This is a genomic window from Paenibacillus sp. FSL R5-0475, from assembly GCF_038004585.1.
In the GTDB taxonomy this organism is placed as follows: Bacteria; Bacillota; Bacilli; order Paenibacillales; family Paenibacillaceae; genus Paenibacillus_AQ.
This window is the reverse complement of the sequence record NZ_JBBORK010000001.1, coordinates 173,014-1,095,759: the sequence shown is the minus strand read 5'-3', so window position 1 is coordinate 1,095,759 and position 922,746 is coordinate 173,014. Positions and strand designations below refer to the sequence as shown.

777 protein-coding genes, 6 tRNA genes, 1 other RNA gene, 3 pseudogenes, 2 riboswitches and 1 other annotated feature (2 of these 790 cut by a window edge) are annotated in these 922,746 nt (G+C 44.1%); of the genes and pseudogenes, 194 read left to right on the top strand and 593 right to left on the bottom strand.

Going from position 1 to position 922,746, the window contains the following annotated elements; translation table 11 throughout:
* From MKX41_RS04600 to MKX41_RS04580, 5 genes are all read right to left on the bottom strand, one after another.
* On the bottom strand, nt 1-2,221 hold the 5' portion of the coding sequence (locus MKX41_RS04600; RefSeq protein WP_340968889.1) for a discoidin domain-containing protein. It extends 1,640 nt beyond the left edge of the window; the window shows 2,221 of its 3,861 coding nt (coding positions 1-2,221); its start codon is at nt 2,219-2,221; its stop codon lies beyond the left edge, outside the window.
* 361 nt (nt 2,222-2,582) lie between these two features.
* Nucleotides 2,583-4,277, bottom strand: coding sequence for a methyl-accepting chemotaxis protein (locus MKX41_RS04595; protein WP_340968887.1), 1,695 nt, complete (start codon nt 4,275-4,277; stop codon nt 2,583-2,585).
* A gap of 164 nt (nt 4,278-4,441) precedes the next feature.
* Nucleotides 4,442-5,140, bottom strand: coding sequence for a Crp/Fnr family transcriptional regulator (locus MKX41_RS04590; protein WP_076283011.1), 699 nt, complete (start codon nt 5,138-5,140; stop codon nt 4,442-4,444).
* 198 nt (nt 5,141-5,338) lie between these two features.
* Nucleotides 5,339-5,863, bottom strand: coding sequence for a hypothetical protein (locus MKX41_RS04585; RefSeq protein WP_339247242.1), 525 nt, complete (start codon nt 5,861-5,863; stop codon nt 5,339-5,341).
* A gap of 24 nt (nt 5,864-5,887) precedes the next feature.
* On the bottom strand, nt 5,888-7,387 hold the full coding sequence (locus MKX41_RS04580; RefSeq protein ID WP_340968886.1) for a DUF4153 domain-containing protein: 1,500 nt from the start codon (nt 7,385-7,387) through the stop codon (nt 5,888-5,890).
* Between the two features lie 112 nt (nt 7,388-7,499).
* Between MKX41_RS04580 and MKX41_RS04575 the strand changes: the two genes are divergently transcribed.
* Complete coding sequence (locus MKX41_RS04575) at nt 7,500-9,194, top strand: ABC transporter substrate-binding protein (RefSeq protein ID WP_340968885.1); 1,695 nt, start codon at nt 7,500-7,502, stop codon at nt 9,192-9,194.
* A gap of 28 nt (nt 9,195-9,222) precedes the next feature.
* On the opposite strand, the gene MKX41_RS04570 is transcribed toward MKX41_RS04575, so the two are convergent.
* From MKX41_RS04570 to MKX41_RS04545, 6 genes are all read right to left on the bottom strand, one after another.
* Complete coding sequence (locus MKX41_RS04570) at nt 9,223-9,693, bottom strand: DinB family protein (protein ID WP_340974815.1); 471 nt, start codon at nt 9,691-9,693, stop codon at nt 9,223-9,225.
* A gap of 14 nt (nt 9,694-9,707) precedes the next feature.
* Nucleotides 9,708-10,151: a GNAT family N-acetyltransferase gene (locus MKX41_RS04565; RefSeq protein WP_340968883.1), complete on the bottom strand. Its 444-nt coding sequence runs from the start codon at nt 10,149-10,151 to the stop codon at nt 9,708-9,710.
* Between the two features lie 51 nt (nt 10,152-10,202).
* Nucleotides 10,203-10,625 carry a hypothetical protein gene (locus tag MKX41_RS04560; RefSeq protein WP_052404247.1) on the bottom strand — a complete coding sequence of 141 codons (423 nt, stop codon included), beginning with the start codon at nt 10,623-10,625 and terminating at the stop codon, nt 10,203-10,205.
* Between the two features lie 16 nt (nt 10,626-10,641).
* On the bottom strand, nt 10,642-11,871 hold the full coding sequence (locus MKX41_RS04555) for a HAMP domain-containing sensor histidine kinase (RefSeq protein WP_340968880.1): 1,230 nt from the start codon (nt 11,869-11,871) through the stop codon (nt 10,642-10,644).
* Between the two features lie 248 nt (nt 11,872-12,119).
* On the bottom strand, nt 12,120-13,538 hold the full coding sequence (locus MKX41_RS04550) for an NAD-dependent malic enzyme (RefSeq protein WP_042187166.1): 1,419 nt from the start codon (nt 13,536-13,538) through the stop codon (nt 12,120-12,122).
* 84 nt (nt 13,539-13,622) lie between these two features.
* Nucleotides 13,623-14,123: a GNAT family N-acetyltransferase gene (locus MKX41_RS04545; protein WP_340968878.1), complete on the bottom strand. Its 501-nt coding sequence runs from the start codon at nt 14,121-14,123 to the stop codon at nt 13,623-13,625.
* Between the two features lie 225 nt (nt 14,124-14,348).
* Here MKX41_RS04545 and MKX41_RS04540 point away from each other — a divergent pair, with 225 nt between their 5' ends.
* On the top strand, nt 14,349-15,344 hold the full coding sequence (locus tag MKX41_RS04540) for an acrylyl-CoA reductase family protein (RefSeq protein ID WP_340968877.1): 996 nt from the start codon (nt 14,349-14,351) through the stop codon (nt 15,342-15,344).
* Between the two features lie 295 nt (nt 15,345-15,639).
* Here the strand turns inward: MKX41_RS04540 and MKX41_RS04535 are convergent.
* Nucleotides 15,640-16,227, bottom strand: a pseudogene (locus MKX41_RS04535) (cupin domain-containing protein); the annotation flags it as partial.
* 172 nt (nt 16,228-16,399) lie between these two features.
* Here MKX41_RS04535 and MKX41_RS04530 point away from each other — a divergent pair.
* On the top strand, nt 16,400-17,257 hold the full coding sequence (locus MKX41_RS04530; RefSeq protein WP_052404246.1) for an alpha/beta hydrolase: 858 nt from the start codon (nt 16,400-16,402) through the stop codon (nt 17,255-17,257).
* A gap of 101 nt (nt 17,258-17,358) precedes the next feature.
* Here MKX41_RS04530 and MKX41_RS04525 read toward each other — a convergent pair whose 3' ends face one another.
* Nucleotides 17,359-17,853 (bottom strand): hypothetical protein, encoded by a 495-nt coding sequence (locus tag MKX41_RS04525; protein WP_076283023.1) that lies wholly within the window; start codon nt 17,851-17,853, stop codon nt 17,359-17,361.
* Nucleotides 17,854-17,935: 82 nt separating this feature from the next.
* On the opposite strand from MKX41_RS04525, the pseudogene MKX41_RS32280 reads away from it, so the two are divergent.
* A pseudogene (locus MKX41_RS32280) lies at nt 17,936-17,983 on the top strand (excalibur calcium-binding domain-containing protein); the annotation flags it as partial.
* Between the two features lie 7 nt (nt 17,984-17,990).
* Here MKX41_RS32280 and MKX41_RS04520 read toward each other — a convergent pair.
* From MKX41_RS04520 to MKX41_RS04495, 6 genes are all read right to left on the bottom strand, one after another.
* Nucleotides 17,991-18,749, bottom strand: a complete 759-nt coding sequence (locus MKX41_RS04520; protein WP_042187159.1) for an ABC transporter permease — start codon at nt 18,747-18,749, stop codon at nt 17,991-17,993.
* The gene (locus MKX41_RS04515; protein ID WP_340968876.1) at nt 18,746-19,495 is read right to left on the bottom strand and encodes an ABC transporter ATP-binding protein; all 750 of its coding nucleotides are present in this window, start codon (nt 19,493-19,495) and stop codon (nt 18,746-18,748) included. The genes MKX41_RS04520 and MKX41_RS04515 overlap by 4 nt, the downstream gene beginning before the upstream one ends.
* Nucleotides 19,496-19,619: 124 nt before the next feature.
* On the bottom strand, nt 19,620-21,245 hold the full coding sequence (locus MKX41_RS04510; RefSeq protein WP_339270471.1) for a glycoside hydrolase family 9 protein: 1,626 nt from the start codon (nt 21,243-21,245) through the stop codon (nt 19,620-19,622).
* 155 nt (nt 21,246-21,400) lie between these two features.
* Nucleotides 21,401-22,150 (bottom strand): GTP pyrophosphokinase, encoded by a 750-nt coding sequence (locus tag MKX41_RS04505; protein ID WP_042187155.1) that lies wholly within the window; start codon nt 22,148-22,150, stop codon nt 21,401-21,403.
* Between the two features lie 86 nt (nt 22,151-22,236).
* Nucleotides 22,237-22,620, bottom strand: a complete 384-nt coding sequence (locus tag MKX41_RS04500) for a hypothetical protein (RefSeq protein ID WP_339802728.1) — start codon at nt 22,618-22,620, stop codon at nt 22,237-22,239.
* Nucleotides 22,621-22,723: 103 nt separating this feature from the next.
* Nucleotides 22,724-23,302 (bottom strand): LOG family protein, encoded by a 579-nt coding sequence (locus MKX41_RS04495; RefSeq protein ID WP_340968875.1) that lies wholly within the window; start codon nt 23,300-23,302, stop codon nt 22,724-22,726.
* Between the two features lie 97 nt (nt 23,303-23,399).
* Between MKX41_RS04495 and MKX41_RS04490 the strand changes: the two genes are divergently transcribed.
* Nucleotides 23,400-23,717: a MazG nucleotide pyrophosphohydrolase domain-containing protein gene (locus MKX41_RS04490; protein ID WP_042187151.1), complete on the top strand. Its 318-nt coding sequence runs from the start codon at nt 23,400-23,402 to the stop codon at nt 23,715-23,717.
* 73 nt (nt 23,718-23,790) lie between these two features.
* Here the strand turns inward: MKX41_RS04490 and MKX41_RS04485 are convergent, their stop codons facing one another.
* From MKX41_RS04485 to lepB, 3 genes are all read right to left on the bottom strand, one after another.
* On the bottom strand, nt 23,791-24,651 hold the full coding sequence (locus MKX41_RS04485; RefSeq protein ID WP_340968873.1) for an alpha/beta fold hydrolase: 861 nt from the start codon (nt 24,649-24,651) through the stop codon (nt 23,791-23,793).
* A 264-nt stretch (nt 24,652-24,915) separates the two neighbouring features.
* Nucleotides 24,916-25,953, bottom strand: coding sequence for an HD-GYP domain-containing protein (locus tag MKX41_RS04480; RefSeq protein WP_042187147.1), 1,038 nt, complete (start codon nt 25,951-25,953; stop codon nt 24,916-24,918).
* A 126-nt stretch (nt 25,954-26,079) separates the two neighbouring features.
* Complete coding sequence (gene lepB, locus MKX41_RS04475) at nt 26,080-26,577, bottom strand: signal peptidase I (RefSeq protein WP_042187138.1); 498 nt, start codon at nt 26,575-26,577, stop codon at nt 26,080-26,082.
* 207 nt (nt 26,578-26,784) lie between these two features.
* On the opposite strand from lepB, the gene MKX41_RS04470 reads away from it, so the two are divergent.
* Nucleotides 26,785-27,723, top strand: a complete 939-nt coding sequence (locus MKX41_RS04470) for an alpha/beta hydrolase (protein WP_340974814.1) — start codon at nt 26,785-26,787, stop codon at nt 27,721-27,723.
* A gap of 140 nt (nt 27,724-27,863) precedes the next feature.
* Here MKX41_RS04470 and MKX41_RS04465 read toward each other — a convergent pair whose 3' ends face one another.
* Together MKX41_RS04465 and MKX41_RS04460 are read right to left on the bottom strand one after the other, a co-directional pair.
* Nucleotides 27,864-28,259, bottom strand: coding sequence for a DUF4265 domain-containing protein (locus MKX41_RS04465; RefSeq protein ID WP_042187136.1), 396 nt, complete (start codon nt 28,257-28,259; stop codon nt 27,864-27,866).
* A 368-nt stretch (nt 28,260-28,627) separates the two neighbouring features.
* Entirely contained in the window at nt 28,628-29,485 is an 858-nt protein-coding gene (locus MKX41_RS04460; RefSeq protein ID WP_340968872.1) for an SDR family oxidoreductase, read from the bottom strand.
* A gap of 197 nt (nt 29,486-29,682) precedes the next feature.
* Between MKX41_RS04460 and MKX41_RS04455 the strand changes: the two genes are divergently transcribed.
* Entirely contained in the window at nt 29,683-30,459 is a 777-nt protein-coding gene (locus MKX41_RS04455; RefSeq protein WP_339270462.1) for a hypothetical protein, read from the top strand.
* Nucleotides 30,460-30,477: 18 nt separating this feature from the next.
* Here MKX41_RS04455 and MKX41_RS04450 read toward each other — a convergent pair whose 3' ends face one another.
* From MKX41_RS04450 to MKX41_RS04395, 12 genes are all read right to left on the bottom strand, one after another.
* Nucleotides 30,478-31,269: a lipid II flippase Amj family protein gene (locus tag MKX41_RS04450; protein ID WP_042187128.1), complete on the bottom strand. Its 792-nt coding sequence runs from the start codon at nt 31,267-31,269 to the stop codon at nt 30,478-30,480.
* 24 nt (nt 31,270-31,293) lie between these two features.
* Entirely contained in the window at nt 31,294-31,704 is a 411-nt protein-coding gene (locus tag MKX41_RS04445) for a ribosomal maturation YjgA family protein (RefSeq protein ID WP_081382731.1), read from the bottom strand.
* Between the two features lie 220 nt (nt 31,705-31,924).
* A complete protein-coding gene (locus MKX41_RS04440; protein WP_340968870.1) occupies nt 31,925-32,542 on the bottom strand; it encodes a histidine phosphatase family protein in 618 nt (205 codons plus the stop codon).
* Nucleotides 32,543-32,560: 18 nt separating this feature from the next.
* Nucleotides 32,561-33,034, bottom strand: coding sequence for an NUDIX domain-containing protein (locus MKX41_RS04435; RefSeq protein WP_042193681.1), 474 nt, complete (start codon nt 33,032-33,034; stop codon nt 32,561-32,563).
* A 210-nt stretch (nt 33,035-33,244) separates the two neighbouring features.
* Nucleotides 33,245-33,391: a hypothetical protein gene (locus MKX41_RS04430; protein WP_156113097.1), complete on the bottom strand. Its 147-nt coding sequence runs from the start codon at nt 33,389-33,391 to the stop codon at nt 33,245-33,247.
* A 61-nt stretch (nt 33,392-33,452) separates the two neighbouring features.
* Complete coding sequence (locus tag MKX41_RS04425; protein ID WP_042187118.1) at nt 33,453-33,917, bottom strand: DUF523 domain-containing protein; 465 nt, start codon at nt 33,915-33,917, stop codon at nt 33,453-33,455.
* A 145-nt stretch (nt 33,918-34,062) separates the two neighbouring features.
* Nucleotides 34,063-34,629, bottom strand: a complete 567-nt coding sequence (locus tag MKX41_RS04420; RefSeq protein WP_340968869.1) for a putative ABC transporter permease — start codon at nt 34,627-34,629, stop codon at nt 34,063-34,065.
* A gap of 163 nt (nt 34,630-34,792) precedes the next feature.
* Nucleotides 34,793-34,981 (bottom strand): hypothetical protein, encoded by a 189-nt coding sequence (locus tag MKX41_RS04415; RefSeq protein WP_340968868.1) that lies wholly within the window; start codon nt 34,979-34,981, stop codon nt 34,793-34,795.
* A gap of 177 nt (nt 34,982-35,158) precedes the next feature.
* Nucleotides 35,159-35,338 carry a hypothetical protein gene (locus MKX41_RS04410; RefSeq protein WP_042126589.1) on the bottom strand — a complete coding sequence of 60 codons (180 nt, stop codon included), beginning with the start codon at nt 35,336-35,338 and terminating at the stop codon, nt 35,159-35,161.
* A gap of 91 nt (nt 35,339-35,429) precedes the next feature.
* A complete protein-coding gene (locus MKX41_RS04405) occupies nt 35,430-36,116 on the bottom strand; it encodes an LrgB family protein (RefSeq protein ID WP_076283038.1) in 687 nt (228 codons plus the stop codon).
* On the bottom strand, nt 36,116-36,526 hold the full coding sequence (locus MKX41_RS04400; RefSeq protein WP_076283039.1) for a CidA/LrgA family holin-like protein: 411 nt from the start codon (nt 36,524-36,526) through the stop codon (nt 36,116-36,118). The genes MKX41_RS04405 and MKX41_RS04400 overlap by 1 nt, the downstream gene beginning before the upstream one ends.
* Nucleotides 36,527-36,736: 210 nt before the next feature.
* Nucleotides 36,737-37,411 (bottom strand): NAD(P)H-dependent oxidoreductase, encoded by a 675-nt coding sequence (locus MKX41_RS04395; RefSeq protein ID WP_149644076.1) that lies wholly within the window; start codon nt 37,409-37,411, stop codon nt 36,737-36,739.
* Between the two features lie 151 nt (nt 37,412-37,562).
* Between MKX41_RS04395 and MKX41_RS04390 the strand changes: the two genes are divergently transcribed.
* A complete protein-coding gene (locus MKX41_RS04390; protein ID WP_340968867.1) occupies nt 37,563-37,955 on the top strand; it encodes a winged helix-turn-helix transcriptional regulator in 393 nt (130 codons plus the stop codon).
* A gap of 16 nt (nt 37,956-37,971) precedes the next feature.
* On the opposite strand, the gene MKX41_RS04385 is transcribed toward MKX41_RS04390, so the two are convergent.
* The 10 genes from MKX41_RS04385 to MKX41_RS04340 form a co-directional block, all read right to left on the bottom strand.
* Nucleotides 37,972-38,349, bottom strand: coding sequence for a YkvA family protein (locus MKX41_RS04385; protein ID WP_076298449.1), 378 nt, complete (start codon nt 38,347-38,349; stop codon nt 37,972-37,974).
* A 111-nt stretch (nt 38,350-38,460) separates the two neighbouring features.
* Nucleotides 38,461-39,099 (bottom strand): Vat family streptogramin A O-acetyltransferase, encoded by a 639-nt coding sequence (locus MKX41_RS04380; protein ID WP_076283041.1) that lies wholly within the window; start codon nt 39,097-39,099, stop codon nt 38,461-38,463.
* A 117-nt stretch (nt 39,100-39,216) separates the two neighbouring features.
* Entirely contained in the window at nt 39,217-40,491 is a 1,275-nt protein-coding gene (rhaA, locus tag MKX41_RS04375; protein WP_339802697.1) for an L-rhamnose isomerase, read from the bottom strand.
* 680 nt (nt 40,492-41,171) lie between these two features.
* On the bottom strand, nt 41,172-42,659 hold the full coding sequence (rhaB, locus tag MKX41_RS04370) for a rhamnulokinase (RefSeq protein ID WP_340968866.1): 1,488 nt from the start codon (nt 42,657-42,659) through the stop codon (nt 41,172-41,174).
* A gap of 27 nt (nt 42,660-42,686) precedes the next feature.
* The gene (locus MKX41_RS04365) at nt 42,687-43,415 is read right to left on the bottom strand and encodes a LutC/YkgG family protein (protein WP_340968865.1); all 729 of its coding nucleotides are present in this window, start codon (nt 43,413-43,415) and stop codon (nt 42,687-42,689) included.
* On the bottom strand, nt 43,408-44,961 hold the full coding sequence (locus tag MKX41_RS04360; protein ID WP_340968864.1) for a LutB/LldF family L-lactate oxidation iron-sulfur protein: 1,554 nt from the start codon (nt 44,959-44,961) through the stop codon (nt 43,408-43,410). Before MKX41_RS04360 ends, MKX41_RS04365 begins: the two co-directional genes overlap by 8 nt.
* Nucleotides 44,958-45,686 (bottom strand): (Fe-S)-binding protein, encoded by a 729-nt coding sequence (locus tag MKX41_RS04355; protein ID WP_042187093.1) that lies wholly within the window; start codon nt 45,684-45,686, stop codon nt 44,958-44,960. The genes MKX41_RS04360 and MKX41_RS04355 overlap by 4 nt, the downstream gene beginning before the upstream one ends.
* A gap of 26 nt (nt 45,687-45,712) precedes the next feature.
* Nucleotides 45,713-46,471, bottom strand: a complete 759-nt coding sequence (locus MKX41_RS04350; RefSeq protein WP_042187090.1) for a DeoR/GlpR family DNA-binding transcription regulator — start codon at nt 46,469-46,471, stop codon at nt 45,713-45,715.
* A 40-nt stretch (nt 46,472-46,511) separates the two neighbouring features.
* Nucleotides 46,512-48,581, bottom strand: coding sequence for a bifunctional aldolase/short-chain dehydrogenase (locus tag MKX41_RS04345; RefSeq protein WP_340968863.1), 2,070 nt, complete (start codon nt 48,579-48,581; stop codon nt 46,512-46,514).
* 227 nt (nt 48,582-48,808) lie between these two features.
* Nucleotides 48,809-49,312: a GNAT family N-acetyltransferase gene (locus tag MKX41_RS04340; RefSeq protein ID WP_339247171.1), complete on the bottom strand. Its 504-nt coding sequence runs from the start codon at nt 49,310-49,312 to the stop codon at nt 48,809-48,811.
* 375 nt (nt 49,313-49,687) lie between these two features.
* Here MKX41_RS04340 and MKX41_RS04335 point away from each other — a divergent pair, with 375 nt between their 5' ends.
* The 3 genes from MKX41_RS04335 (at nt 49,688) to MKX41_RS04325 (ending at nt 52,658) form a co-directional block, all read left to right on the top strand.
* Nucleotides 49,688-50,596, top strand: coding sequence for an alpha/beta fold hydrolase (locus MKX41_RS04335; RefSeq protein ID WP_340968862.1), 909 nt, complete (start codon nt 49,688-49,690; stop codon nt 50,594-50,596).
* Nucleotides 50,597-50,646: 50 nt separating this feature from the next.
* Entirely contained in the window at nt 50,647-51,492 is an 846-nt protein-coding gene (locus MKX41_RS04330; protein WP_340968861.1) for a sugar phosphate isomerase/epimerase family protein, read from the top strand.
* Between the two features lie 119 nt (nt 51,493-51,611).
* The gene (locus tag MKX41_RS04325) at nt 51,612-52,658 is read left to right on the top strand and encodes a glycosyltransferase family 4 protein (RefSeq protein ID WP_340968860.1); all 1,047 of its coding nucleotides are present in this window, start codon (nt 51,612-51,614) and stop codon (nt 52,656-52,658) included.
* 12 nt (nt 52,659-52,670) lie between these two features.
* Here the strand turns inward: MKX41_RS04325 and MKX41_RS04320 are convergent, their stop codons facing one another.
* Entirely contained in the window at nt 52,671-53,474 is an 804-nt protein-coding gene (locus tag MKX41_RS04320) for an AraC family transcriptional regulator (RefSeq protein WP_340968858.1), read from the bottom strand.
* A gap of 126 nt (nt 53,475-53,600) precedes the next feature.
* Here MKX41_RS04320 and MKX41_RS04315 point away from each other — a divergent pair, with 126 nt between their 5' ends.
* On the top strand, nt 53,601-54,944 hold the full coding sequence (locus tag MKX41_RS04315) for a glycoside hydrolase family 30 protein (protein WP_340968857.1): 1,344 nt from the start codon (nt 53,601-53,603) through the stop codon (nt 54,942-54,944).
* A gap of 108 nt (nt 54,945-55,052) precedes the next feature.
* On the opposite strand, the gene MKX41_RS04310 is transcribed toward MKX41_RS04315, so the two are convergent.
* The 4 genes from MKX41_RS04310 to MKX41_RS04295 form a co-directional block, all read right to left on the bottom strand.
* Nucleotides 55,053-56,657 carry an extracellular solute-binding protein gene (locus tag MKX41_RS04310; protein WP_340968856.1) on the bottom strand — a complete coding sequence of 535 codons (1,605 nt, stop codon included), beginning with the start codon at nt 56,655-56,657 and terminating at the stop codon, nt 55,053-55,055.
* 45 nt (nt 56,658-56,702) lie between these two features.
* A complete protein-coding gene (locus MKX41_RS04305) occupies nt 56,703-57,626 on the bottom strand; it encodes a carbohydrate ABC transporter permease (RefSeq protein ID WP_042187073.1) in 924 nt (307 codons plus the stop codon).
* 17 nt (nt 57,627-57,643) lie between these two features.
* Entirely contained in the window at nt 57,644-58,567 is a 924-nt protein-coding gene (locus MKX41_RS04300) for an ABC transporter permease (protein ID WP_042187071.1), read from the bottom strand.
* Nucleotides 58,568-58,648: 81 nt separating this feature from the next.
* On the bottom strand, nt 58,649-60,253 hold the full coding sequence (locus MKX41_RS04295; RefSeq protein WP_042187069.1) for an extracellular solute-binding protein: 1,605 nt from the start codon (nt 60,251-60,253) through the stop codon (nt 58,649-58,651).
* A gap of 257 nt (nt 60,254-60,510) precedes the next feature.
* Between MKX41_RS04295 and MKX41_RS04290 the strand changes: the two genes are divergently transcribed.
* Both MKX41_RS04290 and MKX41_RS04285 read left to right on the top strand, forming a co-directional pair.
* Complete coding sequence (locus MKX41_RS04290) at nt 60,511-62,223, top strand: sensor histidine kinase (RefSeq protein WP_340968854.1); 1,713 nt, start codon at nt 60,511-60,513, stop codon at nt 62,221-62,223.
* Between the two features lie 24 nt (nt 62,224-62,247).
* Entirely contained in the window at nt 62,248-63,858 is a 1,611-nt protein-coding gene (locus MKX41_RS04285; RefSeq protein ID WP_042187065.1) for a response regulator transcription factor, read from the top strand.
* A gap of 64 nt (nt 63,859-63,922) precedes the next feature.
* Here the strand turns inward: MKX41_RS04285 and MKX41_RS04280 are convergent, their stop codons facing one another.
* Nucleotides 63,923-65,017, bottom strand: coding sequence for a glycosyltransferase family 2 protein (locus MKX41_RS04280; protein WP_340968853.1), 1,095 nt, complete (start codon nt 65,015-65,017; stop codon nt 63,923-63,925).
* Between the two features lie 168 nt (nt 65,018-65,185).
* Between MKX41_RS04280 and thiD the strand changes: the two genes are divergently transcribed.
* Nucleotides 65,186-65,998 carry a bifunctional hydroxymethylpyrimidine kinase/phosphomethylpyrimidine kinase gene (thiD, locus tag MKX41_RS04275; protein WP_042187061.1) on the top strand — a complete coding sequence of 271 codons (813 nt, stop codon included), beginning with the start codon at nt 65,186-65,188 and terminating at the stop codon, nt 65,996-65,998.
* Nucleotides 65,999-66,088: 90 nt separating this feature from the next.
* On the opposite strand, the gene MKX41_RS04270 is transcribed toward thiD, so the two are convergent.
* The 12 genes from MKX41_RS04270 to MKX41_RS04215 all read right to left on the bottom strand — a co-directional run bounded on the left by MKX41_RS04270 (nt 66,089) and on the right by MKX41_RS04215 (nt 79,462).
* Entirely contained in the window at nt 66,089-66,463 is a 375-nt protein-coding gene (locus tag MKX41_RS04270; RefSeq protein ID WP_042187059.1) for a DoxX family protein, read from the bottom strand.
* 241 nt (nt 66,464-66,704) lie between these two features.
* Nucleotides 66,705-67,136 (bottom strand): RrF2 family transcriptional regulator, encoded by a 432-nt coding sequence (locus tag MKX41_RS04265; RefSeq protein ID WP_340968852.1) that lies wholly within the window; start codon nt 67,134-67,136, stop codon nt 66,705-66,707.
* Nucleotides 67,137-67,263: 127 nt separating this feature from the next.
* Nucleotides 67,264-67,692 carry a hypothetical protein gene (locus tag MKX41_RS04260; RefSeq protein WP_076283059.1) on the bottom strand — a complete coding sequence of 143 codons (429 nt, stop codon included), beginning with the start codon at nt 67,690-67,692 and terminating at the stop codon, nt 67,264-67,266.
* 114 nt (nt 67,693-67,806) lie between these two features.
* Nucleotides 67,807-69,150, bottom strand: coding sequence for a glycoside hydrolase family 30 protein (locus MKX41_RS04255; RefSeq protein ID WP_340968850.1), 1,344 nt, complete (start codon nt 69,148-69,150; stop codon nt 67,807-67,809).
* 84 nt (nt 69,151-69,234) lie between these two features.
* Nucleotides 69,235-70,872: a sugar ABC transporter substrate-binding protein gene (locus tag MKX41_RS04250; protein WP_340968848.1), complete on the bottom strand. Its 1,638-nt coding sequence runs from the start codon at nt 70,870-70,872 to the stop codon at nt 69,235-69,237.
* Nucleotides 70,873-70,992: 120 nt separating this feature from the next.
* The gene (locus MKX41_RS04245; RefSeq protein WP_042187049.1) at nt 70,993-71,880 is read right to left on the bottom strand and encodes a carbohydrate ABC transporter permease; all 888 of its coding nucleotides are present in this window, start codon (nt 71,878-71,880) and stop codon (nt 70,993-70,995) included.
* Nucleotides 71,881-71,894: 14 nt separating this feature from the next.
* The gene (locus MKX41_RS04240; protein ID WP_042193674.1) at nt 71,895-72,836 is read right to left on the bottom strand and encodes an ABC transporter permease; all 942 of its coding nucleotides are present in this window, start codon (nt 72,834-72,836) and stop codon (nt 71,895-71,897) included.
* Nucleotides 72,837-73,112: 276 nt separating this feature from the next.
* The gene (locus MKX41_RS04235) at nt 73,113-74,123 is read right to left on the bottom strand and encodes a LacI family DNA-binding transcriptional regulator (protein WP_042187045.1); all 1,011 of its coding nucleotides are present in this window, start codon (nt 74,121-74,123) and stop codon (nt 73,113-73,115) included.
* A 127-nt stretch (nt 74,124-74,250) separates the two neighbouring features.
* Nucleotides 74,251-74,538 (bottom strand): ArsR/SmtB family transcription factor, encoded by a 288-nt coding sequence (locus MKX41_RS04230; protein WP_081382732.1) that lies wholly within the window; start codon nt 74,536-74,538, stop codon nt 74,251-74,253.
* A 412-nt stretch (nt 74,539-74,950) separates the two neighbouring features.
* Complete coding sequence (locus MKX41_RS04225; RefSeq protein ID WP_340968847.1) at nt 74,951-77,332, bottom strand: alpha-L-arabinofuranosidase C-terminal domain-containing protein; 2,382 nt, start codon at nt 77,330-77,332, stop codon at nt 74,951-74,953.
* Between the two features lie 197 nt (nt 77,333-77,529).
* The gene (locus MKX41_RS04220; RefSeq protein WP_340968846.1) at nt 77,530-78,435 is read right to left on the bottom strand and encodes a hypothetical protein; all 906 of its coding nucleotides are present in this window, start codon (nt 78,433-78,435) and stop codon (nt 77,530-77,532) included.
* Between the two features lie 205 nt (nt 78,436-78,640).
* Nucleotides 78,641-79,462: an AraC family transcriptional regulator gene (locus MKX41_RS04215; RefSeq protein WP_042193672.1), complete on the bottom strand. Its 822-nt coding sequence runs from the start codon at nt 79,460-79,462 to the stop codon at nt 78,641-78,643.
* A 116-nt stretch (nt 79,463-79,578) separates the two neighbouring features.
* Between MKX41_RS04215 and MKX41_RS04210 the strand changes: the two genes are divergently transcribed.
* Nucleotides 79,579-82,692, top strand: a complete 3,114-nt coding sequence (locus tag MKX41_RS04210) for a glycoside hydrolase family 2 TIM barrel-domain containing protein (protein WP_340968844.1) — start codon at nt 79,579-79,581, stop codon at nt 82,690-82,692.
* A 62-nt stretch (nt 82,693-82,754) separates the two neighbouring features.
* Here the strand turns inward: MKX41_RS04210 and MKX41_RS04205 are convergent, their stop codons facing one another.
* Nucleotides 82,755-83,585 (bottom strand): AraC family transcriptional regulator, encoded by an 831-nt coding sequence (locus MKX41_RS04205; protein ID WP_340968843.1) that lies wholly within the window; start codon nt 83,583-83,585, stop codon nt 82,755-82,757.
* 122 nt (nt 83,586-83,707) lie between these two features.
* Here MKX41_RS04205 and MKX41_RS04200 point away from each other — a divergent pair, with 122 nt between their 5' ends.
* The 3 genes from MKX41_RS04200 to MKX41_RS04190 all read left to right on the top strand — a co-directional run bounded on the left by MKX41_RS04200 (nt 83,708) and on the right by MKX41_RS04190 (nt 88,198).
* Entirely contained in the window at nt 83,708-85,168 is a 1,461-nt protein-coding gene (locus MKX41_RS04200; protein ID WP_340968841.1) for an alpha-L-fucosidase, read from the top strand.
* Between the two features lie 208 nt (nt 85,169-85,376).
* Nucleotides 85,377-86,402, top strand: a complete 1,026-nt coding sequence (locus MKX41_RS04195; RefSeq protein ID WP_081382733.1) for an ABC transporter substrate-binding protein — start codon at nt 85,377-85,379, stop codon at nt 86,400-86,402.
* 140 nt (nt 86,403-86,542) lie between these two features.
* Nucleotides 86,543-88,198: an AraC family transcriptional regulator gene (locus MKX41_RS04190; RefSeq protein WP_340968840.1), complete on the top strand. Its 1,656-nt coding sequence runs from the start codon at nt 86,543-86,545 to the stop codon at nt 88,196-88,198.
* Here MKX41_RS04190 and MKX41_RS04185 read toward each other — a convergent pair whose 3' ends face one another.
* Genes MKX41_RS04185 through MKX41_RS04170 form a run of 4 tightly spaced genes read right to left on the bottom strand, consistent with a single transcriptional unit; the run spans nt 88,199 to nt 91,113 of the window.
* Nucleotides 88,199-88,924 (bottom strand): hypothetical protein, encoded by a 726-nt coding sequence (locus tag MKX41_RS04185; RefSeq protein WP_339802625.1) that lies wholly within the window; start codon nt 88,922-88,924, stop codon nt 88,199-88,201.
* Entirely contained in the window at nt 88,921-89,634 is a 714-nt protein-coding gene (locus MKX41_RS04180; protein WP_340968838.1) for a fluoroquinolone export ABC transporter permease subunit, read from the bottom strand. The genes MKX41_RS04185 and MKX41_RS04180 overlap by 4 nt, the downstream gene beginning before the upstream one ends.
* Complete coding sequence (locus MKX41_RS04175; RefSeq protein ID WP_340968836.1) at nt 89,631-90,485, bottom strand: ABC transporter ATP-binding protein; 855 nt, start codon at nt 90,483-90,485, stop codon at nt 89,631-89,633. Before MKX41_RS04175 ends, MKX41_RS04180 begins: the two co-directional genes overlap by 4 nt.
* 1 nt (nt 90,486) lies before the next feature.
* A complete protein-coding gene (locus MKX41_RS04170) occupies nt 90,487-91,113 on the bottom strand; it encodes a TetR/AcrR family transcriptional regulator (protein ID WP_340968835.1) in 627 nt (208 codons plus the stop codon).
* A gap of 171 nt (nt 91,114-91,284) precedes the next feature.
* On the opposite strand from MKX41_RS04170, the gene MKX41_RS04165 reads away from it, so the two are divergent.
* The 3 genes from MKX41_RS04165 (at nt 91,285) to MKX41_RS04155 (ending at nt 93,364) form a co-directional block, all read left to right on the top strand.
* On the top strand, nt 91,285-92,196 hold the full coding sequence (locus tag MKX41_RS04165) for a helix-turn-helix transcriptional regulator (RefSeq protein ID WP_339270400.1): 912 nt from the start codon (nt 91,285-91,287) through the stop codon (nt 92,194-92,196).
* A gap of 79 nt (nt 92,197-92,275) precedes the next feature.
* A complete protein-coding gene (locus tag MKX41_RS04160) occupies nt 92,276-92,791 on the top strand; it encodes a DinB family protein (RefSeq protein WP_340968833.1) in 516 nt (171 codons plus the stop codon).
* Between the two features lie 3 nt (nt 92,792-92,794).
* Nucleotides 92,795-93,364, top strand: a complete 570-nt coding sequence (locus MKX41_RS04155) for a YdeI/OmpD-associated family protein (protein WP_340968832.1) — start codon at nt 92,795-92,797, stop codon at nt 93,362-93,364.
* A 135-nt stretch (nt 93,365-93,499) separates the two neighbouring features.
* Here the strand turns inward: MKX41_RS04155 and MKX41_RS04150 are convergent, their stop codons facing one another.
* Both MKX41_RS04150 and MKX41_RS04145 read right to left on the bottom strand, forming a co-directional pair.
* On the bottom strand, nt 93,500-94,030 hold the full coding sequence (locus tag MKX41_RS04150; protein WP_076283074.1) for an HAD family hydrolase: 531 nt from the start codon (nt 94,028-94,030) through the stop codon (nt 93,500-93,502).
* Nucleotides 94,031-94,050: 20 nt separating this feature from the next.
* Entirely contained in the window at nt 94,051-95,064 is a 1,014-nt protein-coding gene (locus MKX41_RS04145; protein WP_339802607.1) for a LacI family DNA-binding transcriptional regulator, read from the bottom strand.
* A gap of 130 nt (nt 95,065-95,194) precedes the next feature.
* Between MKX41_RS04145 and MKX41_RS04140 the strand changes: the two genes are divergently transcribed.
* Nucleotides 95,195-95,317, top strand: coding sequence for a hypothetical protein (locus MKX41_RS04140; RefSeq protein WP_340968831.1), 123 nt, complete (start codon nt 95,195-95,197; stop codon nt 95,315-95,317).
* A gap of 11 nt (nt 95,318-95,328) precedes the next feature.
* Here the strand turns inward: MKX41_RS04140 and uvrA are convergent, their stop codons facing one another.
* Nucleotides 95,329-97,833, bottom strand: coding sequence for an excinuclease ABC subunit UvrA (gene uvrA / locus MKX41_RS04135; RefSeq protein WP_340974812.1), 2,505 nt, complete (start codon nt 97,831-97,833; stop codon nt 95,329-95,331).
* A 261-nt stretch (nt 97,834-98,094) separates the two neighbouring features.
* Here uvrA and MKX41_RS04130 point away from each other — a divergent pair, with 261 nt between their 5' ends.
* The gene (locus MKX41_RS04130) at nt 98,095-98,532 is read left to right on the top strand and encodes a MarR family transcriptional regulator (protein WP_340974810.1); all 438 of its coding nucleotides are present in this window, start codon (nt 98,095-98,097) and stop codon (nt 98,530-98,532) included.
* A gap of 251 nt (nt 98,533-98,783) precedes the next feature.
* On the opposite strand, the gene MKX41_RS04125 is transcribed toward MKX41_RS04130, so the two are convergent.
* The 15 genes from MKX41_RS04125 to MKX41_RS04055 all read right to left on the bottom strand — a co-directional run bounded on the left by MKX41_RS04125 (nt 98,784) and on the right by MKX41_RS04055 (nt 119,091).
* Nucleotides 98,784-99,881, bottom strand: a complete 1,098-nt coding sequence (locus MKX41_RS04125; RefSeq protein ID WP_340968830.1) for a mandelate racemase/muconate lactonizing enzyme family protein — start codon at nt 99,879-99,881, stop codon at nt 98,784-98,786.
* A gap of 36 nt (nt 99,882-99,917) precedes the next feature.
* Complete coding sequence (locus MKX41_RS04120) at nt 99,918-100,241, bottom strand: L-rhamnose mutarotase (RefSeq protein WP_340968829.1); 324 nt, start codon at nt 100,239-100,241, stop codon at nt 99,918-99,920.
* A gap of 26 nt (nt 100,242-100,267) precedes the next feature.
* Nucleotides 100,268-101,038: an SDR family NAD(P)-dependent oxidoreductase gene (locus MKX41_RS04115; RefSeq protein WP_076283078.1), complete on the bottom strand. Its 771-nt coding sequence runs from the start codon at nt 101,036-101,038 to the stop codon at nt 100,268-100,270.
* A 3-nt stretch (nt 101,039-101,041) separates the two neighbouring features.
* Nucleotides 101,042-101,902, bottom strand: a complete 861-nt coding sequence (locus tag MKX41_RS04110; protein ID WP_340968828.1) for an amidohydrolase family protein — start codon at nt 101,900-101,902, stop codon at nt 101,042-101,044.
* Between the two features lie 28 nt (nt 101,903-101,930).
* On the bottom strand, nt 101,931-102,842 hold the full coding sequence (locus tag MKX41_RS04105) for a fumarylacetoacetate hydrolase family protein (protein WP_340968827.1): 912 nt from the start codon (nt 102,840-102,842) through the stop codon (nt 101,931-101,933).
* A 36-nt stretch (nt 102,843-102,878) separates the two neighbouring features.
* A complete protein-coding gene (locus MKX41_RS04100) occupies nt 102,879-103,652 on the bottom strand; it encodes an SDR family NAD(P)-dependent oxidoreductase (protein WP_340968825.1) in 774 nt (257 codons plus the stop codon).
* A complete protein-coding gene (locus tag MKX41_RS04095; protein ID WP_149644031.1) occupies nt 103,652-104,413 on the bottom strand; it encodes an IclR family transcriptional regulator in 762 nt (253 codons plus the stop codon). Before MKX41_RS04095 ends, MKX41_RS04100 begins: the two co-directional genes overlap by 1 nt.
* Nucleotides 104,414-104,564: 151 nt before the next feature.
* Nucleotides 104,565-107,318 carry an alpha-mannosidase gene (locus MKX41_RS04090; protein ID WP_340968824.1) on the bottom strand — a complete coding sequence of 918 codons (2,754 nt, stop codon included), beginning with the start codon at nt 107,316-107,318 and terminating at the stop codon, nt 104,565-104,567.
* Nucleotides 107,319-107,363: 45 nt separating this feature from the next.
* Nucleotides 107,364-110,513 carry a beta-galactosidase gene (locus tag MKX41_RS04085; RefSeq protein WP_340968823.1) on the bottom strand — a complete coding sequence of 1,050 codons (3,150 nt, stop codon included), beginning with the start codon at nt 110,511-110,513 and terminating at the stop codon, nt 107,364-107,366.
* The gene (locus MKX41_RS04080; protein ID WP_076298481.1) at nt 110,510-111,829 is read right to left on the bottom strand and encodes a glycoside hydrolase family 125 protein; all 1,320 of its coding nucleotides are present in this window, start codon (nt 111,827-111,829) and stop codon (nt 110,510-110,512) included. The genes MKX41_RS04085 and MKX41_RS04080 overlap by 4 nt, the downstream gene beginning before the upstream one ends.
* Before the next feature lie 123 nt (nt 111,830-111,952).
* Nucleotides 111,953-113,470 (bottom strand): ABC transporter substrate-binding protein, encoded by a 1,518-nt coding sequence (locus MKX41_RS04075; RefSeq protein ID WP_340968822.1) that lies wholly within the window; start codon nt 113,468-113,470, stop codon nt 111,953-111,955.
* Nucleotides 113,471-113,555: 85 nt separating this feature from the next.
* Nucleotides 113,556-114,479 carry a carbohydrate ABC transporter permease gene (locus tag MKX41_RS04070; RefSeq protein WP_076283087.1) on the bottom strand — a complete coding sequence of 308 codons (924 nt, stop codon included), beginning with the start codon at nt 114,477-114,479 and terminating at the stop codon, nt 113,556-113,558.
* Between the two features lie 19 nt (nt 114,480-114,498).
* Nucleotides 114,499-115,380, bottom strand: a complete 882-nt coding sequence (locus tag MKX41_RS04065; RefSeq protein ID WP_042193664.1) for an ABC transporter permease — start codon at nt 115,378-115,380, stop codon at nt 114,499-114,501.
* 328 nt (nt 115,381-115,708) lie between these two features.
* Nucleotides 115,709-117,277: a response regulator transcription factor gene (locus MKX41_RS04060; RefSeq protein WP_149644027.1), complete on the bottom strand. Its 1,569-nt coding sequence runs from the start codon at nt 117,275-117,277 to the stop codon at nt 115,709-115,711.
* A complete protein-coding gene (locus tag MKX41_RS04055; RefSeq protein WP_340968820.1) occupies nt 117,277-119,091 on the bottom strand; it encodes a sensor histidine kinase in 1,815 nt (604 codons plus the stop codon). The genes MKX41_RS04060 and MKX41_RS04055 overlap by 1 nt, the downstream gene beginning before the upstream one ends.
* A 248-nt stretch (nt 119,092-119,339) precedes the next feature.
* On the opposite strand from MKX41_RS04055, the gene MKX41_RS04050 reads away from it, so the two are divergent.
* The 4 genes from MKX41_RS04050 to MKX41_RS04035 all read left to right on the top strand — a co-directional run bounded on the left by MKX41_RS04050 (nt 119,340) and on the right by MKX41_RS04035 (nt 125,369).
* On the top strand, nt 119,340-122,471 hold the full coding sequence (locus MKX41_RS04050) for an alpha-mannosidase (RefSeq protein ID WP_340968818.1): 3,132 nt from the start codon (nt 119,340-119,342) through the stop codon (nt 122,469-122,471).
* 168 nt (nt 122,472-122,639) lie between these two features.
* Nucleotides 122,640-123,830, top strand: coding sequence for a pectin acetylesterase-family hydrolase (locus tag MKX41_RS04045; protein ID WP_340968816.1), 1,191 nt, complete (start codon nt 122,640-122,642; stop codon nt 123,828-123,830).
* Between the two features lie 44 nt (nt 123,831-123,874).
* Entirely contained in the window at nt 123,875-124,495 is a 621-nt protein-coding gene (locus tag MKX41_RS04040; protein ID WP_076298488.1) for a TetR/AcrR family transcriptional regulator, read from the top strand.
* A gap of 94 nt (nt 124,496-124,589) precedes the next feature.
* Nucleotides 124,590-125,369 (top strand): helix-turn-helix domain-containing protein, encoded by a 780-nt coding sequence (locus MKX41_RS04035; RefSeq protein WP_340968815.1) that lies wholly within the window; start codon nt 124,590-124,592, stop codon nt 125,367-125,369.
* A gap of 55 nt (nt 125,370-125,424) precedes the next feature.
* Here MKX41_RS04035 and MKX41_RS04030 read toward each other — a convergent pair whose 3' ends face one another.
* Nucleotides 125,425-128,280, bottom strand: a complete 2,856-nt coding sequence (locus MKX41_RS04030; RefSeq protein ID WP_340968813.1) for a glycosyl hydrolase 115 family protein — start codon at nt 128,278-128,280, stop codon at nt 125,425-125,427.
* Between the two features lie 238 nt (nt 128,281-128,518).
* On the opposite strand from MKX41_RS04030, the gene MKX41_RS04025 reads away from it, so the two are divergent.
* Nucleotides 128,519-130,261, top strand: coding sequence for an SGNH/GDSL hydrolase family protein (locus MKX41_RS04025; protein ID WP_340968811.1), 1,743 nt, complete (start codon nt 128,519-128,521; stop codon nt 130,259-130,261).
* A gap of 265 nt (nt 130,262-130,526) precedes the next feature.
* Here the strand turns inward: MKX41_RS04025 and MKX41_RS04020 are convergent, their stop codons facing one another.
* Both MKX41_RS04020 and sbnA read right to left on the bottom strand, forming a co-directional pair.
* Nucleotides 130,527-131,492 carry a 2,3-diaminopropionate biosynthesis protein SbnB gene (locus MKX41_RS04020; protein ID WP_340968809.1) on the bottom strand — a complete coding sequence of 322 codons (966 nt, stop codon included), beginning with the start codon at nt 131,490-131,492 and terminating at the stop codon, nt 130,527-130,529.
* Between the two features lie 31 nt (nt 131,493-131,523).
* On the bottom strand, nt 131,524-133,797 hold the full coding sequence (sbnA, locus tag MKX41_RS04015; protein WP_340968806.1) for a 2,3-diaminopropionate biosynthesis protein SbnA: 2,274 nt from the start codon (nt 133,795-133,797) through the stop codon (nt 131,524-131,526).
* A 104-nt stretch (nt 133,798-133,901) separates the two neighbouring features.
* Here sbnA and MKX41_RS04010 point away from each other — a divergent pair, with 104 nt between their 5' ends.
* The gene (locus MKX41_RS04010) at nt 133,902-134,690 is read left to right on the top strand and encodes a YheC/YheD family protein (RefSeq protein WP_340968804.1); all 789 of its coding nucleotides are present in this window, start codon (nt 133,902-133,904) and stop codon (nt 134,688-134,690) included.
* Nucleotides 134,691-134,776: 86 nt separating this feature from the next.
* Here the strand turns inward: MKX41_RS04010 and cls are convergent, their stop codons facing one another.
* The 5 genes from cls to MKX41_RS03985 all read right to left on the bottom strand — a co-directional run bounded on the left by cls (nt 134,777) and on the right by MKX41_RS03985 (nt 142,584).
* Entirely contained in the window at nt 134,777-136,231 is a 1,455-nt protein-coding gene (gene cls / locus MKX41_RS04005; protein WP_340968801.1) for a cardiolipin synthase, read from the bottom strand.
* A gap of 277 nt (nt 136,232-136,508) precedes the next feature.
* Nucleotides 136,509-138,392, bottom strand: coding sequence for a DUF2264 domain-containing protein (locus tag MKX41_RS04000; protein WP_340968799.1), 1,884 nt, complete (start codon nt 138,390-138,392; stop codon nt 136,509-136,511).
* A gap of 8 nt (nt 138,393-138,400) precedes the next feature.
* Nucleotides 138,401-139,537 (bottom strand): glycoside hydrolase family 88 protein, encoded by a 1,137-nt coding sequence (locus tag MKX41_RS03995; protein WP_340968797.1) that lies wholly within the window; start codon nt 139,535-139,537, stop codon nt 138,401-138,403.
* A 45-nt stretch (nt 139,538-139,582) separates the two neighbouring features.
* Nucleotides 139,583-141,400: a heparinase II/III family protein gene (locus MKX41_RS03990; RefSeq protein WP_340968794.1), complete on the bottom strand. Its 1,818-nt coding sequence runs from the start codon at nt 141,398-141,400 to the stop codon at nt 139,583-139,585.
* Nucleotides 141,401-141,438: 38 nt separating this feature from the next.
* Nucleotides 141,439-142,584 (bottom strand): DUF2264 domain-containing protein, encoded by a 1,146-nt coding sequence (locus tag MKX41_RS03985; protein WP_340968792.1) that lies wholly within the window; start codon nt 142,582-142,584, stop codon nt 141,439-141,441.
* Between the two features lie 189 nt (nt 142,585-142,773).
* On the opposite strand from MKX41_RS03985, the gene MKX41_RS03980 reads away from it, so the two are divergent.
* Nucleotides 142,774-143,610 (top strand): helix-turn-helix domain-containing protein, encoded by an 837-nt coding sequence (locus MKX41_RS03980; RefSeq protein WP_052404241.1) that lies wholly within the window; start codon nt 142,774-142,776, stop codon nt 143,608-143,610.
* A gap of 104 nt (nt 143,611-143,714) precedes the next feature.
* On the opposite strand, the gene MKX41_RS03975 is transcribed toward MKX41_RS03980, so the two are convergent.
* The 4 genes from MKX41_RS03975 to MKX41_RS03960 form a co-directional block, all read right to left on the bottom strand.
* Complete coding sequence (locus tag MKX41_RS03975; RefSeq protein ID WP_340968791.1) at nt 143,715-150,377, bottom strand: S-layer homology domain-containing protein; 6,663 nt, start codon at nt 150,375-150,377, stop codon at nt 143,715-143,717.
* A 156-nt stretch (nt 150,378-150,533) separates the two neighbouring features.
* Nucleotides 150,534-151,373, bottom strand: a complete 840-nt coding sequence (locus MKX41_RS03970) for a carbohydrate ABC transporter permease (RefSeq protein WP_081392974.1) — start codon at nt 151,371-151,373, stop codon at nt 150,534-150,536.
* A 15-nt stretch (nt 151,374-151,388) separates the two neighbouring features.
* Nucleotides 151,389-152,327, bottom strand: a complete 939-nt coding sequence (locus MKX41_RS03965; RefSeq protein WP_340968790.1) for a carbohydrate ABC transporter permease — start codon at nt 152,325-152,327, stop codon at nt 151,389-151,391.
* Nucleotides 152,328-152,399: 72 nt separating this feature from the next.
* Complete coding sequence (locus tag MKX41_RS03960) at nt 152,400-153,743, bottom strand: ABC transporter substrate-binding protein (RefSeq protein ID WP_340968788.1); 1,344 nt, start codon at nt 153,741-153,743, stop codon at nt 152,400-152,402.
* Between the two features lie 351 nt (nt 153,744-154,094).
* On the opposite strand from MKX41_RS03960, the gene MKX41_RS03955 reads away from it, so the two are divergent.
* Both MKX41_RS03955 and MKX41_RS03950 read left to right on the top strand, forming a co-directional pair.
* A complete protein-coding gene (locus MKX41_RS03955; RefSeq protein WP_340968786.1) occupies nt 154,095-155,873 on the top strand; it encodes a sensor histidine kinase in 1,779 nt (592 codons plus the stop codon).
* Between the two features lie 30 nt (nt 155,874-155,903).
* Nucleotides 155,904-157,514: a response regulator gene (locus MKX41_RS03950; RefSeq protein WP_340968785.1), complete on the top strand. Its 1,611-nt coding sequence runs from the start codon at nt 155,904-155,906 to the stop codon at nt 157,512-157,514.
* A 132-nt stretch (nt 157,515-157,646) separates the two neighbouring features.
* On the opposite strand, the gene MKX41_RS03945 is transcribed toward MKX41_RS03950, so the two are convergent.
* From MKX41_RS03945 to MKX41_RS03925, 5 genes are all read right to left on the bottom strand, one after another.
* Nucleotides 157,647-158,129 (bottom strand): DinB family protein, encoded by a 483-nt coding sequence (locus MKX41_RS03945; protein WP_042186968.1) that lies wholly within the window; start codon nt 158,127-158,129, stop codon nt 157,647-157,649.
* A 227-nt stretch (nt 158,130-158,356) separates the two neighbouring features.
* Nucleotides 158,357-159,004 carry a sugar O-acetyltransferase gene (locus MKX41_RS03940; RefSeq protein WP_340968782.1) on the bottom strand — a complete coding sequence of 216 codons (648 nt, stop codon included), beginning with the start codon at nt 159,002-159,004 and terminating at the stop codon, nt 158,357-158,359.
* Nucleotides 159,005-159,016: 12 nt separating this feature from the next.
* A complete protein-coding gene (locus MKX41_RS03935) occupies nt 159,017-159,400 on the bottom strand; it encodes a VOC family protein (RefSeq protein WP_042186963.1) in 384 nt (127 codons plus the stop codon).
* Nucleotides 159,401-159,428: 28 nt separating this feature from the next.
* On the bottom strand, nt 159,429-160,781 hold the full coding sequence (locus MKX41_RS03930) for an MATE family efflux transporter (protein WP_340968778.1): 1,353 nt from the start codon (nt 160,779-160,781) through the stop codon (nt 159,429-159,431).
* Nucleotides 160,778-161,398 carry a DapH/DapD/GlmU-related protein gene (locus tag MKX41_RS03925; protein WP_340968776.1) on the bottom strand — a complete coding sequence of 207 codons (621 nt, stop codon included), beginning with the start codon at nt 161,396-161,398 and terminating at the stop codon, nt 160,778-160,780. The genes MKX41_RS03930 and MKX41_RS03925 overlap by 4 nt, the downstream gene beginning before the upstream one ends.
* 141 nt (nt 161,399-161,539) lie before the next feature.
* Between MKX41_RS03925 and MKX41_RS03920 the strand changes: the two genes are divergently transcribed.
* Complete coding sequence (locus MKX41_RS03920; protein ID WP_340968774.1) at nt 161,540-162,436, top strand: AraC family transcriptional regulator; 897 nt, start codon at nt 161,540-161,542, stop codon at nt 162,434-162,436.
* Between the two features lie 132 nt (nt 162,437-162,568).
* Here the strand turns inward: MKX41_RS03920 and MKX41_RS03915 are convergent, their stop codons facing one another.
* On the bottom strand, nt 162,569-163,480 hold the full coding sequence (locus MKX41_RS03915) for a DsbA family oxidoreductase (RefSeq protein ID WP_340968773.1): 912 nt from the start codon (nt 163,478-163,480) through the stop codon (nt 162,569-162,571).
* Between the two features lie 152 nt (nt 163,481-163,632).
* On the opposite strand from MKX41_RS03915, the gene MKX41_RS03910 reads away from it, so the two are divergent.
* A complete protein-coding gene (locus MKX41_RS03910; protein ID WP_042126439.1) occupies nt 163,633-163,971 on the top strand; it encodes a winged helix-turn-helix transcriptional regulator in 339 nt (112 codons plus the stop codon).
* 15 nt (nt 163,972-163,986) lie between these two features.
* On the opposite strand, the gene MKX41_RS03905 is transcribed toward MKX41_RS03910, so the two are convergent.
* Nucleotides 163,987-165,975: a translation factor GTPase family protein gene (locus tag MKX41_RS03905; protein WP_340968769.1), complete on the bottom strand. Its 1,989-nt coding sequence runs from the start codon at nt 165,973-165,975 to the stop codon at nt 163,987-163,989.
* 361 nt (nt 165,976-166,336) lie between these two features.
* Nucleotides 166,337-167,296, bottom strand: a complete 960-nt coding sequence (locus MKX41_RS03900) for a methylenetetrahydrofolate reductase (protein ID WP_340968767.1) — start codon at nt 167,294-167,296, stop codon at nt 166,337-166,339.
* Nucleotides 167,297-167,563: 267 nt separating this feature from the next.
* On the opposite strand from MKX41_RS03900, the gene MKX41_RS03895 reads away from it, so the two are divergent.
* Nucleotides 167,564-167,962: a cytidine deaminase gene (locus MKX41_RS03895; RefSeq protein WP_036689594.1), complete on the top strand. Its 399-nt coding sequence runs from the start codon at nt 167,564-167,566 to the stop codon at nt 167,960-167,962.
* A 134-nt stretch (nt 167,963-168,096) separates the two neighbouring features.
* On the opposite strand, the gene MKX41_RS03890 is transcribed toward MKX41_RS03895, so the two are convergent.
* Both MKX41_RS03890 and MKX41_RS03885 read right to left on the bottom strand, forming a co-directional pair.
* On the bottom strand, nt 168,097-168,471 hold the full coding sequence (locus tag MKX41_RS03890; RefSeq protein ID WP_339802522.1) for a hypothetical protein: 375 nt from the start codon (nt 168,469-168,471) through the stop codon (nt 168,097-168,099).
* Between the two features lie 199 nt (nt 168,472-168,670).
* Complete coding sequence (locus MKX41_RS03885; protein ID WP_340968764.1) at nt 168,671-171,316, bottom strand: adenosylcobalamin-dependent ribonucleoside-diphosphate reductase; 2,646 nt, start codon at nt 171,314-171,316, stop codon at nt 168,671-168,673.
* A 415-nt stretch (nt 171,317-171,731) separates the two neighbouring features.
* Here MKX41_RS03885 and MKX41_RS03880 point away from each other — a divergent pair, with 415 nt between their 5' ends.
* The 3 genes from MKX41_RS03880 to MKX41_RS03870 all read left to right on the top strand — a co-directional run bounded on the left by MKX41_RS03880 (nt 171,732) and on the right by MKX41_RS03870 (nt 175,725).
* Complete coding sequence (locus MKX41_RS03880) at nt 171,732-173,477, top strand: DEAD/DEAH box helicase (protein ID WP_076298508.1); 1,746 nt, start codon at nt 171,732-171,734, stop codon at nt 173,475-173,477.
* Nucleotides 173,474-174,538 carry a YqhG family protein gene (locus tag MKX41_RS03875; RefSeq protein WP_340968762.1) on the top strand — a complete coding sequence of 355 codons (1,065 nt, stop codon included), beginning with the start codon at nt 173,474-173,476 and terminating at the stop codon, nt 174,536-174,538. The genes MKX41_RS03880 and MKX41_RS03875 overlap by 4 nt, the downstream gene beginning before the upstream one ends.
* Nucleotides 174,539-174,693: 155 nt before the next feature.
* Complete coding sequence (locus MKX41_RS03870; protein ID WP_340968761.1) at nt 174,694-175,725, top strand: hypothetical protein; 1,032 nt, start codon at nt 174,694-174,696, stop codon at nt 175,723-175,725.
* Nucleotides 175,726-175,895: 170 nt separating this feature from the next.
* Here MKX41_RS03870 and MKX41_RS03865 read toward each other — a convergent pair whose 3' ends face one another.
* Nucleotides 175,896-176,084, bottom strand: coding sequence for a YqzE family protein (locus MKX41_RS03865; RefSeq protein ID WP_340968760.1), 189 nt, complete (start codon nt 176,082-176,084; stop codon nt 175,896-175,898).
* Nucleotides 176,085-176,266: 182 nt separating this feature from the next.
* Here MKX41_RS03865 and MKX41_RS03860 point away from each other — a divergent pair, with 182 nt between their 5' ends.
* Nucleotides 176,267-177,019 (top strand): N-acetylmuramoyl-L-alanine amidase, encoded by a 753-nt coding sequence (locus MKX41_RS03860; protein ID WP_231573420.1) that lies wholly within the window; start codon nt 176,267-176,269, stop codon nt 177,017-177,019.
* Here the strand turns inward: MKX41_RS03860 and MKX41_RS03855 are convergent.
* From MKX41_RS03855 to MKX41_RS03790, 14 genes are all read right to left on the bottom strand, one after another.
* Nucleotides 177,006-177,866 (bottom strand): divergent polysaccharide deacetylase family protein, encoded by an 861-nt coding sequence (locus tag MKX41_RS03855; RefSeq protein WP_081382741.1) that lies wholly within the window; start codon nt 177,864-177,866, stop codon nt 177,006-177,008. The two genes, MKX41_RS03860 and MKX41_RS03855, sit on opposite strands and share 14 nt — an antisense overlap.
* Nucleotides 177,867-177,971: 105 nt before the next feature.
* Nucleotides 177,972-179,057: a glycerol dehydrogenase gene (locus MKX41_RS03850; protein WP_340968757.1), complete on the bottom strand. Its 1,086-nt coding sequence runs from the start codon at nt 179,055-179,057 to the stop codon at nt 177,972-177,974.
* Nucleotides 179,058-179,144: 87 nt separating this feature from the next.
* Nucleotides 179,145-179,888 (bottom strand): SDR family oxidoreductase, encoded by a 744-nt coding sequence (locus MKX41_RS03845; RefSeq protein WP_339271589.1) that lies wholly within the window; start codon nt 179,886-179,888, stop codon nt 179,145-179,147.
* A gap of 188 nt (nt 179,889-180,076) precedes the next feature.
* On the bottom strand, nt 180,077-180,667 hold the full coding sequence (locus tag MKX41_RS03840) for a TetR family transcriptional regulator (RefSeq protein ID WP_340968756.1): 591 nt from the start codon (nt 180,665-180,667) through the stop codon (nt 180,077-180,079).
* 244 nt (nt 180,668-180,911) lie between these two features.
* Complete coding sequence (locus MKX41_RS03835) at nt 180,912-181,823, bottom strand: alpha/beta hydrolase (protein WP_339802504.1); 912 nt, start codon at nt 181,821-181,823, stop codon at nt 180,912-180,914.
* A 68-nt stretch (nt 181,824-181,891) separates the two neighbouring features.
* Nucleotides 181,892-182,299, bottom strand: coding sequence for a MerR family transcriptional regulator (locus MKX41_RS03830; RefSeq protein WP_339802501.1), 408 nt, complete (start codon nt 182,297-182,299; stop codon nt 181,892-181,894).
* 158 nt (nt 182,300-182,457) lie between these two features.
* Complete coding sequence (locus tag MKX41_RS03825; protein ID WP_076283122.1) at nt 182,458-182,886, bottom strand: DinB family protein; 429 nt, start codon at nt 182,884-182,886, stop codon at nt 182,458-182,460.
* A 3-nt stretch (nt 182,887-182,889) separates the two neighbouring features.
* Nucleotides 182,890-183,417, bottom strand: coding sequence for a HugZ family pyridoxamine 5'-phosphate oxidase (locus MKX41_RS03820; RefSeq protein ID WP_042186927.1), 528 nt, complete (start codon nt 183,415-183,417; stop codon nt 182,890-182,892).
* A gap of 40 nt (nt 183,418-183,457) precedes the next feature.
* The gene (locus MKX41_RS03815) at nt 183,458-184,237 is read right to left on the bottom strand and encodes an ABC transporter ATP-binding protein (protein WP_076298518.1); all 780 of its coding nucleotides are present in this window, start codon (nt 184,235-184,237) and stop codon (nt 183,458-183,460) included.
* Between the two features lies 1 nt (nt 184,238).
* Complete coding sequence (locus tag MKX41_RS03810) at nt 184,239-185,228, bottom strand: FecCD family ABC transporter permease (RefSeq protein ID WP_052404239.1); 990 nt, start codon at nt 185,226-185,228, stop codon at nt 184,239-184,241.
* Nucleotides 185,229-185,244: 16 nt separating this feature from the next.
* Complete coding sequence (locus MKX41_RS03805) at nt 185,245-186,282, bottom strand: ABC transporter substrate-binding protein (RefSeq protein ID WP_340968753.1); 1,038 nt, start codon at nt 186,280-186,282, stop codon at nt 185,245-185,247.
* Nucleotides 186,283-186,593: 311 nt separating this feature from the next.
* Nucleotides 186,594-187,268 (bottom strand): DUF6320 domain-containing protein, encoded by a 675-nt coding sequence (locus MKX41_RS03800; RefSeq protein ID WP_340968751.1) that lies wholly within the window; start codon nt 187,266-187,268, stop codon nt 186,594-186,596.
* Nucleotides 187,265-188,536: an alcohol acetyltransferase gene (locus tag MKX41_RS03795; RefSeq protein WP_076283126.1), complete on the bottom strand. Its 1,272-nt coding sequence runs from the start codon at nt 188,534-188,536 to the stop codon at nt 187,265-187,267. The genes MKX41_RS03800 and MKX41_RS03795 overlap by 4 nt, the downstream gene beginning before the upstream one ends.
* A gap of 130 nt (nt 188,537-188,666) precedes the next feature.
* Nucleotides 188,667-188,951, bottom strand: a complete 285-nt coding sequence (locus tag MKX41_RS03790; RefSeq protein ID WP_340968750.1) for a polysaccharide biosynthesis C-terminal domain-containing protein — start codon at nt 188,949-188,951, stop codon at nt 188,667-188,669.
* A gap of 142 nt (nt 188,952-189,093) precedes the next feature.
* Here MKX41_RS03790 and MKX41_RS03785 point away from each other — a divergent pair, with 142 nt between their 5' ends.
* A complete protein-coding gene (locus tag MKX41_RS03785; protein ID WP_340968749.1) occupies nt 189,094-189,231 on the top strand; it encodes a hypothetical protein in 138 nt (45 codons plus the stop codon).
* 86 nt (nt 189,232-189,317) lie between these two features.
* Here MKX41_RS03785 and MKX41_RS03780 read toward each other — a convergent pair whose 3' ends face one another.
* Nucleotides 189,318-189,689 (bottom strand): hypothetical protein, encoded by a 372-nt coding sequence (locus MKX41_RS03780; protein ID WP_076283128.1) that lies wholly within the window; start codon nt 189,687-189,689, stop codon nt 189,318-189,320.
* Nucleotides 189,690-190,095: 406 nt separating this feature from the next.
* On the opposite strand from MKX41_RS03780, the gene MKX41_RS03775 reads away from it, so the two are divergent.
* The gene (locus MKX41_RS03775) at nt 190,096-191,106 is read left to right on the top strand and encodes a S8 family peptidase (RefSeq protein ID WP_340968747.1); all 1,011 of its coding nucleotides are present in this window, start codon (nt 190,096-190,098) and stop codon (nt 191,104-191,106) included.
* Here the strand turns inward: MKX41_RS03775 and MKX41_RS03770 are convergent.
* Nucleotides 191,098-191,907: a class I SAM-dependent methyltransferase gene (locus MKX41_RS03770; RefSeq protein ID WP_340968746.1), complete on the bottom strand. Its 810-nt coding sequence runs from the start codon at nt 191,905-191,907 to the stop codon at nt 191,098-191,100. The two genes, MKX41_RS03775 and MKX41_RS03770, sit on opposite strands and share 9 nt — an antisense overlap.
* 233 nt (nt 191,908-192,140) lie before the next feature.
* Here MKX41_RS03770 and MKX41_RS03765 point away from each other — a divergent pair, with 233 nt between their 5' ends.
* Genes MKX41_RS03765 through MKX41_RS03750 form a run of 4 tightly spaced genes read left to right on the top strand, consistent with a single transcriptional unit; the run spans nt 192,141 to nt 194,656 of the window.
* Nucleotides 192,141-192,512 carry a GntR family transcriptional regulator gene (locus MKX41_RS03765; RefSeq protein WP_042186911.1) on the top strand — a complete coding sequence of 124 codons (372 nt, stop codon included), beginning with the start codon at nt 192,141-192,143 and terminating at the stop codon, nt 192,510-192,512.
* Nucleotides 192,509-193,402 (top strand): ABC transporter ATP-binding protein, encoded by an 894-nt coding sequence (locus MKX41_RS03760; protein ID WP_340968744.1) that lies wholly within the window; start codon nt 192,509-192,511, stop codon nt 193,400-193,402. Before MKX41_RS03765 ends, MKX41_RS03760 begins: the two co-directional genes overlap by 4 nt.
* Nucleotides 193,399-194,082, top strand: a complete 684-nt coding sequence (locus tag MKX41_RS03755; RefSeq protein ID WP_340968742.1) for a hypothetical protein — start codon at nt 193,399-193,401, stop codon at nt 194,080-194,082. The genes MKX41_RS03760 and MKX41_RS03755 overlap by 4 nt, the downstream gene beginning before the upstream one ends.
* A 43-nt stretch (nt 194,083-194,125) precedes the next feature.
* Entirely contained in the window at nt 194,126-194,656 is a 531-nt protein-coding gene (locus tag MKX41_RS03750) for a hypothetical protein (protein ID WP_340968741.1), read from the top strand.
* A gap of 80 nt (nt 194,657-194,736) precedes the next feature.
* Here the strand turns inward: MKX41_RS03750 and MKX41_RS03745 are convergent.
* A tRNA-Leu gene (locus MKX41_RS03745) sits at nt 194,737-194,820 on the bottom strand.
* 187 nt (nt 194,821-195,007) lie between these two features.
* On the opposite strand from MKX41_RS03745, the gene MKX41_RS03740 reads away from it, so the two are divergent.
* On the top strand, nt 195,008-195,454 hold the full coding sequence (locus tag MKX41_RS03740) for a hypothetical protein (RefSeq protein WP_042186902.1): 447 nt from the start codon (nt 195,008-195,010) through the stop codon (nt 195,452-195,454).
* A gap of 74 nt (nt 195,455-195,528) precedes the next feature.
* On the opposite strand, the gene MKX41_RS03735 is transcribed toward MKX41_RS03740, so the two are convergent.
* The 3 genes from MKX41_RS03735 to MKX41_RS03725 all read right to left on the bottom strand — a co-directional run bounded on the left by MKX41_RS03735 (nt 195,529) and on the right by MKX41_RS03725 (nt 196,856).
* Nucleotides 195,529-195,747 (bottom strand): hypothetical protein, encoded by a 219-nt coding sequence (locus MKX41_RS03735; RefSeq protein WP_042186900.1) that lies wholly within the window; start codon nt 195,745-195,747, stop codon nt 195,529-195,531.
* A gap of 117 nt (nt 195,748-195,864) precedes the next feature.
* Nucleotides 195,865-196,182, bottom strand: a complete 318-nt coding sequence (locus MKX41_RS03730; RefSeq protein WP_036689410.1) for a hypothetical protein — start codon at nt 196,180-196,182, stop codon at nt 195,865-195,867.
* A 101-nt stretch (nt 196,183-196,283) separates the two neighbouring features.
* Nucleotides 196,284-196,856 (bottom strand): xanthine phosphoribosyltransferase, encoded by a 573-nt coding sequence (locus MKX41_RS03725; RefSeq protein WP_076283133.1) that lies wholly within the window; start codon nt 196,854-196,856, stop codon nt 196,284-196,286.
* A gap of 174 nt (nt 196,857-197,030) precedes the next feature.
* Between MKX41_RS03725 and MKX41_RS03720 the strand changes: the two genes are divergently transcribed.
* A complete protein-coding gene (locus MKX41_RS03720) occupies nt 197,031-198,143 on the top strand; it encodes a YkvI family membrane protein (RefSeq protein ID WP_042186895.1) in 1,113 nt (370 codons plus the stop codon).
* Here MKX41_RS03720 and MKX41_RS03715 read toward each other — a convergent pair.
* Genes MKX41_RS03715 through MKX41_RS03705 form a run of 3 tightly spaced genes read right to left on the bottom strand, consistent with a single transcriptional unit; the run spans nt 198,130 to nt 203,818 of the window.
* On the bottom strand, nt 198,130-201,375 hold the full coding sequence (locus tag MKX41_RS03715; protein WP_340968740.1) for an ATP-binding protein: 3,246 nt from the start codon (nt 201,373-201,375) through the stop codon (nt 198,130-198,132). The genes MKX41_RS03720 and MKX41_RS03715 overlap by 14 nt on opposite strands.
* Nucleotides 201,365-202,675, bottom strand: coding sequence for a metallophosphoesterase family protein (locus tag MKX41_RS03710; protein ID WP_340968739.1), 1,311 nt, complete (start codon nt 202,673-202,675; stop codon nt 201,365-201,367). The genes MKX41_RS03715 and MKX41_RS03710 overlap by 11 nt, the downstream gene beginning before the upstream one ends.
* A 6-nt stretch (nt 202,676-202,681) precedes the next feature.
* Nucleotides 202,682-203,818, bottom strand: coding sequence for a glycosyltransferase family 4 protein (locus MKX41_RS03705; RefSeq protein WP_042186889.1), 1,137 nt, complete (start codon nt 203,816-203,818; stop codon nt 202,682-202,684).
* A gap of 157 nt (nt 203,819-203,975) precedes the next feature.
* On the opposite strand from MKX41_RS03705, the gene MKX41_RS03700 reads away from it, so the two are divergent.
* Together MKX41_RS03700 and MKX41_RS03695 are read left to right on the top strand one after the other, a co-directional pair.
* Nucleotides 203,976-205,379, top strand: coding sequence for an RsmB/NOP family class I SAM-dependent RNA methyltransferase (locus tag MKX41_RS03700; RefSeq protein WP_340968738.1), 1,404 nt, complete (start codon nt 203,976-203,978; stop codon nt 205,377-205,379).
* Between the two features lie 112 nt (nt 205,380-205,491).
* Nucleotides 205,492-205,587 (top strand): sporulation protein YjcZ, encoded by a 96-nt coding sequence (locus tag MKX41_RS03695; protein ID WP_197069771.1) that lies wholly within the window; start codon nt 205,492-205,494, stop codon nt 205,585-205,587.
* A 70-nt stretch (nt 205,588-205,657) separates the two neighbouring features.
* Here the strand turns inward: MKX41_RS03695 and MKX41_RS03690 are convergent, their stop codons facing one another.
* From MKX41_RS03690 to MKX41_RS03680, 3 genes are read right to left on the bottom strand one after another with little or no spacing between them, the layout of a single operon-like run.
* Nucleotides 205,658-206,248, bottom strand: a complete 591-nt coding sequence (locus MKX41_RS03690) for a class I SAM-dependent methyltransferase (protein ID WP_340968737.1) — start codon at nt 206,246-206,248, stop codon at nt 205,658-205,660.
* 15 nt (nt 206,249-206,263) lie between these two features.
* Nucleotides 206,264-206,905 (bottom strand): histidine phosphatase family protein, encoded by a 642-nt coding sequence (locus MKX41_RS03685; protein ID WP_340968735.1) that lies wholly within the window; start codon nt 206,903-206,905, stop codon nt 206,264-206,266.
* A 26-nt stretch (nt 206,906-206,931) separates the two neighbouring features.
* Nucleotides 206,932-207,870: a ketopantoate reductase family protein gene (locus tag MKX41_RS03680; protein ID WP_340968733.1), complete on the bottom strand. Its 939-nt coding sequence runs from the start codon at nt 207,868-207,870 to the stop codon at nt 206,932-206,934.
* A 163-nt stretch (nt 207,871-208,033) separates the two neighbouring features.
* Between MKX41_RS03680 and MKX41_RS03675 the strand changes: the two genes are divergently transcribed.
* Nucleotides 208,034-208,603: a TetR/AcrR family transcriptional regulator gene (locus MKX41_RS03675; RefSeq protein WP_340968732.1), complete on the top strand. Its 570-nt coding sequence runs from the start codon at nt 208,034-208,036 to the stop codon at nt 208,601-208,603.
* Nucleotides 208,604-208,608: 5 nt separating this feature from the next.
* On the opposite strand, the gene MKX41_RS03670 is transcribed toward MKX41_RS03675, so the two are convergent.
* The 17 genes from MKX41_RS03670 to MKX41_RS03590 form a co-directional block, all read right to left on the bottom strand.
* Entirely contained in the window at nt 208,609-209,592 is a 984-nt protein-coding gene (locus MKX41_RS03670) for an ABC transporter ATP-binding protein (protein WP_231573419.1), read from the bottom strand.
* A 22-nt stretch (nt 209,593-209,614) separates the two neighbouring features.
* Entirely contained in the window at nt 209,615-210,397 is a 783-nt protein-coding gene (locus MKX41_RS03665) for an ABC transporter permease (RefSeq protein WP_340968727.1), read from the bottom strand.
* On the bottom strand, nt 210,394-211,215 hold the full coding sequence (locus tag MKX41_RS03660; protein ID WP_076283144.1) for an ABC transporter permease: 822 nt from the start codon (nt 211,213-211,215) through the stop codon (nt 210,394-210,396). Before MKX41_RS03660 ends, MKX41_RS03665 begins: the two co-directional genes overlap by 4 nt.
* Before the next feature lie 49 nt (nt 211,216-211,264).
* Complete coding sequence (locus MKX41_RS03655) at nt 211,265-212,440, bottom strand: serine hydrolase domain-containing protein (protein WP_340968726.1); 1,176 nt, start codon at nt 212,438-212,440, stop codon at nt 211,265-211,267.
* A gap of 230 nt (nt 212,441-212,670) precedes the next feature.
* Nucleotides 212,671-214,227 carry an extracellular solute-binding protein gene (locus MKX41_RS03650; RefSeq protein WP_340968724.1) on the bottom strand — a complete coding sequence of 519 codons (1,557 nt, stop codon included), beginning with the start codon at nt 214,225-214,227 and terminating at the stop codon, nt 212,671-212,673.
* 57 nt (nt 214,228-214,284) lie between these two features.
* Nucleotides 214,285-216,579 carry a DUF4962 domain-containing protein gene (locus MKX41_RS03645; protein WP_340968723.1) on the bottom strand — a complete coding sequence of 765 codons (2,295 nt, stop codon included), beginning with the start codon at nt 216,577-216,579 and terminating at the stop codon, nt 214,285-214,287.
* A gap of 2 nt (nt 216,580-216,581) precedes the next feature.
* Nucleotides 216,582-218,660: a heparinase II/III domain-containing protein gene (locus MKX41_RS03640; RefSeq protein ID WP_340968722.1), complete on the bottom strand. Its 2,079-nt coding sequence runs from the start codon at nt 218,658-218,660 to the stop codon at nt 216,582-216,584.
* Nucleotides 218,657-219,418, bottom strand: a complete 762-nt coding sequence (locus MKX41_RS03635; protein ID WP_340968720.1) for an SDR family NAD(P)-dependent oxidoreductase — start codon at nt 219,416-219,418, stop codon at nt 218,657-218,659. Before MKX41_RS03635 ends, MKX41_RS03640 begins: the two co-directional genes overlap by 4 nt.
* Before the next feature lie 47 nt (nt 219,419-219,465).
* Nucleotides 219,466-221,262, bottom strand: a complete 1,797-nt coding sequence (locus MKX41_RS03630; protein ID WP_340968718.1) for a sensor histidine kinase — start codon at nt 221,260-221,262, stop codon at nt 219,466-219,468.
* A complete protein-coding gene (locus MKX41_RS03625; RefSeq protein ID WP_076283151.1) occupies nt 221,262-222,293 on the bottom strand; it encodes a response regulator transcription factor in 1,032 nt (343 codons plus the stop codon). The genes MKX41_RS03630 and MKX41_RS03625 overlap by 1 nt, the downstream gene beginning before the upstream one ends.
* A 64-nt stretch (nt 222,294-222,357) precedes the next feature.
* Complete coding sequence (locus tag MKX41_RS03620) at nt 222,358-223,242, bottom strand: carbohydrate ABC transporter permease (RefSeq protein WP_143759319.1); 885 nt, start codon at nt 223,240-223,242, stop codon at nt 222,358-222,360.
* Nucleotides 223,243-223,263: 21 nt separating this feature from the next.
* Nucleotides 223,264-224,220, bottom strand: coding sequence for an ABC transporter permease (locus tag MKX41_RS03615; RefSeq protein WP_076298530.1), 957 nt, complete (start codon nt 224,218-224,220; stop codon nt 223,264-223,266).
* The gene (locus MKX41_RS03610; protein WP_060624355.1) at nt 224,210-224,416 is read right to left on the bottom strand and encodes a tautomerase family protein; all 207 of its coding nucleotides are present in this window, start codon (nt 224,414-224,416) and stop codon (nt 224,210-224,212) included. Before MKX41_RS03610 ends, MKX41_RS03615 begins: the two co-directional genes overlap by 11 nt.
* 223 nt (nt 224,417-224,639) lie before the next feature.
* Complete coding sequence (locus MKX41_RS03605) at nt 224,640-225,350, bottom strand: Crp/Fnr family transcriptional regulator (protein WP_076298531.1); 711 nt, start codon at nt 225,348-225,350, stop codon at nt 224,640-224,642.
* A 46-nt stretch (nt 225,351-225,396) separates the two neighbouring features.
* Nucleotides 225,397-225,579, bottom strand: a complete 183-nt coding sequence (gene rd, locus MKX41_RS03600) for a rubredoxin (protein WP_076283155.1) — start codon at nt 225,577-225,579, stop codon at nt 225,397-225,399.
* Nucleotides 225,580-225,607: 28 nt separating this feature from the next.
* Nucleotides 225,608-226,822, bottom strand: a complete 1,215-nt coding sequence (locus MKX41_RS03595; RefSeq protein WP_340968714.1) for an NAD(P)/FAD-dependent oxidoreductase — start codon at nt 226,820-226,822, stop codon at nt 225,608-225,610.
* Between the two features lie 16 nt (nt 226,823-226,838).
* Nucleotides 226,839-228,077 (bottom strand): FprA family A-type flavoprotein, encoded by a 1,239-nt coding sequence (locus tag MKX41_RS03590; RefSeq protein WP_076298532.1) that lies wholly within the window; start codon nt 228,075-228,077, stop codon nt 226,839-226,841.
* Between the two features lie 269 nt (nt 228,078-228,346).
* Here MKX41_RS03590 and MKX41_RS03585 point away from each other — a divergent pair, with 269 nt between their 5' ends.
* Nucleotides 228,347-229,363 carry a CapA family protein gene (locus MKX41_RS03585; RefSeq protein WP_340968712.1) on the top strand — a complete coding sequence of 339 codons (1,017 nt, stop codon included), beginning with the start codon at nt 228,347-228,349 and terminating at the stop codon, nt 229,361-229,363.
* Nucleotides 229,364-229,444: 81 nt separating this feature from the next.
* Here MKX41_RS03585 and MKX41_RS03580 read toward each other — a convergent pair whose 3' ends face one another.
* Nucleotides 229,445-230,293 (bottom strand): DUF6612 family protein, encoded by an 849-nt coding sequence (locus MKX41_RS03580; protein ID WP_340968711.1) that lies wholly within the window; start codon nt 230,291-230,293, stop codon nt 229,445-229,447.
* A gap of 117 nt (nt 230,294-230,410) precedes the next feature.
* A riboswitch (cyclic di-GMP riboswitch) is annotated at nt 230,411-230,502 on the bottom strand.
* A gap of 204 nt (nt 230,503-230,706) precedes the next feature.
* Between MKX41_RS03580 and MKX41_RS03575 the strand changes: the two genes are divergently transcribed.
* Both MKX41_RS03575 and MKX41_RS03570 read left to right on the top strand, forming a co-directional pair.
* A complete protein-coding gene (locus MKX41_RS03575; RefSeq protein ID WP_340968710.1) occupies nt 230,707-231,225 on the top strand; it encodes an RNA polymerase sigma factor in 519 nt (172 codons plus the stop codon).
* A complete protein-coding gene (locus MKX41_RS03570; RefSeq protein ID WP_340968709.1) occupies nt 231,209-232,822 on the top strand; it encodes a DUF4179 domain-containing protein in 1,614 nt (537 codons plus the stop codon). Before MKX41_RS03575 ends, MKX41_RS03570 begins: the two co-directional genes overlap by 17 nt.
* A gap of 153 nt (nt 232,823-232,975) precedes the next feature.
* On the opposite strand, the gene MKX41_RS03565 is transcribed toward MKX41_RS03570, so the two are convergent.
* The 6 genes from MKX41_RS03565 to MKX41_RS03540 all read right to left on the bottom strand — a co-directional run bounded on the left by MKX41_RS03565 (nt 232,976) and on the right by MKX41_RS03540 (nt 238,583).
* Entirely contained in the window at nt 232,976-233,776 is an 801-nt protein-coding gene (locus MKX41_RS03565) for a Cof-type HAD-IIB family hydrolase (RefSeq protein ID WP_042186870.1), read from the bottom strand.
* A gap of 31 nt (nt 233,777-233,807) precedes the next feature.
* Nucleotides 233,808-234,572 (bottom strand): pseudouridine synthase, encoded by a 765-nt coding sequence (locus tag MKX41_RS03560; RefSeq protein ID WP_340968708.1) that lies wholly within the window; start codon nt 234,570-234,572, stop codon nt 233,808-233,810.
* Between the two features lie 2 nt (nt 234,573-234,574).
* Complete coding sequence (locus MKX41_RS03555) at nt 234,575-236,101, bottom strand: RsmB/NOP family class I SAM-dependent RNA methyltransferase (protein ID WP_340968707.1); 1,527 nt, start codon at nt 236,099-236,101, stop codon at nt 234,575-234,577.
* A 102-nt stretch (nt 236,102-236,203) separates the two neighbouring features.
* On the bottom strand, nt 236,204-236,656 hold the full coding sequence (locus MKX41_RS03550; protein ID WP_094872292.1) for a DUF309 domain-containing protein: 453 nt from the start codon (nt 236,654-236,656) through the stop codon (nt 236,204-236,206).
* Nucleotides 236,646-237,458: a GTP pyrophosphokinase gene (locus MKX41_RS03545; protein WP_042126350.1), complete on the bottom strand. Its 813-nt coding sequence runs from the start codon at nt 237,456-237,458 to the stop codon at nt 236,646-236,648. Before MKX41_RS03545 ends, MKX41_RS03550 begins: the two co-directional genes overlap by 11 nt.
* 30 nt (nt 237,459-237,488) lie before the next feature.
* Nucleotides 237,489-238,583 (bottom strand): quinone-dependent dihydroorotate dehydrogenase, encoded by a 1,095-nt coding sequence (locus MKX41_RS03540; RefSeq protein ID WP_340968704.1) that lies wholly within the window; start codon nt 238,581-238,583, stop codon nt 237,489-237,491.
* Nucleotides 238,584-238,794: 211 nt separating this feature from the next.
* On the opposite strand from MKX41_RS03540, the gene MKX41_RS03535 reads away from it, so the two are divergent.
* Nucleotides 238,795-238,932 carry a hypothetical protein gene (locus tag MKX41_RS03535; protein ID WP_167348489.1) on the top strand — a complete coding sequence of 46 codons (138 nt, stop codon included), beginning with the start codon at nt 238,795-238,797 and terminating at the stop codon, nt 238,930-238,932.
* Here MKX41_RS03535 and MKX41_RS03530 read toward each other — a convergent pair.
* The 3 genes from MKX41_RS03530 to MKX41_RS03520 form a co-directional block, all read right to left on the bottom strand.
* Nucleotides 238,929-240,362 (bottom strand): L,D-transpeptidase family protein, encoded by a 1,434-nt coding sequence (locus MKX41_RS03530; RefSeq protein ID WP_340968702.1) that lies wholly within the window; start codon nt 240,360-240,362, stop codon nt 238,929-238,931. The genes MKX41_RS03535 and MKX41_RS03530 overlap by 4 nt on opposite strands.
* A 134-nt stretch (nt 240,363-240,496) precedes the next feature.
* Complete coding sequence (locus tag MKX41_RS03525; protein WP_042186857.1) at nt 240,497-240,739, bottom strand: ferredoxin; 243 nt, start codon at nt 240,737-240,739, stop codon at nt 240,497-240,499.
* 150 nt (nt 240,740-240,889) lie between these two features.
* Nucleotides 240,890-242,221 carry a DNA polymerase IV gene (locus MKX41_RS03520; RefSeq protein ID WP_371915713.1) on the bottom strand — a complete coding sequence of 444 codons (1,332 nt, stop codon included), beginning with the start codon at nt 242,219-242,221 and terminating at the stop codon, nt 240,890-240,892.
* 179 nt (nt 242,222-242,400) lie between these two features.
* Between MKX41_RS03520 and cimA the strand changes: the two genes are divergently transcribed.
* Entirely contained in the window at nt 242,401-244,020 is a 1,620-nt protein-coding gene (gene cimA, locus MKX41_RS03515; protein WP_149643956.1) for a citramalate synthase, read from the top strand.
* A 95-nt stretch (nt 244,021-244,115) separates the two neighbouring features.
* On the opposite strand, the gene MKX41_RS03510 is transcribed toward cimA, so the two are convergent.
* Nucleotides 244,116-244,679, bottom strand: a complete 564-nt coding sequence (locus MKX41_RS03510; protein ID WP_340968699.1) for a TlpA family protein disulfide reductase — start codon at nt 244,677-244,679, stop codon at nt 244,116-244,118.
* A gap of 150 nt (nt 244,680-244,829) precedes the next feature.
* Between MKX41_RS03510 and MKX41_RS03505 the strand changes: the two genes are divergently transcribed.
* Complete coding sequence (locus MKX41_RS03505; protein ID WP_340968697.1) at nt 244,830-245,312, top strand: M67 family metallopeptidase; 483 nt, start codon at nt 244,830-244,832, stop codon at nt 245,310-245,312.
* Here the strand turns inward: MKX41_RS03505 and MKX41_RS03500 are convergent.
* The 3 genes from MKX41_RS03500 to MKX41_RS03490 are packed head-to-tail and all read right to left on the bottom strand — an operon-like array spanning nt 245,294 to nt 248,547.
* Nucleotides 245,294-246,043 (bottom strand): exonuclease domain-containing protein, encoded by a 750-nt coding sequence (locus MKX41_RS03500; RefSeq protein ID WP_340968695.1) that lies wholly within the window; start codon nt 246,041-246,043, stop codon nt 245,294-245,296. The two genes, MKX41_RS03505 and MKX41_RS03500, sit on opposite strands and share 19 nt — an antisense overlap.
* Entirely contained in the window at nt 246,040-247,113 is a 1,074-nt protein-coding gene (locus tag MKX41_RS03495; protein WP_340974808.1) for a DUF294 nucleotidyltransferase-like domain-containing protein, read from the bottom strand. The genes MKX41_RS03500 and MKX41_RS03495 overlap by 4 nt, the downstream gene beginning before the upstream one ends.
* A gap of 39 nt (nt 247,114-247,152) precedes the next feature.
* A complete protein-coding gene (locus MKX41_RS03490) occupies nt 247,153-248,547 on the bottom strand; it encodes an ammonium transporter (RefSeq protein ID WP_042186849.1) in 1,395 nt (464 codons plus the stop codon).
* 546 nt (nt 248,548-249,093) lie between these two features.
* Here MKX41_RS03490 and MKX41_RS03485 point away from each other — a divergent pair.
* Both MKX41_RS03485 and MKX41_RS03480 read left to right on the top strand, forming a co-directional pair.
* Nucleotides 249,094-249,528: a MerR family transcriptional regulator gene (locus tag MKX41_RS03485; protein ID WP_042186848.1), complete on the top strand. Its 435-nt coding sequence runs from the start codon at nt 249,094-249,096 to the stop codon at nt 249,526-249,528.
* Between the two features lie 35 nt (nt 249,529-249,563).
* A complete protein-coding gene (locus MKX41_RS03480; RefSeq protein WP_042186846.1) occupies nt 249,564-250,235 on the top strand; it encodes a zinc metallopeptidase in 672 nt (223 codons plus the stop codon).
* A gap of 34 nt (nt 250,236-250,269) precedes the next feature.
* On the opposite strand, the gene MKX41_RS03475 is transcribed toward MKX41_RS03480, so the two are convergent.
* Nucleotides 250,270-251,184 (bottom strand): LysR family transcriptional regulator, encoded by a 915-nt coding sequence (locus MKX41_RS03475; RefSeq protein ID WP_042186843.1) that lies wholly within the window; start codon nt 251,182-251,184, stop codon nt 250,270-250,272.
* A gap of 4 nt (nt 251,185-251,188) precedes the next feature.
* Nucleotides 251,189-251,824: a rhomboid family intramembrane serine protease gene (locus MKX41_RS03470; protein WP_076283402.1), complete on the bottom strand. Its 636-nt coding sequence runs from the start codon at nt 251,822-251,824 to the stop codon at nt 251,189-251,191.
* A 116-nt stretch (nt 251,825-251,940) separates the two neighbouring features.
* On the opposite strand from MKX41_RS03470, the gene tpx reads away from it, so the two are divergent.
* Nucleotides 251,941-252,459: a thiol peroxidase gene (gene tpx, locus MKX41_RS03465; protein WP_340968692.1), complete on the top strand. Its 519-nt coding sequence runs from the start codon at nt 251,941-251,943 to the stop codon at nt 252,457-252,459.
* Nucleotides 252,460-252,758: 299 nt separating this feature from the next.
* Here tpx and MKX41_RS03460 read toward each other — a convergent pair whose 3' ends face one another.
* From MKX41_RS03460 to MKX41_RS03450, 3 genes are all read right to left on the bottom strand, one after another.
* Nucleotides 252,759-253,148 carry a DUF1499 domain-containing protein gene (locus MKX41_RS03460; RefSeq protein ID WP_042186839.1) on the bottom strand — a complete coding sequence of 130 codons (390 nt, stop codon included), beginning with the start codon at nt 253,146-253,148 and terminating at the stop codon, nt 252,759-252,761.
* A 159-nt stretch (nt 253,149-253,307) separates the two neighbouring features.
* Nucleotides 253,308-253,499, bottom strand: a non-coding RNA gene (ssrS, locus tag MKX41_RS03455) — 6S RNA.
* 104 nt (nt 253,500-253,603) lie between these two features.
* Nucleotides 253,604-254,428 (bottom strand): YesL family protein, encoded by an 825-nt coding sequence (locus MKX41_RS03450; RefSeq protein WP_042186837.1) that lies wholly within the window; start codon nt 254,426-254,428, stop codon nt 253,604-253,606.
* A 186-nt stretch (nt 254,429-254,614) separates the two neighbouring features.
* Here MKX41_RS03450 and MKX41_RS03445 point away from each other — a divergent pair, with 186 nt between their 5' ends.
* Nucleotides 254,615-254,710 (top strand): hypothetical protein, encoded by a 96-nt coding sequence (locus tag MKX41_RS03445; protein ID WP_042186834.1) that lies wholly within the window; start codon nt 254,615-254,617, stop codon nt 254,708-254,710.
* 120 nt (nt 254,711-254,830) lie between these two features.
* Here the strand turns inward: MKX41_RS03445 and MKX41_RS03440 are convergent, their stop codons facing one another.
* Nucleotides 254,831-256,477, bottom strand: a complete 1,647-nt coding sequence (locus MKX41_RS03440; protein ID WP_076283171.1) for a DEAD/DEAH box helicase — start codon at nt 256,475-256,477, stop codon at nt 254,831-254,833.
* 332 nt (nt 256,478-256,809) lie between these two features.
* On the opposite strand from MKX41_RS03440, the gene MKX41_RS03435 reads away from it, so the two are divergent.
* From MKX41_RS03435 to MKX41_RS03420, 4 genes are all read left to right on the top strand, one after another.
* Complete coding sequence (locus MKX41_RS03435) at nt 256,810-257,631, top strand: YitT family protein (protein ID WP_283911229.1); 822 nt, start codon at nt 256,810-256,812, stop codon at nt 257,629-257,631.
* A 192-nt stretch (nt 257,632-257,823) separates the two neighbouring features.
* Nucleotides 257,824-258,012: a hypothetical protein gene (locus tag MKX41_RS03430; protein ID WP_036689649.1), complete on the top strand. Its 189-nt coding sequence runs from the start codon at nt 257,824-257,826 to the stop codon at nt 258,010-258,012.
* Between the two features lie 229 nt (nt 258,013-258,241).
* Entirely contained in the window at nt 258,242-259,450 is a 1,209-nt protein-coding gene (locus MKX41_RS03425) for a putative glycoside hydrolase (protein ID WP_076283173.1), read from the top strand.
* Between the two features lie 143 nt (nt 259,451-259,593).
* The gene (locus tag MKX41_RS03420; RefSeq protein WP_340968690.1) at nt 259,594-260,967 is read left to right on the top strand and encodes an MATE family efflux transporter; all 1,374 of its coding nucleotides are present in this window, start codon (nt 259,594-259,596) and stop codon (nt 260,965-260,967) included.
* Between the two features lie 65 nt (nt 260,968-261,032).
* Here MKX41_RS03420 and pfkA read toward each other — a convergent pair whose 3' ends face one another.
* Together pfkA and MKX41_RS03410 are read right to left on the bottom strand one after the other, a co-directional pair.
* Entirely contained in the window at nt 261,033-262,004 is a 972-nt protein-coding gene (gene pfkA / locus MKX41_RS03415; RefSeq protein WP_042126307.1) for a 6-phosphofructokinase, read from the bottom strand.
* 66 nt (nt 262,005-262,070) lie between these two features.
* Nucleotides 262,071-263,153, bottom strand: a complete 1,083-nt coding sequence (locus tag MKX41_RS03410) for a tetraprenyl-beta-curcumene synthase family protein (protein WP_042193615.1) — start codon at nt 263,151-263,153, stop codon at nt 262,071-262,073.
* A gap of 201 nt (nt 263,154-263,354) precedes the next feature.
* On the opposite strand from MKX41_RS03410, the gene MKX41_RS03405 reads away from it, so the two are divergent.
* Nucleotides 263,355-264,602 carry an MFS transporter gene (locus tag MKX41_RS03405; protein ID WP_340968688.1) on the top strand — a complete coding sequence of 416 codons (1,248 nt, stop codon included), beginning with the start codon at nt 263,355-263,357 and terminating at the stop codon, nt 264,600-264,602.
* Between the two features lie 212 nt (nt 264,603-264,814).
* Here the strand turns inward: MKX41_RS03405 and MKX41_RS03400 are convergent, their stop codons facing one another.
* Nucleotides 264,815-265,012, bottom strand: coding sequence for a cold shock domain-containing protein (locus MKX41_RS03400; protein WP_042126303.1), 198 nt, complete (start codon nt 265,010-265,012; stop codon nt 264,815-264,817).
* Nucleotides 265,013-265,186: 174 nt separating this feature from the next.
* Between MKX41_RS03400 and MKX41_RS03395 the strand changes: the two genes are divergently transcribed.
* The 6 genes from MKX41_RS03395 (at nt 265,187) to MKX41_RS03370 (ending at nt 269,864) form a co-directional block, all read left to right on the top strand.
* Nucleotides 265,187-265,420 (top strand): hypothetical protein, encoded by a 234-nt coding sequence (locus tag MKX41_RS03395; protein WP_036689271.1) that lies wholly within the window; start codon nt 265,187-265,189, stop codon nt 265,418-265,420.
* Nucleotides 265,421-265,426: 6 nt separating this feature from the next.
* Nucleotides 265,427-265,597, top strand: a complete 171-nt coding sequence (locus MKX41_RS03390; RefSeq protein ID WP_167348490.1) for a hypothetical protein — start codon at nt 265,427-265,429, stop codon at nt 265,595-265,597.
* Nucleotides 265,598-265,817: 220 nt separating this feature from the next.
* Nucleotides 265,818-267,608: an oligoendopeptidase F gene (pepF, locus tag MKX41_RS03385; protein WP_340968686.1), complete on the top strand. Its 1,791-nt coding sequence runs from the start codon at nt 265,818-265,820 to the stop codon at nt 267,606-267,608.
* A gap of 87 nt (nt 267,609-267,695) precedes the next feature.
* Nucleotides 267,696-268,007 carry a LapA family protein gene (locus MKX41_RS03380; protein WP_042186819.1) on the top strand — a complete coding sequence of 104 codons (312 nt, stop codon included), beginning with the start codon at nt 267,696-267,698 and terminating at the stop codon, nt 268,005-268,007.
* Between the two features lie 2 nt (nt 268,008-268,009).
* A complete protein-coding gene (locus MKX41_RS03375; protein WP_042193612.1) occupies nt 268,010-269,050 on the top strand; it encodes a M42 family metallopeptidase in 1,041 nt (346 codons plus the stop codon).
* Entirely contained in the window at nt 269,034-269,864 is an 831-nt protein-coding gene (locus tag MKX41_RS03370) for a hypothetical protein (protein WP_340968685.1), read from the top strand. Before MKX41_RS03375 ends, MKX41_RS03370 begins: the two co-directional genes overlap by 17 nt.
* Nucleotides 269,865-269,918: 54 nt before the next feature.
* On the opposite strand, the gene MKX41_RS03365 is transcribed toward MKX41_RS03370, so the two are convergent.
* The 10 genes from MKX41_RS03365 to hemE all read right to left on the bottom strand — a co-directional run bounded on the left by MKX41_RS03365 (nt 269,919) and on the right by hemE (nt 280,327).
* Nucleotides 269,919-270,266 carry a tetratricopeptide repeat protein gene (locus tag MKX41_RS03365; RefSeq protein ID WP_340968684.1) on the bottom strand — a complete coding sequence of 116 codons (348 nt, stop codon included), beginning with the start codon at nt 270,264-270,266 and terminating at the stop codon, nt 269,919-269,921.
* Between the two features lie 176 nt (nt 270,267-270,442).
* Complete coding sequence (locus tag MKX41_RS03360) at nt 270,443-272,380, bottom strand: ABC-F family ATP-binding cassette domain-containing protein (RefSeq protein ID WP_339270247.1); 1,938 nt, start codon at nt 272,378-272,380, stop codon at nt 270,443-270,445.
* Nucleotides 272,381-272,434: 54 nt separating this feature from the next.
* The gene (locus MKX41_RS03355; protein ID WP_149643945.1) at nt 272,435-273,037 is read right to left on the bottom strand and encodes a TetR/AcrR family transcriptional regulator; all 603 of its coding nucleotides are present in this window, start codon (nt 273,035-273,037) and stop codon (nt 272,435-272,437) included.
* Nucleotides 273,038-273,048: 11 nt separating this feature from the next.
* Nucleotides 273,049-273,852 carry a DUF92 domain-containing protein gene (locus tag MKX41_RS03350; protein WP_340968682.1) on the bottom strand — a complete coding sequence of 268 codons (804 nt, stop codon included), beginning with the start codon at nt 273,850-273,852 and terminating at the stop codon, nt 273,049-273,051.
* Between the two features lie 23 nt (nt 273,853-273,875).
* On the bottom strand, nt 273,876-274,499 hold the full coding sequence (locus MKX41_RS03345) for a fumarylacetoacetate hydrolase family protein (protein ID WP_340974806.1): 624 nt from the start codon (nt 274,497-274,499) through the stop codon (nt 273,876-273,878).
* A gap of 36 nt (nt 274,500-274,535) precedes the next feature.
* Entirely contained in the window at nt 274,536-275,267 is a 732-nt protein-coding gene (locus MKX41_RS03340) for a glycerophosphodiester phosphodiesterase (RefSeq protein WP_445253225.1), read from the bottom strand.
* Between the two features lie 21 nt (nt 275,268-275,288).
* Nucleotides 275,289-276,677 carry a CapA family protein gene (locus MKX41_RS03335; RefSeq protein WP_340968681.1) on the bottom strand — a complete coding sequence of 463 codons (1,389 nt, stop codon included), beginning with the start codon at nt 276,675-276,677 and terminating at the stop codon, nt 275,289-275,291.
* 178 nt (nt 276,678-276,855) lie between these two features.
* Nucleotides 276,856-278,277: a protoporphyrinogen oxidase gene (gene hemG / locus MKX41_RS03330; protein WP_339290262.1), complete on the bottom strand. Its 1,422-nt coding sequence runs from the start codon at nt 278,275-278,277 to the stop codon at nt 276,856-276,858.
* Complete coding sequence (gene hemH, locus MKX41_RS03325; protein ID WP_339802388.1) at nt 278,274-279,230, bottom strand: ferrochelatase; 957 nt, start codon at nt 279,228-279,230, stop codon at nt 278,274-278,276. Before hemH ends, hemG begins: the two co-directional genes overlap by 4 nt.
* Before the next feature lie 35 nt (nt 279,231-279,265).
* Nucleotides 279,266-280,327: a uroporphyrinogen decarboxylase gene (gene hemE, locus MKX41_RS03320; RefSeq protein ID WP_042186799.1), complete on the bottom strand. Its 1,062-nt coding sequence runs from the start codon at nt 280,325-280,327 to the stop codon at nt 279,266-279,268.
* Between the two features lie 279 nt (nt 280,328-280,606).
* Between hemE and MKX41_RS03315 the strand changes: the two genes are divergently transcribed.
* Nucleotides 280,607-281,827, top strand: coding sequence for an MFS transporter (locus tag MKX41_RS03315; RefSeq protein WP_339802385.1), 1,221 nt, complete (start codon nt 280,607-280,609; stop codon nt 281,825-281,827).
* Between the two features lie 7 nt (nt 281,828-281,834).
* On the opposite strand, the gene MKX41_RS03310 is transcribed toward MKX41_RS03315, so the two are convergent.
* Complete coding sequence (locus MKX41_RS03310) at nt 281,835-282,464, bottom strand: O-methyltransferase (protein WP_076283186.1); 630 nt, start codon at nt 282,462-282,464, stop codon at nt 281,835-281,837.
* Nucleotides 282,465-282,662: 198 nt separating this feature from the next.
* Here MKX41_RS03310 and MKX41_RS03305 point away from each other — a divergent pair, with 198 nt between their 5' ends.
* Together MKX41_RS03305 and MKX41_RS03300 are read left to right on the top strand one after the other, a co-directional pair.
* A complete protein-coding gene (locus MKX41_RS03305) occupies nt 282,663-283,802 on the top strand; it encodes a THUMP domain-containing class I SAM-dependent RNA methyltransferase (protein ID WP_076283187.1) in 1,140 nt (379 codons plus the stop codon).
* A gap of 203 nt (nt 283,803-284,005) precedes the next feature.
* Nucleotides 284,006-285,976 (top strand): LTA synthase family protein, encoded by a 1,971-nt coding sequence (locus MKX41_RS03300; protein ID WP_340974805.1) that lies wholly within the window; start codon nt 284,006-284,008, stop codon nt 285,974-285,976.
* A gap of 86 nt (nt 285,977-286,062) precedes the next feature.
* Here the strand turns inward: MKX41_RS03300 and MKX41_RS03295 are convergent, their stop codons facing one another.
* The 9 genes from MKX41_RS03295 to MKX41_RS03255 all read right to left on the bottom strand — a co-directional run bounded on the left by MKX41_RS03295 (nt 286,063) and on the right by MKX41_RS03255 (nt 291,828).
* On the bottom strand, nt 286,063-286,302 hold the full coding sequence (locus MKX41_RS03295) for a DUF1450 domain-containing protein (protein ID WP_042126265.1): 240 nt from the start codon (nt 286,300-286,302) through the stop codon (nt 286,063-286,065).
* 41 nt (nt 286,303-286,343) lie between these two features.
* Nucleotides 286,344-286,646, bottom strand: coding sequence for a HesB/IscA family protein (locus MKX41_RS03290; RefSeq protein WP_042126263.1), 303 nt, complete (start codon nt 286,644-286,646; stop codon nt 286,344-286,346).
* A 126-nt stretch (nt 286,647-286,772) separates the two neighbouring features.
* A complete protein-coding gene (locus MKX41_RS03285) occupies nt 286,773-287,024 on the bottom strand; it encodes a hypothetical protein (protein WP_076283188.1) in 252 nt (83 codons plus the stop codon).
* Nucleotides 287,025-287,134: 110 nt separating this feature from the next.
* A complete protein-coding gene (locus tag MKX41_RS03280; RefSeq protein ID WP_076283189.1) occupies nt 287,135-288,343 on the bottom strand; it encodes a M14 family metallopeptidase in 1,209 nt (402 codons plus the stop codon).
* 207 nt (nt 288,344-288,550) lie between these two features.
* Complete coding sequence (gene racE, locus MKX41_RS03275; RefSeq protein WP_076283405.1) at nt 288,551-289,357, bottom strand: glutamate racemase; 807 nt, start codon at nt 289,355-289,357, stop codon at nt 288,551-288,553.
* A gap of 254 nt (nt 289,358-289,611) precedes the next feature.
* A complete protein-coding gene (locus MKX41_RS03270) occupies nt 289,612-290,064 on the bottom strand; it encodes a YtxH domain-containing protein (RefSeq protein ID WP_052404235.1) in 453 nt (150 codons plus the stop codon).
* A gap of 100 nt (nt 290,065-290,164) precedes the next feature.
* Nucleotides 290,165-290,830, bottom strand: coding sequence for a helix-turn-helix transcriptional regulator (locus tag MKX41_RS03265; protein ID WP_042186789.1), 666 nt, complete (start codon nt 290,828-290,830; stop codon nt 290,165-290,167).
* Between the two features lie 59 nt (nt 290,831-290,889).
* Nucleotides 290,890-291,330, bottom strand: a complete 441-nt coding sequence (locus tag MKX41_RS03260) for a DUF86 domain-containing protein (RefSeq protein ID WP_042186787.1) — start codon at nt 291,328-291,330, stop codon at nt 290,890-290,892.
* Nucleotides 291,331-291,540: 210 nt separating this feature from the next.
* The gene (locus tag MKX41_RS03255; RefSeq protein WP_042126253.1) at nt 291,541-291,828 is read right to left on the bottom strand and encodes a Dabb family protein; all 288 of its coding nucleotides are present in this window, start codon (nt 291,826-291,828) and stop codon (nt 291,541-291,543) included.
* A 164-nt stretch (nt 291,829-291,992) separates the two neighbouring features.
* On the opposite strand from MKX41_RS03255, the gene MKX41_RS03250 reads away from it, so the two are divergent.
* Complete coding sequence (locus MKX41_RS03250) at nt 291,993-292,577, top strand: helix-turn-helix domain-containing protein (RefSeq protein ID WP_076283191.1); 585 nt, start codon at nt 291,993-291,995, stop codon at nt 292,575-292,577.
* A 146-nt stretch (nt 292,578-292,723) separates the two neighbouring features.
* Nucleotides 292,724-293,527, top strand: a complete 804-nt coding sequence (locus tag MKX41_RS03245; protein WP_340968675.1) for an MBL fold metallo-hydrolase — start codon at nt 292,724-292,726, stop codon at nt 293,525-293,527.
* Here the strand turns inward: MKX41_RS03245 and MKX41_RS03240 are convergent.
* The 5 genes from MKX41_RS03240 to rpmG all read right to left on the bottom strand — a co-directional run bounded on the left by MKX41_RS03240 (nt 293,509) and on the right by rpmG (nt 296,909).
* Nucleotides 293,509-294,153 carry a class I SAM-dependent methyltransferase gene (locus MKX41_RS03240; RefSeq protein ID WP_340968674.1) on the bottom strand — a complete coding sequence of 215 codons (645 nt, stop codon included), beginning with the start codon at nt 294,151-294,153 and terminating at the stop codon, nt 293,509-293,511. The genes MKX41_RS03245 and MKX41_RS03240 overlap by 19 nt on opposite strands.
* A gap of 21 nt (nt 294,154-294,174) precedes the next feature.
* Complete coding sequence (locus tag MKX41_RS03235; RefSeq protein ID WP_339270222.1) at nt 294,175-294,924, bottom strand: GNAT family N-acetyltransferase; 750 nt, start codon at nt 294,922-294,924, stop codon at nt 294,175-294,177.
* Nucleotides 294,925-294,939: 15 nt separating this feature from the next.
* Complete coding sequence (locus MKX41_RS03230; RefSeq protein WP_340968673.1) at nt 294,940-295,365, bottom strand: DUF6157 family protein; 426 nt, start codon at nt 295,363-295,365, stop codon at nt 294,940-294,942.
* 132 nt (nt 295,366-295,497) lie between these two features.
* A complete protein-coding gene (locus MKX41_RS03225) occupies nt 295,498-296,709 on the bottom strand; it encodes a GTP-binding protein (protein WP_340968672.1) in 1,212 nt (403 codons plus the stop codon).
* Between the two features lie 50 nt (nt 296,710-296,759).
* Complete coding sequence (gene rpmG / locus MKX41_RS03220) at nt 296,760-296,909, bottom strand: 50S ribosomal protein L33 (protein WP_060624410.1); 150 nt, start codon at nt 296,907-296,909, stop codon at nt 296,760-296,762.
* Nucleotides 296,910-297,108: 199 nt separating this feature from the next.
* Here rpmG and MKX41_RS03215 point away from each other — a divergent pair, with 199 nt between their 5' ends.
* The 3 genes from MKX41_RS03215 to MKX41_RS03205 are packed head-to-tail and all read left to right on the top strand — an operon-like array spanning nt 297,109 to nt 300,047.
* A complete protein-coding gene (locus MKX41_RS03215) occupies nt 297,109-298,137 on the top strand; it encodes a CobW family GTP-binding protein (RefSeq protein ID WP_340968669.1) in 1,029 nt (342 codons plus the stop codon).
* Entirely contained in the window at nt 298,113-299,123 is a 1,011-nt protein-coding gene (locus MKX41_RS03210; protein WP_340968667.1) for a permease, read from the top strand. The genes MKX41_RS03215 and MKX41_RS03210 overlap by 25 nt, the downstream gene beginning before the upstream one ends.
* Nucleotides 299,124-299,171: 48 nt before the next feature.
* Nucleotides 299,172-300,047, top strand: coding sequence for a TIGR03943 family putative permease subunit (locus MKX41_RS03205; RefSeq protein WP_340968665.1), 876 nt, complete (start codon nt 299,172-299,174; stop codon nt 300,045-300,047).
* On the opposite strand, the gene MKX41_RS03200 is transcribed toward MKX41_RS03205, so the two are convergent.
* The 5 genes from MKX41_RS03200 to MKX41_RS03180 all read right to left on the bottom strand — a co-directional run bounded on the left by MKX41_RS03200 (nt 300,040) and on the right by MKX41_RS03180 (nt 305,189).
* On the bottom strand, nt 300,040-300,435 hold the full coding sequence (locus MKX41_RS03200; RefSeq protein ID WP_076283407.1) for a NusG domain II-containing protein: 396 nt from the start codon (nt 300,433-300,435) through the stop codon (nt 300,040-300,042). The genes MKX41_RS03205 and MKX41_RS03200 overlap by 8 nt on opposite strands.
* Nucleotides 300,436-300,536: 101 nt before the next feature.
* Nucleotides 300,537-303,626 carry a PAS domain S-box protein gene (locus tag MKX41_RS03195; RefSeq protein WP_340968663.1) on the bottom strand — a complete coding sequence of 1,030 codons (3,090 nt, stop codon included), beginning with the start codon at nt 303,624-303,626 and terminating at the stop codon, nt 300,537-300,539.
* A 221-nt stretch (nt 303,627-303,847) separates the two neighbouring features.
* Nucleotides 303,848-304,405, bottom strand: a complete 558-nt coding sequence (locus MKX41_RS03190; RefSeq protein WP_339802355.1) for a DUF2812 domain-containing protein — start codon at nt 304,403-304,405, stop codon at nt 303,848-303,850.
* Nucleotides 304,402-304,731, bottom strand: a complete 330-nt coding sequence (locus MKX41_RS03185) for a PadR family transcriptional regulator (RefSeq protein WP_339270205.1) — start codon at nt 304,729-304,731, stop codon at nt 304,402-304,404. Before MKX41_RS03185 ends, MKX41_RS03190 begins: the two co-directional genes overlap by 4 nt.
* Before the next feature lie 374 nt (nt 304,732-305,105).
* Nucleotides 305,106-305,189: transfer RNA gene (locus MKX41_RS03180), tRNA-Leu, on the bottom strand.
* A 289-nt stretch (nt 305,190-305,478) separates the two neighbouring features.
* On the opposite strand from MKX41_RS03180, the gene MKX41_RS03175 reads away from it, so the two are divergent.
* Nucleotides 305,479-306,240 carry a class I SAM-dependent methyltransferase gene (locus tag MKX41_RS03175; protein WP_340968659.1) on the top strand — a complete coding sequence of 254 codons (762 nt, stop codon included), beginning with the start codon at nt 305,479-305,481 and terminating at the stop codon, nt 306,238-306,240.
* An 87-nt stretch (nt 306,241-306,327) separates the two neighbouring features.
* Here MKX41_RS03175 and MKX41_RS03170 read toward each other — a convergent pair whose 3' ends face one another.
* Nucleotides 306,328-307,551 carry a CynX/NimT family MFS transporter gene (locus tag MKX41_RS03170; protein ID WP_340974802.1) on the bottom strand — a complete coding sequence of 408 codons (1,224 nt, stop codon included), beginning with the start codon at nt 307,549-307,551 and terminating at the stop codon, nt 306,328-306,330.
* Nucleotides 307,552-307,819: 268 nt separating this feature from the next.
* Here MKX41_RS03170 and MKX41_RS03165 point away from each other — a divergent pair, with 268 nt between their 5' ends.
* Nucleotides 307,820-309,535 (top strand): ABC transporter ATP-binding protein, encoded by a 1,716-nt coding sequence (locus tag MKX41_RS03165; RefSeq protein ID WP_340968657.1) that lies wholly within the window; start codon nt 307,820-307,822, stop codon nt 309,533-309,535.
* A 698-nt stretch (nt 309,536-310,233) separates the two neighbouring features.
* Here MKX41_RS03165 and MKX41_RS03160 read toward each other — a convergent pair.
* The 5 genes from MKX41_RS03160 to MKX41_RS03140 all read right to left on the bottom strand — a co-directional run bounded on the left by MKX41_RS03160 (nt 310,234) and on the right by MKX41_RS03140 (nt 313,014).
* Nucleotides 310,234-310,668, bottom strand: a complete 435-nt coding sequence (locus MKX41_RS03160; RefSeq protein WP_340968655.1) for a MarR family winged helix-turn-helix transcriptional regulator — start codon at nt 310,666-310,668, stop codon at nt 310,234-310,236.
* Between the two features lie 6 nt (nt 310,669-310,674).
* Entirely contained in the window at nt 310,675-311,631 is a 957-nt protein-coding gene (locus MKX41_RS03155) for a quinone oxidoreductase family protein (protein WP_339802343.1), read from the bottom strand.
* A 292-nt stretch (nt 311,632-311,923) separates the two neighbouring features.
* A complete protein-coding gene (locus tag MKX41_RS03150) occupies nt 311,924-312,046 on the bottom strand; it encodes a hypothetical protein (RefSeq protein ID WP_340968652.1) in 123 nt (40 codons plus the stop codon).
* 250 nt (nt 312,047-312,296) lie between these two features.
* Entirely contained in the window at nt 312,297-312,701 is a 405-nt protein-coding gene (locus tag MKX41_RS03145) for a VOC family protein (protein ID WP_076283207.1), read from the bottom strand.
* A 73-nt stretch (nt 312,702-312,774) separates the two neighbouring features.
* Nucleotides 312,775-313,014 carry a WYL domain-containing protein gene (locus tag MKX41_RS03140; protein WP_445164914.1) on the bottom strand — a complete coding sequence of 80 codons (240 nt, stop codon included), beginning with the start codon at nt 313,012-313,014 and terminating at the stop codon, nt 312,775-312,777.
* A 253-nt stretch (nt 313,015-313,267) separates the two neighbouring features.
* Here MKX41_RS03140 and MKX41_RS03135 point away from each other — a divergent pair, with 253 nt between their 5' ends.
* A complete protein-coding gene (locus MKX41_RS03135; RefSeq protein ID WP_340968650.1) occupies nt 313,268-313,684 on the top strand; it encodes a hypothetical protein in 417 nt (138 codons plus the stop codon).
* Nucleotides 313,685-313,835: 151 nt separating this feature from the next.
* On the opposite strand, the gene MKX41_RS03130 is transcribed toward MKX41_RS03135, so the two are convergent.
* The 4 genes from MKX41_RS03130 to MKX41_RS03115 all read right to left on the bottom strand — a co-directional run bounded on the left by MKX41_RS03130 (nt 313,836) and on the right by MKX41_RS03115 (nt 316,334).
* The gene (locus MKX41_RS03130) at nt 313,836-315,254 is read right to left on the bottom strand and encodes a stalk domain-containing protein (protein WP_340968647.1); all 1,419 of its coding nucleotides are present in this window, start codon (nt 315,252-315,254) and stop codon (nt 313,836-313,838) included.
* A 1-nt stretch (nt 315,255) separates the two neighbouring features.
* Entirely contained in the window at nt 315,256-315,423 is a 168-nt protein-coding gene (locus tag MKX41_RS03125; RefSeq protein ID WP_179086649.1) for a hypothetical protein, read from the bottom strand.
* A 272-nt stretch (nt 315,424-315,695) separates the two neighbouring features.
* Nucleotides 315,696-315,956, bottom strand: a complete 261-nt coding sequence (locus tag MKX41_RS03120) for a hypothetical protein (protein ID WP_076283210.1) — start codon at nt 315,954-315,956, stop codon at nt 315,696-315,698.
* A gap of 114 nt (nt 315,957-316,070) precedes the next feature.
* On the bottom strand, nt 316,071-316,334 hold the full coding sequence (locus MKX41_RS03115; RefSeq protein WP_339804252.1) for a DUF2834 domain-containing protein: 264 nt from the start codon (nt 316,332-316,334) through the stop codon (nt 316,071-316,073).
* Nucleotides 316,335-316,854: 520 nt separating this feature from the next.
* On the opposite strand from MKX41_RS03115, the gene MKX41_RS03110 reads away from it, so the two are divergent.
* Nucleotides 316,855-316,941: transfer RNA gene (locus MKX41_RS03110), tRNA-OTHER, on the top strand.
* 387 nt (nt 316,942-317,328) lie between these two features.
* Complete coding sequence (locus MKX41_RS03105) at nt 317,329-323,274, top strand: endo-beta-N-acetylglucosaminidase (protein WP_340968644.1); 5,946 nt, start codon at nt 317,329-317,331, stop codon at nt 323,272-323,274.
* A gap of 262 nt (nt 323,275-323,536) precedes the next feature.
* Here MKX41_RS03105 and MKX41_RS03100 read toward each other — a convergent pair whose 3' ends face one another.
* From MKX41_RS03100 to MKX41_RS03070, 7 genes are all read right to left on the bottom strand, one after another.
* A complete protein-coding gene (locus tag MKX41_RS03100) occupies nt 323,537-323,977 on the bottom strand; it encodes a GNAT family N-acetyltransferase (protein WP_076298564.1) in 441 nt (146 codons plus the stop codon).
* Between the two features lie 545 nt (nt 323,978-324,522).
* On the bottom strand, nt 324,523-325,200 hold the full coding sequence (locus tag MKX41_RS03095) for a hypothetical protein (RefSeq protein WP_339270184.1): 678 nt from the start codon (nt 325,198-325,200) through the stop codon (nt 324,523-324,525).
* Nucleotides 325,201-325,487: 287 nt separating this feature from the next.
* Nucleotides 325,488-325,928: a hypothetical protein gene (locus MKX41_RS03090; RefSeq protein ID WP_076283214.1), complete on the bottom strand. Its 441-nt coding sequence runs from the start codon at nt 325,926-325,928 to the stop codon at nt 325,488-325,490.
* Nucleotides 325,928-326,215, bottom strand: coding sequence for a hypothetical protein (locus tag MKX41_RS03085; RefSeq protein WP_076283215.1), 288 nt, complete (start codon nt 326,213-326,215; stop codon nt 325,928-325,930). Before MKX41_RS03085 ends, MKX41_RS03090 begins: the two co-directional genes overlap by 1 nt.
* Nucleotides 326,216-326,220: 5 nt before the next feature.
* Nucleotides 326,221-326,646 carry a glycoside hydrolase family 73 protein gene (locus MKX41_RS03080; protein WP_256721575.1) on the bottom strand — a complete coding sequence of 142 codons (426 nt, stop codon included), beginning with the start codon at nt 326,644-326,646 and terminating at the stop codon, nt 326,221-326,223.
* An 884-nt stretch (nt 326,647-327,530) separates the two neighbouring features.
* Entirely contained in the window at nt 327,531-328,976 is a 1,446-nt protein-coding gene (locus tag MKX41_RS03075) for a DEAD/DEAH box helicase (protein ID WP_340968641.1), read from the bottom strand.
* Between the two features lie 85 nt (nt 328,977-329,061).
* A complete protein-coding gene (locus MKX41_RS03070; RefSeq protein ID WP_076283219.1) occupies nt 329,062-329,715 on the bottom strand; it encodes an HD domain-containing protein in 654 nt (217 codons plus the stop codon).
* A gap of 353 nt (nt 329,716-330,068) precedes the next feature.
* Here MKX41_RS03070 and MKX41_RS03065 point away from each other — a divergent pair, with 353 nt between their 5' ends.
* A complete protein-coding gene (locus MKX41_RS03065) occupies nt 330,069-331,349 on the top strand; it encodes a histidine--tRNA ligase (protein WP_340968639.1) in 1,281 nt (426 codons plus the stop codon).
* Between the two features lie 150 nt (nt 331,350-331,499).
* Here the strand turns inward: MKX41_RS03065 and MKX41_RS03060 are convergent, their stop codons facing one another.
* From MKX41_RS03060 to MKX41_RS03050, 3 genes are all read right to left on the bottom strand, one after another.
* Nucleotides 331,500-333,533 carry a methyl-accepting chemotaxis protein gene (locus tag MKX41_RS03060; RefSeq protein ID WP_076283221.1) on the bottom strand — a complete coding sequence of 678 codons (2,034 nt, stop codon included), beginning with the start codon at nt 333,531-333,533 and terminating at the stop codon, nt 331,500-331,502.
* A 215-nt stretch (nt 333,534-333,748) separates the two neighbouring features.
* The gene (locus MKX41_RS03055) at nt 333,749-334,774 is read right to left on the bottom strand and encodes a bile acid:sodium symporter family protein (protein WP_076298572.1); all 1,026 of its coding nucleotides are present in this window, start codon (nt 334,772-334,774) and stop codon (nt 333,749-333,751) included.
* 175 nt (nt 334,775-334,949) lie between these two features.
* On the bottom strand, nt 334,950-335,897 hold the full coding sequence (locus MKX41_RS03050; protein ID WP_340968637.1) for a radical SAM protein: 948 nt from the start codon (nt 335,895-335,897) through the stop codon (nt 334,950-334,952).
* A 757-nt stretch (nt 335,898-336,654) separates the two neighbouring features.
* Here MKX41_RS03050 and MKX41_RS03045 point away from each other — a divergent pair.
* Nucleotides 336,655-337,203: a hypothetical protein gene (locus MKX41_RS03045; protein WP_076283225.1), complete on the top strand. Its 549-nt coding sequence runs from the start codon at nt 336,655-336,657 to the stop codon at nt 337,201-337,203.
* A gap of 54 nt (nt 337,204-337,257) precedes the next feature.
* Here MKX41_RS03045 and MKX41_RS03040 read toward each other — a convergent pair whose 3' ends face one another.
* From MKX41_RS03040 to MKX41_RS02915, 26 genes are all read right to left on the bottom strand, one after another.
* Nucleotides 337,258-338,511 (bottom strand): stalk domain-containing protein, encoded by a 1,254-nt coding sequence (locus MKX41_RS03040; RefSeq protein ID WP_340968633.1) that lies wholly within the window; start codon nt 338,509-338,511, stop codon nt 337,258-337,260.
* A gap of 158 nt (nt 338,512-338,669) precedes the next feature.
* Nucleotides 338,670-339,620: a nucleoside hydrolase gene (locus tag MKX41_RS03035; RefSeq protein WP_339270167.1), complete on the bottom strand. Its 951-nt coding sequence runs from the start codon at nt 339,618-339,620 to the stop codon at nt 338,670-338,672.
* A gap of 42 nt (nt 339,621-339,662) precedes the next feature.
* Nucleotides 339,663-339,971: a hypothetical protein gene (locus MKX41_RS03030; RefSeq protein WP_076283228.1), complete on the bottom strand. Its 309-nt coding sequence runs from the start codon at nt 339,969-339,971 to the stop codon at nt 339,663-339,665.
* Between the two features lie 118 nt (nt 339,972-340,089).
* Entirely contained in the window at nt 340,090-341,271 is a 1,182-nt protein-coding gene (locus tag MKX41_RS03025; RefSeq protein WP_076298577.1) for a MalY/PatB family protein, read from the bottom strand.
* A gap of 126 nt (nt 341,272-341,397) precedes the next feature.
* A complete protein-coding gene (locus MKX41_RS03020) occupies nt 341,398-342,468 on the bottom strand; it encodes a dihydrodipicolinate synthase family protein (protein ID WP_340968630.1) in 1,071 nt (356 codons plus the stop codon).
* Nucleotides 342,468-343,484 (bottom strand): NAD-dependent epimerase/dehydratase family protein, encoded by a 1,017-nt coding sequence (locus tag MKX41_RS03015; protein WP_340974801.1) that lies wholly within the window; start codon nt 343,482-343,484, stop codon nt 342,468-342,470. Before MKX41_RS03015 ends, MKX41_RS03020 begins: the two co-directional genes overlap by 1 nt.
* A gap of 1,004 nt (nt 343,485-344,488) precedes the next feature.
* The gene (locus tag MKX41_RS03010; protein ID WP_340968628.1) at nt 344,489-346,258 is read right to left on the bottom strand and encodes an IlvD/Edd family dehydratase; all 1,770 of its coding nucleotides are present in this window, start codon (nt 346,256-346,258) and stop codon (nt 344,489-344,491) included.
* A gap of 50 nt (nt 346,259-346,308) precedes the next feature.
* Complete coding sequence (locus MKX41_RS03005; RefSeq protein ID WP_340968625.1) at nt 346,309-347,148, bottom strand: amidohydrolase family protein; 840 nt, start codon at nt 347,146-347,148, stop codon at nt 346,309-346,311.
* Nucleotides 347,149-347,160: 12 nt separating this feature from the next.
* A complete protein-coding gene (locus MKX41_RS03000; RefSeq protein ID WP_340968622.1) occupies nt 347,161-348,060 on the bottom strand; it encodes a fumarylacetoacetate hydrolase family protein in 900 nt (299 codons plus the stop codon).
* A gap of 20 nt (nt 348,061-348,080) precedes the next feature.
* Nucleotides 348,081-348,851, bottom strand: coding sequence for an SDR family NAD(P)-dependent oxidoreductase (locus tag MKX41_RS02995; protein WP_076283235.1), 771 nt, complete (start codon nt 348,849-348,851; stop codon nt 348,081-348,083).
* A gap of 17 nt (nt 348,852-348,868) precedes the next feature.
* Entirely contained in the window at nt 348,869-349,762 is an 894-nt protein-coding gene (locus MKX41_RS02990; RefSeq protein WP_081392981.1) for an SMP-30/gluconolactonase/LRE family protein, read from the bottom strand.
* Nucleotides 349,763-349,783: 21 nt separating this feature from the next.
* On the bottom strand, nt 349,784-350,545 hold the full coding sequence (locus MKX41_RS02985; protein WP_076283236.1) for an SDR family NAD(P)-dependent oxidoreductase: 762 nt from the start codon (nt 350,543-350,545) through the stop codon (nt 349,784-349,786).
* A gap of 24 nt (nt 350,546-350,569) precedes the next feature.
* Nucleotides 350,570-351,226 carry an RraA family protein gene (locus tag MKX41_RS02980; RefSeq protein WP_052404229.1) on the bottom strand — a complete coding sequence of 219 codons (657 nt, stop codon included), beginning with the start codon at nt 351,224-351,226 and terminating at the stop codon, nt 350,570-350,572.
* A 42-nt stretch (nt 351,227-351,268) separates the two neighbouring features.
* A complete protein-coding gene (locus MKX41_RS02975) occupies nt 351,269-352,273 on the bottom strand; it encodes a Gfo/Idh/MocA family protein (protein WP_340968617.1) in 1,005 nt (334 codons plus the stop codon).
* Entirely contained in the window at nt 352,273-353,271 is a 999-nt protein-coding gene (locus MKX41_RS02970; protein WP_340968615.1) for a Gfo/Idh/MocA family protein, read from the bottom strand. Before MKX41_RS02970 ends, MKX41_RS02975 begins: the two co-directional genes overlap by 1 nt.
* A 32-nt stretch (nt 353,272-353,303) precedes the next feature.
* Complete coding sequence (locus tag MKX41_RS02965) at nt 353,304-354,209, bottom strand: Gfo/Idh/MocA family protein (protein WP_340968613.1); 906 nt, start codon at nt 354,207-354,209, stop codon at nt 353,304-353,306.
* A 47-nt stretch (nt 354,210-354,256) separates the two neighbouring features.
* Nucleotides 354,257-355,324 carry a glycosyltransferase family 4 protein gene (locus MKX41_RS02960; protein WP_340968611.1) on the bottom strand — a complete coding sequence of 356 codons (1,068 nt, stop codon included), beginning with the start codon at nt 355,322-355,324 and terminating at the stop codon, nt 354,257-354,259.
* Nucleotides 355,325-355,355: 31 nt separating this feature from the next.
* Nucleotides 355,356-357,224 (bottom strand): WD40 repeat domain-containing protein, encoded by a 1,869-nt coding sequence (locus MKX41_RS02955; RefSeq protein WP_340968608.1) that lies wholly within the window; start codon nt 357,222-357,224, stop codon nt 355,356-355,358.
* A complete protein-coding gene (locus MKX41_RS02950; RefSeq protein ID WP_340968606.1) occupies nt 357,221-358,285 on the bottom strand; it encodes a zinc-dependent alcohol dehydrogenase in 1,065 nt (354 codons plus the stop codon). Before MKX41_RS02950 ends, MKX41_RS02955 begins: the two co-directional genes overlap by 4 nt.
* Nucleotides 358,286-358,349: 64 nt before the next feature.
* Nucleotides 358,350-359,228 carry a carbohydrate ABC transporter permease gene (locus MKX41_RS02945; protein WP_339270138.1) on the bottom strand — a complete coding sequence of 293 codons (879 nt, stop codon included), beginning with the start codon at nt 359,226-359,228 and terminating at the stop codon, nt 358,350-358,352.
* Nucleotides 359,229-359,276: 48 nt separating this feature from the next.
* The gene (locus MKX41_RS02940; protein WP_081951079.1) at nt 359,277-360,242 is read right to left on the bottom strand and encodes an ABC transporter permease; all 966 of its coding nucleotides are present in this window, start codon (nt 360,240-360,242) and stop codon (nt 359,277-359,279) included.
* 109 nt (nt 360,243-360,351) lie between these two features.
* Entirely contained in the window at nt 360,352-362,010 is a 1,659-nt protein-coding gene (locus MKX41_RS02935; protein ID WP_042186709.1) for an extracellular solute-binding protein, read from the bottom strand.
* Between the two features lie 565 nt (nt 362,011-362,575).
* A complete protein-coding gene (locus MKX41_RS02930) occupies nt 362,576-363,988 on the bottom strand; it encodes an extracellular solute-binding protein (protein ID WP_340968604.1) in 1,413 nt (470 codons plus the stop codon).
* 158 nt (nt 363,989-364,146) lie between these two features.
* On the bottom strand, nt 364,147-365,367 hold the full coding sequence (locus tag MKX41_RS02925) for a collagen-like protein (RefSeq protein ID WP_076298588.1): 1,221 nt from the start codon (nt 365,365-365,367) through the stop codon (nt 364,147-364,149).
* Nucleotides 365,368-365,708: 341 nt separating this feature from the next.
* Nucleotides 365,709-366,362 (bottom strand): deoxynucleoside kinase, encoded by a 654-nt coding sequence (locus tag MKX41_RS02920; RefSeq protein ID WP_042186705.1) that lies wholly within the window; start codon nt 366,360-366,362, stop codon nt 365,709-365,711.
* The gene (locus MKX41_RS02915; protein ID WP_042186703.1) at nt 366,359-366,982 is read right to left on the bottom strand and encodes a deoxynucleoside kinase; all 624 of its coding nucleotides are present in this window, start codon (nt 366,980-366,982) and stop codon (nt 366,359-366,361) included. The genes MKX41_RS02920 and MKX41_RS02915 overlap by 4 nt, the downstream gene beginning before the upstream one ends.
* A 296-nt stretch (nt 366,983-367,278) precedes the next feature.
* Here MKX41_RS02915 and MKX41_RS02910 point away from each other — a divergent pair, with 296 nt between their 5' ends.
* Nucleotides 367,279-368,802 (top strand): stalk domain-containing protein, encoded by a 1,524-nt coding sequence (locus tag MKX41_RS02910; protein ID WP_340968601.1) that lies wholly within the window; start codon nt 367,279-367,281, stop codon nt 368,800-368,802.
* 49 nt (nt 368,803-368,851) lie between these two features.
* Here MKX41_RS02910 and nspC read toward each other — a convergent pair whose 3' ends face one another.
* From nspC to MKX41_RS02880, 7 genes are all read right to left on the bottom strand, one after another.
* Nucleotides 368,852-369,988, bottom strand: a complete 1,137-nt coding sequence (gene nspC / locus MKX41_RS02905) for a carboxynorspermidine decarboxylase (protein ID WP_340968599.1) — start codon at nt 369,986-369,988, stop codon at nt 368,852-368,854.
* Nucleotides 369,989-369,997: 9 nt separating this feature from the next.
* Nucleotides 369,998-371,197, bottom strand: a complete 1,200-nt coding sequence (locus MKX41_RS02900) for a saccharopine dehydrogenase family protein (RefSeq protein WP_340968597.1) — start codon at nt 371,195-371,197, stop codon at nt 369,998-370,000.
* Nucleotides 371,198-371,480: 283 nt separating this feature from the next.
* Nucleotides 371,481-371,822 carry a PH domain-containing protein gene (locus tag MKX41_RS32275; RefSeq protein ID WP_445671303.1) on the bottom strand — a complete coding sequence of 114 codons (342 nt, stop codon included), beginning with the start codon at nt 371,820-371,822 and terminating at the stop codon, nt 371,481-371,483.
* A complete protein-coding gene (locus MKX41_RS32270) occupies nt 371,806-371,937 on the bottom strand; it encodes a DUF5808 domain-containing protein (protein WP_445671339.1) in 132 nt (43 codons plus the stop codon). Before MKX41_RS32270 ends, MKX41_RS32275 begins: the two co-directional genes overlap by 17 nt.
* Before the next feature lie 264 nt (nt 371,938-372,201).
* Complete coding sequence (locus MKX41_RS02890; protein ID WP_340968593.1) at nt 372,202-372,855, bottom strand: hypothetical protein; 654 nt, start codon at nt 372,853-372,855, stop codon at nt 372,202-372,204.
* A gap of 12 nt (nt 372,856-372,867) precedes the next feature.
* Entirely contained in the window at nt 372,868-373,263 is a 396-nt protein-coding gene (locus tag MKX41_RS02885) for a GntR family transcriptional regulator (RefSeq protein WP_340968592.1), read from the bottom strand.
* Nucleotides 373,264-373,343: 80 nt separating this feature from the next.
* Complete coding sequence (locus MKX41_RS02880; RefSeq protein WP_340968590.1) at nt 373,344-374,831, bottom strand: stalk domain-containing protein; 1,488 nt, start codon at nt 374,829-374,831, stop codon at nt 373,344-373,346.
* 353 nt (nt 374,832-375,184) lie between these two features.
* On the opposite strand from MKX41_RS02880, the gene MKX41_RS02875 reads away from it, so the two are divergent.
* Nucleotides 375,185-377,071, top strand: coding sequence for an LTA synthase family protein (locus tag MKX41_RS02875; RefSeq protein ID WP_340968588.1), 1,887 nt, complete (start codon nt 375,185-375,187; stop codon nt 377,069-377,071).
* Between the two features lie 68 nt (nt 377,072-377,139).
* Here MKX41_RS02875 and MKX41_RS02870 read toward each other — a convergent pair whose 3' ends face one another.
* Nucleotides 377,140-378,861 (bottom strand): glycoside hydrolase family 13 protein, encoded by a 1,722-nt coding sequence (locus MKX41_RS02870; protein WP_340968587.1) that lies wholly within the window; start codon nt 378,859-378,861, stop codon nt 377,140-377,142.
* Between the two features lie 272 nt (nt 378,862-379,133).
* Here MKX41_RS02870 and MKX41_RS02865 point away from each other — a divergent pair, with 272 nt between their 5' ends.
* Nucleotides 379,134-380,129 (top strand): LacI family DNA-binding transcriptional regulator, encoded by a 996-nt coding sequence (locus tag MKX41_RS02865; protein ID WP_340968586.1) that lies wholly within the window; start codon nt 379,134-379,136, stop codon nt 380,127-380,129.
* Nucleotides 380,130-380,168: 39 nt separating this feature from the next.
* On the opposite strand, the gene MKX41_RS02860 is transcribed toward MKX41_RS02865, so the two are convergent.
* Together MKX41_RS02860 and clpP are read right to left on the bottom strand one after the other, a co-directional pair.
* A complete protein-coding gene (locus tag MKX41_RS02860; protein WP_231573413.1) occupies nt 380,169-380,378 on the bottom strand; it encodes a hypothetical protein in 210 nt (69 codons plus the stop codon).
* Between the two features lie 18 nt (nt 380,379-380,396).
* On the bottom strand, nt 380,397-380,978 hold the full coding sequence (gene clpP, locus MKX41_RS02855) for an ATP-dependent Clp endopeptidase proteolytic subunit ClpP (protein ID WP_042186692.1): 582 nt from the start codon (nt 380,976-380,978) through the stop codon (nt 380,397-380,399).
* A 182-nt stretch (nt 380,979-381,160) separates the two neighbouring features.
* On the opposite strand from clpP, the gene MKX41_RS02850 reads away from it, so the two are divergent.
* Together MKX41_RS02850 and MKX41_RS02845 are read left to right on the top strand one after the other, a co-directional pair.
* Nucleotides 381,161-382,009: an RNA polymerase sigma factor gene (locus MKX41_RS02850; protein WP_340968584.1), complete on the top strand. Its 849-nt coding sequence runs from the start codon at nt 381,161-381,163 to the stop codon at nt 382,007-382,009.
* A 509-nt stretch (nt 382,010-382,518) separates the two neighbouring features.
* On the top strand, nt 382,519-383,409 hold the full coding sequence (locus MKX41_RS02845; protein ID WP_340968581.1) for an NAD-dependent epimerase/dehydratase family protein: 891 nt from the start codon (nt 382,519-382,521) through the stop codon (nt 383,407-383,409).
* Nucleotides 383,410-383,825: 416 nt separating this feature from the next.
* Here MKX41_RS02845 and MKX41_RS02840 read toward each other — a convergent pair whose 3' ends face one another.
* Nucleotides 383,826-385,589: a methyl-accepting chemotaxis protein gene (locus MKX41_RS02840; protein ID WP_340968579.1), complete on the bottom strand. Its 1,764-nt coding sequence runs from the start codon at nt 385,587-385,589 to the stop codon at nt 383,826-383,828.
* Between the two features lie 265 nt (nt 385,590-385,854).
* Here MKX41_RS02840 and MKX41_RS02835 point away from each other — a divergent pair, with 265 nt between their 5' ends.
* Nucleotides 385,855-386,784 carry a MerR family transcriptional regulator gene (locus MKX41_RS02835; protein WP_340968578.1) on the top strand — a complete coding sequence of 310 codons (930 nt, stop codon included), beginning with the start codon at nt 385,855-385,857 and terminating at the stop codon, nt 386,782-386,784.
* Nucleotides 386,785-386,857: 73 nt separating this feature from the next.
* Here the strand turns inward: MKX41_RS02835 and MKX41_RS02830 are convergent, their stop codons facing one another.
* Nucleotides 386,858-390,949 (bottom strand): choice-of-anchor I family protein, encoded by a 4,092-nt coding sequence (locus tag MKX41_RS02830; protein ID WP_340968576.1) that lies wholly within the window; start codon nt 390,947-390,949, stop codon nt 386,858-386,860.
* Nucleotides 390,950-391,041: 92 nt separating this feature from the next.
* On the bottom strand, nt 391,042-391,500 hold the full coding sequence (locus tag MKX41_RS02825) for a DUF2798 domain-containing protein (RefSeq protein ID WP_042186683.1): 459 nt from the start codon (nt 391,498-391,500) through the stop codon (nt 391,042-391,044).
* Between the two features lie 137 nt (nt 391,501-391,637).
* Between MKX41_RS02825 and MKX41_RS02820 the strand changes: the two genes are divergently transcribed.
* Nucleotides 391,638-392,054, top strand: coding sequence for a MarR family winged helix-turn-helix transcriptional regulator (locus tag MKX41_RS02820; protein ID WP_340968574.1), 417 nt, complete (start codon nt 391,638-391,640; stop codon nt 392,052-392,054).
* Nucleotides 392,055-392,127: 73 nt separating this feature from the next.
* Here MKX41_RS02820 and MKX41_RS02815 read toward each other — a convergent pair whose 3' ends face one another.
* The 5 genes from MKX41_RS02815 to MKX41_RS02795 all read right to left on the bottom strand — a co-directional run bounded on the left by MKX41_RS02815 (nt 392,128) and on the right by MKX41_RS02795 (nt 399,742).
* On the bottom strand, nt 392,128-394,065 hold the full coding sequence (locus tag MKX41_RS02815; RefSeq protein WP_340968573.1) for an FAD-binding protein: 1,938 nt from the start codon (nt 394,063-394,065) through the stop codon (nt 392,128-392,130).
* Nucleotides 394,066-394,268: 203 nt separating this feature from the next.
* On the bottom strand, nt 394,269-395,081 hold the full coding sequence (locus tag MKX41_RS02810; RefSeq protein ID WP_339270106.1) for a MerR family transcriptional regulator: 813 nt from the start codon (nt 395,079-395,081) through the stop codon (nt 394,269-394,271).
* A 113-nt stretch (nt 395,082-395,194) separates the two neighbouring features.
* The gene (locus MKX41_RS02805; protein ID WP_042186676.1) at nt 395,195-396,238 is read right to left on the bottom strand and encodes a YeiH family protein; all 1,044 of its coding nucleotides are present in this window, start codon (nt 396,236-396,238) and stop codon (nt 395,195-395,197) included.
* Nucleotides 396,239-396,818: 580 nt separating this feature from the next.
* Nucleotides 396,819-398,798, bottom strand: a complete 1,980-nt coding sequence (locus MKX41_RS02800) for an ATP-dependent DNA helicase (RefSeq protein WP_076283257.1) — start codon at nt 398,796-398,798, stop codon at nt 396,819-396,821.
* A gap of 92 nt (nt 398,799-398,890) precedes the next feature.
* Entirely contained in the window at nt 398,891-399,742 is an 852-nt protein-coding gene (locus MKX41_RS02795) for an aldo/keto reductase (protein WP_076283258.1), read from the bottom strand.
* A gap of 197 nt (nt 399,743-399,939) precedes the next feature.
* On the opposite strand from MKX41_RS02795, the gene MKX41_RS02790 reads away from it, so the two are divergent.
* Entirely contained in the window at nt 399,940-400,833 is an 894-nt protein-coding gene (locus MKX41_RS02790) for an AraC family transcriptional regulator (protein ID WP_340968571.1), read from the top strand.
* 431 nt (nt 400,834-401,264) lie between these two features.
* On the opposite strand, the gene MKX41_RS02785 is transcribed toward MKX41_RS02790, so the two are convergent.
* Both MKX41_RS02785 and MKX41_RS02780 read right to left on the bottom strand, forming a co-directional pair.
* Nucleotides 401,265-402,770, bottom strand: coding sequence for an alpha/beta hydrolase family protein (locus MKX41_RS02785; RefSeq protein WP_340968568.1), 1,506 nt, complete (start codon nt 402,768-402,770; stop codon nt 401,265-401,267).
* Nucleotides 402,771-402,990: 220 nt separating this feature from the next.
* Complete coding sequence (locus MKX41_RS02780) at nt 402,991-403,914, bottom strand: ketopantoate reductase family protein (RefSeq protein WP_340968566.1); 924 nt, start codon at nt 403,912-403,914, stop codon at nt 402,991-402,993.
* A gap of 148 nt (nt 403,915-404,062) precedes the next feature.
* On the opposite strand from MKX41_RS02780, the gene MKX41_RS02775 reads away from it, so the two are divergent.
* A complete protein-coding gene (locus MKX41_RS02775) occupies nt 404,063-404,614 on the top strand; it encodes a TetR/AcrR family transcriptional regulator (protein ID WP_340968564.1) in 552 nt (183 codons plus the stop codon).
* Nucleotides 404,615-405,036: 422 nt separating this feature from the next.
* Here the strand turns inward: MKX41_RS02775 and MKX41_RS02770 are convergent, their stop codons facing one another.
* Nucleotides 405,037-407,547: a DUF4855 domain-containing protein gene (locus MKX41_RS02770; RefSeq protein WP_340968562.1), complete on the bottom strand. Its 2,511-nt coding sequence runs from the start codon at nt 407,545-407,547 to the stop codon at nt 405,037-405,039.
* Between the two features lie 387 nt (nt 407,548-407,934).
* On the opposite strand from MKX41_RS02770, the gene MKX41_RS02765 reads away from it, so the two are divergent.
* The gene (locus tag MKX41_RS02765; protein WP_179086745.1) at nt 407,935-408,192 is read left to right on the top strand and encodes a hypothetical protein; all 258 of its coding nucleotides are present in this window, start codon (nt 407,935-407,937) and stop codon (nt 408,190-408,192) included.
* A 315-nt stretch (nt 408,193-408,507) separates the two neighbouring features.
* Here the strand turns inward: MKX41_RS02765 and MKX41_RS02760 are convergent, their stop codons facing one another.
* The 9 genes from MKX41_RS02760 to MKX41_RS02720 form a co-directional block, all read right to left on the bottom strand.
* Nucleotides 408,508-409,464, bottom strand: coding sequence for a pectinesterase family protein (locus tag MKX41_RS02760; protein WP_340968560.1), 957 nt, complete (start codon nt 409,462-409,464; stop codon nt 408,508-408,510).
* 27 nt (nt 409,465-409,491) lie between these two features.
* Nucleotides 409,492-410,382, bottom strand: coding sequence for a dienelactone hydrolase family protein (locus tag MKX41_RS02755; RefSeq protein WP_340968558.1), 891 nt, complete (start codon nt 410,380-410,382; stop codon nt 409,492-409,494).
* An 11-nt stretch (nt 410,383-410,393) separates the two neighbouring features.
* The gene (locus MKX41_RS02750; protein WP_340968556.1) at nt 410,394-411,755 is read right to left on the bottom strand and encodes a glycoside hydrolase family 28 protein; all 1,362 of its coding nucleotides are present in this window, start codon (nt 411,753-411,755) and stop codon (nt 410,394-410,396) included.
* Nucleotides 411,756-411,777: 22 nt separating this feature from the next.
* A complete protein-coding gene (locus tag MKX41_RS02745) occupies nt 411,778-412,899 on the bottom strand; it encodes a glycoside hydrolase family 88/105 protein (protein ID WP_340968554.1) in 1,122 nt (373 codons plus the stop codon).
* Nucleotides 412,900-413,009: 110 nt separating this feature from the next.
* Nucleotides 413,010-414,113 carry a glycoside hydrolase family 88/105 protein gene (locus MKX41_RS02740; RefSeq protein ID WP_340968552.1) on the bottom strand — a complete coding sequence of 368 codons (1,104 nt, stop codon included), beginning with the start codon at nt 414,111-414,113 and terminating at the stop codon, nt 413,010-413,012.
* A 41-nt stretch (nt 414,114-414,154) separates the two neighbouring features.
* Nucleotides 414,155-415,030: a carbohydrate ABC transporter permease gene (locus MKX41_RS02735; protein WP_042186649.1), complete on the bottom strand. Its 876-nt coding sequence runs from the start codon at nt 415,028-415,030 to the stop codon at nt 414,155-414,157.
* Nucleotides 415,031-415,051: 21 nt separating this feature from the next.
* Nucleotides 415,052-416,020 carry an ABC transporter permease gene (locus MKX41_RS02730; protein ID WP_042186647.1) on the bottom strand — a complete coding sequence of 323 codons (969 nt, stop codon included), beginning with the start codon at nt 416,018-416,020 and terminating at the stop codon, nt 415,052-415,054.
* A 104-nt stretch (nt 416,021-416,124) separates the two neighbouring features.
* Nucleotides 416,125-417,687: an extracellular solute-binding protein gene (locus tag MKX41_RS02725; RefSeq protein WP_042186645.1), complete on the bottom strand. Its 1,563-nt coding sequence runs from the start codon at nt 417,685-417,687 to the stop codon at nt 416,125-416,127.
* A 183-nt stretch (nt 417,688-417,870) separates the two neighbouring features.
* Complete coding sequence (locus MKX41_RS02720) at nt 417,871-419,388, bottom strand: extracellular solute-binding protein (RefSeq protein WP_340968549.1); 1,518 nt, start codon at nt 419,386-419,388, stop codon at nt 417,871-417,873.
* Between the two features lie 179 nt (nt 419,389-419,567).
* On the opposite strand from MKX41_RS02720, the gene MKX41_RS02715 reads away from it, so the two are divergent.
* The 5 genes from MKX41_RS02715 to MKX41_RS02695 all read left to right on the top strand — a co-directional run bounded on the left by MKX41_RS02715 (nt 419,568) and on the right by MKX41_RS02695 (nt 426,311).
* Complete coding sequence (locus MKX41_RS02715; protein WP_042186641.1) at nt 419,568-421,913, top strand: helix-turn-helix domain-containing protein; 2,346 nt, start codon at nt 419,568-419,570, stop codon at nt 421,911-421,913.
* A 429-nt stretch (nt 421,914-422,342) separates the two neighbouring features.
* Complete coding sequence (locus MKX41_RS02710; protein WP_076300820.1) at nt 422,343-423,059, top strand: rhamnogalacturonan acetylesterase; 717 nt, start codon at nt 422,343-422,345, stop codon at nt 423,057-423,059.
* Complete coding sequence (locus MKX41_RS02705) at nt 423,046-424,146, top strand: mandelate racemase/muconate lactonizing enzyme family protein (protein WP_339246680.1); 1,101 nt, start codon at nt 423,046-423,048, stop codon at nt 424,144-424,146. Before MKX41_RS02710 ends, MKX41_RS02705 begins: the two co-directional genes overlap by 14 nt.
* Before the next feature lie 17 nt (nt 424,147-424,163).
* The gene (locus MKX41_RS02700) at nt 424,164-425,006 is read left to right on the top strand and encodes a sugar phosphate isomerase/epimerase family protein (protein WP_340968548.1); all 843 of its coding nucleotides are present in this window, start codon (nt 424,164-424,166) and stop codon (nt 425,004-425,006) included.
* A gap of 144 nt (nt 425,007-425,150) precedes the next feature.
* On the top strand, nt 425,151-426,311 hold the full coding sequence (locus MKX41_RS02695; RefSeq protein WP_340968547.1) for a glycosyltransferase family 4 protein: 1,161 nt from the start codon (nt 425,151-425,153) through the stop codon (nt 426,309-426,311).
* On the opposite strand, the gene MKX41_RS02690 is transcribed toward MKX41_RS02695, so the two are convergent.
* The 5 genes from MKX41_RS02690 to MKX41_RS02670 all read right to left on the bottom strand — a co-directional run bounded on the left by MKX41_RS02690 (nt 426,283) and on the right by MKX41_RS02670 (nt 440,084).
* Nucleotides 426,283-426,747, bottom strand: coding sequence for a DUF2269 family protein (locus MKX41_RS02690; RefSeq protein WP_042186633.1), 465 nt, complete (start codon nt 426,745-426,747; stop codon nt 426,283-426,285). The genes MKX41_RS02695 and MKX41_RS02690 overlap by 29 nt on opposite strands.
* A gap of 148 nt (nt 426,748-426,895) precedes the next feature.
* Nucleotides 426,896-433,267 carry a rhamnogalacturonan lyase family protein gene (locus MKX41_RS02685; RefSeq protein WP_340974799.1) on the bottom strand — a complete coding sequence of 2,124 codons (6,372 nt, stop codon included), beginning with the start codon at nt 433,265-433,267 and terminating at the stop codon, nt 426,896-426,898.
* Nucleotides 433,268-433,501: 234 nt separating this feature from the next.
* Entirely contained in the window at nt 433,502-435,334 is a 1,833-nt protein-coding gene (locus MKX41_RS02680) for a UbiD family decarboxylase (RefSeq protein ID WP_340968545.1), read from the bottom strand.
* 110 nt (nt 435,335-435,444) lie between these two features.
* Nucleotides 435,445-435,966: a serine O-acetyltransferase gene (locus tag MKX41_RS02675; RefSeq protein WP_149644713.1), complete on the bottom strand. Its 522-nt coding sequence runs from the start codon at nt 435,964-435,966 to the stop codon at nt 435,445-435,447.
* Between the two features lie 359 nt (nt 435,967-436,325).
* Complete coding sequence (locus MKX41_RS02670) at nt 436,326-440,084, bottom strand: alpha-L-arabinofuranosidase C-terminal domain-containing protein (protein WP_340968544.1); 3,759 nt, start codon at nt 440,082-440,084, stop codon at nt 436,326-436,328.
* Nucleotides 440,085-440,342: 258 nt separating this feature from the next.
* Between MKX41_RS02670 and MKX41_RS02665 the strand changes: the two genes are divergently transcribed.
* Nucleotides 440,343-440,927, top strand: a complete 585-nt coding sequence (locus MKX41_RS02665) for a GNAT family N-acetyltransferase (protein WP_340968542.1) — start codon at nt 440,343-440,345, stop codon at nt 440,925-440,927.
* 122 nt (nt 440,928-441,049) lie between these two features.
* Here MKX41_RS02665 and MKX41_RS02660 read toward each other — a convergent pair whose 3' ends face one another.
* Nucleotides 441,050-441,487: a MarR family winged helix-turn-helix transcriptional regulator gene (locus tag MKX41_RS02660; RefSeq protein WP_081383065.1), complete on the bottom strand. Its 438-nt coding sequence runs from the start codon at nt 441,485-441,487 to the stop codon at nt 441,050-441,052.
* Nucleotides 441,488-441,651: 164 nt separating this feature from the next.
* Complete coding sequence (locus tag MKX41_RS02655; protein ID WP_340968539.1) at nt 441,652-442,689, bottom strand: NADH:flavin oxidoreductase/NADH oxidase; 1,038 nt, start codon at nt 442,687-442,689, stop codon at nt 441,652-441,654.
* Between the two features lie 221 nt (nt 442,690-442,910).
* On the opposite strand from MKX41_RS02655, the gene MKX41_RS02650 reads away from it, so the two are divergent.
* The gene (locus MKX41_RS02650) at nt 442,911-443,291 is read left to right on the top strand and encodes a VOC family protein (protein ID WP_042186616.1); all 381 of its coding nucleotides are present in this window, start codon (nt 442,911-442,913) and stop codon (nt 443,289-443,291) included.
* A 32-nt stretch (nt 443,292-443,323) separates the two neighbouring features.
* On the opposite strand, the gene MKX41_RS02645 is transcribed toward MKX41_RS02650, so the two are convergent.
* Nucleotides 443,324-443,950, bottom strand: coding sequence for a suppressor of fused domain protein (locus tag MKX41_RS02645; RefSeq protein WP_340968537.1), 627 nt, complete (start codon nt 443,948-443,950; stop codon nt 443,324-443,326).
* Nucleotides 443,951-444,000: 50 nt separating this feature from the next.
* Complete coding sequence (locus MKX41_RS02640) at nt 444,001-445,080, bottom strand: alpha/beta hydrolase family protein (protein ID WP_340968536.1); 1,080 nt, start codon at nt 445,078-445,080, stop codon at nt 444,001-444,003.
* Nucleotides 445,081-445,259: 179 nt separating this feature from the next.
* On the opposite strand from MKX41_RS02640, the gene coaA reads away from it, so the two are divergent.
* On the top strand, nt 445,260-446,195 hold the full coding sequence (gene coaA, locus MKX41_RS02635; protein ID WP_339802178.1) for a type I pantothenate kinase: 936 nt from the start codon (nt 445,260-445,262) through the stop codon (nt 446,193-446,195).
* Nucleotides 446,196-446,357: 162 nt separating this feature from the next.
* Nucleotides 446,358-447,383 (top strand): glycosyltransferase family 8 protein, encoded by a 1,026-nt coding sequence (locus MKX41_RS02630; protein ID WP_339246655.1) that lies wholly within the window; start codon nt 446,358-446,360, stop codon nt 447,381-447,383.
* Nucleotides 447,384-447,495: 112 nt separating this feature from the next.
* Here the strand turns inward: MKX41_RS02630 and MKX41_RS02625 are convergent, their stop codons facing one another.
* The 7 genes from MKX41_RS02625 to MKX41_RS02595 form a co-directional block, all read right to left on the bottom strand.
* The gene (locus MKX41_RS02625; RefSeq protein ID WP_427468942.1) at nt 447,496-448,737 is read right to left on the bottom strand and encodes an RICIN domain-containing protein; all 1,242 of its coding nucleotides are present in this window, start codon (nt 448,735-448,737) and stop codon (nt 447,496-447,498) included.
* Between the two features lie 261 nt (nt 448,738-448,998).
* Complete coding sequence (locus tag MKX41_RS02620) at nt 448,999-449,808, bottom strand: acyltransferase domain-containing protein (RefSeq protein ID WP_339246654.1); 810 nt, start codon at nt 449,806-449,808, stop codon at nt 448,999-449,001.
* 395 nt (nt 449,809-450,203) lie between these two features.
* On the bottom strand, nt 450,204-450,851 hold the full coding sequence (locus MKX41_RS02615) for a hypothetical protein (RefSeq protein WP_042186601.1): 648 nt from the start codon (nt 450,849-450,851) through the stop codon (nt 450,204-450,206).
* Between the two features lie 134 nt (nt 450,852-450,985).
* A complete protein-coding gene (locus MKX41_RS02610; RefSeq protein WP_340968533.1) occupies nt 450,986-451,507 on the bottom strand; it encodes a flavodoxin family protein in 522 nt (173 codons plus the stop codon).
* A gap of 20 nt (nt 451,508-451,527) precedes the next feature.
* Nucleotides 451,528-451,986: an FMN-binding protein gene (locus MKX41_RS02605; protein ID WP_340968531.1), complete on the bottom strand. Its 459-nt coding sequence runs from the start codon at nt 451,984-451,986 to the stop codon at nt 451,528-451,530.
* Nucleotides 451,987-452,068: 82 nt separating this feature from the next.
* Complete coding sequence (locus MKX41_RS02600; RefSeq protein WP_340968529.1) at nt 452,069-452,650, bottom strand: TetR/AcrR family transcriptional regulator; 582 nt, start codon at nt 452,648-452,650, stop codon at nt 452,069-452,071.
* Nucleotides 452,651-452,831: 181 nt separating this feature from the next.
* Nucleotides 452,832-454,922, bottom strand: coding sequence for an alpha/beta hydrolase fold domain-containing protein (locus MKX41_RS02595; RefSeq protein WP_340968526.1), 2,091 nt, complete (start codon nt 454,920-454,922; stop codon nt 452,832-452,834).
* Nucleotides 454,923-455,126: 204 nt separating this feature from the next.
* On the opposite strand from MKX41_RS02595, the gene MKX41_RS02590 reads away from it, so the two are divergent.
* Nucleotides 455,127-455,492, top strand: a complete 366-nt coding sequence (locus tag MKX41_RS02590; RefSeq protein ID WP_052404224.1) for a VOC family protein — start codon at nt 455,127-455,129, stop codon at nt 455,490-455,492.
* A gap of 115 nt (nt 455,493-455,607) precedes the next feature.
* On the opposite strand, the gene MKX41_RS02585 is transcribed toward MKX41_RS02590, so the two are convergent.
* From MKX41_RS02585 to MKX41_RS02525, 13 genes are all read right to left on the bottom strand, one after another.
* A complete protein-coding gene (locus MKX41_RS02585; protein WP_340968523.1) occupies nt 455,608-459,729 on the bottom strand; it encodes a beta-N-acetylglucosaminidase domain-containing protein in 4,122 nt (1,373 codons plus the stop codon).
* Between the two features lie 19 nt (nt 459,730-459,748).
* Nucleotides 459,749-460,615: a carbohydrate ABC transporter permease gene (locus MKX41_RS02580; protein WP_339246646.1), complete on the bottom strand. Its 867-nt coding sequence runs from the start codon at nt 460,613-460,615 to the stop codon at nt 459,749-459,751.
* 13 nt (nt 460,616-460,628) lie between these two features.
* Nucleotides 460,629-461,525 carry a carbohydrate ABC transporter permease gene (locus tag MKX41_RS02575; RefSeq protein WP_340968521.1) on the bottom strand — a complete coding sequence of 299 codons (897 nt, stop codon included), beginning with the start codon at nt 461,523-461,525 and terminating at the stop codon, nt 460,629-460,631.
* 86 nt (nt 461,526-461,611) lie between these two features.
* Nucleotides 461,612-462,985 (bottom strand): extracellular solute-binding protein, encoded by a 1,374-nt coding sequence (locus MKX41_RS02570; protein ID WP_340968519.1) that lies wholly within the window; start codon nt 462,983-462,985, stop codon nt 461,612-461,614.
* A 211-nt stretch (nt 462,986-463,196) separates the two neighbouring features.
* Nucleotides 463,197-467,108 (bottom strand): glycosyl hydrolase family 95 catalytic domain-containing protein, encoded by a 3,912-nt coding sequence (locus MKX41_RS02565; RefSeq protein ID WP_340968517.1) that lies wholly within the window; start codon nt 467,106-467,108, stop codon nt 463,197-463,199.
* A 54-nt stretch (nt 467,109-467,162) separates the two neighbouring features.
* Nucleotides 467,163-467,882 carry a cohesin domain-containing protein gene (locus MKX41_RS02560; protein WP_340968515.1) on the bottom strand — a complete coding sequence of 240 codons (720 nt, stop codon included), beginning with the start codon at nt 467,880-467,882 and terminating at the stop codon, nt 467,163-467,165.
* 49 nt (nt 467,883-467,931) lie between these two features.
* The gene (locus tag MKX41_RS02555) at nt 467,932-472,812 is read right to left on the bottom strand and encodes a discoidin domain-containing protein (RefSeq protein WP_340968513.1); all 4,881 of its coding nucleotides are present in this window, start codon (nt 472,810-472,812) and stop codon (nt 467,932-467,934) included.
* A gap of 96 nt (nt 472,813-472,908) precedes the next feature.
* Nucleotides 472,909-476,871 (bottom strand): family 20 glycosylhydrolase, encoded by a 3,963-nt coding sequence (locus tag MKX41_RS02550; protein ID WP_340968510.1) that lies wholly within the window; start codon nt 476,869-476,871, stop codon nt 472,909-472,911.
* A gap of 94 nt (nt 476,872-476,965) precedes the next feature.
* Nucleotides 476,966-482,122, bottom strand: a complete 5,157-nt coding sequence (locus MKX41_RS02545) for an endo-alpha-N-acetylgalactosaminidase family protein (RefSeq protein ID WP_340968508.1) — start codon at nt 482,120-482,122, stop codon at nt 476,966-476,968.
* Nucleotides 482,123-482,265: 143 nt separating this feature from the next.
* Nucleotides 482,266-483,279, bottom strand: coding sequence for an S-layer homology domain-containing protein (locus MKX41_RS02540; RefSeq protein ID WP_340968507.1), 1,014 nt, complete (start codon nt 483,277-483,279; stop codon nt 482,266-482,268).
* Between the two features lie 99 nt (nt 483,280-483,378).
* Nucleotides 483,379-485,010: a response regulator transcription factor gene (locus MKX41_RS02535; protein WP_340968506.1), complete on the bottom strand. Its 1,632-nt coding sequence runs from the start codon at nt 485,008-485,010 to the stop codon at nt 483,379-483,381.
* Nucleotides 485,011-485,037: 27 nt separating this feature from the next.
* Nucleotides 485,038-486,333, bottom strand: coding sequence for an ABC transporter substrate-binding protein (locus tag MKX41_RS02530; protein WP_340968505.1), 1,296 nt, complete (start codon nt 486,331-486,333; stop codon nt 485,038-485,040).
* Nucleotides 486,334-486,451: 118 nt separating this feature from the next.
* A complete protein-coding gene (locus MKX41_RS02525) occupies nt 486,452-488,251 on the bottom strand; it encodes a cache domain-containing sensor histidine kinase (RefSeq protein WP_340968503.1) in 1,800 nt (599 codons plus the stop codon).
* 399 nt (nt 488,252-488,650) lie between these two features.
* Between MKX41_RS02525 and MKX41_RS02520 the strand changes: the two genes are divergently transcribed.
* Nucleotides 488,651-489,232, top strand: coding sequence for a TetR/AcrR family transcriptional regulator (locus MKX41_RS02520; RefSeq protein WP_042186580.1), 582 nt, complete (start codon nt 488,651-488,653; stop codon nt 489,230-489,232).
* A 24-nt stretch (nt 489,233-489,256) separates the two neighbouring features.
* Nucleotides 489,257-490,459 carry an MFS transporter gene (locus MKX41_RS02515; RefSeq protein WP_042186578.1) on the top strand — a complete coding sequence of 401 codons (1,203 nt, stop codon included), beginning with the start codon at nt 489,257-489,259 and terminating at the stop codon, nt 490,457-490,459.
* A 249-nt stretch (nt 490,460-490,708) separates the two neighbouring features.
* Here the strand turns inward: MKX41_RS02515 and MKX41_RS02510 are convergent, their stop codons facing one another.
* The 9 genes from MKX41_RS02510 to MKX41_RS02470 form a co-directional block, all read right to left on the bottom strand.
* Nucleotides 490,709-492,619, bottom strand: coding sequence for a beta-N-acetylhexosaminidase (locus MKX41_RS02510; protein ID WP_340968500.1), 1,911 nt, complete (start codon nt 492,617-492,619; stop codon nt 490,709-490,711).
* Nucleotides 492,620-492,681: 62 nt separating this feature from the next.
* On the bottom strand, nt 492,682-493,542 hold the full coding sequence (locus MKX41_RS02505; RefSeq protein ID WP_042193549.1) for a carbohydrate ABC transporter permease: 861 nt from the start codon (nt 493,540-493,542) through the stop codon (nt 492,682-492,684).
* 56 nt (nt 493,543-493,598) lie between these two features.
* Nucleotides 493,599-494,471, bottom strand: a complete 873-nt coding sequence (locus MKX41_RS02500) for a carbohydrate ABC transporter permease (protein ID WP_042186574.1) — start codon at nt 494,469-494,471, stop codon at nt 493,599-493,601.
* Nucleotides 494,472-494,503: 32 nt separating this feature from the next.
* Entirely contained in the window at nt 494,504-495,835 is a 1,332-nt protein-coding gene (locus tag MKX41_RS02495; RefSeq protein ID WP_076283303.1) for an extracellular solute-binding protein, read from the bottom strand.
* 105 nt (nt 495,836-495,940) lie between these two features.
* Nucleotides 495,941-497,485 (bottom strand): response regulator transcription factor, encoded by a 1,545-nt coding sequence (locus MKX41_RS02490; protein WP_340968498.1) that lies wholly within the window; start codon nt 497,483-497,485, stop codon nt 495,941-495,943.
* A 36-nt stretch (nt 497,486-497,521) separates the two neighbouring features.
* Complete coding sequence (locus MKX41_RS02485; RefSeq protein ID WP_340968497.1) at nt 497,522-499,303, bottom strand: sensor histidine kinase; 1,782 nt, start codon at nt 499,301-499,303, stop codon at nt 497,522-497,524.
* A gap of 408 nt (nt 499,304-499,711) precedes the next feature.
* Nucleotides 499,712-499,784 (bottom strand) — tRNA-Lys (locus tag MKX41_RS02480).
* 493 nt (nt 499,785-500,277) lie between these two features.
* On the bottom strand, nt 500,278-504,411 hold the full coding sequence (locus tag MKX41_RS02475) for a DUF4855 domain-containing protein (protein ID WP_340968495.1): 4,134 nt from the start codon (nt 504,409-504,411) through the stop codon (nt 500,278-500,280).
* Nucleotides 504,412-504,440: 29 nt separating this feature from the next.
* Complete coding sequence (locus MKX41_RS02470) at nt 504,441-508,751, bottom strand: S-layer homology domain-containing protein (protein WP_340968493.1); 4,311 nt, start codon at nt 508,749-508,751, stop codon at nt 504,441-504,443.
* Between the two features lie 535 nt (nt 508,752-509,286).
* On the opposite strand from MKX41_RS02470, the gene MKX41_RS02465 reads away from it, so the two are divergent.
* Both MKX41_RS02465 and MKX41_RS02460 read left to right on the top strand, forming a co-directional pair.
* The gene (locus tag MKX41_RS02465; protein ID WP_340968492.1) at nt 509,287-510,117 is read left to right on the top strand and encodes a hypothetical protein; all 831 of its coding nucleotides are present in this window, start codon (nt 509,287-509,289) and stop codon (nt 510,115-510,117) included.
* A gap of 243 nt (nt 510,118-510,360) precedes the next feature.
* Entirely contained in the window at nt 510,361-510,522 is a 162-nt protein-coding gene (locus MKX41_RS02460; RefSeq protein ID WP_340968490.1) for a hypothetical protein, read from the top strand.
* Nucleotides 510,523-511,039: 517 nt separating this feature from the next.
* Here MKX41_RS02460 and MKX41_RS02455 read toward each other — a convergent pair.
* From MKX41_RS02455 to MKX41_RS02430, 6 genes are all read right to left on the bottom strand, one after another.
* Nucleotides 511,040-511,112 (bottom strand) — tRNA-Lys (locus MKX41_RS02455).
* A gap of 10 nt (nt 511,113-511,122) precedes the next feature.
* Nucleotides 511,123-511,198: transfer RNA gene (locus tag MKX41_RS02450), tRNA-Ala, on the bottom strand.
* A 310-nt stretch (nt 511,199-511,508) separates the two neighbouring features.
* A complete protein-coding gene (locus MKX41_RS02445; protein WP_340968489.1) occupies nt 511,509-511,763 on the bottom strand; it encodes a hypothetical protein in 255 nt (84 codons plus the stop codon).
* Nucleotides 511,764-511,767: 4 nt separating this feature from the next.
* Nucleotides 511,768-512,463, bottom strand: a complete 696-nt coding sequence (locus MKX41_RS02440) for an N-acetylmuramoyl-L-alanine amidase (protein ID WP_340968487.1) — start codon at nt 512,461-512,463, stop codon at nt 511,768-511,770.
* A gap of 2 nt (nt 512,464-512,465) precedes the next feature.
* On the bottom strand, nt 512,466-512,783 hold the full coding sequence (locus MKX41_RS02435) for a hypothetical protein (protein WP_340968486.1): 318 nt from the start codon (nt 512,781-512,783) through the stop codon (nt 512,466-512,468).
* Nucleotides 512,780-512,974: a hypothetical protein gene (locus MKX41_RS02430; protein ID WP_036679177.1), complete on the bottom strand. Its 195-nt coding sequence runs from the start codon at nt 512,972-512,974 to the stop codon at nt 512,780-512,782. Before MKX41_RS02430 ends, MKX41_RS02435 begins: the two co-directional genes overlap by 4 nt.
* A gap of 97 nt (nt 512,975-513,071) precedes the next feature.
* Between MKX41_RS02430 and MKX41_RS02425 the strand changes: the two genes are divergently transcribed.
* Nucleotides 513,072-513,281 carry a hypothetical protein gene (locus tag MKX41_RS02425; protein ID WP_340968483.1) on the top strand — a complete coding sequence of 70 codons (210 nt, stop codon included), beginning with the start codon at nt 513,072-513,074 and terminating at the stop codon, nt 513,279-513,281.
* On the opposite strand, the gene MKX41_RS02420 is transcribed toward MKX41_RS02425, so the two are convergent.
* From MKX41_RS02420 to MKX41_RS02300, 25 genes are all read right to left on the bottom strand, one after another.
* Complete coding sequence (locus MKX41_RS02420) at nt 513,282-513,452, bottom strand: hypothetical protein (protein WP_340968482.1); 171 nt, start codon at nt 513,450-513,452, stop codon at nt 513,282-513,284.
* Between the two features lie 86 nt (nt 513,453-513,538).
* Nucleotides 513,539-514,003, bottom strand: coding sequence for a hypothetical protein (locus MKX41_RS02415; RefSeq protein ID WP_340968481.1), 465 nt, complete (start codon nt 514,001-514,003; stop codon nt 513,539-513,541).
* Nucleotides 514,004-514,120: 117 nt separating this feature from the next.
* Nucleotides 514,121-516,277, bottom strand: coding sequence for a phage tail protein (locus MKX41_RS02410; protein ID WP_340968480.1), 2,157 nt, complete (start codon nt 516,275-516,277; stop codon nt 514,121-514,123).
* A gap of 13 nt (nt 516,278-516,290) precedes the next feature.
* Complete coding sequence (locus MKX41_RS02405) at nt 516,291-516,812, bottom strand: phage distal tail protein (protein ID WP_340968478.1); 522 nt, start codon at nt 516,810-516,812, stop codon at nt 516,291-516,293.
* 114 nt (nt 516,813-516,926) lie between these two features.
* On the bottom strand, nt 516,927-517,727 hold the full coding sequence (locus MKX41_RS02400; protein WP_340968475.1) for a hypothetical protein: 801 nt from the start codon (nt 517,725-517,727) through the stop codon (nt 516,927-516,929).
* Nucleotides 517,728-517,782: 55 nt separating this feature from the next.
* Complete coding sequence (locus tag MKX41_RS02395) at nt 517,783-517,935, bottom strand: hypothetical protein (RefSeq protein ID WP_340968473.1); 153 nt, start codon at nt 517,933-517,935, stop codon at nt 517,783-517,785.
* Between the two features lie 103 nt (nt 517,936-518,038).
* The gene (locus MKX41_RS02390) at nt 518,039-518,329 is read right to left on the bottom strand and encodes a hypothetical protein (protein WP_340968471.1); all 291 of its coding nucleotides are present in this window, start codon (nt 518,327-518,329) and stop codon (nt 518,039-518,041) included.
* A 49-nt stretch (nt 518,330-518,378) separates the two neighbouring features.
* Nucleotides 518,379-520,529 carry a right-handed parallel beta-helix repeat-containing protein gene (locus MKX41_RS02385; protein WP_340968469.1) on the bottom strand — a complete coding sequence of 717 codons (2,151 nt, stop codon included), beginning with the start codon at nt 520,527-520,529 and terminating at the stop codon, nt 518,379-518,381.
* A gap of 22 nt (nt 520,530-520,551) precedes the next feature.
* Complete coding sequence (locus tag MKX41_RS02380; protein ID WP_076297448.1) at nt 520,552-520,956, bottom strand: phage tail fiber protein; 405 nt, start codon at nt 520,954-520,956, stop codon at nt 520,552-520,554.
* Between the two features lie 75 nt (nt 520,957-521,031).
* The gene (locus MKX41_RS02375; protein ID WP_340968468.1) at nt 521,032-521,592 is read right to left on the bottom strand and encodes a phage tail domain-containing protein; all 561 of its coding nucleotides are present in this window, start codon (nt 521,590-521,592) and stop codon (nt 521,032-521,034) included.
* A complete protein-coding gene (locus tag MKX41_RS02370; protein WP_340968467.1) occupies nt 521,592-525,383 on the bottom strand; it encodes a hypothetical protein in 3,792 nt (1,263 codons plus the stop codon). The genes MKX41_RS02375 and MKX41_RS02370 overlap by 1 nt, the downstream gene beginning before the upstream one ends.
* Nucleotides 525,380-525,781 carry a hypothetical protein gene (locus MKX41_RS02365; RefSeq protein WP_076315832.1) on the bottom strand — a complete coding sequence of 134 codons (402 nt, stop codon included), beginning with the start codon at nt 525,779-525,781 and terminating at the stop codon, nt 525,380-525,382. The genes MKX41_RS02370 and MKX41_RS02365 overlap by 4 nt, the downstream gene beginning before the upstream one ends.
* 7 nt (nt 525,782-525,788) lie before the next feature.
* A complete protein-coding gene (locus tag MKX41_RS02360; RefSeq protein WP_340968465.1) occupies nt 525,789-526,013 on the bottom strand; it encodes a hypothetical protein in 225 nt (74 codons plus the stop codon).
* Between the two features lie 77 nt (nt 526,014-526,090).
* On the bottom strand, nt 526,091-526,528 hold the full coding sequence (locus tag MKX41_RS02355; RefSeq protein WP_340968464.1) for a hypothetical protein: 438 nt from the start codon (nt 526,526-526,528) through the stop codon (nt 526,091-526,093).
* Nucleotides 526,529-526,592: 64 nt separating this feature from the next.
* Nucleotides 526,593-527,120, bottom strand: a complete 528-nt coding sequence (locus tag MKX41_RS02350; RefSeq protein ID WP_076105275.1) for a hypothetical protein — start codon at nt 527,118-527,120, stop codon at nt 526,593-526,595.
* Between the two features lie 64 nt (nt 527,121-527,184).
* Nucleotides 527,185-527,562 carry a minor capsid protein gene (locus MKX41_RS02345; RefSeq protein WP_340968463.1) on the bottom strand — a complete coding sequence of 126 codons (378 nt, stop codon included), beginning with the start codon at nt 527,560-527,562 and terminating at the stop codon, nt 527,185-527,187.
* Nucleotides 527,562-527,882, bottom strand: a complete 321-nt coding sequence (locus MKX41_RS02340; RefSeq protein ID WP_340968460.1) for a hypothetical protein — start codon at nt 527,880-527,882, stop codon at nt 527,562-527,564. The genes MKX41_RS02345 and MKX41_RS02340 overlap by 1 nt, the downstream gene beginning before the upstream one ends.
* The gene (locus MKX41_RS02335; protein ID WP_340974798.1) at nt 527,882-528,268 is read right to left on the bottom strand and encodes a hypothetical protein; all 387 of its coding nucleotides are present in this window, start codon (nt 528,266-528,268) and stop codon (nt 527,882-527,884) included. The genes MKX41_RS02340 and MKX41_RS02335 overlap by 1 nt, the downstream gene beginning before the upstream one ends.
* The gene (locus tag MKX41_RS02330; protein WP_340968458.1) at nt 528,268-529,080 is read right to left on the bottom strand and encodes a hypothetical protein; all 813 of its coding nucleotides are present in this window, start codon (nt 529,078-529,080) and stop codon (nt 528,268-528,270) included. The genes MKX41_RS02335 and MKX41_RS02330 overlap by 1 nt, the downstream gene beginning before the upstream one ends.
* 16 nt (nt 529,081-529,096) lie before the next feature.
* Nucleotides 529,097-529,327 (bottom strand): hypothetical protein, encoded by a 231-nt coding sequence (locus MKX41_RS02325; RefSeq protein ID WP_340968456.1) that lies wholly within the window; start codon nt 529,325-529,327, stop codon nt 529,097-529,099.
* A 63-nt stretch (nt 529,328-529,390) separates the two neighbouring features.
* Complete coding sequence (locus tag MKX41_RS02320) at nt 529,391-530,479, bottom strand: SU10 major capsid protein (RefSeq protein WP_340968454.1); 1,089 nt, start codon at nt 530,477-530,479, stop codon at nt 529,391-529,393.
* Between the two features lie 79 nt (nt 530,480-530,558).
* A complete protein-coding gene (locus MKX41_RS02315) occupies nt 530,559-531,164 on the bottom strand; it encodes a phage scaffolding protein (RefSeq protein ID WP_340968452.1) in 606 nt (201 codons plus the stop codon).
* A 119-nt stretch (nt 531,165-531,283) separates the two neighbouring features.
* A complete protein-coding gene (locus MKX41_RS02310) occupies nt 531,284-532,066 on the bottom strand; it encodes a hypothetical protein (protein WP_340968449.1) in 783 nt (260 codons plus the stop codon).
* 103 nt (nt 532,067-532,169) lie between these two features.
* Nucleotides 532,170-532,895, bottom strand: coding sequence for a phage minor capsid protein (locus MKX41_RS02305; RefSeq protein ID WP_340968447.1), 726 nt, complete (start codon nt 532,893-532,895; stop codon nt 532,170-532,172).
* Between the two features lie 113 nt (nt 532,896-533,008).
* Nucleotides 533,009-534,007, bottom strand: coding sequence for a portal protein (locus MKX41_RS02300; protein ID WP_340968444.1), 999 nt, complete (start codon nt 534,005-534,007; stop codon nt 533,009-533,011).
* Between the two features lie 659 nt (nt 534,008-534,666).
* Between MKX41_RS02300 and MKX41_RS02295 the strand changes: the two genes are divergently transcribed.
* On the top strand, nt 534,667-535,002 hold the full coding sequence (locus MKX41_RS02295) for a hypothetical protein (RefSeq protein ID WP_340968443.1): 336 nt from the start codon (nt 534,667-534,669) through the stop codon (nt 535,000-535,002).
* Here the strand turns inward: MKX41_RS02295 and terL are convergent.
* The gene (gene terL / locus MKX41_RS02290; protein ID WP_340968442.1) at nt 534,999-536,636 is read right to left on the bottom strand and encodes a phage terminase large subunit; all 1,638 of its coding nucleotides are present in this window, start codon (nt 536,634-536,636) and stop codon (nt 534,999-535,001) included. The genes MKX41_RS02295 and terL overlap by 4 nt on opposite strands.
* Before the next feature lie 521 nt (nt 536,637-537,157).
* On the opposite strand from terL, the gene MKX41_RS02285 reads away from it, so the two are divergent.
* A complete protein-coding gene (locus tag MKX41_RS02285) occupies nt 537,158-537,718 on the top strand; it encodes a tyrosine-type recombinase/integrase (RefSeq protein ID WP_340968440.1) in 561 nt (186 codons plus the stop codon).
* Nucleotides 537,719-537,869: 151 nt separating this feature from the next.
* Here the strand turns inward: MKX41_RS02285 and MKX41_RS02280 are convergent, their stop codons facing one another.
* The 11 genes from MKX41_RS02280 to MKX41_RS02230 form a co-directional block, all read right to left on the bottom strand.
* Nucleotides 537,870-538,262, bottom strand: a complete 393-nt coding sequence (locus MKX41_RS02280; RefSeq protein WP_340968439.1) for a helix-turn-helix domain-containing protein — start codon at nt 538,260-538,262, stop codon at nt 537,870-537,872.
* Nucleotides 538,263-538,832: 570 nt separating this feature from the next.
* Nucleotides 538,833-539,258, bottom strand: coding sequence for a helix-turn-helix domain-containing protein (locus tag MKX41_RS02275; RefSeq protein ID WP_340974797.1), 426 nt, complete (start codon nt 539,256-539,258; stop codon nt 538,833-538,835).
* A gap of 19 nt (nt 539,259-539,277) precedes the next feature.
* Nucleotides 539,278-539,499: a DUF5659 domain-containing protein gene (locus MKX41_RS02270; RefSeq protein WP_340968437.1), complete on the bottom strand. Its 222-nt coding sequence runs from the start codon at nt 539,497-539,499 to the stop codon at nt 539,278-539,280.
* On the bottom strand, nt 539,492-539,998 hold the full coding sequence (locus MKX41_RS02265) for a hypothetical protein (RefSeq protein WP_340968436.1): 507 nt from the start codon (nt 539,996-539,998) through the stop codon (nt 539,492-539,494). The genes MKX41_RS02270 and MKX41_RS02265 overlap by 8 nt, the downstream gene beginning before the upstream one ends.
* Before the next feature lie 309 nt (nt 539,999-540,307).
* On the bottom strand, nt 540,308-541,072 hold the full coding sequence (locus MKX41_RS02260; protein WP_340968434.1) for a hypothetical protein: 765 nt from the start codon (nt 541,070-541,072) through the stop codon (nt 540,308-540,310).
* A 283-nt stretch (nt 541,073-541,355) separates the two neighbouring features.
* Nucleotides 541,356-542,135, bottom strand: a complete 780-nt coding sequence (locus tag MKX41_RS02255) for a BRO family protein (protein ID WP_340968433.1) — start codon at nt 542,133-542,135, stop codon at nt 541,356-541,358.
* A gap of 36 nt (nt 542,136-542,171) precedes the next feature.
* Nucleotides 542,172-542,441 (bottom strand): hypothetical protein, encoded by a 270-nt coding sequence (locus tag MKX41_RS02250; RefSeq protein ID WP_340968432.1) that lies wholly within the window; start codon nt 542,439-542,441, stop codon nt 542,172-542,174.
* Nucleotides 542,442-543,565: 1,124 nt separating this feature from the next.
* Nucleotides 543,566-544,132 carry a hypothetical protein gene (locus MKX41_RS02245; protein ID WP_340968431.1) on the bottom strand — a complete coding sequence of 189 codons (567 nt, stop codon included), beginning with the start codon at nt 544,130-544,132 and terminating at the stop codon, nt 543,566-543,568.
* Nucleotides 544,119-544,544 (bottom strand): hypothetical protein, encoded by a 426-nt coding sequence (locus tag MKX41_RS02240; RefSeq protein ID WP_340968430.1) that lies wholly within the window; start codon nt 544,542-544,544, stop codon nt 544,119-544,121. The genes MKX41_RS02245 and MKX41_RS02240 overlap by 14 nt, the downstream gene beginning before the upstream one ends.
* Nucleotides 544,545-544,665: 121 nt before the next feature.
* Nucleotides 544,666-544,974: a hypothetical protein gene (locus MKX41_RS02235; protein WP_340968429.1), complete on the bottom strand. Its 309-nt coding sequence runs from the start codon at nt 544,972-544,974 to the stop codon at nt 544,666-544,668.
* A gap of 29 nt (nt 544,975-545,003) precedes the next feature.
* Nucleotides 545,004-545,300 carry a hypothetical protein gene (locus MKX41_RS02230; protein ID WP_340968428.1) on the bottom strand — a complete coding sequence of 99 codons (297 nt, stop codon included), beginning with the start codon at nt 545,298-545,300 and terminating at the stop codon, nt 545,004-545,006.
* Nucleotides 545,301-545,662: 362 nt separating this feature from the next.
* Between MKX41_RS02230 and MKX41_RS02225 the strand changes: the two genes are divergently transcribed.
* Nucleotides 545,663-545,896: a helix-turn-helix domain-containing protein gene (locus MKX41_RS02225; RefSeq protein WP_340968425.1), complete on the top strand. Its 234-nt coding sequence runs from the start codon at nt 545,663-545,665 to the stop codon at nt 545,894-545,896.
* A 225-nt stretch (nt 545,897-546,121) separates the two neighbouring features.
* On the opposite strand, the gene MKX41_RS02220 is transcribed toward MKX41_RS02225, so the two are convergent.
* Nucleotides 546,122-546,994, bottom strand: a complete 873-nt coding sequence (locus tag MKX41_RS02220; RefSeq protein WP_340968424.1) for a hypothetical protein — start codon at nt 546,992-546,994, stop codon at nt 546,122-546,124.
* 212 nt (nt 546,995-547,206) lie between these two features.
* On the opposite strand from MKX41_RS02220, the gene MKX41_RS02215 reads away from it, so the two are divergent.
* Together MKX41_RS02215 and MKX41_RS02210 are read left to right on the top strand one after the other, a co-directional pair.
* Entirely contained in the window at nt 547,207-547,398 is a 192-nt protein-coding gene (locus MKX41_RS02215) for a hypothetical protein (RefSeq protein WP_340968422.1), read from the top strand.
* Nucleotides 547,399-547,410: 12 nt separating this feature from the next.
* Complete coding sequence (locus tag MKX41_RS02210; protein ID WP_340974795.1) at nt 547,411-547,614, top strand: helix-turn-helix domain-containing protein; 204 nt, start codon at nt 547,411-547,413, stop codon at nt 547,612-547,614.
* Between the two features lie 229 nt (nt 547,615-547,843).
* On the opposite strand, the gene MKX41_RS32265 is transcribed toward MKX41_RS02210, so the two are convergent.
* The 3 genes from MKX41_RS32265 to MKX41_RS02200 form a co-directional block, all read right to left on the bottom strand.
* Nucleotides 547,844-547,927 carry a putative holin-like toxin gene (locus MKX41_RS32265; protein WP_405132629.1) on the bottom strand — a complete coding sequence of 28 codons (84 nt, stop codon included), beginning with the start codon at nt 547,925-547,927 and terminating at the stop codon, nt 547,844-547,846.
* 242 nt (nt 547,928-548,169) lie between these two features.
* Nucleotides 548,170-548,736, bottom strand: a complete 567-nt coding sequence (locus tag MKX41_RS02205; protein WP_340968420.1) for a hypothetical protein — start codon at nt 548,734-548,736, stop codon at nt 548,170-548,172.
* Between the two features lie 236 nt (nt 548,737-548,972).
* On the bottom strand, nt 548,973-549,317 hold the full coding sequence (locus MKX41_RS02200) for a plasmid mobilization protein (protein WP_340968419.1): 345 nt from the start codon (nt 549,315-549,317) through the stop codon (nt 548,973-548,975).
* A gap of 1,992 nt (nt 549,318-551,309) precedes the next feature.
* Here MKX41_RS02200 and MKX41_RS02195 point away from each other — a divergent pair.
* The gene (locus MKX41_RS02195) at nt 551,310-552,023 is read left to right on the top strand and encodes a hypothetical protein (protein WP_340968418.1); all 714 of its coding nucleotides are present in this window, start codon (nt 551,310-551,312) and stop codon (nt 552,021-552,023) included.
* A 78-nt stretch (nt 552,024-552,101) separates the two neighbouring features.
* On the opposite strand, the gene MKX41_RS02190 is transcribed toward MKX41_RS02195, so the two are convergent.
* Together MKX41_RS02190 and nrdR are read right to left on the bottom strand one after the other, a co-directional pair.
* Nucleotides 552,102-553,145, bottom strand: a complete 1,044-nt coding sequence (locus MKX41_RS02190; protein ID WP_340968417.1) for a tyrosine-type recombinase/integrase — start codon at nt 553,143-553,145, stop codon at nt 552,102-552,104.
* Between the two features lie 353 nt (nt 553,146-553,498).
* Complete coding sequence (gene nrdR / locus MKX41_RS02185; protein WP_042126015.1) at nt 553,499-553,975, bottom strand: transcriptional regulator NrdR; 477 nt, start codon at nt 553,973-553,975, stop codon at nt 553,499-553,501.
* Between the two features lie 164 nt (nt 553,976-554,139).
* Between nrdR and MKX41_RS02180 the strand changes: the two genes are divergently transcribed.
* Nucleotides 554,140-554,358: an alpha/beta-type small acid-soluble spore protein gene (locus MKX41_RS02180; RefSeq protein ID WP_042126012.1), complete on the top strand. Its 219-nt coding sequence runs from the start codon at nt 554,140-554,142 to the stop codon at nt 554,356-554,358.
* A 79-nt stretch (nt 554,359-554,437) separates the two neighbouring features.
* Here the strand turns inward: MKX41_RS02180 and MKX41_RS02175 are convergent, their stop codons facing one another.
* From MKX41_RS02175 to MKX41_RS02125, 11 genes are all read right to left on the bottom strand, one after another.
* Nucleotides 554,438-555,001: a lytic transglycosylase domain-containing protein gene (locus tag MKX41_RS02175; protein WP_076283312.1), complete on the bottom strand. Its 564-nt coding sequence runs from the start codon at nt 554,999-555,001 to the stop codon at nt 554,438-554,440.
* Nucleotides 554,998-555,594: a dephospho-CoA kinase gene (coaE, locus tag MKX41_RS02170; protein ID WP_340968415.1), complete on the bottom strand. Its 597-nt coding sequence runs from the start codon at nt 555,592-555,594 to the stop codon at nt 554,998-555,000. Before coaE ends, MKX41_RS02175 begins: the two co-directional genes overlap by 4 nt.
* A gap of 9 nt (nt 555,595-555,603) precedes the next feature.
* The gene (locus MKX41_RS02165; RefSeq protein ID WP_340968413.1) at nt 555,604-556,350 is read right to left on the bottom strand and encodes an MntP/YtaF family protein; all 747 of its coding nucleotides are present in this window, start codon (nt 556,348-556,350) and stop codon (nt 555,604-555,606) included.
* Between the two features lie 127 nt (nt 556,351-556,477).
* The gene (gene mutM / locus MKX41_RS02160) at nt 556,478-557,314 is read right to left on the bottom strand and encodes a DNA-formamidopyrimidine glycosylase (protein WP_340968411.1); all 837 of its coding nucleotides are present in this window, start codon (nt 557,312-557,314) and stop codon (nt 556,478-556,480) included.
* A 52-nt stretch (nt 557,315-557,366) separates the two neighbouring features.
* Nucleotides 557,367-560,036 (bottom strand): DNA polymerase I, encoded by a 2,670-nt coding sequence (gene polA / locus MKX41_RS02155; protein ID WP_339269981.1) that lies wholly within the window; start codon nt 560,034-560,036, stop codon nt 557,367-557,369.
* Between the two features lie 309 nt (nt 560,037-560,345).
* Nucleotides 560,346-561,005 (bottom strand): phosphate signaling complex protein PhoU, encoded by a 660-nt coding sequence (gene phoU, locus MKX41_RS02150; protein ID WP_042186547.1) that lies wholly within the window; start codon nt 561,003-561,005, stop codon nt 560,346-560,348.
* A gap of 73 nt (nt 561,006-561,078) precedes the next feature.
* Complete coding sequence (gene pstB, locus MKX41_RS02145) at nt 561,079-561,834, bottom strand: phosphate ABC transporter ATP-binding protein PstB (protein WP_042186541.1); 756 nt, start codon at nt 561,832-561,834, stop codon at nt 561,079-561,081.
* A gap of 199 nt (nt 561,835-562,033) precedes the next feature.
* The gene (locus MKX41_RS02140) at nt 562,034-562,762 is read right to left on the bottom strand and encodes a response regulator transcription factor (protein ID WP_042125998.1); all 729 of its coding nucleotides are present in this window, start codon (nt 562,760-562,762) and stop codon (nt 562,034-562,036) included.
* A 109-nt stretch (nt 562,763-562,871) separates the two neighbouring features.
* Nucleotides 562,872-564,668, bottom strand: coding sequence for a two-component system histidine kinase PnpS (gene pnpS, locus MKX41_RS02135; protein WP_076300910.1), 1,797 nt, complete (start codon nt 564,666-564,668; stop codon nt 562,872-562,874).
* A gap of 180 nt (nt 564,669-564,848) precedes the next feature.
* Nucleotides 564,849-565,235 (bottom strand): VOC family protein, encoded by a 387-nt coding sequence (locus MKX41_RS02130; protein WP_339269977.1) that lies wholly within the window; start codon nt 565,233-565,235, stop codon nt 564,849-564,851.
* A gap of 195 nt (nt 565,236-565,430) precedes the next feature.
* Nucleotides 565,431-566,993 carry a fumarate hydratase gene (locus MKX41_RS02125; RefSeq protein ID WP_042193545.1) on the bottom strand — a complete coding sequence of 521 codons (1,563 nt, stop codon included), beginning with the start codon at nt 566,991-566,993 and terminating at the stop codon, nt 565,431-565,433.
* A 102-nt stretch (nt 566,994-567,095) separates the two neighbouring features.
* On the opposite strand from MKX41_RS02125, the gene yfbR reads away from it, so the two are divergent.
* Nucleotides 567,096-567,701, top strand: a complete 606-nt coding sequence (gene yfbR / locus MKX41_RS02120; protein ID WP_143764010.1) for a 5'-deoxynucleotidase — start codon at nt 567,096-567,098, stop codon at nt 567,699-567,701.
* An 87-nt stretch (nt 567,702-567,788) separates the two neighbouring features.
* On the opposite strand, the gene MKX41_RS02115 is transcribed toward yfbR, so the two are convergent.
* The 5 genes from MKX41_RS02115 to MKX41_RS02095 form a co-directional block, all read right to left on the bottom strand.
* Nucleotides 567,789-568,658, bottom strand: a complete 870-nt coding sequence (locus MKX41_RS02115) for an SDR family oxidoreductase (protein WP_042186532.1) — start codon at nt 568,656-568,658, stop codon at nt 567,789-567,791.
* A gap of 211 nt (nt 568,659-568,869) precedes the next feature.
* Nucleotides 568,870-569,298 carry a hypothetical protein gene (locus tag MKX41_RS02110; RefSeq protein ID WP_042125989.1) on the bottom strand — a complete coding sequence of 143 codons (429 nt, stop codon included), beginning with the start codon at nt 569,296-569,298 and terminating at the stop codon, nt 568,870-568,872.
* 173 nt (nt 569,299-569,471) lie between these two features.
* The gene (mdh, locus tag MKX41_RS02105) at nt 569,472-570,413 is read right to left on the bottom strand and encodes a malate dehydrogenase (protein ID WP_340968406.1); all 942 of its coding nucleotides are present in this window, start codon (nt 570,411-570,413) and stop codon (nt 569,472-569,474) included.
* Nucleotides 570,414-570,475: 62 nt separating this feature from the next.
* A complete protein-coding gene (gene icd / locus MKX41_RS02100; RefSeq protein ID WP_340968405.1) occupies nt 570,476-571,771 on the bottom strand; it encodes an NADP-dependent isocitrate dehydrogenase in 1,296 nt (431 codons plus the stop codon).
* Between the two features lie 251 nt (nt 571,772-572,022).
* Nucleotides 572,023-573,135, bottom strand: coding sequence for a citrate/2-methylcitrate synthase (locus MKX41_RS02095; RefSeq protein WP_042186527.1), 1,113 nt, complete (start codon nt 573,133-573,135; stop codon nt 572,023-572,025).
* A gap of 395 nt (nt 573,136-573,530) precedes the next feature.
* Here MKX41_RS02095 and ytvI point away from each other — a divergent pair, with 395 nt between their 5' ends.
* On the top strand, nt 573,531-574,646 hold the full coding sequence (gene ytvI, locus MKX41_RS02090) for a sporulation integral membrane protein YtvI (protein WP_340968404.1): 1,116 nt from the start codon (nt 573,531-573,533) through the stop codon (nt 574,644-574,646).
* A gap of 90 nt (nt 574,647-574,736) precedes the next feature.
* Here the strand turns inward: ytvI and MKX41_RS02085 are convergent, their stop codons facing one another.
* The 3 genes from MKX41_RS02085 to MKX41_RS02075 are packed head-to-tail and all read right to left on the bottom strand — an operon-like array spanning nt 574,737 to nt 576,878.
* On the bottom strand, nt 574,737-575,135 hold the full coding sequence (locus MKX41_RS02085) for an FxsA family protein (RefSeq protein ID WP_042186523.1): 399 nt from the start codon (nt 575,133-575,135) through the stop codon (nt 574,737-574,739).
* Nucleotides 575,132-575,659 (bottom strand): acyl-CoA thioesterase, encoded by a 528-nt coding sequence (locus MKX41_RS02080; protein WP_042186522.1) that lies wholly within the window; start codon nt 575,657-575,659, stop codon nt 575,132-575,134. Before MKX41_RS02080 ends, MKX41_RS02085 begins: the two co-directional genes overlap by 4 nt.
* Before the next feature lie 37 nt (nt 575,660-575,696).
* Nucleotides 575,697-576,878 (bottom strand): MFS transporter, encoded by a 1,182-nt coding sequence (locus MKX41_RS02075; RefSeq protein ID WP_042186520.1) that lies wholly within the window; start codon nt 576,876-576,878, stop codon nt 575,697-575,699.
* 109 nt (nt 576,879-576,987) lie between these two features.
* Between MKX41_RS02075 and MKX41_RS02070 the strand changes: the two genes are divergently transcribed.
* Nucleotides 576,988-577,683, top strand: coding sequence for a G1 family glutamic endopeptidase (locus MKX41_RS02070; protein ID WP_340968403.1), 696 nt, complete (start codon nt 576,988-576,990; stop codon nt 577,681-577,683).
* A gap of 119 nt (nt 577,684-577,802) precedes the next feature.
* Here the strand turns inward: MKX41_RS02070 and pyk are convergent, their stop codons facing one another.
* From pyk to MKX41_RS02040, 6 genes are all read right to left on the bottom strand, one after another.
* Nucleotides 577,803-579,221, bottom strand: coding sequence for a pyruvate kinase (pyk, locus tag MKX41_RS02065; protein ID WP_042186514.1), 1,419 nt, complete (start codon nt 579,219-579,221; stop codon nt 577,803-577,805).
* 332 nt (nt 579,222-579,553) lie between these two features.
* The gene (locus MKX41_RS02060; RefSeq protein ID WP_340968402.1) at nt 579,554-580,555 is read right to left on the bottom strand and encodes an acetyl-CoA carboxylase carboxyltransferase subunit alpha; all 1,002 of its coding nucleotides are present in this window, start codon (nt 580,553-580,555) and stop codon (nt 579,554-579,556) included.
* 1 nt (nt 580,556) lies between these two features.
* Entirely contained in the window at nt 580,557-581,450 is an 894-nt protein-coding gene (gene accD / locus MKX41_RS02055; RefSeq protein ID WP_042186509.1) for an acetyl-CoA carboxylase, carboxyltransferase subunit beta, read from the bottom strand.
* A 72-nt stretch (nt 581,451-581,522) separates the two neighbouring features.
* A complete protein-coding gene (locus MKX41_RS02050) occupies nt 581,523-581,711 on the bottom strand; it encodes a hypothetical protein (protein ID WP_042125966.1) in 189 nt (62 codons plus the stop codon).
* A gap of 146 nt (nt 581,712-581,857) precedes the next feature.
* Complete coding sequence (locus tag MKX41_RS02045) at nt 581,858-582,358, bottom strand: phosphatidylglycerophosphatase A family protein (protein ID WP_340968400.1); 501 nt, start codon at nt 582,356-582,358, stop codon at nt 581,858-581,860.
* 74 nt (nt 582,359-582,432) lie between these two features.
* Entirely contained in the window at nt 582,433-586,071 is a 3,639-nt protein-coding gene (locus tag MKX41_RS02040; RefSeq protein ID WP_340968398.1) for a DNA polymerase III subunit alpha, read from the bottom strand.
* A 324-nt stretch (nt 586,072-586,395) separates the two neighbouring features.
* On the opposite strand from MKX41_RS02040, the gene MKX41_RS02035 reads away from it, so the two are divergent.
* The 3 genes from MKX41_RS02035 (at nt 586,396) to MKX41_RS02025 (ending at nt 587,633) form a co-directional block, all read left to right on the top strand.
* Nucleotides 586,396-586,719, top strand: a complete 324-nt coding sequence (locus MKX41_RS02035; protein WP_042186502.1) for a YtrH family sporulation protein — start codon at nt 586,396-586,398, stop codon at nt 586,717-586,719.
* Nucleotides 586,720-586,724: 5 nt separating this feature from the next.
* Complete coding sequence (locus MKX41_RS02030) at nt 586,725-587,225, top strand: DUF4044 domain-containing protein (RefSeq protein ID WP_076300904.1); 501 nt, start codon at nt 586,725-586,727, stop codon at nt 587,223-587,225.
* 87 nt (nt 587,226-587,312) lie between these two features.
* Complete coding sequence (locus MKX41_RS02025) at nt 587,313-587,633, top strand: YtpI family protein (protein WP_042186497.1); 321 nt, start codon at nt 587,313-587,315, stop codon at nt 587,631-587,633.
* Between the two features lie 96 nt (nt 587,634-587,729).
* Here MKX41_RS02025 and MKX41_RS02020 read toward each other — a convergent pair whose 3' ends face one another.
* The gene (locus tag MKX41_RS02020; RefSeq protein ID WP_340968395.1) at nt 587,730-589,064 is read right to left on the bottom strand and encodes a DRTGG domain-containing protein; all 1,335 of its coding nucleotides are present in this window, start codon (nt 589,062-589,064) and stop codon (nt 587,730-587,732) included.
* Nucleotides 589,065-589,241: 177 nt separating this feature from the next.
* On the opposite strand from MKX41_RS02020, the gene MKX41_RS02015 reads away from it, so the two are divergent.
* Both MKX41_RS02015 and MKX41_RS02010 read left to right on the top strand, forming a co-directional pair.
* Nucleotides 589,242-590,075 (top strand): hypothetical protein, encoded by an 834-nt coding sequence (locus MKX41_RS02015; protein WP_340968394.1) that lies wholly within the window; start codon nt 589,242-589,244, stop codon nt 590,073-590,075.
* A gap of 105 nt (nt 590,076-590,180) precedes the next feature.
* Entirely contained in the window at nt 590,181-590,321 is a 141-nt protein-coding gene (locus MKX41_RS02010) for a hypothetical protein (protein ID WP_179085720.1), read from the top strand.
* 259 nt (nt 590,322-590,580) lie between these two features.
* Here MKX41_RS02010 and MKX41_RS02005 read toward each other — a convergent pair whose 3' ends face one another.
* Nucleotides 590,581-590,865, bottom strand: coding sequence for a hypothetical protein (locus tag MKX41_RS02005; RefSeq protein ID WP_042186490.1), 285 nt, complete (start codon nt 590,863-590,865; stop codon nt 590,581-590,583).
* Nucleotides 590,866-591,057: 192 nt separating this feature from the next.
* On the opposite strand from MKX41_RS02005, the gene MKX41_RS02000 reads away from it, so the two are divergent.
* The gene (locus MKX41_RS02000; RefSeq protein WP_042186488.1) at nt 591,058-591,633 is read left to right on the top strand and encodes a hypothetical protein; all 576 of its coding nucleotides are present in this window, start codon (nt 591,058-591,060) and stop codon (nt 591,631-591,633) included.
* 126 nt (nt 591,634-591,759) lie between these two features.
* Here the strand turns inward: MKX41_RS02000 and MKX41_RS01995 are convergent, their stop codons facing one another.
* Nucleotides 591,760-592,098: a YlbF family regulator gene (locus MKX41_RS01995; protein ID WP_042186485.1), complete on the bottom strand. Its 339-nt coding sequence runs from the start codon at nt 592,096-592,098 to the stop codon at nt 591,760-591,762.
* A 330-nt stretch (nt 592,099-592,428) separates the two neighbouring features.
* Here MKX41_RS01995 and MKX41_RS01990 point away from each other — a divergent pair, with 330 nt between their 5' ends.
* From MKX41_RS01990 to MKX41_RS01965, 6 genes are read left to right on the top strand one after another with little or no spacing between them, the layout of a single operon-like run.
* Entirely contained in the window at nt 592,429-593,796 is a 1,368-nt protein-coding gene (locus MKX41_RS01990) for a YheC/YheD family endospore coat-associated protein (RefSeq protein WP_076283327.1), read from the top strand.
* Between the two features lie 10 nt (nt 593,797-593,806).
* Complete coding sequence (locus MKX41_RS01985) at nt 593,807-594,985, top strand: YheC/YheD family endospore coat-associated protein (RefSeq protein WP_052404216.1); 1,179 nt, start codon at nt 593,807-593,809, stop codon at nt 594,983-594,985.
* Complete coding sequence (locus MKX41_RS01980; protein WP_042186478.1) at nt 594,986-596,359, top strand: YheC/YheD family endospore coat-associated protein; 1,374 nt, start codon at nt 594,986-594,988, stop codon at nt 596,357-596,359. It abuts the gene before it with no gap.
* Entirely contained in the window at nt 596,356-597,468 is a 1,113-nt protein-coding gene (locus MKX41_RS01975) for a YheC/YheD family endospore coat-associated protein (RefSeq protein ID WP_340968390.1), read from the top strand. The genes MKX41_RS01980 and MKX41_RS01975 overlap by 4 nt, the downstream gene beginning before the upstream one ends.
* 25 nt (nt 597,469-597,493) lie before the next feature.
* Nucleotides 597,494-598,012 (top strand): GNAT family N-acetyltransferase, encoded by a 519-nt coding sequence (locus MKX41_RS01970; RefSeq protein ID WP_076283330.1) that lies wholly within the window; start codon nt 597,494-597,496, stop codon nt 598,010-598,012.
* Nucleotides 597,994-599,124, top strand: coding sequence for a YheC/YheD family endospore coat-associated protein (locus tag MKX41_RS01965; RefSeq protein ID WP_340968389.1), 1,131 nt, complete (start codon nt 597,994-597,996; stop codon nt 599,122-599,124). Before MKX41_RS01970 ends, MKX41_RS01965 begins: the two co-directional genes overlap by 19 nt.
* 90 nt (nt 599,125-599,214) lie before the next feature.
* Here MKX41_RS01965 and MKX41_RS01960 read toward each other — a convergent pair whose 3' ends face one another.
* The 4 genes from MKX41_RS01960 to MKX41_RS01945 form a co-directional block, all read right to left on the bottom strand.
* Nucleotides 599,215-605,160: an S-layer homology domain-containing protein gene (locus MKX41_RS01960; protein WP_340968388.1), complete on the bottom strand. Its 5,946-nt coding sequence runs from the start codon at nt 605,158-605,160 to the stop codon at nt 599,215-599,217.
* A 3-nt stretch (nt 605,161-605,163) separates the two neighbouring features.
* Nucleotides 605,164-605,322: a hypothetical protein gene (locus MKX41_RS01955; RefSeq protein ID WP_340968386.1), complete on the bottom strand. Its 159-nt coding sequence runs from the start codon at nt 605,320-605,322 to the stop codon at nt 605,164-605,166.
* 259 nt (nt 605,323-605,581) lie between these two features.
* Complete coding sequence (locus MKX41_RS01950) at nt 605,582-605,857, bottom strand: hypothetical protein (protein ID WP_076283332.1); 276 nt, start codon at nt 605,855-605,857, stop codon at nt 605,582-605,584.
* Nucleotides 605,858-606,074: 217 nt separating this feature from the next.
* Complete coding sequence (locus MKX41_RS01945; RefSeq protein ID WP_076283333.1) at nt 606,075-606,800, bottom strand: HAD family hydrolase; 726 nt, start codon at nt 606,798-606,800, stop codon at nt 606,075-606,077.
* 194 nt (nt 606,801-606,994) lie between these two features.
* Between MKX41_RS01945 and MKX41_RS01940 the strand changes: the two genes are divergently transcribed.
* On the top strand, nt 606,995-608,158 hold the full coding sequence (locus MKX41_RS01940) for a YhgE/Pip domain-containing protein (RefSeq protein ID WP_076283334.1): 1,164 nt from the start codon (nt 606,995-606,997) through the stop codon (nt 608,156-608,158).
* Nucleotides 608,159-608,254: 96 nt separating this feature from the next.
* Nucleotides 608,255-608,764 carry a PadR family transcriptional regulator gene (locus tag MKX41_RS01935; protein WP_042186461.1) on the top strand — a complete coding sequence of 170 codons (510 nt, stop codon included), beginning with the start codon at nt 608,255-608,257 and terminating at the stop codon, nt 608,762-608,764.
* 148 nt (nt 608,765-608,912) lie between these two features.
* On the opposite strand, the gene MKX41_RS01930 is transcribed toward MKX41_RS01935, so the two are convergent.
* The 6 genes from MKX41_RS01930 to MKX41_RS01905 all read right to left on the bottom strand — a co-directional run bounded on the left by MKX41_RS01930 (nt 608,913) and on the right by MKX41_RS01905 (nt 614,587).
* On the bottom strand, nt 608,913-609,170 hold the full coding sequence (locus tag MKX41_RS01930; RefSeq protein ID WP_042125931.1) for an AbrB/MazE/SpoVT family DNA-binding domain-containing protein: 258 nt from the start codon (nt 609,168-609,170) through the stop codon (nt 608,913-608,915).
* 540 nt (nt 609,171-609,710) lie between these two features.
* Entirely contained in the window at nt 609,711-610,733 is a 1,023-nt protein-coding gene (locus MKX41_RS01925; protein WP_445671338.1) for a CapA family protein, read from the bottom strand.
* Between the two features lie 124 nt (nt 610,734-610,857).
* Entirely contained in the window at nt 610,858-611,517 is a 660-nt protein-coding gene (locus MKX41_RS01920; protein ID WP_076283335.1) for a class I SAM-dependent methyltransferase, read from the bottom strand.
* A gap of 153 nt (nt 611,518-611,670) precedes the next feature.
* Entirely contained in the window at nt 611,671-612,693 is a 1,023-nt protein-coding gene (locus MKX41_RS01915) for an SDR family oxidoreductase (protein ID WP_340968379.1), read from the bottom strand.
* A gap of 82 nt (nt 612,694-612,775) precedes the next feature.
* Nucleotides 612,776-613,624 (bottom strand): NAD-dependent epimerase/dehydratase family protein, encoded by an 849-nt coding sequence (locus MKX41_RS01910; RefSeq protein WP_076283337.1) that lies wholly within the window; start codon nt 613,622-613,624, stop codon nt 612,776-612,778.
* A 30-nt stretch (nt 613,625-613,654) separates the two neighbouring features.
* On the bottom strand, nt 613,655-614,587 hold the full coding sequence (locus MKX41_RS01905) for an aldo/keto reductase family protein (protein ID WP_340968377.1): 933 nt from the start codon (nt 614,585-614,587) through the stop codon (nt 613,655-613,657).
* Nucleotides 614,588-614,761: 174 nt separating this feature from the next.
* Between MKX41_RS01905 and MKX41_RS01900 the strand changes: the two genes are divergently transcribed.
* A complete protein-coding gene (locus tag MKX41_RS01900; RefSeq protein ID WP_042186450.1) occupies nt 614,762-615,106 on the top strand; it encodes a winged helix-turn-helix transcriptional regulator in 345 nt (114 codons plus the stop codon).
* Nucleotides 615,107-615,182: 76 nt separating this feature from the next.
* On the opposite strand, the gene MKX41_RS01895 is transcribed toward MKX41_RS01900, so the two are convergent.
* The 9 genes from MKX41_RS01895 to MKX41_RS01855 form a co-directional block, all read right to left on the bottom strand.
* Nucleotides 615,183-616,184 (bottom strand): anti-sigma factor, encoded by a 1,002-nt coding sequence (locus tag MKX41_RS01895; RefSeq protein WP_340968376.1) that lies wholly within the window; start codon nt 616,182-616,184, stop codon nt 615,183-615,185.
* Entirely contained in the window at nt 616,181-616,672 is a 492-nt protein-coding gene (locus MKX41_RS01890) for an RNA polymerase sigma factor (protein WP_042186445.1), read from the bottom strand. The genes MKX41_RS01895 and MKX41_RS01890 overlap by 4 nt, the downstream gene beginning before the upstream one ends.
* 230 nt (nt 616,673-616,902) lie before the next feature.
* Nucleotides 616,903-618,015: a response regulator gene (locus MKX41_RS01885; RefSeq protein ID WP_340968372.1), complete on the bottom strand. Its 1,113-nt coding sequence runs from the start codon at nt 618,013-618,015 to the stop codon at nt 616,903-616,905.
* The gene (locus MKX41_RS01880; RefSeq protein WP_340974793.1) at nt 618,012-621,098 is read right to left on the bottom strand and encodes a sensor histidine kinase; all 3,087 of its coding nucleotides are present in this window, start codon (nt 621,096-621,098) and stop codon (nt 618,012-618,014) included. Before MKX41_RS01880 ends, MKX41_RS01885 begins: the two co-directional genes overlap by 4 nt.
* A 150-nt stretch (nt 621,099-621,248) precedes the next feature.
* Entirely contained in the window at nt 621,249-622,376 is a 1,128-nt protein-coding gene (locus MKX41_RS01875; RefSeq protein ID WP_076283344.1) for a hypothetical protein, read from the bottom strand.
* Between the two features lie 5 nt (nt 622,377-622,381).
* Nucleotides 622,382-623,245, bottom strand: coding sequence for an ABC transporter ATP-binding protein (locus MKX41_RS01870; RefSeq protein ID WP_076283345.1), 864 nt, complete (start codon nt 623,243-623,245; stop codon nt 622,382-622,384).
* A complete protein-coding gene (locus MKX41_RS01865) occupies nt 623,235-624,059 on the bottom strand; it encodes a hypothetical protein (protein ID WP_340968369.1) in 825 nt (274 codons plus the stop codon). Before MKX41_RS01865 ends, MKX41_RS01870 begins: the two co-directional genes overlap by 11 nt.
* A complete protein-coding gene (locus MKX41_RS01860) occupies nt 624,056-624,739 on the bottom strand; it encodes an RNA polymerase sigma factor (protein ID WP_081392992.1) in 684 nt (227 codons plus the stop codon). Before MKX41_RS01860 ends, MKX41_RS01865 begins: the two co-directional genes overlap by 4 nt.
* A gap of 63 nt (nt 624,740-624,802) precedes the next feature.
* Entirely contained in the window at nt 624,803-625,660 is an 858-nt protein-coding gene (locus MKX41_RS01855) for a LysR family transcriptional regulator (protein WP_076301126.1), read from the bottom strand.
* Nucleotides 625,661-625,784: 124 nt separating this feature from the next.
* Here MKX41_RS01855 and MKX41_RS01850 point away from each other — a divergent pair, with 124 nt between their 5' ends.
* The 4 genes from MKX41_RS01850 to MKX41_RS01835 all read left to right on the top strand — a co-directional run bounded on the left by MKX41_RS01850 (nt 625,785) and on the right by MKX41_RS01835 (nt 629,571).
* A complete protein-coding gene (locus tag MKX41_RS01850; RefSeq protein WP_076301127.1) occupies nt 625,785-626,294 on the top strand; it encodes a GNAT family N-acetyltransferase in 510 nt (169 codons plus the stop codon).
* A 362-nt stretch (nt 626,295-626,656) separates the two neighbouring features.
* Nucleotides 626,657-627,613, top strand: coding sequence for an ROK family protein (locus MKX41_RS01845; RefSeq protein ID WP_340974790.1), 957 nt, complete (start codon nt 626,657-626,659; stop codon nt 627,611-627,613).
* Between the two features lie 74 nt (nt 627,614-627,687).
* The gene (locus tag MKX41_RS01840) at nt 627,688-628,305 is read left to right on the top strand and encodes a sugar O-acetyltransferase (RefSeq protein ID WP_340968365.1); all 618 of its coding nucleotides are present in this window, start codon (nt 627,688-627,690) and stop codon (nt 628,303-628,305) included.
* 66 nt (nt 628,306-628,371) lie between these two features.
* Complete coding sequence (locus tag MKX41_RS01835; RefSeq protein WP_042193534.1) at nt 628,372-629,571, top strand: MFS transporter; 1,200 nt, start codon at nt 628,372-628,374, stop codon at nt 629,569-629,571.
* A 117-nt stretch (nt 629,572-629,688) separates the two neighbouring features.
* On the opposite strand, the gene MKX41_RS01830 is transcribed toward MKX41_RS01835, so the two are convergent.
* A complete protein-coding gene (locus MKX41_RS01830; protein WP_076283421.1) occupies nt 629,689-630,447 on the bottom strand; it encodes an HAD-IIB family hydrolase in 759 nt (252 codons plus the stop codon).
* A gap of 80 nt (nt 630,448-630,527) precedes the next feature.
* Between MKX41_RS01830 and MKX41_RS01825 the strand changes: the two genes are divergently transcribed.
* Nucleotides 630,528-631,217 carry a Crp/Fnr family transcriptional regulator gene (locus tag MKX41_RS01825; protein WP_340968364.1) on the top strand — a complete coding sequence of 230 codons (690 nt, stop codon included), beginning with the start codon at nt 630,528-630,530 and terminating at the stop codon, nt 631,215-631,217.
* A gap of 16 nt (nt 631,218-631,233) precedes the next feature.
* Here MKX41_RS01825 and MKX41_RS01820 read toward each other — a convergent pair whose 3' ends face one another.
* The 3 genes from MKX41_RS01820 to MKX41_RS01810 all read right to left on the bottom strand — a co-directional run bounded on the left by MKX41_RS01820 (nt 631,234) and on the right by MKX41_RS01810 (nt 632,832).
* Nucleotides 631,234-631,572 (bottom strand): hypothetical protein, encoded by a 339-nt coding sequence (locus MKX41_RS01820; RefSeq protein WP_340968363.1) that lies wholly within the window; start codon nt 631,570-631,572, stop codon nt 631,234-631,236.
* Nucleotides 631,573-631,663: 91 nt separating this feature from the next.
* On the bottom strand, nt 631,664-631,885 hold the full coding sequence (locus tag MKX41_RS01815) for a cupin domain-containing protein (RefSeq protein WP_340974789.1): 222 nt from the start codon (nt 631,883-631,885) through the stop codon (nt 631,664-631,666).
* Nucleotides 631,886-632,082: 197 nt separating this feature from the next.
* Nucleotides 632,083-632,832 carry an AraC family transcriptional regulator gene (locus tag MKX41_RS01810; RefSeq protein WP_340968362.1) on the bottom strand — a complete coding sequence of 250 codons (750 nt, stop codon included), beginning with the start codon at nt 632,830-632,832 and terminating at the stop codon, nt 632,083-632,085.
* A gap of 110 nt (nt 632,833-632,942) precedes the next feature.
* Between MKX41_RS01810 and MKX41_RS01805 the strand changes: the two genes are divergently transcribed.
* Nucleotides 632,943-635,231 carry a glycoside hydrolase family 65 protein gene (locus MKX41_RS01805; RefSeq protein WP_340968361.1) on the top strand — a complete coding sequence of 763 codons (2,289 nt, stop codon included), beginning with the start codon at nt 632,943-632,945 and terminating at the stop codon, nt 635,229-635,231.
* 20 nt (nt 635,232-635,251) lie between these two features.
* The gene (gene pgmB, locus MKX41_RS01800) at nt 635,252-635,944 is read left to right on the top strand and encodes a beta-phosphoglucomutase (protein WP_340968360.1); all 693 of its coding nucleotides are present in this window, start codon (nt 635,252-635,254) and stop codon (nt 635,942-635,944) included.
* Between the two features lie 127 nt (nt 635,945-636,071).
* Here pgmB (MKX41_RS01800) and MKX41_RS01795 read toward each other — a convergent pair whose 3' ends face one another.
* The 17 genes from MKX41_RS01795 to MKX41_RS01715 form a co-directional block, all read right to left on the bottom strand.
* On the bottom strand, nt 636,072-637,856 hold the full coding sequence (locus tag MKX41_RS01795; RefSeq protein ID WP_340968359.1) for an ABC transporter ATP-binding protein: 1,785 nt from the start codon (nt 637,854-637,856) through the stop codon (nt 636,072-636,074).
* Nucleotides 637,857-637,859: 3 nt separating this feature from the next.
* The gene (locus MKX41_RS01790) at nt 637,860-639,662 is read right to left on the bottom strand and encodes an ABC transporter ATP-binding protein (protein WP_339801999.1); all 1,803 of its coding nucleotides are present in this window, start codon (nt 639,660-639,662) and stop codon (nt 637,860-637,862) included.
* A 229-nt stretch (nt 639,663-639,891) separates the two neighbouring features.
* Nucleotides 639,892-641,271 (bottom strand): MATE family efflux transporter, encoded by a 1,380-nt coding sequence (locus MKX41_RS01785; RefSeq protein ID WP_340968358.1) that lies wholly within the window; start codon nt 641,269-641,271, stop codon nt 639,892-639,894.
* The gene (locus MKX41_RS01780) at nt 641,268-641,630 is read right to left on the bottom strand and encodes an MmcQ/YjbR family DNA-binding protein (protein ID WP_340968357.1); all 363 of its coding nucleotides are present in this window, start codon (nt 641,628-641,630) and stop codon (nt 641,268-641,270) included. The genes MKX41_RS01785 and MKX41_RS01780 overlap by 4 nt, the downstream gene beginning before the upstream one ends.
* Nucleotides 641,631-641,813: 183 nt before the next feature.
* A complete protein-coding gene (locus MKX41_RS01775) occupies nt 641,814-642,383 on the bottom strand; it encodes a manganese catalase family protein (protein ID WP_149645896.1) in 570 nt (189 codons plus the stop codon).
* Between the two features lie 50 nt (nt 642,384-642,433).
* Nucleotides 642,434-642,700, bottom strand: a complete 267-nt coding sequence (locus MKX41_RS01770; protein WP_042186389.1) for a spore coat protein CotJB — start codon at nt 642,698-642,700, stop codon at nt 642,434-642,436.
* 3 nt (nt 642,701-642,703) lie between these two features.
* On the bottom strand, nt 642,704-642,922 hold the full coding sequence (locus MKX41_RS01765) for a spore coat associated protein CotJA (RefSeq protein ID WP_042186387.1): 219 nt from the start codon (nt 642,920-642,922) through the stop codon (nt 642,704-642,706).
* A gap of 202 nt (nt 642,923-643,124) precedes the next feature.
* Nucleotides 643,125-644,141 carry an AI-2E family transporter gene (locus MKX41_RS01760; RefSeq protein WP_042186385.1) on the bottom strand — a complete coding sequence of 339 codons (1,017 nt, stop codon included), beginning with the start codon at nt 644,139-644,141 and terminating at the stop codon, nt 643,125-643,127.
* A 48-nt stretch (nt 644,142-644,189) separates the two neighbouring features.
* Complete coding sequence (locus MKX41_RS01755) at nt 644,190-644,684, bottom strand: DedA family protein (protein ID WP_149645894.1); 495 nt, start codon at nt 644,682-644,684, stop codon at nt 644,190-644,192.
* Nucleotides 644,685-644,691: 7 nt separating this feature from the next.
* Nucleotides 644,692-645,216 (bottom strand): CDP-diacylglycerol--serine O-phosphatidyltransferase, encoded by a 525-nt coding sequence (gene pssA, locus MKX41_RS01750; RefSeq protein ID WP_149645893.1) that lies wholly within the window; start codon nt 645,214-645,216, stop codon nt 644,692-644,694.
* A 41-nt stretch (nt 645,217-645,257) separates the two neighbouring features.
* Nucleotides 645,258-647,012, bottom strand: coding sequence for a sensor histidine kinase (locus tag MKX41_RS01745; protein WP_340968355.1), 1,755 nt, complete (start codon nt 647,010-647,012; stop codon nt 645,258-645,260).
* The gene (locus MKX41_RS01740) at nt 647,009-647,689 is read right to left on the bottom strand and encodes a response regulator transcription factor (protein WP_042186377.1); all 681 of its coding nucleotides are present in this window, start codon (nt 647,687-647,689) and stop codon (nt 647,009-647,011) included. Before MKX41_RS01740 ends, MKX41_RS01745 begins: the two co-directional genes overlap by 4 nt.
* 164 nt (nt 647,690-647,853) lie before the next feature.
* Nucleotides 647,854-649,182, bottom strand: a complete 1,329-nt coding sequence (locus MKX41_RS01735; RefSeq protein WP_042193528.1) for a hemolysin family protein — start codon at nt 649,180-649,182, stop codon at nt 647,854-647,856.
* Between the two features lie 51 nt (nt 649,183-649,233).
* Nucleotides 649,234-650,370, bottom strand: coding sequence for a radical SAM/CxCxxxxC motif protein YfkAB (yfkAB, locus tag MKX41_RS01730; protein ID WP_149645890.1), 1,137 nt, complete (start codon nt 650,368-650,370; stop codon nt 649,234-649,236).
* 231 nt (nt 650,371-650,601) lie between these two features.
* Nucleotides 650,602-651,705, bottom strand: coding sequence for an HD-GYP domain-containing protein (locus tag MKX41_RS01725; RefSeq protein WP_042186374.1), 1,104 nt, complete (start codon nt 651,703-651,705; stop codon nt 650,602-650,604).
* 145 nt (nt 651,706-651,850) lie between these two features.
* Entirely contained in the window at nt 651,851-652,678 is an 828-nt protein-coding gene (locus MKX41_RS01720; RefSeq protein ID WP_042186371.1) for an undecaprenyl-diphosphate phosphatase, read from the bottom strand.
* Nucleotides 652,679-652,750: 72 nt separating this feature from the next.
* The gene (locus MKX41_RS01715; RefSeq protein WP_340968351.1) at nt 652,751-654,190 is read right to left on the bottom strand and encodes a bifunctional metallophosphatase/5'-nucleotidase; all 1,440 of its coding nucleotides are present in this window, start codon (nt 654,188-654,190) and stop codon (nt 652,751-652,753) included.
* A 136-nt stretch (nt 654,191-654,326) separates the two neighbouring features.
* Here MKX41_RS01715 and MKX41_RS01710 point away from each other — a divergent pair, with 136 nt between their 5' ends.
* The 3 genes from MKX41_RS01710 to MKX41_RS01700 all read left to right on the top strand — a co-directional run bounded on the left by MKX41_RS01710 (nt 654,327) and on the right by MKX41_RS01700 (nt 657,022).
* Nucleotides 654,327-655,040 carry a molybdenum cofactor biosynthesis protein gene (locus MKX41_RS01710; RefSeq protein ID WP_340968350.1) on the top strand — a complete coding sequence of 238 codons (714 nt, stop codon included), beginning with the start codon at nt 654,327-654,329 and terminating at the stop codon, nt 655,038-655,040.
* 77 nt (nt 655,041-655,117) lie between these two features.
* Entirely contained in the window at nt 655,118-656,158 is a 1,041-nt protein-coding gene (locus MKX41_RS01705; protein ID WP_076284183.1) for an HD-GYP domain-containing protein, read from the top strand.
* A 615-nt stretch (nt 656,159-656,773) separates the two neighbouring features.
* Nucleotides 656,774-657,022: a DUF7667 family protein gene (locus MKX41_RS01700; protein WP_340968349.1), complete on the top strand. Its 249-nt coding sequence runs from the start codon at nt 656,774-656,776 to the stop codon at nt 657,020-657,022.
* A 69-nt stretch (nt 657,023-657,091) separates the two neighbouring features.
* Here the strand turns inward: MKX41_RS01700 and MKX41_RS01695 are convergent, their stop codons facing one another.
* The 9 genes from MKX41_RS01695 to MKX41_RS01655 all read right to left on the bottom strand — a co-directional run bounded on the left by MKX41_RS01695 (nt 657,092) and on the right by MKX41_RS01655 (nt 667,661).
* Nucleotides 657,092-658,951 carry an ABC transporter ATP-binding protein gene (locus MKX41_RS01695; RefSeq protein WP_042186361.1) on the bottom strand — a complete coding sequence of 620 codons (1,860 nt, stop codon included), beginning with the start codon at nt 658,949-658,951 and terminating at the stop codon, nt 657,092-657,094.
* Between the two features lie 5 nt (nt 658,952-658,956).
* Complete coding sequence (locus MKX41_RS01690) at nt 658,957-660,717, bottom strand: ABC transporter ATP-binding protein (protein WP_042186359.1); 1,761 nt, start codon at nt 660,715-660,717, stop codon at nt 658,957-658,959.
* Nucleotides 660,718-661,193: 476 nt separating this feature from the next.
* Complete coding sequence (gene sufB, locus MKX41_RS01685; protein WP_042186357.1) at nt 661,194-662,591, bottom strand: Fe-S cluster assembly protein SufB; 1,398 nt, start codon at nt 662,589-662,591, stop codon at nt 661,194-661,196.
* Between the two features lie 24 nt (nt 662,592-662,615).
* Nucleotides 662,616-663,047, bottom strand: coding sequence for a Fe-S cluster assembly sulfur transfer protein SufU (gene sufU, locus MKX41_RS01680; protein WP_036684339.1), 432 nt, complete (start codon nt 663,045-663,047; stop codon nt 662,616-662,618).
* A complete protein-coding gene (locus MKX41_RS01675) occupies nt 663,034-664,260 on the bottom strand; it encodes a cysteine desulfurase (RefSeq protein WP_340968346.1) in 1,227 nt (408 codons plus the stop codon). Before MKX41_RS01675 ends, sufU begins: the two co-directional genes overlap by 14 nt.
* The gene (sufD, locus tag MKX41_RS01670; protein ID WP_042186353.1) at nt 664,257-665,558 is read right to left on the bottom strand and encodes a Fe-S cluster assembly protein SufD; all 1,302 of its coding nucleotides are present in this window, start codon (nt 665,556-665,558) and stop codon (nt 664,257-664,259) included. The genes MKX41_RS01675 and sufD overlap by 4 nt, the downstream gene beginning before the upstream one ends.
* A 27-nt stretch (nt 665,559-665,585) precedes the next feature.
* The gene (gene sufC, locus MKX41_RS01665; RefSeq protein WP_042186351.1) at nt 665,586-666,368 is read right to left on the bottom strand and encodes a Fe-S cluster assembly ATPase SufC; all 783 of its coding nucleotides are present in this window, start codon (nt 666,366-666,368) and stop codon (nt 665,586-665,588) included.
* A gap of 285 nt (nt 666,369-666,653) precedes the next feature.
* The gene (locus MKX41_RS01660) at nt 666,654-667,115 is read right to left on the bottom strand and encodes a Dps family protein (protein WP_042125852.1); all 462 of its coding nucleotides are present in this window, start codon (nt 667,113-667,115) and stop codon (nt 666,654-666,656) included.
* Between the two features lie 243 nt (nt 667,116-667,358).
* Nucleotides 667,359-667,661, bottom strand: a complete 303-nt coding sequence (locus MKX41_RS01655; protein ID WP_042186349.1) for a YunC family protein — start codon at nt 667,659-667,661, stop codon at nt 667,359-667,361.
* A gap of 215 nt (nt 667,662-667,876) precedes the next feature.
* On the opposite strand from MKX41_RS01655, the gene MKX41_RS01650 reads away from it, so the two are divergent.
* On the top strand, nt 667,877-668,404 hold the full coding sequence (locus tag MKX41_RS01650) for a hypothetical protein (protein ID WP_042186347.1): 528 nt from the start codon (nt 667,877-667,879) through the stop codon (nt 668,402-668,404).
* Between the two features lie 79 nt (nt 668,405-668,483).
* On the opposite strand, the gene MKX41_RS01645 is transcribed toward MKX41_RS01650, so the two are convergent.
* Nucleotides 668,484-668,870 (bottom strand): DUF423 domain-containing protein, encoded by a 387-nt coding sequence (locus MKX41_RS01645; protein ID WP_076284185.1) that lies wholly within the window; start codon nt 668,868-668,870, stop codon nt 668,484-668,486.
* A gap of 169 nt (nt 668,871-669,039) precedes the next feature.
* Here MKX41_RS01645 and MKX41_RS01640 point away from each other — a divergent pair, with 169 nt between their 5' ends.
* Nucleotides 669,040-669,501 (top strand): hypothetical protein, encoded by a 462-nt coding sequence (locus tag MKX41_RS01640; protein WP_052404212.1) that lies wholly within the window; start codon nt 669,040-669,042, stop codon nt 669,499-669,501.
* A gap of 87 nt (nt 669,502-669,588) precedes the next feature.
* On the opposite strand, the gene MKX41_RS01635 is transcribed toward MKX41_RS01640, so the two are convergent.
* Nucleotides 669,589-670,056 carry a hypothetical protein gene (locus MKX41_RS01635; protein ID WP_076284187.1) on the bottom strand — a complete coding sequence of 156 codons (468 nt, stop codon included), beginning with the start codon at nt 670,054-670,056 and terminating at the stop codon, nt 669,589-669,591.
* A 204-nt stretch (nt 670,057-670,260) separates the two neighbouring features.
* On the opposite strand from MKX41_RS01635, the gene MKX41_RS01630 reads away from it, so the two are divergent.
* The 4 genes from MKX41_RS01630 (at nt 670,261) to yhbH (ending at nt 680,696) form a co-directional block, all read left to right on the top strand.
* Entirely contained in the window at nt 670,261-670,905 is a 645-nt protein-coding gene (locus tag MKX41_RS01630; protein ID WP_340968342.1) for a methyltransferase domain-containing protein, read from the top strand.
* Nucleotides 670,906-671,026: 121 nt separating this feature from the next.
* Nucleotides 671,027-677,764, top strand: coding sequence for a DUF7507 domain-containing protein (locus MKX41_RS01625; RefSeq protein WP_340968341.1), 6,738 nt, complete (start codon nt 671,027-671,029; stop codon nt 677,762-677,764).
* Nucleotides 677,761-679,446: a hypothetical protein gene (locus MKX41_RS01620; RefSeq protein ID WP_340968339.1), complete on the top strand. Its 1,686-nt coding sequence runs from the start codon at nt 677,761-677,763 to the stop codon at nt 679,444-679,446. Before MKX41_RS01625 ends, MKX41_RS01620 begins: the two co-directional genes overlap by 4 nt.
* Nucleotides 679,447-679,532: 86 nt before the next feature.
* Entirely contained in the window at nt 679,533-680,696 is a 1,164-nt protein-coding gene (yhbH, locus tag MKX41_RS01615; protein ID WP_042193520.1) for a sporulation protein YhbH, read from the top strand.
* Nucleotides 680,697-680,909: 213 nt separating this feature from the next.
* Here yhbH and MKX41_RS01610 read toward each other — a convergent pair whose 3' ends face one another.
* The 6 genes from MKX41_RS01610 to MKX41_RS01585 all read right to left on the bottom strand — a co-directional run bounded on the left by MKX41_RS01610 (nt 680,910) and on the right by MKX41_RS01585 (nt 689,374).
* A complete protein-coding gene (locus MKX41_RS01610) occupies nt 680,910-682,415 on the bottom strand; it encodes an alpha-glucosidase/alpha-galactosidase (RefSeq protein WP_340968338.1) in 1,506 nt (501 codons plus the stop codon).
* A gap of 118 nt (nt 682,416-682,533) precedes the next feature.
* Nucleotides 682,534-683,466, bottom strand: a complete 933-nt coding sequence (locus MKX41_RS01605) for an AraC family transcriptional regulator (protein WP_340968337.1) — start codon at nt 683,464-683,466, stop codon at nt 682,534-682,536.
* Between the two features lie 166 nt (nt 683,467-683,632).
* Entirely contained in the window at nt 683,633-685,687 is a 2,055-nt protein-coding gene (locus MKX41_RS01600) for a methyl-accepting chemotaxis protein (protein WP_339801965.1), read from the bottom strand.
* A gap of 92 nt (nt 685,688-685,779) precedes the next feature.
* Nucleotides 685,780-686,622 carry a sugar ABC transporter permease gene (locus MKX41_RS01595; protein WP_339269869.1) on the bottom strand — a complete coding sequence of 281 codons (843 nt, stop codon included), beginning with the start codon at nt 686,620-686,622 and terminating at the stop codon, nt 685,780-685,782.
* Entirely contained in the window at nt 686,619-687,932 is a 1,314-nt protein-coding gene (locus MKX41_RS01590; protein ID WP_042125830.1) for a sugar ABC transporter permease, read from the bottom strand. Before MKX41_RS01590 ends, MKX41_RS01595 begins: the two co-directional genes overlap by 4 nt.
* 107 nt (nt 687,933-688,039) lie before the next feature.
* Nucleotides 688,040-689,374: a sugar ABC transporter substrate-binding protein gene (locus tag MKX41_RS01585; RefSeq protein WP_340968336.1), complete on the bottom strand. Its 1,335-nt coding sequence runs from the start codon at nt 689,372-689,374 to the stop codon at nt 688,040-688,042.
* 805 nt (nt 689,375-690,179) lie between these two features.
* Here MKX41_RS01585 and MKX41_RS01580 point away from each other — a divergent pair.
* The gene (locus MKX41_RS01580) at nt 690,180-691,925 is read left to right on the top strand and encodes an alpha-glycosidase (RefSeq protein WP_340968334.1); all 1,746 of its coding nucleotides are present in this window, start codon (nt 690,180-690,182) and stop codon (nt 691,923-691,925) included.
* 168 nt (nt 691,926-692,093) lie between these two features.
* On the opposite strand, the gene MKX41_RS01575 is transcribed toward MKX41_RS01580, so the two are convergent.
* Complete coding sequence (locus MKX41_RS01575) at nt 692,094-699,863, bottom strand: pullulanase (protein WP_340968332.1); 7,770 nt, start codon at nt 699,861-699,863, stop codon at nt 692,094-692,096.
* Nucleotides 699,864-700,607: 744 nt separating this feature from the next.
* Between MKX41_RS01575 and MKX41_RS01570 the strand changes: the two genes are divergently transcribed.
* From MKX41_RS01570 to MKX41_RS01545, 6 genes are all read left to right on the top strand, one after another.
* A complete protein-coding gene (locus MKX41_RS01570) occupies nt 700,608-701,654 on the top strand; it encodes a LacI family DNA-binding transcriptional regulator (RefSeq protein WP_042186323.1) in 1,047 nt (348 codons plus the stop codon).
* A gap of 223 nt (nt 701,655-701,877) precedes the next feature.
* Entirely contained in the window at nt 701,878-702,534 is a 657-nt protein-coding gene (pgmB, locus tag MKX41_RS01565; protein WP_042186321.1) for a beta-phosphoglucomutase, read from the top strand.
* Nucleotides 702,535-702,831: 297 nt separating this feature from the next.
* Nucleotides 702,832-705,150: a glycoside hydrolase family 65 protein gene (locus MKX41_RS01560; RefSeq protein WP_340968331.1), complete on the top strand. Its 2,319-nt coding sequence runs from the start codon at nt 702,832-702,834 to the stop codon at nt 705,148-705,150.
* A gap of 94 nt (nt 705,151-705,244) precedes the next feature.
* Entirely contained in the window at nt 705,245-706,927 is a 1,683-nt protein-coding gene (locus tag MKX41_RS01555) for a glycoside hydrolase family 13 protein (protein WP_340968330.1), read from the top strand.
* A gap of 144 nt (nt 706,928-707,071) precedes the next feature.
* Nucleotides 707,072-707,935: an AraC family transcriptional regulator gene (locus MKX41_RS01550; RefSeq protein WP_188114583.1), complete on the top strand. Its 864-nt coding sequence runs from the start codon at nt 707,072-707,074 to the stop codon at nt 707,933-707,935.
* Nucleotides 707,936-708,090: 155 nt separating this feature from the next.
* Nucleotides 708,091-708,942 (top strand): DegV family protein, encoded by an 852-nt coding sequence (locus MKX41_RS01545; protein WP_340968327.1) that lies wholly within the window; start codon nt 708,091-708,093, stop codon nt 708,940-708,942.
* Nucleotides 708,943-709,002: 60 nt separating this feature from the next.
* On the opposite strand, the gene MKX41_RS01540 is transcribed toward MKX41_RS01545, so the two are convergent.
* The 8 genes from MKX41_RS01540 to MKX41_RS01505 all read right to left on the bottom strand — a co-directional run bounded on the left by MKX41_RS01540 (nt 709,003) and on the right by MKX41_RS01505 (nt 717,465).
* A complete protein-coding gene (locus MKX41_RS01540; protein ID WP_340968326.1) occupies nt 709,003-710,643 on the bottom strand; it encodes a PAS domain-containing sensor histidine kinase in 1,641 nt (546 codons plus the stop codon).
* A 206-nt stretch (nt 710,644-710,849) separates the two neighbouring features.
* A complete protein-coding gene (locus tag MKX41_RS01535; protein ID WP_339246370.1) occupies nt 710,850-711,551 on the bottom strand; it encodes an ABC transporter permease in 702 nt (233 codons plus the stop codon).
* Nucleotides 711,535-712,455 carry an ABC transporter ATP-binding protein gene (locus MKX41_RS01530; RefSeq protein ID WP_339269859.1) on the bottom strand — a complete coding sequence of 307 codons (921 nt, stop codon included), beginning with the start codon at nt 712,453-712,455 and terminating at the stop codon, nt 711,535-711,537. Before MKX41_RS01530 ends, MKX41_RS01535 begins: the two co-directional genes overlap by 17 nt.
* 117 nt (nt 712,456-712,572) lie before the next feature.
* Entirely contained in the window at nt 712,573-713,508 is a 936-nt protein-coding gene (locus tag MKX41_RS01525; RefSeq protein ID WP_339269857.1) for a sensor histidine kinase, read from the bottom strand.
* Nucleotides 713,508-714,221: a response regulator transcription factor gene (locus tag MKX41_RS01520; protein ID WP_076284202.1), complete on the bottom strand. Its 714-nt coding sequence runs from the start codon at nt 714,219-714,221 to the stop codon at nt 713,508-713,510. Before MKX41_RS01520 ends, MKX41_RS01525 begins: the two co-directional genes overlap by 1 nt.
* 280 nt (nt 714,222-714,501) lie before the next feature.
* Nucleotides 714,502-715,335, bottom strand: coding sequence for a DUF4362 domain-containing protein (locus MKX41_RS01515; protein ID WP_340968324.1), 834 nt, complete (start codon nt 715,333-715,335; stop codon nt 714,502-714,504).
* 247 nt (nt 715,336-715,582) lie between these two features.
* A complete protein-coding gene (locus tag MKX41_RS01510) occupies nt 715,583-716,344 on the bottom strand; it encodes a CPBP family intramembrane glutamic endopeptidase (protein WP_042186303.1) in 762 nt (253 codons plus the stop codon).
* Between the two features lie 179 nt (nt 716,345-716,523).
* Nucleotides 716,524-717,465 (bottom strand): ROK family protein, encoded by a 942-nt coding sequence (locus MKX41_RS01505; RefSeq protein WP_340968323.1) that lies wholly within the window; start codon nt 717,463-717,465, stop codon nt 716,524-716,526.
* Nucleotides 717,466-717,783: 318 nt separating this feature from the next.
* Here MKX41_RS01505 and MKX41_RS01500 point away from each other — a divergent pair, with 318 nt between their 5' ends.
* Nucleotides 717,784-719,175, top strand: a complete 1,392-nt coding sequence (locus MKX41_RS01500) for a SpoVR family protein (protein ID WP_340968322.1) — start codon at nt 717,784-717,786, stop codon at nt 719,173-719,175.
* Nucleotides 719,176-719,266: 91 nt separating this feature from the next.
* Here the strand turns inward: MKX41_RS01500 and MKX41_RS01495 are convergent, their stop codons facing one another.
* The 3 genes from MKX41_RS01495 to MKX41_RS01485 form a co-directional block, all read right to left on the bottom strand.
* Nucleotides 719,267-719,698, bottom strand: coding sequence for a GNAT family N-acetyltransferase (locus tag MKX41_RS01495; protein WP_340968321.1), 432 nt, complete (start codon nt 719,696-719,698; stop codon nt 719,267-719,269).
* A 387-nt stretch (nt 719,699-720,085) separates the two neighbouring features.
* Nucleotides 720,086-721,012 carry an AraC family transcriptional regulator gene (locus tag MKX41_RS01490; RefSeq protein WP_231573406.1) on the bottom strand — a complete coding sequence of 309 codons (927 nt, stop codon included), beginning with the start codon at nt 721,010-721,012 and terminating at the stop codon, nt 720,086-720,088.
* Between the two features lie 444 nt (nt 721,013-721,456).
* Nucleotides 721,457-723,352, bottom strand: a complete 1,896-nt coding sequence (locus MKX41_RS01485) for a PrkA family serine protein kinase (protein ID WP_042186251.1) — start codon at nt 723,350-723,352, stop codon at nt 721,457-721,459.
* Between the two features lie 180 nt (nt 723,353-723,532).
* On the opposite strand from MKX41_RS01485, the gene MKX41_RS01480 reads away from it, so the two are divergent.
* Nucleotides 723,533-724,471, top strand: coding sequence for a DUF2161 family putative PD-(D/E)XK-type phosphodiesterase (locus MKX41_RS01480; RefSeq protein WP_340968318.1), 939 nt, complete (start codon nt 723,533-723,535; stop codon nt 724,469-724,471).
* Between the two features lie 608 nt (nt 724,472-725,079).
* Here MKX41_RS01480 and MKX41_RS01475 read toward each other — a convergent pair.
* Nucleotides 725,080-726,297, bottom strand: coding sequence for an aminotransferase-like domain-containing protein (locus MKX41_RS01475; protein WP_042186247.1), 1,218 nt, complete (start codon nt 726,295-726,297; stop codon nt 725,080-725,082).
* A gap of 139 nt (nt 726,298-726,436) precedes the next feature.
* Nucleotides 726,437-727,093 carry a DNA-binding response regulator gene (locus MKX41_RS01470; RefSeq protein ID WP_042186245.1) on the bottom strand — a complete coding sequence of 219 codons (657 nt, stop codon included), beginning with the start codon at nt 727,091-727,093 and terminating at the stop codon, nt 726,437-726,439.
* Between the two features lie 283 nt (nt 727,094-727,376).
* Here MKX41_RS01470 and MKX41_RS01465 point away from each other — a divergent pair, with 283 nt between their 5' ends.
* Together MKX41_RS01465 and MKX41_RS01460 are read left to right on the top strand one after the other, a co-directional pair.
* Nucleotides 727,377-727,784, top strand: coding sequence for a hypothetical protein (locus tag MKX41_RS01465; RefSeq protein ID WP_042186244.1), 408 nt, complete (start codon nt 727,377-727,379; stop codon nt 727,782-727,784).
* Entirely contained in the window at nt 727,781-728,848 is a 1,068-nt protein-coding gene (locus MKX41_RS01460) for a phosphodiester glycosidase family protein (protein ID WP_143759516.1), read from the top strand. The genes MKX41_RS01465 and MKX41_RS01460 overlap by 4 nt, the downstream gene beginning before the upstream one ends.
* A 365-nt stretch (nt 728,849-729,213) precedes the next feature.
* On the opposite strand, the gene MKX41_RS01455 is transcribed toward MKX41_RS01460, so the two are convergent.
* The 8 genes from MKX41_RS01455 to MKX41_RS01420 all read right to left on the bottom strand — a co-directional run bounded on the left by MKX41_RS01455 (nt 729,214) and on the right by MKX41_RS01420 (nt 738,407).
* Nucleotides 729,214-729,468: an AbrB/MazE/SpoVT family DNA-binding domain-containing protein gene (locus MKX41_RS01455; RefSeq protein ID WP_039871533.1), complete on the bottom strand. Its 255-nt coding sequence runs from the start codon at nt 729,466-729,468 to the stop codon at nt 729,214-729,216.
* A gap of 125 nt (nt 729,469-729,593) precedes the next feature.
* Nucleotides 729,594-730,058: a tRNA (uridine(34)/cytosine(34)/5-carboxymethylaminomethyluridine(34)-2'-O)-methyltransferase TrmL gene (gene trmL / locus MKX41_RS01450; RefSeq protein ID WP_042125678.1), complete on the bottom strand. Its 465-nt coding sequence runs from the start codon at nt 730,056-730,058 to the stop codon at nt 729,594-729,596.
* A gap of 123 nt (nt 730,059-730,181) precedes the next feature.
* Entirely contained in the window at nt 730,182-731,270 is a 1,089-nt protein-coding gene (serC, locus tag MKX41_RS01445; protein ID WP_042186243.1) for a 3-phosphoserine/phosphohydroxythreonine transaminase, read from the bottom strand.
* A 110-nt stretch (nt 731,271-731,380) separates the two neighbouring features.
* Nucleotides 731,381-732,268 (bottom strand): hypothetical protein, encoded by an 888-nt coding sequence (locus MKX41_RS01440; RefSeq protein WP_340968311.1) that lies wholly within the window; start codon nt 732,266-732,268, stop codon nt 731,381-731,383.
* 152 nt (nt 732,269-732,420) lie between these two features.
* Nucleotides 732,421-735,159, bottom strand: coding sequence for a GH36-type glycosyl hydrolase domain-containing protein (locus MKX41_RS01435; RefSeq protein ID WP_340968309.1), 2,739 nt, complete (start codon nt 735,157-735,159; stop codon nt 732,421-732,423).
* Nucleotides 735,160-735,188: 29 nt separating this feature from the next.
* On the bottom strand, nt 735,189-736,025 hold the full coding sequence (locus MKX41_RS01430; protein ID WP_042186238.1) for a carbohydrate ABC transporter permease: 837 nt from the start codon (nt 736,023-736,025) through the stop codon (nt 735,189-735,191).
* Complete coding sequence (locus MKX41_RS01425; RefSeq protein WP_042186236.1) at nt 736,025-736,918, bottom strand: carbohydrate ABC transporter permease; 894 nt, start codon at nt 736,916-736,918, stop codon at nt 736,025-736,027. Before MKX41_RS01425 ends, MKX41_RS01430 begins: the two co-directional genes overlap by 1 nt.
* Before the next feature lie 121 nt (nt 736,919-737,039).
* Nucleotides 737,040-738,407, bottom strand: a complete 1,368-nt coding sequence (locus MKX41_RS01420; RefSeq protein ID WP_339269829.1) for an ABC transporter substrate-binding protein — start codon at nt 738,405-738,407, stop codon at nt 737,040-737,042.
* Between the two features lie 375 nt (nt 738,408-738,782).
* On the opposite strand from MKX41_RS01420, the gene MKX41_RS01415 reads away from it, so the two are divergent.
* Nucleotides 738,783-739,817, top strand: a complete 1,035-nt coding sequence (locus MKX41_RS01415) for a LacI family DNA-binding transcriptional regulator (protein ID WP_042186234.1) — start codon at nt 738,783-738,785, stop codon at nt 739,815-739,817.
* Between the two features lie 206 nt (nt 739,818-740,023).
* Here the strand turns inward: MKX41_RS01415 and glnA are convergent, their stop codons facing one another.
* From glnA to metA, 17 genes are all read right to left on the bottom strand, one after another.
* A complete protein-coding gene (gene glnA / locus MKX41_RS01410) occupies nt 740,024-741,448 on the bottom strand; it encodes a type I glutamate--ammonia ligase (RefSeq protein ID WP_042186233.1) in 1,425 nt (474 codons plus the stop codon).
* Between the two features lie 283 nt (nt 741,449-741,731).
* The gene (gene aroF, locus MKX41_RS01405; RefSeq protein ID WP_042186231.1) at nt 741,732-742,778 is read right to left on the bottom strand and encodes a 3-deoxy-7-phosphoheptulonate synthase; all 1,047 of its coding nucleotides are present in this window, start codon (nt 742,776-742,778) and stop codon (nt 741,732-741,734) included.
* Nucleotides 742,779-743,042: 264 nt separating this feature from the next.
* Nucleotides 743,043-743,999 (bottom strand): 4-hydroxy-3-methylbut-2-enyl diphosphate reductase, encoded by a 957-nt coding sequence (locus MKX41_RS01400; protein ID WP_340968304.1) that lies wholly within the window; start codon nt 743,997-743,999, stop codon nt 743,043-743,045.
* 60 nt (nt 744,000-744,059) lie between these two features.
* Nucleotides 744,060-745,505 carry a sensor histidine kinase gene (locus tag MKX41_RS01395; protein WP_340968301.1) on the bottom strand — a complete coding sequence of 482 codons (1,446 nt, stop codon included), beginning with the start codon at nt 745,503-745,505 and terminating at the stop codon, nt 744,060-744,062.
* Between the two features lies 1 nt (nt 745,506).
* Nucleotides 745,507-746,196: a response regulator transcription factor gene (locus tag MKX41_RS01390; RefSeq protein ID WP_042125657.1), complete on the bottom strand. Its 690-nt coding sequence runs from the start codon at nt 746,194-746,196 to the stop codon at nt 745,507-745,509.
* Nucleotides 746,197-746,303: 107 nt separating this feature from the next.
* A complete protein-coding gene (locus MKX41_RS01385) occupies nt 746,304-747,968 on the bottom strand; it encodes a S1C family serine protease (protein ID WP_340968300.1) in 1,665 nt (554 codons plus the stop codon).
* Nucleotides 747,969-748,619: 651 nt separating this feature from the next.
* Nucleotides 748,620-749,273, bottom strand: a complete 654-nt coding sequence (locus MKX41_RS01380) for a response regulator (protein ID WP_042186223.1) — start codon at nt 749,271-749,273, stop codon at nt 748,620-748,622.
* A 3-nt stretch (nt 749,274-749,276) separates the two neighbouring features.
* A complete protein-coding gene (locus MKX41_RS01375) occupies nt 749,277-750,353 on the bottom strand; it encodes a HAMP domain-containing sensor histidine kinase (protein WP_042186220.1) in 1,077 nt (358 codons plus the stop codon).
* Nucleotides 750,354-751,433 (bottom strand): cell wall-active antibiotics response protein LiaF, encoded by a 1,080-nt coding sequence (gene liaF, locus MKX41_RS01370; protein ID WP_340968298.1) that lies wholly within the window; start codon nt 751,431-751,433, stop codon nt 750,354-750,356.
* Nucleotides 751,434-751,680: 247 nt separating this feature from the next.
* Nucleotides 751,681-751,824 carry a hypothetical protein gene (locus MKX41_RS01365; protein ID WP_156114753.1) on the bottom strand — a complete coding sequence of 48 codons (144 nt, stop codon included), beginning with the start codon at nt 751,822-751,824 and terminating at the stop codon, nt 751,681-751,683.
* 176 nt (nt 751,825-752,000) lie between these two features.
* Nucleotides 752,001-752,567, bottom strand: coding sequence for a 3D domain-containing protein (locus MKX41_RS01360; protein ID WP_371915726.1), 567 nt, complete (start codon nt 752,565-752,567; stop codon nt 752,001-752,003).
* Between the two features lie 415 nt (nt 752,568-752,982).
* On the bottom strand, nt 752,983-754,920 hold the full coding sequence (thrS, locus tag MKX41_RS01355; RefSeq protein ID WP_076300071.1) for a threonine--tRNA ligase: 1,938 nt from the start codon (nt 754,918-754,920) through the stop codon (nt 752,983-752,985).
* A 498-nt stretch (nt 754,921-755,418) separates the two neighbouring features.
* A complete protein-coding gene (locus MKX41_RS01350) occupies nt 755,419-755,586 on the bottom strand; it encodes a toxin-antitoxin system HicB family antitoxin (protein WP_042186214.1) in 168 nt (55 codons plus the stop codon).
* Between the two features lie 11 nt (nt 755,587-755,597).
* The gene (locus tag MKX41_RS01345; protein WP_042186213.1) at nt 755,598-756,440 is read right to left on the bottom strand and encodes an SPFH domain-containing protein; all 843 of its coding nucleotides are present in this window, start codon (nt 756,438-756,440) and stop codon (nt 755,598-755,600) included.
* Between the two features lie 206 nt (nt 756,441-756,646).
* The gene (mqnC, locus tag MKX41_RS01340) at nt 756,647-757,783 is read right to left on the bottom strand and encodes a cyclic dehypoxanthinyl futalosine synthase (RefSeq protein ID WP_340968292.1); all 1,137 of its coding nucleotides are present in this window, start codon (nt 757,781-757,783) and stop codon (nt 756,647-756,649) included.
* Between the two features lie 267 nt (nt 757,784-758,050).
* Nucleotides 758,051-759,223, bottom strand: coding sequence for a PLP-dependent transferase (locus MKX41_RS01335; RefSeq protein WP_340968291.1), 1,173 nt, complete (start codon nt 759,221-759,223; stop codon nt 758,051-758,053).
* Nucleotides 759,224-759,259: 36 nt separating this feature from the next.
* Nucleotides 759,260-760,180 carry a homoserine O-acetyltransferase MetA gene (gene metA / locus MKX41_RS01330; protein WP_042186211.1) on the bottom strand — a complete coding sequence of 307 codons (921 nt, stop codon included), beginning with the start codon at nt 760,178-760,180 and terminating at the stop codon, nt 759,260-759,262.
* Between the two features lie 113 nt (nt 760,181-760,293).
* Nucleotides 760,294-760,424: riboswitch (SAM riboswitch) on the bottom strand.
* Nucleotides 760,425-760,822: 398 nt separating this feature from the next.
* On the opposite strand from metA, the gene corA reads away from it, so the two are divergent.
* Entirely contained in the window at nt 760,823-761,758 is a 936-nt protein-coding gene (gene corA / locus MKX41_RS01325) for a magnesium/cobalt transporter CorA (RefSeq protein WP_042125638.1), read from the top strand.
* 82 nt (nt 761,759-761,840) lie between these two features.
* Here corA and MKX41_RS01320 read toward each other — a convergent pair whose 3' ends face one another.
* The 8 genes and pseudogenes from MKX41_RS01320 to MKX41_RS01285 all read right to left on the bottom strand — a co-directional run bounded on the left by MKX41_RS01320 (nt 761,841) and on the right by MKX41_RS01285 (nt 772,786).
* Entirely contained in the window at nt 761,841-762,857 is a 1,017-nt protein-coding gene (locus tag MKX41_RS01320) for an HRDC domain-containing protein (protein WP_340974788.1), read from the bottom strand.
* A gap of 211 nt (nt 762,858-763,068) precedes the next feature.
* Nucleotides 763,069-763,950, bottom strand: coding sequence for an ROK family protein (locus MKX41_RS01315; protein WP_340968289.1), 882 nt, complete (start codon nt 763,948-763,950; stop codon nt 763,069-763,071).
* A 264-nt stretch (nt 763,951-764,214) separates the two neighbouring features.
* Nucleotides 764,215-765,141 carry a 5'-3' exonuclease gene (locus MKX41_RS01310; RefSeq protein WP_042186207.1) on the bottom strand — a complete coding sequence of 309 codons (927 nt, stop codon included), beginning with the start codon at nt 765,139-765,141 and terminating at the stop codon, nt 764,215-764,217.
* 117 nt (nt 765,142-765,258) lie between these two features.
* On the bottom strand, nt 765,259-766,392 hold the full coding sequence (locus tag MKX41_RS01305; protein ID WP_340968287.1) for a putative bifunctional diguanylate cyclase/phosphodiesterase: 1,134 nt from the start codon (nt 766,390-766,392) through the stop codon (nt 765,259-765,261).
* A gap of 10 nt (nt 766,393-766,402) precedes the next feature.
* Nucleotides 766,403-768,115: a methyl-accepting chemotaxis protein gene (locus MKX41_RS01300; protein WP_340968286.1), complete on the bottom strand. Its 1,713-nt coding sequence runs from the start codon at nt 768,113-768,115 to the stop codon at nt 766,403-766,405.
* A 117-nt stretch (nt 768,116-768,232) separates the two neighbouring features.
* A complete protein-coding gene (locus tag MKX41_RS01295) occupies nt 768,233-768,931 on the bottom strand; it encodes a response regulator transcription factor (protein ID WP_340968284.1) in 699 nt (232 codons plus the stop codon).
* Entirely contained in the window at nt 768,928-772,191 is a 3,264-nt protein-coding gene (locus MKX41_RS01290) for a response regulator (protein WP_340968283.1), read from the bottom strand. The genes MKX41_RS01295 and MKX41_RS01290 overlap by 4 nt, the downstream gene beginning before the upstream one ends.
* Nucleotides 772,192-772,319: 128 nt before the next feature.
* Nucleotides 772,320-772,786 (bottom strand): annotated as a pseudogene (locus tag MKX41_RS01285) (chemotaxis protein CheW).
* 229 nt (nt 772,787-773,015) lie between these two features.
* On the opposite strand from MKX41_RS01285, the gene MKX41_RS01280 reads away from it, so the two are divergent.
* A complete protein-coding gene (locus MKX41_RS01280) occupies nt 773,016-773,327 on the top strand; it encodes a hypothetical protein (protein WP_340968280.1) in 312 nt (103 codons plus the stop codon).
* A 215-nt stretch (nt 773,328-773,542) separates the two neighbouring features.
* On the opposite strand, the gene MKX41_RS01275 is transcribed toward MKX41_RS01280, so the two are convergent.
* From MKX41_RS01275 to MKX41_RS01240, 8 genes are all read right to left on the bottom strand, one after another.
* A complete protein-coding gene (locus tag MKX41_RS01275) occupies nt 773,543-773,908 on the bottom strand; it encodes an arsenate reductase family protein (protein WP_340968278.1) in 366 nt (121 codons plus the stop codon).
* Nucleotides 773,909-774,089: 181 nt separating this feature from the next.
* Nucleotides 774,090-775,079, bottom strand: a complete 990-nt coding sequence (locus MKX41_RS01270) for an RluA family pseudouridine synthase (RefSeq protein WP_340968276.1) — start codon at nt 775,077-775,079, stop codon at nt 774,090-774,092.
* A 1-nt stretch (nt 775,080) separates the two neighbouring features.
* Nucleotides 775,081-775,647, bottom strand: coding sequence for a cob(I)yrinic acid a,c-diamide adenosyltransferase (locus MKX41_RS01265; protein ID WP_042186191.1), 567 nt, complete (start codon nt 775,645-775,647; stop codon nt 775,081-775,083).
* Between the two features lie 183 nt (nt 775,648-775,830).
* Nucleotides 775,831-776,019, bottom strand: coding sequence for an aspartyl-phosphate phosphatase Spo0E family protein (locus tag MKX41_RS01260; RefSeq protein WP_052404481.1), 189 nt, complete (start codon nt 776,017-776,019; stop codon nt 775,831-775,833).
* Nucleotides 776,020-776,269: 250 nt separating this feature from the next.
* The gene (locus MKX41_RS01255) at nt 776,270-777,490 is read right to left on the bottom strand and encodes an aminotransferase class I/II-fold pyridoxal phosphate-dependent enzyme (RefSeq protein ID WP_042186187.1); all 1,221 of its coding nucleotides are present in this window, start codon (nt 777,488-777,490) and stop codon (nt 776,270-776,272) included.
* A gap of 13 nt (nt 777,491-777,503) precedes the next feature.
* Nucleotides 777,504-778,004, bottom strand: a complete 501-nt coding sequence (locus MKX41_RS01250) for an Lrp/AsnC family transcriptional regulator (RefSeq protein ID WP_042125589.1) — start codon at nt 778,002-778,004, stop codon at nt 777,504-777,506.
* Nucleotides 778,005-778,263: 259 nt separating this feature from the next.
* A complete protein-coding gene (locus MKX41_RS01245; protein ID WP_042186183.1) occupies nt 778,264-778,653 on the bottom strand; it encodes a spore coat protein in 390 nt (129 codons plus the stop codon).
* Between the two features lie 30 nt (nt 778,654-778,683).
* The gene (locus MKX41_RS01240; RefSeq protein ID WP_042186181.1) at nt 778,684-778,917 is read right to left on the bottom strand and encodes a spore coat protein; all 234 of its coding nucleotides are present in this window, start codon (nt 778,915-778,917) and stop codon (nt 778,684-778,686) included.
* Nucleotides 778,918-779,094: 177 nt separating this feature from the next.
* Between MKX41_RS01240 and MKX41_RS01235 the strand changes: the two genes are divergently transcribed.
* A complete protein-coding gene (locus tag MKX41_RS01235) occupies nt 779,095-780,318 on the top strand; it encodes an NAD(P)/FAD-dependent oxidoreductase (RefSeq protein ID WP_339269794.1) in 1,224 nt (407 codons plus the stop codon).
* A gap of 93 nt (nt 780,319-780,411) precedes the next feature.
* Here MKX41_RS01235 and MKX41_RS01230 read toward each other — a convergent pair whose 3' ends face one another.
* From MKX41_RS01230 to MKX41_RS01220, 3 genes are all read right to left on the bottom strand, one after another.
* On the bottom strand, nt 780,412-780,954 hold the full coding sequence (locus MKX41_RS01230; RefSeq protein ID WP_340968273.1) for a hypothetical protein: 543 nt from the start codon (nt 780,952-780,954) through the stop codon (nt 780,412-780,414).
* A 214-nt stretch (nt 780,955-781,168) separates the two neighbouring features.
* Nucleotides 781,169-781,588, bottom strand: coding sequence for a DUF350 domain-containing protein (locus tag MKX41_RS01225; protein ID WP_042125581.1), 420 nt, complete (start codon nt 781,586-781,588; stop codon nt 781,169-781,171).
* Nucleotides 781,589-781,619: 31 nt separating this feature from the next.
* Nucleotides 781,620-783,986, bottom strand: a complete 2,367-nt coding sequence (locus tag MKX41_RS01220) for an endonuclease MutS2 (protein WP_339246238.1) — start codon at nt 783,984-783,986, stop codon at nt 781,620-781,622.
* Nucleotides 783,987-784,136: 150 nt separating this feature from the next.
* Between MKX41_RS01220 and MKX41_RS01215 the strand changes: the two genes are divergently transcribed.
* Nucleotides 784,137-784,484 carry a phage holin family protein gene (locus tag MKX41_RS01215; protein ID WP_042186173.1) on the top strand — a complete coding sequence of 116 codons (348 nt, stop codon included), beginning with the start codon at nt 784,137-784,139 and terminating at the stop codon, nt 784,482-784,484.
* A gap of 75 nt (nt 784,485-784,559) precedes the next feature.
* Here the strand turns inward: MKX41_RS01215 and MKX41_RS01210 are convergent, their stop codons facing one another.
* Nucleotides 784,560-785,621: a GGDEF domain-containing protein gene (locus MKX41_RS01210; protein WP_340968268.1), complete on the bottom strand. Its 1,062-nt coding sequence runs from the start codon at nt 785,619-785,621 to the stop codon at nt 784,560-784,562.
* 241 nt (nt 785,622-785,862) lie between these two features.
* Between MKX41_RS01210 and MKX41_RS01205 the strand changes: the two genes are divergently transcribed.
* Nucleotides 785,863-786,291 (top strand): cupredoxin domain-containing protein, encoded by a 429-nt coding sequence (locus MKX41_RS01205; protein ID WP_256716343.1) that lies wholly within the window; start codon nt 785,863-785,865, stop codon nt 786,289-786,291.
* A 177-nt stretch (nt 786,292-786,468) separates the two neighbouring features.
* On the opposite strand, the gene MKX41_RS01200 is transcribed toward MKX41_RS01205, so the two are convergent.
* The 3 genes from MKX41_RS01200 to pheS all read right to left on the bottom strand — a co-directional run bounded on the left by MKX41_RS01200 (nt 786,469) and on the right by pheS (nt 792,548).
* Complete coding sequence (locus MKX41_RS01200; protein ID WP_445671302.1) at nt 786,469-788,526, bottom strand: hypothetical protein; 2,058 nt, start codon at nt 788,524-788,526, stop codon at nt 786,469-786,471.
* Nucleotides 788,527-788,725: 199 nt separating this feature from the next.
* Entirely contained in the window at nt 788,726-791,170 is a 2,445-nt protein-coding gene (gene pheT / locus MKX41_RS01195) for a phenylalanine--tRNA ligase subunit beta (protein WP_340968266.1), read from the bottom strand.
* A gap of 343 nt (nt 791,171-791,513) precedes the next feature.
* Nucleotides 791,514-792,548, bottom strand: coding sequence for a phenylalanine--tRNA ligase subunit alpha (pheS, locus tag MKX41_RS01190; protein ID WP_042186167.1), 1,035 nt, complete (start codon nt 792,546-792,548; stop codon nt 791,514-791,516).
* Between the two features lie 60 nt (nt 792,549-792,608).
* Nucleotides 792,609-792,895 (bottom strand) — a binding site (T-box leader).
* A 269-nt stretch (nt 792,896-793,164) separates the two neighbouring features.
* Here pheS and MKX41_RS01185 point away from each other — a divergent pair.
* From MKX41_RS01185 to MKX41_RS01165, 5 genes are all read left to right on the top strand, one after another.
* Nucleotides 793,165-795,726 carry a hypothetical protein gene (locus MKX41_RS01185; RefSeq protein WP_340968263.1) on the top strand — a complete coding sequence of 854 codons (2,562 nt, stop codon included), beginning with the start codon at nt 793,165-793,167 and terminating at the stop codon, nt 795,724-795,726.
* 58 nt (nt 795,727-795,784) lie between these two features.
* The gene (locus tag MKX41_RS01180) at nt 795,785-797,161 is read left to right on the top strand and encodes an efflux RND transporter periplasmic adaptor subunit (RefSeq protein WP_340968261.1); all 1,377 of its coding nucleotides are present in this window, start codon (nt 795,785-795,787) and stop codon (nt 797,159-797,161) included.
* Nucleotides 797,158-797,856 (top strand): ABC transporter ATP-binding protein, encoded by a 699-nt coding sequence (locus MKX41_RS01175; protein ID WP_042186162.1) that lies wholly within the window; start codon nt 797,158-797,160, stop codon nt 797,854-797,856. The genes MKX41_RS01180 and MKX41_RS01175 overlap by 4 nt, the downstream gene beginning before the upstream one ends.
* Nucleotides 797,853-799,025 (top strand): ABC transporter permease, encoded by a 1,173-nt coding sequence (locus MKX41_RS01170; RefSeq protein WP_156113076.1) that lies wholly within the window; start codon nt 797,853-797,855, stop codon nt 799,023-799,025. The genes MKX41_RS01175 and MKX41_RS01170 overlap by 4 nt, the downstream gene beginning before the upstream one ends.
* A 438-nt stretch (nt 799,026-799,463) precedes the next feature.
* Complete coding sequence (locus tag MKX41_RS01165) at nt 799,464-801,074, top strand: diguanylate cyclase domain-containing protein (RefSeq protein WP_340968257.1); 1,611 nt, start codon at nt 799,464-799,466, stop codon at nt 801,072-801,074.
* A gap of 60 nt (nt 801,075-801,134) precedes the next feature.
* Here the strand turns inward: MKX41_RS01165 and pulA are convergent, their stop codons facing one another.
* The 13 genes from pulA to MKX41_RS01100 all read right to left on the bottom strand — a co-directional run bounded on the left by pulA (nt 801,135) and on the right by MKX41_RS01100 (nt 819,334).
* Nucleotides 801,135-803,474, bottom strand: a complete 2,340-nt coding sequence (gene pulA / locus MKX41_RS01160) for a type I pullulanase (RefSeq protein WP_340968254.1) — start codon at nt 803,472-803,474, stop codon at nt 801,135-801,137.
* A gap of 414 nt (nt 803,475-803,888) precedes the next feature.
* On the bottom strand, nt 803,889-805,601 hold the full coding sequence (ptsP, locus tag MKX41_RS01155) for a phosphoenolpyruvate--protein phosphotransferase (protein ID WP_149645821.1): 1,713 nt from the start codon (nt 805,599-805,601) through the stop codon (nt 803,889-803,891).
* A complete protein-coding gene (locus tag MKX41_RS01150; RefSeq protein ID WP_042131974.1) occupies nt 805,594-805,869 on the bottom strand; it encodes an HPr family phosphocarrier protein in 276 nt (91 codons plus the stop codon). The genes ptsP and MKX41_RS01150 overlap by 8 nt, the downstream gene beginning before the upstream one ends.
* Nucleotides 805,870-805,969: 100 nt before the next feature.
* Nucleotides 805,970-808,033: a glucose-specific PTS transporter subunit IIBC gene (gene ptsG, locus MKX41_RS01145; protein WP_340974785.1), complete on the bottom strand. Its 2,064-nt coding sequence runs from the start codon at nt 808,031-808,033 to the stop codon at nt 805,970-805,972.
* A gap of 279 nt (nt 808,034-808,312) precedes the next feature.
* Entirely contained in the window at nt 808,313-809,188 is an 876-nt protein-coding gene (gene glcT / locus MKX41_RS01140) for a glucose PTS transporter transcription antiterminator GlcT (protein ID WP_076284237.1), read from the bottom strand.
* Nucleotides 809,189-809,317: 129 nt separating this feature from the next.
* Entirely contained in the window at nt 809,318-810,931 is a 1,614-nt protein-coding gene (locus MKX41_RS01135) for a hypothetical protein (RefSeq protein ID WP_340968250.1), read from the bottom strand.
* Nucleotides 810,924-811,631 (bottom strand): ABC transporter ATP-binding protein, encoded by a 708-nt coding sequence (locus tag MKX41_RS01130; protein WP_340968248.1) that lies wholly within the window; start codon nt 811,629-811,631, stop codon nt 810,924-810,926. The genes MKX41_RS01135 and MKX41_RS01130 overlap by 8 nt, the downstream gene beginning before the upstream one ends.
* A gap of 111 nt (nt 811,632-811,742) precedes the next feature.
* Nucleotides 811,743-813,317: a flotillin family protein gene (locus MKX41_RS01125; RefSeq protein WP_052404202.1), complete on the bottom strand. Its 1,575-nt coding sequence runs from the start codon at nt 813,315-813,317 to the stop codon at nt 811,743-811,745.
* The gene (locus MKX41_RS01120) at nt 813,317-813,853 is read right to left on the bottom strand and encodes a protease (protein WP_283910889.1); all 537 of its coding nucleotides are present in this window, start codon (nt 813,851-813,853) and stop codon (nt 813,317-813,319) included. The genes MKX41_RS01125 and MKX41_RS01120 overlap by 1 nt, the downstream gene beginning before the upstream one ends.
* A 290-nt stretch (nt 813,854-814,143) precedes the next feature.
* The gene (locus tag MKX41_RS01115) at nt 814,144-815,307 is read right to left on the bottom strand and encodes an iron-containing alcohol dehydrogenase (protein WP_340968246.1); all 1,164 of its coding nucleotides are present in this window, start codon (nt 815,305-815,307) and stop codon (nt 814,144-814,146) included.
* Nucleotides 815,308-815,531: 224 nt separating this feature from the next.
* Complete coding sequence (locus MKX41_RS01110; RefSeq protein ID WP_340968245.1) at nt 815,532-817,112, bottom strand: UDP-glucose--hexose-1-phosphate uridylyltransferase; 1,581 nt, start codon at nt 817,110-817,112, stop codon at nt 815,532-815,534.
* Nucleotides 817,113-817,167: 55 nt separating this feature from the next.
* On the bottom strand, nt 817,168-818,154 hold the full coding sequence (gene galE, locus MKX41_RS01105; RefSeq protein WP_340968242.1) for a UDP-glucose 4-epimerase GalE: 987 nt from the start codon (nt 818,152-818,154) through the stop codon (nt 817,168-817,170).
* A 4-nt stretch (nt 818,155-818,158) separates the two neighbouring features.
* Nucleotides 818,159-819,334, bottom strand: coding sequence for a galactokinase (locus tag MKX41_RS01100; RefSeq protein ID WP_340968239.1), 1,176 nt, complete (start codon nt 819,332-819,334; stop codon nt 818,159-818,161).
* Nucleotides 819,335-819,552: 218 nt separating this feature from the next.
* Here MKX41_RS01100 and MKX41_RS01095 point away from each other — a divergent pair, with 218 nt between their 5' ends.
* A complete protein-coding gene (locus tag MKX41_RS01095) occupies nt 819,553-820,419 on the top strand; it encodes an AraC family transcriptional regulator (protein WP_340968236.1) in 867 nt (288 codons plus the stop codon).
* A gap of 86 nt (nt 820,420-820,505) precedes the next feature.
* Here the strand turns inward: MKX41_RS01095 and MKX41_RS01090 are convergent, their stop codons facing one another.
* The 5 genes from MKX41_RS01090 to MKX41_RS01070 all read right to left on the bottom strand — a co-directional run bounded on the left by MKX41_RS01090 (nt 820,506) and on the right by MKX41_RS01070 (nt 824,962).
* On the bottom strand, nt 820,506-821,504 hold the full coding sequence (locus tag MKX41_RS01090; protein ID WP_340968233.1) for an aminoglycoside phosphotransferase family protein: 999 nt from the start codon (nt 821,502-821,504) through the stop codon (nt 820,506-820,508).
* A gap of 29 nt (nt 821,505-821,533) precedes the next feature.
* Nucleotides 821,534-822,541, bottom strand: a complete 1,008-nt coding sequence (gene mgrA / locus MKX41_RS01085; protein WP_340968232.1) for an L-glyceraldehyde 3-phosphate reductase — start codon at nt 822,539-822,541, stop codon at nt 821,534-821,536.
* A 105-nt stretch (nt 822,542-822,646) separates the two neighbouring features.
* A complete protein-coding gene (locus MKX41_RS01080; protein WP_076284245.1) occupies nt 822,647-823,387 on the bottom strand; it encodes an NAD-dependent protein deacylase in 741 nt (246 codons plus the stop codon).
* Between the two features lie 34 nt (nt 823,388-823,421).
* The gene (locus MKX41_RS01075; RefSeq protein WP_340968231.1) at nt 823,422-824,186 is read right to left on the bottom strand and encodes an HAD family hydrolase; all 765 of its coding nucleotides are present in this window, start codon (nt 824,184-824,186) and stop codon (nt 823,422-823,424) included.
* A gap of 32 nt (nt 824,187-824,218) precedes the next feature.
* Nucleotides 824,219-824,962 (bottom strand): alpha/beta hydrolase, encoded by a 744-nt coding sequence (locus tag MKX41_RS01070; protein WP_076284247.1) that lies wholly within the window; start codon nt 824,960-824,962, stop codon nt 824,219-824,221.
* A gap of 186 nt (nt 824,963-825,148) precedes the next feature.
* Between MKX41_RS01070 and MKX41_RS01065 the strand changes: the two genes are divergently transcribed.
* Nucleotides 825,149-826,189, top strand: coding sequence for an acyltransferase family protein (locus tag MKX41_RS01065; protein ID WP_340968230.1), 1,041 nt, complete (start codon nt 825,149-825,151; stop codon nt 826,187-826,189).
* 316 nt (nt 826,190-826,505) lie between these two features.
* Nucleotides 826,506-828,191: a dihydroxy-acid dehydratase gene (gene ilvD / locus MKX41_RS01060; protein ID WP_042125516.1), complete on the top strand. Its 1,686-nt coding sequence runs from the start codon at nt 826,506-826,508 to the stop codon at nt 828,189-828,191.
* Between the two features lie 174 nt (nt 828,192-828,365).
* Here ilvD and MKX41_RS01055 read toward each other — a convergent pair whose 3' ends face one another.
* Nucleotides 828,366-829,766 (bottom strand): polysaccharide deacetylase family protein, encoded by a 1,401-nt coding sequence (locus tag MKX41_RS01055; RefSeq protein ID WP_076284250.1) that lies wholly within the window; start codon nt 829,764-829,766, stop codon nt 828,366-828,368.
* A gap of 209 nt (nt 829,767-829,975) precedes the next feature.
* On the opposite strand from MKX41_RS01055, the gene MKX41_RS01050 reads away from it, so the two are divergent.
* Nucleotides 829,976-831,166 (top strand): AI-2E family transporter, encoded by a 1,191-nt coding sequence (locus MKX41_RS01050; RefSeq protein WP_149645806.1) that lies wholly within the window; start codon nt 829,976-829,978, stop codon nt 831,164-831,166.
* Here MKX41_RS01050 and MKX41_RS01045 read toward each other — a convergent pair.
* From MKX41_RS01045 to MKX41_RS01010, 8 genes are all read right to left on the bottom strand, one after another.
* Nucleotides 831,127-832,935 carry a peptidoglycan D,D-transpeptidase FtsI family protein gene (locus MKX41_RS01045; RefSeq protein WP_340968226.1) on the bottom strand — a complete coding sequence of 603 codons (1,809 nt, stop codon included), beginning with the start codon at nt 832,933-832,935 and terminating at the stop codon, nt 831,127-831,129. The two genes, MKX41_RS01050 and MKX41_RS01045, sit on opposite strands and share 40 nt — an antisense overlap.
* Before the next feature lie 186 nt (nt 832,936-833,121).
* Nucleotides 833,122-835,194, bottom strand: coding sequence for a methyl-accepting chemotaxis protein (locus MKX41_RS01040; protein ID WP_340968223.1), 2,073 nt, complete (start codon nt 835,192-835,194; stop codon nt 833,122-833,124).
* 48 nt (nt 835,195-835,242) lie between these two features.
* Nucleotides 835,243-836,205, bottom strand: coding sequence for an acetylxylan esterase (locus MKX41_RS01035; RefSeq protein ID WP_340968221.1), 963 nt, complete (start codon nt 836,203-836,205; stop codon nt 835,243-835,245).
* 698 nt (nt 836,206-836,903) lie between these two features.
* Nucleotides 836,904-837,935, bottom strand: a complete 1,032-nt coding sequence (locus MKX41_RS01030; RefSeq protein WP_340968218.1) for a glycoside hydrolase family 130 protein — start codon at nt 837,933-837,935, stop codon at nt 836,904-836,906.
* 76 nt (nt 837,936-838,011) lie between these two features.
* On the bottom strand, nt 838,012-838,845 hold the full coding sequence (locus tag MKX41_RS01025) for a carbohydrate ABC transporter permease (protein ID WP_042186110.1): 834 nt from the start codon (nt 838,843-838,845) through the stop codon (nt 838,012-838,014).
* 3 nt (nt 838,846-838,848) lie between these two features.
* Complete coding sequence (locus tag MKX41_RS01020; RefSeq protein WP_042186108.1) at nt 838,849-839,730, bottom strand: carbohydrate ABC transporter permease; 882 nt, start codon at nt 839,728-839,730, stop codon at nt 838,849-838,851.
* 128 nt (nt 839,731-839,858) lie between these two features.
* On the bottom strand, nt 839,859-841,229 hold the full coding sequence (locus MKX41_RS01015; RefSeq protein ID WP_340968216.1) for an ABC transporter substrate-binding protein: 1,371 nt from the start codon (nt 841,227-841,229) through the stop codon (nt 839,859-839,861).
* A 319-nt stretch (nt 841,230-841,548) separates the two neighbouring features.
* Nucleotides 841,549-842,328 (bottom strand): response regulator transcription factor, encoded by a 780-nt coding sequence (locus tag MKX41_RS01010; protein WP_042186104.1) that lies wholly within the window; start codon nt 842,326-842,328, stop codon nt 841,549-841,551.
* A gap of 302 nt (nt 842,329-842,630) precedes the next feature.
* On the opposite strand from MKX41_RS01010, the gene MKX41_RS01005 reads away from it, so the two are divergent.
* The 4 genes from MKX41_RS01005 (at nt 842,631) to MKX41_RS00990 (ending at nt 847,168) form a co-directional block, all read left to right on the top strand.
* Nucleotides 842,631-843,581, top strand: coding sequence for a glycoside hydrolase family 113 (locus MKX41_RS01005; RefSeq protein WP_340968215.1), 951 nt, complete (start codon nt 842,631-842,633; stop codon nt 843,579-843,581).
* A 22-nt stretch (nt 843,582-843,603) separates the two neighbouring features.
* A complete protein-coding gene (locus MKX41_RS01000) occupies nt 843,604-844,818 on the top strand; it encodes an AGE family epimerase/isomerase (RefSeq protein WP_340968213.1) in 1,215 nt (404 codons plus the stop codon).
* Complete coding sequence (locus tag MKX41_RS00995) at nt 844,818-845,990, top strand: glycoside hydrolase family 130 protein (protein ID WP_076284262.1); 1,173 nt, start codon at nt 844,818-844,820, stop codon at nt 845,988-845,990. The genes MKX41_RS01000 and MKX41_RS00995 overlap by 1 nt, the downstream gene beginning before the upstream one ends.
* Before the next feature lie 275 nt (nt 845,991-846,265).
* Complete coding sequence (locus tag MKX41_RS00990) at nt 846,266-847,168, top strand: manganese catalase family protein (RefSeq protein ID WP_340968210.1); 903 nt, start codon at nt 846,266-846,268, stop codon at nt 847,166-847,168.
* Between the two features lie 62 nt (nt 847,169-847,230).
* Here MKX41_RS00990 and MKX41_RS00985 read toward each other — a convergent pair whose 3' ends face one another.
* From MKX41_RS00985 to alaS, 13 genes are all read right to left on the bottom strand, one after another.
* Nucleotides 847,231-847,791 carry a GNAT family N-acetyltransferase gene (locus tag MKX41_RS00985; RefSeq protein ID WP_340968208.1) on the bottom strand — a complete coding sequence of 187 codons (561 nt, stop codon included), beginning with the start codon at nt 847,789-847,791 and terminating at the stop codon, nt 847,231-847,233.
* A gap of 58 nt (nt 847,792-847,849) precedes the next feature.
* Nucleotides 847,850-848,914 carry a LacI family DNA-binding transcriptional regulator gene (locus MKX41_RS00980; RefSeq protein WP_340968207.1) on the bottom strand — a complete coding sequence of 355 codons (1,065 nt, stop codon included), beginning with the start codon at nt 848,912-848,914 and terminating at the stop codon, nt 847,850-847,852.
* Nucleotides 848,915-848,959: 45 nt separating this feature from the next.
* Nucleotides 848,960-850,267 carry an ABC transporter substrate-binding protein gene (locus MKX41_RS00975; protein WP_081382962.1) on the bottom strand — a complete coding sequence of 436 codons (1,308 nt, stop codon included), beginning with the start codon at nt 850,265-850,267 and terminating at the stop codon, nt 848,960-848,962.
* Nucleotides 850,268-850,289: 22 nt separating this feature from the next.
* Complete coding sequence (locus MKX41_RS00970) at nt 850,290-852,170, bottom strand: cache domain-containing sensor histidine kinase (protein WP_340968204.1); 1,881 nt, start codon at nt 852,168-852,170, stop codon at nt 850,290-850,292.
* Between the two features lie 164 nt (nt 852,171-852,334).
* Nucleotides 852,335-854,512 carry a methyl-accepting chemotaxis protein gene (locus MKX41_RS00965; RefSeq protein ID WP_340968202.1) on the bottom strand — a complete coding sequence of 726 codons (2,178 nt, stop codon included), beginning with the start codon at nt 854,510-854,512 and terminating at the stop codon, nt 852,335-852,337.
* 316 nt (nt 854,513-854,828) lie between these two features.
* Complete coding sequence (locus tag MKX41_RS00960) at nt 854,829-856,160, bottom strand: peptidase U32 family protein (protein ID WP_339801835.1); 1,332 nt, start codon at nt 856,158-856,160, stop codon at nt 854,829-854,831.
* A 97-nt stretch (nt 856,161-856,257) separates the two neighbouring features.
* The gene (locus tag MKX41_RS00955; protein WP_340968199.1) at nt 856,258-857,190 is read right to left on the bottom strand and encodes a peptidase U32 family protein; all 933 of its coding nucleotides are present in this window, start codon (nt 857,188-857,190) and stop codon (nt 856,258-856,260) included.
* A 56-nt stretch (nt 857,191-857,246) separates the two neighbouring features.
* The gene (gene mltG, locus MKX41_RS00950) at nt 857,247-858,296 is read right to left on the bottom strand and encodes an endolytic transglycosylase MltG (protein WP_339801832.1); all 1,050 of its coding nucleotides are present in this window, start codon (nt 858,294-858,296) and stop codon (nt 857,247-857,249) included.
* Nucleotides 858,297-858,472: 176 nt separating this feature from the next.
* Nucleotides 858,473-858,781, bottom strand: coding sequence for a DUF1292 domain-containing protein (locus MKX41_RS00945; RefSeq protein WP_076284270.1), 309 nt, complete (start codon nt 858,779-858,781; stop codon nt 858,473-858,475).
* Nucleotides 858,774-859,082 (bottom strand): DUF1292 domain-containing protein, encoded by a 309-nt coding sequence (locus MKX41_RS00940; RefSeq protein WP_038569507.1) that lies wholly within the window; start codon nt 859,080-859,082, stop codon nt 858,774-858,776. Before MKX41_RS00940 ends, MKX41_RS00945 begins: the two co-directional genes overlap by 8 nt.
* Before the next feature lie 13 nt (nt 859,083-859,095).
* Nucleotides 859,096-859,512 (bottom strand): Holliday junction resolvase RuvX, encoded by a 417-nt coding sequence (ruvX, locus tag MKX41_RS00935; RefSeq protein WP_042193474.1) that lies wholly within the window; start codon nt 859,510-859,512, stop codon nt 859,096-859,098.
* Nucleotides 859,512-859,787: an IreB family regulatory phosphoprotein gene (locus MKX41_RS00930; RefSeq protein ID WP_042125473.1), complete on the bottom strand. Its 276-nt coding sequence runs from the start codon at nt 859,785-859,787 to the stop codon at nt 859,512-859,514. Before MKX41_RS00930 ends, ruvX begins: the two co-directional genes overlap by 1 nt.
* Before the next feature lie 316 nt (nt 859,788-860,103).
* Nucleotides 860,104-862,737, bottom strand: a complete 2,634-nt coding sequence (alaS, locus tag MKX41_RS00925) for an alanine--tRNA ligase (protein WP_076300047.1) — start codon at nt 862,735-862,737, stop codon at nt 860,104-860,106.
* A gap of 567 nt (nt 862,738-863,304) precedes the next feature.
* Here alaS and MKX41_RS00920 point away from each other — a divergent pair.
* Nucleotides 863,305-864,168, top strand: a complete 864-nt coding sequence (locus MKX41_RS00920; RefSeq protein ID WP_340968193.1) for a CPBP family intramembrane glutamic endopeptidase — start codon at nt 863,305-863,307, stop codon at nt 864,166-864,168.
* 210 nt (nt 864,169-864,378) lie between these two features.
* Here MKX41_RS00920 and MKX41_RS00915 read toward each other — a convergent pair whose 3' ends face one another.
* The 6 genes from MKX41_RS00915 to MKX41_RS00890 all read right to left on the bottom strand — a co-directional run bounded on the left by MKX41_RS00915 (nt 864,379) and on the right by MKX41_RS00890 (nt 872,695).
* Complete coding sequence (locus MKX41_RS00915; RefSeq protein ID WP_340968191.1) at nt 864,379-865,764, bottom strand: MATE family efflux transporter; 1,386 nt, start codon at nt 865,762-865,764, stop codon at nt 864,379-864,381.
* A 1,763-nt stretch (nt 865,765-867,527) separates the two neighbouring features.
* Nucleotides 867,528-868,445, bottom strand: coding sequence for a DUF5692 family protein (locus MKX41_RS00910; RefSeq protein WP_042186069.1), 918 nt, complete (start codon nt 868,443-868,445; stop codon nt 867,528-867,530).
* A gap of 377 nt (nt 868,446-868,822) precedes the next feature.
* Nucleotides 868,823-870,085 carry an FAD-dependent oxidoreductase gene (locus MKX41_RS00905; RefSeq protein WP_340968189.1) on the bottom strand — a complete coding sequence of 421 codons (1,263 nt, stop codon included), beginning with the start codon at nt 870,083-870,085 and terminating at the stop codon, nt 868,823-868,825.
* Nucleotides 870,086-870,088: 3 nt separating this feature from the next.
* Entirely contained in the window at nt 870,089-871,126 is a 1,038-nt protein-coding gene (locus MKX41_RS00900; RefSeq protein ID WP_042186066.1) for a helix-turn-helix domain-containing protein, read from the bottom strand.
* Nucleotides 871,127-871,255: 129 nt separating this feature from the next.
* Nucleotides 871,256-872,023 carry a metallophosphoesterase family protein gene (locus MKX41_RS00895; protein ID WP_340968186.1) on the bottom strand — a complete coding sequence of 256 codons (768 nt, stop codon included), beginning with the start codon at nt 872,021-872,023 and terminating at the stop codon, nt 871,256-871,258.
* A 150-nt stretch (nt 872,024-872,173) separates the two neighbouring features.
* Nucleotides 872,174-872,695 carry a MarR family winged helix-turn-helix transcriptional regulator gene (locus tag MKX41_RS00890; protein WP_340968183.1) on the bottom strand — a complete coding sequence of 174 codons (522 nt, stop codon included), beginning with the start codon at nt 872,693-872,695 and terminating at the stop codon, nt 872,174-872,176.
* A 217-nt stretch (nt 872,696-872,912) separates the two neighbouring features.
* Between MKX41_RS00890 and MKX41_RS00885 the strand changes: the two genes are divergently transcribed.
* On the top strand, nt 872,913-874,544 hold the full coding sequence (locus MKX41_RS00885; RefSeq protein ID WP_445671337.1) for an MDR family MFS transporter: 1,632 nt from the start codon (nt 872,913-872,915) through the stop codon (nt 874,542-874,544).
* A 74-nt stretch (nt 874,545-874,618) separates the two neighbouring features.
* Here MKX41_RS00885 and MKX41_RS00880 read toward each other — a convergent pair whose 3' ends face one another.
* Nucleotides 874,619-875,086 (bottom strand): MarR family winged helix-turn-helix transcriptional regulator, encoded by a 468-nt coding sequence (locus MKX41_RS00880; RefSeq protein ID WP_042186061.1) that lies wholly within the window; start codon nt 875,084-875,086, stop codon nt 874,619-874,621.
* Nucleotides 875,087-875,302: 216 nt separating this feature from the next.
* Between MKX41_RS00880 and MKX41_RS00875 the strand changes: the two genes are divergently transcribed.
* Complete coding sequence (locus MKX41_RS00875) at nt 875,303-876,799, top strand: amidase (protein ID WP_340968176.1); 1,497 nt, start codon at nt 875,303-875,305, stop codon at nt 876,797-876,799.
* Between the two features lie 1,378 nt (nt 876,800-878,177).
* Here MKX41_RS00875 and MKX41_RS00870 read toward each other — a convergent pair.
* Entirely contained in the window at nt 878,178-878,390 is a 213-nt protein-coding gene (locus MKX41_RS00870; protein ID WP_339801811.1) for a hypothetical protein, read from the bottom strand.
* Nucleotides 878,391-878,478: 88 nt separating this feature from the next.
* A complete protein-coding gene (locus MKX41_RS00865) occupies nt 878,479-878,631 on the bottom strand; it encodes a hypothetical protein (RefSeq protein ID WP_339801808.1) in 153 nt (50 codons plus the stop codon).
* A gap of 111 nt (nt 878,632-878,742) precedes the next feature.
* Here MKX41_RS00865 and MKX41_RS00860 point away from each other — a divergent pair, with 111 nt between their 5' ends.
* Entirely contained in the window at nt 878,743-878,940 is a 198-nt protein-coding gene (locus tag MKX41_RS00860; RefSeq protein WP_339801805.1) for a hypothetical protein, read from the top strand.
* A 124-nt stretch (nt 878,941-879,064) separates the two neighbouring features.
* Here the strand turns inward: MKX41_RS00860 and MKX41_RS00855 are convergent, their stop codons facing one another.
* The 5 genes from MKX41_RS00855 to MKX41_RS00835 all read right to left on the bottom strand — a co-directional run bounded on the left by MKX41_RS00855 (nt 879,065) and on the right by MKX41_RS00835 (nt 883,466).
* Nucleotides 879,065-879,949 carry a DUF5643 domain-containing protein gene (locus MKX41_RS00855; protein WP_231573476.1) on the bottom strand — a complete coding sequence of 295 codons (885 nt, stop codon included), beginning with the start codon at nt 879,947-879,949 and terminating at the stop codon, nt 879,065-879,067.
* 105 nt (nt 879,950-880,054) lie between these two features.
* Nucleotides 880,055-881,194, bottom strand: a complete 1,140-nt coding sequence (locus MKX41_RS00850; protein ID WP_076284283.1) for a DUF4179 domain-containing protein — start codon at nt 881,192-881,194, stop codon at nt 880,055-880,057.
* Nucleotides 881,160-881,753 carry an RNA polymerase sigma factor gene (locus tag MKX41_RS00845; RefSeq protein ID WP_042186048.1) on the bottom strand — a complete coding sequence of 198 codons (594 nt, stop codon included), beginning with the start codon at nt 881,751-881,753 and terminating at the stop codon, nt 881,160-881,162. The genes MKX41_RS00850 and MKX41_RS00845 overlap by 35 nt, the downstream gene beginning before the upstream one ends.
* A gap of 296 nt (nt 881,754-882,049) precedes the next feature.
* Nucleotides 882,050-882,550 carry a transposase gene (locus tag MKX41_RS00840; protein WP_340968172.1) on the bottom strand — a complete coding sequence of 167 codons (501 nt, stop codon included), beginning with the start codon at nt 882,548-882,550 and terminating at the stop codon, nt 882,050-882,052.
* A gap of 316 nt (nt 882,551-882,866) precedes the next feature.
* Complete coding sequence (locus tag MKX41_RS00835; RefSeq protein WP_339801795.1) at nt 882,867-883,466, bottom strand: TetR/AcrR family transcriptional regulator; 600 nt, start codon at nt 883,464-883,466, stop codon at nt 882,867-882,869.
* 166 nt (nt 883,467-883,632) lie between these two features.
* Here MKX41_RS00835 and MKX41_RS00830 point away from each other — a divergent pair, with 166 nt between their 5' ends.
* Nucleotides 883,633-884,520 (top strand): ABC transporter ATP-binding protein, encoded by an 888-nt coding sequence (locus tag MKX41_RS00830; protein WP_340974782.1) that lies wholly within the window; start codon nt 883,633-883,635, stop codon nt 884,518-884,520.
* Nucleotides 884,517-885,329: an ABC transporter permease subunit gene (locus MKX41_RS00825; RefSeq protein WP_340968168.1), complete on the top strand. Its 813-nt coding sequence runs from the start codon at nt 884,517-884,519 to the stop codon at nt 885,327-885,329. The genes MKX41_RS00830 and MKX41_RS00825 overlap by 4 nt, the downstream gene beginning before the upstream one ends.
* Before the next feature lie 95 nt (nt 885,330-885,424).
* Here the strand turns inward: MKX41_RS00825 and MKX41_RS00820 are convergent, their stop codons facing one another.
* The 4 genes from MKX41_RS00820 to MKX41_RS00805 form a co-directional block, all read right to left on the bottom strand.
* Nucleotides 885,425-886,387, bottom strand: coding sequence for a glycoside hydrolase family 43 protein (locus MKX41_RS00820; RefSeq protein ID WP_339801789.1), 963 nt, complete (start codon nt 886,385-886,387; stop codon nt 885,425-885,427).
* Nucleotides 886,388-886,490: 103 nt separating this feature from the next.
* The gene (locus MKX41_RS00815; protein WP_042186041.1) at nt 886,491-887,402 is read right to left on the bottom strand and encodes a carbohydrate ABC transporter permease; all 912 of its coding nucleotides are present in this window, start codon (nt 887,400-887,402) and stop codon (nt 886,491-886,493) included.
* Nucleotides 887,403-887,456: 54 nt separating this feature from the next.
* Nucleotides 887,457-888,335, bottom strand: coding sequence for a carbohydrate ABC transporter permease (locus tag MKX41_RS00810; protein ID WP_042186039.1), 879 nt, complete (start codon nt 888,333-888,335; stop codon nt 887,457-887,459).
* A 79-nt stretch (nt 888,336-888,414) separates the two neighbouring features.
* Nucleotides 888,415-889,659, bottom strand: coding sequence for an extracellular solute-binding protein (locus MKX41_RS00805; protein WP_042186037.1), 1,245 nt, complete (start codon nt 889,657-889,659; stop codon nt 888,415-888,417).
* Nucleotides 889,660-889,934: 275 nt separating this feature from the next.
* On the opposite strand from MKX41_RS00805, the gene MKX41_RS00800 reads away from it, so the two are divergent.
* From MKX41_RS00800 to MKX41_RS00790, 3 genes are all read left to right on the top strand, one after another.
* The gene (locus tag MKX41_RS00800; RefSeq protein ID WP_042186035.1) at nt 889,935-890,840 is read left to right on the top strand and encodes an ArsR/SmtB family transcription factor; all 906 of its coding nucleotides are present in this window, start codon (nt 889,935-889,937) and stop codon (nt 890,838-890,840) included.
* Between the two features lie 460 nt (nt 890,841-891,300).
* Nucleotides 891,301-896,049: a LamG-like jellyroll fold domain-containing protein gene (locus tag MKX41_RS00795; RefSeq protein ID WP_340968164.1), complete on the top strand. Its 4,749-nt coding sequence runs from the start codon at nt 891,301-891,303 to the stop codon at nt 896,047-896,049.
* A 172-nt stretch (nt 896,050-896,221) separates the two neighbouring features.
* Entirely contained in the window at nt 896,222-897,136 is a 915-nt protein-coding gene (locus MKX41_RS00790) for an ArsR/SmtB family transcription factor (RefSeq protein ID WP_042186033.1), read from the top strand.
* 44 nt (nt 897,137-897,180) lie between these two features.
* Here the strand turns inward: MKX41_RS00790 and MKX41_RS00785 are convergent, their stop codons facing one another.
* The 16 genes from MKX41_RS00785 to MKX41_RS00710 all read right to left on the bottom strand — a co-directional run bounded on the left by MKX41_RS00785 (nt 897,181) and on the right by MKX41_RS00710 (nt 918,140).
* A complete protein-coding gene (locus tag MKX41_RS00785) occupies nt 897,181-897,468 on the bottom strand; it encodes a hypothetical protein (RefSeq protein ID WP_042186032.1) in 288 nt (95 codons plus the stop codon).
* Nucleotides 897,469-897,480: 12 nt separating this feature from the next.
* A complete protein-coding gene (locus MKX41_RS00780; protein ID WP_340968159.1) occupies nt 897,481-898,977 on the bottom strand; it encodes an alpha-N-arabinofuranosidase in 1,497 nt (498 codons plus the stop codon).
* A gap of 107 nt (nt 898,978-899,084) precedes the next feature.
* Nucleotides 899,085-899,792 carry a DUF421 domain-containing protein gene (locus MKX41_RS00775; protein WP_042186028.1) on the bottom strand — a complete coding sequence of 236 codons (708 nt, stop codon included), beginning with the start codon at nt 899,790-899,792 and terminating at the stop codon, nt 899,085-899,087.
* A gap of 525 nt (nt 899,793-900,317) precedes the next feature.
* Nucleotides 900,318-901,835, bottom strand: a complete 1,518-nt coding sequence (locus tag MKX41_RS00770) for a sensor histidine kinase (RefSeq protein ID WP_340968157.1) — start codon at nt 901,833-901,835, stop codon at nt 900,318-900,320.
* Entirely contained in the window at nt 901,766-902,452 is a 687-nt protein-coding gene (locus MKX41_RS00765) for a response regulator transcription factor (protein WP_076284294.1), read from the bottom strand. The genes MKX41_RS00770 and MKX41_RS00765 overlap by 70 nt, the downstream gene beginning before the upstream one ends.
* 138 nt (nt 902,453-902,590) lie before the next feature.
* Nucleotides 902,591-903,946 (bottom strand): erythromycin esterase family protein, encoded by a 1,356-nt coding sequence (locus MKX41_RS00760; RefSeq protein WP_076284295.1) that lies wholly within the window; start codon nt 903,944-903,946, stop codon nt 902,591-902,593.
* A gap of 108 nt (nt 903,947-904,054) precedes the next feature.
* Entirely contained in the window at nt 904,055-904,498 is a 444-nt protein-coding gene (gene lspA / locus MKX41_RS00755; RefSeq protein ID WP_340968154.1) for a signal peptidase II, read from the bottom strand.
* Between the two features lie 253 nt (nt 904,499-904,751).
* A complete protein-coding gene (locus MKX41_RS00750) occupies nt 904,752-906,584 on the bottom strand; it encodes a glycoside hydrolase family 35 protein (protein ID WP_340968151.1) in 1,833 nt (610 codons plus the stop codon).
* 25 nt (nt 906,585-906,609) lie between these two features.
* On the bottom strand, nt 906,610-907,884 hold the full coding sequence (locus MKX41_RS00745; protein ID WP_340968149.1) for an alpha-L-fucosidase: 1,275 nt from the start codon (nt 907,882-907,884) through the stop codon (nt 906,610-906,612).
* A gap of 117 nt (nt 907,885-908,001) precedes the next feature.
* Entirely contained in the window at nt 908,002-909,399 is a 1,398-nt protein-coding gene (locus tag MKX41_RS00740) for an ABC transporter substrate-binding protein (protein WP_340968147.1), read from the bottom strand.
* A gap of 141 nt (nt 909,400-909,540) precedes the next feature.
* On the bottom strand, nt 909,541-910,377 hold the full coding sequence (locus tag MKX41_RS00735; protein ID WP_042186014.1) for a carbohydrate ABC transporter permease: 837 nt from the start codon (nt 910,375-910,377) through the stop codon (nt 909,541-909,543).
* A 15-nt stretch (nt 910,378-910,392) separates the two neighbouring features.
* Nucleotides 910,393-911,322, bottom strand: a complete 930-nt coding sequence (locus tag MKX41_RS00730; RefSeq protein ID WP_042125419.1) for a carbohydrate ABC transporter permease — start codon at nt 911,320-911,322, stop codon at nt 910,393-910,395.
* A gap of 170 nt (nt 911,323-911,492) precedes the next feature.
* A complete protein-coding gene (locus tag MKX41_RS00725) occupies nt 911,493-913,076 on the bottom strand; it encodes a response regulator transcription factor (protein ID WP_340968143.1) in 1,584 nt (527 codons plus the stop codon).
* Nucleotides 913,069-914,799 (bottom strand): sensor histidine kinase, encoded by a 1,731-nt coding sequence (locus MKX41_RS00720; protein WP_340968141.1) that lies wholly within the window; start codon nt 914,797-914,799, stop codon nt 913,069-913,071. The genes MKX41_RS00725 and MKX41_RS00720 overlap by 8 nt, the downstream gene beginning before the upstream one ends.
* 67 nt (nt 914,800-914,866) lie before the next feature.
* Nucleotides 914,867-917,029, bottom strand: a complete 2,163-nt coding sequence (locus MKX41_RS00715) for an alginate lyase family protein (RefSeq protein ID WP_340968139.1) — start codon at nt 917,027-917,029, stop codon at nt 914,867-914,869.
* Nucleotides 917,019-918,140: a glycoside hydrolase family 88 protein gene (locus MKX41_RS00710; protein ID WP_340968138.1), complete on the bottom strand. Its 1,122-nt coding sequence runs from the start codon at nt 918,138-918,140 to the stop codon at nt 917,019-917,021. Before MKX41_RS00710 ends, MKX41_RS00715 begins: the two co-directional genes overlap by 11 nt.
* Nucleotides 918,141-918,349: 209 nt before the next feature.
* Here MKX41_RS00710 and MKX41_RS00705 point away from each other — a divergent pair, with 209 nt between their 5' ends.
* Nucleotides 918,350-919,612: a TraB/GumN family protein gene (locus MKX41_RS00705; protein ID WP_340968136.1), complete on the top strand. Its 1,263-nt coding sequence runs from the start codon at nt 918,350-918,352 to the stop codon at nt 919,610-919,612.
* A gap of 318 nt (nt 919,613-919,930) precedes the next feature.
* Here MKX41_RS00705 and MKX41_RS00700 read toward each other — a convergent pair whose 3' ends face one another.
* Entirely contained in the window at nt 919,931-921,217 is a 1,287-nt protein-coding gene (locus tag MKX41_RS00700) for a Gfo/Idh/MocA family protein (RefSeq protein ID WP_042186001.1), read from the bottom strand.
* Nucleotides 921,218-921,363: 146 nt separating this feature from the next.
* Between MKX41_RS00700 and MKX41_RS00695 the strand changes: the two genes are divergently transcribed.
* A complete protein-coding gene (locus tag MKX41_RS00695; protein ID WP_042186000.1) occupies nt 921,364-922,191 on the top strand; it encodes a helix-turn-helix transcriptional regulator in 828 nt (275 codons plus the stop codon).
* Nucleotides 922,192-922,194: 3 nt separating this feature from the next.
* Here MKX41_RS00695 and MKX41_RS00690 read toward each other — a convergent pair whose 3' ends face one another.
* Together MKX41_RS00690 and MKX41_RS00685 are read right to left on the bottom strand one after the other, a co-directional pair.
* Nucleotides 922,195-922,623 carry an RbsD/FucU family protein gene (locus MKX41_RS00690; RefSeq protein ID WP_340968132.1) on the bottom strand — a complete coding sequence of 143 codons (429 nt, stop codon included), beginning with the start codon at nt 922,621-922,623 and terminating at the stop codon, nt 922,195-922,197.
* Between the two features lie 12 nt (nt 922,624-922,635).
* Nucleotides 922,636-922,746: the final stretch of a class II aldolase/adducin family protein gene (locus MKX41_RS00685; RefSeq protein WP_340968131.1), read on the bottom strand. The gene runs 540 nt beyond the window's last position; the window shows 111 of its 651 coding nt (coding positions 541-651); the start codon falls outside the window, past its right edge; its stop codon occupies nt 922,636-922,638.

The following is a 922,746-nucleotide window of genomic DNA, read 5'->3' as shown; positions in this document are numbered from 1 at the left end:
CATCCTCAGCCTCATACATGTCGTAAGGCATGTTCGCACCTCGACCGATGAACAGTGACTGCGTCTGAATATTATTAGCCCGTTTTACAGGCAGCTCATTAGCATCTACTGCAATTTCACTCTTCACAGTATATTTGCCATTTCCTGCAGTCCAATTACCAAGAGCTACAGGCGCTGTGGTCACCCCACTTGCGATCACGCCGTTATAGGAGCCTGTTAGAGTCTTAACCACCGCATTCGTAGTAGCATCTAAAACCGTCAGAGTTATGTTATGCGCACCACTCGCGGAAGCTGCTGTACCTTGATTCTTAATGGCAACTGAGAAGCTTACAGTGTTGCCGCCTGCTGGATTGCCAGGTGTCCAACTGACGGAGGAAGCAACCAGATCAGAACTGGACACTGGAGCAATAATAAGGGAAGCCGGACTAGTAAAACTATTATTCCCCTCATTTGATTCAATCACTGTATTATTCTCATCGACCTTTGCACTTAATGAATAGGTTGCTGCATCTTTTGCGCCCAGGTTAAGAGATACGCTCGTTGATGCGCCAGCAGCTAGAGCACCTACTGGACTAGTACCTACAAGGGTAGTGCCCAAATAAAAATTCACATTAGTTGCAGCAGATGCTAGAGATCCGATATTCTTAACTGTTGCATTAAGTGTAATGGCATCCGTCTCAATTGGAGAGGTTGGAGTCCATGTAAGAGCAGTCACCGTCAAATCTGGATTCGCAGATGGTGTACCAATTACCTGAAATTCAGCAATTTGTCCAGCACTTGAACCAGAGTTGGTAGTGATCTTTAGCTGCAATTCACTAGCCGTAGCCGTGACCGGAATCGTCACTGTATTGCCGGTTGCCGGATTAAAGGTATACACGGTCGCAGGTACAAGACTCGTAAAAGCCGTTGTATTCTGATTATGCCCAAGCACTTGAATGGTCTGAGTACGTGTCGACCACGCCGATGCAGGATTCAGCTTGAGAACAACCGATGTAACATCAGCATTGCTGCCCAAATTAACAGTTAATGTGTTCGGATAACTTCCCCCTGCCCCCTCCCAATAAGTAGTTACATCACCGTCATTCGCATTCGTCTGCACAAAGGTAAAGACCGAGGACGACGCAGTTATACTTTTGTTCAAAGCCAAATTTGAACCCGTCCCAGGTGTTGGGGTTACCGTTGGTGTCGGTGTTACTGTCGGTGTTGGTGTTGGTGTTGGTGTTGGTGTTGCCGTTGGTGTGGCCGTTGGCATTGGGGTTGGCGTTGCCGTTGGTGATGGTGTTGCTGTCGGTGCTGAAGATGGAGTAAGGATCAGGTTGTCCAGATTCACGTTTCCAGTATCACCAGCGTCATATTTATAAGTAATCGTATTAGCACCAGCATTCAAGGCTAGCGTTTCAACCTTTGTGGACCATGTATTCCAGTTGGCCAGATTTAAAAGAGAAGATTGCTTTAATTTCGTCCCATTTACATAAATACTTACCGTTTTTGTGCTGCCTGAAGCATTTGCATATTTTAATGCGGCATCATAGTTTCCAGCAGAGGCAACATTAACACTAAAGGCAGTCGTTGCTCCTTGTGTCAAATAGCCATCTACAAATCCGGTTCCGGTATAACCGGTATGATCTGTATTGACTTTTGCTCCACCGGATAAAGCAGCATTCTCCGCTTCATATCCTGTTGTTGGAAGTGTCGTTGTGCTGCCATAAATCTCAAATTCCGATAACTGTGCTGCTGGCCATCCTGTATTTGCCGTGAAGTTCAATTTAACATATCTAGCACTCGCAGCTGTAAAATTAATGGTCACAGTATTAGATCCGCTTGCTGGATTAAAGGTGTAATTGGCAGAGGCTGCTAAATTAGTGTAAGTAGAATCATCAGAGCTTCCCTCCACCGACAACGTTTGGGTTCTTGTTTCCCAGTTCGTCGGCAGTTTTAGAACAACCTGATTGACACTGCTTACGTCGCCTAAGTCCACTTTAATCCATTGCGGGAATGCGTTACTTACACTCTCCCAATACGTTCCTTGATTGCTGTCATTGGCATTAGTTGCTACATAAACATCGCCAAATGAGCTTGAAGTAATGCTTTTACCTTGGGCTAAATTCCCCGCAGCTAAACTCACCGAGGGGTACAACGCTAATTGACCTACAAACAATATTACAATCAAAAAATACATTACTGCCGACTTACCCGTAATTTTTTTAGAAGCTGCTATCATTAGAGAACCACCTCCCAAAGTTTTGTGAAGCTATGCAGCCAATAAGAATACGCTTTCAAAATAGTATTGTTATAGACATTCGCCTCCTAAAATGGACCTGATAGTTTTCAACGAGACTTAACAATCGTTTTATTATTAGCTGCCTGTCCTCCCGTATCCTTGACTCTGACTTCAATAAGTCACTGATCTATACCCAGAGGTTGACCACAAACTAACTAATAATGGTAATAATATAAGTTATAGGAAGGTGGACGTCGATGGCAATTTCTATGCTTAGTATGTGGGATATTACGTTCAACCAAATAAAAAAAGAAAGCTCCAGAGAGCACTGGGATTCCCCCTCAACTCTCCGAAGCTCGCCTTATACATTAAATCTAGCTACCAGCCCCTGTAGTCCATGAGCCATTAAGTTTAATTCACTTGCAGAGGAAGCAATTTGTTCCACCGAAGCCCTTTGCTCTTGTGAGGCTGCCGACACATGTTGTGTACTCGCTGCAGTCGTTTCTGCAATTGTCGTAACACTTCGAAGCGATTCCACAATCTCTTCCGTAGCCGCTGTTATCTCTTCCACAGCTCCGGATACTTCCTGAACCTGCTCGGCTAGTGAATCTATAGATAACCGAATCTCACCAAAGGAACGTCCAGCCTGCTGAATAATCTCCGTGCCTCCCCTTACTTCACTCATACTACTCATCATAACCTTCATCGCATTATCTGCTTCACTTTGAATCCCGCTCGCCATTTCCGCAATTTGATTAGCGGATTCTGCGGATTGCTCTGCCAGCTTACGAACCTGGTCGGCAACTACAGCGAAGCCTCTCCCTTGCTCACCCGCGCGGGCTGCCTCAATAGTCGCATTTAACGCCAGCATATTCGTTTGCGAAGCGATCCCTTTTATAACTCCTACAGCACCGCCAATTTCCTGTGATCGATTTACAAAGCCTTGGACTTGCTGTGACAAAGAATGTATAGATCGATTAATGGATTCCATCTGCTGACCTGCCGCCAGAAGTGATTCATCTCCGGCAATAGCAAACGACGCAGAACGATGCGAGGCTTCAGAAATATCCTGAACACTGGAGGCAATTTGACCGATTCCAATCGATATTTCTGAAATTGTTATTGTATTGGTCTGTAGATCATTCATCTGTTTAGCAGTTCCCGAAGCTACTTCACCCATAATATCCGATATTCGTTCTGTCGCTCCTGCTGTCACTCCACTATCCGAGGTAAGATTTGTAGAGGAATTCGCGAGACTATTCGCCGATAGCTTCACTTGTTCAATCATCGAGCCCAAATTTTCTGTCATTTTATTAAAATTAAACGCCAGTTCACCTATCTCATCTTTTGACCGGACGTTTAGCTTGCGAGTAAGATCGGCATCTCCATCTGCAATCTCCTTCAGCTGTGTGTTCACATCCCGAAGTGGTTTAATAATTCGTCCAGATATTAATAGTGCAAGAATTAGGGCAAGAACAACCGATAATCCGGTCACACCAAAGCTAGTAATCATAGCGTTATTACGATGGGCTTCTGCTTGACTCTGCCCGTTCTGTATTTCCTCCATGAGCATGCTCTGGAATACAATCTGAGATTCAATCATTGCATCTAAAGATAAATTGGTAAACTTCTTCTGCGCTTCCGGGAAGTTTCCGTCCTTGGCTAAGGCGAAGGCTTCCTTCAAAACGATCAAATAATCATTCCATTTCCCCTTCAGCTCCGTTACACCCTTTAGTTCTTCTTCACTTAATCTAACACTCTCCAGCTCCTTGATGGCATTCTCAATCAATGGGAGCGTCTCTTCGTACTTAGACAGATATGATTTCCGCTCAGCCTCTGTGTTGCTCATCACATAACGAGCCCCTAGCTCATCTGCCGTACGAATTTTATCCGTTAATCCCTGTACAAGCGACAGCTTGTTCCAGTTGCGATTGACCTGATCCGTCAGCATCGTAGCCTTTCCTTGAAACCATGTATTTCCTGCTATTGCCACTAGAAAGACCACAATCACAGCAGTAAATCCCAATATCATTTTTCCGCGGACATTTCTGAACATCGTTGTTCCTCATCTCTATATGTATAGTAGGTTTCTAATTGGTACTTTTATCCTACTATCGTTCCCTTAAGCAACTCTGAATTTGAACTGAATGTTCGCTTAAAAAAACAAAAAGACCTCTACGTCCGGCCCAAGGCTGGAACTAATGGTCTTTAGAGATCTTTTTATTCGTATAAATTTCCGTTCGCCAGCTCCGCGAGCTTCCCTTCGTCCAGTACGCTTAGGCGTCCACGATTTCGTGTAATAATTCCTTCATCAATGAACCGACGCACGATCCGGTTAAGATGCCGATAACTTGTACCTAGCAACTCTGCTGTCTCTATAAGGCTTGAGGTCCGAATCTCCTCCACACGTCGGTCACCGTTTTTATCGGCGAATAAAGACATCAAATAGCTGGCAAATCGATTCTCGACCGGATACAACAGGTTAAGTGCGGAGGCTTGACCGAGCGTATGCAATTTGTGACTAAGTTCCCCTACGAGAAAACGTAACAAAGCTGTATTTTCCTCAAGCTCTCTCAGCAGTAATCTTCTCCCGGCAAAAAGAATCAAGCTCTCACCCACAGACTCCACTTGATTCTTGACAGGAAAGCGATGAAGCAGCTCCACATCCCCAATCACTGATATCGGATTTGTAAACCGCACCAGCATAGATTTGCCGTTCGGCAGCAGTGTCTGAATTTTGAGCTTGCCCTCAACCAATATGAACATCCCATCCAACTGATCGCCTACCAAACACAGCTTCTCTTCATCCGTATAACGTCTCAATTCCATTTTATACGTGACTAGCGGGCTAAAAATTCCGTCCAGACCGTTCTTCACTGCCAAGGCACGGACAGCTTCACGGTCATTTATCGTTTGCATGTGGTGCCCCCTCTATTGTTTGCTCAAATAAGTGTAATTTAGAATACCCCACAAAAAAAGGACATATGTCCTTTTTAATAATATAAGAAAGTATAAGTTTCACACAATACAATATTTCTTATATTTCTCGCTTAACCACTTACCGACCTTATAAGGAAGCCGAAGGCGTTTATGCTTGTAAGGATATCCCAAAACATCTTACATCACAACAGAGTCCACACTATATCGGATCATATTCACTTTCTGATCTTGTAACCAAAATTCTAAATTCCGATGATTGATTTTATCCACATACCCGATAATATCAGCCCCTTGTTCCCCTCTTTTATAATAAGAAGAGCCATAAGCTTCAATCACATCATCTGTAGAAGACCCCACGTGAATACCTCTGGCAGTACTCATCTTCAGATCTGAATAGACGCTAATTAGAATGATTTTATCGTCACCACGCGCTGTGGCTACTGTTGTTTCGTTGTCCAAATGATAATATTGATACCGTTCAATATCGTCACGTGGTTTAGGTGCCTGGGTGAGCGATTCGAGACTCTGAAGCAGCTGGATGCCTCCCAGACGTTCCTGCTCTAGTTTGCTGCTGGATACGCGAGAGTAATGACTTTGTCTTGGGGCATTGTATAAATAAATATGATAGATCCCATAACTTAAACCTACCGTAATAAAAATGATGATAAATAACCAGCCGTTACTAAATGGCTTTTTTCTCACTTTCCTCACACCTTCTTCTAACCTTTACTGTGCAAAATACTTCTCCAGCTCACGCTGCGCCTGATATTCCGGGAAATTAAAGGACTGCCACTTCCGCTCTCGCTGAGCACCATCCCACCATTTGTTTTTCAAAAATTGATCTAGCATCCCGTCTTCCTTACGACTGAACTTAATCAGAGAAGGGATGACTTCCGGTGACAGACCAACCAAATAATCTGCATCCAGCTTACCACTCACCTCATAACGCTCCATATTCTTATTAGCTATAATGACATCCATACCTATATAGTTCATAACAACATAAGAGGTCAGACCTAGCACAATATAACATTTAGCCAACGGCAAACGGGGCACTACAATCCGTAAAGCTGCAAGAATCAACAGCAAACCCATAAATATCATAAATGCATGAACTAGGAAACGAATCGTAGTATATCCATACGCCTCTTCATATAGGGTTAGTCTAGTATAGGCAGAATACAACATGACAGTTGAACAGCCAACTAAGATATACAGCATAATATTAATGACTTTTTGGAGCAGTCCTCCCCTCTTTCCTTCTGATCCCAATGCCAGCATTAGAATCAGGAAATTAATCGCGGTCACCATAATTAACTCGAAGAATCCACTACGAGCGTAATCAGCATAGGAACTACCCTCTGGTAACATCCCTTCCCAAGCTCCAAACAAGTAAGAAAATTGGACGAATACGAACAGAACATATACCGTGTTAATGGCTATAAGAATTGTCGTCATAATTATTGGATCAACCTTAAAGGTCACAGGCGCCTGCACAGGTCCGTACTCCCTTGGTTGCACATTCCAGTCATAGACCTTCGAATCTACAAAGCCCCATACTAAGCCGAACAATCCCATGCCTATCAGGAGTACCCATAACGTCCGTACAATAATTTCACCAAATGAAATTCGATCCAGCATATTTGGCAGCCATATTAGCACATGATGAAACACACCATCGGCCGAGGCCAGCAGGGTAATCACAACAAGCAGTATCGGTAAAGAGATCGCAAGTCCTGTAAACACTTTCCCCAGCACTTGCTTGCGTTCATCCTTCACCTTACTATCACTGCTACTTTTGACGTCCTTGAACACAGTACCCCAGTGGCGAAAGTTCTGGGGAAGCAAATGCTCTAGTGTATCCCAAAGTATTCTGAATTGACTCCAAGAGGGGCGTTTATCACTTAGCAAATAAGTCATATGTAATAAAATCAGCATAGGGATTACTAATAGGTTCAACCCAAAGTAGAAAAGATTATGAAACAACACATAGGTCATCGAGAGTAGAAAAATCGCTCCAAACCAGAAATAACTGAGTTTGGTCAGTTTGCGCATTTTAGCCTTAGCGTAATAAAGCATATAAACATAAAACAGACAAACGAAGATAGGATAAGAAACACCTGGCAACTTTCCGTAGAACAACAACTGATGAACAATCGCCAGTAAGAAGGCAACAATTAAAGCGGCAAGTGATCGATTAAGCTTAAGCTCCGTTTCATCGGTCATGGTAAACACCCCCATATTCTTACTTTCTTATCCTTATTCTAAGTGATAAAATAAGAAAAAAAAGAGAAAGAATTTTTTAATAATTTCCTATTTTCTGAAAGGGACTTAAACCATGAAGCTGCATAGCCAATATTTAAAGCTGCACTCGCAGTTTGGGGGAGTCACAGAAATCTCAGTTACGATGGATGAGCTAGCCTTGACCTTCGGATGTACACACCGCAATGCCATGCATATTGTGAATAAAATGATGCAGCTGGAATGGGTCCAATGGACGCCGAAGCGCGGACGTGGAAGTCGTTCCTTATTACAGTTCCTTGTCCCTTCCGAAGAAATTGCGCTTCAATCTATGATGCAGGCTATCAGCCGTAAAGATGTTCACAAAGCTATTGATGGCATCAAGACCCATGCCAGCTCTTCCTCGCTGCAGGATACTTTACAAGGCTGGCTGCTGACCTATTTTGGTCATCATTCCGAAATCCGAAGTGACAAACAGATTGATACCCTGCGGCTTCCCATCACCCAGCAGCTACATACCTTCGACCCGCTTCATATGAATCTATTGGCAGAGTCTTTTGTTTCCAGTCATGTCTTCGACGGATTAGTGAGACGCAGCGGGGAACGGGATAAGATTGTGCCTAGTCTTGCTCATGCCTGGGAAGTGGATGAGAGCCGTACGATTTGGACTTTTTTTCTTCGCAAAGAAGTGCTGTTCCATCATGGAAAAGTACTGACGGCAAAAGATGTAGTCTATTCCTTGGGACGGCTGATGCAAACCTCAAAGCGGACACTCTATAGCTATATTTTCAAAGAAATCCAGCAAGTTACCGCACTAAACCCATCCACCGTTCAAATTACACTTAAACAGCCCAATGAGCTATTCCTCCCTTTCTTGTGTACGAGTAGAGCGGCAATTGTTCCGCGTGATTTAGAAGGAATGGACGAACCTAGCTTTGGCCGCAGACCTGTGGGGACAGGACCATTTAAGGTTGTGGACATGAATGAGGACACTTGTGTGCTGGAGGTTTTTCCTTATTATTTTCTAGGAAGAGCTCATTTAGATCGAGTCGAAATAATGTATGTTCCGTGGGATACTACGTCCGATTCTTCAGATACTGGCTCGGCTTTTCATGTGATTCAGAATCCTTCATCCAACAATTCTTCTTCTTGGAGTCGGATTCATTCAGAGTCCTACATCCGTAAATTTGTTACCTGCAACACACAAAAAAAAGGACCGCTTAGCGACCCCCTTCTTCGGGCAAAGATCGTATCCTGTTTAAAAGATGATTCAGCGTCTGTAACGCTTAAGTCGATGGAAGACCTTGAGGTCACCTTGCAAATAACCACCATTCCGCAATATGCTAACGATGCTGAATGTATTGCTGCTAAACTAGAGCGTCAAGGTTATCCGTGTACGGTTGTTTCCGTGTCTCCAGAGGAGTTCAAGGGCCCGATCCGACTGGAGTCCGACCTGATTGTTTTTTCATTATTTCGTGACGAGGATGAACAGCTTCGTTTATTTGATCTATATCTCACGCTTTCCCAGCATATAGAACCGCATACTCGTGCGGATATTGAAGGCTGGCTCTATACCATTGCACGAGAACCTAACCCTGAGGCTAGATCCGAGAGCTTTAGTATGATCGAGAAACGTCTTCTTGAGGAACATCATCTGCACATCTTGTATGAAAAACCCACCCAAACTGCTTATCTCCCCTCGGTCCGAGGCGTAAGCTTCAATAGTCAGGGCTGGGTTGATCTTCGTCATTTGTGGTTCCCGCCGCTGCTCTCCAGCGACAGTACTTCATGATATACGCAATGCCCAGTCGATTGCAGAATCATCGGAGCCCTTTTCCAATCAAATTGGCAGAAACTGGATCCTTCCCGATTTCCCTTGCCCAAACGGACAACTGTCCGACATGATGAATTTCATGAGCGATCACATGGCGCATCACTTCACCCCAAGTATCCGTCACGATCCGGCCATCCGCTAGGTGATCCTCAAAAATATTCCGCTCCAAACCCGCATGCCAAGAAAGTACAAAGGGCTCTACATCGGGCCGGAATTTCGCATCTAGTTCTCTTACCTGCTGCAAAGACTTGTAATGTTCGAAATCCTCCTGAAAATCCGGTCTACCTTGCAACACTTGAATCCAGCTCCACTCCACATCAACAATATGAAACAGAGTCTTCAATATGCTGCCTACCCCACCAGTACGTGCCCCAAGTAGCTCTTCTTCAGAAATACTCTCACACCACTCGTACCATTGTTCACGAACTATCCAGTTATATTGAAAGAATGTTTGCAGATCAAGGCCTCCTTTTAATGGGAACTTAGATGTTTCCGGTACCCTTCCACCTTCTCATCTCTATACCCTAACGATTCATAAAAAATATGCGCTTCCTTACGCTTCTCTCCAGAGACTAAAATGATATAAAAGCAGTCTCTCTTGTGAGCCATTTCTTCAATGGCAAGCATTAGTTTTTTACCCACACCTTGACGACGGGCCCGCGATGAAACTACTACATTCTCAATTACCATAAACGGTTTGCAATCTCCTACCAGGTCATGACAGACAATCCCCATCAAAGACCCCATCAACTCCCCGTCCACAAAAGCGCCCAACAATATGTACCGACGATCTGCCTTAATTACTTTAAATACTTCTTCTAGTTTATTAAGATCCGATGGTTGATCCATCAGCTCCTGATATAAATCACCAAGTTCATGGAGAGACTCCAATTCTATTTCTTTAATAACGACCATAAATGTTCAACCTGCTTTCTTTAATTTAAGAATCTTTCTCCACATGCTCCACTATTTACGAACCTTCAGTTCAAATTCATCCTTCTGCCCATCCCACTCTACAACAACCTTAATAATCGAGTCCTCGTGTTCAAACGCCCCGCTTCCACCTCTTTCGGACTTCAGCTCACTTTTTCTTACTCCCTCGACATCTTCTAAGGTTTTACTTCCTCCACCTGATGTTCCCTTGAAGCTATATTTAAATGAATTAATCTTATCAAGATCCGTTTGCTCACCTTTATATTTAAGCTCAAATGTAGATTGCTGCGAGGTTTCATAATCTGGTCTCTCACCCTTTTTATCGATGAACTTCTCTGTTGCCTTTTGAACATATTCAGCCGACCATACTTTTCCTTCTCCTGTAAATGTGTAATTGTGTTTATAGGTAGTTGTATTGCAGGCAGCAAGAAGAACTATGATTATTCCAGACAGCATCAGTGCGGATAGCCTCTTAATGATTATAGATCCCTCCCGATTCTGATAAAAAGCGAATAGTAACTGTTGTCCCCTTACCTTTAGAGCTATTATAATAAATTTCCCCACCATATTTTTCTACAATATTAAAGCAAATCATTAACCCTAAACCGGTTCCATTACTTTTTAATGAATAAAAAGGCGTGCCCAGCGACTTAACCTCAGTCTCGGACATCCCACTTCCTTCATCGGTGATCATGATCTCGATAAAATTATTATTTCTATTTGCTATGACTGAGACGGATTTCCCTACATCCGAGGCTTCTAGCGCATTTTTTATAATATTAATGAGTAACTGCTTAAACTCAATTTTATTAATGGAAATAAAACAATCTTCCTCTACCTTTATATCGATTTGGTTATCAGATAGCATGGCATAGGAATGAAGCAGACCCGTAACACTTTGAAGAACATCCTTCACATCTACTTTCTCTAGTCTTTGATCTCCATTCGGTTTGGATAGGGTAAGAAATTGAGAGATAATCTGTTCTACTGTGTTTAATTCATCAATCATTAAGTTGAACTTAATTTTTTTAGAATCATCAAATGAATCGTCCTCTTTGAACAATTGCAAAAAACCTCTAACCACGGTTATAGGATTTCGTATTTCATGTGCAACAGCAGCTGTTAATTGTCCTACCATCTTTAACCGCTCGGATTGCTGTAATTGTTCATAATACAGTTGCTGCTTTTTCATCCGTTTAAATGATAGATGGAAAATGAAAAATAATAATGCTTGAACAGCTATTATATTTATAATGTTGCCTATAATGTCATGATGTAAGTAACTATATAATGCACCTTTATCAATGAAGATGACATAACTAAAAGTAATTACCATCAATATTCCATTTATAATAAAGGAAAAGTAGAACAATTTTAAATCGAAAAATAGTATAGAAAGTGCAGGAATTAGGCAAATCAAAATATAGGTGGTCCAAGTTTGAGGATATAAAAAGAAAAGCGTATAGAAGTAAGCAAATCCAAAAAGAATGATGATCTTTCTAAAGGTATATGTCTCATACTTAGGATAGATCCATAAACTAATGGATAGAATTATCACGCACAAAAAATGTACCATATATCCAAAATTAATCCCATTCAACTCTGTTGTAGACAGTATTAATCCAGATATCATAAGGGTAATGTTTAATATCATTACAATGTAATAGATTTTTCGATTCACCTGACTGTAAAACTCTTTCATGAATTCACCACTTCTATATTAATTTAACCCTTTTTTGGATACTACCCTCTCTAGAGGCAAAATTTAAGGGCACCCACTTGGATGCCCTTTCTACATCTCATACATTATTGTAATTATATCAGCCACTTTACTAAAATGGGAATAAATACTTTTAGCCCTAATTATGATAAGCCTCTCAGTTATGTGTCAATCTATAAAAAATAGACTGCTCTCTCACTAAGCAAAGCAGTCCATTTATAGTATCGCTTTTATTCCATATCCTTATCAATATCCTTAGGGATCCGGCGGGCTACATCCGTTGCAATAGCTGCATGGATCACTGCCAGACGCACTAACTCTACCACTTTTTCGTTAAAAATACTTGGGATTACGTATTGCTCATTAACCTCATCCGGATGAACGACTGAAGCAATCGCTTTTGCCGCGGCTAGCTTCATTTCAAGGTTCACTGTTTTTGCTCTGCAATCCAGTGCGCCACGGAAGATACCCGGAAAACACAGCACATTGTTGATCTGATTCGGATAGTCACTTCTACCTGTCGCTAACACGCGAACAAAAGGCTCGGCCAATTCTGGTTCAATCTCCGGTGTCGGATTAGCCATTGCAAACACAATGTTATCGCTGGCCATACTCTTGAGATGATCGACGGATAGAATCCCACCACGTGACACCCCAATAAAGACATCTGCTCCCTGAATAACCTCCGTCAGTCCACCTTCAATACCTTCCGGGTTAGTTGCATCAGCAAGCTTCCGCCATTCCTGATTATCATACTGAAGATCTTTTCTAAGAACACCTTCACGATCTACCGCGTAGATTTTGCGAGCTCCTGCCGCCAGAAGCATATTACAGATGGACACACCAGCCGCACCTATACCCACAACGACAATTCGAACATCTTCGATAGATTTGTTTACTACTTTAAGCGCATTCAAAAGACCTGCCAAAACTACAACAGATGTACCGTGCTGATCATCATGAAATACCGGAATATCCAGCTCTTCGGCAAGCCGACGTTCAATCTCGAAACAGCGCGGAGAACTGATATCTTCTAAGTTGATTCCCCCAAATCCAGGAGATACTGCTTTAACGATATTAATGATTTCATCTGAATCTTTAGTATTTAAGCATAGTGGAAAAGCATCGATGTTCGCTAATTGCTTAAACAGCATAGCCTTACCTTCCATGACAGGCATAGCCGCTTCCGGTCCAATATCCCCTAGTCCAAGCACAGCCGTTCCGTCTGTAACGACGGCTACTGTATTCCGCTTCATCGTCAAAGAATAGGCTTTGTTCGGATCTTCGGCAATCGCCGTACACACTCGGGCAACTCCCGGGGTATATACCAGCGATAAATCCTCCCGATTTTTGATTGGCATTTTAGGTGTGATTTCAATCTTCCCGCCTAGATGAGCTAGAAATGTTCGATCTGACACATTAATTACTTTGACCCCTGGCATCTTCGATAGTATAGACATCATTTCTCCATTCGAGGCATCTTGCACGTTTATTGTTATATCTCGAGTTGTTACATCCTTACCTGCACGAATCACGTCAATAGCAACGATATCTCCACCTGCAGTGGCAATTCCTGAAGCAACATCACCAAAAGAAGCAACCGATTTCCGAATTTCGAGCCTGACAATCATCGTTGTTGCAATAGCCATGAATTAGCCTCTCTTTCTTCAACCCTAAGATTTCAAATACACTATACTATACCATTTAAACAAACTTTCTTCCTATTGAATAGATCACCTTAGTATTTTTCTTAAGATAGTATTCCCTTCGGCACCCGGACCAAATACATCAGGGATTGTAGCGACGGTCACAAAGCCGTTTTTACCGTAAAAAGCAATCACATCATAATCTTCTGCATAGGTCAGCATAAGTAAACAGTAAGCTCCCTTGCTCTTAACAACTTCTTCTACATGCTGTAGTAAAATACCTCCTATTCCTTTTCTGCGATGATCTTTACACACTCCAATATCTAGGACTTCGGCTCTTGCTCCAAGCGCGGGAATGCCGATCGGTGCCTCCTCATGCAGAACGGCAACAATACCAAAAGCATCGTCTTGTTCATTCTCATGATAAGCATAAAACAACGCCCCCCGCTGAAAATGTGATTGTATGCGGCGTCTCAGCCACTGCTCATGGTTAGGGTTGTTTCTATCCAGATGGATATGTTCAACCTCAGCTAAGAGGTCCAAATACGGTTCGATCTCATGTTCACGAATTAACTTTATAATAGACATTTCAACAATTCTCCCTTAAAAACAAGTTATATACCAGCAGTCTGAACTTAACACGTCCACTGTACAAATAACATGTAGAGTTCGATTATAATGTTACAATACACAATGAAAGAGTCCTACACTACGTCTAACTTGCGTTATATCATAGACAATGACAAGTTGACTGATCAGAATAAATAATATATACATGTCTTACCTATAACGTAGTTGAAGGAGCTTACACTTATGACAGAATCATTTCAAGCATTAGTTGTCGACAAAACAGAATCATCATTCTCCGTCGCTGTTAAGCCGGTTACCTTAGAAGAACTACCCGCAGGAGAAGTTGTAATTAAGGTTGCATACTCCAGTGTGAATTATAAAGACGGATTAGCCAGTATCCCTAACGGAAAAATTGTAAGATCATACCCTTTTATTCCAGGCATCGACTTATCCGGTACTGTGGTGTCTTCTACAGACGAGCGGTTTCATGAAGGACAGCAAGTTATCGCTACAGGGTATGGTATGGGTGTATCTCACTTTGGAGGATATAGCGAATATACACGAATTCCTGCCGCTTGGATCACCCCACTGCCGGAAGGACTTACACTAAGAGAAGCTATGATTTATGGTACAGCTGGACTAACTGCAGCCTTGTCCATTCAAGCTCTGGAAGACAATGACTTAGCACCAGACAAAGGCAAAATACTCGTAACGGGAGCGACCGGTGGTGTGGGTGGATCGGCTATCGCTATGCTAAGCACAAAAGGCTATAGCGTAGTGGCCAGCACTGGTAATACAGAAGCTAACGAATATTTGAAAACTCTTGGCGCGGAGGAAGTCATTTCACGCGAGGAGGTTACGGGCGGATCTAGCAAACCATTAGAAAAGCAACTATGGCAAGGTGCTGTTGATTCCGTTGGTGGAAACTCACTTGCTTCGATTTTGAGTAAAATCTCCTACAGAGGTTCTGTTGCTGCAAGCGGCCTGACCGGTGGCACTTCTGTTCCAACAACCGTCCTTCCCTTTATTCTTCGGGGGGTTAACCTGCTCGGTATTGATTCCGTAGAGTGTCCTGCTGAGCTACGCGAAAAGGTGTGGACACGGATGGCGACTGATTTGAAGCCTGCACAGCTTGAGAACCTTGTAGATCGTGAAGTAACCTTGAATGAACTGCCACAAGCATTGGAAGATATTCTGCAAGGAAACACACGAGGCAGAGTGCTTGTCCGTTTATCTTAAGCCCTAACAAGAAAACCTCCCGGGAGATTTAATCTCAGGAGGTTTTTTGTAGTTACTCTTGATTATTTGAATATTGATAATTCGGCTGTTGTTGTACATAAGGCTGTTGGCGATAGTGCTGTTCATAGCCTTGAGTGTAGTATCCTTGCATTGGGTAAGGCTGATAATTAAATGCTTGCGTCGCTGGAGGCATTTGTGAAGATATAGGAATGGGCTGAGCTTGCATATGAGCATATGGCTGCATGTTTGGATGCATGTTAGGTTGCATATTTGGTTTCATATTTGCATGCATATTCATATTAGGAGCCATATTCGGGGCCATATTATTGACTCCCTTTACTTTATCTTCTTCACAGCAGTCGGCAGGTGGGCCGATAAAGGTGCCAGGTTTAATAGGAGCTAACGCTTCCTTTACCAATGCTTCATTCAAACAGTAAGTATGGGCCAATACATTTGCCGGAGTTTTGCTCAAAATATCCGAACCTAAGATAACCTCAGGAATAGGTGCGTCAAAAATGGCAAGCAGATGTGTATTATCGACAGTAGCTACTTCATAATGCCACCAGCCTTGCGGCACATTCGCCACTTGACCTGGACATATTGGAAAATGAAGAAGTTCATTTGTAAACGGATTGAGTATAGACACTACTGCTGAACCGCAGATACAATAGACAAGCTCTGCCGCATTTTGATGATAATGAGGCTCCACCACATTCGATTTGCTAAGAAAAATATCAAGGAGTGAGGTATTCTCCAGTGTGTTCAGCTGCTTAACCGACAGCAAATTAATGTAGTTGTTGGCATCCTTTTTAAAGAGAGTATTAGTGTTCACATCGAAAGTAAATTGTGTATCAGGGGACGTATAATCCATGTATGAAGTCACTGTTTATTCCTACCCTTCTGTTCCCGTAAATTTTTGATTTCCTAGAACAACATATGCGTTTGCCTATGCCTAGGTGCCGGAGATTCACTGACTCCAATAAAAATTCATCTTTCTCTGTCAATCGGGGCATCCTCTATAATGTTAAATTCTCACACTATACAGGAGGCAAAGTATGAAATCGATTCACATTAAAATAGTATTTGCGTTATGCATCTCTATCTTCACCATTATGGGGTTGCAGCCTTTGAATCAACACCCCGCGGTTGCAGCCGCTAACCACAAATCCTCTACCAAACAGACTCCATTAACCTTTGTTCTGATCCATGGGTCTTGGGCTACAGCAGGTTTTTGGGATGAAACAGCCGCAGAGCTTCGTAAGTTAGGGCACACCGTCTACACACCGGAATATGCAGGACATGGCGCGGATAAGAATAATAATGTAACACATGAGCAAATCACAAAGTCCGTTGTCGACTATATCAAACAAAAAGACTTGAAGGATTTTATTCTGCTCGGACATAGCTTTGGCGGATCAGTCATTCAAACAGTTTCCCAGCAAGTACCTGATCGGATCAAACGGATCGTGTTCTTTGATGCCTTCGCTCCGCTTGACGGGCAAAGTGTGGCAGATCAATTTCCTGCTGAGTCACTTAAATCCTTTGAACAGCTAAGAGACGCTTCCGGTAATAACACCATCACGCTCCCTTTCCCGCTCTTCCGGGATACCTTCGTCAACACTGCCAGTCTTGCGCAAGCACAAGCCTTTTATAAACAAGCTCCGCCTGAACCAGCTACCCCACTGTTTGAAAAGCTGGATCTCAAGAAATTCTACAGTCTCCAAATCCCTAAAAGTTATCTTTATCTGACGGAAGACACGGCTATCCCACAAGGTCCATATGGGTTTCACCCGACTCAATCCAGTCATTTGGGCGTTTTCCGCTTCATCGAGGGCAAAGGTGATCATATGACCACTGTCCGAACCGAGCCAAAAATGATGGCGGAATTGATGGTCAAGGCGGGTAGAGACTAGTCGCGGAATAGCGGAATAATGCATTCAGTCAGTAAAAAAGAGCAAGCGTACGGGAATGTTCCCTACTACACTTGCTCTTTTTACAATTCTCCGCATGTCATTTAAGGATTCGGCTTCACTCCGGTAATCACCCAGCTATTATGATCTTTAACAAGTGAGATCGTCAGTAGCATGGATGGTTCCGGACCATTTGAGGTCGCAGAATCTATGCGCATTTCTATGACCTCTGAATTTTGGTTAATTACTGTTTCTTTAGTAACCTCGTACTTTGTGATCCATGGGCTGGATACACCAGTTACCCAGTTCAGTTCAACAAACTGCGGATACATAACCTTTTTGAGTTCTTTGGAAAAGATCGAATATTGAATCGACGCATTCCGGTGCTGCAAACCGAACCCGTATAGCTCAGCCGCTTGAAACGCAGAAGGCAATATGATTCGTTTAGACTCGGGAGCCGGCAAAGGCATGGCTGAGAGCAGCTTTCCATTGGACTGAATCACCGTTTCGTTATCAGGTGCACCTATTGCGATTCCTGGCAGAAGCAATACGCCTGCGATCAGGGTAGCCGCCAATTTCTTTTTACTAATCAGAATCACCTCATAGAAAGCTTTTTCACCTCATGTGAATTGAATTCTAATTATTCCCCGTTATCGCTAACTTTTATGTAACCAAAATGCCAACAAAAAAAGCGACCGTGACAATAACGGAATCGCTTGTGAGAAATAGAAATCTATTATCGTTCTACCGATTGTTTAAGCCGTTGATCAGGCGTGAAAAAGAGTCGGTAGCTCAGTACACTTAGCAGTATACTTGTTATGGCCGCAGAAGCGGTGAATGAGAACACAATCAGAATCTGGTAGCGAACAGCGATTACCGGATCAGCGCCTGCTATAATCATACCCGTCATCATACCTGGAAGCTGGACAAGTCCTACTGTCTTCATTCCGTCGATGGTAGGGATCATGCTGAATTTCACAGATCTTTTTCTAACTTCATGGATCGCTTGTGGAACCGTTGCACCGAGTGACAGCAGGGTCTCGATTTCCCCTTTGCTCTGCTGTATTTCATGCTTGATATGATTAATGAATAAACCCGAGACAACCATAGCGCTACCAATGGTCATGCCACTAATGGGAATGATATATTGTGGAGTCGCCTCAATAATATGTAAGCCGAGCAGAATCCCCATCATAAGGAGCTCCATAGTAGCGATCGCAAGTCCAATTCTCCAGACTAATCCACGTAGACCTTTTCCTCTTTTCGCTGCATTCCATGCGGCTACACTTATCATGAAGATTATTATCAAAATAACATAGATCATCTGATCGGTTTTAAAAATAAATTGCAATACATATCCGACCGCAAGCAATTGAATTGCCGACCTTATCGTGCCTACAATAATATCTTTTTCTAGTCCGAGCTTTTGCCATACCGAGACCAACATCGTCCCTAGCACAAACAGAAGCGTGAAACTCAGTGCAGTATAACTCATAAGAATGACGCTCCTTCTAACGGTCGAATAAATCTTTTTGCCAAGTCTTCCGCAGATTCAGCAAAAAAAGATTCACTCAAGTGTTGTTCCAGCTTACCATTCCCCATAAACCATGTAGTAGTGCTTATTCGGCTAGCCTGCTTAAGGTCATGGGTCACCCAAATCATTGAAGTCCCTTCTTCTTTATGCCACTGTTCTAGTAGACCCTCTACCCTTTGAGTGCTGTCAATGTCTAGTGATGCAGTGATTTCATCGAGCAGTAGAACATTAGGTCGCAGAAGTAATGACCGAATCAGGGATATCCGCTGCTTTTCACCGCCAGAGCAATCTGCTGCTTTTTTACTCAAATCCAATTGTTCCAGCCCTAATTGTTCCAATAGCCGCTGTACTAATTTATGGTCATATGGTCTGTCATGCAGCTTGCTGACGGTTCTTAGGTTATCCTCCACACTGCCAGGCAACATAACCGCTTGTTGAGCCACAAACCCGATTTTCATTCTCCACAGCCTTGAATCCATATTTTTGAATGAAGTGCCCTTGACAAGCATATCCCCTTCATCTGGGGCATCCAGCAGAGCCATTATTCTAAGTAGTGTGCTTTTACCTTGACCCGAGGCACCGATCAGAGCGATTCGGTCCGATTCAGATATTTCAGCGGAGATGTCCGAGAATAGATATTTCGAAGCTTGTTCGCTACTTTTCCAGTTCAATTTTGCAAGTCTTTGAATTTCAAAAATACTGCTCAATGCCTTACCTCCTATTGCCAATCGAGAAAATATCATACCATTTCGTATTATAGCATTTTAGCTACATAAAAAAAGAGAAAGGCATCTCCCCCATGAGACATGCCTTTCCCATATATTAATTAATTTATTGATTAAACCGAGCTGTAACGAACACCGCAGGTGAATTCCAGTAGATCGTTACCTCATTCGTAGAATAACTAAGTTCATGATCGGCAAAGCACTGAGCGGCTGGTTTTCCTTGTAAATGTTCTACTACATATTCATCATGAAGCCCACGATCTGGCCCCCCAGATACAAGACCCGGCACAGGATCAACCACATGGTCACCAACAGATGGACGATGATGCGGATGCATCACTGGATGATCGCCAAATCCGGTAACATAACTGATATCCAGTACGTTACGACCCATCAGATAGTGCAAATGATCTAGCGCACAGTCCGCAAAGCTCGAATCTCCACTAAAATATTCAGCCACTAGCAGCAGCATAGCATTGTTCATTACTAGCATATTGCTACCCCAAATATAGTCTTCCTCTTTCAAAGAGATCCTATAGCCATCCTCGCGACTCTGTTCAGATAAACATCCAGCTTCAGCTAGAAGTCCTTCTCTTAAGGAAGCATACAAAGCACGGTCTGCTAGATCTTCACCATTTAATAGATACGCAAGTGTGCCGTAGCCCCCCATATCTGCCCAGCCTAGACTGTATTTTGAAAAAGACAACTGCACCAGTTGCAGAACAGCTTGATGGTATTCTTCTTTCCCCGTCGTACGATAGAGCTCCGCAGCTGCCCAATACCGCTCATCCTTGTCGTTCCCATCTCCATATTCACCGGTGCTAATTTCTGGCGGATTTATAAACCCTGGCGCATCTGGATGTTGAATAAGCCATTCCCAAGCTAGTGTTGCGGCATCCAGACATTTCTTCGCATAGGCTGAGTCAAAGGGCTCATATATCCGCGCTGCCATGGCCATGACTCCAGCAAAATCTCCAGTGGCGGTTGCTGACACCGGTGAGAAATATAGATCTGCTGTATCAGCCTCTGGCATCACATCCAAATCTGGAAAGCTCAGCGTAGTCAGTTTATGATACACTCCACCTGTTCTATAGTCTTGCATTTTGAATAACCAATCCAGCTCCACTTTGCATTCCAGCAATATATCTGGAGTTATCCCCCCACTTTCAGGAATCGGGATAGCGCTTACAAAAGCAGATGGATATAACTCATAGGCTAGTAACAGATCGGCGATGGCCTTGGCTCCGGGTCCACTATATTTACCATAATCACCTGCATCATGCCAGCCTCCAGAACAATCTAGCCGACGCTCCGTTTCACCATATACAATTCCCTCTGCTGTATGACATGCCTTATGCTTCCAATCTCCAGCATACTCTTCAGTCAACTCAACCCCGCAACGATAATAATAAAAGGCCTTCAGCAAGCCCTGTTGAAGCTCCTGATAAGGTTTATCTGAGATTATAAATGATGCCGAAGCTATCCCCTCACCTTGCTCAATCCGGTATCTGCCCACTGCATGAACCTCAGAAAAGTCACCTGTATGTACAGTTACTCCGCTTGCCTCATCAAATCTGGGAGCACCTGTCTGCCCTTCGAATACAACATTTCCATGATCAACATCAACAACCTGAAAGTCATGTCCAGCACCAGTAAACACTGCAATCTTTTCTCCACCCACCGGATATCCGATTTGATTTACAGTAATGGTTCGGAGTCTACGCTCACTCATCTTCATTCTCCTTCATATCAATTTGATGAAGCCAATGATTACAAGTCTCTCTTTCAAGTTGAGAATACTCTATTCTAGTTGTACGTGGCAATGATAACTACAATAAAAAAACCTAGAGTTAACCAGAAACGGTAACTCTAGGTGATATGATCAGCTTATTTGTCTCCAAGCAGCTTAATAAAGTTAGCTGGAAGTGTGAATTGCTGATTGTGAATCACTATACGGCGAAGCTCCTCAAAGGAACTAAGATCGTCATCTTCATCGTCATCTTTGATTTCCTTAATGTCCCGATGCAGTCGCTCCATTTGCAGATCAAGTGCATGAGCGGCATCCGCTGCATTTTTCAATTCACGCGTCATACTCTCTGGTACTGACTTATTATATTTATAGAAAATTTTATGTTCGAGACTTGCCCAGAAATCCATAGCAATGGTACGAATTTGTACCTCAACGCACACTAACTCCTGACGATCTGACATAAATACAGGTACCTGAATCAGCAAATGCAAACTTTGATAACCGTTAGGCTTGGGATTCTTAATATAATCCTTCACTTCAAGAACCGTTAAGTCGTCCTGCTTCTGAAGCATTTCACTTACATGATAAATATCTGAGATAAAAGAACAGGTAATTCGTAGACCTGCAATGTCTTTAATACAATTTCTCACAGAATCTAGAGATAATTCTCCATTTTTGCGGAGCATTTTGTTCATAATACTCTCGGGAGACTTGATTCTCGATTTGGTATGTTCAATAGGACTGTAATCGTGAAGAGACTGAAACTCCTGTTTGAGGATCTCAATCTTCGTCTCCATCTCATCTAGTGCAAATTTATAAATCAACATAAACCGGGTGATCTCGTGCTTAAGCTTCTTAAATTGTTCGATTTGATTCTCGGGGGTCATTATCCATTTCTCCTCTTGTAGCTTTTCTCTATATTTATCATAGCCAATCCACTAGTGAAATTCAAATTCAGCGAGCGAATGTGAGGTTATTCAAAGTTAATTTGATTCAAATCCCATATTTCAAATGGGGTATTAGACAAGGGTTTAGTATAACAAGCCATTCGTACTTTAAAAGGCTTATCATTAATTTCAACCATTACATCGCGAAAATAATCAGGTCTTGGTGCTACTTCAGGAGTTGTAGAAAGGACCTTTATGTTCAAAGGATGCTTCATTAGGCTTATTTCTTTCACTGCATCAGCATCGGAATTATAATTTACTTGATTTATGGTTTGGAGTCCCTGTAGTTCCGCATTTAACTGACGTTCAAAATTCCATTTGGAATGCCCAACTTCTATAGTGATCCATCCAATAATAGCTACAATTACAACTAAACATAAAATGAATAGTACATTCTTTTTTACGTTCATTCGCACACCTCCTTGAAGCATACCCATATTCTACCACAACCAATGATTAGCAGAAAAAGAGCTCCCTCTCGGCAGCCCTTTCATCTGTTACAGTAACTGTTCTTTAGTTAAGCTGTTTCCACTTTTGCTCCAACGTTTGAGGGACATAGCTTTCTAATTTTTTTAATAGTTCCAAGGGTTCTTGATCTATATTTAACAAGCTAAGATGCGAAGCGTTAGAAAATCCCTCGTTAATGCTATGTTGAATTAGATTCATCAGAGGATCAAAATAATTCCTGATATTTAAAACCCCTACCGGTTTCTTATGTATACCGATTTGTGACCAGCACAAAACCTCAAACAGCTCTTCATACGTTCCAAAACCGCCGGGTAAAGCAATAAACCCATCCGCCAATTCCCCCATTTTTGCTTTTCGTCCATGCATATCGTCCACTTCTATCAGCTGCGTTAATTCTCTATGTACCATCTCTCCATTAAACAATCCCCTAGGCATAACTCCGATCACCTCACCTCCACCGTTCAAAACAGCATTGGCGACTTCACCCATTAATCCAATTTTTGACCCCCCGTAAATTAAGCGATAATCGTTCATAGCCATGTAGTTTCCAAGTTCAACAGCTTTGACTTTATATTCCTCATACACCCCTAAATTCGATCCTGCAAAAACACAAATTGATTTCAAATCCTCATCTCCAAACTATATATTGATAATATCCGACATCTAATATACTATATGTTGGAGAATAAATCATATAAAAGATTAAGGAGTGCTACATAATATGGAGATCAATGAAGTGCAGAAATGGATTAAAAGTTATTATGGACAAAGAGGCTGGACCGATTATGGTCCTTTTATACGGGTTGGATTTCTTATGGAAGAGACAGGTGAGGTTGCACGGGCAGTACGATCCTATGAAATCGGAAGAGATCGCCCAGATGAATCTACCCCTCCACCAGAGCAACTGAAACAAGACTTGATTGAGGAAATTGGTGATGTGCTAGGCAATATAGCCTTGTTAGCCGATTTGTATGGTATCACTTTAGAAGAGGCATTTACTGCACATAAGGAAAAATTAGTTAAACGCTTTAATTCCTAAGGAGAAGTAGAAAAAGGGCTACAATCGGCATCACCGTATTGTAACCCTTCTTTATCTAACTATTTAAGCCTCGTTAACTATTACTGTCAAATGTATGATTCGAAATAGCATTAATTATTGTTTCCCAATCATCAGGGTGAACTTCGTGACCCGTTCCTTCTAGGGTTAGTAGCGACGCATTAGGAATTTCATCGGCAAGCGCCAGACCATGCTCCAAGGGAAGTACGCTATCTTCTGTACCGTGGATAACTAAGGTAGAAACTATGATATTTTTCGCCTTCCCCTCGTAGTCATCCACTCCTGTAAGAAGCGAATGATTAAACATGCTGAGCAAGTTGTTTGCACGTTTTATTTCCATCCTAACTTGTTTATATGCTCTTTTCTCATCGAATTTATGTTTTGATCCACAGAGTATGCTGGAACCGGAAACCAAGTAATCTGCGACCGCTTCTTCATCTGACCAATCCAGACTAGCTCCATTTGCATGAAAAGCGAGGATCCTCTCATCCATTGGAGGTAAGTTCCGGTCATTATCATCAGATTCAAAAATGCTAGATGCGACCAATGTTAAGGTTAGAACCTTTTGGGGATGACGTATAGCAAGGACTTGTGCAATCATTCCACCTAAGGACATCCCAACGATATTTGCCTGTTCTATATTATAAGCGTCAAGTAACCCAGCAGCATCATCGGCCATATCAATTACCGTATAATTAGAACTCCCAGGCTCATATACAACAGAACGTCCCACATCCCGGTTATCATACCTTATAACATATCGTCCTGTATCTGCTAATCGTTGACAAAACTCCTCATCCCAATAAACCATTGAACAAGTGGCACCCATAATTAGTAATATTGCAGGATTGCTAGGGTCTCCAAAACTATCCGAACATATATCAATTCCGTTTACTTTAAATATCTTTTCGCTCATTGTTTATTCCTCATTTCATTCGAATTTGGTAATCAAAGAATGCACACTTAAATAAGACCCGTCACATTTTGAAATAAATGGATGTTGGTGTCATTGAATTGCACCTCGAATTAACGCAAACGAATGAACTTGATAATCACGATAAGCACTCTCCTACTTCATATTAAAGGGTTGTTAACCCAATTTCTATTATAACATAAAAAGACTATCCTCTGATTTTGAATCAGGAGATAGCCTTTCCATTTATCCAGACAAAACTATTCGTTAAATAAATACTTCCTCAACGGTCAAATTTCGCTCCTTGGATAAATCCCTAAACGTAGTTTCATCTACTTTCACTAACGGTTTAAAAATATCCAAAGGGTTGTTCATAATAATCGTACCTTGCTCTCCGTTGCTAAGCTGAACACTTTTACCTACGAAGTTCGGCAGTAAATGTCCAATCAAAGCTTGTACCGCATTTCCATTCAGCTTGCCAAAGCCCAGCTCATGCACCTTGCGGAGAACGGTAATCAGCCCTTGTTTGGGTTGATTCACTCTTGCAGAGGTCATCCCAACATAGGCATTAGCAACAGCCACAATCAGTGTATACGGGTGCAGGTCCGCCTTACGAAGCATATTAGGATAACCAGTCCCATCCTCGAATTCATGATGCTGAAGCGCCACCAGAGCGGTCTTCTCGTCATTCATAGATTTAAGAATAATATCGTATCCATACGAAGTGTGACGCTTTAGTTCTTCAGTTTCCTCAGGGGTTAAGATCCCCGTCTTATTTAAGATAGATGGGTCGATCTGACTTTTTCCTATGTCGTGTAAATACCCTGCCCGGCTAATCTCGTAGCGTTCTTCTTTGGTATAACCTAACCAAGTCGCTATGTAAAATGATAGCAGTCCCACCTGTAATGAATGATTGTATGTACCAACGTCTTCTCGTTCAAGCAACAGCAATAAGGAAACTACATCCTTATGTTCATCCATTTTTTCCAGCAAGGGCTGCAACGTAAGATCAACATCTGACTGCGTGAAACTGCCCTTGCTGAGTGCTTCTAGAAAAATAGATTCATAGTTTTGGATTGCTAGATCAAAGTTTCCATTTAAGCTTTGCTCCAGATTCGTTCCCTCATTATCCATCGCAATGCTGCGAGGTTCAATATCGACATAATCGATACGATGTCTCATCAGGAGGGTGATTTCTTCTTGGTAAACAATTGTCCCTTTTGGGAGCACGTGTAAACCAACACTATTAAAAGTGTCCAACATAAGACAATCGCCATGTTTGAGATCCGTGACATGAGCTTTCAAAATTCTGCACCCTTCCTATCAATAGGTATATTTTACCTTAAGGATAGCTAAATTATTCCAAAGTCACAATATGGTTAAAGTCTCATTAACACTCTCAATTAGTTCAAAAGACCCCCGCAACATCACCTAAAAAGGAATACTAAAGTCCGCTATCACTTTTCCAATCAACTGATCCTTCGCTACAAAAGGAGTAGCCCAGAGATGAGCATCGTAGCTTATATTCCGGTTATCTCCGAGAAAAAAGTAATGGTCCGACGGAACCGTAACGGGTCCAAAAGTATAATTCATCCGCTCATTAAGATAGGGTTCATTGATCTCCGTTCCATTTCTGTAAAGGGCTCCATCTTTAATTTCAATGGTATCACCTGGCAACCCTATCAACCGCTTTACATATCTTTTATTCTCATCACCTGCTACCGGAGGCGTAAACACGACGATATCTCCATGATCGAGTGTCGTCATCCATAACATTTTTTCAACGATTAGACGGTCATTAATTTCAATTGTAGGAATCATAGAGCCAGTAGGAACCCTCATGGCTTCAGCAACATAAGTTCTTACAAACAAAGATAGGACCACTGCGATAGCAACACTAGGCAAATATTGTTTGATAAATTTCAACATAATTGCTCACCTCATATTCATTTTATAAACTCTTTGATCGGTGCAGAAGCTTTTTTCGCTCGTTCATATTCAGTTCATATTGTCGTCATGTATAGTTCATCTTCATCGGGTAAGCTTCCTTTAGCAATTCGTTAAGGTACTAAAATAAAGCGATTAGAACAGGAGAAGATACGAGTGAAACCAGAAGAAGAGGTTATAAAAAAAAGGATGAATAAACCGCTTAAAATTATACTTATTTCCATAGGGGCTTTAGCTACTGCAATAGTACTTTTTCTAGTGACTGTTTTTGTCGCTAATATTTTCCTCAATAAATCGGACCAAGCTAAAATAAAACCCTATGGTCAGTCTGTAAGCGTCGATGGTAAAAATATGAACGTTTTGATTCAAGGAAAGGGTGAAGAGACAGTCGTGCTCTTACCTGGTTATGGAACGGTGGCACCGGGACTTGATTTTAAGCTGTTAATAGATGAACTATCTCCATTTTACAAAGTTGTCGTGATTGAGCCTTTCGGTTATGGATTAAGTGATAGAACTGAAAAAGAGCGAACCACAGAAAACATTGTGAGTGAAATTCATGAAGCTGTAAAGCAGCTTAATATTGACCGTTATATTCTAATGGCACACTCTATTTCCGGTATGTACAGTTTGAATTATGTGAACAAATATCCAAACGAAGTGAGTGCATTTGTCGGGATTGATAATAGTATTGCAACGGAAGACAGGATAGGTGTTAAAATACCAACAGGAAAATTAAAACTACTTAGAGAATCAGGCTTGGGCAGATTGTTATTTAAATCAAGTGGAAATCCCTATGCTGAATTGCCGTTTGATGATGAAACAAAAGAACAATTGAGATTGCTTACGCTTAGAAACACTTATAATTTCACTAACTTAAATGAAGTGGAACATATGTCTTCTAATTATAAAGGGGCTCTAAATTCAACTTTTCCAAAGGATCTCCCCCTTTTGCTCTTTGTTCAAGGGGATGATACTCTCTTAAAAGATTGGATATCATTGCATGAAGAGCAAGTCAAAAATTCCGTACAAGGAAAATTGGTAAAACTTGATGCAGGACATTATCTGCACCATACCAAATCAAAAGAAATCGCCGAAAATTTTAAGACATTTATGAAAGAAATAAAATAAGTATAGATTGTATCGCTCAGATTGTCTAAAGCGTTTCACCTATTCTCCATGCTGCTGCATCATGTGCAAGCTTCCTTGCATTTCATGCCGCAGCATTTTTTTTCTTATTCATAATCGTTAATATTTACGTACCCACACTTCTAAAACCGCTCAATAATGCGATTCATTTCCCCATCTACGTCCATCAAAGTATTCTTAGGTATATGAATGACCAACAAACCGCCAAAGATCTGTTCACATTTCCCATCATTCTCTGTAATCCGTTGTTTAAAAGCAGAAATGGCTGCTGAATCAACAGCCTCTTTACTGAGGAGCCAAGCGTACCTTTTGAAATGAGATTTCTGTACAGTTTCCTGATAGTAATAGATCCCTAGCTCTTCTTTCACCCGTATAATATCACCCATTGTAACACTTGGATTAAAGATCGGCGTCTCTTCGATGCGGTATTTATCTTTACCGACTGGAGTAACATCAAGGATTTCTATTTCACGGCCTGCTGGATCGAAGCAAATATGTAGTCCTGACGAATCTAGCATCAGCACACCTCAATTCTATTCAAAATCTGATCTTGATGATTCTAAATAACACAAAACACAATAAATACATTAAGCTTGTAATCCCGAACAACCTGAAGATTCCCGGCGTTAAAAACATATATAAACTGTATGGAAAACTCCAAATAAAGGCGAGAAGCATGAGAAGGCTTCTGTTTAAAGAGACACCTATCGCAAGTAATCCGGCAGGCAACACCAACATTACCATACTTATTATAATACTGGATTGATTCGTAACCTCAGCATACGGATTAATGAATATAAATATAAACCATAAAAAAACGGTCATCAAACTGGATACATATCCAATGAGTTTAATGATTGTTAAGTTTATGGATTGCTCCATTCCATCACCTCAATTCTTTCGCAATAATTCTCTCCAGCCATTTCCACGGGAGCAGCGTTTTGCCTAAGATCAAGATCCGGGTGCCTTTGCCGATAGGATACCGAAGCCTCGGTGACTTCATTTCAGTAATACGACCGATGAGATCTGCCACTTGCTTTGGATCAGTTGCAGTTTCAGCGGTATGCTTGGAATATCGTAGCACAGCGTCCAGACGGTCTCTATAAGGAGAATCCTCGACTTGACGAATTTGTGCCATTCCTTTTCCCCAAATCGGAGTACGGAAGGAGCCAGGTTCAATTAATACTACACGTATTCCATAAGGAGACATTTCATGACGCAGACTTTCACTGAATCCTTCTACTGCAAATTTGGAAGCTGCATATGGAGCATACCCCGGAAACCCGGACAACCCGCTTATACTCCCCACATTAATAATCGTACCACGTTTCTGTTCTCGCATAACTGGCAGCACAGCTTTTGTGACCGCGACTAATCCGAAAAAATTCGTCTCCATTTGCTGACGCCATTCTTCCATGGATATCTCTTCTATGAAGCCGCCTATAGCAAAGCCTGCATTATTTACCAAAACATCAATTCTTCCGAATGTTTCATGTACTGAGGTTATAGTCGCCTGTATAGAATCACTATCGGTAACATCCATGGTCATAAAATGAAGCTGCTTCAAGAGTCCTGCTTGCTCTGCCTGCTGTTCAAGCTCGCCTTTACGACTCAAATCGCGCATGGTTGCTACAACTTTGAATCCCTGTCCTGCTAGTTTAAGGGCTGTGAGCAGTCCAAATCCACTAGAGGTTCCGGTTATTAAGGCCACTCGATCATGCATTCGATCTAGATGTGAATTCATCTTTGACTCTCCTTATGTTTCATTATTTCAAAAAAGCAAACAAACGTTCTTTTTCGGATTGACTATCCATTAATTTCAAGTTATAGTAAGTGTATCATTTATATTTCTGCGGGAGAAGCACCTCGCAAGATAGGCATTCATGCCTATCTTGGAGGTGCTTTTTTTACGCACATAGACTAATTAGGGAGCTGAAATGAATGTTTATTCACAATTTTAGTTATTTAAAGAGGTTTGTCCAATTAATCCTAGTAGTAGCTCTCCTCAACATCAACCTTACATTAGCTTCTGCAGGTACAGACTGGGATTCAGCCTTAGATGACATTAACGGTCTCCATGGTAATTATACCTCGCTTCAAGTAGCCCTCAAGTCCGATAGCTCAAAAATTCAAATGCTACGTAAGCAGAACAATGAAGCTCTGAAATCTATTCACTCTGTCATAGAGTCAACAGATAAGGTTCTGCTGAGTCGTTTATCATCTGAAGCAACGTCGGCTCAGAAGAAACATGCTCCTCTACTGGACCAATACAGCACACTCAGTAAGCAGTCTACCGCAGCCAAGAAAGCTAAGGACTTTAAGACAGCCACTCTCCTGGATCTAAGACGCAATAAGCTCAAAGCTGCGGTAACACTCGCTAGAACTGAAATTAAGGCCAAGACAGACGCTTTGGCAACTGCCCGCAAGCAAACAGCTGCCAAGATCAAGCCTATCAAAGATGCTCTGGCACCAATCACAGCTCTGAAGAAGCAAATCACCGCCGAGAACAAGAATATCGCTGTAGCGCAGAAAGTTCGTTCAGAAGCAGATAAACAATATAAATCGGCTGTAAAACAAGGGGATGCAATTAAGGCAGTATCAGAAATGAAAATATCCTATGAGCAAATGAAACGAATTCATGACATGCATCAGAATATTTACAGCTGGGAGCAGAAGATCTCCTTAGCTCTACGATCTGCAGAGTCTAAGCTTCCATAAGGATTCGTTCCCACCGGCTCATATCAGCTTCACTAACATACTAATTAGTTGGGCTGCAGGCACAATTAGGAGCTGAGCAAATATAGTACCTATAAATCGCGAACCCATCAATACCACATATATTTTTCCTAGCTGATCACGGTATTCTACATTTTCAGTGGCTTTATGGGTAATAAGACCAAGCTGTGGGTCGATAAATATGGTCAGCAGTATAGTCGCCATTCCGTTAATCAATCCTGAGGCTTGAGAAGCAGTCGTGCTATATTGAGGCATTAGATGAGCAGCATACAAAGATGATATGACCCCTACGGTGTAAAAGGCTGTAACAAAAACATTCATAACAATAAAACGTTTAGGAATCCCCAGGTATCTGAAGTTATATAGATTCACTTTTGGTTTTCTTATGTATTTTCTAGTATTTTTTAACTGCCCGATCGTTACGCTCGTAAGCAGCTTGGGAATAGAACCTTCGATTTCAAGCTTTGAGATGATTCTCCCAAACAAGCCTACAAAAGTAGGGAAAATAGCAATGGCAATTAATGTCCCTAATGAAGAAGCTAACAATATAATTCTCAAGTAATTAAGAAGTGGGAAATCAGAATGTATTTTGGCATAATCTACGAATTTAGCCGTCAGCGGAGCTTGAATCATGTTTGCAGTTCTTGACACGAGAACAATAATGCCTGTCAGAGACAAAGCAATAGCTATCTTGTTCAGCTTCACCCCGGCGTATCTTACCGAATAAGATAAGGTTTCTGCTGTATGAATAATCATTGTAAGCAAGCATACTACAATCAAGCTATTTACCATTTTTAGGTTCATCTCCATTAAAAGCTATTTATCTATTCGGTGCAGTTTTGGGCGAAAGTATTGATCCAGTCCGTAAGAAAGCGTAATTCCAACGGTATATCGAACAAGGTCAATCCATAGGAATCCCTTTCCGAGAATCAACCCACCGAGTATGGTAGCACGGATGCTGTTGATCCACTCTGCTTGATACAGTTGGCTAAATTCTATGCCGAAACTAAACATCAGGCTCCACATAAAAGCGATCCACAGCTTCCGGTTCACTAGCAGTACACGAAACATAAAGTAAACCATGCTGCCCCAAAGCGCATCTCCAAAATGTCTCGTTACAAACAAAGGTAGCTGTTCCGAGAATGCTCTAGAGCATAACCCCAGTACAATAACAATTAAGCAGATGCATCCATAAATAACTCTTTCTTTTAAAGCATTGACTCTCATTTCCATCCTCTATCCTGCGTCTGACTTGAAATTTATGCTTGATATAATATTAATCATCACGATATAAAACGGATAAATAATCATGGCCCCTATTATGATTAACCCCGTTACCGGAACTGGTTTATCCGCAGCTTCTGTAATCGGGAACCATGCTGCGAATAAATTAATAAACAGAACCAAATAGGGAAACCACAGGATCGTAGTGAAATATATGGATTTTTTACCGCTCAAATATTTTCTTGTCATCCAAACAAACCCTAAGTACTTCGGGGTTCCACATTCGTTCCACACTAGTAAGCTCTAATTCATCAAATTCCAGCCTATAAATATCTGGTTTCGAAGTCTGTTCAAAGAACTCATAACCATACTCTTTATTGAAGTAATTCAGGATAATGGTCATGATATTCCCGTGGGTACCTAGTGCTATTTTGCCGCCTTTATTTTGCTGGATCAATTGCTTCATGATGGGGATCGCACGCTCTTGCGCTTCCTGAGTACTCTCACCATTTGGCATTTTATATTGTAAGTCTGTGAATGATGTCTGGATACCCTGAAGAAATTCTTGTTCACTGATCTCGATTTCAACGCTTGCGATGGCTCTTTCTCTAAGTTCCTCATACAGCTCAATTTCTTGATCCGATGCCTCAGCCAAATACTTAATCGTATCTATGGCTCGTCTATAAGGACTAGAAACAAAATGTGTGATCTCTTCCTCCGCCAACAGTTCTTTAATTCTATATGCGTCCTCATGCCCTTTATCAGATAATCCTCGTTCTCTCTCATCCCCAAGCACAAAAGGTGATACTGCGTGCCTAATCATATAAATAAAAGTCTTCATAAGTTACTCCTCTCCAGCTCATTCAAATATCGTTTTTGCCACTTCGCGGTCTTTCTTGAAAATCTCCACTGGATAGGGAATGGCCATCTCGGGCAGCTCACTCTCTTTAAAGAACTTAAATTCTTCGACTTCTCCATCCATTGCTCTCAGCGTTCCACGGATGATAGAACACTCAAATACGATGACTGTATATTCCACCTGGTCTCCATTGTTATATTCGTATCTATATTTCCCTCCACCAAAAACCCCAAGAATGGAAGTAGGATGCACCATTAATCCAGTCTCTTCATATACTTCTCTGCGCAAAGTTCTTCCCGGCCGTTCCCCTGGCTCGATGGCGCCTGCTGGCAATCCCCACAAGGACTCTTCAGGTTTTCGAATAAATAGAATTTCATCTTCTTTATTTCTTATTACTGCAGCTACGGAAGGCATCATTAATAACTCTGAACCCACTTTTCCTCGGATCTCCTGATAATACTCAGACATCGGCACGCTATTCATCCATCCTCTCACACCGTTTTGTAGAACATCATCCTATTTTCCTCCGGCTTCCCAAAAACCCACATTATGTATATATTAGACATCACTGTGATGGAATCCTTTAGAATCGGTAATATGCTTAGCGTGGAACAAAAAAAGCTTCCGAACGGCTCAATACTTTCTGAGGTCCGGAAGCAGTTACAATGAGGTGAGACTTTGAGCTTAATGTTTCCCTTTGTAGCCGGCAAGCTGTACGATCATGATGACAAGAACAAGCAATGAAATGAGCTGATCAATACTCATCTGCGTCCGCCTCCAATCCCAAATGAAGGATGGCTCTTCGGACGGCATTTCCTCTCCCAAGGACACTGCTTCGTTCCCCTTATACACACTATGTAACATGAGTTCCAATTATTACTTTAAGAATGACTTACCCCTCCATACGAGCAAGTTCTTTTTCCACTTCATCTAGTTGATCTTCGCCGAACACTTTAAAGCCATTTTGCCGTAATAACTCCGTAGTTGTACCTTCTCCTGACATCTTCGTATCCCTAAAAGTACCATCATAAATATAAAGACTACCACAAGAAGGACTATCCTGTTTTAATATTGCTAATGTAACTTGATGTTCTGTAGCCAGCTTCAGCGTTGCTTGAGCACCCTTCATAAAAGGTTCCGTAACATCCACACCTGCACCTGTTACTACCCGCTCACCTTGCCGCTGGGCATCTGGACGAGGCGTTGATAACCCTCCGACTACCTCAGGACAAATGTGGACAAAACGCCCTTCCTCATACCACTTCAAGAAACGAGCATCGAGACACGGTACATCACCATTATCATAACGCACTTTATGTCCTAACAGACATGCGCTTACTAGAATCTTCCCTGTCATCGTAATCTCCACCAGTCCGTCTAGTATTTAATATATGGCTATATTATTTACGACACAAAACTGATATGCAAGATCGAAATGCTTGTCACTGAAATGTTTGTGCTTCATATACAAAAGAATGCTTATTATGTCCATATAGGCATCATTAATCTTGATATTGGGGGGTCTTCTCACTTCTATACCGACTCCAGCAAGTCCACAATAAATCAGCCATAAGATAGAGTCCCACGAAAGGAAATATAATTCCCCAAACATTATGGACTAGTGAATACAAACGCTCCATAAACGGCTGAATCCCATATACACAAGCTACCGATAGCACCCACCAATATAGGGAGAATCGAAGGCAAATATGCCCTTGCAGTTGATAAGACATCCCTGAGTAATCCCACCATTGCTTTTGAAACACAGTTTTTAGCAGCCAACCACTTACGTATTCAACAGCTGAAGGAACGACTAACGCAAGCAGGAGGAAAATTGGGAAAGGCAGGGTTAAGTCTCTGGCAATCAATAGAAGCAGTGGTGCAAATCCATACATTGGTTTAAAAGGGCCTTTTAGAAAGCCTTCTTTGCGAAAGCTTCCATTACTATATAAGTTATATGTACCTTCCAATACCCAGCCTAAAAAAGAGTAGATCATAAAATAAAAGAAATATTGGCCCGCCACTGCCATCGCAGAATCTCCGCTTGAAGAAAATATAGAAGTCATCATGTTTATACACCGCTCCTAGTTGTCATTATTTTCTTAAATATCCATCCGGCCCTATTATGCCTTAATCCTTCAGGAGATATGCGCAACAAAAAAGACATAACCCAAAGGTTATGTCTTCATTACAAATTATAAAAAGTGAAGCGGATTCTCTATCCATCCACGCTTATGGTTTTAGCCGTTCTTCGTGATTCTGAGCCGATATTAGCGACTGGTCGTCGTCTTGCTTCTTTAACGTATCCGTTGTAAGTTCACTACGTACGCCAAAGTTTGAACCATACTTTTTCTCAAAGTTGCCTGCAAGGGCCTCACCACGTTTTTGCCGATATCGGCTGTTCTCATTCCGACTACGCATTTCATTTCCTCCCTGCTACATGAATGGCTGAGATCTGTGAAATTTGCGAAAAACTACTAGGAACTTGGAGAAAACTCTCTGATGAGGTTGTACCTGAATTCATTATACAATAATTGTTAAAATCATCTCAAGCAAAAACAGACTGCCCAATGAAGGACAGCCTGTCTTCCGAATCATTTAGTCCAAATCGTTAGGAAGCGGATCAGGATGCGAGGACTCTGCAGGCTTGGCTACCCAATCGTCTGCTTCTGGCTCGATGTCCACACCATTCTCCATCTTCTTAATTTCAGCTAATGAATCGCCGTCTTTATTTTCCTTGTTGCGGATTTCCGCTTCATCTTGAGAATAATCTGACATGTGAAATCCTCCTCAGGTGCTTTGCTTTATTTGTTCCTTAGTTATAGTTACCCGATGGAGTGTTTTGCAAACATAGTTACGATGAATGAATTTAAGGGTACATGATCCAAGCTACCACCGGACCGATACATGAACCGACAATAGCACAAACGGTCATCGCTACGGAGCTCATTGAAACTGACTGTTCACCGTATTCCAGTGCCTTTGCAGTCCCAAGTGCATGAGAACCCGTTCCTAACCCGATCCCAATCCCAACTTCGCTTCGAATCTTAAACAGTTTAATAATGAGAGGACCGCCAATCGCACCTGTAAATCCGGCAATCATTACAAATACGGAGGTTAGCGAGGAGTCCCCACCTAAACCATTTGAGATTTGTATCGCCACAGGTGTTGTGATCGATTTTGGCAAAATGGACAGAACATACAATTTAGAGAATCCTAGACCAGCCGCCAAAAGCAGACCACTAAACATCCCTAATAACAGTCCTGCAATCGCTCCCCCCAGGATGGCTGGAAGATTCTCGACTAACACATTACGTTGTTTATACAATGGGTAGGCTAGCGCCACTACAGCAGGACCGAGTAACTGATTGATCCACTGACCGCCTATCATATATGTATCATACGGAATATGAAAAAATAGTAGTATTGCTACAACAAGGACTGTTGCTGTTAACGCGGGAATCAGTACAGGAAACCGAAAACGTCTATAAATTACGGACATCATCAAATAAATAGCAACATTAAGCAGGACAATTCCTGTCGCGATAAAAAACATTATAATTCCTTCCCCTTTTCGCTTAAGCTCTTGCTGCTCCAGCCCGCCTTGCTCTTTCCTTTCAAGGTTGAAAGCCATTGACTCGTATGTGCTGCTGCTGCAATTGTGAGGACGCTGCTAACGATAAGAATCAAGATTAAGAGCAAACCTCTTCCACTAAAAATATCCATATGCTTCACGATCCCAGCCGTCGCTGGAATAAAAAATAACGGAAGATAAGCTAATATTGTTGTTGCACCATCTTCAATCCACTTCACTGGTACAACCTTGAATAGCAATAAAACAAAGAGCAAAAGTAATCCGACGATACTCCCAGAAACGGGAAGATGCAGCTGCTTTTGCAGGAAGTCTCCAGCCAAGTAGAACAAATAAAGCAGGAACACTTGGATAATTATGCGAATGATTTTCATGATGCAGGATCCCTTCATTATTAAATTAACTCGATAAAGCTTAAAATGGGTCACCTCAATAAGAGTATCAGAGTTTTCATGAAAATTTCAATTACTTTTCGAATCTTATAAGAATTAAACAAAAATAACCTGCATGATCTCCAAGACACTGGAGACTTTGCAGGTTTCATTATTTTCGTTATGCAGCTCAAAAATGAAATTCCAGCTTAGTTAAACCCACTGAACGACTTGCTCTGCACTTTGTCTTGTTTTTCCACGTGGTTCATTCAATCGATACCCAAAGGCTACCATGCAGGAGATTCCAAAATGTTCGGCATCCATAATCCCCTCTTCGGTAAGAACTTGCTCTATCTTCGCCTTATCGAAACCTTCCATTGGGCAAGAATCGATTCCGATTAAAGCGGCTGATGTCATCATATTACCAAGGGCTATATAAGTCTGACGGCAGCTCCATTCGAACATTGCACGCTCATTCTCCATCAATCCGAAATCAACCTTCAAGAACTTATCGAACATATTACCTTTCCCTTCCATCACTTCTGGAGGTAGCTCCTGCACATGCTCCATGATCCCTTTAATATAATCTGAATCAGCAGCCATATCTTTAGGAAGACGTGAGAGAATCAATACAAAATGACTTGCGGTTGGCAATTGCTTTTGTGCTCCCCAGGCATGAGCACGTAATTTCTCACGTATTTCCGGACTTTGTACTACGACAAAACGCCAAGGCTCGAATCCGAATGAACTTGGTGACAGACGTCCTGTTTCCAGAATAAACTGAAAGTCTGACTCACTAATTTTTTTATGACTATCAAATTCTTTAGTTGCATGTCTGAACTGGTAAGCAGACAGGATTTCATTCTTGTTTAATGATAAAGTATCCATATTTAACACTCCTTTTATTTGCTTAGAATCAACGACCCATTTGACTGTTTGCCGTTCTCATGCTTAATATTAGAATATATATCACTTCTTTAAAAGTACGCACATTAATGTTATGTAGTATACAAAATGATACTATGGGAGTTGAACGGCTATGCGTGATCGAAAAGGTGGATTCGGAGATTTCCCAGGAGGCAATAAGGAAGCTTGCCCTGTGGAATTTACGCTCGATGTTATAGGAGGAAAATGGAAGGGAATTCTCATCTATCACTTGATGGATGGAACGAAACGCTTTAACGAATTTCGCCGGATATGCCCAGGAATCACTCAACGCATGTTAACCTTGCAGCTTAGAGAGCTGGAAGAAGATGGAGTTGTTCACCGCGAGGTCTACCATCAGGTTCCCCCGAAAGTCGAATACTCGTTAACTAAATTTGGCAAGACACTGACCCCTATTATTAAACTCATGAAAGACTGGGGCGAGGTTTACAAAACAAAACAGCTTTCCGCAGAAAGCTGTCCAGAAGGTACAAATATTACGGTGTAGCTCAAAGCTGCACCTTTTATTTTTCCCCATTAAAAAATGCTTCGGCCTTTTCCTTATGTTCGTTGGTTACCTGACCAGATATCGCTTTAATGCCTGCTGCAATGATCGCTGCATCATCTGTAAATCCAAGGCCGAGAATCGCATCGGGTATCGCATCAATCGGGGAGATGAAATAAGCCAACGCTCCGAAGGCAATTCCTTTTGCCCATAAAGGGGTCTTTGCATCGACTGCGCAATAATACATCGCAATAGCATCTTTAGTAAATGGGATCTTGCCTGCGAACTTTTTAGTTTTAGTCCAAAAATTCCGCGTCACCATCTCCTCGTTCTCTTTACTGTATGGAAACTTCTCTGCTGTGAGTTCCGCAGTGATCTTATCATCATCTTTCTTCATTAGATTTTCCCTCCGCAAGGTTCATATGAAGTACATACAGTCAGTATACCCTCAGCTATTATTTATATCTTTAAGATAAACTATAGCTCGTTCTATGAAACTTACACAATATCATTTAATTTCTTTGATTTTATTCAAATCACTGCTGCATAACGCTTCAAGATTCTTAAAGATTCGCTCAGCATCCCAATCCCACCACTTAAGCGCTTCTAGATGTTCGATCAATTCATCATCAAAACGTTGTCTGATTACTTTACATGGATTTCCTCCAGCGACACTATAAGCCGGGATATCTTTGACAACTGTTGAATTGGCCGCGATGACGGCTCCATTACCAATATGTACACCCGGCATAACCGTAACATTCTGCCCAATCCACACATCGTTGCCAATCACCGTATCTCCTTTTAAGGGTAAATCTGATAGTTCTGGAACCGCATGCTCCCAGCCATTAGACATGATATTAAAAGGGTAGGTCGTAACAGAATTCATTCGATGGTTCGCACCATTCATGACAAATTCAATACCTTTGGCAATCGCGCAGAATTTCCCAATAATAAGCTTGTCACCAATAAAATCATAATGATGAGTCACATGCTCCTCAAACTTTTCGGCACCGTCTATATCATCATAATACGTATAATCGCCAATCGTAATATTTTTTCTTGTAATCACATTTTTGATATAACAGATGCTTTTGATCTGTTCATTCGGATAGAGCACATTCGGATTCGGTCCATATTTCTCCATAATAACGCCTCTCTCTCTTTTTGATAAAACATAGCAGAGATCACATATCTTTTCAAATAAGTACTAATCATGAACATAAAAAGCGGCTACCGTGTGGTAACCGCCATAACAAGTAATTTATCGCTTTGATAAAACATCTACTTCGTATTGCTTCACATCGCTCAGCCAACTTTCTCGGACAGGCACACCATTCGTCGCACAATAATAATCCCAAATAGCTCCGAACGGATAAGATTTCAATTCCTCTACCAGTGCAAGTCTAGTAGTATAATCCCCATCCAGTTCAATTTGCTTCAATAGCTCTATCGGTTCCAGCATCGCACGTAGCAGAGCTTTGATTGTGTTACGTGTTCCGATCACCCAAGCGGCAATGTGATTAATACTTCCGTCAAAGAAATCGAGTCCAATATGAGTTCTTTCTAGGAATTGACCTCTAACTAGTTCACGAGCAATCTCCAGCAGTTCATCATCCATAGTCACCACATGATCACTATCCCAGCGTACTGGACGGCTAACATGCAGCAACAATTGATCACCAAACAGCAGCCAAGAGGATAGTTTATTCGAGATGGTCTCGGTCGGATGGAAATGCCCAGCATCGAAGCAAACCGCTTTGCCCCGACTTAGTGCATAACCCATATAAAATTCATGCGAACCTACCACATAACTTTCTGAACCAATTCCGAACAACTTGCTTTCTACAGCATCAATGTTATATCGCTCATCGATCTCCTCGCTGAAGATCTCGTCCAGTGATTGCTGAAGTCGCACTCTCGGTGACAGACGGTCGATCGGTGTATCTTTATATCCATCTGGAACCCAGAAGTTGGTTACACAAGGCTGACCTAGTGCCTGACCGAAAGATTCGGAGATTCGGCGTGAAGCCTTGCAATGAGCAATCCAGAAGTTGCGGATTTCAGGATCCGAGTGGCTTAGTGTGAAGCCATCATTAGCTTTTTCATGAGAGAAGCAAGTGGGATTGAAATCCAATCCAAGCCCCTGCTCCTTAGCCCAGTGCACCCATCTTTCAAAATGCTTAGGCTCTAGCGCATCAAGATCTACAGTTTCTTCCGTATCGGCATAAATAGCATGTAAATTAACTTTATGACGTCCGGGGATAAGTGCTAGTGCTTGCTCCAAATCACGGCGCAGCTCCTCCGGATTTCTAGCTCGCCCCGGGTAACTGCCCGTGACCGCGATTCCGCCACTTAGTTCCTTTTCCTTATTCAGGAAGCCCTTTACATCGTCTCCTTGCCAGCAGTGCAATGAAATTTTGATTGCTGCAAGCTGCTCTAATACTTTATCTACGTCAATGCCATGCTGTGCGTAGAGCTTTTTTGCCTCATTATAGCTCGTCTGAATGTTCTTTAAGCTTTCTGTATTCTGCACCATGCTTGAGCCTCCTGATATTTTCTTAGTGATTTCATTTAGGGGTATTTATACCCTTCTTTTGCTCGTTTTCCGCTATTTGCGCTCAATGAGGGGGATTTATACCCTTCTTTTGCTCGTTTTCCGCTTTTTACGCTCAATGAGAGGGATTTATACCCTTCTTTTGCTCGTTTTCCGCTTTTTATGCTCAATGTAGGGGATTTATACCCTTCTTTAGCTCGTTTTCCGCTTTTTGCGCTCTATGAGGGGGATTTATACCCTTCTTTTGCTCGTTTTCCGCTATTTACGCTCAATGAGGGGATTTATACCCCTCTTTTGCTCGTTTTCCGTTATTTACGCTCAATGAGGGGGATTTATATCCTTCTTTTGCTCGTTTTCCGCTTTTTACACTCAATGTAGGGGATTTATACCCCTCTTTTGCTCGTTTTCCGCTTTTTACACTCAATGTAGGGGATTTATACCCCTCTTTTGCTCGTTTTCCGCTATTTGCACCCAATGAGGGGGATTTTCACCCCTCTTTTGCTAGTTTTCCGCTTTTTGCGCTCAATGAGGGGGATTTATACCCTTCTTTTACTCGTTTTCCGCTATTTACGCTCAATGTGGGGTATTTATACTTTTCTTTTGCTCATCCATAGCTATTTAATAGTCATCCCATATATTCTCGGTTACTTTATTAGTTACTCTTAAACGATCTGCAGTCGAGCAAACTCAGCTAATGCCGCGGTTTTTAGGGAAGAGTCCATCTCTTGTGGAATATAGATTGTTACATCAAATGAACGATATATAATTTCTCTTGCTTCTTTAATATCTGTGACTGTACCCACGCTGATCATTTGCATAACTACGTTACCTAATGCGGTTGATTCCGTTGGTCCAGCATAAATTTCCATCTCTAGCAAATCGGCCGCAATCTGGCATTGCAATCCGTTGTTCGCCCCACCACCTACGATATGCAGCCGCTCCCATTTTTCACCGGTCAATAGCTGAAGATCCTGAACGTAGAAATAATAAGAAAGAGCAAGACTGTCAAACACACATCTGGCAATCTCCCCTGGTGTCTTTGGAACCAACTGTCCGACTTCCGCACAATAGCTCTGTATCGCGCTAACCATGTTGGATGGATTCATGAATCGTTCATCATTGCAGTAGATGATGGATCTAAAAGGAATTTCTTGCGCTGCCAATTCTACCAGTTCGCCGAAGCTGTATTGACCACCATATTCCTCACGAACCTTTTGGATCAGCCACATCCCCATAATGTTCTTAAGAAAACGGAATGAGCCGAAGGCTCCCCATTCGTTTGTATAATTGCGCTCCATCGCTTCTGGACTTGTAATGGCTGAAGCTCGTTCCACCCCGATGAGTGACCAAGTACCACTACTGAGAAATCCCCATTTGTCGCTACTTGCAGGAACGCCTAGTACAGCTGATGCTGTATCATGTGTGGCAACTGCTATGAACTCACAATCTGGAAGATCGCCCCGTGCCACCAAGTCATCAGTCAATCCGCCAATTCGTTCCCCAGGTTCCGTTAAGGGAGGAAACTGCTCTTTTGAAAGACCAAGCAGTGCCAGTAAATCAGTATCATAATCCCGAGTTTGCAGATTAAGCAGACCCGTGGTTGAAGCATTCGTGACTTCACTAATTCTTCGTCCCGTAAGCCGATAGTAGAGATAATCAGGGACCAACAGGATTGAATGTGCTGCTTCAAGATCTGCCTGATCATGCACAAACAGCTGGTACAACGTATTAATCGGGAGAACTTGTATCCCCGTCTTTTGGTAAACGCTTTCAGTTGATATATTGCGGTGTACGCTTTGTACCGCTCCATCTGTTCGGGAATCACGATAAGAAAAAACTTCATGAATTCGTGTACCCTTCTGATCTAGAAGTACGTAATCCACGGCCCAAGTATCAATTCCGACGGTACAATGCTCAATTCCTTTTGACTTCGCCTTCTGCAAACCTTTTACAATTTCAGCAAATAAATAATCGACGTCCCAATAAAGATTACCATTCTTCTCAGAGAACCCATTACTAAAACGGTGAATTTCTGTTAATGATAAGGTTCCTTCCGGTTCTTGCAAGGTTCCGCAAACGACTCTCCCACTAGAGGCTCCAATATCAATAGCAATATGATTCTGACCCTGTTTGTGTGCCCCAGCATTCATTCTTAAACAACACTCCTTATCTCCTCATCAGCCTACCAGCAAGGCGAATACGATTCCAGGGCCATGCACACCTATCGTCAGATCATTCTCAATATCCGCTGAACGGCTAGGTCCAGAGATAAAGTGAATACCTGCGGGGAGACCCGATTGTCCCGCTTCATCAAAATCAATAAGCACCTCACCCAGACGAGTCTTCAGCCGCTCCAGCGGAACGATGGCAATTAATGCGGTTGGCAACAGGCTGACAGAGCGCCCTTTATCCGCAGAAGATAACACTGTAATAGAGCCTGTATAAGCAACTGCATAATCCGCGATTACAATCCCAATATCGGCTTCCGCCGCCCTAGCTTTCCATGCTTCTTGCATATCCGTATTCCAGACAGATACCCGCGTATCTACAAGTTCTTCTTCTAGCCGAAGTGCCGCAAGCTCAGCTACATTTTGCCGAAGAATATAACGGGCGAGCATATCACTCGCTTTATTGACGATAAAAGCTTTAGCTTCATCCATCGTTGCCATGCGAAATACATGTCCACCTGCACTTTGAAAATTCGCAGTAAATTGATCGATGCGTTCTTCTGGACTCCACTGGAATTCTTGCCAATAATCTGGAGCACCGCGAAAAGGATGTACCGGAGCCGCAGTCGTTCTTGGCCGCTTCAGACGACGAGCGATATCATTCATGAATGCCTGCTGTTTCTCACGAGAATCATGGTCCATACGCTCCAGCCATTCTCTGTGCGTTTCCTCAGTCATATCCGGGCTCTCCTTTCAGTTCTTCCGCCTTCCGCTTCGCTAATAAATCTTCCATCCGTTTCTGTATCGACGGGTCCATCTCGCGACTATTTTTGTCTAACTCCTCCTGCAGCTCTTTCCAGCTCTCGCGGAAGGATTCATCCGCCAGCTTCGGAGCGATCCGGTAGTTATTCCAGCCTTTCAGCGGCCCAAGCTTTGACGGAATTCCGCCGTCTCTCACAAGTAGCTTTTGTCCGATTCTGCCTACTTTCATCACACTACTGAATCGCTGGGACTTCGCCATAATCGCACCAAAACCTTTCATGCCAAGACCTTCCGCTTTGTCTCCATAACCTCTCTCTACCTTACGTCGCCGTAAATAGATAAGCATATCATGCAGAGGGATTTTGACTGGACAAGCTTCATAACACGCACCGCATAGACTCGATGCACCTGCGATATCATCCCATTGATCTACATTTTTGTTCAGTGCTGGGGTCAACACTGCTCCGATCGGTCCGCTATAAGTTCCACCATAGGCATGACCGCCAATATGACGATAGACAGGGCAGGCATTCAGACAAGCTCCACAGCGGATGCAGTTCAGTAGCTCCTGAAACTCTGGATCGCCGAGCTGCTCAGATCGACCATTATCAAGGATAATAATATGCTGCTCTTCCGGTCCGTCCCCATCATCCTTTCTACGGGGTCCTGAAATACCGGACATATACACTGTTAGCTTCTGGCCAGTTGCTGAACGAGGTAATAACGTAGCCATCACCTCAAGGTCGCTCCAAGAAGGAATAATCCGCTCCATCCCCATCAAAGTGATTTGCGTCTTTGGCAAGGTGGTGACCATGCGAGCATTGCCCTCATTCTCGAATAACACCATGGAACCTGTCTCTGCAATTGCAAAATTGCATCCCGTCATCCCAATATCCGCTTCTAGGAATTTCTCCCGTAGCTTGCGCCGTACAAATCCTGCAAGGATTGTAGTCTCAGGCAAAAGCTCCTCCCCTGCCTCCTTGGATAACAGCTCAGCAATCTGATAGCGGTTCTTATGGATGGCTGGGATAATGATATGAGACGGAGTTTCTCCGGCAAGCTGGATAATATATTCACCAAGATCTGTCTCAATCGTCTCCACGTCAATGGATTCAAGAGCCGTATTCAAATGCAGCTCCTCAGTCACCATCGATTTTGATTTGACCACGGAAGCCGCTTGTTTTCGCTGTGCAATCTCTAAAGCAATCTTCACTGCCTCTTCACCCGTTGCCGCAAAATGAATATGCGTGCCGTTCGCTCTTGCATTGTCCGCAAATAGATTTAAGTAATAATCCAGATGAGCGATCGTATGCAGGCGAATTTGCCGCCCACGTTCGCGCCATTTTTCCCATTGTCCATGATCGTTCGCCGCTTTTTGTTTCCCGTCACGCAGCCTTTCCGTAGTAAAGCGAACCGCCTTGCGCAAAAAGTCATTATTCAGCGCCAAGTCGGCACGCTCTTTTACCGTTGCTGGCTTCACATTAATCGATTCCGATTTAGTCTGAGCGGCATTCTGACTCATTGTCCACTCACCCCCTCATACAGTAGCTCTGCTAAATGCATGACTCGGACCGGTTTGTGGCGATAACGCAAATTCCCAGCAATATTCATAAGACAGCCCATATCCAGACCCGTTAAGACTTCTGCTTCCGACTCCAGCACATGATCTGACTTCTCGGTGACCATCGCCCCGGAGATATCAGACATCTTCACGGCAAAGGTTCCACCAAACCCACAACAGTCCTCAGCAAAAGGTAATGGCACTAGCTCCATCGCCTTCACATTCTGCATAAGTAACATAGGCTCATCACGAATCCCCAGAATCCGAGTGCCATGACAGGAAGGATGATAGGTAACTTTATGCGGAAATACTGCCCCTAGATCCGTTACGCCAAGCACCTGTACCATGAACTGGCTGAACTCATAGGATTTACGCTGCAAATTCTGCGCCTTGACCAAATTAATCGGATCATCCTGAAACAGTTTCGGGTAATGATGAAGCATCCCGGTGCAAGACCCGGAAGGAGCAATGACAAAGTCACTGTCTTCGAAAGCCTGCAAAATCGTAAGTGCAGCTTGACGTGCCTCATTCCAATAGCCACTATTGTACGCAGGCTGTCCGCAGCAGGTCTGCACTTCGGGAAAATCCAGCTGTACGCCATATCTGGCAAGCAGACGTGCCATCGCTTCTCCGACCTTCGGGTACACAGCATCACTGATGCAAGTAATAAACATCGATACCTTCATGTCTTCACCTCCTGCAACACTATTTTCTACACGGTTGTTATTGCGATGTTCAGCTCCTGTAGCTGCTTTAGCTGTTCTGTGGCAGGGCTGTAATCCGTTATCACAACATCCAATTCACTAGTCGTGGCAACATGTGTGAACGCTTGAATTCCGAATTTGCTGGAGTCACAAAGTAGGATCACCTGCTCCGCGATAGAAATCATCTTTCGCTTCACCATCGCTTGCAGCTCATTCGATTCACTGGCGCCGCGTTCGAGATGAAATCCTTTGCAGGAAAAAAACATCTTATCCACGTGATACAACTCAAGCGAACGCTCGGCTAAATGACCAACAAAGGACATCGATCTGCGGCTCAGTTGACCGCCAGTTGAGATCACATCTATTCGTTCCTTCCCACTTAACTCCGCAGCTACCCTAATAGAATTAGTCAGTACAGTTAGTGGCATATCCGGCAAATGTGAGGCCATATACCATGCAGTTGTGCTAGCATCCAGCAAAATCCGATCTCCCGGCTTTATCATCATCACTGCTTCACGAGCAATCTGCTGCTTCTCCGCTGCGTTCATAATTTCACGTTCAGCATATGGCGTCTCTGGCTGACGATCACGTAGACTGACTGCACCGCCGTGCGAGCGTAGCAGCCTCCCCGCCTTTTCCAAGCGATCAAGATCCCGGCGGATGGTCTCCTCCGTCACTTGGCATAATGTACTCAGTTCCGAGACACGAATGCTGCCACGTTCATTCACTAGTTCTACGATTCTTTCATATCTGTCTGCAATCAGCATGGCTTCCCTCCGTTATATCTATCTATATTCCATCTTCCACTTATCTAGTAAAAGCTGCCGGCACTCCACCGTCAATCGTCAGCATGCAGCCCGTAGTCTTCTCTGACTTGGATGAAGCGAAAAAGGCCACCCCTTCAGCAATATCACGTGGATAAATATTTACAAGCAGTGTTGTGCGTTTACGATAATGTTCCTCTAGTTGATCTGGCTCAATCCCGTAAGCAGCAGCCCGTTCATTCCGCCAGTTCGAATTCCAAATCGCTGAGCCTTGTAGAATGGCATCCGGCAAAATGGTATTGGCGCGAATACCGAACTCTCCACCTTCAGCTGCAATACAGCGAGCTAAATGTGCTTCGAGTGCTTTGGCAGAACTGTAAGCCGATACGCTTTTTCCAGCAAATATAGAGTTCTTAGAGCCAATAAATACCATGCTACCACCGATCTTTTGCTCCTTCATCACCTTGAAGGCTTCACGTGCAACGAGGAAATATCCAGTTCCTAGCACGGAAATGTTCAAGTTCCACTCTTTTAATGAAGTCTCATCAAAAGGACTGGAAGTCGCAAGCCCAGCATTGTTCACAATAATATCTACTCCGCCATAAAAAAGTGCTGTATCTGCATAAGCTGCGGTAACTTGCTCCTCCTGCGTTACATCCATTTTAACAGCGAACGCATGATTCTCACCGTATTTATCGTTAATCTCCTCGGCAATTTTCTGTGCGCCCTCCAGATTGAGATCTGCTAGCACAACATGCGCCCCTTCGGACACTAGACGACGAGCAGTTTCGCTCCCGATTCCTCCTGCGCCACCAGTAATGAACGCAACCTTACGCGAGAATTCTGCTTCTGCTGGTGCCAGCGATAATTTATATAATTCCAAAGGCCAATATTCCACATTGTACGATTCGTTCTCACTTAGAGAGACGAAATCTCCCAATGCGGTAGCTCCGCGCATAACAGCAATCGCCCGGTGATACAAGGCGCCGCTAATTTTAGAGTTGCTCCAGCTTTTGCCTGTGTTGATCATTCCCACTCCGGGAATTAGAATCACACGCGGTGCGGCTTCGAACATTACATCTCCCTCATGCTTATTGCGATCGAAGTAAGCTTTATACTGCTCTTTGTATGCGGTAATCGCTTCGTTCAGCTTCGTCTTTAAACCATCAATATCACTGGCATTTGGTTCCCAATTCACAAATAGTGGCAGCATTTTGGTATGTACCAAATGATCCGGACAAGCTGCACCTACACTGGATAATTTCTCCGAGTTAACTCCACCTACAAAACGCAGCACATCCTCTGCGTCATCAAAGGTCAGTATCATTTTGCGCTCATCACTGACTGCGCCTCTAATCAATGGCATTACTGCAGCTGCTACAGCCCGCCGCTCTTCTTCAGGAAGCGCTTCCGATTTGCGACCTCCGAACAGATTCTCATCTTCAATTCTATCTTGGATGTAACGCTCTGCTTCATTAATGATAGAAATCGTCTTCGCGTAACAAGCTTCCGGCGTATCCCCCCAAGTCACGAGGCCATGCTTCTCCATCAACACCAATTCTGCTTGAGGATTAGCAAGTACGCCTTCAGCGATCATTTTGGATAAAGTGAACCCAGGACGAATGTAAGGCACCCATACGAAACGATCCCCATAGATTTCCCGCGCAATATCTTTACCGTTATGAGCACAGCATAAGCTGATAATCGCATCTGGATGCGTATGATCTACATGTTTGAATGGTAAAAAAGCATGCAGCAGCGTCTCAATTGAAGCACGCGGATGCTTAGGATCAATCATACAATTCGCGAGGTAAGCCACCATTTCCTCATCAGGCATTTCCTCCCGATCAAACAAAGGTGCAATATCCTCAAGCCGCAATCCGGTAAAATTGCCTGCTTTCATCGTAGCTAGGTCAGAGCCGCTACCCTTCACCCACATGACTTCAACCTCACGACCACGGAAATCTAATTCTATAGTTTTACTAGAGGTATTCCCTCCTCCAAAATTACAGACTCTACGATCTTCACCCAACAGATTGGAGCGATAGACCAGTGCATCCAGACCTCCGTTGATGACTTTTTCCCGTGCAGAATCCCATAAACTTTGTACCATTTGTGAATACCTCCGTTTTTGAATGTTTATTTTTTTGTTTATTTTTGTTTGTTTTGATTTTAATCTATTTGTTTGTGTTTGAATAGAGCGTTTTCAACAAAATTTAAAATTTATTTCACAAGTTAGACAATTCCTCCTTGGATGAACTGAAATTCCATTGCGAAAAAACAAAAAAAGAGTTGCCAATTAGCAACTCCTTCACCCCTACTATTCAGCAACGACTCGACTCATAAACTAATCCAGTAATTACATTTCCCATCCTCGATACCGCTAAGTATTCCTCTGTTTTCTTCAATAACCTTTCTCGAAGATACATTGTTCGGCTCACAAGTCAGCATGACCTTATCAATCCCCAGATCCGCAGCTTTTTTTAACAACTCTGCTAAAAAAATCTTGCCAAAGCCCTTTCCTCGTTCACTAGGCCTGATGCTATATCCGATGTGCCCACCTGATTTTCTTAATTGATCATTTAAGGAATGTCTTAGCTTTCCAACACCAACAGGATAAGAGTCAATCAGTAACCAATAGTTGGTTTGCGGGACATAGTTTGGTAGGAGATTATCGCCTCTTGAGAGTGCTATCCGATCTCTGATGAAATCAGGAAACTCACTGTAAGCCAAATCAAACCCATTGTTAACGAATCCATTCTCCCCAGGGCCGATCTCCATAATCATTTCAAAAATATCGCGTCCATCTGACAAACTAGCTTCCTTTAGCTCAATCAACATCATAATCCCCCCTAGAACACAAAGTTGCTTACCATATCAAAAAATTTTACTGCAAAAAAGAGCCCTCTGCATTATTTAATTGCACTTTCTACAACTAAAATTAACTTCAGCACGCCTGTCTATCGTTAAGTGTACTTTGTGCAACTAAATTCCCCCAATTAAGCTGTATCCGCTGATTTCCAGAGATATAGTTGTACAAAGTACATCTATATCACAATAACCGGAGTAAAGTAGCTGTTTAGTTGTATAAAATACACTTATCTGCTCCGCCCTCTTTTTCACAGTAATATTTCTATTTCTATCTCCTCCTTGCGAACTCTCGTAGTATACTAATTGGAATAAGATACAAATGTTTTATTTTGGATAAGGAGGTTTGATATGGTAAATAGCTTTAAGAATGCCAAGGCGCTAGAACGAGTGTGGCACTCCTATGAGCAGATGATTGAGCAGTGGCCCATTCCGCTTGAGGAGCTCGATGTTCCAACCACATATGGACTGACGCATTGTATCCTTGCTGGTCAAAAGAATAATCCACCTTTACTACTGTTTCATGGTGTTGGTGATAACTCGGCGGTCATGTGGATCTTAAATATCGAGGAGTTATCGAAGCATTTTTATTGCATCGCGATTGATACTTTGGGTGGACCCGGAAAAAGCATACCTACCGAGCAGTTTAACAAACAGAAGTTTGAGCAAGTAAAATGGATTAATGAAATAGCGATGTATCTGAATATAGACGTCTTTAATATTGCGGGTGTGTCCAATGGCGCTTATATTGCTTTTAATTATGCGACCAAGCAACCGGACAAAGTGAACCGTGTCGTTTGTTTGGAGGGCGGGATGGTCACTGCACCGTTTAAAGCCATGATCCAAACTTTAATGATGATGTTCCCGGAGATTCTGATTCCAACGGATCGCAATTTACTGAAAGTTCTGAAGAAGTTAAGTGCACCTCACTCCCCTTTATTTGACAACCATCCAGCATTAGCTGCTCATCTGATCCTTTTAATGCGCACTCATAATCAGCAAGCTATGTTTGTGCATAAGCTTCATCCATACGATAATAACGCTGCAGTCGCAGTTAGAGACAAGCTCTATTTTCTAGTTGGAGAACACGCGCTAAAACAATCGAAGGATTTCATAAATATTTTAGAAGATGGAAAGTTCTATTACCAAGTCATCCCCCATGCGGGACACGGGATTAATCATGAGCAACCGGATAGAGTAAACAATGAGATCATCAATTTCCTGATAGACGATAAGGATAAATCACTTGCATCCAGATGAAAGCGCTACTATTATGTTTGTAATTACACATACCAATCCTAGATAAGGAGATGATTTCCATCAGATACGGAACATTAGCGCATACATTTGGTTGTTTACCCCTCAAATCGTTGACAGCAACGCTTCAGATTTATGATATCGATTTTGTTCAACTTGCTTTATCCAAAGCTATTCAGGACATCGATACCTCCACAGGTAAATTAAGTCCAGGCCTCGCAAACTATATTGGCGAACAATTTGACAGAGCAGGTATACGTATCGGGGTGTTAGGCTGTTATATCAATCCCATTCACCCGGATCCTGTTATTCGGAGATTAGAAATAGATCGCTTTAAAGAACATCTTCGGTATGCCCGCCAATTCGGCGCCCCTATGGTGGCTACGGAGACGGGCGCACTGACTACTTTCCAAGCACAAGATCCGCTCCATTACGAAGAGATCGGCTGGGATATATTAAGGGCAACTGTACAAGAGCTTGCGGAGGAAGCTGAAAAATGGGGTGTTTTTCTCGGATTGGAGGGGGTCTGCACACATACTCTTTCTACACCAGACAAGATGCACCGCATCTTAGATGAAATCCCCTCTGGCAATATTGGGGTTGTCCTGGATCCATGCAATTTTATTGGTGACGCTGTAGATATGCAGGATCAAATTGTTGATGACGCCTTCAGGTTGTTCGGGGATCGGATCATTTTGGCGCATTTAAAAGACATCTATCAAGATGGAGAGAGAATTTACCACGGTAAAGCTGGTGGAGGGCATTTCCATACCGAAGCTTTCCTGAGCAAACTCCAAAAAGTCAAGCCCATGATCGACGTATCTTTAGAAGATATAACGAACCTCGAGATTAATGAGACCGTTGCTTTACTGAAGAATATTGCTCATATGGAAAAATAACGCTTTTCAAAATTAGCTAAATGGTACCTTTCTATGCGAGTTGAATAAAATAAGAAACAGAACGATTGAGTAACATCATTTGACGATTAAGCCCTAACTTGGAAGGGACGGGATTACCGATGAGATTCACATTCCCTATTCTGACCTTATCTCATGGTGGAGCTCAACGCATGCTGGTAGAACTCGCCAATGGGCTAACAGCTATGGGGCATCAGGTTACTATCCTCATGCCTGTGGATGGGGTTGTTTCCTATGATGTCCGCTCCACCTTAATCCGTTCCACACATATGGAGCTTCAAGAACAGGACTATCCCATAGGCGATGTTATTGTTTCTAATTTCCATACGACAGTCCCTACCTCTCAAGCAGCTAGCAATCAAGGAAAAGGAATTCATGTAAGATTGTCATTATGTTATGAACCCCCCTTTTTACCAGATAGTTCGCTGTCGTTCCCTTCTTATCATGTCACAGAGCATCTAATTGTTTTATCGCACTGGCAGCAGGAGCTGATTCGTTTAAATCATGGGATCACAGGAAAAATCGTGCCCATTGGCATTAGCTCCTCCTTCAAGAATATGAATATCCGTTACAGTCTTCAGGAGCCTTTAAACATAACAGCTATATTAAGAAAAGCAGAACGTGGTTTCTCATGGCACCGTGAGCAAGACTATCTTATAGAGCAGCTGGATCACGTAAAAAATCAATGTCCCAATGTAAATATTAACTTTGTCAGTCCGCCCGACGAGTTCAATACTTCAGAAGTTCTCCAAAGAATGAAAGCTACTGGCAAATATCGATTCTTCACACCTGCTAATGATGAGGAGCTCTGTTACCATTACAACGGTGCAGATATCTTTGTTAGTTCTAGTATTTTTGATACGGGTTCTTTGCCGGGGCTTGAAGCCATGCGGTGTGGCGCAGCACTCGTCTGTGTTTATTCAGGCGGAAATATGGAATACGCAAATCACGAGAAGAACTGCCTGCTCTCCTATCGGTACGAGAATCGGCTTGGTGAAGATGTCATCCGCCTAATTCGAGACCCAAACTTAAGAACTAAATTAGCCGTACAAGGTGAAAGATCTTCCCTCAAATGGACATGGGCAAATAGTGTCAGGTTATTTGAGCAAGCGGTTAGGGACTTCTTGTTAAAAACTAGACGATCTTAAAAATAGTGAAGGCTACTCTCTCTTACGATAGTTGCCTGGCGAGACGCCATAACGTTCCCGAAATACCCTATGGAAATAAGTGTAGCTTCCAAACCCCGTCTCCTCTGCTATTCGCTCTAAGGTATAATTGGTGTTGTCCATTAATCGAAGTGCCATTGCAAGCCGAATTTGCCCAGCATATTGCATAATAGAGTAGCCGAATTGAATTTTGAATACATGTACGGCCCTCGTTACACTAATTCCGGCATGGGCAGCTACATCCTTTAGCCTGATTTCTGATGTAGCATGCTCCTCTACATAACTCTTCATCTTAAGCCCGTGTAACAGTGAGGCTGATGATGATGCAGGTGCTTCTTCCATTGCCCGATCTAACAGCAGACATAGCGCTTTAAACAGCGCCTCAAGTATTTCAGCGCTACCCCCATCTAGTCTTCTATTCTCCAGATCAAGCTGTTGCCATATACTTTGCAGCTTGCCATCATCCGCAATTCTAACCTTCTTCGGTCTTTCGCGCAGGTTCCACCACTGATCCACCCATTCCCCTGTACACATTACAAAATAGTCCACACTATGTCCCAGCGGACTCTTCTTTTCCCCGATTCTCAGATCATATATATCTTGAGGCTTAAATAATAACAGATCACCAGGCACCACGGATACCATGTCCCCATCGATCAGTACTTCACACTCCCCTTCTGCTTGCAGCCTGATGATATAGGTATCCAGCCCACTGCGATATAATTGCCGAAAAGGCTGAGTATGGCGAATAAAGCCGCATAGGCTTATTTGGACACTATTAGTTTTTATAGCATTCACTCCTCTTCTCTAAGTAGTCGATGACCAGATCGTTGAGGTTCTTAGCCATATTGTTTCTTCAAAGAGCAGTGAATCTCCTTCTATAATAAAGACAGAATTTATATGTACAGGAGGTTACCAACCACTATGAGTAAAATTGTCCGCGTCATTCAAACAGCAAAAGAAACTACCGACCGTCTGACAGAAAAAGACCCTCTGATCTTCCTCCCCGATACATCAGGCGTCGAATCAGAGCTCATCAATATTTATGATGATCTGGAGTATCAGGAAATGGAAGGTTTCGGTGGTGCACTTACCGAGGCTTCTGCTGTTACCATCGCTAAACTAAGTGAAGCTAAACAAAAAGAAATCATCGACGCTTATTTTGATCCTGAGCACGGAATTGGGTATACCCTTTGCCGCTCGCATATCCAGAGCTGTGACTTCTCACTCGGCAACTATGCTTATGTAGAAGAAGGCGATGCAGAGCTCCGTTCGTTCGATATTTCCAGAGATCAAGAGTCAATTATCCCCCTAATCAAAAATGCTGCAGCAGCTGTTGGTGAAGATTTCCGTTTGTTCTCCTCTCCTTGGAGTCCGCCAGCTTTTATGAAAACGAACGGTCAAATGAACGGTGGTGGAGCTCTTAAGCCTGAATACCGTGAGGCTTGGGCCAACATGTTCGTAAAATATATTCAGGCTTACGCAGCTGAAGGCATCGATATTTGGGCTGTTAGTGTTCAGAATGAAGCGAAGGCTGTTCAAATCTGGGATTCTTGCCTTTATACTGCCGAAGAAGAAAAAGATTTTGTTCGTGATTACTTGGGACCTGCCTTGGAACAAGCCGGTTTGGCTCATGTAAAGGTTATGATCTGGGATCATAACAAGGAGCGCGTGTATGATCGTGCCAAGGTTGCTTTTGAAGATCAAGAAGCTTCCAAATACATTTGGGGAATTTGCTTCCACTGGTACTCCGGAGATCACTTCGAAGCCCTATCGGCCGTTCATGATCGCTTCCCAGACAAGAAGCTGTTCTTCAGTGAAGGCTGCCAAGAAGGTGGCGTTCATCTCGGCTCATGGAACACAGGCGAACGTTACGGCCATGATATCATTGGTAACCTGAACAACTGGATGTCAAGCTGGACGGACTGGAATATTGTCTTGGACGAGCAAGGGGGCCCTAACCATGTAGGTAACTACTGCGATGCTCCAATTATTGGAGATACGAAAAACGATGAAATTATATTTGAGAGCTCCTTCTATTACATCGGGCATTTCAGTAAATACATTCGCCCAGGTGCTAGACGAATTGGGCACTCTAAATATACTGATAAGCTTGAAACAACGGCTTTCCGTAACCCAGATGGCACCATTGCTGTTATCGTTATGAACCGCACGGAACAAGAGCTTCCTTTCACCCTGCGCTTCCATAACAACTTGGCTGAGAACATGATTCCGGCTCATGCCATTCAAACCCTGCTAATAAAGTAAAAAGAATAAGGAGGTTCTCTTTATGCCACTCGCAAAGAGAGAACCTCCTTTGTTTAAATAAGTGAAATAGGATGTTACAGCCTAGCCGTCAGTATTTCACATAATACTCTATTCTACATTCACATAACGACTGTAAGCATCGGTACGAATTTTAACCAGCTTCTCCAGTCCCATTCCCCGCAGCTGTTTCACATAATCAGCCCAGCCCTCGTCAATTTTACCTGTAATTATAAACTGAGCACGCATTGTATTGACATAACTATCGATGTCCGTAGTCAAAGTCGGCAGCAGCTGAAACTCTTCAGCGGTGTACATTACATCAGGGAAAGGTGGCGTTGTATAATCGCTTCCCAGCTTATCGAGCTGCAGCTTCAGTCCATCTCCGGTTTTTGGGTTTAGAAAGATGGATTTTTCAAACACTGGACTGACATATTTCGGCCCGAAATCCCGGAGTGATTGATCCCAATACCAGGCATCAGCACTGGTACCCATCGGTGGGTCCATCAATGTATAAGAACCGTTAATATTTTTCTTAATAACGGTGTCTATCGCTCCCCAGAAATTTTGAATGCTTGCTTCATTGGTGTAGAACTGATCAGCCCAGCGGGCAGCAATCTCTGGGTATTTGCAAGAAGTGGAAATTAGCAGCTCGTTGCGCTCCAGATTCATTCCATACGGATTTCCTATGGTGTAGCGCTTACCATCCGGTCCTGCAATCGGAGGAATCGTGATATATTGATCACTCCATTTGCCAAATACGGCATCCGGCGTCCACTGATACGAGAATCCTACGATAGGAGCATCCGGATTAAGAAACTTGGCTGATCTCATCGTTTCATCTTGCGTGAATAATTCTTTATCAAGCAAACCTTCGACAAACAATTTATGCTCCCATTTGAGCCCTTCTTTGTACGCCTCTGAAACAGGGTAATATACCGCATTTCCGTCCTGGACGACCATAAAGTTATTGTTCAGATCCGTGATTCCGAAAGGACTGATAAGATCATTACTTACTTCGATAACAGGTATCTCATCCAGCCTTCCATTCCCATTAGGGTCACGTTCTTTAAATGCTTTTAGCACGTTGTATAAATCATCAATCGTATCGGGAATCTTCAATCCCAATTTATCCAGCCAGGTTTTGTTAATCACGGGTTGGCGTGAGCTTTTAGGACGTAAAGGTAATCTTGCAGGCAAAGAGTAGATTTTCCCATCAGGAAAAGCACTGATTTTTTTCAATTCAGGCTCTTCCTGCATGGCTGCTTTGAGGTTAGGCATATAGCTTTCGATATAGTCATCAAGCGGCCTGAATAAGCTTAAATTATTGACGATATCCGAATCTCCGAAGGTCTCACTCCCTAAAATGATATCTGGAAGTGTACCGCTTGCCAGCATAATGGACTTCCGCTCACTCCAATCATTAGCAGACATCACCTGCCATTCGATTTTGACATTCGTATTTTTTTCCAAATCCTTCAGCCATTGATTCTGGATAAAGTTATCTCCCATGCTTCCCCACCGAACCGTTAGAACCTTCAGCGTCATGGGCTTATCCACGATTGGCAAACCTTCTTTATGAAATTGACCCGGATCAGATTCAACAGAGTTTACCCCTTTATCCCCTTTACAGGCTGTAAGGCTAGCAAGCAACGTTGTAACTAGAAGAATGACGGTGATTGTTCTATTGATACTGTTTTTGGGTTGCTTTTTCATTACGGTCTTGCTCCCTCACAAATGTTAGTTGAAAAGTAGAAGAGCTTATTCCTTCACTGCGCCGATCATTACCCCTTGGTTAAAGTATTTTTGCACAAATGGGTATACACACATAATTGGAACAGTTGCTACGATAATAACCGAATACCGCATCATATTTGCGAGCCGTAACGCGATTTGTGCGGCTTCTCCGGTCCCCATACCAGACTGCATCTGATTGGTAATCAGAATATTTCGCAGGATCAGCTGCAAAGGATACATATTAGGATTTTTCAAATAAATCAAGGCATTAAAATATGAATTCCAATAACCTACAGCGATCCATAAACCTAACACTGCAATAATAGCCTTCGACAACGGTAGAACTATCTGTGCAAAATAACGGAGATTGCCACATCCATCAATTTGCGCTGCTTCCCATAAATCGCCCGGAATACTAGTCTGGAAAAAAGTTCGTGCCACTATGATATTAAAAACTCCAACTGCGAAAGGAAGTACCATTACCAAGAAAGTATCATAGAGATGGAAATCACGAACCGTTAAAAAAGTAGGAATCAACCCCCCGTTAAAGAACATTGTAAATATGAAAAACAGCGAAATGTATTTCCGCCCCACAAGGTCCTTTCTTGACAACGCATAGGCAGCTGAAATATTAACTACTAAACCGATTGCAGTCCCAACCACCGTGTACAGGATGGTATTCCAATACCCGATCCAAATATTCTCATGACGAAGTAGCTCTTTATAACCATCAAAAGTAAACCCTTTAGGAAATAACCAAACTTGACCTCCAGCAACCGCAGAAGGATCACTAAACGAAGCAATGACGATAAAATACAGCGGATAGATCAGGATGATTAGAAAAATTGCTGATATAACGTACATCACAATTTCCATTATAGTATCTGAGGAGCGATTCTTCTTTATTTTTCCTACATTTCCTTTAGTCGCTGTCTCTAAACCTCCCATTTCAATGCTCCTCCCTTCTACCACAAGCTATTTTCGCTTAATTTTTTAGAAATCTGATTGACCATGATCAATAAAATAAAATTAATGACCGTGTTGAACAGGTTGATCGCCGACGAAAAGCTATACTGACTGCTGAGCAGACCAATTTTGTAGACATAAGTAGACAGAATTTCACTTGAAGTGATGTTCAAGTCATTTTGCATTAAGTACACCTTTTCAAATCCAACCCCAAGCAGTCCCCCGACCCGCAGGATAAGCAATGTTATCGCTGTTGGCATCAGCATCGGAATATCGATGTAACGAATTTTATGCATCCGACTTGCGCCGTCTACGGTTGCAGCCTCATACAAACTAGGATCAACAGCAGAGAGAGCAGCGATAAAGATAATGCTGTCCCAGCCGACATGCTGCCACACATCCGACCAGACGTACACACTGCTGAATAATCCGGCAGAGCCCATTAGATCAGGAGCTTCTTTTCCAAAAAGACTATATACATTGCCCAGTAGTCCGGTGCTAGGTGAGAACAGAATCATCATTAAGCCCACCATAACTACGGTTGAGATAAAATGTGGCATATAGGATACCGTCTGAAAGAACCGTCTAAAACGGTTTGGTCTCATCTGGTTAACCATCAGCGCAAGTATAATCGGAATCGGAAACGTAATCAGACTGTACACACTGATAATTAGCGTATTTTTGATCGTTGCAGAAAATTGATAGGAATTAAAAAACTTCTCGAAGTATTTGAATCCGGCCCATGGACTTCCGCCTATTCCCAACGCCGGGCTATAATCCTTAAAGGCAATGAGCACCCCATACATGGGTTTATATGCGAATAATAACGTAAGGACTACTGCAGGAAAAAGCAACGTATATAAACCCCAGTTTTGTTTGATTTGTCCGAGTTTCCGACTCAAATGAATTGGATCAGATTTCATAACATCCCCTCCTTATTAAAAATAGAGAATGCTACCCCACAAATTTATGTAGGGCAGCACCTTTTTCGAAAGACGAATAGGTTATTTCACACTCATATAACGACTGTAAGCATCTGTGCGAATCTTAACTAACTTTTCAAGCCCCATTTTATTAAGCTGTTTGACATAATCATCCCAGCCTTCGTCAATTCCGCCTTTGCTAATAAATTGAGCGCGCATTGTATTCACATAACCGTCGATATCCGTGGTCAAGGTTGGCAGCTCCTCGAACTCATCGGAGGTGTACATAACGTTAGGGAAAGGCTCTGTTACAAATTCACTACCCAGCTTATCCAGCTGCAGCTTCAGTCCATCTCCACTTTCAGGATTAAGAACGATTTTCTGTTCAAAGGACGGGCTCACATATTTCGGTCCGAAATCTCGAAGAGACTGATCCCAATACCAGGCATCTGCGCTGGTTCCAGCTGGTGGATCCATCAATGTATAGGTGCTGTCATCATTCTTCTTAATTACAGTTCCAATCGCACCCCAAAAATTCTGAATGCTCGCTTCGTTCGTGTAGAACTGATCTGCCCAACGCGCAGCAACCTCTGGATACTTACTCGAAGTAGTAATCAGCAGTTCATTACGGTTAAGACTCATCCCAATTGGATTACCGATTGTATAACGCTTACCATCCGGTCCGGCAATCGGTGGAATCGTCACATATTGATCGCTCCATTTACCAAACACAGCGTCCGGGGTCCACTGATACGTAAAGCCTACGATTGGAGCATCCGGATTTTGGAACTTCGCCGATCTCATCGTATCATCCTGAGTGAATACCTCTTTATCTAATAAACCTTCCGCATACAATTTATTTTCCCATTTAAGGCCTTCTTTGAACTCCTCCGAAACAGGGAAATAGATCGCTTTTCCGTCCTTGATGATCATATTGTTGTTATTCAAGTCGGCAATTCCGAAAGGACTGATCAAGTCATTCCCAATTTCAATAAAAGGAATCTCATCTTGTTTGCCATTTCCGTTTGGATCTTGTTCTTTGAAAGCTTTAAGTACGTTGTATAACTCATCAATAGTTTCAGGAGCCTTCAGGCCCAATTTATCGAGCCAAGTTTTGTTAATCACAGGCTGACGAGAGCTTTTTGGACGCGATGGAAGTCTTGTTGGCAGTGAATAGATTTTCCCGTCAGGAAAAGTGCTGATTTTTTTCAACTCAGGCGTTTCTTCCATGGCCGCTTTAAGATTTGGCATATTTTTTTCAATATAATCATCTAACGGCCGGAAAAAGCTTAGATTATTAACGATATCAGAATCTCCGAAGGTTTGATTTCCGAGGATAATGTCTGGAAGCGTACCGCTAGCCAGCAGAATGGACTTCTGTTCGGCCCAGTCATTGGAGGACATCACTTGCCATTCGATTTTGACATTTGTATTTTTCTCCAGATCCTTCAGCCATTGGTTCTGCGTAAACGTGTCTCCCATGCTTCCCCAACGTACGGTCAGCACCTTGAGTGTTACAGGCTCATTAACAATTGGCAGACCTTCTTTGTTGTAACTGCTCGTCTCACTAGTCGCAGCATTATTCCCGTCTTTTCCGCCGCAGCCAGCAATACCAAATACCATAGCCGCCGCCAGCAGACCCACAGTCCATTTCTTTGCCGTCTTTTTCTTACTGTGTTGACTCATCCTCTTAATCCCCCATTTCAATTAATCAAAGATTATCTGAATAGCTTAATCATAACGTCTTATTTTTTTGTATTCCGGACCCTTTAAGACGGTTATCCAGACCTTTGAATCCGCTTACAAAAAATACAAAATCAAAAGCCTTCGCTTGAAGGGACTTAATAACAGTATCCCGACTTCTGTATGTGCTTTCCGGACTTTGCGGTAAATCGCTAGCGAGTTCTCCTGTATTTTTCCTGCAGAGGTCTTATAATGATTTTATGAACAAAAAAACAGCGAAGCACAAAACCTACCCCATTCGTCATTATATAAAAGTCATGATGGCAGTCTCGTTCACAGTCCTCATTCTGGATTTAGCGATCAGCATTACTTCCATTTCTATCGTTAAGCAGCAGTCCACTCGAAATTTACAGGATACTGCGGCACTCTACATTAATCGTATCAATCATGATTTTGCTTACATTAATCACTATATGGGCTGGACGCTTGGGAACGATGAGAGCTTGCTTGCGATGAATACTTACGGGGTCAACAGTATCGAGTTCTTGAAGGCAAATGATAATCTGCATAAACGCTTTACCGAGCTGCAAAAAAACTACGGACATGAGTACAACTTTTTCTACTATTTGAAAAATGAGAACTACTTTTTAAATTGTGCACCGATCAGTGTGACCTATACGGATTACAGGCAGCTCAAAACGAAGATTATTTCTTATATTGATGATAAGGAGATGTATGAGAAGTTTTATTCCAAATGGACGCCTATCCTTGTTAACAACCACTACTACGTGATTAATATCGTTCCCTATTACAATCGTTATTTAATTGGACTGATCTCCGCCGATAATCTGATCCGTCCTCTACGCCAAATTAATCTGGGTGCCAATGGTTATGTTTCTCTCGTAGATGAGAATGAACAGCCTTTATCGAGTCCCATATCGAACAGCGGAAAGCTGATAACGGAAGAGAGAGGCTTCTCTAATCTTTTGCAATCGCGTACAACAATCAACAGCGCCTTCTCGGACACCACCTTCAGCACTAAAATGGTCATTAAATATGGCATATTCGAAAAAATAATCATTGCTCAGCTGCTTATAATGTTACTCTTCTTCATTGTAACTTCCACTTTATGCATCGTTCTGCTGTTTTTCAAGAAAAGAGTACTAGGCCCGATTCAAAGCTTCTCTGAGAACCTTGCTTTCATTAATGAGGCTGGGCAACCCGCAGATTTCAAAAGCAGTGAGATTATAGAGCTGGAACAAGCAAACACACAGTTTAAATATTTAGTTGATCAAATCAAAACCTTCAAAATTGCTATGTACGAGCAGGAACTGGAGAAGCAGCGGATACAACTGGATTATATGAAGCTACAGATCAAGCCCCACTTTTTCTTAAATTGCCTGACTAGCATCTATAGCATGGCCCAAATTGAAATGTATAAAGAAATTGAGAATATGACGTTGTCTACGTCGAAATATTTCCGTTATATTTTTCAAAATGGAGAGAATTTTGTCCGGCTGGAGGATGAAATTGAGCATGTCCGAACCTATCTAGAGATTCAAAAGCAACGATATCAGGATGCATTTATTTACAATATTGAGCAAGAGGATCAGGCAAGCTGTGTGGAAATCCCGCCATTAGTGCTGCAAACCTTCATTGAAAATTCTATTAAATATGCGATTTCACGAGAACATGAAGTAGAGATCAGGCTTACAGTCCAGCGATTACGGATTGAAGAGGAAGACATGCTCGTTATCCAGCTCACCGACACCGGTCCCGGTTTTCCACCGCAAGTGTTAGAGAAGCTTAATCTTGGTGAGCCCTTGGATCAAAGCAACGGTATGCAGATCGGTATTATGAATACGCTTAAACGGCTGGAATATCTCTATTTAAAAAGAGCAACTATCACCTTTTCCAATTTGGAGAGCGGCGGCGCTAGTGTAATCTTATCTCTCCCGGAGCTTCCTAAATAAATCTAAATGAATGGAGAGCTAACTATGAATGTACTGCTTGTTGATGATGACTTTTATGTTATTGCTGCATTGCAAAAGAGAATAGATTGGGAATCGTTACACATTGATACTGTCTATACAGCAAATAATGTCGCTCAGGCACGTGAAATAATAGAAAAGCATTCTATTCAAATTCTAATTTCGGATATTGAAATGCCTCAGGGCAGCGGATTGGAATTACTGGCTTGGATTCGCGAAGGGAATTATAGTATTCAGACTATACTTCTTACTAATTATGCGGATTTCAACTATGCCCAGAAAGCGATTGAATTGCAAAGCTTTGAATATTTTCTGAAGCCCATCGAATTTGATAAGCTGATGCTGATTATCCATAAGGCTGTCACACAGGCTAAAGAGCAGCAAAGAAATGAAAAAGCCATTCAAGGCGGTTACTTTTGGCAAAAAAACCAGGCGAAGATTCTCGAACATTTTTGGCGTAAGTTGGTTAGTGGAAGCACATCATTTCCGATTAAATTAGCGGACATCACCCTTGCCATTGAGGAACAGAACCTCTCCTATCAAATGAGTGACACTCTGCAGCCTTTAATCTTCAACCTATTTCCTTACAACGGCAGTATGGGAAAAGAAGAGAAGGATCTTTTTGATTTTGCTCTGCTGAACGTATTATATGAATTATTACAGAGTCCTTGCTTTACCATCGAGAGCATTCTGGAATATAAAGATTATAATTGGATCGCCATATTAAAATGGAATCAGACACCAGACACGTCCTTGCTTGAAGAATTATGCTCTTCCTTTATTCAAAAGGCGATTCCTTATTTAAAATGCGACGTCTGCTGCAATATTGGTTTATACGATAAACTGAATCATGTGGGGAATGTTCTGAAACAATCGCTTCGCATGGATGAGGAAATTACGAGATGCAGAAATCAGACTTTTTTAGTGGAAGCCTATCTCTATCAAAATAAAACTGGCTATACGCCACCGGATCTTGTCTATTTGGAAGAGCTGCTGAACCAGAATCAATTCACTACTTTTCTTGAGGAAGTTACGAAATCTCTAAGGGTTATGCTTAACAATAGAACTCTGGAGACCTCTGTCCTTAGCTTGTTCCGCTTAGATATTGTTCAGCTAGTCTATTCATTTCTCAACCTCAAAGGGATACGGTCACACAAACTATACTCCGGCAAAACTAACGATAAATTATCCTTGCACTCTCTGAACTCGATCGAGGATATGGAAGAATATCTTAAATATCTAGTGACTACAGCGATGAAATACCGTGAGTTTGCCGCACAGACCAAATCCGTCGCGGAGGAAATCAAACAATACATTCATTCGCATTACGGTGATGATCTGACACGAAATGATTTGGCCGAAATTGTCTACCTCAATCCTGATTATCTGGCAAGAATATTCAAACGAGAAACTGGTGTTTCATTAGGCAGCTACGTCATCCAAGTTAGAATCGCGGCTGCAAAGCATCTATTGGAAACCACAAATATGTCTGTTTATACTGTCGCAAACAAGGTTGGCTATAACAACTACTCCTATTTCTCTAAGCTGTTCAAACAAGAGGTTGGACTCCCTCCCAACGATTACAAAAAAGAACAACAATACAATCCAGCATATTAAAAAGAGGGTGTCTTAACGACGAAAACCCCCAGAGTCAAAATCATGACTACTGGGGGCATTTTTGTTAAGCTTGAATCGCTACATATTTGTCGCCAAGCAGATTTTTAAAATAAGTGCGGTTATATAACATGCTAGGATGGGACGGATAAAAGTTCAACGCCGTTTCATTATGATGATTCGCTAACTCGTGTTGGCCAAGGCGATCATAACAGAGTGCCAATTGGAGATGCGGCAGCCAGGTATAAAAAACCCCATTTTTCATCCCCATCGAATCGTTATCCCGTGGCAGCTGTATCGCAAGCTCATACCAGTATGTTGCTGGGTGCAATTGACCCTTTTCCAATAGAAGGGCCCCAAGTCGGCAGCAGAACTCTGAACGTGGTTTATCGTACTGTAACGTTCTGCATAATGCTTCATATGCACCGTCTTTATCCCCCAGCCGTTCCCGGCATTCGGCAAGCCTTAAGCAAGCTTGAAAATTATCTTCTATCCAGCCCTGTCCACCCGCCAAAAACAGCTCGTAGTATTTGCAAGCCTCTTCATTTATAGCATGATCCCTTAATTCATTCGCATAATAATACTGATCCCTTGGAGAGAATGCTTCACCCTCGGCCACTCTTTTTTGGTAAATCCGCAAATTACGGTCTGTATATTCCTTATCCTTCTCATGGGTAATACAGACATCACTACTAAAGGAAGGGCCACTTACCTCTAGATACTCATGTACTGGGCCAATCCATTGAAAATTGCAGCTCCGGCGAACTAGCCGATTCCGACGCAAGCTAGCTGTGACATTACCCGCCTCGTCAAAAGCCAAATTATACTGCATGTTCACGCTGTGAAAATGCCCTGGCAGAATCTCCTTTAGCTTTTTAAACAGAATCTGATCCGCTTCCTTTATATAGTCATCCGCATCCAGCCACAAAATATACTCCTGAGTAGCTTTACTGAAGGCAAAATTACGTGCGGCACTAAAGTTATCGATCCATTCAAAATCGTAAATCACAGCTCCGTAGGACATTGCGATCTCTTTAGTCTTATCCGTCGAGCCTGTATCCACGATAACCACTTCATCTACAAGATTTGCAACGCTAGACAAACATTTATGCAGGCTTTTTTCTTCATTTCGTACAATCATACATAAACTAATCGTGACCATACTCGCCCTCCTAAGCGTTTTGTTTAAAATTTCTTTCTATATTGATATGCAGGGTTAGTGAAATGGAATCCTACACTTGCTTTTTAGAAAGACTTAGGTGCTATTTTTTGTTATAATCAATGCAATGCGTTGTTTATAAATTCAGACATATATAAAGGGGACGTTACCATGACTCAAATTATTAAAACTCTAACTATTGCAGGCAGCGACTCCAGTGGTGGCGCAGGCATCCAAGCGGATCTAAAAACATTTGAAGAGTATGGTACCTACGGCTTTAGTGCCTTGACAACTATCGTTACAATGGACCCGGACAACGGCTGGCACCATAATGTTTATCCAATTGACGCCTCCATTGTTGCTGAGCAGCTAAAAACTATTTTCGCAGGTGGTCCAGTAAATGCCATGAAGACAGGTATGCTGGGAAGTGTTGAAATTGTGCGTGTTGCTGAGCAAGCGATCAAAGAAAATCTACAGACCAATGTAGTGATTGATCCGGTCATGGTCTGCAAGGGTGAAGATGAAGTCTTGAACCCAGACAGCGCGGAGGCTATTCGTGATTTACTTCTGCCACTTGCCACTGTGGTTACACCAAATCTGTTTGAAGCTGGCGTTCTTTCAGGTCTTGGCAAACTTTCTACCCTAGAGGATATGAAAGAAGCTGCTCGTCTGATTCATAAGCTCGGAGCAAGTAATGTCGTGGTTAAAGGCGGCAAAGCACTCGGGGGCGATCAAGCGATTGATGTCTTCTTCGACGGCGCTGAGTACACCGTATTTCAAACAGCCAAAATCGAGCCTGCTCACAATCATGGTGCTGGATGTACCTTTGCCGCTGCCATTACAGGCGGTTTAGCTAACGGTCTGTCCGTTCATGAAGCTGTAGCAAAAGCTAAAGATTTTGTCTCCGCTGCCATTCGCAATGGCTTTGCGTTCAATGAATATGTGGGTCCTGTATTTCATGGTGGTTATCGTTTAGAACGTTAGAACCTCTAAGCTACAGATCCTGAAACAAAAATGGCAGTCCAGATGCTGTATTTCAGCACTGAACTGCCATTTTTTATTGGGTGAGTATAATTACTTAAACCCTGGAAAATCAGCCAGATCGGAAAGACGGATGAAAAATACAATAATTGCTAACACGCCAAGCAGGATAATCGGAAACGTCTCTTTGAACGAATCTTTTTCGCGTATATGAACCAGAATTCCGCCGATAGCTGTAACGCCAAGTATAAGTGCGCCTGCTGCTGCCCAGCTAGGCTCCCAGTAGCCAACAACCAATACTGCCGCTGCCACAATCTCAACTAGACCCGTTACTACTCGAAACCATTGTGGTAAACGCCATTTTTTAAAGTTATCCACGTGCATTTTTGAACCCGCTACTTTTCCCGACCCTGCCATAACGAAAGCAAGTATCAACAAGCTTTGTAATACGATGGATACAATATTCATGATCATCACTCCCTAAAATAATTTGCAACTATAATAAGCACATATTAAAGTACATGAACCCACTGCTAAACAATAGATGTTACTTACGCTACTCCGCTTTGTTTATTCCCCCTTGCTATTATATGTGCTCACCTCAAGCACAATACCTACAAAATAAAATTGCAGTGCCAACTGCAACTCACTTTATTATAGTAGCTTAATAAATATTTTGCCAGTACCTTTTTTATTGAAAATTAAAATATTAAGAAAAAAACTCTACCCGCTCCATCACATTAGTAATCGTATATTGGCGTAAATATTGAATGGTCCGTTGTTCTGTCTCCTGGAGAATTTTTTCAAGCTCTACATCGAGCAAAGCACTTGCTCCACAGGCCATATCCACTTCTAACTCCTCCGTCGTTGTACTAACTGCTTCATAAATCTCTCCCAGTGTAATCTCATCGGCAGATTTCAGAAGAACGTACCCGCCTTCTCTTCCACCTTTGGACTCCACGATTCCCACAGTTGCCAAAGACTGCATCACTCTACGCATAAAGGTTGCGTGTGAATTGACTTGGCTTGCAATCATTGCACTAGATAGGATGCTCCCGCTTTTAGCCAGCCAAACGATCGAATGTACCGCTATTTTAAAACGGGGAGGTCCGATGTTCACTCCACGATTAGCTGTACTCATGCCCCATCTCCCCTTTCAACTGCAATTATATAAAGCACATTATAGAGTAAAACAAGGGATGGAGCAAACCAACAAGGGCATATTCCATAGGAATATACCCTGTAATATTTAGCGTTCCAATGATTGATTATTCAAAATTCGCAAACTTAATACTTTGCTTATGCTTACGTCTATTCTGATCATTCCACGAGAGAACGACTTCCAGTTCTTTTGCCCCACTCTTTATAAAAAATTGACTAAAGCTAACCGTCTCATTCGGTCTCATATCATAGCTAAATGGATCAGCTAAGATGATTTGTTCCTGATTAGCGTCTTGTACTGGTCGATACAACTCAAAGGTTACATCTATCGTATCTTCACTCAAATTTGTGACTAATAGCTCGTAGCTCTTATATTTTTCCGGCTGTGGCGAAGGCAGTTTACTTTTATGGAGCTCCACTGCCCATTTGGTTGTTTCACTCTTTACAGGTAGCATACTTTTAACCGCATAAATACTAGAGCCACCAGTAATCATCAAACACAGAACTAGCAGCGTCAGCACAAACCTTCTATTCAATGCTCATATCTCCTCGCTATAGGTATGCGTTTAAGATTCACGAACACTGATTTTTTATGCATTTTTCGGCAAAAAAAAGTACTCGAATCTAAATTCGAGCACTTCATACACATATTATTTAATTAAAATAGATAAAGCACTTTTAGAGCCTAAACGGAACGATAAATCATCCTTACCCTGCAATTTCACAGCTACATTCTCAGCCTTTTCACTATCGTTGAACAGAACAACCGCAATAGAGTGATCTGTATTCTTAAAAGCTACGGAACGAATCACTTCTTGATTAGTGGAAGCGTCAATACGTACAGCCATAGGGCGAATGAATTTGCTGAAGTGTGCCAGTGCATAGTAGTCCAGTGTATACGTAAGTTCCTTAGTCTCTTGGTTGACCGTCACAATACCGCGACAAGTACTTTTACCAAAGCCCGGTACAGTTGGACCGTTCTTCTCATCTAAGGCCATATTCCACAAGACAAAGGATTTACTATGGTTTCTAAGAATATCAATCCCTGTTCTCATTACATTCGAGAAGGCTTGTTCAAACGGAGGAATCCATTCGCCACCAGAACCTTCTGTGAAATGCACTTCTTTATCCGCGAAAGCTTTCAGCACCTCTGATTGTGCTGACGCATTCCCGCCATACCAGTGCCAGGCAACACCGTCCACTTCATCTTTCGCATAATCGAGCACCGTGAGTGGATAATCCGGACGATCCCAGTTGTGATCATAGCAGAGAATTTTTGTATGGATGTTGTTTTTCACGAAGCTAGGCTTCAAATAATTTTTAATGAAATCTCTTTGCGCCTCTGGCAACATTAACATACTAGGATAGTGCTTTGGTTCAAAAAGAGGCTCGTTCTGCGGGGTTACCGCATAAGTTGGCAGACCATGCTTTTCAAATGCTTGAATGTATCGTACAAAATAATCGGCATAAGCCTGGTAATATTCTTGTTTAAGTTCACCGGCGATCATCGATCCGCTAGTCTTCATCCAGCCTGGTGCACTCCAAGGTGAAGCCATCAGCTTGATCTCAGGGTTAAGTTCCAGTGCTTGTTGTAACAAAGGGATAATATCAGCTTCATCATGTGCGATGGAGAAATGAGTTAATTCTGTATCGGTTTCCTGAGCAGGCATATCGTCATAGCTATAAATATCTCTAGCATAATCCGATGCTCCCATTGGATTTCTTAATACGGACAAGCCAATTCCATCTTGGGAATCAAAAAGCTTGCTCATGACTTCTTTTTTCTGTTCATTATTCAGGACTTGGTTAATCAAGTAGGCGGATGAATCCGTAAAGGATGCCCCAAAGCCATCCATTTCCTGAAAGGTTTGATTCTCATCGAGGTTTACAGTAGTGACCGGCTCATCTGAAGCCATTGGAGTCAATTGTTCTAGCGTTTGCTCTACGAACAATTCATTTTCCCCTGTAGATTGATAAATTTTAAGTTTTGTCATGTTGTTTCCCTCCACTTTTCTATATATTTTGCTATGTTTCTGTATGATAAGGCCCCGGTAAAGGGGCCCCATCCAGCCTTTTACTTATTTAAGACCTAATTTTTCTTTGTTGCTCTTCATTTTTTCAGTGCGAATTTCTGCGATCTTATCCCAGTTGTTATCCTTCAAGAATGATTTGTAAGCAGCCAAGGTGCTATCAAATGTTGCTTCATCCTTAGCACGAATCATACTCACAAGCGTAGTGTTCCAATTTGTATCGATTGCAGATAGGCTACGAGCTTCAGGCGTTCCTTGAGCCGGGTTGATATTTTCAAGAATAAAGTGTGGTTTCAGCTTTCCTTTACCCCACTCTTGCATTTGTTTAATAGAATCTGCGAATGCGTCATTACTTAGAGCTTTATCGCGGTCATGTCCAAAGAACATAAATTCGCCCATCCGGTAATCCTTTTTAAATTTATCGGCATTATTCAATTGAAGATCTTTGATTTCAGGTAAAAATTCAATTTTACCCGCTTCGTTAACCTTATAGGTTTCCCCTTCAATACCATAGTTCATAAGCTTTTGTCCTTCTTCACTCAATAGATAAGTGTAGATCTGAATCGCTTTGGCAGGGTCCTTAGCCTTTTTAGTGACATAGGTGATCATCCAGCCTGTAATTCCTGACTGATTCAACGTTGGCTCATGTCCAACTGTGCTTTGCGGTCCATCAATAGCGATATATTCTTTGTCTGGATTTTCAGTCATGAAGATTTGCAGGTTACCACTTTGTTGAGGTGTTCCATCGAGCATCAGCGTTGCATATTTACCGGACTTCAATTTTTCTTCAAAAGCCGTCCCGTCATCTGCAAAGCTGTCATCGCTGATGTCACCATTTCTGTAGACTTCATTTAATGTTTTCAACCAAGTCAGATAATCCTCATCTAGGTTACGGTTGTAGAATTCACCATTTTCGGTTTCCATCGGTACGCCGATGAAATCCTGAAGAACATCTCCCAAAGAACCAGTGCCTGTGCCAATAGAGTTAAAACCAAAAGGAATCATTGCCGGGAATTGCTTTTTGATTTGCTGCATAACACTCTTAAATTCTTCAGGAGTTCCAATGCTTGGTTTTCCTATCGCTTCGTAAACATCCTTGCGGATTACAAATGCCGTTTTAGCAGGAATGTTACCGCTGTCAAAATCGTTTTGCGTATTAGAATAGTTAGGATAGCCATAAGTCTTACCGTCTGTTAATTGGAACCAGTTCATCGTATCTTTTGCTGCTACTTTATTGAAATAAGGATCATATTTATCCGCCAGATCATTCAAAGGCAATGCCCAAGTTGCGGCTTTTTGTACCACTGGTGAGTTCGAATCAAAGATAGTCAGCATATCCGGCATTTCGCCACCGGCAAAAATAGTATTTAACTTCGTGTCGTCCCCAGTAATGAATTTAATATTGATGTTCAGGTCCTCTTTAATCTTTTTAGTAACGAGGTCCTTACCAAAGTCTGTGTTCCACCAATCCGCATTTACATACCAAGTGAGATCCGTAGTTTCTTCTTTTTTATCAAGCTTCCAAGCTGGTGTTTCCGGGTCAATTGTATATCGCCCTTCAATGGAGCTTAATTCTTTGCTGGAGTTATCAGAACTACCCTTCGATCCACAACCCGTAAATACCAATACAACAGCCATAAGCGCAGTACAAAGTTTGAGTCCTTTTTTCCCAAATGCTTTGTTCATCCCTTGTTTCCCCCTAAAAAAGTTTTGGTAGTAACGGAAGTGTAGATTTGATAGTACAAGCTACACTTCCGATGGATCATTTCGTACATAAGTGTTTGTTATAAAATCCCTCCAATCTTTCTATTCTTTCACCGCCCCCATCATCATTCCTGAAATAAAGTACCTCTGTAATATTGGATACATCACAACAATCGGCAAAGTTGTAATGACAATTGTTGCTAGTTGAACCCCTTTAGTAGTAGTTTCGATAATCGCAGATCCGCCGACATTTTGCATGGATTGCGTTTGCGACTGAACGATAATTTCATAGAGCTTCATCTGCAGCGGATACAGTGCTTGATCGGTAATGTATAATTTGGTAGTCATAAAGTCATTCCACTGCCCAACCCCGTTAAATAACGCGATCGTAGCCATAGCCGGCATGGAAAGAGGGATAAAAATCTTCAGGAATATACGCCAGTCACCTGCACCATCGATTTTGGCCGACTCTTCAAGTGAATCCGGTACGTTTCTAAAGAAGTTCATTAGAATAACTACGTCATAATAACTGAACAAGGCTGGGATAATATAAACCCAAAAGCTGTTCAATAGACCGAGTGATTTAATCAGTAAATAGGTTGGAATCATACCACCTGAGAAGAACATGGTGATTACACCCATGGCAACGTATAGCTTGCGGCCACGTATGTATTTTTTACTCAAGCCATAACCGATCATCGCGCAAAAGAATACGTGGGTAATGACACCGATGAACGTTTTGGCAATGGAGACTAGAAAGGCTAATCCTATCGTCTCGTCATTAAATACTGCGCGGTAATTCTCTAAGGAGAAATCAGTAGACCAGAATATAAATCCACCTTCCGCGAGCGCTTTACCTGAGCTTAAGGAGGATATGACCACATTCCATAAAGGAACAACGATAATTACAGTACAGATACAGAGTAAAATAATATTTATAGTGTTAAAGATTCGACTGTCGAGATCTTCTTTAGCTACCGTACGATTCACAAAAATGCCTCCTTCTACAGAACTGATTGATTATCATTTAATTTGCTGGACACTTTGTTGGCACTAATCAGTAGGATCACAGAAACAATGGAGACACCTAAACCAACAGCAGTAGCATAAGAGAAGTCACCTTGCGTCATACCCATACGATACACATAAGAATTGATTACCTCTGCTTTGGCACGGTTCTGAGAATTCATCAAGACCAAGGTTTGATCCAGATTCGATCCTAATAAACCGCTTACAGTTAGAATCAAATTTAAGCTGATAATCGGCTTCATGTTAGGTAGGGTAATATTCCAAATTTGCCTCATACGACTTGCCCCATCTATTTTGGCAGCTTCATAATACGTAGGATCAATTTTGGACATGATGGCTAAGTATAAAATCGTTCCCCAACCTGCCTCTTTCCAAATATCAGATAACGTTGCAATCCACCAATACTTGTTCGCATCAAGCAAGATATTTACCGGTTTCGAAATGATCCCCAAATTGAGCAGGATTTCATTAAACATACCGGAGGAAGAGAACCAAGCAATCAACATCCCGCCCAGAACGATCCAGGACAAAAAGTGTGGTAAATAAGAGATTGTTTGTACTATTTTCTTAAAGCGTCCACCGCTTAATTCATAAATCATGACGGATAGAATAATTGGAATAACAAAACCTATAGCTAATTTCAGAAAGCTGATCCCCAAGGTATTGACTACAGCATCCCAAAAATATTTGTCTGATAAAATAATTCTGAAATTATCAAGCCCCACCCAAGGTGCAGAATCGAGCGTGTCTATTACGGTGTAGCTCTTAAAAGCAATCGTTAATCCGTAAATAGGAATGAAACAAAAGATAATCATAAAAATGATTCCCGGGATGACCATGGACTGAATCTCCCATTGCCTCTTATAATCAATCACAAATTCTTTGACCCTCTGTCCCATAGGTTTCTTACTGTTCATTGGATTCTTCCCGTTCACTGGCACTACGGCTAATTTATCCACGTTTTTCTTCTCCCCTCCAAATCATGATCCCCATAACAATAAAAACGTTTTTATTTCTTTTTAAAAAAAACCTCCTAAAAGCAATAAAATTATCAAGCATAAACGCCTTCAGTGTCCTTATCAGGACGATATGCGTTTAAGCGAGAAATATAAGTTATAAAGTATAGGTGCAAACTTATACTTTCTTATATTTAAAAATGATCGGATACTATCTTGTTGCCCTTCTTGAAAGCGTTAGTACCGATCAATCTTCACTTGAGTAGAACCACGTACAATTAGTTCACCTGGCAATTTCATCATTTCGCCCTGTTCCTTCTTCTGAATCATGCGAACCAGGTGATTTATGGATAGAATACCTTGTCTGGCAATTTGATTTCTAACCGTCGTTAATGGCGGTGAGAAATACTGCGCGATATCAATATCGTCAAACCCCATAACGCTTATATCTAACGGGACTTCATATCCATTCGATTTCAAAGCTTGAATACATCCAATGGCGCTCAAATCATTCCCCGCTAAAAAAGCATCAGGCATTTTTTCAGGACTTAAATGAACTAGAGACTTTATAGCGTTATAGGTGCTCTCTTCCTCAAAATATCCTTGTATAATATACTCTTCGTTCGTCGGAAGCTGATATTGACGCAAGGCGGCCAAGTATCCTTCTTTCCGCTGAACACTGTCATACATCTCATCTACACCAGATATGTAAGCAATTTTCTTGTGTCCCAGACTGATTAAATATTTAGTTGCTTCGTAAGCAGATTCAAACGAATTAAAGATTACGCTTCCCATCGTTTCATTCTTAAGTGGTCGATCCAGAAACACAGCCTTGATCTTGTCTTTCACCATTGCGGCAATTTCTTCTTCATCTATTCTCAGCTCTTCGTAGATAATGACACCATCCACACGTCGGCCTAGAATATTGCTCATAATTACTTGTTTATCTTTTGTAACAAATACATTTAAACCATAACCTAACCGATCACATTCACGAGACATGGACTCCACCAGCTTATAGAAGTACGGGCCCGCTACACTTGTCGTGAAAAAACCTAGCATTTTAGTTTTTCCGTTTCTTAAGAGCTTGCCATTTAGGTTTGGAACATAATTTAATTGCTTCGCGACCTTAAGCACATGTGATTTGGTCTCCGGATTTAATACATCAACGTCATTTAGTGCGTTGGAAACTGTAGAAATGGACACTCCAGCCTCTCTAGCAACGTCTTTGATAGTTACCTTTTCCATAACGATTCAATCTTCCTTTACAAATAAAAACGTTTTTATAAATTTAAAATATCATAAAAACGTTTTCATTACAATATTTTTTTTTATTTTTATTAATTCTCTATTTCGTATCATTTACAATATCTGATTAGCAGATTCCCCGAGATCCTGATAATTTAATCTGCAGGCAGTTCGTAGACAGTGAGCAGTACTTATATGTCCCTCCATCCACACGTCTCATTTTAGAGTTAATCAGGCCTGCTTTTTGCAGCTTGGCAACATGGGTGCTAACCATCGCACTACTTATATAGAGCTCGGCAGCCAGTTCTTTAATATGCATCTCTTTTCGGTCTAGTAGTTCGATAATCCTTAACCTGACTTCACTTGCAAGTGCTTCATAGACTCGAAGCGATTCTGTATCTGTAGTTAAGTGCATTTTATTGTCTCCTATGCCTTTGAATTAGTATTTTTATGTATTCACAAATCACATTTCTTAGTTAACAATAATATTAATCATTAATTTAACATAAGCGAGATAAGTATGGATGCAGTGTAGCTACTACCTGTGATTATATTCAAGCTAAGAAAAAGAGCAAGAAGAAAATTAGATTTCGAAGATGTATACACACTAGAAGAACACTGGTCGTGGCTGCTGTCTCATTACATTACTAAAACCTGTGAACCGTGTAAAGATGGTCTGCGTCGGCCAGCTATTAATGATATTGCACCTATCATGACTTAGAATATCCTAGAATGTGATCGTCTGTGGGTGAACAGCTATACAACCGGACATAAACGCCCCTTTGAACCTTTTTAACACTAAGGATTCAGAGGGGCGTTTTTAGTTTTTATTTTATTCTAAAAATCGTTACAGATTGTTTAGGGAACTCATAAGAAAAACTGCTGACCATCGTCGTAAAATTGGTTTGCTTAGGAGAGACAAACTCTTTATTCTCGAAGTTATTTTCATCCTCAAGCTGGTAATCTGACAGTTCATATACTTCGATGGACAAGTCCTTTTTTGCCATCTCTTCTAATATAATCTCTGCAGAAACGCTGTTCTCTTGTACATTCACTGTCTTAAGAATGATATCCCCTGTGGAATCCTCCACACTTGCTGTGTAATACAGCGGTTCGATGATCGGAAGTTTGTCCTCCGTCTCATTGATCAGCTCTCCGTTAATATAAGTACGAATATGTCTGCCTGATACTTCTAGCTTCAGATCGTATTCTACGTCTGTTTCAACTGTAAACATAGAATGTGTAAGCACAGAGTTTCTCCCGTTAATAATTGATGCCACAATGGAATCCTGATTCTGCCAGCCACCTAGTTCCCAATACAAATGATTCTGATCATCTGCTTTACCAAAATAGAACACAAACCCTTTATTCCCTGCGGTTCTAGTAGCCTTAAAATTCAAGGTATAGCTCTCCCACTCCGTCTCTCCAAGCTCTAGTGTTCGTTTGGCCGTTCCGTTCTGAGCAGGATCAAGCAGGTTTGATACTTCTTCTGACAACTCAGAATACGTCTTCACTTCTCCCGTAACATTGTTGACCAGTGTGATTTCTGAATATCGAGCAGCGGATGCATCCACACCCAAGCTAATCGCTCCTGTGATCGCTTCAACTTTGCGTTCCTCAGGTACTGTGAAGCCGTTCGCTTTTATCTCCAGTAGCTGATCTCCCTGATGGTTCATGAATAGCTTTTGAACATAGTAGTTCGCAGTTCCGTACACTTCATGATTATTAAACCAGATAAGATCCGGCTTCCAGTTGATATAATCCACATTGCAGAGCATAGGAGCATAACATGCCAAACCAACCGCATGAGCGTTGTTCTGAAGTCCCGTCATAAAAGCCGCTTCCACTAATGCGTTATAATAGGTATTGCCCCATGAAGCATATTCACCTAAGAATACTTTCGGTTCATCCGCCTTAAAGTCATCATAACGATGATGATTCGCCAGGAACCATTCAGGTGTACAGTAATAATGCTCGTCTACAAGATCAGACCTATTCTCTTTTGCAGATGTCCAGCCCCGATCATATTCCTTACCAGCAGAGAATGGACCGCTCGAATTAATGACCTTAATATCCGGATATTTCTCTTTAATGGCTTGATGAAAGTATGGATATCGCTCGAAAAAGGGTGCACCTACCTCTTCATTGCCGATGCCGATATACTCTAGCCCAAAAGGTTCCGGGTGACCAAGGTTCGCACGTATCCTTCCCCACTTCGATGAAATGTCCCCATTGGCAAAGTCGATCAAATCCAGTGCATCCTCAACCCAGGGCATTAATTCACCCAGCGGCACCATACGTTTATGATGCGGATCGTAGCCGCCCGGAAGAACGGGAATCGGCTTAGCTCCAATATCCTCACAGAACTGAAAATATTCAAAGTATCCTAACCCAAGCGTCTGATTGTAGGACCAGTTATTCCGCCTTGCCGGCCTTTGTGCCACATCCCCTAATGTATTCTTCCATCTGTACATAGAATCTCTGTCATCTGGATTTAAGGAACCGTCATGTACCAGACAACCTCCCGGAAACCGCATGAATTTAGGCTTTAAGTCGGCGAGTAACAGTGAAATATCTTCACGCATGCCCCCAGGTCTGTTCATAAAGGTCTTCTCCGGAAACAGAGAAACCATGTCCAGATATACCCTCCCGCTGCCTTTGGTAACGATTACAAGACGTGAACTAGTATCTGTAGCCTTAGACTTAATAACTGCTTCGTATCGAGTCCATTCGGAGTGATTCACAGCGATTTCCGCTCCACCATGAATGATACCATTTGTACTTTCAATGGATATGATAAGGGGTACGTCAAAGCTTGTCTCCCGACGAGCATATACCGAGAACTTATAATTCTCGCCCTCTTTTACCGGAATACCACTATTGAATCCCAGATTCATTAACCCAACGCCGTCACCTTCAGCCACAACATCAATGGCTACATAATGTGGATTACGATCATTCAAGGGCTCGCTATCTTCCACGGTGATTACAGTTTTCCCATCTCCACGTTCTACAGGCTCCCAAGCCATTAACGCATGATAATCGGCCCGATCTATCGGATCAAATTCAAAGGATCGATTCTGAACTAGCTCAGCATAAAGTCCACCATCTGCCGCATGATTTAAATCCTCAAAGAAGATTCCAAATAAATCACCTAATGCTGCACCACGCTTCTGTGTATGTATTGTCAGAGTTCCTTCTTTCTTCATTCTTTCATCACTCCCTTGTAAAATTCAGTTTAGTTTATATTTATATTACTTAGTTCATATCTATATAAATAATTATAGTGAGTTCACTTCACATTCGTCAATTCAGATGCTTTGAATGTACAACAAAAAAGCCGATATCGTATGAGAATCCATACAACATCGGCCTTTATAACACAGGTCCATTTATACCTACTCATTTATTTAGCAGTCATTTGCCCTACTAAGAACTCAACAAAATCAGTTGATTTGTTCTTATCTTCATCTTCTCCAAACACCCCAATGATCATCTTCCGTGAATGAATTGGAAGGTCTGTAGCAAATTTCGTATCTGTGATATCTACGCCTGTGATCCATTCTTTACCGTTCTCCGTATTTTTTATACGTTTCAAACGAATATCATCTAGAGGAAGTCCCGCTGATTTAACAAACGGCTCTAGATTCTTAAGTCCCTGCTGTTGTCCGATCCAATCAAAAGTAGCATCATCCAAAATAAGAATATTCGGACGATCCGCCGCCAGCATCGCCATCGCGCGCTGGATATAAGTCATGTCTAACGCGCCTCCACCTTCTCCACCTGTTGAGGGAAGGTATACGACTTCCGTCTTTACCCGCTTCCAAGCTGGATAACGATTGACGATCTCTTGTTTAAGCTCTTCATCCTTACCTGATGGATCTTGAGATTCATAGTTTCCTAGGAACATGATAGTTACATCCACTGGCGGGAGTGAAGCTTCATATTTTTTGGCTTGATATTGATTATAAAGAGCGTTACCTCCAAAGATTAGCACTAACAGCACAACGATAGATACAAATGTATGGACTTTGTATAGCCTAAAAAAATTCTCCGATTTACGCGCTATGCCGGAAAATGCTCCCCATTTCTCTAGCCGCTTGTCCTCTGCCTCCTGAATTTCCTGCTGATCTAAGCCGTCTAAGATCGTTTTGTAAGCCAGAAATTCTTCTTCATAGGCTGCAGCCTCAGTTTCTGAGGAATTTGATTTACGGCGTTTCAAGTGCAAATCAAACTTTTTATTCAATTCCTCCCGGGTAATGTCTACAGGCAAGTCCAAACGTTCGTATGCCTCTTTTAACTTCTCATTCAAATTGATGACTCCTTCCTGATGCTTTGCTAGATATCTGATCGTAAATTTGGTTCTATGTATTGAATTAGATTGGACATACACATATTGCAAAAAAATGAGCGAATTCGTGAAAAATACAATATATGAACTCAATTAAACTATATCATGGAGTGCTAGACGCTAACAAGTAAGCGTTTATCATAGGGCTTAGAGGCATTCTATTACTCTAGTCCAAACCATGCAGCTGTTTAAATTGCTCTGGACTCATTCCAGTCAACCGCTTAAATACTAGACAAAAGTAGCTGGCATTTTCGAAGCCCACTAACTGAGCAATTTCATACATTTTTTTATCTCGTTCATTGAACATTAGCTGTTTACTCAAGTTAATACGTTGCTTGTTGATATAGGTTACAGGTCGATCATGAATTGTTTTTTGAAAAAGCCTGCATAAATACTGTGGCGACACTGCAATAACCTCCGCAAGTTCCTTTAATGGGAGGGTCCTATGAAGATTCCTTTCTATATGTCGCAACACCGGTTTAATTCGCTCCAATTCAAGAGCCTCGTTTAGAGGAGAAACTAGATTGCTTTTTAAATCCAGTAGCAGCGCGTATAGTTGTTTGGATCGTTCCAGATTCGTTTCCAGTTCATTACTATCTGACAAGTTGAGCATTTCTTTTAAAGGATTTAGCCACTTATCCTCCTTCAACCTTGCAGGGCCTGATTCGCGGATTCCTGCGTACAGCAGCATTTGACCGGCCTCTCTACCATTAAATGAAATCCATGACAGCTTCCACTTACTGCTGATTGGCGCATACGAATGCGTAATATTCGGGAATAAAAAGAATACATCCCCTGAACCCACAATATATCGTTTCTCCTGAATGACAAGTTCGCCTTTGCCTTCGTGAATCTGATGTATTTGGTAATCCGGAAATCCGGTAGGACGTAAGGTTTCTGCCTGATGCTCCCAAAATCCAATGGTTGTAGCATACAGCGGCAGCATATTCGTATCTTCCGTTTGGCAAAAGATTATTTTACTCTCCATCTGATCACTCGTTTCATATTTTGTTACATTGGATGAAAAATATTTTATATCTCTTACCATTACTCCAATTTATAATATGAATATAATAACATCACTATTATAAAGGAGATTTACTCATGCGAGCAAAATTTGTTTACCAGCCTCCTGCAAACGGTTATCCAGAATGGAATAATAATCCGGAAATCTTCGAACTAAATCGCTTGGATGCACATGCTTCCATGATCCCTTATAGCAATCTAACGCAAGCCCTGGTGGGAGATAAAGAAACCTCGCCATACTACAAAACGCTTAATGGTATTTGGAAGTTCTCTTTTTCCGAAACACCTGATCTACGGGTCGTGGATTTTTATAAAGCTGATTTCGATTGCAGCAATTGGGCTACGATTCCTGTACCTTCTCATTGGCAATTCCATGGGTATGATTACCCGCAATATACGAATGTCCGATATCCTTGGGCGGAATCTGAACCTGATCTCAAGCCCCCCTTTGCTCCGACAAAATATAATCCCGTAGGCTCGTACATCCGAACCTTTACTGTACCTGAATCTTGGAACGGTCAGCCTGTATACCTTAGCTTTCAGGGGGTTGAATCCGCTTTCTATGTATGGGTAAACGGAGAACGGGTCGGTTACTGTGAAGACACCTTTACACCTTCCGAGTTCGATATTACCCCTTATTTAATTGCTGGTGATAATAAACTAGCTGTCGAGGTCTATCGTTGGTGTGATGCCAGTTGGCTGGAGGATCAAGATTTTTGGCGGCTTAGCGGTATTTTTCGGGAGGTCTATCTGTACACGGCCCCTTCTGTTCATGTTGCTGATTTTTTCGTTAAAACCGAGCTAGATGAAGCTTTCGTACATGCGGATTTAAACGTAGACATCAAAGTAGAGAATTATTTTAACGAGAAACTAAACCCTTATACACTCCAAATGCAGCTATACAATAAAGAGGATCAGCCTGTATGGGAGGCTCCAGTATCTACGTTTACTTCCTTTGATCAAGAGGGTGTTCAGCATTTCAAGCTTTCTGAACATGTAGAAGACCCTTATAAGTGGAGTGCTGAGACACCGTATCTGTATACATTGGTTCTCTCCATGATTGACGATAAAGGAAACACTACTGAAACGGTCAGCTGTAAGGTCGGATTCCGTACCTTTGAGATCAAAGACGGACTTATGAAGATCAACGGCAAAAGAATTGTACTTAAAGGCGTTAACCGGCACGAGTTCTCTTGTGACACAGGACGTGCGCTATCCAAAGACGACATGATCCGAGATATCAAACTGATGAAAACACATAATATTAATGCGGTTCGGACCTCTCACTACCCGAATCAATCTGTTTGGTATGAGCTTTGTGATGAATACGGACTTTACGTAATCGATGAAACCAATCTGGAAACGCACGGTACTTGGCAGTATGGGCAACAAGGTGTACATGAGGGAAATGTACCTGCTAGCAAACCGGAATGGCGGGCCAATGTGATTGACCGTTGCAACTCCATGATGCAAAGAGACAAAAACCATCCTTCGGTTATCATCTGGTCACTGGGGAATGAGTCCTACGGTGGTGATAATTTTATCGCCATGCATGACTATCTCAGAGAAGCTGACCCGACACGACCTGTTCATTATGAAGGAATCTTCCATTGCAGAGAGTCAGAAGCAGCTAGTGATATAGAGTCGACTATGTATGCTAAACCGCACGATGTTGAAAAATATGCGCTAAGTCATCCTCAGAAGCCTTACATCATCTGCGAATACAGCCATGCTATGGGGAATTCTTGCGGTGGATTACACCTATACACCGATATGTTTGACAAGTACGATGTATTTCAAGGTGCATTTATTTGGGATTGGGTGGATCAGGCTATCCGAACCAAAACATCCGAAGGTGTCCCATATTTAGCATATGGTGGTGATTTTGGTGAGTCGCCACATGATGGGAATTTTAGCGGAAACGGATTACTTTTTGCCGATCGCTCGGTTACTCCAAAGCTATTTGAGGTCAAAAAATGCTATCAAAATATTAAAGTAACTGCTTTAAATATCCGTGAAGGTCTCTTTCAGATTCGTAATAATTTTTTATTTACCGATATTGAACAATACGAACTTAAATGGGAAGTTTCTTTAGACGGAGTAACTGCGCAAGAAGGTTTGCTGCAAATCTCTGCTGCACCAGGAGAAATCGTTGAATGCACTATCCCTTATGAACTGATTTCACATAGAGGTGATCATGAAGCTATTCTGAATCTCTCCTTTATTCAGCGTTCAGAAACTTCTTGGGCTGATGCTGACCACGAAATCGCTTGGGAACAGTTTATTTTATCCCCGCGTATCGTGACAAAGGCTCCAAAGACAACGGATGGAACGTTACATGTGCAGGAACATGAAGGTGCATTGACCGTACAGGGTGGGAATTTCACTCTAAACTTTAATACAACAACTGGTGAGCTAAACTCATACTATGCTGCCGGTAAAGAACATCTGCTTGAACCCGTAAGACCTAACTTCTGGAGAGCGGTCACGGATAATGATCTTGGCAATGGATTGCCAAAGCGCTGTGCAGTGTGGAAGCAGGCTTCTAATGAGCGGAATCTGTTGAGCATGAAATATAGAACTGAAGGAAATCTCTGTTTCGTTTCCACCACTTACCTTCTGCCAACGAATCCGTACTCCACCCTTCTGATTCAGTATGAGATTCGCCCTGACGGATCTTTAGAGATCCTGCAAGAACTGAATCCGGGTAGTAGCGCTCTGCCAGAAATTCCTGAGTTCGGAATGATGTTCGTGCTTGCTGGAAGACTCGATACCCTTTCATGGTACGGCCGTGGACCCCATGAGAATTATTGGGACAGACAGACTGGAGCACCTCTTGGCCGCTATACGGGCAAAGTCAGTGACCAGTTCATCCCTTATCTTAGACCGCAGGAGTGCGGCAATAAGACGGATGTCAGATTTGCTTCGATTACAGATGGCAACGACGGATCAGGACTTTATTTTGATAGTGCAATCCCTATGGAAATTAATGCTCTGCCTTGGAAACCCGAGGAATTGGAAGCACATGATCACGTATATAAATTACCAGTCTCGAACAAAAGCGTACTGAGAGTCAACTACAAGCAAATGGGAGTTGGGGGTGACGATAGCTGGGGTGCACCAACCCACGAAGAGTTCACTCTGCCGGCTAATCGCCCATATACATTCCGCTTCACCCTTTCTCTTCTCTAATTTCTTCTATTAAAAAGGCCGTCTCTGGTTGGTTTCTACCAAACAAGACGGCCTTGTTCTATTTATTTCAGCACTACTGTTCCTTGTCTGAATTCCGAAGGACTCAGTCCAACATTTTTTTTGAACTGTTTGGAGAAATAATAAAGATCACTAAAACCGAGATCATGGGCAATCTCACCGACAGAACGTTGCGTGCTCCTCAATAGCTCCTTGGCCTTAGTTATCTTTTTTCTGGTTATATACTGAATGGGTGGAACTCCGATTTGCTGTTTAAATAGCCGGATAAAATAGTTGGGATGCATGTACGCAATCTCTGCAAGCTCATGTATGGTGATATTACGCTCGATATGAGCGTCTATGTAAGTTAATACTTTCGTTAATTTTTCGATCGAGCTTGGATTCTTAAAGATGATTTCGTCTACATCTATGTTCATAATATAATATGAAAATAACTCCATTAACTTACTTTTCGCTAACAAATGAGCATACACCGCATCAGATTTCATATGACTCGTTAGACTACTGAATATCTCTTGGATTACATGAGGATCTACTTCTCTGCATACATGACTTAACTCTATCATATTGAATAGATTTATATCTCCGACTTTTGCGCTGAAATGGCACCAATACTTCTCAAAGGGTTGATCACTTATGCAAGAATAAGATTGATTAGCTCCCTCAGGCATTAAAAAAAGCTGACCAGGCTTCGGATAATATTCCCGATCTCCAATCTTTAACCACCCCTCCCCATCGCAAATAAAATAAAATTTACTATAGTCTGGTGTATAGTCGAGATCTCTCCAGTCACGGCCACAAAGATTGTAATCAGCCATAAATAAATCAACCTTTAAATTGGATAAATAATTTGTAAGCAAAACATGGTTATCCATCCCTTACTCCGCCTTATCAGGTTAGTTTTGTACATCTAAAAGTTAATGTCCTACATTTTGTTTCCTACATCTAATCACTACAATGAAGGTAAGAAATAAGCGTTTGAAAGGATGAGCACAACATGATGGATAAAAGCAAGTATTTAAAAGTGATCGACGATACCATTTCAAATGGAAGATTCAAAGACGATTGGGATTCACTAAGTCAATTTCAAGTACCGACGTGGTATGAAAAAGCCAAGTTTGGCATTTTCATTCATTGGGGTCTTTATTCGATTCCGGCCTTCGCTAGTGAATGGTATTCCCGAAACATGTATATACAGGGATCAAGCGAATATGAGCATCACATTGCTACTTATGGTGAACATAAAGATTTTGGCTATAAAGATTTCATCCCCTTGTTCAAGACTGAGCAGTTCAACGCTGAGGAATGGGCTAATCTCTTCAAATTATCTGGTGCCAAATACGTGATGCCTGTAGCAGAGCACCATGACGGCTTTCAAATGTATAAGAGCGCTTACTCCCACTATAACACATATGAGATGGGTCCCCAGCGGGATTTAGTTGGGGAAATGAAAGACGCTTTTGAGCTTCAGGGATTAGAGTTTTGTGTATCTTCCCATAGAGCTGAACACTGGTTCTTCCTGTCTCATGGCAAGGAATTTGATTCCGATATTCAAGAACCGCTTGTATGCGGAGATTTCTATTGGCCATCTATGACGGAACCCGATCATCAGGATTTATTCGGCTCTCCGCCGAATAAAGAATTTCTGGAGGATTGGTTAATTCGCTGCTGTGAGCTGGTGGACAATTATAAGCCGAAGGTCTTTTACTTTGATTGGTGGATTCATACAGCTGCCTTCAAATCCTATCTTAAAAAGTTCGCCGCTTATTATTACAATAAGGGAGATGAATGGGGGACTCCGGTTGCAATTAATTATAAGCATGATGCATTTATGTTCGGCTCAGCGGTACCAGATATTGAAAGAGGACTTTTCTCCGAGCTTAAGCCTTATTTCTGGCAGACGGATACAGCTGTAGCCAAAAATTCATGGTGTTATACAGCGGATAATGATTATAAGTCTGCCATGGAGATCATCAGAGATTTAGTAGATATCGTAAGTAAAAACGGCAATCTCCTACTCAATATAGGACCTAAAGCAGACGGAAGCATCCCCGCTCAGGATCGGGAGATTCTTCTTGCCATTGGAGATTGGCTAAAAATAAATGGTGAAGCGATCTATGATACAACCTACTGGCGCACCTTCGGTGAAGGTCCTACTAAGATCGTCGAAGGGCAGTTTACGGATGGAACCACAAAGACTTTCACTAGTGAAGATATCCGTTTTACAGTTAAAGGAAGTTGTCTTTATGCAACCGTTCTTGTATATCCAGAGAATGGGATCGTTCATATCCAATCTCTTAAAGAAAAGTCCACCCACTTCCATGGGATAATAAAAGATATCCATATCTTAGGATTTGATGAACGGCCTACTTGGGAAAGAACAGATGAGGCATTAACCATTTATACGTCCACTGTCCACAGTGAGGCTCCGGTTGTTTTACGGATTGAGTTAGATTAAGATAAAAATAGTTTTCTCAGCAGTCCTAATGTAGTTACCCTACATTAGGACTTTTTTGAACCACGTCAGAACAATAGGCTTGTACAAATCAAATAGCCTTAATGTGTTTTGTCCATTGAGTAAAAGGAAACTTTAATTTATGATAGTTTTCGTCGAGAATGATTATCATTATTGGTGATCGCTACATATTTTAGGGAGGCAATATTATATGAATAAGGTAAGACAACCGTTCGCCGTATTATGTGTACTCTTTCTGATGACCACATTACTACTCGCCTGCGGAAACTCAGGAGAACAACCAGCCAAGAACAATGCGTCGAACGCAGCCGGAAATAATACTTCAGCTACCACTGTACCTTCTCCAGAAACATCCGACAAGGGCACTAATGAAACTGCGGCAACTACTCGCTCCTACACGGATTACATAGGCCATACCGTAGAAATACCTGTTAACCCGAAGCGCGTGATTTATTCAGGAGAAACCTATGGTGATCTACTCGCACTTGGTGTGCAAGCGGTAGGATATCCACTTTCCATGGGTGAGGGTCAGGTTTTTGAAGATCAGCTACAAGGTGTCGAAGATGTAGGGTTCCCTATCAATCTGGAAAAGACGCTGGAACTTCAGCCTGATTTGATTATCTATGCAGGAACTGATGAAGCTGATTTCGAGCAGCTGTCCAAAATCGCACCCACGATAATATTTGATACCTTTGCCCCGCTAAATGAACGGATGCTTGATATTGGTGGAATTCTTGGGAAAACGACCGAAGCAGAGGCATGGCTGGCTAAGTATAAAACGAGTGAAGATGCCATGTGGGAACAATTAAAGGCAGCGGGCATAAAAGAAGGAGAAACAGCTTCGGTCTTTACTTATTATCCTGGTGACAGACTATTTGTTATGGCGACGACCGGACTTTCGCAAGTCCTTTATGGAGAGAATGGCTTCAAGCCAACCCCAGCAATTCAGAAGGTCCTTGATGAAGGTATGGGATTCCAGGAAGTATCCATGGAAGTGCTTAAAGAATATGCCGGAGATCGGATTTTCATTCTAACTCCTGTGGCCGATGAAGCCAAGCAATCCACAGCTACTCTATTAAAGAGTCCGATCTGGAAAGGTCTCCCTGCCGTCAAGAACGGATATGTCTATACTCAAGATATTATGAAGACTTCAAGTGATGCAACAACAAGAGAATGGCTGCTCGGTGAACTCCCACAGCTTTTGAATATGAAATAATTTTCACCTTCATGAAGCCTTTGGCACTTAGCTGATAGAAAACTGCAAGAAGCATGTCAACAGCTGTTGATATGCTTCTTTATTTTATATACAATGAATTAATTGATAATGATTCTCACCAAATGAACGGAGGCTTCCTCTTGCTGCAAACATTACCCGTCGCTGCACCGCTCCGCTCGTTGCTGTTTCAGCTGACTGATGCGGAACTACATATTCAACCGGCAGGCTCTTGCTCTAAGGCTCTTTCAGCTCACTTTTATAGACTTCTAATATTCACTGGCGGTAGTGGACAGCTGATCCTTAGCGATCAAACCATAACACTGACTACAGATACATGTTATCTCCTATCTCCTGGAACTTCCTATAGCACGGACAATCAAGAGACGACTCTTTATTATTATCTCATCACTTTTACAGCAATTAATAACGCCGAGTTTCCCGAATATTATTCAGAGGAACTCCTTCCAGGTAGGCAGGAGCTGATTGTCCACCCGTTCACTAGGGTAATCCGCCTTGCTGAAGATCTGCTTATGAGCAAAAAAAATGCCGATGATGTGCATTTTTTTAAGCGGCAATTAAAATTCCAAGAATTGCTGCTCTTACTCTTTGAGCATAATTATCCTTCCGAGCAGGTGCCAAGTCCCGCGGATTCCGTGGAAAAGACCATCCAATATATGCAAGATCACTATACGGAGAGTATCACCGTGAAGCAACTGGCTGAGCTCGCAGGGATAACATTGTGGCAATATACTCCGATCTTTCAAAAGCTTACCGGAAAAAGACCGCTCGATTACCTGACCGAACTGCGCATTAACCATTCGAAGCGTTTCCTTCTAGAATCCGCTGAACCGCTGCGTGAGATTGCTCGTCTGGTTGGCTTCTCCGATGAATATTATTTTAGTCGCCGGTTTCGTCAAAAGACTGGAATTACACCCGGACAATATGCGCATCAGCAAGGTCGGAAGCTTACTGTGAAAGACTGGACTGGCCATGAGGTGGATATTCCGGAGCGTCCAAAGCGCATTGTCTACCATGGTGAGACGCTTGGCGATCTGCTCGCATTAGGTATAAAGCCTATCGGAGGAGATGAAGTCTTTGCATGGAACAGAGTCTATAAACATCGACTTAAAAAGCTCTCTAACGTTGGCTTTCCTCTGGATCCGAAGCTTACCGCTTCATTAAATCCTGACCTAATTATTATAGCTAATTCAGATGATAAGGCCTATCGAGCAGTCGTCGACATCGCCCCGACACTTACCTTTGATTCATTTGCTCCACTTGAACACCGTATGCGGACACTTGGAAGCTGGTTGGGTAAGCAGCACGAAGCAGAAGCATGGCTGGATTCATTCGCAGCAAAAAATGCTGCCATGTGGCAGCAGCTTTATATGAATACTCTTCGACCTGGAGAAACAGCTTCTGCATTGATTTATGACCATGGAAATCATCTATATGCTATGGGAATGTCCGGTTTGTCTACTGCTCTCTATGCCCCTAACGGTTTACAGCCCACAGATGAGATCAAAGCGATTCTCGATGGAGAGTTAGGATTTGCAGAAGTCGATCCAGCAAGGCTGCCTTTCTACGCCGGAGATCATATCTTTATGCTTATTCCGGAACGTCAAGACTCGCGAGTTGCTATGGAGAAACTACTAGACAGCTCACTATGGAAGAATATACCCGCTGTACGTAAGGGGCGAGCTTATCTGCTTGACGGAAGCAAATGGAACTATGGAGATGCTTTAACACGTGAAAAGCTTCTAACGCTGTTGCCTAAGCTGCTTGGAGGAGGCTAATCAATCAGCTCTTTTAATAAAAATCCTGACCATGATGCTCAGAAGACTCAAATGAAATAGAAGTCCCACCATAAAGTATGCAAACACAATAAAACCACTAGAAGCTTCTATAACAAAAAATAACTTAGCAGGCCAATAGGTAGGAATCCACGCCCCGATAAATTGCCATGGTGATGGAACAAAATAAGCTACGATTGGTCCTGCTATAAACAGACCACCGATCTTTGATAAAGCTAATCCTTCTACCTTATTTGCAGCGAAAGAAGCTAGGAATAATGCAAAACAAGGGGCTTCAAATGCTAGTAGTATAAGGATGTATATATGCTCTAATTGGAAGCTAGATAAGCCGGAGACTATAAAAAATAGCGATGAAAGAAATGTACAGAGTAGAGATGGAAGAACTAGACGATACACCATGTATCCTCTGCGCATTAATGGTGTAACCGCGTAATAAGAGATGACATTCTCATCTCTTTCATCAAGCATTAAAAGACCTGTCATCATACCGGTTAGCATTGGAAAGGTCATGACTAAGAAAATCGCAGCAAAGCTACTATATTTATATAAATCGAAAGCATAACCGTTCGTAAGCCAATCGGCTATCATTGGAAATCCAAATCTTGAGACGACTAGAAGTGCTAAAGGAGCAAAGATGCCGACCATGAGCACTGGGTCCAAACCAGTATGCCGGATATCGCTTATAAAAAGCATACGATACTTCTTCATTTTCTTGCTCCTCCCTTACCTATGCGCATCATTACATGATTTTCGAAGGACATTTTTGCCCATACGTATATCACAACATTCCATAGCAGTAATATCGATATGGAGTAGATGTAATTGCCAAATGGCATAGCCGAGGTTCCCGAACTCAACAAGCGAAGTGTTCCTTCCGTAGGAAGCCATAAAAAAAGTTTGGAGTTCCACACCTTAAAATAACCAAGCAAAGGAAGTATAAAAGGCAATGCGAATACTTGTGATAGTAGAATGAAACCATTAATTGTCTGGCAACGAGCCACAACTCCAATCGACAATAGCGTCATAAAGCTTGACGTTAGAATGATTCCAGTAGAAAAGCCAAACGGGGATTGCGGAATCCCGCTTGCTATTACATGAATAACCCAAGCGGCTAACAGGGAGAGTACAGATAATGAGCCTGCTTTTGAAAGCAAATATTCCCTAACACGAATCGGAGTAACAAATAAAGGATCATGGATGCCCTGGTCTCTTTCCAGCAGCACAATCCCCCCTGCGAGAATAAGCCCCAAGGCACTCGGATCGCTAAAGGTCAATAACAACATCGTTTGTTCCCGATAATGATCAGGAATAAGATGCAGCAATACCAAATAAAACGCACAGATAATGACGTAGATCCAATAAAACCCATGCCGCCATTGAAACCGGATGTCAAAGGCAAACGCAGATCTGAATCTCATGTTAACTGCCTCCCAGTTACGTCAATAAAGATTTGTTCCAAAGACGCCTCCAGCGAATGAATGGTTTCTATTGGATGCTCACGAACAAGCTTTAAGAAATATTCGTTCTCCCCAATATCATCAAGTGAGAATTCTTCATTTCTAACTTCATTTTGATAGCGGTATTCTAGCCGCACTCGTTTTTTTCCATTTAGAAGCTTAAGCTCCCGAGGAGAATCAATCAACTTAATCTGACCGTCTACAATAAAAGCGACCCTGTCGCAAAGTTCCTCCGCGGCTTGCATATTATGTGTTGTAATAATTACAGTTGTCCCATTTGCCTTTTTTTCCAGGATTAAATCCTTCATTCGTTTCGCATTGACAGGGTCGAGCCCGGAAGAGGGTTCATCCAGAAATAGAATTTTTGGGTTATTTAAGAGTGCTCTGCAGAAATTCAGCCGCATCTTCATCCCCTTCGATAACTGGGAGACCTTCAAATTTGCAGCTTCAGTGAGATTTACTTGCTCCAGGAGAAACCTCGGTTCCGCTGTTCTCCCTGAATACAGAGAGCGAAATAGCTGCAAATTTTCCAGCGCAGTAAACTTCGAATAGAAATTTGGAAACTCAAAAGCTACCCCTATTCGCTCAAAATACTCCGGTCCGGTATTTCTTATTTCCTTGCCCATTACGTTAACGCTGCCGAGATAATTTTTTAAGACTCCAATTAGTATTTTTTGTGTTGTGCTTTTACCCGCTCCCGAAGGACCGAGAAAACCAAACACTTCTCCTTGAGGTATGGAAAAGTTAAGTCCACTAAGGGTTGGCTCTTTTATTTTTGGGTAGGTAAAATGAAGCTCCTTCACTTCGATCATTTCATACTCCCCCAGTCATATTATCTTTCAAAGAAGTCATCCCCTCAGCCAGAACCCCTATCAAAAGCTCTATAGTTGCCTGATAGCGTTCATCACCGATCTCTTCCTTATGCAAAGACAGGAGGACTACAGAGCGAATCATGCTTACGATTAATCCCGGGTCAATCCCAACCATGATACCTTCGGCTTGCCATAATTGAATGAAAGGAATAAAAAAGTCTTTATCCTCTATAAAATTTTGTTCCAACAACTCATTAGGTAACTTTCTTAATAGCTGCTCCATTTCGCTTCTTACGAACATCTGGCGGACGATCGGACTCTCTTCCATCATGCGGAAAGATTTCAGTAAAAATAATCTGATTTCTTCCTTGTTTACAGGCACGCCTACGCTAAATGAATCGAACATTGTACTACGAATTCGTTGTTCCTCTTCAAGCAATATGTGATAGAACAATTCCTCTTTCGATCCAAAGAACATGTAAAACGAGCCTTGCGCAATCCCGGCAGCTTTTGTTAATTCTTCAACACTAGTTTTTTTAATGCCATGTACTTCAAAACAGCGGCGACCTTCTGTCAACAATTTATGTTTAATCCATTCTCTTTCTTGTTCTGTGAATTTCTTAGGCATACATCTCAACTCGCTTTTATGGTTTTGTGAATAATTTTATTTTATATTCACAAGTTAACCCACCAACCATATTTTGTCAATCTTTTTCTCTGTAAGCGCCAAATCAGCATGAAAAATCTATGCTATAATCATGCAGTAACACGAAATGGACTAATGGGTGGGAATACATAAATGAAGTTGGAACGTTTGATTTCCATGATCTACAAGCTGTTGAACCACGAAGTTTTATCTGCCTCCAAGCTGGCTGAAGAGTTTCAGGTTTCCCAGAGAACTATCTATAGGGATATCGATGTCATTTGTGCCGCAGGCATCCCGGTCGTATCGTATCAGGGAACTAAAGGCGGATATGGCATCATGGACGGATATAAAATGGATAAAAGCCTGCTCCGTTCTTATGATGTCACTTCTTTGATTACCGTGCTGAACAGTCTCTCTTCCGTGTTTGAAGACGAACAAGCGCAAGGAACCATTGAACGGCTGCAAACGATTGGAACAGAACAACAGACTTCTAGTCTAGCGGTGGATTTTGAAACTCGTCGTATGGATCCCGATGCACTTTCTCTTTTACGTACGGCTATTACGGAACGAAATATTGTCCGTTTTGATTACATCAATGTAAAAAACGAACGCACAACCCGTAATATGGAACCAGTAAAGCTTCATTTTAAATATAGCAACTGGTATATCTATGGTTATTGCCAGGAACGACAGGATTATCGAGAGTTCCGGCTATCCCGGATGATGAATTTGCTTCTGACACAGAATACCTTTCATTCCCAACATGAGGTACCCATAGAGGCCGGTTGTTCAAACAGGGCCGATCAGGTTGAGGAAGTCGTTATCCGGGTGGGACCTGAGGCTTTGGCAGAAGCGCTGGACCAATTTCACCAGGTGGATAAGGAATTTCATACCGATGAGAGCATGACGATGCGAATTCCTGTGTATAAACCATTGGAAGCCCGCTGGCTATGGTCAATTCTGCTAAGTTTCGGCAGCGGCGCTGAAGTCCTCGAGCCTCTTGCACTGCGAGGTATCTTAAAAAAGCAGCTGCAAAATACCCTAAATCTTTATGAAGAAGTATGACAGTCTGCTGTCATACTTCTTCTTTTATATTAACAACAGCTACAAAATAATCTATCACAACTCAAAAGGAGATCATACAATGACCAATCATCCAGTAGAAATGTTTAATTACCACATTTGGGCGAACCAAACGATCTTGGGAAGAATCAAGGAACTCTCTCCCTCTGTGCTAAATCAAGAAGTGAATAGCTCTTTTCCCACCATCGCTCATGCCCTTAGCCATATCTATGCGGTTGATACGATGTGGTATCTAGTTTTAACAGGCACTGGTATGCCTGAGGCTTTTCAAAAAAGTATCCCGCTAAATATGAGCATTCTAAATTCGGTTGATGAATACGCTAATCTTTTTGCCCAGCTATCTGAACAATACAAAGAATGGTTACAAAACCAAACCGATTTGGAGCAGACTATTCTACTTGATAACCCATTCGCTGGAATCCGGCAAACACGCCTATCAGAAATTGTGCTGCATGCCGCCAATCACGGGACTTATCATAGAGGTAATATATCTACTATGTTACGTCAGTTAGGACACGCTTCCACCATGAATGACTATTCCCTTTTTTGGTATCAGATGTCTGCGGAAGCTATTTAATTTATGCAGATTGAAAATCTAATAACAGTGAAATCGAGAGAACATTTAAGAGCTTGGCTTCAGGAAAATTGTAAGACTGAAAAATCTTGCTGGGTACTCGTAAGTATGACGCCAAACCCAGAAACATTGCTATATTTGGATGTGGTTGAGGAATGTTTGTGCTTTGGATGGATCGATGGAGTGAAAAAGAAAGTTTCTGAAACGGAGCTGGCGCAGCGACTGTCTCCCAGAAGCAAACGAAGCTCTTGGACAGAATTAAATAAAGAACGTGTCCGCCGCCTCGATAAACTGGGGTTAATGAGTGACGAAGGAAGAAAGGTACTTCCGGATATGAATCTCGCTTCTTTTAAAGTCGATAGGGTTATAGAACAAAGGTTAAAAGAGGAGCAGCAGGTATATGAGAACTTCTTAACCTTTCCCGCTCTTTATAAAAGAGTCAGGATCGACACGATACAAAGCAATACAAATCAACCAGAATTATTTAAGCGTAAATTAGATAAATTTATAACAAACACTAAAGAAAATAAAATGTACGGTCAATGGCATGATCATGGACGGCTTCTAGATTATTAAGCTGCTAGATCATAAGATTGCTTTGTAACTCTTGCAGATTGATTAAAAAGATGAGAAACCCAGTCATTCTCATGACCTTGGGTTTCTCTTTTTGTATTTAAATATGGAAAAATAGCATAATGAACGACTTCCAGCTTACTTGAGCTCAGCGTTCAGCCTCTCAATCAACTCTAGCAATTGCAGTGGCTCACTAACTGTATACGTCGGACGCTCAGACTCATCTGCCGGCTCATGGGAATAACGGGGCGTCCAGCTCTGAAAAATGCTGGTGATGCCTAGCGCATTGGCCCCTTTCATGTCACGGCTAAGATTGTTGCCAATCATAACGGTACGGGAGAAATCCGCTTCAGACAAATCAAGCGCACCAATAGCTGCCTTGAACATGCGCGGGCTTGGCTTGACTGCTTTGATATTCTCGGAAATGATCATGGCGCTGAAATAATCGTTTAGTCCATGCTGCTTAAATACATTTTTGAAGGATTGCGCATCACCGTCTGCAACCAGAGCAAGCGTGTATCCTCTCTCATGCAGGGTTTGAATCGTGATATCTGCTCCCGGAATCAGATCCGCACTCCGTACGATTCCTTCTTCATCCCTAATTTCAGTCGATTCATCAACAATGGTATCTCCGCTGTCAAAAAAGATAATTAACCTTTTCTCGTCCATGTTCTCAATAACCGTCCTCTTTATTTAATGGGTGAGTTGCCTGTGGATTCTCGGATCACCAGTTCAGGCTGCAATACAATTCTTTGCTTGATATCATCTGTATGATCCAGACTGCCGATCAGCAAATCAAATGCCATCTTCACCATCTGATTCATCGGTTGAGCAATAGTTGTTAACGTTGGATTCGTCACGGTTGACAGAATGGTATCGTCAAAACCAATGATAGAGAGCTGTTCCGGTACAGATATTCCCTCTTCCTTCGCAGCCTGGAGTGCGCCGATGGCAAGCAAGTCGTTGCAACAGAATAATGCTGTCGGACGCTCCGCGCCGCGGAGAATCTCGGATGCTACCCGTTTCCCGTCTTTGATATTCGACTCACACGCGAAGATATTCTTCGGGTCCAGTGAAATGCCAGCCTCAAATAATCCAAAGCGGAAACCCCTGACCCGCTCAAAGCTGCTGCTTACATTGAAATCCTCGGACAAAACTGCCATCTTGCGATGACCTTTTTCAAGCAAATGTTCTGCGGCAATAGTGCCTCCTTTGAAGTCATCGTTCAATACACGGTGAACAGCTATGCCTACGGTCTCCCGAGCGATCATAACTATGGGGAAGGATTTCTCTACATGAAGCGCCAAGATATCCGCATTTCCCACACCTGTTCCGATCAGAATACCGTCAACATTTTTTTGCTCCAACAGCCGAATGTATTTCTCTACGCGTTCATCTTTGTTATCTGTGCTGCACACAATAACACTATACCCCTCGGAGTGAGCCAGATCCTCTACGGTTCTAGCTATCTCGGAAAAAAAGGGATTCGAGACATCTGGAATAAGAAGACCAATGGTATAGGTCTTCTTCCCCATTAGTGCCGAAGCAATGACACTGGGCTGATATTGCAGCCGCTTCATCACCTCAAGGATTTCATCTCGCTTCTTGTTGCTTACTTTTCCTTTACCGTTAATCGCATTAGAGACGGTAGCAATTGATACGCCCGCTTCCCTGGCAACATCATATATCGTGGTCGTTTTCATGGCATTAACCTCATTATAAATATTAAGTGGATTGGAGTCTTTGCATCCTCCCTTCACATAAGTTAAGCGCTTAACCTAATGTTACTATGACGACAGCAATAAATTCAATTCATTTTTCTTGGAGGTTTAGATGCTTCGTCTTCTGCCGCTCAATGCTAGGGTTGGTGAATACGCCGGAACACACAAAGAAGTGCCCCGAATCCATGGATTGTATGGCTTCGGGGCACTCTCTTTTTTCCAAATGGATATCTGATTTAAAATGGATTAAAGCCCCTCAGCCAGAATCCGTTTCAAGAACATCCCTGTATAAGATTCCTGTACTTCAGCGACCTGCTCCGGTGTGCCTTCAGCTACAAGCCTACCTCCAACTGTCCCCCCTTCAGGGCCAATGTCCATCACCCAGTCAGACTCCCGAATCAGTTCTAAGCTGTGCTCCACAACAACAACCGTATTTCCCGTATCTACCAATTTGCTCAATAAGGTATGAAGTTGCTTGATGTCTGACGGATGTAGACCTGTCGTTGGTTCATCGAGCAAATAGAGCGTATGATTTTTAGATGGCTTGCTCAGCTCTTTGGCCAGCCTGATCCTTTGTCCTTCGCCGCCTGATAAGGTTTTGACAGATTGTCCCCATTTAAGGTATCCAAGACCCACCTCACATAACGTCTCAATAATACCGGCCATTTTGGCCTCCGACTTAAGAATCGGCAAGCTTTCCTGTATAGACATATCCAACAGATCTGAGATAGAGAAGCCATCATACTTCACCTGTAAGACCTCATCCGTAAACCGTCTTCCTTTGCAGGCGTGACACTTTACTTCTAGATCAGGCAGAAATTTCATGTCTACGGACAATACACCAAGTCCCTGACAGGTTTCGCACCGTCCCCCCGGTGTGTTAAAGGAGAAATGCTTGGAGGTCAGTTTTCTTTTCTTCGCCTCTGGCAAAGCCGCAAATAACTGACGCAGATGTGTAAATACATCGGTATAGGTCGCTACATTAGAACGCTGCATCCTACCCATGGGTGATTGGTCAAAGATCACAATACTCCCGACTTCACCTAGACCCGTAATCTCCTTACAGCCTGTTTGTTCATGACCATTAGAGCTTCCTTGCGCAAGGATATCAAATATAAGCGTGGACTTACCCGAACCCGAAACCCCTGTTACAGATACAAGACAACCAAGTGGAATGGAGACTTCTTGAATATCAATATTCCGGTACTGTGCCTGCCGGATAGTGATCTGCTTTCCGTTCCCTTTTCGGCGAATACGTGTGGGAACTTCGAGACGCTCTTCTCTGAGATAAGCTCCTGTAACCGAAAGCCCGCTTGCCATCAAATCTTCTAAACTACCTTCACCCACAACGATTCCACCATGCAATCCAGCACCTGGACCCATATCAATAATATGATCCGCAGCACGCATCATCTCAATATCATGTTCAATAACGAGCACAGTATTCCCAAGATCACGCAGCTCCTGAAGCACACGAATAAGGCCAACTGTATCCCGAGGATGTAGTCCCGTCGTCGGTTCATCCAGAATGTATAACACACCGGTCAACCCTGAACCCAGCAGTGATGCTAGACGCAGGCGCTGTGCTTCCCCGCCAGATAAAGAGACTGTCTGCCGGTTCATGGAAAGATAACCTAGGCCAACATCGATAATCCGCTTTAGTCTAGTAGGCATATCATGAAGGATCGGTTCAAGTAGATGTAGACCTTCGGCAGGCAGTTCCGCCTCCAGTCCTTTCGTCCACTCATATACCTCACTAAGCGACCAGTCGGATACATCTATGATCGATGCGTCAGCTACTCGAACTAGACGAACTTCTTTTTTCAGGCGAGCTCCTAGGCATTCCAGGCATTGCTGCTCATGAAAAAATCCGCCATCTTTCTCCTGCGCACCAGCCTCCCCTTCCTTCTCCTTATACCGCCGCCACAAACCGGGTATAACACCTTCAAACTTCGTCCCTTGGATTGGCTTAATATTAGGGAAATGGCGTTTAAAAGCTTCACTCTCCACACCGTAGTAGAGCAAATCACGCTGAATCTCACCGTAATCCTTCAACGGTTGATCCGGGTCAAACACAAATCCAAAATGTTTTCCCGCCGCTACTAATATCCGCATCTGTATATCCCGATGAACGCCATTCAGAGAAGCTACTCCCCCCTCTTTCATGCTAAGCTCTGGATTAAATACCGCTGCTTCATTTATAGTCGCCACAGACCCAAGTCCACCACAAGCTTCACAAGCCCCTTCCGGCTTATTGAAGGAAAAATGTGACATGCCAAGTTTCTCAAGCTCAGCTCCGCAATGCGGACAGCCCATCGACTGACCTTCCATTTCCTCGTCTTCTTCTATTAGTAGCCCCCTCGCTTCAAAAGAAGGTGGTATGCTACCCTTGCAAGAAGGGCAAATCCGCTCCCCTAATCTAGAAAAAATAAACCTGACAAAGGTATAAATGTCAGTTACAGTCCCTACTGTCGAGCGTGGATTACGATTCGTAACATGCTGTCCAACGCTAATGGATGGGGACAGTCCAACAATGGACTCGACCTTTGGTTTACTGATCGTATCTGAAGTCATGCCCATGGAATCTAAATACTGTCTTTGGCATTCCCGCTGAAGTGTATCCATAGCTAACGTCGATTTTCCTGATCCCGAAGGTCCCGTCAGAACAACAAGCTTATACTTAGGAATCGTGAGCGAGACATTCTTCAGATTGTTCTCTCGTGCACTTTTAATAACAATAGCTTCTTTCACCATGATTCCCCTCTCAATTAAAGCAATCACACCTAGATACATCTCTTATCCATAACCATTTACGAATGCTGTCATACTACTTTTTTTTGCAAAAGTATGCTTAATTCGATAGAATGTATTTGTAAAATAACACATTTTAAAATAACTTCATAATCAAATATCTTGATTGACGAGATATAAAGATTTTAAAAGGGGCGTTATCCTTTGTCAAGCCATGAACAAGCACAACCTACACCAGAGCAAGAACAATTCACCTTACTCATGCGTGGTCTGGGAACCCGAACGGTGGTATACCAGCAAAACGTAGCCGCCTCTCTTGGGTTATACAATAATGATTTTTTGTCTGTGGATATCCTGCGTGAAAAAGGCCCCATTACCGCTGGAGAGCTGTCCAAACTAACTGGACTTGCCACAGGTAGCGTTACTGCATTAATAGATCGTCTCGAGAAAAACGGATACGTTCGCAGACAAAATGACCCTAAAGATCGCCGTAAAGTAATTATTGTCCCGTTGTATGAAAATAAAGAAGATGTCATTGACACGTACATGCCACTTCATACCGCTATGGTTAAATTGGCTGCTTCCTATACGGATGAAGAACTTTCCCTCATTTCACAATTTTTAGGCAAAGCCAGCACCGTTCTAGACGAGCAGATTGATCATCTCAGTTCCCCAACACGTAGTAAGTCTTCTTCTTGACTCAAATGCTAAAAACAACAAATCCCGCTTATTGCATATAACATGCATAAAGCGGGGTTTGTTGTTCATGTTCCGAATTTACGGACTGGAAGGACTGTATAGCGATCAAGCACTTATGAGCGTAGGCTTAAAGCATCATTTAAAAGACGATAATCAAAGCAAGATTGTTCGGATACAGAAGATTCACTAAAAAGAAAGAGGTCGATGCGATTGCTCGCATAGGCCTCTTCTTTTTGTGAAGCATCACTTCATTATCTCACGCGATACTGCTCAAACAGCGTTGGTATAATCTCCGTTGATGCACCCGGCATTTGAGGTAGTATGTAGTGCCCATTAACAACCGTAGCCGGCTCCACAAAAATATGGCGGATCCAAGGAATGTATTCCAGCATGATCGCACCTGGTGTTGCTGCAACCAAATGCTGATGAATTTGCCCCATATCACCAACATGCGGACAAATCGGAATATCGTATGAAGCGGCTAAACCTGCAACCTGTTGCCATTCCGTAATCCCACCAACACGTGTTACATCTACTTGGCAATATTCGAGTGCCCCTTGATGGATATAATCCCGGAATGCATATTTCGTATAGACATGTTCACCTAACGCAATAGGTACATTTAATGCATCGGCCAGCTTCTTATGTCCCATGATGTCATCTGGATTTAAGGGTTCTTCTAACCAGAACAAATCAAACTCCTCTAACTTCTTCCCCCATGTCATCGCTGTATTGATATTCCACTGTTGGTTCACATCGATCATGAAGATGGTTTGATCTCCTATCGCCTTACGAACAGCTTTGCAACGATCATAGTCCTCATGTGAATCTGCTTTACCTACTTTAATTTTGACTCCAGTGAAGCCCTGCTCTACAATTTCAGTAACGTCCTTAATCAAACGTTCTTTGGACCAGTTCAACCAGCCGCCGTTTGTATTATAAGCTTTTATTTGCTTGGATTTATGTCCTCCAAGATACTGCCACAAAGGTTTATTGGAAGCCTTCGCCATAATATCCCAAAGTGCAATATCTACTGCTGCCAACGCCATATGAGTAACTCCCGCTCTCCCAATCCAATGCATTTTTCCAAAACGCAGCTCATCCCAAATCTCTTTCACCATAAACGGATCTTTGCCAATTAATAAAGGAGCGTAATAACGATCAATCGTATCAACGATCATATCATCACCATGTGCACAAGTTCCTGTATACCCATACCCCACAAAATCCTCATCTGTAAAAATCCGAACGCCTGCAAGTCCCCAATGCGTAGCAACATTAATTGCATCCGTTATTGGTGGTGTAATCGGTACGTGTAAGACGAAGCTTTCTACGTTAGTAATTTTCATATTTTTCATCTCCCTAGCTTTAAATGAAATGAATACTCAATCCAAATGGAAAATCTCATCCATACTCGCCCACCATTCACCCTCTAATGCAGACTTCACAGGATACTGACAAGGATCTGTTAAGCTCCACCATTCTTGTGTACGAGGATCTTCAGCCATGATGGCCATATCAGCCGTATAGTCATCCCCTGTATATTCAAAATAACTGAACAAGTAGCCGTCTCTATAAAAAATGGAATAGTTCTTAATGTTGCATTTCCTTAATCTATCCAACACTTCTGGCCATACAGATGCATGTAACGCTTTGTATTCTTCTAGCTTCTCATCCTTGACATGAATAACACTCCCATATCGAGTCATTCCGCCCCTCCCTTTCCAATAAATCATTAATAACCTAAGGCTGCTCCACCATCAACAGGGAGCGCTACACCCGTAACAAATCCGGATAAATCACTCGCTAAATACAACACGGCTCTAGCTATCTCTTCCGTTGAAGCACATCTTCCCAATGGATGCATATCGATCAAATCTTGTACTGTAGTTGCCGGATTGGGCTGTTGACCGATCCACTCTTCTAATAAAGGCGTCATTACACCTGCTGGACATATGCAATTGACGCGAACTCCATCGTTCGCATAATCCAACGCTAATGCTTTAGTCATTGCAATAATTGCGCCTTTTGAAGCCGAGTATACCGGATTTTGCTTTTGGCCTACCATTCCGCTTAATGAAGCCATATTCACGATGCAGCCACGGTTTTCTCTAATCGAAGGAATGCAGAATTTAATCATCAAATAGACACTCTTCAAATTGATATCCAAGGTACGAGTCCATTCTGTTTCAGAAATATCCTCCAAGCACTTCGGCAATACAACAGCTGCGTTATTGAATAGAATGTCAATCTTGCCAAACTTATTTAGGACCCATTCTACCAATTGTTTAACCTCTAGCTCCGATGAAACATCTGTTTTCACAGCATAAGCAACAGAATCCCCACAATGAACTGAATGAATTTCCTCGACTACTCTTTTAGCTTCAGCTTCATTCCAGTCCGCAATGATCACCTTAGCACCCTCACTGGCAAATAATTTGGCAGTCGCTTCGCCAATCCCGGAGCCACCGCCTGTAACAATAACGACTTTCCCTTGTAATTGCATAGGCTACACTCCAGTTTCAATAAAATGTGATGTCTCCAATTGATAAAAGCGGATCGCATTATTGCCAAAAACATCGTCTAATTCTCGCTCTGTAAGCGCTTCAGATAAATTGTTTAACAAAATGCTTACTGTTTGATCATAGCTTGCTGCAAGCAGGCACACTGGCCAGTCACTACCGAATATGACTCGGTTTAGTCCAAATGCATGTATGACGTGTTTTATATAAAAGTTAAAGTCAGATTCTACCCAGGTCGCCATATTTGCTTCGGTAACCATACCTGAAAGCTTGCAATACATCTGCGAATATTGCGCGACCTCCGTAACCCACTCTTGCCAAGGTGAGGATTCTTGCTGGGAAATTTGTGGCTTACCTATATGGTCAATGACCGCATGTAAATTTGGCACAAGCTTGAGCAATTTCAATACGGCTGGGAATTGTGCAGCATGAATCAATAAATCAACAGGGAATCCCATCGTCTCTAACCATTTTAAATGATGAATAACATGAGGACGTTGCAAATATTCATCAGCATCAATACTTTGAAGCATCAATCGGAGGCCAATAAAATGAGGATATTTACGCAAAAGTTCAAAGGTTTCCGCAAAATTGTCCTGCTCTAAATCCAACCAGCCCACAACACCAGCTATTGAATCATGGGTCTCGCATAAACTTAGTAGAAATTCAGTTTCTTCAACAGTAGCCGCTGCTTGAACAACAATGGTTTTCGTGATTCCGTGTCGTAGTAATGATTCTGTCAGGTCATCAGGCATAAAATCTCGATATAGTAATGGAACTTCTGGTGTAGGCCATCCGTAATCGCCTCGACTTAATTGCCAATAATGCTGATGCGCATCAATTCTCATGCTTTCACCTCACAAAATGAGTACTTTGTCAGTCTTCCTTAACGAGCCGGTTCGTCAGCTTGCCGAGCTTCTCAATCTCAATCGTGACGATATCACCATCCTTCAGGTAAATCTGCTGATCTACCGGATAACCGAGGACGACGCCTTCTGGTGTTCCAGTCAGAATGATGTCTCCAGGAACAAGCGTCATATGTTGCGAAATATAACTTACGATCTCATCGCATTGGAAAATCATATCTGACGTATTGGAGTGCTGGCGGATTTCTCCGTTGACTGTACATTTAATCTCTAAATCATTCGGGTTTTCGATTTCATCCGCTGTAACTAGATAAGGTCCAAGAGGAGAGAATTTATCACATGACTTGCCTAACAGCCATTGCTGAGTCCTTAGCTGCAAGTCCCGTGCGGATAAATCATTTACGTTGCAATAACCAAATACGTGGTTAAGCGCGTCCTCTTTCGTAACGTACTTAGCTGATTTACCGATAACGATAACAAGCTCTGCTTCGTAATCAACTTTTTTCGTCACTCTTGGAAGGGGAATATCGTCGCCATGTCCCGTCAACGTGTTATTGAATTTATTGAACAATATCGGGAACTCAGGAATTGCTGCGTTCGTTTCCACCGCATGCTTGCGATAGTTAAGACCGACGCAGATGATTTTATTTGGATGAGTCACGCATGGACCGAGCGTCAACTTTGCTTCATCTAATAGGTATGAACAGTCTTCTCCAGCCATATCCAGTGCTTGAGTTGTGAATTGATCCAACCTCGAAGCCGCTGCCTCACCACCGTCAATGACTTCGTGAACGGTCATAGGTACGGAATACCCATGCTGTGTAGGCAAAGCTATTAAAGCGCTTGCAACATCCAGTATCCCTTTTTCTGTTACGACCCCCAATTGGTAATCACCATTGTTAACGAATGTTAATAACTTCATTATTAATTCCCCTTCCTTTTATCGTTTTAATGCTGTTCAGGCATTTTTCCCAAAAGTTGCGCCTCCATCAATATAGAGAGGAGAACCCATCATAAATTTTGATTCATCCGAAGCGAGAAATAAGGCGGCTTGGGCAACATCCTCAGGTAAGCCGAGCTCTTCACTAAGCTGACGCTTCTTAATTGACGCAATCGCAGTTTCCGGATTATCGTAAGAGGTTTTTAAGTAATTCTCAACGAACGGTGTTAGGATTGTACCTGGTAAAAGGGCATTTACACGAATATTGTATGCTGCGTAATCTACTTGCATGGATTTCGTCAGGGCCAATACCGCTCCTTTGGTAGCTGAATAAGAAGCTCTTCTGGCGAGCCCGATTTCTGCGACGCAAGAGGACATATTAATGATGTTGCCAGATTTTCGTTTCATCATATGAGGAAGCACATATTTGGAGGGCAAATATACCCCCCGAATATTAACCTGAATTACCCGTTCCCATGCATCCGGTTCAACTTCATGCAAAGCGCCTACTCCGCTAATCCCTGCATTGTTAAAAAGCACATCTATATGACCATATTGTTCAATGATTTGATCTACCATCTGCTCTACAGATTCAGCATGGGTCACATCCGCATGGATGAAATGACCTTTTCCTCCATCTGCATGAATATCCTTCAAAGTCTCTATACCTCTAGCTTCATCTAAATCGTTCACAATTACTGTTGCACCTTCACGAGCAAACAGCAATGCCGTGCTTCTCCCGATCCCTGAACCTGATCCCGTAATTAAGATGACTTTATTGGCTAATCTCATTAATGATTGCCTCCTTGGTATAGCGATAACCGATTCGCCAAATGACGAATTTCAGCCTCCGCAACATCCTTCTTTTTCTCCCAGATATGCTGCTGCATGGTACAGCTCACTGCTGCGATAGCCTCACCTGATTTAGATAGGATCGGGGCTGAAACACAGCTGAACCCAACGATAACTTCCTGCTCATCGAAAGCAATCCCCTCATCACGGATGATTCGCAGTTGCTTAACCAGATCCGCCTTCGTTTTCAATGAATACTCTGTAGCGCTCGTTAATTCTTGAATCGGGTACAATGAATCCAGATCTTTATCATCAATGAACGACAGGAGCAATTTTCCAAGTGCAGTCACATGTGCAGGGAACTTCATACCGGGGCCGGATGCTAGCCTGACCATAGTCGGCGCTTCCTCCTTAGCTAGATACAACACTTCATTACCTTCAAGTCTGGCCAACTGAACCGTCTCTTGCAGACGATCTCTTGTGGCGGTAGCTTCTCGGTGAAATGATGAGATTAAGTCCTGACCTTGCAAGTAGGAATCTCCCCACCTTCCCGCAGCGGAGCCAACGGCATAAGTATCGTTAGTATCTCTATTCACCCAATCAAGTACTTCCATAGTCTGCAAAATAGAATACATAGAACTCTTATGGATACCAAGCTGATTGGATAAATCAATTAATCGATGCTTATAGGGTTCCTCTGATACAAGGCGTAGAATCCCGTCTGCTTTCTCCAAAGCAGGCACCCAATATTTTTTGTCCATGTGAGCACCTCTTTCAAACATTATACAAAACCAAGTTTTCTATACAAACTAATTTTAATTTTATTAGTTATATTTGGCAATCTTTTTTTTCAAAAAAAAGACGATAGCTCCTAAGCTGATACCTAGGTTAACTATCGTCTTTATATTCATATTATCTCCGAATACCAATCGTTACAATTTCGCATGGACCGATCTGTAAGGCCGATCTACCTTTCTCTTCGCTAGAGAGTGGATGGCTCTCCTCTTCCAGGATCGACGTCTTATAGAAATACTGCTGCGGTATCGTTGAACGGATGGTCAGGTCGGTACTCTGCTGACTCATGTTGTACCAGCGAAGCAGTAGGTCTCCAGTCTGCTCGTTCATTTTTAGAGAGGAAAATGCGAGCTCCTGACTCTCCCATTCGAATGGAGTATACACCGGAGCAATCGCTCCTTCATGTACATCAGTCTGACATACGACCCAAGGAATCTGGAATTGATAAGCTTCAGCAAAAGCACCTGAGGTTATACCATCTCCTGTGTGTGGGATAAGCTCCATACGTACAACGTGCTCTCCGAGACATTGCGCTTCTGGAGTTGGAAACAAACCCCAGTCTCCCAATTCACCCACGCTACGGAGTAGTGTAATCGCAATGGTGTTACGACCATCTCTTAACACTTCATATTCATTTAATCCAAAGTTAGCGACGGTTAGACCGGCTGTTTCATTACTGATATCAACAAAGGCCTGCTGATGCTGCGTGTTACTCGGATTCATCCATTCTGTAGCTGGCTCAATATTCCGCTCCGCAACCTCAAACATCGAATCCACATGATGTGTGGCGGTGTTCAACTCTGTCGGAAATAGCGCACGAATCCGGTGATCTTTGGCTTTATTGTCTATCGTAGTTTCGATATGCAGCCCCTTCCCGCCCCGCTCCAAGCTAATTACGGTACGAAGTTTAAGAATGACTGTGTCACTACTGCGCTGCGCTTTCCGCTCCGGGTAGTACACAAGAGCACGCTGTTCCTCGTCCAGCTTATTATCTGCTGAGGCTGGAATCTCCCAGTCATGCTTAATTTCCACAGATGCTCGATAAGGTGTATTTTCCAGAACGCAAATATTCGCCTGTAGTCCCTTGGTCGTTAAAGCTTGTTCACCCTCTGGCTGTTTATACATGTATTCATTCCCGATATCACCTGTGTTCTCATACACACCAAGATCCCGGTAGGTCATGCCACTGGCTTTGTCACTTAGCGTAAATGAACCATTATCATGGATCACTACTTTGATGGCCTCATTCTCCAACACCCGATCCCCTTGAAGCAAAGATTCAGGAGCTATAGGCAACCCTGCGTTAGCACGACGAACCCACGCATATGCACGAAGACCCAGCGCCGGAACTTGCACAGCTTCAAAGGTAAGTCTTACTCGGCGGCACATATAGGGCTGGCGGAATTTATCGTCAGGCAAATCATAACCAAACTGAAGACCCAAATCCTCCATCTGGCATGTAATGGCATTCCCTTGATCGTCTACTAATTCACGACCGTTTAAGTCAATATCTTTCATACGGCTGGCCGTTTCTTCTAGAGAGAAACCCTCTCTCAAATATAGACGTGCCGCATCAATTTCTATGCTCACTGTACCCGTGCGTCTCCACCCTGTCATATTCATGACTACTAACGGAAGCACTTCTTCACCAAATGCTGCAAAACCGGACGTATCCACAGCTTCAGCGATCATGCGCTTACTATCATCAACAATGGTCTCTGCTACATGACGGCTTTTATCAAACCGGGTTACCATTTCGCGATGTACCTCATCCACGCTGCAGCCACAAATGCTGTCGTGAGGGTGATTCTGCATTAGCGTCTTCCAGGCATAGGTGAACAGATGATGAGGGTAATCTTTGCCCAATACATGTGCGAATGAAGCGAGTGGCTCAGCTACCTTTTCAAGCAAGACTTGCCCTTCCTGATTCATCTGTTTCAAATAGACACGAGCAGATGCGGTATTCACTAACGTCCCCCATCCGTCAGTGTGCTGGCTCCGCAGTTCGCCCTTTACGGTCGACAAATTGTTGTGATCCATTACATCCTCTACAGCCTTAAGGTAATCAGGGAAGTTGGAATGGATAAACTCCATATCTGGATATAACCGCTTCGCAGTCTCAATAGCCTCCGGCAAATCCAGTTGAGCCGGTTGATGATCGCAGCCGTTCATGAATAGTAGCTCGCCTGTAGAGGCAAATTTCCGAGCATCTGCTAACTTCTTCTCCCAGAACTCTTTTGCCTCCGCTTCATTCACTGGCACTTCGTTTCCGTTCGAATACCAATTTGCAAATAGAATTCCAAGCACTTTCGATCCATCCGGACCTTCCCATATCAGCTCGGAGAACGAAGATTCATATCCACCGTCCGATACTGTATTGTTGAATCCAGTCGGCTTTACACCTCTTCCAAAAAAGGCATTATTGATGCCTGATTGCTTCATTAATTGTGGAGTCTGACCCACTAGACCAAAGGTGTCCGGAAAATAACCGATCTTAGAAGGTTCACCGTAACGCTTCGAATCCTGATGACCAATCTGCATATTACGTACATTCGCCTCTCCGCTGGTAAGGAAAGCATCTTGCAGAATATACCAAGGTCCAATCAGAAGACGACCTTCCGTAATATGTTTTTGTAGACGATCTTGATTCTCGGGGCGAACTTGAAGATAATCTTCCAGAATGATTGTCTGTCCGTCAAGATAAAAACTCTTAAATTCACCATCCTCATCCAATCGATCCAGCAATTCATCGACCAGTTTAATAAGGCGTACATGATGCTTTTCATATGGAAGATACCATTCCCGGTCCCAGTGAGTATGAGAAATAATATGGGCAGTCTGAGGTTTAATAGATTTATCTGAACGTTCCAATGTAAAGACCTCCTTATATGCAATACGTACTCTCTACTAAGATGCTTAATGTAGTAGATGTGGATAAGTTATATGGATTTCGACTTCCTGCTGGCGATACACGCCAAGAAGATCACCTTTATAGTCCGTAGCAAACAGGACTGAACGTTCCTGTTCCAACAAGAACGCGTAGGTTCGGCCAGTGGCTGAATCCTTCACCTCGATTTTCGCATCCTGAGCATATTCCGATACGAAGGTGAAGAGAGCCCCCGTAGCAAAGCTCAATTTCCGTCCGTAGATACCTACTAAGTCCCCTCCGCTAATCCACTCCAAGTCACACTCCACATGAGCAGCATGGAGCGCGTAGCGATACAGTGCAGAAGTAGTATCACTTCGGTCGCTCAATTCAACAGGCAGTGGACTCCATAGGAGTCGACCCTTGCCAAGCGGGATGTTTATGACTGAGTCTATAGTAGAGCTTCCGCTTCCGCCGGATTCGTGAATCATCGTTTCCTTCGATACCTCAGCAATCCTTCGGTGACCGAAGGAGACGGGGAGTTGTTGGCCTTGAAGGCTAAGCACTTCTTCACGGCGTACATTACGCAATTCACGCTTGCCAAGAATATCACTTAAGCGCTCTGAAGAACGCCAGTAAGCATCAATGTCGAGCGGGCCTGTAGCAAGCAATACCGCACCTGTCTCTTCAACGATGTGTAACAACCTTTCCATCGCTGCATCATCGAAGTTATGCGCGCTTGGCAGTATAATAAGCTTCACAGGATGGTTTTCCAAATCATCTAGGTGGTATTCAGAAGCCCCTCTAAAAGGCATCTTTAGATCATATGAAAGAATACGGGTAAGCTCTGTTGTAGCAGCGAAAGCCAGCTTCCGGTTAGAGAAATCATTCGAATACGGAAACACCACAGCAATCTCTTCCAGTTTCCGATCTCCAAATACGTCACGAATGCCTTCTATAAACTTCCCGAAGTCATAAGAGATATCCGCCTCTGGCTTTTCGGTTCCATCTGCTCTCAATGCTCCGATATGGGACTCATTCGCATTATCCATATAGAAGTTCGTATTCCAAATCCAGTGTATGGCCCCCGCACCAGCAGTTCCAAACGCATAGGCATATTTGCGCTCGAGTAGATTTCGCAGCTCCAGCTCCGAACGTTTGGCTCGTCCATCAGGAGTTTCTACATACATGACGCCAGTCTCTTGAATTAGGTTTGGCTTATTAGGTGTCTTGGCAAAGATGCCGTCCCACACCAGATAATCATTAAACCACCAGGAATGTACAGTGGTGTAATCCACCGTCTCCTCGTAGAAGAACGGTGAAGGTCGCTGCGCCCCTAGCCCTTCATCCTGCCCAACCGTAACCATCTGATCTGGACATTGCTCCTTAATGGTGTCATATAACTGCCTCACCCACCGGTTATGCATATCCATGGAGAACAAGCAATAATCAAGCCAACGCGTCCCTCTTTTAGCACTGTGCATATCCTGAACATCGAAGTTCATCTCTTTCGCTTCTGGCAACCCTGCCGATGCAAAGTCCGGAAGCTGTGCGGGTGTCATATTCCAACGTTCCTGTAGTACTTCGATTTCCCCATGTCTATGTCGAAGCCATTCTATGAAAGCTTGTTGCTCGAAGCGATCATGACATGAACTCGGACCATCCGAGAAAATACGTGCCGGATCAAACATCGACGGTTCATTAATAAGATCCCAATCTACATTCGAAGACGCTTTATGACGAGATACAATAGAACGAATGAAACGCTTCTGAGCCTCAACACTTTGTGGGTCCAAATAAGGATTTACCCCACCCCACGTTTCCGGTGTGAAGGAGAAGAACGTGAAAGTCACCTGAAGATCATGCTTCTTCGCCGTCATGATAAAGGCATCAATCGCTCGCAGTACCTCTTCTGAAACATGACCATCGTCTTGCATCACATTACGATAAGCAGTCCAGATTCCTGTTCGGATCCAGTTAATCCCTGCCTTCCGCATTTGACCCATATCGCGATCCCATACCCCAACGTTCGGCAGAAATAGAAATTTCCGTGCCACATCACTCGTCATATAAGTCATCCCCACAACAGGTAGCGGACGCCCATCTTTTATGAAATAATCTCTTCCACTCGTTACCGGTTCACCTGCTGCCAGAAGTTCAGGGGCATGCCCCCAGAACCCTTGACGTAGAATGCGGACCTCACCATCACTGGCTTCCGCTTCGCAGACCACTTGGAACAGACCACTCCTAATTTCCAGAGGAATAGGCACCCGAACGATGTTAAGCTCAGCATTAGCCTTCATCTCCAAACAATGGGACCAACGCAAGGAGGGATCGGATTCATGTTCAACATGCATTGTTAACTTCCAATTGTCTTCATTTCGCAAAGAAGGTTTTACCCGCTCAAGCTGCTGAATCTGAAGTGTCAGAGATGCCCGTTCTCCTGACTCATATGACGCGTAATTTGGCTTAACCCACATTTCCGTTACACCCTTACTACAGAAACGAACCCACTCAGACATCGCGGACAGCCCTTTTTCCTTCCATAAAGAAGCCGTTGCAGCCGTATTTACGAACAGCCAGCGTGAGCCTGCAAATAAACCAATCGTATTCTCCCAAAGAACTACTGGAGCAGCAGTTTCCCGCCCCTCATGCGTAATTCCCTTCAAAAGCGGGTAAATCCGTGTGCTCATCGGACCTGCTGACCCCATTTGATGGGGTAAATCACTCGTCTTCGTCGTATGTGGCACAAGGTTCCATGTCTCTTCACTCGCTATAAAAAGAGCTTCTTGCTCCTTAAGCAGAGGAATGACATCTGATGCAAGCAAGGACTGGTTGCGAGAACAATCAACACGCAGTACCTCATGAATAGACAGCTCTTGATGATAAGAGGTCTGTTCCACTTCCACATGCCATTGTTCATTTTTCCAGCGAACGGGTTGTTTGAAGGGGGCACCTCCAATGCTGATCAGTCCACCACCTCTTTGCAAATATCCAAGAATGTCTATCCATGCCGCTTTTGGGAAATAGGGTGCATGCAGATTAATGAAACATCCACCTTCGATTTCCTTAAGCGTTGCTGAAAGCTGATTAGCATTCACGATCGTACCGAACTCACGCATGGATTTAATCGCGTCACTAGGAATCGAATTGGAAATTGGGAAATCAGAATCATAGAATATGATTACAGGTCTGCTCATAGTAGTCCTTCCTTCATCGATTTATAGACTAGTTGGGAGAACAGACTATTGGACCAGGCAAACCATTTTCTAGTGAACATATTCGGGTCATCGACATGAAATCCTTCATGCATAAAACCAGTCCCCGCATCCGTTGACTCTAGCATCGCAAGCATGTCCAGCTTCTCTTCCTTCGTGGAAGCCGTCAAACCTTGCATAGACAATGCCATATGCCAGATATAATCTTTCGGAGTATGTGGACTGCCAATCCCTTTCGCTGCTGTTCCTTCGAAGTAAAAAGGATTCTCCTTGCTCAGCGCAAATCGGCGTGTATTCTGATAAATCTCATCATCTGCTGTAACATAGCCTAGATAAGGAATCGACATGAGTCCCGGTGTTCCCGCATCATCCATCAAGCAGTAGTTGCCGTAGCCGTCGGTCTCATAGGCGTATATTGGGCCAAATTTCGGATGACGATAAATACCATACAGCTTGATTCCATGATCAATGTCCGCTTCTAATGCTTTAAGCTCTTTTAGAAATTCAAGATCACGGAATACCCATTCTGCGAATTCCTGCATATGACGTAATGCAACAACGGCGAACATATTCCCCGGGATATTGTAATGGAAGTCGCAAGCATCATCGCTTGATCGGAACCCGGACCAGACCATCCCCGTGTAATTTACAGGCATACCAAGACCGTTGTTGCGTAACGTATCTTCAGGTATTCCATTATTACGCATAAAGCGGTAAGGAGATAATTCAGCATGGCGTTGCTCTGTTCTAAATAAATTGTATATTTTGACCATTGCTGCCTTAAATCCGGCGTCGAATATATCAGTTTTCCCCGTTTCTTTCCAATAGGCATAAGCCAGACGCATAGAAAAACAGAGAGAATCGATCTCGAATTTACGTTCCCACACCCAAGGGGACATTTCCGTGATATCGCTAGTGCTCCAATGCCAGTCATTCGCTGTTTCGTTAAACGCATTGGCATACGGATCAATATGTATATACTGAATATGTCGTTTAATTAAACCGCTAATGATACGTTGAAGATCCGGATCATTCTTCGCAAATGGCACATAGTGCATAACCTGCTCCACAGAATCTCGCAACCAGGAAGCTGGGATATCACCAGTAATGATGAATGTTGTTCCATCATCCATGAGCTTAGTAGTAGTCTCAAGTGTATTCGGAAAGCAGTTCTTGAAAAGCTGCAATAGTTTAGGCCGATGAGCTAACTTCTCCTCTGCTTCGTTCAATACTTCTTGAATCGCTTGTGGAAGCGGAAGCTTCGGCATTGAGATGGTTGGCAGTCTGAATTGTTCCATATTTCCACTCCTCTTGATAAAAATGAGTATAGATAGAGAGACGGGCAGCATAGCTGCCCGTCTCCACTAATCCTATTTGCGTTACCTTTAGATTAATCGTAGGCGTTTTGTTACGTTCAAAGCTTATTTCTTTGTCTGGTTCCACTCATCAAGCTGCTTTTGAACTTCAGCAATGACTTTATCCAGTCCAGCTTCTTTAAATTTCTTGGTTGCTTTTGGCAGATATGTTTTAGGATCAACAGAACCTGTGTATAGCGCTGGCATAAATTCTTTAGTTACGTTGTTGATGGCCGCTACTTCTGTTTTTACAGGTGTAGGATCAAATGCAAAACCGAAGGTAGGGGCTTCTTTTGACGAATCATTAAACTTCTTGAAAGCATCCCATTTATCAGCAGGGTCATCAGCATGCAGATAAGTCAGTAACATATTTCCAAGCGTGAAGCCTGGCATTGCATAGCTATCTTGCATAGCTGGCAGATCTTCAATGACATTCTCGGAAATTTTCTTATAATGAGTGCCTTCGATACCATAGTTGAGCAAATTGCGTAAGTACTTATCTGTATTCAAAAGATTCAAGAACATCATAGCCCGTTCAGGATCACCTGAGGTTACGGAAATAGCGTGCATCGAACCTGCAGCGGACTGTGTATACACATAAGGCTCATGCATAGGCGAAGTTACAATTTCATAACCTGCTGAACGAGACCAACCTTTTTCTGCATAAGGCTGTGTGATTTCGCGATCGGCAAACCATTTACCTGTCTTAATGTTATCAATACCTTCAAGTGTTGCAACGTCTGGGCGTAAGTAACCTGCTGTGTAAAGTCTGCGCATCGTATCTAACGATGTTGCAAGTTCAGGTGTCTCCAGAATATTAACAACCTTGCCATCTGTGGAATCCATATAGACCCCGATAGGTAACTCATCACCTAGTACATAGTCAAATGGCATGAATGGTTTAAAGCCTTTAGGAACAGCTAGCGGTGTAATATCCGCAGGCTCATTCTCTTTAATCGTTTTAAGTAGTGGCTCTAGATCATCCAATGTACGAATGTTGGAAATGTCCATGTTGTATTTATCAACATATTTCTTATTGAAGCGCCATACCCATTGCTGTCCAAGCTCCTTATTTACAGGAACACCATAGATCTCACCTTTAATCTTAGTTCCTTCTAAGAAACGTGGGTCCAAAACTTCTTTCGTTTCCTTTCCATACTTATCTAGCAGATCGTTCAGACCCAAGAAGGTACCGTTAGCTGCATTACGGCGGAAATCATTTGTCCAAGAAGAGGTAAAGGCAATGTCATAAGGCTCACCAGAAGCGGTAATGACTTGCATCTTCTTATCGTAATCACCCCAATCGAACATCGTAATGTTCAACGTCGCATTAATTTTTTCTTGGGTATATTTATTAACTTCTTTTAATACAAGATCCAAATCCTTTTGAGGTCCACCAATTAAATACATCTTCAGCTCATATGGCTTTAATTCCGATGTACTCCCTGCTGAATTCCCTGCTGCCGCTGAATTGTTTGTTTCTTTAGCAGCATTTGTATTATTATTCGAACCACATCCAGCAAGAAGGCCAGAGAAAAGCATTGTTCCAGCAAGAGCGAGCGTTAAACTTTTTTTCACTTTCATTTCTATTTTCCCCCTTTAGTTTAATTAACTCTTTATTTATATCGACTCCTGTTCTAGCGATTCGAATAAATACATCTTAGTAGTGTTACTCTTTTAAAGAGCCCACAGTTAAGCCTTTTACAAAATACTTTTGGAAGAAGGGATACGCTAGTGCTATAGGCAAGGTCGCCAGTACAACCATCGCCATACGAACGGTTTCTGTCGGCAATGTCGCAGCAATCTCAAAGCTTGATCCCATCTGCATGCTGTTCTGGATAACAAACTCCATATTATTCTGAATTCGCATCAGCATCGCTTGGAGCGGTACAAGACTCGCATCATCTATATACAGCAGCGCATTAAACCAATCATTCCAATAGCCCAGCGTACAGAACAATCCAATGGTTGCAATCCCCGGTAATGAGATCGGAAGTACAATTTGCAGGAATGTCCGAAACTCCCCTGAACCGTCGATTTTGGCTGCCTCAATGAGTGCATCAGGCACTGAAGTCTGGAAGAAGGTCCGCATCACTAGGATGAAAAAGGCATTCATCGCTATTGGCAATATTAAAGCCCATATCGTGTTGTACAAATGTAAAAACTGTGTGGCCACAATATAGTTTGGAACCATTCCGCCTGAGAATAACATCGTGAAGAAGGCGAAGAAGCTGAAAAAATTACGATAGCGAAATGATCTTCGAGAAAGAACATAGGCGTAAGTTGTAATTAGAAATAAGCTAATGAGCGTACCTAGTACAGTAACAAGTAAGGTAACTCCAAAGGAACGAAATAACTGATCACCTGTGTTAAAAATAAACTGATACGCCGCCATACTAAATTTTTCTGGAATTAAGCTAAATCCATTTAAAGCGAGTACTTTCTCATCTGTAAAAGAAATGGCTATGACAAACAAGAACGGAAACACACAGGTAAAGGCGAAAACTCCAATCACAATATTGAGTACCACATTCCAAAAAGGAGTAATGGCGTTGTTGTCGACTTCTTTCGGCTTACGTTTGAATACTTCCATAACGTCAATTGACTCCTTCCTAGAATATCGCGTTTTCTTTGCTGATCTTTTTCACAATAGAATTCGTTACAATTACCATGATAAATCCAACGATCGATTGATATAGACCCGCTGCTGTACTCATCCCTAGGTTTCCTGTCGTACTCATGCTTCGATAGATATAAGTATCGATAACATTCGTTACGGAGTATAGAACACCGGAATCCCGAGGTATTTGATAGAATAGACCGAAGTCAGATCTAAAAATACCACCAATCGCTAGAATAGTTAGCGTTACCATTAAAGGCTTAAGCAAAGGAAGTGTAATAAACTTAATTTGCTGCCATTTGCTGGCCCCATCAATCATTGCCGCTTCATAGTAGGACTTGTCGATACCCGCTATAGCCGCTAAGTAAACAACACTTGAATAACCAATTGATTTCCAAATTCCCATGAAAATTAGGATATATGGCCAAAAGCGAGTATCACCATACCAGGAAACAGGATCGCCTCCGAAGTAAACAATCACTTGATTCAAGATCCCTTTATCTACACTTAGGAAGCTGAATGTAAAGAAGCTAATAATAACCCAAGAAAGAAAATAAGGCATAAACATCGCCGTTTGATAAACTTTGGCCATCCGTTTGTTCACAAGTTCGTTCAAGGTGATTGCAATGCCCACCGCAAGAACTAAACCGAGAGAGATCAACGCCACGTTATACAGTATCGTATTTCTTGTAATAATATAGGCGTCCTCTGTCGAGAACAAAAAGTTGAAATTTTCAAGGCCAACCCACTTACTATTTAAAACGCTTGCAAAGAATCCGTCCCGATGAATCTTGAAATCCTTAAATGCAATAATGGTTCCGAACATCGGTAAGTAACAAAAGATTAGGAACCATATTGTCCCTGGTAATACCATAAACCACAGTACTTTATCCTTATTTAAGCTTTTGAAAAATGCAGACACTATTCCACATCCCCCTTCTCTATCCCCAAACAATCCCCGTAATACCCTTTCGATCTTATTTCCTTGCCCCTTTAACTATCTTTAATTCTGCGCTATAAAAGCGGTTTCATAAAGTTGAAAAACTCCAGAATGATATGTAAAAATTAAAGATCGCAAGAAAAAACGACCTCCGTGAGGCTTGAAAATCCTTAAGATTTGAACAAAAAAAAGGAAACATTCCCGTGACCAACGTTCGTGAACCCTCCACTTGAACGTGATACCCGGGAACATTTCCTAAATCCTACGCCTTTTCTTTTTTATACATATTTCGAAGTTCTGTTGGAGATATGCCTGCTGATTTTTTGAACTGGCGATAAAAATACGCTGGATCTAGATACCCTACTTCAGCTGCTATTTCATTGGTTAATAACGTAGTTTGAAGCAGCAGTTGTCTTGCTTTTTCAATTCGGAATTGATTCACATAATCAGAGAAGCTTCGCCCCATCTCCTTCTGAAATAGCTGTCCCAAGTAAGTAGGATGCATATTCATTCGCTGACTGAGCGTCTTCAGAGATAGTTCTTCTCTATAATGTTTGCTCACTTGATCCACCATATATCTCATATTCGGACTGAGTTCATCACTCACTAGCGATAATTGGTCCAGCGTTTCATTCACACTTTCCTGCACATGATGAAGCAACTGCTCAATGGTATGGATGCGTAGCAAAGGATTAAACACAGCACTGAAGTTACAGTTCTTCTCCATATTCTTAGCGATCAACATTAATTCAATCGCCACGTTGTAATTATCAATGCGTGTAATCACGCCACATCCGAACAGCTTTTGGAATGTTTCTGCGATAAATTGATTTGCCGCCTCACGCTCTCCAGATAATAATAGTTTAGTAAATGCTTCATAATCAATTTCGAGCTTTTCCTCATGTAACACCATCTTCGACAATTGGTCCACATCTATAATCGGGTAGCCCGGCAGCATCAGATGATCCACATATAAACTTTTCGCTTTTTTATAACTTTGTGGTACTTCTTGAAAAGTATATTCCTTACTTCCTATCGTAATCCAGACAGACTTTCCTAATTCATGCATAATCTCACATTGCACTTGTTGCAGCATGCAATACATTTCTTCTTTGTTCTCATCTTCAGCCGACTCCGCAACAATAAGAACAAGATCACCTTCCATATCTATAAATACAATAACTGTTCCGCGCTCTGCTACGGACTGCACAGCGATACGATAACATTCTTCCATAAGTTGATTAGGGTGCAGTTGACCCTCATCCTCCTCATGTTCCGTAATAAGCCGAATCGCAGCCACCGTAAAACATGAACAGTCCAGAGAAATATTTAAGACTTTAGAACGATGCAATAGCTCCTGTCGATCTATATTTCCAGTGACCCAACGATTTAGTATATTGTTACGTAAAACTTGCTGATCCTCCTTCGCATGAAATTGTTCAACATCCTCTTGATTGAGGACCTCAACAATTTGCTCAATGGTCGATTCCAATTCTTTTATGTTAATGGGTTTAAGAATATAATTCTCAATGCCTAGACTCATTCCAGCTTTTAAATACTCAAATTGTTCATAGCCGCTTAAGATAATAAATCTCATTTTTGAATCAAAAGACTTAATTTGTTGAATGAGTTCAAGTCCCGTCAGCTTTGGCATCGTAATATCTGTAATTAATATGTCAATGGCTTCGTTATGGCTATGCAAAAATTCTAAAGCTTCTTCCCCATTACTCGCTTGCCCTGCGATTCTTAGTCCATAATCTTCCCATTCGATCACTGAACGTAATCCTTCAAGAATAAGAGGTTCATCATCCACAATAAGTATGTTGTGCATTATTTAATACTCTCCCTTACCACTGGTATATTCATGATGACTGTTGTTCCTACACCGATCTCACTAGCAATCGATAATCCATATTCAATCCCATAATAAAGCTTAATTCGCTCATTCACATTACATAGTCCAAGCGAGGAAGGTGGTGCATCCATTCGCATACTGACTTGAAGTGTTTTTTGAAGTTCCGTTAGCTTGCTGGGAATAATCCCATTTCCGTTATCTCTAATAGCAATTTGAATGCTACCGTCTGATTCAGTTACTTCAATGCGGATTAGGTTATCAGAGCGTTCGGGCCTGAATCCGTGAACAATATAATTTTCAATGACCGGCTGAATCAGCAGTTTAACGATAGAACAATTCATAGCCACTGGACTTATTCGCGACTCGATTTGAAGCTTATCTTTATGCCTAATCTGAAACAGCTCAAGATATAGATTGCAATATTCAATCTCATCAGCGATGGTAACAACCATACTTTTCTTAATCATCGTTCGGAATAACGTAGATAAAATGTAAATCATCTGACCTACATCCTTCGCACCTTGCGAAATAGCCCGCATCCTTATAGCTTCAAGCGTATTATATAAAAAATGCGGATTAATCTGCGATTGAAGAGCAACGAGTTCTGCATTTTTTTGCGTAATTTCTGAAATGTAAACTTTATTAATATACAGCTCTAGTCTTTCACACATATAGTTAAAATTGTTGGCAATAAGCTGCAATTCATCCTCCCGGTTAAGATGAATGCGCGTGCTTAAGTCGCCTTCCTGTAAGCGCTTCATAGATTTGACAATGATCTTCACTTTTTTAGAGAAACGTAAAATTATTCCGTATGTAATGGACATTGCCGCAACAATTAGTGCTGCCGTAATCCCGATAATCCAATTTCGTACTACCATCATTTCTTTATTGACCTGCGACTTCTGAATGATCCCTGCCACAATAAGACCTGAGCTATTCGTTGTATTTAAGTTAACTTTGGATAATCCATCCAGTGCAGTCCAGTTGTCTGAATAAAGACCAGCGATATGCGGATACTGCTGTCCCATATACCTTCCTAAGGAATCATATATGACGTCACCGCTTGGTGTTAGAACCAACACTTGACCATTATTCTCTGTACCTTTCGTACCAAGCCATTTTGAAATAAGTTCAGCATCAAAATCTATAATGAGCATACCGATCGTTTTCAATGAAATCGGATCTTTAAGCTCCCTAGTCATCGTATACAAATTGTTATTGTCTTCCCTTATTTCCTTAAGTAATAATTTTTTTTCATGCGAAACCCAACCATTCTTGGGTATGGGTGATTTTTGCTCCGAAATATCTATATCTCTTTTGTAGAGCTGTCGTGTATTATTTTTATATAAATAATAAAATTCTTTCTCAGTGCTGTATAAGATAACGTCAGAGATACCACTTTTCTGATTCAAATACGTTTTGAAGTAAGTATCGAATGTATGGGGTACGAAGCTCCCAATTTCAGCAAACTGATCTAAACGATATTTAAGATAATCTCCATAATCATGTTGCAAAAAGTAGGACAAATCCTCACTTACAGAAGCATCACTATAAATTTGCTGGATGGCCAATTGAATCCCTTCGTACTGCTGATTCATATATAAACTCACGTAATCCAGTACCTCTCGATTAGCATCAACATGTTGACGCGTGATCGTCTGTTCATAGTATTTATAAACGGTAATGGAAGAGGCAATAAGCGTAATAATGATGATGGATGAATATATAGCTAAAATTTTATTAAACAGTTTTTTTCGTAAATGATTTTGATAAAATTTCTTTATATTCAACAAATTCACCTTCCTTCAAAATCTAGCCTTTAGGATTAGAAGCTTAACACCACCTTTCTTTTTGTGCAATGGGAGCGCATTCATTTTTAGATGTAAATCTTTCCTTCTTGCAACCTTTTTCTTTATCATGAGTTTACATCTCGCTAAAAATCGTCTATAGTTGGTTTCTACCCCCCAAACAAACCTGTAATCACCCTATAAGTCTTATAATCCTCGTCCCCCATCAAGATAATGGAGGGCTATTACTCATGTTTCTAACCAAACGTAAACTCAACTCCCAACTAAACGAGATTTCCGAATATCGTTACCGGGATCGAATACACATTCCTTTTTTCAATTCTATGATTGACGAACAAGGTGAAATTGCAGCGGAACCACCCGTGGATGGAGAATGGTCTAAGCTACAGGTTGGCGATACCTGGAAAGGCCGCGATTTGTATTTATGGCTAACGACACAGATTGACGTACCCGCCTCTTGGGCAGGACGCAGGGTACTGGGTCGATTTGATTTTGGTGAGACGGGTGCCGGAAACAATTCCGGCTTTGAATCTTTATTCTTTTACAATGGTAAACCCTATCAAGGTGTAGATTCCAATCATACAGAAGTGTTCTTGCCGGATGAAACGGTAGGTACGCAGCTTCCACTTACTTTCCGTTTATGGTCGGGACTAGAAGGTGGCGGTCCTAAAAAAGATCAAACACATGGCATTCGTATGGCAGAAATTTGTTGGCTTGACGATGCAACGGATGATTTCTACTTTACTGCACTTGCTGTAGTTGAGACGCTGAACGTACTCGATTCAAAAACACCAGAATATACACAGCTGCTAAGTACAGTAGACCGCTCGTTTCTTCTGATTGACTGGTCTCGTCCAGGTTCAGAGGTCTTCTACGATTCGATCGAGGAAGCTCGTAATTATTTGCGTGATGAAATTAATAAAATGGAAAAGTCTTCGCCAGTTACTGTTACCTGTATTGGTCATACCCATATTGATGTAGCTTGGTTATGGCAATTGAAGCATACCCGTGAGAAATGTGCGCGCTCCTTCTCGACCGTACTCCGTCTGATGGAAATGTTCCCTGACTATACTTTTTTACAGACTCAACCTCAGCTCTATGAATATATCAAAAACGATTATCCAGAAATCTACGAGAAGATTCGTGAACGTGTTGCTGAAGGACGCTGGGAAGCTGGCGGTGGCATGTGGCTCGAGGCAGATTGTAACTTGACCTCAGGTGAGTCTCTTGTCCGTCAATTGCTATATGGTACTCGCTTCTTGCGTAATGAATTTGGTGTTGAATGTGATTATTTATGGCTGCCGGACGTATTTGGCTACAGCTGGTCCTTGCCACAAATTCTAAAAAAATCAGGAATTAATACGTTTATGACCACGAAAATTAGCTGGAATCAATACAACCGCATGCCACATGATACCTTCCAATGGCGTGGTATTGATGGCACTGAAGTATTAACACACTTCATTACAACACCAGAGCCTTGGTCTGAAGAAGATTCTTGGTTCTACACCTATAATGGTCGCATCATTCCTAAGACTGTAAAAGGAATTTGGGATACGTACCGGGATAAAGAAGTGAATCGCAATTTATTACTTTCATACGGATATGGTGATGGCGGCGGCGGGGTTAACCGCGAAATGCTAGAGATGCGCCGCAGACTCAACGATCTCCCAGGACTACCGAAGATTGAAACAGGAACAGCAGGAGATTACTTCCGTAATCTGCAAGAAACCGTTGCTAATACAGATCGTTATGTCCATGTATGGGATGGTGAGCTTTACTTAGAATATCACCGTGGCACGTACACTAGCCAAGCCTACAATAAGCGGATGAACCGCAAGCTTGAACTGCTATACCGCGAGGCGGAATGGCTAAACGCACTGCAAAGTGTGGTGTCTGAAGATTGGTCGAACTATCGTCAGACCGATTTAGACGAGGGTTGGAGAATTATTTTGCGTAACCAATTCCATGATATTATTCCTGGTTCTTCAATTCGTGAAGTGTACGAAGACAGTACGATTGAATATGCTCAAGCCGAAGCCATTGGTCAATCTGTATGGGAACAATCTACGAACCTACTAGTGAACGGAAGTGAAGCCGGTAAATATACCATCTGGAACAATGCTTCTTGGGAATTAACTGAGCTCGTAGAAATTACTATAGAGCCCGGCATGGAAACAGGACATTGGATAAACACAGAAGGTAAACCATTACAAGCTCAACGTGAAGGTGACCGTTGGATCATTGAAGTGTCCGACATTCCTTCTCTCGGATACACCACCATCTCCTTCGTGGCAGATGTGAATTCTGAGCCACTAAGTACTCCATTCAAGCTGAATGAATCAGGAATTTCAACGCCTCACCTTGAAATAGCGTGGAACGAGCAAGGTCAATTGTCATCCATCTATGATAAACGCGAACAGCGTCAAGTATTAGCTAATGGAAGTCACGGTAATGTGTTCCAAGTGTTTGAGGATAAACCATTAGCACATGAAGCCTGGGACATTGACATCTACTATCAGCAAAAAATGCGCGAAGTAATCGACTGCACTAGCATTGAAGTCATAGAAAATGGTTCATTGCGTTGTATTGTGCAATTCACATGGAGCTATATGGATTCCACGATTAAACAGCAAATGATCTTACACGCTGGGCATCGTCGTATCGACTTCGTGACGAACGTAGACTGGCATGAGAAAAAACAGCTAATGAAAGTAGCCTTCCCTGTTGCGATACGAGCTACCGAAGCCACTTATGATATCCAGTTCGGTAATGTTAAGCGTCCAACACACTGGAACACTAGCTGGGATTACGCTAGATTTGAGACTGTGGGTCATCAGTGGGCAGATTTATCAGATCGTGGTTATGGCGTTAGCTTGCTGAACGACTGCAAATATGGCTACGACATCAAGGATAATGTGATGCGTCTATCCCTAATCAAATCGGCAACACACCCTGACCCTGATGCGGATCAAGGCGAACATTCATTCACCTACTCTATCCTGCCTCATACTGGGGATTGGCTACAAGGTGATACCGTCCGTCAAGCCTGGTCCATCAACAATCCACTGCGGAGCACCATGGGGCAAGCTGAAGTAGAAACAAAGTCCATGATTCGTCTTTCTACGAATACGGTTATGGTATCTGCCCTTAAGAAATCTGAAGATGGTCAAAAATTAGTTGTACGTGTTCACGACTATTCCGGAAGCCGCCAGCAGATTGATATGACGAGCGACTTGAACATTATTTCGTGGCAAGAATGTAATCTAATGGAACGTCCTGAAGGTGAGGTTCACACTGAACCTGTCATTACCTTTGTACTTGAACCTTACGAAATTAGAACATTTGAAATCGAAGTGTAGAATCTAATTAAATGAAGTAACATACAAAATCGGGGTGTCCCTGTAGCCATGTATAAAAGGCTGCGAGGACACCCCGTTTTTCGATTATGATTGTTTATTTTGGATTTAAGTATACACATTGCGCAATGAGTTAACGTAGCGTATACTCCAATTAAGGGAGAGATGTATATGAGAAGAATGGGGAAAATTACGATATTCACATGCATTGGATTATTGAGCCTTGCTTTGATTGCTATTCTTGCGATTAGCGCTTTTGTGATCAAGAGACCGGCCACCGCCACCCCCGTAATCACGGAAGTGAAGCCTTATGAGTGGAATAAAGTCAAGCTGGACGGAAATGTCATTTCAAGTGATGGATCAGAGTATTTTATCTGGAATAAAAAGGGAGAGACTAATAACTGGATTATCTTTTTTTCCGGGGGAGGGGCCAGTTGGGATGCCCAAAGCGCCGCGCACCCAATCAAGCTAATGAACTTCATTAAAGGTGGAGATACGGGCAACTATTTCCAGAACATCCCCTTCTATATGCTGACATTGCTGAGAGGCATGATGGATACGGATAACCCTGCCAATCCTTTTCATGGATGGAATGTGGTCTACCTTCCCTATTCGACGGGTGATTTCCATATCGGTAACCGTACGGCTGAATATAAAAAAGAGGACGGCACTACCTTTACAATGCGTTATAACGGCAGCAATAATGTGCGAAACAGCCTTGATTGGATATATGCCAACGTGGAAAAGCCCGGCAAACTGCTAATTGCAGGTGAAAGTGCTGGTGGATTCGGGTCCGCCTTCTGGGCTCCGGAGATCGCCTCTCATTACAAAGACTCCGAGATCTTCCAATATTCAGACAGTTCCTTCCTGAAATCAGACAAGTGGCCAAATGTTGTGAATAAGGAATGGCAGGCAGACTTCGTTAAGAATTTTGGGTATACCCCTGAAGCGGATATCATCGGGGCAGCATTTAAAGCGAACGGTCATCTACTGCCTGCGAATACGGTAATATTGCAATCCTACTCGGTATTTGACGAGATTCTGATCCACTTTCAGAACAACATCAACGATTACAAGGGGCCCAGAGATCAACGCATTATTAATGAATGGTCACAGGAAATGCGGCAATCTGTATCTTCTTTAGCTGCCACTTTACCTAATTATTATTACTATCTGACCGACTATGGGCTAAATGCTAAGACGGGTACAACCCCGCACACTTTTGCAACCCGAGAGACCTTCTTTCAGGCTGAACAAGATGGTGTGAAGCTTCTGAAATGGCTAGGTGATGCAGTCAACCATCAGAAACCCTATTCAGTTGGGAGCAAGTTCCTCATGACGTCGAAGCCAGCTCAGAAATAGCACAGAATTAGCGAAATACTCGCACAAGGCAGGAGAGAAAATTAATGAATTTGCGTGAAAAGCAGATGCAAATGACGAGGGAGATCATTAAGGATACAGCACTCAGCTTGTTCTGTGCTCAAGGTATTGAGCGCACGGATATGGCTCAAATTGCAGAACAAGCCGGGGTCTCCCGGCGCACTTTGTATCATCATTATAAGGACAAAGAAGAATTAGCCGCTCAAATCTATGTCCTTAACCTAGAGCGGATGTTTGGACAGCTGCTGTTTGATTTTGATTTTGAACAGCCGGTACAATCACTGGAGAACATTCTGGATAAATATTTGGCTTTAAGAGATCATCAGGAATCACTGATCTACTATGATGCCATTTTTGGAGTTTACTACAGCACGCTTTCTAAGAATCCTGCAGAACTGCCTGACTTTAAGAAGGCTATGGAAGGCTGGTATTCGCGACTTATACTGCTTGACACAATAGCAGTGGATCCGGAGGAAAAAAATAAGTGGTTGAACATTCTGCAGAAGTCCACCCACCTGTATTTCATGTATTTACAAAAAGCCGTTATTATTACGCATCAGCGGAGCGGTGTGGTTACGGAGGAAGACCGGGCAACAGACCGACAATTCAAGGATTTCATTATGCATGGCGTACGGCATTCCCGATGATTAAAAGAGTCTTTTCGTAATAGGTTTCATTTCGGTATAATATACCAATCGGTATTCGTACGGCTCTAGTTATATGGAAGGAGCAATGGCTGAAATGGACATTGGCAAATATGAGAATCTAGTTCCGAACGTTTTTTTGTTTGTCGACCGCAGATCCTTCCCGGATTGGGAGATAACGAGGAGCAAAATTGATTTCCATGACCTTACCTTCATTGTGGAAGGGAAATCGAACTATTTTATTAATGGGGAGAAATTTACGGTTGAAGCTGGTGATATGCTCTATGCACCTTCCGGAAGTATTCGGGAAGCGCAGACCTTTAAGGAGGCACCCATGCGTTCTTTTGCGTTTAATTTCTTCTGGGAGGGGGAGGACAATCATGTGCAGCTCCCTTTTGAGACCGTAACCAAAAACTGGAGAACTAAAGAGATCCTAGCGGACATCAAAGATTTCTCGCATGTATGGATGGGCAAACAGCCTTTTTATAAAATGAAGGCCAGAGCCATTTTTCAACTGATCGTGTATCGCCTGTTAAGCATAACCCACCATCAAGAGACACCTCTGATCGATCTGAGAATCCAAAAAGTAATGACCTATATTATGGATCATTATTCGGAGGAAGTTACGATCAAGGAACTAGCTGATTTTGTTGCCTTAAATCCTGTATATCTTGGCAAGCTGTTCAAGCAAAACACTGGTTCCACCTATAAAGAATTTATAAACAAAGTACGGGTGAGCAATGCCGAGATGATTCTGTCCGCAGGTGGCTTCAATGTGTCCGAAGTAGCAGCGCACTGTGGTTATCAAGATGTCGCCTACTTCAGTAATGTTTTCAAAAATATCAAGGGTTATCCTCCGTCATTTGCCTTGAAATAACGGAGGACCCTGAACCATTCGGAGATTCAACCCTCAAATTAGATCTAACTATGAATTAGTACGTCCCCCTAGTATAGAAGCTCTCCTCTGGGCCCAAATAGGAATAAGGCAGCTCCGCAGCGGACAACACAAGCTTTTGCAGGACCAGGCCTGCATCCAATCCGTAAAAGCGGAGGGTATGAATCCCCTTTGTTAACGCATGACTTGTGGTCACGGTATGAATATTATCCATAACCGCGCGGCACCACGGTTCATTATCATGATTGCCGCCCGCAAAATCCGTAGGTAAAGCATCAGTAATCACTGGCGTCTGTGCATCGAAGCCTACCGCATATTTTAATCCACTGAACTGTGACAGGTTGTTTGTCGGAGCAATATACGCGGTTAAGCTGTAATCTGCATTCTGCTGTACTAAAACCTGATATTCCAGATAAGGCGCATTCTCTGGCTGTTCAAAAGATACCGTATCCGGAAACATTTTAACCGAGGATAAAGAACGCCCATAGTTAGCAATGGTCTTCCATTCCACCCCTGATTGTGCAACACGACTTGAGGTATGCTCCGCTTCAATGGACACTCTATTATGCGTCTCGATAAAGGTCATCGCTGGCACATCCTGAATGTCAGTCCAGTCCACAGCTACATTCACCTTAACGATGCCCCCGGCACCAGAGAGTGTAATTTCACCCGTCGATATCTCGTGAACCTTTTCCCAATCTACAGAAACCTGTAAGGTCTCCCCAGCCTTGATCCACCCCGATGTTTTCTCAAGCTTGATCCAAGCTGCACTGCTACTTGCCTGATATTCAAAGCCCGCTTCTCCACCGTTGCTGATAGTAATGCAATAGTTTTCTTTTTGCAGATTTGTAAATACAGGAAGCTTTGCCGTACCCGAAATATACGCTTGCTCCGTACCTTCCACATCAATAATCATTATAGAACCTTTGTCAGGAATCAAAGTGCTCACCTCTGGATATTTCCACCCCTCTGCATTCCAGTGAACATACCCGACATGAGGGGAACTCATCATTCCTTGCCATTTTCCTTCTGTAATTTCGTTATTATAAACCTGCTCCAGGTGTTTATCCCTATCGATGGCTTCATGAGTCAGGGTAGCGTAGGTATTGGCCAATACACTGCCTCGTCCAGCATATAGCTCGTTAAGTCCAGCATATATTTGCATTTTGAGCACATTGGCTGATGCAGCAGCAGGGAAATATACAAGCTGGTAGTACGCATCTTTTAATGATTCAGGAATAAGAGCATAGTATTGGTCAGCGGCATTCTCCATCTTAATCGCCTGCTTCAGCACTCTCTGTGCCTCATTGTAATGGATTGGACTGAAGGTTGACGGATAAATAATCTCCGGCTTGCGGCGGCCGTTCATTCGGGTATACTCACTCAGCAATTGCGCGATGCCCAGGCATGTCTCATGTTCCAGTGCATATCCGAACTGCTGCTCTACCCAACGATTGGTATATTCCTCAGTCCGGTTAATCGCTCCAGTACCCCAAGCTTCAAAGTCATAGGCCAATCCCATAAAGTAGGAAATAGGCAATTCCATAGGCTTCAAATCCCCGACGTTCACAATCCATACATCACGGATGCCATAGTCGAATGCCATACACATTTGCTCCCAAACCTTCTCCAGCGGAATCGTGTTTAACCATTCATAGGAATGTGGACCCCCATGATAGTCAAAATGATAATACATCCCCCAACCTGCACTTCGATCGCGTTCGTGTTCCGTTGGGATTTTGCGGAGATTGCCAAAGTTATCATCTGCCAGCAGGATCGTAACCTCATTCAGGACTTCCCAGTCCTTCAAGCCTTCAACCTCAGCAGTTCCATACCAATACTTCTCCACTTCCTTGTATACGGCTAGAATTTGGGGCGAGTGCTCAAGATTATATTTCTTTAATAATTCTTTTTGCGTAAGGATGATGTCCTTCAGCAGGTCAATATTCTCCTGGTCGGAGCCCTCCAGCGCAGAATCACTTTCTCCCCGCATCCCTAATGTAATTAAATTGTCAAAATCCTGATTCCGTTTGATTCCATCTTCCCAGAAATCCGTAATAGCCTGTTTGTTTCGGGCAAAATCCCATAAGTTGCTTGTTCCATATTGGTTGTATACCTTCTGCCATTCACTGCCTGCCCGAAATAAAGGTTCATGATGGGAGGTTCCCATTATAATGCCGTATTCCTGTGCGTGCTGGGCGTTGGCGATTGGATTGCTTTTACCGTTAAGGCTGAATTCGGCACTCCACATCGCTGGCCATAAATAATTCCCCTTTAATCGAAGAATTAGTTCAAACACCTTGTCATAGAAATCTTCATTAAAATCACCAAATCTTTGAGTTACCCAAGAGCCCAAGGACGGCCAGTCGTCATTCAAAAAAATCCCTCTGTATTTAACGGAAGGTTCTTTGGAAATCATATGTAGCTGGCTATCAGGTAAGATCAAATCTGCTTTTTTCTCTGGTATAACATCTGCCCAATATTTCCACGGACTAACACCAATTTTTTCAGAGATAGAATAAATCCCGTACATCGTCCCGCGTTTATCGCTTCCCACAATGACGAGCGCCTTGTCCACTCCTGCTGTCGGTTCTTCTACTACCTGAATCCTATAACATTCCCTTTTCCCTTGGATGGCAGACACATCCACTGTCCCCTCTGCAATTAAACGATCAATAAGCTCATTACTGCCGATCGATCCAGCGATTACAACGGTTCCATCCAATGTCTTCAATTGTGTATGTATTTCAGGTTCAACCTCTGTTACCTGTTTAACATCTGCTGCAAAAGACTGAGCCACGCGGCGCAAACCGGCATAATCCTTCCCTTTGGGATCCACGTAAATCTTAGCAGCTTTGCCCTGCTTCACAAGGTTTAATTCCTGCGTAGGCATGATTATTCTCCCCTTAAGCATCCTATTTTCGTATGGCTAGGCACATTATATAAGTAAGCGATTTCAACTTCCATGTGTAAACTAGCAAGTTTTTGTAATTATTAAATGAAACTTTGTTTATCGGTTGAACAATCTAGATATTTGGTGTTACTGTTAACAGGTATTCCCTTGTAGCAGAATCATTTCTTTTGCAAGCGCATCCATAACAAGAGAACCTTATAAAGCGAGGATGATCCATATGGAAAAGAATAACGAACTCATTGCAGGCGAACAGATTGAAGGTCCGAAGGCTCCAAAGGACCCGGCTGATCGTAGAAACGGCTTTTTTGTGCTGTATGAAACAGCAATTGAAGCAACAGCGAGAGCCGAAGGCAAACCGTCACAGGAAGTTTATCTGGAAGGTAACTATCTGATCGATAAGGCCAAATTTATAGGCGGTGTTACAGACGAGGCAATTCTGGAGCTTCTGGGGAGCAGCACTGGATTTCGCAAATTGGTCCATAGTATCGGAGTATCCGTCAGAAGGGCTAATGCGCAGGAAGATCCAGTCACTTTTTTATTGCAGCACTGGGGCAAAACTAGTAAATATGAAACCGGCAGTTATTTACGTGTACCCTGCCCCGCCGATGGTTCAGAGGTTATTTTGAGGTTAGCAGATTGTCCGGGTTCTGAAGAAGATGATGTGCTCGGAAAATTTGCTTTTGAATTTAATCACGCAGGCGAAATGGCGATTGCGAGTGTTATTTTTTATTTGCATGACGGTTATTCTGTTCCAGAGCTAATCCTTGAACCACCAGTTGCTTTTGAATCGAATGAGTACCAAAAGATCATTACACAATCCTTGCTGCACGCTGGCAATAATAAAAGATTAAAAGCTGCCATGAATAAGGCTATAAAGGGTGAGGAAGTCACGATCGCTTATATTGGAGGTTCCATTACTCAAGGAGCCGGTGCTAAGCCGATACACACGGAATGTTATGCCTATCAGTCGTACTTAAGATTTAAAGACTTATTCGGCACAAAGGGTGGCGAGAACATCCGCTTTGTGAAGGCTGGGGTCGGCGGAACACCCTCCGAGCTTGGCGTCATCCGCTATGAAAGAGATATTCTTAGAGACGGTTCCGTAACACCAGATATCGTGGTAGTGGAATTTGCGGTAAACGACGAAGGGGATGAAACGAAAGGCAATTGTTTTGAAAGCTTATGCTTAAAAATACTTTCCGCCGATCATCAGCCAGCCGTAATCCTTCTGTTCAGTGTGTTTATGAATGACTGGAACCTGCAGGATCGGCTCTCCCCCATTGGCCGCCATTATAATCTTCCTATGGTTAGTGTAAAGGATGCCGTATCCGAGCAGTTCCGCCTGAGTAAAGCTGAAGGCAACATCATCTCTAAACGGCAATTTTTCTATGATATCTATCATCCGACAAATGAGGGGCACCGGGTAATGGCTGATTGTCTCACTTATTTATTCACCGAAACCCATAAATCACTAATGAATGAAGATGAGATCTTATTGGATCAACGACCAGTTATCGGGAATGATTTTGCAGGAACCCTCCTGCTGGATCGAAAAAACTATATTGACGCAGGTAAGATCGAAGTAGGCGGATTTTCGGGGATCGATACCGATTTGCAGCGGGTAGAAATGGATGCTGACTCTCACGGTACTCCGGAATTCCCTCATAATTGGATGCATTCAAGAGCGTCTGGAGAAGAAAGCTTCAAGCTGACAATAACGAGTAAAAATCTCATCCTCGTATACAAGGATTCCGGCAGCAGCGAATTCGGCAAGGCGGATATCTTCGTAGACGGCAGCCTTGCAGTTACTGCTGATCCTCACGTGAACAACTGGACACATTGCAATCCGGTAATTCTATATCAAAACGAAGCTAGCAGTGAGCATCAGATAGAAATCAAAATGGTACCCGAAGATCAGGATAAGTGTTTTACTATACTAGGCTTCGGTTATACCCTTTAATCAGTTGCACCAGTTGCAAGACAGCCCCGATGTATTCTTCATCAGGGCTGTCTTTATTGTATCGCTTGGAATTTTGTCCATTTCCCACTAATATACCGCCAAATAAACAATGCCGACTTAATCAACCAATCACAATAGACAGCAATCCACGTTGCAAACATATCCATATGAAACCAATATACTAGTGCATAACATAATGAAAAACCCGCTCAATAAGCGGGTTATCGCTGTTATATGGACAGAATTGCTCTCATTCTTGCTCTCCTTACTCCAGCTCGGTCCCTATCCCCTTTTCTCTCGCCTTGTTCACGTAATACACCGCTGTAGCGATATCAAAGACGGCCATCCCCATCGGGCAAAAGAAGATCGGTTCATCTTCGCCGAATTCATCTAGGCTGTGGCGCAAGACAACATCGGTAATCATCTGGGTGTCAGCACGAGTGAGCCCTTGCTCCAAATGAAGCTGCTCAATATCCGTATTCTCACGGCACACTTCATCCCAATCGTCGACGATAATGGCTTTTAACGAAGCTAACGCCTCCGGCTTATAATCACGCAGTGAAACATTCAACAGAAGACTACCTTTTTCAGGATACAGATCGATATACCGATGTTCGGATACAGTACAAGTAATAAAGATATTCGAATGCTGATAAACGTCCGCCCACGTCTTAGCCACTTCCATCCTATCTCTAAAGAGAGATGAGATTCCTAATAAGTCTACTCCCTTGATATCGAAAATCCGGATACGTTCGACTCGATCCCCGTACAAAGCCGTAACCATTTGACAATGAACCTGCCCAATTGGTCCCCAGCCGATAATGCCTAGTTGAATCCGCTCCACTGAACGCGCCAGCAAAAAGTAACGAATCATCAGTCCGCTGATGGAAGCCGTCCTAATAATACTGGGAAGCGGAGAGTTCAAGACGGCTGAAGGCCGGCCTGTACTTGGTTCATTCAATACAATGATGCTATGCGCGCGAGGAAGATCAGCCTCAGTATTATCTGGGAAGCTAGAAATCCACTTTATCCCTGCCGCGTTCACCTCTCCCCCTACGTAAGCGGGCATTGCAATAATTCGGTTTTGTGGACTCTTATACCTTAGGTAAGGCTTTATCGGCTGGACATAATCACCTGAATCGATGATACCCACAGCGGTTTCTACCGACTCCACAAGAATAGGCCAATCAACACCTACTGCCCGTATATCTCGATCATTTAAGTACAGCATACTGTCACCTCCTTATGAAACATATCGTTTCTTACATCTCAGGGAGATCGTCACATTCAGCCAACAGCTCCTGACCGAATTGGTTCTGAATCCATGAGTCAGAATATACGGTATCGAGGTAACGCTCTCCCTTATCATGCAGAATGACTGCGCAGACAGCTCCCGGAGTCAATTCTGGCTCCATCTGCTTAACGGCGGCAATGACTCCCCCGGAGGATGCGCCAGCCAGGATGGATTCGTTCTGCGCCAACATCCGGCAACCTTTTACTATATCTGAATCCGAGACATGCACGATATGGTCGATTATATCTGTTCTGCAGAAAGGTGGCACGATGCCGGCACCCAGTCCCGGGAAGCGCCGCGTACTCGTATTTCCGCCAAAAATCGCGCTTCCCTCTGCATCGACAGCCACGATCTTGGTCCGAAGTCCGTGATTTCTTGCGTATTCCGCAAGCCCCCGTATGGTTCCGCATGTACTAACGCTGCAAAATAAATAATCCACTCGTTCAAGATCAGTCACGATTTCTTTCATTGTCGTATGGTAGTGGGCTAAATAATTATTTGCGTTCGCATACTGATTCGGCCAGTAGCTGCCCGGTATCTCCGCCAACAACTGCTGCACACGTTTCAGTCTAGCAGGAAGAAACTCCCCTGTTACGGGATCGGGATTGGCGACATAGTCGATTTTGGCATCCAACGCCTTCAGAATTTGCAGATTCGTTTCCGTGGTTCTAGGATCAATAACGCTGATAAAACGCATCCCCAAATACTTACAAATCATGGCCAAGCTGATCGCCATATTACCAGAGCTTGATTCAATGATGGTGGTTCCCGGGCCTATTGTTTCTTCCTTCCATGCCTCTTGAATCATCCGCAGGGCAGGACGATCTTTGGCGCTTCCCCCCGGGTTCATCAGCTCCATTTTTGCATAGACGTCAAACTCACTTTTATAGAACAAGCTCTTCAGCTTGATTAAGGGTGTATTTCCGATAGTCGACAAAATACCGTCAGTGAAGTCCATCTCTGCGCGATCTTTATCTTTCTGGTAATATAGCTTTTTGTTCTTAACCTTTCCGCTATCCATTGACTCGTCTTTACCTACTGTAATGACCTCAATATCATCCAGCAGATGGTTTCGAATCATCATGCCGATTTCCGGAATGCATTCCCTAATTTCCTCTTTGATCTTCTGGACAATGGTGTTATCCGCAGATTTACTTTTGATATAAACGGTCAGCGCGTTCTTCCTCACTTTGACCCGAATGATCGCATCTTCAAGATGTCGGTATACGACCTGTTCGATATCGTACAGGCTTATTTTCTCCCCGTGCTTCAGCTCCCGACCCACCCGTTTGACGATGGAACTAAAGCTCTGCTTCTCCACACCATCTATCATCACAGACCTAAAGTCCCTTACAACGTCATAGGTAACGAAACGAATAGCTGGCAGCATTTTACGAACCATGGAGGTAAGAACAAGAACACTTTCATCATTACTAAGCGGACTTAGTTCTTCGCCAATCTCCTGCGCCCCGACCCCTTCCGCAAAAATCCCATCAGCAAAAATATACCTGCCAAGATCATGTGAATAATAAGCAATCGTGCCTATTTCAATAGAGCCATACGTATCAATGATGTCGCGCGGTTCAAGACCGAACAGACGGGCCATATTCCGCTGCCACCCTAATGAGGCGATTTCCCCTACCAAAATAATCTTTCGGATTCCAAAAACACGCAGATCACTAGTAGCATTTACGATATGATCAAGGATGGAAGGCATTGTGTAGAGTAAGTCAGGCTTGAAGGTTTGAAGCTGTTCAATATGCTGCTCAATCGGCAATTCGAAGGGAATTGAATGATGTTCCAATCCTAACCGTTCAAAAATGGACAGCGCAGTGTTCGCCGCATGCCCAGTACCCATATCCGCCAAAGCGCTAACACATCCGCTTCCCGCAATAAGATCACCGTACAGCTTCGTTTTAATATCTATATAGTGCTTATCGTCTTCCTTAGAGTAAAGTATGGCTTTTCGACGGCCAGTGCTTGTACCCGACGTCCTATATACGGTCAAAGAAGGATCAAAAGGTTGATTATAATAATAGGTATCTAGCGTTGTCGACGTCATAAGCGGAAGCGTCTCTAAGCTAGAATTCGCTCTTTCGTCGCCGATCAGCCCCTTATACCAGGGAAATGCCTCAATTACTTCAAATAACTTATCCTGCAATTTGTCTTTGTCGAGCAGCATGATGGCCGCCTCCTGTTGACCGCTAGCTGCAGCCCATAGATAAATACCTACCATAATCATATGTAGAGTTCTTTCAGTGTGTTCTACGATTCGGTGGTTGCCCAATCAAAAGCTGAGGTATTTCCGTAATATAGCCTATGGATCTTTTGAGACGGAGGGACAAAATGATGAAGCAGATAAGTCGTATATCCAATAAGCTGACGAAGACAAGGGTGCTGGTTAGAAATCAAGAGTTAAATAAGCATGTCCCGCTTACAAAAAAAATGGATAAGAACACTCTCTATGAAATGCTACAAAAATATAAGATGGTGTACATTAAGCCTTGCTGCGGATCTTTAGGACAGGGCGTGATACGGGTTGAACTTGCTCGTGCACAATACAGCTATCAGTCCGGTACCCACGTACACAAATTCTCTAATTACGACTCGGCATATCGGGCCCTCTTACGAGAAGCCCAAGGGAAGTCCTATTTAGTTCAAAAGGGGATCAGGCTGTTGGTGTACGACGGCCGCCCATTCGATATCCGGGTGATGGTGCAGCGAAATTCTAAAGGTGGGTGGGAAGCAACAGGGGTTGCAGGACGCGTGGCGCATCCTCGCAAAGTAGTTACAAACGGGAGTCAAGGAGGAACGATTTATCCGGTTGAGGAATTATTGAAAGCCTACACAAGCGCAGAGAATTGTACAATATTGATCCGATCCCTGAAGCAAATTGGAGTGAAATCCGCCAGACAGCTTAGCACTGTCTATCCCGGCCTTCAGGAAATCGGTGTAGATATTGCCTTAGATCAACGTCTCAAGCCATGGATCTTGGAAGTGAATACCGCTCCTGATCCGTGCCCGTTTACTAAGCTGAAAGACACCCGTATGATTGACCGAATTGTCAGATATGCAAAAGTATACGGTCGCACATACAATCTTAAGTGCATGAAATCAAAACAGGGTGTCGTGTGAAGCATAGTAGAATCCATGTGCCGCGGCGAACTGTGAATTTACAAGTCCACAGCTCGCCTTTTGTACGGAGTATAGGGTCTGTGTATTCAGAGGATGGACGAAAAAAGACGAGAAATCCCCTCTTTAAATTTGATTATAAGGGACCTTTCTTTATAACGCTCAGGGGTAAGCTCTGTACTTAACTGGCTATCTTCATGAAACAATTCTTGAAGCTGTTTAGCAACTTGCTCATCATAAACAATTGCATTAACTTCGAAATTGAGTCTAAAGCTCCGGGAATCAATATTCATTGTCCCTACGGACGCTACTTCTTCATCTACCACAATCGTCTTAGCATGCAAGAAACCATTTTCATATAACAGAATTTTCGCTCCATAATTCAATAATTCACCTGCATACGCCCAAGTTGCCCAGTAAACAAAAGGGTGGTCAGGCTTATTTGGAATCATAATCCGTACATCCACACCGGATAGGAGTGCAATTTTACATGCATCCATAAAACTACTATCTGGAATGAAGTATGGCGTCTGAATATATACACTCCGTTTGGCGTTCAAGATCAGCTTAATATACATGTTTTTCAGATGCTCAACTAGCGAGTTAGGACCACTAGACACAATTTGAGCGGGACTTGATCCGTCATGACTTCCAGTAGTAAAGGAAAATTGATCGAAGCTTACCTGCTCGTGTTTCCGGGCATGTTTCCAATCCAGAAGAAACCTGCCTTGAATTTGATTAACGGAACCACCCTTCATTCTAAAATGTGTATCCCGCCAATATCCAAACTTTTTATCTATCCCTAAGTATTCATTTCCCACATTAAATCCACCAATATAAGCAATTTCCCCATCGATGATACATAGTTTTCTATGATTTCGATTATTCATTCGAAAATTTATCGGTCTAAGAAGTGATGGAAAGAATACCTCTACTTCTCCACCAGCAGAAAGTAGTTCTTTAAAGAACTTAAGAGAAAGTCTCTTGGAGCCGATTTCGTCATAGAGAACCCTCACTTTTACGCCTTCTTTGGCTTTTTTAGTTAATTCATCTCTTAATTTTGTCCCTAAATCATCAGGCTGGATGATATAATATTGAATGTTGACCTCTTTTTTGGCATTTCTAATATCATTAAATAAAGAGTCAAACTTTTGTTTACCATCGTTAAAAATAGCTATCTCGTTATCTGTTGTCATTAGCGCATTCGATGAAACAAGGTTCATATGAATTAAATCAGCATATTTCGTTAACAAAGCGTTCTGATTCTCGCGTTGATCCTTTAATGTAGCCAATTGATGATCTACAGTTGATTGTAGATATTTACTTTCTTCAGCTGAAAGGCCGAAGAAATTCTTTTTTGCTAAATTACGACCAAGAAAGAGATAAATAATAAAGCCCAAAATGGGAATGAAATAAAAAACCATAAGCCACGCCCAAGTATAACCAATATCTCTCCTCTCAAAAAATAAAAAACCAGCAGAGAGCAATATGTTTATAATCATAACAAATGAAAGTATCCACGTGACCAGACTGCCGTTGTCCATAAGGAGTTCCTGCCTTTCTTATCTTTCTATAGATGTCGGTATTTCTAGTTTTGCCAAAAGTCAGTTTATTCATCGTCTGATAAATCAATACTTCTGTAAATGACTAGATAGAGTACTATAGCATAATTGTCCATCTAAGAAAACATTTGATAAAAAACTCAATAATTAAAAGATAAAATCATAAAAATCCACATAAAAACAATAGCCCTAATGCAGTAGTTCTGTATCAGGGCTGTTGTTGTGACTTTTCAATTAGTGTGAGAAATATTCAAACAACTCATTGTATATTAAGAACGATTTCTCTCCCAAAATGAGTGACAATGGTTAACGTTCCCTCACTGAACTTAACTTTCAAATCTTGCTCAGGTGAATGCTTGAGGACCTCATCAGCTTGATCAGCCTGAATATCCAAAGCCCCCTCTGAAGGAGAACCATAGACGGCCGAAGCGAGCCAATGAATTCCCGGCTCAAGGGTGCTCGTAAGCATCGGCAGCACCGTTCGAGGGTAAAGCAGGTTCGTATTGGCGTTCGGCCAGACCAGCTCACCCTTCCGACAACCTAGCAAATCCTTGATTGCGCTGGTTCCCCAAGCAGTGGAGGCCAACGCACCAGCCACATCGATCTTCGATAGCATTTCATTCTCTTGGCCAAGTGCGAATCCACCCTCTGCGGTATCCAGCGACTGTCCAGTTTCGACTCGATGAATCCGAATATGCCAAGGAAGTCCGGCGACAACCCAAGTCTGAACCTCGACATTGGCCCACGGTTTCCAGACGGAACGAAGGACGTTGTCTATCATCTCAGACTCTATATTCTGGCGTCGTACCCGGTATAAGTTGTCTCCGCGCTCGCTCAGCGCAAGCATAGCGTCGAACGCTCCTTGGGAGAGCCCCCATTCGGAGCGGGGCACGCTGAAGCCGAAGCTTGTTGAATACACGAATTTTTCGTATTTGGCCGAGGTATGGGTATGTTCATTCGTGTATAAATGTCCGCTGTTGAAGGCTGCCACATGACCGGAAACGGAATCGCGGACGATGACAAGATGGGCAGGCTTCTGAACCATGACAGCCGGAATGGCCGGTAGCGGCAGTTCCTCTTCCTTCCAGAACGGATGATCCACCCCTAGAGCCAGCGGCAAGAAAGTCTTTAACGCCCAATACGGAGATCCGGGAGCATTGTAATTCTCCGCCATGACCAGATTCGGGTAAGTATATCCGATGGTCAGTACGCCATCGGCGTCAACAATCGGCTGGCTGAACCACCAACGCAGATTTCGCAGCACTAGACCTTTCACCACGCCTGCGGGAAATCCTTCAACATCTGCATAGGCAACGGCGCTCCAAAATGCCGACTGGGCAAAGCGGTAAGTCAAGCTACGTCCATAAGGAAGTGCGGAACCGTCGGGTGCGAACCAGCCGATGAAATCGACAGCAAACAATCGAGCCCGTTCTTTGAACACACGGGAACGTTCGGGGTCTTCCTGTTCCATCAGCTTTGCGTACAGCAGTGCGTAGTAATGAATAGCAAAAGGTACGTAATAATCGCTGTGACCATTAATCCCGTCACTGTACCAGCCCTCTCCCAAATAGAAATCATCCATGCGCTTTAAATTGCTCTCTAGTTGTCCTGCCTCGTAGGGACGACCGATTTTGCGGAATCCGATATTGACTAGAACGTTAAAGAACAGCCAATTGCAATCATAGCAAGGATGGGCGTTTATTTGATTCAGCCAACAGTATAATTGATCCTGCTCATTCGGAGCAAGCGGCAACCAAATCTGTTCCGGAATGGCTGCCAATGCGAAGCCGAAGACCGCCATTTCGACCAAACGCTGATCGTAGTCCTTCACCTCTCCCCAATATTCTTCATGAGAAGGATCGGTGCCATGCCGAATGCCATCCAGCACGATGTCCCAGAGTTCGCTGTCTCCACCACCAATGAGCAGGGGTACCAAACCCCACAACACCCGCGAGAAACCTTCCATTTCAGCAGTTGCTGCCGAATAGCTCGCCCCTGTTTTGCCAATTTCAAGTCGTGAGCCACCTTTGCTGTAGAACGGCCGAAGTGGATCCGTAAGCTGCTCAAGTGCGATCACCAGATCCTCACGGGTCTTTAGCGGATTATCGCCAATACGAGAAAAAGATTTCTCATTGTTCATCATAATCCCCCCTATTCCCAATAGAAGGGTCCTGCTGCTTTAAGCCGAGCCAGTGCTTCGACATAGAAAAAATCACCGTAGATAAGCGGAACATCTATATTCCGGTTCTCAGGGTAGTTACTTGTACCATGAAGCAGCAACCCTTCCTCGTCCGCATTGTCCCAACTGCCATAATTCCTGTAGAGAGATTCCACTATTCTTATAGCCCCGTTCCGGTACACATGGGACTCCGCATCATCCACCTGGTCGGCTAGCAGCAGCAATCCACTCGCTGCGCAGGAACCAGCGGAGCTATCACGTATCTCGCCGACTTCACCGGGAGCGCGAAAATCCCAATGTGGAACGTGATCATCCGGCAGTCGGGTCAAGAAGAAATGCGCTACCTGCTTGGCTGCATCCAAGTAGCTTCGCTTTCCCATATGATGATAGGCAAGCGCTAGGCCGTAAATAGCCCAAGCCGTGCCGCGTGACCAAGCCGATTCGGGCGCAAAGCCTTGCCCACCAAGCTTCTCCACCACTTCACCCGTATCCGGGTTGAATTTGACGATGTGGTACACGGAGCCGTCCGGTCGGATAAAATGCTCCAGCACAGTATCCATATGCGCCTCTGCGATATGACGATAGCGGGGATCACCCGTTGTCTCGGAAGCCCAGAACAACAGGCTGGTGTTCATGCAGCAGTCGATAATAGCAACTCCGCTGTTGTCCTCCCCTTCACTCCATGGATTCCAAGCCCGAATATAATGCCCTTTCAGATTGAAGCGGGCTGCCAGATAGTTGGCCGCCTTTAATGCCCGAATTTGCGACGCTTCGCTACCTGTCAACTTATAATTTGCCACACTGGTAAGAATCCACATGAAGCCTAAATCGTGATCCAGCTTAACGTAGCCGTCCAGTACCTCGTCGAGTCTCTCTTCGCAGCACTCTGCGATCATTTTAAGATTTTCGTCCCCACTTTCAGAATAAAACTGCCAGAGCATTCCCGGCCAGAACCCTGCTGTCCACCAGTTCGGTGCTTCAAGCAAGTATTTACCACCTTGACTCGCGTGTGGAAATTCTGCACCGATCTTTCCACTGTTACATCTTGTCTTTTCAAGTGCCTTGTTCCAAGCATCATCCAGCCAAGTTGGGTTTTCCGTTATATTCATTTCAAACACCGCCTTCTTAGAATGGTTCACTATTTCTTTCATGATTTATATAAATTGAAAGGTGAATACTAATTTCCCTTCAGAACCGGGCTGAAGAGCATGAAAGTCTAGCGTATGCCAGACCGTATCCCTGCCAAAATGATCCCGGTACTCACGTGCAGTAATCTCTGGCTCAACGATCTGAACATCATAAGTCAGTTCCACTCCGCCTACTCCAGTTCCGGGCAGCAGCACAACACCAGAACGCAGCATTTTCGGACGACGCCAGGTAACGAACCGCTCTGTCCAGCTCACTGACTTACCGTTATACTGGTACTCGTCCATTAACTCCAAGCGAGGATGCTGCCCCTTATACCAAACCATAGAGCGGATCAGGGATTGAAGCTCTTCCACTTCGTATGCCTGAGACAGCTCCAGCTTCAGTTCATCTTTTTCAACCGCAGCCGACGCGTACAGAACTGTAGCACTATGCTTCCTGCCAGCCAGTTGATACTGGCCGCCGATGATCGGAACCGAATGTCCCTGCGAGCCGTTACAATCATATTGATAACGGCCAGCCCCAAAATATTCAGCCGTATACTCTCCACAGCCGAGATCAGCTGCATAGATTTCGCCTCCACCTGACAGAATGAACTGTCCCAGATCATTATGATTATGAGGTTCAGCGTTATCCCCTCCCTTAGCCGCAAAGCCGAACGAACTTCCTCCGGACTGATAACGCGAGACAAGCCATCCCGCATCAGGAAGATAATAACTGGTGGCTCCCCAATCCTGATCCTGTTTCTCATCGCCGGTCCTTCTCCAGATGAGATTTCGAAAAGCCGGAGCCCAGCGGCTGCAGTGATCCTTAGCGTAAGGAGTGCGAAGCACAGGCGGAGGACATTCTACTTCTGGATAGGTATCAGCTAAATAATGGGACAAGCCCATATGTATGTGAATTCGAGGCTCTGAGTCAGAGAAATTGGCGACAAAATTGCCACCGATGAAAATTTTCTGTTGGAACTGAGCGATACTTCGCACTTTGTCCGTTGCAAACCAGTCTACTCTTCCTTCACTTCTAACCCGGAGAAGATCGCTGTAATACGTGAAATAGCCAAATCCGTAGTTCCAGTAACTCAGACCTTCCAGACAGGCCCCATCATCCCCGAAGCTTTCCAGATAGTAGCTCATGCTGCGCTCTGTCTTCAGCAGGATATTCGTCAGCGCAGCAGGATCATCCAACATCAATAAGGCGGCTGCCCCGATCGACCCTGCGCACACTGCTGCCCAGTTATGACGTGCAGTCTCCCATTCATAAGGACCACATTCAATAAAAGGTCGAAATATTCTCTTTTCTACTTCATGTCTGATTCGGGATCGAAGAAGCAGCGGAAGTCGTTCTCCCAGTAATAGAGAAATTTCGGCAAGGGTAAAAGCGGTCTCCGAGGAGAACAGATCAATAAACTGATCAATATTCTCTGTATTATGATCTGCAGGAAGATGGGCTGGCAGGCACCATGTGTACTCTTCGCATATAGACCATAGGATATTTTCCAGGTTCTCCAGAAGTCTGACATTATCCGGCTCAAGCAAGGTCATAAATACATATGTATTCAGCCTTCTTCTCCGTTCGAAATAGACCCGTTCATATTCTAACCTCGAACCCGTGCGCGCAAAAATTGAAAATAGCGTATCCGTCAGCTCTGATATAGGCTGGCTGTCTAATCTTTGAGCCTCCTCGCGGATTTCGCTGATATCTTCCTTTAATGTCTCGGATAATAAGGCTTGTTTCCAAAAAGCATCCGACTCTCCATCAGGATAATACAAGCTCAGATTTGCTGGCTTCATTTCTTGGACAATTCCGAAAAGCTCCTGTCTGTTCATGCTTTTCCCCTCCCTTTGACCGATTAGATCAGATCCCCCTATCTACTCAAGGCATGATCTCTCATAACATCCTCTCCGGCTGCGATTCTTTGTGCTGTCCATTTCAGTTCTGTCCCTGCCCAGAAAGGATCTGAAGGAAGTAACCCCAGAGGAAGAAATACTGAAGCGCATAAATAGAGACTTCCCGTATTGATATAGCTCTCCGCAAGCTCGGGCTGGTAACCATACACCCCCGTACGTAGCCACCCGTCCTCATCCAGCGTCCCTGGAAATCCCATAGTCCGTGTGATTACAGCGGTCAAGGCGCAGCGTACCTGTGCGGGTGATAGCGCATCCTCCAGAAAATGCTGTAGCACCGCTTGTGATAGCAGCTGAAACGCACCAAAACGGTAAACGATAGAGCGCCCGATAAACGGATACGTTCCGTCCGGCGCAATCATCCGTTCCAGAACAGTTGCGTATCTTTGTGCCCGCTCCAGAATCAATGGCCTCAATGCGGAGTATTGCTCCGAGTCCCGTTCAAAGAGTGTAATCACATCCACAAGCATCGGCTGAATGACAAAGCTATTGTAATGATCCCAGTGAAAGTCCTTGCCATCCCCGTAGATACCATCGCCTTTATACCAATCCATGAACATGTGGATCGCATAACCAACACGCATCCGGTCATATTCTGAATCGCCGAGTATATACAAAGCTGCTTCAACCATTGCGCTAAACAGCAGCCAATTGCTCCCGCTGGGTGCAGTCCGGCGCGTACGCTTCAAGGCTGTTATTAAATTACCTTTGACCCGCTCATTCAGCCGCCCGGCAAGCTGCTTCGGTGCACGCACCAACGCATGAGCGAGAAATGCCGCATCGACCAACGGTTGGCCTTCGGACTTAAAATCCATATAGTCAGGTGATGATGGATCAACAGCAGCATCGATGCATTCCAGCATCAATATGACATAACGAGCCCTGAGCTCATCTTCTTCACCCTCCAGCCCTTCAAGCTCTAGCCATGGGGCCATTCCACAGGCCAGCCTGGCGAATGCCTCCAAATGCGCAAACTTGCTCCTGTCACTATGAAACTCGGTGGGCAGCCGTTCCTTTAATTTTCTTTGCGACAAAGCGTCAAGTACTGGGTTCCCGATCTGTAGCATCGTATCCAGCCAATATTTGCGGTGTTTCGTACTATTCATACACCATCCACCCTTTCAATTGCGTCTATTCAGCAGATGCAGATCCCTACTACTCATGTTCAGACCAGCTATATACTTGGCTTATTGCGTAATCTTCTTCTATAGTTTAGTGTTGTATTATTGCAATGTCTTTGCGATTAATGATTATTTATTGCGTTTGTTGCTATTAATCTGAAAGGGGTTATCCGGATGAAACATGCCCAGTATTATCAGCCGTTCGAAGGCGACATACTGGCGGGCATCGGCAATTCACCGATCTCACCCACCAAAGATTTTCATATTCATGATCACTTTGAAATCTTCCTATTTTTAGGGGGCACGGTGAACGGATTTGTGGATCAGTACAGCTACCCGCTTCAACGTGGCAATGTGCTCTTATTCAACAATCACGAGATTCATAAAATCATTAATCTATCTCCGGAGCCTTACGAACGATTAACAATTCATTTCAAAGCTCCACTTGTATATCCCTTCTGCACCGCAACCACAAATCTGCTCGCCTGTTTCCAGAACCGTCAGCCCGGAGAGCAGAATCTCGCTCAAATGGATGAAACACTGCTTGCAGAGTACATGACCCTTGCCTATCGCCTGATTGCAATTTTGGAGAATCCTCAATACGGCAGTGAGGTTCTGGCTTTAACTTATCTGATCCAGATTCTGGTCCTCATTAATGAGCTATATAGCCGTACTAGTTCCACCATACCCAGTATTATTTCATCGCATATTCAATCGGCCATGCGCTATATCGATAACCATCTGCATCTGAATCTGTCGCTAGAGCAGATCGCTGGTGAATTAAACATCGATAAATATTATCTTAGTCACCTGTTCAAGCAGCAGACAGGAGGAACGATCTACCGGTACGTCCTGCTTAAAAAAATCGCTTTATCCAAACAGCTCCTATCCTCCGGAAACTCCGTATCCGAAACCTGTTATCTATCCGGCTTCAATGACTATGCCAATTTCATACGTACTTTCAAGAACATCACGGGCATTCCACCTGGAAAATACGGCAAAAAAAGCTGACATTGCCACTTATCGACGACTCGCAATTGTATAAACCCTTCTTTGAACTTATAAAAAAACCTGGCACCCGCTAAATGCAGCTGCCAGGTTCATGGAAGTGCGGCTTACAAATATCCCAGCAGATTGGCGATGACTTGCGCACTATCGGCACGGGTCATCATCTCTTGCGGTGCGAATTGCATATTGCCGCGTCCTTTTATCAGCCCTGCCTGCTCAGCGAAACTTGCTGATTTCTGTGCCCAGTCATGAATCAGGGAATAATCACTGAACGAGCCTGCTGAAACTTCATTTACCTTGCTGCCTTGTAAATATTCATAAGCCCTAACGATCATTACGGCCATTTCCTCGCGGGTAATGCTGCGGTCCGGTGCGAATGAATCCGAACTACGTCCGAGCACTATGCCCGCTTCGCTTACGGCTGCAACGTACTCTGCATACCAAGCTTTGGAGTCCACATCAATAAACGTTGAATGACTTCCTGCCTCTAAGCCTAGCGCTCTTGCAATCATGGTCGCGAATTGTGCTCTTGTCACTTTCCCTTGCGGATTAAACTCAGTATCGGAAATACCTTGGATAATATGTTTAGCCGCCATTATCTTAATAACATCCCTCGCCCAGCTATCCGTACTGACATCCAAGAATGTCTTGTCATATTCTAGGACTGCAAACTGGCTGAAATGCTGTATTTCCGTACTCCATTTTCCATCAGCTAGCGTTCCGCCCATAAATTCAAGAGCTCCGTTCCCGGCTATATTGTAGATGCCCAGCAAATTAGGATTGGAATCTGAATCTACTATGAAGGTAAGCGTCAGTGGCTTATCAAAACGGGTTACCGGTACGGCAGTGCCATTCGTACTAATAACTTCCAAACTGAAGTTAATTACATCACTTGCAGCAGATAACTGAACCGAGCCGTTGACAGCTGGGTTATTCATAAGCTGTTCCACGGCAACTCTGGATGCCTTCACGGCCGAGAGTTTGATTCGTGCTCCATCCACTTGACCTCCTGCAGCTTTCTCCTGGATACTCTTTAGCGCTTCTGGGGTCAGTTGGATAGCAAATGTATTCCATACGAGACGCAGCGTGTTCACTCCGATAATATTTGACACTCCCACAGGAAGCAGTACGGAATCAGTAGCATCTGTGAGCTGAACTGTTATTCCCCCTCCAACCGGAGCCGTGAAATCGTCACTGTTAAGAATCCGCGTGGTCTGCGGCAGCGGTGTTGGTGTTGGCGATACCGTCGGTGCTGTGGTCGACACCGGCCCTGAGGTTACTTCAGGTACAGGTGTTGGTGTAGGATTTGCTGTGGGTTCAACTGTCGGTGTTGGTTCTACCGTTGGTGTTGAAGTCGGCGGTTGCTGTGCTTCTCCCACTGTAACTATTCTTATAACTTCAACAGCCGTATTGCCCACGGAATCGCTCACATTATAATGATAAATATAAGTGCCTGCTGATGAGGTATCTAACGTCTCCGTATGATTCCCATCCTTCGTAATCGTCGCCACAATACGTTCTGTAATATCGCCATCGCGGTTATCCATTGCGGTGGCTCCGGCATCTGTATAGCTTGCGCCATTGTCCAGTTGAACAGATGGTTCACCAAGCAGTGTAATGACCGGCTTCAGTACATCTGGATCTTCCGATACGATTACTTTTCGGGTGACTTCCGCAGCCGTATTGCCTGCGGCATCGCTGACATTGTAATGGAAGGTGTAGATATCCGCTTGCGCTGTATCTAACTCCGTCAGACCATACACTTCACTGCTGACCGTTGTATTGATGCGGTCTGTGATATCACCGTCTTGGTCGTCATACGCAGTGGCTCCGGTATCCGTATATTCAGAACCGATCTGCAGATTGACTATGGCTTCACCTATCAAGGTAATCTCCGGCTGCTTCATATCTGGCTCCGGTAGCTTAATTGTTCCGCTAGCCGCAGCTTCTGCCTTCGCCTCGCCCTTGTTCAGTAATACTGTGAAGCTGAAGCTGCCGGCTGTGTCATCAGTAGCTTCCTGGAATGAAGATAGGGTGATATCACCCAGCGTAACCCCCGTATCACTGAACCCGATTAAACCGTTCATCGTTTGGAGCAGCCAGGTCCGGACTCCGTCTTCGCTGTTAGCTGTTTCCTTCTGCACGCTATATGCAGCACCTTCTATAATACTTTTAGCCTCGTTTACAGCCTGCTCATTGACAATGCTGACCCTGTCCTTCGCCACTGCTAAGTAACTGATCACAGATGCCTGACTATTCGTATTGTTTATCGAATATTTCACGATGCCGCTCACCGGCAGCGTAAAGTCATGAGTGATCGTGATGCCATTAGGACCTGCGAGTACACCGGTCTTGACCGTTTCGTTCACTGTCTTCCCTTCAGCATCAGTGTAGCTAAGCGTGATATCCATCGTGCGGTTGCTCATATTCCACCAGTCCCGATGGAACGATGTAATCGTGTACTTTCCTGCGCTCAGAGGGAGGGTGTAGATCAGAGGTGTATTCTTTGTATTCGAGCTGTAGACACCTGTCTGAGTTTTATCCGTGATAACCACGACACCGCCAAGCCCTTTGAGATTATAATTTGCCCCTGTATTGATATGACCCCACACAGCGCCTGTTGATAGTTGATCCGCGGTGCTATTCAGAAGGCTGTCGCCCACGAAATTCTTGATCACCGTATAGGGTGGTGTGACGACATCCGCCGAAACACCGACATCCAAAAAGTACACGAGACCTTCTGGCACTACTTCCACATTAGCTGTGGTTTTTAGATTGCCATAAGTGCCGATTACAGCTACTCTTTCATAGGGTGTGTTGAAGCTGACCGCGTCTAAATTCCACTTCACAGACACCTGCAATTTAGATCCATCTTCTCGGGTAGCCTCCAACTTATCTGGAAGATTCGGCAGTTTCCCGACATAAGTGGCAATATCCTGAGGAGCAGCAAGCTCCCGTATATCCCCTGTTGTCAATTGGTTCTGGGCAGAAATCAGACGTCCCGCGAGTTGCACAGCTCCTTCCTGATCCAGTCTGAAATCAGCAGCATTGTCTAGTGCTTCTTGGGCGGTGTTCTGTGCGGCTGCAAAAAGCTGCCAGTCTCTATCCGAATATTCATCCAGTTTGATAACTTCTTTCGCCGCTATTACCGCTGATTGAAGAGCAGCTGTGTCCGCTGTACCTTTTACTTCACCGGAAACAACGGCCACCGCGTCCACAACCAAAGTACCGCTTAATACCTTTATCTGAACGTTATGCTGTCCATATTTAAGTCCGCGAAGCGTGTACGTTTGGTAGAGTTCTTTAGAGGCCATCGTATCGGCTGACAGTGTGACAATTTCATCATCAACAGTCACTTCTAACTTAGCCGATCCATTATTCGGTCCCAGAATATCTAACCCGGTGCCTTCAAAAGAATATTCCATCGTAGCAGCTGCACCTTGACTGGTAGATAGGGAACGTTGATAAATATACATACCAGCCCCGTTTTGATGACTCCACAAACCGCCGTATTTTAATTTAGGGTTTGGTGTAGCAGCCAAATCATACATTTCAAGATTATCCAGTAATTCGGAATAGTATGGCGTATAGCCGTCAATCGTCTCGACCTTCAGATTATCGAAACGAACATGATAATATCCACTGGCTAAATCTACCCGACCAGACAATTCAGGGTTCGGATCAGTATAAGAAGCCAGTTTCACATCGTCCAAATAGGCAGTCACTTTATCGCCTGCAACCTGAATGGCAATGTTATGCCAGGCATCATGTGCGGTGTTAAATCCATCCAGCTTTACTCCACCGGAACCGCTCACTACATTGCCACTCGCTACTGCGCTATTATTGACCAGCAGCTGCCAACCTCCGTCAAACCAGAACTTCAGTACATAAGGTGTGCCGTTTATAGTGTGAGAGCTGCCGCCTCCTTGATACCGTGCGCCAATCGCAGCATAATTAGCTCCGCCCTGCGTACTGTTCGTCTCGAACGAAACATCTACACTGGCCTTGTAATTCGTCCACCGGTTATCACCGATAGCCGTTACGGGATCTCCACCGTTCCAAGTACCACCCAGCCCCATAATTTCCGTATCCAGCTGTTGGCGCAGAACATAGTTGTCAGACCCGTCCGGAAGATACGCCTCAAATGCACCGTTGCGGTCGTGCGTATACCGTGGTATCACACTTTTGGAACCGCCGCGGGATTCAATATAGCTTTGGGTGCCAGCATTCTGCCCACCTGCCCCGATCTTCACAACGGATTGATTGGAGTAGTCAAAATCATCGGCGTACAGGATATTGTCCGCTGTATTTTGAATCCTCCCTGTGGCGTCGGTATCAAGCACGATGCGGTCGCCTTCTACAGGTAACGGTGTTTGATACGCCTCATTGTCCTTGTTCTTCAGAGTGGTCACAGTCAATGTCGAATATGGTTTGACATGAATGGTATAAACCCCACTGCCATCAACAGCGACATCCCCGAGATATTTCATATAATTGCTGTTGAAAGCTTCGCCCGCGTCTGCCGCACGAGTCTCCCATACTTCCAATGAGGGATTACCCACAAAGTTCATATTTACCGTCTGAAGCTTATAGGTTTTGGCATATTCACTATCGTTCACAATAACGGTTGAAAAATCGCTTCTGTCAGGTGAAGCAAGCGTCATATAGCTAGGAGAACCGTTGCGACCGCTAACAGGGTTAGTGCCTGTCGCACCCGTGGAGCTAGCCTTAGGAACTGCTCTCCAAATCCCTGCCGTATTATCCTCGTTCTCCCAGCCCACATTGGCGAACCAGCTGTAATGCTGCAGAGCAACAAGACCTGCATCATAATGAATCCATCCCGACCACGGATCACGTGCGCTAAGTAGTTCCTTAAACGAATATTGTCCACCTTCGTAGAAGGAGCCGATGGCCGGCTGATAAATAAAGTGCGTCCGGCGGGAATTGACGAATCCTTTAATAATCGTATTGCTCATCTCCAGTGGACTGCCAACACCGCCGATGCCGGTTCCTTCCACTGTAGGGTCCTTCACATTATTGTTGGGACGGAAGGCAGAGTTACTGAAGGTGGACTGCGCCTCACTGTTCCATACTTCAATATCATATTGTTCTGCGAGCTTTTTGAAATTGCCTGCGCTGTCGTCGTCAGTGTTATAGTGATATCCGGCGATCGGAGCCGCATCCCTTAGAGAAGCGTCGCTTACCATACTGCCGCCAAATGAACCAATCCCTACTTCATCAGAGATCACAACTTTGATCTGGTTATAGAGCGCTTGCTCTACTGGGCTTGCAAAACCTTCGTTATCTGTTTTAACACGCTCAGCGTACTGTTTGGTCCAGGTCAAATCCGGCGTATGCTCGTTGATATGGGGATTGACGTAGTCGACCATATAGCCATACTCACGGTAAGCAGCAAGAATTGTATCTTTATACCAGGTATAGATTTTATCGTTGTTGCTTGCCCAGGCCGGAGCACTCCATCGCAGGATGCTGACCTTGAGATCCGGATTCGTAGCCTTGGCGTCAGCCGCAAGCTGGAATCCGGGATGCCTAGTGACATTGGCTTGTTCATCGGCCGTACGCATAGTAGCCGGGTCCGGGCCGGTAGAGTTGTTACGGTCATTGCCCATCTCTATTTTTACATGCGTCATGATGGGATGCTCTCCACCGAACAGAATCCGCAACATTTCTGCGTAAGCTTCCGGATGCTCAGCCTTATAATCCATCAACAGGGCACTGGTGCTGTTGGCACTTAGTACGCCAAATCCCTTGAATGTTAGGCCGTTGACATTGTCCGCTTTAATATCGTTGCCGTCGAGTAGAACCTTGACCATGGAAGCTGCGTTCTGCCGAGCATCTTCGATCTCTTTTTGAATCCCGCCCTTGGCAACGGCGAACCAGCTTAAGATTGGTTTCTCACCGGAAACATAGGCATAGGTCAATGTCATAGAGCTACTAGCGTCGATATCACCGGGAATAGTGAATTCGCCGGAAATAAGCGGAGTCACATTAGTATTGAATTGTGCAAACGAGATCGTCTTTGTTGCACCATTTGTATCCTTATATTCGATCTGAGGCTGTATTACTCGAGTGCGGCTGCCATACCAATCATGGAAACCACTACTGAGTGTATAGGTTCCAGCTTCTGGAGCCATTAATTTATATACAATATGATTGCTAGTAGGGTCGGCACGAAGTCCTACTGTCCATATGGATGGATCAGTTGCAGGATCGGTAAGTCCTCCGTCTTTGGAGTTCTTCACCTTGTTGATGGAATCATCAAATCCCCAGGCAGTCGTTCCGCTGACATATTTCTGATCTGGTGACGGGTTGAGCAATGTGCTACCGGACAGCGTTTTTACTGCTTCGTACAGTGGCGAAGAAGTAGGACCATTACCTACGGAATCGCCCCCTCTGCCGCTATCCACAAAGTAAACCAATGGATTCCTTGAAGGTGGAATAACTTCTACATTGGCAACAACCGGCCCATCATTCGCTGTACCCGTGACTGTCACTGTGTCATAAGGAACGGCAAAGGTATCTTCACCTATATTCCATTTCACAGTCGCAGACTGGCCTCCAATGTCAATGCTAGCAGGCAAAGTAGTGTCAGCAGATGTCTTCGCCCCCATAAAGGCGGCTGCGAAAATAGTATCCACCGTAGCCGCAGATACAGATGGCATATGGAGTGCCGGAAACATTCCAACTACAAGCGCAGTGGTCATCATCATTGAGAATAGCTTTTTTCTAACGGAGTGTTTTCTGCTCATTCTTTAATCCTCCTTTTGCTATAAATGGTCTCTCGGCATGTTTCATGCTTGATTTGACTTTATCGCCCAGCAAACAAAGAAAGCGCATTCATTTCATTGATAAGCTAAAAAAAACTGGCAGCATGCGAAAACTGCAACTGCCAGGTTCAAACCTGTCTAGCCTTTAATACCAGATGCTGCGACGCCTTGAACGAAGTACTTCTGAAGTGCCAAGAAAACAATCACAACCGGAATAATGGAAACCACACTTGCAGCCATTATCAGACCGTACTCGGCGGAATATTGCGAAATGAACATTCGTAGTCCAATCTGTATAGTCTTGAGTTTCGTATCCGTCAAATAAATCATCGGCCCCAAGAAGTCATTCCAAGTAGCAACAAAGGTAAAAATCGTCAAGGTGGACAAAGCCGGCTTGGATAGTGGCAGCATAATTCTCGCCCAAATCCCATATTCGCTCAAGCCATCGATTCGGGCCGCCTCGCATAATTCATCTGGGACACCCTGATAGAACTGGCGCATCAGAAATACTCCGAAAGCCGAGAATGCCTGCAATAGAATGATTGCCAGATGGGTATTGTTAAGTCCCATGTAACGCATCAAGATAAATTGCGGCACCATATATGCCTGCCAAGGTATCGCAATCGTAGCGATATATCCAAGGAATAAAACATTTTTCCCTCTGAATTGCAGTTTGGAGAATGCATACGCAGCAAAACTTGAAGTCAATAGCTGCAAAATCGTTACGATAATTGATAATTTCGCCGTGTTATAAATGAAGCGGTCCAGTGGAATACGGGTCCAGATATCCACGAAATTTCCCCAGCGCGGATTCGCCGGAATCCATTGCATCGGGAATGAGAACACATCCTTGTTCAGCTTGAGCGAAGAAGACAACATCCATATATATGGAACAAGCATACAGAGCACCGTAGCAAACAACAAAATATACACTAGCACCATCGTGCCGATTCTAATTCCTTTATTTGTACCCACCATATCTTTTGAATCCTCCTATTGTCCGTATTTCTTCTCGCCGCGGAACTGGACGATGGTGATGCCAAGTACCAGCAGAAACAATACAATGGCCATGGCGCTGGCATATCCGTAATCAAGCGAACGGAACGCCGTATTGTAGATTTGATAAACCATAACCCTTGTAGAATCGTTCAACTGGTTATCAGCGCCGGCAAATAGGTTGATAAAAATATCGTAGACTTTGAACGAATTGATGACTAGAATCATCAGCACAAAGAAGGATGTAGGCGCCAGTTGAGGGACCGTCACATTGCGGAATCTTCTCCAGGCGTTAGCACCATCAAGTTCAGCAGCCTCATACAACTCAGGGTTGATCCCCTGTAGACCTGCCAAGTAAATGACCATGTAATAACCCATGTTTTTCCACACAGTGAACAGTATTACTGTGAACATCGCCCAGTGTTTATCCGCCGCCCAGCGGGGAAGATCCTCCAGTGGGATACCGGTAAGGGTATGCAAAATATTGTTGATCGGCCCCATCGTAGGGCTGAAGATAAAGTTCCATACGGCAGCAACGGCTACCAAGGATGCCACATATGGGAAAAAGAATACGGTTCTCATGAAATTGCGGGCCATGATCTTCTGATTAAGCAAAATCGCCAGCGCCAGCGCAACAATCATGGTGAACGGTACTACCCCAATAGTGTAAACAATGGTATTCCATAATGCTTTATGAAATGTTGTATCGTTAATAAGCCGGGTGAAATTGTCCAATCCGATATATTTCATTGGATTGGCCCCATCCCATTTCACAAAAGCTAGGATAAAGGCGAAAAACATGGGTACTAGTGTAAACACGGCAAATCCGATAAAGTTCGGCGCAATGAAGCTGTACGCTACCAGGTTTTCCCGGACACCTTTTGACAAATGACGTTTAGGAATTTTTTTTGTATCCAATATGGTTTCGTTCTGCATTCTTTCTCCTCCAAACCTTTCTATAAAAGGCGGGCTTTCACCCGCCCTTAGAATTCACCAACTCTCTTCAGGTTAATTGTTCAAGAGCTGCTGTACGCGCGTATTCATATCCTTCAAGCCTTCGTCGATCGAAGCGTTTTTGGTCATAATGTTATCGTGGGCTTCGTTTAGAATTACTTCAATGTCCGCACTCTTTTCATGCATTGGCATTTCCAAATAAGTCTGAACCGTAGTCAGTGCCGCTTTGCTGTTATCATCCGTAGGGAAACCGTCAATCGAAGTAATGGAACTGATAACTTCATCGTTCTTAATCGCTGGAATGGTTCCGGTGGAAGCAATGACTTTTGCACCTTCTTCACCAGTCACAAAGTTCATGAAATCAAGTGCCGCTTCTTTATTTTTGGATTTCTGATTTACAGCCAGGGAAGTAATTGTACCCAGTGTTGTACCGGCTTCCACGCCATCCGGGTGAGGATATTTCACAATTCCCCAGTTGGTCGATTGAGACTCGCCGCTCTTCACCTTTTCAATTTGAGTTGCTATAAACCAGCTGCCCATGTTCATCATCGCAACGGAATTGTTGTAGAATACACCGGAATAATGCGTGCTTGAAGTCTTTAGTGTGGCGTAATCCATAACGATACCATCTTCCTGTTCTTTCAAGATCCGTTCATAGGTTGGCTTCAGGAAATCGTAGTTTCCACCGACAACGTTGTTCTTACCGTCAAGAATACCGAACAATTGAACCGCGCTCCGCCAAGTATGATAATGGGCTCCGTATACTTTTTCAGAACCGCTGCCGGAGGTCATTTTTCTAGCAAGTTCATCATATTGGTCGAATGTCATATCATTACTTGGATACTCCACTCCCGCTTTATCAAACAAGTCCTTATTATAGTAGACAACCCAGAAATCACTCCGGAAAGGAAGCGCATACACTTCATCGTTCACTTCAATCTGTTCTACAGTACCGCCATAGACGGATGGATCAATGTTTTTGTCTCCCATGAATCCCTTGAGCGGCTCCAAGTGATTTTGTTTCACGAGGTTTGAGTATCCAGGAATATCCTTAATCGTAAGTACATCCAGATCTGCACCACCGGACAACTGTGTACTCAGCATTGTCATATAGTCAGTGGAACCAAGATCGACATATTCGATCGTTACATTCGGATGCTCAGCTTTATAGGCATCAATCAACGGCTGATAGTATGCTGTGGCTTCCCAATCCCACAATGCCCATTTCAAGGTCACAGGATCCTGTTTCGGTTCAGCGGAAGCGTTTGCAGTATTTCCCGTTTCTGGAGCAGCTGTTGCAGCACTGCCTTCGTTGTTGTTATTACCGGAACATCCGGCTAGCGCACTTAGGGAGAGTATTGTGGCAAAAGTCATGCCATAGAATCTTTTCAATTTCATATAAAAATCCCCTTTTCCTTCTGATTGTTTACACTGATCGGCTCATCCGATCTATTTCAAAGTTTAAGACTTTCCCATCTAGAATGGCATGTATTTTCAAACTCAGTTCATTCACTTTTCTTTGTTCTTCTCTTCCTCCTTGCTTCAAACCTGTAAAATCCTATTTAAAACATGTAAATTTCTCAGCTCCTCTGCCTTCCACTGTATGGAATCACAGGAATATGCTATGGTGTTAATATGGATATCGGTAAACTAGTTAAGCATATTATAAATAGAAGATTAACTTTGAACATGCATTAATTGAAAGATATTTTTGAAACCGCTTTATATTTTTCTGCATTTTGTAGAGGAGTGTTCAATACGGTAAGAAAATCAACCATTAAGAGCCGCATTATTCTGATCATGACCATCTTTGCGCTACTAATCGCCGCTCTGCTATCCTTTTTCAGCTATGAATTGATTACCTATTATCAGCGTAAAACAACCATCCAGGCGACTGAGTTCAACCTGCAGCTAGTTTCCCATATTATTGAACAAGATTTGATTAATCTCTCCTCATTAGCGATGACGAATAGCACCAACTCGTCCACCAATACATTACTCACTGATTATTTTGTATCTCCAAAGGCAAGCGCCAAGGATGCTGTTAATGTATTTAACTCCATGCAGGAGGACTTTCGGATCAATCGCTCCAATAGCTATGTCCGCCGCTTGATTGTTACGGGTAACAACGGAAAGTTCCTGCAGGTGGATAATTCCGTCAGCACTTCAATTCCACTTACTGTGCACAATATCGGTCTAATTCCCGGACTAAATAAAGATGCTGCGGAGCAGTGGGAACAAGTAATTAAGGACCCGCTCTCCACCACAAACGGAATTCCTTTTGTTCTACCTATTTACGGAGATGGGGCTGCCCGGATTGGAACGGTCTACTTGCTCGCCAATACTTCCTTAATTACCGACAAGTTGAAGGGGTATTCCCTGCCTAAGAATTCCCGAATGCTGTTGACGCTCGGCAATCATCATTATCAGCTCATTGGCGATAAAGTGACTGCAATGACTACGCCGTATGAACCTGTGGCCTATACCGATGATAAGCCTGTCGGTCCACAAACCGAGCTGTCCATGATCAAGCTGGAGGATGAAGAAAGCCAAATTGTGGTCTCTTATCCCGTGCGGAGTGGAGTGATTCTGTCGCAGACCTTATCCAATGATCAATTCGCTCCCAAAGCAAATATATGGATTCTGGTAATGCTTGGCGTTTGTTTACTTGTCATCGTCTTAAGCGGCATTATTACTTTGTACTTAACCCGTAACATCAGTCTCCCGGTAGAGAAATTAAAGAAGCGAATTGATAAGATTGCCCAGGGCAACTTCTTGCTGGACCGCAATATCGAATGGAACAGTGAACTAGGTGATGTTGGTCGAGGTATCAACCGCCTATCACAGGACATTGTTGCGCTCATGGATAGCCAGCTCGCTGACGAGAAGCAGAAACAGGAGCTAGAGTACAGGATGCTGCAAAGTCAGATCAATCCCCACTTCTTGTACAACACACTGAATTCGATCAAATGGATGGCTACGATTCAGAATGCTACCGGCATTGCAGAAATGACTACTTCACTCTCCAGACTGCTGCGGAGCATCGCCAAAGACAACCGGAGACTAATGCCACTGAAAGATGAGTTAAGCCTGCTCGATGACTATTTTCTGATTCAGAAATACCGGTATGGCAGTACAGTCTCGATGGTGAAGGAAATTGAAGATGAGGAACTGCTCTCCGGCCTGATTCCCCGTTTCACGTTACAACCTCTGGTTGAGAATGCTATCTTCCATGGCATCGAGCCCAAAGGTAGAGGAGATATTCTCATCACGGTGAAAAAAAGCGGCTTTGCCGATATCCTGGTCACGATTGAAGACAACGGTGTAGGCATGAAGGAAGAACAAATCTCCACCATTCTGTGTGAATCGGAGGATGGAACTAGGGGAGTTTTCGAGAACGTTGGACTCCATAGTGTAAATGAGCGTTTACGGCTAGCCTTTGGGGAGAATTACGGTCTTTCAATTGAGAGTGAAATGGGCCAGTATACTCTAATGAAAATCCTTCTACCATTTATACAAAAAGAGTAGAATGGCAAATCTAGCAAGGATGTGGTCAAATTGATTAAATTATTAATTGCCGACGACGAAGCACTTGTCTGTATCGGCTTGCAGTCTATGCTGAAATGGGAGCAATATAATATAGAGATTGTCGGTATCGCGCACAACGGTGCTCAAGAAGAAGAGATGATTGACACTCTCCGCCCGGACATCGTAATCAGCGATATCAAAATGCCAATTAAGAGCGGTTTAGAGGTTGCCGCTTCGATACGCCAAAAATATGGTCGACTTCCGCTATTCATTATGTTGACTAGTTATGAAGAATTTCAATATGCACGCGCAGCTTTAGAGGTGCAGGCCACGGATTATCTAGTAAAGCTGGAACTTACTCCGGAAGCACTGGCCGAATCCATCCGAAAGGCCATTTCCTTTCTAGAGAGTTACCAGACGATGGAAAGCTACCCAAAGCTTGTTCACCGCGGCAACCTTCAGGCGCAGCGTGATAAATTCTTCATCCGTCTGTTTAATAACCTGTTCGAGAATAAGAACCAGTATCTCCTGCAGAAAGAGGATTTGGCGTTAGAGTTTTCCGAGCCCGCCTACCTGGTCTGTACTTGCCGCATTCTAGGCCCAGACACTGTCCCTCCCCGTGGAGATAAGCTGGTTGCCTTATGCTCAAGCACTGTACAAATGGCAAAGGACACGCTTACTTCTATACAACCCTGCTATGTCACCAGTCTTGACTTACGTAATTTCGCCGTTGCTCTACCTGTCCCCGAAGTCAATCCCCGTCACTGGATGTCTGACATTGAGAAGCAACTTACCGACATGGCATCCGTATTACATAACTATTTCAATGTAACGATTATTGGTGCCATAGGGTTTGCCGTCGAGGACCCTTATTTAATGCGGGAGAGCTACCTAGCAGCTCGAAAGGCATTGCCAGTTGCCGTGCAAGAACGGTCTTTTGTTTTCTTCGATGAGAATGAACCTCTAGAGCAGGAACATCCGTTGTTTGATTTCTCTGAATCTCGTTCGGAAATCCGCCGTGCTTTTGAAGAACTAGATACCCTTGCTTTATACACCATCATCTCCAAGATGATTGAAATCTTCGAAGACCGATCTGACTTACTGGTGCCCGCCACTGATGCTGCCTGCAATATTCTGTATATGGCCACTTCGCTTCTTGCGGATGGAGAAAACATTGTAGAGCATATCTTTGAAAATGAACCGGAAGGCTACCGGGCCATCTATCAGATGCATACAATTGAAGAGATCGCCGGCTGGTTGATTCAGTTCCGTGATGGCTGCTCGGAAATTCTCTCTACTCGAAGACAAAGCTATAAAGAACAAATCGTCAAAAATGTCCAGGAATACATCAAAAGAAATCTCGGCACTAAGCTTTCACTGAATCAAGTAGCAGATGTCTTCAATTTCAGTCCAAACTATTTAAGCCATCTGTTCTCCAAAGTCGCTAAGGTCAATTATGTAGAATATATCACGGAGACTAAAATCACTGTGGCCAAGGAAATGATGATGCGCGGTGAAGGTCGTATTTACGAAATTTCCCAAAAACTCGGTTATGAAAGTGCCTTCTATTTCAGTAAGGTCTTCAAGAAAGTGACAGGGATTTCACCCAGAGAATATATGCAACAAATTGAAGCAGGCTGATAGTGATCGCCGGCCCCTCCAAAAAGCAACAGCATTCTTTAGCAATAAAAGTGACACTCCGTCCGACAACAAAAAATCTCGTTTCCAAGACAAATGTCTAGGAAACGAGATTTTTATCGTAAACACCAGTAACTATTTCATTTGAGCTTGTTCTTCTCTAGTAGGACCAATTACGCCAGGTACACGAAGACCTGCTTGACGTAAGAGAACAGTCATTTGACCACGATGATGTGTCTGGTGATCTATAAGCGATCTAAGCATTGCACCACGAGGCATTAAACCAGCAAAGGTCTGTACACTCTCAACCATTTGCTCGTCCGTTAATTTCTCAACCTCAGAAGCAATATTAGCCGCGATATTCTTATAAGCTTCAACAATCACAGCCGCATGAGCCGGAACTTCCTTCGGATTGCCTACTGGAGTAAGTGTTAACCCTACCTGACCACCAAAAAACATCGGACAGGTTGCCAAGTGCCAACCTAACCATCCCAATGAGTTGTGACCTTCAACAATTACCTGATCTAATTTATCATCGGTAAGTGATTCAAGAACGCGAATTGTCCCTGCAGAAGCGCTTGCCCATTCTCCTAGAAAATCTTGAACTGTTCTGTACATTTGAAATCCCCTTTATTGGTCGTTAAATAACGATTACTTAGTCATACCAATTAAATTATAACCTGTCACAGGGTCTGTTACAAATAATCTAAAGGACCAACATATTTTTCACTTAACTTGAGAAAAAGGGGACTTTCGGAGTATTACTGATTTTGGCATAATATAACGCCCTCTTAATGGTCTCTATTTCATCTAAAATCTGGTCTATGGTTTGGGAGGTTACATTTCTACTCGATTAAATCGCAATCTGAAAGTATTTCCGGTTTATGGCGCATGCTATCCTGATTGGTTATTTTACGGATCACCTTACACGGTACACCTGCAGCAAAAGAATTTTCTGGGATGTCCTGAGTCACGACACTACCTGCACCTATTACGCATCGATCACCAATCGTAACACCTCCACATACAGTTACATTTGCTGAGAGCCAAACATCGTTACCAATGCTAACAGGCTTTGCATAGCATAAAGACGCAGCATCACCATTTTGATCAAGCATTTGCCTACGCTCGGAGGCAACGAATGGGTGAATAGGCGTAACGATGGTTACATTAGGTCCAAAACTCACATGATCACCTATCGTAACCTGTGCATCATCCTGGACTGTAAGGTTATAGTTTCCAAAAAAATGATCACCAATTTTTGTATGAACACCATAATGAAAAAAAATGGGACCCTGGATAAAAGAATGCTCCCCTATGCTATCAAGTAACTGTGACAATATCGCTTCCCGCTCCTCTGTCTGATCCTCAAATGTTCGGCTATATTGACTACTCAAATTGTGGGCGAGAAGCTTTTTACGCTTTAGTTCTATGTTACCTGGATTGTATAATATCCCTTTGAATATTCGTTCTTCTTCTGTCAAATTGTTCACCTCTTTTAGTTTTTAGACAGTAAGTTCAATTTGAATATTTTCTGGCCCTAAAATACTGCTTTCATAATATCCGTCACCTGTGGTCCGTGGTCCACTTAACGTTCTAAATCCCGCTTCTGCCAATTGCTTGGTTAGCAGATCGACTTGTTCCTTACTGCCTAAGCTGAAAGCTAAATGAGTTAAGCCCGTCCGCAAGAGATCATGAACTCCTTCTACCATATCCGGTCTGCTCATAATCTCCAATCTCGCGCCGCCCTCAAACGTGAGAAAATAGGTTCTTAATCCCGTTTTGGGATTATGGTATTGTCGATTTGACTTCGCATTAAAGAATTGACTATAAAATTGTCTGCAGCTTTCTAAATCTTGTACATACATAGCAATATGTTCAATTTTCATAAAAATCTCCTTTCCGTCCCTACATGTATTAGTTTTGAACATAATTCCTCGTAATATCGTTAAGCCATTTAAATTTAAAATAACGTATTAAGGCAATCGGGGCTTTAATAACCTCGTCTAAATTGATGATAATAAATATCGTTAGAGGGGAGAGATGCCACACAAACGCACTCATGTATCCTAATGGTAATATGATGCCCCACATTACAATCGTGTCACACCAAAAGCCAAATCTAGAATCTCCTCCAGCAACAAATATTCCTCCAATCGTCGTGGAGTTTATCGATTTCGGAATACAACAATAAGCACAGACAAGAAGCATTCCACTCAAATATATTTGTGCTTGATCATCCAAATTAACAAGTAGAAACACTATAGGCTTCAGTAATAGCAAAGTAATACCTGCAACAATGCCAAACAAAATAGCATATACATTTAATATTTTCCCAGCTCTTTTAGCCATTTCAATTTCGCCATTGCCTAGATATTTACCAACAAGTACGGAGCCACCACTTGCAATACCTCCACATAATACAATGACCAGATTCTTAACGACCGAGGCAACTGAATTTGCAGCGACCATATCTGCATTGACATGTCCAATAATTGCAGATGTCACAGTTAATGCGCATCCCCAAACAATATAATTTCCTTGGACGGGTAGTGTATACCTCAAAAAATCCTTAATCAAATTACGCTGAACCATGTCACGTAAAGGTAACCTAAACTTTATATTTGATTTGATCGAGTGGATGATACAGCAACCAAATTCAACGATACGTGCCAAAACTGTAGAGAAAGCAACTGCCACTACAGCCTTTTCTGAATTACCCGGATAAAGTATGAAAATACTTAATACATTCAAGAGAATGTTCAATATAAGACACATAGAACTGATCCAGGCACTCACACGGGCATTTTCCATGCTTCTAATTACACTAAAGTACATTTGAGATATTCCGCTTATCAGATAGGAGAACGAGATCACTCGCAAGAAACTCGATCCATATTGAATTAACTCGACGTCATTTGTGAAAAATCGCATTAATTGATCCGGCATCAACAGCGATATCCCAAAAAAGATAGCGGATATAATAATAGACATCGTACATCCAATACTAAAGACTCGTTCAATTGTCATTAAATCTTTCTTTCCCCAATACTGTGCAGTCAAAATCCCTACACCTGCTGCCAATCCCATGTAAAACAGTGTTAAAACAAATGTAATTTGCCCAGCCAACGATACAGCAGACATTGTAGACTGGTTTATAAAACCTAACATGAATATATCTATTGTCACGGCTAACGATGAAATGAGGTTTTGTAAAGCAATCGGAATGACCAAATTAAGCAATTGACGATTGAAATGCTTATCTCTCATCTCAAACGTGCTTCTTCATCCAGATCTTCCTTAGTGATCTCTTTGTCTTTGTAATAGTATTTTTGGTCGTGTTCATTAATGGTGCGCATCACCCTGCATGGATTACCAACAGCAATAGAGTTAGCCGGAATATCTTTTGTTACAACACTGCCGGCACCAATAACGGTATTTTCTCCAATAATGACCCCTGGACAAATTGTAACATTCGCCCCGATCCAACAATTGTTCTCAATTTTCACCGGATCAGCATACATATATCCTCTGTAATCTGGATGGATTGGATGTCCCACTGTAGCAATCGTTACAGATGGACCGAACATAACATTTTTTCCGATAATAATTTTAGTGTCGTCAACAAAATTACAATTAAAATTAATGTACGTTCCATCTCCAATCTCAATGTTCGTACCATAGCAAAAGTAAAAGGGCGGCTCGATCCACACCTTTGTTTCTTTACCAAATATCTCTTGCATGAGTTGTGTACGTTTTTCTAGATTATCTGGCGCTGTTATATTAAAGGCATGCATTCTTCTTTTTGCCTGTAGTCTGTCTTCAGGCAGTCCTTCACAGTAATCAGTAAATAGTTTACCGGAGGCAATACGTTCTCTCATCGTCATATTTCTGGCTCCTTATAATATCTTTTGGATTTTGTATTATTGTCGAGCAATATCAAAATTGTATAATTTCTTAGTAGTCCTATCCACCGAAATCAAATATAATTCTATTAAAATCGTATTTTGTTTGAGGGAGCTGTGATTGTGAGTGCAGAGCTGGAAGTATTCTCTGATTTATCGGAAGAACTAAATTATAATCTTCCTGATTTTCCGCTATACGTACGAAAAGGAGCACTTAATCATTTCGATAAATATGCAGCAGCATGCCATTGGCATCCGGACTTGGAATTTATTTTAGTACTAGATGGGGAGATGGAGTATTTTGTAAACGGAGAAATTGTACTGATTGAACGAGGTAACGGAATATTCGTTAATAGCAAGCGTATGCATTATGGTTTCTCCACCAATAAATTGGATTGTACATTCATTGTCGTTGCTGTCCATCCTTCACTACTCGGAATAAACACACATGTAGGCAAAGTATATTGGGATGAGAAATTCGGTTCTAATACTGAAGACTATATTATGATTACTTCACAAAGCACGTGGGGAAAGGACATCCTGTATTCCTTACATCGGATTTATGAAGAAATGAACAGCACTCCTTGCAACCCACTACGCCTTCTTTCACTGGCTACATCACTATGTGCAGACGTCGGAGATCATATACAGAGGGTTCCTGGGCAGATAAATGATGACCAGTCATGGATTGCCGTTTGGAAAATGACAGGATTTATTCATCATCATTTTGACCTTAGAGTAACCCTGAATGACATCGCTACCGCTGGGTCTGTTTGCAGGAGCAGATGCTGCGAGTTGTTTGGCACATACATTGGCCAAACGCCTAATACTTACCTAGTGCGATATCGTATTCAAAAGAGCTCCGAGATGCTGGTAGGAACTAATCGATCGATTAGTGAAATTGCGATGAACTGCGGATTTCAAAGTGCGAGCTATTTTTCATCAGTTTTCCGTAATGAGACTGGATTGACGCCTCAGAATTACCGAAAGAAATCTCGAACACCTTCCCATTCAAATTAGCTTATTGACGGGTGCTTCCCAAGAATAGCTTATTTTTCGGTTTGGCACTCGCGATCTCAAATCCACCCTCGCGAATGCCAAAGAAGCCAGTAAATCCAAAGTTCTTTGGGTTACTGGCTTCTTTCATTATAATTAAGATACAACGTATGATTCACCTAAAACACGCTTAATACTGTATGACCCCTCTATCATTTCCGTGGCTATAAATGACTCCATATCACTAGATTCAATATCATACAACACTTCAATTTCCTTGGAGAACAAAATGTTTCCTTCCTTGATAAGTTCAGAGAGAGGTGGAACATTTTCAGCTTTTACATCTCCATTGTAAACTTGTTGAAGTCCGTCGACATAGGCTTCTAATGATCGTGCCCCCACAATTTTAACACCTTTATTTTCTTCATTCACCATGATAATGGTTGGAAATCCACGTACACCAAGTCTGCCTGCTAACTCAAAATCCTGCTCTAACAAATCTTGTGCCGATCCAAGAGCAGCATCCGCCACTATTTCTTCGCCATTTAGCCCAATGTTGTTGACTATATCAACTAATGTTTTCTCCTCTCCAATATTCTGATTGAAGGCAAATACAGCTTCTCTTGCCTGACGCAAAAACTCATTTTCTTTACCCGGATATATATTTTGTATAACCTTGTATACTCTAGATGGCGGGTACGAAGAAAGAATCGGATTATTTTTCCACAAAGAACCATCGATAGGCATACGTGAATGTAAACCGACTTCTCTCCAATGCTCCGCAACATCCGAAGGCTGTTGAATGCCATTGGAGACATCTGCAAAACCATGCCAGCTAGAAAGCAAACCACCCATAATCGTCTTCACATTAAAATATTGACCATACTGCAGAATAAAACGATTGAGTACCGGCTCAAGCGCCCAACAGTGGGAACAGATCGGATCTGTTGCATAGTAAAGTGTGATTTTGGGGGACTGTAGATTAAAGTCGATCATTTCCATTTGCTCTTCATCCCCTGGCCCACAGACACCGGTTTTAAGGTCACACATCATATTTGAATTATTCATATATAAATCACCTTTCGCTGGAGAATCAAAGAAAGTGCCCTCTTGTAGAAGTTCTTTGTATGGGAGTATTATAATACCAATACAAAATCAAACAAGTACGTTTATTTTTAATACTAAGTATCTTTAATAATACTATTAGATTGGAGTTATGTATGAAATACGAATTTAGACTTGATCAATTATGTCCTGCAACCTTCGCATTCCATGTAATCAGCGGAAAATGGAACCTCCCGATCCTAGCCATTCTTAGTGAGAACGACAACATACGCTATAACGAGTTAAAAAGAAGACTGCATGGAATAACAGGGACTACCTTAACCAACTCACTGAGGGATCTTATAGAATATGGAATCATTCATCGGGAGCAGTATAACGAAGTACCACCAAGAGTTGAGTATTCTCTGACTTCATCTGGAAAAGAATTAGTGCCTTTAATTGAATCCGTTGTTGAATGGGGACAAAGAAATATTGGGGTGAAGGATAATTCCTAGAATGCTTTCTCACTCCTATTCCTGAATCTCCAAATGCATATACGAAGGCGCTTCATCCCAAGGAACGCTATATCCCGCTCCCTTTGCACAGAACATAGAGCTGGAGGTGTACTCAGGATCAGCGCTGCGGTCGTATCCAATCCTTGCGATGACCTGTTCCGGGTTATGACATGGCTGATAACCGCCTAACTTCATCGAGATTGCTCCCTTGCCCTTCGTGAATGAAGCAAGCTCTACTGCATAATGCATGAACGTCGCGACAGGCGCACGTCCCTGAATAAACATCGATTCACCTAGCATTTCTGGCGGGTCAAATTCACCATGGGCCAGCTGTATATCAGACATTACGCGTCCGATCAGCTCTGCATCGACTTTGATTTTGAATTGATAATAGGGTTCCAGTAGAATTTTGTTCGCTTGCTCCAATCCCTGCCGCAGTGCCCGCAGTGTCGCCTCCCGAAAGTCACCGCCATGAGTGTGCTTCTGATGCGCTGCCCCGGTTAAAAGCGTTATATACAGATCGGTGACGGGAGAGCCGGTAAGAACTCCACGATGGTCCTTTTCTAGTAAATGCTGACCGACGAGATGCTGATACCCTGTGCTGAGCTGCTCAACATGGCATGTACTCCGATATGTAATTCCCTCACCACGTTTCGCAGGCGCAAGCCGGAGATGCACCTCTGCATAATGCTTAAGAGGTTCGAAATGCCCACAACCAATCACAATGTCTGCGATCGTCTCTTTGTATAATATCTCTGGCTTGGAGAACGATACCTTGAGCTGGAAACGGTCTAACACCACCTGCTGAAGTACCTCTAGCTGGATCATTCCCATCACATGAACATGAATCTCCTCCAGCTTGCCCTCCCATGTCACTTGCAGCGTAGGGTCTTCGGCTTGCAGGATCATGAAATAGCGTAGCACTTCTCTGGATGATATCCCCAAATTGAATACAACTTTGGATTTCAACGCTGACACAAGACGGGATTCTACTTGATCTGAATGATTACCTATACCCAGTCCAATGGCTGCATCAGTTAGGCCCGTAACGGCAACAAGCTGTCCCGCGGAAGCCTCATCGCATGAAGTATATTTCCCCCCATGATAGATACGAATAGAAGTGATTTTCTGGCTTAACTCCTCATGTTCTGAAGTGCTATAGCAGAGATCCTCCCGTACCCGTAACTTTCCAGCTAATATCTTCATAAAAGTCAGTCGCGTGCCTTGCAGCTCATGACGCACCTTATATACTCGTGCCCCGAACACTGCATTTACTTCATAAGTAGATTCCATTAGTAGTTGCATCGTCTGCATCCATTCCGCAATCCCCTGATCCAATAGAGCTGCTCCACTCATAACGGGAAAAACCACCCGTTCTTTAACCATTTGTTTCAGCGTAGCCAATACCTGCCCAGGATAAATGTTGTCTTCGAGATATGCCTCCATCAAGGTTTCATCTCGCTCAGCAACGGCGGTAATGACCTCTTCAGGCAGCACGCTCTGATCTAGACCTTTTGCCAAATACAACATATCCGGCGAAAATTGCTGCCTTAACGCTTTTAGCACACGCTGGACGTCAGCACCGGTACGATCTATTTTGTTAATAAATATAAAAGTGGGTATGCCATATTCCTGTAGCAATTGCCAGACCGTCTCGGTATGCCCTTCAATGCCCTCCACAGCACTTAAGATGACTACCGCATAATCCATGACCTGTAAAGCGCGCTCCATCTCAGCTGAAAAATCGACATGCCCCGGTGTGTCAATGAGCTGATACGATTGTTCGTTATATTTCATCACCGCCTGGTCAGCAAAAATCGTTATCCCCCGTGCCCGCTCCATCTCATGACTATCCAAAAAGGCATCCTGATGATCGACTCTCCCCCGAGTCTTAATTCCGGAAGCATGGTATAGGAGCTGCTCTGCGAAGGTGGTTTTGCCGGCATCAACATGTGCTAGCAGTCCGATGGTGATTGGTGATGCTTCTGACAGTTTACAATACATATTTCTACCATCCATTCAGTCAATCTGTTATATAAGAATCGTAGCCGAAATCTAGTAGCTTGTACAGAATCTCTCACCACCTACAGCATGCGGTAACGCCCGAAGATCCATATTATCCAATGACATAACCATCCTCGATGAAGGATTTAGCTAGAATAATATGCAAGAAAGACACTAGAAAAGCTATTGAGATGATGATTATGTCCCTATTAACTTATAAAAAAACCGGTAACCCTTAACAGAAAGGATTACCGGCTCAATGAATAGTTAGTTTTTGTGGTTTTTCATTTTAAACGAGAATTCACTGTTAGAAAATTCAATGCGATAACGTTAATATTTCTAATCTCCTTAAAACAATAAATCATCTACTCTCTAGACTCAACAGCTTTTTATCTAGAAATGCCTTTACATCTTTAGCAAGCTGTATGGATGCTTCAATTTCCAACTTAGTTGTTGAAACACTTTCAATGCTGCATCCAATTGGAATTCCCTTCTCCAGCCCGAACTCAAATAGTTCTTCAAATATTTTTTGAGATAGCTGAATGGATTTATCCAAAATGTCGTTCGAGTATTTCAACTCGTTTTCTAACCATCCCGGGATACTGATCCCCAACCATTTCATAAATTGTAATGTTTTCGCTGTGCCACATGGTGCAAGATTAAATAAAATAGGAACCATTTCAAAACCCTTATTTGTATAGTAATAATATAAATCAGACAATAAATTCTTTGACGCCTCTACATTATAAGTTGCCTGAGTGATAAAAAAGCTGCATCCATTGTTAATCTTTTCGACAATCCGTGTATGCTCATCATTCTTTTTTATATGTCTTTCAGGAATGACAACTCCTCCAAAATTTAAATTACTATTTAACTGTTTGCTTAGCTTATAAGCATCTGGTAAATTCAATTTCACCTCTTGCTTACTTGATGAAGCGCCCACATACACGGAAAATCTGTCTTCACTTTCGTCAGTCTTAATCCAATCCGCGAACGAAGCTCTTGTATCATTACCGACGCACCGATAAATTATTTTCGGGACCTCCACTTGTCTTAGATATTTATCACCATAGACAGCCGGATCAATCGTTGGTAAATATGGGTAAGGTCTTTCATGATCAACTCTTTCTGCTTCCTCCTGGACGTCGTAAAGAATTAAAGCATCTAAATCAACGTTTTTAAGTCTTTCAACCTGTTTCTGTGCAATTTCTGATATCTTTTCTGGTGAATGGCTTGCCTTCGGTGGTGTCATCCCATATGTTAAAATACCAGGTTTCTTGCTCAATATTTTTTGTTTAAATGTACTCTCTGCCGCTCCCAAAATAAAAAACTCCTCTACACGTCTCTTTTAAGTTAAGGCTACCATGGCAGGCTTAATATGTATAACTTATATTTACTATATCTAGTTATATTTTAAAGCTATGATTCCCTATTGGTACTTATCGAGTAGTACATCATGGAAGCGGAACTTCTAGATTTTAATGTTGACAACCATTTGGTCTGACTATAATATTAGAAGTCCTGCCAACCTTAAAGTTGGCGATAAGGGGACCGAAAGGTTCATTCTTATTTAAAAAGGGTGAGTATTATGAATAAAGAAGAATTAATGGAAAGCGCACGTAACACAAAGAAAGCTGCTTATGCCCCTTATTCTAAATTTCCAGTTGGAGCAGCCTTATTACTTAAAGATGGAAATGTTATTAATGGAGTAAATGTAGAAAATGTATCTTTTGGTGCTACTAACTGTGCAGAGAGAACAGCAATCTTCACAGCTATTACAAAGGGCTATACTAAAGGTGATTTTCAGGCTATAGCTGTAGCAGGTGACACAATGGATTTTCTGCCGCCATGCAGTATCTGCAGACAAGTATTATCGGAATTCTGTTTGCCCGACATGCCTGTCTATTTAACCAATGAGAAAAAAGAAATCTTAGAGCTGAGTTTAAGGGATTTATTGCCTTACGCATTCAAAAATTTAGATATGTAAAAATAATACCTACCATAGTGGAATATCAAAAACACGTGTACCTGTGTTAGACAAGTACGCGTGTTTTTGTGTTTAAAAGCTTAGTCAGAACACAGAGTTCACAGACCAGACACACTGCGTAAATACGTTGTGACTTACCAAATCGCAATTCCAACCTTATCTTTTTCTTTAAGTACTACCTTTATCATTTCCAAAGCATTTCTGACACTAAATTCAATAAATTCTTTATCATAGTCTGTATGTAGTTCTATAGTATCTAAATTATCAAGCAAAATAAGGAATTCACTTTCCAGTTTTTCTATTCCTTCATCAAATGCAAAAATATTCGTATTCTTTAAAGAATATATTAACTCACATCCGAGTTCACTAATTAAATCATTTCCCCAGAGAGTTTTTCTGCATGATTCGAAACCAAACAAATTATTATGTGGTGCGGGTACCTGCTCCTCCAAAAAATTAGTATCTACAATTATACTTCCCTTTTGAATTACACTAATTATCAAACTCATATAGTTAAAACCTCTCAATGATTATCTATAATTTTTGATTCTTTTTTCTTTTGTTTCTTATAACATCATCAATAAATAAAAAAACAAGCGATCCATTGAGATAAAAGATTAACACTTCCTCTCGATGATCGCTTGCTTTTAGTAGCTATGCATAGTCACATTTCTAGTTTTCCCATAAAACATTTATTGGCTCTACCGTTTACCCGCAGCGACTATACCCACAGTTCCCGCAAGTCTTACAACCCTCAATATTAATCAGCGAAGCGCCACCGCAAGATGGGCAAAGATCACGTGAAGCGCTCGTGTGGTTATGCGCACCATGTCCACCATGTCCACCATGACCATCATCGGTAGACGTTGCCGCAGGAACACTCGCTTTCAACTCCGCATTTAAAGCTTCATTGAAATCTTCTAGCTCCAAAGTTGCTGCAATTGGTGCAGGCAAATGATCATCTTGAGCGTTATTCAGTACATGAGTCTCCAATGCCTTAGCTACAGCATCTGCAATGGATTCTACTCGATTCGCACCGAAGCCGATTGCACCTGATCCGCCGATACCTTTCAGATGTTTGATCAATAATTCTACCTTCTCACCATGATCTCCATAACGGAGGAACAAGGAGCAGACACGACCGAGTGCTTCTGCCATCGCAAAGACATCAGAACCTGCTTTACCTACATTCAGGAAGATTTCTGCCGGTGTGCCATCTAGATCATTGATCGTAATATACGCCATACCAAAAGGTGTGTTGATTTTATAGGTTGCGCCGCGCAGAACCTGCGGACGTTTCTTGTATTGTTTATCCAGCTCTTTAGTAGGAGCTTGAGGTGCTGGGCTTGCCGCTACAACATTTGCTTCAGGAGTCGTTGCAACTTCAACTGCTGGAGCTACCTCTTCTGCTGCATCTTCCTTCTTCGAGGTTTGCAGAACTTGCACATCACGGCTACCATCACGGTAGATCGTAACCCCTTTACAGCCCAGATCGAAGGCCATTTCATATAGCTCAGCCGTCTCTTCTACTGTGAAGTCAGACGGGCAGTTGGCTGTCTTGGAAATCGAGCTATCTACCCAGCGTTGAATCGCTGCTTGCGCACGAATATGATCCTTAGCTGACAAATCCATCGAAGTCACGAAATAATCTGGCAGCTCTTCACCTGGATGAGCTTCAAGCCATTCTTGGGCGATTGGAACGAACTGCTCATCGTAGCCAAGGCGACTTTGACGGAAATATTTAAAAGCAAAATAAGGCTCAATACCTGTCGAGGTGCCAACCATTGTACCTGTGCTACCTGTAGGTGCTTGCGTTATCACTGTAACGTTACGCATGCCATGTTTACGGATCGCTTCACCAACCTCTGGATACGTTTCGAGCATATTTTTCATAAAGCCGCTCATTAAATATTTCTCTGTGTCAAAAGCTAGGAAGGATCCCTTCTCACCAGCAATCTCTGCAGAAGCAAGGTATGCTTCACGAGCCATAAAGCCGTAAAGCTTGTCCAGAAACGCCAAAGATTCCGGGCTACCGTAACGGATGTTCAATTTGATCATCAGCTCAGCAAGACCCATCGTTCCGAGACCCACACGGCGTTCGTTTTTCTGATTCGCTTCATTTTCCGGGAAATGATAAGGCGTCTTATCAATGACATTGTCCAAGAAACGTACGGAATAACGCGTCGTAGTCGCGAGATCTTCCCAGTCTACATCATGATTCTTCTCATCGTAGAATTTGGACAGGTTCACAGCAGACAAATTGCAGACTCCCCAGCCTGGCAGTCCTTGCTCCCCACATGGGTTCGTACAAATGATCGGATTAAAATACCAGCTGTTGGACATCTGATTGTAGTATTCCATGAACACAACGCCTGGCTCAGCGGATTTCCAAGCGGATTCAATAATGGTGCGCCACACATCACGCGCTTTAACGGTGCGATAATGAATAACGTTTTTGCCCGCAGCCTTCCACTTGTCTAGATCTCCATCCCACAAATCGTTGTACTCTGGATCTGTAGTATCCGGAAATACGAGATCCCAATCCAGATTTTCTTTTACAGCCTTCATAAAGCTATTGCTCACACATACCGAAAGGTTCGCATTCGTAACTTGACCCATCGTTTGCTTTACGGTAATGAAGTCCTCCACATCTGGATGCCAGTCATTAATCATGAGCATAAGTGCACCACGGCGGCTACCGCCTTGTTCAATTAATCCAGTGGTATAGCTAAACAGACCGCCCCAAGATACAGAACCACTGGAAGAACCATTAACACCTCTCACAATTGCCCGGCGTGGACGTAGAGAGGATAGGTTAATCCCTACACCGCCACCACGAGCCATAATTTCTGTCATTTCAGCCAACGTCTGCATAATGCCGCCACGGCTATCTTTTGGAGAAGGAATTACATAACAGTTGAACAGGGTTAGTTCTTCACTAGCGCCAGCACCAGCAGCAATTCGTCCACCCGGGACGAGCTTCCAATCATCCAGAATCGAACGGAATTTACCCGCCCATTCTACTTGAAGCTCAGGCGTCTTCTCCACAGAAGCCATAGCTGTAGACAGACGATCCCACATTTCCTCTGGTGTTTTTTCTATATTAAGCGTCAGCTTTTCAACATCTGATTTCACAAGTTCGCCGCTGCGCGTCTTCACGGTTACGACTCTGCCGTTACGTTCTACGATCTCTCCGACTTCCTTCGTGGGAAACTTCGGATCATCTTTTGTTAGAACGAGTACAACATCGCCCACTTTAGCATTATTGCTGTCGGCATCCTTCCAAGCATAACGATCCAAAAATATTTTTTCACTTAGCCCTTCAAGGCGTTGCTTACGTTCCACTTTACCCAATAGAAAAACCTCCCGCAATGTAGTAAATATTAGTTCCAGTTCAGGTGTGGGCGTACATTTTGTGACCCACAACAAAAACTTCCTTACACTTATCTTCCGTCTTACGGGTGTATGTAGGAAGTTCATCTTGTCAATAACAAATAGCAGCTACGCACTTTAAAAAAATCACATTTTCATGCTTTTGTCACAATATATTGTGTGCGTCAGCTTTTAAACTATACCACATATTGTATCGAAGGTCTTTTTCGAAAATAGAGTTAAGCAGCCGAAATATCGCAAACCTTGCCGCGTTTTCTCGCTTTTACTCTCTTTTTTAAAGGCTATCAAGAAAAATAGAAGGTTATGAATTCTCTTGTTTAAGAGCATACTACTCCTACGAATGATGATATAAATTAGCACCTGAGGAGGCTGTACCATGACGCAATTATTCCGTAATTCTCTACCTCACAAAGGTGGAAAGTCAGCGCCTATACTGCCTGTTCCTCTTTCTTTTGACCGGAATTGGCTACAGGATCTAGAACTCAAACTAGATAAAGGTGGTCCGTGGGGAGACTACCGTCTGTCCAAACTTGCTGTGCAAGGTGAACAAACGGGTCTAGTAACCAGCTTCGATGAGCTGCAATGCATGAAACATTTATCCGGATTATCCCCGCTTCCTCATCAGCTCGATACCGCGCATAAGGTTTTGTTTGAGATGTCGGGCCGCGCGATTCTTGCAGATGAGGTTGGACTAGGAAAGACGATTGAAGCAGGACTTGTACTCAAGGAATATCTTGTCCGCGGTTTAGTCTCTAAAGTGCTTATTCTGGTACCCGCTTCCCTCGTATTGCAGTGGGTCCGCGAGCTGAATGCCAAGTTTGGCATCTCTGCTGTTGCACAGAAAAAAGCATATTCCTGGGGGAATGCGATTGTCGTCGCATCTATGGATACCGCGAAGCGCGATCCTCATAAAGAGATGCTGCTGGAAAATGAATATGACATGTTGATTATTGATGAAGCGCATAAGCTGAAGAACAAGAAATCGACCAATTATCTATTTGTACAGCAATTACGCAAAAAATATTGCCTGCTCCTAACCGCTACTCCCGTTCAGAATGATCTGGGCGAGCTATTTAATTTGATCACTTTACTGAAACCGGGACAACTAGGAAATCAGGGTGATTTTGCTTCGAATTTCGTCGTTGATAAACGCCAACCTAAGAATGAAGGTCAGCTAAGGGACGAGCTATCGAAGGTGATGATCCGCAATCGGCGTGGCGAAGGTCCAGTTAATTTTACGAAACGAAAAGTCCGTAATATTCCGCTAGTTCTTTCACAGGAAGAGAGAGTATTATATGACGCTGTCACTTCTTTTGTTAAAGATCAGTATCAGGAATCAGGCGGCAATCTTAGCAGCATGCTTTCCTTGGTAACGCTTCAGCGTGAGGTGTGCAGCAGTAGGGATGCCGTCTTCATCACTTTAGTTAATCTGATCAAGAAGCTGCCTGCTGATTCGCCGAAACGCGATCGGATGATGGAGCTATTGCAGACACTTCGTACGGTTAAGACCAATACCAAAGCCGAAACAACACTATCTCTCATTCAAGAAATGAATGAAAAGGTCATCGTTTTTACGGAGTATCGCGCGACTCAAGAATATTTGCTTCAGTATTTCCGTGAACATGGGCTAATGTGTGTTTCTTATTCCGGCGGGATGAATCGTGGTAAAAAGGACTGGATGATGGACCTCTTCCGCGGTCGTGCTCAAGTCATGATCGCTACTGAAGCGGGTGGTGAGGGCATAAACCTGCAGTTCTGTCACCATATGATCAACTTCGATCTGCCGTGGAATCCCATGAGAGTAGAACAACGGATTGGGCGGGTGCACCGGTTAGGTCAGGAAAATGATGTGGTTATCTATAATTTGTCCACACAGGGCACGATTGAAGAACATATTCTGCATCTGCTACACGAGAAGATCAATATGTTCGAAATGGTCATTGGCGGGCTGGATGTGATTCTGGAGCGCTTTGAGAAGAAAGAATCACTGGAGAAAAGTTTATACAAAATCATGCTCGAATCCCGCTCCGATGAAGAGCTGCGAAATGAACTTGATCATATCGGTGAATCCCTAAGTGAGTTGACTCAGGGTATTAAAAAGGAAAGTGAGACTGCGACATGACCCTCAACTCACAGGAAGTACGTAAACATGTAATGGATTATCTGGAGGCTACAGAATGCTCCATTATTGAAGTATCGCCCATTCACGTAACTGTAAAGCTATCGCCAAGAGCTGACAGAATGCTTACAGATCGACCTTATTATTGGGGATTCGTGGAGCGTACTGGTGTTGATCCGGAGACACTCTCTTTCACCTTTGTATTTGATCCTGAAAAATACGATAGCCAGGCAGCTATAGAAGTTCCTCCAACGGTAAATCGCAGCATCGGAGCATTGAATCCGCCAATTATCGGAAACCCAGCGATGGGCGCCACAACAGATGCTGAGGCTAGCGCAGATCTATTGAATCCAACATCACCTGAATCTAATGTGGTTCATGTCCCCTCCTCAAATCCAGAAGATAGCATCCTAGCCCGCTACTTCGGTATTGTACCTGCACTGCCCCGAATTGGGCCCGGTATGATAAGACGTGAAGATATCATCTATGGTAGCAAGCGCCTGCAGCAAATTTGGAGTGCGGCCCAAGATGAAGGGAAATGCCTTTACTTATTTGAAGATCCCGGTAGCAGGCAGCGGAATACACTCTTCTCTGCTGCCTATGAACCGTGGCTCGGCGTCTGCTATAAAGTGGAGATGAGCTGCGATTTGAAAAGGGAAGAACTGCATTATCTTGGAATATCGCTGACAAAAGGGACCATCATTGATGACTTTAACGCTAAGATAGCCTCGCGGGAGATGATCCCCCGTTTACCAGAAAACGTCCATATTCAGCCTTATGAATTAACAGTGACAGCCGCTACAGATTTATTAGAGGCTCATCTTACCTCTCATCTAGCCGAACTCGATTACACTTGGGCAGAACAGGCACGTGAGCGTCTTAGAATCGAGCTGGCTATCATTGATATTTATTACGGAGAGCTGCTGAAAGAGCCTGATGAAGAAAAACGTTTAGGCACTCAAGAGCAGTATAACCGTCGTCGACAGGAGACCATTTGGCAATATGAGCCGCAAATTGCAGTTTCTGCGATAACCTACGGACTGTTTCATCTGCGAAGCCTATAGAATGCGACCCTACTCGCTAAAAGCAGGCAAAAAAACAAGAGAACTTCCGCCTTCAAGCGCGACAGCAAGCAACAGCCTTTTTATAGCCTGTCCACTACAATAGAGTAAAGCTTAACTTTCCTGACATTTCTTAACAAAGAAAGGTGATCGACGCCATGAAAATAAGTTTGCGGCGGAGGCTGAAACTTGCGGGTCAAGGATGCCTCCTCCTGCTTCTAAGCTTTGGACTGTTTGTATCCAGTTCTGTTTCCCCTTCAGCGCTGGCGCTGGCTAGAGTAAGTGTGATCCAGTCAGTCACGCAGGATGCAATTCCTGTATTGAAGATGAGTACCTTACCTTCTCCGAGTACGGTCCAAGAATTCGCTAAGGCTACACTGAACAAGCTCGCTGCAGAAGCTCCATTTACAGCCTGGAAGGATGCAAGGATAGAATATTATCCTCTTGGTCCAGGTACACATGGCTGGCTTGTAAATGTAATGAAGGGTGAAGAGCGGATCGGATACATGATCATTTCCGCCACCGATACAGGCGGATATATGTTAAGTGAATATGGAGCCGGCACTTACGGACTCCCATACAGTTTAAATGATCTGCGCCAGTTTTTGGTGCAGAAAGGTCTCATTACATCATCTTTTTCAGGAACAATAAACCTTACTGCTTTATATGCACCACTTCTACCGGTCTGGAAAATAACCATTGACGAAAAGACGGTTTACATCAATGCTTCCGTACCGCAAATTTTACCTTGGACACTGAGCAAGGCGGAAGAAGTCCTTAAAGAGCAGCCTCCAGCAACAGATGTAATTACTAATCTTAATCCTGACGTATCACCGTTATCGGCCTACAATAGTGGAGGGTCAGATGATCCTTACGAAGATATCCTATGGCTGACTGCTCCTAAACTAACTACAGTGAGCGGCGACAATATCGCACTTCTGATCAGACCTAAGGAAAGCATCGCTTATCAAGCTGCTGGGCGAAACGACCTTGTCGGGGCACCATTTATGATTACAGGCTATCAGAGCTGGCAGTCTTCTCAAGGTCAAGCTGAGAACAATAAAACTACCGTATACGCGGCCTCAGGCCCTGAAGGAAAACGATACTTACCACTCACTGCACTACAAAATAATGGAACACTGCATAAGCTGCCAGACAAAACGACCAAAGCACTCGGATATAATCGTTAACACAAGCATAAACGCCTTCGGCGTCCTTATGAGGACGGTAAGTGTTTATGCTAGAAATAGAAGGATAATTTATAACGTAAGCATATAAATTCTATATTTAAACAAATGCAAATAACCTTCCACTGCCACCCATGAATAATGGCACTGGAAGGTTATTTGCTATTTAACCTTTAGTCTTTTTTATCATGACTCCACTTACTTCGCCAGATAGACCACCCAAGCGGGAGCATGCCAAACCATTTCTGTGACCACGGCTGCTTCCTAGCCGCTCTACGAGCATGAATGGCACGCGGATCCTCGATATATACGACTACCTTCTCCGTTATATACTTTACAAGCTCATCGCCACCGGAAGCCATTTTAACACCTCCTAAAATGTAAGTGAATTCAGATTATCAGTATCCGTTCCATGGTCTTAGTGTGCACCACTCCACTTGGATCTAAACTACAGACTTCTGATTTGTCGAATAGGTTTACCTATTAAAGCACAATCTAACAAAGAATCCATAAGACGTTATTCACTTGCAAGGAGGCGTTTCACTTGAACAACTGGAGAAAACAATCCTTTTCCAGAACAGCAGCTGCTCTATGTGGCTTTCGAATCACTCTAACTACCCTAGGACTACTAATGTTGTTTATGGGCAGCTCCTTAGCCTCTGCGACACCAGAGAAACCCGTGATGAAGGATGACCGTCAGCATTTATTAGGTCACGGACACCGTATGATCCTAATTGATGCGGGACACGGAGGCATCGACGGTGGAACTTCCTACGGTAATATTCTTGAAAAAGATATCACCTTAGATATCTCACGTCGATTATTTCTACTTCTGGGTAGCGATGGCTTTGACGTTGCTTTAAATCGCAATGGAGATTATGCCCCAAGTGATGAGAACCGCTGGCTGCGTAGTAAATCTCGACATCTGCGGGATCTTGCACAGCGTAAAGAGCTCGCTGAGACATTACCTGCTACTGTAGTGGTAAGCATCCATATTAACTGGGCGCCTTCCCCTTCCAAACATGGTCCACTTGTATTGTACCGTCAAGAGGGCCGTAGCTTCATGCTTGCTAAGTCCATTCAGCATCAGCTAAACAATCTTTACGATGTCGAGGCTCATCCAAGACCAGGCAAGCCATTTTATTTACTCAACAAAATAACCGCCACAACTGTTATCGTTGAGGCGGGTTTTGTAAGCAGTCCGACTGACCGCGCAAAGTTATGCACCCCTAAAGGGCAGCAACAAATCGCTGAAGCCATCGCTGATGGTATTGTAGCTTATCTTATGGAAGTTTAAGTTGGGAGCTCCATTTCATCTCGTTTTTAACCAGATCAGAAATCCCTATAAACTCAACATTGTCTTTCATCTGTTCAATACCGCTGCGGATTCCTGCGGCGGTCTCTTTCCCAAATACACCAACATGACCAATCGTTACACAAAATCGTTGATCCTTCGCCATGTCTTTGACGAGACCCATTTGTTTCAGAACATGACTTGCTGTATGTGTGTCATCTAAAAAGATATGGTTCTCTACGCGTGGCAACCCCATACGATAAGCCATATTGCCAGCAACGGAACGGTAGTTGGTCTTGCTGTCTACAAAAAACAATCCTCGTTCTTTGCATACAGATAAGATTACTGCCATAATCCGCTCATCTCCGGTAATTTTCGAACCCATATGGTTATTTATCCCGATCGCATAAGGAACATTATCGAGTGCTGCCTCAACCTTTTGTCGCACTTCCTCATCGGACATTTTGGCCAATATGGCTCCTGGTCCAAGCCATTTAGGATTACCTTGGCGCGGCTCCATCGGCAAATGAACCAGAACATCATCTCCGCGTTCATGGGCGCGGGTGGCATCCTTTACGGATGTAGGTAAAAAAGGCATGACGGCTACAGTAAGCTTTATCGGTAACGAGAACATTTCATCTGTCCCCTTCATGCCATTGCCGAAATCGTCAATAATGATAGCGACCTTATCACGTTTGGGTGCACTCTCTTCAAGCTGCGTATTTGTAGCGTTGTCTTTAGACGTGGCAGCAGAGACAGCCGGCGTAGCCGGAACAATTGTGGTAATCAATACTGCAGCAACAGCAAGCCAATTCAGTAAGTAACGTTTAACCTTTCGACTGTCCTTCATCAAGAGGAACGCCTCCTTCGTCTTAAACAATTGTTCTCATTGTTTGGTTCAAGAAGGTTAAATATGTACGGGGAGGGTTCGCAATAATTTACAATCGAGCTGTTGCTAATGCCCGCGCTTGTCTGTGGCAAGGATTGCTTCCAGCACATCCACAGATTGAACTTCAAATGGCATATTCTTCATTGGGCTCTCTTGGGAGCAGCTAGCTTCTACCACCACCATTAATTTATCCATATCGCTACTGGTAATCCCAAGCTCCTTAAGTGTGACGGGAAGGCCGACTTTTTTGCAGAAAGCAATGACCTGAGCGATCTCATCTTCTGAAGCCTTCTCCAAGACCAACTGCACGATCGTAGCAAAGGCAACCTTCTCACCATGTAGGACATTCCTGCATTCCTCATGCAGGGTCAGTCCGTTATGAATAGCATGGGCTGCAGCAAGCCCACCGCTCTCAAACCCAACGCCGCTCAAGTAAATATTAGCTTCAACAATATGTTCCACTGCAGAAGAGGTGATCCCCTGTTTAACATCCAGGAGTGCGGATTCACCTTCAGCAAGAAGTGTGTCCAGACAAGCACGTGCTAAAGAGAACGCTGCGATTGTGCTAGTCCCGCCTGCATGAGTAACCGCTCCTGATTGACGGCAAGCTCTTGCTTCGTAGTAGGTGGACAAAGCATCACCCATTCCAGCCGCCAGCAATCTTGCAGGGGCTTTAGCGATGATATCTATATCTGCGATCACCATATCAGGATTTCTTTTTAATGGAAGGTAATAGTCGAAGTCACCTTCGTCCGTATACAACACTGATAAAGCGCTGCAAGGTGCATCCGTCGAGGCCACTGTGGGTACAATAACTACCGGGAGACCCGCCATGTGGCTTACTGCTTTTGCCGTATCTAAGGTCTTGCCGCCACCGATTCCTATGATAACTTCAGCGTCCTTCAGACCAAGTTCTAGCACTATCTTATCCACCTGATTACGGCTGCACTCACCCTTGAATTCGCGCATCATAAGGGGAATATCGTTCACTTCAAAGCTGTGTAAGATATCCTCCTTGTACATGGAAAAAATATAAGGATCTACAATCGCAAAAGCTCTGTTCGATCCTAGCTGCAAACAATAATCTCCCAGCTTACGAATCTCGCCATACCCCTGAATATATTTAGTCGGTGAACATATGATCTGCGTCATGGTTTCACTCCTCTTTTTGTATATTCTTTTATTCTAAGGAGTGTTGCTTCAGACTGGCTATAAAAAAAGATGCTATAGACTTTTGTCTTAAATAAATCCGCCATTCACACGAATCGTCTGGCCCGTAACCCACTGTGATTCCTTACTAGCTAGAAACAAAACTACACTCGAGATGTCCTCAGGCTCACCCAAGCGTCCAAAAGAATTCATACTCCCAACATTCGCAATCTCTTCAGCTGACTTCCCAACTGTGAAAAGTTCCGTATTAACAGGACCTGGCGAAACCGCATTAATCGTGATTCCTTTTCGTCCAAATTCTTTAGCTAGCTGACGAGTGAATTGTTCCACTGCTCCCTTTGTTCCCGCATAAACGCTGTAGGTTGGGAACATCTGGCCTGTAACCGATGTCGAGAAATTAATGATCCGTCCGTTCTCACTCATATGTTTAGCCGCTTGCTGGCAAGCAAAAAAGGTACCCTTCACATTGATAGCGAACTGTTTGTCGAAGTCTTCTTCCGTCATACTCGCAATCGGCTTTGTGATCATAATGCCTGCGTTGTTAACGAGAATATCGATTTGTCCATAAGCTTCCAATGTGGCTTGGAATAATTGTTCTAGCTCTGCCACTTGGCTGATATCCGCTCGGATAGCGATAGCTTCTCCACCCTTTTGCTTAATTTCGTTCACAACTTCCTCTGCCTTGCTTGAACTGCTTGCATAATTAACAACAACCTTCGCACCATGTAACGCCAAGTTCTCCGCAATTTCCCGTCCCATACCTCTTGAAGCTCCAGTCACTAATGCAACTTTTCCAACCAAATTCTGATCCATCATTTATTCCTCCTATTCGTTTGCCTTTCTTGTTGGTCTGATTATAAATCGAACACTCGCAAATAACAAGTGACAATTATTGTTTTTTGTCATTCGATATAATTGTTCTCCAGACGCAAAAAAACCTTCCGATCTTCATCAAAAGGTTTAGTCCATCATTTTTTTATTTTGAAATATGCTATAACAATTTATGACGAAATTCCGGAAAGCATCAAATCCCAAACAGAGGCAAACTCCTGATCAATCGAACCCGACTGCCACTCTTTCGCATGAGCAGGATGATGAAATCGTGATGTTGCATTAAAAATAGCTCTTGCCGTAACCTCTGATTCCAATGCTTTAAACTCCCCGGTTTGTATACCTTTTTCAAGAATGCGTGCGAGTTGCCCAATTAATTGATCTACGTGTTGGGTAATCATATCTACGGCTTCTAAAGTTACGGAGGCGTACATAGCAAACATTTCGGAATCTTCTACAGCATAGCTCCGTTTACTGTGAATTAGAGTATCTAACCACAGACGTAGCTGCTCTTTGGCATTCCCATCAAATTGCTCAGTAACGTCCTTCAATGGGGCTAAAATATTTTGATGCAACCATCTTTCGGTTACCGATTCGCGCAAAGCTGCTTTACTGGAAAAATGTCTATATAGCGTACCATGACTAACCTTCAGTACCCTCGCTACATCAACAACTGAGGTCTTATCCGGGCCAAAACGCCGGAGTACTTGTTCAGCCGCATCCAAAATGTTTTCTTTAGATAATGGAAGATCATTCGACATTGGTATTTCCCCTCACTCTATTTCTGATGGTACTTATCATAGCATATAATATTCAAAAACGAACTGACAATAATCTTACTTTGTCATTTGTAAAATCATTATCAGTATATACGTGCACAAACTTATCATACTAAGATCCACATTTTGGTATCCAATTCTCATCAGCCGCTGAGTACCTACCATACCCCAACAACAGAAAACCTCCTTGATTTCTCAAGAAGGTTCCTTACTTTCATCTACTTACTCACTCGTCCAGCTTCGCCCTAGCAAACTTACCAATCTTCGAAATCGCCTGCTCTGCTTCTGGGAGCATATACGCTAAGAAATGAAAAACACTCCACATATTATCCCATATTTCCAGTTCCACATGAACACCCGATCCACTCGCCCGTTCAGCCAACCTCGTTGAATCGCTTAATAGCACCTCATGGTTGCCTACTTGAACAAGTAAATCAGGCAATCCCTGCAAATTCATTCTTAACGGCGATAATATTGAAGCCCACTCGGTTCGAGTACCTACATATGCTTCAAGTATCCGTTTATTCCCTTCCAAGCTACCTGTCGGATCAAGCTCCGCACGACTCTGATACGATTCACCATCCAAATGAACAAGATCTGTATGCGGCGAGATAAAAAAAGCACCTGCTGGTAACTCGCTCCCCTCATCCCTCAAAGTAATCAGTGTCATCAGCGCAAGGCTGGCTCCAACAGAGTCTCCTCCAAACACGATATCACTGGCAGAATATCCATTTGCAAGCAACCACCGGTAAGCCCCTATACAATCTTCATTAGCGGCGGGATAGATATACTCGGGTGCAAGGCGATATTCAATGATTAGCACTTTCATGCCACTCGCCTTTGCAATTCGTGCTGCTAGATCCCGATAAAACTCACAGGTTCCTGAAACAAAACCACCACCATGAAAATAAAGAATCACTTTATCATCAGGTGGAGCTGCTTCCACAGGAATGATCCACTCTCCGCTTAATGGCCCAACCCTGACCCGCTCGACTGTAACATCCGTATGACTGGACATATTCGCAGCCGCCTCAACCATTTCTTGCCGGATATGCTCTACAGACTTACTTTCAAACCGATTGTTTTGTTTCAGGTAATCTTTGATCGCTGCAAGCTGTTCTATACTCGTCTTTTCCATATCGATAATCCCTCCTACAGGTCTTTTCAACTCAAAGTGTAAAGCCTGTAGGTGACTACAAGGTCAAGTTAAGATTCCATTTTCAGGATTTCTAGCGTTGACTGTACTCCAGGATGTTTATCCTTGGCTAATAAATTTTTTCTCAAGTCTGCGAGAGAAGCAAGCTTTATCTCCTGCTTTGCAATTTCATTGCGGACTCGATCCATTTTTTTATCTACAACTTTCACAAAATCATCTATGCTAATGCCACTGCTTTCCGATTTTAACAATGCCTTTTTAATTTCCTTTAGGGTGAATCCACATTGCTTAGCATTATGTATAAACGTAAGTCGACTTAGCGCTTCTTCAGAATAAAGACGGTAGCCGGCTTCCGATCGTATAGGTGTACTAATTAGACCCAGTTCCTCATAATACCTCAGTGTTTCCATATTCACATTTGCCATCTTGGCCATTTGGCCTCGCAAGTATTCCGTCATGATATACGCCCCCTTGGAATTCCCTATATTATACCAAAATCCAGATAATACAGAGGGTATCAAAATAGAGCCAATAATTAATCGGGATCAATATAAAACTCCTTATCTACACACAAAAAAACGGCATTTCTGCCGTTTCCCCATGTCTACTCTTCTACCTACAACACTTCACTTCGAACTGCATTTTTCTGTATTAGAGAAATCTGTCCGGCATGAATACCTGTGTGATACATAAGTCTTCCTACCGCTTCAAGCGGAGTAGATGTGCCAAAAGACGACTCTACGCTTACATGCCAAGCATCTTCCGGAAGCTCCCGCATCGCTGCAATCAGATTCTCGTTGGAAGCAGACAGCAGATCCACCAGTTCACTTAATGTAGTATACGCTGCGTCATCGGCTTGAGGTTTAGGTCTACCAAAGAACCACTCTGCAAACATAAATTCTACCTCGGCATTATGAGAAATCAAACCTCCGATGGATGAATTCCCTAATTTAAGATTTAAATCTTCTTCCGGCAATGCCTTCACCATTTTATGAAATCGCTCTTGAACCGCTTGCCAGATGGGCAGTACTGAAGTAATAGTCATCGGCTATTTGCTCCCTTGTACAGCTGCTTCTTCGTCTTTCTTCTTATCAATAACAACGTGATTAAATACATTCGCATCTACATCAATATCGAACGCTAACCCAAAACCTACAACATAACGCCCCTTCAACGGAGTTAGTTCGAACAGTGAAAAATCCAGTCCGCGCAGCAATTTCAGCATGGCCTCACCATGGTCAGCATTGAACAATTCAAAGATATCCTCATATCCATCATTTCCGATATTGCTTGAAGTACAACTCCAGCGCACACGCTCAGTTGCAAATTTATTGTTTGTTTCAGACTCATCCGCAATTAGAAAGGCGTCCACATAATCATTATTTTCCATATAGCCATAGTGCTCTGCGATTTTACTAATATAGATATACAGCTTGCCGTCTTTCTTTACGAAAGGCGCATAACTAATAAAGGGCTTACCTTCATCATCGATCAAACTCAAAATCAGGTTCTTACGTTTATTAATAAATTGCAAGTAGTTTTCTTTATTTTTCTCCACATCTACAGGCTTCTTCATTTAAAATCCCTCCATGAATAGGTTGTGTCACACTATGAATCTATCGAACAGTACTCAACAAATGAATACGAGGTTTCTTCTCTGTGGGCACATACTGGACTTCCGAGTCCATCCGGTATATATCCCTTATCATATCGGTTGTCATGACTTCATTCGGTGTGCCATACATCGCCTTCTCACCCGCCTGCACTACAACGATACTATCGCTATAAGTAGAAGCTTGATTGAGATCATGCAGCACCATCACTACGGTCATGCCCATGTCTTGATTTAACTCACGAACAAGCTCAAGCACTTCATGCTGATGCGAAATATCCAAGTACGTGGTTGGTTCGTCAAGCAACATGATGAGTGGACGCTGCGCTAATGCCATTGCAATCCAGGCACGCTGTGATTCACCACCTGACAATGAAGCTACGGCTCGGTCCTTATACTCCATCAAATGTGTCTTTTCAAGGGCCCAATGAACAATGTCCATATCCTCTTGATTCAATCTTTCAAACCACTTTTTGTGTGGATATCTGCCATACGAGACCAGATCGATCACAGTCATATCACTCGGTGCTTGATTCTTCTGGCTCAGCATGCACATTTTTCGTGCGACTTGTTTGGCGCTCATGGTCTTCAGATCCGTACCATCGAGTATGACCGTACCCGTGTGATAAGGAATTAGCCGTGATACTGCTTTGAGCAAAGTGGATTTACCGGAGCCGTTCGGTCCTATGATGGAGACGATCTCACCCTTTTTTACGGAAAAAGAGAAGTTGTTAATCACGCTTTTCTGCTCATACCGAATCGAAATGGAATCGACAGTAAACATGTTAGAACGCCTTCTTTCTCATCAGGTATAGAAAATATGGTCCGCCAATCACAGCCATAAGGATACCTGCAGGGATATCTAGGGGTGCAAACAGGGTACGTCCACCTGTATCCGCAATTAACAGAACCAATGCACCTAGAGCCATACTCATCGGTAAAAGATATTTGTAATCTGAACCCACGAGCAATCTCGCCATATGAGGTACAACTAGACCGACAAATCCGATCATTCCAATGGCTGCTACAGAAATAGCCGCTAGAAATACTGCCAGCAAGGAGAGCAGGATACGAATTCGGTTCACATTTTCACCCAGATTCGAAGCCACCTGATCACCCAGACGAATGATATTTGCCTTACGAATAGCAAAGAACGATAAGATCCAACCTGCAATCGCATATGGGAAGACCATCATTAACGCATTATTCCCTTTTGCCGCAAGACTGCCGTTAAGCCATTGAACCGCTGCAGGGAGTCTATCGCTGTACATGATTGTTAATAGTCCAATGAGTCCTCCGCAAAGCGCATTCACAGCAACACCAGATAAAATAATAGTAATCGGTGAAATACCGGTTCGTCTCCACGCTAATGCATATACAATCCCGGCAGCAATTAGCCCTCCAACAAAAGCGGCAATCGGAATGAACTCAGTATACTGTGGTGCAGCAAGCATTATGACAAGAACACATGCAGCCGCGCCACTAGTTACACCCGTCAATCCAGGATCAGCAAGTGGGTTACCCATCACAGCTTGCAGCAGTGCGCCCGAGATCGCTATATTCGCTCCGATGATCATCGCCAGTAACACACGTGGCAATCGAATATCCCATATGATGGTGGCATTCACCGCCTTAGACGATGAACCAAAGATTGTGCTTAGTATGTCTGATACCGGAATGAAAACAGAGCCTAATCCGATGGCAATAATCGCTGCAACGAGCGCTAATAGAACCGTTACAATAACAACTATTCTGCTACGAGATGTATTTATCACTTGCTGTCTCCTTTAATTATTCATAGAAGTATTTTGCGATTTCAGTTAGGGCTGTTTCTGCGTTAATGATCGAGGTTACGCCGAACACACTGTAATCTAAAATCTGGATTTTGTCGTTTTTATAAGCAGAGAGCTTCGTCCAAGTTTCATTTTTCTCTATTTCTTTTTTAAATTTGTCCTTTGTCGCTCCGTGGTCACCTGAAGCCAATACGAGAATGACGTCAGGATCAGCGGCTACGACGTTCTCCATATTAATAGGAGAGTAAGTATCGGTAACTTTAAGTACAGAAGTAGCAATGTTATCAGCGCCAAGCTTTTTCACCAAACTACCTAGATAAGATTTCTCACTCATAACCATGAAGGAATCAGAGGTTCCAATAACGAGCATCACGCTCGGCAGTTCTTTTCCTTCGACTAATTTACTTAGCTCATTTTCTTTATCCAATATCTTACTCAAAGCCGCATTCATCTCATCTTTTTTATTAAAATAAGTACCTAATACTTTAAGGCTAAGCTTTAAATCCTCGAAGGATTCTGTGCGTAGATATGCTTTTTGCAAATCCATGCCTTCCAGTGTCTTATCCAGTGTGCTTCGAAGTGATTCTGCTCCCAGCAGCAAGTCTGGCTCAAGCTTTGTTACTACTTCAAGATCCGGTGCCATTGGCGAACCAATTTTATCTATCGATTCAAAATCAGCAGGGATTGGATTGGTGGAGGTTGGCACCCCAACTGGTGTGATTCCAAGCAAGTAGAGCATTTCTGTTAATGGTACAGATGTAGTTACAATTCGCTGTGGAACTGTGGCTGGAAACTGGCTTAATGCTTCATTGAACAATGCTTCATCTACACCATCATTCTCCAGACTGTATTCCTTTCCAGCATCCGCTGTTTTCGCTGCTTCTGTTGTATTCGCTGCATTTGCTTCTTTCGTTTCATTAGCAGCTGTATTCGTTACGGCTTCATTCTTGGTTTGATTGTCCGCTGTATTGGTGGACGAACATGCAGTCATTGCAGTAAGCGCTGCAACAACCAGAAGTACTAATAATTTCTTCAAAATCTATCCCTCCGAGTATGTATAATTATACGCTCCAAGTAGTGATAATGATTTTCATTTTCATCTACCACTCCTATGATAATGGTTATCATTAGGAAGTGTCAAGAATTTTATTTTAATTTTAAACTAGCAAAATACCTTAAACATCCCATTAAAAAGGACAACCTTTCTTGTAGAAAAATAGGAATTCGGTGTCGTATGAACCCTTCACTTTCTTAAATCCACAAAAAAACCACATCCAAAGGACGTGGTTAATATGCATAATAAACCTAAATATTTAATTATAGACTGGAATAAATCTATCTCGATTATTAATAATGGAATCTTCTTCTGATTTCGCTTATAAATTTCCGGTCAGAAAAAATTATCATCCCAATAATGGTTAGGAGTGAGTATACGATAGAGAAAACACTGGTCCAAATGACATGAGACAAATTAAATACAAACAGAAGCATAGGACATAAATTAATAAAGAACATCGCTAAAATATAGCCTATATCATGACGCCATAATGATTTTTGAACAATTGCGAGCATAGTCATAATAAACGTAGCTGCCACTCCAAACAGTGGGATTGCATAGTTGGTAGACCATCCCCTAAAACCAACGAATATATCGATCACCAAAAGGAAAATGGACAACATGACATAGTGATATAAAATTTTCCTGCCAATATGTTTATTAGATAAAATGGTGTCTTTAACAACGATCCACGCATAGATAAGACCTGTACTTACGATAATTGACCATATTCTCGGATTGATATGATAGGTCAACGCATTAATTGTAATCGAAAGCACGATCGCAGATATAGTCAAAAAGAGGAACAATTTAGCTACCGTAAATGGTTTGGTTTCCTGATAGATCTCTTTATAGGACGGGTATTCTGTCGTGCTCTCTCCCCTGATCTTAATTGGCTTGGAGCATAGTGGACAACGATAATGTTGATTATCAACCGTCACGTTGCAACGAATACATTTGGTCATTCGCTAATCCCCCAATCGTTTGAGTAGATTTTAACTTCAAGTCCAGCCTCACCCGCTAAGGTCGAAAAGAAATATTGCAATATATCGGATTCCACTATATTTCTGGTAAACGTGATCACCAGCTTATCATTGACTGAGCTGATCCCACAGTTCATAGGGCTTTTATTGGATGGATAGACTAATGCCTCGATTAGCTCTACGTGCTTGTACATTTGCTGTGGCAACATAATATTGCCGATATTGGACAAGGTCAGTGTTCTTTTACTTTCCCCAAGCATATGAAACCCTAAATTCACGAACCAGTTCTTCAAAAATAACGGGACAAACAACGTAGCTTTGTTCCGTTCAAGCGCCACATTATTGTAAATGATATTTTGCAAATTTTCTTTCCCCGTTTTATACTTCAGCATCTCATTCATTCTAAAAATTAATTCATCCAGTGTGGTATCTTCCGTAATCCGCGCACCAAGATTAACTACGCCAAAGAAGTTACGAAGAGTACGTGAAGGGAATGCTTTGCGCAAATTGACAGGCACTGCGATAACCACGGGAGCGTTACTTTTGCTATATTTGATTCTTGTTTGATAAATAGAATAACTCAGTAATGCGGATAAATAAGCAGTGATCGTACTTCCTTTTTGCTTAGCGAGGGCATTTAATTGGGAGGCACTTATGACCCCGTGTACCACGTTATTTCCGAACTGTTCGAAAGCGGTACCTTTAATGTGGTACGCTCGGCTGTTTCTAACCGATTCAACATAACAATCCTTGTAGTATCTGCGAAAAGCATCCTCCATATCATGGATATCCACTCCTGAATCAGCGAGTAAAATCCGGTCCTCAGTGTCAATTTCATGTCCCATATACATTAGATAATAGTACAGCAGTGATTTTAAAAACTCGACAGCCCCATTACCATCCGTAAGCGCATGGAACACTTCAACAGAGACTCTATTTTTGTAGTATAAAACCTTAAATAAATATCCATTGTTTGTAGTTGGATCAATGTTGCGACAAGGATACTGCTGATCCTCAGCGATCACAATTTTATCCGTGCTAGACTCTAAATAATTCCAAAACACACCCCTGCGAAGCTTCACAGTGAACATCGGAAATCTGTCGAATACCGTATCGGCGGCTTGCTGTAACGCATCCACATCTACAGGATTTGTCAGAACAGCTGAGATCCGATAAACGGAAGTGTTTTTTGTGTTTGTAACGGATGGAAATAGTTTTGCTGCGTTATCAAGTTTGTACCACTTTTTCACTTCAAAACTCCTCTATTATTCTGCTGTTGACTAGTTGATACTCCACTTTTGCATTGTCTTCCTCAAACAAACATAGCTTACCACGACACAGATTATCTCTGCCACTACAAAGGAAAGCCAAAGGCCGATGTTACCTAACATTAAAGGAAGGATAAAAAAATTCCCCATCAACAAGACATACCGTAAAATCGCCAAAATCGAATGCCAAAGCAGCACCGGTAATCCCCATATCGAAAACGCAGATAAAAATCAAATCCAAGATGATATTCAAGACTACACTCAGTAAATTACCAACCATATAAAGCTGAGGTTTCCCCATAGACTGCAATGAAATACCAAGTAAAATATTAAAAATTTCAGGCACGACAAATACACCAAAAGTCTGTATGTAATCAACAACCATAGGAAAAAGCACTGAAATTGCTCCAACTTTGGAGCCTAGTGAGAATCCATCTGTCTTTTTTGTAGTTTGTGAGAAGTACCCTGAACAGGCCGGCTGTATTTCAATATTACCTAAAGGAATTTATCTCTATGGTTATTGCTCGGAGGAGTAGAGAATGGAAACGATGCAGAATATCGCTGCATATGCTAAAGCCGAATATAATAAGGAGACTCCATTTGTCATCCAGACAGTCATTTTCACCGGAACGTTTCAGTGGGTTTATGAGATTCAAGTATGGTTAAAATCTGCATGATCTAAAATAAGACAAATAAAACAGCACGCGGCGAAATAGGATCGACACGTGCTGTTTACTACTGAATTAAAGCTGACTTGTCCAAACTAAAATCTAGCGACAAAAAATTCACGGTCTGCTGGGACGTTAAAACTCTTCAAAACTACTCCATTCTCGTCTCTTATTGTCAGCAGGTAAGGTACTGAAGTTAATGTGCTAATCGTAGGGAATCTGGCCACACCAAAATCATCGAAATCAGCGTTCACAGTTGTGGTACCATTTTTTAATGTAGCGGTCCAGCCCGAAGAATCTTTAGGTGTGCTATTCGTACCTAAACTTGTAGCGAGAACCACAAATCTGTCCAATGTCTGTCTGATTCTCCGTTTCTTCCGGGTTGCAGCTGCTTTCACTCTTTTTGCCGCGAGGGCTTTGGCCGCCATAACGGCTTGCTTATTGACTGGCTTCTTAATCATTGCCATTTTCCTTCACCACTTTCTTTTTAGGATACGATAGTAAATGCAAGATTTGGAATGCTTGACCTCACTTTTACCTACTATTCTAGAAATGTACTTTATTCCTAGATTCATAGATTCGTACCCACTGGATCAGTGGTGCATATAATGCACTTGTGAGGTGATCCATTAATAAATGAGCCGACAATTGTGGCTAGAGCAATATAGTTCAAGAATCCATAGGGCGCTAAGAAAAAGAATTCAACACTCCCAAGTCCGTCGCGGTACATCCGCTAAAATTCCTATCATTATCAAATTCAAACAAAAAATGACCCCAGCACAGCTGAAGTCATTACAAAAACATCTAGAATCACACGACTTTCCTATCAAACATCATCTCCCCATACTAAATTCTGTATCATCACGAGTTTCAATGAACTGTCTGAAACAGATGTGCAGTTGGCATGGAATCGATAAAATCTATGTAGACGGAATTAAAAAAACATCACTTTATATAGCGACACCATCCATCGGTTCTTCATCCGTCCAAAAGAAACAGGGACTTACGGGAAAAGGAATCAACATTGCCATTCTTGACACAGGAGTGTATAGGCACCCTGATCTGATTCAGCCCTGTAACCGTATCGTAGCTTTTAAAGATTTTATCAATCACAGAAAACTTCCCTACGACGATAACGGCCATGGGACTCATATTGCAGGGGACGCGGCAGGCAACGGATGGATGAGTAAAGGAAAATACAAAAGCCCTGCTCCAAAGGCAGGGATCGTTGGTGTTAAAGTACTTGATAAAAATGGTGACGGATATGACTCCACGATCATTAAAGGAATTGAGTGGTGTATTGCGAATCGAAAGCGACTAAAACTACGTATCCTTTCGATGTCATTAGGGGGTACGGTAAATTCACCTTGTTCTGACGACCCGTTGTGCCAAGCCGTAGAAAAAGCAATAAAGGCTGGACTCACTGTTGTGATAGCAGCTGGAAATAGCGGCCCTGGACGCAGGACGATAGAATCTCCTGGTATTAGTCCTTCTGCAATTACCGTAGGTGCAGTGGATGACCGTCGCACGCTCACACAAAAGGACGACCGGATTACCTCGTATTCAAGCCGCGGACCTGCACCGGGAGGGCGAAAGAAACCAGACCTCGTAGCTCCTGGCGAAACCATTATCTCTCTTCGTGCGCCTCATTCCAAGCTAGATCGCGAGCTTCCTTACTTGCGGATCGCTAAAAATTACTTTGTGCTGTCCGGTACCAGTGTCTCAACACCTATAGTCTCTGGTGTTATTGCTCAATTGCTACAGAGAAATCCCTCACTAACTCCTAAGCAAGTGAAATCCATACTAAAAAAGAACACATTCTCTCTGAAACTCCCCCCTAACACAGCGGGCTCTGGTGAGATCAATGCAAGATTCTTATTGTGATTTTGCTTCCTTCTTTAAAGCTGTGATAACAGAAACTGATAACACTTCAGTAAATTTACCCGTAGGCTCAATTTCTAATAAAGAAGATTTCAAATCCGCTTCAAATCGTTCCAAGTGATCTCCAAATAAGCGCTTTGAAGCATAGGAAGTGGAATACAAATTGCCAAGAATCGAATCCACCGTCCATGTCACTGAATAACTCGGTAAAATCAATCTTTCCACATCCTTAAAGCTAGATCGCGCAACAATATCCTCATGTCTTTCTTTAGGATGAGTATAGATGCTGTCTCCTGCGATTCTTTCGTTACCTAACCAGCGTTTCACTACTTCATTTACCTTAAGCTGCCAAGATAATGGCTCTTGCCCTACATTAAAAGTATCAATAATTGCTAGACCGCCATTATTGTCCGAACTGTGGTATAGGATTTCAAGAATAGACGATCTATCCATCCAGTGAAACGCTTTGGCTAAGATGGTAAGACGGAAGGAACCCCAGACGTTCTGCAACTCTTCTGCTCTACCAAGCATCCAACTAACGTTATCAATCCTATGGATTTTTGATAGACGATTAGCCTCTTCCAACATTCCACTTTCCGTATCTACACCTATCATTTCTTCAAACCAATCACTAAATCTTAGTCCCAGCTGACCCGTACCACACCCTAAATCAAGCAGACGGCCTTCTCCGTTAAGCGAAAACTTCTGAATTAAGAACCGAATAAGGGATGAAGGATACTGCGGTCGATATTTTGAATAGTACACTGCCGTACCTTTAAATAAATCCGGACCATATTCATTCATAGTTTCACCCTTCTCTTGTTTTCTGATAGGACAAAATCATAGCAGACATCCAACTAAAATAAAAGGCAGTTCGGTGTGAATCCGAACTGTCTTTTTATTTATGCTGATACGCCAATTCACTGGATTTGGGCTCAAAGGATCAAAAAATCCACATAGTAATGATTGACAAATAGGTCTGTTGCATGTATGGTTAATTACACAACTAACTAACCAATGAACATGGCGGTGAATACATGGGAAGCTTAATGGATGATACTCGACCGATATTTATGCAGATCGCCGAACGCATAGAAAATGACATCATCGAAGAAACACTCTTGGAGGAATCACAGGTTCCTTCAACAAATCAATTTGCTGTTTTTTACCAGATCAATCCGGCGACGGCTGCGAAAGGTGTAAATTTGCTTGTCGACCAAGGAATTTTATACAAAAAGCGAGGTATCGGCATGTTTGTAGCTTCTGGAGCGCGCACAGTATTGATGGAAAAGAGAAAAGAGCAATTTTATGAGCAATATGTTGTAACTATGATCCGTGAAGCAGAGAAATTAGGAATTACGTTGGATCAATTAACGAAGATGATTCAGAGGGGAGATAATCGGTCATGAATGAAGTCGTTGAGATCAAGGGACTGACCAAGTCGTATGGAAAGGTAACCGTCATCCAAGACATTAGTTTTTCTTTAGAAAAGAACAAAATCTATGGTCTGCTTGGCAGAAATGGTGCGGGCAAAACAACGATCATGCACATGATTACAGCACAGTTATTTGCTACAAGCGGTGATTTAAAGGTGTTCGGGGAACATCCCTATGAGAATAACCGCGTACTCAATCAGATTTGCTTTATTAAGGAAAGCCAAAAGTATCCGGATACGTACCGTATTATCGATGTTCTAGAGGTATCCGAGTTATTCTTCCCTAACTTTGATCGGGACTACGCCCACTCCTTAATCAAGGACTTTAATCTTCCCTTAAAAAGAAGAATAAAGAAGCTGTCCAGAGGAATGCTCTCGGCGGTGGGCATTGTAGTAGGCCTGGCTAGCCGCGCTCCGCTGACTATTTTTGACGAACCCTATTTAGGTCTCGATGCTGTAGCAAGAAGCCTGTTTTACGATCGATTAATTGAGGATTATTCAGAATATCCGCGAACAGTTGTCTTGTCTACACATTTAATTGACGAGGTAAGCCAGCTATTAGAGCATGTCATTGTTATCGACAACGGTAAGCTGATTATCAATGAGGATGCTGAAGCTCTTCGCGGGCGAGCTGCTAAAGTTATCGGTGCGGCTGCGAAGGTCGAAGATTTAATCACCGGTAAAGAGATCATCTCTCGTGAATCTTTTGGCGGATTACTTTCTGCCACTGTTATTGGCTTAAACTCAACAGATCTATCACGTGCTGAGATGCTTGGTCTGGAGATCTCCCCGATATCTTTACAACAGTTAGTTGTTCATCTTACAAACAGAAAATCCCAAGGGAAGGGAGTTGCAGTGCAATGAACCAAATGACAGGGATATTAAAAATGCACTACAAGGATAAATGGTTTTGGTTGTTTATGCCTTGGATTATATTATTGTCCAGCTTTTTGGTTAATCTTGTCATAGCTTTTTTCCTGCAAGAACCAATGTATACCGGCGGCCTAGTCTCAATCTTTATTTATATGTTTGTCATAGGTATCATCATTTTAGTACAGACTTTCCCCTTTGCCTTGGGCTTAAGCCTACGGAGGACAGATTATTTCTTCGGCACATCCTTGATGGCCGTTATAACAAGTACCGGCTTCTCATTACTTCTGTTCCTGCTATCTATTGTAGAAACCAAATTAACATCTGGATGGGGTGTGCAGCTACATTATTTTCACCTACCATACTTGAATGATGGTACCGTCCTAGAGCAGCTGTGGATCTATTTCATGATCTTGTTGCATATGTTTTATTGGGGATTTGTTATATCCAGCATCTTCCGTAGATTTGGTAGAAGCGGCCTATTCATTTTCGCGGCAGTCATGTTTATTCTGTACAGTGTCGCTGGATTGTTAATGACATATTATCAGTGGTGGGTAGATGTATTTAATTGGTTGGCTAGCCATACCGCATTTGAACTTGTCTTGTGGAGTATGCCCTTGACGGTCTTGTATGCACTCTTATCGTTCTGGATGCTTCGGAAGTCTACAGTATAAGACTCTGCCTGGAATATTGTTAATATTTATAGGGGGGTACTGTATGGATTATGTGAGGGATTACGCCATGTATGCTTCTATATTCGGTATGTTTAGTTTTAGTTGGTTTGGTTGGGCACAAGAAAACCCCAGATCCAGCTGGCGAAAATATATTGGCATAGCTTCTGGTGTATCCCTTCTCGTCTGCTTGATTGGTGTCTATTTAAGTGTGACGAACTGGGATGCTCCCTCCGTATTAAATGACAAGACCTCCTTTAATAATTATCTAATTTCTGTCTATATTGAATTATTGTTGGCTGGTGCTGGAGCTTCTATATTGATGAAATGTAAGTATAATGATTATGTTGCTCCTTGGATTGCCTTTATAGTAGGGATTCATTTTATTGGCTTAAAAAGTGTGTTTAACGATTTCAGTTTATACCTTTTAGCAGCACTTCTGGTTGCAATCTCTATCGTATCACTGTTCATATCTAAAAAACTTAAGGTCGCAAACAGTGCAATTACAGGCATTGGTGCTGGAACAGTTTTGCTCGCCTTCGCTCTATTAGGGTTAATTCGATATTTATCGATCTAGATACGAGTATGCTAAAGTTACCTTCGATTAATTATATTCACAAAAAAACTCCCTTGATTTCTCAAGGGAGTTTCTTGTGATGCGGTCGAGAGGACTCGAACCTCCACGATATTGCTACCACACGGACCTGAACCGTGCGCGTCTGCCAATTCCGCCACGACCGCACATCATAATGACTACATATCAAACTTGCGGTCACAAGATAGATCATACCATGCTGAGATTAAAGCGTCAATATATTTTCCAGCTTTTCTTATCGATCATTATTTTATGGATAATTATTGCTTTTAATTCCGAATATAAGGTATAATGAGAACAAAAGTTCGCATAATATAAATGAGGTGATTTATAATGGCGACTACGAAGTTGAAGACATCCATTGTTGATGAAGATGTTACTAAAGAAGAACTGTCCCTTGTCAGAAGCTATTTGCTGCTAACGTTTATTCATAAAGTTTTCGAGCGTGACTGCCGTGTAATTAGCAAAAGTGGTCTATTTAAGACCCCTCAGCTTTATATGGAGCTCTTGTCTGGTGCCACTAAGAAAACCTCACTAATGCTTCAAGAGGTTACGCGTGAATTGAGCTCACATGATCTGAAGATCACAACCGTTCGCCAAGATCAACGAGGAGTCGAGGCCTTGTACTCCTGTAGAGGATATCAAGGTGAGATGAATATATTATGGCCAGGATTCCGTAGAGAGATGATGCTGCGAATGCGTGCGTATCTCGGACTGTCCACAGAGCTCTCCATACTCTCCAGAGAAGAAAGTGACTCCCAGCTAGCTTTAAGTATTTAATCCGTCAGAGGCTTATATGTAAGCAGAACAGCTCCCCACCCAATTTGGGTAAGGAGCTGTTTTTGCTGCGGAAACTATATATTATCAGGTTCTTTCCTTGGTTCGCTGAAGGGTTGGAATAAATAATTCCGATCCAGCTTTACTACTCGTCTATTCTGACGACGTATCATCACCTGCGAATCATCCCAAGCCAGAACAATCCCTTTTACATCATTACTTTCTATGCCGTCCCGCACCACACGAATTTTCTCGCCGGAAATTCGGTATGCATCCAATTGTTCATCGCTAATCATCATGAATCCCTCCCTCTGTATAGCTTATCCTATTTTCATCCAGAAAAAAGACCCAAATGAAAAATCATGTGGGTCTCGTATAAGTAATTGACCAATTGCATGTCTACTAAAGCATTCTTATATCAGCGCTTCATTCTTTTCGAACCAGAAATCAAGAACTTTAGCGGACATCACACGTTGCTCCAGATACTCCACTTGGTTTGTTGTGAATTTCTCCCTCCAAGGGAAGGAAAGTTCCTCACATAAACCTTTGATTGTCAGAAGTTCTGACCAAGCTACATAGCGTTTGTACCAAAAAAACTGAGGATGTTCAATCATATAGGGATACAGATCGTCGAATTCCGTGTGTTTGCAATCCAGCGCACGCTCGAAGTGATCCTTGGCCTCGGTTAATTTATCAATAAAAAATTGCTCAGTCACCGGTTCTTTCCCCATTGTGACGCCTCCTCCCTATGTCTGATTTTATTATAAAGGAAAATCTATAGGGTGAAAAGCAGTTGTTTGAAAAATAGGCCTGTTCTTATCTCAAAAACGGGTTATTCCCCAAATTCAATGGTGCCTCCACTAAGAGAAGTAATTCTTACGAGTGACTCCAGTCGGATGCCTTGTTCTTTGATCGTCCGGGCTCCTGCCTGAAAGCTTTTTTCCACTACAACGCCAAGACCTACCAGCTCAGCGCCAGAGCGCTCGATGATCTTAATCAATCCACGTGCTGCATCACCATTAGCAATAATATCATCGATAAAGAGGATTTTATCTTCTGGAGAGATGAATTGGCGAGACAACATAATGTCGGTAACAATACCTTTCGTAAAAGAAGGAACTCTTTCACAAAGTGCGTCCGGATCTGCTAACAGTGTTTTTTTGCGACGTGCAAAAACTAACGGCACCTTTAACTCATATGCGGTGGCAAATGCCACGGCAATGCCCGAGGATTCCACGGTCACAATACGTGTAATTCCGCAGTCCGCAAACCTCCCGGCAAACTCCCGTCCCATTTCCATCGTAAGCTGCGGATCTACCTGATGATTCAACAGTGCATCAAGCTTCAGCACTTCATCCGAAACGACGACACCTTCCTCCAAAATCCGCTGTTTCAACACTTCCATGACTTTGAACCTCCAATACCCTTTATAATCGCAGACGTTCCGTACAAATGAATCACGGAAGTCATGTCCTACTGATCCTCATCATAACCTGTACTATACAGAGTGCACAAGGCAATCCTGCATAGCACGCATTATGATTTTTCTTTTGTTCTTAAAACTATTAGGAGGGGAGCCATGAAATCACATGTCCGAACATTACAGATCGCATTCACTTACATTGGCACCATTGTAGGAGCCGGATTCGCCACCGGACAAGAAATATTAAAATTCTTCACTCGTTACGGACACTGGGCAGTCCTGACCATCCTGCTCTCTACTATACTGTTTATATGGCTGGGTACGAAAATGATGGTCATCGCTCGGCGCATAGAAGCAGAGTCTTATGAAGACTTTAACCGACACCTCTTCGGCGACCAAGTCGGAAGCACCATCAGTTTGTTCACGATGGTCATCTTAATCGGTGTCAATAGTATTATGCTTGCAGGCGCGGGCGCTATTTTTCAAGAGCATCTTGGATTTCATTATCAAACAGGGCTAATACTCACGCTGGTTGGTTCTTATTTTCTGCTTAAACGGGGAATTTCCGGTATTCTGCAAATGAACAGTCTGATCGTCCCATTAATGCTTACGCTGTCACTCATCATTATTTTTAATACCTTTCAAATTCCAGGAGCTCAGCGGTTCTTATTCCTAGAAACGGATCGGACAATCTTTGGCGCTTGGATGTCGCCGCTGCTCTACACCGCCTTTAATCTAGGTATGGCTCAAGCCGTATTAGTTCCCATGGCTCGACATACGGATGAAGAAAAATCTCTTGTCTGGGGCGGTATTATTGGTGGTGCCGGAATTGGCTTTATGTTGATCGCCGCACATTTCGCGATGAGCTCCCAGATGCCTGATATTCTCCAATTTGAAATCCCTATGGGCAACATCGCCATCCGGTTGGGTACTGTAGTACAAACTATATATTTGTTGCTGATCTTCTTGGAGATCTTTAGCACTTTTGTCGCTGACATTTATGGTGTCACCATGCAGCTTAAACAACGAATTCCAGTTAAACCCGCATTGATTACACCGATTCTGATGTTGGTCTGTTATTTACTGAGCCAATTTGGCTTTAGCTCTCTACTCTCCGTGTTCTACCCGATCTTCGGAGCTTTGTCGATGGTCTGGGCTGTCATGCTACTACGTACGCCATGGTCTACTCCACCACGTAGCGATTCCTCATCGGGTTCGAGTGGAAAAGGGAACAGCCTTGTATCCATAAAACCAGTTACACGGAAATAACTGCTGCTGTTGGAATGATTCGTGCTGCCGCTTCCGCCACATGCTTGTGACAGGTCATCATCACAATCTGGCGGGAGACCGACAGTTCACCAAGCAGTGAAAGCGCAGCATGAAGACGAGCCTCGTCAAAATTGACGAATAGATCATCGAATAGTAGTGGTAACGATACTTGCCGAGACATCGTCTCTGCAAGTGCCAAGCGGATGGAAAGGTACAACTGTTCTGCCGTCCCACGGCTGAGCAGACCGCTGTCCAGCAGTCCAGCATCTTTGTGTTCCGCTTTTAGTTCTTTATGACCTAGAGTCATAACTACTCTTTTGTATTCCCCTTCGGTCAGCTTGGAGAAATAGTCAGATGCAAGCAAAAGTACCTGCGGTTGCTTCTCCTGTTCATAAATACGGCGGGTTCTTCCGATTAATTCAGCAGTTAATGCTGCTACCGCATACTTATCAGCCACGATTCGCAGAGCAGCTCTCTGCTCTTCCAATTGCTGAATAACAGAGTCCTCCATACAACGCTCTTTCAAATACTCCCTTTCCTGAAGCAGCTTTCCTCGTTGCTCCAGCAGGGTGTTCCACAGTTCTTCTTCCCGTTCAGCTAGCTCTTCAGCTGCCGTACGTTCCTTCTGGAGTGCTGAAGCATCATGATGATCTAATAATAATTGCAAGGCGTTAACTCGCTCATCCTCCCAGCCTCCAAACATGGCTAGCTCCCACTGGCGAATGGATTTATTCAGCTCACTACGCCGCTGTACAGCAGCCGATCTCCTTAAGAAATCCTCCCCGCCTGTTGCTCCGCCTTCGTCCAACAGGTGGTCACGCTGTTCTCTTAACTCACCTAATACCCTATGGCTCTCCTTAAGCTCTTCCAGAAGCTCTTGTAACCGTGACTGAATGCCTTCCCGGCGAACCAGGTCCTTTTTCAGTTCATCCCAAGCTCTTTTTCGAAGTTCCAGCCAGCTTAGTAAAGTTAGTGCAGATCGTCGCTGTCCATCGTGCGGATCCATATCAAAGCTAGTTGCCGCTACACCAGACTCGTCTAAAGGATCAGTACCTGATTCATGAATGAGAGCAAGCAGCTCCTCCTCGAACACGTTACACTCATCTTCCAGCTCTTTCAGACGTAAAGAGAGCTTATTCTCTTGGCGCAGCAGTTCGTTCCCCTGCTCCACCATAGCGAAGATATCCGGCAACCCTTCCGGAGACAACCCTTCGGGCAATCTGCGCTCACGCAGCCATTCTTCATAGTGCTCAGCAGTTTGCGTAAAAGCCGTCTCTGCCAGGCTCATTTCTTCCGCGAGCAGCTTCTCTTGGCCTGCCAGCGTCTCCAGCTCCGTGCGGCAGGCATCCCGCTCGGCGGCATAGCGTTCAATGCGCTGCCGCCAAGCGGACCAAGCCTCCATGAGCCTGCGAAGCTCCCTCATGGAGGCTTCCAGCCCGCCTGCGTCAGGGCTGGACCCCGGGGCGGCCGATCGCCGCCCCGGCATGGCGCTCTCCGGCTCCGCCCCGGAGAGCAGCTGCCCCCGCAGCCGCAGCATCTCGGCTGCGGCTGTGCCCACGTCCCCGCCATGCACTGGCGGGGCCGCTTCCGGCCGGCGCGCTCCGCTGAGGCCGGCCCAAAGGGCCAGATCGGCCGCGCCAAGCAGGCCGATCGCGAGCACTGCACTGACCGGCGGAGCACCGGTCAGCCACAGCGCTGTGGGCAGCAGCACGGTTAGTGCTGCCCCTGCCCACAGCAGGCGCCGGTAGAGCGCGGCCATCCGCTGCGCGCTAGGGCCGTCACTTCCGGCGCCAGGGCCGCGCTGCGGCCCTTCGCTGAGCTGCGCTTCGCGCCAGCGCTCGGCCGCCTGCTGCAGCTCGTCCCACAGCTGCAGCACTTCTCGGGCGCTGCGCGAAGCCAGCTGCGCAAAAGATTCGGCGCCGGTTGCGTGTTCACGCGCCAGCGCCCGTTCTGCTGCCTGCAGCGAAGCTGAGGCAGCGGCCAAGCGGGAACGCAGCGTCTGCCGCGCTGCGCCCTCCGCTTCCATGCGGCGATCATAACTTGCGAACGCCGCCGCAAACCTCCGTGCAGCTTCACGATCCGCCGCTGCACCCGAAAATGCAGTCAGCTCTGCCGCGCTCCAGCTGACATCAATGCCTCGCAGAATTCGCTGCAAATGCTCATTCAGCGCGGTCAATTCACCTTCTAGCCGCTGTCTTTCCGCTCGCAGGTTTTCATAGCTGCTCCGATGGCGATCCAGCCGCTCCAGGGCAGGCCCTTGCGCTGTTAACAATGCATCCGGCGGATTCTGCTCCAGCTCAGCCGTAAGCTCACTTTGCAGACGTTCATAACGAGTCACTGCTCCCTGAGCATTCCGAATTTCACCTTCAAGTGCCTGATAGCGAATCGCTCCATCTTCAGGAAAGGTTGTAATCGCTGGCAGGTCCTGCAGCTCGAGCTGCGCATCGCTCCATTTTAACCACAATTCACGAACATCCTGAGCTTTGCGAAGCATCACGAGCTTGTCTCCAGTAAGCTTACGTTGTTGTTCCAGTTGATCTAGCTCAGATTCCGTAACCTTTAATGCTGCTATATTACCGTTATAACGTGGAAGATAAGAGCGGCTCTCCGCCATCTGACGCTCTAGTTTCTCAATAGCCTGAACGATTTTAGCAGCTTCCTGTAGCTTGCCCCGAGGTTTATACAGCTTCTCAGCTTCCTGTACCAATCGGCGTTCCGCACGCATGATCGTTCCACCACCGCCCATACCCGCGTGAAAGAGAAAGCTGCCCATCTCTTCTGATTGAAGCGCAGCAAGCTCCTGCAGTTCATCGAGAGAGACCGCGAACAATTGATGGAACATGCTCCGAGAGATACCACCAAGCAAAAGACGCTCCATTTCAGCTTGTCCTAGCTCTTGCGTTGTTCCATTCGGATGGTTAACCGTGATGTTCAGTTTCTCATTTCTTCCTGAGCCTTCACCACCAGTTGTATGGCGACGAATGGTCCACAGGGCACCATTACTATCACGTGCTTTCAGTATTCCCCCATGTAATCCGCCTTGCATAGGTTCATACCTCTCCGTAGGGTTACCACGACTTGGAATTCCAAACAGCATGGAGCGAATAAACTGTAACGTCGTGCTTTTTCCTGCTTCATTACGTCCATAGAGTATAGTAACTCCTTCCGATAGTTCAATCTCTCGGTTATGCAAACGTCCGAAGCCATGGATCTGCAAATGTTCAATTCTCATCTTCTGGAGCACCCTCCATTCCACCGAGCATGGTGATTCCCTGTTCTGCTGCACTACGAAGCCAACTTAGCTTCTCCTCTTGACTTGTAACCGAGAGCAGCTGTCGCAGCTCCTGATTCTCCATGAGCGGCTTAAGCGCACTGTTTATTAATTCTTCAAGCGCTTCTGCTGAATGTTCCGTACGCTCTGTAATTCGCAGCATTTCTCCAAGAAAGCTATCCTCCTCTAATAACCGTTCACGGTCAATAGCTAACCCGGATTCTACAGCGAATCCTTCCACCCAGACAAGTCCCTTATAATCTTTACGCTCAGCACGTACCGCCTCACGGCGCTGGAGTTCAGACAGCAGATCCTCTACCGCTCCTTTTTCAGCTAATACTTTATGTACGTCCCCGCGTCCGATCAGACGAAATCTGACCACTGACATCAGCTCCGGGAGTTCCTCCCTGATATCGTCAATCACCTGCTCTACCCTTTGTATCCATTCTGCTTCATTACTCAATCCCTCAATGGACAGATCCCGTACCTGCCAGCGAACATAATCAAGCTCATGAAAATGGGGCGTAGCACTTCCAGCCTCATCAACATCCACAACATAACAACCTTTTGGTCCGGTTTCCTTAATGCTACGTCCTTGTATATTGCCCGGGTATATAATTGCCGGTTTTTCATGCAATACACTACGTTTATGGATATGTCCAAGTGCCCAATAATCAAAACCCCGTTCGATAAGGTCCCTACGACTGCAAGAAGAATACGTCTCGTGCAGTAAATCACCGTCTACATTCCCATGCAGCATAGCAATATGAAACAGACGGCTGCCAGCCTTTCGAGAAAAGGTTACTGCAGTGTTGTCCGTAACTTTCGCAGTCGGATAGGAGATTCCACTAACAATAGCCACTTCTTGACCATCTTTGCGACGGTAAGCCGAAGCGAGATCTGGCTTCTCTCCTCCAAACACGGTTACATGGCTGGGCATTTCTGTAGTCAGACGCAATCCGTCAAGTGGATCATGGTTGCCATGGATCAGAAACACGTGTATTCCTTGCTGACCCAGTTCCTTGAGTGCTTCCTGAAATCGCAGTTGACCCTGTAAGGAAGCGTCAGAAACATCGTATACATCTCCACTGATGACGATAAAATCAACATTCTCTTGGATGGCAACGCGGACAAGCCGCCCAAGGGCGGCGAAGGTTGACTCACGTAAATAAGAACGAATGGCTGGCGAAATATGCGCCAGCCCAGCAAAACGGCTATCCAGATGTAAGTCAGCAGCATGTAGAAATCGAAATGGAATCATAGCTGCTCACCCCTTCGTTCCTGAGGGATACTGTAAGTATGTCTTTTTAAGTTCATTAGCGACACGAGTCAGCGAGTACAAGCTTTTCGCTTTATCCCAAGCTGAACGAGAAAGCTCATAACGATAAGCCGGATCAGATATCACCTTCTCTAAAGCGTCAGCAAGAGCAATCTCATCATCAGGACTGACGAGCAGGCCATTCACACCATCTTCAATCTGCTCCGGTATCCCGCCTACATTCGTCCCAACTAAAGCCAAGCAGCTAAGCGCTGCTTCTGCAAACACCGATCCGAAGGCCTCCGCTCGAGAAGGCAGCACGAAAATATCAAAGAAAGGCATGAATTCTTCCGGATGGAGCGTATATCCATAAAAAATCGTTTCATTATAAATCCCTAATTGCTTAGCCATGTTTTCCAAATCCGCACGGGAAGGTCCATCTCCAATAATATGCAGTACATATTCATGGCCGCGATTTTTAAGCTCAGCACAGGCCTTGAGTAAAGTATCAATTCCTTTGGCTGGAACTAGACGTGTCACAGTCACTAGCTGTGGTACAGCGTTGTCATGCGGGACTGGCTTAAACCTTTTCTCATCAAAACCATTCGGTATTACTCCTATATTAGAAGGATCTAGAATATAAGGCGCCACATACTCTGCAAAAGCTTGCGACACAGTCATTAACCGATCACTAACATGCTCAAGTTCGCGGTATAGCGAAACTAGAAACTGATGTTCCAGTCCACCTTCAGAAATAGCTCCATTCAGAATCAGCTCTCGCTCATAACTGGAATGTAAGGTTTGAATTAACGGAGTATTTGGAAATACTTTTTTCATTGCTAAACCAGCAATTGGATGATGGGAATGGATAAGATCATATGTCTTGCTCATTCGTAGTTTAGTCCACCATAGATAATCACGGTAGGTCTGAATATATTTCTGAACGATCTGACTTTCCCCAAACTGGGTCCAATCAAAGGTCTCGAATATGACTTCTTCATGTCCCTTGTTGCGAATCCGCTTAGGTAACCAAAACAAATCCATCTCCCAGCGGCTTGAACGGAACCTTTCCTGAAGATAAGGGATCATGGACGATACACCACCGGGTTGCTCCGGTGGGAAGAAGAGCGCTTGCAGCAAATTCATATGGTACATCCCCTTTACAATTGCCTTACGTACAGTAAGACTTGGCAATTATGATATAGTTGTGTATATGTAGAATTTCAGGTACGATTACGTTCCCCATACCTTGATTTTATCGGTATAAACATGAAACAGCAACTAAGAAAAAGGAGAATGATCTATGAAGGAAGAACAGCTGCCTGCCTCTTACACCGCATATATACAAGAAATGCTGGGGCAAGAGGCAAATGCTTTTCTAGAAAGTTATTCAGCTCCACGAACGCAGGGACTTCGCTTTAATCCATTGAAAAGTATCTCAGATTCAGGTCAAGTCGCAGTAGAACGCACAGTCTCACAGTTTGATCTGAAACCTATCCCATGGTGCCCTGATGGTTATTATTATGAAGAGCCCGCTCGACCAGGCAGGCACCCTTACCATTCTGCTGGACTATATTATATTCAGGAGCCTTCCGCAATGTCCGCAGCTGAACTGCTGGCACCTAAACCCGGTGAAACCGTCCTCGACCTTGCAGCAGCTCCAGGGGGTAAAACTACGCATATCGCTGGTTTAATGCAAGGACAAGGCCTCTTAATTTCTAATGAAATCCATCCAGAGCGCGCAAAAATCCTTGCAGAGAACGTAGAGCGTTTAGGTATAAAGAATACCCTCGTAACCTGTGCAACGCCAGAGCAGCTGTCTTCGCGCTTTTCACTTGCTTTTGACCGAATTATGCTGGATGCTCCTTGCTCAGGAGAAGGCATGTTTCGAAAAGATCCAAATGCCGTTCAAGAGTGGTCTCCTGACCATGTGGTTATGTGTGCGGCGAGACAATGGGACATCCTGCAAGACGCCTACCTTATGCTTAAGCCTGGGGGGACTCTAGCCTACTCTACTTGCACCTTTAACCGTCAAGAGAATGAGGAGATCATTACCCGATTGACGGATCGTTACCCCGATATGGAATTAATCACCCACAAGCGCCTTTGGCCACATTTAGAAAAAGGCGAAGGCCACTTTGTTGCACTCCTACGTAAGCAAAGTGTCACCGAAAACGACGTTAACGATGACGCCAAACGCAGCACCAAAAAGCGTCGAAGCAAAAGCAACCCAAAAATTAATTCTTCCGTTCGCGATGCATACCAGTTATTCCAAGACTGGGCTTCGTTAGAGCTTCCTGGTTTCTCATATCAAGGCGTCCCTCTGCTGTTCGGAGAATCCCTTTATTTACTGCCTGAATCCTTTAATGGCAACTTCCATACTGGGCTGCTGGATGGTTTGCGTATTCCTCGTGCCGGGCTACATATTGCCCATTTGAAGAAAAATCGGATTGAACCCGCTCACGCCCTAGCGATGGCTATTCAGCACACACAAGTAACACGTAGTTTTGATCTCAGTAGTGGGGGGCTGGAAATACATGCTTGGCTCCGGGGAGAAAGCTTACCAGTACCGGTGGAATTACATGGATGGACACTAGTAACTTTAGATGGATTGCCGATAAGTTGGGGCAAAGCAAGTGCAGGCCAACTTAAGAATCATCTTCCTAAAGGACTTCGCATCTTAAAAGCCCATATTGACGAGCAATAGGCCATAGACCAGTACATCCAGTCCACTTTGGCATATGATGTCATTATCTCAGAAAGCTGCGACACCCGCCGCAGCACTTGAGAACAAAGACATATGGTAAGGAGGAATTAACATGGGAGAATTTCATGGAGGAGCCTTCACTTCGACTGGAGCGATCTTGGTACTTTTTATCTTGCTCGTAATCATTTCCCGTTCGTTGTTCGTTTAATACCAATCCGGCTAATTAGACGGTGAAATTAAAGCGGCTGTGTCGTCCTTTGTAGGGCGGTGCGGCCGCTTTATTTCTTTCCAGCATAACATCTCCATTTGTTGTTCTCGTGAATATTTACCGTTTGAAAGCCAACTTTCCGAAATAACTGATCTATCCCTTCGTTTTTTGTGTATTGTTTCATGTGATAATTGATTTTATAGACCTCAGAAATAATAACAAACGTTCCGCCTGTCTTCAGCACCCTAAACACTTCACTTATATTTTGTTCAAGATCTGGCCAGAAATAATGCGTCTGAATAGCCGTGATCGTCCCGAAAAATCCATCATTGAACGGTAAAGCCGATACGTCTCCCTGACTAATCTTCACCTTACCTGCGGCAACAGCCTTATTGTTTTTTTGATTGGATGTCTCCACAGCTTGCTGAGAATAATCTATGCCGTAGATTTCCTGATATTTATTATGTTTTGCAAGCATATGTATAGTTTGACCGCCACCACAGCCTATGTCCAAAATAGGTGCGTTGTTCATCATTTCTATTTTTTTAAGCCCCCACGTTGTTATGCTGGAATGTGCCTGGTTCATGATCTTGATCATGATATTCCCCACGAATCCTCTCGGGTTCTTGGCTTGATCGATCAGTGCATTCAATAATCCCATATTTGTACCTCCCAATCAATTGGACAAACCAGCAGCCTGATCACTTGATATATGCTCCGTAAGATTTTCAGCTGTAACTACCCACTTATCTACTTGATACTCTATTTTATGAATACTTGTATATGAAGTCGGGAAATGGGCATTCTTATTGGTCCACGTTAGCCCTTTTAAAATATGATAAATAATATTAATTACGCCACCATGCGTAACCACAATTACATTTTCTTTTGGATCAGTACTCTCCAGTTCATTACATAGTTTTGAGAAACTTGTATTAATTCGCGTAAAAAAATCCTGTGGGCTCTCTCCTCCTGGAAATCTCTCATCCATTCTTAATTCTGAGAAATAGAGACCCGGGTATCGTTCATTTGCAATTTCATGGGGCATTCCAGCGATTACACCATTATTCGTTTCTCTCCAAGACTGACTGCTTTCAACAGGCAAGCTTAGCGCTCTGGCGATCTCATTTGCTGTATCTAACGCACGCTGCAAATCACTACTAAGGATACGAGTGATGTTAAAGCTAGACTGATTTTCCTTAAGATAACAACCAAGTCGTTCGGCTTGTCTATAGCCCTCTACTACAAGCCCACGTTGACTCCAACCCCCACGATAGCCTTCATCATCTATTCCATGCCGTATAAAATATATAGCCATCGATTGTACACCTCCAAAAAAGATTGTTATACATTTGCATTAAACTTCGAGATCGCTTGTTTTTGAAGTTGATCCCAATGGGGCGTCGCAATGTTTGCTTGTTGTTTCAACTTATCAAACGAATTAAACAAAGCTGCAATTTCGCTGAAAGAACCATCTACATATTTCATAAAGGGTAATTTATGAATTATTTTCAGACCATAGTATACACCCTGTTTATGTTTTCGAATAAAGTCAACTTGACCTGCTGGAGTGATCGTATAGTCTAGCTTCTCCATCATTTGAAACCCTTCGTCCATTACCGAAATGGCTTGTTTTAATAGCTTCTTATCTTTAGATACCTTTTTCAAATCCCCGTCATGAAGATAATTAAGGGAGTTCAAAGCCACTATAGGCACGATATGACTTTTGAGCCAAGCATCCATATCCTCATGATAAGTTAGCTTATACTTAGCGTTCTCAAACGCTTTTTCCAGTAAGTGTTTTATTGGGATCTCACCGTCAAGACTGCCAAGTACCATTTGCCCACCTGCGTGTATTTTGATAACTCGACCGCTCGCTTCACGAATTCCTGCGCTAAGCTGAAATCCAAAGAGTATATTTTTTCTTACATCGCTCATTTCCTGAAGATCCTTTTGCATTTCGTGAGCATCGCCATTATTACCCACAAGAATTATATTCTGACTCTGATTTTTAGCTAAAATAGGTAATACGGCCGGAAAATCATTGTATTTCATAACAACAAAAATAAGATCATAGTGATCATCCGGTTGAAGCTCTGAGATGACTTTTACAGAATCCATAGTGTTTTTACATTGAAAATAATGGCGAAGTACAAGACCGTCTTTCTTCAATTGCTCTGCACGCTTCCCTCTGGCAAGCACTGTGACATCGTTTCCCCCACGCACCAGGACATGTGCAAGATAGCTGCCTAAAACTCCCGCTCCGAAAACTAATATTCTCATATTTAACTCCTCTATCCCTTTTTAGACATTTGTTGAATTTCGATCATCTGTTCGATAAAATCAGATTATCACATCTCCGGTAGGGTTCAATCGTTAGTTTGATCGGTTTTGTTGATTTTTCAACAAAATACAATACATTGTTTAATAAAAAGGGAGTATTACCATGGATAGAAGAATTAAAAAAAACCAAACAGCCATCATGAATGCATTAATTCAACTAATGGCTGAAAAAGATTTTGAAAAAATAACGATTAACGAAATCGCAGAGCGCGCTGATGTAAACCGCGGAACGATTTATACCCATTATGCGGATAAATATGATCTGATGGATAAATGCCTGGCGGCTCAGCTCCAGCAACTAATCGAAAGCTGCTCCGCAGTGGAGGATGAAACCGACCCCAATCCCTCTAAGACATCATTACTCCGCACACTGGAACAATTGGAGGAGAATGCTCTCTTTTATAAGACTTTATTAAGAAACAAAGCTTTGCTCTCCTTTAGAAACCAATTACAAGATATGATAAATAATCAAATCAAAACACAATTCTTAGAAAACAATTTAAACCTAGATAAGTTAAGTAAGGATATATCCGTACAATTTTTGAGTTCGGCGACTGTCGGAGTGATTGAATGGTGGTTTACCCATAGTAATCCTTGTTCTGCAAAAGAAATTACTGAAAAGTTATGGTCAATGCTAGATCTGAATCTGCAAATGATCCATTCTCAAGCTTGAAAATATTATCCCATATCCATCTCATAAATGGAGCTGATGATCTTTTCAATTTGAATCTCCTTAATGGATATATCAAGAATCTCTACCTTTTCACTAAGAATATGAAGAAACTCACCCATTTTACACTGCTCGGTATCGATCTCTAATTCCACTTCGTAATCCGATATTCTTTCCGATATCAGAGTCCCAGGCAGGTCAATATCTCCAATCGTTGTAGCTGCAGAAAGCCTGACCACTTTTTTAGCGCCTAAATGAAGTCGAAGTTCGGAGAACTTATCGTCATATACTTTTTTACCTTGATGAATAATTAGTACTCTTTGTACCAAACGCTCCACATCTTCCAAGTCATGTGTCGTTAGAATAAATGTGGTGCCTTCCTGATTCATTTGCTTAATGAATTCTCTGATTCTTTGTTTAGCTATAACATCCAGCCCGATCGTCGGCTCATCCAAAAAAACCACTGGCGGAGAATGAAGCATTGCCATAATAAACTCGCATTTCATTCGTTCTCCCAGTGAAAGGGTGCGCGTAGGCTTAGTGATAATATCACCAATCTCAAACATGCTAACAAATCGGTCTAGTCTTGTACGAAAGTCATTCGTAGGAATATCATAAATTTCCTTATTCATATAAAAGCTATCCAAAGGAGGAATGTCCCATATTAACTGAGATTTCTGTCCGAACAAAACTCCGATTTGCTTTACATATTGATTTTTCTGCTTATGAGGGTTGTATCCTAGAACATTTATTTCTCCTGATGTAGGATAGAGAACGCCTGTCAGCATTTTAATAGTCGTAGATTTACCTGCACCGTTTGGCCCCAGAATGCCAATGATCTCTCCTTTTCCAACACTGAACGAAAGATCTTCTACAGAGGTGATAATCGATTTTTCACGGTGAAACAGACTTTTAAATACGCTTTTTGCATCTTGTCCACGGTGATACGTTTCATATTGCTTAGTTAAATTCTTGACGGTAATAATGTCCAATGTAATTCTCCTTCATACAAATTCATCCTCCGGCACTTTTGTAACTACGAAGCATGTACGTATAGAGCCAAATTCCGAAGGCCGCAAATAACACACAAGGGATAATCGCTATAAAAAAATAAGCTTCCCATCGTCCAAGCAGTGTAGATGCAGGAAAGTAAGCAATCATGGAAACCGGAAAAAGAAAAGAACTCACGGCTACGACTGCTTTAGGGAAAATCGTCCCTGGATAGCGTCCAAAAGACTTAATGCTCTCAAACATCTCCGGCAAGCGGGAATTCGCCACCCATTTGAAGGAAATCGCTGCAACAATGAGCGCCACGCCAAACATGACAAGCATCCCTGCTCCAAACAATAACAGGAACAATAACCAAGAGCTGAAGGTCATCCCATCGATTCCGCTAAGTGCGTAAACGAACATGACTACTCCTCCACCTAAAAGCCCGATACTTTCGAACTCAAAAGATCTGGCCAACAGCAGAAAAAGGCTCGAGGTTGGTTTAATTAATACCACTTCCAGCGTTCCTTCCACTACATGGGACATCGTATTCCACATGATTCCGTTGAAAAAAATCCCGGCACAAGCCGTAGACAGAATGAAGACAGATTGAATTAATAGTGCCTCTTTAAAGGTCCATCCTTCAAATGAAGCATTCGAATTATAAATGAATACCGTTACTAGAGGAAACAACACATTCCCTATAAGCATGATAAGACTATTAAGAATAAAATTAACACGATAAGTGATAGCAGAAGCTATATTCGCCTTCATACAAGTTTTGTATATTAAAAACATACGTTTCATGCGCCCACCCCCGTAAAATGCTTAAGCGACACCGCATACAACACCCGGCAGACTATTCCGGCAATAATAACGGCTATAAGCTGCAGCAACAAAACTTGAGGAATAGGTAAGGTTATATCAGCTAAAGTATAGCTACCTGTATAGACCATTGCAGGCAGAAAGGTCGTATATTGAAACGGTAAGAAAAAGGAAGCCATCTGTAAGGATTTTGGAAAAAAGACTAATGGAATCAGTGATCCTGAGAATATCCCCTCACAAAGACTGAAAAAGTTACGAATACTGGAGGATTGCACCATCCAAAAGGCCACCATTCCAATACTATAGTGGATGAAAAAATTCATCATGAACGCCATAGCTATCGATAGCATTGCGTATAGTAAATTTGCGGGTAAAACATCAATATGAAAAATAAAGAAGAAGATCATAAAACAGGGTATAAATTCAAATAGAAGCCCAAGTACCCTATGCCCTGCCTTCTGTGACAATGCATAGAACATATGATTCATTGGTCTTAAAGAGAACGTAATGAATTTCCCGGTGCGAATGAGCATTTGTAAATTCCAATCGGCAAAATCCATGGTCAAGTAGTTGATCAACATCGTGGCGCAAAAATAAGAGAGCATCTGAGAGAGCGACATCCCGTTAATAGAGGATTCCCCGCTATAAACAGCGCTCCATATATAATACTGCACTAAAAAATATACCGGGCCTACAAAAATAGAAACCATCGAATGCGTTCTGTACGCACTCCATTCCTTATAAGTAACAAAAGCAACCGCTCTCATAACGCGAAAGCGGTGCTTTATCTTCTCAAACATAAGTCACATCCTGCCCATCTTTGATATCTCACAACATATAATCTTATTCTTATTCGAGTCCGGACCAGATCACATTGTTTGTACCGAAAATCCCTCTACCGTCCCATATATTTTTATGAAAAGGGATATACCAAACGGCAATCAGCTTTTCTACCGGATCAACGACCAAAGAACAAGACCCCCATCCTTCGTGAAAAAAAGTGCCTTCAGAATAAGATGTACTTTCATTATATCGAAGGTCTGGCCCAAGACCGTATGGTCTATCCGCTCCTCCATCTCCCCATGCGTAGTTTGGAAGTTTTTCAGAATTGAACCGCTTGGTCATTCTCTGAACAGCCATCCGACTTAAGATATGACCACCTTCGTATTCCCCATGGTTAAGCAGCATGATTCCGAACTTTTGTAGATCATTAACGGTTGAATACAGTCCCCCACCAGTTCCGGGAGTCTTGATTTCTTCCTCAGACCTTTGTTCTTCATCCGTAATTTCCCCGTTTTGCAGCTTCAGAAGATATTCCTTGGCTTCTTCCGAACGAATAGCGATCCTACCAGCTTTCTCAGGCGGTATATCAAAGAAAGTATCTGTCATGCCTAACGGTTTTACAATGTTGTCCATTATGTAATCTTCTGCAAAAACACCTGTTATTTTCTCGATAATTGCACCAAGAACCACGTATCCGAACGAGGAATACATCCATTGAGTCCCTACCGGAAAACGAATGCCATAGGAAAGTCCAGCTTTAATCCAGTTTTCTTTTCCAAGCTCTGATTCATAAATATACCACCATGCACTTTTATAGTAGGTATCACTTATAGTGCCATGATCAGGTGCGATGCCGGAGGTATGAGTCAGTAAATGAGCAATTGTAATCGGCTTAAAAGGATCGGCATCAAACTCCGGAAGAATAGAACTAACTGGTTGTCCCATGAAAATTTTTCCATCATCTGCCAGCTGCCAGATCGCTGTTGCCGTAAACAGCTTAGTAATAGAAGCGATTCGAAAAATTGTATCCGTTTTTAATTCTTGGTCGCTATCTTCTTCGTAACTGAAGCGTCCCCCCGCTCCATTAGCAAATATTTTTCCATAACGACTAAGAGAATAAATATAGCCATCGGCTACTTTCTTATTACAGAGATCCTCATAAAAATTATTAAGTGCCTCTAAACGGTCCTCCCTATAATTCGCTTCGTGCAGCTTGCTAAGCTCTGTAGTTGATAACATCATTCACACTCCTCTAGTATTCTATGAAAAGCCATGTCAATTCTCAAAAATGTAATATATTGCTTATTAATAATACCTTTTCAGTACTATTGTTACAACAAAATCTAACGAACTGGAAGGTCAACTTTATATTTAACTATTCTATACTGATCTCACTTCAATATGTATGGTTTGCGTCTTCTATAACCTTAAGAGGAGCCCGGTTTAACCGTCAGCTCCTCAGGAAGGTAAATTTATCTGCGTGGCATGGTAACGCCTACTTTGTTATTATACTTTTCTGTAGCTTCTTTGATGACATCGTTGCCGCCTTTGGAAAGCCACTCTTCTACAACCTTCGGCCAGTCGCTGATAGGCTCCTTCCCATATACCATCTTTACCATATGCGTCAGCAGCACCGGAGGAGCAGTGTCCGAGTTAGGTGCAATGTCTGGATTCTTCACCAAGGCATCAAGCCGCGGGTCGAATTGAATTCCATCACGGCCTTCATTAGCCAGAATAGTATCATATACATTGATCAAGCTTCTGCCTTCTTCTGTCGTATTAAGGGCACCCTTGTTATACGTAGTATCCTGCACCAACCAGAGGAAAGACTGACGGTAACGCTCCTCATCTACAGCAACGGAATCCGTAGGAGAAGTGTATACGATTTTGCCGTTCTCTTCCTTATAGGATTCATCCTTGATCCCAAAGGTAAAGAAGGTTTCTGCCTCTTCACTCAGCATCCAGTCAAAAAATTTCACAATATCCGCAGCATTCTTCGTCCCCTCTTTGATAAAGTAGGTGCGCGTAGCGGAGCCGTATAAATAGGAACCCCCTTTTCCGTCAGGTCCAACTGGCGAAGCAATAATCTCCAGCTTGGCGGATGGCGTTGAAGCCTTCAATTGCTGCTCCCATTGTAGAAGTTCGTTTGCATTCATCGTCCACATAGCGGCTTTGCCTGAGAGGATCGCATTCTTGTAGTTGGTCGGGTTGATAGTAGCGAATTCTTTGTTGATCAAACCCTCTGTATACATGGTGTTGTAGGTTTGTAACGCCTTCATCATATTTTCGCTATCCATAAACTTCGGCTGAATCTGGCCATTTACTTCCTCGAACATAGTCAGGTACGGAAAAACATCATAAGCGCCAAAGAACGCATCAGCATATTTGAAATCTTGACGGCCCATATAAGGGTTCTCTATCCCCAGCTTTTTGAAGGCACGTAACACATTCAAGTACTCATCAACCGTTTTTGGAATCTGCAAGCCGGTTTGATCCAGCAGATCCTTACGAATCCAAGTCGCACGGCGGGATGGATTGGACAGAAACTCCGGTATTGCGTAAATTTTTCCTTGATAGGTGACGTTCTCCCAAGCTTCCTTCGGGATTACTTTCAAAAGGTTCTGGCCGTTTTGCTGCAGCAGATCATCCAAGGGCATGAACACACCAGCTTCAACGGAACCAGCCATTTCCTTGCCATTTACGCCGCCCGAGCCTTGAACGACATCCGGAATATCATTAGTGGCGAACATCTGCACCATTTTCTGCTCGAACTCTTTATGAGGAACCAACACTATATCCAAGTCTGTGTTTGTCATCTCCTCCAGCTTTTTCACCCATTTGTCCTTATTCAAGTCGGGGGATTTCTCAACATAGTTAAAAGCCAGCGTCCGCATCGAGATCGAGAATTCAGTTTTCTGCGGCGTATTTGACGAACCTCCGGCAGTCTCTTCTTTGTCCTTGTTCGAGCAACCTGCAATAACGGTAGCACCCATTACGGTAGCCAGACAGATGCCAATCCATTTTTTCATAATATAACCCTCTCCTTGTACAATGGGGTGTATACGTAAAATGAAGATATTTTAAGGCTAATAAGCTTTTGGGATCTCAACCCGGTGGGTAATTCCCTGATTCGTAAAGTAGACATGAACCCCATGGTCCTGATCGTCCATAAAGTACGATACGTAATCCCGGCTTCCTGCTTTTTGGGGAATCAGAAGAGTGACGATCCGATGGCTTACAGCCTCTTGGGTAGAGGCAGTCAAATGCCAATGCTCGGGCAGCCCTTCCCATTCTTTCGGATCTACATCTGTAAATTGATTGCTTTGACTGAGTGCCATTTCTCCCGAGGAACTATAGACAAATCTGCCCTCCATCTGAGCTTTTTTACCATGTACTTTAAAAGATTGATCCTTCAGCTTCATTGGATACAGCGAATGAAACAGCCAATCTAATTTTCCCGGACGTTCCAGCTCGACACTGTCAGTGATAACAAAGTAAGCGCTATCAAAGAAAAATATTTCCCGCACATACCGCTTGATATAGGGTACATTCTCGCGGTAGGCTTCGGTGGCATCCATTTGCGTGTAGTTGATTCCGGGCGTACTATACGCCTTCAACACCTTGCCGTAGGCTGCCATGTTCTTCGACTTGTCCGTGCCAGCATATTGGCCTTTGCCGTCAATAAGAATTGCGTTCTTGGAGCGAGTCTGCCTGCGCCACTGCATATGCATCGTACTGTTGAATGCAACGTAATAGCCGCTTTCAATAGCCAAGGGCTCGCCGAAGGCATGCAGCAGGAAGGCGTTTTGATCCCCATGGCTATGGCTCACAGAGCCGTAACGGCTGCTCTTGGCCAACAGCATGATATGTTCCTGCGGATCTTCCATCCGATGATGCATGGCGACCCATCCCACATCCTGAAACCACTTCAGAGGTTCTGCAGCCACCGGTGGCTCTGAAGAAATTTGCGGATAATCCGTGCGATAAACTATCTCATCGAACCGGAAATCCCACCAGCCGTAGTTATAGAAGATCATCTGGGTGTCGGGGTTCAGTTCCTTAGTTTGCTCAAAATACCACTGGTACTGCCCATTTCCGGTTAAACCGGCAAATTGGCGGATATTGAAGCCCGTCTTGAGATTGACCGGATCTCCCAGCGACGCTTGATCGCCGAAGCTGGCTCTCACGGTATCAGGACTGAAGCAATAGAGCGGAAAATCACCGGTTTTGCGAAAGAAAGGACGGTCATAGAAATTGATTGCCATGTATTTGCAAATTAAATTGAGTGCCTCCGTAACGAACGCCATCTGAGTGGTCCAATACATCGGACCTTCCGCCCACCCGCCATCTTTGCCACCCCATGGGGTATACATGGCGGAGAAATACTCCAGCGTATAATCAAGCCATTCCTGAGCTTTCTCCTCCTCGCCCAACATGGAAATACAACAGGGAACGAGCACAGAGGATAAAGAGCGGATCGCATGGCTGTCATAAGGAACTTGATGGATTCGGGAACGTTCGATGACATGGAAAGCGATCTGCCCGGTTCTTCGCAGTAGCGCTTGCCTTACCTTAAGGCGTTCTTCTTCCGTCAGAGAGCTGTGAAGCCAATCATAGCCCCATGCCAACGCTCCGGCTATGCGAAAGGAGCATTCATCATTGTAATCCCGGCTGGTGGTACCATCCGTGTTCCAGCTAGCAGCATGAAGCAGCCACTCTTTAGCTTTGGCGATAAGCACCTCGTCTTCCAACATAACTCCAGCTATAGCAAGATGCCGGACAGCATAGAAAACTTCCTGGCAGTCCATATACATCTGCCGCCATAGTTTGGCGACACGCTTATTATCTGGATACGGTGCAGGTTCTGGAATAAGATCGCGCTCTGTCCAGGGTAGAACGGAATGCTTCAGGAAGTCATCCCAGCCAGTTGAAATGGGGTCTTGGCGGACAACTTCCCGGTAAGACGGAAGTTGCTCCGCTTGAAGCCAAAGCCGCGGATGGTTGGCGGAAGCAGTTGAATATCGTTCTGTTCGGGAAGGCAGTGGCGTTAGCGGCAATTCATCCTCCACCACAAAAGCTCTTACTTTACTCCACTCGGATCTGATATCATTCTCCCCGATAAGACTGTATCGCCAATAATACGAGCCGGGCGCCAACGGCTTATCCGGGGTAAACAAATTATAGGGAATTCTACTGTAGGTCAACGTACCTTCAGACTCAAATCCAGTGTTTGAGGAGATCTGCAGCTCATACATACTCTCTTCCAGACATGCAGGCATCCAAGTAAACCGTGGAGGATTCTCTCCAACATCTGTATTTTCATCTGGCCCATATGACAGGTCGAGTACGCCGCTGGTAGGTTGAAATAAAGGTTCTAACATCTCTACTCCTCCGTATTCCGGGACTCTTCCTGAATCAGTCCCTCTTTAGGGTCAAGGCAATAGACCACTACTTGCCCAGTTGTTGCTATCTGTATTCGGGGCGGTTCGCCCACCTGACTCACTAGCTTCAGTACAGCAGGTTCGTGACCGTCCCGATAAACCGTAATAAATTCAACCGACGGACCTTTGTGCCGAAGCATAATGCCTCTTAGCAATCTACTCGGATCTTCGGCATTACCCGGTGTGCGGATTTCATACATAGTGGAGCTGGGCGCCAGTAGAGTACTCGTGGATAGTTCATACTCCCGGCCGGTGCTCACTCCATCATAACGGATATTCCACTCCGTATTTAACGTACATTCCGTCTCATTTTTCATTGCGGACAGTACTTCTACTGAGCCATAACCCGCTTCCAGTCCAAGGACTGTCGGAGAATCCTTCTGGACACGGTGAGGGTCGAACGGTAACAGCAAATGTCCCGTCGGATGAAACCATAAGTCTACTTCCTGACTCCGCACCGTCACCTGCTCAACATGAAACCAATCCAGCAGCCAACCGTCGGCCAAAACAAGATGCCGGTCTAGAACAGCTCCTTCATAGGCGCCGTCTGAGCGAATCCATAAGTACGTAGCGTTGCCTTCCTGGCGGAATTGACAGCAGCTTCCGGTATGTGGAGCTTGGGAGCAGCCTCCGATGGTGACCGTGTTATGGCTCGCGGTTTCGGAATACCATTCCTTGCGCAAAACAGATCCATAAGGAACCATACCCAGCTCGGGAGCAACCTCCCCCCATCGGTGCATAATCGTAATATGAAGCTTGTCGAAATGCCCATGTGATCCGCCATGCTCTCCGAAATCCGCCAGAACGGACAACGGATTGCCCGGGTGGCGGAGCACGGCGAATCCGGAATCCGGCAGTAGGACAGAGTCTCTCACTCTGTAACTGGTCTGAAGTTCCTTACTCTCACCTGCTCCATACAACACTGCCTCCAGACCAGTCCTTAATTCCTGTCCATATAGATACCTATAAGCATTCGCCAGTATTGGCTGGAGACTCGGGTCTTTGTAAACCGCAATACCTATTTCAAATACTTCAGCAATTTCTCGGGCGAAAGGAACGCGCGCATAAGGACCATCATGCACGGCTGGAAGCTCCCCGTTATCGCCGCTAAGCTCTATCAGCAACTGAAACATGCCACGGATGGATTGTCCCTGATCTCCTTTGGCAGCATAGAGGTCAACCCCGAAGCGCCCGTACATCTCGGCTGCTATGAGATAAGCCCGCAATACAAAAATATGGTAGTACGTGCTGCCTTCAAATTCAAAACCATCTGGCTTCACGCCAATGGACAGATGATGATAAAATCCGCCTTCTCCCTCCAGCAAAGAAGCAAGCTTTTCTCTGGTACCTTTGGCGGCATATACACAAGCCAGGCTAGCGTTCAGCCATGCGGTATAATTGTTCTCTGCATTCTTCTTCTCGTAAATGAGGATGTGGCGGTATTGCTCCATACTCTCCTCCAGCATCGAGAAGAACACTTGCAGCTTTACCTCTTCCTCCCCAGTGAACGTTACTCCATGATCCACAAGCAGCAGATAGGCCCGAATAAGCGTGGTGGACCAGATAGCCTCTGTCAGCGCCTGATGAAAGGCACGGCCACTGAGCATCCAGGGTTGAGCATCGGGATGTACCGGATACAAGGGGAACTGCTCTGCATATCCGACAAGAATCTTCTGGGCTAAGCCGCTATAGAAGTCTTCCCCGTCTGCGGCGAATACCGCGGCAGCATGCAGTGCATATCGCGCCATCGCCTGATGCCGGTATACCAACCATGCTCCCCGGTAGGGTTCACCTTCCAGCTTGCAGCCCTTCGGACAAGCAAAGACAACCGCATTGCGCTCCATAGCATCGAAGATTAGCTCAGTATGATGCTGGGGACACACATATTGGTGCCACCAACCACCGGGTTCTGTCGGGAGCAGAATCTCTTCTTTCCAGAAGGGTTCCAGCTCCATTTTCAATTTATCCACCTCGAGACCAACCCAGGAAAAAGTATCTGCTTTCTCCTTAAGGTTCATCATCGCATGAACAAGCCTCCATTAATTTCAATAATTTCGCCTGTCAGATAATCCGACAGCTCTGAAGCGAGGAAGAGTGCCACATTGCCCACATCCTGTGGGACACCTTCCCGGCCCAGCGGAATCTTCGCAATCGTCGCCTGTCTTGCCGCATCCGCGGTAAAGGTGGCATGGAAAGCGGTCTGACCGATAAATCCGGGCGAGATAGCGTTTACATTAATTCCGTGAGGACTCAGCTCTTTGGCAAGTCCCTTGGTATAAGACCATACTGCAGCTTTACCTGCTGCATAAACGGAAGCCCCCGGTCCGCCGCCGTCATGAGCCGCGAGGGAAGATACATTGATGATTTTTCCGCTTTTCTTGGCAATCATTCCCGCTGCTACAGCTTTGCAGGCAAACACGCATGATTTAAAATTGACGTCCATTACCTTATTGTAATGTTCTTCGTTCATTTCAGTATTGGGGACCCGATTGATCATACCGCCCGCATTGTTGACGAGGATATCGATGGTTCCGCCAAAATGCTCCTCTATTTCCTTCACCATATTGTCCAGTTGGGCTGGACTTGTTGCGTCTGCCTGAAAAGCATAAGCTTCTCCTCCGGCCTGACGGATTGCGTCGACCGTCTCCTCCGCAGAACCAAGCAAATAGTTTACAGCCACTTTGGCGCCGGAAGCAGCCAAGGTCTGCAAGATTTGCCGGCCTATCCCTGCATTGGATCCTGTAACAAGCGCAATTTTACCCGTTAAGTCAATTTTCATTGCTAATTTCCTCCTAGTAATAGTCTTGTCTGAACACATCTATTTTCTCACTCCGCAGGCATGGATAAGATCAACCGAGTACCTTCATTCTCCACGCTTTCGACGCTTAATCCGTATTGTTCACCGAACACCATTTGAATTCTCCGGTGCACATTCATGAGCCCGATCCCACCGGTATGATAGAGGGAGTCTCCTTCCGTATCCGCCAGCTGATTCAGATTCAGCTTCTCACGAAGTTTAACAAGCCGCTCATGGGACATCCCTGCTCCGTTATCCTCTATGAAAACTAGAAACCGATCTCCCTCAATTCTGGCGTCAATTCGAATATAATGCCTGTCTTCAATTCCCTCAGGAAACGCATGCTGAAAAATATTTTCGATCAAGGGCTGAAGTGTCAGCCTGACCATCTTAGCCAGTAGCAGCGTCGGTGGAATCACAACGTCGATTTCGAACTCCCTGCCGATCCGGTGTTTGAGAATCGTCATGTAGCTCAGAACATGATTAAGCTCATTGGCAATCCTGATCTCCTCAAGGTTGGTTTGGATAGAGTAGCGCAGCATAAATGCCATAGCTTCCACTATTTCTGTAATTTCATCCGAATCCTGAACGACCGCGTAGCATTTAATATTCTCTAAAGTGTTATATAGATAGTGTGGATTAATCTGCAGCTGGAGTGCTTGGAATTCAGCCTGATGACGCTCCAGAGCCTCCTTCTGGGTGGTAAGCTCCGCTTCGTATACCCGCTCAATCATTTCAGACAACCGGGTCACCATGAGATTGTAGCTGCGCATCAATCCCCCCAACTCATCCTGACGGCCGTTCATCTCAAGCCTGCGCCACCTGCCTTTTTCCGTCTCCCTCATCCCTTCCTTAAGAATCAGGATCGGCTTCGTGATGGATCGTCCGAACCAGATGGCAAGCAATAGTGTGCCAACAAGCGTAAGAGCTCCTACCACCAGTGTGGTCGTTCGAATGGTAGAAATAGGCTTGCGCAGCTCGCCAACCGGTATGGATACTACAAGCTGCCAATTGGAATAATCGGATTTTCTCGACACGAACAAATACTCTTTCCCGTCTACCTTTTCCACGACAGAATCATTTGGGTGTTGAAATACGTTCTGAATGTGCTCAGCAGATAACTCAGAATAGTTTTTGTTTCCTTCTGCCCGATATAGGAGCTTGCCGAATTCGTCCATGATAAAATAGGACCCGCCCTGTCCCAGATCAAGAGGCTCCCATATGCGGGCCAGATCCTCTGCCTTAAATTCAATGGCTACTATACCTTTCGGGCGATAGGAAGCGAGTCCTCTGATCCGGCGGACCATCGTAATAATGTTCTTATCCCCTTCATTCATCACATTCGTGTTAAGAATGGTGATGCGGCCGCTCTCCGGCGTATGCTCGCTTAAGAAGCGGTAACGTTCCTGCGGATGAAACTTCAGGCTATGCGCTTGATTTGAGTTATCATCGCTAATGGCCTTGCCATGTTCACCGATAACGTATATCAGATTAATCTGGGGATACAGAATAAACAAAGACCGAAACAAATACTTCTGAATATCATTCGTATATTGATAGTAGGAGTAGCTATTCTCCGGGTCCATATCCAGGAACTCTTTGACTTGATTGTAAGACAGGATGGAGTCGCTAGCCTTTTCATAATTTTGCAAATACAAATCCGTTTGATAGGACGCGCTTCGGATGACTTGGGCAATGGACTTCTCTGAAGATTTATCCAGCTCAGCCGAAGCCTGAAAATAGGAGATAAATCCAACCATGGACAAGGAAAGAAGAATAACGGTCAAAAAGGAGGCAAACAACTTGTTCGACAGACTTTTTCTCATCAATCTATCCCCAGCTGGTTGCGATACTCAGAAGGAGCCAGCCCGGTAAACTTCTTAAATGTCTTCGTAAAATGGGGATGGTCTGCATACCCGACCTCATAGGAAATATCGGTTATCCGAAAGCTTGCATCGGCAAGCAACCTTTTGGCCTTCTCCATCCTACGTTTGATGCGGTAATGTACAAAGGTCTCTCCCGTCGAGTGTTTAAACATCTGGCTGAAGTAAGAGGCATTTAGACCAAGTACTTCCGCCACCTCCTCGAGCGATACTTCCTGAGCGAGATGCTTTTCGATGAATGCTTTAGCTTCCTCTATCGGATCCTTCGCTTTGCCCTTGCGCTTTCTACGGAGTTCTTCCAATATAGTTGCTGACGCTTCTGCGAAGCAGTGGAATAACTGTTCAGGTCCAGCTGCTGCGGACAAGTCTAACACGCTTTTACCGGGTATGACCGAATTGACAAGGAGCTTCTTCACGAGCAAGGCGTAGCCCTCTTCCAAAAGCTCTTTTTGCTGACTTCGGCTCATCTTGCGCTGGAGGAAGTCAGTTTCCCATTCCTGAAGTACAAGGTACAACCTCTCTTTATCCAAGGTCCAGATGGCATCATCCATACGCATGACCCATTCATCAATCTTAGCGACAGAAACAAAACTCTCCAGCTTCTTTCTATACGCTTCCAGTTTGGCGATCACATTTTGAAGGTTCACTTTGCTCACGGGCTTCAGGAGATATTCTTTCACTCCATAAGACACACATTGGCGGGCGTATTCAAAATCACCGTAACCTGAGATAACAACGGTTTGAATATCCGTTTCCATCTCCGACAACCGCCGGCATAACTCCAGTCCGTCGACTTTGGGCATGCGGATATCTGTAAAAAGAAAATCCGGCTGTTCCTCCATAATGAGCTGAATTGCCTCTTCGCCATTCTGAGCAAGTTTGATATTATACGGATGCTCGCTGCATTGCTGGATCATGATAGACAGTCCCTTTCGAATCATGGGCTCGTCGTCTACGATTAATACACATCTCATCCATGGATACCACCTTCCGATTCGTCTCGCTTAACGCGTTCCTATTCTACCACACTATATTAGATCAGGATTTGACGGATCCGACCATCATTCCTTTAACAAAATGGCGTTGAAGAAACGGATAAATCATGATAATCGGAATAGTAGCGACAATGATAACAGCCATTTTAATGCCCTCAGGTGAGGTGTGGGCCAAAGAACTATAAACTGAGGAAGCCGGATCAATGCTGATATCGTCCGTCTCGAAGAGCTTCTTCAACATCACCTGCAGAGGCCATAAAGAAGGCTTGTTGATATAATACAGAGCGCTCATGTACGTATTCCAGTGCCCTACGGCGTAGAAAATCCCCAATGAGGCCATTACCGGTTTGGATAATGGCAGTACCATATTGACAATGATCCGCAGCTCACCACACCCATCGATTCTGGAGGAATCTATCAGCTCCTGAGGTAGCTGCATGAAGAAACTTCTCATCACGAAAAAGTTAAAAGCGCTGATGGCGCCCGGAATCATAAGTGCCCAAAGGGAGTTCATAAGACCCAAATTTTTGATCAGGATAAAGTTTGGAATAAGAGGGGCACTGAATACCATAGTGAACAATACCATCATGACAATATATTTGCGTCCTACGAATTCCGGCCGTGACACCGGATAAGCGAGAGACGCTGTCGCAATCAGATTGATAGCGGTGCCCAGCACCGTAATATAGACGGAGACACCGAACGCCCGCCAAATGGAATGATCGCTGAAAACGTACTGATAATTGATCGCCGTAAAGTCCTTTGGCAGCAAGCCTACCCTGCCATTAATAATTGCTTCAGAGCTGCTAAAGGACTGGGCAATCACATTCAGAAACGGCAGAAACATAGCCAAAGCGAGAGCGGTTAGAAACAATAGATTGAACACATTAAATAGATTCTGGCCGCGAGTATAGCGTACTCTCATCATCCCTACCTCCATAAAGAGCGATTAATACAGCGATTCACCGGTTGTTTTTTTGCTCAAAATGTTGCCGATGAGCACCAGAATGAGTCCAACTACCGACTTGAATAGCCCCACTGCTGTTGTATAACTGTATTGCTGAGACAGCAGCCCCGCCTTATAGATATAAGTGTCCAGAATCTCCCCGTTCCCAGTATTAAGCGCGTTCAGGAATACCCATACCCGCTCGAAGCCAAGATCAAGAAATCTCCCGATATGGAGAAGGAACAAAATCATAATCGTCGGTATCAGTGATGGAAGTGTAATGGCTAAGGTTTGTTTCCAGCGCCCGGCTCCGTCCACTTCAGCAGCCTCATACAGATCTGGATTTATTCCTGCCAGCGCGGCCAGATAAATGATCGTACCGTACCCGGAATCCCTCCAAATGCCGGAACTGATCAAAATCGTGCGAATATATGAATTTTCACCAAGAAAATAAATCGGTTCGAAGCCGAAGGCTTGTAAAACCTGATTCACAATCCCTGTTCCTGGGGAGAGGATACCCAAGGCGATACCGCTCACAATTACCCAGGACAGGAAATGGGGCATATAAACCACCGTTTGCAAAAACCGTTTGTAAAACACAAGACGGATTTCATTCAGCAGAAGCGCAAGCAATATTGGAGCCGGGAAGGCAAATATGAGATCATACAAGCCTAGCAGAATCGTATTGCTTAAGATTCTTCCGAAATCCTGGTATTGAAACATCGTCCTAAAGTGCTCAAGCCCTACCCATTCACTACCTGTAAAGCCTTTAAAAATGTTGTAGTTCTGAAACGCAATCACTGAACCGGCCAACGGCAAGTACTTGAAAATGATAAAATACAAGATCCCGGGAATCGCGATCACATAGAGTGCTCTGAATTTCCACATGTTTGAGAGCAGTGACCTTCTCGTGTCGGCTTTGTAGTTAATAAGGTCAATCCCGGTTAACTTAGCCTTCATAACCGTTTCCTATAGGTCCTTTTTTCAGCAGGTTCGCTGGAGCATTCTCATCTAAGGGAATTTCTTGAAATTCGACGGTAATAAACCGTTCCTCCCGTTCAATAATTCGGGATAACTCCCGTGTGAATACAGTAACGATCTCCTCCTTCTGCTCACTCGTTCGGCCTTCGTACATCCTAATCTCAATATGTGGCATCAGCTTTCCTCCATTTCCTCGAATAGTGATTGAATCTAACCTCATTCTACCTGCAATAAAGCGCTTGCAATATGGATTTTCTATGAGTAAGCTTGTGTTTTCTTTAGGGTATATCCAGTAATAATCGAGCTGGAATTCAAGCGAGCCCCTAAAAAAAGCAGCATCTCTACCGTAATCTATGGTAGAAATGCCGCTTTATCATTTTAGATTTTTAATTACTATTTTAATACCCCATATAACTTTCCAAACCCGCTGGATCTATAATGAGCATTTGCTTGTTTCCAATTAGTTCAATAAGGCCTGAATCTTCAAACCTTGAGAATTTTCTGCTGATGGTTTCGCGGGTGACCCCAACATAACTGGCCAGTTCTTCACGAGACAACGGAAGGTCAATATGAATATGAGCACCACGTTGTTTGCCATATTTGTCACCGAGTTCCATGATCATATAAGCAATTCGTATTTCTGGATCTTTGGTCGCCAAGCTCTGCGCCAGATTTTCTGTATGGGCTAATCTTTTGGTCACACTCTTCAGCAGCCGGAGTGAAATATCCGGATTTTCCGTCATCAGCTGCTCCATATCTGTTCGAGTCAGCATGCAAATGTTAGTATCTTTTAGAGCATAAGCACTGAAGTTGCTCAGCTCATCGCTGTTAAAAATGCTCAGTTCCCCGAAAAAATCCCCGTTCGTCAAGATGTGCAAAATTTGTTCCTTGCCCTCGGGAGTAATTTTGGATAATTTAACATGGCCTCGCTGAATAATGTACAGCGTATCCGACGGTGCTCCTTCCAGAATTAACGGTTGACCTTTGGTGAACTTTCGATGTTTGATCATGGCACTGATCCGGGAGAGATCGTCATCGCTTAACGCAGCAAAAATCGGCACCTTGCGGGTACAAGGTTCAGCAGCGTATTGGCAAGAATACTCCTTCATAACTGTCCCCCCTGTTGTTCATTTTTTTTATAAACCTTACTTCCCTTTAAGATGCAGAAGTTTTTTTCTCTTCAACCGGCGCAAAATGGCTTGTATCTTCACCACATACAGGACAAACCCAATCTTCAGACAAGTCTTCAAATGCAGTGCCTGCAACAACATCCTCATCAGGATCGCCTACTGCCGGATCATAGATATAGCCACATGGTAGACAGATATATTTTTTCATCATTGTCATCTCCTATAAAGTTAGTAGTTTAGTTCAATCTGGATTGTACTTCAGCCATAATTTCCACGATGCTACTCCCGTTAACATCAATCCCCGTAAGGGGGATGCCTTGCTCCACAGCGGTTTTATACGCCAGAGAAGCAGCTGCACCTTGCCAGGATATCGCACCGATTATTGTGTTATCTTTCACAAAGATACGCGTATACGCCCCATTTTCTTCTCCGTTCACCACCGTATAGCAATACCGCTCATCAACGTTGCCTATCGAAAATAAAGAGACTCCAAAAGCATTAAACAATGTAACCGGAACAGCTCTACGATACGCAGTCAGATTGGCGACCATATTACTGCCAGCAATCCGACCCTGCTCCATCGCTCCGCCCCACAGTCCTTCCACATGCCCGTTAATTTCAGCAACATCTCCGGCAGCGTACACATGCGGATCATTTGTTTGCATTTGTTCATTTACGATAATGCCCTGCCGGACTTGAATACTCGAGCCATTTAGCAGTTCCGTATTTGGTACAATACCAATGGAGTAGACTACATGGTCACAGGAAAAATGAGATTGGTCATCCAGCGTAATTCCGGTAACAAACTCTGATCCTGTAATAGACGCCACATCTGCTTGAAGAATAACCTTTACACCTGCTTGTTCAAGGTTCTCTTTAAGGAGCTGTGAGGATTTCTCATCAAGCTGTCTGCCCATCAACCGGTGAAAAGCTTCGATCACCGTTACCTGATATCCAGCTTCATGCAGCGCCCAAGCGGTTTCGATTCCCTGCACTCCACCACCAATTACGGCTACATGGCTGCCATCCTGCAGGTTTTCTTTCAATCTGTCCGCGTCGTTCATATCCCGGAGGGTATGAACATTGTTCAGGCCGAAGCCCTCAAGGGAGAGTGTACGATTCTTCGCTCCCATACACAATAAAAGCTTATGATAAGAAACACTTTGCCCATCTTCTGTCACAACAATTTGCCGGTCCGGGTGGACAGAACTGATTCGGGTCGAGGTTTTTACGGATATACGATTATCGCGGTACCATTTTTCCTTTTTAATCAGCACCTTCTCACTGTGCAGGTCGGTAAACAGCCCTTTGGTCAGCTTAATCCGGTTATAGGGCAGTTGACTTTCCTCCCCGAGGATCGAAATTTCCGATTCTGCGTCTTGATCACGGATGGCTTTGGCGGCATGGACGGCGGCTACTCCGCCGCCAACTATAACGTAATGTTTTGTCATCCTATGTTCCTCCTCCCTAAAATGAACTCAGCAGCAAATCCGAAACAAATTCAGCCGCGTTTTTAATTTTTTGAACTTTCTCAGGCTCTTTCGGGGAAAATCTGATTCGTACAGGGAACTCTACATGTGTCATCCCCGTGGATTTAATAACCTCAGATGTGCTTTGCACCGTCATATTTGTTCCATTCAGATAATCCTGAATGACTTCAATGGCTTCACCACTCCAGCCGTAGGAGCCAAAGGCTGCAGCAAGTTTACCTTCCAGATTCATATTGTGCAATTCTTTCAGAATGTTCTCCAGGTTCCCAATCATGTCCGCGTATTTAGTGGAGCTGCCAATAAAGACCGCGTCAGCTGACGTTATACTGTTCAGAATATCGGTGGCACTACTTTTATCTGCATCCCAGACCTCTGTCTCTATATTATTTTCCTGCAAGCAATCCTGTAAGATTTTGGCCATCTTCTTGGTACTGTTTTTGATGGTGGTATATACGATGGTTGCCTTTTTTCCTTGCGTCGTTTCACGGCTCAACGTGGCGTACATCCCGATATATTTACGTATGTCCTTCCGAATCACAAACCCATGGGAAGGAGCGATCATCCGGATCTCAAGATCCTTAACAGCCTCTAACAGTGTTCTTACATATCTTCTGTGAGGATGAATAATTGCTGCGTAATAGCCCTGGAAATCTTCCGTAATATCAAACCCGGCTTCATCGCTGAATAGATTCTCCACCGCAACATGCGTGCTAAAAATATCACAAGGAAATAAGATTTGATCTTCGATACAATAGGTGATCATCGTTTCTGCGGTATGGAGATACGGTGTTTCTTTAAACAGCAGCGTTTTCCCACCAATATCCAGCTTGTCTCCATCTTTCACCACCAGGAAGTTCCGGCTATGAAGCTTGTACATTTCCTGCAATTCTGGAACAGCAATCTCGGTGCATACGATCGTGGCGTTTGCAGCCTTGGCAGCGAGAGCTGCCAGTCCACCAGAGTGATCAGGCTCTGTATGGTTAATGACAATGTAATGAATATCTAGAAGATCAATCATTTCACCCAGGCACTCGGCATATTCACGTCCGAATTCCATATCTACGGTATCAATGACAGTCGGCTTACCTGTTTTTAATAAGTAGGAATTATAGGTAGTTCCTTTTTCTAGAATCAGGCGATGAAAAGGAACATGACGGTTATCAATTTTGCCTATCCAGTAAATATCCTCGGCGATTTTCTTGAATTGTGTACTCATTTCTATAACCTCCAATGTTTGATTGATAATGTTTATCAACAACCATATTTTATTATGGCTGCCAAACAAAAAAGAGGATTTGAATCAAATTATGAAAGTTTGAAAAAAATGAATACCTTTAATTTAGACGATCTAAATAAAGTGATTATGCGTTGGGTCACATTTTAAATAAAAAGCCACACAAATGTTTGCACTTCGCCTTAAAGAAAGAATAACCCATAACAACTTTATACCATATCCTAATGAAAATAATAAAAAGGTGGATATCCATGACTGAAATACAAATAGCTGCTGTGGGAGATCTAATGGTCAAACGTTATATTATTTCGGATGCTAAACAGCCTGATGGAGCCTATTCGTTCAGCCCCCTGTTTGCAAAAGTAGCTCCTTATCTGAAACAGGCTGATTTGACGATTGGCAATCTCGAAACCACCTTTGCTGGAAGTGGCCCCGAATGCCGGAAAAGCCCACGATCAGGCGGTCCGATATTCAAATGTCCAGACGAACTGGCCCCTGCACTTAAGGAAGCCGGATTCGACGTATTAGTAACGGCCAACAATCATTGCATGGATTATGGTGCCCCGGGTCTGGTTCGGACGTTACGAGTTCTGGACCGTAATGGAATCGACCACACGGGAACAGCTAAATCATTAGAAGAATCCAAGAGAACGCTTATTAAAAACGTCAAAGGAATTACGATTGGCATCCTCTCCTACACAGCAGGAACTAACCGAATTCCTGTACCAGTGAGTAAGCCATGGCTGGTTAATCGGATATCTACGCCCAAGATCATTCGGGAGATTCGAGATTTAAAAAAGAAAGTCGATCTAGTCTTGCTTTATCTGCATTTCGGAAGCGAATATCGTTACACTCCAAACAAGAGGCAAAAAGAGCTGGTCAATCTCTTCTTTAAAAATGGCGCCGACATCATACTGGGGTCTCACCCACATGTTCTTCAACCGTTAGCGCTTCGTGGAAAAAAACAATTCGTTATTTACTCATTGGGGAATTTTGTTTCTACTAAATTAATGAATATTCCTTATACACAAAGCGGTATCATACTTACGCTTAAAATAAAGAAGGATGAAAAAGGAAACACGAGTATAACTAACGTAGGTTACATCCCGACTTGTGTAGATCGAAGAATAAAAAGCGGCAGGAAAATTACAGAGATCATCCCCATCCGCGACGCATTAAAGAGAAGCGCCACCGACATAAAAACAGAGCGGCGAAATCTCATGAATCGAATGTTGAAACATACGACAACAATCTTAAAGAAGGAATAGAAACGTTATTAAAATAGAGAATACAGCAAAAAGCGCTGTTCTACAGAACAGCGCTTTTTGCTCAATATGAAATCGACCTTATTATTCTAGTTCGGCCGGTTTTACAATGGTTGTACCTTTGTTATTCTTGGAATATTTAGCTTCGATTTTCGTGTTGTATGTATCTTTTTCTCCGTCACTTGTCAGTACATAACTCAGATCGACTGTCAGCTTTTCCGTTTGCCAGGTCTTAGTATTGACGAATAATTTCCAAGTTACGCTTTTAGGTTGAACTGTCTCACCATCCCAGAGGTTCTCCTGGTCATAGAGTTTGATTATTCCCTTAGCTGCTGTCGGATCGGTTACCGTGAACTGCAGGACGGTCTGAGCACCGGCAGTGCTGACTTTCATAGATTTTTTATAATTTTTTACCGAATCAAGCATGGAAACAGGATCGTATTGACCTTTAGAATAAAAAGAATCCCACTCCATCTTCTCCAGTCCAATCCAATACTGCGCATCAGGATCGATTGGCTCACCGTCATCGTCGTAACCTTCATCTTCAGATTCATCGATCAGTTCACTTCCGTCTACAAGATAGTAAAACTCCTTGTCATTGGCATATAGACTGTACGATGTTTCTAAAAGACTACTATCAACGGTGCCAGCTGCAGCAAAATTCGGCAGTCGATTAATATCCAGCTTCAGTGTGTTAGTGTTGCTGATACGTACCCCACCGCTCTGAATATCCTGTTTTTTGATCACATCTAAGTGAAAATTCTTTATTGCTTTAGAGGCTGCCGTTACTTTGCTAATCATTTGATCCGCGGTTACTACTGTTGAGGTAGCTGCTGACACTACTCCTGGATTAGACATCCATCCGATCGTTCCGGACAGCAATATAGCACCTACTGCCAAACTAGTGCCTATTGTTTTGAAAAAACTGTTCATGTACTTCCCCTTTCGGCCCCTTGCGATAATGTAACGCCGTATAGATCGAAATAATAAAAGAGCTCAAAATAGACTACATATTCTTAGAGCTATCCTTTATGCTTCATAAGATATCCCTATGGCGGCCTGGCGATCATTTCCTTCTGTAGAAAGGCTTTAGACCCATGGCTTTGTGTCATCATCTTTCGATGATTTTACCTTTAACGCGGACATTCAATTAGTTTTAATTAGCTTACGGACGCATGTCCCACCGCTAATTTTATCATGGTTATAATTACCTGTAAACGACTTATCTTCCATTCAAATTCGCTATGATGCTCAGAAGAAATACTTCACTCAAAATGAAAAATGAACGATTACATACGCTTATAAGTCTTATTAATGAGAACAGCAAAGACAGGGGGTGCAGCAAAATGTGTGACCGAGAAATTTTCGAGCTCTATAAAGAACAAGTATATTATTTTTGTTACTACTTAATGAAAAATCAGGCAGATGCAGAGGATATTTGCCAAGAGGTATTTGTAAAGGTTATCTTAGCGGATAAGTCTAAGGTAAGAAACTTGAAATCTTGGATTTTACGAATTGCTTCGAATGAGTGCAACAGTGTGATTAAAAGGCGTAAGACGGGGTGGATGAAAGAAGTACGTAATTATTTACTATCCAGGTCTGAGGAATCAAACCCTGTAGAAAAACGGTTGGATCGACAGGAAACTAAAAAAGAATTACAAGGGTTATACAGTCAGCTTCCCGACAAAATCAGAATGGTAGTAGTCCTTCGTTTTATAAACGAATTGACTGTACCCGAGATCTCTAAAGTTATGAGCATACCCGAAGGAACTGTAAAATCCAGACTGAACAAGGGACTTAAAATACTAAATAGAATGGGTGGAACTCAACTAAAGGAGCTGAGTAGTAATGAATCTGTATATTGAAAAAGATAGACATATTCCCCGACCGGATTATGATTTGATGTGGACTACCATAGAACAAGAAGCATATAAACGTCAAAGAAATCTGAATGCCTCCCAGAATACTCCTAGGCCTAATAAAAAGGTTGTTCCTATCAGCATCGTCTTCTCTTGCCTCTTACTTGTCGCCATTCCTGTATTCGCTAGTATGACGATTAATTGGGATAAAATTGGTGGGCGAAGTGTGAGCAATGCAATAAATAACGGCATCGGTCAACAGTATAATCTTCAAGCTTCCAGTTCAGGAGTAACAATGAATTTGAACGGTGTTGTAACTGACGGAGAAAAAATGAAAATGCTGTTATCACTTGATACTAAATCTGATCTATCCCAATATACTGGATTTGCTACAGAGGAAAACACCATGACTAGTGAATCCGGTGCCAAGGCAAAGGTATACGGTTATTTAGAATACGATCCTGAAAGCCAGAAACTCATTGGAGTATATGAGACACCTGATACATTAAAGGATGATAAAAAGGACTACAAGTTTGAAGCACGGAATCTCATTTTTTACCGTAATCAGAATATTCCCTTACAATCTAATCATCAAGCAGGGGATACAATCGATACTGGAGTTAAGCAATATCCAAGCATTCAAATCGAATCCGTTCGACATGTTTCCAATCAAACCATTATCCGTTACAAAGTCGCTGCATCACCATCTGACTTAGGACGGGGTAACCCACATTTGGTAGTTAGTACTGCAGGTCAAGAGAATGAGGCAATTCCAACCATCATGCCTAACGAAGGATCGGATTTATTTATTGAACAGGTTTTCAATATAACTGAATCAGATTGGAAGGAAGCTAGTCTTCATTTTAGTTACATTGAAGAAGCGAAACGTATTTCAGGTACATGGAAGTTCGATTTTAAAGCAGATGGACAAAAAGCAAGTGAGGCGATTTACACTAAGAAACTGTATAACAGTCCTGAATTTCAAGAAAAGACCGGTATAACCTTAGATCAGCTAGTGGTTACCCCTTTGGATATCCAAATTCTAATAGATGAAAATGATTCGCTTAAAAAAGGAATTGTCCACTATAATACCGCTCAGTTGGTTATAGGTGATAAAACAATCACTGGGGGTTGGAATTTGAAAGGAGATCATTCCGAAAGCTACCAGCATTTATTTCAATTTGAATCTCCGGAATGGTATAACAACTGGTCCGATGTTCCAATGAAACTTATATTAAAGGATGCTGTCATTGAGAAACGTGATACCAGTAAGAATTGGATCACAATAAACAAACCTAAAGAAGAAAAACAGTTCACTTCACTTGATGTCGATGGATTAGACATTGAATTCACGTACTATACTGAAGGCGAAAATTTGATTGTTGAATCATCATCCAAATCTCCTCACTTCAAAAGCGTTAACCAAACTACGTTACGGATTAATGGCAAAGAAGTGGTGCCTGAAATTACACCTAAGGGCATGATATCTACAGGAACTAATATTGATAGCTACAAAGATATTCCTTTCGACGAAAAAATCGAACTGAACCCTGGTATCTATAAATATAGCGCTCCTAGCCGGAACGAGGAAATTAAACTTTAATACAGGAAGTTAATCTATTGTCCCGCCCTTTTTAGTTAATCCTAAGGGCGGGTTATTTTTTGGATAGAATCAATTCTGTTATGTATCTCTTTTATTTCCTTCATAACAAAAAAAGCATAGAACGGACTCAAGTCCGCCTTATGCTTTCCATTATTAGGATAAACAATATTTAACCAGCGCATCACGCACACCATGCTCATTGTTCGAACCCGTAACAGCATTCGCTGCCGCTTTTACCTCTACAGGAGAATTATCCATCGCCACGCCCATCCCCGCATAGGTAAGCATAGAAATATCATTAAAATAATTACCGATTGAGAGGACTTCTTCTTGCGGAATTCCCAACTTCACAGCGAGATTTCTTAATGCGTTTCCCTTAGAAGATTCGGGATGCATCAAATCAACGAAAAATTCACCACTCCGCAAAATATTGTACTCAGGAGCCCAAGTACGCCATTCACGTTCAGCTTCGTCAAGGATTTCTGGCTGTGTAAATACAGTAAACTTAACAACCGGTTCACGGAAATCTTCCCAGGCTGGTAGCGTCGCTGGCACAATACGGAAGTGCTCATACATATAATTAGCTTCTTTAGTCAGATTCTCTACATTATCAACATACATATCAAAAGCAGTATTCACATCATAATGAATATTGTGCTTACGGCAATAGTCAATATAGGGGTCAAGACCACGTGCATCCATACCATATTGATGCAGCACTTCTCGATCTTCCACTCGTACCGTCGCTGCTCCATTGTGACCAAGCACGTAACCAGTCAGCCCCATTTCCTCCATGAAAGGAATCGAGTTCTGTGGACTGCGTCCCGTACACAATACGATTTGACCGCCAAGACGTGTAACCTCAGCAATAGCTTCCTTATTCTCAGAGCTTAAGTGGTGATCATCATTTAATAGCGTACCGTCCACATCTAGTGCAATCAGTTTGTATCTCATACTCCACCATCCTTGTCTTTCTTTTTCTATATTATCCTTGAGATGATTCTGTGCCTAAGAGTGCCAGTTCCTCTAACGTTAGTTCCCGACAAGCTCCCAGCGGCAGACTTTCATCCAGCTTCAATTCTCCCATAGATACGCGTTTCAGAAAAGTGACTTTTTTGCCTACCGCCTGAAACATACGCTTCACCTGATGAAATTTCCCCTCAGTGATGATAAGTGAAATATGGGAAATCACTTTGCTGCCGCGCTCTCTTCCAAGAATGGTTAAGTGTGCAGGTAAAGTAACGTAGCCATCTTCCAGCTCCACCCCTGCTGCAAAAGCCGCGACATCATCCGCGCCTACATCGCCCTCGATGGTTGCCTCGTACGTTTTCGGGACATGCTTACGTGGCGACAGCAATTCATGGGCAAGCTTCCCATCATTAGTGATCAGCAGCAGTCCCACAGTATCCTTATCTAGCCTTCCTACAGGAAACGGTTCAAACTGTGCATATTCGTGCTTTAAAAGATCCAAAACCGTCCGATCCCGCTTGTCCTCCGTAGCTGACAGGACACCCGGGGGTTTGTTCATCATAAGATATATGAATTCACGGTAGGTAACAACCTCTCCCCCTACCTCTATTTTATCGGCATAAGGATCCACATGGAACCCACTATCTTTTACCACTGTCCCGTTCACCAATATTAAGCCTTGTTTAGCTTGTTTACGGATATCACTGCGCGACCCCACTCCAATATGGGACAACACTTTATCTAATCGTTGTTTTTTGGCGGGCTTACCTGATTGGCTCATTGTTACATCCACCTCCAGCCTGCAGGATATTCGTTCTTGAGTATGCCATCCTGCCACTTACCCCAGCCTGCGCTGTAGCCATCAATGCAGACCAGAACGTATCCCTTTTGGGCACTTCCTATTCTAATAGAGAGACGTTCTTGAGAAATCGACAACGTCTCTCCTTTAAGATAGGAAATAGCTTCATGATTCGTACTGGAGAGTGAGACACTTCGGCAGCTTTCTTCCGGATGCAAAGCTGTAGCCATTGGATGCCCTGGAATAAATCTTCCGTTACGGATTTGTCCTACATACCATCCCGGGCGGATCGTCTTTAATCCATTTAGTCTTTCCTTAGGAAGTGGAGAAATGTACAGATGATCACCGAACAGAACCGGATATCCTTGAGGTTCCCAACCAAGCTGATCTCGCACAAAATTTCCATACGCAGTCAAAGCTTGCTCGTCACCTGAAACTTGCCGACCACGGTCAGCGCCACCAGTAGATTTGTGAGAGGGTTTCCCTTCTTTCCCCCGTCTTCCTTCTGATTTATTGGATGATTTAACGTGTGCTGCACTTTTTGGAGTAGTAGTTCTTGCTCTTGCAGATTCGTTTAACTTGACCTCTAAGTGATCACGTTCCTCCATTGAGCGCTTAGTTCCCCCATGTTGCAATACAGCCATGAAATGTCCTTCGCCTTTCACCTTATGCGGCCACAGTCTTGCTGTACCTGAGAGTTCTCCGAAGCCAGGAGCGAATGAGCCTGTACCTCCTACCGCTACCACTGAGAACTGTGGATGTTCAGAAATAAACTCCGCTATAATTTCCTCATTTTCTTCTGTAGCAAAGGTACAGGTGGAATAGACAAGTGTACCTCCCGGTGCCAATGCTGTTGCAGCAGAACGTAAAATATCCCGCTGCATGGAAGCATATTTGGCAGGTGTACCTGAATCCCACTGCTTCACCATGTCTTCATCTTTACGGAACATCCCTTCACCAGAGCAGGGAGCATCAATCAAGATCTTGTCAAAAAAAAGCGGGAATGCAGCCGCGATATGATCTGGACTTTCGTTCAGTACAATACCATTACGAACCCCATACAGCTCCAGATTTTTAGCTAGAGCTTTAGTCCGTTCTGGATGAAGATCATTACTAACCAGCAATCCTTCACCTAACAGCTTGGCTGAAATCTGTGTAGATTTCCCCCCAGGGGCGGCACATAAATCAAGTACACGATCACCTGGTTCAATATTAAGCAATTCCACAGGTGCCATCGCACTCGGCTCTTGAATGTAATATAAACCTGCGTGGTAGTGAGGATGTTTACCAGGTCTAGCCCCATTCTCTGTATAAAATCCTGTCGGACACCAAGGAATGGGTTCCAGTCCTAAAGTAGAAAGAGCCTTTAAGCTCTCCACGGAAATCTTCAAGGTGTTAACACGGACGCCTCCGTATGGGGTTTCCTTATAAGAATCCGCAAATTGATTATAATCTGTTCCCAGCATGTCCATCATACGCTCGCTGAAAGAACTGGGCAATTGTGCCGCCATGATGCCGTCCTCCTGATAGTATTGCAAAAATTTAGGTGTTTAAATATTCAAGGAACACCCCTACGGGTGTCCCTTATACAATACTCATATATAGAGGATCTTTTACTTACGATGAAAGGATGTCGGTCTCTGAGGACCACGTCGTTGAGGGTTATTCGGTGTGATAGCTACAGCTGCATTCTCCACTTGGTCCGCTAGACTCGGATCAATAATCTCTATGGTTAGATCGTAATAAGAAAATGGCCGCTCATCATATGATGCTAAGCGCCGAACATAATCTTTCACTTCCTCCACGAGTTTCGCCAGATTAATACCGAGTGTCGCTGCTGGATATTCTTCCAGTTTGGCAGAAGCACCACTCAGCATAATAGCTGCACCGCGCACATTCTGATTGCGAAAATGGTATAACCCTACCGCTACTTGGAGAAGTGCTTTGTACAAAGGATCTCGTTCCTGGGCAAGCCACAGTTCTTCGAGTACCTCGTGACATTCGAAATAATCCCTGTCACGATTAAAGTACACTAGGTATTCCAAGTACAATGGTTCATAAGCCATCCGGCAAACTATCCTTTTTAGCTGCGGAAAGAAGTCCCCGCACATGATCTAGAAGTTCCTTCATCGCTTCCATATCCTGAACCTGCCATATTTCGTTAAAGCGAGCCTGCGTATCTATAGCCTCATTCACCAAGTGATAGAAATACAATTGATGAATGGCCTTGAGAATCTGAGTGGTCATATTCGAGTTTTCCTCGAATGTCTTCTGTGCTTCCAGAATCTCTTCCCGAATACTGGACATTTCACTGTCGAGGATCGATGCTGCTTCAGCTGCCGTCTTTAGTCGAACACGCATTTCATCGGGTAGACTCTCCCGATATTTATAGTTCAGGGAATGCTCTATGGTAGCCCAGAAATTCATAGCTAGCGTACGAATTTGGATCTCCGCGAGCACAATTTTCTGGCCAAGTGCTGTTTGCACAGGATATTTAATAATCATATGGAAGCTGCGGTAGCCGCTCTCTTTATAATTAGTGATGTAATCCTTCTCATAGAGTACTTCAAGATCCTTACGGGCCCGGATATATTCGGCCACTCTGCGGATATCCTCCACGAATTGGCACATGATCCGAATTCCTGCAATGTCTTCAATCCCCGTCTCCAGATCTTCCATCTTCACATTCAGCCGTTTAGCCTTTTCCAGAATGCTTGACAGCCGCTTTACACGCCCCGTTACGAATTCTATCGGCGTGTATTCCTCTCTTTTCTTCAACTCCGAACGCATTGTTTTGAATTTAACTTTCAATTCTTCCACAGTCTGTTCATACGGAAGCAAAAAAGTTCCCCAGTCCCTGCCGTCCATCGCCTTCGTCCTCCTGTCCTTTCGTCTCCTTCAGTGATGATCAGCGCCCACTGCTTCAGAGATATGACTGAATCCATCCCGCCGTAATAGCTGCCGTAATCCGGCATGCAATTTGCGGTTAACCTCCGGTCCTTCGTAGATGAGAGCTGTATAAATTTCGACCAGACTCGCACCTGCTCTTATCTTGTCATACGCATCCTGACTGGTGAAAATGCCGCCTGATCCTATGATCGGCATCTTTCCTTCCGTCTGGCGATAAATACTGCGAATGATCTCCGTTGAGCGGTCCCGCAGCGGTTTGCCGCTTAAGCCCCCCGTCTCATTAGCCTTTTCATGACTAAGTCCATCACGGTTCAATGTAGTATTCGTAGCAATAATACCATCCATACCAGCTTCTGTCAGTGTCTGAACCATAAACTCCAGCTCTTCATCACTTACGTCTGGTGCTATCTTAACCAACAAGCTTTTGGTAATCCCGGTCGCTTTACGCTGAATCTCCATTTCTTCCTTCACTTGAGCCAGCAGGAACGATAATTCACTGCCATGCTGGAGATTGCGAAGACCAGGTGTATTCGGCGAGCTAATATTGACCACAAAAAAATCACCGTACGGATAAAGCGTACGGATGCACTGACGATAGTCTTCATGAGCCGCTTCATTACTAGTTATCTTATTCCGGCCAATATTAACTGCTATAGGAATTCTCCGATTCTTTAATTTCTTCAGACGCTGTGCCATAGCATCAGCCCCTTCATTATTGAAGCCCATTCGATTAATCAGCGCTTCATCCGAAGGAAGACGGAACAAACGAGGGCTATCATTACCTGGTTGACCCTTAGGGGTAACCGTGCCCACTTCCATAAATCCAAACCCGATCGAAGAGAATCCGACTACCGCATCGGCATTTTTATCTAAACCTGCAGCAAGTCCAACTGGCGTCGGGAAATGCGTGCCAAACAGATCAACCGCTAAATCCGCCGTTTCAGGAACTCCGTACATTAAACGTAGCGCCGCGCTTCCACCTGGCACTGATGACGATTTATCCAATCCACCTATGACGAGATGGTGAGCCTTCTCGGGATCAATCTTGAAAAAAATTGGTTTACCAAAATTACGATACAACACCGTTCTCGCTCCTTAAGGGGTACTTCACTAATCCACGTGTCTACCCGTTTCTGTAGGTTTCTTCTTAATTTTAGCCTTTTCTTGAACAAAAGAAAAGTATTTTACAGTGCGAGTATGTTGAGTACATAACGCAGAGTATAGTAATTTTGTTGTAAACGCATTACAATATAGGTGTAATCAGCGATTAAGAGAGAAAGAAGGTATGCCCAATATGTCTACTAAACGTAAACCACCAACTTTGCAGCAAAAGAAAGAAGAAGTTAACCGTAAAGCGCTAATGTGGATTGGCGTCAGTTTAACTTTACTAATTCTTCTAATCATCGTTCTGTTTATCGTTGCAGGAAACTAATTCAGCCAGTGGTATACTTTGTGGGGGTTGGTCTGATCATGCTTAGCAGTAGAGCTGAAGCGTTTAGCCGGCACAAGCTGCTTTTCAGGCAGAACCCCTTTACTAATCACTACTGTTGTACCTTTAGGAATCAGCGCGAAGAGCTCCTCCACATCTTCTCGGCCCATTCGAATACATCCAAGGGATTCATCCTTACCAACACTGTCAGGCTCATTCGTGCCATGAATAGCATAATTACTGTCCGAAAGCTGAAGCCCTCTGCTACCGAAATCCCCATCATCTCGACCATTTGGATTGACGACTTTATCTGTAATCACGAAATTCCCCTCTGGTGTCTTATCTCCGCCAAGTCCTACCGCATAATTTCGTAGAATAATAGAACCGCTGACTACCGCCAACCGGTGATTTTGTTTATCCACAACCACCTTCAGCGGCTGATCAAAAAAAGGAACGTCTCTCGCAACACTTCCACTCACACTTAATGCTGTCGGTATAGTCCTCACACCATCGTTAGATGAGTTTGAAGGCTCCGCTATGTCTTCTGTTCCCGGTGCCATCTTGTTCTTAGCCACCGCTTTAAGAGGGCTGAATTCCCGCTTCATGACGGTTGTCGTCCCACCTATCCAGTTCTCAGGAAAAGATCCCGTCAAATCCGCTAATGTATCTGGAAGCTTCCCTTTAGCATCTTGATAAGCCCGGATTGCACTCCATAGTGTGGCAAGCTCCTCTTGGTCACCCTGCCATTCTGCTCCATCCTTGGCGAGTTGCCCTTGCTCTGGCGGCTCACATGCACATGCCTTAGGATCGTAAGACTGATATACCATCCGGCCCTTTCCATTCTTTTGCAGTGTGAAATTTAGCGGAAGCTTTTCTTTCCAGAGCAGCCATTTCCCCTCTCGCTCCATCCCTAACGCAGCAGCTTCAAAAGGTTCTTTACGCATTAGCATTTTCGCCATTAACTTTCCTTGCGAAGCCTCAGTTGCATTTTCTTGCGCTGTATACATCACTTTTTTCGCGTCAATAACTGACTCTTGGACGGAGTCTTTGGGATCTGGCAGATCTTTGACTTCTGGAGCTGCCGTGTCTTGAAGGACTTCTTGTTCTTCAGTAACACCAATACCCGGAGCCACTGCTGAAGGTACCATTAACAGTATAAGAAGCATTAGCGCCAGTGATATGTATCTCAATCTTTGTTGGCCGCGCTCACGCTGGCGACTCGCTTGCAGCAATCCATCTTCGTATTCGCGCAGCATTTCAGCAGGTACCTTACTATGCTCGAAAGCCTCATACACTTCACCAGCCTGATTGAAGCAATAATTAGCTTTTCCATGTTGACCGTTCTTATAGTATTCCTTCCCCAGCAAGTACCATGCCATTTTGTTATCTGGGTGCATCTGTACATATGCTTTGAGGTGCTGTGAGTTCTTCATCGGAACCTCCGAGAGTTTATAATTCCTACTTTATTAATATCGGTCAGACACAGCAAAAAAGACATCCCTAGCCGAACAAAATGTTCGCAGAAGATGTCTTTATCTGGTGTCGCACGTTACTCTTTATCGAGTAATTAACCTTCTTTGTTAAAAGGTTCGTCCGCAATTTTAATGGAGTCGGTTGGGCAACCATCACAGGAATCTTGGAGATCATCAAACAAATCGTCCGGAATCGCTGTCACACCGCAGTTTCTGTCATTTTCGTAAATAACTTCTGCCAAACCTTCGTCATCGTAATCAAAAATATCAGGAGCCGTTGCGCCACATGCACCACAAGCGATACAAGTGTCTTTTTCGACCCAAGTGTACTTAGCCATTTTTTTCTCTGCCTCCCGTTAAGCAATGCTGCGCTGTTGAACCAGCGTCTTATTTTTCTCATATTAATATAAAAAGAATACAATTTCAATTGATTTTCAATACGTTTGCATTTCTGACGCATTCTATAGTATCAATTTCGACACGTTTTATCAATCTTTATCTGACTCAACAGACAACAGATTATCCTTTTGCAGTGAGGTGCCTCGTTCCTTATGATTACGTAGCCTTGCAGAATGGGTGTCACTTAACATCCCAGCGGTCAAAACTGCATTTTCACCAAACTTATTGCGAAGCATATCCATGGCCTTGGTCAGTGACTCTTTCTTAGGCTGCTGTTCGTAATCGAACAAATCCAACTGTATTGCAGAATCCTCTTTAGCGATCAATCCTTGCAAGGTCACACCAAGCAGTCGAACAGGCTTCTCACCATTCCAATGTCGAACATAAAGATCACAGACAGACTTGTAGATATCTTCTCCACTCTCTGAAGGCGCCTCAAGCTGCCGCGAACGAGTAATGGTCTTCATATCCGGTGTCCGAATGGTAAGCTGCACACCTGAAGCCACAAGCCCTTGCTTTCGCAAGCGCCGCGCTACCTGATCACTTAGATTCAGCAAAATGGGGCGTACCTCAGCAAGGCCAATAACATCCCGCGGCAGTGTAGTGGTGTGTCCGATCGACTTACTTTGCTCTCGCTCAGGATTTACTATCCCATGATCGATGCCGTTCCCTGCACGCTTTAGCCATGAGCCCATAACTCCAAAATTCTCAACCAGCATTTTCTCATCAGACGCCGCTAATTGACCAATGCTGTAAATTCCCAGCTTACGGAGCTTCTCTGCCGTTTTTCCACCGATACCGAACATTTCATTACATGGCTTATCCCATAAAATCTTAGGTACATCCCGCAGCCGCAGCACCGAAATACCATTTGGCTTTTTTAAATCCGAAGCCATCTTCGCCAGGAGCTTATTTGGAGCAATACCAATGGAGCATGGCAAGCCCAATTCTTCCATTATACGGCGCTGAATAGTTTCCGCAATTTCCATAGGCGTACCGAATTGCCTGGAGCCAGTTATATCTAAGTAACATTCATCTATCGACACTGCTTCCAGTAATGGTGTATAGCTATAAGCAATCTGCATAAACGCATTAGAATATTTGCGGTATAAATGGAAGTCCGGCTTAATAACGATAAGCGATGGACAAATACGAAGCGCCTTCTGAACCTGCATACCCGTCGAGATCCCCAATCTGCGGGCGACATACGAACAAGTAACAATAATCCCTTTCCGTAATTCAACGCTACCCGCAACCGCAGTAGCCTTACCTCTGAATTGGTCAGGATCCTCTGCCTCATGTACCGAGCAATAAAAAGCATTCATATCCACATGCAGGATAACCCTGCCACTCGTTGGATAATACTGATCAACATTCTGCACAATATCTACCTTCTTATCCTCAGGGTCTCTATTGTCCAATTTAGAATACCTCTCCGCTGCGGTTAGGTCAACTTAAGAAGCTGTAAAGTTCTTTGTTACATTCCCGCGTAAAAATGCTATAATATATAAATTCATTTCCCTTGCCAATGCTTCCGATGTGAGTTTTGCACGAAGTGAATCCGGAAGACGAAGCTTACAAAACTTTTAGGAGGACACTCATGTCTAAGTCCATCTCCATCTTCGATACTACATTACGCGACGGCACCCAAGGTGAAGGCATCAGTCTGTCGGCTGACGACAAGCTGAAGATTGCCAAGAAGCTCGATGATCTGGGTGTGCACTATATTGAAGGTGGCATCCCGGGAAGCAACAATAAAGACATTGAATTTTTTAAAAGAGTCAAGGAGCTTCATCTGAACGCCAAAATCACAGCGTTCGGCAGCACACGGCGGAAGAATTCCTTGGCCGAAAACGATGACAATTTAAAACGTATGATTGATGCAGGAGTTCCTGCTGCTACACTCGTCGGAAAGTCTTGGGATTTTCATGTACACACTGCATTACAGACTACGCTTGAGGAGAATCTCGCCATGATTGGCGACTCCATATCCTACTTGAAACGCAAAGGCCTTGAAGTAATTTTTGACGCCGAGCATTTCTTTGATGGATACAAGAACAATCCTGAATATGCAGCAGCCGTTCTGTCCAAAGCCCGGGAAGCCGGAGCAGATTGGCTTGTAATGTGTGATACCAACGGTGGAACATTGCCTTTTGAAATTCATGAGATTGTTACCGCTCTGGCTGGGCAGCTACCTGGAGCAAATCTCGGAATTCACACTCACAATGACTGTGAGCTAGCGGTAGCTAATACACTTAGCGCCATCGGTGCTGGAGCACGGCAAGTTCAAGGTACCATTAATGGTTACGGCGAACGATGCGGCAATGCCAACTTATGTTCCATCATCCCTACCCTTCAGCTCAAAATGGGATACCACTGTATTCCTGGTGATTCTTTACCGCAGCTTACGAACACAGCACGCTATATTAGTGAAGTTGCCAATGTTAATCTGCCGGTAAATCAACCTTATGTCGGAAATGCAGCTTTCGCACACAAAGGTGGAATCCATGTCTCCGCCATCATGCGTGATTCACGGACCTATGAGCACATCGCTCCTGAGCTTGTCGGGAATAAACAACGTGTACTGGTCTCTGAACTGGCTGGACAGAGCAATGTGCTCTCCAAGGCGCAAGATATGGGTTTGAATTTGGATCCAAGCAGCGAGCAAGCTCGCCGGGTGATCGAGAAGATCAAAACGATGGAGCATCAGGGGTATCAATTCGAAGGTGCCGATGCCTCGCTGGAGCTATTACTTCGGGAAGCTACTGGCGAGATGAACGAAACCTTTACCTTTGAATCCTTCAAGATGTTAGTCGAAAAAACCGCAGAGCATCCAGTTGTATCTGAAGCCTTCGTTAAACTGAAGGTTGGCAATGAGAACCTTTATACCGCTGCTGAAGGTAACGGTCCGGTCAATGCACTCGACAACGCTCTTCGTAAAGCGCTGCAGACCTACTTCCCGCAATTGAAGGAAATGCATCTATCCGACTATAAGGTCCGTGTTATAGATGAGCAGGATCAGACTGCTGCGAAAGTACGAGTATTGATTGAATCCAAGAACTTCACAGACACTTGGAGTACGGTAGGCGTCTCCAGTAACGTTATTGAAGCCAGCTGGGAAGCGCTTGTTGACAGTATGCGCTACGCACTTCTGAATCAACTCTCGCTGGAAAATAAACAGTCTGGAAGTACTGAACCTAGAGGCCTAGTAAATCATTAATTCATACCTTTCATAAGCATTCATATGACGAAGAACCCCCTTCAACAGTTTAACTGTAATGAAGGGGGCCTTTTATAATTCTTTGGTGAGATCCTTTATGATTCGGTAAGCTTGATAATTTTTTTCTCCAGCTCTTCCGGACTAAGAATGCCCAGAATAATCTCTGAGATCACTCCATTCTTGTCAATAAGCACGTTGGTAGGAAATACTGCCCCGTTATATTTGCTGTACACCTCATCTTTCACATCAAACATAACCGGGAACACAAGACCGTATTTCTTAATAAAACGTTCTGCATTGGGTTTATAATCCTGACTACTCACATTAATACCATAAATATCTAGAACATCCTTATACTTAGTGGCCATGGTGTTAAGCTCCGGAGCTTCCTCCTTGCAGGGATCACACCATGAAGCCCAGAAATTAACGAGGACTGCCTTCTCTCGCGGCCCGTCAACTACATATGTAGTCCCATCCGTTCCTTGGAGTGAAAATGAGGGAGCGAGCAGTCCAGCCTTAGGTCCTATTTTCATTGGCGGCTCATCTTGTTGTCCAAAAACAGCCGTAGCCTTCGGCTCACGATTATGCCACACCGCAAACACAGCTACACTTACAATAAGAATCACTATCGTGATATTCAATTTATTTACTGCTTTCATAGGGATCTGTTCCTTTTCGAATGGAATAGTTTTCTACTATTGTACCCTCATTAACTTCAATTTCAAACCATCCATTTTTTAGACAAAAAGAAAAATAAAAAGAGGGTATCGTCAGCGACGAAACCCTAATGAAGAGAGAGGGGTGAACAAATGGCAGCATTACAGGGAAATGTCCAGCCTATAAGACTGAAATATTCCGTACAGCAAGCGCTGGGGAAGCACTTGCTGTCCAGTTACCCGCATGAAGCATGCGGAGTCCTGCTGGGTGCTGCCGCAGCGGGTGGCATGCTCATCGATACTTACGTACCTATGCGCAACGTAGCGCCAGACCCGCTGCACACATTCACTCCCCATCCTGAAGAGTGGATTCATGTTCTTTACAATGAGCCGACACTCATCGGTTTATTTCATTCCCACCCAAATTCAGAACCTGTACCTTCGGTTGCCGATTATAAAGGATTAGCAGCACTTGGATCTGAATTTAAGGTCTACCTTATTGGTTCTCCCAGAACTGAAGATGGCTGCTCTCCATTTCTGAATGGATTTTATATTGAGCGGTATTCAAATGAACAAGGAACAGCTTTCCCTTTCCCTGAACTATCTCACGCCCCGCTTCACGTTCTACTTAAATAAGCATATAAATCGCCTAAGGTATCTACTTGGCCCCGCTCCGAAATTTCGCGAAGATAAGCCACCCACAGCCGGGCTGTCATTTTGGCATCCTCTAATGCATTGTGACGTCCATGAATCGGAATTTCATGGACAAATAACAGTTCATCGAGTGTATAGTTATTTCGCTGCGGCTCGAGCCAACGTGCAAGCATCATCGTGTCCAGCACCCGGTGTGTAAGCTGAACTTTAGAAGTTCTCCATAGCGCGGCATTGAGAAAAGCTTTATCATGCGAACTTGCATGTGCCACTAGCACATTTTGCCCCACAAAGGACATGAAATTATGAAGGCCATCAATTAAGGATGGGGCGGATTGTGTCATTTCTTCCGTTATCCCTGTTAACCTCGTAATATCTTCTGGAATTGCCGTCTGACAATTCACCAAGGTGTAAAAGCATTCATCTTCCTTAATTTCCTCTCCAACAACCTTAATTGCACCAAACGACATAATTTCATCTCCATGCTGATGAGAAAATCCCGTCGTCTCTAAATCAAATATAACCGTCTCCAGTTCAGACAGCGGAGTACGCAGCACCTCAGGACGACGCTTCTCACGCATGAGAGATCGGATGTAGGCCATTTGCTGCGCAGTCTGATGAGCAGTTTCTCCCCCTCTCATCGAAGCGATTGCCGACGGCATTCCACCTTGTCTCAGGTTGTTCCAGAATCCTCCATTCTTGCTTGGCTCCCTCATGTTCGCCACCTTTCCGCTGAGCGGAGCTGACGCTGCAACGCCCGATGAAGGCGTCTAACAAGCAGCAGACTTTCACGCAGCTCAGACAACAGCTGCTTATTCTTCAGTTCACTCTCAGCAATATAATCACTGCTGATTAACAAGCCATTCTGGACACTAAATGGCGTGTTCACTCGCATCCGCATCGCCAATAAGAAAGCTCGCCGAATATCATCCAGATGTTGATATTTGTGAAGTCTTTCAAGCTCTTCAATTCGCTCTAAGGTCGAGCTAGCTCTAATATGATGCAATAACGATAAGCGTCTAACAATGTTCACTACCGGGATATAGACTCCATACTTAATGTCAAATCCACCTGCATAATCCCCAAAGCGCTCTGTTAACACCTGTCCCAGCAGATTTAAAGTCGCTTTATGGCGGACTGTATTGCGAAGAACAGCCACAGACAACTCCTCATTGTCAATAAAACCCTCATAGAAAGCCTCTTGCCACAATGCTGATAACTCCGTACTTCCCGCAACATGACGCATATCTGAAGAAATGATAAGATACCGAATTGGCTCCCATTCCAACTGGGTTCTCCATTCCTTCAGCTGCTCCTTCCATTCCGATAACGTCTTCCTCCACATCCCTTGGGAGCACATTACCTTGCCTGCACATTTCTCATATCCCACTTCTTCAAGCAGATCGGATAACATCATTCCAAAAAAATCAAAGTATCTATTCTTCTCCCCATCCGGTTCACCCTCAACGATCAAACCATTATCCTGATCGCTCCACAGTGTAGCTTCTTGCCTTCCACTACTGCCAAACACAATAAATGAATAAGCACAGGGAGGCGGGCCATAGCCCGCCTCTTTCATCTGCGCCTCACATATTAGTACTGCAGTCTCTGCAATAAGATCATGCATTGTATTCACACGAAACATCCATTCCTCAATCGGAATTACATTCAACTGTTCCAGTAGAATACTTTGGCAGGCAATTCGCCTCTCCCTAAGTTCCTGTGGCGAACCGGCTAAAACGATGGTACTAAAGCTTTCTTCATCATACCCGTCTGTTAACTCCATCGAAGCCACACGGTCCGCCTCCCTATCTGAGGATTCATATTATTGTTTAAGGGTTTTGGATTCCGATTCTGCAATTAATTTCATTTGTTCAGGGTATCCGTAAGTACCATGCTCACTGATATCTAGGCCCATCAATTCTTCTTCTTCCGTAACACGAAGTCCTGTTGTTACCTTCATTACATATAAGATAATGAATGAAAGCACGGCTACGAAAGCAAATGTTCCTACTACCCCAAGCACTTGAACACCCAGTTGGTGGAAACCTCCACCGTAGAACAATCCGGCTTCCCCTACCAAAGCACCTTTAGTAATAAGATCCGGTGCAGCGAATAGACCCGTGGAAACTGCGCCCCACATTCCCGCAATACCGTGTACCGAGAAAGCATAGATTGGATCATCAAGTCCTGCACGTTCCAGCCATTGGGAAGTCATGAATGTGAACGCACCCGCTACTAAACCAATAATGATTGCTGCCCATGGTTCAACGTAAGCACATGCACCAGTGATCGCAACCAATGCAGCTAGAACACCATTCAGCATTGCTGGAATATCAGATTTACCAAAATACAACCAAGAAGCAATTAATGCCGCCAAACCGCCTGCTGCTGCTGCGATATTAGTGGTTAATGCTACGTGACCGAAGAAACCTCCCATTGGGGACAAAGCACTACCTGGATTGAATCCGAACCAACCAAACCAGAGGATAATTACACCGAGTACAGTAAATACTTGGTTATGACCTGGAATAATAACAGGTTTACCTTCTTTATTAAACTTACCAAGTCGTGGCTTAAGCAATATGGTTGCTACTACCGCTGCAGTGGCACCAGTAAGATGGACAACCGTAGAACCTGCATAATCTTGCATTCCCAGCTCAGCCAACCAGCCGCCGCCCCATACCCAGTGTGCTACGACAGGATAAATTACAATTGAGAATAAAATTCCGAATATAATGTACACACTGATCTTTGCACGTTCTGCCATGCCTCCAGATACGATAGCTAAGGAAACTGCTGCAAACGCCATTTGGAACAAGAATTTAACATTTAAAGTAACATCAGAAAATGCAAGTGATTCAAATGAAGATGCTGTTGAATCTCCGCCATACAAGAAACCTGTAGTACCGAAGAAGCCGTTACCGTTACCGAAGCCAAGTCCAAAGCCAACGGCCCAGAAACATACACTCGCAATGGCTAGTGTCAGCACCGTCTTACCGGCTACGTGACCTGCATTCTTCATTCGAACTGATCCTGCTTCAAGCATCGCGAACCCTGCTTGCATAAAGAAAACTAAGATGAATGCCAGGAAGGTAAACGCGGTATCCAATCCGACCTGCAAATCTGCATTTGTTGGACCGTCCGCCGCAAAAGCACTTACCGGATAAACCATCAGCGTAATCATGGCCAGTAACATCATCAACCATTTCTTTTTCATTTTTACCCCACTCCCCAATGTTATATTTTCTAACAAAGCGTGAAACTCTTAATGTCATTATAATCAGAAGTCAGGTAAATTGACAAGACTATTTTTGGGAATGTTTTTATTTTATTTTCACTAAACTCACAAATTCTCCATAGTACACTTGGACTATCTCAGTATTCTAGGCCCATACAGCTATGAATTCATTGAAATAACTACGTGAAGATCCGCTCTAATATTACTTTTTTATCGAATTATCCTTATTGATTCTCCAATAAACATAACATTAAATGTCATGTTTATAGTTAGGATTTATTAATGAGCATAATCGGTTCAAATTTGATATCACATGGAGTTTGAGTGTATTGTATATAAACAACGCATTTCATTTCATGAATTAACCTCTCTTTAATGCATATACTTTATGAAAGTATGACGTTTGACTGTATGGTTTCCAGTTTGTTATCATTACAGATAGCATAATAGAAACCACCAATATAGGAGACGACTATCCTTTATGGACAGTCGAATTCGATTAGTGAGGCGAGGTAGCATGGGGATATGATTCTATATCGAATTGGAGAATTAGCTAAGGCTGCTCACATCAGTGAGCGCACCATTGATTATTACACGAAATTGGGGTTAATCTCCCCAGAGTCAAGAAGCACCAAAAATTACCGACTTTACAGTCATGAAACCTTGGTCGACTTAGAACGTATTAATCAATTAAAGCATGACAAGTATTCATTGGAAGAAATCAAATCCATGATGAGCAAATGGAGCGAGGCTACTCCTGAAACTGACGTATCCGATAAATTAGTCGAGCTTGAGCAGCATATGCAACGACTAGAACGTGAAGTAAAGGCACTTGAACCCATTATAAGCGGTCTGAAGCCGGGACAGGCCAGACGCGCGCTCTCTAACTTACTCCCACAAGGAGTGGCCTGCATGGAGGCGATTCGGCTTCTATTGCTTACGCAAGGACCGCCAATGTAAATACCATATTTACAATACAGTGGAGGAATGCAGCTATGGGAATGTATCTATTAGTAATTATCGCTTTTATTTTTTCGTTATGGGCCCAGTTCAGAGTTAAAGGGACATTCAGCAAATGGTCCAAGGTGGCCAACTTAAACGGTCTGACAGGATATGAAGCAGCTAGACGCATGCTCGACGCAAATGGACTTCACGATGTTCCGATTGAGCCTGTAAGAGGTACGCTTTCTGACCACTATGATCCGATTCACAGAGTTGTACGCTTATCAGAGCCTGTTTATTATGAGAGTTCTATCGCAGCAGTCTCAGTCGCTTGTCACGAAGTGGGTCACGCCATTCAGCATAAAGTAAGTTATCCTATGTTAACACTACGTCACCGGATGTTCCCAGTAGTTAATTTTGCATCAGGTATAGCACCATTCATGCTTATGGCAGGATTTATATTCGGTTACTTTAATCTTGTAGGCCTTGGTATCATTTTCTTCTCGGCCGCTGTTGCCTTCCAGCTTGTGACACTCCCAGTTGAGTTCAATGCCAGCAATCGGGCACGTCAAGTCATGGTAGAGCAAGGCTACATTCGTAACGAAGAGGAACGCGGAGTAGCCAAAGTCCTAAACGCAGCTGCATTAACGTACGTTGCCGCCGCGCTAGTCTCCTTACTCGAACTGCTTCGTTTGATTACCGTCTTTTTAGGTAACCGCGACTAATACAAAATACAGCACAAAAAGAAACCCCGGAAGGCTAAGAGCCAACCGGGGTATTATTTTGCCTCGCTTTAAAATAGGATATCAAAAAAGTCCGAAACGAACGTGCAACAAGCGGCAACTTACTATCTGTTCGGTAGATCAAACCAACCGTCCTCGTCACAGCAGGCTCCACAACCCTTACCTGAGCTGGCTGGAGAGGATTCGTCTGATAGAACGCCATCTCCGGCAGAAGGCTTACACCCATCCCTGCCGCCACTAAACCACGTATGGTATCAGTCTCCCCACCTTCGAATGCAATCTGTGGTTGAAATCCCGCCTGCAAGCACGCTTGCCAAACGATCGGTCTCAAAGAATAACCTTGACTGAATAGAACAAACTTTTCATTCTGAAGCTGTTCCAGTCGGATCTCAGATTCTCCTGCCAGCTGATGATTCTGAGGAAGTATTGCAAATAACTCTTCAGTCATAACAATATCTCCAGAAACATGCTCATCATTTTCCGGAAAAGGCGAAATAAATGTTAAATCCACCTCTCCAGATAATACGTCCTTTATCAGCGAAGGGTAAGAGCCCTGCTTAAAGCGAAACTTAACATGGGGATAGTGCTGGCGGAATTCTGCAACGATAGTCGGGATAAGATGCGTTCCAAGACTGTGAGGAAACCCTATACGAATCTCTCCACGTTCCGGATCTAGAAATTCATGCACTTCATTTACCGAATGTTCCAATTCCTTAAGAATACTATCCACCCGCTTGCAAAAGAGCTGTCCAACTGGCGTAAGCTGCAAATTACGCCCTTTTTGCATGAACAAGTCAACCCCAAGCTCTTGCTCCAATTGATGAATCTGACGGCTTACCGCAGACTGCGCTACATGAAGTTCCTCCGCCGCTCTTGTTACATGTTCTTTTTGGGCTACCTTTAGAAAATATTGCAGCTGTCTTAGCTCCACTCCATCATCGCCCCTGTCTTAGGCTTTTTTTAAATATACGAATAATAAGTCCATATAGGAAAAAGCCAGAAACCAAGCCTCCGATATGAGCAACCCAATTCACATTTGGTGTTGCAAACGACATAATGATCCCGATTACGAGCAAACCGTATAACGTCTTTCGCGAGCCTTCGTCCATCATCGCCCGTTGAATAACAGCAATGTATAAAAATGCGCCATAGACGGCGTAGATTGCTCCAGAAGCACCTACCGAGACCGTACCTACCTCTAATACTGAGCGACTGCTGATTGCAATCGTTAGAAAATTCGCAAGAACTCCACCTACCACATAAAGAAGTGCATATCGCCACCAACCAAGCAGGCGCTCCAGAGGCGGTGCAAATACCAGTAGAGCGAAGCTATTAAAGAATAGATGGGAAAACCCATTATGTAAAAAAATAGCCGCCACATAACGCCACAGTTCCTCTTTATACGGGCTAACATCAACTATAGCACCAAAATCAACAAGTGTTTGTATATTGGTGGATCCACCATTGAACGCCATGAGCATAAACATAATCACATTAGCTACAATGAGAAGACATGTTACCGGGTAATACCGGAGATAACTTTTCCAATTTTCATACCGAATAAATATCATTACACCCATCCCTTTACATTTATATCTTGCTCTGTTGGACATCTCCCTGTAAATAAGATTATAATTTATTGTGGCAGTAAGAGCCAATATTACAATTCGAGGAGGAAAACAAGGATATGACGCAAGAAAGAACAGGCGTAGCTACTTTCAAAAGCAGCCCCATCACTCTCGTAGGACCCAAGCTTACAGTTGGTGATCCCGCTCCTGATTTTGTTCTAAGTAAGAATCTACTGGAAGAAGTGTCTCTTAGTGATTATGCCGGTAAAATCAAGCTGATCAGTGTTGTACCTTCTCTAGATACTGGTGTATGTGATGCACAGACCCGCCGGTTCAATAGCGAAGCTGCAGAGCTAGGTGACGATGTAGTTATCCTCACGGTAAGTATGGACCTACCATTTGCTCAAGCCCGCTGGTGTGGCGCTGCAGGGATCGATCGCGTAATCACTCTATCCGATCACAAAGTAGCCTCATTCGGACAAGCTTATGGCGTACTAATCAAAGAATTCCGGTTAGATATGCGTTCTATTTTTGTACTAGACAAGAACAACACACTCACCTATGTTGAATATTTGAGTGAAATGACCGAGCACCCTAATTACGAAGATGCTATAGCTGCTGTGAAGAGTTTGCTCTAATTCTCTAGAACAGTAAGTTAGCGGCCATTTTCGACAATACTTACTTATCACTGCAAGCATAAATGCCTTTGTCGTCCTTACAAGGGCGACAAAGTGTTTATGCGAGAAATATAAGACATAAAGTATAGGTGTAGAACTTATACTTTCTTATATTTTGAAAAAAGCGGAAGAAGGTCCATCCTTCTCCCGCTTTTTTTTGTAATAGAAAGATTTATCGATAATATCCAGAGCAGTCAACATTTGCGTAAACGCATTCATACAATCCCTAAGTAAGAAGGTTTAGTAAGAATCTCTGAAAATTAGTCTGCTTTGTATTTTCCTAATTTTTTGTCCAAGGACGCATATAACCGCTGAATGACACGGTAATTAGCACCCAAATCACCTAGCGAACCTCTTGATGCAGAGTACATATCTACGCCACAACGTACAGGTGTGGTATTGAGCACAGAGACAGTAATGTCCAGTGTACGGCCGAATGCCGTTCTCTTCTCCAGAGTGATCTCACCTACTGACTCCACTTCATGAAGCACCTTGAATCCAGGAATCTTCTTAAGCGTTGATGAAACTTCCTCCCAAGCTTTGTCTTTCGTTAGATTGTAATAACGCGTTTTTAATGTCGGATCTTTTGCGCGGTCGCTTGTTCCATCATGACTACGGAATAAACCGACCAAGGTTCTTTTTAACGACAAAATTCTTCCCCCTCTACAAATCCCAAGTTCATTATTCTAAGTGTAACACTCTTGTCTCAGGAACAAAAGGGTATTACTCACTTTCTCCTTGTTCCAGACACACAAAAAAGCGCCCGTTCCCAACTTTCACGGGATACAGGGCGCTTTGGCCTAAACAATAGAAAACCCGCTTATGCCGTCCGGCTACAGTGTCTTCTGAACCTGCTAGAGCAGGTGGGTGATCGCAGAAAACGTTTTTGAATTCCCCAAGTCATATAGACAGGGCTGTTCAGCTGCGCTTCGTGTAGATCTCCCAAGACATTATCATTGGTTCAAAACAACGAGCAACCGTAACGAACATCGCAGGATTTGTTATTATTATATTGCGTTTTAACGAAAAAGTAAACCTGTATGCGCTTTATTTTACACTGGAATTAAATTACTGACGATTTCCGAGTGCTTAATACTCGTCTTTGTTAAATACGTTTTACATCTTTATCCTCAACATCGTCTTCATAATCATCATCGTCATCGTCGTCATCCTCTTGATTGTTCAAAGCAGCTTCTCGCTCTTCTTCCTCTTTCAGTTTCTTCTGCTCCACCTGCAATTGCAGTTTATTATAGGTAGCATAGAAGTTAAAGAAAGCAGCCATCGCAATCAACGTTGGAATACAGATGAAATACAGTGCTGGATATCTAAGACCAATATAAGCTAGCACTGCAGCTGCAATCAAAGTTGAGAACACGCGAATTGGACGTGCTATAGTCAACAATATTGAGTTAGTCATCACTTGTTTAAAGCTCATTTGATAATGAACGACAATAGAAAAGAAGTTAAACATGGACACCGATAAAATAATCATGAGCACTAACATCAAAATACCAACAATTCTGAAGTTAGGCATTTGTGTCATGTAAACCGTTACATCGACGTACATAATAACGAACATCAATGTGTAGATAATTCCACCGAGCATACTTTTTAAATAATTCTCTTTATACCCCTGAAAAAACGTACGAAAAGTTCCTACATCCGTGTTCCCCATAACCCATTTGCGCACAACGGTAAATAAAGCCGCCGAAGCAGGAAATACTGTAAATGGCGCCAGAATCCCCATAGCCCAGTTCAATGTGAGCTGCTCATTTACTCCACCTGAGCTTGTCCCAAGCATCATCAATTTCATCAATCCAAAAAATAAAAACGGGGCGGAACATAGTGCCCATAAGATATTACTAGCTGCGATACGTGTAATCCATTCTGTGATGCGGTATAAACCACCCATTGCTCCTTTAAACTCCAATTCCCTTCCTCCTCTGTCTCTTGCATACTGCTTATCTTAACTATACCTCATTTGACCTACTCTTTTCCATAGCCCAACTTTCTGAATTCTAGGTCATCGTCTATACATTAAGTCTATAAAGTCCATATATTGGGATTGTGACCATAAGAATTTCCAAAATCACCACATTCTAAAGGAGGTTATTATATGTCCTCACCTGTTGGCTACGGCGGCTGGACTTCCACTGGTACGATCCTCGTATTGTTTATCCTGCTAGTTATCATCACTCGTACTTTCATTTAAATAAGCTGCTAATTCAATAAACACCCTTATATTTCAGCAAAAAGAAGACGAGAACCGCTATTCGGCATCTCGTCTTCTTTGTATTTTGATAAATCATCACCCGCGGGTTCTGATCAAGTATTAATTATCGAAATCTTCGCGTTTTGCTGGACGCGTGCTTGTGCTGCTTGGGCGAGTAGATGGTTTGCGGTCCGCACTGCGGTTCGCTCCACCATCACGGCTAGCTGCGCCATCACGGTTGCCTTTATAGCCACCGCCATAACCGCCACTGCCACTACCATAGTTACTGCCACCGCTGCTGTAGCCACCACGACTTCCGCCACCGTTGTTGTCACGGTTTCCACGGTATCCACCAGTGCTGCCACCGGAAGTACCACGGTTACCACCATAACCACCATTAGGTTTGCGGCCACTGCGAATGTCGTTCTTACCGCCACGACGTTTAGCACGGATTGGATCTTCAGGAGTCAATTCAATTGCAGAATCCTTCTTATCACCAGTCAGAAGCTTCATTGCAGCTGACAGCAATTGAACGGAATCATATTGCTCAAGCAATTGAATAGAAATACCTTTGTACTCATTCAATTCACCGTTCTCAACCATTTCAAGCAAACGTTCTGCTGTTACGCGTTGTTTACCTTCAATAGCCTCAGCCATAGTTGGCAATGGTTTACGAGTAATACGGTGACGAGTAACGCGTTCGATCAAATGCAGGTGATCCATTTCGCGTGGAGTAACGAAAGACCAAGCTGTACCTTCTTTACCAGCGCGACCAGTACGACCGATACGGTGTACATAGCTTTCTGGATCTTGCGGCAAGTCAAAGTTAATTACATGAGTAACGCCGGATACGTCCAAACCACGAGCCGCTACGTCAGTAGCTACCAGCACATCAATGCTGCCATCACGGAATTTACGCATTACAGCATCACGTTGGTTCTGAGACAGGTCACCATGCAATCCATCAGCAGAGTATCCACGTTTTTGCAAAGCTTCTGCAAGCTCATCAACCCGGCGCTTCGTGCGCCCGAACACGATTGCAAGCTCAGGTGATTCCATATCAATCAAACGACTAAGCGCTTCGAACTTTTGACGTTCAGGTACTTCAACATATGCTTGATCAATCAGCGGAGCACTGATTTGTTTCGGAATAACGGAGACGTGTTGCGGGTTGTTCAGGAATTGCTGTGCAAGACGTTGAATGTTTGGAGGCATTGTAGCCGAGAACAACATAGTTTGACGTTCTTCAGGAACGAGCTTGAGGATTGTCTGAATATCTTCCATAAAGCCCATATCCAGCATTTCATCTGCTTCATCCAATACAACAGTTTGAACATCATCCAAACGAATGGTTTTACGGTTGATATGGTCAAGCAAACGTCCAGGTGTACCAATAATAATTTGTGGTTTCTTCTTAAGACCACGGATTTGGCGACCAATATCTTGTCCGCCATAAATTGCCAACGAACGAAGACCTTTAAAACGGCTTAGCTTACCGATTTCTTCTGATACTTGAATGGCCAACTCACGTGTTGGTGCCATGATAAGTGCCAGAATTTTTTCGTCTTCGCGATTAATCTTCGAAATGAGGGGGATACCAAAAGCAGCAGTCTTACCTGTACCAGTCTGTGCTTGACCGATCAGATCCGACCCAGTCAATGCCAATGGAATTGACTGCTCCTGTATCGGTGTTGCCTCCTCAAATCCTAACTCTGTGATTGCTTGTAGCACTTTTGGCTCCAAGCCAAATTCTGCGAATGTTTTCAAATTATTCATGCTCCTTCTATACAGTGGACATTCCACATGCTTGTCTGTATTCTTAAGTAGCGGTAAACACATTTATATGCTGTCCAATCATGCTCTTTTTTCTGCATGATATAGCGCTTTTGGGACGAAAAGCCTCCCTTTCATCAGGTACTTCATTGTACCTGAGCAACTGTAGCTTTACATCCGATGCAATGCAAAAATACCATTGTAACGTCCTACTCAAGAATATCCTGTACATTATATCACAACTCTAAGTAGGAATACCAGTGGGTTCCTTTCTTTTCATTGCATACATGGTTTATTTTTAAATTTATTTATAGAGGTGGATTTGCTTGTTAAGACAGATTTGGAATTGTATTGCAGTTATTTTCGGGGCAGCGTTGATCGCCAGTGGATTTAATCTTTTTCTAATCCCTCATCGCTTACTCAGCGGAGGAGTATCCGGACTTTCGATGTTAGTGGGTTACTTTACACCACTAAACATAAGCCTCTTGTACTTACTCTTTAATATTCCATTGCTTGTAGCTGGTTGGTTCCAGCTAGGCCGGAGATTTATTATGCTAAGCATGTTATCCGTTGTGGCAACAACCTGGTTCTTGACGATCATTCCCGAATATTTGGTAGCTACTGATATGCTGCTTTCTTCTGTATTTGGTGGCGTGCTGGTTGGTATTGGCTGTGGCTTCAGCTTCCGTGCAGGTGGTTCATCCGGAGGTTTTGATATCCTGGGATCCATCATCACTAAATTCCGCGATTTCCCAGTTGGAAACGTGGTGGTTAGCTTAAACGGACTCGTTATTCTTGCCGCGGCATATTTTGATAACAACTGGAACTTGGCTCTTGCATCGATGGTATCTATATATGTAACTGGTAAGGTACTGGACATGATTCACATCAGCCATTTAAAGGTAACCGTATATATAGTAACAAATCGTACAGATGAGCTCCTTCAGCATTTAATGGGGCTTCAACGCGGTGTCACAAAGATTAAAACAGAAGGCGCTTATTCTCATGTTGAAAAGGACATGCTAATGACAGTAACAACCCGCTACGAACTTGCTGAACTGCAACGTATTATCCGCACGACAGATCCTCAAGCATTTGTAAATATTGTCGAGACAGTTGGTGTTATGGGCTCCTTCCGAAAAAGATAAAAACTGGCAATGAAAAGTATTAATTTGGAAAATGCACCAATCACAGAATTGTGATATATTATAATCACGCAGAACCCTAACAATTTCATAAAGATTGAGATTTACCCCTCTTTTTTCCAAGCACTTCGTTTTCCGATGATTACTGAATTCCATTCAGACCTATCGAAAAAGGAAAGGGTGATTTTTGTGGAAATGGAAACGGTAAAGCTGTCAGCAATCGTCATGAGGTGGTATCCTGATATGATGCCGTTTCTCAAACAGGACGAATTAAATTCCGTAATCGTTCTGCGTGACGGGCTTAGTATTCTGGAACCTGCAGATGCCATGGATATCATCCATTACAGTATCTGTGAACATCAGAATTCTGCGTATCTTCAATGAGTAAGCCGCAAGAGAAGTCTTGATAGTTGCCGCCTTAAGTTCGGCCATGTTGCCGTGTTGAGGCGGCATTTACTTTTTACAATACGTTTAGAATCTGTGCGTCCCGGTTATATACATCAAGGATGGATTTTCAGACCCGATCTGAGCCAACATTATTACAACACTGTTCTTTTTAGAAGCAACCGTTCCTATATAATTTAGGAAATGTACATAAAGGGAGAGAATACGAATGAACATCACCTGGGCTCTACTGATGATGGCCTTGGGAAGTGTAGGCGTGCAACAGAATCAACATGACGCTGAAGTGGCAATTGCATTGAAGTCCGCCATGAATCCCCCCATCATCGCTACGCAAAATAATAATTCAAATGGTTCAACTCCAGCTCCAAATGCTACAGCAGAAGCAAATGACTCACAAAGCATGCTACACGCAGATCCTCAGCCGGATGCGCCAAAAGTAAAAGGCATCTATGTTACCGCATACAGTGCCGGTGGAGAACGAATGGAAAAGCTTCTTTCTTTACTTGATCAGACGGAACTAAATTCTATGGTCATCGACATTAAGGATGATGCAGGTTACATCACGTATAAAACCGATAATCCTGAACTTCAGAAACTCGGTAATCCGCAGCCATTTATTGGCGACATCAACAAACTGATGGAAAGATTGAATAAACATGATGTATATCCTATCGCTCGAATTGTTGTCTTTAAGGACTCTATACTTGCCAAAAAGAATCCGCAATTATCCTTTGTTAATGCAGACGGCACAGTATGGAAGAATAAAGGCGGCGATAGCTTTGTTAATCCTTATAATGAAGATGTCTGGAAGTACAATGTCGATATCGCCAAAGAAGCTGTCAAACTCGGCTTTAAAGAAATTCAATTCGACTATGTGCGCTTTCCTGAAGGTTTCGAAAAACGTGCAGACACACTTAAATACACCAAAACTAGCGATTCTCGCGTAGATATCATTTCTAATTTTGTAAAATACGCAAAAGCAGAGCTTGCTCCACTTGGTGTTCGTGTATCCGTAGATATTTTTGGATATGCCGCATCTGCTCCTGCTGAGGGCATAGGACAAGACTTCGTTAAAATATCCAAGAATGTGGATGTCATCAGCCCGATGATTTATCCGAGTCATTATTCAACGGGATGGTTTGGAGTGAAAGAGCCTGACTTAGATCCGTATGCTACCATTAAAGGCTCCATGGTTGATACCCATAAGAAGCTTGATCCTCTAGGCAGCTACAAACCTGTTATTCGTCCTTGGATTCAAGATTTTACAGCAAGCTGGCTCGGAAAAGGTCATTATATTAAATACGGTAAAAAACAGGTGGAGGATCAAATCCGCGCTTTAAAAGATGAAAATGTAGAGGAGTTTCTGCTCTGGAACGCCAATAACCGATATACCTCCGATGTCGATTATGAGAAATGATGTATATAGCCCTTATTATGTATAATTGAAATCAGGTATGATATATAAAGATAAAGACCCGGCATTTGCCGGGTCTTTTAATGGAGAAAAAGGGAACTTTTACTGTAATCAATAAAAACCAACAAAGAATGAGGCAAAGAACGATGATACAAACCACCTCTTTAAAACAAAAAGCAATACAATTCTTTCATATTTTATTTCCAATTCTGGTTACACAGATTGCTTTGTCAGCGATAACCTTCTTTGATACAAACATGTCAGGTAAGTTTAGTACAGCCGATCTGGCAGGTGTGGCGATAGGAACCAGTCTCTGGATCCCAATTCAAACGGGCTTAAGTGGAATCCTTATGGGGATTACCCCCATCGTCTCTCAGCTCATCGGAAGCAAAAAAGAAAAGGATGTAGCCTATCAAGTCACACAGGGAATCTGGTTATCACTGATCGTCTCTGTAATTGTCTTACTAATCGGGAGCTTCGCCTTGTCACCTATCCTTAATTTTATGAATCTGGAGCCGACTGTAAGAGATGTTGCATTTCGTTTCCTAAGTGCGATCTCCTTCGGAATTATCCCGCTGTTTGGATATACAGTTCTCCGTAGTTGTATAGACGCTCTGGGACAAACACGAGTGTCCATGTTGATCACACTCATAGCCCTACCCGTGAATGTTGGTTTGAACTACTTACTAATCTTCGGAAAATTCGGGTTTCCTCGACTTGGTGGTGTTGGAGCTGGAGTGGCATCAGCTATCACCTACTGGGTAATTTTTTCGGTTGCCCTGCTGTTCATTTATCGGGTAGAACCCTTTGCAAGCCTTAGAATCTTCCGAAAGTTCTTCTTTATATCGCTAAAAAGCTTCAAAGATCTACTGAAGATCGGTGTACCTATTGGCTTCTCGATTTTTTTTGAAACTGCAGTGTTCTCCGCTGTAACCTTGTTGATGAGTCGGTTCGATACTGTAACGATTGCAGCTCATCAAGCAGCCATTAATTTTGCAACTACGTTATATATGATTCCGCTCAGTATCTGTATGAGCCTTACCATTCTCGTCGGCTTCGAGACTGGATCCGGCAGGCAAAAGGATGCTCGTCAATATGCCATTATGGGAATTGGACTTGCGGCTATCCTCTCCCTGGCAACTGCACTCCTGCTCTTATTTGCTGGCCATCATGTAGCTGGTTTATACACTGATGAACCTGATGTCATATCATTAATTCAGCATTTCTTAATCTATGCGATCTTTTTCCAGATTTCCGATGCGATTGCAACACCTACACAAGGAGCACTTCGTGGCTATAAGGATGTTAATCCAGCCTTCATTATTTGCTTTATAGCTTATTGGGTTATAGGGCTTCCTACAGGCTATGTACTTGCTACTTATACGGATCTAGGAGCTTATGGTTATTGGATCGGCTTGATCACCGGTCTTGCGATTGGGGCTACATTGCTCTTGACTCGGCTTGTTAAAGTTCAACGCCGTTATGCCACACAATATGCAGACGCTCAAGCACATCACTAATAATCAAAAGAATACAAAAAAAGGAACAGTGCGAAATTCGCAGCTGTTCCTTTTTTGTATGTTAATTATTGAGAAAGACGGGATGCAAGCTCGTACAACTCCACGTCAAAGTCTTTCTTCGTATTCACTACAAGATCGATATCTGTAAGGGTTAGTTCTCCCTTGATGATACCGCAACCTTTATCAGACTCACCTTCAATTAGTTTACGAACGGCAAAGTCACCAAGACGGCTAGCAAGGTTCCGGTCTCCAGGTGTTGGTGTTCCTCCCCGCTGAATATGTCCAAGTACAGTAACCCGTGCATCCAGAGAAGCATGACGATCTTTCAACGCTTGGGCCACATCTTCGCCTTTACCCACACCTTCTGCAACGATGACGATACTGTGACGTTTACCTCTGACAAAGTTGTCGCGCATACGATCCGCAACTTCATTCAAGTCATATGGCATTTCTGGCACGAGAATTGTTTCTGCTCCAGAAGCCAGACCTGCATGTAGTGCGATATCTCCACAATGACGTCCCATAACTTCTACAATGGAAGAACGCTCATGGGAGGACATCGTGTCACGCAGCTTGTTAATAGCATCTACAACGACACCAACTGCTGTATCAAACCCGATGGTGTAATCCGTGTAGGAAATATCATTATCAATAGTTCCCGGTAATGCCATCGTCTTGATACCGAGTTTACTTAGTTTATTAGCACCTTTATAAGAACCATCTCCACCTATAACTACTAGGCCATCGATGCCCATTTCATTAAGAATATCTGCACCCTTTTGCTGACCTTCTGGTTTTGTGAACTCCAGACATCTTGCAGATTGCAGAATGGTTCCCCCACGTTGAATAATGTCACCAACACTGCGAAGATCCATAGGGAAGATATCGCGATTCAGAAGACCTTGATATCCACGTTGAACTCCAAAAACTTCAATGCCATAATAAAGTGCGCTTCTTACAACCGCACGAACAGCGGCGTTCATACCTTGTGAATCTCCACCACTAGTCAGTACTGCAATTTTTTTGATTTTTGACATTCTGTTGTTCCTCCTTAAAGTTGTGCAATGCCCCATCCGTTGTATAGATGAAGCTTCGCAGCCTTGTTACAAAAAACGATTGCGTATCCAGCGGCTATTAGCGAAGAAGAACAGCCTTGTAAGCGGACTTCCTCTCATCAGGCTTTTAGACACAGTGCGAACTTCCCGCTGTTCGCTAACTTTCGGATCAGATAAATAAAGTGCCAGCAATCCCTCAATCACCATACGATGCATAGATGATTCCGGAAGTTCACGTACATCCTTACGGGCCCACTCAACCATGGAAGCGATCCGACTTAACATGGTATCCGTGTCGTCATAATAATTGCAGAAATTAAGATCGCCGCCTGCTCGGTCCTCTTCCTGATCAATCAAATAATCCAGCATAATGTGCAATCCACAAACATGTGGAAAATATGCAGCTCGAATCGATTCCGAAGAAGACTTACTTAGCTTCGGATCACACGCAGATAGAAAAAGCATGAATACGCCTAAAGTAGAGCCCGTTGCAGCTGCAAACTCGTTCCAATGCAGATGCGGAGCACGGCTACCCTGCTGCTCCCACCATTCCTTCAGGGCTGTTTCCCTGAGTTCCGGGCGGATATGCTTATATACCTGCAAATCTGTATACAGCACAGCCAAATCACGAATCTCCGCTGCAGCAGCGGAATAACCTGGCAGCAAAGAGATCATCTCCTGGCATTTTCGAACTAGCCTATACAAGTACCCGCCGTCATTCTGTTCATCGCGAAGCGCATAATAATTGACAGGTTCAGCGTTTGGATCAATGGCATCCAGCATAGATTGATGCAGCAGCCTGAAATCTGCAGGATCAAGCGAAGTACTGCGATCACATAAGTTATCTAGATAATCACTGATAGTTTGATAAGCAACAATAAGCGGAATAAGTATATGTCTCATCGATAAATTGCCGGCGGCATAAATACCTCCACCTATGCAGTGAAACTCCTTTGTTTCAATGCTGGCAAGTGCTTGCTTCCGGAGCTCGGGATCGGGAATCCCATTCGCATCTTGGCGCCAGAAGTCCAGACTTTCTCTCACTTCTGGCAGCACGTACTTATAGACCCTGTTCATAAGCCCAATAGGGCCACGCGGGCTAAGGTAACGGCCTTGCTCTAATTCACTCAATGATAGTGCCTCCACATTGTTGTCTCCTTATCCAAATCACCACTTATTATAATATGATCAGACGTATTTGTACAAACAACAAAATCACTTTCGTAAAATTATGAAAGATTCAGAAATAACGCAATTCAAGAATAAAACACATAACCCTCCATTGCTTTATGCTATACTAGCCATATTTCAATCTCAGAGGAGTGCACTTTCATGTTTTCAAAACGGACCGGAAGCCCTTACAGCGATCAGAATTGGCTTCGTTCCTTTCTTTTTACGATTTATGGCACTAGCGTTCTTGTAGTATCCTACTTTCCTTTATTCTACACACATTTAGGGTTTAGCAGTTCTCAGGTGGGCTACTTGTATTCTCTCGGTCCCCTCATCTCCATCCTATCCAATCTCTTCTGGAGTATGATGAGCGATAAGCTAGGTACCATTCGAAAAATCATGTTTATTTTACTCGCGGGGCAATTAGTTACCGGACTTCTATTAGCCAGAGCGACCGACTTTTCTTCCGTTATGCTTATTTTGTCCTTTTTCTACTTCTTCTATTACCCAGTTTTTCCGCTTGCTGATACAATGGCCATCAAAATTGCGGAGCGACACGGACGAAACTTCATTACAATTCGTGTATTTGGCTCATTAGGCTATTCTTTCTTTGCTTTAACCGTCGGGTATGCGCTTAGAGCTTTAGGTGCTACTTGGAGTCTTACCTTATGTATTATTATCATTATAATCGCACTTCTAATTACAATTGGCCTAAAGGATGTCAAAAAAACTGTTCCAGAGCTCCCCAATCAGAAAGCTGTTACTACCAAACCAGGCAAGAAAGAGCATGGGCTTAAAGATATTCTTTTGCGAAAAGAAGTGCTGTGGTTCTTCGGATGTGTCTTTGTACTCGCACTGGGCCATAGAATGAACGAAGCTTTTCTCACCATCAGTTTAAAGAACCTGGGCGCTGGTGAGGAAGTGATCGGCTGGGCATTACTTGCCTCGGCACTAAGTGAAATCCCTGTATTATTTATACTCGGAAAATACGGCGACAAATTTAAAGAACTGCCCTTATTAATTTTAGCCAGTCTCATGTATGCCCTTCGCTTTCTACTAATGGCGCTCGCCGATCACCCAGGCTCTATAATCGCGATTCAAGCCTTGCATAGCCTGACATTTGGCGTCTTTTTTGTAACATGTGTCCGTTATATCACTCGGATTATTCCTGATCGTCTCCGAGCAACCGGTCTTGCAATCTACACAGTTGTTTGGTCAAGTGCAGCTGGACTTCTAAGTGGTACATTTGGTGGAATGATCTATCAGGAAGCTGGACGCTTCACCTTCTATATGGTAGCGGTTGCCTTCAGCCTTCTTGCTTTTGTAGGCTTTTTAGGACAGCATTTATTGGATACCCATCGAGATTCAATGCGCTATTTCAAGAATAAGAACAAAAAAGCTTCCCTATAATAGAACACTTCTGATACTCAAAAATATTAAAAGGTCTTTGCTATCCCTTCACTTGGGAATGCAAAGACCTTTCATCTAAATTGATGTCTATTAGACGTAAAAAAACACAGTTCCCGAAAGAACTGTGTTCTATAGTTGGTAACCACTCTTGCAAGGGCTTGCCAAGTAAATTATATATTTATAGCAGACAGCTTAACTGTCTTTGCCGTTTCTTATAATTTTACTACGTTTTCAGCTTGCGGTCCACGATTACCATCAGTGATATCGAATTCTACTTCTTGACCTTCGTCCAAAGTTTTGAATCCTTCACCTTGAATTGCTGAGAAGTGTACGAATACATCTTCGCCGCCTTCTACTTGAAGAAAACCATAACCTTTTTCTGCGTTAAACCATTTTACTGTACCTTTCAATTGAACAACCTCCTAAAAATAACCGCCATATATGGCGTATAACTATATTATACTGCAATCTTCTACTCAAATCAATCTATCTGGATCTTTAAATATGTGATTTAATTTGCTTTTCCCTTGACCAGTGCGTTATCATTGAGCCAAAAGCCAAAAATCGCCAGGGTGGTAATGATAATGATCAAAAAACATGAAATATACAAAACAGACAAATGGAATATGATGACGGTAGAAGTTCAAGGACGTTATATCGTACTTCGCGAAATCTCCGATCAATGGGGAGAAGAAACACATACTTTCCTTAGTCGTCCAGCTATGATGCAGTGGGTGAACAACCGATTCAACAAAGAATCTTATAAAGATAATGAAGAAGAGTATAAAAATATCATCGCAGCCTTCAAACAGGTATAACAGAACATGAACACAGAAAATATCGCGATTTATGTTGTCCTAGTCTTATGTCTAGGCGCAGTTCTAATTATGACCAAGGATCGTGTCCCGCCGCAGTTTAAGCGGGGCATGGCCTTAACTGCAGTCATTATGATTCTGTTCGCCTTCATCTTTGTTATTTATAGCTTATTGGCATAACTTATACTTTCATATATTTAAAGAAGACTAAATATTAATAATCAGGACTTAATAGGGCATAATAAGCCGACTCTACTTTCAAGAGGAGGATGTTATGCCTATTTCACCCAAGTCCATCCCTCTTCTACTTGTGCTCAGCTTGCTACCGGGTGATTTATCATCTACAGTATTGCCGAGGGAGATTATGCCTACTACATCTCATCATTCTAGGAGGGTTTCTATGGAAAAATTATTGAAAAGAAGCGAAGTACCTGCTGAGAATCGTTGGAAGCTTGAAGATGTGTTTGCTTCTCAGAAGGATTGGGATGCAGAATTTGCTGAAGCTAAATCCTTAATCAAAAAAGCTGCGGATTTTCAGGGTACACTAGATTCCGCGGATGCTCTAAAAAAATGTTTTGAAATGGATGACAAGCTGTCCATCCTAACTGAACGACTCTTCGTGTATGCACATATGCGTCAAGATGAAGACACAGCTAAACCTGACTCTCAAGCTTTGTCCTCCAAAGCGAAAAAGCTTGGTATTGAAGCAGGTGAAGCTTTATCTTTTGTAACCCCAGAAATTCTGGCGTTACCAGTTGAGAAGTTGGACCAGTTCATCGCTGATCCGAACCTATCCGCTTATAAATTCACCTTAACTGAAATGAAACGTGAAAAAGCCCATGTGCTTTCTAAAGCTGAAGAAGCACTGCTAGCTCAGGTCGGAAATTTAGCTCAAGCACCTCAGAATATTTTCAGTATGCTGAACAATGCGGATCTGAAATTCCCTAAGATCAAAGATGAGGATGGCAAAGAAGTTGAGCTGACTCATGGCAACTATATCAAGTTTCTCGAAAGTAACGACCGTGAGGTTCGCCGAAATGCTTTTAAGGCAGTCTACGATACCTACCGGAAGCAGAAGAACACTATCGCAGCAACGCTTAGCGCGAATGTGAATAAAAATGTGTTCTACTCACGAATTCGCAAATATCCTTCTGTAATGGAAATGTCACTCTATGGTGATAACATTCCTAAAGAGGTTTACACCAACTTGATTGATACGATTCACGAAAGCCTTCCATTGATGCACCGTTATATGAATCTGCGTCAGAAGCTGCTGGGTGTCGATGAGTTACATATGTATGATCTGTTTGCACCGCTTGTTGATGAATATAAATTAGATATCACCTATGAAGAAGCCAAGAAAATCACTAAAGAGGGTCTCAAACCGCTCGGTGAAGATTATCTGAATGTGCTGCAAAAAGGCTACGACAACGGATGGATCGATGTGTATGAGAACGAGAATAAACGGTCCGGGGCTTACAGCTGGGGGCCATACGGTACGCATCCTTTCGTACTGCTGAACCATAATGATAATTTAAACAGTATGTTTACACTGGCACATGAGATGGGCCATGCATTACACTCGTATTTTTCGGATAACGCTCTAAATTATCGGGATGCGCAATATACGATTTTCCTAGCAGAGGTTGCTTCTACTACTAACGAGGCGCTGCTAATGGATTATTTACTCAAAAAGTCTACAGATCCTAAAGAAAAAATGTATTTACTCACCTACTATGCTGATCAGTTCCGGACAACGATTTTCCGGCAGACGATGTTCGCTGAGTTCGAGAAAATCATTCATCAGCGTGTTGAAGAAGGTGAATCGCTTACTCCACAAGATCTTTCGAGCATCTACTATGACCTGAATGTTAAGTACTATGGTAAAGAAATGGTTGTAGATCAGGATATCGAGATGGAATGGGCGCGGATTCCGCATTTCTATAACAGCTTCTATGTTTATAAATACGCAACCGGCTTCTCAGCAGCGACTAGCTTTGCCAAACAAATTCTTGAAGAAGGCAAACCTGCGGTGGATCGTTACCTCGGCTTCCTGAAGAGTGGCGGCAGTGACTACTCCATTAATATTCTGTCTAAAGCTGGTGTTGATATGTCTTCTCCTGAGCCGATTCGCGAAGCGATGAGTGTCTTCGAAGATGTTATCGCTCAAATGGAACAGTTGACCAAATAAGGCAGAGAGCTTAGTATTGCATTAATCCCTTGCCCTATTTGGGCAAGGGATTTTATTCTGTTATATCCCCTGAGGAGGAAGAATTCAATGAGAATTCAATGGTCTTTAATTGCAGGTCTAATCTTTGCGCTGCTAACAGCCATATTTGCAGTCATCAACGTGGATCCCGTTCAAGTCAATTTCGGTTTTGATGTAGTTAATATACCGCTGATCCTAGTTATTCTGGGCTGCGCGTTAATTGGTGGAATCATCGTGGGTTCTTACGGTATTTTTCGCCAGTACAAACTACAAAAACAAATTAAAAGCTTAAATGCTGAGCTAACCAAACTTCGTGATGCCGACACTTCTTTAGATTCTTTTAACACAGATAATGATGGCCTAACAGGAGGACTTAACTAATGATTACTATTCAACCAAACGAAGATTACATACTCTCAATCCTAAAAAAATTGCTTGATACACCGAGCCCCAGCGGCTTCACAGCACAAGTAATGAACCTTGTTGCCGAAGAAGCGGCAGCATTAAATGTGCCGCTAAGCTGGAATGAAAAAGGCGGCGTAATTCTAACCGTCCCAGGCCTAGATCCTTCCCGTACTATCGGCATCAGCGCTCACGTGGATACACTTGGAGGCATGGTTCGCTCTATTAAATCTGATGGTACACTGCGACTGACCTCTGTTGGTGGCTTCACTATGCACAGCATCGAGAATGAATACTGTGTGATCCATACCCGCAGCGGCAGAACCTATACTGGAACCATCTTAACCAGCCATCCATCTGTTCACGTATATCCAGATGCTCGTGATTTCAAACGTTCAGAGGAGAACATGGAAGTACGGATTGATGAGCTTGTATCTAACAAAGAAGATGTACTTAAGCTAGGCATCTCCGTTGGTGATTTCATTTCCTTCGATGCACGTGCGGTGATTACACCTAGCGGGTATATTAAATCCCGACATCTGGATGACAAAGCGAGCGTTGCTGCCCTTCTTGGCCTGCTGGAAAGCATGAAGCGCGAAGGCTGGAAACCGCTCCACAACCTTTCTTTCCTCATCTCCAACTATGAGGAAGTGGGACATGGCACAGCTTGGATTCCTGGCGAGATTAATGAAATGATCGCAGTCGATATGGGCGCCATGGGCGACGATCTTAGCTGTAAAGAAACCGATGTGTCCATCTGTGCAAAAGATTCTTCCGGCCCTTATGATTATGTTATGACTGGCCGTTTGATTGAGCTGGCAGAAGCACTTGCTATTCCTTATGCCGTTGATATCTATCCAATGTACGGCTCCGATGCTTCCGCTGCCCTTCGAGGCGGCAATAATATTCGTGCCGCACTGATCGGCCCAGGCGTACACGCCTCCCACTCTATGGAACGTACACATAAGCAAGCTGTAGTAAACACTGCTAAGCTTCTCGCTGCTTATGTGGGCACTAACTGAGGCAAGTACTGGCAAGTTAAAGCAGCTCTGGAGACGTAGACAATGGCTGATAGTCTCACTTCTACTGCTCATGATAGCAGTATCAGCAATCTCGATGTTCCTGTTTTCCAGAAGCCACAAGGAAAATCCCTTTGATGGTCTTCCACACGCTTACACTTATTTAGAGACCGTGAGTCCAGAAAATGTTCAACTCTATATGATGTCACTTTCACCCGAAGATATTAAACTCAGAGCCGCTGGTGCACCCCTTCAGCAGGTGATTGCTTATGGGATTAATGGAGGCTTCTTCTATGGAGATGCACTTCTATCCATTGCTATCATGAATGATATCCCCACTAACGGTGTTAAAAAGGCGTACGGCTCCGGCTGGTTTAACGCTAAATATGCGCGCGGAACCCTGGTCTGGGATGGTGCCAGTCGTAGCTTTTCCGTACAGGTCGTCTCATCGGGAGAAGAATTGAACGTTACGGATCGCCAGCATTATTTTGCGCAAGGCGGCATTAGTATGAATCTGCAGGATGAGGATCTCTGGGAAGTTGTGATAGCGAAAGAACATCTTCCTTATTCGGATGAGAAACGAATGCGCTCAGGCATGCTGTATGACGATAATGGCAAGCTGTGGCTGATTGTTACGCCAACACTCTCGACGGCGGCAGAGTTCCGTTCAGCCATCCTACAGAGCGTGCCTGCTGAAGGTCTCGAAGGTATCTTTCTAGATGGTGATGGCTCCTCACAGATGAATGCTGATGAAATCATCTTACCTGGCGACTCTCGTGCCGTGGTGCAAATGATCGCGGTGGACGGAACGAAATAAAGCAAAAAGAAGCGATACTCTACTATTAGAGATCGCTTCTTTTTGTGATTTTATTCAATCCCAGACTTGCCCCAGCTTATCTGAGTAATATGAAATAGCCTTACTATAACTTCTTATTCCTTCATCCGCTGAGGTTTCAGCCAGCAATTTAAGTAACATCCCCATAGCCAGACTATGATCTCCGAGATTGTGCAAGGTCATTGCAAGGAACACCGGAAATTCCTTATTCTCTGGGTACTCTTGAATGGCCTGCTCCAATATTGCTTTGGAATTCTCATATTCTCCGAGTGTTCGGTAGGTGCTGCCCAGTCCCAATAGAGCGCCGACTCTCTGCTCCGTAGATAAGCCTAGTGTTAAGCTTTTCTCATAATAGGGTACTGCCTCGCGTTCCAGACCGAGCACATCATGCGTCCACGCTAATTGATACAGAAGTTCTGCATCATTACTATTCTGCTCATATAGCTCTAACAGATCACTCTGGCTTCTTCAGCTTTACCTTCGTTTCGCAGGGCTACAGCTTCCACAAGTTGATTCTCCAAACTGAGCCCTCCCTTATTGTCACACATGGACAATCCGTTTTATGCTTTACCAGCGATTTTCTCTGCAAGCTCATTCAGATAGGTCCAGCGCTCCATTAGACGCTCCAGCTCGGCTTCGGCAAGCCGCTGCTCTTCCACTAGCTCCTGCAGTCTCCCAGAGTCAGCAAACGCTGCTTCCATCTCCGCACTAATATCAGTCAAGCGCTGTTCTGCAAGCTCGATCTGCTCGTCAATTCCTTCATATTCACGCTGTTCCTTAAAACTGAATTTGAGTTTGGTCTTGGAAGCTGATGATGCCGCTGTGTTACTGACTGTTTCTGTAGTCTCTTTACCCTTTGCATTACCGTCATCTTTGTTCGATTCTGCATTGCGTGAAGGAACATTTTTGGCCAGCCATTCTTCATATTCCGTATAATCGCCAACATGAAGCCGAATTTCTCCATTTTCAAAGGCAATTAGCTTGTCAATAGTCCGATCCAGGAAATAACGGTCATGGGATACGGTAAAGACGACGCCCGGGAATTCATCCAGATAGTCTTCTAAAACAGCCAACGTGCCAATATCCAAGTCGTTCGTAGGCTCATCCAACAGCAATACGTTTGGTGCTCCCATCAATACACGAAGCAGATACAGGCGTCGTTTTTCGCCACCAGACAGTTTGGAAATCGGCGTCCATTGCATCGCAGGAGGGAACAAGAAGCGTTCGAGCATTTGGCCTGCGGTAATGACGCTACCATCAGCTGTACGTATGACTTCCGCTTCTTCCTTCACATATTCAATAGCTCGCATGCTGTCATCCATATCCTGATGTTCTTGCGTAAAGTAACCCAACTTAACCGTCGCACCAAGCTGAACCTCTCCCTTATCCGGCTGCAGCTTACCTGCAATCAGATTCAGAAGTGTTGATTTACCGCTACCATTTGGACCTACAATACCTACGCGATCTTGTGGTACAGCAATATAGGTCAGATCTTTAATCAACTGACGACCATCCAGCGATTTCGACAGTTCATTGATTTCAATGATTTTGCGACCCAAACGTGTGGATGCCACCGAAATATCCAGCGAACCGTTCGAACTGCTTCCTGTACTTTCTTTCAGCTTCTCAAAACGGTCGATTCTTGCCTTTTGTTTCGTTGATCGAGCTTTAGCTCCACGACGAATCCAAGCAAGCTCCGTACGAAGCAGGTTCTTACGCTTTTGCTCCGCAGAGGCTTCACGCTCTTCACGGTCGGCTTTTAGCTCTAGAAAACGGGAATAGTTGGCCTCATAACGGTATAACTGTCCTCCGTCCAGCTCTAGCATGACACTTGCGACACGCTCCAGGAAGTAACGATCATGCGTTACCATTAAGAGAGCGCCGCGCCGTTTCTGTAAATATTGCTCTAGCCAAGCCACGGAGTCCGTATCAATATGGTTCGTAGGCTCATCCAGAATAAGAAGCTCAGATGGCGTAATCAGGGCAGCCGCAAGTGCTACACGTTTCCGTTGACCACCAGACAGCGTATCCATCAGCGCATCGAATTTCACTATACCCAGCTTAGTAAGTACGCTCTTAGCTTCACTCTCCAAATGCCAAGTACCTGCTGCATCGATAGCCTGCCCAATCCGCACCAGTTTGCCTTCCAGTTCTGCATTACCTGGCTCTTTTTCAAGGCGAGACATGATCTCCATATACTCACGCATGGTGGCAAGATCTGGATCATCTCCGGCGAAGACCTGTTGCAGTACTGTATTTGTCGGCTCATAAGGAGGGTTCTGTGCCAAGTACTGCACTCGAACATTATTTCCGATCGCAATTTGCCCACCATCCGGGGTATCCAGACCGGCAATAATACGTAAAAACGTTGATTTACCCGTTCCATTCACACCGATCAAACCAATTTTATCCCGATCGTCCATACCAAATGAAGCATCACTAAAAAGTACTTTCTCTCCATAACTTTTGGAAAGATGTTCCACGGTCATAATATTCATGCTATTTCCTCGCTTGCCTTATATTTTCATAAAACCGGTCGCAGCATGAAGCTGCTATTCCACCGGTCTATCATCCTGACCTAAATTCAAGTAATCCATAGCCCCTTTAATAAAAAGACCCGCAGCGAAACCAGCGCGTTTATACGCATCTTCTTCCTTAAAAGATGGATCGAACAAAATATCCATCTTCAGTCGATCCAACATCCCTATGTAGGACTGCGCCATAAGCTCAGGCTCAGACACTCCGCCCTCCAGTAATACCTTCACCACTGCCTGCATATATTCTTCCATAAAAAGCGTCATATACGCCACAAGCTCTGGGTTATTGTTCGGTGCGCGGAAAAAGAGCTTCGTGTGTCGCTTACGCTCATAATAATAGTAAAGATGATGTTTGGCGATAATTGACAGTTTACCTGCCAAAGTATCACTAGCCTTCAGCTTTTCCTGTAATTGCTGAAGGAATCCCTCACAATCCCGGCGCGTTACCGCCATGAACAATTCTTCTTTACTCTTGAAGTATAAATAAACGGTGCCCTTAGCAATTCCGGCCTGAACCGCAATGTCCGACATCTTCGTTTCGTAAAATCCACCTGAACCGAAGAGCTCGTATGCGGCATCCAGAATGGCAGTATGTTTATGATTGGACGTGCTGCTCATCGGTTCCTCCTTTAAAACATCATCCCACACAATAAGGCAATAGCCCCTCCGACGATAGAGCTAATAGCATTGACTGCATCATTAGTCATCCACTTCCAGCCACGTGCGTATTCAACCTTTTTACCGCAGTGATGTGTACTTTCCACTTCGCGTCCGCAAACGGTGCAACGATTCATCAGCTGAACGGTTGCCCCTAGTATAGAATCCGTGAACGCACCCGCAAGTCCTCCTGTGAGTCCTGCCAATGTAAGCAACAAGAAGGATTGATCTGGCATGCCAGATATCATCCGTAGCAGCCATGAAGATGCACCGATAAGTGCACCTCCTGCGGCGGCGGCCAGCGTACCCAGGCTTGATACGCCACCTGAGGCACCGGCAGGAAGTATTTTACCTGTCAGGACAGACCGAGGCAGCTTCTTGCTGAGTGTACCAATCTCCGTAGCCCATGTATCAGAGGTTACCGTTGCCATAACGCCGATAAATAAAAATTCCCAATGTTCCATCGGAACAATCGCATTCAATAGAACGAAAACCATCCCAAGCCCACCATTAGCAAAGACCTGCCCAGCATCTCGGCGACCTGTCTTGGCATAAGTCAGCTCAAGCTCTGCCTTATTATCATGATGAAGCTTAGACAACAGGCTTGAAGAGATGAAAAAAACCAACAATATTCCAAACCAAAAGGCATTTCCAGCACCAAAATAAATGGTCCCCATGGCTACCGCGGCAAGCATGCCGGAAAGGCTTAAGGATTGTTTCCTATAAGCCGCCCCCGCAACTAACAAAGCGCCAAAGGCGCCGATAATCCATAACATAGATTCATCTCCAACAGATGTTTTTAGCCGATCAGGCAAGTCCCCATCAGCTTGTCACCCCAGTACAATTCAAACGAATCTCCTGATACGGTAGAGCCTACACCTTCTGGTGTTCCTGTGAATATCACATCATCTTTACCCAGCCCGTAACGCGCAGCGATAAAATCGACAATTTTTTGGAGCGAAAAAATCATATTTTTAACATTACCTCGCTGAACTTCAACACCATTTTTTAAAACCGTGAAATCCGTTCCTTCCAGCTCTTCCTTGTCAGGAAACGCAATGTAAGGTGTGAGTGGAGCAGCGTTCTTAAAGCCTTTAGCCGGAGTCCAAGGCAGACCTTTCTTCTGCAGATCATTATGCACATCACGCAGTGTGAAATCCAGTCCCAGAGCCATAACATCCACCAGATCCTCCACGCTCATACCCGGTACATAATCACGCGCGATCCGTAGCACAAGTTCTCCTTCATAATGAACCTGACCTGAATCCTTTGGAAGCTGAATGACTGCTTTATCGAGGGAAACCGCCGCATGTGAGGGCTTCAAAAAAATGAGTGGCTCTACGGGGGCATTATTTCCTAATTCCTCCGCATGTAGCTTGTAGTTCCGTCCAACACAATACAAATTATTAACAGCAGCGCACACAGACAATCAGCTCTCTTTCCCATCGAATTGGATTATTTATACTTTTAGAAATGTATCGCCCCAGATATCCGGACGGTTTGTACAAATCATTATATCAGAATGCATATCTGCTAAGCGACGCATCTCTTTTCCTTTGTTCACTGTCCAAGCCATAATCTTCACACCTTGCTCCGTCAAAACCTTAGCCAATCTAGGATTTAAACGCGAGAAGCTAATCGACAAAAGAGAACACTCCAGTTCATGCAGCCTTCGAGCAGGATTACCAAACCTTGAATCAAAAATTAAGCCTGTACGAAAGCGGGGGTCTATTTCCTTGATTTTTTTCAACACATCTGTGTCAAAAGAGGTCAAAATCACGTCGTCCCGCATGCCTTTAGAGGAAATAAGATCCGTCACCTTCTGTTCGATGCCAGGATACATATTGCCCACTGTTTTCAGTTCAATATTGAGACGAAGTCTACCGGAGGCTAATGAGAGCACCTCTTCCAAGGAAGGCACCCGCTCTCCCCGAAAAGAACGCCCTTTCCAGCTACCCGCATCGAGACGCCGGATATGTTCCCAATCCATATTCTTCACCTTACCATGACCATTGGTTGTACGGTCCAGTGTAAAGTCATGAATGACAACAGGAACACCGTCCTTCGAGAGCTGGACATCCAATTCCATCCAGTGTACAAAAGGCATGGCAATGGCCATCCGGATCGCTGCTAATGTATTCTCCGGAGCTTTACCGGAAAATCCCCGATGGGCAACACATAAATTGTTCATCATAAGGACCTCCCAGGAACCCTATTTTGTAACTTGAGTCACTTTGCCGTCACTGTTGATCTTAACTCGACCAGCAGATAAAGACTCTATTTTTTTCAGCAAAAGCTGTCCGTTCACCTGATTCATGGGCACGGGCTGAGCTAGCTCAGCAGTCATAGGCTTCAGCTGTAATGAACATTGACCTTTTTTACTACATTCCGCCTGAAATACAGCAGTTTCCCAAGTGGCAGGTACCGTTGATCTCGTAAAAATAAAATTACCAGTGCTGTAGGCGATCCACTTGCCTTTGTACGGCTCCACACCTTGCAATACATGTGGGTGACCACCAATGACAAGATCAGCTCCCGCATCGACAAAGCTACGTCCAAGGGTCTGCTGAGTATTATCGAACTGCTCTACCCGTTCTTTACCCCAATGGACAACTACGACAACCAAATCAGCTTTTTGTTTAGCTGCAGCAATCGCTTTAAGTCCTTCTCTACTATCATATACTGAAGCAAGCCCGGGTTTATTTTTTCCCGCCATCCAATCAGATGCAGGAATCACCCGTGTGAACCCCAGCAAGGCGATCTTAATCCCTTTACGCTCAAAATATTGCGCTGAGAATGCTTCTTTACTGTTGAGTCCAGCACCAACATAAGGAATGCCTCTTTCCGAGAGATGACTCAGCGTGTCTCGCAGGCCTTCCTCCCCTTGATCAAGCGTGTGATTGTTCGCCATATTTACTGCATCCACTCCGGCTGCTTTAAGAGCATCTAGTGCTTTGGGCGAGCCTTTGAATACGTATTGCTTATTAGCGGCGCCAACCCCACCCGTGGTCACAGGAGTCTCCAGATTCACAATCGTAAGATCATCCTTCTTGAACATTCCATCGAGCGCGGCATACGAATAGTCGTAACCTTTCTTTTCGAGCAATTCCCCGGCTTTCCCCGAAAAAATAACATCTCCACCAAAATTCAAGGTCACTGTATTGCCAGAAGCCTGGTCATCTGATGGAAGTCCAGACACAGAACCACCATCTGCGACTTGGGAGCTACCTTCATCTGGCGAAGGGGTCTCAGTTGGTACAGGCGCCTGTGTTTCAACATTTTCTTCTCTCTTTGGCTCTGGTGTAGGTGTAGCTTCCGGGGTTACCGTTGGAGAAGGGATGGGAGACTCCGTGGCTTCAGGCGTTGCAGTCACTATAGGTGCTGTCTCCTGAGCAGTACTTTCCGGAGTAGGCGAAGCCGTCATTTGCGCCACTGGAGGTGGCTCAGAACTTCCCTTGAATCTGTCATCCATAAAACTATAGCTGAGCGCCACAATAATCAACAGAAGTAGACCTGCATTGACCCACATCCAGGCCGTTCTGCGCTTACGTTTGCTCTTATGTTTGTTCTTCTGTCTAGAACGCGATCGCGGCGGATACATTGTTTCTATGATCTCCTCTACTCTCAAATTGGTTCTATTATAGCATACCTAGCACCTGTCCCTCCAAATACGAGAGTCCATTAAAATAGTATAATCTAATTTTCAAACAAAAACGGTGAAGCAAAAATCTTCGCTTCACCGTTCATTATATAATTCTAACTCTCCCGTAAATGAACAATTAATTCGATATACGCTTTGCAGCGCTTTGTGCTGTAAGCTTAGCCTGCTTAACACAATCGGGCATTGCCACTCCATCATATCCAGCTCCAAAGACATATATCCCAGGAAGTGTGGTCTCAAGCTCCCTATGGAATTTAGAAAGATTGTCAAGATGTCCAACAGGATACTGTGGCATCGAATGTTCCGAACGAGTAATTTCCGTGAATATAGGTTTCGCTGTAATGCCCATGATCTCTCGTAAATCCTTACTCACTAGCTCCGTAAGAGCCTCATCTGGAAGTTGAACATTCTGCTCATCTCCGGAACGGCCTACATGACAGCGCATAAGTACTTTATCATCTGGACTCGTATGCGGCCACTTCGTTGACGTCCATGTACAGGCAGTAATATTGCGCCCTTCCTTACGTGGCACAAGAAAACCTGCTCCAGCATCATCAATTTCGATATCCTTCTTGTCGAAGGCCATGACTAAGTTCGCAACCGATACATAATTTACCGCATCGAGTGCTGAAACATCCACATGTGGACGCAAAAGTTCGGCAGCAAAAGAATTTGGTGTGGTGATATATATTTCATCCGCAAGCAGCCGTTCGCCACTTTCCAGTTCTAGCTCATAACGAGAAGCATTAGTTCCTGTAGCATGTATAGAGACCACCGCAGCTTCAGTTCGCTGTTCTACATCATGCAGTTCATGAATCAAGCCATGCACGAGACTTTGTAGTCCTTTTCGAAAGGTCAGAAAAGTGCTGTTCTTTGTGCTCGTATTTGTCTTAGAGGAATTCTGTTCTTTAATGATTCCACGAATAAGACCACCATACTGCCGCTCTACTTCTCCAAATTGCGGAAAGGTAGCCTGTAGGCTGACTTTGCGTAAATCCCCAGCATACATACCGGCTAATAGCGGTTCGGTCAAATTCTCCATCACTTCAGTACCTAAACGTCGCTCAATCAGCTGTCCGAGGGATTCATCGTCATTACTCCGCTTAGGAGGAAGGATCAAGTCCATCAGCGCGCGTATTTTGCCACCGAATGAAACCAGAGCACTTGATAGAAATGGCTTTAGTTCAGTAGGAATTCCAAGCACAAGACCGGAAGGCATAGGATGAAGCTTGTCACGCTGTAGTATATAGGTCTTCTCTGCCTTTGGATTTGTGTTCACAAGCTCGTGATCTAGCTCTAATTCCTTAGCCAATTCAATCATCTCTGTTTTGCTAGCTAAAAAAGAATCCGGACCCTTCTCAATCACAAATCCATCCCGGTGCAATGTTTCGATCTTCCCACCAAGAGTCTTGTCTTTCTCTAGCAGTACAATATCAGGTTTCATGCCAGCTTCTTTGTAAAACTTACGAATGTAAAAGGCGGCGCTGAGTCCACTCAGCCCACCGCCTATGATAACAATTCGCCTAGAGGGACCAGTCATGACTGACCGGCCGACATTTGATTCAGTCTTGTACGAACAACATCGCTCAATACGGACATGTACGCAGGATCGCTGTTTAATGATTCAATCCGCATAAGACGCATATCCAGCTCTGAAGCTACGGCTGTTGCCTCGATATCAAGGTCATACAGCACTTCTAAATGATCGGATACGAACCCGATCGGTGCCACTAGAACATACTCTACCTGTTCCTTGCTAAGCTGCTGAAGTGTATCCAGAATATCTGGTCCAAGCCATGGTTCAGCTGTCCGTCCTGCGCTTTGCCACGTAAACTGCCAATTGGTTATCCCCGCTTGATCTGCAATAGCCTTTGAGGTCTCCAATAGTTGATCTTTATAAGGATCCCCTATAGCTAGAATACGCTCTGGAAGACTATGCGCGCTAAATAATACCCTTATCTCATCGCGAGTAGCGCCTGCTTCGATATATTGATCTATTTTCGCAGTTACTCTCCGGCTTAGAACATCGATCAATACTGGGTGCATATGGTAACTCTCCACAAAACCCATGTTGATTTTACATGCATCAGCCTTTTCCTGAGCACGTTTGATGTAGCCACCCACGCTCATGCTTGAATAGTGAGGGGCAAGCACAACACCAACCGCTTGGGTAATGCCGTCCTTCGCCATAGCCTCGACGCCGTCCTCAATAAACGGATAGGCATGCTTCAAACCCTGATAGCAGACAAATTCAACATCCGCCCCAGCTTTATCCGCGTTTAATGCTGCCTGTAATGCAGCTACTTGACGGTCTGTGTTCTCCCGCAGCGGGAATACACCCCCGACGATCGCTTCATAGCGATCTGTTAATTCTTTAAGCTGCTCCGCTGTCGGCGGATTACCTCGCCGAATATGAGTGTAATATGCTTCAACGTCTTCTAAGCTTTTAGGAGTGCCATACGACATGACGAGAACACCTATTTTTGCTGTCACGGATTCCATCCCCTTATAGATTTAATAGGCTATTTTTAAGAACGCAGTTTGGCTGATTCTTTCAATACTTCCTGTGAATATTCGTGAATATATTCCGTTAATTCTCTAAGCTTCTCTAAAGAAGCCTCCGGGAATAAGCCATGACCCAGATTGAAGATATATCCCGGCTCTTGTACCCCTTCATCAATTAACGCTTTCGCGTGCTCCTTCAAGACGTCCATCGGCGCTGTAAGTAAATACGGATCCAGGTTGCCTTGAATCGCAAATTTCCCACCGGTTCTGCGACGACCTTCGGACAAGCTCACACGCCAGTCCACCCCGATTACATCCGCTTGAAGCTTCGTAAGACTCGGTAGCAATTCGCCAGAGCTTACGCCAGGAAAGTATATTTTCGGTACATCAAGATCGGATAATTCGGAAAAAATACGAGAAACCGTCGGTAACACATACTTTTCAAAATCGCGAGGCGCAAGGGCACCGACCCAGCTGTCGAACAATTGAAACGCTTTTCCACCACTACGCACGTGACTGCGGAGGTAAGCGATAATCATATCGCCGAGCTTGTCCATTAGCATTTCCCAGACACGGGGTTCACTGTACATTAGCTCTTTAGTCCGAATATATCCTTTGGAAGGTCTGCCTTCGATCAGATAGCTGGCAATTGTAAACGGTGCGCCTGCGAAAGTAATCAAGGGCACGTCCAGCTCCTTATCCAGAATTGCAATCGTCTCCAAAATATGTCCGAGATCGCCTTCAACATCAATGGGCTTCAGTCTCTCGACATCTGCTGCAGAGCGAATCGGATTCTCGATCACAGGGCCAATATCTTTGACGATATCAAATTTCACACCGATAGAAGCGACCGGATTCATAATGTCTGAATACAAAATGGCCGCGTCCACACCTAGCTTGCGCACAGGCATCAAGGTTACTTCAGCCGCTAACTCAGGCTGTTTGCAGATTTCAAGCAATGAGTACTTTTCCTTGATTTTACGGTACTCGGGATCATAACGGCCGGCCTGCCGCATGTACCATACGGGAACGTGCTCCGTATCCTGCTTTCTGCAGGCGCGGATAAAAGTGTCGTTGTAGGTCATGATAAGATCTCCATTTATATTTTATAAGATTTTTTAAAATAAACGCTTACCGTCCTAATAAGGACGCCGATGGCGTTTATGCTTGATCGGCATACTTACTATTATGCCCTTTTTAAAAGGTTGTAACAAGCAAAACGAAGATCGCGGAATGACAATCCTATGACATTACTATGACATGTATTGCACTTTTGAAGCTAAAAAAATGATATACTGATAAAATGTCTATTTTTCTGTGAATCATGTATTTTCTGAAATTCTTTGAAAGGAAGTGAAAGCACTTTGAAGAAATGGGAGACATGGAAGGTCAACCTCTTAGTGCTTTGGTTCGGACAATTCTTGGTAAATGCCGGAATGACGATGATCACACCGTTCCTGACCTTGTATCTTGCTAAGGATCTTGGAGTTCAGGGTGAGCATGAAATTGGAATTTGGGCGGGCCTTATTTTTGCCGCAAACTTTTTAACTTCTTTCATTTTCCAGCCACTATGGGGAAAACTTGCTGACAAATATGGACGTAAAATCATGCTCCTGCGCTCCAGCTTTGGCATGGCTATCGTTATGGTGTTGATGGGCTTCGCACAATCCCCAATGCAGCTGCTCTTACTGCGACTGCTAAACGGTACAATCTCCGGCTTCAATCCCGCTTCCATCGCACTCGTTTCGGGTACTACTCCGAAAGCACGTATGGGATTTTCGATGGGGCTAATGCAGTCGGGTTCTGTTGCAGGTACCATCCTTGGACCACTTATTGGTGGTTTTCTTGCTGATTTAATCGGATTTCGTCCGATCTTTTATGTCGTTGGCGCCTTGCTCTTCATTGCCTCTCTGCTGGCATTATTTCTCGTTAAAGAGAAATTCGATCGTGCAGAAGCGGCACAAGAGCCACAGGTGTCAGTAATGGAGGGCTTGAAGGAATTGATCAAAATCCCTCAGCTCCCAGCGCTGTTTGGTGTAACCTTTTTGCTGCAATTTGCAATGATCAGCCCCATGGCCTTGCTGCCACTTTATGTTGAAAAGTTAAATGGGCCTGCTGAGAATATAGCCTTTTTAGCCGGAATGGTCAGCGCAGTTACAGGGATCTCCAACATGCTGGCTTCCCCCTTGCTCGGCAAGCTGAGTGATAAAGTCGGCGCACACCGCATTCTGACCTACGCGTTAATCGGGGCTTCGCTATTCCTGATTCCGCAAGCATTCGTTACTAGCGTGTGGCAGCTAATCGTTGTCCGTTTTCTCATGGGGATTTTTATGGGCGGCCTTTTGCCCAGCGTTAATGCGCTTATCCGGTCTTATACCCCTGACGGGAAAGAAAGCCGCGCATTCGGCTTCAACGGCAGCACATTGTCACTGGGCAATATGCTGGGAGCTATCATAGGCGGCTTTCTATCTGGTTATATTGGTATAGAGGGACTGTTTATCATCTCCGGAAGCTTGTTGCTGTTGAACACCGTATGGGTCCGGGTTAAGCTATACAAAGCTACTCCGCCACGGCTATTTCGCTAATCTTCTGCTATTTCACCATTGCCAACGCCAGTCCATCATAGGCTGGCAGACAAGTGCTGATCAGACGGTCATCGGTGGCGATCATTTCATTGAAATGCCGTACAGCCAGAATGGCAGGTCCATTTCGATCTGTATTTAGCGTCCGTCCGCGGAGAAAGATATTATCACCAGCAATAATCGCGCCTGGATTAGCCATCTTGATGGCATATTCCAAGTAATTGGTATAGTTAATCTTGTCTGCGTCGATAAAGAAGAAATCGAACTTAGCACCCTCTGCTTCAAGTGCCTTCAGGCTGTCCATTGCAGGACCGATTCTATATTCCGTAGAATCACCGAATCCGGCCAGTTCTAAATTACGGCGAGCAAGCTCGGCATAATCGGCCCTCAGCTCTAGCGAAGTCAGCGTGCCACCTTCAGTGAAGCCGCGAGATAAGCAAATTCCGCTGTAGCCGCCAAGTGCGCCAATCTCCAAAATACGCGTGGAGCGGGACAGTCTAACAAGCATAGTGAGCAGTCTTCCGTACCCCGGCTCGACAGACACCTCCGGCATACCCGCTTGGACGATAGCTTCTTTTACCTGAAGCAGGATTTCGTCCTCGGTATAAAGTTGTTCACTGTATTCTTCTTGGGTAAGCATAAAGATTCTCCTTTGATGATCCCCCGTTTTCTCGAATGAAGGGATGACGGGGAAGATTTTATGGTTTATGGAATGCCGGGCATTGTGAAGTGTCCCGCATTCCCCTATACTTGTATGGATGCTTTTCTTATGGTATTGGCTTTTCTTATTGTACTGGCTTTTTGTATTTATCTACAAGTTAAACGGAGTTGAGAGTATTTGAGCAAATTACAATTAATCGCTACTGCCCCTATGGGATTAGAAGCTGTAGTAGCGCGCGAATTAAACGAACTGGGTTATGAGACCACGGTCGAGAACGGTCGTGTATTGTTTAGTGGTGATTATATCGACATCTGTCGCTGTAATTTATGGCTGCGTACATCCGACCGCGTATTAGTAAAAATGGGTCAATTCCCCGCCAAAACCTTCGATGAGTTATTTGAGGGTGTTAAAGCGCTGCCTTGGGAAGACTGGATTCCTGAGAATGGAGAATTTCCGGTTGAAGGACGATCCCATAAATCACAACTAACGAGTGTACCCGCTTCCCAAGGGATTGTCAAAAAAGCTATCGTCGAGAAGCTGAAGCTCTCCTATCATACGGACTGGTTCCCAGAGAACGGACCTCGATATGTGATCGAAGTGATTCTGTTAAACGATATCGCGCTTATTACGCTAGACACCACCGGACCTGCTCTTCACAAACGCGGATACCGCAGACAGGCTACAGAAGCGCCACTGAAGGAAACGATGGCAGCCGCTTTAATCCAGCTTAGCCGCTGGAATGGCCACCGTCCGCTATATGATCCATGTTGTGGTTCGGGAACATTGTTGATCGAAGCCGCGATGATCGCTTGGAATATCGCACCCGGACTACGGCGTTCCTTCCCTTCAGAACATTGGCCAGTCATCCCTAAGTATCTGTGGGAGGAAGCTCGCGAAGAAGCTTTCGATGCCGTACGAGATGATTATCCGTTGCAGCTAACCGGCACGGATATCGATCCTGCTGCTATAGAAATTGCTGAAGCCGCTGCTAAAAGCGCCGGCCTGTCCGGAGAAATAACCTTCACCGTGATGGCTGCCGCCAAAGCAAGACCCCAAGGCGAATACGGCTGTATCATTACCAACCCGCCATATGGTGAACGGATCAGTAATGATAAAGAGGTGGAGAAGCTGACTCGCCAGTTTGGTGAAATGATGCTGTACCTACCGACTTGGTCATTCTTCGCGATTAGTCCTTATAAGGAATTCGAACAATATTACGGCCGTAAAGCGGACAAGCGTCGCAAGTTGTATAACGGACGTATTGAGTGTCAATATTATCAATACTTGGGTCCACTTCCACCTAGAAATCCGAAATAATTCGGAAGACAATTACGCCAAGCATGAACGGCTTCGGCGTCCTTAAAAGGACGGTAAGCGTTTATGCGAGAAATATAAGAACGGACATCTACCTCGATTGAGGACGGTGTCCGTTTCTTCTTACATACTCAACTTCTGTGCTAGGAGGCTTTGACGTGTCACGAGATCCATTTAGTAGGATCGGCTCATCCATAACGGATAGAATGATCACTATTGTCCGCTCCCGTTATATTGGTTACATCCTTTTTCTTGTCCTTATGCTCGCTAAGCTAATGTTTCTTCACAGCGGCCTGCATGCCCCTAATATTGATATGAACCGTCTCGACAAGCTCATTGCTCTCGGTTCAGTTATGCTGTTATCATTTTGGGTGTTATGGCTCCCCCGACGTGGACAAACCATAGCCCTGATAATCATAAATGTGCTCCTGACATTACTTATTTATTCTGATATTGTCTACTATCGCTACTTTCAGGATTTCATCACCGTCCCCGTTCTTTTTCAAGCCGGACAGATGGATGCACTTGGCGGAAGTATCTTTGCACTACTCCGTCCCTCTGATCTCTACTTGTTCGCGGATTGGCTGATATTTCTGGTTTACTCCATTTGCGTAGTGTTATTCCGTCGGAACACGCCTACCTATAATAATGGACAGCCTTCCTATTATGCTCACACAAGTCATTTCCGTCCCTCTTCACGCTTAATGAGAGGACTAAGACGGAGCGTTAACGGAGTCGTTGCATTGGTATTAGGCTGCATTCTGACCTTTGGCCCTATCCACTCTTACGCCACTACGTGGGCCAAGGGTTTATTCACTGGTAACTGGTGGAGCTTGGCAATGTATAACGTTACTGGACTCATTGGATTTCACGGTTATGATATTTACTTGTATGCCAAAGATCATTTAGGCCCGCAGCCTGAGCTTTCACAAAAGGAAGCCAACTCCATGAAGCTCTGGTTCAATGAACACAATGCTGAGCAAAGTGCTCTTAACGACAGCTTCGGAAAATACAGCGGAAGCAACATCGTTGTTATTCAGGCCGAAGCTTTTATGAATTTTGTAGTGGGACGTTCGATCAATGGACAAGAGGTCACACCTAATTTGAACGCTCTAATCAAAGAGAATACCTACTTCAGTAATTACTATCATCAGACCTCACAAGGGCGAACCTCCGATGCGGATTTCGCCTCGAATGGTTCACTGTATCCGCTGGTCTCCGGCTCAGTATTTGTCCGTTACCCGGATCATCAATTTGACACGTTACCTGCCATTTTGAAGTCCAAGGGCTATAGCACCAATGCCTTCCATGCGTATGAAGGAAGCTTCTGGAATCGGCAGATTATGTATAAGGCGATGGGGTACGACCATTTTTATAGCAAAAAAGATTTTAAGATCGACGAGCCCCTAGGCTGGTCATTGGGAGATAAATCATTCCTGCGGCAGTCCCTAAATATTATGGATTCTGCAGAATCGATCCAGAAGCCCTTTTACTCTTTTTTGACTACACTATCTAGTCATCACCCATATTCTCTCCCTGCGGCTAAGCAAGGGCTTGATACCGGGGAGTTTAAAGGTACCATCTTCGGAGATTATTTACAGGCTGTTCATTATACAGATGAAGCTCTAGGTGAATTGGTGAGTGATATGAAGCAGCGTGGGTTGTGGGATAACACGATCCTTGCCTTTTATGGTGATCATGATAACTCGATCCAAGAAACCTCTTATTACGAACAATTTCTTGGTAAAAGCTTAAGTAAGCTCGACATGCATCAAATCATGCATCAAGTTCCATTACTCATTCATTTGCCGGGTAATAACACCTCGGTGATTGATTCTAATCCGGCTGGTCAATTGGATCTCACACCTTCCTTACTCCATCTGCTTGGGATCTCACAAGATCCTTATTATCTCATGGGTAATAATCTGTTCAGTGGCAAAGAGCGACTTGTGACACTGCGAACCGGTGCCTTTGCTGATGCGAAGCGCTCCTATCTTCCAAGTGAAAATGGACAATTCAACAGCGGCACCTGTTATAGCCTCGACAGCCGCGAAGCCATTGACGTTGCGGGGTGCAGTACCGGATTCGAGACAAGTAAGCAACGACTGCAAATCTCAGACGATATCATGAAATACGATGGCATCAAGATGCTTCGAAAGGAAGAATCTGCACCATAAAAATTTCATTTATAAAACAAAAAGCCCTAAACTCCGTCATCAACACGGGTTTAGGGCTTTTTAAGTTGATGGATAAGACCTCTGCATTATTTCTGAACGGCCGGTTGCTTGATAAAAGCTTCTACCTTCTTCAACACTTCTTCCTCTGTTGGAGCACTCACATAACGACCATTAACATATACAAAGGCCCGTTTGCCACATGGACCACAGTACGACTTACAGCCGACCTTGATCTCTGCATCAGGCGCCATCTTTTGCAGTTTGGGTATGATACTCTTCAATTTCATAAAATTACATTCATCGCACACTTGTATATCGTTAGCCATGGAGCAACCCTTCTTTATGTCCCAAATTTAAGGCGAAACGTTTAGTGATCGCCGTGATTACCTTTAGACGGATTAGTAATAACAAAACCTTCTTCAGGAAGATATAAATAATCAACGACCACACCATCAAGGAGCGGTTGATTCGGATCAAGAATAACATCGATTTCTTTATCTGTCGAGACTACAACATCATTCTCATTAGGCGTGTCCAAATCCAGTCCGTAGTGAGCATGATCACCGTGAGCATGCGTAATCGCTACGCGAAGCTTCAACTCGCTGTTTCCTTCAAGTTCCATTTGTTTCTTTATCACTTTAGCCGCATTGCGGGTAATTTTGACCTTCATCTATCATCCATCTCCTAGTACTTAAATTAAATACTCAATTACCTATTTTAAAGGTAAATGATATCTAAAAGCAACTATAATAACAAATTAGATACACAATCCGAGGTAGATCCTCACTTCACTGCCTCATTTTCCGGCCTGAAGTGCCGGGTATTTCCGTCCCATCCGTGACACGAACCAGCCCATAAGAAGCATCGTCACACCAATATCATCGATCGGTAAAAAAGGCATAAAATCCGGCAACACCCAATAGAGCAGTACTGGGATTGTGAATAAAAGCTTGTCCCCTATTGCGACTTTAGGGGAGATCACATATCGCCAGGAACTACTGAAGATAGTAGACCATTGTTTCAGTGACAGCAGTTTTTTCAGTTTCATAGTGACCCTCCTCCCAAGTAAAAAGGATACAGCCGCGGATAACGTGTAGTGACGACAGCGGCCATACCCTATGGTTTATGTTACGCAAGTTTACTGTAATTGTTTCATAATTATTTCACATTGGATAGTATCGTTCCCAAAATTAGACCCGTTTCTAGCGCCATATCCTCAAAATCTGCCAATGGCAACGGATTTTTACCAATCCCCAGCTCTACTGTAAATCCTGGTTTACGAAAGGTCTGGATGAACCAATCCTTATACCCGGCATCGCTGCCAGTTAATTCGACTGCACGATAGCTGCTCGCAGCGGCCAACCGTGTTGCTAATTCGCGGCTTTCGGGAGGTTCATATCCCCGGTAATTCCAGTAGATCTCTCCCCCTTGGCTATGCAAAGACACTGCAGCTTCTCCGGGCGCGTTCTCAGCAAGTACCGCTAGAGCGGCTGCCTCAGGTTCACTTAGCGCCTCAGGACCACTGTAATCACGCGGAGAGGGCAGGATTACACCACGGCGTTCCCGTTCCTCTTCCCAATGAGCAGGGAACTGATCCCCGAGATCCACACCTCGTATATTGGCCTTCCAATGGCGAAAACTCCGCCGTCCCCCGTTCCATTTCATAAGGTCCTCATAATAAGGGTGGCCTGGTAAAACGCCCTCCTGCACTAACTCCACGCCGTCAGGGTTAGCCATGGGTACAGCCCATAGGGTCCAATTATTGTACCATTCCTCTGGACGATGACCATTCCATGCCAAACCTTTAGCATAAGCTGCTGCATACTCTTCTATGAACGACATCAGGCAAGGCGAGGTCAGCCATTCATTAGCATGTAGAGCCGCATTAACATGCAAATGGCGGGTTCCATTGCCTATTTTAAGCACAGGAATTGGCTTGCCGAGCACACTGTTGCCAATTGGATGTGCTTGTATAAAAGGATATTGTGCAATCAGGCTGCTGATGTCGTTCTCAACATCAACCGGACCGTACTCTCCACGTAAGAATACCACTCGCTCTGGAATCGGAGGCGGAATGACGAGGACTTTTCCCGGTGTACAGAAGCGCCCTGAGGACACACCTGGATTAAGCTTCTCCAAATCATCTAAACTCACATTGAATAATGAGGTTATGCGTTCAAGATCGTCCCCTTCCTGCACCGCATACCTTTTACGCGGCGAAGACGGCAGGAATAAAACCTGACCCGGATATAAATAAGACTGTCTCCCAACCCATGGATTGCCTTGAATGACATGCTCAGGGGTTAATCCATGCAGGGCGGCAATTCGGCTTACGGTATCTCCCCTGCTTGCAATATATTGTCGCATTAGGTCTCATCCTCTCGGCCTTAAATTGCTGATACGGTGGATACAAAAATAGCAGCAAATAGCACTTAATTCTATTGTATGCAAGAGCCACTACCCTGCATGAAGGAGAAATGAATCACAAGAAAATAGGCTGGGAATTATGCTTCCCAGCCTATTTTATCTTACACTCCGTAGAGTTTGTCCCTATTCAATTCAACATTGCTCTGCTTATAACGTGGATACTTGCCATACTACTGGGGTACGCTTAATTTGTTCTCCAAGCCAGTCTCGGGCAATTCGCTGAAACATTTCAGCATCACCACTGCAGAAGAACTGATGAATTGGACTTTCATCCCCGATGGACAGCTTGCCTTTATCATATAGAATCGTGCTGATCTCACGAGCTGTCTCATCTGCGGAACTGATCAGTTTGACTCCCGGTCCCATGGTCTCTCCAATAGGCTCAACAAGAAATGGATAATGAGTGCATCCTAAAATTAAAGTATCGATGTTATTATCTTTAATGCCTTCCAATGCCTGCTCTACAATTTCATAACTTATCTCAGAGCGGAACATGCCTTGCTCAACGAGTGGGACAAGTGCTGGGCAGGCTTGACTTACAACCTCAACAAAAGGAGACAGCTGCTTTAGTGCGTTAGTATAAGCCCCGCTGCCGATGGTTCCTATTGTACCGATCACGCCGACATGTCCGCTTTTGGTCGCGCTAATTGCAGCACGGGCTCCGGGATGAATCACCCCAATGACAGGGATAGAGACCTTGGCTGAGATATAATCGAGTGCCGCTGCTGTTGCGGTATTACAAGCGATAACAATCATTTTAGGATTAAACTGGATCAAATAATCTACAATTTGTTCTGTAAACAGTGTTACTTCCTCGGTCGAACGGGGTCCGTACGGAGCTCGGGCCGTATCTCCGAAATAAATGATTTTCTCCCGCGGGAGCTGCCTCATCACTTCTTTGACAACTGTTAGCCCTCCCACACCTGAGTCTAATATTGCAATAGCTTGCTGCACGAACACACCGCTTCCTTCTACTTGTTTTGTGTAGCTTATGTAAGCCGAAAACAAAATGTACCTGACTTTCAGCCCCAATTGCAGATATTACTCCTTTTGGACTCTTAGTTCAAGCCAAGACTTTTGCCATCATTTAACAGGTCTATAAGAATGAAATAAAAAAGCCACCTTCCGCCCAATGCGAAAAAGCGGCTCTATTAAAAGAGAATAAGTACTTTTTGACCGTAAAACCAAACACTCCATCCACTGTTTCATTATGCGATTTCGTTATTGTCCTTGTCATCTAGCTGTGCTTCTTCAAGACTAGCTTCTTCACTGCTTACTTCTTCATTTACAGGCGATACCTCTAACTCCGTTACCTCTTCCAAAGTTGCCGCTGCCTCTTGAATCGTTTCTTCCGTAGCAATTCCACTTACTGCTACAGTAGCAGTATCTTCTTCTACAGCATTCGAACATGACTTGCTCCATTCGCGAACCTCATGGACTACATGACCTATAGAATCCTTTGCTTTGTCATACAGCTCAACGCTCTTGTCTCCAGCCTGAACGGCAATTCCCTGTACCTTTTCAATGCCAGCAGCTGTTCCTTCCGCAATATCCTTGCGCAGCTCTTTACCTGGCTTAGGCGCGAACAGAAGTGCTGTCACTGATCCAACCACACTTCCGACTAAAGCTCCCCATAACAAACCTTTTGTGTCCTTTTTCATCGTTTCATCTCTCCTTTAAATTCATTGCTCCCCGCTCTACCGGGCTAATGCCTATATCTGCTATATCATAAGCAGCAGGAGTTTGTCTTGTGACTAATTATTACGACTTTTCAGAAGTTTTGTCTGTTACATTTTTGGGTGCAATTGCGTATCGGCAGCATTGTCCGCCTTCTGCCATACATTCACTTCGTGTAACCTTAGCATCCAGCAATTCCTCAAATAGGCTATGCTCGCATTGACAAGCTTTACGATACTGAGTAGCCACCTGGCGAATCGGGCAGTTGTATTCTTTTATGACATACGAACCATCCTCTTCTCGGTTCCACTCCGCCATATATCCACCAGCGTTTTGGATCGACGATAACTCAGCTACTCGCTCTTCCAAATTCCGGCGTTCCATCATCGGTGCATACTGGGTGAGCATCCGGCGACGGCGTCCCTCAAACAATGTATTAACAGCTTCCAATCCACTGCCATAATCCAATTCACGCAAAAGCTCCAAAGCCAGATTGTGATAGCTTTTTGGAAAATACTCTTCGGACTTCTCTGTTAAAGAATACATATGTAAAGGCCGCCCCATCGCTTGCCGAACCACTTTTGTCTTAGCAAGTCCCTCCTGCTCCAGCTGAAGCACATGACGACGGACACCCATCTCTGTAATTCCCAATTCTTCTGCCAGCGCGCCGATGGTCAGTGGTCCTTTCGTCTTCAGGAGCGTCATAATCAAGTGTCTTGTCGATCCATTTTCCTGCCCCATCTTCATCATAAAGGAACCCCCTCTCTTTCACGGCTACCGCCTATTTTATATGATTCTATCTTATGCTATTATAGCGTTACACCGGACCCAAGTTCCTGATCCAAATAATTCCCTACTTCAACAGCAAACTTCTCTAGCACCTCTGAAAGGATTGGTGTGAGCGGGTGTAGTGCTTCTCTTTCCCAGGCAAAATAATCCTGCACGAGCGGCTTACGAAGTGCGACAAGCTCTATCAATCGCTCGTAGATCTCACTTTTACCTAGCACTTTTTCTTCATGTATGATTGAAATGATATCCTCATAACTTCCGGCATCACGCATAATAAAACCGTCAATCAGACAACTACCAACGTCCGTAACCACCTCTATCGCCAGATGAAGGCAGCGTTCTTGTATTAGTCCGGTTAAAGTATTGCCATCCCATGAAGCTGTTACAGTCCGAAGACCTGTAGTTATATCTGGGATTTGAGCAAGAATGGTTTCGATTTGTTTGCGGTTGACATAATACACAGCAATACCCCCATGTCAAAAATAGTTAGAGAAATCTGCATTATCCCTACTTACCGCGTTTGCCGCGGCGTTTCAGCCAAAAGAACATAATGAAACATGCCGCAAGAAAAACGACCAAATAAGTTAACGCTTCCATCGGATACTCGAGCTCACGCATTCCTGTCACCGCTTCCGGTATAAAATGATGATGCTTGTTAATCAGTAGATCGCTTAAATTACGTAATCCACAGCAATTGAAAGTTCTTTAACTTCATTAATATGAGCTATAACTTCCTTATGCGCCGGATGAACCTGATAAGCCTGTAAATCATCCAGTGAAGCTACCACTGTAACTAGAGCAATATCAAAGGATCGATCAGAATGAATGATATCAGCACCCACTTCAATCGAAAGGAGCTGCGGGATTTTACCTTCCATATTTCGCAGTACGGCTACCGTTGCCGCAACGCTTTCTTCGGACCGGTCCTTCAATTTAAAAAACACAATATGCTTGATCATTCTATCTCGCTCCCTGTTGTAATATTGTAATTAGATATTAAAAATATATCATAAGCGTACGCGTTCTGGAAGAAACTTAAAAAGTGATGTCAGAAATAGCAGCATTAACCATTGCCGATGTATATGAAAGTGTTGTAGTATATTTTTAAAAAATCGGAGGAATTATGCCTAGTAACCAACAAGAAACTCATAATATCCAGGCGTGGTCTCTGATCAACCGCAAATATCTTGGACAAGGCGTTCGTGTAAAAAGATTCCGCCGTCCAAAGCGCAGCCAGATTAGAAACCGTGTGTTACTTGCTGTATTGATGGCTAAGGATATCAAACTTTCACGACTCGCAGAAGATCTTGGTATATCCTCTCGCAGCGTAAGCGCCTGGGTATACGAAGGTCGTATCCCTTCCAACAATAACATTGACAAGACCTGCCGCCTACTCGGGTACCCGCCCCACATTTTGTTCAATGAAGCACTGATTCGTCAGAGTCCAATTGTATGTCAACCAACTCCTTCACGATTTATGAAAAGAAGTATTACCAGTTCCCCTCGCAGCAATGTGATTCTAACCGGCCTCTGTATGGTTTACGATTTTTCCGTAACCGATGTAAGTATTTGGATAGGTGTTCATCCCGGGACGTTTCGAAAATGGTTGCACAGCAGCCATCTGCCTACCCCTGCTCTGCAGGAAAAAGCCGAAACCTTCTTCCGAATTCCACGACATATTCTATTTGCAGACTGCGGAACGCTCTAATGTGATCCTATCGCTTAATAAGTTCAAGGCCAGCCCTTCTTCCTTAATTAGGAGAAGGGTTTTTGCCATATTTTTTTCTTAAAAAAGGGTCATACTACTGTTTAGGTACATTGTTCAGTACTAAAGAACGGAACAGGAGGCGTAAGATGAGACTTGACGGAATACTATCTGAAGGCTACACCGATACTTGGGACGTGGCCCCCGGTGTCATCGGACTACGAACCATGTTCGTAAATTGCGCATTCATCGGCCAGCCCAATTCGGACTGGATCATTGTAGATACGGGACTTAGCTCTTACACAAACAGAATTATAGATTATGCTAAGGAGAAGTATGAGAAGCCTCCGGTGGCAATTATCCTGACTCATGGGCATTTCGACCATATCGGGGGTGTGAAAAAGCTTATTGAGGAATGGAATGTACCCGTGTATGCTCATCCACTAGAGCTTCCTTATCTAACAGGTAAAGCGAATTATCCTCCAGCCGATCCGGCCGTAGGCGGCGGGCTGATGAGTATGGTGTCCTCATTATTTTCACATCATGGCATCGACCTTGGATCAGCCATACATCCATTACCCGAAGACAGAACCGTCCCCGGAGCAAAGGGCTGGAAATGGATCCATACACCTGGACATAGTCCTGGACATATTTCACTATTCAGACCAGAAGATAAGGTACTGATTGCTGGTGACACCTTTCTTACAGTCAAACAAGAGTCCGTATTCGCAGTAGCTACCCAGCATCAGGTGGTGCACGGCCCACCCTCTTATTTCACGACGGACTGGGAAGACGCGGAAAAGTCGGTCCGCACACTTGCGTTGCTAGATCCTCATATCGTTCTCTCTGGACATGGGGTGCCTATGGAGGGTGAAAAATTATCTACTCAGCTTGCTCATTTATGCAAGAATTTCAAAGAAATGGCGTTACCGGGTCAAGGGAAGTTCGTGTGATCGTTTGATTTCCTTGCTAATATAGACCTTAGGACGTATTGATGGGCAGATCCCTGAGGATCTCTAAGTATCTCCATATGGGTACCAGTCTTTATAATTTCCGTGTGCTCAAAATGCTGTTTTAAATCAGCTTCACTAAAAAAATGAGCATACTTTCCTGCTTTATATTCATAGGTCGCAGGTTCCAAACATGCTCCACAGCCGTAATTCGGATCCTCATCTGAAAAAGAAGTAAAATAAAGCAGACCTCCGGGATGGAGCTGTTCCAGACAATTTGTTAGCAACCTACGACGATCCTCAATAAGAAATAGATGTAACAAGTCATAGCAGTAGATAGCATCAACCTTTGTCTCGAGACTGCAGTCTAACACGGAACCGGAAATAAAAAAGCATGCGGAGTCCCACTCGGCCGCAATCGTAAGTGCGGCTCCGCTTAATTCAATACCAGTAGTCTCAAATTCACTGGAGAATACCTTCGTATTCCGTCCATAACCTGCTCCTGGCACCAGTACAGACTTCACATTATGCTTACGAAAGAGCTCCTTTGCCTCCAAAGCCGTAAGGCTTGGATCAGTTCCCCAGACCATTCCTTCCTGAGCGAACCGCCGGTTCCAGTAATCGGACATTCATCATCGCCTCACTTCGCTTTAATTGCCCACCACTCTATACCAATATTGATATATCTCCTTAAATCCGAGCTTGTCATACAAAGCCGAAGCACCAGCATTCGCTTGTACAACCTGCAAAAAAGCGGTTGTTGCTCCCTGCGTCTTTCCCCAGTGTAGCAATGCAAGGAGCAATTGTTCCGCCATACCTTGTCTACGCTGATCGGTAGCAGTGATAATATCAAAGAGACCTATGTATCCGTTCTGAATAATGCCCAGACCACAAGCGGTAGGAACACCGTCATTAAACAAAAGAATATAACCCTGCTGAAAAAGAGAAGCGGATAACATTCTAGTTAAGGTGCTCTGATTCACAACAGACAGCTCAGCAAGCTCAGTGAAGGCATTAAGCCACTCTTCCGTCAAGTTCTCCTGAATCTGTACGTGAAATCGAAGTTCAGGAGCAGCTAATCCCTCCAGGTCTAGTATCCTTACAGATGATGGCTCGACAACTGTGTAACCACGCTCTGCTAGCGCCTCATCCAGGTTCGCAGGCTGGATATACGGCGTTATTTTAAATACTGGCTTTAGTCCAGCATCCTTATAGTACTGCTCAGCAAGCTTAATTTGGTTTGTAAGATCCGCAAGAGAGCTTCCTTCTCCGTATAACGGATTGACCGAATTGGCTCTTTTCGTATATCCAGCTGCTGTGCGCAGAACCCAGCCATTCAGGAGAACACTCTGCTCCGCTGGCCAAGTATTAAGTGTGATTTCTTCAATTGCTTTATACAAGTTATCTCCTCCTTATTAGCCATGTTCCCGCTTATTACGCATCGCTGGTAGCAGCTTCACTGCTTCATCAGCATACGAAATATAATAGTCATATTCGGGAGACTCCTTACCATAAATGGCTATTTTCCCCTCATGGTTGTAATGTACACCACAGCCGAATCGCTTCGGAAGCAGAGAGGCTCGCAGGCATGGATGGTTTCTAGAGAATAGCTCCTTCCATATTTCTTCCCTACGGGTCACACGATCTTCTAGCGGAATTTGTTTATGGCGTACATAAACCTCAAACAGAAGCTCTTCATGATTGTATTTGTAAGGCTCATTAATAAGCAGCTCATATTGAATCACATGCGCAGGCGGGAGTGTACGGCAAGACATCGGCGGGATTCCCGTTTCCTCAGGACAATCCTCTGCTACACGTATGAAAGTGTTTGTATAACTCATGGGCATCACCTCTATTTTTAATTGAAATATATTCCTTCTATGATAATTCATAGTCACTATAATTGCACAGCAAAAATCCGGAACCTCTACCTCCTGGATTCCGGATTTTCATCTGCTATTTCATCTGAATTTCTATTCCTCAGCCGCTGCCGCAAGGAGTTCTTCAACAGGCCACGGAAGCGGATTATTAAACGTTGTCCAATCCTGCTTCAACTCATCTTTCGTCAACAAACATCGATCCAATCTCGCTTCGATTTGTGCTGAGTCCATACTAACACCGATAAACACGATTTCATTCATTCGATCGCCCCACCGCTCGTCCCACTTGGCTTTCATTTCAGGTTCGCTTTCCAATACCTCCTGCTGCTGATCCTCAGGCATTGTAGCTAGCCAGTAGCCGGCAGGTCCGAACTGAATCGAGGGTCCAGCCTGGCTGATACTCGCTGCAAGATCACCCTCTGCGGCAACCCATACAATCCCTTTCGCTCTGACAACTTCCTCCGGCCAATGACTAAAGAAAAAGCTTAACCTTTGCGGATGAAAGGGGGTTCTCCGGCGATAGACAAAAGAAGATATTCCGTATTCCTCCGTCTCAGGCGTATGTGTCTCCTTGTTAAGCTCCGTAATCCAACCGGAGGACAAGCTTGTTTTTTCAAAATCAAATAATCCAGTATTAAGAATCTCCTTCGGATCTACCACTCCGTTAACCGTACGGATCAGCTTGGCTGTCGGCTGAAGTTTGCGAAGCACAGCTTCAAGCTTGTTAAGCTCTTTTTCTTCTAGCAGATCACACTTATTAAGCAATAACACATCACAAGTTTCGATCTGATCAATGAGCAAATCCACAATGTCGCGATAATCGTCTTCGCCAGCCGTTTGATTACGATCGATCAGACTATCACCAGAAGAGAAGTCATGCCAGAATCGGCCAGCATCCACAACGGTCACCATCGTGTCCAATTGAGCGAGTGAAGTCAAATCAATATCCAGTTCTGGGTTCGCATAAGTAAAAGTCTGTGCCACCGGAACAGGCTCACTAATGCCAGATGATTCAATGAGGATATAATCAAAACGGCCTTCAGCTGCCAGCTTTTGTACTTCGACAATCAAATCGTCGCGGAGTGTACAGCAGATACAACCGTTAGACATTTCCACTAATTTCTCTTCCGTTCTAGAAAGCACATTACCTGACTTCACCAGGTTGGCGTCCACATTCACTTCACTCATGTCATTTACAATAACGGCTACTTTGAGCCCGTCACGATTGTGCAAAACATGATTCAACAGCGTTGTTTTTCCGGATCCTAAGTATCCACTTAGTACGGTAACGGGAATCTTTTTCATAAACCACACTCCTAAATTTGTTAAAGCTCAAAATTTTAATACTACGGTTCTTACCGGGTTTCGCGATGTAATGTAACTTTTTTAAGACGTGGACAATATTTCTTCATTTCCATACGACCCGGATGATTTCGTTTATTCTTGGTAGTGGTATAGTTGCGATCTCCAGTCTCCGTACATGCCAAAGTAATGATCACTCTCATCGTTTCATCTCCTTTTTTAAATCGTAATAATTACGATTAACATATCGTACACGTTTTATTCACAATCTGTCAACTATGATCTTGTAAAAATTCCAACTCTCTTAATTTTGTGGTCTTTCTTGCGGACAAATCACGTATAGATGGAAATATAAAAATATGATTCTTGTAATTCCAAGAGAATCAGGCAGGAGTGGAGATCATGAAGATACCAGTAATTATTTTGAGCGGGTTTCTGGGGAGCGGGAAGACAACTCTGCTGTTGTCCCTGCTGAAGGAGAGCAAGGTAAGAGGTCTGAATCCTGGCGTAGTCATGAATGAGTTGGGTAAGAGAGATGTAGACGGGTATATTCTGCAAGAGCATACGGGTACAACCGTTACTAAGCTGCTGGATGGATGCGTATGCTGTAGCCGTAAAGAGGATCTGGCAGATAGCCTGCTTGTACTGCTGAGAGCGCGCCCCGATGCTATTTATATCGAGCTTACTGGCGTCGCGAACCCAGAAGAAATCGCCAAAACACTTCAAGAAACCGCTCTACAGGAAAAGGTCGAATTGCATTTTACGATTACCTTATTGGATGCAGAAAACGCCTTGGAATATAACAGCAGACTCTCCTCTGACAAACAACTGGTTCGAACACTTCGCAAGCAGTTGTCCACCGCCGATCTCATTGTCGTTAATAAGAGCGATCTTGTGGAACCCGAAACCTTATGGCGAATTGAAAAGGGAGTCCGAAAGCAAAATTCAGAGGCTGAAATCGTATATACCCATTACAGCGAGATCAACCTTTCTCCGATATTATCAGGAATCATCCCACGTAAAATCATCGCTTCTGCGCCACAACGAGCACCTCAAACCTTTAAAGGCGCAACACTTAAGCAAATGAATTCAGAACAGGGAGCTACAGCTGTAAAAGAACGGCAAGAGGAGCCTCATGCTTCTTTTTCCCAAGTGACCGCCATCACGTTAACCATCCCGCAAGCAGGGACTGTAATGCCTTCCAAAGAGCGGATAGAGGCTTTCTTTCAAGAATGGGGTGACAACCTGCTCCGTGCCAAAGGGCATATCCTTTTGTCCGAACAGGAACCGGTTCAACTCGTCCAATATGCGGGAATGCGTACGAGCTGGGAGGCGTCACGTTACCCCGGAATGCCTTATGTAGTATTCATAGGGATGAATTTAGATGAGGAACTGCTGGCAGATCGGTGGAACGCCTTATTCGCACCTTGACTACCCTATCTCCATTAAAAATACTGCCGCTGCTTCTACCGGTCTCATTCCTGATTATCGTTGGTTTTATATGGGTGCCAAATCAACTAGAGCTACTAGACAACGCGTACATTGACACGTTCAAAACCGGCTTTATCGGGATTTTGCTGGAAGCCTTGCCGTTTGTGTTAGCAGGAGCTTTATTATCATCGCTGCTTCGCGTCTTTATCCCAGATGAAATGATCTCCCGCTGGATTCCACGGCAGGCGCTTCCGGCCATTTTATTTGCTTGCCTGCTCGGAATTATTTTTCCGGTATGCGAATGTGGAATGATCCCTCTCGTCCGCCGACTAATCCATAAGGGGATGCCTGTCTACGTGGCGATCGTGTTTATTTTATCCGGACCCATCCTAAATCCAGTCGTCTATGGAGCAACACTGACTGCATTTCGCAACCACTCGGAACTGGCCTATGCCCGGATGGGTCTAGCCTTTGCTGTCGCCTGTTTTATAGGTTTGATTATCTATGCAACAGTGAAAAAGTCCCCGATACGCCTAAGCGTTCAGCGTGAAACCGATAACACTCATCATAATAATTCTCGCGGAGGAAAGTTAGCCGCCATCTTCGTGCATACCTCGGATGAGTTTTTTGAGATGGGAAAATATTTAATCATCGGCTGCCTATTGACCGCTGGCATTCAGACGTTTATGGTACAGGACAGTCTGGCTGCGATCGGAGATAAGCCGCTCGGGTCTTATTTTTTCATGATGGGACTGGCATTTGTGCTTTCGCTCTGTTCCACCTCAGATGCCTTTGTAGCTTCCACCTTTGTACATTCTTTTCCGGCAGGAGCACTGCTCGCTTTTATGGTATTTGGGCCGATGCTGGATTTCAAAAATTCATTGATGTTACTCTCGTTGTTTAAGACCAAATTTGCGCTATATTTGTTCTTTCTTATCTTTTCGAGCGTGTTTATTGGAGCCGTACTCCTGTCGTTATGGCTGTAATCATAGAGATGGCAAGCAGATGCTTACCACATAGTTAGGAGGAAGCGCATGAATGACTCTCGAAGCATCCGATTTCACTATTTGTTAAGGGCGGTCATTCTGCTCGCCTTCGCTCTCTATATCGGGCATTTAGTACAGCAGGACGCTTTGCATTATTATGTAGCGCCCAAGCTAGCACGCTGGGTTCAGTTATGTCCGATTCCTCTGACACTTATGGCGCTCAGCTTGGCCGTCCAAGCCTTATTTGGTAAGGGAAGCGTACTATGTGACTGCGAGCATCGTCTTCCACATTCCATATTTAAAAGCACAGCGCTCTATGGATTATTCCTGTTTCCACTGCTGCTTGGATTTGCACTTCCTGATCGTGCCTTGGGAAGTATGGCCGCTAGTAAAAAGGGGATTTCGTTCTCCTCTTTACCATCAGAGACTACCAACGCTGTTAGATTCGAATCGATTGATCCTTATCATGAGGAGCTCACCGAGCTAGCTAAGATCTTATATGCTCAGCCTACTATCCCTGTGTATTCTGATATTTTTTCAGAAACACTAGGCGCTATTGACATGTATAAACAACAATTTGAAGGTAAAGAAATTTCCGTTTCCGGTTTTCTATATCGCGATGACAGTGAAACGCCAGAGAATGCTTTTGCCATTGGCAGATTTCTGGTTCAATGCTGTACCGCCGATGCTACTCCGTTTGGGATGTTGGTTGATTCCGGCAAATTAAAAAGCTTGCCCACCGATACCTGGATAGAGGTTCGGGGCAAGCTTCAAATTGTGCAATACAAAGGCCAAGAAATGATGCAAATACGCGCAGAAGCAATTACACCTATCGCGCAACCAACAACACCCTACATTTACACGAGTGCTGACTCCATAACCGCATGGAAAGCTTTGACGAATACGGCCAAATCTACTAAATAATTGCGTCCAGCTCATCCTCATCATTCACAGATCGGTTAGGGTTAAATACTTCAACCATAATACGGGCGGGTATACAGATGATTTGCTGCTTTGGCCTAGAGATAAACCCCATTTCCAAAGCGATTCGCAAAGGAGCGTCAGAATATGTCATTTGGATCCCGTAATCAAATACCTTTAAGGTATTGTGACCAAACTTCGATTGAATATCTATAATTTGCTCTTCTTTGGTCAAAGAAACGGTCTTGTATTCCTTACCATCAACCGTAATTATAGCTTTCAAATCGCCTTGTTGATACTGTTCATTATGGGTGTCCCACCACTTGATTCCGTAAATCAAACCCGCTGCGAATAGAGCTAAAAAAATGATTACAAAATCGCCACGCTTCATCTTTAACAAGGTAGGGATCCTTTCATTGACAATATATTCGTAATAATTACGATTACAAATATATTAATCTTACGCTCTTTTGTCAATGACACTCCTCATCCTTAACGAATCCGAGTAGACCAATCTTTTAATACCCTGTCAAGCTCCTTTATGGAGATAGGCTTGGAAATGAAATCCTGCATTCCTGCACTCAGACACATGTCTTTATCTTCATTTCTGGCAAAAGCTGTGGCCGCAATAATAATGGGAGACAGCCCAAGCTTCTCACGTATGATTCCTGTTGCTTCTATCCCATCCATAATAGGCATCTGGATATCCATAAAGACGAGATCATAATCCTTGGACAGCACAGCTCGAACTGCTTCCTCGCCATTTGATGCAATGTCAGGGAAGTATCCCCTCTTCTTCATATAAGCCAGCATCAGTTGCTGATTCACAGGATGATCTTCAGCGATGAGAATAGACATCGGTCCATATTCTCCCGTATCAGATGCTCTGGCGTTAGGTTTATTGCTTTTGTCTGTATCCACTGAAGGGTGGAGCGTAACCTTCTGATTCCATTCCTCTTTTGGCAAAGAGACCTCCACGGTGAAAAAGAACTCTGAGCCATGTTCCTCACAGCTCCTCACACCAATCGCTCCTCCGAGCAGCTCCACCAGCTTTTTGCTAATCGCCAGTCCAAGTCCTGTTCCGCCATATTTTCGATTAATGGAAGGATGCAATTGCGAGAACGATTGAAACAATAACCCTTGACTGGCAACCGGGATCCCCAAGCCCGTATCTTTAACCATGAATTTAACGATAATATTTCCTGACTTTTGAGAAGCTACCAGGCTGGCAGAAATACTAATTTCACCTGTCTCCGTAAATTTCACCGCATTTCCCACTAAGTTCACGAGAATTTGGCGCAATCTTGCCTCATCCGTCACAATGACAAATGGAAGATCAGGTGCAATATTGATAGTTAATAACAACCCTTTTTCTTTGACCTTCGGATAGAATAGCTCACTAACGTTCTGTATCACTTCACGCAAGTCCACCATTTGCAGTTCAAGTGTCATCATGCCTGCTTCAATTTTGCTGAAATCCAGCACTTCATTCAAAATATGAAGCAATGCTTCTCCGCTACTTGTAATGATTTGTGTGTAGTAGCTCTGCTCTTCATTTAACTCTGTCCCTGAGAGCAAGTCTGCCATTCCTATAATACCGTTCATAGGCGTACGCAGCTCATGGCTCATGATCGCTAGAAACTCCGATTTCGCCCGATCCGCTTCCTCTGCAGACTCCTTCGCTCGCACAATCTCCTTCTCTTCTGTGATATCTCGGAAAACCACTACAGCCCCGATCCGCTCTTCTCCATCAAAAAGAGGAGTCATGTGATATCTGACCAAAAAGCTGGAACCATCTTGCCTCCAAAACACCCCCTCTTTCTCATCAAAAGAGCGATTATTGAAGTGCGAGGGAATCAGCGTCTTCTGAATGCCCAAGAATGGCTCATTATCCAGCCAAGTCTGATGAATCGTATGGAATTTGCTGTTCAACCATTCCGTTGGATCGTATCCTAGCATAGTAATCGCCGCTGGATTGATGAACATCGTATCCCCTTCAAGATTCATACCAAATATGCCTTCAGATACCGAATTCAATATTAGAGCATGCTCGTTACTTAACTTCTCTATTTCTTCAAAATGCCGCGCCCGTTCCGCAATGTCCCGGGTTACACACACAAGCTCCCGTCCTCCAAAGGTCTCCGAGTAAATATAGCGAAGTGTTGTTTCCGTCCAAATGTACGTTCCATCTTTGCATAGAAACCGAAAGGTCACAGGGTCGAGCTTCTTCCCTTCCATACAGTTGCTAAGATAGGACACCACTTTCTCCTTGTCTTCAGGATGTATGTAATCAATACCTCTCGTTTCGTACATTTCTTCCGGTGTATAGCCGAACATCGTCTGGCAAATGGGTGATGCATATAGATAGATGAGGTCTCCGTCCGCTGTATTACGTGAAATGAAATCCATTGAATTTTCCGACAGGAGTCGGTAATTCTGCTCACTATCACGCATCTGTTCCTCCATTTGATGACGTTCAGTCACATCCTGGGCAATCCCGCTGATCTGTAGCACTCTTCCTTCCTCATCTTTAGTCACTTCCCAGTGTGCATCCAGAAACTTCAATTTTCCATCCGCACTTTTAATTCTAACCATAACTTCGCCATTCGTCCCATTCGCTAAAGACTGGTGAACCAGCTTTTGAAGTCTAGTAAAATCATCTGGATCAATACAGGAAAGCACTCGTTTGTAATCAAAATAGGAATGATTGCTGTCGTCCAACGAAAAGCCAAAAATGTTACGCATCTCTCTAGAAACCGTCAACCGCGTTTTCGTCGCATCCCATTCCCACGATCCCATTTTCGCAAGATATTGAGCTTGCGCCAGCATATCCTCATATTTCTTACGCTGCGTAATATCACGGCCGATCGTTAATATCTGCTTGATTTCCCCCTGCTCATCACGTACCACCTGTGAGCTGCTCTCAATCCACAAATAATGTCCGTCTTTATGCCGGGCCCTGCGTGTATACACATCCGTATCAGAATAGAGCTTTCCGTGTTTTGTCATTTCAAGGGCATCTTCTGCGTGATAATACTCAGGTCTTTTCGTACCGATCATTTCATCTGGAGGATATCCTAGCAACAACTCCACTGAAGGAGAAACGTAGTGCAGTGTACCGTCTGGTCCGCCAAAAGAAATCATATCTGGCGTATTTTGTGTGATCAAATTATATAAATGCTGATCTTCCTGAATCTTATCTTCCGCAAGCTTTCGGTCTGTGATATCCGTAAGTTCTGAGATCAAGACAAGGGGTTCACTAGAGTTCTCCTGAAGAATCAGAAATATATGTTGAGCTACCCAGATTATCTCGCCACCCTTACATAAGAACCGTCTTTCTAACTCTATTGCGGTCCCAGGATCTGCCAAGAGATTGTTCAGGATAACGTAATGATCATCATCAGCTACATCGTCTGGATAAATAAGATCTAGATAGTCCATATTTAAAAGCTCTTCTTCAGAGTAACCAAGCATATGGCAAAGTGCTGGATTGGATTGAATCAAGGTCCCTTCCTTGGGAGAGACTACAGCAACCCCTATAGAAGACCGTAAGTATAGTTGTTTAAAAAGAAATTCAGACACCTGTGCAGCCTCCTCTTTTGGTATGGGGACAAACTTTATTACAATTTCGTAATCTATTCCAGTATACCTTTTTTTCGGTAATTAAGCTTGATAGTTGAGTCCTAAATGATAGGCCGGTGAAAAGCAATGAGATTGCGCGTTATCGTCATAGACAAAAAAATAAACAACAAGTCCCGAGTAATCAGGAAAACTGCTGTTTATACATATCACAAGAATAAGGACTATTCTCTTATTAAATTCTCTTGCTGAAGCTTTTTAATTTTCTTACGGATAGGTGCGCCAGCTCTAAAAAAAACAAGTCCTAAAAGAATTAAAAGCCCGCCTAGAATAACATTTACCAAACTAATGCTGTTGGATGAAGTGAAATAATTCGTTAGCCCAATGAGAATGTTGGCTAAACCAACAATGAACTCTAACCACATGACAGAATTCCATAGTGTGTTGATTCGCTTAAAGTGTTTTATTTTGGATTCCAGATCTGTGTAAATATCAAACGCACCTTCGGATGACTTCTTTCTAAGATAAATCCAGCGAACATAGCTGCTAACACACTCTACTCCATTTTCTTCTAAAAACTTGAGGTATGCCATGCTTTCCGGATGAGTAGGCACATTATCTAAAAGCTCAATTCTATACGTATACTCATTCTTAGGCGAGTCAGTAAACACATATTTACACCAGGAGTAGCTTGAAAGGGCTAACCCTTTGGCAGACATTTCATTAAGCCACTGTTCTTCCTTCTCAAAATCCCAAAACAGCTTACGAACCACATGTTTCATTTGGACTCACCTCCAGCTATTCTCTTCCCATTGGCAATCAGTTCTTCCAACCGGATAAGCTCCCCCTGAATCACTGTCTTCCCTAATTCAGTAATTTCGTATTCCTTTCTTCGGGAGCCTTCTTCCCCTTCTATAGCTCTTATCCATTTTTTCTCAAGCAAGGTGTTGATAGCTCCATATAAAGTGCCCGCTCCAAGATCAACTCGACCATGACTTAAATCCTTCACATTCTGCATAATCGCGTAACCGTGCATTGCGGTGTATAAAGACAATAAAATGTAAAACACAGCTTCCGTTAAGGCTCCTCTTTCTGAGCTTTCAGGCATGATTCCATCTCCATTCTATTACTGTTAGCGATATATCGGTTACCGTAATAATATTATTACGGAAGCCGATATAATTGTCAATACAAAAATACCCATTTTTAGTAAACGCAACCGATCATAACCACGAAAAAAAGCCTATAACACATGGATATAGACGGTTCATGATCGTTCCATTTATTTGTTTAGTTAGGGAGACTAGGAATGTAATTCTCTCAACTTGGATCTACCCCATCTAATTAAATCTATTCCTTCCACTACGCATGGGGTGCATCGGACTTAGAAGCCACTAGAATTGGACCACCATCACTTTCTCCAGAAATAAAAAATAGGCTTATACAACTGCCCAAGAGCAATTGTATAAGCCTATTTGATGATGCGGTCGAGAGGACTCGAACCTCCACGATATTGCTACCACACGGACCTGAACCGTGCGCGTCTGCCAATTCCGCCACGACCGCACATTATGTACACCAATGAAATAATCACTGTACATAAGAATATACTCTTTTTTCGGATAAATAGCAACATATTTTTAAATCGATGTACAGATAAATCTAACAACAGCGATATAAGCGATATAAGCGATATAAGCGATATAACATATTCAAATACCCATAGGCATAACCAATCACAGTTATTCAGTTTATATATTTCACTTATAAGAGACTGTTATGATACAACATAATTAAAAGAATGTGCTGCATCAGAAATATCACTGTAATTCCAAACCAGAAAGGACGAATACGTATGAACCAGCAGTGGAATACCGGAACCTATGATACTGATATGGCCTTTGTGTCTCAGTTTGGAGAGTCTTTGATTGAGCTTCTTCGCCCCCAGCCTGGCGAACAAATTGTTGATTGGGGCTGCGGAACTGGTGATTTGGCAGCAGCCATCGCTGCTAGTGGTGCCACTGTAACAGGTATTGATGCTTCAGCCGAAATGATTCAGACTGCCCGTGACAAGCATCCCCAGCTAAACTTCATCTTAGCAGATGGGCAAAACTATGTCGCGGAACAGCCAGTCGATGCCGTGTTCAGCAACGCTGCTCTACACTGGTTGACCGATGCGAACGGAGCAGCTGCTTCTATCACAGATAGCCTACGAACAGGCGGGCGTTTTGTTGCCGAGTTCGGTGGGCTGGGCAATATCGCTTCTATCATTACTGAGCTTCCAAATGCTTTTACCGCTATAGGGTGTAGTGATAAGCTTCAATTACCTTGGTACTTCCCAAGCATCGGACAATATACAACACTACTAGAACAACATGGACTGACTGTTGACCTCGCCCTTTGTTTCGACCGTCCAACCCCACTAGAGGCTGGAGAGCAAGGGTTCCAGTCCTGGCTGAACACTTTTGCTAATGGAATCTTAAGTGTCCTAACACCATCTGAACGAGAAGAAGTCCTCTCTTATATGGAACAAAAACTTAGACCGACATTATTTCAGGATGGCCGCTGGGTGATGGATTATCGAAGAATCCGGGTCGTCGCTTACAAACGCGTCTAACAATGAAGGGCGTGGCTTCTTCCTATGCAACAAAAAAAAAGAGTGTACTGGCGCGTGTCCGCACCAATACACTCTTTTTATGACCATCTATCTTCTATCTCCCACATATCGATCGCTACCAGCACCAAGTCCGACAACCAGCAGCAATACGCTTGCACCCAGCAATAAAACAAGCGGCATCGTCCAGCTATTCGTTACATCATGAAGCCATCCGAATAATGCCGGGCCCATTGCTGCAAGCACGTAACCTACGGATTGGGCCATTCCCGACAGTTCCGCTGCTTCTTGAGTGCTTCTGGTCCGTAGACTGAAGAACATCATCACAAGTCCGAAGGCAAATCCTCCGGCAATCCCAAAACAGATCGCCCAGACAGCCATTAAAGCACTGCTTCCCAACCAAATGCCACCGATTCCGATGAAATACAAAATAGCCGTGATGATTACTAGAATACGTTGGTTCTTCATCCGACCTGCCCACAACGGCACGAAGAAAGTAAACGGCAGCTGGGCCATTTGCATTAGTGATAGTAACCAACCTGCATGGCTTGATGACATCCCTCGCTCACCAAGGAGAACAGAGAACCAAGCTATGAAGACATAATAGAGCAACGACTGTAAGCCCATAAAAATCGTTACCTTCCAAGCAAGCGAAGAACGCCACATATTTCCACTAGAGATCGACCCCTTGGCCCCAGTCCCTTGATCGAGCTTGCGCATTTGCGGAATCCAGAACAGGGTTGCTAGCGCAGCGATCATAAACCAAATCGCCAAAGTCCCTCTCCAGCCAAATCCAGCTTGACTAGCTAGCGGTACACTAATACCTGAAGCGACGGCAGCGCATAAATTCATTGAGACAGTATAAACACCTGTCATTAATCCAATTTTGTGGGGAAACTTCCCTTTAATCAGACCCGGAAGCAGTACATTACATACCGCAATAGAAAGCCCGAGTATCGCCGTACCTGTGAACAACAGTCCCGTTCCAGAACCCGACCGGATTAGAATCCCCATAGCAAGCATAACCATAGCAATTAATAACACATTAGCCAAGCCGAAACGGCGAGCTAGCTTTGGAGCAAACGGGGACAAAATGGCAAAAGCCAACAATGGTAGAGTAGTAATAGCTCCTGCTAAAGTGTTCGATAAGCCTAGATCATCCTGAATCATTTGTACCAGTGGACCGACGGATGTGAAAGGCGCTCTAAGTGCCGATGCGATAAACACAATCCCCAACACTAGCAGCCAGCGATCATATTTGGTATCCGTTAAACCTCTATTCTGAATGTTTCCTTCTCGTTGCGATGCTTTCATCATGTATCCTCCTAAATTGCAACAAGCATAAATGCCTTTGACATCCCTGTAAGGACGGTGAGCGATTACGCCAGAAATATAAAAATGTTTATTACATGGCATTAAGACCTATCATCCACTATTATTATAAAAGTTACAAGCCTTAAGTAATTTTATAACCCTATTATTGACAAAATCGAATGACATCTTTAGTATCCATATAATCAAGACAATTGAGAATCAATTTCATTCGATCTCCTACATATTCTTATAGAAAAGAGTGAACAGAATGCTTCGAAGGTTTTTTTCCTACTATCGTCCGTATAAAAAACTATTTATATTGGACTTCTCCTGCGCTGTTTTTGCAGGTCTTCTAGAACTAGCTTTTCCGGTAGCTGTCAATAAATTTATTGATGATTTGCTCCCGGGTCAAGATTGGCCGCTAATTCTTATTGCGTGTGTCGCGCTCCTAGCTATTTACGCCTTGAATACAGTTATGCAGTATATCGTTACATACTGGGGGCATATGCTTGGCATTAATATCGAGACCGATATGCGTAAAAAAATGTTCGATCATATCCAGAAACTGTCCTTCCGCTTTTTTGATAATAATAAAACAGGTCACCTCATCGGGCGAATCACCAACGATTTAAATGATATCGGCGAGGTGGCGCATCACGGTCCTGAGGATATATTTATCGCCATCATGACACTTGTCGGTGCTTTCCTACTTATGGCTGATATTAATCTGAAGCTGGCCATTATTACTTTTATTATCGTTCCAATTATGGCTTGGGTGATCATTTACTTCGGACGCAACATGACTTCCACCTACCGCCAGCTTTTTGGAAATGTAGGTAGTTTCAATGCCCGTATCGAAGATAATGTCGGTGGTATCCGGGTTGTTCAATCTTTTGCCAATGAGCAGCATGAACAAGAGCTATTCGCAGTAGATAACCAAATGTTCCGTAAAACTAAGCTTCTCGCTTATAAAATCATGGCCAAAAGCTTATCCGTCAGCTATATGATGACACGCCTCATTACGATCCTTGTGATGATCAGCGGCGCTTGGTTCTTCATCAATGGCGAGTTGCAAATCGGTGAGTTTGTGGCATTTATTCTGTTGTCCAATATCTTTTTCCGTCCGATCGAGAAGATCAATGCCGTTATCGAGAGTTATCCAAAAGGAATTGCCGGCTTTAAACGTTATCTAGAAATTATTGATACGGAGCCAGATATCAGCGATAAGCCGGATGCCGTAGAGGTAAGTACTTTACACGGTGATATTACCTTCCAGAATGTCTTTTTCGGATACGACGAAGACCGTCCGGTTCTACAAAATATCAGCCTAAAAGTTAAGGCTGGCGAAACGATTGCCTTTGTTGGACCTTCTGGCGCAGGCAAAACAACTATTTGCAGCCTGCTCCCTCGTTTCTATGATGTCACAGGCGGGGCTATCACCATAGATGGCATCGATATCCGTGACATGAAGCTGGAGTCGTTACGTAAGCAGATCGGGATCGTACAGCAGGATGTGTTCCTATTCTCCGGTACGATTCGTGAGAATATTGCCTACGGAAAGCTCGATGCGAAGCTGCCTGAAATCTGGGAAGCTGCTCGGCGTGCCCATCTGGAAGATCTCATTCAGAATCTTCCAGATGGCATGGATACGGTGATCGGAGAGCGCGGTGTGAAGCTGTCCGGTGGACAGAAGCAGCGCCTAGCGATCGCCCGCATGTTCCTGAAGAATCCACCGATCCTGATTCTGGATGAAGCTACTTCAGCACTGGATACAGAAACGGAAGCAGCGATTCAGCAATCGCTGGCGGATTTGTCCGTGGGTAGAACCACACTCGTCATCGCCCACCGATTGACGACGATAAAGAATGCCGACCGGATCATGGTCGTGAACGAAGAAGGCATCGCCGAGCAAGGCCGCCATGAAGAGTTAGTCCATGCCGGTGGCATATACAGCCGGCTGCATCAGGCACAATATAACGCTTAGGGACGTTATCTGGAGCTTCTGTAGAATAATTGATTCAGCTACTGAGATTTTCAAGAATAACAAGCCTAGTCTCCACGTTATTGGCGACTAGGCTTGTTTTTTCGTGCTTCTCATCTATTTCCAGCATGAGAGGCTGCACACGACATGAGTCGGGTCCTGTGACCTAGGTACCTACTACCATTTTTAACATCGCTGCTTCTACATTGACGTTCTTTCATGACCACGACCAAAATGTACATGCTCTAATGAGTGAAGTATCTGTGTCCCAATAATTATTATACACTCTATAAAAAAGTTCACCCGGATGTAGAATGAGCTTTTTTTAGTTTCAGGAGAGCTGAATATACGAATCTTCAAAACCCAACAAGACTTCATTACGCTGCCCCCAGCTAGCCTCTTCCCTTCCCAACTCCGAGACGTAACCGTACAGGCAATCGTCTCTTTGTACTAGACAGATACGGCCACTAGGCTTGCTGTAAACACAGGCTCCTGTGAGTTTTTCTTCAAAAAACTTGCCTCTACTTGTGATACGGTTCACCGTAACAGGGCTAACGGCGAAAAATGCGAAAGGAGCTGCCGTGGCAGCTCCTTTCTTGGTCGTAGAGAAACGTCTATTGAACTTATGAGTTTGGATGATTAAACAACACAACACAAGAGTCGCATTCGAACATGGAGAGAAAAAGTTGCAACAACAGTACTCAGTCGAACTTTTGCAACGATTCGAATAAACGCTTTAAATTATTTAATAATGCGTTTTTTTCATCCCAAGTCCAATCAGCTAAAGCTTCATGCATATTGCGCTCACGGGCGAGGTTAATCATTGTATTGATTTCCTCCCCGTATTTTGTCAATTCAGACACACGAATTCGAGAGTCTGAACTTGATGGATAAGTATAAACCAACCCGGCGGTCTCTACCTTATCGATTTGCCGACTAACACTCGAATAGTTTTTCCCCATCATAGCAGCCAAATCACCAACACTAGTCGGTTGGAGATGCTCGATACCAACAAAGACGCGAAAGGCTGCTGCCTCCAAATTTACACCAGCATCAGCAATCATTTTCTTATCACGGTCTGGCCGATTGATAATGGAAACTAAATCAATTAGCGCTTTAAAAATTTCATTCTCCATTTCTTTTTATCGCACCTTTACTACTGGACGTGGTGTAAGCGGAGCATTCCAAGCCTCTTCGATATTTTCTAGAGCAAACTCTGTTGTGTCAATCTTTATCTTCCCCTCGGCGGCCATCTCAAAAACACCTTGAACAGCGGATAACATATCAGCTTTAGAAACACTCTTATCTCCACTACCTACCAGTTCAATTGTTGATGAGCGTAAAATAGATGAAGGTAAATTTATGTTTTCTTGTCCAGATGAAGTTCCAATGCTTACAAAGCGGGTTACACGATCCGTATTATTCTTAGAAAGAGCTGCCATGATGGCAAATGCGCTATCACCCCAAAGGTAATCCAATATAACATCAACACCTTCAGCAATAACTGGCATTAGGCCGTTTTCAAACATTTTTTGTCCGTAGTCAGCTGTCATATTAAATGCAATGGCCTCATCGGCTCCAAGTGAATGTAGCTTCGATTCATTGCGTCCCGTTACAATGATTTTCTTGGCCCCAAGGCCCTTAGCAATCTGAACTGCTAAGCTACCGGATGCCCCAGTGGCGCCGTTAATCAAAACCGTTTGGCCGGATTTGAAGCCAGCCCGAAATACCAATGCAGCCCATGACGACATAGCTGGGTTGGCAATAGCGGCAGCAGTGAGATCATCAATACCATCTGGTAAACGGACAACTAGCTTCTCGTTGACAACGGTTTGCTCAGCCAAACTACCATACGGTGCCGTTGGCAGTGCAAAGTAAACTCGAGACCCATCTTCCAAAGTTCCAACACCGTCAATACCAGCTACAATTGGAAAATTAACTTCTGATGAGTAGTGCTTACCCATTGAACGGAACTTGCTAACTCGACTCAAGGCTGTTGCCGAAACGTTAATTATAACTTGCCCACCTGTCGCAACAGGGGAATCAAAATGACCCATTACGGGAATGGTCCCCTTCTTCTTCACTATTGCTGCCTTCATAGTTATTACACCCAGCTCTCATTCGAAATTATGTGCATCGCACAAATTATGTGCACAATGCACATTTTATTTCGAACCATTCCTTGATGAATATACTGAGGTCAAAGGGTTAGCTAAATTCGTGCTTCACCGTCGCCAATTGGACACGGTCTTTCAGCTGGACTATCCATATGCAAGGCAGGTCGGTCTTTCTGCATCCAGACTAATTAAGCAATAACTTGCCGTTACTTATGATACTGTTCACCGCGCTGTCTGTAACGGCAAATTTTAAGGCCATTCTTATGGTATGACCTTAAAAGGCGTTTACGATAAGCTCAACCATTAGCTCATCGCCGTAACGCTGCTGGCCTTCTTCGCATCTCTTTCCTCGTGTCCAAGACCGCGCTTGAAAATCGGCAAAGATCTGAAGCTGCACACCGCGGCCGTCCAGTCGTTCCCTGTTGAACTGATTATGGAGGCAAAATCATGGAAGACAATCTCGTACACAACAGGTTGACCGTCAATGGCTGGAGCAGGTGCTGCGGCAGCAGAGCAAGTCTGTCTCCGATGTGTTCTATGCCGTGAGAGGTACGCAAAATTAGTTATATTTTGACTACTATCAGGACCACATGACAAACCTATTAATTAGCTACGACCTCGACATGACCCTCATGAAGATCAGTTAATCAATGCCTGCCACTAAACCGTTTAATCGCTTCCTCGGTCACCGGCTCGAAGAGGTTTACAAGGTTGCCGTCGGGATCACGGAACAGCATAGAACGGTTTCCCCACGGCATCGTGGTCGGTTCTTTTACCCAATCATAGACAATTGGCTTCAAGCGTGCATATTCGGCTTCGACATCGTCGACGCGGAACTCGATGATGACAGTGTGATTGCTCGCTGCCACTACGGAACCAGCGCCGAATAGCTGCGCCGTTTGGGAGTGGCCGATTGCCAGGGTACATGCTGGCATAACGAGTTCGGCAAAAACAGGCGCGGGGTGCACCGCCGAAACACCCAGAACTTTTTCATAGAACTCGACGAGACGATTCACATCGTCGGTAATGATGCGTACAGAAGCAAAATTCACAAAATACCATCCTTTCTATACTCCTTTATGTTTACATACCCGATAATAAAACAACGCTACTGACAGCGTTATGTCAGTAGCGTTCTGAAATTTTTCGGGCTTCCTCACGAATCTTATTCCGGAATGATTCAGGCTCCAATACGATTACACCCGCTCCCCAGCCGAGCACCCATTGCAGTAATTCATCCAGTTGGCGTACGCGTAAAACCACATCTAATCCAGCTTGATGCTCTTTCATTTCTTCAATGTAATGATAGTTGGATTCCTTCACCTTATCTGCGAGATCATGATTACATCGAAGATGAACTCGCAAGTGGCGATCATCCGGAGGGGTATACTCTCTTAAGTCAAAATGCACAGGAAGCTCGAATCGCGATTACGCCTGTTTCTTCATTTGAAACAAACGAGGGATAACGAAGCTGATTGACAAGCGGAAGGGGCTTTTCCTTTGTCAGAGAAAGCCCCGAAATTGAATCACAGGCTTACCTTCGTCATTTGATGTAATAAGCTACCCATATATTTCCGATACAATTTATATCTGAATATGAAAGGTTGGGTTGTTTTATATGACGAACGGATCAAATGAAATAAAAACACTTGATATTACACAAGTTCTTGACCTAGCTAGTAATAAACATATTATCGACGCATTTGTAACTGATGAGAACAATGAGCAAGAAGTGGTTGTAGCAATAGTTGCTAGGATACGGATTGCTGATATTAAAAACAAGCAAGGTTGGAATGCAACTGTTGTAGATGCAAAAAGAAGTCGCTTTTATGACAGTGTAGAAATTAATACAGAACCTACAAACCGCGTGGCATCAAACGCTGTAAATCTACACACATCTTCAGGAATTTTCTATGGTTCCTATAAAGGATATAATGTTAGAAAGCAACGAGACTATGTCAAGAAGAATGGTAAGAAATTGTTGGAACGATATCAACAGTTCTACTCTGAACCAGTCACCCCTAAAGATCAATAATTTGTTGTAGACAGTTGCTTAACTATCCTCGTTAAAGAGTCCTATTCAAAAATAGAGCCAGACATTCTCCCAAAGAGAATGGCCCGACTCTATATCTGTTAAGATGTGTTTCTATTACCAAAGGTTCAACTTCACCTCATGCAACCTTGTATTAGGATAGCCGATGAATCGACCATACTATATCCGTACTGAAACCAAGGGTTAGACCGTCAGCTTCGTAATATAATCCAACTTCCTCACCTGCTTGCAGCTCTACATCACCGGATAGCGTCACCGTCGCACTACTTAGTACGGTCCTTATAGTTAAAATTAACGCTATATTGACGTCCAAGATAGGCATATAACCTTTTATTAAATCAGTGCTGCCATTCTTCTTTACGGTAAAAAATGGATCAATGCCACTTCCTAAGCTTATACTAACTGGAACGTTAGTCTTATAGTTAACAGTTGCATGTATAGCATACTTGCCAGTGGCCGGTGCCGTAAATATCCCTGTAGCAGGATTAAATGCAGGGCTTGCGTAATAAGGGGACGCCTCACTCCAATTCGTAAATAGCGTGCTACTAGCAATTGAGTATGTCGTACCCGTAACAGAAAATCCTTCCGAGGTAAAAGAAGTCCCCGCTGGCCCTGGATCTCCTTGTGGTCCCGCCGGTCCTGCTGGGCCTTGTGCTCCCGCTGGCCCTGGATCTCCTTGTGGTCCCGCCGGTCCTGCTGGGCCTTGTGCTCCCGCTGGCCCTGGATCTCCTTGTGGTCCCGCCGGTCCTGCTGGGCCTTGCGCTCCCGCTGGCCCTGGATCTCCTTGTGGTCCCGCCGGTCCTGCTGGGCCTTGTGCTCCCGCTGGCCCCGGATCTCCTTGTGATCCCGCCGGTCCTGCTGGGCCTTGTGCTCCCGCTGGCCCCGGATCTCCTTGTGATCCCGCCGGTCCTGCTGGGCCTTGTGCTCCCGCTGACCCTGGACCTCCTTGTGATCCCGCTGACCCTGGATCTCCTTGTGATCCCGCCGGTCCTGCTGGGCCTTGTGCTCCCGCTGGCCCAGTCGCTCCGGTATCGCCTTTATCACCCTTGACTCCATTGCCTTTAGAATTCTGCGATTCTTGGTCAACCGATGGCTGAGTACTGATGGTGATGGTTTTCATGGTGGAATTCCATACTACTTTTGCACCGAATAATTCGGCAATAAAACGTACCGGTACCATAACCCGGTTCTGAATGATCTTAGCAGGTTGATCGAGCGTGACCTTCTCCTCTACATCACCGACTTTAATGCTGGCGGTCGGGTCGCCTATAATCAGCGTACCCGATGCATCTCCTTTAAAAACCGCTATTGTTTGTGTAGAACTGTTCCAGTTAAGAGACACGCCGAGCGAGTCTTCAAGGACCCTCAAAGGCATAAGCGCGGTTCCTTTATGGACAACGGGTTCGACGTCACTCGGGATTACGCTATCATTAACGATAATAGAAATCTCGGCCACTTGGCCGACCGGAGCCGCCTGAGCAACAGGGACCACAAACAACGTCATTACAAGCACAAGTACAATAGATAATTGCAGTCTTTTTATTTTTATCACTTTACTTTCCCCCATATTTAGTCAATTCGAAGTAGATACCAGCACCTAAATAATTACGAACAGCATTCAATTGTTCGGCGGTTGCAATCTGATAGGGATCACCTTCAAGTCCCGTTCCTCCAGCAAAGCTCACTGCCGCATATGCCTTACCTTCATCTGTCGCGAACAATCCGGGTATACCACTTAGCACCACTAGCTAGATCTATTATAATGGAACTAATTGTATTTAATAGTGACCGCTGTCATCAGTATTGTCACATGACAAATTAATTTAGTAGTCATTTACCGAAGCCGACAACGGAGATTGTGCGAAGATTCATACTCAAAAGCATAATAATTCGCCCTACTTATGATAAGGTTCTCCACTCAGTCTGTACCGGCAAGCTTTCATACTAAAACAGATTATAGTAGACAACCCTTCAATTCATTTGCAGGAAGCCTTTAGCCTGGTACCGCTGGTACGTCAACTTCAACATCAGGCCCATCGTTTACGATGTACACTACTAAAGAACCATTAAGTTCTATTGTCGGACGTTTCGTTTCCCAATCTTCTAAACGCAGCTTTAATTCTGTTGATGACTCTGAAAAAAGAGTAAGGGGAGATGCCTCAATCTGAGCAAGCAAACGCCCCACGCTATCTGTTTCAATAATGAATTGAAAGGTGATCATGTGTTGGAGAACGTTTTGAAGTCTACGATCCATGCCTCTGCATCCGAGATTACATTCTTCGCTGCGTCGATGGAAGTATGACGTTCAAGAAATGCCGAACATTTTAAACTGATTCGTTTAACCATGTTTCCGTTCCCATCTTTGATGCTATTTTAGAATGTTTTTCTCCAAGTGTAATTGTCGAAGAAACAAAAACAAGGGAAGACCCAGTGAAGGACCTACCAGTAGCGTACCTGCAATCGGCAGCCATAAATATTTCATTTTCTTTCTGGTGCCTTCTAATAGAATAAATCCCATAAGCACGATCGCGGTAACTAAAACATCCATCCATGCAAAAGCTCCGATACGCGTACTGGTTATGGCTTCAAATAGGAGAGACAAATCGAGGCCGTTGCGCACGACCCAAGGGATGAATTGCGATTAGGGCAAGACGAGTCCCAAAAAAGATAATACTCCGTAAAAGCACTTCATTTATAACCCTCCATTATTTTGTAATTTGCAACTCCAAAAAGCTCGCAAAAGTCCGTTTGCTCCATCTTCGCTGCTACGCGTGACCGCTCTTCAACCCATATCCTTCAAGGCTCCGTTCCAAGCCCTCAGCGCGATTTTCCAAAAAAACTTGCCCCTACTTATGGTACGGTTCACCGTGCTGTCTGTAACGGCAAGTTTTAGGGCCATTACTCTGGCAACCAGCGCAACTGACTTAGAGACGTATAAGCGAAAGAACTATTGAAAACTTTGGTCAACCCTATAGTTTTTTGACTACTTTCTATTGTTTGTACAGTAGTCTTAAAATCCACGTATTTGCTAGAATGTAACTAATGAATTTTTGAAACCGCTTTCATTTGGCGTGATGGGCAAGATGTATGTGCAATGGTTTAGTGCCTTCAGTTGCTCTCGCGAGTTCAAATCTTGTTTTGTCCTCCATTATGGGTGAAGTGGCAGAGTGGTTGATTGCAGAGGGGAATCCCTTGTGGTACGGCAGTATCACCGAGAGTTCGAATCTCTCCTTTACCCAACTTAATAAGGTAAGGTGACAGAGTGGTCTAGAGTACTTGCTTGGAACGCATCTGTGGCTGTGAAGAGCCGCTTGAGGATTCGAACCTCTCGCCCTTCACCATAGCTTACTAGTTTGGTTCAGAGACCGAATGATTTGCTTATGTACAGATATTCTAAGGTTTATTGCACTCGAAGCCCACTAGATAATATCTCATAAAGGGGTTGATACAAACACTCAGAAGGCGGTACTAGGTAAGATGTTGGGATATGAATACGTCCCACGAAGTCTAGTCATTTGCTTTGATTAGCGTATAGGATGAAGAATTAAATAGTGTCTCTCAACTCCTAATAGGAGTAAATAGCAGCACGAAATCTTCAAAAAATACACAAAGTAGGAGATAATCAGATGAAAAAACCTCTTATTAAGAAAGCGTTGAGCTGTGTTCTTGTTGGCTCCACTCTTTCTACTGTTTTGATTACAGGGCAACCAGTACAAGCTGCCTTGGGGTATTGGCCTGAACCATTGCCGATATCAAATGAGTACTATTTGCATAATGAAACATTGCAGCCTTATGGGGCAGCATTCCAAATCGACGAATTGAAAAATTGGACTCCTGATAATGACCCCGATGCCCGATATAATCGGAGTGCTGTTCCTCTGGCAAAAAGGTGGATGGGACCATCCGTCAATCCTAATGCATCACGCGATGCAAGAATAATCCCTCTTAGTGGTACAAGTGCACGTGCAAGCCAATCACCGTCACAGGGTGGCGATGGCGCTTACACATATGCAATGACAAATTTCCAATACGTTGATATCAACAATTATTGGGGAGGCTCGTCAGCTGAGGGGCCAATTGCTATACCGACACCAGAGCATATAGACTCTGCACATAGAAACGGTGTAAAGGCAACTGGAACTATTTTCATCCCTTGGGGTGACAGTGCATATGGTGGTAAGTTTATTGATCAGTTGGTGGAACAGGACGCTAAAGGTAATTTTGTTGCTGCCGATAAATTAGTTGAAATTGCTCAGTATTATGGATTTGATGGTTTTACCATTAATCAAGAATCAAGTTCAAGTCCAGAGAGCATGGCAAAACTTAAAGAGATGCTCGCATATATTCAGGAGAAGAAGCCAGATAACTTTACTATGGCTTGGTATAACGGGAAAGGTCAATTAGGTGAATCTGACGTTAAAAATTGGATGCAAGATGGGGATACACGCTTAAATAACGACTGGTGGCTTGACATGAGCTGGAGAAATATTAATGCTTCAATTAAGTCAGTCGTAGACGCTGGTAGAAGCCCTTTTGATATCCATGCGACATGGGAGAACTTCCCTTATACCGACAAAGGTGCTGATGTTACTAATCTAATTGGTCCCGATGGGAAATTAAAAACATCTCTCGGTATTCTAGGGCCTAACGCAACACTCATTAGCTCTAAGAGTATCGATGATTTTATGAACCATGAAGACCTACGTTTGTGGACAGGTCCAGCATTCGATCCTAGAGATAAAACACGTACTCTCGGTGTTTTTCCTGGATTTTCAAATCTTGTTGCAGACCAAACACCAATTATAGGAAATGAATTTGCAACAAATTTCACAGTTGGTAACGGTAAGAAATTCTATGAAGACGGTATTGTTACTGGTAAGGAAAAGGGTTGGTATAACCGTTCACTAACGGATATAACACCAACTTGGCGTTGGATTGTTGATAGTAAAGGTTCTAAGCTAGCTCCTAATTTTGATTATGAAGATGCTTGGTGGGGAGGATCATCGTTAAAGTTATCAGGTAATCTAGACGCAAATCAAGCAAATCACATAAAGCTATACAGCTCACAGTTAGAGATCACTGATAATAGTAAGATAAGCATCACATATAAAACACCTGCTTCAGATGTCGATGTGTATGTTGGTTTATGCTTTGGCGATACTTATGACGATAGTAATTTCGAATTCTACCCTGTTCCAGCTGGTACAGAGAAGAATGGTTGGACAACCTCTACTATCGACCTATCAAAACACGATAAAAAAGCAATTGCGATATCATTGAAAATAAATGCAAATGAGGATGTTAAGGACTATTCTATAAATATCGGAAGACTTGCATTTACAACAAATGAAGCTGCTCCTGCAGCAACATCTGCAATTACACTTGATGATTCAATATATGTAAATGATACAACAGCAGAAGCAAGAATATATTGGGATAAATCTGCCAATGCGTCACTATACACCATCCATCGCGTATACGCTGATGGGACAAAAGAATTCATTGGCGCAACACCAAGTGATGCTTTTTATTTAGGTAGATTTGTAAGAGACAATGAAGAAGCACAGACTACTTTCGAAATTACATCATACAGCGCTAATGGAACAGTTGGCGGGGTAAAAACATTCAATTTCAACTGGCCAGCTGTTACGGGTGGTTTCGAAGTAGCGCAAGTAGAAGGTACTAATATTGCGTTGAACGTCCCGGTCGTTGATGATGGCTCTTTTGACCCTGGGGGCAAGGTTGACAAAATTAACGATGGTGTTATTCCAAACAGTAAATGGGCTTCAGGTAAAACAATTGCATCTGCTTACTTCGACTTGGGCAAAGATATGGATATTAGCCGTTGGGTTGTTAAGCATGCTAACGTTGCCGGTGCAGGTGAGGGCGTAGATTTTAATACCGACACGTTTGATTTACAGTATGCGAAAGATGATAGACAACCTATTTTAGATCCTAATGACCCTACTAGTAAGCAGAGAGTTATAAAATTAAATTACACAAAAGTCGATGAGGTAATCGGAAACCGTCAAGACGTTACCGACCGTGTACTTGATACTCCTATTACAGCACGTTATATTAGGCTTCACGTTACAAAAAGTGATAACTGTCCTTGGCATGCAATTCGTATCTATGAATTTGAATTGTATGAGAATCCTTATGTCCCTCATTCCACAGCCTTGCTAGACCGCAATGTAACAGTGAAAAATAATGTTGGAGCAACTGATTCTGTAGTTTTAGACAATGTTGCAATGCCTATCGGATCAGGGGGAACGGTTGCAGATGATACAGGTATCGTGAAAATCTATGACAGCCTGAAGTCTGACCAACCAATTGCAGAGGTAAAAGCTACACAACCAAACAATAAATACAAGCAGCTTAATCGTGGAGTGGCTTCTTTTGAGAATTTAACATTAATTCCTGAAGGCGGCAGATTGTATTACACAACTAATGTAAATGGAGTGGTGAGCTTACGTTCTAGTATTGAATATGCGCCTGAAGTTGGAACGGAAATTAAGCTACCAACATCAATTAAGCTGGAGCATTCTTTAATGGGTAACCAAACACGTAGTAAGTACGGTGTGTTTACCTTAGAAGGATTAGATGTTGGGACTTCTATGAAGATTTATGAAACTGCTGATTCACAATCACCTATTTTACATTCACAGCAAGTAGAAGAAGGCCAAGATTTCATTAGGCAGGCAAGAGTTCCGTTGTCCAAAGATGGTGGCACGCTGTATTATGAACTGAAACAATATGGGAAACCTAACTCAGGACGACTAGAATATACTTATGATCCTACTAATGAGCTTTATGTTGACCAAGCTTCTTTGAAGGATTTAGTCAATCGTTATAGTAATTTGCATGAAGCCAATTATGTTCCCGCTACATGGGGGCCATTCTCAATAGCTTTAAACGCTATTAAAGCAGCACTATCAACAGCAGTTACAGCGAGTGACGCAGAAGGATATAGAGCTGCATTAGAAGAATCGGCCTTAGCACTTCGTAGTATTGGAAATATTCAAAGACTTAAAGAAGTCTGTAACGAATATGAAAAAACATACACTGAAGATCAATATACAGCTGATAGCTTTAAACTCTTTAGTGATGTTTTAGAAAAAACTAAAGGTATTATCAGTGGAGTAGAATCTTCTACAATAGCTGTAACAAAGACTGAACTTGAAAAGTTAAGGTTTGATCTTGATAATGTGGTAAGTCGTTTGGTAGAGGGTGGAGACCACGTAGTTGATTCTGTAACCATAACCCCTAACGATGTGGATGGAAAGATCGGAACTACACTAACATTTAAAGCTAAAGTCGCAGGTAATGCTGGTGATACCGTTATTTGGGATGTGTACGGTAACTCAAGTCAATATACTACCATCAGTGACGGGGTACTCCGTGTTGCTGCTGACGAAGAAATTGGTGGTGTACTGACAGTTAAAGCAACTTCAACGTTTGATACAACAAAATCAGGAATAGCACAAGTGTTAGTAGTAAATGAACTACTTCCAAAAGTAATCAGTGTTACAATCCCTGACCAAGTTGACTTCGTTGAGGCTGGTAAGATTCAGCAATTCACTGCTAATGTGGCAGTAAAAAATGACGCATCAACATCCGTTACATGGGCTGTTTATGGTGCTGAAAATGTCGATACTAAAATTTTCAACGGATTGCTGATGGTTAACGAAAATGAAACAGCAGATCAGCTTACAATTAGAGCAACATCTGAAGTTGATTCGACGAAGTTTGCTGATAAAACGATTAGAGTAGTAAAAGATACAGATGAACCTTACACGATTACAGTTGGTGTTATGACTAATGGTTCAGTAACATCAGATCTATCGACAGCAAAACCAAGTCAAACTGTAAAATTGACAGTAACACCTGATGCTGGATATCAACTAAAAACAGGTTCTCTGAAAGTAAATGGCAATGTGATACTCGAAGATACATTTACAATGCCAGCTCAAGATGTAATAATTACTGCTGAATTTGAGAAGATTCCTGGAATAGAGCTTGTAAGCATTCAAGCACCGACAGCGATAACCGGATTGCCTAACGGAACTCTAAAGACAATCGTTGATCTTAAGCTACCTGCTACCGTTGTATTAGTAACTAATAACGGAAAAATGAATGCAGTTGTAGCTTGGGATGTGAATTCTGCTGATTACGATCCTTCAGTCAAGACAGAACAAACGTTTACAGTAAATGGCGAAGTAATATTGCCTTCTGACTTGGTAAATACCAATAGTATTTCATTGAAAGTAAGTATCGGAGTTACCGTATTAAAGAAACAAGTGGTTTCACCTCCAGTTGTCCAACCTCCATCAGGTGGTGGTGAAGTTACAACAAAGCCCGTTCCCGTTTATGAGACAACTGTTTCTCAAGGCAAGGTAACAACTGTAACTTCTGTGAAAACTACAGATGAAAATGGAATAGCAGTTACTACAGTACCTGGCAAACTGATTGATGATGCTATCACAACAGCTGTATCAAAAGCTGCTGATCAAGGTGTAAATACTGAAGTAGCAATTAAACTGGATGTGGACGCTCCATCAAATGCTAAAGCAGTCAAAGTTACATTATCAAATGAATCCTTGATGAAATTCACATCTAATACGGCGGTTACCTTAACAATATCTACGCCAATCGGAACAATGACATTTGGTCGAAATGCGATATCAAGCATCTCCGATCAAGCAACAGGAACTGTTACCATTACTGCTACGAAGATGGAACCATCAACATTAGATGCTGATTATCAGCACAAAGTTGGAGATAGACCCGTTGTGAATTTCGATATTACTAGCGGTGACAAGACGATATCGGAGTTTAGTGGAAACATAACAGTAACAATACCTTATGCACTTAAGTCCGATGAGAAGCCAATTGCAGTTGTAGCTTACCATATCAATACTGCTGGCCAACTTAATGTGGTGAAAAATGGTGTGTATGATGTGACAACCCAAACACTAACATTCAGTGTACCTCATTTCTCGCAATATGCTGTAGGGTACAACAATATTGAATTTACCGATGTTGCAGCCAACGCTTGGTACAATGATGCCGTAAGCTATTTAGCAGCAAGAGACATAACCAATGGATTAGGTAATGGGAACTTTGGTCCTGAAACAAAAGTTTCCCGCGCACAATCTCTGGTAATGATAATGAAAGCTTTTGGTATCAATCCAGATCAAAACTCTGAAAACAACTTCGGTGACGCTGGAAACACGTACTATACTGGGTATCTAGCAGCGGCAAAGCGGTTGGGTATAACAGATGGTGCGGGCAATAACATGTTTGCACCTGAAAAAGAAGTTACACGACAGGAAATGTTTGTATTGACATATAATACGCTTAAGAGCATTAATGCATTGCCGACCGGAACTACTCCAAATGAACTGAAAGACTTTAAAGATAGTGATACAGTATCTGCTTATGCAACTGCTGCCATGACATACTTTGTGAATAATGGAGTTATATCTGGATTAAACGGTAACCTCTTACCAGTAGATAAAGCAACCAGAGCGGAATTTGCTCAGACACTCTACAATATTATGACAAAGTAAATTGCAATGACTAACAGAATAGACTAATACAAGCTATGACAAGCACACCTAATCTTAATTGTGAAGGTGTGCTTGTTTTCGTTTGCTAGTACTTGACGCTAACGTATATACGGGGTCTCTCTCTAAAACCTTATGTAATCTCTTAATTACTAGCTTTTTCATAAATTTCGACATTACTTGTGATAGGGTTCTCCGCGCTAGCTGAAACTGCAAGTTTTAGGGCCATCCCTTGCGGAATGGCCCTTTGCTAGATAGCAGCACGTTACGCCAAGTGCATAAAAATAGTCTCCATTGCCCCCCAAGGTGCCTCTTTCTCATCTACCTTCTTGAAACCATATTTTTCGTACAAATTAACATGATCACTGACAAGGTATACTTTATCGAATTCAAGTTCCTTAGCGTATGCCAAGGCAGATAAAATCAACTTTTCACTTAATCGATCGCCTCTGTACTGCTCTCCCACAAACACAAACCCGATATAAGGTGTATAGGAAACATCAGGTATGCAGTCTGTTTTTGCTAAAGTGCAATAGCCAGCAATACGATCACCATCTAATGCTGCAAAAACTCTTTCCCAGTCTGAAAAATGGAATTCTTTCATTTGTTTAGCTAAAGTAGTTCCTGCTTTCCATGAACAATTCAGCGCATACTCAGCAACGACTTGCCATAACTTATCGCTAGAATTAAGCGATTCTATTTGCATAAATACTCCCTTTCTTATAGGCAACTAGTCGCTAAATTACCTTTTTTCTTTTATTTTACTAGTCGCTCTCCGTTATCCAAACAAGCGTTCCGTTCTTATTCATAACTGTACAGTATAACACTTGATATGAACTAACATGGTAAAATATGATTATATTTAAACACAACTTCCTGTAAGCCTAAAACTGATTCAAGCAAACTTTAATACATATAGGGAGCCAGATGACTCATCCTTCTGTGAACCAAAAAAGCTCTCAACAGCCTGTTGTTTCCGACTTGCCTAATACGTAGCCAATCCCAAACCCATACCCTGCAAAGCGCCCTACCAAGCCTACTTCCAGATTTCCCGATAAAACTTGCAGTCACTTATGGTACGGTTCACCCTGATTTATCTTCACCGCGGTACATCTGTTCCAAGCTCTAAGTGAATGAACCATAACATAATTCACATCAGTTGTATGGTTGTTATTAAGCAGATTGCGGGGACCATTTATACAGCACGTTCTCTCATACACTTTCGTCCTGCATAATAACCATAAATAAATATCATACAAAGACGAGGATGCCTCTGAACCATGCGTCAGTAAAAACCATCAATGATGGCATCCCAAGTGCAAATATTAACAATAAAATCCAGTTTATATAGGAGCGTTGGAATCGTCTTTTAAGAAAACCTTCAGAAATAATATTATATAGAACCATAAGGTAGGACAATGAAGCGAAAATCAAGGAAATCAAGAAAATTTGTTCCGTTACTGTCGCGGCGCTATCAATTAAAGCGATGAGCAGTATAAGTAATAACAAAAATACAAAATTAAAGTAGGTATAAATAAAAGGAATTCCAAAAGGTGCAATCTTCGTTTTTATGTAGTATTCAACACTTGCGGCTATATTTTTATCACTCTTGAATGTTACTGGATCAACTTGTTTAAATTTCAAACTATAGATTTCCTTTTCTATATCTTTATGTAATTCAAGCAACATCTCCCTTTTTAAAGACTCATTAGTTGTCTCTTTAAACTTAATGAATAATTTTAGTAAATCATAAGGAAGGAGCGAAGAGGCTTTAGATATCTTTTCAGCTACTGTAAAAAGGTCACTTTTTTCATTGAGGTATTTATATATTCCAAATTCAATGTCAGAGTAGATATCAAGAGCCTTATCTACCCGTTGTTGATTAGATTTACTGTTTTCAAGAAAGTTGCTTCTTAGCTCCTTATACATCCAAAAAAACTAATACTGTAACTATAATTGATATTGCAGCGGGTGTTGAATCAGGAAATAAGGTTCTTAAAAACTCGATAAAATAACTCATTAAATCACTCCTTTTATTTACAATTACGCTTGATATATCATTTAGTTCCGTTGATACCATACCGACTAAAAGAGCGTATTTTAATATTCCACTATTTTATTGAAAGGTATCGACTAACAAAAAAAGCCTTCTTTCGAAGGCGGTGTAATTAAATTCTTTCTGCTATTAGGATTAAACGCTATTTCAAATTGCTACACTACGCGGAAGCGGAACTGCCCCACTTCACATCAAACAGATGATGTAGCGTAGGATATAACGGTGTATCAGCTTGACGGTCTTCCTGCAAGAGTAAGTAAAGGTCCAGCTTCGTATTATCTTCACCATTAAGTGTGCGACTGTTCATCATGCGAAGCAATAACTGATGCACGCAGTTCATTGTTGCTGGATGTTCCGGATCCGTCCAGTTGCGATTGGTTTGAAAGAAAACATCCTCGTATCTGTGTAGGATAATCCAGCACAACTCGGTCTGTTGGTCCGAATCTAATGATTCTGGGAATAACAAAGCTCGAAAAAGGGATGCATCATCCATGTTGTGGCCGGCCATAGACAACCAGGATTGAATTTCTTGGAAAGTAATCTCGAAATTGACCATGAGGTAAGTATCACTGAACTGCAGATTAACCAATTGTGTATTCATTAATAGGTCCCCTTTATATAGTCTACGTTCATCACATAAAATTCTCGTTCATTGGATGCATAAATGGTTACTCTAATTGCTTCTGGGATGTCTTTTATCTCAATGATTGGAGCTTGCGCTTCAGATGAGAGTACCACACGATCGTAATTTTCAAAATTAATTATTGGGTTTCCGGTTGTGGGATCGTTTATGGTTTCATAAACGGTATAATACTTACCGTCCATACGTTTTTCTTGATGGGTTTTAACTGCCGGCCCACCATAATATTGACTAATCCCAAAGGTCACAGTAATTAAACTACCAGCCCCACCGTCCCCACTGCCTCCTCCAACAAACCCGATATCAGTAAAGGGTTGGCCGTTGCGGGGTCAATCCCTTGATTCATATCTAGCGAAGCTAAGTTTTGTTTTCGGATAATCGATTTCAGTTTGTTGGCATACTGACTATCCGTCGCATAACCAGCTCTTTGGAGTTCGTTAGCAAACTCATAAGGATTTTCTTTGGATAATGCGAAACGATAACGGCTGTTTTTAAGTAGGAAATCCGAATGGTCAGCAAAAGATCCTGCTACGCTAGAGTAGCTCCGGAATTTTGAAGTCGTGGGCACACGTACGCCATCCACTTCTTCATGTGTTCTTGCCAAGCAATAATCACCTTTATATGATTTATTCGCTTTAATACCAAACAAATTATAATTGCATACTGCGTTTTTTCCTATGGATTCGTGGGAATGAAATTTAGGGAAATCCTCCCCAATTTCATCGATATTACGGTCCTGATTTCAACAATTAGGGAATTTCTCCCTTTAAATTCACCTAATTAGCTCATAACAGCGGATTTCAGGCGATTTATAGGGAGGTTTTCCCTATAAATCAAACAAAAACACAATCTAAACACTCGCCCAAGCACAAACTATTTTCATCTACACCCAATTCGATAATTACTCCTCCCAAAACTAAGTTTCTTTACGATAGAGCCTCACCGTTTCCTTCAGGGTATCAAACGACCAACCTCATCCATCCCTTAGCATAATTAGAAACTTTTCCATGGTTGGATACCCAAGTAACTAACAGGAAATAGATAAATAAGCTCTATCTGAGGAATATCAAATTCAACGAAACCAGGATTTGCAGATTTTTTCCCTTGATATTCTTTTAAGTAAAATAGAATTCTCATGATAGGTAAAGTACTGATAACTAACCATGCAATATTGTACCTTAGCTTCCTCGTCTTTAAAGCCCTCATGCAAGAAATATATGTAAGAAATATTGGTGCTGAATACATTAAGAACATCTGGTTTACTATTTCTTCATCCCAATCTTCAGTTTTCAGCTTCAAAAATTAGATAGTTATAAAATGCAAAAATACAACAATTAGAACTTGCAGAATCGCTTTAATCCTAATGTTCTTAAATTCACTTTTCACTATACCACCTCTTTATTTAGTAACAGTTCTGAATACCGATAGATTAATCCTCTATTTTCAATCTGTAAAAAACAAATAAAAAAGGAGCCGCGTAAAGAACACGACTCCCTCTTAATTAAACCGCATCAATGGCGGCACTTATGAATGGTGATTAGCGATAAACTGCTGTTCACGTACTTATTTCTTCGCAATATGCACTTTAAGCTGCTTGCCCTTCACCGTCGTCTCTCTCATCGCTTGCAGTACCATTGCACCTTTACCGTTCAAAATATCCACGTAGGTCACATTGTCCTGAATCGAGATAATACCGATATCTTCTGCAGATATACCCTCAAGCTTTGCGATTCTGCCGACAAAGTCCACGGCTCTTAGCTTCTTTTTCTTGCCGCCGTTGAAGTACAGCTTCATGATCTCTTTGTTCAAGCTTTCGCTTTTGTCCTTCTTGCGGACAGGCTGCTTGTTAATCTTCTGCTCGAAAGCTTCCTTCGCGTAAGCAACGGCATCATCCGAAGGAGCTTTCATGTTCGGGATGCTAAAGCCAATATAGCCTTCAATGTCCTTCACCCACTTTTGCTCATTTGGAGTGACAAAAGTGATCGCTTTGCCTGTCTTACCTGCACGAGCAGTTCTGCCTGTACGGTGCACGTAGCTTTCTTTTTCCAGTGGAATATCGTAATTAATCACGTGAGTGATGTTCTCGATATCAATGCCTCTTGCCGCTACATCGGTAGCGATTAGATAACGGAACTGCCCTCTTTTAAAAGCATTCATGACCTCAAAACGCTCGTCCTGCTCCATTCCCCCGTGGATCTTATCACAGGGATATTCCAAATCAGCCAGCCCTCTAAATACCACATTCACCTGTTCTTGTGTACGGCAAAAGATAATGCAGCTATCCGGATTCTCCACCGTAATAATATCGCTCAGTAGCGAGAACTTAGCAGCTTGTCTCACTTCGATCAACGCATGTTCAATTGTAGCGGTTGTAATTCCACTTGCTTGAATCTCAATTTCCGTTGGATCGCTCATATATTTCCGGCACAAATTCTTAATCACTTCCGGTAATGTAGCGGAGAAAACACAAGTCACCCGTTCTTTTGGCAGCTGCTTAATGATCTTTTCGATCTGCTCAATGAACCCCATGCTCAGCATTTCGTCTGCTTCATCGATGATCAAATACTTGATCCGATTTAGCGGAAGCGTGCCTCTTTCAATATGGTCGAACACACGTCCAGGCGTACCTACGACAACATGTGTTTTTTGAGTAAGTTCAATTTTTTGTGGAGCAAAAGGCTGCTTACCGAAAAGAGCCACGGCCTTAACCCGTTTAAATCGTCCAATGTTGGTGATATCCTCTTTCACTTGCATGGCAAGCTCCCGAGTAGGCGTTAGAATCAAAGCCTGCGGCTTATTCTCCACCCAATCCACCAAATCACAGACGGGGATTCCGTAAGCTGCCGTCTTTCCGCTACCCGTTTGCGATTTAACGATCAGATCCTTTTGCTGAAGAGCTACAGGGATCACTTTGCTTTGAACTTCTGTTGGCGTCTCATATTTCAGGACATCCAGCGCTTTAATAATGTCTTCGTTTAACTCATAATCTCTAAATTGCAATTCACTCATCGTTCAACCTCTTCTATGCCGATTGTTCTGGTTAAAGCGGAAACTCCGCGATCCTTCATCTTGTGCATACTTATCATTATAACAGCTATTGGCTCCCTTGATTCCATTCCTTATAGAACTGGTCCAGATAATTAAGCATAAAATCATGCCGTTCTTCTGCTAACTTGCGTCCATAGGTTGTATTCATCAGGAATTTTAATTTTAATAACTTCTCATAAAAATGATTGATAGCCGTTCCTTTGCTGTAATCCCTGTACTCCTTTTGAAGCGATTCATCTCTTGGAGACACTTCTGGATCATAAGCTGGACGACCTTTCGCCCCTGAGAAAATAAAGGTTCTGGCAATGCCAATCGCACCAAGCGCATCAAGTCGATCGGCATCTTGAACCACTTGGCCTTCAAGCGTATGCATCGGTTCTCCCCCGCCACCACTAAAGGACATCGTCTCAATAATCATCATAATATGATTAATTTGTTGCTCATCTGTAAGGTTTGAAGAAAGCCAAGTACGTACTTTAAGCAAACCTTCTTCTTTAGACGGATTAAGCTTCTCGTCAGCAACATCATGCAGCAAGGCGGCCATCGTGCAAACAAATACATCTGCGCTCTCGATCTGGGCAATTTCAGCGGCGGTGTTGCGCACTCTATCGCAATGCCACCAGTCATGACCCGTAGTATCTTGTCCAAGTTGTTCTTTAACAAAATCTTCGGTTCGAGCTATAATTAAAGATTCATTCATCGTAGAAAAACTCCCTTTCCTTAAGGAATATCGAAGCCCTATTATAGCTGATAACTTGTCCATTCGCCCACAAGAAATCGAACAAATTATAAATTCTTGCTTGCACGACTCCAAATGATCGGCTATAATCGGCAGTAATCAAAATTTCGAAGGGAATTGGTTCTGATGAATACAAATACAATCATGCTGAATCAACTTCATTATTATCACAAACAGCGTTAGCACTCCTGAATTTTTTCAGGGAGGCTAACGCTACTCGCGTTGGCCTCCCTGCGGCATAGATCACGCGCAGGACCAAGAGGTCCTGCGCGTTTTTTTATTTTCTAAACTATGCCAATTCAAAGGAGCTACTAATGATGCAAAACATTAAAGGAACTTATGATTACTTCGGTCAAGAGCAAGCGCTCAGAAAGAACATTCAAAATACGCTACAGGACTTGTTCGAGCTCTATGATTTTGAATCGATGGATTCGACGTTATTAAATGAATTGGAGTTATTAACTTCAAAATATGCAGGCGGGGACGAAATTCTTAAGGAAATGTACCAACTTACAGATCAAGGCAACCGCAAGGTAGGGTTACGCTATGATCTGACCATCCCTTTTGCCAAAGTGATCGCTTTAAATCCAGGGATAGAGTTTCCCTTTAAGCGGTATGAGATCGGAAAAGTGTTCCGAGATGGACCCGTAAAACGTGGGCGTCTGCGTGAATTCCTGCAATGTGATGTCGATGTGGTCGGCATTTCCGGCCCTGAGGCTGAAGCTGAGCTAATGCAACTGGCTACCGAAGCGTTCCGCAAGCTAGACATTCCTATCATCCTAAAATGGAACAATCGACGTTTTCTCGGTGAGATTCTAGAGTCCATCGGCGTACCTGCGGAAGAGCAACTATCCGTTATGCTTACCCTTGATAAACTTGAGAAAATCAACATTAGTGGAGTGGAGAACGAGTTGATTGGCAAGGGGCTAGAACCTGCAACCATCGCGGCGATTCTAGCGCTTATCGAAATGGATAATCCAGGCTTTGAGCAGTTATGCGACAAATACAATCTCACAACACAACCGGGTGCGTCAGAGGTTCTCGTCCTACAAAATCTAATCCAAGACATTGGACTACAGGAGATTTGCCGCTTCGATCCTTTCTTATCCCGAGGTCTTTCATTCTACACAGGAACAGTTTACGAGATCTTTGATGCATCTGGTTCCTTTGCCTCAAGCTTGGGTGGCGGAGGCAGATATGACGCGATTATCGGACAGCTAGTGGGCAGAGAGGATATTCAATATCCTACGGTGGGGTTGTCTTTTGGTATGGAGTCAATCATGGCGCTCCTAGCAGAACGACCTATCCAAGAAAATAGAGCAGCAAATGTTATGGTCATTCCCATTGGTGAGACACTACCACAAGCTTTAATTGCAGCAGCCGAGCTGCGTGCCTGTTCTATAAGAACCACTCTCGTATCCGGTAAAAGAAAATTAAAAAAGCAGCTCGCCACAGCTTCATCCAAAAACATCCGTTACGTTATACTGATCGGCGAAAGCGAATCAAGTGTTGATAAGGTACGTTTGAAAGATATGGTAGAACAAACAGAGGTTATCGTTCCGCTGGATGAAGCTATTTACCTCATCACTGGCTAAGCTGGTATTCGCTTAAAAAGATTCACATAAAAAAAGACCCCGCCGACGGCCGGCGGGGCAAAGTTTATATTTAAGGGAGGTTATATATGTACTATAACCTTACAAGCTTAATATTTTATGAATGACGGATAAAGATTCCCTTAATCCTACTTAGATCTTAAACCGATCTACCAGCCCCTGTAGCTCCTTGGCACTTTGGGTATTCTCGTCAGCCACCGTAACTTCATGGAATGTCTTCTCAACGATATCAGCCGTCTTCACCGCAATATCCTGAATCCCAATAGCCCCCTCATTTACTGTAGCAGCCACTTCATTGACCGCTATAGAAATACTAGAAACGGCCATACTTAGATGATCAGCCGCGGTCTCAAATTGATTCATCAGCAAATTCACTGTTGTAGCATCTCTGTTATATTGCTGACTTACCTCCGTTAACCGCTCATAGTCTCCAAGAACATTCTGGTCAATAAAAGCTAGTAACGCCTCTGAATTTTCCTTCATTAGTTCAACAGAAGCATAAACTCCTGAAACGACCCCTTGAATCCCAGCCGCAGTCTCTGACGATTTCTCAGCCAACTTGCGGATTTCACCAGCTACAACAGCAAATCCTCTACCTGCCTCACCTGCTCTAGCCGCTTCGATCGCTGCATTCAAAGCAAGCAGATTGGTCTGACTAGTAATCGATAGAATCGTATCCGCCAGTACATTAATCTCTGAGATCGCATTCGACTGTTCAATTGCTTTTTCCATATCGATACGAACAGATTCATACACTCGCTTCGCATTATCCGTAGACTCTATCGCCTCATCTTGTAACACCATCGCCCGCTCACTGATCTGCTTGGAAACTTCAGCGCCTTCCTTCACATTACTGGAGATCTCGGACACATTAATATCAATTTCAGTTATCGCTGCCGTCATCTCTTGTGTTGAAGCTGCTGTCTCCTCCATCCCTGCCGAAAGCTGCTGTGTAGTTGCCGAATTATCATGAGCATTCTCCCGTACATCTATAGACAGCTTTTCAAGAGTCTCCGCATTATCAAGCACCTTGGTCGAGATCATGATTAGACTACCCGCCATATCACGAAGAATAACCCGTGTTCGGAGCATCGCTATGGCTATCGTACCTGTTTCATCTTTGTTTTTCGTCAGATACTCGTACTGGGAGTCATACGTCAGATTCAACTCTGCCGTTCTATTTATCAACTCTGTCAGTTTAGCAATCGGTGAAGAGATTTTTTGAGCAAAATATAAAGCAATCAACAATGCAATAATCAAACTTCCTGCACCCAGAAACAGATTAAAGCTTCTCATCTCATTCACAGGTTTTACAATTTCATCTAAATTTGCGGTTATCCCAAGCAACCAGTGGGTCTCAGGCATAACGGTATAGGCTGATTTTTTATCCACATCATTATATGTATAGCTAAGCAGGCTATCTTCTACTTTTTCACCAGATTTCACACGCTTCACCACAGCCATGATCTGATCATTGGCAACAGGTTGTCCTACTTGCTTCTTATCCGGATGATACAGTGTATTCCCATTCTCATCGAGAAGATAAGCATACGAAGTCGTTGTATTTACTACTTTTGCATCTGCTAAATACTTAATCATACTATCTGCGGAAACCGCTGAAGCTACATATCCAATCATCTTCCCGTTACTCTTAACCGGATGTACAAATCCTACCACATAAGCCCCAGTAGATTTCGATTTCAGTGTTTCGCTAATTACCGGCGCCGCAGTCTCCATTACTTTCTTCGTATAATTTCTATCACTGAAATCCGTACCTATAAGCTTAATATCACTGTCAGCCACAGCGATGCCATTCATATCACTGACAAAAGCATGTTCGAGGTTCCCAGCATCCTTCACAATTCCCTGAAGGCTGATATTCACCTCATTCTGTAGCTTACTCCCCTTGGCGACGCCACCATTCCCTGCTTGGAGTAATAATTCGACAATTTCCGACCTTCCCGCAATAAGTTCAATACTTCTCTGCTCCTTCGAAATCATAGCCGATATGGTCTGAGCTTTATTCGTATTGACCTGCTTCATAGAATTCTCAGTAAGGCTCACAATGGCCTGAGTTGACCTTAAATATGTAAAAACCCCCATTACTGCAATACATAATAGGGTCACACCTATCATCATAAGTGATAGTTTAAGACGAATCTTCATTTTCCCTCATCCTTCCGACTACTGTTCATTAGAGAACAATGCAATTGTAAATAATACAACTACTATCGGATATGATGATAAATTAGTGAATATTGACGAAGCGAAAATACGGAAAATATCAAAAAATGTCGAATTTTTGCATATAAATGCAGAAAAAACTAGTTCTACTAGTTCGGTCATCTTCTTTTTACTAGTTATTAAGACCTGTTTTATTTCTAAGATGAAATAGGCGGTTCTGACTGGGACGCTGAGGAAACTTGCGTAATTGCACCATCTGTTAAAGGGTGTTTAGTTCTGCTACGTAAAAACAGACCAGACATTGCAGCGAGAATTTGCTGGAATAACATTCCTGAAATCACAGGGAGTGCAACAGCCGGAGGAAAATATTTTACTGCGAGCACAGCTCCCGCGCTTAAATTACGCATGCCGGAATTAAATTGTACGGCCACAGAATCTTCGTAGCTAAAGCGGAAACGGCGCGATACCAATGCTCCGATTACATATCCGAGAACTACGGTTACGAAGGTTACGCCAATAATAATCGCTAATTTACTATCCGGGTGTTTCAGATAACGGGCAATGCTAGCACCATTAATAGAAACAACCATGAACAACCCAACCTTTACAAATGGGGAAAGCGGAGGTCCACATACCGTATTCACCTTGCCTTTTGTCCATTGATTCAGAAGCATCCCGACTACCGAAGGAATGACAACCATCCATAGGAGTCCTTTCATCATTTCCCCAAGCTGAATCTCCACACTCGCTCCCATGAGCAAATACAAGGTACCCGGAACGACAATCGGTGACAAGAGCGTATCGATCAGAATAAGTGCCAAAGTTAGTGCAATGTTCCCGCCGTATATAGATACCCACACCACGCTAACGACACCCGTTGGGATCGCAAACAACAGTACAAATCCTGTCACTGTGTAAGGATCTCCCGGAAAAACAGCACTTGCAACGAGCCAGCCAATGAGCGGCATCACGATATGAAGAATAATCATCAACACGATCAACTTCTGTGGTTTCAGCAGTACGCCCAGCAGATCTTTGAGATTGGATTTCAAGCTCCCGATCAATGTCATAAAGGCGAATATCCATGGGACGAGACCTGTGAATGGTAGCAGTCTGCTTTCATTAAGCACACCAACCACGATGGCAGTAGGTGTTAATAGTGGCATGATTTTTTCGAGAACAACATTGGATTTGATGAGTCCATTTCTTATATTCGTAAGCATGTGTCGCACACCTTATGTATGGATGTCATACATTCCTTATCCGCAAATTTAAGTTGTAGCAGTCTCTATAAGCTTACAGAAATCATACAGGACTTTCCATTAATCTACTACACAAAAAAGGAACCAATTCAATAAATTGGCTCCAAGTAGTAATTTTATAGCAATGCTTAACGATTTAAACCCCTTGCGGAAACAATGCGTCCAGTGCTGGGCATGGCAGTTTATCCAGGAACTGAGCCAAAGGCGCTGGCATGTTACTATATAAGTCCTTCAGTGAGGTTCCCTGATAAATGTTTCCAATAATAACGGGATGACATAATTCAGAGATCAGGATGTCTCCATTGCCATGTAGATGAAGCTGTTTCTTGCCCTCAATGCAGTGTGGAAAATAAACGCCCGGTTGCTCCTCGAACCCAAGCGCATCCATAAACCGGTCCATGCAAGTGAAATACAGGGTCGTATCCTCTTTCTTCATAGCGATCAGTTCACTCACAGCATTCTTTAATTGTTCACGGGCAGCTATAGACTTCCAACCCGTATGATCCATGATAATACTGTTCTGAATCTCATGTGTTCTAACACCCATCGCATATACGTGACCACTAATTTCCTTCATATTATCCTGAGTTTCGCTGAACAACAGCGTTTCCAGCACCGTATCTACACTAGTTGCCGCGAACATAGTAATGTTCTCTCTAATTTTCTCGTAAATGCTTGGATGAATATTATAATAACGAGAGAAGGCGTCCGCTGTAGTAAAATTGAAGGAAATATGTATCGTCGTTAATCCTGCCGCGACTAATTGATCAATCCGTTCAGCATTTAAAAGACTGCCGTTCGAATTGAGCTGTGTCTGAATCCTTCTGGATGAGCAGTAGGTTACAATCTCCACACAGTCATCGAACTTTAATGTAACCTCGCCACCTGACAAGCGTACTCTTTTCAGACCAGGAAGCTCTTCAAGAATTCGGATAACCTCTTTAGCCTTGATGCTTTGTCCATCATTTCTATTATACGCACAACAATAATCGCAGCGAAAATTACAGTTCGAGGTAACTCCTATTTCTAAGCCTTCCAGCTCATAAGTAAGCGGTTTGTCTAGTTCCAATGCTTTATATCTCATTCTCTAAAGTCCTCCTGAAAAATAATGATTTGATTCAAGGGTTCAATCTTAGAGATTATAAAGGTATATGGCTTAGGTTAATGTGAGGTATATAACAGTCGAAGTGTGTTTGAGAAATCCAGGTCAGCAGCTTCAGTCGTAACTACGGGAATGTTTGGACTTCCGGAGACAGCCTATGCTTACGAAGTGAGCTTTCCTACGGAAAGCTTTCAGGCGGTCGCTATCGCTCCTACAGCTCCAAACTTCCCTTCGTCACTACTCAGCTGATCTCATTTTTCGTAATGCTTTCCTTCTTCGAAAGAGTTGCCACCTAATGGTATCCACACGCTCTGGTGAATTTTCTTCTCATTTACTACTGAATAAATATAAATCCAACCTTCTTCGTTTTTAAATCTAACTTGTAAATGATAAGGATTTAGTGATTGAGTTGTTCTGTTTTTCGGGATACTTGATAATCAATCCAGTAGGGGCGAATAGCGAAGGATAAAAGCAAAAGTACAGTTATTGAAGATACTATAATTAAACCAGACCTCCTAATCTTACGGGGTAAAAACAAGGCTACTCCAAATATAATGAGGACAAAAACAACCAAAAATATGATTTCTATTGCTGTAATTGGATGCAACATAACCCTCCTCTGAATCAGGCTTCTTTCGAATTCCATGACCCATTTACTGGTCTGAACCATTAATTTCCAGTATAATGCTTTATTGTAAGCAAACACAACTCATGTAGGACTCTTGAAAGGAGCCAAAAGATGAGGAAAATCATCCTAAACTCACTCATAATACTAATATTCATATTTGTTACAGGCTGTACATCTAATGCCGATACGGTTGATACACCGCTGTACTCAGGGAAAAGCTTATTTATAGGTGTTGTTGGCGCGGTCCCTAAAATAAGAGAAGAACATGTGCACTTCACAAGTATTTCTTTTGAGGAGTTAGAAGAATATTCAAAGCTCTCCTCCCAATATGATGCTGTAGTTATTACGAAAGAGCATCTGAAAGAAGCGGACGACAACAAGTATGTTAAAGTATACACAAATGCAGGTGTTCCTTTCTTCTTTATTGGAGCTACGAAATCATTTATGCCGTTTGTTCTTGAAGACGTATCGTATGAGCACTATTCTTTAATAAATTTTAATAATGATATGTATGTCACAGGCTATTTCCATAATGGTGAAAAATTTAGATCTTGGGAATACGGGCTTTACAACGGCAAAGTAAACGAACCCAACATTAAAAATGTATACTCAGGGATGTTCACTACTATCGAGTCCATCAAGAATGGTACGTATGAATAAAAAAAGGCTGCCAAATGGCAGCCCTTTTCTTTTGATAACGTATCATAATCCCGCCTACAACTCCACCGACTTGCCCATCTCATTCCAGACAGGCTGTCCAATCAAGCCCACACGCCAAATTGCAATCCCTTTAAGACCATAACGTTTAGCAAGTCCAACCTTGGAATTTACTGATGTTTCATTCTCACTGTATACGGAAATACCGAGAATCAGCTTATCCTTACTCACTTGCTGAAGTGCAAGCCGGATGCCTTCATCAACTAAACTCATCGGCTCTGGAATTTTTTTCTCTTGCAAATAATCATAAGCCATAATGACCAAATCGTCTGCGAGGCTTCCCAGCGTCTTGTAATCATAACCTTTATAAGAGCTGTTTAATGGATGAAGAATAACCGTGAGCTTAAGACCTGCTGCATGTGCTTTTTGAGACAAATTCTTCACAAAAGCATTGTAATCGGCTTGCACCTTTGCTTTATCTCCCGTTAGACCCAGTCCTTCGAGATCCAGCGTGATGCCTTGGAATCCCTTTTGTGTAGCCAGATCAATGATTCCTGTAATCGTCTGCTCTTGAAGCACTTTATCTTCCAGATTCTTCGTGAGCTCCGCTGCAGTGTCACCAGAAAAGACCATCAGATAAGGCGCTGTGCCACCTGCTGCTGCATTCGAGATAATAGACTCTGGGGTTACATCCCCAGCTGCTTGAGGCCATCTAAAGTCAGTGCCTGTCGTGGTGAATTGTCCACTTTTATCAATCCCGCTCCACCCAAAAGCTACAGCATCAAAGCTAGGAAGTAACGAAATTTCACTGTATGAGCTAAGCGCATAAAAGCCCAGCTTATACATATCCGTCTTTGGTGAAGTGATCGATACCGTTTTGGTTGCTTGATCCCAAGCTACGCCCGCACCAAACTGCTGGCCGAAAAAGCTGAGTGGAATCATCGTGTTATTACGGATCGTTTGCGGGGCAACCCCTAGCTTCACAACTTCGCCGTTTACGCCTGCATTTTTACTACCAAGGGTCAACGTTACCACTTTAGTACCCGCTGTATCCGTCTTGGTCGCGGTAATTTTCTTAAGCGCTTGATTCCACTCTACGTTGATCCCCAGCGCTTCTGATATCGCCCGGAATGGAACCATCGTTGTTCCGTTCATCACAACAGGCTCTACTGGAAACGGCAGTGCATAACCATCCAGCACAATACTAACTCCACCTGCGGGGGCTGCTTGTGTAGTGTTTTGGAATAATGCCGTGGTGCCGCCTAGCGAAATCGCCAGACATAAAACCAATTTGCCAATCCGTTTGTTCATGACTGTTAAGTCTCCCATCTTCCATAATATGAAGTGTAATCTCTTAAACTCTTTATATGTCTTCTACCATTTTACCAAAGATTATCCAATTGTAAAATTAATAGATTGTCATCTATGAGCTTCGAAATTATTTTTCATATTAGTAGAGGTCGACAAAATTACATAAACACGCTCAAAAAGGTTCCCACTGCTCGTTCAACATCAACATCCACAGCAACTTGTATGGGTTTACCCACTTTTGGCAGAGCCCGCAAATCCGCTACGACCATTCCCGATGTAAACTCACCTTTGTGCTCCACACGAACATTCATCTCTTTATAGGTTACTAGATCCGGTTGCAGCGCAACCATAAGTGCTAGTGGATCATGCAGCGGTGCGCTGTTAATCAAAAAGTTCGCTTCGCGGTAGAAATTAAAATAATGAGTGAGCGATTGCTCCATAAACGAAATGATCGCTTTATTTTCTTCACGTCCAAAACGGTTCAATAAATCGATATGCTCTTGGGTAATCCGCGTCTTAAGCGTAACGTCTAAGCCCACCATCATAACGGGAAGTCCAGATGTAAATACATGATCTGCAGCTTCAGGGTCTCCAGCAATATTCGCTTCTGCAACCGGTGTTCTATTGCCGGGATTGAAGATCGTACCGCCCATCACCACTACTTTTTTCAAAGTATTCTTAATACCAGGGTCCATATCAAGCGCCATCGAAAGGTTGGTTAGATGTGCCAGTGTAACTAATACAATTTCTCCGGGATTCTCATTAGCCATCCGAACAATAAACTCAGATGCAGTTTCGCTAATGGGACGCTGGCTGGATGGAGCAATTTCCACATTACCAATACCGTTCTCACCATGCACATGAGTGGCGTAGCCTGAGTGCTCACGAACAAGTGCCTTGGATGCTCCAATAGCTACAGGAATCTCATAACCAGGCTTAGCAAGCTCAATCAGTCGCAGTGAATTGTCCGCCGCCTTGTCGACATCAATATTCCCAAAAACGGTTGTAATTCCTTCTACAATTACATTTGGAGCGCGTAAGGCATACAAAATCGCCAGTGCGTCATCAATACCTGTGTCTGCATCAATAATAATTCGTGTTTTGCTCATTTATGTTCTCTCCCACCCTGCAATGTCGTATGGATTATCATATCACGGCCTACCCGTACGCTCAATTTTATTCATTTGCTGTTCTTTAAAAGTATGAATAAAGCTTTCAGGATCACACTCTACCAAATAAGTATATACACCCTTACTCGTATACAGATAGAACATCCCCTCTGAACCTCCCATTGAGCGATAGGACATATCTAAAATATCTTTTATTGGAAATTCACGATGACGAGTCACGACTCTATCTTTGTACAAATACATTAAGCGATTGCATGTAATACTTCGTTGTTCTCCATCCTTAATTTCTCGCTGTATCTTATAATACGGAAGCTGAGCTACCCATTTCATTTGAAGTCCTCCTGCTTGACGTAATGGACTCCATTTTATTATTCTTTTTACCTTTTTGCAAAATAAAGAAGCTCGACGATCCCCTTAGAAGGAATCATCAAGCTTCAGTAATTACCTTTTATTTCGCAGTATAAGCTACAGCTGCTCGGCAAAAGCGTTCCAGCGCTTCAACTAGAATAGATCTAGGACAAGCTAGATTGATCCGCAGATGACCTTGTCCCTCAGTTCCAAAGACAGAGCCTTCATTAAAAGCAACTTTAGCCTCTTTGTACATCAGCTGTTTAAGTCCATCTATATCCAGATTTAGACCACGGCAATCAACCCATAGCAGGTATGTGCCTTGCGGATGCATCACTTGGACCTGCGGCAAATGCTCCGACAGATAGCTAATCGCATAGTCCACATTGCCTGACACGTACTCTAAAAGCTCATCCAACCATTCTTCACCATCATTATAGGCAGCTTCTACTGCACCTTGGGCGAAGTAGCTAGCCATATGTAAACTCAAGGCTTTCATTTTTCGATCAAATTTAAGCTTCAATTCCGGATTGGAAGACACGATAAAAGAAGATTGTAACCCCGGTAGATTGAAGGTTTTGGTCGCGGCAAGTGTGGTTAGTGTAATATTCGCAATTTCCTCAGATAAGGATGCAAAAGGGATATGCTCATAACCTGGAAGCGCCAAGTCACAATGAATCTCATCAGAGATTACGGTCACTCCATAACGCAGACAGAGCTCACCAAGCTTCAGCAGCTCTTCTCTTTCCCATACTCTACCACCCGGATTATGCGGACTGCATAAAAGCAGCAGCTTGGCTCCACCTTGCATCAGCCCTTCCAATTGCTCATAATCCATCTCGAAGCGTCCATTACGAATAACAAGCGGATTCTTGGCGACCTTGCGATCATTCATTTGGATGACGTCATAGAAGGGATAATAGACTGGCGACTGTAAAATAACCTCGTCCCCTGGCTCGGTAAACAGCTCTACAGCAAAACTTAAGGAGGTTACGATTCCGGGAGAATCCGAAATCCATTCCGGTTTAATTTCCCAATCATGCCGTCTTCTGAACCACGACGTGATAGCTTCTTTATAAGAGTCACTAGGTACACTGTATCCGTAAACCCCTTGTTCTGCGCGGCGCAGAATCGCTTCCTTCACTGCAGGAGGACTTTCAAAATCCATGTCTGCCACCCAAAGTGGCATAATATCCTTCTCACCAAACAACTTCTCGGACTGGTCCCACTTGTAAGAACGTGTATTACGGCGGTCAATTACGCGATCGAAATCATACTTCAATTAAAGTCACCTCATCCTTATAAACTTGTCCCTTATTGTATCATGAGGCGGAGGATATCGCACTCTGGATAAGAAAGAACGCACTTGTCGAAAGTGCGCCCTCCTTAACTCTTATATAACTACGTGTTATTGCAGCCAATCTTCCAAATGCGATGCCACAAATCCATCATCCACTAGATGGGGATAGTCTCTGCGCACTCTGTTGATTTCCTCCACTTGCCCCGGGGATAATTGTTCCTCCGGATTTAGACACCATAAGCCTTCAAGCAATCCTTGATGGCGAAGCACTTCATGAATACCCGGGATACAGCCATGAAAATGATGCGCGGGATCAAATATCGCCGCATTGCTATCCGTCACTTCAGCCCCAAGCGTCAACCAATTGGATGCCAACGAGGGTTCATTTCTGACCTTTTTAATCTCATTAAGCAGCTGTACTGCTTTGCTCGTCCAGACCGCCCAGTGGCCAAGAAGGCCACCGACTATTTTTTTCTCAACGGGTTTGCCGTTCACCATAAATCGGAAGGTCGTGAGCAGATCGCTGACAATATTATCATCATTTCCGGTGTACAGAGCAATTTCTTCGCAACGGCTGGATTCAAGCACAGCTCTGACTACATCCAGCGTCTGATAACGATTGAACGGCGCCATTTTGATGGCGATTACGCCTTCTATTTCAGCGAATGCCTTCCAAAAATCAAAGCTTAAAATCCGTCCTCCCACCGACGGCTGAAGGTAGAAACCAAACACCGGAATCACATCTGCCACTCTGCGTGTTCGTTCTAGCAGTTCTTCCTCACTCAAGGTTTGCAGGCCTCCCATGCTAAGCAGTCCCGCTTCATACCCAAAGCTTGCGGCAAGGCGCGCTTCAAGAACAGCCTGCTCCGTCCCACCGCAAATACCCGCTACTTTCATGAATGGCCGATTTAGCTGGGCAAGCTCCACCTCTTCCGCAGCTAGACGTAACACAGGTTCCAGCAGCCCTACTTCTGGATCCCTGATCTCGAATTGAGTGGAATGCACGGCAACCGCGACTCCACCCGCCCCAGAAGCAACATAATATCGGGTAAGTGCCCGTTGACGCCGCTCATCCAGCTTGCGCTCTTTAGTTAAGGCGAGAGGATGTGCGGGAATAGCCAACCCATCATGAAGCGCGGCATGTAATTCCGAAGTCAAAGGTACTCTTGTCAGTGTCATTAATATTTGCCCTCCCGCTCCTGAAAATGCGTGGGTTTATTCCAGGTTTCTCCGCCTTGCCCTACCCAATCGCCAATCCAGTCGATCATTTCGGCCAGCGATACCCGCGGATAGCCAAAGGTGGCAGCGGCTTTCGCTGCATTACTTAGCAGTGCAGTAGGTGCTTCTGCACCTGTAAAAATCGGCTCAATGCCTAACTTTCGGCCGAATTCATTCGCAGCCCAGCGCAGGGACAATGTCTCAGGCCCAGTAATGTTCATGACATTAGGCGGCGAACTGCAACGCAGCAGTGCTCGCAATGCGATTTCATTCGCATCCCCTTGCCAGATCACATTGGCATGACCCATTGTGATATCAATGGGAAGTCCCTCCCTAACCGATCGAGCAAGCTCCAGTAACACACCATACCGCAGATCAATGGCGTAATTCAGCCGATAAATGAACATCGGCGTTCCATTTTTATGAGAGAAATGTTCAAATATACGCTCCCGGCCCAGACAGGATTGCCCATACTCCCCGTTCGCGTTCGGAGAAGTTCTTTCCGTTGCGCCTCCTTGGCTGACCGGAGTAAAAGGGTAAACGTTGCCTGTCGAGAATACAACCATTCGTGAATTACGGAAACGTTCCGCAACGCGGCCCGGCAGATAGGCATTCATCATCCAAGTGAAATGCTCATTCCCGGTCGTGCCGAATTTATTCCCGGCCATATAGAGAATATTTTGGGTTTCAGGGAGTGCCTGCAGCGCCTTATCGTCAGACAAATCGGCGGAGATAATCTCGACCCCGGCCTCTTCAAGCTCTCGTCTCAGCTCCTTATTCGAGAAGCGGGAAACGCCGATAACTTTCTTGTCTAGCCCCGCTTGGCGAATTGCATTCACCGCTAGCCTTGCGAGACTGGGTCCCATCTTGCCCCCCACGCCTAGTAGCATAATATCTCCATCGAGCTGGCTAAGTTCCTCAATCAGTGCTGCCGATGGACTTGCCAAGCGCTCCTCCAACTCTTGAACGGTTCGCATCATTGAACTCTCCTCTCCATTGACTCAAGTTTGTTGCTTTTACCACAAATGACCTCAAAGCTTGGTGTAATCGGACACGATGCTAATTGTAATTGGGAACTAGGCTAGCTGAGATTAGAAACTAGCTTGTTGTGATCGGAAACCAAGCTAACTACAATCGAAAGCTAACTAGCTACATTCACAAACCAGCTTGCTACAATCGAAAACTAACTCCCTGATTGCAGAATGTGCAATAGAATTTCCAAATTCATCGCTAAAAAATGAATCTATTGCACTTCATACATCAGATTCCCGCTATAAGCTCGTTTAGTGGTGATTATCTGAAATTTCATTGCACAAAGTGCAATAGAATCAAAATCCAGCCACTCTAGAGCGGAATCTATTGCATAAAATGCAATCACTCAAAGCAAAGCAATCATCACATTCAAATCATTCAAAGCAATAAACCAAATTCAGTCCAGCCTATCCAGTTCAGTCAGACAATCTAGTAAACTCATACTAACTTTTGTCTTAGTGTAGCTTAGGCGCTTACCTTGTAATCCGACGCTTGGTCTCATTCTCTTCCAACACCTACAGCCTTAAGCGCCTCGCGGAAATATCCAACTCAATTTCGTCGCCATCCTGCACAAGGGTCGCAATTCCTCCGATAGCCACTTCCGGAGCCGCAAATACGTACGATTCGTGCGATATTTGCGACATGCGCGACACTTGCGATTCGTGCAATGCGTGCGATACGTGCGATTCGTACAATTCGTACAATTCGTACAATTCGTGCGATATAAGTGTATTTCGTACACTTATATCAACTCCTGTTCCCGTAGATGACAATTTAGTTGTACTATCTGCAATTAAAAATCCAAAATGAGCCTACAAACATCGATTTGATAAGATTTAACTGTATGAAGTGCAGTTAAAGTCCACATGAGACGATTACGATATACTGTAGTTGTATAAAGTGCAGCTATTTTATCTTCACAAGCATTTGATTATTTCAGTCTCGGCTATTATTTGATGTGCACCGATTCCCTCTCGCTCAGCAACTCTTCTCTAAGCTCAACAGGGAGAAGAAAGTCAAAGTCACAACCGAGGTTCGCTTGAAGCACACACTCATGAAACAGTAAGCCATACCCCCTGTCGTAGTGCGGCTTGGGCGCTTGCCATGAGACCCTACGTCGTGCCAATTCTTCATCCGACACCTTCAGCTCTAAGCGCCTCGCGGAAATATCCAGCTCAATTTCGTCGCCATCCTGCACAAGCGCCAGCGTACCACCGACAGCAGCTTCCGGCGCCGCATGTACAATTAATGCGCCATAGGAAGTACCGCTAATCCGCGCGTCAGAGATGCGGACCATGTCGCGTATGCCCTGCTTCAGCAGCTTTTGCGGAATCGGGATTTGCCCGATCTCCGGCATCGCTGGAGCACCCTTCGGGCCTGCGTTTTTAAGCACTAGCACACTGTTCTCATCCACGACCAGATCAGGATCATCGATCCGCTTATTTAGATCGGCCGGGCTCTCGAACACTACTGCGCGTCCGATATGCTTTTTGAGATGAACGGATACAGCGGTCTGCTTGATCAGCGCCCCATCCGGCGCCAGATTCCCACGCAATACGGCAATCCCACCTTGGCTGTCCAGCGGCTCCTCCAAGGTACGAATCACATCTCTGTCCAGCGTTACTGCCTGAACCAGATTTTCTGCAACCGTTCTGCCCGTTACAGTCAAGCAATCCCCATGCAGCAGCGGCTCCAGCTCCTTCATCAGTGCGGGTACACCACCTGCCTCGAAATACTCCTCCATTTGATATTTGCCCGAAGGACGCAGGTTCAAAATAAACGGGGTCTGACTACTGATCCGGTCAAATGTCTCTAAAGGCAGCTTCATCCCCAGCCGCTGGGAGATCGCTATAAGATGGATGATAGCGTTCGTCGATCCGCCGCTCGCCATCGTAACTGTGATCGCATTCTCTATCGCCGCCGCAGTCATGATGTCGCGGGGACGAATGCCCTGGCGAACCAGCTCTACGATCTGCTTGCCCGTTCGCTCAGACATATGCCTGCGTCTGCTGTCCGGCGCGGGAATAGCCGCACAGCCCGGTAACGCCATGCCGATTGCTTCGGCGATCGAGGCCATCGTGCTTGCTGTGCCCATCACCATGCAGTGACCATCACTACGGCAAATTGCATTCTCTGCAACAGCCAGCTCTTCGTCACTTATATTTCCGGCTTTATGCTCCAGCGTAAAGCCATAACAATCCGTGCACGCTCCAAGGCTACGCCCGCCCAATCGGCCATTTAGCATAGGGCCACCTGTCAATACAATGGCTGGAATATTGGCGCTAGCGGCTGCCATCAGCTGAGCGGGTACCGTTTTATCGCAACCCCCAAGCAGCACTACCCCGTCAATGGGATGCCCCTTCATCATTTCTTCCGTATCCATCGCCATCAAATTACGCAGCAGCATCGTTGTAGGCTTCACATAAGGCTCACCAATCGAAATCGTCGGGAATTCCATCGGCACTCCCCCTGCCTGCCAAACACCACGCTTCACATAATCCACCAATTCATTAAAATGGGAATGGCATTTATTCAGCTCACTAAACGTGTTGCAAATGCCGATCACTGGCTTGCGGAGATCTTCTTCGGTGTACCCCATAGACTTCGTGAAGGAACGATGGATAAATCCCCATAGATCTTTTTCATGAAAATAAGCCTCGCTCTTCAACTGACCGCCTGATTCAGCCATACGCTCCTCGCTGTCCCTGCACTCCGCCATGACCCCATCTCCTTTTAACAACCTCGCTTATAGACCAAGCACTTAATCCCTCAGATAAAACCAATAATCTCCGGTGTTAGACGATGTATTATGTCCTCGATAAATTTTCGCGGTATTTGTGGCAGCTTCGTTCCCTCCGCTAGATCATTGATATGGTACAGAGCATCTAGCATCTTCTGTGTCCCAAAGAACGGATAATCCGACCCAAACAATATTTTATCTTGAACCCCATATTCCATCGCAGACACCAGTGCATTGTAAAATTGCCAAGGTCTACTTCCTAACGCTGAAATGTCCATATACAGATTAGGATGCTTGCGCACCAATGAAATACATTCATCAATCCAGGGATGACCCATATGCGCTACAATCATCTTTAGCTTCGGAAAAGCACGGGCAATCGGGTCCAGCATCGCCGGCCTTGATGCATCCAGATAACCCTCCGGTACAAAAGAGGTTCCTTGATGCCAAAGAATAGGTACATCTAGCTGTTCTGCTTTGGCATAGAGGGCATAATGCCTGGGATCATCAGGATAAAAATTCTGATAGATAGGCGCAAGCTTCAGCCCTTTTAATCCCATCTCACGGATCGCAGTCTCAAATTCAGCAACACAATCCAGATGATTGGGATCTACACTTGCAAAACCGAATAATCGATCCGGATCCGTGCGACAGTAATCTGCGACATAAGCATTCGGCACAACCAGTCCCGTTGCATGCGCTGCCATGGCCAATACGATAGCACCAGAGAATCCTTCCAAATTACTACGATGTTGCTCGGGGGTTGCTTCGATATTCATATCCGGTCCCCAAGCCCGTTTGATCGCCTCATCCGTAGGTCCCGAAACCATTCCCGGTCCAAACAAATGGGTATGACAATCGAAGATCATCCCTACTCCCTCCTATTCAATAACCATCGTATTTGTAATGGCACCAAGCTTCTCAATCTGCACCGTGACCACATCACCAGCTTGCAAATAGACCTGATCCTCTGGAGGGTAACCCATCACTACGCCTTCTGGTGTTCCAGTCAGGATAATATCCCCCGGCGAAAGCGTCATACACTGGGATACATAGCTGACAATCTGCTTGCAATTAAAAATCATGTCCGAAGTGTTGGAGTTCTGACGCAGTTCACCATTCACCGTGCACTGAATATCGAGCTGATTGGGATCGCCTACTTCATCCGCAGTGACTAAGTAAGGCCCAATGGGTGAAAATTTATCGCAAGACTTTCCCGCTAGCCATTGACTCGTCCGCATCTGTAAATCTCGCGCCGACAAATCATTAGCCGTACAATACCCGAAGACATAATCCAGTGCATCTTCCTCCGTCACATATTTCGCGGTTCGTCCGATGACGATGCCAAGCTCTGCCTCATAGTCCACCTTCTGGCTGTTCCTCGGAAGCGGAACTTCTGAGCCATGTCCAGTTAGTGTATTGTTAAATTTATTGAACAAGATGGGATATTCCGGAATGGCCATCCCAGTCTCTTCCGCATGCCGGCGATAATTAAGGCCAATACAGATGATTTTTCCAGGATCAGTAACACAGGGACCGAATGCTAATTCATCTTCCTGCTTCAGCCAGGATGGATTCACTTCTCCTTCAGGCAGCTCATTCACAAAAATCCTCAGTTGGTTAAGTGCATCCTCCCCACCATCAAGCAATTGCTTAACCGTTACTGGAACCTCCGTCCGAGTGGATAATGCAGTCTGTGCCGCCTCAATATCCACCACACCATGGTCGGTTAGAACGCCCATATGATCATCTTCTTTTTGCAAAAAGGTAACTAGCCTCATCTATAAAACTCTCCTTCACTTTATGCATTTTTTCCGAAGACAAGGCCACCATCCACATATAGCGGCGAACCCATTACAAACCCGGACTCATCGGAAGCTAGAAATAGTGCAGCTCGTGCCACATCCTCAGGTTTGCCAAGCTCACCGCTAAGCTGTCTACGCTTAATGGCCGCAACCGAAGCCTCTGGATCCAGAGAAGTCTTCAAATAACCTTCTACAAACGGAGTCATAATCGTACCTGGTAGCAGCGCATTTACACGAATGCCGTAAGGTGCATAATCAACCTGCATTGCTTTAGTTAAAGATAGAACAGCTCCCTTAGAAGCACTGTAGGAAGCTCGCTCTGCGACTCCGATTTCGGCGATGCCAGAGGACATATTAATGATAGAACCCTTCTTGGTCTTCATCATATAAGGGAGGACAGCCTTGCAGGTTAAGAACACACCCGTCACATTAACCCGCATGACCCTCTCCCATACTTCCTCGGAAACCTCATGTACCGCACCCACGCCACTGATTCCTGCATTATTAAAGAGCACATCGATACGTCCAAAAGTATTAAAGACTTGATCAGCCATCACGGTAGTACTGCTAGCATCGGTTACATCACAGGGTATGAACATCGCATTTCCACCCGTCGCCTCTATTTCAGTGACAGCGGCTTTTCCTGAATCCTCTTGGACATCGGCAATGATTACTGTCGCTCCTTCTGAAGCGAATAAAGCAGCCGTGCTTTTTCCAATTCCCGAGCCAGCTCCGGTTATTATGATGATCTTATCTTTGAGTCGCATCGCTTTGCCTCCTCTTCCTACTCCTTAGCCTGAAAGTTTCCCGGCAACAAGCCAGTCATCCCGGGCTTAGCCATAAACAAACCGCCTGCAAACGGATAATCACGTAACTCTTTCTCGTGCATCCCTATCCTTGCAGTTGTAATGTAGAGTTCCGTTAGATCACTGCCTCCAAAAGTACACGAGGTCACCAGTGGTGCTGGAACTCGAATGAGTCCAAGCTGCTCACCCGTCTCCGGGTTCCATCGTGATACACAGCCGCCGCCCCAGTGGGCGACCCAAAGCATGCCTTCACTATCTATTGTCATTCCGTCCGGATAGCCAGTTGTTGTAGGAATTCGGAACGCTACTCTTCGGTTACTTATCCTTCCAGACTTTTCCTCGTAATCAAATACATCCACCTGCCTAGTCGGCGTATCAATGTAATACATCTTGCTCCGGGAATAGTCCCAAGCCATTCCGTTCGAGCAGCCGATGCCGGATAACAATTGGTGTGTGAAACCATCAGGCTCCACGACGTAGAAACCTCCGGAATCCGGCGCATCATTGTTCAAGCTTATCGTTCCCACCCACAGTCGGCCTTGTCGATCGCATTTGGCATCATTTAATCGGTTGAGTGGTAGCTCTGCTTCTATCGAAGTCAATAAGACAGGAGAATTCTCAGCTTGAGAGAGATAGACCCCATCCTCCATGGCCAATGCAAGTCCTCCCACAGTGGTTGGAATCACTGCGCTGATCATCCGATCGAAGGAGCGGACTACTTCATTACCCGTGATCCGGTTGTATATTCTAAGCTTCCTTCTCGTAACATCCACCCAGTACAACTGTTTGGATTCGGCATCCCAATGCGGCCCTTCACCAAGCTCAGCCTGAGCATCAATCATCAACTCTGCCTGAATTTCTGTAATTTCCAAAACGTTCACTCCTTCTTCTATTTACAGCTCACTACCATTAGCCAAATGTCCACCATCCACACGAATGGTTTCTCCCGTTACATAGGAGGCTTCATCAGAAGCCAGAAAAAGAAATACATTGGCAGCTTCCCTTATCGTTGCCGCCCGCTTCATCGGTGTATGCTCCGAATAAGCCGGAAGCTTCGAAGCTTCGCGCAGCTTGCGGTCGAGGGGTGTATCCACAAATCCCGGTGCTACTGCGTTTACCCGGATCCCATAAGCCGCCAGCTCCACTGCCATCGATTCGGTTAGCAGTATAACAGCAGCCTTAGAAGCATTGTAATGCGCGAGCTCCGAGCTTGCTGATAGACCATTTTTGGAACTCATATTTATAATGGCGCCTCCGCCACCCTGAGAAATCATTTGTCTCGCTGCAAGCTGACCTATTAAATAAACCGCCCTTACGTTGATATCAAATACTGCATCCCAATGCTCAACCGAGATGTCAAGAAAGTGTTCACGAAAGGCGATTCCGGCATTGTTCACTACAATATCTATCCCACCGAACCTTTCAAAGGCTTGGGCAACAGATTGTTCTAACTGTGAGACATCGCGAAGATCACATATCTCTACTGCAGCTTTTTCACCATAATCCTTCAAGGTTTCAAGTGCAATAAGAAGCTCACCCTCACTTCGGTCCAGCAACACCACCTGAGCGCCTTCTTCCAGAAATCGATGGGCGATCCCCAGTCCAATTCCTCTTGCTGCACCTGTGATTAGCGCTCTTTTGCCAGCCAGCCTCATGTATATCACTCCCTCGAATCTTGTTCAGAGCACCCCGTATTTATCGTAGACCTGCCGCAAGGTATATCCTTCGAGCAGTTCATCCCGTGTATGATTCTCGCGAGTCACCTTATCCATAGCTAATTGGAACACTTCATCGATGATGGCGCCCGGAATCACAACGATACCATCACGATCACCAAAGATTACATCTCCGGGATGGACCATTACGCCACCGCATAACACCGGAATGTCATAGTCGATAACAATTCCACGACCTTGAGAATCAACAGGTTTGGTCCCGGTAGCAAAGACAGGAAAACCAAGCTCCAGAATTTTAGCAGTATCACGGATTAGTCCATCTACAATGGCTCCGCGGCCACCTCTCATTTTGGAAGCCGTAGACAATAGCTCTCCCCACAGTCCGTTCTGCCGCGATTCATTCGTACAGCCGATGACAATCTCACCGGGCTTAACGCTGTCCACCGCCTCAATCTCCTTCGTGTAAGGATCTTCCGGCAAATGATGAATATCCACAGACAGAATGGTCTTAGCTCTTCCGGCAACGATCCAGGTAGGATCTATCGGGTTGATATTTTCCCGCATCACCTGATTACGATAGCCCAATTGATCCAACGTGTCAGAGATTACCGCAGAGTAGAGCTTTTCACACATGCTATCGAACAATTCCTGATCCTTCATAGGCGGTTCCATCCTCCTCAAAGTTTTGTGCTTACAGCATCCTCATTTTTTTAAACGCACCGGTTGGCCTGCATGAGCAGATTGATAAGCGGTAAGTGCAACCTCTGTGGATCGGAGCCCATCTATTCCCGAAATCGGTACCTCCACCCCTTCTAGAAGCGCCTGTACAAAAGCCTTTAGCATCAGTTCATTCATGTCATCTCCCCAGAAGGACCAGTTCCCTTTGCCAGATGCTCTTCCGTATACATTGTTTTTTTGGTTAAAAGCATCTATGGAGATGACACCTTTAGTTCCAATGATTTCTAGGGTCACATCCCCCCATGTGGGGAAGCCGGGATTGCGTGACCAGCTAGGATCCAGCACTCCGAACACACCATTCTCAAAAGTTACATGCACCATTCCAGCATCATCGATCATCCGCTTGCGCTCTGAATCAAATAAGGTATCCGCATAGGCATACACCTGTTCTACAGAAGAACCAGAGAACCAGTTCATCAGATCCATCACATGCACAGTGTGATCTAGAACAGCACCGCCTCCCGATAGGGCTTCATCAGAGAACCATCTAGGTCCCGGAAAAGAACCTCTGTTAGTTCCTTTAAAAGCGATAATTTCACCAATATCGCCGCGATCTAGTGATTCCTTAGCCCGAACAACCGGAGTGAGGAAGCGGCAAGGAAAGGCTGTCATAAGCTGTACTCCCACTTCAGAGCAGACCGAAATCATGCGTTCCATTTCTTCCACTGACAGACCTAGCGGCTTCTCGCACAGTACATGCTTGCCCGCTCGGGCTGAAGCGATGGTTAGCTCAGCATGATAGACATTTTCCGAGCAAATAATTACGGCATCTATATTCGCATCTTCCAGAAGTTCCTTGTAGTTAGCATAATAGGGAATCGAATGACGTTCTGCGAGCGCCTGTGTGCGCTCCGGCACCTCATCAGCAATTCCACTGACCGTCACTTCAGACATGTGCAGTAAACTTGCCAAATAGTCAAAAGCATGCGCATGCTCGAAACTGATCATGCCAATATTCAAACGGCTCATTAAATATCCCCCTTCACTTCAAGCTTCACCGGTTGATGGGTCATTGCCGATTGCTGAGCGGCTTCAGCCCAGCGTACAGCTTCCAGCGCATCCTGCGCAGTGACTATCGGCTCTTCCTCACTTGTTAGACAGCTTAGAAAATGCTCCAGTTCCAAATAATACGGATCCTTCAGCAGCACACTCGAAGGCGTCTCCACAAATCCCGATGTAGAGCCCGTCGTTATCGACTTGCGAATATGCAGACTTTCGCCATCCCCGGTCCCGCCTGAGATGATTCCTTCCGCATCCGCATATTCAAAAGAGGAGTGAAACGGCCCTGGATACCCCCAAAATGCTTCAAGCTGTGCAATGGTTCCATTCTTGAACCGGAAAGTGGCTGAAGCATAATTTATGTCTTCCGACTGGTGCTGGAACGCATATACTTCACGGGCTTCACCAAAAGCCCCACGAATGTAGTCAATGTCGTGAATCATTAAATCTATAATGACGCCACCGCTAAGAAATGGATCCCGAAACCATGCTTGCACGTTTCCGGGATGTGAACCCGCCCGTTTAGCATGGTATATTCCGCCTTGAACACTGCTAAGCTGCGTTATTCCCTCCGCAAGCTGTCTGTAAGAAGGAAAGAAACGAACGACATGGCCCACAAACAAACGTACACCGCGCTCGTTGCAGTAACGAATTGCTTCTTCCGCTTCCTGCGAAGTGAGTGCGAGCGGCTTCTCACAGATCACATGCGCACCATGGTCAGCCGCAATCCGTACCAGTTCTACATGCAAATAGGTCGGCACAGCAATACTGACCACCTCTGGCTTTACCTGCTCGAGCATTTCTTGTACAGATGTAAAATAGCTAACGCCCACTAAATTTCCTAGCACCTCAGCGGCTTTTTCAACGATGTCACATACGGCTACAAGCTCAGCTTCGGGCATGGACTTGTAGCGATCCGCATGAACAGTCCCCATGCCACCGCATCCAATCACTGCTGTCCTAATCAATACACTACACTCCTTTCAGATTGTGCTTTCCTTTACAGACGAACATCAGCACCGCTTACCCGGCTTTCGTTGGCCGCTTCGATGAAGCGAATCAACTCTAGAGTTAGGGAAGTTCGTACCGGTGGAGAGTCCCCTCGCGCCATAGCTATAAATTTCTTCAGTAATTGCTGATGTCCTGCGTTGTAATTTGCTCCGAGCGCGTTAATTCCGTTACTCCCCCGTTCACGGTGCAATACGATATAGAAATCTGAGCCGCCTGTACGGTTTCCGCGGATCGTCCCGATTCGCCCGTCCTTCCACTGGCCGACTACCCATTCTTGCGCATCGTTACTGACGGCACGTACCGAATGGCAACCTTCTCCAAGAGCGGCATATAACATCTCAGCAGCGTGTATACCATACCAGAATAACCCCGGTTGTGTCGGCTGAAGATCGAGTGGTCCAGTGCAATCCGCACCTAGAATAGCACCTGCACTTTCATCCTCTAAGAGGGCTGCCAGCGGTCCACCGAAACGTAGCATAGAGCTGGAGAAAAATGGCGTTCCATACCTCTCCGCCAATTCCACAATCACCTTCGCATCTTCAGAAGAAACCGCTAACGGCTTGTCAATGAATACCGGCTTTCCGTAAGGAGCCAGCACCGCAAATTGTTCCTTGTGCACTCTCCCATCTACAGAAGTCAATAGAATCGCATGGGATCTCTCCGCAACTTCTTCTATAGAATCGAGCAATTCAACCCCATAGCGCTCCTGCAATTCCCTGCTAATCGGTCTCACACGTGAATAGCTTAGCTCGAAATCAAGAGAACCCCCCGGATAACCGCAGTGTAACCTGCCACCCGGAATATATAGCGGATGAGATTCATCATTTAGCAGCGCCGCGAAAATCCTGCTATGTGAAGTGTCCATTCCTACCATACCGATCTGCAGCTCTTCCATTTCAACAACACCTCTTATTCGGTTGACAGCCCCATGGAGTGATCCACTTATTTAAGAATTAAACGTTCTTCCCTGAAACGTTCAAGTAGTTCCATGTATTCTTTTCCCACTTGTTCGATGCTGTAAGCAGTTCTAGCTTTCTGTTCTCCCAATGACTTCAAACCTTCCCTCAGACTATTCTGCTCCAGCAGTGCGCTCAATCTGTCCACACACTCCTCTTCATTGCCTGATTCGTATAGGGAAACACTTAACGGACCATCCAATAATTCCGGCAACGCCCCTACACGCGGAACCACTACCGGACACCTGCAGGCCATCGCCTCCAGTACGGTCATCCCAAAAGATTCATTGGTCGTGGTACTAATATATAACCCACCATTCTGCGCAACCGATGAATAATAGCGATGCATCTCATCGTAATCCACTTTGGGAACCCACTTAAAATGCTTAATCCCCTGCTGTTCTACCTTTACCATCAGCTGTTTCTTGATCTCGTCGGGAGCAGTATATCCCCCAACAAGCATAAATTGCAGCTCTGGCATCTTGGCATTCAGCTTTCCAGCAATGTTCAAATAGGACGACCAGTTCTTGTGATCATCCAGTTTACCCACCCACAAAATAGTGGCAGGCTCCTGCTCAATACCCGCTTCATATCGGAACAAATCGGTATCCAGGCAATTATTAATATGATATGCACCCGCTATGCCGATACCGTCCAAATAATCCTTCATGTAAGCGGAGGGAGTGATCACATAGTGAAAAGGCAAACTATCTTTCGTTGCGGCCAACTTCTGTAAGGGTTCGGAATAGGTGGTATGTACCTCATGAATAATAACCTTTCCCTCTTGTACAGGCCCAAGTGCTTCATACAGCTCGTAAGTATCAATAGTAATAATGACATCGAAATCATAGACTTCCATGTAGCTCTTAATCTCTTCAACCGTCCCCAGAATTCGGACATGCTCGTATCCATCAAAAGCGCTTGCCCCGCCGTAATCTTCCAAAAAAGCAAAATGCACTTCCGAGTGGTGCCGCAAAAATTTAAGTCTATTTGCAAGTTGAGTGGTTACCCCACCTAGAATACAGAATTTATAAAAATATAAGATTCTCATCATCCCTCACCCTTCGCCAAGGATAGTGCAGACCTTACTTGTGCATCCGATACAATGCTGTAGTTCTTGCAAAAAATAGATCACCCTCACGGTCCATTGCCAGCAGCCGCGCATCGTCATCCAACACCTCAAGCTCCTCATTCCGCATATTAAACTTGAACAAGCGATTCATCGACACGCCGTACAACATGCCTTCCTTATAAAGCAGTTCATTACCACTGCGCCAAAAATGAGTCACTACATTCCAGTCCATGGGGAACAATGAGTAAGTCTTTATAGTTTGCTTCAGCTGTGGATCGAACCGAAATAACTTACCTGCCGTCAAACCCCAAAGATACCCTGCATCATCTAGAACCAAAGCAGAAATAGCCCTTTCCCCTTGCACAGGTACGCCTTCCCATACTTTGCAGCGCTTCTGCATATCCCAAATCATTAGAGACGCATCTGCACGCTGAGGAGCAATTCCAAGTCCACCCCAAACGGACCCTCCAGCGAACAACAGCTGATCACTAATCGCCAAGGAAACAACACTCTGCTGCGACAAAAGATTTCTAAACACCTCACGCGCACCACTCGCAGGATTGTACAGCGTCAATGCTCCTCCATGTCGACCATAAGAAGGAACCGTTCCAATTGCCAGCTCTTCTCCTGTCCAAGCCCAAGCAAAAGGGCGGTCCTGCTCCTCTTCCTGCAAGGAAAATAGCAGCTCTGGATTCTCTCCCGGCTTCCAGTCTTCGTCTGGATCATACTTAAAAATATTCGCCCGCGGGTAAACGCCTAGATATAAACAACCACTTCCAGCTATCATACCTTCCGTCTGACCAATCCCACGATAAGAAATGATCTCGTCGGTTACCTTATCGAATCTGGCCAGCCCACCTGCGAAATACCCTCCGATGTAGAGAGTATCATCAGGTCCGTAGGTCATGGACTGCAAATGGACCGATTGACCTTGCAGACCGAAGTCCATCACCATATGTCGATCCGTCGTTGGATCGTAAATCCAGCAACTCCCGTCCCTGTATACACCGGTTAAACAGCGCTTTTTCCTATTTAGAGCATGGTTATTCAGCCAGCCATAATCACCTGCCGGCTCCGGCATTGCTAGCGAAGTAACGAACAGACTTCCAGTTCGGATATCATAACGCTGCAAATAGTCATCTTTAATGAAGTACACATTTCCCAGCTCATCCGGCGGCGAAACACTAAGGCCACTCACATAATCCAAAGTGTCGCCCCATTCCTGCAGTTCCAGATCATAAATATACAACCGTGCAGAAGGTGTGATTCGAGCAAAAAGCTTGCCCTGAACGATGTTCAAGTCATAAACCAGTTGCTCGCCTTTACATTCATCTGGTAGCCTGATTTCCGAGCGTTCTCCCGTCTCCGTATCTAGTACAACAATATGCGGGGTTTGTGTACCAACTCCCACATAGAGCTTACCGTTCCACGCTTCCATAGAACGCGCATACTGTTCTCCAGCTACCATAGCACCGTAATCCCTAAACACTCCTGTCACTGGGTCATACTGGAACACTTTCCCCCCAGGATAACATCCCCCATAGATCCTGCCTTGCGTATCTGCTGCCAACCGCCACGTATAGAATTCACCGGGAATCATCTCACCCAGGTTCTCCACACCATTCTCATGAGTGTACCTGTACAAAATGCCACTTCCCCCGATATACACTCCGCTGGTTGTTAAGACTACACCCCAGCAATGATCCGAGCCTTCCAGCGCATAACGTTCCACTGCTTGTTCACCGCTCGGGTCTAGAACAAATAAGATACAAGGACTTCCGGAAGAAACAGCGTAGATCCGGTCTGCCCCTTGCCATGTTCCATAAGCTGAGGCCCAAACCGCCAGACCGTTCAGTGGTTCACCGATCCGCAGCGCCTTCATCTGCTCCCGCCTTCTTTCGTCAGCTGTTCCTTCACCTTCGTTTCACATCCAGAGACTGCTGCAGGATAAGCTAAGACCGCTCCCAACAGATCCACGGGGTCCTCTGCATAACGCCGAAAGGCTTCTTCACAGCGTTCGACCGGGAATATCGCGCTAATCAACGGCTTCACCTGAATGTCCCCTTCAGAGATTAACCGAATATATTCAGCCATATTACGACCTTCCGTCCATCGCACGTAGCCGTAAGGATAGTCGATCCCCTTCCGCTCATAGATAGGATCATATCGTCCGGGACCTCCGGCTCTAGAAATCAGCACTTGGGCTTCCTTACCGAACATCAGATCACGAGAGAAATCAGGCTTAACATCTCCAACCAACAGTACCTTGCCGCGATCCCGTACCCACTCTAGCGCTTGATCAATAAGGTCTCCGGTTTTACCGCCGGCGCATACAATGACTGCATCTGCTCCCATGCCCTCCGTCAGGTTAGCAAGATGTTCCTTAACCTTCTCCGGGCAAGTAGCAATATGTCTAATTCCAAGGCGCTCAGCCATCTCACAGCGCTCTGTAAGCAAATCATAGACGATCACTCGGCATCCTGCCGCCTTAGCAATCTGAGCAATCAACTGCCCAAGAATTCCGGCACCGATCAGAACAAGAGTCTCCCCAAACTGCGGTGCAACCTGCCTTACTGCATGTACTGCAATGGCTCCAAGTCCTACTGTTGATGCTTCCTCCGAACTAACATGGTCAGGAATGGGCACCATCAGATGCTGAGGCATTAGCAGCCATTCTGCATGCTTTGCATAAGGTCCGCCGTAACAAGCTACACGAAGACCCTCTGGCCAGTGTTCCATTCCTTTCCCACGTGTTCGGATTACACCCGCTGCACTGTATCCAAGTACAATTTGTTGCGTACGGTGCAGGCCATTCATCATTATTTCCGTTCCGGGGCTAATCGCCGAATATTCAGTCTGGACTAGTACAAATCCATCTTCAATGACTGGTGTCAGAACATCCGACATGCGAATCTGTCCTTCCTGAGATATTACCGCCTTCATATGTCTTCTCCTCCCGACTGCTTCAGAAACGATTCCGTCACATGCAGCATCTTTTCTATCGCTGTTACTCCTTCAACGCACCGATCATTACGCCTTTTACAAAATATTTCTGCAAAAATGGATAGATCATTAGAATGGGAACGGTAGCAATGATAATCGTAGCGAATTTAATAGATTCACTAATACGAAACACCTCATCTTGGGTAACGCCGGCCAGCATATTTTGCGCAGAGGATTGAATCAGGATTTCCCTCAATATCAATTGAAGCGGGAACAAATTCCGATCCTGTAAATAAATCATGGCCGAGAACCAACTGTTCCAGTGGCCTACCGCATAGAAGAGGGTCATCACCGCTAGAACCGGCATGGAGAGCGGAAGTACGATCCGCAGTAAAATTCTGAAATCGTGGGCGCCGTCTATCTTGGCAGACTCTATCAAACTATCAGGGATAGACTGAAAAAAGGTCCGCATCACTATCAAATTGAAGGCACTAACCGCTCCAGGCAACAGCAGCGCCCACCGCGTATCATACAAGCCAAGCTCACGGACATTCAGATACGCAGGAATTAGACCACCACTGAAAAACATCGTGAACACTATGAAAGCCATAATGACATTTCTCCCCTCCAGATTCTTTCTGGACAGAGGATAAGCACCAAGTGTAGTTAGTACCAGATTAATTAACGTACCGACAATTACATATAAGAAAGTATTTCCGTAAGCCGTCCATACTCGCGTATCCTCAAATACCAGCTTGTAAGCATCCAGATTAAAGCCGATCGGAAAGAAGCTTACCTTCCCCGCAGCAATAGCATGAGCATCGCTGAATGAGGAGACCAGCACGTACCACATCGGGTACAGGAACAGGAAAGAACACAAGATTAGAAACAGCACATTGCAGCTGTCGAAAATGATTTCACCCATACTGCGTTTCACAACCATTGTCTACCCTCCTAAAAATCGTACAAAACTCGTATCGGAAGCTTATGCTCACCATAGGCTGCTTTCAGTTGTTTTCCGGCTGATACGGTTGGCTAGAACGAGTAATGTGAAGTTAATTATGGAATTGAATAATCCTACCGCGGCAGAAAAACTGTAATTCGCTTCCATCACACCTCGTCTATAAACAAATGTTGAAATAACATCCGCAGTGACGTACGTTCCAGGATTGTAAAGCAATATAATTTTGTCCCAGCCCACATTCAGCAGGGTACCCACATTCAGAATCAAGAGGATTAACACCGTAGGCAAAATCCCAGGCAGCGTTATATTCGTTAGCTGCTTCCATCGTCCTGCACCATCTACAACTGCAGCCTCGTACAGGCTCGGATTGATGCCAGATAACGCTGCTAAGTAGATAATTGAGTTCCAGCCCAGGCTCTGCCACATACCAGAACCCACATAGATCGTTCGAAACCATTCCGGCAGAATCAGGAACTGAATAGGCTCCGAGATCAGACCGATGCCAAGCAACAGGCTATTAATAATGCCTCCGGGCTTGGTGAAATCAATAATCATCCCGCAGATAACGATCAGCGAAATAAAATGCGGCAAATAAGACACGGTCTGCAGAAAGGACTTCAGCTTCTTGAGCCGCAGCTCATTGAGCAGCAAAGCAAAAGCAAGTGAAGCAGGAAAAATGAAGATGAGTGAGTAGAAACTCATTAAGAAGGTATTTTTAAGCAGTCTGAGAAAATAATAGCTTTCGAAAAACTTTTCGAAATTCTTGAAGCCCACCCAAGGACTATCCGTGATCCCCAAGTAGGGGTTGAAATTCTTAAAGGCAATGATCGCCCCATACATCGGCTTGTATTCAAAAATCAGAAAATACAAAACCGTAGGAAGGAGCATGAGATAAAGATAGCGATTGGAGGCTATCCGCTTCCAGGGAATCGGACTCCTCTTGACCGGAAGCTTCCTGCTTTCAACTTTAGCGACTTTTACAGGTACAGCCATATAGTTCTCCTCTCCCGGACACTGGCGTTAGTCATAGCTGTCATGTGGCGAGCGGTCACAAAGCACTCTCTGAACCGCTCGGCCCACGACAACCTCCTCACAAGCTGAATCATTTCCCTTTAAATCGCTCGTATGCAACCTGATACTCTTTTAACACATCGTTAATTCCCATCTTCTCAAGTTGCTTCATTACTTTGTCATAGTCCTCAATCTTTTGGCGCCCCATGATCATGGCATTGATTGTTTCGGCTACATAGGTCTGAATATCGGCCATCAAAGGAACAACTACATCGTTTTCCTCTGTTGTGAATTGGACTGGAGGCAACTTGCTATCAAAATCGATATAGTCACTATATAACTCGAGCGGATTCTCCGTTTGCCCATTAGCTTCTCGGATTTGTTCAGCATATCTGGTATCCGCTACTGTAGCCCAGCTTCCGCCCCCGATCGTATGGTTCAGCAGCTCTTGCGTATTCGTGAGGCCATTGGTCGGATGAGTTACTTCTTTCTTATAAATCGGTTCTCCGTTTACCAGATCATATGACTTGCCTTCAACCCCAAAGTTGTTCAGCAGAATGCCTTCTTCTGAGTATTGATAATCCAGCCATTTCATCACTTCCTCAGGATGTTCCGTCCGCGAGGAAACCGCTAATCCGTGTGCTGCTGCCTGCCAGCGGAAGGAGACATGACGTTGATCACCGTTCGGTCCTTTAGGTGGAATGGCTGGTGCAATTTTGAAGGTTGGATGTTTGCCCTCCATTAGTGTAGTAAAGTTCCCCATGTAGGAGCCAGACCAACCAAACCATGCCCCTGCTACATCGGTAGTCACCTTCTCAGTCAGCGTCTGGAATGTGGTATCTACCAGATAGTTCGGGTCAAGCAATTGTTCATCGTAAAGACGGTGCAGATAGGTTACGACATCCTTGAATTTAGGATCATTCGGGCCATATTTTACTTGGCCATTATCCACGAAGAATCCGTAATCGACGCCAAAGGCAGGCGCGAATAACATCATGATATTTTCCAAGTTGACTGTGACTAGTGGAATTTCATCCTTCTTGCCGTTTCCGTTGGCATCCTGCTCCCTAAAAGCCTTGAGCATGTTATACCAATCTTCGGTAGTTTCCGGCATAGACAGACCAAGCTTATCGATCCAGTCTTTCCGTACTTGCGGGAACATTTGAGTGAGATCCTGTGAATCAAGAACGAGATTAGGCAGGTAAAAAATGTGGCCTTCAGGCGAAGTAATTTGTCCCCGGATATCCGGGTTGTCGTCGAGGATTTTCTTGAAGTTTGGCGCGTTTTTCTCAATTAAATCTTCCAGAGGAAGCAGCGCGCCTTGTGTACCATATTTTCCGGAATCCGTGCCCCATAGATCATTGTAGATAATGTCCGGCAGCTTACCAGATGACATCAATAGGCTAAAGGCTTCCGCACTGGCTTCCGTACTATGCTGAAAGTCAATATGAATGTTAGTGTTCTCTTCCATTTGCTGAAAGGATAATTTCTCATTAAAATTAGTTCCTCTGAAATTGCCGCCGCTGGGTGACCAAAGTGACAGTTCAAGCTTATCTGAAACAATCGGGAGCTGCAGACCACCTACTGTTTTACCTTCCTTAGCGGGAGCTTGCGTAGCCTTCTGAACTTCCGCAGTAGGATCTGCGGTATTGCCCGTCTTAGTATTCGAACCGCCGCAAGCAGATACGAGTGTAACTAATGACAACAGGACAGGCAGCAGCAGAACTAACTTCCTTTTAGCAACATTCATAATTCAACCCCCTATTAATAACTAAAAAATAAGATAATCATTATGATATATTCACTAACATCAATCAGAAGGAATCAACGATACATGAATAAATTTTTAAATGAGTCATCACTCTGAAAATTACCTTTTATAGGGGATATCCTCCTTTCAACTGCCTCTTTTCTACTTTAATTAGACGAAAACATCTGTTTTGACTTCTTTTTGATTTACATTTCAGAGTATCAGATCTATTATTTCACTAATCTGATATATATCTGATGTATTTCATTATATTTTCCAGCCTACATGATGTCAATATAATAATAAGAAATACTCTAATAAGTGTGATCTTATATAACATGTACCTGTCGCAAAATGTTGAAATCCCTCAAATTTAATAGAAAACGCTTACAAAATTATTCGCATTTAACTACTTTAAATAAACCATCTCTGATCTCATACAGATTAGGCACAATATACAACTTCTGCTTGCTTTATTTAAAAAAATGCGTAATAATGGCCCACCAGCACCATTATCACGCTTTACTGATATTCTAAAGAGACAGGCTTCGCAGAAAAACACCTTTTAGACCTTCTGATCGGCAGCAGCATCCTGTTCCGAGATTAAGAGACTCAATTCCTCATGAAGCGTTTCCTCATCAATCATCTTAGACCAATAAGCGTTCAACAATTTACGAAAGCTTTTTAGAACGGCTATGGGAAGTCCTAAATCTTTAAGGTAGGAGAAGGTCGGAAATAATTCTCTGTACATCAGATATCTCGAAGGACGATTCAAATGATCCGCCGTACTCATCTCAGCGATCCGCTTTCGAGCTGGAATACTTACTGTGCGTTCCCGAATAATTTTCTGCGCTTCTACGGAAGCAAGGAAGTTAACGAATTGACGAGCCGCTTCCTTTTGTCTCGAATTTCCGACCACAGCTGCTCCGATCGTGACCAGTAATGTCTTCTGCGGATCTTTTGTTTTCAGCCTAGGTAACGGTGCAAGATCATAATCCAGCGTTAACGCCTTGAATTCATTTAAATTAAAAAAGGTCGTCAGAATCATAGAAACTTGTTCTTGGACAAACAAAGAAATCGTCTCATCTTCATGATTGCCAGCAAGATATTTAGGGAAAATCTGATGGTTGTTCACGAGCCTACTATATACACTGAGACTATTTGCCGTCTCCGGACTAAGTGTGCGGTGCTCGGTCCCGTCTGCCACGGTTTGAATCCCGCTCTGCAGCAGGAATACAGAATAACGGTTCTCGGAAGCAGGCACAAAATAAATAGCATGGCGTCCACGTTTCTCTGCCAACTGACGAGCCGCCTCAATCAAGTCATCCCAGGTCCAATAGCTATCCGGCTCAGGAAGATCCGCTTCCCGAAAATGAGCCTTGTTGTAGCACAGCACCACGGGGGAGAAGGAAATCGGATAAGCATACAACTGTTCTTCATGATAGAAAGCTTCAGTCGCGATTGGATATAATTCAGGATCAGGATCAAGCGATTCCAGCAGCTCAGCCGAGCCATTTTCAGCCATTTCCTGAAATTGCGTGCTATTCAGCGATACGGCATCAAGCATCCCATTATTGATCATCTCTACGGCAGAATTCACATGGTCAAAATCATTTAGCGCCAGCGGAAGAATATGAATACCGGGATGCAGTCGATGAAATTCACCAATTAGATCATCCAGCAGAAAGTCCTTGGACAGCGAGGCACTGCAGCCAAAATGAATACGGATTCTCTCCTGCACGGACTCCATAACCTTGCTTCCGACACGGTCGATTTTGACGATAAGGCCTTCTTGGACTAATACATCCAGCCCTCTTCTGACAGATTTATTGCTTAACTCAAACTGCTTGGCTAGCATACTCTCTGCTGGCAGATACGCACCTGGTTGTAGCACTCCACTTAGGATATCCGTACGAATCTTACCCACCATATGATCCAGTCGCTCTCGGAAGGAATGACGACCTGATTTATTATTCATGTACAATTCTCCCCGAAAAATTCAAATTTACATCATCTCCCTCTTATTTTGCGTCAACTCTGAATTGAAGTCAAATGGAAATTCCAGCAAATGCCATAAGAAAAGCCACCTGATTAGAGGTGGCAAACTTCCAAATTATCTATACGTAGGAGATTTCGCTATGCTAATTGTGTAATAACGAGATGAGCTGAAACAGATCTTGTTCCTCCAGCAAGAGGAGTAATAGTAAGTGCGGTGGAATTGCCAGCAGGATTCCGAACTGTCAGTATGGTGTTAATGACCGTTGTTTGCACTATAGCCATTTCTACGATTTCTGATGTACCTGTCGCACGTCCAACTACCGTATAGGCCAGATCTGCGCCATTAAGAGTCAAGATGAGTTGGCCTGCTTCGGTTACACTAACCTGAAACAACACCTGATAAGTCCCTATTGCCGCTAAATTAAAAGAACTAGGGCCCGTTCGTGCAATCGTCGTCCCGCTGGTAGGGCCATTTTGAGGAAAACTCACGTCTGTACCCGGTGCTACAGTTGCTGCATTATCAGGGGGCATCAGGGCAAAAAAATCAGCAAAACCCAATACTCCTCCTGCTGCTCCGGTCGCTCCGGTTGCTCCTGCGACTCCTGTCGCACCGGTTGCTCCGGCCGCTCCTGGTGCCCCGGTTGCTCCTGCTGCTCCGGCTGCTCCGGCTGCTCCTGGTGCTCCTGGTGCTCCGGTTGCTCCTGCTGCTCCGGCTGCTCCTGGCGCTCCTGGTGCTCCTGCCGCTCCAGTTGCTCCGGTTGCTCCCGCTACCCCTGGCGCTCCGGCTGCTCCTGGTGCTCCGGTTGCTCCTGCCGCTCCGGGTGCTCCTGGCGCTCCGGTTGCTCCCACTGCCCCCGGTACCCCAGGTGCTCCAGTCGATCCGGTTGCTCCTACAAAACCTTGTGGTCCTATTGCTCCTGCAGGACCAGGTAAACCTTGCGATCCCTGAGGACCTACGACTCCTTGTGCACCCGGCACTCCTTGCGCACCCTGAGGACCAACGGGTCCCGCTACACCCTGTGGACCCATTGCTCCCGCTGGCCCAGGTTGACCTTGCGGTCCTTGGGGTCCTGGGGGCCCACCGGCGGGACCTTGCGGTCCTTCTGCTCCTTGAATTCCTCGTGCTCCTTGGGGTCCTGGTACTCCTTGGGCCCCTTGTACTCCTTGGATTCCTTGAGCTCCTTGAGGTCCCGTAGCACCAACGACTGTTGGAGTGGTAACATTCACTTCGGGCGGAGGACATGTGACTTGTACAATCTTCTTAATAACTTTTCGACGATGTTCTTTTCTTTTTCTTTTCGAAGGATATACAGTGGCGATTTTTTTCTTATGACATTTTTTATCGTCTGGACAACTCAATACGTACACCTCCCTATAAAGATAGTTCAGTGTACGCATCTTATTAATTTTAGTCATGGACCAATAACTAGTTTTCGCTAGACTGGAATCTATATCCAGAAAAAAGGGCTATAATTATAGGGTGCCGCCCTTGAGCATACTACAATGTCCACACCAACTTGGATTGCTTTTCGTATTTTATTACTAGGACAACTGACACTTCCCTATTAGACCCATATCTATGATTTGGGTCTTTTTTTATTTTTACAAATCATCCCTCAAACTCAGTTTATATCGCTTAATTCGCTTTCTGATTTCATAAAAACAGCCCCCAAATCCTGGGGGCTTCTAACTATTAATTATTATATTTTATCAGCAGGCTTACGAATCGCATTGCCCACCTTCACAAGAATATCAGACATCGAAGTCTCATCATTTACATCATAATCATCAATGTTCAAACGAAGCACTGGGCAAGCTGTAAACTCATTGATCCATTTCGAATATCTGCCATGCATATGCTCCCAGTAGGAAACATCCGTTTGAATTTCCATCTCGCGGCCACGTTCATTAATTCGGGTCAGGATGGAAGGCAGGCTGCCTTCAATATAAATCAGCACATCAGGGTGCGGGAAGTACGGCGTCATAACCATAGCTTCATACAAGCTGGTGTAGGTTTCATAGTCTGTTTTGGACATCGTACCTTGATCCGCATGCATTTTCGCAAAAATACCGGTATCTTCATAGATGGAACGGTCCTGAACAAAACCACCGCCGAGTTCGAACATCTTCTTCTGCTCTTTGAAACGTTCAGCAAGAAAATAGATTTGCAAGTGAAAGCTCCATCTCTCAAAATCATGATAGAACTTTTCGAGATAAGGATTGTGATCGACCTGCTCTAGCGAGGTTTGAAAATTAAGTCTTTTGGCCAAGGCGCCTGTTAAAGTGGATTTCCCCACCCCGACAGTTCCAGCCACGGTAATTATGGCATTTTCCGGGATATGATATGAATTCATTTCATTAGCTCCTTTATATAAGAGACAATTTCAGTGAAGTGTTCTGGATTCTCCACGAAATCGACTGCATTTCCATCAATGGTAATAATAACGGTCGAAGGCTCCTGAATCGCAAGAGCGGCCATCGCGTCATCATAATCTTTAATTAATTGCTCCAAATACGCAGTATCCATCCCCTCTTCAAAGGGCCGCCCACGTTTTTCAATTCTGGTTAATAACGTATCTAAATTGGCCTTAATATAGAGGATAATATTTGGCTTTGGCAGGTCATCCGTAAGCACATGATAAATTTGCCGATACTTTTCACGTTTCGTTCCATTCAGCGTTCGTTCTCCAAAGATCAGGTTCTTATAAATATGGTAATCCGAAATGACCGGGATCCCTTTATCTATGTATTGTGTAACGGTATCTTCAAGCTGTTTATACCGATTACAGAGAAAAAACATCTCCAGTTGAAAGCTCCAATCGTCCATGTTCTCATAAAATTTAGCTAGAAACGGATTCTCATCGACAATCTCTTTAATGATCGGTAAATTTAACTCCTCTGCTAGCATAGACGCTAATGTTGTTTTTCCAGCCCCGATTGGGCCTTCCACTGCAATAAACGGTGCATGTCTCATTGACGCTGACTTCCTCCTCAGATACGAACCTTTCAATAGCTAATCAAGCATAAACGCCTTCGGCGTCTTTATAAGGACGGTAAGTGTGTATGCGAGAAATATAAGGATAAAGTATAGTGTGAAACTTATACTTTCTTTATTTAAAACAGACTAAATTATTGTATCACATGAGACCTTTCTTGTGAGCGGGTAAATATGAAGAAACTTTTCCAGTAGTTCTAGCGTCTAAATGTAAGATAATGGATTATATCGTGAACATATCAAATTTATCTAATAAGAAAAAGAGAGGTATTCCTATGAAAAAAAAATGGATCAGCATGGTTAGTGCTCTTCTAGTATTAAGCCTCGCCTGTAACGTAAGCGCAGCTGCAGCTGCAGAGAACACAACCACGACATCCAACCTCACTTCGTATGGCGCGGATTATCTGACCAAAACAGATGGTTCCTTCTGGGTATGGGGAGGTAATCGCTCCGTCCCTACGCAACTCCATGACCTGAATGAGGTACAAGCATACTTTGGTTCCCAATATGTAATGAAGAAAGACCTTTCGGTCTGGCAATGGAGAACATCGGCATACTCTGAAGCTGTTAAAGTGACCCCCGTTCAAGAGCTAGACAATCTGGTCGATATGTTCATGACCGGAAATAGAACGATAGCCCTTAAAGGAGACGGGACGATTCTAAGCGCCCCCCTTTCATCCGATGGACTTACTACCTCCGCGTTCACACCGGTTTCCGGCGTCGATAACGTGGCTGCTGTGGGCGGTTACTATGAGTCTGATCTTCATAAGAGCTGGACACGTTACGTGTTCTTAAAGAAAGACGGAACTGTTTCTACTACACGCGATGACTTCGAAAGCTTCGAAACCATCCAGAATTTAACGGATATTATTCAAATCAAAAACAATCTTGCACTTAAGAAGGACGGCTCCATATGGAGTTGGCCAGTCCAAGATTATTACAAGAACCAGGGAGCTCCAATAGATCTATCTGCGACTCCTCTCAAGGGAATCAGTAATATTAAAAGTTTAAAAGGAAATCAGAACAGCCTATTAGCCATTGATGGGTCCTCTCAATTATGGTTCTGGGGCGCTACCATTACAGGTTCCTCAGACGGAACAACCTATCATGAACAACCACCGATTCTTCTAAAAGGGATCATGAATGTAGTTGATGCTTACATCGTAGAACGCTCTATTGTTGCGTTAACCGGGGAAGGAAACGTCTATCAAACTTCTATTGAAAACGAAATGATGCCCGCAGATTCAAAATTCACACTTCTCGAAAAAGAAGTAAGCAGCCTAAAGAAAGGCGGACGACATCTCATCATGCAAAAGAAAGACGGCTCACTCTGGGGCTGGGGCGTCAATAAGGACGCACAGCTAGGCTATGGCGACTATGAATTCAGCCATAACGGGCCCATTCCAGTGCAAAAGCCTATTTCGATCTCCTTAAACGGAGAATCTATCCCACTCTCAAATGGAGTTATTACTCGAAACGGGCAAAATTTCGTCCCGCTTCGATCGCTGTTCGAAAAATTAGGTGCCACAATTACCTATAAAGAGAACATTACAGCTGCGAAAACAATAGATAAACAAATTATGATCACACGAACCGCTACAGATAAACCGGCTCTCGCCATCAGTATTAACGGTGTAACTGGAGCGACAATGGTGAACAATAAAACCGTAAATCTTCCTACACTACCTTTCATCGTAAACGGTTCGATGTATCTGCCACTTCGCTTTATAAGTGAACAACTCGGAGCAAAGGTTGAATGGCTCCCACAGGAAGAGCGCATCGCCATCACGATGCAATAAGGAATAATCAAAAAAAGGTGTCCCATCACGGGACACCTTTTTATTAATCTTAAGATAAACGTTCGCTGAAATCTTCGAAAGCGAACTGTTTGATTACTTTGATTCCCTCTTCTTCATTGTAACTAACAATAGAAGGCAGATTCACACCGTTAAACATATGATTCTTCACCATGGAATAATGGGCCATATCAAGGAATACGAGTCTGTCGCCGTATTTCAAAGGCTCCTTGAAGGAATAATCTCCGATAACGTCTCCCGCTAGGCAAGTCATTCCACCTAATCTGTACGTATAAGGATATTCACCAGGTTGTCCAGCATCGATAATGTTCGGACGGTACGGCATAGCCAGTACGTCCGGCATGTGGCACTCTGCTGAGGTATCGAGAATCGCAATGTCCATTCCGTTATGCATCACATCGAGAACGGTAGCTACCAGATATCCGGTATTGAGAGCTACTGCCTCTCCCGGCTCCAGATAGATTTCCACACCGTAAGTCTCTTTCATGTGTAGAATACACTTGACCAGGGTCTCCAGATCATAATCAGGGCGTGTAATATGATGACCACCACCGAAATTAAGCCATTTCATTCCTTTGAGATAAGGTCCGAACTTCTCTTCGACTACCTTGAGCGTACGCTCAAGTGTATCCGAATTCTGTTCGCACATGGTATGGAAGTGTAATCCATCAATGCCCTCAAGCTCTTCCGGTCTGAAGTTAGGGAGTGTTACTCCCATTCTGGAATAATTGTAGCACGGATCATACAGCGGAACTTCGATCTCGGAATATTCCGGATTCACTCGAATGCCGCAGCTGATGTGCTTCGGTGCATTCTTAACGCGATCCTTGAATCGATTCCACTGGTCAAAAGAATTGAACACAATGTGATCGGAGTATCCAAGGAGCTCATCAAACTCACTATCTATATAAGCTGGTGCGTACACATGAACCTCTTTACCCATCTTTTCATAGCCAAGTCTGGCTTCGAACAAGGAGCTTGAGGTTACACCATGCAAGTACTTCCCAACTAACGGATACAAGGAATGCATGGAGAAGCCTTTTTGCGCGAGCAAAATCTTCGCTCCAGTGCGTTCCTGTACAGAATTCATAATCTCAAGATTACGTGTAAGCAATCTTTCATCTACAAGGTAACATGGTGACGGGACCGCGCTGATATCTATATCCATTATCGCGCCTTAGTCTAACAGCGTTGGCGAGAAATCTTCTTGCCAAGGCAGACCATGTTTATTTAAAGCTTCCATGAATGGATCTGGATCGAACTCTTCAACGTTGAATACGCCCGGCTTCTTCCAGATACCTTTTAAAATTAACATCGCTCCGATCATTGCAGGAACGCCTGTAGTGTAGGAAATGGCTTGGGAGCCAACCTCTGCATAGCACTCTTCATGATCGCAAACATTGTATACATAATAAGTTTTTGGCTTTCCGTCTTTAGTTCCTTGGATGATACATCCAATGTTCGTTTTGCCTTTTGTTCTTGGTCCCAAGGAAGCTGGGTCCGGTAAAATAGCCTTCAAGAATTGCAGAGGAACGATCTCTTTTCCTTCATACATGATAGGCTCGATAGAAGTCATGCCCACATTCTCAAGCACTTTCAAGTGAGTCAGGTAATTCTGCGAGAAGGTCATCCAGAAACGGATCTTCTTTACACCCTTGATGTTAACGGCCAAAGACTCTAATTCTTCATGATACAAAAGATAAATATCTTTTGGTCCAATTTCCGGAAGATCGTATACTTTTTTCTCCGAAAGCGGTGCAGTTTCAATCCACTCGCCATTCTCGAAATAGCGGCCATTGGCTGTAATTTCACGAATATTGATTTCAGGATTAAAGTTTGTTGCAAATGGATATCCGTGATCACCAGCATTGGCGTCTACAATATCAATGGTATGAATCTCATCAAAATAGTGCTTTTGAGCGTAAGCTGTGAACACGCCCGTTACACCTGGATCAAATCCACTACCAAGCAACGCGGTAAGGCCTGCTTTTTCGAATCTTTCTTTGTAAGCCCACTGCCAGGAGTATTCAAATTTCGCTGTATCTTGTGGTTCATAGTTGGCAGTATCCACATAGTGCACTCCTGTTGCCAGGCATGCATCCATGATTGTCAGGTCCTGATATGGGAGAGCGACATTAATAACGACATCCGGCTCAAAGCTCTTGATCAGTTCAATGACTTCGTCCGTATTATCTGCATCGAGCTGAGCAGTAGAAATCTTCGTGCGGCCTCCGGCTAATTTATCTTTCAGAGCGTCACATTTCGCGACAGTTCTGCTAGCTATGCAGATCTCTTCAAATACATCCGGGTTCTGGCAGCATTTGTGAACAACAACACTGGAAACACCGCCAGCGCCAATAATTAACGCTTTTCCCAAAATAAAAACCTCCTAAAATTCCATTTGCAAAATCAACAAGGCTGATTATACATAATATTTTTGAATAAATCAATAAAAACCGACAAAAAATGATGTTTATTGTGTAAAATCTTCAAGGATTCTTGTTAATACTCTTAAATGCTCATATTTCCTCGATTATCCACCTATATATCTAATGAAAATCGCTGGAATGGAGTAATTTTCCGGAAACTAGGACAACTAGATTATTCTATCACAATAGGGGGCTACTTCATACGATTTATTTTAGGTTCAATGAGAAACCTCACCATCCTTTCAATTCCGCGTAAAGACGTTCAGTTTCAGTGGCATCCTTATTGTTGTAGAGCACATATACATCTGGCAATTTAATCACAATATACGGCGGAGAATTTTTCACAAGATAGACCTTACTTTTTCCAAATCCGTCAAACTTAAAGTTTCCAATGGCTACTGTATCCGTCGCAACGCCATTTGTTCTTCGGCCTCTTGGTAAGCTGTCCACAAGCGTCAGTTCTTGCACATCCTTCATGGCAAAGCTGTAATTGTACATCGGATATTCAATCGAGACCCTTCCATTTGTATCTGTAGTTAAGGTAGGTGTTGAGAAATCAGTCTGAACGCCCATCCAACCCGTCCCGATCAACAGCAATGCAACGAATACAAAGGCCGTAATATATACTCTTACCCGTTTTTGTCCCAATATTAATCGTAGTACCAATCCCAAGACGCTTCGGAACCATAACAGAGCGATCATTGGGGTTATTATACGTTGTCCCATTAATCCAATATTCATCATCATCCGTGTAAAGTATCTCATGACCACCTTTTAGCAGCGCAGCTTCAAGTTGTTTCAATTTATTATGTACATAAAAAATACCTGTCACCGGAATAACGGAGAAAAAGAGGATCCCCAAACTCCATACTATAGATGAAGCCGCTCCATTTAAGGATAAGGAATACACTGAAATTACGGCGATACAGCTATTGATGATCGCCATGCCAAACTATAGTAAGGACCAGTATCTGCGATTAGCCTGGTTAAGCAGGATATTAGTCTCGCTGTTATGCGTGTAAACTTTAGGCTTCATTCGATTAAAGGAGATAGCAATAATACAGAAAAATACGGTCAACCCTAACGCTATGCCACCAGCCATTCGAAGAATTTCAATACTATCCTCCGGAACTGGAATCATAAAAGATAACGCAGCAATCAGTGCAGGGATTATGTACCAGTATAAAGAAAGACTCATTTTCTTTTTTAGCAGAGATAGCTTGGTATCCATTCGAACCATTCGCTTCTCTCCCACGAACCACTCATTTTCCCGTTTCAGTTCTACCGCTGCACGATGTGCCTTAAGGAATGGAATTCGAAGCAGAAGCATCATTCCACACGTCCAAACATAAAAAAAGATCAGTGTGAAAGAGAGATAGGAGCTTAAGAACAAGATAGGAATCAAAGCCAGAACTGATAGGAGTCCATATTTTTTATACCTCTTCTCAGTTGAAATTTGCAGTTCGCGCAGACGTTCATCCTCAAGAGCAAACACCGGCAGACTAACCCCAAACCACAGATTATCCTTCAGCTTCAAAGTACTCATATACGTAAAAAACAAAATAACTAAAATAAATATAGCTATACAAAAGAAGACGATAGCCATCTGAGTGTCCCCCTAGTCCGTGATAGATGTAGACTTAAACGATACGGATGAAAAGATTCCGGCACACATTTGCATAAACTCCTCCCGCCCAATCCCTTTTACACTTGCCTCCGAGATGACTAACCGTAGTTCATTTTCCAGCTTCTCCTTAAACTCTGGCTGTCCATTCCCTATCGGAGCAACTGTAGCACCATGCCTGCGATCTATCGATATGAAGCCTTCATTCTTCAAAATCGCGTACGCTTTGTTCACGGTCATTGCATTTATCCCTAAATCTTCAGCCATTTGGCGCACCGTCGGTAATTTCTCCCCATCCGCCAGTTCACCTGAGCCTATTCCAATCACGATCTCATTACGAAGCTGTACATAGATTGGCGTATCACTGTTAAAATCAAGCGTAATAATCATATTATCCATCCATTCAAAAAAAGTATTATTTGTATCAGTTATACTAATACAAATAATACTTAATGTCAAAATACTCCTATTTAATTGGAATGGATTTGAACAGCATAAGCTTCGGCATCCCATTCTACCTTAGCGCCTAACATTTCACTCACCAGTCTTAAAGGTACATATACACTATCATTAATAAAGACTGGCTTTTGATCTGTGGCTATTACTTTTCCATTCACTGTCGTTTGTCCATTAACCGAATTTAAGATCAGCGCAGTAGATTTAGATTCCTTCACGGCAATAACTGATCTCGATGGAACGTCCCAACGTACATCCACTCCCATATGCTGAAATATTCCTCTTAAAGGAACGTAAGTAGAATTGTTGAGCAGTAAAGGAGGCATGGTCAGATCCATTTTACTATTGTTCAACAGGACCTCTATCGATTTCTTCACTGGCTGAGGCGTGTCAATCATAAAATCTCTAACCCCCAACCCAGTCTGTCCAAATTCATTCGTCCCCCATGCAAGAACATGACCGTCTTTTAAGAGCACATAATGATTTCTGTTCCCGCTGGTAATCGAAACTGCATTTTGAATACCACTAATCTGTTTAACATTCATCTTATTCTTATCGCCAACTGTCCACTGCCATACGGTTCCATCGGATTTTACTGCAGAGTCCGTTGTCATCGATACGACATCAGTGAGTCCTGGAATCTGAATCGGCTGTAAAGTTCCACCCGGATTCATATCTGTGTAATTATTCCATAACCAAACGGTACCATCCCATCTCAAAGCTACTCCATTCCACCCATCAGTATCAACAGCTCTATACTCCCCGCCGCCTATAAGTAGGGTAGGCTTTAGAACCGCATCCTTTTTAATGCCTCTAGTTTTAGATGAGCCCCATACCCACACCTCTCCGCCGTTTCCAAGTGCCACTGAATTATTCGATCCTGCAGCTATAGCTAAAATGGAGGGTAGTCCTTTCACCTGCACCGGTGTTAGCCCGTTTTTCCCCGAATTATCACCGAGTTCTCCTTGCTCATTGCCTCCCCACGCCCATACCGTTCCGTCTTTTCGAAGCGCTAAGCTATGTGTGTCTCCTGCTGAAACAGAAATCACATCCGTTAGCCCCTTCACTTGAACCGGCTCTACAAGGACTGTCGAGGACTGCGCTCCAGTGCCAAGTTGTCCATGTTCGTTCCCCCCTACTGCCCACACTGTTCCATCGTCTTTCAACATCAAATTATGACGGTAGCCACCTGAAACTTGCTTAACATGATCCATGCGCATTTTGACTGGAGTATACGCTGGCGTGGTTGCCCCATTACCAATAGAACCGTATCCACCACCCCAAGCCCAGGCTGTTCCATCCGCAGTGATGGCATAAGCGCTCCTATCCCCCGCATCCAGCCCTGTGATGCCAGACAATAACTTCTTTTCATCCGGGAAATTCACAACACTGTCCGCTTTTACTATTAATGGTGAGGCTGTAGCTAGGATAATAGCTGCCCCAACAACTACAATACCTATTCGTCTTATCTGAATTTTAATGCTTGGAATTTGTCTCGCCACTTAAGATCACTCCTTTTAGAATCGGTAGGGTCAAACTGTTGATCTGCAACAATAGAGACCCCCACTGTATTCAATCTTCTTATATAGACTGTGGAATATTATGTAAAGTTGCGAGAAGCTGTAATTTTTTAAATCAATTTATACTCATTTAACCTGTAGTTTAGGATTGAAGCTGATTTTAACTGTTTATATGGCATAAATCGCTTGTTGCTGCGCTCTAGGTCTCTCGTCCGTCTTTTGACACACTAAAACTTCAAGAGCATAATAAGCATCGGCATATTGCAACGGATTCCCACAACATACAGAGTTATGCAGGATTTTAGTTTGTTTTGCACCAGAGAGGATGATTACGAGTGAAAAAAGATTTTCAAATAAAAAACAAGCCCTTTCTAATTTTTAGCTTTATCCTGCTCTTAAAATGCGCAGTGGCCTGGTTCGTAGTATTTAGTGACGGCCCTAATTGGAGCATGCTGCTCACAGAGATCCCGTTCTTCTTTATCGTCTTTGGACTCATTGAATGGATGGCTTCCAAACGGAAGTTTCTGTATTACATGATTGCGAACTTATTAATTTCAGTGATTTATTTTGCCGTCCTGATGTATTACAAATATTACGGCGTAATTGCTACTTACCATGCTTTGGAACAGGCAGATAAGGTAACCAAGGTCGGAGAAAGCACATACTCCTTGCTGGATCCATACTACTTGTTCATTTTTGTGGATATTGTAGTCTTCATGTTCTTCATGTTCCGTCCCAAATATATTGCGATCTGGAAAGAAAGAGGCATGAACCGGCGTATGAACCGAACTGCCTTGCTTGGGATCATCAGTGTTTCACTTGCGATCTGTGTCTTTAATATTTGGCCGAATCATGCCAGTATGAACGAGAACAAAAAGGCAGAGCGTATGGGGATTCTCAATTACGAGGTATATACCATTTTTGCCGACACCACAGAAAAGAAAGAAATGATCGACAGCAAAGAAATTACGCAGCAGTCTGTGGACGCTACAAAGGGGATTACGGAGCCCGTCTCTCCGAAGTATTGGGCAGCCGCCCAAGGTAAGAATCTAATTGTAGTACAAATGGAATCTTTTCAGAATTTCCTGCTTGGCTTAAGCATTGATGGACAGGAAGTAACTCCCAATCTAAATAAACTTATTTCAAGCGAACATTATTTCAATAACTTCTATACAAATGCGGGGCAAGGAACAACATCGGATGCTGAGTTTGTAGTGAACACCTCTCTCTATGTTCCTCATCACGAAGTAGCCACTTCATCCAACTATATGACTAAGGAACTTCCAAGTCTGCCCAAGCTGATGAAAGCTAATGGATATAACACGGCCACCTTTCACACCAATAGCGTAGAATTCTGGAACCGCAAAACCTTATACAAGGTGCTAGGCTTTGATAAATACTACGATCAGTCCTTCTATGGAGATGATGATCATATTGCATTCGGATCTTCCGATGAGGTGCTGTATGCCAAGACTGTTCCTGAATTAGTCAAAATGGATGCGAAAGACGATCCTTTTTACGCGATGGTCATCTCTATGAGTGCTCATCACCCTTATAAAATGCCAGAATCTAAATTTAAAATGACGTTGCCTAAACGGTACGAAGGGACCTTAGTCGGCGACTATATTTTAGCCCAAAATTATGCGGATTACGCCATGGGACAATTTCTAGACGAACTGAAGTCCAGCGGGTTATGGGACGATAGCGTGATTGTCTTCTACGGAGATCATCAAGGTGTATCCCTGTATTCCCTTGACGGCAATGAGAAATCATTAATGGAGGAAATGGTCGGACACGAGTATGGATATACCGATATGTTCAACGTTCCTTTCATCGTTCATGCCCCGGGCATAGACCAACCTACTGTGTATACCCAAACTGGCGGTCAGATTGACATCTTACCAACCGTAGCTAATCTGTTAGGGATTTCTATGAAGGACCAGCTCCACTTCGGAGAAGATCTGATGAATCAACAGACCAATCTGCTACCTGTTAGACATTTTCTTCCTACTGGTTCTTTTATTAATGACACAAGCTTGTACTTGACTGGTGTTGATTACGATGATGGAAATAACTATAACCTAATCGACGGATCTGAAACTGAGGGTGGTTCAACTAAAGCGCAATTTGATGCCGTTCAGCGGCTCCTGAATATGTCTAATAGTTATATTCTGCAACGGCCGGATTTATCTTCTACGGATGATGGAGAACAGAGAAAATAATTGATAATTAATAAAAAGAATGCCCCTTAGCCATTGGCCGAGGGGCATTCTTGCGTTTATTAAAATAATTAAACCGTTGTTGCAGGCACACTCTCAAGAATTGCCTCTTGCTCTACAGGTGCGTTAACCAGCATATACACACGAGATTCGTAAGGGCGTAATGCCACTGTCTCGATCTTCTCGGCAGGGTCAACTTCATAGTTATTCAACAGCAACTCACTGGAGTCAAATTCCAAATCAAACGGAAGGTCGAACAGCGCTTCCTCTGAAGTCAGGTTTGACATGACCAGCAATTTCTCATTGCCAAGTGTACGAGTATAAGCGTAGATTCGTTCATCTTCAGGCAGGATCAAATCATAGGTTCCATAAACGGTAATAGGATTAGCGGCCCGAAGTGCGATTAGCTTTTTATAATGATGATAGATGGAATCAGGATCCTGCTTCGCACGCTCCACATTGATCTCCGTGAAATTAGGATTGACCTTCATCCAAGGCTTGCCACTACTGAAACCAGCGTTCTCAGAGTCATCCCATTGCATTGGCGTTCTAGAATTGTCGCGGCCATTCTTCCAGATAACCTCCATGACTTCTTCATGTGATTTTCCGGCTTCTGTCTCTAAACGATACAGGTTCTTCATCGCCACATCATCATAATCATCCATGGAATCAAATCGTACATTAGTCATCCCAATTTCTTGACCTTGATAAATAAACGGTGTTCCTTGCATTAGGAAATACATCGTAGCCAGCGATTTGGCCGATGCCTTCCAATACTCACCATCATTTCCCCAAGTGGAAACTGAACGCGGTTGGTCGTGATTCTCGATAAATAATGCATTCCAGCCTCTACCCTCAAGACCTTTTTGCCAACGGGAAAGTGCTGATTTCAGCTGCAGAACATCCAAGCCACCCGTAACACTCTTATTCCAAAGGGCTAAATGCTCGAATTGAAAAATCATATTGAATTTGCCCTGCTCCTCGCCTACCCACATTTCCGCTTGATCGACACTAACACCACTCGCTTCACCAACGGTCATAATGTCATAACGATCAAATGTTTCCTGTTTCAGCTCCTGAAGAAAATCGTGAATTCCTTCCCGATTCATATGACCTGCACCGGACGAAACGAACGGAAGATTATCTGGATTTGGCAGATCAGGAAGACCTGGGATTTTCTTAATATGTGAGATAGCATCCACTCGGAAGCCGTCGATCCCTTTATCTAGCCACCAATTGACCATACCGTATAATTCCTGACGTACTTCAGGATTCTCCCAGTTGAGATCAGGCTGTCTTTTGGAGAATACATGCATGAAATATTGCTCGGTAGCAGGGTCAAACTCCCAGATCGAACCGCTAAAAATACTCTCCCAGTTATTCGGTTCCTTTCCGTCCTTAGGATCTCTCCAAATATAATAATCGCGTTTCGCATTGTCCTTGCTGGAACGTGCTTCTACAAACCAAGGATGTTCGTCAGAAGTATGGTTAATGACAAGATCCAGAATCAGCTTCATGCCCCGTGCATGAACCTCGCTTAATAGCTGATCGAAATCAGCCATACTGCCGAACTCCGCCATAATATCCTGGTAATCTGAAATATCATATCCATTATCATCGTTCGGGGATTTATAAATAGGACAGATCCAAATGACATTGATGCCAAGGTCCTGTAAGTAATCAAGTTTTGAGATGACTCCCTGCAGATCTCCAACACCATCGCCATTGCTGTCCATAAAGCTCCGTGGGTAAATTTGATACGCTGTGGCTTCTTTCCACCATGTTCTGTTCAATGTATGCAGCTCCTTCGTATTCATATACCCTCTCAGGAAAATATTTTCCTATTTAATTCACGAATTAGTGATTTTCATAATAAAACTTAAGATTATCGACTAAAAAACTATCTATTTAGGGTTTATTCAAGGAAAATATTTTCCTATGCGATCATTATAGGATCTTTTATTTTCCTGGTCAATAACAATCTTTTGGATTCTTGAAGCTATCCGTGATATGCTTGCGATATATTCTAGAACGAATACAAGATTGGAAAGTTATGGTGATATTCTTGAAGGTAAAAATTAAAGATATAGCCAAAATGGCTGACGTTTCAATAGCTACCGTATCAAGGGTTGTCAATAACAGCAAACCGGTAAACGAGGAAGTTCGTAAGCGTGTATTGGAAGCCATGAAACAAATGAATTACCGCCCTAATATCATCGGTTCAGATGCAGGTAGACCGGATACACCTCTGATTGGTGTCATTATTCCGCAGAACAGTAATACCGTGCTTGATGATTTCAATATTGGCATACGTGATCTCGCCGAGCTATATGGTTATGATGTTTTGGTCGGGTTAACAGACGGAAGTGTTAATAGTGAACTTCATTATTTGAACTTATTCCACCATATGGGGACTGAGGGTTATATATATGTAGGCTCGGTTCCGAGTAAGGAGCATTTGGAGATTATCCAGAAATCCGGGTCACCTTGCGTGTTAGTTGGAGAACAATCTCAGATTGATTCGATCCCTTCTGTCCATCTGGATAATGTTACCGCCTCCTATGAAGCCGTTACTTATCTGATTCAAAAAGGACATAGAAGTATCGGCATGATCCGGGTATCTGGAGATAATGCAGTGGGTGGCGATCGATATCGCGGCTATCAACAAGCGCTTATGGATGCAGGCATTACCTTAAGAGAAGAATGGGTAGTAGAAAGTGGAATGGCCGTAGAAGATGGAAGTGACGCTATGCGCCGGATTAAGGATAGCGGGGAACTACCTACTGCGGTTTTTTGCTCCACAGATTGGATAGCTGTAGGGGCTATGAATTTTCTGATCGATAACGGTATTCAGGTGCCAGAGGATGTTGCGGTGTTCGGATTCGATAATAGCTTTATCGCTTCTGTCGTTCGTCCCAAGCTGTCCTCGGTGGAATACTCCGGAACGGAGATTGGAATGACTGCTACCCGAACTTTAATCAAGCTGATTAAAGGGGAGACTGGTATTCAGCATCATGCAAATGTAGCTCATTATTTGGCAATTCGTGAAAGTACGGGTTAGGGAAAGCTTCCCTAACCCTATTTTAAAATCTGATAATGGTTATTGTGTAAATCCTACACGGGCGCGTTCCCGTCCTTTAGTATCTAGTGTAATGGAACAGACGGAAGTCATGGGAATATAAAGCTCCTCAAATTCTGTCCGATATTTAATAAACTTCTCAGTTACCGTTTCCAAAATGCCTTTTCTAGCGTTAGAGCCATCTACAAAATAAATGGTTACCTCTTTGCCCTGCAAAGCTTCCAGCATCATTCACTTCACTCCTTCGACTTACAGATTTGTGATAACTTTGTCGATAATCCCGTACTCCACTGCTTCCTCGGCTGACATGAAATAATCCCGATCCATGTCTTGTTGTACCTTCTCCACCGTCTGTCCGGTTCGGTCCGCTGTAATCTGGACAAGCACTTCCCGTAGCTTCAAAATACGTTTGGCTCTAATCGCAATATCACTGGCCTGCCCCTGCGCACCACCATGTGGCTGGTGAATCATAATCTCACTATTAGGCAGCGCATAACGTTTACCTTTAGCCCCAGCTAACAATAGAAGTGAACCAAAGGAAGCCGCCATACCTGTGCAGATCGTATTTACTTGCGGTTTAATGAGCTGCATTGTGTCATAAATACTTAATCCCGCTGTTACGGAGCCCCCTGGACTATTGATATACATGTGTATATCTTTATCTGGATCCTCAGCTGATAAGAACAGCAACTGGGCAACAACACTATTCGCTAATTGATCCTCAATCTCTGCCCCTACAAACACAATTCGGTCCTTTAAGAGCCGCGAATAAATATCGTAGGATCTTTCCCCTTGATTCGTTTGTTCAATGACATAAGGAATGTACGCCATGCGTATGCGACCTCCATCCGTTTATTTTATTTGAAATCTACCCTGTAAACGGATTAGTCTATGGATAGGATACGTTAAGCGGGCAAAATATTATTTTTATTATTGCGTATCTTAATTTGGAGCTCATTCGTTTATTATTAGAAGTAACCGAAAGCACTTTACCGGAAAAGGGGTTATGCAGAGTGATCAGCCTTGAGAAGCTTAGCGCCGGCCATGAACCGGATGAGAATCATACCACGTCTTTGCAAATGGCCCTGAAGCGGTATTGCCTTGCACTGACACAATCCCCGTGGGAAGCCGAAGATTTGGCTCAGGATACGTGGGTCAAAGCACTGGGCTATATGAGGACTTCCAAACATTCGAAGCTGAAGAGCGATATGAACGATACAAGTCAAATGAACAATAATTCAGAACATACAAGTCGTACGAATTTCAGCTCGCTAACGAATCATCCGAATCCTGAGGCGCTACTCCTGCGGATTGCCAGAAATACCTGGACAGATATTATGCGAAGAAAAGCCACGTTGTCACGAGTGCTGGAAATGGATCAACCACGGACAGAGGAAGCAGCAGAGTATGGTTTATTTGAGATTGAGGCTGCTTTTCAAGCCTTACAGAAGCATCTGTCTCCACTGCAGCAAGCAGTGTTCCTGCTCCGCGATGTATTCGAGCACTCCGGAAGCGAAGCTGCCGAAATCCTCGACACCACAGAAGGAGCCATCAAAGCTACTCTGCATCGAGCCCGCCAAGCCCTCCCTGCAGTCAGACAAGAACTTCTTCAATCTAACGGCCCCTCCATACTGCAGGAGACGGAACTACAGATTGCCTTGAATCGTCTTGCATCCGCCTATGAACAAGGACAAATCGCCGAGTTGATTGAGCTTGTCCTTGCAGATGAAAGTCAAGAAACTGTAATGGCCGTGTCCAGCCAAAACTTCCAGAGCTTCCAGAGCGTTCAGTCTTTCCAATCTGGCGGATTCAGCTCTATGGGCTGGAACTATTCCGATCCAGGAATGCGGATGGTGGCTTAGTTTTTCGTGACGCTATTTCGTAATACTGGAGTAAGCTTAGCTAAATGAAGCACATTACGTTACTTTATAACCGAACAAATATTAGTTTTGAAAAGTGTGAGTTTGATGAGATAGGTATGTTTTGTGAGTTAGGTCAGTTTGATGAGTTGTATAGTTGGGTGATGTTTTAGCTTTGAGCTAGTGACGTTGCAAAATGTGCAACAGAATCCATGAAATCAACGCTAAAAAACGAATCTACTGCACTATCTGCAATAGATTCTTAATAAAAGTGACTTTTAAGTCGATTTCTCATCTTTTGATTGTATAAAGTGCAATAGAATCAAATTATGTCCTATATAGTTTAAATTCTATTGCACAAAGTACAATCACACTAATGAAATCTCCTCACATATCTTTATGCTTCATTCATCACCACTCATCACTCTTTAAGGTACAATTCCCCTGCTTTCTACGGAAACCTTTAATTAGACTTATAAATAAACTTTAATGTTAGTTAGGAGTGATATTTTATGAGGAAAATTCTTATGTTAGGTGGCACGCGCTTTTTTGGAAAAAGGTTAGTTGAACGATTGCTACAGGATTCCATAAACGACGTAACAATACTTACACGCGGGGAAACTAGCGATTCCTTTGGAGATCACGTTCACCGTATCCATGCGGACCGTTTCCAAGCAAACGAGCTCGCTCAGGCGGTAGGAGATACACTATGGGATGTCGTGTTCGATAATATTTGTTATTCACCGGACGAAGCGGATCAGGCACGCCGGATTTTTGATGGTAAAACGAAACGGTATATCCTCACCTCAAGTTTATCCGTCTATGATTTCAGCGAAGAAGCGCTGATCGAGGACATTTTCGATCCTGAAACTTACCCTATCCGCCACGGAGGGCGAAATGATTTCACCTATCAAGAGGGAAAACGACTGGCGGAAGCCGTCTTCATGCAGCAGGCTACCTTTCCAGTCGCTGCGGTTCGCTTTCCAATTGTGCTGGGCATAGATGATTATACGCGAAGACTTCATTTTCATATTGAGCATGTCCGTAATGAGTTGCCTATGGGTATACCGAATCCCGAAGCACATATCTCCTTTATCCGTTCGGATGAAGCTGCTGATTTCCTATATAGGCTAGGCTGTAGCTCTACTATGACAGGACCGTTCAACGCTTGCTCAGACGGTACGGTTAGAATTAAGGATATTCTCACAATGATTGAAGAAGAAACAGAGAAACACGCCATCATCCAGAAGCAAACCGCAGACGAGCATATGTCACCCTTCGGAATTGAACAATCCTGGTTTATGGATACGACAAAAGCCCAGTCGGCGGGGTACAAGTTTCTCAATCTAAAGAACTGGCTCCCAGAGCTAGTTAGCTCTCTGAACAAAACCTACGAGGAATAACTTCTCCCACACACAAGCCCTCTTCACTCATTCATCTATGTGACAAAAGCTACCCCTAAGTAGATATCTTCTACGAAGGTGGTGGCTTTTTCATTTTACAAAACCTCTGCGAACATTTCAGATAACTGCACTCTATACAACTAAATCGGATCGGCCAAGCTTATGTTCGACTTTAGTTGTAATCAGTGCAATTAAAAACTAGCTAAACACCACTGACAGTCATTTCTCGGAGAAATAACTGCACTAAGTACATCTAAACTCTCATAGAGGAAATCACATCCTTAAATAGCTGTATTAAATACACTTAACGCGCAAAAAAGGTAGTTAGAAAGGCTCCCCCTCTACGCTAACTTTTACGTTACTGAATTAGTGAATCAAGTCGCTCCCTATGTACGACCTGTCAATCAAACCTTCCCCTATGCGGAGATTGTCAAATAAGAGCGCTCCTCAGGCGTTTCAGCGCCAGGTGAGTCACTGTCATCCCCAGCGATAATCTCGTCTTCTATGTCTGAATTAATCTTGAAGACGTTGATTTCCTTGAATAATTTTTGCGAAATCTCATTAATCTCAACGGCTTGGCGGGCAATGTCGTGGATCGCGTTGTCCTGTTGTACGCTAGAGGCATTCACCTCCTGAACCCCTGCCGCAGTTTCCTCAGCAATGGCAGCCACGTTGTGAACAGACTCTGCGAGTCTACGATTCATGGTCTGTGTCATATCTACCTTGTCATGGATTTGCCCAATCTGCTTACTAATCTCAACGATCGACTGATCTATCGCTTCAAAAGACGACAACGTTTCTGCCACTTTTTGATCCTGCTCTTCAAGATTTCCTTTGGTCTCCAGCATATATTGCTGAAATTCATCCATCCCTGCTTGCAGCTCGTTAATAATCTGACTGATATGTACGGAGGACTCTTTGGTCTGATCAGATAATTGTCTCACTTCATCTGCTATGACAGCAAAGCCCTTCCCATAAACTCCCGCCCGCGCTGCTTCTATCGCTGCATTTAGTGAGAGAATATTGGTCTGGTTTGAAATGTTTGTGATCGATTTAGTAATTCTGGAGATATCCTTCGATTGGTCGCTCAATTTAGTTAAAGCAAGATATACTTTATTCACAGACTCACGTGAGTGCTCTGATACCTCGCGCAAAGCGATGACGGACTCGGAACCTTTTCGAGTATTGTGATTAGCCGTTTGACTTGTCGAGAGCATAACCTCGGTATATTCCGTAATTTCATGAACTTCCCGTTCCAATTCCTGAATCAAGCTTGCGCTCTGTTCCGATTGTCCGGCTTGCTGCTCAGCGCCTACAGAGATTTCCTGTATTGTGCTTACGATTTCTTGGTTCGTATGAGCGGTTATCGATGAAGATTGTTGAAAAGAGTGCGAATAAGTCGCTAGCGAAGAAGCTACCGATTGGGTCTGCTGAAGCATCTCTCGAACCCGCAACACCATATGGTCGAAATGATGACTCAGACTTCCTAGCTCATCGTTATATGGCGAATTAATCTGCTGACGCAAATCTCCCTCAGCAATTTTACGTAGAGCAACTTGCAGCTTATTTATAGGGTTCAGGAAGGAACGAATAAGCATAACAGCAATAATAAGTGTGAAAATGAATACTAGTATTGCTGCATAAGCCCCCATAGAACTAGTCAGATTTAACAAATCAAAAGAATAGTCTTGAGCCTTCTCTGCATTCTCTGCTGCTGCTGTATATAGTTTCTCATTGGTCTCCAGCATAGCTTTATTCATAGCCAATGCCTTCGTATGTAATTCATCAATTCGTTCCAGAACGGCCATGGGATCAAGCTGCTCATCCTTTAGGGTATTCACTAATCCGTCAAAATAGCCTGTATATCCTCCAACTTGATTATGTAACTGTTCTAACTCCTTAGACGCTGGCGAATCTGCTTCAAACTTCACTTTGCCCAATTCTTCCATTAACTTTGTCTGTTTGTCTTTAAAAGGCTGAGTAAACTCTAAATCGCTAGAACCCGCTAGAGAGGTCTCCACACTGTTCATTTCTTGAAGCAGTTGAGTAATGGTGGATACTGTAATTCTTTTTTCCATCTCCATCTTTTGTGTTTCCATAGAGATTTCTACTTGATTGATTTTATAGTTTTGGTATAGCGCTACCCCTAGAAAGAATAGTACCACGGCAGAAAAACTCAAGATCAACTTCCACTTCATTGATAGATGCATAGACCTAGCCTTCAACAATATCATCCTCCGTATAAAGCCTCATATGGCAATAGGTACTTTTTACTAATATCTAAATTGTAGAAGCTGTACATTAAATACCGGACACAGTTTTGTATGAGAAATGTAAATTTTGTCGAGTACACATTCACAACTATCCTATTGCAATTGACGTAACGTTAAGTGCTAAAATACTTCTCATAGGGCGCCTTATCAATCTATAGAACGGGAGTTGTCTATGAGTGGATTTGTGACCATTGATAAGCTTTCTACGCAAATCGGACTGACGAGTCGGACGTTGCGTCACTGGGAGGCACAAGGATTATTTGAAAGTCACCGTGAGGCTAGCTCGGGTTGGCGAATTTATGATGAGCACGCAATCCTTGCCATTCAAATCACTGCATTATTAAGAAAGCTTGATATTAGTATTAAAGATATCGGAATCGTTCTAAAGAACATGTCCGTACAGTCCTTGTATGAAACACTTCTTCAGCAATCCGCTTCAATTCATAATGAGAAATCCAAGCTAACACAAAAAGATCGCGAAATCCGCTTCTTATTACAATTAATATCCACACGTACGGAGGAGTCCATAACTAACCATTTGTTATTAGAGCTAAATGAAGAATCATGCAATACATTGGATGATTTGAATGAGAATGAGGAGGTTTTATCTATGACAACAATTAAACACTCTCCACCTATCCATGTAAGATTCATTACACTTCCAACTATGAGATTCGCTTATAACATTGCAGTCAGTACATCCCCAGAGGATGAAGCTATGCTACCTGTCTTGGAATGGTTGGAAGCTAGCCACCTCTTGGGGACGGCACGTTTATTTGGCGGGAATACAAATCCGCATCCTAGTGGTGAGAATAACCCTTATGGCTATGGATTCTGTGCCTCCATTCCTGAAAATGTAGAAATACCAAGCCACCTTAAAGAGATGCGGTTCGACGGCGGTCTCTATGCGATGACGGAAAGCAGTGATGATATCTACGGCTCATGGCAAGCACTGATGAGTTTTTTGGATAATAACCTTGATTATCAAGCTGACCACGATTCAAGATTATGTCTTGAAGAGCATATCCGTAACGATAGTCCCAAAGGCAGCGGAAATGAGTATGTATTAAATCTGCTCGAACCTGTAAAAAAGAGAGCTTAAAACAAAACGCTCTCCTTTGCCCATCAAGGCATTGGAGAGCGTTTCTATTGTCATCAAAAAATGTGATGATCGCTTAAGATTGACTCAGCTTTAACAGCTTCGCTAACATTTGAGCTATTTCTTCACGAGTCGCTGTATCTTTTGGAGCAAAGTTAAGCCCCGTACTTTCTGCAACAGGCTTGCCTGAAATAATCCCTGCCTGCTGAGCAGCTGCGGCTGCTTCAAGAGCATAAGAGCTTATCGACTTCTGATCCGCAAAAGCTGAACTGTCGCCACTTACAGGCAATGTCCAGTTCATAGCTTTCGCTAATCGCACGATCATGACAGATAGCTGCTCACGAGTTACATTAACCCGAGGATTGAACTGTCCATCACTCACGCCGGTAACAATTCCCTTGCGATTAGCCCACGCTACCGCTGCCGCATAATAATCGTCAGCCTTAACATCTGTGAAGTTTCCTGCTCCTTCTGCGCCCAGATTAACACCAGCCAATCGAGCTAGGAGCAAGGTAACATCTGCTCTGGTTAGTTGACTCTTAGCTCCGAACTTACCTTCACCAATGCCGGTAATTACATCACGAGCTGCCAAATACGTAATAGAATCTTTAGCAAAGCTGCTGCCAATATCAGAGAAGCTCACTTTGTTGTACCCTACTGCATACGTGGAGAATTGTGAAGTTTGGAAATTCAGTTGTCCCTTTGCTGCGTTATAGCTACTGCCTGCTAGTACAACCGCTTGCCCCGCATTCGTCAAATCATAAGCTACGACTGCATTAGCATCTTCATTTGCTCCTAGTGTATACGGCACTGTTATTGTCGCAAAACCAGCACCTAGATTAGATAGACGCTGACTGCCAGCGGAAATCGCCAGGTTTATTACTGGACGACTGCCAACCACAGCCTGAGCTTTGCCTTTCCCATCCGTGTCCACACTGCCGATGGACAGCTTAATGTCCTCACCCTTTGCTGCTGTGTGCACAGCCGAGAGTGCATTACGATCCAATGTTATCGTACTAGCTCCTGCTTCAACTACAACTGACTTTGCAATACTACCTGTAAGTGCCGCAAAAGCACTCGATGGGAAGTTAAGTAGAACTTCACCTGAAGCTGCATCAACCTTAGAGCGGAATATCAACTGACCATTAGCATTATTCGCCAGAGACCTAAGTCCCTCTGTAACCATATCCAAAGTAACGGAGGCAACTAACTTACCTTCTGCATCCGCTGAAGCCTTAACCTCTACGATAATCTTATTACCTTCTGTGGTTACAGCTGGTGTTGTCGCCTGTTTAACTGGATCTTTAGTCGTTACCGTTGTACCAGGTCCCGGATTTGAAATCACCGGATCTACTGCGGATACGGTCACAGTAGATTCAGCTACGCCATAACCATCTGCGCTATAGGCGGAGATAACCGCTGTTCCCTTTGCCAAGGGAGTGACCTTTCCGTTGTTATCAACGGAAGCAACACTTGGATTCGAAGAACTCCAAGTTACCACATTCGATCCACCCTCAGCAGGAACTACGCTAGCCTCAAGCGTTGCTGAAGCTTCGCCAACCTTCAATGACAAAGAAGTCCGATTCAGTGTTACCTTCGATACATTCAATTGATAAATGGCCACCGTACCACCAACTTCATTCGCTACGAGTACTAATGGCAATCCAGTCGGGCTTGATGTTGCCGAAATAAATTCGATACCTTCTGGACCAGTGTCCGTTTCAATGGTGTTCGCAGGTGTGAATTGACGTGTATTAATATAGTTCACAAAATTCGGTTCCTCTGGATTCGTCACATCATAAGTCATCAGACCACCGATTCGCTCAAGACCAATAAAGGCCAGCGCTTTTTGTCCAACCTTGCCTACCTTGACATACTCAGGCTCAGGTCCTTTTTTGGTACTACGGTTATCCATGGTCGTGTTACTGTTGCTTGCATTGAAATATTCTGGCAGGCGTTCTCCGGTAATCTTTTCAAAGTCGCTGCCACTATCGTAGACCTGTTCCATAGAATCTGCTTCCCAAATGGAAAATGAACGGCCACCGTACAAGTAAATCCCATCATTGCCCATGTCAGACATAACTTCTACACTATCATATTTATCTTTATTTTTATTCAGAAACTTAGCCGCATCTGATTCCGGATCTAATGAGCCCTTCATTTTTTTGACTGAGCTCACGTTCACTTTACTATCCCATTCCGTTGCGTCACCTTCGTTGGCCGTGAACAGATAAGTTTTACCTCCGACCGTGTACTGATCTATACCATCAGGCATATACGTACCGAAGAATGGAACATTTTCTAAATTCACTTTATTATCTTTTACCAGGTCCAGAGCATTGTTAGGAAGGCTTAAATCCTTGAAACCTAATCCTTTAACCCATAGAACCTGCTTGGAGGCAATATCGATGGCAGCAATAGCATTATTCTCTTGAAGCGCTACATAAGCAATGGTCTGGTCATCTGAAAGCACCACAAACTCCGGCTCCAGATCACGTATCGCATCCTTTTTTTCACCTTTGCCCGTAATCTGTTTAGTTACCGGATCAGCTACTCCACGAATATGGACAAGATCGTCAATTACATCAGGGTTATCGAACTTCACCTGAATCGAAGTGTCCTTGAGCGTATCAATGATCGTTACACTACCTTCAGGATCACCGACAGTCGTGCGTGGTTCAGCTTCGTCCGCTGTCAAAATGTAACGGCCATCATCGGTATACTTCACCATGTCCGGTTGTACTCCAGCTTCATAAGAAGCCAACATTTTACCATCATAATCGAGTACAAGAACCTTACCGTTCTTCATAGCATCTTCTTCTTGAATGGCTACAGCGATCCGTTTAGTAGCGGTGTTGATATCTACACTCGTCAGGTCTCCGTATGTAAATCCATCCACTTCGGATAGCTGTTCTACATTAATACTATATTCTTTTTGCGGATTAGAAGGGTCCTTGAGATTCACAATATCGACTGTTGCAGGGTGAGATGAACCATTAACGAGGTAGAACTTGCCGTTATCACGGTTAAACTTCACGATCTCCGCCACGCCGCCATCTTTATTGGTCACGCCTACAGCGTATCCGCCGATCTTAGTTACACTAAGTAGATTTGGAGTCAAAGGCGCTGCGGCTTCCGCCACATTCAATGGTACTATAGCTTCTGTCTTCTTCCGGGGTGTCGAACTGTCATACACTGCGATACTTACGGTGGCCGCCCCTACTTTCGTAGGAGTTCCACTAATATTCCCAGATGCTGCATCCAGTGATAGTCCGTCCGGTAAACCCGTAGCTTCAAAAGAATAAGGCTGTACTCCCCCATAAACGGACAATGTTACCGAATAAGGCGATCCGAGTTTTGCTTCTGAAAGATTCTGAGTTGCGATGCCAAGATCGCCTACATTTATTCCCCATTGTCCATCTGCGCTGTTATGCGGCTTTGCCAAGGCCAAAGCTGAAGCATCTAAGGCATCAAAGCTGATCTGTTTGAAATCTGCTTTATTGTTGTCTGAATCTACGAAAGCAACGCGTCGAACGGACTTTTGTTTAGAAGTACCTTCCGCTTTCCCCGTAGGATAGTCCGTCTCGTATCCATCTATCTTAGCATTATCATCATTTGCTGCTACACCAATCATGTCCACGTAACTACTTGCCATTGTTTGAAATGGATTCACAACCTGCAGCAAGTCTGTACTGCTTAGCAGAACAACCTTCATGCCTTTGTTATTAAAATACATCCCCGGCCAGGACTGATCGCCTTTGGCACTGATATCGTTTTTGTGATCCTTGTTGTTGGCATCATCGGTGATGAGATAAGAAGAATGAGCTTTAATGGTTCCGTTCAAATCCAACTTGCTCCATTGTCCAGCGAGCTTAGGATCCGAATATTGTACAGACCAACCTGCTAAACTCACATCGGAATCGGTTGGGTTATATAATTCAATGTAACCTTTCGAGAAAAATCCACCTGATGCATCGGCAGTGTTACCCCCACCATAAACTTGATTAACAATAATATGAGGAATCTTCACATTGTATTGACCGTCTGCCGTATAAGGCGTACCTGATTGAACGGATGCAGCCACTGCTGGACCTGCCATCCAAGCGGAACCTAACAACATCTCAGCTGTTAGCATAAGAGAAACAATAGCTTTACCTGTGGGTTTCAAGTAGATTTTCACTCCTATTGATAGTTTCTATCAATATAGAGTAATAGTATTACCTAACCTGCAGATTTGCGTAATGGTGATGTAAACATTCTCTATGCAGTAGCAGGAGTAATTTTCACAAATATAAATCGTGTAAGAGGCCCGACTAATAGAATTTGCAGTGGAAGTGCAACAATGAAATTCTTACCTATCGCAGACAGATAAGCCATCGGTAGTGCTGAGGTGAACCCTACATGAAGAACTGCGCCATAGAAGGACATAAACAGCACCATTCCGGTCACCATAAAAAAAGAGATGAACATGATTTTTTTGATCATCGGATCATTCTCTTTTACCAGCTTATGTGCGATCCCTTTCGCAACTTTCCCTACAACAAAGACATCCAGAATAAATGCAACTACAAACGCAGGTACGTAGCCGATGATCACATCTTTAACTAACGTACCTGACCAGCCCTCCATCAGCGCTACATTGTAAATGCTCATACCCAGCACCATCAAAGCACACATGATGAATGTAAATAATAATGCTTCTTTTTTGTTTCTTCCCATCTTCAAGCTCCTTTTATCTTTCAGCATTGTCAACCTGGATTACAATATCACAGCCATTCGAACTAAGTCAACCAAGTTGACAATGAATACAAATGACTTATACTTGGATTAATGAGCGATGATTTAGGAGTGTTCACATGGATAACCATCTGCAAGAAATGAATCTTATTGATTTACTTAGTGAGAAACATCTAGCCCTACGTAAAATAGTGACTGACCAAGACCCGGACCAAATTAATAAGACTGAATCCCATATCCTAGCAGTTCTTGAAACACATGAAATACTCACGATCTCAGAAATCAGTAGAATTATTCATATTTCAAGACAGGGTACGCATAAAAGTATTCAAGGACTGTTATCCCGCAACTATGTAGAAGCCGTGGAGGTCAAAGGAAATCAACGTGACAAAAACATCATCCTTACCCAGAAGGGTATCGAATGCAATCAAAGAATGATGATCACCAAAATCGAATTAGAGCAAAGAATCGCTAACAAGCTTGGGGCAGCTAACGTAGAGCATCTCAAATCTTTGTTAAAAGAGGAATGGCTCTAAGCTCAAGCAAAAAAGACGCAGGGCTCCACCCTGCGTCTTTAAAAATCTTCAATTATTTTCCGGGAAATTGTCGTTAATTAGCTTTCAAAGCACTGTTTGCCGCGCTCTCCCCGCCAAGACGACCTGAGGTAAAGGAGTACCCAATACCAACGCCGTTTCCAACATAAGTATCGTTAAACAACACGCCTTCAGATTCAAGACCTACAGCAAACAATCCTTTCACTGGCGTCCGTTTATCATTCAGAACTTGGAACTTTGTATTTACTAGCAAGCCCCCAACAGAACCCAAGTTATTGATTTCAGCAATGATTGCATAATATGGACCTTCTTCACCCATTGGTTCTAAATACTCAGCAGCTTTACCAAATTCAGAGTCAAAACCAGTTTTTGTCGCTTCTTTATAACTATTGTAATTTTCTACAAACACGTCAACATCCATTCCTGCATTCGTAGCTAATTCTTCAATCGTATTTCCTTTGAAGCCATCTCCGTTCTCCACCATCGAATCAAATACTTTCCCGACATTTGCCCAAGGGTTCTCAAGTGTAAATTGATCCGCAAATTCAGCATAGAATTCCGGTGGCATTCCTGGAAGACTTGGTGCATGAACACCGTTCATTCCTTTGGTCTGAAGTGCATCCAATTGGGATTTCGAGACAATAACCATATGATAGGGTCCATTAAATGCACTTGTATTCGCTGCTGCAACCGAAGTTAGAGTCGCTGCTTCATCTCTGAATCTTGCGCCAGAAGTACCTACATTCATGAAATTCGGAAGATAAGTCAACATTAGTGGATAACTTGCTTCAAAAGGCTCATATTGTGCTTTTAGACCTTGGGTTGCTCTAGCTAATGTTTGGTGAAGCATTTGTCCACCGAAGTTGTCCGGTACCTTGGCTCCAGCTTCCCATGCCATTTCGAGACCTTCCCCTACGTTTTGTCCTAATCCACCGTTAACCCCTTCGAAACCAAAAGCCTCTTTAACCATCTCTTTATTTGCAGCATAACCACCCGTTGCCATTATGACACTCTTCGCTGAGATTTCTAGCGTTGTACCATCTGCTTTCTCAGCGACTACTCCCGTAACTTCTCCAGCTTCATTCGTAATCAGCTTCTTGGCAGTCGTTTCTGTGATCACTTGTCCGCCATGTTGTTCAACCGATTCGGACAACATTTTCCGAAGGGTTTCTTCACGGGTTTCATAAGCCGGCAGCACATGTAATTGTTCACCGAAGAAGTTCAGGAAGCTAGTTTTATATCCTTTTTCGGCTAACCAATCGTAAGTTTCACCGGATTTAGTAACATATTGTCTAATCGCTGCTGCATCCACTCTCCAGTGATTGTTGACAATCCAATCCGCAATTTCTTTTTCCACATTTACTTTTAGATTATTACTAGTAGCAGCAGAGGAGTTGTAGAACTTACCTGCCCAAGACAGATTACTCGCTCCCCCGATGACACCAGTTTTTTCTATAATAATAACCTTCGCACCTTTATCAGCTGCTGTAACCGCCGCAGATACACCGGATGCTCCAGCGCCCACTACAACAACGTCGGTTTCCAGTTTTTCTGTTTTCCCTTCACCGGCTTTTTTGACACCTCCAGCTTTGAGGACTTCTAGATTACCTCCACCTTTGGTTACGGCATCCTCTACAGCGGCAAGCATGGCTTCACTGGAAAGACTGGCACCACTAACAGCATCAATCGCCAAGGTTTGTCCTTCTAGAATTTGTTCTTTCATTTTTTCAAGTGCGCTATCGCCTAGGCCCCCTGTTTCCGATTGGCTTACAATCTTAATATCTTTAATTTTATCGGGCTCATCCATAGTTACTTCTACCTTAATAATTCCCTCTTTACCTTCCGCTTCCCCAGTGAACGTACCCGCTTTAAAGGACGATGACGACGAATTAGCCGACTCCCCATTTCCCGTACATCCGCTCAGCATGGAAACGATCAGCACCATACAAAAAGATAACATGAGCATTTTCTTAACGAAATTTCTGTTCCGCATTCTGTTCTCCCCCAGTGTCTAATATCTTATAACCTGATGCAGATAACGTGATAATTTTCACAAACTTAATGATTAATCAACAACGCAATCTGACAGGCTATATACCGAAGTCTAAACCTTGGTGCTGCACCAAGGTCAATGTATACTTTTTGTCCAACTAGAAAAAAACATCTGCTCAAAGAGCAGATGTTTAATAAGAGAAGCTATTGGATTGGGATATTCACTTCCAAATAAGATCTATTCTGGCCTTCGATTTTCTCAGTAAGCAATAATTTCCCGACCACATCTCCCGCTATGGCATAATGATTAGCCTCGATATAGTCGATCATGAACTCCAAAGAGTTCTTCGTGATATATTTTTCATCCGGACATAATATGGTAGCTGAGATACAATGACTTGGGCTAATATACTCTGCATATTCTTCGCTATCCATTTCGAATTTTTGCGCTTCTTCCTCTAGTAAGGTAAGGCCCCAGCTGTAATCAAAATTATTGTTTTCGCTGACAAAGTTATCTGTATCTTCAATTCTAAAAGAATAAAATGCATAAGGAAGTAAATCCATCCAAGTGTTGACCAAACTTTTAACCATATCATTTTTTATTAATGCATTCTTATCCGTTTGCTTTAGTCTGTACATACCTGGCAGTTGTTTAAGTTTACACGTATATAAAGAGGACTCTAATCCCCTGAGTTCTTTATGAATTTCATTCATCTTATTAAGCAGCATCGTCTTCTGCTTGATCTCTTCTTCTAAATTCAATGCTGTTTCTTGCATCCTACCCATAACTTGCTCTGAAGAAGACTCCTTCATGAGGTTTGCCACTTCCGGTAATGGAATTCCCATACTTCTGTACCATCTACTCATAAGTAAATCTCTTGCATCTAAATCATTAAAATATCTGTAATTATTGCTGTTATCTTTAGTGGGCCTAACAATATCATGTTTCTCGTATAACCTCAGCGTATCCGCAGTCACACCGAGAATGGAAGCAAATTCCCCTATGCAATATTTCAACTGATGTCCCTCCATCCATATCATGCATACCCAGCCACATGAAATGATACACAGAAGGACCATTTTTAGATATGAAGTAGTTCATTTCTTACGATTCTAATGTATGCAAAAGATCATGCCAGACCAAACCAGTGAACTAATGTAAATCCAACTAAGGACAACAAGACCGAACCTATAAGCCCTGCTGCAAAAGATTTCATCCCCAGTCGTCTAAATGCGGCCAAATCAACGTTTAAACCAAGTCCAGCCATCGCCATAGCGATTAGCATATAAGCTATCGTTACAATTCCATTTGCCACTGATGCTGATACGATCCCTAATGAATTCACACCACTGACAAGTAAGAAGCCTAGAATAAACCAAGGAATAGGAATGCTTTTCCATGAGGCTTTAGACTGTCCACCTTGCACTTTTCTTTCTGCACGATTGGTCCAAACCCCAATTAAGATAGCGACAGGAACGAGTAAGGCCACCCGAGTCAATTTGACGATAACCGCCATATCTACTGCTGCGCTCCCACCTGCATCTGCTGCTGCGATGACGTGAGCAATTTCATGTAAGGTAGCTCCAGAGAAAACCCCATAGCCTAGATTCGATAAGCCTAGTAAAGGATACAAAAATGTATATAGCAACGTGAATATTGTACCTAAAATTGCAACTATCGCTGCGCCAATCGCAGTTTCGTCGTCTTTGGCTTTGATTTGTGGGGCTATCGCCACCACCGCTGCCGCACCGCAGATCGCTGTTCCGCAGGCGGTTAAGATACTGAGTCGCTTATCAACTTTGAATAGTCGGGCAAGTCCGTATACAACAGAGATCGTAAATACGATCACAATCACAGCCAGTAGAAATACCCGTGGACCTGCAGCAACAATATCCATTAAATTCAACCGCATACCGAGCAGGATAATCCCTAGACGTAGCAGCTTTTTGCTGGAAAAATCAGTGCCATGGGTGATCGTACCCGGCACTCCAACTGTTGCCCGCCAAATAATTCCGATTAAGATAGCAATGACCAATTGGCCCATAATAGAGAGAAAAGGAAAGCCTGCTAAATATTTTGCGACTAATGCAATGATTAAGGTTAACCCAATGCCAAGTGCAAAACCAACTTGTTTCTTATTGTTCGATTGGTATAATCCCTGTGAATCCCCCATGTCGTGTACACCCCTTGTATGAATCTCTAGATGACGGAGGTATGTATTTCCCTTCCCCCATGAATCAACAATAATACGCCATGGCTCGAAAGTTAAATACCAATATACTATCCGTAAGATTAGTATTCCTTATGCTTGAATCCATGCAAAAACTCATTTATGTACATGAGCGCCATTTCATTATTAAATGTTATTCGCTCTCCCCATCTGCGACTGACAATGATCCGGCATACACTTATCCAATCCATGACCGAATTAGTGAATTCCTGCTAAAGTACATCAAATCTTCTGATATCCTCTTTCACATCGGTAAATACTGCAAAAATACAGCAATCCCCCCGCTTATCACTTGAAAATGAATTCTGACGCAAGTATTACTGCAGATCCGCATGAATAAGTCGGTTAGCGATTGCTTATATCAATAAAAGATGTATTTTTGCAGGTTTATCCTCTACCCGTCATCTCAATTAGCTACTTTATTTCCTCACATTCACACAAAAAAACTCCTTCGAGAAGGAGAATACCGAAGCATCCACCTCTCCAAAAGAGCAATTGTGTTCCTATATTAATTTTTTTAAATTTACACTTCAAGCTTCTGGAGCTTAGTTCCCTTCGGGAGTACAGAAGTTATATACTCGTGAACGGGATGTTGTCCTTCAGCTTCCGCAAGTACCGTCACAATTCCTTGGTCCGTACCCGTTCTGATCAGACGTCCCATTCCTTGTTTAAGTCTTAGCAGCATGTAAGGTAAATCCACATCTTCAAAAGGATTGGAAGTCTCCGCACGTTTTGCCATAAATACAGGGTCAAGCGGAGGATAAGGTAGCGACCAAATGATCACATTAGATAGTGAAGGTCCTGGTATATCTAATCCTTCCCACAGTGTCACCGCACAAAGCACACTATGCTCATCCCGCTGAAAAGCTGAGATCAGATAGCTGATCTCTTGATCCCCCTCATAGAGGAAAGAATACTTGCTGGATTCTGCTCTCTGCGAGCTGAGCTGCTTGAACTGCAGAAGTTCTTCTCGAGTACGGAATAACAACAGGGCTCTTCCTTCTGTCTGCTGGATAAGCTTCAGGGAGATCTTCATTTTCTCAGCAAAATCACCGCTCTGAAGCTCAGGTACATAGATATTCATCTGGTGCTCATAATCATAAGGTGAGTCTACAGAGAAAGACAGGAAGTCGTGTATCCCAAGACTATCCTTCAAGTATTGGAATGATTTATCCACGGATAATGTAGCCGAAGAGAATACGATTGGCATTTTTTGCGTGAATAAGCTGTCTTGAAGTACTTCTTTAACATTACGCGGCATGACCGACAGCGTTAAGCCATCGCTATCTTCTGTCGCCCAGCAGATTAATGCACCTGAATCCTCAAACAACCTCAATGCGATCTCTATGGTCTCCAAACGTTCTTCCACAATCCGCAATTGATATTCATCAATCGTGTACAGTCCACTTTCGAATACTAATTCTTCTTCAATAGCGGCAATTACACTACGCATGCGATGCACCTCACGGATTAGCGATGCATTTAGCTCAATGCTTTTTCGATCCGATCCAGGAATGGTGCGGCATTGACGACGAATGTGTTTAAACATTTGCTCACTTTGCATAATCGCTTCATCGATAAGAACAGCAAGCGTTTCACGAATCTCATTCTGTAACAGACGAGAGATTAGTTCTTCAAAGACAACATGCTTCATTTTATAGCCTAACGCCTTCATGGCGGCAGATTCTAACAAATGCCCTTCGTCAAACACAACTGCACAATGCTCTGGAAGCAGAGGAATTTGACCCTCTCGTTTACGCGCTTCATAAGTCCAGACATGCTCCATGTAATAATCGTGGGAACAAATGATCAGGTCGCTTGATTTCCGGTAATGATCACGGGACAACGTTTGTCCACAGCGATGACGCATATCACAAGTAAAACAATCCTGAAACGTATCCCAGTTGATCTTATTCCATTGTTCATCATTCAGATCTGGATAATCCCTACGGTCGCCATAGGCATGGAACTGCTGCATCGGTGCATGAGAATGTACAAAATCAGGTAAAGTACCATATAAACTCTCCAGCGGCAAGCTCCCATCATCATTGTTGCGAGCATGATCCAGCTTTTTCAGACACATATATTTATCTGGAGATTTCGCTAGTCTGGCATCAATATTCATATTCAGATGCTTCGCAAGCTTGGCAATATCACCCTCTGGCTTCACCAACTGCTCAATCAAGGACTCGTCCGCACAAGCGATAATCGCAGGTTTACCCATATACCGCGCATAACAAATGCTATATAACAAATACACTAAAGTCTTACCCGTACCGACCCCTGCCTCAGCAAAAATCGTCTTCTTCTCAGCAAAAGCTCGCTCCACCTGAAACGCCATGTAAATCTGTTCATCACGAACTTCAAATCCTGCCTCAGGAAGAATTTCATAGAATACATCGCCGACCCATTCCCCTACTTGCTCCATAAAAGGTCTGGTCCGATCATATTCAAAAGGATACTGTGTCGCCAACAAGCCTACCTCCAATATTTGATCAGGCATATCACGTTATGCCATGAAAAATAGAATCAACGGAAAAACTCTATTATCTCATAAGATTGGAGTAATTACAAAGTAGTTCATTCGAAAATATGTTAGATATCGAGTTTACGAGTACCAATCCATTTCACCATTTCAGGATCCCGATGTGAAAAGAACAAACTCTGATTCGTATCTAACGTAGCAATGGATGCCATATCCTCTTGGCTTAATTCAAAATCAAAGATATTGAAGTTTTCGATAATTCTTTCTTTACGAACTGACTTCGGAATCACAACGATTTCTCTTTGTGTGAGCCACCGTAAAATCACCTGAGCCACGGATTTATTATACTTTTCAGCTATGGATACCAGTAACTCATTCTGGAACAAATTATTTTTCCCTTCAGCAAAAGGTGCCCATGACTCGATTTGAACATTATTTTCAGTCATAAATTCCGCATTTTCGATTTGCTGGTTGAAAGGATGCGTTTCAACCTGATTTACAGCTGGGACTACTTCATTATGAAGAATTAAATCAATCAAACGATCCTCATGAAAATTACTAACGCCGATAGCACGGATCTTGCCCTCACGATATAATTCCTCCATAGCTCGCCATGAGCCAAACACATCGCCAAATGGCTGATGAATTAAATACAAGTCCAAATGATCAAGCTGTAATCGGTTCAGTGATTGTTGAAATGCTTTCTTTGTGCGCTCATAACCCGTATCTTGAACCCAAAGCTTTGTAGTGATAAATAATTCCTCTCTTGCCACGCCACTCCGTTTAATCGCCCTGCCAACTGCTTCTTCATTTAGATAAGAGGCGGCAGTATCAATCAGGCGATAACCTGCCATAATAGCGTCATAAACGCTTTGCTCACATTCATTTGCATCTTGAATCTGATAAACACCAAAACCGAGTATAGGCATTTCAACATTATTGTTCAAAACTACTTTTTGCATAATATTACCCTCCAAGTTTTCAATGATTAAGTGTAAATCCTCTTTCTGTTTGCATATCCTTATTATGTACCTGATGACAAAGCGACCGTTATCCCATTCTTGCCAAATGTTTGCCTAATCCTCTCACTAACACTTATGTAAGGGATGAATATAGACTATAATCAGACTATAAAGAGATAACGAAATGAGAGGATCAAATGCCTGAAATAATCACTAAACAGCAGAATGAACTCGTAAAAATCATTGACCATTACACAGAAAAAGATGGTGTTCACCAAACGGCTATTCCCTCTTTATTTTTCATGCGTGACTCGAATGCGTCCATACCAAAGCATGGAGTTTACAAACCTTCCTTATGTTTGGTGGTACAAGGGGCTAAGGAGGTATGGCTGGCACAGGAGCGTTTTAGATACACCCCCTCCGATTACCTCATTGCATCCGTTCACCTGCCAGTTACCGCCCAAGTCACTGAAGCCACTTCCGATGTTCCATACTTAGGGTTCAAGCTTGAATTTACACCAAGTCAAATTTTAGAGGTTTTACAGGAATCTGAAGTTCGAGTTTACGCTAAAGAAAATCCTAAGCGAGCTATGTTTGTTAGCCAGATGGAGTCTTCCTTAATGGATGCGGTCCTACGGTTAGCTCGTTTGTTAGATCAGCCTAAAGACATTCCAGTGTTAGCTCCATTATTTACAAAAGAGATTCTTTATCGGGTGCTACAAGGGCAAAATGGGATTGCATTGGAGCATATTGTAATGGAAGGAAGCTCAACTCATCTAATCAAAGATGTTATTGAACATATCATGAATAACTATGCTAGTTCTTTTAAGATTGAGGAGCTTGCCGAAATAGCGAATATGAGTGTTTCTTCGTTTCATCGGTACTTTAAAGAAGTAACTGCAATGAGCCCTATTCAGTTCCAAAAACATCTGAGACTTCAGGAAGCCCGCCGGTTATTACTAACCGAGTCAGCAGATGCCACCGATGTGGCATTTCGAATAGGCTATGAAAGTCCTTCGCAATTTAGCCGTGAGTATTCCCGCATGTTTGGTTTTCCTCCTAAACAGGATGTAAAGCGTCTGAAGGCATAACACGTTTAGATAAAACCTAATCTTAAATAGTAACTGACCCAAATAAGGGCGAGCATAGCTAACTGTAAGAAACGATAACTTAGTAAGACTAGTAGGCAGCCGGTCATCACGACAGCCAGATGCCGCAAGCTTGCAGGTCGATCAATACCTCGTAGGGTGCCAATAACGGAACTTCCGTCGTTGCGACTCTGAAATTCTGCGGTCCAAAGACTCTAATTTGTTTCATATACCCTCCGTTCAATAGCAACAAGCTTGACGAGTCTGTGGGTCGGATCTTCAAGCAAATTAGGATTAACAGAACACTGCTTAAAGCGAATGGGAACATCATTCTTCTTAGACAAAATAAAAACTCCCCTTCAAGTAACGGTTATTAATTAAACCTTTGTCTACTTGAAGAGGAGCTTATCAAAATCGGTAGCCTGTTACGTAATTTATAATAGTGAGGTTACGAACTTCACCTCCGGAAAGCCGCTATTCGGTCCTTTCATTAAGATTCCGCCTTTATTTTTCAGATACATATCGAAGAAATCAAGCATATAGGCATTAATAACGGAGTTTGCTCTTTCGGGAGCAATCTTTCCGGTAACGCCCAGTATTTTGAATATCGGAGTAATGAACTGTACGTCGGTGAAATTCAAATGCTCCGTATTTTCGATATAGAGAACCTGTCCCCCTTCGTCGACTGTCTGGCGCATCCGTTCAAGTTCTAACTTTTTATCTTCCGTTACTTTATCCTCCCACTCTCTTGTTGAGCCCATACGGTTAAGCTCTGAATCCGTGTAGACCCGGTTATCCATCACCATTTTTAATTTTTCAAATTCGCTTTCCGAGTGGATGAACAAAAACGGCTTACGCAGACCCTCTCTTTCACGCAAACGATAAAGCCCTCCATCAAAGTCTATTCCAACCGCGATTCGCGGATCGTAAGAGGCGTCATAGGCCGTCGCTCCGCCGATGGAATGACCGAATACACCGACATTACCGAGATTAATTCTCCCTTTTAGATGACTTGGAATCTTCCCCGATTGGATGAGCTCGAATTGGTCCAGCGCAAACGCCACATCGTCGGTTAAAACTTTACCCAACTTGTCGCGATTACCTCTTTCCGTCTGGTAATCATGGTCAGGCGAGAATAAATCGTTGGTTGTGCTGGTCGTGATTCGACCGTCCGGAAACTCGGTTGCAAATGTATTGTAGGTGTGGTCAATCACTGCCACGATATATCCGTGACTCGCGAGATATTCAGCTTGCGCCGTGTGGAGGAACCTGGAAGAGCCGAAGCCGGGATTCGCAAGGATCAGTGGGTATGAAGTCTGTGCAGAAGAGATTTCAGCCTCCGAATAAGCATGACTGGATACGTACTTTAGGTGTTGTAAAGTAAACCCGGGAAGGCCATAGTTCATAGCCATATAACGTAAAATCTGGGTATCTGGAATAAAGGGAGCGTACTTGCCGGTGCCATCTTGAGCCGGATACCATACCTGAACCATCAACTCTCTCTTGCCTGTCGCGGTTTTGCTAAATGTTTCCTCCCGGTTTTGGTCTATGAAATGAAAGATTTTCGTGCCTACCTGCAACTCGCCGGTTGGCGCCGGAAAGTCGAATACAGGAAACACATATAGGAAGCACCCCGTTACGATTAGCCCAATCACGATAAAAAGGCGGCCCAGCACCCTACGAATTCGCGAGGCAGTCCGAGCGACTTTCCGCTTTATGAAAACGTCTATAAGCGAAAGCATAAGCATCAGGATCGTAAATCCGTATAAAAATACAAGCTGAACCCTGTATCCTTCGACAAGCAAATGTATCACTAAAAAAATGGAGCCTGCTCCGCTTGTCAGGAGCAAAGCAGATCTTCGAATACGTTGATTTAAAATGAACAGGAGTGCCAAAAAACTAACATTTGAAAAGAATAACAGCATTTCAAAAAACCTCACGACCAACTCCCCCTTAAAAATAATCCTATCAATGGGTTAGTATAGAGGAGCTGCTAGGTTGATGCCATTGATCTAGATGACAATTCATTGATCTAGATGACATTTACCTAACACTTTTGTAAGGTTTCGTGACGATGGCGCAGTGCAATATGCTGTTATGTAGGGGAAAGAAAAGCCCCCTCCGCCGCATGTCATGCCCAAGGGATATTGACAAATTTAATTACTGAACATGTATTTCTGATTTGATATCATGTTGACTTAAAAATTTCATTAAATCATTACTAAGCTGCACAATCTCATTGTTAGCATTATTCGCATAATCCGGCAACATCATATCCCTAACCATTTTAGTTCGTAGCCATGTCATAAAGAAAAGGTCCAAAAATAAGTTTGGAAATTTAAGCACCATTTTAAGCATTGGTGGATCAATTGAAACGCCAGCTTTTTGTATTGCCCTTAGATACGCTTTTAAAGTGAATGTTATTTTACGTGCCGTCTTTCTAGTTCTGCCTGTTTTTTTGTCAATGATCTTATTCTCAGAATGCAAAAAGCTCAACATGGCAATGTCTGATACGGAATGTGTGATTAGATACGCTTGCATATCTTTTTTAATAACGTAGGGAAGCTTTGCATTTTTAAATAATATTGCAAGGTTTTCTATGCGTTCTGTCACTACACCATTAATTTCTCCAAATGCAGTTGCCGCTATAAACTTTGGTAGAAATCGAGCATGCAATACTCCATCTTTAATCTGTCCGCCGAAGCCGGTAAAAGCTGGTAAAAGTCTATCCCCTACGATATCCAGCCACGAAGAAAATCCAATTGAATTACTAGTCATCGTAACTATATTTTTGCTTTGATTATCTTTTAGCGCTAACAACGCTGCTTCGGACCGATCATAACGAACGGTAACGAAAATAAAATCGTATACATCGTCATTTTCGAGCGTATCAATGACATTCACTTGTATCGATCTAACTGTACCTTTTTCTATATACTGCAGGCCATTTTCTCTTAATGATTTATATCTATTCGAATGTGCAAACAGGCTAACGTCAAACCCTGCTTCAATAAGCTTAATTGCGTACATGCTCCCGATGACACCTGCACCAAAAATTAAAATTCTATCTTGTTTTGCTGACATATAAACCACCCCTACTTATTAATATTCCCTTTTGATTATCCGACAACATGTTGTATGATGTGATTATAAATCTTCATTATTCCTTGATCAACCATCAGTTTTTTATGATTTGTCGGATGATATTCTTATTCACTAATAGGAGGGAAACATGAAAAAGCAACCCCAAATAACGGAGAAAACAAAACAAAAGTTTGTAGAAGTTTTTTGTGAGTTATATAGCCAAAAGCCGATTGAGAAAATTTCGATTCAGGAAATTTCGAATAAGTCAGGATATAACCGCAGCACCTTTTATCAATACTTTACTGATATTTACGAATTGTTAGACTCTGTTGAAAATGACCTATTGAATGAAATGAAAAAAGAATTGGCAAATAAAGAGCTATCGATGGATACGGTTCAAGATACGCTCTATTGTCTGGATAAAAAAGAACATCTCCTGGTTCTCAATGCCCTTTTGGGTGATTATGGAAGTGCCCGTTTTTTAAAACGCTTAAAAAAAGAAATCACTTTGGATCAATTAGAATTAAACGTTCCGCAAAACCAATCCTTAACGCCATACTTCATTGAGTTTTACCTGACAACTGCCCTTTCTTTATTTCGTCTTTGGCTCCAGCGTCAAAAGGATTTATCGTCAGAAGAATTTTTCAAGTTAGTAGAGAACCTATATTCAAAAGGGATTACACCCTATTTCAAAGAATGAGTCTGTCATTCAAACCAAATCCATATGTTGTATAACAATAAAAAAGCGCGCATAGGCTTGTTTACACAATATACTCCATAAAGACTGACCTACTCTTAATGGTCCGCATTCTGTAAATACAGACTTCTGCAAGTTTTTCTTCAGAGAAATTGCCTCTATTTGTGATACGGTTCACCGCGCTGTCTGTAACGGCAAGTTTTTGAGCCATCCTTTGTGGGAGTGTCATATTTTTCCAAATATGCAGTCCCGCCGACACGTGCCCACCAGCAAATCCGGTCAACTAATAGCCGAGATATTGGATATATTCCGCCTGACATGTGATGGGGTCCAAGCTAAACAAGCCCGGCACAGTGTTTCGTGCATGGGCTTGTTTTGTTATTTGGGATGAGAACCCCATATTAGGCTTTACGTATGCTAATGGATCAGCTGCCATAAACTTCGAACTCATAAAGAGAATACCAGTCGCCTGTGCCTCGATCTGTCGCATGCATCCTTATATACCTTGCATTTACCGGTTCAAAGTAGATATCGTCTATACCACCGTCTCCATTCGTTATCATGTATATATCCGTCCAGTTGGTTGCATCGTTCGACACCTGAATCTTATAGCCCTTAGCATGAGCATACTCCCAGTTGAGTTTGACATTGTTGACGCGGGTTTCCTGTCCGAGGTCTACATAGATCCATTGCGGATTTGAATACAGGCTGGCCCATCTTGTCGTTACATTACCATCCACCGCTTTATCGGCCGTTAATGTGGATGTCTCGTTGGAAGAGGATGTTGCCGATTTGTTTAACGCTAGATTCGGTTTGCCATAAACCTGGAATTCATATAAGGAATAGCCATAGAAGGAGTAAGCTCTTTGGGTTCCGTACATTCTTACATACCTTGCATTTACGGCAGTAAAGAATATATCGTCAATCCCCCCGTCTCCATTCGTTGTCGTATACACATCCATCCAGTTGACAGTGTCATTCGATACTTGAATCTTGAAGCCTTTGCCATAGGCAAGCTCCCAATTCAATATAACTCGATTTATGTTATAAGCTTGCCCAAGGTCGATCGTAATCCATTGCGGGTCTGCAAACTGACTGGCCCATCTTGTCGTCACGTTACCGTCAACCGCATTATTCGGAGAAAGAGCTGCCTCTTGATTGGAAGATGACGTAGCTGTATTATTTAACGCCAAATTTGTTGTAGTAGCGGATCCGACGCTGTCTCCATATACTTGAAACTCATAAATAGAGTAACCATAGCTCGTGCCCCTCTCTGTTGCGTGCATTCTCACGTATCTTGCCGTTGTAGGCACAAAGCCTATATCGTCTACACCTCCGTTGCCTGTCGTTGTCGAATACACATCGGTCCAATTGACCGCATCATTCGATACTTGAATTTTGTAGCTCTTGCCGTAAGCATACTCCCAGTTAAGTTTAACGCGTTTGATGTTATTAGCTTGCCCGAGATCGACGTAAATCCACTCTGTACTTGAATACTGTTGGCTTGACCACCGTGTACCCGGCAAATTGTCAACAGCTTTAGCAGCGGATAGAGAAGAACTTTGGTTGGATGAGGCTACTGCCGATTTACCGCTTGCAAGATTAACTGGAATGGTATACGTTCCTTTAACAAATTTGTAGATATCTTCATACATCTGTCTCCCATCATAAACTCCGTTTACACCGTTGTTATTCTTGTTTTTATACAAGTTGTATATCCCAAAAATATCTTGATACCAACCCTTGACCGCTCCCGTCATGTATCCGTATTCTACGCCGGCCTTTAAGTAATTATCGAATCTGTTTCTAAAATCGGGGTCGAACATCGCTCTTTCGTCAAACTCCATTTCGATGCCCTTATTATATGTTTGAGCTTGGGTCGATACATTCGTCATTCTCGAATAATCAGTCTCCGGAACGAAATAGTGATTGGGCTGCTGGATGCTAAAATCGATTGCATAATTATTCCGGTTGTTGCTTTGTCCGGCACCAAAGTATGGAATCCAGGCAAGTTTCAGACCAAGCGTATGAAGATAGTTACCAGAGTTATTAATTGCATTTACTTCACCCGGATTGCCGGGATCAATATCTTCATGGAACCAGTAGAAGCCTTTTAATTCAAGGTTGCTGTATTGGGCTTGATTCCATCTGCTTAATACGGTGTCGATATACCATTTGGTTACCTTCGTCATATTGCTAGGCATCGAATTAAGATTTTCGCTGATTCCGTCGTTATCGACATCTCCGAAATTGGTGATTTCGCTATTAGGATAAGGCAGCATAATATATACTTTGGATTTGTAATTTGTTAGGTTTAGTGTGGTTGCAACTTGCTGGGTTGCTTGGTTGAGGGCATCGAGCTGTTGATCAGAGGTGAAAATGCGGTTTATATACCATTCCCAATCCGCCTTATAGGTCCACTTGGCAGGGTCTGCTGTATCACCAAAATCTCTATAGTCAGATGTGTTGATTCCTAGAAATAGAAATGAATCGAAAAAGGTGTCATCCATCACATTATTACTGTTGTAGTGCGCAACATAGGGCAAAAGCGTATTCTTGTCATACGTGCCGATTTCTCTTCCCTCGTATGTCGTTCGTCCACCGTAATATCCAGTATAAAGCAAGGCCATGTTCTTCACATTCCCAGATGCCGCGGTATTTGGTGGGAAATATCCTGTTGCAGCAGCAGCGGCAAGCGGCTGTTCTAAGTTAGACTGGGGTTGTTGCTCGAGATCAGGATCGGACTTTTCTTGTTGTCCCTGCTGATTAGGAACTTCAAGTAAAGGCTGTTGATCCTCCTGCCCCTGCGAAATCTTCGGCGACCTATCCCCTTCTCCCTTCACTACTGATGGTTGAACAGAAAAAACAATCGATAAGATTAACACAAATGATAACAGCAAGGAACTTCGTCTTGGATACCTCTGACTTCGCTTCATCTTTCATCCCCATTTCTTAGGTTTAAATGATTTTAACAAGTCTGGTACATGGTCTTGATCCGAGTGTCCATTTTATCCAAGCTCCAAACGGCCCCTTTACGACTAATTCTATGAGGCAATTTTATGCTTGAAAATAGATATCTGTTTACTTTCATATACACCTTTTTACAAATCAAAAAATGAACCGATGCACCTTTCTCTTGTTTCTTCGAAATGTGACCTACGCACATATATTCAAACCCATACGCCGCAAGGAATTCCAAAAAAAAACTTGCCCTTATTTGTGGTACGGTTCTCCGAGATTGATCTTAAACCTCCTACCCATTAGCTTAATGAACCACTCCATTTATTAACAATTATATTGCATATTCCACAAAGAAAAATCTAATGCCATTTTTTTGCGCTATTTTAATCAAATCGGAGCTAACTTTAGAAGAATTAAATAATTTTTATTCAAAGTATCGCGAGAATGAGTGGAGCTACGTAGTTGAAAAGCAAGTGAGTAATAACATTACCTTTATTGAACATCGTGATTTGAAATTCAAAGCATTGAAAGCAGAGGAACAACTAATCAGCTATTATATTGTTTATACTTGGGGCAGTAGTGACTATCCATTAAGTGATCTTGATATACGAGGGCATTAACACTTAAAGCAACAAGATATTTTTTTAGTATTAAGTAAAAGGGCGGAGAAGAAATGCATTGGAAAAAGTATTTTATTCTATTGCTACCAACGATAATAATTGGGCTATTTTTATTTTACATTCTTCCAGCAATCCAAAGGCCTTATGTTTTAATAGTTCCTATGGTATTTTGGTTGATCTATTACTTTTGGAGATATATTGAAAGAAAACAAAAGAATAAATGATAAAGCGCTCATTCATTAAAAAACGGCAGCCTAGGACTTTGTTTCACTCGTCCAGGGCTGCCTCTTTTTTTAGACAAGTCAATTACAGTACCTACTTCCAAAAATCCGACCCAGCAAAAACAAACTTTTTATCCAGCGCTTCTCCCCCATCCTCAAAGCAATCTGCCCAAGGAACACGTTGCTTTCGTACATTAGCAGCATCCTTCACGCCATATTCCTGATAACCTACGGTTAGCTCATTGGCGGCATTATTCCAGTTATCCCAGCCCAAAGGATGAATATGCGAACCCATCTTGCAACCCACAAATACAGTCTTAGCGTACTCACGCCAAGGACGTCCTAGAAACACTGAAGTAATATCAGGGTCGGCTGTTAAGAAGCAATTCTTGAAAATAAAACCATGTGACTGTCGCTCGGGTGTCGAAGCTGCTGTTATATACCCTGCTTGATTCTCGCTATGACGCAAGCTTCGGATCTCACATTGATCGAAATAAGCCGTTGCACCGCCAAAAATAAAATCAACCGTTCCTTCTATATAACAATGCTGATACAACTGGCGATAATGGATATGATGATCTCTCAGTGGAATGCCTCCGAATGCCCCTCGCTCTCGTGGAGCAGGCGGCAAAGGTCCTGTAAATAACGTGTCTTGATACCCTTTGAAGGTACAATGTCTGAACACGGTTTGGTCGCAATGTGCATAAACGGCTACCGCCTGACCAATATGTTCTCCCTGCCCAGCACTGTTGGTAATCACCAGGTTCTCTAAGACCAGGTCGGTACCTCCCAGAAATAACGTTGGTGTAGCAAACGTATTGATTTCTTCACCCGCTTCATCACGCTCTTTGGCATAACGATTCATGGTTATTTCCACGGTTCCAAGTCCAATGATCGTAAGATTAGAACGGTAAATTCTAACTGTCTCATGGTAGACACCTGACAAAATATAGAGCGTATCCGCTTGGCTAATTGGCTCACGCTCTAGCGAATTTATCGCTTCTTGAATCGTGTGATAATCGCAACAGGATTCTTTGCCTACTACTAGCATCGGTGGCTAAGTTCCTTTCTATGGATTTTAGAGATGCTTCGCCAAAAATTGCTGCCATAAAGTCCGCATTTCCAAGGTCTCCATATGCCCACCACTAGAAATGACAGGTTGCCAATGTTCTGATTTCCCTGCCGTTTGATAAGCTTCGGACAGCCCTCTATCCAAGAGTGCTACTCCTTCAGTGGGACATAGCCGATCATTTCTGCCTACTAGGCTCATTCGCGGGCGGGGAACGATCCGCTTTTGAATATCGAGCGTTGTGAAATACTTCAATAACCCGGGCACATAAGAATAGTAACCATGGTGATCTAGTCCTCTTACCGCAATTAGGGTATGTGCATCTACTTGACCACAAATATCGACAATCACCCCGACTCGTTCGTCTAATGCAGCCAGCCACCATGCCAACAAACCACCCATGGACATACCGATTGTTGCGATTCGTGACGTATCAATATCCTCACGTTGGCACATGTAATCTAGCATACGAATATTGTCATATAGCATCATGCCCCACATGACCTGCCCCTGCCACAGCATTTCCTTCACTAACTCACTCTCAGTTCTGCCACCACGCTCATTAAATCCCCACATGTCGATACAGCAAGCAGCGTAACCCATCTCTGTTAAGACTTTAGCAAAAGAGGGCTGTTGCAAATAGGAACTACTCTGAACAAACTCGTTACGTCCATTCGCGTAATTCCCTCCATGAGAATGATTAAAGATAACTAGTGGAAACGGCCCTTCCTTATCCAAAGGGATTGCCACATAAGCCGGCACCTGTTCAATTCCATTAAGATCCAGTAAAAGAGATACCAGACTATATCCGTCCCGCTCCTCTTGGTTCATCACAGTTACGGCAATCGGCTTATCCGACGGAAGATCGCCCAACAGTTCCTTCAGTTTATCACGCTCCATGGTTCCCTCCCTTACGGACACACATTCTGTTCTGTGGGCGAAACTGTAACTTGTTCTACTAGTTTTTCAGGCTTGCTCGTGTTCTTCGAATGACAATTCATGATCTCAATCGCTTCGCCATTTTCAATATAAAAAGCAGGCCCTTCATGATTCTCGATGGTCACCTGATGAAATTGCACATCCCTTGCATTGCCCAGAAAAAATCCGCGATTGTTCATGTTCTCGATCCCTGTCATCATATCCGGATGCCCGGGAACTGCATTGCGTGCCATGGAGATATCAATATTTGTAAAAGTAATCTCCGAAACATACTGCTCCGCAAGTCCATATAAGAATCCCGCAGATGCATGAACATTACGTGCGGTAATATTGGCGAAATGAATTCGTCTAAAGCATGGCGTTTCATCTGTAATCGGATAAGGATTTTTGTCCCACACATACTTCTCTTTCCCGCGTGGTCCACAGAAATAGTATAGATTTAGTGTGAACGGACAAATGACTTCTTCCATTACAATATTACTGATCCGAATATCTTCAATCGTCCCTCCGCGTCCACGTCTTGATTTCATGCGTATGCCACGATCGGTTTGTTTAAAGACACAGTTACTAATGGTTACATTACGAATATCTCCGCTCATTTCACTTCCGAGTACAACACCCCCATGCCCATGAACCATGGTACAATTGGTGATCGTGATATTCTCGCATGGAATGCGCTCTTTCGTATCTTCAGTTCCCGCTTTGATAGCAATACAGTCATCACCTACATCAATATTACAGTTACTAATCCGAACATTCGTACAAGATTCTGGATTAATACCATCTGTGTTCGGAGAATCAGCCGGGTTCAAAATAGACAGATTATCGATCGTCACATTGTAGCAGCCCACAGGATTAACGGTCCAGCTTGGAGAATTCACTAGCGAGACATCCTTAATCGTTACCCGCTGACAGCTATCAAATCCAATCAAAGTTGGACGGGGATATTCGAGCTCTTCCCGACGGTTCCGAAATATATCCCACCATGCTTTGCCATTACCATTAATAGTTCCGCTTCCGGTAATCGATACATTGACTAAACCTTTGCCATGAATACAAGGCGTATGAACCTGCTGCTTCACCCCTTCCCATCTGCATTCCACCGCAGGATAATTCACCGGATTCGTACTGAATGAAAGAATCGCTCCTGGATTTAAATTTAATTCAATATTGCTTTTCATAACAATCGCACCCGTATAGAAAGTACCTGCTGGCACATAAACGGTTCCTCCACCAGCCTCATTTGCCGCTTCAATCGCATGCGCAATCGCCCCTGTCGCTAACATCCCGCTATTCTTAAGCGCGCCAAAATCCTCAATATTATATACGGACATTTTATAGCACTCCTATTCTATATCAGATCCAGCCTCTTAATTGTTCGTACTCCACACAGGCTTGCAAGAAAGCACCGACACCCTTTTGGTCGTTAGTGACAATAGGCTCACTAATGTAATAAGCGAACGTGCCGTCTCGTTGATCTGCTCCACCTAACCCTGCTACTTGGCAATTCTTATTTAGATTGACCCATCCTTCTTTGGTCTCCAGAACAAACTCTGAGATAAGTCCTTGGAAGGCGAGATCTAACGGTTCGTACCAACTAGCCTCTAATACGCCTAATCGAATACCTTTTGCCATAGCATACACAATCATGCTAGAAGCAGAAGCCTCTAAGTAATTCCCTTTGCGTTGCCCCAGATTCACTACTTGATACCAGACGCCAGATTCAGGATCCTGATATTTCTTCACAGCTGATAAAGTATCGTTTAGAATACGCACCAGCTCTGGATAATCGGAATGCTCACTCGGCAATAACTCTAGAACATCTACTAAAGCCATAAGATACCAGCCAAGTGAACGCGCCCAAAAGTTTGGAGAGCATCCTGTTTCGCGGTCACACCAAGGTTGAAGACGCTGTTCATCCCATGCATGATATAACAGACCTGTTTCCGAATCCTTCGTATGCTTCTCACACAAGATAAATTGTTTCGTAACATCTTCAAGCCCCTGCCCTTCTTCAAAAGCTAGCAAGTAGGCTAAATAGAAAGGCGCGCCCATATAAAGACCATCTAACCAGATTTGATAGGGATAAATATTTTTATGCCAAAAAGCACCTTCCGAGGTTCGCGGATGTGTCTCTAGCTGCTTTCTAAATAAGGTAGCCGCTTGTTTATATTTTTCCTGCTTGGTTTCTTTATATAGCGTAAATAATAATTTCCCGTTGTTAATGTGATCAATATTGTATTCATCTAGGCGATAACCCTTAACGCTGCCATCCTCCTGAATAAAGTTATCCATCTGATCTTGAATGAATTGCAGATACTTCGCATCACCGGTTTGCTTCCAAAGCCATTCAATTCCATTCAATACGACACCATAGTCATACGTCCAGCTTCCGTTGTAGCCTTTATCTTCATAAAGCTTTGGTGTCCTCGCCATGATTGAGTCTGCTGTGCGGATTGCCCAATGTGATCTCTTCATCCCAACCCCCTGATTATCATTAAATTTAAGAATATCTTTCCCACAAAATAATAGGACTTGATTCTCAGTCCCAGAGAATCAAGTCATTGTCTAGTAAGATTTCAATCGAATCACCCTTGGATTAAGCTCTCCATCTCAACACAAGCCATCACCAACGCGCCTACGCCATGTAAATCATTTTTAACTTTAGGTCTAGTGACGTAACTCTCGTAATCTCCAGCCGAAGTACCGATACAGATGTCCGGCAAAATCAACCTATCCTGCTCATCCCACTGAATGATTTGGATTAACCCTTCATACCCTTTTCTAGCCGCGGCTGTAGCGACTTCCACATCGCTTACAATGCCATGCTTCACTGCTTTGGCAATCGTGTAGACGAATAAACATGAACCTGAGGTCTCCAGCCAATTATCCGGCTCATGCCCCTTATCTACGACCTGATACCAAAGTCCACTTACCGGATCTTGATAACGAATAAGGGCATCAACAAAATCACATAAAGTAGAAGATAATTCAGCTCTGGCTGGGTCTTGGACGGCCAACAGATCAAGAAATTGCGACAATGCGAGACCATACCAGCCCAGCGATCTGCTCCAAAATTCCGGTGAGCACCCTGTCTCCGGGTTTGACCATGGCATCCGGCGGCTCTCGTCCCAAGCATGATACAATAACCCGGTTGTCTCATCTTTCATATACTTACGCATTAACATCTCTTGATGGAGAACTGTATCACGTAAGCTAGGATCGCCATAGACATTAGCATATTTTAACGAGAATACGCCTGCCATATAAAGCCCATCTAACCACATTTGGTTAGCATATTTATCCTTATGCCAATACCCACCTTCAGAGGTTTTGTTTAACGTAAGCAATAAATTCCTCAGCTTCTCCGCAGCAATGCGATACTTGAGTTTACCTGTCCGTTTATGAAGATTAAACAGCAGTTGTCCAGCTTGAACAGCATCCAGCTCATCGCGGGCGAAATAAAAGTTACCATATTCATCTACCAAATCATCCACGTATTCCTGAATATAGTTAATATAGCGGTCTTCTTGATATGCATTCCACAAAAGCTCCATACCACACAGAAATACACCTTGATGGTAATGCCAACGATGTGCTGGAGGAAGCTCTCCCGCTCTGTAAGTATCCATTAAAGAATCGCATGCCTTTTTTGCCCAATCCATTGGTGTTGTTGGTATCCTGCCAGTCATCTCCAAGCTCCTTCCAAAGAATAATCTCTCTCTTCCTCTTATTAGCCCTTCATAGAACCTAACATGGCACCTTTGGCAAAATGCTTCTGTATGAATGGATATACACAAACTATTGGTAAAGTAGCAACAACGATAACAGCCATTTTAATTGTTTGGTCTGGCGGTGGAACAGTTGTATCCAGTGTAGAGCTGTGATCCATACCGCTGGCAAGGACAACAATTTGTCTGAGCAGAACCTGTATTGGCCACTTCGAACTATCATCCAAATACAGAATCGCATTCATGTAAGTATTCCAATACGTAACCGCATAGAACAATCCGATAGTCGCTAACGCAGGTAAGGATAATGGCAATACAATTCGAAATAATATTCCGAAGTCGTTGCAACCATCAATTTTGGCCGACTCCTCCAGACCTTCAGGTATATTTTGGAAAAAATTTCTCAAAATGATCATGTTAAACGCACTAATTGCTGAAGGAAGAATAAGCGCTGCATAACTGTCTATTAGTCCCAATTCCTTTACCACGAGGAAGGTTGGGATCATTCCACCATGAAAGAGCATCGTGAACACAACCATAAAGTTAACCACTTTACGTCCGTCCAGATCTCTTCTGGTAAGAGCGTAGGCCATCAAAGAAGTTATAAACAAGCTGAGGAAAGTACCGACTGCCGTAACACCAATGGAAACACCCATGGCTTTAAATATTGTATTCGTTGAAAAGATGAACTTGTATGCTTCCAGACTCCATACCTTTGGGATCAGTACAAACTTACTAGAAGCTAGTTCTGCACTCGTTGTGAAAGAGCCTGCTACAACGTGAACAAGGGGGAGCACAGTTATTAAAGCAATGATCGCAAGCAGCGTGAAGTTTATAGCAGAAAAAATTCTGCCACTGATTGTTTTATCTTCTACCATTTCTATTCCTCCCACAACATATCAATAAACGCCTTCTTCTCCCATTTTCTTAGATGCTTTATTCACCAACATAACCATGATCAAGCCGACAATTGATTTGAAGAATCCAATGGCTGTACTGTAACTAAACTGCCCCTGTCTCAGACCAGCAGTATATACATACGTATCGATAATTTCCGCAACTTCTCGATTCATGGAGTTAAGCAGCAGAAACACATGTTCAAATCCAAGATCCAGAACGGAACCAATTTTCAAAATAAATAATGTGATAATTACGCCTCTAATCGCTGGAAGTGTAATATGCCAGACTTGTCTGAGTCGTCCAGCTCCATCCATACGTGATGCTTCGTAAAGTCCTGGATCAATGGCAGCTATGGAAGCTAAATAAATAATCGTTCCCCAGCCTGCTTCTCTCCAAATCACCTGAATAATATACATGGGCCTGAACCATCCAGGATTCAGCAGGAAATTAATTTTTTCAAATCCGAAATAGGAAAGTAGCTCGTTGATAATTCCTCCATCCATCGTAACCATTACAAAAGAAATGGAGACGATGATAACCAACGACAGAAAATGGGGCAAATAGAAGATCGTCTGAAAGGTTCTTTTGAAAAAGCTGCCTTGAAGTTCATTCAACATCAGGGCAAGAATAATCGGCATTGGGAAATAGATAAGAATGTTTAATCCGAAAAGCACAAGTGTGTTCACTAAAATATTTAAGAAATCCGGCTCTGTGAACAACCTGCTGAAATGCTTCATTCCTACCCAGTTACTGCCTGTTATTCCTTGATAAGGTTTGTAATCTTGAAAGGCGATAATTAGTCCGTACATAGGAAAATATTTAAAAATAATAAAATATAGCACTCCCGGTGTTAGCATGACGTAGAGCCATTTATTTCTCCACAGACGCTTTTTAAGTTCACTGCTGCTTTTGTAAGTCTCACGCTTTATTTGTGGAGCTGGACTGGGCTGTGCGGTGAGTTCCTGCATGATTCTCTTCCTTTCTCCTTCTTTATTCAAACTCTTTATTTCTCCATGTGACTATGAAGAGAAAAGGTTGTTGAAACAAAATCAACAACCTTTTCAGCTAGGTTTTATTTCTTATACAATGCGTTGTACTCATCAATAATCTTAGCTCCGCCACGGTTCTTCCAGTTCTCAACTTCTTTTTCGAACCCTGCTTTGTCGATCTGTCCATAGATATATTTATAAGTTGCATCGGTAATAATCTGTTGAAGCTCAACACCTTTTTCTGTGTACGTAGCCGAATCCATCGCAGCTGTTGGATCTGGTACCCCCACCTTGACATTCTCAAGAACCAATTGATCCGCATGAATTCTTCCTGGCAGCGTGTTATAGTTCTCGTACATTCCATTGGTTTCAGCTTCGCCGATAACGCTGTCCTTATATCCTTTTACTTCACGTTCAATCAATTCTTTGTCATCTGTAGCTTTTGCTTTACCGTCTTCAACGGTATAGTGAGTACCCTCGATTCCCCAATACATCAAATTAGCTACTTCTGGGGTCATCATTTGATCAAAGAAAGCAAGAATCTTCTTGAGTTCTGCCTCATCCTTTACAGCAGATTTTGGGAACAAGACAACATTGTTATAGCCTGGAATCATCCATTGAGCATACTTTCCATCTGGACTTGCAACCATACTATGCGCATCCAAAACAGCATCAGGGTTATTCTTAATAGTATCTTTATTGAGGGAATCAATATCTTGCATGGAGCCCCCAATATAGAGTCCACCCTTTCCAGCCTTAAACATATTTACAGCATCTGTTTTACTGGTAGCAGCGAAATCTTGATTAATGTATCCGCCATCACGAGCTTTTTTGAAGAAGTCCATCGTGTCGAAATATTCATCGAATGTAAATTCAGGCGCTAATTTTCCATCCTTCTCTCCCCAGGTGTTCGGTGTTCCGAACCAAGAAGAGACAGTTTTGAAAGCTCCATAGGTCAACTCATTACGGTCAATAATACCTGTAGTATCTTTCTGTCCATTACCGTCTGGATCTTGTTCCGTGAAGGCCTTAGCCATTTCGAATAATTCATCTACATTTGCTGGTGCAGCAAGTCCTAATTTATCAGCCCAGTCTTTTCTGTAAATGATACCTTGACGTGCTAGAGGGCGGCCGATATATAAGGTGTACAGCTTGCCGTCCACTTTCGTGTTATTCAGAATTTCTGGTTTCAATTTACTCAAATTAGGAAACTCGCTTAATAGCGGACCTATTTCCCAGAATTGTCCGTCTTTTATCGCTTCTTTCATCTGAATGAAGGTTGTCTGATTCTTCAAGTACGTCACTTGCGGCAGTGAGCCGGTTGCAAAAGATGAATTAAGTTTTTCTTCATAAGTATCAGCCGGGAAAAATTGATAGGTCAGCTTCGTGTTGGTCAATTTTTCAAGTTCAAGCTTAATCGTATCAGGCGGGGTCTCTGGAATATTTAACGGAAGCATAATCTTAATTTCTGTTGGTCCTGCTTTCACTTCTTCTTTAGGTGCTTCTGTCTCAACCGGCTTAGCAGTGCTCTCACCACTTGCAGTTTCAGAACTTGCTTGATTGTTGTTGTTACCACCACATCCAGCTAACAATGTGCTGAACGCTAACAGTGCCGTCAACAACATGGTGAAGGATTTCTTCTTCATACCATTTTGACCTCCATAATTTGTATTGGTTACGAGTTCCACGTTACATCGTCGGCAAGGTTACGAAAACAATCATTTCCCCATAAAGGCCCGTTCTTAAAGGGATCTGAGCAAATGATTATGGTGATAACACAAAAAAATCCACCGCGTCATCCGCAGTGGATCAAAGATTATCTAACCTATTTACTTTTCTATCCCAAGCTCAGCCTCACCATATTCCTTAATAATCTGATCTCCTCCGCTAGCTCTCCATTTCTCAACTTCCTTCTGGAATCCCTCAGCGGTTATATTGCCTAGTATGTAATTGTACGTAGCATCCACAATGATTGTAGACAATTCCACATTTTTCTCATCATAGGTGGATGAGCTTAAAGACACGGTCGGATCGTCGACCAGAAAAGATTCATTATCTTTACTTAGCTGATCCGCAAGTGAGGTCAATTGCTCCTTCTGAGCCACCTCCATAATGTTCTTATTACTAATATCTGCAATCATCAAAGAATATAACGGATTTACTTCTTGCACCCGCAGTTCTGAGGTTTCCTCGGGAAGAATGATTTTTCCTCCCTCAAGCTTATAATGGCGCCCTTCAAACCCATACATCATTATATTCGCTACATCTTTATCCATGGTTCGATCAAAGAATTCGAGTACCTCGAGGAGTTCATCCTCCGTAGCAATGGCTTTTTTGGAGAAGAGATAGAGTCCATTATAATTGGGTATCGACCACACCTTATATCCTTCAGGCCCTTCGATCCGATTGATTAACGTAAGTTCTGCCTTTGGATTCAAATTCTGAGCTTCAATAGACAGCCGCTTTACATCTGTCATACTGCCAATAAATACACCAGCAATACCATTAATGAACTTATCACGTTGTACTTCTTTGCTCGTTAAGGCGAAATCCTGATTAATAATTTTCTCATCATATAATTTCTTCATGAAATTCATGGTGTTCATATACTCAGCGGTCACAAATTCAGGAACGAATTGATGATTCTCTAGTTTCCAATTATTCGGGGTGCCAAAATACGAACTTAATGTCTTGAATACCCCATACACAAGATCATTTCGATCAACTAATCCGAAGGTATCCTGTTTGCCATTCTGATCTGGATCGTTGTATGTAAATTGCCTCATAACTTCATACAGTTCATCCAGTGTTTGTGGATTACTTAAATGGAGATTGTCGAGCCAATCCTTACGAATAATCACCCCCTGTCTGGAAGAGGGGCGTTCCGTATATAGGCCATAGATCTTACTATCTACAGAAGTCTGCTTAAGAATAGCGGGGTTCAGTTGTTTTAGATTGGAGAACTCCTGAAGATAGGGGCCGATCTCCCAAAAGGCATCCGAACGAATAGCATTTTTCACCAGATTGTAGTCTGAGAATTTTACAAATGTGACCTTTCCCAGGGAATTGGTCGTAAGCGCCGTGTTCATCTTATCCGTGTAGACCCCCTCTGGAACCCACCTTATATCGAGCTTCACACCTGTCAGTCTTTCGATCTCTGCCATAATTTCTTTCGAAGGCTGTTGTGGAAAATGAAGGGGTGCCAAAATTGAGATGCTCGTGGGAGATACTACTGGGCCGGCTTCGGCAGATTCCTTATCGTTGCAAGCGCTTAAAAAAGAGAAGACGAGCATGGTAAATAAGCAGAAATACAGCGTTGCCCTTTTACCCATAGATACTTTAGACATTTCTGTGGCCTCCTAGGTATTGTAAGGATTATCACTCTATATCTTGAAAATTTTACAATTTATAAGCATAATTAGAGCTAATGATTATCACAGAACGAGATGATTATTGTTATTTCATACCAAGTTACATACACTTAGATCAAGTGTCTACTTCTACATAAGTAAAGGTGCTGAGTCCCGTGAGACCATTAAGCTTTCTAAGTAAGCTAACGATGTTTGCCTTTGTAATTAGCACGCTGCCTGTATTGTTCATCGGTTCTTTTTCATATTTCACATCTTCAAAAGAAATTCAAAAGAACGTTAACAACAGCAAAATGGAATTAATCTTACAAATCACCTCAAATGTAGAACATAAGTTAACAACTGTCAATCAAACATTAAACCAAGTGATCAATTCTAGTGTATTAAAAAAAGCACTAAACAACCCTTTAAATGAAACCGATTTCATTTTATACAATGATTTAAGAAACGAAATTCGCAATATGCAGTCCTTCGATACGAAGCTGGAAGATGTCATCTTATTAAATCAGCAGCAAAATTGGATGATCAAAAATTCTGGTGTTTATCGCTTAAATGAGTACAAGGACCATGCGCAGCTCACCAACCTGATGAATATTGCCGAAGATACCTCGTGGATCCTGAACCCGTCCTCCATATTTTACAGTGAGGAAAGCATTAACGTCACAGGCTGTAACTACAGCATTAGTCTTATCAAGAAACTCCCAACCAATAAGCTGCAAAAATATGGGCTTGCCTTAGCTAATATTCCTGTCTGCAGTCTTCAGGATTTCATTAACTCGGATGTACAGCCACTCGATGATATTATCGTTCTGGATAAGACAGGTCGATTCCTGCTCCATCCGGACCGCAACTTGATCGGGAAACCAATGAAAGAAGGCGGATTTACAGAAGATTCTTTCATTACTAATCCATCTAAACTTTCAGGTCAGTTTAAGACCAGGATCCACAAGAAGGATTACTCCGTCACTTACATGCGCTCTCAGATGAATGGCTGGGTCTATCTTTCGGTTACATCCATGGAAAGTTTAACGAAAGAATCCAAAAAAATTAGCCTGTTTACGATATTCGTGTGTAGCTTTATGCTTCTATTGTCTATTCTCTTGGCCTGGATCGGTTCAAGACGGATGTACACTCCCATTGAAAGACTACTCAATCAAATGGGCCAACGCAAACCGGACATTAAATCCAGACACACGAATGAATTTCAGATTATTGGAGAACAAGTTCATTCTTTATTCCAATCCAAATCACAGCTTGAAAAAGAAGTCCGTCAGCATATCCAACAGGTGCGTACCTTCTTCCTAATCAATGCTTTCCATGGCAACGTTAAGAAGCGCGATCTGCATGAAGAGCTGGAACAATTCGGCTACCATAAGCAGCTCGAAGAATGGAAGACGATGGCTGTGATTACGTTGTCGATTGATTTTGCCGATGATTCCAGCTATGAGAAAAAAGATCTTAATCTCTTATTATTCGCTGCCCACAATATAATCGAAGAGTTAGTCTGCCCTGAACAACGACTGGCACCTGTAATTATGGATCATGCAGTAGTCGTCTTATTGGGGAGTCCAGACAGTGATACCGAGTCTTTTCACAAGACATTATATTCATTAACGGAGAAGCTGCAGCAGGAAATAAACAACTACCTAAAGCTTCAGGTGAGCATTGGTCTGAGCCTTCCCTTCAACACCTTCGATAAATTATCCACGGCTTACAGAGAGGGACTCGAAGCACTGAAGCATCGGATCAAACTTGGTAAAGGTGTCATTATCCAGTATGAAAATATTAACTCTGGCAAGCACTATCTGAATTTGAACTACCCTACTCATAAAGAAAATGACTTACTGGACGCTATCAAATTAGCTGAAACAGATAAAGCAAAGGAACTCATTCATTTGCTCTTCAAATCTATCTTTGCTCATGAGCTTTCACCACAGGAATACCAGATCCCGTTGACGCGCTTACTCAATAATTTACTCATTATGATGCAGGAATCCGGTATTAGCTTAAATCAAATTTATCATGCTAATGGTTCCATATTTGAGGAGCTGCATGACCTCCATACTGTAACGGAGATTGAAGATTGGTTCTGGAGCATGGTCATTTATCCGATGATCAAGATTTTTAACAGCAGACAAAATGCTCAATACCACAACATCTCAGAGAAGATCATCGATTTAATACAACATGATTACGATACAGATCTGACTTTAGAAGAATGTGCTTCACGTCTGCATTATAATGCCAACTATATCAGCAGCGTCTTCCGTAAGGAGACCCAGTACTATTTCAGCGAATATTTAACGATGTACCGATTTAAAATGGCGAAAAAATGGCTGAAGGAAACTGATATGCCCATTAAAGATATTGCAGCCAAATTAAGATATAACAACTCTCAGAACTTCATTCGCTCTTTCCGTAAGCAGGAGGGCATGACACCCGGACAATACCGGGATCACAACGCTGGCACAAAACTTAAATCCACCTTTGACGAATCAATGTAAAAAGAGAGAACTATTGTTCAGGTGGAATCAAAAAAAAGAGTCTCTCTTTTTTTCTGAAATATGTTAACGTGTGCATATCGCCTTTTAAGGAGGAATTGGAACATAATGTTGAGCTTTCGTGTACATTCCAACCATGCAGAACAAACCGAGCTCTCTCTGGAAATCTCACTACTCACCCTTTATCCTCTTGCAACGCCTGGGAGACCGCCCAACACAAGCTGAGCTTCACGCCTACTCCTCAGAATCACAGATGACTTCTCTAACACCTCCAACTTTTATATGGACTACAGTAAATGATGCCAGCGTTCTTGTGGAGAAGAAGGACGGCATGGTTTAGGGCTTGCTAAAGAACATCCTCATTGCCAGCAATGGCTTTCCCTTTCTGAGAAATGGCTAAGTAAACACCACTACATTCAAGGAGAAGATCCTATGACACCCACATTATTTATCGCGGGAGATTCCACTGCGGCTATCAAAGGCGCTGGAGAAAAACCTATGACAGGCTGGGGAGAATACCTGCAAGGTTATTTTGGGATTTCTGTTCGAATCGAGAATCGCGCCATTAATGGTCGCAGTACCAAATCCTTTATAACTGACGGCCGTTTGGAGGACATCCTTAAAGACTTCAAGGCCGGTGACTACCTCTTCATTCAATTTGGACATAACGATGAGAAAAAAGAAGATCCTTTGCGTTACACTGATCCCGACACTGAATATCGCCGCAACCTAATTCAATATATTGAAGCTGCTCGGCAGTTAGGCGGGACTCCGGTTCTATTAACCTCTGTAAGTCGCCGCCGCTTCAACTCCGATGGAGAGCTTGACCCGCTTGCTGTAGGCGCTTATCCCGAGGCTATGAAGCAGGTAGCTGAAGAAACGCAAACACCACTGCTTGATATTTTCGCAGCTTCGCAAGTGCTCTATCGTTCGTTAGGTGTTGAAGAATCCAAAAATTTATTCATGCATTTGCCTGAAAAAGCACATCCGAATTACCCAAATGGAGTTATGGATGATACTCATTTCTCTGATCAAGGTGCTCAGCACATCGCCAGACTTGTGGTTCAGGCTATTGAACAATCTACTGCCTTACCATTAACAGACTTACAACAACTACTACAAGGAGTGATCACAGATGTCTCTAATTAAAGAAGTTATTACAGAGTACTATCGTATCCCTTTGCCGGAAATCATGGAGGACGCTAAACACGGACTGCACACTCACTTTGAAGTTCCCATTGTCAAAATTAGAACCGATGACGGTCGTGAAGGGGTAGGTTATACCTATACTGGCGGATTTGGCGGCAAAGCGATCTGCTCACTAATTGCGAATGAATTAACTCAGATCTTAATCGGTAAGGATGCTAGCTGTGTGGAAAGTATCTGGGAGCAGATGAACTGGGGAATACATTATGTTGCTCGCGGGGGTCTGGCTAGCTTCGCCATTGCAGCATGTGACATCGCTTTATGGGATTTACGTGCGAAGAAAGCAGATGAACCGCTTTACAAACTTCTGGGTGGCGCAAGCAATGAGGTCAAATGTTATGGCGGAGCGATTGATTTGAATTTCCCATTAGAAAAGCTCCTCCTCAACAATCAAAAATACTTAGATATGGGCCTGCAGGCTGTCAAAATTAAACTAGGCCAAAAAACATTAGCTGAAGATGTGGAACGAGTGGCTGCGGTGCGCCAATTAATCGGTCCAGATGTGGCCTTTATGGTCGATGCGAATATGAGCTGGAGTGTAGAAAAAGCGATTAAAGCCGCTCGTGAATTTTTGAAATACGATATCCTCTTCTTAGAAGAACCAACGATTCCGGAAGATTATGCCGGCTATGCGCGTATTGCAGAAGAATCAGGCATTGCTGTTGCAGGCGGAGAAAACCTTCGGACCTTAACCGAATTCCATCACATGCTGCAATATGGCCATGTAGATTTCCCTCAACCGGATGCTTCCAATATAGGCGGAATTACGGGCTGGTTAAAGGTAGCTCACTTAACACAAGCCTATAACCTTTCCGTTTCCACACATGGGATGCAAGAATTACACGTTAGTTTATTAGCAGCTATGCCAAATGCAGGTTATCTCGAAATGCATAGCTTCCCTATCGATCAATACACTACACGTCCGCTAGTGATTAACAAAGACAATGGGATGGCAGTTGCGCCTGAAGTAACAGGCACTGGGGTTACCTTTGACTGGGATAAATTAGCGCCACACAAACAACAATACTAATGGGAGCGATCGATCATATGAGTATTCCCCTGCACCTAGGTGTTCGAGCACATGATTTCACACAAGTTCCATTGAAGGATTTAATTGAAAAGATTCAGTTTTATAATTTCGCTCATATTCAGTTTGCACTTAAGAAATCTTTTCCTGACAGCACTCCGAGTCTGACTGCTATAAGCCCTGGAACAGCTAGTTATTACAGAAATGCCTTTAGACAGGCTGGTATTCAGATTGCGGTGCTTGGCTGTTACGTTAATATTGTAGACACCGATCCATACAAACGGGCACAAGCGTTAGCCGAGTTCAATACCCATCTTCGCTTGGCCAGAGATTTCGGCGCCAGTCTAGTAGGTACGGAAACCGGAAGTATGGGACTTGGGTATACCACAGATAATTTTACAGAAGAAGCTTTTCAACAGGTCGTTACTTCGGTAAAGCTAATGGTCGCAGAGGCCGAACGTTTTGGTGTGACGGTAGGTATTGAAGCAGGACTTCATCATCCGCTGTATTCCGCTTCCTTAACTCGCCGACTGCTGGATGAGATTCCTTCTAATAATCTTCAGATCATATTGGATTGCGCAAATCTAATGTCACCTACAAATTACTTGCATCAGGAAGCAATTATTATGGAAGCTTTGAAGCTCTTAGGAAATCGAATTGCCATCATTCATTTAAAAGATTTTATCGTGCAAGATGGAGCGATCAAAATTGTTCCTGTAGGTCAGGGCTGGCTTGAGTTTGAGCCGATTCTCCGTTATATGAAATACGAGCGTCCGCATATTCAGGGCATTTTAGAGAGTACTCCTGAATCGCATCTAAGAGAAAGCATCGCTTTTTTACAGCAGATATATGAAGAAGCGTAAATATAAGATCACATACAAAAAAATCCACTGTACACCTCATTACCGTGTGCAGTGGATTTTTATATTCTGTTTAACATCCGTTTGACCTCCATGAAATAATGGGCTGTTATGATCAAGACATCAAGAGTACCTGGGAGGGGTTCTATGCGTCTTGCTTTATTTACAGACACATTTCTTCCGCAAACGAATGGTGTCTCACTTACGCTTCAGCGCCTAACCACTCATTTGAACTGGCGAGGTATCGAGCATCTGCTATTTTCGCCGAAATCTGCTCCTGAAGACAGTTATGCCGATCCCATACGTCCCATTACCAGTATCCCCTTTTTCTTATACCCGGAATGTAGACTCGCGCTGCCGAATATGTCCTCCATCCAGTCAGAGCTAAAAGCGTTTCGACCCGATCTGCTTCATTTGGCTACTCCGTTCAATATCGGTCTATGCGGCCTTCGCTATGCGCGAAAGCTTGGCCTGCCTCATGTCGCCTCCTACCATACCCATTTTGATCGCTATCTTGAATATTATCGAATGAAAAAAATTGTTCCTCTTTATTGGAAGTACATGAAGTGGTTTCATCGGTCCTGCGATGCTACCTTCGCGCCCTCCAATGAAACACTCGATTCCCTACAAGCTCAAGGTTTTCAACGTTTGAAGCTTTGGTCTAGAGGCATCGACTGCAATCTCTACACTCCGAAAAAACGCAGCCATCAGGTCCGTGATCGTTACGGAATTACCGCACCGATATTACTTCTGTACGTGGGAAGGATTGCTCCTGAAAAAGATATCAACACCCTTGCTCTCGCCATGCAGCAATTGCCCGAGTCTATGCAAGCTCAGGTACATTGGTTAGTTGTTGGAGACGGTCCCTTATTATCAGAGATGCGGGCGCAGGCGCCGCAAAATGTCACGTTTACGGGCTACAAACACGGTGAAGAGCTTGCCCAATTGTATGCCTCAGCTGATCTATTCGTCTTCCCTTCCAGTACGGAAACCTTCGGTAATGTTGTCCTTGAAGCCATGGCCTCTGGACTGCCTGTCCTCGCCGTAAATGAAGGCGGGGTGAAGGATCTGGTTACACCCGGTCGCACCGGAATAATCGCCCCACCTCGTTCCCCGGATGCTTTTATTCGTGAAATTTGTGCATGTATAGAGCAACCCCAAAAGCTGGCTGCTATGGGTTATGAGGGGCGACAGCTGGCGCTCGGCCGCTCGTGGGAGAGCATTTTTGATGGACTCATTCGCGAATATGAAGAGATCATTGAGAATAGACGCTTCGATCTTATACCGGCTTTACTACCATTAATATAATAATGACGATAGTGAGCACATGTACAGCTGCTTCTAACGGAGCGATCTTGTTCATAGCGGCGTTGTAGCCTACAGGGATTTCGTCGCCTTCACTCGCCATCACGAGCTGGGTCAGCTTTTTCAATCGAGGCTCAACAAATCCAATAATAATGACTTCTATCACGATAAAAAATAATAACGAAAGATTGATCCACAACACCGACAAGCCCATTTTATCAATGATCATTAACAAAATGCCTGTAACGATCAGGGTAATTCCACCCGTTTTAGGGAATCTGTTGATTGTCTTCATCATGCCAAATACAAAACGAAGCTGGCTGCCTGTCTTGGCAGAGCTTGTCAGTATTGGCAGCACAAAAGCTGGTCCAATTCCCACTATGGCCGCTATAACATGTATGACTACCACAATCTTAGAGATAATATCCGTCAATTCCATGATTACAATCCTCCCTATCATTCGTTGTTTAGATTCATATGACGATGATAGTGGAAATAGTCTTGCAGAATCCTTTAAATCTTAGATAATCTCAAAAAGCGCCTAGCCGGATATTACCGACGTAGGCGCTTTTTTAACTATTGCTTAATTATTTTACCGAGACTTTCATAACTGTACTTTCACTAACGCCTTGATCATTCATCAGTTCTACACGGTATTCATAAACACCCGGAGATCGATTCGTGATCGAAGTAGAAGCCGTTTGGGCATTCGGAGTATTTGCTGTTAAAGTCTGTGTATCGATCAGCACTCCATTCTCATACAAGCGATACACTTTGCCGTTCATCCCCCACCATAGATTCATGGTCACTTTATACTCGCCATCACCATCCCAGTTGTCATTAGATAACACTGGCTTACCTGGCGCAGCATCCTTCACTTTAACCACATGAGAAGTAGATACCGTTGTTCCAAAAGAATTGGTTAGCTCAGCCGTGTAGGTGTAGGTACCGTTTTCTTTTCCAGTAATACTAGTCACTGCGGTCTGTGTGGTTGGGGAGTCGTCACGTAAGGTTTGAGTGTCTATTAAGGTACCGTTCTCATATAGCTTGTAGATCGTACCATTGTTGCCCCACCACAAGTTCATTGTGATTTGGTAATCACCATCCAAGAGTCCTGTATCCTGCCCATTGTTATTGGATAGAACCGGTTGCCCCGGAATTCCTGTAGCCTTCTGAGGTCCGTTTACGACTATAATTACTTGTTCTGTAGTCGAGAGTCCAGCGTTATTCACAGCTGTTGCGATGAACGTATGTGATCCCGTAAGTCCTTTGAGTGGAATCTCATCTCCATAGACAACTTCTTTTCCATCAAAGGTGATATCCAGACTACGAATACCAGACTCAGGATCTTCTGCTACGACCTGTACCTTCAAGATATCCGATTCACTCATTTGAGTAGAAGGTAAACCCGTTATTGCAGGTGGTGTAGTGTCCTCTGTTTCCACAGGCGAGCCTACATATTGAATTTTTGGCGCCGCTGGTTGTTCCATGCCTTCGCCAAGAAAAAATCCAGGATGCGGAGGTTGATTATAACCCGCGTTCTGCCAAGATACTCCCAGTCGGTAGATCGGATCATGCATCAATGTGCGGATACGATAATCTGTCATATCCGTTGTTGTATAGATTCGTAATTCAGAACTGTCCGTTGCTCGCCAGATCACTTCTTCACGCCAATCCCCGAACAGATCCGCCTGCAAGCTTGGATTCGCCTTGGTGCCATTATTAGAAGAGGCCCCAGTTGCCGTCAACAAATTAGCTGTTGTCTGGTTGGTGTAATCCCACTTATCCACTCGATTAGAATCCAGCAATTCCCGCAAAAGATCGCCATCCCACCAAATGCCGAAATTCGTTGAGGAAGGCAGCTTATTCGTGATTAGCTCTCCCTGTGCACTGTATACGCCTGTAACAGGGATCTGCACTTCATTGGTAATCGTTGCAGCCCATACCTCTTCCCCAGCATAACGCGGGTCAATATCTGCTGACATTCCACGTCCAGTATCAATTCCTGTGAACACACCCCATATGGTTTCCCCTGTAGCTGCATCACGCATTTCAATACCATACTTGGAATCGGTATGCTCATGTACATCAAAGACCTCCAACCCCGGTCTGGTAGGATCAAGATCTCCGAAATGGATCGCATCCCCATGACCAAGCTTTGTATTATACAGTGGCAATCCATCATCATCGATCGCCATCGCGCCGAAGGTTATTTCGTCCTTGCCATCACCGTCTACATCTCCAACAGAAAGGTTATGGTTGCCTTGACCGGCATACTCTCCATATCCTTCATCGTTGGAATCGAAACGCCATACTTTTTCGAGCTTGCCACCACGATAATTGTAAGCTGCAAGCACGGTTCTAGTGTAATAACCACGGCTAAAAATCACGCTTGGCTGTTCACCATCTAAGTAAGCTACGGCGGCTAAAAAGCGGTCCACCCGATTACCATAGGCATCGCCCCAAGCGCCCACATCACCACGCGGCGGATCATAACTAACCGTATCCACTACCCGGCCTGTTGCCCCTTCGAACACTGTTAAATACTCATTGCCGAGGGGCACATAACCCGAGCTATTGCGATAGTCTGCACTTGCATCACCGATCACGGTACCTTGACCATCAACCGTACCATCTGCTGTCTTCAGCATAATCTCAGCACGCCCGTCACTGTCCAAATCGTAAACCATGAATGGTGAATAATGCGCGCCCGCACGAATATTAGGCCCTAAATTAATCCGCCATAAACGCGTGCCATCTAGCTTATAAGCATCCATATAGACTAGTCCTGTATAACCTGCTTGAGAGTTATCTTTACTGTTCGAAGGCGACCATAACATAATGATTTCGTAGACCCCATCACCATCCACATCCCCTACACTTGCATCCCCTGCACTATACGTATAAGGCTGACCGTCTTTGGTGTAATCATCTGCTGGTTTTTGCAAGGGGATAGATAGGTATTGCTTCTGCCATACGCTGAATTCTTCCGAAGCCGCTTTTTCGACTCCATTGATTACTGATGTAATTCTATACTTGGCGTCAGCTGTACCGGAACTGTCAAGATAGTTCGTGCTTTGAGTAATTAACGAATCATTTAGCTTCTCTTCCCCACGATACAGATTGAATCCAATCGATTCTGGATCCAGACCTAACATCCGCCAGCTGATATAAACACCCGCATCTGTCTTAACCGCTACAGGCGCACGATCCAGCGCCTCCATCTTCCGGTATAGCGTTGTCACCGCTGAGGTTTCCAGCGAAGCGGAAAGATCAGAGATACCGCCTGCATTTACCGAGGCAACTTTGTAATAGTAAGGAATTGTACTTAAAATGGTCGTGTCTGTGTATGAAGCTTCGAATGATTTGCCGATTAGAATGAACTCACCATCCGCGGATTTCGCACGATAAATGTTGAACATCCTTGCATCCGATACCTCATTCCACGTAAAGGTCACATCATTTTTGTTCGTAGATTGTACTGCTAGACCACTAGGTACGGCTGCTTTTGCTACAGATGGATCAATCATAGATACCTTTAAGGCATTGGAGCCTACGGATTCCAGTCCTGTGCTATCGACCGAAGTTACCGTATAGATGTATTCCATACCGATATCCGCAGTAGTATCTGTGTAAACTGGCCCTGTTGTTTCACCTAGCAGCTCCGCGCTGCTAGCAACAGTTGCCTGCCGATAGACTCGGTATTTCAGTGCACCATCCATTTCATCCCAAGAAAGATTGGCTGTAATAGGCTCGCTGTTTAAATCCAGACCACCCAGCTTCAGATTCGTTGGAGCTAATAATAGAGGTGTGATTTCCAGTCCATTGAGATGGGCCGTTGTGCCACTAAAAACAAGATTCATCTGACCGTCTTTGACAGCGATCTGGTTATACAGCTTCTCAGCAATATTTTCCTTACCTGAAGAGACTGTTCCATAATCTTTGCCTTCAATTACTACGTTCGTCTTGGTAGAACCAATCCAATCTCCGGTATAGGTCTTAACGGAATAATAACCATTCGGTAAATCAACTTTAAATTCATACGAGCCTCCAAAATAGATCACGAAATCTCTACGAAGGGCATCAGTCGCACTACCGCGATCTCGATCACTCATACCTTCACTTGAGGACAAGCCATAACCACGTTCTGTTGTATAAAGTACATTACGATTCACTTCCGTATAACCGGCGGCAACGGGTGAGCCAACAGGTCCAAAATCATAACGATATTGAGCGGACTTCGTAGTCAGCTTAACTTCATCTGAAGGCTCAGACTCTCCTAACCCATTTACTGCAGTCACTCGAACGGAGTAGCTGTTACCTTCCGCCATTCCGCTTAATGTTAAAGTTGGAACAGTGGCAGTTCCCGCCAATGCGTAAGCAGTTTCAGCTTCGGACGCTAGCTTACGATAGATTTTATAAATATCAGCACCCTCTACTTTATCCCATTTCAGTACTGCACCTGCATTACTGATACTTCCCGCTACAAGACCTTGTGGCTTGGCAGGCACTGTTTCTGGCTGCTTAATGTCCTGTACAAAGCTGGAGAGCGGAATGTTTAATTGCTCTATTCCTTTGGCCAACAGACGAGCCATTTGAATCGCTCCGTACTCTTGAAAGTGAGTATCGTCTGCTGACCCATTCGGGAAAGCACCATATATCCCTGCATCGAGGTGAAGGAATACAGAGCGTGTAGCTGCAAAACCAATCGAATTGTAATAAGCGACACTTAGCGCGCTAAGATCAACCATTTCCACATGCAGCTCATTGGCTACCTCTTTCATCGCCTGCACATATTCAGGGAAACTCACATTAAATTTTTCCGTGGCAGCATTATAATCTCTGCGGCCCATCGGGGTCACCAGAATCGGAGTCGCTCCTCTTTGTCTGGCACCCTCGACATACGTTTTTAAATAATTTTTGTAATCTGCTGGAGAGGCATACCGATCAGGAACACTGATCGTTGCGTCATTGTGGCCAAATTGGATAAGGAAATAATCACCTGGCTGTATCTTTCGCAGTACTTCATCCAGCCGCCCCTCTACAATAAATGACTTAGAGCTGCGGCCTCCGATAGCGTGATTCTTAAACGTTACTTCCTCACTAAAGAAATCAGGAATCATTTGTCCCCAGCCAGCCTGTGGTATCCAGTAAGGATCGTAAGTCTGCACAGTTGAATCACCCGCAATATAAACTGCAGGCAATTCATTAGCAGGACGATTTGGCTGCTTAGTAATCACCAGTGCATTGATATTAGGCTTCGTGCCAGAGAATACCAAGTTCATTTGTCCATCCACCAAAGCGATGTCAAAGCTCATTTCCAAATACTGACCAGCTGTTTTACTTGTCTGCTGAACTTTTTGGATCGATTCTACTTTGATGCCAATGTCTGTGTCTCCGGCGCTATCTCCAGCGATAAGTGACACAGTATAGTCACCATTCGGTAAATCTACATTAAAGGTAGTATCCTTAGGGACCACCAAATCCGATCGCAAAGGATCAGTGGTTCCCCGGTCTACACCAGTTACCTTTGATATATCCATAAATCCATATTTAACCGCAGAGGAATAAGATACCCCTGCATCGACCTTAAGATAACCTTCCGCCGCAGCACCTGGGCCAAAATCAAAGGAATATACATTTCCTTCTGGCAATGTTACAGGTGGCGTGTATACCATACTTTCAACTTTGTTAGATAACTGGGATTCTCCTTGGGCATTAGCAGCTTTTACCCCATAATATTGCCGTTTAGAGGTATCCACTGCTACATCCGTAAATGTCGCTGTCTCCGACTGGCCAATCTCTTGGAAGGATCCATCTGCTGAATCAGACCTTAAGATTGTATAACGGGTAGCTCCCGCCACGTTGTTCCAACTTAGCTGAACAGAACTCGCACCCACGCTGACAATCGAAAGGCCCGTTGGTGCTGCCGGAACCTCTGCCCCCGGAATTTCATCTACCGTCACAGGTGCACTCAAAGCAGACTCCTCACCGCTGCCTTTAACAGAAGACACATTATAAATGTAGCCACTGCCTTCATTTACGTCTGAATCCACGTAGCTGTTAGCAGTAACTTGAGCTACCGATTCAATAGTCCCGCTAGGAAGCTCTGTCCGATATATATTGTAATAGACTGCTTCTGTCACGCTGCTCCACCCGAGAGAGACCGCAGTGGGTGAGAGATTCGTAACCGCTAAGCCCTCAGGAGCCTGCAGTGGACCCGGCACGATTTGCTGAATCATAAGACCATTTAAATATCCGCCAACCCCTGTACCCGTGATGCCAACGGTTAGTTGACCGTCTTGGACAGTCGTGCGGTAGGTGGCTTGATTTACAGCCTGCTTGCTGCTTATTGAACCAGCCGTTATTCCTTCTAAGGTAATCGTAGTTTTAGTTGTACTTGTACCTGCCAATAAATCTCCTGAGAATACAGTCACATCGTAATCCCCATTAGGAAGATCCACTAGAAAGGCGTAGGACAATCCCAGTACAAAATCATTTGTCAGTTCATCTCCGCCCGAGCGATTTCTTGAGGCAACCGCCTGATCTAAACCATATCCTAGCTCCTTCGTATACAACTTAGATTCATGCACCCCTGTATAACCACTCATTACAGGACTTGTCGCCGTTCCAAAATCATATCGCAAAGTTATTGGACCTGAATCCGCACTGGCTGGTTGCACCCCAAATGTTGTAGAGGGAAATAGAGATGAACAAATGAAGACCCACGACAATAACACAATAAGTATTTTATTCCCCATTTTATTTCTCTTCATCTTCCGTGCTTCACCCGCTTTCTTATGATTGAAAGAACTTAGTACGCATCTGGCCCCGTTGTAGTAAACGCTTACAATAAGCTTCATTGTCATTCGTTCTTCAAATATAAGTTCACTTCGTGCGCGTATCCCCTCCTCCTTGCTCAGACACTTTTCTGGATAATTATTTCCAGATGCACTCATATCCAACACGATACTACCACCTAAGTTTCACTATGAACATTTAAAAAACAGAGTTTATCATACACTAAACCGTTCAAATCACTCGCCTATAGTTATAAAATCCTACGATTTTGTGACAAGCTGGGACATAAAACCCAGAATACACCTATACATTTTTAATTTCATATGAGTAAATCATTTCAAAAAACAGCAAAAAGACCTCCTTGGTTTCCCAAGAAGGTCTTTGAGTTATGGTTAGATCTTACCGTTTAAGCTCCCACCTGGAGCAAACAATCGTTCGATATGCTTTTGAACCGCTGGATCCGGAATTAATGGTGGCGCTTGATGAGGTTTAACACGCGCATCAATAATCACGTTATCACATGACCAATGCTTATACTCCGTTGAACTGTTCACGCCATATATATCATGTGAAGGATTGCTGCGTGTGAACGTCGCCCATAGGAAATTCTCAATTCTATCACTTAAGAACTCGCTGTCATCACACACAATAATCATCGGACAAGATGGGAGTGCTCCCTGTTCTTGAATCGCTTCGCTAAGCTTGTTCATTTCCTGCGCTGCTTCAGCGTAAGTAGTGAATTTAGAGCCTTGAAGCGCCACGAGACCCGGCATCACCATCTTTGCATGTCCAAATCCCTGTAGTTCTTCAAGCATGTCAGGAACCTCTGTACATAGCTCTCTTTTCTTCTCCCCAACCGCAGCGAAAATCACCTTACTTCCGCTGTTTAGTCCTGTACCAGAATAATCAAGGGTATCAATCGTTGTATTCGTATAGAAATGAATATCTCTGCGAAGATTAATTCGCTCTAAAATATACGTCAAGAAATCCTCAACATCATGTGTGCTGATAGGTTGTTTCTCTTCGGCTGTAATAAACAAGAATTTAGCTAAACTAAGCTGACCTGTGCCTAATATCCGATTCGCGATCGTAAGAATCTCCGCTGGCTGCTTCACTTGTTGATAAGGTGTATAACGTTCACTGCCAATCGCAAACAAAAGGGGATGAACACCTGCAGCATCTACTGCATGAACTTCTTTGACACCCGGGATTTCTTGTCGGATAGCTCCGCCCGTCAACTCATGAATTAACTCACCAAAAGCGGTATCCTCTTGTGGGGGTCTGCCGACAACCGTAAATGGAAAGATTGCATTCTTTTTAGCGTACACTTTATGTACTTTCATAACTGGAAAAGGATGCACCAAGCTGTAATAGCCTAAATGATCGCCAAAAGGTCCTTCCGGCTTCGTCTCACCAGGATGAATCTCCCCTGTGATCACAAAATCCGCATCATTACTAATGCAATATCCATCTACATAGCTATAGCTGAAATGACGTCCCGAAAGTAAACCGGCAACGATCATCTCACTCATACCCTCAGGCAAAGGCATTACAGCCGATAACGTATGCGCTGGAGGTCCGCCGATAAAACAGCTCACTTTAAGCGGTTCTCCTTTTCGATTGGCTCTTTCTTGATGCACGCCGATACCGCGGTGAATTTGATAGTGAATACCAACCTCTTTATTGAGTTCATAATCATTACCATTCAATTGAACACGGTACATCCCCAGATTGGAGTTCATAATGCCAGGCTTGTCTGGATCTTCGGAATACACTTGCGGCAATGTGACAAAAGCGCCACCATCCTCTGGCCAATGTGTGATCAGCGGAAGATCAGAAATACTGATTTCCTGAAAACCACTTGGTAGACCACCCGGCTTTTTAATAGGCAATGCTTTTCTTGCGGATAGTCCTGTCCCTACATATTTAAAAGGATTCTTAAGTGCCTTCATAGGATCGTTACGAAGTGCAATTACGTTATGTGTGGAGTTCCAAGTACGCCGAAAAATAAACTTACTGCGCTCTAGCGTTCCAAAAAGATTAGATACGGCACGAAATTTCGAGCCTTTTACATTTTCAAATAATAATGCAGGGCCACCAGCTTCATAAACCTTCAAGTGAATCGCGGCCATCTCCAGATAAGGGTCCACTTCTTCACGAATACGAACCAAATGTCCATGTTTCTCTAAATCATTAACACACTCTTCTAAATTGCTATATTTCATTTCATTACTCCGATCTCTAGAAGGTTATTACAAGATTTCTTGGATGCTTTAATTATACCCTGTAACTTTTTAAAATAAAGCGATACCCTATGTAATAGAACATCCCGCCGTTATCTTGTATTCTCAGGTTTGGGTTCATCTCGCAAAATATTTCTGGCAGGAATCCCTACAGCTGAAGCATTATCCGGCACATCCTTAACCACAACAGACATAGCTCCGATATTAACATCGTTCCCCAACGTAATCGGGCCTAGTATCTTAGAACCTACTCCGATAAATGCTCTATCACCAATCACGGGTTCCCCTAAGTTATTTCTCCCCCCAATGGTCACTTGGTGAAAAATAGTAGCGTTGTTACCAATCACCGCTTTAGGACTAATGATAATGCCATTTAACCCATGAGGTAAATGAAGTGCATCACCAATTTGAGCCTCTGCATGAAGCTCTCCACTTGCAACAATTCGAACAAATAGCACATCCATTATTCGATATAGGAGCCACAAAGGTTTGCGGATCAGGCCACTTTTCACCCGATAATACACCCAATTTCCAAAACGATAAGTAAACAAAGCCATAATCGTTTGTGGATTTTTTAGATTCGCCTTCCAGTCCGTTTTGAATGATTTCATCATTGTATCATCCTCCTATAGGGGCAAGATATGAACTATATTCTCGTGAAATGAAAGCATTAGTGTGGCAAGCATAAACGCCTTCGGCGTCCTTACAAGGACGGTAAGCGTTTAAGCGAGAAATAGAAGGATGATGTATAGCGTGAAACTTATACTTTCTTATATTTTGAAAAAATATTCTGGGAGGATCGCAGGATGGAGAGTCATTCGGGTGATTGTGCTTTCACCAGTGTATGTTAGATTCAGAGATTCATCAAGAAGTGGACAGTTCTCCCTATATAAACATCAACCGATTACAAGCCTTCCTAAACAACAACACGCGCCGAAGTATTATCGGCGCGCGCTGAATGCTATCTTTTCTATTAAATAAGATCCAGAACAATCACGTTCACAGAATGGGCAGCTAGATTTACAATTGCAGTGTCTTTATCAAACCTGATTTCCGTTTCAACTGGAGTAACCTTCTCATCATTTTTTCTGTTCACATTAGGTGTGTGAACTAGCGAAGCATCGCCCGTTAAAGTAATCCATTTACCGGTAGTAGCTACGTTTAAGCCTTTTAGATCAAGCTTCGTTGCTTTCTCTACACGATCCGCGTTCACAAGCTTCACATAGAGATGCTTATCATCTTTAGTAACGGAATTGTATACTTCTCTGTTATACGCTTCGAGCTTATAATCAAGCACTTTGCTTGTTGTCTTGCCATCTGTGTAAGAGCAAATCAAATGCTTGCCATCTGCTCCACCATAATTAACAGTGATGGTATATTCCGTATGATCCGCTAGTTCTTCATAGCAACTAGCTCTTAGGTTACCCGCTGCTGTACTAGAAGAATAATCGCCGAGTGTATAAGCTTCAATCCCTTGCTTGTACACCTTGACTCCTGTGGCATCGCCATTATAGCCAATCGCATATTCGATAGCATCTTTATTTTCCGGTGAAATGTCTGTCAGACCTGCACCTACATAGAAGCCATCTTCGCCGGAAGCTTTTTCAAGAACGACCTCTACTTTATAATTAGTCCACGCGTCATTGAGAATATACAATCCATTCAGCCCGCTGTTCTGTGCCTTCAAGACTAGACCTTTGGAAGGATCAATCGTATATCCGGCAGAACCAGGAATGACTTTCCAAGCTTCATGCAGCGGCTGTGTAAAATCTTGCTCTAGCATAACGCTGCCATCCGTATTCGAAGTAACCTTCACCCGCTTCACAACTACAGATGATTTCCCGGCAGCCACTTCAATTCCTCCGTGAGGAATGAGGTCTACCTTTTCCCCGTTGCGATATGTCGAGAACGATGTGCCAACCACTTTGGTGCCGAGATATTTAGCATACAACTGTTGAACATAGTAGTTCGGCGTGTACCATACAGTTTCATCATCGAACCAAATGCAATCTGGTGTCCATCTGTAGGTGCCATCTGTTAATACCTTATTGAACAAAGGTGCCGTTGCAGCTAGTCTAATCACATCAGAGTTATTCTCAAAGCTGGACATAATCGCCGCTTCAGCAATCGCTCCTGCCAATGTATTTTTATCTGTCGAAGCATATTCACCCACAAAAACCTTCGAAGTTTCAGCCTCGTCTAAGCTGCCGTCTTCTTTATAAGCTCTGTAATAGTAATTGTAGCGATCCGCATTCTCTAACAAATACTCGTTGGAACGGTAGTAATGCTCGTCCGCAATCGTATCCATGTAGTTTTTTTGTTTCTCATACCAGGTAACCGTCTCTTCAATACTCGATGTCCCATCCGTGAAGCTGATCTGTTCCGAGCCCTGTAGATTTCCGCTTAGGAATTTCCAGCCTTGTTGATAGGCATCATCATCTGCTTGTGCTCCAACCGTAGAAAGAATGGTCAGTTCATGATCAGGGTAGTTTTTCACCATATATTCATCAATCGTTGTTTTAAAATACTCGAAGTTGGCAAAAAACTCTGTGCCCCAGTTTTCATTCCCCACACCCAAGTAACGCAGGTCAAACGCTGCTTCATGGCCCATCTTTTTACGCAAAGCGGCCCACTCGTTATTGTCAAAATCCATGCTAATCGCGAAATCAATCAGATCCGTAAAGTTCTTCACATAATAATCTCTTAACGCACCGCCAGCTGGATTCGCATAATCCGAACGAGCTTGACAGAGTACGCCGCAGGCCATAACCGGAAGTGGTGTTGCATTCAAATCTTCGGCTAATTGAAAATACTCCATATATCCAAGACCCATGGTCATCATGTAGCCCCATACATTATAGTTCTCTTTGCGAAGTTCGATATCGTTGACGGACTCTTTCCAATCGTACACATTCTCCCAAATGTGAGAGCCTTCAGAAATACAGCCCCCCGGGAAACGCAAGAATGTAGGATGAAGATCGACGAGTGCATTCACTAAGTCTTTTCGCAATCTATAGTTGGAATTTCCTTTATAGTTAGCATGAGCTGTAGCAGAGCGTTCTTCTTCCCCAGCGCCCCAAACATCTTCTGGCATTAAGGAGACCATATCAATGGAAATCTCACCGTTAAAGGTTAAAGCTAGCTGACCGAGTACAGTTTCAGATCCTGTTAATACTAGCTTAGACTCTACACCATACTTCTTCCAGTTACCGTCACCGTACAACTCAACTACCGTTGTATCGCTAATGGCTTTACCATCTTTGTCGAGCAATTGCAGGGTGATTGTTCCCGCTGCCTCAGCCTTCGCCCAAATCGTGAAGTTATACTTAGCATCCTTCTTAATAAACATTGAGCAGTGCTGATTGGAATCCGCAAAGCCTCTGTTATTGATCGTCGCGCCATCTGCCACTGTCACATAATGCGCATTCATATCTTTATCTTCGATTCCAAAGAATTCGTTCAAGCCGCCTGTATGATGAACCGTCATTTTGTCCGTGTCACCGGACCATGCATGAAGAGGTGTATAATTTCTTCCTGTTGAAGTCCCGTGCACACCACATACATGCGAATAGCTGTCAAAAGCAAACGACTCAAAGGAACGATTCTGCACTAGCTCTGCATAAATTCCACCATCTGCCGCATTATTAATATCTTCATAGAATAGGCCATATAGAACTTCGCTAACATCCAAAATCTCATGGTTTCCATCGATCGTTAAGGTGTAGGGTGGCAAACCTTCTGGGAGCACAGACACGGTGAAGCTCTTCTCTACTGTACTGTCACCTTTTTTCAAAACTGCTGTAAGCGTTACACCTTTAGCAGAATGGACGGTTTTATTTACAACTCCCGCATTAGAAATAATTGCTGAGTCACTGGATACCCAGGACACGTCAACTTTTCCACCCATGAGCGAAGCTGGTAATTCGATATCTTTGGTGATGATTGAACTAGTGAAGGTTAAATATTTATCTTTTGCGAGCTTAACGATCTCTTCATCTGTCAAAGACTCACACATAATCTCAATCACTTCGTCCTGCGTTAATCCCGCTTTATATACACGGAAGTCCGAAAGAGAGCCGCCAAAATCTACATCTGCAGCGTACTGGGACTTGCCGATCGTATTGTTACTATAATTCACTTGATCCTCAAATGTAGCAAACCACGTGCGTAGTTTAGCATATGTACCGCTAGAAGTCTGACTTATCATTCCATCCGCAACGATCTCACCATTGACATACATCACAGGTCCTGCACTGCTTAGTGTTCCACCTTTTGTTCCTGTGACCGCAAAGGCAACGTGCACCCATTCACCAGCAGCAAAGGATTTACCAGGATCTGCGACTAAATCTTCCCCCGCAAAACAAGTCCCCCGGAAATTACGCGTTAAAAAAATATAGGGTCCTGTCTCGCCTTTGCCGAAATCGAACAGTCTTTCCCATAAGCTCCCGCCAGCACTTACATGCATCCATGTCGAGACAGTAAGGCCAGTTTGGTCGCTGACCTCTTTAAGAAGATCATCTGGCAAAGAAATATAGGATGTGCCATGTTCTCCACCCGCTAGTGAAACAGCACTTCTACCCGCTACAGTCTGTATGGATGGCAGCTTAGTCCCTGAAGCGGTTCCATCGTTCCCATTCCCCGAGTAATCTTGACCCACATGATCGGGGTTATCAAACTTATAATGCGCTATCAAATTACCATTAATAGATTTATTACTGTTGTCATTGTTCATAGAAGATCACCTGTCATCTTTTGTATTAGAAATCATAAAAGCCTAACCAATCTACTGATTACTACGACAAAACCGCCCCATCCGTGAATCATTTAACCTTTATACGAAACATAATAACACACTTTATAATCAATTAATATATTAACTAATTAATATTTGTGTGAAATAAAAGAAAACTTTTATTATAATCAAAGATTACCAAATCGTACTTTTTATTCATGATAAAATGAATTTGAATGCACGAAGGAGAGATGAAATATGAATAACCATGTAGGTTATGAAACAACAAAACGCGATTTATTTACAATTGAATGTAAAGATATCCTGTTACGAGAGTTTAGAGTGGAGGATTTAGACGAGTTTCACGCACTTACCACGCAGCCTGAAATCATAGAATTTCTGCCCGACTGGAATGTCCCTAAAGAACAACGGCTAGATTGGTTAATAAACTATGAAATGAAAGAAAACCAACAGTTTCTACAAGCGGTCTCAGCGGATGGAAATATCGGGGAGCTTCGTCTTCGTTTAGGCATTATTTTAAAAGAGACGAATGAGTTTATCGGTTGGTGCTGTACAGGAATGAAGGATGAATTACCCGCTCCGAACAGAGAAATCATGTATGCCATATCCAAGGATCATCGCGGCAAAGGGTATACCACACAAGCTGCCAAGGGGTTAATTAAGTATTTGTTTGAGCACACTTCTACTGATGTATTAAACGCTATTGCTCTGGTACACAATACACCCTCAAATAAAGTTATACAGAAATGTGACTTCGAGTTAATTAATGAAATTACGATTGAAAATGAAAGTTATAATTATTACCAGCTTTCTAAGCGGTAATGGCAATAGAAGGCTTAATGAATGCTGGCACACTTTTGATAGATTACAGCACAAGCAAAAACCTCTGCATGGGAAATGGAGATACGATCCATTTACCTAAACAGAGGTTTTTTTGAGCTGATTCATGATTGCTGCTTCATACGAAGCATTTGCGCTAGAAGCTGTTCCACATCTTTTTCCGGGAATGCCGTCATTAGCGTGTCTTTAAAGGTTTCTTGAGCACGGATGAGCTTGGCCTCACCAATGGAGGTTAGGGAGGTATAAATACTTCTGCGATCACTGTCGCATGCTTTTCTCTCTAAAGCTCCGCAGCCCTTGGCTTCAAACCGGCTAACTAGACGTGAAACGGCACTTTGGCTTAAACCAACCATCGATTCAAGTTTCTGCAGTTTCAGTTTTTTCTCTGGGGCTTCCGACAAGAATAATAACAAGTAGAACTCTTTTAAAGATAATCCATGATTCGCTTGCAAATTAACTTCTAATTCATTCGTCACATTCATTTGTATATGCGTTAACGTCAACCAATTCGCGATAAGGTCATTGTTTAGAATTTTGTCCATCTATCTCTTCATCTCCTGAGCGTATGACTATTCATGAATTTTTTCTTCTATATAATAGTACTACACTCCACATCCATTGTGCCAAGCTTAATCCAAAAAAGAGAAAAGACCGTTTCTCCAAGAAGTCGGTCTTTCCAAATGATACAATTTAATTTCGTTAGTCCTTAGCCTTTAATTCTAGGAAATCCAAAGGCATACTGCCGAGGAATACTAGGGTCTTGCTGAAGCTCAACCCCAGCCTCCAGCGTCCAGTATGGATTTCTCAGCATCCCCCGACCAACTGCAACAAGATCTGCTTCCTCATTCCCAATGACTGCATTAGCAAGAGCAGGTTCATCCAATCTGCCTACAGCAATCACCGGTACATTCAAACCATATTTGATCTCTCTTGCCATAGGAACTTGATACGCCGCATGTGTTCCTGGCTTGCCAGCAGCTGCGATAGGACCTTCACCACCTGCACTGATATGGAAAATATCTGCGCCAGCTTCTTTATAAGCTTTACTAAATGCCAAGCTTTCTTTAATGCCGTATCCGCCCTCTACATATTCTTGAGCTGAGATACGCATGATCAATGGCATTCCTTCAGGCATTTCACTTTTCGCTGCACGAATGATTTCAGTACCAAACAAGGTCAAATCTTGGCCATATTCATCTGTTCTTTGATTCGTTAGTGGTGAATGGAACTGATGAATAAGGTAACCATGCGCACCATGAAGCTCGATAACATCAAACCCCGCTTGAATCGCACGCTTCACGCCTAACCGGAATTTTTCAACCATACCCTTCACTTCTTCAGTCGTTAGGGCACGTGGTGTTTTGGAGTCAGCATCAAATGGAACGGCAGAAGAGGATACAGGAACTGCTGCATCTTCAGCCTTACGACCAGCATGAGCAATTTGAATACCTACTTTTGCCCCATAAGCATGACAAGCATCAACAATTCTAGCCAATGCAGGTATTTGCTCATCGGACCAAATGCCAAGGTCAAAATCAGTAATTCGGCCATCAGGCTCTACATCGGTCATTTCAATAATAATTAATCCTGTTCCTCCAATGGCGCGGCTTACGTAATGATTATAATGCCAATCGGTAGCAATTCCGTCCTTGTTAGTCACTGAATACTGACACATTGGAGGCATAACCACGCGGTTCTTCAATTTCAAATCCTTCATTTCATAAGGGGTAAACAAGTTCTTCATGATATCTCTCCTCTTTATAAAAAACTAAATTTATTATGAACATTAAAAACATGTTTTAGCAGAATTTAATTAATGTATGCTCATGCATGTATATTATTATAGAATATCTATGATGTCAACCATGAATGTCTCCTGCGGTTTAATAACTCCACGTATTGTTGAAATCTTTGTCGCAAGGTAATATATGGGTATCTATTTTCTTAGAAAGGATGATCTCACAAGTGGACAAAAAGCTTTTACAATCACATAGTATCTTTCCTACCCTGAATATTGAGCGCACCGCTGCTTATTACAATCAGTACTTAGGCTTTCAAGTTGTGCCCTATTTAGATACGGAAGAACCGCATGTTTGCCTCTATCGTGATGATACAGAAATTATCCTTACTCAATCCCAAGGACAAAGGGTTATTCCTAATCGAGAATTGTATGGCTATGGTTACGATGCCTATTTTATTACGAAACAGCAAGAGCAGCTGGAGAAAGAATTTGAAGCGGCTGGTGTTAACATTGTCCGAGCATTAGCAAACACCGACTATAATAACAAGGAATTTGTTATTGAAGATGTTGATGGGCGCTGGATTGCTTTTGGGATTAAAGGATAAAAAAAACGGCCCTCGGCCGTTTTTCTTATCCTTTAAAAGAGTCCAAATATCTTCTTACAGCTATTTTTACGGGAAGGATTCAGAACATCGGTAACCCCAATCTTATTTAACTTATTAAGAAGTTCTTCCTCGCCATGCTTAACTTTATAATCTAACTCTTCTCCATAAAGCGGAATTAAAGTATAGAAGTGCACCACTTTCTCACTGTTCATTTCCAAATTAAAAAATCCAGCTTTATCTTCAACATCTGGCACCCACACAAACATCCCTTGAAATCCTGTATCCTCACTATAAGGCTTTACTGGATTACCGTTGACTAGCGTATGCCCCATATAGAGCCATGTATTATATTCATGTGGAAACCTAGCCGTTGTTTTTAGCGCACGAACTGGCCAATAATTTCTTTCGTCCTTAAAAGCCTCATCAGACAGCTTCCATGTAGGAGGAAGGCAAATCATTAATTCAGTAAATTGATATTCTTCTGCACCATCTGGTACCTGCATCGCAAATTCACTCATTCCTGATGTAATTAAAGTATAGTAATTCCGCTCAGGCGTCGGGTTAACAATTAGAATATCAATGGACAGAACATCTGAAATAACCTCTTTAAAAATATTATCAATAACCCCTATGTATTGTTCAATATGATTACATATCATCTGATGAGATTGAGCTGAATGCGTTTATAATCCCCTCCCTTATTACTAGATTACAGAATTTCATCTCCACTGCCATTGATCACACAGAAATCACTATGATTATAACTAATGAATGTAGAATAAGCATTACCCTGATTCAATAGATGCTCCTGAAAAAAATTAGCAACAAGCTCATTTATCTGATTATGAATCCCACAAGTTCTATGATATAAAGTCTCGTCCTCCTCAAAAAGAGGCATATCACTAAAGGACATATGCGTTGCCTTTCGTATTTTCAAAAAAGACTTATATCCATTCCAATTCCGGAAAAGCTTCTCTTGTCCTTTGATGAAATCATTTGCTATTTTTTCCTGTAAAATAATGCTTAAGGATTCTAAAGCAGAAGCATTTTGCCTTAATACAAGTAGGGGTACCGAGTTGTTGTTCACTTCATTCTCAATATATAAATGAATACTTGCATCTAATAAAACTGCGGCTTTAATTCTATCATCTTCCATAGTTAAATCTAATGCAGTAGCACCTCCGATTGAATGTCCAATAATGCCGACCTTGTCCATATCAAAACTTTCCATTCTTGAATTCAAATTAGCTAGGTAATCCAAGACATACTGTATATCCTTTTTTCGAATAGAAATTAAGTGATGTAATTCGCTATAATCTGTAGCCTGTATTGTCCTCATGACCTCTGATTGATTCATAAATTCTCCACTTGGACTAACTGTAAACATGGCTTCATAAGCAGCACTGACGGTTACCACTATAAATTCTCGCTTTACCAGCGCTTGTATATTGTAAATATACATATCTCTATCTAAGCCTAGTGCAGGAGAGTAGATAATGACAGGATAGGATCGTTTAGATTTTTGTTGCAATGCTCCCTCGCTGATTGAGGTAGATAATCCATCTATGATATCCATATTCATTCCAATATTTTCTAGAATTTCTCTTGCATGTTGTTCACAGGGCCGGAAAAGATCCATATATTTCATTTCAGATTCGTTGTTATCGAGCAAACCATCCTTATCCGGATAATAAATACTTATCACGATTTTTCTGGGCTCTGACTCTTCTTGGAACGTACCCTTGCGCGTGTAATCCGTTAATACTTCAACTTTTCGAAAAACTCCCATGGTTCCACTCCATTCTTCCTCGTTCACTATATTTTAATTTATTTTCCTATTTATTGAAATGAATTCTCCATAATGTCCATACTAATGTCGATTGCTATGAATGGAATCAAGTTGAATGAACGGTTATAATACCTAAGTGCAGGTGAATCTTTAAAAAACTCAGGGATGTGGAAACTTTAATGGTGAATAATTCAGCATATACACTTTATTTACGTGAGGATTGGAAGAAGCTAAGCGATTTCACCGCTATCCAATTATCAGAAGAAGAGCTTAGTGATATCCAAAGTATTAACGATAAAATTTCGATTGAGGATGTAAATGAGGTCTATCTTCCTCTATCCCAATTGATACATTTGCAGCTTCAAGCCTCTCATACATTTAAAGATTCTATAAATCACTTTCTTAATAACGATCTTAAAAAAGGTCCATTTATCATAGGCATCGCCGGAAGTGTCGCTGTTGGCAAGAGTACAACCGCTAGACTTCTTCAGAAGCTCCTCTCTCAATTACCTTCTCATCCAAAAGTAGATTTAGTTACAACTGACGGGTTTCTACTTCCCAATGCTGAGCTGGAAAAGCGTGGAATCATGAAGAAAAAGGGATTTCCTGAAAGCTACGACACACGTAGTTTAATTTCATTTTTAACTAAAGTGAAGTCTGGTGTTTCGGGTGTTCAAAGTCCTGTATACTCGCATCTAACTTATGATATCGTGCCAAATGAATGTATTACGATCGAGAACCCGGACATCCTAATTGTTGAAGGATTAAATGTTCTTCAGACTAGTTTGACAATTAATCAAAGTATGCCAAACTATTTTGTATCTGATTTCTTTGATTTTTCAATTTATGTGGATGCTGATGTGAATAATATTGAGAAATGGTATATTGACCGGTTTATTAAGCTTAGAGATACCGCCTTCCAAGATGAGCAATCTTATTTTAAAAAATATGCACAGTTATCACTAGAAGAATCTATCGAGATCTCGAAAAGAATATGGAAAGAAATCAATTTTGAAAATTTGATACACAATATTTTGCCTACCAGAAATCGTGCAGATCTTATACTATTTAAAAATAACAATCATCACATAGATCGTATTAAGCTGCGAAAATAAGAAATTGTTCTCACAAACCAAGTCTCTGATTTGCAGAGCTTGGTTTTTTTATGTGCAAAAAAAATTGGGTGAATATCGTAGGTGTAATGCCTTTATCCTCTTGCCAGGGCAAACGTATACTGTGGTACATTCGTACACTAATGTAGAGAGAGGATAAATCAAATGATCGAAATTGCCTTGGCCTTTCAAGATAAGGATGGAAAGTATGTAGAGCATGCCGGTGTCGTTTTAGCGTCAGTTTTTCATCATACAAGTTCCCCAATCCATGTTCATATTTTACATGATGCCTCTTTAACCGAAGTTAACAAGCGAAAGCTCACCAGATTAACCACTAAACATCAGCATACGATTAGCTTTTATTCGATTACTTTACCCGAAGATATGCTCCAGGTTCTTGCCAATATTAATTCTATCGATATGTGGACACATGCAAGTATGTACCGATTGCTGCTTCCCGCGTTAATTCCTTCTGACAAAATTATTTATCTGGATTGTGATGTATTGGTAAACATAGACATCGCGGAGCTGTGGCAAGTCGAGCTGAATGAAAAATATTTAGGGGCGATTTGGGATCAGGGCATTATGGATGTTGCATCTATTGTGAGCGCCAAAGGGCTGAATCCCGAGATTTATTTTAATTCTGGAGTGATCGTATTTGCTTTGAATAATATCCGCCAGAATACGAACTGGTACCAAGAGATGCTGAACTTCTTGCGCACTTTCCCTGATGTCACCATGCCTGACCAGGATGTTCTAAATGCAGTTTTTGGAGCGAATTACCTCCCTCTCGATATCCGTTTTAATTCATTTAACATGGCCATCCCAGATCATGACTACAATAATAAAATTGTCCATTTTGCCGGGGATGAGAAATGCTGGAATAAAGATTCCTCAGGATTTGCGCTATATCGTAAGTTCCTAAATCTAACCCCTTGGAGAGCTTTTAAAGCCAAATTAAAACGAAGAAGACGGAAGGTCAGCTATGTAAAGCGGCGGTTCATACGAAAAAGTAATAGACGAATCATTTATAAACGTAGAATTAAAATTATTCGCACAAGAATCTCGCCCCTTTCGCTGTTTCAATTGAAATTAATTAGAACGATTAGGAGAAGAAAAGGGACAGTAATCAATACAAGAATTCAATATCAACGACGTATTAAACGTAAAAAAACAGCCCCTATTAGATAGAGGCTGCAGGATCTCGAGAAACCCAAGGCCATCCAGTGAATTGGGTTTCTCGTCATTCTGAAAAACGGTATCTCTGCCGTTTTTCTTAAACATGATCGTATAATAGATCCTTTTAGTTCACTTTAGTAAAAAACCATTTCTGAGCATCGCTTCCGTTATCCGTCCACTGCTGAACCGCTGCGCCATCTGCGGTTGAGGCTCCGTTTACATCCATAGCTAATCCACTCACTTTAGAAATTAGTTTGTAGTAGCCACCCCCTACATCTACAATGCTCCACCGCTGAGCGTTGGTACCATTGTCATCCCATTGCTGCAACTGTACGCCGCTGACGGTTGATGAGTTCGGCACATCCAACACTTTTCCACTATGCACTGCTGTCAGCTTATAGTAGCCGTCTCCTGTACTTTCCACCTTAAATTTCTGATTATTGGCTGTGTAATTGGTCCATTGCTGCATCTTTGCCCCACTTGCTGTGGATACATCCACTACGTCCAGAACCTTGCCACTAGCCTTGTCGGCTAAAGTATAAATCCCACCACTAACGATGTTTGAGGTAGGCGCGGATTGATACACACGTACATAATCAACCAGCATTTGCGCCGGGAAAGCAGTTGAAGCGTTTGGACTTCCAGGCCAATTCCCACCAACAGCAAGGTTTAGCAGGATAAAGAAGGGTTTTTGGAACTCCTCCGTATTTCCCGTTCCATTCTCGATATAAAAAGCATTAAATTGGTTGCCATCTACAAACCACTTGATATAATTCGCATCCCATTCAACGCTGTACACATGGTATTGAGAGAAATCCAGATTTCCGGATACCTGCCCATACTCGGCATGCCCATTGGCATCCCAGTGTACCGTCCCATTAACAAAAGCATTATTGTTCACACGTTCCATAATGTCTGTTTCACCGGATTTAGGCCAACCTACTGTATCAATATTTGATCCAAGCATCCAAAATGCCGGCCAGAGTCCTTGACCTGAAGGCACCTTGATTCTAGCTTCAATTTTCCCATAGGTAAAACTTTTGAGTCCTTGTGTTTTGATCCGTGCAGAGGTGTAATTCATTCCACCGTAGGATTCTTTTTGCGCTGTAATAACCAGATTTCCACCCGTAACTTGCAGGTTCTGCGGACGACTAGTATAGTACTGAAGTTCATTGTTACCCCAGCCACCGCTCCCTGTGCCGATTTCGGCGGACCAATTACCAGTATTCAGAGAATTCCCGTCAAATTCATCACTCCATACCAGATTCCAGTTCGAGGCTGCACTTGAATTACCTGTAGGCACTAGAGCAATCATGAGTGTAAACAGCAGAAATAGACTTAGCATTTTTCCTTTTCTCAACATCATCGTCTCCTCCTAATAAATAAAAAAATTATAGGACATAGGAATGCTTAAGACGATATCTGCCCAGGGTCAGCCCAATGGAATCACCTCTTTGATCTTATTGATTTCATTGCACGGCGCGCTCGTACATTTGAAACCGGTTTCGTTTTTGGATAAAACAAAGCACTATCCCCAAAACCAGCTATTACAGCCAGAGTCAGGTTAACGCATCACTTCATTTGCAGTGTACGTCTTCTCTATCCGTAATATGCCAAGATTTCAACCTTACTTATGTACTTTAATCCCATAGCCACTTCCTAGTTTGCCTCCTGCAATTAAAAAGGCTTTTGCACGCCGTTGCAGTTGGGTGTTCTCTTCGTACGCTTGTGGGGTCATACTTAATTTACTAAATATTCTTTCTTCTGCTTCCTTGGAACTTTTATCCACTTCATAAATGTAGAACCGACTTTGAAACTGAATAATGTTCGATTCTGGGTTCAAAATCTCACTTAATTCCGGATCAAGCAGCCATGAATGACAAATAAACACTGGAGTTATACCTCTGAAAAAAACTCTGGCTAACTGAAAGGACTCCTCGACACTTTGAACGGATAAAGGCTCTCCCGCTGGAATGTGCACATTAAGCACGATTTGATTGGTATAGATTTTACAACCATCAACATCTAAATCGCGGTCCATCGCAAAAGGTTGAAATTGCATTCTTCCCAAACGAAATAAACGAAGCTGAACATGCTCTTGCAGCCAGTTATATTCTTCAATACCATATTCACCGTAATCACGTAGACATTGCATGCACCAGATCTGAATATCTGAGAATGTATCATAATAGATCTCATCCTCAATGTTACGAATACGATACTCTTCATAAGCTTCTACTGCGAATCTCACAAATAAATATAATAGTAGCTTTCGATAGCCCTCCGATGCTTTCACAGATTCAAAAAAAGAAAATCTGTCAAAATAAAAATGTTGTTTATAAACTAGATATTCATCCTCTTTTATCTGAAACTCATAAACCTGCTGTCTAGCCGCTGGATCAAGCTTTATCCCTTCACACAATGCTCTGATATTCACTAGAAAACCTCCTAAAAGACTACGTTAAATCATAGCCTTAAATATACATTCTCACGCGCTGGAATGCTAAATTCATAACTATAGAATCCATATCGTGTTGTGCATAATATAGAATCAAGTGCTTCTGTTGTCAACGGAATCGTTGACCGCACTCCTCATGGCTTTGCAGGAAAGCTCTCCGATGGCGGCTGTGGTACCAAAAGCCCATCGATTTGGAAGATTGCGTTTATTTCAGTAAAGTATTTAAACACATTACAGGCCTAACAACTAGTGAATTCAAAAGCGCTTCTAAAGTGAATTGACTCTACGGATTGTAAGAACTCATAAAATAAAACAAAGAAACGGCATTTCTGCCGTTTCTTTGTTTTATGGATGGCCAGGGCTCGGAGCCTGTTTTACTCCAACCCATGTTCCTTACGGATGTTATACATGCCTTGAACAAGCAGCTCGGAAGGATCCCGATTCAATTGCAAGTGCGTTAACAATAAATGCAGTGGGAACGCACAAACGTTATTCCCATCGCTTATCGCTGGAAATCCAGCCTCGAAAACCGGACCTAGTTTTTCATTCCAAGCTAGTCCAACATGTACATCTTCTGGCGCAAATTCTTCAGTTATTTCTTTAATACATTGCGGAACTAATACATTGTCTATGATCGCTTTAGCTTCTTCTTCACTTGAAGGCGGTTTTGGAAGCGTTTTGCCGCCCTCAATCTTCATCAGATCAACAAAGAATGAAGCCATCCATGCTGCAGGATCCTTACCCGATTGGAATCTTGCAATCAATTCACGCAGAAAAAAGCCACAAGAATAGACATGGTCTAACTCAGACTTTACGTGAAAAACAAAAACCGGGCCGTAGGCCTCCATATTCAACACTTGTCCTTCAACGTCTTGAAAGTGCACTCTCAAAGCTACGAGACCGTTATGATGAACAGCCATCACTAGCTTATTCATATCCTCCTCAGACATTTCTGGATCATTGGTTATTTCCTCGTTCTCGTTTAATGTTTCTTCGTTCTCATTTGTTATCTCATTGGTCATTTTAAATTCCCTCCCGCTCCTATCATACCATCTAGTGAATTGAACTGACACTTTAATAATAGACAAATTCCTACCAGTTGAGGAGAAAATAAATAAACGGCATCTCTGCAGTTTATTTATGGGTCAACTCTTACTTAAGTCACATCCATTATTTTCTTCACTACTATACTGGTTAATTGTTTGATATCCCCAGGATCTAACTTGTAAGCAGAAGTAGCTTTTCGTGTCGGTTTAGGATTTGTCGATATTAAGTCGGCGATATACAGATCTATAAATACAACGGGATCAGCCCCAGTTCTTTTCCTGAGTTCGCCTGGTACCTTCGAGTTGGGTCCGTCCGCTCCGCCACTGATTGAAATAAAACCATACTTGTTCGGGTTTGTTTTCAAATGCTTTAAATAGGGTCGGAGTGGTGTGGCCACTTGCCCCATCCAGATCGGCCCGAAAAAGAGGATCAAATCATACTTTACTAATACATTAGGTGATGGCTGTACCAACGGTATCCTGCTGAAAATCATATCCATTGTAATGGAACTCAATGTCCGCTGCTTGGATTCAGAAATCTGAAAATATTCAGATGACAGTTCTTTAGCCACACTGCCAGCTAATGCATCATTGTTGCCTGTGAATGAATACGATATGACTGCAATGTTCATCTTAGCCCTCCTGAAACGAATTATTTCGTCTTTGCTTGCTCCAGTGCATTTTCTAGTGCCTTAAGATGTGCTTTAGAGGTAAGCGTTGCCCCACTAATAACGTCTACCTGAAGGGATTGTGATTCAATCACATGTCTAAACAAATCACCAATGCTTATCCCCCCCTTCATTTTAAGCAGATTTCCATTTTTATCTATAGCGCCTTTGAGTATTTTAATATCTAAAATTTGACCCTCAGATATTGATGCCTGAACCTTAGTATCTCTGGAATGATCCTTTGTGCCGATATATTCTCCCACATAGGTTCCATCACGCAGCTTTTGGAAATCAATGACGTCGATAGTAAGCTTCTGAACTTCACGCCTCCCTGGAGCACTTAAGAGAATCCCTCCCCATACGATGACTACAATCACGACGAAGATGATCAGTATAACCATCCACATTGAGATCTTCCTTTTACTACTTACAACAATGTTCATTCGCATGCCCCTCTTCTCAGTTTTTGAATGAATATTATAATATTCATTCATTTTAAGGGATAAAAAAACTGCCTCATTCGTTCTATTTGGGGCAGTCTGTAAGACCCTTCATGATTAGTTCCATCATATGGTCCAGTAATTGTGGAAAGAACTCCAGTCCTATTTCTTCCTTGTGGGTCTCCACATTGATCATGGCGGCGAAGACCATCATAATCATTTTGCTGTCCATATCGCTTCGCATCTTGCCTTCGGTTTGCCATTGCTGCACAATTTCATGGAAGCTATCATATAAGAAATCGTTCACCTGAATGCCGGTTTCTTCTCGATAAAGCTGTTCGATTTTCCCAAAAACACTTTTGTTATACCATTCCTTTAAAATGGGGTTGGATAATATGCCTTCCATATTGAGTGCCATCATCTGCCGAATTACAATCACCGGGCTTTGGGTCATGTCAAGGGATTCCATACAGTTTTTTTTGAGTTTCGCATTTTCTTCAAGAAAGATATCCATAAAAAGCTTTTCCTTAGAAGGATAATAATTGTAAAAGGTTCCTATAGCTATTCCAGCTTTTTTTGTAATGTCCGAGACATTCGTATCCTTAAAACCTTTATTGCTAAATATCTCTTTCCCACAATCATAAATCTTTGTTTTTTTATCTTCCACTTTCCGCATCTCCATGAATGAATAATTATTTTTTCATTCATATTATAATGTCAAAATCTGGATGTGTCAATGCAAAACTTATTTGTTATCTTTTCGTTCATTGAGCGATAATAAAATAAAAAAACGGCATCTCTGCCGTTTTCCCGATAGTTACAGAAACTTATAGTTTCATGAGATCTTCTTAATCCATCAGGTACAGATCCCCGAAGGCATTAACATCCTTCGAAGAACCTATGCCACTATTGTATTCCAGCCAGCCTCTACGCCCCTCGCCGTCATTATCATTGACCAACAGCGAAAACTTAAGCTTCATTCCTTGCTTCACCTGCGTAATGTCATGGCTCAGTTCACGCCAGGGTATGGCTAATTCATAGCTGGTTGTTGAATCTGAACGACTCACCGCATACTTTAGCTCTAGGGCATCATTTATATTGAATCCCCTTGGGGTTAGCCAGCGCCACTTGAGTAAATTCCCTGCATTTCCCCGAGCCACACCTAGTTCATGATACTCCGAGGGTACCGTTCCGTCTGAGTTTGCAATACCAATCCCAATCTGAATGCTGTCCCCACTCCAAATAGCATCACCTGATGCCGACTGTTCATGCTTGTCATCTATAACTTCTACCCCTAGATAAAGGTTATCCGCGTCCCAAGCTAAGGAACCGGTCGCACTGATATCCTGCTCACCTCGCCAACCATTGATTTTGATATCCTTCACATCAAAGCGAGCCAGATCACTCCAATCTGATAGGTTACCATTGATTTCAACGGGCTTACTGAGTTTTGGCAACAACAGTGCGTTAAAGGAATCTAACGTCGTCTGCAATAGATTACCTATGTCATTATAAGATTTAAGCGTCCGTTGTCCTCTAGCAAGCTCAGGAATCTCTAACCGCACACTCTTTCCTGATTCCAGATTCTCCACAGTGGCGTTGTAGGTCCCCTGAGTAGAACGTCCTGTTTCATAATCGGCTTCCACTGAACCATTGAAATTGTTCGTAGACTGATTAGTAACATCCATATGAGTTTTTAATTCCTTGGCAGCTTCATCATAATATGTCTCATATTTCACCGTCAGCGGGTCGATTACGTTAACATTGACAGCGAAGCTCATTGCCGTTTTAGGATCTTCGCCTCGTGAGACAAACAGTGTATCATTTCCTCGCACCAAGCCTTCCGGAACCTGTATCCGAAGTCTGTCTTCTTTCTCCTCCTGCTCACGAAGTATCCAGCCCTCAGGCAAATCGATGTTCATCGACTCCTTCGCAGGAATGCGATAGGCCTCAGGCAGCTTAATATCAAAGGCATCGCCGGAAGCAATCGAAATTCCGGAATTCTCTGGCAGCTTTGCAAGATCAGAACTATTCATGACATTCCATAGAAAATGTGTTGTCGTCTCCATAATTTCATCGATGTATTTATCATTCTTGTAGTCATGTCCGACACCTTCCATGGTGAGTAGATTATGATACACCCCCTTCTCTTTCAGCTGTTCGGCCAAGTCAACACTTTGCTGGTGCGGCACCAGTTTGTCTATCGTTCCATGAATGATGAGGACCGGCGGCAGCTTGCTGTCCGCACTTTTCGTCAGATCACCACCATAAATATCAACAATAGAAAATACAGATTTAATGATGGAAGGATCCTGTGATACATATTGATTGACAAAGTTTATGGCTAGATGTCCCCCCGCCGAATCACCACCGATAACAATACGGCTTGCATCCATCCCGTAAATCTCTGCGTTATCGTTGATCCATTTAATCACATCGGTTATATCTTCATAAGCGTCATTAAGTGTGCGGCTGAAATTAGTAAATGGATCTTTTTTCAGCCTATAATCAACGGACAATACAGCATATCCTCGCTTCGCCAATCCCGTAGAAAAATCTGCTGCATCGTTCTTATTCCCTTCTGTATAACCACCACCGTGAATGAAAATAAATACAGGCCTCTTCTCGTTATTATCGCCAGACGGCTCGTACAGATCGAGTTTCAGCGGTTCTAGAGCATCTGTCTCATTCTTCTTGCTCGCATACAAAATATCTCCTTTCACTGTAACCTTATAAGCGGGAGTCAAGTACTGAACCGAAATTTGTCCGTTATTGACAGTAACTTTAGCCGCTGATGTACTACTGTCAGTAATAATCACGTTAGGCACTTCTTTTCCTTCCTTTTCTAAAGCGCTCTTATTCTCTTGGTTATGCAGTAACAACCAGGAACCTAGAACGATTACTAGGATCGTAAGAACGTAAATAAGCCTACGCTTCATTATGACAACCTCCCAGAATGATTTTGGATTTGAAAAAGTAATATAATTCCAATATCATCATTCTAGAATTCAAGGCATCGTTTAACAATTATGTATTCCTTCGTGAATTAGGTTTAATATTACGAACTTTTAGTGAACAAGAAAGCGTATAATTAAGTAGAATCGGCTTAGTCATAGAAATAGATAGAGGAGGACATTACAATCATGAAGTTGAGCATGAATTGGGTAACGCTTAGGGTGCGCGATCTGGAGGCTTCCCTTGATTTTTATAACCGGATTCTGGGGCTTCCCATTGACCGCAGATTTGAGAGTAGAGGAAAACAAATTGTTATGTTAGGCACGGTGGATCAGCCCAAAATCGAGCTTATTCAGGGTAGTGATCCGGCACTGAAGCCGGAATGCGGCGTTTCTGTTGGTTTCGAAGTGGAATCGCTCGACGATGCCATAGCGTATTTGAAAAGCCAAGGTATCCCCGTCGCACGCGGACCGATCACACCAAATCCCCATCTGCGATTCTTATATATACTGGACCCGGACGGCTTCGAGGTACAGTTAGCGGAGCATAGCTAGGCTAGCACTCTTCAAGCAAAAAAAGGAAGTGTCCCAAAAGCCATGAAATGGCTGCGGTGACACTTCCTTTTTTTTGATTATATCTGCTAATTTGTTATGGGTTGAAGGCTACTACTCATTCTGTTATCTTACGAGCTACCAGCGCTAAGTCTTTCAAATCAATCACACCATCTTTATTGATATCGGCACGTTTAGCCTCAGCCCAATCCGGACTGCTGGTATCCTTGCCATAATTAGCAGCGACAATCGCTAAGTCACCGATGGACACTTTGCCATCTTTATTGATGTCACCAGTCATACCAGGCTCCGGCTCTTCTGCTGTTATCTTGAGCTTATGGCTCGACGTGACAGTTTCGCTCTCCTTGCCTTCCGCATCGGCTACGATCACTTTTTCAATCTGAATAGTACTCTCTGTAGCTTCCGCTACTGTCTTAGTACCAAAATCCAAGGATAACAGCTGCAGATTGCCAGTCACAGCATTTCCCGCACCTTCACTCACCACCAGCAGTCGTAGTTTTCCAGGCGTGTGATTAGCAGTTTCAAGCACCTGGATTCCACTACGCAAGGAAGTAGCAGCCTTGAATTCCAACAGCTTAGGATCATAGTTCATGGTTATATCCATCGCATATACAGCATCTGTTACACTTTTTACCCCAAACGCCAGTTGAAAGTCATTACCTCCAGCTACAGTGTCTACCCCAGACAGAACAGAAGTCATCTTACCCGATGGATCAACTTCACCATTCCCGTCTTTTTTAACGGTAATGATCTCGTGGATTTTGGGTTTAATCGAACCCTCCCACTGAATCTTCACTTCAAACACATAACTATACTTGGAGGTATCAAATGTATTATAAGATGAGGACAGGTTACCAACCTTATGCCATCCAATCGCATCTCGAACGGACACCACAGCGTTTGAATTATCCGATGGATTTTGCAAAACTATCACTTCTTTTACCTTCGTATCCTTCGACAACTTATAATTTAAGGAACCCGTATTCCCAGCACCCGGCATATAGAAGGTGGAGAGCTTTTTGTCAACGGACAGCAATGCTTCATTTCCTATGTTTCCAGCAGGTTCAGCCTGGATAGCCGGATTGGAAGTTCCCGGTCTTTCAATCCCTTCATTAACCAAAATTTCATTAAGCGCGAGCCATGCATCATAGGTTTCAGTTGAAATCAATCTTACATAGCGGGCTTGCTTGCCACCGTCAACTTGAACTCGCTTATAACGGTAAGGCACCTCGTGCTCTGGGAAATTCAAACTCCGATCGCTCGGATTAGTAAACGTATGGATCGTATCCCATGTCTCTCCGTCTAGCGACAGCTGTAAATCTCCTTTACGGAAGAAATCTCCTTCACCGTCTCCAATCACGACAGCTACATTCTGGACATTCACCACACCGCCCATGTCGATCTGAATATACTTCCCTTTCGATTGAATCGAACCGAACCAAACCTTGTTCTCTAAAGAAGCATTGTACACGTTGTTGATAGAACCTTCATAAATGCTTCCGTAATTATGAGTAATCATTGGTGGAGAGAATTTGTTCAGCTTGATCATGAGCCTTGTCAAATCTACAGTGATATTCTCAGTTCCCTTGTTTATGATCCGGAAATAGGCAGCACTAGCAAACGCCCCATTCCCCTCATTAATCTGTTCCCATTCCACACCGTTCTTTGAGGATTCTAACCGAACTTCTCCGTTAGAAGCTTCAAGCGCAACTTGCGTGATCTCTTCAATGGATTTCAAATTAATCCCAACATATTGGGATGGCTTTAATGTGATTCCATTCATATTCGATAATTGCACAGAATTATCTGCTACCATAACAGGAGTATCCTTCAACTCTGTCACATCGGTGTAAATGGCTACCTTATCTTTACCTGCATTTACGGAAAACTCGCGAACTGCCGTCCATAAATCAGGCTTACCTCCAGGTATTCCAGCATGCGTCAATCGATATCGAACCATCCTTGCCTCCACATTGAGCCCGGAAGCAGAAATTTTATACCCAGAACGCTCTTCTCCGATTGCAGTCCATTCTTGACCGTTCACGGAATACTCAAGAATCCCCCTTTGGAATATATCGTGATCCGCATCATTTCTACCTTGTGTGATCGCAATTTCTTCCACTTTAATGGTTTTTCCAAAATCAACACCATACCAGTCTCCATTCTGTTGAAGCGTCTGAATATAGACGTTCGTTGCTAAATCTCCGTCTACCATCAGGTTTAATCCTGAAGGAGAACCATAAGAGCTTACAGCTAGAGGTTTAACATATTCCGGGTCCACCAAAGTATAAATCTGAGCATCCAGTTTATTGATGAGCTGCTCAGCAAAAGGAACCAGCCGCTTTGCTCCTGCCTCGACCGTCACATCTGGAGAATTAAGCTTCTCAATTTTGAATGTTTTGGATAAGCTTAATGCGCTTGTGGCCTTAGCCAGTGCTTCCCATGCCTGATCAACCTTCTCTTTCTGGATTGCTATCGCAGAGAGAACTGCCGATTTATCGGCAAGAACGACATTTTGCAAGCTATTTAGCCATGGATCAATTTCTTCTTCCATATTTTCATTCGTGTTATTTACTCTAAACGACGCGATGGCATCCAATACTAGATCAAATTCTTGAATCAATGTATTCCCCGTCGTTTCTATCGGCTGACCACTTGAGTATTCACTTAAGAATTGCGCTAGCTCAGCTTTGATATTTTCCGATTCACCTACTACAAGTCCATGACCGCTAGGCGATGGGTCACTCATATGATAGGCGATCGTATTAAGCTCAGAAGCAACTTCAGGGGCAATATGCTGAAATGAATCGAGCCAGCTCTCCTCTTGATCAAAATCATCTACATTCCAAGTGTAATCCGCAACCGCGAATATACCGATCTTAGATAATTCCGCATGCTTCATAGGATTAGACACTACACCTGAAATATTATGTGTACCTGGAATGAGCACTTCTGCTTTACCGAGCAGCAGTCTTGCATCCTTATAGTCATTCACTGGCCAGTTTAACCACATATAAGGGTCTCTTCCATGTGCATCTTTGGGCCACTGCATATCTGCCGCGTTAACAGAGGCAACAACGCCGTTCCCGGTCCACATTATATCTACATTCTCTGGCACATTTCTCAAGGCTTCAAGATAGGGTCTGCCAGTCGTTCCTGTCCAGCTTTTATTATAATATGGAGGACAATAAATTAATGATTTGACGTCTTTCTTGGACGTTACCCAATTCGCAACATCCGTAATAAGCCTAACATGTTTGTCCTTATCCACTAACGATTGTGATGTGCTGATATCATCCATAAATAGTCCAAATTGACGTACGCCTACACTGTACAATTGTTCAAGCTTCGCAAGTAAGGTTTGGAGTTCAGCATCATAATTGTTCCAATTGATCATATTGAACCCTGGATGAATCGCCCATACAAACTGCGTCTTGGATTCATGACCGACATCAACCAGTTCTTTGATCTTGGCAAGCTCAGCTGCAGGATAAGGTGTTCTCCATTGCGCGTTATGGTACTTATCATCTTTAGGTGCAAAAATATAAGTGTTCATCTTTAGTTCTCCACCAAAACGCATCAAGCTCATTCGATCTTCATGTGACCAAGGTGTGCCGTAAAAGCCTTCGATAAATCCCCGCGAGCGAGTATCAGAGAAATCTTCGATGGTGAGATTACGAACCTGCAGATCAGGAATTTGATCAAAAATCATCTTCAGCGATGCCAGGCCATAATAAGCCGCATCCGTATTTTTACCTAATATCGCAATAACACCTTTATTCTGTTGCTTGGTGCTAACGTTAAGAACATAAGCGTCCAGCTCATTGAAGTGATCCGCCTCATAGGGAATATTCTGAGTGAAGTAGTTGTCTACATAGCCTGATGAATTTCTAGTTCCCAAAAAGATATTTGTTTTCCCTGCTACTACAGCTCCTGACTCAGTGACCTGAAGTGATTTGGAATCCAGTATCCTTTGAAGCAGCTTTCTTGTCGGCTGGTCAATCGAATCTTCAATAACAACGTTTACATTTTGTGTAATGGTTAAGGTTGTCTCTTCTTCGGTTTGTTGCTGCGGTAATGGATAGATTTCATAGGATTCCGTTAATTTTGCATCTTTTTGCGGAAGATCAGAAGCTACATCCGCTGCAGCTGCAAAACTGGAGAACAAGCCGGCCACCATCATAAGTGTAATGAAGATACTGAGAATCTTCTTCGGCATTTCCTTAACCCTCCTATAATTAACCTTTCAACGCACCTGCTGTTAACCCACCCGTAATTTGACGTTGATACAACACATACATCACAATGACGGGAATCATAGAAATGGAAAGACCCGCAAACAATGGCCCCCATTCCGTTCTGTACTGCATTTCCCCTTGCATAATGGCTATTCCGACAGGAATGGTGTATTTCGCTGGATCGTTGATCAATACCGTGGCCATGATGTACTCATTCCACACGGTTAAAGCATTCATAATTCCTACTGTGATTAATCCTGGCTTCGATAATGGCAACATGATCTTGAAGAAAACGCCGTATAGTGAAGATCCATCAATTGTTGCGGCTTCTTCAAGCTCACGGGGAAGTGCCTTGAAAAATCCAACCAGAAAGAAGATACCGAATGGAAGGATGCCAATCGTTCCGACAGAATAAACAAGCGTGAGCCCTACTAAGGAGTTGGACAAATTCATATCTCCGAGAAGAAAGAACAACGGTATCAATCCGAGTGTGGTTGGAATCATCATTGAAGCAACGTATACAAAATAAAACAGGCCTCTAGATTTAAAGGTAAACCGAGCTAATATATATGCTGTTGTAGCAGCCATAATAAGCGATAACAGTGTACTAGCCACGGTTACTATAATGGAGTTCAGGAAGTAATCGCCAAAGTTTGCTCTGCTCCACACATTTGAATAGTTTTCAAAACGAAAAATAGATGGGAAATCCCACGGTTTCCCGAGCATAACCTGCTGATTATCCTTTAAGGATGTCAGGAATGTCCAAAGAACAGGATATAAGACTACCAAGCTCCACAAGATGAGGAAAAATCGAACTGCAATTTTTGATATCAGCAGAAGTGGTTTTTTGGCGGGATTATCGTTCAAAGTATTTTCCTCCTTACATTTCAATGGACTCTCGGTGAAGAATGCGCTGCAAAATTAGAGTAGTGATTAAAGATAACAGTAAGATCAGCACCCCGATGGTTGCCCCGTAGCTTAAATGGAACTGTTTGAAGCCCATCTGATACAAATAATAACCGAGAACTTGTGTCTGATTATCCGGGCCACCATCCGTCATCAGCTTAACGATAATAAAGGAGCCGTTCAGTGTTGTGATTACGATGTGAATGATAGAAGTTTTGAATTGCTCCCAGATCAGAGGTAATGTAATTCGAGTAAACTGTTGCCATTGCCCCGCACCGTCAATACTGGCTGCTTCATATAGCGAGGAAGGAATACCTAGAATAGAAGCAATGATAAGCAGCATATAGAATCCGATACCAGCCCATACACTAGGAGGAAGAAGTGACCACATTGCGAGGTTTGAATCACCTAACCAGTTCGTTTCCACAGGTTTTCCTCTAAATAACGAGATGAATGCATTCAGGAATCCAAGACGGGGATTGTATATAAAACTCCACAATACACCGATAACGGCTACGGAAATGATATTCGGAAAGAAAAACACCACTCGGTAAAAACCGTATTCTTTCAATTTCAAACGGGTCAATGATACTGCGAAAAACGTTGCAAATAACATGATTAAGATGACCTTCCAAAAAATCAAGAAATAATCATTCGAAATGGCTTTTGGTATGATCTCATCCGAGAATAATTGTCTATAATTATCAATACCGATAAAATTCATCGATTCGGAACCGCCTGACCAATCGAAGAAGCTTAAGTACAAGCCTCGAAACAGCGGATAAATAGTAAATAGACAAAAGATAGCAAACGTAGGCAGCAAGAAACTCGCAATAAACAAATTACGTTTCCACAATTTATTTTTCTTCATGAGCGTAAGCCATCCTCCCCTTAAATTTGAAAGAACAATCAGAGGCACCTATGTCCTCTGATTGTTTAGAAAGAAGAGTCATGAACTTACTTCCGGATTTTGGCTGCCGCCTTCTCCATACGGTCCATCCATTCTTCTGGTGTAATAGAACCTTGCAGCAATGCAATGGTTGCATCATTCTCAGCCTGCTCAATGTCCGCGGCCAATTTAAATACAGGAGCAACGATCGTATCACTACCGTTGAAATATTTCATTGCCGTTTTAACAACATCACTTGCGCCTGAAGATTCCAGATCTGCCTTGACGTTCATCAAAGCGCCAGTCAGCTCAGCCCAACGAACTGCGGCTTGTTTAGTAAAGATAAATTCAATAAATGCTTTTGCTGCATCTGGATTTTTAGCCTTCTTTGCAATTGCAATGTTACTAGTGTAAGGAATAGCCACAAATTTACCGCCTGGCTTCTGCATAACGGAAGGAATGAATCCAAATTTGAAGCCCTCTGGAACATCTTTTTTCATTTCATTTTCGAGCCACAAGCCATTAGGAATCATTGCATCTTTATGTTGCAAGAAGAGCATTTGGGAGTCTGTATGACTCATACCGAACGATGCGTTATCGAAATACCCTTTGTCCCTCATATCAACGATCTTTTTCAAGGTATTCGCTACAGCATCATTTTTGAAAGAACCTTCTTTAGCAGCTTCTTGATCCTTTAAGATCTGCGGATTGTCCCCATTCTCAGATACAAAACCTGTATTTAAGAGACCTCCCACGATGTAGTATGGGTATTTACCGGTATGAATGTAAGGATATACGCCATCCGCTTTGATTTTTTCACTTGTGGCGAGGAAGCTATCCCAATCTTTCGGAACATCCCATCCCTTTTCAGTAAACAGGGTTTCATCATAGAAGGTTCCCCATGATCCGAATACGAGTGGAATCGTATAGTTTTTGCCACTGTAGTCTTGTGGAGGTGCGATCAAGTTGCTCGTAAGCTGCTCGCCGTCCACATTTTTCGCATCTTTAACCCAATCTGTAATATCCATCAATTGGTCGTCGAGCACCATTTGCGTTTCGTTCGAGCCTGCTCCATCGATGTATACAACATCTGGTGGATTACCTTGGATCCAGCGGGGCTTCATTTGCTCGTTGATTTGTGAACCTGCGGATTCCTTAATGTTGACATCTGGGTACTTCTTCTTGAATTCACCAATGACTTCTTTCCACCAACCGTCTCCATAACCACCGACAAAGTATTGGATTTCGAGGTCTCCCGTTACTTTCGGCTCTTCAGGCTTGGGCTCGTCTGTCTTCGCTGGCTCAGTCTGCGTCGCAGCTGTTGTTTTCTCGGGAGCTGGAGCTTCAGCCCCATTTGTCCCCCCGCCACATCCTGCCAGAGACAATACAATGGACATCATAACTAGACTTAATGCCGCTTTCTTTTTACCCTTGCTTTTCATTGGCTATCCCCCTCGAATAAACTTGCTCGACTTCTCTAAGCACTTGATTTTACAATTCTGACTGTAATTCCATTAACACTTTTCCATTATATAGGCTATAAAAACGTAACCACATGATCTCTTTTGATGTGGAGTTGATACTTTTTGTCCTATAGAACCTTTTTTGTTTACAAAAGAAGGACACCTGAGTAAAAACTCAGGTGTCCTTCTCTCAATTCAATATTTTTTGAGCAATTGCTGCTAAATCCATAATGTCGATCTTTCCGTCATTATTAAGATCTGCACGCTTAGCCGTCTGCCAATCTACACTGTTCTGATCTTTACCATAGTGCGAAGCTGCAATCGCCAAGTCACCGATGCTCACTTTACCATCCTCATTTAAGTCTCCGGATTTTATCGGCGGCTGCTCATCTGCCTTAATCTCGACTTCGATATTTGAAAGATCGGCTTCTGTCTCCAGTCCATTCGCGTCACCAAATACAGCACTGCTTACCTTTATGCTCGCTAACTCAGACTTCGTCACTGGCTTTGCTTTGAAGTTTAGTTCAAGCACCTTGGCATCACCGGTTAGACCAGTTCCCGTACTAGCCGTGATTAGGCGAATGGTTCCGATTGGATCATTCTTTGATTCTAACACCTGTATCCCATCGTTCATCGATTCGCCCGAGATGTACTCTAGAAGATTCTCGTCGTACTTCAATCGAATGTCTTGCGCATAGGTCGCATCCGTGACATTGCTAACGCCCATGTCAACTGTAAAGGTCAGACCTTGATTTATCGACTTAGGTCCACTTAAAGTTATCGCAGTAGGTTCATTCCGTTCAACAGGAACATATTCGAAAGCATCAATCATCGCAATGGTATTCGAAGAGGCGTTGTTCTTCGCCCCTTTCACGACAATCTTAATTGTATGTTCCCCTTTGGAGAGATCGGATTGTTGGAATAATACCTGCTGCTTCATCGTCGATGGACCATATCCATCAACACCCTCAGCGACTAGCCCTCCATCGAGATACACATCGAAATGTCCGTGGTTTGCCTGCAAAGCGCTGATAAATTTAATCGATGTTCCTGTAAACGTGAACGACGCTGAAGCCCCTTGCTGATTACTATAGCTTTCTGTGCCCTTGTAATCGCCTGCGTCACTGTAAGGACTCCACGTTCCGGTATATACAATCGACGGATCTTTATCATCTACTTTTATTGGAAGCACTGGTGGCTTTACACTGGATACAATCTTATATTGCTGTCCTTTCACTGTTGGGAATTCAATCAAGTTCCCATTCACCGTGAAGTTGATGGATTCCCCGCTTCCTGCGCGAACGACCTTGAATTTATTGGATTGGACAAATCCATGGTATTTAACAGAAGCCTTATTACCCTGCTTAGAAGTAAGCAAGGCTTCTTTCAAGATCGTACCTTCCCAGCGCATATCCACTTCAAATCCGCCTCTTGCCACAAGTCCTTTAACGTTTCCGGTAGCCCATGCATCTGGTAAAGCAGCTAATAAATCGATACTTCCAGTTTGGCTTTGTAGAAGCATTTCTGCGATTCCTGAAGTTGCTCCGAAGTTACCGTCAATTTGGAACGGTGGATGTGTATCGAACAAATTGTCGAGCGTGCTGCCTCTAAGCTGCTCACCTAACAGTTTATGTGCACGGTTACCATCAAGCAGACGTGCCCATAAATTGATCTTATTCGCTTTACTCCACCCCGTTCCACCATCGCCACGAGAATTCAAGGTGACTCTTGCTGCTGCAAATAACTCCGGATTATTCACTTCATTAATAAGCGTACCTGGATACAAGCCGATCAGATGCGAGATATGGCGGTGCTGATCTGTTGGACTATCGATATCATTCTTCCACTCCTGCACCTGCCCCCAGCTTCCGACCTGCGGCATCCATAGCTTGCTTCGTTTCTCCATGACCTCGTTACGCAGCTGTTCATCGACACCCAAGATTTCACTAGCCTTGATGAACTGTGTGAACAACTCCCAGACTAATTCCTGATCATAAGACACACCGATGGATATATCCCCTTGCTCTGGAGAGTAGGAAGGAGATGATACTAGACTTCCGTCTGAATCTTCGACCAGGTATTTAACCCAGAATTGTGTTGTTTCCTTGATAATGTCATACACTTGGCCTCTTAAAAGATCTTTATCTCCACTAAAAGCATAGCGATCCCACACCTGCTGCACCATGAAGGCGTTGGCAGCCGGTGACCAGCCCCAATAAAAATCAGAGCCTGGCGCAGTATAACCAAATGGGTTGTTGACGGTATGAATCGCCCAGCCTTCCCCTTCAATTCCATGATGTCTTTGGGCTGTTTCCCTACCCGGCTCGCGCAGGGAATCAATATAATCAATGTACGGAATATCGGTTTCCGCTAAGTTAACAACCTCGGAAGGCCAATAATTCATCTGTACATTGATATTCGTATGATAGTCACTGTTCCATGGTGGATTATTTACTTGATTCCATACCCCTTGTAGGTTAGCAGGCAGTGAGCCTTCCCTGGAGGATGCGATAAGCAAATAACGGCCATATTGAAAAAATAATGCCTCCAAGCTTCTTTTCTCTCCGTCACTAGCATTCGTTTTATAACCATTCAAAAGCTCATTCGTAGGAAGATTTGTAGCAACCCCACCAAGATCAAGTGAGACTCTATCGAACAGTTCCTTATAATCTGTCAAATGGGATGCACGCAACTGATTGAATGATTTAGCGGATGCTGCGTTTAGGTTCGCTTCTACAATTTTTTTTGGCGTCTTGTCACTCTTATACGTAGGATAATTATTGGCATAATCTGTTGCAGCGGTCATCAGGATCGTGACAACACTCGCACCGTTTACGGTAAGTTTCCCATCCTTCGCTGTTACAGTTCCTCCTTCATGCTGTACTTGAAGCTGCGCTTCGTATGCCATCTTATTACTGGGTACCTTTCCACTTAGCGTTAGTTTATTTCCTTCACCCTTCACCGTATTGGACGGCTGAGCACCAGTAAGGCGAACATCGAAGGTCATCGGCTGATGCTCATCCGTTGTCAGTCTCATCACCATGACCTTATCCGGATAACTGATGAAATACTCACGCTTGTATTTTACATTGCCCGAAGTATAGGACACTCTTGCCATGGCATCATTAAGATTCAATTCACGCCGATAATCAGAGTACGTCTGAGCACCGCTGTTCCCCGATGCGCTTGTCATCTCCATCTCGGACAATTGAATTTTCGTTCCGCCCTTGCTTACAAGATCGAATTTATAGAATTTATAAGCTGTAGCATTGGAAAAAGTATATGCTTTCTTCTGTTTGCGGCTTGCAAACTCTTCATTGGATCTGTTATCTAGCGGGGTCCACTGCTGCCCGTCATTCGAGCCTTTCAGCGTCCAGCTCTTCGGATCCCGATCAGGCACATCATTCCCTGAAGTGAACGAATAGCCGGTAATTACCTTAGCCTCTTCATATGCCCACTGCACCCAAAAAGGTGGTGCTCCATCACCTGAATACCATTTCGTATTTACCGAACCATCGGTTAAATTGGAAATAGGCTCGCCGTATTGTGGATTATCCGAGCTCGCTGTTACCGTATACGCTGACTGACGGTTAAAATCTAAGAACACGTCACCAAATACTTGATACGCTCCGAAAGAACTATCACCAGCACCCATAACACCAGTAATCTTCCCTACAAGAGCCTTAGCTTCATTAATTTTCCCTTCTTTTAGAAGCTGTCTTATGGTCTCAACATGTTGCTGAGCACCGTCTTTAATACCATATTGATAATTTGAATCTGCTCCAGGCCCACCGCTCCACAGTGTCTTTTCATTAAATTGAATTCGCTCCTGCTCAACACCACCAAATACCATGCCACCCATATAACCATTTCCGATAGGGAGCGCCTGCGTCTCCCAGTTCGTGGCCGGTGCTTGATACCATAATGACAAATCCTGATCTGTCGCAGGCGCAGTTTCAGCTGCCGACTGAACATCTGCATACACTTTTGGACCTAAAACACCATTAGACGGAAGTATGCTGATAAGTAGCTGCGAGCAAGCGATCCATACAGATAGTAGAATTGCAGTCTTTCTGACTAATCTACTTTTACCGATTGGCATGCGTTGATCCCCTCTCATAATAACAACCACTGATTGTAAAAATGAGGCAACCTACTACTCCACAATCTTTTTCGCAAGTGCAGCAAGATCAGTAATATCTATTTTGCCGTCCTTGTTCAGATCTGCGTGCTTAATCTTACTCCAATCTGGACTGGAGGAATCCTTACCGTAATGGGCAGCCATGATTCCTAAATCGCCGATACTCACTTTGCCATCGCCGTTTAAATCTCCAGGTAATCCTGTATTTACTGTGATCTGAATGGTTAAGGATGCTGGTTGGAGCACGGATTCTTCCCCTTGACTGTCACTTATTATCGCTTGAGTAAGCCGGATAACTCCCTCTGTGTCTTGTATTACATCTGCTGCTTTGAAACCAAGTTCAACAATTTCAGCATCGCTAGTAATCGGATACTGACTACCCAAACTTGCCAAGAGAACCCGTAGCTTACCGGGAGTACTTGTAGATGGTTCATTGATAATAATTACGCCTTCCTGCAGTGAGCGGATTGAATCTGGAAGGTATTCCATGACAGCCGGATCAAATTCAAAGGTAATGTCCTGTGCATACACATCACTGGAGACACTGGTGATCCCATACTTCACGGTAAAAGACTCCCCCGGCATAACAACCTTCTTACTCCCTACTAAAGTAGCTGAAGGCATAGGATCAGATGCATCTGCGTTCACTACAGGATTCGTAAAAGATACACAGCTTAAAACCACGGCGATAATGGTCATCATTACCGCCTTTTTGTACCATCGACTACTGTTCAAATTCTTCTCACCTTCATCTTTTAAATTTTGTTCAGGATGTTAGCGTGTGTTATTGAGTTACGATTTGTTTCGCTAATTGAGCAAGATCTGTAATATCGATCTTACCGTCACCATTCATATCCGCACGCTTCGCTTGCTGCCAATCAGGACTTGATGAGTCTTTGCCGTAGTGTGCAGCAACGATACCCAGGTCACCAATGCTGACTTTTCCGTCGCCGTTAAGATCGCCTGATATTCCTGTTTGTTCTGGTTTCACTTTTAAAGAGATTGTAGCTGGTGCAGTTGCGGTCTCTGCTCCGTCTTCATCACCTAGCAGTACCTCTGACACGCTGATATTAACGGTAACCGCCTCAGATACTTCTTTTGCCTGGAATGTCAGTTCGGCAATTTGTTGATTTCCGCTTAATCCGTATTCCGCACCTTCACTCGCCATAATCAAACGAAGCTTTCCAGGTGTTTTAATTGTCTCTTCAACAATCGCAACACCTTGGATCAGTGATTTAGCGGACACATAATCCATGCGGTCAGCATCGTACTGAATGGTGATGTCCTGTGCAAATACCTTCCCGGAGATATTGTTCACATCATACCGGACAACAAAAGGCTTGCCGGAAGTAACGGATGCATCAGCACTCAATACGGCTTGCACTTGAGCCGTTTCCTGCTGCACTTGATACACTGTAATCTCGGCTGCGGATGCGAATTCACCCACGCCTTTTACAGCTTCCAGCTTAATGTGAGTCGCTTCCACCGGAGCGAAATTCACTTCCTTGAGCTGTTTGCTTCGCAGCCAGTTCCCGCTTGTCATGAGCGTGTAATTCACACCATCGGTGCTTGTGTACACGTTGTAAGCAGTAATTGTGCCATTGCCTTCATCCGGCCGAGGTAAGTATCCTAGCTTGCTGATGGTATACTTTCCACCCAGATTCACCATAATTGATTGCGGAAGTGGATCAACGTTAAACCACTTCGTATGCCAATGTGTATCCGGATCGCCGTCCAATGCCAAATTCGGATCGTTTTCGCCTGCTTCATAGCTCGTAGCTTCTGCACTCATTTGACTTTGCGGAATTTCGGTTAGGTTGCTCTGTCCAGTAACCGTCACCACACTTGTTGCTGTAAATCCGCCTTCTTCCGTCGTCGCGGTAATCGATGTCGTGCCCTGCCCTTTTGGTGTGACCATTCCTTTACTGTCCACACTGGCAATACCAGGATCACCGCTTACCCACTTCACAGTCTTATTACCGGCATTCTCAGGCTCAATGCTCGCTTTCAATTGAACCGGTGCGTCCAACGCCTTAAGTGAGAGTGTCTCACGGTCAAGCTTTATGCCAGTAACCTTCTGTCCGTCTTCCAGCGGGATGCCGAACAGCTTGAATTCACGAATAGCAGCCTTTGATTGAGCATCAGGCAGTCCGGTGATCGTAATTCTAGCGAATCTACCCTGGCTTCCAAATGTATCCTGAATGGTGCCAGTTTCCTGATTATTCGTTCGATTCGTTACTGTAATCCAATTGGAGTTCGCGGTTTCCCGAACTTCAATTTTGTACTGATAAGCCTTGTTACTGTGTTCAAAAGAAACTTCGGAGGATTTAATGGAATGCATCATACCAAGATCAACCGTCCAGCTATGGCTATTGTTCTTATCCGCTGCTGACCAGAATGTGTCCACATTCCCATCATTAGCGAGGCCAGCCGGATGCGCTTGATCCTCACTGTCCGCTATAGCAGGTTTACCTTCTGAAATCAATCGAACTTCAGGAGCTGCCTTCGGCGCCTCATAGACATCGACCTCCGAAGCCGAAGCGAACCCTCCAAGTGCAACAGCTGCTTCAAGCTTCACATAGCGGGCGGAAACACTATCGAAAAGGATGTATTTTTTCAAGTTGTTTCTGAGCCAGGTACCACTGGATACCTTCGTATATGCTTCTCCATCTGTGCTGACGTAAAGGTTGTATGAGGTAATGGTTCCGTTCCCAGCATCCAGACGTGGTGCATACCGGAATTGGCTAACATTGCGAACCTTACCTAAATCGAGAATGATGGATTGCGGGAGCTTATCGGATCCATCCCATTTCGTATGCCATGCGGAATTCCGGTCCCCATCAATCGCTTTAGCTGCTTCCGCACCAGGCTGAAAGCTTTTCGCTGAGGCTGTCATCTCATTTTTAGGTATCACTGTCGGTGAAGGCTGTGATAGATCACGATACAGATTGATCTCTGCAGCAGATACGACACCCCCAACAGCTTCTGTCGCTTCAAGTTTCACAAAAACAGCTTCAACTGTATCAAAATTCACCGTCTTCTCTAGTTTGTCATCATTCCATTGTCCACTGCTTACGAGCGTATAGTTGGTTCCATCCATACTCGTATACAGCTTGTAACCTGTAATTGTGCCGTCTTTGCCACCGTACTGTCTTGGCAAGTATTTCATTTTATTCATATACTGTTTAATCCCCAGGTCTAAAGTGATGCTCTGCTTACTTCCAGCATTTGCTGAAGAAAGCCATATCGATTCATAGCTGCCATCCAGCACATTAGCTGCCGGCGTATCCGAAGCCGCATTCGTTGCAGTTGCAATCATATCTTCCTGCGGAATACGACTTGGGTCTGTGTCCACCTGAGGCAGCTCAATTTTGACAGCATCTACAAGTGGAGTCGTATCTGCTGTAAAGCCTGCGACTTTCACAATAAATTCCTTATCAGTGGATATGGATGGTGTTTTAATGTACAGGATGCCGCCTTTATCTTGCTTAGCATAGTACCAGCCACTTGTTGCGCCATCCCATGCTACTTTGGACTGCAATTCAGGATAGGATGTTCCATCTACAGAAACAGCCTCCGGGTGATCTGGCATGTGGATTGTAAACTGATTCTTACGTGACTCCAATTTGCCTTTATAGTCACCTACGCTTGCTCCAACCTTTATAATCAAGTCTCCACTCCCTTGCTCAGGAGCGGTGGAGGTTATTAATGTTTTGGCAAATTTGCCTGTACGATGCTCCTTCGATATACCATCATCTTCATACATCGTAAAGCTTGACGATTTATAAGGATAAATATCATAAGTAATTGGATCAGGAGGAACCTGACCGTCGTATAACGATTCAGGATACATCGGGATGATAGCCCCGCCCTTTACTAGAAGCGGCAAGCGATCCAGTGGAGCATTGTATTCGTCTAACATTTTTGAACCGTAATGTTCTTCTCCTGTCCAGTAATCGATCCATTTTCCTTTCGGAAGATATATTCCGTTTCGCATAGTCGTGTCGGTATATACTGGCGCAACCAGGAACGATTCCCCAGACATGAATTGATACTGTGTTAAAGTTCCTTTGGAGTTCGGATCATTCGGATAAGAATAGATCATTCCCCGCATGATCGGAGCCCCGGACTCGTAAGACTCATTGAGATAGGTATACAAGTATGGTGTCAATTGCTGTCTTAGCTTCAATGCATCCCTGTTATAGCTCGTATAAGGTTCTCCCCATACCCAAGGCTGCTTATCTTTGGCTGCCCAACCAGACATGTTCATCAGGATTGGAGTGAAGATCTTCCACTGTAAGTCTCGAACGTAGGTTTTAGCGCTTCCTCCGAAAATCCCATCAATATCTCCGGTTGAGTACGGCATCCCAGATAGCCCTGCTCCGATCATCGACGGGATATGGAATCGAATGTATTCCCAGTTGCCCGACTGATCTCCGGACCAGACGGTAGAATATCGCTGGGTACCTGCCCAGCCACCAACGGACCAGACATAACCTCTGTCGTCAGAGTTATCTTCAATTCCTGTAAACGCCTGTTTGCTGGCACCCAGGGCGAAATCGTATCCAGGTCCCACCCAGGCAACGTCGAGTTTAGCGAGCCTTGTACCCTCTACGCCAACTTCTTGCGCGATTTCATCAACACCATTTTGAGTCCATAGTCCGGTATAGAAACCTTCCTTATGTAGTTCGTCAACGGTGTTGCCTAGATCCGTATAACCGCAACCATATCCGTCATTCGGCAAAATCCAGGCTCCAGGCATATCATTTTCCCGATATTTTTTAGCAATAAGGTTAACGACATCGGAGGTCTTTTCTGGATCTCTGTTGTAACAATCCGCATCACCAAGTCCCATACCCCAACGAGGAATCAAGGATGGTTTACCTGTAAGATCTGTATAAGCGTTCAAAATATCTTTCATTGTCTCACCGTAGAAATAATAAGCATCAAACCGATTTTCGTTATGCGTCAGCTTGACGGTCGAATCAAAATCATAAGTACCGCTTTGAAAAGTGTTTCGAAGCACTCCGTATCCTGCAGTACTCAAGTAGAATGGCGCAGGATTCGAAACTGTGCCGCTTCCCCAATCCCCATAGTTGTTAGCGATAGTAATTTTGCGATCACGATGATTGAAGAATCCATTCTGCATACCGCCGCCGTAGAAATATTCATCCTCACCCCGGATAAGCTGTTGTGAGGCTGACTGTCCGTTATAGTTCAAGCTAGCAGACTCTTCCCACACCACCGTTTGGTTGTCACTTTTGTACATGGCGAACTTCAACGGATTTTTGTAGGCTCTCAGCACGAATTTTCCTGTTTCCATCTTGTAATACGTACCTTCATCAGACCACTTTACGTTAACAGGTCCGAAATCATCCTTGATGACGATTGGCTCGATCGGCTTTTCCGCGCTTTTTCCTGACAATTCCTTGAATTGCCCGTTCACACCAAGCCAAATCCGGAACATATCCTCCCGCTGAAAAATCACTTTAATCTTGTCAGAGCCTGACGTAATCTCAAACGTGTTATTATCTTTCTTTACGAAGTCAGAAATGTTACCAACGGAAGCACCATGGGCGGTTTCCGGGCGAATCATGAGCCCTGTAACCATAAGGATCATCAATGCCAGCATCCACATACCAAAGCGATTATAAATTGATCTCAATCCATTCCCTCCATTCAAATGAAGCGGCAAGACAGGATACAGCCTCCACTGTAGTTTGAATTCCTTGTCTTGCCGCTTGGATTCAAGCTGCTATTGTTATTCAATCACAATGTCTTTAGCTATAAGCACCAGGTCCGTCAGATCGACCTTGCCGTCACTATTGATGTCTGCCCGTTTCGCCTTAGCCCAATCTGGGTCTGCAGAACTCTTTCCGTAGTTAGCTGCGACAATAGCCAGATCGCCGATGCTGACTTTGCCATCACCATTCAAATCCTTAGAAGGTTCTGGCACTGTTGTTGTAAACTCCACCTGAGCCGAGGAAGTAGCTGCGCTTGTTTCCTGTCCTTCGCTATCCCCAAGCGTTGCACGCTTTACAGTAATACGTCCGGTTTGGGGTTCTGTCAGATCCTTAGCCTTAAAGGTAATCTTAGCTACATCAACATCCCCTTTAATCGCACTCCCTGAACCTTGGCTAGCCAGAATCAGACGTACAGTGCCTTCTGTATTCTTCGTCTCAAGGATACTCACGCCGTCCACCAACGCATTAGCGGATACATAATCCATTAGTGAAGCATCGAATTCAATCGTGATATCTTGGGCGTACACCGCCTTTGTAACATTGTGGAGACCTATCGTTATGTCGAAATTCTGACCATAAGGAACGCTTTTCGGAGCAGCTAAATTTGTTGCCACTTCACCTGGAACCTCCCTAGCCACTGTAATCTTACTCACTGCTTTATGTCCTCCGGATACGGTAGTTGCAGTAATATCAGCGGTTCCTGCCTTTAACGCAGTCACGACAGCTTTTCCGCCTTGAACTTGAACAGTCGCAATAGCTTCATCGCTGCTATTCCAGGTCACCTGTTTATTCGTTGCATTCCCCGGTTGAAGGGAGGCACTTAGCGTTTGTGTTTCTCCGGCCTTCATCGAAATCTCAGCTTTATCCAGCTTGATACCGGTTACCGGAACTTCAGGAACGTTATTGCTGTACATAAAATTATCAAACACGGTAACTGAAGGACCGAATACTCTAGCCCCCATTTTCCCAGCGTCTGTTGGGATCTGTGCAATAGCATCATCGAAATAAGTCGTTCCATTGATAATCAGCGTTACATGTTTCCCTTCAAACTTCACTTTTACGGTCGATGTTGTGCCTTTTTTCAATTTGGCGGCCTGAGCATTGCTCAATAAACCGTACGAATCCTGAGCGTTCACCCAGTACCAAGCACCTTGATCAAAGCCTATAGAAGCCCAAGCATCATTATTGACATAGCGCAAAATAACACCCGTTCGTATAACATCACTCTGCGGCGTAATCTTAAACTCGATCTCACCATCTCCAATGCTCGGAGATTGCTGATCGATAAACAGATTATTTACACTGTTCGAGGTAAACTTAACGGCATGCTCACCCGCTTGATCAGGTGCTTCTACAAGCTCCATACGTCCGACACCTTTACCGATGACATGCTCCCAGCCTTCGAGCGAGTTATTCTCAAAGCTCGCTGAATAGCTCACAGGCGCTGGAACTTCTACAGGATCCTCTGGGTTAGGAGCGTAGACTTCAAATTCATACATGGAGTAACCATAGGTTCCCACTCGCTTCGTACCTAACATTCGGACATATCTCGCTTGTTCAGTTGGGAATTTGACAATCTCTACTCCGCCAACGCCAGCGTTAGTCGTGTAAACGTCCCGCCAGTTCTCCGCATTATCGGATACTTGAACTTTATAGCCTTTGGCATAAGCACTTTCCCATTTGAAAATAACCTTGCTAATGTCAGTACTTTGGCCTAAATCAACATAGATCCACTCGTTGTCGGTATATTTAGAGGACCAGCGAGAAGCACCCGTATCAACCTCATCCACTACAAGACTAGCCGGAAATTGAGGTACTTCGACGGAAGAAGCTACTGCTGTTTTGTGAGCAGCTAAATTGATGGTCCAAGCGGGTGATCCTGCTTCCTCCGCAATTTCTTTTCCTGATAGCACCCGATTAAAAATCTTGAATTCATCCAGTAGTCCAGTGATTGCTTTGGATGAACTGCCGATGATAGCCGCAGGTAGCATTGTCGTTACAGTAACAGAACCTTTTAGATCCCCATCAATATACAGAGAAGTTCCATTTAGATCTCCTCTGAAGGCAACATGTACCCAGCGCCCAACTGGAATCGCTGCATTAAAGCTGTAATCATAGCCCTCTCGGGTGAATCCGGCATTTGGTGTCCCTTTCTGCTTCAGCTTTATTGCACCATATTCGGATTCCATCAGTATTTTTTCATCCGCTTCTTGTTGATCATTAAGCTTAACCCACGTGGAAACCGTCCAAGGGAAGCCCTTTATTTGCAGCGGTGTTTGAATATGATCTGAAGTCCCTGCAAACCGTACGCCTTTTCCTGTTTTTCCATCATCCACGCGAGTAACGCCAGCTCCTAATGTAGCATCATAGGAATTTCCGGACTGATCAGAGACTCTCTGCGCGCCTTCTTCAAATGGATAATGAACAACAAGATCAGTGGCCGTATTCACTTCATGTAATAAATTCGTTCCAGGACCTTCGCCTAGCTTCGCTGACAACTGCTGGAACTCGGTGAATGTGCTGTCTGTGGACTGGCCTCTCCACATCTTTTCTGCAAGGACAGGCATCGCTTTCTTCACACGATCGTGGACGTCCGCCTCACTTACTTTCTTGCCCATCATATCGTTCCAAGCCCCAAACATCGCACCGAGCAGGTTCGGCTCACCTTCCTGCAGCTTCGTATTTCCACCAAAGTTCGTTGGGTCCCAGTTATTAAACAACCACTGAGAATCCAGATAATCATGGTAATATCCAGCTTTCGGTACAATGTAGAGCGTGGAATCCACCGTATTGATAATTTTGAATCCATCTCTCACCGATGCTACCGGATCTTGCCAACCGTTATTCCAGGCGTTTACGGCTATATCCTTATCTACTACCGTGGTACCCGGGAATGCATTCAAGCTGCCCCACATTCTTGATTTCTTTCCCTTGCTCTTTAAGTGTTCGTTCATCGTGTTCAAAAACTCGCGATACTTCTCAAAAGTAGTCCGATCATTAGGTGCGAATTCATCGCCTCCAAAATGAACCGTTTCTGAATCAAACCATTCCCCATCTAAATATTCGTCCCACACATCCTTGATGAAATCGACCGTTTCCTGACGTGTAATATCCAGATGATCGACAGGCAAATTATCCTTAACCAGATCTGGTCTAACCTTTGTAAATGAAAGAGCATGGCTGGGGGTATCAATTTCCGGCGTGATGTTAAGCCCCCGTATTTTGGCGATGTCCTGCAATTCACGCATATCCTGTTTCGTGTAGTGTCCATCCTTTGCCGTTAATTCCGGATACTTGGTACTTTCTAAACGGAAAGCCGTATATTTGTTCCAATGCTCCCTGCTGTTATCCTTAAAAATCTCGTTATCGTTCAGATGGAGCTGGAAATCATTCATTTTGTAATAGGACATAAATTTGGCGTAATCCTTCAGGAAGTCTATCGTGAAAAACTTGCGTCCTACATCAAGCATAAAACCGCGTTCTCCATACTTAGGGAAATCCTTCGCTACCCCTTTTACAATGCTTGCCTTCTCAGGATCTTGCTCCAAAATTTGTAGTGCCGTTCTTGTTCCATAGAACACACCGGTCTCGGTGTTTGCATGTATTTCCACGTAATCGCCAACTTCAAAGTAGTAGCCTTCTTTACCAATTGATTCATCAGCTGACTTATCGAGCCTAAGCAGGAAGTCACCTTTTGAAGCAGGCTTATTTGGGACAATCGGTAAATCGTACCCTGTTAATTCTTTAAGATCCTCTTGAAAGACCTCTGCCGTAGCTGGTAGTTCGCATAAACATTCACTCGTGGGAATTACGATTTTGGAACTGTCCGTCATCTTGAAAGAACCACTACCGCCAGTCCACTCTTGTAAACTTGGTATCACTTTTGGTTTAGCATTCTCTGCTTCAGCTGCTGCAACTGGTAGTGGAGTAGAGTAAAGCACTAGACAAAAAACTGTAAAGCCGTACAACCATTTTTTCATCTGTCATCCTCCTACTAGTCAAATCATCAATTTTGAAAAAAACCAGGTACATCATGTTTAGTTACTCACACATGTACCTGGCCTATGACTTTGATTACTCTACAATTTTGCGTGCTACAATAACCAAATCTTCCAATCCGACTTTGCCGTCACCGTCAATATCTGCTTTCTTCGCTTTCTCCCAATCAGGGCTTGCTGAAGTCTTGCCATACTGCGCTGCAACCATCGCCAGATCCCCGATCGTTATTTTACCGTCACCGTTGATGTCGCCTTGCGTTCCTTTCTTACCAATCTCGATATTTACGGAAGAGATCGCTGCCGAAATTTCTTTACCCTGATCATCTGAAATGATTGAACTCTTAACGGCGATTGCCCCATTTACCGTTTGGTTAACTTCCTTCGCTTTAAAGGTTAATTCGAGGACATCTGCACTGTTACTAATTCCATGGGTCGCACCTTCACTTGCTACAATAAAGCGAAGTTTACCTGGGGTGCTGTTGATTGAATCAATAACGCTTACCCCACTAATTAACGAACGCGCCTCAACGAATTCCATAACATCCGCGGCATACTCTAGGGCGATGTCCTGCGCAAAAATCTTATCAGACAGATTCCGTAGTCCATATTGAACTTTGAACACTTCTCCTGGCTGAACTTGACTTGGCGCTGTCAAAGTAGAGGAAGATTTTAACTCACCGTCTGTTTCTGTTACGATGACACGGCTGGTCGCAGCGAAGCCCCCATCCATTGTCGTTGCCGTAATTACGGTTTCGCCTACCTTCAATCCCTTAACTAGAGCATGACCTTCTTGCTGTTCAACGGTTGCTACAGCTTCATCACTGCTGCTCCAAAGTACTTTTTTATTCGAAGCATTCAGAGGCTCTATCACAGCGTTCAATTCGCCCGTGCTGCCTACTTTAATCTCTAGCCGTTCTCTATCCATAACGACGCCTGTAACTTTTACTGCTTCTGCCTCATCCTCCGTCTTGAACACATTGAGTTCTGCAGCAGATGCGAAGGTACCCACGCCTTCTATAGCCTCAAGTCTCAAATATGTTGCTTCTACAGCTGTAAAGCGAACAATTTTTGTGGTCTGATCGAGGGGCCATGATCCATCTGCAATTTTTGTGAAATTCGTTCCGTCAACACTCGTGTACAGGTTATAGCTTGTAATCGTTCCATTGGTTCCAGATACTCTAGGTGAATAATTGAATTGGTTAATGTTATATTTGCCTCCGAGGTCCAAAGTAATGGATTCCGGTAAGTGTGCCGGGGTCCATTTCGTATGCCAGATTGTAGACATATCTCCATCGAGTGCAAGACTCGCTTCACCTCCAGGCTGGAAGCTACTCGCCGTTGCAGTCATTTGCGATTGTGGAATTTGCGTGTTAGGCATATACACATTAATCGTCGAGGTTGCACTTTTTTTACTTCCATCCTTTGCGGTAGCAGTAATGATGGCTGTTCCCGCTTGAAGTGCAGTAACTTTTCCCGCCTGATCCACCGATACAATTTCCGGATGGTCAGAAGTCCAGAGCAGTGTCCGGTCCTGAGCATTTGCTGGTTTTACCTGAGCGCTAACAGAGCTTGACTGTCCTTTGTTCAGATCCAGCTTATTTGGCGTTAGCGTAATAGTCGAGACAAGTACACCTTCCTCCGGAACGATCGCACCCTCATCATCGACGCGAATGTTATCGACCACCAGCGTACCGGTTAACTCCTTCTGACTGTTCAGCTTGTTTTTGATAATGGCCAGATAGGCATCTTTCACCCCTTCGGTTGTAAAAGACAGATCCAGCGTACTGCGTCCTTCTTTCAAATTCTCACTAACCAGATCACGAACTACCCCATTCTCCTTCACTCGAATAGCCACTGTGTACATATCCGTCTCATCCGAGTTGTAGTCCATCGTCAGATGGTAGCGGTTATCCTCCTTCATTCGGAGCGTGTGAGGCAATGTACGCAGCCATTCACCGGTTGCATCTTCATTCGTTTTAAGCGACCAATTACCATCCAGAACATAATTCATGATCTGATTGTCGCCTTTTTCAACTAAATGCGTACGAACTGGACCTATTTTAGAATAAACAAAGGGGCCCCAGCCCTCATCAACGTTCTCGAAATCCTCGAATAATACAGAATTACCAACGTCGGTTTTGGTTGGATTCTCCCATACCCTTACATCATCAAAGGTTACCGTCGAATTTCCATCTTCTACCTTCATATAGAGATTGGCCGTCTCACTAACCGCATCAAAGGTAACCTTAATCCGCTGGAAGTTCGTGCTCACATATTTATGCTGCTGGGCTAAAAAGCCATGCTCTGTGTTATCCAGTGTATTGACAACCTTGTCAGCCCCTTGCTTCACACCGATTTCCACGGTGCGTTTCCCATCTACTTTCACCCATACTGATGCAGAATACGTCTTGCCCGGTGTAAGTCCGGTAATCTCCTGCTGAATTACTGCATCACCAGGACCCTTCACTTGAAGCTGGTCATCGGCGTTACTGTTCTTCACAAATTTAATGTGATCATCACTTGCAGCTGTGGAAGATTTCTTCCAGCTACCGAATGTTTGGCTGTCAAAGCCCGGGTCCTTTACCGAACTCCCTTCGCCCCATACCATTTCCGGCTCTTCAGCAGCTGTTGTCTTATACAGGGCATAACCAATCCCCGGCTGCGCGGTAAGTGTGACTTTACCTCCAGTTACTTCTACACTGCCAACATGCTCACGTCCTAAATCTGTCAGCTTATATAACTGTGCCGTCGTTACGTTACTCCATGAGTCTGGAAGACTCCAAGTCGTTTGGCCACCCGCTGGATTCCAGTGATAGATTTTATCTTCTGTCTCAGGACTCCATGGAATAAAGACCGTACTGTCACTAATGTTGCTGCTATCTGTCATGATAGCGATTTCACGACCATCCTTACTTAAATGGATCTTACCGTCCTGCTTACGTTCAACTACAACCTTCTTTTCAAAATCGATACGGTTATCGGTCATCTTGATGATCGGGAAATGCTGCATATATTTTGTTGGTAGATTGTGATTGAAGAATGCCGCACTAGTTGATTGGTAGCTGTAGAATGGAGCACTGTTCTGCCAATAACCCACGCCTACCTGCTTATTCCCTTTCAGTAAAGGGGTTGTTAAGAAGCCATCCAGCGATTGATTCCGTAGGAAACGGGTAACCTTGCTATCGTCACCTTGGTTCGGGTACCCCGGATCTGTTCCCCAATGAATCCAAGCTGCCTGCTCAAACAGAGGTCCTGCAAATTCTGTACCGAGCATCCAGCCGTTACCGTTGATATAATCTGCGAGTTTCTTCGCATTGTAATCGGCACCATCATATACATCTACATATACAAAGGATAGGTTGTCGCCTGTGTCGCTTTTCAGCATATCCAGACGTCTTTTTAATTCACCGGATTCCACATCTTTGGTTTTGTTAACATAGAATGTTTGATCCAGCCAGCCCCAACCTTTACTCAATGGCTGATTCATATTTTCCATTTTGGTGCCGAAAGCATCCAGCGCGTATTCTGTTGCGTTAATGTGTACACCGCCGCGGATATTGTATTTCTTTCCTTCACTCAAAATATAATTAAAATCCTTCTCTCCACCCTGACGAATACCGATATGGCCGCCGTAATCTGGGTGAGAGTCATCATGACCTTCCGCTTGATATCCTTTGAATAGAATCAGCTGTCCAAAGCCATCCGTGAGATTAGAGATCTTCTTCGCATTATCAAAAGCACGCAAGAACGGAGAGGTTGTAGTAGATCCGATGTTCATGCTGATATAAGAGATATTGTCCCTTATCATTTCACTGCCGGTTGGAGCATCCGTATTCTGACGATATACAATAGCTCCATCTTGCCAGTCAACAACTTTGTCTCCATTCGCATCTGGGGTCAGTACAACCTTAGCCCAAGGCAGTGGCTCCGGATCAAGCACAGTACTTCCACGATAAACCCATGAGCCTCCTGATAACGCTGCTTTCTTCGTATGGAGTGCTGTATCATCGCCTACCTTAATACGTACCTTATCAAAGCCATTTACTACATTAGTGATTACACTCGCAGCTAAGACGTCGGAGTTAACGAATGCATACGCACGTCCCCCACTCACGTCTGCTACTCCCGTCTTAAGGTCGTTAAATTCGTCCTGTACAACGTTCCAGCCCCCAGTTATCCGGACAGCCGTTTCCTGCGCTGTAGGCTGGGTTCCAATTACAGAGACAAGGTCATGATCAGGGAATTCGATCGTTCTTACTTTTTCAGTACCATTCTCTTCAATGCTGGCCACTTTGAACTGAAGAATGTTATCCTGAACCTCCATTTCAACTTTGAGATTCACTTTAATTTCTGGAATCTGAAGCGTGTAGGCTGCAGTCTCACCATGAGTGGCATCTGCTGCTTTTTTACTAAAATCAGAAGCGACTATGAAATAGGACTTCTCGTTGATTTTTATCTCATTAAATCCATTTAACTGTCCATACATTTCCGCGCCGCTGTCTAACCATGTGTATTGTTTAACCCGAGGGAACTCTTTATCGATTTCAACCTTCATGGTGTCAGAGCTTAGAGTTTCAGTAATCGTAATCGGCCTCGGTACTGGATCAGTGGATACAATTGGAGTTACCTTCACATCGTCAATCCATAGGGTCTTGTTATTAAACCAGCTGCGTAGTCCAATCTTCCCTGCACTTGTCGATAATGAGGGAAGACTCGTCGTAAGCACGTTATTGCCATCGATCGATAAAGCTACGCTACCTTTCTCATAGCGCAATTTGAGGGTATACTGTTGGTCAGCAGCAAAGGTAAAACTAGGAGCCGTAATATTTCCATACGATTCCGTCCCTCCTTTCATTGCATCCCAGCCCCAAGAACCCGCATCATATTGGATAACATTGTAGTTATTGCTATCGACGAATCGGTAGACCAGTCCAAATCGTGTGGCAGGCTGGCTAAATTTTAACTTCACCTCATATTCAGCATTGGCAACCTGAGGTGAATCTTGGTCTGCTAAAATAACAACCCCTTGTGTCACCGCCTTAACAGCACCTTGATCCGCCGAAAAAGTAGTGGTCCCCTTAGCTGCAGCCCATCCGTCGATGTTGCCATCATTGTAATCTCTGAAATACACGTCCGATTCTTGAGCCGCGAATACGGCTGCCGATGGCAAGCCAAGCTGTACCCCTAGCAACAACGTCAATAGCAAGCTAACCGCTTTGTAACGTTTTCTCATCTCTACGACCTCTTTTCACTTAAATATAAGTAGAATGAACATTATCAATTCACATATTTCCTTTAATTGTATGTTTTTGACATCACAAGGACATAATGAGCCCTCCTTCCATAAGAAGGTGCGTCATTATATGTTTTTTTGTATTACTTGGAATTTAACAATCGCTTGATAACAGCGGCTGATTCCGCTCTTGTAGCAGATTCTTTTGGTGCAAATGTAGTCTGAGTTCTACCTTTCATTAATCCAGATTTCAAGGCAAAGCCCACCGACGCTTTAGCCCACGGGCTTATTTTACTATCATCTTTAAACGCAGTGGTGGAATCTGAGGCCATACTATCGACCTTTACACCGGAAGCATAAGCTTTCGCTCGCATCAGCATCGTTGTCATTTCTTCACGAGTAATGCTTTTTTCCGGAGCAAATTTCGTCTTGGACAAACCACTAATAATTCCGGCTGCATAAGCTTTCTTTACCGTATCTTCGTACCAAACTCCTGATTTCACATCCGTAAACGGATTACCTCCAGAACCTTCTTTAAGATCTAATGCTCTGGCTATAAGAGCTGCGAATTGTGCGCGAGTGATGTTATTATTCGGGGCAAAGCTGTCGGCATCCATGCCTTCAACAATTCCTTTAGTGACCATTTCCATGATATCTTGCTTCGCCCAATGTGAGACGATATCGCTGAAAATCTTGGTGAATGTTGAGGATTGATTCGGGGTGAATTCCTGATCTTTCAGATTACGATCAAGAACCTTTAATGCGGTCCATTTTACTGCAGTTGTACCAGCCCTTTTAGCTTTAAAGGTAATCGTGGCAATGTCCAAATTACCCTTTTCACCATTCACATTTCCGATCTTGGTATGGGCTATCGTAATTTCATTGTTTTTAACGATTGGAGATACAGAAAAGCCTTTGATCTTCGTTTCTGCTTTTACAATCTCAAGCACTTTCGGGTCAAAATTAAATTTAGCTTCATATGCGTATAAGTCTTGAATATCTTTACCCTTTAATGTAACGGTGAACGTAGAATTAGCAGATTCAGTAGCTGATGTCTGCATCTCGAAGTCAGAGACTTTTTCAGCATGGACTGTACTCAACCACATGGAAGAACATAACGTACAGATTAGTGCGAATGTGAATCGTTTGCGTCTCATAAGAACATCCCTTCACCCGTGAATTTTAACTCCCCCCTATCATATGGATTTTGAAATCGGATACACATGATTTATTTTGTTCAACATTGATTATTTTTGTTATTCATTCTCTCTTCGATAAGCTAAGGGACTAATTCCTGTGATTTTTTTAAAAATACGACTGAAATGTTCTGGATTCACGTATCCTACTTGCTCAGAAACCTCGTATATTTTCATTCCGCTCTCCAGCGCCTTTTTAGCCTTCTCGATTCGCAGATTCGTCAGAAACTGAATGAAATTAACACCTATTTCTTTGGAAAACTGTTTGCTTAAATAGCTCTCGCTTACACCGACAATCTGACTAATATTCGACAAATGGACATCTTCGTTAAAGTTTTTCTCTATGAGCTCTTTCGTTTTAGCAACAACAGGGCTAAGAAAGCATTCTTTGGGTTGATCTTTCGGATGCAGCTTTTGATGCAGATGTTCCAAGAACAGTCGGCACCAATGCACCGTATTCTCCCAGGTTTCCTGCTTATAAATATGATCCGTGATGGGATAAGGCAGCTTATCATGAAGCTTTTCCCAAGAAACGCCTTTTTGATAAATTAATGCACTTGCCTCCCAAGTCATATCGACTACATCTGATTTGATAAGCTCAGGTGAACAAGGGTATCGCTGAATCAACAAGTTACAGCAGTGTTCATAGACCTCCTGCCATTTCATTAAATCCGGATCACTTAATGACTTCAGCATTTCGGTTCTAGCCAAATACCATGCTTCTTTCCAGTCACTTTCCTTAATAGCTGGACGCCTTTCAGCTTCCGGATAATATAATCGATTGTACCCCTGGTAAAAACTCAACCCTGCTAATCGTTCAGCTTGGCGGAATAATCGGTTCCACTGCTGATGACCATCCACAATATCACTGATGCCCATAGAAAGCTTCAAATTAATAAATTGCTTTAATCTCATGCTCACCTCAGACAAGATTATGTCTGTCAATCTACGAATGGCGATGATGCTGCATTGCTCTGGAAAAGAGAAGAACAAAACATAATGCCTGTCATCATATCTGCATACTTTGCAGATTCCTTCACTTCTACTTCGATTCGTTACCGTTCGTATCGTCTGCATAATCATACGGTGTGAATCTTCAAATTGAACGGTATCTGATAGCCTAAGAAGCGCAACCTCCAGATTTTTTTCCCCCATATGCTTTCGAACAAGCTCCAACGAAGGCGTTATATCATCATCTGTCACTTCTAAAGAATCCGATAGACAAAGTCGATGCAGAACAGAACAGATCGAAGCTTCAACGTCCTCTAAGGTTGATACTGTCTTTGAGGAGCTTTGCCGCCGCTTCAATTCATCCACAGTCTTAGTCAGTACCGGTGCAATATAAGTTTCATCTAACTTGGCTTTAACAATGTAATCAAAGGCGCCGAGCACAAAGGAATCTCTTACAAAAGAATAATCTCCGTATGCGCTAAGCATGATGGTTAACGGTTGATTCGAAAAAGTAGTGTTATTCAGTGCTTCGAGTAGCTCTACTCCATTCATATTTGGCATTTGAATATCCGCCAGAACTAGATCCACATCTGGATGAATTTTCAGCATATTTAATGCCTCCTTACCATCTCCTGCTTCCCCTGCAATCTCAAAATCGGTCGAAGCAATGGATATATACTCCCGGAGGGCTAACCTAGCTAATGGTTCATCATCAACAATGAGAGCTTTAAATTTCATCATAAATCCCTCCATAATTGATCTATAGGATTACCTCAAAGCCTCAACCGCTATCTCCCAATCATCATTCAATTTTTCTTGAATATCGGCCACCTCAGCACCTGAAAAAATTTCTTGTGCAGCCTTCTTTTCATCAAACTGTATGGCATTTTTTACTTTTTCAAACTTCTCATCGATCCCCAGGTACATAAACGGCTCAAAGGGGTGCTTCTCTTGAACATTGTTGAAGAACGGCAGGAATGATTCAATATTGATCACTGTCGATGAATTTTGCGAATAATTAATATACACTTGGTAAACATCCCGGCTAAATACCCACTCCAAAAATGCTTTAACTTCTTCCGTATTCTTGGAATTTTTATTGATCGCCATATATTGATCTGGCATAGTGATTGCCTGCAAACGCTCTGAAGTTGTCTCTCTCCAGGGCAATGTGAACGCATCTAAATCTTTATCATCCTTCATTTTGGATAAATGATCTCTAAGATACCACTGACCGAGTGCAAGCATAGCCGCTTTATTATTTTGAAACAGCAGTGTTGCCTGATCCACACCAATATTGAGTGCATCGGGCCCTGCTAGTTCATTCTCTGCTATTTTCTTAATCATCACTGCTGCTTTCTCGAAAGGAGAACCTTTTCCGAAAGGGCGTTTTGTCTGTGCGATTGAAGATAAATAATTTTCATCCTTGGATAGTAGAGGCGGTCCGAACTCAGTGAAAGGATAAAACGTCCAATTCTCTTTCCCACCAATCGCAATCGGAATATATTTGCCATGCGCTTTAATCTTCATCATCACATCCATAAATTCATCCATCGTTTGCGGAATCTCTACGCCGGCCTCTTGAAAGATGCTTGGATGGTAATAGACATATTCAGAGAAGGATACAAGTGGTAGACCAAGAATGGAATGATCTAATCTAGCGGGATATTTATTGTTTTTTGCTGCGGTTAATCCATCCAGTGGAAGAAGTACTGCTTTGTAAGTGAGTAGGTCATCTGGCTTCAGGTAAAAAATATCCGGCAAATCATTGGCTGCTAATCGAACCTTTAAATACTGACCGCTATTATCGGGAATTGTCTCTACTTCAACCGTTACATTAGGCTTAATTTTAGAGTAGTCTCTTACTTTTTCCGTCCAAAATTTGATATCTGTCTTCGCTTCCCACATGCCGAATTTTATTTTAATCGGTTGATCCAGATTCACCTTTCCCTGTTGTTGCTCTATTGCCCCTCCTTTGGGACTGAACTTACTTAAAGAGAAGAAGCCACCTACAAAAATAAGAGAAATGATCCCTATTAGAGACACACGGAGTATTATTTTCACTTCTATTAATCACAGCCTTCGAAAAAAGTTTATACCATCATACCTCCTCTGAAGTTACACATGAATGATGTTTTCCCTCTGGACTATGATCTTTTATGATCCTCCGCAGCATTTTGCTTCATCCTCCCTCCCCTAACAACTGATCCTGCATCTCTTCCTCCGGCGTGTCGATCAACGGTAGTCTTATCGATACTATCGTCCCCTGAGGTTTATTCTTCTCGTACTTTAAACCGTAACGCCTCCCGTAATGTAGCTGAATTCGCTTATTAACGTTACTGTTTCCCATACCACTGAAAGAATGCTGATGGCGTATACCATCGCTGTCATATTCCTGAGCATCCATATCCAACATGCCTACACCATTATCAGCTATAGTTATAAGAAGATCTTCCGCTTGTTTGCTCACTATGATTTCGATGATACCAGGATAGTCAACATTCTTTAGTCCATGAATAATACTGTTTTCTAAAATAGGTTGTAGTAGCAATTTCAATATATAATAACCTGCTAAATCCTCATCTACTTCCCATCTCGTTTGAATGGGTCTACCAAAACGAATCTCCATGATATACAAATAATTCTTTAAATGATCTATTTCCTCATCAATCGTAGTCAGAATTCCACCTCGATTAAAAGAAGAAGCCAGTAGACGAGTTAGCGCATGTGTCATATTCCGTATGTTATCTGCTTTACTGATTAAAGCCATAAACTTGATTGAATTGAGTGTATTTATTAAAAAGTGTGGATTGATCTGCGACTGAAGTGCTGCAAACTCCGCCTTTCGCTTCTCCACCTCTTGCCTTTCATGATGGTAGAGCAGATCCTGAATACGCTCCGTCATGTGATTAAAAGAATGCCCAAGCTTAATTAGCTCCAGGCTGCCGGTTCTCATAAATTTAGCGTTTAAATCACCTTCAGTAACCAGATCCATTTGCCGGAGAAGCTCATTTAACGGCTTAGTAACATTAGATACAAAGTAAAATGAAACAAGAATAAATGCTAAGATGATCATCAATGCAAACACCCAGACGATATAATTCACACTAAGGTAATTGGCTGTTAGATCAGCATATGGAATAGACTGTACAAGCCACCATCCGGTCTGATCAATCTTGGCGTAGGTTATCAAATTTCTATATTCACCATTAACATCCACAACGTACCCTTTTTCCTGCGGCCCACGATTTGCGAACCAGTGCATTTGGAATTCCGCCCCTCTAGAGGCAAGGGTATTGGATGAGATAATTTGACCTTCCTCTGTGACGATAAAAAGGCTGGATTCCGTATTATCACGTGACTGCAAAATATGATCAAAGGCACTACTCTCAAACGTAAAAAGAATCATTTCTAGCTGGGATAAAGGATTGATTACACTTGGAGATAGGGCAGCAACCATATTGTAAGGATTGTAGTTACCATATAAAATATTGGGCATCATCCCCAGAAAATGAACGCTATCGGGATTATTTAGCACCTGCCCATACCACGTTTTTTGGCGAAAATAAGAATCATCCAAATTCAAGTTCTTTAAGTACGAATAGGATTGATGATCTTTAAATAGGAAGTTCACCGACAATACTCGTCCTGAGATGGATGCCGTGTACTTCTCTATTAAGACCTTTAGCTCATAGTAAGCCTGCTGTTTCTCGACTCCACTCTTACGATTAATTTCATAAAGCTTTGCCATCACATCCCTGTCCATACCGATAGAAGCAAATAGTCCCGTCAACCTCCTTATTTCCTGACTAACGGAATAGGAGATCGCTTGAGCCGTTTGCTGAGATCGTGATGTATTTTGCTGAAGAATATCTCGCTTATAAATATTTAGAATAATGATGGAGAATAAGATGATCGGCAGAATGACTACCAGTATAAAAAAAAGCCTTAATGTGCTAGACATCCGCCAATTTTTTCTCATAAGTTCCCTCCCCTTTAAAAGATAACTTATAAACGCTTACTTCTACCTCACCATGAATATTGAACAACATATTCCCTTAAATTTGTGCTACTTCCTGCATGGCGACAAAAGTACTCAGAATATTACACATTCAAATTTACTTCACAAATAAATCCGAGTTTATTTTCATCTTTCGACATCGCTTACGAGCTGATTCAAAATGAAAAAGAGCCGACACTATTGTAGAAAGTTCTACTTTAGGATCAGCTCTTTTAGTTCGGTCAATCGTCTTTTCAAACCGCTTGAGAATTAAGGATATGTTAAAAGGGAAGACTCACTTCAAACAATATTCATTTGCATAAAATAATTTAATTTGATAGTATAACTGACGAACGTTCGTTAATATCGAGGTGATTTTTTTTGAAAAGTAAAGAAATTAAAGACATTGCTTTGAAATGTTTCACAACTCATGGATATGAGGGGGCTTCTTTGTCTCAAATTGCTGAGCAAGTCGGGATGAAAAAACAATCTCTTTATGCCCATTTCAAAGGGAAGGATGATCTTTTTCTGCAAGTTCTACAAGATGCCAAAGAGACAGAAATCTCATCCAAACTACAATATTTGAGTAAGGTAGGGACTCATAATCCTAAAACAGATTTATTAGGATATCTGCAATTGGTCATTGATATGTTTCAAAAGAACGAGCAGTTAAAGTTTTGGCTGCGTATCTCTTTTTTTCCACCGCCCCATCTTGCTACAGCGATTGATGAAGAAGTAATCGACACAGAGAAAAAGATTCAACCCGTACTTGAAAGTAAATTCCAAGCTTGGATCGATGCCAAAGTCATCATGGAAGATGCAGCCTCCATCCCAACGCTTGCCTTTTTAGGTGTAGTTGATTCGATCATGCTAGAGCTTGTGTATGGCAATAATGAAATCCGTTTAAATGAAAAACTAAATGCCTCATGGACCGTATTTTGGAGAGGTATTTCACAGCTGTGATTCTACAAAGAGAGGTATTACTTCATGAAGAAACCATTGAAAGAACAAAAAACAGTCTTACTCATTCTACTAAGTAACATATTCATTGTTTTTCTAGGCGTTGGGCTGATCGTCCCTGTTATGCCTTCCTTTATGAACATTATGCATTTGTCAGGTAAAACGATGGGGTATCTTGTAGCAGCATTTGCATTCGCGCAATTACTCATGTCTCCTCTGGCAGGGCGTTGGATTGACACTTACGGCAGAAAAAAAATGATAGTTATCGGCTTAGTGCTCTTCAGTGCATCGGAATTAATCTTTGGTTTAGGCACACATGTATCCGTTCTTTATATCGCCAGAATTCTTGGTGGGATTGCTGGTGCATTCATTATGCCTGCCGTCACAGCCTATGTTGCGGACATCACCTCAGTAGAGGAAAGACCTAAGGCAATGGGTTATGTTTCTGCCGCCATTAGTATTGGTTTTATTATTGGCCCAGGAATCGGAGGATTTATTACTGAACTAGGTATACGTGCTCCATTCTATTTTGCTGCTGGCTTCGCCTTAATCACTTGTATTTCGTCGATATTTATTCTGAAAGAGCCACTATCCAAAGAGCAGCTTTTGGAAATCAGTAAACTTAAAAAAGACACCAACTTTATCAGTGATCTGAAACGCTCGTTTCATCCAGCATATATTATTGCGTTTATTATAGTGTTTGTCCTCGCCTTTGGCTTATCGGCATATGAAACTGTGTTTAGCCTGTTTTCTGATCATAAATTTGGCTTCACTCCACGGGATATTGCAACCATCATTACAATAAGCTCAATCTTCGGGGTGGTTGTGCAGGTCTTTTTATTCGGTAAAATGGTAGATAAGCTCGGTGAAAAAAAGCTCATTCAACTCTGCTTAATTGCTGGCGTAGCCTTAGCTGTAGCCTCCACCATAATCAATAACTATTTAACTGTTCTGCTAGTAACCTGCTTCATCTTTCTCGCATTTGACCTACTCCGTCCAGCACTAACGACCTATTTATCAAAAACGGCTGAAAAAGAGCAAGGCTTTGTCGCTGGCATGAACTCAACCTATACTAGCCTTGGTAATATCATCGGACCTGCATTAGGCGGAGTATTATTTGATGTAAACATCAACTATCCATATCTCTTTGCGGCTGTCATTATGTTTATTGGTCTTGTAATTACGATGGTATGGAAAGAAAAACAAGCTACTAATGGCTTGGTAAACTAAGGTAAGGAACAACTGCGAATAGTAAGATTTACAAAATAAAACAGCTCGCCCTCTATGGGGACACGAGCTGCTCAGGCTGTCGAGAATGTCTCGACAGCTTTCTTTATATCTAATCATTTACAGTCTTCACCACGTATTTTATCCTCGTTCCCACTGCTTGTACATTAAATATACAAAAAACGGAGCCCCTAACCATCACTTCATGACCAGTACCTTTGATTTCAATTTGCTTGAGAATAATTCTTCAACCTAGAATGGATTGATCACATGGAAAAAGACGTTAGGCGACGCCATACGGTAATAATAGCTGCACCAGCCTGCACCTTTGTCGGTGAAACGGTTCGTCGTGCTATACAGCAATCGTTCCTGCTCCAGCTCCTCGATCCGTTCGAGCTTTCCGTCCGCATATTCTAACAGCCTCATGCTCGCTGTATCCAGCCGGCTTACAACGCCGCCGTAACGAATATCGAGCACCTCCCAGCCGAACGGTTTGAACATCGATAGCCATTGCTTCCGGTGTGCGGCGCGAAGATTTTGCACACCCAGCGAAATTTCGGGCAAAACATCCTCTGCAATCCGCCTAAGCACTGCCTTGTCTCCACTGTCATAAGCCCGCTTCAGCTCAAGACCGATTTCGCTCTTCTGCTTCAACACCGCACATAGCTTTTGTGGCACCTCAAACAAATAATCTAGCTCTGCCTCAGCTTTTCTGCGGCTTGCAATTTCGCCTTCCGCCCATGCATAATGAGCCGCCATATCTAGCCCATCAATCTGTTTGTCGAACAGCCCCAACAGTACATCCTGATACAACAGAAACTTAGACGGATTGCTCTGCTTCTGATTATTTGGTGCAGCTCCCGGTGTCTCGTCCAAATACTTCAGCCCCATGTAAGCGTCCGCCTCGATGCCGGTGCAGAACCGAACGCGCTCGGCCAGCGCCTTGTCAGTCGGCGTCGACGAAGAATAAGCATGCTCCGCATAAAACTGCAAGCCGAGCAAAGCGATGTACGGATTGCTCTCCATTCCGTCGTCACCCCACATCGTCGCATAAACTTCCCGGATGCCTTCCTTCTTGCATACCGTCAGCGCTGCATCGGTCGCCGGCAAGGATAGCCCGTAATTGACGCCGAACGTATTGAATACCCACACAGCACCCGCAAAAATAAGATTATTACCGAGCGGCCGGTGTTTGGCGATCAATGTTTCGTAGTCCTTCTCCTCGACGTGGTTATAGTCCCAGTAAACCATATCTATGTCCTTAGGAATGCGGCTCGACATGTCCTCTGATATTTGCGTCTCATGGCCATAATAATCTTCACCGTTAGCTGAAGCCAGCTTCAGGAACATATCGCTCCACATCATCGGTTTCAACCCTAAGCGTCGAGTTACTGCGAGCACCCGCTCCAGATGACCTGTCATAATATCAAAACGGTTCATATGTCCATTGCGATCCAAAAATTTACCGCGTCCAAGCTCTTCCGCTTCATCCATGCCGATGTGGATTTTCCGGCTGCGGAACGGCGCGCTAATGCTGACAATCATATTTTCGACCAAACGATCGGTCTTCTCCGCTCCAACTAGCAACGCGCCTTTTGTATCTTTATATTCCTTTACCGGCTCCCATTTCAAAAACTCCTCCAAATGAGCCAGTGTCTGAATGCTCGGGAACGCTTCAATGCCGAATTGATCGGCGTAATCGTCGATTTCCTTCAACTCCGCCGCCGAGTAACGGCCGCGCATATAGCCGAAATAAGGCTCGCCTTCTATCTCGTAAGTGTCTTCCAAATAGAGCATGACGCTATTCAAACCCATCAGCGCCATTTTGCGCAGCATAAACTTGAAGCTTTCAACGGTTAGCACTCCATTGCGCGATAAATCAAACATCGGACCGATCACATCGAATTGTTGTTGCTCTGTAATTTGAAAGCTCTCTCCGCCCCTAATCTTCTGAATCAACAGTCCCAAGCCGCGGAAGAACTGATGTTTAGCACTATAACGAATATAAGCGCTTTTACCATCATAACCCACTTCCAGTTCTCCTGAAGACGGTTCTACCAAAACAGGAATTCCATCCTCCGACCATTCTGACTTAAGTTCGGCAAGCAGCAACTGAAGTCCTGATTGAAGCTCGCTCAATTCTCCTATAAAATGTAACTTCACTATCAATCCCTCCACAAAAATGAAATATATATAAAATTACACCAAAAACTCGATCAAGGGTGTTAACCTTTGACCGAGCCTGCTACCATGCCTTTCATAATTTGCTCTTGGAAGATCAAAAAGATGAGAATGGTTGGTATTGCAGCAATAAACATCGCACCCATCGTTAAGCTGTAGTCCGTTCCGAATCCATCGGAGAAGAGCGACAAGCTGAGGGGCAGCGTCTTCAACGCTTGAGAATTAATAAAGACGAGCGCGAAGGAGAAATCATTCCAAAACCTCAAAAATGCAAGAATTGTAATCGTAGCGACGATCGGCAGGGACAATGGGAAAATGATGCGTCCGAAGATTCCCCACCAGCCGTTGCCGTCGATCATCGCCGCTTCCTCTACTTCTCTCGGAATGGATACGATGTAGGACATTCCAAGGAAGATCGCAATTGGTAATTCAAATGCCGTATACGGTAGGATGAGTGACCAGTACGTATTCAGCATCCCGAGCTTGTTCATGAAAATAAACAATGGAACGAGTGTGCTATGAATTGGAATGAGCATGCCTAGCAAGAACAATCCTTTTATAACGCCACTCAACTTGAATGGGAACCGGGCAAGCACATAAGCTGCAAGCATGCCGAGCACAATGGTCAGCAGCAGTGCTGAGAGGGTAACAATTGTGGAGTTGAGCACCGCCCGGCCCATATTTCCGAGATCCCATGCCCGGGTTATATTGTCGAACTGCCAATGCTGCGGCCAGGAATAGGGACGATTGAAAAATTCCTGATTCGACTTGAATGCACTTATTCCTAACCAGTATAGCGGATACAATGTAATTATGGCATAAAATAACAGGATGATTTTCGCAATTCCGGAAATCGGCTTACGCCACAGCGAGCCTCTCATCTTCTCCGACCGAGCGTCTATCATTGCTTGCATAGCGATTCACTCCTTCATCGGCCGGGCTAACATTAGCCGACCGCCCATTAGCCGCGTCTCTTCGTGATGATATGATTTAGGCCAATGAGCACGGCGCTAATCAGAATAATCATTGTGGATACCGCAGAGCCGTAGCCGTAACGGTATACCGTAAAGGTGTTATTGTACATATATGTGGCGAGCAATTCTGTCGATTGTGCAGGACCGCCGCGCGTCATGACGATAACATGGTCGAATGCCTTCAAACTTCCAGATATGCACAGTACGATGGTTACAACAACTGTTCCCCAAATTATCGGGAGCGTCACGAAAAATAGCTTTCTCCAGGCTACCGCCCCGTCGATCTTCGCAGCATCTTCAATTTCTGAAGAGATATTTTGGAGTGCAGCGATGAAAATGATAAGATACGGGCCGATATTCGCCCAGTTAATCGGGATCGATACGGCAAACATATTGATTTTAGGGTCGTCTAGCCAAGGCCGGCGCCAAGATTCCAGTCCCAGCGTCTCCAATAATTGATTCAGCAAACCGATTTGCGGGTGATAAATATAGCCCCAGATGAGACCGACGACGACTGTAGACAGCACCATCGGGAGAAATACAGCGGAGCGCATCAACCGATTGAACATCGTGTTCTTGAGCAAGAACAATGACAGCAGCAATGCGACCGATACTTGACCTATTACTGCCGAGACAACAAGGATCAGGTTGTTTTTCAGTGCTCTCCAGAATACTGGATCCTCTAGTATCATTCGATAATTATCCAACCCGATAAGCTTAGCAGCACCGAGTCCCTTCCACTCAAAGAAACCGTAGTAAGCTGACCAAAAAATCGGAACGATCGCAAAGATGATAAAGATGAGTAGTGCAGGAAGCAGCGCCATGATGACGAAGCTTCTGCTGCGCAATGATGCAGGCATGGCGACAGCCTCCTTTACGTACTTTTGTCTGATTACTTTTTAGTCGAACGCGCTTGCGCATCCTGTAGTTTTTTAGCTACATCCTCCGGCTTACCGCCCATCATAAGCTCTTGAAGACCGTTGTTGATCACTTCGCCTGCTTCAGCAGATAAATAGGCGTCATATACCGGCGTAATTTCAGAATTCACAGCCAATTCATAAGCTTTGAAGTAAAGCGGGCTTACTTTCGACTTATCCAGTTCTACTTTGTACATAACCATTGAGTTGCTTTCTGCGATCGCCTTTTGGCCATCCGGTCCGCTTACTGCGTAGATCAGATCAAGTGCTGCCTGCTTCTGTGCGCCTTTTGTATTTTTGTTAAGCGCGAAGCCTGCGCCTGCTCCACCGGAAATCGTATTCGGTTTGCCTGCTCCACCTTCTATGCCAGGCATTGTTGTGACTTCGATAGGTGCCAACTGCTCAGGAGTTGCAGATGCTGCAAGATTCGTAAGCGACCATGCGCCGTTAATCATCATAGCTGCCTTGCCTTGAATGAAGTATTGCTCTGCTTGCGTGTTGTCGATGCTGTTTGCGCCATCTTGAAACGCTTTATTGTCAACGAGCTCTTTGTACTTGCCCAAAGCGTCAATGAACACAGGATCTGTAAAAGACGCTCCATCTTGAGCTGCAGCTTTCAAGAACCATTCCGTGCCCGTCACGCGGTCAGCCAACGAACCGATAATCGTCGATTGTGCAACCCATGGTGCTTTATTGCCGAGGGCAATCGGCGTAATGCCGTTGTCGTTGAACGTTTTAATTGCAGTCATCATCTCTTCCCAAGTCGTCGGCACTTTTACACTATGCTTCTCGAAAAGATCTTTGTTATAATACATGAACGAAGTTGCTGACATACCGAGCGGCGCTGTGAAAATTTGTCCTTTTTCAAACTCATAGCGGTCGAATGCACCTGCCAAGAAACTGTTCTTCCATTCTGGGTATTTATCCATCAACTCTGTAATCGGTTGAAGCTTACCGGCATCATAGAACTCTTGGGATTGGCTGCCCGCATATACGAAAAATACGTCTGGCATTTCATTTGCCGCAGCCACCGTGCTTAGGCGTTGACGATAACCGTCAACCGGGATCGCTTGCGCGTCTACCTCAACGTCTGGATGCTCCTCTTTATACTTGTCGATCAGGTCTCTAACCGCTTTGGCACGAAGGTCGTCACCCGCGAAGTTATGCCATATTGAAATTTTCGTTTTTTCTTCAGAGCTTTTGTTGTCTCCATTGCTCTGCTCTTTTTTTCCGCTATTGTTGCAAGCGGTTGCCAAAAGGGCAATCATCAAGATAATTGTCGTTACAAACGCAAGTCTCTTCTTCATTCAAATATTCCCCCTTTAGTGATAACCCTAGTATAGATAAGACAGACGAGAAGTCGTAGGGGGGAAAGTTAAGCCCATACGGGGGATATTTTCACCTTCGTCTATTCATTTTGAACGATATTGCGAAGGGGTTTCGCCACTGTAACGCTTAAACAGCTGGTTAAAATGCTTCATATCCTCGTAACCTACCCGCTTAGCGATCTCACTTACCTTCGCTGGCGTTTCCTTCAACAAACGGCTAGCCCATTCCATTCTCGCCTCAGTTACGTACTCAATATAGTTCTTACCTGTTTCCTGTTTAAACAGCTTGCTAAAATAGTTCGGATTCATATGTACGCATGCCGCTACCTGCGCCAAAGACAAGCTGTCTGCAAGATGCTCGCGGATATAGGCTACAGTTCGATCAATGGCTTCATTCCGGCTGCCATTTAATCGTTCATACTGCGCATGGATTGCAAGCAGCATCTGCTGCAAAGTTTCTTCTGGATTCGCAGTAAGCAGCTTTATGTCCAGCTGTTCAATCTGTGGAAGCTTTGGCATCGATTGACCAACGGATGCTGCTGCACGCTCTAGCCAGCGGTACCCCCCAACAATTAAGGAATGCAAATACGCTTGAACGGAACAAGGCGTCGCTTCCGTATCCTGTCTAATGCACTCCAGTTCACCTTTAATCCACTGTTGTACGACTTCTCGGCTCCCGCTTCTCAGAACGGCGGTTAGCTTACTCTCCACTTCTTCCGTACAAACGGTCCGCATTCCTTTCCGGTCTTTAATATCCTCATAGGCCAGCATTCTTGCTTCCTCTGCCAACCAGCGGTACGAGGCAGTATGTTCGGCGGTGCGAAGTGACTCCCTAAGTTCTGCCAAATTGCTGGCCCATACACCGCATGCTGCAAAAAAAGGCTGGCTATAAACGCGCTCCGCCCGCTCCATCGACGCCTTAACCAATCGCTTCGCGCCCGGCTGCCCCCTGCGGAAAATAAGCAGCCATCCATATTCCCAATCAAGAATGACACAGCCAAGTGAATCCCTAATCATCGCAGCCGCCTCATTCATTTCACTTTCCGTCTCCTCCTTCATTGTCAGTGGATATGCAGATGTCACTAGCCATAGCTCTAGCTTCTCCATATCCGATCCGAGCCTCAGCTCAGGATAATAGATCAACAGCTCCTCACTTTCACGCTCCGTCAGGAGATTGTCCCCGCGAAGAAACCGATCCAGTTGCTTCCAACGGTATGCCGTTTGATGAATGGATTCTTGAAGCACAGCCTCCCGTCTATTGACGATACGCTGCTTCACGCGCATAACCGCAGTCATAATATCGCCAGGACGGCTATTTTTAAGCAAATAATCACTTATTCCTTCCCGCATCGCTTGCTGTGCATATGCGAAATCATCGAATCCAGACAATATAACAATTTCAATATAAGGAAAATTCCGCTTAACCTCGCGAGACAATTCCAATCCCGTCATTCCCGTCATCCGAATATCGGTTAGAATGATGTCAGGACACTCTATCGGAATGCGCATCAGCGCTTCCTCTGCAGAAGCAGCCGGCGCGAGCAGCTCAATGCCATTCTCTTCCCATTTAATAACCGTGCTAAGGCCGGTCCTAATAATGACTTCGTCATCTACAATTAAAAGCTTCATATGCACATTCTCCTTCCTTCCCACAAAGGTTGTAGCCTATTTGATTTCTGATTGGATCGGTATAATCGTAAAACTAACTTTAGTGCCGCTTCCTTCTACGCTTTCGATCCGCAAACCGGCTTCATGCCCATAATGAAGCTGCAGCCGATTATGCACGTTGCGCAATCCGTAGCTGCTGCCTGCCGAGTCATTATTCTTCAGCGGATCAATACCCAAGTTTGCGCTTATCTTCTCCCTCAGCAGCTCCAATCTTCCCCTGCTCATGCCGACACCGTCATCTTGAACGATAAACGTAATACGTTCTCCCGCTGACACCGCTTTAACGATAATGCTTCCTTTACCCTCTCTTTTCAGAATGCCATGAATCATCGCGTTTTCAATTAGCGGCTGGAGCAGCAGCTTCAGCATTCTCATATCGAGCAGCTCCGCCGGAATATTCGCCTCGTAATCAAATTTATCCGGATATCGAATGGACTGGATTTTCACATAATGATCTACATGCAAAATTTCTTGGCTGATTGCACAATATTCCTGTCCTTTATTTAAGCTGAACCGAAGAAAATCACTCAATGAGCCGACCATATCCGCGATTTTTTCGTCTCCCTTCATTAGCGCCATCCAGTGGACTGACGATAACGTATTATATAGAAAATGCGGATTGATCTGCGCTTGAAGTGCCGACATATCCGCTTCCTTCTTCAACGCTTCGCTCAGCTTCACCTCATCGGTTAAATTAATAATTCGCGAGCTCATCCGATTATAGCTAATAATCAGTTGTCCAACCTCATCGATCGATGTGACGGGCAGCGTCGGCAGCGGCTCGTCTGGGCTGGAATTCCTAAGAAACTTCGTTAATGCAGACAACGGTTTCGTCACCTTTTGAATAAGTACAAGTACAAAAGCGATGACAAAAAGCATGGAAATGCTGACTGCAATTGCAGTTAACGTTAAAAAATACTGGTTCTGCGCTCTGTAAGCTTTTGCCGGAATGATACCTACGAGTCTCCAGTTAACATTCGGCATCTGATAGTATAATACTGTACTCCGCTCCTCCGCTTCTCGGTAATCGAACGAGCCCAACTTACCCTTGAATTCAACTATTCCGGGAAAATAATCGTTCAAGTTCTTGTTAGTCGAATACCCTTCCGGCCCTGCCAATATCCGATTTTGTTCGTCCAACAGCAGGGCGACGCCTTCACCCTCTAGTCCAGCTTGCTTTAAATGGCTAGAGATAACCGATTGCGTCAAGCTAATTTTAAGCATGCCGATATCGTAATATTTTGATGTGCTGCGAATCGGCCGCGACATCGTAATGACATCCTCTTTGCCGTCCGATGTAACGAAGTGATGTACCGGAGACCACCATTTAGGATATTTCTCATAATAACTGGGATATTCGCTCTGAATATCGGCCCATTCTGATTCGAGGACGGATCTGAAGGAAACCGACGGCTTATTATCTTCATTCGATTCGATCATGACATTGGCGATATATGGTTTGGAAATCGATAATGTTGTAAGTAAATTAACGATCGAGGTTTGCTTTAGCAAATCGTGTTCCGGTGTTTTCAAATAGCTTTGGACATCAGGGTGGCCAATGAGGAATAGTGATAGATTCTCAACATCGCTCACCATATTTTCCAAATAGGCCCCAATTTGCCTAAGCGTGTTCATGCCTGAACTTTTCGCTTTCTCTTCCGTTAAGCTTTCAGCAATATAATAGGAGAACAGTCCCAGAGACAACACCGGTACCAATACCGAAATAATAATCAACAAGCTCAGCTTCTGCTTTAACGATTTACCCAACCAGTTTTCCATCTTATCCTCCGTTCAGATTACCTTTATGCTCTGTTGCTAAATTGTAGCTTTCAAGACTTCCAGAAAACATGTTTGCGCTTTCATATTAACCTAAGTCGCTCGTCCCGACTAGAGTCTATTGTTGACTTGATGAAGCATTGCCTGGTCTTGAGGTCGTCGATGTACCGGGAGAGAGCACCGGATCTTACCTCAGCACAAAAAAAAAGACCGCCCTCTCGCAAAGGAATACAGTCTATTTCCTGTTTGATCCTTCGAAAAGCGGCTATTGCACCGGCAGTCGTGTTTCCACACGGCTCGCTTGCATTGCACATTTTTTCTCTCCAAACTATTCCATGAAAGAAACCTAATAAAAAGCCACTCCACTCTCCACACAACAAAAGAAACGGCATTTCTGCCGTTTCTTTAGGATGGACTCTCAGGGGCTCGAACCCTGGACAAATAGATTAAGAATCTACTGCTCTACCAACTGAGCTAAGAGTCCATATGATGTTTGGTGGAGCCAAGGGGGATCGAATCCCTGACCTCATCGCTGCCAGCGAAGCGCTCTCCCGCCGTTGTTGGTTTCACTACCAAAGACACCCCGAGGCAATCAAAAATTTTCCAAAAAAACAACTTGCAATCCATTCTATGGATTTCGTCGGGACGACGTTATCCGGCTATACGCCGCATGCCCCTCGGTCCGAAGGCCCCGACCTGGAGCTCGTCCGGTGAATGAGCGAAGCGCAGTGCGTTACCGTTCGTCGCGGAAGGCGCATCAGGACACACGAGGAAGCGGCGTCGGCCATGCGCGCCGGGGCGGCTTACGTGGGGGGGCGGAGGCGCCATCACGCGCCCGCAGTTCATCGCGGAAGCGCGGGACGGCTTACCGGCTTCATCCGTCCATTCAGGAAGTTTTATTCTGTATCGTCGAAAAAGCACATTCCGGTCGCGTTGCCGCACTAATCGGAATGTGCTTTAATCAATTGTTTCCGCGTCTACTCCTGCTGCTGCCCCTCGATTAATTGAAGAACGCGATACAAGAACGTCGCCGCTTCCGCTCTGCTGGTCGTACTCTTCGGCTTCATATAGCCGCCCGAGCCCGTAACCAGCCCATGCTCGAACAGAGTTGCCACGCTGTCCGCAGCATATGGCGCAATCTGGCTCGCATCACGGAAGCCCTCAAGTGTTAAACCGGATGCGGACGGCTTGATTGCCCCCGTTGTTTGAAGCGCTCGGGTTAGCATAACCATAGCGTCCTGGCGGCTGATTGAGTCACGAGGAGCAAAGTTAACTTCGTTCACTCCCGAAACGATTCCCAATTGCTTGACGATGGATACCGCATCGTAGTAATAATCATTCGGTTTCACATCGGTGAACGTCGAGGTAATCTCGGCGCGCAGGTCAAGCATGTTCACCAGCATAAGGATAAATTCAGCTCGCGTTACTTGATTTGCGGGGCTGAAAGTGCCATTTTCGATCGAAGTGCCTTTGACGATGCCTCTTTCGGCCAGCTTCTCTATTGCCTCGCGCGCCCATTCATACTTGCCAAGGTCAGTGAACGCAACTGGTTTCTTGCCGCCGACAGCATAGACGCCGACTTGGTCGATGGAGAATCGCAGTACGCCCTTGTCTTTGTCATAAGACGTGCCATCAATTGCCGTCGCGCTGTCTCCCGTCAGCTCGAAAGCTTGCAGATCAGCAGCTTGCTCGCCCGCTTGAAGCGAATACGGAATCGCAATGGAAATCGGTGCCTTCGCATTATTCCAAGACAGAGCTTCACCGTCCAGTTGCAATGCAACTTCAACGATTGGCCTGTTGCCGATCCGGCCAGCCGCTTCGTTGCCGCGATACTCGCCTGCATGGTCGCTTACGATAACGAGCAGCTTTCCGGCATTCTCCTTGACTCCAGCCAGCATGTCGCCAGTCAAAGCAAGCTGGGCATACAGCGTGGAGATATGCAGAATCAGATTAGACTGGTTCGTCAGATTAGCTGCGGGAAGCTCCAAAGCATAGCTGACAGCCGAGTTCGACAGCTTCAATTCAAGACGAATATGCTTGTTGCCGTTGCTGTCGGCTGTTGCCTTGAGAATCGCGGCATTCAGATCTGCTACTCCGACCGAAGCCACAGCCTGATTGCCTTTCAATGTCGGGACAAGCACGGCTTTGACTGAATCGTACGTTTGCAACGTATACGGATCTTGCGCCGAACCGCCTCCAATGCTGCCCCCATTGCCTCCGCCAGTGGAAGGCGGCTTGCGATATTCGAAGGCGGCCTGCGCTGGAGTCGTCATGTCATCCGTTTCAAGCTCGACCGTATACAGTCCTTGCTCTTCTCCGGTCAACGTAAAGGCGATGCGGAAGCTTCCGTCATCCTCAGTGCCCGTCTGGCCGGTATATTGAATGTTGCCTTTTGGGTCAAGCACTTTGACATACAAATGTTCTTTCTTGCCGTTCATGACTAACCCATTGATCGTAACTTTCTTCGTGGAGGCGTCCACGGCGGCTTGTATGCCGTCCAATGTCTTCAGCTCTTGCCGCTGGGAAAGATTGTACACGCCGAATTCATAGAAGGAATAACCGTAGAACGTAGCCCGATTCAGTCCCTCAAACTTGATGTATCTCGCCGTCGTTGCCGGGAATACCAGCGTATTCTTGCCGTCGGACGCTTTAACCACGCCATTGTTGCCGACTTTCAAGGGCTCCCACGTCTGCTTATCATCCGAGACGCTCAGACGGTATTGGTCCGCGCGCGCATATTCCCAATCGATGCGGACCGTATCGAAGGTTTGCTTGCTGTCCAGATCGATCTGGAACCAAGCCGTATCGCGCACTTGGCTCGCCCAGCGCGTACCCGGTGCGCCATCCAGCGCCTTAGAAGGCTCTAGACCTGCGGCTTCCGTCGAGGATGCCTCTGCTTCTTTGTCTTGTGCGATGCTGCCAATCTCGTAATACACGCCTTCCTTCAGGGCCGTATAAGCGCCTTCCGTTACAAATTCAAGGCCTTTAGCCCCTTCCAGCTTCGCATTGAATGCCAGCAAATAGCCTATGGCTTCCTCAGGATCGCTCTCTTGCGTACGCTCCATCATAATCAGAGCGTTGCGCATAGCGCGTACCGTATCGGCATTGCTAAGCTGCTTGTTGTCTGCGTATTTATCAACAAGAGCCAATAGACCTTCAGCGCCCAAACGAGCTTCTATTACGAACTTAACCGTCTTGGATTTGGCAGCCGCCACCGTCAGCTCCAGCACATGCTTGCCCGGCTTGCCCGTCAGATCTACTATAGTTCCTTGCGTATAAGGTTTGCCGTCATACTTGGCCGTTACTTTGACGATACCGCTGTCATCATCTCCCGGAATGGCCCAGGTGAAGGCGGCCTGTGTCGTATCAGGCACAATCGTATGCTCCGAGATCGGCTCCCCGTTCATGAGCGCTACAACATCAGGCGCAGCGGCGTCTTGCTTCTGATAAGTGCCCTTCACGAATTGGTACAGCCAATCGTAGAGGACGCGGATAGCAGGATCCTCGCTTTTCGCCGCGCTGAAAATGGCGTTGTTGCCTTGATAATACGCTCTATACCCTTGCTGCATTAGCCCTGTATCCACGCCGCTGTTCAAGTAATCGATGAACCGCTCGCGGAAGACGGCGTCATTGATCATCCGGTCATCGAACTCCAGCTCCAGCGACATGCCGTACCGTTTCGCCATATCCGCTGTATCTTCCAGACGCGAGAACTCCATTTTCTCGAAGAAATAGTTCGGCTGCAGAGATACGGCATCGATGCCGACATCCTTCCACATGAATTTCTTATAAGCCAAAGAATGAGGGATCCAGAACATCTTCAGGTCTGCGTTATGAACGATGTCGCTCGCTTTCTTGACCATCTCCGGGCCAGTCGAATGCGTGCTTATTTGTTCCTCCAGCCAATACATGCCGACGAGCTCCAGATTCGAGTAGCCCGCAGCCGCCCATCTTGCTTGCACTTCATCGGTCCACCACTGAATCGCTTTGGCCCGGTTGTTCAGCGATACGTCATTACCGACCACACTTAGGTTGAAGTCCAGATTTTCATCGTTAATGCTGCCAAAATCGGACTGATATTCGCCCGGATCGGGTATCATCATAACAACCTTCGTCTTACGGTCAGGCTCGCCAAGCTTCGCGCCTACCTCGGCCGTCGCCTCGTTCAGCGCGCTCATATCGCCGCCGGCGTTAAACGTTTTATTTAAATACCATTCCCATTCCACTCTTCTGGCTTTGCCGGCCGCTTCAACCGCGCCGAAGCCTCTGCCGTTTTCCGACGTCAAACCCAGATACAGCACGCCGTCGAACAGCCAATCGACAGGCTCTCCCTGCTTGTTCACATAGCTGATATTAGGGATAACCCGTTCCTTCGTCCAGGTTCCTGTACCATCCGGGTAATGCCCGTTATACAGCAAGCCCAAATTTTCAATCCCGCCAGTAGCCTCCCCAGGTTGCTGGAGACCATAAGGTTCGGGCTGCACTGGCTGGGCTCCGTCGATCAAGCCGTCCGCGCCGGTTATCGTCACCTCGTCGATCATAGTCCACGCCCTCGGATGCACGGAGAACACCACTTTCACATACTGAGCGTAAACCAATCCTTCGGTATAATCGCCACGCTTGACGACTCCGGTCTCTGGGCTGCCGTCCCATTTATACGTCTCGGTGTTGGTCTGATCGCCCCATAACAATTTAGTCGCATTATGAGACAATACGCCCCAGTTCACCCCATCGTCAGACGCGTAGAATGAAACGGTGAGCGGTACAAGCGTTTCGTTGTTCGGCCAATCTTGCAAGAAACGCGCGCTCACGTCCTTGATCGTTTTTTGCTCGCCTAGATCAAACACAACCGAACGGGATTTCTTGTAGCGGTGGCCCACCCAGTTGCCGCTGTCACGGGATGTGTCTACGGCATTGCCGTCCGTCAGCTTCGTCCCGTCATCCGGGAAAGCGTCCTCCGGCTGATCCAACCATGTGTACGTTTTCCCTTGAACCAAATTATAAAAGCTGGCACTCTCTCCGCCCGGCTCCTCCGCATACACGGAGGATATCAACGAGAACAGCATGACCGGGACAAGCAGCAAAGCAGTCAAACTTCGTCTAGTTTTCACTTAAGCTCACGCTCTCTTTCTATACATAATTAGTTCTGCTCCTGCGCTTGCAATTCTGCAAGCGCATCGAGCATGTTCAGAATGACGACCACAGCTTCAGCACGCGTCGCCGAGGCTGTCGGGGCAAACCGGTTGTCCCCGCGACCGTTCATTACTCCCGCCTTCTGGGCTGCTGCCACATACGGCTTCGCCCAAGCCGGGATTTGATCCGCGTCAGCATAAGAGAGCTCATGCCCTTCCGAAGTCTTCAGGCCCAAGCTGCGAACAATCATCGCTGCCAGTTCTGCTCGGCTAATTGAAGCCTTCGGACGGAAGGTCCCATCCGCATAGCCGCTGATCAGGCCGGATTCCAAGGCTTGCGCAATATAAGGATTCGCCCAAGCTTGAATTGAGCTTGCGTCCGCGAAGTCCAGCGAACTGTTCGTACCTTGCAGCTTCAACGCTTTGACCAACATGACTACGAATTCGTCCCTGCTGACCGTCTTATTCGGCTTGAACGTCTCGTCGGTATAGCCCGCTACGAATCCAAGCTCAACGGCCCGTTTGATGGACGCTTTTGCCCAATGGCTCGCAATATCGTTCAGTCGAACCGTTGTCGATCCGCCAGACTCCCCGCCATTGCCATTGCCGTTGCCGTTCTCATTGCCATTGCCTGGATCTCCGCCTCCCGGATTCGAACCGCCGTTTTGGCCTTCTTCCGGATCTGGAGTTATTGGAGTCGGAACCCATCCTCCGCCACCAGAGCTAGGCAACGCTTTGATTTTGATCTTGAACGTTTTTTTCGCGGATGCATCTCCCTTGCTGATCGTCGCGGTCAGCACGACCTCCATGTCGCTGCCTGACGGACGTTGCAACAATTGTCCGTTGGCATTCAGATAGTCGGGCTTCGAGCTGCTCCAGACGATACGCGTGCCGAGCTGTCCTTTCTGCGGTAGATAGAGATTCGCGGCAATGCTTTCATTCACATTAAGCTCGATCAGACCCATTACGTCTTCGATCGTTAGACGATCGCGCGCAACGCTCAGCCCGGCATACGCCTGCTCGGCCTCAGGACGAGTCAGCTGGGCGGTTTGAATCGCCGCAGTCGCTTGTACCATCGCCTGTTGAAGCTGTGCCCAGCCCTCAGGAGAATAATTGTCTTCCACGAGCTTGTAGGCCTCGATAGCCGTCAACAGGTCGATAATCGGCCGTATATTGCCGAGCTTATATTCCTCGCCGTACACTTCAAATTCCTCAAAGGAATAGCCGAACATGGTAGCTCTGGATACGCCTTCAAACTTCACGTATCTGGCCGGCGTGCTTTGGAAGGTAGTCACGACGCGTCCCGGCTTGCCGTTAATCTCACCGTTGTTGTCTTTCACGACATTCGTCCAGTTCTCCTTGTCCTCGGACACGAGAATGCGGTACTTCGAACCGTAAGCCGTTTGCCACAAAATAGATACAGCATCAATGTTCTTCACTTCACCCAGATCCACCATGAACCAGGTATCGTCCACCCAATTGCTGGACCATCTGGTGTCCCCTCTGCCGTCCACCGCTTTGTCCGCCGTGTAGGACGAGGATTCCGGCAGCGAGGATTCGGCTTGCTTATGCAAAGCCAGATTTCCATGCAGGTCCACGTAGATGTTCCTTACGATGAGTTCGTCAATCAAGCCTTTAAAAGCATTCGTTTCACTGCCTATTTTGGCTACTGGCAATACGAACGTTTCCAACTTGGAGCCGTCTTTGAGAGTAGCCGTATACTCACTGCCGTTAATGAAGATGGAGGTCCCCGTGTCGTCGCCGATCATAATGACATGGGTCCAGCGGTCGGTCGGCAGCTTATAATTGAATTCGCTGACGTAGTTTTCTTTCGTGATGGCCAGTTTGCCGCTGCCCCCGATGTTATATTTCAGCTGTCCATCCGGAGATTCCAGCAGCACAGCTCCTTGCGGGTTGTCAGCGTCCGGTTTGATCCACATGGACATCGTCCATCCGAAACCGAGCGTGCGAAGCGGCGTTTCCACGTAGCTGGCTCCGCCTTTGAGCCTTACTGCTTGCCCGAAGATTCCCTTCTCCGTGCCTGCATTCACCGCGTTGCCGTCAAAGCCGCTGCCCGAACGATCCGCGAAGCCCTCGTCGAAAGTATAATCGAGAACGATATTGCGCTCATTGTCGACTTGAAGCTTGTGCGACTGATGAACACCCGGCGGGTCCACGTACTTTGCGGCATCCGTCTGGAAGCTTGCAAAGTTCCGGTCGACGCGGTTGCCTCTCCACAGCTTCTCCGCCAACACTTGCATGGAAGGCAAGATACGCTGATGCGAGTCCGCCATGGAGACGCCCTTCTCTACAGACACGTCGTTCCAGAGCGCGAACATGCCGCCTTTTACCTGCGGGTGCCCATAAGGAAGCTTCGTCTCCAGCCAATCGTTAGGCTCCCACTCATTGTAAATAAAATCGTAATTCAAATAGCTGCGGTACAGTTGCGGAACGATATAGAGCAAGTTCGTGTTGGTATTGACAACGTCGTAGCCAAGCTTAATGGCCTGCAAGACACTTCCGTACTGCTCATACCAGATGTCCATCGTCGCATTGTTGCTGACTGGCGTCGTGCCGTCATATGCGGACAGACTGCCCCACAGACGAGCGCGCTTGCCTTTGCTGTTAATGTGGTTAAGGAGCATATCCGCGTACCTGCGGAACGCCTCCTTGTCGTCGCCGAAATATTCATCCGTGCCGACGTGCACGTCCGGGCCGACGAAGGTCGGATTGCTGCCGTCGAGATACTCGTCAAAGAGTTCTTTAATGAAGTCGAGCGTCTCCGGACGATTGATATCCAGCTGATTGTTGCTGCCCAACCTAGGGTCGTAAGCGATGAACGCGCCGGAATGGCCCGGTGTATCGATTTCCGGCACGACGTTTACGCCGTATTCCATCCCAAGCAGCTGCAGGTCTCTGAATTGCTGCTTCGTATAGAAGCCGTCCTTGCTCGTCACTCCCGGGAATTTCTCGCTCTCCAGACGGAAGTAACCGACATCGCCGACATCATCGTTCAGATGAATCTGGAACCGGTTCATCTTATAGTAGGACATCAACTTCACATAATCCCGCAAAAATTCGATCGTATAAAACTTGCGGCCCACATCGAGCATGAAGCCTCGATCCGCGTATTTCGGATAATCGCGCGATTGCCCCTTGGGCATCGTCTTATGATCGGCATCGTGGCCGAGCAGTTGAAGGATCGTTTTTGTGCCGAACATGACGCCCGTCTGATCGGAGCCAGCGACGGAAGTATATTCGCCGATATTCAGCTCATAGCCCTCTGTCCCCAATCCCGTTTGCGCGGCATCCAGCACCAAATAGATGTCCCCCTCTTGAGGTGAACCAACCGTAACCGTCAGCGGAAGCTTCGTTAAATCAAGCAAGTCCTTCCGCAAAATATTGGCCGTCCCCTGCAGAGCCGCTTCATCCTCCGCGCGAATGACGATATTGGATTTATCCGTCAAGCGGAACTCGCCGGTTGTGCCCAGCCACTCACGCAAAGAAGGAATGACTCGCGGCTCCGGGTTCCGATCGCTCGTCTGCTCGTAGAGACCGGGTACGGTGACTAGCGCATTATCCGCTAACAGATATGTCGGATCGCTGTCGCTCTCGATTTGCAGCAGCAGCTGAACCTGAGTATCCACAAGCGGCGCATGAATATTGCCCTGCTCGTCGATCACCGGCAAGCTGTCCGTGTTCACCAGTGTCAGCGTATAACCATCCGGTACAGCGGGCAGGTTCAGCTGAGTGTCTCCCTCGGAGACGACGATGCTGTTTTTGACCGCATCCATCATAGGCGGCAACAGCGGTTTGCCCTTGTATACCTCGAATTCCCAGAAGGAGTATCCGTAATAGATACCCTCAATTGGACGTCGCGTTACTCCTTGGAACTTAACGTATTGCGCCAGTGTCGGCTCAAAATCGATCGTATCCTCGACTGATCCGCGGGCGACGAGCACGCGGTTGTCCGCGAATACGTTCCTCCAGGTTACCGCATCGTCAGACACGAGAACTTGATATTGTTCCGCCGGAGTCTGCCAGTTGATGATTACTCTTCCAATTTCTACAGGCTCGCCCAGATCAACGTAGAACCACTGGTCATCCGTTCTTTCCGAAGACCAGCGGCTTGCATCCCGATTGCCACCGTCGACCGCTTTCTCAGGCCCGAAAAAGTCTACTTCGTTCGACGACGAATAAGCCGTCTTTCCTAAAGCCAGATTACCTGTTGCGGCGTCGGACTTCTCCGATGAAACAGCAACTAAAATGAAAGCGGTAACAAAAAACACTAAAAAAATATTCCTATACCGTAAACGCACTAAGATCCCCCCCGTTGTTTATTAGCTCGAATTTTACTCCAGCTTACCGCATGACCCTCCATGCTCAACTGCTGCAGCAATTTTATTATAAGTAGGGGCATTCGTTTCATCGATATACTTGTCTTTACAATACATATACAAATGTGGACATTCGGCCTTCTAAGGTGAATCAAGCATGCCAGCATTTCTGTCATATCTCATGCTCATTAATAGTACAAAATCGTGATCCTTTCGAAGAGTAGTGAAAAAGAAAAAAAGCCATTTCAGTAGAATTGGCTTTTCTTCATGTTATGGAAATAGAGCCTAGGGGGATACGCTACGCCCTGCACATTCTCCGTCTACCCGTCACGGGAGTCTAAAACGACTAGACCCATGAACAAATCTTGGCATTTGATGTGGAATTAAGGGGAATCGTCCTAGGCTTTAAGCCCTATTCTCGAGGGGGAGTATATCCGTTGCCCTATTCAGGACCCGCCGATCTTATAGGATAATATAGAAAATGTATCCACTTGAATAGGAATGGGAGTGATTCCTCTTGTTACAATTAAACAGCGAACTGTGGGGCAAGCTAACCGGTCCTTACGAGTCGGGCGAAATGGTACCTGAACTGTTGGAGCGTCTGATGCTTGATTTCGATAAAGAAGTTTTCGACGAGCTATTCCAGGAGCACTTATATCACCAAAATACGATCTATACCGTCACTTACGCGGCAGTACCTTATCTGGCCAAACTTGCTCTCGCATCAAAAAATATGGAAGTGCGCCATGAAATCTACATCACTTGCGGGATTATCGAGTCGTGTCATGACAAAACAAGATCTGAGCCGTATCCCTCGGATTGGAACGAACTTGCTGCTGAAGCGGGAAACGAGGTTTGCGCGGAGATGTACCAATCTTACTTAAAAGCGATAGCGGAGCTTGCTTCGCTTGTTGCAGAGATGTTGGCCTACGCCAAACAAGAAATAAGCAGCGATAGCGAAAAAAGATATGTTCTCATTGCCGACGCGGCTTATCGGGAATCCCAGAGCGTGGCAAACATGTTTCTGAATTTTACGGCTGGCGACGAATATGTGGCCGTTTGCGGAGCATGTAATCAAGAGGCTTACTTGTGGCCGAGCGGAGAAGGCGGTCGTATACAAGCATTCGCGGAAGATCCGGTATTCGAACCCCTTCAGGCCGCACATGAGGTTACTCCCGTTGAGGCATTCGTTGAAGCGGAACATCAAATACTGGCGGAGCGAGCCGATCAGCTGGGCGATTCCTCTTTTTTGAACCAATTGCCGTATTTGGCCGGGGAAATGAATTGTCCTTCATGCGGCGCCAGAATGCAGGTTTGGCCTAGTTTGCTTTCGACTTTTGGAGGGTAATAAACAGGAACTGGATATCGCATCCATTTCTATGTTTGGGGGGAATGACTTATCAGTGTTTCTATTTATTACACATGCACGAGGGAATATGTCCTAACAGAAAGCGAACAACAAGCAATCACAGCCATTGTCCAACGTTATGATCAGGATTTTGAAGGGAAAGACCGGGCGGAGTCTTTCACAGAGTACAAATTCGATTCGTCCAGATCAACGGAGATCTTCGCTGGCGCTACCAAGCTGTCCATGACGGATCAGATTGAAGATTTGCTGAACGATTTATTTCATTGGTTGAAATGTTTGACCGAGATACGTAGAAAAGTAGACGGTGGTGAATGGCATGTTCACCTGGATGATATCGATGCCGTGTGGGATGATGAATTAGGCTGGAAAATGCCTGAAAACTGATTTCCATAATGAATGCCATGCACTTGCTCGCCAGCCTTCAAATCATAATCATTACCTTTTAGACTACTTACACTTGAAGTCGCTAAAAACGAGCTAATGTTCAATTTTAACGTCAGTTCTACTGAATCTCGGTAAACCCTAACACACTCAATGATCGTACTAAGCATCATTTTCTTTTTAGCAGTAGAAGCTTTCTTAAATACCTCGCGCCAAACAGGAATATAGGTCTGGAGAGCCTGCATTTCAACTTGTTCTACCTTTTAGCATTGAGCTTCTGAATTACCTCAAAAAGAAATAGACCGCCCTAGTCCAAAGGATGCGGTCTATTTCTGCCCGTAATACCTGAAAGCCGCCGCCCTTAAAAGCGGCTATTGCACTGGGAGCCGTGTTTCCGCACGGCTCTCTTTGCATTGTACGATTTATCTACCCAAACTATACCACGATCAAAACCAAATAAATCGTCACTCCGCTTCCTGAACAACAAAAAAGAAACGGCATTTCTGCCGTTTCTTTAGGATGGACTCTCAGGGGCTCGAACCCTGGACAAATAGATTAAGAGTCTACTGCTCTACCAACTGAGCTAAGAGTCCATATGAAGTTTGGTGGAGCCAAGGGGGATCGAACCCCTGACCTCATCGCTGCCAGCGATGCGCTCTCCCAGCTGAGCTATGGCCCCGCGAAATACTCCGTTATGTCAACGGTCAGTCAACGTACAACCCGCTCGTATCAACGGTTTTTAGCGTTCAGTCAATCCGCTCGTATTCTTTCCGCCTAAATAATATATCACACGGGAGCGCATCGCTGCAAGATTTTTCTGCGCATATCTGCGATTTTATTTTTATGCGGCTGAGAAACGTTGATGTAGCGCCGTTCTTCGTTCACGTACGTCCCCTAGACGGATATGCGCTCAGCGCATCACTGTAAACGCAAAAAAAAAGGCGTAGCCCCTACGGTATTTTCCCCGTAAGAACTGCGCCTTTTTATCGTTAATCTTCCGTCGTATCCCCGTTCGTACTTCGCGTACTATCCGCAAGGTCTCCGCTTACTTTGTTCGCTGCGTCAGAAATCCCCTCCGCTAGCATATACGCAACGCACGCACCCACCGCGCCAATGACGCCGGTTACGTGCAGCACCGTATTATCTCCCGCGCCCGAAGCCGTAAGTACCGATGTTGCCAGCGCAGCTAATAGCGCCCAAAACTTCCGCGATGATAATTTGCGTAAGATATCGTTTTTGTTCATCGTATTATTTCGCCTCCTTCGTAATAGTTGCGGTTTTCGTTACGTTATCCCATGCGATTGCAGCGCCAAACTGATCGGACATCTCGCGCAATGGAACGTACACTGCTCCGTCAATCAATACGCCGTCCTTCGCCTTACATCCGTTAACTACTACGTTCGCTTTATATACGATCATATCGTTAGCCTCCTGTTTAATCGGATTTAACTTCGCCTCTACTAGCGCTTTAAATGCCGTCCATCCGGTCCATTTACCGCTATCGTACATTAAGCGCGGGCATATTTTACCGGACCAATCGTAATGTCGGCGTAGTCTATCCACACCCCATCCGCGTTCCTTTAGCATTGATGCTACGAGACTCGCTGCGTTATCGAGCGTCTTTGCGTAGTTACCACTTTCGCATATCTCTACGCCGATCGACGTACGGTTGCCGGATTTTGCTGCGCTACCGTCTCCGCTATGCCATGCGTTCTCATTCAGCGGAAGACATTCGACCGCTTCCTTTTCGTCGACTACGATATGGAATGACGCTTGGCGCGCGTTAGTTGGATTCGTCAGCCACGCGCGTTCATTCGCTGCCGAGGACGTCGGATTGCCCGTATTGTGAATCGTAATAGTAGTCGCAGACATAGCGTATCCAGGTCGCCGGTTGCACGCGGTTGTCTTCGGTATACAATCCTTGCGGTAATTAAAATCGCCCATATTTACGCAGCATCCTTTCCGTGTACTATCGTTTTAATATCGCGGACATCGAGCGCCAGGTTCTCGTATTGACCGGCCAGCGCTTCGAATCGATCCGTCAGTCCTTCCGCCAGCTTCATCAAGCGGTCTTCCCGCGCAATTGCTTCGCTGTGCATCCGTTCGCGTTCCGTCTTAGCTTCCGTACTTATGCGTTCTTCACGCGCGCGCGCTTCGTCGGACATTCGGCGCATCTCTTTCCATAGTGTCCACGCGATGACTGCGGCTGCTACCGCAAATATTCCGTTCTTGGCGACCTCCGCCCAAAGTGTTCCGTCCATCAAGCGGTCGCCTCCGTTTCAGGTGCGAGATAATCCGCAAGTGCGCGGCCGATCTCGTCGTCGAGCGTTTGGAGTACGGATAGGCGGGATTCAGCGTTAGGTAATGCGGCTAGGACTGCGCTAATAGTTGCGGCGAGTTCTGGCGCAGGGTTAGCGGTATCTATCGTACATTCGAGTAATGCGCGTACTTTCATAATTTAGACTCCTTCGATTTGGAAATATCAGGACATGTTCGACTACATGTAGTATAATAATTGTGATGCCAGCCCCTATATGTAGAGGAGGTTTAACATGACTAAGAGACCGAGATTAGAAGTGATTCAAGAAAGCTCAACTGGCCTTAATCAAAAATTCAAAGATAATCTGACTGGCGAAATAGTCACTAGAGGTCATGTAGCAAAAAACATAGACAAGTATGACGGATACCACGTAATGAAGGTTGATGGAAAGAATGTTATTCGTTCTAACCCTGATGGGAAAGAAGGCAATAACTTAGGTTAACTAATACAAACATGCTGGCATCGCCTGTATTTCATAGCCGTCCTTTACTATCCACTCACCGTCGTCTGATAAAATAGCAATTACTTCGTGTTGACCGTCCTCGGTCGTAAGGCTTCCACTCTCTTTACGTGTAATTACAATCTGTTCGAAGTTCTGTCCGTTAATAATCATATTCGTATCCCTCCGTTAATTAAAAAGAGCCCCGATGCGTAGGACGTTACGTCCGTAGCACGAGACTCTTCGTTATTTTGCGTATACTATTCGCCGAGTGCGGCGTTGATCTGCGCTAACTCTGCTTGATAGAATGCGAGTTCATTTTCAAATTGTACTAACTGAGTATTCGCTTCGTCTAAAGAAGCCTGCCACTGCGGTATAGTTGTCGAGTTTGGATTTTCTTTTATAAAGGTCTCCCACACCTTTATTCGAAGTTCTTTGTGATTAGCGATTTGTTGTGCTTTCTTTTCAATCTCAGCGACCACTTCATCGCGCTTCGTACTCAACTCACTGGAAACGCTCACGTCACGACTAGGTAAGACCCCTCCTACTACCACGTCACCCATAATGATCTTTTTCCCCTCCACGGTTAGTATCGCACCCGTCGCCTCAGATACCGCGCGAACTGGAGCGTATGCTGTTCCGTTTATAATAATGGCGTCAGCTACTTTTTTTCCGCCTTTTTCAACCGTAAATATCCCTTGTACTTTTTGTCCTATTAGACCCACTGAGTCCGCAAATGCAGAAGCGCCCGTAAATAATAGCGCTCCGACAATTATTCCAGAAATAAACTTTTTTATGATAGCAACCTCCTTTTGGTATATTTACCCTATCATACCATTACGTTAGGCTACTGAATAGGTTCCGCCTCCACTATTCGCGTTGGCAGGGTTCCCATGATTATGAGAAGGCAACGTTACAGAATGTGAATGAGATAGGCTGGCTTTTGTAGCGATTGCGTTCCAAAGAGCATCGATTTCTCCCTGCAACGTTGTCCCGTTATCTATTCGAAGCTTAGACCATGAACTCAACCGTACACTACCGCTCGGCTGCAAATCAATGTTAGTTCCCGCTAAAGTAAGGTTTCCGTATGCACTCAACGCAAGCCCGACGCTAGGCGAGTTATATATCGTAGACTCGTTACCATTCGCTAAGAAACGGATCTTACTAACTCCGCCATCATACGCGGGGATAAGTATCCCATCGTTAGGCCCTGCGTAAATGCCGAACGCCACGCTTGTCGGATCGATCACTACGCGTGGATATACGGAGTCTGACGTTTGTATCTTAGCGCCAGTCACCGTACCGCCTGTAATAGTCGACGCGCTTATATGTCCGCTAAAGTTACCGTCAACCGCGCTCATGATTCCGCCACTCGTTACGGTAAACATTCCGTTACCAACGTTAATCGACGAACCGACGATCGCGCCATTCGTAAAGTTGGACGATAGAATATTTGCAGAGTTAGCAGTCAGCTTATTGAGCACGACGTTGCCCGCCATATCTAAACGGAAAGGCGCGCTGCCGAAATCCGCATGGCCGGCGCTAATACCGTTCGTATTAATCTTAACGATATCATTTCCGCTACCAATTACGAGGCTGACGAAGCTACCAAGTTGACCGCTGATTACTTCCGCGTTGATGTAGCCCGCTGTAATCGCAGTCCGTGCAGTTGCACCGCCGTCCGTGGTGATGATGATCCCGTTCGAAGTAAGGATAACTTGGTCGTTTGCATCTACACGGCTCTGCAGTACGATTCCTCGCGTATCATATTTAATCTCCGTTTTCGATTCGTTAATCTCAATGACCGCAAGCCGCGCGAACTCCTCGAATACTTCCGCTCTGATTCGCCCGCCACTAAATACGTTCTCTATCGCGCGCCGTCCCGCCTCCAAGTCCGCGAGTATTTGCGTATAGTCACGTTTCATTACGTTCGCAACCGTTAATTGCGTATGTTTGTCGGGCGCATACGGATACTCCGTCATTTCCGTAATTCGCGCTGTGATGCCCGTTAAGCCGAGCGCTGGATCTACGAGCGTTACCGTATCGCCGAGGCCGGGACGCGCTTCTTGCTTATCGATCTTAAATAAATCCGCAGTGCTAACGGATACTTCAAGCGCAGGCACTTCACGTTCGGCTAAGCGCAATCTCGCGGCAGCTACGAGTTTAAGCGGATCGGTTACGTCTTGCTCCGTTAACAAGTCGTCGTAAAACGGAACGCTATCCGAAGCCCACGCGTCAGCATACGGAGATACGAGGTAATTGACGCGTAAAATACCGTCAATGATCGCGCCAGGTATCACGCTAAGTCGCGCCTGTTCCTCCGCAGTTAATATCGACGCAGGCTGGCCGATCCAAGTCCGCGAATCTTTCATTTCCGCATATAGTCGCGTACACAATGACGATGCACTGTCGGTAAAAGATGCCGCGATAAGATTGCGCGTTACTTGAATCCGATAGTCTGACGCGGGATTGCCGATCTTCTTGCGCAGATGAAGCGTAAAGTTATCCGGCTCAACCTCCGCGCCGTACAGGTTTATTACTGCGTTGAGCGCTTCGAGACAGTTGCCGCCGCCGAACGCTTTAACGTCCGCGAGATCGAACGTATCCTCGACCGCAATAGAAAAGCGCCCACCGGTTGCCGCCGAGATGAGCGCTGTTAATTGCGTGATATGGATTCCGTAGCCCTCTTTAATATAGGAAGCGTACGGGAATTTATAATCCGCCAGTTTAAACATGACGTGCGAACACGATATCTGCGCGGTCAACTTACGGTCCTCACGTGATCGTTCGCGCTTGTTAATTACGTAGTATTGACCGCGCTCGTCCATTACGTGACCTTTCAGCGGCAACTTATCGCGGAAATCATCGGACGTCATCGGAACGGTGAAAGTCAGCGTATAATCTGCGTTAATCCGCCGCGTTCGTGTGATATCGTATGCGTCGCGTAGGATGCCGATGCGTTTGCGGAAACGGTCGTACGATTGTAGTGCGTTAGTCAAATGTGCGCCTCCTTTAATATAAGTAACGGTCGCGATGCGTAATGCGCGTTAGGATTTCGCGAGCACCTTCGTTATCCGCGTAGGTGACTTCATTAAGTCCGAGTCCGAGTTCGAAGAAATCTCCGTCGAGTAAGTGGATCGCGTTAACTCCGTTCAGCGTAATCGTCTGCTTCTTAACGTCGATGACGAGTTTATCGCCGGGGTTGAAACCGCCAGTAAACGCGAGCTTGTCGACATGCATATAGCGGACTTTTGCGTTAAATTGCGTAGCTGACCGGATGCCAGCCGTGTGTAGGCGTTCGCGGATCATTGACGTGAGTAACTCCGTAGCCGATTCGAATACTGCGGCGGACGGTATGTCGCGCGTTGGGGCTCCGTTAAATTCCGTCACTGCGTCAAATACGATGCCGACCGCGAAGTCTGCGTTTAAACGTGCAGATACGCCCGTTTCGGATGCAATCGTAACGTTAAAGAACGTTTGGATAACGTAAGGGCGATTAAAGGGCGCTCGATTGAATGCGCCGAGAAACGACATAGGCGTGCGTCTCCTTTCTAACGTAAATAATTGCTACGCAAAAATAGCCCTCGCTTGTGGTGGCGAGGGCTTGCGTGTGTGAGTGCGTATTAGTGCGCAGTATGGTCCGAATGTTCAATAATTAATTCTGCCTTCGGCCTCTATAGAAGTACTTCGACTTTCTATACTCACTTCGACATTACTGTCTAGAGTTAAATTAATGACTATTACATTAGTTACACTATTTAATAACAACTTTTCATCCACTGATTTAGGCTTTATCGCTACGTTTATTCCACTACCAATAGCAACAGACGGGTACATATACCCGTCACAATTGGGGATATCATAAAAATTCTTAGCTAACATATTAGATATTCTATATAAGTATTCAGTACCACTTCCAACCTCTTTGGTAAATTCTGTGTGTAAAAATTGTTCAATAATTTTATCATTAATTATACCTTGTTCATTAAGCATACCACCAAGGACTCCATCATTCATTCCAATAGATGTAGCTTGGATAATATGGTCTTTTTTTACTTCATATTCAAAAAGCGCAAACGAATCACCTGTTGCTGCCTTACTTTCATAGAATGGTGTTGCTTGATCGAAAGAAGTATACAACATTGGTTCACCAATATCATTTAATCGTTGCATCTCTGTCACATATTTCGGATCAGGATACCATGCATCTAATTTACTTTCAAACAGCATACCAGCTCTTTTTCTACGAACCCTAAACAACTTTGTTCCCATGTTTATATTTCGGGAACAAATATTCAAGATAGGTAATGTTGTTAAAGTTAAATCAAATAAATCGCTTTGGCTAATTCTTTTAAGATCTACTTTCTTGTATTTCTCTAATCGCTGGAGTAATTCTAAGGTGTTCATACTGTTCAAAGGATTATCTGAAAAGGGAGCAAAATTGGACATAGTTCTACCTCTTTTTAAAGATAGATTACCATAATGTACAATTTTTAGCGAAAACTTATTTTATAATAAAGACATTGTTATACTCTTCGTACTCAATTTTCTCAATAGGTTTAAAGTTAGGGGTCCCATCAAAAGATACTTCACTTAATCCAATGTAAGAATCATCAGGTAATTGATTTATTAATTCTAACAATATTTCCTTTTTCATAATTACTCTCTCCTTTAAATAAATCTTACCCTTAAAATCTTTTTATTGAAAGTAACCAACAATGTAAAAAAGTGCTTTTAACACTGTTTATTCTGTTTGTGAATTAATCCGGTTGATTACCTTCAAAAACAGGTGATGCATCAGCATTCTCTGGTAACCCCAGCAAATAGTCATAACCTTGGTTTTTGTCAGCTCCTGCCCCTGATCCATAAGAGATTGGATATGTCACTGTAATTTGATCGAGATATCCTTCACCATCAATGAATGATTGTCGAGATGTATATATATTTAAACTTGCACTACAAAGACCGTCTGCACCGGTAGTTGTATCAATACGATGATATGCATGCGGCACGTCCAAACCTCGGTATTGAATTGTTTTTGTAAATCCCACATTAACACCCCCTAATTAATCCGCACCCAGTCTGCGTTTATGTTTACACCTATACAAGCCAAGTCGAACCGTTCCAGGAAATCGCTTTTGCTATCGTCGTATCAAAATAGATGTATCCAGAATCTCCTGAAGAAAGCGTTGGTCGTTCAGCAGTTGTACCCCACCCTGATCCACATGCCATCCACGTTCCTGGTGTTCCTCCTGCGACACAAATCCAATGGCTTATATTCTTTGTTCGACTAGGCGTTAAATTGTTTACTCTTTTTCCCAAAATCCACGTACCAGTCGTTGGAGCTGACGTTCCGTTTCTGACAGCAGTTATTAACTCCCACGCTGACCAGTCGTTAGTAGCTATATTACCTTTACGAAAATACGTATCTGCAAGCGTAGTTGCATCGTTGTTAGCAGGGTAAAACCATTGAGTAATGAATTTTCTAAATCCACTAGTGATGGTGGCAACAGTCGTTACTAATGTTCCTTGCTTGGCTGTTGATGGTAGATTAGTATCCCCATTCACAAACGAAGATTCAGTGCCCAACGCAAAAGCATCAGGTAATTTTGTTGTGTCATACAAAGTTATAGAATACAATACTACAGGATCTTTTAGACTAGCTGCAAAAAAGTTCCCTAATCCGTTGAACTTGTTCTGTTGATCTATATTTGTACTCGCTATAAATGTGTGCGTTGATTCTTTTTGGATTGCAACACTCGTAAGCCCAGTCGGCGATACAAAGTCACAACCGACTATTCGTACACCTGATGTTGTCCCATTATTAAAATCTATACTGTATCCAACACAATCGTTGAAAACATTACGAATGATGTCTATTTTTTCAGCAGAGAAGATAGATAGCCCTTTACCATCACCTGTACCACATTTTTCAAACTTGTTATCTTCTATTTTTATAAGCATGCATTTATCTGTTGCCGCCAAATAGCCAGTAACAGCACCATTTTTCGCGTTTTCAAAGTCATTTTTACTAAGTGTTAAGTTTTTAATACCTGTCATAATATAAGGCCTTGAGGCTAAGTTTTTTGCTTTATTATTAATAACTTTAATATTTAAACCTAAACTTGACCCTTCAATAACAGATATCTGATGTTGACGAAAAGCGAAAGCGCTCTGAGTATCCGTTGTAGTGTCAATCGAATTACCTTCAATCGTGATGTTCTCAACAGGCGTATTTAGTTCAGTTTGTGAAAGAGGAATGTACATATTTATTACTCCCGTATTTCCACCTATATTTCTAAATTTACATTTATTTATATTGATATTCTTAATGATTGCCCAAGCGTACTCATTCGGCTCAATGTCAATTGCTCCCGGCATATTAGGTTGAGTACAGTTCCTAAATACACAGTTGTCTATATAAACGCCATCGCCGTCAAGTATACTAATGCCGTTTCGGTTTTGCTTAGATATTCCATCAAACACACACTCTTGAAAGTTAATATCTTCGTTATGGCGTTCTTCCCCATCTTCACCAGATCCTAAGTAGACCCCGTCTCCGCGGAATCCTATGAAACTGCAACGCTTAAAGCTGATGTCACTTACACCACTAAGCGATACCAAATGTATATGCTCTGAAAAGACTTTGGTAATTGCCTCGAATGCGACATAAGATATTGAGATATTGGTGATATTTTTGTTTACATCAGGACTACCACTATTAACTGAAAAAATTGTTTCGTCACTCAACAGCCGTACCTTACCTCTTGCATTTATAATTATATTGGATTTTAATACCCCCCCCGTTATAAAATAATCGCCCTGTGTTAGTTCAATCCTTCCACCATTTGCAACACTATTAACGGCGTTATTCCATGCCATTGTATCATTACCGCCCGATGGGCTAAGCGTCACTATATCCGCCAACTGCGCACTGTGCCCCGCCACATTCTCACGCAGCGCATCCGCATCGTACGCCGTAAAGTACCTCGCCACCCCTACCCCGATTCCCCACGCCTTCGCCACTGTCCCGCTAAATCCCCGCGTTACTCCCGTCAGCGTATTTCCGCTTTTACCTTCGTATCTCACCGTCTCCGCCGTCTCATCTACGCCAATCGTCGCAATATTCGGAGCGTCCGGTAGCTTCGACGCATCGAGCAACGTAATTGTCGTCTGAATATCCGTAATTGCTGCCGATAGTTCCGTCGCCGGACTGTTCGCGACCGCCGGAAACATTTCTTGTAGCGCCATCTATTCGTTCCCCTCTCCGCTATTACTGCGTAAATTTAACCGACGTACTTGATACCGCGAAACGTGGACGGTCGCCAACGAGTAATGTACGCGGATTATCGAGCGGTTTCGTCCACAATAGACTTCCGCCAGTCGCCGCCGTACGTAATCCGATATGCGTTACGAGTCCCCAATCCGCAGTAGCAACGGGGAATACGACTTCCGCGGTATTCGCTACGGTTTGCTGACCGCTAACGAGCGTCGGCGCTCCGAATGTAACCGCCTGCCGCGCGTATGAGCCTCCGCTTACTTCCGTGCCGGTATCCGCCGCTGTTGGGTCCGATTTATATAGCGCGATATATACGGTAGCCGGTCCAGTAAACGCCGTATTGCGTAAAGCCGCGTTAAGTAGCGCCGCGCTCAGATAGTTCGAAATTTGCATCGCCATTATTCATTCTCCTCCGTTTTTGGACAACGCAAAAAAGGCCCGGCATAATTGCCGAACCCTCCGCGTTTCCTTCGTTTAATCTTCGAGTGTATATTCGTTCGTTAGCGTAAATCCGTTAACCGTAGTCGACCCCGTATTCGCCATCGTAATAACTGGCCGCGCCCTTACATCCGCTTCCGATTCGATCGCCACCGCTTGCCATGACGTATCTATCGTATATTCCGTAAGCACTTCGCTGCCGGTCGGCCACGGATCATTCATGCGCAGGTTAACATCAATCAAACGCGATCCGGTCGCACCAAGCGCGAGCGTACCTGCGTAAGTCGCTACGTAATACTTGCCGGGCATATCCGCAAACTCTAGCGTAATCTCTCCGCGTTTAGCGTTAAACGTTCGCGCCAAGTACGCAAGTGTCCGGTGAAACTCTGCTGCCGACGACGTAATCTCGAACGTTAGTCCAATCGTACGTGGTCCGTATGAAGCGCCGAAATCAACGACGCCGTCCGTATTCGCGAGCTTGACCGTATTGTCTTCGGTTTCCGGCAAGACTGGCAAGTTACGTTCGTATAGCGCGGCTCCGTGCTCCGATAGCCATACGCCATTTACCGCTACGTCGTACGAAAAAGACGTAGTCATTACTCCTTCACCCCCATCGATTGAAGACGAGATAACGCGCGAGTCCGTTCGTCATAAAACGTAGCGATATCGGCTTTATCCGCGAGCGTTACTTCGTCTACGCCGAGGTCGATATTCTGCACAATATTCGTAACTGACGCGGGCGCTTGCGGTGACATGCGCGGGCTTGCGATCATATCGAATAGCGTCGCCTGCTGCTGCGGATTTAAGTACATCTCGCTCGCGTGCGCTATAACCGGAACAGCCGCGCCAGGTGCGCCCTTAACGATGCCCCCGTCCTTAAACGCCTGCAACGCGCCTGTATCCGCAGATACTCCGTATATCTTCCGTAGCTCCTCGTTACGTGCGTTAAGCCGCGCCATCTCCGCCGTATTGCCGCTCGCCTTCGCCGCTGTCCATGCGGTTTTATTCGCGTTATATTCTGCGAGATCCGCCGCCTTCTTCGACTCCGCATTAATCTGCGTAATCGACGCCATCTTCGCACGATATTGCGTCAGGAATCCGTCAAGCTCCGTTAGGATCGCAGTATTAGCCGAGCCACTTGCGCTAACACGATACGCCGCGATTCCGTCCTCTATCGACTTGATATCGCCTGAGTACGCATCAAATGCCGCCGTTAATGCGCTGTATTGCGCTTCGGCTGCGGTCTTCTCCGTTTCGTACGCTTTCGTTTGCGCATCCTTTTCGTCCTTGAGCGCGTCTTGCTGATCCGCGAGCGTGCGGTCGGTTAATTCGCGGTCGTGTTCGAGTTGCATGCGCGTAATCTCTTTAAGCAAAGCGTCACGTTCCGCAATTCCTTCCGGACCGACTGCGCTTGATAATTCCGCTAAGCGCGTTTGTTTCTCGGCTAATTGAGTCGCGTAATCCGCGTCAACATTGAGCTCTTTGTTGGCGTCACGTAAGCGCTGAATAGCGTCAATCCGCGCGTCATAATCATCGAGTGCCGCTTGCTTACGTTCTTCGATCGCTTTGAGCTCCGCATCCTTCGCGTCCTTAATCGCGGCTTTCTGCGTTTTAACGAGGTCGGTCGCGAGATCCTGCGTCAGCTTCGTTAGTGACTTGCGGAGATTGTAGAGTTGTTCGTCAGCCTGCGCATAATACTCCGAGTCCTTGGCGTAACGATCCCGTACGCGAGTCCATGCGTCGATCTTCATCTGCGCAATCTCTGTTTCCGATTTGCCTGCGTCAGACATCCGCCGTTCCTCTGCGCTGATCCACTTAGACGATGCGTTATATTGAGCGCGTGCTTCCGCTTCGGTTGCGGTGGCAACGTTCTTCCGCGATTGGCGGACTTGGTCATCTGCGGCGATATACTCCGCGCTGTCCTTAGCGTAACGGTTACGTAAACGCGTCCAGCTTGCGAGTTTCATTTCCGCGATCTTTAGCTCCGACTTGCTGCTGTCTTCCATCCGTTTCGACTCCGCATCAATCCACGTAACCGAAAAGTCATAGCGTGATTGGGCGCTGTCCTCCGATAATCGCTTGAGCTGTAATTGCAGCGTACGCGCATCGTCGATGGATTCTGCTAGGAACTTCGCGTGCTTCACCTTGAGCGCGTCATACTTTTTAATCTGCGCATCAGCCGTCATATCGTAAAAGTCCGCTTGAAACTGGACGGTTTTCATATCGGCATCATACGCTGCCTTACGCGCTTCGGCGGCGAGTTCTGCGGCTGTCTTACCCTTCGCTTTCTTTTCCTTCGCCGCTTTCGGGGCATCCTGCGGAATAATATCCTTCGTAAACGTCTGAGCTCCGGATTCAACTTCCGCCGCTAACTTCTCCATCTCGCGCGCTGCGTCCGAATATTTTTGCTGTTGCGCGAGCGCTAAGTCCCGTCCCTGCTTCGCTTCCTCCGCAACTTTATTCGTCAGGTAATCGTTGTATACGATATCCATAACTTTCGGCGTCTTACCGTTCATTTTCGCCTCACCTTGCGCTACAGACTCCTCAAATGTCGCCGCCTTTGCTCCGGACACTTTCGCCATAGCCTCGATCAGCAGCGTATAGTTCTTAATCTGCGTCTTGACCGATTCCTCTTGCGCCTTATTTTCCTTCGCGAAGTTACGAATACGCTGCGCAGCTTGGTCGGCGGCGAGATCCGTAAATTTCTTATCTGCAGCGATTTGATCGATAATCACGTCGATATTATCCGCACGGATACGTCCATCTTCGCCTTGGCGCGCGTTAAGCTCCGGATACTGTTCGATCAACTTTTCGGTTACGTCAACGAGGCGTCCTTTTTGCGTAGCGTCTAGCGTTTGAGAACCGGATAGTTCCTTAAACTGCGTCGCTAATGCGCTCATTTGTACGAGCGTTGCCTTCTTCGTTGCGAGTGCGGAATACTCCGCTTTATCCTGCGAGGATATCGAGTCTACGGAATACTTGAGCGCTTTGTTCATCTCTTCGAGTTTAGACGTTGCGGCTTCTACGCCGTCGAATCCAAGCGACCGCAATCTTTCGTCTACCTCCGCGAGCGCTTTGTTAATTTCCTTAGCCTCGGAACTGAATAAGACGGCCGGTGCCCCTTCACCGAGTGATTGGCTCGCTTGTATATCGGATATACGTCGCTCTATTGCCGCACGCTCATTAAGGGCCTCCGTAAGGTCCTTCGTTTTGGCTGTGAGCGTTTCGATATCTGCGGCCGATTGGTCGACTGGCGCTTTATCGAGTAGCGCGTTAAGTTCCTTTTGCGCCTTCATCATGTCCTGCGTGGCTCTTGCGTCTTCCCCGCGCTTAGCAACGAGTGCGCCAATTCCGCCGGCCAAAGCCGCGATAGCTACGATTGCAATTCCGATTGGTCCGGACGAGATGCCTAACAATTTAGACGCCGCAGCGATAGCCTCGATTGCTATAGGTATTGTCTTCATGACAGTTGCCAGCCCCGTCAATACGACGATAAATCCGAGTACGCCACCCGTTGCGGTAGCTAGCCCAGATACGAGCGCTTTGTTCTCCGACACAAAATCCGCAAGTCCGATTATTACAGGAGTCAAAGCCTCAAGCGTCTTCTGTACGACCGGCGTAAACGACTCTCCGAGTGCGACGCGCGCTTCATTCGTAGCCTGAGCGAAACGGTTCTGCGTACCGGTAAATCCCTGCATTGCTTCGTCCGCGTTCCCTGTAAAGATCGCACCCTCACGCATAAATCCGTAGTACGCCGCTTGAATCTTTTCAGCGTCCGTTAATCTGCCAGCTGTTGTTCCGATTGATTCCGCGTATTCCTTTTGCATTACGGAGAGATTCTTCGTTACGCCGACCGCGTCAGATAGTACGGAGTTACCGTTCTTGATACCGTCGAGGGACGCTTGGATAGCGCCGCCCATCGTATAAAAAGATTGGCGGTTATATGCGGCTGAGTCCGCGAGCGAGTTAATAAGCTTCGTAGACTCTCCGAGATCAAGTCCGGTAGACATCGCAGTCTTAAACGCTAGCACCGATTCAGTAAGCGTTAAAAAACCGCGCTTGGCTAAATCCTGCGCGGCTTGTTGTGCGTCTCCCGTTTGGATACCGAAGCCTTTCGCAACGGCGTTGAGTCCCTGGAACGCGTTATATAATTTCGTACTCTCCGCGACGACCGACTGCATCTCGCGTACAAGTTTCGTTAAAGCAGCGCCAGCACCGAGTCCGGCAAGCGCGGAGCCTAAGTTCCGCATACCGTCCGCGCCGCGCCTACTTTGATCTTCGAGATCCTGTATCCGACGTCGCGCCTCGTCAATATTTCGCCTAAACTCCGCGATGTCGAGTATGATCCGCGCTTGAATTTCACCTACGTTAGTACCGCCCGTACTCATCTTAGCGCCCTCCTAACTGCATCCGCGATAAACTGTTTATATATCCGTTCATTCGTACGGAGTGGTCGCGATAAGAACTTCGGACGCGTACCTGGCGTTGTCGGGTTCTTATACTCGCCCATTTCGTGTACACGTAGCGCATAATTAAAGCGCGCACCAGAGGAGCCCGTTTCCGTTGCGGAATAAAACACTTCTCCGTATATCCGTCCGTCCCTATTTACGACTTCCTTACCGGCCGTCATCCGCAAAGTACCGGTATCTAACGGAGCCTCATTACGCGATGCCGCGAGTAGGTGGTCAGTAGCGTCATGTAATCCGATAGTCGCTCCGTCGAGTACTCGCGTTTTCTGACGCTCTAAAAACTGACGTAGCGCCGCCGTTTCCATACGAAAATCCATACGTCCGTCACACCCTCCCCGCGCTCATCTGATCTTTCAGTAGTTTAAATCCGGTCTCATCAAATACCGGCTTGCTCTGCGTTGCGATTCCGGCTTCACGTTGTAGCCCCGTCGTAAACTTGCGGTAGTCCTCTACGTTAGTCGTGTGCGACATGACGTTAACGTTCAGCGCGTCTAATGTTTCGCCAGCCTTGCGCCGCTTGTCCGCATCCAACACGTCGAGTAAATCCATAACGTAATAACCGCGCTCGAACTCGACCTGTGTTTTACCGAGGCGCACGGCTGCGTCGATGAAAAACTCATCTATCGTTACTCGGCGCTCGCTTCCGCTGTTCCCGTTTGCAGGTTCGCTAGTTGCAGAGCGCCTTGCACGTTTTTTAAGAGACCCCCGAAGTTATTAACGCGCGCAACGGCGGTAAAATACGCCATCAATTCATCAGGCGCTACGTTCTCTTTAATCCATTGCGTTTCGAATCCGGTAAGAACACTAACCACCTGTACGATGTCCTCAAGTGCGTGCTCGAGGATCGCGAATAAGTACGCTGTGCGACTTCCTTCCGGAGCTGTAATAACGCCCATAACCAATTCCGGTAGCGTGTTAATAACTCCGGTCAATTGAATCCATCCGTCGATTGGTATTTTGCGTACCTTCACCGTTCTGTCTCCGAGTTGGATTACGTTTGGGTCAATTACGATCTCTTCTGGCGCGGTAGTTTCCGCTTTATCTGAACGCTTAAAAATAGGCATTATATTCGCTCCTTATAAAGAAATAGAGGCGCAATTAAGCGCCCCTTTCAACGTAACTGTTCGATTAAACTGCAGTAATAAGATCGTCGCCGAGAATAAGGACTACGCCATCTTCGTCCGGAGTTGACCGGAGAGTAACGTTCGTGATGCGTTCATTTTCGTTGTTATACGAGTAAGAAATATCCGTCTCACTGTATGCTAGTGGTAGTGTTGTCCAGAAATCCGGATCGTTTTTGTGCGCGAGAGGTTTAATAACTGCGATCTTGGCGGTGCTAAGTAGGCTTAATCCTACTCCGGTCTTGATTAACACCTTAGAGCCGCCCGTACCTGTAACGATCTCCGCACCCGTCATAATCTTCGGGACAATGTCAATTTGATACTCAGCAAACGGGATTTGAACGCTGACATTACGCCCCGTTATGCGCTTATCTACGACTGTTTCGCCCGTCTGATCTGTCTTTTGCTCGCGGTATGTTGTTTCCGTATTGAGCACAACGCCTCCAATCGTAGTTTCAAACGTAATCTTGTCAGCGCCCGTACCGTACTCAACGATAGCCGGTCCTATTTCGATTTTTTTGAAATCTTGAGCCATTCGTTATTTCCCCCTTATTTTGGATGTACTAAAAAGAGCCGCCCGATAACGGACAGCCCCGCATTTATAGCGATGTTGTTAGCGTAAAGTTAATAGAATATAGCGATCGGTTATTCGCGTCAGGCCCAAGATACCACGGCGCCGACTGATCCGCCAGGCACTTAACAACGCGCGTAGTCCCGATCGTAAACTCCGCCTTACCGTGCAGCGCTTCGAATAATACGTTTGCCTTCGCTTCGGCATCCGCCGACTTCTTCGCGCGAATGATAACTTGAAACGACGGATACGCTACGGACGACCACTCTTTCGGAGGCGGTCCGCCTGTTATTCGCACGTACGCACAATCATCCGGATTATCCGCAATAAAGTCGTTGCCGACTACGGTGATCCCCGGCATTGCCGCGCGCACCGCTGCGGTTAAACCCGTCAAAGTTAGCGCCATTACACGTCCACCTCCGTTATTAGCGGCTTCCCGTTGAGCGCCCGTTTAACGCTGATTGCGATTGGCGTGTACGTTGTCTCCGCTAATAGTTCGTTGGTGTACATTAGGCGATCGTTGAGCGATATTTCCGCAAGCTTATCGAAGTAAAACGTGCCGACGCTGACGACTTCCGCACCGTGCTGATTGCGTACGAGTTTAACCGCCTCTTGAAAGCGGCATTTCTGCGTATAAGGGACACCGTAAGACGGTTCGTTATAATCCGGATCATATCCGGTGAACGGCGTAATTGTGACGGTCTGTCTCAGCGGTATCAGCGCCATTACATCGTCACCCACTTCGCGGTTTTACGTCCGAGTTTAACGCCACCATTCTCCGCGCTAATAAGTTCGAGCGCGATGTCCGGTATCCATGCGTCGAGGCCCGTTTTCGCCCAATCTTTAAACGTAAAATTTGCGACGCCCGTTAATCCGAAGCTCGCTACGCCTTGTTGCTGCAGCGCGTTCGTATCGTTAAACGCGATCGCGAGTTCGTTCGCATATTCGTATACAGCCGCGTCCGGTATCGTATATTGAGCGTATTTGTTCGTCAGCGTCCGTCCTGCCACGTTAACTATCCGTAGTTTTTTGGCGTCGTCTGCTGATTCCCAATCCTCAATGCTGATGCAATTAGAGTTAATATAGATCGTTGCTTCTTCAACCGATACCATCAACAAGCCTCCTTCTCTCCGAGCATACTGCTGCCAAGATACTCATCCCTGAACGTGGGTAACTCAGACCACCCAACGTCGAATCCATACTCCCTATGGAACCTCTCGTGTATATCCTTTCTTAAGGCAACTCCTTGGTGCAGATCATTCAAACGTCGGAACTCTATCATCAAGGACTCGATCTCATCCGCAGAATAGTCTCCTATGGTTTTGTGCGGGGATAGTCCTAAGTTATTTAGAGCCTCATCTCGGATCTTATAATAAGGAGTAACATGGTGGATGTTGATCGGACTTTTATTGTCTCCTGTTATCCAACAAGAACCATTCGGCCCATATATAGCCTGTTCTTTCCAGGAGGACACCTTTGGTCGGAGGAACCCGTTAATACACGATTTACCTCCCTGCCACCGAGCGTTACCACTGCCGGTCTGTCTTAGCGCCGCGCAGTAGGGGCAGCCATATCCAGTTAACAAATTATTCAAGTTAATCTTATTGCTCGCGTCAGGGTGTTTCCGGCAGCGGTATCGGAGGGGTTGCTTATTGTTCTTGTACACTGTTTCTAAAAGCGTGTAGTCCCGTTTTTCGAACTCCTCAATAACCTCGTGCAGTTTCCACGGACCCTTACCAACACAGTAAGGACAACCAGAACCGTTGTTTACTAATGACGCATAACTTATTTGCAAATCGCGGTCAGGGTGGTCTGGGCAACGGTATTTTAAAGGGGTGATGCTATTCTTGTATTCAGTTTCCAGCAAGAGATATCCACGGGCCTCAAACGCATGGCTCACCTCTGCCATTGTCTTTTTCCGCACACGTAACCACCTCCCGTTATTTTGCGGAGGTATTCGCAGCCTTTCGCGGTTTAGGCGCTGGCTTAACGGGTTCCTCCGGTACTTGTTCCGTTACTTCGTCCGCTGCTCGAACAACATCGTTAATCGCGTCGAGTACGGCCATTGTTGCGGGATCGTCCGTATGATAGAGCCCGCCAGCGAACCGGTGAAACTCCGTCCCTACGTAAAACCCAAGCGCCTTATAGCGCGTTGATTCGTACGTTGTCATCGTCTACCTCCGTAAAAGTAAGACGCGTAACATTACGCTGCGCGCCCGTTAGTTTCCGTTATCTTACGACAAGCCGCGCAGACGTCCGTGAGCTTTTTCCTGTTCGAGCATCAACGTGTATTCACCTACGATTTGGCCTTTCATCGAGTCGCCTTGCAGACCGAGGTATGTGTGACTGAACTCGCGGGTTGCTAACGGGTGGATTTTAACTCGATTAGCGTCCACAAGGAACAATTCATCCGAGGCAAGATTTTGGTTAAGAGCGACCTCAAACTGACCGAAATCAGTTACAACGAAATCAACCACCTGCCCACGAACATTCTCACCACGGGTCAGTGTGATTTTATTAGAGTCTGTACCGGACAAAGCAATCTTCTGCTTCGCGGCTACCATGACTTTGTAATTCCCACCGTTGGCGAAACCTCCCGCATCATAGACGGTCTGAGCTAGCGTATTAATTGCCCCCAGGGTCAACGCACCGCCTACGTTGGTAACGTTAGTGTTGATAAACTGACGAATACCCTTCATTTGGCGAACCTGGCCGTTTTCATATGAAATACCGTTAATCGCAGCTTTCTCCAATTGGAGCGCAAGTTCAAGCTGTTTCTTCTGCTTCTCATATTCGTACAGGTTGTTTACACCGTGTTGTGCGGTGGCCTGTGCTGTCCCGGAAAGATCAACAGTATCAGTGAAGATTTGCGTAAGATTGGACTTACGTACGCGAGCCTTGAAACGAGCTGCGCGAGCGTCTGCACCTTCTACACCTTCGTCGAAAAGGAATTCGACTTTTGCGCCAGACGCGATCGCAGCAGCAGTAGTAGAAGCATAGCCGCGCGTAACGGTCAGCGTTTTAGTGCCGGTATCAATCGCAGACACATACAGCAGCTCATCGACGATCTTGGCTACGGACCCGACGCGAAATGGCGTTACGTCGGCGACTACGACTGCGGTTGCACCTACAAGCGCTGCCGCTGTTGTCGCGGTTTCATCCGGGAACATCTCGTCTTCGTACCAAATGTGTTCGACCGCATTGATTGGATCGGCGAATCCCAGCAAGTTCAAGAGTGGAGTTTGATGCGGATTGAGTAACAGAATCTCGTCTGCTACGGACTCCCTTTTTCCAACTAGAGAAGAGTTATAAATTTTAGCCATTAGTTGTTTTCCCCCTGTGATTGTGTGCTACGGATAAATCCGCGCAATAAAATAAGCCGCCAATTGCTCGCGACTTTGATTACTTATTCAGTTCGTCCTTAAGCGCTGAATACGCCATGCGGTCTTCTATCCGGCCGGTTTTGCGAGCCTTCTCCGCAGCGTCCTTAAGCATTTGTTCTTTCGTTCTATCCGGAGGGTCTGCCTTACCTCCACTAGCACCGCCGATCGGTTTCGGCTGCGTCTTTTCAATGAGATAAGCATTAGCGCTGACCAACGCTTCAACCGCTTCCTTCACGCCAACCGCGTTCCCTTCGCCATCCAACGTAACAGACGTCAAATCCGCTAGTTTTAGCGCTGCTGCCAGGCGGTCAGTAGGTATATTAGCCTCACGCGCCAGCGATCTAAATTCCGCGTCAATCAACCGTTGATTTGCAGTAGTAAGCGCCTTGTCTCGATCAGCCTCCGCCTGTTCCAGCGCGGTCAGCTTCGTTTTGATATCGTCGTAATCTTCGCGGCCTTTACGGTCCCTTGCAAGACGATCGGCAACAATGCGGTCTAGATCCGCCTGCGTGAACGTCTTATCGGGCGTTGGGTCCGGTGTTGGGTTCGGATCGGGATCGGCGTCGCCTTCCGCAAAATGCTGCAGATTAATCGGATATCGTGAGCGTTTACTTTCGTTTTCCATCGTTTGTCCTCCGTCCGTTTTGAGCCCGTCGGCTATCGTATGTCTGACGCAGGTTGCGTCAGTAACCGTAAAGTTTATCGCGTCAATTCACGTCTGGACGCGGAGCCTTATTGCTCCTATTAAGCTGCGAGTAGTTCCGGTGCTTGCGCTGTGATTGCGCATTCCGGAATTGATTTGCGGATGAGTTCGATAGCTTCAATACAAGGTCGTGATCTACGGTTGCGGTCATAATATCCGCGTACGTAGTTCGTGAATATTGCGAACTTACGATCGAGGCGAAGAGATCTGGACGTATCTGCGTACATAAAAAAGCACCAACGTAATGCGTCGGCGTTTGATTTAGTAGTCAACGTATATAAAGGACTTTTGCGGCCAGACTGTCCGATCGGATGCTCTTTAAGTGTCGTATTTACTCCTCTTTTTAAGAGCTCCCCCTGCATATCTTCGAAGAAACTCTTTGTCGCTCCGCAGATTAGAAGCTGAAGGTCGTTCCACTGTTTCCCGTGCTTCATGTTCCCGTCGCCCTCAAATACTCCTCGCGTAAAGTCCCAAAACAATGAGTCGGGAATGTCGGGTTTCGACGTATTAAACGTCTTATTACTTCTAGCCATTCCGTGTGCGAACAAGTCCTCGGCCATACCTTTCCGACAGATGCGCAGATAGGCAAACTCTCTACCGTCTTCGTGCGTCCCCTGCGTGACTGGTCCGCTGAATCTCATAGCTTTCTTAATCTTCTCAAGCACGTCCGTATCGTGAGCTTTAAGCATTAACCGTATCTGCCCCGTCAACTCCTGCACGGAGCCATCTGTGACTAACCAACCGTATACCCATGCACTTTCTCTAGTCCATGTTTTAAAGAAATCCTCATTTACACTATGGATTTTTCTAATTACGTCTTTCAATCTACCAAACCCCTTCGGTTCGATTCCTTGAAAGAAAGCCGCGCAGAGCGTCAAGGTCACGCCTTTTCGGTGATCGGCCTATCGCGGCAGAAGAAAAACCGCCTTATTCAGCGGCCAGTAATTTCGGATCTCGTATCGCGGTTACAACATGGGCACAACAAGGATGGAAAATTTCATTACGCGGAAGGTCGCCAATATATCGGTAATTACCAGGCGCATCCGGCGTTAGCTTTACGATCATTCCTTCGTATCCGCGGCATTTATCAACCGCGTTATGCTTCGATATGACTCCGTAATAAGCGCCGCGCCCTACCGCTTCGTTTATCGTAGACTCACGCTGTGTCGACACCATTTTCGTGCGCGTCAGCATCTTAACGTACGATTCCGGAGCCCAGCGCCGTCCCGCACTATCCACTATTCCGGTATCAACCGCACTACCTAGCGTTTTCTTCATCCGCGTCAGGATATCGGCGTTAAGCGTACGATTACCGTTAATGCCGCGCGTTAAATTCGCACGCATCGAATCGGCAGTCGCTTGGCGGATCACTAACTTAACGCGGCGGTCAACGTTCTGCGTAACGGCGAGTAAATCCGCCTGTGTATCCGCAACAGCCGACGCAACAAACTCGCGATTAATTCGGTTAAACTTAACGATCTCCTCTGCGTCTTCCAGCGTATCTGCCGCACCAAGCGCTACAATGGTCCGCGCGATACCATCCGTCGCTGCCTTCGGAATGTAGCGCTCTACCCAGGCGGCAGATTCATCATTGAGGGAACGCAAAATAGCCGCAACCTCGGCGAGTGCGGCGCGTGAATTGGCGCGAGACATTGCGGTTAAATTTAAGCGGGAGAGCTCGGTGCTTATCGAGAGCATCGCGTTTTTATATACGCGGACAAGAATCTCGATATCATAGTCGTAGACAGGATCCGGAATCGCGACCATTACGCAACACCTGCGTTAAATATCGTTGATTCTACCGTGCCAGTAGTGCGTTCCTCGTCTGCATCAATCCGCGTGATAATCTCTGAGGCCATTGCGTCGTCTACACCGTCGAGCGTCTTCACAGCGTCGTGAACGGATTGCGTAGGCTTGCCGCCGGTACGGATACTCGCGACTTCGGCCGCCTCTTTTTCATCAATCGGAAGTCCGTCTCTCCACACGATACGCGGGTATACTGGTTCGTACGGCTCCCATGCCTCAATATCACGATTCGCGAAGTTTTCGAGCTGCATCGCAGTCCATATCGCGTCTCGTAAAGCACGGTCTACGTGTGCGCGTATACGGCTAACTTTGGCTAGGATAGGCATAAAGCGCGCTTTAATTGCGCCGCTGTCCGTATGTGACGTACCCGTTCCGCCTTTATCGGAGGCGAGTGTTGTTCCGAATAACCATTGCGGAGTTTCCGACATTTGATACACGAGACCGAGCAATATATCTAGCTCCGTAAACGCGGAGGTTAGCTGTCCCTCCCACGTCATATATCCGGGAGTTGCGTCTTCCTTTGCAACGGGAATATAACGTCCTCCGGAACGTAGAGTGTCCGTAGTACCTTCTCCGTCGTCTCCGATATCTTCTGGACCGTACATCCATGGATCGCTGTGCTTCCAAAGGATATAATCAATCTGCGCCAGGCGTTCGTTAATCGCACTCAGTACGCTTTCCAGCTTCTCAACCCCGTTGATCCCTTCCCAACGGTCATCGACGCTCTTGTACGGAATGTGGCGCACCAATAATTCCGGTGTCCCCGTTTCTACAACGTCGACCTCTCGGCCGGTCGTTACTTGTTCGCCGATAAGATACGTAGAAATCGGCACGCCCCATTCGCTGTTAACGCCAGCTTCTGTCAGTTCATAGCGTTCATATACGATGTAGCCGGGGATATAGCGTTCGACTACGAGATATGGTACGTACGACTCCGCCTTACCGTACAGCCAACGCACAACCTTGCCGCCAGGTTCTTCGACCCAATCTATCCAAGCTACGTTAATAGCGCTGAACTTCTTGCGAGAGCCGCGTGATAATTCCGGAAATACAATGTTCGCCGGTACTGCTTCGATAATCGGTTCGAGGCGTGCCTCTGGCGCAGTTAATCCTAGTTTTTCCGTCTCGGTAACGTCGGCACGCGAGGCAAAGTACGTCTTGAGAAACGAGTCGCCGCGATAGCCGCCTCCGATAGTGAGTTCATGCGCGGTTAACGTGAGGTCGTTTTCTTCGACGATCGAGTCAAGGCGCTCCTGTTCGCGTGATCCCGGACCCTTGCCGCTTTCGTACGTCGGAGGCTCTCCGGTCAACAAATCCGCTGGCTTCGTGAGCAATATATCCATCAAGTTAACCGCGATGAATAGCGTTTTAAGCTGCGCGGCATGTGGCGTATCTTTTAGTAATGACGATGCGCGATCATATATTTCTGGATGGCGTCCGTCGAATATCGTGCGTCCCCGTTTATAACGTGCGAGTCGCGGTATATGCGATGGTGGCGGGTATATTTCACCGGGAGCGAATAATTTCGTAGTCACCGAACCCCTCCTTTCTGTTAGTAAAACCATGCACTCTAATGTGCTATACTAAGGTGGAAAATAACTACAATGGGAGGTTAGCTATGGGTCTATCAGATGATATTCGTCAAGCAGATGAGGAAAAAACTCTTCTATTCATCGAAAATAAAAAACGAGAGGAACAGGTTGCACAAGCAAAGACTAGTGTGTTCTCTGTTTTCAAAAAAGTACTTAGTAACATAGAAACAGACGGAATAGTCATTGGTTCTAGTACTATCACAAATATGGGAGCAGTGATTTATATCAATGACACCAAGATCGAGGTATCCTTTTCCCCTGTATATAAAGCAATAGAGCTTGAACCTTACGCTAACATTGTTGAGGAACTGGAAAATATCGTACTTAAAAATTATCGTATTGCGTTAGGGCTTCCCTTTTAAGCCCACTTCGGCTTGTTCCGAACCTTCTTCCACCCGGTTTTCGCAATACTAACCGCCATCTCAAGCGCGTCCGGTAAGTCATCGTGGCTTCCGGACGGGTACATCTCGAATTGCTCCAACATTAACGCATGTCTCCGTGAAAACTGTATCTCCCCGCTCTCTATCGCAGGCATCATCGCCTCAATACGTAAGCCTTTCCGCGAACGCTGATATATCTCTTTCACGCGAGTATGCGCCGGATATCCCGCAGCCTTAAGCGCCGCTTTTAGTTGCGTAACGAAAAACTCTTGCGCTGCTTGCGCTTCGGCTGCGATTGCGTTCGGTTGGTATTTCAGCGCCATCTCAACGATTACACGCAAAAAAGCGTCCGGCTTGATCCGCTCACCGAACGCGTCGATAACGTATTTTGTTCCAGACTTCTTCTCGCGGGCGATAACGACGATCGCACTGTAGTCACCCCGCGTTTTGCCCATCGCGAAGTCAACGCCCATGTAGACGTCAAACTCCGAATACAGACGGCCAGGCTGAGCGAATGCCCTCGCTATCTCCCCGCTATCCCAATACGTGAACGCCTCCGGATTAAATATCATCGACTCTTCATCAATCGGATTGTTCATATACTCCGTGTTGAACGCCTTACTACCGTTGTCCCATTTCCACGTCATTAGCTTCCAAATTGGCTGTGCTTCCGGCCATAATACGACGCAGCCGCGATCCATCTCCTCGCGGTTCATATCGTATAAGGCGCGTGCTTCTTTAACGCGTTCTTCCTTCGACCTATCCGGATCTTTATATACGAGTCGGCACGCTTCCCATAAGTCCATGCGCTCAGGCCATTCGATAACCGCGCGATAGACTCGCGATTTAAAGTCTGACCGATTGTACAATACGTCAACGAGTAGCGCTTCATGATGGACCGTTGTTCCCATATATACGAAGGCTGTACGTTTTCCTTTAGGTCCGCCGAGTGGCATTACTGTCTGGGAAAACCAATCCTTCATTTTTCTACGCAGTTCCGGCGTGGCGGCGTTTGACTTAATATCTTCGAGGTCATCGCAAATGATGAGGTCCGGGCGCTTTTGGTTCCAGTTACGTCCACGTATTGCCTGACCGGTTGAAGCCGCTTCTACTTTCGCAAGCATACGTTTCGTACCGTCTTCGCGCGGTTCCCATGCGATAAATTCAGACGAGTTATCCTTTGGATTCTCTTGCTGTTTCGCGCTCAATAGCGATCCGAAGTCCTTGCGGAGCTTTTCGTTACTCTTGAGCTGTAGCGATATCCAATCGAGGTTAGCGCTCGAAACTGCCGGCGTCTCCGATATCGTAATTACATACCGCCGCTTACGGTAACAAATCTCGCGCAACGGAAACGCCTTTGATAAATACGTTGATTTACCGTGAGAACGAGGCGCTGCTTCCGCCACCTTATCATTTATATGGACATTTGATACGTCGTCCATTAACCCACATATCTCGCGGTGAAAATCGGGCGCTTCCGATACATCTGTAATGTCGAAGTCTTCCCAATTTCCGTCATTACCGGGATTACGTGATTCCGAGAAATATTCGATGCAAAATTCGAGTAAGTCCGTTTCGCAACGCTGTATACGCGATAATCGTTCATATTCGCTCACTGCACGATCAATCTCCGGAGCCTCCGCCTCAGTGACACTACCCCAATCGAAGTCAGCACGCCTGACAGCTTCGTATATCTCGCGGTAAGGAGACAGTATCTCCGCACGCGCTTCTCGTGTGACCCATTTACCTTCAATCCATGCGATCTATACCGCCTCCTTTCCGTTTGGTTGAATTTCACCGTGAGATTAGCGTGTTTAGTGTGTTACCCTAGCGCTAATACTCCGCAGGGATGAAACGAGCTAAATCAACGGTGATTTCACGTGTAAATACGTGTTGCTGCGTTTGGCTACCGAAACCCAAACGTTTATTTTTGTATCCGGATTGTAGTACTACCAGATTTCACTTACTTTTAGTAACCACTTGGGGGTCAGGCTGTTTTTCTTCTTACGAATGTATGATTTTGTATGTTTTCGTACATTCAAAACGTTGATTTACCTAGGTTTATGTGATACGATCATCATACGATAACGTAATCGTACATTCAAAGTACTATTATGTATAAAAAGGACGTGACAAAATGGACGATAAAAAAGCTATATACGATGTCCAACCTCTCAGAACACGCGGTGAAATTGAGGATATGAAACAGTCACTCCGTCGATGGTGTAGTGAGCGCGATCTACTCATGTTTGTTCTTGGAATCAATACGGGCCTTCGCGTATCGGATATAGTTACGCTCCAGGTTGCGGACGTCAAAGATAAGACGCACGTACGAATCGTCGAACAGAAAAGCAGTAAGGTTCGCAACGTCAACCTCAAGTCGATACAGCCGGAGATTACAGTGTATATACGTGGTATGAGCCCAGAAGACTGGTTGTTCCCTTCCCGTAAAGGCAGCGGCCACATCACGACAACACAAGCGTATAGAGCGCTCGTAAAGGCTGGCGAGATGATCGACCGTACGGATATCGGCACGCATACAATGCGCAAGACTTTCGGCTATCACCACTACAAACGCAATAAGGATGTAGCCGCACTGCAAGAGATATTCAACCACTCTGCGCCATCGATAACGAAGCGTTACATAGGCATCCGTCAGGACGAGATCGACGAGTCTCTCGAAGGGTTTAAGCTGTAAGAAGCGTAGGACACGTAGATAATGCGTGCCCTCTTCGGCGTTTCGAAAATTCTCGGAGGGCCACGCGCCAGGGCCGCCGTGCAGGAAATTCGCACCTAATCCGAAGATTTCCGCAGTCTCCTCCGCGTCTTCCTTCATATAATAGCGCCGACTACTTGCTCGTTTCGGATTGACGCTGGGTCAACGATGCTACCCGTAGTCTCAACGCTTCGATATCCGTTCCTTCTCCGTCCTTGTTCGTTACCTCGATGCTCTCCGTCAACACTCCGCCAACCTGCAGCGCCAGCTTAGCCATTGCTGCGTTACCGTCACGGATAGCAATGTCCGCCAATGATTGAAGCAGCTCCGGTAATCTTACGTCATTGTTACGCCGCAGTGCGCGTCTAAACTCCGCATCAAACATTGCATTCTTACGCCAGTTCTCCAGCGTACGCGAAGTTACACCACATAACTCTGCGATTTCCTCGTACGTCTTACCGCCCTTCTTTGGTTGCGCTAACCAGTCGATCGCGATTAACTGTTCCGCCGATAATGTGTTCGCCATTGTACCTCATTCCCTCCCGCATATTAGCGCTTCTAGAGCGCGTCCTTATCTTTATTCTAATGCGCCATCTTAGCGCCTTTATGAACGTGTATCTAACGGTAAAAATACACACTAAAATAGCGCTATTCCTACGCCCGAGCAAAGCGTAAGAATAGCGCTATCTATGTGCGTTGCATATCCGATTCTTAACGTAATACTAGCGCTTAACCTGTCCGATACATAGCGCTATACAGGCGAAGTAAACTCCGTTTATTAACATCCGCGCTATTCCTTGTCTTTGCCTACATGAGATTCTACTTTGATTAATCATCATGAATAGGTAAGAGTTCAGTCCTTTGCAAAACATATCTCAGTCACTACCGTTCCCTCGAAACTATCTTTATGCGCAAATAATCTATTAATAATATAAGCTCCGCGAGGATTCATGAGCGTAGCGAATTAATCCGATGCGGTAATGTTTTATAAGTTTTTATTATTAAGTATTAATAGCGTAAGTATATATACATCCCAATAAACGGGATTAGGTTATCCCGAAAACCGGGACGACTCATCCCGAAAAATGGGATTACCCTATAACCACGCCGTAATTTCATCATTACTCCAAGCACCTTGTGAAGCCTCCGTAGTCGCCGCAACCTCCAACCCCTCTACGCCTATCCCCAGCGTCGCCTTACGTTTAGCCTCGTGCTCTCGCGCCTCTGGAAACCGCGCGTAGAACGCTGCAGGCTCCGATATTGGCGCGTGTACTACATAGACGTCGTTATTCCAGCGTGGATGCCTGCGTACTGTTACGAGTCCGTACGCGACCAGAGCATCCTTATACCCTTTAACCGCGTTCTTTCCGCAGTTCATCGCCAGCGCAATGTCCTCCGTTGTTGGAAACGCGTAACCGTAGGTCGTGTTGTAGCGCGCCATTAGGTACATGTACAATAACGCGTGGTCCGCCTTGAACTTCGGCAGCCGTGTGTATAGCGTGAATATTGCGTTATGTACCATCGTAAAGTCCCGCGTAGGTTCAAACGGCTTCACACCCGACTGCTTTTCCATTCCCATTTGTTTGTCCTCCGTTTGTTTGGTTGAAATCCGCGATCGCCTGACGCAATTGCGTCGTATTATTAAAGAAGAAAACGTTGCGGCCTGGATATTTACGATTTTCCCCAACGCCCTTAAGTACGAAGCCGCTCATCATCAAGTGGCCTGCCACACGTTGTGACGTCACAACAAAGCGCTCACTCATTCGTTTTACCTCCATAGCCGTATAGGTTTACAACATTCAAATCATTTATTAAGTCTCGTGTCTCTCCGTTGTCTAATAGGAAATTGCCGTCGTCTGAAATTCCAACCACTTTATGTAGGGTCTTACCTTTCTCCCAATACTTCGGGCTCGTATGCGCAGCTTTTTTCCAACGCTCAGAAGCTTCTTTTTTGCTTTTAGCGTGAATGAAAATCGGCTCTCCTACGTGATTTATAAACGAGTACATCTTGTCCATTTCTGGGGACACACACCTCTTACCGCTTAGCCTTACATCGTACATAATCTCGTATATAAGTCCTCTCACGTCTTCACGCGAGAGGTTGTATAGTTGTTTTGGAGAGGTACTTTTCGATACCTGTATTGCGGCTTTTGTTAAAAACTTCTCAAATGACTCCTGCGATAGTTTTGACAGTTGTGGGTAATCAACCTCAGTCTTAACGTAGTGCTCGATATACAAGTATAAATACTCTACGTCTGCCATAATTTATACCTCCATTTGTTTGATTTAGTTAACGTAAGGACGTGACGGAGTATACCCGCAACATTCGTAACCTTATCGCTCTGTACTCTCTTAGTCCGCAGATCGCGTATAATGCAACCATGCGTCGTAAAATACGTCTCCCCTTATTGCCCGTAAAGTAAGGCAAAAGTCCACGTTTTAACATAAAATAAAGCGCATGCCGCCGGACTCTTCCGCCTTTTCTCCCTTTGGTTTATGCGTGGTTAAGCGGCAATCTGCACCCTCATTTCTTCCTTCGTAGTCTCTAGATATACATCCTTACGGATACATTTACGCGACCCTTTCCGTAATTAATTTTCGGATTCTTAATAGCCGCATTTTTACGGTTGTATACGATAATCCGGTCTTCTCCGCCGCATATTTCCGTGAGAGACGGTACTCCCCGTCCGGAAGCACGTGGTAGGCCGCGCAATCCCCTGCAGCCATGTCCGTTTCGACAATACCGATGAGCTCACGCAGGAAATCCGCCTGTTTACTGGATACGCGTCTATATACGTAATCTTCCGTAGAGTTAACGCCCAATATCGTTCGGATCGCTCCCTCATAAAAAGGCGCGATCATCCGCCGGCGCCCGTCTACGGTGACTCTCCGCATCCCTTTTCGGCGCGCTTGGGCTTCGTAGTAGCGCGTTAACAACGCCTTATTGACGTAGGTGACGATCTCCCTCGGACTACGGCTGACATCGGCGTATTTTAGCGCGTACTCTAGTGCGCCGACCATGTCCTCCATAACCTCCGCCCGTATACGCGTTTCTTCAATCACGGCTTCGCGTTCAGTACGATCCGCAACGTCTAGGGCGCGTTGGTACTGCGTAAATGAACTGCCGAATCCTTCTTCGCGGAATCTTCGCTCTATACGGCCGTTCTTTTCTCTTAGCCAGGCGGTAAATTCGGGAGTTAACGTGTACTCATAGCCGAAATCGTTATGGCGCACTGGTTTGAATGGGATGCGCATACGTAAGTCAAGCACCATTATGGATAAATAACGGTTAATCTCCGAGTGAGCCCATTCGGAGTCTTTACGTATATAGAACACGCGCTTGACGGCTTTCTCGCGGATCGCCTTTATCCGATAAGCGATATATTCCTCCGGGCTTGTTAGATTAATCGAAATGTCATGCGTGAAGTCCGTTTTATATCTGCGTGAAGTATTCGCTAGAAAATCTGTTTCGACGTCCTCAAGGATTACGTCGATTATGTGGCGATCGCCGGTCATTTGGTACGCGGTTACTGCCTGGATAAAATCCATCTGTATTCCTCCTCCGTTTGTTTATTAAAAAGAGGCACTATCAGATAGAAGGCGCCTCTTTTCGATCTGTCTATGCGTTCAGGTTTAAATTAAGCGTTATCGAGGAAGGCCGACGCGGTTCGAAAGTGATTACGTTATCCGGGACCACGCTACCCGCGAGCATGCGCTCAATATACGCAATACCTTCCGTCGTTACGCGAGAGTATGGACGCGCTACCCCGCCGGGAGACACATACGGTATTACTTCGAAATAGCGCGGAGTATACCGCTGATAAGGGAGTCCGTCTTGGCGGATCAACTTCCGGTCTCTTAGTGTGTCGCGTAACACTTTCGGTTTCATGCCGAGCAACTTCGCCACTTGATCGACCGTCATCGTCCCGTCTGCGTCAATGAACGTGTCGAATGCCTCGACCTTCGGTGTCATTGTTACGATTTGCGCTTCGGCCGCGAGGCGGGCTCTTCGTTCCTCCGCAAGCCGTGTGACCGTCTTTAGTAATAAGTCCGGATCATCGAGAAGCGCATCAGTCGCGTACATCCCCGTTTTCCGGATCGACGGGATTACTTCGTGCGTGATCCAGCGTTTGAAGGCACGCGCTTCCGGCTTGCGGCTACCGAGGATAAGCGAGTATAGTCCGGACTCATTCACAGTCTGTAGCGATTGCACTCCGCCAAGGGTGTCGGTTGAAGCTACACCCTTTTCGTCATCGTCCAACCTACCAAGCGCATCGCGGTTATTTGCTATTCCCAGTACCGCACATACGTCTTTCGCAACGAACCACGGCTCCCCTCCTACCATTACTGTCCTCACTTCCGCCGAGTCGTACGTAAACACTTTCGTTAGCTGATCCATAACGACGCCTCCTTTTGTTTGGTTGTATATAAACGACTAAGCCACGGAAGGTAGCCGAATCGGTATCTGATCCGCCACAACCCGAATCTCCCCACTATCATCCCGCACGTTAACGTCTTCACCCTCGCGTACTTTCCGTATTAGTAGAACACCGTCGGGGGTCACGCCCGTGTAACGCATAATGAACGGAGGTTCTGGCGTCTCCGTCACCTCAAACTCGTGGATAACGAAATACTTCGGGGTGAAACGGTGCAGCGGCAGACCTTTTTTACGCAGCACCTTGCGTCTATACAGAAACTCGCGCATAGTACGCTCGTCCCATCCGAGAGCTAGCGCAGTTTGTCCGAGCGTAAACGTCGCCGAGCCAAAACGTCCCACAACGCAGCGATTATCATTCATAATAGCGTCCTCCCTTATCGATAGTTTTATAGTTAAGCGGATAACCGCCCTCTATCTCTTCAACGGAATCGGAGGTCGCCCCGCACTCTTACGGCCTCAATCTGTATGGAACCGTCGAACTACTTGCCGCAAATTTTCCGAAAAATAAATACTTCTACGTGTATAGACAACGCTACGATTCTCTCCCGCACCATCTACGGAAAATAAAAATGCCTATACTAGAGATAGGGACACTAATCGCGCAAACTGGTACATGTGCCCTTCGGCAGTGTTTCTGTATACCATATATAGTTGTAGTAAGTAAAAATACCCCAACATATGGTGTTTGTAAACAAAAATAAATTTATGGGTATTTTTTGAAACCTATTGAACATATGTTCGTATTACTGTATTATAAAGGACAAGTAACCCCGGATGCCCCCGAAGCTACTCGTAGTAAAGGCGCCGCCATCCGCTATATGTTAACGTAGCTTTGGACGGCCAAGTCCAAACTTCAATGATTAGCGTAATAAAATCCGGCCACACATTGGACATTGGCGTGTCCTTTGGTGAGTGACCGGACGATCCGCAGACTATTGGCGTAATCTACGTTGTTATCTGAACTGTTAGCGCAGTTCGGTAAAGCAACCCGCATGACGGTCCGTCAGTTAGCGCTGACAGTACGGGAGGTCTGGTGCATTGTGCACCAGAGTAGGTAAACGAAAAAATTGCGTTCAGTCCGCGTGGCGATTCCTACGGTTGCAGCCGCAGGACACGGACGTTCTCCTAGCGTTGGCGGCGCAATCAATACTAATTGTCTTCTCCGGCGTAGTGTTGACGCACAAACGTCCATCATCGAATTTAACCTAACCGTACACCCACGGGATTGAGCTTAATTTCCGCCCACTTATCGTTAACTTCGCGGATGTACAGTCGGCGGCGGTCTTTACGGGCGAGTCTACGGTCCCATTTCATCGGTTATCACCTCCTTTATAGAATTGCGCGAATTCATCTTCTCCGGCGTTCGAGCGCCCTCGGTGAAGGTAAAATCATTAGGCGATTATAGCGAGCAAATTATCTTTTACTACCGTCTTAACTGGCGTGATGCGGAATCCAAGCAATTCGAGCTGAGCAAGCGATGCGAATTGCGTTCCGCCGGCCGACCGCCGATCTGTCCCAGGAAAAACATGGAGGAAGGCACTCGGCGATAAGACGCGTTGCTGACGACGGGACCCTCTGTTTTTTGGCAGCGTGACAATGTAGTTTCCTCTACGGATGTCCACGCAATAACCAATCTCCTGTATGCGCGGTAATTTAATAAATCGTTCAGTTGATTTGGGTTTTTCTACTAATTGTTCGACTGTAACGTTAAAACCGATTTGACGAAGTTGTCTCGACGTCACCAATAGTTCCCCACTCATTAATCGAAGTTTAGAGCGACGAAAGACAGCGACAGCTACCGACCAGTCAATAAGCGCGCGCTGAATGCCTATAACATCATTTGCAAAGGTAAAGGACACCCGACCGCCCTTGCTTCCGCAGCGTAGATATTTAATTGTGAATAAAGCTGTGTTGTCAATTGTGGTGCTGATGTCATTGAGTATTTTAACTAGCTGCATATGCGAGGTCCTCCGTTTCTGTAGGAGGAATGATGAATCCGATATCTTCTGCGATTGCGCGTGTAACCGGTAAGCTGCCGATAACAGCTCTTTCGGAAACACCAGTAATGCGTTGAAATGCACGAGCGTTGATTACAAGTTCTTGCGGGGTATTGAGAAGGGAGACGATAATATTACCGTAAGGACCGGGCTTGTACGTGACCCAGGCAATAGGGATGCTAGCGTTGAGCTGCCGAGTCTGTGCTGGCGTGACCGTGATCTCGCCATACATTTTGCGGAGACTTACCTGTGGGAATATAGCCGTAAACGTAGGTAAAATAATAAGGGCGCCCTGACCTGCCTGCACGTCTCCCGACGATAGCGCTACGCGAACACCTTCGTCACACCGTATGAAATTTAGCTTAGTCGTCATTACTTTTAACCTCCAATATGTGTATGATAGCGGTAATCCGCGACGGATACCTCAAATATGAGGGCTCCGTTTCAACCCACACCGCTGCAGGTCCAAGGCGCAAAAGCGCTCATCAGGCGGTCTATATCGTCACCCCCAATTCCAGCAACGGCGCGGCAACCAAATCGCGTACGAGGAACTCCAACGCGGTCATGCTTGTCCACTTTTTAACCAGCGCCGGTATTACGTCAGCAGCCGCGCCGGTCACGTTCTCTGCAATGATCACGCCAGCGTCTTCGTTGCCTCCTGCGTAAATATCCGGATCACCTTCGCTTTGGCGGACTTCCTGCGCCCATAGTTGGCTATCAGATACAAAGAGTGCGCGGTCCTCGCCGATGAGGAAAGCCGGTAGCGGTTCATACTGCGGTTCCTCGTCATCAGCGTCATACATATAGATCAGCGTGATAGGCTTAGTGTTAATTACGCGCCCTCCTTACTGCGTCGGACCAACTTGGATAAAAGTTCGATGGCCGACATTTCCGTTATGCGATCGAAAAACGTTACATCGTCTACCGGTAAATCGAAGCCGACTGCGCCTGGGCCTCCGGTTGTTAGATATTCGCCGCTGACGTAGTTAACACGCTCAAGGATAACAGTGCGGTACTCAGCGTCGATATAAAACGCATGGTTATTGTCAACAAGGACGCCCGGATATTCGTAGCGCTCTAATTCTTCGTTCCTATCGTACAGTTCAGTCACAACGGTGATTTTAGACATTAGCGTAATCCCTCCGTGTTATAGAAGTAGTTCCTTTATGATAATTGCGGTGAGAGTGACGATGGCCTTTACTAACGGCCAAATAGCGTATTTAAGCATAGAACGCCGACTGCGTATGGCGCTCCTAGAAAGGCTGCGGCTTGGGTACGAGGAAACGTCTATAGTAGCGGGTACGATTGTAACAAGATTAGGCATTTTTGAAACCTCCTATATATTTTTACGTACTAAATGTTTAACTTCATGTACATATAGTATGCTATCAAAAACATATTGTCAACACTTAATAAACAAAATGTTCGCGTTATTGTACTTTCTGTTCGAGAAATATAGAATTGAGGTATAGATATTTAGGAGGAATACATATGAAACTTCGTCCAAGCTATAAGCCGATGGAGATCACACTTATACGGAGAGACAAGACGAAAACGTATCTTCGAAATACATTAGGTTTGTCTCCTGCAACTATTGCTAAGATGTCCAACGGGGAGTTTGTTGCGCTCAGTGTAATCGCGCGTATTTGTGAGGATTTGGATTGTAAGATCGAGGAAGTTGTTGAGTTTGTAGAGGACACGAGCATGGTCAACGCCGAGCGTTAAGACCACCGCAAATTAGCCGTTCTGCCATCGTACCCTAGCGCTAATACTCCGGAAGGGTTAGCGCGGCTAATTCAACGGTAAACCAACGATAATATAACGACGAAAAGCGCCCGATCCGTAAAAGGACCGAGCGCTTATTTTTATATAACATTTAAACAAGTATATATCTGATACTAGTTTTCGTAACCGTTTAATACAAATGTTCACCGGATTAATAATTCGCCTCTATTTACCACTAAGATATTCCTGAACATCAATTCTTTTTTCGTTATACTTATCATTCTCAGTTAGTGTTATAACCTCATCCATAACAGACTTGGTATACTCAGATTCCTCTAGTTTGATTAAGTTTAAACCAGCTAAGTAGAAATAGTTAATATAATTCAATGTATTATCTTTATACGCATCCTCCAAATTTTCGTATAGAAGCTGCTCAAGCGCGTACTGTCTTACATCACTAATCTCCGAATCTGTCGGGATTGGATATCCGACATCCTTAAAAAAAGAGAGATCCTTAGAAGGTGAAGTAACTGCGGATTTAAATTTTAGTCCGTCCAACTCTTCCTCTAAGTGCTCTTTGTAGCCAGACAGTATATATACAGTAGATTCTTTAAATTCTTTCAATAATTCTTGCTCTGTCTCATGATGTTCGGTTAAAACCTCCTGAAGTCTATCTATATCATCCTTTTCCACTAAACTGCTTGCGATATTGTCAATCCCTTTTGCTAAAGAGTTGAGTATGTATGAATAACTTTGGCACTCCGATGCTAAGATCGTAGACTTTATAACTGACGCCGTGAACGCTGCGTCGGTCCCTTTAAAATCACTTATAGTCAAGTCTAAATAAGTTTTCGCCCGGTCTATGTTACCTAGATTCAACTGGTCCGCAGCAAGTCTAAGCGGCTCCGGTATTGCATTGCTCTCCACTTTTGTTTCCTTGATCGATGGGCTGTGAACAATGGTAGTTTCAGTAGGCAACGCTGTCTGCTTCACTGTATCCCCAGATTGGGCAGTAGTCGTATTATCGGACTTATCGCAACCTGAAACTGCTATAAACGATGTTAGAAGTAATACTATAAGACTGTTTTTATTATACAATATATGCCACCTCCACTCCTAAATATACCATATATCTACAATTAAGGACATTAGAACTATCGATAGTCAAACGTAATACTGAAAATCATAGTTAATTAGACCTGATTTTGAGTTTTCTCAGTCAGCCGTTAAACTTCCGCGCCAATTCCTTGGAAGGAACTAGCGCTAATCTAGCGAATATTAACATAAAGCAACGTAGAAAGGCGGCCATTATGCGAATTTTGGTAACAGACATCGAATTATTTGCAGCGGCACTGGTGCAGGCTCGCGTTACTGTGCGTGCAGTGGACGGAAGTATCGCAGATTATGGTGGTGCGATCGAAAAGTATACGCCAAATGCTGTTCGCATCGACGGTACTTACTATATGCGCGAAGTTTACCTATTTGAAATTAAGGAGAATTAGACATTGGAAACAATGCTCAATGAACGCATCGATGATCTTATGGCTGAGCTCATGACAACCGAAGAAGCTTCTGCCCTCTGGAATTTAAGCCAGGACCACCTTAAGCGCTTATGTTCATCTGGAAAAGTTGTGGCTAGAAAGAAAGGTAAGACCTGGCTTATTCTCAGGGAGCAACTTAACCCGTCACAAAAAGAGGCTAAGAACGATGTTCTTTAAACGATAAACTCAGTAAATACCGGACTCCGCAACATACCTGCGCGAGCAATTTCGGATTTTTACGTGTGCTCTTATCTGTAAGGATCGCTAAAAAGAGCGCCAGTTCCACGGATTTTTCCTCCGTTTTCCTGGCGCTCCCTGTTGTGTCTGACGAGAAATAAGCGTACAATAGCGTTGAATAAATACAGCGGAGTGATAGCCGGAATCTTTGGTCGGATGGTCGGTTATCTTAACTCCGCTTTTTTCTGTCAATAACTAATACCAATGAAGCGAATGATATCATTAACGTTAAAGCTTCGTTTATAGTCAACATCTTTCTCACCTCCTCTCACTAGCGTGAATCTTCGTTGTTACTTGAAACCTGCGCTTGTTCCAGCGAACATAATTCGATAATACTGTAGTACTTCATGTTAAGCACTTACAAAAGTTGGGAGGTCGCTGGCGTAAAGGAGATTGCGCCAAGGGCAGCGTTCGACGGTCGTGAGAAGATTTCGTGATTAATAGAGTTCATATATTCTCCTCCTTTTGTGCAGACTAATTGTGAAAACGCTGCACTTAACTTCCCCAACGTCCTGGGTATTCTTTTCTATATAACGGTTCACAAAGATCAAAGACGACCTGCATGTCTGTGACAGCCTTTTCTAGCAAAACGGCGGCCTTCACATGTTCATGGGTTAGTTCTTTAGCGTAATTTGTAAATAACCTCGCCTGAGGAAAGAGCATAGTTTCCTCCATCTTTCTGTATACCGAAAAGAAGTCTCGAGCTACAGCAATAAACATACTACGAGCCTCATCCTCCAGAGTATCTTCGTACACCTCATCATCGTAAATTATATCTTCACTCGCCCCTTCTTCTAGATCGAAAGAAACAGTATCTAGTAATTCCTTAGTTGGGAAGAGTATGACGTTTTTATTTGATTTCTTCACTTTTGTTACGCTCTCCGGTAATATATCAGGTAAATCCCAAAGAGCGTTCTTTATTAAGCTTTGGTCAATATCATAACTACTTATCATGCTTCTTTCCACTTGCTTCCATAATTCTGATTGTTTTACTCCCTGTGGGCAGAACCGTAGAACGTTAAGCGCAGCACTTCGAACTTCATCGTGAGTAGGTCTTTCCAATGTATCCACCTCGCAGAAAAGATAATATAGTCTTTCTTCTACCCACATATTAATTCTATAAAATGGCAATGTCAAGAGTATTTAGGAATCAAGCAACACAATGCGCAACCTCATCCGCTAAGTGCGTCTCCTACACGATGCCCCAATTCGGTAGATATCCGATCTCAACGCGCTTCCTCACACATTGACTACCCTCGTACACTGTGCGGGTAGTATGCAGTTTTTTGTGCGTATCATTAGGTTTTCTTACCTCCCGACTTTTCCGCTAGTGCGGTAACCATTATTTTTATCTCTTCTAAACTCTTGCTCATTACCTCAATCTCAGGAGGTACTGGCTCACTGTTAAAAGTATAATCGTCAGACATAACATCTAAAGTCCTTCTTATTCTACGAAGTTCATCTCTAATAGCTTTCCATTCTACTTTTGAAATGGTAGGTGCTTCAGCGTGAATGGCAAGACACCTTAAATACGCAGGGATGGTAACCCCGACTATCTCCGATCTTAATTGCAATTGAGTGTGTTCCTCGTCACTTAGACGAATTGGAATCATATTATTTCTCTTTCTATTTTCGCTTCCCATTCGATGTACCTCTTTTTATCTAGTTTTGATATCTTAAAGATACACCCAATTTTTGTTTACGCCAAACAACTTATTTTGGCTATCCGCCTATAAAAACTCCGCCAACTCCTCCGCCGTCATCCCGCGATACACTTTCACTACCGCTGACCCCACATGCTCATTCCGTTTCTCTTTTGACATCACTTGTTCCATGTTTCTCGGCAGCATGCACGTTAAGCAGCGCTGCAAATTGCTAAGTCCGTGTGTAAATCGCGACCTTCGATCTTCTTAGCTTCCGTTGTCATCCGTTGGCACCTCCGATTATATAATTGATGATTACGCATCGCACCCGCCAAATTCGGCGATTACGCTGTCCAGACGTAGTTGAGGTGATTTCGGAAAATCCGCGCATATGTACGGTTTATGCGACACATCTGTCGTATGAACATAACAATTGATCGTTTTTTCGTACATTTAGCGTAGTGAACGATTTTACGTTTATCTCGCGATTTCTACGTCTTACTCTATAATTCTTACCTTTTTAATTATCGCTCCTTTTCGAATGACACCTCCGATAATAATTGGTAAATAAATGCGTGTAAAACGCCAAATTAGACGAATTAGTATTACTAAAAGACTTACTGTAAAAGGGGGAGCGAATGTACGTGAATACGTACGAAACCTTACAGAACCATATGAATAATAAAATCGTTCGTCAGCTACCGTTTATATATGTTTTGAGAAGGTCTTCAAAATATGTTATTTTCCGCACGAACTCCTATTCCCTCCTGTTATCTACGCCGCTCTTACGTTTTCATATTCCCTGCTGTATTTGAATAATGTGACCGCATCCCGCCAGCTTTACGCTTGAAGGAGTGAATTATCGTACAGCCATCGATTGAACTCGCGGATGCTCTCTAGTTACTGTACCATTAGGCAACGCCACATTTTCATGGGAATGACTCAACTCCAATAGTGTCAGTTTTAGTCTAGCGTTTTAGAATCCGCGCATTTATATATGTTGCCTACATGAAATACATCCTCGACTGTGCTCCATGACTACTCTCTCGTTGTTAACTTTAATACTTCGGCGCATTTAGTTATTGATAGGCTCGGGTTCGTCCCGGTTTTGGACGGACACGTAAGGTCAAAGGCCCTCGTCACTACGTTCCTCACCGTAGCCTGTCGGCTCCGAGCTATCAATTTAGCACTTCAAAGGTGCTAAAACTCCGAAAAAAGCCTTATGTAGCAAGGGTTTGCGGCGTTTTCCCTTAAAGGAGAGTATCAAGAGAATAACGAATGGAGTAGCGCCACCTGCACGTTAATTAATCTGCTCCATAATACACAAGCGCCAACCTCCGAAGAGATCTACGCTTGTCTTACTTTTTATAAACGTTCCAATGGCGGCGGAACTAGAAATATACAATGTGTAGCGTGACGCATTCGCATGGTAGGTGCACCGTGAACCTACCATCGGGGTTAGGGACACGCTGTCCCCGACCTCACGCAGACTCAGGTTCAATGTGAACCTAACCTCGAACTCTCCTGTATGGTGAATGAGACTTGCCCGTGAGGACTCCGTGAAATGCGGACCCCTACGAGGACTGAGACGTAGTTCACGATGAACCATCGTTTGGATGACTGGGTGGCTCACCTACTCATCGGAGCCAAGACGCATGTGCACGTTGAACACGCGTTTGATCCCTGAAAACTCAGGAGCTGTCGGTAACAAAGCACTGGTTCAGCGTGAACTATTGCTCGGGACAGCGCGTCCCAACCATAACGTTCCGCTAAGCTGACGGAACGACTGAGGTTCATCTTGAACTAGAGTCCTGACCAAAGTTGACACAAACTATTTAGTTTACAAACACAAGGTATTGGGTTATTTTCATCTAACGAAAGCAATTAATGCGCGGGCTAGTGTTTAGCCGGCGTATTTTTTCTGCTAAATAACGAAAAGGGGCGGATAACGTGAGCGGACAAAATGAGCTTATCCTTACGGAGAGTCGGTACATGCGAGATGAGTACGTGTTTAAGGATAGCGTTCTAGACAGGGTTAAGGCGGTTCCTGTGCTAGTTGGGAGCTTGGAGGTGACTATGGAGATGGCGGCGACCTTCTACGATGTAGGTAGGGACGCGGTAGAATCAATCATCCGAAGAAACCGAGCGGAGTTCAACGAGTACGCAGAACTTAGAATTCTAAGAGGTAAGTCTTTGGCTGAATTTAAGACTCTCCGTCAAGCTGACGGAGACTTTAAAGGTGTTCCTTCTATCACTCTAATTACCAGGCGCGGCCTTCTTCGCATCGGAATGCTGCTCACTGAATCCGAAGTCGCACGCTCGGTCCGCAACTACCTGCTCAACGTTGAAGAAATCGCAAGTAAAGAACAGCGCGCATGGTCGATGGAGCGCGAGATATCTAAACGGGAGCGCCGGCGGTTAACTGACGCGGTCCAGGTGTTCGGAGACGGGAACCCCTTCGTATACGCTAATTATACGAATCTAGTGTACCGCGTATTGTTTGATACGGATGCGCCTGGACTTCGCAAATTGTACGGACTCGACCCCGATGATAATATCCGCGATGCGTTCAGTACGGAGGACCTGCGCAGCGTAGTCGACGTTGAAACAGCCATAAGCTCGCTGCTGCGCCTCGGATATGGATATCGGGAGATTCGCGACGAGTTGCTCGGACGGTCGGGTAACTTCCGGAGAGATGCCGCGTAAAGCGGTCACGCCTTTAACTAGAACGCAAATAAGCGCCCGACCCCGTTATGATCCGGAGCCGAGCGCTTATTTGTTATGCTAACGTTTTGTTTTACGGGGTCTCTCCGCTTTACTAATAACGGCGTTGATCGGCGAAAACTCATCGTGATTCTTTTTAACGTTTTTATTCGATAGGTGCGTATAGTGGGTAGTCATGCGGCTGTCTGCGTGGCCGAGGATCACCTGAAGATGATGTTGTGCGCCTCCCTCCTCAAGGAACAGCGTAGCCCCTGAGTGGCGAAGTAAATGCGGATAGACTCGCTTTTCTATGCCCGCTCTGTCTGCGTATTTCTTGAGCTGGTGGCGGAAATGGTTCGGGACTAGTCGATCTCCATAGTTATTGAGGAAAATGTACTCGCTATCAAATTCCGTAGTCTCGCGTATTAAATCCTGTAACAACTTAGCTGTCCGTTTCGTGATCGGAACAACGCGAGCCTTGCGGGACTTCGTAATTTCGCGGCGTAACGAAGCGTAGCAGGCGGTCAGGTCAACATCAGTCTTTTTCAGAGATAGCGCCTCGTCAACGCGAAACATCCCGTCAATTAATAAATTCAACACCACGTAATCCCTAAACTCGTTGTATTTGCGCTGATTTGGCGCGTGTATGAGACGACTCAACTCATCTGCCGTAAGAACGTCAATGTCCCGACCGATATCTTGAACATTTTTTAAATAGACGAACGGGTCCGCCTCAATGACATCCTCATCCTTTAAAAATTTAAACATCGTTTTCATATTCTTGACTCGGGTATTAATTGACTTTGGCAAAAGACCCACTGTCCGCGCCGACTCTGGAACGTTGCACTTTTCGCTAAATCTCGGTTTCTCATCACGGAGCCAGATGATGTACTCGCGGCCCGTTTCAATAGTAATGTTGCGGATATCTTTTATTATCCCACGCATATCCAAGAACTCGCAGAAGTATCCGTAGTTCTGCTCGTAAGTCTTAAGCGTGTTAGCAGCTCGTCCTTCCGACTTCTTCGCTTGGTAATAATAGTCGAATAAGTAGTCGAGGGAATAGCGTAACCGCTCTGATGTCCGTTCATTCTTAACTGCGCGACCCTTACGTTTATCTCCGCTCAAACTAAAAAACCCCTCCCGTATTATTACGGAAAAGAGCCGATTGTATAACGCATATCTTCGTTTTATTGGAGCGTATATCTGCGCATGTCAGCGCACAGTCAACGTTACAGTCACCGTACAAAATACGGAGTAATTTGCGGGATTTTGCCGAGGGCGCTGCCAGCGATGCGCTCTCCCAGCTGAGCTATGGCCCCAAACGTAATTTTCAGATGTATGTAATCACACATTCTAAAATTCAGTTCGGTGTATTTAAGTCATTCTGACAAATCCAAGCGCCGTAGGCGACTCCTATATAATATAAAAAATCGCCTTCGCTGTCAACACTTTTTTTAGTCATTAGACTAGCCACAACTCTACAATCTGTCCAGATCCCCAGTGCTCTTAGATAGCAGACCCTTCAGTTCCTTCATAAACATGTTAATGTCCTTAAACTGGCGGTATACGGAAGCAAAGCGAACGTAGGCGACTTCATCTACTGGATAGAGCTGCTCCATAACCAACTCACCGATCTGTTGGCTCTCCACCTCAGCTACGGCGATACCGCGTAGGGATTTCTCTACCTCAGATACGATCTTCTCTAGACGTTCTACAGAGACGGGGCGTTTCTCGCAAGCACGGATAAGACCACGCAGTATTTTATCACGGCTGAACTCCTCGCGGCTGCCGTCTTTTTTGATCACGATTAACGGTGTTTCCTCGATCATTTCAAAGGTTGTAAACCGTTTGCTGCAACGCTCACATTCACGCCTGCGGCGGATTGACTTATTCTCATTCGCTGGTCGCGAGTCGAGCACTTTAGTATTTGTGTGATCGCAGTAAGGGCATTTCATAAGCTTCATCACTTCCTATTACATAATGTTTTTAGTCCCGGTATGTTAAACATCCGGCTTTTAAAGGGCTAATTCATTTTTTCCAGAAATCACCGTTTTTTTATTGTAATGATTATGGCAAGTCCGGCACATAATACAGTTACCAACAGAGGAGGTGAACAGCAATGAGCCAAAACAACAGCTCCAATAACCTTGTAGCTCCAAATTCCCGTGGTGCTTTGGAACAACTTAAATATGAAGTTGCCCAAGAACTCGGAATCACGCTTTCCCCAGATGGTTACCAAGGCAATAAAACTTCTTATGAAAATGGTTCGATCGGTGGTTACATCACTAAACGTCTTGTAACCCTGGCAGAACAACAATTGGCAGGTCAATACAAATAACCTGTCCACATAAGCTTACTGAAGAAGTATTAAACGATCGCAAGATCGTTTAATGCTTCTTTTTATACATAACACGGTTTTAGAATTCGTTGTAAATATCCGTGTACTGATCATAGTAATAGTTGACGCGCTGTACATAATGGCGGGTTTCACCAAACGGAATATCCTTAATCGTAGCATCCGTTCCATCCCAGATCCCCTCATCCAGCCATTTTTGAACTTTACCCGGTCCAGCATTATATGCAGCGATAACCGCTGTACGTTTACCTTCGAATTGACGGGATAATGTTGAAAGATACCAGGTACCTAGTTCAATATTTGCTGATGGTTCATGCTTTAGCTCCTCCATAGAAACATCAGGAAGCTTGGCCTTTTCAAGGGCCCATTTGGCGGTATCCGGCATAAGCTGCATTAAACCTATAGCACCTTTTCTGGATTCTCGTCCAGTTTTGAAGTTCGTTTCCACTCGGATAATCGAAGCCACTAGAAATGGGTCAATATCGTACGTAACGCTGTGCTTACGGATCTCATCTTTATAATGGATCGGATAAAACCAGGACATCCAGTTCGTACTCAGAAACAATATCGCAGTAAAACCAATGAATAACAGAAGAAGGACTCTTTTTTTACGTAACCATTTCATGATAAGCCCAGCCTGTCCCAAAGAACAGCAACCTGTTGCTCAGTGTGCGCAAGTTCGCCACTGTTGTCAATGATATAGTCCGCTTTGTTACGCTTCGCTTCAATATCCATCTGTGCATTTAAGCGTGCTTCTGCTTGTTCTATAGAAAATCCGTTACGTTCCATTAATCGAGCGATTTGCACTTCACGAGGCACGTAGACCACCAGTATTTCATGGAACATGTTCTCGAGTCCTGATTCGAAAAGAAGAGGGATATCCACAATTGTTAACTTCTTTGGATCTTCTTCCTCCATGCTGTTCATACGTTCTTTAATCTCCCGCCGGATTGCGGGATGCGTCAGATTGTTCAGGGCTTGCAGGGCCGCCGGGTCTTGAAATACAATGTCCCCCAGCTTGCCCCTATTCAGTGTGCCATCCGAAGAGAGGATCTCGCTTCCGAATTGTTTCACAGCCGCAGCCAGCACCTCATGACCGGGGAGCATAACTTCTCTGGCGATCACATCCGCGTCAACCAGCCTCGCTCCCTTGCTCACAAGCAGTGCGGACACCGTGCTTTTTCCGGATGCAATGCCTCCGGTTAAGCCAATAATCATGTACTCACCTCATAATAGCTTCAGTATTCCCATTGTAATTAATAATAACGCGGGTAGTGCAGCAGCATGCTTCATCCAGTAGTTCCCGGCGAATCTTAATCCAGTCTTCATGCCCAGCAATAGAAATGTACCACTAAACAGAGCAATTGTAAGTGATGTCCATATCGGATTGAACCCCAGCAATGCTGCGCCAAGTCCAGCTCCAAAAGCATCTAGAGAGAGGGCAATCCCGAGCAGCATAGCCTCCATCGAAGAAATACTCCCGGAATCATCCATATCTGCAGAAGACGGAGTACGTAAGATCTGTACAACAATCCCCAATCGTCGTAACTCAAGGGAAAAGACAGCCGACTTTGCCTGCTCAGGAGCCATGGTAACCTGTTCTACAACATCTTCAGTATCAACAGCTTCCTCTGCCCGAGCTTCTATGGATAGCACATTTTCTTCACTACCTACTTTACGCTCACCTGTCTGTTCCTTCTCTTTCTGCATTAACATCTGGACGAGCGACCAGCACCCCATTAGCACGAGTATAACAGCGCCAACCTCAGAAGCTGCATGTGGAGACACTACCTTGGCAAGCAGTACACCCACTTGCATAGATACACAGATAACTACCCCCGAACAAAGCGAGATAATCAGAATGGAGAGCAATGGTATTTTCATTTTACGCAGTCCATATGTAATACCAACGCCAAAACCATCCAAACTCAAAGCAAAAGCTAGTAATATTAGTGAAAAAAATGGGCTGAGCACCCGCAATCCCTCCTGTGAAGAACCGGAACACTGAAGAATACACTTCATTCAGCTTCCGTTCTCTATTAAGCATTCTTCACACAGTATATGGGCGGGACAAGTAGTGGGTGCCAACCTAATTACTTCTTCAGTTTTCAACCTTACGCTGACAGCTTGGACAATAATGCGTGCCGCGGCCACCTACAACCGTTTTCTCAATCATCGTTCCACAGTGGTTACACGGCTGATCTTTACGACCGTAAATCAACAGCTGTTGCTGATAAGTGCCGCTCTCACCTTGACCATTCACATATGATTTTACAGACGAACCACCAGCGTTTACCGCTTCCGTCAGCGTACTGACAATAGCGTGATGCAGCTGATCAAGTTGCTCATCCGAAAGATCTTTGGCGCTGACTTCAGGATGTATCCCTGCACGATGTAACGACTCATCTACATAAATATTACCTATGCCGACGATATATTCCTGATTCAGCAGCAGCGATTTAATTTTTGTGCTTTTGCCTGATACAATCTGCTTAAACCTCTCCGGCGTAAAGGATGGCTCCAGCGGCTCCTGTCCTAGCTTATTAAGAGGAGGCAGCTGGAGGTCTTCACCAATCTGAAAAAGATGCATTGTACCAAACTGACGAACATCCGTGTAACGCAGCTCAGTGCCATCGGTAAAATGGAATATCACATGCGTATGCTTGTCCAGTGGATCTTCGTTCGAAAAAAGTCCGTAACGGCCCTCCATCCGTAAATGAGATACCAGCACCAAACCGTCTAACACGATGCGCAAAAATTTCCCTCTTCGTTCAACATTAACAATGCTATGACCTGCGAGCAGGTTGGCAAAAGCCTGAATATCATCCGGCCGCTGAATAATCCGGGCCAACCGGACGGTTACACTCTCTATCTGCTTTCCATTAATTAAATCATTCAGTGTTCTCTTGACTGTCTCTACTTCCGGTAATTCCGGCATGATGTCTTCACCTCAACTACATTATAGCTGATATGCACACCTTAAAGGGAGCCTATTTCGCTTCGTACCAGTTGCTACCAAAACTTACCTCTGCTTTAAGCGGCACCGATAACTGCAATGCTCCACCCATTACTTCCGGCAAAAGCGTCTTCATGAGCTCCATTTCATCCTCTGGCACCTCGAATACAAGCTCATCGTGTACCTGAAGCAACATACGGCTCTTTAGCCCACGCTCAAATAGCGCCTTGTCCATATGCACCATCGCCAGCTTAATAATATCAGCGGCAGTTCCTTGTATAGGTGTGTTCATTGCTGTACGTTCCGCAAAAGAACGCAGATTAAAGTTCTTGGCATTAATCTCAGGCAAGTAACGACGGCGTTCCAGCAGCGTGGTTACATAACCATGTTTCCTTGCATCAACTACGATATCATCCATATATCGACGTACACCTTGGTATACCTCGAAATACTGCTCAATAAATTGAGCGGCTTCTTTGCGAGGAATATTCAAGTTCTGCGACAGACCATAATCACTGATTCCGTACACGATACCAAAGTTAACGGCTTTAGCAGCACGACGCATATTGCTATCAACCTGATCGGCGGTAACTCCAAATACATCCATCGCTGTCTTCGTGTGAATATCCATATCATGGAGAAAAGCTTCCTTCATCCGCTCATCACCGGAGATGTGCGCAAGTACCCGTAGTTCAATCTGCGAATAGTCCGCCGCCAGAATGGACCAGCCCGGTTCGGATGGAACAAACACTTTACGGATTTTACGTCCTTCTTCTAAGCGGATTGGAATGTTCTGCAGGTTCGGAAATTGGCTGCTAAGACGTCCTGTCGCAGCAATCGTCTGCCGATAGAATGTATGCACCTTCCCTGTTTTCGGGGAAATTTCCTTGAGCAGCCCCTCTACATAGGTGGATTGCAATTTAGCAATCGTGCGATATTGTAGAATCAAACGTACCACATCGTGATACGGTGCTAACTTTTCCAGCACCTCTGCGTCTGTTGAATATCCGGTCTTCGTCTTCTTGACGACAGGAAGACCCAGTTTTACAAATAAGATCTCGCCCAACTGCTTTGGTGAATTCAAATTAAACTCTGTGCCACAAATTTCATAAATTTCGGTGACCAGCTTGGAAATCTGAGCTTCGAATTCTTTTCCTAACTCTTTAAGATCCCCTTCGTTGACTGCAATCCCCTGTTTCTCCATATCCGCAAGAATACGTGATAATGGCATTTCGAGATCCTCGAACAGTCCGGTCATCGCCGTTTCAATCAATTCCTGCTGTTGTTTCTGTGCGATGCCAAGTACCGCAGCACTCTTACGTGCGACATGATTTCCTAAGATTTCAAGCTCAGGAATCTTATATTTGGCGCCTTTACCAAATACATCTTCATCAGGTGACAATCTTGGCAAGCCGTATTTCGTAGCGAGATCGTTTAGGTTCTGATTAGCTTCCGTCGGATCCAGCAAATAAGCCGCCAGCTGCACATCATGGGCTGCACCTGCAAAAGCAATCCCCTGCCAATGCAGTGCCAAATCAGCACGGTGAAGATCATATCCGCTCTTCGGAGCCTTCTCATCTCCTAACCAGTCGCGTAGCTTCGCAGCCGCTGGTTTCTGTAGTAATTCAAACGGCACATAATAATGTCGCTCCAGAGTAGATAGCCCTACCCCGATCACCTCGGCACGATGCGGATTATCCCCATTGGATTCTACATGCAGTGCCGAAATACTAGGGAGCGCTTCATTTAGCGCCTCAAGTTCATCTTCACTCACGATCGAAATATCGAGTGTAGCAGCTTCTACTTCCGCTGCACTCTCTTCTCCATCAGCTACTGGAGCATAGGCACTAAGTGACAACCTTTCCAGAAGTGATTTGAATTCTAATTTTGCGAGTGCGGGTCCTGCTGTATCCGCAGAAATTCCGTTAAAGATCATATCTTCCCACGAATGCTCAAGAGGCACTTCACGATAGATGGTTGCCAGTTTCTTACTCATGACAGCGTCTTCCGCGTGAGCTTCCAGCTTTTCTTTCATTTTACCTTTAAGCTCACCGGTGCCAGCTAATACACCTTCAACCGATCCGAATTGATGCAGCAGCTTGAGCGCTGTTTTCTCACCAACACCCGGAACGCCCGGAATGTTATCACTCGCATCACCCATCAGTCCCTTAAGGTCGATGATCTGCTCGGGTGTTAAATCATATTTCTCACGAATTTGTTCTGGTCCATAAAGCTCAACCTCAGTAACTCCTTTGCGGATCAACGCAACGGTCGTATGTTCGGAAGCCAATTGAAGCATATCCTTGTCTCCCGACACGATCATAACCTTCCGGCCTGCTTCATCTGCTTGGCGAGAAATGGTTCCAATAATATCATCGGCCTCATAATTGCCAATTTCAAACTGCGGTACACCCAGATTTCTGAGCAAATCTTTCAGCAGTGGGAACTGCTCGGAGAGCTCGGGAGGTGTCTTTTGCCGACCGCCTTTATAATCCTCATAACCTTCATGCCGGAATGTGACTTTCCCTGCATCGAAGGCAACAATCATATGTGTCGGCTTGTGTTCTTCAATTAAACGGAGCAGCATCGTTGTGAAACCGTACACCGCGTTCGTCTGTTGCCCTGCTGTATTCGTTAGCGGGGGCATCGCGAAGAATGCGCGGTAAATAATATTATTTCCATCTATAAGTATCAACTTGTCCATAGTGCACCTCGCCTTTTTCATGCTTACTTCTTACATCTTAACATATGGCCTGTCCAAGTAGAAACGGCTATACAACAAGTAGCCGTCCTAATATAAGGACGGCTACTCAATTTACCTAAAAATAAACAAAAGATGTGAAGGTGCAAGTAATGGAGGAGAGGTTTGGAACTGTAGGAGCAGAGCGCCCGCCTTTGTCTCTGGATTTACACCACTAAAGGTGGTTAAAATAAAATAAATCTGGAGACAACAGCGGCCGAAAGTCCAAACACTCTCTGTAATTACCAGCCACTGAACATCTTTTGCAAAACACTACTCATTCAAATCTGGACGACTACCGGTAACCAGGTAAACTACGCTTTCACCAATGTTAGTAGCGTGATCGCCAATCCGTTCGATATAACGGCCTACCAGTGTCAATAACATAGCTTGGGATACTGTCTCCGGCTTTGTTACCATATAAGAATACAACTCATTGATCATCGCACCATACAATTGATCGACCTGATCATCATCCTGTGCCATTTTATAAGCCAGATCAGTGTTCTCATCCAGGTAAGACTGGATCGCCTCATCGATCATAATTGTCACGATTTCAGCCATACGAGGAATGTCTACAAGGGGCTTAATCAACTGTTGGCCTTGAAGACGCATGGTCGCCTTAGCTACATCAATCGCCAGATCCCCCATGCGTTCCAAATCGCTTGATATTTTGAAGGCAACGATAATGCGGCGCAAATCCTTAGCTACGGGCTGCTGCGTAATAATTAAGCGTGAGCCAATTTCCATGATTTTATCTTCCATGGCATTCAGCTGTAAATCCGCTTCAACGACTTCCTGTGCGAGCGTTGTATCTAGATTTTGTAATGCATTAATTGCACCTTCAAGAGCATCCTTAACATGCTCACCCATCTGCTGCAGCAGACTGCGCAGCTCTTCCAAGTCTTTATCAAATTCTTTTCTGCGAATCATAATAAGAGCGATCCTCCTCATTAACGTATGGTCAGCTTGCCATTTCCAGGGACGAACACCCTTTTAAATCTGATCAGCCGAAACGTCCGGAAATATAATCTTCAGTGCGGGAATCTTTAGGGTTCGAGAAAAGCACCTCTGTGTCCGCCGCCTCTACAATTACACCATTTAAGAAAAACACGGTTCGACCGGATACACGTGCGGCCTGATGCATGTTATGAGTTACCATAACAATGGTATACTCACTTCTTAATTCCTGAACAAGCTCTTCTATCTTGAGAGTGGATACAGGATCGAGCGCAGAGGTTGCCTCATCCATTAGCAGAATATCAGGCTGTACTGCTAACGCTCTAGCAATACAAAGCCGCTGCTGCTGTCCACCAGACAAGCTAAGGGCAGATTTCTTCAGAAAATCTTTCACTTCCTCCCATAGGGCGGAGTGACGCAAGCTTTTTTCTACGATCTCATCCAGTTCACTTTTGGAACGGATGCCGTGTAAACGGGGACCGTAAGCTACATTGTCGTAAATCGACTTAGGAAAAGGATTCGGCTGTTGAAACACCATACCGACCTGCTTACGCAGGCTTTCCACCTCTACCTCATCACTATAAATATTTTTGCCACCGATGTTTACAGTTCCTTCTATACGTGTGCCAGGAATCATATCATTCATACGATTCAATGTGCGAAGCAACGTGGATTTCCCGCAACCGGAAGGTCCAATAAAAGCGGTAACCTGTTTCTCCGGGATTTGCAGATTCACATTCTTCAGTGCGTGGAACGACTCATAGTAGAGATCAAGATTCTCTATGTCAATGATGGATTTCATTAGTGTTTACGTCTCCTTCTCATCATCTTCGATCTCCATGATAAGCTTTTAGTGTAAATACAGTTGGAGAGAAATGTTAACGCAATGTAAAATCAGTGAGATGAATGGGTCCACATCACAGTATTTCCCCAGAAGCCAACTAGTACTCCGAGCATTTCTTATTTATGAAAAGTATAGAAAAAATAGAACTCCAGTCACTCTAAATGACCGGAGCTCTTTTTTTATTAACCACTAATTTATAGCCTACGCCTCGAATCGAATCGATATGAACGGATTCTGGATCCAGCTCAAGCTTTTTACGAAGTGAACTTACATGCACGTCCACCGTACGCTGCCCACCAATATAATCAAAGCCCCATACAGCATTCATGAGATCATCTCTCGTCAACACAACTCCTGGCTTACGAGCCAAATATAATAGCACTTCGAACTCTTTAGGCCGCAAGTTAATACTATGACCACCGAGGGAGACTTCATATCTCTCAGGGTAAATCTCTAATTGACCTAAGATAATGGTAGAAGCAGAGATAGGTGTTTCTGTCGGTGCTTCCTCAGCAAGTCCAGAAATCCTCCGAAGTACAGCACTTACTCTAGCGAGCAGTTCAGAGACGCCGAATGGTTTGGTTATATAATCATCAGCACCTGATTTCAGCCCTCTAACAACATCTTCTTCCGCATTTTTGGCGGTCAACACAATAATAGGTGTACGGATACCTTGTCCACGCAATTTATCAAGGATGTCAATGCCATTCATACCTGGCAACATCAGATCTAATACGATCAAGTCAAAAGGTTCCCTCGTCGCACGATCATATCCTGCCGTACCATGATCCTCTACTGTTACCTCGTAACCTTCCTGCGTTAAGTTATAGGACAGCAGCCGGGCCAGTGTCGGTTCGTCTTCAATGACAAGCAATCGTTGAGCCATAGGTTCCCCCGTCTTCCATATAGTTTGATTTTTACAAAGCAACAACAAAACAATCATATCACCACAATGTTAACTTGGTGTAAAATCAATAAGATGAATTTACAAAAATCTAATCCACCTTTTCTTCCTGCAAGAGCGGCAACTCAATAATAAATGAACTTCCGATCCCCAGATCACTTTTAACCGAAATCACACCATGGTGCAGATCTATCAAGTGCTTCACAATAGACAGTCCCAGCCCCGTTCCACCGGAACTTCTTGATCTTGCTTTATCCACTCGATAAAAACGTTCGAAAATGCGCGGCAGATCCTTTTTGGGAATCCCCATCCCTGTATCGGTAACGGTAAATTGGACATTCTCTGAACCATCTGGCTTCAGTATATTCTTAACGTAGACTTTTACGCTACCCCCTTCATGCGTGTAATTAATCGCATTGGAGAGCAGATTCATAAAAATTTGACGTAGTTTATCTTCATCGGCCTCAATGAACAGCTCCTCAGGAACCTCTACGTTAAGACTAATACTTTTCTTCTCAGCCACTTTGCTAATGGTTCCCAGCACGGAATCAAAGAATTCAATAATATGAACAGGTGAGCAATCGAGCTGCACACGTTTAGATTCGATTTTAGATAATTCCAGAATATCTCCAATCAATCGATTTAAGCGTTCGTTCTCATCATAAATAATTTGCAAGAAGGAACGGGCTGTCTTCTCATCCTTAACCCCACCACCCAGCAAGGTCTCAGCAAATCCTTTAACAGCGGCAACCGGCGTCTTCAATTCATGGGATACGTTAGCGACAAATTCACTTCGCATCCGCTCCAAGCGACGAATCTCTGTTACTTCCTGCAGCAGGAAGAGCATGCCTCTATACGTCCCGTCCTGGATCATAGGTACTGCGTCCATGCGTACAATCCGCTCTCTCGGATTGTAAATACTTCGTTCTTCATGGAGCGGTTCTTTATTCGATACCCCTTCTTCAAGCAGACGTGTTAACTCATAATGACGCTTTAGCTCCTTGTACGAATGACCCGCCATTTCACTGTTGCTAACATCCAGCATCCGCTCTGAAGCTCGGTTCAGCAGGGCAATTTCTTCGTCCGCATTGATCATTATGATGCCGCCAGTCATATTGTCCAGTACGCTTTGCAGCAGATCCTCATTATCACGAATAGTCTTAAGCTGAGCTTGAAGACTGTCAGCCATGGCATTTATTGCTGTCGCCAGCTGCCCGACCTCATCTTTACGCTTCAAATGGACTCTTGCATCATAATCAAGATCTGTAATACGCCGCGCGACTCTCGTGATTTGTTCAAGCGGTGAAGTCATGCTCGATGCCACTTTGTAGCTGACAATAGTTGCTGCCAGGAACAAAACAACTAACCCCCCAGCCATAATCATCCAAGCACGGTTAAGCCCTTCCGTTACTGCATCCAGTCCCATCGAGACCCGAATGTAACCGTCAAAACCATGATCTGAGGTCACCCGCTCAGCTACATATAACATCTCGCGATCTAAAGTTTCGCTGTAACGAATGGCTCGTCCAGTCCCCTCTTTAGCCGCAACAATCTCCTCTTCACGATTGGCGTGATTGTCCATCTCCAGAGGATTTTTCTCTGAATCCCCTAAAACTTCACCTGACTTACTGATAAAAGTAATCCGGGAATCTAGAAGCTCGGCGACATGCTCTGCCTGCTCCGTGTAATACGGAATGGCATTGGTGGCGTTCATATCTACAAATTCCAATGTGCCTGCGAGTAAATTTATTTCCCGGGACATGTTCTCTTCGAGAGCAGCTATATGGGAGCTCTTAAACAGATGAGCCATCGTAAATCCAGTGCCAATCATGGAAATACCGATTAAGGCCATAAGTATAAACGTAAGACGAGCGCGAAACGGTTTCATCTGAAGTGTGCCTCTCCCTTTTTCATTGTATCTTTTATCCTAACTTCATTTTCATCAAAAAACCAGTGCTACTATTTTCGTGACATAAATCCCTACTATAATAGATTATATAAAAATAACAGCCCAAGTTGATTATCTCTGGACTGTTACTTTGTATTACTTTTGTAAAATATCATGATTTCATTCTATACAGGTTGCAAGAAACCACTGATTGCCCTGAGCATCTCTAATACCCGCTCCTCTTTCTCCATAAGGCTTATCCAATGGTTCTTCAATGATGGATGCCCCGGCATCCAAGCACTTACGAAAGGTCTCATCCACATTTCTTACATATAGATGAATAGCGAGCTGTACTGGTGAATATTTCTCATTAGCTTCGGAAACCTCGATGATCGAATCTCCTATTCTAAGTTCTGCATGTCTAATCTTGCCTTCATCATTCCGCAGCATATCATTAATTCTTGCATCAAAGCAGTTCACAACAAAATCAATCAATTGATCTGCACCAGCCACGATAAAATACGGAGTAACGTTAAGAAGACCATTTCTAATATAATGTGGTACCATTCGTAAACCTCCTTTAGACAAGCATAAACACCTTCGACATCCCTATCTATATGGACGCTAAGTGATTATACGAGGAATATAAGGATAAATTATAGCGTGGAACATATAAATTCTTATATTTTCGATAAAACCGGAGAAAAAGCCATAGCAGCGGATGTCCCCACTTTATGACTAATTCACCGGACTGTACCCGACTTATTTAAATACAGGCTCTTTAAACTGAGTTAATTTTGCTGCGGAATCTTTCTCTACATCTGCGTGCAGACTGTTACCATGGGCATCCATCGTTACAATAGCAGCGAAACCATCCACATCCAAATGCCACATTGCTTCAGGAATGCCAAATTCCATAAAATCAACAGCATTTACCTTCTTAATGCATTCCGCATAATACTGTGCAGCGCCACCAATCGCATTGAGATATACGCCCCCGTGCTCCTGAAGAGCTTTTAACGTTTTAGGACCCATTCCACCTTTTCCGATGACGGCACGAATTCCAAATTTTTTGATAATATCGCCTTGATAGGGCTCTTCACGGATACTAGTAGTCGGACCGGCTGCTTTAACATGCCAGCCTTCCTCGTCCTTCATCATTACAGGACCACAGTGATAGATAACTGCACCGTTCAAATCCACCGGAGCCTCATGATCCATTAGATATTTATGAAGTGCGTCACGGCCCGTATGCATTTCACCGGATAAAATTACTACATCCCCAACTCGTAAACTACGGATATCCTCTTCACTAATCGGTGTAGTCAGGTGGACTTCGCGAGATCCAGTAGCTGCATTGTCTTCACCTGCATCTGCCACTTCCGTTTCCGACGCCTGGTCCCGTCCATCATCAACCGAAATCCCTGTACCACTCTCGTACAACCAGTCCTCTATATTGCCTGTTGACGGATCAACCAGCACACCTTGGCGACGGAAAGCCCAACAATTGTAGGCAACAGATACGAAAAAGCTGGCTGGCAAACGATTCATAACGCCGACCTTACAACCAAGCAGCGAAACTTCCCCACCAAAGCCCATCGTTCCAATACCCAACTTATTGGCATTCTCCATGATGTAGTCTTCCAGCTTGCTGAGATCCTCTATTGGATTAACATCCTCCACTTTGCGGAACAACTGCTTCTTAGCCAGCTCATAGCCAGTTGTGCGGTCGCCGCCGATACCAACACCAATAAAACCAGCGCTACAGCCTTGCCCTTGTGCCTGATAAACAGCATGTAAAATACATTTGCGAATTCCGTCCAGATCACGGCCTGCCTTGCCCAATCCTTCTAATTCTGCTGGAAGGCTGTATTGAATATTCTTATTCTCGCAGCCGCCACCCTTCAGAATCAGTCTGACATCTATTTTTTCCTCTTCCCATTGTTCAAAATGAATGACCGGTGTACCTGCTCCCAAATTATCTCCGCTGTTCTCACCTGTCAATGAATCTACAGAATTTGGACGAAGCTTACCATTCTTGGTCGCCCGTACAATGGCGTTGTGAATATCTTTTTTCATCTCAATCTGATTGATTCCCACAGGTGTGTGAATGATAAATGTAGGCATTCCCGTATCCTGACAGATCGGTGATACTTGCTGCTCAGCCATTCCGATATTTTGAGCAATCGTAGTTAACGCAAGACCTGACCGGGTAGCTCTGTCCTCTAGTGCGCGACCCTTGGCGACCGCCCGGCGTACATCACCCGGCAAGTTCGTGGACGTTTCAACAATTAGATTATAAATGCTGTCTTCAAAATGCTGCATATTCATTCAAGCTCCTCTCAGCAGATCCAGATTATCAAAAGTCTGATACAATTAGTATAATAATATCATACCTAGCAGCTCATGAAAGGGGTTACTTTAAAATTGAACTACCATTTTTCCGCCTATTTATATCGGCTTCAATATATTCAGCGCTGGAGCCTAATGCGCAGCACCGCACCTGAGAACGTTGCTGAGCATTCTTTCCATGTAGCTCTGCTCACACATATGCTCTGTTCCATTGGTAATATTCATTATGGACGTTCATTAAACGCCGAAAGAGCAGCAACTATGGCCCTGTTCCATGATGCCAGCGAAGTGTTCACGGGTGACATTGCCACACCAGTGAAATACAATAATCCTCGGCTACTAACCAGCTTCCGCGAAATGGAAAGAATTGCTGCGGAACGCTTGACCGGTATGATTCCTCCCGAACTTCAGGGCATTTACACGCAGCTCATGCAGCCAGAAGACAGTTCTCCCGATTCGGAGGACGTTCTCCTGCACAGCTACGTTAAGGCAGCCGATCGACTGGATGCTTACCTAAAGTGTGTCTGGGAGGTTGCTGCGGGCAACCGTGAATTCGCAGCGGCGAAAGAGCAGACAGGTGCGAAGCTACGCGGACTCGGCTTACAGGAAGTAGATTATTTCCTCACTCATATGGCTCCGAGCTTTGAAATGTCGCTCGATGAGCTGTCTGCTGGAAACTAAATCCCAAGATCAATACAAAAAGCTCTAATTCGGCTAACCCTAATTAGAGCTTTTTATATAAGTATCTAGGTTTGGTTGGCTGAGCCTCTACCCGTTTACGACCTCGCCACCGTTTACATGGATGACCTGTCCGGTCACATAACTCGAATCGTCGGAGGCTAGATATACATAAGCTGGGGCCAGCTCCTCCGGTTGTCCCGGTCGCTTCATAGGCTGCGTACCGCCGAACTCACTAACCTGTTTTGCATCAAAAGTAGATGGAATAAGCGGTGTCCAAATTGGACCCGGAGCAACGCCATTTACCCGAATGCCTTTCTCTGCCAGATTCGTAGATAAGGAACGCGTGAAGCTCAGAATGGCTCCTTTCGTTGACGAATAGTCCAGTAATTGTGGACTACCACGATAAGCGGTAATCGAAGTCGTATTAATGATAGCAGATCCTGCTTTTAGATGAGGCATAGCCGCTTTGGTCAAATAAAACATTGCAAAAATGTTCGTACGGAATGTTCGCTCTAGCTGCTCGGACGTAATATCCTCGATCTTAGCTTGTGGGTGTTGCTCCGCCGCGTTATTGATGAGAATATCCAGTTTCCCGAGGCCCTCTACCGTCTGTTTAATGAGATCTTTACAGAAGGTTTCCACACCAATATCTCCTGGAATCAGAATGCATTTGCGACCTTCCTGCTCCACCTGGCGTTTCGTTTCCTCTGCATCAGAGTGTTCATTCAGATATGATATAACTACATCGGCGCCTTCTTTTGCAAAAAGAACAGCCACTGCCCGTCCGATCCCGCTGTCTCCTCCAGTAATAAGTGCCGCCTTGCCCTGCAATTTACCTGCCGCCTTATAATTAGCCGGCTCATATTTCGGCAACGGCTTCATTTCGCTCTCAATTCCTGGCTGATGATGCTGTTCTTGCGGGGGTAAGGTTTTCGTAGCTTGCTTGTCGTTTGACATAATCCTAGCTCCTCTCGTTAAGTAATTGATAGTTAACTGATCGTCTTAGGATGGCTCAAGCGTATATGTTTATACGCCGGCTTTATCATTTTTTAAAATTGCTGTATGAAAAGTTACTTACCACATGGCTGAGAGAATCAAACAATCCGAAGTTTTTTGAACACAAAAAAACCCGCTCTCCTTTACGGAAGCGGGCTCATAGTGCTACAGATTAAATAATATCGTTAAATACCATGAAGAATACCATCAGCAGCAATGACACGGACAGCAGCGCACTAAGCGTACGCAATTTGCCTGTTTCTGCTTTGACATCACGGTTCTCACGAATTCCAGCAGCAGCAAGACGCAAAGGCTTGCTCATAATACCACCAAGTGCAAACATTGCTAGCAACAATACAACGATAATGATCATCCATGCTACAGAATAATCACCCTTGGTCATCATGTAACCACCTGTAAGTAGTTGAATCACTAAACCGTACTGTGCAAAGCGGTTAAATCCAGTAACTGCACTTAACGTACCTTCTTTTGCTGCAGGCGACAATTTTTCAGCACGACCGATGATGAAAGGCAGTACAAGGTAAAATCCTAGTGCCAGCGTCCCGATCATATGTAAGAAAAACAAAACGTTCCAATCCATATCATATCTCCTCCAATTTAACTGTGATAATAGTTACATATAATTATACCCATAATATTAGAATAAGAAAAGCAACTTAGGTGTCCATTCTTTGAAGTTGTTGATATAAAAAAAGAGAGCGCCCTTAAGCCATTTCACGGCCTTCGGGACCCTCCCCTTTCATCTGACACAATCTACACAGATAATATTGCTGTTACACTACGTACGGACTCTGCGGACTTATCTAAAGCCGCTTTCTCCTCAGCAGTAAGCTCCAGTTCAAAGATCTTCTCAATCCCATTCGCACCAAGAAGAGCTGGAACGCCCAGAAACAGATTGTCATAACCATATTCGCCTTCAAGCAAGGCAATAACCGGAATGATCCGTTTCTTATCCTTCAAGACCGCTTCCGTCATCTGAACTAAAGAGGCTGCAGGAGCATAATACGCACTACCATTTCCTAAAAGGTCAACGATTTCCCCGCCACCCACACGTGTACGCTTCACAATCTCCTCAATACGATCCGTAGGAATCAATGTATCGATCGGAATGCCTCCGACACTAGAATAACGAACGAGCGGTACCATATCATTGCCGTGTCCGCCTATTACGAAACCACGTACATCTTCAACGGATACGTTCAGCTCTTGTGCAATAAAAGTGCAGTAACGCGCTGTATCCAGCACGCCGGATTGTCCAATTACGCGGTTTTTCGGAAAGCCTAACGCTTCAAATGCAGCATAAGTCATCGCATCTACCGGATTACTCAAAATAATTACGATGGATTCCGGTGCTACATCTCTTACGTTCTCGCATACCGACTTTACAATCCCTGCATTTATATTCACAAGATCGTCGCGGCTCATCCCAGGTTTACGGGCAATCCCTGCAGTGATAATTACAATATCAGAATCTACAGCATCTTCATAACTTGAGGTTCCAATAATATGACTGTCGAATCTCTGCACAGGACCTGCTTCTTGCATGTCAAGCGCCTTACCCTTGGTTGGGTTCTCCATTTGTGGAATATCGAGCAGCACAACGTCTCCAAGTTCCTTTTGAGCTAACATAAGAGCTGTAGTAGCGCCGGTAAAACCGGCACCTACCACTGTAATTTTATAACGCTTGATCGCCACAGATTCGCCTCCTAGAAATGATAAAGGTAAGGCTAATGTTATCTGGCTAAGGCTAATCTAACCTATAGGTGGTTAATAATTTCGTCTGCAAATGCGGAGCATTTCAGCTCAGTTGCACCTTCCATCAGACGGGCAAAGTCATAAGTCACGGTCTTATTGTTGATAGCAGTTTCCATACCTTTATAAATCAGGTCCGCTGCTTCCTGCCAGCCCAAGTGCTCCAAGAGCATTACGCCGGACAGAATAACAGAACCAGGATTCACAACGTCTTTGTCTGCATATTTAGGAGCTGTACCATGGGTAGCTTCAAAGATGGCGTGGCCAGTAATGTAGTTAATGTTCGCTCCAGGAGCGATCCCGATGCCGCCGATTTGTGCAGCCAGTGCGTCGGACAGGTAATCCCCGTTCAGGTTCAACGTAGCAATAACATCGAAATCAGTTGGACGAGTCAGAACTTGTTGCAGCGCGATATCCGCAATTGCATCCTTGATAATGATTTTGCCAGCAGCTTCAGCATCCTTCTGAGCAGCATTAGCGGCAGCCTCACCGTCACGTTCCTTAATCACATCATATTGACTCCAAGTGAAGACCTTATCTCCGAACTCTTGCTCAGCTACTTCATAACCCCAGTTTTTGAAGGCACCTTCAGTGAACTTCATGATGTTTCCTTTGTGAACAAGCGTTACGCTCTTACGTCCGTGCTTGATCGCATATTCAATTGCAGCGCGCACCAAGCGCTTCGAACCTTCGGAGGATACCGGTTTGATACCAATACCAGAAGTTTCAGGGAAACGGATTTTGTTAACTCCCATTTCTTTTTGCAGGAATTCGATGACTTTCTTCACTTCAGCAGAGCCTTCTTGATATTCAATCCCTGCATAGATATCCTCTGTATTCTCACGGAAAATAACCATATCCACCAGCTCAGGACGTTTAACAGGAGAAGGAACACCTTGGAAATAACGAACTGGACGCAGACATACATACAAATCCAATTCTTGACGCAAAGCTACATTCAATGAACGAATACCGCCTCCGATTGGAGTAGTAAGTGGTCCCTTGATCGCCACAAAATATTCGCGGATTGCTTCCAACGTATCATTTGGCAACCATTCACCATATGTATTGAAAGCTTTTTCGCCAGCAAATACTTCGTACCAAGCGATTTGCTTAGTGCCACCATAAGCTTTAGTTACTGCTGCATCAAGTACGCGCTTGGAAGCTTTCCAAATATCACGGCCTGTACCGTCACCCTCGATAAAAGGAATGATTGGATTATTCGGAACTTGTAGTTTTCCTTCTTTAATCGTGATTTGTTCGCCTTCTGTAGGTAGTTCGAATTTTTCTAGTTTCAACATTTGAGTGTATTCCTCCTAAAGTTTTGTGGGATTTAAATAGCATTGACAAGCATCGAAGCATAAACGCCTTCGGCGTCCTTATAAGGACGGTAAGTGTTTAAGCGAGAAATATAAGACATAAAGTATCGTGTGAAACTTATACTTTCTTATATTTGAACAAAACTCTCATCATCATTAAAATCAAAAATTTAAAACACTATTGCTAGGGTTCATTCTACTAAACTTTAGGAGCAGCCCGCAAGGCTGCTCTTCTATCTTTCGTCTACTGGAACGTATTTCTGTTCAACCATACCCGTGTATTCTGCACGTGGACGAATAATGCGGTTATCTGTATATTGCTCCAGAATATGCGCAGTCCAACCTGAAGTCCGGCTAATTGCAAAAATAGGAGTGAACAGTTCACGATCTATGCCTAGCTGTGTATAAACAGAAGCCGAATAGAAATCAACATTCGGTCTTAATCCCTTTTGCCCGGTAATCAATTGTTCAATATTTACGGACATGTCGTAAAGGGTGGTGTCATTTTTCATCGTGCCAAGCTCCAGCGACATTTTCATCAAATGTTTTGCACGTGGATCACCATTCTTATATACTCGATGACCGAAGCCCATGATTTTCTCACGGTTATCCAGTTTCTTACGGATAAACGGTTCAACCGCTTCCAAACTTCCGATCTCCTCTAGCATCTTCATAACAGCTTCATTCGCCCCACCGTGAAGCGGGCCTTTGAGCGCACCAATAGCGGAGGTGACCCCAGAATAAATATCGGATAATGTCGCAACTGTAACCCGGCCAGCAAAAGTTGAAGCATTCAGCTCATGGTCCGCATGAAGAACAAGTGCGGTATCAAGTGCTTTGACAGATACGCTGTCCGGCTCTTTTCCCCACAGCATATACAGGAAGTTCTCAGCAATAGAAACGCCTTCTTTCGGAGCCACTGGTTCAAGCCCCTTACGAATACGCGACAGTGCCGCCACAATTGTTGGGAGTTGTGCCTGCAGTTTTACCGCCTTAATTTCGTTCGCTTCTCTGCTCATATCGTCAGCCGCTTCATCATAGAGAGCAAGGCTTGATACAGCCGACCGCAATGCTGCCATGGTGTTGGCGTCTTTTGGATAGAGCTTCATTTGCTCGATTACCTGTTCAGGAATCTGTGCGAAGGCACTAAGATCCCGCTTGAGCGCTTCCAGCTCTGGCACCGTCGGCAGACTGCCGAACCATAACAAATAAGCTGTTTCTTCGAAGGTAGCATGTTCTGCAAGTTCATCAATATCATAACCGCGGTAAGTGAGTACACCATCCACAATAGAACTAATGGATGAAGTTGTTGCAACGATACCTTCCAAGCCTTTGGTAGCTGTCATAGCATATCTCTCCTTTGCCAACAAGGTATAAAAACAATCTTAGTTCCATGAAAACATTTCCAATTCAAAGCATTAAAAAATCTAATAAGTGCGTGTAAGAACATTTCCGTCAGGAATGCTGTATGACCAACATGCTTCGTATCTTTATTCATCATACTGGATTTTGTCGGTTATGTGAACAATGTGGAAGCTTTGGAGCGCATCAAATGATTTTATCAGAGAGATAGAAAAAAACTTCTAATCCTCTGATTCAATTTTTTCATTTCAGTTTACAGATTCCGGCCCATTCTAATATTTATCCCGCATTCTAGTCTTTAAATCGATCCTATGAATATATATGAAGACGAGCTCTTATTCCCCTGTCTATGCAGGAATGAAGAAGGTGTGGTCTCGGTATGGATCGTTTGGTATTAAAAAGACTGCTGCGCGGCCTGTGGGTCGTTCTGGCAACTTCCATCCTCCTGCTCGCAATCTATTTATTACTTCCGCTGTTATACCCCCTGTTGCTCGCTTGGCTGCTCGCATATATCATGCATCCATTAGTACTTATTCTTAAAGGCTTTAAATTACCAAGCTGGCTTGCGGTATCACTTGCACTGCTATTTTATATAGGCGGAATCACACTAGTCTTAACCGCGATGATTACAAGACTCGTAAAAGAATTAATCGTCTTGCTGCAAACCTTTAATCTCCACACCGACCAATGGAAGGATCTTCTGATGTCCTTAAGCCAGAATGCAAGCATTCAGAACATCATCAACCAGATTAATCAATTCTACCGAGACAATCCTGACTATCATGCTACGATTGACAGCAACATCAGCAGAACAACGGAAACTGTAGGTTACGCAGTCACGCAAGTGGTCACGGGATTTTTTAATGTAATATTGAAACTGATCTCCGCACTTCCTAGTTTGGGTACGATTCTTATCGTGGTTGTCCTTGCTGCCTTCTTCATTAGTACGAGTTGGGAGCGTCATAATGATAAACTTACAGGCTGGCTGCCGACAGTATTCCTAAAGCCTGTGTCAGATATCTGGAGAGATTTACGCAGAGCGCTCTTCGGTTATCTACGCGCCCAGGTCATCCTCATCTCAATCACAGCGATCATTGTAGTAATCGGGCTGCTGCTGCTGGGTGTGAAGTCTGCATTTGCTATCGGCTTAATGATTGGCTTTGTGGATCTACTACCTTATCTCGGTGTGGGAATTGTGATGCTGCCTTGGGCGTTATATTCTTATATGACGGACAATCTGGCACTAGGGATAGGACTATCCATACTTTACGCTGTTATTCTTATTACCCGGCAGGTGCTTGAGCCGAAAGTGCTCGCCAGCAGCATAGGACTCGATCCCCTTGCCATGTTAATTGGCATGTTCGCCGGTCTGCAGTTGTTCGGTATGTTAGGGCTGATCATCGGCCCCGTTGTCCTAGTAGTCCTTGTTGCCTTTAACCGAGCGGGCGTATTCCGAGCTTTGCACAGCTACATTGTTAACGGCAGATTAAGATAGGAACCGATAATCATCAATTCGTAAAATAGCAAACAGAGCGGTCCCTTCAGCAATGACAGGGTCCGCTCTGTTATTGTTGTAAAAAGTATACTACCGACGGTAAAAGGTGAAGGTGCCATTCTTCATCTTCTTCTCAATCCACTTCAGCAAAAATATACGGTACAAAGGCCGAGTCAATGGAAATACTAACGTGAAACCGACAATATCGGTTACGAAGCCCGGCAATATCAGTAGTAATCCTCCGAAAAAAATACATAAACCATCCAGCATCGTCCGACCAGGAACGCGGCCCTCCTGCATATGTGTTCTGCTGTCCTGCAGCACCTTCTTACCTTCAAATCGCATCATTAGTAGACCAATTACTGAAGTGGTCAGCATAAGCAGCAACGTTTTAAATGCTCCAAGTTGATCTGCTACGTAGATAAAACCGAATAATTCCACAGCAGGAATAATAAATAGTCCAGCCCATAACCATTTGCTTCTAATCATACTGAACCCCCTTCTTCCCGCAGCGCCTCTTTTATTGCGTGAAAGAGCTCTGGAAGGGCTCTATCCAGCCTAGCAGGCCTCCATTCCTGGTTCACCCAAACATGACTTGTCGTGCCGGTAACCAGCAGCTCCCCAGGTGGATCCATCGACCGCAACTCCCCTAGAGTAGCCAATAAATCTTCTGAATTTCCACCTTCTTCTTCCGAAAGCCTCCGCACTTGATACTCAAATACGACTCGTAACGCTGAGAAGGTAGTCATTCGCGCATACACGGAGATAAGATCATCATATCGCGCCGGACTTTTAAATTGCAAATCTGCTGAGGTGACAGGAAGTAAGACGCCTTGTTTCTCAAGTTCGCGATAAGTAAAACCAACCTGACGAAACATCTCCGTACGACCAGACTCAAACCAGTTCAAATAATTCGCATGATACACGACACCCATCTGATCACTTTCCTGATAGCGAACACGCAGGGTCGACTTATACCATCGGCTGGGCAAGCCAGCTCGTTCTAATTCCATCTATAAATACTCCTTTCAGCATAGCAGCAGGGAAGCGTTAAGCCTGGGCCCCGCCTGAAGATAGCGTCGTCGATAATTTGCGCCGAGAGTTTCTGGCAACATAGAACAGCAGCATTGCTCCTGCGATAGAGCTCAACATACAAGACAGGTTCATCACTTCTACCCCACCTTGATTGAGCAAGAATCCATTGAGTAAATTACCAACTATGCCAGAAAAACCTGCGAACACCATATTAAATACACTTTGGCCAGTGGCCTGCATTTCGTTAGACGTGATCTGAGATACATATTCGACTGCTGCAATATAAAAGAACCCAAATGAAAGACCATGCAGCACTTGCACTCCGATCATTACCGATGGATAAGGAAACGCAACCTGAATACCCCACCGTAAAACATAAATAAGGGCCCCAAGGAGCAAGGTCCGCTCACGACCCAACCTCTTAATCACCTTAGAAGCAAACAGCATGGAAGGCACATTCGTCACCGATGCGAGAAAGAGCGCAATCCCTGCATAGCGCGTAGACCCTCCAACCGATTGAAAAGCAATTACAAAGTATGTACCAAAAGCAGCCATCGTCTGGTTCACAAGAAAGCTGCCACCCAAAAACGCAAGGAAGACCCGATTCCCCAGCAGTTGTCTTACCCCCTGAGTAAACGATTGCCTCATCATATGATTCTCTTCCGCCTGCTTCGGCAATGTAAACGCAATAAGGACTGCAATCAGATTAAAAAAGAGAAAAGGTAGCCATATCGTGGATACAGAGAAGGTAGATACGTACACCCCTCCTGCATAAGCTCCCAGAGCCGCTCCAATGCTCATCATAAGCCGGATGCTACCGTAAGTGGCTCCAGCTCTATTCGCCGCCGAAATCGCGTAAGAATCGGCTATAGGAGCCTGTGTAGAGGAGAAGATCGTTGAGCACGTATACACCAGAAGAAGTACAATGAAATATTCCGAACGATAAAAGACGGCTAGTAAGGCCGGAACCGCCACACTTAGGATTAGTACTAAACGCGTCTGATTATACCGATCAGAGATAATCCCCCACATCGGCTGAATGGTGATTGCAACTAGTGTGCCTGTTGCCATTAGTATACCTATCTGTCCACTGTTAAGTCCATTATGGACCAGCAGCAGCGAAAGATAAGAGCCAAATGAACCGCCGGCCAATCCTAAAAATAGATAAAAGCCGCGCAGCTTCGATAATTTTTCCATTTGTACTATGAGTCCTCCAGCTTTATATTTTTATATTTTAACAGAACACCCGTACTTCATATGTAATCATCGCATTTAATATAGCAGTACTATAAAGGCGGTGGACAAGTTGAGCATAAAATATAACTCTCTCATGGTAAATCATCCTTGTCTAACAGACAAATCTAATGCGAGCAATAGACAAAGCTCTGCTTTTGGCTGGTCATCTAAGAACTGGAGTGGCTACACTGTTACTGGTAGAAAAGGTGCCTTCAATCGCATTTCCGGTGAATGGACCGTCCCATACGTAAAACCAACCCACAAATCCACCTATTCCTCCGCATGGATTGGCATCGACGGCTTCAAGAACAGCAACCTTATTCAGACGGGAACAGGTCATGAATTCGTAAATGGGACTGCCCGTTATTACGCCTGGTGGGAAATACTACCTGACGTCGAGACCGTAATCCCTTTTCCAGTATACCCCGGAGATCATATGAAGGGTACTATCACAAAAATAAGCCACACGAAGTGGTCTATCACAATCCGGAATTTAAGCCGAAATTGGACCTTCCGAACGCTTCAGCGATATACTGGTCCGCAGACCTCCGGCGAATGGATTATGGAGGCTCCTGAGGTCGATGGTTCCATCGCAAAGCTGGCCCGCGTGAGCACTACCTGCTTCAACTGCTGCCGAATCAATGGAAAACGACCTAGGTTAACTCTTTCTAATGGAGGGATCATGGTCCAGAATAACACCACCGTTGCGGTTCCTTCCAGTCCAAGCCCTCGAGGGGACTCTTTTAGCGTCAAACGTATATACTAACAGCATAAATGGATTCAGTACAAAAAAAAGAGCTGCCTCATTTGTAGATTTTCACTACATCTGAGACAGCTCTTCTATTTTGAGTAAAATCTACGAATCAGGCAAAGCACAGTCGAGTCCTACTCGATTGTGCTTACTTTTACCAAGTTAGTGGAACCGGAACGTCCAAGTGGAATTCCTGCAGTAATCACAACTAGGTCGCCAGCCTGAACCAGACCGGAATCCTTACCACCTTGGATTGCTGTTTCAAGCAATTCATCTGTGGAAGTAGCTACTTTACCGAATACTGGCGTTACGCCCCAAACGAGGGACAATTGACGCATAGTTCTTTCTTGTGTCGTAACAGCAATGATTGGTGCTTTAGGACGGTATTTGGAAACAACGCGTGCAGTATGACCTGTAACAGTCGAAGAAAGAATAGCCTTAGCGTTCAGATCCAAAGCGGAAATTGCAACGGATTGGCTGATAGCTTCTGTAACTGTAGTTTCTTGTAAAGTTTGTTGTTTTGAGAAAATCTCACGGTGATCCAGAGCGGACTCCGCTTTCTCAGCAATACGGGACATTGTAAGAACGGATTCTACTGGATATTTACCAGCAGCAGTTTCTCCGGAAAGCATGATTGCATCTGTTCCGTCGAAAATAGCGTTTGCTACGTCACTTGCTTCAGCGCGAGTAGGACGTGGGTTACGTTGCATTGAATCCAGCATTTGTGTAGCTGTGATTACTGGTTTGCCAGCAACGTTACATTTTTGAATCATCAATTTTTGAGCCAAAGGTACATCTTCAGCTGGAATTTCAACACCAAGGTCACCACGAGCAACCATCAGGCCATCGGAAGCTTCTAAAATTTCATCAAGGTTGTCAACACCTTGTTGGTTTTCGATTTTGGAAATGATTTGAATGTGAGAAGCGTTGTTTTTCGAAAGCAGCTCACGAATTTCCTGAACGTCGCTAGCTTTGCGAACGAAGGAAGCGGCGATAAAATCGATGTCCTGTTCGATACCAAAAAGAATATCGTTGGTGTCTTTTTCCGTAATACCCGGCAAGGAGATGTTTACTCCTGGTACGTTAACGCCCTTCTTGCTCTTGATTGTACCACCGTTTACAATACGGGTCTTGATTTCAGTTCCTTGAATGTCGACAACTGTCAAACCAATCAGACCGTCATCAATAAGGATGGTGGAGCCTACTTGAACATCATTAGGAAGCTCGCTGTACGTGATGGAAATACGTTCTTGGGTGCCAAGGATTTCTTCCGTAGTTAGTGTCAGGTACTCGTCCTGAACTAGTTCAATCGGTTCTACTTCCAACTTGCCTGTGCGAATCTCCGGTCCTTTTGTATCGAGCAGGATAGCAACAGTTTTGTTCAGTTCCTTAGATGCTTGACGGATCGTTTTAATCCGAGCACCATGCTCTTCAAAATCGCCGTGGGAGAAATTCAAACGGGCCACATTCATACCAGCCAAAATCAATTTTTTGATATTCTCCAACGATTCACTCGCAGGTCCGATCGTACATACAATTTTACTTTTCCGCATTAGGTTTTCCTCCGTTTTTTCGTTCTCTCTGTCTCACTTTTTCCAACTACAAAATCTACTACAAGGCTAACTAATTAAATAGGAACTTTGTCACATGTGCCTTTAACTACGCCCTTATGAATATTACTGCAACTTAGACACAAAATCAATGTTGTAGGCTCTTTTAGATGTAATTTGAGCTCGAATTATCTGAACGCACAAAAAAAATTAAAATAATCCCGGCATTACGTCGAGATTATTTTAATTCCAATAAAATGTATAATTTACACTTAATTCAATATGGTCCACTAAGTATGGTTATATGTCTTAAAGTGCAAATGGAAAGGCACGATTCACACTTCAGATTCCACTTCTTCTTCAAGGAAAATCTGCTCCTGCTGGACTTCAGCAAACTCACCTATTTTACGGAATTTACGATAACGATCTTCTTTCAATTCCGCTCTATCCAGAAGAATCAGCTCCTGCAAGTGACGCCATAATGCATCTTTAATTGCAGCTGCCGTAACTTCGTAATCACGATGTGCGCCGCCTTTTGGCTCAGGAACAATCTCTTCGATGACTTCCATTTCAAGCAGATCAGATGCCGTTATCTTCATGGCTTCTGCCGCTTGATCAGCCTTCGAAGCATCCTTCCATAGAATTGATGCAGCACCGTTAGGAGATATCGCCGAATAAATGGCATGTTCCAGCATAAGCACTCTATTACCAACTGCCAGTGCTAATGCGCCCCCACTTCCGCCTTCACCGATAACCACACAGATTACAGGAACACCAAACTGAGACATCTCGCGTAAATTACGGGCAATTGCTTCGGATTGTCCTCTTTCCTCAGCTGTATTGCCTGGATATGCACCTTTCGTATCTACAAAGGTTATAATGGGACGATTGAACTTGTCCGCTTGCTGCATCAGACGCAGTGACTTACGGAAGCCCTCAGGGTGTGCACTGCCGAAAAAGCGTAAAATATTCTCCTTCGTATCTTTACCGCGCTGCTGGCCAATGACCGTAACCGGGACACCGTTAAGTTTGGCGATACCGCCTACAATTGCAAGATCATCCCCAAACATTCGATCCCCGTGAAGCTCGATAAAATCTGTGAAGATCTGCCCCATAAGATCAAGAGAAGTCGGACGTCCTTGATGTCTAGCTAGATGCATTTTTTGGGAAGGGGAGATATTAGAATAAACTTCCTCCTCAAGCACACGGTACCGTTCTTCCAGTCTTGCTACCTCATCCGTAAAATCAATACTTTTCTCTTCGCCAAACTGCTTTAGCTCAGCAATTTTCTTGCGCATTTCAACCAGAGGCATTTCAAAAGGCAACTCTCCTGCCAACCTAAAATCCCCCTTTCACATCATGCAATTCCAAAATTTTGGTCAGTGTGGCGCGCATTTCTTTACGGTGCACAACCATATCAATCAAGCCATGCTGCAGATTAAATTCAGCCGTCTGGAAATCATCCGGAAGCTTCTGGCGAATTGTCTGTTCAATGACTATACGTCCTGCGAAACCGAATACCGCCCCAGGCTCAGCAATAATAATATCGCCAAGACTAGCAAAACTCGCAGATACTCCGCCAGTTGTCGGATCCGTAATTATAGAAATATAAAGGCCGCCCACTTCGTTGAAACGAGCAAGCGCTGCACTGGTCTTCGCCATTTGCATAAGACTTAGAATACTCTCCTGCATTCTCGCTCCGCCAGAAGTAGAGAAAATAAGGAGTGGAAGCTGCTTCTCCGTGGCTTCTTCAATCGCCCGGGTAATCTTCTCACCAACTACAGATCCCATACTGCCGGAGAAAAATTCGAAATTCATCACAGCTACGATCACTGGATGTCCGCCAATAGACCCTTGACCCGTAATCACGGCATCAGTTTGTCCCGATTTTAGTTGCTGTTGCTCCAGTTTAGAGGCATAACCCGGGAATTTCAGCGGATCTATAGAATACATTTCACTATCAAACTCAATAAAGCCCTCTGGGTCTAACGTCATAGCAATACGCTCTACGGCGTTCAAGCGCAAATGATGACCACAAGTAGGACATACTTTTAGGTTCTTTTCCAATTCCTTGCTATACTGGATCGTTCCGCATTTATTACATTTACTCATTAATCCTTCTGGAATTTCCCGTTTGGGGCGTTCGCCTTCTGCAGGCACGCCGCTTCGCTCCAGACGTTCTGAAGGAATAGTCGCGTACTTCCGTTTCTTCTGAAATAAATCTTTGAACACACCCGCACCTCTTCAGCCGTTTATTTGCGTTATGCAGCTTGCCGCTGTCATGACTTTTCTCTTGATAGAAATTCAGGGATGCAGAATAAGATTAAGGACTTCCTGTACTTCCTCCAGTTCACCCGAAGGAACCAATATCTCAAACTGCTGCTTGGACATATTGATTGGACGGCATTTTACTAAAAAACCTTCTTCAGTCAGCTTACTCTTAATCATATCCGCCACTTTGGCGGTCGGCGCGATATATATTACCGTCCACATGCCTTGCAAGGCCTCCCCAATCTTAATTCCCAGCCGTATCCCGTATAATGGAATTATGATAACACAGTTTACTTTTTTCCCGCAACAGGCGTAGGGCAAAGGAAGCAAGACTGAGGAACTCGTTCAAACGAAATGAATCGGGTCATTTATTCCGTATCCGTGACCAGAGGATATACTTTTGCCCCTTCCTGCCGATGAGCGATTCTAGCAGAAGCAGCTGCAGCGATAACCGCTACTAAGTCATCCAAGAACACGTGAATCCTCCCCTTATCATCGTTCAATTCACCAATGATTCCAAGCTTTATTTTGTCCAAGTACCCAAATCCTGTAAGTCCGATCATCCCATATACCCCTGTGATGCCAAGGGCTAGAGTCTCGTCCGCTCCATAAAGTGATTCATCCGCTTCCATTACTGCCTGGAGCGGCTGCGGAAGCAGTCTTTTTTCTGCCAGTTCATCAAGTGCGATCCCCGTCATTAACGTGTACTGCACTTCTCTTTTTCCCAATACAGATTTCACACTGGAAAGGCATTCTTCCTTGGATAAACCGGGATAATAGACCGATTGTAAAATATATACGATTTCAGCAATGGAAGAAAGTGATACGCCTCTACGTTCCAACAGATCAACTGCCATTTGATAGGACATGATGTGATTCCCCTTTCCGCCCAGGGATTCGCCCTGTGGTTTCCTAATGTATGCGGAAAAGGGTGGAATTGTTCTTATTTTATTCTTACGGTACCTGCCCCCAGCATAGACTCGATAGCCGCGATTAGCTCCTCGGTAGGCTTAATCCGATAATTATCGCTAAGGGCCAGGAGCTTCTGATCCCGTTCGTAGAACAGAATCGTCGCTACTGGGCCTGGATGATTCTGCAGCAGCTCCTTCAGGCGCGACAGCTGCGCAGCATTCTCGGCGGCCGGCGTGATCTTGATAAAGACACGCTGGCCTGAGCCTGGCGCTGGCGCAGCGGCCGGTGCAGGTGTTGCAGGCGCAGTTGCGCCGCCTGCAGGTCTGCCAGCGGGGCCAGTGGCGGCCCCGCTAGCCCGCGAAGCAGGAGCCGCGCCACGCGGCGGCGCTCCTGCTGAGGCCGAGCGTCCCGCGCTATACGGGCGGGATGCGGCGGCACTACGGCGCTGCAGCAGACCGCGGAGTGTCTCCGCGGATAGCAGCGCCACTTCCTCGGCCAGCAGCTTGAAGCCTTCGTCCTCCTGCTGCACCTTGGCGCGCAAGGCCAGCAGCGCGCCCTTGGCAATCAAGCCGCGGCTTCGCTTCCACACCTCGGGGAAGAGCACGACTTCGCAGCGCTCGATCTGATCTTCCCATTCGATGAAGGCCATCGATTTTCCTTGCTTCGTCGTAATTTCCTTAACGGATACGACCATGCCGGCCGTAACCGTCTGGCTCTCATCTGCGGCTTCGCCGAGATCCATAAGCCGCTGTATACCCGTCTCCTCAAGCAGCTCAGCACTATCGTCGAGCGGATGACCTGATAGATACAGCCCCAGCAGCTCACGTTCCATCTCCAGCTGCTGTCCTACTGTAAACTTAGGGATATCCGGATAGCGAATCTCCCAATTCGGCGTCTCCACCAAATCATCGAACAACTGAATTTGCAGTTCATCCCGCTCCTTGCGCCATTTCGTCGCGGCGTCAACGGTCTCGTCCAGCATAGCCAGCAGCTGGGCTCTATGACCCGGCAGACAGTCAAAGGCTCCTGCCTGCAGCAAAGACTCCACTACCCGCTTGTTGCAGACCCGCAGATCCACACGTCGACAGAAATCGAGCAGGCTGTCGAACGGCCGCTCCTTGCGGACCGACATAATATTCTCCACTGCTAGCGTGCCGACGTTCTTAATCGCTGCGAGCCCAAAGCGGATATGCCCTGTTCCCGTTTCCTCTCCTGGAACAGGGGTAAACAGTACGCCGCTCTCATTCACATCCGGCGGTAATACGCCGATGCCCGTACGGCGGCAGTCCAGTACATATTCCGCCACCTTACGGTGGGTTCCCATCACAGCGGTCAGCATAGATGCCATAAACTGTACCGGATAATGCGCCTTAAGATAAGCCGTCTGGAAAGCCAACACGCCATAAGCCGCCGCATGCGCACGCGGGAAGCCATAATCTGCAAACCGTACAATCATATCATAAACAGCATTCGCATCCGTTTCGTTATATCCTTGCTGCAAGCTCCCCTGTACAAAATGGCTGCGTTCCTTATCCAACGTCTCGCGCTTCTTCTTAGAAACCGCTCGACGGAGCAGATCCGCTTCACCAAGCGAGAATCCAGCCATAAGCGAAGCAATCTGCATGATCTGTTCCTGATACACAATTATCCCATAGGTATCCGCTAATATAGATTTCAAATCAGGATGGGGATACTCTACTTCGATCTGACCGTGCTTACCTGCTATATATTTCGGGATAAACTCCATCGGACCCGGACGATATAGCGCTAGAACGGATACGATATCTTCAAAGCCATTTGGCTTCAAATCCTTAAGCACACGTCTTACACCCGCCGACTCCAACTGAAAGACCCCAGTCGTCTCACCAGCACCTAGCATTTCATAGGTGAGCGGATCGTGATCTGGTATGATTTTAAAATCTGGAACATTGCCACTCATTTCTTTAATCGAATTCATACAGCGTTCGATAATCGACAAAGTACGCAGGCCCAGAAAATCCATCTTCAGCAGCCCAACACTTTCCAAATGCTCCATAGAGTACTGAGTTAACGCTGTACTTTCGTTTCCCTCTTGAAGGGGTACAGCATCAGTTAACGGACCTTTGGAAATAACAACCCCGGCAGCATGTGTCGAAGCATGACGAGGCATACCTTCCACTTTCATTGCCATATCCAGCAAGCCTTTGATCTTCGGATTACTGTCATACAGCGCTTTTAGGTCTGGAGTAGTCTCCAGCGCTCTAGCAAGGCTGATGCCTAGTTGTCCTGGGATGAGCTTGGCAGCCTTATCTACCTCGTTATAAGGTAAATTCAGTACCCTGCCCACATCACGAACTGCAGCCCGTGCAGCCATGGTTCCGAACGTAATGATCTGTGCCACATGTTCTTTGCCGTATTTCTCCACCACATAAGCGATAACCTCATCACGACGCTCATCACTAAAATCGATATCAATATCCGGCATCGTGATCCGTTCTGGATTTAAGAAACGTTCAAAGAGCAAGTTATACTTAAGCGGATCTACATCCGTGATTCGTAGGGAATAAGCGGTAAGACTCCCCGCGGAAGAACCCCGGCCCGGACCAGTAGCAATCCCCTGACGATGACAATAAGCGATAAAATCCCACACAATTAGAAAATAATCGCTAAAACCCATATTCTCGATGACGCCAAGCTCATAGGCAAGACGCTTTTCAGCGGTTTCTCTTTGCTCAGGCGATGCCCAAAGCGGTGTGTCTATATACCGTTCTTCAAGCCCTTTAAAGCACAACTCTCGCAAATATGCAGCGGAGTCCTTACCTTCTGGAATTGGTGAATAGGCAGGCAGAATATGTTGACCGAAGGTAAGCTCCAAATTACATTTTTCTGCGATCAATAGCGTGTTACTGTTAGCTTCAGGCACATGCGGGAACAACGCCGCCATCTGATCACTGCTTTTGAGAAACAGCTGATCTGTTCCGATTTTGAGCCGTTCCTCATCATCCACAGTTTTACCTGTTCCAATACAGATCAGAACATCCTGTACCTCTGCATCTTCCTTGGCCAAATAATGGACGTCATTCGTAGCTACAAGTGGGATCTCACAGGCCTTGGCAAGTGCGATCAGCTTCGGATTTACTCGTTTTTGCTCGGAAATTCCGTGATCTTGAAGCTCCAGGTAGAAGTCTTCGCCAAAAATCTCCTTATATCGCAGCGCAGCTTTTCGCGCCTCGTCATCTCTTCCATGCAACAGATGCTGCGGCACTTCGCCGCCAAGACAGGCACTGAGGCATATGATCCCCTCCGAATGAGCGGCCAGAACCTCCATATCAATACGAGGTTTATAGTGATGACCTTCCAGATGACCGATAGAGATCAGCTTCATTAGGTTCTTGTAGCCGGTTTCATTCTTGACGAGCAGAATCAGGTGATAAATCGGTTGATCTTTACGACTGCCTCGCTCACGGCGAGAGCCCGCGGTTAAATAAGCTTCACAGCCGATAATCGGCTTGATTCCATTCTCTTTACACGCTTTATAAAAGGGGATCGCCCCATACATCACTCCATGATCCGTAAGCGCCAGCGACTTCATGCCGTATTCGCCGGCCCGGCGCACGAGATCGGTAATGCGCGCCGCCCCGTCCAGTAAACTGTATTCGCTGTGCACATGCAAATGCACGAAAGGGCTCATTATCCCACTTCCTTTCTACTACAAAAATCAAACATAAATAGTTGTTCAAAAAGTCCGTTTTTATCACGAAGTAACCCAAGAAGCTTACTCGACATCGAAGATTGAATTCAGGCGAAACTTCCGGTGCTCACGTAGCTTCCACTACGCTCCACTCCTCATTTTCTACCTTCTTTAAATCTTCTTGGTGCTGAAAACCGTACTTTTTGAACTCGCACTATAAGATGAAACTATTTTATCATATTAAAGGGGGACCCGCCCATAGAATGGATTAAGAGCACATGGACAGGCAACGATTAGAGATGCCTCGTCCGGGAAGGGGCCTTTATGAGCATTTTTATGAGCAAAGCGATCCTCGATTTCTTTATCGCCTTCGGCATCGTACTTGGCGGAGCTATGGTCGGCGGAATCGGCGCCGTAGTATCCCTGCAACCACCGACGCAAACCATGCTAGATGTAGCAGACCGGATTAAAATATGGGCACTTGCCGCCGCTGTAGGGGGTACTATGGACCCTTTACGGGTCATTGAAAGCAATGTAATTGGAGGCAACCTCTCCCCCGCCATCAAGCAAATCATGTATATTGCCTTCGCTTTTCTCGGAGCTCATATGGGCAGCGAGCTAGTAAAATGGGTGTGCGGCAGGGGGTAACGCCAGTGAGAGTTCCACCATTCAGTCGTTTTCGTAGATTCACCCAAATTTCCGCTATATTCATGCTGGGGATCGTCGTAGGAGCTGTCATATACAATGCTATTTTCCATGTTGGGTATAATGTGTTGTGGCTGCAAAATCAAGACTTACGCGTAGACATTGAGCAATATCAGGAAGATATTAAAACGCTCAAAAAATACAATAATACCTCTACCGTAATCAGAGAAATCAAAATCCGTTCGGAAGAGAGCAAGTCCAAAGAAGATAACCCCCTTGACCCCGTAACTGTAAAATTAATTATAAGCCAAATGGGCTCAGATCTGGAGCCCATGCGTGGCCGCAGCATGTTCGATATTGACACAGACAGTAAACTGGTTAGGCTGCTGTTGGATGGAAAACTATACATCGTGCGGGATAAAGAATACTCTGTCAAAATCCGGACGATGCTTGTCATGGAAGGCGTTCTACAAATCTGGGTGGAAATCAGTCCTTTTAAGCGCAACTAGCAACAATCGTGTGATACAATAATGGACAGACGAAAGTGGAAATTACTTCAAGGCTTTTGCACGACATGATAAAGGAGCTGGCTGTCCATGGTTTTATTTATCAAGTACTTATTGTTTATCCTGCTGGTGATCTTTGTAATCGGCGCCGCTGTGTACAGCTTATCCTCTCGCCGTGCCTTAAATCCCCAAGATAAGGGGCTAAAACGCTCCGTCATGAATGTGATGCTGGGCGCTATGCTCGTAACGCTTTCCCTGATTTCCATGTTTCTATTTCGCGGCTCCACCGTTAATATCATTGTTGAAGCTGCCTTTCTTCTAATCGGTGTGTTTAACATCTTCTCAGGAATACGCAGCTATAGTTATTACAGCCGTAGCCGTAGCCAGGAACAACACCAGTCGAAAGCCTAGACTATCCCTCTGATAGGATTACAAGAATAAAATAGACTACCCTCACTATCATCGTTGAGGGCAGTCTATTTAAGCATGTTTGTGATTCATTATCTATTAGCCGTGATCAATGGATTGCAGCATCAGAACAGCTTTCGCTACCAGGGTATCCGAATAGCTGATCTCTATTTCAAGCTTACATGTACGGCGACTAATCTCGAGCAGTCTCGGCATTACAATAATCGCGTGTTCGATCTGTACCGGCCGGATAAAATAGGTGGACATATTATCTAATACATAGTCATTTCCTGTAATATCCTTAGCTGCCTTAAACGCAGAGAGCGTCATTAGCGTAGACAATACACCTTCAGAAATGGTACCAAGGTCTGTGGCCATCTGAGGCGTAATAAAGCCGTGAAAAAACAATCGTCCCTCTTCATCCCGCTCATCCGCAAAACCGTTCCAGATGAGATGATCGAAGGTCTCCCCAAGCTGTGGAGTGTTACGGACATCTCGCAGACTTTGCAGCACTTCTTTACGGGTTAGGGAGCCCACCAATTTGCGGTTACGGTCTACAATGGGGAGAAAATCGACACCTTCCCACATCATGATCTGCGCAGCTGAAGCTAGTGAGGTATGCAGCGCAGCGGTAACCGGACTCCGAACCATAGCCTTTTCAATACTTTGCCCTTCTGCCAGGTTCTCTACTTCGCGTCGGCCGATAATCCCAATCACTCGGTTCCATTCATCTGTAACGGGAAAACGTTGCTCTCCAGTTTCCTCTGAAATCTGTCGTAACTCACCTACGGTACTTGAAATTTTTAATGTAATCATACGCGGTTTGCTGTCGACAATATCTTCTACCAGCATAATTTTTTTCTTAATCAATCTATCAAAAATCGCTCGGTTAATCATTGATGCCACGGTAAACGTGTCATGTCTTGATGAAATGATGGGGAGATCCAGTTCGTCGGCTAATGCCTTCACTTCACGGCTCGTCCCGAAACCACCTGTAACCAGAACTCCGGCACCCTGCTCTAGCGCCAAGGAGTGTACATCATCGCGGTTACCCACAATAAGCAGACTGTCTGCGTCTATATAACGAATCATCGCGTCGACCTTCATCGCACCGATCACATATTTATGTAGATGTTTACTCAGTCCGCTAGCCCCGCCGAGAACATGACCTTCCACAATATCAACCACGTCACCAAACGTCAGCTGTTCAGAAATGTTACGAGGCTTCTTTTCTACACGTACTGTACCAATCCGTTCCTTCGTAATGACAATTCCAAGATTCTCAGCTTCCTTAACGGCACGATAAGCCGTTCCCTCACTGACCAACATTTCTTTTGCAAGCTTACGAACAGATATTTTGGAGCCTACCTTAAGACTTTCAATATGCTGCAGCAGTTGCTCGTGTTTAGTAATTGCATCGCCTTGACCTTCCAACTGTTACACCCCCGCACTCCGATCTGTACTATACTGTACTCATTATACACGGAGAGAATGGCACAGTACAACCGATTCATAAGCATCGAATTCGAATTTAATTACCCGTTATTTAGCAACCTTTTCCTCTTTTTTATAGTCTGAGAGTTAAAGAAAGAGGAAAGGAGCATTGTGGATATGAACAAGACCACGTTAATAATATTTACCATTACTTTGCTTTTCATAGGACTGATCGGCTGTGGAACTACGAGAACCGAAGTAAAACAATCAAGCCAAATAGAGCTGGATGCACAAAATATAGTTTCTATTAACTTAATAGAAAAAGACCAGCCGGTGACGACTATTTCTGAAGCATCATCCTTGGAACGTTTTGTTCAAGCCATAACTGCTGCTGAATATGATAAAGGACAACTAGATATTGCTCCAAGCGATTACAGAACCACCGTAAACATGAAGGACGGCATAAGTTATGAGTTCTCTTTTTGGATCGTCAGAAGCAACAGTGGGTTACTCATTAAATCGGAACAAACGGGTCACTATCGTCTTTCAGATATCAGCAAAAAAGATGTGTTGGACTTGTTCCAATCGACTGGTAAAGAAGATAAGATTTCTCCAGCAGACACTACTAACCCACAGCCCCCTAACGTTCAAGTTACTGTTGGCGGTGAGCATTTCGATGCCATTCAAGGCTCTTATTGCTGGAATGACAATGGCAAAGGCGTCTGTGTAGATATGGCTTCTTATGATCAATTAGTTACCAAACAGAAGGTACATCCCAAAGCCATCAGCCGTGATCAGGTAGAACTCAAATTCTCATCTGCACCCAAGGAGATAGAGGTTGTGGCTTCATTTCCTGGTGAGGAACGTCCAGACGAAGCTCTTTCCGTAGAAAATAACAGTTTTCAACTCGCAGCAGGTAGCGGAAAACATCTGTATATAATCCAAGCAAGATGGCCTCAGGGGAGCGCCAGTTATGTATTTGAAGTAGAATGCTCTGCCAGTAAAGAGTAACCCGTTTGTTAGACAAACTGGGTAGTGGGTAGGCGAATAGAGAATAGTCCCTTAAGAAAAAAAGGAAAAATATGTTATGATGGAGAGGTGAAAGGGGATGACTTTATGCAATTTCTTTTTATACTCGCGATTCTCGTTCCTGCGGTGTGGTACTACGCGGCTCTAGGTAAACGGATATCTGCAGAAGAAAAGAAAGCTGGAAAAGATCTCTCGGATGAGATCAATCCTTTTACAGGTGCAAGATAACTTTAACCCCCCTGCTTTGCGGGGCAATTTTAAAGCCCACTGGCTTAAGCTAGTGGGCTTTTCTGTGAATCTAGGGGATTTATACCCTTCTTTTAGCTAATTCGGCGCTTTTCACGGCAATCTAGGGGATTTATACCCCTCTTTTAGCTAATTCGGTGCTTTTTACGGGAATCTAGGGGATTTATACCCCTCTTTTCGCCATTTCAGCGTTTTCCACGGGAATATTTAAATCTAGTTACTTATGAAAGCTAACCCAATTCTATGATCTTTGTGTAACTCTAGTTTCTTCTTTCCATTTGGACTGCCATTGCTCCAATTTTGCTTTTCGCACAGCTTCCAAACGCTTGGTCTTCTCCTCATCAACACCGATAATAAAATGGAGATGTGCCGCAATGACCATAAAGGCAAAAAGTGACCAGACTACCCCAAAACCAAATACCCAGCTAGGCCCATTCGCAAGCGATAACTTCGGCAGAGCATACAAAAGCATGGCCAACGCCAGCAACAGATAGACACCATGTTTAAACTTGTTTCTTTTTCTCATTACTAACAGCTCCTCGTAGACAAGATATTCGATTGAATCTATATCTCTACTCTATGAACATGAAGCCCGTAATATGAGACAAGTCCATAAAAATATACTTCTACTCAAAAAATTATATAAAATAGTATGCATTTATGTAGCTAGCAAAGCTTATATATGAGATGATTATTTCATTTAGGGGGCGATTTAGAATTGAATGCAACTTATACTCATACCGAATACATAATTCGAAAAAAGGTATTTTCGATCATGGGTGCGAAACTTCATATTTATGATAACGCCGAGCAGCTTGTACTCTATTCACAAATGAAAGCATTCAAGTTGAAAGAGGATATTGCACTGTACACGGATGAGTCTATGCAAAAGGAGCTTCTGCGTATAAAAGCCCGCAATGCCATCGACTTTAGTGCTGTTTATGATGTACATGATTCGGAGACTGGCGAACACGTTGGTGCTCTTCGGCGTAAGGGACTCAAATCGATTTTGAAAGATGAATGGACGATTCTCGATCATCATGATCAGGAAATCGGAAAAATCAAGGAAGATAGCACCGCGATGGCTATACTCCGCCGCTTCATCTCTATTATCCCTCAAAAATATAATATCGAGATGAATGATACAACGATCCCGACTTTCAAACAAAATTTTAATCCATTCGTTACTAAAATCATCGCTGACTTCTCTGAGGATCCCAAGGGAATGCTTGATCGCCGCCTAGGTTTGGCTGCTGGTATTCTTCTCTGCGCAATCGAAGGAAAACAAGATTAGCGAGTTTACTCATGTGCTAGTCACAAGAATAAATAGGGTGTTCCCAATGCCAACCGGCTTCGGGAACACCCTATTTAGATTGCACTGATCAAACTTTTCAGGTGAATACCCGCTTACTAAAAGCGTTTATTCGCCATACAATTGCGACAAGCTCTCGGTAATGATCTTGTTTACATCCTCAATTACAACACTCAGACGGCGTTCTGCATCGAACAGACGGCGAATCCCAAGATTCATGTTAAGCACCTCGAATAATTTCTCCATCTTCTCCATTTCTTCCTGTGGAGGCATATCTCCGCTCATCATCCGTTGTTGAAGCTCCAATTGACCATTGCGGAAGTTGTCGAGCATTGCCTTGGCTTCAGGATCTGTTTCTACCAGTTTCATCGCGTTGGTGATATCCGCTACCTCAGTGCTTTCTTTAATGGCTTTCGCCAGTTCATGTGCTTTGTCGTGAATACTCATTATGATTCCTCCTAAAAGTTTTGTAAGTCACTACTTCTCGATTCGTCTTCGTACAAAACTCACTTCGAAAGCGTTGCTTAAGTTTTGTTAGCGTTCGCTTCCTAGAGTTACTTCGTACAAAACTCACTTCGGAAGCACATCTTAAGTTTCCAAATATTGATTCATCCCATGCTTGTTTCGCTTCTTGGGTCAGACTTATGAAATGATGCGGCAAGGTTTTTAAAGAGTAGGTCAATCACCAAGGGTCATATGTCTCCATATGATGAATGATATGTAACCCTTAGCTACCAAATTGCCGGCATCATGCTGCCTACCGGAAGGAGATCCACGATGTCCCAATTCAAGATCCCGGTCCATACGGTCCACACGGGCATCCTGCAGGAAAACGCTATAATGCTTGGCGAACGATCCATGAAAAGACTCAAAATCCCGGCTCACGGAACGCTCCAGCTGGCTTTCGGCTCTTTCCGGCAGGAGGTTACCATTATCCCGGCTCCCAAATCCGAAAGCCTGCGTGTAAGCGAAGGACTGGCGCGGCGGACCGGATGGAAACATCGGCAAACCCTCAACGCCTCTTACAGCTCCGTAAGTCGTACCTTGCGACTCGGACCGTTGATCGGTGTACTCGTCAGCCGTGACCATCCAGATAATCTCGACAGGCTGTTTGGACCCATTACCATGTTCTGTCGAGAATTAACAAATGCCTGCCACTCACAAGGCGCCTATGTATATTTCTTTACCCCGGAAGCGCTGGAAACAAGCAGCTCTTCCATCCAGGGCTGGGTATACAACGAGGGTTGGAGGAAAATGAGTCTGCCCATTGCCGATGTAATCAACAATCGGCTAACGACGCGAAAGGTGGAGAATAAACCTAGCGTACAGCATTTTTTGGCGGATGTAAAATCACGGTATGGAACGCATTTCTTCAACGAAAAATTTCTTGACAAGACAGAAGTATTTGAAGCTTTAGCGCAAGACCCTTCATTGAAGCGGTATTTACCGGAATCGCATGCTTTAAACGGTTTTGCTGTTGTAAAGAAAATGTGTAGCCAATACCCAAGCGTGTTTCTAAAGCCTGTACGGGGCAGTCTCGGCAAAGGCATTCTCCGAATCTCCAAAGATGAAGGCGGAGGATACCGTTTGTTATCTACTACCTCTATAGGTACACGCAAACAAAGCTACCCGACATTAGCTAAACTGTACCAGTCCATTGCTCCCAAGATGAAGACAACGCGCTACCAGATTCAACAAGGATTACCTTTGATGGAGCTCGGTAAGCGTCCTGTAGATTTCCGAGCACTTGTACAGAAGAATGGTACCGGAAAATGGGGCGTTACCTCCATTGTCGCTCGCACCGCTGGAAGCAATCATTTCGTCTCCAATCTAGCAAGAGGTGGCAGTCTCAGTACTGTCCGTGAAGCCGTTAGCAAGAGCAGCCTTCCTCCAGGTACCAAGGATAGCGTACAGCTTCAGCTTCCAAGAGCAGCACTTGCCATTGCAAGAGGAGTAGAAACCTTTATCCCTGCTCATTTCGGAGAGCTCGGAATCGATCTGGCACTGGATCAATCCGGACGAATATGGCTCTTGGAGGTCAACTCCAAACCTTCCAAGAACGATAATACACCGCTAAACGATCAAAAAATCAGACCGTCCGTCAAGCAAATGATTCTGTATTGCCGCTATTTGGCCGGTTTATAAGGAGGACACAATGACTGAAACAGCTATGGGGTTCCTCGGCATTATGACGGGCCGTCGCCATGGGAATCCTCCGATTGCCGAGCCAGAATTTTGCAGTCATTTATGCCGTGCAGCTCCGCGATACAACCTTAAAGTCCTCGTGTTTCATCCGGACGGAGTAGCGGCAGACGGGTCATCTATAACCGGTTATACATGGAAAGACGGAAGCTGGCACAATACGACCTCTACACCACCAGATATCATTTATAATCGTTGTTTTTACAATAGTCCGAAAGAAAGAAAAGAAGCCTCGTCTGCACTCTCTTTCCTTCACCGCTCACTACCTTGGTCAAGAGGTTTACCTGATAAATGGGGCGTATACGAGATCTTGAAGCGCAACCGAAGAGCCGCTATTTTACTGCCGGAAACTGTTCTTTATACCGGTACACGCAAGTTAAGCAATATGCTCGCTGAAAGAGAATACGGGGTCTTCCTAAAACCCAAAGCAGGCTCTCATGGCAAACGTACATTGCATGCCATACTGCAGAACAGACGCTCTGGAGGAGGCATAAGAGTACGAGGGCGTGATGGGACAAATACACCCTTTCAATATGTATTCAGCTCGCAGGATGAAGGACTGAACTGGATTCATGAATTTATCGGCACACGCCGCTATATTATACAGCCTTATCTGCACCTAACTAATCGTAAGGGGCAACCGTTCGATGTGCGTGTATTGATGCAAAAGAATGGCCTCGGTCGCTGGGATCTTACTGGCATGGCCGTTCGGCTGGGTAATCATGGTTCACTGACTTCGAACCTGCATGGCGGTGGAACTGCGGTTCCTCCCTTGCCCTTTTTACTTGCAGAATATGGTCAGGACGGAAAAGACATCATGCAGGAGCTTGCTGCAGAAGCTGCATACTTGCCTCCTCTTCTGGAGGCCGCATGCGGTAGGCTTGGAGAACTCGGCCTAGATTTCGGTATTGATTCGAGCGGTCGGATTCATTTACTTGAAGCAAATTCCAAGCCAGGGCGCACGGTATTCCGGCTGACGGGCGACCGCCGGGCTGCTAAGCTCGCCGCCGAGAATCCACTGTCTTATGCGCGCCATCTGCTACTCACACAGCGACGGATACCATCCCTATCTACGGACAGCTCCGTTATAAACGGGAGAATGATAACAATGGTTCCTAAGGAGGATTCATAAATGAGTCTCACTTTTTGCAATGTGCATTTTACTAAGCAGCCCCAAAGAGTTGTATATGTATCAGGTGCACTGATGAAAAGCTTGAAATTAACCGGGAAGAAGAACATTCGCCTTAGACTCGGTAAAGATGCCATCCCGACCATGATCAAGCCCATCAAGCGCGCCGGAAATCATCTATTCCTCGCCACTGGTGTAAAGAGTGCTATCAAGGTTCCGAAATCTGGTGGTATCTATTTACGCAATCTGCAAAACGACGAGGTACAGCTTGGACCTTTGGTCGGTGTTTTGACCGATGGGCCAGCATCTTCAAATCAACCCTTCGGTTCTCGCACTGGCTTTATAAAGCAATTACTGCGGGAAGGCAGTAACAAATGTTATATATTTGCCTTTATGCCGCGTGATATCAACTGGCAACAGGAGCAGGTCTATGGTTATTTCTTAACCGCAGGCGGCAAATTCGAACGTAAAATGGTTCCTCTGCCTGATGTCGTCTACAATCGGCTCCCCAGTCGGAGAGCGGAGACTTCACCTTATATCAACCAGCTTCGCGAACGCTTTATGCGCAAGAAAATCCCTTACTTCAACTGGAGCTTCTTCAATAAGTCCGATATTTATCGGTTGCTAGAGAATGACGGAGCTGCAAACCGTTACGTCCCTGAGACACACAGCAATCCCTCCTCCGAAAAAATGAGGGAAATGCTGGATCACCACCATTTTGTATATTACAAACCTTCCGCAGGCAGCCTGGGTCACGGGATTTACCGACTTACCTATCTGCCGAAAAAAGGATATTTTGCCCGCTACCGCAAGGGTGGAAAAAACGTACTTCTGCGCTTCACTACCTTTGAAAGCCTCATGCGTATGCTTCGGTCACGACACGGTCAAGGCCTGCAAAATTATATCGTCCAACAAGGAATACGTTTGATTGAAATTGATGGCTGCCCCATTGATTTCCGATTCCATATGCATAAAAACGGCAGTAATCAATGGATTGTAGTCGGTATTGGCGCTAAGAAAGCCGGCCGGGGCAGTGTCACCACTCACCTCAAAAACGGGGGGGCATTGCTTACACCTGGGCAGGCGCTCGGGCGTGTATTCGGCAGCCGAGCAGATGAAGTATTACAGCGTGCGAAGAGTACAGCCATTAAGCTGGCAGAATCCTTAGAAATCCAGCATCGTCATTTGCTCGGTGAAATTGGCTTTGATCTCGGCATTGATCAGGATGAAGACATCTGGATGTTCGAGGCCAACGCCAAACCAGGACGTTCCATCTTCCGTCATCCTTCCCTGCGCGCTGAGGGCAAAGCTTCCATCGAGCACATACTGGAGCATTGTCTATACCTCAGCAAATTCCGCAGGAGGGATGAGATGTGAACACCCATATTCCGGATGAAACAAAACCCGTTATTGCCATACTGACAACCAGCGATAAAGTAAGGCATTTTAATGGCAACCGTAATAATTTCCGGGACATCATTCGCACAGGCAAGGAACTGGGATTTCTTGTCTACGTCGTCACTGTCCGTGACTTGAAGCTCGAGGAACGGATGGTGAACGGTTATGTCCCATCATCCAGCGGAAGAATATGGTACAGCATTCCGGTACCTCTTCCACAAATCATATATAACCGAATTCCTACCCGTGAGGATGAGGAAAAACCTGCTGTCGTACGCAAAATAGCTCAATGCCTGGAACATCCAGGCATTAAGCTATATAATCCATATTTTTTCAATAAATGGAGTCTATTTGAATGGTTGAAAGGCTCGTATGCTACCTCGAAGCATGTTCCAAAAACCAGACGTTTACGCAGTGCAAATACGCTTATCGCCATGCTAAATAATCATACTAGTCTCTATCTTAAACCTGAGAATGGCAAAGCAGGTAAAGGAATTATGCGTTTAAAATACCGTGCAGATACCACATTACCCTATCGGCTGCAAATTCAAAGCGGCAAAAAAAATGTGACCTACAAAGCTGCCTCAGTAGAACGCCTCTGGGCACGGATAGGCAAAGAAAAGGGAAACTCGCGCTACATCGTACAGCAAGCTATTGAACTAGCGACTCACCGAGGACGACCATTTGATCTACGTGTACTTCTGCAGAAAAACAGCAGAGGTGGCTGGGCAATGACCGGCATAGGTGCGCGTCTAGCTGGTGCCCGCAGCATCACTACGCATGTACCTCGTGGCGGAAGTATCGAGGAGCCCTCCACCATGCTGGAAAGCACATTTGGAACCGAAAGAGCAGCCTCTATCTTAAAAAGTGTACCTACAACTGCTCTGTTAATTGCCAGACAAATTGAAAGAGCCTCTGATTCTATGCTCGGGGAGATGTCGATGGATCTCGGTGTCGATGAGAACGGCGGACTCTGGTTCTTTGAGGCAAACTCCCGGCCGATGAAATTTGATGAGCCTGCGATTCGCAAGCTTTCTTTGGAGCGAATCTTTCAATATGGCCAGCACTTAGCACGCCATATCAAATAGAATCCATTAAAGGATGTGACACAGCATGCAGATATCCTCTATCTACGACACTGATGCTAAAAAGTGGAAATCGCGGCTAACCGGACTGCTTGAGTTTATAAGAGAGCATGGGGAGCGTCGGATTACAAACCAAGCTTGCAAGGTAATGGCCCGATTAACTCCAGAACAGTTGTCAGAGCCGGGTGTCTCGCTGCTTGTCGCCACCGTACGCGGTCAGAATGGGCGCCAGCTAGCAGGAGTAAGCTTCGTATCCGGTTTCGGTGAAGAGGCCTGTCTCGTTGCCGTGCATCCCTTATACCGAAATAGGCATACCGGCACCGCCCTTATGGCCGCCCAGTTAAAGCGTTTAGGCCGTCTGGAATGCAGTGTTGCCAGCGATAATACAGCCAGTCTGAAAATGTGTTTCAATGTTGGTCTTGCCGCAGTAGCGCTTACTAGTGGCCCTACTGGCAAGCCAACTTTATTGATCCGGTCACCACAGAATACCGTCAGTACTACAAACTCTCCACAAGAAGGTGAACTCCTGTGCCAGAGCCCGTCTTAGGCATTCTTACTTTGTATATAAATGAAGCCAAGCAGCTTGAAGAAAAGGCCGTGTACCGGAGAATGATCATTGAGGGCAATCGAATGGGCTTGGATGTTTTTGTATTTACCCCCATGGATGTCCATCCCAGCAAAGAGCAGATCCATGCCCTTGTCTTTGATCCAAAGAGCGGGAAATGGTCACGCAAATGGCGTTCCTTCCCGAACATGATTTATGACCGTTGCCGTATCCAGCGCAGCACGCGCTTTCAACAGTTGCTTCGTTTCCGTGAACGCTATAAACATCTGCTGTTTCTGAATCGTCCACTGCGCAACAAATGGACCATACACCAAACGTTCTCACAAAAGAGTCGCTTCCGGCAGCATATGCCAGAAACATTACTGTATCATTCCTCTGCCGATCTGCACCGAATGTTGAAGCAGAGCCCGGTACTCTATATCAAGCCAGCAAACGGCACAGGTGGACGCGGTATCCTTAGAATTGAGCGGGTAAAGGACAGTAAAGGGGGATTTGATATTCAAGGCCGTCGCCAAGATCGCCGGATTATTCCACCCCGAAAGGTCTCTGCCTCCCGATTGGATTCCATCGTTCGACAATGGTGTATTGGTGGACGTTTCCTCGTCCAACAGGGGATTCCAGTACGTCTGCCTGGCGGACGTTTCCATGATTACCGCATGCTCGTTCAAAAGAATGGGCAAGGCGTCTGGGAACTGACAGGAATGGCAGCAAGGGTCGGTGCGGCGCGAAGCGTAACCTCCAATCTTCATGGCGGTGGGCACGCCGTTCGAGCTGAAACGCTCCTGAAGGAATGGCTGGGTAGTCAAGATAAAACCGATAAGGTTATGAAAACTGCCGAAAGGTTAGGTCTTGATGCCGCTGCCTTCTTGGAAGAAAGTTTCGGAGCCTTATGTGAACTTGCACTGGATCTTGCCATTGATCGAGAAGGAAAAATCTATGTGCTGGAGGTTAATCCAAAGCCTGCACGTGAAGTGTTTGCCCGATCAGGGGACGGCAACACCTATCGCAAAGCACTAGTGCGACCTTTAGAATATGCGTTATGGCTATATAATAACAAAGGTGCCCCAACCACAGCTAAGACTACTGAGGAATAAATTGATACTCAACAACAAAAGCAGCGGCTTCCCAACTTGGGCAACCGCTGCTTTTGTTAAAAATAGGAATTAATAAATTCACTGCTACAATTAAGGATTTATGATTCCCGACTGAATCAGAAGTCTTCTTACTGCAGCGGCTGCCTCGGCACGAGTAATATTCTCGTTAGGCGCCAGCCGCTCATTTCTACCTACAATGATGCCGGCAGAAAGATTCATTTTCACGTCTTTTTCTGCCCATTTGGCAATCGATTTCGAATCCGTAAAAGACTGAAGCAGCTCTAAATACTGCTCTTCACTGCGGGTAGATACTAGCTTGGTAATTTTCATCGCTCTGCTGACGATGGTCATCGCTTCTTGTCGAGTAATGCTGTTATTCGGTCTGAATGTATCGTCAGGATAACCGGCAATTAGACCATTCTCTATCGCAACTTCCATTTCCCGTTCATACCAGACATGTGCCGGGACATCACTGAAGGATACAGACCGCTCATCATAATTGACAATTCCCAAAGCTCTGACCATCATAGCCGTGAATTCCGCTCTGGTGATTGCGCGCTGCGGCTCATAGACCGTATCGCTCGTGCCATTCGCAACGAGCCTGGAGCCCATAACATTAACATCCTGTTTGCTCCAATGCCGCTCAACATCCTGGAACTCTTCCGGATTCCAGATTAATCCGAAGACTCCGGTCTCGAGGCTGTTAATGCGCGCATAGTAACGTCCATTCTCTATATTCACATAAGTTGGCTGATGATAAATCTCACCATCCTTGTAGAGAACACCTGTTGTAATCTTCATTCCTTCCGGTACCGGCAACGTATATTCTCCCCAACCTTGACTTGAAACGGATCGGGTCTGATTTTTATACGATGCTTCGATATAGAACTTGACAGGTTGACCTACAGGCTGTACCTGCTCCCTCTTGGCTGCCAGTTTGAATCCTTCAATGTAACTCTGATCGGCTGTGGTTAATCCTACACGAATCACAATGTCTTTTGGATTCATATGTTCTTGTCCAAATAGCTTCTGGATTTTATCCAGACTTACATTACCAGAATTCAGCTTGATAGTACCTAAGTCGGTTTCAACCTTAATCACTCCATCCTGATCCTGCAGCTCCTTCAACTTCTCGCCAGTCAGTTCAGTACTTCTGGTGTCTGCTGGTACCGGTACAGGAGCAGTGCTGACAACAATCGGGTTGCCGGAGTGCTGAGAGTCGTCCGATTTCTTATCTGCGATTTGAATCATTTGGAAAATACTGAATTTATCAATCTGGAACTCTGCAAATTCCGGTTCACCTTTAGCGGTGTATCCAATCCGGAGAGGAGAATACACTACAATGTCTCCGTCACTATGCTCAACATAGATTCTCAGACTATCCAGGAAGGCATCTCTGGCAACGGAGCTCTGAACAGGAATCTTGTCAGTCAGCTCAGACAGCGGAATCCGGATATACGTATTGATCCCACTGTAGTTAGTCTCAATCCCCCGCGGTATTCCCTGAACTTTAACGGTCTGGTTATTGGCTAGTAAAAGCTTCGTAGTACCAATATTAACGGCGTTCGTCTGGAAGGTCTGCTGTTCCTTTAAATTCCGTACCGGTACAATTCTGAAATACAAGTCTGTACCGGCAGCTTCAAGCTGCTTGATACTTGCTTCATCCAAATGAATGGATGCCAGACTGGTGACGATATCCAATGCAATGTTGCGCCCTGCAAGGGTCAATATGGCCGATGCCGGAATTTCTATGGCAATCTCATCCGCATGTTCAGAAGGATCGTCCACGTGACTTATGGTCAGGCTTCGATTCACCAGATCTGGATCATTTGGATTCACAGCTTCCACCAAATTAAACATTTGATTGTCGTCCACAATGATTGTATCGATCTTAGTCCCATCCGACATATTCGTTCTTAGAATGTTGATACCTTGCTGCAACGGCTTGCCATCGTTATTAATAGACAACTCTGCCTGTCTGGAGGTCACTTGACGGATAGCTCCGTCCTTCGCCACTCCCAGCGCCTTGACAATCAGCAGATATTTTTTGGTCGCAGTTTTGCCTTTTCGGCTAAAGGTTGCTGTCAGAATGACGTTGGTCTCTTCATTTTTCCGGTTAACCTTGCCTTTAGCTTGATCAACGTTCTGATCAATTCCGATTACTGCCGGGTGATTAGAGGCCCATGTAATATCAGTGTTGTACTTTCCAGTCTGCAGCAGCAGGAAGCCTTCAGTTACACTTTCCCAAATGTCACCTTCTGCAAAGACTGCGGCATCGTCTATCTTCAAACTTCTAGCTGCCTCGTCCACTGCTTCTTGATCACTCAGCTTTTTGACGATGACCGTAAACGTCTTGACTCTAAATTCGCCCGGCTTGTCCGGATCGGCAAGCCGCACGGTAAGCACTATCTTTACATCCTCTTCTTCCGGACCTGGTCTGCTGACCCGGCCAGTGTTCGAGATGATGTCAGGATTACTAGATGTCCAAGTCAGTAAGGAACCCGTATCTCCTTTAGTCGTCAAAAATATATTTTTCTTTACGGAAGTCTCGGAATCTCCTGGTGCGTATACAATATTCGCATTAAGTTCATCCTTGGGAAGATCAACCAGACTTGTTCCCTTAACCGTGATGTAGAAGTCCTTTTCATGAAAGAAGCCATCCTTCGTTACCCGGGCGGTCAATCTGACAATCGTATCTTTCAATGGTCGCTGGATTTCTCCTGTGTTACTGACAATATCGCTTCTATGGCTGGTCCATACTACTTTGGAATCATAGAAGCCATTCGAGATCAGCTGGATATTTTGCGTTACGCTGTTTACCGAATCCGGATTGGTATAGCCAATTCTCAACATACCGATTTCTTCTGCCAATTGTTCATTAATATCTGCAATCTTTGCCTTAACATAAAGGACAAACTCTTTCTTAAAGATCACTTCACCCTTGCTTACCACTGCAGTCAGGGTTACCTTCTGGTCCCCTTCCAGATAACCAGGACGCGTCACCTTACCATCTGTGCCGATGACTTCCTTATTCGATGTACTCCAGGTAATGCTGCTGCCGTTGCTACCTTTTGTCAGCAGTTTCAGCAGCGTCTTCACATCCTCCTGGCGCTCATTTTCGGCCCGGATCATCTTCCAGGTCAACCCTGCCAGGTCTTCGCTTACGGCTTCCGCGTCATTCATCGGCTGCTTGATGACTGTCACAACGAATTCCTTGGTCTGAACAGCTTTACCCTTGCTTACTGTCGCAGTCAAGGTTACCGTCTGGTCCCCTTCCAGATAACCAGGACGCGTCACCTTACCGTCTGTGCCGATGACTTCCTTATTCGAAGTACTCCAGGTAATACTGCTGCCGTTGCTGCCTTTTGTCAGCAGTTTCAGCAGCGTCTTCACGTCTTTCTGGCTTTCATTATCGGCCCGAATCATCTCCCAGGTTAACCGATTTAAATCTTCAGCAACCGACTGTTCATCGGTTCCCGCTTCTTTTTTGACAATAAGAATAAAGGTCTTCGTCTGGATAGAAGAACCGTTCTTGAATTCCGCTGTTAATGTAACCTCTTGATCCCCTTTCTCGAATGAGGGTCTAGTAACAGTACCGTCAGGCGAGATGACCGCTTCATTCGTAGATTTCCAGATGATCTTACTTCCGTAAGTCCCCTTCTCAGTAAGATATACATCCGAGGTGACAGACTCTTGCTGGATATTCTCTTCCCGGATCGTGTCCCAGGTAAGATCAGTCATATCCCTAACAATTAGAGAAGTTGCATCCGGCACCTGCAAATCGAAATTATTTGAGGTGAGTGATGCTGCAGCGTCAATGACAATTGCAGGATCAACTGTGACCGAAGCAAATGCGGAAGCATCGGATTTCTTCGTTGCCTGCCCCGTAAAGTGGACTTCGAGTATAGTGTCACTGATGCGCACCACAGTGAAGTCCAGTCCCTCCGGTAGGTTATTGATCGTTACACCAGTGTTAACCTCTTCGGTAAATCTGCCGTTCTTCAGGGTTACCCTCAAGGTCTCCTCGACCGAGCCGTCGCCCGCATCATGGAGAACATCTGGAGAAGCCGAAATGGACGGCGGCGGAGAACGGAATAGGACCGAGAAGGTAGTTGACGGGATTCCCGCGACCGTCACCTCCGCATTATTTATACTATCCGTGATTTCGTGGCTGTTTGCATGTCCGGCAATAGATAAGGTTATTTGGGTAGGATTGTCAATCGTAATATCGCCTATTTCCAACCCATCCGGCCAATTCACCGCGTATACTGAATCTGTAACGGATGCATCAAAGATTCCGTTCTTGAGCTCCAGAACCAGTGCATCGGCAATGCTGCCATCATTAAGATCGGATTCATAAACAGGTGAGTGAACGACCAGAAAAGGCTCCTTGTCCTTAAAATCAATCTTAAACGTATTAGTGCTTAGAGATTTCGGACTTCCGACAAGCTTATCAGCGGCTACCGTTACGTAGGCATTGTATACGTCCTCCGTCTCCATTGCGATGCCGTCAAAGCCGATTTGAAGCTCCTTATCAGAGATTCTCTTCAATGTCGCGCTTAGCCCGTCAGGAAGATTTCGAATCTCGATATCATTTGAACCAATATCCGAAGCAAATTTGCCGCCGGTAACGGACAACAGCAATGTCTCGGAAATCTGCCCACTACCGTATACCGCTTCCGAGACAATGCCTTTATCCAAGCTCAGCATAGCTGGATCAATAAAGGTAAGACTGAAGGTCTTGGTTGTTAAATCAGCGGAAGTCCCGATCAGATTCTCTTTGCCGACTGTCACAGACAAGTTATCTACACTAAATTCCTTACTGTGGTTTACCGCTGCACCGGTCAGCTTGAAGTTGAGCTCGTTCTCACTCAACCGGGTCACCTCAAAGCCCAGTCCGGCGGGCAGGTTGTTGATCCGAATATGGTTCACGTCAATCGGATCGGTAAGGGTAGCTCCAAGGATGTTGACCTTCTGGTTACCCTTCACCGTACCATCATTGGCCTCCGTCTCAGTCAGAGGGCCGCTGCCCTCATCCAGCTCGATTTCCGCGAGAACCTCTTTGAAGTCCCGCTCGTCTAGACTGGTGTAGTAGGTGAAGCTCTTGCTCTCACTTGGAGCCAGAGCGCCCGAATCCCAGGTCATCGTGATACCCGTATCAGCCACCACTTCCTGATTTTTAGGCTTCGGACTGTCATACGCCTCAAAGGCATAAGGATCTACATTGGTAAATCCGAATACGGATGCCTTGGCCTGCGGATTGCTTGAGTAAAAGAAGATAGGTGCTCTCGAACTAAATGCTTTAAAGAGCGGGTCTGCGTCCGAATTGGTCTTCGCTTCAACGACAGCAACGCCATCCTCCTCTACGGTATGAGTTACCCTATTAGCCGTTGCATATGATCCGCCCTGGTCTACCGTATTATCCGGATCCATTGAACGCATATACCGAGCTCCATCCCAGGTCTGGTCGGAGAGATTCTTAATGGTAACGTCATTACGGTAGAACTTGTAATCTTCTTTAAAGCTTATAACCTGCTTAATTTCCATTGTTCCGTCCCATGTAGAGACGATAGTCGCACTCAGGAGCCCTTTATCCTCCTGCGAGGTATTCAATACCGTAGTCGGCATTTGCTTGGTGTTCATCACAGCTGAATTGGATTTCGCATATGTATTTCCACCCACCTTATAGCCTACCGCGAACCGTTCCTCGGGAGTCCCAGGCAAATAATAATCCACGGGCAGATCCAAGCCAGTGCCATACCCGTCATGATCCGCACTCATGCCAAGATTATTTCTACTGCTTGTTCCGCGGAAGTTCGCGGGTTTATTGCCCTCAGTGCCGAAATCGCCCCAGTTGCTGATTCCAAGTTCTATATATTTCCCTCCCAGGAATAGCTCAGACCCGCCTAATCCGCCATATTCGGCCCTTGCCCCCGCTGAACCTGCAGCCGCGTTTACTGTTGCAGGTGCAACAGGAAGCATGGACAATACCAAAGACAACACCAACATTATCGAAAACAGCTTATACCTCTTCATTGTTCACTCTCCATTCCTCATAGTCGTTTTACTGCCTTCACTTTTCCGGTGTATGAAAAATGATGGCAGGAGACTGCGAATGTTTACAGCCTGCCACCCCCAACGGGGGAACTTGCTAACAGGCAGGATGTCCAATTCGCGCCAATCTTTCAGTTTGAGCACCTGCACTCCTCCTTTTAGAGAATGATGTAGTTTCATAAAACCAAATCAATCTCACAAAAAACTCACAAAAACTCGATTGGTGTCGAGATATTTTCCAGCAGCACAAAAAAAGCAGAGCGAACGATGGCTCGTTGGCGCTCTGCCTGCATAGGTTATGAAAACTGCCGAAAGGTTAGGTCTTGATGCCACTGCCTTCCTGGAAGATTCTGATGTTCTGAGGAACTTATATTAGAAAAACTCGTTGTATTGAAGATTTTGATTAGCTGAGCCAAGGCGTTAGAAAAAAGAAGAGTATAGTGGTACCCACACAAATATGGAGCAAGAGCTGTAAGTCCTTTTCTAATAGATGTTTTATAAACAAAAGATAGCTCACGATACACAACAAAAAAACAGCAATATAAAAAAATAAGGAATCATAATGAGTAACTATAAATAAGTCTCCGCCACCAATAGAAAAGACTATACCTATTACTAAAAACCACATGCCCACTCCAAGTGCAGCGCTTAAAGCAATAAAAAGGAAGCTCATTATCATTTTTAATACTCCTTTAACATGCTTTTCGAATCCTTATCATCACATAGGAATAACCCCTTTCCATGATCTATCGGATCATCCCCTTTGTTTATGTATATCTTTTTAGCTTTGAGCTATTCCTGCATCTGCATTTAGAACCTTAACATTAAAAAAGGCAACCCTCTGCTTAGATGAGGTTTGCCTTTTATTCGTTTACCAAATATAAATCGCGATATTCCTATTCGCTAACCGATGCGTTGTCGTACAAGTCTATCAACTCATCGAAGGAAGTGATAATTACATCGGAGCCCTTCAGCTCATCCTGACGGCCAAAACCTGCATACGCACAGCCGATGACGGTTTGAGCATTTCCCTTACCTGCCTCCACATCGGACGAGCGATCGCCTACCATCCAGGCACTCTTGATTCCATGATTGTCCAGCAAAATGCGTAGCAATTCTGTCTTCGTCGCAGTGCCTTGACCACCGGCACTATACAATCCTTCAAATAACTCTTTAAGCTCATGCACCACAACTATACTGTGAATGTATTCCTCCAGCCCATTACTAGCCACAAACAACCGTACTCCACGCTCTTTTAGGGCAGTCAGTGTTTCGACCACCTGAGGATACAGTAACGTCCCACCTGCTTCAAGTCCTTCGACCTCAAGCTGCAATAGCAGCTCATCTGCACGGCGGTGCACCGCCTCATCGGCATCAGGCATAACCTTCTTCCAAATATCTGCCAGCAGCATCCCTAAGCCGCTTAGAATAAGCTCTTCCGGCGGTGTTGGTCCTGAGTATAATCCCTCTTCCCGCAAAATATCGAACATTTTATGATATGCAGGTAATAAAAGACTTTCAGTCTGGAACAATGTTCCATCCATATCAAAAACAATCGCTTCCGGCTTGTTCAACTCCGAGTGAACCGCGTTCAGTTCTGTTCCTTGTACCTCTTTACTCATCTGTTGTTCCTCCCCATTCTCTTTTGCTTCAGGTAAGCACATTCATCTGCACGAAATTTCCAGTACAAGCCCTATGATATATGATATCACTTCGGAATGTCCATGCTCTCCACTTTTCTTGTTGCAGTTTATATTTCAACATGTTATATTACAAACTGTAATATAACATGTTGAAATATAAAGGAGAGATAACCATGTCACGTCCATTAATCATGCGCTTCCTCAAGCAGCCTGCTACCATCGTCGGGATTATAACTGCACTGTTGTTCCAAGTCTTTTTCAGCTTAATCTGGATTACAGGGTATGACCATGTAACTGATCGGGTAGATCAGTTGCCCATTGCTATTGTGAATGAGGATGGTGCGAATGCTCAGCCTGTAGTCGATGGTATTACCCAGTCCCTTCAGTTCGTAACCAGACAGGACCTTCCACTAAAAGCTGCCAAGGAAGCCCTTGAGCATAGAGAAATCCGCATGATTATCAATATTCCACAAGGGTTCACCGGAGCGATTAGCAATCCTTCCGCAAAGGCTGAACTCCGGTACCTCGTAAATGAATCCAATCCGCAAATGGTTAGCAATGTTATGCAGACTGTAGCCCTTAAAGTCACGGCTGCCATGAACACTCAAAGCAGTGATACAGCACTAAACCAAACCCTTGAAGCTATGAAGCTGCCGAAGGCACAAGCAGAGATCATCAAAAGTGCGGCAAGCAGCCGAATCTCCGCAAACGTTGAAGTCATCCATCCCACAACTAATTTTGCACAAACTATGGTTCCGTTAATGATTGTTACCGCCTCCTTTACCGGAGCTATGTTACTCGCCATGAATCTCCAAAAAGCATCTTCCAATTTATCGGGTCAATTTGGTAAATGGGATCGCCTTGCAGCCCGTTTTGCCATTATGAGTGCAACGGCTGTATTAACCTCTCTAGTGGGGACTATCATGGTTAACTCGCTCGGGATCCACTCCAGCCATGGCTTTCTGCTCATGTGGCTGTTCGAGTTCACTGTGATTCTCTCCTGCATGATTCTTGCACAGTTCAGTCTGCTGCTACTCGGCGACGCTGGCGCCTGGCTAAATATCGCACTTCTCTCCATACAAATGTTGGCTTCCGGAGCAACGATTCCTCGTGATGTGCTTTCTCCTTTTTATAGCTGGATCGGTCCCTTCTCACCTGCTTACTACGCGGTAAATGGCATGCTCGACCTAGTTATCGGAGGCAATGGTGTATGGAAAGATATGTTCTATCTACTCTGCATTGGTGCAGCAATAGCTGGATTAAGTATTATCCTAACCTTCATTCGCAAGGAAACTCAGTTATCACAAGAACAAGAGCCCGTACCAGCAAATGCGTAATTATTTAGTTTGCCTCCTTGGTTATGCCTTTTCAAATTGAGAGCGAAATGCAGTTGTGATATGGTAGGAGGTGAAAGAGAGGAGCGACAATGATTCATGAATATACAAGATGTCATTCTAGGGATATTAAGTGAAAAACCTCATTCGGGTTATGAGATAAAACGGCATTTCGAGGAATACTTTTCTTTTTTCTTTGATGCCAGCTACGGCACCATCTACCCAACCCTAAGCAAGATGGAGAAGCTGGACCTAATCACCAAAGAATCCATACGGCAGGAAGGCAAACCTGACAAAAATGTATTTACCATTACCCGTGCCGGCTTGGATCAGTTCCATGCTTACTTGCAAACACCGGCTGAAAAGGAAGTTCTGCGTTCAGACTTTTTTATGCATCTGTATTTCGGAGATAAGACCGATAAAGAGAACATAGATAATCTACTTCGGCAAGCATTGATAGAAAAGCAGGCAATGTACGATGATCTTGATCAGAAATTAAAGCAACTAGATTGCAAACTGTCCCCTTACCAAAAGCTGTGTATGGAATTGGGCCTTGTGCAATATGAAGCCTTTATCAAAAAGATTCAAAGTGTGCTGGAGTCTGAATAAGGATCGTGTGGTGTGGGCAGTAGGTTTCCTATTATTCTAGGGGATTTGCTGCTTTTTTTGTTGTGCTATCATAAAAAAGAACCGGCAGCATGCACAAATCGTGCTTGCTGTACCGGTTCTTTTTTAGCAAAAATGTGTAATCTATCGACTACACTCTATCAAAGCTAGAAATCAGCTCATCGAGAACATCTTTGCTTACCATTTTACCTTTGAAATTGATGAGGTTCTCTGCGCTTCCGGAGAAGATACAAGTTGGCTCGTATTTTCTAAGAATAATTTTCTCTCCATCTACAAAAATCTCGAGCGGGTCTTTTATGTCAATTCCCATCGTTCTACGTAGTTCAATAGGAATTACGATACGTCCCAATTCATCTACTTTTCTTACTATGCCTGTCGCTTTCATCATCGTACATCCTCCCTTAAATTCACATTAATAATCATTTTTGCTAAAAGCTATGTAGGCTTCTAAGTGATAGTAATGATTACGCTATACTCTAATATTAAAGTGCTATTCATTCCCTGTCAATTTTATTTCTACAAAATATGATATTTATCGACAATTATTCGACAAAAATATGTACACTTTCGACAAAATGCTGTAAAGCGATCCAAATTATTTGTCTTGAAATTAATAAATATCCAACATTGCGATTACAAATCAGCTTGCAGAGTATCTCAATTGATACCCTCATTTACCCAATACATCAAGTCTGGAAACACTCCAACGTATATCAGAGCAAAGAAACGTTTAGTAGAATTAATACAGTCTATTTATGCTTTATGCATCTACTTTTTTCGACAATCCAGCTTTCTACTATGTACTGATTTAATATAAGTATTACATATTATTAATAGAAAGATCAAATATTGGATAAATTTAGTATAATTAATTGAATTTAATTACAAAAAAAACCGACCAGTGATCTCTGGTCGATCTATTCTATCGTTATAATGGCTTCTCCGTAACCCTGCCATTCGCATCAACAATTGCATTATAAGATAGGCTATTCATTAGCTTGATCGTCTTCTTATTATAAGAATCGTCCATGAAGTTCGGCTGTCCACCAATAATTTTGACTGGCGTAATCTTACTAGTCACCTTGGCCTCATTAATCTCAAAATTCACCAGCATCGAGTGAAGCGTCTTTTCTCCACCACGTGTTGAACGATTAAACACAAAGTTTCCAAGTGAATAATAGATCGGTTTATTTTTGTAGTATTCGATGCCCATCAGGCAATGGCTGTGTGCGCCGAGTATGATATCTGCACCACTATCAATCATCTGTTTGGCTAGCGTGCGGGCGTATTGTTCAGGGTAATCCTTAAACTCTTCATTCCAGTGAATGTACACAATCGTGTAATCATTCTCCTTAGACATCTTCTGAATAGCCGTAAGCATAGGCTGCGAGGTGTATGCTGAGGCAGCTCCCGGTTTATTGTTGCCGGCATACCAAGAAGGCCCTGAAAGCACTCGACTTACACCTAAGATAGCGATCTTCTTCCCCTTTACCGTCCTTGTATACGGTTTGAACGCTTCCTCTACATCTTTGCCAGCTCCTGTATGGCCAATCTTGTTTCGATCCAGATGCGCCAGTGTGTCGAGCATAGCGTCTGTTCCGAAATCTAAAATGTGATTATTAGCCAAAGATACGCCGTCAATCCCAGCATAGGTTAAGCCACTGAGCACTGCTGGTTTGGACCTAAAGGCAAAGGTTTTCTCTGCTGCCTTCCCTCGAATAGACACTGGCGTTTCCAGATTCGCGAAGGCGATATCTGCCTTTTGCAAGGTAGGTGCGACTTTCACAAACGGAAAGTTCACTCCGTATTTCGCGATCTGATCACCCACAAAACCGTCCAAGAGAATATCACCAGCAAAAGCAAGTCTGATAGGTTCTGAAGATGGCGAAGCTGCACTAGATGCAATCGTCGAAGGGAGAATCAGTGATAATAGAAGTGTAGTAAGTAGCATGCTGCGCAGTACATTCGACCCTAATCTCAAAAAATACAGCCTCCTATCCTCGTTATGGAATCTATATTAGCTATTATTCTAGCTTACTGGAAATAGATTACTAATTTAAGGGTAAGAAGACCTGTTATGCCTTTGATTTTTTCAAAACAGCCCGGAAGCATTGTAACCCACCCCACAAATCTGTGGACACAGCATCTGCAGGCAACTCAAAATCCGTCTCCCCCCAATATTGAAAACCAGCCTGCAGCAGCAAATCATTCATAAGATTTAAGTTTACTGTTGGGTAATCAAACGTTAGCACGAGTAGCCCCTCTTCATTCAACGTTCGGTGAAATTCCCGTAAAGTGCCGACCGTATCCTCTAAGGTCAAATGCTCCAGCACTGATATGCAAAAAATAGTGTCAAAGCTCTCATCCTCATATGGAAGAGCCGCAAGATTGGCCTGAGCAAGATGCAAGTTGTTCGTTCTTCTAGCTATAACCTGCTTTGCCGCTTTTTCCCCGATCTCATCAGTAATCGCATCTAGGATGTCCTCCCGGTAAATAACCCTGCTGTCCATATCGCAAGCATAAACCTCTGCACATACCCCAGCTAAATAAAATTTCAAGGGATGAGGAATTCCACAAGCAGCATCCAGCACCACACCATGTGGAGAAATAAAGTTAATACACCACTCATATTCAAAGGGACGGCTCCACCAGGATTCTGGCAAATCATAAATTAACTTCTCACGGCTTGCATCTGAGTTTACAAAAAAACGCGAGACAAAGGGATGTGTTGGCATGGCCAGGACTCCTTTTTAACGGAATTTAAGGTAGTGAGAGTATATTCATGATTTGCTGATTCATTCCATAACCTTACATTGAGCGAGACAAACCCAAAAAAAACGGCTGCTCCCATAGGAACAGACCGTCTTTAAATATTAACCGTACAAATCTTATGAGTAAAAGGATAGAGGCTTGGCCTCAACTCCATGTTTCTCGATCAAATGATCTAGTAAAGCAGACCATTCCGCATCGACTGTGCATTGATCAGGATGAGCCTCGAACCAAGCAACCGACTGCTTTATCCCTTCAGAGAAAGGAATGTCAGCCTGGAAGTCAGGCACGAGACGTTTGATTTTACGATTGTCAAAAACACTGCTGACCGCTTGATCGCCGATCAAGCCATCTGCTGTCCCTGGAGGGGAGAAGGCTGTGATAAAGTCTGTAGAGATATGAACCACTTTCGGCTCCACACCTGCTGCTTGCCCAATGGCCGCATAGATCTGATTCCAGTTCAACACCTCATCGGAAGTAATATGAATGGCCTCCCCAATCGCGTCCGGATGCCCAAGCAATCCGACGAACCCTTTGGCAAAATCTGAGTTATGCGTCAGTGTCCACAAAGATGTTCCATCTCCATGGATGACTAAGGGCAAGCCACGACGGATACGATCAATCAAGGACCAAGGATGCTGTCCGCTCGTGAGTGCCGCAGGGATGGCTGTATTTCCGTAAGTATGGGAAGGACGAACAATCGTAACCGGGAATCCGCTGTTGTTGTGTGCTTCCATCAATAGCTGCTCACAAGCAATTTTATTTCTCGAGTATTCCCAATAAGGATTCTCCAGAGGTGTCTCTTCTGTGATTATATAATTACGCTGTGGCTTCTGATAAGCCGAGGCCGAGCTGATAAAAATGTACTGCTTCGTTTTACCTGTAAACAGGTCAATATCTGTCTGCACATGTTCCGGTGTAAAAGCAATCCAGTCTACCACTACGTCAAATTCATAATCTCGCAATACTTCGGCAGCCTCCGCCGGATTACGAATGTCACCTTGAATCACCTTCGCCCCATCCGGAACGAATTCGCCTCTTTGTCCTCTGTTGAACAAATACAGCTCTATTCCTTGTTCTACGGCGAGCGGGGATACAGCCTGGCTAATCAGTCCCGTACCTCCGATAAATAATACCTTCATTTCACACGCTCCTTATAGAGGATGTTCAAAAACCGTACTTTTTGAACTCTCATTTATAGTAAAAGTAAACCTGGCTCGTCATTTATTCATTAACGTAATCTCGCCATAAGTGCTTTGGCTGCCAATTCAGCAGCTTCTTCGCCTTCGCATTGCTGAGTAACGACTCATGGCCTTCCAGCGGCTGGCGGAAATCCGTCACCTCTGGATAACGTGCGGCCATTAACTCTCTGCTAGGAACAGCCATACTGGTCTCATCTGCGCATATATTAAGAGCAACTGCGCCCAATCCGTCCGTTTCAATCGCCAATTGGCAAGCTGTCGCTACATCCCGTGTATCAATATAACTCCACAGAATCCGATCACGCTGCGCGGGATCATGAATGAAGGAAGGGAAACGTTCATACGTCGATGGGTCAATGACATTTCCGATTCTTAGGGAAACGACTTGTATACCCGTTCTGCGCTGGAACATCTCTGCTGTCTTTTCATTCACAACTTTAGATAGACCGTAGCTGTCTTCAGGAAGTTGTGGATGATCTTCATCCATCGGTACATACTGGGGTCCCAACGGGTTAACCGCAAAACAGATGCCATAAGAGGATTCACTGGAAGCAATAACTGCTTTGCGAATGCCTAGTCCAGCAGCAGCCTCCAGAATGTTATAGGTGGATACTACATTATTTTGAAAGGTGACTTCACTCGTCTTTATATTTGCGGCCGGGATCGCAGCCAGATGCACAACTGCATCAGCGCCTGCAAGTACGCCGTACACTTCACCTAAATTATTCAAATCAGCAATGATCGTTTGGCACAAGGAATCTGGAGATTTTTGCGTATCCACATTCACAACCTCATACCCTTGCTCAACAAAATGCCGGACCACCCATCTGCCGAGCATCCCGCTTCCGCCAGTAACAACTACTTTCGCCATGATCATATCTCCTTTTTTATGAATCTATCTCTAGTTAAGAATCTCTTCAATTTCCTTCAAAATATCCTCGGAAAGCTCTATTCCTGAAGCCTTAACATTCTCTTCGACCTGCTGCGGACGACTGGCACCCACTAGTGCACTTGCTACATTAGGCTGACGCAGAATCCAAGCCAAAGCCAGATTTCCCACAGAAATATTCAACTCCGCAGCTACCCCGCTCAGTTGGCGAACCTTTTCAATCTTCTCTTCTGTAATCGCCTTTTTCAACCGATCCAGCTTAGCCGCACGGCTATCTTCAGGGATGTCCGCGTTATACTTACCAGTTAACAGCCCTTGAGCCAGTGGAGAAAAAACAACCTGTCCAATGCCACGTCGCTCGCCGAGCGGAATAATTTCTTTCTCAATATAACGTTCGAACATATTATAAATCGGTTGGTTAACCACGATATGATCCAGTAAATAGCGGTCTGCTACAGCTAGCGCATCTGTCATTTGCGCCGCAGTCCACTCACTTACACCGACATAATATACCTTGCCTTGACGAACCAGATCATCCAGCGCACGTAAGGTCTCCTCAATTGGAGTTTCCGTATCGAAACGATGGCAATACATAATATCCACGTATTCTACACCGAGACGCTGCAAGCTTGCGTGACATTGTTCCGTAATATGCTTGCGGGATAGACCACGATCGTTAGGCCCCGTCCCCATTTCGCCAAATACTTTAGTGGCCAGCACATAGGATTCTCTCGGATAGTTCCGCAAGGTCTCGCCTAGCACTTTCTCAGCAGCACCCTTTTCGTAAACATTTGCTGTATCAAAAAAATTCACGCCTAGGTCGTAAGCGGTTTCAATGGCATTAACAGCATTATCTCTTTCTACATATCCTCCGTATGTCAGCCAGCTTCCCAGACTAATCTCGCTAACTTTTAGGCCTGTTCCACCTAATCTACGATATTTCATAATAACTGCTCCTTTCCATAGTTCCGTGTTATGATTTCGGCAGGTTGCCTAACGTACATATTCATTCTAGAATAGTTTGTATATAATAGGAAGAAGTGAAATTTAGTTTACTATATGATCTCTAGAGTAGTTACTATACAAGAGTATAGTGGCACCAAAACAGGAGGAGATTCCTTGACAACAGCTAAATCTAGCAATAATTATATCCCTAAAACCCCACTTACTATTGAATGTAATGTAGAAAAAACACTTGAGGTATTGGGTGGAAAATGGGCTTTTCTCGTACTAAGGGAGTTATTCGACGGTACCCAACGCTTTGGAGCGCTTCAGCGAAAAATCACTAATGTCAGCCCTCGTGCTTTGACTAGTACTCTACGCCATTTAGAGGAACACGGTGTACTAGAACGCCATGTGTTTCCTACCGTACCGGTAACAGTGGAATATTCTTTAACTCCAAAAGGTGAGGATTTGCATCAAATTTTGAAGGAAATGAAGCTGTGGTCGGCCAAATGGACGTAGCATAAATGGTAGGTTGTGATATGATCAAAATAGCCCCGGGATCATCGTTCCCGGGGCTTCTTTTTTACTATACGATCTAGTATTTATCCACAACCGCGCCAAGTACTGCCGTATTTACATACGGTTTTCCTCTAAGGCTTTGCAGCTCCTTAGCAGTGCCTGTAACAACAACTCCCAATAGCTGTACGTCACTGGCATCCGGTGCCGCTTTATCCTTTTTCAAATAGTTCGAGATTCGCTCAAATTCTCCGTAATACTTGCCCTCTTTCTGAAGCCCATATGCTAGTGATTGTAAAAAATCCTCTGGTTTCGGTTTAAATAAGCCTTCCCAATTGACACCGTAACCGTATACTTGTCTCGCTGATTCCGGTAATGCATATTTATTCGGGCTGCTATCATTCGTAATAAACTCAAGCTTCTTTTTATTGTCATACGTATCTACCCAATACCACTTCTGTGTCAGCTCTGTTGGCAGCATCTTCTCTACTTCTGCTTGTGTATAGCTTTTATCAAACGAAACTGCCATTTCTACCAGCTTACCAGGTTCCATTTGTTCAAGTGCAGGTAGGTCATTCAACACCTTACCGTTATAATTCACCCCAGGTACATAGAACATCATTTCCCGCTGTCCATTTTGACTGTTATATCCTCGGTAATATTCATAATTTTGGCTTGTCATTATTGGATCAGGAACATTAATACTAGAGTATCCCCTGTAAAGTAGAGAAAAACGGCTGCTCATACTGAATTCCAGCTTTTTAGTATCCCACACGACAGGTACACCCTCAACAACCTTGTACGTACTCAGTTCAACATTGCCCGATAAAAAGCCTAAATCCAGCTCAGTTCTCAGCTCATGAAGATTAGGACTGCTAATTTCCATCATAATCCTCTCCTCATCCAGCCCACGCATCGCTAACCAGCTGGTCAGTTGAGAGATACCCAGCATGCCACCGAACAATACTATAATGGTCACGATCAGAGAAATGACCGTATTACGGATCATTGTTTTTCGTTTTGCTTTCTTAATTATTTTCGAAAGGTTTTGATCATCCTTTTGTTCCCATGGAGCCGTCATTCCGCTTCACCTCTGTATTTTTTTTGAAATTGCTTGCGGGCACGAAACAATGCCGATTTGACCGTATCCGTTGTGATCCCAAGGAGCTCAGCTATCTCCTGATAGGACAGCTCCAGCTCGTACTTCATAATAATGAGCTGTTTGTGGAGAGGAAGAAGCTCATCTAGTACACGTTCGATGTCCTCTCGTTTCTCTTTTAACAGCACATGATCCTCCGGCAGTTCCATATCAGGCACATCCACATAATCAATAGGAATGACTATCCGCTTGCTGCGGCGGCACAGATCGTAGTAGCGATTGATCGCTACTTTATATAGCCATGCACTGAATTTGTTCTCATCAATGGAATCGATATACAAAAGCGCCTTATACACCGTATCCTGTACGATATCTTCAGCATCGGCTGCAGGTGCCCCGAGACGAATCAAGTATTTTTGAATTTCTAACATTTTCGGTTGAAGTATCTGATGTAGCTGCCCGGGCTTCATCCTGCACCTCCCTTCGTATGTATAACGGTTAAGTTCTCGAAATGTTAGCCGATAGTAGAAAAAACTTATAAAAGAAAAGCTACAAAAAGAAAATCCCCTTATCGCTAACAGTATATAGATACCGTATAGCGTAAAGGGGTGCTTTTTAAAAAATATTATTTATTCACTTATAGAAGATTCATTGATACTAGTAACATACGCCTTTTGAAATACCAAGTCCGTATCAAATTTTAGGCCAGATATGCAGCTACACGTTCTTTAAACTCTGATGAAGGAACCATGCCCAGCTCCGAACGATAAGCAATCTCGAATTTCTCATAGAGCCGTGCAATCTTTTCTTTATTTCCAAGTTTGGCATAAATATCAATCATTTGCTGGTTCATTTCTTCATGCAGCGGATATAAGCTTATGAACTTTTCTAATCGTTGCTCCGCTTTATGCCAGTCCTGAGTAGCACAATCACTGTCCACTAGCAATCGAGTCCAGGTTGTAAAATACTTGCAGTAAGCTTCCTCCAGCGAAATCTTCCATAGATAAGGCTTCCCATCCAGCAGGGGCCCCTGATATAAGAAACAAAGCCGCTCCATTTGAGTAGTGTTTTGTTTCCCTTCAGCCATTTCTAAATGAAACCTTTGATAATCAAGAGCATCATAACTTTCATTTCCGGTCTCCAGCATATAACCATCATTCATTTTACGGATTTCCATGCCGAAGCCCTTTTCTTTTAGCATTTTTTTCAAAAGGTAAATCGTATTATACAGGTTAGATGCCCCTCTCTCATCCTGCATATCTGGCCATAACAAATCAATTATTCTCCATTTACTGATATAACGACCTGCATTACATAGGAAATACGCGAATAATTCCTCTGCTCTGCGCGTTCGAAAATGAATGGGCTTGCCTTCTGAATCACAAACTTCAAATCCGCCAAAACAACGGATCATAGGCCTCGTTTTCTTTGGCTCTAGGATCACCGCAGGTCTCATTCGTTTAATAAGTCGTTCAGTGACCCTGTTGATCGCTTCGGGTGTTATTGGCTTAAGTATATAATCTAGTGCACTAACCTCGAATGCTTCCAGTGCATAATTCTTGTAGGCCGTTGTAAATACAATTTCCGGTTGATTCATCAGCTTCTGAATTCTGCTTGCCAGCTCAATACCATTCATCTTTGGCATTTCAACATCTATAAACACGACATCCGGTTGTAAATCAGGTATGCATTCCAGTGCCTCTAATGGATTTGAGAAGGCCCCGCTAATGGTATAATCTGGATTACGACCGATCAGTACCTTCATCAAATTCAAAATTGGCTTCTCATCTTCAACAATCACTACACGAATCATCGTGTTTCTCCCTCCATGCCCCCAAGGCTTGCTGGTAAATACATTGTTACTTTGGTCCCAAACCCAAGGTCGGAATGAATGGTTAGGGTAGCTCCGGGTATAGCGCCTAGACGCTTTCGAATATTATGGATTCCAATACTGCCATCCAGCTGCTCGTCTCCAGTTAATTGATATAGCAAGTCATCTGGCATACCCACACCATCATCTTCGATGATAACTTTCATATAGTTACTACCTGCTTGAACCGTGAGCGAAACTCTGCCCTGACCCTCTTTTTCAAACAATCCATGTCTGATCGCATTTTCAACAAATGGCTGAATACATAAGGAAGGGATTTCAACAGAACGCAGACCCTCATCCATAAAAAAAATAAAATCAAACCGTTCTCCAAAACGCGCTTTTTCGATCTCCACGTAGGCTTGAATCAGCTCTAACTCCCGGTGCAAAGGAACAACTAAAGTGGAACGGTCCATATCGAGAATATAACGGATGTATTGACTTAACATGGATAACAAATAGGCGGCTTTCTCTCCATCTGTATAACAGAAAGAGATCACACTGCTCAGTGCGTTATACAGAAAATGCGGTTTGATTTGCGCTTGATGAAAGGCATACTCATTTCGTATCGCTTCTTGTATCGATGTCTTCATTGCAATCAGCGTTTGAATTCTCGCAATCAGCGTTTCTCCATCAAATGGCTTAGTTATATAATCATTCGCCCCAGCCCTGAAGCCAAGCGCAATATCTGTTGGCGCGTCTTTTACTGTAGCAAACAAAATAGGTAAATCCAGAATGGAGTAACGCACCCGCAACGTTCGGCACAACTCAATTCCTGAAATCCCCGGCATCATGACATCTAATATAACTAGGTCCATATTAGGGTACTGCTCCATTTTGTCCATTGCTTCATTCGCTGAAAACGCCGTAATTACATTGTAATGATGCCGTCTTAAAATATTCAACAGAATATGAATGTTAGAGGCCTCATCATCCACAATTAGGATCGTATATCCACTCTGATCCACTATATCAAGCGATGTCTGCTCAAAATGCGCGTGCTGCCCCACCCCTGTAGCTGCTACTTCGCGGTAGCCTGGGATCCGCTCGATTTTGGGCAAGGTGAAAATCATTCGAGTGCCTTGACCAACCTCAGACCAATCCACCCGAATCTCACCGCCCATCCGCTCAATTAGCTTTCTGCTAATATACAGACCCACACCCATTCCTGTGTAACCATCTTGCGGAAGTGGTTTATCGACTTGTTCAAAATATTCAAATATGGCGGTATGCATATCAGGGGATATCCCAGTTCCTGAATCTTCCACCGTAACAGATACTGTATTCCCCTCTACATAAGATTTTATGGTAATAAATCCTTTATCTGTATGTTTGATCGCATTATGAACTAAATTGTACATGACTTGTCTTAATCGACTATCATCCGCAAGCACCCACACATCGGGTTCCACCTGATTATCTAATCGCACAGATTTCCCTGCGAGCTCAAACTGCAACACATCAAATACAATTTGTGAAGCCACCCTTAGATCAACCACTGTCTGCTGTAGTCGTAATTCTCCATGCTTCAAAAGACTAACATCAATCAAATCCTGAATGAGCATAGACAGTTTTGTAGAAGTGTCCTTAATTAACCAAAGATTCTGTTTCTGTAATGGATACAGATTATCTTCGCCATCTTCTAATAAAAAGGATGTCATATTCATAATGCCATGCAGCGGAGTTTTGATCTCATGAGAAGTGTTCATCAGAAATTCATCTTTAAGCTGGTTCGAGATTAGCAACTGACGGGACAGCATTTCCGTCTTATCATAAGTATTTGAGAATCGTACAGCTAACATAATATTGAAGAAAACAATAAAACCAATGACTCCGCATTTACCCACCAAATCGGTCTGCAGAACATTTTCAGAGTAAAGACTTACATCAAAGAAAAATATCAGGAGCGAAATCGCACCGCCAATGAACAAAAACAGTTCTTTTCGATCCGTCGTCTGGCTCTGGCTGCGAACATATAAATAGATCATTCTGACTATGATTACCACCATAACGATTCCAAGATAGGTTACAAATAGATACTTCATACGAATGTGTACACCATACGGGAGCACCAAAACCGATACAAGATATAGGACAAATGGAGACAACACAATCTTCATCCTCTTACTTGACATCAACCGGGACTCGACCGAGCAGTAAAACATAATAATGATAATCGAACCGACAAACTGGCTTATTTCCAATAGCTTGTAAGTTGATTCAAAAGGGAAATGGGGTAATAACTGTTGAAATATCTTCTCTCCATATAGAGAATTGTTCAAAGAAAGAATAAGCAAATATAAACCGCTGAGCAAATAGGCCTTTTCTCTACGCCCAACGAAATAGAAGCTGAGATGATATGCTCCAAACATCCCCAGGATCAATATAATTCCAATGTCAGTACCCGTCTGAATACTGTTCAGTTTTGTAATATCCGTGTGCACGCCCAGTGGGATTGAATTCACGATCCCCCCAGTAATAAAGTTGAAGTTAGACACTTGAATTACAATTTCTATCTCTTGGGTATTAGACTGAAAAAATACCGTATACGGAGTATTCCCTGGCTTAAATGACTCACTTTCTGTTGAAGGAACCCCGTCCTCTCCTTCCTGCTTCCCATTGATAAATAACTTTTGAGACATACGGATACTTCTTATTTTCAAACCAAGAATCTCATCCGAATCTTTGACCAGCACTTTAAGTCGATAGGTGCCAGCCCCTTTACGGTCCATTCCATCTTCTATGATCTTGCCTTTCCATGTGCCTGGGACAGATAGATATGTAGATTTCTTATCTATACTTTGCTGAATCTCAGAAGGACTCAGTAATTTATTTTCATAAAACTCCCATTCTCCGTCTAGATCAACTAATCCCTGTTTCTCAAAGTCCCATCTCGACAAATCCAGTACGCCCTGCTTGGCCACCGGGGTATCTTGGTCCTGAATCGTTGGGGAAATAATACTTACTAATAGGGAAAAGGCAAGGATAAAAAACAACCCCATCCCAACTATTCCACGATATTTCATCGTCCTCAACCTTCAGGCTCCTCTCACCAGCGAGTAATTCTACCATTCTACCCCGCTGCTCTCACAAAAATCTCTCAAAGTCCCGCCACTCTAATTGTTTACTGACGTTACTCAGTATAATCGGCACTTAGGTAGGCGTCTATCTACATTTCAAGCCTTTAATCGACGTTCAAACGCCTTTGGAAGGAGTAGCGTAGCAATCACACCTATAACTATCACCGAAACGATGGATACGGTCAGATGCAATATCGGTATACCAAAAATATTATAAGATACATATTTTTCGATTAAGGATGTGCTCATGATTACGCCTGATGGCAAAAAATCTATCCAATCACCAACAACACCTGGCAGTGAGAAATAAGGCAACATGACTAAACATGCCGCTAGTCCAAGAGTACTTAGACTGCTCCGAAACAAAGCGGAGATCAGCGCAGTCAATAATAAAAGGCCACATGCTGCTAGCAAGGTTACGGCATATTTTAAGAGCATGCCCTGAAGCTGGGTTAAGTCATATGGGCTTTCTACAAAGTAACTATTCAAGGGCGCATTCCAACCCACGAAACCAAATGGCAAACAAGAAAATAATACACATACACCGTAAAAAAGTGTCACAAAGCCACCGGTTACTATAAATCCCGCTAACAATTTTGCAGTAACAATCTTCAATCTTCCATATTTACTGGATAGAATAAGTGAATCCATTCTGTAATTTGCCTCACCCGAATATAGTGGTGCCAAAGCGAAGACTAGAATCAGACCTATCAGCATGTTGCCTACACCCGGGATTGAAAAAAATCTGTACAGAGATCCCCAGTCATTTGTCACATAAAATCCGGGCGGCCGAATTCCTTCCAGCATTGAAAGTCTTTTCGTAACATCTTTTAATACATATGACCCTTGATCCTGCCTCTCCAGCAGAGCTTTCTGCCCTCTTAAATCGTTCAAATTTTTATTGAATAGATCCAGACTATAAGCCGAAGCTGCATAACGCTGCTCCAGAATTCGAGTCATTTTTTGCTCTTTAGATCCCACGCTATCCTCGGCATATTCTTCTTTAAGCCTTGGTGCGTATTTAAGAGCTAACTCTGGTTGAATTGGTCCCGTATGTGCAGCGATAACTTCGGGTTTTTCCTTATTTACAACCAACAGACTATTTGTACCGGATGGATAGAAGCTGATAAAATAGAAAATTGCAATCGCCAAACCTCCTGCTATGGAAATCCAGACTCTAGGAATCATGATTTTACGGAACTCAAATATAATCAGACGTCTCATGCGAATTATCCCCTCCGAAAGTAGTGCATATATACATCCTCTAGTGAAGGATTCACTAACCTTGCGTCCTCACATGGTGGATCTTCACTAACTACCCGAAGCGCTAATCCGTTATCTGTCTGCTGTACGTTAACCACAGTACCCTTTTCTTCGATTTGAGCGAGCATCCGTCCAGGGACATCTGCCTCCCAAACCTCCCCTTCCAAATCAAAGGTCAAGTCCTTAATCGTTCCTTGACGGAGTAGCTCTCCTCGCCCCATCAGAAGCACCTGCTTGGCGATATGATCGACATCGGAAACGATGTGGGTTGACAAAATAACAATACGCTCAGCTGAAATTTCAGAAATCAGATTTCGAAATCGCACGCGTTCCATAGGATCTAACCCTACCGTCGGTTCATCCAGAATGAGAATGCTCGGATGATTAAGCAAAGCTTGAGCGATGCCGAGTCTACGCTTCATGCCGCCGGAATACTTTCCGCATTTTTTATCCATCTCTCCAGATAGATTCACCGTTTGAGCCAACACCTCTATACGGTCGCCTGCCTCCTTCTTGGACAGCCCCTTTAGAGCGGCAACATAATACAAGAAATCGCGAGCTGAAAAATGATTGTACATCCCCAGATCTTGTGGCAAATAACCAATCTGAGCCCGGTACAAATCCCCCATCTCATCCTTGTTCTGTTCATTCAGCAGTACCTTTCCACGAGTTGGATATAGAACATCTGCTACAATACGCATCAATGTCGTTTTTCCTGTTCCATTGGGACCTAGAAGGCCATACACACCAGGAGACATAGTAAGGTTAATGCTATTCAGAATCCGCTTCTTGCCGAAATTATGTTCTATACCTTGCAGCTTAAGCTCCAATCAGAAAACCTCCTTTTCTCAGCATTCTGGATTGAAAGATCATAGCCACCGTAAAAATAACTACTGACAGAATAGTGATTCCTATCAATCCAAGTAATTGGACGGTGGTTGCCCAGTTCACTACCACTTCTCCTGAAAAGAGAAGCATCCAAAAAAAAGGCAGCATGGAGAGCACAGTCGTCAGATGTCTAAAATTACGGATCTGCCCAGACAATACTAACGCTGCAGCCCCATTGATTAGAATCGGAATAAACCATAACAGTGTTGTACGGAACACCTGTTCATGATCCCTTACTGGGAATGCCATTGCGGTAACACTAAGGTTAAGCAGTATTGAAATCACACCTGCTATAAGGAAGCGTGCTTGTACATACTTATGCAGAGGGATTCGAAAGCTCCGTGCAAGTTCACCCATCCCACAGAGTGTATTACGCGCCGTATGGGAGACGACCACCAGTAAAGGCATGCAACCCACAATAGACAAAATAAACATAGGACTGACCATCTCTGTAACACTTAGAACTAGATATCCAATTACAAACAAGATCACGCCAAGTACAAGCTCTCTCCACCATCCTTGTGAAAAAAGAATCTTTATCTGTTGCCGAACCGATAGAGGAACTGGCGATTCCTGCCCCGGTAAAGCTCGCTTGGAGCTTCTCCATCGATTCATTGCTTCTTCTGCAAAACCGTCAAGTAGCGGCGGTTCAGGAATATACTTAATATGAGTCACGATCTCATTCAGTTCCTCTAACGTCATCTCGTGCTGTAAATTCAATTTCATGTAATCTTGTTCGTTACGTTGAGTGCTCATTTCTTTACTCCTTTCTTAAAAGGGTGGGATAAATCATTTGGCTTGGTCTGCTTAAGTAGCTCACGTAGTTTCAATAAAGAGCGGCTCACCCTAGATTTCACTGTAGACTCCGGTTCATGGGTTATTGCAGCTATTTCTGTAAACGTAAATTCATATTTATACCTTAATAAGAGTGCATCTCTTTGATCGTCTGGAAGTGAGCAGATTGCGGCGTATACCGTTTTAACCTCTTCACGAAGTAATATGCCTTCTAAAAAATCTTCGTCAACTGTGATCTCATCAGATATGCTTTGGTTCAACTCTGCTTGCCGAGTACTTTTACTGCGAAAATAGTCAATGCAGACATTTTGTGCGATTGCCATCAGCCAAGCTCGAAAGCTTCCGTGTTCATTTTGATAGCTGTCGAGCTTAGCCCATGCTTTTTCATATACGGTCTGTGCAAGATCCCAAGCTAATTCATCATTATGTATTTTCCATCTGATAAATCGATAGACATCACTATAGGTATGCCGAATTAATAACTCCACGGCTGCTTCATTCCCTTGCTGTGCTTCTACGATCCATTTGTCCTCGCTAATTTCAATTCCCCTCCAATCTTCCACTCTACTACATATAACGAAATCACCTATGAAGTAGACGCATCCTACTATGTACATTTTTACTAGAATCCATAATTCCACATAAAAAAGCCACCCAGAACACGGTTCTGACTAGCCTAAAATAAGATACGATCCAGATACAACTTACCTATCCACCCCAAGCATCTCCAGCCCAAGCCGTACACGAATATCTTCTGCATTCTCAGTTAAATAAAGAGCGTAAGCTTTTATAATCGGCGTGTCTAACTCACATTGAAGTTGAAATAGCTTCTGTTGATCGAGATAAGGTTGGGCTATAGATCGTGGTAGAAATCCAAAGCCTGCTCCTAGTAGCAGCATGTCCAGCATAATCATTGAGTGATCGGTCTGAAGTGTCGGCACATAGCCCGCTCCAACGATACTAGTAAACCATTCCGGAAACGGACCTCCCCACTCTAAATGACAATACTCCCGCTGAAAAAAATCCTCCCTGCTTACAGGCGTTTCTCTTAATCGTGTGGAGACCAGAATAATCTCATCTTCAAACAGGAGATGTCTGGTCACCTTAGGATGTTCCGGCGGGTCATATTTAATAGCAACCTGGACTATTCCATCCAGCAAAAGATCACGGATCATATAGCTAGAATCAATATAACTTAGGAATTTGATAGCTACCTTGGGATGATCACGTCTAAATGAAAGAATATGCTGCAGGTAATAATAATGCCATACGGACCCGGGTCCACTCAAAATGATATAGTTCTCCAGTTCTTCGGATAGAGTTACCTTACTCTCTTCAAACAAACGAAGCATCCGCTCAGCATATGGAACAAAAGATATCCCTGCCTGCGTTAAGCTAACATTCCGGTTATCACGAGTAAAGAGCACCTTGCCCACGGAGTTTTCTAAAGCTTTTATTCTTGCAGTAACAGCGGACTGGGAGATATGTAGATGTTCTGAGGCCTTGGTGAAATTTCGAATTCTGCATACCGCCAAAAAAGCTTCTAATTGAGATAAGTCCATGGATAACACCCTCTATGATTCAAAATATTAATGATTAAGATCTATAAAATTCGTTATACAAATTATATGTATTCAGTTATGATTTCGCTATATTTTTAAACTTATAAGTGCTGGAGGAATTTATATGGTTAGCAATGTCAGAATCGAACAATTATTTACGATTAAGGAATCTATTAATGAGCTTTCAAAGCTTCTAATACAGGTGGTGGAGGATGGAGCCTCCATTGGTTTTTTACCACCCTTAGATCCGTCAGACTCTACATCATATTGGCACAATGTTTTGGCGCCCGATGTGATTCTTTTTGTCGCAACAATGAATGATATTATCGTGGGAAGTGTACAACTACATTTATGTACAAAAGCAAACGGAAGACACCGAGCCGAAATCGCAAAGCTAATGACACACCCTAATTATCGTCGTAATGGTATTGCTCGTTCTCTTATGGAAAAGGCTGAAGAAAGAGCTAAGCAGGAAGAACGATCGTTATTAGTGCTTGATACAAGAGAAGGCGACCCTTCCAACCTCCTCTATACTTCAATGGGCTACATACAAGCTGGACGTATTCCGAGCTATGCGATATCAGCAAATGGTGAATTACATGCCACGATTTTTTATTATAAGGTCATTGGCTAGACATTTTGAACTTAAAAACATTCTAAAAGGAAGAGTGGCGGAGGGGAAGCTTGGAACTGTAGGAGCGATAGCGCCCGCCTTTGTCTCCGGAGTTCAACCGTGAAACACGGTATATAATCAAGAAATCTGGGGACAACAGCGGCCGGAAGTCCAAGCATTCACGCAGTCACACAATTACCTTAATAGAAAAATCTTAAGTTCAACTAATATAGACAATTATAAAACACCAAGTTATAGTATTGATAATACTTTTAATAACCATTTTCAAAAGTCTAGAGGTGAATAAAATAAACCAAATCGCAAACAATTCTATTCGTGTTAAAAAGATAAATCAGGAGCTCATCAAGCAAGCCTTGAAATCGATGAAAGAAGGAACCAAATCAACGATTGCAACCGCCACCGGGTTAAGTATTGCCACTTGCGGAAATATTCTGAATGAGCTTATGGAGACAGGTGAAGTCATTGAGACGGAGCTGGAGGCTTCGAATGGAGGTCGGCCGGCCCGAAGATTCATCTATAATGCCGATTTCTCCTACATCGCATGCATCTATGCCAAAATTGAAGATGGCCAACAATCCTTAACCTATGCAGTAACGAATTCTGTTGGCGAACGTGTAGATGATGGATATATCAAGGCTGAGAGTATTGACGCTACAACCATTGATCATTTAGTAGGCACACTAATTCAAGCCTATAACAACATCAAAGCCGTTGGCATTGGAATCCCGGGACTGGTTCACCGAGGCGTCATCAATATTTGTGATATCAACACTTTAATTCATGCTCCCTTAGAGTCACTCCTCAGAGAGAAATACGAGGTTGAAGTCACAGTTGAAAATGACATGAATCTAACCGTTTACGGATTCTATAAACAGCAGGATTACGAAGAGGATAAGACCATCGTCGTGTTGACCTTTATCAAAGGTGCCTTTCCAGGTTCAGGGATGATGATCGACGGGCATATCCACAAAGGCAATACTAGATTCGCGGGCGAAGTCTCATTTTTACCGTTTGGAATCTCGCGTGACGAGCAATTCATTCGTTTGGGGCAGACAGAAACGTTTATCCCATTGGCAGCTCATACCATCGCTTCATTGACGGCAGTTATTAACCCTGAGACGATTGCGCTCACAGGTGAACAAGTTAGACAAGAGGATGTGCCACATATCTATCAAAGTTGTCTGGCATTCATTCCAGAAGAGCATATGCCTCATCTAATTGTGCTGGATCACCCTGATGATTATTACATGGACGGATTAATTGCGATCACGCTGGAAAGCTTGACCTATTCGTTGCAGCTGGTTGAGAAGCGCCGGTAAGTATTTTTTATGACCCTAACATTTGCATTATGGATTGGATCTAAAACCAACAAGAACTTCAGGAGGAAATACGAATGGCAACAAACAAAGAGAATATGATTGCAGGAAAGCTTTACATGGCTGGTGGAGAAGAATTAGCTAGAGATAGCAAAAAATCCAGAATGCTCACTCGTTTATTTAACAATACGACGGAAGAACAAGGCGAATATAGAGTAGAATTACTTAAGCAATTATTCGAGTCTACGGGTGAATCGTTGCATATTGAGCCACCTTTCCGCTGCGATTATGGCAGCAATATTACCGTCGGAAATAACTTTTACGCCAATTTCGACTGCATTATCCTGGACGTATCAAAAGTAACGATAGGTGAGAATGTTCTCTTTGGACCTAGAGTAAGTATATATACCGCTGGCCACCCCATAGATGCGGACGTTCGTATTAGTCTGCTCGAATTCGGTACACCGATTACCATTGGAAACAATGTCTGGGTTGGCGGAAATGCCGTTATCAATCCCGGGGTAAATATCGGCAACAATGTAATCATCGGCGCAGGCTCCGTCGTGACTAAAGATATCCCTGACAATGTAATCGCAGTGGGGAATCCTTGCAGAGTGCTAAGAGAAATTACAGAGGACGATAAACAACACTGGGAGAAGCTTAAAGAAGAGTACTACAGAGACATCGAGCAATAAAGATACCCGATTCTGGAGGTTCTCACGTTGAAAAAGCGTTTTGGCGGATTTAATAAGGTTTATGCCATGCAATTGGCAACGATCTTTTTGGGGTTTATTGTGTTTGGGATATCGGAAAATATTAAAGGGCCAGCCATTCCAAGAATTCAGTTTGACTTCAGTCTGGACGAAAAGCAGCTGGGTACCCTTCTATCCCTAAACGCACTAGGTTATTTGATCGCCTGTTCCTTCACAGCTGTATTGGTTCGTAAGTGGGGGATCAAGGCTGTCAGTATTATCGCTTTCGCATCCATGATATTCTCTGGCGTTCTAATTTACATCTCCCATAGCTATCCCCTCTTCTCGGCTTCATACTTCCTGATGTATATTGGAAACGGAATGCTTGAGATTGGACTTGCCATTCTGGGAGCACGTATCTTCGTTAAAAATACCGGGACGATGATGAACTTATCCCATTTCTTTTACGGGTTTAGTTCCACGTTAGCTCCACTAATGGCAACAGGGCTGATGACAGTAAGTATATTCGGTCATACTCTGGATTGGCGCGGAATGTATCTAATAATGCTTAGCTTATCTTTACTGCCTATACTATTTGCCTTACGGAGTACTTTTCCAGGTGACGATCTTCCACATGAAGACCGTATTCCCTTAAAAACGCTTGTCCGTGACCCTGCTTTATGGCTAATGGTTCTTATCCTTTCCTTCGGAGTAGTGTCGGAGCTTGCTGTAGGCGGATGGCTCGTAAATTTCCTTGAAAAAGCATACCTGTGGGATACGGTTACTGCATCTGGGATGCTGTCTACCTTCTTTCTCTGCTTCTCGTTAGCAAGGCTCCTGCTGGGGCCGGTTACTGATAAGATTGGATTTAACCTATCGCTTATCATCTTTTCAGCCTTCTCTGCCCTGTGTACTTTTGCCGCAATTTTGGGTGGAGAAAAGCTCGCATTTCTATTTGCCGCTGCAGGAATCGGGATTGCGATGATTTATCCTACGGTTATGGCTTTTATCGCCAAAAGATATCCACATGGTAGCGACACCGCCATCACATTTACAGTCACGTTAATGGGAGTAGGTAGCGTAATTGGCAACTATGCTATAGGTGCTGTGATCGAAGGCGTGAAGCGGCTTTACGGTGCAGAGACGCAAATAGGTTTATTACGCGGACTTCAAGCCGGTTATGGTTTTATCGGATTATGTGCAGCGATATGCGCGATATCCGGTTGTATTCTATATCGTTATTTACATCGCCGCCAAGAACTTATCTAACCTCATCTATATTACTTAAAAAACCTGTCGATTGAATCGGCAGGTTTTTTGGATTTCAACTATAGCTTCCCTGTATGTGCTGCACCGTACGGCGAGCTAAGATCATCAGTTGATGGACTAAGCGACCCGCAGCCCACTCATCAGCTCCAGTATTTTTCTAACAATTTGCTCCTCTTCGTTGCTCACCTTTTCCGTTGCCAATTCACCAAGCTCTGTGTGTTCTCCAACACAAACCGAATGAGCGGAATGTCTAAACATTTCTATGTCGTTAGCATCGTTACCAAAAGCGATAAATTGCTGCATTTCTACGCCTAATTGTTGTAATCCTGTCCATTTATTTATGCCTTTAGGGCTAATATCTATAATGTCCTCTTGACCATGTCTATAAATCACAACAGGTAGTTTATGTAGCTGATCTAATAACTGTTCCCCGTTTAGGCTTCTCAAAATAACTACTTTCACAAGCTCATCCAGCTCAGATGGACTTACATTTTTGGCGCGTTGTTCTGGATCTACATTTCTCCGAATGGGATGATCATCAGAACTCGAATATGAATAATCCCAGTGACTGTCAATCAAATAAGCTGCATTAAACTCTTCTATTAATTTCAAGAGGATATCCGAAGTTTGCGCGTCAAAATGTATCGTCGAAATAACCTCTCCACCTTTTGCAATAAATGCACCATTCCCGCCAACCATAGAAAAATGATGCATATGTGCAGGCAACACAGGCAACAAATCACGAATAGGCCGGGCTGACGCAAAAATAACCTCATGACCTTTTTCAATTAAAGTATCCAAGGCTTGTACGATTCGTTCACTCAAAGGTTTGCCGCTAAAACATATGGTTCCATCTAAATCAAAAATAAATTTCATCGTCTATATCCTCCCCTTTTTCTCTATAATAACGAGTTCGTATATAATAGAAAGGACCGATGTCCAAAAAGGAGTACGCAATGAAAACTATTCAGGATCCAAATCTTATAGCACATTACATTACCCAATTTAATCTAAATCAAGTATTCACGACATCAAAACATGCTTTAATTCAGTTACGTGTCTATGAGCAGAATGAAATTATTTTGCATGAGGGCGATGAGCTGGACGGAATTTATTTTCTAGTGGAGGGGCGTACTAAGGTTTCTTCTAGTGTAGGAACGGGAAAATCCTTATTACTACGTTTCTGCTCACCCTTGTCTTTATTCGGAGATATTGAGTTCGTGCAAGAGGTTGTAGTCCAATCACAAGTGGAAGCCGTACAGCAAACCACCCTCTTATTTATCCCGAAACAAAAGGTTGAGTCTGACCTAATGGATAACCATAGCTTTAAAGACTTATTGCTGAAACATCTTTCTTACAAGCTTCTAACCTGCACATCCGCATCACGAACGAACTTACTAGGCGCTGTCGAGGAACGACTTGCAAGTTATTTATTAACGATACAGCTCCAACGGGAGTTTGGAAAAGAAATTCAGACACCCTATATCCCAGATATAGCTTCGTTAATTGGGACTACTCCCCGCCATTTAAACCGTGTCATTCAGCGGCTCACCGACATGGAAATTTTATATAAAGTTAAGCAAGAAATTGTAGTACTCGACTGGGAGCGTTTGGATGAATTATCTAACGGAATAAGATTTGAATAACCTAAAAGCCCATCATTTAATTGAGGATAAAATGATCGATGTCATCATAACGGATATCGATCTTTTCTCCGTTTCTTTTGACAAGATTTATATACAGAGGAGCTATATCAATACTTCCGCCGCCAACTAATACATGGTAGTCATCATTGATTTCATATTTGCGGATGTACAAACCTGAACCGACGTCTTCAAAGGGATAACCTTCAAAATCCTTCCACGACAACGCCTCGCCTTGCTGAGCTAGATCCCGTACTTCATCCATGGACAATGTCGCAGCTTTTTTATCATTACAGGCTGAAAGTATAATCGTCAAAGCAAACAATAACAGCATTATCAAGTTACTCTTACTTCTCATTCATAAACCTCCAAACTCTTGAATATCCGGTCTCCAGAACGTGGAATACGGTTCAATTGAGGCAAACAGCTCCTCTAGTGTAAAAGGTGTGTTATTCAGATCCATCACGTCCTGAAAAAAAACATAGGTCAAATTGGAAGACCAGCCGCTCACTTTTAGGTGAAGCCATCACATAATGAATATCTCCACCTTTGATGAAGACGAACTCATTTTCTTTTAGCTGCATCGGCTGGTCATTTACTCCAAGGTTCACTCTCCCTTTAACAATCCAGATAATTTCCATTTCCTTATGCCAATGTGGTGTAGTTAATATACTGCCATCATTCTAAATACAGCGGTACGGAAAGGCTTTATCCAGTCGTGGGAATTCCAAATAAATGGCCATCTGATCATCTCTCTTACTTATTTAGTAGATTTACTATTGAAGCTGTAACGTAAGAAGAGCTATCCATTACCCAACCAGGGAGCATGGACAGCAAATTTTAGGGATCGTTAATGATTCAATTTCTCTCATTTCGTAATTGCTCCACCATCCCGACGAAACTGCTTGGGGGTCAAGCCAGTGTATTTTTTAAATAACTGTGTATAGTAACTTTGGCTACAAAATTTAAACATCAAAGCGATTTCGGAAATAGACTGATTCGTGTGAATGAGGATCGACTGCGATTCCTCAATTCTACGCCGGTTGACAAATTCCGTGAGCGGCATACCCGTTTCACGCTTGAAGCGGTCGGACAAATAACTGGGATGCACACCAACATGCCGGGAGATCAGGCTAAGGTTCAAATCTTGAAACAGATGCTCGCGTATAAAATATACGGATAAATTGACAATATGTGAATAGTGAAGGTTCTCCTTCTGCTGGCGCATCACTGTAATGAATTGCAGAACCATTTCATATTCGTATCGATGAAGTGCCTCAAGCTCCGTCGTAGCTTCCACCGAACGGATGAACGTATCACTCAGCTGAAAAGCGGTCTCAGGGTCAACACCACCCCGGATAATCGCACGTGTAAACAAGGTGCAGGATGCAATCATAGCGTTTTTCTTGGAGCGCAGCGGATATCGGGCTAGCGTAGCAGCTTCCATTGCGTTAATTCTATGCAGTGCTTCCAGTGCCCGGTTCTCGTCACCAAGTCGGATAGCTTCCAAAAGCTCTTGTTCATAATCCAGCGGAGGATGGACAAATCCCTCTGACAGATCCACAGAACGTGTGGACCAATATTCCGGTAGTTTATGTTGTCCTTTAAGTTGATCCATACTTGTTACCTCACCTAAAAATTTTGATAATATCCTAAATAATTTAGTATAATTCTAGCCCTTTCGGACTTAAAATTCAATTCATAACCATCAAGGGAGGAAACATAAGCATGAGCTGGAGCATTGCCAATCAGGGATTGTCGGCAGATACCCTACTGAATTTGGAAAGTATTTTTGCGCTGGGGAATGGATATTTGGGCGTGCGTGGCAATTTTGAAGAAGGGTATTCCGATAAAGAAATCCACAGTATCCGCGGAACGTATTTAAACGCCTTTCACGATGTAATTGACATTCCCTATGGGGAGAAGCTATTCGCCTTCCCTGGTACACAGCAAAAATTGGTTAATATTATAGATTCCCAAGGGATAAATATTTATATAGGCGAAGATATGGAGCCATTTGCACTTACAGCAGAGAATGTCCTCGCCTATGAGCGTAACCTCCATCTGGACAAGGGATATTCGGAGCGTAAAATCCACTGGAAATCCCCCTCCGGTAAAGAACTCAAGCTGCATTTCCGTAGACTCGTTTCTTTCACTACCCGTGAACTTTTTGCCATTCATCTGACTGTTGAGCCTGTCAATTTCACCGGTCCAATCCGGGTTGTCTCTCGTGTAAATGGCGATGTTAGCAACTATACTAACCCGAATGACCCGCGTGTAGCTGCAGGACATTCCAAACGCCTGAGCGTAGTAGCGTGCGAAGCTCGGGGTGAATATGTATGCCTGGAGAACGAGACGATGGCTTCGGCCCTGCGGACCTCCTGTGTTACCAGGCATGAATGGGAAGGTGAATGGCAGGTTGAAACTCAGGCAGGAGAAACCGATGCTACAGTGACGGCAACCGCCTCCTTGTCTGGGCCACTATCACTGACCAAATGGAATGTCTATACCGATACACTACGACATGAACAAATGCTTGTAGATACCGGTATTCAGGTACAAGAATCATTGAAGCACCTCTCCTTTGAAGACATGCTGGAACAGCAGGAGCATTATTTGGCTGATTTCTGGAAGCGTTCCGATGTAGTCATTGAGAACGACTTGTCGCTTCAGGAGGGCATACGTTTCAACCTTTATCAGCTGCTGCAATCAGCCGGACGCGACGCGCATAGCAACATCTCCGCTAAAGGCTTATCCGGTGAAGGGTACGAAGGCCATTATTTCTGGGACACGGAGATTTATATGTTCCCTGTGTTCCTAATGACTTCGCCTGACTTGGCCCGGCAGCTCCTATTATACCGGTATTCCAAGCTGGAGGAGGCAAGGGAACGTGCTAAAGAGATGGGTCACGCCCAAGGTGCATTGTTCCCATGGCGGACGATTTCAGGTACGGAATGTTCCTCCTTCTTCCCATCCGGTACAGCTCAATATCATATCAGCGCCGATGTAGCCTACAGCTATATCCAATACCATCTAGCAGAAGAAGATGACGCCTTCTTGCTCCAATACGGCTCCGAGGTGCTATTTGAGACAGCGCGGCTTTGGATGGAGATCGGTCATTACTACGAAGGCAAGTTTCACATCGATGAAGTGACTGGACCGGACGAATACACATGTCTTGTGAACAACAACTATTACACCAATGTAATGGCCAAACATAATTTAAAATGGGCCGCACGCAGTTTTGCGCGGCTTCAAGAATATGACGAGGCTGCATTCCAAGCTTTGTGTGTACGCCTGCATGTAACTGGACCAGAAGCAGACAGCTGGCTGAAGGCGGCGAATGCCATGCTGCTTCCTTACGACGAGAAGCTGGGCATTAATCCGCAGGATGATACTTTTTTACGCAAAGCGGTCTGGGATTTCGACAATACACCACCGGAGAAACATCCGTTGTTGCTGCATTACCATCCGCTCACGCTATACCGTTATCAGGTCTGCAAGCAAGCCGATACTGTACTCGCTCATTACTTGCTGGAAGACGAGCAGTCACAAGAAACTATTCGCAAATCGTACGATTATTATGAACAAATCACTACCCATGATTCCTCTTTGTCCTCTTGCATATTCAGCATTATGGCTTCGAAGATCGGGTATAAGAACAAAGCGTATAACTATTTTATAGAGACGGCGCGGCTCGATCTCGACAATACGCACGGAAACACTAAAGACGGATTACATCTCGCCAATATGGGTGGAACGTGGATGGCCATTGTGTACGGTTTTGCCGGAACACGTCTCAAGGAAAATGGCCTGTCGCTCGCTCCGTCCCTACCTGCAGGCTGGCAGAAATATAACTTCCGCCTCACCTTCCGCGGCCGCCTCATTGCTGTAACCATTCGCGAGGAAGGTGTGGAGCTTGAACTGCTAGAGGGTGAAGCCCTTGAACTTACGCTCTACGGCCAATCGGTAACTCTGGGCAATAAGAAGCCGGTAACTCAGGCGCTGCAAGCCTAATTCATAAGGAGCGAAACACAATGAATGCAACATCTCAAATTCAAGCCGTAATCTTTGATCTAGACGGCGTTATTACCGATACCGCAGAATATCATTATCAGGCTTGGGGCATGATTGCGAAAGAGCTGAGCCTCCCGTTCACCCGAGAGTTCAATGAGAACCTCAAAGGTGTATCGCGAATAGCCTCACTGGAGTTGCTACTTGGACAAGCGGCAACTCCGCACACCTACTCTCCCGAAGAGATGGAGGAGATGGCGAACCGCAAAAATGAGTTTTATCAGCAGCTCATTCAGCAGGTAACCCCGGCCGATGTGCTGCCTGGTATTTCTGAATTGCTCGCCGAGCTGAAGGACCACGGAGTGAAGACTGGCATTGCCTCCGCTAGTAAAAATGCCTTTACAGTTATCCGCCTTCTAGGGATGGAGAAAGACTTCGGAGTTATTGTAGATGCAGCCAAGCTTGCCCGCAACAAACCAGACCCGGAAGTGTTCCTGACCGCCGCCGATGCGCTTGATGTAGATCCGCAATTTTGCGTCGGGGTCGAAGACGCAGTCGCCGGGGTAGAAGCGATCAAAGCGGCAGGTATGTTCGCTGTATATATCTCCTTACAGGAGAGCTTGTCCATCGCTGATATGAACTTGAACCACACTGCTGAACTTAACTACTCCGAGCTAAACCAGCAATTCGGTAATAAGAATAGAGTAACTAAATAATTGGGTATCCCAGTCTCAATATATGTAAGTCACGAACTAAGCCGGCAAGCTCCTAAGGAAAGCTTGCCGGCTTTTGTTTGAAATATGCTTTTCAGAACAGCCGCTTCTGATTTCGATCATCAATAACCTATTGATAATATTGTGCTTGCGCTTTCCACATCGAACTATACTCTTGTTGGTCTTTCAACAATTGATCATGTGGACCGTATTCGCGCAATTCACCATTGTTAAAAAGTGCGATTTTATCGCAGAATTTACAAGCAGATAAACGATGTGAGATATAAATAACAGTATGATTTGCTGCCAAAAGATTAAAGTTGTTGTACATCTCAAACTCCGCATAAGGGTCCAACGCAGCTGTAGGCTCATCCAGAATAAGAATAGGTGACTTTTTGAGTATAGCCCTAGCAATTGCTATCTTCTGACTTTCACCACCCGAAAAGTCTGTGCCTCTATCATCAAAGATTTTAAACACCTGTGTATCTAGTCCTCTTTCTAAATATTTCATTTTTGCTCCCACTCCTACTTGATTAAGCACTTCTTCCATTTCCTTATCCGATGTTTCGCTATCCTTCGCGCATAAGTTGTCTTTGATAGAAAATGAAAATAATTTATAATCCTGAAACACAACACCTAAGATTTTCATATATTCATCGTATCGATAATCTTGAATAGATCTTCCATTCAGAAGAATCTCTCCTTGATCAGGTTCATACAATCGGCAAAGCAGTTTAATAAAAGTCGTTTTACCCGCGCCATTTTGACCTACTATGGCTAATTTCTCTCCATTTTTTATGGTCATTGACACATTTTTCAATGAATAGGTCTCACTTCCCGCATATTTAAAAGACACATTACAAAATTCAATCTCAACATTCATGAGTTTCTCAAGACGCTCTTCTCCGCTTTTCATTGTTGGTTTTAGACTTTCAAATTCTCTAAACACCTCAATGTACTTACACATTTGGCGAAAATCAACATAAGCATTCATTCCCAGAGACACTTGCGTAGAAAAGCTATTGGCGGCGGAGATATACATAACAAAACCACCAATTTGAATTTTCCCCGTAACTACTTTCACAACCATGTAGGCGTAGATAATGACCATTTGCAATTGAAGATTAGCACTGGCCAGTCCCTTATATCTCCCTACTTTTTCGTAAAGCCCTCCAAAACCACGAACGCTTTCATTATGATATGCATCCACTTTATTCAGTAAATAAGGAGCCATCCCAAACAAACGGACATCTTTAGCCATGGAAAAATCAACGGCCAGTTTAGAATAATAACCAAATTTCCGATTCAGAGGAGCTAATAATTTATGAAAATTGAATTGAGCTTGTTGCGACTTTTTAAAGATAAAGGTATTAAGTGCAATCATCCCAATAATCAGCACGATGATTCCAATGTTTAGCGTAAAGATTAAGGCCGTTAGCCCCAAAAGGGAGAGCATTGTTTGCAGTAAAGTCTTCATACTATCCAACATTTTACGTATAACATCCTGCTGTCTTATGGGAGCAAGCGCCTGTTCTTTAAGATCTAGCACTTTGGAATTCTCTAAACTCTCATAATCCAGGTCCATAATATGATTTCCAATATGTAGCTCTAAACTATCCATGACCACTAAATTAAACAGTTCAATTTGTTTATTAAGATAACTTTGGAGCAGCCCCAAGACAGCATTACCTGCCACCAAAATTCCTATCCAGAGGATAATATACATTTCGCGGCCGGCTCCCATCATTTCATCAATCAAATATTTGGGAAGAATGATGTTTATAAACGGGAAGATTGCACTGCATAATGAAGAAACCACCATTAGCGGAATGTACGATTTAGACATGGTATGTACTAACTTGCAAAAGTAAAGGGTCACATTCCAATCCTTTTTCAGTGCAGGGAATGGATTCATCAGCTAGGATTCACTCCCTTTATAATATTGTGCTTGAATCTGATACATTTGATTGTATCTTCCATTTTGTTTCATTAATTCACTGTGAGAACCCGCTTCGGCAATTTCTCCTTGCTCCATATACAGTATCTGATCACAGAACCGTGTGCTGGACAAGCGATGGGAAATATATAATGCTGTTCTCTCTCCGATCATTTCATTAAATCTTGTATACAGATTGAATTCTGCAATTGCATCAACTGCTGCAGTCGGCTCATCCAAAATAATCAAATCTCCATTCTTATAAAGCGCCCTTGCCAACATCATTCTTTGATTCTCCCCTCCAGAGAACTCAACGCCTTGATCATCTAAAAACTTTTGCATTGGGGTGAGAATACCTGATTTCAATGAGGCGACTTTTTCGCTTAGTCCCGCTTTTTCAAGACTGTCATGAATTCTTAAAGCGTCAGACTCTCTATGTTCTTTTAGAGAAATATTCTCTGCTAATGAGAAAGCGAGTACGCGAATTTCTTGAAATACCGTAGAAAATAATCTCCAGTAATCCGTTTTAGCAAAATGTTTGATATTGATTCCATTCAGCGTAATCTCTCCACCATCGGGTTCATACAACCTGCATAACAATTTGATAAGCGTTGTCTTGCCAGCACCATTATGACCCACAATAGCAAGTCGTTGATGTGGAGGGATGATGAAGGATATTTTATTAAACACAGGCTGGCTAGTACCAGGATAAGTAAAGGAAACTTCTTTAAATTCTATCGAATAAGGGCCAGTTGGGAGTGTATGCATACCTCCTTCCCCCTGCTTATCTTGCGGTATCTCTAAAAAGTTACGGAGTTCCTCTATGTATAAATTCTGTGTGCGCAGATGGGCTAAATCTTTCATAAATCCCTGAAGAACGCCAGAAAATCCAGCGACAGCAGTTGTGTACATCACAAAATCACCTATAGTTATCCTCTGATGAAGGTAAAGATACGCCAAATAACCATATACAATCCCCTCACGGAATAACCGGATCAAAATATCTAATATTTCACTTTGAAAATAAGAGCTGCTGATTGAGGACTGAATTTTCTGTCTATTTTGAACACTTGAATGGTATAGGGAGACCAATGTATTGTTAAAGGAATTAATCCGAATTTCCTTACCAAAAGTAAAGTCTTGCATAATATCCGAATAATACTTTCTCTTCCTCTCCAATTCCGAAAGTTGTTGTTCATGTTCATACTCATAACGTTTAGCACGTAGGGAAAACACATAAGAACACCCAATACTTACAATTAGAAAAACAATAACAGCAAAATTTAATCCTCCAATTACAGTGATATAGCCCGCAAAAGCAAGAAATCCAGCCAGACATGAAAAAAATGTATGAAAAAATCCCTGAAACCCATTCTGCACACTTTGTAGAGAACGCTTGGCCTGCTCCATCTGATTAAGATAACCGGGATCTTCTGTATTTTTGAAATCAACATTCATATTTTGTGCAGTGTGGGCGTGGATCTGTTTAAATACAACTTTCATTAATTGAGTTAAACCCAAATTTTGTAGATATCCTGTAAAATAGCTAGTGATAGTCAGTATTAAAAACATCAGTGAAATTAGGAAGATAAAATGTTGAGGTCTTTGCTGTCCCGTCAGTTCATCTATAATAAATTTTGGGAATAGGATTAAAAGGAAGGGCTGCACAGCTAAAAGAAGCGTTACAGTAGAGTAATAAATAATGGAACGTCTACTGTTAATCCATGATGTGGAGAGGACATAGCGAATGCTGGTCCAAGTGGAGGTTAATGATTTTGTTCTCATTACATAAAGTTCCCCTTAGTATTTAAAATGTTTCTTGATTACATTTTATCAATACTATTATTTGGAAACAGTATGAATAAATTAGTATAAACAGTATTATTTTAGGTGGATTAACGAGTGAATTCATGCATCACAAATAAAAAGGTTCTTGCTAGCCGAAGCTAGCAAGAACCTTAATCTTTAGTTTCATCCTCAGAACACCGACTTCTATTCGCCATTGCGGGCATCCTCACAGTATTCCGACTTTATCAGACCTATCTTTAAAAAGCTTCTTTATAGTGAGTCCAAATAAAACACAGCAAGTCAGTGCCGCACAAAAATCAGCAATAGGCTCAGCAATAATCACTGCATCTGTTTTCGGGCTAATAAATGTCGGGAGCAAAAGTACTAATGGAATAAGCAAGATAATCTTACGCAAGATCGCGATAAAAATAGAAACTCGTGCTTGTCCCAAAGCAATAAATACTTGTTGAAACGCTAATTGAATACCAAAAATACAAGTGCCAAGGAAAAATATCTTCATTAATCTAGCGGTCAGAGCCACAAGCTCAGGATTATTGGTAAAAATGATAATGGGCAGCTTCGGAACAAAAATGGCCACGCCCCACATCGACAATCCGAAAGCTGCGCAAAAAACACTGCAATATAAAATGGTAGATTTTACACGTGCGAAATCGCGAGCTCCATAATTATAGCTAATAATAGGCTGTGCCCCTTGTGCAAAACCAGATAACAACGTCCCAAATATTTGCATCAGCGTGCCCATAATCCCCATGGCAGCAACGTACATATCGCCTCCAAATTTAGCTAAGGACGTGTTAAATACAATTTGAATTAAACTTTCGGTCGACATCATAATAAACGGAGAAAGCCCCAATGCAAGTACACTTGCAGCTTCTTTAGGTTTAATGCGCATATTCGATAGACGCAAGCGCAGATGAGCTCGTTTAGAGATTAAGAACCCTAATACCCAAATAGCCGAAATAAATTGGGCAATTACAGTTGCCAACGCTGCACCCTTAATGCCCATATTCATCTCAAAAATAAAAATGGCGTCAAGGACGATATTCACAACCGCTCCAATACATACCGTGAGCATGGCTGTTTTGGCGTATCCTTGTGCTGCAATGAACGGATTCAATCCTAAAGAAATGAGCACCGCCACAGTTCCTAGAAGGTAAATGCTTAAAAAATCGTTGGCTAGCGGCAATGTATCGTGGCTCGCCCCGAATAACGTTAAGAATGGCGACTTAAAGATAAGAAACAAAGCGGTTAGGATTATGGATGCCATCAGCAGCATAGTAAAACAACTTCCCAGCAATTCTTCTGCTTTTTTATGTTCTCCTTCGCCCATCTTTATGGAAGCTAGGGGTGCCCCACCAGCTCCGATTAGAGCTGCAAATGCTGAAATCAACATAATAATCGGAAAAGATATCCCTATAGCGGATAAGGCTAGCGTTCCCCCCTCCTCCATTCTTCCAAGAAACATCCGGTCAACTACACTGTACATGGCATTGATTAGCTGAGCTATAACGGCAGGAATAGCCAATAAGAAAATAAGCTTGGGTATACTTTGGTTGGCAAAACGATCCTTCATTTGATTATTCATTTATTCATTTCCAATATAGCTTCTCGGAGGCTTTTAGGAAGCTTTTTGACAACCATATCGTAGGAATGGTCTATCATGTCAAAGACATCCGACGCTGGCAAGGAACCATCGATCATGATTGAATTCCAGTGCTTTTTGTTCATATGAAATCCCGGTCGAACGCAATCATGTTGCTCTCTTAAGTTCTCCGCAATGATCGGGTCACATTTTAGATTTAAGCGAACAACCCTCCCTGTTTCCTCAAAAATAAGTGCGAACATTTTATCAGCCACTTTGATGACCAATGGAGTAGGCCCAAACGGATGCTCCTGAGTCGCCCCTTTCTTTTTCAAACAATATTCGATGATGTTATTCTTCAACTCTCTCTCTCCTTTTCTGATCAAAGATCTGATCATTTCTGCCATTAACCACGTTTCTTAATTATATCATTTTGTTCACCCGAGCAGTTCCCACAATCATTTATAACAGAGAAAAGACCGTCTCCATCAGGAGCGGTCATAAAGTTCATTAATATATAAATAATAGTAATGCGACAACTTCTCTCAGAACACCCGCTTCTGATCCCGGTCATCAATAATAATCTGGACGGCTTCTTTAAACCGAATCGCATGAATAATTTCCCGCTCCCGCAGGAACTTAAGGCTATCCTGCAGATCCACATCATCCGTCATATCAATCAGCCACTGGTATGTAGCCCGAGCCTTTTCCTCCGCTGCAATGTCCTCATACAAATCTGCCAGCGGGTCACCCTTAGCTTGAATATAAGCCGTTGTAAACGGTACGCCTGAGGCATTATTGTAGAACAAGGCATGATCATGTGCTGCAAAATGCGGTCCTAATCCAGCTTCCTCTAATTCGCAAACCGACGCATCCTTTGTCAGCTTGTAGATCATCGTGGCAATCATCTCGAGGTGGGCGAATTCTTCTGTAGAAATATCGTTCAAAACGCCAATAACTTTATCCGGAATCGTGTATCTTTGATTCATATAGCGCAGGGCTGCGGCGAGCTCACCGTCGGCTCCTCCGTATTGCTCACTTAAATAACGCGCCATCCGGATATCACATTTACCGACCCGTACCGGATATTGCAGCTTCTTCTCATATATCCACATTCGGGAACTTCCCCTCCTCTAGAAACTTAGTTCCTTACAGTACACACTTCTTACACCTGCCAAGGCCAAGGAGCCTGATTCCATTCCCACGGACATTTCGAATAAGCGCGACCAAAATTCTGCAGCGGACCATATAATTCCTGAAATTGATTCGCTAGCTTGGTACGTTCCTGAGTCAGCTGATTAAATTGTTCAATACTTCTTAAATCATCTGGATGAGTGTTCAGATATAAGTTTAACTCCACCAAGGCAAAATCAAGAGTCTGCAGCTGTTCAAGCATTTCATAATATCGTTGATCGCAAGGGTTTGCCTCCATAGTCTACTTTCCTCCTCCTTTGCACTTAGATTCATACGGGCTGAACAGTGCTGGCCAGAGCGTGCCATACTTCAAAGCTTCCTGTAAACTAAACTGCGGAAGATCGGGTGGCTGAAAGTTAATGAACTGATTCGGTGGAACTACATATGTCTTGAATGGTACCGGTGGGCAAGGATCAAACGGGCCCCTAAACGGGGTATACCTCCGTAGCTGTGATTCCATTTTTCGTACCTCCTTTGTTCCTGTTCCTTGTTTATTACTCCCTTAGCTAACTTATGACAGCAGGACACATTATAAAACGTTATTTATAAAAAAAGCACTGGAGCAAGATTTGTCATGCAATTGCACAACAAATAAGCTGCCTTCGGAAAAGTACCGAAAACAGCTTATTATTTGGATCTTATTGAATATTAAGATCTAGACTTCACTTTTTTGACGAATCTTCGTGGGTAATCTCAAGGATATCCAACATAAAAACAAAGATGGGAATGCCAAGAAGAAGTCCCCAGACACCTATATAATGCTCAGAAAACAACAACACGATAAAGGTGTAGAACATCGGCAAATTCATTTTTGTGGACATCAACTTTGGGTTCAAGAAATACCCTTCGATAAAATGTAATACCGCAATAATCGCCAGCACATAAGTGACTGTTGTCAGACCGCCGATGTTGTAGCCGATGATTAAGAGCGGAATGAGCGAAATCAAAAAACCAACCACCGGAATGAGACTGAGCAGAAAAATCAAGATCGATAAGGCAAATAAATATGGGAAGTTAAGCAGCCACAAGCCAATAATAGTAAGACAGGTGTTGAATAAGGCAATGAGAATTTGCGCTTCAATTACTTTCCCAAAGGAAACGATGAATTTTCGGCTAAAATACTCCAGATCTATATAAAACCAGGCAATTCGGCTCTCTCTCATTCTAGAAGTGAAACTGACAACCCGGTTCTTCTCCAGAATAAACACAAAACTTAGAATGGTCGATATAACGAAAGTCGCACCCCAGTTGCTAACCTTCAACACATAATCGATACCTCTTTTGATGTAGGACTGATAGTTAAGGTCCCTGAGCATATCATACAAATACAATGTAATCTTGTTCTGCGGGAGATCTTCTGGTTTGAGATTGGTAAGGAAGATGGTTAATTGCTTAATCTGTTCCAATACTTTAGGGAGATATTTAGCAAGGGCCAGTACAATCACTGCGATTAAAGCGAGGTATAAAATGACAATAATCACCTTACTGTTAACCTTCATAAATTTACCAATTCGTTTACTAAGCAATGTCTGAAAGCTGTTCATGACAAAAGCAATCAAAAACGTCAGCAACACCAGATTAAGCATCCCTCGAATACTGAACAGCAGCAACCCGATAAGTGCGAGAATAAAAAAACGCCTGGTGGTTATATTCGCGTAGAATCGCTTCAATACATTCATAGATCTTGCTCCATTCGATTGCGATTAATATTGCTGATCATCCACTGGCTATAAAAAAGAAAACTTAGCCCCCACAAAAAAGCCGATGGAAACAAAAAGGAGTGACCAGGTTAGCGCTCCTGCAGTCGTTATGAGTATATATTTTTTGAAAGACATAGCACTGATTCCAGAGATATAGCTTGATACATGCCTCAGACCGGGAATGAAATAGGCAATGAAAATCGCCCAGTTGCCGAACCGCAAAAACCATCTTTTCATACTGGCAAAACGCTTGGGTGTAAGGCCAACCCACTTGCCGAATTTTTCTACCACAGGTTGCCCTAGTCTTAAACCAATGGTATAGCTGATAAGCATTCCTGTGATAGATCCCATGAAACAAACCAATACCGAAAGTGAAAAGTCCAAAACCATAACGGAGGATAAATAGCCTACAAACAGCATTAACACCTCATCCGGTACAGGAAGTCCGATAATCCCAAGTGCCATAAGGGCAAATATGGCTATATATCCGTACTGCGAAATGATTTCAATAATCCAAGGCATGGGTGTATCACTTCCTGTTGAAGGATTTTTTAAGTGACGGAAATGGAATACGACTGACCATCATTACAGACAGTATTGCCATTAATACGATGACCAGTCCTGGTTTCATGCGTTCATCTAGTAAAGAAATCATCGACAGAATGACTCCAGCAGCAGTAATGGGCATCCCCACGAACCCTTTGGAAGGCGCCGATAGATTAAACCTGGCCAAACGAAGTGCACCACAGATCAAAAAGAAAACTGAAGCTGCAGGTCCAATCCAGTGAGCATCTTCTAACCTGTACAATAAGATAAGGAAGGTTGGCGCTAAACCAAATGATATAATATCCGCCAATGAGTCCAATTGTTTACCGAATTCACTGGTACATTGCAGTATTCTTGCCAGTAATCCATCGAGTACATCGCAAATTGCCGCAAGCAATATCATTAATAAAGCCAGGCTGTATCGTTCTTGAATCGTGAAATACAAAGATAGTGATCCGAGCCCCAAGTTTGCAAGTGTGCACATTGAAGGCAACCAATTCAATTTCATACGATTTCACCCCTTTCATTGTAGTATTTTTGTTGATCCGTTTAACCTTCAAAGGTCACAGTAAAGCTGACGCCGTTCTCCGTATTTTTCACAGTATAAAGACAAGCGTGCATATCTAATATTCGCTTCGCAATGGAAAGCCCCAGACCTGTACCGCCAGTCATTCGACTGCGAGATGGCTCAGACCGATAGAACCGTTCCCAGATTTGCTCTAGCTGATCTTCGGGGATGGATTCTCCTATATTTTGAACAGTGAATACAATAGTCTGGGCATGACTCTCAATATTGACGGTGATAGAACTTCTTTCTTCCGCATGTCTGATAGCATTGGTCATAAAATTCAGCAGAACTTGTTCGATCCAGTTCACATCAGCATATATCGGTAATTCGTTTGCAGGGATAATGATGACCTCCAAATGTTTTTCACTCAGCAAGTGAACCAGCTTGTCCGTCACCTTTTCCGTCAGTTCACTTAACATAAAGGAAGTTTTCCGAAGTTTAATCGTGCCCGACTCCAACCGCGCTAGATCTAGCATATTTTTAACAAGAAACTCCATTTTATCTGCTTCCTCAATAATCACCTTAATGTAGTGATCCTGCTTGCCGGCGCTAACGCCATCTTCTAATCCCTCGGCAAAACCTTTGATAATACTGAGCGGTGTCTTCAATTCATGGGAGGCATTGGCAAAAAAGTCCTGCTGCATGATCTCCATTCTTTGTTTCTGCTCCATATCCTCAACTAGCTGCTGATTGGCCTCTCTTAACTCTCGTAAAGCAGAATCCAGACTTAATGATAAGGTGAACATGCTATTAGAAAGACTGCCTAGCTCATCCTTCTGCCGAATCGATGTGTCCCCTGTAAAGTCCAGAGAAACCATCCGTTTGGCTATGTTGTTTAACTTAATCAACGGTCGTGTTACCATTTTCGAAAAGAAGAGGGAAAGCACCAGAATCAGGACAATACCGCCAATCCCCAAATATAAAAAGAACCAACGCAACGCCTCATTAGAATCCTTAACTTCCTGTAACGAGGTCACTGTGAATAGTAATTCAATTTCTCCGGTACTTTGCTTAAGGGGCAGAATAATCACAGCATTGCGACTCCCACTCCAGGGAGCAATCCAGTCTTGCTTCTGTATTTTCAAATTCTTGAAGTCGTTTATCTGCGCCGGTGTCAAAGGAAACCATTCCTCTAGAGCTTCAAACAGTATTCCCTGGCGTGGATTCCATATTTTCAAATCAGGCAATACAATTTCTGTAACAGTACCTGAAGCGTGAATCATCCCAGTCTCTTCCGTATCCCCTATTGTTCCGGTCTCTTTTTTTGTAATACTTATAGGGTAGATGATAGCGGGTGAAGAACTGTCTTCATCCAGTAGTTCGCCTTCGATGCTGAGCTGATCATCTACTTTAATGTTCGCTGCTCTAAGCGCATCTCCGTACTGATTCATGAACAGGGATAAAGAAACAACCATACTCTTTCCATCATCATCGATTAACTTTATATGAAATGGATCTTCCGAATTCATCTTTCCATCCAGCTTCAAAATAACCATTTGTGTTTTATTCCGCAGCATAAACCGAACGAGCTCCTGAGAGGTTCGAGTACTTCCCCACGGCTCGCTTATATATCTTGCAGCAAAGCTCTTAAGATGTTTCTCCACGCGGTTTTCTTTTTGCTTCTGATAGAAATTGTCAAACAACAGCAATTGGCTTAGAATGACCATGCCATAAAAGCAGAGGAAAAAGATAACGGTCATCACAAACAGTTTAAAAGTAATTCCGCGTCTTCTCATGCCTCTTCCTCGAACATGTACCCTGTACCAATCACCGTACGAATAAACCGAGATTCATAACCCAATTTACTTCGCAGCTTCTTAATATGACTGTCCACAACTCTAGAATCTCCTTCAAATTCAATTCCCCAGATCCGACTAAGGATCGTATCTCTTGAAATGACAATCCCTTTATTTCGTATTAAAAGCCATAAAAGATCATATTCCTTAGGGGTAAGCTCCACTTCCGCATCTTCTACCTCTAAGCGATGAGCTAAGGTGTTAAACATCGCGGAACCAAATTTTATTATGCTGGATTCAGGCTGATGGGAGCCTTCAACACGCTTCATAAGTGCATTTGCCCGGGCTACCAGCACCTTTGGACTAAATGGCTTTGTAACATAATCATCCGCTCCTAATTCAAAGCCGTAGATTTTGTCGTCATCTGTAGACTTGGCGGTTAACAAAATGATAGGTACCGCTGATTTTTCACGAACTTCACGGCAGACTTCATAGCCATTCATAGCAGGCATCATGATATCCAAAATCAGCAGATCCGGCAGCAGTGAGTCAAACCAAACCAATGCATCTATTCCATTATCGGCTTCGAGTACTTCCCAATCATTCTGTATGAAGTAATCAGACACCAGTTCACGAATACGAATTTCATCCTCAACGAGAAGAAGCTTCTTTTTCAATCTAGACCCCGCTTTCAAACCATTTATAAATATTAGCATAGTCGAGTGTTATGTCCTTTATGTGTCCACAAAAAAACTCCCCCTGTCATGAGCCATGCCGCTCTAGCAGGAGGAGTTCATTTTATCCCTGATCACTCGGAACAATACGCACAATTTTCAATAGGTTATTCTTTATTTCCGTCCGGCTCTGATGGATTTTCTTCGTTCTCAATGGGGGGTTCCCGATGGATATTAATTCGAGTGATCCGCAATCTTGTCGATTCCTCGACTTCAAATATCACATCTTCTACTTTAACCCGTTTTCCTTTGGTTGGATTCCCCTCCAGCTCCTTAAACAACCAGCCACCAATGGAATCCACTTCATCATCCTCGATCACTACACCCGTAAGATCGTTGACATCTTCAATCAGCATCCGGCCTTCAACGGAAATATAATCACCATTACGCTCCACACTCGGACGCTCATCTTCGAATTCGTCATGCAGATCGCCTACGATTTCTTCCAGAATTTCTTCTGCTGTCAGTAGCCCGGCTGTACCGCCGTATTCATCGACAACTAGCGTTAGCTGAGCTTTATTCTTCTGCATAAAACGAAGCGTATGGCTAATCTCCATCGATTCCGGCACGTTAAGGATTGGTCGAACCAGCGTCGTAAGATCATTCTGCTGCTCAGGTGGAGCAAACAGCAGGTCGGTAATATGAATAAAACCAATAATACGGTCCTTGTCTTCAAAAGCAACCGGATAACGTGAATGTCTTGTTTCTGTAATAATCTTCATATTTTCTTCGAGCGAAAGATTGCTGTACAGCACATCCATATCCGTACGAGGCAACATGACTTCACGAGCGAGAAGATCAGAGAATTCAAAGATGTTATCCATCAGCTTCATCTCATCTTTATCAATGACACCACTCTTAGCACTCTGATTCATAAGAATACGAATTTCCTCTTCCGAGTGGGCTGCCTCACTCTCATTCGCGGGCTCAACACCCACTAAACGAAGCAATGCGTTCGCCGATGCATTCAGTATCCAGATAAAAGGCATAAAGAGATTATAGAAGAACATCAGCGGTGCCGAGAGTAGTAGCGCAGATCCTTCTGTTCTTTGAATCGCAAGCGATTTCGGTGCAAGCTCACCAAGTACAATATGTAAAAATGTAATAATCGAAAATCCGATAACAACAGAAACAGTAGAAATCAGAGTACCGTCGGTAATCCCCATTTTATACATTAACGGTTCAACGAGCAGCTCTGAAATGGCCGGCTCACCGACCCAGCCTAATCCCAGTGACGCGAGTGTAATCCCAAACTGGGTAGCAGATAAGTAAGAATCCAGTCTCTTATTTACCTTGAGTGCATATCCAGCCATTTTATTACCTTCACTGACAAGTTGGGTCAGACGAGACTGCCTGACCTTAACTAATGAGAACTCCGCTGCTACAAAAATACCGTTCAATAATACGAGCACCAGAACAAGCAAAAGATTAAGCATTAATCTCCCTACTTCAAATTCCGTATGCGCCACTTTAACAACGCCTCATTTCTACAGATTGATCGCTTTTCTAGTTTTGAAATCAACTTCCGGATAATACATATCCGCTACTAACAGGTTAGGTCCGCAACAACCTGCTGCATCGCAGTAACAATTCACCTTCTGGTTCAGCGGATGCTTCGTCTGCCAATCGATAAATATATCATCCAGTTTTTGGTTGTCTATGTTACCAAAGGCTGCGATATCAGCGAAATCTGTAACGAAAACATCTCCAGTAAACATATTTACGTTCACACGATTCCGACCATCCGGATCGTTACGAAGCGTAACATTCTTCTCTGCACGCATTCTACTTAGCAATTTCTGATCTTCTTCAAGGAAGCTGCAAGCAAAAAACGGAAGCGTGCCGAACAACATCCATACCTCTGGATCACGCTGGTCCAGTAACGAATGGATCGCTGTCCGCATTTCATTTAAAGATAACACTGGCAAAGCGGAAGCAAAGCTCGAATTGTACATCGGATGAACTTCATGGCGTTTTGCTCCCATGTCGAGAATCAGCTTATGAATTTCAGGCAGCTTAGTGTGGGTACGGTAATTAATCATAGTTTCCGCAGAAATTAACATACCATCCTCACTTAGTTGGCGAGAGTTCTCAATCATTGTATTATATAGCCGGTAAGCGGCTTCCTTGGCAACCGCATGACCACTGTTCGCAAAACCGACTTCATGAAAATCGTCACCGTTCACATAATTAAATGAAATATGCATAACGTCCAGATATGGAAGCAGCTTCTCATAACGGGAATACGGCATCGTCAGATTAGAATTAATTTGTGATCTGATTCCCCGCTCTTTGGCGTATTTCAACAATGGCACAATGATATTATCCACCGTTCCGGCGCGGAACATGGGCTCTCCGCCCGTAATACTAATAGTTTCTAGATGCTCAACTTCCTCTAAACGGTCTAGCATATTTTTAAGCGGTAGCATATCTCCTTCTTTGGAGGTTAGACTATCACCAACAGCACAGTGCTCACACCGCATATTGCATAAATTGGTTACAGTGAATTCCACACTCGTTAGCACATGGCGGCCATGCTTACGTAGAGAAGTGATTGGATCCCATGGATCGTAACTTGGCGACAGCTCCCTCGGTGAAGATGTTAATGGTCTTAAAACATTCATTTGCACTAGCTCCTTTAAATCTTATTCCTATTATTAACCCAAAATCATGAAGAAAGAACGATGACTTACCCTATATCATACCACGTTAGTCAAAAAAACTGCACTTATGATGTCTTTCTGGCCTTCTATACTTGCCCTACATTTCAAAAAAATAAAAGCAGCGAGACGAAAAATAGGCTTCCGACATATCTTCGGACAAGCCTAATCTTCTCTCCACGCTGCTATAAATAATCAATTTGGCGTTTCCAGAGAACCGCCTTGTTCTGCGACGTCAATAATAACAACGGAGAGGGCTTTACTAAGATCTCGTTCAAACGGTACGACTTTCTCTCCTTCAGGACCCGTAAGCACACGTACGGTGGGTCTGTGAGGCGTACTTGGATCTATTTTGACCACAACCCCGCTCTCCCCCGTACTGAGCTTCACCGTAAGCCCCAGCGGATAGATAGCTACGCGATCTCTAAACAACTCTAAATGCTTCTGCTCATATAAAGTACCGGAACCAACATAGAGGGCCTCAACGGCTTGATGTGGCAGCATAGCCTTTTTGTAGACTCTATTGGAGGTCATGGCATCGTAGGAGTCCGCTACACCCAGCCACTTGGCATATTCATGGATTTGGGGCCCTGTTAATCCGCGAGGATATCCGGAACCGTCAATGCGTTCATGATGCTGCAAGGCACAATGTGCTGCGAGCAGCGGGATATTCGGCTCCTCCTTTAGAATCTGAAACCCAATCTCGGTATGAGCCTGCATGTGGCGGAATTCTTCATCACTGAGCCTGCCGGGTTTCTGTACGATTTTTATCGGGATTTGTGTCTTCCCAATATCATGCAGCAGCGCGCCTAGCCCAATCACTCGAAGTTCCTCTTTACTATACCCGTGAGCAATACCTAGCACTAAAGTGTACAAGCAGACATTCAGGGAATGGACATATAAATAGTTATCAGCAGTGTGCATATCCATCAGCATGATCATCGGATCTTCTTGTAAAGACATATCGTCTAAAATGTTATCCATGATCTTAGAAAATTTTTTGTCCAGATGATACAGACCCTTGGTAATTCCTGAAGCCCCAGACATTTGCTGAAATTGATTACGAATCACCTTTAGCGCCTGATTGCGCGTCTCATCCTGTAGAATACCAGTAATCACAATATCGTCCGTGACAGAATCCTCTATGTAGATATAGCCGATATCAATTCTTGCAAGACGCTTGATCAATGCATCCGTAAGCTCCACCCCGTCCGCGAGTAGAGTTAGACCTTCATCATTATATATTTTTTTACCTAATTTCATGCCTGCTTGAAGCTGATTCACGGATACTAAACGCACTAAACTCACTCCTGCCTTTAACGGTAAAATGCTATTCTGTATTGAAATCCTTGGGTCACACGCTTTGTCTATACCGTTTCTATGGAAATTCAGACAGGTGTACCTTAAAGAAAATCAGATGTGTCTAGGTCTATGCCAACGGGCATTAACGCATAATAAACAACCAGAATACAGCAGCAAGAATAAATCGATAGATCGCGAAATGCGTTAATCGAATCTTTTGAATCCACTTCATAAACAAAATGACCACTAAATATGCCACTACAAAAGAAATCAGAAAACCAATTACAAAATAACCAATCGTCTCACTTGTGAAGTTTTTATACGAATCCAGCAGTTCATACCCGGAAGCCGCACACATAATAGGAATGGCTATGAGGAAGGAAAAATCCGCAGAAGCCTTATAGCTGACCCCGCTTAACATCCCCCCGGAAATAGTAGACCCGGAACGGGAGAAGCCCGGCCAAAGTACCGAAATAATCTGATACAATCCAATCGCGAGCGCCTGTCCGTAAGACAAATCATCCAGTTCGTGAGCAGTAATTCGTATTTTGCGTCTGTTCACCCATTCTGCAACAATCATTAGAATCCCTCCGGCCACAAGTGCCCAGAGTACAGTCGAAGCTCCAAAAAGACTTTTGATAAAATCGCGGGCAAAAAATGCCACAGCAAGTGCTGGGGCAATCCCGAGAATCACATGAATTAAGTTCAGACGGGATGCCGGCATAACGCCTCCTCTACCTGAACTACTACGTCCAATCCCTAGCAAATTGAGTACTCGCTTGCGGTAAACAAGTGCAATCGCCAAAATCGCCCCTAGTTGAATTACAATTTCATAAGTCTTCATAATCGAATCTTGCTCAGCGAAACCTAATAGCTTCGTGGTCAAGATCATGTGTCCGGTCGAAGATACAGGAATAAATTCAGTGATCCCTTCGACAATTGCTAAAATAATAGCTGTAATCGTGTCCATAATGTCCTCCTATTTTTGGGAATCTAGCACTGTTAAATGGAGTCTATAAGTGTAGATTATGAGCTGTCGGCCTTATTCAGACTTAGCCTCCCAGCGAGTGAGCATGCATTCATCGAGGCTGTTTGGATGCTGTAACTCCATCCGCAAGAGATCGCGCAAAAAATGTGGCAATAGAAACAAAGCATCCTTCCCATTCGCGATCGTCTCATAGCCGGCCCTGAAAGTAAACATGTCCAGCGTACCAACATTATACTCTCTTTCATCCTCCAGTGGGTTTCCTTCGACAAAAACTGCAACACTCTTATCATACGGTATCATTAGTGGGTCGTACAAGATTTTTAATCCATCTACTGCCAAGCTGCCCAGATGATTCCCGCGGAAACCGTACCCGTAAATGACCTTACTATAAAACTCCTCTGTAAGGCTCTGTTCCAAAGCTGTGCGAATATCTTTACCCTTCAGCTTAATGATGCAAGTATTGATGGGAGAAGGACAAAGTGCGTGCAGCATCCCTGTCGTAACCTCGCCTTCCGGCAATGGTCCTAGCAGCTGACCCGTGTTAACTAATGACATACTAGTTCCTGTAAATCTACGTACTGCTTGTGCCAAAAGATTGCCAAAGGGGGACTCTCCCCGCAAGTTCAAAGGAAGCTCACGGTCAGTAATCGCAGCGATCGTCTGAAGAGATTCTTGGCCATGCTTCAAATGAATAGCGACTGCAGGACCTATAACCTCCTCCTTCAGAAGGGGGTCAATAGGAATACATTCACCCGTCACTAAGCTGAAATCAGACTGAGGATCTAGTCGCTCAAATTGTAGGTGCCCGAGATACCGACCGAATTTCCCAGCACCGCATACGGCAGTACCATTAATCATAATAGGCTCTTCTAACAGATGATGCGTATGTCCACCAAGAATGGCATGTACGCCCTCTAACCGTTCTGCCAGAATTTTATCCGTAGGAAGTCCGAGATGAGATAGAACGATTAAAATATCCACCTGTGGCGCTAAAAGTAGGCATTGTTCCCGGAGTGCTGTCTCAGGATCTAAAGCATCCCAGCCCAAAAGGGAATAGAACGAAGTAAATGCCGCTGTTGCTCCGGTCACTCCAATTCTAATTCCATCCTTCTCCAAGACCGCATGACGCTTCATCCAGCTTGGTGGCTCTCCTGTCGAAGACTCTACAAAATTACAGCATACTACCGGACACTGTAACCCGGAAAAAATAGATGACAACATCTCCTGAGAGAAAGTGAGCCCCTCATTATTGCCAATGGTTACAGCATCATATCCTGTTAAGTTTAATACGTCGATGTTAGCCTGACCCATTGTGCCTTCTGTCTCAACAGCTGCACGATCCATATGATCACCAATATCCAGCAGCAGTACAGGCTCTTCTCCCGCTGCAGCCCTTTGTGCGGCGATTTCCGCTGCCACCGGACTTACCATTTCAAAATGGCTATGTATATCATTGGTATGAAGTATGGTCAGTCTTTGTGGCACATGCCCCATAAGCAACATTCCTCCTACCCTTGAGCTGCTCTTTAATGAAGCAGTCGGTGCGTGATCTTATAGAGCCTAGCATAACATTTTCAGACACATTATGGTATATTGAAGACATCAGATCATACATCAGAGGAGAATAAAAATGCATATTACTATCCGACTATTCGCGGGTCTGGCTGAGACAATCGGCTCTTCTTCTCTGTCCTTCCAAGCGACTGAGATTCCCTTAACAGCTGGCAAGCTGAAGGAGCTTCTATCTGCCTCTTATCCGAATGCAGCATCCCAAATTGGGGCTTCTTTAATTGCCATTGACCGGGAGTATGCTCCTGATGATTCTATCATCACAGCGTCTTCCGAAGTCGCACTTATTCCTCCAGTTTCCGGGGGAGAGAATGGCACTATATATGAAACTACTACTGATGGTCTCTATAGCATAACGGACCAGCCTTTAAATGCAGAGAAGCTTCTAGATGCCGTTCTTGACGTCAATCACGGAGCATCCTTATTATTTATCGGCACTACACGTGAAATGACCGGAGAACAACGTACAACCGCACTTCATTATGATGCCTATATTCCTATGGCCTTAAGTAAACTAGAGGAAATTGGTAAAGAGGTGAAGAACCGCTGGAACGCAAACTGCGCCATATCTCACCGCATTGGGCTTGTAGGTTTAAAGGAAGCAAGTGTTATCATTGCCGTCTCCACACCTCATCGCGATACCTGCTACGAAGCCAGTCGCTTTGCCATTGAACAATTGAAACAGACGGTTCCCGTTTGGAAAAAAGACATTAATGAATCGGGCCAACATTGGGTGAACTCTGATCAAAAAGCCAGCGATACAATCCACAAATAATCTTTTCTCCTTTTTGATTGAAAAATCTGAACTTTGTTGATATTCTGGATAAAATCGGATAAAAGGTGGCATAGGCATTGAGAGTACACGTCTCGGATCTAAAACCTGGTAATCACCTTAACGCGGACGCGTATAGTTCTAGGGGTTTACATGTACTACCAAAAGGATCACTGCTCCAAATAAATGATATCGCCAAGCTGATGCAGCTTGGAGTTGATTATGTTGATATTGAGACGTTAGAAGAAGAGGTATCACCCCTCAGCAGACCTTCAATTATTCAAACGGTGACCACTAGTTTTGATACCATGATTGACGGCTTCGAGTCTCTTTATATGGAAGCGTTATTAAAAGGAAGCTTCAACCAATCCGTGGTAAACGACATTCTTCAGCCTTCGCTTCAAACTTTGGACAAGCATAAAGATGTAGTGTCCCTCCTGCTTTTGCTAGATCGGGAAGATAACTATACCTATAATCACTCCCTTCAGGTAGGCATGCTCTCTTATTATATTGCGATATGGCTTGGTTATTCCAAACAAGAATGCTATGAAATTGGTCGTGCAGGCTATTTGATTGATATTGGAAAATGCCGAATTTCACCCTCTCTCTTGAATAAACCAGGGAAGCTAACGCCAGATGAGTTCGAGGAAATCAAACTACATACTAAGTACGGCTACGAAATTATACGTAATTCCATGGACGATTCTTACACAGCTTTGGCTGCGCTCCAACATCATGAGCGTGAGGACGGCTCTGGCTATCCGAGCGGTCTAACCAAATCTGATATTCATCCTTATGCACAAATTGCAGCTGTAGCTGACATTTATAGTGCGATGACTTCTAAACGAGTCTATCAGTCGAAGCAAGAGCTTATTTCCGTCCTGCGTGAAATAAACAATCTAAGTTTCGGTAAACTGAACGCTAAAACCGTTCAAGCCTTTATCCAGCATTTAATGCCCAACTTCATCGGCAAGCGTGTGTTGCTGAACACAGGTGATATTGGCGTAATTATTATGAACAATCTGGTCGATATTTTCCGACCACTGGTAAAGGTTGACGGAATGTTCGTGGACCTTTCCCGCGAACGGAACGTTGCCATTGTAGAAATTTACATGGACTAAGGCATTTCGATCCCTCCCAAACCCTCCCTTCCAAGGGAGGGCCCCAAGGGCTCCGCCCTCTGGACACCCGGAAGTTTGATGTATACTTGTGGCGATGGTGGATAGAAGGAACGCCTTGTGTAACCTCACCTTGAGGCTCCTGCTTTGCTGGCGCAAAGATCGGGGCCTCAAAGCTATCTTTCGAAATCCATGATCCCCCGTTTTCTTTCGGGGGATTTTTTCTGTTGTATTTTGCACAACAGAATTTATGTACGTAGAGCTGGATTGTAGTTCTGTTGTATTTTGTGCAATCAAAAATAAAGAAAACGTCTTTTATAAGCACATTTTCCTAATACTGTTGCACAAAGTGCAGTAGATGCTATTTTATGAGTGGATTCGGAGCTTTCTATTGTAAATACTGCAATAGAAAGCTCCGAATCCAGGTTCCTTATTCCTTACCTTCTTTAATCTGTACCTACCTAAATTCTTCCTTCCTACAAATCCCCAACAGATCCTCCCATTGCCCATAATCCTTAGTCAGTTGTACCCCTCCTATCATTAATCTCTTGATGATTGAATTACACTTTTCTTGGCGAGACTAATATGTGGTTTAAATATTTCTAGGAGGTAAAAAGTATGCTTCCAGTCCATGAACGTCTTGCCGAGCTATTCACTCTAAGTCGTCTACGCCAGCTTACAGCCTCCGAAGAAACGGAACAACAGCAATGCCTTCAGGTGAATGCCACTTACTGTTGGGAGATGGCACGACTACAGAATGAATTACTGTTAGCGGAACAAACAACGGATACACAGTGGCATCAGGATATTTGTGCCCAAATGTTTGAGCTACGTATAACGGGTAGATTACCTAAACGCCCGAAATAATTGGACGTACGATATAAAACAGCCCACTCCTCATTTGCTTTCGCAAGGGGAATGGGCTGTTGTTCTTTGCTATAGAAAGCGGAACTGCGCTTCTATTAATCCGTTATACACACCATCACGTGATGTCAGTTCTCGGTGGGTTCCTTCTTCTTTAATCTCACCATGGTCCAGAACGACTATTTTATCCGCATGGCGAATGGTAGATAGTCTATGAGCGACGATAAAGGAGGTCCGGCCCTGAAGTAAGATTTTGAGTGCCTCTTGAATCTTCAGCTCCGTCTCTGTATCAATACTTGCCGTAGCTTCATCAAGGATCAGAATCCGTGGATTCGCCAATAGTGCGCGGGCAAAGGAGAGCAGCTGACGCTGTCCCATGGACAAGGCACTACCACGCTCTTCTACCTCTGTCTCATACCCTCCAGGAAGCTTCATAATAAAGTCATGGGCATCTACTGCTTTCGCGGCATTTTCCACTTCTTCATCGGTAGCATCCAGTCGACCAAATCGGATATTATCGCGAATCGTTCCTGAGAAAATGAAGGTGTCCTGCAGCACGATTCCGATCTGCCTTCTCAGACTATCTAGAGTAACTTCACGGATATCTTCACCGTCAATCGTAATTCTTCCGCTCTTAATATCATAGAACCGGCCAATCAGGTTAATAATCGTACTTTTCCCCGAGCCAGTATGACCCACCAGCGCGATCGATTGCCCAGCTTTTACATCCAGATCGATGCCCTTTAAAGCCGCCCGACCTTTTTCATATTCAAAAACAACCTTATTAAAGTTAATATCTCCACGAATCGTTCCTAGTGGTTTAGCCCCTGGATTATCTTGAACCGAAGGCTGCTCATCCAAATATTCAAAGATCCGTTCTGAGGAGGCCATCGCTACCAGCAGCTGGTTATACATCTGCCCCAGACGGTTGATCGGGTCCCAGAAGTTGCTGACATAAGAACTGAACGCTACCAGCAAACCGACAGTAAGCTCGCCAGATTGGATGAGATACGCCCCTAACCAAAAGAGGATCATCGTTCCAAAACCACCAGTGATCTCGATCATCGGCCCGAAAGCTTGGTTCATCGCAGATGCTTTATTCCAGGACTTTTTACTATCTGTATTCATAAAATCGAAATAATTCATGTTTTCACGTTCTTGTGTATAGGCCTGTGTGACTCTGATCCCCTGAATCGATTCGTTCAAGTGAGAATTAATTCTAGAGTTCTTCATCCGCACATCCTGCCAAGCGATCCGAATCTTCTGCCGTAGCTTAGTAGAAATAAAGAACATGATCGGAACCGTAACCATTACTGCAAGACCAAGTTTCCAGTTGATCAATAACAGAATAATGGTAATCCCTAAAAGCTGTACACAGTCAATCATCAGATTGACTACCCCGTTCGTGAACAAATCCTGCAGTGAGTTGATATCATTCGTCACACGTACTAATACCGAACCTGCTGGGCGTTTATCGAAGAAGTTAAAAGAGAGCTTCTGAATATGCTTGAACAAGTCAGAACGCAAGTCATAAATGACTCTTTGTCCAATGATGTTCGTGTACTTAATCCGGTACACACCTGCAATCCATTGAATGAGATATAAGACAATGACACCTGCGGTAAGCGAATAAAGAAGTGTTAAGCTTGGATTCCCAACCTTAGGCGCTATAGCACGGTCGATAGCTAAACTTGTCAAGAAAGGAACGGTCAGCTTCGTAATGGTTCCCAGAATCATCATGATAGAAACCAGTGGAAGCATCTGTTTGGCGTAAGGCTTCATATAGCTGAATAATCTGGTGAACTGCTTCCAGTCAAACGCTTTGTCGATCACATCATCATCTTTGTACACGAAACGTTCGTCAAGTGTCTTCTGCTCGGCTGCTTTACGCTTTGCTCCCGAAGCGGTGTTCTGTTTGGCTTCAAGTTTCATATGCCTCACTCCTCCCCTCTTCCGGTAGCTCTGGCCAGATAGTCAGCATATTGTATCCGGTATACATCTTGGTATGGACCCGGAACTTCAATTAGCTCCTGATGAGTACCACGCTGCTGAACATGACCTTCGTTCATAACAATGATCTGATCCGCATGTCGCAAGGAGGATATCCGATGGGCAATTATAAGTGTTGTACGCCCATTCATGACCTCCTGGAATCCCGCTTGAATCTCATGTTCCGTTTCCATATCGACCGCACTGGTCGCATCGTCGAGGATGAGGATACGCGGATTCTTAAGCAGGGCTCTTGCGATCGCAATCCGCTGCTTTTGTCCGCCAGAGAGACCCATCCCGCGTTCACCCACTACAGTGTCATATCCGTCTGCCATCTCCATAATGAAATCATGCGCCTTTGCCAGCTGTGCAGCACGGATAATCTCCTCCATGCTTACATTTTTCAAGCCATACGAAATATTGTTGCGGATGGATGAGGAGAACAGGAATGTTTCCTGGAATACGGTGGCAATCTGTGACCGCAGGCTGCGCACACTGTACTCTCTAATATCAATGCCATCCAGCGTAATACTCCCTTCATTGACATCATAAGCACGCATCATCAGTTGAGTAATAGTGGATTTACCTGAACCTGTGCCTCCAAGAAATCCGATAATTTCACCTGATTTAGCTTCAAAATGGATGTCAGTAACAGCAGGCATTTTGTTCCCGTACGCAAAGGTGACATGATTAAAGGCAACGTCCCCCTTAACCTCGGAAGGCACCAGTTCACGGGCATCCTCTTTATCCTTGACATCAATTTTTTGATTAAGTACTTCAAGTACACGTTCTCCCGAAGCTTTGGACTGTGTATAGTTATTAATATGAAAGCCTAGACCCCATACCGGTCCAATGATGTACCAAATCAAACTGAAGAAGGCAACCAATTCACCTAGTGACATTTTCCCGTTAATGACGAGTGTACCACCTACGCCTAACAGGATAGCTATACTTACCGATGCTAAAAGCTCCATGACAGGAAAAAACTTACTCCAGAGCTCAGCGGCAAAAATCTGATTATTCTTATAACGTTCATTACGGTGTGAGAACTTTTCAACTTCGTGAGCCTCTCTAGCAAACGATTTGACAGTTCGCACACCCGTGATATTCTCCTGTACAGCCGTTGTCAGAGAACTCAGCGCAAGGCGCATCTCTTGGAAGGCCGGATGAATCTTGGACTCAAATCTTAAAGCTACTGCTGCCAGAAATGGCATAGTAATCAAAGTAACCAATGTTAGCTGCCAATTAATGGTGAACATCATGATAGAACCAAAGAGCACCATAAAAAACACATTTAGCAACTGAGCAAAACCAAAACCGATAAAGTTCCGAATCGCTTCCAAATCCCCGGTCAGCCGGGACATCAGATCTCCTGTTTTCGCGGTATCATAATAACGGAAAGATAGAAATTGTAATTTCTCATAACAAGCGTTACGTAGCCGATATGCTAGAAAATTACCTAACCGCCCTCCAAAAAAACCATGTGCAAATTGCAGGCATGCTTTTACGATTACTACAGCTAACACACTGAGAGCCAACACGGGCACCTCTTTAAACTTGAGTGGAACAATTACTTCATCGATGAGCTTCCTTAACAAATTGGGGGTAATTAGCCCCACTGCAGTTGCGGCGGCCAAGCATACAATCGAAAGAATCAAATAATGTAGCTTCTCTCGGTAATAGCCTCGCAGTTGCCTGAGAACATCCATATCTCTCCTCCTTAAAGCTTTACGAAGTAAAGCTGCTTCGTAAGCATAGACTTAGCTTAGCTTTACAAAATAAAGCTATTTTTTAGCGCTTTCAATTTTAGTGACTTTAAGCAGTGTATCATCCCTAATTTAAAGCGGCAAAGGGTAGAATTGAGCGTTTATCCTGTTATTTCGGAAAAAAGACCCATATATAGGTGATAAACGACCATCATTGTCTTAAAATACTCGAGTTTCCTCCTTAATGCTGTTGAATTAAGAAACATCATGATCCTTGATGTGATCGCCCCCTCCAAAATAAACTTTTATCAAGCTTTTTTGCATAAAATTTGGATTTAACCCTCTAGAATGAAAACCCCACTTCAATTTCCAATAAAAAATACGTATTCGAGTGACTTGAGCATAAAAGCATCAAGATCACTGCGAATACGTATTTTGTATTACTTATTAGAATGAAGCCGGAACCTTGAAGATCAAGGTTAACCGATACTTCCTTCCATTTCGAATTTTATCAAACGGTTCATTTCGACCGCATATTCCATCGGCAGTTCTTTGGTGAACGGCTCGATGAAGCCCATAACGATCATTTGAGTTGCCTCAGCTTCTGTTAGGCCGCGGCTCATTAGATAGAACAGCTGCTCCTCAGAAACTTTGGATACCGTTGCTTCGTGCTCAAGCACGATGTTATCGTTCATGATTTCATTGTAAGGAATCGTATCCGAAGTGGATTCGTTATCCAAAATGAGCGTATCACATTTGATGTTCGATTTCGCACCTTCTGCCTGACGGCCAAAGGAAGCAAGACCACGATAAGTTACTTTACCACCGTGCTTACTGATCGATTTCGATACAATGGTGGATGTTGTGTCTGGAGCCAAATGGATCATCTTGGCACCCGCATCCTGATGCTGGCCTTTACCCGCTACCGCGATGGACAGTACTGAACCTTTAGCTCCACGGCCTTTAAGAACAACCGCAGGGTATTTCATAGTCAGCTTGGAACCGATGTTGCCATCGACCCATTCCATCGTTGCATTCTCTTCTGCAACCGCACGTTTAGTAACGAGGTTGTAGATGTTTGGAGCCCAGTTCTGAATCGTAGTATAACGAACGCGTGAGTTCTTCATACACAAGATTTCAACAACTGCACTGTGCAGAGAATTCGTGCTGTAGATTGGCGCTGTACAGCCTTCTACATAATGCACGAAGCTATCTTCGTCAGCGAGGATCAAGGTACGCTCAAATTGTCCCATGTTCTCGGAGTTAATACGGAAGTAAGCCTGCAAAGGAACTTCACATTTCACACCTTTAGGAACGTAGATGAAGCTTCCGCCTGACCAAACTGCACTGTTAAGTGCTGCAAATTTATTATCGGTTGGAGGGATGATCGTCCCGAAGAACTTCTTAAGAAGTTCTGGATGTTCACGCAGTGCAGTATCGGTATCTGTAAAAATAACCCCTTGATCTTCAAGGCTCTTCTGCATGCTGTGGTATACAACCTCAGATTCATATTGTGCCGATACGCCGGCGAGGAACTTCTGTTCCGCTTCAGGAATACCCAGCTTATCAAAGGTTTCCTTGATTTCGGAAGGAACTTCTTCCCAAGTCTTCCCTTGTTTCTCGGAAGGTCTTACATAATATTGAATATCCTCAAAATCTAAATCATCCATATTGCCGCCCCATGTAGGCATCGGCATTTTACGGAACTGTTCAAGGGATTTTAAGCGGAAATCAAGCATCCACTGTGGTTCATTTTTGATTGCTGAAATTTCTTTAACAATTTCGGCCGTCAAACCTTTACCAGACTGGAATATCGACTTATGCTCATCACGGAACCCGTATTGGTACTCTTCCATATCAGGCGCTTTCTTAGCCATGGTGTCAGCCTCCTTGTTCTACTGTTATTTATGTTGCTCTTCTTCGTCAATTCCTTTACGAAGCGCGTTCCAAGCCAGTGTTGCACATTTGATCCGCGCAGGGAATTTATTCACACCCGATAGGGCTTCAATGTCTTCATAATCTCCAAAATCCACGTCTTCACCCTTCATCAGTAAGGAGAAGTTATCGGCTAGTTCGAGTGCTCGTTCAACCGTTTGTCCTTTGATCGCCTCAGTCATCATCGAAGCCGATGACATACTGATCGAGCAACCTTCACCGTTATAACGGGCATCCTTGACGATTCCATCCTCTACCTTAAGCTGAAGTGTAATACGATCACCACAAGTTGGGTTATTCAGTTCAATTTTCAGAGCATCATCTTCAAATGAACCACGATTCCTAGGACTTTTATAATGATCCATAATTACGCGTCTGTACAAGTCATCCAAGTTCATAGCCGAAGTACTCCTTTGTCTTGATTAAAGCGTCCACCAGTCGATCTACATCCTGCTCGGTGTTATACAGGTAAAAGCTCGCACGTGCTGTTGAGCTGGCTTCCAGCCAGCGCATCAGCGGCTGACAGCAGTGATGACCAGCACGGATAGCAATTCCCTCCGCATCTAGTACTGTAGCGACATCATGCGGGTGAACGTCACCCAGATTAAAAGTCACAACGCCAACTTCACGATTGCGCGGACCATAAATGGTCAAGCCATCAATTTCAGATAAACGCTGTTCTGCGTATGCGGCAAGCTGCTTCTCATGGCTGTGAATCTCATCCATGCCGATTTCTTGTAAGAAATCTACGGCTGCACCTAATCCAACAGCTCCTGCAATGATCGGCGTACCGCCCTCAAACTTCCAAGGAAGTTCTTTCCATGTCGATTCATAGAGACCCACATCATCGATCATTTCGCCACCGAACTCAATAGGTTCCATGGCTTCAAGGAGTGCTCTTTTGCCGTACAAAGCCCCAATTCCAGTCGGTGCTAGCATTTTATGTCCGGAAAGTGCATAGAAATCACAATCCAGATCCTGCATATCGACCTTCACATGAGGTGTGCTCTGTGCGCCGTCTACGACAATTACCGCACCGTTTCGATGAGCAATCGCCGCAAGCTCTTTAATCGGATGAGTTACTCCCATAACATTAGACACATAAGCGATAGCAACGATCTTGGTTTTATCCGTAATCGTCTTCTCAGCATCTTCAAGCGTAATCGTTCCGTCAGGTTGCAACGGTATATATTTTAAAGTAGCACCTGTCTTCTTAGCTAGCTGCTGCCAGGGGATCAAATTACTATGATGCTCCATCAGGGTGATGACAATTTCATCGCCTTTACCCACTGCAGATGGCCCGTAAGAAGAGGCAACAAGATTTAGGGCAGTGGTTGTGCCGCGTGTAAAGATGATTTCTTTAGTGCTGCGGGCGTTAATAAACTTAGCTAGCTTCTCCCGGGCTCCCTCGTAGGCATCTGTTGCACGGCTGCCTAGAGTATGGACGCCACGGTGTACGTTGGCGTTATCCCACTCATAATACGACTTGACCGCCTCAATCACTTGACGAGGCTTCTGTGAAGTAGCAGCACTGTCAAGATAGACCAGTGGATGGCCGTTCACATTCTGGTTCAGTATGGGAAATTGCTCCCGGATGGCGTTGCTAATCATTGACCTAACTTCCTTTCCACAAGAGATTGGAGCTGATTGCGCAGTCCCTCTAGTGGAATTTGCGACACAACAGGAGCCAAGAAGCCATAGATGATCAGAGTTTCTGCATCATGCCGTGTAATTCCGCGGGACATCAGGTAAAAGACTTGCTCGTGATTGACCTGTCCTACGGAAGCGGCATGGCCTGCTGTAACATCATCTTCATCGATCAGCAGGATCGGATTGGCGTCACCACGGGCTTTTGGACTCAGCATCAATACTTTCTCTGTTTGCTGACCGTCGGCTCTTGTAGCACCTTTCTCGATCTTGGTAATTCCGTTGATGATAGAAGTAGCATTATCACGCATAACCGCACGAGTGATCATGTCACTTGGGGTATTTTTGCCGAAATGCTGAGCTTGAGTAGTGTAATTCAGTTTCTGTGATCCCGTACCTACAGCAATTACTTTAGCATCCGAGCTAGAGCCATTACCTTTGAGCACAGATTTGGTATCACTTGCTGTATCACCATAGTTCATCTCTCCAACAATCCATTCGATCGTTCCGTCATTCTCAACAACAGCGCGGCGGTAAGTCACATCTGTTGTATCCACGCCCAGCTGATGCACTGTAGCATAACGTACTTTAGCACCTGCACCCACGAATACTTCTACAGCACCATTGTGCAAGCCAGCTTCCTCTTTATCCGACACGTAGTTGTCTACGTATGTCAGGGAGCTGTTAGTATCCGCTACAATCAGAATGTGAGGAACAAATGAAGCTTCCGCATCATCTGTTAACAGCACCGCCTGAAGTGGAGTTTCAACCACTACATTCTTAGGAACATAGAGGAATACTCCCCCGTTCCATAGTGCTGCATGAAGCGCAGCGATAGAATGCTCGTCAGGCTGAATCGCCTTATGAAGGTAACGTTGTACCAAATCTCCGTGCTCTTTAACAGCCGTTTGCAGATCGGTAAAAATAACACCTTGTGCTGCAAGTTCAGGAGCTAGTCGTGTATATACTGCACCAGAGTTACGTTGAATAATCAGACTGCCTTCTTCCTGATCCTTGATCAAGGAGGAAATGGAAGCAGGTGCATCCTTCAGTGAAGCAATGGTTTCGCTTGCTTTGTAGCTACCATAATTATTCACATTCCAACGATCAATCCGTGTCTTCTCTAATTTAGGCAGTGTCAGAGTAGCTGCCAGTTCAAGTGCTTTCAAGCGGCTTTCTTTCAGCCAACCCGGTTCGCCGCTACTATGCGATAATTCGCTCAAGCGCTCGGCATCCACCGGAAGAATGGTCTGTGTCGTCATAAGTGTTCTCCTCCTTCCTGGCGTTTCTTACGCGTCTTGCCCTACTGTTTCGTCTTCAATTCCAAGTTCTTCTTTAATCCATTCGTAGCCTTCTGCTTCCAGACGTTGTGCAAGCTCAGGACCACCGGATTTTACAATTCTGCCCTGCATCATAACATGTACAAAATCAGGCTTGATGTAGTTCAAGAGACGTTGATAGTGGGTAATAACCAGGAAACCGCGATCTTCACTCCGCATGGAGTTTACGCCTTCGGCAACAATTTTCAAAGCATCAATATCAAGACCAGAGTCAATTTCGTCCAGAATCACGATTTTTGGATCTAGCATCATCATTTGTAGAATTTCGTTACGTTTCTTCTCACCACCGGAGAAGCCTTCGTTCAGGTAACGGTGTAGGAACTCAGGATTCATGTCCAGTTCTTTCATCTTCGCTTCCATAAGACGGATAAAACGAATCAAAGAAATTTCGCTTCCCTCTTCACGACGGGCATTAATGGCAGAGCGCAAGAAATCGGAGTTTGTTACTCCGGAAATTTCACTTGGGTACTGCATAGCAAGGAAAAGACCTGCACGTGCGCGTTCATCAACCGCCATCTCCAGAAGATCTTCACCTTCAAGTGTTGCTGTTCCTTCAGTTACTTCATATTTAGGGTGACCCATAAGAGCTGACGCCAAGGTACTTTTACCTGTACCGTTTGGTCCCATGATGGCGTGAATTTCGCCACCTTTCATTTGAAGGTTAATCCCCTTCAAAATCTCTTTTCCCTCAATCGTCGCTTTAAGTCCCTCAATGACAAAATCTGCTGCCATAATATTATTCCCTCCATTGATCGATTTGCGAAATCAAAAGTTGTATTGAAACAGGATGATCCTGATTCCCAGCACAATTAGATTTTATATCACATTATAATTATTATAAATTGAATCACAATGATTATCAATGATTCTCAACAATTTTATAACAAACCCTGTCTTTTTACAAATATCTCTTTTTATTTATCCTTTAATGCACCGCATGTTTCGCTATTTTCCGTAACCACCTAACGCAAAAAATAAGACCTCCCGCAGGAAGCCTTATTTCATATACTTTATCGTTTAGCTAAGGTAGGAACGCAGCATCCATTGATGTTTCTCAAGATCACCACGAATTTTAATAAACATGTCAGAGGTAGGCTGGTCCTTAATTTCCTCAGCAAGCTCAATGCCTTCTGTCAACTCTTCAGAAATAGTAGCGAAGTCTTCAATCAGAGACTGGACCATACCACGTGTGTCCTCTTTACCAGTAGCTTCTTGAATCGTTGCCAATTCCAGATATTCTTTCATCGTTGCAGCGGGACTTCCTTTGATGCTTAGCAGACGCTCTGCAACTTCATCCATTTGAAGCGTCACTTCATTATATAGATCCTCAAATTTCACGTGAAGAGAGAAGAATTGTTCTCCTTTTACGTACCAATGAAAATTATGGATTTTAACATACAATACATTCAAGTTAGCAACCTGACGATTCAAAATTTGTTCCAGTGATGTTGTATTTACTTTATTAGATGCTTTAGCCATGAGATGATCCCATCCTTATCCTTTATATTTACCGGGCTACTTAATCCTTCATCCGGCAGCAACTTGTCTATTCTTAATTTACCCCTTAGCATGTAAGACGAAACAAGGAGAACCCTTCCATAAAATCACTGTTTAAATTATTTACACTAAAGACGCTCTCTATAATGTTCAAATTCTGATTCTTGCAAAAAAACACAAGAGGCCATTGGCCTCTTGTGTTTTGGATTTTGTAAGATTGTTCAGTCAGACCATGAGAAGTAATGCATCCGCACCCGTCATGCCGGGTACGATACCTAGACGCTCCGCTTCTATGGTTACAGACTCCAATGGGGCAGCTAACAGCTGTGACAGCGTACGTACACCAACCGCCCGGGCTGCGATAATATGCCGATCACTGAGCTTCTCATTGAGCAAACCAACATCCAGCGCACCACACATAATATACCCTCGGCTTGTGCTGATTGAGAGCAGCGTTGTTTTCGGAAGCTTAACTTCTACCCCGATCAGCGTATGTTCACCTACGGTAATGGGCTCCATAGTAACCAATAGCAGCACCTCCTTTATTCACCAACCACGATGTATATGTATGCTTCACCCCCTGCTGATGTGCAGTTGGTAGTCCTAGGCTTTTCGTAAAAAACACAGTACCTTGGTCCCATTTTCTCTAGTGTCAGGTATATGATTATTACTTGTTTAATGTTATAGTTTATTTACATTCTTATAATTGTAAAGAAATGTTCAAACGAAAAGCTGGGGGATCTATGGACGAGAAACTACAACACACAGACGGCAACTATTTATTTAATGTCGACATCCTGATTAATGCCCGTACCAACCCACTTGCATTGCAATATCTGCTTGAAATGTTGAACAATAATGACAAAATCACAGATTTCAACATTAACTCCGGTCTTGAATTGGGGAGAACCATTGACAGCTTGCTTCGTTCTGCCAAACTAGCTTTGAATCAAAGCTCTGCTCCTCCAACTTCATTTAAGCTGCCACCAAAGACCACTAAAAAGCAGCTCGATAAACCGATTGATAAACAGGCAATATTGCCTGCACAACAGTCAGCTATTGAGACGCCAGCTGATGCATACGGGAAAATTCGACAGTATATTCAGAACAACCAATTAGTACGTTTACGAGCGAATCGGTACGGAAAACAAGTGTCCATGCCCTGTCGTATTTTAAATTTTGATGAAGCAGCCAACTCTATTAGTGTCTATCACGTGGATGAGAAACAGGTATACAGCTTTAATTTAAATGAGATCGACGAATTTCTGTAAACGTATACGTTACAGATAAATAAGCATCCGCCCCTTTATGGAACGGATGCTTATTTATCAACTTCTGTAACTTGATTGCTTAGGATGCCTCTTTGCTGCGTGAGAATGCTTCCACAGCCAGACATAACCAGCCTGCTATGAAGCATACACCACCAATAGGTGTTATCGCTCCAAGCACCTTAATCCCGGAAATGCTCAGTACATATAAGCTACCAGAGAACAAAATCGTCCCTGCTATTAATAGCCTTCCTGCCCAGCGTAACCGGGTACTTTCTCCCCATTGACCTACAGCCAGTGCTATCAGAATTACACCCAGCGCATGTACCAAATGATACTGTACACCCGTCTCATATACCTTCATATATTCTTCGCTAATAACAGGTTTTAATAAATGAGCGCCAAAAGCGCCTACTCCTACTGCCAGCATTGCTAGCACAGCCCCCCAGGCCATAAGTTTCCGTTGCATGCGATTACAACTCCTTAATATTAGACTTCTTCTATCATAAACGATTACCGATTGCTTTTTCCAGCAGCCATTTACGAATTAGCCACAATCAGGGGTTGCTTTTTTAGCATCAATATGAAAAAGTGGATATTAACAACATTTCATTCTTATCTCTCAAGGAGTGCAACCTATGGACCTTAATTCTCTCTCAAAATCTGACGCGCCTACAGCAGAGGTAGGAAATACCCAACCTGATCTGAGTCAGCCAAGTGCTGGTTCGTCGTATTCGTACCAGAAAGTAGATCATGACCTGCAACACTCTGGACCTGGTATTGCTTCTTTCATCATCAGCCTCGTGACCATAATGGGTTATGCAGCTCTCTTCGTTTTCATTATTATGAAGGCTTCTTCCATGGTTAACGAGAACTCGAATCTATTAGCCGAATCATCGCAGTCCATCATGCTTCTTGGAATGACTGTTATTATTCTTTCAGCTCTTAATGTAATTGGTGTTGTCATCGGCATTATTGGGCTTTCCATCCGGAAGAGACGTAAGGTTTTCGGCGTTATAGGCACTATCATCAACGGTGTGATTATCCTACTCTTTATGCTGCTTATTACTATTTTCTTAGTCAATGCCGGGACGCTATAACGTTCACTTCTAATTCCAAGACAAAAGGACTGTTCCTGAAATCAATCAGGAGCAGCCCTTTTGTTATTCATAAATGATAGCGTTTCTTTATTTTGCAAGTGACAGCTTCGAAAGTACACGCTGTTTAACTGTAGCATCGCCTTCCACTGCTTTTTCAACATATTCAAAAGCTACAGGATCATCCGTATTTAACTTCTCAATAACGCTCTCCATACCTGCTGTGATCTCAAAAGCCGTAGGACCTTCTTTGGTCTCAATCTCAACAGAATGACTATCTATTTGGCCGACGTAAACGCCTGTTCCTTTAAGAATTTTAGCTTCTGGATTTGCAGTAGGTTTGGGTGCGGGAGTACTTGGATTCTCTGTTGGTGCAGTGGTACTTGTACCTTCTGTAGGTACGGGTGTGCTTGTGGTCTCCTCTGTTGGCACTGGAGAAGCTGTTGCACTTGGTTCTGCAGATGGCTGTGCTGAATTATTAGTAGCACCGCAAGCGGTTAGGGCTAGTGTTAATGCTGCGATTGCAGCTATAGCGGGTAAGGAACGTTGTTTTTTCATGTTGACTGCCTCCTTTATGTTTAGCGGTTGTTTGCAAAGTCATTTTCTATAAGCCTACTCCTATAAACGTATCAACTCTGCTAAGGTTTCATAATACGTTATTTTTAGTAACTTCCAATCTTTAATAGGCATCCGCCGGATGCAGGCTTAAGCGAGATTAATACAATAGTGTTGAGCCTGATTTATCCCTAAGGAGTGGTCCCCTTGAGAATCGATATCGGCTGCGGATCCAGTAAAGAAGCAGGTTATCTCGGGATCGATCGCATCGCGGGTCCCAACGTAGATATTGTCTGTGACATTAGCCAAGGCATCCCTTTGCCGGACAATACCGCCGAGTTTGTAATGGCTAGTCGTGTATTACCTTATATCGACGATTTATCCGCGGTTATGTCGGAAATTCACAGAATTAGCACCCACAAAGCCATTGTTTGTATACTGGCCCCGTATGCCCACAGTTTTGTTCATATGTCCAATCCTTCCTTTAAGCAGAAGTTTGATGAATATACTCCGAGGTATTTCACAGGATCCTTTTTCCAGCCCCCGTCCGGTCCAGTATGCCCATCGATTCCTGACTATCCCATCCCGGTGCCGCCGTTCGATTATCGATTGCTGCGGATGGAGCTTTTCTATCAATACCCTTATGAAGATCCTCTTTATGAAACAGAAGAACTAGAAATACTAAAGACGCTTCAAGCCAATGTTGTGCATGAAATCATGTACCATTTCACCGTAATCAAAGAAAATATTTCTATTCATGAGCTGGAATTGATGAGTAGAGGGCTTTACGCTGAACCGCGTGTTCTTATGAAACGCAGGCTAAAATCACACGATAGACAAAATTTCCTATAATTTATTGATGGGACATACAATTATACCCGAATTACATCATAGGCTAACATACAGGCATTAACTGTGCCGTCCTGACTATGGGACGGTTCACTTTTTTAAAAGAAAATTAACCTCGAAGGAGGTGAGAATCATTCCACTAGTCGTACGGGCAACGATCAATGCGACCGGTGCTATCACATTTACGGGCAACACACTTGGACTTAGTCGCTCTGATACAGTCGGAGTACCTGGGACACAGGACAGCATCGGTGGCTTTACCACTGTCAATACATCGTCTATTTTTGGAACCTACCCTAACGGAACGACTAGTCTTTATACAAGCAATAGTTCAGCAGCCATACTGGTCCTACCTTCAGGTAGCACAGTGCTGTATGCAGAGCTGATATGGGGTGGCACCTATATAAATGGAACCGTAAACCTCAGTTCGGCGATAAACAACCCAGTCACCTTCATTACCCCTGCCGGGACTTCATTTAGCGTTACACCTGATTCTGCAACGAGTAACGTAGTCGATTTGGGAGGTGGTGCTTCTGCATATGTCCGTTCCGCCAATGTAACCAGCATTATACAACAAGGTGGTGCCGGTACCTATACTACAGGCGGCGTTGTAGGCACAATTGTAATTCCAGGAGACTCGACAGCCAACCATGCCGGCTGGACTTTAGGTGTTATCTACCAGAATACAGCCCTCCCATTCCGCAATATGTCCCTTCGGGCAGGTGCAATACTAGTACAGGCAACATCAGCCCCGGTTTCAACTACGATAACTGGATTCGCAACACCAATAACAGGTGCGCTTGGAGGCAGAGCATTATTCAGCGCACAGGAGGGAGATGCAAACCGTTCAGGCGACCAGGCCTTGTTTGGTCCAACTGCTGCTACACTCGTAGCGTTATCTGGCCCCAATAACTTTGCTAACAACTTTTTCGCATCACAAATCAACAATGATACAGGTAATCTCAATACAACTGGAACATTTGGAACACGCAATCAGACGAACGGGAATCCAGGAACCAACATCATCGGTGGCCGACAAGGCTGGGACATTACTAATGTTGACGTGTCAGCCAGACTTGCAAATAATCAGTCTTCAGCGATTTTACAATTAACTACCTCTGGTGACGCTTATGTGCTTAATGGAAATGCCATACAAGTAGATATAAATGCACCCAAAATAAACCTTACTAAAAGTGCCAATGTGTCCGGCCCTATAGTCGGGGATACGGTAACTTATACTGTAACTGTCAGTAACACTGGTACAGCGAGTGCAGCTAGCGTCGTTTTATCAGATGCTCTGCCAGCAGGCTCAACCTTTGTCACTGGAAGTGTAGTAGTAGCCGGTGTTGTAAGACCCACCTTTGATATTACAGCAGGCATCTCCTTGGGGTCATTAGCTTTGAACTCTTCAATAACGGTTACATATCAAGCTAAAGTCACTTCATTACCACCAAGTCCACAAAATATAGCCAATACCGCCAATGCTGCTTTTACGTTTCAAAGTGTAGCAGGAGGCCCTATCATGACCGGGGTTATTCCATCCAATACGGTAACTTTACCCGTATATTCCCCTATTCTTAACATTGTAAAAACTGCCAATACTGCAAATGCGACGGTCGGAGATCAGATCACCTATTCCCTTCAAATCACCAACACTGGAAATATTGGTGCTATAACAACCCTTACCGACAATATTCCTTCAGGCAGCTCATATATTGCGGGTAGCTTTACCGTCAATGGAACACCTGTCGCTGGAAATCCTGCTACAGGTATTGCTATTGGAACGATAGCTGCTGGAGGCAGCTCTACCGTTCAATTCCGCGTAGTGGTGAACAGTCTCCCTTCACCGCCACAACTGGTCGACCAAGCGAGCACCACTTACACCTTTCAAGTTCCAGATGGGCGAACCGTAGCTGGATCAGCCTCATCTAATTCATTGTCTATTCCAGTTACAACTCCCAACGTAACAGTGCTCAAAAGCGCTGGATTTGCTGACGTCGCTGTAGGAGATACACTGCTCTACACCTCCGTTATCAGCAATAATGGAATTGCAGCAGTTACCAACGTATCGCTTTCAGACATTATCCCTGCTGGGACTTCACTAGTCTCAGGTAGTGTTACGGTAGGTGGAACGGCACAGCCATCTGCTAATCCCGGTACAGGAATTTCTATTGGAACCATCACGCCTGGAGTTTCCGTTGCGGTCACCTTTCAGGTCAACGTGATCTCATTGCCAACTCCCGCTCAACTATTAAACAGATCCTCTACATCCTTCAGCTCAGGAGCCTTTACTGGCATTTCACTTTCCAACACGACTACAACTCCTGTATATCAACCTGTAATCCAGATTGTCAAAAGTTCGAACGTTTCCAGTGCCACTGTAGGGGGCAATATTCTCTACACGTTGAATGTTCAGAATTCTGGAAATATCGGGGCATCTGTAGTCCTCAGTGACAATATTCCTTCAGGGAGTTCCTTTGTCTCGGGGAGTGTCACAGTTAATGGAGTTGCTAGACCAACAGACTCTCCACTTACAGGAATTAACTTAGGAACTGTAGCTTCAGGGGCTAGTGTTCCTGTAACCTTTCTTGTCTCTGTGCAATCTTTGCCTTCACCACCTGTTCTGAACAATCAAGGCAGCAGCAGCTACACCTACCAACTACCAAGCGGTAGATCCTTATCCGGAACTAGCCAATCAAACACCGTTAGCATCCCAGTCTCCGCTCCAAATATTACGCTAACCAAATCCGCAAGCCTTGCTGATGTCACAGTCGGCGAGAATCTGACTTACACAGTCCAAGTGTCCAACACAAGCAGCGTAGCTGTGAATAACGTTGTCGTCTCTGACCCCATTCCTACGGGAGGCACTTTTGTAGCAGGCAGCGTTATTGTTGGCGGTTCATCGGTACCAGCCGCAAATCCAGGTACAGGAATATCTATCGGTAGTATTGCGGCTGGCAGCTCTATTACTGTCTCTTTTAGAGTGAATGTTTCTTCTTTACCAAATCCATCACAATTTACAAACAGAGCTAGTGCGTCTTTCTCATCCGGTGCCTTCACTGGTTCTTCACTTTCGAACACGGTAGTAACCCCTGTGTATCAACCTATTATTAGTATGGTCAAAAGCGCGAATACCGCTCAGGCATCCGTAGGAGGATCTTTGTCTTTCTCGATTCTTATCAGCAATACCGGGAATATTGCAACCACTCTACTATTAACTGATAATCTTCCACCCCAAGCTTTATTTAACGCGAACAGTGTAATCATCGGGGGAACACCTTTACCCGGATATAATCCAGTAACCGGAATCCCTGTAGGCCCATTGGCACCAGGTGACAGCGTATCTGTAAGCTTTCTGGTCACGATAACAGCGTTACCTCCTTCACAGATGTTACTGAACTCCGCTTCGGCAACATATAGCTTCACCCTCCCGGACGGGCGTCAACTCGGAGGAAATGTAGTATCAAATACGCTCTCTGTCCCTGTATCCGCACCTAACGTCAGTGTCGTAAAAAGTGTGAATGCAGCTACTGCCGTTACGGGCGATATCCTTACATTCACCTCAGTATTGACGAACAACAGCATAGCTACTGTAAGCAACATCATTCTCAGCGATCCTCTGCCTGAGAATGTAGCTTTTATTCCCGGAACCGTAATTGTAGGCGGCATTACTCAGCCGCTAGCAGTTCCGTCCGCCGGCATTCCAATCGGTAGTCTGGGTCCAGGCGCCACAGCTACCGTAACATTCGAGGTGAGGATAACGATGCCGATACCATCACAAATTAATAATCAGTCATCCGTCAGTTTTACATCCGGTGTATTCTCCGGTTCTTCTTCATCCAACATTACTAGCACACCAGTCATTCAGCCACAGATCTCCTTATTAAAAAGTGCCGTCGATGGAGATGGTGATGCCGATGCTCTTGTTGTAGGTGATACCGTCATCTACACAGTGGTTGTAAGTAATGCAGGTAATCTTGCTGCAAATGTAACCTTAACCGACAACATTCCTACTGGAACTGTCTTCAATCCTAACAGTGTTATTGTAGGAGGCATGCCGCAACCAGGTGCAGCACCCAATACCGGCATAGCTGTAGGAAATGTCGCGCCGGGTACCAGTGTCCCTGTTAGCTTCTCTGTTAATATCGTTTCCTTGCCATCACCACAACAAATCAGCAATCAGGCTTCTGCAAGCTTCACCTTTACTCCGCCTGACGGTAGACCCTTAAGCGGAACTGCTGTATCTAATACCGTCACACTACAGGTCTCAGCTCCTAATATCGTGGTAGTCAAAAGCTCCACCTCAACTTCCGTAGCGATCGGAGATACGGTCACTTATAACGTAAATATTTCAAATAACGGTATAGAAGCTGTCAATAGCATAATCCTTAATGATCCAACACCAGCAGGTGCTGCTTTTGTAACGGGTAGCGTATCCGTGAACGGAGTACCTTTCCCCAACCTGAATCCTTCTTCGGGGATATCAATTGGTACCTTAGCTCCTGGAGCTTCAGCTCTGGTTGCTTACAGTGTTACCGTGACCTCTGTTCCTCCTACTGCTACACTTATCAATAAGGCATCCGTAACCTTTACATCAGGCGTTTTTTCCGGTTCGACTTTCTCCAATACCGTTACCATCCCTGTTTACCAGCCGAACATCTCGGTCGTCAAAACAGCAAGTACGAATAACGCTACAACAGGTGACGCTGTCAGCTATACCCTGACCGTGAGTAACACAGGAAACTATCCGGCAAGCTTAATCATTACGGACAATATTCCTGCGGGTACCACCTTCGTTCCGAATAGTGTGCTCATTAATGGACTGCCCTTAGCGCAAGCAGATCCATCTACGGGGATTCCAGCTGGAGTTATTGCACCCGGTGCTACTACTGCAGTAATATTCACTGTTGATATCACCTCACTGCCCAATCCTCAGCAGTTGGTCAATCAGGGTACCGTAGCGTATAGCTTCACTTTGCCTGACGGCCGCACACTTGGCGGTTCCGTCCTATCCAATACAATTACTATCCCTGTCTCTTCACCAAATCTGGCTGTAGTAAAATCTACGCCTACCACATCAACTACAGTTGGAGACACGATCACCTATTCAGTTACAATTACCAATAACGGAATCGAAACGGTAAATAACGCAGTCTTCACAGACGCACTTCCTGCGGGTACCACATTTGTATCTGGCAGTGTATTAGTAGATGGTGTGCCTCGTCCAGGGGGTAGCCCTTCCACCGGGGTAACCTTGGGCAGTATTGCACCAGGTGTAACTGTAACTGTGGCATTCACAGTGAATACAGTCTCATTGCCACCTTCAGGCCTCCTAAATAACCAGTCAACGGTGAGCTTCACCTCTGGAGTTCTCTCGAATGTTGCCTTCTCTAATATTGTATCAACGCCTATTTACTTACCGATTCTAGCCGCAGCAAAAAGCTCGAATTCAATTCAAGCGACCGTCGGAGATACGATTACCTACACGATTAATGTAACCAATTCAGGGAATTACGGGGCTTTGGCTACTCTGAGTGATACTATCCCATCTGGAACAACATTTGTGCCAAACAGTGTGCTCATTCAAGGTGCCCCAGCTCCGGGAGCAGATCCAGCGGCTGGCATTCCACTCGGTGTTATATCCGCAGGTGCAACACTATCTGTTATGTTCTCAGTACTCATTTCAACACTGCCAGCAAGCCAGCAACTAATTAACCAAGCATCGGTAGCATTTGCTTACACCTTGCCTGATGGGCGGACGTTTAACAGTTCGATCAATTCCAATTCGACAACGATTTCGGTATCCTCACCGAATGTGATCGTAACTAAGTCATCACCAGCAACAGATGCCGTTGTTGGCGATACAATTACCTACAACCTTACAGTTACCAATAGCGGAATCGCCAATATCAGCAACGTAAACATCAGTGATCCAATACCAGCAGGTTCTTCGTTTGTTGCTGGCAGTGTGATCGTTGATGGCACTCCACGTCCTAATGCCAATCCAGCGAATGGCATCTCGCTCGGCACAATTGCACCGGGCGTTTCGGTCAATATTTCGTTCAACACTATCGTCAATGTACTGCCTAATCCTGCCACGCTCACCGATCAAGCTTCCGTCAGCTTCACATCTGGAGCATTCTCGGGATCCTCATTCTCTAATACACTTGTTATTCCGGTGTATCAGCCTATCATCGTTGTAGTCAAAGGGGCAGACAGAACCGCCGCAACTGTCGGAGATACGATTACTTACTCCTTAAATGTGACTAATACTGGTAACCTCATAGCAAATGTAGTCATAACTGACACGATTCCTAGCGGAGCTATTTTCGTTCCAAACAGCGTGCTCGTTAATGGTGTGCCACAACCAGGCTCCGACCCGTCTACTGGATTAAATATTGGAGCAGTTGCGCCGGGAAGCACGGTAACAGTGACCATAACCCTGCAGGTTACAGTAGCCTCCCTCCCGTCGCCGCAGCAGTTAGTCAATCAGGCTTCAGCAACTTTCTCATTCACACCACCAGATGGCCGTCTGCTCACCGGAACTTCACTTTCAAATGTCCTAATTATCCCTGTCTCTTCTCCGGATGTAAGTGTCGTTAAGAGCACTACTTCTATTGATGCCGTTGTCGGCGATATCATCACCTATACGATTGTTGTTACCAACTTAGGGATTTCACCAGTCAATAACGTCATCATGGTTGACCCTATTCCAGCAGGCAGCCAGTTTGTAACAGGCAGCATCACTGTAGACGGAACCCCACGACCTAATGGCAGCCCGGCTTCCGGCATTGCCATCGGAACGATTGCTGCTGGCGCTTCCTCAACCATCACCTTCCAGGTTCAGGTAGTAGCGTTATGATTCCCGGCTCACGTACCCAACCTGTCGTAACCAATCAATCTATGGTACTCTTCAACTCGGCAGCGGGTGTTGACGGCATTGTCTATTCCAATACCGTTAACACCCCGGTCGTGGGCCCCGTGCTTTCATTGCTGAAGAGTACAGACAAACTCCATGCCTCTTTAGGTGACACTCTGGTGTATACCATTAAAGCTTCTAATAATGGAAACACAGATGCTTTGCTAACGGTGTATGACATTCTTCCAGAGGGTGTATCCTTTATTTCCAACAGCGTGCTTAGAGACGGTGTGCCTCTCCCAGGGGCTACACCGTCTTCGGGCATACCGCTAGGTTCTATTGCTCCGCAGAGTCAAGTGACCATCGCCTTTCAAGTGGTTATCATTTCACTTCCCTCTTCACTAGTGCTGCAAAATAAAGCACTGTGCCGTTTTTCTTTTGCCACACCCGAGGGAAGAATCGTTAATGGAGATTTATATTCTAATTCCGTACTAGTTTCTTTACGCTCCTACCAGCTCTCTACCTTGTTGTCTGCAAGCACTCCGACCTCTTTTATAGGTGATGTAATTACCTATACATTACGGCTTACGAACGAAGGTAACAGCCTATTAAACCAAATCATCGCAACGATTTCTATTCCTAACGGATCTGTGTTCATTCCAGGGAGTGTCATTGCAGGTGGCGTCTATTATCCAGAATCAGAGCCTACGCAAGGAATATTAATTGGTCAACTTGATAAAGACCTAAGCATTGATATTACCTTTCGCGTTCGAGTTACAGAGATCCCCTCATCCTTGGACCTGACTAACCGTGCAGCTGTCACTTATACCGTCGACGACGATCCCAATACAACCGAGAGTAACAGCGTCGTTATCTCACTTGTTTTGGCAGGTGTCACCATCAGCAAGAGAGTAGATCATGTTACAGCAGCTCCAGGTGACAACCTAAGATATGAACTAACGGTAACCAACAGCGGAAACTTGGCCGTAAATGCGGTTCTGACCGATGCTATCCCTTCGGGCACTCTTTTCGTATGGGATAGTGTTCTCTTAAACGGAGTGATGCAAAAAGGCGCCCGTCCTGCTGATGGCATTCAGCTAGGCACATTAAGAGGCGGAACTTCAGCGGTCGTGGTCTTTCAAGTGAGCATTCCTGCAGCTATAAACATTCATGCCCACGCAGCTGTCCAAAATCATGGCAGTGTTCAGTATACTTTTGTGCTCCCGGACGGACGGACAGTAAGACAAACCTCTCGTTCCAATATCGTTACTACCTTAATAGTCCTGCCTATCATTTCTCTCGAAACTCATGCAAAGCCTACCCTTGTAGAAGAAGGAGAACATGTCCAATGCTGGATCTCCCTAACGAATAGTGGGAATTGGCCAGCAGAAGTATCCCTTGATCGGCTCACACCGGAGGAATGTCTTATTGATCCTAGCAGCATTGTCATTGATGGGATTCCAAATCCACAATCTTCATTTAACGGTATTTTGTCGCTAGGGACAGTCAAAGCTGCTGCCACTGTAAACATCCATTATTTTGTGAGGGTTAGTGAACATGTACTGGGTCGTTTCCTTAAGGGCTTAGTAACCGCTCCATACTTCTTCAATCTGGATGGACGTGAATACACTGGCGAGAGCCAGTCGAACAGTTATATATTGACTGTGGAAGAGATCAGTGAATAAGAAATCACATATCCCCCATCCCCATGAATATACTTTAGTTACAACCCCAAAACATAAATATTTATATTCCATGGGAGGTGGTCATCCTGTCGCAATCATCTGGTCCCTTTTCCTTTGTAGTCTCAAAAGAAGACTGGTCCCTTCATCGCAAAGGCCATCAGGATCAGGAACGTCATCAGCAAAAGGTCAGAGAAGCTATCAAGGATAATTTGCCGGATCTCGTGACCGAAGAAAATATTATTTTGTCAGGCGGTAAGCAGATTGTAAAGGTTCCGATTCGCAGTCTGGATGAATATCGAATTATCTATAACTTTCGTAAGCAAAAGCATGTAGGACAGGGCGACGGGGAAAGTCAGGTCGGTGATGTACTTGGGCGGGATTCACAGTCGGCACAGCCCGGCAAAGGGGAAAAAGCAGGCGATCAACCCGGTCAGGACACCGTGGAAGCAGAGGTCAATCTGGAGGATCTGGAGGACATCTTGTTTCAGGATATGGAATTGCCACATCTGAAGCCAAAGAATAAGGAAGAGATCGAGGTTAAATCCATCATCTTCAACGATATTCGTAAAAAAGGCATGATGTCCAACATCGATAAGAAACGTACCCTGCTGGAGAACCTTCGGCGTAATGCAAGCAGAGGTAATCCCGGCATTCACAGCATAAGTCCTGATGATCTGCGCTACAAAACATGGGATGACATTCGAACGCCTCACTCCAATGCGGTCATTATTGCGATGATGGATACGTCAGGTTCGATGGGTTCTTTTGAAAAATACTGCGCTCGCAGCTTCTTCTTCTGGATGACCCGCTTTCTACGCCGCCAGTATGAGAAGGTGGAGATTGTCTTTCTCGCCCACCACACGGAGGCTAAAGAGGTCAGCGAGCATGATTTCTTCACCCGCGGAGAGAGTGGAGGAACCATCTGTTCCTCAGCCTATCAAAAAGCGATTGAGATTATCGACAGCCGATACCCACCAGCGCAGTACAACATTTATCCGTTTCACTTCTCTGATGGCGATAACCTCACCTCCGACAACGAACGTTGTGTGAAGCTAATTGGAGAACTGCTAAAACGAAGCAATATGTTTGGTTACGGGGAAGTGAATCAGTACAACCGCAGCAGCACACTAATGTCCGCTTATCGTCATCTGAAGCACGAGCAATTCATGCATTATGTCATTAAAGACAAAAAAGAAGTGTACCAGGCGCTAAAGACCTTCTTCAGTCAAAAGGGCACTGTTAATTCATAATTCCTACGTTTAATTATAGCCCACAGCTAGACTACCTGTTTTATTGTCCTACCCATATAAAAAAACCTCCATTCCAGAGCTTGGGAGGGGAGGTTTTTTTTCATAACGGAAATCTATTCAACTGTCCTAAACCGTTCCACAATAATACTTTTATTACCACTCAGAAAATAGATGGCAAGAGTCATATTCCAAATGAGTTGTAAACTCTACAACCTATTGAACCTTCTCTCTATCCTTGCCTTTATCAGATTCACCGGCATTTCTATTCGCTGCTTCCCGGTCCTCCATCATCTCGTCCACCGTCTTTACCTTCAGGCGGGCTGCGCCTTCATTGCTGGCATTCGTTGGAATAAGATCTCCTGAAGCTAAGCGTTCCTTCGCTTTTGCAATGGCCCCGCTGTATTGTGGCAGCCACTGCTCCCCAGCTACGAGCATCTCATCGACCATCTGCCAGATTTCTTTCGGGTTACATACGGCGCCTACCAACGGATCCATCATAAATGCTTGACGTAGCAGCTTGTCATCGCCGTGCACAGCAGCTTCAACAGCTAGACGTTGCACTGAGATACTAACGTTGCACACTGCGGCTGCTCCTAAAGGCAATTCACCTACAAGCGGCATCGATATACCATTCCGATCCACATACCCTGGTGCTTCGATAATCGCATCATCTGGCAAATTAGAGATCACGCCATTGTTCACAGTATTAAAGTGACCTCTATACACTCTGCCCGTTTCCAAGCCTTCAATAATAAATGAACCATGTTCTTCTCCGCGATTCTCCACTGTATACTCCAGTGCCGAGTCCTTCATCCAATTCGGAAAATCCGTTTCGAACCAATTCCGCCCTTCGGTGCAGACACGTAGATATCCACCCGTCTCACCGTTAATCCAGCTTCCCAGGTCGATCCAATCCATAATTTCATCGCTGCGTTTACGATACCATGGCACATATTCACTTAGGTGACCATTGGATTCTGTACTATAATATCCAAAGCGGCGCAGCATGTCGATCCGAACTTTTTCTGTGCGGCTGAATTCTGGATGACTCTCAAAAGCTTCTAAAAGATCTTCGGTCAAATCTTTACCCTTATGACTCGCCGAAATATACCAAGTCTGGTGATTGATACCCGCACAAATAATATCGACTTCCGACTTTTTCAGCCCATACACATCTGCAATTTGCCCATGCCCATGCTGCACCCCATGACACAGACCAATCGTCCGTACACCACCGTATTTGTTGCAAGCCCAAGTCAGCATAGCCATAGGATTCGAATAGTTAAGTAGGAGTACATCCGGCGCAGCCATTTCCCTAATATCACTGCAAATATTCAGCATTTCCGCAATCCCGCGCTGACCATACATGATGCCTCCTGCACAAAGGGTATCCCCTACGCACTGATCGACTCCGTATTTCAATGGAATATCCACATCTGTAGCAAATGCTTCCAGTCCACCCATACGAATAGTACAAAATACATACTTCGCATCCTTCAGGGCTTCTCTTCGATCCGTCGTTGCCTGGATTTGAATATTTAATCCATTCTCTTTAATATCACGTTGGCACAGCTCGGTAACCATCTCCAAGTTGTGGCTATTAATATCCATAAATGAGACTTCAATATTATTAAATTCCGGCACGGTTAGTAAGTCCCGCAACAATCCACGCGTAAATCCAATGCTGCCTGCCCCTATAAAAGACACTTTAAATGACATCCTTATCAGCCTCCGGTAATGAATTGATTGTTCCTGTCCATTGTAGCAAGGGCGCTAGAGAAAGCGTAACCAATATCATGACCTCTTTTGAAGAAAGGTGTCAAAAATCCTAACTTATCTATTGAACATCCATCTCTTCATAACTCCAAGCATGACGCTCAATGGAATTACGATATTCTATGGGCGTGTTGTCAGTATATTTTTTGAAGAGGAGATGAAAATATTGTCTGCTACTAATCCCTACATAATCGGCAATTTCAGCAATTGGAATATCACTCTGTCCCAGCAGCATCTTTGCTTTCTCCATTCGTAGCATATTCAAATAATCACTGAGTGTCCTACCTGTATGTGACTTAAAAATACGATGCAGATATCCGGGATGCAGATTGACCGCGGCAGCGATATCCTTAACCTGAATACTCTGGTCGTAATTCTGATGCAGGAATTCGATACTGCGCCGCACATAGAGCTGCGAAGGCTGTTGACTGGCATGAAGCTGATCCTGTCGCAAGCTTGATACTCGAAGCAGAAGCTCACAGAACAATAAGTCGACCATACTTCCGCCTTTCCCGCCACTTTGATCAAGCTCTAGTACAAGTCCTTTTAGAACATGATAAATTTCCTCCGGATCAGGCATGACTAGACTGGAAAAGGGCATCTGTAACCATTCAGCAAGTGCCGCTTCTTTCCGAGCGAGCTTGCCGATAGATGGAGCAACCCCTGTATATTCCATAAATCCAAACTCCACATTCAGCATTCGGCAAGGCGTCCCATCCTCGACAATCAGTCTGTGCGGTACATTTGCATCGAGGATGATCAGTTCTCCCCGCTTTAACCTAAATCTCTCTTCTTCACATGTTTTTGAACGGACATCCACAACACAGCTTCCTGAGATCAAATACATGATTTCGGTTGAATTATGCTGATGGTAAGACATACTGTAGTTGTTCCACTGTTTATAATAGTAAGCAAAAAAATGAGGACTATAATCTCTTTCAATTAATGCCTGCTGAAAAAGACTCCCACTAAGATTTAGAGGAAAATCCGTCAATCGATCACTCCTTTCTTCTATTAAAATGTTAACCCAAGTGTATCTCTCAAACTACTTCTAAGACAAGAAGAGCTACTTGAAGTCATTAAGTTAGAAAAAAACGAGCAAAACTCCATTACACAGGAGAGTTGCTCGTTTTATTGTTTTTACTAATAAGATTTAATTCTCATACTTGAAAAGAAACCATAGATTGCTTAAGATCTGCTGCTAAGCTCTCCAGCTTTTGGGATAAGGAAACTAGCTCCTCACTTACAGTAAATTGCTGTGAAGACATAGAAGCTACCTCCTGCGTCGAAGCCGTCGTCTGCTGTACAATGGAACTGACACTCGCCATGGATTCACCTAATTGACGCTGAAACTCTATCAGTTCATGAATAGAAGCAGAGGATTCACTAAGATGTCCCATGAAGTGTTCCATTTCCTCTTTGACACTCGCAAAAATCGTTGACGACTCACGCACGGAAGAAATCTGCTCACGGAACTTTGGAGCGGTCTCATTGATATCTTTAACCGTGTTCTCAATGTGTAGACCAATCTCTTCCGTAATCTTGGAGACCGATTGGATCGACTCATTCGATTGGTTAGCGAGCTGTCTGATTTCATCAGCAATCACTATAAAACCTCTGCCTGCTGCACCGGCTCTTACCGCCTCTATAGTGGCATTTAGCGCCAAAATATTGGTCTGCTTATTTACGGCAATCATAGGACTAAGAATACTACGAATTAAATGAGTACTCTCTCTTAGCTTATTGGAGTTCTCTTGTATTCGATTGAACATCTCCACCGTAGATTCACTCTGCTCTACCAGCAGCTTCATCAGCTCTGTCCCCTGATCACTAACCTCAATAACTCGTTCCGCCGAAGCGTCCATTACTGTATTTAGTTCAGTTACTTCACTCATCTTACTGCCAATGATTTCGACATTAGCATGGCTTTTTTCTGCTTCGACAGCAAGGCTTGCTGCTCCAAGTGCAATTTCACCCGTAGCAGATGCAACCTCTCTGGCATGAAGTGATGTTGTACCTGACGCTTTGACTAATTGCTCTGAAGTACCAAGCACTTCATCCGCTGACATTTCACTCTGGCTTGCAAGCAGAGAAATTTGCTCCATCATTTTGTTAAAGCTATGCCCGAGCCGACCAATCTCATCCTTACCCTTAAAATTCGTTCGTACACGAAGGTTTCCTCGCTCACCTTCTTCCATTAAGGTCGCCAGTTTACCTAGTGGACGCCCAACCAAACGAACAAGAACATAACCAATTAGCAGAGCTATCACGGCAGCTGCCAGCACCACAGAGAACGTGATATAAAGAAGCTTATCTGCCGACTTCGTAAAATCACTAACGGGTGCATATCCCATGAGCGTCCACTTTGCAGTCTTTAAAGGCTGATACACGACAAGCTGCGGACTTCCGTTCTCATCGGCTGCTGTAAATGAATGTTTCTTTTCTACATCTTGCCCTTCTGATACTTTTATGTAAGAGGGTTGACCCAGTTTAGCATGATCCGCACCATAAACTATGTTACCTTCTGAGCTCAAAATTCGAATCTCACCTGTAATTCCAATCTGAAGATTAGACAACATTTCGGTCATTGCCTTGCCTTTAACTTCGATCAGCATGTAATACTCCGCTTCAGGATGTACAAGATTGCGCAGCAATCTCCCCATAGTTAAAGTAGGTTCAGTATAAGAATCAAAGAAGCCCTTCTCACGAACCGGAAACCACACTGGCTCCCCTTTAGCATCTGCAATTTGTTTCAGTCTTTCAGCAATACCTTCATCACTACGAAGGCCACTAATTCCTGTAGATTTATACGATTCTGTTTCTTCCAAGCTCTTAGATACCAGTCTGACGCCATACATCCGCTCATCTGATCCTTTAACTAAGTCTAGCTTTCTACGAATCCGATCTTCTGCGGAAACTTTGGCTACCGTTGTAAGTTCTCCACTTTTTATGTTTTCCAAATCACCTTTTAATGTGGAGTCGAGGGCAAACTGCCTTGAGAGCGCTTCGTATTCTGTTAGAACAAAATCCAGCTTGTCCGCTGCTTGAACTATAGACTGTGAGGAGGCCGCGGCAACCTCATCTGTAATGATATCTTTGGCAGCAAAATATGAAGTCAATCCTAGAACAGAGGATAAGAGCACTATGGAGCTGAAAAGAATAACGAACAATTTTATCCCAACTGATCTAAACTGTAGGGTCCATAGCTTTTTCATTAAGTTCACTCCCTATGATGGAAAAAGGGTACAGCCTTCCATTTCTGTACAAAGGCTGTACCCAGTTCATTCTTTAGTATGAAGCGAAATTGTTACCCCTTACTAGCTCCTGCAGTCAATCCATCAACAAGCAGACGTTGCAAGAATACAAACAAAATCATAATCGGGATAGAGATCAGAACAGCACCGGCAGAGAATAAGGTGAAGTTAGTGTTTTGGTTCGTGTTAACCATATCCCACATTCCGACTGCGACGGTCCAGTTCTCCTTTGTCCGCAAAATAAGTCTGGCGAAAATGAAATCGACCCAAGGACCGACAAACTGAGTCAGTGCCATATAAGTGATCATAGGACGTGACAAGGGAAGAATCACTCGCATAAAGATCCCGAAATTACTCGCCCCGTCTATTCGAGCCGCCTCATCCAAAGAACGAGGAATCGTGTCGAGGAAGCCTTTGGCGATAAAGGTTCCCCCCAGCGGCGCCCCGGCTGCATAGACGATAATCAAGGCAATATGCGTATCCAGCAAATTAAACTCCTTAAGGAGCATATAAATGGCAATCATACTCATAAAACCAGGGAACATACCAAGAATCAGAACCGTAGATAACGCTGTTTTACGCGCTTTAAAACGGAATCTGGATACTGCATAACTGGTTAACAAGGTAAGAACTACACCGATAAGCATGGAGAATATAGCTATCTTCAATGTATTCGCATACCAAGTTCCAAACATATAGCTTGGTGACGTGAACAATTCTCTGTAGTGATCAAAGGTGAATTGCTCAGGGATAAACGATTTACTGTACAGTGATTTACCAGGCCGGAAGGAAGCAAACAGAATCCAAAGTGCCGGATAGAGTGCCGCTATCGACAAAGCAATCAAGATGATGTAACTACCACTTAAGCGAATAAAGTTCGCGATCTTTCTGCTCATTGGATCATATCCTCCTCTTTGAATGATTTCGTCCGGCGGTAATTGTACAGGGAGAATGAAGCAACAATGATAAAGATAATAATCCCTATAGCCGAAGCCATGTTGTTTTTATTCTGATCAAGTGTTAATTTGTATAGCCAGGTTACTAGCAAGTCCGTGGAACCGGCATATTGATAATCACCATTTACAGGACTACCGCCTGTCAATAGGAAGATCGCATTAAAGTTGTTAATGTTACCTGCGAATTGCGTAATTAAAGTAGGCGCTGTGGAGAACAATACCATTGGTAACGTAACGATACGGAACTTCTGATAACCTGATGCTCCATCCACCTCAGCGGCTTCATACATATCCCGAGGAATTGTAGTCAGTACGCCCATAATAAGTAACATCGAGACTGGAATACCAACCCACATGTTAACAATAATTACGGTAACCTTAGCCCAGAATGGATCTGTCAACCATGGTAATCCACCCATTCCAAAATACCCAAGGTATTGGTTGATCGGACCGAATTGACCGTTAAATAAATTGCGCATGAGCAGCAAAGAGATTAACTGCGGTACTGCGTAAGGTACAATCAGAATAACTCTCCACATTCCTTTGAAACGAATACCTTTTTGGCTCACCAATAAGGCTACCAATAGTCCTCCGAAATATGTAGTGATCGTCGAAAGAACTGCCCATATAATCGTCCATGTTAATACACCATAAAAAGTGTGGCTCCATGTTTTGAGAACTAATAAATTTCGGAAAGTCTGAAATCCAACCCAGTCAACCAATTTAGCGGGTGGAAGATGATCAGGTGCGGAATAGTTCGTAAACGCCAGCAGGATCATGAAGATGATTGGCATGATCGTAAAGAATAAAACACCAATACCCGGCAAGACCAAGAACGTCTGAGCGAACTTATAATCCAGTATATAGCGAACACTTTGTTTAAAGGTGTTTGCCTGAAGACCGTTATCGCGTTTCTCTCCAGTCTTATAAGCATCTTTAATGTTCAAATACCAAGCGAGGATTATGATGATAAGCATTAAAATGGTGATCAAGCTTTGAATCAAAATATAAATCGAGTGATCCCCAGCTACCATCTTAGCGATGCCTTTTACTTTTACCAAACGGCTAGGGTTTTCTCCTAGTGTAACAAAACCCCATAGAGCAGTAGCAAGATTCTGAATAAAATAATAAACAGCGGCGGCTTCTACAACTAAAAACATGATTCCTTTGATGAATTGGCGGTTATATATTTGTCCCAATCCCATGAAAATCGTCGACAGTACTGCGGCCCTCGTGCGATGTCGCTGCATTTCGCTTCCGTTCTCCTCTCCGAGTGAAAATAAGAAGCTGCCCTCCGCTAAACATGCGACGGGCAGCTTGATTCACTGTATGCTGTTAAGACTGTGATTTATGATCCTTATTGCGATGAACTGTTGTTCAAATCTTTGATTTGTTGAACGGCTTTGTCCATTGCTGCTTTTGGATCTACACCCTTATCCCAAATTTCTGGAAGCGCTGCATTTACAGGGCTCCAAACGTTACCCATTTCAGGGATAGAAGGCATTGGTTGGGAACTCTTAGCTTGTGCTGCAAAAGCGGACACGAATGGATCATTAACGATTTGTGGATCAAGAAGCGCCTCGTTGTTTGTAGGAACAGAACCGATCGTTTTGTTCAGTAACAATTGAGCGTCTTTGCTTGAAGCAAAATGAGCGTACAATTTAGCAGCATTCGGATATTGAGTAAACGAGTTAACTGCGAAAATTTTGATACCAGAGAATGTAATAGCTGTTTTGCCATTTACTGTAGGGATCGGTGCGATACCAAGGTTATCTCCAAGAGCTGCTTTGTATCCTCCAAGCTCCCAAGGACCAGTGATATCCATCGCTACATCACCTGAGTTGAACAAGCTGCGTTTGATATCACTATTGATATCTCCGCTCTTAATTGGCAATGCTTCTTTCATTTTCACAAATTCTTTAAGTCCTGCAACAGCTCCTTCTTTAGCAAGTCCGATGTCATCTTTATCTGTACCGTCCTTACCGAATAGATATCCACCATCAGAAGCGATAAACATGTAGTTGAAGTACAGGTTTCCTACTTCCCACATAATTCCGTATCTGTTCTTGGATTTATCTGTGAATGTTTTGCTGAAAGCAAGAACATCGTCGAAAGACTTAGGTGCTTCTTTAACAAGTGATTTATTGTAGAACAATGCATAAGTTTCTGCTGCTCTTGGGTAGCCATACAATTCGCCATCGTACGAAGATCCGATAATTGAAGCTTCAGTATTGCTAGCTTTTGTTTCTTCACCGAAGACGTCATTAGGAAGAACCAAGCTCGCACTTGCCGCTTTACCTAAGTTGTCGTGAGGGATAAGAACAACGTCTGCTGCTAATCCTGAAGGACCATCTTGCGTAAGTTTAGTTACTTGATCTGGTGGTGCCAACTCTTCAATCTTGACTGGAACGTTATATTTTGCTGTGAACTGCTTAGCAATTTCATCTGCGAATGGTCTTTCTTCCTTACTTTCCCATACAACTAGTGTCGCTCCATCTTCAGGTACAATCTCTTCTGTCGCTGCTGCATCTGTGCTCTCTGGCGCTGCAGTCTCTGTAGTGTTGTTAGCAGCATTAGTAGCTTTTGCTGCATTGTTTCCCCCGGCATTCCCATTGTTGCTCGAACCACACGCTGTAACGGACAGTGCCATAGAGACAGCAGCGGTGATAACCATCACTTTTTTTAACTTCATTACTTTAACCCCTCCCAATTTTAATAAAGCATAAGATGATAAAATAGTAGAGCAAAAAATTTGCGCAAACGATTTCAGAAAAGCTAAAAAAAAAGTTATTCTTTTAGCTCGCTCCTTCTTGAGCTGCATTTCGCAGTGCAAGAAAGCGCTTCATTCATGAATACATCATACAACAGTATCGTTTGTTTTTAAAAACGTTTGCACATACCATATTTGACCATTTTCCATTAATTGATAAACACTATAGGCATTTATCTCCATTTTTCACATGATATCTTTTAATTAGTCGATTATTCATGTGTTTAAAAATGGAATTGCTATTTTATTTGCCCCTGATATACCACAAATTCACTTTTCCAGTAGATTTACAATTATCGGGCAGTAGAAACGCTCATATACTCAAGTGAAAATTTGTGCAATGGTTTGAACAAGAGTATTGAAAGCCCTTTTATTCCATGCTATAATCCAAATCGTTAAGAGGCAACCCAACATGAATCATTGCATCTATTGTCTGCCTCCTGTTCTATATAACTAAAAGGCAATGTTACTTATGAAAGGTACAACCTCGGACAAGCTACTTCGCGGCGGTTGTGCCTCTTTGTTATGTGCAAGTTTGTCTCATCATTTGCGCATGTTGCATAAAAAACTGTGCAACCAATAACAATAGCGACATTCTAAAACCCACGCGCTGTGGTGAATGGTTCGGGAAAGTATCGCTCACAAAACTTAAGCGTATACTTTCGAGTTAATTTTGCCGAAGCTGGTCAGGGAAGTATCGCTTACAAAACTTTAGGAGGACTTATTCATGTTACTGGAAGCTGTGTACCATCGCCCGCGGTTAAATTGGTCTTATGCCTATAATGAGAGTACGATTCACTTGCGTCTCCGCGCTAAAAAAGGGGATTTAACAGAAGTATTTGCTTTTGCAGGGGATAAGTACACTTGGGATACCACGAAAGAGCTAATTCCCATGACCCTCTTCACCTCTGATGCTATGTTCGATTATTGGGAATGTGCTTCAGTTCCCATCTATCGCCGATTGAAATACGGATTCTTACTGCAAAAGGATAACGAGAAAGTTTGGATGACCGAAAATGATTTTCAAACGAACCGGCCAGAAAATCCAAACAAGCTTTTCGAGTTCCCATTTATTAACCCTGTTGATGTGTTCACTCCACCTGCCTGGGTAAAGGATGCTGTTTTCTATCAGATCTTCCCTGAACGCTTTGCAAATGGCGACCCTAGCCTTGATCCAAAAGATGTTCAGCCATGGGGAGCAGAGCCAACACCAACCAACTTTTTTGGCGGCGATCTGCAAGGGGTTATTGATCATCTGGATCATCTTAACGAGCTTGGCATCAATGCTATTTATTTCACACCACTCTTCACTGCAACTACTAATCATAAATACGATACAGAAGATTACATGAAAGTTGATCCGCATTTCGGGGATATTGCAACGTTAAAAAAACTCGTCGAACTCTGCCATAAACGTGGTATTCGTGTGCTGTTAGACGCAGTATTCAACCACTCCGGTGGAACCTTCGCTCCATTTTTAGATGTTCAGGAAAAGGGAGAAGACTCCATTTACAAAGACTGGTTCCATATTCGCGAGTTTCCACTTCAGGTTGTAAACGGGATTCCTACTTATGATACTTTTGCCTTTGAACCACATATGCCAAAGCTTAATACCGAACATCCTGAAGTTAAAGAGTACTTACTGAAGGTCGCTGAATTCTGGATTACAGAAGTTGGAATCGATGGTTGGCGCCTTGACGTCGCCAATGAAGTAGATCATGATTTCTGGCGTGAATTCCGCAAGGTGGTAAAGCGCGCTAATCCTGAGGCTTACATCCTTGGAGAAATCTGGCATGAGTCTGCTCCGTGGCTGGAGGGTGATAAATTCGATGCTGTCATGAACTATCCCTTCACTGATGCCGTCTTAGACTTTTTTGTTCACGGTAACCTTGATGCAGAGGGATTTGCCAACTCTATTGGCCGGCAGTTATCGCGTTACCCACTGCAAGCAAGTGAAGTTGCCTTCAATCTGTTAGATAGTCATGACACTCCACGCTTACTTACGCTGGCTGAGGGCGACAAAAATAAAATGCGATTAGCTGCACTATTCCAGTTCACCTTTATGGGTACTCCTTGTATCTATTATGGCGACGAGTTCGGAATGGACGGTGAGGGTGACCCAGGTTGTCGTAAATGCATGGAGTGGAACCCTGAGAAGCAGGATCGTGATCTATTCGAATTCTATCGTCAGCTCATTCAAATCCGCAATGAACAACCTGCACTTCGTGCGGGGACATTTACTTTCTTAGAGGCAGGTCGACAAGGCAGTAAGATAGCCTACGAGCGCCGATTGGATCTTGAGACTATAGTTGTACTGATCAATAGCGAAGAGACCGCTCAAACGTTCCGTATTGACGTAGACGAGCGAAATTGGGAGAACTTGTTCACGGCCGATACAGTGCGTGCTGAGCGTGGCAAGCTGAACGTGAAGATGCCTGCTTATGGTTTCGCTATACTTAAAGCAATCAACTAGATTTAAATGCCTTTGGCCGTATAAAACATAACAAAACAGGGTATCTCACTAGCTATGATAGCTGTGGGATACCCTGTTTTCTATTAGAGATGACTAAGAATGACTGTCACATTACTAGCCAATTACTAATACTTCGGTGCACTATCAATCAGCACACCGAAGTACAGTTTACTTGCTCAGTAGTGTATAAATAATCTGTGCGCTTTCGGCGCGGGTCATCCACCCTTTTGGAGCAAATTGATTGTTCTCTCTGCCTTGCAGAAGCCCTAGACCTGCTGCTGTCTTCACGTAGCTATCTGCCCACTTGCTAATGCTAGATGCATCTGCAAATGTCGTGACACCCACTGCTGGTTCGATCTTCTTACCAGACTTCACTTCAAGCGCACGGATCACCATGATAGCCATTTCCTCACGGGTAATGGATGCATTCGGCGCAAAATTATCCTTGCTTCGACCACTAACAATGCCCAGCTTAGACGCTGTTGCTACGTATGATGAATACCATGCATCTGACTTGATATCAGTAAATTGAACCGGCCCTTCCGCATTTAAACCAAGTGCACGAACTAGTAATGCGGTAAATTCCGCACGACTAACATTGCTCTTCGGATTAAATTCGGTTGTCGTAACCCCTGAAACAATTTGTTTTGCAGCAAGAGACTGAATGGCATGGAATGCCCAATAAGTAGTTGGAACATCCTTAAACGACTTCACAATCTCAAGTACGGCATATTTACTAAAGTGCGTGACTTGTGTGGATATCACGTCTCCCTTCAGCTGTCCACCTACGTACTCAAGCTCGCCATTATCGCCTAAATAGTAAATCCCCAATAGATCTTTATTCGATTGACCTTTAATCTTAAACGATATTGTGATTGGCTCATCGAACTTCTTAACTACAATCCGGGTACCATCTTTCTTCAGAATGCTAAGTCTCAGTTCAAACACATCGGAAAGCGAAGTTACGGTCCCCACCTCTTTGTTTAAACCATCGACTAATGCTTTTGTAGCAGACTGGACCAATGGTTTCAGCTCCAACAGGATATGAGCACCTTCCGCATCCACACCTGAAGCTAAACTTGGTATTGTGCTTAACAGTTTGTTAGGGATAGTAACCAATAGATCCCCCACTTTAAATACTAGATCATTAGATCCCAATGTTTTTGCTGCTTGCAACGGTAACAATACCGCTGTCTTACCTGCAGCAATAACAATCTCTACCTTACCCTCTTTCACGTTCTTTAAGCTATCCTCACTGACAACTTGCATATCAGCAGGAGTTGTTGGGCTAACTGCCACGCTTCCAGAAGTTGGTGAATTTGTCACTTCAGGCGACGGCGTTGGTGTTGGTGTTACTTCTGGCGACACTGTTGGTGTCGGTGTTGCTTCTGGCGACACTGTTGGTGTCGGTGTTGCTTCTGGCGACACTGTTGGTGTTGGTGTTGTTTCTGGTCTCTTCGTTGGTGTTGGCGTTGCTTCTGGCGACACTGTTGGTGTCGGTGTTGCCTCTGGTGACGCCGTTGGTGTTGGTGTCGGCGTTGCCTCTGGTGACGCCGTTGGTGTTGGTGTCGGCGTTACATCCGATGCCTCTACCAGAATAACCGTACCCCCATCATCTCTACCTGGTAGATCAATGATTACTTTTTGATCTTCGGATACCGTGTATGTTTTACCGCTGTACTCATCCTTCACAGATGAATTGGCAGCAAACGGTACCGGAATCGTTACGGATTCCTCACTTGTCTTAGTGTTAATAACCGTCACGACGTTCTCATTATCGTAAGACTTATTGAAGGCTAAATAACCTAAATCATCTGAACCTGCCAGCTTCGTGCGCGTACCTTTGGAATACACTTTGGAGTATTTTGCACGGATATTCAACAGCTTCTGATAATGATCATGAAGTGGCTTTTCTGCAGTCAACTGATCCCAAGGCATATCTTTACGGTTCTCGCTGAACTCACCTTTAGACATGTCTCCTGCATTTTTGCCCGATTTCCCCAGTTCTTCTCCGTAGTAAATGACTGGCTGTCCCTTGGCTGTGATTTGCAGAGCGGCTGCGATTTTCAGCTTGCCTTTATCTCCATCCACATAATTAGACAAGAAGCCATCCTCATCATGACTACTCAGGAATTGAGCCATCATCTTCGTGTTATCAATCTTTAACTCTCGTTCCTGCAAATAGGAATCAACACTGTTAACTTTACCATCAGTAAAGTCTTTCGCAGCATCATTAAATCCAAAATCAAGCAGTCCGTCCATCTGGCCTGTTTCGAGCATTCCACCATTGCTATCAATGGTTCCGCCAAAGTATTCACCGGTCATTTTGAAGTTTGGATCAATTGAAGTCAGTGCATTTTTAAATGCTTTCCAAGTTGTATCTTCTACATGTTTGACTGTATCCACACGGAAATAGTCAATCGTATCTCCACGTTCCGTCCGAGCGTTATCTAACCACCCTGTTTGCCAAGCGATAATTTTTTCACGAACGGCTGGATCTTCCGTTTTGAAATCCGGCAATCCTGCAAGCTCGCCTTTGATTGGATCTGTATCCGCGGATACACCATCCGTACGAAGCATTCCTTCAAAACGTGCTTTATCCTCAGCTGTAATCGTCGGCTCTTTATCCTCAACCTTTAAACCGTAGCCCGTATGATTGAGTACAACGTCGACCATGATCTTGATGCCCTTGTCATGTGCCTTTTCGATCAATTCCTTGAAAGTCTCCATATCACCAAGATGCTCGTCGAGCTTTGTAAAGTCCTTGGCCCAATAGCCATGATATCCGTATTGTTTGAAGCCATCACCTTTATTAAAATCAATATTATCTACAATTGGCGTAATCCAAAGCGTGTTAATACCAAGTTCTTGCAAATAATCGAGATTGTCGATCATTCCTCGGAAATCACCACCGTGGTATGCTTCCAGTTGATCTTTATCTACATTCTCATTATTTGTTGGATCTCCGTCTTTGAAGCGGTCTGTAAGCGCGAAGTATATACGAGCCTCATCCCAATCAAAATCCAGCTTATCACCTGTGTAGGTTCTCGCTTTTACCTCGAGTTTAGCATTTTCTTTATGTGTATTTCCGTACTGGTCCACGAGCGTAATCGGAATATTTTTGATCCCCGCTGACACCGTGTCCTTCACAGCAACTGTCTGCTTCATCAGCTCCGTATCCAGCTTAACTTTGCTTGGTCCTCCAAGATTGGTTAAATCCATGTATCCCTCTGAATATGTTACCTCTTCTGAAGTCACTACATTGATGGTTACAACCGCATTCTGATTAGATGTAACTGCTTCCGGATTCACGGATGTCGTAATCTTAACGTCAGGAATATGATACACAACAATAGATTCATCATTCACTGTATTCTTAGGATCTGTAAATTCAGTAGTGATTCCGTTTTTCGTGATCAAGAACGTATACTTATACGTACCTTCTACTAAATCAGTCAACGTGTAAGTGAACCACTCGTTAGCGGAATCATAAACCATTGGATATGTTTTTCCATTCACTTTTACTTTTGCAGCTGTGATCGCATCCATATTTCCATTACGGAACAAGGCATCATCGCGATATCTAAAAGTAATCGTTCCATCCTTAAGGATAGGACCGCTAATACTTGGTTTGATATCAAACTCCTTCACCCCGCTAGTTACATTCACTTTAGTGAATAATTCACCAGGCGTCAGCGGAATGATACGGTCATCCCCGTAAGGGTCCTTAATCGACCAATCGGTACCTTTACGAAGGACGAACCCTACACTTGTCGCATTCTCAGCAACCTCAATCAAAACACTCGCTGTGCCATTCTTAAAGGTTGTAAAATCAATCTGATCATTTTTAACTCCTGTATTCCAGACCCAGATGTTCCAATCCTTATAATCCTTATCACTACGATTATAGGTAAATTGGACATATCTCTTATCAGTAACCTTTACGGTAACAGTTGTAGAAATACCGCCATAAGTGATGGTAATTACAGCTGTTCCATTACCAATTGCCTTCACTTGACCTTTACTGGTTACTGTAGCCACTTCAGGCTTATTGGAAGTGTAAGTAGCCATTTGCGTAACATTTCTTCTGCTGTTGTCGTCGTACTTCGCAAAAACAGCTGTTTGATGCGTATTGCCTGCTGCCAGCGTGTAGCTTGCACTATCGGTCTCTATAGAAGTAAGCGTAGCGGCTTCAGCTTCCATTTTGATAATCACTGCAGTCAAAGGATCTAGCTTGATTGAATTAGCAGTTAAAATGAAACCACTCTGTTGACTAACTGCAGTAACACCAGCTTCATCATTGTCAACAAGCACCTGACCACTCGTCAAATCCTCTGATAAAGTAAGAGTTCTTTCTGTGCTATCGCCATTCATGAAAACATAATAGATACCTGTGCCATCAGTAGCTTTGTTTGAATAACCAATGACAAGATCATCAGTCTTCATTTCTGGTGCAGGAATTAGTTTAACATTGGAATCAACCAGATCCTTGTCGCCCAATCGGAATGCATCGGTAGACTTTCTCAATTCCATCAGACCTGACGTGTATTTTCTTGTTGTATTCTGTACTGGGAATTGTGATTCATCCGTTGCTTTAGTCCAATCAAACATGTTGACAGCATCCGAAGAATCATACGAATCATGAATAAAATAACCAAAGGATTTGCCTTCACTATCAAACATTTCAGTGTATTTATCCTGAGGAACCGAAGTGCTATTCCATTGCTTGGTACGCCCATATTCCTGGCCTGCATGAATGAAGGCAGTGCCTTGGGAGGTTAGAACAAGCATGTTTCCAAGTCTAATCCGTTTCTGGATTTCAAGCTCATTCTTCTCAATGGCAGGATCTTTCTTGATCGTTTGTGCAATAACATCGTGCAGCGTCAGGTTATCATGCGCTTCGATGTACGGAACGATATCACCTGGATCATCAGCAGGCGTATTTGAGGGCTCCGCCTTAATATTGTTAAAGATTGTCGCTATTGGACGCGCTCCGCCTGTAATAAATCTAGGTTGACCTTCGGAACCATAACCAGATTTCAATTCATTGCGGAATTCGTCAGAGAAAACACCGACGCTATCCGTTTTATCCATCCAGTCCTGATCTGCCCCTTTTCCAGCAAGGGAAAGATCAGCTGCGGCACCGCCGAATGTTCTCCAGCCTTCACCGATAAAAAGTGCCTTCGGATTAATTTCTGCCGCGGCATCATAAGCATTCTGAACAGCCTCCGCTGTCGCATCGCCCATCATATCCCAGCGCATTCCATCTATCTTGTACTCTTCAAACCAGTATTTCACGGAATCAACCATCAACTTCTCAGCCATTTTATGGTTAGTGGCCAGATTGTTTCCGAAACCTCCGATAAAGTTGCCATTTGCATCTTGGAACGCGTAGTAATTAGGTACGATGTCGTTTAAGAATTCTTTTTTAGCCATATGTGTGTACACTACATCCAGAATGACACCCATTCCAGCTTCATGTACGGCGTCAATCAAACCTTTTAATTCTTTAATCCGTGCCTCAGGATCAGCAGGTTTCTGCGAATAAGCACCATCTGGAGAGAAGTAGTTGTGAGGATCATATCCCCAGTTGTATTCATTGTTTTTAGCGGAATATTCTGTTTCTCTAGTCCCCATCTTCGTCTCATCCCCGTAATACCAAGCCATTACAGGAAGTAATTGAATATGAGTTACACCGAGAGATTTAATATAATCGAGCTTCTTTTCAAAAGCGCTATAAGAGCCCCATCTTTCGCCACTCAGACTATCTTCGATCGATACATCGGATGTAAAGTCTCTGACGTGGACTTCATAAATGATTGCGTCCTCGCGTTTTTCGTAGCCTTTAATATCAGCATAACCAAAGGTATCCGGGTTCGTCTGTCTTAAATCAACGATAGCCGCTTTACCGACTGTATCCCCGCCAGCACCAGCTGCACCTGTGGTATCCATAGTAAATACCGCCATTGATTTAGCATAAGGATCAAGGACCTTATTGGTTACACCGTCATTCGTCACTTCATATTGATAAAAGAATCCTCTTACATCGTTTGTAGTCGTGCCTGTCAAATCAGTCGGCTTCAAATCAACCGACCAGACCCCTTGATCTCCACTCGTTAAGTCAACACTGCCCACAAGCACGTTGGAGTCATTCTTATCGTACACATTTACGACAACCGAGCTAGCTTTAGGAGCCCACAATTTTAACGTGGCTGTTTTGTCAGCGTTGTACGTAGCCCCTAGATCATCTCCTGTATAATTGTACATTTCATCAAGCATTCTCCAACCACTAGCCGCAGAGACCGTTTTGCCTGAATAAGTAACGCTAAGCGGAACTTTATCCAGATCAAAGGCTTTTGTATCAACTTCAATTGAAGTTTTGCTAGTAATGGTTACAGCCGATACAGGAATAGCAACACCATCTTTATCTTTAACGGTAATCTCATTCTTCAATGCTGCTGCATCCAAGCCGTCAGTTAACGTGAAACCAAGAAGGATTTTGCTCGTCGACAACACTTCAGCAGATACTAAACCGATAGGTGTTTCACCAAATGGTGAAACATATACATTGTTGTCTCCTTCTTTTATCCACAGCTGGTTGTAACGATCCAGTAGAGTAAATCCTTTGTCACCGCCGTCTTTATTATCGCCATTCAACGGGTTCACTACGAGAAACCCAATTTTTTTTGCAGCTTCTTTCAATGGAATATCAATATAAGCACCAAAGCGACCTACTTGATCGGCTTGGAATGGAATTGCATCTTTAGGCCAATCCTTAAGTGAAACTGCTACATCTTCCCACAACCATAATCCATACTGACTTTGATTGGAATCTGATCTCATATAATGGATCCGAACGGTATTTGCAGGAAGCTTAACCGGTTCATAAGGCGTAACTACATCAGAGCCTTCTGTGATCCATACTTCATTAGTTTGTGGAGTATTAATCGAGAAGTTCTTATCTCCTCCATCTTTAGCACCACTTTCACGCTGAAGTGCGATGAATGAGATTTTCTTAGCCCCATCCTTAATCGGCACATCAACATATGCACCATAGGAATCCATTTGTCCATCAGGAAAAGGGGTCGCACCCATAGCCCAATTATCAGAAGGATTTACAACATCACCCCATAACCACAATCCCTTATCGGTGTAATCACTAGCTTTGTAGTGAACACGAATGTGTCCTGCTGGAACAGGTGTAACCTCTACAGGTTCAGTAGGGATTTTATATTCTGCGGTCACACTGTGATCTGCAGTATTGTACTTGAAGGTTACCTTAAGATCTAACGGTAGGCTCAACGCTAGATCGCTTTCTGGATAAGACATATCCTCTGCTTCTGTGACTCCTGGAACAGAAACCTTATATGTGTAATCTCCCTGCGGCACAGTAACAACTGTACTGTACACACCATCAAAATCAGGATCTGATAACGTGGACAACGCCTCTGCTGGCAGGTTTCCTGTCAATCTTGGCAGTTTATCCGCAGCAATTGGCGTGTAGTACGTAGAATCAGCTATTTTATGAGTGATGTCATTATAATAAAAGGTTACAGTCGTTTCTGTTTCTAGCTTGATGTGGATATCGCCTTTATTATTAACTCCATTAGGATTGGTGTAATTTCCGTAGCCATAACTCTCATCAAAACTATCGTTCAGAGCAACCTTATAATTATATTCTCCTGCTGGCAGAGTCCCAGTAAAAGAATACAACCCATTGTCTGAGTAAGTCATTTGGGTGACTACTGATGTCTCATCCCAATCCTTGCCGGGATTTTCCGCCCCAGTAGAAATAAACTGTGATTGCAAATCACCGACCAAAACTACCTTTGTCGTTTCTGCTGAAACCTTAACTGGGTGTAAGCCGAGACTGGAGAACACAAGAGCAACGATCATGAAGATCGCGAACGTCCTCTTACCCCATAAATTTATTTTCATTTTTGTAAAACCTCCCATAATTATGAATTCCCTTTGTGCAAGCGGATACATAATTTCTCGAACCCCGCCAATTATTCTGAGGTTATGAAATCATGCGTCTTCCTTCTGTGGTTGGAGAAGGTCTATGTGTGCGGCTCGTCAAACCAGATTAACAGCATCACCATCCTTATCAAAGTAAAAGACATCACAAAAATCATGAAATCAGTGCAAACGTTTGCAATAAGTCGTGCACAAACCTAAGTACATAAAATTCATTCCTTAACACAACTGATATCGATCCAAAATCGCCCAATGTAAACGCTTGCTATATTTTGATTTACATACTAATGCTGTATTTATGGTATTGTCAACCAGTATTTTTATGTGTTTAACGAACTCAAATTATCATAAAAGTAAAAATAAAGAAAAATAAACCTGATAATCCCATTTAGGATTTATCCCTTTTTTTGAATGTCTCTCTAATTCCATTCCTCGAATCGAATTGTTCCAAAAAATTTAAGCCACACGTTTGCATTTACGAAATGCTCCTTTCAAAGAAATCGGATATCTTTTATACATATTAAGTTCAATCTTGCTAAATCATTCATACTTTTTTGGTGAAAACAAACAATTTTACACATAAATTTCTAATACTCTTTCCAAAAGTAGCAATATTGCCCTTCCAAATGACTTTATCTATTTACAATTTAGAACTCTTAGATTAATATTACTGTGTAAAGCAAACGGTTCCATAAGGAGGTTTCTATGACAGTTACCATTAAGGATGTGGCCAAGAAAGCGGGAGTATCTCCCTCCACGGTATCCCGGGTATTGTCCAATCACCCCAGAATCAGCCTGGAAACTTCCCGCAAGGTCAAAGCTATTATGGAAGATATGGGCTATACACCTAACATGATGGCTAAGAGTCTAGTGTCGAAAACTACAAATAGCATATGCTTCAGTCTTCCTAAACCAGCTGAAGAGCTGTTCTCAAATCTATTTTTTATGGAATTAATCCGAGGGATCGTTACACAAGCTAGCCGTTCCGGCTACGACGTGTTAATTAGCTCCGGAGCAAACGAGAAGGAAGAATTGGAAGCCGTTTCAAGACTTCTAAAGGGTCGTCGAGTAGATGGTGTTATTCTGCTTTACTCTCGTACAGATGATGCTGTTATTGATTTTCTAGAGAGTAACGATTATCCATTCGTACTGGTAGGCCGAAGTGATCGATATGAGAATATTTTATCTGTCGATAACGATAATGTGATGGCAGCATATGATGCTACTAACCACCTCATTTCAATGGGTCATGAACGTATTGGCTTCGTAAGTGGACCGCCTAATCTAATTGTTTCTCGCGATCGTCTCGCAGGATACCGTAAAGCATTGCTGAATAGCGGTCTTGAAATGCGTGATGAATGGATTGTAGAAGGTGAATTTCTACAGGATAGCGGATATAGAGCGATGTCTTTTTTCATGAATTTGCCTAATCGGCCTACTGCTCTAGTTGCAGTGGATGATATGGTATCGTTCGGAATTTTACGCGGATTGAATGAGCTGAAATACAAAGTGCCTGACGATCTCGCTATTGTGAGCTTTAACAATATTCCATTATCTGAATTATCCAGCCCTCCGATCAGTAGTATTGATATTGGAATTTATCATCTTGGCTACACTGCATCTCAGGTACTTATCCAGAATATCAAGAGTCCGAACCACGATGCTGGTTATACAAACCGATTTGTTATTCCACATCGCTTGATCGTGAGAGAGTCATCCATGTACTCTCATGCTAAGAACAAAACCGAATGAATAAGTGAAGCGATCAACGCTTCATTTATTTTTTGAAAATCTGTACAAACGTTTGCGCTAAATTACTAAAACTTCTTGATCCAGTTCTTTTCAGGGTGAATTTTCGAATCTGAGGTTAAGATAAACTTAACATCTTTAGCAAAGCTTATACGAATTGAAAGCAAATTCAGATACGATTACCCAATGGATCATGATACTGTCACAAATTTTAGGAGGTACTACAATGACGGAAATTAAAGCCTGCTTGTTCGATTTGGATGGTGTTATCGTTGATACTGCCAAATACCATTATATCGCATGGAAAGAGCTTGCAGATGGATTAGGGTTTCTCTTCACAGAACAAGATAACGAACGCCTTAAAGGAGTCAGCAGAACTGCCTCGCTAAATATTTTGCTGGAAATCGGCGGACTAACTATCGATGAAGAAGAGAAAGCTAAGCTTGCAGAACAGAAGAATAATCGATATGTCGAATATATTGCGAAAATGGACAGCTCAGAGATTTTGCCAGGTGCGCTTGATTTTCTGAAAGAGTGCCGTGAGAATGGCATCAAAGTTGCCCTCGGTTCTGCTAGTAAGAACGCAATGACGATATTAAATAATACCGGATTGACCCCTTACTTTGATGCAATCATCGATGGCACACACACAAGTGCTGCTAAACCTGATCCGGAAGTTTTTCTTTTAGGAGCTAAAGCACTTGGCGCTGATCCTAAACACTGTGTTGTCTTCGAAGATGCAGAAGCAGGAATTGAAGCTGCGTCGCGTGCTGGAATGTTCAGCGTTGGTATTGGTTCACCGGAAACGCTCAATGCGGCGAACATCGTCGTTCCATCGCTCGCTCATATGAGTGTGTCACAACTCAAAAAATCTTTTGCTTAAAGTCTAACGAACATTAATCAACTGAAAGTGTTAATGTGATTCGCCCTGCTGCATTCCACTTATAAATGAAATATGTATATCTAGAGGTACGCTTGAAGTGGAGATGGCGAAAGGATTGTGTAGAAGCGCTAGCGTTCGCCTTTGTCCCCAGATGCTCACCTTTAATTCTTCAAATTTAAGCATCTGGGGACAACAGCGATCGGAACAACCTTTCGCCAGCGGAGCGACTCACAAGCACCAAAGTAGAGATATAGTTCATTATATATCCCCACAACATATTTAAAGGAGCCGGTTATCGTGAAACAATATTTAACAATTGATGAATGGTCCATTATTGAAGAATCCTTTGATCCACAGACACAAGAAATCTCTGAAAGTGTATTTAGCCTTGGCAACGGATTTATGGGTGGTCGAGCTAATTTTGAAGAGCAATATAGTGGAAGTAGCCTACAAGGCAGCTACATGGCTGGCGTTTACTATCCTGACAAAACACGGGTCGGCTGGTGGAAGAACGGCTATCCTGAATATTTTGCTAAAGTACTGAACAGCACGAACTGGATCGGTATTAACATCGACATTGAAGGAACTCCTTTAGACCTGGCAAAATGTACGGTTTCCGATTTCCGTCGTGTTCTTAACATGAAGGAAGGTACGCTTTCCCGTTGTTTCACTGCCACACTCGAAGATGGTAAGGAAGTTAAAGTTGAGAGTATCCGATTCGTCAGCATGACTCGTCAAGAAATCGGTGCTATTCGTTACTCCATCATTCCTGTGAATTTCTCAGGCAAGATTACGATCACTCCTTATCTCGACGGTGACGTGAAGAACAAGGATTCCAACTACGACGAGAAATTCTGGAATGAAGTTGAGAAGCAAGCAGGCACTGAAGGTGGACACCTCACCCTTAAGACTAAAAAGCTCGATTTCCATGTAACCTCTGCTATGGCTTTTGATATCCTTATCAACGGTGAGAAAGTCAACGCTGATGCTGAAGCCATTGAACAAGAGAAATATGTAGCCAGCAAAATGAATGTATCCGTACAATCTGGCGATCAAGTCGTCATTTATAAATATGTTGCTAACGTAACCTCGCGTAATCACGGTCTTGGACAATTGGTCGATGCCGCTCAAACTGCTTTGCAAGCTGCTAAGGAAGCTGGTTTTGTAACCCTTCTGACAGAACAAATAGAAGCTTGGAGAGAGAAATGGAAAGAAAGCGACATCATTATTGAAGGTGACGTTTCGGCACAGCAAGCGATTCGTTTCAATATTTTCCAGCTAAACCAAACCTACAATGGTGAAGATGACCGTCTGAACATTGGACCTAAAGGCTTTACAGGTGAAAAATACGGCGGCAGCACTTACTGGGATACAGAGGCGTATTGCGTTCCCTTCTATCTCAGTACAGCAGACTCCTCTATTGCTCGCAACCTGTTGATCTACCGTTACAAGCATTTGGAGAAGGCTAAGGAAAATGCTCGTAAGCTTGGTTTCGCAAAAGGCGCATTGTACCCAATGGTTACAATGAATGGCGAAGAGTGCCACAATGAGTGGGAGATTACATTTGAAGAAATTCACCGTAACGGTGCCATTGCTTATGCGATTTACAACTATGTGAACTACACAGGAGACAAAGCTTATCTTGGTCAATATGGCCTTGAAGTTCTGGTGGAAATCTCCCGCTTCTGGGAAGAACGTGTTCACTATGCAAATCGTAAAGACAAATACGTGATGCTTGGCGTAACGGGACCTAATGAATATGAAAATAACGTAAATAATAACTGGTACACCAACCGGATGGCTTCCTGGACTATGGAATATACCTTAGAAGCTCTGGATTATCTGAAAAAGAACGAATCCACACGCTATGCAGAACTAGTTGACAAACTAGGACTCCAAGAGAGCGAAACCGCAAAATGGAATGATATCATTGCCAAAATGTATTATCCTGCGGATGAAGAACTGGGTATCTTCTTGCAACAAGATGGCTTCCTAGATAAAGAGATTATTCAAGTCAAGGATCTGGCAGCTGAGAACCTGCCGCTAAACCAAAAATGGTCTTGGGATCGTATCCTTCGTTCTTGCTTCATTAAACAAGCGGACGTTCTGCAGGGATTATATTTCCTAGGGGACCGTTACGATCTGGATACCAAAAAACGGAATTTCGACTTTTACGAGCCGATCACTGTTCATGAGTCCTCCCTATCCCCTTGTATCCACTCTATTCTAGCCAGCGAACTAGGATATAAGGATAAGGCTTATGAAATGTACCTGCGTACTTCAAGACTGGATCTTGATAACTATAACAATGATACTGAAGACGGCTTACACAGCACTAGTATGGCCGGAACTTGGATGTCAATCGTACATGGCTTTGGCGGATTACGTGTTCATGATGGCAGACTGACTCTAAGCCCATCGAACCCAGGTCACTGGACAGCGTACTCTTTCAAAATCATGTTCCGCGGCTCCCGTCTAAAAGTAAGCGTTTCGGACGCACAGGTTACGGTTACGAATGAAACTGATATTCCAGCTTCTATTACTATCTATGACAAAGAATATACCGTGAACGGACTAAGCAGCATCACTGCTGACAGCAATTCCGTCACAGTATAAACCGACACCACAAGAGACCCTTTGAAGCCAATAGCTTTTTAGGGTCTCTTTATTTTTTTCCTAAATGGATAACTTATATAAGGAGTGATTATTAATGAAAAGAACCTTTTGGAAGGAAGCTGTCGTTTATCAAATTTATCCACGCAGCTTTCAAGATAGTAATGGTGACGGTATTGGAGATCTGCAAGGCATCATTTCACGTCTGGATTATTTGCAGAAGCTCGGTGTCGATGTAGTTTGGTTGTCACCAGTATATAAATCGCCAAATGATGATAATGGTTATGACATCAGCGATTACGAAGATATTATGGATGAGTTCGGCACGCTAAAAGACTGGGAGGAACTACTGACTGGACTGCATGATCGTGGCATTAAGCTAATGATGGATCTTGTAATCAACCACTCTTCTGATGAACATCAATGGTTCGTAGAGTCCCGTTCGTCAAAAGATAATCCATACCGTGATTACTACATATGGCGTCCAGGTGGACCGAATGGCGAACGTCCAAACAATTGGAGTTCCATATTCAGCGGTCCGGCTTGGGAACTAGATGAGACTACCGGTGAATACTATCTACATCTGTTCTCACGCAAGCAACCGGATCTCAACTGGGACAATCCAAAGCTGCGCGATGAATTATACAAGATGATTACCTTCTGGCTCGACAAGGGTGTGGATGGATTGCGGATGGACGTCATTAATTTGATTTCTAAAGCAGAAGGGCTACCTTCCTTCCAAATCGAGGGCGAGGCGCCAGAGGAACTTGCTTGGGGTGGCGATTACTTTATGAATGGCCCCCGAGTCCATGAGTTTTTACATGAAATGAACCAAAAGGTTCTTTCAAGCTATGACATTATGACCGTCGGGGAAACGCCAGGGGCTTCAGTAGAGGATGCCGTTCTTTACACAGACGAAGATCGTGAAGAACTTCAAATGGTATTCCAATTCGAGCATATGGACGTAGATTCCGGCCCAGGAGGCAAATGGGATGTAGCCCCATGGACATTAACTAAACTGCGCGACATACTTCATAAATGGCAGGTCGGTCTGGCTGACAAGGGTTGGAATAGTCTGTACTTAAACAATCATGACCAGCCGCGTATGGTTTCACGATTTGGTGATGATGGGAAGTATCGCGTAATATCTGCCAAAATGCTCGCTACCTTACTACATACACTTAAAGGCACCCCTTATATTTACCAAGGTGAAGAAATTGGGATGACGAATGTAAAATTCACAACGCTGGAAGATTATAAAGACATCGAAATTCTGAATATGTACCGTGAAAAAGTAACTGAGGGTGGCGCAGATCATGAAACGATTCTGAACGCTATCCATGTCAAAGGCCGAGACAATGCCCGTACCCCAATGCAATGGGATGCATCTGCTAATGCTGGATTTTCAGAAGGAGAACCATGGCTCAAAGTAAATCCGATTTACAAGGAAATTAATGTGGAGCAAGCATTGGCGGATTCTGATTCAATCTTCTACTACTACCAGGAATTAATTGCTTTACGCAAAAAAAATCCGATTATGGTATATGGAGAATATAAGCTGCTACTGCCTGATCATGAGAACCTTTATGTTTATACAAGAACTTTAGAGGATGAACAATGGCTGATCCTGCTGAACTTCAACGAGGCCCCTCAAACCGTTGATCTCTCCGCTGAGCTGAGCACCGCTACTGATTTAATCATTGGAAATTACCCGGATGAATCACCCACACGAGAAATTCTGCGTCCTTACGAAGCAAGAGTGTACAGATTACAAAGCTGACTCTCTCCACCTTCCTGAGTTATACTATATAGGATGATTTTGTTAAGATCATTCTTCCATCAGCAACCTGTCATTAGAGAGCAAGGAATAACAGGATTTGCAAATGGTGGCATGATAGTATGAACTCAAAGGGAGATGGCAGGCTTGGAATGGCTTATCCGCATGAAAGAAGCTTTAGATTATATGGAGAGCAAAATGGAGGAAACCTTTAATATAGAAGATATAGCAAAGGTTGCTTATTCCTCCCCTTTTCACTTCCAGCGTATGTTCTACATGCTCACGGGAGTATCAGTCAAAGACTATATCCGTAAACGGAAACTAACTCTGGCGGCACAGGAACTCGCTATTTCTAAAGTTAAGGTGCTAGATGTCTCATTAAAATACGGATATGACTCTCCCGAGTCGTTTGCCAAAGCATTCCGCAAAGCACATGGAATTACTCCTTCTGCTGCGCGTGAGTCAGGGGTACAGCTCAAAGCCTTCCCTAGACTCTCCTTCCATCTATCACTGAAGGGAGATAAAGAAATGGACTACAGAATTGAGACAAGAGACGCTTTTAATGTTATCGGACTAGTAGAGGAAATGACAACGAAAGATGGGGAGAATTTACGCCGTATCCCCCAGCTGTGGATTGAAGCTAACGAAAATGGTACGTCGGATAAGCTGATTGAGATCGGTGTTGATAAGGACATCCTTGGTATTTGTAAAGATTTTAATCACGAAAAAGAAACCTTCTCCTATTGGATTGCTGTCGAAGCCTCTCCAGAGACGGACGCTCAGGGCTTTGCTTCTACGACGATACCAGCTGCGAGTTGGGCTGTGTTCACCTCAGTAGGGCCAATGCCGAATGCTATTCAGCAAGCATGGTCACGGATCTTTCAGGAGTGGTTCCCTGCAACAGGCTATGAGCATACAGGAGGACCCGAGTTTGAGCTATACCTTCCGGGAAGACCTGATGCAGAGGATTATCGCTGCGAGATCTGGATACCGGTTATGAAAAAAAATTAATGCTTACTTAGACTATTCGGAATTCCGGATAGTCTTTCTTTCTTTCAGAATTTCTACGATTTCATTTTGAGAATCGGCTTAATCTTGGTATAATAAATAGATTATGTGATTCAATAATGACTATTGTCGTCCGATTATCGGTGAAGGAGAAATTCATGTCTACTGTAAAAATATTTTCAGACAGCACTTCCGATTTGCCTCAAGGCTGGAAGGATACTTTTAATATCGGCATCGTTCCCCTTTACGTAGTGTTTGAAGAAGGAACCTACAAAGATGGTGAAGATATCACACCAGAAGAAGTGTATCGCCGTGTCGCAGCAAGCGGAGTATTGCCAAAGACAGCCGCGCCTTCGCCAGCTGACTTTATCGCCGCTTTTCATCCGGTAATTAGCCGTGGAGATGATATTGTATATATCAGTCTCTCCTCATCATTATCCTCTACATATCAGAATGCACTTTTGGCTGCTGGGGAATTCCCAGAGGGGCGTGTACAGGTTATTAATTCACAGACCTTATGTGGAGGCATCGCTCTTCTCGTTATGAAAGCTGTCAGAGCCGCTGAAAAAGGTTACAGTGCCATTGAGATTGCAGCTATGCTGAAGCAGAGTCGTAATCTTGTAGAAACAGAATTCGTGGTAGATACGCTAGATTACTTATATATGGGTGGACGCTGTTCAGGTATGCAGAATTTCATCGGTAGTCTGCTAAAAATTCGTCCTGTTCTTAGACTTGTAGACGGCAGCATCGTACCTACTAGTAAAATTCGTGGCAAAAAAGAAAAAGCCGTGGAACAAATGCTCCAGAACGCCTTGGTTAACGTCGAGCGGATGGATAAAGAGCTGCTCATCGTTGTTCATACCTTAGCGGAAGAAGATGCTCGCTATCTAGAGACAGCGATACGAGAGAAAACTCAAGTGAATGAGATCGCTATCCTCAACGCAGGTTGTGTTATTGGTAGCCATTGTGGCCCACATACTGTAGGTCTCATGTATATGCTTCAAGATTAATATTCTAACGCAAATCTCCGGTCATTGCTTCGTAAGTCAATGAACCGGGGATTTGTGCGTTTACCCCTCCTGATTTGAAGTTGAATTTATCTCGACCTCTTTTTTTATGAAGGGTAACATAAACCGGAATGTTGAACCTTTATTCTCTTCACTTTCTACAAAGATTGTCCCACCCATCAGCTCAACCAGCTGCTTACAAATAGCGAGTCCCAACCCTGTACCGCCATATTTACGGTTGATGATCGGGTGCAGCTGTGAGAAGGATTGAAATAATAAATTGAGTTTATTATCGGCAATCCCAACACCTGTATCACGGACAGAGAATTCCAATAAATATTCTTTTGAATCCGAAAGTGGAATGTTCTTAACCGATAGTGTTACGCTCCCATGTTCTGTGAATTTCAGAGCATTTCCTACAAGATTGACAATAATCTGTCGCAAACGGATCGGATCAGCCAGTAACGTTGTTGGAACACTCGTATCCGCCCACCACCGCAAGGCCAGCTTCTTCTCTTCGGCTTTAGGCGTAAATAAATCAATAATGTCCGATATCATCTCTCGAAGTTCAAACGATTCGGTTTGCAGTGGCATTTTACCCGCTTCCATCTTGCTGAAATCAAGAATGTCATTCAAGATCTGTAAAAGCGTGTAACTACAGCTTCGTAAAATCTCGACATACCCCCGCTGTTCTTCTCCAAGATCAGTTTCAAGTAAAAGATCTGACATCCCTATCATTCCATTCATCGGTGTCCGAATTTCATGACTCATCATCGCTAAGAAGTCAGATTTGGCTTGCGCCGCCTGTTCTGCAGATTCTTTAGCGCGAATGATTTCTTTCGCATTCGTGATATCACTAAAAGCAATAACTGCTCCTGAGATCATCCCCCCATCCATAAGAGGCGACACCCGATAATTGACAAAAAAGCTGGTTCCATCCTTACGCCAGAAGATCTCATCGTCTTTCCTGCGGATAATTCCATCTGCAATTGTAAGACTAATCTGACAATCAGGGGTTGAATAACGTGAGCCATCGCCTTGGATTTGATGAATATATTCCATCAGCTTCAGGCCAACCAATTCTGTAGGCTGGTAACCTAACATATCTGCTCCCTCACGGTTAATAAAGAGCGTTCGCCCTATATTATCTAGTACGAATATTCCAGCTGAGACGGAGTTCAGAATAAGGTTCGCTCGTTTATCTTCGACTTCAGCAGCAAAAGTAGATTTGAAGTTTGACTCTAGTTCTACCTTATTCGATAATTTAGCATGAAAAGAATCTGCTAATGCGTTTAGCCAGTCATGTAACCCTTCCGAATAATGATGATAGTTGCTGTTATCCACTTGTATGATCGCGAATACCCCAACAATTCCCTCGTCTATCGTTATAGGAATAAAGTTTCCCTTCACAACGTCCGCTTTGGGATTGTTCAGATCTTGCAATTCAAAGCTAGAGGGATTCCCTTGCAGGGCAGCCTCAAAACTAGCTACATCAACAAGGTATATTCTTTTAAGTGCTGTCAGACCTATATCTTGGAACGATGCTTCTGCACTGGATTCTAGATAGAACGTACGATTCGTTCCTACGCAGTGACCTTGCCGATCCAACACAAATATCAAATTAGGATGATGGTCATATAACGATTTATAAGCGCTCTCTTCCGAAAGCAATCGTGTTAGAATGGACGTCCAGTCTTTATCCACAATTCATTTCACCTCAGGCTCTCTCATCCATTATCATTACCCTAAAATGAGCGGAAATCATCTTAAATTTTAAATTCTTCTATTTTGACCATTATAGCAAATATACTTTAATCGGTCGCAGATAAACACTAAATCCCCCTTTAGAACCCGACCACGATGACTTACACATCGTACTGAGATTCTTAAGAGGGATTTCTATAAATATTTTAGGCTATATCTTTATGGTCAATATTGCGAATCGCCATATAGGCAATACCTGCTCCAATCAAGCCAAGCGAGATCGACACCGCCGCTAAATTACCTAAGCGTGCTTGATCAAATCCACCAGAAATTAGGGACGTAACTAACACCGCCGAGACGATGGTGGCAGGAACTGATTTTTTCTTCATTCCAAAGTACAAAGGAATCAGAGCAATACCCGCTGCGTAAAATGCGTTTGCGCCTAACTTGATCAGCTCTGAAGTGATTATAGGAAGGTTTAACTCACCCGGGATAAGCCCTACAAACGAATTAAATCCTATTAGCATAGCTCCAACTACAATGTCTGACACGATGATGGCAACAAATGTGAAGGCGAACACTATCAATATTTTCGCAGTCATTAGCTTTTTACGTGAGATAGGGTACATGAAGAGAAGAGTAATAGTGTTGTTCTTATACTCATCAATCACCAGCTTGCTAATAATAACGGAAGCGAAAATAATATAAGCAGCCTTAACAAAAACGAACACACCTTCAAACATATCTGCGTAAGAAGCGAACGACGGTTCATTCTCATTTCGATCAACGAATAAAACCATAATCATAAACCCAAGAATAGCGAGATTGACGATTGCTGCCCCTGTAAGAAGAGTCTTTAGCTTATTCTTCCGAATCTCCAAAGATATTAATTTAAGCAACGCCTTCACCCCCAATCAATTGTAAAAAATAATCTTCCAGCGTATGTTGTTTCTTGCTGATGCTCTCAATCTCCACGTCTGCTAGCACTAACGCCTTATTCAGATTACGTTGTGAGATACCACCGTCATAAATTCTTACTGTAATATGATCTAGTACTTTGAAGTTATTGAGGCCAAGCTTGTGCTCCAACACGTACACTGCTTTGTTAATCTCATTCGTAACCACTTCGATATATTCTGTATTTTGACCGCGAATGGAATCCATCGCCACCTCTTCTACCAGAGCACCCTGCCGGATCACACCGATAGTATCAGCAATCTGCTCGATTTCCCCCAGAATATGACTAGATACAAGTAACGTCATTCCATATTCACGGCTAAGCATCCGGAACACTTCACGCATCTCTTTGATTCCCACAGGGTCTAGTCCATTAATCGGCTCATCCAGAATGAGTAGCTCCGGTTTCGTCATAAAGGCTCTGGCAATACCAAGGCGCTGCTTCATCCCAAGCGAAAATTGCTTCACCGGCTTTTTATCAATACCCGTAAGCTTTACCAGCTCCAGCGCTTCCCCAATCGCTTGCGGATCATAATAGCCCATGTATTCTCCATGCAGGATCAGGTTTTCCTTGGCTGTGAGTTTATCATAGAACACTGGATATTCAATGATGCAGCCCATCCGTTTGAGCATTTCATACGAATGATTTGTCATTTTTTCATTAAAAAATTCAATCTCGCCACTCGTCGGCTTAACGAGGTTCGTGATCATTTTCATGACCGTTGTTTTGCCGGCACCGTTCGGTCCAAGAAAGCCATAAATTTCACCTTGTTTAATATTCATATTCACATTGCTAACGGCTTCTTTGCCTTGGTAGGTTTTCGTTAAATTTCTTGTTCGAAGTATCGTAGTCATTTCCGTGCTCCCCTTTGTTTTCGTCTCGTCTTCCTTAGTTCTTATTGTACACAGCAGAATTTTCTTTTTTATTACTCGATTCTTACAAAAATCTTAAGCTGCACACAATTTCATTCTTTAGAAGCTTAATCTACGAAAAGAAAGGGTAAATACTGTTCTCACAAACGGTTGACTAACCAGTGTAATGGTACCATTCATCTGCTCCGTTAATCTTTTGGTGATCGTCAGACCCAGACCACTCCCTTGATATGATCGATTTCTCGAATCCTCCAGTGTATAGAGCCGTTCGAATACTTTATCCTGGTGAACTTCACTAATGCCTTTTCCCCTGTCCCAAACATCTATGTATACTTTGTTCTTATCACTATAGAGTTTCAAACCTAATACGCCTCCGGCATCCCCGTAAGCAATCGCATTCGATAACAAATTGGTCAATATCCGGTCAAGCGCCTCTTCGTTTCCCATGAAATAAAGCGAGTCATCAGGGATTTCTATCTCCACCTCACTGCCCTTGGCGCTAAGGATATCATAGAAAGAGAGAATATTACGTCTGCACACCTCACCTGCCTCAACACGTGTAAGATTGATTTCCCGATCCCCTGATTCCAGCTTAGCCAAGTCAAAGAACTTGTTCATCAATTGGATCACTTCATTTGCTTTTTGGTGAATCGTATTCATCATACGTTCCCGTTCTTCGGCTGGCATATGTTCATCCTGCTGAATCGTCTCAATATAACCGAGTACTACCGTTAGCGGAGTCTTAAGATCGTGGGAAATGTTCGACAACATATTACGCATGGACTTCTCCAGCTTCACGCGCTCAATGCTTCCTTTATGATTAATGTCGAGCAGCCGATTTAGATCAATCAGCACACTTTGCAGCTCCACATTACTACTGAATAACAGCAGTCTTTCGTGTGAACCTTCAGCCATGATGCTACTTAGCTTGTCATGAATATATTTCAGGTCTCTGGAAGCTTTACGTGAATGCTGATATTGCCATACAATGACGACGAGCAGGAGTACAATGACCACACTAAGCGCCATGCTCATTATAGCTGCTCTCCCAGCTTATATCCGATCCCCCACAACGTCTTGATGTACTCTGGATGCGAGGGGTCATCTTCTATTTTTTCGCGTAATCTTCTCATATGTACATTAATAACGTTCTCATCTCCGAAATAATCATCTGCCCATACGCTAGCATAAATCTGCGCTTTGGTGAAGACCCTGCCCGGATGCGTAACGAACAGCTTAAGAATATGAAATTCCTTAGACGTTAACTTCACCTCTTCCCCGTTCTTTAGCGCAGAGAAATTATCCAAATCTACAGTCAGGCCACCAATGGAAATTTTTTGCTTCGCAGGAATTGGAGCTTCCGGTTGGATGGTGGGGGTAGCATAACCCGCTCTTCGAATCGCAGCCTTCACTCTTGCAGCTAATTCGATCATTGAAAATGGCTTGGTAATATAATCATCCGCCCCAAAGCCAAGTCCAAGCGCTTTATCCACATCGCTGTCCTTGGCTGACATGATCAACACCGGAACTAGACTTGTCGCACGGATCGTCTGGAGAATATCAGTACCGCTGCGCTTGGGCAGCATGAGATCTAATAATACAAGATCAAAAGGATTACTAGTACGGAATGTCCTTTCCGCTACTTCACCATCGAACGCCGTTTCCACTTCATAGCCCTCTTTTACTAAATAGGACCTAACCATTTCACTAATTGCTTCGTCATCTTCAATTAACAATATTCGGTGCATGAATGCTGCCTCCAATGATCTGAGAATAAAAATTAGTTAAAAACTTAAGGTATTTCTTTAAGGTAAACATGACTGCGGTGAATGTTTGGACTTCCGGTCGCTGTTGTCCCCAGATTTCTTGATTATATACCGTGTTTCACGGTTGAAATCCGGTGAGCCTATGCTTCCGGAGCGAGCTTTCCTACGGAAAGCTTTCAGGCGAACGCTATCGCTCCTACAGTTCCAAAATCCCCCTCCGCCACTCTTCCTTTTTAGAATGTTTTAGTTCAACTTATTTAAATTATTCATAATGCCCCTTAACCTCAGGCAGTTCCTTATAAATGCTTCCGGCCTGCACGATCTTAATGATCGCTTGGGCTAGTTCAGTCATCTGACCGTCATCCTCAGTATTCTGGCATTCCGTCCACTGATAATGACGCTCTCCACTATTAATCTGAACCGATAAATCGTAACTTACAACAGGTTTCCGATTACACTCGGTAGATAACTCTTTTTCATCTAAGTAATTCGCTAGAACCATTTCTTTATAGATTTGTCCACGTTCCTGTTCAGAAAGCTCAAAATCACTAACCTCGACTACTTCCCCATTCTGGAGATCTTTGACCAACTTCTTCTCTATCGTATTAATTTCGTTCTTTTGGTTCACACCATATTTTAAAACAAACTCAAACTTATCTTGTTTCGTGACGTCAAAAGAAATCTGTAGCAGCTCGATCTTTGCTTGTTCGCCCTCGCAGCCCGTTAAGGTATACGACAGAAGTTTATCCGTTTCGTTTCTAACAAGGTTCTGACAAGTGTATGTGGTTATTTGGGGACTACCAAACGTATCTTCGGAATTATCATGCCGCATTTCAATCCCTTGGTCAGTATATTTCAAGTCATTAAAGATCGGATCACCCTCAATTGTGTAATGAACCACACGCTGCTTACCCGCTTTATTTTGGATAAAAGCATCCAGCTTCTTAAGATTCTTAACAATCATTCCATGGCTGTTTATCACATCTTCTTGTTCATTAATGGTAGTTGTGAATTTGTCTTCTCCATTGGATGGCTGGTTAAAGCAACCGGTTACTATAAGCGCTATAAAAATCAGAAGAATACCGCTCGATCTCATCGATCATAACCTCCTTAAACACTCCATAAGTAGAATCATTTGTTAAAGTATACCAATAATAACGGGGGCTGGGTATCCCTTCAGAGGGATATCTGATGATAGAGAGATTGATAGGAATTTAAACTAGATAGCAAAAAAAGCTGATTGGATATCCAATCAGCTGTGCTTTTGTACCTCAGAAATCTCCTCAATATCTATCGCACTATATGCTTAACCTCTTTGTGAGTCTACGGAAATTCTCCGGCTCTTAATGCAAGAAATGCATCAGGAACGGTGCTGCTACTGCGCCACCTAACATACTAGTCCCAAATATTGCCCAGTCATTTAAAATATGTGCAATGATCGATGTCCAGATATTCTTTGTTTTCATGTAAGCAAGCGTTAGAATAATTCGAGCGATTCCGATTCCCAGAATGGCCTGAGCAAAATTAAAATTGTACGTTTTTAAGTGTAGTGCACCAAAAATGAGCGCTGTTACGATTAATGCAATAAACACGGACGCCTTGCGTGACATTTTAAAGCCAATAAAGCAAAGCTGCATAATCGCCAGGAATGGCAAGATCGTTAACAATTCCTCGCCAATTAATTGAAATCCTGAGAAGAACAATGTCCAGAGCTTCTCACCTGTTGAAAGGGTATCCCCATGACCTAGCACCGCATTTACTGTTACAGCTCCCATCGATGAAAGCAGCGCAGCTACCCCCAACGTTACGATGAAATTAATAATAAAGAATAAAATCCCGTATAATACATGACTTACTTCAGGCTTTTTGAAGAGAATTCCTAACTTCCCTTTGGTTGCCCACACTAATGCGATTAACGGAAACAGCGTGAATAGAAACGGAGCAATCTTGCTCTGCACTTCATTAGGCAGAAAAGGAATCTCTACTGTCATTGTTAAATAGCCTACAACGATACTTGCAAGGATCACTACCCATTTGCCAATAGGCATGAAATACGGCTGTCCATTATACAAAGGATAATCAACGGTTTGTTTTACTTTTGTCATGTTGCACGACCTTCCAACGCTTATTATTATACTGTGAATCCTATCACTGGAATATGAACTATAAATGAACCGACAAGTTCATTTATAATCCCTGATGAAATGCTCAATTTCTGGCCAAAGATGGAGCATAAAAATAACCAGTCACCGACATCGATCGGTAACTGGTTATCTTTGAATTATCAATTGAATCCTAAGGAATCGTCAAATAATCTCGATATTCCGATAAGCGTGTGTTCGAACACATTTTCTGAAGTAAATATACCAATAGATGAATCAGCCAATCCCTTCTGGAGGGCGGGACTAAATAAATCGATGCTCTTGGCAATCTGTCCGCCAATAACGATGCGGTTTGGCTGATAGTCTATAACATAGGACTTTAGCATCCTAGCCAATCGTGTACCGAATTCTTCAAACACCTTGCAGCACAAGCTATTCCCGTTTCTTGCTTGTTCTGCGAGTTCCTTCACGTCCATTCCTTTTTCTAGAGCTCCCATCTGCTCAGCCAGGCGAAGAATTCCGCGACGTGAGAAGGCGTTATCTATGGTGCTCTCCAGGAAAGGTTTATCAAAAAGCCAACCGTCCTCGGGAACCCCTGGTCCTTCGTTCAGGATCAATACACGATCAATAAATGCGGAGCCTAACCCTGTCCCTAAAGTTAATGAAATATATCTTTCATTTGGAAATAATCTGCTTACGCCTAAGGCAAACAGCTTCGCATCATTCTCAAATCGAATATCTGCCTGCAGCAGGTGCTTCGCCCATTCCTTATGTTGTAAGGTATTGAACCGGGTATATAATACTTCTCGTATATTCTTACCATACAACGCCTCATATTTACTAAGCCCCTGAATATAACAGATACCTTGCTGGTAATCAAAGGGCCCGGGAAAGGCGAGACCGATGCGCCAAGTACAGTCTGAGGATTTCCCTAGTGTAACGGAATAGAACTGATATTGATCTTCTAATATAGAAATAAATTGGTCTATAATCACATCGGCATCTTGGTCAGCGAAGGAAGGATGTTGCTTGCAGCTAGCCTGTAGCAAATCTCCATCCACGACCAAACCAGACTTAATAAAGGTTCCTCCCACGTCTAAAGCGATCACGACTTTAGGCTTCAAAGGAGACTCACATCCCAGACCTTGGATACGCCAGCTTTCACTACTCGTGCGCCATAACCATTCTATTGTTCTATTGAATTAATAATTCTCCACGATAATTAATATGATGGTATTTTGATAACTGCAAGCTACTTACGAATCACCTTGAGAAAATCATAAAGATATATAACGGATTCTCCCTCCCGTCATATTGCCCCTCCCCTACCCATATACATAATATGAACTACATTGATCGACCCATCTATATGAAGCCAAACCCCATTTCGTGAGGGTTTATTCAGGTTGGATCTACAGAATTATAGGAAGGAGCACAGAATCATGCCAAGCGAAGAAATTAATGCGTTGGAGCGGGCGATTGCTGAAATTACGGAAATAGCTACTGGCTTCGGCTTGGATTTTTATCCCATGCGATATGAAATATGCCCTGCCGATATTATTTATACATTCGGTGCTTATGGAATGCCGACAAGATTTGGTCATTGGAGCTTCGGAAAAACATTTCACAAAATGAAATCCCAATACGATTTCGGGCTGAGTAAAATATACGAGCTCGTCATTAACTCCAACCCTTGTTATGCTTTCCTGCTCGACGGAAACTCGCTGATTCAGAACAAGCTGATCGTAGCTCACGTGCTGGCGCACTGCGATTTTTTCAAAAATAACATGCGTTTCTCCATGTCCAACCGGGATATGGTCGAGAGCATGTCGGCTACAGCGGATCGGATCGCCGGTTATTCAGTAACCTACGGTACCGATGCAGTGGAGCGCTTCATCGATTCCGTGCTGGCCATTCAAGAGCATATAGATCCCAGCCTGATTCAGCCGCGTAAGCTAGGTAAGACCCATCTGCTGGAAGCCAAAATGAAAGAACTCAAGGATGCCCCTCCGGGTGGCTCCAAACCAGCTAATCCGTACGACGAGTTATGGAATCTAGACAAGAGCAATTCTGGACCACAGGAAGCATCATCCGGAAATCGTGCGTTCCCACCTGAGCCGGAAAAAGATATTGTCTGGTTCATCCAGCAATATTCCACCGTCTTGGAGGATTGGCAGCGCGATATTATGACGATGCTTCATGATGAAATGCTCTACTTCTGGCCACAAATGGAGACGAAGATCATGAACGAAGGCTGGGCTTCGTACTGGCATCAGCGCATCGTCCGTGAACTGGATCTGACCGAAGAAGAAACCGTAGAATACGCTAAACTAAATTCCTCCGTCGTGCAGCCTTCACGGCAAAGCCTGAATCCATACTATCTTGGTCTAAAAATCTTCGAAGACATCGAACGCCGCTGGGACCGCGAGAAAATATTTGAGGTTCGCGAGTTGGAGTCTGATACTTCTTTTATCCGCAGCTATCTGTCCAAAGAACTGGTGAACGACCTCGATCTTTATGTTTTTGAGAAAAAAGGGCCGGAATGGAAAATCACCGACAAAGCATGGGAAAACGTACGGGATCAACTGGTACTCGCTCGAGTCAATGGAGGGTCACCTTACTTGGTCATAGAGGATGCCGACTTCGAGAAGAATGGCGAGTTATTTATCACCCACCGCTATGAAAGTATCGAGCTGGACCTGAAGTACCTGGAGCGCACACTCCCGCATATCTACTCATTATGGGGGCGCACCGTTCATCTGCAGACCGTCGTGGAGGACAAAAAGGCGCGGTTCTCGTATGATGGCAAAAAGGTGCAGCGGAAGTTTATTTAAAGAGAATAAGGCTCTATAACTTGAAAAACAAAGCGGCAGAACTGGACGCGTAGTACGTCCCTGGTCTGCCGCTCTTTATTTGGTCTATTGATTATTCGGATTCATTTAACATCTTTGAAAAATATTTCGGAGCCTCAGTAAATCCTTGTCGGGCATAAAATCTATGCGCATCAGATCTTCTGGAGTGGCAATGAACTTGAATTCGGTCACAGTTTCTTTTTCTAGCTAAATCAGTGCAATATTCCTCAAGCATCCGTCCAATTCCCTTGCTCCTAATGGCATTACTTACCACAAGATAACTTATAATTGCAGTATCCCCTGTGAGCCCTAATTGAGGTATGTAATGCATGGAAATGCAAGCGACTACTTTATGATCTTCCTCGAAAACTAATAATTCCTCATCCGGATGCAGGACTAGCTTTTCTATTTTTTCTTGCATGAATGCTTCTGTCTCTGGATAACCCAACTGCTCTAATAATTCGGATATGTCTTTCCAGTCCTCTACTTTTGCTTCTCTAATCATCTGTTTCACTCCCCGGGATTATCAAGTTACACGTCTATTTAATCTATTAGACTACGGGAGGGGATAAGCGTCAATCATGTCCTAATCAATTCATTTTAGCTACAATAAATGAGAAAGCCCGCAGCGTGTAACCCGCTGCGGACCTTCTTACGTCGACACCCCGTATCGACTGAATAATTAGAACATGGCAAATGCTGCAGAGGTGAAAGTAACGTAGGGAAGTTTGGAACTGTAGGAGCGTAGCGCTCGCCTTTGTCTTCGGATGTTATCCGCATAAGCGGTAAAAATCAAGAACATCTGGAGACAACAGCGACCGAAAGTCCAAACATTCCCGTAGTTACTGCATCACCGAGGAGCCTTTCCCTTTGCTTTATTATTTCGTTCAAATCATTCGGTCGATTTTTTCACAGGAACATAAATCTCCATCACCGTATCCGGACGCGAGTGGCAGCGTTCATCATAGAATTCGAAATCCAGTTTACTATCATCATAATCGTAGCCACTATCCTTAAACCATTCTTCGAAGATATACTTCCATGTGCTTTTTATAACCTGTGCAAACTGTATTTGCTCTGTATCCGTTGATGTATCCACTGGCGGCGTTGTGAACACAGCATATTCGGCTTCTGGCACATCCATCGTCAACATATCATCTTCCACCTTGGAGTAGTCCTCTACAATAACACCTAGAAGATAAGTCGCATTACCATTATCTGAGGAAGGAATACATAAGCCGACTTCTCCGTGTTTAGGCGGGTTTAGTATTTTATACATTTTGGACTCCAGATTCTCACCCTCATAATGACTCCAAAAAGATGCAATATCCTTGGTGTACATACTTCCAGCAACATTAGTTTGGATCCCATACCCAGCGACCTTAAATGCAGGCTTGCGAACAATAACAGGGTTCATTATAAAACCTCCGATTTCAATTAGTGTTTTTCCTTTAGTAAATCCGTCCATTCGTGCGGCATACTGTGTCGGGCTATAGCCAAAAGCCTTGCGAAAGGCCTTAGTGAATCCACTTTGTGTCTCAAAACCATAGTCCAGCGCAATATCAATGATTCTTCTACCGGCAAACAATTCAATGGACGCTAAAGATAATTTCCGGCTCCGCACATATTCCATCACGGACATTTCCTTGCATAAGCTGAACACTCGGCAAAAATGATACACCGAATATCCAACCTCAGCGGCTATTTCTTCCACTGTTATATTTTCTTTGATATGAGCTTCAATATATTCAACACATTTCTCTATATCTTTACTGTAATTCAAGTGCAGCACCAGCCTTCCCCCGTACGGTGATTTCATTATATCAACTGCAAGCGAGGAGGATTGTTCCTGTTTTGCTGAGCTGTATGATGTTGTATGATCTAACACTTTCTTTAGTTAGCTGTCATGAAAACCTGCAAATGTGCAGCTTTTTACATTGATATCGTCCTCATCTAGCTCAAAAGCTGCAAAAATACAGGAATTTTCCCTACTTGGGGTTTGAAAGTGACTTACACCGCAAAAAAACTGCAGATTTGCAGGAATTACTAATTTAAAGAGCTTTGCCATATATAATAATGTACATTTGCAGTTTTTTCCTGTAAGGGCGGCTCCCCCTGCTACTTTTCATGGTTCATGCATTACTTTTCGGATGCGCGACCAAAGCCTAATTCCACACAATCTCACGTATTGATACACGTAAAAAATATCTATCACATAAAAAAAGACCACCAAATGGTGGTCCGCAAATTTACTTGTATTCTTTTACCGATTAAGCAGACTGCCCACATACTTCAGCAGCTCATTAGCGCAAATTGGGCAATAGTGATGCCCATCAATAAGTCTAGCGCACACCTCATTGATCCGTTTAAGCTGACTTTCATCCGGCGTTTTGGACGAGGTGGTGATTTTGACGATATCTTTGAGATCTGTGAATAGCTTCTTCTCAATCGCTTCCCGTAGGCGGTCGTGGTTGTTGTACTCGAATTTCTTCCCTTTGCGTGAATACGCGGAAATCCGGATCAGGATCTCTTCCCGGAACGCTTTTTTCGCATTCTCAGAGATACCGATTTGCTCTTCAATCGAACGCATTAACCGCTCATCCGGCTCCATCTCCTCATCCGTCAGCGGATCGCGGATTTTGGACCAATTGCAGAAGGCTTCGATATTATCGAGATAATTCTCAAATAATGTCTTGGCGGACTCCTCAAAGGAGTAGACGAAGGCCTTTTGCACTTCGCTTTTAGCTAAAATGTCATATTCTTTGCGGGCAATGGAGATGAAGTTCAAATAACGCTCCCGCTCCTCTTTTGTAATCGATGGATGCTGATCCAGGCCGTCTTTAATTGCACGCAACACATCCAGTGCGTTCATGCACTGCAGATCACCTTTGATCAAAGCACTGGAAATCCGGTTGATAACATACCGCGGATCTATTCCAGACATGCCTTCATCCAAATACTCCGTTTGCATCTCCTTGAGATCTGCTTCTTTGTAGCCTTCGACCTCTTCACCATCATACATGCGAAGCTTTTTGATCAGATCCATGCCTTGTTTTTTACTTTCTTTCAGACGGGTCAGGATCGAGAAAATAGCAGCGGCACGCAGCGCATGCGGCGCAATATGCACATGGTTCATATCACTCTGGGCGATCAACTTCGCGTAGATTTTTTCCTCTTCCGATACTCTGAGGTTATACGGAACAGGCATCACAATCATACGGGACTGGAGCGCTTCATTCTTTTTATTAGAAATAAACGACTTATACTCAGTTTCATTGGTGTGAGCTATGATCATTTCATCCGCACTGATCAGCGCGAACCGGCCAGCCTTGAAATTTCCTTCTTGCGTCAGTGACAGCAGATTCCATAGAAACTTTTCGTCGCATTTGAGCATTTCTTGAAATTCCATCAGCCCACGGTTAGCTTTGTTCAGCTCTCCGTCAAAACGGTAAGCGCGTGGATCGGATTCCGAACCAAATTCAGTAATGGTCGAAAAGTCGATACTTCCTGTCAAATCGGCGATATCTTGCGACTTCGGATCGGATGGACTAAAAGTACCAATCCCTACCCGCTCTTCTTCTGACAAAATGACACGAGCCACTTTAACCTGCTCAATATCTCCCGCATAATCATTTCTCAGCCGCATCTGGCAGGATGGGCACAAGTTGCCCTCAATACGCACACCGAGTTCTTTTTCAATCTCTGGACGAAGCTCCAGGGGGATCAAATGTAGTGGATCCTCATGCATCGGGCAGCCCTCAACCGCATATACCGCACCCGCATCCGTCCGCGAGTATTGTTCCAAACCTCTTTTTAACAGCGTGACTAGGGTCGATTTCCCCCCACTGACAGGTCCCATCAATAACAGAATCCGTTTACGAACATCTAGCCGGCGTGCTGCAGAGTGAAAATACTCCTCCACTAACTTTTCGACTGCACGATCAAGTCCAAAAATCTCTTGTTCAAAAAACTTATAACGTTTGCGTCCGTTTATGTCCTCTACGCCATGCGACTTGATCATGTCATAAACGCGGGAGTGAGCGGTTTTTGCGGGAGAGGGGTCTTTTTTCAAAAGTTCTATATATTGCTTGAAGGTCCCGCTCCACGCCAAACGGTCGTTCTCAGCCCGATACGAAGCTATTCGCTCAAAAATATCCATTGCTCGCTGCCTCCTCTTGCGCTCCTACTTGCTCTCCTATAGCGTTAAAAAGTGTATTACATACCTATGCGGCAAGCGCGGAATAGTTGACCTCTTTTTTGCTGTGCTATAATAGAGAATCATAAAATCGCAGTAAAACCTTAATGAGAACCCGAAAAAAAGAGCTACGGGAGTGACACTATGGCGGTACGACATGAAACGGAGCTGTATGCTCCTTTGAAGGTTTTTTTTGAAAAGCAAGGATACAGCATCAAGGGTGAGGTTCGGACTTGTGATTTGGTGGGTATTCGTGAGGATTTAGAGCAGCCTCTAATCGTAGAGATGAAAAAATCGTTCAACCTCGCCTTGCTCCTGCAAGGCGTGGAACGGCTAAAGCTCAGTCCTACGGTCTATCTCGCAGTAGAACGTGTCCGTGATAAAAAAGGAGCGGTAAACCAGCGCTGGGGCGAGATTAGCGGACTGTGCCGCCGCCTTGGTCTCGGGCTGATCACCGTTGTTTTTTATAAGACCAAGGCCCCGCTGGTCGAGGTGCTCGTCGAGCCGGACGAGACGCCACCTGCGCAGCGCAGCAACAAGCGGCGGCGCGAGCGCCTGCTCTATGAGTTCCGCGAGCGCAGCGGAGACTACAACACCGGCGGCAGCACGCGCGTCAAGCTCGTGACGGCCTACCGTGAGAAAGCGCTACGTGTCGCGCTTTCTCTGCAGGCAGCGGAGGCGGAGGCCGCCGTCGCTGCCGAGAAGGCCGCTGCGAAGTCTTCGCTCGCAGCGGGCAAACGTGCAGCGGCGAGCACCGCTGCACAGGCTCCGGCGCTGAGCTCAGCGCCGGAGAGGCGTGCTGCCGGGGACACGGCAGCACGGGAGGCAGCGGCGGCTGGCACGCGAAGCGGTGCCCCTAGCGCTGCCTCAAGCGCCCGCTCGGCCGGGATCTCTCCGGCCGAGCTGCGGAAGCGTAGCGGCGTACCGAACGCCGCCGCTATGCTGCAGCACAACTACTACGGCTGGTTCCACCGTGTCAGCCGTGGGCGCTATACCCTGACCCCAGCCGGTCAGGCCGCGCTAGTAGAATACGCCGCTATAACTGGCGGCGTACCCCATGACAGCAATCATCACAGTAATTAGCTTGCCTATACTAAACAAAAAATTCTTTCAATTTCAAATTTTTGCTGGAGCCATTATCTTTTTCTCTGCTTTTGATCTTTCACTCGGACTTTAAACTTATTATTCTAATGCACACGTAACGATGTTCAGGTAACGCCAAAAAGCATCCCGTTGATGGGATGCTTTTTGTGTTCCAATCCGTTAAGCCATAGAAACAGAACTAACCTTCGAAGTATTAGTCTCAAGCTGATAAGTTGAATTAAGGGGAAATCATCCCTATAATTCCTCAATATACGCGCTAAAAACCGAGATATAGGGATTTCCTCCCTATAAATGCATAGATTGCTCCATAAAAAGGGCTTTTCCCGAAATTTTTAGGGAGAGATTCCCTATAATCTCCATTCCAGAATATAAATCAGCCAGTTATAGGGAGAAATCCCCTATAATGACCTCCCCCGCTCTCTACTCCTTGCCTAATGCACCACTCTGTCCTATATGACTTCCAGGGTGTGTCATACATTGATCTGCCAGTTCATCTGCCCACACCTCTACCTGCGCATATGACCGCTCATCAACCTGTTCGTTACTTTTATACGTCCGATCCATCAGATTCCTTAATCAGCACCCACCTAACTCCGAGCCGTGAACTCCTTAACCGCCTCGCTCATCAGATTCATGCCGAGTAGCAGCTCATCCCGGCCGGGATGGCTGAAGTTAAGACGAATGTGATTTCCGCTTCCATCTACGCTACATAACGGTCCTGGCAAAAATGCCACTCCCTTACCTAGCGCACATTTTAGCAGTGCCATAACATCCATTCCCTCCGGTGGAGATACCCATAGAAACATACCTCCTGACGGCAGGTCGTAGGAGCTTCCTTTCCAAGCTGGACGTTTTAGCAGTTCAACCATTAACTTCAGTCGGGTGTTATATTCTCGGTTCAGCTGCGCAATATGCTCACGAAGATCAAAAGCGGTCACATCCAATAAATGATGCAAGAGCCGCTGATTTAATGCGCTCGATTGCCAGTCTGCCATCTGCTTGGCAGCAGCCATCATCCCGATCACTTCCCGGCTACCTGCAGCCCAGCCCGTCCGCAGCGCGGGCGCAACGGTCTTGCTGAACGAACCGATATATAATACGTGTCCGCCATCACTTATATTTTCCAGCGCATACAAGGATGGATATCTTGTGGCCCAATGTTCACCATACTTCTGGAAATGTAAATCACCATAAGAATCATCTTCTACAATCAGGATGTTATACGCGATGCAAAGATCCAACACCTCACGCCGTCTCTCTAAGCTCCATAGGATGCCACTTGGATTCGTAAAGCTTGGTGTTGCGAACAACATCTTAGGCTTATGCAGTTCAATTTGCCTCCGCAAATGATCTGGATGAAGCCCGTCCAAGTCACCCTCTACGGGGATAATGATGGCACCCTGCATCCGAAGAGTTTGCAAGAATCCTGGAGATGTCGGATTTTCTACTAATACACGATCTCCCGGATCAATATACACCCGCGACAACAAATCAATTGCTTGCTGGCTCCCCGTTGTTAGCAGAACTCCACCCTCGGTAACAGTTACCCCTTTTTCTCTGAGCCAATCCCCGGCAAGCCACTCCCGAAGTGGACCATACCCTGCAGGATCACCATATTGAAGTGCTCCTGCATCTGCAGATATCACCGTAGAGGCTGCTTCGGCAAGCAGCGATAATGGGAACAGTTCTTCCGCTGGTAATTCTTCAGCAAGCGATATCATGGAGCTTCTCCGTGTTTGGGTGCGAATACTTAGAAGCGGTGACGATAGCAGTGTGTGCGCGCGAGCAGAAAATTGGTAAAGCATGCGAAATCCCCCTTCCCTAGTACCAAGTAGAAATGGCTAAGTTATCCTCTTTCGAGGACGATTATCCATTTAACGTGATATGCTTTCTTCTATTTCAAGAATATTCCGCCTTTCCCGTCATTATGTCGTATAGCTTGGGTTATGCGTAGATTTGCCTGTTTTGTCTTGAAAAGAGAGCAAATTTCTCAATGGCCTGCGCTCGCGTCGAAACATCAAGCTTCACATAAATTTTGCGCAAGTAATTGTCAATCGAACGACGACTTACTGCAATTTCAAGCGCTATTTTATCATAAGTAATCCCCTGAACGATTCGCTCCATAATAAACATCTCTGTCTGCGTCAATTGAAGAACATCATCCAGTCCTTTAGAAGTCGAAATCGGCCAGGATCCTTTTTCTATCCATTCTAGCGGCATTGAAAGAAAACCCACACGTAAACCCAGGATCAGCTGTAAAAGCTGATGAGGAGAAGCTCCTTTCGAGAATATCCCGCTGGCTCCCAGCTCTATGAGGGGCTGTAGCAGATCCCTGCCGTCCTCATCCGTCATCACGACAAAATGTGAGTTTGGTGAGCTTTTTTTCATATTTAACAGCACACTCTCAATATTACCTTCAGGCATATGATAATCTGCCAGCACTAGCTCGGGATTCTTTTCCCTTACGATGGAAGCGCCTTCGTCCCAAGTTGAATACATTCCTAGAACTTTTAGCTCTCCTCCCTCTTCCAAAATCAATTTTGTCCCCAGCATACTTGTAGGATGACACCCCACAATAACCACCTGCCAAACCTTCATCATTAATGCCCAGACCCCCTGCTTTATATAATCATCCAGAAAGGAAAGCGCCGCAGCGTTTCCGGTTTAAACGCAAGCAAGGAAGTATGATGACTTGTTCGTTTATTCTCTCGCTGGTTACCTTGAGTACGTCTATCAGAAATTCCAATCTATAGAAATTGTATCGCAGTAGTTTAATAGGATGCAATTACTTTTTCTAGTTTTCACACTCTCTTACATTTTTGCGAAACTAGTCAAAGTCTGATAGAATGGGGACTTGAAAAAAAGACCAACCCGAGGTGATCAAATGCAACCGCTAGCGGAAACGTCCCCGGTACACTCGCGCCGTGCTGCTGTGAGAAGCGGCCCTTCCGTAAAATGGTTTTTACTGTTCTGGATCGTGATGATTGGAATCGGTGTATATGCTGTATACAGCTACACAAACCATTTGAAGCAGCAAGTGCTGAGCGAACTTAGCAATCAGAGCCAGCAGCAGCTTACCGTTCTGAAGACCGACTATGAGTCGAAAATTGCCGTTCTCACTGAAGAAGTGAAGGAATTGCAGAATACAGTGCAAAGTTTTAACGAACTATTAACCTTCACTAAAGATAATGCAAGTGCCAAGACAGACAATAGTAATAAGCTATATACGCAATTGAGCGAAGTTAGCAAACAGTTAGAAGCTTTGAAGAAAGAAATGGATCTGATCAAATGATGACGCCAGTCAAGAGAGTGAACCGTTTCTTTATGCTTCTGACCGCACCTTTTTTAGGTTTACTGATATGTATGTGGTGGTATCGACCTCCGCTCGAGCTGGATCTTGATGTAGGACAATTCGCACCTATCTCAGGGCCTCTAAATGAAACTGCTGTCCTAAAAAAGGATTTAACCCTAGCCGAAGGCACTGCATCCTACACCATAGATGCAGTCAGCGCTAGCGCTAAGCTATATAAAGGAACCACTACTGCTATGAATAAGTTAGTCGAGACAGCGAAGACTCAAGCGAGCCGTCCTGAGCTTATCTATAACCGCCGGATATCTGCCAAGCTTGGAATACCTTCTGAGGTCCTTACTAGCGACCGGATTAGAATCGAGCTATATAAGCTGAATCCAGGTAACTATAAGGCCTATGCTTTGAAGATCAAATTGAAGGATCCAACTGCGATGCAAATGAGTCTTGCGAAGGAAGCTACTGGTGGCGCAGAAACCACTATGCACGCTGTACAAAGTCATGGCGCTATTGCAGGTATTAATGCTGGAGGTTTTGCGGATAAAGCCGGAAAACGCTATCCCTTAAGCACTACTGTGGTTGATGGAAAGTATCTCAATGGTTTCGAGCCGACATTCAAGGATCTCAGCTTCGTAGGTCTGAACAAGTCCGGACAGTTAATCGGCGGGAAATTTTACAGTCGCGCACAGTTAGATCAACTCGAACCCGTATTTGGTGCAACCTTTGTGCCTGTTCTACTTAAGAATAACGTCAAAGTACCCATCCCGGAAAAGTGGAAAACATCCCCCAATCGGGCGCCACGTACAGTAATCGGTAATTATAAGGATGATCAGCTTCTCATCTTTGTAGCGGATGGCTATAATGAGCTTGGCAGCTCTGGTGCTCGGCTAGAGGAAATTCAGAACAAGCTATATAACATGGGTGTCATGGATGCTTATAATCTGGATGGTGGAGGATCGTCATCACTCATCTTCAATGGAAGAGTAGTCAACAAGCCATCAGACGGAAATCTTAGAGCTGTACCAACCAATTTCCTGTTTTTTAAATGATTATAGTAAAATGTCTATGCAACATATCACATTTGCGTTTATTTTTATTGATTTGCAGGGTATAATCTTGATAACGAATACATTTGCTAATGGAGGTGCCAGTATGTCGTTCTCATTAACCTTTTGGATCGTAACTATCGTATTTGTGTTATTTATGGTCGGCATCCTTACCTCATCTTACAACGACGACAAAACAAAAGGTCTATAAGCAAGAAATGTCTCAGCAGCCACTTGGCTCTGAGGCATTTTTTATAAGCCTGAAACAAAAAAACTGCCACATAAGTAGAGAAATCTACGAATGGGACAGTTTCTTTTTTTAGAAAACTATTGGCTGTCAGAATTCTAAATGTGTAAATATGTACTTCCTAGGCGTGTCTTGGCAATTGCGTCATTTCTGAGAGGCATGCAGCGCAAATATAACGATCTTTATATTCACTCACACCTTCCATTGATCCGCAGAAAACACATTTTGGACGGTAACGCTCCAAGATGATATGGTCACCCTGTACCAAAATTTCAACCGGGTCGCCTTCATTCATCTGATACCTTTTACGCAGGGACTTAGGCAGAACAATTCTACCCAGCTGATCCACTTTGCGAACTACACCAGCAGGTTTCATATCTAACGTACACCTCTCCTGTTCAACTAATAATTTGTAGCTACTATATATTTCGGCTCATTCATTATATTTCGTTATTAAAATGTCGAATCCTGCTGAAAAAAAACAAAAAAAATGTCTTTTTTCTAAACAAGATTAGGAAAATCCAGCTGTCGAAGGGCTTCATATACAATAATAGCTGCAGAATTCGATAAATTCAGCGATCTCACGGCATCACTCATTGGCATGCGCATTTTTGTTTCTTTACCCGCTTCCAGAATTTCAGCAGAAAGCCCCTTCGTTTCTTTACCAAAGACAAAGAAGTCTCCATCTTGAAAATCAAAATCGCTATATCTCTTCTCCGCTTTAGTCGTTGCGTAAAAGAAACGTCCCTCACTGTACTTCTCAAGTACCTCAGCAAAAGAGTCGTGGTATTCAATGTTAACAGCGTGCCAGTAATCCAATCCTGCTCTTTTCAATGTAGCATCGTCTGTACGGAATCCGAGCGGGCGAACCAAGTGAAGATGAGTGCCTGTTGCTGCGCAGGTACGCGCAATGTTTCCAGTATTGGCCGGTATTTCCGGCTCAACTAATACGATATGGAGTGCCATTATATGGTTCCTTCCTCTCTAAAGGCTTAATAGCCAGATGTTTTACTCTAGTGCATAACCATAGCTTCTCCAAACAAACTGAAAACCTTCCACCCATAGGCGGAAGGTTTACGATAGAGTTCATTAACCTTGAGTTTGCCGGAAATGGTTCATGAAATCAGAAAGTGCTTTAACACTTTCGTAAGGAACTGCATTGTAAATGGAAGCGCGCAAGCCACCCACACTACGATGTCCCTTTAAGCCGACAAAACCTTCCAGTTCAGCAGCTTTAACAAACCGTTTTTCGAGTTCTTCCGATTGCATCCGGAAGGTAACGTTCATAATAGAGCGACTGCTCTTCTCAGCAACGCCACTGTAGAAGCCGTCACTTCCATCGATGTGATCATATAATAGACCCGCTTTTTCAAGGTTCTTGGAATGGATACCAGCAAGACCACCTTGCTCCTCAATCCATTTTAATACTTCGTTAACCATATATACAGAGAAAGATGGAGGTGTATTGTAAAGAGAGTTATTTTTGTAATGAGTGCTGTAACGCATGATAGTTGGAATGTTAGAAGGTGATTCTGCGAGCAATTCCTCTTTAGCAATAACTACAGTCACACCGGAAGGACCAAGGTTCTTTTGTGCTCCAGCATAGATCATTCCGAATTGGTTGACATCGATTGGCCGGCAAAGGATATCACTGGACATATCTGCGATGAGCGGAATCGAGCCAGCATCCGGATATTCTGCATATTGCGTTCCTTCAATGGTCTCATTGGAAGTAACGTGAAGGTAGGCAGCATTTTCCGCAGCTTTAATCGAACTCAATTCAGGTATAGCTAAGAATTTCTTGTCTTCGGAAGAAGCAGCAACATGAGCGCCCCCTACCAATTTAGCTTCTTTATAAGCCTTATCTGCCCAGCTACCTGTCATAACATAGCTACCTACTTGGCCTTCGGAAATCAGGTTCATAGGGATCATAGCAAACTGTGTGCTTGCTCCACCTTGTACGAACAATACCTTATAGCCCTTCGGATTGCCGAGGAGCGAAAGCAGACGTTCCTGCGCTTCATTATGCACGGATTCGTAGATTGCTCCACGGTGCGACATCTCCATGATAGACATTCCACTTTCTCGGAAATCAACAAACTCCGCTTGTGCGCGTTCCAGTACCGTAAGCGGCAATGCTGCCGGTCCGGCATTAAAATTGTATGCTCTCTTATTCAAAACTACTCCCCACCCTTTCTCTCCTATCAATATGGATATCGCTTATGATAGCAATAATCTCACACACCAGCAAGTATAATTATTCACATAAAAGCTTTGATTACTGCTTATCATGATGTGAAAAAATGATAAGTTCGGCTCCAGGACTTGCTTTCATGCGGTAAAAGACTAATGTTCACAAAAACTTCAGGTGAGACCACATGGCGTTCTCCCCATAGCGCCATTCGTGTTACTGGGAAATCTCCGCTCTCGCGTACTCCTGTTCCACTAGGCTTATGAACCAACTCCCAATTGAACTCAGCCTCTGGTCCTCCCCAGCCACTCAGCTTGCAGTAAAATGACCGATCCGGCTCTTCTGACCAAGTAAGGGTATTACCAGATACCTCTAGCAAATTATTCGTGTATTGAGATTCTGGTTCTACTACTTTGAGCCCATTCGAGAGGCGCAACTCAAAATCCGAACCTATATTCAAACCATCAATTCCTACGAAATTGTGGATGTACTCCTCGGTTTGGATTGGCTTATCCCCTTTGTTATGCAATTCATATGCAATTTTCAATTGGTCGTCCTTTATAGAGATCGTTTTGGTCAAAAGCATCGCGTATCCATTACTTTCCATCGGCTGGACAGTATATGTAATCGAATCATCCCTAACCTCCATATCAACAGCAAAGGGGGTTAGTGGATATTTATTATGAAAGCTATAGCTCTGCGAATCCAGCTTTTGTAACAATCCGATTCCGGGCTTTGGAAACCAGCCTCCGATCGGCGCTTCATCATACCCAATTGCCCGGGAAATGCCAAACTCGTTGCATATTCCACTTCCGCCAGTACCCTCGCCTTCCTTCAAGCTCTCTGGCACACAAAACGTATGGTTACCCTTTTCTAACGTAACCTGTGTGATAAACCCCGTCCAGTCAAAACGAGTCCCTTTATAATCTTCTCCAATATCAGCGATATCCACAGATAATACGCCATTTGACAGCCTGTAACCCATCCTTCACAAACTCCTTTCAATCATTCAACAAATAAGTAAATTAGCCCCATTATATCATTTATGAAGAACCTTAGTTTTTATAATTTTCAAAAAAACGTCTGCAGCCGCTATTCAAAACGGTGTGCAGACGTTTATAAAAATTCTAGTTAATATTACGCCAGAGTCACTTCAATCACGTGAAGCTTCTCTGTCTGCAGAGCAAGTAGCTCCTCACGTGGAATAATCGCACTTCCTGAGCCGCGCTGCAGCGTCACCTCGCTGCCATTCAACGTAACGGAGTGTATTTGGTACTCTCCGTAGTTAAAGCTTCCAGTGGCTTTATAGACCACTTCAAACTCACGATCTGCAAAGATCGTCTTAATTGATGCTTTACCCTCGGAATCAAATTGTTCTTTTACTAATTTAGGTTCTAGCAATAGATCTCCCAGCTTGCCCTTCACACCAAATACTTCAGTGACCATGGTTAGCAAGAGCCAGCTTGCGGAGCCTGTTAGATACGTGTACATCCCTCTGCCTTGCTCGTTAATATATTCAGGAATACCTGGGTAGATGCGAGCTTTTTTGAAATCCGTACTCAAGCTGTAAAGAGATTCAAGGACCTTATGACCTTCTTTTACATAACCACGTTTGTACAATGCATTTCCATACATGATGGTCATGTGACTGAACATGGCCCCATTTTCTTTATGGCCAAAAGCAAAGCCAAAAGCACGACCCAGATTTTGCTGAATCCCACCGAAACGGGAGTTAAGCCTGTATCCTATCTTGTCATCAAACAGATTACGATCTACAGCTGCTATAATGTGTGGAATTTGCTCCGGAGCCGCTGCATGACCCATAAGCGGGAACACTTGACCCGTAAGCGTCATACGAACGCCTTCAGAAAATTCACCCTCTACCTGTTCACCATCGTTATTATAATAACCATTAAACCAGCCATCGCCATTCTCACTCTGTACCCACTCGTTGCTACGCAAATGGTTAAATAACCATTCCGCTTTTTGCTCCAGATCATCAGCTACTTTATCAATATCGAGAGATACACGAACTCCACTCACCTTATTTGGTGCGGCAGCATAATATCGATCCAATCTCTCATGCTTACCTGATACAGAACCATAATCCACAGACTCGTTAAGGGTATCCAGCAGTAGGTGCATTTCTTCGGCTAATTCAACAGTTTCCTGACCTTTAGAAGTCTTAAGGTTACGCAGCACCCGGGAAATATCCAATAGATTGCTAGCATAGAAAGATGTAAATGCTACACTCTCTCCGCGATCCGCCCCCATATCGAGGCCATCATTCCAGTCCGCGCCTTCGAGCAGGATATTATTATGTTCTCCTACATTAAAGAACGGAACTAGATTTTGCAGCAAAATATGTTCCAGAATTGTACCTTTGTAGATTTCCCCAGAAACTGTTCTAAGATCACTGCCTACAGAGGTATTCCATGAAGAATCACGTTCCTTACAACGACTCATAAACGTATCCCGGAAATAAGTCTGTTCTTGCAACAAGAAATCAAGATCACCACTCTGATCCAGATAGAGCATCGTTGTTAAAAATGGCCATGCCCCATGATCCATCCATACACGAGGGATATTGTTACGGTCAGCGATAAATTCACCTGGCTGTTGACCGATAATGGTTGCGTTACTGCCATCAATTCTCACACCAGCGTAATTGTTGAAGAGTAGGCTACGAACTTCGGCAGGCTCCATAATGAGCAGTGCCAGACAGTCTTGCCAAAGATCTCGCCAGCCACGTCCACCTCTTCCATAATCATGATACGGTAAGAAGGAGTTACCATACAGTCTTCTAAGGACCGGTTGGATGGTTACCCATTTCATCCATTGATCTGCATCCGAGTCGCCGGTATGAAATTCAACCATATTCACTTTGTCTGCCCAGAACGCTTTAGTATCCTCTAGCAGATGATCAAAAGCTTCAGATGTACCATATTTACTCATCAACGCTTCAACGTTAATTCTATCACTATCAATTGCCATAACTACGACATAAGAATGGCTTGCACCAGAAGACAAGGTAATTGAAGCAAAACGAAGACCACCAACGGCTTCATAACCCTCTCTATCCACGCCTCCACCTTTACCAATCTCTGGCGTAGCATTCAGAATAACAGCTTCTGGCCAGTCAAGACTTCCACCTTCACCGATAAATTCTTCTTGAATCGGGAAGAAACCATCAGGCTGTCTACCATCACCTTCTGCACCAAATACACCGTAAGAAGTGTGATTAATGCGATGACCACGCTCATCGAAAGATAGTGCAGGTTGAACCTCAACACCATATGTTGAAGTGTAAATCCGGTTCAGCAGGGAGGTTACATGTCTGTGATCGCGCAGATCATCTGCGGAACGGGCATACAAGGGAACTACAGCCGTTGGTGTAAGAGTAAGCTCCTCTGTTCCCGTATTCGTCAACGTAACTTTCATAAGTTCTACCTTGTCGTTACCGCTAGGTACGAAGCTGGTAATCTCAGCTTTGACACCCATCTCAGAGTTGCTGCGAGTCACACGATGCCATAGGAATCCAGCCTCAAGTACTGCATCATCAGCAGATGGGGTGTAGAACGCTGCATTTTGCTTAGCAGAGTTTCCAGCTGCAGACCAAGCACCCTTGCCTTCGACGTAAACCCAGAAATTACGTGAGGCGCGTGAATTATGCAAATCTTCAACAGATAATGGCGGTGTTAAAAATGTATTATGACCTGTCGTCGCCTGACCATGAAGCTTCGGGGTTACAGTCGACATCATCCCCCCCTCATTTACTAGAGGGAAGTATAAGAAACTACTATGATCCGGTTGCTGAAGCTTGAACTCCCCATCCTTTCCGGTGAATTCAAAGCCTTGAATTTTTTTGCGGTCCATTGTCCCCATCCTCTCATTTACACATCTACTTAAGCTTTAACCGCACCTGCCAATGCACCGTCAACAATATACTTTTGAATGAAGGTGTACAGGACGATAAGTGGTGCAGATACGATCATGATACCGCACGCCAACATAGGCCAGTTGTTTCCGTATTGACCGCGGAATTCTTTAAGCCCGAAGGTAATTGGATAATGTTCCGGACTTGGCAAATACATGATTGGACCTACAAAGTCATTCCAAATGGTAATCGCCGTCAGGATAACACCTGTTGCGATAACAGGTTTCATCAGTGGCATAATGATCTGGAATAAATACCGCATATACCCAGCACCATCCATACCTGCAGCTTCGTCCATCTCACGGCTGATCCCTTTAATATAACCTACGAACATCATGAAGACGATCCCTGTTCCTCCTGTTTTCAGGAGAATATAACCCAGCTTCGTATCATAGCCCACGAATCCAAGCTCTTGTTTCAAGGTAAGCATCAATTTGAACTGTGCAACCATAGGGTTAGGCAAGAACTGTGACATCAAGAAGAACAAATAAATAAACCCGCTCCACTTCACATAATTTCTCGCCACCGGGAAAGCTCCGAATAACGACACGATTAGTGTTAGCACTGTTGCTACAACTGTGTACAGCAAACTGTTAATGAAATAATTAGAGAAATTACCTTTTAACCAAGCTTCCTTGTAATTATCCCATTGAATACTTTTCACAAGTCCGATCGGGTCTAGCAAATAGTCCGAAAAAGACTTGAATGAAATGTTTATTACAAACAATAGTGGCATGATATACAAAACAAGCAATACTGCAATCAGAATATAGGAGAGAGTTTTGGCGGTTTTGGAATCTTTCATTAATACTCCACCTCTCTCTTACGCATTTGTTTAACTGCAAATACAACGAAGACCAGAATCATAAGGAACTGCACCACAGAAAGCGCGGATGGAAGTCCCATCTGTAGAGAACCACGGAACGTCTCTTTATACACGTCATAAGCCATCGTTCTTGTGTTAAAGCGACCGTCCGTAGTTGCGAGAATAATATCAAAGGTCGACATCGCACCGATAATGGACAAAATAATATTAATGGTGAACGATGGAGCAATAAGTGGAAACGTAATGTTCTTAAAAGATTGCCACTTCGTGGTTCCATCAATATATCCAGCTTCATACAGATCTTTCGGAACGGATTGAAGACCTGCAAGGAAAATCAGCATGGAGTAACCCATGTACATCCAAATTTGCGTGAATATAATATAACCAAACGCATGGGTGAAGCTTCCAAAGAACATATCTTTATAACCGAACAATGAATCATACAGTTGATTTACGGGACCACTTAGCGGATCGAACATCAAGCCCCATACCAGTGCAACTACCGATACACCGAGCACAACCGGCAAAAAGAAAACTGCGCGATAAAAATAATCGCCTTTCAGCTTCTGATTAATCACTACGGCCATAAGGAGACCGACACCGTTTTGTACGATTGTAACAATGACCATGAAATAAACGGTTCGTATAATGGAATCCCATCGTTCGCCTGAATTTCCGGAGTTAAAAACACTGTAATAATTGTCAAGGCCTACGAAATTCAATTTGCTTCCTGGAACGTTAGTAATATCTGTAAATGAATAAATGACCGTCATCATAGAGGGTCCAAAATAAAAAATAACGTACAAGGATAATGGAATCATAAGCAGCAGAAGCGGTAAATATCTTTTTATACCTTTTCCGAACGGATACATTTCTCTCACCTACCCAATCCTAATTCAATAAAATGATCGGGGTCTGTACGAACAGACCCCGATGTTGTAGTACATGATGGTGCACAGTATGTTGTAAATGTCTGTTTATTAGGATAACAGCTTATTTAGGAGCTGCCGCTTCCCATTCTTTTTGCTGTACATCTGCAAGTTCTTTAGCGGATTTGAATTCGCCGCCTGGTGCCAGGTATTCAGTGTGAACGCCTTCAGCAGCAATGTGCTCGCCTACATTGTCGCGGTTAATCATTATGATTTCATAAGCAAGTTCAAAGTCTTCTGCCATGTATTGGGCAAGTTCGTTGTCAATGAAGTCACTGCCAGTTGCGATGTTATCTTGTGTTGGTACGAATCCGGCAGCCTTAACATATTCCGTGTAATTTTCTGGTTCAGAGAAGAATTCTAACCATTTCAATGCGCCTTCTTTGTTCGGACCTTTTTCTGCTGCATACCAAGTTACATCGTATTTGCCGACAAGAGAAGCGTTCTTAGCAGCATCTTCAGTAGCTGGGATTGGGAAGTATCCGAATTTCACATCAGGATTTGCCGCAGCGATTGTAGGTGCATCCCAAGTTCCGTCAGCAATCATAGCTGCTTTACCTGTTGCGAAGTACGAAGGTGCTGTTGCATAGTCAATACCCAAGAAACCATCGATGATGTAGTTATCTTGAAGGGTCTTCATTTTATCCAATACTTCTACAGCCTCAGCATCGTTGAACGCCGAAGTGCCTTTCCAAACGCCTTCAATCCATTTTTGTTGGTCGCCGCCACCTAGAATCTTAGCTTGCAAACCGAACACCGGCAGTTTCAAAGGCCATACGTCTTTACCAGCCACTACGATTGGTACAATGCTCTTGGATTTCAAAGTATCTAGAACACTGATGAACTCTGTCCATGTTGTTGGAACAGTCAAACCGTTTTGTTCAAAAATTTCTTTATTATAGAAGAAACCTGACATTGCTACTTTACCGGTTGGGATCGCATACACTTTATCGTTGTAAGTACCCGCTTTGGCAATATCATTCGCATTGTAGTTTTTAACGAAAGCTTCGTTGCTCAGATCAGCAATCAAACCGGAATCAATCCATTGTTGCCAGTCTGGCACTTTCGCACCTGGTGTCCAATCTTTAGGAGACAATCTCATACCGGACAAATCGGCAAGGACGTCTACGTCACCAGCTGTAATTCTTGCTCTTTGTGCTTGTTTAAATTCATCGTCCGGACCTGTCGTCGTGTACTCAATCTTGTATTCTGGATATTTCTCTTCAAACTTCTTATTAATGTCTGTAATGACCTTGTTAATGTTTTCTTGTTTCCAGTGCAAGATTTTAATAACCTTTTTCTCACCATTTGCGGGCTTGCTTGTTCCGTTGCCCGAAGTAGCCTCACCATTTGTGTTGTTGCCGCTTCCACATGCTGCTAATGAGAGCACTAGCGCTGAGCTCAACAATACCGCAGAAAGCTTCTTTACCATTTTTGTTACCCCCCAGATGATTTGTATGACCTCTTAACGAAACACCATCTTGATTCCTGAAATTACGAAACTTTAGCGATTATAATACAGAAAGCGGTTTCGTTGTTTTTATTATTACATCGTTATTTATCTTTGTAAAGTCTTTTTTTATTCTCTATCTTTGAACTATTCTTGAACTAGAATCCTCCAAAACCCTTTAAAATCAAGGATTTATCTGTTTGATCGCCAAAGATCCCATTGACTATCTACCTATATAATTATAAAATCATTTACGAAAACGTTTCGTAATTCATATTTGAAATCCATAAAAAGTTTAACTCAACTATACTTTTATCATAGATTACGGAGTATTTCGCATTATAAGGAGGACTAAAGTTGGCCTATAACATTAAAGACATAGCGAAAATAGCTGGAGTTTCTGTTTCGACAGTATCTAAAATCATAAATAACTACAGCGATATTTCGGAAGACACCAAGACTAGGGTACAACAAATCATAAAGGAAACTGGATATACTCCCTCCAATTCAGCAAAAACACTAGCTACAAAATCATCGAATCTAATTGGTGTTATTTTTGCAGGAATGCTGAACGTTGACTTTACCCACCCTTTTTTCATCGAAGTTCTAAATTCCTTCAAAAAACAAATGGGACTGTTAGGTTATGACCTGATCTTTTTCTCTAACGAAAAATTTCAAAGTGGCGATACTAATGATTATCTTGCCCGTTGTCTGCATTTTAATGTGGATGGCTGCCTACTTATTACCGGACAAGAGCTAGAAACCTCCATCAGCGAATTGGATAATAGTTCTATCCCATGCATCGGCGTAGATTTAAAGCTGTCAGGCGACAATTCGGGTTATATCATGTCTGATAATTTTAAGTTGTCTACCAAGGTAGTCGAACACTTTTACTTATTAGGCTATCGAGAACTTGGTTATATCGGCAGCTCCTCTGAGTCAGAAATCTCCAATATACGTGAAAGTGGTTTCCGCAAAGCACTTGAAGATTTAGGACTACCGATCAACGAAAACTGGTTCTTAAACGGCAGCAACTTCTTTGAAGCCAGCGGTTATGAGACCATGCGTAGAATGATTTCGAATGGAAACTTGCCCAGAGCGATATTCGCGGCTTCTGATCAGCTAGCTATTGGGGCTATGCGTGCCCTAAAGGAATCTGCTATTGCTGTTCCTGGAACCGTCGCGATTATTGGCTGTGATGATATCGAAGCCTGCAATTACACAACACCACTCTTGACTACGATTAAGCAAAATAAAGATAAGATCGGTCGTCTAGCTGCGTTAATGCTGTATGATCTAATAAACAATCAATCAGGCACGAGCTCTTTCAGCGTCGAGCCAGAGCTCATCATAAGAGAATCCTGCGGAGCTCCTGAGCGGGGTTTAGTATAGATCCCTAAGTGATACCTCTACTTAATTAAAGCGGAACTACTGGGCAGAATATTAAACTATAGAAGCAAAATGAGGATATCCTTAGCCATTTCAATGGCCAAAGATATCCTCATTTTTGTTAGGATCAATACAAAAGGTGTTCCTAAGTCATTTCCATGACTTAGGAACACCTTTATTTGTTAAAGCTTTAAATGATTTGAGCAATCTTACAGATCGAAGTACAGAGAATATTCATGTGGATGAACACGAATCGCAACCTCTTGAGCCTCGGAACGTTTCAGAGCAATATAGTTATCAATGAAGTCCTTAGTAAATACATCGCCTTCTGTAAGGAATTCGTAATCAGCTTCCAAAGAATCAAGCGCTTCGCTCAGGCTACCTGGAACGCTGCGGATCTTTTCTTTGTCTGCATCGGACAATTCGTAGATGTTCTTATCCAGAGGACCGTAACCCAGTTCTTGTGGGTTGATCTTGTTTTTGATTCCGTCCAGACCTGCCATCAGCATTGCGGAGAATGCCAGGTAAGGGTTAGCGGTGGAGTCCGGTGTACGGAACTCGATACGACAGCCCTTCGGTGTCACAGCCGCTACTGGAATACGAACTGCTGCAGAACGATTTCCTTTGGAGTATACCAAGTTAACCGGCGCTTCGTAACCAGGAACCAAACGTTTAAAGGAGTTGGTGCTTGGGTTAGTCAAAGCGATCAAAGCTGGTGCATGATACAAAATACCGCCGATGTAGTGAAGAGCCATTTCGCTCAAGTTAGCATAAGCGCCTTTTTCGTAAAACAAAGGAGTGTCTCCGTCAAAGATCGATTGGTGTACGTGCATTCCGCTACCATTATCGCCAAACAGTGGTTTTGGCATGAAGGTTGCTACTTTGCCGTACTGACGTGCAGTGTTTTGTACAATATATTTATAAGTCATGAGATTATCAGCAGTTTTCTTTAAGGTATCAAAACGGAAGTTAATTTCCGCTTGGCCTGCAGTTGCTACTTCGTGGTGATGACGCTCAATGCGCAGTCCCACTTCAGCAAGCAGACGACACATTTCACTACGGATATCCTGTTGGGAATCCACAGGTGCTACAGGTACATATCCACCTTTAACGCCAACTTTAAATGCAAGATTGCCGCCCTCTTCTTTACGACCCGTATTCCAAGCCGCTTCTTCAGAGTCTACGAAGAATGAGGAGCTGTTCATACCGCTCTCGTAACGAACATCATCAAAGATAAAGAATTCAGACTCAGGTGCGAAGAATGCTGATGTTCCAACTCCGCTCTTCTGAAGGAATTCTTCTGCTTTCACAGCAATACCGCGAGGATCGCGCTCATAGCGTTCACCATCAGGAGTGAAAATGTCGCACATAACGTTCAGCGTTGGATGAGCTGTAAACGGATCAATGAACACACTGTTCGGATCAGGCATCATAACCATGTCTGATTCTTCAATACCACGGAATCCTTTGATGGAAGAACCGTCGAATGCTACCCCATTTACAAAAGTTTCATCTTCCACTTCAGAAGCAGGCAGAGAAATGTGGTGAGCACGGCCACCTAAATCTACGAATCGAAAATCTACCCACTCGATATTGTTTTCTTTAATTGTTTGCAACACTTTTTCAACCGACATGAATTTTTCCTCCCCCAAGTTCCGAACATTAAGCCCCTCACAGTATGCAAATGTTCTTGTTTCATTTTTATTTGCTGTCGTCATTATAAATCTCATACCTAACATCGTCAATGCTTATGTCAGGTATTTCTTTCAGCAATGTAAGATATTCTAACGCTTTCGTGAAATCCATTATTTTCGCTAATATTCATAACATTTCTAACTTATCCAATAGCAAAGAAGCCCTACTATCCCGCTGTACCGCGGGTTTAGAGGACTTCCAAGGTTGTTATATTCTTAAAAATTATAGCGCTGAAACGGTTTCTGGTGAAGTTGAAAACTTACGTCCAACAATCGGAGCAAGCTTTTCGAGATCCTTAAGCAGATTATCGAACTGCTCAGGGAATAACGATTGAACACCGTCACCTGTCATAGAATTGTCCGGATCTGTGTGCATTTCGATGATTAGACCATTTGCACCAGCTGCAACCGAAGCTTTAGCCATAGGTTCAACTAACTCACGACGTCCAGTGCCGTGACTTGGGTCAGAGATTACCGGAAGGTGGCTTAAGCTTTGTAGAACCGGAATAGCCGATAGATCCAGCGTATTGCGTGTGTAAGTCTCAAATGTACGAATACCACGCTCACAGAGCATTACATCCTTATTTCCGCCTGCCAAAATGTACTCCGCTGCATTGAGCAATTCATCATAGGTTGCACTGAAGCCGCGTTTCAGAAGGACAGGTCTTCCACAAGTACCCAGCTTGCGCAATAAATCAAAGTTCTGCATGTTCCGTGTACCGACCTGGAGGATGTCAGCATGCTCTGCACAAATATCCACATACTCTGGTGTCATAACCTCTGTAATGGTTAATAGGCCATGACGCTTTCCTGCTTCAGCCATCATAGTCAAACCTTCTACACCTACGCCTTGGAAGCTGTATGGACCTGTACGGGGCTTAAACGCGCCTCCACGCAGTACCTGAGCACCTGAAGCTTTAACCAGACGGGCAATCTCATCAATCTGCTCTGGAGACTCAACGGCGCATGGTCCGCCCATAATCACCAGATTCTCTCCACCAATCTTCACACCCTTGATATCGATAATGGTATCCTCTGGATGGAAATCACGGCTAGCTAGCTTATAAGACTTGGAGATCTTTACGACGTTCTCCACACCCTTCATTTGCCGCAAATGCTCTGCAAGCTTAGGAGTGACACTTCCTACTAAACCGATAACAGTGTGATCTGCACCTTTAGAGAGATGTACCTGCAGGCCCTCTTTTTCGATAACTGCAATAATATCTTTAACCTGCTCTTCTGGCGTTTGATTGGATGTAATAACGATCATTTTAATAACTTCCTCTCTACACTTAAAATTTATAATAATTTCGCTCAACACACTCGCACTACGACGCGTGTTCGCTTTTAAGCTTTTAAGCTTTTATGCTTTTAACCGATAAAGCGATTTTACTCTAAAAATCCTTTACCGTCAATCCTATTTCCTGATTTATAAGATGAAACCGCTTTTTCTAAATAGAAAAGCGCGTAACCTCGATAGACGAGGTTACGCGCTTTTGTCCTAACACAAATATATAAGTTCGCTTACAGCGCATTAATTAGTACTTGCGCTCTTATTCTTAACCGGAGGAAGTAATTTCGCCATATTCACTGTACGTTTGATCTCCCATGTCTCGGGATTCTCAGAATCGTACTGCTCCAAATAATTAATAACTTCTTTGGTAATTGGAGTAGGTGTAGACGCGCCAGAGGTAACCCCTACAATATTTACACCCTTCAGCCAGTCGGTGTTTAGTTCAGAGATATCAGAAATCCGATGAGCAGGCACACCTGCGATCTCTTCCGACACCTGTGCCAGACGATTAGAGTTGTTGCTTCGTGGATCGCCAACGACAATCACTAGATCGCATTGACCCGCCTGTTCCGCTACAGCCTCTTGACGCACCTGAGTAGCCATACATATCTCATTATGCACTTCAGCACCTGGGAAGGTCTCTAGTAGCTTTTTCATAATATTCTTAATGTCCCACTGGCTCATAGTGGTCTGATTCGTAATTACAATCCGTGAAGAAGGAATGGATAGAGTTGCAATCTCATCTTCTTTTTCAATTAAATGCACATGCTCTGGCGCAATGCCGACAGCACCTTCCGGTTCCGGATGGCCTTTCTTGCCGATATAAATAACCTCATAACCGTCATCGACTTTCTCCTGAATGAGATCATGCGTCTTTGTCACATCAGGACAGGTAGCATCGACCGTAGTCAATCCTTTATCCCTAGCCATCTTGCGTACCTCAGGTGAAACTCCGTGAGCAGTGAATATAACGGTTCCACTGTCTACTTTATCGAGAATATCCAGACGGTTATGACCGTCCAAGGTAATGATGCCATCGTCCTCAAACGAATTCGTGACATGACTATTATGAACAATCATGCCCAGTATATAAATCGGCCGGGGAAGATCGAGATTTTGCGCAGCCTGCCGTGCCATTACCATAGCATCGACTACTCCGTAACAATATCCCCGTGGAGAAATTTTAATGACTTCCATGACTTCACCAACTTTCTGCTTTCGTTGACTTCTGTAATAGGACACACTTTAAATTATACCCTATTCCAGCGGCGGAGCAAAGAGAAGCGGCAACCAGATCACAAAAGTAGTTCCTTCGCCTTGGCGTGTAACAACTTCCACAGACCCACCATGCTCGTCAATAATCCATTTAGCAATGGATAAACCAAGCCCAATTCCTTCTGTAATTCCACGTGATTCATCTGCACGATAGAAACGGTCGAAAATATATGGAACCTCATCTTTATCCATACCTATCCCCGTATCGGTGATCCGAATACCAACCTGATTCTGATAGAAAATCGTATCTAAACTTACCTCGCCAGAAGGCGTGTATTTAAAAGCATTATCAATAAAAATAAATAACATTTGTTGTAAATAATCCTTATTACCCACAACATATTTTCCATTTAAGACGGACATATCCCCTGTAACCCACTCCGCTTGACGAGGCAGGAAGGATGCCCTACGCGCGATCTCAGTCATCATTGGTTCCAGTGCCACCGGCTCTATCTCGAAGGTTCGCCCTGTATCAGCACGAGCGAGCGAGAGCATATCTGCTACAAGTCGGCTCATTCGCTTAGACTCGTCCGCGATATCCTTCACCGATTCCATCGAGAGCTGGCGAATTTCAGCCTCGCTCATCTTCCCTTCGCCCGGCTCCAGCTCCCATACTTTTTGCAGCAGATCGATATTCCCACGAATAGTTGTTAGCGGAGTCCGCAACTCATGTGATGCATCGGAAACGAATCGGCGCTGAGCCGCATACGAATCCTCTAACTCTGTGTAGAATCCTTCCATACGCCCAAGCATGTTATTGACAGTCTCAATTAGACGACCTATTTCGTCCGGAGGTCCATCATATTCAATTCGGGAGCTTAGATCTGTCCCAGTCTGGATACCGTTTGCAGCTTCAATCACCTTTCCAATAGGACTCATCGCTTTACGGGCCAGGAATAAACCAAAAGTAAATGCCGCGATCAAGGTAGCAAAAGAACCGACAAGCAATATATTTTTCAAACGCTCCAAGAGCTTATTCTGCTCATTCACATAGGCAGCGACTTGTAATACAGCCACTGGATTATTATTATAATGTTCTAGTTCGATAGGCATCTCGTAGATCAAAAACTGATTGCCGTCCACAACAACATTACGAAATCCTTTTGCAATTTTATCTTTAGCAGGATAATCAAACCGTAGGCCAAAGTTAATCATATTGGTCGATTGTGACAAGCTTTTGCTGCCATAAGTATAAATTTGCGTATATAAATTGGAGTTTTCAGGACCGACTCCGCCAAGTTTCAGCTCACCATTATAGCGATCAACGCTAAATAAAAGTTTCGTTTGCTCAGATTGCACTTTCAGACGATCCTTCAAGTCCCCATACGTATTAAAATAGACAAAACCGTAAATTGCGGCTGATAAGGCCAGCAGCATAACGGCCAAAATCCCTGAATACCAAGCAGTCAGCCGCAATCTTATAGACATGTTAGTTGTCACCTCTTAGAATGTAACCGGCACCCCGGATCGTTTGAATGAGGCGTTTACCGCCATGCTCCTCCGTCTTTTGGCGTAGCATAGCTATGTATACCTCAAGTACATTAGATTCACCGCTATAATCATAACCCCATATTTTATCCATGATCAGATCCCGCGAAAGCACCCGTTTCGGATTCTGCATAAAGAGATGTAGCAGCTCAAATTCCTTCGCTGTCAGCTCCAGTCTCTTGCCGGCGCGTGTCACTTCACGTGAATCCACATCCAAGGTAATATCCTCGTAAGTAACCGCTTGCTCACTGCCGCCACTTTGCTCACTCTTACGCCGTAGTAACGCTCGTACACGTGCAAGTAATTCTTCCAGCGCAAATGGTTTAACTAGATAATCGTCCGCACCCAGATCAAGCCCTTTCACACGATGCTCAATTTCATCCTTGGCCGTAAGCATTAGAACAGGCACATTACTGCCTCCTTCACGCAAACGACGACAGACTTCAAATCCGTCTACCTGTGGCATCATAACATCCAAAATCACCACATCCGGATCGCTGCTTAGGATTGCTCGTAAACCATCCGCTCCATTCACCGCTGTCTTTACATCGTAGCCTTCAAAAGCTAACCCCCGGCGCAGCATGGAGATAATTTTTTCATCATCATCAATAATAAGAATATTCGGTCGCATCAAGCAGCCCCCATTGTTCATTTCTATTTATTTATATTGTAGCAGTCACACCATGTTTAGACAAAAAACGGAAGGGTTGCCCCTTCCGCGTTATTCACCGTCCGGTGTTATTGCTGCTGACTTTGTCCATTAGTCGTATCAAAATCATTTTTGTTGCCGATTGTTACGGAAAGATCCATGTTTTTACCATCGCGCACCACATTCAGCGTTACTTTGTCACCGACTTTTAACGTTTGAATGAAAGCGATCAGATCTTGATTTGTTGCATATTTTGTACCATTTGCACCTGTAATGATATCGTAAGGGCGCAAGTCAGCGGCATACGCTGGCGATTTAAAGATAATGTCTGCAACTACAGAACCTTCTTTAATATCCGTGCCCATTTGCTTAGCTACTTCATCTGTAATCGTCATAAGCGTTGCACCAATGAATGGTACGGGTTCTTTTGGAATCGCTTGGTTCGCTTCGAGTTTATCTACGACTTCTTTAATCGTATTCACAGCGATAGCGAAACCTATACCTTGGGAATCTGTGCTAACAGCTACGTTCATACCAATTACCTGTCCATTCATATTGAGCAACGGACCACCTGAGTTACCAGGGTTGATAGAAGCATCCGTTTGCAGCAGGTTTTTGTAGTTGCGTGTTCCACTACCGTCTTCTTCGTTGATATCGATGCTGCGTCCTTTTGCACTAAGAACACCAGAGGTTACTGTATGGTCGAAGCCTTGCGGGTTACCGATAGCAACCACTTCTGAGCCTACTTTCAAGCTATCCGAATCTCCCAGAGCAACTGTAGGGAAATCAGTATCTCCTTCAATCTTCAGTACTGCCAAATCCAGATCTTTGCTAGAACCTAGCAACTTTGCTTCGTATGGTTTGGTCACGCCATCCACTGTAACTTGGATGACATCAGCATTTTCAATGACGTGTTGATTGGTCAAAATATATCCAGATTTCTCATAAATGAAGCCTGTTCCAATTCCATAAGGGATGAGCTGCGATGAAGAATTTGAACCTGACTTCGAGTCCTGTTCATTTTGTGAAGAACCACTTCCACCGTATTGATCCCCGAAAAAGAATTGGGAGAACGGATCACTCAAATTCGGACTGGATGAACTCCCATTACGTGAACCGGATTTCACTAGCGTCTCAATCTTGACGACTGCTGGTCCAACCGCATCAACTACGCCAGTCACATCACGAGATCCTTTCACCAATGATGTAGTGGTAGTATTAGGTGTAGTACTAGCACTCTCATTCGTCGTCTTCGCCGTTCCATTCGATCCTGAGCTTGCAATGGTTGTTGCATCCCCTGTGAACCAGTTGCCTCGATCTGCCATGAACATAGAACCTGAGAGAACGACCATACCCGCTAAGAAGGAAACAAATATAGTTTTCACTGAGCTTTTTGGCTTTTTATTAAACTGCCAGCCACCGCCACCTTCAGAACCACCTCCGCCGTTTCCTCCACGTCCACCGCCATTACCATCGAAGCCTGTACTGCGATATGAACTGTTATATGGGAGTTGTTTTACAGGCTGTGGAGGTGTAATCTCGACCCGCTCCGGCTCCATCCGGTTGTAATGCTGAGCACTTCCGTCTACGTTACTTTCATCTTTGTTCAATGATTTAAATGGTCCATAAGAATAGTAGTATGATGATCCGGATTCGGATGACTGATTATTATTGCTATTATGGTTATTATTGTCCCAATCCCGATCTGATGCTGGTCCATTGTCTCGATTAAAGTTGTTTTTGTTATCGTCCATGTTTATTTACCTCCTGCATCCTGTCGCCTGACAAGGATTAATTTGTTTTCTTGTTTCTTATTTTGTACTTTAAACCTTAAGGTCACATTAAAAACAATTTAAGCGGAGATAAAAGATATAGGCAAATAGATGGGATTTGGTTCAAAAGGCGCACGCTGTTGGTCAGGACTGGGTTTCAGGCTACACCGCTGTTGAAATCATGTTCCTATGAATTGACCCTGCGGGTAGAACATGATTTCAAAGGCGGTCGTAAACTTTTCGCTCTGATACCCAATCCCTAGGCAGGGAAGTAAAAAAGAAGCTCGGGCGCGGATAACAACGCGGCCCGAACTTCCAACATACAACCTAGAACAAAACCCTAGAACGTCGTCCATGAACGAAGTCCAAGAACAAGGAACAAACAACGATCAATAATTATAGGGAAAAACTCCCTATAATTAACCAAAAACCACAAGAAATCAAGATTTAAAGGGAATACCTCACTATAATTCTCAGCAACATAGCTATTTATGAGAAAAACAAGGAATTTATACGGAGGATTTCCCTATAATCCTGTATACAAGTGTAAAACTCAAGATTAAAGGGAAGTTTTCGCTATAACTTACTTTTAAGTCCCCATAAACTACTCCAAATCATCTTAAACACCAATCCCTAACCCTGAGCCCAACCCTTCCGATGAGCATAAATAGCCAACTGGGTTCGATCATCCAGCTCGCATTTCATCAGCAGGTTACTGACATGCGTCTTCACTGTCTTGATGCTGATATGTAGTTCCTCTCCGATATCCTTATTCGTCTTGCCCTCAGCAATGAGCAGTAAGACCTCCTTCTCACGCTCCGTCAAGCCGGAGGAATCGCCTTGCACGGTACGCTGGCGAATGCCACGTGTCAGCGCTTGCGATACATCACCTGTCATAACTGGCATACCGCGAAATGCGCCTTGCAGTGCGTAGATCAGTTCCTCTGCCGATACGGTTTTGAGCACATAGCTGACTGCTCCAGCTTCTATAGCGTCCACGACGAGGTCATCCTCTAAGAAGCTGGTCAAGATAACGATTTTGAGACCAGGAAATTCCGATAGCACTGCACGAGTAGTCTCCACACCATTCATCACAGGCATCATCAGATCCATTAGCACGAGATCGGGTAAGCCTTCATGTCCGCCAGCACGCAGCATCTCCAGCGCTTCCTGTCCATTTGCTGCTTCTCCTATAACCTCAAACGTCGGCTCCAGCATCAGATATGTTTTAAGACCCATCCGCACCATATCATGATCATCCACGAGCAACACTCTTATGACGCTCATGCTCTATTCCTCCTCGTCCTCTGTATCTGTTCCTAATGCTCTTTTTTCCTCTAACTCAGAGTTCCCTTGCACAAACTTAGGGATATGTACGCGTATGGTCGTTCCCGCACCCTTACGGCTAATAATCTCCACTTGTCCACCCAGTTTCTCCGCACGTTCGCGCATGGTGGTAAGACCATACGAACCCTGTTTTTGCTGTATATGTTCAAAACCTTGACCATCGTCGCTAATACTCAGCACAACCTGTCTTGACCCTTCACGCAGTGATAAACTGACCAGTCTAGCTTCAGCATGCTTCACAATATTCGCCATAGCCTCCTGGATAATCAAGAATAGCTGATGTTCAATAGCCTCAGATAATTCTCCTTGCAGCTCAAGCTCCTTCATTCCTTTTAAGCCGTTTTGGCGGCAATAATCTGGGAACCATTTTTCCAGTGCTTCGAAAAGATTCCTGCCTTCCAGCTCCACCGGTCGCAACTGTGCAATAAGTGCTCTCATCTGCTTTTGTGCCATCTGTGACATTGCAATTAACTGATCCATTACCAATTGACCTTGAGCTTCATTAACCTTCAGCACTTTAGGCAGCGAAGAAGCCGACATATGGATGGCAAAAAGCTGTTGGCTCACCGTATCATGCAAATCCCGGGCCATACGTCTTCTTTCCTCCAACACCGCACTCTCCGCTGCCTGTTCCTTCTCAATAACCTCTTGTTCACCCAATCGCTGCAGAAGCTGCATCTTGTTCTCAACCGTATCCATCATGACATTAAATTCATGGTACACTCTCGCAAAAGACTGATCATCACTCTCTGGCATACGTACGGACAGATTCCCTTTTGCCACCTGCAGCATATTTAGATCCAGATGATCAATCCGGCGCTGAATGCGCTGCCCTGCCATATAGCCAATTACAACAGTGAACAACACGATCCCAAGACATAAGTACAGCCACATGCGATAATCCATTACTTCGATATACCCAAGGCAAGTGCCTGCATACATCAACCCGGCGCTTACGGCTCCAGTGAGCAAAAAGTAAAACAACAACAACCATTTGGTATTACTGAAGATTGTTCCCATCTAACCCACCGTTTTAACTTTAATGTCACCTATAAAAGCACTTACGTTAATGCGGACTTTTTTGCCCGCTTCTTTATAATAAGGCGTCTTGCATTGAACACTGCTCATAAATCCACTCCGAGACTGATCCAGAACTTCCATATCACCGATAAATGAACTACTGTTCACTGAGATTCCAAGATCCATATCATTCGGAATGTATACCTTGATGTCACCTATAAAAGCGGAGATATTAATCCTCGTCTCTCCATAAGCAATCTGCGCGTTCGTCAGATCCAGTACAGTATCACCTATAAACTGCGAGACATTTGTATTCTTCAGTTGGAAATGCTCGCGACCCATGTGGACATCCCCAATAAAAGCAGAGCGATTAGTTGACTCCTTGCTGTTACTCTCTGTCTTATGGAACTCCTCATGCCATTCCCCATGTCTTCTAGCATGACGCTCATGACGTTCCTGACGTCTGCGCTCATGACGCTCCTGTTTCTCCTGCCAACGTGATTCAGCGGTGGATTTAAAAGCTCCAGTTCCGTCCTCATCCTCTTCTTCATCTTTTTGCAGATTAATATTCCAGTCTCGCCCTCCAGAAGATTTACCGAATTTCTGCTCGAATTGTTCATCTAGCGTGGAATCCAGCGGTTTTGGCGGCTCCACATCTAGCGAGCTTTTTCCTGGAGGAAAGTAATCAGGTGGTGATGGTGGCGCAGGTGGCACTGGTGGTACTGAACCTCGTGGTTTAAAAATCACATAAAGACCGCCACCAATAAGCATGATTGGAATGAACATTTTGAAAAAATCCCCGGCTGAAATATCGAACCAGTCCAAATTTCGTCCAAGGAAGAACACTCCGATCGCCAGAAAGAAAAAACCGCCGATAGGTGAAGATCCACCTTTTTGATGTTCGTCTCCCGTACCCAGGAGTCGCTTCATCCCCATGAGGATCAAGATAACAGGCCAATAATTTGAGATTAAATAACCTAAGCTGAAATCGGTGTAACCCAACTGTCTAAGTAGAAACATGGCTCCAATCCCTATCAGGATCAAGCCGCCAAAAATCTGACTTGTGAACCTTCTTTTCATATTCCATTTCCCCTTTAAATTAGTGGAACGCTCTCTTCTTCAATCTTATAGCCTTAGTCTACAGGAAGGAAGCGCTCATAAACAGCGGCGAGAGAAGGAACTTCCACTCAGTCTCTAGACCGAGACGAATGGGTTAATATTCCATTCACTTCATTATATATGAAATATAAAAAAAAAGACTGTCCCTCAGTTATAAACTGATTTGGGACAGTCTCTTTATTCAGCAGTCTTCTGCTTCAGTAGCGCATTATTGTTGCGGTTTCTGAGCTGGTTTAGAAGTATTTCCACTTTGCTTAGTTGTGCCGTCATTCTCAACAGCAAACTCAGCATTGTATTTTTCATTCGGTGTTTTGTAGTTTTCTTGAACTTTAGACTTTTTATTATTAGCCACGGAATTCACCTCCCTTATCCCTTATGCAGCATAGATAATGCTTACTAAGAGAACATCTCGGATGAGGCTATTGCTCTGCCCCAGTCCGTATTATGGCAAGGTGATGTCACTATTATGCATGACCAAGTGAAATTAAGTTCAATCCACCAAATTCATTGAAGTATAACCGCTAGATCTTAAATGGATTCTTCCAGCAGGGATTGCGGTACAGCATTATAAGTCTCAATTGCCTGAGTGAGCTTCTTCAGCATCACTTCTGTACATGTACCGTTTCCTCGCTTAATGAGCTGAACTACAACTGATTTTTTGCCCCATTCCTTATACACCTGTTTCGTAGTAGCAAAATACAAATCAATCTTCCGCCCTTTAATGGCAGATCCTGTATCAGCGACGATGCCGTATCCATAACCAGGTATATAAAGTATACTCCCTAACGGGATTACCTTAGGGTCAGCAGCAATAGTCGAGACTGTATTCTTATCTCTACGTACTTTAACACCTGAATAGGTGATTCCGTATTCGGGATGTTTAGATGTTTTACCTGTTGATTCATAACCCGCAGTATAACCCGTCGCCATCACTTTCATTGAAGTAATAATTTGGTCAGGAGCTGGCGCAGCTACGGGAATAGAATTCGGCGATTTTGAAGAGCCTGTACCCCCACTCCCTTTGGTAGTTGGAGCTTTAGTGCTCTGTGGTGACTTTGTAGCTACTGGTTTATTTTTTGTTGTCGCAGGAACGATCGGTACGCTGGAATATGGCTCGTTTGATAACAAGGTAGCACGGCCAGTGGTGAGAATAGCTTGTTGATCTTTGGTTCTCATTGAACCTGAGTTAGCCTGAGTATGTTGCAATTCGTTCGAAAGCGTTTTGCTAATATCTGTGTGCTGTAATGTGTCTTCTGTCCCATTGGCCACAACTGCTTGATGCTTGGATTCAGGAATGATACCTGCAGCAGTCAACAGTAGGACTATTGTGACGAAAAGACACCAAAACCTCTGAAATATGCCCATTTTGTTCATGTGATAAACCTCCCCCTTATTAGCGAAGGTTTCCCGATTCACAAAATTTTATACATAAAGATCAATTTTCGATCCTTACGGGCATATGACAGAGGTCGTTATTAGACGTACTTTTGGTGTTGATTATTACAAGTAATTAGGAGATTACACGGTCAGCAATTTCCTGAGCCAGCAGCTCAATAACTTCTTGAAGCGGCTTAGCTCCCATATCGCCTTCTCCACGCTTACGGATGGAAACTGTCTCGGCATTCATCTCATTCTCGCCAACTACGAACATGTATGGTAGCTTCTCCAGCTGAGCTTCACGGATCTTATAGCCAAGCTTCTCATTACGCAAATCTGCCTCAGCAGAGATACCACGGCGACGCAGCTTGTCTGTAACTTCCTTAGCATAATCGTCGAAGGCAGTCGAAACAGGAATAACTTTAACCTGCTGTGGAGACAGCCAAAGCGGCAGTGATCCTGCAAAGTTCTCTAACAAGAAAGCAACAAAGCGCTCCATAGTACCTAAAATACCGCGGTGTAGAACAACTGGACGGTGTTTCTGACCATCGTCACCGATATATTCCAATTCAAAGCGTTCAGGCAGCAAGAAGTCGATCTGTACAGTGGAGAGAGTTTCTTCTTTGCCTAGTACAGTCTTGATCTGCACATCCAGCTTAGGACCGTAGAAAGCAGCTTCGCCTTCTGCTTCGTAGAATGGCAGACCAGCTTCTTCTACAACTTCACGCAACATACGCTGTGCAGTTTCCCACATTTCGTCATTAGCGTAATATTTCTCAGTATCCTTAGGATCACGATAAGACAACCGGAAACGGTAGTCATTAATACCAAAGTCACTGTATACCTGTTTAATCAACTCGATTACACGAATGAACTCGCCTTTAATTTGATCCAGACGGCAGAAAATATGGGAGTCATTAAGAGTCATCGAACGCACACGGTGCAAGCCAGTCAATGCTCCTGACATTTCATAACGGTGCTGGATACCCAGTTCAGCAATACGGATCGGCAGATCACGATAGCTGTGCATGGAGCTCTTATAAATCATCATGTGATGCGGGCAGTTCATTGGGCGGAGAACAAATTCTTCATTATCAATAGTCATTTTAGGGAACATGTCCTCTTGATAGTGCTCCCAGTGTCCAGAAGTTTTATATAGTTCAACATTACCAAGAACCGGAGTATATACATGCTGGTATCCTAGACTTGCTTCCAGATCCACAATGTAACGTTCCAGAATACTGCGAAGTTTAGCACCCTTAGGCAGCCAGATCGGCAAGCCTTGGCCTACCAATTGATTAAATGTGAAGATTTCAAGCTCTTTACCCAGCTTACGGTGGTCGCGTTTCTTCGCTTCTTCAAGCAGACGAAGATGCTCATCGAGCTGCGCTTTTTTAATCCAAGCTGTACCGTATACGCGTTGAAGCATTTTATTCTTGCTATCGCCGCGCCAGTAAGCACCAGCTACATTCATCAATTTAAAGACTTTGATCTTAGAAGTCGACGGTAAGTGTGGTCCCCGGCACAAGTCGAAGAATTCGCCTTGTTCATAGATCGAAATCACACTATCTTCAGGCAATGCTTCAATTAGTTCAAGTTTGTAAGGATCACCTAGCTCACCGAATATTTGGAGCGCTTCCTTACGGCTAACTTCCTTACGTACGATTGGAAGGTTCTCAGAGATAATGCGATCCATTTCCTTTTCAATCTTTAGCAGATCCTCAGGATTAAGCGGATGTTCCAAATCCATATCGTAGTAGAAGCCATCTTCGATAACAGGACCTACACCAAGCTTAACTTCCTTTGTTCCATATAAACGTCTTACAGCTTGCGCCATCAAGTGGGCAGTACTGTGACGCATAACTTCCAAGCCTTCTGGTGAATCCAAAGTTACGATTTCTATCAATGCGCCTTCCTCTAGCGGAGTGGACAGATCCACGACAATACCATTCAATTTCCCTGCCACCGCATTCTTGCGAAGTCCACTACTAATAGAAGCCGCTACATCATCAATATTACTACCTTCTGCGTATTCCCGAACGGAACCGTCCGGAAGTTTAATACTTACCATTTTAATTTCCTCCTTCATTTCCTTAAGCCAAACAACAATTTTAAATTTTTCGAAACGGAAATATCCACGCATACAAAAAACGCCCGTCCCGCAAAGGGACGAGCGATTGCACCCGTGGTTCCACCCAAATTCGATTCTCTCAATCTGCTCTTAAAGCAGAGTCGAGTCAGAATCCTTCGTAAGCATGGAATAACGACCATGAACCGGCGGTTCTTACTATCCCATTTCAGGGAATTCATAACCGCAGCTACAAAGGGGTAAATCGATAGTAGGATACCGGAGGAAATTACAGCCTATGTTCCCTCTCTCTGATACGGTCCAGAACAATCCATTCATATCTTTGTCAAAGCTGTTAACGTGAATTATGGAGTAATTATAAATCTGTCCTCTCTGACAGTCAAGTCTGTAGAGGGGGCAAAATTTTGTAAACCGCGGAAACAGTCACCTACACGGACAGTTCTGCAGCCAGGAAATAGCGCTAGAACTGTCCTTAACAGGTTACTCTTCTCGGCGTTTCCCAGGTAAGCGGCCTGCACGTTTCAAAGACTCACGCAGCAAGTATTCGATATGTCCGTTTACACTGCGAAATTCCTCTCCCGCCCAACGTTCCAACGCCTCATGCAGATCCGGATCGATCCGCAATGGAAAGCTTTTCTTGGCCGCCATGATGCACCGCCTTAATACAACGAGCCGGCGTTAATGACCGGACTCGCTCCGCGCTCCGACACGATCGCCACCATCAGATTATTAATCATGGCCGCTTTACGTTCTTCATCAAGCTCCACTACACCGCTCTCTTTAAGCTGTTTAATCGCCATATCGACCATGCCAACTGCACCTTCAACAATGATTTGACGAGCAGACAGAATGGCAGAAGCTTGCTGCCGCTGCAACATGGTGCTGGCGATTTCTGTTGAATAAGCCAAATGTGTAAGCCGGGCTTCAATGACTTCTACACCAGATAAGGACAAACGCTCTTGAAGCTCAGTCGCTAACTCTTTAGCAATTTCATCTGCATTGGCACGTAAGGACATCCCAGATTCATTGAAGTTATCATAAGGGTATTTGCTGGCTACATGACGCAGCGCCGTTTCACTCTGAATCTCTACGAAAGCCATGTATTTATCTACATCAAAGAGGGCTTTAGCGGAGTTAATCACCTTAAAGACGATAACTGCAGCAATTTCAATCGGATTACCTTCAACATCATTGACCTTGAGCTTCACACTGTTAAAGTTACGAACGCGTAGGGAAACCGTCTTACGTACGCTGAACGGAATAACTGCGAACAGTCCACTCGTTGCAATAGTCCCTACATATTTGCCGAAAAAGGTGACTACAACCGACTTATTAGGTTGTACAACCGTAATACTCGTACATAGTATTGCTGATACAACGAACAGAATGACCGGTACTGCAATATACTCCTGAACAGCACCATAGATTCCACCAGCCAAACAAACTGCAATTAATGCGATAACCCAAAATCCGCTGACAGGACGAAGCGTCTTCTCCTTCATAAAAAGCACCCCCATAAGATATTCTTTTGATATGATTATGATATCACTTTTGGATAATAATGTGTATACAAAAATGTGATAAAATAATGAATTTATGTTCACAGGTAAAATAAACCTTCGAAATCTTAACCATACAAAAAAACGCTTGCTGCTCAATCATCCACAAAACGGATTAACGAGCAACAAGCGCTGATTTAATTTATATATTAGTTCTGCATGATGAAATCATTATCAATCTTCGCATTAGCATCATCGAACACGCGCAGAATATCGTAGCGTGTATTCCGCTGTGCCGGGATTTTGCCTGCTTCGCGGATCAGCTGAGTAATCGATTCGATATTGACCTTGTAGGTCGCGCCCGCAGAAGATACTACATTTTCTTCAATCATTGTACTGCCGAAATCGTTACAGCCATATTGAAGGGAAAGCTTGCCGACCTCTGGTCCCATTGTTACCCAAGAGGACTGGAAGTTCTTAATGTTGTCTAGAACAAGGCGACTTATGGCTACCGTCTTCAGATATTCTTCAGGCGTTTGTCTATCCAACTTCAGGTTAGTATTGTCCGGTTGGAAGGTCCAAGAAATAAAGGCCAAGAAACCCTCTGAATCGTATTTGTTGGCAATACACTCGTCCTGAGCCTCACGCACACGAAGTAAGTGTAATGCCCGTTCTTCCATACTCTCACCAAGTCCAATGACCATCGTAGCTGTCGTATTCATACCGACCTTATGCGCTGTCTGCATTACGTCCATCCACTCGCGCCATGAGCCTTTAAGTCGGCTGATCTTGCGGCGTGTGCGATCATCGAGAATTTCCGCTCCCCCACCTGGTAGTGAATCCAGGCCAGCAGCATGGATTTCACGCACAACTTCCTCGAGCGATAATCCAGATACTTCTTTCATCTTCATAATCTCAGCAGGAGAGAAGGAATGCATTGTAATCTCAGGAAAACGTTGCTTAATTCCGCGAAGTATATCGGTATAATAGCTGAAAGGAAGATTTGGGTTCGTACCGCCTTGCATCAGTATTTCTGTACCATTTACAGCGATAGTCTCAGCGATTTTTTGGTAAATCGTCTCATCCGGCAATACATAACCCTCATCAGAGCCCGGTCTGCGATAAAATGCGCAGAAACGGCAGTAGACATCACATACATTCGTATAGTTAATGTTACGACCAATTACAAACGTGGCCATCGGGTCTGGATGCCAGCGTTCCATTATGGTGTTTGCAGCTGCACCCATTTTCTCAATTTCGTTGCTCTCGAACAGTCGGATGGTATCTTCCAATTGGAGACGTTCACCCCGTAGGGCTTTGTCCAAAATAAGATCTATCGCACTCATCGTTCGCATCCTCCTTCTAAACCCTTAGGGGTATGGTAGAATCACAAAATTACAGGAAGAAAAAACGTTGTCTCTTTTTCAAGGTGACAACCCTTTCTCATACAATTGAACAGTTCATTTCCTCATCGTATCACAATCTGAACAGCTTGAAAAATGCTTTTACATTCTTCGCAAATTCCTATCCAGAAGAAAAGCAGCATCGCACTAAGCGATACTGCTAGTTATACTCTATTTCTCCACTAACACTCGATTGAACATTTCTTCCTGTTACTTGGACTCAATTTCTGCCCTAGCGGCCTCTAGTGCTTGGCCAAGATCAGCAATCAAATCCTCTGCATGTTCAATACCGACGGAGAAGCGCAGCAAACGATCATCTACACCCACAGCATTTCGAATCTCCACAGGAATATCAGCATGTGTTTGTACAGCCGGATAAGTCATAAGTGACTCTACGCCGCCCAAGCTTTCTGCGAATGCAATAAGACGAATATGACGAAGAAGCGGCTCTACGTATCTGGCATCTTTTAATTTGAAAGAAAAAATACCGGTATTGCCTGAAGATTGACGATTCTGGATTTCATGTCCTGGATGATCAGGCAATCCTGGATGGAACACTTCCGCAATCGCTGGATGCTCTAATAAGTAGTGAGCGATCGCTAGTGCATTGCTTTCGTGACGCTCCATACGCAGCGCCAATGTCTTCAAGCCTCTCATCAACTGATAACTGTCTGTTGGTCCGAGCACGGCGCCAATAGAGTTATGTAGAATCGCTAATTCAGCTGATAATTCTACACCCTTGGATACAATCAGGCCTGCCAGTACATCATTATGACCACCCAAATACTTAGTAGCGCTATGAACTACAATATCCGCACCTAATTCTATAGGCCGTTGGAAGAATGGAGTCAGCAGCGTATTATCTACAATGCTAAGTAACCCATGGTGACGTGCCCAAGTGCACACGGCTTCAATATCCGTGATCATCATAAGTGGGTTCGTTGGCGTTTCAATAAATACAGCTTTCGTATTTGGACAACGCGAAGCTTCCAGTGCATCCAAATCATTCGTGTCTACATAAGAAGCAGTGATTCCAAACTTGGACATAATCCGTTCCAACAAACGATAGGTACCGCCGTAAAGATCCAGCGAAACGATCAGATGGTCGCCTTGAGCGAACAAGGTAAGCACCGTTTGTATCGCTGCCATCCCAGAGCTACAAGCAAATCCTGCATCTCCAGATTCCAGTTCCGCAGCTGCATTCTCAAGCACTGAACGGGTCGGACTCTTGGTGCGGCTATAATCAAACCCTGTGCTTTGACCGAGTTTTGGATGACGAAATGCCGTTGCATTATAAATCGGAAAATTAATTGCTCCTGTGGCAGGATCTTCTTGAGAACCTATTTGAGCCAGTCTACTTTCAATCCTAAGTTTGTCATCCATGATTAATGCCTCCTAATTTATATTGTAGCGCTATTATTAATAAACAATCGGGTCGATATCATAAGGCGTTTCTTGATATACATAGTAATTGAGCCAGTTAGAGAATAATAAATTGGCATGCGCACGCCACACTGCTGGAGGTGTACGTTCTGGATCATCTTTAGGGAAGTAATGTTTCGGCAAAGCCATCTCCATCCCTCTAGACACATCACGGTCATATTCCCATTTCAAGGATAGAGGATCATATTCGGAATGTCCGGTCACAAATATTTGTTTACCGTCGTTTGTAGCCACTAGATACATACCAGCTTCTTCGGATTCCGCCAGAATTTGCAGATCTGGGTTATTCTCAATATCTTCACGGGAGACATCGGTATGACGAGAGTGTGGTACATGGAATACCTCGTCAAAGCCGCGCAACAATTTAATGTTATTTTGATTAATCGTATGAGGGAAGACGCCAAAACATTTCTCAGGCAATGCCACTTTACGAACACCAAAATGATGATATAAGCCTGCCTGTGCCGCCCAACAAATATGCATGGTTGAAGTCACATTGTCCTTGCTCCATTCAAAAATCTCTTTCAGTTCTTCCCAATACGATACTTCCTCGAACTCCATTTGTTCTACAGGAGCACCTGTAACGATTAAACCATCCAAACGGCGGTGGCTGATCTCGTCAAAGGTTTTGTAAAAGCTCTTCAAATGTTCAGCAGAAGTATTCTTGGAAATATGGGAACGCGGATGCAATAAAGTAACATCAACTTGTAGTGGCGAATTTCCAATTAAACGCAGCAATTGAGTCTCTGTCGTCTCTTTAGTCGGCATGAGGTTCAGAATAGCAATCCGTAGTGGACGGATATCCTGATGGAAAGCCTGACTTTCGTCCATCACAAAAATATTTTCTCCGGATAGTACTTCTTTCGCCGGTAAACTGTCGGGAATTTTAATTGGCATTGTCTTTCCACTCCTTAGCTGAATTTAGTTATTTTGCCGCACTGCGGCTTGCTGAACATAAAAAGACCTTCCTCGGAAATCGAGAAAGGTCATATCTACAGTCATATGCGCCTCTCTCATCTGCCAGAATGTTCCTGAAGACGATTAGACGTCTGCAGAAATTCCGCAAGAATTAGCACCGTGCGTTTACACGCCGGTTGCCGGGTTTCATAGGGCTAGTCCCTCCACCTGCTCTTGATAAGATTTAGCTGTATTCAATTAAATTACTTTAAAATTCACTTTAAATCATGAACCTCCTTTTCGTCAAGTCCATACAATGCTGAAGAAGCCTCAAAATCACAATAAATTTGCTTGAAAGAGGCATACTCCGTTGTTATACTAGACAAGTATTTCATACCTGAACGAAAAGAAGAGGTGAGAAGAAGGATGGAAGGCGACCCGAGCTCGCAAATATGTGTACAGAATGAGCAACCACACAGGATAATCATCAGCTTGCCGGCGGCGGGAGCAGTTCTTCTTCATGCCCTCGAAACTTCATTTGGCCCTATGTATTGATTGTACCGCCGGCCAAGCTGATTTTTTTCTCTGTGCTTAATTTAGCAGTCCCTAGTGAAGACCTGGGGATAGGAGGAGTGAAATCAGATGAAAATCCGGCTGGTAAATGCAGGGGTTTTTACACCTATTGATGAAATTGATGAAACACTAACACCCCCAACGGAAGGGTTCTATTGGATTGACGCCGATGTTGAGGATTTGGAGCTGCTTCAGCCCTTGTTCAACCTACATGATCTTGCTGTTGAGGATTGCCTTAGCGAAGAGGATCAGCGTCCAAAGATCGAAATATACGAAAGTCACTACTTTATTGTTGTAAATAGCATTCGCTTTGACGATGAAGAAATTTTCCTACGGGCACTCAATGTATTCCTTGGAAGACATTACATCATCACTGTCACGAAACAAAAGATCAATGAACTACGAATCCTGAAGCCTATGCTCTGGGAGCAAGAAGTAAGTGAACCGGATATGTTCCTTTACTTGCTAATTGACCTTGTCGTTGATAACTATTTCTCCGTCGGCGACCGAATTGAAGCTCGGATTGAGAAGCTGGAAGAAGATATCCTCATGCATACCAAGAAGTCACATCTCAGTGAAATTATCGGTCTGCGAAGTGAAATTCTATGGTTGAAGAAAATGCTGGGGCCACAAAAAGAAGTGATCAATACCCTAAATAAAAAAGACCTCCGTCTGATTGATGATCAGCTGCAGAAATATTTTAGCGACATTTATGAAAATGCGGTTAAAATATCTGAAACCTTTGAGACGTATCGCGATCTCATGGGCAACTTACGAGAGGCATACCAATCCAGTATCGCCAACCGCGCGAATGAAATTATGAGAGTCTTTACTGCGATCACAACAATATTCATGCCCCTGACCGTAATTACCGGAATCTACGGTATGAACTTTGATCATATGCCCGAGCTTCATACGAAATATGGCTATTATGGCGTTATAGGCGTCATGTTGACTTTAGGCTGTGGGATGCTCTATGTTTTCCGCAAGAAGGAATGGCTATGAAACGAACCGGACGAATAAGCAAGACGAAGGCCCTGTAACCGTAAGGTATAAGGAAGCCTTCGTCTTTTTGGTATGCGCAAATTTAAAAGCTGGTCGCCATGCCCACTTTATGCGTCTGCTCTCGACGGAAACGGATGCGTATCAATCGCAGACGCTCATAATAAATATCCAATCCTTCAGCAGCGGAAAAATCGTCACCATACACCTTATGTAACACCGGTTTTAGGAAAAGATCCCCGAGCTCCACATAGGCATTCCATATCGCATCCTGCTCACTCTGCGGCATATTGCCAAGCTCTACATGGATCAGCTTCTCGACAGAATAACCTTCTCTTTCTAGCTCCTCTACCGCTTCAATCAGTTCACGCCGGTTCACTCCACTATTCACCTTAAGCTGTTCCAAGCCCAACCCATTCTCGATCCCCTGTAGCAAAATCCTCCGCAAGCGCAGTCGTTCTAGCTGCTTCTTATATTTGACTTCTTTCTGTTTATAAAGCCAAGATACGAAAGACTCCTCTTCAATTACTTCATGCACCCAATTTAGAGGGAAGGAATGTTCCCTTGCCACCGCAGTAGTTATAGCCAGCCAATCAGCCCCAAACTGCGCTATCTTGCCTTCTCCCACACCCGGAATTTGCATCAGTTCCTCTGGCGTATGCGGTAGAAATGTACTTAACAAGCGCAACAGACGATTACTGGCGAGAATATAGGGCGCCTTCCGTTCACTCGAAGCCTTACCACGGCGCCAAGCACATAACTCTTCATAAATGGCTTCATTCCCATAATGTTCGCTGTAATATTGAAGCTTCAGCTGCTCCTGATTACGTCCAGTAAGACTATCCTCCTCGTGGAATATCCCATCGATTAAGGGTCGATAGCCATCTCCCATCTTCACTGCTAGCTCATGCCTGTATACACAGAGCATCTCATTCCATGAACCACCTTCATACCACAAATTCTCAATGTAATTCTCCCCACCTGAAAAATCACGCCAGCCCAAACTCCAGATCCCCTCTTCCTCTCCAATCCACAACTGGGCGTACACCTCTTGATCCACTCCAGATATTCTGGATAAACGGTTCATAAACACAATTTGCATATTCATCCCTACCTTTCTCAACATTACAGCAAGCACAATAACCTTCCGGGAAGAGCCTCCTTCGGAGCGAACAAATCCTTTCTCAATCAGACCCCGAACGCAAAAAAGCACCTCTCTCACGATAAACGCGAAAGAGGTGCTCCCTCATTAAATGCTATACTGTTAGATCCTAGAATACCATATATTACCGAACAGTCAATGTCTTTTTATACTAGTTTCTAGCTAGAGCTAATGTAGCCAATCCAATCGCTCCAGCAAGCCCTGCATTGTCTCCAAGACCTGGTGAGACAACATAATTATCGATGTCGACATTAAGCGATGGATGTTGAACATATCCGCTCAATAACTCTTGCAGCTTAGTGCGAATCAACGGGAATAGGTGGCTTTGCTTCATAACACCACCGCCCATTACGATTTTTTGAGGAGACAGAATCAGCACATAGTTCATGAGTGCATGTGCAAGATAGTGAGCTTCCATTTCCCATGCCGGATGGTCCACTGGTAGCTCTCCTGCCGGTTGTCCCCAGCGTTTGCCGATCCCCGGACCTGCGGCTAATCCTTCAAGACAATCGCCATGATAAGGACAGTAACCCTCAAACGTATCCTCTGGATGTCTACGAACTAGAATATGTCCCATCTCAGGATGTGACAATCCATGGACCATCTGGCCGCCAACAACCGCTCCTGCTCCAATGCCTGTCCCAACCGTAATATAAAGACAGCTGTCCAGACCTTTAGCTGCTCCCCATTTACTCTCCGCAAGCGCTGCACCATTCACATCCGTGTCAAAGCCGATCGGAACGTTAAATTGCTCAGCCATTGTGCCTACCAGATTATATTGTCCCCAGTGAGGTTTTGGTGTCGTTGTTATGTAACCATAAGTAGGGCTGTCCAGTACGGGATCAATTGGTCCAAAAGATCCGATTCCGAATGCTTCTACATTTTTCTCTTTAAAATAGTCTATTACTAGTCCCATCGTTTCTTCCGGTGTTGTTGTCGGAAAGCTAACTCGGTCAACAATGGTACCGTCCTCATAACCAATCCCACATACAAACTTTGTTCCGCCTGCTTCAATCGCTCCCAATAGCTTCACAGCAATTATCTCCCTTTCTCTAGTTAGAAGTTGAAACGCTACCCATACACAAATGAATAATATCATAAAAAAAAGCAATCACCAGCCCTAATTATACGTCGAATGAAGCGCTATCACAACAAGTATAAACGCCTTTTGCTTCCTTATAAGGACGCAAAAGGCGTTTAAGAGAGAAAGATAAGGATAATGTTTAGTGTGAAACTTATACGTTCTTATAGTTAAACAAAACACCCTCCATGCATCTTTGCATGAAGGATGTCTTCTTTAACCCAAATCGCCTAACTCAATCTGTACAATTCCTCGTTCGTCCTGCACCTCAGCAATCAAATGCATCAAGCTGCCGAACTCTAGCTCCTGAAATTTGCGCGCAGCTGTTTCCCGCTGTAGTTGCCACAAGGCTTCCGTCAGCTCGCAGACCACTGGTACATCGCAACGGATTTCCGCTAGCTCTCGCGATAAATGCAGCATATCCAGATCTGCTTCGATTTTGGTACGCACACCTTTAGGGAGCAGATGCAGATTCTCAATTACACCTTCAACTGTTCCGTATTCGGTCAGCAGTTTCAGCGCAGTCTTCTCACCAATCCCTTTTACGCCGGGATAATTATCACTGGTATCGCCCATAAAGCCTTTCAGGTCAATCACTTGTCTAGGGGTTAGCCCCTTTTCCTCCAGCAATTCTGCAAGGTCATACACTTTATAGTTAGAGCGTCCCTTTTTCATAATGACGACCTTAACATTCTCATCAATGAGCTGAAGCATATCATGGTCACCCGTCAAAATATATACCTCAGAGTTTTCACTGTAACAAGAAGCCAGCGTACCAATGCAATCATCCGCTTCATAGCCTGCAAGTCCAATATTCGGCACCCCAAGCTCAGCTACTACATCTTTTACTAGATCGAACTGTGGAATCAGCTCTAACGGGGCTTCAATCCGATTCGATTTGTATCCATCGTATTTCTCGGTGCGGAACGTTCCTTTGCCCATATCCCAGCAGCATACGACGTGAGAAGGCTCAAATGTGCTTACCGCATCGAAAAAATACTGCAAAAAACCATACACCGCATTCGTCGGCAATCCAGCTTTTGTCTTGCGAATATATCCTCCATAAGAGGTCGCATAAAAGGCCCGGAACAGCAGAGCCATTCCATCTACAAGCATTACACGGCCCGTTGTTTCTGCTCTCATGTATAAACCTCTCCTTGTGAATGCATTTAGCTTCTAGGAGTATTCTATCAGAAAACCTGCAATCTTATAAGAGCGTATGAAGTTTCTCCATTATCCAATCCCTGGAATACATTTGCATTACAAGAGTTTACCGCTACCCCCCCGCATTATTGTAAAGATTCCTTCCGACGCCATAAGATCTTCAAAATCCCTTGCTGTTAAAGGTCTGCTGAACAAGTACCCCTGAACCTCATCGCATTGATAGCCTGAAAGAATCTCAAACTCTCTCATATGCTCAACACCTTCAGCAATGACCTTCATCTTCAGACTATGCGCCAATAGTATCAAAAAAGAGACGATCGCCTGATCATACTTGTCGCTTACAATTTCACGAATGAACAACCGGTCAATCTTGAGTGTCTGAATAGGGAAGTACTTAAAGTAGCTGATTGAGGTCTGTCCTGTACCAAAATCATCTATTGCGATGCTTACACCTGTGTCTCTGATTTGTCGTAATCTTGAAATCATGGTCTCCGTATGCGCAAGAAATACACTTTCTGTAATTTCTAGCTCCAGCCTTCGGGGATCTATGCCGGTTTCCTGTATAATTCCGGAAAGAATACCCAGAATGTTATCTTCCAGCAATTGCTTCACAGACAGATTTACTGAAATGCGGATCGCTGAAGTTAAATGATTTTCCCACTTTTTAATCTGCTCACAGGCTGAGCGGAGTACCCATTCACCAACCTGAGAGATCATGCCTGACTCCTCCAGCATAGGAATAAAAATTTCAGGAGAGATCCTTCCGAATTCGGGATGATCCCAGCGCAACAGAACCTCAGTTCCAACTATTTTCCGCGTCCGCACATTAATCTGGGGCTGATAGACGAGTAGGAATTCTTCATTGGCCAATGCTTTGCGAAGATCCTTCTCAAGCAGCGGCAGACGTTCTTCCGCTACTTGAACCAAAGGATCAGAGGTCCTATAGTAGTCTTGACCTGCCAGACTCACCGCGCATTTTTCAACCCTGCATCTTCCACCCTCAAGCCATTCCTGCCATCGTTCAGCGTTCATTCGTCTGTCTGGAAATCCAGCCAGTTCTGCAAAGTACCCGAATAACTGAAATATTCCGAATATGCCATAACCCGTTTCTCTGGGTGTTATTCGAATATTTCGCTTTGTATGTAAGAATACCCTATATATAAATGCACCTAAATAAATACTTATTAAAATTCCAAGTGAAATAACCATTTCCAGTATCGAAACTTGCATTTTATTCACCTTAATTCTTATAAATCTTGAATTCGTTTATTTTGTCGTGCAATTCCTCAGCCATGTAGGACAATGAGGTACAAGCTACCGAGATTTCCTCCATAGATGCGAGTTGTTCTTCGGTTGCAGCCGCAATATTCTGTGTGCTGGCGGCAGATGTTTGAGCAGCCACATTTATTTGTTCAACCGAATGAAACACCTGATCCGACCCCAAAGCCAGATCCCGAATTTCAAAAGAGATTGCCTGAATCTGATCAGCCGCCTTGCCCACAGACTCCTCTATTTGAGCAAATGACTGGCCTGCCGAATTAACCGTTTCTATACCGCTTGAGACCTCATTGGCCGTCCGTTCCATGGACTGTACAGCTTTGCCCGTCTCCGACTGGATGTTGCTGATTAGAGCGGATATTTTTTGGGCTGCGCCTGTTGATTGTTCTGCCAGCTTGCGGACCTCATGCGCAACGACGGCAAACCCTCTGCCCTGATCACCAGCCCTTGCCGCTTCAATGGCCGCATTCAGGGCAAGCAGATTGGTTTGTGCTGCAATGTCTGTGATGGCGTCAACAATCTGACCAATCTCTTCGGACTGCTGTTCCAATCCATGGATAATGCGGCTTAAATCCTCGATCGCCTCATGAATTGAACTCATTTGGTTTACAGCGGTAACAATTGCTTCATTTCCTTCCATAGATTTGTTCGAGGCCTGTTCAGCTGACTCGGACATCGTCTGTGCGTTCTGTTCCATATGCTGAACGCTGTCTCTCATCTGTCTCAGTGTTTTGACTGTTTCCTCAACTACCTGAACCTGGTGGTCCGAGCCTCCAGCAACCTCCTCGACGTTTTCTGCAATATTCTCGCTGGCCGTGCTTGTCTGCTCTGCATTTGCTGTAAGTTCAACCGAGAATGCCGCAACCTGCTGTGAGGTCTCGGCAATCCGGCCGAACAAATCTCTTAACACCTGCAGCATGGCATTGAGAGATTGAGCTAACTGTCCGAGTTCATCCTTGGAACGGTAATGAACCTCGCCACTGAAATCCCCTTGCTCCATCTCTCTCATCTGCTTCTGAACGAGTTGAATCGGCTTTACAATCATGCGAATAATCACGATTCCGATTACGTTACTCACAATGATAGCAATTACAAATATGATAATCGTTAACATAGTACCTTGTTTGGCTTGCTTGTTGGTCGATTCATTGATTGCGTCCGCACCAGCAATGAGATCGTCTTTTAGCTTCACGCCTAAAGAGGTAATTGTATCTCTGGCTTCTACAACATTTTTTTTATAGTAATCGTAAGCTTCCTCATTGCGGTTGAGAGCTCCTATATCAAGTACAGCCTGCATTCCTTCTATATAGGAAGAGAATTGTGCCTGGATCTCTCTCACGATTTTTTTCTCCTCCGCATCAATTCCCGATGTGAGCAGTCTGTTCAGAAGTTGAATGTTTTCTTCCTTCAAATCTCCAAATCTATTCAGCAAGTCTTCTCCCTCCTGCGCCGATGTTTCCTGCATCATCTGGAACATAGTGGACTCCAGCTCCCGGTTGTTGCTACGGTATATCAGAAAATCAGCTTCAGGCATCATTCGGTCATAATACATATCGTGAGAATTATTATTCATTTGTGTCAACGCAGAATATCCAATTGCACTTTGGCCTCCAAAGGCAATAATAAACACTCCTATCAACAGAAACAGTTTTGTTGCTACTTTTAGATTACGCATTCTAATGCCCCCTTTTTCACCATATAACATCTCCTATTTATGATAAAAGAAGGGTGTTAAAACAATTACAACATAAGTATGTATAATCTATGTTTTTTCTTCATAATCTTCAAATTTCTATGGAGAAAACTTATAACCTATTCCCCACACGGTTTTTATATACCTCGGATTTTTCGGATCTGCTTCAATTTTGTTTCTGAGCTTCATAACATGTACATCAATGGAACGCTCATTCACTAAAGTATGAATTCCACGCAAATAAATAATCAGCTCCTCACGAGAGAACACCCGCTCCGGATGATTATATAGGAGTTTCATAATTTCAAATTCGGTAAAGGTTGTCTCCACCCTTCTTCCCTGAACTTTGATTGTGCGGAACTCATGTTCAATAATAATCCCTTCATTTTTCGTTCTGTATTCGCCGATACTGCCGCGATCTTCTTGCCTGCGGGAACCTTGTCTTGTTCTGCGTACAATGGCGTTCATCCTCGCCAATAGCTCCTTCATGCTGAAGGGTTTGCACAAATAGTCATCAGCTCCGGCATTCAACGCTTCTACACGGCAAAGAACATCCGTATTCATAGAGATGATAACAATCGGCACCAAGGAATCTTTGCGCAGCTCCCTGCAGACTTCCATACCATTTAGATCCGGCAACATTAAATCAATAATTACAATATCCGGCTGTGAATTTTCAACCAGGGTAAGCCCTCTGGATCCGGTATCCACTCTGTCAACGATGTTACCTTCCTCCGTAAGGTACATCTTTATCATATCGCCGATAATACTGTCATCTTCAATTAGAATAACCTTCATATTGAAATCCTCTCAAAATAATGTACAACTGTGTTCCCGTCCAAAAAATAATGCAAAGTAAAAATGATCCATTTCAGCTCCCGTTCCAAATGATACATTTCAATCTGAACATCTGCACCTTGTTCCAGAGCCGTTTCAAGATTCTCCGCAGCTGCCAGCAGACGGTCAGCACTTATGTTGCCAGCCACGCCCTTTAGGGTATGGAGCATTCTTAGAGTGTATAAGAAATCCTGTCGGGCCAAGGCGTCGCGCAGTTGTTCAGCAAAATGTCTGTATTCGTTCAAGAACATGATAAACATATGACGCATGATATGTTCTTTTCCGCCAACTCTTTGCAGAATAACCTGAAAATCAATTCCCCTGAGTCGCCTCCACCCCTTTGCTAAACACTCTTCGTCTCCAAGTGACTTTTCATAGTCGTGTAAATCTTGTTGTCTATTCAATAAAAAAATTAGATCACCAATCTGAAACGGCTTCGTTAACACTCCATTCATCCCAATACGACAATACTCTTCATGCTCTTCCTTTACAGTATTTGCGGTTAAGGCAATGATTAGTAAATCATTAAACCGGCGGTCCTGCCGCAGCTTTTTCGTTACCTCCACACCATCAAACTCAGGCATATGGATGTCCAATATGAGCAAATCCCACCGGCCTTGATCCAGCAAACGAAACACCTCCTTACCATCATTGGCTACTGTAACGTTAAAGCCATAGGATTTCAGAATCTCGGTGACCACAAGCTGATTAATTTCATTATCTTCAGCCAGTATAATGTTCCACTGGCATTGGGGTATGGCAAAAACCTCAGCATCTGAAATCCCCGAAGGCGAATACGGTTCATTTCGAAAAAGTGAAAGCATGGTCTGGTACAGGCCGTTGCGGCTAACCGGCATCAAAATAATGGCGTCTGGCTGCAGTTCCTCCGGCAATTTCATAATTTCATCCCGAACGGTTGTTATTGAAATAACGACGATACGGACCGGCTGCATAACGAATATCTCCTTGAGCCGGAGCCAATCATTCAGTCCTTCCTGGTCCTCCATGCTTAAATCCGCTATAATCACTTCCACAGGCATGTGGGTAATTGCACTATCCAAATTTCCACAAGCGAGGACAAGAAAGTTCATCGATTCCAGCATAGAGCATAACCCATTTCTAACTGCCCTATTGCTTTCGATGACAAGTACCTTTGTTTGCGAAAATTCAATCATCTCTCCCTGAGGAAGATCATTCAACAGTCTGTACTCTAAGGGAATCTCAAACGAGAATTTGCTGCCCCGCCCAGGCTGACTGCTGATTTCAATATCTCCTTCCATCATCTCCACAAAGTATTTGCAGATCGGAAGTCCTAGCCCCGTCCCTTCACCTTTCTGTCTGGAATGATGTCTGACCTGCATGAAGGGTTCAAACAGATGATTAATTTGATCATTCGTAAGTCCGATCCCCGTATCCTCTACAGAAAATTCCACACGAATAATATCTTCTTCATATCCTACGAGCTCAGCTTTGACATATACATACCCGCTATCAGTAAACTTAATGGCATTGTTAATCATATTGATGAGAATTTGCTCAATTCGCAATGGATCACCATAAACAATTTCCGGAATATCCGCAGAAGTCTCAATAATAAATTTCAGTTTCTTCTGACCTACAAGCACAGCAAGAATATCCGATAATTCCTGCATTAAATGATGAAGGTTAAAATCAACTTTTTGCAGTTCTATTTTCCCCGCCTCAATCTTCGAAAAATCAAGAACATCATTAATAATGCCAAGTAAGGTATGAGAGGAGGAAAGGATTTTGTCCAAATAATCCTTTTGTACCAGAGTCATCTCCTGCCTGGTCAAAAGCTCCGTGAGTCCAATAATGCCGCTAAGAGGCGTGCGTATTTCATGACTCATCCGGGCAAGAAACTCACTTTTGGCCTTATTGGCTTCGTCAGCTGCCATGCTTTTCTTGAGATGAGTAATATCATGAGCAGTACTAACAACCCCAATGACCTCCTGGTTGATATTGTAGTATGGTGAAAAAGTTACATCATACTCGTGTTCTCTCCTGGCTGAGCTGAAGCTGTATTCAAAGCTCTCCATGGTTCTACTGGAGATCACCCGATTGAAGTAATACAGCCAGGCCTCAACATGTCTCCCTGCTGGAAGCTTATCTGTTATCCATGTTCCGACCAAACTTTCGGGCGTCACGCGAAGCGTCTCGGCTACCTTCCTGTTAACAGATGTAATACGCCCCTGCACATCAAACCAGATAATGAAATCTTGTGAGCTTTCCACTAGGGACCGGTATAGTTCCTCGCTTTCCTTAAGCTGCTTCTCCGATAGTTTACGCCCGGATATATCTGTTACAGAGCCAATGACAGAGCCGACAATATGATCATAGAATAAAGGCTTAAGCGTGATGAGAAGAGCATGCTCCCTATATGGCATTTCAAAGGATAACTGTTCCCCCGCCCAGGCCCTTTCTATCTGATTTTGCATGTAAAGCTTTTGTTCTTCTGGAATGATTTCAACCTGGTCAAGGGTTAACCCTACGAGTTCGTTGTAAGAGACTCCCAATTCAGCAAATAATGCACCTCCCGCAATCTTGAATTTGAATTTCTCATCCTTTTTGGTCAATTTATAAATTAATCCGGGCTGAAGGTGAAGAATCTCGAATAAATCATTTTGCATCTCATCGAATCGTTGCTTTAGCTTCTGTGCATCGTACATATAAAATAGCTTTGCAGCGATAAACAATCCGGATACCTCATAGACTGCGAAAAATTCCAGACTAGCGAGTAATGGATGTGAGCTGTCGATAAAATTATTAAACAATATCAACAAAAAATTTGTAGCGGTGACTGAGACTATCCACTGTTTCTTTCGAATATGAGTCACCGATAGATTGCTCACAGTATAAATAATGGAAAACTCTATTACGCCCAGTATCATTGTCATCATTGAGGGCTTGTCCATAAAACGGTAAAGAATGATCAGCACAGCCGTGAGTGCTGAAGCAAAGGGACCGCCAATATATGCCGAAATAAGGATAGGGATGGTACTCAAGTCAGCTATAAAAAAATTATGATAATGAATTTGAAAGACATAGCCTAAAATAACACCTACTAGCCCTTGATAAATCCCTACCTTCCAAGTGTATCCTGTTACACTTCTCAGATTCACATTCACTCTCATCAAAAAATATTCAAAAAGAAAAGTGAAAATGGTTAATAGACAAAAGCTGAGTAATAGATCCCGATTCATCGTTTTACCACCTTATATAATACATAATTGGCTCGATTCTGATAAATTTCAAATAATTATAATTATATGCAAAAAAAAGTCGAACAATATACATCGTTCGACAAAATGCCACATATTCCGATTGCGAGTTATCCAGACAACCTCCCAACTATTCCCTCAAGATCCAAAAGAATAAGCAGCTGATCTTTCATTTGGACAACACCCAGACTATTTCCGCGCATTCCTTGGACATTCTCGTTTGTTGTTTCAATCTTTGCTTGATTGAACCGATGAATTCTTGATGCCGCTTGAACATGAAAAGCAAACTTTTTGGCCTTATTTCTGCAATGATGTATTTGTCCGGCACCTGTCGTTTCTCTCTTCCAGACGAGTATCCTAGACATTTAGCCAAGTCAATAACTGTCATTACTTCTTCTCGAAGCTTTATCAATCCTTGCATGCATGGATGTGTCAATGGAACCGGAGTGATCGGAAGTACGTTAATGACCTCCCTTACATTTTGTACATAAGTCCCATACAGATTATTACCGAGCAGAAACTCAACTATTTCCACCTCAGCAGTATCTTTCAAGGGTAATAATTGGCTGACTGTCATTTTCCCCCCATTCATTCAACATCGTTTTTAATTAACTATATATCTAAAATGTTATGTAACATGTTCAAACGATATTTGATTTGTGTTAGTTAAATTAATATAAAATACATACTCACTTTACATGCAGGGATACTTAAAATAGGAATTGTTAAATTTAAGGAGCCTGCGTACGCGAAAAAACAACGATAATTAAATTGTATACCCTGTGGAAACCAACAAGATTCTGATCATGGATGCGTTAAAAACTCCTAGTCGAAGCATATCTGAGCCAAGCACGGAATCGACATTACATGGGCCTCGGATCGAAGAATTAGTGATGGGGGCAGAAACTGAAACTAAAATGCATAACGAACAGATCCAGCGGAAGTTGGCAGATTTCTACAAACAATCGGTACTTCAGGAATGGGACTTATTCAAATTAGAGGAAAAACCAAGTACAAACGAGGCTAGGCTTGAAAAAAGATGCAGGAAGGAAAAATTTTGGTTCAGCACGGATCAGCGCATGGCAATTTCATCTCTTTACCAACAGCAGGTATACTGATATGCCTGATATTTAATAATGTGCTGAACAATATCCATTTTTACCGTTGGTACTATTTTGAATTATTATTTCCTCTTGCTCTGTTTTATCCTATCCTGGATAAAACAGAGCAAGAGAAAAAAGGATGAGTCAGCATGATAGGATTTATTCTTCAATCTGCTATTGGGTTAACTACCCAACATCGCTGCAATCATCGATTGGATTAGACTCTGAAATCAGGCATTGCTCCAGAATTCGCCGTATTGCTCTTCTTTAAAGCCTACCGTAACTTTAACACCATCAGTGACAATCGGACGTTTATTTAGCATACCATGGCTCGCGAGCAGCTCAAGCTTCTCCTGCTCACTAAGCTGTGACATTTTGTCCTTAAGACCCAATGCTTTATAGACTTCACCACTTGTATTAAAAAACTTTTTCAGTTCAAGTCCGCTATTGGCCAGCAATTCTCGCAGCTCCTCAACGGTAGGCGGCTGTTCTGCGATGTTTTGAAGCTCAAGCTCATGACCTTGAGCTTGTAGCCATTTTACTGCACTGCGGCAGGTGCTGCATTTTGGATATTGATATACTTTTAGTTTGCTCATGTTGTTCTCCTTTAATGGTAGTGATGAGTGCGCTACGCTGGCAAATTATTCTTCCGATCGCTGTTATCCTCAGATTTCTTGATTTAGTCCGCTTGTTGCGGATGAAATCCGAGGAGAAAGGCGAAACTCCGTTTCTCCAGAACCAATTCACCCTCTCCGCTTAACATCACTAAGATAATTTTTACCTCAAATTCGCTTTCGGGCCTTGCTCCAATACATTCTCCAAGGCCGCCATATCAGGCGGCAAAGGAGCTTCAAAGATCATTTCCTGCAGCAGCACCGGATGCTTGAACGTCAGACGCACCGCGTGCAGTGCTTGACGCGGTATGGAGGCATCTAGTGCTGTAACGGACTCTAACTGTTCACTTTGAGTTAAAGTCAATTCCGGTAGATTATACAGCTCATGACGATACATGCTGTCACCAATCAAAGGACAGCCGATAGAGGTCATATGGACCCGAATCTGATGAGTACGACCACTCTCCAACTTCAGTTCAACTTTTGAACCTTGTGCGTATACGGTTTTAACCTCATACCGAGTCAGAGAAGGATAACCTTCCGATGTCACGATACGCCGATGCGGCTCCTCAGGATCACGGTCAATAGGTCCGTCGATATCGCCGAAAGGCTCCACAGGAGCCCCATGAACAAATGCAGCATAACGTTTGTCCACTGTACCCGCAATCATCTGCTCAGAAATATGTTGATGGCTATACGGATTCTTGGCGATGACTAACACACCGGAGGTTTCCTGGTCCAGACGATGGACGGGTCGAAAGCGGAAACGTTCATTTTTTTGCGCCCAATAATGAACTACTCCGTTAGCCAGCGTATCAGTGTAATGTCCGTGTGTGGGATGCACGATGATCCCCGCTGCCTTGTTTACTACGAGCAGATGCTCATCTTCAAATAGAATTTCAAAGGGAATCGGCTGCGGTAAAATATCATCCGAAGTCTCTGTTTCCATGCGAATCTGTACAATATCGCCTGCCTTAACATGTACGCTGATATAAACACGTTCTCCATTTAATGTAATCCCTTGTTCTGTTTGCTTAAGGCGTGACAACAATTTACGTGAGACATCCATCCGTTTATGCAGGATTGTCTTCAGCAACCAGCCATCCTCTTCTGGCGGTATAATGTAAGTAATTGGTGAATAATAGCTAGTCATATTAGTCTCGGAACACCTTTTTACTGCGAATGTATTCTACATCAGTAATCCCTGCCCGTGTATTAGCCGTCCTAGCCAGCGCAAAGAAATAATCGGATAACCGGTTCAAATAAATAACCGCTTCCGGATTAATGTCTGCATTTCGTCCAAGTGTAACTGCCCGGCGTTCCGCCCGGCGGCAAACCGTACGGCACACATGTAGAACCGAAGCCAACGGACTGCCCCCAGGGAGGATGAATTTTTCTAGTGGTGGATTCTCTGCTTGAAGCTCATCAATCCAGCCCTCCAACCGTTTAGCCATCTCACTTGTTACCATATATTGACCACCATCACCTAGCTTAATAAAAGCCAGATCGGTTCCGCAATCGAATAGCTCATGCTGAATTTCCAGCAGCTGCTCGCGTACATCATCAAACTGATCGTCCTCCATCAGGCTCCTTGCCTGACCTACAAAGCAATTCAGTTCATCGATCGTTCCGTAAGCTTCAACTCGGACATCGTCCTTACCAACCCGGCCGCCAATCACTGAAGTTTGACCCGCATCACCCGTGCGTGTATAGATCACCATGGCTTACTCCTCCTATCCATTCTTCAAATCACATAATGCTAGTTTAAGCTTTCTTATATAAAAATGGCAAATGAAGAGTATAGGCATATTCTCTCCAAGTGTGACTGCAATGTTGCAATGTGTGAGCTTAAAGGAACAACAAAAAGAGGACCCTAGGGTCCTCTTCAACAGCATGTAGCGACGTTATTTTCCAACTGGACGCCCCTTCATGTATTCATTTATCTTGAGATCCAGTAAACTGCTAATTTCAATCACATTATCTGAAGTGAATGATTTTTCCTGCAAAAAAAGCTGCTCCATTTTGCTACGGAGTATTCGAATTTCATCTTCCAGAGAGAGTATGCGAGCAGAAGCATCACCCTTGGGGGACAGTTTCCCACTTCCAGAAAAACACTGCCCTCCATAGGAAGGTAAGTAATAATCGGCACTAAGCACAATCATCCCTCCTAAAAGTATTATTGAGCGCGTGCCACAAAATGTCATTAAAGTAATAAAAGAAACTTCAAAGCAACGCTTAATTCCAGAGTAAAATACGTCCTTGTTAGTTCTATTATAGGGGTTAATTACTCTCAAAGTAAAATAATACCATAGGATTATAGGATAGGCTATAGTCCAATTTTCTCTATTCCATTCTCTCTCGTTCCAGTTGTGTGACAAAAGCACCAATGCGTTCTATAGCTTCATTCAGTTGAGCTACTGAAGTAGCATAGGAACAGCGTAAGTAACCTTCACCACCTAAACCAAAGACACTCCCAGGTACAGCTGCCACTTTATATTCAAGTAATAATCGTTGTGCAAACTGATCAGATGTCAGTCCTGTCTTGCGCACGCTTGGAAAAGCATAAAATGCACCTTGTGGTTCATGGCACTCCAGTCCCGCATCACGCAAACCCTTAACAATCAGCCTCCGCCGTTGGTTATAAGAATCGACCATTCGATCCTTCTCTTCCATCCCATTGGTCAGTGCCTCAAGTGCAGCCACCTGGCCCATAGAAGGAGCGCACATCACAGTGTACTGGTGAATCTTAAGCATAGCGGAGATCAAATCAGGGTGACCACAAGCATAACCCATTCTCCATCCAGTCATGGCAAAAGCCTTGGAGAAACCGCTGACCAAAATCGTACGGTCCATCATACCTGGCAATGAGGCAAAGCTGACATGATTAATTCCATACGTTAATTCCGCATAGATCTCATCCGAAATTACAATAAGATCGTGCTTCTCTACAACCTTGGCGATCGGCTCCCAATCCTCTCGGGTCATAACACTTCCCGTTGGGTTGCTTGGGTAGCACAGAATTAGAACTTTGGAGCGTGGAGTAATCTTCGCTTCCAAACTCTCTGCAGTAAGTTTAAAGTCATTCTCTCCGATGGTTTCGATACCTACAGGAATACCTCCACCAATAGCCGTTATCGGCGAATAAGAAATATAGCAAGGTTCTGGTATGAGGATCTCATCGCCCGGCGTGATCAAAGCGCGCAGAGCCAGATCGATAGCCTCACTTCCGCCGACCGTTGCTATAATTTGATTGGCAGGATCATACTCCACTGCAAAACGGGTGTGCAAATAGTTCGCAATACCCTCCCTTAGTTCAGGCATTCCTGCGTTGGATGTATAGCCTGTAAATCCTCTTTCCAGCGAATAGACACAAGCTTCTCTGACATGCCACGGGGTCTTGAAATCAGGTTCCCCGACTCCGAGTGATATGATATCCTTGCTCCCTGCAGCCAGATCAAAAAACTTACGAATACCCGAAGGCTGAATTTGCTGTACCAGCGGGGCCAAATAAGAATTCATTGATTTGCTGTCTTCTCCGGTTAGCTGCGTTTTGTTCGTGATCATATGATTACTTCCTTTATGGAGAGATCATCAGACGGTTGTCTTCCTCATGCTCCTCGAAGATGATCCCATCCTGTTTGTATTTTTTAAGGGTAAAATTCGTTTTAGTTGAGAGTACTGAATCAATTGGAGACAGCTTCTCGGATACAAAATTGGCCACTTCACGTAAGTTTCGGCCTTCCACTTCTACCAGAAGATCGTAAGCACCTGACATCAGATAAACGGATTTCACTTGTGGGTACAGGTAGATTCTCTCGGCAATGCCTTCAAATCCGCGACCCCGTTCGGGTGTTATCTGTACCTCAATCAGCGCTGTCACTTTCTCGTCATCGACTTTATCCCAGTTTACAACGGCTGCATACTTAACAATTACATGGTCCTTCTCTAATTGCCCAATCGCCGTCTTTACGTCTTCTTCTTCCTCGCCAAGCAGCGTAGCTAAGAGTGCAGTAGATCTTCTCGCGTCCTCTTTAAGCAGTTCCAGCACTTTCCTCTTTAGTTCGTTCATTTCCTTCATGCCTTCCCTCCGGATAGTTCGCAAATGACGTTGCGCTATTCATGCGTCGCCCCGCGAAAAGAGTTTAATACTAATATGACATGAATTGAGCATCTCTGCAAACAAAATAACCCCATATGATATCCGCATAGAAGACTAGGTTTACTCAGCTAAATGGATTTTTATACAAAAAACGCCCGTTTATACCGGAGCTCTCGGTATAAACGGGCGTCAGCCTTAAGGTTATGTGGCAGGATGCTTCATCCGCTAACCATCTTGGTTACATTAAATGAGACGGTTGATGTTGTCCATTCGAATGAAGATGAGCGTTCGCATTGTGAGCAAAGGATCCAGCTTGTCCGGTTTTTTGCTGAACAAATTGTCCGGCTTTTTGCTGCAATTGCTGTGCAGTTTGGAGCTGTTTGTCTACATCTTGGCGCAATGCTTTTGCAGGTGCAGGATACATATTCAGTTGGGACATCTGCGTATAAAGCTCGCCCTGAAGTCGAAGCGTGTTCATGGTCATGTCGTTAAACACCCGACGAACCGCTGGACATGCCGATTCCGTAGCAGCTGTCGCATACTCACGAACCGTCCGCTTCAAATCACACAAAATGGTGTTCATTAAATCCTCATCTGGCATAAATGCTGCTGGATTCTGTGCGTTCATTTTATAACCTCCTTAAGATTAATAATGCAATTATTGTGGGCTTGTTGGTGCGTACTGTTGATGCTGCTGGAGTAACTGAGTAAGTGTATCCATGTGCTGCGTGTGATTTTGGATATGCTGCAAACAAACTTGTCGGACCTGCTCGTTCTGCGTTGTCGCGGCGGTAGCCGCACATTGCTTAAGAAGCAAGTCCTCATTAGAGATGGAGTCTGCGATATATTCCAATTCTTTTCCACTTAGTGCCTGCATTTGCATTGATTGCATGAGTTGTAGTCCCTCCTTGTAGTTGATCCAAACAGGCTTTAGTATACCGCCAACGCACACCATTTATTTGCCCAACAGCACTAGAGAGTTATGACAAAAATAAGAACATGCTGCGAATGAGACGGTAAAATGCCGCCCATACTAAATTATGGAACAAATGAAGGAGCGATCATTTTCATGAGACTAAATAGCGGCACCCCACCTTGGAGAAGCACTTTACAAGACCCACCAACTTATCCTGTGCTAGAGGATACCATTCACTGTGATTGCTTGGTCGTAGGGGCTGGAATGGGTGGAGCAATGGCATCCTATCGCTTGTCTTTAAGCGGAGCTGAGGCTGTTCTGATCGAAAAAAGACGCGTCGGAAGCGGAAGCTCACATGCCAATACTGGTTTACTTCAGATATCTAACGACAAATCGTTAACCTCATGTATGAACACTTTTGGAGAAAGGAACGGCTTGCTCTTTTATCAGTTATGCCAAGCAGGGGTTAGAAATATTTTGGATCTGCCAGCCAAGCTCGATATCGATCCCCAGATCATTCCTCGCAGCAGCCTTCTATATGCCAGTACACCAGAGGATGTACCTGCTCTGCGAGAAGAATATAAGAACCTCGTTGCTCACGGATTCGATTCTGATTTCTGGGAAGAGGATAAAATTGCTTCGGTGTATTCTTTTTCTAAACCTGCTGCACTTTATTCACGCAGTGATGCAGAAGCGAACCCTTTCCGGACAGTTCACAGCCTGATCGCCAAGGCAGCAATGAATGGTGTACACGTTTATGAGCAGACCGAGGCTAAACACTATGAGTTTACTGAAGATGGAGTAATTTGCCACACAGAGAACGGACGTATTATTGCGAAGAAGGTTATTTTTGCAATGGGTTATGAAACGCAGGAGTTTAAAAAAGACCGAGGCGCTGAGCTGATCAATACGTATGCAGTGATGACCAAACCTCTGAAGGAATTCCCCAAGTGGCATGAGCGGAGCCTCCTCTGGGAAACCGCCCGACCGTATTTGTATTTTCGGACAACACCGGAGGGACGTATTATTGCAGGAGGTAAAGATGAACCGTTGACGGATCCAGAGCGCCGTGATATCAGAGTGATTTCACAAAGTCAAAGGTTATTGGAAGAGCTGGAAGCTTTATTTCCTGAAATCAAAGGCATTGAGATAGAATACTCCTGGGGTGCTGTATTCGGCTCTACGCGTGATGGGCTTCCTTATATCGGCCCTCATCCCAAGTACCCTCATTGCTACTTCATCGAGGGTTATGGGGGCAATGGGACGGTGTACAGCATGATTGCTGCGGAGTTATTAACAGATACGATTGCGGGTAAACATCGGCCGGAGCTTGATCTATTCTCATTGACACGATCAGCCAAACCTTCTCCCTCTTAGAAAACGGACGGGAATAAGCAATATTGAGGTTTTTATAAAAAAAGCTTAGTCCCCTTATGGTCAATAAGAGGACTAAGCTTTTTATGAGGATGCTTATGCTTTATCGGTACTCAGATTACGTACGAGCTGAATACGGTCTTCCTGCGCTAGACTGTGCTGTACATGGAAACAAGACGGGCACACATACACATTAAGGGAGAATGGAGATATTAATACAGGTCCACCTAGTGTAGCCGGTGCAGATGGCTCGAAGCTGCTAACAAGCTGTTTACCAGCAAGGATAGTTAACTCATGGCATTGTGTACATTCCGGAGCTTCTTCCTGAATCGCTAAGATGCCCGATACACGCTCTTCATACTTATTCAAATCATAATCGTCACCGAATTGGTTGAGCGTGTTGTAAATAGGAACTACACTGTCTTTGTCGACGTCTCCCCAAAGATCATCATCATTAATAACCTCTTGTTTAGGTTCTTCTACAACTTCTTCTTCCTCTTCTTCAATGCCGTCTATCCCTACAGTAACTGTACGATATCCGTTAAGTTCATTGTTGCAGTGAGGACAATTTTCCTCGGGTCCGAATTCCTCGTCCCATACGATTTCGGTATGACACCAAGGGCACACAGTTGTTTCCATCTTAATAATCTCCTTCATACTTCACGTTTAAATTTAGTTCATCATTAAATAAATAATACCGGCTGCTATAAAAGCAATAGCTGACACAAACAGAACTCGGGTAAGAATCTTCATGATATCCTCCTAATACTCCACAAAGTGGAGCTGCTCATTTCAAAGCTTGTCCAGCTTCATCTGGAATCCTTTGTAGGGAGGTGCAAAACTTTCTATTTTTTTAAAATATAGCTGCACCGATCACATAAGACAACGAAACCGAGATTAGCATCGCTATTAGCCCAACAGCACGGTTATCTGCAGCGATCTCCTCATCAATAGAGAACACTGGGGTTAGGAATTCAAATAAAAAATAGGCAAGCAGCAGCAGCAAAAAACCGACGACCGACCACTTCATCGTCTCATAAATCGAAACACCTGATTCAATGCTGAAACGCAGTACGTTGCAAATTCCGAAGATTTTGCCACCAGTAGCCATGGCTACTGCCAAGTTCCCCTTGCGAATTTCTTCCCAGCAATTATATTTCGTTACCATTTCAAAAATAGACAGAAATACAACAAGCCCAAGAATTGCTACTGCAAAGTAGCCAAGCAAGGCACCTAGCGGATGACCCAGCAAAAGATCAATATCTCCTTGCACACTTTTCCCTTCTTTCTGCCGGGCAATCCCGCTATTGCAGCTCAGCCACGGTTACGCCTGCGCCGCCTTCATTATAATTTCCAAGCCTATAGCTCTTAACATGTCTGTGCTTACGCAAATATTCTTGAATTCCTGTGCGGAGCACACCTGTGCCTTTACCATGAATAATAGAAATTTGGCCCAGATTTCCTAAGAAGGCTTCATCAATAAAACGATCCGTCTCCATAATCGCTTCTTCCAAATTCGTACCTCGCAAATCCAGTTCTCTACGAATGTTCTCATCACGGGAGCGTTTAACGGTTGTCGCCTGCCGAAGGGGCGTTGGTACAGAGGCTGCTTTCGAAGAGAGCAGTTCCAAATCATCCAGGCTTACCTTCATCTTCATGATCCCAAACTGTACTAAAGCCTCTTTAGAGCCGCTTAATTCCACTACAAAACCTTTTTGGTTTAAGCTATCTACTTTCACTTCGTCACCAGGACCAATCGTCCGCGGAGTCTTAGCAGGCTTACGAGTAGCGGCTTTCTTACGCGGTGAAGGTTCGGCTTCATCTAGACGTCTCCGTGCTTCAATCAGCTTATGCTCTTTGACTGAAGCGCCTTCTTCCATAGCTAAGCGTCGTAAATCACTGATAATTTCCTCAGCTTCTTTACGCGCTTTCTCCAAGATTGCGCTGGCATCTTTCTCCGCTTTCTCCAGTCGTTTATCTCGCTGACTTTCCAGCTTCTCCAGCTCTTGCTGCTGTCTGCCGCGTAATTCCTCTACTTCGCGGCGGATACTCTCTGCTCGCTCATGTTCCTGTTCCGCTCCAAGTCGATTCTCTTCGAGAGAGGCAATCATATGCTCTACACGTAGATCCTCTTCCTTCACTTCGCCGCGTGCATGCTCCAGAATCGCACCTGGCAGACCTAATCGCTCTGCAATTGCAAAGGCGTTGCTTCGTCCAGGAACACCAATCAGCAAACGATAGGTAGGACTGAGACTTTGAACATCGAATTCCATGCTGGCATTGATGACCCCTTTACGCTCATAAGCGTAAGCTTTCAATTCGCTATAATGCGTGGTAGCGACCATACGGCATTCAGTCCGGTGAATATGTTCCAGAATGGCAATCGCCAGTGCGGACCCTTCTGCAGGATCCGTTCCTGCACCTACTTCATCAAGCAGAATAAGACTCTTGGGAGTCATTCTACGCAGAATGGAAATAATATTCGTCATATGACTGGAGAATGTACTCAGACTCTGCTCAATGCTTTGTTCATCCCCGATATCTGCATAAATGGCATCAAACACACACATTTGACTGCCTTCTTCTGCAGGGATGAATAACCCAGACATCGACATGAGACTCAACAGTCCAATGGTCTTGAGTGTAACGGTTTTACCACCCGTATTCGGTCCGGTTACAATAATGGAGCTATATTGGTTGCCGAGCTCCACATCCAGAGGAACCACATGCTCCGCGGGAATAAGTGGATGGCGTCCTTTGCGCAGCTTCAAATACCCGCGATCGTTCATACGAGGCTGTGTAGCCTTCATATCTCGGGCAAGACGCGCCTTGGAGAAGATAAAGTCAAGCTCACCAAGAATATCGATATCATAAGTCATTTCTTCGGCTATATCAGCTACAAGCGCTGTCAACCTATGCAATATGATCTCGATCTCCCGTTCTTCACGCAGCCGTGTTTCACGCAGCTTATTATTCATCGCCACAATGGACTCAGGCTCGATAAATAAAGTGGCTCCTGATCCGGACTGATCATGTACAATCCCACCGAAATGCGCACGATACTCCGCTTTTACAGGAATAACAAACCGATCTCCACGAATGGTTACCAGCTGATCCTGCAGCATTTTAGCAACGGAAGAAGAACGAATCATGGAATCCAGCTTCTCACGAATTCGGGTCTCTCCTCCGCGCAATTCACGGCGAATCGTAGCTAATTCAGAGCTAGCTGTGTCAAGTACATCTGCGTTCTCGTCTATACATAAACGGATGGCATCTTCTACATGTTTTTGCTCCGATAAAACATCGCTGAGTGAAAATAGGAATTCAATCTTTTCCTCCTCATGCATAGCTGCCAGGAATCGTTTAACTCTTCGTGCGCCGCCAATGGTAGTTCCCACTGCCAACAGTTCAGTTGTTCCCAACATTCCACCTATAGAGGCACGTTTTAGTGCTGCTCGAATATCGCTTATCCCGCCGAATGAAGGAATACCCTTCAGACGATCTACATTAGCCGCTTCGTCCGTGGCTTGAAGTAGCTTCTTCACACCTTCAAAATCACCGGATGGTCTTAGTTGCTCCGCAGTCATTCGCCCCATTGAGGTTTGCGTATATTGCATTAATTTATTTAAAATCTTGCGATATTCAAGCGTATGCAAAATTTTGTCGTCCAATTACAGTCACAGCTCCCTTCATAGATGTTTCCATTATACAGAATTCAAGCCAATTTCGCTATTTGGTATCGGTTAAAGCATAAAAACAAGTATTAAGGTCACAATAAGAACTGCACATATCCTTAGCTTGGGCCAAAGGAGGTTAGTACAGTGAATTTCTTGAGTCATGTGGGTCGTTTTATTGTAGCAGCGCTTGTTCTGATGGTCGTTAGTTGGATTGTTCCACAGTTCTCGGTTGGTGGCTTCTGGAGCGCTCTAATCCTTGCACTGGTGATTGCGTTACTCGGCTGGGTTGTCGAAGGAATCTTCGGCAAAAAAGCAACGCCCTTCGGGCGTGGTATCGTCGGTTTCATCGTTAGTGCATTAGTCATCTGGGTCGCTCAATTCGTAGTGAGTGGAGTCAGCGTTTCCATTCTAGGAGCTATCCTGGCGGCGTTGGTCATCGGTATTGTTGATTTGTTTTTGCCGGTATCCACGCCGTTTGAGGCAGCAAAGTAACGAAAGCTATTCACAACACAGAACCCCTATTTCCGGTTCTTTTCCGGTAATAAGGGTTCTGTGTTGTTTTTATCCTTATGACACAATCTCCGCTTCATGACTCTCAGCACAATTGACCACTCTGTTCTTACCTTGCTTTTTAGCTGTATAGAGCGCTTTGTCCGTTTTACGAAAAAGAAGCTCTTTCCCATCCCCAAGCTGATAATCACAAATTCCAATGCTGACAGTAATCGGCTTATTTCCAGCCTGCAAATGCTCGATTTGAGCAATATTGATCCGTAATTTTTCTACAGCCTCATAAGACTCTGAAAAACTTTTGTCTGTAAAAATCACAGCGAATTCTTCACCGCCATACCTAGCCGCAAAATCATTTAACTCAATCATACCGCCCACCTTGTCCGCAATTACCTTAAGAACAAGGTCCCCAACCCTATGTCCGTAGGTATCATTAACTTGCTTGAAATTATCTATATCGAAGAGAGCCAGCTGTAGTTGAAGGTTGTTGCTTTCACATTGCTCTAATAATGAATCCAAATATTCATGAAAGGTTTTATGATTATATAGTCCAGTGAGTGCATCTATCTTCAGCAGCTTATCCGAAATAGCCCTCTCCACTATTAGATCTTGGCCTTCCTTCGTTAATCTCTCCAGATTTACACGCGCTTCCCGCGCACGAATAATTACAGCAAGAGCCATCCCTACAAATATTATAAACACACACTCTACTATTAAGAATTCAAGCAGCGGTTTATGTAGGAATGGCCGTTCCAACCCGAAATATACTCCCGCATAAAATACAATACTAAATAGTCCCATTAGATACAGGAGCTTACGATCAAAATAAATTAGAGCGACCATAATCGGCATCATGAGCGTCATCTGAGCACCATCGACAAAAGGCTCTAATACAAAATACATAAGGTAGGACACTAAAAATCCACAACTAACCACCCCATATTTAGGGGATTGTTTACTATAACGAAGCCACAGCTCCGCAGTAATCATAAGGACCACAATTAGTAAATTACAAGCAAAGAATAGGTGCCATAGATTCGTGTCCATGGTTGTTTTTATTTGAAGTCGGTCAATATTCGACAAAAACAGCAACTGTGAGATTAATAAAAGAATAACTACCATCCAATAACCTTTTAAGATTCTACGGTGCCAAACCTCCGTATTTAGCGTATCGTTAGTGCTTGAAATATGTATCCCCTACTTTTGTACGTTAATGTAATAGCTTTCATTATAATAAATTTTAGTTATATTTTCATCATTTATTTGCAATTTACGACAAAGTTTGAACAGTCTCCCTTGTTCACGGATTTTTCACATTTAATCAAAGCGCTTACTTAAATTTTAAGTTATGATGTCTACATAATTGTCACATTTTCACTATGCTTGGACTTCTTGGGAGGAGGTTTGGATCATTAAAAAATTCGCAATTCTACTTTCAATTGTGTTCGTTATAGCACTTACAGCCTGTGGAAACAGCAATGATAGTGCTGCTGGCAATGCTAACACATCGGAGCCGGAGATCGAGGCAGAAACAGAACTTACAATTACAGCTACGAATTACAGCTTTGATCAGGAAGAATATCATCTAAAAAAAGGTGTACCCGTCAAAATTATTTTTAAAAACGATAGCGGCAATCACGGCATCCTTATCCCTGAATTCGAACTCCAGCTTAATAGCAAAAAGTCCTCGAAAGTAATTGTTCCAGAGGAAGCCGGCACATTCGAAATGACCTGTTCGATTATGTGTGGATCCGGACATAGCGGCATGAACGCAAAAATCATTGTGGAATAGATGAATCATTAAAAAGCCGATCGTTAGGGAATTGCCCTGACGATCGGCTTTTTATTTAAGTGAGAAATATAAGACATGGTGTGAAACTTATTCTTTCGAATATATTAAACAAAGAGGGCTGACCCGAAATAGATCTCTCTACACATCAGGTACAGCCCTCTTTCTTGCATCCGACATTCAACTGTCCTGTTCGATCAGTTGAATCCATTCATTATATTCATTCTGAAGCTTGGCATATTCCTCTTGAAGATTACGATGCTCATCCGTCATCTTCTGTAGCTCATTCTGATGCATCTCAAACTGGACCTGTAGCAGACGAAGTTGTCCTTGGGCCAATTCATAGTTCTCGCCGACTTCACCAAGCTGCTGAAGCACCTCACTGCGTTCACGTTCAATAGACTTCTGCTTAGCCTCAGCCTCACCGGCCTCCTGCTGCCAAATATCTATCTCTTCACGCAGCTTCGCTTCCAAATCACTCCACTGCTGCTGTCGCTCGAATAATTCCTCGTACTTTTTCTTCCATGAAGCGCCGTACGCCTCTGCCTCCCTCAGAACATCCTGCTGCTCTGCAACCGTAGCAGCGGCCTCAAGGCTAGCTTCAGACAATTCCTCTAAGCGTCGAGCTGTCTCCTCGCCTTCTTCTTGCAGCAGTTGATATCTTTCCTGCAGACGTTCTCCATCTTGCAGCACTTCATCATATTGAGAGATCAGTTCCTCATAGCGTTCACGAAGTGCAGACAGTTCCTTCTGAACCTGTCCACCTTGTTCACGGAGTGCTGCAGTTTCGTGTTCTGCATCTGTACGAAGCTGAGCTTCCCGATCTAACTGTTGTACTAATCCATCCGCTTGACCACGAAGGATCTCAATCTCCTTTTGAAGCGCCAAAGATTTCTCTTCGGTCTCCAGTAGGTTCATTTCAAGCTCACTAATATCTTCCATACGTTTATCCGAGAGCTCCTGCCAATTTGCTGCCTCCGCCATAGATCCAGCGAGTTCTTCCTGAACACGGTGCAGATTGTCATTCGTTTCCTGTAGTGACTTCCGCAGCTCTGATGCTTCATTCTGAGACTGCTGATAACGCTGGCGCAATTCTTCCAGCTCTTCATTCAACAGCGTGCCTAGCTCAGTAGCAGTACGCAGCTCTTCACTGAGCTGTTCTTCACGTTTAACCACCGCTTCATATTGTCCGAGCAGCGTCTGACGAGCATCTCGTTCACTCTTAAGACTGGCTTCAGCCGAACGGAGTCTAGACTGAAGTTGTCCTGTTCCACCACGAAGCTCAGCCAGCTGTTTCTCGAGCTCTTGAATGTTTTGCTTATGTCTATGTTCCTGAGTACCTTGTGACTGACGAAGTTCCTTATTCTTAGCAAGCTCCCGTTGTAAAGCTTCCCGTTCTTCAGCTAATTCCTTGCTTAGCTTCGTTGTCGTGCTCTCAAGCTCCTTACCCAGTGTCAACTTCGTCTTCTCGAGTTCCTTACCTAATGTTGATTTGGTTTCCTCAAGCTGTTTCTCTAAGGTTGATCTGGTCTCGGTTAACTCAAGCTCTAGAGCAGACAAGGAGTCTGAATTCTCCTTAGTCAGCGTCTCACGGATGTTCTCCAGCTCTTGCAAATGCGCTGCCTTCCGCTCTTCCAACTGCTGTAGACGGATGGCTTCTGCATTCGCTAGTTCCTCTCGATGATTCTCACGCATAGCAGACTGTTCAGCCTCATAACTTGCCCGCAGTTCCTGCAACTCCAGCTCACGCACAAGCAGCTCCTCTTCCAGCTTCTCTCGTGCGGCTTCAGCCGCTTGGGTTGCCTCTTGCAGCTGGTTAGCATGTACTTTACGCTCATTCTCCTGAATTTCCAGATGACGCTTGCGCTCTTCTTCAACCGCAGCAATCAGTCGTGTAGCTTCTTCTTTAGCCGCCGCTTCAAGGCGTTCATATTCTTCTTGTCGCTCCCGCTGAACCTCCAGCAGGCGAGATACTTCCAATCGCAGTTCACTGCGTTCACCTGTCATCATGTTGAGTTCATTTTTAAAATCCTGAACCTGAATAGCCTGCTCCGCCATATGTACTGCTGCAAGCACCGCTATGCGCGGCGTATCCAGTCTGTTGTGTGATTTAGAAATCGTGCGCATATGTTCGTCAACATAACGGGCCACTTGTTTCATATATTCAGTGCTGCTTCCGACGAGTTTATAGGAAGTTCCGTATATCTCCACGGCGACACGTGTCCGGTCCATAGCCACAGTTGTGCCCTCCTTTGTATGTGTGCGGATTCTAAGTTAGTCTTACTGTTTCTATTGTAGCTTTTTTCTTAAGCATTTGGCAAAATCCCTTGTAATCAATAGACTCTCGCTGATATCCTCCGCATTTCACTCTACCCAGAAAAAGCCGCAGCGAATCTCAGTTTCTAAATGGATTCGCTGCGGCTTTACACAATTCCTGCTATTTTCTTAATTCTGCACCAAAAGTTTGTTGAAGGACTGATAATAGCTTATCATGCACCTCTCCAACCTCTTCATCTGTCAATGTATGTTCACCGTGACGATACAGCAGTGAGATCGCAATACTCTTCTTTCCACTCTCTAACTTGCCACCAGTGTACACGTCGAATACCTGCACGGATTGCAGCAAAGTTCCTCCGTTTGCACGGATGGAAGCTAGCAGATCGCCTGCTGGTACAGTTGAATCTACAACTACTGCAATATCCCGTTCCATACCTGGGAAACGTGGAAGCTCATTATATTGCAGACGGCTTTGCGTGTTATCATACAGCGGCTGCAATAGAATCTCAGCTACATAAGTATCCACTAGATCAAGCTCTCTTTGCAGTTCCGGATGAAGCTGGCCCATAGTTCCAATCTTCACACGACCCTCGTCTCCGACTAAATATACCGACGCGGAACGTCCAGGATGATACCCTTCTGGACTATCTCCCTCGTAGATAATTCTGTCTGTAAGACCCAAATAAGCAAATACTGATTCCAGCGCACCCTTCAAATCAAAGAAATCTACAGGCTGTGCAGAAACGTTCCATTGCTTCACGGTTAGGCTACCGCTAAGCAACAACCCCAGCACCGGCAGTTCACGCGGCTGACGAGTCAACTGTTCCTCATCTGTGAAGAAGACATTGCCGATTTCAAACAACGCTAGATCGCTTTGACGACGGTTGGTATTATAGCTAGCAATATCCAATAGTTGTGGCAGAAGGCTAGTACGCAGCACACTGCGTTCTTCACTCATTGGCATAGCCAATTTAACCGCTTGTGAGCCTTCTGATAACTCAGGGAACATTTTGCTTTGTTTCGGCTGGATGAAGGAGTAACCCATCACTTCCTGATAACCGCCATGCGACAACAGGCGACGCAGTTCACGGCGGAGTGATTGCTTATGCGTCAATGCGCCTGGCGTTGTAACACCTTCAATCAGAGTCGTTGGAATATTGTCATACCCGTACAGACGAGCAATTTCTTCGATAAGGTCAACATCATAGCTGATATCGCCACGTCTAGTTGGCACCTGAACTTCGATCAATCCTTGTGCGGTATCCCCGCATTTGAAATGCAGACGACCAAACAATGTCTTCACTTCTAGCAAGGACAGATCTGTTCCGAGATAACGGTTCAGCTTCTCCAAGGACAAAGTAAGTACTTTCTCTTCACCAGCAACTGTTCCTGCTTGCACCATTCCTTCATGCACAGATCCGCCAGCATAACGCGCAATAAGTACTGCAGCGCGATTCAATGCAGGGATCACTGCATTTGGATCCACTTCTTTCTCGAAACGAAGCGATGCTTCCGAGCGAAGTCCCAGTTGACGTGAGGTTTTACGAACGGTTCCTCCGTCAAACTTAGCGGATTCCAGAACGAGATTTACCGTCTCAGCAGTAACTTCCGTATCCTGACCTCCCATTACTCCAGCCAGAGCTACTGCTTTAGCTCCATCAGCGATAACGAGCATATGTGGCTCAAGCTTCCGTTCTTGGCCATCAAGTGTAGTCAGGACTTCACCTTCATGAGCAAGACGAACGCCGAGTTCTCCGCCTTCTATTTTATCTGCATCAAAAGCATGAAGCGGCTGTCCGTATTCGAGCATCACATAGTTAGTGATGTCTACGACGTTGTTAATTGGACGAATCCCTGCCGCCATCAGACGATTCTGAATCCACAGCGGGGATGCTGCAGATTTAACACCTGAGATATAACGAACTGCGTAATGACTGCAATGTTCTTCATTCTCAATCTTAACGGAAATAGATTGAGCAGCTGCTCCGCTGATCTCAATCATTTCACTCGCAGGATCAGGTAATTTAATGTCACGTCCAAGAATCGCGCTCACTTCATAAGCAGCACCAATCATGCTTAGGCAGTCTGAACGGTTCGGAGTCAGATCGAATTCCAGAATTTCATCATCTAGACCCAGCAACTTCGAAATATCTTGACCGATCTCTGTACCTTCAGGAAGTACAAGAATTCCTTCTTGCTGCTCTTTAGGAAGCAATTTATCATTGAGTCCCAATTCTTTAGCCGAGCAGATCATCCCTTGTGATAATACCCCGCGCAGCTTCGCTTTTTTGATATCCAGCCCTGGCAGCTTAGCGCCAACAAGAGCTACAGGAACTGTTTGTCCCGCAGCTACATTCTTTGCGCCACAGACGATTTGCAGATCTTCACCTTGACCTGCATCCACGATACATACGTTCAGTTTATCCGCATCAGGATGCTTTTCTTTCGATTTCACATAGCCGGTTACGATGCCGGAAATCCCTTTATTGCGGCGCTCTACTCCGTCAATTTCAATGCCGGCAGCGGTAATCTTCTCCGCTAGCTTTTCGGCGGTTACTCCTTCAATCGATGTATAATCAGCCAACCATCCGGTTGATACTTTCATGTCCGCTCACTTCCTTTATGTTTCAGATGTATTTATCTACTTGCCGTTCGATCTGCTTCCTGTGGGAGTAGTACAATTTAGGATTACTCGATCAAAGCTTCATAACAGTCCTATTTAGAGCAGTCACTACGAAAAATATTGGACTTCCGATCGCTGTTATCCTCAGATTTCCTGATTAGAACCGCTTCTCGCCGTAGAAATCCGAGGATAAAGGCGAACGCTGGCGCTTCTACAGTTCCAAAATTCCTCTCCGTTCCTTCTATTAATAGTCTTTTATTAAGCAAGATCAGTAACCCAATTACTACTTACTCCTAACCCGTCAGCCAGCTCGCCCACCAAAAATCTAAACGCCCTTGAACTGCTTTACAAAACTCATATCGTTGTTATAGAAATGACGGATGTCATCGATGCCGTATTTAAGCATAGCAATCCGCTCAACACCCATACCAAATGCGAAGCCGCTATACTTAGCAGGATCATAGCCACCCATTTTCAGAACATTTGGATGGACCATGCCGGCGCCAAGGATTTCTAACCATCCGCTTTGCTTGCACAGTCTGCAGCCATCGCCGCCACATTTGAAGCAGCTTACATCCACTTCAACGCTTGGCTCGGTGAATGGGAAGAAGCTCGGACGAAGACGAATGTCTGTATTCGGGCCGAACATTTCTTGTACGAATTGCTGCAAGGTGCCTTTCAGATCACTCATCCGAATGTTGCTTCCAATAACCAAACCTTCAATTTGATGGAACTGGAAGGAATGCGTTGCATCGTCATCATCGCGGCGGAATACTTTACCCGGGCAAATGATTTTAACTGGAACTTCACCGTTCATAGCCTGCATAGTACGAATCTGTACCGGAGACGTTTGAGTACGCATAAGCAGGTCATCCGTTAAATAAAAGGAATCCTGCATATCGCGTGCCGGGTGATTTTTAGGCAGATTTAGGGCTTCAAAGTTATAATAATCGGTCTCCACTTCCGGACCTTCAGCCACACGGTAGCCCATACCAATGAAAATATCCTCAATTTCCTGAACCACTCTGCTAAGCGGGTGAACGCCCCCTTGCTGCATGCGGCGACCTGGCAGGGTTACGTCTACTTTTTCAGCCTGTAGACGTTGCTGAGTCTCTTGCTGTTGAAAAGCCTCTTGCTTCGCTCCAATAATCTCCTCAATGGCACTACGCACCTGATTCGCTACTTGCCCGATAACCGGACGCTCCTCAGCACTAAGTCCTCCCATACCACGTAGAACTTCTGTAAGCTCGCCTTTTTTACCGAGATATTTCACTCTTAGGTCATTCAAAACCTGTGGATCCATAACCTCCTGCAACTTAGCCAGCGCCTCAACCTTCAATGCTTCCAACTTCTCTTTCATGGCCGTGTACAGCCCCCTTCAATCATTGTCTAGTTCAACAAAAAAAGGCCTTTCCTCCCGGTAAGGGACGAAAAGACCGTGGTACCACCCTTGTTAGACAAGCTGATCTGTTCCCCTTAAGAGCTTCATTCCCTCTTTTGGCTGGACAGATACCTATCTCACTTTATACAGAAATAACGGTCTGTGACCGGTTTCCCCTACGCTTCCTTACAAGGCAATCTTAAGGAATTCAAGGAACTGCTCCGGAGTGAACTTCGACAGCTCTGTATCCTAGAAACGCTCTCAATCACCGGCGTCTCCTCCCTGTAAGTCAGGCACTGTGTACTCTTCTCCATCACTGCATTTCACAATTCAATCTAATTGTCAGGTATCTCTTTTATGCAAGAGATATGTCTGTTTATTATATGCAAAATCTGTCGTTTTGACAAGTTCAAGCATAATTAGGGCAATTTTTATCTGGCTTTAAGCTGGCTTTAAGGTTCAGAGCCATTTTGAGGACTTTTTTTCAGCTAACGTTCAGCGGAGCTTGATAATTTCCATTATTAAGAAGGCATGGTTGTACTCAATCATAAATCACCTTCAAAATACAAGGACTTTCATACCGGGAGGGAATTACATGCATGCACGAAGAACAAAAGTAGCTGTGATCATACTTAGCGCAGCAGTTCTGAGTCAAGCTTCAGCGTATGGAGCATACGCGGCATCAACGACTACTTCATCCACCAAAACAGCAACTGCCACCACTGCATCCACTCTGGATAAACTCGGCTCGATAGCTTTAAAGAGTAACTTTAGTGTGAAGCTGACCGATGTTGGGTTTTTGACTCAGGATGGCGGCAATATTCTTACATACACCCTCAGCTATAACAATGGGAGCGGAAGCAGCATCAATCTTGTGGACTATTTCTCTAAAGTAACTACTGCCGGAGGAACCGTTATCCAAGGAAGCTCAGTAACCAGCAGTGCAACCATCAAATCTATCCCCTCCAAAAGCAGTCAATCCGTAACCTATTACGTAAACGTAGGTAAATCCACATCTTTAAATGGAGTGAAGATTTCAGTATTCGGTTGGGATTTCAGCAGTACTGATTATCAAAAAAAGCTGGGGACCTTCACCTTGCCTGTGGCTTTTTCACAAGCGGTCGCTAGAGGCCAAAGTAAAAAGATAACCTTGAATAATCAGCCCGTAACAACCAAAACGGAAAGTCTGCAAATTTACAAATATAACGGTAAGGTATACGCCAAAGTAGGTGTGAGCTTAACCAATCAAGGAACCAAAGTGCTAAGTGATCCTGGACTTAAGGGATACCTCGCATCTGCAGGAGGATCTGTATTTGAATTAACGCTAGATGATGCGAGCAGTAACTACAAAGTACAGCCACAGGAAAAAAAGACGATCTACTACATGACGGAAATTCCCTCTTATATGAAGACAGACAATATGACTCTGCAGTTTGCTGGAGAAGATACCTCATTAAAAATAGCTTTGCCCATCGTCACCTATAACCTTCCCGCTGCTACCACACCAGATCTTGTCGTAGCCAGCAATGTCATCAAGAAGCTTACGATCAACAATAATACTGTCGAGACGCAGTTAAAAAGCGCCAATGTCTATGCCGACAACGGCACCGCGAAGTGGACGCTGCAATTCCGAGTAAAAAATAGCGGCAACAAGGCGATTACTTTGCCTGCTTATGAGTTTACCGTTAAAGCCGCTGAAGGATACAGCTTTCCGGTGGACACGAAGGCTTTCGCTAACCTTACACTCAAACCCCTTGAAGAAAAAATAATTGAGCTCAGTGCAGAAGTTCCGCTAACGATAGCTCAAGGAACGCTACAGCTGCAAATGACTGAACCCGCTGTAGAGGGTAAGATCATTTTTCCTACGGCCTATTATCAGATTCCTTACACACTCCAAACTAACAATTGGCAGGATACTGAATACGCGGTGGAGAACAGTCACGGCACGTTTGCTGTCAAGCTTAAGAACATCCAGCGGCTACCTTGGGCAGACAAAGATCAGCTTGTAGCTAAAATCAATATTCGCAACACGAAATCGACCTCTGTGCAGCTTCCTGCATTTACAAGTGTCATTAAAGCTGGTGAGAGTGATATTAGCAGCACTTCCCAAGTTGTCACAGAAAGCACGCAAACCATACTCGGGCCAAATGAATCCGCAGACGTTTATGTCGTGGCCAATGTTCCTTACACCTACCAATTCAATCAATTAAAAATAACGCTGCAAGAAACCTCCGGCGAAAGCAAAAATAATTTTCTTTCTTTAAGTACAAATCAGTTGGACAGCCGTGTTCAGGAAGTTGCAGCACTAAGTTCCTTCCAAATTGACCTTGAAAGTAAAAAAGCAGAAGTGTTAGAGTGCCGGACAACGGTTTATCAGGGTGCGAGCTCCAATATCATGTACACAGAACTGGAAATGAACAGTGAGGAAACACGTAAATCGGAGCAGGCTCAACTCGTAGCTTATTACAAAACGCCTGACAATCAATATTACGAAGCCGAGGTCAACCAGTCTACCACTTCCACGAGTCCTAACGGAAAAAATCTGGTTACCGTCTGGACTAAGCTTCCACTTGGAGTAGATCCTTCTCAGCTTGTTCTTTATATCGGTGAAGGGGTATCCGAAGGAAAACTTACGGCTCCTGGCGGGAAATCAACGGGTTATATCAATACGGTGTCACTGGGTCTAAATAATGTTGCGGTGGAGTCAAAAAGTAATCTTTTGGATGTAGAATCGTTCCCTTATAACCTATCCGTTACAAATGCAGTCGCCACCGTCACTAGTGGAAAAGATACACTAAGCACTGTCCTAACCTACAACCTGTCGAGCAGCACGCTTTACGAATCGGGTACCTATGAGCACAAGCTTGTACTAGAGCTGATCGACCCCTTCGGACAAACGATGGAGAAGACATTAACACTGGGCACAGATCTACCATTAGGGAACTTCAAGTCATACACCACAACATTCACAAGCAATCTTTACAAAACTCTAGGTGGCGGCGCGATCCGATTGAATGTATACGACGAATTCCAAGGTCATCGAAATTTGCTGGGAACTGGGACCTATGTTGTCACTTATCAGACAGCGTCAACGACTTCAAACAACAATTCCACTTCAAACACCGATTCTAGTGCTAACAATCCATCCGACACTTAGTAAACGTGCGAGGGGTGGCCTAAGTTAAAAGAAATTTGATGATCTATGGAGGAAAGAAATGAAGAAGAAAAAAGTGTTGCTCTGGACCATCGGAGTAGTAGCTGTAGTAACAGCCGGATTGTTGGTGTATACATTTTTACCTGATAAGAGCAGTCAGGCTGCTGAAGTGCCCGTTAATACAGCCACGGTTACGAAGGGCGATATCGTAGTAAATGTATCTGGAGCAGGCTCCGTCACGGCCACTGAAACAGGAAAAGTGAAAACGAAGGACGCTGGAACCGTAGCTGAGGTGCTTGTCAAAGAAGGCGACAATGTGAAAAAAGGTCAGACATTAATTACCTTCGAAGGCAATGATTTGAGCGACAATCTCAAGCAGGAACAAACCTCTCTTACCTCGCTTGAAGAGGATCTTCAGGACAAGCAGGAGCAGTATAAGAAGCTTGCCGTGGCAGGTGCCTCCGAGGATGAATTAGCCAGTGCCAAACGTTCGATTGAAAAAGCGAAAACGGATATCGCTTCTCAAATCGAAAAAATTGCAGCTGTACAAGAGGATATGATCCCTCCAGATCCCCTAACCGCCCCTATTGACGGAACTGTTACAGCAGTTAACATAGCCAGCGGTGAAAAAGCGATGGATGGCTCTGAACTCATCGATATCACCGATTATGCTAATTTAAGCGTCATAGTGCAGGTGGATGAGCTTGATATTCCTACAGTGAAAATAGGGATGCCTGCTACCATTTCATTGGATGCCCTGCCCGACACTGAATTCAAGGGGAGTGTTACTAAGATTGCCAAGGAAGGCACCGTCTCGAACGGAGTCTCCCTCTTCGATGTTACCGTTGGCTTAACCACCTCCGAAGGCGCCCTTGTAGGGATGTCGGCAGAAGTTTCAGTTACAACAGCTGAGAAAAAAGATGTATTAACCGTACCTATTGAAGCTGTTCAAGAAAGAAATGGCAAGTACACAGTTTCTCTCCCTTTAACAGCGGGTTCAACGGGTTCAACCGATTCCTCAAAAGCCTCTAGCGAGGGCCAAGCACCGATGCCTAGCGGGGCTCCTGATGCTCGCGATGGCGCTATGCCTAGTGGAGCGCCTGATGCTCGCGGCGGTACTATGCCTAACGGAGCAGCTGGCACAAGAAACCGTGGAAATAGTAATCAGCGAACAGTTTCCGTCGAAGTGGGCATCCATGATGAGAGCAGTATTGAAATTGTCAGTGGGCTTAATGAAGGAGACAAAGTGATCATCCCTACTGTCATCTCTACCAAAACAGGTACAACTAGTACTGAGATGCAAATGCAAGGTGGCATGGGCGGTATGGGTGGCGCCGGTTTCGGCGGTAGCGGCTTTAGTGGCGGTGGTGGCTTCAGTGGAGGTGGTACTGGTGGCACGGGCGGAGCACCTGGTGGTGGCGGAGGTGGCAGTAGATGAGTGCTTTAACACCACTGATCCAAGTCCAGAATATGACCCATGGCTATACTATGGCCGGAGAAACTATGACAGTTCTAAAAAATCTTTCCTTTACAATCGACTTCGGAGAGTTCGTAGCGATTATAGGTCCTTCCGGTTCTGGTAAATCAACACTAATGAACATGCTCGGATGCCTGGATGTATCGGATGAAGGAAGCTATCTCCTAGACGGACAAGAGGTTCGCAAGTTATCCGACAACAAGCTGGCAGTTATCCGGAATGAGAAGATCGGCTTTATCTTCCAAAACTTCAATCTCCTCCCCAAGTTATCTGCTGTCGAGAATGTGGAGCTTCCGCTAATATACCGCGGCCTCTCACATCGAGAACGCAGAGAAACAGCGCAGCAAGCACTCCTTAAAGTTGGTTTGGAGGAGAGAATGCATCACCGACCTTCTGAGCTTTCAGGGGGACAGCAGCAGCGTGTAGCGATTGCGCGAGCTATGGCTGGATCTCCCCCGATTCTACTTGCAGATGAACCTACCGGGGCGCTTGATACGCGAACTGGACAAGAGGTCATGCAGATGATACGAGAATTAAATGAGCAGGGTCATACAATCATCCTAATCACACATGACCTCGAAATTGCAAAGCAAGCTAAGCGGATCATTCGTATTCAGGATGGCAACCTCGTAGAAGATCGGAGGAATGCGAGGTGAAATTATTTCAAAGTATGCGGATGGCTCTAAAAAGTATTTACAGCAGTAAAGTAAGAGCTTTTTTAACGATGCTGGGTATTATTATTGGTGTATCATCCGTTATCATCCTCGTTTCTGTGGGGCAGGGAACTACTTCTCAGATTACGGAGCAGCTTAATGGACTCGGAACCAATCAACTGACGGTAAACATCACTGGCCGTGGGGCTACCACCTCCCTCACCTATGAAGAAGCTTTGGCACTTGGAGATATAGAGGGGATAGAAAATGTAGCTCCTGTGATCAGTGGCAACGTTACAGCCAAGCATAATACTGAGAATGTTAGCGTTACTGTTGAGGGCATTACACCTTCTTATGAGGACGTAAAGGATTTTCATGTACAGTCAGGACGTTTCCTGCTTGATATTGATACGGAGTACCGGCAGAAGGTAGCGCTAATCGGCACAGGTACGGCTGAGGATTTATTCGGTACAGATGATCCTGTAGGCCAAAAGGTACAGCTAAACGGGATCAGCTATAAAATCGTCGGTCTTTTGGAAGCGAAAGGCTCTAGTCTAAGTGGCTCCAACGATGATATCTTATTGATCCCTATAGCTACTGCAGAACGTCAGTTAAAAAGCAAAGGCGTACGTTCCATCACAATTGCGACGACTTCAGCAGACACTGTAGCTACCGTAAAAGATAAACTAGAGAGTACACTGGATGCTAAATTTAATTATGCGGATAATGCTTTTAGTGTCTTTGACTCTCAAGAGATGCTGGAAACTGTAAATTCTACGACAGCTACGCTTTCAATGGCACTTGCGGGAATTGCCGGCATTTCTCTGTTTGTCGGGGGGATCGGCATTATGAATATTATGATCGTATCCGTTAATGAAAGAACAAGAGAAATTGGTATCCGCAAAGCAATCGGCGCCAAAAAGTTCGATATTCTCGCTCAATTCATGATCGAATCCATTGTGCTTAGCGGATTGGGTGGGGTGATCGGTGTTGGCATTGGAGTCGCAGGTAGTTGGTTACTAGGAAAGTACACTTCACTTACAGTATCCATTGCTTGGGATATGGTACTGATATCTTTTGTTTTCTCCTTGCTTATCGGCGTGATTTTCGGAATGATGCCTGCGAACAAAGCCGCACGGCTTCGCCCCATTCATGCACTACGTAACGAATAGTAACTTCAAGTCAGCTGCCACAGTCATTATTATGACTAGGCAGCTTTTTTAACATAACAGAACGCATATTTTTGGGGCTGAGCTGGGTATCATTTACGAAGGCGTTGGGTAATAGGATTTATGGATTTGAATATAGATAAGGCAATAGGCCCATACCATAATCATTTAAATTTTTTATTATTGATATTTATTTGAGGAAGCGATTGCTCTATAAGTAGGACGTCCTATATACTTGTTGTACTACAAACTGCGATCCACACACAATTTATCTTTCCCATGCCTCAATTCCCACTATGTTACAACACCTCTTTTTTTTACATAATTACTCTCAACATCTTTGCCTGAAAATAAAACACGCCTGCCACAAATGGAAGTTCCGCAGGTTATAGTTAGCAGCAATAAGATTTGTTAAACATCTTATGCGGGGAGAAGATGACCGTGGCTGGATTTTTCGATATCAAAGTAACACGCAAACTAATCTTTATTTTCGCTGCGATCTCCATTCTACTGGTTGGAATTAGTGTAGCTTCTTTACTCTATCTAAATCACACCATTAACAGAATGTCAGATTCTTTATATGAAGATGTATTTGAGAACTCTGAGCTCATACTGAGCGCTGATCGTGATCTGCATCAAGCCGCAATCGCTCTCCACTCCTCCATGAGCTCGAACCTCACTGACGCTGAACGTGATCAGTTCATTCAGGAATTTAAGGACAACAATCAACAAGCACAAGAACGGGTAGGCCTAGCAAGTTCAGGCATCAAATCTATCAACAAACCCTACAGTGATTTGAAACAGACAAATATACTTACTGAATTAGAGAACGAGCTCCATGCCTTCGAAACATCCCTAGTCCTATGGAAGAGTACAGGGAGTAAATTGATAGCTGAACGGATGCAGATCGGATGGGATCCTGCTTCATATCATGCTGTAAGTCTGAACATGCAGTTAAATGAAGTCAGAACTCATCTAGATCAATCAGAAGACCTGATAGACACCTACGCTTTACAAGTAACAGATGGATTCCAAGATAAAAAGAGTGCACTCTTTGCGCTATACTCATTGGTCTTCTTTATTCTGCTTCTAGTTATTATTTATCTGGGTCGCAAAATCATTTGGCTCAAAAATGAAATGCTGGAGGAACAAACACTCTATCAGCTAATCGGTGAAACCATGTCTGACTTTATTATTTTGACTGATCCTAACGGGTTGATACTGTATAGCTCCCCTTCACATTCAAGTATTCTCGGCTATGTTCCTAAAAAGGGTGACCCACTCTCCAACTACATTCGTGAACCGGAAATTGCTTGGGCTAAACTAAAGAGTGTCGTTCAAGGAACCCCTCGTATCTCAGAGCTACGAATGCGTGGAGCTGAAGGGCAATGGGTATGGCTGGAAACGAAGGTGTCGCCTGTTCGGGGAAGTAATAATTTCCCAGCACAATTTATGTTAGTGTCCCGTGAAATTACACAACGGAAGCAATACGAAGAACGATTACATAAGCTAGCCTTCTATGATCATTTAACCGCGATTCCCAACCGTGCTCATTTCAAAATGTACATGGAGAATCTCATCAACCAACCCGAGGAACGGAGAAAGAATATTGCACTCGCATTGCTGGATTGTGACAGATTCAAGCAGCTAAACGATACCTTAGGACATCTGGCCGGAGACGAATTTCTCCAACTGCTCTCTCGAGAGCTTTTGCAAACGGTTAAAGGTGTAGGCCAGGCGTTCCGGATTGGCGGTGATGAATTCGCGGTGGTACTGCACCGATTTACCTCTCCAGAAATGTTAGATGAAATGCTACAACGGTTGCTTAAGTTATTCAACAAATCTTGGTCTATTGACAATGGATCTAGCTTCCACACCTCCGCAAGTATTGGTGTAGCCCTATTTCCTGAGCATGGAGGCAGTATTAATGAACTTCTGCGTGCCGCAGATCTAGCGATGTACCTTTCCAAAGACCATGGAGGGAATGAAGCTAATCTCTACTACGAGCTTTTAGATGTAGGTTTATCCAACCAGATCATCGGAAAACCATAAGATCAACAAAAAGAGCTGTTCCGGGGTACAACTAACCCTGAAGCAGCTCTTTTTTATTTTTTAACTGGTTAACTGCAAATGATCATCTGAGATCCCATCATTCTCCTGATCACGATCTATAACCATGACCTTGATCAGCTCGTCATCCTTGGAACAATCAATGAAGCGATCGCCATCCCCATCTTTCTCTTCCCAGTCATTAAGTCGTAATATATACCCGATAGAATCGGTATCTGGCAAGACCTCAATTCGTGCAACTGCACGCCCATCCTCCATATACCGAAAGTCGCATTGTCCGTCCTGAATTCCTGTATCCCAAACCCAAAGATTCCAGCCTTGATATTTCCCATCTGGCCGCTCATAGTGTACTTCGATAATTTTGGACCGCGGTGCTGGCTCACCACATTCATCATAGAGCACCATCATCGACAAGCCTTCAATTTCCACCTCGCTACCTGCGACCTTCCGGAATGCTTCTGTCCCCGCTCGGGTATGATCCACTACCACGTTCCAACCGTTATTAGCTTCAGGAAGAGATAGCTTTACTCGATCATTATTGGCATTAAAGATGACTGTTATATTGTTCCAGAGGTCGCCTCCTGCATGATTTCTAAGCAGGTACGACACGATCCCCCCATCACAGCGCAGAAATTCCAGCGAACGCTCAATTTCCTGCCGACCATGTAGACGAAATGCCGGATGTGTACGCCGCAGTTCGATCAAACCTTTATAATATTGAAATACAGGCTTAAACATACTCTTCATGTTCCAGCGGATCGCGTTAATCGTATCACCGCTACGATAGCTATTATGATCTCCAAATTTACTGCGCAGTAGCTCATCACCGGCATGCAGGAATGGAATCCCTTGCGAGGTCAGGATGATTCCATTTGCAAGTAGGGATCGGCGCACGGTCTCATTGCAGAGAATATTCTCCAGATCTACATTCACGTAAGGATTAGCCCGTGAAACGGCATCCTGAAATCCCCCTTGAACGGTAAGCACCTTATCCCATAAATTCAAATTGTCATGGGCCGTTACATAGTTCACCGATTCCACTGGGGAGTCTGTAAATTCGTGGATGGCTCCTTTGATTCCGGCTGCAATAGCCCCTTCTTTGCCGTATTCCCCTGTAATGAAGCCCCGTCCCCATCCATCACTATCACCTTTGATCGCCGAACGAAAGTTATCATTGAAGACAGCATATCCTTTCCCCCGCTGCACACCTTTTAGCGTCTTTGTTGCCAGTGGAGAATCTCCACCTGTCCAAGGTTCGCCATATAACAGCAGATTAGGATTCACCTCAAGTCGAAGCTCTTCCGTTATTTCACGCATGGTCACACTATCCATCAGACCCATAAGATCAAATCTGAAGCCATCAATATGATACTCCGTAGCCCAGTAGGACAACGAATCCTTAATATATTTACGTACCATCGGACGCTCTGTAGCCAGCTCGTTACCAACTCCCGAGCCATTAGATAAACGCCCCAAGTAGTCACGGCGATAGAAGTAATCTGGTACAAGCGGCTCGAAGGGGCCCTTCTCCACAGCGTACGTGTGGTTGTAAACCACATCCATAATCACTGAAATCCCACGACTATGCAAAGCCTGAACCATTTCTTTAAATTCCCGAATTCGTAGACCTGGATCGGTAGGATCAGTGCTATATGATCCTTCCGGTACATTATAATGCTGAGGATCATATCCCCAATTGTAGTCGGTATGTTCAATGGACGAACCACGCTTTATTACACTTAACTCATCTACGGTCTGGAAATCAAACACGGGCATCAGATGTACATGAGTGATACCCAATTCAACCAGATGATCAATACCTATTGCATTTTCTTCCGAATCTCTTAAGCCAAATTCAGTAAATGCTTTGAATTTGCCCTTATAGTACATGCCAGAGCTCTCATGTGAGGAGAAGTCACGCACATGCAGCTCATAAATAACCGCGTCTGCAGGATGCTGCAATGGAGTAGCAACGTCCTTCTCCCAATGCTCAGGATGGGTCCTGCGCAAATCAACGATTGCTGTTCTTAAACCATTTGCCGATACGGCTGTTGCATAAGGATCTACTGCTTCCGTCACATTTCCATCAGCAAATACAGCACGGTACATATAATATTTCCCTTTTAAATCACCTGATAACTTAGTCTGCCAGACTCCGCCGTTCTGACGCTGCATATATATAATACGCCCACTATCTGTAGAGCTCGGATCAAATCCAATGTTACGTTGATTTCCATCTGTTTCGTACATAACTAGAGATACAGCAAAAGCAGTAGGTGCCCAAACTTTAAATACACTGTACTCCACCGAGTACGTCAAGCCCAGGTCTTTACCTTCATAGACCTCTAACATTAATTCTGTATTTATAACATTTTTACTCATGAGTTAACACCATCCTATGGCTCCCTGGCTAACTTATAGGGATGCTTATAAGTCCAAATATTTCCAATTTAGATCATATTAATACTTGCACAGCTCTGCAAGTCGGTAAAGGAGTATAAACTTTCTATGGATTCATACTATTATTATATGTAAGACATATTTACAGGTTTGGGTTCCTTACCGACTTTATACTCATCACTATTACTATCGGCATAGACATCTGTGCAATAAAGCAAATAAAAAGTGAATTTAATTATTCTAAATTGAGTATAACGCTCACGTATGAACTTAAGCCAACGTAAGAAATAAAATTATCGATATACACACAAAAAAACCGACCTCCAAACATCGGAAGTCGGTAATAGTAGTTGGAATGTTATAAAACGTTTAACGGAGTAATGCATATGGAAATAGTTAGTTAGTGATGCTTTGAACAAGTGCAGCTACTTCTTCAGCAGTGCCAAGTTGCAATGCTTTTGCAGCCAGTTCCTTCATGTCGGCAGCCGACAATTTAGAAATTTGACTACGTGCTGGCAGAATTGACGTTGCACTCATACTGAATTCATCAAGGCCAAGACCTAGTAAGAGTGGAATCGCTGTTGCGTCCCCAGCCATCTCACCGCACATTCCTGTCCATTTACCTTCTGCATGCGCTGCATCAATTACATTCTTGACCAGACGCAGGATGGCCGGATTGTATGGCTGATACAGGTAAGACACCCGTTCATTCATACGGTCAGCAGCCATTGTATATTGAATAAGGTCATTCGTACCAATACTGAAGAAATCAACTTCCTTTGCGAACTGGTCAGCCAGTACAGCAGTGGAAGGAATCTCAACCATAATGCCGAGCTGAATGTTGTCAGATACTTCCTTGCCTTCTTCACGAAGCTTCGCTTTCTCTTCAAGCAGAAGATCACGAGCTGCACGGAATTCACCAAGTGTTGCGATCATAGGGAACATAATGCGAAGATCCCCATGAACACTTGCTCTCAGTAAAGCACGCAGTTGCGTACGGAAAATATCTTGACGATCCAGACAAAGACGAATCGCACGGAATCCTAAGAAAGGATTCATTTCCTTTGGAAGATCCAGATACGGAAGTTCTTTGTCGCCACCGATATCAAGTGTACGTACGACTACCGGTTTGCCTTTCATATTCTCAAGCACAGTACGATAGGCGTTATATTGAATTTCCTCAGAAGGCAGCTTATCGCGGCCCATGTATAGAAACTCAGTACGATACAAGCCTACACCTTCGCCACCATTCTCAATTACACCATTGACATCGTTTGGTGTACCGATATTAGCCGCCAGCTCCACGTGCTTACCGTCTGCAGAAATCGTTGGTTTATCACGAAGTTTCTTCCACTCTGCAATTTGCAAGTCGTAAGCTTCCTGCTTGCGAACGTACTCTGCCACTTCTGCTTCACTAGGATTAATAAGAACGTCTCCGTTCAGACCATCAACAATCACTAGATCCCCAGAATTCACTTCTGTCATGACATTCTTAGTTCCAACTACCGCTGGAATTTCCAAAGAACGTGCCATAATCGCGGAGTGGGACGTACGTCCACCAATGTTTGTTGTGAAGCCTTTAACATACTTGCGATTTAGCTGTGCTGTGTCAGAAGGTGTTAAATCCTCAGCGATAACAATAACCTCTTCATTGATTTCTGCAGGACTAACATAATGAATACCCAGCAAGTGGTTCAGCAGGCGTTTGGTCACATCACGCATGTCAGCTGCACGTTCTTGTAAGTAAGCACTCTTCATGTTTTCGAACATTTCAATGAATTGTGTAGCTACTTCGTTTAGTGCATAGTCCGCGTTAACCGATTCCTGACGAATTTTATCAATTACGGGATTAATCAGCTCAGGGTCCTCAAGAATCAGCAGATGGGATGCAAAAATCTCTGCTTTCTTCTCTCCTAGTTCTGCTAAAGTACGCTCTTTAATAGTCTGCAGTTCAGCACTTGATTTAGCAAGTGCGTCATTCAACTTGGCTACTTCTGCTTCAGGATCACTGATACTAGTTTTTGTAATTGTATAATCCGGATGTTTCAGGATAAAAGCACGGGCTACTGCAATCCCTGCTGAAGCCGCGATTCCTGAAATTTTATTCATGGATTTCCCCTAGCCCTTCTTTAATCATTACATCAGAAAGTGCGCTCAGAGCTTCAGCTTCTTCGCTACCTTCAGTAATCAGAGACAAAGTGTCTCCAGCTTCTAGACCCAATGACAATACGCCAAGAATAGATTTCAATGTAACTTTTTTGCCTTTTGCTTCTGCATAAGCTTCTGTACCTTTGAATTTCGTAGCTGTATTTACCAAGGCAGTTGCCGGACGTGCGTGAATTCCATCTTCATCAATAATTCTGAATGTTGTTTGCATAATATTATCCAACTCGCTTTCTTTTAATAGAATATTTTTAAATTTATAGTGAAGGCTTCGCTCCCTTTAATGTTTAAAGGAAGCGTCCACCCTTGCACTTTTACTGAATGGTAATAATATCCTTATCGCCAATGGATACCTTACCTGGCTTCTTCAAGGTTACGGAAGAGCCTTCTGGTAAATTGGAGAAAATAACAGGAGACATTACTGATGGTGCATGTGCTTTTACATATTCTAAATCCACTTCCATGATCGGCTGTCCAGCAGCTACAAGGTCGCCCTCTTCGACTAGAACTGTAAAACCTTGACCTTTAAGCTTAACTGTATTAACCCCTATATGAACGAGCACTTCCTTACCTCCATCGGACATAATGCCGATCGCATGCTTGCTCGGGAACACATTAAACACTTTACCATAGACCGGTGAAGCAATCTTTCCATCATCGGATAAGAAAGCAAAACCATCACCCGTCATTTTTTGGGAGAATACCGCATCGGGAACCTCAGTGATATCCACTAATTCACCATTTACCGGTGAGACGATATCTTCTTTGATAATCGTTTCACCAGCTTCACCTGCCTGCTGTTCTTCTTCAGGCTGTGGCGTAGCCGCTACCGGCGTTGGCGCAGGTGTCTTCCCGCTAATTACATCTTGAATCTGAGATTTAATGGTATCGGAACGTGTGCCGAAGATCGCTTGAATGTTATTACCCACCTCAAGCACACCTGATGCACCTAACTTCTTCAGACGAGTCTTATCCACACCTGATTTATCTTTAACCTCCACACGAAGGCGGGTAATACAAGCATCCAGATGAGCGATGTTCTCTTTACCACCCAACGCAGACAAGATGTTTCGTGGTAAATCATCACCCGTTTTAGAAACGGCTTCTGTGTTAGTATCTTCAACCTCACCCGTATCCTCTTCACGACCCGGTGTCATCAGATTGAACTTCCGAATAACAAAGCGGAATCCGAAGTAGTAAATTACGGCAAGGGCAAGACCTACTGGAATTACGAGCCACCAAGCCGTACGGTTCGGGATAATACCAAAGAGCACGTAATCAATAAAACCTCCAGAGAAGGTCATACCAATCTTGACATTAAGAATATGCATGGTCATAAAGGACAAACCTGCAAAAACAGCATGTACTGCGAACAGCAATGGAGCTACGAACAAGAATGAGAATTCAAGCGGCTCTGTAATCCCTGTCAGGAATGAAGTCAATGCTGCGGAAAGCATCAAACCTCCGACAAGTTTTTTATTATGAGGTTTAGCTTCATGATAAATGGCCAAAGCAGCTGCTGGAAGACCGAACATCATGAAAGGATACTTACCTGTTGTAAATGTTCCTGCTGTGAATTCTACGCCATCACGAAGCTGCTGCATGAAGATCCGTTGGTCACCACGAACCAATTCCCCAGCTTTATCTACGTAGGTACCAAATTCATACCAGAACGGAGAATAGAAGATGTGATGCAGACCAAAAGGAATAAGCGAGCGTTCGATTGTTCCGAAGATAAACGCTGCGAGCGTTTTATTCGTATCAATCATACTTTGTGATACATAGTTCAGACCGTGTTGAATTGGCGGCCAAACTAATGTCAATGCCAGACCAAGAATCAAAGACGTTACCGCAGTCATGATCGGAACGAAACGTTTACCTGCGAAGAAACCCAGGTAGGATGGAAGTTCGATTTTGAAGAATCGTTTGTACATGGACGATGCCAATATACCGACGAGTATACCTCCAAATACCCCCGTTTGCAGTGTTGGAATTCCTAAGACGCTAGCATAGGAAAAGTCGCCTTGGCTCAGGACATAATCATTGACGCCAATTACAGTACCCATCGTAACATTCATTACGAGGAAACCAATAATAGCGGCTAGACCAGCAACACCCTCACCACCGGATAAACCGATGGCAACACCCACGGCAAATAGTAAGGATAGATTATCAAATACAATTTGCCCTGAGTTCATCAATACGTTCGCAATTGCCTGAACTACATCGTTCTCAAGTGCCGGAACGTATTGTAGAAAATCGGGGTTTACCAGCATGTTTCCTATTCCAAGGAGCAGACCGGCTGCTGGCAGTATGGCTACTGGGAGCATCAGCGCTTTACCGACTCTTTGTAAAACGCCGAAAAGCTTTTTGAACATCATGGTCACTTCCTTTCATTATTCACATTTTCAGTAAAACAGATGCCAAAAAAGGCATGAGCAACACAGTATAAAGGTCGTTATCTAACGCTAAGGTTAGATTACCCCAAGATGGGGACTAGCAACCAAAATACTGTAAATCACTCATGCCTGATCGAATCAGTTACACGCTTGGTATTCTGTTTTAATTAGGACACCGATATTGTAGCACCGTTTTTTTGTAGTGACAAGCTTTTTTTTAAATATAAGAAAGTATAAGTTTCACTTTATACATTATCCTTATACTTCTCGCTTCGTCTCCATACCCACTTCATCCTCTTTCTTCTGGGCAAGACGTTGCAAATGAACTGTCAAATAACTGACCTCTGCTGGATACACAGGAATTCGTACTCGGTTCTCAATCACCTTAGTTAATTGCCAAGCCAAGGTATACATTTCGGGATACTCTCGTTTCATAAGACCATCCAGCGTAGAAGTCTCCCGTACTGATTCTCCACGGCGCAGTCTTTCTAGAACAAATCGTAGATGAGTCACCAACCGCGAATAATCAAGTGAATCACGTGGAATTCGATATTCGAGGTTATTCTCTACGATTCCGATCAAATCACCAATCAAAAGAGAATGCTGTCTGACCTCGGAAATTTGTCTATTACTCAGCGCGCTAACGATATGAAGTGCAACAAAACCCACCTCATCTACAGGCAATTCCACGCCCATGCCTTCATTAATCCGCTCAATCGCATACTCTGCCATCTTATACTCTTCAGGATAAATTTCCTTAGTCTCATACAGAAACGGATTGTGAATTGGGATATCTTGTTCATAACGCCGTATAGCAAATGAGATATGATCAGTGAGTGCAATATGAACATGCTCATTAAGTGGTTGACTACTGCTATGCATAATATATAACAAAATTTCATGTACAATCTCAATCAACTTCTCATCCACTTGGGGAAGAAGCTGTTTATATTGTTCCTGCTCTTCCTGGCTGCGAAGAATAAACATCTTCTCCACGGAGGATAGATCAATCCGATCATGCAATTTTCGGTTAAACCCTATTCCTTTGCCAATCACTACAACCTCGGAATATTGGGGATGGTCTGCAATAATAACGTTGTTATTTAACACCTTTGCTACAGTTATGCTACTCATTTTTGACACCTCTTTTATTTCTAAACACCTGACTTCCAAGCAGCAAACGCAACATGAAACGGTACGATTAAAAAACTCTCGCTACCATCATATCATCAACATTCCGATATTAGAAGAACACTCTGCGTTCTATTTCACCCGAAAGGTTCGACTGGAGAACCTGTATACCAACGTCACGGCAATAACCATATAAGCAATCGTTCCCGCAAGAACAACTAGCGTAAATAGTGACGATGCTTTTGGAAATCCGATACAAGCGACGCTTAGTCCCAATACAATGCTGTTGACGATAAAAAAGAACGGATTTTTCATATTTAGCTCCGTGCTGTAGGGTTGAAAGATATAATACATGAACAAATGGTGCACTGAGAAGAACAAGGAAAGACAAAGAATCGTTACCCAAAAGATCACCGCATCCATCAAACCCCAATCTGCACCAGAGAGCAGAAACAGCAGAGTACATGCTAAACATATGGCGACAGCAGGAATAAGATTAAGGCCACTCAATTTAATTAGACGAATCTTAAAATTGTCTAGAATCGCAGCTTGTTCACGATAGAATCCATAGCGCAACAAGCTTAGATCACAATTGTAAAACATCGCTTTGCATACGCGCTCACCTATAGAGGTATAGTTCATTATAAATACAAAAAAGGGAAGTCCACCGAGCAGATATGCTGTAAATTCGGACGAAGTCTCCGGCGAAATAAGCATCATTAGGACAGCCACTATAAAGAGCACACCAATGATCGTTAAACGCCTCTGGATGGGTTGAATCAACAAGCGTTTATGCCTGGAGAAAAAAATAGCATTTAGGTAGGCGTAACCTGTCTTTCCTTGAAAAGCTTTCCCCTTAAGTTCTTCCGACGAAAAGTCCTTCTCCTTGGTCTGAACATCTGCCACCCTCGCTTCTTTCATCATCCGGTTCATATCCAGCAATGGATCATCTATCTTGGTAACGACATCTACAGCACTGCGATAGTTAGGATATTTCCCAATATACACAGCTGCAATTCCTCCAAGTACAACAATCACAAAACTCACTGGGACACTAAATCCTGTCGCATCATTTACAAAAGCATATCCTAGATAAAGAGGCACATAGGCAAGTAGGCCACCTAGGCCAATCACCGACCACACCCAGCTCATCTTTTTAACTAACACAATTTCTTTTTTGTCAAAAAACCAAAGATTTAGCGCCTCGGTGACTATTCTCCAGGCCGTTAACAGTAGTGTTAGCCATACGCCATGCCATAGCGGTGCCCCAAAAATCCCCGCAAACACGGTTAATGCCGGAATAAAATATATAAAGAACGTTAGCCCTTTAAGCAAAAGCGTAGCATGCATATACTGTTTCGCCGGAATTCTCATCAGCTTCACACAGATATATTTATCCCGTTTGGGCTCTAATATAAATACATTCGAAACCCCAGCCACTATAAAGCTCAGAACTATAAAAATATGTAAGAACAATGCATACTGTTCGGCGAGCAGCAATTCTTTGTGTGTAAGGACGATTGGCAAATAGATCACAATTCCCAAATAGGCGAACTTGCCTAAAAACCCCCACACTACCTTCAATGCAAGTACTATCCCAGCGAAGACTTGTTTTAGTGCAATGTTAGAGTAAATATCCCCTTTTAAAAGTTTGCCAAGAACAGGCAGCTTTTTGAAATAGTAAATCAGCCGATTGGCTCCGGACGAACCTCTAATCCTCTGAATGCTGCGAAGTGTACTAATCATTGTTGCCATCCTGAAGTAAAGCTATGATTTGCTCCTCAAATTCTGGACTTTGCAGAGTCTCACGCGGAATTTCTTGAAGGGTTCCATGATTTAGAATAACCAACTCGTCACATAAATCGGCGGCTAATTGCAAAATATGCGTAGAAAAAATAATAATGTGATCCTGCTTCATCTCACGCAGCAATTTCTTGATCTCAAGAGCCACAACCACGTCAAAAGAAGTTAAAGGCTCATCTAATAAAATCAAAGGCGGACGAGTAATGATAAAGCAGAGCATTTGAATTTTATTCTTCATCCCGTGGGAATAACCCTTAATCAGTCGGTGCCGATCTTCTTCCTCAAACTTAATAATTGAAAAATAATCTTCAATGCTTTTATTCGGATCGATCTTCTCACGGTTGATGTCCATATAAAACTTTACGAACTCATAACCTGTCAGAAACTCAGGCAAAATGGGTAGGGAAAATACATATCCGATGTCCTCGTCACGAAGCGGACGGGCACTATCCTTCTCACCAATAAAGGCAGCTCCGCTATCCATTTGGATCTCACCACTCAAACAATTGAAAAGTGTAGTTTTACCTGCTCCATTCCGTCCAAGCAGCCCGTAGATCTTCCCTATTTCAAAGGTGAAGTCTGCATCTTTAATCACCTGTTTACCATCGAAGCTTTTATGGATATGATCTAAAGTTAGTTGCACGCTCGCGCACCTCTCCTATTCTATAGCTAAGACCCAAAACATAGAGTAAGCCCGGTAGCAATCACCGAGCTTACCTTAAGTTAAATCATTCTATAGTAGTTATTGCTTTAACTAGTCTTCAGGTTGCTCAGCCACAGAAGTTGAAGCTTTGCTCGCTCCCCCCGATGCTGCTGGAGGTTGTATGGAGGTCACTGGTGTGACCGGAACAGCCTTGCTTCCAGTTGACCCTGAGGATCTAGTCGTCAGCCCTTTAATCAGGGCCTCTACGTCAATGCCAGAGACGCTCTTCAGCATCTCAGGAGCCGTAGACATCAACTGGGTTACATAGTTGCTGACACGTGCCGCACCTTCACCATTACCGGTATCTACAACCGTAAGCTTATCAATGGATGCCAGCGGCTTCGCGATTTGGCCAGCCAAATCAGGCAGCATTTTGACGATAATATCGAGCACGGCTGCTTCGCCGAATTTCTGAAAAGCTTCCGCCAGCTTTTCTTTGGCTTCTGCTTCCGCTAGACCGCGCAACCGGATAACCTCAGCATCCGCTGTACCTTTAGCCAGCTCTGCATCCGCCATCGCTTGACCTTCAAGACGCTTCTGCTCAGCTGTCGCTTTAGCTTGCGTTTCAATACTATATTGCAAGGCATCTGCCTCACGCATTCTCTTCGCCTTATCAGCTTCCGCCGCTTGCTCTACTGCGTAACGATCCGCTTCCGCTTTTTTCTTCACTTCTGCGTCGTACTGCTTCTCGCGAACTTGAATTTCTTTGGCTTGCAAATCGATTTCACGTTCCTTACGTACCAGCTCAACCTTCATCTGTTCTTCAACAACGGTCTGCTTTGCACGTGCCTCTTGAATATGATAAGCCTGGTCGGCTTCCGCTTTCGCTGTATCCTGATCCCGTTTAAACGCAGCCACCTTAAGCTGGTTTTCCTTGGAGGCTTCGGCGATATTCGTATCCCGCAGCAGTTCTGCTTTTTGCCCTTGCTCTTCAGCGTTTGCCTTTTGAATTCTCGCATCCCGCACTGCTTCTGCTTCAGCGATCTCTGCATCCCGCTTCACTGCAGCTATCCGCGGTTTACCTAATGCGTCAAGATATCCATGTTTGTCTCGGACATCCTTGATAGTAAAGGAAACAATTTGCAGACCCATTTTCTTAAGATCACGTGCCGCTACGCCTTGAACCTCTTGCGCAAAACGGTCACGGTTACGATATACTTCCTCAACGGTCATCGAACCGAGAATGGCCCGCAGATGACCCTCAAGAACTTCTTGTGCTTCGCTCTTCAGCGCTTCAATCGGTTTGCCCATAAATTGCTCAGCGGCTGTCGCCACATCTTCAGTCGAGCTACCCACTTTAATAATCGCTACACCGTCAGCAATAACCGGAACCCCTTGTTCGGTGTATACTTCCGGGGTCGTCACATCGAGTTTATGAGAAAGAAGCGACATAAATTCAGCTTTCTGAAAGATAGGGAGGATAAATGCCCCGCCCCCACGTACTATCTTTATTTTACGACCAGATCCATCGTCTGAAATATGATTTTTCCCCAAGAACGACCCCGTTACGATCATCCCTTCATCTGGTCCAACAGTTTTGTAACGTGCCCAGAATGCGATACCTAGCACAAACAAAACAGCAACGACAACAGCAGGGACTAACAAATACTCAGGAATACCGAACATTAAAGATCCACTCCTCTTCTCTTTTCGAATTCTGACACCAATGCAACGCCTTCTCTAACCTCCACTACAACAACTTTAATCCCTGCCGGAAGCAGCTCATGATCAAAGCTTGCTGCCGTATGCAGGCTATTACCGGCGCCAAACTTTACCATAATCTCACCATAACCCGTGGCGGGAACAGGAATTGTGATTTCCCCGATCTTGCCAGGCAGATCATTCATAGAGAAACCATTGGACATTTCGCTTTTTTCCATGGGCTTAACCACCCCTAGATACATAAGTACTCCCAAAAAAGCGGCGGCTAACAAAGATAAAGCAATGATCGCCCCAGCTTCCAGAGCGCTGTACCGGGTTAGAAGAATGCCCGCTCCGCCGAACACGGTTATTCCTCCTGCCAGTACGGTGGGATTCAGAAAATCTACGGATACGAAATCAAAGACTCCATGCAAAGCATCTCCGATCACATCACCCACCAGGACGCTGACTATGGCAAATATGACGCCTAGCGCCAAGCAGCCTAAATACAGCGTTTGCATATTTACTTCCTCCTGTCTTCATTCAGGACTGTCATATTACTTTAAACGAATAAAGTAGGTCATTGGTTTCACAAACTTTGGATATTTACCCATAAAAGTTCCATTCTGAGGATAAACGCACGAAAAATGCGGTCAGCAGCAGCGGAGATCAGGGACGATGTTGAGGAGAAATCCACAGTAGAGCATAAACGCAAAGAAGCGATTCATCCATTATGGAAGAATCACTTCTTTGACGTTCTATAACATCTTCTAGACTAAAGACGAAGGGTCTCTTTCGTAGAAGAATTTACTTACAAAGCCATTTTATAAATTTCAACTACATCCTCACGGTCAAGCTTGCGGAAATTACCAAACGGTCCGAAACGAACCGCCTTATCAGCCATACTGCCGATCTCGCTGTCATCAATATCATAATCAGCGAGTGTCTTCGGTGCACCAATGGAATCCCAGAAGCTACGCAGCGCTTCAATTCCTTCCAGCCCTATTTCCTTATCGTTCTTGCCCGCAGGATCAACTCCAAACACGTTTACAGCAAGCTTGCGGAAACGGGCAGGATCAGTATCGATATTATATTTCATCCATTGTGGGAACAGAATGGCCAGGCCTCCACCGTGTGGAATATCGTATACAGCTGATACTGCGTGCTCGATGTTGTGAGTCGCCCAATCTCCTGCAAAACCCATGCTAACCATACCGTTAAGCGCCATTGTGCCGCAATACATGATCGTCTCACGCAGTTCGTAATTATTCAAATCTTCAATAAGCTTCGGTGCGGTTTCGATCACCGTACGTAGCAAAGTCTCACAGAAGCCGTCTTGTACCGGTGTGTTGCCATCAGTATGGAAATAGTGCTCCAGAACATGAGACATGATATCTACCATGCCGTAGACCGTCTGATCACGTGGCAGAGTGAAGGTATTCTCTGGGTCAAGAATCGAAAATGCCGGGAATGCATGAATACTGCCCCAGCCCATTTTTTCCTTGGTCACTTCGTTGGTGATTACAGAGCCGCTATTCATTTCTGATCCTGTAGCTGCCATCGTCAGCACTGTACCGAGTGGGAGAGCGTCTTGAGCAGCTGCCTTACGTTCAACAAAGTCCCACATGTCACCATCATATTTCGCCCCAACAGCAACTGCTTTAGCGCAGTCCAACACGCTACCGCCGCCTACAGCGAGGATGAGGTCGATATTATGCTCGTGACACAGCTCTACACCTTTATGTACGGTGGAAAGGCGTGGATTCGGCTCTACGCCTGAGAGTTCAGTAACCACAGCATCTATTGCACTCAGCTCAGCCATTACCTTATCGTACAGACCGCTACGCTTGATACTACCGCCACCGTACATCAACAATACATTCTTGCCGTACTTAGGAACCTCAGTCTTCAACGCTTCCAGCGTACCCTGTCCAAAAATCAGCTTGGTAGGATTATAAAAATCAAAATTACGCATATGTGTAAACCTCCATTAGTTATTTCAGAATGTTTTGCTCACTCGTATTATAAACCTCTGAATTGCCGCATTCAAATGGATTAGCTTCAAGCCACATAAATATCCCCACAAAGTGGTGCTTTGCTTCGATGCAAACTCAGGTACTTTGCGGGGACCCCAAATATATAACCTAAAAAAAAGATGTCCTTAAGCCTACAGGCTTAAGGACATCCCCTTTCCAAACTTTAGATCGCGCCGAAGCTCTTCACGAAACGACGGAAAGCAGCTTGCCCTTCCGGAGTCCGTTTATAGACACCCGCGTGTTCAAGAATATGTGTAAACTTGATGCCGACTTCGTTCTGCACAATCTTGACGGCTTCTTCATGCTGTAATGCCGTTCCGAAACGCTCTACAAGCTCCTGAACCCAAGCAGCGTGCTGCGCAAGTGGATGACTAGGATCATTCTTCACCGCTTCTAATAGTGCTTGATCTCCTGTAAGGATGCTCGCAATAGAATCGAGCTCTTCCTTCAGACGACCTGGCAGAATTGCGAGTCCCATGACCTCAATCAAGCCGATATTTTCTTTCTTGATATGGTGCATCTCCCGATGGGGATGGAAAATCCCTTCAGGATATTGCTCGTTAGTCCGGTTGTTACGCAGCACGAGATCCATCTCGAAGCTGCCATCTTCTGCCCGACGAACGATTGGAGTAACGGTATTATGAGGCTGCACTTCACCATCAACTTCGCTGAACGCCAACACTTCTGCATCAGGATCACTATACGCCTTCCAAGCTTCATAAAGTGCATTGCCACACTCCAGTAATACCGCTGGATCTTCACCATTCAAACGTAATACGGACATAGGCCATTTTACGATATTAATGCTGACACCCGGATAAGATGCATGCGTGAACGTATCTTCCTTAGGTGCTTTCTGAATAGGAAAGGTGTGACGTCCACCTTGAAAGTGGTCATGCGTCAGAATCGATCCGCCAACAATCGGCAAGTCTGCATTCGAGCCAATAAAATAGTGCGGGAAAGATTCCACGAAGCTAAGTAGCCGCTTCAAGGTATCCTTGGTAAGCTTCATTGGCACATGATCATGATGGAATACAATACAGTGCTCGTTGTAGTAAACATATGGCGAATACTGAAAGAGCCATTTCTCATTATTCAGCTGAAGTGGAATGACACGCAGGTTCTGGCGCGGCGGATGATTAACCCGACCAGCATACCCAACATTCTCGCGGCACAGCAGACATTTTGGATAGACCGGCGGCGGGAGCAAGCGGGCCATAGCAATTTCCTTCGGACTCTTCTCAGGCTTGGACAAATTGATTGTCATCTCGATGTCACCGTAAGGCGAATCTTGCAGCCAGTAGACATTCTTGGAAATCCGGTCCATCCGAATATAGTTGGAATCTATGCTTAATTTATAAAAGCGATCTGTAGCCGCAGAGATACCTTTTTCAGCAGCTAAACGATTGAACTCCGCATTTACGTCTGATGGACGGGCCATTAGGAGTCCCATAATCTTGGCATCCAGCAAGTCACGGTAAGTGTCGCTATTCTCTGGAATCAATCCGATTTCAAAACCATAATCAATCAGTGCATCCAGTGGAACCTGTGGACCTGTAAGTGGACTTTGATCGATCTCGCCATCGAACGGCTCACTAAATCCGAACTGATCTAGCAGCACATTACGGCTATAGTCTTCATCTGATGGAGCAATGAGCTGCTCACGTAGTGCGAACAGAACTAGCTGCTCAATCGCATGTAAGGCTTTCTGGCCAGCAGGCGTAACCTTATTCTCGTTGTGCATTTTCAATTCTCCTTAAGTAGGGTCTCATGCTCTAGTTAAGCTATGCTAAAGCCCCTTATTCTCCGTACCCCTGCGGATTGGCAGAATGCCAGTTCCAGGCGCTTTGAATGATATTCTCTAAGTCAGCATGCTGAGGGTTCCATCCAAGGATAGAGCGCGCTTTATCGGAGGAAGCTACCAGCACTGCCGGATCTCCAGCACGGCGTTCTTGAATAACTACAGGGATTTCTAGTCCTGTAACCTTCTTCGATGTTTCAATAACCTGTTTTACCGAGAAGCCAAGTCCATTACCCAGGTTGAAAATATTACTGCTGCTTCCGCTACGCAGGTATGTTACCGCACGAACATGAGCGTCAGCTAGATCGCTAACATGAATGTAGTCACGCACACAAGTACCGTCTTCTGTAGGATAGTCGTCTCCGAATACGGCGATGCTCTCCCGTTGCTTCAAAGCGGTTTGCAATACCAGTGGAACCAAATGACTTTCCGGACGATGGTCTTCACCGATTTTGCCACTAGCATGTGCACCTGCAGCATTAAAGTAACGTAGTGCTACGTATTTGATACCCAGTACTTTGTCAAACCAAGCCATCATGCGTTCCATAGTCAGCTTAGTTTCACCGTATACGTTTGCTGGCTCGGTACGGTCTGTTTCTTCAATCGGCACCTTTTCCGGTTCACCGTAGGTTGCAGCTGTGGACGAGAACACGATTTTGTTCACGCCAGCTTTTTGCATAGCTTCCAAAAGGCATTGTGTGCCGTATACGTTGTTGTCATAATATTTCACTGGGTCCTTCATGCTTTCACCAACCAAAGAGCTTGCTGCAAAATGGATAACCGCATCAATCTCATTCTCGGCGAACAGCTTGCCAAGCAGCTCCTTATCACGCAGATCGCCTTCGTACAGCTTGCCACCCAGTAGCGCCTCACGATGCCCTGTTAGCAGATTGTCGATGACGACCACTTCTTCGCCGCGATCCAACAGCTCTGCTACAGTATGAGATCCAATATACCCCGCTCCACCTGTTACTAAAATTGCCATTTGATTACACTCCCTTCAATTCTTGGACACCATTACCGATGCCGCAAACGTAGAACTCACCAACCAAACCAGATCTTGTGGTATATGCCTCGCCTACTTCACGAATGAAACGTTCTACATCATCTTCATGTACCAAGGATACAGTACAGCCACCGAAACCTGCACCAGTCATACGAGAACCCAGTGTACCGGGAATACGCTGTGCTTCTTCAACCATAATATCTAGCTCTTCACAGCTAACTTCATACAAATCACGCAAGGAGATATGTGAGTCATTCATGAACTGTCCAAACTGCTTCAGATCATTGTTCTTTAAGACCTCAACGGATTCTAGTACACGTTGATTCTCTTCCACAACATGGCGAGCGCGGCGTCTAACAATTTCATCGGTGATTTTATCTTGATGTGCTTCGAATTGTTCACGATTGAGCTGTGCCAGATAAGCTAGTGAAGGAACTTCTTTTTGCAAAATAGACAAGGCCTCATCACACTGCTGACGACGCTCATTGTACTTGGAATCTACAAGTCCTCTGCGTTTGTTCGTGTTGCCGATAACCAGTTTGTAAGCACCAGTGATGAAAGGTACCAGATTATATTCAAGCGTATCGCACATTAACAGGATTGCATGATCTCGTTTGCCATTAGCAACTGCGAACTGATCCATAATTCCGGAGTTTACACCTACGTACTGGTTCTCAGCACGCTGAGACAAGAGTGCAATCTCAACGGTATCCGTGTCGCCGCCTTCGAGAGTTAGGAAAGCATAAGCAGTCACGACTTCAAGAGAAGCCGATGAGGACAAGCCTGCGCCATTCGGAATATCACCATGGAACAGCAGATCGTAACCTTTAGATACTGGAGTGTTTTTCTTCTCCAATTCAACCATTACTCCAACCGGATAGTCGATCCATTCTCCAGTTTTGGCCTTGCCAATTTCACTATAATCAATAGATGCTTCATAAGGAAAATTAGTAGATGCAAAATTCACTTTGCTGTCACTGCGTGGACGAACAATCAATGTTGTTCCGAATTCCAAAGCTGCCGGCAGCACGTATCCACCGTTATAATCCAAGTGCTCTCCAATGAGATTAACACGGCCTGGTGCATAAAATACTTGAGCTTCTTGCTCGCTTACCCCGTACTTTTCGATGAATTTCTTTTTAAGTTCCTGTGTGCTCATTAATGCCACTCCATCCTTTCGCTGCTTCAGCCAGTGGGAATAAGTAAAGCGTTCTTTATGTATTCATTATAATAGAATCAGTCATCCTCTGATAATGCAATCATGTGTGTAATGTATGGATAAATGTGACTTCCCATAATATAATAATTACACAAATAAATGATACACCCTAAACTATAAGCCATAAAATGACAATAACACAAGAAAGGCTGTCTCAAATGGAGCATACTTATTCCGTAGGATCTAATCCCGTATATTACGATAAACAAATTCTCCATGTACTGTTTGCTGGTCAAAGTCAGACGATTCCTATGCATCAAGCTGGCCCTAAGATTTACGATTATTATTTACTTCACTTTATAGAGTCTGGCTCAGGTGTTTTCCGTACTGAACATCATCAATATGCACTGGGAAAAGGTGACTGCTTCCTTATTCATCCAGGACAGCTGGTCAGTTATGTTTCGGATAAAAATCAGCCCTGGTGCTATCGCTGGGCAGCTTTTACTGGGAGTGAGGCTGATAGCCTCGTGCTGCAGACAGGCTTTACACCTCAAAAACCTGTGGTGACTACAACGGGTGATAGCGTCATCCCAGGTGCCCTTTCCAGTATCATGCAAGCCTTCAAAGCAAACAAAGAAAGTGCACACCTAACTTCTCTAGGGTATCTTTATCTCATTGTAGGTGAAGCCGCAGATTTACTCTCTTCCTTCTCCCGTCTTCCTGGAGCTGAATCGCAGGTTAAGCGTACTGTGAAGCAAATGATCCACTACATGGCCTCCCAATATGCTCATCCAGTATCCATTGAACAAATGTGTGATACTCTTGGCTATAACCGGGCCTATCTATCCCGTGTATTTAAGCAAGAGACCGGATTATCTCCGGTGACCTACTTGCTGAAGCTGCGCATTGAAAAGTCCAGACAGCTGCTGCGTGAACGGCCCGAGCTGTCCGTGGAACAGGTAGCAGCATCCGTGGGGCTCACCGATGCTTTATACTTCTCACGCCAATTCAAACGGTTTTGTGCTCAGTCACCCACCGCTTACCGTCTCACAACGACTAGACATGTAAAAAAGACAAATCAGTAAGGGAAGCCTTTGAAAAAGGGATTCACATATTAGGCAAGTCCAATATGTGAATCCCTTTATTAAGCTGATCTTTCAGTTAGCTTCGGTTATGTTGCATATAGACTCAGATATTCAGGGTAAGCACGAAGATGTATCTCTTTTGCCCTTTTCTGAGCCATTTCCTTCAGTTCTGGCACTTGCTCCGCTTCAACATAGTCAGCGAGAACATCAATCACATCATCAAGGAGCTTCGCTCTAAAATAAAACTCAATCCGTTCCAATATTGCAAGGCCTGCTAAATCAATAACTAGATCCCTACAGTAAGTCCAATCTTTTGATTTATAGAGCGGCCAAAGTAGTACGGAATAATCCATTGCAGCGTCTCCAAAAACCGTAAGGTCATCCCAATCAATAATCCAAAATTCATTATTATCATTGACTAAGATATTCTGCCAATTCACATCATTGTGTACGATGTCCGACGCCTTTCTCTGAAAAGAAGGGTGCTGACTAACCATAATTCTCAAAGCTTCCACTTCTGTATCGAACCAATCTAAAGTGTCCGCCGTTACGAAGTCCAGCAAATGCTTTTCCGCTCTAATAATTTGCAGATCTTCTTCAAATCGATTGATGTATTCGTCAGTAAATGCGGCGGCATAATTGTAGTCCTCATCCTCACTTACAACTGCCATCCTAATTCCTTTATCCGCATGTAATTGATGAAGGGACCTCAGAACCTTTTCAACCACTGGCAGTGGATCGGAAATGGAGCTTAATGGTTTACCTTCGATAAAATCAAACACTAAACCATAAGAATAACCAGATGTTATTTCTTGTGTAATCTCCCTAATCAACCGTGGTGCCTTGTAATTATAAGTCAAATGTTCACTGATCTTAACCCACTGTTTAAGTCCCACTGCTTTTTGTTCTTGCGCGAGTTTTAAATGACGAAAGGTTTGACCATCCGTTATGCGATAAGATTGGTTTACAAACCCTCCAGGATTCCAAATATACTTAGCCTCAATCTTCGACCTATTTAAGCCTATAGATTCCGAGTTGGCTTCGGCCCACTCTTTCACCTTGTTCTCATCTTGAAGCAACTCCATCGATGCAGCTCATCCCTTCACCTACGTCTTCATCCAGTTCCATTCTCCGTTTGAAGAATAGTCTCAATGCGATCCGATTCTGCCTGCGAGAACTCCAAATGCTGAAGTGCAGCTATATTCTCTTCAATCTGACTAATTCTGCTAGCCCCTATCAATGCAGAAGTAATCTTCCCATCACGTAGTGTCCAAGCTAGTGCAAGCTGCGCCAAACTCTGGCCTCTTGAAACAGCAAGCTGATTTAACGCGTGGATCTTGCGCTTCACATCCGGTGTAATTCGGCTCTCATTTAACGCAGCAGAGGGTTTGGCCGCTCTTGATCCTTCTGGGATTCCATTTAAATACTTATTGGTTAACAATCCTTGAGCCAGAGGTGTAAAAGCGATACTGCCAACTCCGCTCTGTTCCAGCACACCCTGTAAACTCCCCTCAATCCAGCGATCGAGCATAGAATAACTCGGCTGATGAATTAAGAGCGGCGTTCCTAAGCTGTTCAAGATTCTAACCGCTTCGAGCGTCTGCTCCGCGGTATAGTTAGATAATCCTATATACAGAGCTTTGCCGGAACGCACAGCATGGTCGAGCGCCTGCATGGTTTCTTCAAGAGGTGTTTCCGGGTCCGGCCGATGCGAATAATAGATATCAACATAATCTATGCCCAGCCGCTTCAGACTCTGATCCAGACTAGCCAGCATATATTTACGCGAACCCCATTCGCCATAAGGACCGGGCCACATGTTGTACCCTGCTTTTGTAGAAATCACCACTTCATCTCGATATGGAGCCATATCACTTGCAAGCACTTTACCAAAGAGCTCTTCTGCTGAACCCGCTGGTGGTCCATAGTTGTTGGCTAGATCAAAATGAGTAATTCCAAGATCAAAAGCACGAGTGATCATTTCTCTGCCATTCTCGTAAGTATCAATTCCACCAAAATTCTGCCATAGTCCTAATGAGATTGCCGGAAGCTTAAGACCTGAGTTCCCGCAACGGTTATAACGCATGTCTTCATATCGTGCTTCATTTGCTACATATACCATTGCTTATCCCTGCCCCTCATTACACGCTGTTTCTGTACTACCTTATCTTTAAACTACTAAGCGCAATAATAATCTGGCAACCGACAAGCCATGAGATTATCCCTTCTAACCAAGCAGATCCTTTACACTGCCGAGTACTTTCCCAATCCGATCTGTAATCAGAAGATCAGCTTGATCATCAAAAGGTGTCGGGTCGCCATTCAGCAGCACCGTACGTTTGCCCCGGAAATAAGTGACTAGACTAGCTGCAGGCTGGACAGTAAGAGAGGTTCCACCAATCATAAGCATATCTGCAGCTGCTATCGCTTCGACAGAACTCACCAGCACCGAGTGGTCCAATTCTTCTTCATATAGCACAACATCCGGCTTAATAATACCACCACATTCGGGGCAGCGAGGGACGATCTCAGTGGTACTTAGGAGCTGCTCCAGCCCGTAATAACGTGAGCAGTCCATGCAATAGTTACGATGAATGGAACCATGCAGCTCAAGTACCTTTTGGCTACCCGCCAGCTGATGTAGGCCATCAATATTTTGCGTAATAACTGCTTTAAGCTTGCCCTGCCGTTCTAACTCTGCAAGCAGCAGATGTGCACCATTCGGACGAGCATCGGGATGAATCATTTTACTGCGGTAAAAATCAAAAAAAATGTCCGGTGAGGACATAAAAAAAGTTCGGCTCAGCATCACTTCAGGCGGATAAGGTGAATTGTGCTGAGTCTGGTATAATCCTGCTGCCGAGCGGAAATCCGGGATCCCACTCTCTGTTGATGTACCTGCCCCTCCGAAAAAAACGATGTTGTCACAGTCTTTAATCCAAGAAGCAAGTGTCTGCAATTGATCCATATGTTGTAGCACATCCTTTCCATTAGTATGCTGATCAGTAGGTGATCCTTAGCTCATTATAGCTAGAAATAATCACATCTGCGTCAATCAAGTGATTTCCATCACCCATGTTGGAGATTCCAACGGCGAGGCGTAAGCCTGCACCTTTACCCAATTGCATATCTGCATTACTGTCACCAATAATAATCGTCACTTCAGGAGACAGCCCCAGCTCCCGGCAGGCTAATTCGGCCATTTCAGGTGCGGGTTTTCCATTTAATACTCTGTCTCTTGTAACTACCGAATGGAAGTAATGAGCAATACCAAGCCAATCCAGATGCTCCTGAGTGGTCTTTGCGCCATCTGAGGTAACCACCCCTAGCTTGAGTGATGCAGCCGCGCACTGTTCCAGAAAAGGAAGAAGCCCTTCTAGAGGTTGTGCCGTGCGGCGTTTGCGTAATTCATACATAGCGTCCTTAGCTATACTCTTTACACGGGTCAACGCTTCATTCCAAGGAACACCAGCAGCATACAGCTGCCATGCAAGCACACCATAACTTTCTTCTTCTGTAGCCATGGTGAGCGGCCCTGCTGGATCATAACCAATCAACTTTCCTGAAGCATCATGCTGGGTACCTAGCACTTTACTCCGATCCACGATAAAATCAGTTCCCATAATCGCAAGCTGATTTTCCATTCCACATAGTACAAGCTCGGCCCAATTCCCCCAAGTGGCTAATAGATCCAATAACGTGCCATCTTTGTCGAACAATATTCCTGAACAGGGAATGCATTCATCGTTAATCTGTAATTCTGGCATAAATATCCTCCCTTTGTTGGAAAGACCGAAGACTACCTGATATTCCCAAGCCAATCCAACATGGCTCGCACAGTGTCATTTTGCTGTTCTTCTTCGGAAATGGTTGCTTTCCCGTCTCCTTTTTGTGGTCCATAGCTTCCAAACTGAGCGTGATTTCCACCGACGATTGAACTATAAACCGTATTATCCGGCAAATAGGAACGTCCTTTGTTGTAGCTGTCTCTGTCAATAACCTGATCCTCTGTACCCACTACCGACAATACTGACAAAGTAGTCTCACGCAGACTACCTTTTTCATCTGGATAAGAAGCCAGGAAAAACACACCTTCCAGCTGGTCCGCATGCTCAATCGCATAACGTGACGCCATGACACCCCCAAGCGAATGCCCACCTAGAACAAAAGATTGCTTTGGATGCACACGAATAATCTCTTCTGCAGCATCGCCCTTTGTTACTGCTAAATTAAGCGGCATTTTAGCGATGTAGAACGGATGCCCCGCAGCAGCAATGCCCTTCGCCAGTGGGGAGTAAGCTTCTGGTTTCACCAGAGCTCCAGGGTAAAATATGATCGAGGCCCCCTTAGTAATGGAGGGTTCGAACGAAATCCAGTTTTCATTCTGTTCAACTGTAACTCCACCGCTTGAAATCAGTGCAGTTTCGGCTTCTTCAGCCGGTGCATACGGAGTTAAATATTTCCACAACAGCAATCCGGCTACAACAAGAATGATTAGTACAATTAAACCAATACGACGCTTAGTTATTCTTTTCTTCAACATGCTCCACTCCCGGATGTTACTGCATATAAGAAAATTATAGTAGAAACCCACTGTTCTAACAACCTTCAACACATCGCCACATTTGGCACTCATGACAACGCTTTCAATAGTGAGTTAATTCACAATTCAATTGAAGAAAATCTTGTATTTTAAAATTAAAGTATCAAACATCTTTGGGGGGAAGTCATGGTAGGGGAAAACTCGCTAGACACGCCTGGAAAGACCTTTTTTCTAAATTTACGTTTTGTTCTCATTGTTACTGTAATCGTTGGAAACGCCATAGAACCATTGATAGGCTCAATGAGCAGCTTGCATAGCTTATATATGTGGATCTTCAGCTTTCATATGCCGCTCTTCGTGCTCGTTACAGGTTTTTTTGCCAATAAACACCTTACAGGTACACAAGGCCGTCGCATTATCATGCAAATCGGATTGCAGTACATTATTTTTCAAAGCCTCTACTCTGTGCTGGACGCCACCATATATCAGGTGCAGGGTATCCATCATTCCTTTTTCGCCCCCTATTTGCTCTTATGGTTCCTGGCAAGTCATGCCTTCTGGCGTATACTGATGATCGGGATGCGTAAATGGGCGCCTGCCACTCAATTCATTTTTGCTGTCGCCGCTGGAATTGCCGTTGGATACCTACAGCTTGATGGCGTATGGTTCAGCATTAGCCGCACTTTTGTATACCTGCCATTCTTCGTATTAGGTTATCATTTTTCGTTCCAGTCCTTTTCTCGCTTTTTTCAAAAATGGATTAAAATTACCGCTGCCGCAGTCTCCATCCTTCTATTCCTTCTGTTTACATCTTGGGGATCAGAGTTGCCGATAGGCTGGCTTTACGGAAGTATGACCTACATGCAGCTTGGGCTTCAAGAATGGTACGCAGGAATTTATCGTCTGGGCGTTTACGGGCTACAAATCACTGCTGCACTAGCGTTTATGGGGTGGATTCCTTATTCGCTTAGCCGGCTGACTGACTGGGGCTCCCGTACGTTATATGTTTTTCTACTTCACGGATTTATCGTTCGTTTTGCCGCTGTTTCTGGCCTGTACGCTTATATCAACCATTCTATAGGTGCCATGTTATTGGTGCTTTCTGCAATCTTACTGACCATTCTCTTAGCCCAACCAAGTGTAAAAAGGCTGATGTATCCTATTGTTGAGCCCCCCGTTGGCTGGATGATCACCCTGCAGCGTGTTGCCTTAAGGCGCTCATTATAAGTGGCCTATCCCCTTGCGGATAGGTTTTTTTATACTATTTAAGGCCGGTCTCCTCATGAGAAACTTCACATTGTCCGGTAGAAAAAACGTGCTCTTTGTGATAGACTCACTAATAACAATGACTTCTCCGTTCATTATAGGCGGGAACCGTTTATACCAAAACAGCGGCATTTTTTATAGAATCGGCTTCGCCCTTCTTCTCTAGGAAGCTCGTCCCCGTTCATTCTATAAACCGTATATACGCAGGTCTTTGGAGTTCATTGCGTTAATGCGACACTATATTTCATTGCAATTTATTTAGGGGGGAAATGTCAATATGGCAGCTAAGAAAATGCGTTCAGACATGATTAAAAAAGGCTTTGACCGTGCTCCACACCGTAGTCTCCTGCGTGCAGCCGGAGTAAAAGAAGAAGATTTCGGAAAGCCGTTTATTGCGGTCTGCAATTCCTATATTGATATTGTTCCAGGTCATGTGCATCTTCAAGAGTTCGGTAAGATCGTTAAGGAAGCGATTCGTGAAGCTGGCGGCGTTCCTTTCGAATTCAATACGATCGGCGTTGATGACGGTATCGCAATGGGACATATCGGTATGCGTTATTCACTACCAAGCCGTGAGATCATCGCTGACGCCTTGGAAACTGTCGTTTCCGCGCATTGGTTCGATGGCATGGTCTGCATCCCTAACTGCGATAAAATCACACCGGGAATGATGATGGGCGCATTGCGTGTCAACATCCCAACCATGTTCGTAAGTGGTGGTCCAATGAAAGCCGGCGTAGACAGTAAAGGTAAAAAGCTCTCCCTTACCTCCGTATTCGAGGGCGTAGGTGCTCACCAAGTCGGAAAAATCAATGATGCTGAGTTGCTTGAATTAGAACAATTCGGTTGTCCTACCTGTGGATCTTGTTCAGGAATGTTCACTGCCAACTCCATGAACTGTTTGGCAGAGGCACTTGGACTAGCATTGCCAGGTAATGGTACCATCCTAGCTGTAGCTGATGAGCGCAGAGAATTTGTACGCAGATCTGCTACTCAACTGATGGAATTAATTAAGTTAGACCTTAAACCAAGAGATATCGTAACTAAAGAATCACTCGATAACGCTTTTGCACTTGATATGGCAATGGGTGGCTCCACCAATACGGTGCTACACACCCTTGCACTGGCTCAAGAAGCTGGTATCGATTATCCGCTTGAACGCATTAACGAAGTGGCTAACCGGGTTCCTTATTTGGCGAAGCTGGCTCCAGCATCCGATATTTTCATCGAAGATGTGGACCGCGCAGGCGGCGTTAGTGCCGTCTTGAATGAATTGCTGAAGAAACCAGGTGCTCTGTACGGAGACTGCATGACGGTTACCGGCAAAACATTAGCCGAAAACGTAATCGGACATGAGATCCAAGATACTTCCGTTATTCATAAGATCGATAACCCTTACTCCGAAAGAGGCGGTCTCGCCGTCCTATACGGTAACCTGGCTCCTGAAGGCTCCATCATTAAAGTAGGTGCAGTAGATGCTTCTGTTGGTGGATATCACAAAGGTCCTGCGATCTGCTTTGATTCCCAAGAATCCGCACTCGAAGGTATCGCTAACGGTAAGGTTAAAGAAGGCCATGTAGTCGTTATCCGTTATGAGGGTCCAAAGGGTGGACCGGGAATGCCGGAAATGCTAGCTCCTACATCGCAAATCGTGGGGATGGGTCTTGGTGCTAAGGTTGGTCTGATTACAGACGGACGTTTCTCGGGGGCTTCCCGCGGAATTAGCATCGGGCACATTTCTCCAGAGGCTGCTGAAGGCGGCCCGATCGCTTTTGTTGAAGATGGAGACATCATTGAACTCGACCTCAACAATCGCAAGATTGAACTCCTGGTTGACGAAGAAGTATTAGCGGTTCGCCGTACGGGCTGGAAAGAGTTTGAGCCTAAAGTTAAGACTGGTTACCTGGCTCGCTATTCCAAAATGGTTACCAACGCAAGTAACGGTGCAGTACTGAAGATTTAATTAGCAAATCCGAGTTCTAGTTGTTCCTAGCATACAAGAGCAGTCTACCTTAGATAATCTATGGTCGGACTGCTCTTTTTTATTGGGCACAAGAAAAAACGCCCCACAATCCATTTCTGGTTTGTGAGGCATCTATATTACGTTTCATTATATAAGACTAAATAATATCATGAATCAATTCGTTACTGTTGCTCCTGGCAATTCCACTTCTGTGAGTGAATCATTAAGTGACAACGCTTCTTCTTGCTGCGGTTTACGTTTTCTTACTGACCTTTCATCATGAGGCAGTTGCTTATTCATCTTCTTGAGTAATTCTGAGACAGGCATCAGGATTAGCTTCGGTACAAGGACCTCACTACGCTCCTTGAGCCTAGCACCACCATCTGGATGAATCACACTTAACAGGATCTTTAAGTAAAACTTGGTGGAGCGTGCGAATATGCCATCGGGCAAATCATGTACACTAAAGCCGAATTTCTCTGGCCCACGGTTAATCATACTAACCCCATAGAGTGCTTTGGCCTGCGCGAGGTTTACATCTTCGGCAATAACTTCTGCCAGCATTGGCAACCCTTTCTCCATTCTCCGGATCATTCGAATCGCAAGTTGAGCAGAAGAACGAGAATGAATACCTAACTCGAATAATTGCCTGTTATCAATATGCAGCTCAATGACTTTATCACCTTTACTCAGCAAGGTTCCATCACCAAGTTCAACAGGCTCTCCCTGATATTTACGCATTCGATAATGCATGAATGGATCGGCCGGGTTAATCGTCTTGATCTGGAACATTACTTGGAATACCTGCTCCCAAGCCAACCAGAGTCCGACCAGTACTCGTTTACCAAAGGATAAACGCCGAATCGGTGATTTCTCCGCCATCTTGATCATGTCATCCACTCGAATACTGCGCAGTCCTCTTCTTTGGGCCTCCTGCAGCGTCAGTTCAAGGGCTACAAGCATATTCTCAGGTGCGTCCGGATCGGCACCTAACGTTGTGCCACTATCATGCAGCAGCATCACTTCACCGGGATTCAATCGCGCCAGCATCTTCTCAGTGAGACGCTGCGCACCAAGCTTCTCACGCCAATCTCCAAACATTACCGACCATAGAACAATTTCAACTTGGCGACGCTTGGAAATATCGAACAAATTGACAATCCCCCAAGGTGGACGGTAATAAGTACTACGCTCGCCTATTATGTTGTAGATAATATCATTCGTGCGCTGAATCTGCCGACGAACGGTTGCGGGCCGCATGAGCCAGTTCGTCTTGTGAACATAATTATGAATTCCAATAAGATGTCCCTCTTCATGTATCCGCCTAATAAGATCCGGATAACGTTCAGCGTTAGATCCTACTACAAAAAAGGTTGCTTTTGCATCATACTTCTTCAATAAATCCAGAAGTAACGGTGTAAATCGAGGGTCAGGTCCATCATCAAAGGTCAACGCGAACTCATTTCGCCCAGTTCCTTTACGAAAGACACGGTAACCAAAAATGCGGCTAATCATACCCGGGATAAAAGCATAAAAAGATGAGATATAAAATAACCAGAGCAGCAAAGTCTGCATATGAATTCCTCGCTTTTCCAGAGTTGACTTTGGCTCGCCTTACGTCTGCAAGCAGAACCTGTGATACGGCCAAGTGAAGTTAGATAAAAAATACGTTACCCCCTATTTTAACACATGTATCAAAGAAATAGACGGTTTTTAGGTAAAATCATGTACAATGTATTCAAGCTGACCTATCAACTTATTAAAAAAGGGAGTTGTTTATATCTATGCTGCCGTTATACAAAAAATATTGGCGCACGTTCTTCGACATTGGATTAATTGTCCTCACGGTCTATCTGGTTATGTTCGCCTTCAGTAAATTGTATCAGTTAGCTGCACCTGTATTCCTATCTTTTTTTGTATTTTTGCTTATTGAACCGCTTGCCCGTTTCTTGAACCGACGGGGGCTTGCTAAACCATTCGCTTCAGCGATCTCAGTGCTTCTGTTCTTAATCGTTCTTCTGGGTACGTTATTTGGCGCTGGGCTATTGGTCACCATCCAAGCGCTTCACTTTCAAGATAATCTTCCTAAGTATACATATGTGGTGCAACAACATTTCGTGGAATCCACAACCTACCTTCAGCAAAAAATCGAAAGCTTGCCGCCGGATATTACCGATAAAGTGAACGGCTACTTTAAAGATGCCACGAATGTTCTTACTGGATGGCTTGTTACTTTTCTAAAATATATGGTCGGTGTGCTCGGATCCTTCTCCTCCTTCATGGCCAATTTTGGGATCGCCATTATTTTAGCGTTTTTCCTTAGTATGGAGATTAAAGATTGGCGCAAGATTGCCCATGACAAAATGCCAAAAACATTTAAAACTGCTTACGCTTTTTTGCAGGGCAACGTCTTTAAAGCCATCGGCTCTTATTTAAAAGCCCAGCTTATACTGATCAGCATTACCTTTGTTATCGTACTGGTTGGCTTATTCATACTAAGGACCGGTAACGAAATCACTATGGCGCTTATCTGTGCTGTATTTGATGTTTTGCCGCTCCTTGGTGTAACGACGATTTTAGTCCCTTGGATCATCTATCTGTTCATTGTTGGCAATACCTCATTAGCAATCGGTTTAATCGTACTCCTGGCGATTGTATTGATTGTAAGACAGCTGCTTGAACCGAAGATTACTGGGAATTCGATTGGCGTATCGTCTGCTTTTCTGATGCTGTCCTTCGTCATTCTGTCCACATCCGCTTTCGGTATGGCCGGTCTGATCCTGTCGCCGATTCTGCTTATTCTGATCAAAGAACTAATTCAACAAGGATATCTTCAGAGCTGGATCTATTTGCCTCAAGAAGAGTTTATCGTTTCGCCCTTTGCTGCAAATGGCCCTTCATCTAAGGGCAAGGCCACTGCTACTCCTCCGGAGCCTCAAGCTTCTGTAGAAGACGATAATAAATCAAATATCTGACCGAACAGCTTAATGGCGAGATGCGGACTATCCGGAGCGACATTCTCTACTGCAACTGATACAGCATATTTTGGGTGATCCACCGGACCGTAGCCGATAAACCATTGATTGTTGCGTGCTACGCCCTTAACCAGCGTCTGTGCCGTCCCAGATTTACCTGCAACAGGCCAGTGTGTGCTTTGTAGACGGGTTCCCGTTCCTTCCGTTACAACTTTGCGCATCATGGACAGTAACTGGCGGGCTGTAGACTCAGAAATTCTCCCTGCTGAGGAAGGGGACAGATGTCCCGGCAGCTCCTCCAGCTTCTGCCCGTTCGCAAATGTGATTCGCTGCAGAATCCTTGGTGCCCTTACTTCACCTCCATGCAGTAGCGTTACAATAAGATTAGCTGCTTGTAAGGGTGTGACTTGTACATCTCGCTGTCCAATTGCAGTCTGTACCCTGGCTCCCTTGTCATCCGGCAGTAAGGTAGTAAAGATGGTTCCCTTTTGCTCTCCGGAAAGTGGTTTTAGAAGTGGAAACCCAAGCGTCTTCTCGGCTTGCCAGCTGATAGCTCTACCGAGTCCTAGCGCCAGTGCAGTTGATTGAAGCTGGATACCGCTTAAGCGCTCGGCCAGAGCAGCAAATACAGTATTACAGGACACGGCGAATCCTTGCGCCAGCGTAAGGGGTCCGTGTCCTTTTCCTGTCAGACAAGTCAATCCATATTTCTCAAATTGCCCGGAACAATAAAAAAGTTCATCAGCGGAGGTTACACCCGCTTCTAAGGCCGCGGCGGCTGTAACGATTTTGAAGATCGATCCAGGAACGGCAGCCTGGAGTGCCCGATTGTTCCACTCCCCGCCTTGCGGAGATATCTTCTCTGGATTATAGAAGGGTAAAGATACCATGGCTTCAATATCTCCCGTCCCGGTATCTAACACCACTATGGCTCCTTCCTTCATTCCGGATTTGAGCGCAAGCTCCTCAATTCCCTCCTGAAGCTTCTTATCAATCGTTGTATATAAAGACAGAGGGAAATAAGGATTGCCCGGAGCTTTAACTTGAATGGGACTGCCTGGAAGGCGATTCCCACGCGCATCCACTTGAACATATGCTTCCGTGTGTCCTACCCCTTGAAGCAAAGGCTCTAATGTCTTCTCTAAACCGTCCGTTCCCGTCATAGGAACTCTAAGACCCGTAGGAGAAGCTTTAGCTCCAGCATGCATAGTAGCTTCCGATAAATAGCCTAGCCATTGCCGACCTGAAGAGATCCCATCATATCTGCGTGCGAAAGGGAGCACGCCTACTCCGTCGATTCCCAGTGCACTCACTTCTTCTGCCTGTGCCTGAGACAACGCGAGTGGTCCTTTTCCCACTGAAGATGGCCATAGAAAAGGTTCTTTAAGTGACGACCGCTTATTCAGCAGTTGTTCATAGCTGACACCCAGAATCTCCGCCAGTCGGTGCATGGGTTTAGCTTCTTCGTAAACAACCTTCGTCACAGATTTCTTAGCCATCTCCTCTTGTGGAAAAAAAGCCGCCGTCCAAATGGTTTCCCCCGCAAGAGGCTCATTCTTGCGGTCATACAGACGTCCTCGACCGCTGTCCAGTACAGTCTCCCGTTCACTTTGAATTTCCGCCATCTTCGCAAGTGTATATTTTGTTCCAGGAACCGTCTGTTCCTTCATAATTAGCTGAACCCATGCCAGCCTAAGGATCAACACGGCTACAGCCGCAGATAAAATAAGAAGACCGCTGAATACACGCCGATGTTTGTTATTACGCAATGTCTTCCCTCCTGAGCAGACTCCACACCTATTATGTCCTACCTACATCCATTAGAATCGCCATAAAATGTTCATTGCAACATCAGAAGCTAAAATTTATATTCTGGCTTGTCACCGCTCAAAACAAAGAACCACTTCTCCAAAAGAATAAGCGGTTCTTTAATTTAGTATTCTGTTACGGCTACCCTACACGCTGAACTTCGATAATTTCTCCTTTAACTGCAAGGATGCATCCTCCAGCTTCAAAGAAAGCTCTACCAAATGATCACTTACACTTTGTTGCTCTCCACTAAGTGAGGCAACTTCTTGAGATGCAGCTGATGATTCCTCAGCTATTGAGCTTACGTTGCTCATCGAATCGGATAGAACCTTTTGCGATTGACTCAGGCTGTCCATCGACACAGTTACAGCATTCAGACGAGCGATAAAATGCTGCATCTGATCCTGCACAGATACGAAGATATCGCTAGTACTCTGCACGGAAGTCATTTGCTGATTAAAGAGCGGTGCAACTTCTGAAAGGACCACAACCGTCTCGTTCATATCTCTCATAACGGTATCTGTTATTTCTGCCACAACAGCGATAGACTCTTTCGATTGATCTGCAAGCTGGCGTATTTCATCGGCTACCACCATGAATCCTCGCCCGGCCTCGCCTGCTCTTGCTGCTTCAATGGTGGCATTCAGAGACAAGATATTCGTCTGCTGAGTAATATTTTGCATCACATTAAGAACCTTCATAACGGAAGATGCCGTTTCTGTCAGCTCGTTAACCTTCATCACAAGCTGATTCGTCTTCAGGCCCGTCCTATTCGTCTCATTAAGTAATTCTTTCAACCTGTTGAAGCCTTCCTCACTGAGTTCGCCGATGCTATGTGCGGTGTGATCCATCTCGTGAGTAGCTGAATTGACTAAATCCATCTGTACCGAAATTTGCCCCGTCAACTCATTGCCACGATCAGCTTCCAAGGCCAGACTGCCAGCACCACCCGCAATTTCTTCCGTGGCCGCGGCAATATCCATAGCTGCATCAGCTGTCTTGCGCGAAACACCGCTAAGCTCATCGGCGGTTTCCAGTACCTTCCGAGCGGTTTCATTCGTATGGATAACCAGCTCTGTTATTCGTTCCATCATCATGTTAAAAGAACTGGATAACTGACCGATCTCATCACGTGAGGTGATATTCGTACGCACCCCTAGATTCCCTTCGGCTCCCTCTGACATCAAATTCTTAAGTCTGGTCAGCGGTCGAGATACCATTCTGAACATCCAATACCCTATTAAAATGGCGATAACAGCAGCTACAGCAACAATAATATAAGTAGTCTTGAGAATACGCAGCGCGTCTTTCGTCAAGTTCTCAGCCGGTACAACACCAAGTAACCTCCATCCCGAGGTTTCTAGTGTTCCGTATACAGCTAATATAGATTTCCCCTTCTCATCCTTTGTTGGCAATGAGCCTGCTGTATTCTGCAGACCACCCAGAAGCGTCCCTCCCAGATTCAAATATGTATCCGTCCCCACTTGCTGGGAGGAGGCAATCAATTCATCCTTATTCGTTAGCAATTGCATGTAGGAGCTTGTTCCAAGATCCACTTTACGAAGCTGATTTTCTAATTCGCTAATTCTAATATCGTTAATGACTATGTATCCTGAGCTTTTAGAATCACCGGCAATCGATTTGGCCAAATGGAAAACACCTGACGTATTTCCTTCCTGGCCCTGTAATTCACGTGGAATCCATACACTCTGTGGCTTCTCCTCCAGCTGCTTAAACCATGAGGATTCTCTGAAACTCTCAATAAAAGCGCTATCTTTTGTACCCGCCGAAGAAATTGGAAAACCTTCATTCATCGGAATAAGGTATACGGCCTCCACACCGTTTGATGCCGTGAGCCAATCATTTAGCTGCACACTAATCTGGTTAGATAGTACCTTACGTTCCTCATTACTTGTAGTGGGATTATTCCCTTGTTTGAGTGCATTTTGAATTTCATTGTCGTACAAGATTCTTCCTAGACCATCCTCATAACGTAACAATTCCACATCAAACTTCTCAGCGGTTTGAACGACTGTCTGTTGATTGGCTGACAGCGCATTCGTCTCGATCGTATGCTCAGCTACGGAATAGGAAGTGTAACCGAGAGAGAGCACGAGCACCATCGTCGAAACAAAGAAGATGAGAAAAAGCCGCACCCCAATGGATTTGGATGGATGCAGCTGGAATCGTCTTTTTTCTTTTTTCACTTGTACTTTCATCTAATCATTCACCACCGTTGTCGTCTGTTATGCCTACTGGCTTATCGTTTACAAGGTCATGAACATTTGTAACACCCGATCGGAAAGATATGGCAAATACTCATGACCGTACTCATAATAAACCATAAGCTCTTTGGGCGCTAGTACTTTGTTGTATGCGGCAAACTGCGTTGAAGGTGGACAAATCACATCGGATAACCCTGTAACCCACAACATTTTGGCTTGAATTCGCTCCGCGAGATTCTGAATATCGATGTAACCCAGTCTATTAAAAATCTCGTCCTCACGTAAATGATGGGGATCAAAAAAGCGGAAATAATAGTTAATTTCCTCATAAGCTGACGTAGTGATATCAAGCTCCCAAGCCCGTCTATAATCTGAAAGAAACGGATACACAGGAACGGCCATGCTCACACGCGGCTCTAATGCTGCACAAGCTACAGTAAGCGCTCCGCCTTGAGATAAACCAAAAGCACCTACTCGTGCTGGATCAACTTCTTCCATAGACATCAATATTCGAGCAGTCTGCGCTGTATCCAGAAACACATTACGATAGTAAAGGTTGTCCGGATTAGGATCGTCAATGCCGCGAATAATATGTCCACGAATGGTTGTGCCTTTTACTGTAAGATTATCCTCGGAAAGTCCGCCTTGTCCCCGGCAATCCATCGCAAGGACACTAATCCCATGGGCCGCATAACTCACCTTCTCCATCCAATCCCCGCTGTCACAGGAATATCCATGAAACATCACGACACCAGAACCTTTTTCTGAACCCCTTTTCTTCGGTCTTACATATTTACAATGGATTCTTGCTCCACCAACGCCGGTAAAATACAGATGAAAACATTCCGCCAGCTCGCTGACGAACTCCGCAGGCTCTAGTTCATAATCTAGTGACTGGGCGTCCAGATCATGCAAAGCCCGCTCCCAAAATGCGTCAAAGTCGACTGGTTTTGTGCTGCTTCCGTTATATTTTTTTAATTGTGACAATGTCATGTCGTTTCCCATATTTAGGTCCTCCTTAAGGTTTTTCCACTTAAAAAACAATGGAAACGGAAAACCCGCTTATGTGAGTTTTCCGTTAGTTTCTACTAATAACAAGAGCTCGATAGTTGCACTTTGTGCAACTATTACAGCTAAGTAAGTTGTGTTGTTCATTTAATTGCACTCTATACAACTAAAATTGCTCACAGTGGGGTTTCCGGGGCAAAATCGCCTGAAATAAGTGTACAATGTGCAACTATTTACACTAAACACCACCAAACAGGTTAGTTTAAGTGCACTTTGTGCAACTAGCGGCTTTAGCCTAGACATACTGGCGTCTCATGAATGAGCTCATAGTACTCACTCGTTGCTCTTTGACTGCAATTGGTGCAATAGAATCTCTCCATATGAGCGCCCGTCTTTGTTCTATTGCACTTTATGCAATCAGTTCGAGCGAAAATGAGCATAAGAGTGATTTTTGCGGAAATCCATTGCAGAGAGTGCAATAGATTCTATTTTTCAGACGAAATCGAGAGTTTCTATTGCAGAGAATGCAATGAAAAGCTCAAGCCACATAACACAAAGCGCGCAACGTGCAGAACCCAGCACACAAAATACAGCACACTACACGCCGCACACTTTTTTCGAACGCTGCTCAGCCACCAAATATCTACCCAACTACACTCTACCTAAAGCTTGTTCCTCAAAGGTTGTTCACCCTATTAAATTTTACCTAAACCCGCATCATCGCCAACCTCTTCATGGGTGTCGATGACATAGTTGACGATTTCATCAACAGTTGTATATGCAACGCCTACATAAGTGTCAGCAGCGCCATAATAGATGGCGATACGGCCCGATTCTGCATCATGCAGAGTGGCACATGGGAACAAAACGTTATTCACAAAACCTCTTTCCTCATACCATTCTTCAGGAGTTAGCACAAAATTTTTCGAGCGATATTTTACTTTCGAAGGCTCGTTTATATCCAAAATAACTGCACCCATGCTATATACAAGACCGTTGCAGGTACCAGTAACGCCATGGTAGAACATCAACCAGCCTTCTGTAGTTTCAATCGGTGCAGGTCCGCCGCCAATCTTGACACTTTGCCACCAGCCTTGGCCACCTTTACTCATGACATGGCGGTGTTTACCCCAATATACAAAGTCAGGGCTTTCACTAAGGAATACATCACCGAATGGTGTATGTCCGCTGTCACTTGGACGGGACAACATCACGAAGTTATTGTTGATTTTTCTAGGGAACAATACACCGTTCCGGTTGAAGGGCAGGAATGGATTTTCCAAGCTGGTAAATGTTTTGAAATCTTGCGTTTTAGCAACACCGATAGCTGCGCCGTAAAAATCTGTACACCAGATAATATAAAATGTATCTTCGACCTTAACCAGACGTGGATCGTAAGCATAACGCGGCTGATAAGAGTTACCTTCTTCATCTATAAATCGGATCGGCTCATCATCGATTTCCCAATCTAGACCGTCAACACTATGTCCCATGCGCAAATGCGGACGCGTTGTGTTATCTTCTACACGAAATACTCCGATAAAACTACCTTCAAACGCAGTAACCGCACTATTAAAAATACGGGCTACTCCTTTTGCAGGATTTCTTTTGATAACCGGGTTATCATTATGTCTCCAAATCGGGTTCTCGTAGCCAGCAGGCTTATCCTGCCAAGGCATGTTCGGGATGTTCACTGCACTCGCTCCTACCAATTTCACTTCATTCATTAGTATTCCCTCCAAATGTATGCAACTTTTCAGTATGCTACTTTATCTAGTGCTGCTATGAAATCTACTACTAAGCTTACTTAACGGAACCTTGCGAAAATCCATTGTAGATATACTTTTGTAACGCGGTAAACACAACCAATGTCGGAATAATCGCGATCATAATCGCCGCACATATTACTTCCCACTGCGATCCGTATGGACCTTTAAACTTAAAGAGTGCTGTGGAGATCGTTTGGAGATCTGTTTTCGGCATATATAGGAAAGGAGTGTAAAAATCGTTATAAATATTTACGCCCTTCACAATAATTACTGTTACAATTGCCGGTTTCAGTAGTGGCAAAATAATTCTCCAATAAATCGTCCAATACGAAGCCCCGTCCAGCATCGCGGATTCATCCAGTGACTCGGAAATCGAATCCAGGAACTGCATGAAAATATATACAGCGATAATATCGGTACCGAGGTACATCACGATGGGTGCCCATCTGGTATTAAACAGGCCCAAGTGATTGATGATTTGGAAGGTTGCCACTTGCGTTGTAACACCCGGAATCAGGGTAGCAATCAGAAACATACTGATGAGAACTTTACTGCCTTTAAATTTAAACCGGGATAAAATATAAGCCATCATTGAGCCCGTCAGCGTTGCACCCAGGATAGAGATCACAACGATAATGACAGTGTTTTTAAATCCTAGAAGCATTTTGCCATCAACAAAAGCCTTAGTGTAGTTGGAGAAATTCAGCCAATTCTCTGGCAGCGTTAACGGTCCGGTTGAAGCGTATTCCGGCCCTGTTTTTAATGAGGCAAAAAATACAACTACGATAGGTATCAATGCTGCAAGTGCTCCCAAAATCAAGGTGAGATATTTGAATATACTAGCAGTGGTATATTTTACAGAATGCATAGTTTATTTCTCCTCCTTGATCAGAACGCGCTGCAAAATAGTAACTACAATAACGATACCCAGCAAAACTACGGCCATCGCTGAAGCCAATCCAACTTTGCTATATTTGAACGCTACATCGACTGTCTGAATAACAAATGTGCTACTTCCGTTAGATCCGCCTGTCATGACGTATGGAATTTCAAACACACCAATAGCGCCACTGACCGCAAGAATCAGGTTCAATTGCAGAATACGTTTAATACTTGGCAAAATAATATGCATAAACTGATGCCATCTGTTTGCACCATCAATCTCAGCAGCTTCATAAATATCCGAACCGATCGAGGAAATAGCCCCAAGGAAGATCAGGAAGTTCATCCCCATGTATCTCCACAGTGACGCACCTGCGAGCGAGAAGTTAATCAAGTTCGGATTGAGCAGCCACTTCTGCTGTAAACCGCTGAGTCCGAGCAGGTTAAGAATCGTATCTAGCGTGCCATCTGGTTTGAAAAAGAACAGAAAGATAAAGCCGATCGCTACACCGTTTAGCAAGGTTGGGAAGAACAAAATCCCTTTGAATAAATTTTTCATGCGAACACTAAAGCTCAGTATGGTTGCAAAATACAAAGCAAGTGCCATCTGAATAAAGGTAGTGAAGAAATAATACAAGCTGACCTTAAATACGGAAAAATACTCCGGTTTCGTAAAAATGGTTTTGTAGTTTTCTAACCCAACGTACTCCATATTTTTACTTAGGCCATTCCAGCTGGTGAAGCTGTACCGAAACATACTGATTACTGGATAATAAGCAAATGTGAGTAGTAATACGATCGGCACTAATGAGAACAAGCATATGATGGCAATCCGTTGATTTTTGTAACTCAAATTCGAAAACTTGAACACCCGATACACCTCCAGAAAAGCATCCTCATTTATTTATGACTCGTTTAAATGTGAAGGGGGAAATGCCCGTTCGCATATCCCCTCCCACATCCACTACCGCCTATAGCATTTAAGAAAGCTTATAGTTGTTACTGTGCTGTGACTTTAGCGCGAGCGGCTTTCCACTTGTCGTTGAGGTCCTTCATGATGTCATCATAGGATTCTTTTCTGTTGCCAATTGCGGCTTCAATAATCCGTTTCTTGAAGTCTGGTTGCCAAGCACCGATTTCGGCTTGTTTGTCGATTTCATCAGACCAGCCTTCTTCACCGGCTTTAGCAGCTGCAAGTGTATCAAAGGTTACTTCAGTGCCTTCATATTGTTTCAGAATTTCTGGAAGCTCTGCACCGATAGCCGGGCTCATACCGCCACCTTCAGTCGTTGGGTAGCCAGATTCGTTAATGAACCAATCCACCCAAGCTCTAGCAGCTTCTTTGTTTTTACTATGAACGCTGACACCCAGATTGTAGTCACCAGCAAGTGGTACAAGGATTTTATCTGCATTCGTAGGGAATGGCATAAAGCCAACATCATCTGGATTCGTTGCTAAACCTTTGATTTGACCGATTGCCCAAGATCCAAGAACCATCGTGCCGATTTTTCCGTTAGCCAGATCCGCTTTGGAAGATTCCCAGTCTGTAGTCGTCGGATCTTCTTCAATCAAACCTTTTTGTGCTGCATCGTACAGGATTTTGTACAGCTCATAGTGAGGTTGACCTGGAACATAGTTATCGTCGCTAGCCACTTGACCAATGTTCACATAATCACGGTTACCAGCTACTGTAGCCAGATCCGCTTCCCATTGGGTCAATGTCCAGCCAGCTGCGTAGTTCGTGTACAGAGGCACAGCTTTCGTTTTGTCTTTAACAGATTGCAGAGCAGTTAAGAATTGTTCAGGCGTTCTTGGAACCTCTGTAATCCCGGCATCTTTAAAGACTTGTTTGTTGTAAATAATACCGTTAAAGTTGATGGTCATTGGAATTCCGTAAGCCATTCCGTCTACTGCTCGTTCTTCCACACCTGTATATTGTTTTTGCATATCTTCGAGTGTACCCAGTGGTTCGAAGAAATCGGGAATATCTTTAATAGCTATGCTTGTAGGTAACAACAGAACGTCGCCATAGTCACTAGTGCTCATGCGAATTTTAATTTGATCTTCGTAAGTAGCAAGCGCTTCAAAGTTTACCTTTACATCAGGATATTTCTCATTGAACTTAGCCGCATACTCTTTGAATACGGTATCAACAATATCCGTTCTTTGCGTAATAACCGTGATATCCCCTTTAATATCCTTGTCTGCTGCATCATCAGCCGGAGCTGCCGTCGCCTCTGTTGAGGATCCATTGCTTCCTGTGTTTTTAGCACCTTCATTGTTGGTGTTGTTGTTTGAGGAACAACCGCTAAACAATCCTGCCATAAGTGTCAGTGCCATCAAGCCCATCATTGTTTTGCCTTTTTTCATGCTTTTACGACCCCTCTCTTCAATTCGACTCTAATTTGGTTTAATAACAAAAATAATAACTTTTATCATCACCATCAATTTAATAGAGTAATCACTATTATCAAACTCACTGAATTACTCTTGAAAAAAAGTGATGATATCGCTTACAAACTCATTATAGATCTATTTTTAACGCAAAACGATGGTTTGAATTGCTTTTTCTGGTCTTATATTTGTTATTTTTGTTTTTATTATGGTGTTTTTATTATCTAATTTATTGAAAATAACCACAAAAAAAGAGAGCTTATCGCTCTCCTAAATAATAGCTTCCTATATAGGACTAAAACTCACGTTCCATTTTCGGTAATTTACAGCCACTTTTATAATCCTTAGGTGTCATACCACACATTTTCTTGAACAATTTATTAAAATAAACCGGATCACTATAGCCAACCTTATCGGCAATTTCATAATTTTTTAAGTCGGGATGCTCGATCAGCAATTCTTTCGCCTTAGTAATACGAATCCGAATTAGATAATCGGTGATGGTTTGCCCCGTCTTTATTTTAAACAACCGGCTGAGGTAGCTCGCATTCATACCGACGGTCTCCGCCAAACGCTCAAGTTCGAAGTTCTGATCATACTCCCTCTCCAGTATGCTTTTAGTCTGTTCAACTACGTAATGCTCTCCACCATCTGCCGCTTGAGAGAACATCTCCTCCTGCTCTGTGACGTTCTTTTTCTTTGTATCCTCTACTCTCTTGAGCAATTCATATAGCTGAGTCTTATCAATAGGTTTTAGTAAATAATCCATCACCCCATGGCGGATTGCTCGGCGGGCATATTCAAATTCACTAAAACCGCTAAGAACGGCAATAGGTATATCCTCCATATGTCCTCTAACCTGTTCAATCAACATAAAGCCATCCATTCTAGGCATTTTGATATCTGTAATAAGCAGATCAATGTCATCTCGGGATAACTTTTCAAAATGCTCCCAGGCTTCCACCCCGTTACCGTAGGATCCAATTACATGTACATCTAGCTCCATCCTCGATGTGATTTTTTCGAGCCCCCTGCGAATGACCTCCTCGTCGTCCGCAATCATAACATTTATCATTTGAGCACTTCCCTCCAGTTGTATCTGCCAGTTATTATGATTGCTCCATCATCACGAATAGAATTCTTCCTATGTATTACGTCAATGTACGATTACACTCTTTTATAGTCTTGTATTTACTATAACGAAAGTTATTCTAATTTCCCAGCTGCAACTATAAATTGTCCTTGAAATCATCTTCGAAAAAGTATATAACTAAATTAAGTTGTTATTATAAACTAACAAATTAATAATAACTATATAACAAAATTATTTTACTAATTATTCTCTTTTCTATTTTCAATGTAAGGTGGGGATTCTCGATGATATTTAACAACGAATACATTGCAGGCATAACCTGGGGCTTCTCGGGTACACGTGGTTCATGGAAAACGGAAGAAGCGGAACGTTCGATGGAACTCATGTCTTCAGTCACTGGAGCGAACTGGACGGCCATTGCCTTTAGTGCGCTTCAAGCTACCGCTCATTCTACGGAAATTCCCTATGGGGAGGCGCCAACCGTTACCGACGAAGAAGTGAAACAGTCCATCAGTAAAGCGAAGTCACTGCAGCTAAAGGTATGCCTGAAGCCGATCGTTAATTGCGCGGACGGAACTTGGCGTGCTCACATTAACTTTTTCGATAAGGATGTTCCTTGCGAGCCTAAATGGTCTGAGTGGTTCAGCTCTTATACTAAATTTATTCTGCATTATGCTGCTATTGCTGAAGAAACAGGCTGTGAGATGTTCTGTATCGGCTGCGAGCTTGTACAAACGGATAGACGAGAAACCGAATGGCGTACGCTTATTGCCGAGGTTCGGAAGGTTTACTCAGGAATTCTTACTTATAATTGCGATAAGTATCAGGAGGATAACGTGACCTGGTGGGATGCGCTCGATGTGATTTCTTCAAGTGGATATTATCCAGCTAACGATTGGGAAGCTCAGCTCGACCGGATTGAGCATGTGGTGAGATCACAGAATAAGCCATTCTTTTTCATGGAAGCGGGTTGCCCAAGCCGAAGCGGGAGTGCGGCGATTCCTAATGATTGGACCTTGAAGGGTGAACCAAGTCAAGCAGAACAAAGCAACTTCTATCAGGCAATGTTTCAAAGCTGTGAGCGCAGAGATTGGGTTCAGGGCTTTATGCTTTGGGATTGGCCTACTCATCTTTATCCAATTCATGAAGCAGAACACAATGATGATTATTGTATGTATGGCAAACAAGCCGCTGGGATCATCAACGATTACTTCACCTCGAAAATCAATAAGTAATGTGAGGAGTGACTACTTACCAATGATTAATTCACCAGAATTATGGTTGACCCAGCTTGAGGATGAGCTACAGGGTAATATTCTTAGTTTTTGGATGAAACAGACGAAGGACGAAATCAATAGCGGTTTTGTTGGTGAAATCGACAATCAGCTGAACATTGCACCTGACGCGGATAAAAGCCTTGTGCTTAATGCCCGTATTCTTTGGTCCTTTGCCAGCGCTTACCGGATCTACGGCAAGACAGAATATCTGGCCATGGCAGAGCGTGCCTATGCCTATTTGATGGATCATTTCATCGATAAGGAGTATGGCGGATTATACTGGATGGTGAATACTGAAGGCAAACCTTCTCAGGAGAAAAAACAGATCTATGGCCAAGCTTTTGCTATCTACGCATTGGCTGAATTCTACCACGCGACTGGACGGCCTGAGGTGTTAGATGAGGCTATTCAAATATTCCGGCTTGTTGAGAAATATGGCTATGATTCAACTTATAAAGGTTATGTTGAAGCTTTATCTCGGGAATGGCAAATCACGGATAACCTCAGTCTTAGCAGCAAGGACTTGAATGAGAAAAAATCAATGAACACGCATCTACATGTGTTGGAAGCGTATACCGGACTTTATCGAGTATGGAAGTCAGAGGAGTTGGCGAGTACGCTGGCTGAGCTAATCGAAACGATGCTGGACCATATCATTGATAACGAAGGCAAGCATTTTCATCTTTTCTTAGATGAGGCATGGAATGTAAAGTCAGATATTATCTCCTATGGACATGATATCGAAGGCAGCTGGCTGCTTGTGGAAGCCGCAGAAATACTTGGCGAAGAAAAGCTGCTACAGCGTGTTCGAACCGTCGCTATCTCCATGGCAGAAGCTGTTCTTGCAGAAGGTATAGATACCGATGGCGGGATATGGAATGAAGCTGATCCGAGCGGATTGCTAAGCAAAGATAAAGATTGGTGGCCGCAAGCGGAGGCGGTTGTTGGATTCTATAATGCTTATCAGCTGACCGGTGACAGCAAATTTAACGAGGCTGCCCAAGCCTCCTGGACTTTTATCGATAAATATATGGTGGATCACAAACTAGGCGAATGGTACTGGGGCGTGGACGAGAAGCATCTGCCTCTCCCTCACGCAACCAAGGTTAGTGCCTGGAAATGCCCTTATCATAACAGCAGAGCCTGCTTCGAAATGATCGCACGACTGAATTCAACCCTAAAGGAGACTGTATAATGTCATCGTTATTTCATGAACGCAAACAACAATTAACAGAACGTTATGAAGCGCTGATCACCCGTAAAAATGAAAAGCTTCCTTATGGAAACGGTATTTATAACCGTTATGCTTATCCACTGCTTACCGCTGAGCACGCTCCTCTAATCTGGCGTTACGACTTCAACCCTGACACCAATCCTTACTTCGCTGAAAGAATCGGCGTCAACGGCGTTTTCAACCCTGGTGCCATAGAACTTAACGGTAAGTTCTATCTTGTTGCCCGCGTGGAAGGTAATGACCGTAAATCTTTTTTTGCTGTAGCTGAAAGTGACAATGGTGTGGATGGCTTCCGCTTCTGGGATCATCCAGTCGTGTTGCCTGAGACAGAAGTTCCGGACATCAACGTTTACGACATGCGCTTAGTAAGCCATGAAGATGGCTGGATCTATGGCCTCTTTTGTACAGAACGTAAAGATCCAGACGCTCCACACGGTGACCTTTCCAGCGCAGTAGCACAATGTGGTATTGTCCGTACAAAGGATCTGAAGATCTGGGAACGTCTGGCCGATCTTAAGACAGGTTCTGCTCAACAGCGCAATGTCGTGCTCCACCCTGAATTTGTGGATGGAAAATACGCCTTCTACACTCGCCCTCAGGATGGCTTTATTGATGCAGGCTCCGGTGGCGGTATTGGCTGGGGACTCTCGGATACGATTGAGGATGCCGTGATTACAAGTGAGACAATCATGGATGAGCGCCACTACCATACCATCAAGGAAGTTAAGAATGGCCAAGGTCCAGCTCCAATCAAAACACCAAAAGGCTGGTTGCATATCGCACACGGTGTGCGAAACACTGCCGCTGGGCTTAGATACGTCCTCTATGCCTTTTTATCTGACCTGGAGGAGCCAAACAAAGTCACACACTCACCAGGCGGTCATTTCATCGCACCAGACGGTGAAGAACGTGTCGGTGATGTCTCCAACGTTGTATTCTGTAACGGTGTAATTGCACGCGATAACGGTGAGATCTATATCTACTACGCTTCCTCCGACACCCGCATCCATGTAGCAACAACTACGGTTGAACAAATGTTAGATTACGTACTGAACACACCAGAAGATCCACTCCGCTCTTATGCTTGTGTAGAGCAACGTATCGCCCTCATCGATCGTAATTTAGCGCTGTAAATAAGAGTTCAGAGTCCTTAAAAATCAACAGAGCAGCGATTCTCCTTAATGGAGGGGTCGCTGCTCTGCGTTTTTGATCATTCTGTGTCCCCTAGCACGTTACTGTGGGTATCTGATAGTGTTTACTGATGCTCTTTCGACTTGTAAATCTGTTCATGGATACTCCCTTATTGTTGATAAATATCCATACTTTTTAGCCGTTTAATGATTAATTCCTATAGTTTAAGCTCAAAATAGCTCAGTAATCCCCTAACTCCAAGGAGGCTGAGATATAAATGTTCAAACGTATGGATGAGATCATGATCGAGATTCCTGAAGTTGAGAAGCCAGATCCCAATGCTGCTGCCGCTGTACAAGAACTGCTTGGCGGAAAGTTTGGAGAAATGTCGACCCTTAACAATTATCTCTATCAATCCTTTAATTTCCGTTCAAAAGACAAACTGAAACCCTTTTATGATTTGGTGATGAGTATAACAGCGGAAGAGCTAGGCCATGTGGAGCTAGTTTCGCATGCCATCAACAAATGCCTTCGAGGGTCAACAAGTTATAAAGAGCCAGATTCCACCCCTCTAGGTTCCGTAAAAGATGCGCGTTTATCCTATCACTTTCTGGCGGGGGCTCAAGGTGCTATGCCTTTTGATTCAACGGGGAATCCATGGACCGGAGCAAATGTATTTAATAGCGGCAACCTAGTGGAAGATCTGCTACATAACTTCTTCCTCGAATGTGGAGCCAGAACACATAAAATGAAAGTTTACGAAATGACGGACCATCCAGCTGCACGCGCTGTAGTCGGATTCCTCTTAGTGCGCGGTGGCGTCCATGTGGTCGCTTATGCCAAAGCCATCGAAATCGCAACAGGTGTTAATGTAACGAAACTAGTGCCTGTTCCTTCGTTAAATAACAAATCGTTTAGTGAAGCGAATAAATATGAGGAGAAAGGTGTGCATACAAAGCTGTACACCTGGAGTGACAGTGACTTCGGCGCCATCGATCAGATTTGGAAGGGAACCCACCCAGAGGATAACCTCCCTCTTGAAGTTATTAAGGGAGCACCTAAAGGCTTCCCGATCCCCGTAGCTCCTGCAGTCGAAGAGGAGTTCGCCCCAGGAATCTCCCCCGAAGACTTTAAAGAAATTGCCAAACGCCTCAAAATGGCTGGAAATATTACAGAATAATATTTAACGTGAATCTGGTGAGGAATTTACGCAGCGTCTTCCTCACCATAGGTTCACTTTTTTTAATTGTACAAAGCCCGATATTCATCCTCCAGCATAGACATCAGAATCATGTTATGAAATTCTCCGTCTACATAAAGAGCATCCCGCTCCACACCATCGTGCTTGAAACCAAGCTTCTCATAGACATGAATGGCTCTTGGATTAAAAGGATATACACCCAGATGGATACGATGCAGCTTCAAGGCTTCAAAGCCATATCGCAGCATTTGAGTCATAGCCTCAGTACCGTAACCCTTCCCTCTATGTTCATGACTACGAATCCCAATTCGAATATTTGCGCTACGGTTGTCCGGATCTATTTCGTTCAGAACCACTTCTCCAATAAGCTCATCCGTTTCCTTGACGATAATCATAAGATCCACACGATCCTCAGCTGGAACACTAATCTTTCGAATCCAAGCCGATGTTTGCTCGCGAGAGATTCCCCCTTGCGACCCTGTTAGACGACCCATCTCATCATCAAGTAAAAATTTGTAATAGGCCTCCAGATCGGACTCTCCTACACCACGCAGATGAATATTTTCGCCTTCGATCTTTGGTATTGCAACTGCTTCTGACATAACTGAGTCCCCCTAACCAAAATTCCATGGCTTTCAATTATTTTTAATCGGCTAATTTCTATTCTCTCGGTATATCCACAGAATCACGATGCACTATGTCTGCTGCAATCAGGATCTTCTCCAATGGTGCAGAGGGATGCCCAATCCGACTTAGCAGTTTCTCCACTGCCGCCCGGCCCATCGCTTCTTTAGGGACATGTACAGTAGTAAGCGGCGGAACGCCTCTTGAGGCATCCTCAATATTATCAAAGCCCGTGACCGAGATATCCCCTGGAATATTAAGACCTTCTGCCTTCAGGAAATCACTGACCGTAAGTGCTGTTTTGTCATTGGCGCAGACCAAAGCGGTTGGGAGTGTCTTAGCTTTTTTCCGCTTCATGACCCAATTTTTAAAATCCTCTTGGAATACATCTTCCTCCACCCCTTCTAAAAAGAGATTCGCATCATCTTCCAAAGGCAGTCTTATCCCACTCTCCTCCAGCGCACTCCGGAAGCCAATCCACCGATCCCGAAAACTGCATGAAAATCCAATATTCCCGATAAAATGCATTTGTGTATGGCCTGTCCCCATCAAATGATTAGTAAGTCGAGCCATGGAATCCACATTGTTCGCGAATACAGTATCACTTGGAATTAATGGATCTTCATGGTCAATCAACACCATCGGCAGACCGATGCGATGTACCTCAAGTAGTAAAGAAGTGGAGATTTCGCCCACACCTACCAAACCAAGAATCCCGCTTGGGTTCAGGATATTCACGAAATTATCCGCACGATTCTCAGAGATGATCACCATTCCAAGTCCTTCTTGATCCAGCGCAAGGGCAATACCGTCCACAATTTTTCCCCAATACAAGGAATCCTGAGTTTGCGAGCGGATATTCGGCATTAATACAAGCACAGATTGCTTATTCCGATCACTCCCCCCTACCGGAGGAGTCCGCTTGACACCTTGGACAAAAGCATTTTTTTGCGTAAAATAGCCTAACTGCGAAGCCGCTTGAATCACTCGTTCTCTGGTCGTCTCATTAACGCCAGCTTTACCAGAAAGTGACTTGGAGACAACAAATTTGGATACACCGAGATGATCAGCTATTTTTTGCATGGTGACCTTTTTAGCCATATTAAACCCTCCAGAGATTGTAATAAAATTAATGTTAAACTAAAGTTAAGGCTGAGAAGTTACCTGTGTAGCTACCCGCGCTTCCGTCCATTTTGCATTTAATTCGTCAAAAGACTTTTGTAAATCAGGCGCAGCAAGTAACTCTTGAATATAATCTCCGGACCAAAAGGACAGCTTAGCTCCATTTGCCAGATCGATGAACGCATCACTTTGTACCGTGCCATAAACCAGCTTAGGTTCATAAGATAGAAATTCACGGTACTGCGGCATAAAAGGGTTCAGACTACCATCAGCAGGAAGGAATCCCCAATCATCTGAATACGAAGTCTCTTTTACAAAAAAATTCAACCAAGCCATTGCAAGCTCTTTATTCTTACTGTATTTGCTAACACCCACGAACCAGTCTGGATTGATCGGCGCATAGTGAGTACTGCTATTATCATAAGGAAATGGGAAGAATCCGATATCATCTGGTGAAGCCCCCACATCAAGCACTTGACCAACCGCCCAATTTCCAAGCAAATACATGCCAGCTTGACCTTTAGCGAGTCTAGTCTTAGAGATCTCCCAATTGTTCGAGAAAAGTTCATTCTCTACATAACCTTTAGCAATTAAGGTTCGAGCAATGGAAATGGATTTCCCCCACTCATTATCAAGCTGCCATGGACTATCCTCATTTACCATATTATTTAGATACTCAGGGTTGCCTGTCATATAATTGACCAGACTATTTCCCCATTCACGCAGTGGCCAGACGGCTCCATAATTCATATACAGCGGGATAATTCCAGCCTCTTTTAATTTAGCGCAAGCTTCGTAGAATTGATCCAGTGTCTGTGGAACCGCGGTAATTCCTGCTTTTTCGAAGGACCTTTTATTATAGACAATCCCTACCGTGGTAGTTCCCGTAGATAGCCCATATCGCTTACCATCATAAGTAGCAAAAGAAGTGAAGCGCTCACTAGCCGAAGTTTCTTCATCCAACGGTTCGAAAAAATAATCCAGTTCCTTTGATGGAAGATTCACAGGAAGCAAAAGTACATCTCCGGCGTCCTTGGTGGACAGTCTTACCAGAATGTCCGTTGCGTAATTGGATAAACCTTCAAATTCAACATTCGCTTCGGGGTACTTTTGCTTAAATTGGTCTGCGTACCCTTGAAAGGTTCCGTTCTCAATCAGATCTATTCGATTGGTCATCATGACTATGGTGCCGGATAAGTCAGACTTCACCTCGTTTCCAACTGGAGGCACTGTAGATTCCGTCTGCTTGGTGTTGTTCTCACAGCCACTAATCGATAACAAAATGAGAAGCAGCAGTATGGTACGCGTAGTCCAGTGTAATCTCATCCCCATCAACGGACAGCCTCCTCTTATTTCAGTCAGATAATCTAATCATTTCCGGTTCCAGCAACGGCAGTGATAAAATAACATCCGTCCCTTGTCCAAGCTCACTATATACCTCAATTCCAAAAGCCGCTCCATAATGAAGGCGCACTCGCTGCTGTATATTTTTCATACCAATGCCCCCATTGATACTTTTCTTAGGAGGACTTTCTTTCTGCAGCCCATCGTTCAATCTCTCCAAAGTGATCTTATCCATTCCACAGCCATCGTCTTTAATATGAAAGAACAGCATTTGCTCAGTCATCTCACAACGGATACTTAAATGCATTTGTGGTTTATTATCATCCAAGCCATGATAAGCAGCATTCTCTATGATCGGCTGGAAGACCAGCTTGATAATAGAGTAATTATCTAACTCCTTCGGTACGTCGATCTCGAGTACGAAACGATTAGGGTAGCGACAGTTCAGCAGCTCAACATAATTGCGTACATATCCAAGCTCTTGCTTCATTGTCGTTTTGCCACTCAAATCACTTGTACTATACCGTAGCAGTTTACCTAAAATTGAGATCATGTCCGCAGCTTCAATATCATCATTGAGCTCAGCGGTCATTCGGATCGACTCCAGCGTATTATAGATAAAATGAGGATTAATCTGACTCTGCAGTGCGTGAAGCTCCGCTTCCTTCTTCTGTTCTTCAATTCGGTAGATATCCTGAATTAACTGCCTGATCCGAGCCAACATTCGATTAAACTGATGCCCGAGCAGACCAATCTCGTCACGCCGTCTAACCCTAAACATCACATCTAGATCGCCGCCCTGAACCTTTTTCATCAGTTGAATCATCTGCGATAGTGATTTAGTGAGTGCAAAGGAAAGGATAATGGAGATAATTAACGCAAGTACAATGATACTTAATGTAGCAGCGAGCGTTGTATTACGGGTTACCTTCACATCCCGCATTAGCACATCTACAGGAATCGAAATAATGGCCTTCCAATTGGTCTTGCTAGAGCTTGAGTAAATATTTAGAAAATCTTTTCCGTTGACTGTATCATAGAAACTCCCGGATTTCCCATCGACCCTTTTGAATAGCTCTGAATCAGATACATCCGTGGCAAGAAGTTTTTTGTCACTGTCGTACACGACCATCCCCATCTCATCAACGATCAAAGATTTGCCATGCGTTACTTTATCCAGCTCCGTAACCCGATTCTCCAAATTGCTAATATTCGCTTCAACCGCGATCAGCCCAATCGGATTTAACAAACCATCCACGATTTTGCGAACAACGGTAAAAGCATATCGAGTGCTCTGCAAATTACTCGTAAATGATTGGGTACCAAACAAAAGGGCCTCTCCGCTGGAATCCTTCGTCTGCTGACTCCAGTACTTATAGCTTTGATCGAGGTCGAGCCGTACTCCACCATCCTTGGCAGAATAATAACCATTCCCATGCGCGTCAAAAATATAAACCGTGTTCGCGCCTCGCTTAATATTATTAATAAATGAAATGTTGCCTTCTATGCCCCGCTGAATGGACAACAGTAAATCAAAATCTCCGGGTAACAATGTAGCACTGCCTGATTCGCCACCCATGATCTCTTTCTGCTCATGATAGTGGTTCGAACGAATTAAATTTTGTTTAATATCGTTCACATAGGCTGGCATAGATGAAATACGCTTCATATCTTCGATATAATCATCTACTCCATCCATCATTTGATCGATTAACTTCTCAGAATAAGCAATGGTGTTGCCCTGAATAGATTCTGAATAACTCTTATAAGTAAACACACTAATGAAGGTAAGCGGAAGGGTAATAATTATTAAAAAGACGAGGAGCAGCTTGCGTTCCATACTCATGTCCCCGATAACGGACCACCAGCCAAAGATGCGTTTACCTTTCATACGGTCCTTCTCCTTAACCCTTTTTTACCTAACTTGTTATTATTATTTACCTAACAAAATTATTATACGGGGAAGTCCTTCTTTACACAATAACAAAACCGCTTCCTCATAACGAAGAAGCGGTTTTGTTATGTAAATCATAAAAAAATTAGTTAGGGACCCACTTATTTTATCGTGAATAATGACAGTTTGTCCTTTAACTGTCCTGAAGCACTTTCCAGCTTACCTGACAATGAAACGAGTTGATCACTTACACTTTGCTGTTCATTACTGAGTGAAGCCACTTCTTCGGAAGTCGCTGATGATTGCTCAGCTACAGCACTTACGTTACCCATGGCTTCCGACAACACAACCTGTGAATGATTCAAGCTACTGATCGCTGTTGTCACCGATTCCAGACTAGTAATGAACTCATCCATCTGTCCTTTTACGGATACAAAGATATCGCTCGTGCTCTTCACTGAGCTTATTTGCTCTTTAAAGAGAGGTGCCACTTCAGATAATACAGCTTCCGTTTCGTTCATTTCCGTTATGATCTTGTCGGTGATTCCGGCTACAAGAGCAATAGACTGCTTCGATTGGTCGGCAAGCTGTCTTACCTCACCTGCTACCACCATAAAGCCCTTGCCAGCTTCGCCTGCACGTGCGGCTTCTATCGTCGCATTCAATGATAAAATATTCGTCTGCTGTGTGATACTCTTCATCACATCCAGCACCTTAATCACTGAGAATACTGTTTCTTTCAAATTGTTAACACGTTCTACAAGCGCACCTGTCTTTTCCCCAGTACGGCTAGTTTGATCTAGTAAATCCGTTAATTGCTTGGCACCTTGAGCACTAGCTTCTCCAACCCCGCGTGCTGCCTCATCCATCTCACTATTGGCACTAATCACGGTCTGCATTTGCGTAGCTATCACATCTGTAAGCTCATTACCACGTTCAGCTTCAAGTGCCAGACTGCCTGCTCCTCCAGCAATTTCTTCCGTAGCGGCTGCTATTTCCTTCGCGGAAATAGCTGTCTTACGCGAAGCTTCTCCAAGCTCGCCAGCGGTCTCTAGCACATCTCGTGCAGTTTCTCTAGTTTGCGATACAAGCTCAGTAATACGCTCCATCATCAAGTTAAAGGAGGCTGATAGTTGTCCAATCTCATCCTTAGACACATATTCTGTACGTACACTTAAATCTCCGCTTGCACCTTGAACCATAAGATCCTTCAATCGTGCCAGAGGGCGAGCAATCATACGAACCATCCAAATCCCAATAAATATCGCAAGCAATGCCGCACCGGCAGCCGTAATGAACGTCGTCAACAGAATCGGACGGGCTTCCTTCACTAGTTCTTCTGTAGGAACTACACCTGCGAGCTTCCAATCTGCCCGCATCATCGGATTAAAGACCGCCAGAATTTCTTTTCCGTTTGGATCTTTAGCTTCTAGGCTATTATTATTTTTCTTACTCTCTTTGATAAAAGAAAACTCCGATGACTTTCCATCGTCTAGCGGATTAGAAGAAGCCACTACTGTACCTTGCGGAGACACAAGTTGAATACGGGAGCCGTCTCCCAGCTTCACACTTGCGAAAGATTCTTCCAGCAGTGTATTCTTCAACACAAGCATAATCATGTATCCTTTATCTGCTCCCAGACTTTTAAGAGATCTTACCAAAGCAATATCTTTTTCTTCCGCTCCTTGAAGAGAGGTTGAAAACCAAATATTTTTAGAGTCGTTATTGTTAGCGTCTGAATAATAAGAATTATATTCTTTAGAATCGGCCACAATTTTCTTGAACCATTCTTGTTCTCGTAATCCATCAAAATAAATGCCACCACTGCCAGATGTAACAATTTCCTGTTCAAGTGACTCGGGAATCAATGCGACACTGAGAATATTAGAATCTGTTGTAGTCTGATTGGACAATTTCTTACTTATTGAGCTTGTTGCTTCAAATTTCTCGTAAGCAGTTTGTGCAGTAGCCATTGATCTAAGATCCGTTTGCAACTGCACATCAAAAAAGAGCTGCAACACCGTATTCTCATATTGCTTCAAGGTAATATCCAGCTTCTCAGCAGTCTGAACAATAGTCTGGCGGTAGGCTTCGGATACGTTATTCTTTATCGTTGTTTTTGCCTTCGAATAAGATATAAGTCCAAGTGACATAACTACGATTACAGTGGAACATAAGAATATTAGAAATAACTTCACACCGACGGATTGGATAGGATTAATTCTCTTGATTTGGCTTCCCCAACCCAACATCATTTTCTTAGCATCTAACTTTGATGTCTTTCCTGTACCTACTTCATTGCTCTGTACATTTACGGATTTTTTATTGTTCTTCTTCATCTCTCTAACCTTCTCTCTTTATGCTTTTCACTAATACTATTTTGATCAGGATCCCCATCATGATCATCTACCCGCTAATATTAGAGGACATATGAAAGCGCTAACCATATTATATATCGGTTTATTAGGCCTTTTTTCTTAGCTTTACTATACTTTTTTTATAACTTTTAACCTATGTATTCTGAAACAAAAAAACTCCCTTCGTTCTACCCTCCTTTTGGATTTATTTGTTAGTTACTAATATATATATCTTATTGTTAGCTTTGTCAAAAGAAAAACAGGGATGCTCTTATAGAAAGAACATCCCTGTATCTTATTAAGATTTTCTCTTACGCATCATATCAAAGTATGCTACCGGCTGATCTACCTTCATGCGGACACGTTGCAGAGGATGACGAGCTGCGTCAAGCGGGTTGCCTGCTTCATCCCACAATTCCGCTACAGTCTGCTTAAAGAATGTATCATTGGGTCCGAAGAATTCAACTTCCTGCCCTGGCTTGAAGTGATTGCGTTGCTGAATGAGCGCCATTCCACTCTCAGCATCGTATTCTAGTACAAGTCCGGCAAAATCATAAGGAGCGGCTTTTTCTTCAGGCTCATAGATATGATCTTCATGATCCGGAGTATCATAGAAGAACCCTGTGTTAAGCGGACGATTCGCCGCTTTATTCAGCTCATCCAGCCACTCTTGCTTCAACTCGTACCCTTCCGGATCAGCCATGTAAGCATCAATAGCTTTACGATAAGCGTTAACTACAGTAGCTACATAGTGAATCGACTTCATTCGTCCCTCGATCTTGAAGCTGTCAATGCCTACTTCAATGAGTTCAGGGATACTTTCCAGCATGCACAAATCCTTAGATCCCATGGAGAAAGGATTATCTCCTTGCTGATGCAGTGGAATCTGAGTTACACCCGGAAGCAAAGGGGCCGGAGATTGTGCTACAGCTTGATCTTCTTCAGATACCCAAGTGCCTTCAGGACGCGCATCCTCGAACAAATCATATTTCCAGCGGCAAGACTGACAGCAGCCTCCGCGATTGGAGTCACGATCTGTAAAGTGATTGGATAATACACATCGACCGGAGTACGAAGAGCACATCGCACCATGGATAAAGCTCTCGATTTCAATGTCAACATGCTTCTTAATCTCAGCGATCTCTTCCAGGCTTGTCTCACGTCCGAGTACTACACGTGGCAGACCCTCTTCTTTCCAGAAGGATACCGCTTGCCAGTTTAGTGTAGACTGCTGAGTACTCAAATGTACCTCTAATCCAGGTACTAAACGGCGTGCTGTATCTACAATGACCGGATCAGCAACGATAATAGCCGCAATGCCAACTTCATATAAGTTACGCAGATATTCTTCAATCCCTGCGACATCTTCATTGTGAGCATAAATGTTCGTTGCAACAAATACCTTAGCGCCGTATTTCTTGGCGAATTCAACACCTTCACGCATTTCCTCAAAGCTGAAATTGTCTGCTCCTGAACGCAAACCGTATTTCTGGCCTCCGATATAAACAGCATCCGCACCATAGTGTACTGCGAATTTTAATTTCTCCAAATTACCGGCCGGAGCTAGGAGCTCCGGTTTGTCCAGACGGTAACGTTTGCCCTTGTATTGCGGCTTTGTCATGGTTCCCATTCCTGTTCTCCCCTCCATCGCCCCACAAAGTGATGTCTGTGCATGCTTACTGCACCTAGTCTTTGCGGGGAACTAAAAAACTTTCATTAAATTAAACTTAATATACTTGCTCTTTATAGAAAAATCCGAAGCTTAGCTCCCGTTCTGGATCCTGCAACGTTCTGATAGCTTCCATCCAATCCTCTTGGAAAGAATATGCTTCAGGATCAGCTACATAGAGATCAATAGCTTTGCGATAAGTCTTAACAACCGCCACATTATACGCTGTTGATTTCAACAATCCTTCAATCTTAAAACTCTGTACGCCTGCAGCCATAAGGATATGAAGATCCTCCAAAATACAAATATCTTCCGAACTCATAATATGTGTACCATTCTCGTCTTCATAGATTGGGAACTTTTGGTCATCTCGTTCTGCCTCGATCAAAAATAGACCACGTTCCTTACCAAGACTGCCGCCCTCGCTTGGACGTCCTTGATGTGACATATAGCTTTCTACAAGCTTACGCTTGGAATGGTATATATTGGTCATGCCGTGAACCTGAACCTGTGCCTCTACCTCTAAAAGCGGAACCATTTCCGTCATTTCATCCATATTCAGCTCACGGGCAAGAACGACGCGAGTAGCACCTTTACGCCCCCAATAATTCGCGGTTGCGTAATTGGTAGAGGTCATTTCCGCATTCCAATGCAGATTCATGCCCGGTGCTTCCTTCTTCACTGTGGTTAACACAGCAGGATCACCGAACTCAACACCGTCAACACCAAGTTCACCTATCGCCTTCACATAGGCAGGGAGCTCTTCGAGAAGAAGGTTGGACATGAGTCCACCTAGTCCAGCATATACTTTGCAGCCACGCGCATGTGCCATTTCTACAACAACAGCTGTATCCTCCAGAGAGAAATGTCCGGCAAGACGCATGCCAAAACGGTCATCCCCGATGAGCAATGCATCTGCTCCGGCATCCAGCAAAGCAGCAGCTTCCTCTAAGGATGCTGCTGTCGCCAGCAATTCCGGTTTGTTAATCATGTTGTACCTCCTACTTGTACAGTTATTTCAACCGCACCACTCTTCATTTTAATATTTTATTTCGATTCTTGCTTACTTTTTTCGATATTGGCTAAATGTTCCTTGTAGGTCTTAGCAAACAAATGGCCCTGTGTACCATCTTTCTTAGTCACATAGAAGTAGTATTCAGATGCCTCAGGTTCAAGTGCCGCCTGAATGGAGGCCAGCCCCGGATTACTAATAGGTCCCGGAGGAAGCCCAATATTTCTATACGTATTATAAGGACTGTCAACTTCCAAATCTTTATATAACAGTCTTTCCTTCTGTTTGTCGAGCAAATATTGAACCGTAGCATCAATCTCCAGCTTCTGCTCTTTCTTTAAGCGGTTATAAATCACGCCAGCAACTAGTGGTCGTTCACTATCTACCACAACCTCACGCTCGACTAACGAGGCCACTGTCAACAGCTCATGAAGTGTCATTCCACGTGCTTCTAGCTTTTGCTTCCAATTCGGAATCGTGTCCAGTTTCTTCTGGAACTGATCCAATAATGCCTCTACAACTTCCTGCGGCGTACTATCCTTGGCTAGTTCATACGTTTCAGGGAACAAATACCCTTCAAGCCGATGACGAAGGTTCTTATTCTGCGGGATACCTAGAACATCAATCCCCTTCAAGCCCGCACCGGTATCCATTATTTCGAGAAAAATAGCAGCATCCTGATTCCAAGCCTCAGCAAGCTTCTTGGCAATCTGCTCAACAGTATATCCTTCCGGAATCGTAAAAGTTACGGTCTCTTCCTTAACAACATCACCTGCATTTAGCCTCTCGATGAGCTCGTCATAGGTGTCTCCTGGACTAGCAACATAAGTACCAGCTTTGAAGCTGGAACCTTCTTTGGTCCATTTCAAATATCCCTTAAAAAAAAGACTGTTCCTAATAATGCCATTTTGTTCGAGCAGATCAGCAATTTCCGCGCTGCCCATGCCCTTATCTATCGTAAATGTTACGGCGGGTCCTGCAGGTTCTACCGGCTGCATCCCGTTCCAAATGTACCAAGCGCCTCCGCCTCCTGCTGCTACCAGCAAAAGAATAACAATAAGCACAGTACGGATTGCGGATTTCAAGTCAGGTTCCTCACTTTCCGACTATAAAGTATAAAAGTGTACTACTTAAAATTCAATACATATTTCATGATCATGATTGTTGTATTAATTATATTGATCGTATTCCAAGCAAAAAGAGCGCGGAATTCTCCGCCCTCTTCCGTACTCATCATAAATGTAACGTACATGTTTAAAGTTTATTCTGCATCGTCCACTGGAAAAGTCATCTCATCATATAGCTCAGAGATGTCTTCCCACTCTTCATCGTCCACGATGTTCTCTAGTTCCGGAAGTCCGTTAGGAGAGACAACGATACGCAGAATTTCATATTCCACGTCTTTACCGGTGCCTTTCAGCACCGCATAGCCAATACCACCGACTTCAAATTCGGCGATAATATCGTAAATGGAAGACTTGCCCTGCTCATCTTCCAGTTCTACTGTTTCTCCATAGGCTTCCTTAAGCCGCGAAGTCCATACCGCTTGATCAGCGGATAAATCAGTCATTCTCAGATCCTCCGTCCAACTCGTCAACCAGTGTGTTGAAAGTCTCTTCGACAATCGCCCACTCCTCGTCATTATCGATCATGAACAATTGAAGATCGTCGCCTTCTTCCACATAACGGAACGCATAAACCTCATCGGTTTCCTCGTCCTCGGAATCAAGCGGAACCACCATCATGTACTTAGCGTCCGAGCCATCAACCTCAAACTTCATAATGACCTCGAATTCCTCTTCATTACCTTCCTCATCAGGAATATAGATAATTTCCGGTTCTTCCTCTTGGCCAATCTGTTCGTTTGTCATATCCTCGCACCCCTCACCTTTTACTGTTAGCATCCAAAAAATTTTGCAAAATCAGGGCTGCAGCCATTTTGTCCACAATCCCTTTGCGTTTCTTCCGGCTGACGTCCCCTTCAATCAGCACCCGCTCTGCGGATACCGTCGTCAGACGCTCATCCCAAAGGTGTACGGGCATTGCAAATTGCTCCCGTAGCTTGTCAGCGAACTCTATGCAGATTTCGCCCCGGGGTCCTACTGAGCCGTTCATATTCTTCGGTAGACCAACGACAATCTCTCCAATTTCGTGCTCCGTAACAAGTTCACGAATACGTTCGAACTCATTACCAGTACCGCGGCGCTCAATCGTTTCAAGAGCTTGTGCCGTCCATCCAAAAACATCGCTTGTGGCTACACCGATTCTACGGTCGCCGTAATCCAATCCTAACTTCTTCATCATCTGGGATTATCCACCTTGTGATTGACGAGGTAGAATCTAACCAGCTCTTCAATCAGCTCATCACGTTCTTTTCTCCGGACCAAACTTCTCGCATTGTTATGACGCGGAATGTAAGCTGGGTCTCCGGAAAGTAGATACCCTACGATCTGATTGATCGGATGATACTCTTTCTCCACCAGTGCATCGTATACAGCGAGCAATATTTCCTGGGGAGAAGCTTCCTTTTCGTCGCCCTTCACATTGAATTTGACCGTTTTGTCCATGGAGTCCATTTGTGACACCTTCCTTCTGCAAAATCACCCTAAAAGGGCGGCTTCGCAAAGTTGCTACTGTGCAGCTCACTTGCTTCCTTTATCATAACATATTCATAGCCCAACGAGGAAATCCTGCGCGTGGAATAACGCTTTTTTTGGCATTTCCTCTACAAAAATAATGATATTTTTGGCTTTTAAGCTATTGTCAAGCACAACTATTCATGAAAATCTAACCACCTGTTAATAAAGAGTAGCGGTACTGATGTCAAACTCTCAGTACCGCTATGTTTTTTCGTAATACGTTTAAAATAAGAAATAGTTTCGTAATTTTTATTTATGCTAGGGAAGCCACTAATTCTTCTGCTTTAGCCAGTGCCTCGCCAAGCTTGGAGGCATCTTTACCACCAGCTTGTGCCATATCTGGACGTCCGCCACCGCCGCCACCGCATACTGCTGCGACTTCTTTAACGATCTTACCAGCGTGGAAGCCCTTCTTCACCAGATCCTGTGGTACAGCTACAACAAAGTTCACCTTGTCGTCCATGGCAGCACCCAGAACAAGTACAGCATCCGGGAGCTTGGATTTCAATTCATCTGCAGTAGAACGCAGAGCGTCCATATTTCCTGCTTGAACAGCAACAGCAAGAAGCTGTGTACCTGCACCAACCGTCTTCACACTGCTTGTTAGTTCAGCGGCAAATGTTGCGCTCAGCTTAGATTGCAAGGATTCATTCTCACGCGAAAGCTCACGCACTTGGTTATGCAATGCTTCAATCCGTTTTGGAACGTCGTTCAGAGAAGACTTCAGTAGACCCGCAGATTGCTTGAGCAGATCAAGTTGGCTCTCAGTGAACTGATAAGCGTAACGTCCAGTCACTGCTTCGATACGGCGCACTCCGGAACCAATACCACTTTCGCTAAGCAGCTTGAAAATTCCAATTTGAGACGTGTTGGATACATGGCATCCACCACAAAGCTCAAGGCTGTAATCGCCGACTTGAACGACACGGACAATATTGCCATATTTTTCACCAAATAATGCCATAGCGCCCATAGCCTTAGCTTCGTCAATTGGCTTGTTCTCAATGACTACATCAAGGCCACGCCAAATTTGTGCATTCACACGATGCTCGATGTCGCTTAGTTCTTCCGGTGTAATCGCTCCGAAGTGGGAGAAGTCAAACCGTAAACGAGCACCTTCTACTAGAGATCCTGCTTGGTTGACATGACCGCCAAGAACCTCTTTGAGCGCTTTATGCAGTAGATGAGTAGCTGTATGGTTCTTCACGATATCTTCACGCTGTGCACGATCCACTTCAGCGCGAACCGATTCGCCTACTTTCAATTCTCCAGCTTCCACAGTTACCAAATGTACATGTTGACCATGTGGAGCCTTGAACAATCCTTTTACCTTAGCTGTAACTGAACCGCCAGTAAGCAGACCTGTGTCACTTACTTGTCCACCACTTTCAGCATAGAACGGTGTTGCCTCAAGAATTACTTGGCACTCTACGCCTTCGCCAGCGGTATCGACCAATTCATCACCCACAACAATAGCCATAATTTTCGACTCTGTTACCGAGTCATTATATCCAACAAATTCACTTTTAACCGTCAGATCCGCTAATGCGCCACCTTGGATCTTCATGCTGCCACCGTCATGACGTGCAGCTCTTGCACGATCACGCTGTTCTTGCATAGCGACATCGAAGCCTTCACGGTCTACAGTTAATCCTTGCTCTGCTGCGAAATCTTCAGTCAGGTCAAATGGGAATCCGTAAGTGTCATATAGCTTAAATGCATCAGCTCCAGCAATCGTGCTGTGCCCATCTGCTTTTGCTTTAGCGCTGATCTCACCCAAGATAGCCAATCCATCAGACAATGTCTCATGGAAACGTTCTTCTTCTGTACGGATAATCTTAGCGATATATTCCCGATTCTCGACAACAGATGGATAATATACACCCATAATCTCACCAACGGTTTCCGTCAACTCATGCAGGAACGGACGATCCAGACCCAGGGTCTTTCCGTAACGAACAGCACGGCGTAGCAAACGGCGGATAATATAACCACGACCTTCATTAGAAGGAAGTACTCCATCCCCTACCGCAAAAGTAACGGTACGCACATGGTCAGCGATAACTTTAAGCGCGATATCCTGCTCAACATTATCTTTATATGTTACACCAGCAAGCTCAGCTGTTTTTTGAATAATCGGTTGGAACAAATCGGTATCGAAGTTGGAATCTACATCTTGAAGAATGGATGCAAAACGCTCCAGTCCAGCACCGGTATCAATGTTCTTGTTCGGAAGCGGCGTATAGCTGCCATCCTTGTTATGGTTGAATTGTGAGAACACAAGGTTCCATACTTCGAGCCAACGTTCGTTTTCTCCACCCGGATACATTTCTGGATCGCTCATGTCGCTGCCATAAGCTTCGCCGCGGTCATAAAAGATTTCCGAACAAGGACCACAAGGGCCTTCGCCGATATCCCAGAAGTTCTCATCTCCCAGCTTAATGATGCGTTCTGCTGGCAAGCCCACTTTTTCATTCCACAGCTTGAATGCCTCTTCATCCTCAGCATACACAGTTACGGAGATACGTTCTGGATCGAAGCCGATCCACTCCTTGCCAGTCAAGAATTCCCAAGCCCATGTGATAGCTTCTTCTTTGAAATAATCGCCGATAGAGAAGTTACCTAACATTTCGAAGAATGTATGGTGACGGCGTGTCTTCCCTACATTCTCGATATCATTGGTACGAATACATTTCTGCGAGTTCGTCAGGCGCGGATTCTCAGGAATCTCACGGCCATCGAAGTATGCTTTCAGCGGTGCCATACCTGCGTTGATCCACAACAGCGAAGGATCGTTATGCGGTACGAGAGATGCACTAGGTTCAATCTTGTGACCTTTACTTTCAAAAAACTTAAGCCATTTGGAACGAATTTCACTTGCTTTCATTGTTTACAGCTCCCGTCTCATCTTTTTAATTCGGCTCATGCGCCAGATTGTACAAATTTTCTAAAAAATATAAACAAAAAAACGCCCCTGAATAATTCAGGGACGATTAATATCGCGGTACCACCCTGGTTATCGCCTTGACCCAATTTACGGGAAAGTTAAAGGGCGATCGCCTTGTCGCGGCTGATAACGGGTGCCCCCGGTGAGTTTGTGATCTCACACTCCGAAATTAGCTTTCCACCGGCCTGTCTTCAAGGTTCTCCCAGCCATTACGAAATGCTTTCGTAAAGGAACCTGTTCTCTGATCAAGCCATCCTCCGGCGTACTTCATTTTCATCAACGTTTTATCCGATTTACATTTTAACATTTCAAGTATAGCCAGTGCCCCTTCATCTGTCAATCTGAGGAGGAGTTAAGGATAACGTGAGAATATATGATTTTTGTAATGGTGAACTCGGGCACTTAAAGAATATAGTAAATCTCAGATAGTATTTGGAAAATTATGTATTATAAATAATACTCTAGAATACGCAATGCTCGGGTAAAACCTAAGGAGGATTACAAATCATGCTGCGCAATAAAGTAACTGAGGAGCTATCGATTGTTAAAGTTAAGCCTACATCAATACGCTTTATCGTCAGTCTCATTTTTATTCATATTCTCTTCACTCTAATGGTTAACCTTGTCCTTTTTGCAAATGGAACTTTGAGCGTTATTGCCAAAAGCACAAACGGATGGATCAACGAAACGTTAGCTGCAAATCTGTTCGGTCTTGTGTTAGAAGTGGTTATTTTCTTATGTATAATAGCTAAATTATCACCTAAGGATTTGGGGTTAACAAAAAATAAGTTATTAGCAGGACTTTTCGGTACTTTATTATTTTGGCTCGCTATAAACATTGTTGATTTAGGTATGACATTACTGACTCACTCAAGTTTAACATTCAATAATGATATCTTTACGAATTCGAACGTCGTCTTTGGTGAATTCCTGGGTCAGATTTTCGGAAATGCTTTACTGGAAGAAGTTTTGTTTCGGGGCTTTCTGCTAGTTCAAATCTATCTCTTATTAAAAAAAGTCAATAACAATACTTCACGCATTGGTTATGCAATGCTTATCTCACAATCCATCTTTGCCGCTATACATATCCCAAATCGGATCTATTCAGGATTAGTCGGAATGGATTTTGTTTATGATTTTATCGTACTAGTAATTCTAGGGGTCATATTCTCATTACTCTATGTCTTAACCAAGAATCTATTTTTCGTGATTGGCGTCCATTCCTTAATGAATGTTCAGATTATGTTTTGGAATAGTAGTTTTACTCATACAGCAACTTTAATCTGTTTGTTGTTACTGACTTGTCTTTTAATTTGTTTCAAAAGGAAGGAATTCCGAGCACAGAAATCAGAAGAGGCAGTGCCAAGCTGAATAAATGGAATCGGAGAATTTTCTAGAATCGCGACTGACCCAATTGTAAACATAATCAGCTAAAGCAAGCAGTCGATAACTAAAACGGAGGGCAGCAATTCTCAAGTAAATATGAGAATCGCTGCCCTGTGCTGTATATTTACGTTTTTAATATAAAAGAGCTACGTTTCCGTCAGCTGGCGCAGGCAGTACGTATCCTTAATAACAATTCTAAATCAGCTTGTGTGCAAACCACTTTTCGCCCCTGAAGCGCCAAAGAAAAATGCCCCCGCGAACGGCCCACTCGCAGTTCATCGCCAGCCAGACACCCATGACACCGTAGCCCAGTACGATCCCAAGGATGTATCCAAAAATTACCCGAAACAGCCACATCGTCAGCATTGAGGTAATTGAGGTGAAGCGGGAATCTCCTGCTGCCCGCAGTGCGGACGGCAAAATAAAGCTGACGGCCCACAGCGGAACTTGGGCAATGGAATTCACCAGCAGCACCACAAACAGATCATCAATGATCTCGGAAGGTGGGGAAAAGATCGATACCAGCGGGTGGAATAGCGGCATCAGAATCAAGGCGATCAACGCCAAAGAGCCGGACCCGATCCAGAGAAAGGACTTGATGAACTTTCTGGCTTCAGAGACATTCCCCCGCCCAATACATTGGCCGACCACCGTTACAATAGTAAGCGACAGCGCGCTGGCTGGAATTTGAAACACCAGAGCCAGCGAGCCGGCAATGGCATTGGTCGCAATGGCATAAGTGCCTAGGCTGACAATAAACACCTGAGTGAGCAGTTTCCCCCCGTTGAAGAACATCTGCTCCGCTGCGAACGGCACGCCGATGAACATGATTCTCCTCAGCATGGTCAGAGGGATTCGGAATAGGTCACGAAAACGCACCCGCAGGGCCGTATCCACCTTGAACAGATACACCAGGGCACAAACCATACCTGCATACCGCGCGATATTAATCGCAAGCGTCATCCCCAGCACACCCATGTGCAACAGGTTAATGAAGACCACGTTCAGAATAACATACAGCAAGTTCATGATGAGCGACAGCATCAAAGAAGCCCGTGTCTTGCCCACACCTCGCAGAGCTCCGCATACCGCCTGAACCACCGCGATGCCCAGATATGAAATACTGCTGCCGATCAGGTAGATGCGGGCATTGTCCAGCACTTCGGGTGAGGCGGTTCCGAACAAAAGGTTCAATATAGGAGTATGGAAGCCCATCAGGAGCAGACCGATTCCCAAAGCGATCAGCGACACCGAAGCGACCGAAGCCGCCGTAGCCTGGGACACCATCCGGTCGTTTCCGCTCCCTTTATACTGCGCGACTACCACTGTCCCCCCGGTTGCAACCGCCACGAACACATTGATCAGAAAAATATTCAGCGAATCCACCATATTCACTGCACTGACCGCCGCCATCCCGGACGAGCTGATCATTGCGGTATTTACCAGATTAAGTCCAATAATGAAGGCTTGGTCAATCAGAATTGGAATAAATAAAGCTATAATTTGCCGATAATCCATCCCCTCCCCAGAAAGATATTTCTCCAGCAATCTTTTCTTCTGAAGACTCGCGCGAAGCTGCATAACATATCACATTCTTTTCTGTAAAATGGAAAAAACTCTTCATCCGAAGAGCTTTTCAACAAATTATACCCATTATACCGTGGGCACTTTACATTCAGTTTACTATAGATACACTTTTAAGTCTTTAATCAGGAGTCAAAAAACAGCAACTGTCCTCCACATATTTGGAGAACATAAACTTCATCAGAATTATGCAGCTTCGGACCATCAGACCATAGAATCATTCGTTCATCAAAAGTATTGGCAAAAGTCTTTAAGCAGATTGCGTTATGCTTGATGTTTATGATCGATCTTTGCATTTACGCAAGAAAAACGCCTGACGGCTTCCTTGGAGATAGAGTAGAGTTACAAGCTGAGTACATCCGTAATTCCATAATCGTATCTATATACACCTTCGTAGTGAGGTTCCGAGAGACGGACCATATTGCACTTATTCCCTAATAATAAACCTATTCCCGGGTGACTTAGGGCGGATAACGGCGCTGGCTCGCTTACGTTACCATCAGCACATTGTATTCGGTTTTTCGCATACATTTGGCTCGTTTACATTAGCGTCGGCACATTGTATTCGGTTTTTCGCATACATTTGGCTCGTTTACATTAGCATCGGCACATTGTATTCGATTTTTCGCATACATTCGGCTCGTTTACGTTACCGTCGGCACATTGTATTCGATTTTTCGCATACATTTGGCTAGCTTATGTTACCGTCGGCACATTGTATTCGGTTTTTCGCATACATTTGGCTCGTTTACATTAGCGTCGGCACATTGTATTTGGTTTTTCGCATACATTTGGCTCGCTTACGTTACCGTAGGCACATTGTATTCGGTTTTTCGCATACATTTGGCTCGTTTACATTAGCGTCGGCACATTGTATTCTATTTTTCGCATACATTCGGCTCGTTTACGTTACCGTCGGTACATTGTATTCGATTTTTCGCATACATTTGGCTCACTTACGCTACCGTCGGCACATTGTATTTGGTTTTTCGCATACATTTGGCTCGTTTACGTTACCATCAGCACATTGTATTTGGTTTTTCGCATACATTTGGCTCGCTTACGTTACCGTCGGCACATTGTATTCGATTTTTCGCATACATTCGGCTCGTTTACGTTACCGGCGGCACATTGTATTCGGTTTTTCGCATACATTTGGCTCGTTTACGTTACCGTCGGCACACTGTATATGGTTTTTCGCATACATTCGGCTCGTTTACGTTACCATCAGCTCATTGTATTTGGCTTTTCGCATACATTTGTCTCGCTTACGTTACCGTAGGCACATTGTATTCGGTTTTTCGCATACATTCGGCTCGCTTACATTAGCGTCGGTACATTGTATTCGGTTTTCCGCATACATTCGGCTCGCTTACGTTACCGTCGGCACATTGTATTCGGTTTTCCGCATACATTCGGCTCGTTTTCGTTACCGTCGGCACATTGTATTTGGTTTTTCGCATACATTTGGCTCGCTTACGTTACCGTCGGCACATTGTATTCGATTTTTCGCATACATTCGTCCGTAAGCTCGACTAAAACATGCATTTCGAAGGATATAAGGTCCGCTCGGCCCGTTATACATCCCAAAGAGGGGTGTGCTCAATTAAAAACAGGGCTCCCCATGGCCACCAGTTGAATATAGACCATCCCATAAATTCGTTTCACATTTCTCCGCAATCTCGAAATTTTATAAATTTTATTCCATAAAAAAAACCCGCGCTAGGCGCGGATTCTTAAAGAAGCTATTAAGCCTTCTATTATTTTGCACTTTCGGCAATCGTCTTATAAGCTGCTAAATCTGTATACACTTCCACTTTAAGCGGATTGCGTTTATGTTTGGTAATTTTATAGAAGTGATAGACAAACACTGCAATATTAGCTGCTAAAGATAATGCACTCACAACCCAAAGCGCCGTTTCGCTGTGAGAAGATTGTACGGAGAACTTTGAATCGCCAACAAACGCCGGGAACGACATTGTAAACATCATCCAAATCGCCAAGGTTTGTGCACGGTGCTGTAGCCATGCTCCTTTTTTGAAGAAGAATGCTGGAATTGTACAAGAGATCAGAAGAGCTGCACCTGCATAGAAGGAATGGTCAGAAACTGCGTTATATACATAGGCAAAGTTCCAAATGTCATAAGCAATGATCCAGAACCACAGCTGGTCCGGCCACAACATATCCTTACTCTTGTCTTTACTAATAACAATACCCATCCAACCAGAAATCGTAATAATGTTCAGAATACCTGCGATCCCGTTCATAATGTTCCAAGGACCACCTACCATCATTACGCCATCCACCATGCCTTGCAAGCTGTACACTTGGAAATCACGGATAACTGCTTCAAGAATGTTAACTGCAAGGATAATCGCCGGGAACATTAATATATATTTATTTTTGTCCCATCCTTTAACATAACGGATAGCCATAAACCCTATACATCCTGCCAAGGCAGAATATACTTTTACCCAGTGAAACCATGTTCCAGTACTGGAGCCTTCGCCTGCCGTATTCGGCCAAACCGCTATGGTAAGAACAATAGGGACAACGATAAACAGAATGATTGAGAACCACTTGCTTCTTCGAGCTATTTCGTTGAAAATCATTAATCCTGCAAGTACCACTAACCACATTAGAGCAGAGTACCAAGGAATCGATTCGAATAAAAACATAATGTATTCCTCCTTCATATTTTGTATATAAGCTATGTCTTGAGTCCAATATATCCCATCCTCCTTCGAACGATCAAACCGCTCAAAACGTTGATTTATCAAGGTTTTCATAGTCTCATTTCGAGTTGAGTTTACACATCAATAGGACTGGAATTCATCCAAGGTCCTACCCCAAGTAAGGGAATCTATTAGAAACTATGTCTACAGAACTACAAACTGTAAACCTAACTCGAACGTAAAATATCCCCCACAAAGTGGAGTTTTGCTTTAATGCTTACTCAGGTACTTTGCGGGGGGCCCAAAATATATACTTTATGCAATACAAAAAACCTTGCCGACAAATTTCTTTGTGGACAAGGCTTACTACTCACGCATTATCAAAAAAATCTTTCAACTAAGTATTTCGAATATACGATACAGTTCTCCAGTGTAGGAAAATTCATAATTTCTCCTGCATAATAGATCTTATCTCTTCCCTGCATTTGATCAAGCCGTTCATAGAAGCCTTCACGAATCGCATTAGAATCTACATGGGGGAACTGCTTCCAGCGCTTCATCATATACAGACGGATATTCTCGCCGCCAAGCTCGCGAAGTTTATTTTCTACCTTTTCCCTCATCTCGAGATCTGTCATCTCATCATTCTCCGCTACATAAACCGTAACTAGATCCGTTGTTCCCATATCTGCCCACCTGTAATACCATGCCATCATATGTCCCTTGCGTTCAGGATTCATATTGCAGGGGATATATCCAGAAAGCTCCGGCAACCCCTTCACTCTGTAAGCATATACCCGAAACCGTTCATAGATTATACACTCAAACAATGCTCTATCTACCGAAGATAAGTGAATCATATCGCCCAGATGCTCTAAGGAAGCAGTATAAATAACCTTGTCAAAATAAAAGATATCCTGGTTTGTTTCCACCCGAACTTGACCATTTCCCTCTTGCTCCATATGTAGCACTTCACAAGTCAGACGCAGATCCTCTACTTGATCGGCCATTCTTCTAATGAGTTCAGTGACTCCCTTAGGCCAGGTTATCATGTGAGTGATCTCAATAAAGGATAATAAATTATCATAAGTAAGAAATTTCAATACATAGGCGGCCGGCACATCCTGAATACTCCCAAAACCAAAAGTATTGAAGTAATGCATATACACCTGCCCAATTACAGATAGCTCATTCTCCGTACACCAATCTGAAAAGGGCTGACATAGATCAGCAGGTAAGTGAAGAAAACCCGGTTCTTGTAATGACTTATAACGTTTCAAAATTTCCGGCAACCGTTTGAATTCTTGGGTAAACATCTGAATTTGGTCCATAGGAATCTGAGTAGTTTTTCGCCCATTTGTATCAAAAAATCCCCGTTCCAAGAGTGGCCCCTTGTCCATAAGATCAAACTCTCTCATGAGTTCTATCGTATGTTTATAAGTTGGCAAGCCGATTAGAGTTCCCATTTCATAAGTTTTCCCTTTGTATTCGATGGAGTGGCACTTGCCACCTACTCGGTCCGACTTCTCAAGGAGAGTAATATGAGTATATCCTTTTTTCGCTAGTTGGTAGGCAGCTGTAACCCCAGAAATCCCTGCACCGATGATCCCTATCCTGTCTTCATACTTCATATTAGTCATCATCCGTTATCTCCTTGTAAATAACCATAATGGCAAGGTCTCACGCTGACCTGCATACTCAAGTGCGACATCCGATGGTATTTTACCTTGATTAGGCCCGTCTGTGATCACCCTACTGAAGTTATAGATCCTCAAATATTCGTGTAAGCGCTTTTCTAAAGTCTCAAAGGAATCAATCGTATCATCCAACCAAGCCTGCTGATAGAACTCTTTCGTCAACACCGCTGCAAATTGCTGTAAGGGTTGAAATACTTCTGTCTGATCTGCAGTAATAGCTACTTGATTTATGTTGTTCTTATGTAAAAAATCGCTGTATTTATGTTTACCTCTGTCCCAGTTCGTAGTAAATTCACGACTCTTGTTCGTAACCAGATTATTAATTTGGAATTCTAAGGTCTTCATCAATGGGATGACCTTCAAATCCATAAAATCGATAAAATGAATGGCGGACTTCCGATTATATAGCTTAACTAAGCCTAATCTGGAATAGGCATCGTAGACCACGTATTGATACACCTTTCCTACCCTCGGGAACACTCCCATATAGCTAATACTCTGTTGGCACATATACCCGGGATGAGCATTTTCCGGATTTTTCATCCTATAGTCCAGAGGTTTGGATTTCTCTTTACACCCTCTGCTGTTAGCCGCTTGCGCGCCGTCCCGCTTCTTTGCTTTAACTTCTTTGGCGTAAGCCTCCCGTTCTATTCTCTTACTAAGTCCATTTCGACGCAGCACATTATAAATACCTGACTCCCCTATGTTCACACCCTCATCCTGCAGTTCGTAAAAGATTCGCTTGGGTCCATCTTCAGGGAATTTGGCAACGTATTGTAAGATCAATCTTTCCGTTCGCTTATCCACTTTATTAGGCATTACCGGCTTTCGTTCCTTCTCTGCCAGTCCATCCATCCCCTGCTCTTGGTAAGCTTTACACCACTGATAATAAATCGTCCGGGATATGCCAAACTCCTTGCAGGTTTCGCTCACATTGTTGCTGATAGTCCCTTGCATGAGGATATGATATTTGTTGTTTGCATTCATCTATTACACCCCCTATTCTTTATTTTATACATAGTTGGCGTTAAATACAGTGCTATTCTACATTTTCATGAACAAGCATAAACGCCTTCAGCGTTATACTTTCTAATATTCTAAAAAAAGAGAGACAGCTCAAGGCTTCTCCCCATTCCGAACAAAATGTGTGATGTATGCCCCTCCAGAAATCTCCAAACAGTTCAGACGTTGACCATAGGCACATCCACCATCCACACCAATCTTATCGCCCAACGGACTAAACCAGATGTCTTCCGAATCATGTAGATCCATCGTCGAGGTATGACCGAAAATAACCGTTTTGTCAGTGCTAACTACAGGATTCGTATAAAATGGCTCTCTGATCCAGATAAAATCATATGGATCCTGCTGCTTCCAATCCGCTATTAATGGATTAATGCCTGCGTGGACAAAGATATGGTCTTCCGTCTCATGATAAAGTGGCAATGAACTTAGAAAATCCAAATGATGTTTGTATTTCTGTCTAATTTCTTCTTTCAACAGCATATAATCATGCCAGCCAAAATCCGCTTTAAAAAAGTCAGAATCCGCCTCACAATAGCTCATCAATGTATACAAACCACCGTTGTTTAGCCAATGCGTATCCAGTTTATCATCCTCGCTGGTGAGCGCGTCATAGGCCATTTTATCATGATTGCCTTTTAGAACAGTAACGCCCCATTCCCGCTTTAAGGCCATAACTTGATCCACAATTCCTTTACTATTGAGACCTCTATCCACATAATCCCCCATCAGAATGAGCTTGTCCTCGGATGGCCGATAGTTTATTTTTTTTAATAATGCGTTGAATTCGGAATAGCTTCCGTGAATGTCGCTAATCGCTAATATTCTGATTGTAATTCCTCCTTGCTCTGGATGCTGCAAGCTAAAACGCCTTCGGCGTCCTTTAAAGGACGGTGAGCGTTTATGCGAGAATTATAAGGATAAAGTATATCGCGAAACTTATACTTTCTTATAATTAAAAAAAGACGTTCCGGGCAGAGGCACCGAAATATCTTTTTTTTGTAATGGTCGCTATACGGAATCCATAACGATCGGATCTTCATCGGATTGAGTAAAAAGCTGGCGGCTTCTGACTTCATGCACCGCTTCTTGAAAACGATCACATAGAAAAATCAACTGGTCGATCTCTTTCTTACCCACCTTTTCCGTAACTTCACTTAAAATACCTGAAAAAGTAGCCATCTGGGAATCATAAATCTGCTCCCCTTTATTCGTCAGACCAATATATACAACCCGCCGATCGGTATCGGACGTTGTTCGCACCACGTAACCCTTCTCCTCCAAACTGTTAACCATTTGTGTCGCAGTAGGTCTGCTAATTTGGAGCAAGTCGCTTAATCTAGAAATCATGACTCCCCGCTGCTCTTCGACTTCGTCTGAATGCTTCTTTCGCTTCATTAAATTGTTTATGACATACATCATCATAAATTCTCTATACGAAATCACTTCCTTTGAGGACGGACGAGAGGTCAAACGTTTAATATTTTCAAAGGCAATGATTAGCTTCTGCTCTTGACTATTTTGAGTATCCATAGGGCACCTCCAATTTAACTCAATCTAATTAGATTACTTACCTATTTCCAAAAAATCAAGTCCAAATCACATTCTGTTTCCATAAAAATTAAATAATTAAACAGTTGTGCTAAATGATGAATTTGTGTATTATACATAAATGATAGTTTGGCTACCTAATTATTAAGACATGAAATCCCAAACTACAATATATAGAACTTAAAGGAGAGGAACAGCTCTGGAGCATCTTTCGCAAAAGAAAAAAGTTACAATTATGATTGCTTTAATGGCGGCTATGTTTTTCGCAGCAATCAACCAGACCATTGTGGGTACTGCAATGCCCCGAATTATTGCGATGTTAGGAGGCATTGAACATTATACTTGGGTAATTACCATCTATATGCTCACCTCTACAATCGCTACCGTACTTGTCGGCAAATTATCCGATATCTATGGAAGAAAGCCATTCCTCTTAGCGGGGATCGTTATTTTTATTATAGGCGCTTTCCTGTCCGGATTGTCGACAAATATTTTCCAAATGATCACTTATCGCGGGATTCAAGGTCTTGGCGGCGGGATTCTAATGTCGGCTACCGTAACCGCTGTAGGTGATTTGTTCGCTCCTAGAGAGAGAGCCAAGTGGACTGGAATTATGATGGCCATATTTGGATTCTCTAGTGTAATTGGTCCTACCCTTGGGGGCTTCATGGTGGATCACATGGCTTGGAAATGGATCTTCTGGATCTTCTTGCCTTTCGGTATCGTGGCTTTCTTTATGATTTGGAAAATGTTCCCTAAAACTGCACGCTCCACTTCAGAATCCATTGACTACTTAGGCTCCATTTTCCTTTCCCTTACCATTGTTGCACTCTTGCTCGGCTTTTCATGGGCGGGTACAAAATATGAGTGGGGTTCCCCAGAGATTCTCAGCTTGTTCGGGGCATCTATTCTCGGAGTTATTATTTTAATTCTGATTGAACGAAAAGCTAAAAGTCCAGTATTGCCATTATCCTTATTTAAGAATTCCATCGTAACCATCTCCATGGTTGTCGGCTTCCTGATGAATGCTGGTATGATGGGCGCAATGATCTATCTGCCATTCTTTGTCCAAGGTGTAGAAGGTGTCTCCCCGACCAACTCCGGATTCATTAATATGCCGATGTCATTAGCAATGATTGTACTTAGTACGCTCGTGGGTAGATGGATCTCCAAATCAGGTAAATACAAGCGTTATGCCCTGATGGGTATGCCATTTATGGTTGTAGCCATGATCATAATGGCCTTTATGAGCAACATTGCGATGGCCGTAGTCAGCATGATTGTCTTCGGGATTGGTTTAGGACTATCGATGCCTGTCTTTACCTTAACCGTACAAAATGCTGTAGCTCCCTCCATGCTAGGGGTTGCTACTGCTACAAATACATTGTTCCGTAATTTAGGGGGAACCATCGGTATCGCGATTATGGGTACCATCATGAACACTACATTAACGAATAAACTAGAGGCAGCAGTGTCCTCAGGCAAGGGTCCAGACTTAACCAAACTTGACCCTGAATCCGCTAAACAACTTTCCGCATTTATGAATCCGCAAATGCTGCTAGATCAGCCTAAGCTGAAGGAACTGCATACAACGCTGCCAGAGCAAATCCAGCCGCTCTTCAATCAATTGATTGAGATGCTGCGAAACGCACTAAGCGATTCCCTGACGGTTGTATTCTTAAGCGGCACGGCACTGTTAGTCATTGCAGCATTGCTTGTCCTGTTCCTTAAAGAGATTCCGTTACGAAGTGGTGAGAAAAAAACAGAGGTAACTGCAGAGGGAAAAAGCGAAGGCAAAAACCTTGAAAAGTCAGTACCTGCCGCACATTAATCACAAATAATATACATTAGAGATGTCCGTAAACAGCTTTGGCTGTGCGGCATCTCTTTTTTATGTGAAGGAGATTAGGATTCGGTTGGTTGATCGTTCAATTCTTCGAAATAATCGTAGACTTCGTTTAACAGCTCCATTAACGAATCTGTCTTTTCTCTACCCATATAATCAATCATGCCTTTAAAGGTATTTCGGGATTTCGTCACGGCCATTTCGGCCAAATGCTCTCCTTTTTCCGTAAGCGTGATCTCACTGATTCGGCGATCCTGGGCATCGGCAGAACGCACTACATATCCCTGTGCAATCAGACTATTGACCATCTGTGTAACCGTAGGAGAAGTGACTTTAAGAAACTTGCTGATATCTGATACGGTCTGGCCCTTCTTCCCTTCCCGTTCCTTGCCGAGCTTTAAAGAAACCAACATCCGAACCTCACTTGGCTTCAATCCCCAGACTGTAGTTTTACGCCAATTCATCCTGGCAAATTGCTGGAAAGCTTCCATTAGTCCATCAACATTCTGATATTTATCTTCGTTCATCAGTACACCCCATAAGATCCATTTAACACTAAGTATAGCCTAATCGGGCTTAAAAAAGAATTGATAGATGTCAGATATCCATTTTCAAATCATTACTATCGAGATGTATAATGGGATCAGAAGAAAGGGCTTGGTCGTCCTTTACTGACGATAAATGATACATTGTTATATATAAAATACAGGCAATTCACGCCTATTCGAAAGAGGTTATCTATCATGTCCTTTTCTTATTCTACATATGACGCTCTAGGGCTTGCTTCGCTTGTCAAAGCACGTGAAGTCTCCCCTCGTGAGCTTGTCGAAGCCGCTTTCGCTCGGCTCGATGAAGTTAATCCTGTTCTTAATGCGGTTGTACGTACTCGTAGAGAAGCTGCTCTTAAGGAAGCTGACGATATGCCTGTTCATGATAGCACTCGCCCGTTTGCTGGCGTTCCTTTTCTGCTCAAGGATATCTCCCAAGCTATCGCTGGAGAACCTCTTACTTCGGGTGCTTTGCTTATGAAAGACAATATTGCCAGACGTGACTCAAACTACGTAGCACGAATCAGAAACGGCGGATTCATTCCGCTTGGTCATACGAATACACCAGAATTCGGCCTCAAAAACATTACCGAGAACGTCCTTCATGGCCCGGCACGTAATCCGTGGAATCCCGAATATTCTCCCGGCGGTTCAAGTGGTGGTGCAGCTGCGGCGGTAGCTTCTGGTATTGTTCCGGCAGCGGGTGCTAGTGATGGTGGCGGCTCGATCCGTATCCCTGCCTCGTTCACCGGCTTGTTCGGACTGAAGCCCACCCGTGGACGTACTCCAGTTGGACCAGGTGTCGGTCGTCAATGGCAAGGCGCTTCTATTGACTTTGCATTGACAAGGTCCGTACGCGATAGTGCTGCGATGCTGGATCTACTACAGGTTGTGCAGCCAGAGGCTGCTTTTCAAACACCTCTATATCCGGGCGTCTACTTAGACGATCTATTCAAGCCAACACAGCGAAAACTACGCATAGCGTTCACAACAGCTTCTCCAGTAGGCACTCCTGTAACGAATGAAGCAGTCATTGCTGTGCTCAAAACTGTAAAATGGCTCGAAGCTGAGGGGTATGAAGTTGAAGAAAAGCTAAGTCCAGTAAATGGTGTTAGGCTGATGGAGAATTACTATACGATGAATACTGGCGAAGTGGCAGCGATGTTCGTATCGCTGGAAAAAATGATGGGACGTTCCATTACTTCCAGTGAAGTCGATATCGTTACTTGGGTCCTTGGGGAAGCCGGAAGAAAAGTCTCTGCGGCAGAATTTGTGCATAGTCTGGATGAATGGGATATTGCAGCCGCTCAAATGGCAGGTCTGCTTAACCGCTACGATCTGTATATCACACCAACAAATGCGGATTCAGCTCCTAAGATTGGCCAGTTAACGCATAGCTCTGCTGAAATCGAAAAACTGCTGCATGTACATGAGTTGCCGAAAGAGGAACAAGAGCGAATGATTTACGCTATGTTTAAACCAAGCCTAACCTACACACCGTTCACCCAGCTCGCCAATTTGACGGGTCAGCCAGCTATGAGCGTTCCCGTCCATATGTCGCAAGAGGGTCTACCGTTGGGGGTACAGGTAATGGCTGCTAAAGGCCGGGAAGATTTACTGCTTCAGCTTGCAGCCCATCTTGAACAATCCGAGCTGTGGGTAGGGATGACAGGGAATCCGCTCTTTCCATGATGAAATTCATGAAGTGGTGGCTAAGTCAATTGAGGATCATAGTTCTATTACTTAACTATGTTCGATCCTATTGAGAATATAATGATCGTAGGAAGATCGATAAAGATTTGAATCAAATCAAAATGAGATGGCCAAACAATGACTATGATTGGATCAAAATAGATAATAGTATTAGCGCTAATGTATAGCAGATATATATTAATAAATTAATGATTCTGGTACCTATAACTTGATTATCTAATAATATTTTCGAAAGATAATAGTATAACAATGTATATTTTAATAGATGAATACTTATATTATTATATGAATAGAGATAAAATTGCTAGAAAGAAGCCCGTACTCTTTATTAGTGCAGGCTTCTTTCTGTACTATTTGAAAAACTGCGTGAAATAAAAACATTCAGTCTAATCAAGCAGCTCTTACATGAGGTGCTCACTCTGTTCCTTTCTTTTCATCCTACTTTAAGTTCAGCAGACGGTTTGTCGACTAGGCTAGTAAATAAATTTCATCCCTTCAAATAGAAAACGCGCTGGGCGCAGGTTCTATGGGACTATGTTTTTGTCCTCTTCACGGCATCTAGCAACCGCACTAACTGAAACCAAAGATTGTCTTCGTCCAATTTCCTCCAAAGGGCAGAAAAAATTCGCTTGGCATGATCGACTGATATTCGAGATGCGCGATCGGCTTGAACACGTTCGTCACTTCATCTACAAGGTTTTTGCTATATCATTTCAGGGGTTTCCTTTGCATATGATTTCGATACAAAGAGCTCACACCCCTTGTTGTTATACGTTGTACTGAAGCAGATCTGTACGAATGGCCACTATGAAGCAGCAGGCCGGAGTAGAATTTACTACTCCCCCAGGCGGAATAGTTAACGATGCTGTTAACCTTTATAATGTAAATAACTATATCTCGGCGAGTTTAACTGTTTTACTCAGCAGCTTCCAGTATCGTATTAATCACTTTCACACATAGCAATTAGTATAATCTGATATCAATCACATGCTCGCTGTTAGCTTATCAGCCTAAACAAGCATTCTCTTCGCCTTCCATGTGTTTAAACCATTAAACCCATAACGCGAAACTACCATCGCAATAATCATACTAGATTCTTTTAGGCAATTAAATATATTGATGCGAACGGCTACATATAGTCTAATCCGATGCTACGTACCTCTTGCTTCTCCTAAAGTCGAGCGAGAAATCTAACCAAGGCATCCCCCCATAAAAAAACAGCGGAAGTTAAGGACTTTAATTTCATGTCCAACTCCTACTGTTTATGATTAGAGTACAATAAATCCATTTCCATCAGTTCCTGACTCTCTAGAATCAAAAATCCCGAAAACAAACCGGATGCCATCTATACTCCAAACTATTTTCCACTTCTTAATTCCGAGATTTGCTCTCGAAGATCAGACACCTTATCACGCAGTTCAGTCTCTTTATCCATCATTTTCCGCTGCGTCTCAAATATGGCACGATCTTTATCAATCTCAGCATTTAACTGCTGCTTTTCAATCTCGCGTATAAAGTTCTGTTCCTTCTTTTCAGCCTCACCCTTAATCTGTTGTAACTCTCTCTTCATCTCTTGCATTTCCTCTTGCATTTCCTCTTGAAATTTATCCTTCTTTCTTACGACCCTCTTTCATATCCTGTAGTTTGACTTAAGGGTACTATTTTCCGTCCCACAAACAATCCTGGACTTCAACTTTCCCTGTGGCCTCCGCTGCTATTTGAACCAGCAGGCACTCCTGCAGACGGCAGGTATGGCCACCGGTGAGCGCTGCAACGAGCAGCCCTGCGTTTGCCGTTCGCGGTATCCACATCCGGAAGCCGCCGGCTGCTACCGATCGCTGAGCCGGCACCGTGCCGGGTAGTCCGGGAACTGCGGCAGGCACTCCTGCAGACGGCGGGTATGGCCACCGGTGGGCACTGTAGTGAGCTGCCAGGCGTTCGCCGGTCCTGGTGCATCCGCCTCCGGAAGAGCGCCGGATGCTGCGGATCAAAAACCCGATAACCTGGTTGTGCTGCAACTTGCAGCAGCAGCATCTGCGGCGGATCCGCGAGCCAGCACTGAGCCAGGGAGCCCGAAAATAACTGCAGGCACTCCTGCAGGCAGGAATGGCCACGGGTGAGCACTGCAGCGAGCAGCCCAGCGTTCGCCGACCACCCAGAGATTGACCTATATTGGAATCCCTCAAGCATAAAAAAGGAACCCGCGCTGGTATCAGCGTGAATTCCCCCTCACCTGTAAGATTGTTATTTAGCAACTGCAATCTTCATTTCCAAGTCCTTGTAATAGGTCTTGATCCATTTTTTTCCTGAGTCTTTCAGAATGTCTCCTTTAGCGTCTATGGTGTACGTAAATGGCCTAATTGTGATGGTTTTCGGCACTGCTTTGAAGGAGGCTGCATAGAACAGGTCTTCTTTAATGTTTGCTGTGATCGGTCGCTTGATGTCGATGTCGCTGACGGTTGCCTGAATTAGATTTCCTTTCTCATCGGCAATGTCATACAACATCTTGCTTGAACGCCCTTTGGATTTGGCTGCTCCAGGAACTTTCCCGCTGCTGTGCAGCTTGAGTTCCATCATTAACGGCGTCATCTGGAAATAGTCCACGGTATAGCTAAAATCCCCGCTTTTTTGAGTTGTACCCGGCTGCAAGGTTGCAAGACTATTCAGCTTTTTCACCGGGACGGTAAAGGTAAATGGCTCCTTGACGCTCTTGGTGTACACCTCTATCGTCATTTTGAATTCATCCGCGAGCTGCGGTTTGCCATCTTTGGGGATGTTGAAAGAGAGCAAAGCTGCCCTTTCATCTTCCGGCATAGACGTCACATAGGGAAGATATAACATCCTTTTCCCATTAACAGACAAAACCGGGATCTGCGCGATATCAATAATGATCCCCTTACCCACAGTGCCTCCCTCCTGCCGGAATGCCATGTCAAGACGGTTCCCGTCAAACATTACTTTGGATATACTGAGCGTTACGCCCTCGTGGGTAATCGCTAGATTGGAACTGGCAGATTGCCCGGAGGTCTCGGCACTAACGGTTGAAGGGAACCCGCTGCCTGTGACTGCCATTACCAACGTTACTGCCAATGCTGCTCCAGCGAATTTTTTTCTCAATTCAGGTTTCATAGAATTCAATGGATTAGCTCCTGTCCTATTTTTTATGAAAAGAAAAAGGGAGCTATCCCCAGGTCATTATTGATGACCTGCGGGACTGTCCCCTTCTCTAATGGATTAAGGCTTAACAGGAATGGTCAATTCCAGATCTTTCAGATATGTTTTCTCACCCACACTGTTCTTTCCTTGGCCGACAACGCTCCAATCCTTGTTGTTCACAGTAAGAGTAAATGGCTTGATTGTAATCGTTTTAGGTGTGCCAGCAAAAGGAGAAAACAGTTGATCAATCTGATATTCAGTCTTGGGTTCGCTGTTGAAATACTCGAATCTGCTCGGATTCACGACATTTCCTTGGTCGTCTACAAGCTCGTAATAGACCATACTGGCGCTGTAATCACCGGTTTGCCCCGGAGATTGTGGTACTTGGCCCTTACTATCCAGAACGAAACGGGTGGACACCGGCGAAATATCCAGTTGCTTAACGGTATAACTGAACTGTCCGTCAGATTTGGAGGCCTCTGGTTTCACAACAATCGATTTATTCTCCACGTTCACAGGAATCTTGAATTCAAAAGCTTCTTTCACCTGTGTGACATTCGCCTGAATGGTCAGCTCGAATTGGTCAGGCAAATTTAGACCCTTAGTCACTTCAACTACATAAGCATTCTTCTGCCTAGGCGAGTCGCCAAAGCTGCCTCCGCCATATTCAATGGCTTGTCCGTTAGCGAGGATCGTTGGCATTTTAATATAACCTTTAAGCTGATCCTTTTCCTCAACATCTTTTTCAAAAAGGTATGGAGAGCCTGTATTCGGCAAATCTACGCCTTCACGTTCCAAAACGAAGGACAACCGGGTACCATCATAAAGTAAATTAGCTACCTTCAGCGTGATTCCTTCATGGGTTACACTCAGGTTAGGTTCTGTTACGATTCCTTGTTTAATGGCAGTATCCAAAGCTTCGTTGCTGGTTCCCTCAAAGAGAATTCCAACAATAGGAATTTGCTTTAACGTTGAAGCCATTGCCGGTGATACAAATCCCGTACCCACCACACCTGCACCTAGGATGGCTGCTGCTGCGGCCACTACTGCTGTTCTTTTCATTAAATTAGGTTTGGATGATGTTCTTTTCAATTCACTCGCTCCAATCGTATTCATAATTTGATAACTCATACTTTTCTTTGGTAAAGACGATTCACGAATCATTTGTTCGATGGCATTCATTTCAGCGAATTCCGTTTGTTCCGGCGAATGTCCCATGTGCTATCTCTCCTTTTCGGCTTTTACATTCCATCAGTTTGCGGCGCAATCGTTCATATTTTTTCCGTATGGTTGCGGACTTGAGGCCCATGATTTCGCCTATTTCCTCAAAGGTGTACTGCTCTACTGCCTTAAGGAGTAAAATATGACGCTCTTCAGTTGTGAGAAAAGTCAAAAGCTCATAAACCTCTGACTCATGACGGGAGATTTGCAGCACAGGCTGCTGCTCTTTATAATGATCGATCAGCTTAAGCCAGCGGCTCTGTCTCTTCTTCAAATTGATTAGATGATGGTATGCCATCTTATACAGCCAGGCTGAGAAGGATACTTGCCTGCTGTACTGGTGAAGATTTTGATAGGCGCGAATAAAGATCTCCTGTACGGCATCTTCCGTCTCCGCATGATTTTTCAGGATATAATAGCAGTAGGTATACATTTGCCGTTCAAACTGGATGATGATCGCACTGTATGCCTCTTTGTCTCCTGCTCTGACCTGTTCTACAACCGCTTCAATAGCATTCCATTTTCCTTCCTCTTCCCCGGGGATGGTTGGCTGCAAGAGCTCACCTCCTTTCTTGTTTACCTATATAACAATCTCGTAATGCTATTTTGTGACACTATTTTTTAATATGCAGTTAGATTAGGGACTACAAACGCAGTGAGATTAATTACATATACGAACAAAATCACCCTAACGGGTGAATAACTTTTTAGCCAGCGGTTATTTGTCCGCTGGCTAGAAAGTTATTCACCAAGGTTCCGTTACAGAGACAAACTCTGGGGATTCTCCAGACTCCAGGTCGTAGGCACACTCTCCCACTATAAATTCAGGGACAGGATCTACCGTCCCACATTCTACGCAAACATAATCGATCCATACCTCTGGTTCTTCCTCCCACGGCTCAACATCCGGTGATTGCAGCATGGACAGAGCATCGGGTCTCGCCCATAGCTCTCCAGCATCCGCTGACGGTAGTTCTTCTTCTTTCGTTCTTTCACAGGAAAGGTCATCTCGATTTGTTTATGGATCATGTACCACCACAGATTAAACACCTTCTGTGACTCTTTGTTTTTCCCCCGGCTGTATAGACTATAGCGACCCACCATCCGAAAATGCTTCGGTGGAATGTGCTGCACGAGATCGTAGATAAACTTCATCACCGGCGACACCACATCCACCCGTTTCCCCGTTCGGTGATCTTCGTACCAGTAATGCACCTTGTGGTGGTCGTAGCTGACCACCCGGTACTCTGCAATCGCCGGTCGCGCTAAATAACCCCCTATGTATTTCGCTGCTCCTCGGGCATCCTTCATCCGCTGCTCTGCATTCACATAGAAACCCTGCCGAGAAGTCACTAGAAGTAAATGCTTTCAAATCGTCAGTTGTTCCTTCTTCAATAGTGCCCGAAGCTTTTCCATTAAAAATGGCAAACTCCTTAGTATCTTGGTTAGTATACAATGGATCTACTATTTTATTTATTCGCATTTGAACAAAATCTTTTAATAAATCACTGTTAGCGTAATCTACGATCATTTTTCGGAATTTTAAAATATGATAATTATTTAATTTCGTTGTAAACATAGCTTTCTGCAACTTCATTGTTTTTTTAAACCAATACTGATCTAAATGCATTGGGTAAGTGCTCCAACTATTAATGCAACAAAGCTCACGCTACTCCTGTTCCCGCCCGCAAATCCCATAAAAGAAGAGATGGATGGCTTCCTCCAGGAAGGCATCTATGTCTTCTTGTTTGCTGGCTTCATCTAGCATTTCTCCCGAACTTCGCATGTACATTCCCATAAATGAAAGAATCCCTTTGGTGGATACTTTATTTGAAATTTCTCCTCGTGCTTTGCCATCCTCCACCATCTTAACCATCAATGGTAAAACGTCGTTTGTATACCGTTCTTCAAGATAATGAAACATGTCCTGATCCTCAATCATAAGCTCCTTCACAGTCGTGGGAGACAATGAACTGTAGGTTTCTCTCTCCATCGTCATAATGTATTCAATAATCTCTTTTAGAGAATGCTCTCCATGAATGTAATCTTCAAATTCGCGAATCGCCTTCTCTATAAAATCCTTAAAGGACTCACCAAGCAGCGCTTCCTTGCTGCCAAAATAATTATAAATCGTCACCTGTGAGACACCTGCTTCTTTCGCAATGTCTGAGATCCGGAGACGTTTGGGCTCACAGCTCTTGAGCATTTCCATCGTAGTCTTCATAATTTTGAGTTTTATTTGAGCGGCTCTTTTCTCAAATCCATTCATGCTATTCACCCTTAACTTCATTATATAGTGCGCTTATTTAAATTTAATGAAATATTTATTATCAATTATTTCATAATTCCATTGACTTCACTATTCACTAGGAATAATATAACATATGAAATATCCAATTAATAATAGTTCATTATTTTGCAGCGGGGGTGGCGGCATGCTTGTAGTTGAAGGCTTAACCAAACGATTTTCGAATGGCAAGGGAATCGAAGATGTTACGTTTACCGTAAATAAAGGTGAGGTGTTTGGGTTTCTGGGGCCTAATGGCGCGGGTAAATCTACGACCATAAGACATATCATGGGATTTATGAAGCCGGACAAAGGTAATGCGAGCATCCATGGACTTGATGTATGGAAAGCACAGGGTACAGTCCAGAAGCATATCGGCTATCTACCCGGTGAAATCAACTTTTTTGACGGGATGACAGGCATTTCTTTCCTTAAATTTATGTCTGGCATGCAAGGGATGAAGAACACTACTAAACGTGACCGCCTCATTGAACGACTGCAATTTGATGCCTCAACTCCGATCCGCAAAATGTCAAAGGGAATGAAGCAAAAAGTCGGTATTGTCGCAGCTTTCATGCACAATCCTGAAGTTATTATTCTGGATGAACCCACCTCGGGACTCGACCCGCTTATGCAAAAGGTATTTATAGATCTCGTATTGGAGGAAAAAGCAGCCGGAACCACCTTTCTAATGTCCTCTCACAGCTTTCAAGAAATTGAGCGCACCTGTGACCGAGCTGCAATCATTAAAGACGGACACATTGTCACTATAAAAAATATCCACGAATTACAATCGATGCAGCGGAAGCTGTTTGAGGTTGTTTTCGCGAGTCGCGAAGATGCAGAACAATTCGCCGCCTCCGGCCTGCAGGTGGAAGCTCGTGAAGGGAATATGGTCCGCATTGCCGTTCAGGGGAATTATGATCGATTCATTCAGGAGACCGGGAAATATAATATCCGCAGTATGGATGTGTTCACGCAGAATCTAGAGGACATTTTCATGGACTACTATGACCGTGAGGGGGCCGTGCAATGAATCTTCCACTCTATAAAGAAATGATGAGGGTGAACCTCAAAGGCATTATGAATTACGCCTTCGGTTCTGCCTTCTATATTCTGTTTATGATCTGGCTATATCCGGGGATCGCCGGAAGCACAAAAGCCATTGATGACCTCATTAAAGCTATGCCGGAAGGTGTAGGTAAAGCCTTTGGATTAAACAGCGGATTTACCAGTGCTGAGGCTTTTATCTCAGGAGAATATTATGGACTTATTCTGGTACTGATTCTATCCATCGTATGTGTACAAATGTCGACGCAGCTCATGGCTCGACTTGTGGATCGTGGCTCTATGGCTTATCTTCTGATAGCACCAACTACGCGGAGAAAAGTAGCTACCACGCAGGCGCTTGTACTCACAACAGCATTACTCCTGATTATGGGCGTAACCACACTCGCCGGATTATTAGGTAAAGCATGGTTCCTCGGCAGTGAATATGAATTTAATAGCGGCCGATTCACTCAGCTGAATAGCGTAGCGTTTTTATTGTTTTTTGCCGTGGGGGGACTCACTTTCCTCGTATCCTCGGTTTGTAATGATGAGAAAAAAGCGCTTGGAATTTCCGGCGCTATCACCTTCGGATTCTTCACTCTGGATCTGCTAGGCAAAATAAGCGATAAACTGGAGGGATTACGTTACATGACCTTGTTCTCCTTCTATCAGCCTGGTAAAATCGTTCAAGGAAACGTGGAGATTATTCAGGTTTCTAGTTGGTTACTGTTGATCGGTATTCTCGCTTTTGCCATAGGGATCGAACTGTTCAGACGACGGGATCTTCCATTATAAGATTAAGGGACGCTCCAATAGCATGTGGCTACTGGAGCGTCCCTCTTTCATATAGAAGAATATAATAAGCTTCTTCACACTAGAGAAGCATTATTTTAAGATTTCGTATCCGGTCTAGGGACACCAAAGTTTGGCGTTCCATCCTCATTCCACTGGATCACTTGCACACGCGCGTGCCGATTAGGATCATATAATGGGTCTCCCACAATTTCCTTATAGCTTCTAGCATGGAACACTAGGATATCCTGTTTGCCATCTTCTGAGACTGTAAAGCTATTATGTCCCGGTCCAAATTGACCGTTTTCTTCAGAAGTTGTAAACACAGGTTCTGGTGTTTTGACCCATGATTTCGGATCCATTAAATCACTATCCTCATCAGCGGTTAATAACCCCATACAGTAGTTATGATCTGTTGCACTTGCCGAGAAAGTCATGAAAATACGTCCATTTCGCTTAAGAACTGCCGCACCCTCATTCACCAGGAAGCCGATTTTTTCCCAATCATATTCAGGCGTGGTGATGCACACCTGCTCTCCTTTTAACGTCCAAGGGTTTTCCATTTCAGAGATATACATATTAGAATTACCAGGGATATCGGGATCCTTTTGTGCCCATACGTAGTATCTAACCCCTCTGTGTTCAAAAGTGGTTGCATCCAGGGCAAAGGATTCCCATTTCGTTTTGATTTGACCCTTTTCCACCCACTCACCTTCTAATGGATTTACGGATGAGTTTTGTATGGCAAACATACGATGATCAAATAAGCCATCTTTCGTATCGGAGGTATGTGCAGCTGCAAAATACACGTACCATTTTCCATCAATATAATGAATCTCAGGCGCCCAAATATTGGCACTCATTAAGCCTGTTTCATGCTTAACCCAAATGGTCTTACCCTCAGCCTCAGCTAATCCCTGAATGGATTCAGAACGACGAAGCTCGATTCTATCAAACTCCGGAACCGAAGCTATGAAATAATAATAACCATCAGTATGTCTATAGATCCATGGATCTGCCCTTTGCTCAATAAGCGGATTTTTCGCATTGAATTCTCTCATGATGACAACTCCTATATCTCTCTTTATTTTTAATTTTATGGGTCACCAAAACACACCCTTCCTTATAAGAAGGCAAGGTGTATTTAAGCTATGTTCATTTGATCTACCCTTTAATACCTGAATTCAAGTTAATAGATTGAACGAAGTATTTTTGAGCAAATATAAATAACAGCAGGGTTGGAACGATCGCCAAGATTGCCGACCCCATTAATTGCCCGATCATACGATAGTTTCCGTAGATATCTTGTAACAAGAGCAACCCAGCTGTGACTGGCATTTTGTCTACATCTGTGTACACGATAACCGGCCAGAGGAAGTCATTCCAAGATCCCGTAAAGGAGAACAATCCGCAAACAATCAGAATCGGCTTAACTAACGGCAATATAATTTGCGCGAAAATTCTAAAGTCACTTGCACCATCAACTTTTGCAGACTCATCTAGTTCTTTTGGGATACCGTTCATAAACTGTCTGACCAAGAAGATATTCCCCATACCCGCAAGACCGGGAATGATCATTGCCCAAGAAGTGTTTACCCAGCCCAAGGAATCGATAATTTTATAAGAAGGAATTAAGTTAACTACACCCGGGAAAAAGGAGATCCCTAGCAAAGTAAAGAACAGTGTGTCTCTTCCTTTAAAGTTAATACGGGTATACCCAAAGCCTGTAATCGAAATCACAATAACCACCAGGATTGTGTGGGTTGTAGCAATAAACAATGAATTGCCTAGCCAACGTAGAATTGGGGCTGTAGAAGTATTGTTCAGAATCGTAACATAGTTCTCAAAGACCCATGTTTCAGGAAATAGTCTAAAGCCTGAAGAAACCACTTCCGTTTGTGATCTAAAAGACGTGGAAATCCCGAATATTACTGGAATAATCCAAATCACACAAAGGATAAGCAAAAAAGCATATGATACATATTTTGAAATGCTAACATTGGATGATCCTTTTACTTTGCCTGTTCTATTTACAACTGGACGATTATCTAGGCCATTTACCGCCTGATTTGACATTATAGTACACCTACCTTTTCCATTTCCTTGTTAATCAATTAGTTCCCTAGAACCTTATGTAGCATTTCGGTTCATTACATAATATTGCAGCGCTGAGATCACCAAGATTACTAATCCCAATAACACTGCCATCGCCGATGCCATCCCTGCAATGGATTCACCGTTTCCGAAAGCTAATTGACGAATATACATCATGAGTACGTGTGTACTTTGTCGAGGCCCGCCATCAGTCATCATTAACGGTTGGCCGAATACATTGAAGGCTCCGGCAGTTGTCATAACAAAGGTATAGATTAATGGAAAACGAATAGATGGCAAGGTGATACTTGTGAATCTTTTAATTGAACCCGCACCATCGAGCTCGGCTGATTCATATAATTCTTGCGCAACGCCACTTAATGAAGCACGATAAATAATCATGTTGCCCCCAATACCGCCCCATAGTGTGATTACAATGATGATAATCCACGCATACGGCTGATTTGCAGGCCAAGCAATTTGTGATCCGAATAGATTACCAGTAATCCCTAATTGCTTATTAAAGATCAAAAGCCAGATTAGTGCAGCCGCAGAAATCGAAATCAAGCCCGGAATATAGAGAATAGATTGAATTAAGCTCTTCATTTTAACTTTTTTATGTTCTAGTGCAACAGCAACCATTAATGGGATAACTATTAATAATGGAACAGAGAGACCCACAAAGATCAATGTATTTTTCAGACCTCTAAAAAATTGAGTATGAAACGTTGATTTGCCATCAAATAGAATGGCCTTATAGTTATCAAAGCCTACCCATACCGGGTCACTCATTAAATTCCACTTTGTAAATGAAGCATAAATCCCATAAATCGTTGGCAATAAAATGAAGACAGCAAACAAAATGACGTGCGGACCTACAAAGAAGGCAGGTGCCCAGTTTATTTTCTTTTTCATAGGATTTCATTTCTCCTTTTGCACAAAGTAATGCACCACAGTACGGCACATTACTTCGTACAATCTATTCTATTTCGCTTTATTTCGCTGCACTGCTGCTTTCTGCGATCTTATCTTCTACAAACTTCTGCATGGTTGCCAAGGTCTCATCTAGATCAACGTTACCGCGAACGATATCTGCGCAATAAGTATCTACTGCTTCTGCAATGTATGGGTAGTACTCATATGTGTAAATGTAAAGGGATTCAATTTCTTTTTCATTAGAAGTAAAGAAGGATTGCATGTAGTTTTGGTATTCCGGACTTTGGTTAACTACGTTACTTGCGACGTTTTGACCAGCTTTTGCCCATTCCATTGAGTTTGTACGCACATATTCTAAGAAGTTAGCAATCCCTACTTCTTTTTCATCTGTTCTCTTATCGTTCTTAAGCATAGCGAACAAGTGAGAAGAAGATCTATTCGTGAATTTATCAGCGGTTGGAGAATAAATGTTAGTCACACCAAAGTTCAAACCTTCAACTCCAGCATGTGCGGTAGAACTCCAAGTTCCGTCTGTGGAGAAGAGTACGTTTTGGGATTGGAACATCAAGTAACCGTCTTCACCAAATGGAGTCATCAAACCAGCATCAGCAATTTTCTTAACATCTTCAAAGGCTTGTTTAAATACTGGGGAGTTAACAGCCGGTTTGCCGTCCACCTGAATATCTCCGCCCAAGTTTTGAATTTGAGCCAGGATAACCCATCCGAGCAAGGCATCATTAACTACATAGTCGCCTTCATCCAATTTACCTTGTAAGGAAAGCATTTCATCAATCGTAACAACGTTATCATCCAAGAAAGATTCAGCATTATATTTCTTGAGCAAATCTTTATTGTAATACATTACGTTACTGTGGATATCAAGAGGTACTGTGTATTGTGTTCCGTCGATGTTACCAGTGTTCCAAGCTTGTGGTAAGTAATTTTCAGCTTTTAGTTCAGGTTGTGCCGGCAATACAGTATCTTGCATGGGTTCTAAGACACCTTGCTTAACAAACCCAGGAACACGGTCAGCGTGGATAATTGCTAAATCAGGAACACCTTTGCTGGAAGCCAAAACGGTAGAAATTTTCGTGTACATATCAGCTGTAATAACGTGCTTCACTTTAATCTCTGGATTCGTTGCATTGTACTCTTTAACGATTTGATCCATATAAGCACCATCATCACCGGTCAGCGGTGTCCAGAACGTAATCGTCTTACTATCATCTTTACCACCACATCCTGCTAACACTGTCGTTAACATTAGAACCGTTGCTAATACTACTCCAAATTTCTTTTTCATTACTCTCTCCCCCTGCAGCTGTAATGTTAAGATAATCATTCACATTAACTTTGTTGGAAACGATTAACTTAAACTTAGTATACAGTCGCTTTGAAAGCGTAGTCAATAACTTTTAAATAAACTTAATAGATTTTTTTAAAACTTAGTTAACCTTTTAGTTCATTAAGACGAGATGAAAGCGATATATTATTTACTTCAGTTACCTTTCGTGTTACTTTATATAGAGATTAATAAACTTTACAGTATATGAAATTACTTTGAAAGAAGTGGATAAAATGCAATTGGAAATAGACAAGTCCTCTCTCGTTGTTTATGAAGCCTTGGCAAGTGAAGTACGAATAAAAATCATTCAGTTACTCTCCAAAAATAAGATGAACATCAAAGATTTGGCAGAAGAACTTAAAATAAGCAGTCCCATCGTAACAAAACACATTAAAAAGTTAGAAGATGCAGGAATCATAAAAACAGAAAAAGTTCCTGGTAAATCCGGAATGCAAAAAATCTCAATTCTTAGAGTCGACCATATTGAGATTAACTTTCCTAAAAAAATCTTTCATTCCTTTGCCTCCTATGAGACATCGGTGCCGATTGGTCATTATACGGATTATGATCTGAAGCCTACATGCGGACTTGCCACAGAGAAAGAGTTTATCGGCAGAGTAGACGAACCTAAGTATTTCATGGATTCTAAAAGAGTCGATGCAGAGATTCTATGGTTTACCCAAGGTTATGTTCAATACAACATTGCCAATTTTCTAAAAAAAGATGAAACCTTACAGCAATTTGAAATTAGCTTAGAGCTTTCTTCCGAATTTCCATTTGCCAATGACGTATGGCCTTCAGACATCACCTTTTCATTGAACGGCTTGGAATTAGGTACTTGGACAAGCCCTGGGGATTTTGCTGATGCAAGAGGTAAATTCACACCTGAGTGGTGGCCGCACAATATTAACCAGTATGGATTACTAAAAACGATTAGAATTACTAATCACAATGGAACATACATTGACGGTGACCCCATGTCTTCCGTTTCGATTGAGGATTTAGATACGACCTGTGACCGATGGACTTTCCGGATCGAAGTGAAGGAAGATGCAAAACACGTCGGAGGCGCGACAATTTTCGGAAAAAAATTCGGAAATCATGATCAAGATATCATGTTCAAAATGTATTACCTTTAAAATCTTCTAGTACGCACATGTATCAAGGTTGGTTCTTTCATGGGGGCGAACAACTAATTAGTATTTATTCTTCCTTAGCCCCCCTATCTGTACTGTGATATGAACCAGTTATCACTTTCCCCTATCCATCTCTTTATCGCCCACATTTCCCACCTTCTTTCACTTTCCACAACTCCAGTAGCAATCTACAGTACTTTTCATATGCTATCCAAACCCAACTACATTTTGTTAATAAAATTATAAATAGATTCATAATTTCATAAATTTCTATTTGACTATATGCTAATATCATGCTTAAAATGAGAACAACATAAAACGTTTTCCACGATATGGTTTGTATAAACATAAAACAAATCCATTTTGGTTTGTGAAAAACGTTTTTTTAATTGCTCTATTGTAAGCGTTTTACATTTTTCGTACCGCCGCAATCTCTAATCAATAGAATCGGAGGATCATGAATTTGAGGAAAACAACTCGTAAGCTAACCGCTTCACTTCTTGCACTCACGCTGCTAGTACCTGCACCATTCATTTCAGCAGCTTCTGCAAGCGATTCCAAAACAATCGCACCATCCACGCAACAACAGGCTGTCGATTATTCGGGCCACTGGGCACAGAAAGATTTTCAATCCTGGGTGGAAAAGGGCTTGATTTCAGGCTATGGAAATGGAATTTACAAACCGAATCAAGAGATCACCCGCGCGGAATGGGTTACATTGATCAATCGGGTCTTTAATTTGCAGGAAAAATCAGAAATTGCCTTCACGGATATACTGGAGTCAGGTGCTTATTACAGCGATATCCAGAAAGCTTCGGCTGCAGGATATGTATCAGGATATAGCGATGGCACCTTCCGACCAACACAGGTAGTAAGTCGTCAAGAAGCCGCGGTTATGCTGCACAGACTATTCCAGCTCAATTCTTCTGCAAATACCTCTGCACCAAAAGATGTTAAAGATTTACCCTCATGGAGCCAAGAAGCTGTATTATCTTTATTTGGAGAAGGTTATTTGAATGGTTATAGTGACGGCAGCTTTAAAGGTGCAAAAGCCGTAACAAGAGCGGAAGCACTACGCATGATTGAGAAGTTGGCCGGGGAAATCACTTCTAAGAGCGGGAGTTATACGGGGATTACCACTCAGAATATGGTAATTAGTAACCCGGGTGTTGAGTTGAACAACTCTACCATCTCCGGAAACCTGTACCTTACCGAAGGTATTGCAGAAGGTGATATCACGCTGAATAACGTCACTGTTAAAGGAACAATATTCGTATCCGGCGGCGGCGAAAATAGTATCGTACTTAGTAACTCTAATGCAGGTGACATGGTTGTAGATAAGCGTAATGGAAAACTCCGCGTCGTTACTAAAGGAACGAGTGCCGTACCAAGTGTACGTGTACATTCCGGTGTAATGCTTGAGGAAGATACTACTTTGACGGGAGCAGGCTTCGGCCGGGTCGTTATAGAGAATACGCTCCCGAACGATTCAATCATCAGGCTGAGAGGAAATTTTGATTCTGCTGAGGTACGAGCGGTAGGAGTGCCTACACTACATCTGGCTGCAGGCAATATTACTGAAGTTACATTGAACCAATTAGCCAAGCTGCGTGTAGATGCTGGTGCAGCAATCAAGAATCTTATCCTTGGTATAAACGATATGATTACTATCCAAGGCACCGGGAAGGTTAGCTTTGACAGTAAATACAGTAACTTAATCAAATTTGAAACACCTACTCCGACAGCTACGGCAACGGCTGGTTCTGGTAGTTCAGGTTCTGGTGGATCGGACGGCGGCGCTGTTGCTACACCTAATACTACTCCGGTTCCTACAGCTACAGTGACTCCTACTGCTACGCCGGGTCCGTCAGCAACGGCACCAGCACTCACCAATGTTTCTGTACATGATCCTTCGGTGGCTGTAGACAAAGGAACGTATTATGTGTTCGGGTCTCATATCGATGCGGCCAAATCGGATGATCTGCTGAACTGGACTCGTTTCACAAATGGTTATACAACACCGGGCAACGTACTCTTTGGTGATCTTTCCGCGAATCTGGCAGAATCCTTTAAATGGGCTGGAGAGAACGATTCTGACAGTAAAGGCGGATTCTCCATATGGGCTCCAGACGTTTTCTGGAATGAGGATTATAAGAATGCGGACGGAACCACTGGCGCTTACATGATGTATTACAGTGCTTCTTCCACTTACATCCGCTCAGCGATTGGCTTTGCCACTTCACAAAATATTGAAGGTCCTTATACCTATGGAAATACCGTAATTTATTCCGGCTTCACCAAGGAAGAAGATTACGATACTAACAGCAAAATTAACAAAAAATGGACAAACACAAATATTCAAAAGCTTATTGATAACGGAACACTAGAAGATGCCAACCCAGATTGGTTTGACGCAGGCGGTTCATATAAGAACAAAACGTATACAAACGCAATTGACCCGACGTTATTCTACGATAAAGACGGCAAGCTGTGGATGACTTATGGATCATGGTCAGGCGGCATATTTATTCTAGAAATCGATCCAGCTACCGGCGAGCCAAAATATCCGGGTAAAGATGGAACGACCGCTGATGGACGTCTAATCGACCGGTATTTCGGTACCCATATTTCTGGTGGTATGACCAAATCGGGCGAAGGTCCGTATATCGTTTACGACAAGAATACAGGTTACTACTTCTTATACGTAACTTATGGAGGACTTGCGTCCGACGGTGGTTACAATATGCGTCAATTCCGTTCAATGAATCCGGATGGTCCTTATGTGGATGCTGCCGGACAAAGTGCAGTGCTGGCAACGACCAATGATCATTCGGCCATTGGCAACAAAGTTCTTGGTAATTTCATGTTCACGAACGTGAATAGTGATCCAGACTTCCAAGCTTACGGCTATGTTGCATCAGGCCATAATTCAGTCAATTATGATGAAGAGACGGGTAAAATATTCAACTTCTTCCACACTCGCTTCCCGCAGCGTGGCGAAACACATGAGCTTCGTGTGCATCAAATGTTTACCAACGAAGATGGATGGCCGCTCACTTCTCCTCATCGTTACACTGGTGAAACTATCGCAGCCGTTATGCAGGAAGATGTTATTGGAGCTTACCAGTTCGTGAATCACGGGAAAGATACTTCTGCTAAAATTAAATCCACAACAGCTATCGAACTGCGAGGTGATGGAACCATTACAGGGTCCGTAACCGGTTCTTGGGAGCTAAAAGGAGAGTATTACGCCGACCTGCTCATCAATGAAATAGAAAACGGAGCTACTGTACAAAATCTCTACAAAGGTGTATTCGTAAAACAATGGGATTCCACTTGTCAGAGCAATGTTATGACTTTCACAGCCATGTCCAATAAGGGTGTTACCGTCTGGGGCAGCCAAATTGAACTGCTGAGCACAGATCAAATTGTATCCAATGTTAAAGATAGTTTAAGCTTGGGCAACACAAGTAAAGTATACAAAGATCTTACGCTCCCAACTGAGGCCGTAAGAGGAACAGTCATTACGTGGTCGTCTTCCAATGAAGCCGTAGTAGGAAACGATGGTTCAGTTGTTCGTCCTGAAAAAGGACTCGGAAACGCAACGATTGAACTTACTGCTACGATTGCGTTGGGTGAGTCTACTGCAACTAAGACCTTTACTATCATTGTAATGGAACTGACTGGAAATATACTGGAAGACGGTTTGGTGGCAGCGTATGATTTTGAAGGAGATCTTTCAGAGAACGGAGATCGTACTGATAAGGGTACAATTACCGGCAATCGGATTAACAATACTGGTGGGAACATCACCTATGAGACAGGTGAAGTTGGTCTTGCAGCTAAATTCGACGGTAGCTCCGGTATTCGCCTACCAAATGGTTTGATTAAAGGCAACACCTACACAGTAGGCATGTGGCTTAACCCACAAGAACTGACTCAATTCACTACAGCCTTCTTTGGTGCTACAACAGATACGAATTGGATTAGTCTCTTGCCTTATGGAAACGGTGGAGCTACTACCCGGATGTGGTTTGGTAGCCAAACCTTCCACGATGCAGAAGCAGGCATGCAGATTCCAGTTAACCAATGGTCGCATATAGCTTTCACTTACGATGCCGGGACTGTGAAGCTCTATGTAAACGGAGTATTGAAGTACACTGGAAAAGGATTTACGGATGTATTTGACAGCGCAGATGCAGTATTCGCACTGGGTGTAAACTACTGGGATATCCCTTACAAAGGTTTGATTGATAACCTGCGTATCTACGAAAGTGCACTTTCCGCTGAAGCTGTAGACTTGCTGGTAAACGGTGAGCCTGACAGTAATGTTAAAGTAAGTACGATAACCATCGGTGATGCTGAAATGGATGTGGCTGTGGGGAATACCTTTACCCCTCAAGTAAAAGTACTACCTACCAATGCAGGAAATAAGAAGCTCACTTGGAGTTCTAGTGATCCTAGCGCCATTTCAGTTGATGCTACAACCGGAACCGTAACCGCGCTAAAAGTAGGTGGCGAAGCAGTGATTACAGCCACTGCGGCTGATGGTAGTGGCGTCTCAGCAGACTATAAGGTAAACGTTACGGATGGAAAAGTAGCCTATTATGCTTTTGATGGAAGCCTTGATGACTCCCTCCAATTGGTCGGTACTGGCCAGGTTACGGGAATAAAAATCGAAGCTCCAACTGTTGGTAACATCACTTACGGTAACGGTATCACTAATCAAGCAGCAGTATTTGACGGTGTTTCCGGAATCCGGTTACCTAATGGATTAATTGACAGCAATACCTATACCGTATCTATGTGGTTAAACCCTGAGCAGCTTACTGATGCAACAACAACCTTCTTCGGTGCTGCTTCGATAAACAGCTGGATTAGCTTCGTTCCACAGAACGGCGCAGGTAAAACACTGCTATGGTCTGGCGAGGCATGGTATGATGCTGTTTCCGCTATAAAGATTCCAGAGAATAAATGGACGCATGTAGCATTTACGGTCAACAACGGTACCGTGAAGGTATACCTCGACGGAGTTGAGCAATTCTCCGGTGAGGGCTTCCCGAATGTGTTTAAGAACAAGAATGGTGTGTTCGCTCTTGGCGTAAACTATTGGGACGTACCTTATAAGGGAATGATTGATGAACTGAAGATTTATAGCAGAGCACTCAAATCAGACGAAATACTGACTGAATATAACTCAAATGTAAATTAAGAGAATCATCATTTGGAAAGAGAGCGGAGCCTCAGGCTCCGTTCTTTTTATCTTAAATCACGCGATCAAAGTGAATGAGCGTCCAGAAATTTTCTCACCTTCGTATTGTAAAACAAGCATTTAAATAATATAATCATTAACTATACGTCTTGAACTAAATTGGAGGCCATCTATGAAACTTGACCTGTCGGAAGAATCTCTTCCCGTCTACGAAGCTTTAGCCAGTTCAGTTCGTCTGCACCTGCTGCGCTTGCTTGCCGAGAACCCAATGAATGTCAAGGAATTGGCCGCAGCGGTAAATTTGAGCAGCGCTATTATGACAATGCATGTGCGTAAGCTAGAAGCTGCAGGACTTATCCAGACACATATGGCACCTGGACGAAGTGGTCTGCAAAAGATCTGTACGCTGGCTGCTGAAAGCGCCGAGATCACCTTTCCAGGCAGACAAATTAATGAGCGCAAAAGCTACCGCAAGGAGATTCCTGTTGGGCATTATTCTGACTTCATGATCGAGCCTACCTGCGGTCTTGCCACTACAGAGCAAGTGATTGGCAGCTTTGATGATCCCCGTTATTTCTGGGATCTCGAGCGTATGAATGCTGGTATTCTCTGGTTCGGCAAAGGGTATATCGAATATAAAATTCCTAACTTCCTTCTCTCCAGTCAACAGCCCGAGGAGCTAATCATTACGATGGAGATTGCCTCCGAAGCGCCTTCCATTAATAATAATTGGCCCTCCGACATCACTTTCACACTGAACGGAGTACAGCTTGGATTCTGGACCAGTCCGGGTGACTACGGAGATAGACGTGGTAAATACACGCCAGCTTGGTGGCCAGCACTCACGAATCAATACGGCCTTCTTAAGCAGCTGCGCATTACATCTAAAGGCACGTTTATGGACGGCCTGAAACTGTCCGACGTTACGCTGGATCAAGTGAACATTCGCAACAAGCAATGGACTTTCAAGCTTTCCGTCGATGAAGAGGCCGAGCATATTGGCGGCATTACCCTTTTTGGCAAAGGCTTTGGCAACTATAATGATGATCTAATCGTTGAGCTGTTCTACACAGATACCCATGAATAAAGCCGCATTCATCTCCCATTGGAGAGTCGAATGCGGCTCTTATTTTACCTTATTTCATGTTCAATGAAGGGTCCCCATAATCCGCCACCAGGCAGTGGACAGCCACGTTCCTTAAGCTTAGCTACAACAGGAATAATGCATCCACAAGCTACGCAAGTCACACTCTCATGCAGCTTAGGACAAGTCCCGCAAAGAGAAATCCGTTCAGCATAAACCTCATCTGGAACACAAAGCTCTGTCTTAAACATGGATGATGACAAGATTCGCTCTATCTGTGCATCGGTAACCTTGTAATCGTCGCGACACCCCTTGCATGCAGATGTTGTTGACATGATAACACCACCTTATGCCTTCGGCGTAATCTCCAGCACAGTTACTGACATTGGAGCCAGCTCTACATTAAGAAGATTACCTTCAAGTGTAAAGGCTGTAAAAGCTTGCGGTACGACAGCATCTGGCTGAATAAATGTATTATGAGCATCTATCTTGTTACCTGTGAGCGTAGTGCCTGTCACTTCAACCTTCTGCCCGGAAAGGCCACGTAGCTCGAGGGGTACAGTAGCTGATGCAGCGTGATTCAAGTTGCAAAGACTGACATGAATGATCCCAGCGTCTGTTACGGAAGCTGAAGCAGATACTTCAGGAATCTCGCTGCCCTCAAAGCTGTAAGTCCCACTATCGATTGTTAACTCCAACAACTCAGCATCCTGATGGACTTTAAACATATTGAATACATGATAGGTAGGCGTTAGCAGCATTTTTTCTCCTTCGGTTAAAATCACTGCTTGAAGCACGTTAATGGTCTGCGCAATATTTGCCATCCGTACCCGGTCACTGTGTTTATGGAAAATATTCAGGGTTACGCCAGCTACAAGGGCATCCCGAATTGTATTTTGTTGATATAGGAATCCTGGATTCGTACCCGGCTCAACATCATACCAAGTTCCCCATTCGTCAACGATAAGGCCTACTCTTTTATCTGGGTCATATTTGTCCATAATAACGCCATGTTTAGTAATCAGCTCATCCATGCGAAGGGCCTTCTCCAAAGTGCTAAACCATTCACTAGTTTCAAAGCCTGTTGCTGCCCCTTTATTCTCCCATGCTGGACCAGGAATCGTATAATAATGAAGGGTAATCGAGTCCATAAAGCGTGTAGCTTCACGCATTAGAACTTCCATCCAGTGATAATCATCCACGTTAGGACCACAAGCGATCCGATGAATACGATTCTCCCCGTAATTACGTACATACGTCTGATATTGGCGATAAAGATCTGCATAATATTCTGGACGCATATTCCCGCCGCAGCCCCAATTCTCATTACCAACGCCAAAATAAGTGACAGCCCAAGGCTCTTGATGACCGTTCTGCTGGCGAAGCTCAGACATCGGTGAGACACCGCCAAAGGTTAAATACTCTACCCATTCGGACATCTCTTGAACCGTACCACTTCCCACATTACCATTGATATAAGGTTCACATTCCAGCATCTCACATAATTCCATAAATTCATGTGTACCAAAATGGTTGTTCTCAACCGTGCCGCCCCAATGCGTATTGATCATACGTTTACGAGCTTCGCGATCACCAATACCATCTTTCCAATGATATTCATCTGCAAAACATCCACCCGGCCAGCGAAGTACTGGAATTTGTATTTCTTTAAGCGCTTTCACAACATCATTACGAATACCGTTAGTGTTAGGAATCGGTGAATCTTCTCCGACCCAAATGCCTTCATAAATACAACGTCCTAGATGCTCAGAGAAGTGTCCATAAATATTTTTGTTTATCGTACCTTTACGAATGTCTGTATTAAGGATTGCGCGATCTGCCATGAATAAACTCCGCCCTTCAACATTTATATTTTTATTAACTAATTAATAATTATACAAATATTATAGAGCGGTCCTCAGCGATCCGTCAATCTCCAATATGAATGAATCTATTCTTTATCAATCGGTTTGTTTATCCCGTCTTCATAATAATCAAAAACGAGCTGCCGCTGCGTTCCTCTTACCCCGTAAAATACGTCGGAGATCCGTTTCCCCTTCCGTCTTAATTCGTTCTCCAGCCATTCTTTGGTCAGTCCATTATTCTCAAGATTCTCTTCAATGAGGACGCCATCCATAATTAACTCAACGGGAAAGCTCTGAGGAACCGAAAGAAGCTTCAAATCTTTTCGAGTAACATATTGATACTCTTGTTTCTTTAAGACGGATACCATTCCGTTATCTTCTAATACGGCATACTCTACTACCTCTAGATTAAAAATTTCTTTTTCCCTCAGTGCCTGATCCAAGGAGTCTAGCGAATACCTTACCTTTTTCATATTCCCTTCAAGAATTTTCCCGTTTTCAATAAGTACCGTAGGTGATCCTGAGATCCAGCTTCTCATTCTACGACTCTTTATAGCGATGATAGATAGTAGAAAAGACGTAGCAGTGATAACAATGAGCGCCACGATCATATATGACGACTTTAGGTCTTTATTAAAAGCCAGGTTTGCCGCAAGCGATCCTAATATAATGCCTGTCACGAAATCATGAAACGTCAAATTAGAAATCGTTTGTTTACCCAATATCTTAGCTATCACTAGCAGCATGATCATAGCGACCACAGTACGAAGAACAATATCCATATGCGCCTGCATCTCTAATGCTCCTTTCTATTCAATCCCCTATTATTCACAAACCAAGGTGAAATGAAACGTCATTACAATCGGTTTAATTTTAAGAGGTCATCCGGAGACTTCTGTAAACGTCAAAAGGGCTCTGGAATGGTTCTACTGAACCGTCCCAAAGCCCTAGCTACGAATGCTTATTTTTCAGTCTTGATTGCAAGCAGATTGTGCAGAATCATTGCGCTTTCAGCTCGAGTTGCTGAGCCTCCCGGATCGAATTGCCGCTCACTTCGACCCGGGATAAGTCCAAGGGCTTGAGATTGACCGAACTATAATTGACTGCAGCTTTCGATTCTCCATTGACATACGCATCTTCAGAAACATACAGCTTCGTCTGGTTCCGAATCGGAAGGCTCGGTGCAGTACCATCCCGATCATTACCGCCATGTGACCGTACAGTTCATCTATCGACGGGATCATTTCAAGACAAGCGCGTTCCATAAATTTATCGAATTATTGCAGCAAAAACCCTGAAGACTCGTATGATGAGTTTCTTCAGGCTTTTTTACATGGCACCGTTATGATCACCTGTGCGCCGCCTTCGACACGGTTTCCTGCTTCGATATGCCCTCCGTGCTTTGTAATGAGCAACTGTGCTGTATACAATCCAAGCCCGGAATGACCTTTGTCTAGAGATCTAGACGGATCCCCCGTGTAGAATTTATCGAACATCCGCCGCAAATCAAGAGCGCTGAACCCCTTCCCCGTATCCTTCATGTCAAAGGTAATCTGCGTCTCCTCTACGATGACCGTCCACTCGATCCTTCCCTCCACTGGCGTAAATCGCAAGCTATTGGTAATCACGTTATCGAATACTTGCTCCAACCGTGATGTATCCACAAGAAACTGCTGTTCTTGGTCGCATCGCCTATTCACATAAGAGAAGTCAAAAGCAATCCACTTCTCACGGCATAACAATGCGTATTCATCTTTTTTCCGCTCACAGAAGGCGAGTAAATCCGCTCTCGTATACTGGAGGACAAAATCAGGCGTGTCGATTTTATTCATGAACAGCAATTCCGTCAGCATTTTGTCCGCACGCTGCGTACTGTTCTGAATGGTTAACAAGTACTTCTCCAGCCGTTCGGGACGGCGTGCACCGCTCTCGATTAAATTGTCTACATGACCTTGAATGATCGTCAGCGGCGTCCGCAAATCATGGGCAATCGCAGAGATCATGTCGCGTCTCTCCTGCTCCAGCTTCCACTCCCACTTCAAGGATTGCTCCAGCGCGATCCGCATCTCTTCGAAGGCATCGGAGAGCTCGATCAGCTCCTTCGACCCACCTGCTCCTGCGACGGAGAAATTCAGGTCATTTTGCTGGATTCGTCTAGCTCCCCCGATGATCCGTGCGATCGACGGTTCGAGCCGTTTACCCAATTTTCTCGCGAAAATAAAAGAGAACAAGACGATGAAGAAGAACGGTGCGATCAAACTGCACAAAATAAGCATAACGAGCAGCCCGTTTCCAGGGTTGTTGGAGGATACACTTAAACTGTATCGTAGCACCAGCATCCCCTTTAATTTTTTCTGCGAATCAAGGATCGGGTGGTAATTGATATATTTCCCGCCCTGTTTCTCGCTACGGTTCAGCTTGCTTAGCACATCCTCCGGGCTGTTGACGAAAGTCTGCCCCTTCCAGCCGTAGACGATTTGCCCCTTCAGATTCACGATTTGATACTGCATGCCTTTCGTCAGAATAACATGTTCCAACGCATTCTGCTTTGAAGGAGATAATAAGGCGTCTTTTTGCTGATCTACATAACCTAGAATCTGGGGAATTTGCTGCTCATAATAGTTGGCTGGTAGAATGCTCTTGTCCGTTTGATTAATCAAAGCATAAAGCGTACCGCCCCAAACCAACATCGAGCCGATGAAGCTATAGAAAAGAACGAGTGTAAATGCGCCCATAAACTGTCTGCGCAGCGGTTTTCGACTTGCCTTTACTTCCTTTCGAATCTGTACCCTACCCCCCATACCGTTGTAACAAAGGTCTTCTCCGGTGCTGCGCACGCCAGCTTCGCCCGGATATTTTTGATATGTTCGGTAATTGTGGCTGCTTCTCCCTCCGCATCGAATCCCCAGATCTTCTCATAGATTTGTTCCCGCGAGAATACTTGATTCGGATGCATGAAGAGAAGCCGGAACAATTCGAACTCCCGGCTGGTCAGCGGAATCGGAAGGTTCTGGTAGAATACCTGATGGCTGTCCAGATCCATCGTGAGATCGCCATGGTGCAGCAGCTTCGGTTGATGATCAAGATGGCTCCGCTGCTCCCGACGAAGATGCGCTCTTATTCTCGCCTTCAATTCTTGCATGCTAAAAGGCTTCACGATATAGTCATCGCCACCGACGGCGAGGCCTTGGATCCGATCCGCTTCATTGGAGCGCGCGCTTAAGAACAGAATCGGACACGAGACCCGGTCACGTATCGCTTGGCATACTTCGAGCCCATCGAGATGCGGCATCATAATATCCAGGATGATTAAGTCGGGCGTCTCTCCCAGTCGATCGAACACTTCCTTGCCGTCATAAGCCACTGATACCTCATACCCATCATCCTGAAGCGCATCGCGCATAAATCCGACGATTTCTCGCTCATCATCGGCGATTAATATCTTTTCTCTCATCTCTTGAATTTCCTTTCGCGTCTATCAATCTAGCAGCTTTATCCCCTCATTGTACCTTCTTCTGCGCCAAAAATCCCCTGCAGCGGCACACACGGTGTTCACGACAGGGGAACAATTAAATTTTCAGGTATAACCGAGTTAGAGCTTCGTTGTCGGTTCTTTGACTTTATCGAAGACGATGATCCCGTCATATTGCTCTTTTGGAATGAATCGCATCGACATCGGCATAATGATCTCGGACGTCATGCCATCCTCGGCTGCATAGATCGGTTTGAACATCCAAGCATTATTTTTGTTCGGAGACTTGTGCTTGGATAGATCCGCAAACGCAATCTTATAACCGCTCTGCATCATCAGTTGTTCCAGACTCCCCTTCGGCATCGGCTGAATATCGAAGATCTTCTGTGTCGTAATCGTGCTCGCCTTACCGCTGTTCATGTACAGACCCAACACGTAGACCTTATCCTTTAGCTTCTTATGTAGCAATTCTCCCATACTTGTAAAGCTGTTAATCCATTTCCCTTGTTCTTTCGTTTCGATTTTGGACGTATTCTTCGCCAGATGATCGTTATGCGCCCATAAAATCACTTTTTTGCCGGGATACATCACCTTCATTAACCACTCCACGTTGTCAGCCATGATTCGATCACGGAATTCATAGCTTTCCTTCGTATCGTACATCCCCATCTCGATGAATTTGACCCGATCCTCCAACGTCTTGACAGCGATATCCACCATCCGCGGGTTCGCAGGGTAGGCGGCTGCAAGTTGTTCTTTGTTCTCTTGGATGAATTGGATCAACGCCTTGTATTTCGGTTCGTACGTATTCTTCACCTTCTTGATTTCTGCTTTCGCCTCCGGATGACTATCGTCCATGCCATATTGGTTGAGCACCTTATAGAAATCCGTCATCGCTTGCATTTCGAAGTTGAAATAATTCTCGCCCTGATCCTTGTCTACCTTGGCAATCCAACCGGCAATAAATTGCGTTAAGTACCCTGATGTGAACTGCATGTCATAACCTGCTAGATATAAGGGATCGTTCGTCCCTTGCTTCTTCTTGATGTAATCGAATAAATTCAGAGTCTCCTTGGAATGCCAGATGGGAAAAATTGAACGTTCCATCATTTGTTGCGATGTCCATGTTCCTGCATTATCGTACGTCATGAATGAATCCCCAAGGCCCGACTCAAATGCAATCACGTCAAAATCCAGCTCTTCGTGTAAATATTTGATCAACCTTGTCTTCATGCTGCTGTATTCTGCGACACGGTGAAAGTTCTCGCCAAGGCTAATGACCGTCTTATCTTTCAAGATCGGCTTCAGAAACGCTAAATCTTTATAGTCCGATGACGTCAAAGATTTAATCTCTTGAATATTCTCCTTCGACCCCGTAATTTTCTGCGCGGTCGCCGAGGCGCTCACTGGCGATAGTAATAGTGAAAATGCTAGGCCCAGGGAAATGATACCTGTTAATCGTTTCGTTGCTTGCATGTTGAATGTTCTCCTCCTTCGAAATCTGTTATTACGTCGTTCTCTTACCATGCAGAGACATCGTAACAGGAACTTCTAAGGAATCTATAAAGATAAGAGAATAATTCCTCAATGCGCGTGACAGACCCGCTTCTTCACGAATCTCACTGCCATATTTAAGACGAGCATGATCATCCCGATGTTGATCGCATAATCCGCTAAATTGAGAATGCCTCTCCCCGATCGAGACATGATAAAATCCGTGACCTGCCCGAACACCAGTCGATCAATCCCGTTGCCAACCGCACCACCGACCAAGAAACCAGCGATCATATCCGCCAATCGGCCTTTCCAGGCACCCATGCTGCGATAATAGAACACACCGATGACGAACAAGATGGCGATCACCCCGAATAACCACGCATAACCTTGGAATAAACTGAAAGCCATCCCGCTATTCTCATAATGTGTAATCTCCCATCGTCCGAAGAACAAGCTATCTCCGATATCCAGGTTCATCCGAATCCAAATTTTCGAGACCTGATCGATCAAGATCACGACCATCGCGATCATACAAAACCACATAGCGACACCCACTTTCTTCTCAGCCTATGAACAACCATGTAACTCCCTTGTGCTCATCATACTACAAAACCATGTGGCATCGAAAAATAAAGGCACGCCCGAAGGAGTGCCTTTCAGGTATCCTTATATTGACTGCTCGTCTTCATTTTTTTGTAAAATAATGAAAGAAAACACAGGTTTCTTGTGTCTAATAGCTGAGAGGATAGGGTAATGATTTCTATGACGGCAACGCTAATAATGTCTACAAGTTATCTTCCTGCACAAAATTCAGCACGGCATCGTCGACGGCCGAAGTTCTTCCCAGATCAGGGCAATTCACAAGCTCAATTTCGCAAGTCTCCGCACAGCCGTGCAGTTCAAAAAGAACCAGTTCATTACGACCTTTGCGCAGTAATGGACCGGGGATATATAGGGCCCTTTGCGGTCCTGCATTCCAGTAGCGGCCCAGATTAAATCCGTTGATCCAGGCAACCCCTTTATTCCATCCATCGAACCGTAGAAAAGTATCGCCAATTTCCTCCGCCTCAAAGCAGCCCCGGTAGAATCCGGGCAAACCCGAAAGTGCCGCAGCTTCTTGCTTCTCCACCGTCTGCTCCTTGTACTCAAGTGAAGCCAGTGTTCCCGGTTCTAACGGAAGTGTACGGATCGTCCAGTTATATTGCAGCTGGTTATCGATTCGAACCCCGTCCAGAATTCCTTTCGGATCACGAATGAGCGGCCCATAATTAATCCGACCCATATTCTCGACGAGAATATCCAGCTGCGCTCCTCCGGCAGGAATGGAAAGTTCAAGCGGCTGCGGATTCCAGCGTTCAATGACCCCAAGTACCTGTCCATCCAGGAAAACCTGCGCCCGATCACGCACACCCTCGATGTAAAGCTTCTGCCTGGACCGAGGTCCCTGCACATAAGTGCTGTACAATATAAAACCATAGGATTGTCCGAGCTTTTCCATCGGCTGTACACACACACTGTTCACCGGCTCGGATAACTTCTCCAGATTGGAAGCTGTGAATAGTTCCGCTCTTTCCATCAAGGCAACTTTCCCGTAGGAGATCTTCGGAATCGGCTCAGGGAGCGGACAAGTCGGTGCAAATCCATGTTTGCCCAGTACCGACCGAACAGCTTCAAATTTCGCCGTCGTATCTCCCCATTCCGTGAGCGGGGCATCATAATCATAGCTTGTAGTCGTCGGCTCGTAGGCGACGATATGATTCGCCCCATTATAGAAGCCAAAATTGGTCCCGCCGTGGAACATGTACATATTGAGTGAGGAGCCGTGCGTCAGGATATCATCCAGAACGCCAGCTACATCTTCGGCATCGCGCACATGATGATCCTCCATCCAATGATCGAACCAGCCGTTCCAATATTCCATCACCATCAGCGGCTCTTCAGATCGGTACTCCCGGTATTTGCGGAAGGATTCCTCTGCACAGGAGCCAAAATTAACTGTAGCATGCACATCTTCCAGTGTTCCGCCGAGCAACATTTCATCGGTTGGTCCGTCGGAGGTAAAGAGCAATACATCGACCCCTCTGCTGAGGAGTCCATTACGCATATATCTCAGGTAACTACTGTCATTGCCATAGCTGCCATATTCGTTCTCTACCTGGACGGCCAGAATCGGCCCGCCATGTGTGGACAGTAGCGGAACCAGCCGAGGAATCAGCTCATCGTAATACCGGTCCACCTTGCTTAAATAAAGAGGATCACAGCAGCGAAGCTGAAGTTCACTGTAAGCCAGCAGCCAGGCCGGCAGACCACCGAATTCCCATTCGGCACAAATGAATGGACTCGGTCTGACAATAACATGAAGCCCAAGCTCTCCGGCCAGTTCAATAAAAGAGACCACATCGGCCATGCCATCAAATACGAACTCCCCTTCCTTGGGTTCATGCATATTCCAGGCGATATAGGTCTCCACGGTATTGAATCCGCAGGCTTTCAATTTCAGTAGCCGGTCTTTCCAGTATTCAGGCACAACCCGAAAATAATGAATAGCTCCCGATACGATCCGGTAAGGCTGTCCGTCCAGCAAATATTGTCCGTCGTTCCAAGTGAGTAGGCTCATACTCTACAACCTCCTTTTTTAACATCTATTCTAACGACTCCCCGCAGTGAAAGACGGCAAGCCGTCTGATCTTGGGGCTTGCAGTAGTTAAGAGCACCCGCAGTCGTATTTTCTCTGTGCAAATCGGAGGGAAGGCGTCTATTTTCTTATGGCCAATCGCGCTGCCACGTTTCAACTCCAGCCACGCTCCGTCAATGAATGCTTCCAGCACATATTCGCTCACTCTCTCGCCATAAGCGATGTCCTCCATAATCTCGGCGTGGTCAATCACAGTAGCTACAGGCAATTCCAGCTCAATAAGATCTCCAGTGCCCGCTGTTACGGCTAGTGCCTTTCCGAATCTACGTTGAATCTCCTTACCGAATTCCAGCAGACGCTGCACATCGGCCTCCGGAAGCAGCCCGTAGTTGTCAGGCGCCACATTGAGCAGCAAAGTCGCCCCATGCCCAACCGAACGATAATATATGTCCATTAGCTGCTCTAGGGACAGCAGCAAGTGCTCTTCCTCAGGATGCCAGAACCAGCGGTCTTTACGGATGGGCACATCGCATTCCGCAGGCACCCAGCTTGGCGTTCCGGGAAGCCAGTTCAATGAAGCTTCACTGAACATGCTACCCCGCGCGGAATCCGCAGTGTTCCAGCATGGATAAGGAGCAACGCCATCCTCATTGCCAACCCAGCGAATCGTTGGTGCCCCCATATTAAACACCATGGCGCTTGGCTGATGGAGCTTAATCAGATCCATAATCCGCCGCCAATCGTAATTACGGCCTTCAGATCCCGCGCCGTCGAACCAAATCTCCGTAAGTGGGCCGTAACCCGTAAGGAGCTCCTGCAATTGCAAGCAATAGAAATCATCATATGCTTGCGGATCCGCATAACATGGCTCATGTCTGTCCCATGGAGACAAATAAATGCCGAAGCCTAGTCCAAATTCACGGCAAGCCTCCTCGCACTCCTTGACAACATCGCCTCGCCCTTCTTTCCATGGGCTGGAGGCAACAGAATAAGTACTCGTTGCAGTCGGCCACAGGCAGAAGCCGTCATGATGCTTAGCGGTCAGTATAAAATAACGGAATCCAGCTTCTTTAGCTGCACTAACCCATTGGCGGGCATCCAGATGAACTGGGTTAAAGACCGTAGGTGAATCGCTACCTTCTCCCCACTCCTGATCGCAAAACGTGTTCATTCCAAAATGGCAGAACATCCCCAGCTCCAGATCCTGCCACTCCATCTGTTCCTTAGAAGGCAAAGCTACTTGCTCTTCGGACTTGTTCTTTGAAGAAATGCTTTCCATCATTTTTATACTCTCCCGTATATTTGTGTAAGCCCAATGTATAAATAAGGGCTTTGGAAAGCCGGTTGATGACCTTCCAAAGCCCCGTCCCCAACTTGGGATACCTCGCTTATTGCCTATTTACTTGATGACACCTTTTTCGTTGATAATTTTCGTTGCTTCACCAACCATCCATTGCTGCACCTTATCAATCGATTCATTTCCAAGCATGAATCTGCTGAAGCCGTCATCGATAATTTTGGTCAATTCGGAAGTTGCCGTCGTCATCACCTGCGCACCGTCAAGGAACTGAATTTCTTTATCGAAAAGTGTGTATTTGAGTGAATCCATATCATACATATCTTCTTTACCAGCGACCAATTTAGTCAGCAAGGTCTCATTATCAGCTTTTTTATATCCGGAGAATTCCAGTCTGTTATCACTAACAGCCGTCGACATAAATCTCATCAATTTGAAGGAAGCCTCTTTGTTCTTTGAAGTTGCGCCCATCGCCAGCATGTTGCCGCTGGTGAAGTATTTGCCTTCATAGTCTTTCGGTTCCGATCCTGCAGGAGGCACCGGTACCGGAGCAAAGGCTGTCTTGAATTCATGCGGATACTGCTCGGTGTTACCTGGATCAGCAATCGTCCAGTTGCCAGCCAAGATCATAGCAGCTTCTTCATTGAAGAATTCGGTACGATAGTTAAGCTTAGCGGCAAGAGCGTCTGCATAAGATTTCGCAGATTTATCAGCAGACTCCATATCTTTACGCAGCTGGAAGAAATACTTATATGTCGGATCCGCGAAGATTGTCGTCCCGTCATCATATACGAACGGGTCTTTCATCATCGTTTGAGCTGGAGCGTTCATGTACAATTCCCAGGTGTGGAAATAAGTGCCGTAACGTTTGTCCACGCCTTCGCCTTTGGTCAGTTTTTTGGCATAGTCGCGGTAGTCATCCCATGTCCAGCCAAAAGTAGGTACAGGCAGACCCGCTTCATCCAGTGCATCTTTGTTCAGCATCACGTAGTTGCTGCTCTTCGTATATTGCAACCCATAATAGTTGTTGTCGACCTTAGCATTCACATAATATTCATCCTCAGGAACGAGGTTATCTTTCTCATAGAATTCATTCAGCGGGGCAAGTGCTCCCCGAGTCGCCCGTTCAAGCACGCCTCCCAAGCTTGGCACCTGAACAACATCAATCGCTTCGCCGGAAGATATCAGGAAGTCGAGTTTCTTCAGCATCTCCACAGAATCACCGGGAACGAGTGTCACATGCTCTACTTTGATGCCTGGGTTCTGATCCATAAATTCCTGCAGCATAGCATCGGTACCAGCCGACTGGGCTTCATTATCCCAGTTGTAATACTTGATGGCGACTTGCTTGTCCACCTTGGTGTTCCCGGCATTCGTACCAGCTTCAGCATTCCCATTCTTGTCCGAGTTTCCGGAATTTCCACAGGCGCTTAGCGTTAAGGAAACCGCCAGCATGGAGCCCAGTACAACGGATAATCTTTTCTTGCTCTTTGTTTTCATTTTACTTCCCCCCGCACTGAATTTTAAGTATAGTGCCTTGTTCATTTCTTATTATAGGCATCCGCTTTACTGGCCAAGTGCACAATTTTGCTGTTGTAGGATCACATTTTTGACTTTTACTATCTATCGTACACCCGCAGGTCAGCCCTTTACGCCGCCAAGGGAGATTCCGTTAATGACTTGCTTTTGCAGGGCAATGAACACGATGACGAGCGGGATGATCGCCGAAACAGCTGCCGTCATCATAATCGCATAGTTGTTCGAATAATCGTCCCGGAACAGGGTCATACCGAGTGGGATAGTGTACAAATTCTTATTTAGTAAGAAGATCAGCGGATTCTGGTAATCATTCCAGGTCCAGATAAATTTGATGATCGCCACCGTAGCGAGCACCGGCTTGCAGAGCGGAATAATGATAGACCAGAATATCCGTAAATGGCCTGCACCGTCAATTCGCGCCGCTTCAATGTATTCGTCGCTGACACCAATCATAAATTGCCGCAGCAGGAACGTGAAGTAGATGGAGAACATACTCATTAAAATAATTGCAGCATGAGTATCATAAAGACCGAACCAGCGAATCAGCAGAAAGCGCGGAATCAGTGTGGCCTGGTCAGGTATAATCATGAATGACAGCAGCGCCAGAAACACCATATTTCGTCCTTTGAACTTGATTTTGGTCAAGGCGTACGCCGACATAGATGAAATGATAAGTGTAATTAAGGTTGTAATAATCGCAACTTTAAAGGAATTTAAATAGAAATGAGAAAAAGGTACTCGTCCCATCCAAACCATCTTGAAATTATACGCTACATTGATCTTCTCGGGAATCCATTGGATCGGGAAGCGCATAACATCTTTCTCATATTTAAAGGCTGCGGAAATCATCCAGATCAGAGGAATAAGAAATACAATGGACAAAGCCCCCATGATGCAGGTAGTGATCACTCTGGACATATTTTTTCTAATCAGTTGCATGTTAATTTCCCCCCTTTATTCTTCATTTCTCATTTTCCAAGTAGCTGCGGTGATCAAGCCTATGACGGCGAATAGCAGCCAGGAAATTGCAGAAGCATAGCCCATGTTGTAGTATTTGAACCCTTCCTCATAGATCCTGAACACAAGCACGGTAGAAGAATTGTTCGGGCCACCTTCGGTCAAAAACGCGATGATGTCGAACACCTTAAACGAGCCAATCAGCATGGTTATAAGCAAGAAGAACGTGGTTGGACGCAGCATCGGAACCGTGATGGCAAAGAATTTCTTCAGTGCGCTAGCTCCATCTATTTCGGCGGCTTCGTAGATTTCATCGGAAATATTCGTCAAGCCGGCCATATAGATAATAATGGTGTAACCCAGACTCGCCCAAGAACTGATAATGGCAATCGATAACAGCGAGGTCTTTGGATCCACCAGCCATTTTGGAGGGCTGGAAATTCCAAGCTCCATCAAGAACTGATTGATCGGTCCAAGGGATGGATGGAACAATGCGCTCCATACAGCGGCAATTGCAATAATCGAAGAAATATAAGGGATAAAGAAGGCAACTTTGAAATAATTTTTAAGAAATACACTATTTTGAATCAATGCCGCCAGCACCAAAGCAATCGCAATCGGTATCGGCACGGTCATAATCATATAAATAGCATTGTTCTTCAAAGCTTGAATGATGCTCGGATCATGGAACATTTTGATATAGTTATCCAATCCGATAAACTCGATCCCTTGAACCCCCGACAATAGATCCCATTTCGAGAAGCTTAAATAAAGTGAGAATCCAAGTGCAAATACATTTAGAAAAAGCATTCCGACAATTTCCGGAGCTAGAAACAGCCACCCGGTCAAAGCCTCTTTCCGCTGCGGAGTCCAGAACTTCCGCTTCTCCTGCAGAATTTTTGGCACAGGTTGTTTTGCAGCCTCCACGTTGTATCACCTCGACAATTTGATTTGTCATTATAGTAATATATCCGCCTCCCGCATGAAGGAGTGATTATGACCCGAGATGTGCAAGATTTTGACCTTTGTCTTTCGACAACAAAAAAACCGCCCAAGATGGGCGGTGGGTTTATTCGGTAGGTTGAGATTTGCACTTCTCAGCGTACTGAGTGTTTGGATTTATATTCGCTCGGCGTAGTTCCCACATATTTTTTAAATACTTTTGAAAAATAGGTTCTGTCCGAATATCCCAGACCAACGGCCAGCGATTCCAGGTTTTGGCTGGAGATTTTCAGCATTTTGGTCGCAACCTTCATCTTGTGCTGATGCACATAGTCCGTAAAGGTCAGACCTGTCATGCGTTTGAAATAACGCGAGAAATAGCTCGGGTCCAGAAAGAGATAACGTGCCATATCGATTGAAGTGATGTTATCGCCAAGATGCTGATCGATAAATTGCTGGATAAGCTGCAGCTTGGGCTCCTGCGGGGGAGTTCCCGCCATCTGCTGTTTGTTGCCTGTAATCTGCACAAGCTTTCTTTCCACCAGTTCCATCGTATCCTCCAGTGTGCGGGTTTGCACGAGATAGACGAACAGATCCTCATCGAATGTTAGGCTAGTGAACATCAGCTCGATACCTCGGAGCATAAAGGATAAATCCCGGACGAAATCGCCCGGATGGATAGCCATAACTTTTGCAGTCCTAGCGATTTCCTGAAGAGTGCCACGGATGGCTTCAAGATCATTTTTAATCACGGCCCGTTCCATCTGCGGGATATAACTATCCAGAAATCCTTGAGGAGCAGGCTGGAAGCGAGGGGTAGCGATTTGCAGAGTATCCAGAACTGTGTATTCCGCACTCGCATAGAACTCGCACTTGTCTTGGACAATTTGCCGATGAATCTGTCCAATTGCCTGCAGCTCTATTTTCTCAGTGACTGCGATGATGCCCGGTTGAATCTTAAGGAGATGGGAGCACTCGGAACACAATCGCTGTAAATAATCATGAAAATAAAGACTGGCATTCTGCGCCAGATTCACACGGTAATTATACAGAATCACAATATTCTTCTGCTCCAAAAAAGGCGTAATCCCCTCACACGCTTCGGACAGCTCTAGGGCTATATTGTAGATGGCATATAAAATAAGTGGATACTCGCTCTGCTTGTACCTCTTCTCGAAACTGGAAAAGTGAATGCTGACCGTGCCCAGCATGAACCACGGATACGTCCAGGATATGCCGATTTGCGTCGCATAGGCTAGCGTGGTTTCGGGCGGAGCGCCGCCAATCACCCTTTGCAGCAGATTCTGCCGGAATAACTGGCTATTGTATCCCGTTTCCCCATGCTTGATTAGCCCGATCTTCGATTTAAGCAAGCGTACAGACTTGGCAAGGCTTTTCTCCAGTTGCTCGTCCGTAAGCTGGTCCTTAATTAAATAGTCATCCACCTTCAGCTTTACCGCTTGCTGAGCATAATGGAAATCCTCATGACAGGTCAGGAAAATAATTCTGACCTCCGGCTTCATCCGGGTAAAGTAATCGGCCAGCTCAATCCCGTTCTTTTGCGGCAAGCCAATATCTGTGATCACGATATCGGGTTGTACTTCCTCAAACATTAATAACGCCTTGGCACTGGAATAGGTGCTGCCGACAATCTGCAAGCTATGTGCTTCCCAGTCAATCATCTGCTGAAGCACCTTGAGCATAGGAACATCATCATCTATGAGCATCACTTTATACATCAATATCCCTCTCTCTCTCGGGCAGATTAACCTGATGATTGCCTTGCGGCAAATACAGAGAAACGGACACCCCACCTTGCGGCAAATTATGCAGCGACAAGCGGGTATCCTGACCATAGGTCAGCCTCAGCCTTTGAACCACGTTAATTAAACCGACCCTTTGATAAGTTCCATCCTGTTCATCGTCCTTGTAGAGCAATCTGCGGTTCAGTCCTGCCAGAATTTCTGCCCCTGCACCACAGCCATTGTCTTCGACTTCAATCATAATCCCATCAGGGATCGTTCGGGCACGGACGACAATACGCGGTGCCGGATGGTCAACTAGACCGTGAACGATGGCATTCTCTACGAGAGGCTGCAGAATAAGTTTAGGAACGATGAGCTTCTCTGTATCCGCTTCCAGATCGACCTCCAGTTCAAGAGGGATTTCGTTGCGGATCTTCATGATGTCAATATAATGGCTAAGCAGTCTGCATTCTTCCCGTAAGGTAGCCGGTTCATTGACCTTCAGATAGGCACGGAGAAGACTCATTAGCGAATCAATGATCCCGCTGTGCAGCTTATCTTTAGCCAAAATAAGGCTACATTTGATCGAATTCAACGTGTTGATCAAAAAGTGGGGACGAATCTGCATAAACAGCGCCTCAAGTTCCATCACTCGCTTCTGTTCTTGCTCCAGCTCGATGTCGTGAATCAATCCTTGCAGTTGATCCAGCATAGTATTCAATGTCTGCCCTAGCTCAGCGATTTCATCCTTGCCCTTGACCTCCAGCCTGACATCAAGATTCCCCATCCCGAACTGGCGCACAACGCGCTGCAGCTTCATGATCGGACTATGCAATCTTTTGGCAATCAGCATGGAAGTAGCCGAAAAGACAATAAACAAGAGAAGCACTAAACCAATGCCACTATAAAAAGTTCGCGAAATCTGGCCCGACCATTCTTTCTCTGAAGCTTCATAGACCAGCTCCCAATTGGATTTGTCGATGGCTCTGGCCGTACGCACGCTCCCTCTAGCTTCCTTGCCTTCTGGGGCTAGCTCTGAGTTCCCGGCGATCAGACCTCCTCTGGAATCAAACAACGCCAGCTTGCCAAACTCGACCGGCCCGAGCAATTTGTTGAAATAGGCATCGGGAATCGAGATGAGAAGCACGGACACCTGCTGTTTCTCCCGGCTATCATAGATTACTCTGGCAATATAGTAGCTACTGCTTTTACCGGAACCGCTGTCAGCCATCCCAAGCCATTGCAAGGTCTCCGGTTCGTGAATATTGACACGTCCCATCAGCTTGTCCATGTTGGCATTAATCACGGATAAATTCTCAGTCCCAGAGGAGATCACAAAGTGTTTCCGGTTAACCAAATACATGCGAATGTTATTATTTAGCGGCTTAGAGTTGATGAGCGAAAACACATCCTGAATTTGCGTAAACTGTACGTAATCCTGATAGGTATTCAATCGCTCGGTATCTGCAAAGACCTTCAGATTGGCGCGAAAATTGGTATCGTTTACAATAAAATGCGATGCAAATGTCACATCATCAATGGTCTTGTTTAGTTCGTCAATCATAACGTTCAGAAAGTTATCGTTGCTGAGCTGCAGCTTTTCTACCATCGTATCCCGAATAAGCACAAAGGAGATGATCGATACTGCAATCAGCGGAATAAAAATCAGCAAAAGAAATGAAACCTGGATACGTCTATAGTAAGTGAATTTGAACATGTTTTCTCCGCGCCTCTCTCATGCTCTTTTCTTTTATTCTATCAGCCCGTTATCCAGTATACATGCATTATCTGATTACCGTGACTTTCTTTTGACCGTTTGCGAAAACTATAAGCACCACTTCACCAAATATTTGTATACCTTCCACTACATAGGAATCCAAGTGGCTGGATGGAACCTCATGGCTGATCACGATAATATGCTCCTCATTCCTTTCAGGGAAGCTGATGCGGCATGCCTCCGCCTGCACGGCATCCACAGGTTCACCCGTATGGCGGTAAATCGGTACCTGTTCAACCAGTGGACAGAACGGCTCACCGGAAGGCTGCGGGTACAGCATCTGCATCATCGATACCGTTCCTTTTCCCGTTCGGGCGTAAACGGCATGCTGATTAGGTTCCAGCAGATTGTATTCGCGGGAAATTACCCCGTCATCAATCTTGCCCTGAAGTCCTTTAACATTAACGGGAATGATGCAAAGATTGGCTTCCCGCTCATTTTTTGTACGGCAAATGAATGTCTCCTCTTCCATCTGAACCGCTCCGGGCGCAAAATGAAAATGCTGGGAAAACGTATGCTCCTGACGGCAGCTAAAGCTGTCGACCAGAAGCCAGTAATAAGGCTTGATGAATATGATCCTCCTTAGCAGGTGTACCGGATCATCCAAATGACGGTAGCCATCATGGCTGCCCTCAACATAATCAAAGTCCGGATTGCTGATCCATTTGCTGCCTGTCGGCTTCGCAATTTGGGAGAAGGACCATGTATCCGTGATTTCAGTGAATCCAATTCCGTCAACAGTAGTCGTATTATGGGCAGCGCTTTCTTTTAACGCTTTTCTAAGTGGTGTGTGATCACTATAGTTGTATCTGCCCAGATCGGTAAGCATATCCCGCCCAAAGGCATGCAGATCGAAATGTAGCAAATCCGCGTGACCATGTCCACCACCAAGCGGTCCGCAGTGGAAATATAGGTACAAGTCCTGCTCGTCCCAACCCGTTCGCATCACATAATGACCGGAATGTGTGAAAGAGCGCGACAAGTAAGGCGGTTCCTCCGCAATCAGCTGCTCGTAGCCTTCAACTCCACTCGTTCCGAACAACCAGGCATTGTCATAATCCATATGATCGTATCCGCCAAAGCGGAGCACAGAATCCTGGAACAACCAACCTGCATAAGTCAAAATCGAACGGACATCGCTGTCATCGCTATCCCCGAGCATCGGCTGCCGATGATTCGGTTTGGCCCAATACAAGGAAGCGACGGCCATTTGATGAACTTTTTGCTGAAGTTCATCCTGTAGCTCCAGTCCATTCATGCGAGCCAAGCGGATACAATCGAGAAAACATACCAGAACCTCATGGTGATAGGTGGGCGATTGCTCCCAATGGATACCGTCCGCCATGACCTGGATTCTAGCCGTCTCCCCTAATCTCTCCTCACCGAGCCGTCGCCAAATCTTAGCCCTAGTGAACTCAGGGAAGTAGAGCGCGGTTTGGAATAAACCACAAGTCTCCAGAACGCCCCAATTGCTGATATTCTTCCAGCCCGTAAACGATAAAGCTAAATATTCGCTGTGTTCATGAAGGGATATCATCACTTTCGCCAGAAGCGTCGGTGTGAGCAGCGGACTATCCTGTATATAGGACAGCGCTTTGATCCAGTTCGCACAGCGAAGACCCGCTTCAATGGTGCGCCAAGTCAACGTATCATTCGTAGGCATGTCTGGAACAGGATTACGGTCCATCCAATTTTCAAGCTGACAGCAAAATGTTCTCGCATACTCCTCATTACCTGTTATCTCATACGCTTGTCCTAATGCCACCCAGTAGCGGTGGCGATTCAGCATATAAGCCCATTCTACATCCTTATCCGGAATATAACGCCAGTCAATTTCTTCCTCAAAAGTAACCGGAATGCGGCTGCGCTCCATATCCCAGGGAAACCGAAAAAGAAACGTCTGCTCCATAACTTCATCCGCCGTCTTTATTACGACTTCCAGCTCATCTGCGCAATATTGCTGTATATAATCGATATGCTGCTGTTTCCGACTGTCCTCTGCCCGCCAGCCCGGCGTGCTCCGACTAGTCAAATACCGATGCAATTCAGTCAGCGCATCGTCCTGCCGTGCTTGGCTGAGCGCATCCTTCACGGGCGCTAGAGCAGGTAACTCAAGGTCGAGTAGCGTAAAGACAGCATAGGGAGAGGTTGATCGGACATCAGCGTTCATACCAGTACCCCCTGGTGCCTTTTTGCAGCCGCAGCAACGCTTCGAGGTAGAAATAATCTCCCCAGATCATGAAATCATCCGGAGACAGACCGCCGCGTACATGGTAAGAGCCGTGCTTCAGCAGCCCCTCCGCATCTTCACCGATCGTGGAATAGTTCTGCACAAGTGAAGTCATCGACTGTATTAATCCCTGCTGAAAATAAGCCCGTTCGGGATCTCCCTCTTCCATTAGCTCCAGCAGTTCCTGTAGTCCAGCCGCAACAATTGCAGAGGCCGAGCTATCCCGGTACGTATCCGCAGACACTGGAGCATTAAAGTCCCAGTAAGCGACATGATCCTGTGGCAAATGCTCCAGAAAATAGCGGGCCATCCGCTTGGACGTTTCCAAATACAACGGATCCTTAGTATAGCGGTAAGACAATGCAAAACCGTAGACGCCCCAGGCTTGCCCGCGTGTCCAAGTCGATCCGTTAGTATAACCTTGGTGTGTAGCACCGCCAATCGGCTCTCCGGTCTTCTGGTCGAAGAAAAACGTATGGTAGGAGCTGTCATCTCCCCGCACCAGATAACGTTTCGTCTTATCCGCCTGCATGACCGCCACCTGCCGATATAGGGAATCACCGGTCTGTTGTTCCGCCCAATACAGAAGAGGGAGATTCAACAGACAATCAATAATGATGCGCCCACCTTCCTGGGCATCTCCCACAGGTCCCCAAGCCTGAATATAACCGCCGCCTGTGCGCCAGCGCTTCAGTAATAAGTCCGCCGCCTGCAGTGTCAACTGACGCCCGGATTCGTCTTTATCTATAATCCACTGGGCCTTGGAGGATAACGAATACAAAAATCCGATGTCGTGATGATCAAGGACCGTCTTTGCCGCGAAACGGCGGCGGAAATCCTCTACGGTATGAGATGCCGCGATACGAAAGCTGTCATCCTGCGTATATTCATAGCACAACCACAACATGCCGCTCCAGAATCCATTGGTCCAGTCGTCATTGTTATTGAGCTGGTAAGTTCCATTCATGCTCACATGAGGGAATCTGCCCCCGAATCGGTCTATATTCTTACGTACCTTCTCTATCGCATCTTCAATCGCATTGCTCCACATAAGTTCCTTGCTCCCTTCGGGCTCTTCGTTTCTTATGTTTCATGATAAGGAGAGTCAACAGGATCTAATAGGGGCGATTTTTGCTTTGATGTGCATTATTTTGACTTTTGTACGAAGTAACAAAACGTATAACTATTTATGGAAAAATACGTTAAAATCAGAAAGTGACTTACAACTTTCATTTTTTTTAGAAACGGAGTGTCCTATTAATGAAAAAGCTAGGTGCATTATTTTTATCCATTTTCATGGTTATGTCTGTCTTTACCACTGCCCATGCGGCTGAAAAGCCTGTCGGTGTGTGGATTGATGGAACAGAAGTAAAGTTAGGAAATTCTAACCCTGTTGTAGAAAAAGGAACTACCTTGGTTCCTATGCGTCCACTCCTAGAGAAGCTTAATGTAAATATGAATTGGAATAAAAAGACCCAAACCGTAACGGGGACCAAAAATGGACTAGCCCTCTCTCTGACTATCGGCAGCACCACAGCAACGGTAAACGGGGAGAAGAAAAAACTAGAGGTGGCTCCTAAAACCATCAACAATGTCACCTATGTTCCTGTCCGCTTTATCGGTGAAACGATCGGCTATAAAGTAGAATGGAACGCGGCGCAGCGCACCATCACCTTTGTAGCTAATAACGAGGCTGCAGGGAGCACCGGATTCTTATGGAAAGTGGAGAACAACGGTAATACCGTCTATCTACTTGGCTCTATCCATGTGGCTAACGACAAAATGTACCCGCTACGCACGGAAATTGAAGCTGCTTTTGAAGCGTCTCAATATCTCGGGGTCGAAGTTGACTTAACAAAGGTTGATCAAACGGAGATGCAAAAGTTCCTTACGGAGAAAGGTTCTTATACAGATGGGACCAAGCTCAAGGATCACGTATCCGCTGATACCTATAACAAAGTTGTTGCGCTTCTGAAAGCGAATGGTCTTGCAGGAAATGCATTCGATTCCTATAAGCCATGGGTCGTTACTCAAGGTATCTCAAGCCTACAAATGCAAACAACAGATTATACACCGGATACGGGTATCGACCTATATTTCACACAGAAGGCAGGCAAACTGAATAAACCTATCATTGAATTGGAAAATATGCAATCGCAGCTGAACATGTTCAATCAATTCTCAGATGGATTGCAAGAAAAGCTTCTCCTTGATACACTCGATAGCCTCAAGCAAACGGACAAAGCTGCAGCAACGGCTTCGCTGGATGCATTATCCCAAATGTGGATGCAGGGGGATGAACAATCACTCGTAGCTATGACACAAGCAGTCGCTAAGGAGCCAGAATACTATAAGGGTCTCGTTTCGGATCGGAATGCCAACATGGTGAAGCATGTAAAAGAGTATTTGAATAGTGATAAAAAAGCGACTTATCTTGTCGTTGTTGGTGCACTACACATGCTGGGTGATGATGGCATTGTGACTCAATTGCAAAAAGACGGCTTTAACGTCGTCAAACAATAAATACTAGTGTCAAAATAAATACTAGTGTCAAAATAAATAAGGCTGTCTCTTAGTCATCTACAATGACTTTGAGGCAGCCTTTTATTTTTACTTTTTTAGCTCAATCTAAAAATAGTAGTTAACTTGACGTGAAGACAGAGCGGAGGGGTGGAGGGATTCTGGAGAAACGCCAGTGTTCGCCTTTAAAGACCCATTTCAACTGCTAATCTTTCTACTATTCAGAAATTGGGCTTTAACAGCGATCGTAAGAACCCTCCACTCCGCAGCGGTTTATTCACAAACAGGCTACTACTATTTTTGGTTTTGAGCTTTTTCCTTCTACCACTTGATTAACTGATCCACCTTCACCGGAAGTCCTGTAGCGATCGAACGATTAGCCGCAATCCCGGTCATAATAGACAATGCCCCATCCACATGGGAAGCTGCACGATTAAACCGATCCTCCACAGGTCGTTCAAAAATATCACGAAGCATGACCGGATCTCCGCCCCCATGTCCCCCAACGCCTTCTTCAATTTCAACTTCATAAGGCGGCGCAAAATGAGGGAATACAGTGATTTGCTTGTCCTTTAGTGCCCCTTCATCTTCTTTCTTCCCCCCGGCGTTTACATAGGACTGTTCAACAACCTTAACTTCCATCCGCCCCTTCGTCCCATTAAATACTACAATGAAGCCTTCCCAAGGCAAATAAGCATTAAGTGAATAGTTCATAATCGTCTTGTTTTTGTATTTGACCATGACTGCCATCGTATCCTCAATGCTGATATTATCACCGAATACACTTTGATCTCGCAGGTACCCATCTTCATGCTCGGCATCCAGATACATTTGCTTAAGCTGCTCGTTGTCTTTTAGATGAAGCGCAAAGGGATCATTTTCCGCTGCACTACTACCATGGGCACGCTGATAAAACTCTGTCACCCCGCGCTTCTCCGCATTCTCTCTGCCATAGAACCTTAAATCTCCCATGGCATAGACCGTATCCGGACGAGAGCCCAACCAGAAATTCATCAAATCGAAATGATGTGTTGATTTATGAACCAACAGCCCTCCGCTGTTCCGTTTATCCCGATGCCATCTGCGGAAGTAATCCGCCCCATGCTGTGTATTTAGCAGCCACTCAAAATTAACGGATAACACTTCTCCAATCGCCCCATCCATGATCAATTCACGGATTTTGGTATTGTGCGGGGCATAGCGGTAATTGAACGTAACACGCAGTTTTTTCCCCGTCTGCTCAATCGCTTCAAGAATTTCCTGACATTTCTCTTCGTCTACCGTCATTGGTTTCTCCGAAATCACATCACAGCCAAGCTCCATCGCCCGGATAATATAATGGTGATGTGTGCGGTCAATACTCGTAACGATAACTACATCCGGCTTAGTCTCTTCAATCATACGATCAAACTCATGAGCTTTATAAGTAGGAACCGCATGATACTGATATTTCCCTTTCAGTAATCGATTCGCATAATCCATTCTTGCCCCATTCACATCGCAAAAGCCTACAATTTCTGAAGTTTCACGATAATTCGTAGTTATCTCACCATAGAAGAACTCCGCTCGGCCACCGGTACCTACGAATACATATTTCTTCTTCGACACAAGGATCACTCCATCGCTATTGATTTTGATGCCGTTTCTTCTTATAGTTTATAGTATAAAATACATTCAAATCTAAGCGATTATTAGCAAAAATAGCGAAAACTTTGCATATATTAGCTTCATTATCTGAAAGGGGCAAATCTACAATGGAACAGGAGCTAGAACCTCCATTTATCATTGAACAAATCAAAAGAGCCGGCCCATTCAGCATGGATTCCGACCATTATCACGATACATATGAAATTTATTATTTACTCGCAGGTGAGCGCAGCTATTATATCAACAATCTGATTTATACCTTACGCAAAGGTGATCTGATATTTATTAACAAAAATGAACTCCATCGCACCACTTCTAAGGGCTCAGTACGCCATGAGCGAATATTGATTAACTTTGAGGAGGACTTTCTGCAAAAAACGTTGGCGAACTACGACCTAAGTATTCCTTTTTTAACTACACAAAGCTTACTTCTGCGTCCCGGAGTACATGAACAAGGAGCCATCGAATCTATCCTCTTCTCCATGCTAAAAGAACAAGAAGAACATCGATCACAGCAAATCCCCTATCTTCAGACACTGCTCATCCAGTTATTTATTGAAATGAACAGAGTACAAGAAATAAGCCGCGAGCCCATCGCTCCTGAGAGCAGTGAGAAGCAGCTTAAAGTCTACGAAATGATCGATTATTTACAGGCACATTATGTTGAAAAGCTTACATTAGAGCAGCTATCCGAAACTTTTTTCATCAGCAGTACCTATCTTTGCCGTTTATTCAAACAGACCACTGGCTTCACCATTGTTGAATATCTAAACTACATTCGGATCAAGGAAGCCCAACGACTCTTGCAGAGCACTAACACTAAAGTCACTGCCATTGCAGAGAATACAGGCTTTGACAGCATCGCCCACTTTGGGCGGGTATTTAAGCAAATCGCGAAATGCTCACCTCTGCAATACCGCAAGCAGAATCGCTGATCATCAGGCCTTGATTACACCTTTTTTGATAATAATATTTCCATAAAGTGCTTCTTCACCTGTGACTACAACAGCATAACTTTGCTTAGAACGATTGTAGAAATCAAACCGCTCCTCATATTTAATCGTCGCTTCAGCGTCATGTTTGGCGATTATCGACTCGTACGTGGACCAGATCACCGGCACCGTAGGATCTCCCTCAATCACAGCCATAAACGCCACCTGATGTTCCACATAATGATCTAGGGGCAGCAGTTCCAATATTGCATCCAAAAGATCAGGTATCCCAATACCATCATATCTTAGTACTTTTGAGTTTAAGGAGTGTCCTGGATAATTAGCATCTGCCAGTACAAGCTCATCACCATGACCCATTTCCATCATCACACGTACCAGTTCCGGAGATAGTAGCTTAGGAATTTTTTTCAACATCCAAGCACCTCATTACTTCCCATAAAAAGATCTCAAAGCAACCAGCTCATCAATCCGATGCTGTGGCAGCTCTCTCTCTCCGTCAATCATACGTGTAATAAAGGTAATCTTGGCTGTATATTC

Bases quoted from the DNA above. Each gene is read 5' to 3' on its own strand.
- MKX41_RS04595 (WP_340968887.1), bottom strand. From the start codon at position 4,277: ATGTTCAGAAATGTCCGCGGAAAAATGATATTGGGATTTACTGCTGTG.
- MKX41_RS04590 (WP_076283011.1), bottom strand. From the start codon at position 5,140: ATGCAAACGATAAATGACCGTGAAGCTGTCCGTGCCTTGGCAGTGAAG.
- MKX41_RS04580 (WP_340968886.1), bottom strand. From the start codon at position 7,387: ATGACCGATGAAACGGAGCTTAAGCTTAATCGATCACTTGCCGCTTTA.
- MKX41_RS04575 (WP_340968885.1), top strand. From the start codon at position 7,500: ATGAAGCTGCATAGCCAATATTTAAAGCTGCACTCGCAGTTTGGGGGA.
- MKX41_RS04565 (WP_340968883.1), bottom strand. From the start codon at position 10,151: ATGGTCGTTATTAAAGAAATAGAATTGGAGTCTCTCCATGAACTTGGT.
- MKX41_RS04560 (WP_052404247.1), bottom strand. From the start codon at position 10,625: ATGCTGTCTGGAATAATCATAGTTCTTCTTGCTGCCTGCAATACAACT.
- MKX41_RS04555 (WP_340968880.1), bottom strand. From the start codon at position 11,871: ATGAAAGAGTTTTACAGTCAGGTGAATCGAAAAATCTATTACATTGTA.
- MKX41_RS04550 (WP_042187166.1), bottom strand. From the start codon at position 13,538: ATGGCTATTGCAACAACGATGATTGTCAGGCTCGAAATTCGGAAATCG.
- MKX41_RS04545 (WP_340968878.1), bottom strand. From the start codon at position 14,123: ATGTCTATTATAAAGTTAATTCGTGAACATGAGATCGAACCGTATTTG.
- MKX41_RS04540 (WP_340968877.1), top strand. From the start codon at position 14,349: ATGACAGAATCATTTCAAGCATTAGTTGTCGACAAAACAGAATCATCA.
- MKX41_RS04530 (WP_052404246.1), top strand. From the start codon at position 16,400: ATGAAATCGATTCACATTAAAATAGTATTTGCGTTATGCATCTCTATC.
- MKX41_RS04520 (WP_042187159.1), bottom strand. From the start codon at position 18,749: ATGAGTTATACTGCACTGAGTTTCACGCTTCTGTTTGTGCTAGGGACG.
- MKX41_RS04510 (WP_339270471.1), bottom strand. From the start codon at position 21,245: ATGAGTGAGCGTAGACTCCGAACCATTACTGTAAATCAAATCGGATAT.
- MKX41_RS04505 (WP_042187155.1), bottom strand. From the start codon at position 22,150: ATGACCCCCGAGAATCAAATCGAACAATTTAAGAAGCTTAAGCACGAG.
- MKX41_RS04500 (WP_339802728.1), bottom strand. From the start codon at position 22,620: ATGAACGTAAAAAAGAATGTACTATTCATTTTATGTTTAGTTGTAATT.
- MKX41_RS04490 (WP_042187151.1), top strand. From the start codon at position 23,400: ATGGAGATCAATGAAGTGCAGAAATGGATTAAAAGTTATTATGGACAA.
- MKX41_RS04485 (WP_340968873.1), bottom strand. From the start codon at position 24,651: ATGAGCGAAAAGATATTTAAAGTAAACGGAATTGATATATGTTCGGAT.
- lepB (WP_042187138.1), bottom strand. From the start codon at position 26,577: ATGTTGAAATTTATCAAACAATATTTGCCTAGTGTTGCTATCGCAGTG.
- MKX41_RS04470 (WP_340974814.1), top strand. From the start codon at position 26,785: ATGAATAAACCGCTTAAAATTATACTTATTTCCATAGGGGCTTTAGCT.
- MKX41_RS04465 (WP_042187136.1), bottom strand. From the start codon at position 28,259: ATGCTAGATTCGTCAGGACTACATATTTGCTTCGATCCAGCAGGCCGT.
- MKX41_RS04460 (WP_340968872.1), bottom strand. From the start codon at position 29,485: ATGAATTCACATCTAGATCGAATGCATGATCGAGTGGCCTTAATAACC.
- MKX41_RS04455 (WP_339270462.1), top strand. From the start codon at position 29,683: ATGTTTATTCACAATTTTAGTTATTTAAAGAGGTTTGTCCAATTAATC.
- MKX41_RS04450 (WP_042187128.1), bottom strand. From the start codon at position 31,269: ATGGTAAATAGCTTGATTGTAGTATGCTTGCTTACAATGATTATTCAT.
- MKX41_RS04445 (WP_081382731.1), bottom strand. From the start codon at position 31,704: ATGAGAGTCAATGCTTTAAAAGAAAGAGTTATTTATGGATGCATCTGC.
- MKX41_RS04440 (WP_340968870.1), bottom strand. From the start codon at position 32,542: ATGAAGACTTTTATTTATATGATTAGGCACGCAGTATCACCTTTTGTG.
- MKX41_RS04425 (WP_042187118.1), bottom strand. From the start codon at position 33,917: ATGACAGGGAAGATTCTAGTAAGCGCATGTCTGTTAGGACATAAAGTG.
- MKX41_RS04420 (WP_340968869.1), bottom strand. From the start codon at position 34,629: ATGATGACTTCTATATTTTCTTCAAGCGGAGATTCTGCGATGGCAGTG.
- MKX41_RS04415 (WP_340968868.1), bottom strand. From the start codon at position 34,981: ATGCGTAGTCGGAATGAGAACAGCCGATATCGGCAAAAACGTGGTGAG.
- MKX41_RS04410 (WP_042126589.1), bottom strand. From the start codon at position 35,338: ATGTCAGATTATTCTCAAGATGAAGCGGAAATCCGCAACAAGGAAAAT.
- MKX41_RS04405 (WP_076283038.1), bottom strand. From the start codon at position 36,116: ATGTTTTTTATCGCGACAGGAATTGTCCTGCTTAATGTTGCTATTTAT.
- MKX41_RS04400 (WP_076283039.1), bottom strand. From the start codon at position 36,526: ATGAAAATCATTCGCATAATTATCCAAGTGTTCCTGCTTTATTTGTTC.
- MKX41_RS04395 (WP_149644076.1), bottom strand. From the start codon at position 37,411: ATGGATACTTTATCATTAAACAAGAATGAAATCCTGTCTGCTTACCAG.
- MKX41_RS04390 (WP_340968867.1), top strand. From the start codon at position 37,563: ATGCGTGATCGAAAAGGTGGATTCGGAGATTTCCCAGGAGGCAATAAG.
- MKX41_RS04385 (WP_076298449.1), bottom strand. From the start codon at position 38,349: ATGAAGAAAGATGATGATAAGATCACTGCGGAACTCACAGCAGAGAAG.
- MKX41_RS04380 (WP_076283041.1), bottom strand. From the start codon at position 39,099: ATGGAGAAATATGGACCGAATCCGAATGTGCTCTATCCGAATGAACAG.
- rhaA (WP_339802697.1), bottom strand. From the start codon at position 40,491: ATGGTGCAGAATACAGAAAGCTTAAAGAACATTCAGACGAGCTATAAT.
- rhaB (WP_340968866.1), bottom strand. From the start codon at position 42,659: ATGAATGCTGGGGCACACAAACAGGGTCAGAATCATATTGCTATTGAT.
- MKX41_RS04365 (WP_340968865.1), bottom strand. From the start codon at position 43,415: ATGACTGAGGAAACGCACAGAGAATGGCTGGAGCGTATGGACCATGAT.
- MKX41_RS04360 (WP_340968864.1), bottom strand. From the start codon at position 44,961: ATGAGTCAGAATGCCGCTCAGACTAAATCGGAATCGATTAATGTGAAG.
- MKX41_RS04355 (WP_042187093.1), bottom strand. From the start codon at position 45,686: ATGAAGGTATCGATGTTTATTACTTGCATCAGTGATGCTGTGTACCCG.
- MKX41_RS04350 (WP_042187090.1), bottom strand. From the start codon at position 46,471: ATGCTGATTGCAGACAGATATGAAAGAATCGTAGAACTAGTGAATGAA.
- MKX41_RS04345 (WP_340968863.1), bottom strand. From the start codon at position 48,581: ATGGTACAAAGTTTATGGGATTCTGCACGGGAAAAAGTCATCAACGGA.
- MKX41_RS04340 (WP_339247171.1), bottom strand. From the start codon at position 49,312: ATGATGTTGATTGAGCTAAAGGAAGCTAGTTTGTCAGATGGACGCGAT.
- MKX41_RS04335 (WP_340968862.1), top strand. From the start codon at position 49,688: ATGGTAAATAGCTTTAAGAATGCCAAGGCGCTAGAACGAGTGTGGCAC.
- MKX41_RS04330 (WP_340968861.1), top strand. From the start codon at position 50,647: ATGATTTCCATCAGATACGGAACATTAGCGCATACATTTGGTTGTTTA.
- MKX41_RS04325 (WP_340968860.1), top strand. From the start codon at position 51,612: ATGAGATTCACATTCCCTATTCTGACCTTATCTCATGGTGGAGCTCAA.
- MKX41_RS04315 (WP_340968857.1), top strand. From the start codon at position 53,601: ATGAGTAAAATTGTCCGCGTCATTCAAACAGCAAAAGAAACTACCGAC.
- MKX41_RS04310 (WP_340968856.1), bottom strand. From the start codon at position 56,657: ATGAAAAAGCAACCCAAAAACAGTATCAATAGAACAATCACCGTCATT.
- MKX41_RS04305 (WP_042187073.1), bottom strand. From the start codon at position 57,626: ATGGGAGGTTTAGAGACAGCGACTAAAGGAAATGTAGGAAAAATAAAG.
- MKX41_RS04300 (WP_042187071.1), bottom strand. From the start codon at position 58,567: ATGAAATCTGATCCAATTCATTTGAGTCGGAAACTCGGACAAATCAAA.
- MKX41_RS04295 (WP_042187069.1), bottom strand. From the start codon at position 60,253: ATGAGTCAACACAGTAAGAAAAAGACGGCAAAGAAATGGACTGTGGGT.
- MKX41_RS04290 (WP_340968854.1), top strand. From the start codon at position 60,511: ATGAACAAAAAAACAGCGAAGCACAAAACCTACCCCATTCGTCATTAT.
- MKX41_RS04285 (WP_042187065.1), top strand. From the start codon at position 62,248: ATGAATGTACTGCTTGTTGATGATGACTTTTATGTTATTGCTGCATTG.
- MKX41_RS04280 (WP_340968853.1), bottom strand. From the start codon at position 65,017: ATGGTCACGATTAGTTTATGTATGATTGTACGAAATGAAGAAAAAAGC.
- thiD (WP_042187061.1), top strand. From the start codon at position 65,186: ATGACTCAAATTATTAAAACTCTAACTATTGCAGGCAGCGACTCCAGT.
- MKX41_RS04270 (WP_042187059.1), bottom strand. From the start codon at position 66,463: ATGAATATTGTATCCATCGTATTACAAAGCTTGTTGATACTTGCTTTC.
- MKX41_RS04265 (WP_340968852.1), bottom strand. From the start codon at position 67,136: ATGAGTACAGCTAATCGTGGAGTGAACATCGGACCTCCCCGTTTTAAA.
- MKX41_RS04255 (WP_340968850.1), bottom strand. From the start codon at position 69,150: ATGACAAAACTTAAAATTTATCAATCTACAGGGGAAAATGAATTGTTC.
- MKX41_RS04250 (WP_340968848.1), bottom strand. From the start codon at position 70,872: ATGAACAAAGCATTTGGGAAAAAAGGACTCAAACTTTGTACTGCGCTT.
- MKX41_RS04240 (WP_042193674.1), bottom strand. From the start codon at position 72,836: ATGAACAGTAAGAAACCTATGGGACAGAGGGTCAAAGAATTTGTGATT.
- MKX41_RS04235 (WP_042187045.1), bottom strand. From the start codon at position 74,123: ATGGAAAAGGTAACTATCAAAGACGTTGCTAGAGAGGCTGGAGTGTCC.
- MKX41_RS04230 (WP_081382732.1), bottom strand. From the start codon at position 74,538: ATGCACTTAACTACAGATACAGAATCGCTTCGAGTCTATGAAGCACTT.
- MKX41_RS04225 (WP_340968847.1), bottom strand. From the start codon at position 77,332: ATGAAGAAAGAAGGAACTCTGACAATACATACACAGAAGCGTGGTGCA.
- MKX41_RS04215 (WP_042193672.1), bottom strand. From the start codon at position 79,462: ATGGAGAGTAAAATAATCTTTTGCCAAACGGAAGATACGAATATGCTG.
- MKX41_RS04210 (WP_340968844.1), top strand. From the start codon at position 79,579: ATGCGAGCAAAATTTGTTTACCAGCCTCCTGCAAACGGTTATCCAGAA.
- MKX41_RS04205 (WP_340968843.1), bottom strand. From the start codon at position 83,585: ATGGATAACCATGTTTTGCTTACAAATTATTTATCCAATTTAAAGGTT.
- MKX41_RS04200 (WP_340968841.1), top strand. From the start codon at position 83,708: ATGATGGATAAAAGCAAGTATTTAAAAGTGATCGACGATACCATTTCA.
- MKX41_RS04195 (WP_081382733.1), top strand. From the start codon at position 85,377: ATGAATAAGGTAAGACAACCGTTCGCCGTATTATGTGTACTCTTTCTG.
- MKX41_RS04185 (WP_339802625.1), bottom strand. From the start codon at position 88,924: ATGAAGAAGTATCGTATGCTTTTTATAAGCGATATCCGGCATACTGGT.
- MKX41_RS04180 (WP_340968838.1), bottom strand. From the start codon at position 89,634: ATGAGATTCAGATCTGCGTTTGCCTTTGACATCCGGTTTCAATGGCGG.
- MKX41_RS04175 (WP_340968836.1), bottom strand. From the start codon at position 90,485: ATGATCGAAGTGAAGGAGCTTCATTTTACCTACCCAAAAATAAAAGAG.
- MKX41_RS04170 (WP_340968835.1), bottom strand. From the start codon at position 91,113: ATGCCTAAGAAATTCACAGAACAAGAAAGAGAATGGATTAAACATAAA.
- MKX41_RS04165 (WP_339270400.1), top strand. From the start codon at position 91,285: ATGAAGTTGGAACGTTTGATTTCCATGATCTACAAGCTGTTGAACCAC.
- MKX41_RS04160 (WP_340968833.1), top strand. From the start codon at position 92,276: ATGACCAATCATCCAGTAGAAATGTTTAATTACCACATTTGGGCGAAC.
- MKX41_RS04155 (WP_340968832.1), top strand. From the start codon at position 92,795: ATGCAGATTGAAAATCTAATAACAGTGAAATCGAGAGAACATTTAAGA.
- MKX41_RS04150 (WP_076283074.1), bottom strand. From the start codon at position 94,030: ATGGACGAGAAAAGGTTAATTATCTTTTTTGACAGCGGAGATACCATT.
- MKX41_RS04145 (WP_339802607.1), bottom strand. From the start codon at position 95,064: ATGAAAACGACCACGATATATGATGTTGCCAGGGAAGCGGGCGTATCA.
- MKX41_RS04140 (WP_340968831.1), top strand. From the start codon at position 95,195: ATGCTTCGTCTTCTGCCGCTCAATGCTAGGGTTGGTGAATACGCCGGA.
- MKX41_RS04130 (WP_340974810.1), top strand. From the start codon at position 98,095: ATGCGTGGTCTGGGAACCCGAACGGTGGTATACCAGCAAAACGTAGCC.
- MKX41_RS04125 (WP_340968830.1), bottom strand. From the start codon at position 99,881: ATGAAAATTACTAACGTAGAAAGCTTCGTCTTACACGTACCGATTACA.
- MKX41_RS04120 (WP_340968829.1), bottom strand. From the start codon at position 100,241: ATGACTCGATATGGGAGTGTTATTCATGTCAAGGATGAGAAGCTAGAA.
- MKX41_RS04115 (WP_076283078.1), bottom strand. From the start codon at position 101,038: ATGCAATTACAAGGGAAAGTCGTTATTGTTACAGGCGGTGGCTCCGGG.
- MKX41_RS04110 (WP_340968828.1), bottom strand. From the start codon at position 101,902: ATGAGAATTGATGCGCATCAGCATTATTGGCAATTAAGTCGAGGCGAT.
- MKX41_RS04105 (WP_340968827.1), bottom strand. From the start codon at position 102,842: ATGAAGTTATTAACATTCGTTAACAATGGTGATTACCAATTGGGGGTC.
- MKX41_RS04100 (WP_340968825.1), bottom strand. From the start codon at position 103,652: ATGAGATTAGCCAATAAAGTCATCTTAATTACGGGATCAGGTTCAGGG.
- MKX41_RS04095 (WP_149644031.1), bottom strand. From the start codon at position 104,413: ATGGACAAAAAATATTGGGTGCCTGCTTTGGAGAAAGCAGACGGGATT.
- MKX41_RS04085 (WP_340968823.1), bottom strand. From the start codon at position 110,513: ATGAGCAGACCTGTAATCATATTCTATGATTCTGATTTCCCAATTTCC.
- MKX41_RS04080 (WP_076298481.1), bottom strand. From the start codon at position 111,829: ATGGAACAATTCAGACTGCCAACCATCTCAATGCCGAAGCTTCCGCTT.
- MKX41_RS04075 (WP_340968822.1), bottom strand. From the start codon at position 113,470: ATGAAAGTGAAAAAAAGTTTAACGCTCGCTCTTGCTGGAACAATGCTT.
- MKX41_RS04070 (WP_076283087.1), bottom strand. From the start codon at position 114,479: ATGGAAGTATTCAAACGTAAGCCGAAAGAAGTCGACAACAACGCCATT.
- MKX41_RS04065 (WP_042193664.1), bottom strand. From the start codon at position 115,380: ATGGTATTACCAGGGACAATATGGTTCCTAATCTTTTGTTACTTACCG.
- MKX41_RS04060 (WP_149644027.1), bottom strand. From the start codon at position 117,277: ATGCACAACATACTTATTGTGGATGATGAACCTCTTATTCTTGAAGGA.
- MKX41_RS04050 (WP_340968818.1), top strand. From the start codon at position 119,340: ATGTTTCTAACCAAACGTAAACTCAACTCCCAACTAAACGAGATTTCC.
- MKX41_RS04045 (WP_340968816.1), top strand. From the start codon at position 122,640: ATGAGAAGAATGGGGAAAATTACGATATTCACATGCATTGGATTATTG.
- MKX41_RS04040 (WP_076298488.1), top strand. From the start codon at position 123,875: ATGAATTTGCGTGAAAAGCAGATGCAAATGACGAGGGAGATCATTAAG.
- MKX41_RS04035 (WP_340968815.1), top strand. From the start codon at position 124,590: ATGGACATTGGCAAATATGAGAATCTAGTTCCGAACGTTTTTTTGTTT.
- MKX41_RS04030 (WP_340968813.1), bottom strand. From the start codon at position 128,280: ATGCCTACGCAGGAATTAAACCTTGTGAAGCAGGGCAAAGCTGCTAAG.
- MKX41_RS04025 (WP_340968811.1), top strand. From the start codon at position 128,519: ATGGAAAAGAATAACGAACTCATTGCAGGCGAACAGATTGAAGGTCCG.
- MKX41_RS04020 (WP_340968809.1), bottom strand. From the start codon at position 131,492: ATGCTGTACTTAAATGATCGAGATATACGGGCAGTAGGTGTTGATTGG.
- sbnA (WP_340968806.1), bottom strand. From the start codon at position 133,797: ATGATTATGGTAGGTATTTATCTATGGGCTGCAGCTAGCGGTCAACAG.
- MKX41_RS04010 (WP_340968804.1), top strand. From the start codon at position 133,902: ATGATGAAGCAGATAAGTCGTATATCCAATAAGCTGACGAAGACAAGG.
- cls (WP_340968801.1), bottom strand. From the start codon at position 136,231: ATGGACAACGGCAGTCTGGTCACGTGGATACTTTCATTTGTTATGATT.
- MKX41_RS04000 (WP_340968799.1), bottom strand. From the start codon at position 138,392: ATGATGAACAATGAGAAATCTTTTTCTCGTATTGGCGATAATCCGCTA.
- MKX41_RS03995 (WP_340968797.1), bottom strand. From the start codon at position 139,537: ATGAATATAACGGAAAACCCAACTTGGCTGGATGATGCTTGGAACAAG.
- MKX41_RS03990 (WP_340968794.1), bottom strand. From the start codon at position 141,400: ATGAACAGACAGGAGCTTTTCGGAATTGTCCAAGAAATGAAGCCAGCA.
- MKX41_RS03985 (WP_340968792.1), bottom strand. From the start codon at position 142,584: ATGAATAGTACGAAACACCGCAAATATTGGCTGGATACGATGCTACAG.
- MKX41_RS03980 (WP_052404241.1), top strand. From the start codon at position 142,774: ATGAAACATGCCCAGTATTATCAGCCGTTCGAAGGCGACATACTGGCG.
- MKX41_RS03975 (WP_340968791.1), bottom strand. From the start codon at position 150,377: ATGAGCAGAAAACACTCCGTTAGAAAAAAGCTATTCTCAATGATGATG.
- MKX41_RS03970 (WP_081392974.1), bottom strand. From the start codon at position 151,373: ATGGTGGGTACAAATAAAGGAATTAGAATCGGCACGATGGTGCTAGTG.
- MKX41_RS03965 (WP_340968790.1), bottom strand. From the start codon at position 152,327: ATGCAGAACGAAACCATATTGGATACAAAAAAAATTCCTAAACGTCAT.
- MKX41_RS03960 (WP_340968788.1), bottom strand. From the start codon at position 153,743: ATGAAATTGAAAAGATTCTATGGCATGACTTTTGCCACAATACTCTCC.
- MKX41_RS03945 (WP_042186968.1), bottom strand. From the start codon at position 158,129: ATGTACAGAACAGTTCAAGATTTTCTAGGAGAATGGGCAAGCGCTTCT.
- MKX41_RS03935 (WP_042186963.1), bottom strand. From the start codon at position 159,400: ATGAAAATTGAACATATTGCTATGTATGTACAAGATTTAGAAAGCTGC.
- MKX41_RS03930 (WP_340968778.1), bottom strand. From the start codon at position 160,781: ATGAGAGATAAGCATTTCAATCGTCAATTGCTTAATTTGGTCATTCCG.
- MKX41_RS03925 (WP_340968776.1), bottom strand. From the start codon at position 161,398: ATGACGATGAGAGAACGTATTGCCTCCGGTAAACTATTTACTGATTAC.
- MKX41_RS03915 (WP_340968773.1), bottom strand. From the start codon at position 163,480: ATGAATAATTCAAATATGATGTGTGACCTTAAAACCGGTGTCTGTGGG.
- MKX41_RS03910 (WP_042126439.1), top strand. From the start codon at position 163,633: ATGAAATACGAATTTAGACTTGATCAATTATGTCCTGCAACCTTCGCA.
- MKX41_RS03905 (WP_340968769.1), bottom strand. From the start codon at position 165,975: ATGTATTGTAAACTGTCAGAAGCATCACCAATCACCATCGGACTGCTA.
- MKX41_RS03895 (WP_036689594.1), top strand. From the start codon at position 167,564: ATGAATAAAGAAGAATTAATGGAAAGCGCACGTAACACAAAGAAAGCT.
- MKX41_RS03890 (WP_339802522.1), bottom strand. From the start codon at position 168,471: ATGAGTTTGATAATTAGTGTAATTCAAAAGGGAAGTATAATTGTAGAT.
- MKX41_RS03880 (WP_076298508.1), top strand. From the start codon at position 171,732: ATGACGCAATTATTCCGTAATTCTCTACCTCACAAAGGTGGAAAGTCA.
- MKX41_RS03875 (WP_340968762.1), top strand. From the start codon at position 173,474: ATGACCCTCAACTCACAGGAAGTACGTAAACATGTAATGGATTATCTG.
- MKX41_RS03870 (WP_340968761.1), top strand. From the start codon at position 174,694: ATGAAAATAAGTTTGCGGCGGAGGCTGAAACTTGCGGGTCAAGGATGC.
- MKX41_RS03865 (WP_340968760.1), bottom strand. From the start codon at position 176,084: ATGGCTTCCGGTGGCGATGAGCTTGTAAAGTATATAACGGAGAAGGTA.
- MKX41_RS03855 (WP_081382741.1), bottom strand. From the start codon at position 177,866: ATGAAGGACAGTCGAAAGGTTAAACGTTACTTACTGAATTGGCTTGCT.
- MKX41_RS03850 (WP_340968757.1), bottom strand. From the start codon at position 179,057: ATGACGCAGATCATATGTTCACCGACTAAATATATTCAGGGGTATGGC.
- MKX41_RS03845 (WP_339271589.1), bottom strand. From the start codon at position 179,888: ATGGATCAGAATTTGGTTGGAAAAGTTGCATTAGTGACTGGAGCTTCA.
- MKX41_RS03840 (WP_340968756.1), bottom strand. From the start codon at position 180,667: ATGTCGAATGATCTTCCATTATCTAAAGAAAACATTTTGGATGCGGCT.
- MKX41_RS03835 (WP_339802504.1), bottom strand. From the start codon at position 181,823: ATGGAAAAGACGAGTATAGAACAGCTTGCAGCGATCAAAGATTACCTG.
- MKX41_RS03830 (WP_339802501.1), bottom strand. From the start codon at position 182,299: ATGACGGAATACTTGCGAGGCCAAATGGCCAAGATGGCAAATGTGAAT.
- MKX41_RS03825 (WP_076283122.1), bottom strand. From the start codon at position 182,886: ATGACTATTACTTCAGTACTGCCCATCTGGCAAGCGGTTCAAGAGCGA.
- MKX41_RS03820 (WP_042186927.1), bottom strand. From the start codon at position 183,417: ATGAAGAAGCCTGTAGATGTGGAGAAAAATAAAGAAAACTACTTGCAA.
- MKX41_RS03815 (WP_076298518.1), bottom strand. From the start codon at position 184,237: ATGTTTACTGTCGATTCCATTTCGATTCGGTATGAGCAGAAAAGCGTG.
- MKX41_RS03800 (WP_340968751.1), bottom strand. From the start codon at position 187,268: ATGACCAAATGTATTCGTTGCAACGTGACGGTTGATAATCAACATTAT.
- MKX41_RS03785 (WP_340968749.1), top strand. From the start codon at position 189,094: ATGGAAACGATGCAGAATATCGCTGCATATGCTAAAGCCGAATATAAT.
- MKX41_RS03780 (WP_076283128.1), bottom strand. From the start codon at position 189,689: ATGGCAATGATTAAGAAGCCAGTCAATAAGCAAGCCGTTATGGCGGCC.
- MKX41_RS03775 (WP_340968747.1), top strand. From the start codon at position 190,096: ATGAACTGTCTGAAACAGATGTGCAGTTGGCATGGAATCGATAAAATC.
- MKX41_RS03770 (WP_340968746.1), bottom strand. From the start codon at position 191,907: ATGAATGAATATGGTCCGGATTTATTTAAAGGTACGGCAGTGTACTAT.
- MKX41_RS03765 (WP_042186911.1), top strand. From the start codon at position 192,141: ATGGGAAGCTTAATGGATGATACTCGACCGATATTTATGCAGATCGCC.
- MKX41_RS03760 (WP_340968744.1), top strand. From the start codon at position 192,509: ATGAATGAAGTCGTTGAGATCAAGGGACTGACCAAGTCGTATGGAAAG.
- MKX41_RS03755 (WP_340968742.1), top strand. From the start codon at position 193,399: ATGAACCAAATGACAGGGATATTAAAAATGCACTACAAGGATAAATGG.
- MKX41_RS03750 (WP_340968741.1), top strand. From the start codon at position 194,126: ATGGATTATGTGAGGGATTACGCCATGTATGCTTCTATATTCGGTATG.
- MKX41_RS03740 (WP_042186902.1), top strand. From the start codon at position 195,008: ATGGCGACTACGAAGTTGAAGACATCCATTGTTGATGAAGATGTTACT.
- MKX41_RS03735 (WP_042186900.1), bottom strand. From the start codon at position 195,747: ATGATTAGCGATGAACAATTGGATGCATACCGAATTTCCGGCGAGAAA.
- MKX41_RS03730 (WP_036689410.1), bottom strand. From the start codon at position 196,182: ATGGGGAAAGAACCGGTGACTGAGCAATTTTTTATTGATAAATTAACC.
- MKX41_RS03725 (WP_076283133.1), bottom strand. From the start codon at position 196,856: ATGGAAGTGTTGAAACAGCGGATTTTGGAGGAAGGTGTCGTCGTTTCG.
- MKX41_RS03720 (WP_042186895.1), top strand. From the start codon at position 197,031: ATGAAATCACATGTCCGAACATTACAGATCGCATTCACTTACATTGGC.
- MKX41_RS03715 (WP_340968740.1), bottom strand. From the start codon at position 201,375: ATGAGAATTGAACATTTGCAGATCCATGGCTTCGGACGTTTGCATAAC.
- MKX41_RS03710 (WP_340968739.1), bottom strand. From the start codon at position 202,675: ATGATTCCATTTCGATTTCTACATGCTGCTGACTTACATCTGGATAGC.
- MKX41_RS03705 (WP_042186889.1), bottom strand. From the start codon at position 203,818: ATGAATTTGCTGCAAGCGCTCTTCTTCCCACCGGAGCAACCCGGTGGT.
- MKX41_RS03700 (WP_340968738.1), top strand. From the start codon at position 203,976: ATGAAGGAAGAACAGCTGCCTGCCTCTTACACCGCATATATACAAGAA.
- MKX41_RS03695 (WP_197069771.1), top strand. From the start codon at position 205,492: ATGGGAGAATTTCATGGAGGAGCCTTCACTTCGACTGGAGCGATCTTG.
- MKX41_RS03690 (WP_340968737.1), bottom strand. From the start codon at position 206,248: ATGGGATTATTGAATGCACTGATCGATCAAGCCAAGAACCCGAGAGGA.
- MKX41_RS03685 (WP_340968735.1), bottom strand. From the start codon at position 206,905: ATGGCTATATATTTTATACGGCATGGAATAGATGATGAAGGCTATCGT.
- MKX41_RS03680 (WP_340968733.1), bottom strand. From the start codon at position 207,870: ATGAGAATATTAGTTTTCGGAGCGGGAGTTTTAGGCAGCTATCTTGCA.
- MKX41_RS03675 (WP_340968732.1), top strand. From the start codon at position 208,034: ATGGATAGAAGAATTAAAAAAAACCAAACAGCCATCATGAATGCATTA.
- MKX41_RS03665 (WP_340968727.1), bottom strand. From the start codon at position 210,397: ATGAAACGTATGTTTTTAATATACAAAACTTGTATGAAGGCGAATATA.
- MKX41_RS03660 (WP_076283144.1), bottom strand. From the start codon at position 211,215: ATGTTTGAGAAGATAAAGCACCGCTTTCGCGTTATGAGAGCGGTTGCT.
- MKX41_RS03655 (WP_340968726.1), bottom strand. From the start codon at position 212,440: ATGATGTTATCAACTACAGAGCTTAGCAAGCTGCACGAAGCGAATTAT.
- MKX41_RS03650 (WP_340968724.1), bottom strand. From the start codon at position 214,227: ATGAAAAAATGGATTGGCATCTGTCTGGCTACCGTAATGGGTGCTACC.
- MKX41_RS03645 (WP_340968723.1), bottom strand. From the start codon at position 216,579: ATGTTAGAACCTTTATTTCAACCTACCAGCGGCGTACTCGACCTGTCA.
- MKX41_RS03640 (WP_340968722.1), bottom strand. From the start codon at position 218,660: ATGATGAACCTTAAGGAGAAAGCAGATACTTTTTCCTGGGTTGGTCTC.
- MKX41_RS03635 (WP_340968720.1), bottom strand. From the start codon at position 219,418: ATGAAAATTGACTTAACGGGTAAAATTGCGCTTGTTACAGGATCCAAT.
- MKX41_RS03630 (WP_340968718.1), bottom strand. From the start codon at position 221,262: ATGAGAAAAAGTCTGTCGAACAAGTTGTTTGCCTCCTTTTTGACCGTT.
- MKX41_RS03625 (WP_076283151.1), bottom strand. From the start codon at position 222,293: ATGAGATGTGTATTAATCGTAGACGACGAGCCCATGATTCGAAAGGGA.
- MKX41_RS03620 (WP_143759319.1), bottom strand. From the start codon at position 223,242: ATGATGAGAGTACGCTATACTCGCGGCCAGAATCTATTTAATGTGTTC.
- MKX41_RS03615 (WP_076298530.1), bottom strand. From the start codon at position 224,220: ATGAAGGCTAAGTTAACCGGGATTGACCTTATTAACTACAAAGCCGAC.
- MKX41_RS03610 (WP_060624355.1), bottom strand. From the start codon at position 224,416: ATGCCACATATTGAGATTAGGATGTACGAAGGCCGAACGAGTGAGCAG.
- MKX41_RS03605 (WP_076298531.1), bottom strand. From the start codon at position 225,350: ATGAAGGAGTATTCTTGCCAATACGCTGCTGAACCTTGTACCCGCAAG.
- rd (WP_076283155.1), bottom strand. From the start codon at position 225,579: ATGAAAAAATATATCTGTCTACCATGTGGCTATATCTATGATCCGGCA.
- MKX41_RS03595 (WP_340968714.1), bottom strand. From the start codon at position 226,822: ATGACAAAACATTACGTTATAGTTGGCGGCGGAGTAGCCGCCGTCCAT.
- MKX41_RS03590 (WP_076298532.1), bottom strand. From the start codon at position 228,077: ATGAGTACACAATTCAAGAAAATCGCCGAGGATATTTACTGGATAGGC.
- MKX41_RS03585 (WP_340968712.1), top strand. From the start codon at position 228,347: ATGACTGAAATACAAATAGCTGCTGTGGGAGATCTAATGGTCAAACGT.
- MKX41_RS03580 (WP_340968711.1), bottom strand. From the start codon at position 230,293: ATGAACAGTTTTTTCAAAACAATAGGCACTAGTTTGGCAGTAGGTGCT.
- MKX41_RS03575 (WP_340968710.1), top strand. From the start codon at position 230,707: ATGTGTGACCGAGAAATTTTCGAGCTCTATAAAGAACAAGTATATTAT.
- MKX41_RS03570 (WP_340968709.1), top strand. From the start codon at position 231,209: ATGAATCTGTATATTGAAAAAGATAGACATATTCCCCGACCGGATTAT.
- MKX41_RS03565 (WP_042186870.1), bottom strand. From the start codon at position 233,776: ATGAGATACAAACTGATTGCACTAGATGTGGACGGTACGCTATTAAAT.
- MKX41_RS03560 (WP_340968708.1), bottom strand. From the start codon at position 234,572: ATGAGCCAATCAGGTAAGCCCGCCAAAAAACAACGATTAGATAAAGTG.
- MKX41_RS03555 (WP_340968707.1), bottom strand. From the start codon at position 236,101: ATGGCGGCACAATTGCCCAGTTCTTTCAGCGAGCGTATGATGGACATG.
- MKX41_RS03550 (WP_094872292.1), bottom strand. From the start codon at position 236,656: ATGGCTTATGAACCATTGTACTTGGAATACCTAGTGTACTTTAATCGT.
- MKX41_RS03545 (WP_042126350.1), bottom strand. From the start codon at position 237,458: ATGGACGGCAGGGACTGGGGAACTTTTTTGCTTCCGTATGAACAGACT.
- MKX41_RS03535 (WP_167348489.1), top strand. From the start codon at position 238,795: ATGTCTACTAAACGTAAACCACCAACTTTGCAGCAAAAGAAAGAAGAA.
- MKX41_RS03530 (WP_340968702.1), bottom strand. From the start codon at position 240,362: ATGAAGAACTCACAGCACCTCAAAGCATATGTACAGATGCACCCAGAT.
- MKX41_RS03525 (WP_042186857.1), bottom strand. From the start codon at position 240,739: ATGGCTAAGTACACTTGGGTCGAAAAAGACACTTGTATCGCTTGTGGT.
- cimA (WP_149643956.1), top strand. From the start codon at position 242,401: ATGTCTAAGTCCATCTCCATCTTCGATACTACATTACGCGACGGCACC.
- MKX41_RS03510 (WP_340968699.1), bottom strand. From the start codon at position 244,679: ATGAAAGCAGTAAATAAATTGAATATCACGATAGTGATTCTTATTGTA.
- MKX41_RS03505 (WP_340968697.1), top strand. From the start codon at position 244,830: ATGGCAGCATTACAGGGAAATGTCCAGCCTATAAGACTGAAATATTCC.
- MKX41_RS03500 (WP_340968695.1), bottom strand. From the start codon at position 246,043: ATGAGGGAGCCAAGCAAGAATGGAGGATTCTGGAACAACCTGAGACAA.
- MKX41_RS03495 (WP_340974808.1), bottom strand. From the start codon at position 247,113: ATGGAGTTAACAGACGGGTATGATGAAGAAAGCTTTAGTACCATCGTT.
- MKX41_RS03490 (WP_042186849.1), bottom strand. From the start codon at position 248,547: ATGAAAAAGAAATGGTTGATGATGTTACTGGCCATGATTACGCTGATG.
- MKX41_RS03485 (WP_042186848.1), top strand. From the start codon at position 249,094: ATGATTCTATATCGAATTGGAGAATTAGCTAAGGCTGCTCACATCAGT.
- MKX41_RS03480 (WP_042186846.1), top strand. From the start codon at position 249,564: ATGGGAATGTATCTATTAGTAATTATCGCTTTTATTTTTTCGTTATGG.
- MKX41_RS03470 (WP_076283402.1), bottom strand. From the start codon at position 251,824: ATGATATTTATTCGGTATGAAAATTGGAAAAGTTATCTCCGGTATTAC.
- tpx (WP_340968692.1), top strand. From the start codon at position 251,941: ATGACGCAAGAAAGAACAGGCGTAGCTACTTTCAAAAGCAGCCCCATC.
- MKX41_RS03445 (WP_042186834.1), top strand. From the start codon at position 254,615: ATGTCCTCACCTGTTGGCTACGGCGGCTGGACTTCCACTGGTACGATC.
- MKX41_RS03430 (WP_036689649.1), top strand. From the start codon at position 257,824: ATGGAAACGGTAAAGCTGTCAGCAATCGTCATGAGGTGGTATCCTGAT.
- MKX41_RS03425 (WP_076283173.1), top strand. From the start codon at position 258,242: ATGAACATCACCTGGGCTCTACTGATGATGGCCTTGGGAAGTGTAGGC.
- MKX41_RS03420 (WP_340968690.1), top strand. From the start codon at position 259,594: ATGATACAAACCACCTCTTTAAAACAAAAAGCAATACAATTCTTTCAT.
- pfkA (WP_042126307.1), bottom strand. From the start codon at position 262,004: ATGTCAAAAATCAAAAAAATTGCAGTACTGACTAGTGGTGGAGATTCA.
- MKX41_RS03405 (WP_340968688.1), top strand. From the start codon at position 263,355: ATGTTTTCAAAACGGACCGGAAGCCCTTACAGCGATCAGAATTGGCTT.
- MKX41_RS03395 (WP_036689271.1), top strand. From the start codon at position 265,187: ATGATCAAAAAACATGAAATATACAAAACAGACAAATGGAATATGATG.
- MKX41_RS03390 (WP_167348490.1), top strand. From the start codon at position 265,427: ATGAACACAGAAAATATCGCGATTTATGTTGTCCTAGTCTTATGTCTA.
- pepF (WP_340968686.1), top strand. From the start codon at position 265,818: ATGGAAAAATTATTGAAAAGAAGCGAAGTACCTGCTGAGAATCGTTGG.
- MKX41_RS03380 (WP_042186819.1), top strand. From the start codon at position 267,696: ATGAGAATTCAATGGTCTTTAATTGCAGGTCTAATCTTTGCGCTGCTA.
- MKX41_RS03370 (WP_340968685.1), top strand. From the start codon at position 269,034: ATGTGGGCACTAACTGAGGCAAGTACTGGCAAGTTAAAGCAGCTCTGG.
- MKX41_RS03360 (WP_339270247.1), bottom strand. From the start codon at position 272,380: ATGAATATTATGACCGTGGAACATCTTTCCAAAAGTTATGGAGAGAAA.
- MKX41_RS03355 (WP_149643945.1), bottom strand. From the start codon at position 273,037: ATGAGCAGCACGTCCAATCATAAACATACTGCCATTCTGGATGCCGCA.
- MKX41_RS03350 (WP_340968682.1), bottom strand. From the start codon at position 273,852: ATGTTATGGATTATCGGCGCCTTTGGCGCTTTGTTAGTTGCGGGGGCG.
- MKX41_RS03340 (WP_445253225.1), bottom strand. From the start codon at position 275,267: ATGAACAATTTATGTGTTGCCCATCGGGGATTTTCCGGTAAAGCTCCG.
- MKX41_RS03335 (WP_340968681.1), bottom strand. From the start codon at position 276,677: ATGTATCCGCCGCGATCGCGTTCTAGACAGAAGAACAAACATAAGAGC.
- hemG (WP_339290262.1), bottom strand. From the start codon at position 278,277: ATGACTGGTCCCTCTAGGCGAATTGTTATCATAGGCGGTGGGCTGAGT.
- hemE (WP_042186799.1), bottom strand. From the start codon at position 280,327: ATGACCTACAACGACACTTTTATCCGCGCCTGCAGAAAGCAGGATACG.
- MKX41_RS03310 (WP_076283186.1), bottom strand. From the start codon at position 282,464: ATGCTTACCCAAGAAGAATACAGTGAACAACTTTATACCGAGGACGAA.
- MKX41_RS03300 (WP_340974805.1), top strand. From the start codon at position 284,006: ATGATCACTATTGTCCGCTCCCGTTATATTGGTTACATCCTTTTTCTT.
- MKX41_RS03295 (WP_042126265.1), bottom strand. From the start codon at position 286,302: ATGGCTAACGATATACAAGTGTGCGATGAATGTAATTTTATGAAATTG.
- MKX41_RS03290 (WP_042126263.1), bottom strand. From the start codon at position 286,646: ATGAAGGTCAAAATTACCCGCAATGCGGCTAAAGTGATAAAGAAACAA.
- MKX41_RS03285 (WP_076283188.1), bottom strand. From the start codon at position 287,024: ATGAAACTGAAAAAACTGCTGTCACTGAAACAATGGTCTACTATCTTC.
- MKX41_RS03280 (WP_076283189.1), bottom strand. From the start codon at position 288,343: ATGCGACAATATATTGCAAGCAGGGGAGATACCGTAAGCCGAATTGCC.
- MKX41_RS03270 (WP_052404235.1), bottom strand. From the start codon at position 290,064: ATGAAAAAGGACACAAAAGGTTTGTTATGGGGAGCTTTAGTCGGAAGT.
- MKX41_RS03265 (WP_042186789.1), bottom strand. From the start codon at position 290,830: ATGATGAAGATGGGGCAGGAAAATGGATCGACAAGACACTTGATTATG.
- MKX41_RS03255 (WP_042126253.1), bottom strand. From the start codon at position 291,828: ATGATCAAGCATATTGTGTTTTTTAAATTGAAGGACCGGTCCGAAGAA.
- MKX41_RS03250 (WP_076283191.1), top strand. From the start codon at position 291,993: ATGCCTAGTAACCAACAAGAAACTCATAATATCCAGGCGTGGTCTCTG.
- MKX41_RS03245 (WP_340968675.1), top strand. From the start codon at position 292,724: ATGAGACTTGACGGAATACTATCTGAAGGCTACACCGATACTTGGGAC.
- MKX41_RS03240 (WP_340968674.1), bottom strand. From the start codon at position 294,153: ATGTCCGATTACTGGAACCGGCGGTTCGCTCAGGAAGGAATGGTCTGG.
- MKX41_RS03230 (WP_340968673.1), bottom strand. From the start codon at position 295,365: ATGAGTTATACAAACACTTTCATACGTGTAGCAGAGGATTGTCCTGAG.
- MKX41_RS03225 (WP_340968672.1), bottom strand. From the start codon at position 296,709: ATGAAAAAGATTCCCGTTACCGTACTAAGTGGATACTTAGGATCCGGA.
- rpmG (WP_060624410.1), bottom strand. From the start codon at position 296,909: ATGAGAGTGATCATTACTTTGGCATGTACGGAGACTGGAGATCGCAAC.
- MKX41_RS03215 (WP_340968669.1), top strand. From the start codon at position 297,109: ATGAAGATACCAGTAATTATTTTGAGCGGGTTTCTGGGGAGCGGGAAG.
- MKX41_RS03205 (WP_340968665.1), top strand. From the start codon at position 299,172: ATGAATGACTCTCGAAGCATCCGATTTCACTATTTGTTAAGGGCGGTC.
- MKX41_RS03200 (WP_076283407.1), bottom strand. From the start codon at position 300,435: ATGAAGCGTGGCGATTTTGTAATCATTTTTTTAGCTCTATTCGCAGCG.
- MKX41_RS03190 (WP_339802355.1), bottom strand. From the start codon at position 304,405: ATGAAACATGTGGTTCGTAAGCTGTTTTGGGATTTTGAGAAGGAAGAA.
- MKX41_RS03185 (WP_339270205.1), bottom strand. From the start codon at position 304,731: ATGCCTGAAAGCTCAGAAAGAGGAGCCTTAACGGAAGCTGTGTTTTAC.
- MKX41_RS03175 (WP_340968659.1), top strand. From the start codon at position 305,479: ATGAACCAGCAGTGGAATACCGGAACCTATGATACTGATATGGCCTTT.
- MKX41_RS03170 (WP_340974802.1), bottom strand. From the start codon at position 307,551: ATGAAAGCATCGCAACGAGAAGGAAACATTCAGAATAGAGGTTTAACG.
- MKX41_RS03165 (WP_340968657.1), top strand. From the start codon at position 307,820: ATGCTTCGAAGGTTTTTTTCCTACTATCGTCCGTATAAAAAACTATTT.
- MKX41_RS03160 (WP_340968655.1), bottom strand. From the start codon at position 310,668: ATGGAGAATGAAATTTTTAAAGCGCTAATTGATTTAGTTTCCATTATC.
- MKX41_RS03155 (WP_339802343.1), bottom strand. From the start codon at position 311,631: ATGAAGGCAGCAATAGTGAAGAAGAAGGGGACCATTCCCGTAATGGGT.
- MKX41_RS03135 (WP_340968650.1), top strand. From the start codon at position 313,268: ATGACGAACGGATCAAATGAAATAAAAACACTTGATATTACACAAGTT.
- MKX41_RS03120 (WP_076283210.1), bottom strand. From the start codon at position 315,956: ATGGATCGTAGACTTCAAAACGTTCTCCAACACATGATCACCTTTCAA.
- MKX41_RS03105 (WP_340968644.1), top strand. From the start codon at position 317,329: ATGAAAAAACCTCTTATTAAGAAAGCGTTGAGCTGTGTTCTTGTTGGC.
- MKX41_RS03100 (WP_076298564.1), bottom strand. From the start codon at position 323,977: ATGCAAATAGAATCGCTTAATTCTAGCGATAAGTTATGGCAAGTCGTT.
- MKX41_RS03095 (WP_339270184.1), bottom strand. From the start codon at position 325,200: ATGTATAAGGAGCTAAGAAGCAACTTTCTTGAAAACAGTAAATCTAAT.
- MKX41_RS03090 (WP_076283214.1), bottom strand. From the start codon at position 325,928: ATGAATACACAATTGGTTAATCTGCAGTTCAGTGATACTTACCTCATG.
- MKX41_RS03075 (WP_340968641.1), bottom strand. From the start codon at position 328,976: ATGAGTGAATTGCAATTTAGAGATTATGAGTTAAACGAAGACATTATT.
- MKX41_RS03070 (WP_076283219.1), bottom strand. From the start codon at position 329,715: ATGAATGAATCTTTAATTATAGCTCGAACCGAAGATTTTGTTAAAGAA.
- MKX41_RS03065 (WP_340968639.1), top strand. From the start codon at position 330,069: ATGATGCAAAACATTAAAGGAACTTATGATTACTTCGGTCAAGAGCAA.
- MKX41_RS03060 (WP_076283221.1), bottom strand. From the start codon at position 333,533: ATGAAGATTCGTCTTAAACTATCACTTATGATGATAGGTGTGACCCTA.
- MKX41_RS03055 (WP_076298572.1), bottom strand. From the start codon at position 334,774: ATGCTTACGAATATAAGAAATGGACTCATCAAATCCAATGTTGTTCTC.
- MKX41_RS03050 (WP_340968637.1), bottom strand. From the start codon at position 335,897: ATGAGATATAAAGCATTGGAACTAGACAAACCGCTTACTTATGAGCTG.
- MKX41_RS03045 (WP_076283225.1), top strand. From the start codon at position 336,655: ATGAGGAAAATCATCCTAAACTCACTCATAATACTAATATTCATATTT.
- MKX41_RS03040 (WP_340968633.1), bottom strand. From the start codon at position 338,511: ATGAACAAACGGATTGGCAAATTGGTTTTATGTCTGGCGATTTCGCTA.
- MKX41_RS03035 (WP_339270167.1), bottom strand. From the start codon at position 339,620: ATGAGCAAAACACGAATTATTATTGATGCAGACACAGGTATTGATGAC.
- MKX41_RS03030 (WP_076283228.1), bottom strand. From the start codon at position 339,971: ATGAAATGGGTAGCTCAGCTTCCGTATTATAAGATACAGCGAGAAATT.
- MKX41_RS03020 (WP_340968630.1), bottom strand. From the start codon at position 342,468: ATGACACTGACAAGAGTACCTTTGACTTCGGAATTACATGCCGCGCTT.
- MKX41_RS03015 (WP_340974801.1), bottom strand. From the start codon at position 343,484: ATGCGAACCGTTCAAGAGTTGGAGGAGCGCTTGGCAAGTCCATCGGCA.
- MKX41_RS03010 (WP_340968628.1), bottom strand. From the start codon at position 346,258: ATGGCGGAGTGCAGGGACAGCGAGGAGCGTATGGCTGAATCAGGCGGT.
- MKX41_RS03005 (WP_340968625.1), bottom strand. From the start codon at position 347,148: ATGATCTTCGATTGTCATACCCATTTGTTTGGACCGGGAATGGTTTCG.
- MKX41_RS03000 (WP_340968622.1), bottom strand. From the start codon at position 348,060: ATGAGGCTAGTTACCTTTTTGCAAAAAGAAGATGATCATATGGGCGTT.
- MKX41_RS02995 (WP_076283235.1), bottom strand. From the start codon at position 348,851: ATGCGACTCAAAGATAAGATCATCATAATAACCGGAGCTGGCTCGGGA.
- MKX41_RS02985 (WP_076283236.1), bottom strand. From the start codon at position 350,545: ATGAGGCTGGCTGGCAAAAGAGCGCTAATCACAGGTGCAGCAAGAGGA.
- MKX41_RS02980 (WP_052404229.1), bottom strand. From the start codon at position 351,226: ATGAAGGATCAGGAATTGTTCGATAGCATGTGTGAAAAGCTCTACTCT.
- MKX41_RS02975 (WP_340968617.1), bottom strand. From the start codon at position 352,273: ATGAGCCGTTTGAATATTGGCATGATCAGTTTCGAGCATGCGCATGCT.
- MKX41_RS02965 (WP_340968613.1), bottom strand. From the start codon at position 354,209: ATGGAAGAGCTGCAGATCGGTATGGTAGGAATGGACACTTCACATAGC.
- MKX41_RS02960 (WP_340968611.1), bottom strand. From the start codon at position 355,324: ATGATGAGAATCTTATATTTTTATAAATTCTGTATTCTAGGTGGGGTA.
- MKX41_RS02955 (WP_340968608.1), bottom strand. From the start codon at position 357,224: ATGAAGGCGCTGCGGATCGGTGAACCACTGAACGGTCTGGCGGTTTGG.
- MKX41_RS02950 (WP_340968606.1), bottom strand. From the start codon at position 358,285: ATGAAGGCGGTAATATCTCAGGAAGGACAGATTCGCATGTCGGATGTT.
- MKX41_RS02945 (WP_339270138.1), bottom strand. From the start codon at position 359,228: ATGGTTGTGAAACGCAGTATGGGTGAAATCATTTTCGACAGCTGCAAT.
- MKX41_RS02940 (WP_081951079.1), bottom strand. From the start codon at position 360,242: ATGGCTGTACCTGTAAAAGTCGCTAAAGTTGAAAGCAGGAAGCTTCCG.
- MKX41_RS02935 (WP_042186709.1), bottom strand. From the start codon at position 362,010: ATGAATGTTGCTAAAAGGAAGTTAGTTCTGCTGCTGCCTGTCCTGTTG.
- MKX41_RS02930 (WP_340968604.1), bottom strand. From the start codon at position 363,988: ATGAATAATAAATCAGGTCGTCATTCCTTCCGAGAGCGACTGGATCAT.
- MKX41_RS02920 (WP_042186705.1), bottom strand. From the start codon at position 366,362: ATGAATTCATATCATATCCCGGAAAATGCCATAATTACCGTGGCTGGA.
- MKX41_RS02915 (WP_042186703.1), bottom strand. From the start codon at position 366,982: ATGAGACATGCACCGTTTATTGCAGTGGAAGGCCCAATCGGGGCTGGA.
- MKX41_RS02910 (WP_340968601.1), top strand. From the start codon at position 367,279: ATGAAAAAAAAATGGATCAGCATGGTTAGTGCTCTTCTAGTATTAAGC.
- nspC (WP_340968599.1), bottom strand. From the start codon at position 369,988: ATGGATATAGATATCAGCGCGGTCCCGTCACCATGTTACCTTGTAGAT.
- MKX41_RS32275 (WP_445671303.1), bottom strand. From the start codon at position 371,822: ATGGGCGTTCAGACTGATTTCTCAACACCTACCTTAACTACAGATACA.
- MKX41_RS32270 (WP_445671339.1), bottom strand. From the start codon at position 371,937: ATGGTTCCGAAGCGTCTTGGGATTGGTACTACGATTAATATTGGGACA.
- MKX41_RS02890 (WP_340968593.1), bottom strand. From the start codon at position 372,855: ATGGCTATCGTCTTCTTTTGTATAGCTATATTTATTTTAGTTATTTTG.
- MKX41_RS02885 (WP_340968592.1), bottom strand. From the start codon at position 373,263: ATGATTATTACGCTTGATTTTAACAGTGATACGCCAATCTATGTACAG.
- MKX41_RS02860 (WP_231573413.1), bottom strand. From the start codon at position 380,378: ATGATGCTGGAAGCTTTGCAGGGCAAAGAGGTAACCATTTATTTTGTA.
- clpP (WP_042186692.1), bottom strand. From the start codon at position 380,978: ATGGCGTACATTCCTTATGTCATTGAACAAACGAATCAAGGGGAAAGA.
- MKX41_RS02845 (WP_340968581.1), top strand. From the start codon at position 382,519: ATGAGGAAAATTCTTATGTTAGGTGGCACGCGCTTTTTTGGAAAAAGG.
- MKX41_RS02835 (WP_340968578.1), top strand. From the start codon at position 385,855: ATGAGTGGATTTGTGACCATTGATAAGCTTTCTACGCAAATCGGACTG.
- MKX41_RS02825 (WP_042186683.1), bottom strand. From the start codon at position 391,500: ATGGGAAGAAACAAAAAAGAAGCATTATTATTTACATTCATCATGTGT.
- MKX41_RS02820 (WP_340968574.1), top strand. From the start codon at position 391,638: ATGGATAACCATCTGCAAGAAATGAATCTTATTGATTTACTTAGTGAG.
- MKX41_RS02815 (WP_340968573.1), bottom strand. From the start codon at position 394,065: ATGCGGAACAGAAATTTCGTTAAGAAAATGCTCATGTTATCTTTTTGT.
- MKX41_RS02805 (WP_042186676.1), bottom strand. From the start codon at position 396,238: ATGGGGGATTCACAGGGATTATACCAATCGAACAATAAGAAACAAGTT.
- MKX41_RS02800 (WP_076283257.1), bottom strand. From the start codon at position 398,798: ATGCCTGATCAAATATTGGAGGTAGGCTTGTTGGCGACACAGTATCCT.
- MKX41_RS02795 (WP_076283258.1), bottom strand. From the start codon at position 399,742: ATGCAAAAAGTAGTTTTGAACAATAATGTTGAAATGCCTATACTCGGT.
- MKX41_RS02790 (WP_340968571.1), top strand. From the start codon at position 399,940: ATGCCTGAAATAATCACTAAACAGCAGAATGAACTCGTAAAAATCATT.
- MKX41_RS02780 (WP_340968566.1), bottom strand. From the start codon at position 403,914: ATGTCAGCAAAACAAGATAGAATTTTAATTTTTGGTGCAGGTGTCATC.
- MKX41_RS02775 (WP_340968564.1), top strand. From the start codon at position 404,063: ATGAAAAAGCAACCCCAAATAACGGAGAAAACAAAACAAAAGTTTGTA.
- MKX41_RS02770 (WP_340968562.1), bottom strand. From the start codon at position 407,547: ATGAAGCGAAGTCAGAGGTATCCAAGACGAAGTTCCTTGCTGTTATCA.
- MKX41_RS02765 (WP_179086745.1), top strand. From the start codon at position 407,935: ATGCCATTTTTTTGCGCTATTTTAATCAAATCGGAGCTAACTTTAGAA.
- MKX41_RS02760 (WP_340968560.1), bottom strand. From the start codon at position 409,464: ATGCTAGTAGTAGGCAAAGAATCCTGTTGCGATTATCACACGATTCAA.
- MKX41_RS02755 (WP_340968558.1), bottom strand. From the start codon at position 410,382: ATGGAGCGTGATAAACTGAAGGAACTGTTGGGCGATCTTCCGTCGGAT.
- MKX41_RS02750 (WP_340968556.1), bottom strand. From the start codon at position 411,755: ATGTCCGTATATAATATTGAGGATTTTGGCGCGCTTAAGAATAGCGGG.
- MKX41_RS02745 (WP_340968554.1), bottom strand. From the start codon at position 412,899: ATGAAGAGATCACATTGGGCAATCCGCACAGCAGACTCAATCATGGCG.
- MKX41_RS02740 (WP_340968552.1), bottom strand. From the start codon at position 414,113: ATGACTGGCAGGATACCAACAACACCAATGGATTGGGCAAAAAAGGCA.
- MKX41_RS02735 (WP_042186649.1), bottom strand. From the start codon at position 415,030: ATGGTAGAAGATAAAACAATCAGTGGCAGAATTTTTTCTGCTATAAAC.
- MKX41_RS02730 (WP_042186647.1), bottom strand. From the start codon at position 416,020: ATGCAGGAACTCACCGCACAGCCCAGTCCAGCTCCACAAATAAAGCGT.
- MKX41_RS02725 (WP_042186645.1), bottom strand. From the start codon at position 417,687: ATGAAGAAGAAATCCTTCACCATGTTGTTGACGGCACTGTTAGCGTTC.
- MKX41_RS02720 (WP_340968549.1), bottom strand. From the start codon at position 419,388: ATGTCTAAAGTATCTATGGGTAAAAGGGCAACGCTGTATTTCTGCTTA.
- MKX41_RS02710 (WP_076300820.1), top strand. From the start codon at position 422,343: ATGACACCCACATTATTTATCGCGGGAGATTCCACTGCGGCTATCAAA.
- MKX41_RS02705 (WP_339246680.1), top strand. From the start codon at position 423,046: ATGTCTCTAATTAAAGAAGTTATTACAGAGTACTATCGTATCCCTTTG.
- MKX41_RS02700 (WP_340968548.1), top strand. From the start codon at position 424,164: ATGAGTATTCCCCTGCACCTAGGTGTTCGAGCACATGATTTCACACAA.
- MKX41_RS02695 (WP_340968547.1), top strand. From the start codon at position 425,151: ATGCGTCTTGCTTTATTTACAGACACATTTCTTCCGCAAACGAATGGT.
- MKX41_RS02690 (WP_042186633.1), bottom strand. From the start codon at position 426,747: ATGGAATTGACGGATATTATCTCTAAGATTGTGGTAGTCATACATGTT.
- MKX41_RS02685 (WP_340974799.1), bottom strand. From the start codon at position 433,267: ATGAGTGCATCTGGAAATAATTATCCAGAAAAGTGTCTGAGCAAGGAG.
- MKX41_RS02680 (WP_340968545.1), bottom strand. From the start codon at position 435,334: ATGAAATATAGCAATTTAGAAGAGTGTGTTAATGATTTAGAGAAACAT.
- MKX41_RS02675 (WP_149644713.1), bottom strand. From the start codon at position 435,966: ATGATGAAATCATTCAAAACGGACTGGAAGGCGAATCTAAAAAATCCA.
- MKX41_RS02670 (WP_340968544.1), bottom strand. From the start codon at position 440,084: ATGAACAATGACAACAGTAATAAATCTATTAATGGTAATTTGATAGCG.
- MKX41_RS02665 (WP_340968542.1), top strand. From the start codon at position 440,343: ATGAATAACCATGTAGGTTATGAAACAACAAAACGCGATTTATTTACA.
- MKX41_RS02660 (WP_081383065.1), bottom strand. From the start codon at position 441,487: ATGGACAAAATTCTAAACAATGACCTTATCGCGAATTGGTTGACGTTA.
- MKX41_RS02655 (WP_340968539.1), bottom strand. From the start codon at position 442,689: ATGAAGAACTTGTTTACCCCTTATGAAATGAAGGATTTGAAATTGAAG.
- MKX41_RS02645 (WP_340968537.1), bottom strand. From the start codon at position 443,950: ATGATATGTAATCATATTGAACAATACATAGGGGTTATTGATAATATT.
- MKX41_RS02640 (WP_340968536.1), bottom strand. From the start codon at position 445,080: ATGGGAGTTTTTCGAAAAGTTGAAGTATTAACGGATTACACGCGCAAG.
- coaA (WP_339802178.1), top strand. From the start codon at position 445,260: ATGGTGAATAATTCAGCATATACACTTTATTTACGTGAGGATTGGAAG.
- MKX41_RS02630 (WP_339246655.1), top strand. From the start codon at position 446,358: ATGATCGAAATTGCCTTGGCCTTTCAAGATAAGGATGGAAAGTATGTA.
- MKX41_RS02625 (WP_427468942.1), bottom strand. From the start codon at position 448,737: ATGATGTTGAGAAAAGGAAAAATGCTAAGTCTATTTCTGCTGTTTACA.
- MKX41_RS02615 (WP_042186601.1), bottom strand. From the start codon at position 450,851: ATGACCAATGAGATAACAAATGAGAACGAAGAAACATTAAACGAGAAC.
- MKX41_RS02610 (WP_340968533.1), bottom strand. From the start codon at position 451,507: ATGAACATTGCAGTCATATCGTATTCATTCACAGGCAACAATGATGCA.
- MKX41_RS02605 (WP_340968531.1), bottom strand. From the start codon at position 451,986: ATGAACATTGTTGTAAGTAGTAAAAGGAAGATCTCAATGTGGATGGTT.
- MKX41_RS02595 (WP_340968526.1), bottom strand. From the start codon at position 454,922: ATGAAGCGTAGGCTTATTTACGTTCTTACGATCCTAGTAATCGTTCTA.
- MKX41_RS02590 (WP_052404224.1), top strand. From the start codon at position 455,127: ATGAAGTTGAGCATGAATTGGGTAACGCTTAGGGTGCGCGATCTGGAG.
- MKX41_RS02585 (WP_340968523.1), bottom strand. From the start codon at position 459,729: ATGCCGAAGAAGATTCTCAGTATCTTCATTACACTTATGATGGTGGCC.
- MKX41_RS02575 (WP_340968521.1), bottom strand. From the start codon at position 461,525: ATGAAGAAAAATAAATTGTGGAAACGTAATTTGTTTATTGCGAGTTTC.
- MKX41_RS02570 (WP_340968519.1), bottom strand. From the start codon at position 462,985: ATGAAAAGCAAGGGTAAAAAGAAAGCGGCATTAAGTCTAGTTATGATG.
- MKX41_RS02565 (WP_340968517.1), bottom strand. From the start codon at position 467,108: ATGCCAATCGGTAAAAGTAGATTAGTCAGAAAGACTGCAATTCTACTA.
- MKX41_RS02550 (WP_340968510.1), bottom strand. From the start codon at position 476,871: ATGAAAAAATGGTTGTACGGCTTTACAGTTTTTTGTCTAGTGCTTTAC.
- MKX41_RS02545 (WP_340968508.1), bottom strand. From the start codon at position 482,122: ATGAGAAAACGTTACAAAGCGGTTAGCTTGCTATTGACGTTGTTGCTA.
- MKX41_RS02540 (WP_340968507.1), bottom strand. From the start codon at position 483,279: ATGAGACGCAAACGATTCACATTCGCACTAATCTGTACGTTATGTTCT.
- MKX41_RS02535 (WP_340968506.1), bottom strand. From the start codon at position 485,010: ATGATGAAATTTAAAGCTCTCATTGTTGATGATGAACCATTAGCTAGG.
- MKX41_RS02525 (WP_340968503.1), bottom strand. From the start codon at position 488,251: ATGAGAAAAAATTGGCGGATGTCTAGCACATTAAGGCTTTTTTTTATA.
- MKX41_RS02515 (WP_042186578.1), top strand. From the start codon at position 489,257: ATGAAGAAACCATTGAAAGAACAAAAAACAGTCTTACTCATTCTACTA.
- MKX41_RS02505 (WP_042193549.1), bottom strand. From the start codon at position 493,542: ATGATAGACGCTCGGTCGGAGAAGATGAGAGGCTCGCTGTGGCGTAAG.
- MKX41_RS02500 (WP_042186574.1), bottom strand. From the start codon at position 494,471: ATGCCTGCATCATTGCGCAGCAGAAGCTTCGTCATCATGGCGCTGCTT.
- MKX41_RS02495 (WP_076283303.1), bottom strand. From the start codon at position 495,835: ATGAAGAAGAGACTTGCGTTTGTAACGACAATTATCTTGATGATTGCC.
- MKX41_RS02490 (WP_340968498.1), bottom strand. From the start codon at position 497,485: ATGAAGCTTTTAATTGTAGATGACGAAGTCATTATTAGGACCGGCCTT.
- MKX41_RS02485 (WP_340968497.1), bottom strand. From the start codon at position 499,303: ATGGAAAACTGGTTGGGTAAATCGTTAAAGCAGAAGCTGAGCTTGTTG.
- MKX41_RS02460 (WP_340968490.1), top strand. From the start codon at position 510,361: ATGACGGATCAGATTGAAGATTTGCTGAACGATTTATTTCATTGGTTG.
- MKX41_RS02445 (WP_340968489.1), bottom strand. From the start codon at position 511,763: ATGAACAAAAACGATATCTTACGCAAATTATCATCGCGGAAGTTTTGG.
- MKX41_RS02440 (WP_340968487.1), bottom strand. From the start codon at position 512,463: ATGGGCGATTTTAATTACCGCAAGGATTGTATACCGAAGACAACCGCG.
- MKX41_RS02430 (WP_036679177.1), bottom strand. From the start codon at position 512,974: ATGAAAGTACGCGCATTACTCGAATGTACGATAGATACCGCTAACCCT.
- MKX41_RS02425 (WP_340968483.1), top strand. From the start codon at position 513,072: ATGACTAAGAGACCGAGATTAGAAGTGATTCAAGAAAGCTCAACTGGC.
- MKX41_RS02420 (WP_340968482.1), bottom strand. From the start codon at position 513,452: ATGATTATTAACGGACAGAACTTCGAACAGATTGTAATTACACGTAAA.
- MKX41_RS02405 (WP_340968478.1), bottom strand. From the start codon at position 516,812: ATGTCGTTTCTCGGCGCATTCAATCGAGCGCCCTTTAATCGCCCTTAC.
- MKX41_RS02400 (WP_340968475.1), bottom strand. From the start codon at position 517,727: ATGTCCAATTTTGCTCCCTTTTCAGATAATCCTTTGAACAGTATGAAC.
- MKX41_RS02395 (WP_340968473.1), bottom strand. From the start codon at position 517,935: ATGAAAAAGGAAATATTGTTAGAATTAATAAATCAATTACCTGATGAT.
- MKX41_RS02385 (WP_340968469.1), bottom strand. From the start codon at position 520,529: ATGGCGCTACAAGAAATGTTTCCGGCGGTCGCGAACAGTCCGGCGACG.
- MKX41_RS02380 (WP_076297448.1), bottom strand. From the start codon at position 520,956: ATGGCGATGCAAATTTCGAACTATCTGAGCGCGGCGCTACTTAACGCG.
- MKX41_RS02375 (WP_340968468.1), bottom strand. From the start codon at position 521,592: ATGACTACGTCTTTTTCGTACGACGTAGCGGTAAATGGCGTATGGCTA.
- MKX41_RS02370 (WP_340968467.1), bottom strand. From the start codon at position 525,383: ATGAGTACGGGCGGTACTAACGTAGGTGAAATTCAAGCGCGGATCATA.
- MKX41_RS02365 (WP_076315832.1), bottom strand. From the start codon at position 525,781: ATGGATTTTCGTATGGAAACGGCGGCGCTACGTCAGTTTTTAGAGCGT.
- MKX41_RS02360 (WP_340968465.1), bottom strand. From the start codon at position 526,013: ATGGATTTACTCGACGTGTTGGATGCGGACAAGCGGCGCAAGGCTGGC.
- MKX41_RS02355 (WP_340968464.1), bottom strand. From the start codon at position 526,528: ATGCCTATTTTTAAGCGTTCAGATAAAGCGGAAACTACCGCGCCAGAA.
- MKX41_RS02350 (WP_076105275.1), bottom strand. From the start codon at position 527,120: ATGGCTCAAGATTTCAAAAAAATCGAAATAGGACCGGCTATCGTTGAG.
- MKX41_RS02345 (WP_340968463.1), bottom strand. From the start codon at position 527,562: ATGGCGCTAACTTTGACGGGTTTAACCGCAGCGGTGCGCGCGGCAATG.
- MKX41_RS02340 (WP_340968460.1), bottom strand. From the start codon at position 527,882: ATGGCGCTGATACCGCTGAGACAGACCGTCACAATTACGCCGTTCACC.
- MKX41_RS02335 (WP_340974798.1), bottom strand. From the start codon at position 528,268: ATGGTATCGGTTGAAGAAGCAACGATCTATATTAACTCTAATTGCATC.
- MKX41_RS02325 (WP_340968456.1), bottom strand. From the start codon at position 529,327: ATGACAACGTACGAATCAACGCGCTATAAGGCGCTTGGGTTTTACGTA.
- MKX41_RS02320 (WP_340968454.1), bottom strand. From the start codon at position 530,479: ATGGCTAAAATTTATAACTCTTCTCTAGTTGGAAAAAGGGAGTCCGTA.
- MKX41_RS02315 (WP_340968452.1), bottom strand. From the start codon at position 531,164: ATGGAAAACGAAAGTAAACGCTCACGATATCCGATTAATCTGCAGCAT.
- MKX41_RS02305 (WP_340968447.1), bottom strand. From the start codon at position 532,895: ATGTCTCGCGCCAATTCACGCGCCGCACTCGCCGAGGTTGCGGCTATT.
- MKX41_RS02295 (WP_340968443.1), top strand. From the start codon at position 534,667: ATGGGTCTATCAGATGATATTCGTCAAGCAGATGAGGAAAAAACTCTT.
- MKX41_RS02285 (WP_340968440.1), top strand. From the start codon at position 537,158: ATGGACGATAAAAAAGCTATATACGATGTCCAACCTCTCAGAACACGC.
- MKX41_RS02280 (WP_340968439.1), bottom strand. From the start codon at position 538,262: ATGGCGAACACATTATCGGCGGAACAGTTAATCGCGATCGACTGGTTA.
- MKX41_RS02275 (WP_340974797.1), bottom strand. From the start codon at position 539,258: ATGGTACATAACGCAATATTCACGCTATACACACGGCTGCCGAAGTTC.
- MKX41_RS02270 (WP_340968437.1), bottom strand. From the start codon at position 539,499: ATGAGTGAGCGCTTTGTTGTGACGTCACAACGTGTGGCAGGCCACTTG.
- MKX41_RS02265 (WP_340968436.1), bottom strand. From the start codon at position 539,998: ATGGCAGACGTAGAGTATTTATACTTGTATATCGAGCACTACGTTAAG.
- MKX41_RS02255 (WP_340968433.1), bottom strand. From the start codon at position 542,135: ATGGATCAGCTAACGAAAGTGTTTACGTACGACTCGGCGGAAGTGAGG.
- MKX41_RS02250 (WP_340968432.1), bottom strand. From the start codon at position 542,441: ATGCGCGAGTTTCTGTATAGACGCAAGGTGCTGCGTAAAAAAGGTCTG.
- MKX41_RS02245 (WP_340968431.1), bottom strand. From the start codon at position 544,132: ATGCAGCTAGTTAAAATACTCAATGACATCAGCACCACAATTGACAAC.
- MKX41_RS02240 (WP_340968430.1), bottom strand. From the start codon at position 544,544: ATGACGACTAAGCTAAATTTCATACGGTGTGACGAAGGTGTTCGCGTA.
- MKX41_RS02235 (WP_340968429.1), bottom strand. From the start codon at position 544,974: ATGTATGACGCTGATGACGAGGAACCGCAGTATGAACCGCTACCGGCT.
- MKX41_RS02230 (WP_340968428.1), bottom strand. From the start codon at position 545,300: ATGTCTAAAATCACCGTTGTGACTGAACTGTACGATAGGAACGAAGAA.
- MKX41_RS02225 (WP_340968425.1), top strand. From the start codon at position 545,663: ATGAAACTTCGTCCAAGCTATAAGCCGATGGAGATCACACTTATACGG.
- MKX41_RS02215 (WP_340968422.1), top strand. From the start codon at position 547,207: ATGCGAATTTTGGTAACAGACATCGAATTATTTGCAGCGGCACTGGTG.
- MKX41_RS02210 (WP_340974795.1), top strand. From the start codon at position 547,411: ATGCTCAATGAACGCATCGATGATCTTATGGCTGAGCTCATGACAACC.
- MKX41_RS32265 (WP_405132629.1), bottom strand. From the start codon at position 547,927: ATGTTGACTATAAACGAAGCTTTAACGTTAATGATATCATTCGCTTCA.
- MKX41_RS02200 (WP_340968419.1), bottom strand. From the start codon at position 549,317: ATGGGAAGCGAAAATAGAAAGAGAAATAATATGATTCCAATTCGTCTA.
- MKX41_RS02195 (WP_340968418.1), top strand. From the start codon at position 551,310: ATGCGAGATGAGTACGTGTTTAAGGATAGCGTTCTAGACAGGGTTAAG.
- nrdR (WP_042126015.1), bottom strand. From the start codon at position 553,975: ATGAAATGCCCTTACTGCGATCACACAAATACTAAAGTGCTCGACTCG.
- MKX41_RS02180 (WP_042126012.1), top strand. From the start codon at position 554,140: ATGAGCCAAAACAACAGCTCCAATAACCTTGTAGCTCCAAATTCCCGT.
- MKX41_RS02175 (WP_076283312.1), bottom strand. From the start codon at position 555,001: ATGAAATGGTTACGTAAAAAAAGAGTCCTTCTTCTGTTATTCATTGGT.
- coaE (WP_340968415.1), bottom strand. From the start codon at position 555,594: ATGATTATTGGCTTAACCGGAGGCATTGCATCCGGAAAAAGCACGGTG.
- mutM (WP_340968411.1), bottom strand. From the start codon at position 557,314: ATGCCGGAATTACCGGAAGTAGAGACAGTCAAGAGAACACTGAATGAT.
- polA (WP_339269981.1), bottom strand. From the start codon at position 560,036: ATGGACAAGTTGATACTTATAGATGGAAATAATATTATTTACCGCGCA.
- phoU (WP_042186547.1), bottom strand. From the start codon at position 561,005: ATGATTCGCAGAAAAGAATTTGATAAAGACTTGGAAGAGCTGCGCAGT.
- pstB (WP_042186541.1), bottom strand. From the start codon at position 561,834: ATGAAATCCATCATTGACATAGAGAATCTTGATCTCTACTATGAGTCG.
- MKX41_RS02140 (WP_042125998.1), bottom strand. From the start codon at position 562,762: ATGGCTCAACGATTGCTTGTCATTGAAGACGAACCGACACTGGCCCGG.
- pnpS (WP_076300910.1), bottom strand. From the start codon at position 564,668: ATGAAACCGTTTCGCGCTCGTCTTACGTTTATACTTATGGCCTTAATC.
- MKX41_RS02130 (WP_339269977.1), bottom strand. From the start codon at position 565,235: ATGGTACCACATTATATTAGAAATGGTCTTCTTAACGTTACTCCGTAT.
- MKX41_RS02125 (WP_042193545.1), bottom strand. From the start codon at position 566,993: ATGCAGCATTTTGAAGACAGCATTTATAATCTAATTGTTGAAACGTCC.
- MKX41_RS02115 (WP_042186532.1), bottom strand. From the start codon at position 568,658: ATGTCAAACGACAAGCAAGCTACGAAAACCTTACCCCCGCAAGAACAG.
- MKX41_RS02110 (WP_042125989.1), bottom strand. From the start codon at position 569,298: ATGGATTGGAACGTTTTGTTTTTCTTACATATGATCGGGACGCTGGCA.
- icd (WP_340968405.1), bottom strand. From the start codon at position 571,771: ATGTTGAAACTAGAAAAATTCGAACTACCTACAGAAGGCGAACAAATC.
- MKX41_RS02095 (WP_042186527.1), bottom strand. From the start codon at position 573,135: ATGACAGCTACCAAAGGCTTGGAAGGTATCGTTGCAACAACTTCATCC.
- ytvI (WP_340968404.1), top strand. From the start codon at position 573,531: ATGGATCGTTTGGTATTAAAAAGACTGCTGCGCGGCCTGTGGGTCGTT.
- MKX41_RS02085 (WP_042186523.1), bottom strand. From the start codon at position 575,135: ATGATTAGAAGCAAATGGTTATGGGCTGGACTATTTATTATTCCTGCT.
- MKX41_RS02080 (WP_042186522.1), bottom strand. From the start codon at position 575,659: ATGGAATTAGAACGAGCTGGCTTGCCCAGCCGATGGTATAAGTCGACC.
- MKX41_RS02075 (WP_042186520.1), bottom strand. From the start codon at position 576,878: ATGGAAAAATTATCGAAGCTGCGCGGCTTTTATCTATTTTTAGGATTG.
- pyk (WP_042186514.1), bottom strand. From the start codon at position 579,221: ATGCGGAAAAGTAAAATTGTATGTACGATCGGACCTGCGAGTGAATCG.
- MKX41_RS02050 (WP_042125966.1), bottom strand. From the start codon at position 581,711: ATGTGGACGGTAATATATATCGCGCCGACCGCCAAAGTGGCGGATATG.
- MKX41_RS02045 (WP_340968400.1), bottom strand. From the start codon at position 582,358: ATGTCCTATCAAATGGCAGTTGATCTGTTGGAACGTAGAGGCGTATCA.
- MKX41_RS02040 (WP_340968398.1), bottom strand. From the start codon at position 586,071: ATGAGCCCTTTCGTGCATTTGCATGTGCACAGCGAATACAGTTTACTG.
- MKX41_RS02035 (WP_042186502.1), top strand. From the start codon at position 586,396: ATGAGCATTTTTATGAGCAAAGCGATCCTCGATTTCTTTATCGCCTTC.
- MKX41_RS02025 (WP_042186497.1), top strand. From the start codon at position 587,313: ATGGTTTTATTTATCAAGTACTTATTGTTTATCCTGCTGGTGATCTTT.
- MKX41_RS02015 (WP_340968394.1), top strand. From the start codon at position 589,242: ATGAACAAGACCACGTTAATAATATTTACCATTACTTTGCTTTTCATA.
- MKX41_RS02010 (WP_179085720.1), top strand. From the start codon at position 590,181: ATGCAATTTCTTTTTATACTCGCGATTCTCGTTCCTGCGGTGTGGTAC.
- MKX41_RS02005 (WP_042186490.1), bottom strand. From the start codon at position 590,865: ATGAGAAAAAGAAACAAGTTTAAACATGGTGTCTATCTGTTGCTGGCG.
- MKX41_RS01995 (WP_042186485.1), bottom strand. From the start codon at position 592,098: ATGAGTATTCACGACAAAGCACATGAACTGGCGAAAGCCATTAAAGAA.
- MKX41_RS01990 (WP_076283327.1), top strand. From the start codon at position 592,429: ATGTCCCAATTCAAGATCCCGGTCCATACGGTCCACACGGGCATCCTG.
- MKX41_RS01985 (WP_052404216.1), top strand. From the start codon at position 593,807: ATGACTGAAACAGCTATGGGGTTCCTCGGCATTATGACGGGCCGTCGC.
- MKX41_RS01980 (WP_042186478.1), top strand. From the start codon at position 594,986: ATGAGTCTCACTTTTTGCAATGTGCATTTTACTAAGCAGCCCCAAAGA.
- MKX41_RS01970 (WP_076283330.1), top strand. From the start codon at position 597,494: ATGCAGATATCCTCTATCTACGACACTGATGCTAAAAAGTGGAAATCG.
- MKX41_RS01960 (WP_340968388.1), bottom strand. From the start codon at position 605,160: ATGAAGAGGTATAAGCTGTTTTCGATAATGTTGGTGTTGTCTTTGGTA.
- MKX41_RS01950 (WP_076283332.1), bottom strand. From the start codon at position 605,857: ATGATAATGAGCTTCCTTTTTATTGCTTTAAGCGCTGCACTTGGAGTG.
- MKX41_RS01945 (WP_076283333.1), bottom strand. From the start codon at position 606,800: ATGAGTAAAGAGGTACAAGGAACAGAACTGAACGCGGTTCACTCGGAG.
- MKX41_RS01940 (WP_076283334.1), top strand. From the start codon at position 606,995: ATGTCACGTCCATTAATCATGCGCTTCCTCAAGCAGCCTGCTACCATC.
- MKX41_RS01935 (WP_042186461.1), top strand. From the start codon at position 608,255: ATGAATATACAAGATGTCATTCTAGGGATATTAAGTGAAAAACCTCAT.
- MKX41_RS01930 (WP_042125931.1), bottom strand. From the start codon at position 609,170: ATGATGAAAGCGACAGGCATAGTAAGAAAAGTAGATGAATTGGGACGT.
- MKX41_RS01925 (WP_445671338.1), bottom strand. From the start codon at position 610,733: ATGCTACTTACTACACTTCTATTATCACTGATTCTCCCTTCGACGATT.
- MKX41_RS01920 (WP_076283335.1), bottom strand. From the start codon at position 611,517: ATGCCAACACATCCCTTTGTCTCGCGTTTTTTTGTAAACTCAGATGCA.
- MKX41_RS01915 (WP_340968379.1), bottom strand. From the start codon at position 612,693: ATGAAGGTATTATTTATCGGAGGTACGGGACTGATTAGCCAGGCTGTA.
- MKX41_RS01910 (WP_076283337.1), bottom strand. From the start codon at position 613,624: ATGGCGAAAGTAGTTGTTACTGGCGGAAGCGGGATGCTCGGCAGATGG.
- MKX41_RS01905 (WP_340968377.1), bottom strand. From the start codon at position 614,587: ATGAAATATCGTAGATTAGGTGGAACAGGCCTAAAAGTTAGCGAGATT.
- MKX41_RS01895 (WP_340968376.1), bottom strand. From the start codon at position 616,184: ATGACGGCTCCATGGGAACAAAAGGATGATCAAAACCTTTCGAAAATA.
- MKX41_RS01890 (WP_042186445.1), bottom strand. From the start codon at position 616,672: ATGAAGCCCGGGCAGCTACATCAGATACTTCAACCGAAAATGTTAGAA.
- MKX41_RS01885 (WP_340968372.1), bottom strand. From the start codon at position 618,015: ATGATTCGTGTAGTGATTGTTGAAGATGAGAAGCCAATTTTGAATTTG.
- MKX41_RS01880 (WP_340974793.1), bottom strand. From the start codon at position 621,098: ATGAAATATCGTGGAATAGTTGGGATGGGGTTGTTTTTTATCCTTGCC.
- MKX41_RS01875 (WP_076283344.1), bottom strand. From the start codon at position 622,376: ATGAGACGTCTGATTATATTTGAGTTCCGTAAAATCATGATTCCTAGA.
- MKX41_RS01865 (WP_340968369.1), bottom strand. From the start codon at position 624,059: ATGAGCACTCAACGTAACGAACAAGATTACATGAAATTGAATTTACAG.
- MKX41_RS01855 (WP_076301126.1), bottom strand. From the start codon at position 625,660: ATGGACTTATCTCAATTAGAAGCTTTTTTGGCGGTATGCAGAATTCGA.
- MKX41_RS01850 (WP_076301127.1), top strand. From the start codon at position 625,785: ATGGTTAGCAATGTCAGAATCGAACAATTATTTACGATTAAGGAATCT.
- MKX41_RS01845 (WP_340974790.1), top strand. From the start codon at position 626,657: ATGAAAGAAGGAACCAAATCAACGATTGCAACCGCCACCGGGTTAAGT.
- MKX41_RS01840 (WP_340968365.1), top strand. From the start codon at position 627,688: ATGGCAACAAACAAAGAGAATATGATTGCAGGAAAGCTTTACATGGCT.
- MKX41_RS01835 (WP_042193534.1), top strand. From the start codon at position 628,372: ATGCAATTGGCAACGATCTTTTTGGGGTTTATTGTGTTTGGGATATCG.
- MKX41_RS01830 (WP_076283421.1), bottom strand. From the start codon at position 630,447: ATGAAATTTATTTTTGATTTAGATGGAACCATATGTTTTAGCGGCAAA.
- MKX41_RS01825 (WP_340968364.1), top strand. From the start codon at position 630,528: ATGAAAACTATTCAGGATCCAAATCTTATAGCACATTACATTACCCAA.
- MKX41_RS01820 (WP_340968363.1), bottom strand. From the start codon at position 631,572: ATGAGAAGTAAGAGTAACTTGATAATGCTGTTATTGTTTGCTTTGACG.
- MKX41_RS01810 (WP_340968362.1), bottom strand. From the start codon at position 632,832: ATGGATCAACTTAAAGGACAACATAAACTACCGGAATATTGGTCCACA.
- MKX41_RS01805 (WP_340968361.1), top strand. From the start codon at position 632,943: ATGAGCTGGAGCATTGCCAATCAGGGATTGTCGGCAGATACCCTACTG.
- pgmB (WP_340968360.1), top strand. From the start codon at position 635,252: ATGAATGCAACATCTCAAATTCAAGCCGTAATCTTTGATCTAGACGGC.
- MKX41_RS01795 (WP_340968359.1), bottom strand. From the start codon at position 637,856: ATGAATCCATTCCCTGCACTGAAAAAGGATTGGAATGTGACCCTTTAC.
- MKX41_RS01790 (WP_339801999.1), bottom strand. From the start codon at position 639,662: ATGAGAACAAAATCATTAACCTCCACTTGGACCAGCATTCGCTATGTC.
- MKX41_RS01785 (WP_340968358.1), bottom strand. From the start codon at position 641,271: ATGAATAATCAAATGAAGGATCGTTTTGCCAACCAAAGTATACCCAAG.
- MKX41_RS01775 (WP_149645896.1), bottom strand. From the start codon at position 642,383: ATGTGGATATATGAGAAGAAGCTGCAATATCCGGTACGGGTCGGTAAA.
- MKX41_RS01770 (WP_042186389.1), bottom strand. From the start codon at position 642,700: ATGGAGGCAAACCCTTGCGATCAACGATATTATGAAATGCTTGAACAG.
- MKX41_RS01765 (WP_042186387.1), bottom strand. From the start codon at position 642,922: ATGGAATCACAGCTACGGAGGTATACCCCGTTTAGGGGCCCGTTTGAT.
- MKX41_RS01760 (WP_042186385.1), bottom strand. From the start codon at position 644,141: ATGAATGTATTGAAGCGATTCTACGCGAATATAACCACCAGGCGTTTT.
- MKX41_RS01755 (WP_149645894.1), bottom strand. From the start codon at position 644,684: ATGCCTTGGATTATTGAAATCATTTCGCAGTACGGATATATAGCCATA.
- pssA (WP_149645893.1), bottom strand. From the start codon at position 645,216: ATGAAATTGAATTGGTTGCCTTCAATGTGCACACTTGCAAACTTGGGG.
- MKX41_RS01745 (WP_340968355.1), bottom strand. From the start codon at position 647,012: ATGAGAAGACGCGGAATTACTTTTAAACTGTTTGTGATGACCGTTATC.
- MKX41_RS01735 (WP_042193528.1), bottom strand. From the start codon at position 649,182: ATGCTTAATCTTTTGCTTGTTCTGGTGCTCGTATTATTGAACGGTATT.
- yfkAB (WP_149645890.1), bottom strand. From the start codon at position 650,370: ATGAATGTTTTAAGACCATTAACATCTTCACCGAGGGAGCTGTCGCCA.
- MKX41_RS01720 (WP_042186371.1), bottom strand. From the start codon at position 652,678: ATGGACACGATTACAGCTATTATTTTAGCAATTGTCGAAGGGATCACT.
- MKX41_RS01715 (WP_340968351.1), bottom strand. From the start codon at position 654,190: ATGGGGCATGTGCCACAAAGACTGACCATACTTCATACCAATGATATA.
- MKX41_RS01710 (WP_340968350.1), top strand. From the start codon at position 654,327: ATGCATATTACTATCCGACTATTCGCGGGTCTGGCTGAGACAATCGGC.
- MKX41_RS01700 (WP_340968349.1), top strand. From the start codon at position 656,774: ATGCTTCCAGTCCATGAACGTCTTGCCGAGCTATTCACTCTAAGTCGT.
- MKX41_RS01695 (WP_042186361.1), bottom strand. From the start codon at position 658,951: ATGAAACTTGAAGCCAAACAGAACACCGCTTCGGGAGCAAAGCGTAAA.
- MKX41_RS01690 (WP_042186359.1), bottom strand. From the start codon at position 660,717: ATGGATGTTCTCAGGCAACTGCGAGGCTATTACCGAGAGAAGCTACAT.
- sufB (WP_042186357.1), bottom strand. From the start codon at position 662,591: ATGGCTAAGAAAGCGCCTGATATGGAAGAGTACCAATACGGGTTCCGT.
- sufU (WP_036684339.1), bottom strand. From the start codon at position 663,047: ATGAACTTGGATGACTTGTACAGACGCGTAATTATGGATCATTATAAA.
- MKX41_RS01675 (WP_340968346.1), bottom strand. From the start codon at position 664,260: ATGATTAGCAACGCCATCCGGGAGCAATTTCCCATACTGAACCAGAAT.
- sufD (WP_042186353.1), bottom strand. From the start codon at position 665,558: ATGACGACACAGACCATTCTTCCGGTGGATGCCGAGCGCTTGAGCGAA.
- sufC (WP_042186351.1), bottom strand. From the start codon at position 666,368: ATGGCAGCAGATTTTGTCATTGAGGGACTTAAAGCGACGATTGAGGGA.
- MKX41_RS01660 (WP_042125852.1), bottom strand. From the start codon at position 667,115: ATGGCTAAAGCATCTAATAAAGTAAATACAACATCACTGGAACAAATT.
- MKX41_RS01650 (WP_042186347.1), top strand. From the start codon at position 667,877: ATGGACGAGAAACTACAACACACAGACGGCAACTATTTATTTAATGTC.
- MKX41_RS01645 (WP_076284185.1), bottom strand. From the start codon at position 668,870: ATGCAACGGAAACTTATGGCCTGGGGGGCTGTGCTAGCAATGCTGGCA.
- MKX41_RS01640 (WP_052404212.1), top strand. From the start codon at position 669,040: ATGGACCTTAATTCTCTCTCAAAATCTGACGCGCCTACAGCAGAGGTA.
- MKX41_RS01635 (WP_076284187.1), bottom strand. From the start codon at position 670,056: ATGAAAAAACAACGTTCCTTACCCGCTATAGCTGCAATCGCAGCATTA.
- MKX41_RS01620 (WP_340968339.1), top strand. From the start codon at position 677,761: ATGATTCCCGGCTCACGTACCCAACCTGTCGTAACCAATCAATCTATG.
- MKX41_RS01610 (WP_340968338.1), bottom strand. From the start codon at position 682,415: ATGTCATTTAAAGTGTCTTTTATAGGGGCAGGCAGCATTGGATTTACG.
- MKX41_RS01600 (WP_339801965.1), bottom strand. From the start codon at position 685,687: ATGAAAAAGCTATGGACCCTACAGTTTAGATCAGTTGGGATAAAATTG.
- MKX41_RS01595 (WP_339269869.1), bottom strand. From the start codon at position 686,622: ATGAGCAGAAAGATCGCGAACTTTATTCGCTTAAGTGGTAGTTACATC.
- MKX41_RS01590 (WP_042125830.1), bottom strand. From the start codon at position 687,932: ATGCAGCGACATCGCACGAGGGCCGCAGTACTGTCGACGATTTTCATG.
- MKX41_RS01585 (WP_340968336.1), bottom strand. From the start codon at position 689,374: ATGAAGTTAAAAAAAGTGATGGTTATCACCGCTGCTGTCTCTATGGCA.
- MKX41_RS01580 (WP_340968334.1), top strand. From the start codon at position 690,180: ATGTTACTGGAAGCTGTGTACCATCGCCCGCGGTTAAATTGGTCTTAT.
- MKX41_RS01575 (WP_340968332.1), bottom strand. From the start codon at position 699,863: ATGAAAATAAATTTATGGGGTAAGAGGACGTTCGCGATCTTCATGATC.
- MKX41_RS01570 (WP_042186323.1), top strand. From the start codon at position 700,608: ATGACAGTTACCATTAAGGATGTGGCCAAGAAAGCGGGAGTATCTCCC.
- pgmB (WP_042186321.1), top strand. From the start codon at position 701,878: ATGACGGAAATTAAAGCCTGCTTGTTCGATTTGGATGGTGTTATCGTT.
- MKX41_RS01555 (WP_340968330.1), top strand. From the start codon at position 705,245: ATGAAAAGAACCTTTTGGAAGGAAGCTGTCGTTTATCAAATTTATCCA.
- MKX41_RS01545 (WP_340968327.1), top strand. From the start codon at position 708,091: ATGTCTACTGTAAAAATATTTTCAGACAGCACTTCCGATTTGCCTCAA.
- MKX41_RS01530 (WP_339269859.1), bottom strand. From the start codon at position 712,455: ATGACTACGATACTTCGAACAAGAAATTTAACGAAAACCTACCAAGGC.
- MKX41_RS01525 (WP_339269857.1), bottom strand. From the start codon at position 713,508: ATGAGCATGGCGCTTAGTGTGGTCATTGTACTCCTGCTCGTCGTCATT.
- MKX41_RS01520 (WP_076284202.1), bottom strand. From the start codon at position 714,221: ATGCACCGAATATTGTTAATTGAAGATGACGAAGCAATTAGTGAAATG.
- MKX41_RS01515 (WP_340968324.1), bottom strand. From the start codon at position 715,335: ATGAGATCGAGCGGTATTCTTCTGATTTTTATAGCGCTTATAGTAACC.
- MKX41_RS01510 (WP_042186303.1), bottom strand. From the start codon at position 716,344: ATGACAAAAGTAAAACAAACCGTTGATTATCCTTTGTATAATGGACAG.
- MKX41_RS01500 (WP_340968322.1), top strand. From the start codon at position 717,784: ATGCCAAGCGAAGAAATTAATGCGTTGGAGCGGGCGATTGCTGAAATT.
- MKX41_RS01495 (WP_340968321.1), bottom strand. From the start codon at position 719,698: ATGATTAGAGAAGCAAAAGTAGAGGACTGGAAAGACATATCCGAATTA.
- MKX41_RS01490 (WP_231573406.1), bottom strand. From the start codon at position 721,012: ATGAAATCACCGTACGGGGGAAGGCTGGTGCTGCACTTGAATTACAGT.
- MKX41_RS01485 (WP_042186251.1), bottom strand. From the start codon at position 723,352: ATGGATATTTTTGAGCGAATAGCTTCGTATCGGGCTGAGAACGACCGT.
- MKX41_RS01480 (WP_340968318.1), top strand. From the start codon at position 723,533: ATGGCGGTACGACATGAAACGGAGCTGTATGCTCCTTTGAAGGTTTTT.
- MKX41_RS01475 (WP_042186247.1), bottom strand. From the start codon at position 726,297: ATGCTTTACCAATTTTCTGCTCGCGCGCACACACTGCTATCGTCACCG.
- MKX41_RS01470 (WP_042186245.1), bottom strand. From the start codon at position 727,093: ATGATGAAGGTTTGGCAGGTGGTTATTGTGGGGTGTCATCCTACAAGT.
- MKX41_RS01465 (WP_042186244.1), top strand. From the start codon at position 727,377: ATGCAACCGCTAGCGGAAACGTCCCCGGTACACTCGCGCCGTGCTGCT.
- MKX41_RS01460 (WP_143759516.1), top strand. From the start codon at position 727,781: ATGATGACGCCAGTCAAGAGAGTGAACCGTTTCTTTATGCTTCTGACC.
- MKX41_RS01455 (WP_039871533.1), bottom strand. From the start codon at position 729,468: ATGAAACCTGCTGGTGTAGTTCGCAAAGTGGATCAGCTGGGTAGAATT.
- trmL (WP_042125678.1), bottom strand. From the start codon at position 730,058: ATGGCACTCCATATCGTATTAGTTGAGCCGGAAATACCGGCCAATACT.
- MKX41_RS01440 (WP_340968311.1), bottom strand. From the start codon at position 732,268: ATGGGTTACAGGCTGTCAAATGGCGTATTATCTGTGGATATCGCTGAT.
- MKX41_RS01435 (WP_340968309.1), bottom strand. From the start codon at position 735,159: ATGGACCGCAAAAAAATTCAAGGCTTTGAATTCACCGGAAAGGATGGG.
- MKX41_RS01430 (WP_042186238.1), bottom strand. From the start codon at position 736,025: ATGAAAGATTCCAAAACCGCCAAAACTCTCTCCTATATTCTGATTGCA.
- MKX41_RS01425 (WP_042186236.1), bottom strand. From the start codon at position 736,918: ATGTATCCGTTCGGAAAAGGTATAAAAAGATATTTACCGCTTCTGCTG.
- MKX41_RS01420 (WP_339269829.1), bottom strand. From the start codon at position 738,407: ATGGTAAAGAAGCTTTCTGCGGTATTGTTGAGCTCAGCGCTAGTGCTC.
- glnA (WP_042186233.1), bottom strand. From the start codon at position 741,448: ATGTCGGTTGAAAAAGTGTTGCAAACAATTAAAGAAAACAATATCGAG.
- aroF (WP_042186231.1), bottom strand. From the start codon at position 742,778: ATGATCGTTATTACATCCAATCAAACGCCAGAAGAGCAGGTTAAAGAT.
- MKX41_RS01400 (WP_340968304.1), bottom strand. From the start codon at position 743,999: ATGGAAGTCATTAAAATTTCTCCACGGGGATATTGTTACGGAGTAGTC.
- MKX41_RS01395 (WP_340968301.1), bottom strand. From the start codon at position 745,505: ATGTCTATAAGATTGCGGCTGACTGCTTGGTATTCAGGGATTTTGGCC.
- MKX41_RS01390 (WP_042125657.1), bottom strand. From the start codon at position 746,196: ATGCGACCGAATATTCTTATTATTGATGATGATGAAAAAATTATCTCC.
- MKX41_RS01385 (WP_340968300.1), bottom strand. From the start codon at position 747,968: ATGGACGATAACAAAAACAACTTTAATCGAGACAATGGACCAGCATCA.
- MKX41_RS01380 (WP_042186223.1), bottom strand. From the start codon at position 749,273: ATGAGCGTCATAAGAGTGTTGCTCGTGGATGATCATGATATGGTGCGG.
- MKX41_RS01375 (WP_042186220.1), bottom strand. From the start codon at position 750,353: ATGGGAACAATCTTCAGTAATACCAAATGGTTGTTGTTGTTTTACTTT.
- liaF (WP_340968298.1), bottom strand. From the start codon at position 751,433: ATGAAAAGAAGGTTCACAAGTCAGATTTTTGGCGGCTTGATCCTGATA.
- thrS (WP_076300071.1), bottom strand. From the start codon at position 754,920: ATGGTAAGTATTAAACTTCCGGACGGTTCCGTTCGGGAATACGCAGAA.
- MKX41_RS01350 (WP_042186214.1), bottom strand. From the start codon at position 755,586: ATGGCGGCCAAGAAAAGCTTTCCATTGCGGATCGATCCGGATCTGCAT.
- MKX41_RS01345 (WP_042186213.1), bottom strand. From the start codon at position 756,440: ATGAAGGAGAAGACGCTTCGTCCTGTCAGCGGATTTTGGGTTATCGCA.
- mqnC (WP_340968292.1), bottom strand. From the start codon at position 757,783: ATGAGTGCGATAGATCTTATTTTGGACAAAGCCCTACGGGGTGAACGT.
- MKX41_RS01335 (WP_340968291.1), bottom strand. From the start codon at position 759,223: ATGGATGACAAACTTAGGATTGAAAGTAGACTGGCTCAAATAGGTTCT.
- metA (WP_042186211.1), bottom strand. From the start codon at position 760,180: ATGCCAATTAAAATTCCCGACAGTTTACCGGCGAAAGAAGTACTATCC.
- corA (WP_042125638.1), top strand. From the start codon at position 760,823: ATGAAAATCCGGCTGGTAAATGCAGGGGTTTTTACACCTATTGATGAA.
- MKX41_RS01320 (WP_340974788.1), bottom strand. From the start codon at position 762,857: ATGCAAATTGTGTTTATGAACCGTTTATCCAGAATATCTGGAGTGGAT.
- MKX41_RS01310 (WP_042186207.1), bottom strand. From the start codon at position 765,141: ATGAGAGCAGAAACAACGGGCCGTGTAATGCTTGTAGATGGAATGGCT.
- MKX41_RS01305 (WP_340968287.1), bottom strand. From the start codon at position 766,392: ATGCAAGTTTCGATACTGGAAATGGTTATTTCACTTGGAATTTTAATA.
- MKX41_RS01300 (WP_340968286.1), bottom strand. From the start codon at position 768,115: ATGCGTAATCTAAAAGTAGCAACAAAACTGTTTCTGTTGATAGGAGTG.
- MKX41_RS01295 (WP_340968284.1), bottom strand. From the start codon at position 768,931: ATGAAGGTTATTCTAATTGAAGATGACAGTATTATCGGCGATATGATA.
- MKX41_RS01290 (WP_340968283.1), bottom strand. From the start codon at position 772,191: ATGAATCGGGATCTATTACTCAGCTTTTGTCTATTAACCATTTTCACT.
- MKX41_RS01280 (WP_340968280.1), top strand. From the start codon at position 773,016: ATGGATGCGTTAAAAACTCCTAGTCGAAGCATATCTGAGCCAAGCACG.
- MKX41_RS01275 (WP_340968278.1), bottom strand. From the start codon at position 773,908: ATGAGCAAACTAAAAGTATATCAATATCCAAAATGCAGCACCTGCCGC.
- MKX41_RS01270 (WP_340968276.1), bottom strand. From the start codon at position 775,079: ATGACTAGCTATTATTCACCAATTACTTACATTATACCGCCAGAAGAG.
- MKX41_RS01265 (WP_042186191.1), bottom strand. From the start codon at position 775,647: ATGGTGATCTATACACGCACGGGTGATGCGGGTCAAACTTCAGTGATT.
- MKX41_RS01255 (WP_042186187.1), bottom strand. From the start codon at position 777,490: ATGATCACGAACAAAACGCAGCTAACCGGAGAAGACAGCAAATCAATG.
- MKX41_RS01250 (WP_042125589.1), bottom strand. From the start codon at position 778,004: ATGAAGGAAATGAACGAACTAAAGAGGAAAGTGCTGGAACTGCTTAAA.
- MKX41_RS01245 (WP_042186183.1), bottom strand. From the start codon at position 778,653: ATGAACGCACAGAATCCAGCAGCATTTATGCCAGATGAGGATTTAATG.
- MKX41_RS01240 (WP_042186181.1), bottom strand. From the start codon at position 778,917: ATGCAATCAATGCAAATGCAGGCACTAAGTGGAAAAGAATTGGAATAT.
- MKX41_RS01235 (WP_339269794.1), top strand. From the start codon at position 779,095: ATGAGACTAAATAGCGGCACCCCACCTTGGAGAAGCACTTTACAAGAC.
- MKX41_RS01230 (WP_340968273.1), bottom strand. From the start codon at position 780,954: ATGGAAACAACTGTGTGCCCTTGGTGTCATACCGAAATCGTATGGGAC.
- MKX41_RS01210 (WP_340968268.1), bottom strand. From the start codon at position 785,621: ATGGTAGTTATTCTTTTATTAATCTCACAGTTGCTGTTTTTGTCGAAT.
- pheT (WP_340968266.1), bottom strand. From the start codon at position 791,170: ATGAAAGTATCAACCGGATGGTTGGCTGATTATACATCGATTGAAGGA.
- pheS (WP_042186167.1), bottom strand. From the start codon at position 792,548: ATGAAAGAGAAGTTGGAAGCATTGAAGGTTGAGGCGCTGGCTAAGTTG.
- MKX41_RS01185 (WP_340968263.1), top strand. From the start codon at position 793,165: ATGCATGCACGAAGAACAAAAGTAGCTGTGATCATACTTAGCGCAGCA.
- MKX41_RS01180 (WP_340968261.1), top strand. From the start codon at position 795,785: ATGAAGAAGAAAAAAGTGTTGCTCTGGACCATCGGAGTAGTAGCTGTA.
- MKX41_RS01175 (WP_042186162.1), top strand. From the start codon at position 797,158: ATGAGTGCTTTAACACCACTGATCCAAGTCCAGAATATGACCCATGGC.
- pulA (WP_340968254.1), bottom strand. From the start codon at position 803,474: ATGAGTAAAAATGTTATAAATACAGAATTAATGTTAGAGGTCTATGAA.
- ptsP (WP_149645821.1), bottom strand. From the start codon at position 805,601: ATGAATAAAATTTCAGGAATCGCGGCTTCAGCAGGGATTGCAGTAGCC.
- MKX41_RS01150 (WP_042131974.1), bottom strand. From the start codon at position 805,869: ATGCAAACAACATTCAGAATTATTGATGAAGATGGAATTCACGCACGT.
- ptsG (WP_340974785.1), bottom strand. From the start codon at position 808,033: ATGTTCAAAAAGCTTTTCGGCGTTTTACAAAGAGTCGGTAAAGCGCTG.
- glcT (WP_076284237.1), bottom strand. From the start codon at position 809,188: ATGAGTAGCATAACTGTAGCAAAGGTGTTAAATAACAACGTTATTATT.
- MKX41_RS01135 (WP_340968250.1), bottom strand. From the start codon at position 810,931: ATGATTAGTACACTTCGCAGCATTCAGAGGATTAGAGGTTCGTCCGGA.
- MKX41_RS01125 (WP_052404202.1), bottom strand. From the start codon at position 813,317: ATGTTCGGTATTCCTGAGTATTTGTTAGTCCCTGCTGTTGTCGTTGCT.
- MKX41_RS01120 (WP_283910889.1), bottom strand. From the start codon at position 813,853: ATGCAAACGCTGTATTTAGGCTGCTTGGCGCTAGGCGTCATATTTGCC.
- MKX41_RS01115 (WP_340968246.1), bottom strand. From the start codon at position 815,307: ATGCGTAATTTTGATTTTTATAATCCTACCAAGCTGATTTTTGGACAG.
- MKX41_RS01110 (WP_340968245.1), bottom strand. From the start codon at position 817,112: ATGCACAACGAGAATAAGGTTACGCCTGCTGGCCAGAAAGCCTTACAT.
- galE (WP_340968242.1), bottom strand. From the start codon at position 818,154: ATGGCAATTTTAGTAACAGGTGGAGCGGGGTATATTGGATCTCATACT.
- MKX41_RS01100 (WP_340968239.1), bottom strand. From the start codon at position 819,334: ATGAGCACACAGGAACTTAAAAAGAAATTCATCGAAAAGTACGGGGTA.
- MKX41_RS01095 (WP_340968236.1), top strand. From the start codon at position 819,553: ATGGAGCATACTTATTCCGTAGGATCTAATCCCGTATATTACGATAAA.
- MKX41_RS01090 (WP_340968233.1), bottom strand. From the start codon at position 821,504: ATGGAGTTGCTTCAAGATGAGAACAAGGTGAAAGAGTGGGCCGAAGCC.
- mgrA (WP_340968232.1), bottom strand. From the start codon at position 822,541: ATGGTATATGTAGCAAATGAAGCACGATATGAAGACATGCGTTATAAC.
- MKX41_RS01080 (WP_076284245.1), bottom strand. From the start codon at position 823,387: ATGGATCAATTGCAGACACTTGCTTCTTGGATTAAAGACTGTGACAAC.
- MKX41_RS01075 (WP_340968231.1), bottom strand. From the start codon at position 824,186: ATGCCAGAATTACAGATTAACGATGAATGCATTCCCTGTTCAGGAATA.
- MKX41_RS01070 (WP_076284247.1), bottom strand. From the start codon at position 824,962: ATGTTGAAGAAAAGAATAACTAAGCGTCGTATTGGTTTAATTGTACTA.
- MKX41_RS01065 (WP_340968230.1), top strand. From the start codon at position 825,149: ATGGTAGGGGAAAACTCGCTAGACACGCCTGGAAAGACCTTTTTTCTA.
- ilvD (WP_042125516.1), top strand. From the start codon at position 826,506: ATGGCAGCTAAGAAAATGCGTTCAGACATGATTAAAAAAGGCTTTGAC.
- MKX41_RS01055 (WP_076284250.1), bottom strand. From the start codon at position 829,766: ATGCAGACTTTGCTGCTCTGGTTATTTTATATCTCATCTTTTTATGCT.
- MKX41_RS01050 (WP_149645806.1), top strand. From the start codon at position 829,976: ATGCTGCCGTTATACAAAAAATATTGGCGCACGTTCTTCGACATTGGA.
- MKX41_RS01040 (WP_340968223.1), bottom strand. From the start codon at position 835,194: ATGAAAGTACAAGTGAAAAAAGAAAAAAGACGATTCCAGCTGCATCCA.
- MKX41_RS01035 (WP_340968221.1), bottom strand. From the start codon at position 836,205: ATGGGAAACGACATGACATTGTCACAATTAAAAAAATATAACGGAAGC.
- MKX41_RS01030 (WP_340968218.1), bottom strand. From the start codon at position 837,935: ATGAATGAAGTGAAATTGGTAGGAGCGAGTGCAGTGAACATCCCGAAC.
- MKX41_RS01025 (WP_042186110.1), bottom strand. From the start codon at position 838,845: ATGCATTCTGTAAAATATACCACTGCTAGTATATTCAAATATCTCACC.
- MKX41_RS01015 (WP_340968216.1), bottom strand. From the start codon at position 841,229: ATGAAAAAAGGCAAAACAATGATGGGCTTGATGGCACTGACACTTATG.
- MKX41_RS01010 (WP_042186104.1), bottom strand. From the start codon at position 842,328: ATGATAAATGTTATGATTGCGGACGACGAGGAGGTCATTCGCAGGGGG.
- MKX41_RS01005 (WP_340968215.1), top strand. From the start codon at position 842,631: ATGATATTTAACAACGAATACATTGCAGGCATAACCTGGGGCTTCTCG.
- MKX41_RS01000 (WP_340968213.1), top strand. From the start codon at position 843,604: ATGATTAATTCACCAGAATTATGGTTGACCCAGCTTGAGGATGAGCTA.
- MKX41_RS00995 (WP_076284262.1), top strand. From the start codon at position 844,818: ATGTCATCGTTATTTCATGAACGCAAACAACAATTAACAGAACGTTAT.
- MKX41_RS00990 (WP_340968210.1), top strand. From the start codon at position 846,266: ATGTTCAAACGTATGGATGAGATCATGATCGAGATTCCTGAAGTTGAG.
- MKX41_RS00985 (WP_340968208.1), bottom strand. From the start codon at position 847,791: ATGTCAGAAGCAGTTGCAATACCAAAGATCGAAGGCGAAAATATTCAT.
- MKX41_RS00980 (WP_340968207.1), bottom strand. From the start codon at position 848,914: ATGGCTAAAAAGGTCACCATGCAAAAAATAGCTGATCATCTCGGTGTA.
- MKX41_RS00975 (WP_081382962.1), bottom strand. From the start codon at position 850,267: ATGGGGATGAGATTACACTGGACTACGCGTACCATACTGCTGCTTCTC.
- MKX41_RS00970 (WP_340968204.1), bottom strand. From the start codon at position 852,170: ATGAAAGGTAAACGCATCTTTGGCTGGTGGTCCGTTATCGGGGACATG.
- MKX41_RS00965 (WP_340968202.1), bottom strand. From the start codon at position 854,512: ATGAAGAAGAACAATAAAAAATCCGTAAATGTACAGAGCAATGAAGTA.
- MKX41_RS00960 (WP_339801835.1), bottom strand. From the start codon at position 856,160: ATGGGAACCATGACAAAGCCGCAATACAAGGGCAAACGTTACCGTCTG.
- MKX41_RS00955 (WP_340968199.1), bottom strand. From the start codon at position 857,190: ATGATTAACAAACCGGAATTGCTGGCGACAGCAGCATCCTTAGAGGAA.
- MKX41_RS00945 (WP_076284270.1), bottom strand. From the start codon at position 858,781: ATGACTGATTTATCCGCTGATCAAGCGGTATGGACTTCGCGGCTTAAG.
- MKX41_RS00940 (WP_038569507.1), bottom strand. From the start codon at position 859,082: ATGACAAACGAACAGATTGGCCAAGAGGAAGAACCGGAAATTATCTAT.
- ruvX (WP_042193474.1), bottom strand. From the start codon at position 859,512: ATGAAGAAGTTAGGATTGGATTACGGCGACCGTAGAATCGGTGTAGCC.
- MKX41_RS00930 (WP_042125473.1), bottom strand. From the start codon at position 859,787: ATGGACTCCATGGACAAAACGGTCAAATTCAATGTGAAGGGCGACGAA.
- alaS (WP_076300047.1), bottom strand. From the start codon at position 862,737: ATGAAAGCAAGTGAAATTCGTTCCAAATGGCTTAAGTTTTTTGAAAGT.
- MKX41_RS00920 (WP_340968193.1), top strand. From the start codon at position 863,305: ATGCTGCGCAATAAAGTAACTGAGGAGCTATCGATTGTTAAAGTTAAG.
- MKX41_RS00915 (WP_340968191.1), bottom strand. From the start codon at position 865,764: ATGCAGCTTCGCGCGAGTCTTCAGAAGAAAAGATTGCTGGAGAAATAT.
- MKX41_RS00910 (WP_042186069.1), bottom strand. From the start codon at position 868,445: ATGTTTTTATTCGAATCGATTCCTTGGTACTCTGCTCTAATGTGGTTA.
- MKX41_RS00905 (WP_340968189.1), bottom strand. From the start codon at position 870,085: ATGATGACTAATATGAAGTATGAAGACAGGATAGGGATCATCGGTGCA.
- MKX41_RS00900 (WP_042186066.1), bottom strand. From the start codon at position 871,126: ATGAATGCAAACAACAAATATCATATCCTCATGCAAGGGACTATCAGC.
- MKX41_RS00890 (WP_340968183.1), bottom strand. From the start codon at position 872,695: ATGGATACTCAAAATAGTCAAGAGCAGAAGCTAATCATTGCCTTTGAA.
- MKX41_RS00880 (WP_042186061.1), bottom strand. From the start codon at position 875,086: ATGAACGAAGATAAATATCAGAATGTTGATGGACTAATGGAAGCTTTC.
- MKX41_RS00875 (WP_340968176.1), top strand. From the start codon at position 875,303: ATGTCCTTTTCTTATTCTACATATGACGCTCTAGGGCTTGCTTCGCTT.
- MKX41_RS00870 (WP_339801811.1), bottom strand. From the start codon at position 878,390: ATGAAGAGAGAGTTACAACAGATTAAGGGTGAGGCTGAAAAGAAGGAA.
- MKX41_RS00865 (WP_339801808.1), bottom strand. From the start codon at position 878,631: ATGTGGATACCGCGAACGGCAAACGCAGGGCTGCTCGTTGCAGCGCTC.
- MKX41_RS00855 (WP_231573476.1), bottom strand. From the start codon at position 879,949: ATGAAACCTGAATTGAGAAAAAAATTCGCTGGAGCAGCATTGGCAGTA.
- MKX41_RS00850 (WP_076284283.1), bottom strand. From the start codon at position 881,194: ATGGGACATTCGCCGGAACAAACGGAATTCGCTGAAATGAATGCCATC.
- MKX41_RS00835 (WP_339801795.1), bottom strand. From the start codon at position 883,466: ATGAATGGATTTGAGAAAAGAGCCGCTCAAATAAAACTCAAAATTATG.
- MKX41_RS00830 (WP_340974782.1), top strand. From the start codon at position 883,633: ATGCTTGTAGTTGAAGGCTTAACCAAACGATTTTCGAATGGCAAGGGA.
- MKX41_RS00825 (WP_340968168.1), top strand. From the start codon at position 884,517: ATGAATCTTCCACTCTATAAAGAAATGATGAGGGTGAACCTCAAAGGC.
- MKX41_RS00820 (WP_339801789.1), bottom strand. From the start codon at position 886,387: ATGAGAGAATTCAATGCGAAAAATCCGCTTATTGAGCAAAGGGCAGAT.
- MKX41_RS00815 (WP_042186041.1), bottom strand. From the start codon at position 887,402: ATGTCAAATCAGGCGGTAAATGGCCTAGATAATCGTCCAGTTGTAAAT.
- MKX41_RS00810 (WP_042186039.1), bottom strand. From the start codon at position 888,335: ATGAAAAAGAAAATAAACTGGGCACCTGCCTTCTTTGTAGGTCCGCAC.
- MKX41_RS00805 (WP_042186037.1), bottom strand. From the start codon at position 889,659: ATGAAAAAGAAATTTGGAGTAGTATTAGCAACGGTTCTAATGTTAACG.
- MKX41_RS00800 (WP_042186035.1), top strand. From the start codon at position 889,935: ATGCAATTGGAAATAGACAAGTCCTCTCTCGTTGTTTATGAAGCCTTG.
- MKX41_RS00790 (WP_042186033.1), top strand. From the start codon at position 896,222: ATGAAACTTGACCTGTCGGAAGAATCTCTTCCCGTCTACGAAGCTTTA.
- MKX41_RS00785 (WP_042186032.1), bottom strand. From the start codon at position 897,468: ATGTCAACAACATCTGCATGCAAGGGGTGTCGCGACGATTACAAGGTT.
- MKX41_RS00780 (WP_340968159.1), bottom strand. From the start codon at position 898,977: ATGGCAGATCGCGCAATCCTTAATACAGACATTCGTAAAGGTACGATA.
- MKX41_RS00775 (WP_042186028.1), bottom strand. From the start codon at position 899,792: ATGCAGGCGCATATGGATATTGTTCTTCGTACTGTGGTCGCTATGATC.
- MKX41_RS00765 (WP_076284294.1), bottom strand. From the start codon at position 902,452: ATGAGAGAAAAGATATTAATCGCCGATGATGAGCGAGAAATCGTCGGA.
- MKX41_RS00760 (WP_076284295.1), bottom strand. From the start codon at position 903,946: ATGCAAGCAACGAAACGATTAACAGGTATCATTTCCCTGGGCCTAGCA.
- lspA (WP_340968154.1), bottom strand. From the start codon at position 904,498: ATGATCGCGATGGTCGTGATCTTGATCGATCAGGTCTCGAAAATTTGG.
- MKX41_RS00750 (WP_340968151.1), bottom strand. From the start codon at position 906,584: ATGAGCCTACTCACTTGGAACGACGGACAATATTTGCTGGACGGACAG.
- MKX41_RS00745 (WP_340968149.1), bottom strand. From the start codon at position 907,884: ATGATGGAAAGCATTTCTTCAAAGAACAAGTCCGAAGAGCAAGTAGCT.
- MKX41_RS00740 (WP_340968147.1), bottom strand. From the start codon at position 909,399: ATGAAAACAAAGAGCAAGAAAAGATTATCCGTTGTACTGGGCTCCATG.
- MKX41_RS00735 (WP_042186014.1), bottom strand. From the start codon at position 910,377: ATGCAACTGATTAGAAAAAATATGTCCAGAGTGATCACTACCTGCATC.
- MKX41_RS00725 (WP_340968143.1), bottom strand. From the start codon at position 913,076: ATGTATAAAGTGATGCTCATAGATGATGATGTTCCTATGCTCAAGGTG.
- MKX41_RS00720 (WP_340968141.1), bottom strand. From the start codon at position 914,799: ATGTTCAAATTCACTTACTATAGACGTATCCAGGTTTCATTTCTTTTG.
- MKX41_RS00715 (WP_340968139.1), bottom strand. From the start codon at position 917,029: ATGAACGCTGATGTCCGATCAACCTCTCCCTATGCTGTCTTTACGCTA.
- MKX41_RS00710 (WP_340968138.1), bottom strand. From the start codon at position 918,140: ATGTGGAGCAATGCGATTGAAGATGCGATAGAGAAGGTACGTAAGAAT.
- MKX41_RS00705 (WP_340968136.1), top strand. From the start codon at position 918,350: ATGAAAAAGCTAGGTGCATTATTTTTATCCATTTTCATGGTTATGTCT.
- MKX41_RS00695 (WP_042186000.1), top strand. From the start codon at position 921,364: ATGGAACAGGAGCTAGAACCTCCATTTATCATTGAACAAATCAAAAGA.
- MKX41_RS00690 (WP_340968132.1), bottom strand. From the start codon at position 922,623: ATGTTGAAAAAAATTCCTAAGCTACTATCTCCGGAACTGGTACGTGTG.